At 74.7% G+C, this 857124-nt stretch carries 698 protein-coding genes, 7 tRNA genes, 3 rRNA genes, 7 pseudogenes and 3 riboswitches (1 of these 718 running past the window's edge); of the genes and pseudogenes, 318 read left to right on the top strand and 397 right to left on the bottom strand.

What is annotated here, in order from left to right; all coding sequences use genetic code 11:
- Positions 1-30: 30 nt before the first annotated feature.
- The 4 genes from ACVWNX_RS32335 to ACVWNX_RS32320 all read left to right on the top strand — a co-directional run bounded on the left by ACVWNX_RS32335 (position 31) and on the right by ACVWNX_RS32320 (position 3004).
- Entirely contained in the window at positions 31-288 is a 258-nt protein-coding gene (locus tag ACVWNX_RS32335; RefSeq protein ID WP_454411749.1) for a hypothetical protein, read from the top strand.
- Positions 285-1643, top strand: coding sequence for a hypothetical protein (locus ACVWNX_RS32330; RefSeq protein WP_454411747.1), 1359 nt, complete (start codon positions 285-287; stop codon positions 1641-1643). Before ACVWNX_RS32335 ends, ACVWNX_RS32330 begins: the two co-directional genes overlap by 4 nt.
- A gap of 63 nt (positions 1644-1706) precedes the next feature.
- A complete protein-coding gene (locus tag ACVWNX_RS32325) occupies positions 1707-2690 on the top strand; it encodes an IS481 family transposase (RefSeq protein ID WP_454411746.1) in 984 nt (327 codons plus the stop codon).
- Positions 2690-3004 (top strand): hypothetical protein, encoded by a 315-nt coding sequence (locus ACVWNX_RS32320; protein WP_454411745.1) that lies wholly within the window; start codon positions 2690-2692, stop codon positions 3002-3004. The genes ACVWNX_RS32325 and ACVWNX_RS32320 overlap by 1 nt, the downstream gene beginning before the upstream one ends.
- 229 nt (positions 3005-3233) lie before the next feature.
- On the opposite strand, the gene ACVWNX_RS32315 is transcribed toward ACVWNX_RS32320, so the two are convergent.
- Complete coding sequence (locus tag ACVWNX_RS32315) at positions 3234-4196, bottom strand: pPIWI_RE_Y domain-containing protein (protein ID WP_454411744.1); 963 nt, start codon at positions 4194-4196, stop codon at positions 3234-3236.
- Between the two features lie 449 nt (positions 4197-4645).
- Here ACVWNX_RS32315 and ACVWNX_RS32310 point away from each other — a divergent pair, with 449 nt between their 5' ends.
- Positions 4646-4789, top strand: coding sequence for a hypothetical protein (locus ACVWNX_RS32310; RefSeq protein ID WP_454411743.1), 144 nt, complete (start codon positions 4646-4648; stop codon positions 4787-4789).
- A 93-nt stretch (positions 4790-4882) separates the two neighbouring features.
- On the opposite strand, the gene ACVWNX_RS32305 is transcribed toward ACVWNX_RS32310, so the two are convergent.
- Genes ACVWNX_RS32305 through ACVWNX_RS32295 form a run of 3 tightly spaced genes read right to left on the bottom strand, consistent with a single transcriptional unit; the run spans position 4883 to position 7727 of the window.
- Positions 4883-5743, bottom strand: a complete 861-nt coding sequence (locus ACVWNX_RS32305; protein WP_454411742.1) for a nucleotidyltransferase domain-containing protein — start codon at positions 5741-5743, stop codon at positions 4883-4885.
- Positions 5744-5794: 51 nt separating this feature from the next.
- Positions 5795-6295 (bottom strand): FliH/SctL family protein, encoded by a 501-nt coding sequence (locus ACVWNX_RS32300; RefSeq protein WP_454411741.1) that lies wholly within the window; start codon positions 6293-6295, stop codon positions 5795-5797.
- 55 nt (positions 6296-6350) lie between these two features.
- Positions 6351-7727, bottom strand: coding sequence for a helix-turn-helix domain-containing protein (locus ACVWNX_RS32295; RefSeq protein WP_454411740.1), 1377 nt, complete (start codon positions 7725-7727; stop codon positions 6351-6353).
- 542 nt (positions 7728-8269) lie between these two features.
- Between ACVWNX_RS32295 and ACVWNX_RS32290 the strand changes: the two genes are divergently transcribed.
- Complete coding sequence (locus ACVWNX_RS32290; protein ID WP_454411739.1) at positions 8270-9310, top strand: helix-turn-helix domain-containing protein; 1041 nt, start codon at positions 8270-8272, stop codon at positions 9308-9310.
- A 157-nt stretch (positions 9311-9467) separates the two neighbouring features.
- Here ACVWNX_RS32290 and ACVWNX_RS32285 read toward each other — a convergent pair.
- Together ACVWNX_RS32285 and ACVWNX_RS32280 are read right to left on the bottom strand one after the other, a co-directional pair.
- A protein-coding gene (locus ACVWNX_RS32285; RefSeq protein WP_454415023.1) for an IS5 family transposase occupies positions 9468-10267 on the bottom strand; the annotation gives its coding sequence in 2 pieces (ribosomal slippage) (positions 9468-9919 and positions 9919-10267; 801 coding nt in all).
- A 49-nt stretch (positions 10268-10316) separates the two neighbouring features.
- Positions 10317-10835 (bottom strand): hypothetical protein, encoded by a 519-nt coding sequence (locus ACVWNX_RS32280; RefSeq protein ID WP_454411738.1) that lies wholly within the window; start codon positions 10833-10835, stop codon positions 10317-10319.
- Between the two features lie 924 nt (positions 10836-11759).
- On the opposite strand from ACVWNX_RS32280, the gene ACVWNX_RS32275 reads away from it, so the two are divergent.
- Positions 11760-12155: a hypothetical protein gene (locus ACVWNX_RS32275; RefSeq protein ID WP_454411737.1), complete on the top strand. Its 396-nt coding sequence runs from the start codon at positions 11760-11762 to the stop codon at positions 12153-12155.
- A gap of 133 nt (positions 12156-12288) precedes the next feature.
- Here the strand turns inward: ACVWNX_RS32275 and ACVWNX_RS32270 are convergent, their stop codons facing one another.
- The gene (locus ACVWNX_RS32270) at positions 12289-13236 is read right to left on the bottom strand and encodes a YaaC family protein (RefSeq protein WP_363142317.1); all 948 of its coding nucleotides are present in this window, start codon (positions 13234-13236) and stop codon (positions 12289-12291) included.
- 1173 nt (positions 13237-14409) lie between these two features.
- Here ACVWNX_RS32270 and ACVWNX_RS32265 point away from each other — a divergent pair.
- The 7 genes from ACVWNX_RS32265 (at position 14410) to ACVWNX_RS32235 (ending at position 23222) form a co-directional block, all read left to right on the top strand.
- A complete protein-coding gene (locus ACVWNX_RS32265) occupies positions 14410-14931 on the top strand; it encodes a helix-turn-helix domain-containing protein (RefSeq protein ID WP_454411736.1) in 522 nt (173 codons plus the stop codon).
- Positions 14932-15902: 971 nt separating this feature from the next.
- Entirely contained in the window at positions 15903-16097 is a 195-nt protein-coding gene (locus tag ACVWNX_RS32260) for a cupin domain-containing protein (RefSeq protein WP_454411735.1), read from the top strand.
- Positions 16098-16109: 12 nt separating this feature from the next.
- Positions 16110-16862, top strand: coding sequence for a helix-turn-helix domain-containing protein (locus tag ACVWNX_RS32255; RefSeq protein ID WP_454411734.1), 753 nt, complete (start codon positions 16110-16112; stop codon positions 16860-16862).
- Between the two features lie 253 nt (positions 16863-17115).
- Positions 17116-17676, top strand: a complete 561-nt coding sequence (locus tag ACVWNX_RS32250; protein ID WP_454411733.1) for an RICIN domain-containing protein — start codon at positions 17116-17118, stop codon at positions 17674-17676.
- Between the two features lie 951 nt (positions 17677-18627).
- The gene (locus ACVWNX_RS32245) at positions 18628-18912 is read left to right on the top strand and encodes a hypothetical protein (RefSeq protein WP_454411732.1); all 285 of its coding nucleotides are present in this window, start codon (positions 18628-18630) and stop codon (positions 18910-18912) included.
- Between the two features lie 1680 nt (positions 18913-20592).
- Positions 20593-21744: a non-hydrolyzing UDP-N-acetylglucosamine 2-epimerase gene (gene wecB / locus ACVWNX_RS32240; RefSeq protein ID WP_454411731.1), complete on the top strand. Its 1152-nt coding sequence runs from the start codon at positions 20593-20595 to the stop codon at positions 21742-21744.
- 140 nt (positions 21745-21884) lie between these two features.
- A complete protein-coding gene (locus ACVWNX_RS32235) occupies positions 21885-23222 on the top strand; it encodes a glycosyltransferase family 2 protein (protein ID WP_454411730.1) in 1338 nt (445 codons plus the stop codon).
- 121 nt (positions 23223-23343) lie between these two features.
- Here ACVWNX_RS32235 and ACVWNX_RS32230 read toward each other — a convergent pair whose 3' ends face one another.
- Entirely contained in the window at positions 23344-23778 is a 435-nt protein-coding gene (locus ACVWNX_RS32230) for a DUF6228 family protein (protein ID WP_454411729.1), read from the bottom strand.
- Between the two features lie 402 nt (positions 23779-24180).
- Positions 24181-24765: a CGNR zinc finger domain-containing protein gene (locus ACVWNX_RS32225; protein WP_454411728.1), complete on the bottom strand. Its 585-nt coding sequence runs from the start codon at positions 24763-24765 to the stop codon at positions 24181-24183.
- Between the two features lie 85 nt (positions 24766-24850).
- Here ACVWNX_RS32225 and ACVWNX_RS32220 point away from each other — a divergent pair, with 85 nt between their 5' ends.
- A complete protein-coding gene (locus ACVWNX_RS32220; RefSeq protein ID WP_454411727.1) occupies positions 24851-25747 on the top strand; it encodes an alpha/beta fold hydrolase in 897 nt (298 codons plus the stop codon).
- A gap of 121 nt (positions 25748-25868) precedes the next feature.
- On the opposite strand, the gene ACVWNX_RS32215 is transcribed toward ACVWNX_RS32220, so the two are convergent.
- Positions 25869-26411, bottom strand: coding sequence for an NUDIX domain-containing protein (locus ACVWNX_RS32215; protein ID WP_454411726.1), 543 nt, complete (start codon positions 26409-26411; stop codon positions 25869-25871).
- A 949-nt stretch (positions 26412-27360) separates the two neighbouring features.
- Between ACVWNX_RS32215 and ACVWNX_RS32210 the strand changes: the two genes are divergently transcribed.
- Entirely contained in the window at positions 27361-27675 is a 315-nt protein-coding gene (locus ACVWNX_RS32210) for a hypothetical protein (protein ID WP_454411725.1), read from the top strand.
- Positions 27676-28176: 501 nt separating this feature from the next.
- The gene (locus ACVWNX_RS32205; protein WP_454411724.1) at positions 28177-28785 is read left to right on the top strand and encodes a short chain dehydrogenase; all 609 of its coding nucleotides are present in this window, start codon (positions 28177-28179) and stop codon (positions 28783-28785) included.
- A gap of 116 nt (positions 28786-28901) precedes the next feature.
- Here ACVWNX_RS32205 and ACVWNX_RS32200 read toward each other — a convergent pair whose 3' ends face one another.
- The 4 genes from ACVWNX_RS32200 to ACVWNX_RS32185 all read right to left on the bottom strand — a co-directional run bounded on the left by ACVWNX_RS32200 (position 28902) and on the right by ACVWNX_RS32185 (position 32262).
- Positions 28902-29750 carry a helix-turn-helix transcriptional regulator gene (locus ACVWNX_RS32200; RefSeq protein WP_454411723.1) on the bottom strand — a complete coding sequence of 283 codons (849 nt, stop codon included), beginning with the start codon at positions 29748-29750 and terminating at the stop codon, positions 28902-28904.
- Positions 29751-29909: 159 nt separating this feature from the next.
- Complete coding sequence (locus tag ACVWNX_RS32195; protein WP_454415022.1) at positions 29910-30644, bottom strand: SDR family NAD(P)-dependent oxidoreductase; 735 nt, start codon at positions 30642-30644, stop codon at positions 29910-29912.
- 82 nt (positions 30645-30726) lie between these two features.
- Entirely contained in the window at positions 30727-31422 is a 696-nt protein-coding gene (locus tag ACVWNX_RS32190) for an HAD family phosphatase (protein WP_454411722.1), read from the bottom strand.
- 198 nt (positions 31423-31620) lie between these two features.
- A complete protein-coding gene (locus ACVWNX_RS32185) occupies positions 31621-32262 on the bottom strand; it encodes a ScbR family autoregulator-binding transcription factor (protein WP_454411721.1) in 642 nt (213 codons plus the stop codon).
- A 341-nt stretch (positions 32263-32603) separates the two neighbouring features.
- Between ACVWNX_RS32185 and ACVWNX_RS32180 the strand changes: the two genes are divergently transcribed.
- Both ACVWNX_RS32180 and ACVWNX_RS32175 read left to right on the top strand, forming a co-directional pair.
- Positions 32604-33182, top strand: a complete 579-nt coding sequence (locus tag ACVWNX_RS32180) for an AMIN-like domain-containing (lipo)protein (protein ID WP_454411720.1) — start codon at positions 32604-32606, stop codon at positions 33180-33182.
- A 596-nt stretch (positions 33183-33778) separates the two neighbouring features.
- Positions 33779-35005: an MAB_1171c family putative transporter gene (locus ACVWNX_RS32175; RefSeq protein ID WP_454411719.1), complete on the top strand. Its 1227-nt coding sequence runs from the start codon at positions 33779-33781 to the stop codon at positions 35003-35005.
- Positions 35006-35029: 24 nt separating this feature from the next.
- Here ACVWNX_RS32175 and ACVWNX_RS32170 read toward each other — a convergent pair whose 3' ends face one another.
- The 6 genes from ACVWNX_RS32170 to ACVWNX_RS32145 all read right to left on the bottom strand — a co-directional run bounded on the left by ACVWNX_RS32170 (position 35030) and on the right by ACVWNX_RS32145 (position 41606).
- Positions 35030-35401, bottom strand: a complete 372-nt coding sequence (locus ACVWNX_RS32170) for a VOC family protein (protein WP_454411718.1) — start codon at positions 35399-35401, stop codon at positions 35030-35032.
- 136 nt (positions 35402-35537) lie between these two features.
- Positions 35538-36941, bottom strand: a complete 1404-nt coding sequence (locus tag ACVWNX_RS32165) for an NAD(P)/FAD-dependent oxidoreductase (RefSeq protein ID WP_454411717.1) — start codon at positions 36939-36941, stop codon at positions 35538-35540.
- Complete coding sequence (locus ACVWNX_RS32160; RefSeq protein WP_454411716.1) at positions 36934-38118, bottom strand: MAB_1171c family putative transporter; 1185 nt, start codon at positions 38116-38118, stop codon at positions 36934-36936. The genes ACVWNX_RS32165 and ACVWNX_RS32160 overlap by 8 nt, the downstream gene beginning before the upstream one ends.
- On the bottom strand, positions 38118-38723 hold the full coding sequence (locus tag ACVWNX_RS32155) for a toxin (protein ID WP_454411715.1): 606 nt from the start codon (positions 38721-38723) through the stop codon (positions 38118-38120). Before ACVWNX_RS32155 ends, ACVWNX_RS32160 begins: the two co-directional genes overlap by 1 nt.
- Positions 38720-39391: a hypothetical protein gene (locus ACVWNX_RS32150; protein WP_454411714.1), complete on the bottom strand. Its 672-nt coding sequence runs from the start codon at positions 39389-39391 to the stop codon at positions 38720-38722. The genes ACVWNX_RS32155 and ACVWNX_RS32150 overlap by 4 nt, the downstream gene beginning before the upstream one ends.
- 532 nt (positions 39392-39923) lie before the next feature.
- Positions 39924-41606: a tetratricopeptide repeat protein gene (locus ACVWNX_RS32145; protein ID WP_454411713.1), complete on the bottom strand. Its 1683-nt coding sequence runs from the start codon at positions 41604-41606 to the stop codon at positions 39924-39926.
- 325 nt (positions 41607-41931) lie between these two features.
- On the opposite strand from ACVWNX_RS32145, the gene ACVWNX_RS32140 reads away from it, so the two are divergent.
- Positions 41932-43461, top strand: coding sequence for an MFS transporter (locus tag ACVWNX_RS32140; protein ID WP_454411712.1), 1530 nt, complete (start codon positions 41932-41934; stop codon positions 43459-43461).
- A 99-nt stretch (positions 43462-43560) separates the two neighbouring features.
- Here the strand turns inward: ACVWNX_RS32140 and ACVWNX_RS32135 are convergent, their stop codons facing one another.
- Complete coding sequence (locus ACVWNX_RS32135; protein WP_454411711.1) at positions 43561-44214, bottom strand: HAD-IA family hydrolase; 654 nt, start codon at positions 44212-44214, stop codon at positions 43561-43563.
- Between the two features lie 162 nt (positions 44215-44376).
- Positions 44377-45228, bottom strand: coding sequence for a LysR family substrate-binding domain-containing protein (locus ACVWNX_RS32130; protein ID WP_454411710.1), 852 nt, complete (start codon positions 45226-45228; stop codon positions 44377-44379).
- Between the two features lie 57 nt (positions 45229-45285).
- Here ACVWNX_RS32130 and ACVWNX_RS32125 point away from each other — a divergent pair, with 57 nt between their 5' ends.
- A complete protein-coding gene (locus ACVWNX_RS32125) occupies positions 45286-45687 on the top strand; it encodes a DUF5997 family protein (RefSeq protein ID WP_454411709.1) in 402 nt (133 codons plus the stop codon).
- On the opposite strand, the gene ACVWNX_RS32120 is transcribed toward ACVWNX_RS32125, so the two are convergent.
- The 5 genes from ACVWNX_RS32120 to ACVWNX_RS32100 all read right to left on the bottom strand — a co-directional run bounded on the left by ACVWNX_RS32120 (position 45638) and on the right by ACVWNX_RS32100 (position 49690).
- The gene (locus ACVWNX_RS32120) at positions 45638-46732 is read right to left on the bottom strand and encodes an LLM class flavin-dependent oxidoreductase (RefSeq protein ID WP_454411708.1); all 1095 of its coding nucleotides are present in this window, start codon (positions 46730-46732) and stop codon (positions 45638-45640) included. The two genes, ACVWNX_RS32125 and ACVWNX_RS32120, sit on opposite strands and share 50 nt — an antisense overlap.
- Positions 46729-47184: a lasso peptide biosynthesis B2 protein gene (locus tag ACVWNX_RS32115; RefSeq protein ID WP_454411707.1), complete on the bottom strand. Its 456-nt coding sequence runs from the start codon at positions 47182-47184 to the stop codon at positions 46729-46731. Before ACVWNX_RS32115 ends, ACVWNX_RS32120 begins: the two co-directional genes overlap by 4 nt.
- Positions 47181-47438, bottom strand: a complete 258-nt coding sequence (locus ACVWNX_RS32110; RefSeq protein WP_454411706.1) for a PqqD family peptide modification chaperone — start codon at positions 47436-47438, stop codon at positions 47181-47183. The genes ACVWNX_RS32115 and ACVWNX_RS32110 overlap by 4 nt, the downstream gene beginning before the upstream one ends.
- Entirely contained in the window at positions 47435-49285 is a 1851-nt protein-coding gene (locus ACVWNX_RS32105; RefSeq protein WP_454411705.1) for an asparagine synthase-related protein, read from the bottom strand. The genes ACVWNX_RS32110 and ACVWNX_RS32105 overlap by 4 nt, the downstream gene beginning before the upstream one ends.
- A 240-nt stretch (positions 49286-49525) precedes the next feature.
- A complete protein-coding gene (locus ACVWNX_RS32100) occupies positions 49526-49690 on the bottom strand; it encodes a lasso RiPP family leader peptide-containing protein (protein ID WP_454411704.1) in 165 nt (54 codons plus the stop codon).
- Positions 49691-50116: 426 nt separating this feature from the next.
- Between ACVWNX_RS32100 and ACVWNX_RS32095 the strand changes: the two genes are divergently transcribed.
- Positions 50117-50947 (top strand): helix-turn-helix domain-containing protein, encoded by an 831-nt coding sequence (locus ACVWNX_RS32095; RefSeq protein WP_454411703.1) that lies wholly within the window; start codon positions 50117-50119, stop codon positions 50945-50947.
- Between the two features lie 90 nt (positions 50948-51037).
- Here ACVWNX_RS32095 and ACVWNX_RS32090 read toward each other — a convergent pair whose 3' ends face one another.
- Complete coding sequence (locus tag ACVWNX_RS32090; RefSeq protein ID WP_454411702.1) at positions 51038-52393, bottom strand: family 43 glycosylhydrolase; 1356 nt, start codon at positions 52391-52393, stop codon at positions 51038-51040.
- 105 nt (positions 52394-52498) lie between these two features.
- On the bottom strand, positions 52499-53779 hold the full coding sequence (locus ACVWNX_RS32085; RefSeq protein ID WP_454411701.1) for an SGNH/GDSL hydrolase family protein: 1281 nt from the start codon (positions 53777-53779) through the stop codon (positions 52499-52501).
- 165 nt (positions 53780-53944) lie between these two features.
- Between ACVWNX_RS32085 and ACVWNX_RS32080 the strand changes: the two genes are divergently transcribed.
- Positions 53945-54751 carry an SMI1/KNR4 family protein gene (locus tag ACVWNX_RS32080; RefSeq protein WP_454411700.1) on the top strand — a complete coding sequence of 269 codons (807 nt, stop codon included), beginning with the start codon at positions 53945-53947 and terminating at the stop codon, positions 54749-54751.
- Between the two features lie 340 nt (positions 54752-55091).
- On the top strand, positions 55092-57020 hold the full coding sequence (locus ACVWNX_RS32075) for an HtaA domain-containing protein (protein ID WP_454411699.1): 1929 nt from the start codon (positions 55092-55094) through the stop codon (positions 57018-57020).
- Positions 57021-57089: 69 nt separating this feature from the next.
- Here the strand turns inward: ACVWNX_RS32075 and ACVWNX_RS32070 are convergent, their stop codons facing one another.
- Positions 57090-57455 carry a hypothetical protein gene (locus ACVWNX_RS32070; protein WP_454411698.1) on the bottom strand — a complete coding sequence of 122 codons (366 nt, stop codon included), beginning with the start codon at positions 57453-57455 and terminating at the stop codon, positions 57090-57092.
- Positions 57456-57829: 374 nt separating this feature from the next.
- On the opposite strand from ACVWNX_RS32070, the gene ACVWNX_RS32065 reads away from it, so the two are divergent.
- Positions 57830-58975 (top strand): serine hydrolase domain-containing protein, encoded by a 1146-nt coding sequence (locus ACVWNX_RS32065; RefSeq protein WP_454411697.1) that lies wholly within the window; start codon positions 57830-57832, stop codon positions 58973-58975.
- Here the strand turns inward: ACVWNX_RS32065 and ACVWNX_RS32060 are convergent.
- The 5 genes from ACVWNX_RS32060 to ACVWNX_RS32040 all read right to left on the bottom strand — a co-directional run bounded on the left by ACVWNX_RS32060 (position 58959) and on the right by ACVWNX_RS32040 (position 70193).
- Positions 58959-59702 carry an SDR family oxidoreductase gene (locus ACVWNX_RS32060; protein ID WP_454411696.1) on the bottom strand — a complete coding sequence of 248 codons (744 nt, stop codon included), beginning with the start codon at positions 59700-59702 and terminating at the stop codon, positions 58959-58961. The genes ACVWNX_RS32065 and ACVWNX_RS32060 overlap by 17 nt on opposite strands.
- A gap of 139 nt (positions 59703-59841) precedes the next feature.
- Positions 59842-60111 (bottom strand): hypothetical protein, encoded by a 270-nt coding sequence (locus ACVWNX_RS32055; RefSeq protein ID WP_454411695.1) that lies wholly within the window; start codon positions 60109-60111, stop codon positions 59842-59844.
- Between the two features lie 45 nt (positions 60112-60156).
- Positions 60157-61725, bottom strand: a complete 1569-nt coding sequence (locus ACVWNX_RS32050; protein ID WP_454411694.1) for an AMP-binding protein — start codon at positions 61723-61725, stop codon at positions 60157-60159.
- Positions 61722-63134 carry a cytochrome P450 gene (locus ACVWNX_RS32045; protein WP_454411693.1) on the bottom strand — a complete coding sequence of 471 codons (1413 nt, stop codon included), beginning with the start codon at positions 63132-63134 and terminating at the stop codon, positions 61722-61724. Before ACVWNX_RS32045 ends, ACVWNX_RS32050 begins: the two co-directional genes overlap by 4 nt.
- A 60-nt stretch (positions 63135-63194) precedes the next feature.
- Positions 63195-70193 carry an SDR family NAD(P)-dependent oxidoreductase gene (locus tag ACVWNX_RS32040; RefSeq protein ID WP_454411692.1) on the bottom strand — a complete coding sequence of 2333 codons (6999 nt, stop codon included), beginning with the start codon at positions 70191-70193 and terminating at the stop codon, positions 63195-63197.
- A 2025-nt stretch (positions 70194-72218) separates the two neighbouring features.
- Between ACVWNX_RS32040 and ACVWNX_RS32035 the strand changes: the two genes are divergently transcribed.
- Positions 72219-75194 carry a helix-turn-helix transcriptional regulator gene (locus ACVWNX_RS32035; RefSeq protein WP_454411691.1) on the top strand — a complete coding sequence of 992 codons (2976 nt, stop codon included), beginning with the start codon at positions 72219-72221 and terminating at the stop codon, positions 75192-75194.
- A gap of 82 nt (positions 75195-75276) precedes the next feature.
- Here ACVWNX_RS32035 and ACVWNX_RS32030 read toward each other — a convergent pair whose 3' ends face one another.
- From ACVWNX_RS32030 to ACVWNX_RS32020, 3 genes are read right to left on the bottom strand one after another with little or no spacing between them, the layout of a single operon-like run.
- Entirely contained in the window at positions 75277-76356 is a 1080-nt protein-coding gene (locus ACVWNX_RS32030; RefSeq protein ID WP_454411690.1) for a methyltransferase, read from the bottom strand.
- Positions 76353-77675 carry an FAD-dependent oxidoreductase gene (locus tag ACVWNX_RS32025; RefSeq protein ID WP_454411689.1) on the bottom strand — a complete coding sequence of 441 codons (1323 nt, stop codon included), beginning with the start codon at positions 77673-77675 and terminating at the stop codon, positions 76353-76355. The genes ACVWNX_RS32030 and ACVWNX_RS32025 overlap by 4 nt, the downstream gene beginning before the upstream one ends.
- Positions 77672-78403, bottom strand: a complete 732-nt coding sequence (locus ACVWNX_RS32020) for a class I SAM-dependent methyltransferase (RefSeq protein ID WP_454411688.1) — start codon at positions 78401-78403, stop codon at positions 77672-77674. The genes ACVWNX_RS32025 and ACVWNX_RS32020 overlap by 4 nt, the downstream gene beginning before the upstream one ends.
- A gap of 605 nt (positions 78404-79008) precedes the next feature.
- On the opposite strand from ACVWNX_RS32020, the gene ACVWNX_RS32015 reads away from it, so the two are divergent.
- Complete coding sequence (locus tag ACVWNX_RS32015) at positions 79009-80706, top strand: FAD-dependent monooxygenase (RefSeq protein WP_454411687.1); 1698 nt, start codon at positions 79009-79011, stop codon at positions 80704-80706.
- Here the strand turns inward: ACVWNX_RS32015 and ACVWNX_RS32010 are convergent.
- The 3 genes from ACVWNX_RS32010 to ACVWNX_RS32000 are packed head-to-tail and all read right to left on the bottom strand — an operon-like array spanning position 80687 to position 85390.
- Entirely contained in the window at positions 80687-81994 is a 1308-nt protein-coding gene (locus ACVWNX_RS32010; protein WP_454411686.1) for a cytochrome P450, read from the bottom strand. The two genes, ACVWNX_RS32015 and ACVWNX_RS32010, sit on opposite strands and share 20 nt — an antisense overlap.
- Positions 81991-83643, bottom strand: coding sequence for an FAD-dependent monooxygenase (locus tag ACVWNX_RS32005; protein ID WP_454411685.1), 1653 nt, complete (start codon positions 83641-83643; stop codon positions 81991-81993). Before ACVWNX_RS32005 ends, ACVWNX_RS32010 begins: the two co-directional genes overlap by 4 nt.
- A 37-nt stretch (positions 83644-83680) precedes the next feature.
- On the bottom strand, positions 83681-85390 hold the full coding sequence (locus ACVWNX_RS32000) for a flavin monoamine oxidase family protein (RefSeq protein WP_454411684.1): 1710 nt from the start codon (positions 85388-85390) through the stop codon (positions 83681-83683).
- Between the two features lie 360 nt (positions 85391-85750).
- On the opposite strand from ACVWNX_RS32000, the gene ACVWNX_RS31995 reads away from it, so the two are divergent.
- On the top strand, positions 85751-86593 hold the full coding sequence (locus ACVWNX_RS31995; RefSeq protein WP_454411683.1) for an alpha/beta hydrolase: 843 nt from the start codon (positions 85751-85753) through the stop codon (positions 86591-86593).
- 161 nt (positions 86594-86754) lie between these two features.
- Here ACVWNX_RS31995 and ACVWNX_RS31990 read toward each other — a convergent pair whose 3' ends face one another.
- From ACVWNX_RS31990 to ACVWNX_RS31980, 3 genes are read right to left on the bottom strand one after another with little or no spacing between them, the layout of a single operon-like run.
- On the bottom strand, positions 86755-87285 hold the full coding sequence (locus ACVWNX_RS31990) for a flavin reductase family protein (RefSeq protein ID WP_454411682.1): 531 nt from the start codon (positions 87283-87285) through the stop codon (positions 86755-86757).
- Positions 87282-88547 carry a cation:proton antiporter gene (locus tag ACVWNX_RS31985; RefSeq protein WP_454411681.1) on the bottom strand — a complete coding sequence of 422 codons (1266 nt, stop codon included), beginning with the start codon at positions 88545-88547 and terminating at the stop codon, positions 87282-87284. Before ACVWNX_RS31985 ends, ACVWNX_RS31990 begins: the two co-directional genes overlap by 4 nt.
- A gap of 24 nt (positions 88548-88571) precedes the next feature.
- Positions 88572-90128 (bottom strand): tryptophan halogenase family protein, encoded by a 1557-nt coding sequence (locus ACVWNX_RS31980; RefSeq protein ID WP_454411680.1) that lies wholly within the window; start codon positions 90126-90128, stop codon positions 88572-88574.
- A 610-nt stretch (positions 90129-90738) separates the two neighbouring features.
- Here ACVWNX_RS31980 and ACVWNX_RS31975 point away from each other — a divergent pair.
- Positions 90739-92040, top strand: coding sequence for an MFS transporter (locus ACVWNX_RS31975; RefSeq protein WP_454415021.1), 1302 nt, complete (start codon positions 90739-90741; stop codon positions 92038-92040).
- Positions 92041-92157: 117 nt separating this feature from the next.
- On the opposite strand, the gene ACVWNX_RS31970 is transcribed toward ACVWNX_RS31975, so the two are convergent.
- From ACVWNX_RS31970 to ACVWNX_RS31940, 7 genes are all read right to left on the bottom strand, one after another.
- The gene (locus tag ACVWNX_RS31970; protein WP_454415020.1) at positions 92158-93453 is read right to left on the bottom strand and encodes an MFS transporter; all 1296 of its coding nucleotides are present in this window, start codon (positions 93451-93453) and stop codon (positions 92158-92160) included.
- A gap of 26 nt (positions 93454-93479) precedes the next feature.
- Positions 93480-94604, bottom strand: a complete 1125-nt coding sequence (locus ACVWNX_RS31965; RefSeq protein ID WP_454411679.1) for a PLP-dependent cysteine synthase family protein — start codon at positions 94602-94604, stop codon at positions 93480-93482.
- 118 nt (positions 94605-94722) lie between these two features.
- Positions 94723-95157 carry a hypothetical protein gene (locus ACVWNX_RS31960; protein ID WP_454411678.1) on the bottom strand — a complete coding sequence of 145 codons (435 nt, stop codon included), beginning with the start codon at positions 95155-95157 and terminating at the stop codon, positions 94723-94725.
- Between the two features lie 393 nt (positions 95158-95550).
- A complete protein-coding gene (locus tag ACVWNX_RS31955; RefSeq protein ID WP_454411677.1) occupies positions 95551-95997 on the bottom strand; it encodes a hypothetical protein in 447 nt (148 codons plus the stop codon).
- A gap of 361 nt (positions 95998-96358) precedes the next feature.
- On the bottom strand, positions 96359-97321 hold the full coding sequence (locus ACVWNX_RS31950) for a carbon-nitrogen hydrolase family protein (protein ID WP_454411676.1): 963 nt from the start codon (positions 97319-97321) through the stop codon (positions 96359-96361).
- On the bottom strand, positions 97318-98181 hold the full coding sequence (locus ACVWNX_RS31945) for a nitrilase family protein (protein ID WP_454411675.1): 864 nt from the start codon (positions 98179-98181) through the stop codon (positions 97318-97320). The genes ACVWNX_RS31950 and ACVWNX_RS31945 overlap by 4 nt, the downstream gene beginning before the upstream one ends.
- Entirely contained in the window at positions 98178-99626 is a 1449-nt protein-coding gene (locus tag ACVWNX_RS31940) for a purine-cytosine permease family protein (protein ID WP_454411674.1), read from the bottom strand. Before ACVWNX_RS31940 ends, ACVWNX_RS31945 begins: the two co-directional genes overlap by 4 nt.
- 342 nt (positions 99627-99968) lie before the next feature.
- Between ACVWNX_RS31940 and ACVWNX_RS31935 the strand changes: the two genes are divergently transcribed.
- The 6 genes from ACVWNX_RS31935 (at position 99969) to ACVWNX_RS31910 (ending at position 106470) form a co-directional block, all read left to right on the top strand.
- Complete coding sequence (locus tag ACVWNX_RS31935) at positions 99969-100553, top strand: helix-turn-helix domain-containing protein (protein ID WP_454411673.1); 585 nt, start codon at positions 99969-99971, stop codon at positions 100551-100553.
- A 164-nt stretch (positions 100554-100717) separates the two neighbouring features.
- Positions 100718-101749, top strand: a complete 1032-nt coding sequence (locus tag ACVWNX_RS31930; RefSeq protein ID WP_454411672.1) for a 3-oxoacyl-ACP synthase III family protein — start codon at positions 100718-100720, stop codon at positions 101747-101749.
- Complete coding sequence (locus ACVWNX_RS31925) at positions 101746-102486, top strand: glycosyltransferase family A protein (RefSeq protein ID WP_454411671.1); 741 nt, start codon at positions 101746-101748, stop codon at positions 102484-102486. Before ACVWNX_RS31930 ends, ACVWNX_RS31925 begins: the two co-directional genes overlap by 4 nt.
- Positions 102486-104033 (top strand): class I adenylate-forming enzyme family protein, encoded by a 1548-nt coding sequence (locus tag ACVWNX_RS31920; protein ID WP_454411670.1) that lies wholly within the window; start codon positions 102486-102488, stop codon positions 104031-104033. The genes ACVWNX_RS31925 and ACVWNX_RS31920 overlap by 1 nt, the downstream gene beginning before the upstream one ends.
- 287 nt (positions 104034-104320) lie before the next feature.
- Positions 104321-105571, top strand: coding sequence for a cytochrome P450 (locus tag ACVWNX_RS31915; RefSeq protein ID WP_454411669.1), 1251 nt, complete (start codon positions 104321-104323; stop codon positions 105569-105571).
- Positions 105568-106470, top strand: a complete 903-nt coding sequence (locus ACVWNX_RS31910) for an NAD-dependent epimerase/dehydratase family protein (protein ID WP_454411668.1) — start codon at positions 105568-105570, stop codon at positions 106468-106470. The genes ACVWNX_RS31915 and ACVWNX_RS31910 overlap by 4 nt, the downstream gene beginning before the upstream one ends.
- Here the strand turns inward: ACVWNX_RS31910 and ACVWNX_RS31905 are convergent.
- Positions 106455-109193 (bottom strand): cation-translocating P-type ATPase, encoded by a 2739-nt coding sequence (locus ACVWNX_RS31905; protein WP_454411667.1) that lies wholly within the window; start codon positions 109191-109193, stop codon positions 106455-106457. The genes ACVWNX_RS31910 and ACVWNX_RS31905 overlap by 16 nt on opposite strands.
- A 2-nt stretch (positions 109194-109195) precedes the next feature.
- Entirely contained in the window at positions 109196-110149 is a 954-nt protein-coding gene (locus ACVWNX_RS31900) for a polyphosphate kinase 2 family protein (protein WP_454411666.1), read from the bottom strand.
- Between the two features lie 287 nt (positions 110150-110436).
- On the opposite strand from ACVWNX_RS31900, the gene ACVWNX_RS31895 reads away from it, so the two are divergent.
- From ACVWNX_RS31895 to ACVWNX_RS31885, 3 genes are all read left to right on the top strand, one after another.
- Positions 110437-110943, top strand: a complete 507-nt coding sequence (locus tag ACVWNX_RS31895; protein WP_454411665.1) for a hypothetical protein — start codon at positions 110437-110439, stop codon at positions 110941-110943.
- A 797-nt stretch (positions 110944-111740) separates the two neighbouring features.
- Positions 111741-113654, top strand: a complete 1914-nt coding sequence (locus ACVWNX_RS31890) for an ABC transporter ATP-binding protein (RefSeq protein ID WP_454411664.1) — start codon at positions 111741-111743, stop codon at positions 113652-113654.
- Entirely contained in the window at positions 113651-115507 is a 1857-nt protein-coding gene (locus ACVWNX_RS31885; protein ID WP_454411663.1) for an ABC transporter ATP-binding protein, read from the top strand. The genes ACVWNX_RS31890 and ACVWNX_RS31885 overlap by 4 nt, the downstream gene beginning before the upstream one ends.
- Before the next feature lie 223 nt (positions 115508-115730).
- Here the strand turns inward: ACVWNX_RS31885 and ACVWNX_RS31880 are convergent, their stop codons facing one another.
- Complete coding sequence (locus tag ACVWNX_RS31880; RefSeq protein WP_454411662.1) at positions 115731-116750, bottom strand: hypothetical protein; 1020 nt, start codon at positions 116748-116750, stop codon at positions 115731-115733.
- A gap of 208 nt (positions 116751-116958) precedes the next feature.
- Positions 116959-117609 (bottom strand): TetR/AcrR family transcriptional regulator, encoded by a 651-nt coding sequence (locus ACVWNX_RS31875; RefSeq protein ID WP_454411661.1) that lies wholly within the window; start codon positions 117607-117609, stop codon positions 116959-116961.
- 225 nt (positions 117610-117834) lie between these two features.
- On the opposite strand from ACVWNX_RS31875, the gene ACVWNX_RS31870 reads away from it, so the two are divergent.
- From ACVWNX_RS31870 to ACVWNX_RS31840, 7 genes are all read left to right on the top strand, one after another.
- Positions 117835-118578 carry a 2-oxoglutarate/malate transporter gene (locus tag ACVWNX_RS31870; RefSeq protein ID WP_454411660.1) on the top strand — a complete coding sequence of 248 codons (744 nt, stop codon included), beginning with the start codon at positions 117835-117837 and terminating at the stop codon, positions 118576-118578.
- Between the two features lie 225 nt (positions 118579-118803).
- A complete protein-coding gene (locus ACVWNX_RS31865; RefSeq protein ID WP_454411659.1) occupies positions 118804-119688 on the top strand; it encodes an aminoglycoside phosphotransferase family protein in 885 nt (294 codons plus the stop codon).
- Between the two features lie 111 nt (positions 119689-119799).
- Positions 119800-120390: an RNA polymerase sigma factor gene (locus ACVWNX_RS31860; protein ID WP_454411658.1), complete on the top strand. Its 591-nt coding sequence runs from the start codon at positions 119800-119802 to the stop codon at positions 120388-120390.
- The gene (locus ACVWNX_RS31855) at positions 120387-121334 is read left to right on the top strand and encodes a zf-HC2 domain-containing protein (RefSeq protein WP_454411657.1); all 948 of its coding nucleotides are present in this window, start codon (positions 120387-120389) and stop codon (positions 121332-121334) included. Before ACVWNX_RS31860 ends, ACVWNX_RS31855 begins: the two co-directional genes overlap by 4 nt.
- Entirely contained in the window at positions 121331-122209 is an 879-nt protein-coding gene (locus tag ACVWNX_RS31850; protein ID WP_454411656.1) for an ABC transporter ATP-binding protein, read from the top strand. Before ACVWNX_RS31855 ends, ACVWNX_RS31850 begins: the two co-directional genes overlap by 4 nt.
- Entirely contained in the window at positions 122206-123549 is a 1344-nt protein-coding gene (locus ACVWNX_RS31845; protein WP_454411655.1) for a hypothetical protein, read from the top strand. Before ACVWNX_RS31850 ends, ACVWNX_RS31845 begins: the two co-directional genes overlap by 4 nt.
- Entirely contained in the window at positions 123546-124190 is a 645-nt protein-coding gene (locus tag ACVWNX_RS31840; RefSeq protein WP_454411654.1) for a hypothetical protein, read from the top strand. The genes ACVWNX_RS31845 and ACVWNX_RS31840 overlap by 4 nt, the downstream gene beginning before the upstream one ends.
- A 104-nt stretch (positions 124191-124294) precedes the next feature.
- On the opposite strand, the gene ACVWNX_RS31835 is transcribed toward ACVWNX_RS31840, so the two are convergent.
- Together ACVWNX_RS31835 and ACVWNX_RS31830 are read right to left on the bottom strand one after the other, a co-directional pair.
- Positions 124295-124699 carry a PPOX class F420-dependent oxidoreductase gene (locus ACVWNX_RS31835; protein ID WP_454411653.1) on the bottom strand — a complete coding sequence of 135 codons (405 nt, stop codon included), beginning with the start codon at positions 124697-124699 and terminating at the stop codon, positions 124295-124297.
- A 239-nt stretch (positions 124700-124938) separates the two neighbouring features.
- Complete coding sequence (locus ACVWNX_RS31830; protein WP_454411652.1) at positions 124939-125370, bottom strand: MmpS family transport accessory protein; 432 nt, start codon at positions 125368-125370, stop codon at positions 124939-124941.
- A gap of 327 nt (positions 125371-125697) precedes the next feature.
- Here ACVWNX_RS31830 and ACVWNX_RS31825 point away from each other — a divergent pair, with 327 nt between their 5' ends.
- On the top strand, positions 125698-126732 hold the full coding sequence (locus ACVWNX_RS31825; protein ID WP_454411651.1) for a methyltransferase: 1035 nt from the start codon (positions 125698-125700) through the stop codon (positions 126730-126732).
- 199 nt (positions 126733-126931) lie between these two features.
- Here the strand turns inward: ACVWNX_RS31825 and ACVWNX_RS31820 are convergent, their stop codons facing one another.
- The 5 genes from ACVWNX_RS31820 to ACVWNX_RS31800 all read right to left on the bottom strand — a co-directional run bounded on the left by ACVWNX_RS31820 (position 126932) and on the right by ACVWNX_RS31800 (position 130207).
- Positions 126932-127411 carry a hypothetical protein gene (locus ACVWNX_RS31820; RefSeq protein ID WP_454411650.1) on the bottom strand — a complete coding sequence of 160 codons (480 nt, stop codon included), beginning with the start codon at positions 127409-127411 and terminating at the stop codon, positions 126932-126934.
- A 145-nt stretch (positions 127412-127556) separates the two neighbouring features.
- The gene (locus ACVWNX_RS31815; RefSeq protein ID WP_454411649.1) at positions 127557-128216 is read right to left on the bottom strand and encodes a DsbA family protein; all 660 of its coding nucleotides are present in this window, start codon (positions 128214-128216) and stop codon (positions 127557-127559) included.
- 98 nt (positions 128217-128314) lie between these two features.
- Positions 128315-128917: a copper resistance CopC family protein gene (locus tag ACVWNX_RS31810; protein WP_454411648.1), complete on the bottom strand. Its 603-nt coding sequence runs from the start codon at positions 128915-128917 to the stop codon at positions 128315-128317.
- 99 nt (positions 128918-129016) lie between these two features.
- A complete protein-coding gene (locus ACVWNX_RS31805) occupies positions 129017-129664 on the bottom strand; it encodes a DUF3105 domain-containing protein (RefSeq protein WP_454411647.1) in 648 nt (215 codons plus the stop codon).
- A 132-nt stretch (positions 129665-129796) separates the two neighbouring features.
- Positions 129797-130207: a hypothetical protein gene (locus ACVWNX_RS31800; RefSeq protein WP_454411646.1), complete on the bottom strand. Its 411-nt coding sequence runs from the start codon at positions 130205-130207 to the stop codon at positions 129797-129799.
- A gap of 701 nt (positions 130208-130908) precedes the next feature.
- Here ACVWNX_RS31800 and ACVWNX_RS31795 point away from each other — a divergent pair.
- The 3 genes from ACVWNX_RS31795 (at position 130909) to ACVWNX_RS31785 (ending at position 134540) form a co-directional block, all read left to right on the top strand.
- Positions 130909-131526, top strand: coding sequence for a DUF4956 domain-containing protein (locus ACVWNX_RS31795; protein WP_454411645.1), 618 nt, complete (start codon positions 130909-130911; stop codon positions 131524-131526).
- On the top strand, positions 131523-132536 hold the full coding sequence (locus ACVWNX_RS31790) for a polyphosphate polymerase domain-containing protein (protein WP_454411644.1): 1014 nt from the start codon (positions 131523-131525) through the stop codon (positions 132534-132536). Before ACVWNX_RS31795 ends, ACVWNX_RS31790 begins: the two co-directional genes overlap by 4 nt.
- A 354-nt stretch (positions 132537-132890) precedes the next feature.
- Positions 132891-134540, top strand: coding sequence for an alpha/beta fold hydrolase (locus ACVWNX_RS31785; RefSeq protein ID WP_454411643.1), 1650 nt, complete (start codon positions 132891-132893; stop codon positions 134538-134540).
- Here ACVWNX_RS31785 and ACVWNX_RS31780 read toward each other — a convergent pair.
- Positions 134506-135033 (bottom strand): hypothetical protein, encoded by a 528-nt coding sequence (locus ACVWNX_RS31780; protein WP_454411642.1) that lies wholly within the window; start codon positions 135031-135033, stop codon positions 134506-134508. The genes ACVWNX_RS31785 and ACVWNX_RS31780 overlap by 35 nt on opposite strands.
- Before the next feature lie 175 nt (positions 135034-135208).
- Between ACVWNX_RS31780 and ACVWNX_RS31775 the strand changes: the two genes are divergently transcribed.
- The gene (locus ACVWNX_RS31775) at positions 135209-135757 is read left to right on the top strand and encodes a TetR/AcrR family transcriptional regulator (protein ID WP_454415019.1); all 549 of its coding nucleotides are present in this window, start codon (positions 135209-135211) and stop codon (positions 135755-135757) included.
- Between the two features lie 38 nt (positions 135758-135795).
- On the top strand, positions 135796-136203 hold the full coding sequence (locus ACVWNX_RS31770) for a DUF6069 family protein (protein ID WP_454411641.1): 408 nt from the start codon (positions 135796-135798) through the stop codon (positions 136201-136203).
- Positions 136204-136342: 139 nt separating this feature from the next.
- On the opposite strand, the gene ACVWNX_RS31765 is transcribed toward ACVWNX_RS31770, so the two are convergent.
- Positions 136343-136909 (bottom strand): DUF4291 domain-containing protein, encoded by a 567-nt coding sequence (locus ACVWNX_RS31765; RefSeq protein ID WP_454411640.1) that lies wholly within the window; start codon positions 136907-136909, stop codon positions 136343-136345.
- Positions 136910-137513: 604 nt separating this feature from the next.
- Here ACVWNX_RS31765 and ACVWNX_RS31760 point away from each other — a divergent pair.
- Positions 137514-138113: a response regulator transcription factor gene (locus ACVWNX_RS31760; RefSeq protein WP_454411639.1), complete on the top strand. Its 600-nt coding sequence runs from the start codon at positions 137514-137516 to the stop codon at positions 138111-138113.
- 98 nt (positions 138114-138211) lie between these two features.
- Here the strand turns inward: ACVWNX_RS31760 and ACVWNX_RS31755 are convergent, their stop codons facing one another.
- The 8 genes from ACVWNX_RS31755 to ACVWNX_RS31720 all read right to left on the bottom strand — a co-directional run bounded on the left by ACVWNX_RS31755 (position 138212) and on the right by ACVWNX_RS31720 (position 150815).
- Entirely contained in the window at positions 138212-140050 is a 1839-nt protein-coding gene (locus ACVWNX_RS31755; protein WP_454415018.1) for an ATP-binding cassette domain-containing protein, read from the bottom strand.
- Between the two features lie 794 nt (positions 140051-140844).
- On the bottom strand, positions 140845-142563 hold the full coding sequence (locus tag ACVWNX_RS31750; RefSeq protein WP_454411638.1) for an ABC transporter ATP-binding protein: 1719 nt from the start codon (positions 142561-142563) through the stop codon (positions 140845-140847).
- Between the two features lie 238 nt (positions 142564-142801).
- On the bottom strand, positions 142802-142930 hold the full coding sequence (locus ACVWNX_RS31745; protein WP_454411637.1) for a SapB/AmfS family lanthipeptide: 129 nt from the start codon (positions 142928-142930) through the stop codon (positions 142802-142804).
- 29 nt (positions 142931-142959) lie between these two features.
- Positions 142960-145605 (bottom strand): class III lanthionine synthetase LanKC, encoded by a 2646-nt coding sequence (gene lanKC, locus ACVWNX_RS31740; RefSeq protein WP_454411636.1) that lies wholly within the window; start codon positions 145603-145605, stop codon positions 142960-142962.
- A gap of 165 nt (positions 145606-145770) precedes the next feature.
- Positions 145771-146316 carry a hypothetical protein gene (locus ACVWNX_RS31735; RefSeq protein ID WP_454411635.1) on the bottom strand — a complete coding sequence of 182 codons (546 nt, stop codon included), beginning with the start codon at positions 146314-146316 and terminating at the stop codon, positions 145771-145773.
- Positions 146317-146472: 156 nt separating this feature from the next.
- Complete coding sequence (locus ACVWNX_RS31730; RefSeq protein WP_454411634.1) at positions 146473-146718, bottom strand: hypothetical protein; 246 nt, start codon at positions 146716-146718, stop codon at positions 146473-146475.
- Between the two features lie 16 nt (positions 146719-146734).
- Positions 146735-149410 (bottom strand): condensation domain-containing protein, encoded by a 2676-nt coding sequence (locus tag ACVWNX_RS31725; protein WP_454411633.1) that lies wholly within the window; start codon positions 149408-149410, stop codon positions 146735-146737.
- An 868-nt stretch (positions 149411-150278) separates the two neighbouring features.
- Entirely contained in the window at positions 150279-150815 is a 537-nt protein-coding gene (locus ACVWNX_RS31720) for a DUF5994 family protein (RefSeq protein WP_454411632.1), read from the bottom strand.
- Positions 150816-151281: 466 nt separating this feature from the next.
- On the opposite strand from ACVWNX_RS31720, the gene ACVWNX_RS31715 reads away from it, so the two are divergent.
- On the top strand, positions 151282-151473 hold the full coding sequence (locus ACVWNX_RS31715; protein WP_454411631.1) for a hypothetical protein: 192 nt from the start codon (positions 151282-151284) through the stop codon (positions 151471-151473).
- Between the two features lie 249 nt (positions 151474-151722).
- On the top strand, positions 151723-151989 hold the full coding sequence (locus ACVWNX_RS31710) for a hypothetical protein (RefSeq protein ID WP_454411630.1): 267 nt from the start codon (positions 151723-151725) through the stop codon (positions 151987-151989).
- Between the two features lie 226 nt (positions 151990-152215).
- Here the strand turns inward: ACVWNX_RS31710 and ACVWNX_RS31705 are convergent, their stop codons facing one another.
- A complete protein-coding gene (locus tag ACVWNX_RS31705) occupies positions 152216-153070 on the bottom strand; it encodes a (2Fe-2S)-binding protein (protein ID WP_454411629.1) in 855 nt (284 codons plus the stop codon).
- Between the two features lie 192 nt (positions 153071-153262).
- On the opposite strand from ACVWNX_RS31705, the gene ACVWNX_RS31700 reads away from it, so the two are divergent.
- The 6 genes from ACVWNX_RS31700 (at position 153263) to ACVWNX_RS31675 (ending at position 162700) form a co-directional block, all read left to right on the top strand.
- Positions 153263-154579 (top strand): ATP-grasp domain-containing protein, encoded by a 1317-nt coding sequence (locus tag ACVWNX_RS31700; protein ID WP_454415017.1) that lies wholly within the window; start codon positions 153263-153265, stop codon positions 154577-154579.
- Complete coding sequence (locus ACVWNX_RS31695) at positions 154576-156303, top strand: IucA/IucC family protein (protein WP_454411628.1); 1728 nt, start codon at positions 154576-154578, stop codon at positions 156301-156303. The genes ACVWNX_RS31700 and ACVWNX_RS31695 overlap by 4 nt, the downstream gene beginning before the upstream one ends.
- A gap of 7 nt (positions 156304-156310) precedes the next feature.
- Positions 156311-158101 (top strand): IucA/IucC family protein, encoded by a 1791-nt coding sequence (locus tag ACVWNX_RS31690; RefSeq protein ID WP_454411627.1) that lies wholly within the window; start codon positions 156311-156313, stop codon positions 158099-158101.
- A complete protein-coding gene (locus ACVWNX_RS31685; protein ID WP_454411626.1) occupies positions 158098-159372 on the top strand; it encodes a type III PLP-dependent enzyme domain-containing protein in 1275 nt (424 codons plus the stop codon). The genes ACVWNX_RS31690 and ACVWNX_RS31685 overlap by 4 nt, the downstream gene beginning before the upstream one ends.
- Before the next feature lie 107 nt (positions 159373-159479).
- Positions 159480-160334 carry an HAD family hydrolase gene (locus ACVWNX_RS31680; protein ID WP_454411625.1) on the top strand — a complete coding sequence of 285 codons (855 nt, stop codon included), beginning with the start codon at positions 159480-159482 and terminating at the stop codon, positions 160332-160334.
- Complete coding sequence (locus tag ACVWNX_RS31675; RefSeq protein WP_454411624.1) at positions 160331-162700, top strand: glycoside hydrolase family 65 protein; 2370 nt, start codon at positions 160331-160333, stop codon at positions 162698-162700. Before ACVWNX_RS31680 ends, ACVWNX_RS31675 begins: the two co-directional genes overlap by 4 nt.
- A gap of 54 nt (positions 162701-162754) precedes the next feature.
- Here ACVWNX_RS31675 and ACVWNX_RS31670 read toward each other — a convergent pair whose 3' ends face one another.
- The gene (locus tag ACVWNX_RS31670) at positions 162755-163306 is read right to left on the bottom strand and encodes a hypothetical protein (protein WP_454411623.1); all 552 of its coding nucleotides are present in this window, start codon (positions 163304-163306) and stop codon (positions 162755-162757) included.
- Positions 163307-163774: 468 nt separating this feature from the next.
- Here ACVWNX_RS31670 and ACVWNX_RS31665 point away from each other — a divergent pair.
- From ACVWNX_RS31665 to ACVWNX_RS31655, 3 genes and pseudogenes are all read left to right on the top strand, one after another.
- Positions 163775-164896, top strand: a pseudogene (locus ACVWNX_RS31665) (Cmx/CmrA family chloramphenicol efflux MFS transporter); the annotation flags it as partial.
- Between the two features lie 661 nt (positions 164897-165557).
- On the top strand, positions 165558-166982 hold the full coding sequence (locus tag ACVWNX_RS31660; RefSeq protein ID WP_454411622.1) for a hemolysin family protein: 1425 nt from the start codon (positions 165558-165560) through the stop codon (positions 166980-166982).
- Entirely contained in the window at positions 166979-167995 is a 1017-nt protein-coding gene (locus ACVWNX_RS31655) for a hemolysin family protein (protein WP_454411621.1), read from the top strand. The genes ACVWNX_RS31660 and ACVWNX_RS31655 overlap by 4 nt, the downstream gene beginning before the upstream one ends.
- Before the next feature lie 121 nt (positions 167996-168116).
- Here the strand turns inward: ACVWNX_RS31655 and ACVWNX_RS31650 are convergent, their stop codons facing one another.
- The 3 genes from ACVWNX_RS31650 to ACVWNX_RS31640 form a co-directional block, all read right to left on the bottom strand.
- Positions 168117-169946 (bottom strand): glycoside hydrolase family 3 protein, encoded by a 1830-nt coding sequence (locus ACVWNX_RS31650; protein WP_454411620.1) that lies wholly within the window; start codon positions 169944-169946, stop codon positions 168117-168119.
- Positions 169947-170619: 673 nt separating this feature from the next.
- Positions 170620-171612 carry an MASE1 domain-containing protein gene (locus tag ACVWNX_RS31645; protein ID WP_454411619.1) on the bottom strand — a complete coding sequence of 331 codons (993 nt, stop codon included), beginning with the start codon at positions 171610-171612 and terminating at the stop codon, positions 170620-170622.
- Positions 171613-171914: 302 nt separating this feature from the next.
- Complete coding sequence (locus ACVWNX_RS31640; RefSeq protein ID WP_454411618.1) at positions 171915-172766, bottom strand: PP2C family protein-serine/threonine phosphatase; 852 nt, start codon at positions 172764-172766, stop codon at positions 171915-171917.
- Between the two features lie 230 nt (positions 172767-172996).
- Between ACVWNX_RS31640 and ACVWNX_RS31635 the strand changes: the two genes are divergently transcribed.
- Both ACVWNX_RS31635 and ACVWNX_RS31630 read left to right on the top strand, forming a co-directional pair.
- Positions 172997-173737: a hypothetical protein gene (locus tag ACVWNX_RS31635; RefSeq protein ID WP_454411617.1), complete on the top strand. Its 741-nt coding sequence runs from the start codon at positions 172997-172999 to the stop codon at positions 173735-173737.
- Between the two features lie 168 nt (positions 173738-173905).
- Positions 173906-174280, top strand: coding sequence for a nuclear transport factor 2 family protein (locus tag ACVWNX_RS31630; RefSeq protein ID WP_454411616.1), 375 nt, complete (start codon positions 173906-173908; stop codon positions 174278-174280).
- A 7-nt stretch (positions 174281-174287) separates the two neighbouring features.
- Here the strand turns inward: ACVWNX_RS31630 and ACVWNX_RS31625 are convergent, their stop codons facing one another.
- Complete coding sequence (locus tag ACVWNX_RS31625; RefSeq protein ID WP_454411615.1) at positions 174288-175649, bottom strand: NAD(P)/FAD-dependent oxidoreductase; 1362 nt, start codon at positions 175647-175649, stop codon at positions 174288-174290.
- A gap of 263 nt (positions 175650-175912) precedes the next feature.
- On the bottom strand, positions 175913-176263 hold the full coding sequence (locus tag ACVWNX_RS31620; protein WP_454411614.1) for a UBP-type zinc finger domain-containing protein: 351 nt from the start codon (positions 176261-176263) through the stop codon (positions 175913-175915).
- Positions 176264-176821: 558 nt separating this feature from the next.
- On the opposite strand from ACVWNX_RS31620, the gene ACVWNX_RS31615 reads away from it, so the two are divergent.
- Positions 176822-178180, top strand: coding sequence for a glycoside hydrolase family 18 protein (locus tag ACVWNX_RS31615; protein WP_454411613.1), 1359 nt, complete (start codon positions 176822-176824; stop codon positions 178178-178180).
- Positions 178181-178329: 149 nt separating this feature from the next.
- Here ACVWNX_RS31615 and ACVWNX_RS31610 read toward each other — a convergent pair whose 3' ends face one another.
- The 7 genes from ACVWNX_RS31610 to ACVWNX_RS31580 form a co-directional block, all read right to left on the bottom strand.
- Positions 178330-180156: an endonuclease/exonuclease/phosphatase family protein gene (locus ACVWNX_RS31610; RefSeq protein ID WP_454411612.1), complete on the bottom strand. Its 1827-nt coding sequence runs from the start codon at positions 180154-180156 to the stop codon at positions 178330-178332.
- Positions 180157-180324: 168 nt separating this feature from the next.
- Complete coding sequence (locus tag ACVWNX_RS31605) at positions 180325-180741, bottom strand: hypothetical protein (RefSeq protein WP_454411611.1); 417 nt, start codon at positions 180739-180741, stop codon at positions 180325-180327.
- Between the two features lie 161 nt (positions 180742-180902).
- Entirely contained in the window at positions 180903-181646 is a 744-nt protein-coding gene (locus ACVWNX_RS31600) for a Clp protease N-terminal domain-containing protein (RefSeq protein ID WP_454411610.1), read from the bottom strand.
- A gap of 65 nt (positions 181647-181711) precedes the next feature.
- Entirely contained in the window at positions 181712-182107 is a 396-nt protein-coding gene (crcB, locus tag ACVWNX_RS31595) for a fluoride efflux transporter CrcB (RefSeq protein ID WP_454411609.1), read from the bottom strand.
- A complete protein-coding gene (locus ACVWNX_RS31590; RefSeq protein WP_454411608.1) occupies positions 182104-182562 on the bottom strand; it encodes a fluoride efflux transporter FluC in 459 nt (152 codons plus the stop codon). The genes crcB and ACVWNX_RS31590 overlap by 4 nt, the downstream gene beginning before the upstream one ends.
- A gap of 198 nt (positions 182563-182760) precedes the next feature.
- Positions 182761-183297: a GNAT family N-acetyltransferase gene (locus ACVWNX_RS31585; protein ID WP_454411607.1), complete on the bottom strand. Its 537-nt coding sequence runs from the start codon at positions 183295-183297 to the stop codon at positions 182761-182763.
- Between the two features lie 45 nt (positions 183298-183342).
- Positions 183343-183954: a DUF2867 domain-containing protein gene (locus tag ACVWNX_RS31580; RefSeq protein WP_454411606.1), complete on the bottom strand. Its 612-nt coding sequence runs from the start codon at positions 183952-183954 to the stop codon at positions 183343-183345.
- A gap of 99 nt (positions 183955-184053) precedes the next feature.
- Between ACVWNX_RS31580 and ACVWNX_RS31575 the strand changes: the two genes are divergently transcribed.
- Both ACVWNX_RS31575 and ACVWNX_RS31570 read left to right on the top strand, forming a co-directional pair.
- Positions 184054-184614, top strand: a complete 561-nt coding sequence (locus ACVWNX_RS31575) for a TetR/AcrR family transcriptional regulator (RefSeq protein ID WP_454411605.1) — start codon at positions 184054-184056, stop codon at positions 184612-184614.
- Between the two features lie 43 nt (positions 184615-184657).
- A complete protein-coding gene (locus ACVWNX_RS31570) occupies positions 184658-185473 on the top strand; it encodes a hypothetical protein (RefSeq protein WP_454411604.1) in 816 nt (271 codons plus the stop codon).
- Positions 185474-185513: 40 nt separating this feature from the next.
- Here the strand turns inward: ACVWNX_RS31570 and ACVWNX_RS31565 are convergent, their stop codons facing one another.
- The 6 genes from ACVWNX_RS31565 to ACVWNX_RS31540 form a co-directional block, all read right to left on the bottom strand.
- Positions 185514-186341, bottom strand: coding sequence for an MIP/aquaporin family protein (locus ACVWNX_RS31565; protein ID WP_454411603.1), 828 nt, complete (start codon positions 186339-186341; stop codon positions 185514-185516).
- A gap of 281 nt (positions 186342-186622) precedes the next feature.
- Complete coding sequence (ku, locus tag ACVWNX_RS31560) at positions 186623-187492, bottom strand: non-homologous end joining protein Ku (protein WP_454411602.1); 870 nt, start codon at positions 187490-187492, stop codon at positions 186623-186625.
- Between the two features lie 238 nt (positions 187493-187730).
- Positions 187731-187964, bottom strand: coding sequence for a hypothetical protein (locus ACVWNX_RS31555; protein WP_454411601.1), 234 nt, complete (start codon positions 187962-187964; stop codon positions 187731-187733).
- Between the two features lie 215 nt (positions 187965-188179).
- Positions 188180-188875 (bottom strand): LAETG motif-containing sortase-dependent surface protein, encoded by a 696-nt coding sequence (locus ACVWNX_RS31550; protein WP_454411600.1) that lies wholly within the window; start codon positions 188873-188875, stop codon positions 188180-188182.
- Between the two features lie 233 nt (positions 188876-189108).
- A complete protein-coding gene (locus ACVWNX_RS31545; RefSeq protein ID WP_454411599.1) occupies positions 189109-189942 on the bottom strand; it encodes an SDR family oxidoreductase in 834 nt (277 codons plus the stop codon).
- A gap of 98 nt (positions 189943-190040) precedes the next feature.
- Entirely contained in the window at positions 190041-190556 is a 516-nt protein-coding gene (locus tag ACVWNX_RS31540) for a mycothiol transferase (RefSeq protein WP_454415016.1), read from the bottom strand.
- Positions 190557-190830: 274 nt separating this feature from the next.
- On the opposite strand from ACVWNX_RS31540, the gene ACVWNX_RS31535 reads away from it, so the two are divergent.
- The gene (locus tag ACVWNX_RS31535; protein ID WP_454411598.1) at positions 190831-191856 is read left to right on the top strand and encodes a hypothetical protein; all 1026 of its coding nucleotides are present in this window, start codon (positions 190831-190833) and stop codon (positions 191854-191856) included.
- Between the two features lie 179 nt (positions 191857-192035).
- On the opposite strand, the gene ACVWNX_RS31530 is transcribed toward ACVWNX_RS31535, so the two are convergent.
- Positions 192036-194222, bottom strand: coding sequence for a SpoIIE family protein phosphatase (locus ACVWNX_RS31530; protein WP_454411597.1), 2187 nt, complete (start codon positions 194220-194222; stop codon positions 192036-192038).
- Positions 194223-194374: 152 nt separating this feature from the next.
- Positions 194375-197047: a SpoIIE family protein phosphatase gene (locus ACVWNX_RS31525; protein WP_454411596.1), complete on the bottom strand. Its 2673-nt coding sequence runs from the start codon at positions 197045-197047 to the stop codon at positions 194375-194377.
- Between the two features lie 197 nt (positions 197048-197244).
- On the opposite strand from ACVWNX_RS31525, the gene ACVWNX_RS31520 reads away from it, so the two are divergent.
- On the top strand, positions 197245-197745 hold the full coding sequence (locus ACVWNX_RS31520; protein ID WP_454411595.1) for a GNAT family N-acetyltransferase: 501 nt from the start codon (positions 197245-197247) through the stop codon (positions 197743-197745).
- A 55-nt stretch (positions 197746-197800) separates the two neighbouring features.
- Here the strand turns inward: ACVWNX_RS31520 and ACVWNX_RS31515 are convergent, their stop codons facing one another.
- On the bottom strand, positions 197801-198787 hold the full coding sequence (locus ACVWNX_RS31515; RefSeq protein WP_454411594.1) for an SGNH/GDSL hydrolase family protein: 987 nt from the start codon (positions 198785-198787) through the stop codon (positions 197801-197803).
- A 759-nt stretch (positions 198788-199546) separates the two neighbouring features.
- On the opposite strand from ACVWNX_RS31515, the gene rho reads away from it, so the two are divergent.
- The 8 genes from rho to ACVWNX_RS31475 all read left to right on the top strand — a co-directional run bounded on the left by rho (position 199547) and on the right by ACVWNX_RS31475 (position 210059).
- Positions 199547-200716, top strand: a complete 1170-nt coding sequence (rho, locus tag ACVWNX_RS31510; protein ID WP_454411593.1) for a transcription termination factor Rho — start codon at positions 199547-199549, stop codon at positions 200714-200716.
- 195 nt (positions 200717-200911) lie between these two features.
- On the top strand, positions 200912-201967 hold the full coding sequence (locus tag ACVWNX_RS31505; protein ID WP_454411592.1) for a methyltransferase: 1056 nt from the start codon (positions 200912-200914) through the stop codon (positions 201965-201967).
- 586 nt (positions 201968-202553) lie between these two features.
- A complete protein-coding gene (ligD, locus tag ACVWNX_RS31500) occupies positions 202554-203591 on the top strand; it encodes a non-homologous end-joining DNA ligase (protein ID WP_454411591.1) in 1038 nt (345 codons plus the stop codon).
- A gap of 111 nt (positions 203592-203702) precedes the next feature.
- Positions 203703-204620, top strand: a complete 918-nt coding sequence (gene htpX / locus ACVWNX_RS31495) for a zinc metalloprotease HtpX (RefSeq protein WP_454415015.1) — start codon at positions 203703-203705, stop codon at positions 204618-204620.
- Between the two features lie 3 nt (positions 204621-204623).
- Positions 204624-205202 (top strand): PspA-associated protein PspAB, encoded by a 579-nt coding sequence (gene pspAB / locus ACVWNX_RS31490; RefSeq protein WP_454411590.1) that lies wholly within the window; start codon positions 204624-204626, stop codon positions 205200-205202.
- Positions 205203-205347: 145 nt separating this feature from the next.
- Complete coding sequence (locus ACVWNX_RS31485; protein ID WP_454415014.1) at positions 205348-206388, top strand: PHP domain-containing protein; 1041 nt, start codon at positions 205348-205350, stop codon at positions 206386-206388.
- Positions 206389-206512: 124 nt separating this feature from the next.
- Positions 206513-207565, top strand: coding sequence for a glutathione S-transferase family protein (locus tag ACVWNX_RS31480; RefSeq protein WP_454411589.1), 1053 nt, complete (start codon positions 206513-206515; stop codon positions 207563-207565).
- 337 nt (positions 207566-207902) lie between these two features.
- On the top strand, positions 207903-210059 hold the full coding sequence (locus tag ACVWNX_RS31475; RefSeq protein WP_454411588.1) for a hemopexin repeat-containing protein: 2157 nt from the start codon (positions 207903-207905) through the stop codon (positions 210057-210059).
- A 25-nt stretch (positions 210060-210084) separates the two neighbouring features.
- On the opposite strand, the gene ACVWNX_RS31470 is transcribed toward ACVWNX_RS31475, so the two are convergent.
- The gene (locus ACVWNX_RS31470) at positions 210085-210840 is read right to left on the bottom strand and encodes a hypothetical protein (protein WP_454411587.1); all 756 of its coding nucleotides are present in this window, start codon (positions 210838-210840) and stop codon (positions 210085-210087) included.
- Positions 210841-210884: 44 nt separating this feature from the next.
- The gene (locus tag ACVWNX_RS31465; RefSeq protein ID WP_454411586.1) at positions 210885-211715 is read right to left on the bottom strand and encodes a VOC family protein; all 831 of its coding nucleotides are present in this window, start codon (positions 211713-211715) and stop codon (positions 210885-210887) included.
- Between the two features lie 458 nt (positions 211716-212173).
- On the opposite strand from ACVWNX_RS31465, the pseudogene ACVWNX_RS31460 reads away from it, so the two are divergent.
- Positions 212174-212950: pseudogene (locus ACVWNX_RS31460) on the top strand (pentapeptide repeat-containing protein); the annotation flags it as partial.
- Between the two features lie 383 nt (positions 212951-213333).
- On the opposite strand, the gene ACVWNX_RS31455 reads toward ACVWNX_RS31460, so the two are convergent.
- Entirely contained in the window at positions 213334-213696 is a 363-nt protein-coding gene (locus tag ACVWNX_RS31455; RefSeq protein ID WP_454411585.1) for a DUF6479 family protein, read from the bottom strand.
- Between the two features lie 277 nt (positions 213697-213973).
- On the opposite strand from ACVWNX_RS31455, the gene ACVWNX_RS31450 reads away from it, so the two are divergent.
- Positions 213974-214663 carry a hypothetical protein gene (locus ACVWNX_RS31450; protein WP_454411584.1) on the top strand — a complete coding sequence of 230 codons (690 nt, stop codon included), beginning with the start codon at positions 213974-213976 and terminating at the stop codon, positions 214661-214663.
- A 501-nt stretch (positions 214664-215164) separates the two neighbouring features.
- Here ACVWNX_RS31450 and ACVWNX_RS31445 read toward each other — a convergent pair.
- A complete protein-coding gene (locus tag ACVWNX_RS31445) occupies positions 215165-215806 on the bottom strand; it encodes a hypothetical protein (protein ID WP_454411583.1) in 642 nt (213 codons plus the stop codon).
- Positions 215807-216233: 427 nt separating this feature from the next.
- Between ACVWNX_RS31445 and ACVWNX_RS31440 the strand changes: the two genes are divergently transcribed.
- The gene (locus ACVWNX_RS31440; RefSeq protein ID WP_454411582.1) at positions 216234-216674 is read left to right on the top strand and encodes an OsmC family protein; all 441 of its coding nucleotides are present in this window, start codon (positions 216234-216236) and stop codon (positions 216672-216674) included.
- Between the two features lie 159 nt (positions 216675-216833).
- Positions 216834-218660 (top strand): ABC transporter ATP-binding protein, encoded by a 1827-nt coding sequence (locus ACVWNX_RS31435; protein WP_454415013.1) that lies wholly within the window; start codon positions 216834-216836, stop codon positions 218658-218660.
- Between the two features lie 34 nt (positions 218661-218694).
- Here the strand turns inward: ACVWNX_RS31435 and ACVWNX_RS31430 are convergent, their stop codons facing one another.
- Positions 218695-221073, bottom strand: a complete 2379-nt coding sequence (locus tag ACVWNX_RS31430) for a phosphoketolase family protein (RefSeq protein ID WP_454411581.1) — start codon at positions 221071-221073, stop codon at positions 218695-218697.
- 373 nt (positions 221074-221446) lie between these two features.
- On the opposite strand from ACVWNX_RS31430, the gene ACVWNX_RS31425 reads away from it, so the two are divergent.
- The 3 genes from ACVWNX_RS31425 (at position 221447) to ACVWNX_RS31415 (ending at position 223529) form a co-directional block, all read left to right on the top strand.
- Positions 221447-221815: a hypothetical protein gene (locus ACVWNX_RS31425; RefSeq protein WP_454411580.1), complete on the top strand. Its 369-nt coding sequence runs from the start codon at positions 221447-221449 to the stop codon at positions 221813-221815.
- Positions 221816-222031: 216 nt separating this feature from the next.
- Positions 222032-223033, top strand: a complete 1002-nt coding sequence (locus ACVWNX_RS31420) for an MDR family NADP-dependent oxidoreductase (RefSeq protein WP_454411579.1) — start codon at positions 222032-222034, stop codon at positions 223031-223033.
- 16 nt (positions 223034-223049) lie between these two features.
- The gene (locus tag ACVWNX_RS31415; RefSeq protein WP_454411578.1) at positions 223050-223529 is read left to right on the top strand and encodes a MerR family transcriptional regulator; all 480 of its coding nucleotides are present in this window, start codon (positions 223050-223052) and stop codon (positions 223527-223529) included.
- A 145-nt stretch (positions 223530-223674) separates the two neighbouring features.
- Here ACVWNX_RS31415 and ACVWNX_RS31410 read toward each other — a convergent pair whose 3' ends face one another.
- Entirely contained in the window at positions 223675-224322 is a 648-nt protein-coding gene (locus ACVWNX_RS31410) for a TetR/AcrR family transcriptional regulator (protein WP_454411577.1), read from the bottom strand.
- Positions 224323-224440: 118 nt separating this feature from the next.
- Here ACVWNX_RS31410 and ACVWNX_RS31405 point away from each other — a divergent pair, with 118 nt between their 5' ends.
- The 3 genes from ACVWNX_RS31405 to ACVWNX_RS31395 all read left to right on the top strand — a co-directional run bounded on the left by ACVWNX_RS31405 (position 224441) and on the right by ACVWNX_RS31395 (position 228397).
- The gene (locus ACVWNX_RS31405) at positions 224441-225856 is read left to right on the top strand and encodes an amidase (protein ID WP_454415012.1); all 1416 of its coding nucleotides are present in this window, start codon (positions 224441-224443) and stop codon (positions 225854-225856) included.
- A 951-nt stretch (positions 225857-226807) separates the two neighbouring features.
- Positions 226808-227320 carry a lytic polysaccharide monooxygenase auxiliary activity family 9 protein gene (locus tag ACVWNX_RS31400; protein ID WP_454411576.1) on the top strand — a complete coding sequence of 171 codons (513 nt, stop codon included), beginning with the start codon at positions 226808-226810 and terminating at the stop codon, positions 227318-227320.
- Between the two features lie 333 nt (positions 227321-227653).
- Complete coding sequence (locus ACVWNX_RS31395) at positions 227654-228397, top strand: MBL fold metallo-hydrolase (RefSeq protein ID WP_454411575.1); 744 nt, start codon at positions 227654-227656, stop codon at positions 228395-228397.
- Positions 228398-228508: 111 nt separating this feature from the next.
- Here ACVWNX_RS31395 and ACVWNX_RS31390 read toward each other — a convergent pair whose 3' ends face one another.
- On the bottom strand, positions 228509-229489 hold the full coding sequence (locus tag ACVWNX_RS31390) for a hydroxyacid dehydrogenase (RefSeq protein ID WP_454415011.1): 981 nt from the start codon (positions 229487-229489) through the stop codon (positions 228509-228511).
- Between the two features lie 494 nt (positions 229490-229983).
- On the opposite strand from ACVWNX_RS31390, the gene ACVWNX_RS31385 reads away from it, so the two are divergent.
- The 5 genes from ACVWNX_RS31385 (at position 229984) to ACVWNX_RS31365 (ending at position 235084) form a co-directional block, all read left to right on the top strand.
- Positions 229984-230796 carry a class I SAM-dependent methyltransferase gene (locus ACVWNX_RS31385; protein WP_454415010.1) on the top strand — a complete coding sequence of 271 codons (813 nt, stop codon included), beginning with the start codon at positions 229984-229986 and terminating at the stop codon, positions 230794-230796.
- Between the two features lie 81 nt (positions 230797-230877).
- Positions 230878-232203, top strand: a complete 1326-nt coding sequence (locus tag ACVWNX_RS31380; RefSeq protein WP_454411574.1) for a serine hydrolase domain-containing protein — start codon at positions 230878-230880, stop codon at positions 232201-232203.
- Positions 232204-232373: 170 nt separating this feature from the next.
- Entirely contained in the window at positions 232374-233603 is a 1230-nt protein-coding gene (gene fabV, locus ACVWNX_RS31375) for an enoyl-[acyl-carrier-protein] reductase FabV (RefSeq protein WP_454411573.1), read from the top strand.
- A 269-nt stretch (positions 233604-233872) separates the two neighbouring features.
- Positions 233873-234316 (top strand): SPW repeat protein, encoded by a 444-nt coding sequence (locus ACVWNX_RS31370; protein WP_454411572.1) that lies wholly within the window; start codon positions 233873-233875, stop codon positions 234314-234316.
- A 312-nt stretch (positions 234317-234628) separates the two neighbouring features.
- Positions 234629-235084, top strand: a complete 456-nt coding sequence (locus tag ACVWNX_RS31365) for a peroxiredoxin (RefSeq protein WP_454411571.1) — start codon at positions 234629-234631, stop codon at positions 235082-235084.
- Between the two features lie 270 nt (positions 235085-235354).
- On the opposite strand, the gene ACVWNX_RS31360 is transcribed toward ACVWNX_RS31365, so the two are convergent.
- Positions 235355-236125, bottom strand: coding sequence for a response regulator (locus ACVWNX_RS31360; protein WP_454411570.1), 771 nt, complete (start codon positions 236123-236125; stop codon positions 235355-235357).
- Positions 236122-237087: a HAMP domain-containing sensor histidine kinase gene (locus ACVWNX_RS31355; RefSeq protein ID WP_454411569.1), complete on the bottom strand. Its 966-nt coding sequence runs from the start codon at positions 237085-237087 to the stop codon at positions 236122-236124. Before ACVWNX_RS31355 ends, ACVWNX_RS31360 begins: the two co-directional genes overlap by 4 nt.
- Positions 237088-237441: 354 nt before the next feature.
- Here ACVWNX_RS31355 and ACVWNX_RS31350 point away from each other — a divergent pair, with 354 nt between their 5' ends.
- Together ACVWNX_RS31350 and ACVWNX_RS31345 are read left to right on the top strand one after the other, a co-directional pair.
- Positions 237442-237912, top strand: a complete 471-nt coding sequence (locus ACVWNX_RS31350; RefSeq protein ID WP_454411568.1) for a cation:proton antiporter regulatory subunit — start codon at positions 237442-237444, stop codon at positions 237910-237912.
- 4 nt (positions 237913-237916) lie between these two features.
- Positions 237917-239203 carry a cation:proton antiporter gene (locus ACVWNX_RS31345; RefSeq protein ID WP_454411567.1) on the top strand — a complete coding sequence of 429 codons (1287 nt, stop codon included), beginning with the start codon at positions 237917-237919 and terminating at the stop codon, positions 239201-239203.
- Between the two features lie 550 nt (positions 239204-239753).
- Here the strand turns inward: ACVWNX_RS31345 and ACVWNX_RS31340 are convergent.
- Positions 239754-240107, bottom strand: coding sequence for a hypothetical protein (locus tag ACVWNX_RS31340; protein ID WP_454411566.1), 354 nt, complete (start codon positions 240105-240107; stop codon positions 239754-239756).
- 208 nt (positions 240108-240315) lie between these two features.
- Between ACVWNX_RS31340 and ACVWNX_RS31335 the strand changes: the two genes are divergently transcribed.
- Positions 240316-241542 carry a DUF4032 domain-containing protein gene (locus ACVWNX_RS31335; protein ID WP_454411565.1) on the top strand — a complete coding sequence of 409 codons (1227 nt, stop codon included), beginning with the start codon at positions 240316-240318 and terminating at the stop codon, positions 241540-241542.
- Between the two features lie 57 nt (positions 241543-241599).
- Here ACVWNX_RS31335 and ACVWNX_RS31330 read toward each other — a convergent pair whose 3' ends face one another.
- A complete protein-coding gene (locus tag ACVWNX_RS31330) occupies positions 241600-242124 on the bottom strand; it encodes a DinB family protein (RefSeq protein WP_454411564.1) in 525 nt (174 codons plus the stop codon).
- 195 nt (positions 242125-242319) lie between these two features.
- Positions 242320-242805 (bottom strand): DUF5709 domain-containing protein, encoded by a 486-nt coding sequence (locus ACVWNX_RS31325; protein ID WP_454411563.1) that lies wholly within the window; start codon positions 242803-242805, stop codon positions 242320-242322.
- Between the two features lie 118 nt (positions 242806-242923).
- Between ACVWNX_RS31325 and ACVWNX_RS31320 the strand changes: the two genes are divergently transcribed.
- A complete protein-coding gene (locus tag ACVWNX_RS31320; protein WP_454411562.1) occupies positions 242924-243901 on the top strand; it encodes a slipin family protein in 978 nt (325 codons plus the stop codon).
- A gap of 3 nt (positions 243902-243904) precedes the next feature.
- Here ACVWNX_RS31320 and ACVWNX_RS31315 read toward each other — a convergent pair whose 3' ends face one another.
- Positions 243905-245179, bottom strand: a complete 1275-nt coding sequence (locus ACVWNX_RS31315; protein ID WP_454411561.1) for a cytochrome P450 — start codon at positions 245177-245179, stop codon at positions 243905-243907.
- Positions 245180-245554: 375 nt separating this feature from the next.
- Between ACVWNX_RS31315 and ACVWNX_RS31310 the strand changes: the two genes are divergently transcribed.
- Positions 245555-246571, top strand: coding sequence for a Gfo/Idh/MocA family protein (locus tag ACVWNX_RS31310; RefSeq protein ID WP_454411560.1), 1017 nt, complete (start codon positions 245555-245557; stop codon positions 246569-246571).
- 892 nt (positions 246572-247463) lie between these two features.
- Positions 247464-248900: a PP2C family protein-serine/threonine phosphatase gene (locus ACVWNX_RS31305; protein ID WP_454411559.1), complete on the top strand. Its 1437-nt coding sequence runs from the start codon at positions 247464-247466 to the stop codon at positions 248898-248900.
- Between the two features lie 72 nt (positions 248901-248972).
- Here ACVWNX_RS31305 and ACVWNX_RS31300 read toward each other — a convergent pair whose 3' ends face one another.
- Complete coding sequence (locus ACVWNX_RS31300) at positions 248973-250466, bottom strand: DNA-binding protein NsdB (protein ID WP_454411558.1); 1494 nt, start codon at positions 250464-250466, stop codon at positions 248973-248975.
- 242 nt (positions 250467-250708) lie between these two features.
- On the opposite strand from ACVWNX_RS31300, the gene ACVWNX_RS31295 reads away from it, so the two are divergent.
- Positions 250709-251902, top strand: a complete 1194-nt coding sequence (locus tag ACVWNX_RS31295) for an aminoglycoside phosphotransferase family protein (RefSeq protein ID WP_454411557.1) — start codon at positions 250709-250711, stop codon at positions 251900-251902.
- Between the two features lie 399 nt (positions 251903-252301).
- Positions 252302-252526: a hypothetical protein gene (locus ACVWNX_RS31290; RefSeq protein WP_454411556.1), complete on the top strand. Its 225-nt coding sequence runs from the start codon at positions 252302-252304 to the stop codon at positions 252524-252526.
- A 50-nt stretch (positions 252527-252576) separates the two neighbouring features.
- Here ACVWNX_RS31290 and ACVWNX_RS31285 read toward each other — a convergent pair whose 3' ends face one another.
- Positions 252577-253077 carry a hypothetical protein gene (locus ACVWNX_RS31285; protein ID WP_454411555.1) on the bottom strand — a complete coding sequence of 167 codons (501 nt, stop codon included), beginning with the start codon at positions 253075-253077 and terminating at the stop codon, positions 252577-252579.
- 771 nt (positions 253078-253848) lie between these two features.
- On the opposite strand from ACVWNX_RS31285, the gene ACVWNX_RS31280 reads away from it, so the two are divergent.
- Positions 253849-254580 carry a leucine-rich repeat domain-containing protein gene (locus ACVWNX_RS31280; protein ID WP_454415009.1) on the top strand — a complete coding sequence of 244 codons (732 nt, stop codon included), beginning with the start codon at positions 253849-253851 and terminating at the stop codon, positions 254578-254580.
- A 150-nt stretch (positions 254581-254730) separates the two neighbouring features.
- Here ACVWNX_RS31280 and ACVWNX_RS31275 read toward each other — a convergent pair whose 3' ends face one another.
- The 3 genes from ACVWNX_RS31275 to ACVWNX_RS31265 all read right to left on the bottom strand — a co-directional run bounded on the left by ACVWNX_RS31275 (position 254731) and on the right by ACVWNX_RS31265 (position 257839).
- Positions 254731-256065 carry a glycosyltransferase 87 family protein gene (locus ACVWNX_RS31275; RefSeq protein ID WP_454411554.1) on the bottom strand — a complete coding sequence of 445 codons (1335 nt, stop codon included), beginning with the start codon at positions 256063-256065 and terminating at the stop codon, positions 254731-254733.
- 329 nt (positions 256066-256394) lie between these two features.
- Complete coding sequence (locus ACVWNX_RS31270; RefSeq protein ID WP_454411553.1) at positions 256395-257303, bottom strand: universal stress protein; 909 nt, start codon at positions 257301-257303, stop codon at positions 256395-256397.
- A gap of 293 nt (positions 257304-257596) precedes the next feature.
- Positions 257597-257839 carry a DUF397 domain-containing protein gene (locus ACVWNX_RS31265; RefSeq protein ID WP_454411552.1) on the bottom strand — a complete coding sequence of 81 codons (243 nt, stop codon included), beginning with the start codon at positions 257837-257839 and terminating at the stop codon, positions 257597-257599.
- Positions 257840-258024: 185 nt separating this feature from the next.
- On the opposite strand from ACVWNX_RS31265, the gene ACVWNX_RS31260 reads away from it, so the two are divergent.
- Positions 258025-259848 (top strand): serine hydrolase domain-containing protein, encoded by a 1824-nt coding sequence (locus ACVWNX_RS31260; protein ID WP_454411551.1) that lies wholly within the window; start codon positions 258025-258027, stop codon positions 259846-259848.
- A gap of 220 nt (positions 259849-260068) precedes the next feature.
- Here the strand turns inward: ACVWNX_RS31260 and ACVWNX_RS31255 are convergent, their stop codons facing one another.
- From ACVWNX_RS31255 to ACVWNX_RS31235, 5 genes are all read right to left on the bottom strand, one after another.
- A complete protein-coding gene (locus ACVWNX_RS31255; protein WP_454411550.1) occupies positions 260069-261643 on the bottom strand; it encodes a phytoene desaturase family protein in 1575 nt (524 codons plus the stop codon).
- Positions 261644-261712: 69 nt separating this feature from the next.
- On the bottom strand, positions 261713-263914 hold the full coding sequence (locus tag ACVWNX_RS31250) for a serine/threonine-protein kinase (protein WP_454411549.1): 2202 nt from the start codon (positions 263912-263914) through the stop codon (positions 261713-261715).
- A gap of 257 nt (positions 263915-264171) precedes the next feature.
- Positions 264172-264945, bottom strand: coding sequence for a glucose 1-dehydrogenase (locus ACVWNX_RS31245; protein WP_454411548.1), 774 nt, complete (start codon positions 264943-264945; stop codon positions 264172-264174).
- Positions 264946-265093: 148 nt separating this feature from the next.
- Complete coding sequence (locus ACVWNX_RS31240) at positions 265094-265945, bottom strand: helix-turn-helix transcriptional regulator (RefSeq protein ID WP_454411547.1); 852 nt, start codon at positions 265943-265945, stop codon at positions 265094-265096.
- Positions 265946-266283: 338 nt separating this feature from the next.
- Entirely contained in the window at positions 266284-267015 is a 732-nt protein-coding gene (locus ACVWNX_RS31235) for a hypothetical protein (protein ID WP_454411546.1), read from the bottom strand.
- Between the two features lie 511 nt (positions 267016-267526).
- Here ACVWNX_RS31235 and ACVWNX_RS31230 point away from each other — a divergent pair.
- From ACVWNX_RS31230 to ACVWNX_RS31220, 3 genes are all read left to right on the top strand, one after another.
- Positions 267527-268045: a PadR family transcriptional regulator gene (locus ACVWNX_RS31230; protein ID WP_454411545.1), complete on the top strand. Its 519-nt coding sequence runs from the start codon at positions 267527-267529 to the stop codon at positions 268043-268045.
- 84 nt (positions 268046-268129) lie between these two features.
- A complete protein-coding gene (locus ACVWNX_RS31225; protein WP_454411544.1) occupies positions 268130-268687 on the top strand; it encodes a TetR/AcrR family transcriptional regulator in 558 nt (185 codons plus the stop codon).
- A 137-nt stretch (positions 268688-268824) separates the two neighbouring features.
- On the top strand, positions 268825-270564 hold the full coding sequence (locus ACVWNX_RS31220; RefSeq protein ID WP_454411543.1) for an alpha/beta fold hydrolase: 1740 nt from the start codon (positions 268825-268827) through the stop codon (positions 270562-270564).
- A 204-nt stretch (positions 270565-270768) separates the two neighbouring features.
- Here the strand turns inward: ACVWNX_RS31220 and ACVWNX_RS31215 are convergent, their stop codons facing one another.
- Positions 270769-271356, bottom strand: a complete 588-nt coding sequence (locus ACVWNX_RS31215) for a rhodanese-like domain-containing protein (protein ID WP_454411542.1) — start codon at positions 271354-271356, stop codon at positions 270769-270771.
- Between the two features lie 101 nt (positions 271357-271457).
- On the opposite strand from ACVWNX_RS31215, the gene ACVWNX_RS31210 reads away from it, so the two are divergent.
- On the top strand, positions 271458-271739 hold the full coding sequence (locus ACVWNX_RS31210) for a metal-sensitive transcriptional regulator (RefSeq protein WP_454411541.1): 282 nt from the start codon (positions 271458-271460) through the stop codon (positions 271737-271739).
- A 156-nt stretch (positions 271740-271895) separates the two neighbouring features.
- Here the strand turns inward: ACVWNX_RS31210 and ACVWNX_RS31205 are convergent, their stop codons facing one another.
- From ACVWNX_RS31205 to ACVWNX_RS31195, 3 genes are all read right to left on the bottom strand, one after another.
- Entirely contained in the window at positions 271896-272642 is a 747-nt protein-coding gene (locus ACVWNX_RS31205; protein ID WP_454411540.1) for a sulfite exporter TauE/SafE family protein, read from the bottom strand.
- 323 nt (positions 272643-272965) lie between these two features.
- Entirely contained in the window at positions 272966-274444 is a 1479-nt protein-coding gene (locus ACVWNX_RS31200) for an MBL fold metallo-hydrolase (protein WP_454411539.1), read from the bottom strand.
- Between the two features lie 480 nt (positions 274445-274924).
- Positions 274925-275932: a ferric reductase-like transmembrane domain-containing protein gene (locus ACVWNX_RS31195; protein ID WP_454411538.1), complete on the bottom strand. Its 1008-nt coding sequence runs from the start codon at positions 275930-275932 to the stop codon at positions 274925-274927.
- A gap of 205 nt (positions 275933-276137) precedes the next feature.
- Here ACVWNX_RS31195 and ACVWNX_RS31190 point away from each other — a divergent pair, with 205 nt between their 5' ends.
- The 7 genes from ACVWNX_RS31190 to ACVWNX_RS31160 all read left to right on the top strand — a co-directional run bounded on the left by ACVWNX_RS31190 (position 276138) and on the right by ACVWNX_RS31160 (position 282207).
- Positions 276138-276818, top strand: coding sequence for a hypothetical protein (locus ACVWNX_RS31190; protein ID WP_454411537.1), 681 nt, complete (start codon positions 276138-276140; stop codon positions 276816-276818).
- A 150-nt stretch (positions 276819-276968) separates the two neighbouring features.
- Positions 276969-277607, top strand: coding sequence for a sigma-70 family RNA polymerase sigma factor (locus tag ACVWNX_RS31185; protein ID WP_454411536.1), 639 nt, complete (start codon positions 276969-276971; stop codon positions 277605-277607).
- Positions 277608-277719: 112 nt separating this feature from the next.
- Positions 277720-277879, top strand: a riboswitch (cobalamin riboswitch).
- Positions 277880-277939: 60 nt separating this feature from the next.
- The gene (locus ACVWNX_RS31180; protein ID WP_454411535.1) at positions 277940-278335 is read left to right on the top strand and encodes a (2Fe-2S) ferredoxin domain-containing protein; all 396 of its coding nucleotides are present in this window, start codon (positions 277940-277942) and stop codon (positions 278333-278335) included.
- Positions 278336-278400: 65 nt separating this feature from the next.
- Positions 278401-279387, top strand: coding sequence for an ABC transporter substrate-binding protein (locus ACVWNX_RS31175; protein WP_454411534.1), 987 nt, complete (start codon positions 278401-278403; stop codon positions 279385-279387).
- 107 nt (positions 279388-279494) lie between these two features.
- Positions 279495-280496 carry a FecCD family ABC transporter permease gene (locus ACVWNX_RS31170; protein WP_454415008.1) on the top strand — a complete coding sequence of 334 codons (1002 nt, stop codon included), beginning with the start codon at positions 279495-279497 and terminating at the stop codon, positions 280494-280496.
- Positions 280469-281326: an ABC transporter ATP-binding protein gene (locus ACVWNX_RS31165; RefSeq protein ID WP_454411533.1), complete on the top strand. Its 858-nt coding sequence runs from the start codon at positions 280469-280471 to the stop codon at positions 281324-281326. The genes ACVWNX_RS31170 and ACVWNX_RS31165 overlap by 28 nt, the downstream gene beginning before the upstream one ends.
- A 215-nt stretch (positions 281327-281541) precedes the next feature.
- The gene (locus ACVWNX_RS31160) at positions 281542-282207 is read left to right on the top strand and encodes a (2Fe-2S)-binding protein (protein ID WP_454415007.1); all 666 of its coding nucleotides are present in this window, start codon (positions 281542-281544) and stop codon (positions 282205-282207) included.
- A 158-nt stretch (positions 282208-282365) separates the two neighbouring features.
- Here the strand turns inward: ACVWNX_RS31160 and ACVWNX_RS31155 are convergent, their stop codons facing one another.
- Both ACVWNX_RS31155 and ACVWNX_RS31150 read right to left on the bottom strand, forming a co-directional pair.
- Complete coding sequence (locus tag ACVWNX_RS31155) at positions 282366-282671, bottom strand: DUF7677 family protein (RefSeq protein WP_454411532.1); 306 nt, start codon at positions 282669-282671, stop codon at positions 282366-282368.
- 46 nt (positions 282672-282717) lie between these two features.
- Positions 282718-284769, bottom strand: a complete 2052-nt coding sequence (locus ACVWNX_RS31150) for an ABC transporter ATP-binding protein (protein ID WP_454411531.1) — start codon at positions 284767-284769, stop codon at positions 282718-282720.
- A gap of 66 nt (positions 284770-284835) precedes the next feature.
- Between ACVWNX_RS31150 and ACVWNX_RS31145 the strand changes: the two genes are divergently transcribed.
- On the top strand, positions 284836-285405 hold the full coding sequence (locus ACVWNX_RS31145; RefSeq protein ID WP_454411530.1) for a TetR/AcrR family transcriptional regulator: 570 nt from the start codon (positions 284836-284838) through the stop codon (positions 285403-285405).
- A 184-nt stretch (positions 285406-285589) separates the two neighbouring features.
- Here the strand turns inward: ACVWNX_RS31145 and ACVWNX_RS31140 are convergent, their stop codons facing one another.
- From ACVWNX_RS31140 to ACVWNX_RS31130, 3 genes are all read right to left on the bottom strand, one after another.
- On the bottom strand, positions 285590-286255 hold the full coding sequence (locus ACVWNX_RS31140) for a hypothetical protein (protein WP_454411529.1): 666 nt from the start codon (positions 286253-286255) through the stop codon (positions 285590-285592).
- A 130-nt stretch (positions 286256-286385) separates the two neighbouring features.
- Positions 286386-286778, bottom strand: a complete 393-nt coding sequence (locus ACVWNX_RS31135; RefSeq protein ID WP_454411528.1) for a VOC family protein — start codon at positions 286776-286778, stop codon at positions 286386-286388.
- On the bottom strand, positions 286775-287083 hold the full coding sequence (locus ACVWNX_RS31130; RefSeq protein ID WP_454411527.1) for an ArsR/SmtB family transcription factor: 309 nt from the start codon (positions 287081-287083) through the stop codon (positions 286775-286777). The genes ACVWNX_RS31135 and ACVWNX_RS31130 overlap by 4 nt, the downstream gene beginning before the upstream one ends.
- Positions 287084-287224: 141 nt before the next feature.
- On the opposite strand from ACVWNX_RS31130, the gene ACVWNX_RS31125 reads away from it, so the two are divergent.
- The 5 genes from ACVWNX_RS31125 to ACVWNX_RS31105 all read left to right on the top strand — a co-directional run bounded on the left by ACVWNX_RS31125 (position 287225) and on the right by ACVWNX_RS31105 (position 291835).
- The gene (locus ACVWNX_RS31125; protein WP_454411526.1) at positions 287225-287992 is read left to right on the top strand and encodes an ArsR/SmtB family transcription factor; all 768 of its coding nucleotides are present in this window, start codon (positions 287225-287227) and stop codon (positions 287990-287992) included.
- The gene (locus ACVWNX_RS31120) at positions 287989-289407 is read left to right on the top strand and encodes an MFS transporter (protein WP_454411525.1); all 1419 of its coding nucleotides are present in this window, start codon (positions 287989-287991) and stop codon (positions 289405-289407) included. The genes ACVWNX_RS31125 and ACVWNX_RS31120 overlap by 4 nt, the downstream gene beginning before the upstream one ends.
- Before the next feature lie 329 nt (positions 289408-289736).
- On the top strand, positions 289737-290729 hold the full coding sequence (dhaK, locus tag ACVWNX_RS31115; RefSeq protein ID WP_454411524.1) for a dihydroxyacetone kinase subunit DhaK: 993 nt from the start codon (positions 289737-289739) through the stop codon (positions 290727-290729).
- 46 nt (positions 290730-290775) lie between these two features.
- Positions 290776-291402 carry a dihydroxyacetone kinase subunit DhaL gene (dhaL, locus tag ACVWNX_RS31110; RefSeq protein WP_454411523.1) on the top strand — a complete coding sequence of 209 codons (627 nt, stop codon included), beginning with the start codon at positions 290776-290778 and terminating at the stop codon, positions 291400-291402.
- Positions 291395-291835 (top strand): PTS sugar transporter subunit IIA domain-containing protein, encoded by a 441-nt coding sequence (locus tag ACVWNX_RS31105; protein WP_454411522.1) that lies wholly within the window; start codon positions 291395-291397, stop codon positions 291833-291835. The genes dhaL and ACVWNX_RS31105 overlap by 8 nt, the downstream gene beginning before the upstream one ends.
- A 19-nt stretch (positions 291836-291854) precedes the next feature.
- Here the strand turns inward: ACVWNX_RS31105 and ACVWNX_RS31100 are convergent, their stop codons facing one another.
- Entirely contained in the window at positions 291855-292607 is a 753-nt protein-coding gene (locus ACVWNX_RS31100; RefSeq protein WP_454411521.1) for a glycoside hydrolase family 75 protein, read from the bottom strand.
- Positions 292608-292884: 277 nt separating this feature from the next.
- On the opposite strand from ACVWNX_RS31100, the gene ACVWNX_RS31095 reads away from it, so the two are divergent.
- The gene (locus ACVWNX_RS31095) at positions 292885-294024 is read left to right on the top strand and encodes a fibronectin type III domain-containing protein (RefSeq protein ID WP_454411520.1); all 1140 of its coding nucleotides are present in this window, start codon (positions 292885-292887) and stop codon (positions 294022-294024) included.
- Between the two features lie 227 nt (positions 294025-294251).
- A complete protein-coding gene (locus tag ACVWNX_RS31090; protein WP_454411519.1) occupies positions 294252-294770 on the top strand; it encodes a hypothetical protein in 519 nt (172 codons plus the stop codon).
- 174 nt (positions 294771-294944) lie between these two features.
- Here ACVWNX_RS31090 and ACVWNX_RS31085 read toward each other — a convergent pair whose 3' ends face one another.
- The 8 genes from ACVWNX_RS31085 to lnt (ACVWNX_RS31050) form a co-directional block, all read right to left on the bottom strand.
- Entirely contained in the window at positions 294945-295772 is an 828-nt protein-coding gene (locus ACVWNX_RS31085; RefSeq protein WP_454411518.1) for a GNAT family N-acetyltransferase, read from the bottom strand.
- A 177-nt stretch (positions 295773-295949) separates the two neighbouring features.
- Positions 295950-296714, bottom strand: a complete 765-nt coding sequence (locus ACVWNX_RS31080; protein ID WP_454411517.1) for a DUF4118 domain-containing protein — start codon at positions 296712-296714, stop codon at positions 295950-295952.
- Positions 296715-297095: 381 nt separating this feature from the next.
- On the bottom strand, positions 297096-297995 hold the full coding sequence (locus ACVWNX_RS31075; protein ID WP_454411516.1) for a glycoside hydrolase family 19 protein: 900 nt from the start codon (positions 297993-297995) through the stop codon (positions 297096-297098).
- A gap of 335 nt (positions 297996-298330) precedes the next feature.
- Entirely contained in the window at positions 298331-299695 is a 1365-nt protein-coding gene (locus ACVWNX_RS31070; protein ID WP_454411515.1) for a ferric reductase, read from the bottom strand.
- A 115-nt stretch (positions 299696-299810) separates the two neighbouring features.
- Entirely contained in the window at positions 299811-301460 is a 1650-nt protein-coding gene (gene kdpA, locus ACVWNX_RS31065) for a potassium-transporting ATPase subunit KdpA (protein WP_454411514.1), read from the bottom strand.
- A 1-nt stretch (position 301461) separates the two neighbouring features.
- Positions 301462-302331, bottom strand: coding sequence for a potassium-transporting ATPase subunit C (locus tag ACVWNX_RS31060; RefSeq protein ID WP_454411513.1), 870 nt, complete (start codon positions 302329-302331; stop codon positions 301462-301464).
- 929 nt (positions 302332-303260) lie between these two features.
- The gene (locus ACVWNX_RS31055; RefSeq protein ID WP_454411512.1) at positions 303261-303734 is read right to left on the bottom strand and encodes an NUDIX hydrolase; all 474 of its coding nucleotides are present in this window, start codon (positions 303732-303734) and stop codon (positions 303261-303263) included.
- 51 nt (positions 303735-303785) lie between these two features.
- The gene (gene lnt / locus ACVWNX_RS31050; protein ID WP_454411511.1) at positions 303786-305402 is read right to left on the bottom strand and encodes an apolipoprotein N-acyltransferase; all 1617 of its coding nucleotides are present in this window, start codon (positions 305400-305402) and stop codon (positions 303786-303788) included.
- A 211-nt stretch (positions 305403-305613) separates the two neighbouring features.
- On the opposite strand from lnt (ACVWNX_RS31050), the gene ACVWNX_RS31045 reads away from it, so the two are divergent.
- Positions 305614-306690 carry an O-antigen ligase family protein gene (locus ACVWNX_RS31045; protein WP_454411510.1) on the top strand — a complete coding sequence of 359 codons (1077 nt, stop codon included), beginning with the start codon at positions 305614-305616 and terminating at the stop codon, positions 306688-306690.
- A 220-nt stretch (positions 306691-306910) separates the two neighbouring features.
- Here the strand turns inward: ACVWNX_RS31045 and ACVWNX_RS31040 are convergent, their stop codons facing one another.
- A complete protein-coding gene (locus tag ACVWNX_RS31040) occupies positions 306911-307474 on the bottom strand; it encodes a hypothetical protein (RefSeq protein WP_454411509.1) in 564 nt (187 codons plus the stop codon).
- A gap of 73 nt (positions 307475-307547) precedes the next feature.
- Positions 307548-308351, bottom strand: a complete 804-nt coding sequence (locus ACVWNX_RS31035; protein ID WP_454411508.1) for a glutamate racemase — start codon at positions 308349-308351, stop codon at positions 307548-307550.
- A gap of 68 nt (positions 308352-308419) precedes the next feature.
- Here ACVWNX_RS31035 and ACVWNX_RS31030 point away from each other — a divergent pair, with 68 nt between their 5' ends.
- The 4 genes from ACVWNX_RS31030 (at position 308420) to ACVWNX_RS31015 (ending at position 313862) form a co-directional block, all read left to right on the top strand.
- Entirely contained in the window at positions 308420-309592 is a 1173-nt protein-coding gene (locus ACVWNX_RS31030; RefSeq protein WP_454415006.1) for a glycosyltransferase, read from the top strand.
- Between the two features lie 326 nt (positions 309593-309918).
- Complete coding sequence (locus ACVWNX_RS31025; RefSeq protein WP_454411507.1) at positions 309919-310350, top strand: DUF6643 family protein; 432 nt, start codon at positions 309919-309921, stop codon at positions 310348-310350.
- A 74-nt stretch (positions 310351-310424) separates the two neighbouring features.
- Positions 310425-311249 (top strand): MOSC domain-containing protein, encoded by an 825-nt coding sequence (locus ACVWNX_RS31020; RefSeq protein ID WP_454411506.1) that lies wholly within the window; start codon positions 310425-310427, stop codon positions 311247-311249.
- A 174-nt stretch (positions 311250-311423) separates the two neighbouring features.
- Positions 311424-313862, top strand: coding sequence for a right-handed parallel beta-helix repeat-containing protein (locus ACVWNX_RS31015; protein ID WP_454411505.1), 2439 nt, complete (start codon positions 311424-311426; stop codon positions 313860-313862).
- Between the two features lie 67 nt (positions 313863-313929).
- Here ACVWNX_RS31015 and ACVWNX_RS31010 read toward each other — a convergent pair whose 3' ends face one another.
- The gene (locus tag ACVWNX_RS31010) at positions 313930-316626 is read right to left on the bottom strand and encodes a hypothetical protein (RefSeq protein ID WP_454411504.1); all 2697 of its coding nucleotides are present in this window, start codon (positions 316624-316626) and stop codon (positions 313930-313932) included.
- A gap of 562 nt (positions 316627-317188) precedes the next feature.
- Here ACVWNX_RS31010 and ACVWNX_RS31005 point away from each other — a divergent pair.
- Positions 317189-318028 (top strand): DeoR/GlpR family DNA-binding transcription regulator, encoded by an 840-nt coding sequence (locus tag ACVWNX_RS31005; RefSeq protein ID WP_454411503.1) that lies wholly within the window; start codon positions 317189-317191, stop codon positions 318026-318028.
- Between the two features lie 83 nt (positions 318029-318111).
- Positions 318112-318618, top strand: a complete 507-nt coding sequence (locus tag ACVWNX_RS31000) for an SRPBCC family protein (RefSeq protein ID WP_454411502.1) — start codon at positions 318112-318114, stop codon at positions 318616-318618.
- Here ACVWNX_RS31000 and cds1 read toward each other — a convergent pair.
- The gene (gene cds1, locus ACVWNX_RS30995) at positions 318615-319826 is read right to left on the bottom strand and encodes an L-cysteine desulfhydrase Cds1 (protein WP_454411501.1); all 1212 of its coding nucleotides are present in this window, start codon (positions 319824-319826) and stop codon (positions 318615-318617) included. The two genes, ACVWNX_RS31000 and cds1, sit on opposite strands and share 4 nt — an antisense overlap.
- 225 nt (positions 319827-320051) lie before the next feature.
- Between cds1 and ACVWNX_RS30990 the strand changes: the two genes are divergently transcribed.
- On the top strand, positions 320052-320450 hold the full coding sequence (locus tag ACVWNX_RS30990; RefSeq protein ID WP_454411500.1) for a hypothetical protein: 399 nt from the start codon (positions 320052-320054) through the stop codon (positions 320448-320450).
- 323 nt (positions 320451-320773) lie between these two features.
- The gene (locus tag ACVWNX_RS30985) at positions 320774-321385 is read left to right on the top strand and encodes an ATP-binding protein (RefSeq protein WP_454411499.1); all 612 of its coding nucleotides are present in this window, start codon (positions 320774-320776) and stop codon (positions 321383-321385) included.
- Positions 321386-321744: 359 nt separating this feature from the next.
- Here ACVWNX_RS30985 and ACVWNX_RS30980 read toward each other — a convergent pair whose 3' ends face one another.
- Positions 321745-321897 (bottom strand): hypothetical protein, encoded by a 153-nt coding sequence (locus ACVWNX_RS30980; RefSeq protein WP_454415050.1) that lies wholly within the window; start codon positions 321895-321897, stop codon positions 321745-321747.
- Between ACVWNX_RS30980 and ACVWNX_RS30975 the strand changes: the two genes are divergently transcribed.
- On the top strand, positions 321869-323026 hold the full coding sequence (locus tag ACVWNX_RS30975) for an NAD(P)/FAD-dependent oxidoreductase (RefSeq protein WP_454415005.1): 1158 nt from the start codon (positions 321869-321871) through the stop codon (positions 323024-323026). The two genes, ACVWNX_RS30980 and ACVWNX_RS30975, sit on opposite strands and share 29 nt — an antisense overlap.
- Positions 323027-323103: 77 nt before the next feature.
- On the top strand, positions 323104-325020 hold the full coding sequence (locus tag ACVWNX_RS30970) for an SMI1/KNR4 family protein (RefSeq protein ID WP_454411498.1): 1917 nt from the start codon (positions 323104-323106) through the stop codon (positions 325018-325020).
- Positions 325021-325066: 46 nt separating this feature from the next.
- On the opposite strand, the gene ACVWNX_RS30965 is transcribed toward ACVWNX_RS30970, so the two are convergent.
- From ACVWNX_RS30965 to ACVWNX_RS30950, 4 genes are all read right to left on the bottom strand, one after another.
- The gene (locus ACVWNX_RS30965; RefSeq protein WP_454411497.1) at positions 325067-326308 is read right to left on the bottom strand and encodes an ROK family protein; all 1242 of its coding nucleotides are present in this window, start codon (positions 326306-326308) and stop codon (positions 325067-325069) included.
- A gap of 182 nt (positions 326309-326490) precedes the next feature.
- A complete protein-coding gene (locus ACVWNX_RS30960) occupies positions 326491-327036 on the bottom strand; it encodes a response regulator (protein WP_454411496.1) in 546 nt (181 codons plus the stop codon).
- A gap of 119 nt (positions 327037-327155) precedes the next feature.
- On the bottom strand, positions 327156-328031 hold the full coding sequence (locus tag ACVWNX_RS30955) for a class II fructose-bisphosphate aldolase (RefSeq protein WP_454411495.1): 876 nt from the start codon (positions 328029-328031) through the stop codon (positions 327156-327158).
- A gap of 145 nt (positions 328032-328176) precedes the next feature.
- Positions 328177-329058: an SIS domain-containing protein gene (locus ACVWNX_RS30950; RefSeq protein ID WP_454411494.1), complete on the bottom strand. Its 882-nt coding sequence runs from the start codon at positions 329056-329058 to the stop codon at positions 328177-328179.
- 142 nt (positions 329059-329200) lie between these two features.
- On the opposite strand from ACVWNX_RS30950, the gene ACVWNX_RS30945 reads away from it, so the two are divergent.
- Together ACVWNX_RS30945 and ACVWNX_RS30940 are read left to right on the top strand one after the other, a co-directional pair.
- Positions 329201-329980, top strand: coding sequence for a DeoR/GlpR family DNA-binding transcription regulator (locus ACVWNX_RS30945; protein ID WP_454411493.1), 780 nt, complete (start codon positions 329201-329203; stop codon positions 329978-329980).
- Between the two features lie 368 nt (positions 329981-330348).
- Complete coding sequence (locus ACVWNX_RS30940) at positions 330349-331674, top strand: MFS transporter (protein WP_454411492.1); 1326 nt, start codon at positions 330349-330351, stop codon at positions 331672-331674.
- A 47-nt stretch (positions 331675-331721) separates the two neighbouring features.
- On the opposite strand, the gene ACVWNX_RS30935 is transcribed toward ACVWNX_RS30940, so the two are convergent.
- The 3 genes from ACVWNX_RS30935 to ACVWNX_RS30925 form a co-directional block, all read right to left on the bottom strand.
- Entirely contained in the window at positions 331722-332117 is a 396-nt protein-coding gene (locus tag ACVWNX_RS30935; RefSeq protein WP_454411491.1) for a MarR family winged helix-turn-helix transcriptional regulator, read from the bottom strand.
- Positions 332118-332459: 342 nt separating this feature from the next.
- A complete protein-coding gene (locus ACVWNX_RS30930; RefSeq protein WP_454411490.1) occupies positions 332460-333125 on the bottom strand; it encodes a response regulator in 666 nt (221 codons plus the stop codon).
- Complete coding sequence (locus ACVWNX_RS30925; RefSeq protein WP_454411489.1) at positions 333122-334426, bottom strand: sensor histidine kinase; 1305 nt, start codon at positions 334424-334426, stop codon at positions 333122-333124. The genes ACVWNX_RS30930 and ACVWNX_RS30925 overlap by 4 nt, the downstream gene beginning before the upstream one ends.
- A 223-nt stretch (positions 334427-334649) precedes the next feature.
- On the opposite strand from ACVWNX_RS30925, the gene ACVWNX_RS30920 reads away from it, so the two are divergent.
- Positions 334650-335096: a nitroreductase family deazaflavin-dependent oxidoreductase gene (locus ACVWNX_RS30920; protein WP_454411488.1), complete on the top strand. Its 447-nt coding sequence runs from the start codon at positions 334650-334652 to the stop codon at positions 335094-335096.
- Positions 335097-335245: 149 nt separating this feature from the next.
- Here the strand turns inward: ACVWNX_RS30920 and ACVWNX_RS30915 are convergent, their stop codons facing one another.
- Positions 335246-336448: a geranylgeranyl reductase family protein gene (locus ACVWNX_RS30915; RefSeq protein WP_454411487.1), complete on the bottom strand. Its 1203-nt coding sequence runs from the start codon at positions 336446-336448 to the stop codon at positions 335246-335248.
- A gap of 191 nt (positions 336449-336639) precedes the next feature.
- Between ACVWNX_RS30915 and ACVWNX_RS30910 the strand changes: the two genes are divergently transcribed.
- Complete coding sequence (locus ACVWNX_RS30910; RefSeq protein ID WP_454411486.1) at positions 336640-337995, top strand: dipeptidase; 1356 nt, start codon at positions 336640-336642, stop codon at positions 337993-337995.
- A 189-nt stretch (positions 337996-338184) separates the two neighbouring features.
- On the opposite strand, the gene ACVWNX_RS30905 is transcribed toward ACVWNX_RS30910, so the two are convergent.
- Both ACVWNX_RS30905 and ACVWNX_RS30900 read right to left on the bottom strand, forming a co-directional pair.
- On the bottom strand, positions 338185-339219 hold the full coding sequence (locus ACVWNX_RS30905; protein ID WP_454411485.1) for an NUDIX hydrolase: 1035 nt from the start codon (positions 339217-339219) through the stop codon (positions 338185-338187).
- A 167-nt stretch (positions 339220-339386) separates the two neighbouring features.
- Complete coding sequence (locus tag ACVWNX_RS30900; protein WP_454411484.1) at positions 339387-340340, bottom strand: ROK family protein; 954 nt, start codon at positions 340338-340340, stop codon at positions 339387-339389.
- A 223-nt stretch (positions 340341-340563) separates the two neighbouring features.
- On the opposite strand from ACVWNX_RS30900, the gene ACVWNX_RS30895 reads away from it, so the two are divergent.
- Positions 340564-341622: a LacI family DNA-binding transcriptional regulator gene (locus ACVWNX_RS30895; protein WP_454411483.1), complete on the top strand. Its 1059-nt coding sequence runs from the start codon at positions 340564-340566 to the stop codon at positions 341620-341622.
- 174 nt (positions 341623-341796) lie between these two features.
- Here ACVWNX_RS30895 and ACVWNX_RS30890 read toward each other — a convergent pair whose 3' ends face one another.
- Positions 341797-342699 carry a WD40 repeat domain-containing protein gene (locus ACVWNX_RS30890; RefSeq protein ID WP_454411482.1) on the bottom strand — a complete coding sequence of 301 codons (903 nt, stop codon included), beginning with the start codon at positions 342697-342699 and terminating at the stop codon, positions 341797-341799.
- 101 nt (positions 342700-342800) lie between these two features.
- Positions 342801-342956, bottom strand: a complete 156-nt coding sequence (locus ACVWNX_RS30885; protein ID WP_454411481.1) for a hypothetical protein — start codon at positions 342954-342956, stop codon at positions 342801-342803.
- 148 nt (positions 342957-343104) lie between these two features.
- Here ACVWNX_RS30885 and ACVWNX_RS30880 point away from each other — a divergent pair, with 148 nt between their 5' ends.
- Positions 343105-343398 carry a hypothetical protein gene (locus ACVWNX_RS30880; protein WP_454411480.1) on the top strand — a complete coding sequence of 98 codons (294 nt, stop codon included), beginning with the start codon at positions 343105-343107 and terminating at the stop codon, positions 343396-343398.
- A gap of 201 nt (positions 343399-343599) precedes the next feature.
- Here the strand turns inward: ACVWNX_RS30880 and ACVWNX_RS30875 are convergent, their stop codons facing one another.
- The 3 genes from ACVWNX_RS30875 to ACVWNX_RS30865 all read right to left on the bottom strand — a co-directional run bounded on the left by ACVWNX_RS30875 (position 343600) and on the right by ACVWNX_RS30865 (position 346230).
- A complete protein-coding gene (locus ACVWNX_RS30875) occupies positions 343600-344622 on the bottom strand; it encodes an electron transfer flavoprotein subunit alpha/FixB family protein (protein WP_454411479.1) in 1023 nt (340 codons plus the stop codon).
- Between the two features lie 121 nt (positions 344623-344743).
- Positions 344744-345529 (bottom strand): electron transfer flavoprotein subunit beta/FixA family protein, encoded by a 786-nt coding sequence (locus ACVWNX_RS30870; RefSeq protein ID WP_454411478.1) that lies wholly within the window; start codon positions 345527-345529, stop codon positions 344744-344746.
- Positions 345530-345882: 353 nt separating this feature from the next.
- Positions 345883-346230: a TlpA family protein disulfide reductase gene (locus tag ACVWNX_RS30865; RefSeq protein ID WP_454411477.1), complete on the bottom strand. Its 348-nt coding sequence runs from the start codon at positions 346228-346230 to the stop codon at positions 345883-345885.
- Between the two features lie 379 nt (positions 346231-346609).
- On the opposite strand from ACVWNX_RS30865, the gene ACVWNX_RS30860 reads away from it, so the two are divergent.
- Positions 346610-347338: a lysophospholipid acyltransferase family protein gene (locus ACVWNX_RS30860; RefSeq protein ID WP_454411476.1), complete on the top strand. Its 729-nt coding sequence runs from the start codon at positions 346610-346612 to the stop codon at positions 347336-347338.
- A gap of 103 nt (positions 347339-347441) precedes the next feature.
- On the opposite strand, the gene ACVWNX_RS30855 is transcribed toward ACVWNX_RS30860, so the two are convergent.
- The 5 genes from ACVWNX_RS30855 to ACVWNX_RS30835 all read right to left on the bottom strand — a co-directional run bounded on the left by ACVWNX_RS30855 (position 347442) and on the right by ACVWNX_RS30835 (position 352144).
- Positions 347442-348140 (bottom strand): B3/B4 domain-containing protein, encoded by a 699-nt coding sequence (locus ACVWNX_RS30855; RefSeq protein WP_454411475.1) that lies wholly within the window; start codon positions 348138-348140, stop codon positions 347442-347444.
- A 41-nt stretch (positions 348141-348181) separates the two neighbouring features.
- A complete protein-coding gene (locus ACVWNX_RS30850; protein WP_454411474.1) occupies positions 348182-348778 on the bottom strand; it encodes a transglutaminase-like domain-containing protein in 597 nt (198 codons plus the stop codon).
- Positions 348779-348879: 101 nt separating this feature from the next.
- On the bottom strand, positions 348880-349950 hold the full coding sequence (locus ACVWNX_RS30845; protein ID WP_454411473.1) for a threonine aldolase family protein: 1071 nt from the start codon (positions 349948-349950) through the stop codon (positions 348880-348882).
- Positions 349947-350696 carry an SDR family NAD(P)-dependent oxidoreductase gene (locus ACVWNX_RS30840; RefSeq protein ID WP_454415004.1) on the bottom strand — a complete coding sequence of 250 codons (750 nt, stop codon included), beginning with the start codon at positions 350694-350696 and terminating at the stop codon, positions 349947-349949. The genes ACVWNX_RS30845 and ACVWNX_RS30840 overlap by 4 nt, the downstream gene beginning before the upstream one ends.
- A gap of 29 nt (positions 350697-350725) precedes the next feature.
- The gene (locus tag ACVWNX_RS30835) at positions 350726-352144 is read right to left on the bottom strand and encodes a DUF6421 family protein (protein ID WP_454411472.1); all 1419 of its coding nucleotides are present in this window, start codon (positions 352142-352144) and stop codon (positions 350726-350728) included.
- Positions 352145-352600: 456 nt separating this feature from the next.
- Here ACVWNX_RS30835 and ACVWNX_RS30830 point away from each other — a divergent pair, with 456 nt between their 5' ends.
- The 3 genes from ACVWNX_RS30830 (at position 352601) to ACVWNX_RS30820 (ending at position 355184) form a co-directional block, all read left to right on the top strand.
- Positions 352601-353287 carry a glycerophosphodiester phosphodiesterase gene (locus ACVWNX_RS30830; protein WP_454411471.1) on the top strand — a complete coding sequence of 229 codons (687 nt, stop codon included), beginning with the start codon at positions 352601-352603 and terminating at the stop codon, positions 353285-353287.
- Between the two features lie 466 nt (positions 353288-353753).
- Positions 353754-354338: a WhiB family transcriptional regulator gene (locus tag ACVWNX_RS30825; protein WP_454411470.1), complete on the top strand. Its 585-nt coding sequence runs from the start codon at positions 353754-353756 to the stop codon at positions 354336-354338.
- A gap of 204 nt (positions 354339-354542) precedes the next feature.
- A complete protein-coding gene (locus ACVWNX_RS30820) occupies positions 354543-355184 on the top strand; it encodes a DUF5134 domain-containing protein (protein ID WP_454411469.1) in 642 nt (213 codons plus the stop codon).
- 164 nt (positions 355185-355348) lie between these two features.
- On the opposite strand, the pseudogene ACVWNX_RS30815 reads toward ACVWNX_RS30820, so the two are convergent.
- Positions 355349-355518, bottom strand: a pseudogene (locus tag ACVWNX_RS30815) (alpha/beta hydrolase); the annotation flags it as partial.
- A gap of 91 nt (positions 355519-355609) precedes the next feature.
- On the opposite strand from ACVWNX_RS30815, the gene ACVWNX_RS30810 reads away from it, so the two are divergent.
- From ACVWNX_RS30810 to ACVWNX_RS30795, 4 genes are all read left to right on the top strand, one after another.
- Positions 355610-355984, top strand: coding sequence for a VOC family protein (locus tag ACVWNX_RS30810; RefSeq protein ID WP_454411468.1), 375 nt, complete (start codon positions 355610-355612; stop codon positions 355982-355984).
- 105 nt (positions 355985-356089) lie between these two features.
- On the top strand, positions 356090-357028 hold the full coding sequence (locus ACVWNX_RS30805; RefSeq protein WP_454411467.1) for a M56 family metallopeptidase: 939 nt from the start codon (positions 356090-356092) through the stop codon (positions 357026-357028).
- Positions 357029-357259: 231 nt separating this feature from the next.
- A complete protein-coding gene (locus tag ACVWNX_RS30800) occupies positions 357260-357970 on the top strand; it encodes a phosphatase PAP2 family protein (RefSeq protein ID WP_454411466.1) in 711 nt (236 codons plus the stop codon).
- 218 nt (positions 357971-358188) lie between these two features.
- Entirely contained in the window at positions 358189-358875 is a 687-nt protein-coding gene (locus ACVWNX_RS30795) for a TetR/AcrR family transcriptional regulator (protein ID WP_454411465.1), read from the top strand.
- Positions 358876-358954: 79 nt separating this feature from the next.
- Here the strand turns inward: ACVWNX_RS30795 and ACVWNX_RS30790 are convergent, their stop codons facing one another.
- Positions 358955-360484 (bottom strand): LVIVD repeat-containing protein, encoded by a 1530-nt coding sequence (locus ACVWNX_RS30790; RefSeq protein ID WP_454411464.1) that lies wholly within the window; start codon positions 360482-360484, stop codon positions 358955-358957.
- A 401-nt stretch (positions 360485-360885) separates the two neighbouring features.
- Between ACVWNX_RS30790 and ACVWNX_RS30785 the strand changes: the two genes are divergently transcribed.
- Positions 360886-361509: a DUF305 domain-containing protein gene (locus ACVWNX_RS30785; protein WP_454415003.1), complete on the top strand. Its 624-nt coding sequence runs from the start codon at positions 360886-360888 to the stop codon at positions 361507-361509.
- A gap of 99 nt (positions 361510-361608) precedes the next feature.
- Here the strand turns inward: ACVWNX_RS30785 and ACVWNX_RS30780 are convergent, their stop codons facing one another.
- The gene (locus ACVWNX_RS30780) at positions 361609-361962 is read right to left on the bottom strand and encodes an ArsR/SmtB family transcription factor (RefSeq protein ID WP_454411463.1); all 354 of its coding nucleotides are present in this window, start codon (positions 361960-361962) and stop codon (positions 361609-361611) included.
- A gap of 179 nt (positions 361963-362141) precedes the next feature.
- Here ACVWNX_RS30780 and ACVWNX_RS30775 point away from each other — a divergent pair, with 179 nt between their 5' ends.
- Together ACVWNX_RS30775 and mmuM are read left to right on the top strand one after the other, a co-directional pair.
- Positions 362142-363221: an NADH:flavin oxidoreductase/NADH oxidase gene (locus ACVWNX_RS30775; RefSeq protein WP_454411462.1), complete on the top strand. Its 1080-nt coding sequence runs from the start codon at positions 362142-362144 to the stop codon at positions 363219-363221.
- Positions 363222-363253: 32 nt separating this feature from the next.
- A complete protein-coding gene (gene mmuM, locus ACVWNX_RS30770) occupies positions 363254-364207 on the top strand; it encodes a homocysteine S-methyltransferase (RefSeq protein WP_454411461.1) in 954 nt (317 codons plus the stop codon).
- Positions 364208-364230: 23 nt separating this feature from the next.
- Here the strand turns inward: mmuM and ACVWNX_RS30765 are convergent, their stop codons facing one another.
- A complete protein-coding gene (locus tag ACVWNX_RS30765; protein WP_454411460.1) occupies positions 364231-365508 on the bottom strand; it encodes an acyl-CoA thioesterase/bile acid-CoA:amino acid N-acyltransferase family protein in 1278 nt (425 codons plus the stop codon).
- A gap of 775 nt (positions 365509-366283) precedes the next feature.
- Between ACVWNX_RS30765 and ACVWNX_RS30760 the strand changes: the two genes are divergently transcribed.
- The 3 genes from ACVWNX_RS30760 (at position 366284) to ACVWNX_RS30750 (ending at position 369030) form a co-directional block, all read left to right on the top strand.
- A complete protein-coding gene (locus ACVWNX_RS30760) occupies positions 366284-366961 on the top strand; it encodes a uracil-DNA glycosylase (protein WP_454411459.1) in 678 nt (225 codons plus the stop codon).
- The gene (locus ACVWNX_RS30755) at positions 366958-367968 is read left to right on the top strand and encodes an N-acetylglucosamine kinase (RefSeq protein ID WP_454411458.1); all 1011 of its coding nucleotides are present in this window, start codon (positions 366958-366960) and stop codon (positions 367966-367968) included. Before ACVWNX_RS30760 ends, ACVWNX_RS30755 begins: the two co-directional genes overlap by 4 nt.
- A 144-nt stretch (positions 367969-368112) precedes the next feature.
- Positions 368113-369030 (top strand): sirohydrochlorin chelatase, encoded by a 918-nt coding sequence (locus ACVWNX_RS30750; RefSeq protein ID WP_454411457.1) that lies wholly within the window; start codon positions 368113-368115, stop codon positions 369028-369030.
- A 284-nt stretch (positions 369031-369314) separates the two neighbouring features.
- Here the strand turns inward: ACVWNX_RS30750 and ACVWNX_RS30745 are convergent, their stop codons facing one another.
- Positions 369315-370364 carry a lactonase family protein gene (locus ACVWNX_RS30745; protein WP_454411456.1) on the bottom strand — a complete coding sequence of 350 codons (1050 nt, stop codon included), beginning with the start codon at positions 370362-370364 and terminating at the stop codon, positions 369315-369317.
- Positions 370365-370412: 48 nt separating this feature from the next.
- The gene (locus tag ACVWNX_RS30740; RefSeq protein ID WP_454411455.1) at positions 370413-371669 is read right to left on the bottom strand and encodes a nitric oxide synthase oxygenase; all 1257 of its coding nucleotides are present in this window, start codon (positions 371667-371669) and stop codon (positions 370413-370415) included.
- 956 nt (positions 371670-372625) lie between these two features.
- On the opposite strand from ACVWNX_RS30740, the gene ACVWNX_RS30735 reads away from it, so the two are divergent.
- Together ACVWNX_RS30735 and ACVWNX_RS30730 are read left to right on the top strand one after the other, a co-directional pair.
- Complete coding sequence (locus ACVWNX_RS30735) at positions 372626-373705, top strand: chitinase (RefSeq protein ID WP_454415002.1); 1080 nt, start codon at positions 372626-372628, stop codon at positions 373703-373705.
- Between the two features lie 392 nt (positions 373706-374097).
- On the top strand, positions 374098-375006 hold the full coding sequence (locus tag ACVWNX_RS30730; protein ID WP_454411454.1) for a glycoside hydrolase family 19 protein: 909 nt from the start codon (positions 374098-374100) through the stop codon (positions 375004-375006).
- 176 nt (positions 375007-375182) lie between these two features.
- Here the strand turns inward: ACVWNX_RS30730 and ACVWNX_RS30725 are convergent, their stop codons facing one another.
- On the bottom strand, positions 375183-375878 hold the full coding sequence (locus tag ACVWNX_RS30725) for a L,D-transpeptidase family protein (RefSeq protein ID WP_454411453.1): 696 nt from the start codon (positions 375876-375878) through the stop codon (positions 375183-375185).
- A 401-nt stretch (positions 375879-376279) separates the two neighbouring features.
- Here ACVWNX_RS30725 and ACVWNX_RS30720 point away from each other — a divergent pair, with 401 nt between their 5' ends.
- From ACVWNX_RS30720 to ACVWNX_RS30710, 3 genes are all read left to right on the top strand, one after another.
- The gene (locus ACVWNX_RS30720) at positions 376280-376819 is read left to right on the top strand and encodes a hypothetical protein (RefSeq protein ID WP_454411452.1); all 540 of its coding nucleotides are present in this window, start codon (positions 376280-376282) and stop codon (positions 376817-376819) included.
- Between the two features lie 85 nt (positions 376820-376904).
- Positions 376905-379361 carry a hypothetical protein gene (locus tag ACVWNX_RS30715; RefSeq protein WP_454411451.1) on the top strand — a complete coding sequence of 819 codons (2457 nt, stop codon included), beginning with the start codon at positions 376905-376907 and terminating at the stop codon, positions 379359-379361.
- 274 nt (positions 379362-379635) lie between these two features.
- On the top strand, positions 379636-380601 hold the full coding sequence (locus tag ACVWNX_RS30710) for an aldo/keto reductase (RefSeq protein ID WP_454411450.1): 966 nt from the start codon (positions 379636-379638) through the stop codon (positions 380599-380601).
- A 156-nt stretch (positions 380602-380757) separates the two neighbouring features.
- Here the strand turns inward: ACVWNX_RS30710 and ACVWNX_RS30705 are convergent, their stop codons facing one another.
- From ACVWNX_RS30705 to ACVWNX_RS30690, 4 genes are all read right to left on the bottom strand, one after another.
- Positions 380758-381177, bottom strand: coding sequence for an SgcJ/EcaC family oxidoreductase (locus tag ACVWNX_RS30705; protein ID WP_454411449.1), 420 nt, complete (start codon positions 381175-381177; stop codon positions 380758-380760).
- A 93-nt stretch (positions 381178-381270) separates the two neighbouring features.
- Positions 381271-381570 carry a hypothetical protein gene (locus ACVWNX_RS30700; RefSeq protein ID WP_454411448.1) on the bottom strand — a complete coding sequence of 100 codons (300 nt, stop codon included), beginning with the start codon at positions 381568-381570 and terminating at the stop codon, positions 381271-381273.
- A gap of 248 nt (positions 381571-381818) precedes the next feature.
- Positions 381819-382619, bottom strand: coding sequence for a hypothetical protein (locus ACVWNX_RS30695; RefSeq protein WP_454411447.1), 801 nt, complete (start codon positions 382617-382619; stop codon positions 381819-381821).
- 217 nt (positions 382620-382836) lie between these two features.
- Complete coding sequence (locus ACVWNX_RS30690; protein ID WP_454415001.1) at positions 382837-384171, bottom strand: DUF6777 domain-containing protein; 1335 nt, start codon at positions 384169-384171, stop codon at positions 382837-382839.
- 402 nt (positions 384172-384573) lie between these two features.
- On the opposite strand from ACVWNX_RS30690, the gene ACVWNX_RS30685 reads away from it, so the two are divergent.
- From ACVWNX_RS30685 to ACVWNX_RS30605, 17 genes are all read left to right on the top strand, one after another.
- Complete coding sequence (locus ACVWNX_RS30685; RefSeq protein WP_454411446.1) at positions 384574-385848, top strand: streptophobe family protein; 1275 nt, start codon at positions 384574-384576, stop codon at positions 385846-385848.
- 759 nt (positions 385849-386607) lie between these two features.
- Positions 386608-387441 (top strand): hypothetical protein, encoded by an 834-nt coding sequence (locus tag ACVWNX_RS30680; RefSeq protein WP_454411445.1) that lies wholly within the window; start codon positions 386608-386610, stop codon positions 387439-387441.
- Between the two features lie 65 nt (positions 387442-387506).
- Positions 387507-388631: a hypothetical protein gene (locus ACVWNX_RS30675; protein ID WP_454411444.1), complete on the top strand. Its 1125-nt coding sequence runs from the start codon at positions 387507-387509 to the stop codon at positions 388629-388631.
- Between the two features lie 9 nt (positions 388632-388640).
- The gene (locus ACVWNX_RS30670) at positions 388641-389033 is read left to right on the top strand and encodes a hypothetical protein (protein ID WP_454411443.1); all 393 of its coding nucleotides are present in this window, start codon (positions 388641-388643) and stop codon (positions 389031-389033) included.
- Positions 389030-389284 carry a hypothetical protein gene (locus ACVWNX_RS30665; RefSeq protein WP_454411442.1) on the top strand — a complete coding sequence of 85 codons (255 nt, stop codon included), beginning with the start codon at positions 389030-389032 and terminating at the stop codon, positions 389282-389284. Before ACVWNX_RS30670 ends, ACVWNX_RS30665 begins: the two co-directional genes overlap by 4 nt.
- Positions 389285-389302: 18 nt before the next feature.
- Entirely contained in the window at positions 389303-389815 is a 513-nt protein-coding gene (locus ACVWNX_RS30660; protein WP_454411441.1) for a hypothetical protein, read from the top strand.
- 154 nt (positions 389816-389969) lie between these two features.
- Positions 389970-390428, top strand: coding sequence for a hypothetical protein (locus ACVWNX_RS30655; protein WP_454411440.1), 459 nt, complete (start codon positions 389970-389972; stop codon positions 390426-390428).
- Entirely contained in the window at positions 390425-392230 is a 1806-nt protein-coding gene (locus tag ACVWNX_RS30650; protein ID WP_454411439.1) for a hypothetical protein, read from the top strand. The genes ACVWNX_RS30655 and ACVWNX_RS30650 overlap by 4 nt, the downstream gene beginning before the upstream one ends.
- Complete coding sequence (locus tag ACVWNX_RS30645; RefSeq protein WP_454411438.1) at positions 392230-392574, top strand: hypothetical protein; 345 nt, start codon at positions 392230-392232, stop codon at positions 392572-392574. Before ACVWNX_RS30650 ends, ACVWNX_RS30645 begins: the two co-directional genes overlap by 1 nt.
- The gene (locus ACVWNX_RS30640; RefSeq protein WP_454411437.1) at positions 392571-392960 is read left to right on the top strand and encodes a hypothetical protein; all 390 of its coding nucleotides are present in this window, start codon (positions 392571-392573) and stop codon (positions 392958-392960) included. The genes ACVWNX_RS30645 and ACVWNX_RS30640 overlap by 4 nt, the downstream gene beginning before the upstream one ends.
- A 6-nt stretch (positions 392961-392966) precedes the next feature.
- Positions 392967-394280, top strand: a complete 1314-nt coding sequence (locus tag ACVWNX_RS30635; RefSeq protein WP_454411436.1) for a baseplate J/gp47 family protein — start codon at positions 392967-392969, stop codon at positions 394278-394280.
- The gene (locus ACVWNX_RS30630) at positions 394277-397399 is read left to right on the top strand and encodes a LamG-like jellyroll fold domain-containing protein (RefSeq protein WP_454411435.1); all 3123 of its coding nucleotides are present in this window, start codon (positions 394277-394279) and stop codon (positions 397397-397399) included. The genes ACVWNX_RS30635 and ACVWNX_RS30630 overlap by 4 nt, the downstream gene beginning before the upstream one ends.
- Positions 397396-398019 carry a hypothetical protein gene (locus ACVWNX_RS30625; RefSeq protein WP_454411434.1) on the top strand — a complete coding sequence of 208 codons (624 nt, stop codon included), beginning with the start codon at positions 397396-397398 and terminating at the stop codon, positions 398017-398019. Before ACVWNX_RS30630 ends, ACVWNX_RS30625 begins: the two co-directional genes overlap by 4 nt.
- 119 nt (positions 398020-398138) lie before the next feature.
- Positions 398139-399146, top strand: a complete 1008-nt coding sequence (locus ACVWNX_RS30620) for a hypothetical protein (RefSeq protein WP_454411433.1) — start codon at positions 398139-398141, stop codon at positions 399144-399146.
- A gap of 32 nt (positions 399147-399178) precedes the next feature.
- On the top strand, positions 399179-403399 hold the full coding sequence (locus ACVWNX_RS30615) for a hypothetical protein (RefSeq protein ID WP_454411432.1): 4221 nt from the start codon (positions 399179-399181) through the stop codon (positions 403397-403399).
- A complete protein-coding gene (locus ACVWNX_RS30610; RefSeq protein ID WP_454411431.1) occupies positions 403396-403830 on the top strand; it encodes a hypothetical protein in 435 nt (144 codons plus the stop codon). Before ACVWNX_RS30615 ends, ACVWNX_RS30610 begins: the two co-directional genes overlap by 4 nt.
- A 92-nt stretch (positions 403831-403922) precedes the next feature.
- Entirely contained in the window at positions 403923-404750 is an 828-nt protein-coding gene (locus ACVWNX_RS30605; RefSeq protein WP_454411430.1) for a hypothetical protein, read from the top strand.
- A 177-nt stretch (positions 404751-404927) separates the two neighbouring features.
- On the opposite strand, the gene ACVWNX_RS30600 is transcribed toward ACVWNX_RS30605, so the two are convergent.
- The 6 genes from ACVWNX_RS30600 to ACVWNX_RS30575 all read right to left on the bottom strand — a co-directional run bounded on the left by ACVWNX_RS30600 (position 404928) and on the right by ACVWNX_RS30575 (position 412510).
- Positions 404928-405980, bottom strand: coding sequence for a serine/threonine-protein kinase (locus tag ACVWNX_RS30600; RefSeq protein WP_454411429.1), 1053 nt, complete (start codon positions 405978-405980; stop codon positions 404928-404930).
- Positions 405977-406903 (bottom strand): hypothetical protein, encoded by a 927-nt coding sequence (locus ACVWNX_RS30595; protein ID WP_454411428.1) that lies wholly within the window; start codon positions 406901-406903, stop codon positions 405977-405979. Before ACVWNX_RS30595 ends, ACVWNX_RS30600 begins: the two co-directional genes overlap by 4 nt.
- Before the next feature lie 58 nt (positions 406904-406961).
- A complete protein-coding gene (locus ACVWNX_RS30590) occupies positions 406962-409664 on the bottom strand; it encodes an ABC transporter ATP-binding protein/permease (RefSeq protein ID WP_454411427.1) in 2703 nt (900 codons plus the stop codon).
- Positions 409665-409750: 86 nt separating this feature from the next.
- Positions 409751-410341 carry a DUF6506 family protein gene (locus tag ACVWNX_RS30585; RefSeq protein ID WP_454411426.1) on the bottom strand — a complete coding sequence of 197 codons (591 nt, stop codon included), beginning with the start codon at positions 410339-410341 and terminating at the stop codon, positions 409751-409753.
- 111 nt (positions 410342-410452) lie between these two features.
- A complete protein-coding gene (locus ACVWNX_RS30580) occupies positions 410453-411706 on the bottom strand; it encodes a glycosyltransferase (protein WP_454415000.1) in 1254 nt (417 codons plus the stop codon).
- A gap of 267 nt (positions 411707-411973) precedes the next feature.
- A complete protein-coding gene (locus ACVWNX_RS30575) occupies positions 411974-412510 on the bottom strand; it encodes a DUF2165 domain-containing protein (RefSeq protein ID WP_454414999.1) in 537 nt (178 codons plus the stop codon).
- Between the two features lie 272 nt (positions 412511-412782).
- Here ACVWNX_RS30575 and ACVWNX_RS30570 point away from each other — a divergent pair, with 272 nt between their 5' ends.
- Positions 412783-412974, top strand: a complete 192-nt coding sequence (locus ACVWNX_RS30570) for an antitoxin (protein ID WP_454411425.1) — start codon at positions 412783-412785, stop codon at positions 412972-412974.
- Between the two features lie 189 nt (positions 412975-413163).
- On the opposite strand, the gene ACVWNX_RS30565 is transcribed toward ACVWNX_RS30570, so the two are convergent.
- A complete protein-coding gene (locus ACVWNX_RS30565; protein WP_454411424.1) occupies positions 413164-413589 on the bottom strand; it encodes a hypothetical protein in 426 nt (141 codons plus the stop codon).
- 585 nt (positions 413590-414174) lie between these two features.
- Between ACVWNX_RS30565 and ACVWNX_RS30560 the strand changes: the two genes are divergently transcribed.
- Together ACVWNX_RS30560 and ACVWNX_RS30555 are read left to right on the top strand one after the other, a co-directional pair.
- Positions 414175-414390, top strand: coding sequence for a hypothetical protein (locus tag ACVWNX_RS30560; RefSeq protein ID WP_454411423.1), 216 nt, complete (start codon positions 414175-414177; stop codon positions 414388-414390).
- Between the two features lie 202 nt (positions 414391-414592).
- The gene (locus ACVWNX_RS30555) at positions 414593-415132 is read left to right on the top strand and encodes a DUF1269 domain-containing protein (protein ID WP_454411422.1); all 540 of its coding nucleotides are present in this window, start codon (positions 414593-414595) and stop codon (positions 415130-415132) included.
- 66 nt (positions 415133-415198) lie between these two features.
- Here ACVWNX_RS30555 and ACVWNX_RS30550 read toward each other — a convergent pair whose 3' ends face one another.
- A complete protein-coding gene (locus ACVWNX_RS30550) occupies positions 415199-415681 on the bottom strand; it encodes a VOC family protein (protein WP_454411421.1) in 483 nt (160 codons plus the stop codon).
- 121 nt (positions 415682-415802) lie between these two features.
- On the opposite strand from ACVWNX_RS30550, the gene ACVWNX_RS30545 reads away from it, so the two are divergent.
- Positions 415803-417044 (top strand): FUSC family protein, encoded by a 1242-nt coding sequence (locus tag ACVWNX_RS30545; RefSeq protein WP_454411420.1) that lies wholly within the window; start codon positions 415803-415805, stop codon positions 417042-417044.
- Positions 417045-417267: 223 nt separating this feature from the next.
- Positions 417268-418503 carry a threonine synthase gene (locus tag ACVWNX_RS30540; protein WP_454411419.1) on the top strand — a complete coding sequence of 412 codons (1236 nt, stop codon included), beginning with the start codon at positions 417268-417270 and terminating at the stop codon, positions 418501-418503.
- A gap of 50 nt (positions 418504-418553) precedes the next feature.
- Here the strand turns inward: ACVWNX_RS30540 and ACVWNX_RS30535 are convergent, their stop codons facing one another.
- Positions 418554-419234 (bottom strand): GNAT family N-acetyltransferase, encoded by a 681-nt coding sequence (locus ACVWNX_RS30535; RefSeq protein ID WP_454411418.1) that lies wholly within the window; start codon positions 419232-419234, stop codon positions 418554-418556.
- Between the two features lie 143 nt (positions 419235-419377).
- Here ACVWNX_RS30535 and ACVWNX_RS30530 point away from each other — a divergent pair, with 143 nt between their 5' ends.
- A complete protein-coding gene (locus ACVWNX_RS30530; RefSeq protein ID WP_454411417.1) occupies positions 419378-419581 on the top strand; it encodes a type II toxin-antitoxin system VapB family antitoxin in 204 nt (67 codons plus the stop codon).
- Positions 419582-419930: 349 nt separating this feature from the next.
- Positions 419931-420752 (top strand): RICIN domain-containing protein, encoded by an 822-nt coding sequence (locus tag ACVWNX_RS30525; protein WP_454411416.1) that lies wholly within the window; start codon positions 419931-419933, stop codon positions 420750-420752.
- A 31-nt stretch (positions 420753-420783) separates the two neighbouring features.
- Here the strand turns inward: ACVWNX_RS30525 and ACVWNX_RS30520 are convergent, their stop codons facing one another.
- Entirely contained in the window at positions 420784-421095 is a 312-nt protein-coding gene (locus ACVWNX_RS30520) for a hypothetical protein (protein ID WP_454411415.1), read from the bottom strand.
- An 88-nt stretch (positions 421096-421183) separates the two neighbouring features.
- Here ACVWNX_RS30520 and ACVWNX_RS30515 point away from each other — a divergent pair, with 88 nt between their 5' ends.
- On the top strand, positions 421184-422185 hold the full coding sequence (locus ACVWNX_RS30515; protein WP_454411414.1) for a phosphotransferase enzyme family protein: 1002 nt from the start codon (positions 421184-421186) through the stop codon (positions 422183-422185).
- A 10-nt stretch (positions 422186-422195) separates the two neighbouring features.
- Here ACVWNX_RS30515 and ACVWNX_RS30510 read toward each other — a convergent pair whose 3' ends face one another.
- A complete protein-coding gene (locus tag ACVWNX_RS30510; RefSeq protein ID WP_454411413.1) occupies positions 422196-422738 on the bottom strand; it encodes an ATP-binding protein in 543 nt (180 codons plus the stop codon).
- Between the two features lie 320 nt (positions 422739-423058).
- On the opposite strand from ACVWNX_RS30510, the pseudogene ACVWNX_RS30505 reads away from it, so the two are divergent.
- From ACVWNX_RS30505 to ACVWNX_RS30480, 6 genes and pseudogenes are all read left to right on the top strand, one after another.
- A pseudogene (locus ACVWNX_RS30505) lies at positions 423059-423250 on the top strand (DUF5133 domain-containing protein); the annotation flags it as partial.
- A 364-nt stretch (positions 423251-423614) separates the two neighbouring features.
- Positions 423615-424424, top strand: coding sequence for a putative protein N(5)-glutamine methyltransferase (locus ACVWNX_RS30500; RefSeq protein ID WP_454411412.1), 810 nt, complete (start codon positions 423615-423617; stop codon positions 424422-424424).
- A 1019-nt stretch (positions 424425-425443) separates the two neighbouring features.
- The gene (locus ACVWNX_RS30495) at positions 425444-426160 is read left to right on the top strand and encodes a DUF2470 domain-containing protein (protein WP_454411411.1); all 717 of its coding nucleotides are present in this window, start codon (positions 425444-425446) and stop codon (positions 426158-426160) included.
- A gap of 144 nt (positions 426161-426304) precedes the next feature.
- A complete protein-coding gene (locus ACVWNX_RS30490) occupies positions 426305-428209 on the top strand; it encodes an NAD-binding protein (RefSeq protein ID WP_454414998.1) in 1905 nt (634 codons plus the stop codon).
- Between the two features lie 173 nt (positions 428210-428382).
- Entirely contained in the window at positions 428383-428907 is a 525-nt protein-coding gene (locus ACVWNX_RS30485; RefSeq protein ID WP_454411410.1) for a hypothetical protein, read from the top strand.
- A gap of 291 nt (positions 428908-429198) precedes the next feature.
- Positions 429199-430617, top strand: a complete 1419-nt coding sequence (locus ACVWNX_RS30480; protein WP_454411409.1) for a flotillin family protein — start codon at positions 429199-429201, stop codon at positions 430615-430617.
- Positions 430618-430727: 110 nt separating this feature from the next.
- On the opposite strand, the gene ACVWNX_RS30475 is transcribed toward ACVWNX_RS30480, so the two are convergent.
- Both ACVWNX_RS30475 and ACVWNX_RS30470 read right to left on the bottom strand, forming a co-directional pair.
- A complete protein-coding gene (locus ACVWNX_RS30475) occupies positions 430728-431375 on the bottom strand; it encodes a hypothetical protein (RefSeq protein ID WP_454411408.1) in 648 nt (215 codons plus the stop codon).
- An 86-nt stretch (positions 431376-431461) separates the two neighbouring features.
- Positions 431462-432307 carry an NmrA family NAD(P)-binding protein gene (locus ACVWNX_RS30470; protein WP_454411407.1) on the bottom strand — a complete coding sequence of 282 codons (846 nt, stop codon included), beginning with the start codon at positions 432305-432307 and terminating at the stop codon, positions 431462-431464.
- A gap of 462 nt (positions 432308-432769) precedes the next feature.
- Here ACVWNX_RS30470 and ACVWNX_RS30465 point away from each other — a divergent pair, with 462 nt between their 5' ends.
- The 4 genes from ACVWNX_RS30465 to ACVWNX_RS30450 all read left to right on the top strand — a co-directional run bounded on the left by ACVWNX_RS30465 (position 432770) and on the right by ACVWNX_RS30450 (position 436781).
- Positions 432770-433969, top strand: coding sequence for a D-alanyl-D-alanine carboxypeptidase family protein (locus ACVWNX_RS30465; RefSeq protein WP_454411406.1), 1200 nt, complete (start codon positions 432770-432772; stop codon positions 433967-433969).
- A 216-nt stretch (positions 433970-434185) separates the two neighbouring features.
- Positions 434186-434710, top strand: a complete 525-nt coding sequence (locus tag ACVWNX_RS30460; RefSeq protein WP_454411405.1) for a DUF4232 domain-containing protein — start codon at positions 434186-434188, stop codon at positions 434708-434710.
- 123 nt (positions 434711-434833) lie between these two features.
- Positions 434834-435151 carry a GNAT family N-acetyltransferase gene (locus ACVWNX_RS30455; RefSeq protein WP_454411404.1) on the top strand — a complete coding sequence of 106 codons (318 nt, stop codon included), beginning with the start codon at positions 434834-434836 and terminating at the stop codon, positions 435149-435151.
- Between the two features lie 19 nt (positions 435152-435170).
- The gene (locus tag ACVWNX_RS30450) at positions 435171-436781 is read left to right on the top strand and encodes an MFS transporter (RefSeq protein ID WP_454411403.1); all 1611 of its coding nucleotides are present in this window, start codon (positions 435171-435173) and stop codon (positions 436779-436781) included.
- A 210-nt stretch (positions 436782-436991) separates the two neighbouring features.
- Here the strand turns inward: ACVWNX_RS30450 and ACVWNX_RS30445 are convergent, their stop codons facing one another.
- Together ACVWNX_RS30445 and ACVWNX_RS30440 are read right to left on the bottom strand one after the other, a co-directional pair.
- A complete protein-coding gene (locus tag ACVWNX_RS30445; RefSeq protein ID WP_454411402.1) occupies positions 436992-437762 on the bottom strand; it encodes a chaplin in 771 nt (256 codons plus the stop codon).
- A 279-nt stretch (positions 437763-438041) separates the two neighbouring features.
- The gene (locus ACVWNX_RS30440) at positions 438042-440069 is read right to left on the bottom strand and encodes an ATP-binding protein (protein ID WP_454411401.1); all 2028 of its coding nucleotides are present in this window, start codon (positions 440067-440069) and stop codon (positions 438042-438044) included.
- Positions 440070-440574: 505 nt separating this feature from the next.
- Between ACVWNX_RS30440 and ACVWNX_RS30435 the strand changes: the two genes are divergently transcribed.
- The 8 genes from ACVWNX_RS30435 to ACVWNX_RS30400 all read left to right on the top strand — a co-directional run bounded on the left by ACVWNX_RS30435 (position 440575) and on the right by ACVWNX_RS30400 (position 448963).
- Positions 440575-441411 (top strand): ABC transporter permease, encoded by an 837-nt coding sequence (locus ACVWNX_RS30435; protein ID WP_454414997.1) that lies wholly within the window; start codon positions 440575-440577, stop codon positions 441409-441411.
- A gap of 39 nt (positions 441412-441450) precedes the next feature.
- Positions 441451-443031 carry an ATP-dependent DNA ligase gene (locus ACVWNX_RS30430; protein WP_454411400.1) on the top strand — a complete coding sequence of 527 codons (1581 nt, stop codon included), beginning with the start codon at positions 441451-441453 and terminating at the stop codon, positions 443029-443031.
- A 72-nt stretch (positions 443032-443103) separates the two neighbouring features.
- Positions 443104-443571: an NUDIX domain-containing protein gene (locus ACVWNX_RS30425; RefSeq protein ID WP_454411399.1), complete on the top strand. Its 468-nt coding sequence runs from the start codon at positions 443104-443106 to the stop codon at positions 443569-443571.
- Between the two features lie 226 nt (positions 443572-443797).
- Positions 443798-445198, top strand: a complete 1401-nt coding sequence (locus tag ACVWNX_RS30420; RefSeq protein ID WP_454411398.1) for an NADP-dependent succinic semialdehyde dehydrogenase — start codon at positions 443798-443800, stop codon at positions 445196-445198.
- 125 nt (positions 445199-445323) lie between these two features.
- Positions 445324-445560, top strand: coding sequence for a DUF6213 family protein (locus tag ACVWNX_RS30415; RefSeq protein ID WP_454411397.1), 237 nt, complete (start codon positions 445324-445326; stop codon positions 445558-445560).
- A 268-nt stretch (positions 445561-445828) separates the two neighbouring features.
- On the top strand, positions 445829-446926 hold the full coding sequence (locus ACVWNX_RS30410; protein ID WP_454411396.1) for a type III polyketide synthase: 1098 nt from the start codon (positions 445829-445831) through the stop codon (positions 446924-446926).
- A gap of 212 nt (positions 446927-447138) precedes the next feature.
- Positions 447139-448353: a cytochrome P450 gene (locus ACVWNX_RS30405; RefSeq protein WP_454411395.1), complete on the top strand. Its 1215-nt coding sequence runs from the start codon at positions 447139-447141 to the stop codon at positions 448351-448353.
- Between the two features lie 19 nt (positions 448354-448372).
- A complete protein-coding gene (locus tag ACVWNX_RS30400; RefSeq protein ID WP_454411394.1) occupies positions 448373-448963 on the top strand; it encodes a cupin domain-containing protein in 591 nt (196 codons plus the stop codon).
- Positions 448964-448991: 28 nt separating this feature from the next.
- On the opposite strand, the gene ACVWNX_RS30395 is transcribed toward ACVWNX_RS30400, so the two are convergent.
- A complete protein-coding gene (locus ACVWNX_RS30395) occupies positions 448992-449315 on the bottom strand; it encodes a hypothetical protein (RefSeq protein WP_454411393.1) in 324 nt (107 codons plus the stop codon).
- Between the two features lie 336 nt (positions 449316-449651).
- On the opposite strand from ACVWNX_RS30395, the gene ACVWNX_RS30390 reads away from it, so the two are divergent.
- Positions 449652-450287, top strand: a complete 636-nt coding sequence (locus ACVWNX_RS30390; protein ID WP_454411392.1) for a TetR family transcriptional regulator — start codon at positions 449652-449654, stop codon at positions 450285-450287.
- A gap of 191 nt (positions 450288-450478) precedes the next feature.
- Here the strand turns inward: ACVWNX_RS30390 and def are convergent, their stop codons facing one another.
- A complete protein-coding gene (def, locus tag ACVWNX_RS30385) occupies positions 450479-451018 on the bottom strand; it encodes a peptide deformylase (RefSeq protein ID WP_454411391.1) in 540 nt (179 codons plus the stop codon).
- 137 nt (positions 451019-451155) lie between these two features.
- Between def and ACVWNX_RS30380 the strand changes: the two genes are divergently transcribed.
- The 7 genes from ACVWNX_RS30380 to ACVWNX_RS30350 all read left to right on the top strand — a co-directional run bounded on the left by ACVWNX_RS30380 (position 451156) and on the right by ACVWNX_RS30350 (position 457840).
- Positions 451156-452394, top strand: a complete 1239-nt coding sequence (locus ACVWNX_RS30380) for a Mur ligase family protein (RefSeq protein WP_454411390.1) — start codon at positions 451156-451158, stop codon at positions 452392-452394.
- Between the two features lie 71 nt (positions 452395-452465).
- Complete coding sequence (locus ACVWNX_RS30375; protein ID WP_454411389.1) at positions 452466-453194, top strand: type 1 glutamine amidotransferase; 729 nt, start codon at positions 452466-452468, stop codon at positions 453192-453194.
- 361 nt (positions 453195-453555) lie between these two features.
- Positions 453556-454581 (top strand): 6-phosphofructokinase, encoded by a 1026-nt coding sequence (locus ACVWNX_RS30370; protein WP_454411388.1) that lies wholly within the window; start codon positions 453556-453558, stop codon positions 454579-454581.
- A 137-nt stretch (positions 454582-454718) separates the two neighbouring features.
- Positions 454719-455672 carry a cytochrome c oxidase assembly protein gene (locus tag ACVWNX_RS30365; protein ID WP_454411387.1) on the top strand — a complete coding sequence of 318 codons (954 nt, stop codon included), beginning with the start codon at positions 454719-454721 and terminating at the stop codon, positions 455670-455672.
- A gap of 127 nt (positions 455673-455799) precedes the next feature.
- Entirely contained in the window at positions 455800-455967 is a 168-nt protein-coding gene (locus ACVWNX_RS30360; RefSeq protein WP_454411386.1) for a hypothetical protein, read from the top strand.
- Between the two features lie 63 nt (positions 455968-456030).
- Complete coding sequence (locus ACVWNX_RS30355) at positions 456031-456864, top strand: arylamine N-acetyltransferase family protein (protein WP_454411385.1); 834 nt, start codon at positions 456031-456033, stop codon at positions 456862-456864.
- A 232-nt stretch (positions 456865-457096) separates the two neighbouring features.
- Positions 457097-457840 carry a lysophospholipid acyltransferase family protein gene (locus ACVWNX_RS30350; RefSeq protein WP_454411384.1) on the top strand — a complete coding sequence of 248 codons (744 nt, stop codon included), beginning with the start codon at positions 457097-457099 and terminating at the stop codon, positions 457838-457840.
- 17 nt (positions 457841-457857) lie between these two features.
- On the opposite strand, the gene ACVWNX_RS30345 is transcribed toward ACVWNX_RS30350, so the two are convergent.
- On the bottom strand, positions 457858-459423 hold the full coding sequence (locus ACVWNX_RS30345; protein ID WP_454414996.1) for an alpha/beta hydrolase: 1566 nt from the start codon (positions 459421-459423) through the stop codon (positions 457858-457860).
- Between the two features lie 498 nt (positions 459424-459921).
- On the bottom strand, positions 459922-460200 hold the full coding sequence (locus ACVWNX_RS30340; protein ID WP_454411383.1) for a type II toxin-antitoxin system Phd/YefM family antitoxin: 279 nt from the start codon (positions 460198-460200) through the stop codon (positions 459922-459924).
- 59 nt (positions 460201-460259) lie between these two features.
- Here ACVWNX_RS30340 and ACVWNX_RS30335 point away from each other — a divergent pair, with 59 nt between their 5' ends.
- The 3 genes from ACVWNX_RS30335 (at position 460260) to ACVWNX_RS30325 (ending at position 462206) form a co-directional block, all read left to right on the top strand.
- Complete coding sequence (locus ACVWNX_RS30335; RefSeq protein WP_454411382.1) at positions 460260-460931, top strand: ClpP family protease; 672 nt, start codon at positions 460260-460262, stop codon at positions 460929-460931.
- Positions 460928-461230: a hypothetical protein gene (locus ACVWNX_RS30330; protein ID WP_454411381.1), complete on the top strand. Its 303-nt coding sequence runs from the start codon at positions 460928-460930 to the stop codon at positions 461228-461230. Before ACVWNX_RS30335 ends, ACVWNX_RS30330 begins: the two co-directional genes overlap by 4 nt.
- Before the next feature lie 502 nt (positions 461231-461732).
- Entirely contained in the window at positions 461733-462206 is a 474-nt protein-coding gene (locus ACVWNX_RS30325; RefSeq protein ID WP_454411380.1) for a C40 family peptidase, read from the top strand.
- 195 nt (positions 462207-462401) lie between these two features.
- Here the strand turns inward: ACVWNX_RS30325 and ACVWNX_RS30320 are convergent, their stop codons facing one another.
- Complete coding sequence (locus tag ACVWNX_RS30320; RefSeq protein WP_454411379.1) at positions 462402-462872, bottom strand: ATP-binding protein; 471 nt, start codon at positions 462870-462872, stop codon at positions 462402-462404.
- A gap of 341 nt (positions 462873-463213) precedes the next feature.
- Positions 463214-464365 carry an 8-amino-7-oxononanoate synthase gene (locus ACVWNX_RS30315; RefSeq protein ID WP_454411378.1) on the bottom strand — a complete coding sequence of 384 codons (1152 nt, stop codon included), beginning with the start codon at positions 464363-464365 and terminating at the stop codon, positions 463214-463216.
- A gap of 221 nt (positions 464366-464586) precedes the next feature.
- On the opposite strand from ACVWNX_RS30315, the gene bioB reads away from it, so the two are divergent.
- The 4 genes from bioB (at position 464587) to ACVWNX_RS30295 (ending at position 469077) form a co-directional block, all read left to right on the top strand.
- Complete coding sequence (bioB, locus tag ACVWNX_RS30310) at positions 464587-465942, top strand: biotin synthase BioB (protein ID WP_454411377.1); 1356 nt, start codon at positions 464587-464589, stop codon at positions 465940-465942.
- Positions 465935-467278 (top strand): adenosylmethionine--8-amino-7-oxononanoate transaminase, encoded by a 1344-nt coding sequence (locus tag ACVWNX_RS30305; RefSeq protein ID WP_454411376.1) that lies wholly within the window; start codon positions 465935-465937, stop codon positions 467276-467278. Before bioB ends, ACVWNX_RS30305 begins: the two co-directional genes overlap by 8 nt.
- 173 nt (positions 467279-467451) lie before the next feature.
- Complete coding sequence (gene bioD, locus ACVWNX_RS30300; protein ID WP_454411375.1) at positions 467452-468228, top strand: dethiobiotin synthase; 777 nt, start codon at positions 467452-467454, stop codon at positions 468226-468228.
- A 210-nt stretch (positions 468229-468438) separates the two neighbouring features.
- On the top strand, positions 468439-469077 hold the full coding sequence (locus tag ACVWNX_RS30295) for a class I SAM-dependent methyltransferase (protein WP_454411374.1): 639 nt from the start codon (positions 468439-468441) through the stop codon (positions 469075-469077).
- A 98-nt stretch (positions 469078-469175) separates the two neighbouring features.
- Here ACVWNX_RS30295 and ACVWNX_RS30290 read toward each other — a convergent pair whose 3' ends face one another.
- Entirely contained in the window at positions 469176-469547 is a 372-nt protein-coding gene (locus tag ACVWNX_RS30290; RefSeq protein WP_454411373.1) for a fic family toxin-antitoxin system, toxin component, read from the bottom strand.
- 3 nt (positions 469548-469550) lie between these two features.
- Positions 469551-469778: an antitoxin gene (locus ACVWNX_RS30285; RefSeq protein WP_454411372.1), complete on the bottom strand. Its 228-nt coding sequence runs from the start codon at positions 469776-469778 to the stop codon at positions 469551-469553.
- Between the two features lie 165 nt (positions 469779-469943).
- Here ACVWNX_RS30285 and ACVWNX_RS30280 point away from each other — a divergent pair, with 165 nt between their 5' ends.
- The 6 genes from ACVWNX_RS30280 to mug all read left to right on the top strand — a co-directional run bounded on the left by ACVWNX_RS30280 (position 469944) and on the right by mug (position 476087).
- Positions 469944-470369, top strand: coding sequence for a GNAT family N-acetyltransferase (locus ACVWNX_RS30280; protein WP_454411371.1), 426 nt, complete (start codon positions 469944-469946; stop codon positions 470367-470369).
- 262 nt (positions 470370-470631) lie between these two features.
- On the top strand, positions 470632-471972 hold the full coding sequence (locus ACVWNX_RS30275; RefSeq protein WP_454411370.1) for a hemolysin family protein: 1341 nt from the start codon (positions 470632-470634) through the stop codon (positions 471970-471972).
- Positions 471969-472982, top strand: a complete 1014-nt coding sequence (locus tag ACVWNX_RS30270; RefSeq protein WP_454411369.1) for a hemolysin family protein — start codon at positions 471969-471971, stop codon at positions 472980-472982. Before ACVWNX_RS30275 ends, ACVWNX_RS30270 begins: the two co-directional genes overlap by 4 nt.
- 259 nt (positions 472983-473241) lie before the next feature.
- Positions 473242-474039, top strand: coding sequence for an SGNH/GDSL hydrolase family protein (locus ACVWNX_RS30265; RefSeq protein WP_454411368.1), 798 nt, complete (start codon positions 473242-473244; stop codon positions 474037-474039).
- A 60-nt stretch (positions 474040-474099) separates the two neighbouring features.
- Entirely contained in the window at positions 474100-475542 is a 1443-nt protein-coding gene (gene purB / locus ACVWNX_RS30260; protein ID WP_454411367.1) for an adenylosuccinate lyase, read from the top strand.
- Positions 475539-476087 (top strand): G/U mismatch-specific DNA glycosylase, encoded by a 549-nt coding sequence (gene mug / locus ACVWNX_RS30255; protein ID WP_454414995.1) that lies wholly within the window; start codon positions 475539-475541, stop codon positions 476085-476087. The genes purB and mug overlap by 4 nt, the downstream gene beginning before the upstream one ends.
- A gap of 70 nt (positions 476088-476157) precedes the next feature.
- Here mug and ACVWNX_RS30250 read toward each other — a convergent pair whose 3' ends face one another.
- Both ACVWNX_RS30250 and ACVWNX_RS30245 read right to left on the bottom strand, forming a co-directional pair.
- Positions 476158-476892: an ABC transporter permease gene (locus ACVWNX_RS30250; protein WP_454411366.1), complete on the bottom strand. Its 735-nt coding sequence runs from the start codon at positions 476890-476892 to the stop codon at positions 476158-476160.
- Between the two features lies 1 nt (position 476893).
- Positions 476894-477829 (bottom strand): ABC transporter ATP-binding protein, encoded by a 936-nt coding sequence (locus ACVWNX_RS30245; RefSeq protein WP_454411365.1) that lies wholly within the window; start codon positions 477827-477829, stop codon positions 476894-476896.
- Positions 477830-477937: 108 nt separating this feature from the next.
- On the opposite strand from ACVWNX_RS30245, the gene ACVWNX_RS30240 reads away from it, so the two are divergent.
- The 3 genes from ACVWNX_RS30240 to ACVWNX_RS30230 all read left to right on the top strand — a co-directional run bounded on the left by ACVWNX_RS30240 (position 477938) and on the right by ACVWNX_RS30230 (position 481296).
- A complete protein-coding gene (locus tag ACVWNX_RS30240; RefSeq protein WP_454411364.1) occupies positions 477938-479308 on the top strand; it encodes a sensor histidine kinase in 1371 nt (456 codons plus the stop codon).
- Positions 479280-479942 carry a response regulator transcription factor gene (locus ACVWNX_RS30235; protein ID WP_454411363.1) on the top strand — a complete coding sequence of 221 codons (663 nt, stop codon included), beginning with the start codon at positions 479280-479282 and terminating at the stop codon, positions 479940-479942. Before ACVWNX_RS30240 ends, ACVWNX_RS30235 begins: the two co-directional genes overlap by 29 nt.
- A 196-nt stretch (positions 479943-480138) precedes the next feature.
- Positions 480139-481296, top strand: coding sequence for an ROK family transcriptional regulator (locus tag ACVWNX_RS30230; protein WP_454411362.1), 1158 nt, complete (start codon positions 480139-480141; stop codon positions 481294-481296).
- A gap of 110 nt (positions 481297-481406) precedes the next feature.
- Here ACVWNX_RS30230 and ACVWNX_RS30225 read toward each other — a convergent pair whose 3' ends face one another.
- From ACVWNX_RS30225 to ACVWNX_RS30215, 3 genes are all read right to left on the bottom strand, one after another.
- Entirely contained in the window at positions 481407-482168 is a 762-nt protein-coding gene (locus ACVWNX_RS30225) for a GntR family transcriptional regulator (protein ID WP_454411361.1), read from the bottom strand.
- 317 nt (positions 482169-482485) lie between these two features.
- The gene (locus ACVWNX_RS30220; protein ID WP_454411360.1) at positions 482486-483379 is read right to left on the bottom strand and encodes a sigma factor-like helix-turn-helix DNA-binding protein; all 894 of its coding nucleotides are present in this window, start codon (positions 483377-483379) and stop codon (positions 482486-482488) included.
- A 301-nt stretch (positions 483380-483680) separates the two neighbouring features.
- Positions 483681-484667: an EamA family transporter gene (locus tag ACVWNX_RS30215; RefSeq protein ID WP_454411359.1), complete on the bottom strand. Its 987-nt coding sequence runs from the start codon at positions 484665-484667 to the stop codon at positions 483681-483683.
- 47 nt (positions 484668-484714) lie between these two features.
- On the opposite strand from ACVWNX_RS30215, the gene pdxR reads away from it, so the two are divergent.
- The 4 genes from pdxR (at position 484715) to ACVWNX_RS30195 (ending at position 492632) form a co-directional block, all read left to right on the top strand.
- A complete protein-coding gene (gene pdxR / locus ACVWNX_RS30210; RefSeq protein WP_454411358.1) occupies positions 484715-486298 on the top strand; it encodes a MocR-like pyridoxine biosynthesis transcription factor PdxR in 1584 nt (527 codons plus the stop codon).
- Between the two features lie 126 nt (positions 486299-486424).
- Positions 486425-487867 carry an SWIM zinc finger family protein gene (locus ACVWNX_RS30205; protein ID WP_454411357.1) on the top strand — a complete coding sequence of 481 codons (1443 nt, stop codon included), beginning with the start codon at positions 486425-486427 and terminating at the stop codon, positions 487865-487867.
- Entirely contained in the window at positions 487864-490632 is a 2769-nt protein-coding gene (locus ACVWNX_RS30200; protein WP_454411356.1) for a DUF6493 family protein, read from the top strand. The genes ACVWNX_RS30205 and ACVWNX_RS30200 overlap by 4 nt, the downstream gene beginning before the upstream one ends.
- Positions 490633-491093: 461 nt before the next feature.
- Positions 491094-492632 (top strand): GNAT family N-acetyltransferase, encoded by a 1539-nt coding sequence (locus tag ACVWNX_RS30195; protein WP_454411355.1) that lies wholly within the window; start codon positions 491094-491096, stop codon positions 492630-492632.
- Between the two features lie 65 nt (positions 492633-492697).
- Here the strand turns inward: ACVWNX_RS30195 and ACVWNX_RS30190 are convergent, their stop codons facing one another.
- Entirely contained in the window at positions 492698-493222 is a 525-nt protein-coding gene (locus tag ACVWNX_RS30190; protein WP_454411354.1) for a hypothetical protein, read from the bottom strand.
- Positions 493223-493431: 209 nt separating this feature from the next.
- Here ACVWNX_RS30190 and ACVWNX_RS30185 point away from each other — a divergent pair, with 209 nt between their 5' ends.
- Positions 493432-495123: a DUF885 domain-containing protein gene (locus ACVWNX_RS30185; RefSeq protein WP_454411353.1), complete on the top strand. Its 1692-nt coding sequence runs from the start codon at positions 493432-493434 to the stop codon at positions 495121-495123.
- 221 nt (positions 495124-495344) lie between these two features.
- On the opposite strand, the gene ACVWNX_RS30180 is transcribed toward ACVWNX_RS30185, so the two are convergent.
- Positions 495345-496163: an alpha/beta fold hydrolase gene (locus tag ACVWNX_RS30180; protein ID WP_454411352.1), complete on the bottom strand. Its 819-nt coding sequence runs from the start codon at positions 496161-496163 to the stop codon at positions 495345-495347.
- 170 nt (positions 496164-496333) lie between these two features.
- Between ACVWNX_RS30180 and ACVWNX_RS30175 the strand changes: the two genes are divergently transcribed.
- Positions 496334-496981, top strand: coding sequence for a TetR/AcrR family transcriptional regulator (locus tag ACVWNX_RS30175; RefSeq protein WP_454411351.1), 648 nt, complete (start codon positions 496334-496336; stop codon positions 496979-496981).
- A 303-nt stretch (positions 496982-497284) separates the two neighbouring features.
- Here ACVWNX_RS30175 and ACVWNX_RS30170 read toward each other — a convergent pair whose 3' ends face one another.
- Positions 497285-497824 carry a rhodanese-like domain-containing protein gene (locus ACVWNX_RS30170; protein WP_454411350.1) on the bottom strand — a complete coding sequence of 180 codons (540 nt, stop codon included), beginning with the start codon at positions 497822-497824 and terminating at the stop codon, positions 497285-497287.
- A gap of 165 nt (positions 497825-497989) precedes the next feature.
- Here ACVWNX_RS30170 and ACVWNX_RS30165 point away from each other — a divergent pair, with 165 nt between their 5' ends.
- Positions 497990-498436 (top strand): Lrp/AsnC family transcriptional regulator, encoded by a 447-nt coding sequence (locus tag ACVWNX_RS30165; protein ID WP_454411349.1) that lies wholly within the window; start codon positions 497990-497992, stop codon positions 498434-498436.
- Positions 498437-498520: 84 nt separating this feature from the next.
- Here the strand turns inward: ACVWNX_RS30165 and ACVWNX_RS30160 are convergent, their stop codons facing one another.
- The 3 genes from ACVWNX_RS30160 to ACVWNX_RS30150 all read right to left on the bottom strand — a co-directional run bounded on the left by ACVWNX_RS30160 (position 498521) and on the right by ACVWNX_RS30150 (position 503549).
- Positions 498521-501661, bottom strand: a complete 3141-nt coding sequence (locus ACVWNX_RS30160) for an AAA family ATPase (protein ID WP_454411348.1) — start codon at positions 501659-501661, stop codon at positions 498521-498523.
- A complete protein-coding gene (locus ACVWNX_RS30155) occupies positions 501658-502821 on the bottom strand; it encodes an exonuclease SbcCD subunit D (RefSeq protein WP_454411347.1) in 1164 nt (387 codons plus the stop codon). The genes ACVWNX_RS30160 and ACVWNX_RS30155 overlap by 4 nt, the downstream gene beginning before the upstream one ends.
- 101 nt (positions 502822-502922) lie before the next feature.
- On the bottom strand, positions 502923-503549 hold the full coding sequence (locus ACVWNX_RS30150) for a YigZ family protein (protein ID WP_454411346.1): 627 nt from the start codon (positions 503547-503549) through the stop codon (positions 502923-502925).
- 218 nt (positions 503550-503767) lie between these two features.
- On the opposite strand from ACVWNX_RS30150, the gene ACVWNX_RS30145 reads away from it, so the two are divergent.
- Entirely contained in the window at positions 503768-504178 is a 411-nt protein-coding gene (locus ACVWNX_RS30145) for a CoA-binding protein (RefSeq protein ID WP_454411345.1), read from the top strand.
- A 30-nt stretch (positions 504179-504208) separates the two neighbouring features.
- On the opposite strand, the gene ACVWNX_RS30140 is transcribed toward ACVWNX_RS30145, so the two are convergent.
- The 3 genes from ACVWNX_RS30140 to ACVWNX_RS30130 all read right to left on the bottom strand — a co-directional run bounded on the left by ACVWNX_RS30140 (position 504209) and on the right by ACVWNX_RS30130 (position 506596).
- Entirely contained in the window at positions 504209-504766 is a 558-nt protein-coding gene (locus ACVWNX_RS30140; RefSeq protein WP_454411344.1) for a YbaK/EbsC family protein, read from the bottom strand.
- Positions 504767-504794: 28 nt separating this feature from the next.
- Positions 504795-505367: an XRE family transcriptional regulator gene (locus tag ACVWNX_RS30135; protein ID WP_454411343.1), complete on the bottom strand. Its 573-nt coding sequence runs from the start codon at positions 505365-505367 to the stop codon at positions 504795-504797.
- A 389-nt stretch (positions 505368-505756) separates the two neighbouring features.
- Positions 505757-506596, bottom strand: coding sequence for an acyltransferase (locus tag ACVWNX_RS30130; protein WP_454411342.1), 840 nt, complete (start codon positions 506594-506596; stop codon positions 505757-505759).
- A gap of 161 nt (positions 506597-506757) precedes the next feature.
- Between ACVWNX_RS30130 and ACVWNX_RS30125 the strand changes: the two genes are divergently transcribed.
- Positions 506758-507321: a gamma carbonic anhydrase family protein gene (locus tag ACVWNX_RS30125; RefSeq protein ID WP_454411341.1), complete on the top strand. Its 564-nt coding sequence runs from the start codon at positions 506758-506760 to the stop codon at positions 507319-507321.
- Between the two features lie 236 nt (positions 507322-507557).
- On the opposite strand, the gene ACVWNX_RS30120 is transcribed toward ACVWNX_RS30125, so the two are convergent.
- Complete coding sequence (locus ACVWNX_RS30120) at positions 507558-508010, bottom strand: DUF4442 domain-containing protein (protein ID WP_454411340.1); 453 nt, start codon at positions 508008-508010, stop codon at positions 507558-507560.
- Between the two features lie 118 nt (positions 508011-508128).
- Between ACVWNX_RS30120 and ACVWNX_RS30115 the strand changes: the two genes are divergently transcribed.
- Entirely contained in the window at positions 508129-509169 is a 1041-nt protein-coding gene (locus tag ACVWNX_RS30115; protein ID WP_454411339.1) for a hypothetical protein, read from the top strand.
- A 100-nt stretch (positions 509170-509269) separates the two neighbouring features.
- Complete coding sequence (locus ACVWNX_RS30110) at positions 509270-510568, top strand: MFS transporter (RefSeq protein WP_454411338.1); 1299 nt, start codon at positions 509270-509272, stop codon at positions 510566-510568.
- 37 nt (positions 510569-510605) lie between these two features.
- Here the strand turns inward: ACVWNX_RS30110 and ACVWNX_RS30105 are convergent, their stop codons facing one another.
- Together ACVWNX_RS30105 and tuf are read right to left on the bottom strand one after the other, a co-directional pair.
- A complete protein-coding gene (locus tag ACVWNX_RS30105) occupies positions 510606-511460 on the bottom strand; it encodes a spermidine synthase (RefSeq protein WP_454411337.1) in 855 nt (284 codons plus the stop codon).
- A 71-nt stretch (positions 511461-511531) separates the two neighbouring features.
- The gene (gene tuf / locus ACVWNX_RS30100; protein WP_454411336.1) at positions 511532-512710 is read right to left on the bottom strand and encodes an elongation factor Tu; all 1179 of its coding nucleotides are present in this window, start codon (positions 512708-512710) and stop codon (positions 511532-511534) included.
- Between the two features lie 405 nt (positions 512711-513115).
- Between tuf and ACVWNX_RS30095 the strand changes: the two genes are divergently transcribed.
- The 4 genes from ACVWNX_RS30095 to ACVWNX_RS30080 all read left to right on the top strand — a co-directional run bounded on the left by ACVWNX_RS30095 (position 513116) and on the right by ACVWNX_RS30080 (position 517155).
- On the top strand, positions 513116-513841 hold the full coding sequence (locus tag ACVWNX_RS30095) for a TVP38/TMEM64 family protein (protein WP_454411335.1): 726 nt from the start codon (positions 513116-513118) through the stop codon (positions 513839-513841).
- Between the two features lie 167 nt (positions 513842-514008).
- The gene (locus tag ACVWNX_RS30090) at positions 514009-515208 is read left to right on the top strand and encodes an FAD-dependent monooxygenase (RefSeq protein WP_454411334.1); all 1200 of its coding nucleotides are present in this window, start codon (positions 514009-514011) and stop codon (positions 515206-515208) included.
- A 460-nt stretch (positions 515209-515668) separates the two neighbouring features.
- Positions 515669-516544, top strand: a complete 876-nt coding sequence (locus ACVWNX_RS30085) for an undecaprenyl-diphosphate phosphatase (protein WP_454411333.1) — start codon at positions 515669-515671, stop codon at positions 516542-516544.
- Positions 516545-516978: 434 nt separating this feature from the next.
- A complete protein-coding gene (locus ACVWNX_RS30080; RefSeq protein WP_454411332.1) occupies positions 516979-517155 on the top strand; it encodes a hypothetical protein in 177 nt (58 codons plus the stop codon).
- Here ACVWNX_RS30080 and ACVWNX_RS30075 read toward each other — a convergent pair.
- Positions 517142-517813 carry a hypothetical protein gene (locus tag ACVWNX_RS30075; RefSeq protein WP_454411331.1) on the bottom strand — a complete coding sequence of 224 codons (672 nt, stop codon included), beginning with the start codon at positions 517811-517813 and terminating at the stop codon, positions 517142-517144. The two genes, ACVWNX_RS30080 and ACVWNX_RS30075, sit on opposite strands and share 14 nt — an antisense overlap.
- A 101-nt stretch (positions 517814-517914) precedes the next feature.
- On the opposite strand from ACVWNX_RS30075, the gene ACVWNX_RS30070 reads away from it, so the two are divergent.
- Both ACVWNX_RS30070 and lnt (ACVWNX_RS30065) read left to right on the top strand, forming a co-directional pair.
- On the top strand, positions 517915-518376 hold the full coding sequence (locus ACVWNX_RS30070; protein WP_454411330.1) for a nuclear transport factor 2 family protein: 462 nt from the start codon (positions 517915-517917) through the stop codon (positions 518374-518376).
- A 204-nt stretch (positions 518377-518580) separates the two neighbouring features.
- Positions 518581-520179: an apolipoprotein N-acyltransferase gene (gene lnt, locus ACVWNX_RS30065; protein WP_454411329.1), complete on the top strand. Its 1599-nt coding sequence runs from the start codon at positions 518581-518583 to the stop codon at positions 520177-520179.
- Here the strand turns inward: lnt (ACVWNX_RS30065) and ACVWNX_RS30060 are convergent.
- Positions 520103-521008, bottom strand: coding sequence for a Gfo/Idh/MocA family protein (locus tag ACVWNX_RS30060; protein WP_454411328.1), 906 nt, complete (start codon positions 521006-521008; stop codon positions 520103-520105). The genes lnt (ACVWNX_RS30065) and ACVWNX_RS30060 overlap by 77 nt on opposite strands.
- A gap of 12 nt (positions 521009-521020) precedes the next feature.
- The gene (locus ACVWNX_RS30055) at positions 521021-522223 is read right to left on the bottom strand and encodes an FAD-dependent monooxygenase (protein ID WP_454411327.1); all 1203 of its coding nucleotides are present in this window, start codon (positions 522221-522223) and stop codon (positions 521021-521023) included.
- A gap of 476 nt (positions 522224-522699) precedes the next feature.
- Here ACVWNX_RS30055 and ACVWNX_RS30050 point away from each other — a divergent pair.
- Positions 522700-522993, top strand: a pseudogene (locus tag ACVWNX_RS30050) (TetR family transcriptional regulator C-terminal domain-containing protein); the annotation flags it as partial.
- Between the two features lie 42 nt (positions 522994-523035).
- On the opposite strand, the gene ACVWNX_RS30045 reads toward ACVWNX_RS30050, so the two are convergent.
- The 7 genes from ACVWNX_RS30045 to ACVWNX_RS30015 all read right to left on the bottom strand — a co-directional run bounded on the left by ACVWNX_RS30045 (position 523036) and on the right by ACVWNX_RS30015 (position 530082).
- Positions 523036-523536 (bottom strand): hypothetical protein, encoded by a 501-nt coding sequence (locus ACVWNX_RS30045; protein WP_454411326.1) that lies wholly within the window; start codon positions 523534-523536, stop codon positions 523036-523038.
- A gap of 210 nt (positions 523537-523746) precedes the next feature.
- A complete protein-coding gene (ung, locus tag ACVWNX_RS30040; protein ID WP_454411325.1) occupies positions 523747-524430 on the bottom strand; it encodes a uracil-DNA glycosylase in 684 nt (227 codons plus the stop codon).
- 129 nt (positions 524431-524559) lie between these two features.
- Positions 524560-526182: an ABC transporter substrate-binding protein gene (locus ACVWNX_RS30035; RefSeq protein WP_454411324.1), complete on the bottom strand. Its 1623-nt coding sequence runs from the start codon at positions 526180-526182 to the stop codon at positions 524560-524562.
- A gap of 78 nt (positions 526183-526260) precedes the next feature.
- A complete protein-coding gene (gene fabG / locus ACVWNX_RS30030; RefSeq protein ID WP_454411323.1) occupies positions 526261-527022 on the bottom strand; it encodes a 3-oxoacyl-ACP reductase FabG in 762 nt (253 codons plus the stop codon).
- A 182-nt stretch (positions 527023-527204) separates the two neighbouring features.
- The gene (locus ACVWNX_RS30025) at positions 527205-527588 is read right to left on the bottom strand and encodes a DUF3037 domain-containing protein (RefSeq protein ID WP_454411322.1); all 384 of its coding nucleotides are present in this window, start codon (positions 527586-527588) and stop codon (positions 527205-527207) included.
- Complete coding sequence (locus ACVWNX_RS30020; RefSeq protein ID WP_454411321.1) at positions 527585-528421, bottom strand: HipA family kinase; 837 nt, start codon at positions 528419-528421, stop codon at positions 527585-527587. The genes ACVWNX_RS30025 and ACVWNX_RS30020 overlap by 4 nt, the downstream gene beginning before the upstream one ends.
- 311 nt (positions 528422-528732) lie before the next feature.
- Positions 528733-530082, bottom strand: coding sequence for an aminotransferase class I/II-fold pyridoxal phosphate-dependent enzyme (locus tag ACVWNX_RS30015; protein WP_454411320.1), 1350 nt, complete (start codon positions 530080-530082; stop codon positions 528733-528735).
- 163 nt (positions 530083-530245) lie between these two features.
- On the opposite strand from ACVWNX_RS30015, the gene ACVWNX_RS30010 reads away from it, so the two are divergent.
- A complete protein-coding gene (locus ACVWNX_RS30010; protein WP_454411319.1) occupies positions 530246-530908 on the top strand; it encodes a pyridoxamine 5'-phosphate oxidase family protein in 663 nt (220 codons plus the stop codon).
- 82 nt (positions 530909-530990) lie between these two features.
- Here ACVWNX_RS30010 and ACVWNX_RS30005 read toward each other — a convergent pair whose 3' ends face one another.
- Both ACVWNX_RS30005 and ACVWNX_RS30000 read right to left on the bottom strand, forming a co-directional pair.
- Positions 530991-532049 (bottom strand): EamA family transporter, encoded by a 1059-nt coding sequence (locus ACVWNX_RS30005; RefSeq protein ID WP_454414994.1) that lies wholly within the window; start codon positions 532047-532049, stop codon positions 530991-530993.
- 136 nt (positions 532050-532185) lie between these two features.
- Positions 532186-532698: a Clp protease N-terminal domain-containing protein gene (locus tag ACVWNX_RS30000; RefSeq protein ID WP_454411318.1), complete on the bottom strand. Its 513-nt coding sequence runs from the start codon at positions 532696-532698 to the stop codon at positions 532186-532188.
- 269 nt (positions 532699-532967) lie between these two features.
- Here ACVWNX_RS30000 and ACVWNX_RS29995 point away from each other — a divergent pair, with 269 nt between their 5' ends.
- The gene (locus ACVWNX_RS29995) at positions 532968-533156 is read left to right on the top strand and encodes a hypothetical protein (RefSeq protein WP_454411317.1); all 189 of its coding nucleotides are present in this window, start codon (positions 532968-532970) and stop codon (positions 533154-533156) included.
- Between the two features lie 150 nt (positions 533157-533306).
- Here ACVWNX_RS29995 and ACVWNX_RS29990 read toward each other — a convergent pair whose 3' ends face one another.
- A complete protein-coding gene (locus ACVWNX_RS29990) occupies positions 533307-533903 on the bottom strand; it encodes a PadR family transcriptional regulator (RefSeq protein ID WP_454414993.1) in 597 nt (198 codons plus the stop codon).
- Between the two features lie 237 nt (positions 533904-534140).
- Entirely contained in the window at positions 534141-535043 is a 903-nt protein-coding gene (locus tag ACVWNX_RS29985) for a phosphotransferase family protein (RefSeq protein WP_454411316.1), read from the bottom strand.
- 269 nt (positions 535044-535312) lie between these two features.
- Between ACVWNX_RS29985 and ACVWNX_RS29980 the strand changes: the two genes are divergently transcribed.
- Entirely contained in the window at positions 535313-535747 is a 435-nt protein-coding gene (locus ACVWNX_RS29980; RefSeq protein WP_454411315.1) for a VOC family protein, read from the top strand.
- 173 nt (positions 535748-535920) lie between these two features.
- Here the strand turns inward: ACVWNX_RS29980 and ACVWNX_RS29975 are convergent, their stop codons facing one another.
- Positions 535921-536511, bottom strand: a complete 591-nt coding sequence (locus tag ACVWNX_RS29975) for a dihydrofolate reductase family protein (protein WP_454411314.1) — start codon at positions 536509-536511, stop codon at positions 535921-535923.
- A gap of 676 nt (positions 536512-537187) precedes the next feature.
- Between ACVWNX_RS29975 and ACVWNX_RS29970 the strand changes: the two genes are divergently transcribed.
- Together ACVWNX_RS29970 and ACVWNX_RS29965 are read left to right on the top strand one after the other, a co-directional pair.
- Positions 537188-537775: a DinB family protein gene (locus ACVWNX_RS29970; protein WP_454411313.1), complete on the top strand. Its 588-nt coding sequence runs from the start codon at positions 537188-537190 to the stop codon at positions 537773-537775.
- Between the two features lie 318 nt (positions 537776-538093).
- Positions 538094-538939: a PhzF family phenazine biosynthesis protein gene (locus ACVWNX_RS29965; RefSeq protein WP_454411312.1), complete on the top strand. Its 846-nt coding sequence runs from the start codon at positions 538094-538096 to the stop codon at positions 538937-538939.
- Here ACVWNX_RS29965 and ACVWNX_RS29960 read toward each other — a convergent pair whose 3' ends face one another.
- Both ACVWNX_RS29960 and ACVWNX_RS29955 read right to left on the bottom strand, forming a co-directional pair.
- The gene (locus ACVWNX_RS29960) at positions 538940-539740 is read right to left on the bottom strand and encodes a CPBP family intramembrane glutamic endopeptidase (RefSeq protein WP_454411311.1); all 801 of its coding nucleotides are present in this window, start codon (positions 539738-539740) and stop codon (positions 538940-538942) included. It abuts the gene before it with no gap.
- A gap of 212 nt (positions 539741-539952) precedes the next feature.
- Positions 539953-541473 (bottom strand): glutamate-cysteine ligase family protein, encoded by a 1521-nt coding sequence (locus ACVWNX_RS29955; RefSeq protein ID WP_454411310.1) that lies wholly within the window; start codon positions 541471-541473, stop codon positions 539953-539955.
- A gap of 554 nt (positions 541474-542027) precedes the next feature.
- Between ACVWNX_RS29955 and ACVWNX_RS29950 the strand changes: the two genes are divergently transcribed.
- Together ACVWNX_RS29950 and ACVWNX_RS29945 are read left to right on the top strand one after the other, a co-directional pair.
- Entirely contained in the window at positions 542028-542606 is a 579-nt protein-coding gene (locus ACVWNX_RS29950) for a hypothetical protein (RefSeq protein WP_454411309.1), read from the top strand.
- Positions 542607-542973: 367 nt separating this feature from the next.
- Entirely contained in the window at positions 542974-543180 is a 207-nt protein-coding gene (locus tag ACVWNX_RS29945) for a DUF5999 family protein (protein ID WP_454411308.1), read from the top strand.
- Positions 543181-543350: 170 nt separating this feature from the next.
- On the opposite strand, the gene gcvP is transcribed toward ACVWNX_RS29945, so the two are convergent.
- Positions 543351-546236, bottom strand: a complete 2886-nt coding sequence (gene gcvP / locus ACVWNX_RS29940; RefSeq protein WP_454411307.1) for an aminomethyl-transferring glycine dehydrogenase — start codon at positions 546234-546236, stop codon at positions 543351-543353.
- A gap of 169 nt (positions 546237-546405) precedes the next feature.
- A riboswitch (glycine riboswitch) is annotated at positions 546406-546503 on the bottom strand.
- A gap of 113 nt (positions 546504-546616) precedes the next feature.
- Between gcvP and ACVWNX_RS29935 the strand changes: the two genes are divergently transcribed.
- A complete protein-coding gene (locus ACVWNX_RS29935; protein WP_454411306.1) occupies positions 546617-547012 on the top strand; it encodes a PRC-barrel domain-containing protein in 396 nt (131 codons plus the stop codon).
- Here the strand turns inward: ACVWNX_RS29935 and ACVWNX_RS29930 are convergent.
- The 13 genes from ACVWNX_RS29930 to ACVWNX_RS29870 form a co-directional block, all read right to left on the bottom strand.
- On the bottom strand, positions 546910-548427 hold the full coding sequence (locus tag ACVWNX_RS29930) for a DNA polymerase IV (RefSeq protein ID WP_454411305.1): 1518 nt from the start codon (positions 548425-548427) through the stop codon (positions 546910-546912). The genes ACVWNX_RS29935 and ACVWNX_RS29930 overlap by 103 nt on opposite strands.
- Positions 548428-548480: 53 nt before the next feature.
- Positions 548481-549116: a MerR family transcriptional regulator gene (locus tag ACVWNX_RS29925; protein ID WP_454411304.1), complete on the bottom strand. Its 636-nt coding sequence runs from the start codon at positions 549114-549116 to the stop codon at positions 548481-548483.
- A 223-nt stretch (positions 549117-549339) separates the two neighbouring features.
- Positions 549340-549813, bottom strand: a complete 474-nt coding sequence (locus tag ACVWNX_RS29920) for a bifunctional nuclease family protein (protein WP_454411303.1) — start codon at positions 549811-549813, stop codon at positions 549340-549342.
- A gap of 96 nt (positions 549814-549909) precedes the next feature.
- Entirely contained in the window at positions 549910-550665 is a 756-nt protein-coding gene (gene ftsR, locus ACVWNX_RS29915) for a transcriptional regulator FtsR (protein ID WP_454411302.1), read from the bottom strand.
- 14 nt (positions 550666-550679) lie between these two features.
- The gene (locus ACVWNX_RS29910; RefSeq protein ID WP_454414992.1) at positions 550680-551555 is read right to left on the bottom strand and encodes an FHA domain-containing protein; all 876 of its coding nucleotides are present in this window, start codon (positions 551553-551555) and stop codon (positions 550680-550682) included.
- Positions 551556-551702: 147 nt separating this feature from the next.
- A complete protein-coding gene (locus ACVWNX_RS29905) occupies positions 551703-552608 on the bottom strand; it encodes a DUF881 domain-containing protein (protein ID WP_454411301.1) in 906 nt (301 codons plus the stop codon).
- A gap of 5 nt (positions 552609-552613) precedes the next feature.
- The gene (locus ACVWNX_RS29900; RefSeq protein WP_073795017.1) at positions 552614-552946 is read right to left on the bottom strand and encodes a small basic family protein; all 333 of its coding nucleotides are present in this window, start codon (positions 552944-552946) and stop codon (positions 552614-552616) included.
- Positions 552943-553773 carry a DUF881 domain-containing protein gene (locus ACVWNX_RS29895; protein ID WP_454411300.1) on the bottom strand — a complete coding sequence of 277 codons (831 nt, stop codon included), beginning with the start codon at positions 553771-553773 and terminating at the stop codon, positions 552943-552945. Before ACVWNX_RS29895 ends, ACVWNX_RS29900 begins: the two co-directional genes overlap by 4 nt.
- Before the next feature lie 205 nt (positions 553774-553978).
- Positions 553979-556474, bottom strand: coding sequence for a sugar phosphate nucleotidyltransferase (locus ACVWNX_RS29890; protein WP_454411299.1), 2496 nt, complete (start codon positions 556472-556474; stop codon positions 553979-553981).
- Between the two features lie 111 nt (positions 556475-556585).
- Positions 556586-557194, bottom strand: coding sequence for a CDP-alcohol phosphatidyltransferase family protein (locus ACVWNX_RS29885; RefSeq protein WP_454411298.1), 609 nt, complete (start codon positions 557192-557194; stop codon positions 556586-556588).
- Between the two features lie 195 nt (positions 557195-557389).
- Positions 557390-557506, bottom strand: a 5S ribosomal RNA gene (gene rrf, locus ACVWNX_RS29880).
- Positions 557507-557600: 94 nt separating this feature from the next.
- Positions 557601-560725: ribosomal RNA gene (locus tag ACVWNX_RS29875) — 23S ribosomal RNA — on the bottom strand.
- Between the two features lie 327 nt (positions 560726-561052).
- Positions 561053-562580: ribosomal RNA gene (locus ACVWNX_RS29870) — 16S ribosomal RNA — on the bottom strand.
- Together the 16S, 23S and 5S rRNA genes form the textbook arrangement of a ribosomal RNA operon.
- A gap of 568 nt (positions 562581-563148) precedes the next feature.
- Here ACVWNX_RS29870 and ACVWNX_RS29865 point away from each other — a divergent pair.
- Positions 563149-563598, top strand: a complete 450-nt coding sequence (locus ACVWNX_RS29865) for a PTS sugar transporter subunit IIA (protein ID WP_454411297.1) — start codon at positions 563149-563151, stop codon at positions 563596-563598.
- A gap of 87 nt (positions 563599-563685) precedes the next feature.
- Complete coding sequence (gene ptsP, locus ACVWNX_RS29860; RefSeq protein ID WP_454411296.1) at positions 563686-565356, top strand: phosphoenolpyruvate--protein phosphotransferase; 1671 nt, start codon at positions 563686-563688, stop codon at positions 565354-565356.
- A gap of 83 nt (positions 565357-565439) precedes the next feature.
- On the opposite strand, the gene ACVWNX_RS29855 is transcribed toward ptsP, so the two are convergent.
- On the bottom strand, positions 565440-566342 hold the full coding sequence (locus tag ACVWNX_RS29855; RefSeq protein ID WP_454411295.1) for a hypothetical protein: 903 nt from the start codon (positions 566340-566342) through the stop codon (positions 565440-565442).
- Positions 566343-566452: 110 nt separating this feature from the next.
- Complete coding sequence (locus ACVWNX_RS29850) at positions 566453-568429, bottom strand: acetoacetate--CoA ligase (RefSeq protein WP_454411294.1); 1977 nt, start codon at positions 568427-568429, stop codon at positions 566453-566455.
- 257 nt (positions 568430-568686) lie between these two features.
- On the opposite strand from ACVWNX_RS29850, the gene ACVWNX_RS29845 reads away from it, so the two are divergent.
- Positions 568687-571026, top strand: a complete 2340-nt coding sequence (locus ACVWNX_RS29845) for a glycoside hydrolase family 31 protein (RefSeq protein WP_454411293.1) — start codon at positions 568687-568689, stop codon at positions 571024-571026.
- A 21-nt stretch (positions 571027-571047) separates the two neighbouring features.
- Here the strand turns inward: ACVWNX_RS29845 and ACVWNX_RS29840 are convergent, their stop codons facing one another.
- The 6 genes from ACVWNX_RS29840 to ACVWNX_RS29815 all read right to left on the bottom strand — a co-directional run bounded on the left by ACVWNX_RS29840 (position 571048) and on the right by ACVWNX_RS29815 (position 579778).
- On the bottom strand, positions 571048-571581 hold the full coding sequence (locus tag ACVWNX_RS29840; protein WP_454411292.1) for an NUDIX domain-containing protein: 534 nt from the start codon (positions 571579-571581) through the stop codon (positions 571048-571050).
- A 165-nt stretch (positions 571582-571746) separates the two neighbouring features.
- Positions 571747-572349 carry a GTP-binding protein gene (locus ACVWNX_RS29835; RefSeq protein WP_454411291.1) on the bottom strand — a complete coding sequence of 201 codons (603 nt, stop codon included), beginning with the start codon at positions 572347-572349 and terminating at the stop codon, positions 571747-571749.
- On the bottom strand, positions 572330-576136 hold the full coding sequence (locus tag ACVWNX_RS29830) for a hydantoinase B/oxoprolinase family protein (protein ID WP_454411290.1): 3807 nt from the start codon (positions 576134-576136) through the stop codon (positions 572330-572332). Before ACVWNX_RS29830 ends, ACVWNX_RS29835 begins: the two co-directional genes overlap by 20 nt.
- Before the next feature lie 46 nt (positions 576137-576182).
- A complete protein-coding gene (locus tag ACVWNX_RS29825; RefSeq protein ID WP_454411289.1) occupies positions 576183-576578 on the bottom strand; it encodes a DUF742 domain-containing protein in 396 nt (131 codons plus the stop codon).
- 9 nt (positions 576579-576587) lie between these two features.
- Complete coding sequence (locus ACVWNX_RS29820) at positions 576588-577022, bottom strand: roadblock/LC7 domain-containing protein (protein WP_454411288.1); 435 nt, start codon at positions 577020-577022, stop codon at positions 576588-576590.
- Positions 577019-579778, bottom strand: a complete 2760-nt coding sequence (locus ACVWNX_RS29815; RefSeq protein ID WP_454411287.1) for a sensor histidine kinase — start codon at positions 579776-579778, stop codon at positions 577019-577021. Before ACVWNX_RS29815 ends, ACVWNX_RS29820 begins: the two co-directional genes overlap by 4 nt.
- 500 nt (positions 579779-580278) lie before the next feature.
- Here ACVWNX_RS29815 and ACVWNX_RS29810 point away from each other — a divergent pair, with 500 nt between their 5' ends.
- Positions 580279-580857 carry a hypothetical protein gene (locus ACVWNX_RS29810; RefSeq protein WP_454411286.1) on the top strand — a complete coding sequence of 193 codons (579 nt, stop codon included), beginning with the start codon at positions 580279-580281 and terminating at the stop codon, positions 580855-580857.
- A gap of 538 nt (positions 580858-581395) precedes the next feature.
- Here ACVWNX_RS29810 and ACVWNX_RS29805 read toward each other — a convergent pair.
- From ACVWNX_RS29805 to ACVWNX_RS29790, 4 genes are all read right to left on the bottom strand, one after another.
- On the bottom strand, positions 581396-581545 hold the full coding sequence (locus ACVWNX_RS29805; protein ID WP_454411285.1) for a hypothetical protein: 150 nt from the start codon (positions 581543-581545) through the stop codon (positions 581396-581398).
- Between the two features lie 266 nt (positions 581546-581811).
- Positions 581812-586488, bottom strand: a complete 4677-nt coding sequence (locus ACVWNX_RS29800) for a hypothetical protein (RefSeq protein ID WP_454411284.1) — start codon at positions 586486-586488, stop codon at positions 581812-581814.
- Between the two features lie 85 nt (positions 586489-586573).
- Complete coding sequence (locus ACVWNX_RS29795; RefSeq protein ID WP_454414991.1) at positions 586574-587407, bottom strand: hypothetical protein; 834 nt, start codon at positions 587405-587407, stop codon at positions 586574-586576.
- A gap of 277 nt (positions 587408-587684) precedes the next feature.
- Positions 587685-589214, bottom strand: coding sequence for a hypothetical protein (locus ACVWNX_RS29790; protein ID WP_454411283.1), 1530 nt, complete (start codon positions 589212-589214; stop codon positions 587685-587687).
- A 303-nt stretch (positions 589215-589517) separates the two neighbouring features.
- Between ACVWNX_RS29790 and ACVWNX_RS29785 the strand changes: the two genes are divergently transcribed.
- From ACVWNX_RS29785 to ACVWNX_RS29775, 3 genes are read left to right on the top strand one after another with little or no spacing between them, the layout of a single operon-like run.
- The gene (locus ACVWNX_RS29785; RefSeq protein WP_454411282.1) at positions 589518-590276 is read left to right on the top strand and encodes a LamB/YcsF family protein; all 759 of its coding nucleotides are present in this window, start codon (positions 589518-589520) and stop codon (positions 590274-590276) included.
- The gene (locus tag ACVWNX_RS29780; RefSeq protein ID WP_454411281.1) at positions 590273-590950 is read left to right on the top strand and encodes a 5-oxoprolinase subunit B family protein; all 678 of its coding nucleotides are present in this window, start codon (positions 590273-590275) and stop codon (positions 590948-590950) included. Before ACVWNX_RS29785 ends, ACVWNX_RS29780 begins: the two co-directional genes overlap by 4 nt.
- Entirely contained in the window at positions 590947-591837 is an 891-nt protein-coding gene (locus ACVWNX_RS29775; protein ID WP_454411280.1) for a 5-oxoprolinase subunit C family protein, read from the top strand. Before ACVWNX_RS29780 ends, ACVWNX_RS29775 begins: the two co-directional genes overlap by 4 nt.
- A 417-nt stretch (positions 591838-592254) precedes the next feature.
- On the opposite strand, the gene ACVWNX_RS29770 is transcribed toward ACVWNX_RS29775, so the two are convergent.
- The gene (locus ACVWNX_RS29770; protein ID WP_454411279.1) at positions 592255-593673 is read right to left on the bottom strand and encodes a HEAT repeat domain-containing protein; all 1419 of its coding nucleotides are present in this window, start codon (positions 593671-593673) and stop codon (positions 592255-592257) included.
- A 281-nt stretch (positions 593674-593954) separates the two neighbouring features.
- On the bottom strand, positions 593955-594365 hold the full coding sequence (locus tag ACVWNX_RS29765; protein WP_454411278.1) for an ankyrin repeat domain-containing protein: 411 nt from the start codon (positions 594363-594365) through the stop codon (positions 593955-593957).
- A gap of 301 nt (positions 594366-594666) precedes the next feature.
- Here ACVWNX_RS29765 and ACVWNX_RS29760 point away from each other — a divergent pair, with 301 nt between their 5' ends.
- Both ACVWNX_RS29760 and ACVWNX_RS29755 read left to right on the top strand, forming a co-directional pair.
- The gene (locus ACVWNX_RS29760) at positions 594667-594861 is read left to right on the top strand and encodes a hypothetical protein (RefSeq protein WP_351248210.1); all 195 of its coding nucleotides are present in this window, start codon (positions 594667-594669) and stop codon (positions 594859-594861) included.
- Between the two features lie 46 nt (positions 594862-594907).
- Complete coding sequence (locus ACVWNX_RS29755; RefSeq protein WP_454411277.1) at positions 594908-596677, top strand: hypothetical protein; 1770 nt, start codon at positions 594908-594910, stop codon at positions 596675-596677.
- Between the two features lie 292 nt (positions 596678-596969).
- Here ACVWNX_RS29755 and ACVWNX_RS29750 read toward each other — a convergent pair whose 3' ends face one another.
- Positions 596970-598475, bottom strand: a complete 1506-nt coding sequence (locus ACVWNX_RS29750) for an SCO1417 family PLP biosynthesis transcription factor (protein WP_454411276.1) — start codon at positions 598473-598475, stop codon at positions 596970-596972.
- A gap of 79 nt (positions 598476-598554) precedes the next feature.
- Here ACVWNX_RS29750 and yczE point away from each other — a divergent pair, with 79 nt between their 5' ends.
- From yczE to ACVWNX_RS29730, 4 genes are all read left to right on the top strand, one after another.
- Positions 598555-599322, top strand: coding sequence for a membrane protein YczE (gene yczE, locus ACVWNX_RS29745; RefSeq protein WP_454411275.1), 768 nt, complete (start codon positions 598555-598557; stop codon positions 599320-599322).
- Positions 599319-600086 (top strand): glycerophosphodiester phosphodiesterase, encoded by a 768-nt coding sequence (locus tag ACVWNX_RS29740; protein ID WP_454411274.1) that lies wholly within the window; start codon positions 599319-599321, stop codon positions 600084-600086. The genes yczE and ACVWNX_RS29740 overlap by 4 nt, the downstream gene beginning before the upstream one ends.
- 55 nt (positions 600087-600141) lie before the next feature.
- Positions 600142-601491, top strand: coding sequence for an MFS transporter (locus ACVWNX_RS29735; RefSeq protein WP_454411273.1), 1350 nt, complete (start codon positions 600142-600144; stop codon positions 601489-601491).
- Positions 601492-601758: 267 nt separating this feature from the next.
- A complete protein-coding gene (locus tag ACVWNX_RS29730; protein ID WP_099500427.1) occupies positions 601759-602133 on the top strand; it encodes an RNA polymerase-binding protein RbpA in 375 nt (124 codons plus the stop codon).
- 266 nt (positions 602134-602399) lie between these two features.
- Here ACVWNX_RS29730 and fxsA read toward each other — a convergent pair whose 3' ends face one another.
- From fxsA to ACVWNX_RS29710, 4 genes are all read right to left on the bottom strand, one after another.
- Positions 602400-602981 (bottom strand): FxsA family membrane protein, encoded by a 582-nt coding sequence (gene fxsA, locus ACVWNX_RS29725; RefSeq protein ID WP_454411272.1) that lies wholly within the window; start codon positions 602979-602981, stop codon positions 602400-602402.
- 124 nt (positions 602982-603105) lie between these two features.
- A complete protein-coding gene (locus ACVWNX_RS29720) occupies positions 603106-603963 on the bottom strand; it encodes a polyprenol monophosphomannose synthase (protein WP_454411271.1) in 858 nt (285 codons plus the stop codon).
- Positions 603964-604531: 568 nt separating this feature from the next.
- Positions 604532-606184, bottom strand: coding sequence for an amidohydrolase (locus tag ACVWNX_RS29715; RefSeq protein ID WP_454411270.1), 1653 nt, complete (start codon positions 606182-606184; stop codon positions 604532-604534).
- 110 nt (positions 606185-606294) lie between these two features.
- Positions 606295-606735 (bottom strand): Lrp/AsnC family transcriptional regulator, encoded by a 441-nt coding sequence (locus tag ACVWNX_RS29710; protein WP_454411269.1) that lies wholly within the window; start codon positions 606733-606735, stop codon positions 606295-606297.
- A gap of 277 nt (positions 606736-607012) precedes the next feature.
- On the opposite strand from ACVWNX_RS29710, the gene ACVWNX_RS29705 reads away from it, so the two are divergent.
- Positions 607013-607450 carry a hypothetical protein gene (locus tag ACVWNX_RS29705; protein ID WP_454411268.1) on the top strand — a complete coding sequence of 146 codons (438 nt, stop codon included), beginning with the start codon at positions 607013-607015 and terminating at the stop codon, positions 607448-607450.
- 311 nt (positions 607451-607761) lie between these two features.
- Entirely contained in the window at positions 607762-608076 is a 315-nt protein-coding gene (locus ACVWNX_RS29700) for a hypothetical protein (protein WP_454411267.1), read from the top strand.
- A 24-nt stretch (positions 608077-608100) separates the two neighbouring features.
- Here ACVWNX_RS29700 and ACVWNX_RS29695 read toward each other — a convergent pair whose 3' ends face one another.
- Positions 608101-609285 carry an acyl-CoA dehydrogenase family protein gene (locus ACVWNX_RS29695; protein ID WP_454411266.1) on the bottom strand — a complete coding sequence of 395 codons (1185 nt, stop codon included), beginning with the start codon at positions 609283-609285 and terminating at the stop codon, positions 608101-608103.
- A gap of 424 nt (positions 609286-609709) precedes the next feature.
- On the opposite strand from ACVWNX_RS29695, the gene ACVWNX_RS29690 reads away from it, so the two are divergent.
- Positions 609710-610948 carry a glycoside hydrolase family 18 protein gene (locus ACVWNX_RS29690; protein ID WP_454411265.1) on the top strand — a complete coding sequence of 413 codons (1239 nt, stop codon included), beginning with the start codon at positions 609710-609712 and terminating at the stop codon, positions 610946-610948.
- Between the two features lie 217 nt (positions 610949-611165).
- Here ACVWNX_RS29690 and ACVWNX_RS29685 read toward each other — a convergent pair whose 3' ends face one another.
- Both ACVWNX_RS29685 and ACVWNX_RS29680 read right to left on the bottom strand, forming a co-directional pair.
- The gene (locus tag ACVWNX_RS29685; protein WP_454411264.1) at positions 611166-611846 is read right to left on the bottom strand and encodes a TetR/AcrR family transcriptional regulator; all 681 of its coding nucleotides are present in this window, start codon (positions 611844-611846) and stop codon (positions 611166-611168) included.
- 127 nt (positions 611847-611973) lie between these two features.
- A complete protein-coding gene (locus ACVWNX_RS29680; protein ID WP_454411263.1) occupies positions 611974-612123 on the bottom strand; it encodes an SCO1431 family membrane protein in 150 nt (49 codons plus the stop codon).
- A gap of 496 nt (positions 612124-612619) precedes the next feature.
- Between ACVWNX_RS29680 and ACVWNX_RS29675 the strand changes: the two genes are divergently transcribed.
- Entirely contained in the window at positions 612620-614191 is a 1572-nt protein-coding gene (locus tag ACVWNX_RS29675) for a M1 family metallopeptidase (protein WP_454411262.1), read from the top strand.
- A 35-nt stretch (positions 614192-614226) separates the two neighbouring features.
- Here the strand turns inward: ACVWNX_RS29675 and ACVWNX_RS29670 are convergent, their stop codons facing one another.
- Entirely contained in the window at positions 614227-615630 is a 1404-nt protein-coding gene (locus tag ACVWNX_RS29670) for a C39 family peptidase (RefSeq protein ID WP_454411261.1), read from the bottom strand.
- Between the two features lie 392 nt (positions 615631-616022).
- On the opposite strand from ACVWNX_RS29670, the gene ACVWNX_RS29665 reads away from it, so the two are divergent.
- Positions 616023-616652, top strand: a complete 630-nt coding sequence (locus ACVWNX_RS29665) for a uridine kinase family protein (RefSeq protein WP_454411260.1) — start codon at positions 616023-616025, stop codon at positions 616650-616652.
- A gap of 547 nt (positions 616653-617199) precedes the next feature.
- Positions 617200-619065: an AAA family ATPase gene (locus tag ACVWNX_RS29660; RefSeq protein WP_454411259.1), complete on the top strand. Its 1866-nt coding sequence runs from the start codon at positions 617200-617202 to the stop codon at positions 619063-619065.
- 203 nt (positions 619066-619268) lie between these two features.
- On the opposite strand, the gene ACVWNX_RS29655 is transcribed toward ACVWNX_RS29660, so the two are convergent.
- The 9 genes from ACVWNX_RS29655 to ACVWNX_RS29615 form a co-directional block, all read right to left on the bottom strand.
- Entirely contained in the window at positions 619269-619778 is a 510-nt protein-coding gene (locus ACVWNX_RS29655) for a PH domain-containing protein (protein ID WP_454411258.1), read from the bottom strand.
- A gap of 23 nt (positions 619779-619801) precedes the next feature.
- A complete protein-coding gene (gene hisG, locus ACVWNX_RS29650; protein WP_454411257.1) occupies positions 619802-620650 on the bottom strand; it encodes an ATP phosphoribosyltransferase in 849 nt (282 codons plus the stop codon).
- 175 nt (positions 620651-620825) lie between these two features.
- Positions 620826-621098, bottom strand: coding sequence for a phosphoribosyl-ATP diphosphatase (locus ACVWNX_RS29645; RefSeq protein WP_454411256.1), 273 nt, complete (start codon positions 621096-621098; stop codon positions 620826-620828).
- A gap of 51 nt (positions 621099-621149) precedes the next feature.
- Positions 621150-621635 carry a 6,7-dimethyl-8-ribityllumazine synthase gene (gene ribH / locus ACVWNX_RS29640; RefSeq protein WP_454411255.1) on the bottom strand — a complete coding sequence of 162 codons (486 nt, stop codon included), beginning with the start codon at positions 621633-621635 and terminating at the stop codon, positions 621150-621152.
- Between the two features lie 114 nt (positions 621636-621749).
- On the bottom strand, positions 621750-623099 hold the full coding sequence (locus ACVWNX_RS29635; RefSeq protein WP_454411254.1) for a bifunctional 3,4-dihydroxy-2-butanone-4-phosphate synthase/GTP cyclohydrolase II: 1350 nt from the start codon (positions 623097-623099) through the stop codon (positions 621750-621752).
- Positions 623096-623749: a nicotinamide mononucleotide transporter family protein gene (locus tag ACVWNX_RS29630; RefSeq protein WP_454411253.1), complete on the bottom strand. Its 654-nt coding sequence runs from the start codon at positions 623747-623749 to the stop codon at positions 623096-623098. Before ACVWNX_RS29630 ends, ACVWNX_RS29635 begins: the two co-directional genes overlap by 4 nt.
- Positions 623746-624348: a riboflavin synthase gene (locus ACVWNX_RS29625; RefSeq protein ID WP_454411252.1), complete on the bottom strand. Its 603-nt coding sequence runs from the start codon at positions 624346-624348 to the stop codon at positions 623746-623748. Before ACVWNX_RS29625 ends, ACVWNX_RS29630 begins: the two co-directional genes overlap by 4 nt.
- Before the next feature lie 2 nt (positions 624349-624350).
- A complete protein-coding gene (gene ribD, locus ACVWNX_RS29620) occupies positions 624351-625484 on the bottom strand; it encodes a bifunctional diaminohydroxyphosphoribosylaminopyrimidine deaminase/5-amino-6-(5-phosphoribosylamino)uracil reductase RibD (RefSeq protein WP_454411251.1) in 1134 nt (377 codons plus the stop codon).
- 152 nt (positions 625485-625636) lie between these two features.
- A riboswitch (FMN riboswitch) is annotated at positions 625637-625767 on the bottom strand.
- A 299-nt stretch (positions 625768-626066) separates the two neighbouring features.
- A complete protein-coding gene (locus ACVWNX_RS29615) occupies positions 626067-627365 on the bottom strand; it encodes an ROK family transcriptional regulator (RefSeq protein WP_454411250.1) in 1299 nt (432 codons plus the stop codon).
- Positions 627366-627748: 383 nt separating this feature from the next.
- Between ACVWNX_RS29615 and ACVWNX_RS29610 the strand changes: the two genes are divergently transcribed.
- Complete coding sequence (locus ACVWNX_RS29610; RefSeq protein ID WP_454411249.1) at positions 627749-628984, top strand: MFS transporter; 1236 nt, start codon at positions 627749-627751, stop codon at positions 628982-628984.
- Positions 628985-629926: 942 nt separating this feature from the next.
- On the opposite strand, the gene ACVWNX_RS29605 is transcribed toward ACVWNX_RS29610, so the two are convergent.
- Positions 629927-630700, bottom strand: a complete 774-nt coding sequence (locus ACVWNX_RS29605) for a glycosyltransferase family 2 protein (protein WP_454411248.1) — start codon at positions 630698-630700, stop codon at positions 629927-629929.
- Between the two features lie 226 nt (positions 630701-630926).
- Here ACVWNX_RS29605 and ACVWNX_RS29600 point away from each other — a divergent pair, with 226 nt between their 5' ends.
- Positions 630927-632345: a uracil-xanthine permease family protein gene (locus ACVWNX_RS29600; RefSeq protein WP_454411247.1), complete on the top strand. Its 1419-nt coding sequence runs from the start codon at positions 630927-630929 to the stop codon at positions 632343-632345.
- A 21-nt stretch (positions 632346-632366) separates the two neighbouring features.
- Here ACVWNX_RS29600 and ACVWNX_RS29595 read toward each other — a convergent pair whose 3' ends face one another.
- Both ACVWNX_RS29595 and ACVWNX_RS29590 read right to left on the bottom strand, forming a co-directional pair.
- The gene (locus ACVWNX_RS29595) at positions 632367-632591 is read right to left on the bottom strand and encodes a hypothetical protein (RefSeq protein WP_454411246.1); all 225 of its coding nucleotides are present in this window, start codon (positions 632589-632591) and stop codon (positions 632367-632369) included.
- A gap of 99 nt (positions 632592-632690) precedes the next feature.
- Positions 632691-633887, bottom strand: a complete 1197-nt coding sequence (locus tag ACVWNX_RS29590; RefSeq protein ID WP_454414990.1) for a glycoside hydrolase family 6 protein — start codon at positions 633885-633887, stop codon at positions 632691-632693.
- A 188-nt stretch (positions 633888-634075) separates the two neighbouring features.
- Here ACVWNX_RS29590 and ACVWNX_RS29585 point away from each other — a divergent pair, with 188 nt between their 5' ends.
- On the top strand, positions 634076-634768 hold the full coding sequence (locus ACVWNX_RS29585) for a DUF5995 family protein (RefSeq protein WP_454411245.1): 693 nt from the start codon (positions 634076-634078) through the stop codon (positions 634766-634768).
- Between the two features lie 22 nt (positions 634769-634790).
- Here ACVWNX_RS29585 and ACVWNX_RS29580 read toward each other — a convergent pair whose 3' ends face one another.
- The 3 genes from ACVWNX_RS29580 to ACVWNX_RS29570 all read right to left on the bottom strand — a co-directional run bounded on the left by ACVWNX_RS29580 (position 634791) and on the right by ACVWNX_RS29570 (position 638852).
- Positions 634791-636485, bottom strand: coding sequence for a flavin monoamine oxidase family protein (locus tag ACVWNX_RS29580; protein ID WP_454411244.1), 1695 nt, complete (start codon positions 636483-636485; stop codon positions 634791-634793).
- A 289-nt stretch (positions 636486-636774) separates the two neighbouring features.
- Positions 636775-637230: an Lrp/AsnC family transcriptional regulator gene (locus ACVWNX_RS29575; RefSeq protein ID WP_454411243.1), complete on the bottom strand. Its 456-nt coding sequence runs from the start codon at positions 637228-637230 to the stop codon at positions 636775-636777.
- Positions 637231-637409: 179 nt separating this feature from the next.
- On the bottom strand, positions 637410-638852 hold the full coding sequence (locus ACVWNX_RS29570) for a GuaB1 family IMP dehydrogenase-related protein (protein ID WP_454411242.1): 1443 nt from the start codon (positions 638850-638852) through the stop codon (positions 637410-637412).
- Positions 638853-639367: 515 nt separating this feature from the next.
- Here ACVWNX_RS29570 and ACVWNX_RS29565 point away from each other — a divergent pair.
- Together ACVWNX_RS29565 and ACVWNX_RS29560 are read left to right on the top strand one after the other, a co-directional pair.
- Positions 639368-640576 carry a lycopene cyclase family protein gene (locus tag ACVWNX_RS29565; RefSeq protein ID WP_454411241.1) on the top strand — a complete coding sequence of 403 codons (1209 nt, stop codon included), beginning with the start codon at positions 639368-639370 and terminating at the stop codon, positions 640574-640576.
- Between the two features lie 59 nt (positions 640577-640635).
- Positions 640636-642186, top strand: a complete 1551-nt coding sequence (locus ACVWNX_RS29560) for an FAD-dependent oxidoreductase (RefSeq protein ID WP_454414989.1) — start codon at positions 640636-640638, stop codon at positions 642184-642186.
- A gap of 291 nt (positions 642187-642477) precedes the next feature.
- On the opposite strand, the gene ACVWNX_RS29555 is transcribed toward ACVWNX_RS29560, so the two are convergent.
- The 5 genes from ACVWNX_RS29555 to ACVWNX_RS29535 all read right to left on the bottom strand — a co-directional run bounded on the left by ACVWNX_RS29555 (position 642478) and on the right by ACVWNX_RS29535 (position 648967).
- Positions 642478-643560: a DUF5914 domain-containing protein gene (locus ACVWNX_RS29555; RefSeq protein ID WP_454411240.1), complete on the bottom strand. Its 1083-nt coding sequence runs from the start codon at positions 643558-643560 to the stop codon at positions 642478-642480.
- Complete coding sequence (locus tag ACVWNX_RS29550; RefSeq protein ID WP_454411239.1) at positions 643557-644522, bottom strand: phytoene/squalene synthase family protein; 966 nt, start codon at positions 644520-644522, stop codon at positions 643557-643559. The genes ACVWNX_RS29555 and ACVWNX_RS29550 overlap by 4 nt, the downstream gene beginning before the upstream one ends.
- Entirely contained in the window at positions 644519-646027 is a 1509-nt protein-coding gene (crtI, locus tag ACVWNX_RS29545; RefSeq protein WP_454411238.1) for a phytoene desaturase family protein, read from the bottom strand. The genes ACVWNX_RS29550 and crtI overlap by 4 nt, the downstream gene beginning before the upstream one ends.
- Positions 646024-647442, bottom strand: coding sequence for a polyprenyl synthetase family protein (locus tag ACVWNX_RS29540; protein WP_454411237.1), 1419 nt, complete (start codon positions 647440-647442; stop codon positions 646024-646026). Before ACVWNX_RS29540 ends, crtI begins: the two co-directional genes overlap by 4 nt.
- Before the next feature lie 562 nt (positions 647443-648004).
- On the bottom strand, positions 648005-648967 hold the full coding sequence (locus tag ACVWNX_RS29535) for a MerR family transcriptional regulator (RefSeq protein WP_454411236.1): 963 nt from the start codon (positions 648965-648967) through the stop codon (positions 648005-648007).
- Positions 648968-649267: 300 nt separating this feature from the next.
- Here ACVWNX_RS29535 and ACVWNX_RS29530 point away from each other — a divergent pair, with 300 nt between their 5' ends.
- Positions 649268-649900 carry a sigma-70 family RNA polymerase sigma factor gene (locus ACVWNX_RS29530; RefSeq protein ID WP_454411235.1) on the top strand — a complete coding sequence of 211 codons (633 nt, stop codon included), beginning with the start codon at positions 649268-649270 and terminating at the stop codon, positions 649898-649900.
- A 107-nt stretch (positions 649901-650007) separates the two neighbouring features.
- On the opposite strand, the gene ACVWNX_RS29525 is transcribed toward ACVWNX_RS29530, so the two are convergent.
- The 4 genes from ACVWNX_RS29525 to rpe all read right to left on the bottom strand — a co-directional run bounded on the left by ACVWNX_RS29525 (position 650008) and on the right by rpe (position 655240).
- Complete coding sequence (locus ACVWNX_RS29525; RefSeq protein ID WP_454411234.1) at positions 650008-651381, bottom strand: cryptochrome/photolyase family protein; 1374 nt, start codon at positions 651379-651381, stop codon at positions 650008-650010.
- Positions 651382-651635: 254 nt separating this feature from the next.
- The gene (locus ACVWNX_RS29520; protein WP_454414988.1) at positions 651636-653132 is read right to left on the bottom strand and encodes an SDR family oxidoreductase; all 1497 of its coding nucleotides are present in this window, start codon (positions 653130-653132) and stop codon (positions 651636-651638) included.
- Positions 653133-653392: 260 nt separating this feature from the next.
- A complete protein-coding gene (locus tag ACVWNX_RS29515; RefSeq protein ID WP_454411233.1) occupies positions 653393-654439 on the bottom strand; it encodes a sugar-binding transcriptional regulator in 1047 nt (348 codons plus the stop codon).
- A gap of 114 nt (positions 654440-654553) precedes the next feature.
- A complete protein-coding gene (gene rpe, locus ACVWNX_RS29510; protein WP_454411232.1) occupies positions 654554-655240 on the bottom strand; it encodes a ribulose-phosphate 3-epimerase in 687 nt (228 codons plus the stop codon).
- A 194-nt stretch (positions 655241-655434) separates the two neighbouring features.
- Here rpe and ACVWNX_RS29505 point away from each other — a divergent pair.
- Positions 655435-656101 (top strand): annotated as a pseudogene (locus ACVWNX_RS29505) (HD domain-containing protein).
- 45 nt (positions 656102-656146) lie between these two features.
- On the opposite strand, the gene ACVWNX_RS29500 reads toward ACVWNX_RS29505, so the two are convergent.
- From ACVWNX_RS29500 to fmt, 3 genes are all read right to left on the bottom strand, one after another.
- Entirely contained in the window at positions 656147-657025 is an 879-nt protein-coding gene (locus ACVWNX_RS29500) for an alpha/beta fold hydrolase (protein WP_454411231.1), read from the bottom strand.
- A 186-nt stretch (positions 657026-657211) separates the two neighbouring features.
- The gene (locus ACVWNX_RS29495) at positions 657212-658672 is read right to left on the bottom strand and encodes an RsmB/NOP family class I SAM-dependent RNA methyltransferase (RefSeq protein WP_454411230.1); all 1461 of its coding nucleotides are present in this window, start codon (positions 658670-658672) and stop codon (positions 657212-657214) included.
- A gap of 239 nt (positions 658673-658911) precedes the next feature.
- Positions 658912-659844 (bottom strand): methionyl-tRNA formyltransferase, encoded by a 933-nt coding sequence (fmt, locus tag ACVWNX_RS29490; RefSeq protein ID WP_454411229.1) that lies wholly within the window; start codon positions 659842-659844, stop codon positions 658912-658914.
- A 256-nt stretch (positions 659845-660100) separates the two neighbouring features.
- Between fmt and ACVWNX_RS29485 the strand changes: the two genes are divergently transcribed.
- The gene (locus tag ACVWNX_RS29485; protein WP_454411228.1) at positions 660101-660634 is read left to right on the top strand and encodes a hypothetical protein; all 534 of its coding nucleotides are present in this window, start codon (positions 660101-660103) and stop codon (positions 660632-660634) included.
- Positions 660635-661509: 875 nt separating this feature from the next.
- On the opposite strand, the gene ACVWNX_RS29480 is transcribed toward ACVWNX_RS29485, so the two are convergent.
- The 14 genes from ACVWNX_RS29480 to pyrR form a co-directional block, all read right to left on the bottom strand.
- Complete coding sequence (locus ACVWNX_RS29480; protein WP_454411227.1) at positions 661510-663672, bottom strand: primosomal protein N'; 2163 nt, start codon at positions 663670-663672, stop codon at positions 661510-661512.
- Positions 663673-663805: 133 nt separating this feature from the next.
- The gene (gene metK, locus ACVWNX_RS29475; protein ID WP_454411226.1) at positions 663806-665014 is read right to left on the bottom strand and encodes a methionine adenosyltransferase; all 1209 of its coding nucleotides are present in this window, start codon (positions 665012-665014) and stop codon (positions 663806-663808) included.
- Positions 665015-665273: 259 nt separating this feature from the next.
- Positions 665274-666506 carry a bifunctional phosphopantothenoylcysteine decarboxylase/phosphopantothenate--cysteine ligase CoaBC gene (gene coaBC / locus ACVWNX_RS29470; RefSeq protein ID WP_454411225.1) on the bottom strand — a complete coding sequence of 411 codons (1233 nt, stop codon included), beginning with the start codon at positions 666504-666506 and terminating at the stop codon, positions 665274-665276.
- A 123-nt stretch (positions 666507-666629) separates the two neighbouring features.
- On the bottom strand, positions 666630-666902 hold the full coding sequence (rpoZ, locus tag ACVWNX_RS29465) for a DNA-directed RNA polymerase subunit omega (RefSeq protein ID WP_454411224.1): 273 nt from the start codon (positions 666900-666902) through the stop codon (positions 666630-666632).
- 90 nt (positions 666903-666992) lie between these two features.
- Positions 666993-667586 (bottom strand): guanylate kinase, encoded by a 594-nt coding sequence (gmk, locus tag ACVWNX_RS29460; protein WP_454411223.1) that lies wholly within the window; start codon positions 667584-667586, stop codon positions 666993-666995.
- A 37-nt stretch (positions 667587-667623) separates the two neighbouring features.
- Entirely contained in the window at positions 667624-667947 is a 324-nt protein-coding gene (locus ACVWNX_RS29455; RefSeq protein ID WP_003956414.1) for an integration host factor, read from the bottom strand.
- A 448-nt stretch (positions 667948-668395) separates the two neighbouring features.
- Complete coding sequence (pyrF, locus tag ACVWNX_RS29450; RefSeq protein WP_454411222.1) at positions 668396-669256, bottom strand: orotidine-5'-phosphate decarboxylase; 861 nt, start codon at positions 669254-669256, stop codon at positions 668396-668398.
- On the bottom strand, positions 669253-670359 hold the full coding sequence (locus ACVWNX_RS29445; protein WP_454411221.1) for a quinone-dependent dihydroorotate dehydrogenase: 1107 nt from the start codon (positions 670357-670359) through the stop codon (positions 669253-669255). Before ACVWNX_RS29445 ends, pyrF begins: the two co-directional genes overlap by 4 nt.
- Before the next feature lie 143 nt (positions 670360-670502).
- A complete protein-coding gene (gene carB, locus ACVWNX_RS29440) occupies positions 670503-673811 on the bottom strand; it encodes a carbamoyl-phosphate synthase large subunit (RefSeq protein WP_454411220.1) in 3309 nt (1102 codons plus the stop codon).
- A complete protein-coding gene (gene carA / locus ACVWNX_RS29435; protein ID WP_454411219.1) occupies positions 673804-674961 on the bottom strand; it encodes a glutamine-hydrolyzing carbamoyl-phosphate synthase small subunit in 1158 nt (385 codons plus the stop codon). The genes carB and carA overlap by 8 nt, the downstream gene beginning before the upstream one ends.
- The gene (locus tag ACVWNX_RS29430) at positions 674958-675581 is read right to left on the bottom strand and encodes a PH-like domain-containing protein (protein ID WP_454411218.1); all 624 of its coding nucleotides are present in this window, start codon (positions 675579-675581) and stop codon (positions 674958-674960) included. Before ACVWNX_RS29430 ends, carA begins: the two co-directional genes overlap by 4 nt.
- Entirely contained in the window at positions 675581-676867 is a 1287-nt protein-coding gene (locus ACVWNX_RS29425; protein WP_454411217.1) for a dihydroorotase, read from the bottom strand. The genes ACVWNX_RS29430 and ACVWNX_RS29425 overlap by 1 nt, the downstream gene beginning before the upstream one ends.
- A 5-nt stretch (positions 676868-676872) precedes the next feature.
- Complete coding sequence (locus tag ACVWNX_RS29420; protein WP_454411216.1) at positions 676873-677850, bottom strand: aspartate carbamoyltransferase catalytic subunit; 978 nt, start codon at positions 677848-677850, stop codon at positions 676873-676875.
- A gap of 224 nt (positions 677851-678074) precedes the next feature.
- The gene (pyrR, locus tag ACVWNX_RS29415; protein ID WP_454411215.1) at positions 678075-678677 is read right to left on the bottom strand and encodes a bifunctional pyr operon transcriptional regulator/uracil phosphoribosyltransferase PyrR; all 603 of its coding nucleotides are present in this window, start codon (positions 678675-678677) and stop codon (positions 678075-678077) included.
- A gap of 218 nt (positions 678678-678895) precedes the next feature.
- Between pyrR and bldD the strand changes: the two genes are divergently transcribed.
- Positions 678896-679396 carry a transcriptional regulator BldD gene (gene bldD / locus ACVWNX_RS29410; RefSeq protein WP_017945577.1) on the top strand — a complete coding sequence of 167 codons (501 nt, stop codon included), beginning with the start codon at positions 678896-678898 and terminating at the stop codon, positions 679394-679396.
- A gap of 425 nt (positions 679397-679821) precedes the next feature.
- Here the strand turns inward: bldD and nusB are convergent, their stop codons facing one another.
- The 13 genes from nusB to ACVWNX_RS29345 all read right to left on the bottom strand — a co-directional run bounded on the left by nusB (position 679822) and on the right by ACVWNX_RS29345 (position 692878).
- Entirely contained in the window at positions 679822-680250 is a 429-nt protein-coding gene (nusB, locus tag ACVWNX_RS29405) for a transcription antitermination factor NusB (RefSeq protein ID WP_454411214.1), read from the bottom strand.
- Positions 680251-680252: 2 nt separating this feature from the next.
- On the bottom strand, positions 680253-680819 hold the full coding sequence (gene efp / locus ACVWNX_RS29400) for an elongation factor P (protein ID WP_454411213.1): 567 nt from the start codon (positions 680817-680819) through the stop codon (positions 680253-680255).
- A gap of 72 nt (positions 680820-680891) precedes the next feature.
- The gene (locus tag ACVWNX_RS29395) at positions 680892-681998 is read right to left on the bottom strand and encodes an aminopeptidase P family protein (protein WP_454411212.1); all 1107 of its coding nucleotides are present in this window, start codon (positions 681996-681998) and stop codon (positions 680892-680894) included.
- A 99-nt stretch (positions 681999-682097) separates the two neighbouring features.
- Positions 682098-682919: an AAA family ATPase gene (locus ACVWNX_RS29390; RefSeq protein WP_454411211.1), complete on the bottom strand. Its 822-nt coding sequence runs from the start codon at positions 682917-682919 to the stop codon at positions 682098-682100.
- Positions 682920-683113: 194 nt separating this feature from the next.
- The gene (gene aroB, locus ACVWNX_RS29385) at positions 683114-684208 is read right to left on the bottom strand and encodes a 3-dehydroquinate synthase (RefSeq protein ID WP_454411210.1); all 1095 of its coding nucleotides are present in this window, start codon (positions 684206-684208) and stop codon (positions 683114-683116) included.
- Positions 684205-684708 carry a shikimate kinase gene (locus tag ACVWNX_RS29380; RefSeq protein WP_454414987.1) on the bottom strand — a complete coding sequence of 168 codons (504 nt, stop codon included), beginning with the start codon at positions 684706-684708 and terminating at the stop codon, positions 684205-684207. Before ACVWNX_RS29380 ends, aroB begins: the two co-directional genes overlap by 4 nt.
- A 74-nt stretch (positions 684709-684782) precedes the next feature.
- On the bottom strand, positions 684783-685967 hold the full coding sequence (aroC, locus tag ACVWNX_RS29375) for a chorismate synthase (protein ID WP_454411209.1): 1185 nt from the start codon (positions 685965-685967) through the stop codon (positions 684783-684785).
- A gap of 204 nt (positions 685968-686171) precedes the next feature.
- The gene (locus ACVWNX_RS29370; RefSeq protein WP_454411208.1) at positions 686172-687023 is read right to left on the bottom strand and encodes a shikimate dehydrogenase; all 852 of its coding nucleotides are present in this window, start codon (positions 687021-687023) and stop codon (positions 686172-686174) included.
- On the bottom strand, positions 686998-688797 hold the full coding sequence (gene mltG / locus ACVWNX_RS29365; RefSeq protein WP_454411207.1) for an endolytic transglycosylase MltG: 1800 nt from the start codon (positions 688795-688797) through the stop codon (positions 686998-687000). Before mltG ends, ACVWNX_RS29370 begins: the two co-directional genes overlap by 26 nt.
- 122 nt (positions 688798-688919) lie before the next feature.
- Positions 688920-689384, bottom strand: a complete 465-nt coding sequence (gene ruvX / locus ACVWNX_RS29360) for a Holliday junction resolvase RuvX (RefSeq protein ID WP_454411206.1) — start codon at positions 689382-689384, stop codon at positions 688920-688922.
- Positions 689384-692056 carry an alanine--tRNA ligase gene (gene alaS / locus ACVWNX_RS29355; RefSeq protein WP_454411205.1) on the bottom strand — a complete coding sequence of 891 codons (2673 nt, stop codon included), beginning with the start codon at positions 692054-692056 and terminating at the stop codon, positions 689384-689386. Before alaS ends, ruvX begins: the two co-directional genes overlap by 1 nt.
- Positions 692056-692427, bottom strand: coding sequence for a DUF6167 family protein (locus tag ACVWNX_RS29350; RefSeq protein ID WP_454411204.1), 372 nt, complete (start codon positions 692425-692427; stop codon positions 692056-692058). Before ACVWNX_RS29350 ends, alaS begins: the two co-directional genes overlap by 1 nt.
- A 7-nt stretch (positions 692428-692434) precedes the next feature.
- Positions 692435-692878 carry a DUF948 domain-containing protein gene (locus ACVWNX_RS29345; RefSeq protein WP_454411203.1) on the bottom strand — a complete coding sequence of 148 codons (444 nt, stop codon included), beginning with the start codon at positions 692876-692878 and terminating at the stop codon, positions 692435-692437.
- Positions 692879-693113: 235 nt separating this feature from the next.
- Between ACVWNX_RS29345 and ACVWNX_RS29340 the strand changes: the two genes are divergently transcribed.
- Positions 693114-695435: an ATP-binding protein gene (locus ACVWNX_RS29340; RefSeq protein WP_454411202.1), complete on the top strand. Its 2322-nt coding sequence runs from the start codon at positions 693114-693116 to the stop codon at positions 695433-695435.
- Positions 695436-695464: 29 nt separating this feature from the next.
- Here the strand turns inward: ACVWNX_RS29340 and rpsD are convergent, their stop codons facing one another.
- The 5 genes from rpsD to ACVWNX_RS29315 form a co-directional block, all read right to left on the bottom strand.
- Positions 695465-696079: a 30S ribosomal protein S4 gene (rpsD, locus tag ACVWNX_RS29335; protein WP_454411201.1), complete on the bottom strand. Its 615-nt coding sequence runs from the start codon at positions 696077-696079 to the stop codon at positions 695465-695467.
- 353 nt (positions 696080-696432) lie between these two features.
- Positions 696433-697821, bottom strand: coding sequence for a replication-associated recombination protein A (locus tag ACVWNX_RS29330; protein WP_454411200.1), 1389 nt, complete (start codon positions 697819-697821; stop codon positions 696433-696435).
- Positions 697822-697900: 79 nt separating this feature from the next.
- Positions 697901-698533, bottom strand: a complete 633-nt coding sequence (locus ACVWNX_RS29325) for a vitamin K epoxide reductase family protein (RefSeq protein WP_454414986.1) — start codon at positions 698531-698533, stop codon at positions 697901-697903.
- A gap of 208 nt (positions 698534-698741) precedes the next feature.
- Positions 698742-700004, bottom strand: a complete 1263-nt coding sequence (gene hisS, locus ACVWNX_RS29320; RefSeq protein WP_454411199.1) for a histidine--tRNA ligase — start codon at positions 700002-700004, stop codon at positions 698742-698744.
- Between the two features lie 15 nt (positions 700005-700019).
- Positions 700020-700727, bottom strand: coding sequence for an MBL fold metallo-hydrolase (locus ACVWNX_RS29315; RefSeq protein ID WP_454411198.1), 708 nt, complete (start codon positions 700725-700727; stop codon positions 700020-700022).
- A gap of 211 nt (positions 700728-700938) precedes the next feature.
- On the opposite strand from ACVWNX_RS29315, the gene ACVWNX_RS29310 reads away from it, so the two are divergent.
- Positions 700939-701778, top strand: coding sequence for a peptidylprolyl isomerase (locus tag ACVWNX_RS29310; RefSeq protein WP_454411197.1), 840 nt, complete (start codon positions 700939-700941; stop codon positions 701776-701778).
- A gap of 134 nt (positions 701779-701912) precedes the next feature.
- Positions 701913-703142 carry a DUF349 domain-containing protein gene (locus ACVWNX_RS29305; RefSeq protein WP_454411196.1) on the top strand — a complete coding sequence of 410 codons (1230 nt, stop codon included), beginning with the start codon at positions 701913-701915 and terminating at the stop codon, positions 703140-703142.
- An 84-nt stretch (positions 703143-703226) separates the two neighbouring features.
- Here ACVWNX_RS29305 and ACVWNX_RS29300 read toward each other — a convergent pair whose 3' ends face one another.
- From ACVWNX_RS29300 to pgsA, 16 genes are all read right to left on the bottom strand, one after another.
- The gene (locus ACVWNX_RS29300) at positions 703227-705773 is read right to left on the bottom strand and encodes a RelA/SpoT family protein (RefSeq protein ID WP_454411195.1); all 2547 of its coding nucleotides are present in this window, start codon (positions 705771-705773) and stop codon (positions 703227-703229) included.
- A gap of 439 nt (positions 705774-706212) precedes the next feature.
- The gene (locus tag ACVWNX_RS29295; protein ID WP_454411194.1) at positions 706213-706668 is read right to left on the bottom strand and encodes a hypothetical protein; all 456 of its coding nucleotides are present in this window, start codon (positions 706666-706668) and stop codon (positions 706213-706215) included.
- A 1018-nt stretch (positions 706669-707686) separates the two neighbouring features.
- Positions 707687-708226 (bottom strand): adenine phosphoribosyltransferase, encoded by a 540-nt coding sequence (locus ACVWNX_RS29290; protein ID WP_454411193.1) that lies wholly within the window; start codon positions 708224-708226, stop codon positions 707687-707689.
- Positions 708223-709311 carry a protein translocase subunit SecF gene (gene secF, locus ACVWNX_RS29285; protein ID WP_454411192.1) on the bottom strand — a complete coding sequence of 363 codons (1089 nt, stop codon included), beginning with the start codon at positions 709309-709311 and terminating at the stop codon, positions 708223-708225. The genes ACVWNX_RS29290 and secF overlap by 4 nt, the downstream gene beginning before the upstream one ends.
- 1 nt (position 709312) lies before the next feature.
- Positions 709313-711097, bottom strand: a complete 1785-nt coding sequence (gene secD / locus ACVWNX_RS29280; protein ID WP_454411191.1) for a protein translocase subunit SecD — start codon at positions 711095-711097, stop codon at positions 709313-709315.
- Between the two features lie 138 nt (positions 711098-711235).
- Positions 711236-711724, bottom strand: a complete 489-nt coding sequence (gene yajC, locus ACVWNX_RS29275; RefSeq protein WP_454411190.1) for a preprotein translocase subunit YajC — start codon at positions 711722-711724, stop codon at positions 711236-711238.
- A gap of 163 nt (positions 711725-711887) precedes the next feature.
- Entirely contained in the window at positions 711888-712970 is a 1083-nt protein-coding gene (gene ruvB, locus ACVWNX_RS29270; protein ID WP_454411189.1) for a Holliday junction branch migration DNA helicase RuvB, read from the bottom strand.
- A gap of 73 nt (positions 712971-713043) precedes the next feature.
- The gene (gene ruvA, locus ACVWNX_RS29265) at positions 713044-713649 is read right to left on the bottom strand and encodes a Holliday junction branch migration protein RuvA (RefSeq protein WP_454411188.1); all 606 of its coding nucleotides are present in this window, start codon (positions 713647-713649) and stop codon (positions 713044-713046) included.
- Complete coding sequence (ruvC, locus tag ACVWNX_RS29260; protein WP_454411187.1) at positions 713646-714182, bottom strand: crossover junction endodeoxyribonuclease RuvC; 537 nt, start codon at positions 714180-714182, stop codon at positions 713646-713648. The genes ruvA and ruvC overlap by 4 nt, the downstream gene beginning before the upstream one ends.
- 201 nt (positions 714183-714383) lie before the next feature.
- The gene (locus tag ACVWNX_RS29255) at positions 714384-715136 is read right to left on the bottom strand and encodes a YebC/PmpR family DNA-binding transcriptional regulator (protein ID WP_454411186.1); all 753 of its coding nucleotides are present in this window, start codon (positions 715134-715136) and stop codon (positions 714384-714386) included.
- A gap of 162 nt (positions 715137-715298) precedes the next feature.
- A complete protein-coding gene (pdxT, locus tag ACVWNX_RS29250; RefSeq protein ID WP_454411185.1) occupies positions 715299-715949 on the bottom strand; it encodes a pyridoxal 5'-phosphate synthase glutaminase subunit PdxT in 651 nt (216 codons plus the stop codon).
- 218 nt (positions 715950-716167) lie between these two features.
- Entirely contained in the window at positions 716168-717100 is a 933-nt protein-coding gene (pdxS, locus tag ACVWNX_RS29245; RefSeq protein ID WP_454411184.1) for a pyridoxal 5'-phosphate synthase lyase subunit PdxS, read from the bottom strand.
- Positions 717101-717347: 247 nt separating this feature from the next.
- The gene (locus ACVWNX_RS29240) at positions 717348-717890 is read right to left on the bottom strand and encodes a LemA family protein (RefSeq protein WP_454411183.1); all 543 of its coding nucleotides are present in this window, start codon (positions 717888-717890) and stop codon (positions 717348-717350) included.
- A gap of 46 nt (positions 717891-717936) precedes the next feature.
- A complete protein-coding gene (locus ACVWNX_RS29235; RefSeq protein WP_454411182.1) occupies positions 717937-719097 on the bottom strand; it encodes a glycosyltransferase family 4 protein in 1161 nt (386 codons plus the stop codon).
- Positions 719094-720041, bottom strand: a complete 948-nt coding sequence (locus ACVWNX_RS29230; RefSeq protein WP_454411181.1) for a phosphatidylinositol mannoside acyltransferase — start codon at positions 720039-720041, stop codon at positions 719094-719096. The genes ACVWNX_RS29235 and ACVWNX_RS29230 overlap by 4 nt, the downstream gene beginning before the upstream one ends.
- Positions 720038-720724, bottom strand: a complete 687-nt coding sequence (gene pgsA / locus ACVWNX_RS29225; protein WP_454411180.1) for a phosphatidylinositol phosphate synthase — start codon at positions 720722-720724, stop codon at positions 720038-720040. The genes ACVWNX_RS29230 and pgsA overlap by 4 nt, the downstream gene beginning before the upstream one ends.
- Before the next feature lie 248 nt (positions 720725-720972).
- On the opposite strand from pgsA, the gene ACVWNX_RS29220 reads away from it, so the two are divergent.
- From ACVWNX_RS29220 to ACVWNX_RS29210, 3 genes are all read left to right on the top strand, one after another.
- A complete protein-coding gene (locus ACVWNX_RS29220) occupies positions 720973-723171 on the top strand; it encodes an elongation factor G-like protein EF-G2 (protein ID WP_454411179.1) in 2199 nt (732 codons plus the stop codon).
- Positions 723172-723716: 545 nt separating this feature from the next.
- The gene (locus ACVWNX_RS29215; RefSeq protein ID WP_454411178.1) at positions 723717-725375 is read left to right on the top strand and encodes a hypothetical protein; all 1659 of its coding nucleotides are present in this window, start codon (positions 723717-723719) and stop codon (positions 725373-725375) included.
- Positions 725376-725766: 391 nt separating this feature from the next.
- Positions 725767-726648, top strand: a complete 882-nt coding sequence (locus ACVWNX_RS29210; protein ID WP_454411177.1) for an FG-GAP repeat domain-containing protein — start codon at positions 725767-725769, stop codon at positions 726646-726648.
- 89 nt (positions 726649-726737) lie between these two features.
- On the opposite strand, the gene ACVWNX_RS29205 is transcribed toward ACVWNX_RS29210, so the two are convergent.
- Positions 726738-728342 carry an aspartate aminotransferase family protein gene (locus ACVWNX_RS29205; RefSeq protein ID WP_454411176.1) on the bottom strand — a complete coding sequence of 535 codons (1605 nt, stop codon included), beginning with the start codon at positions 728340-728342 and terminating at the stop codon, positions 726738-726740.
- A 241-nt stretch (positions 728343-728583) separates the two neighbouring features.
- Between ACVWNX_RS29205 and ACVWNX_RS29200 the strand changes: the two genes are divergently transcribed.
- Both ACVWNX_RS29200 and ACVWNX_RS29195 read left to right on the top strand, forming a co-directional pair.
- A complete protein-coding gene (locus ACVWNX_RS29200; RefSeq protein WP_454411175.1) occupies positions 728584-729132 on the top strand; it encodes a flavin reductase family protein in 549 nt (182 codons plus the stop codon).
- A 120-nt stretch (positions 729133-729252) separates the two neighbouring features.
- Positions 729253-729657, top strand: a complete 405-nt coding sequence (locus tag ACVWNX_RS29195; RefSeq protein WP_454411174.1) for a YybH family protein — start codon at positions 729253-729255, stop codon at positions 729655-729657.
- 203 nt (positions 729658-729860) lie between these two features.
- On the opposite strand, the gene ACVWNX_RS29190 is transcribed toward ACVWNX_RS29195, so the two are convergent.
- Entirely contained in the window at positions 729861-730274 is a 414-nt protein-coding gene (locus ACVWNX_RS29190) for a YybH family protein (protein WP_454411173.1), read from the bottom strand.
- Positions 730275-730587: 313 nt separating this feature from the next.
- On the opposite strand from ACVWNX_RS29190, the gene ACVWNX_RS29185 reads away from it, so the two are divergent.
- The 4 genes and pseudogenes from ACVWNX_RS29185 to ACVWNX_RS29170 all read left to right on the top strand — a co-directional run bounded on the left by ACVWNX_RS29185 (position 730588) and on the right by ACVWNX_RS29170 (position 764867).
- Positions 730588-745041 (top strand): type I polyketide synthase, encoded by a 14454-nt coding sequence (locus ACVWNX_RS29185; protein ID WP_454414985.1) that lies wholly within the window; start codon positions 730588-730590, stop codon positions 745039-745041.
- Positions 745042-745128: 87 nt separating this feature from the next.
- Positions 745129-756672, top strand: a complete 11544-nt coding sequence (locus ACVWNX_RS29180) for a type I polyketide synthase (RefSeq protein WP_454414984.1) — start codon at positions 745129-745131, stop codon at positions 756670-756672.
- Between the two features lie 126 nt (positions 756673-756798).
- Positions 756799-763986, top strand: a pseudogene (locus ACVWNX_RS29175) (thioester reductase domain-containing protein); the annotation flags it as partial.
- Between the two features lie 122 nt (positions 763987-764108).
- Positions 764109-764867: a thioesterase II family protein gene (locus ACVWNX_RS29170; RefSeq protein WP_454411172.1), complete on the top strand. Its 759-nt coding sequence runs from the start codon at positions 764109-764111 to the stop codon at positions 764865-764867.
- Positions 764868-764975: 108 nt separating this feature from the next.
- Here the strand turns inward: ACVWNX_RS29170 and ACVWNX_RS29165 are convergent, their stop codons facing one another.
- The 4 genes from ACVWNX_RS29165 to ACVWNX_RS29150 form a co-directional block, all read right to left on the bottom strand.
- Positions 764976-765818: a 4'-phosphopantetheinyl transferase family protein gene (locus ACVWNX_RS29165; protein WP_454411171.1), complete on the bottom strand. Its 843-nt coding sequence runs from the start codon at positions 765816-765818 to the stop codon at positions 764976-764978.
- Between the two features lie 596 nt (positions 765819-766414).
- Positions 766415-767857 carry a flavin monoamine oxidase family protein gene (locus ACVWNX_RS29160; RefSeq protein ID WP_454411170.1) on the bottom strand — a complete coding sequence of 481 codons (1443 nt, stop codon included), beginning with the start codon at positions 767855-767857 and terminating at the stop codon, positions 766415-766417.
- 224 nt (positions 767858-768081) lie between these two features.
- Positions 768082-769689, bottom strand: a complete 1608-nt coding sequence (locus ACVWNX_RS29155) for an MFS transporter (RefSeq protein ID WP_454411169.1) — start codon at positions 769687-769689, stop codon at positions 768082-768084.
- A gap of 90 nt (positions 769690-769779) precedes the next feature.
- The gene (locus ACVWNX_RS29150; RefSeq protein ID WP_454411168.1) at positions 769780-770544 is read right to left on the bottom strand and encodes an SDR family oxidoreductase; all 765 of its coding nucleotides are present in this window, start codon (positions 770542-770544) and stop codon (positions 769780-769782) included.
- Between the two features lie 185 nt (positions 770545-770729).
- Between ACVWNX_RS29150 and ACVWNX_RS29145 the strand changes: the two genes are divergently transcribed.
- Positions 770730-773987, top strand: a complete 3258-nt coding sequence (locus ACVWNX_RS29145) for a BTAD domain-containing putative transcriptional regulator (RefSeq protein ID WP_454411167.1) — start codon at positions 770730-770732, stop codon at positions 773985-773987.
- Between the two features lie 251 nt (positions 773988-774238).
- Here ACVWNX_RS29145 and ACVWNX_RS29140 read toward each other — a convergent pair whose 3' ends face one another.
- Genes ACVWNX_RS29140 through ACVWNX_RS29130 form a run of 3 tightly spaced genes read right to left on the bottom strand, consistent with a single transcriptional unit; the run spans position 774239 to position 776896 of the window.
- On the bottom strand, positions 774239-775006 hold the full coding sequence (locus tag ACVWNX_RS29140; RefSeq protein WP_454411166.1) for an SDR family oxidoreductase: 768 nt from the start codon (positions 775004-775006) through the stop codon (positions 774239-774241).
- A 52-nt stretch (positions 775007-775058) separates the two neighbouring features.
- A complete protein-coding gene (locus ACVWNX_RS29135; protein WP_454411165.1) occupies positions 775059-775505 on the bottom strand; it encodes a nitroreductase family deazaflavin-dependent oxidoreductase in 447 nt (148 codons plus the stop codon).
- 20 nt (positions 775506-775525) lie between these two features.
- Complete coding sequence (locus ACVWNX_RS29130) at positions 775526-776896, bottom strand: FAD-dependent oxidoreductase (protein WP_454411164.1); 1371 nt, start codon at positions 776894-776896, stop codon at positions 775526-775528.
- Between the two features lie 266 nt (positions 776897-777162).
- Between ACVWNX_RS29130 and ACVWNX_RS29125 the strand changes: the two genes are divergently transcribed.
- Entirely contained in the window at positions 777163-778506 is a 1344-nt protein-coding gene (locus ACVWNX_RS29125) for a flavin monoamine oxidase family protein (protein ID WP_454411163.1), read from the top strand.
- A 381-nt stretch (positions 778507-778887) separates the two neighbouring features.
- The gene (locus tag ACVWNX_RS29120; RefSeq protein WP_454411162.1) at positions 778888-779376 is read left to right on the top strand and encodes a pyridoxamine 5'-phosphate oxidase family protein; all 489 of its coding nucleotides are present in this window, start codon (positions 778888-778890) and stop codon (positions 779374-779376) included.
- Positions 779377-779532: 156 nt separating this feature from the next.
- On the opposite strand, the gene ACVWNX_RS29115 is transcribed toward ACVWNX_RS29120, so the two are convergent.
- Positions 779533-780705, bottom strand: a complete 1173-nt coding sequence (locus ACVWNX_RS29115) for an acyl-CoA dehydrogenase family protein (protein WP_454411161.1) — start codon at positions 780703-780705, stop codon at positions 779533-779535.
- Positions 780706-781032: 327 nt separating this feature from the next.
- On the opposite strand from ACVWNX_RS29115, the gene ACVWNX_RS29110 reads away from it, so the two are divergent.
- Positions 781033-781794, top strand: coding sequence for an SDR family oxidoreductase (locus ACVWNX_RS29110; RefSeq protein ID WP_454411160.1), 762 nt, complete (start codon positions 781033-781035; stop codon positions 781792-781794).
- A 50-nt stretch (positions 781795-781844) separates the two neighbouring features.
- On the opposite strand, the gene ACVWNX_RS29105 is transcribed toward ACVWNX_RS29110, so the two are convergent.
- The 3 genes from ACVWNX_RS29105 to ACVWNX_RS29095 all read right to left on the bottom strand — a co-directional run bounded on the left by ACVWNX_RS29105 (position 781845) and on the right by ACVWNX_RS29095 (position 786463).
- A complete protein-coding gene (locus ACVWNX_RS29105) occupies positions 781845-784007 on the bottom strand; it encodes a BTAD domain-containing putative transcriptional regulator (RefSeq protein ID WP_454411159.1) in 2163 nt (720 codons plus the stop codon).
- 273 nt (positions 784008-784280) lie between these two features.
- Entirely contained in the window at positions 784281-785411 is a 1131-nt protein-coding gene (locus tag ACVWNX_RS29100; RefSeq protein WP_454411158.1) for an IS701 family transposase, read from the bottom strand.
- A gap of 395 nt (positions 785412-785806) precedes the next feature.
- A complete protein-coding gene (locus tag ACVWNX_RS29095; protein ID WP_454411157.1) occupies positions 785807-786463 on the bottom strand; it encodes a ScbR family autoregulator-binding transcription factor in 657 nt (218 codons plus the stop codon).
- Positions 786464-786661: 198 nt separating this feature from the next.
- Here ACVWNX_RS29095 and ACVWNX_RS29090 point away from each other — a divergent pair, with 198 nt between their 5' ends.
- Complete coding sequence (locus ACVWNX_RS29090) at positions 786662-787504, top strand: ScbA/BarX family gamma-butyrolactone biosynthesis protein (RefSeq protein ID WP_454411156.1); 843 nt, start codon at positions 786662-786664, stop codon at positions 787502-787504.
- A 54-nt stretch (positions 787505-787558) separates the two neighbouring features.
- On the opposite strand, the gene ACVWNX_RS29085 is transcribed toward ACVWNX_RS29090, so the two are convergent.
- Positions 787559-788323 carry a glucose 1-dehydrogenase gene (locus ACVWNX_RS29085; RefSeq protein ID WP_454411155.1) on the bottom strand — a complete coding sequence of 255 codons (765 nt, stop codon included), beginning with the start codon at positions 788321-788323 and terminating at the stop codon, positions 787559-787561.
- 48 nt (positions 788324-788371) lie between these two features.
- A complete protein-coding gene (locus tag ACVWNX_RS29080) occupies positions 788372-789070 on the bottom strand; it encodes a ScbR family autoregulator-binding transcription factor (RefSeq protein WP_454411154.1) in 699 nt (232 codons plus the stop codon).
- Positions 789071-789342: 272 nt separating this feature from the next.
- Here ACVWNX_RS29080 and ACVWNX_RS29075 point away from each other — a divergent pair, with 272 nt between their 5' ends.
- Positions 789343-790251: a quinone oxidoreductase family protein gene (locus ACVWNX_RS29075; RefSeq protein WP_454411153.1), complete on the top strand. Its 909-nt coding sequence runs from the start codon at positions 789343-789345 to the stop codon at positions 790249-790251.
- A gap of 60 nt (positions 790252-790311) precedes the next feature.
- On the opposite strand, the gene ACVWNX_RS29070 is transcribed toward ACVWNX_RS29075, so the two are convergent.
- On the bottom strand, positions 790312-790872 hold the full coding sequence (locus tag ACVWNX_RS29070) for an HIT family protein (protein WP_454411152.1): 561 nt from the start codon (positions 790870-790872) through the stop codon (positions 790312-790314).
- A gap of 49 nt (positions 790873-790921) precedes the next feature.
- Entirely contained in the window at positions 790922-792898 is a 1977-nt protein-coding gene (gene thrS / locus ACVWNX_RS29065) for a threonine--tRNA ligase (protein ID WP_454411151.1), read from the bottom strand.
- A gap of 432 nt (positions 792899-793330) precedes the next feature.
- Between thrS and ACVWNX_RS29060 the strand changes: the two genes are divergently transcribed.
- Positions 793331-794059, top strand: coding sequence for an exonuclease domain-containing protein (locus tag ACVWNX_RS29060; RefSeq protein WP_454411150.1), 729 nt, complete (start codon positions 793331-793333; stop codon positions 794057-794059).
- A gap of 61 nt (positions 794060-794120) precedes the next feature.
- Here ACVWNX_RS29060 and ACVWNX_RS29055 read toward each other — a convergent pair.
- The 4 genes from ACVWNX_RS29055 to ACVWNX_RS29040 form a co-directional block, all read right to left on the bottom strand.
- Positions 794121-794192, bottom strand: a tRNA-Val gene (locus tag ACVWNX_RS29055).
- Between the two features lie 139 nt (positions 794193-794331).
- Entirely contained in the window at positions 794332-794781 is a 450-nt protein-coding gene (locus ACVWNX_RS29050; protein ID WP_454411149.1) for an SRPBCC family protein, read from the bottom strand.
- 252 nt (positions 794782-795033) lie between these two features.
- Positions 795034-795105: transfer RNA gene (locus ACVWNX_RS29045), tRNA-Val, on the bottom strand.
- A gap of 108 nt (positions 795106-795213) precedes the next feature.
- A complete protein-coding gene (locus tag ACVWNX_RS29040) occupies positions 795214-795657 on the bottom strand; it encodes a TIGR02611 family protein (protein WP_454411148.1) in 444 nt (147 codons plus the stop codon).
- 190 nt (positions 795658-795847) lie between these two features.
- Between ACVWNX_RS29040 and ACVWNX_RS29035 the strand changes: the two genes are divergently transcribed.
- Both ACVWNX_RS29035 and ACVWNX_RS29030 read left to right on the top strand, forming a co-directional pair.
- Positions 795848-796261, top strand: a complete 414-nt coding sequence (locus ACVWNX_RS29035; RefSeq protein ID WP_003959770.1) for an SsgA family sporulation/cell division regulator — start codon at positions 795848-795850, stop codon at positions 796259-796261.
- 327 nt (positions 796262-796588) lie between these two features.
- Complete coding sequence (locus tag ACVWNX_RS29030) at positions 796589-797158, top strand: CGNR zinc finger domain-containing protein (protein WP_454411147.1); 570 nt, start codon at positions 796589-796591, stop codon at positions 797156-797158.
- A gap of 19 nt (positions 797159-797177) precedes the next feature.
- Here the strand turns inward: ACVWNX_RS29030 and ACVWNX_RS29025 are convergent, their stop codons facing one another.
- Both ACVWNX_RS29025 and ACVWNX_RS29020 read right to left on the bottom strand, forming a co-directional pair.
- Positions 797178-797369, bottom strand: a complete 192-nt coding sequence (locus ACVWNX_RS29025) for a hypothetical protein (RefSeq protein ID WP_454411146.1) — start codon at positions 797367-797369, stop codon at positions 797178-797180.
- Positions 797370-798012: 643 nt separating this feature from the next.
- A complete protein-coding gene (locus tag ACVWNX_RS29020; RefSeq protein WP_454411145.1) occupies positions 798013-798489 on the bottom strand; it encodes a hypothetical protein in 477 nt (158 codons plus the stop codon).
- Positions 798490-798662: 173 nt separating this feature from the next.
- Between ACVWNX_RS29020 and ACVWNX_RS29015 the strand changes: the two genes are divergently transcribed.
- The gene (locus ACVWNX_RS29015; RefSeq protein ID WP_454411144.1) at positions 798663-799178 is read left to right on the top strand and encodes a DsbA family protein; all 516 of its coding nucleotides are present in this window, start codon (positions 798663-798665) and stop codon (positions 799176-799178) included.
- Between the two features lie 47 nt (positions 799179-799225).
- Here the strand turns inward: ACVWNX_RS29015 and ACVWNX_RS29010 are convergent, their stop codons facing one another.
- The 3 genes from ACVWNX_RS29010 to ACVWNX_RS29000 form a co-directional block, all read right to left on the bottom strand.
- Positions 799226-800050, bottom strand: a complete 825-nt coding sequence (locus ACVWNX_RS29010) for a GNAT family N-acetyltransferase (protein WP_454411143.1) — start codon at positions 800048-800050, stop codon at positions 799226-799228.
- Between the two features lie 96 nt (positions 800051-800146).
- Positions 800147-800965, bottom strand: coding sequence for an aminotransferase class IV (locus ACVWNX_RS29005; RefSeq protein ID WP_454411142.1), 819 nt, complete (start codon positions 800963-800965; stop codon positions 800147-800149).
- On the bottom strand, positions 800962-802014 hold the full coding sequence (locus ACVWNX_RS29000; protein WP_454411141.1) for a chorismate-binding protein: 1053 nt from the start codon (positions 802012-802014) through the stop codon (positions 800962-800964). Before ACVWNX_RS29000 ends, ACVWNX_RS29005 begins: the two co-directional genes overlap by 4 nt.
- 144 nt (positions 802015-802158) lie before the next feature.
- Here ACVWNX_RS29000 and ACVWNX_RS28995 point away from each other — a divergent pair.
- The 5 genes from ACVWNX_RS28995 to ACVWNX_RS28975 all read left to right on the top strand — a co-directional run bounded on the left by ACVWNX_RS28995 (position 802159) and on the right by ACVWNX_RS28975 (position 802664).
- Positions 802159-802231: transfer RNA gene (locus ACVWNX_RS28995), tRNA-Gly, on the top strand.
- Between the two features lie 37 nt (positions 802232-802268).
- Positions 802269-802342, top strand: a tRNA-Cys gene (locus ACVWNX_RS28990).
- A 1-nt stretch (position 802343) separates the two neighbouring features.
- A tRNA-Val gene (locus tag ACVWNX_RS28985) sits at positions 802344-802415 on the top strand.
- Positions 802416-802439: 24 nt separating this feature from the next.
- Positions 802440-802511 (top strand) — tRNA-Val (locus ACVWNX_RS28980).
- Between the two features lie 78 nt (positions 802512-802589).
- Positions 802590-802664 (top strand) — tRNA-Val (locus ACVWNX_RS28975).
- Between the two features lie 228 nt (positions 802665-802892).
- Here the strand turns inward: ACVWNX_RS28975 and ACVWNX_RS28970 are convergent.
- The 3 genes from ACVWNX_RS28970 to ACVWNX_RS28960 form a co-directional block, all read right to left on the bottom strand.
- A complete protein-coding gene (locus tag ACVWNX_RS28970) occupies positions 802893-803180 on the bottom strand; it encodes a TFIIB-type zinc ribbon-containing protein (protein WP_454411140.1) in 288 nt (95 codons plus the stop codon).
- 112 nt (positions 803181-803292) lie between these two features.
- Positions 803293-804312, bottom strand: a complete 1020-nt coding sequence (locus ACVWNX_RS28965) for a phosphotransferase family protein (RefSeq protein ID WP_454411139.1) — start codon at positions 804310-804312, stop codon at positions 803293-803295.
- A 735-nt stretch (positions 804313-805047) separates the two neighbouring features.
- A complete protein-coding gene (locus tag ACVWNX_RS28960) occupies positions 805048-805254 on the bottom strand; it encodes a hypothetical protein (RefSeq protein WP_454411138.1) in 207 nt (68 codons plus the stop codon).
- A gap of 635 nt (positions 805255-805889) precedes the next feature.
- Here ACVWNX_RS28960 and ACVWNX_RS28955 point away from each other — a divergent pair.
- The gene (locus ACVWNX_RS28955) at positions 805890-807236 is read left to right on the top strand and encodes a serine/threonine-protein kinase (protein ID WP_454411137.1); all 1347 of its coding nucleotides are present in this window, start codon (positions 805890-805892) and stop codon (positions 807234-807236) included.
- 49 nt (positions 807237-807285) lie between these two features.
- Here the strand turns inward: ACVWNX_RS28955 and ACVWNX_RS28950 are convergent, their stop codons facing one another.
- The 9 genes from ACVWNX_RS28950 to ACVWNX_RS28910 form a co-directional block, all read right to left on the bottom strand.
- The gene (locus ACVWNX_RS28950) at positions 807286-808104 is read right to left on the bottom strand and encodes a TrmH family RNA methyltransferase (protein WP_454411136.1); all 819 of its coding nucleotides are present in this window, start codon (positions 808102-808104) and stop codon (positions 807286-807288) included.
- A gap of 112 nt (positions 808105-808216) precedes the next feature.
- On the bottom strand, positions 808217-809485 hold the full coding sequence (gene cobA / locus ACVWNX_RS28945; protein ID WP_454411135.1) for a uroporphyrinogen-III C-methyltransferase: 1269 nt from the start codon (positions 809483-809485) through the stop codon (positions 808217-808219).
- 255 nt (positions 809486-809740) lie between these two features.
- A complete protein-coding gene (gene cobT, locus ACVWNX_RS28940; protein ID WP_454411134.1) occupies positions 809741-814834 on the bottom strand; it encodes a nicotinate-nucleotide--dimethylbenzimidazole phosphoribosyltransferase in 5094 nt (1697 codons plus the stop codon).
- A gap of 382 nt (positions 814835-815216) precedes the next feature.
- Positions 815217-816422, bottom strand: a complete 1206-nt coding sequence (cbiE, locus tag ACVWNX_RS28935) for a precorrin-6y C5,15-methyltransferase (decarboxylating) subunit CbiE (RefSeq protein WP_454411133.1) — start codon at positions 816420-816422, stop codon at positions 815217-815219.
- A gap of 356 nt (positions 816423-816778) precedes the next feature.
- Complete coding sequence (locus ACVWNX_RS28930; protein WP_454411132.1) at positions 816779-817420, bottom strand: GNAT family N-acetyltransferase; 642 nt, start codon at positions 817418-817420, stop codon at positions 816779-816781.
- Between the two features lie 173 nt (positions 817421-817593).
- A complete protein-coding gene (locus tag ACVWNX_RS28925; protein ID WP_454411131.1) occupies positions 817594-818421 on the bottom strand; it encodes a MetQ/NlpA family ABC transporter substrate-binding protein in 828 nt (275 codons plus the stop codon).
- Between the two features lie 150 nt (positions 818422-818571).
- Entirely contained in the window at positions 818572-819402 is an 831-nt protein-coding gene (locus ACVWNX_RS28920) for a MetQ/NlpA family ABC transporter substrate-binding protein (RefSeq protein WP_454411130.1), read from the bottom strand.
- Between the two features lie 119 nt (positions 819403-819521).
- The gene (locus ACVWNX_RS28915) at positions 819522-820286 is read right to left on the bottom strand and encodes a methionine ABC transporter permease (RefSeq protein ID WP_454411129.1); all 765 of its coding nucleotides are present in this window, start codon (positions 820284-820286) and stop codon (positions 819522-819524) included.
- Complete coding sequence (locus ACVWNX_RS28910; RefSeq protein ID WP_454411128.1) at positions 820283-821323, bottom strand: methionine ABC transporter ATP-binding protein; 1041 nt, start codon at positions 821321-821323, stop codon at positions 820283-820285. The genes ACVWNX_RS28915 and ACVWNX_RS28910 overlap by 4 nt, the downstream gene beginning before the upstream one ends.
- A 593-nt stretch (positions 821324-821916) precedes the next feature.
- On the opposite strand from ACVWNX_RS28910, the gene ACVWNX_RS28905 reads away from it, so the two are divergent.
- Both ACVWNX_RS28905 and ACVWNX_RS28900 read left to right on the top strand, forming a co-directional pair.
- The gene (locus ACVWNX_RS28905) at positions 821917-822276 is read left to right on the top strand and encodes a hypothetical protein (RefSeq protein ID WP_454411127.1); all 360 of its coding nucleotides are present in this window, start codon (positions 821917-821919) and stop codon (positions 822274-822276) included.
- A gap of 1 nt (position 822277) precedes the next feature.
- On the top strand, positions 822278-822721 hold the full coding sequence (locus tag ACVWNX_RS28900) for a hypothetical protein (RefSeq protein WP_454411126.1): 444 nt from the start codon (positions 822278-822280) through the stop codon (positions 822719-822721).
- A gap of 57 nt (positions 822722-822778) precedes the next feature.
- Here ACVWNX_RS28900 and ACVWNX_RS28895 read toward each other — a convergent pair whose 3' ends face one another.
- The 3 genes from ACVWNX_RS28895 to ACVWNX_RS28885 form a co-directional block, all read right to left on the bottom strand.
- The gene (locus ACVWNX_RS28895) at positions 822779-823279 is read right to left on the bottom strand and encodes a GNAT family N-acetyltransferase (protein ID WP_454411125.1); all 501 of its coding nucleotides are present in this window, start codon (positions 823277-823279) and stop codon (positions 822779-822781) included.
- A gap of 37 nt (positions 823280-823316) precedes the next feature.
- A complete protein-coding gene (locus ACVWNX_RS28890) occupies positions 823317-823853 on the bottom strand; it encodes a sigma-70 family RNA polymerase sigma factor (RefSeq protein ID WP_454411124.1) in 537 nt (178 codons plus the stop codon).
- A 316-nt stretch (positions 823854-824169) separates the two neighbouring features.
- A complete protein-coding gene (locus ACVWNX_RS28885) occupies positions 824170-825339 on the bottom strand; it encodes a glycerophosphodiester phosphodiesterase (protein ID WP_454411123.1) in 1170 nt (389 codons plus the stop codon).
- Positions 825340-825658: 319 nt separating this feature from the next.
- Between ACVWNX_RS28885 and ACVWNX_RS28880 the strand changes: the two genes are divergently transcribed.
- Positions 825659-826330: a lysophospholipid acyltransferase family protein gene (locus tag ACVWNX_RS28880; RefSeq protein ID WP_454414982.1), complete on the top strand. Its 672-nt coding sequence runs from the start codon at positions 825659-825661 to the stop codon at positions 826328-826330.
- Between the two features lie 74 nt (positions 826331-826404).
- Here ACVWNX_RS28880 and ACVWNX_RS28875 read toward each other — a convergent pair whose 3' ends face one another.
- Together ACVWNX_RS28875 and ACVWNX_RS28870 are read right to left on the bottom strand one after the other, a co-directional pair.
- Complete coding sequence (locus ACVWNX_RS28875; RefSeq protein ID WP_454411122.1) at positions 826405-827754, bottom strand: HEXXH motif domain-containing protein; 1350 nt, start codon at positions 827752-827754, stop codon at positions 826405-826407.
- On the bottom strand, positions 827751-829079 hold the full coding sequence (locus tag ACVWNX_RS28870) for a radical SAM protein (protein ID WP_454411121.1): 1329 nt from the start codon (positions 829077-829079) through the stop codon (positions 827751-827753). Before ACVWNX_RS28870 ends, ACVWNX_RS28875 begins: the two co-directional genes overlap by 4 nt.
- 429 nt (positions 829080-829508) lie before the next feature.
- Here ACVWNX_RS28870 and ACVWNX_RS28865 point away from each other — a divergent pair, with 429 nt between their 5' ends.
- From ACVWNX_RS28865 to ACVWNX_RS28855, 3 genes are all read left to right on the top strand, one after another.
- Positions 829509-829691, top strand: a complete 183-nt coding sequence (locus tag ACVWNX_RS28865; protein WP_454411120.1) for a hypothetical protein — start codon at positions 829509-829511, stop codon at positions 829689-829691.
- Positions 829692-829792: 101 nt separating this feature from the next.
- Positions 829793-833515 carry an FxSxx-COOH system tetratricopeptide repeat protein gene (gene fxsT, locus ACVWNX_RS28860; protein ID WP_454411119.1) on the top strand — a complete coding sequence of 1241 codons (3723 nt, stop codon included), beginning with the start codon at positions 829793-829795 and terminating at the stop codon, positions 833513-833515.
- 42 nt (positions 833516-833557) lie between these two features.
- Complete coding sequence (locus ACVWNX_RS28855) at positions 833558-834577, top strand: hypothetical protein (protein WP_454411118.1); 1020 nt, start codon at positions 833558-833560, stop codon at positions 834575-834577.
- Here the strand turns inward: ACVWNX_RS28855 and ACVWNX_RS28850 are convergent.
- From ACVWNX_RS28850 to ACVWNX_RS28815, 8 genes are all read right to left on the bottom strand, one after another.
- Positions 834528-837116 (bottom strand): hypothetical protein, encoded by a 2589-nt coding sequence (locus ACVWNX_RS28850; RefSeq protein ID WP_454411117.1) that lies wholly within the window; start codon positions 837114-837116, stop codon positions 834528-834530. The two genes, ACVWNX_RS28855 and ACVWNX_RS28850, sit on opposite strands and share 50 nt — an antisense overlap.
- A gap of 43 nt (positions 837117-837159) precedes the next feature.
- The gene (locus ACVWNX_RS28845; RefSeq protein ID WP_454411116.1) at positions 837160-838296 is read right to left on the bottom strand and encodes an ATP-binding protein; all 1137 of its coding nucleotides are present in this window, start codon (positions 838294-838296) and stop codon (positions 837160-837162) included.
- Positions 838293-839201, bottom strand: coding sequence for a hypothetical protein (locus ACVWNX_RS28840; RefSeq protein ID WP_454411115.1), 909 nt, complete (start codon positions 839199-839201; stop codon positions 838293-838295). The genes ACVWNX_RS28845 and ACVWNX_RS28840 overlap by 4 nt, the downstream gene beginning before the upstream one ends.
- A 14-nt stretch (positions 839202-839215) precedes the next feature.
- The gene (locus ACVWNX_RS28835) at positions 839216-840583 is read right to left on the bottom strand and encodes a cation:proton antiporter (protein ID WP_454411114.1); all 1368 of its coding nucleotides are present in this window, start codon (positions 840581-840583) and stop codon (positions 839216-839218) included.
- 684 nt (positions 840584-841267) lie between these two features.
- A complete protein-coding gene (locus ACVWNX_RS28830; RefSeq protein ID WP_454411113.1) occupies positions 841268-842893 on the bottom strand; it encodes an MFS transporter in 1626 nt (541 codons plus the stop codon).
- On the bottom strand, positions 842890-843441 hold the full coding sequence (locus tag ACVWNX_RS28825) for a TetR/AcrR family transcriptional regulator (RefSeq protein ID WP_454411112.1): 552 nt from the start codon (positions 843439-843441) through the stop codon (positions 842890-842892). Before ACVWNX_RS28825 ends, ACVWNX_RS28830 begins: the two co-directional genes overlap by 4 nt.
- 121 nt (positions 843442-843562) lie before the next feature.
- Entirely contained in the window at positions 843563-845005 is a 1443-nt protein-coding gene (argH, locus tag ACVWNX_RS28820) for an argininosuccinate lyase (protein ID WP_454411111.1), read from the bottom strand.
- Positions 845006-845167: 162 nt separating this feature from the next.
- Positions 845168-846361 (bottom strand): argininosuccinate synthase, encoded by a 1194-nt coding sequence (locus ACVWNX_RS28815; RefSeq protein ID WP_454411110.1) that lies wholly within the window; start codon positions 846359-846361, stop codon positions 845168-845170.
- Between the two features lie 274 nt (positions 846362-846635).
- On the opposite strand from ACVWNX_RS28815, the gene ACVWNX_RS28810 reads away from it, so the two are divergent.
- Positions 846636-847376 carry a L,D-transpeptidase family protein gene (locus ACVWNX_RS28810; RefSeq protein ID WP_454411109.1) on the top strand — a complete coding sequence of 247 codons (741 nt, stop codon included), beginning with the start codon at positions 846636-846638 and terminating at the stop codon, positions 847374-847376.
- A 170-nt stretch (positions 847377-847546) separates the two neighbouring features.
- On the opposite strand, the gene ACVWNX_RS28805 is transcribed toward ACVWNX_RS28810, so the two are convergent.
- The 5 genes from ACVWNX_RS28805 to argC all read right to left on the bottom strand — a co-directional run bounded on the left by ACVWNX_RS28805 (position 847547) and on the right by argC (position 852728).
- A complete protein-coding gene (locus tag ACVWNX_RS28805) occupies positions 847547-848083 on the bottom strand; it encodes an arginine repressor (protein ID WP_454411108.1) in 537 nt (178 codons plus the stop codon).
- A 7-nt stretch (positions 848084-848090) separates the two neighbouring features.
- Positions 848091-849293, bottom strand: coding sequence for an acetylornithine transaminase (locus tag ACVWNX_RS28800; RefSeq protein ID WP_454411107.1), 1203 nt, complete (start codon positions 849291-849293; stop codon positions 848091-848093).
- Entirely contained in the window at positions 849290-850270 is a 981-nt protein-coding gene (argB, locus tag ACVWNX_RS28795) for an acetylglutamate kinase (protein WP_454411106.1), read from the bottom strand. The genes ACVWNX_RS28800 and argB overlap by 4 nt, the downstream gene beginning before the upstream one ends.
- 102 nt (positions 850271-850372) lie before the next feature.
- Complete coding sequence (argJ, locus tag ACVWNX_RS28790) at positions 850373-851524, bottom strand: bifunctional glutamate N-acetyltransferase/amino-acid acetyltransferase ArgJ (protein WP_454411105.1); 1152 nt, start codon at positions 851522-851524, stop codon at positions 850373-850375.
- Positions 851525-851699: 175 nt separating this feature from the next.
- Positions 851700-852728: an N-acetyl-gamma-glutamyl-phosphate reductase gene (gene argC / locus ACVWNX_RS28785; protein ID WP_454411104.1), complete on the bottom strand. Its 1029-nt coding sequence runs from the start codon at positions 852726-852728 to the stop codon at positions 851700-851702.
- Between the two features lie 200 nt (positions 852729-852928).
- Here argC and ACVWNX_RS28780 point away from each other — a divergent pair, with 200 nt between their 5' ends.
- The 4 genes from ACVWNX_RS28780 to ACVWNX_RS28765 form a co-directional block, all read left to right on the top strand.
- Positions 852929-853534, top strand: a complete 606-nt coding sequence (locus ACVWNX_RS28780; RefSeq protein ID WP_454411103.1) for a dihydrofolate reductase family protein — start codon at positions 852929-852931, stop codon at positions 853532-853534.
- Between the two features lie 310 nt (positions 853535-853844).
- Positions 853845-854801, top strand: coding sequence for a GlxA family transcriptional regulator (locus ACVWNX_RS28775; RefSeq protein ID WP_454411102.1), 957 nt, complete (start codon positions 853845-853847; stop codon positions 854799-854801).
- 208 nt (positions 854802-855009) lie between these two features.
- Positions 855010-856008: a type I glyceraldehyde-3-phosphate dehydrogenase gene (gene gap / locus ACVWNX_RS28770; RefSeq protein WP_454411101.1), complete on the top strand. Its 999-nt coding sequence runs from the start codon at positions 855010-855012 to the stop codon at positions 856006-856008.
- Between the two features lie 330 nt (positions 856009-856338).
- Positions 856339-857124, top strand: partial view of a hypothetical protein gene (locus ACVWNX_RS28765; RefSeq protein ID WP_454411100.1) — the 5' portion only. Its footprint extends 12 nt past the window's final position; only the first 786 of its 798 coding nucleotides appear in the window; the start codon lies at positions 856339-856341; its stop codon lies off the right edge, out of view.

Here is an 857124-nt window from a genome sequence, read left to right as displayed (position 1 = left end):
GACCAACTCCTCACCGACGCGCGCCGACTCGTGGCAACCTGGCCCCAGGTACACATCCTGGCGACCACCCGCCCGGGCGCGGGCAACGTGGATGCGGCAGAACGCCTCGACGTGCCGGCATGGCCGGTACAGCGGGGCTGGGACCTGCTGCACACCGTGCTGAACGAGGACTACGTGCCCGGCTTGGACACGCACGAGATGCAGCAGCTGCTGACCAGTCCCCTGCAAGTCCACGCCCTCGCCAGCCGTCTGCGAGCCGGCGGCGACACGCAGGTCTCCACGCTGTGAACTGCTGTCAGGACTGGCCCCGCGCCATCCTCCAGCGCGAACACCCCGAAGCCTCACCGGAGGTATGGGCAAGCCTGCCCCGACTCGCCGCCAGCATCCTGGACCAGCAAAGCCCTGTGTCAGCGAGCGCTTTCGCCCGCCAGCACGTGATCTGGGAACTGGAAGCGACCGGGCTCGTCGTCCACGACGACGGACTGCTGCGCTTTGCTCTCCCCCTGTTCGAGCAGCACTTCGCCGCGCAGGCCCTGCAAGACGAGGAGGCACAGCTCGAAACCGCTGCGGGAGCCGAACACTTCCCGCGCTGGCGATACGCGATCGCGTTCGCCGTGGAGACCGCGACCAGTGGCTGCGCGGAGGAGTTCCTGCGCCGCCTGGCCTGCACCAACCCAGCAGCCGCATCCTGGGTCCTTGACGAGACCACATCTGATCACGACACCGGCCCGCTGCCGCCGGCTTCCACGAACGGACCGGCGGGCGGATCGGCCGGAGCCTGCGACGAAGACCCCGAGCCGGCTCTCGCGATAGGGGGCCGGCTGCGTGAGGCGACGCTCTCGTGGCTTGAAGGGCTGGGCGAGCTGGGGAAGTTGTTGGCGCCGCATGATCAGGGCGCGCTCGCGCCGTGGGGTGTACTCATGGATCAGGAGGACAGGTGGATGACCGTCGCGCAGGCCCGTGAGGGAGTCCTGGACGCCGATCTCGTCGTCCGGCCAGACATCCACCCCTGGCAGTCCTTCCCCATGGCGCAATTCCATGACCGCCAAAGCTTCCCCGTCTCCGACGCACCCCTGACTCGCTGGGTATGGTCCCGCAACCGGCTGCGTGAGCCGTTGGCACGCCGGGTGAAGAACCGCACCCTCCCGGTCGACGCCGCCTCTCCCCTGGCGGCCGAACGGGCATGGTTCCTCGCTCAGCAGATCATGGGGAAGGGGCGGCCCGGCAGACTCGGCCGGGAGATCTCCTTGGAGGACCTCCGGCCGGAGGTGGATGCGCTGATGGCGCATGTCGAGACAACGCGATGGTCGCGGTGGCAGTGGGGCAGATACACCGTGGACTCCGCCGACGTCCGCTGGCTCCACGCCCAGTTGCAGCACCTGCCTGAGGACAAGCTCACCGATCCGCGCCCGCCCGCCGACCGCCCAGGGGAAGGCCGCTACCTCTGGCAGACCTACTCCCCCGAACTGACCCGATCCATCACCCAGGACATCGTACGCGACGCCCTCGCCGGCTACCGCGACCTGGTGCAGCACAACTTTCCCCGGTTCGGGGCCGCGCTCGGCCTGTACAGCATCTTCCCGGTCCGCGCCGACGGCCTAGTTGTATTGATCACGAGCGTTGTTAACGCTGGTTGGTCTTGATCATGGCGAAGACCTCCCTCCGGTGTGGTGGAGGTGTCTAGGCTTCACCACACGGAGGTCTTCGTGTCCCACCGTAATGCCCGGCTGACCGTTCACGGCAGACGGATCCTGGTCGAACGTGTCCTCGCCGGCCGCCCTGTCGCGCATGTGGCCGCGGAGATGGGCATATCGCGTCCCACCGCCCACAAATGGCTCCGCCGCTGGCGGTTCGAAGGAGAGGCGGGCCTGCACGACCGTTCCAGCCGACCCCGCACCACCCCGCACCGCACGTCCGCCACGGTCGAGGCACGTGTCTGCCAGTTGCGGACCAGCCGCAAACTCGGCCCGGCCCGGATCGGCCCGATCCTGGGCCTGCCCGCCTCCACGATCCACCGGATCCTGGCCCGCCACGGCCTGAACCGGCTGGCCTGGCTCGACCGGCCCACCGGCGAACCGATCCGCCGCTACGAACGCGACCGGCCCGGCGAACTGGTCCACGTCGACATCAAAAAACTCGGCAACATTCCCGACGGCGGCGGCTGGCGCATCGTGGGCCGCACGGCCGGAGACCGCAACCGCCAGGCCACCACCGGCCAGCGCAGAAGCAGCACGCCAGTGATCGGCTACAGCTACATCCACTCCGCCGTCGACGACCACTCCCGCCTGGCCTACAGCGAAGTCCTCACCGACGAACGCAGGCACACCGCGATCGGCTTCTGGCAGCGGGCGAACGCGTTCTTCGCCGCCCACGGCATCACCGTCGAACGCGTCCTGACCGACAACGGCTCCTGCTACAAAGCCAAGCTGTTCACCCAGACCCTCACCGCGGCCGGTATCGCCCACAAGAAGATCCGGCCCTACCGGCCGCAGACCAACGGCAAGGTCGAACGCTTCAACCGCACCCTCCTCGAGGAGTGGGCCTACCAGCGGCCCTACACCTCGAACACCGAGCGGACAGCAGCCCTGGCAGACTTCCTCCACACCTACAACCACCACCGCTGCCACACCGCACTCGACGGACACCCGCCCATCAGCCGCGTCAACAACACTCCGGGTCAATACACCTAGTGATCATGCCGGAGCCAGGTAACACCAAGGCCTACAGCGCCAACGTTGCCTACACCCTGCGCACCAATGCCGGATCTCGTATGCAGGATGCGCCAGCAGTGGAGTTCGACCTCGCCGAGGAGCCGAACATCCCCAGCTCCCTGTGGAGCAGTCTGCAAGAGGACCACGCCTCGGTGTTCCATCGCCCAGCAGTGCATCACGAGGAGTTGTCGACGGGGCTGGAACGTCAGGCCACCAACCTCGCCTACGGCTGGCTAGCCCGGGACCTGAAGGCGGTTGGCTGGCTGGAACACGCAGTGACCTTCCCGGAGTGACCGCACAGGCGGCCTGCCCAGCCGACGAAGACATCGAAGTCCGTCGCGAACCGGCCTGGCCGTGCGACCTCCTCGGCATACCCCTGGGCCGCCGACCACCACACCATCCGCGCGCACAAGTGACAGGCCCGCGGGGACAGATGGCCTCTCCCGATCGGACGCCTCTGACCAGCGCAAACTCGCCACCCGCTATAGCAGTCTGCACAAGAATGACATGGCCGTTCGTCACTCATGTCAGCACCAGATGAGCACCATCCGTCAGCGCCAACCGCCAGGTCACCGGGCCCATACCACTGACGCTCAAATGACGATTCTCAACTGACACTCCCCTACAGACTTGCAAGAGGTAGATCTCGGAGACTCCGGAGATGACGATGTGCCGCCACACTGCGGTCTCCACGCACATGCTGCGGTTCGGCCCCTCCCGGTAACAGGGCCGCGCCGCCGGCTGCCGCGGCACGCCGCCGTCCCGCCGCTGCAGCAGCGGACGCCCCTTCGCGGAATCGGCACGCACGAAGTACACCGCGTTGTGCAGCGGGAAGCGGCGGCGCACCTCGTCGCCGTCGATGTGCATCGGCCACTTGCACATCGGGCACGGCCACCACCACTTCCCCCGGAACACCTGGTCCGCCGGGATCGGCACGTAGCGCACGGACTTGCGCATGCCGACCGCCGAACTGAACAGCTCTGCCAGCTGCCGCTCCCCGCCTGCGGGCTGCTTGACCACGAAGTACCTGTGCGCGGTGTACTCGTGCTCGGTGGCACCCTCGTTGATCAGCTGGAACGCCTCACGTTCCACCATCTCGCCGTGCATCCACGCCCAGGTGGGCAGCCAGCGGCGCGCGGGGTCGACGCCACCGCTGAGCAGCTCGACGATGTCCTCACATCCCTCGGCGTACACGTCGTCGCTGAGATCACCGCCGTCGAGTACCGTCAGCGAGCCCGTCTGGCTGTCGGCAAACAGGCCGGGAGCGATCCGTGCGAGGGGATGATGCAGGGCCTCGATGAGCGCCGCCGGTGTGTTCGGGCCCCGGCCTGGGCCGCATACCGACATGACGACCCCGGTCATCCGGGCGATCTCCCGTCGGGCGGCCGGCTCCTCGTAGCGGCAGGTGTGCGAACACCCGGCACGAACAGCCGCGCTGATCAGCACGCGGCGGTAATACTGCAAATCGTCAGACGACAGCGTCATCCGGCTCTCCATCTCACATCATTAAGTGACCACGACAGAGCTATCTGCGATGATGGTGGCCCTGTTCAGGCCGCCGCCTCCGTGGCGCGAAACCCTCCTCTGGTGCTCTGATCTGCGTGAACGGCTACACGGTGACGCAATATTGGGGTACCGAAGTTCACCAGGATCGGTGGGCTGCGGTGTGGCGATTTGACGGCCACCATGCCACGCGGTCGCCTGAGCCCACGGCGCAGGTGCGACCTTTCGAAAGCCGCCGGAACCGGCACCACCGTGCGTCCCGGGTCCGGCGGCATCAATGGCCATGGCCCTTTACGGACTTCCCACGCAGACTGCGACATGCGGCCGGTCCTGTGAACAGGCCAACGCGTTGCTGCGCGACCGGCAATCGCCGACCCGCTGCGCTGGGTCGACCTCGAGTTCCCCTGTCGCTGTCCGTCCGGTTCGACGGCGTGGACACTGACGATATCGGGCACATGGCACCGGTCGGCTGCCACACCATCGGTATGTACCTGTCCTGCGGCATGGTCGCCGCAGCAATCGCCCCGCGTCTTGCCGCGCCGGACGAGCTGACGTCTCCGGCGTCCGCGGACTGAGGCTCAAACAGCCGTCCACCGCAGCGTTCAGGGTGCGCCCCCAGCGGGGCAACGGCCCTTCGAATAAGGACCGCTCCCGCTGCCAGAGGCCGGTCATCGGCGGGGGAGGGCGGAGCGGTCCTGGACAGCGATGTGGAGGGTGTGCAGAGGCTGGGTCCGTGTGGGGCGGACGACCTCGAACCAGTCGGTGCCCTCCTGCAGGTGGTGGGAGATGCTGCGGTAGTGGTTCCAGCCGAATCCGACGCCGGTCTGCCATGTGGTGTTGCTGTAACGGCTGCCGATGACCGGTTCGCCGTGCAGGTAGACGGAGTCGAGGGGGCGGGAGGTGGCTTCGAGGTGGGCGAGGGTGGCTGCCGCGGCACGGCGCAGTGGGCTGGTGTCGACCCAGCGGGTGAGGGCCTCTCGGGCTGCGGGGTGGGCGGGTTCGGTGTCGGGGAGTTGGAGCTGGCGGATGGTGACGGCCTTGCGGTCGGCTAGGTCGGTGAGATCGATGCGGACCGGGCGCGGAACCCAGCGGTCGATGCCGTCGAAGGCTTCGATCATGTGGTCGCGCGGGGCCCGGCCTGCGGCAGGGTCGGGAGTGATGGCGGCAAGCCGGGCGCGGGCGGTGTCGATGGGTTCGCCCCGTGTCCATAGCAGGGTCAGTTCGAATCCTTCCTCTTCGAGGGTCTTGCGTTCGCCGAAGTGGATCTGCAGACCGCGGCTGTTGCCTTTCAGTGCGCGTTTCATCGAGGCGGAGGGGTCGCGGCCGTAGGACAGGGCGTGGACAAACTCGGAGACGAGGCGGTCGTCCCTGCGGTGTTCCACGACCGTGTCGACGTCCGAGGGGTTCAGCGCGCCGCGTGCGTAGGAGCCGAAGACGAGGATCTCGTCGACGAGGTCCAGGGGCCAGCCTCCCTTCTCCAGGCGGTCGAGCATGTCGTTCAGGAGGGTGGTGGCGCGCTCGCGTTTCACGGAAGACCTCTGCTGGTCGGTTCGGGTGCCGGTTGGCGTGGGCGTGTGGTGTCAGCTGGTCTGCCGCGGGGTGGCAGGGGTCCGGGAGATGACCGTGCTGAGGGTCCCGGTGTAGGTGGTGCCCAGTTCGGTCACAGTCCCGGGGAAGGGGCCCGGGCCGTGCCGCAGGGTGCTGACGTTGTTCTCGGGCAGGAGCACATGGTCGCCGACCTCGAGCGTGCCGGGGCCGCTCCAGCGGTATCCGTAGCCGTCGACGGTGACGGCCTGGTGGCCGTCGACTTCGAAGCGGCGGTTCTTGGCGTCGAGTTCTTCCCGCAGGGTCCGTATCTGGTGCTCAAGGTGTTCGACCTGCGCGGTATCGGCCCGCTGTCTCCACTCCCTTTCCTGCGCCCGGCCGGCCTGAAGGCCCTGCTCATAGGCTTCCACGAGGGCTCTTTCGTGGTCGGTGGTGTGCAGTTTGCAGGCGAAGCCCGGACCGGAGAACTGCGCACGGCAGGGGCTGCCGGACTTGGTGGGGCGTCCGCAGGGCCGGTGATGTACCTCTTCGAACACGGGGGTTCCTCACATCACGGTGGTGTGACGGCAGGGGGTATGCCGTGGTGGCGTGCTACAGGGTGGTCGGCAGTGAGATCACCGGCTGGGAGATGGTCTGCGGGATGCAGGCGGGAGCGGGGCGGCCCGCCTGGGTGCAGGTCAGGGTGAGAAGTTGGAGGTAGCCGAGGGAGACCGGGCGCCCGGGGAGCTTTCCGGTTGCCTGTTCGAAGCGCTGGAGTGTGGCGGGCTTGATGCCGAGGTGGCTGGCGGTGTCGTGGAGATCGAGTCCTGCGGCTTCGCGGGCTTCCCGGAGAGGTTCGGCGTTGTCGTGCCAGATCTGCGGTGTCCGCTCTGCGGTGTCTCTGGTGACGGCGGTCCGGGCTGCGGCAAGGGCGTTCTGAATTCGGTCGGTATGGGGTCCAAGAAGGAACCGGGCCAGCCGGGCGGTGTCGGCCGCGCGGTCGACACCCTCGGTCCAGGACTGGGATGCCTTCTCGTACACGCGGCCTCGAGCCGTGGCGCAGTCCTCGCGCTCGCCGGGATCGGCGCCGAAGACGCGGTGCTGGTTGCTGGTGCAGGCCAGCGTGGCGTCCTTCGCAAGGTGCATGTCACGGTACTCGTCGTCGCTCTCGATCCCGTCGATGACCGCCCGGACATGCTGGCGTTCCTCCGAGGACAAGACACTCGCGAGGGCCTCTGCGGCCGCCTGGGCTTCATACCGGCCGGCGGGCTCGAAGCTGCCGCCCCAGCCATGGGACGCGTCTTCTCCCTCAGCCTTCTGGAAAGCCACCTCAATGGCTTCGAAGGTGTGCGGACTCCATGCCTGCATCATCAGAATGATCTCCTGCACGGCGCGCGCGGCAGTCGGCTCCGCTTCCTGGACGGTCCCGCCCCGGTCACGGCGCTGGGTTCCGCTCATCCAGTCGGTGAAGGTCTCCGGTCGGCGGGAGTCGGACCGTTGCGGGTCCGCGAACCAGCGTGCTGCCCTCACCACGCAGGCGTGCGCGTGCTGGACAGCGGCGTACCAGCCGAACAGTGCCTGCCGGTAGTCATCCACATGCCGGTCCTCGGCGAGGAGGTCACGCTCGGTGCGGCAGTGCTGCGGGCATCCCGCAGCGCTCACCCGGTACAGGGCTGCGCGGGTCTCGGGGAACGTCAGCAGAGCGGCGTCCAGGTGCTCGTGTTTGGGGCCCCGGTCGCGGCGCTTTTCCAGCCCGTGCTCAAGAAAGACCTGGAAGCGGGGTTCCTCTCGCCAGTGGGCCACAGCGCTGCGGACACGTACGTCGTCCTGCCACGCTCCGGTCGCGATGACCTCCCGCAGTGCCGAAGCCACGTCCCCGCGCAATGTCGTGCCCAAGGCGATCAGGACCGGTAGGCGCTGAGGGTCTTCTCCCAGCGCGGACATCACCAGGTTGACATCGTCGTGACGGTGAAGATGACGCTGGAACACGAACGCCCCCAATTGACGCAGCAGACCCGGCCTGGCTCCCCGCAAGGGATGCGGAGCGCAGTGCCTTCATCCTGCACCAGGGCTCGGACATCCGGGCCCGCAGCCTGCCGGGCCGCCAGGGCTTCGTGCGGAGGCCGAAGTAACAGCCCTGTCCGCAGCGCACGGGGGCTGAAGAGCACACGCAGGTTTCCCCACCAGGTTGCCGACCACCGAACGTCGGCAGTTCTTCTCGTCAGACAGCTGGCACGTGGCCTGCCTGGTTCAGATTGGCACGTGCCGAGATTCCCTTTCCCCCTGCGCACCGCGTCGTGTCCGCGGCGCCCTCGGGAGAGCGCCAGACAGCGACATCCACCTCTCCCGTCCTGCGCGCGCTGAGATTCAAGTCCAGCCCCTGCCCGGGATTCCGTGCCGGCTCGGTGTTCCGGTCGGCAGCCAGCCGTCCCTGTCCTGTACCACGACCAACTCCCACCCAACATCAAATGAGCACTCAATGAGTGCTAATCTCAATGGAGATTAGCTGTCGGACACGCGAAGGGGCGAGCATGGCCAAGGAATCGGCGAACAACGCGGTGAAGCGGCGCCGTGCCCAGCTGAACCTCACACAGCAGGAGACGGCCCGGCGCGCTGACGTATCTCTGGCGACCTGGCGGCGCTTCGAGAACAGCGCAGACAGTGCCAGCGCACTGGACGGGTTCCGGGCGGGCAACCTGCAAGGATTCGCCCGGGCGCTGAAGCTCAGCGTCACAGCGCTGAGGCAGCTGACTGATGCCGAGGCCACTCCGGAGGCCGAAGACCGCGTCGAGATCGACCAGTCGGTCAGTGATGTCGTGCAGTTGTTCAACAGGTCTTTCACCGGTGAGCCGCTCACCCCGGCAGACGCCATGGCCCTGGCCAACACCGTCGACTTCTCCGATTTCGCCCCCACCCGGGACGGCAAGCTGCACCTGGACACCTCGTTCAACTACGAATTCGCCGCCTACCTGAAAGGCGAGGCGACAATCCGGGATGTCGGCCTCCTGCGCGAGCTGCCTGAACTGGCTCTCACCCAGGTCAGCAACCACTGGCTGGTGCGCATGGGTGAGCGCATCATGCGGATCGGCAGCGAACTGGGGAAAGGGCGTGTCCCGCGCCCTCAGTGCCTGGCCGACGAGTACGCCCTGTGGATCGTCATCCAGAACACCGACCCGCCTCAGATCGGCGACGTCCTTGACATGTTCCCCGGACTTCGGAACGCAGATGACGTGTTCGGCTACGACCCCGATGCCGACGAGCCCGATGACGAGCACGCGATCCGGGAGGACTGGATGAACCGCATGGCGGGCGGCCTCCTCCCGCCGGACGCAAGTCACGGCCACCGGCGGTATGACCTGACGCTCATGGAGGCGTACGGACAAAGCGTCTACGACCCCGGCGATCCCCGTCACCCTCTTCGCTGGTTCGACCGGGACGACCTGCGTGAACGGTGCACATCCGAGCTGGCCTTCGTCAGACTGCCGAAAGAGGAACAGGAGGCCCGGACCGCCGAAGCACTCAACCGCATGTCGGAATTGCTACGACCGGGAACAGCCGACAACTCCCACTGACCACAGCGGTTCACCCAGGCCACACCCCCGGGTGTGGCCTCTCTTCTCCGTCCCACCGGGCAGTCCACACCAGGCTACGGCGGGCGGATGCACCACGGACGGCGGCGCCCACCGCGTGGGCATAGCCGCTGTTTCCCGCCTAGGCTTAGACGTTGTTTCAGTTGGTAAGTCTGCGGTGGCAGATGAGGGCTGCGGCTATGCCGACGAAGGCGAGGAAGTGCTCGGGCTTGCGTTCGTAGCGGCGGTGGAGTCGTCGGCAGCCGGCCAGCCACGACACCGTGCGTTCGACTACCCAGCGGTGGCGGCCCAGGCGCTGGGAGGACTCAATGCCCTTGCGGGCGATGCGGTGGCGGATGCCTCTGCCGCGGAGCCATCGGCGCAGGTGGGCGTAGTCGTAACCCTTGTCGCCGTGGAGCTTGGCCGGGCGGCGCCGTCGTGGTCCGCGGCGGGAGCGGATGGGCGGGATGCCGCGCACGAGGGGCATCAGGCCGAGGCTGTCGTGCATGTTCGCGGCCGAGATGCCCAGCGACAGGGGCAGTCCGTTCCGGTCGGTGATCAGGTGGATCTTCGATCCGAGCTTGCCACGGTCGGTCGGATTCGGTCCGGTCAGTGGCCCCCTTTTGCGGCCCGGACACTCACGGAGTCGATCGCGCACCGCGACCAGTCCAGCTCTCCGCGGGCGCCGAGTTCGTCCAGGATCACGCGGTGGAGCCGGGCCCAGACACGGTCCCGGCTCCACTGGGCGAAGCGGCGGTACACCGTCTGCCAGCACGGGCCGAACACCGGGGGCAACTGCCGCCACGTGCAGCCGGATGTGGCCACGAAGACGATCGCCGCCAAGGCCTCGCGGTCACCGGCCCGCCGCTTGCCCCCGCCCTGCGGGCGCCTGTTCTCCGTCGGCGGCACCACTCGCCGGAACAGCACCCACAACTCATCCGGCACCAAACGCTCAACCAGATCCGTCACACACAGTTCAACGAACGATCAAGCCAACAGAAACGATGTCTTAGTTCTCGTCTGGCCTCGCGTCAGTGTGCTGGCGACCACCCGGCCGGGCGCGGGAAGTGTGGAGGACGACGAGCGTCTGCCCGTGCCGCCCTGGTCCTCTCGGCGGGGTCTGGAGCTGCTGCGCACTGTGCTGGGCGAGGACCATGTCAGGGTCCCGGACCGGCATGAGACGCGGCAGCTGCTGACCAGTCCGCTGCAGGTTCACGCCCTGGCCGGCCGTCTGCGTGCCGGCGGCGACACGCAGGTCTCCACCCGGGAGTTGCTCTCTGAGCTCGCCGCTGGCATCCTCCAGCGCGAGCGCCCGCAGGCCTTGCCAGAGGTATGGAAGGCCCTGCCCCGTCTCGCCGCACTCATCCTGGACCAGCACGGTCCCGTACATGCCAGTTCGTTTGCCCCGCAGCATCTGGTCTGGGAGCTGGAGAAGACCGGCCTCGTCGTCCACGATGGCGGCCTCCTGCGCTTCGCACTGCCCTTGTTCGAGCAGCACTTCGCCGCCCAGGCCCTGCGGGAGGGCCACACACCCGTTGAATCCGCCGCCGCGCCCCAGTCCTTCCCCGACTGGCGTTACGCCATCGCCTTCGTCGTGGCAGCCGCGCCGGACGAGGACGCCGAGGCATTCATGCGCACCCTGACGCGCACCAACCCGGCAGCAGCCTCCTGGGTCCTGGACGAGACCGCAACAGCCCACGGGGAAAGACACCCCTCCCCGGCCGCACCGGCGGGCAAAGCGTCCGACGGCGACGACGATCCGCAGCAGGTGCCCGCAGTGGCACGCCGGCTGCGGGAAGCCACTTTGTGCTGGCTTGCGGGCCTTGAGGCCCTCGGCCCTCCTCTGGCCCGGCACGAGCAGGGCCGGCTCATCCCGTGGGCTGTCCAGCTCGGCCATGACTGGCTGACCGTCGCACAGGCACGGCCCGGCATCCTGGACGAAGACCTCGTCGCATGGGCCGACCTCGCGTCTTTGCCCAATCCCCTGACCCAGTTCCACCACCGGACGAGCTTTCCCGCTCCGCACGGACGCCTGGCGCAGCTGGGAGCGGGCCCGCTCCCAGCTGCGCCAGGCTCTGGCCGACCGGCTACGGCAGCGCACCCTGCCCGTGGCACCCACGTCACCTCTCGCCACGGAACGCGCATGGTTCCTCGCCCGGCAGATCATGGCCAAGGGGCACTACTCGCGGGTCGGCCGGCACATCCGTCTCAGCGATCTGCAGGCCGAGCTCGACATCCTGAAGGACCAGTCCGCAACCTACGTGCGGGCATCGTGGCAGTGGGGCGGCCGCAAGGTCGACTCCGACGACGTCCGCTGGCTCAGCACGCACCTGCACCACGTTCAGGGGGACACCCTCGCCAGCCCCAGGCCGCCCGCCGACCGGATGAGCCCCCTCCCCGCTTCTTCTGGCAGACCTACTCCCCCGCGCTCACCCAGTCCATCACCGCCGACGTGCTCCGCGACGCTCTCATCGGCTACCGCGATCTGGTCAAGCTCAACTTTCCGCGGTTCGGGGCCGCGCTCGGCCTATACAGCTTCTTCCCCGTACGGGCCGAAGGCGTGGTGGTGATGCACGCCAACGAGCCACAGCCCCAGCCCGCCACGGTCATATACGCCCTGCGCCCCGATACGACGTCTGCCCCGCAAGATCAGCCGGTCGTCGATCTGCGTCTGTCCGGCGAGCTTCCCCCTCCCGCCGGGTCCTTCTGGACGAACGTGGGCGAGGACCGCTCCGGCGTCATCCACGAGGAGACGTGCTTCCCTACCATGACCGCCAGGCCACGAACCTCGCGTACCGCTGGCTCGCCGAGGACCTGCACGCAGTCGGCTGACTGGAGCGCACGGTGAGCTATTCCGACTGACCGACATGACGAGTTGGGCGGATCAGGCGCCCCTCCTCGCAGGAGGCCATGCTCTCCCCGGTCCAGCGGAGCGCGGTCGGCATGCAGCCTCCAGTGCCCCGGGGGGACTTCAGCTGAAGCTAGAGAGTCACCTCGTCGATAGCCGCAAGGACGAGTTCGGGTACGGCTTTGAGGGCTGCATCGAGCAGGTACTCGACGGCCACGGCATCCCTGCTCGTGTTCACGTTGATGTAGGCAGTCCACCGGTCCGGCTGGTAGCGGGCAAGCATCGAGAGGGCGAAGAGCACGGCCCACCAGCTGAGTAGCGGGTGGAGTTGACGGCCATCAGACCCCAACTGGGCGTGCAGCGTCCGCGAGCGGTCGGTGAGGTGTCGTCCGTTCCATGGCGCAATGCGCCTGAACTGCTCCCATGCGGCGCCATCACGGTTCTCCACCGTCCAGGTGAGTCGGCAGCCGATCGTTGCTTCTCGCTCGTTCCAGCTTTCTGGCCCGGCATCTGGGATGGCTCCGGGGCGCAGGAAGGCGTAGTCCCCCAGCGCCGGATACTGCGCGAGCCAGGCACGCACTTCGGCCTCGCGCTGCTCGGGGTCGGAGATGTCCGCAAGACTCCTCGGCATACCCGAAACGATCGCCTGCAGGACTTCGCCCGTGGGCTGGCCGTGCGGCATGTCCCAGCTGAGGTGTACGAGTGGCCTCGTTGCCGACGCCAGAGGCCAACGCTCTACCTCTTCGATAGTCGACCACAGGTCAGCGAGTCGTGCTGGCTCTGGAAGGGAACGGGAGCCGAGGGCAGCGGCGACCTGCACGAAGGACTCTCTGCCCTTGGTGGACAGTTTGTCTTTCACCGTCACGAGGCCGAGGTCCGTGCGCGTCATCGAGTTGTCGGCGATGACGATGCCGTGGCCGGTGAGTGGGAAGTCGTCGTGTGCGACGCCGGGAGCACAGGCATTGACCGCCCGGCCGGCCTGACTCAAGCCGTAGAACAGCAGCAGTGGACGGGAGGCGGGGCCTGTACCCGCAGCAGCGGTGAACAGTTGCTCGGCCTGCTCAAGCGCAGCGTTGAACACCTCCTTACGAGCGCCCCTCATCGCTCGGCCGGGAGGGGCTGCCCGTAGCTCCCGCAGGGCACGCCAGACGGCCTCCGTCGGTGGATAGCTCTGGTCTCGGTATGTGGGGTATGGCCTCCGCACCATCCGAGCATTGTGCCAGCGCGCCGAGATCGTGAGACAGAAGCGCTGTGTCCCCGAAATGAGAAGTCGGGAATACCTACGCCGCCCCTGCGGAACGGGACATTCCAAATGCGAGCCCACCGCCGTGTCGCGGCGGGTGGGGGACGAGTTGCGGGGCCAGGAGGAGCGCGTCCTCGCTGTCCGGGTGGCGGGCGGTGCGTTCGGCGATGCGTGAGAGAACCGGTCCCTTGATCGGGTCCGGCCCTCGTGTCCGCGGGCACGCGTCACCGTGATGTGCGGACGGTGTCCCTGTCGCGTCGGTTGCGGCCAGTAGCGTGTCAGGGATCCCGGGGGGCGGTGCTGCGTCGGGGCCCGGACCAGGTGGTCCGGGCCCCGACGCCACGCCGACGAACGGGTTGTGACGCAGCATCAACGCGCGGCGGGCTGCGGGCAAGGCAGGCCGGAACGCTCGCGGACCGGGGCCGTCGGAGCGCGACGGACGAAATGCTGGTCGCGGCGGGTGGGGGACGTGAGGTGCCCGGAGACGGCTGCCGGAGGCGTACCTGGAACACCTGCGGACCGACAAACGGACATCACGCATGTATGTGGCTTTCCGGTCGAGCGGTGCGGGGGTGGGACGTGCCATTCTCTTCCGCACCGAAGGACGGCAGCCGTCAACTACCGCCCGCAACACCGGTTTTTGCGGCCAGTAGCATTTCATCACCCGGCCGCCGGATCGTTCGCGGACCGGCGGCCCGGGCACACCCGTCAGGGGAGGATCCACCATCGTGTCCACGCACCACCCCGGCGCGCCCGCGCCCCAGCCGTCGCGCGCCGTAGCCCGTCCACTCACCGCGCCGCGCAGATCTGCGGCATCATCGTCTTCCCGCTCCTGGGCTCCGGTCTCGCGCTCGCCGGCATGCCCGTGGCCGATGTCCTCACCCTGCTCGCCGGGTGCGGCGCGATCGGCGCGGCCACCACGGTGGAGGGCGCCGCCTGCTCACCGCACTGGCCACTACCGCCGTCCGCGCGGCCGCCGGCACCGAACCCGGCAAGTAAGAGGCTGCTTCGATGACTTCACCGTCCCCGCGCGGCTGCCGCCCCGGCCGGCGCCATACCCACCTCATCGACCTCCTGGCCGCCCTCAAAGACCGCAGTCGGCTCTCCTACGCCCAGCTGGCCGCCCGCACCGCCGGGCTCAAGGGCGCCGACGGCGTCTCCGCGAGCACCCTCAAGCGCGCCGTCGACCCCCGCGCCATGCCCCAGGAGCACGTGGTGACCGCCTTCGTCCGCGCCTGCGGCGCCGCGGTCGAGGTCGAGCGCGACGTGCTGAAGGTGTGGCGGGCCGCCCGCGCCGAGAACCGCGGCATCCCCGGCGAGCTGCGGGCCCCGTCTGTCTCCAGCGTCCGCACCGCGCCGACTTCCGAGCGGCCCTTGTCGCCGCCTACGAACGCGCCGGCGCCCCGCCCCTGCAGCGGCTCGACCACTGCCCACAACTCGTCATCGACATCCCACGGCCTCGGCCGAGCCACCCCACACCCCCGGATCAACGTTCCCCGAGTGATCCAACCACCTCGAAGATCATTTCGTTAGGAGTTCTAAGTCGTCTCACTGAGGGTGCAGGATTGTCTCAATCTCTGAAGCTTCGGAGGTCACAGGGCAGATTCGCCAGCCAGAGCCCGCTTGACCACATTCTCAATTTTTGAAGTGCTACAGGTCAGAGAGTTACAAAAGGACCTTCAGCCTGCAATTCAGTTGAGACGACATACCCGCCAGCCGCGGCACCAACCTCCCCGGACAACACACCTAGAGGCGTTCGTGGAGGAGCGCCGCGCCCGCCTGGAGGAGTTGCTGCGGGCGTACGGGCGGGGCAGCAGGCCAGCCTCGCACGAGCGGTGCGCACTGATTCAGACAGCCCGAGACTCTGGTCATCCTGGAGCGGATGGAGACCGCGTCGTTCCTCTTGCGTGGCCGGTGGGAGGAGGAGCTGGAGACGGTCTTCCTGAACGACCTGGAGTTCGCTTGGGGCCGCGTATCCGGCTCAGCCGGTAAGCAGCCGGGAACGAGCAGCGGGGCCGGAGCGTGTCCTGGGCGAAGTCGGGAACCCCACCCGCCATGACCAGCGCGAGGGCCTGCCTGCGGCGGGGGTTGTGGAGGGTCTGGTTTGCCCTGTCACGTTTCGTGCCTGCTTCGGGCGCTGGTCGGGTTCGAGAGCGCGGTGAACCCGGGCCCCGGCCGATGTCCGTAAGCGTGCCCTCCCCGTCCACCGCAAGAAGCCGCCGTACCGCCACACCTCGCGCCAACGATGCGCCTTTGGCCGGCACAGCCCCAGTCGTTCCCGACCCTCTCTCGGCCACACCCGCCGTCCCGTGGACCGTCATACGGACCAGCCCACCCGCCCCGAACGGCTTCCGGTTGGGGGTTCCGGGAAACAGCCACCAAGGGGGCGGGACCCTCGACGACGCCCGGCGTGCGACACCCCGGTGTTCCTCGGCCGGGGATCCGTGCCCGATAGGGCCCGTTCGTCTCGCCGCGCGTGCCGGTGATCGTCGGAGGGGGTTGCCGTGTGGGTGTGGACGTCGACCGACGAGGTGGCGGCGGAGGACCGGACGGACTGGTACCACGACCTGGTGTCCGGGACGGTCGCTCCGCACCGGTTGGTGATAGCCGACCGTGCCACGTTCCATGCGCGGGCCGGGGTGCTGCGGCCGGGACGCATCGAGCTGACTCGCCATGCGCACGCGGACCACCGGTCCTGACGCACACCCGAGTTGATACGGCGGAGCGATCCGGAGACTTATGTCCTGGCCCTGATCACACAGGGTTCGAAGTCCATCTCCCTCGCCCGCAGGGACACCCGGGTGGACTGCGGGGACGTGGTCTTCTTCGACACCTCCCACCCCTATGCGGCGGGGAGCCCGAGGCCCGCCGACACCACGATGTCCCTGGTGCATGTGCCCCGCGGGCTAATCGCCCTGCCCGCGAACCGGCTGGAGGCGGCACTCGGCGGGCGCATCGACACCCGGCGGGGCATCGGCGCGGTCTTCCGCCAGCTCCTGGTGTCGCTGGAGTCCCACGGCGGCGACTGCGCCCCGCACGAACTGCACCTCCTCGAACGGTCGGTGCTCGACCTGGCCTCGGGACTGCTGGCCCGGCAGTTCGACATCTGGGACCGCCTCCCCCCGGAGACCCGGGAGCAGGTCATGCTCAAGCGGATCGACGCCTTCATCGACTGCCATATCGCCGGTCCCCAGCTCACACCGGAGGCCGTCGCCGCCCGTCACCATGTCTCCCTGTGCACCTTGCACAACCTCTTCCAGAGCAGTGGTGAGACGGTGGCCGCCTCCATTCGCCGGCGGCGTCTGGAACGGTGCCAGGCCGACCTCCTCGACCCCTCGCAGTCCGGTTGTCCGGTGCATGTGATCGCCGGCCGCTGGGACTTCAGCAGCCCGGCGGTCTTCAGTCGGGCGTTCCGGAACGCGTTCGGCATGTCGCCACGGGAACTCCGCAGCTGTCGTTCCTGACCGTTCCGGGTCCGCACGCATCGCCAAGGAGATGTGCGCGCAAGGTCAATTCATCGACTTGTCTCAGCACTAGCATCTGATGGTGTAGCACGGGGGAAAGACGGGCGGCGCTGCCCTTCGACGTGCCGGCGGACCACCGGCGGTCGGGCGAAACGTCTGCCCGTCGGCACTCCCGACGGATCTCCCCGGGCGCTGAAGGCGTTCGCGCCCGGCACATCCCGACACGTCCAAGGTCTCGTCGAAGGAGCCACACATGCCCGATCTCGGCATCCACCGCCCTGCCTGTTCTGCCCCGCCCGCGCCGAAGACGGCCGGACGCAGGGCCAAGACCCTCGCCAAGGCCCTCGGTGTCACGGCCTCCGCCGCCGCCCTCGTGGCGATGGGCGCGGGAACCTCCAGCGCGGCCAACGGCTACTTCCTGGGCAACGCCTACAGCGGCCTGTGCGCCGGTGTGGGGAGCCAGACCGGCAACGGGGCTCCGGTGATCCAGTGGGGGTGCAACCCGTCGTCCAGCGACGAACGTTGGCACTTCGTGGCCACCACGGACAGCAACGGGAACCGTGCCTACTTCATGCAGAACCAGTACTCGGGCAAGTGCATGGGGGTCGGCTCCAGTCTGGCCAACGGGGCCGGTGTCATCCAGTACACCTGCAACGGGGCCGTCGACGAGAAGTGGTGGTACAGCAACGGGGTCTTCCGGAACGTGTACTCCGGCAAGTGTCTGGGCGTCGGCTCCAGCACCACCCCCGGGAAGCAGCTCATCCAGTGGACCTGCAACGGTGCCACGGACCAGCTCTGGGCCTACTCGCCCTGATGAGCTGACTCGCCCCCACGGGTAGGCAGGTGGTGCCGGCCCCCTGCCCCGGAAGTCCGGGGTCAGGGGGCCGGCACCGACTTCGCCGGATCGTTCGCCGCCATGTGCTCGCCCCTCGCCGCTGGAAATGCCGGCCCGCAGCATCCCAGAGCCAGGACGGCGGCAGGCCAGCATGGGTGTGACGGTCGCCGCCGCACGCGACGCCCCGTTCAGGCCGTGTCGCCTGACCAGTCCCAGCGGTTCCGCTCCCCGGGCCGCAGGCCGTACAGAGCACGGCCGCCGACGCCGTGGCGGACTTCGCCGCCGGAACCGGTGGGTGGGTGCGCGCGGCGGCACCGTGCCCGTCCGGCGGCGGATGTCTCCGGTCATGCGCATGCTGTGCGGCCGCCCCGTCACGCCCGCCTTCCCCGTCCGAGAACCGCGGTGAGCGTCTGCTCCGTTGACCGGCTGCACATCTGTGCATCGCCTGGTGGGCGGTGCCGTGCTCTGTATCGTGTCATCGGCTCTCCGTCCCGGGGCGGCGCCGGGGGCTTCCCGTTCTCTGGGGGACCGGTGTTCGGACCTGCGAGGGTCTGTCCTGCTTGCCTGGGGGCGTCTTCGTCTCCGGCCTCTTCTGGTTCATGAGCGGTGGTCCCGTCGGAGCCGAGCCGGCACCGGGACATGCCGCGTACCAGCCGGTGCCCGGCGGGCCGCCTGTCATCTGGCTCCGTATCGGCGGTCGGCGGTCATGGCGTCCTCAGCGGGCCTTGAGTGCACGTGCTCATGACGCGGCGAAGGCCCGGTGGGCGTATGGGAACCAGCGTGAAGAACTCACTGGCAGGCGCGGCTCGGCGCCGCTCGCCTTGTGGGGTCTGATGGGGCAGCGGAACGGGCCCGGGGCCGTGCGGTCCGGACTCAGCTACGTCATCGAGCCGGTCAGGGGTCTGGAGGGCTGGGCCTCGTGGCGCGCTGATGGTCACCGGTGTCTGTGCCCTGTGCCTGCTGCGCGCCGCCCTGAGCGGTGTCTGGGGCCCGCGTCGCTGGTTCGTTCTGCTGCCGCCGGCGGGGGCCGGGCTGGTTCTCGCGTGGGGTCACCGTGTGCTGACCGCCGGAACGGTCGACGCCGGCATCCGCGCCGGGCTCGCAGTGTTCTTCGGCGCCCCGGCCGTGGCCGGGCTGTCGTTCTGGGCGCTGGCGCAGGCGGTCCGCTTCCGCGGCGGGTGCGGCACCGGGCGGACGGAACCGGTCCGCCGTTGACGTTCCCGTCCGCCGTTGACTGGTTCCGGTCGGCAGGCACCGGTCCGGTCCGGGGCGTGCCGGTCGGTGGTGCGGACGGGCCCACGCGCTTGGCGTCGTGCGGTGGGCCCGGCTTCCTCACCGGCTCCGGTGCGGTCCGTTGGCCCTGTGGGCGGGACAGTCGCGTGTGGATGGGTTTCGTTCTGGTTCGGTGTGGGTTTCCCCGCCGCACGGGTCGAGGGGAGTCGAGGGGAGTCGAGGGGAACGGTGTCGGCATCGCCCTGGCCGGTGTGGTGGTCCGGGTGGGTGTGGGAGCGGTCGGCTGCCTTGGCGAGTGTGTTCATGGCGGGGTTGTGGGTGTCCCGGTGTGAACCGGTGAAGGGCGCCGCCTCCGGGGCGGGAGCGCTTGGGCGGAGGCGGCTGGATCATCGTGCTGTCGGGGGAGCCTTGACGGGCCGGGTGGGGTGTCAGCCGGTTGTGTCCCGGTCGTAGGTGTCGGGGGCTCGTCGGGGTTCAGCAGGATGTCGTGGCGTCCGGCCAGTATGCCGTGGGTATCCGGCGCACCGGTGCTGGCGGTTTCGCCAGCACCGGCGGTCCCGGCAGGGGCATGCTGGTGGCCCGGACATCCGAATTCCTGTTCCCCGGCAGTTTGTGTAGGGAGCTGCGGTTCCGCGTTCCGTCCATCGGATGGCCGGACACGGCTGCTCCTGACGTCAGCGCTTTGGCGGGTTTCCTGCGTCTGCCGGTGGGGTTTGCTCTGCGCCATCGTCGGCCTGTCTTTTCCCTTTTACGGTCCGCCGCATCGCACCAGGGCGGATACGCACCGTGAACGGCGGGTGGTCTGTGAGGCTTCGGCTTGATGAGGCGGGCTGGGCAGGGGTTCTTGTGTGCAGAGGAGGGCGGTCCCTGGGGCGGTCAGGACGTGCGGCCAAGGGGGTAGATCCCAAGGGCGGGAGAGCTGCGGCCCGTCGGCGGTGTCCGGTACCGGCCCCGGGTTTCATGGTCGGTGTTCGGCCTCGCGCGGTCAGTCGGCGCGGGCGGTGCCGCTACTCCGGTCACGAGGGCCCCGTCGGGGTTGGCCGGTGGATCCGGGGTGGGTCCGGCTCTGTGGGTGCGGCGCACCGGTCGCCCGTGTCCCGGGGCCCGCCACCTGACGTTCGGTGGGGCGGTGGTGGTCGGTCTCGTGGCGCTGGACACAGGGGGCCGGATCGGTTCCGGTGGCTCAGGGCTCCCACGGCACCATCGAGTCCGCGCAGGCTGCCGCCGGAAACGTGTGGGGCGGCCGGTGGGTCCGTCGGCTTGGCCTATTGGGGGTGGACCGTCTCGCGCGCGGGCCAGCATCGCCAGGTACTCGGTGATCTTCCGGGTGCGGGTCCCGGGCCGCTTGACGGCGTTGACCCGGTTGATGGGGGGGAAGCGGTGTTCCTGGTGAGGATCTCGGACGTCGCGATCGTCGCCGGACCGGCGGTGATCGCGGCGCGCAGGTCGGCCGGTACCTCCGATTCCGACGACGGTGCACGGGCGGCCGCCGTTGCTGTCGGCGCCCCCTTGATCCGGGCGGCGGTCCGGCGTCGCCCTATACGTCTCACCGCATAGCAATACAGGGCAGATCATTGCATTCATGAGATATATCTATCAAATGACTGCTTTTGTGACTTTGGGTGCATTTCTTGTGAATCTCATTTATTAGCGTTGTATGCCATGAGCGCACTCCCCCCTCGCAGCATCGCCATCGTCCTGGGCACCCGTCCCGAGCTGGTCAAGCTCGCCGAGCTGATCCGGTTGCTGGGTCCCGCCGCGCGTGTCCTGCACACCGGTCAGCACTACGACCCGGAGCTGTCCGGCGGCTTCCTCGACGAGCTGCGGGTGCCCGGGCCCCGGTTCCTGCCCGGGGTCGGCGGCCGGTCGCGGGCCGTCCAGGTCGGAGCGGCCCTCGCGGCGCTCGACGCGGACTTCGAGGCCGCGCCGCCACTCGCCGTCGTCGTGCAGGGCGACACCAACGCGGCCCTGTCCGGCGCCCTCGCCGCCAACGCCCGGAACATTCCCCTGCTGCACGTCGAGGCCGGGCTGCGCAGTCACGACCGCGCCATGCCCGAGGAACACAACCGCGTCATGATCGACCGGATCGCCGACGTCCTGTGCGCGCCGACCGCCGGGAACCGGGAGCTGCTCCTCGCCGAGGGGATCGCGGACGAGCGGATCACGGTCACCGGGAACACCGTCGTCGAAGCGGTCCGTGACCACCTCCCCCCGCCCCGTGAGCGCGCCGCCCTGCTGGGAGGGCACGGGCTGACCGCCGACGGATACGTCCTGGCGACCGTGCACCGGCCCGAGAACACCGACCGGATCCCCGCCCTCGCCGCCGTCCTGCGTGAGCTCGCCCTGCTCGGCGGGGAACTGCCCGTGGTCCTGCCGCTGCACCCCCGCACCCGTGCCCGGATCGCCGCGGCCGGCATGGAGTCCCTGCTCGAACCGGTGACCGTGCTGCCCCCGAGCGGGTACGGCACCTTCCTAGCCCTGGCCCGTCACGCCGCCGTCATCGTCTCCGACTCCGGGGGCGTCCAGGAGGAGACCACCGTCCTCGGCCGCCCGCTGGTGGTGGTCCGCCGCTCGACCGAGCGCCCCGAGGCGCTCGCCGACTTCGCCGAGCTGACCGCGCCCGGGCCGGGCATCACGGCCGCCGTCCGGCGCCGGCTCGCCGAAGGCGCCGACGGTCTGCGCCGGCTGGCGTCCCTGCCCAGCCCCTACGGAGACGGCAGCGCTTCCCTGCGGATAGCCGGTCTCGTCGAACGCGCCGCCCGCGCCGGCGCGGACCACCCGTCCGTACCGGCCCGGGCCGCGGCGCCCGCGTAACGGCCGGTCGCTGTCCGGACCGCCCCCGGCCGGGCCGCGACCGGCCGGACAGGAGCCAGCCGGCAGGAGCCGGCCGTACGACGACCGGCCGCCGCAGGCCCGCGCCCACCGCCACCGCCACCGTCCCGCCGGAGCACCCCGTGAACACTAGCCAACTCCTGTACGTCTTCCCTTTCCTCCTCATCGCCTGTTTCTTCGTCTACTGGGCCGGATCCCGTACCGCCTACGCGCGGCGCACCCCCACGCCGAAGGGCGACCCCGCCGCCCACGACTGGCACTTCTTCGTGCCGTGCCGCGACGAGGAAGCCGTCATCGCCACCACCGTCACCCGGCTGCGTTCCGACTTCCCCACGGCCCACGTCTGGGTCGTCGACGACGCCAGCGACGACCTCACCGCCCCGATCGTGCGCCACCTCGCCGGCCAGGACCCGAACGTCCACCTGGTCACCCGCCGCCGGCCCGACGCCCGTACCGGCAAAGGGGCCGCACTCAACGCCGCCTACACGGCGCTCAACACCGTGCTCCACCACACCGGCCGCCACCGGGTGGTCGTCTGCGTCGTCGACGCCGACGGCCAGGTCTCACCCGACGCGCTCGACCTGGTCAGCGGCCCCGACGGATTCGCCGACCCCGGCACCGGCGGCGTGCAGATCGGCGTCCGGATGCGGAACACCGACGACCCCCGTCCCCTCGCCCACCGGGGACGCCCCGCCAACGCCTACGCCCGGCTCCTGATCCGCATGCAGGACATGGAATTCGCCACCTCCAACACCGGCATGCAACTGCTGCGCCGCCGCACCGGTTCGGCCGGACTCGGCGGCAACGGCCAGTTCACCCGGCTCACCGTGCTCGACCGCATCGCCGCCGCCGAAGGCGGCGGCCCCTGGCAGCACGACGCGCTCCTGGAAGACTACGAACTCGGCCTCCAGGCACGCCTCACCGGACACCGGGTCACCCATGTCCACGACACCTGGGTGACCCAGGAAGCACTCCCCCACACCCGCCGCTTCCTCGCCCAGCGCACCCGCTGGGCCCAGGGCAACATCCAGTGCGTCCGCTACACGGGCCGCATCATCGCCTCCCGCCACTACCGGCCCTCAGGCGTACTCGAAGCCCTCTACACGTTCTTCCAGCCCCTCGCCCACCTCGTCACCCTGCTGCTGACCGCCCTCATGACCGCCGCCCTCGCCCTCGGCGACAGCACCGCACTCGCCACCTGGCCCCTCGCCCTCACCCTCGCCACCGCCTCCGTCATCCCCTTCCTCCTGTGGGGCCCGGTCTACCGGCGCGACTACGCCCCGGACCACTCCCGGCTCAAGGGCCTGCTGTGGGGACTGGCACTCTGGCTGTACGCCTACCACCTCTTCGCCGTCAGCACCCGCGCCGCCTTCCGGACCCTGCGGGGCCGTACCGGCTGGGCGAAGACCCGGCGCAACGCCGAGAAGACCGGCACCGGCCCCATCGCCACCGAAACCTGACGTCCCGTCCCTGCACCGGCTCCACCCGTTGCGACGTGCCCGGTGCCATCAACGAAGACGAACGCCGCACAGGCAAGCCGTCGGAGAGCCCGCACGGCAGCCCCTACGGCTGTGCGGGGTCCTACCCCTGGCGCAGGAATTCCCGGAGGTCCGCGGCCACAGCCGTCATTCCCTCACCGGCTTCGATCACCGTCGTCACCGTGCACCTCCAGTCATCGTCGAAGAACCCCGACCGGAGCGTCCAGCTCAGATACACATGCCCACCCGATCCGAAGACCGCCTTCACGACCAAGTGGTTGTTCTCCCAGACGCGCTCGCCCTTCCAACCCCGGAAGTCACGCGCCAGACCGTCGAAGAAATCACCCATGGCGTCCCAGACGGTGACGGTCACCCGCTCGAAGCAGGCGCGGAGACCGTCAGCGACAACCTCCACCGCGAAGACGGCCTCGTACTCGTCCGCACGCGTCCAGCCGGACAACCGCACGGACGCCGCCAGCGACCCCGCGCCCTTCACCACAACCTCAACCTGTCCCGGACCCACCTCGATCAGACTCACCCGGCGAACGGTAAGGCGTCCGGCGTGGCAAAGGGAATCCCATTCCTTGCTTCTGGCTGGGCCACCATCACTCATGGGTGTGCATCGCGGAGAGGGCACGCACCGGGGCCACCCGCCACAAGTGGAGGAACGCGTCGAACCAGTCCCCGAGCGATCCGCCGGAAAGGTGGCGGGCGGCATCGTCGGCGGAGGTGTGGTGAGGACCGACCGATCAGACGCGTCCTGGCCGATGCGTCAAGCCAGGTCCGTACCGGGGGCAGGACATCGGCACACAGGTCCAGAAGACAGACGTCCAACCCCATGACCCCCAAACCACATCAACGAACCCCACCGGAGAGGACGGGACATGACGCGGCGGCGCCCTGCCGTGGTGAAAGGCCAGGCAGTCAGGCAGTCAGACGGTCAGGCCGGGGGCACGGCGGAAGAACGGCGGCGGTAGTGACGGGCCACCCGGGTACGGTTCCCACAACGCGAAGGGGAGCACCAACGGCGGCGGGGATGCGACGGCAGGAACACCATGACGCAGCCGTCCGCCTCACACTCCTTCAGCCCACCCGCCCCAGGCCCGGCGAGCAGCATGGCAGCGTCCTCGGCCAGCAGGGCGGCCAGCCGCACCCCGAGCGGGCCCTGACGGCAGGGGGTCGCCGTCACCGTGGTGCCGTCCCAGCCGAGCTCCCACACCGACGCCGCCGCACGCTGCGCCACAGTAAGAGCGCGCAGAGCGGACAGGGGAGGCGCCGTCCGCTCCAACAGCGCCCGGACGACTGTCTCCACGTGTTCCCGGACGCGGTGGACGGGTGGCAGGTCTTCCGGGTCCGGGGTTCCCGTGGCGATGTCCGCGGGAAGGCGGTCCGCTTCCAGGGCCAGCCACCGGGCCAGCGACCGGGGTGTGGCGAGCAGGTCGGCACGTCCGCCAGGGGCGGCCGGCCGGGTGTTGATCAGGTCCAGAGCCAGGGTCTCACCGGTCAAGGGTTCGCCATCAGACATAGGGCTAATGCTACATCAGTCGATTGACACATTAGCCTTACGGGCGGTAGACCTAACGCATCATCAGCTCAAGGAGGCATGTGACATGGAGTCCGTGGACACCTTCCGTCCCGCTGTTCCCGCCCGGACCGCCCACCGGTCCGTCGACATCGACGGAGTCGAGGTCTTCTACCGGGAGTCCCTGCCCGAACACCCGGACGCCCCCGTCGTCCTGCTCCTGCACGGCTTCCCCTCCGCCTCCCACCAGTTCCGCCGCCTCATCGACACGCTCGGCGCCCGCTACCGCCTCATCGCGCCCGACTACCCCGGCTTCGGACACACCCGCGCCCCCGACGGGTTCACCTACACCTTCGAACGGCTGACGGACATCGTCGAAGGGTTCACCGAACACCTCGGACTGACCCGCTTCACGATGTACCTCTTCGACTTCGGAGCACCCATCGGCTTCCGGCTGGCCGGGCGTCACCCCGAACGGATCGCCGGTCTGATCGTGCAGAACGGCAACGCCTACACCGAAGGACTCTCCCCCGCCGCCCGCGCGTTCACCGCCCTCACCCCCCAGGACCCCGGCGCAGACCAGACCGTCCTCGACCTCTTCACCCTCGAATCCACCCGTGCCCAGTACGAGACCGGCACCACCGACCCCTCGCTGATACCCCCCGAAAGCTGGCTCCTCGACCAGCACTTCCTCGACCAGCCCGGCCGCAAGCAAGCACAGCTCGCCCTCGCCTACGACTACAAAACCAACATCGCGGCCTATCCCGCCTGGCAGGCCTGGCTCCGCGAACACCAGCCGCCCACCCTCATCACCTGGGGCACCAACGACCCCTTCTTCCCCGAACCCGGCGCCCACGCCTACCTCAAAGACCTCCCCCACGCCGAACTCCACCTCCTCCCCACCGGCCACTTCGCCCTCGAAGACCACCTCCCCGACATCGCCCAGCACATCACCCGCTTCCTCGACCACCACACCCCGTCCTGACACCGACCCACCCGGCCACCAGCCCGACCGTGTCGGGGCGACGCCGAGCGGGACGGGACAGGACGAGGCAGGACAACCCCCCAACCCCGATCACCCCGGGGCGAAGCCCAGGAGCCACCAGTCAGACCCAGGTGTAGTTCTCGTCGGTGACGGCTTCGAGGGCCGCGTCGGCGACGGCGGCGCGGGGGCCGGGGAGCGCGGCGAGGGCGGGGCCGATGGGCGGGAAGACCGGAAGTCCCGCGGTCTCGCGGTAGTCGATCCACTCGATCACGCCGACTTCGTGGCTTCCGTCCGGGAGTTCGTCGAGCTCCTGCTCGGCGAGCGTGGCGCGGACGCCGGGGGTGATGTGGAAGCGGTAGATCAGATGGAGCTTGCGCGGCGGCGGGGTGGGGCCGGGACGGGTGACGCGCTGGTCGACGACCCACAGCAGGTCCCCGCCTTCGGCCTGTGCCGTGTCCAGGCCGAGCTCCTCGGCGAGTTCGCGGGCGAGGGCGGCGTCGAGGTCTTCGCCGTGCTCGACGTTGCCGCCGGGCGGGGTGTAGTGGGTGGACTCGGCACGGTCACGGCGGATGAGGGCGACGTCGTCGCCGCAGAACACCAGGGCCCCGGTCCGGATCTTGATCCGGGAGAACGGGGCAGGCGGGGTGTCGGGGGTGCTTGTCATGGCGGCCAGTATCGCGGCCGCCCCTGGGCCCGGGCGGGCCTTGCCCCTCTTCCAGCCGACCAGCCCTGACCACGACCGCGACGTCCGCGTAACCGCCGGCGTTGAGATCACCGGCCGCTCGGGCGAGGAGACACCATCAGCGGAACGGCCATGGCCGGAAGCGTGAGTCCGGTGGCGGGCACGCAGACAACGGCGACGGACACGGTCCAGATGCGGTCCGTGTACACACGGGATCTCCAAAAAGTCCGGCAACAAGGTCACTTGTGGGATCACCGCCGAAGGACACCAGGGGTTTCAGGCGACGGAACACGTCGGCGCGGCACTGCTGTCACAGCCCGGGCGGCTCGCGGCGCACCGGCCGGCAGCACTCCCGGACCCGGCAGGAACAGTGGCGCGCCGACGCCCGGCCCCGTCCCGGTCAGCAGGCACGCACGGACCGGCACCCCGCCCCTCCTGCAACTGCGGCAAGTGTGCTCGCGTCGTAGCCCGCGCCAGCCGCCAGGGGCCCGGAGTCCGGTCCACCCCGCTGCTGTGCGTAACCGCCGCAGTCCACGGGCGAACCGTTCACCGGACCCTCCCCGGGGCCAGTGAACTCCCCCGATGACCTGCCATCACACCTCACCTCATTCCGTTGGCGCCGACGGTCCGCTCCGGGCGTTCCCTTGCCCCAGCAGCGCCGTCGGACCACTGCAAGGAATTGTTGGGGAAGCACAGAACAGGCTTCCCGAACAATGGCTGGCCAGCTGAAATCGAAGTGTCGGCCCCGGCGGACACCCGCTCCACGGACCTGGACGACCGACCGGCTCCGCTGGCACAAGGCCGACGACGACAAGATCCACGAACGCTCGGGCCGCCCACATCCCGCACGGCAGGGGAGCGAAGGCTTCCGTGGAACCGCTGGGCAAGGCCCCGTCGAAACCACCGAAACCACACGAGGGAGAACAGCATCATGTCGTTGCTCAAGGTTCTCACCACCGCAGCCGTTTCCGCGGCCATCGCAGGGGCCGGAGTACTGACCGCCCCCATCGCGCAGGCCGCCGAGAAGCCCTCCACCGCGATCACAGCGCCGACCCAGGAGTCCGCTCAGACGGCCTACATCTGGCAGCCCACCGGCGAGGTCTACACCACGCTCCGCCGCTGCAACGCCAGCGGAACCTACTGGTACAACAACCGCCCCGACGTGGTGGACTGGGACTGCCGCCTGCGTAGCGGCAAGTACTACCTCTACCTCCTCATCGACACCGAACTCGCCGCTCGCTCCTGATCCCACCGCTGGGCCGGACGGCGTCGTCGTCCGGCCCAGCGCCCTCGAAGGCTCTCCGCCCAGGCCCTCCCGCTCAGGCGACGCCCACGGCGCAGGGCTGTCGACGGCTCCCCCGCCGTGACATCGTCCAGAACGGCCGCGTGCCGTAGCTGGACAGTTCCCGCGATCAGCGCTCCGGGCCGCAGTCCAGCAGACGTCGTCGTTGAACTCGAAGTGCACACCGCTCGGCGGCGGATGGTCGAACCCACAGACAGTACACGGCCCCGTCACGGTCTCCGCGACCGACGCGGTGCCACCGGCGCGCACTCACGTGAGGAACTCGCGCCCGCCGTGGCCCGGCTCGTTCCACGGGACCGAACCGGGGCGCCCGGGCCGGGCCACGGCACCGGACACCGGGGCCGGGGACGCGGGTGGGTATCCCTGACAGGGGCTGGAGAGCACGCGGACCTCGCAGCAGAGTGGTGGTCAGGAACAGCGGAGCCCGGCAGAACGGATGAGGTTGTGAAGATCATGGTGATCGGCGCCACGGGAACCATCGGCGGCGCGGTGGCACGGGAACTGGGCCACCGGCACGAAGTCGTCGAGGTCTCGCGGTCCGGGCGGGTGCGGGTGGACATGGCGGACCCCGTATCGGTCGGGGCGCTGTTCGACCGGGTGGGCGAGGTCGACGCGGTGGTGTGCTGCGCGGCGAGCGGCCGGATGACTCCGCTGGACGCACCGGAGGACGCCCTGTACTGGGGCGGGTTCGACGCGAAGCTGGTCGGTCAGGTGAATCTGGTGCGGCGGGCGGTGCACCAGGTACGGGACGGCGGTTCCGTGACGCTGACCAGCGGCCGGTTCGCCGAGCCGGTGGCGGGCGGCTCCCTGGGGCACATGATCAATACGGGGCTGGAGGCGTTCGTGCGCTTCGCGGCCGTCGAGATGCCCCGGGAGGTGCGGCTGAACGCCGTCAGTCCGGGATGGGTCAGCGAGACGCTGGAGTCGCTGGGCCGGGACCCGGCGGCGGGGACCCCCGCGGCGGAGGTGGCGAAGCTGTACGCGCGGGCGGTGGAGGGCAACGCGCACGGACGGATCCTCACCGTCGGCGACGGAGGCGACGGCACTTCATGAGCCCGGCACGCGGACGCCCTGTCGTGGGCGGCTCGGAGCGGTGACCGCCCGGCGCGGCGGGAAACGGCACGCCCCCGAGCCGCGCCGTCCGCCCCGGCAGGCCGCGCGGCCCTCCGTCACCCGGCACGACGGGCCAGCCGGCGCAGGGCGGCCTCGGAGCCGGATCCGGGTTCGGCGGTGAAGACGACGACGCGCTGACCGTCCGAGCGGGACGGTTCGAGGATCTCGCCGTACAGGTCCATGACGCCGACGACGGGGTGGTGGAACTCCCGCGTGCTCTGCGGGACGCAGGGATGTACGGAGTGGGAGGCCCACAGCCGTGCGAACTCCGGGCTCTTGAGGGCGAGTTCGTCGATGAGCCCGGCCAGGGCCGGGTCGTCCGGGTACCGGGTGGCGGCGCGGCGCAGATGGGCGACCGTGTCGTCGGCCTTGGCGGGCCAGTCCGCGTACAGCTCCCGGGTGGGGTCGTCGAGGAAGACCAGCCGGGCGATGTTGGGGCGCCGTTCCGGCCGGTCGGGCGCGTTGAACGGGAGGTGCCCGGCCAGCAGGGCGTGCGCGGCGGGGTTCCACATCAGGACGTCGTAGTGGCGCCCGATGACCAGGGCGGGCGTGTCACCGAAGGCTCCGACCAGGAGCCGGACACCAGGGCGGAGCCGTTCGGCGCTCCCGTCGCGGGGCACGGAGGGGCGGGGGCGGGCCAGTTCGCGGAGGTGGAGGTGCTCGGCCTCGTCCAGCCGCAGGACACGGGCGACGGAGTCGAGGACCGCGTCGGAGACACGGGGGCTCTGCCCCTGTTCGAGGCGGGTGTAGTACCCCACGCTGACCCCGGCGAGCTGGGCCAGTTCCTCGCGGCGCAGTCCCGGTACGCGACGAAGGCCGCCGTAATCGGGCAGGCCCACGTCCTGGGGCCGTAACCGGGCGCGCCGGGCGCGCAGGAATCCACCGAGTTGCTTCCGCCTCTCCACACCCGTCGCAACACCCGGCCCGGCGGTCTTATGCCCAGGGGGCCGGGCGGGGCGGGGAGGGCTACGGGGCCGGGCGGGGGGCGGGACCGCAGGACTCACCGCCACCGCACCGACGCCGGTGGTGGTGTGACGCCCGCGAGCGTCACACCACCCGGGGCGTCACATCGCCGTCGCCCCGCCGTCCACGGGAACGGCACCTCCCGTGACGAAGGAGGACCGGGTGCTGAGCAGCCACAGCGCCGCCTGCGCCACCTCGGAGGGGTGCGCCATCCGCCGCTGGGCCGACCGCGAGGTGAACGCCTCCTCCAAGGCGGGCGACACCGAGAGCACCTCCTCCATCAGTTCGGTCCGCGTACTGCCCACCACCAGGGCGTTCACCCGGATTCCGTCCTGCCCGTAGTCGGCGGCGGCCGCCCTGGTCAGACCGATCACACCGTGCTTGGCCGCGACGTACGCCGCCGACGCCCCCGTAGCGGCCACGCCCGCGTGACTGGAGGTGTTCACGATCGATCCCCCCGCGCCCGTGGCCAGCATCGCGGGAATCTGCCGGCGCAGACAGTTCCATACGCCGACCAGGTTCACCTCCAGGACGCGGTGGAAGTCCGCTTCGTCGCTCTCGTGGAGGCGGGTGCCCGCCGTCGCCCAACCCGCGTTGTTGAACGCCCCGTCCAGCCTCCCGTAGGCCGCCACCGCGAGGTCGACCGCCCGTCCCACGTCCTCGGGGCGGGTGACGTCGCCCACCGCCGCGACCGCCTCCCCTCCCCCGGCCGTGATCCCGTCCACCAGGTCCCGTAGCCGCTTCTCCCGGCGGGCCATCAGCACCACCCGGGCGCCCTCCGCTGCGAACAGCCGTGCCGCGGCGGCGCCGATGCCGCTGGACGCGCCGGTGACCATCACGACCCGGCCGTCGAGGAGTCCCGTTCCCGGGAGCCGGGCGTCGCCCTCCGTTCCGAGCGGCCCGGGGCCGGTCGGGTCCTCAGTCCGTCCAGACGGCATGACGTCCGGCCTCCTCGTCGAGCGTGCGGATCAGGGCCTCGTCCACGGACCCCAGCGAACCCACCAGGTGTCTGACGCCCGCCTCCTCCATCAGACGGCGCTGGAAACTCTTCTCGAAGTCGCTCGGGAAGCCGATGAAGGGGACGTCCAGCCGTCGCGCCTCTTCCGCCACGGTCGTCACGTCGTCGATGAAGAGCGCCTGGTCGTGGGAGACGCCGAACTCCTCGGTGATCTCCCGGATGCCGGGGCGGAATCCGTCCGTGCACACGTACCCCGGCCCGTCGAAGGAGGCGGCGTGCTCGCCGAGGTACTCGTCGAAGTGTTCTTTGCCGAGACCTCCGTAGCAGACGGTCTGGAGCCCCAACCGCCTGAGGAGAGAGAGGAGTTCCACCGCACCGTCCTCCAGGCGCACCGGATGTTCCGCCAGGTACGCCTCGCGGTCCGCGAAGTAGGCGGCGAGCGCCTCGTCCCCGGTCATGGGCTCCGTCACCGCCTCCGCCATCCGGGCCCCGGCGACGGCGCGCGGCTGCGAGAAGACGCGGCGCTCCACCTCGGCCGTGTAGGCACCGCCACGGCTGACGACGAAGCGGTGGATGACGGGGCTGAAGGTGTCGTTCAGCAACACCCCGTCGATGTTCAGTGCGGCGAGCCGTAAGACCCGGAGCCGAGTGGACACGGAACCTCCCTGAAGAAACGGACGGCCGAGCGGAAGAGCGGTGGACTGCGGACAGGCGGGTGGAGTCGTGGGCGCGCCGCAGGTGCCGGGGCGGTGGGGACGGGACCCGTGAGGGGACGCACGTGCCCCCCCGGGGGGGCGACGGGGACGGGGCCCGGGAGGGGACGGAGGCGGGCCCGGGGCGCCGGGGGGGGCGTGTCAGCCGATCAGACGGGCCGCCCTGCGGGAATCGCACTCGACGCCGTCGACGGCGTCGGGCACGGCGATGCCCGGGAGCAGGAAGCGCCACATCTCCACGGTCCGTTCGGTCAGGTCGGAGCGGCCGCAGACCACGAAGGAGTACATCTGGAGTCCCGTGCACGCCGCGACCACGAAATCCGCGACCCTCTCCAGCTCCAGCCCCTCCCTTAGCTCTCCTCGCTCCCGCGATACTTCGAGGATCTCGGTCATGATGTGCGACCATGTGCGGTACGGAGCGCGTTCGTTCAGTCCGAAGCTGCCCTGTTCGTTGGTCAGCCGCACCCCGGCGCGCAGCAGGGGGTCCTCGCGGAGCCGTCGTGACCACACCAGGGTGATGTCCACCAGCCGTTGGAGCCCCTGGGACGCCAGACCCGGGACGATGACGTCCGGTTGGGCGTTCATGACCTCCCTCGCGAGCCCTTCCTTCGACCCGAAGTGGAAGTAGATCGCTCCCTGCGTCGTTCCCCCGCGTTCGCAGATCTTCGCGATGCTCGCCCCGGCGAAGCCGTACTCGTCGAAGACCTCGGCGGCGGCGCGGAGGATCCCTCCCCGCGTCTCCATCGCCCGGCGCTGCCGCACCCGTTCCGTCTGTCGCCTCACCGTCAGCCCCTCGTCCCCGCCCCTTAAACAAAAATGAACATTCTCTATTGTACGAGGATCCACCCCGCCCCCGCCGCCCCGAACGCCTCTTTCCCGGCGGATCGGCGGCACCGGCTCCGCGCGACCGCCATCCTTCCCGGTCCCACCTCGCAGGGGGTCAACTCCCTTGACGCGAGGGGCGGACGGCGGTGCCGACGGCTCACGCGTACCTAGGCCGTCGACCGAAGACTGAGTATCCGTGCGGATATCGTCTGAGTCCCCTCGACGCGAGGGTGGAGAGCGCGGAAGGGGCGTCGTGTCCCGGTCGCGCACTTCTCACCCGATTCTCCTGGAGGTAGGTCATGCGACGGTTAGGCAAGGTCGCCGCGGCACTCGTGCTGACGAGCGCGGCACTGGCGGGAACGGCCGGAGCGGCGGGCGCGGCGCCCGGCGGGGCGGACAAGTCCCGTGCGGCGGCGGTGTGTTCCACTCCGTGGGGCAGCGGCACCAAGTCGTCCCCCGAGTCATCGGCGGGTGAACCGCTCAAGAACATCAGAACCGGCAAGCACGCGTGCTACGACCGCATCGTGTTCGACGTGACCGGGGCCACGGGGAAGACGGGCTATCACATCGGATACGTCGACGCGTTCTACCAGGACGGCACCGGTGACCACATCCCGGTGAGCGGCGGCGCCATCCTGCAGATCTATGTGAACGCGCCGAGCTACAACCCGTCCACCGGCCAGGTGGTCTATCCCGGTGTGCCCGGGCAGAACCTGCCCGGGGTGAGCATCGCGGGGTACCAGACGTTCAGGGACACCAAGTACGGGGCGAGCTTCGAGGGGCAGACGCAGGTCGGTCTCGGTCTGCGGGCCAGGCTGCCGTTCCGGGTCCTGCAATCCGGTGACCAGGTGATCGTGGACGTCGCGCACAGCTGGTAGTCGCGGCGGATTCCGAGGGCCGTCCCGTGTCCGTTCCGGCGGACGCGGGGCGGCCCGTCCGTGCGCGCGGTCCGTCGCACCCCTGGGCACGAACACCTGGACATGGGATACTTGATCATGCCTGTGACACAGCCGTGGCAGGTCGGCCGCCCGCTGCCAGTCCGACCGCACCGAGCGTTCCCGCTCCCCCGGCCCGGCGGGGCGGACCGGGCTCGCGCACCGCGTGAACGGGGCGCGGTCCGGGTCCGAGGGCTCGCGGCGACACGTATCACCCGGGGCGGGCGGAGCGCTGTGGGGGGCCGTGGGCCGACCGTCGCGCTCCGGGTCGGGGTGGCCTTCTCCGTTCGGCCCGAAGGCCGTTGAGCCGTTCCGCGCGCTGTCGTCCGTAGGGTCCCGACCCCTTCCCTCCCGTTCCTTCCGGTCGCCCCGCGAGAGGCACGCGGCGACCGCCATGCCGTCCCTCGGCCACGGCGACGGTCCCAGCCGGTCGGATGTCCCGTCCGGCGCGCGGGTGGCCACGGGCCGGGGACGGGGGCCCGGCCGACGTCCCGTTCCGTTCCGTCCCTGACGGGCCGGTCCGGCCGTACCCCTCTCCCATGCCTCCCGACACGACCTCCTCAGAAAGAGGCAGCCAGGTGACCGCACTCAGCAATCTCGGCTACTACCTCTGCGGGGTCATGCTGTTGCTGGTCTGTGCCGTGAAGGTTCCCGCGCTGGTCCGCCGACGTCATGACGCCCGGCTGCGCGCGGCCTGTCTGCTGCTGCTCAGCGGCGGTTGTCTGGTCATCCTGGCCGCTCCGGAGTCGATCGTGCGGCTCAACCGGCTCACCGGGGTGCCCAACATCGCCGCGCCCGTCGTCTACGGGGTGACGATCGTGTTCTCCGGGGCGAGCCTGCTGCTGATCGTGAGCTGGCGGCTGGCGTCGGAGGAGTGGGCGCGGCGCGTCTCACGGCTGTGCGTCGGGGTCTGCGGGCTCGCCGCCGTGGCCGTCGTGGCCCTGTTCCTGGCGGGGCGTACCCCCGTGGAGCAGGTCAGCCTGTTCGACACCTACTACGCGAACACCCCGTTCATCCGGGAGATGATCGTCACCTATCTCGTCGTCCAGGGCGTGGCCACGCTGATCACGAGCGTGCTGTGCTGGCGGTGGTCGTCGAAGGTCAGCGGTTCGCTGCGGGCCGGGCTGCTGACCCTCGCCCCCGCGTATCTGATCATCGCGTGCTACGACGGTCTGCGGATGGTGGCGGTGGTCGCCCGCTGGGCGGGCAAAGATCTGGACTTCCTGGTGGACGAGGTGTCCCTGCTGCTCACCGCCCCCTCCGCGGTGCTCGGCGCGGTCGGGTTCACGCTGCCGCTCGCCGGTCCCCGGGTGGCGGAGACCGGGCGGGCGGTACGGGAGTTGAGGCGGCTGTCCCCGTTGTGGCGGGCGCTGCGCGAGGTGCCCACCCCGGGGGCCATCCGCGCGCGGCCGTCCCGGTGGCGCACCTCGCCCTCGGCCCTGCTCACCGCGCGGAGGACGGCCCTGTACGACGTGGTCCTCGCGCTCGCGCCGTTCTGCGATCCGGCCGTCCGCGAGGTGGCCCGGCGGGCGGCGGAGCGGGCGGGCGGCGGCCCGGAGGCGGCGGCAACGGCCGGGGACGCGGTCATGCTCCTGGTGGCGCGGGACCGGCAGCGCGCGGCGGCCGGGGAGCCGGAGGAGGGCGCGTGCGCGTCCGTGGGGCGGGCGTGGGACCTGGTGCCGCTCTCCCTGGCCCTGTCCTCGCCCGTCGTCCGGGAGGTCCACGGCCGTTTCCCGGCCCTTCCGCCCGTGGTTCCCTCACCGTGAGGACGTCCCCGGGGACGGGTCCCGTCAGCCGTGGCTGGTGTCGATGACGCAGAAGCGGTTGCCCTCGGGGTCGGCGAGGACCACGAAGTCGGGGTCCGGAGGGTAGGAGTCCCAGTCCACCCGTCGGGCGCCGAGGGCGAGCAGCCGGGTGATCTGGGCGCTCTGGTCGTCGGCGTCGGCCGCGTAGAGGTCGAGGTGGGCCCTGGGGTGTTCCTGGACGGGGGTGGTGCTCAGGCCCAGGGCGAGTGGGGGGCCGGTGTCGCCTCCGGCGGGGACCAGGACCGCCCAGCGGTCGGTGGGGGCCTCGCGGGGGACGTATCCGAGGGCGCGGGTCCAGAAGGCGGTCGCCCTCGGGAGGTCCGTCACGCCCAGCACGATCGATCCGATTCTCAGCATGCCTTCCTTCTATCCTCCGGACCGGTCCGTCGTCACGGCGGTTTCGCCGGGCCGGTCGTCACATCGGTGGCACCGGGTCCGCCGTCGCTCCCGGGTCCCGTGTGTCCGTCGTTCCCGGCGTTCCCGGCGGGTGGTCTCAGGAGAGGGCGGCGCGGCGTTCCGCCTCGGCCAGGGGCGGGCCAGGCAGAAGGGGTTTGCGGGGGCCTAGCAGCATGGGCAGGAGCATGTCCGGCGACAGCAGCCGGGTGGCGGGGCGTTCCAGGCTCATCACGTCCAGCAGGGCGCCGAGGGCGCGGGGGCTGCGGGCGCCGGTGGCGACGGCCCGGTCGACGAAACGGGCGAGGAATCGTTCCAGCACGGTGGGCGGGGTGTCGGTGGCGTCGGGGTAGAAGGCGTCCTGGCCGACGGCGAGGTCCCAGGCGGCGGCGACGGGACGGGCCACGGCGCGCTGGAGGCGGCGGGCGGCGCCGGGGGCGGTGAGGGGGGTGGTGCGCAGGACGTCGCGGACGGCGACGGCGCTCTGGGCGGCGACGGTCAGCCCGTGTCCGTAGACGGGGTTGAAGGCCGCGACGGCGTCGCCGAGCACGGCGCAGCCGTCGGGCCAGCGGTTCAGCCGTTCGAAGTGGCGGCGGCGGTTGGCGGTGGCCCGGGTGATCTCCACTCCGGTCAACGGGTTCGCCTTGCCGAGGAGTTCGCCGATGACGGGGGCGTCGAACCCCAGGGCGAAGGGGACGAAGGCATCGGGGTCGGCGGTGGGTTCGCCGCCCCGGGTCCCGGCGAGGGTGACGATCCAGCGGCCGTCCTCGATGGGCAGGATGACCCCGCCCTGACCGGGCGGCTTGGCGGGGTTGGCCTGGACGTTGACGATGGGGAAGGTGATGTCGGCGGTGCTGCCGGGGGCGCGGTAGAGCCGGGTGGCGTAGGTGAGGCCCGCGTTGACCCGGCGTTCGGGGGCGGCGGGGAGTCCGAGGTCCATGAGCCAGCGCGGGGCGTGGGAGCCCCGGCCGGAGGCGTCGACGACGAGGTCGGCGCCCAGCACGCGGTAGCCGTCGGCGTCGTGGACGCCGAGGCCGGTGACCCGTCGGGCGTCGCCGGTCAGGCCGACCGCCGTGGTGTTCTGACGGAGCGTCACTCCCGGCTGGCCGAGGACCCGTTCGCGCAGGACGGAGTCGAGGAGGTCGCGCGAGCAGACCAGGTTGCGGTGGTGGGTGGCCGTGAAGCGGCGGAACCACACCTCGTTCGGGGCGCGGGAGACCATGTCGCCCATGATGTGGGCGAGCCGTCCGCCCCGGGCGACGACGTCGTCGACGAGGCCCGGCAGCAGTTGCTCGCAGGCCCGGACCCCACCGCTCCACATGACGTGCGCGTGACGGGCCTGGGGGACGCCCCGGCGGGGTGCGGGGCCCGGGGGGAGGCCGTCCCGTTCGACGAGGGTGACGTCGGCGAACTCGGTGAGCGCGGCGGCGGCGAGGAGGCCGGTCGCGCTGGCTCCGACGACGAGGGCGGTGGGCCGCCGTCGGGCGGTGGGTGCGTCAGCCATGGAGGGTCACGTTTTCCGCGCGGGGCACCGCGCTGCGGAGGGTGTCGAGGGCCCGGGGGTGGCGCATGGCCCGGGAGATGGCGTGGAGGTGGTCGCCGAGGTCGGGGGCGGGCCCGTCGGGGGCGGGGTGGAGCGGGGCGCCGGCGCGGTAGCGGTCGAGCGCGGCGGTCAGCGCCAGCGCGCCGGCCAGACCCCGGGACTCCTCCTCGTCGCGGGTCAGCCGGGCCGTCCGGTAGGCGTGCCCGTGGAGGGTGTGGTCGAGGTGGGGGGCGAGCAGGCGCAGGGCGTCGTGGATGTGCTGTTCGCGCTGGAGCAGCCGCAGGTCCAGTGGCGCCCAGCGGCCGAGGCGGGCGGTGGCCGCCGAGGGGGCGGAGGCGCGGACGGCGCGCCACAGCGGGTACAGCCGCCGGTAGTCGCGCCGGTCCCGGATCCGGCGGCTCAGGAAGGGCCCGGCCTGGGGGACGATGAAGCCGAGGGCGCCCAGCATGGCCTGGAGCAGGGCGAACGGCGGGGCGATCCGGGTGCTGAGGACGTCCCAGTCGGTGCCGGTCCAGTGGGCGGCGATGGCGGTGAGCTTGGCGAGGTCGTACATCAGCCCGGAGGCGAAGCCGAGTTGCATGAGGACGACGCCGGACTTCAGCCAGCGGTTCACGACCTCGGGGTACCACTTCCACAGCAGGGCGGAGGCGATCACGCTGGAGGCCGTGTGGGCGGCGAGGTAGAGGAGGATGTGTTCGCGCATCCACGGGGTGCTCGCGTAGTAGGTGTCCAGGTCGTAGACGCGCGCCTCGGGGGCGTGGGCGAGGAGGAAGGTCACCCACAGGGCGGCCCCGATCCCGGCGTAGACCAGCCGGATCCGGAGCATCCGGCGGCGGCGGCGCTCGGAGGGGGGCTCCCGCCATCGGGTGATCATGGCGAGGGTGGTGGCGCAGGAGGCCGTCAGGAACGAGTAGGCGGCGGGCGAGGCGATGTTCGGGACGCCGGTGAGGACGTTGAGCCGGTGGATGCTGACGGGGTGGATGATGACGAGGACGGCGGTGGCCCAGGCCAGCAGCAGGATGGTGGCCCGGATGTCGGGGTCGCGCCAGGCGCGGAGGAGGGCGGGGAGTTTGAGGAGGACCGCGACGGCGAGCAGCGCGGTGGGCACCCCGTAGGCGAGGTGGGGGAAGAGATCCATCAGAGGAGGCGTCCGGGGCGGTTGATGAGGGAGAGGTTGAGCCGGCCCTCGACGGTGGTGGAGGTGACGGGTCCCTCCGCGTAGCGGCCCGTCATCCAGGTCCGGGCCTCGCGGGCGAACAGCAGGCCGAAGGTCTCCGCGTCGACCTCGTGGTCGTCGGTGGAGGCGGCGCGGGCCGCCGCGGCGAGGAGGGTGTCACGGGGGATCTCCCCCGCGGCGAGGATCTGTTCGACGGCGCGCTGGACGCTCCGGGGCGCCTCGTACCCGGCGCGCAGGGCGCGGGCGGCGGGCGCGGCGGGGCCGTGTCCGTGGTCGCCCTGTTCCTCGTGCCACAGTTCATGGCCGAGGATGACGAGCTGGGCCTCGGGGACGGTCCGTTCCTCGACGACGATCAGGGAGCGGTCCCCGCAGTCCAGGCGCATGCCGGAGACCGGGATGTCCGGGGGGAAGGCGCGGAAGACGAGGTCGACGGGGCGTTCCCGGCGCACGCTCATGGCGCGGCAGAACTCCCGCATCACGACCTCCGGTTCGGCGGGCCGCCGGATGGTCTTCGCGGCCTCCCGGCCCAGTTGGACGAGCAGGGACTTCATCGCCCTCGCGCTCAACGCCTCGCCTCCCGGCCCTCGGGTTCCTCGGGCAACACCGACCTCAGGACCCCCTCCAGGAGCCGTTCCAGCTGTTCGCGGGTCATGAAGCCGCACATCCGCAAGTCCGTGGACTTGACGCCGTAACGGTCCATCAGGGCCTGCACCGGGTCCGCCGAGGGGTCCTCCAGGGTACGCAGGACGGGGCGCAGCACCCGGTTGAGGGCCTCGTCCGCCTGTGCGGTGAAGAACGCCTCGCCGCCCTCGACGCCGAAGAACTCGACCAGTCCGTGCAGGAACTCGACGCTGGGGACCTTCTTGCCGTCGCACACCTGGCGTGCCCAGTACTCGGAGACGCCGAGGCGCCGGGAGATCTCCGCGACGAGTTCCGACAGCTTCCGGCCGGTGCGGTGGAGGTTGAGTTCGGTCAGCGTCCTGATCCGGGCGCGGACCCGGTCGTTGACGGTGTCCTCGGGCGGGGTGCCGCCCTTGAGGAGGGCGTGGACGGTGTCCTCGGGCAGTGCCGTCCTGGCGGCGAGGTCCGTGGCGTCCAGCAGGTCCGCTCTGCTCAGGCCCCGTTCACCGATGAGCGACTCCAGGCGGTCGAGCGTCTCGGGGAGCGACGGGACGGGTTCCACCGAGTTCTCCCAGCGGTCGGACGGACGGATGCGGGCGCGTTCAGACGACACCGTACCCTTCACCCCCCAGCCCCTCAACGATAGTTGATTATCCGAAATCCATCGTTGACACCTCGTGGCGCCGCGTAGCAGTATCCGGAGCCATGGAGGTGATCCGAACGGTCCGCCGCGAGGGTCTCCTCCGCGCGGCGCCCGACCCCCGCCCACCGCGTGAGGCGCGTTCCGGTACGGAACGCGCCGGGCTCCGGCGGCACCGACCACAGCGCACGCTGGCCGCCGGACGGAACGCGCTGGACGGGCACCGCGGGCACCACCCCGGTCGAGAGCGGTCCCCCACCGCGTCTCGGCCAGCGTGCCCGGGGCGCGTCCGGCTGTCGCGCGGGGCCGTCCCCCGCTCCCGCGCGACCCGGCCGCCCGCCGCGATCCGGGGTGCCGTCGGGGGGCGGCATCCCGGAACCGTCCCCCATGCGGTCCCTCGCGATCCGTCCCGGCCGTCGGCCCCGGGCGTCCCGTACCTGTGTCGTCCGGCGCGGCCGGTACGGCGTCTCCACACACCGTCACCGCCGCCGTGGGCGGCGGGGGTTCAGCCCCGGGCGCGCCGAGCCGGGCGTCCCGGTCCGCCGTCCGCCGGGAGCGCCGCCCAGCCGGCGCGGAGCCGTTCGGCGGTCCGGGTGTGGACGTGGTCCGCGCCCAGAGCCGCGCGGCGGCGCTCCACGACGAGGGTGATGTCCGCCAGGGCGCCCCGCCGGTCGCCGCCGTCGTGACGGACGACGGCCAACTGCTGGCGGGCCGCGAGGGCGTGCGGATGGGCGGGGCCCAGCCGGTGCTCGTAGTCGTCGGCGGTGTCGGCGAGCAGGGTGACGGCCTCGGCCCGCCGTCCGTCGGCGACCAGGGCGAAGGCCAGGTTGCGGCGGGCGGCCGCGCAGTCGCCGCTGTCCGGTCCGCGCAGCGCCGCGCGGCGGGCCACGACCTGGCGCAGCACGGCGACCGCGCCGCCCGGGTCGCCGACCGCGACGAGCGCCGAGGCCAGCCGCACCTGGAAGCCGAGCGCGTCCCGGGAGGAGGGGCCGTGGGCGGCCGTGGCGGCGAGCACGAGGACCCGGTACTCGGTGGCGGCGCCCGCGTGGTCACCGGCCGCGGTGCGCAGCGCGGCGAGACGGGCCCGCAGCGCCAGGACCTTGGGGTGGGCGGGGTGGGAGGTCTCCAGTTGGGCGCGGAGCGCGGTCTCCACCGTGGCGGCGGCGCTCCGGTGGTCCCCGGCGGCCTCCTGCCAGTGCGCGAGGCGGCGGCGGACGGCCGCGAGCCGGGGCGGCGCGGTGCCGGTCGCGGCCAGTGCCCCGGCCAGGTCGGCGAGTTCCCCGGCCGCGGCGGCCCGGTCGCCCGTCCGTCCCCGGGCCTCCGCCAGCGCGAGCCGCGCGGTGACCAGGGGCGGGGCGTGCGGCGGCAGTTCCCGGCCCCACCGGGCGACCAGACCGGCCAGGGAGCGCAGCGGCGGTGTGCCGCCCGCCTCGGCGGACCGGGTCAGCAGCCGCTCGGCCCCGGGGTCGCCGGGGGCGAGCGCGTCGAGGGCGGCGGCCGGGTCCCCGGGCGGGCGGGCCGCTCGCGGGGCCGGGGCGGTGGCCCCGGCGGGTCCGGCGGCGAGACGGGCCGCCCGGGCGCGGGTGGCGGCGGCCCGGGTGGGGTCGCCGCCGCGTTCGTGGGCGGCGGCCAGCTCCCGTAACTGCGTCAGCGCCTCGGGCAGGGCTCCGGTGCCGTGGAGGGCCTGGACGAGTCTGCGCCGGGTGGCGAGGGTGCGGGGGTGGTCGGGTCCGTCGGCGGTCAGGCCGTCGGCGAGCGCCCGTCGCAGTTCGGCCACCGCGCGGGTCACGTCGCCGGAGTGGACCAGGAGGTCGGCGATCCGGCCACGGGTGTCCAGCACGGCGCCGGGGGCCGTTTCCGGGGCTCCGGTCTGGTGGGCGAGGAGGTCCTCCAGCAGCTGCCGGGCCCGGTCGTGCTGCTGGTCCGCGACCAGCCAGTGGACCAGGCGCAGCCGGGTCCTGACCACGGGTCCGTCCAGGGGGTGCCCGGTCCGCAGGGCGTCGGTGAGCAGGGCGTCGAACGCGCGTGCCGCCCGGGCGGGCGCCCCCCGGCGTCCCAGTCGTTCCGCTTCCTCCGCCCGGGTGGCGGGGCCCGGGCCGCCGGGCGGGGGCGCGGGCCGTCCGTCCGTTCCGTCCGGCCCTCGCCCGCCGGGTCCACCGGCCCGTCCGTCCCGCGTGTCCGCCGTCACGTCCGCCCCCTGTCGCCTGGTCTGCCTGGCCCGGCCCTTCCTCGGGCGACCGGTTCCGGCCAATCGGGCCTGAGGGGTGTTACCCGGGGCCGGAGATCCCTAACGGACCGTTGCAGGGAGCACCGAGGGGCCGGTGGGCGGGGCCCGAGGGAGCGGGTGCCCGGAGGGCGCGCCTCCGGGACCGGGCGGCGGGGCCGGAGGGCGGGGCGTCCCGTCTTGCAGGGAAGCCGTCCGCGTCTTATATCAGGAGGAACAAGGACGTTCGGTGCGCGTGGACGTCCATTCGCCCGGCCCGGCGCCCGGGCCCGTGAAGGAGGCACCTCCCGTGGTCCGACCCGTGGACCCCGTGCGGCCCGCCGCGCCCCGGCATCCGGGGGCCGGGCGCTGGGCGATGCTGGCGGTGCTGTGTTCCAGCCTGCTGCTGGTGGCGATGGACGCGACCATCCTCAACGTCGCGCTGCCCTCCCTCATCGACGACATGCGGCCCTCGGCCCTCCAGCAGTTGTGGATCATCGATGTCTACGGGCTGGTGCTGGGCGGTCTGCTGATCACGACGGCCGCGATCGGCGACCGGTTCGGACGGCGGCGGCTGTTCCTGATGGGGTTCGTCCTGTTCGGCGTGGCCTCCGTGCTCGCGGCCACCGCGAACGACCCGACGCGGCTGATCGCGGGCCGGGTGCTCCTCGGGGTCGGCGGGGCGATGGTGATGCCCTCCACGCTCTCCCTGATCCGCACCATCTTCACCGACCCCCGTGAACGCGCGCTCGCGATCGGCTTCTGGGCCGCCGTGGCGGGCGCGGGCGCGGCGATCGGCCCGCTGGTGGGCGGACTGCTGGTGGAGGCGCACGGCTGGTCGGCGGCCTTCTGGGTGAACGTGCCCGTCGTCGTCCTGACCGTCGCCGCGGGGGTGTGGCTGCTGCCCGAGTACAAGGCGGCCGGGGCCCATCGGCTGGACTGGACCGGCGCCGTGCTCTCCGTGGTGGGCGTGGTGGCGCTGGCCTGGGGCGTCAAGAACCTCGCCAAGAACGGGGCGGGGGCCACCGGGCTGCTGGTGCTGGCCCTCGGGCTGCTCGCGCTCGCCGCCTTCGCCGCGCGCCAGCTCCGGATCCCCGATCCGCTGCTGGACGTCCGGCTGTTCCGGCGGCGTCCCTTCACCGCCGCCGCGCTGGCCACCCTGATGGCCATGCTGGCCGCCGGTGCCGCGCTGTTCCTGGTGTCGCTGTGGCTCCAGTACGTCCACGGCTACTCGCCCTTCGAGGCGGGGCTGCGCACCCTGCCGGTGGCCCTGGCCACGCTGGTCGCCTCGCTGGCCGCGCCCCGGCTGACGCACGCGCTGGGCGTCCGGCCGGTGATGGGCGCCGGGCTGCTCGGCATGCTCGCGGGTTTCCTGCTGCTCGCGTTCTCCCCCGATCCCACCTCGTACCCCTACATCGCCCTGTTCCTGGTGGCCCTGGGCCTCGGTGACGGGCTGGCCATCACCACGTCCGCCGCCGTCCTGGTGTCCGCGGTGCCCGCCGAACGGGCCGGGCAGGCGGGGGCGGTCTCCGAGACCTCCTACGAACTCGGGGTCGGCCTCGGGGTGGCGCTGCTGGGGTCGATCCACGCGGCCGTGTACGCCGCCCGGATGCCGGACGCCCTCCCGGCGGCGGCGCGCGACTCGATCGGGGGCGCGGCCGAGCGGGCCGAGGCGCTCGGCGGCCCGGCGGGCGACCGGCTGCTGGCCGTCGCCCGCACCGCCTTCGACGAGGCCCTGACCACCACCGCGTACGTCTCGGCGGGGATCGTCGCGGTGGTGACCGTGCTGGTGCTGTGGCTGGTGCCCGGGGACCTCCGGGTCACGGGCGGCGGCCACTGATCCGGGCGGCCGCCGCCCACAGGGGTCGGCCGCCGCTCCCCGCTCCCCGGTCAGCGGTCAGCGGTCAGCGGTCAGCGGTCAGCGGTCAGCGGTCAGCGGTCAGCGGTCCAGGATGGGGGCGAGGGCGCGTTCCAGGTCGGCCGGTTCCCGGTAGAGCACGCCCGTCGCGCCCAGGGCGACGGCGGCGTCGACGTTCTCGGCCCGGTCGTCCACGAAGAGGCAGCGGTCCAGGGGGACGCCCGCCCGTTCGGCGGCGACGCGGTAGATCCGCGGATCGGGTTTGACGACGCCGAGGAGGCTGCTGTTGACCACGGCCGTCGCGAGGTCCGTGAGTCCCAGCTCCGCCAGGTCGTCGTCGAGCCAGACGGTCGCGTTGGTGACGAGCACCAGGGGGCATCTGCCCCGCAGCCGTCGCAGCGGTGCCACGGCCCGGGGGTCCGCGTGGGAACCGGCCCGGGCGAACGCGTCGGCCAGCGCCTCGGCCCGGGGACGGGGAACGGTCGGCGGCAGGCCCCGGACGATCGACGCGGCCCACTCGTCCCGGCTGATCCGGCCGAGCAGCAGCGGTCCGTCGTTCTCCGGCGCGAAGCCGACGGCGAGGGTGGTGCCCTCGGGGAGCCCGGCCTCCCGTTCCAGCCGGGCGACGACGGAGTGGTCGTAGAAGCGGATCACCCCGTCCAGGTCGCACAGGACGGCGTCGAAGCCGGGGTCAGGGCCGGGGCGGTCGATGGCGGATGGCGTGGTGGTGGTCACGCGCTCAGCCTGCCATCCCACCGGGCCGCCGGGCCGGGGCCGGGAACGGACGGTCCCGGGAGCCGGTCCGGAGAGGCGGTCCTGGCCGAAGGCCCGGCGGGACGGCCCGGAGGGACCGGCTCGGGCGGGCCGCTCCGGGAGCGCTCCGGAGGCGTCCCGGGGTCAGGAGGAGCGGCGGGGGCCACCGCGCTTGCCGCCGCCCCGGCCGCCCTGCCCCCTGCCGCCCTGGCTCCCCTGGCCGCCTTGGCCGCGCTTGCCGCCCCCGGTGGTCCGGCCGCCGCGGCCGCCCGTGGCGCCGCCCTTGCCGGAGGCGGCGCGCCGCCCGCCGGACGGCTTCTGTCCGGTGCCTCCGCGCCGGGCGCCGCTCCCCCGGGCGGTCGTGGTGGGCTCCGGGGCGGTGGCGGCGCGGCCCCGCCAGCTGTTGACCGTGCGGCCGCGCACGATGCCGATGAACTCCTCCACCAGGTCCGTCGTCGCCTCCTTGGGCCACGACAGGGCCACCGGGGAGCCGGGGGCGTCCGTCACCGTGCGGTAGGTGAGGTCCCGTCGGTGGTGCAGCCGGGCCAGCGACTGGGGGACCACCAGCAGGCCCACGCCCGCCGCGACCAGTTCGACGGCGTCCGCCGTGGTGGCGGGGCGCTCCTTCGCCGCCCGCCCCGGCGGCTGCTCCCAGTCGAGGACGTCGTCCTCGGGGTGCAGCACCAGTTCGTCGGCGAGGTCCTCGCAGGTCACCTCGTCCACCGCGGTGACCAGGTGGTCCTTGGGGGCCAGCACCACGGTCGTCTCGGTGTACAGGGGGATGGCGCTCAGGTCGTCCCCGTCGACCGGGAGCCGGACCAGCCCGGCGTCCGCGCCGCCGCCGCGCAGCAGGGCGAGCGCCTCCGCGGCGGGGACGGGCACCAGTTCCAGGGGGACGTGGGGCAGGCGTTCGTTCCAGACGCGCACCCACTTCGCCGGGGTCGCTCCCGGCACATAGGCGAGCCGGAAGGGGGACGGGGGCGGGGTGTCGGTCACCCGGCAAGGATATCGGCCGTGGTCAGCGGTGCCGCACCCGCTGGTTACCCTGGAGGCATGACGTCGCACCAGACCTCCCAGGACATGAAGCCCGCGACCGCGGCGAAGAAGCTGGGGATCCTCCTCGAGGCCGCGCCCTCGTCCTTCCGTGAGGGTCCCGTCACCCGGGCCGAACTGAACGCCCTCCAGGCCGATCCGCCGCAGTGGCTGAAGGACCTGCGCCAGGACGGGCCCCACCCCCGTCCGGTGGTCGCGGCGAAGCTCGGGGTGTCCATCTCCGGTCTGGCGCGCGGCGGGGTCACCGAACCCCTCACCACCGGGGAGATCGACGCCCTGAAGCGGGACCTCCCCGAGTGGCTGCGCAAGGAGCGCGACACCCAGGCGGGCGTCCGCAAGGAGTCGGTGCGGATCAAGGAGCTGCGGCGGGAGCAGGCCGGGGACGGGGACGCCCCCCGCTGACCTCCGGCGCCGCGGCCCCGGGGCGTTCCCCGGCGAGCGCGCGGCGCACCACGGGCAGCACCTCGGTGGCGAGCCGTCGCAGCCGCCGCAGGGTCGCCGCGTCGTCGTCGGCGGCCTCCACCTGGCACAGGACCCGGCCGCAGCCGCTGGTCCGCAGATGCCCGAGCAGCCGGTCGGCGCAGACGGCAGGGTCCCCGACGGCCTGGTGCGCCAGGAGCCGGTCGGCGAGGAGCCGGAGCCCGGTCTCCCCGGAGGGGGCCGGTCCGGTGGCGCCGGTGACGGTCCGCTGCGCGGCGTGGGCGCGGGTCATCCGGCGGGCCCGGTCGAGCATCAGCGCGCGGGCCCGGCCCGGCGAGTCGGTGACGTGGACGAGCAGGGAGAAGGCGTGGTCGGGGACGGGGTGGCCGGCCGCCCGGGCCGTGCGGGTGTGCAGCGCGACCATCTCGGCCTTGCCCTCGGGCGTCTTGTCGAACAACAGCATCAACGGCAGTCCGCGCGCTGCGGCCGTGGCGATCGTGCCGGGTGACCCGGCGGCCACGTAGAGCGGTGGTCCGCCCGGGGTGAGGGGCGCCGGGGTGACCGGCCCGTCGGAGGCGCCCGCCGGAGGCCCGCCGCCCCAGGCGGAGCGGATCAGGTCGAGTGCCTCGCCGAGGCCGGGACGGCCCCGGTCCCGTCCGAACGCCTCGTAGGCGGTGGTCGGCGCGCCCCGGCCGACGCCCAGGGTGAAGCGTCCCCCGGAGAGCTGGTCGAGCAGCGCGGCCTGTTCCGCGACGTGGACGGGCGGGTGCAGGGGCAGCGGGGTGACGGCGGTGCCGACCCCGATCCGGGGGCAGCGGCCCAGGAGGAACGCCGCCAGGGCGAGGGCGGAGGGGGCGAGGGTCGCCCGGGAGAAGTGGTGTTCGGTGACCCAGAGGTCGTCGAACCCCAGGTCCTCGGCCTCCTCGGCCAGGGCGAGGGTGCGGGCGAAGACCTCGGCGTCGGACTGTCCGGTGCCCCGGCCGCCGCTGAGCAGCAGCCCGAAGCGGGGCGGGGGGATCGTGTTCACGGGTGTGCCGTTCGACGGGGTGCGGACGGGGACGGGCCGGTCGGCGGGACGGTCATGACGACGTGGTAGAGGCGGATGTCGTCCCGCTCCCCCACCGGGTGCCCCTCCGCCTCCACCCAGGCGTGGGCGCGGAACGGTTCGGTGCGCACCCCGGTGCGCCAGGTGGGCCACTGACCGCCGAGCCTGCACAGCAGGGCGGTGGCGAGGGAGCGCTGGAGACAGCCGAGTCCGGCGCAGCGGACGCTGACGTGGACGACCGCGTCCCGGGCGGCGCCGGTGTGGCGGGCGGTGGCGGGGCGGGCGGCGCGGCGCAGCAGCCGCAGGGTCCGGTCGAGGCGGTCGGGCGGGAGGCGGACGAGCGCGGCGGCGGCGAGGACGGCGAGCCGGGCGGCGGCGCGGCGGCCGGGGGGCGGGCGGTGTGCCGGGCGTTCCAGTCCGGTGGTCATGCTCATCGGGTCACCAGTCCGCGGGCGGTGAGGCGGGCGACGAAGGCGTCGACGTCGTCCGCGATCCGGGGGGCGGCCTCCGGGTGGCGGTGGGCGAGGGTCTCCACGGTGGTGGCGCGGTCGTGTTCCAGGAGCAGGGTGAGGGTGGTCGCCCCGGTGGGGTTGAGCTGGACGTAGCGGCCGGTGCGCCGGTCGAGGAGGACGGCGCCGCCGTCCTCGGTGTCGGTGCGGGAGACCCGGGCGGCCAGGGTGAGGGTCATCGGGTGCCTCCGAGGGGGGCGGGGGTGCGGGCGGGCAGGGCCGGGGCGGGCAGCGAGCGCAGCCAGACCTCGCAGGCCAGGGTCCGGTCGAGGGGGCCGAAGGCGAGGGAACGGGGGTGGAGCCCGAGGATCGCCTCGCGCAGGGCGTCGGCGTCGACGAGTCCGAGCCGGGCGAGGCGGAGGTCGTCGCAGAGCGCGGCGAGGGTGTGCCGGTGGCGTTTCAGTCCGGTGTACGCCTCCCGGCTGAACTCGGCCTTGGAGTCCCGTTCGAAGAGTCCGGCGGGGGCGGTGTCGCGCATCGCCTCGGCGAGCGGCCGTTTGGCGCGGGAGGTGTCGGCACGGTCGGCGACGCGGAGGGAGAGGACCGCTTCCAGGACCCGGTCGTCGAGGTAGGGGGCGTGCCAGCGGACGCCGTGCCGGGTGGTGAACTGGTCGAGGCGGCGGATGTCCTGGCCGCACTGGCGGACCAGTTCCAGGGTGGTGTGCTGGCCGCGCTGTTCGGCGAGGGGACGGGCCCCGGGGGCGCGGAGCGCGGCGCGGACGGTGTCGGCGGCGTCGGAGGTGGCCCAGGGCGGGAGGAGGACGGTGGCGCCCCAGCCGAAGTCGGGGCGGCCGGGGCGGGGCGGCCAGGAGGTGAGGGTGGTGGCGAGTCCGGCGAGCCAGCGGTGGTAGGGCTGGTCGCGGCCGAGGGCGGTGAGGGTGGCGAGCGTCCCCCAGCGCTGGAGGGCGGCGGTGGCGCGGAGGTGGGGCAGCGCGGCGAGCGGGTCGGTGCGGGCGTGGGAGTGGAGGTGGGCGGGGAGCGCGGTGAAGAGTTCGTCGCCGCCGTGACCGGTGAGGTGGCGGGTGGAGCCGTGCTCGGCCATCAGCCGTACCTGGGCGAGTTGTTGGGCCTGGGTGCGCAGGGAGGGGAAGGGCCCTTCGGGGTCCTGGGCGGAGGTGGTGACGTCCTCGTACCACGAGGGCACCGTGTGGTGGGGGGTGAGGACGTGTTCGGCGCCGGGCAGGGCGCGGGCGGCGACCCGGGCCCAGTGGCCGTCGTCCTCGTCGTTGGCGGGGTCCAGGGCCTGCCAGCGGTTGGTGACCAGCCGGGCGGGGCCCCGGTCCCCGACGAGCAGGCAGACGCTGGTCGAGTCGAGTCCGCCGGAGAGGTCGGCGCTGAGGGTGCCGCCCGCCCGGGTGCGGACGGCGACCGCCTGGGCGAGCCGGGCGCGCAGCACCGCGGCGCCCTCGTGGACCAGCGGGACGACCGGGTCGGGGGGTGACCACCAGCGGTGGGCGCGGTGGGTGCCGTCGGGCCGCAGATGGAGGTAGTGGTCTCCGGGGAGCCGGGTGACGCCCCGCCAGAGCGGGGTCTCGCCGAGCGGCCAGGGCATGAGGGGCGCGAGGAGGCGGCGGGCCAGCGGGCCGGGGTCGACTCCGGCGCCGGTGAGGGCGGCCAGCAGGTCGGGGCGGTCGGCGGCGACGGTGACGCCGTCGATCCGGGTGTGGTGGATCTGCCGCAGCGCGGAGACGGTGCCCTGGGCGCGGACGTGTCCGTCGAGGGTGGCCACCAGGTGGGCGGCGCCCGGCAGGGTCCGGGCGAGGCGGTCCAGGGCGGCGGGTCCGTCGGCGGCGGCGAGCGCGGTGCGCAGCGGGGCGGTGTCGGTGGTGGTGCAGCCGAGCAGCGCCAGTCGGCGGGGGCCGGTCCCGGTGGTGACGGGGTCGCCGGGGTCCCACCGTCCGACGATCCAGGGGCGGCCCGAGGCGTGCGGGAGGCACTCCCCTCCGGGGAGCGGGCCGTCGGGGGCGGTGAGACGGGCGGCGAGCGCCTCGCCCACGGGGTGGTCGGGGAGGACGGCGAACGGCATGGCGGGGCCTTTCTCCGGACGGCACGGGAGCGCACCGGATCTCACGGGGTTTCAGGGGGCTCGGGGGGTACCGGGGTTGAGCGGTCTTCTCCGGGGCGGCGCGGGGCCGGGGGGAGGTCACCCGGGCCCGTGGGCGGGGGCCGGTGGAGGGGGGACCCGGCGGGTCCGGGGCGGGGAGGCCCTCGGGCCCACCGGGGCGGGGAGGCCGGTCGGGCGGGCCCGACCGGCCGGACGCGGCCGTTACTCGCCGCAGCCCATGATCCAGCACTCGTAGCGGAAGTCGGCCCCCCAGTTGGGCAGGCCCATGGTGACGGTGGCGAAGTCGCCCGCGTCGGCGAGCAGCGGCGGCTCGTACCCGGTCGCGGGGGTGACGGTCGTGGTGGACGGGGTGGGCAGTGCGGACATGAGGGAGTTCCCTTCGTCAGTGGTGTGGTGGGCGGAACGGTCGTGCCCGGTGGCCGTGTTCACCCGTTCGGGTGGGACGCGGCGCGGGCGGCGGCCGTGGAGCGGTGCCGTGCGCGGTCGGGCCGTGGTCACGGCACCGTCCGGACCGGTGCGGAGCGCCGTCGGCCTCGTCCGTGACGGCCGGTGCGCCCCACCCGTACGGGGCGCCGGTCAGGACGCCGTACCCCGGTGTGCCCTGGGGGCCGGGTCGGTGGTCCGAGTGTGGGGAACGGCCCTCACCCCTCGCAAGCTTGTCCCGTTTGCTTCACTGATGTCGGGATCCCTAGGGTTCTGGCCTGCTGGGACGTCCTGTCCCGGGACAGGACCGGTCGGCCGGGACACCCCTGCGCGGCGCGGGCGACGGCACACGGACGACGGGGGCCATCGATGGCGGACGGCGAGCGGCGGGGCGAGCACCCGGCCCGGGAACTCGGCAGCGCGCTCCGGGCGTTGCAGCGGCGGTCGGGGCGGACGCTTCGGTCGTTGGAGGCGGAGGTGTCGACCAGCGACTCGTCCCTCTCCCGTTATCTGCGCGGCAGCACCGTGCCGCCGTGGGCGACCGTCCGTGAGCTGTGCCGGGCGCTGGGCGCCGATCCCGCGCCGTACCGGGAGTTGTGGGAGGCGGCCGACCGCGCCCAGCCCCGGCCGCCCGTCGAACCGCCGGTCGTGGTGGCGCCGGAGCGCGGGCGCCGGTGGCCCCGGAGGCCCGGGTGGACGCGGGGACGGTGGGGCTGGGCGGGAGCCGGGCTGGTCGTGGGGGCGGTGCTGGGGTCCGTGGTGACCGGGGTGGTGGTGCGGACGGCGGCCACCGGGGAGGCGGCGCGGGCGGCGGCGGGGCGCGCGCCGCAGTCGGCGGACGGGGGCAGGCTCTTCGTCAACCGGGCCACGGGGGCGTGTCTGGACGACAGCCTCGACCAGGGGCTGCGGTCGTTCACCTGCAACGCCCTGCCCTACCAGCGGTGGACGGTGCGGACCTCCCCCGACGGCACGTCACAGCTGCGGAGCCACGCGACGGGGGCCTGTCTCACCGTCAGCGGGACGGATCCCGGGGCGGCGGCCTGTGGCGCGTCCACCGCGCAGAAGTGGCGGATCAAGGTGGTGGACGACGGCGCGGCGTGGGAGGTGCGCAACCGGGCCACGGGGACGTGTCTGCACGACGGCCCCGACGGGCTGCGGGTGCGGCCCTGTGACCGGACGGCACGTCAGAAGTGGGCCTGACGGCGCCCCGCCGTCCCGTTCCGGCCTGGGTCGGAACGGGACGGCGGGCGGTCGGGGCGGGGGCGGGCGGTCGGGGCGGAGGCGGGGGGGTCAGGCGACCTCGACGCTGTCGAGTTCGGCGTACCGCTCGCCCTTGGAGAGCCGGACGGTGTTCCAGCCCTCCCGGAGGGTGATCGTCACCCGGGCCGGGGTCCAGCGGTCCCAGCCGGTGTACGGGTAGGGGACGTTTCCGGCGTCGGCGCCGTTGACGCGCAGCAGATGACTGGCGGGGGCGGGGGCCCCGGCGGCGTCCAGGGAGCCGTTGCCGTAGCGGACGGTCAGCTCGTGGGGGCCGCCGGACGCGGCGAAGACGTCGAACTCGACGTGGCTGTCGGCGTGGTCGAGGTGGCCGACGGCGTGTCCGTCGAGGGCTCCCTCGGCGCGGCGGACCGTCCCTGCGTGCACCCGGGCCCGTTCCGCCTGGTGGACGACCTTGCTGCCGCGCACCACCGGACGGCCGTGGGCGTAGCCGAGGTCGGCGGTGTACATGACCCGGCGGGAGCGGTCGGCGCTCCAGCCGTGGAAGACGACGCGGGGGCGTCCGCCGGGTCCGGTGACGACGTCCTGGCCGCCCGGGCCGCGGACCGCGCCGTCGAAGGTGCCGGTGGTCAGCAGGGGGGCGGCGGCCTTGGTGTAGGGGCCGGTGAGGGTGTCGGCGAGGGCGTATCCGGTGGCGTACGCGTCGGTGGCGTAGGCGTTGGCCGAGTAGAACAGGACGTAGCCGCCGTCGGGGCGGCGCACCAGGGTGGGCGCCTCGACGAGGTCGCCCTCCCAGTCGCGGTCCTGGCGGATCAGCCGGACCGGTTCGCCGAGGAGGCGGGTGCCGTCCGGGGAGGTCTCCTGGAGGTGGATCCAGGTGTCCCGGCCGCAGCAGTTGCCGTCGTTCTTCCACAGGACGTAGCGGCGGCCGTCTTCGGTGTGGCTGGCCGCGTCGATGGCGCCGCCCTCCCCGGCGGGGCAGATCAGCGGCGCGTCCCCGACCGGCCGGAAGGGCCCGTCGGGGGAGGCGGCGAGGGCGGCGCCGACGCACTGCCGTCCGCTGGCGCGGTCATGGGCGGTGTACAGCATCGTCAGCCCGGCGCCGTGGTCGAAGACCTCGGGCGCCCAGACCCGGCCCCGGGGCTCGGGGGCGGCCCAGTCGCCCAGGACGGGCAGGGGGTCGGCGTCCCGGACGGTCCAGCGCCGGAGGTCCCGGGAGGTGGCGTGGGTGACGTTGCGGTGGCCGCTGTTGGTGGCGTAGGCGTGGTACGTGGCGCCGACCTTGACGACGTCGGGGTCGGGGAAGTCCCGGTCGAGGACCGGTCCGCCGACGGCGGCCACCGCCGGTGCGGTGGCCGTCCAGGCGACCGCCGTCAGGGTCAGGGCGAAGGTGGTGAGCCGGTGTGCGGCCCGGTGGAGGATTCTCATGCGCGGTGCCCCTCGTCTCGCTCTTCCGCCGTCCCGGTGGTGTCGGTGACGGCCCGCCCGGCCCAACGATCCGGGGCCGGGCGGGTGACGGCGGGAGGCGGCGGGTCAGCGGGGCAGCCGGGCGGCGACGGCCTCCGCGATGGCGTCCATGCCCGCGTCGTTGGGGTGGATGCCGTCGCCCGCGTCGTAGTGGGGGGCGAGGGCGTCGCCGTGTCCGGGGCGGGGGTCGGCGAGGACCCGGTCGAGGTCCACCACCGTGTCGTAGGCGCCGCTGGTGCGGATCCAGTGGTTCACCTCGTCGCGCACCCGTTCCTTCTCGGGGGTGTGGTAGTAGGCGAAGCCCTGGAAGGGCGTCAGGGTGGCCCCCACCGTGGTGAGGCCGCGGCGCTCCGCCGCCCGGATCAGCGCCCGGTGACCCTCGATCAGCCGCTCGGCGGTGACGACGGGCGGGGAGCCGCAGTCGGGGTCGGTCAGACCGCCCGCGCCGATGTCGTTGACGCCGAGCAGGACGACCACCGCGCGGACGCCCGCCCGGTCGAGGACGTCGGGGCCGAAGCGGGCGAGCCCCCGTTCGCCGTAGCAGCGGGAGTCGGTGAGCAGCCGGTTGCCGCCGATCCCGGCGTTGACGACGCCGAGGCGCCGTCCGCCGGCGCGCAGCCGGTCCGCGAGCCGGTCGGGGTAGCGGCGGTCGGTGTCCGGGGTGGAGCCGTAGCCGTCGGTGATCGAGTCGCCGAACGCGACGACGGTGCCCCGCCCGTGGCGTTCGGCCACGTCGATTCCGGCCAGCAGGTAGAGGGAGCCGCTGGTGGCGCCCTCGAAGGCGGCGCCGGAGGTAGTGCGGGTGTGGTCGCCCTCGGCCCGGTAGGCGGTGCCGAGGCCGTCCAGGTGGTAGGTGAGGGGGCCGGTGGCGGTGGCGAAGTACAAGGTGACGGTGAGCTTCTCACCGGCCCGGACGGGGAGCGCGACCGGGTCCGAGGAGCGTTCGGCGCCGGGGGCGAGGACGGTGCCGCTCCGGCCGGAGAAGCGCAGCGCGCGGACGGTTCCGGGGTGGACGGCGGCGCCCCGGTCGGTCCGGGCGACGGTGGCTCCGGTCAGCCGGACGGGGCCGGTGCCGTACCGGTGGGAGAGGGTGACCCGCAGCCGGGGGCCGGTGGCGGTGACCTTGGCGGTCTGGCGGACGCTCTGGTCGGTGAACCCCTGGGCGGACCAGCCTCCCCAGGGCCATTCGGGGGGCGCGGGGTGGTGCGGGGCGGCGCCCCACGCTCCCGTCCAGCCGGGTTCGGGGCCCTGCCCGGTGGCGGCGGCCGGGGGCGCGGTGAGCGCCGGGATGAGCGCGACGGCCGCGCTCAGGGCCGTCACGGCGGCCCGCTGGAACCATGCACGCATCGCGTTCCTTCACTCACTGCGGAGGTCAACCTGGCTGAAAATAGCAGGCGTTGACGGAGGGAAGGGAGCGTCCGGCGGGGCGGAAGGGCGCCCGGGGCGGTCCGCCTCCGGAGCCGGACCGCCCCGGGCCCGGCCCGGGGCGCCGGGTTTGGGAGACTGCGGGACGTGAGACCCGATCTGACCCAGCTGCGCGAGCTGATCGACGCGACACCGGGGTTCGTCCGCTGGCCGGGCGTGCCCGGGGAGGCGGTGCGCGCCGCCGAGTCGGTGCTCGGTCCGCTGCCCCCGTCGTACCGGTGGTGGCTGACCTCGGGCCGGGGCGGACGGCTGCCGGGCCTGGAGATGGCGACCACGCCGCCCCCGCCGGACGGCCGGGAGGCCGCCTGGGAGGAGCCGGACGGGGAGGAGTACGCGTCCCTCACCGCCTCCTGGCGGCTGCGCGGCGACCGGCTGGAGTTCGCCGCCGAGCCGGACGGCGGCGACGCCTTCTCCTTCGCGCTCGGCGACCGGAGGGCCGCCGGGGAGGACGAGGCCCCGGTGGTGTGCCGGGAGGGGACGAGCGGTGAGGAGTACCCGTTCGCGGAGTCCTTCGCCGGGTTCCTCACCGTGCGGGCGGCACGGGCGCGGGGGCTCGGGGACGGTCCCCATCCCGTCCTGGCCCGGCTGTGGCGCTGGACCCCGGGCGTCCGGTTCGGGAACGGCGTCCATGTGTACGGACCGCACCGGTTCCGGGAGCGGAACGAGGCGTTCGAGGTGGCCCGGCGCGCGCCGCACTGGACGCTGATCGGTGACGACGGCCGGGGCGGGGGGCTGTTCGCGCGCCATCACGGCCGCGACCGGTCCCGGGTGGTGCGGCGGGACCTCGGCGCGGCGGGTCCGGACCTGGCGGAGACGGGCGAGCCGGTGACGGACGATCCGCTGGGCTGGCTGCGCGCGGGCGGGGTGCTGCCCGCCGGGTCCGCGCGGGGCTGATCCGGCGCCACCCGGAGCCACCCGGCGCTGTCTGACGCCCGGGGCGGTCCGGCGACCGAGCGGCGCGGCGGGGCCGGTGCGGTGGGGTGGCGTCAGCGCGGTGGGGCCGGTACGGCGGCACCGGCCCCAGCGCCGGTGCGGCGGCACGGATGACGGCGGTGCGGTGGAGCACGCCCCGATGGTGGCAATTTAGGTAAGCCTCACCTAATATCATCGTCGTCGGCACCGGGTCCCCCACTCCGCGAAGCCGTTTACCCCCTTTGCCATCGTCTGCGCGTGTTCCGTCCTGGACGCCGCCCGGCACTCGTGTGCCCTCCCACCCGAAGGAGACATGCCGCGCATGTCCACCACCCGTAGCACCCGGCTGGCCGCCCTGGCCGTCGTCACCGCCCTGTCGACGGGCGCGGGCCTCCTCGCCGCCGCCACCGCCCACGGCGCCGCACCCCGCCCCGTCGCCGGGGACACGGCCCGCGCCGAGGCCGGGGGCACCGCCCGCGCCGCCTCCCCCGTGCTGGTCACCGGCCAGGCGGGCTGGGCCTTCAAAACCTCCTGGTACCGCTATGTGACCGGCCTCGGAGGCAGCGTCACCCCCGCCGACGGCGCCACCGCCGCGGCCGCCACCGGTGTCGTCTCGTACCCGGTGCTGCACGGCGCGGTGGACCCGGCCGCCAAGAGCGCGGACGTCCGGTTCGGCGGATCGGTCACCTACGCGGTGCCCGCGCACGGCATCACCGGCATCACGCTCGCCAAGCCGCGCGTGGTGCTGAAGAACGGTACGGGCACCCTGTACGTGGACGTCCGCACCGAGCTGGCCGGTGGGCAGCCGACCAGCACCGCCGCCGTCCCGTTCGCCACCCTCAAGGCCACCGCGGGCGCGCTGACCGGGAACCGTCTCGACTGGAGCGGCGTCACCGCCGCCCTCACCGAGGAGGGCTCGCGGATCTTCGCCCACCAGGGCCGCCCGATGTACGAGCCCGGCACCGAACTGGACACCCTGGCCCTCGGCGGCACCGTCAGCACCCCGACGCTGACCGTCAGCCAGGTGTCCGGACTGGGCGCCGAGACCCAGGTGACCGTGAAGGGCAGCGGCTACCGGCCGGGCAAGGGCGTCTACCTCGCCCAGTCCACCGCACTGCCCGGCACCACCTACCCCAGCGCCTACGCCAACGCCGCCTGGGTCCGCCAGGTGGGCGCGGACGGCACCTTCGAAGTCACCCTGAAGCTCACCGAGACCTTCACCCCCACCGGTGGCACGGCCGTCGACTGCCGGACCACCGCCTGCTTCGTGACCAGCTTCAACTCCCACGACCGCGAGGACGCCACCTGGATGCCCTCGCGCGCCCAGGACGTCCAGCGGGCGCTGGCCTTCGGCGGGGTGCGGGTGACCACCCAGCCGGTCGCGCGCGACGCCCGCTCCGGCGCGACCGCGACCTTCCGGGCCGCCGCCGAGGGCGCCGACACCGTCCGCTGGGAGCGCAGCGCCGACCGGGGCGCCACCTGGAGCACGGTCTCCGGCGCCACCACGGACACCCTGGCCGTCAAGGCCAGCGCGGCGCTGAACGGCAGCCTCTACCGGGCCGTGTTCGGCAACCCCGCCGGGGAGGTGGCCACCAAGGCCGCCGCCCTGACCGTCACCGCCGTGCCGAGCCGGATAGCCTCCCTCAACGCCGCCCCCGAGCCGGTCGCCAAGGGCTCCGAGGTGACCGTCACCGGCACCCTCCAGGCGGTCGGCGCCACCGACGAGACCTGGCGTCCGGTCGCGAGGACCGCGGTCGTCGTGGAGTTCCGCGCCAAGGGCACCACCACCTGGAAGCGGGCCGCGGACGCCACCACCGCCACCACCGGCGCGTTCTCCGCTCCGGTCACCGCCACCAAGGACGGCGACTGGCGGGCCCGTTACACCGGAACGCCCGACCGGGCCGCCTCGGTCAGCTCCTCGGACCACGTGGACGTCCGGCTGCGCACCGCGATCAACGGTCTCAACGCGAGCCCCGAGCCGGTGCGCGCGGGCGCCCAGCTCACCGTCAAGGGCACCCTCACCAAGCTCGACGGCACCTGGCGCAAGGCGTCCGGCGAGACGGTGAACGTCTGGTTCAAGGCCGCCGGGGCCACGAGCTGGACCAAGCAGGGCACCGCCCGCACCAACACCCAGGGCGACTTCGCCAAGAAGTTCACCGCCCGGAAGGACGGCACCTGGCGGGCCACCCTCACCACCAACGCCGCGCTGCTGGGCAGCACCAGCGGCAGCGACCGGGTCGACGTGCGCTGACCCCGCGCGCACGGGCCGGGCGGCACCCGCCGTCCGGCCCGTGGCCGTTCCCGGATTCCCGGCGGGGCGTCAGACCGACTCGGGACGGCAGAGGTCGAAGCTGTAGGACGCGGTGCACTCCGTCACCGCCGGGATCACCCCGCTGCCGCGCACCAGCTGGAAGACGGCCACCACCACCAGGGCCGCCAGCAGCGCCTTGGCGGAGCCCGTCAGCCTCGACTCGAACCGCAGCCCGGAGTAGGTGCGCACGGTGAATCCGAGGGCGACGAGCCCGGCGGCGAGCGCGGTGAGGTTGAGGTAGCTGTACGAGGTCAGCTCCCCGTTCACGGTCTGGTGGGACTCCAGATTGAGCGGGAGGACGAACGGCAGCAGCGCGACCACGGCGATGGCTATGCCGATGCGCCGGGTGAGGTGTCTGTCCTGGATGTCGGTCATGCCGGATGATAACGCGGGGTCCGGCGGGTCCCCCGGGCCCGGCGGAAGACCGTCCGGGCGGGCGGAGGCCACCCGGAACACGTCCGCGCGGGCCGCGAACGGGCCGCACCCGTAGGGGACTTCCCGGTCCCCTTCCCGGAGGGCGGATCCGCCTCGGGGAGGATCTTCCCCACCCCGGGACGCCGACGGGCAACGCCGACGGCGCGGGGCGCGTCACGTCCCAGGGATGCGGACCCGCCGCACCCGTGGGAAAGGTGTGCCCGTTGACCCCCGTGCTTCCCGTACTCCCCGTCCCTCCGCCCTCGGCGCGTCCCGCGCGGTCCGCGCGGCCCCGGCGTTCGCCCCGGAGGGCGCTCGCACTCACCCTGGCCGCCGTGGCGGCCCTGTCCGGGTTCACCGCGCCCTCCGGCACCGGCGCCCCCGTGGTGGCACCGGACCCGGGCCGGGAACGGACCCTCGCCGTGCTGAGGGCGGACCTCGACCGCGCCGGGGACGAACGGCTCGGGGCGCTGGTCCAGATCAGGGACGGGCGCGACCGCTGGTCGGCCGCCGTCGCGACCGGGTCCGGACGGCCGCGCGGAACCGGCGAACGGTTCCGGATCGGCAGCGTCACCAAGACGTTCGTGGCGACGGTCCTGCTCCAGCTCCAGGCGGAGGGCTGGCTCGATCTGGACGACCCCGTGGAGCGGTGGCTGCCCGGCCTGCTCCCCGACGGGGACGGGCCCGAAGTGACGGTCCGTCAACTCCTCAACCACACCAGCGGACTGTCCGGGTACGACCGGGACCCGGCCGTCGCCGCGAAGCTCTTCACCCCCGCGTTCCTGGTCCACCGCTTCGACACCTTCACCCCCGCCGAGCTGGTGCGGGCGGGCACCTCCCAGCCGCCGCACTTCGCCCCGGGCACCGGACGGCGGTACTCCAACACCAACTACGTCCTGGCCGGAATGGTCGTCGAGGCGGTGACCGGACGCTCCTACGCCACCGAGATCCGGCGCCGGATCCTGGTCCCGCTGGGGCTGCGCGCCACCTCGCTGCCCGGCACCCGGACCGCCGTTCCCGGACCGCACGCCCGGGGCCACTCCCGCTTCTTCCGGAAGGACCCGGCCCTCCCCCTGCACGACGTGACGGAACTCAACCCCTCGTCGGCGGGCGCGGCCGGGGAGATGATCTCGTCGCTCGACGACCTCACCCGCTTCCACCGGGCACTGCTGCGGGGGCGTCTGCTGCCCCGGGCAGCGCTGACCGAGATGCTCACCCCCACCTCCCCGGCGCTCGGCCCGGTGGGCGGGCTTGGGCTGTCGCCGTCCACCTTGAGCTGCGAGGTGACGGTGTGGGGCCATGACGGCGGTATCCACGGCTGGTCCTCGCTGCTGGTCTCCACCGAGGACGGCTCGCGGACCGCCGCCTTCAACTACAACGCGGACTCGACGGGGAGTTTCCGGGCCCTGGCCGAGGCCGCGTTCTGCCCCGGCCCGAAGCCCGTGCCCGGTCCTCCGGGACGGGTCAGCACTGCTCCTTGAGCCACTCGTCGAACGTGGTGGGAGCGATCCGGACGTCGCCCCGGGGCAGGAGCACCTCACCGGCCATCTCCGGGCCGAACAGCGAGGACCAGGTCGGCACCAGCCGGACCGTACGGCCGCGCGCGTCGTTGGTGCGCCGGGCCATGTCGACCAGGTCCTGCGGATCCGGGCCCGCGACGTCGCGGTAGCGGCCCCGGGCCGGGCCCGGCGCCAGTTCGGCGAGCACCGCCGCCACATCGGCGGGGGCGACCGGCTGGACGAGCAGCGGAGCGATCGGGGCGGCTCCGTCCCGCTCGGTCCAGCCCGTCACCATCGCGGCGAAGTCGTGGAACTGGGTGGCCGGGACGATGGTCCACGGCACCGGTCCCTCCGCCACCAGGCGTTCCTGTTCCCGCTTGCCCGCGTAGTGCGCGTTGCCCCCGACGCGGTCGATCCCGACGATCGAGAGCAGGACGTGGTGGCGGACCCCGGCCCGTTCCCCGGCGGCGAGCAGGTTGCGCGTGGTGGTGCCGAAGTACTCCCGCGCCTCGTCCGGGTCGGTGGCGGCGCAGTTGGTGGTGTCGACGACGGCGTCGGCACCGGCCAGGGCGGCGTCCAGGCCCTCGCCGGTCGTCAGGTCCACGCCCAGCGAACGGCTGATCCGCACCACCTCGTGTCCCGCCCCGGTCAGGGCGGTGGCGGTGAGGCTTCCGATGTTCCCGGTCGCACCGGCTACGGCGATCCTCATCGTGTCGTCTCCTCTGTCTCTCTGCTGTCTGGAACCGCTGTCGTCCGTCCCGTGGCTGTCCGACGGCGGGCACGCGACGGGCGGGGGCGCCGGGCTTTCCCGGAAGCGGTGGACGACCGTCCGGTGCCCGGGCCGGAGTTCAGGGGGTGTCACCGCCCCAGTCGTAGCGGCGGGCGTCACCCGGGCGGGGGCCGTAGAGGGCGTGTCCGCCGGGCCCGTAGCGGCCTATCTCGGTGCTCAGCGGAACGCTGGAGCCGCGCCGCTCGCCGGACCAGCCGGTGACGTCGAGGAGCAGCCCGTCGAGGGGTCCCCCGACCAACTCCACGTAGGCGCGGCCGGGTCGGGGGCCGGGGTCGGGATCGTCGTGGTCGGCTCCGTAGACCCGTTTGGGCATCAGCTCCTCGTTCATGCCCGCAGCATCGCAGCCGCCACTGACATCCGGCGGGCGCGGGCGTCACCCGGCCGGGGCGCTCCGGCCGCCGCCGGGGGCGTAGGCGGCGCGCAGGGCCACCCGGTCGGGCTTGCCCTGGGCGGTGAGCGGCAGGGAGGTCAGCCGGTGGAGGGCGGTGGGCGCCCAGGAGGCCCCGGCGCGGTCGGTGACGAACGCGCGGATCCCGTCCGGGTCGAGCCGGTGGCCCGGGGCGGGCACGGCGGCGGCGTGCACGGTCTCGGAGCGGTCGGGTCCGGGGACGCCGAAGACCGCGCACTGGCTGATCGCCGGATGGCCGAGCAGCAGGTCCTCCAGCGCGGACGGGTGGACGTGCGCCAGGAGTTCGCCGCCCCCGACGATGATCAGGTCCTTGATCCGGTCGACGACGTGGAGGTGGCCCCGGCCGTCCAGCCGTCCCAGGTCGCCGGTGCGCAGCCAGCCGTCCCGGAACGCCTCGGCGGTCAGTTCGGGGCGGTTCCAGTACCCGGTCATGAGGGTGGGCGTCCGTACGTGGACCTCGCCCGTGGCGCCGGGGGGCACGGGCCGTCCGTCCGGGTCGAGGAGGGCGACCTCCACCCCGGGCAGCGGGCGTCCGGCCGAGTACGCGCCGTCCGGTCCGTCCGGGACGTGCTCCCCCGGCGGCAGCACGCTGACCGCGCCCGCCTCGGTCTGTCCGTAGTAGCCGTACAGGACCGGGCCGAAGACCTCGACGGCGCGGCGCAGCCGGGCGGCGGGGGCGGGGCAGCCCCCGTAGGCGAGCTGGGTGAGGCTGGAGAGGTCGGTGGCCGGGAGGCCGGGGTGGTCGAGGAGCCGCCACAGCAGCGGGGGCGTCAGCCAGAGCCGGGTGACGCGTTCCCGGGCGATCGAACGCAGCGCGTCTCCCGGGTCGAAGCCGGGCCGCAGGACGACGGTGCCGTCGTGCAGCAGGGTGAGGTCGGTGAGGGCGCCGGTGGCGTAGGCGTAGGGGGTGCAGACCAGTTGGCGGGGCGGTCCGGCGGGGTCCCGGGGGACGGTCCGGAAGGCGGCGAGCCGGTTGGCGTGGCTCATCCGGACGCCCTTGGGGGGGCCGGTGGTGCCGCTGGTGTAGGCGAGGCACCAGTCGGTCTCCGGGGGGACGCGGACGGCGTACGGACCGGACGGGAGGGCGGCGCTCGCGGCGAGGACGTCGTCGCCCAGCGGGTTCGGGCCGAGGCCGAGGAGGGCGGGGGCGTCGTCCCGGGCGGCGAGGGCGAGCGCCACCGGGTGCTGGGTGGTGTCGGTGAGCAGCAGCGCGCAGTGGGCGTCGGCGGCGACCCGGGCGAGCACGGCGGGCGGGGTGCCGCCGTAGAGGACGACGGCGCGGGCGCCGGTGAGGGCGACGGCGTACCGGGCGGCCACCGCCTCGGGGGTGTTGCCGACGAGGAGTCCGGCGGTGGTGCCGGGGCCGAGGCCGAGGGCGGTGAGGTGGCGGGCGAGCCGGTGGGCGGTGGCGCGGAGCTCCCCGGCGGTGACGGGGTGTCCGTCGGCGGCGATCAGGGCGGTCCGGCCTGGGTCGGCGGCGAGGGCGTCCAGGATCGGTTCGGCGTAGTTGACGGCCGGGTCGGGGGCGGTCACGGCCGGGCTCCGTCGGGGCGGGTGGCGGCGCGGTCGGTGACGCGCAGCCGCAGTCCCCGGGGGGTGAGGGTGGACAGGGCCGGGGGGCGGGGCGGCTGGCCGCCGGTGGGGACCAGGCGCCAGCGGGCGGCGAGGGTGGCGAGGACGAGGGTGGCCTGGAGGGTGCCGAAGCGGTCGCCGATGCACTTGCGGGCGCCGGAGCCGAAGGGGAGGTAGGCGGTCCGGTCGGGCCGGGTGTCGCGCCAGCGGTCGGGGTCGAAGCGGTCGGGGTCGGGGTGGAGGTCGGGGCGGCGGTGGACGAGGTAGGGGCTCACGCACAGGACGGTGCCGGCGGGCAGGTGCGCGGTGCCGAGGACGGCGTCCCGGGTGAGTTGACGGGTCATCAGCCACAGCGGCGGGTAGAGCCGCAGGGTCTCGGTGAGCACGGCGGCGGTGACGGGCAGGGCGGGGACGTCGTCGAGGGTGGGGGGCGCGCCGTCGAGCACGGTGTCGAGTTCGTGGTGGAGCCGTCGCTCGGCCTCCGGGTGGTGGGCGAGCAGGTGCCAGGCCCAGGCGAGGGTTCCGGCGGTGGTCTCCACTCCGGCGACGAGGAAGGTGAGGAGCTGGTCGACGGCCTCCTGGTCGGTCAGCGGCGGGGTGTCGTCGTCCGGGTCGGTCCCCGTGGGGGCCAGCAGCGCCCCCAGCAGGTCGTCGTGGTCGGCGGGGTGGGCGCGGCGGTCGGCGACGAGCGCGCCGAGCAGGGCGCGCAGCCGGGCCTGGGCGCGGTCGTAGCGGCGGCGTTCCGGGCTGGGGACGTGGCGCAGGGCGGCGGGGGTGAGGGCGCGGCGGAACACGCCCTCGACGACGGTGGTGATGTCGTCGGTGAGGTCCCGGGCGGCGTCGGGGCCGCAGGACGGCGGGACGGTGGTGAACATGGTGGTGACGGTGGTGCGGATGGTGAGGGACATCATCGCGGGGACGACGTCGAGGACCTGTCCGTCGCTCCACTCGTCGACGGCGGCGCGCGCGGCCTCGGTGAACCCGGCGGCGTACCCGGGGGTCCGGGCGGGCCGGAAGGAGGGCTGGCACTGCCGCCGCTGGCGTCGGTGGTCGGTGTGGGCGCAGGTGACGAGTCCGTTGCCGAGGAGTTCGCGGGCCCGTTCGCAGTGCGGTCCGCCCTTGTCGTAGAGGCGGTCGTCCAGGAGGACCTGGCGGGTGAGTTCGGGGTCGCAGACCACGATGACCGACCGGGGGCCGATCCGGACGCGGACCAGGTCGCCGAGGGCGGGCAGCCGGGTGAGGAAGCCGAGCGGGTCCCGGGCGAAGGGGACGGCGTGGCCGAGGACCGGGAGGGCCCGGGGGGCGGTGGGGACGGGGGCGGTCCGGCGCGGGAGGGGCGCGGTCCGCGGGGCGGCGGGGGGCGTGGGCACGGGAGGGGTCCTCCCCCCGGCGCCGGGGCGCCGGGGAATCGGGGGCGGGAGCGGGGGCCGTCAGCTGGTGTGCGGCGCGGGGGCCAGGGAGGCGAGCCAGGTGTCGACGGCGGCGGCGGTGTCGGGGGCGTGTTCCTCCAGCATGGAGAAGTGGGCGCCTTCGACGGCCCGTCGGGCGTAGGGCGCGGGCCAGTGCCGGGGCAGGTCGCTGTCGCGGGGGTGGACGAGGAGGGCCGGGGTGTCCAGGGGTTCGGGGGTCCAGTCGGCGAAGAGCCGGGAGTAGGTGCCGACGGCGGTCAGCATGGCGGGGGTGACCAGTGCGCGGGCGCGGCGGACCCGGTCGGTGAGCTGGGCGGCCAGCCGGTCGGGGACGGCGCTGAGCAGCGGCGGGTCGAGGAGGACGAGTCCGGCGGCGGGGGTGCCGCGCCGTTGGAGAGTGTGGGCGAGGGTGTGGGCGAGCAGTCCGCCGGAGGAGTGGCCGAGCAGCACGCAGGGTCCGGCGGGGGCCAGCCGGGTCAGGGCGTCGGCCCAGGCGCGGGCGAGGGTGGCGGGGTCGGCGGGCAGGCACTCGTCGCCCTGGAGGCCGGGCAGCCGGGTGGTCCACACGTCGCGGCGGCCGTCGAAGAGGGACGCCAGCCGGGCGTAGGGGGCGGAGGCCAGGGCGGTGGTGAACGGCGGCAGACAGACCAGGCGCAGGGGCGCGGGGCCCCGGCCGAGGCGTTCCCAGTCGCCGGTGGGCAGGTCGGCCGGGGTGGTGGTGGTGCGGCGGTGCCGGGCGTGTTCGTGGAGTCGGCGCCGCCCGGACTCGTAGTCGCCCTGGGCCCAGGTGTCCAGGACGGCGGTGACGAAGCCCTCGCCGCCGGTCGCGGCCTTGGGGGCGGCGGCGGGGGCGAGGAGGGTGTCGAGGTGGCGGGCGAGGGCGGCGGGGGTGGGGTGGTCGAAGACGGCGGTGGCGGAGAGCCGGGTGCCGGTGGCGCGGCCGAGGCGGGTGCGCAGTTCCACCGAGGCTAGGGAGTCGAAGCCGGTCTCGCGGAAGCGGCGTTCGGGGCTGACGGCGTCCGGCCCGGGGTGGCCGAGGACGGTGGCCGCGTGGGTGCGGACCAGGGTGACGAGGTGGGTGAGCCGTTCGCGGTCGGGCAGCGCCAGCAGCCGGGCGCGTTCGCCGTCGGGGGCGGGGGCCGCGGTGGTGCGGCGGGCGGGGCGCCGGATCACCTCGGCGAGGAGGTCGGCGGGGGGCTCGTCGGGGCCGGTGGGGGCCACGGCGGTGACGGCGAGGTGGGGTTCGTCGAGGTCGAGGGCGGCGTCGAAGCCGGCCAGCGCCTGCCGGGTGCTGAGCGGGGCGAGGCCCTGGCGGGAGAGGCGGGCCTGGTCGGTGGCGTGCAGACGGGCGGTGAGGCCGCTGGTCTCGCGCCACAGTCCCCAGGAGAGGGAGACCGCGGGGAGTCCGTTCTGGCGGCGGTGGTGGGCGAGGGCGTCCAGGAAGGCGTTGGCGGCGGCGTAGTTGGCCTGTCCGGGGGTGCCGACCAGTCCGGCCATGCTGGAGTAGAGGACGAAGGCGGCGAGGTCCGTGTCGCGGGTGAGGTCGTGCAGGTGCCACGCCGCCTCGGCCTTGGTGCGCAGGACGGTCGCCAGCCGCTGGGGGGTGAGGTCGGCGACGAGTCCGTCGTCGAGGGTTCCGGCGGCGTGCACCACGGCGGTGAGCGGGTGGTCCGGGGAGATCCCGGCGAGCACCCGGGCGAGGGCGGCGCGGTCGCCGACGTCGCAGGCGGCGAAGGTCACCTCGACGGGGCCGTCCGGCAGGGCGGCGAGTTCGCGGGCCAGGGCGCGGGCGCCGGGGGCCCGTTCGCCCTGCCTGCTGACGAGGAGCAGCCGCCGGGCGCCGTGGACGCGGGCGAGGTGGCGGGCGAGCAGGGTGCCGAGGGTGCCGGTGCCGCCGGTGACGAGGACGGTGCCGTCGGGGTCCAGCCGGGTGCCCCGGGTCAGCACCAGCTTGCCGGTGCTGCGGCCCTGGCTGAGGAAGCGCAGCACCCGGCGGACGTGGCGCAGCGGCCAGGTCCGCAGCGGCAGCGGGGTGAGGGTCCCGGCGCGGAAGAGCGCGGTGAGCCGGGCGAGGGCGTGGGCGGGGTCGGTGTGGTCGCGGACGTCGAAGGCGCGGTAGTGGACGTCGGGGTACTCGGCGTGGACCTTCCCGGGGTCGCGGACGTCGGTCTTGCCCATCTCCAGATAGCGTCCGCCGGGGCGCAGCAGCCGCAGGGAGGCGTCGACGAACTCCCCGGCGAGGCTGCCGAGGACGACGTCGAAGCCGGTTCCGGCGGTGGCCCTCAGCAGGGTGTCCTCGAAGTCCAGGGAGCGGGAGTCGGCGACCCGGTCGGCGGGGACGCCGCGCGCGACGACCAGGGGGTGCTTGCCGGTGCTCGCGGTGGCGTACACCTCGGCGCCGAGGTGCCGGGCGAGCTGGACGGCGGCCATGCCGACGCCACCGGCCGCGGCGTGGACGAGGACGCGTTCGCCGGGGCGGACCCCGCCCAGGTCGACCAGGGCGTGGTAGGCCGTCAGGAAGGCGGCGACCGAGGAGGCGGCCTGGGGCAGGGTCCAGCCGTCGGGGACGGGGACGGCCAGCCGGTGGTCGAGGTCGACGCGGGGGGCGTAGCCGCCCGCGCCCCACAGCAGGCAGACGACCCGGTCGCCGGGGCGGACGGTGGTGACGTCGGTCCCGGTCTCCGTCACCGTTCCGGCGACCTCGAAGCCGATGGCGTCTCCCTCGGCCATACCGAGGGAGACCACGGCGTCGCGGAAGTTGGCGCCGCAGGAGTGGACGCGGACCCGGACCCGGTCCGGGGCGAGGGGGGTGTCGGGGAGGGCCAGCGGGCGGATGTCCTCCAGGGTGCGGCTGTCGGCGGGGACCAGGCGCCACGGCGGGTCGTCGTCGGGCAGCACGAGTCCGCCGTCGTCGTGGGCGGGGACGAGCCGCTGGACCAGGGCCCGGCCCTCGCGCAGGGCGACCCGGGGGTGTCCGGAGCGCAGGACGGCGGCGAGGAGCGCGGGGTGCCGGTCGTCGGTGGCGTCGGTGGCGTCGGTGTCGACGAGGACCACCCGGCCGGGGTGTTCGTTCTGTACCGAGCGCAGCAGGCCCGCGCAGGCGGCGGCCACCGGGTCGTGGACGGTCTCGCCGAAGGCGGCGGGGTGGGCGCGGTGGGTGAGGACGAGCAGTCGGGTGGCGGCGAGTTCCTCGCGGTCCAGATGGGTCTGGACCTCGGTGAGCAGCCGGGCCAGCCGGGGGGCGAGGACGTCCGCCGGACCGTGGCCGGGGACGGTGGTGGGGTCGGTGGTGCGCAGGTCGAGGAGGGCGGTGGCGGGGGCGGGGGCTCCGGCGGCGACGGCGTCGGCCAGGGCGGCGACGTTCTCGTAGGCGCGGGCGGAGGGGTCCGTGGACGGGCCGACGGTCACCGGGCCGTCCTCGGGGGCGGCGGCCGGGGGGTCGGCGGGGAGGGTGACGGGGCGCCAGACGGGGGTGAAGAGGGTGGGGTCGGCGGCGGCGAGGGCGGCGCGCAGCCGGGGGGCGGTGGTGGGGCGCAGCCGCAGGTCGGTGAGGGTGAGGACGGGGCGTCCGGCCGGGTCGGTGGCGGTGAGGGAGAGCCGGTCGCCGTCGCCGGGGGTGAGGGTGGCGCGCAGTTCGGTGGCGCCGTCGGTGTGGAGTTCCACCCGGCCGATGGCGTGCGGGAGCAGGGTGCGTCCGGTGTCGCCGTCGAGGAGCGGGCCGTGCAGCAGGGCGTCCACCAGGGCGGGGTGGGCCGCGTAGCCGTCCGGGCCGGGGGTGCCGTCGGGGACGCGTCGGGCCTGGGTGTACCAGGTTCCGTCGCCGCGCCAGGCGGCGGTCAGTCCGCGGAAGGCGGGGCCGTAGGAGTAGCCCCGGCGGTCCAGGGCCCGGTAGCAGTCGTCGACGGCGACGGGCGCGGCGCCGGGCGGGGGCCAGGCCGCCGGGGCGGGGACCGGGGCGTCGGGGGGCGCCGCCCCGGCGGTGGCCTCCGCGTGGCGGGTCCAGGGGCCGGTGGCGGCGTGGCCCCGGGAGTGCAGGGTGAGCAGACGGCCGCCGTCGCCGTCGGGGGCGCAGTGCACCTGGAGGTCGACGGCGGTGTCGGGGACGACGAGGGGGGCGTGCAGGACGACGTCGTCCAGCCGGGCGGGGAGTCCGGCGCGGCGGGCGGTGTGCAGCAGGAGTTCCAGCATCCCGGTGGCGGGGAGGAGGACGGTGCCGTGCACGGCGTGGTCGGCGAGCCAGGGGTGGTCGGCGGTGGAGAGGCGGCCGGAGCACAGGAGGGTGCCGTCGGGGAGTTCGGCGGTGGCGCCGAGCAGGGGGTGTCCGCCGTCGCGCAGTCCGGTGGCGGCGAGTCCACGGGCCGGGCGGGCGGGGGCGGCCCAGTAGCGCCGCCGTTGGAAGGGGTAGGTGGGCAGGTCGGTGGTGGCGGCGCCGGGGTAGAGCGCCTTCCAGTCGAGGGCGGCGCCGCCGGTGTGGGCGGCGGCGAGGGCCTCGGCGAATCCGGCGGTGCCCGCCCGGTCGCGGCGCAGGGTGGCGCTGACGGCGGTGTCGGTGTGGGCCTCGGCGGCGATGTCCCGGAGCGGTCCGGTCAGGGTCGGGTGCGGGGAGACCTCGACGAACTGGGTGAAGCCCGCCGCGAGGGCCCGGCGCACGGCGTCGTCGAAGAGGACGGGGCGGCGCAGGTTGCGGTACCAGTAGGCGGGGCCGAGGGTGTCGTCGGTGACGCGTTCGCCGGTGGTGGAGGAGAACATCGGGACGGTCCCGGGGCCCGCCACGATCCCGTCCAGCTCGGTGGCGAGGAGGTCGCGCAGGGGTTCCATGTGACGGCTGTGGGAGGCGTAGTCGACGGGGAGCGCGCGGGCCCAGACGCCGTCGTGGGCGCAGACGGCCAGCAGCGCGGCGACGGCGTCCTCGTCTCCGGCGACCACGGTCGCGGCGGGTCCGTTGACCACCGCGACCTCGATCCGTCCGGCCCAGGGGGCGAGGAGTTCCCCGGCGCGGGCGGCGGGGAGGCCGAGGGCGGCCATGGCGCCCCGGCTGGTGACGGCGGTGCGCAGCAGGGCGCTGCGCCGGGCGACGACGCGGGCGGCGTCGTCGAGGGTGAGGGCGCCCGAGACGCAGGCGGCGGCGATCTCGCCCTGGCTGTGGCCGATGACGGCGGCGGGGCGCACGCCGTGGGCGCGCCACAGGGCGGCGAGGGAGACGTACATGGCGAACAGGGCGGGCTGGACGACGTCGGCGCGTTCCAGGGGCGGGGCGCCGGGGGCGCCCCGGACGACGGCGGTGACGTCGTGGTCGGTCCAGGGGCGCAGGGCCCGGGCACAGCGGTCGAACGCCTCGGCGAAGACCGGGGATTCGGTGAGGAGCCGGGCTCCCATGCCGGTCCACTGGGCGCCCTGGCCGGGGAAGACGAAGACGGGGCCGGGGCCGGTGCGGGCCCGGGCGCGGAGGGTTTCCCGGGCGGGGTCGTCGGAGGCCAGCGCGTCGAGGGCGGTGAGCAGCGCGTCGCGGTCGGCGCCGGTGACGGCGGCCCGTTCGTCGAGGGCGCCCCGGGTGGTGGCGAGGGAGTGGCCGATGGCGGCGAGGTCGGCGGCGGGTTCGGCGCGCAGCCGGTGGGCGAGGGCGGCGGCCTGGGGCGGCAGCGCCTCGGGGGTGGCGGCGTACAGGGGCCAGACCATGGGGGCCTCGCCACGGCGGGGCCGGACGACCCGGGGGACGCTTGGCGCCTCCTCGACGATGACGTGGGCGTTGGTGCCGCTGATCCCGTAGGAGAGGATTCCCGCGCGGCGGGGTTCGTCGCCCCGGGGCCAGGGGCGGGCGGTGCTCAGCAGGCGCAGGGTGCCCGCCGACCAGTCGACGGCGGGGGTGGGCCGCTCGGCGTGGAGGGTGGCGGGCATCTCCTCGTGGCGCAGGGCGAGCACCGTCTTGACGAGTCCGGCGAGTCCGGCGGCGGCCTGGGTGTGGCCGATGTTGGACTTGACCGAGCCGATCCACACGGGGTCGTCGGGGGTGCGGCCACGGGCGTAGGCGTGCTGGAGGGTGGCGGCTTCGATGGGGTCGCCGACCGGGGTGCCGGTGCCGTGCGCCTCGATCAGGTCGACCTGGTGGGGGTGGAGGCGGGCGTCGCGCAGGGCGTCGGCGATGACGGCGCGCTGCGCGGCCCCGTTGGGGACGGTCAGTCCCTCGCCGGTGCCGTCCTCGTTGAGGGCGCTGCCACGGATGACGGCGAGGACGCGGTGTCCGGCGGCGCGGGCCCGGGAGAGCGGGGTGAGCAGCAGGGCGGCGACCCCTTCGGCGGGGGCGAACCCGTCGGCGTCGGCGGCGAAGGACTTGCAGCGGCCGTCGGCGGTGACGGCGCCGAGGCGGGAGAAGTAGACGAGGACGTCGGGTTCGGCCATGACGCACACCCCGGCCGCCAGCGCGCTGTCGCACTCCCCGGCGCGCAGGGCGCGGACGGCGAGGTGCACGGCGGCGAGGGAGGAGGAGCAGGCGGTGTCGACGGAGAGGGCGGGGCCGTGCAGGCCGAGGGTGTAGGAGATGCGGCCCGCGGCGGCGCTGACGGACAGTCCGGTGGGCAGATACGGTTCCAGGTCGGCCTCGGGGTCGCCGAGGCGGCTCAGGTAGCGGCTCTCGCTGACGCCCACGTAGACGCCGGTGCGGGAGCCGCGCAGCGCGGTGGGGGCGGTGCGGGCGTCCTCGACGGCGCCCCAGGCGCACTCCAGGAGGAGGCGCTGCTGGGGGTCCATGGCGGTGGCCTCGCGGGGGCCCACGCCGAAGAACGCGGCGTCGAAGTCGCCCACCCCGGAGAGGAATCCGCCCTGGCGGACGCGGGTGACCCCGGCGACGGCGGGGTCGGGGTGGGTGAGCCGCCCCATGTCCCAGCCCCGGTCGCGGGGCAGTCCGGTGCGGAAGTGGCGGCCCGCCGAAAGGAATCGCCAGAATTCCCCCGGGGATGCGCAGTCGCCCGGGAACCGGCAGTTCATTCCGATGACGGCGATGGATTCCTGGGCGGACGGGCCCACGCCAATACCTCCTGAGGGGTTGCGCCGCGGACGGACGACGCACCGGTCGCCAGGGGTGGCGGACAGGGGCTGCTGGGGAGCCAGGGGGACGCGTCAGGTGCGCTTGTGCGCTGCGGCGTTGTGCAGTGTTGAGGCCATGGAGGGGCGCAGTCAAAACCGTTCACCCGGAAGGTTGGCCGGGTGCTCGTCCCGTACGGGTGAGGACGCCCGGCCGTACGGTCCTCGGACACCAGGGCGATTCAGCGGGGGCCTTCGGGGCCGGGTCGGCGGGGTCGGCCGCGGGGGTCCGGGCGGGCGGGCGCGGACGGCGGGCGGTCGTGGGCGGCTCCCGTCGAGGGAGGCGCGGGAGGGGCGGCCGGGGTCGGGCAACGGTCGGGGTCGGCCGGGGGCACGAGCCGGGGACGCGTTTCCCCCGGGCCGCCGGGTCCTTTCCGGGGCCGCTTCCCGGAAAGGACCCGGCCGACTTCCGTACGGACGGTTCCGGGACGGGGCGACGAGTTCGGCGCCCTCGTCACCTCCACTCCATCCCCGTCCGGTTCTTCGGGCGGTGAATTTACCGTGTCCGGCATCCCGCTATCCCGGGTGCCGGACGGCTTTCCCTCTCCTCACTTCCCGGTCCCGCTTTCCCTTCTCATCGGAAGGGCCGAATTCCCCCGAAGTGGATACCGGCACTTCTGTCCGCCGTCCGAATGCTCGATGACCCGGTGTACGGAAAGGGCGTTCCCCGGGGTGGACGGCCCTGGGGCACGGGGTGCGCCCGGACCGGGCCCGGGGGCACCCCGGCGGGCCGCCCTGGGGGCAGAGAGGGGCGGGGGCGTACCAGGGGGCGCGGGATCGGGACGCCCCGCGCGTCGATGCGTGAGGGGAGCGGGTCTTCGCGGTGGCCGCGCGGGCGCGCGCCCGTCGGGCCCGGGCGGGACGGTCCCGGGCGGCGAGGAGCGGTGGCCCGGGGACGGGCGGGGCGTGACGGGACCGACGGGGCGTGCGGGGGGAGCGTTTCCGGCGACCGGAGCGTCCGGACCGTCGGACGCCCCGCACACGCCGGGTTCCGCGAGGGAGGACGGTGGGGCTCGACGGGCCGGAAAGGGGGCGCCCGTGTCCCGGGGAGTGCGGAGCGGCGCCGTTCACGGCGGGGGTGGACCGGCGTGCGCTCACCCGCACGGGGTCCGGACGCCCCTTCCCCGGCCCGGCCGGACCGCTCTCCGGACCTGGTGGGGACCCGCCGCGCGGCCGGGGAGCGGGACCGGAGACCGGGCGTCCCGGCGGGCGGCACCGGGGGCACGCCATCCGCACCGGCCGGGTCGGCCGGACCTCCCGGACCGGCGGGGCGGGGGACGGGCCGGCCCGGAGGGCGCCTCTCCGGGCGGCACGGTCCCCCACAGACCCCTCTGTCGACACTTGGTTCACTCCCCTCCCTTGACTCACAGGTCAACGGAAACGCCTGAATCGCCATCAAATTCCCATACAGGGTGTTTCGTTCGACCGTCCCGGGAGTCGTTACCGGCCCCACGAAATACACGGGACGGAAATCCGTCATTCAGTTCGGGAGATCACACCCGCATTGCCGGGCCGAACGGCCACGGCCGGGAAGAGTCACCCTTCCCGACGGCGTTGACCCCTGCGTATGCTGAGGTTGCTTCATCCAGCACTCATGAATGGGCCGGTCTTCGCGCGCGCATTCACCGGCGGCGAAATCCGGTCGGACATTCAATCCACCGGCGCCTCATTTCCCGAAGTCGCGGACAACCGCACCGAGCGGCACGGAGAGCCAGCGGAAATGGCCCACACCATCCGTCGCACACACCCGTCCCCACTCCCCTCCCCCGGTTCCCCCGGGACCACCGGAGCCGACGTCTCCGGTGGCGCCCCTCGCACGGCGCGGGCCGGGGCGCTCCGGACGCCCCTCCCCCGGACCCGGGGGTCCCGGCGGCCCGCGCGGCCCGGCCGGTGTCCGGCCCGGCGCCCCCGCGCCCGGTGGCGGACCGGCGTCACACGGGATCCTCACCCCCCTGCGCAGGAGAGACCATGAACGCGAAGACCCTCGAAAAACCGGACGACCCGGGTCCCCAGTTCTCCCGGATAGTCGTCCGCCCGCTCCGTGGGCGCGACGGGCACCTGGAGCAGATACGCGCGGCGCTGCTCGCGACCGCCGAGGGCCGCCAGGGCGGCATCACCCTGCTGGAGTCGCCCGCGGGCAGCGGCAAGACCCGGCTGCTCCAGGAGTCCGGCACCCTGGCGGAGGCCCTCGGGTACACCGTGCTCGACTGCTCCACCACCGGCGCCTGGCGCGGGGACGAGACGACCCCCCCGGCGCTCGCGGCCGGGCGCCCCGCGACGGCGCGGGTGCCCCGGCCGGTGCGGCCCACCGGCCCCGTGCAGATCCAGGCCCAGATCGACGCGGGGCTGCGCCGGGGTCCGGTGCTGGTGGTGGTGGACGACGCGCAGTGGGCCGACCCGGTGCAACTGCGCACGCTGTGCGGGCTCGCCCTCAAACTGCTGACCGCGCCCGTGCGGTGGCTGTTCACCATGCGCGCCGAGGACGCCCGCTCCGCCAACGGCCTGCTGCTGCGCAACCTCACCACTCACCGCGCCCAGTGGCTGCCCCCGCTCGCGCCCCTCGACGACGAGGCGGTGGCCGAGCTGATGGGCGATCTGCTGGGCGCGAGGCCCAGCGACGACGTCCGCGCCCTGGGCGAGAGCCTCGGCGGCAGTCCCCAGGCGGTCGTGGAACTGGTGCGGGGGCTGCTGGAGGAACGGTGCCTGCGGATCGGCGGGGACGCGGTGTCGCTGACCGCCGAACCGCTCGCCTCCGGGTTCACCTCGGCGGTCGCCGCCGACCCGGGCGCCCATCTGCCCACCGCGTTCCAACGGCTGATGCGCGACCGACTGGACCGGCTGGCGCCCGGCACCCAGCGGCTGCTCCAGGTGGCGGCGGTGCTGGGCCCGTCGTTCCTGCCCCGGGACCTGGCGGAGATGGCCGACGAGCGGCCCGTCCAATTGCTGGGCCCGCTCCAGGAGTCACTGGCCGCCGGGCTGCTCGACAGCGGCGCCGAGGAGTTCGCCTTCCACCGCGAACCGATCTGGTACGCGGTCCTCGGCACCGTTCCGCCGCTGATGCGCTCCCTGCTGCACCGGCAGGCGGCGACCATGATCCTGGGTCGGCTGGGGGACGGCACCGCCGCCGCCGTGCACCTCGTGCACTGCGCGCACGCGGACGACGCCCAGGCCATCGACACCATCAGGACGGCGGCCGAACGGCTGCTGCCGGTCTCCCCGCAGGCGGCCGCCGCGCTGGCGCTGCGCGGGCTCGACATCACCCGGCCCCCGCAACCCGCCCATCTGGCGCTGGCCACCACCGCGACCGCCGCGCTGGTGCGCTCCGGGACGCTGCACCGGGCCGTCGAGGTCGCGGAGCGGGTGCTGGCCGCGCACCGGCGGCTCGGACCGGAGACGAACACGTCGGGCGGGCCCGGTGAACCCGACCCGGTGACCTGGCCGTTGCGCTCCTGGCTGGCGACCGCGCTGGTGCTGCGCGGGGAGGCGGCGGCCGTCCCCCGGCTGCTGCGGAACGCCGGGGCCGCCCCGGCGGGCGGCGCGGAACGCGGCCCGGACGGACCGTCACCGCTGCTGCTGCGGCTCACCGTGCTCTCCCACACCGACGAGCGGGCCGCGCTGGTGGCGGCGGACGAGGTCCTCGACGGCGCGGCCGTCCACCGGCCGGACGAGGTGACCGCCGCCCGCACCATCCGGGCGATGGCCCGGTGGGCGCAGGGCCGCCCGGACGAGGCGCTGGCCCTGCTGGAGCCGTCCGGGGCGGGTGACGGCCGCCACCCCGGTGTCTGGCACGACAACGCGCTGTGGAACAGGGCGTGGCTGCTCGTCAGGATGCGCAGGCTGGAGGAGGCGGCGGACGCCGTCGAGGCCGTCCAGCGGGGCGTCGACACCGAGTCGAACGGGGTGCTGGCGCCGGTCCTGGACGCGCTGCGGGCCTGGACCGGCTTCGCCCGTGGCGACCTCGCGGCGGCGGAACGGCACGCCACGGCGGGGCTGGCCGCCTCCGCCGAGGCCCGGATGCCGCTGTGCGAACCGCATCTGCGGGCGGTGCTGGTGGCGGTGGCGCTGCGGCGCGGCGATCTGGCCGAGGCCCTGGAACGCCAGGCCGAGTGGGACCACGCCGACCGGCACGGCCGGCCCGGCGGACCGGAGCGCGCGGCGGACCCGTCGGGGGCGGCGGGACCGCCCGCCCCCTGGTGGGCGATGCGGTGTCTGCTCACCGCCCAGGTGACGGCCGCGCGGAGGGGGGCCGAACCGGCGCTGGAGGTGCTGGGGGACGCCCGGCGGCAGGAGCCGCTGCGGCGGCAGCTGGTGCTGGAGGACCCGGCGGCCACCGCGTGGTGCGTACGGACCGCGCTGGCCGCCGGGGACCGGGAGTTCGCCGCCCTGATGGCACGGTGCGCCGGGGAGGTCGCCGAGGGGGCTCCCGGCCATCCGGGGCTCGCCGCGGCGGCCGCCCACGGCCGGGCGCTGCTCGACGGGGACGGAGAGGCCCTGGCCCGGGCCGCGGCCGGGTACGCCGACCCCTGGGGCGCCGCCTCGGCCACCGAGGACCTGGGGGTGCTGCTGGGCGCGGAGGAACGGGACCGCGCGATCGAGGCGTTCAACACGGCCATGGCCGGGTACGACGTGCTGGGCGCCAAACGGGACTCGGCGCGGGTGCGCAGACGGCTGCGCAGGCTCGGGGTGCGGCGGCGGCACTGGAACCTGGTGGCCCGGCCGCAGACCGGCTGGGACAGCCTGACCGGCGCGGAGGAGAAGGTGGCGCATCTGGTGGCCCGCGGTCTGACGAACCGTCAGGTCGCCGGTGAGCTGTTCATCTCGCCGCACACGGTGAGCTTCCATCTGCGGCAGATCTACCGGAAGCTGGCCATCCAGTCGCGGGTGGACCTCACCCGGATCGTCTGCGCGCCCGGCGCCCACCGGGCCCGGGGCGCCCCGTTCTGAGCGCGCGGAAGGCGGCGGACGCGGTGCGCGCGTCCGCCGCCGGACCCGGTGCCGGGCCGAGCCGCTCCGGCACCGGGGGTCCTCAGCGGGCCACCGCCTCGATGAGGCTCTGCGGGGAGCGGGTGGGGGTCACCCGGACGCGCCGCAGTCCCGCCGCTTCGAACAGGGCGTCGTACTCGGTCAGTTCGCGTTCCCGGCCCGGCAGCACCGCCAGCATGTCGAGGTCGAGCAGCGGGGCGAAGCCCGGTTCGCCCGGCGGGCCGAGCGGCATCTCCACGACCACCACCCGGCCGCCGGGTTCCAGTGCCCGGCGGCAGTTGCGCAGGATGTCCGCGCAGGCGGTGTCGTCCCAGTTGTGCAGGACCGCCTTGAGCAGGAAGAGGTCGCCCCGGGGCAGCGGATCGAAGAAGGAACCGCCGATCACGGTCACCCGGTCGGCGAGTCCGGCCTTCCCGGCCGCCGCGAGGGCGGTCGGCGCCACGCTGGGCAGGTCCAGGACGATCCCGCGCAGCGCGGGGTCGGCGCGGAGCAGGGCGTGGACGAGCGCCCCGCCCGCGCCGCCGACGTCCACCGCCACCCGGGCCTCCCCGGTGTCCAGCAGGGTGGCGACCTCGTCGGTGAGGGCGGCCGTCAGCTCGTCCATCGAGACGGCGAACCGCTCGCCCTCCTCGGGGTGGGCGAGGAAGTGCGCCCAGATGTCCCGGCCGAGCGCCTCCTCGGCGCGGGGCGCCCCGGTGCGCACGGCGTCCGGGAGGAGCCCCCAGGGCAGCCAGTGGCCGGGGGCGCCGTGCACCAGCGCGATGGTCCGCAGGGAGCGCGGGGTCCCGGTGCGCAGGGTGTCGAGCAGCGGGGTGCGGGAGAAGCGGCGGTCCCCGTCGGCGGTGACCAGTCCGAGGGCGGCGCAGGCCCGCAGCAGCCGGGCCGTCCCGTCCGGGTCGGCGCCGGTGCGGACGGCGAGTTCGGGGGCGGTCAGGGGTCCGGCGGCGAGGTGGTCGGCGATCGACAGCTCCGCGACCGTCCGCACCACCTGGGTCCGCCAGTAGCCGGTGATCATGGACATCATCCGGTCGGCGGCTCCGGCCCCGCCGGGCTCCCCGGTAGGGCCGGGCTCCCCGGTCGCCTCCCCGGGGTCGGGGGACGTGGACGTGGTCCCTGGTGTCATGGACGGCCCTTCTCCTGGTCGGTGGCGGGGACGGGCGGCGGCGGGGAGCCGCCCGGTCCGTCCCCCGGCGTGCGCGCCGCCGGTGGGGTGCGGACGTGCTCGGGCCGGAACCCGACCCCGATGACCCGGCTCATCAGCAGTTGCGCCGGACCGCGCCGGGCGAACAGCCGGGGCGCCGGGGGCTGCCGTCCCTCCTTGACGGTGGTGTCGATGCCGAAGCGCTGGGTGGCGCGTTGCAGCCCCTGGGACAGTACGGTGGCGACCAGTCTGCGGCGGCGGACCCCGGCCAGCAGCGTGTCGTCGAAGGGGGCGCCGGAGCGCTGGGCCCGCAGCAGGGCGGTGGTGAGCGCGTTGGCGGTGGCGACGGCGTCCTGCACGGCGAGGTTGACGCCGAACCCGGCGACCGGGGACATGGCGTGCGCGGCGTCCCCGATGAACAGCAGGCCCGGCCGGTGCCAGCGGGCCAGCCGGTCGATCCGGGCCTCCAGGACGCTCAGTTCGTCCAGGGAGCGCACTTCGTCCACCCGGTCGGCGAGGAAGGGCACCAGGGCGGCCAGATCGGCGCGGAAGGCGGCCAGGCCCTCGCGGCGGGCCCGGGCCACCCCGCCGAGGGTGGTCTCGTACGACATCTGCCAGTAGTCGCCCCGGTCGGTGGCGCCGAAGATCCGGCCGTCGCCGACCCGGACGCAGATGCCCTCGTCGGGATCGGTCGGCCGCCGGGAGATCCGGAAGAAGGCGACGTCCAGCGAGCGGCCGATGAGCCGGGGCCGGGCGCCGACGGCGGTCCGCAGCGCCGAGTGCCGTCCGTCGGCGGCGACCACCAGCGCGCAGCGCACCTCCCGCTCGCCGTCGGGACCCCGGGCGAGGACGCCCTCGACCCGGCCGTCGGCGGCGCGCAGCACGTCCCGCGCCTCGGTGCCCATGAGGAGCCGGTACGCGGGGTGGCGGGCCGCCTCGGCGGTGATGAGGTCGAGGAACTCCCACTGCGGGACGAAGGCCATGTAGGGGTAGGCGACGCGCAGCCGGGTGAAGTCGGCGATGTCGGTGCGACGGCCGTCCTGGACCACGCCGATGGTGGTGACCTTCTGGTGGGGCAGGGCGTGGAAGCGGTCGATGAGGCCGAGTTCGTCGAGGACCTGGAGGGTCGCGGGGTGGACGGTGTCGCCCCGGAAGTCGCGGTGGAAGTCGTGGTGCTTCTCCAGGACGACGACGTCCACGCCGGAGCGGGCGAGCAGCAGGCCGAGCACGGCGCCCGCCGGGCCGCCGCCGACCACGCAGACGGTGGCGCTGAGGGTTCCGGCGCGCCCGGACGGGGTCACGGGGCGTCCCAGACGGCGGCGCTCATGGTGGGGATGAGGTCGGGGGTGAGGACGACGCCGGGCAGCTGGGCGCGGTAGGCGTCCTCGAACCCGGAGCGGGTGAGGGGCATGTGGGCGGCGCTCATCTCCCGCCAGCGCGGGTGGAGCATCATCCGCAGCGAGTCGGCGGCGGCGTCGGCGTCCCCGGACACCTCGTACAGGGTGCGGGCGGTGTCGAAGGCGTAGGCGCTCTGTTCGCCGGGGGGCGCGGTGTCCTGGTCGTCGGAGCGGGTGACGTCGATGACGACGAGCCGGCCGCCGGGGGCGACCAGGTCGCGCAGCCGGGGCAGCACCTCGTCGGCCGGGCCGAGGTGGAAAACGGCGTTGACGGAGAGCACCAGGTCGAAGAGGCCGTCGGCGGCGGGGGTCAGCTCCAGGGCGCCGCGGTGCTGGTAGCGCACCGGGACGCGGCTGGGTTTGGCGGCGGCGATGTCGAGCATGCGGCGGGAGATGTCCACGCCGGTGACGTCGTCGTAGTGGTCGGCGAGCAGGACGCAGTTGTTGCCGCCGCCGCAGCCGACGTCGAGGGCGCGGCGGCCCCCGGGGAGCCGGTCGACGAGCCAGGAGCGGACCGGGCTGGTGGCCGCGTCGCGGACCCGGGTGAACCGTTCGTAGAGGTCCGCGAGGTCGTCGAAGTACGGTTCGGGGCTCTGATGGGTCGTCGGCGCGTCCTGGGCGGCAGGGGTCATCGGCGGTCCTCGTGCGGCTCCGGGGCGGATTCCCCCGCGCCGTCCACCGGCGCGTACGCACGGGTGCGCCGGTGGACGGCGGGGTGGGGGGGGCGGGAAGCACCGAACCTATCGGGCGGGCACCGGGGCCGGAAGCCGTACCGGGGGCGGCGCGCCGGATACCGCGTACTCGCGCGGGTTGGACGGCGCGGCGGCCGTCGCGGACCCCCGCCCCGGGGGCGGTCCGGGGCGCCGGGCGGCCGTGAGAACCGTCCGCCGTGTCGCGCGGCGCGCGATGCGGACGGGGGCGGGGGGCGGTCAGACTCGGGCCAGGTCCTCTCTTCCGGATCGTGCCGGGCTCATGGGGTCCGGTGCCGTGCCCCGCCGCGTTGCCGTCGGTCGTCGGCGTCCCACGGGCCCGAGGGCCGGGAGGCGCCCCCACCGTGTGGGCTGCCGCCTCCGCCTCGCGACGCACGGCGCCGGACCCCGGTTCCCCGGTCCGGCCCGGTCCGGAGGGAAGGACCAGCGGGCCCTGGGGGGCGTCCGACGATTCCCCGACGCCGCGGGGAGTCGTCAGACATCCCCTGGTGAGGGCCCGGACGCCGACTGCCACCCGGAGAGGTCATATGCACGACGCACACGACTGCGACGTCCTCGTCGTCGGGGCGGGGCCGAGCGGGCTCACCGCGGCCCTGGCCCTGGCCCAGCAGGGAGTGAGGGTACGGATCGTGGACCGGGGGTCGGGCCCGGTCGAGGAGGCGCGGGCGGCGATCGTGCACGCGCGCACCCTGGAGCTGCTGGACCGGCTCGGGGTGGCGGAGCGGGCGGTGGCCCGGGGACTGCCCATCACCCAGGTGGCGATCCACGAGCGGGGGCGGCACGCGGGCCGGATGCCGCTGGCGGGCGAGGGCACGGCGGCCTGGACGCGGTTCCCGTACGCGCTGGCGCTGGAGCAGTTCGAGACGCAGCGGCTGCTGGTGGACGCGCTGGCGGCGCACGGGGTGGCCGTGGAGTGGGACACCGGGGTGGAGGGCCTCGACGACTCCGGGCGGGAGGTGGTGGCGCGGCTGCGCGCGGCCGGGACGCCGGGCACGGTCACCGCCCGCTGGCTGATCGGCGCGGACGGGGCGAGCAGTACCGTGCGGCGGTCGCTGGGGCTGGAGTTCGGGGGCCGGACCTATCCGCAGAGCGGGATGCTCGCGGACGTCACCCTGGACGTGGACCTCGGGGTGCGGGGGATGCGGCTGAACCTGACCCGGGGCGGTTTCGTCGGCATCCTGCCGCTGGCCAGCGGGCGGTGCAGGCTGTTCGGGGTGGTGCCGCCGTGGATCCACGAGGGGGCGGAGCCCGCGGAGGCGTCGCACGAGGCGTACGCGCCGCTGGCGCCGGAGGTGCTGCACCGCTGGTTCGCGGACTTCTTCCGGGTGGACGCGGGGCTGCGGGAGATCGTGTGGGCGTCGATGTTCCGGTTCCACAGCCGGATCGCGCCCCGGTTCCGGTCCGGGAACTGCTTCCTGGTCGGGGACGCGGCCCACATCCACAACCCGGCGGGCGGGCAGGGGCTCAACCTGGGCGTCGGGGACGCGGTCAACCTGGCGTGGAAGCTGGCGCAGGTGACGCACGGTCACGCCCCGGCGTGGCTGCTGGACACCTACGACGCGGAGCGGCGGCCGGTCGCGCGGGCGGTGCTCAAGCGCACGGACCTCGGGTTCCGGGCGGAGACCGGGAACAACGCGGTGGCGGTGTGGGCGCGGACCCATGTGGTGACGCGGGTGATCGGGGCGGTGAGCAGGCTGTCCCCGGTACGGCGGCTGTTCTTCCACATCTTCTCGCAGCTGTGGATCACCTACCGGGGCAGCCGGGCGGTGGCGGGGGGCCGGGCGCCGCGCGGGCGGCTGCGCCCCGGTGACCGGGCCCCGCACGCGCCGCTGTCCCCGCCGTCGGTCTCCTCGCCGTCGGCCCTCCCCCCGCCGGACCCGGCGGGGCGGAGCGTGCTGGACCTGACCCATGGGAGCGGCTACCACCTGCTGTGCTTCGACGGCGGGGCGGCCGACGCCCCCTCGGTGGACGCGCCGGCGCTGGCGGACGCCCTGGACGACCGCTACCCGGGGATGGTGACCACCCACACGGTGCCGTCCGGGGAATCCGCCGCGCACCGGGCGTACCAGGTGCGGGGCGCGCGGCTGGTGCTGGTCCGGCCGGACGGGCACGTGGCCGCCGTGGTCGACCTGCCGGACCCGGACCCGGCCGGGCGGCTGTGCGCGCACCTCGACCGGGTGCTGGTGCGCGCGGCGGCGCCGGACCTCAGCGCAGGGCCAGCCTGAGCCGTGACGGACCGTGGAAGACGAGGTCGTAGGGGTAGGCGACCTCGTCCACGGTCAGCGCGCCGGGGGCGGACGGCTCCCCGGGCGGACGCAGCCCGCCGAGGTCGTCGAGGGCGGCGAGGAGGCGGCCCAGGCCGATCTCCAGCTCGGCGCGGGCGAGGGTGGCGCCCAGGCAGTAGTGGATGCCCGAGCCGAAGCTGAGGGCCCGGCCCCGGCGGTCGAGGAGCAGGGCGTCGGGGTCGGGGAAGCGGGCGGGGTCCCGGTTGGCGGCGCCGAGCAGGGCGACGAGCCTGCTGCCGCGCGGCACCCGGTGGCCGCCCAGGGTGACGTCCCGGTAGGCCCAGCGGGTGACCGCCTGGACGGGCGGGTCGAAGCGGACGAGTTCCTCCACGGCGGTCGCCGGGACCAGCGGTTCCCGGCTCAGCCGGGCCCAGGCGGCGGGGCGGGCAGCGAGGGTGAGGACGGCCTTGGCGAGGGAGTTGGTGGTGGTCTCGTGCCCGGCGGTCATCAGGTGCACACAGGTCGCCACGGTCTCGTCGTCGGTCAGCGGCTCTCCCCTGGCGCCCGCCGTGACCAGCAGGGACACCAGGTCGGGGCGGGGTTCGGCGCGGCGGCGGCCGGCCAGTTCGAGGAAGTAGGCGGTGAGCTCCCGGGCGGCGGCGTCGGCGGTGCGGTGGGCGTCCGGGTCGAGGGCGGCGCGGCTGCCGCTGGCCCCCTGGACGTCGACGGCGCGGGCCCGCAGCCAGGCCCAGTCGGCGCGCGGGACGCCGAGGAGTTCCGAGATCACCAGGATCGGGAAGGGCGCCGCGAAGGACTCCACGAGGTCGGCGGAGCCCTCCCGGCGGACCTCGCGCGCCAGGCCGTCGAGGAGGTCGGCGGCGAGGGCGTGGATCCGGTCGCGCAGTCCGGTGACCACCCGGGGCGAGAACTCCCGGTTGAGGACGCCCCGCAGCTCGGTGTGGCGGGGCGGGTCCAGGAAGACCAGCCAGTTCTCGACCATGGTCCGCAGCGCGGTGTGCCGGGCGGGCACCAGCGCGGGCGCCCCGGCGTCCCCGCGCGCGGCGCGCCGGGCGCTGCGGCCGTAGGCGGGGTCCCCGAGGACGGTGGTGACCTCGGCGTGGCCGAGGACGTGGTAGGTGGGGGGTCCGGCGGGGTCGGGGGGCGCGGGGTGGACGGGGGACGCCTCGCGGTAGCGCCGGTAGACGGGGTAGGGGTCGGCGAGCCGTTCGGCGCTCCAGCCGGTCAGCGTGAACGGGGGCGGCGCGGCGGGCGCGGGGGCGGGGGTCACGGGCGGGCTCCGGGGGTGTCGGCGCCGGTCACCCGGGCGGCCACGGCGGCGGGGTCGTCCGGGAGCCGGTCGCCGCGCCAGGCGACGTGGCCGTCCGGGCGGACCAGGACGAAGGGCCGTTCGTAGACGGCGGCCACCTCGGGGGCGGTCACGGGGTGGACGGTGAGCGGGACGCCCCGGTCGGCGAAGGCGCGGGCGAAGCCGTCGAGCCGTTCGTCGGGGGTGCGGGCCAGCAGGACGAAGCCGGTGCCGAACAGGTCCAGCGTGGAGGCGCCGGGGCGCAGCCAGACGTGCGGGGCGCGGGAGCCCGGGCGGGTGTTGGGGCGGCGGTCGAGCGCGGCCCCGGCGGGGACGGTGGGATCGGGCACCACCAGCGGGGAGTCGGCGTAGCTGAAGCCCAGGTGGATCTCCGGGGCGTCGAACTCCCGGCCCACCTCGCCCCGGGCCAGCCCCGCGCTGATCACCCGGCGGAAGCGTTCGCCTTCGGGGGTGTCGTCGTTGAGGGCTTCGGGGATCTCGCGGCCCATCGCCCGGACGAGGTTGCGGTTGGCCTCCTCCAGTCCTTCGAGGGCGACCGGCCGCCGTTCGGTGGTGTAGCTGTCGAGGAGGGCGGGTCCGGCCCAGCCGTCGAGGGTGGCGGCGAGCTTCCAGCCGAGGTCGGCGGCGCCGCAGATGCCGGTGTTCATCCCGAAGCCACCGGAGGGCGAGAGGGTGTGCGCGGAGTCCCCGACGAGGAACACCGGTCCGGCGCGGAAGGTGTCGGCGACCCGGTGCACCAGGTGCCAGGTGTTGTCGGAGAGCACCTCGAAGGGGGTCTCGTGGGCGAGGGCGCGGCCGACCAGGACGTCCGGGTCGACCAGGGAGTCGGGGTGTCCCTGGAGGCCGACGGTCAGCCGGTACAGGCCCGCGCCGTCGAGGGCGCGGAGCGGGAAGCGCAGGGCGGAGGACATCAGCAGGTAGTAGAAGTTGGCGTTGCGGGCGCCGAGTTCCTCGCGCAGCCGGGGGGCGCGGAAGAGGATGTTGCGGAAGATCTCGGTGCGGTGCCGGGCGGGGGCGGTGATGCCGAGGGTCTTGCGGATCGGCGAGGAGGTGCCGTCGCAGGCGATGAGGTAGCGGGCGCGCAGGGTGGTGGTGCGGCCGGTGGTGCGGTCGGTGAGGCGGGCGCGGACCCCGTCGGGGGTGGTCTCGAAGCGGTCCATCCGGGTGGACAGGTGGACCGGGCCGTGGGGCCGCGTCCCGAGTTCGGCGCGCAGCAGGGGGCCGAGCAGGTGCTGGGGGCAGATGGCGTCGGGCTCGGGGGTGTGCCGGAACGGGGGGCGGGTGTCCATGGTGTGGCGGGGCAGCCGGAACAGTTCGTGGCCGCCGATCCGGGTGACCCACACGGCGTCCAGGCTGTGGTCGCCGGGCCAGCCGGACCGGCGGATCCGGTCGGCGATCCCCCAGCGCCGGAAGAACTCCATGGACCGGGGGCCGATGCTGCTGACCTTGGGGTGGGTGACACCGCCGTCACCGGCTTCGACGAGGACGAAGTCCACGCCTCGGGAGCGCAGTTCCAGGGCGGTGGCGAGGCCGGTGGGGCCGCCGCCGACGATCAGCACATCGGTGTACCGCGTCCGGGGTCGGGGGGTGGCGTCCTGCGGAGCGGTCATCGGTCCTCCTGGTCGCGGGTGCGGTGGTCGTCCGGGGTCATCGCGCGCCGCCGGGGGTCGCGCGGTGGCCCGGGGCCGTCACCCGGCGGGGAGCGGTGTACGCGTGGATCTCGTGCGCGGCGGAGAGTCCGGAGGCGAGGGCGCCCTCGATCCAGGCGGGGGTGGCCGAGCAGTGCTCCCCGGCGAAGAACAGGGGGCCCTGGGGGCGGGCGGCCCGGGCGCGTTCCTCCTCGGCGGTGGTGGGGTCCTTGCTCCACCGCACCGAGGCGGCGCCCCGGCTCAGCGGGTCCTCGCCCCAGACCTGGCTCTCGGCGCCGAGGACCATGCCGGGCGCGGCGAGTTCGGGGTGGACGGCGCTCAGTTCGCCGATGACGGCGCCGACGCGCTTGTCCCGGGGGACCTCGCTGAGGGCGTCGGCGTCGGGGCCGATGGTGTAGCTGGCGAGGAGGGCGGCGCCGAGCCGGGGATCGCTCTCCACCGGCGGGTAGTAGGTCTGCCGGGCGAGGCCGCCGGTGAAGGAGCCGCCGCCGCTGATGCCGTCGTGTTCCCAGAACGCCTCGCGGCAGTGGACGGCGATCTTGGTGGCGGGCCAGTACTGCATGTCGTTGACGACCTCGGACTTGTCGGGGTCGACCCCGGTGAGCGGCATCCGGCGCAGCACCGAGAACGGCAGGGTGCACAGGACGTGGTCGCAGCGCAGCCGGTGGACGGAGAGCCCGTGCCGGACGTCGACGTGGACCCCGTCGGACCCGACGTGCAGGGCGAGCACCCGCTGGCCCCAGCGCACGGGGCCGCGCAGCCGCCGGGCGAGCCGCCCGGGTATCTGGTCCATGCCGCCGTCGAGCCGGAACAGGGCCGAGGAGGTCTCGGTGACGACGTCGTCGAAGAAGTAGCGGAACCGGCCCTCGGCGGCGAACTTCTGGTGGTGGGCGAAGAACCGGTTGAGGTCGACGCGGGCGACCGGGCCGTCCACGAGGTAGGGGCGGACGTCGATGGCGTCGAGGAGGTCGAGGAGTTCGGCGTGCACCCCGCTGAGCAGGGCGCGGCCGAAGGAGCCGGGGGCGACGGCGTCCACGCTGGCGGCGAGCCAGGCGGCGCACAGCACGGTCTCCGGACGGTAGCGGTGGCCGGGGGGCAGGCCCCGGCGGAACTCCTCCACCAGGGCGGGGGAGGCGTCGCGGACCCGGAGGTGGCCCGTCGGGGTCTCCAGGTAGCTGGCGTCGTCGGAGAAGAGGGGGCGGAAGCGCCGGACCCGGTCGCTCAGGCCGAGCCGGTCGATCCACCGCATGGTGAGGTGGTGGGCGGCGGGGATGCGCATGGCGCCCAGTTCGACGAGGGGGCCCCGGCCCCGGTCGGCGAAGCCGTGGGTGCGGACCCGACCGCCGGGGGTGAAGCGGGCCTCCAGCACCTGGACCCGGTGGCCGAGCCGTTCGAGTTCATGGGCGGCCACCAGCCCGGCGACCCCGGCGCCGAGCACGGTGATCCGTTTGGGCCGGACGGCGGGGCGGGCGGGGGACGCCGGGCGGAGGTGGGCGAGGGACGCCGGGCGGGACGGGAGGGGCGCCGCGTGGGAGGGGGTGGAAGCAGCCGCGGGCGACGGGACGGAGGCAGCCGCGTGGGGCTGTGCGGGGACGACCGGTCTGGCCCGGGCAGGCGCGCCGGACGGGCCCGTGGGGGACGACGGGGCGGCGGACGAGGTGAGGGACGGACGGGGGGTTCCCGTGGCCGCCGGGCCGTTCCTGCGCACCGGACTCCTTAAGGAAGGACGGGGACGGGGTTCATGGGGCTCCGCGGGGAGCCGTGGGCGGGGCGGGGCCGAAAGGGCGGGCGCCACCGCCGTCCGCCGCCCCGCGGGCGGGCACACGGCCGGGGAGGGCCCCGGTCCGGGCGCCGAGCCCACGCCGCCTATCGTGCGGGGACGCCGACCGGGCCCACATCCCCCCTCCCGGGCGGGTCCTGACGGTTTGTGTCACCCGTGGGGGCCCGGGTGCGCGCGGGGTGGCGTTCCACACCGTGCGAGCCAGCGGAATCCGTGGTGCGCCGGTCCCCCGCGTGACGGGTGGGGGCAGGCTGGCCCTCCGCACCGCCAAGCCGAACGGAGGGCGCGATGCCCGATCCGACGCCGCCCGCTTCCTCCGGGGCCGGGGCCCGCACCCGGGTCCGCACCCCGGACGGACTGTGGCTCGCGGCCACCCTGACCACGGCGGAGAGCGGCGGCGGAACGCCACGGGCCGCCCTGCTGCTGCACGCCGAGGGCGCGACCCGGGAGCAGGGCGGGCTGTACACGGCGGTGGCCGGGGCCCTGGCCCGGGGCGGGGTGACGGTGCTGCGGCCGGATCTGCCCGGGCACGGGGTGAGCGAGGGGCGGCAGGCCGAACTGAGCCTGTCCGGGCTGCTCAACGTGATCGGCGCGGGGCTGCGGCTGCTGCGGGAGCGGACCGGTGCCGTCCGGGTCGATCTGGTGGCGGCGGGCCTCACCGGCGGGGTGGCCGCCGGGTACGCGGCGCGGCGCGGCGACGAGATCGGCCGGCTGGTGCTGGTCGACCCGCTGATCGACTACAAGGAGCGCTTCGTCGACGGGTCGGGCCGGTGGCGGGACGGGATGCTGGACGAGGTGACGGGCCGTGAGCTGGTGGCGGAGGGCCGGGTGCGGTACTCCCCCGGGCTGGCGCTCGGCCGGGCGATGCTCAACGAGGTGTTCTGGCTCCAGCCGCGCGGGGTGCTCGGCGCGATCACCGCGCCGACGCTGATCGTGCACGGCGCGGGGGCGTCCCCGGTGCCGTCGCGCTCCTCGCGGACGGCCGCCGACGCCCTGACCGCCGAACACCGGCTGCTGACCCTGTCCGGACGGCCGTCGGAGCGGACCGCCGCGGCGGCCGGGGCGGCGGTGGAGTGGCTGCTCGCCGGGGACGACCGGGGCCCGGACGGCGAGCGCCCGGACGGCGGGTGAGCCGTCCGGGCGGGGCACGCGGGCCGCGGACCACCGGCGACTGCCGAGCGTCGCGGGCCGCCGAAGGCCACGGGCTACGGGCTACGGGCTACGGGCTACGGGCTACGGGCTACGGGACAGGTAACTCATCTTCCTAGTAACACGGGTGACGGTGTGTCAGGTCACCGCGCGCCGGGTGCCGAGGGCTCCGGCTCGGGGGGCCAGGCCGCGTACCGGCGCAGTCCGTACAGCAGGGGCCGGGGCGCCCGGTGCTGGCGCACCCCGTACACCTCGCCGAAGACCACGGTGTGGCTGCCGACCACCTGACGGCCGCTGACCGCGCAGTCCGCGACGGTGTGCGCGTCCTCCACCAGATGGGGTCCGCCCCGGCCCGCGCCGTGCTCCCACCGCACCCGTTCGAAGCGGTGCGGCGCCCCGGAGGCGAAGAGTTCGGCGGTGGCCCGGGCCCCGTCGTGCAGGAGGTTCACCGCGAACAGCCCCTCCCGGAGCAGCGTGTCGAGGGTGGGACTGCCCACCCGGACACACACCAGCAGGGTCGGTGGCGTCAGCGACACCGCGCACACCGAGGAGCAGGTCATGCCCCAGGGCCGTCCGGAGGCGGTGTCGGCCGCGGTGAGGACGGCGACCCCGCTGGGGAAGCCCGCCATCAGGGCGCGGAACCGGGTGGGGGTGATCTGGTCGGACAGGTTCACTGCGTACCGCCTCGGAGCGTGCGCGGCTCACGGCGAGCCGCGTGGTGGTCGATCAGGGAGAGCAGCGGTCCGGTCAGTCCGGTGGTGGTCAGCGCCATGACCAGCATCGCGAGGAAGAGTCCCGGGGTGAGGACGCCCGCCGTGTAGCCGACCTGGAGGACGACGATCTCGGTGAGCCCCCGGGTGTTGACGAGGACCCCCACCCGCAGGGAGGTCAGCCGGTCCTCCCCCGCCCAGCGGGCGCCGAGGAAGCCCCCGCCGACCTTGCCGACGATCGCCAGGGCGGTGCACAGCAGGGTCGCCGTCCAGGGCAGCGCGGCCCGGTCCTCGGTGAACAGGGTGATCCCGGTCCCCACGAAGAACACCGGCAGCAGCAGCCGTCCGGACCGGGCCACCGGCTCGACGATCCGCTCCCAGGGCGCGTCCGGCGTCTTCGGCAGCAGCATCCCGGCCAGGAACGCCCCGAGGACGACGGTCAGTCCCGCCCCCTTGGCCCCGGCCCCCGACGCCAGCGAGACCGCCCCGAGGCAGCAGGCCGCCGCCACCGGGAACCGCCGGGCCGCCGCCACCACCCCGGGGCGGGCGAGCAGCGGCCGGGCGGCCCGGACCACCAGGGCCCCGGCGGCGAGCGCGGCGAACGCCCCGGCCACCCCGCGCGGGCCGCCCGCCGCGAGCCCCAGCGCGAGGGCGAGCAGCAGCCACGCCACGGTGTCCAGCAGGATCGCGGCCAGCAGGGAGAGCGGGGCGGACCGGCCGAGACCGGGTCCGCGTTCGTCGATGATCGCGGCGAGCACCGGGACGGCGGTCACGCTCATCGCCACCACCAGCATCACCACCAGCGCGGGCCGGGGGGCGTCGCCCCGGAGCGCCTCGCCCCCCGGCCCCAGCACCCACGCGGCGAACAGCAGCCCGGTGACCACCGGCAGCAGGAACACCCCGGAGGTGACCCGGGCGAGCCCCCGGTTCCACATGCCCACCGACCCGTGCTCCAGGCCGTGGACGACGCCGACGAGGAACAGGACCAGGCCGGTCTCGCCGACCACGGCGAGGAGGTCGGCGAGCCGCTCGGGGTAGAGCACCGCGAACCGCCGCTCGCCCACCAGGGCCAGCAGCGCGGGCCCGACCAGCAGGCTGACCAGGATCTCCCCGATGACCAGGGGCAGCCGCAGCCAGCCCGCGACCCGCCGGCCGACGGCCGCGACCAGGACCAGCGCTCCCAGCAGGGCGATCAGGTGCGGCCCCGCCGTCGTCAACTCCGTCATGACGCACCGCTCCCGGCGCCGTGGCTAGCGGAACTGGGCGAAGTAGGCGTACTGGCTGGGCAGGGCGCGTTTCAGGTCCTCGGCCTGGGCGGCCAGCAGCCGGAACTCCCGTTCGGCGGCGGTGGGGTCGAGGAGTCCCAGTCCCGGGGAGGCGGTGAGCGGGATGCCGCCGAGTCCGAGCACCATGCAGACGTAGGAGTACGCCTCGAAGCCGTGGTAGTGCGGGTAGATGGACTCGGCGTGCGGCAGTTTGGCGCGCCACTGCTCGATCCGCTCGGCGAGGGAGTCCGGGATCTTCCGGGTCTTGGTGTCCTTCCAGTACGCGTTGTCCTGGCGGGCGGCCGCGTAGTAGTGCAGCACCAGGAACTCCCGCACCCCGTCCATGCAGCGGTTGACCAGCCCGTTGTAGGAGTCGCGCAGCGCCGGGTCCCAGCGGGCGTCCGGGAAGTGTTTGACGAGTTGTTCGACGGCGTGCTGGATGAAGAAGATGCCGGTGGACTCCAGCGGCTCCACGAACCCGCTGGACAGTCCGACGGCGACGCAGTTGTGGACCCAGGAGCGGCGGCTGCGCCCGATCCGCATCCGGATGTGGTTGGCCTCCAGGTCGTCGGCGGCCGGTCCGACGAACGCCCGCAGGGTGGCCTCGGCCTCGTCGGGCTCGCAGTAGTCGCGGGCGTAGACGTAGCCGGTGCCGATCCGGCCGTAGAGCGGGATCGTCCAGATCCAGCCCGCCGCCTGGGCGGTCGCCGTGGTGCAGGGGCGCAGTCCGCGCCGCTCCATGTCGACGGGGACCCGCAGCGCCACCGCGCTGTCGTTGGGCAGGGTCCGCTGGTACGACTCGAAGGGCTCCCCCACGGCCTCGTTGATGAGCAGCCCGCGGAAGCCGGTGCAGTCGACGAAGAGGTCGGCGGCCAGGTCGCCGCTGTTCCGGGTGGCCACGTGGGTGATCCAGCCCCGTTCGTCCTGGGCCACCCGGGTCACGTCGTCCACCACGTGCCGCACTCCCCGGGCGACGGCGTAGTCCCTGAGGTACCCGGCGAGCAGCGCGGCGTCGAAGTGGTAGGCGTAGGGGAACTGGGTGCCCTGTTCGGTGAGGGTGCTGCGGCCGGGCGCGCGGCCGGGGAGGCCCCCTTCGAAGAGGGTGCCGTCGAGGTGGCGCGGGGACCGTTCGTTGTCGCACAGGGCGCCGACGAGGAAGCACTCCTCGTCGAACCGGCGGGCCCCCGGCGCGGTGGCGTCGCCCCGGCGGGCCAGCCACCAGTCGGGCAGGGTGAACCCGTCGACCACCCGTTGCCGTTCGAACGGGTGGTAGAAGTGGTGCCCGGGGGCCCGCCAGTCCTCGAACCGGATGCCGAGCTTGTAGGTCGCGTTGCAGGCGGGCATCCACTCGCGCTCGTCCAGTCCGAGGTACGCGAAGAAGTGCCGCACGGTGCTGAAGGTCGCCTCGCCCACGCCGATGGTCGCGACCCGGTCGGACTCGACCACGGTGACGGATATCCGGTCGCCGAACGCGGCGCTCAGATAGGACGCCGTCATCCACCCCGACGTTCCCCCGCCGACGACAACGATGCTTTCCAGCATGGGCAAACCTCCGAGAAGGGGTAGGGGCCGTGACCTCCGCGAGCGCGGGGTCCGGCGGTGATCTCACGGTGATCCAGCGGTCCGGTGCCGGTGGTGCGGTGACGCGCGCGGCCCGGCGGTCCGGGCCCGGAGGGGCGGCTTCGGCGGTACCCGGCCGGGCCGGGGCCGGGCGGAGTGCCGTTTCTCCCGTGCTGCCGGAAGGCTAGGGGCAGGCGTCGCCGCGCGGGGGGCGCCCGTCGGGCGGGAGGGCCCGAACCGTGCGCACGCGCGGGCTGGGACGCCGCCGCGACCGGGCAGGCCGCCCCGCGCCCCGCACGGCCCGCCGCCGGGACGGGGGGTCGCGCAGCGTCCGGGCACACGGCACCGTCCGCGCCCCGCCGTGCGCTCCGTCCACGCCGCCGGGCGGACGGCGGGCGGCGGCCTCGGGCGGGCGGGCCGCGACGCGCCGGGCGCCGGCCGGGGCGGGGCGAGGACAGGAAGCACCGGGACGGGCGGGGCGGGCGGCACGGGGTCGGGGCGGGCGTAACCGGGGCCGGGTGCGGGGCGTTGGTGCGGTATGTCTACCCCACGCCCCCGGCCCTCCGTTCCCGGCCGTGGCGGTCCTCCGTCGATGCTGCGGCTGGCGACCGCGTCGATGGCGGGCACCGCCATCGAGTTCTACGACTTCTTCGTCTACGGGACCGCCGCCGCGCTGGTCCTGGGTCCGCTGTTCTTCCCCTCGTTCTCCCCGCTGGCCGGGACCCTCGCCGCGTTCGCCACGTTCGGCGTGGGCTTCGTCGCCCGGCCGCTCGGCTCGGTGCTGTTCGGGCACGTCGGCGACCGCTACGGCAGACGGCCGGTGCTGTTCGCCTCCCTGCTGCTCACCGGGACGGCCACGGTCGCCGTCGGGTGCGTGCCCACCTACGCGTCCATCGGGGCCGCCGCGCCCGTGCTGCTGGTGGCGCTGCGGTTCCTCCAGGGCATCGGACTGGGCGGCGAGTGGGGCGGGGCCGTGCTGCTGACCGCCGAACACGCGCCCGCCGGACGGCGCGGGCTGTGGGGCGGCTTCCCGCAGATGGGTCCGCCGCTCGGTTTCCTGCTGGCCAACGGAATGATGCTGGCCCTGTCGGCGACCCTGACCGAGGCGCAGTTCCGGGACTGGGGCTGGCGGGTGCCGTTCTGGGCGGCGGGGCTGCTGGCGGCGGGCGGTCTGCTGCTGCGCTCCTCGCTGGCGGAGACCCCGCAGTTCCGCGAGCTGAGCGAGAGCGGCGGGCGGGCCACCGCCCCGGTCTCCGAGGTGCTGCGCGGCCACTGGCGGCTGGTGCTGCTCACCGCGGGCGCGCTGTCGGCGGGGTACGCGCTCTTCTACTCGGTGTCCACCTGGGCGCTCGCCTACGGCACCGAGGAGGTCGGCGTGCCGTCCACGGTGATGCTGGCGTGCGTGATGGCGGCGGTGGCGGTGAAGGGGGCGCTGACCCCGTTCGCCGCCGCGCTCAGCGACCGGGTGGGACGCCGTCCGATGTGCCTGGCGGGCGCGGCGCTCGCGGTGGTGTGGATGTTCCCGCTGGTGGCGCTGCTGGACACGGGGGAACCCTGGCTGATGTTCCTGGGGTTCATGGTGGCCATGATCGCGTTCATCACCATGTTCGCGGTGATCGCCGCGTATCTGCCCGAGCTGTACGAGCCCCGGGTGCGCTGCACCGGCGCGGCGGTGGGCTACAACCTGGCCGGGGTGCTGGGCGGGGCGGTCACCCCGATCGTCGCCACCGCGCTGTCGGAGGGCGGACGGCCGCCCTGGGGGGTGGCGGGCTGGCTGACCGGGGTGGCGGTGCTGAGCCTGTGCTGCTTCGCGGCACTGCCGGAGACCCGTCCGGAACCCGAACCGGACGGAGCGGCGCGGAAGGCGTCCGGCGAACGGGCCGCGCGGGTGTAGTCCCCGGTCCGTCCCGGATCCCGCCCGGGTCACGGGCGGGGTCCGGGACGGACCGGACGGCCCGGGTGGGGCCGCACGGTGGGGCGGGGGCCGTGCGGCCCCCGCCCCACCGCCGGATCAGACGGCCACCGGGTGCGGCGCGGGCGCCAGCCGTCCCGCGCGGTGCAGCGCGTGGAGCGCCGCGCAGCTGCCGAGCCCGAGCAGGCACAGCGCCGCCCAGGGCAGCGCGGGCACCCCGGCCGAGCGGGACGCGTCGAGCGCCACGCCCGTCAGCAGGTTCCCGAGGGTGATCCCGATGCCGCAGACGGTGTTGTAGAGGCCGTAGTGCGTGGCCACCAGCCGGTCACCGGAGAGCCGGACGACGAGGTCCATCTCGAACGGATAGGCGATCATCGTGCCGACCGCCAGCAGCAGCGCCGCCAGCACCGGGGGCAGCGCGGCGGCCAGCCACCGCCCCGCCCCGGACCCGGGCACCGGCAGCGCCGTCGCCAGCAGCAGCGGCACGAACGCGAGGCCCATCACGGCGAGACCGGCGGAGACGGCCGTCCCCGGTGCCCAGCGCGCCGCGCACCAGGCCGTCACCCGGGTCTGGCCGAGGATGGTGCTCAGCCCGGACACCGCGAACAGCAGGGCGACGGCCACGGTGGCGCCCTGGCCCTCGCCGCCGAGCCTGCGGACCTCCAGCGGCAGCGCCAGATAGACCTGGAAGGTCAGCACGTACGACCCGGTCATGGCGAGGGCGAAGAGCAGGAACGACCGGTGGGCGAGGATGCCGCGCCACTGCCGCAGCACCCCCTCCCCCGTGCCCTTCCCGGCGGACGCCCGGTCCCCGGTGGCCCGCTCCGGGTCGGCGGCCCCGCCCGGGCGCGCGGGCAGGGCCCTGATCTGGACGATCGACAGCACCGCGAACAGTCCCGCCGCGACCAGGCACGTCAGCTGGAAGTCGACCCCGGTGAGCACCATCCCGACCAGCGGGCCGAGCAGGATGCCCGCCTGGTAGAAGACGTTGAACAGCGCGAACGCCTCCACCCTGCGGTCCCCCGCGTCGGCCGCGAGATAGGCCCGCACCGCCGGGTTGAAGAACGCGCCCGCGAGCCCGGTGGCCGCCGAGGCGGCGATCAGCGCGGGCACCGACCCCACCAGTCCGAGGGCCGCGAACCCGACCGTCCGCAGGACGCATCCGGCGACGATCATCGGCTTGGGGCCGAGCCGGTCGGCGAGGGTCCCGCCGATCAGGAACATCCCCTGCTGGCTGAAGTTCCGTACGCCGAGGACGAGTCCGACGACCCAGCCCGCGAGGCCGAGGGTGCCGGACAGATGCGCGGCGAGGTACGGCATCAGCATGTAGAAACCGAGGTTGATGGTGAACTGGTTGACGAGCAGCAGCCGCACCCCGCGCGGATAGCCGCGCATCCGGGCGAGGACGCCCAGGGACGCGGTCACCGTCCCCCCTCCCGGGTGACGGCGGCGGTCGCGGCGGCCCGCTCGGCGGGGGTCAGCGGATCGCGGACGTCGGCGCACCGGGTCCAGCGGACCACCTCCTTCTCGGTGAGGCCGCCCACCACCTCGGGCGCGGGCGGCGGCGGTCCGGTGAGCAGTCCGTGCCGCTCGCCGTACTCGTCGTCGTAGACGGTGGACAGATAGCGCTGCGGTCCGTCCGGGAAGATCGCGGCGATCCGGGTGTCCGCGCTCTCGGTGCGGGCCAGCCACCCCGCGACCAGGGCCACCGCGCCGACGCTCCAGCCGCCGGTGGCGTAGTGGGAGGCGGCGAGGGCGCGGCAGGTCCACACGGCCTCGGCGGGAGCGACCCAGTGCACCTCGCTGAAGGTCTCGTAGGCCACGTTGCGGGGGTGGATGCTGGAGCCGAGGCCGCGCATCAGCCGGGGCCGGGCGGGCTGGCCGAAGATGGTCGAGCCGATGGTGTCCACGCCGACGATCCGCAGGTCCGGGTAGAGCTGGCGCAGCACCCGGCCCACGCCCGCCGAGTGGCCGCCGGTGCCGACGCTGCACACCAGGACGTCGAGGTGGCCGAGTTGGGCGGCCAGTTCCAGGGCGAGCGGGGTGTACGCCGTGGTGTTGTCCGGGTTGTTGTACTGGTCGGGGCACCAGGATCCCGGTTCCCCGGCCAGGAGTTCGGCGACCCGGTCGCGCCGCGCCTGCTGCCAGCCGCCCACCGGATGGGGTTCGGTGACGATGTCGACGCGGGCTCCGTAGACGCCGAGCAGCCGGGTCATCGACGGTTCGAGTCCGGGGTCGGTGACCAGGGTGACGGGGTGGCCGTGGACCATCCCGGCGAGGGCGAGTCCGAGTCCGAGGGTGCCGCTGGTGGACTCGACGATCCGGCCGCCGGGGCGCAGTTCGCCGCGCGCGCGGGCGCGTTCGACCATGTAGAGCGCGGGCCGGTCCTTGATGCCGCCGGGGTTGAACCCTTCGAGCTTGGCCCAGAAGCCCCGTCCCTCGGGGGCCAGGGGCGCCGACACCCGCAGCAGCGGGGTGTTCCCCACCAGCGCCGGAAGGGCCGAGCCGCTGGACGCGGTGGTGGTGATGTCCTGCAGAGAGCGCATTTCTTCGCTTTCCTTCGATGGATGCACGGGCGTGCTCATCTCGCGCTCCGGCTCCGGGCGGTGGTCGTCCGCCGGGGCCGGGCGCGGCGGCCGGGGGTCCGGCCGCGGGGAGAGCGGTCTAGATCCGCCACCGCGAGGTGCGGACGAGTCTGGCCCGGCCGGTTCTCCGGCCCGGTGCGCGCGGGCCGTCGCCGCGACGTCCGCGCGAGGGCCGGGACCCGTCCCGCGCCACCACGGCGGCGGGCGGGCCGGGGTCACCGGGCGCGGGGGGTTCGGGGGCGGCGGCCGGGAGGCGCTGGGCCTGGTCGGTGGCGCACTCCTCGCCGCCGTGGTGTCCACCGGGCTGGTGGTGTTCGGAGCTGGCGGGGGCGGGCGCCTCGGCGGCGGCCCCCGTCCGGTGGTGGTCCCCGCCGTCGCCGACGGGACCGTGACCGAGGACGCACAGGGTGAGGGCGAGCAGCAGGGCGGCCCGGACCAGGGCGGTCAGAAGGCGGGCGGGGGCTCCGGGGGGACGGCGCCGGGGGGCGGACGGGGGTGTGCGGTGGTTCGGCAACGGCTCTCTCCGTGCGCCCGCGCGGGGTCGGCGGCGCGGCGGCCGGGGGTGCGGCGGCGCGGGCGTGGGGTGGTGGGGGTGCGATGGCCGTACGGGGCCCGCGCGGACCGTCCGGGCGGCGGGGCGTGGGGGACGCCGGGCCGTGGAGGCGCGCGAAGACCCGTGGTCACACCGCCGACTGCGGGGTGACCACAGGGCGGTGTCTAGGGGGTGTCTGATGATTCCCCGTGGAGTGAGGAGCGGTGTCCGGTGCGTGCGATCGCAAGGCGCCGGAGAGTCCTCGTAGCGGAGCTACTAGGGCTTTTCGGCAACGCGGCTGGGGGTCCCCCCGGGCGAAGCCTGGGGGAGTGCGTGCCGGGCGCCGCGACGCCACGGGGAATCGTCAGACACCCCCTAGACCTGACGGACGACGGAGGTGCCGTGACCGGCGGCGGCGGGCGCCGGGGCGCGGCCGGAGGCGGCCGGGCACGGGGCGGCCGGGGGGCTGACGTCCGTCACCGCGTCGGGCGCGGCGGTGCCGGGGCCCGGGGGGAGATGAGCGGAGGCGCAGTGTTCGCCGTGGTGCACGGGCGGGTGGCCGTGGCCGTGGCCCTCGGGGGCGGGGGCCGGGGCGGTGTCCGGGTCGGGCAGGGCCTCCGGGGCGGGGGCTTCCGTCACCGGGGCCGGTCCGTGCGGCGCGGCCGTGGTGTGCGCGGCGGCGTGCCCGGCGGGGCTGTCGGCGTACACGCCGTGGGTGAGCGCCACCGCGAGCAGCAGCAGGACGAGCACAGGCAGCCGTCGCGTCGTCCACGCGGGCTGGACCGCCCGCGCGTTGCGCAGCGGTGACCGGTTCGTCATCACGCCGTGATCGTATCCCCCGTCACGGGCGTCACCGGCCGCCACACCCGTCCCCGACGACAACCGGCCAGTCAATTGGCCGACGCGCGCGGGCCGTTCACGGGTCTCGCGCGGAGCGGGCCGTACGGGCGGGTCGTGGCGCCGCCGCGCCGCCACCGGTCCGGGAACGGGGCGGGCCCGGTGGGCGGGCGGCCGGGCCGCAAGGGGGTGAGGAGGGGCGACCGGGCCTGGGGCGGGCCCGTCGCGCGACAGGAGGGTCCGCCAGGTGTGACGAGGAGTCAGCCGGGCGCGGGGAGAGGCCGGTCGGGCGGGACGAAGGGGCGGTTCGGGTGTGACGCGGGGTCAGTCCGGGTGTGACGCGGGGTCAGTCGGTGAAGCCGACCCCGCTGTCGCGACGGGTGCGGTCGACGGTGAGGGCGAAGACGTCGGGACGTCCGTAGTGGCCCGCGACGTCCAGGTCCAGCGTCTCCTCGTAGCGGCGGGCCGGGTCGAGGACGGCGGTGACGATCCGCTCCTCGCCGTGGACGGGGGCCACGACCCAGGAGCCGTCCGGGGCCGCCACGCTCGATCCGCCGGTGAACAGCGGCCCCCGCGCGGGGGCGTCCGGGCCGACCCCGGCCCGGTAGGCGGCGAGCAGCTCGGCGGGCAGGTCGTCGGTGGCGAGGATCAGCCCGGCGGACACCACGAAGCAGCGGCCCTCCAGGGCGTAGGAGCGGGCTGCGATCACATGGCTCTCGGGCATGTCGGGCCAGGCCGCGACGTGGATCTCCTCGTGCTGGGCGTGCAGCGCGTGCCGGGCCAGCGGATGGAAGTGCTCCCAGCAGACGAGTCCGCCCACCCGTCCGGCGGGGGTGTCGACCACCCGCAGTCCGGCGCCGTCGCCCGCCGCCCAGACCACGCGTTCGGTGTGGGTGGGCGTCAGTTTGCGGTGCAGGTTGAGGGTGCCGCCGTCGGGGCCGATGGTGAGCAGCGAGTTGTAGAGGGAGCCGGAGGAGCGCGCCGCGCGTTCGTTGAGGCCGAGGACGACGGTGACCCCGTGGTCGCGGGCCGCGGCCCGGACCGGGGCGAGGTCGTCGTCGCCGCCCCGGGGGTCGAGGACGGGGCTCTGGTCGAGCAGCCGGGCGTGCCAGCGCCGGGCCTCGGCGTCGCGCCAGCCCGCCAGTCCGAACACCCACGCCGGATAGCCGGTGAGCCAGGTCTCGGGGAAGACGACCAGGTCGGCCCCGGCCGTGGCGGCCTCGGTGACGTACGCGGTGGCGCGGCGCAGCGACTCGGCCAGGTCCAGCAGGGCGGGCGGGCGCTGGACGACGGCGACGGTGGTGGTCACGCGTCCTCCCGTCCGGCGCGGGCGTACAGCGCGGGGCGGCGGTCCGCGTGGACGTCGTTGTGGGCGCTGATGGCCTTGTTCCGGGCCTCGGCGAGGTCGAGGGTGGCGGTGAGGACCGTCTCCTCGCCCAGCCTCGGCGGGGTGACGGGGTAGCCGTCGGCGTCGACGACGACGCTGCCGCCGAGCCAGTCCTGGCCCCGTTCGGTGCCGGTGCGGTCGGCGACGGCGACGAACAGGCGGTTGACCGAGGCGTTGGCCTGGATCCGGACGACCTCGCCGGGCCGTTCGCCCTCGGGACGGGGGTAGAGGGGCCAGTTGACGGGTCCGCAGAGCAGTTCGGCGCCGTCGAGGGCGGCGAGCCGCACCCACTCGGGGAACTCCAGGTCGTAGCAGACCATGAAGCCGATCCGGCCGTGCGGGGTGTCCACCACCGGCGGGGGCGTGTCGCCCGGGGTGAAGCCCCAGGTCTTCTCCCCGTCCCAGAGGTGGGCCTTGCGGTAGGCGGCGCGCGGTCCGGTCCGGTCGACGAGGACGGCGGCGTTGTAGGCCCGGCCGTCGGCGCCGCGTTCCGCGAACCCGCCGACGATCACCAGGTCGTGGCGGGCGGCGAGGGCCGCCCACTCGGTGACGGTGTCGCCGTCGAGGGGTTCGGCCACGGAGAGCAGTTCCGCGGCGTCCGCGAAGACGTAGCCGGTGTTGGCCAGCTCGGGCAGGACGACGATCCGCGCGCCCCGCCCGGCGGCCTCCTCGACGGCCTCGCGGATCCGCCGCCGGTTGCCGTCCACGTCGCCCACCTGGGGGGCGATCTGGCAGACGGCGACGGTGACCTCGGTGCCCTGGGCGCCCTGGGGCTGGCTCATCGGGGGGTTCCCTCCAGTTCGGCTTCGCTGGCCGCCCGGGCGGCGGCCTCCGCGTCATGGTCAAGACTCCGGGAGAACAGCAGGTACAGCACGCCGGAGACGGTCAGACCGACGACGAAGGAGAAGTCCGCGCCGCCGAGCGCCTCGGCGACGGGCCCGGTGTAGAAGCTGGTCGAGAAGAAGGGGATCATCGCGGCGAACCCGATGACGTAGGCGGTGACGCCCCGCCACGCCCAGCGGCCGTAGACGCCGTCCGGCTTGAGGATCTCCGCGATGGCGTACTTGCCCCGGCGCACGAAGTAGAAGTCCACCAGGTTGACGGCGGTCCACGGGACGAGGAAGTAGAGCATCATCAGCACGAAGTTGTTGAAGCTGCCGATGTAGTCGTCGGGGATGAGCAGGGCGACCACCAGGGACACCACCCCGACCACCACGAGACCGGTGACCCGCAGCCGGACGGTGGGACGCACCGAGCGGAAGCCGTCGAGGGCGCTGGCGCCGGTGAGCATGGCGCCGTAGGCGTTGACACCCATGATGGAGATCAGGGCGAGCACCGAGGCGAGCACGACGATCAGTCCGAAGCCGGGGAAGAGCAGGTCGCCGACCTCGCGCAGGGCGACGATCGGGTCGGGGTCCGGGAGGTGGCTGGCGAGCAGCGCGCCCAGCGACATCAGCCAGACGGCGGAGAACGCGGCGCCCGCGTAGACGGCGGTGATCAGCTTGCGCGCGGGCACGTCCGCCGGGAGGTAGCGGGTGTAGTCGGAGACGTAGACCGAGTAGCTGATGTTGTACCCGGCGGCGAGGGAGAACTGCACCAGGAAGGCGGTGAGGTCCCAGCCCGCGGTGGCCGCGGGCACGTCGGCGGCGGTGGGGTTCCCGCCGAAGTGGACGACCGCCACGACGGTGAGGACCGCGAACACCACCACGAGCAGATAGGTCAGCCAGCGCTGCACGAAGTGGAGCAGGTCGTGGCCGACGACCGCGATCACGATGGAGACGGCGATCAGCACCGGGTACCAGAGCAGTTCGCCGCCGGGCAGCAGCAGTCCGAGGCCCTGTTCGGCGAGGACCGTGTCGAAGACCAGGAAGCCGACGTAGACGAAGACGGTCGCGGCGAACGGCACGGCGGAGCCCCGGCTGCCGAACTGGGCGCGGGACTGGATCATCTGCGGCAGGCCCATCCGGGGGCCCTGGTTGGCGTGGAAGGCCATGAAGAACGTCCCGGCGCCGACGCCGAGCACGATGGCCAGCACGCTGTACCAGACGCTGAGCCCCATGGAGGCGCCGACGAACCCGGCGACCATCGTGGGCAGCACGAAGTTGCCGGTGAACCAGAACGGGCCCTGGTGCCAGACCTTGCCGTGCCGTTCGGCCCGGGGGACGTAGTCGATCGAGTGCTGTTCGATCGCGGATTCGCGGTGGGTCGCGGTTTCCGAGGAGGACATCGCCTTCCCCTTATCGCTCGTGGGGCCGGTCGTCCGGCGGGGGCGGGTGGTCGGGGGCCTTCGCGCGGGCGGCGCCGTCGGGCCGGGGCGGCCGCGCGGAGGGCGCGGTGCCGGGCGGGCGGGGTCCCGGACGCGGGTCCGGGAGGCCGTCCGGGGGCCCGTGGGGTTCGACGGGGCGCATCGGAACCTCGGATCTGTGCGGGGTGCTGCCTCAGAAGGGAAAGTTACCTATACACAACAAAGAATGCGTATGAGACAACTTGTATTCCGGGTAGTGTTTGCCCGGATCGACCGCCTTGTCAAGGGCCGTCCGGGCCCCGTACGAGTGACGCGAGGACTTCGATGAAAGCGCTGCACCCGACGCCCTCCCACGGACCGGTCCGGGTGGGGGCCCGACTGCGGGCCTGCCGCAAGGCCCAGGGGCTCACCATCGAGCAGGTCGCCGCCGCCACCGGTCTGACCAGGGGATTCCTCAGCCGGGTGGAGCGGGACGAGACCTCGCCGAGCGTCACCAGCCTGGTCACCCTCTGCCAGGTGCTGTCCCTTCCGGTCGGCACGCTCTTCGAGGACGCCGACACCGAGGTCGTCCGGCTGGACACCGCGCCGCACCTCAACATGGGCGGCCACGGGGTGGTGGACCGGATGGTCACCCCCCGGGCCCAGTCGAAGATCCAGATACTCCGGTCCCACCTCGAACCGGGTGCGCACGGGGGCGAGCGGCTGTACACGATCAATTGCGACGTCGAGGTGCTGCACGTGGTGAGCGGCGAGGTCGCCGTCCGGTTCACCGACCGCACCGAGACGCTGGCCGCCGGGGACACCCTGACGTTCTCCGGCCGGGAGCCGCACACCTGGCACAACAGCGGACCGGGTCCCGCCGAGGTCACCTGGACCTTCGTCCCGGCGCCCTGGAGCGGCTCCCGCTGAGTCCCCCGCCGGGCCGCCGCCGGTACGCGGCCGGTGCGACACCGCGTCCGGCGCGCCGCCGCCCGGTCTGCCGGATTCCCCCAGCCGGAGGGGGGTTCGTCCCCAGACCGGAGTGAGTACGACGGCTCACGCGCCCGGACCCGGCCGCTCCGTACCGTCCGGACATGACCAGAGAGAGAACCGGCCGTGTCGCCGGGGGTCCCCGGGTGGGCATCACCGGGGTCGGCGCCGCCCTGCCCGAACGGGTCGTGGAATCCGGGTGGTTGCGCCGCCGGGTGGCCGCGGCCAGTGGGCTGCCGCTGCCCGTGGGGATGTTCGAGCGGGCCACCGGCATCGCCACCCGCCGGGCCGCCGGACCGGACGAGTACGCCTCCACCCTGGCGGTGGCCGCCGCCCGCGCCGCGCTGGACCGGGCCGGTCGGCAGCCCGAGGACATCGACCTGCTGCTGTTCGCCTCGGCCTCCCGCGACCTCGCGGAACCGGCGACCGCGCACATCGTGCAGGACGCGCTCGGCTCCCGGGCCCACGCGTTCGACGTCTCCAACGCCTGCAACAGCTTCGTCAACGGCATCGACACCGCCCGCGCGATGATCCTGGGCGGCCGGGCCCGCCGGGCCCTGGTGGTCACCGGCGAGACCCCGAGCCGGGCGGTCCGGCACGACCCCGCCGACCCCGCCCAACTGCGCGACGCCTTCGCCGGGTACACCTTCGGGGACGCCGGGGCCGCCGTCGTCCTGGAGCCGGTCGCCTCCGGCGGGGTGCTGCACGTCGAGACCACCACCCGCTCCGCGCACTGGCGGGTCGGCGGCGTCCCCGGCGGCGGCTCCCGCCATCCCCGGGGCGACGAGCACACCTACTTCCGGGGCGACGGCGGCGCGCTGCGCGAGGTCTTCGAGGGGATCGGCGCCGAGGCGGTGGACCGCACCCTGGCACGGACCGGCCTCGGCTGGACGGACTTCCGCCACGTCCTGGTCCACCAGGTCACCCTGCCGTACCTGGAGCGCTTCGTGGCGCTCACCGGGGTCCCCGAGGACCGGCTGGTGGTCACCGTCGGCGAACTCGGCAACATCGCGAGCGCCACCCTCGGCGTCCAGCTCGACCGGGTGTACGACGGGCTCGACCCCGGGGACCGGGTGCTGTTCGTGGGCCTCGGCGGCGGGGTCAGCCTGATGACGATGGTCTGGGAGAAGGCGTGAGCGCGCTGTGGGTGGTGGTGCCCGCCTACCGGGAGGCCGCGCGGATCGGCGCCACCCTGGACGCCCTCGCCGCCCAGCGGGACCGGGACTTCACCCTCGTCGTGGTGGACAACGCCTCCGACGACGGCACCGCGCGGATCGTCCGCGCCTTCGCCCGCCGGGCCCCCTTCCCCGTCCACGTCCTCCACGAGCCCGACAAGGGCGTGGGCTGCGCCGCCGACACCGGCTTCCGGTTCGCGATCGGGCGCGGGGCCCGGCTGCTGGCCCGCACCGACGCCGACTGTCTGCCCCGCCCCGGCTGGACCGCCGCCGCCCGCGCGGCGGCCGACCGGGGCGCCCAACTGGTCTGCGGCCGGATCGAGGCCCGCCACGACGAGCACGGACCGTTCGGCCGGGCCGTGTTCCGGGCCCTGGTGCTGACCGCCGCGCTGTTCGGCCGGATCCGGCCCGCGCACCACCGCCGCCACGGCTATCTGACCCCGTACCGGATGCACGCGGGCAACAACATGGCCGTCACCGCCCGGCTGTACGAGGCCGTCGGCGGGATGCCCCGGCGCCCCTCCCCCACCGACCGGCTGTTCCTCAACCGGGTCCGGCGCCACACCACCGCCGTCGCGCACGCCCGGGACATGGTGGTGGAGAACTCCACCCGGCGGCTGCGCGCCTACGGACTGCTCGGCACCGCCCGCTGGTACCTCGACCGGGGTCCCGGCCGTCACGGGGAGGACCCGCGCTGATGCTCGACCGTCTCGACCGCGCGCTGCGCGCCGACCCCCACCGCCCCGCCGTGCTGGGCACCGCCCCCGGCGGGGCCGTCCGGATCCGGGCCACCCGGGGCGACCTCGCCGACCTGGCCGACCGCTACGCGGCGGGCCTCGCCGCCCGGGGGACGGGGCCCGGCGACACCGTCGGGGTCGCCGTCCGGCCCGGGCCCCGGGCGCTCGCGGTGCTGCTCGCCGTCCACCGGACCGGGGCGCGCGTCGCCGTCCTGGACCCGGGGGCCGGGCCCGAGGTGCTGCGGGCCCGGCTGGCGCTGGCCCCGCCCGCCCTGGTGCTGGCCGACGCCGCCGCGCAGAGCGCCGCGGGCTGGGCCCGGCCGCTGGCCCGCCGGGCCGGGATCGCGCTGCCGGAGCTGGCCGCGCTGGGGCCGGTGGCGACCGTGGGGCCCCGGTGGCCGGGGTGCGCCCCCGCCCTGGAGCCGGGGCGGTCGGCGGTGGTGCCGCGCGCCGTCGACGGGGACGGGGACGCGGTCGTCGTCTTCACCTCGGGCACCACCCGGCGGCCCCGGGCGGTGGTGCACACCCGGTCCTCGCTCGCCGCCGGGATGGCCTCGGTGGCGGAGCTGGTGCGTCCGGCGGCGGACGTCCCGGTCCTCGGGGGCACCCTCTTCGTCCTGGTGCCGTCGCTCGCGGCGGGCGCCCCCGTGGCGCTGCCCGCGCGTTCGCCCCGGGCGCTCGTCCGCCAGCTGCGCCGACTCGGGCCGCAGGCCGTCTATCTGACACCCCCTCAGCTACGGGAGGCGCTGACGGCCGGGGCCCGGTTCACAGGGGCCCGGGTGTGGAGCGGTTCGGCTCCCGTCACCGGGGAGCTGCTGACCCGGGTCAGGGCGGCCGGGGCCGCCGAGGCGTGGGGGGTGTACGCGCTCACCGAACTCTTCCCGGCCGCCGCCGTGGAACAGGCCGGGAAGGCCGCCTTCACCGGGAGCGGCGATCTGGTGGGCGCCCCGCTGCCCGGGGTGACGGCCACCGTCTCGGCCGACGGGGAGCTCCTGCTGTCCGGGCCCGCCGCGCGCCACCGCTACCTCGGCGAGGAGCCCGACCCGTCGGTGGCCACCGGGGACCGGGCCCGGATCGAGGGGGGCCGGATCGTCCTCGCGGGCCGCCGCAAGGAGATGGTGCTGCGCCGGGCGGAGAACGTCTACCCCGGACTGTACGAACCCTCCCTGCACGTCCCGGGCGTGGACCTGGCGCTGCTCGTCGGGGTACCGGCCGGGGACGGCGACGAACGGCTGGTGGCCGTGGTCCAGCCCCGCCCGGGGGCCGATCCGGCGCGGGTGCGCGCGGCGCTGGCCGGGCCGCTCGCCCGGATGGGAACCGCCCGCCCGGACGCGGTGCTGCTGGCCCGCGTCCCGCTGTCGGGCCGCTCCCGCAAGCCCGACCGGGCGGCCACCGCCCGGCTGGCCGCCGCCCGGCTGGCCGCCGCCCGGCTGGGGGCCGAGCGGCGCGGTACCGGGTGGTCCGGAGCCGGGCGGTCCGGAGCCGGGCGGCTCGGGGCGGGACGGTGACGTCCCATCCGGTCATGACGCCTCGTCCCCGGCCCCCACGCCCCGTCCGACCCTGACACGCGGTCCGGCCCCATGCGTCCGACCTGGCACGCGGTCCGGTCCGTACGTCCTGTCCGACCCTGGCGCCCGGGCCGATCCTGGCGCCTCGTCTAACCCCGACGCCCCAGCCGACCCTGACGCCTCGTCCGACCCTGACGTGCGGTCCGGTCCCGACGCCCCGTCCGGTCCCGACGCCCTGCGGGTCCCCCCGAACAGTCCTCGCGCAGTCCCTGAGACGGAGAACCCCGGTGACCGCTGATCCCGATGGGCCCATCAGCCCCTTCAGCCCTCTCGACCCCCTTGCCCCCACGAGCCTTGTCGACCCCGTCGACCCGACCTCTCGTACCGCCCTCGCGACCGGGGCGACCGGTACCGGCCGGGCCGCGCGGGCCGACCGTGCCCACCGGGCGGCGCGGCGCCGTGACCGGCGGGTCTACACCCGTTCCCACCCGGTGCTGTTCGCCCTGCTCGCCGTCACCCGTCGCCGTCCGGTGACCCGGCTGGGCGGCACCCTGCTGGTCCAGGGGGAGGACGCGTACCGCCGGGCGCTGACCCGGGTGCCGCTGGACCGGGCCGCCGCCGGGACCACCGGGGGCGCGGTCCGTGAACTCGCGGGCGGTGGCTCGCCGTTCGACCAGGAGGGGACGGAACACCGGGCGGGGCGGCGGGCGGTGGGCGAGGGGCTGGGCGCGGCCGGGGTGGAACGGCTGCGCCCGGTGTGGCGGGAGGTGTTGGCCGAGCGGCTGGCACCGCTCGGCGGCGGTGGGGCCGTTGACCTCGTGGAGACGGCCCGGGCGCTGGCCGGGGCGACGGTGTGCGCCCTGCTGGAGAGTCCCGCCGACCCCCGGGCGGTGGCCCGGGCCGCGGCGGAGGTGGCGGCCGCCGCGGTACGGGACGGGCTGCCCGGCCTCCGGAGCGGGCGCGCCGCGCGGGAGGCGGCCGGGGCCGCCGCCCGGCTGGAGGCGCTGCTCCATCCGGAGGGTCCACGGGCCGACGGCGCCCGGCGGGCGGTGCTGGCGGTGGCGGGGATCACCACCACGGTCGCCGCGCTGCCCCGGGCGGCGGCCTGGTGCGCGGACGCCGGACTGTGGGAGCGGGCCGCCGACGACCTCACGCGCCCCGCGCTCGTCGGCGAACTGCTGCGGGTCCTGGCGCCGTCCCCGGTGCTGCCGCGCGTGGCGGCGGCGGACGCGGTGCTCGACGGGCGTCCGGTGCGGGCCGGGGACCGGCTGCTGCTGGTGGCCCGGCACGCGGCCGGGGCGCACACCGACCCGCCCGACGCGCGGTGTCCGGCCCCGCCCGCCGTGGCGCGGCTGGTGTTCGGGGCGGGCCCGCACGCCTGCCCCGGGGCCCGGCTGGCCGTCGCCCAGCTCGACGACGTCCTCGCCGCGCTCGCCGTCCACCGGCCGGTGGTGGTGCGGGCCCGGGTGGACCGGCGGGCGGCGCTGCCCGGCTGGCGGTCGCTCACCGTCCGGGCCGGACGGGAGGGCGCGCGATGACGGTGGTCGCGGTCACCGGGGCGAGCGGCTTCTGCGGCTCCCACGCGGCGCGGGCGGCGGCGGCCCTCGGGATGGAGGTGCGCGGGGTGGGCCGGCGGCCGGGGCCCGTCGGACGGCACGTGCCGTGGGACGCCGCGCGCGAGGTGCCGGACCTCGCGGGCGCCGATCTGGTGGTGCACTGCGCGGCGGCGGTGGGCGACCCGGTGCCCGGCTCCCCCGCCGAACGGCTGATGCGCGCGGTGAACGTGGAAGGCGGGGCCCGGCTGCTGGAGGCGGCGGCGGGGGTGCCGGTGGTCTGGGTGAGCAGTGCCAGTGTGTACGCGCCCGGGGGTTCCGGGGCTCCGGTCACCGAGGACCGGCCGGTGGGCGGGCAGCTCAACGCGTACGGGCGGACGAAGGCGGCGGGCGAGGCACTGGCGCTGGCGGCGGGGGCGGTGGTGCTGCGGCCGCGCGCGGTGTACGGGCCCGGGGACCCGCATCTGGTGCCCCGGCTGCTGGCCCGGGTCCGGCGCGGGCTGCTGCTGTTGCCGGGGCCCGACGCCCCGCTGAGCCTGACGGCGGTGGAGAACCTGGCCGGGGCGTGCGTGACGGCCGCCGACTGGCCGCCGGGCGCCTACAACATCGCCGATCCGCTGCCCTACCGGCGGGACGCGGCGGTCGCGGCGGTGCTGCGGGCGCACGGGGTGCGGGCCCGGATCGGGCACGTTCCGGTGCCGGTGGCGCGAGCGGCGGCGGTGGCGGCCGGGGCGGTGGCCCGGTGGCGGCCGTCCGGCGGGGAGCCGCTGACCCGGTACGCCGTGGACCAGTTGGCGCGTCCGGTGGTGCTGGACGTCGGCAAGGCCGGGCGGCGGGGGTGGCGCGGCGAGCGGGTCCTGGCGGACCGTTACCCGGGGGTCTGAGCGGTGGGGCGCAGGGTGCGGGCGACCAGTTTGCCCAGTTCCCACAGGACCAGCAGGACGACGGGGGCGAGCAGCGCCCAGCCGAACTGGCGGAGGTCGAGCTGGACGGTGCCGAGGACCCGGCGGAAGCCGTCGGTCTGGGTGACCAGGACCGCCAGCGCGAACTCGGCGAGCGCCGCCCAGTTCATCTGCTTGCTGTCGAAGGTGGACGACCGCAGCACGGACGCCGTCTCGCTGCGGCATTCGAACGCGGCCACGATCAGACAGAGGGAGAAGGCGGTGAAGGCCATGGAGCTGCCGATCTCCACGCTGTCGAACCGGTGGACACCGAGCTGGACCAGGGCGAGCAGCAGGGCGGTGACGACGAGTCCGGCGAGGATGACGGTGACCAGCAGCGGCCGGGTCAGCACCGACTCGCCGCGCGGGCGCGGCGCGCGGCGCATCAGTCCGGGGCTCTCCCGGTCGAAGCCGAGGGCGAAGCCGAACGGGGCGTTGACGACGAAGTGGATCCACAGCACCTGGGCCGGGGTGAAGGGCTGTCCGGCCGCGATGTCGAGGACGGTCGCCCCCAGGAAGGTGAGCACGAACGCCACGAGCAGCAGCAGGACGAAGCGGATGTACTTGGTGAGGTTGTCGTAGAGCTTGCGGCCCTCCTCGACGGCGAACACCAGGGTGGCGAAGTCGTCGTCGGAGAGGATCATGCGGCTGGCGTTCTTCGCCACGTCGGTGCCACTGCCCATGGCGATGCCGATGTCGGCGGCCTTGATGGCGGGCGCGTCGTTGACGCCGTCCCCGGTCATGGCGACGACGTCGCCCTTCTTCTTGAGGGTCTCGGCGAGCAGCACCTTGTGTTCGGGGGCGACCCGGCCGACGACTCCGATGGAGTCGATCCGGGCGAGCCGCTGTTCCTCCGGGAGGGCGGCGAAGTCGGCGCCGAGGACGGCCTCGCCGGGGATGCCGAGCTGGCGGGCGATGGCGGCCCCGGTGGTGACGTCGTCGCCGGTCACCATGCGGACGCGGATGTGGGCGGCCCTGGCGTTGGCGACGGCGGCCCTGGACTCGGGGCGCGGGGGGTCGACCATGCCGACGAGGGCGGTCATCCGCAGACCGGTGACATGGGCGAGGAGGTCGCCGTCCGGGTCGAAGCCGGCGGGGTCGAGGTCGCGGGTGGCGGCGGCCATCACCCGGTGGCCCTCGCCGCCCATCCGCCGGACCTCCTCCTCGGCGCGCTGCCGCAGGGCGGCGTCCCAGGGGACGGTGCGTCCGGCGGCGAGGGCGGTGGCGGCCCGGGCGGTGACCGCGGGGGCGGCGCCCTTGACGAAGCAGCGGACCACGGGGCGGCCGGAGTCGTCGGTGGCGCGGGTGAAGACGGCCATGAGTTTGACGTCGGGGTCGAAGGGGAGGGTCGCCAGCCGGGGGTGGCGCTCCCGGGTGGCGTCGACGGCGAGCCCGGCCTTGTGGCCGAGGACCAGGAGCGCGCCCTCGGTGGGGTCCCCGACCACGGCGCCGTCCACCAGCCGGGCGTCGCTGGCGACGAGGAACGGCAGGACCGCCTCGTCGAGGGAGGGGGCGGAGCCCACCGCGTGGTGGATCCGGCCGTCGAGTCCGTAGCCGGTGCCGGAGACGGTGTACCGGTCGGTGGGGGTGACCACCTCGACGACGGTCATCTGGTTCATCGTCAGGGTGCCGGTCTTGTCCGAGTTGACGGCGGAGGTGAAGCCGAGGGTCTGCACGGACGGCAGTTCCTTGACGATGGCGTTGCGCCGGGCCAGGTTGAGGCTGCCGACGGAGAGGATCACCTGGGTCACCGTGGGCAGGGCCTCGGGGATGGCGGCGATGGCCAGGGAGACCGCGCTGACGAACAGGGTGTCCCAGGCCTGGCCCCGGGTGCGGCCCAGCGCGAACATCACGATCATGGTGAGTCCGGCGGCGCCCGCGATCCACAGGGTCAGGTTGTCAAGCTGCCGGGTGAGCGGCGACTGCTCCACGCGGGTGGTGGACAGCATCCCCGAGATCTTGCCCAGTTCGGTGTCCGCGCCGGTCCCGGTGACGACCAGCACCCCGCTGCCGTGGGTGACGGGGGTGTTCATGAACGCCATGTTGGACTGTTCGCCGGGCGACGGGCTGCCCGGCGGCAGGGTGCCCGCGTCCTTGGCAGCGGGCACGCTCTCCCCGGTGAGCGCGGACTCGTCGATCTGGAGCGCGCTCGCGGACAGCACCCGTCCGTCGGCGGGGACCTGGTCCCCGGCGGCGACCAGGACGATGTCGCCGACGACGAGTTCCTCGGCGGGGACCTCCGCCTCGGTCCCGTCCCGGCGGACCCGGGCGGTGGTCCGCATCATCGACTTGAGGGCGTTCATGGCGCTCTCGGCCTTGCCCTCCTGGCGCAGTCCCACCACCGCGTTGAGCAGGGTCAGCAGGACCAGCAGCACGGCGGTGCTCCACTGGGCGATGGCGAAGGAGACGGCCGCCGCGGCCACCAGGATGATCTGCATGTAGCTGCGGTACTGCCCCAGGAAGCGCCGCCAGGCCGGTGGCGGTTCCTCCTCGGGCAGGGCGTTCGGCCCGTGCGCGGCGAGGAGTCCGGCCGCCCGGTCGGCGTCCAGTCCGCGTTCCGGGTCGACCCCGAAGGCCGCCGTGACCTCCTCCGGCGGACGCGCGTACCAGTCCGACGGGGTGCCGGTGGCGGTCGGGGCGGGGGGCTCCGGGGCTGCTGCGGGCATGGTCACTCCTTCCCCCGGTGGCGGGCCGCGTAGGGGTCCGCCGGGACGCCTTCGGGCGCCTGCTCCAGCAGTTCGCGCCGGGCGGTGCCCAGGTCCGCGCGTTCGTGCTCGCCGAGGGTGGGGTACTGGGGGTCGATCTCCATCAGGGTGTGGACGAGCACCGCCGAGGCGCAGATCCGGGCGAACCACTTGCGGTCCGCGGGGACCACGTACCACGGCGCCCAGGAGGTGCTGGTGGCCGACAGCATCTCGGAGAACGCCCGCTGGTAGTCGTCCCAGTAGCGGCGTTCGCGGACGTCGGCGGCGGAGAACTTCCAGTTCTTCTCCGGCAGGTCGATGCGTTTGAGGAAGCGGGTGCGCTGTTCCTCGCGGGAGAGGTTGAGGAAGACCTTCACCACGGCGAACCCGTTGTCGGTGAGGTGGCGTTCCCAGTCGTTGATCTCCCGGTAGCGCCGCTTCCAGATCTTCTTGCCCCGGGCGCGGGGCGGCAGCTTCTGCCGGTCGAGGACGTCCGGGTGGACCCGGACGACCAGGACCTCCTCGTAGTGCGAGCGGTTGAAGACGGCGATGTCCCCACGGGCGGGCAGCCGTCGCGCGTACCGCCACAGGTAGTCGTGGTCGAGTTCCTCGGCGGAGGGCACCTTGAAGCTGCTGACGTGCACGCCCTGGGGGTTCATCCCGCTCATCACGTGCCGGATGGTGCCGTCCTTGCCCCCGGCGTCGAGGGCCTGGAGGCAGAAGAGGACCCCGTAGGTGTCCTGGGCGGCGAGTCTCGCCTGGTACTCGGTGAGCAACTCCACCCCGGTCCGCAGCAGTTCCTTGCCCTGCCGCTTCCTGAGGTGGGCCTTGTAGCGGGGGTCGAAGTCCCGGGCCAGGTCCACGGTGCTGCCCGGACGCACCCGCAGGGGTGCGATGAGTTCCTCGATCCGTTCGGCGCGTTCGCGTGCGTCCGCCATCGCCGACCTGCCCTTCCGCCCGCGCAGGGGGCACTCGCCACGATCCGCCGGGGCGCGGGGCCCGTCAAAAGCGGTGGGCCGTTCGGGTGATCGGGTGAGACGGGGCGGGAGGGACGGACGGGACTGCGGGATGGGGGCGTCCGGGCGGAGCGGTGGCAGTGGTGACGGGGCGGCGGGGCGGTGGTTCGGACACCCTCCGTCCGGCGGTGGGGTGCCCGAACCTCCGGTCCGGTGCCGGACGCGCCCGCCGGTCCCGCGCCGGGCGCGTCCGGCGTATCCTCCCGGCCATGACGGGAGAGGACGGCCGTCCGGAGGCCGGGCGGGACGCGCCGGAGCGGGCGTGGGGGCGGTGGCTGGCGCCGGTGCCGTGCGCGCTGGTGGTGCTGGGCGGGGGCTGGCTGCTCGGCACCGGGGTCTTCGGGCCGTCCGCGACGCTCGACTGCGGGGACACCGGGCAGCGGCCGTGCGCGGAGGAGGACTGGTGGACCGCGCTGCGGGCCGTCGGCGCCTTCCTGGTCACCGTGCTGCTGGGGGGCGTGCTGTGGCTGCTCGGGACGCTGTTCGCGGTCGGGTACGCGGCGGACTCCGCCCGCGCCGCCACGGTGGCGGGCTGGGCGGGGGCGTGCGCGGGGCTCTCGACCGGGCTGTTCGGCGCCGCGCTGGCCGGGGGCGCGCCCCGCTCCCCGGTGCTGCTGGCGGCGCTGGTCGCGGCCGCGCTCGCCGGGGGGCTCGCCGCGCTGGGGCGGTGGCGGGGCTCCACGAGGACGGGCACGGGTACCCGTACGGGATCGTGACGCGTCCCGCGAGAACGGAGGCGGGGGCAGGGCCCGGGAGCGAGGCCGGGGTCGGGGTCGGGCCCGGGGTCGGGGTCGGCGTCGGGGTCGGGGTCGAGGTTGGGCGAGTCCATCTGCCCCTGCCCGGCCGGGCGGGTCCGCGCGGAATTTCCGCGACACCCCTTCCGGGAGCGGTTTATTTTTCACCCAGCACATGAATTCACCACCCCATTCCAGCGGACCTTTCCAGCTGCCCTTTCGTTTCAGCGCGAAAACAAGTACGTTCCCTAGGACAGCGGGACCACAGCGGTCCGCGCCGGACGACCGGACGGCGCGGACCGGTGGGACCGATGCGGTCTGACGGTCACGCATGCCCCATGAACAGCACTTTCTTAGGGCCACGACCCTCTTCGGGGCCGCTCGCCCCGGCGAGGACCCGCACGCCCGGAATTCCCGCCGCCAGGAAAAGTGCCACCCGTCTTCATGAATTCACGAACGCACTCCCGCCGAAATCCCACCGCCGTCCGATTTCCCCCTCCCCCACCGGTCGAGCCGGGAATTCGACGCGCCCGACGCACACCACGAGGAGTCACCGGATGACCGCCGAGACCGGCCCCGCCACGGCGGACGCGGCCCTTCCCCCTCTCCCCCGCCCACCAACCGGCCCGAACGGCCCGACCGGCCCAACCAGCCCGAACGGCCCGAGCGGCCCGAGCGGCTCAGCCGACGCGGCCGACCCCGCCGACTCCCCCGGCCGTCCCGCCCGGGGCGGCCCCGCCGCGCCTCCGCCTCCGTCCCCGAGTCCCGGACGGCGGGCGGTGGCGCGCTGGCTGCTGGACATGGCGCGGCCGTTCCGATGGGCGATCGGAGCGCATCTGCTGGGGAGCGTGGTGTGGCAGTCCCTGACCGCCGCCGTCCCCCTGGCCGTGGGGCTCGCCTTCGACGCGGTGATCGGCGCGCCGGACGGCGCGTCCGGCACCGACGGGCTGTCCGCCGCGGTCTGGCTGCTGCTCGCGCTCGTCCTGGCCCGGGGCGTCGCGGGCGTCGCGGCGACCTATGTGCTGGAGACCTTCGCCAGCGGGCTCGAACACGCGGCGCGCGCCCGGCTCCTGGCGAGCCTGCTCCGCAAGGGGCGGGGGTACGTCGACCGGCACCGGGTCGGCGACCTCACGGCCCGGGCGACCGGTGACGCCGAGTCGCTGAACCTGATGGTGTCGCCCGGTCTCGACCTGACCCTCGACCTGGCCCTGAACCTCCTGCTGCCGATCGTCTTCATCGCCCTGGTGGACCCCCGGCTGCTGGTGTCCCCGGTGGCGTTCGTCGCGCTGTTCGCGCTCGCCGCACTCGCCCAGGGCCGCCGTCTCGGCCCCGCCTCCGACCGGGCCCGCGCGTCGTTCGGGGCGATGACCGCGCAGGCCACCGAGAGCCTCGCCGGGATCGAGGTGGTCGAGGCCACGGGCGGGGCCGGCCAGGAGCGCGCCCGGTTCGCCGAGCGCGCCGAGGAGCACCGCGCGGCCACCGTGCGCCGGGCCCGGGTCCAGGCCCTCTCCCTGCCTCCGTTGCTGCTGGCCCTCGCCACGGCGGGGGCGCTAGCGCACTGCGTGGTCCTGCTGCGCGCGGGGTCCCTGACGCCCGGTGAACTGGTCGCCGTGCTGGGGCTGATGGGGAACCTGCGGGCGCCCGCCCAGCTCGCCTCGTTCGGTCTGGGGCTCCTCCACCTGGGCGCGGCGGGCGCCCGTCGGATCATGGAGGTGCTCGACGCCCCGCCGGAGCCCGGTGAGCGCGGCGGCCCGCACCGCGCGCGGGTCCTCGGGGAGGTCGCGATGGAGGGGGTCGGCTTCGGGTACGTCCCGGGCCGCCCGGTGCTGCGGGACGTGTCCTTCCGGGTTCCGGCGGGCGCGGTGGTGGCCGTCGTCGGCGCGACCGGTAGCGGCAAGTCGACGCTGCTGCGGCTGCTGGACCGGACCCATGTACCGGACCGGGGCCGGGTCACGGTGGACGGGGTGAGCACCACGGACTGGGACACCTCGGCGCTGCGGTCCCAGGTCGCGACCGTCGAGCAGGACGTGGTGCTGTTCGCCCGGAGCATCGCGGACAACCTGCGGCTGGGGGCGGACCCGGGCATCGGCCGGGACCGGCTGGAGCGGGCCGCCCGCACCGCGCGGGCGCACGGTTTCATCACCGCGGCCCCACAGGGCTACGACACCGTCCTCGGGGAGCGCGGGGTCACCCTGTCCGGCGGTCAGCGGCAGCGGCTGGCCATCGCCCGGGCGGTGCTGACCGAGCCCCGGATCCTGGCCCTGGACGACGCGACCAGCGCCGTGGACGGGGCCACCGAGCACGAACTGCGGCGTGCGCTGCGGGCCGCGGCGAAGGGCCGCACCACCTTCGTGGTCACCCCCCGGCTGTCCCAGGCCCGCGCCGCCGACCACGTCCTCGTCCTGGACGGCGGCCGGATCGTCGGCCAGGGCGGGCACGCGCGGCTGCTGCGGGAGTGCCCGGCCTACCGGCGGATCTTCGCGCCCTACCTCCGGGAGGCGGAACCGGGCGCTCCGGACGGCCCCGGCGCCGCCGGGACGGGGATGCCGGACACCGCCGTGGCCGACCCCGTGGAAACGGCCGGAGCCGACCCCGCCGACCCCCTCGGCGCCGCCGAAGGCCGGGACGGGCGGCGCGGGCGGGACGGGCGCGGGCTCGGACGCCGGACCGGAACGGAGGACGGTTCCCGATGAGCCATCCCTTCGACGGCGTGGAGCACGAGGGCGGCCCGGAGGACGGGGACGGCGGCGAACGCCGCTACGGGGACCGCGCGCTGCTGCGCCGGGCCGCCCCGTACGTCCGGGGCCGGGGGCGGTCCGTGGCGCTGATCGCCCTCGCGGTGGTCGTCGCCGCGCTCACCGGCGGCGCGGCGCCCGTCCTGCTGGCGCGGACCGTGGACTCGGCGCTGGCCGACGGCGGTACCGGGGCGGTGGTGGCGCTGGTGACGGCGGTCCTGGTGACGGGCTCGGTGTCCTGGCTGGCGTCGTACCTCCAGGAACGGCGTACCGCGACGGTGGTCGGGGACGTGGTGCTGCGGCTGCGGACGGACGCCTTCGACGCGGCGCTGCGGCAGGACATGGCGTTCCACGACGCCCGTCCGACCGGGGCGGTGGTCAGCCGGGTCGTCCACGACACCCAGGCGTTCGCCACGCTCGGCACGCTGGTCCTGGGGCTACTCGGGCAGGCGTTGACGGTGTTCCCGCTGCTGGCCGCGCTGTTCCTGATCGAGGCCCGGCTGGCGCTGCTGACCGCTCTGGTGGCGGTGGTGATCGTGGCCGTGAGCCTGCTGTTCCGGCGGGCGGCCCGGACGGCGTCCCGCGCTCAGCAGCGGGCCCTGGCCGCCGTCACCGGATACCTCCAGGAAACCCTGCGGGGCATCGCCGTGGCGCGCGACCCCGGGTGGCGCCGGACGGCTCAGGAGGGGCTGCGGGAGGTGGACGGCCGCTGGCTGCGGGCGAGCGTCCGGCTGAACCGGCTGTACAGCGGGGTCTTCCCGCTGCTCCTCTCGCTCACCGGGCTGGGCACGGTGGCCGTGGTGCTGGTCGGCGGGCGTCTGGTGGCCTCGGGTTCGGTCTCGGCGGGCGAGTGGGTGCTGTTCCTGGAGGCGCTGGCGCTGTTCTGGGCGCCGCTCACGGGTGTCGCGGCGTTCTGGGGCCAGCTCCAGCAGGGGCTGGCGGCGGGCGAGCGGGTGTTCGCCCTGATCGACCGGGAGCCGGGGGTCCGCACGCGTGGCGGGGAACCGGTCCCCCGGCCCCGGGGCGAGATCGCGCTGCGGGACGTCCACTTCGGGTACGGCACGGGGCCCGCCGTGCTGCGGGGGCTCGGTCTGACCGTCCGGGCCGGGGAGACGGTGGCCCTGGTCGGTCCCACGGGCGCCGGGAAGTCGAGCGTGGTCCGGCTGATCACCCGGGCGTACGGAGCCGACCGGGGCACCCTCACCCTCGACGGGCGGGACGTGCGCGACCTCGATCCGGTGGCGTACCGACGGCACTTCGGCGTGGTGACGCAGACCCCGTTCCTGTTCTCGGGGACCGTCGCGGAGAACATCGGACGCGGACGGCCCGGTGCCGGACGGCACGAGATCGAGGCGGCGGCCCGGGCGGTGGCGGGCGGCGACTGGCTGACGGGGCTTCCCGACGGACTGGACACGGTCACCGGGGAGGGCGGACGCGATCTGTCCACGGGGCAGCGCCAGCTCATCGGGCTGGCACGGGTGTTCCTCCAGGACCCGCCCGTGCTGATCCTGGACGAGGCGACCGCCTCGGTCGATCCGCTGACCGAGGCACTCGTCCAGGAGGGGCTGGACGCCCTCGCCTCGGACCGCACCGCCCTGGTGGTCGCCCATCGGCTGCCGACCGTCCGCCGGGCCGACCGGATCGTCGTCCTCGACGCCGGACGGGTGGTCGAGGAGGGCGACCACGCCGGGCTGCTGGCCCGGGACGGGGTGTACCGCCGCCTGTACGAACGGTACTTCGACCACCAGCGACCGGACGCGGATCCGGCGGCCCGGCCGGAGGACGGGGCGGCGGACGGCGTGAGGGGGTAGACGCCGGGGCGGGCGGACGGAGCGCCGGAGGTACCCGCCCGCGCCGGTCCGGTGGCCGCGTCCTCCCCGCTTCGCCCCAGTGGGGACAACGGGACCGGTACCAGTACCGGCCCGGTCCCGGGTCCGGACAGCGGACCGGCCCGCCGCCGTGGGGTCACGGTGGCGGGCCGGTCGTGGAGGTCCTCGCCGCTGAGAGGGCGGCGTCACCCCGGAGGGCGGGAGGTCAGAGCTCCTCCTCCGAGAACCCGGGGTCGGGCATGAAGCCCTGCATCAGGCTGTCCAGGTCCACCTTGGTGGACTCGGCCGGGGCCACCGGGGTCTCGCCCTCGGTGAGGCGCATCGTCAGACCGAACTTCTCGCCCTTGAGCTTCTTGTCGAGCTGGGTGAGGTCGAAGTCGACCTGGGTGAGGTCGCCGTCCTTGAGGGTGAAGTCGGCGGAGCCCTTCTTGCCGGGCACCTCCTTCAGCTCCTTGGCCGTGGGCAGCTTCGCCCCGGCCGGAAGCTCCTTCGCCAGCGGGCGGAGCTTGTCGACCATCGAGGTGGCCAGGGTGCGCAGGGAGGCGGTGGCGGTGATGCGCTCGGTGCCGTCCTCGCCGTCCGCCGTCTTGAGCTCGACGTCGTTGGCGATGACGTCCCGCACGGCCTTGAAGACCTTCTTCTGGGTCTCGGGCTTGAGGGCGAGCTCGTCCGAGCCCTTGGAGCCGCTCCCGGCGTCCGACAGGCCCTGGAACAGCCCGGCCTCGTTGATCTCCTTGGCGGAGACCTTGAGCCACTTGCCCTCGAGGAGCTTCTTCAGGGGCTCGGCCTCGGGGGGAAGCTCACCGGACTGGGACAGCTCCTCCACCGAGGGCAGCGGGGTGTCCGTCAGCTCCCCGAACTGCTCGGCGTCGATCCGGGCGTAGAGGAAGTCACCGACGAGGCGGTACTCCATCAGGGCGCCGTCGGGGCCCGTGAGCTTCACGGAGTAGCCCGTGATGTCCTTCTCCTTGGACTCCGCGATCGGCTTCTTCGACTCCATGCTGATGGAGATCGTGCCATCGCTCACCAGGTCCAGGAGGCCCTGCGGCGCCTTGTCCTCGGGCGCCGAGTCGGCGTCCAGCTTCTTGAGCGCGGCGGCGTCGGTGTCGAGGTCGAACTCGAGGGTCAGCGAACGCTGCTCGCCCAGCCGGTCGAAGGCACGGTCGAGCTTCTGCGCCGCGGACAGGTTCTCCATCGTGCCGCAGGCGGCGGAACCGGCGAGCACGAGGGCGACGACGGAGGTGGCGGTGAGGGTTTTACGTATGGCGGTGATGACGATCTCCTAGCTGAGCGCGACCACGACGTGATCACTGACTAGACAGCGCCGGGAGCCCGAAGGTTGTACCCGACGACCGTGACCCACGCCACATTCGCCCCACTTCCCCCGGCCCCGTCCGTCTCGCCCGGGTCCGGACCCGCCGGACCCGGGCGCCTCACCCTCCGGACGCCAGCAGTTCCCTGGTGAGCGCCCCGGCCCACCACCGTTCGACGCGGTCGGGGCTCCAGCCGCGTTCACCGGTGAGGACGCGGTACACGTCGAGGGAGCAGAGCGCCGCGTAGACGTCGGCGGCGGCGCGGGCGTCGACGCCGGGGCGCAGCACCCCGGGCCGCCAGGAGGAGAAGACCCCGTCGCGGGTCCCGTCGGCACGGCGGCGCCCGTCGGCGTAGACCGTGGCCAGTCCGGGTTCCGCCCGGCCCGCCTCGCGGACCAGCGCGATGACGTCACCGGACCGTTCGAAGAGCCGCCGGTCGAAGGCGGCCATCGCCGCGAGCTGGTCCGCCGGGGTCGCGTCCGGGGCCTCCAGCCGGGCCAGGAGCAGCGCCGGTTCCGCCGCGAGGTCGGCCGCGTCGGCGAGGGCCCGGGCGAGTCCCGCCTTGTTCCCGTACACCGCGTAGACGGTGGGGACCGAGACGCCCGCTTCCCGCGCGACGTCGCGGACCGTGGTTCCCGCCCAGCCCCGGTCGAGGAAGAGCCGCCGGGCGGCACGGGCGATGTCGGCCCGGGTCTCCTCGGCCTGGGCGGCCCTGCGCAGCGACGCGTAAGGGCGTCTGGCCGGTGCCGTCGACGGTTCCGGCTCCGTCACGGGCGCGCGCTCCGGGCCTGTCCGGCCCTCGGCTTCCGGGCCGCCCCCGGTCCCCTTCACCGGTTCCGGTTCCGGTTCCGGCCAGGGTGGCGCCTCCCGTCGCGGTTCGCCGGTCGCGCCGGTCGCGTTCCGCCGGGTCACGGCACCCTCCCCGGAGTTCTCGGAGCCCATCCCGCCCGTCCCTTCACTTGAAGTATTTCACTTGAACATGCTTACAGTGAATACATGTTACGCAAATTCAAAGAGGTCCTCCCCCTGTCCTCCTCGGGTGCCGCCGGTCTCGCGGCGCTCGGGTTCGCCCTCTCCATCACCCTCGGCAACGCGGTGCTGGTGCCCGCCGGGCTCCCGCCGACCGGCTCGCCCCTCAGCGAGGTCACGGAGTTCTTCGCGGACCGGGGCACCGCCGTGGCACTGGGGTCGGCGACGGCTCCGGCCGCGTGGCTGTGCGCCGCGCTGTTCGGGGCCGGAGCGCTGGCCGCGCTGCGCCGTCACGGGCGGGGCCGGGGCGAGGTGGGGGCCGTGGTCGGCCTCGTGGGCCTGGTGCTCCAGAACGGGGCGTTCGCCGGGGTCGTCGCGCTCCGGCTGGCCCTCGCCTCGGCCGGGCTTCCGGACGGGACCGCCGCCCGGGGCCTCCGGGCGCTCCACGACGCCCTGTTCACCCTGAACGGCGCCTTCCTCGCGACGGCGCTCGTCGGGCTGTCGGCGGCGGGGCTGCGGGCGGGTCTCCTGGCGCGGTGGCACGGCGTGCTGGGACTGGTCGCCGCCGCGCTGATGTTCGCCTCCGCCACGCTCACGCCGCTGGTCATCGAGGACCGGGGGCCGCTCGGTCTGCTCGGGCTGGCCGGGTGGCTGCTGTGGGTGGTGTGGACGGGCGCGTACGGCGTCGTCCTGCTGCGGCTGCCCCGGGTGCCGTCGCGGTCCGCGCCCCCCGTTCGCCAGCGGAGCGGCGCGGCGCCCGGCACGGCCTGAGCCCCGCCCGGGGCCCGCCCGGGACCCGCCCGGGACCCGCCCGGGACCCGCCCGGGGCCCGCCCGGGGCCCGCCCGGGGCCCGCCCGGGGCCCGCCCGGGGCCCGGCGCGAGGTTCACCCCGGCGGGCGACCAGCGGCCAGGAAACGGTTCGACGGGGCGGAAGGAGCGTGCTGCCATGGGAACACCACCCGCCGTGCGCAGCGGGTCCGCGAACAGGAGCACCTTTGGGCACCGGAGCCGACCCCGCCCTCCGTCCGGTCATCACCACCGCGCTGGTCCGGCGGTTGGTGGACACCCGGTTCCCCCGGTGGGCGGCGCTCCCCCTCACCCGGTACGAACCGGGCGGGTCCGACCATGTGATCCACCGGCTGGGGGACGGGCTCTCCGTCCGTCTCCCCCGGCATCCCGACGCGGTCGGACAGGGGGCGAAGGAGTCGGTGTGGCTGCCGAGGCTGGCTCCCCGGCTGCCGCTCGCGGTGCCGGTGCCGGTGGCGGCCGGGGAGCCCGGGCACGGCTATCCCTGGCCGTGGTCGGTGACCCGCTGGCTGGACGGCGAGGTGGCCACGGTGGCGGCGCTCGGCGACTCGGTGGCGGCGGCCCGGGCACTGGCGGGGTTCCTCACCGCCCTGCACCGGATCCCGGCCGAGCGGTCCCGCCCCGAGTTGTCCGCCCGGGACCTGACGGACCGTGACCGCGCGACGCGGGCAGCCATCGCGCGGACCGCCGGGACGTTCGGCGCCCGGGCCATGACCGGGGTGTGGGAGGCCGCGCTGGCCGCGCCGGGCTGGGGCCGGGCACCGGTCTGGTTCCACGGCGATCTGCACACCGGCAATCTGCTGACCTCGGGGGGCCGTCTCAGCGCGGTGATCGACTTCGGTGGACTGGGGGTCGGGGACCCCGCCCGGGACCTGACCGCCGCCTTCACCCTGCTGTCCGCCCCGGCGCGCGCCGCGTTCCGGGCGGCGCTCGGCGTGGACGACGCCACCTGGGCGCGCGGGCGGGGCTGGGCCCTGGCCACCGGTCTGAACGCGTACACCGCCTACGCGGCCGGGGAGCCCCGGGTGGCGGCGCAGACCACCCGGCAGATCCGGGCGGCGCTGGCGGGCTGAGCCGTTCCGGGGCCGTGCCCGGACCCGTGAGCACAGGAGCCCCTCCGGTCCGCGCCCACACGAAACGCCCGGGCCGAGAACCGGACCGGGCGGCGGGGGCGATAGAGGGGTATGAGGCCGATGCGCCCCGAGGGGGAGGAAGCCGAGGACGACGCGGTGTTGCTGCGGGCGGTCGCCCGTGGGGACGCCGGAGCCCTCGGCACGTTGTACGACCGGCACGCGGGCTGGCTGCACGTCCGGTTGAGCCGCCGCTGCGCTGATCCGGACACCGTCCGGGAGGTGCTCCAGGACACGTTCGTCACCGTCTGGCGGTCGGCGGACGCGCACCACGGCGGGGAGGCGGGCGGCTGGCTGTGGGTGATCGCGGCCCGGCGGCTGGTGGACGCCCAGCGGGCACGGGCGCGCCGGGAGCGCCCCGCGCCCGGAGCGGCCCCGGCGGACAGCGTGCCGTCGGCGGAGGAGCGGGTGCTGGCGGGGCTGGAGTACGGGGACGTGGGCGCCGCGCTGGAGAGCATCCCGCCCGAGTTGCGCGCGGTGCTCCGGGCGACCGTGGTCGACGGGCTGAGCACCCGGGAGACGGCCCGGCTGCTCGGCATCCCCGAGGGCACCGTCAAGTCGCGGGCCGCCCGGGCCCGCCGTGAACTGCGGGCGGCGCTGGACCGCCTGGCGCCCCGGACCGGTCCCCTGGGAGGTGCGGCGTGAGCCACGACGAGCGGGAGCGATTCTCCGGCCGGACGGAAGGGCCGGACGGCTGGCATGTGAGCGAGGCGCTGGCCGTCCGGTACGCGGGCGGGGCCGCCGGGGAGTCCGGGGCGCGATCGGTGGAGCGGCATGTGGAGGGATGCGGGAGGTGCGCGGCGCGGGTCTCGGAGGCGGTGCGGCGGGGCACGGCCGGGCCCGGTCTCGCCCGGGTGCGCGCCGCCCTCCTCGCCGAAGCCCTGGGTACGGCCGTCGGACCGGCGCCCGCGCCGGGCGCGGTGGCGGGCGCCGGGCGCGGTGGCCCCGGGGCGCGGCGCCGCGCGGCGCGGCTGCTGTGGGCGGCCGGGCCCGCGGTGCGCGGCTCATGGCTCGCCGGGCTGGTGCTGGTGACGGCGGCGGCCCTGGTCCTCGCCGGGGTCGGGGGGATCGCCGCGACGGGGGCCCGGCCGCTGCTGCTGGCGCTGGCGCCGGTGCTGCCGGTCGCGGGGGTCGCCCTGTCGTACGGGCGGCACGGCGATCCGTCGTACGAGATCACCGCCGCGACCCCGGCGGGCGGGCTGCGGCTGTTGCTGACCCGGGCCGCCGCCGTCCTCGTGGTGTGCGTGCCGCTGCTGACCCTGGCGGGGGCGGTGCTGCCGACCACGGCCGGGGCGCCGTCCGCGGCGGCCTGGCTGCTGCCCGGGCTGACCCTGACGGCGGCGACGCTCGCGCTCGGCTCCTTCACGGGCTGCCGCCGGGCCGCCGCCGCCCTGACCGGACTCTGGCTGACCGTGGCGCTGGTGCCGCCGCTGCTGCGACGGCCCCTGGACGCCGCGGAGTTCGCCGGTCGTCTGTCCCCGCTCGCCCAGGAGCCCGCCGCCTGGGGCGGCTGGGCCGTGGCGGCCCTGCTGTGCGCGGCGCTGGTCGCCGTCCGCCGTTCGTCCTTCGACCGACTGGAGCACTCGTGAGTCCTTACCGCACCGCGCCCGGGGCGCCGTCCGGCGTCCGCTCAGTGGCGCTGAGCGCGCTGACCGTGCGGCACCGCCGCACCACCGCCCTCGACGGCGTGGACCTGGACCTCGGTCCCGGGGTGCACGGTCTGCTGGGCCCGAACGGCGCGGGCAAGACCTCCCTGATCCGGGTGCTGGCGACGGTCGCGGCACCGTCCTCGGGACGGGTCGAGCTGCTGGGCCGGGACACGGAGGACCCGGCGGGGCGGACGTGGGTGCGGCAGCGGCTCGGCTATCTGCCGCAGGAGTTCGGGTACTACCCGGGCTTCACGGTCCGTGAGTTCGTCGGCTATGTGGCCTGGTTGAAGGAGATGCCCCGGCGGACGGTCGCGGCGGCGGTGGAGGACGCCGTCGAACGGGTCGGGCTGACCGACCGGATCGACGCCCGGATGCGGACCCTGTCGGGGGGCATGCTCCGCCGGGTGGGCGTGGCGCAGGCCATCGTCAACGCGCCCTCGCTGCTGCTCCTCGACGAGCCGACGGCGGGCCTCGATCCCGAACAGCGCGTCGATTTCCGGGCGTTGCTGCGGGAGGTGGGACGCTCGGCGACGGTGGTGGTCTCCACGCACCTGGTGGAGGACGTGGCGGCGGCGTGCACGGAGGTGACGCTGCTGGAGTCGGGGCGGGTCGCCTTCCGGGGGCCCACCGGGTCGCTCGCGGCGCGGGCGGACGGCGCGGAGGGGGACGAGTCCGTCGGTGGTCCGCTGGAACGGGGGTACACGGCGGTGCTGCGCCGTCACCGGGCGCGTTCCGGGGCGCGGCCGGACTCCGGTCCGGGTTCCCGGGACGCCCGGGGCGGCCGGGTCGGTGCCTGGTTCGGGGGGAAGCGGTGAGCGCCGTGGACGCCGGGGCGCGGCGCGGCGCGGGCCGGGCGGCCCGGCGGGTCCATCCGGCGCGGGCCGAGGCGGTGCGCGGGATCGCTCCCCTGACCGGTGTGGTCGTGGCGCTCGCGCCGGGGGTACCGGCGGCGCTCTTCGCGGACGGCTGGCAGGGCAGCTGGTGGGAGACGCAGATGACGCTCCGGCAGGGTGCGGCGCTCTTCGCCGCGCCGCTGGCGGGCGCGGCCGCCTGCTGGCAGGGCGCCCGGGAGCACCGGCGGCGCACCCTGGAGCTGCGGGCGACGGCCGCCCGGAGTCCGCTCGCCCAGGCCGTGATGTCGGCGGCGCCGGGGGCGCTGTGGACGGTGGCCGGGTATCTGGCCGCCCTCGTCGGGTGTCTGCTGGCGACCCTGCCGTACGCGGGTGCGGGCGGGCCGCGGGCCGGTCTCGTCCTGGCCGATGCGGCGTTCCTGGCGGCCGTCTCGGTGATCGGTCACGTCTGCGGCACGGTGCTGCCGCACCGGTTGGTCCCGCCGCTGTACGGGGGGCTGCTGCTCCTCGTGCCGCTGCTGCCCGGGCCGCTGTCGCCGTACGACGTGCCCGACTCGCCGAGGTTGACGGACGCGGTCACCGTGGGGTGGTACCCGTGGGCGGTGCTGGGGTGGTGGGGCGGGCTGGCGCTGGCCGCGCTGCTGGGCCGCGCGGCGCGGCGGCGGTCCGTGGCGCTGGTGCCGTTGCTGGTCGCGGTGGTGGCGGCGGTGCCGCTCGTGCGGAGCGGCGAGCGGGTGTGGCGGATCGATCCGCTGGCGCAGCGGACGGTGTGCGCACCCGTCTCCGTCCCCCGGATCTGCGTCGACGCGCTCAACGAGGAGGTCCTGCCGCAGGTGGTGCGGGCGCTCTCCCCGCTCGGTCCGAAGCTGCGCGGGGTGACCGGAGTACCCCGGCTGCGGGAGTCGCCGGGCGGGGCCGGGCCCGAGGACGCGGTGCTGCCGGATCTCCACCCCAGCATCGCGCTGGTCCGGGGGCGGCTCGTCGACCCGGCGGGGTATCTGACCACGGTCACCGTCGAATTGACCACGCCTCCGCGCGCGTGCGTCGGACCGGGCACCGACCGGCTGGGCACGGCGGGGTGGACGGTGTCCCTGTGGTTGCTGCCGGAGGGGCTCCGGGCCCGGGAGCTCGACTATCAGCGGGACTCGTCGTCGGGGTACCCGCAGGAGCGGGCCCGACTGGACGCGCGGGAGGCTGAGGTGGCGCGGCTGGACGCGCTGTCCGGGGAAGAGCGCCGCGCATGGCTGTCGGGGTACTTCGCGGCGCGGGCCGGGTGCGCGCCCGGGGAGGTGCCGCCGCTGTGAGGGGCTTCGCGCACCGGGACGCCGCCCGGATGTCCGGTCCCCGGCTGTACGCGCGTTCGCGCGGGACGGCGGGCGGTCTGGTGGTGCTCGCGTGCGCCGCCCCGGCGGTGGCGTGGCTGTCCGGGCGGCCGGAACTGGAGCAGGAGCCGACGCTGCTGTTCGGGCCGCTGGTGGTGGCGGCGGTCGTGGTGACGGGCCTCCGTCCCGTGATGGACGAGCTGGACCGGACCGCCGCGCGATCGTGGTGGCCGCTCCGGCTGGCGCAGTTCGCCGCGCTATCCGCGCTGGGGGCGCTGGCGCTGGCGGCGGGCGCCCTCGGGGCGGGGGCGCCGGCGGTCCCCTCGGTCCGCAACGCCTTGGGCGCGGCGGGGTGCGCGGCCCTCGCGGCGGTGGCCCTGGGCGCCCGGGCGGGCTGGCTGGCGGTCCTGGTCTGGCTGGGCGGCATCCGGTTGTCGGAGGGGCTGGGGCGGGCCGACGGCGGCTGGGCCGACGCCCTCGGCTGGGCGGCGCTGCCCGGGGAACGGCCGCTCGGCTGGGCGGTGGCGGTCGCCCTGTTCGCGGCGGGCGCCGGTTGCCACGCCCGGTGGGGGACGGGGGGCCTCGGACGGGGCCGGGCGGGCGCAGCCGGGGGCGACCGGTGAGGATCCGTCGGACGGGGACCGGAGAACGACCGGCGGCGACCCGTCGGACGGAGAACGGGAACGACCGGCGGCGAGCGTCGGACGGAGATGCCGGACGGGGGGACTCAGACGGAGAACGAGGTCACCCGGAGCGGGGTCACCCGGACGACGAGGCGCCGGACGTCGTCGGACTCAGGGGGCGGGTCCTGACCGAGGTACCGCCGGGCCAGTTCCCTCGGGAGTTCCTTGTGCGGGTCTTCGACGAGTTCGGCGGTGCCCCGGATGTCCACGCTGCGGTACGGGTTCGCCAGGTCGAAGACGGTGAGGCTGATCCGGGGGTCGCGGGCGAGGTTGCGGGCCTTGCGCCGGGCGGCGGTGGTGGAGAACACCACGGTGTCCGGCGCGTGGGGGTCCCGGGCGATCCAGACCAGGGAGGTGTGCGGTCCTCCGTCGCGGTCGAGGGTCGCGACGGTGGCGAAGTTCGGGCCGTCCAGCAGTGCGCGGGTCTCCCGGTCGAGTACCACGGACACGGTCGTCCTCCCTGGTCGCGATGGCCGCGGCCGGGGGAGGGCCCGGTCCGCGAGGGCGGCCAGCGTCCCATCCGCGCCGGGCCGGGCGCACCGGTCGGGGCGGGGATTTCACACGCCGGACACGACGCCGCGGCCGGACACCGGGGAACCGGTGTCCGGCCGCGGGGGCCGCGAGCGGGGCGGGCCCGTCAGATCCCGGAAGGAACGGGCCCGGTCGCGCGGGGCGGGGTGCCGTCCGGTCAGCCGCCGAGGGGCGAGACCGCGTTGCAGCCGCCCGCCGCGGCGAGGCCCTTGCCGGACTCCTCGGCGAGCACCTTGCCCTTGTGGATGATCTTGCAGCTGACGGAGGCGTCGCCGCCCGCGTCCACGGCGACGGGCGTCACCACGGGGGCGATGAGGCCGCGCAGCTTGACCGTCTTCTTCCACGGGAGGGTCGGGTTCTCCTCGGTGGTCAACTTCGGCTTGGTGGCCAGCTCGCCGCCGGAGGTGTAGATGATGGAGTCGACGCTCTTGCCGGTGACCTCGTAGGTGACCTCGTACTCCTCGGTCACCGTCTTGCCGATCTCGTCGACGGCCTTGTCCGTGACCGCCTCCGAGCAGGCACCGAGCCCGAACACGAGACCGGCGACGGTCACGGTGGCCAGGGCCGTGGAACGGATGGAGCGACGCATGTGGGAACCCCCGGGGTCGTGATGATGAGGACCCGCACACAACCGTAAAGGGTCGGTAAAGTCAAACCGTTATCCGGGCATCATTCACCGATAAACGCCAGGCCAGAGCAGTGTGACGGGTGAACACCCCTGGAGCGGCGCCTTGGTGGCGCCCGGCGGAACCGGCGCCCACGGCTCACCCCGGCGGCGCGCGGGGGCCCCACGCGCACCCATCGCGGTCACGGAGCGCGCCTGCCCCGTCACTCCACGGGGTAGGCAGGAGTAGACAGGGGACCGTGTGCCGCGCACCCGGCGCACGCACCCCTCCCCCACCCCGAGGAGCCGACCTTGCCGCACGCACCCGCCGACCCGGCCCCCGCCCCGCCCATCGACCCCCTGATGGAGCTGGCCTCCGGCTTCATGGCCTCCAAGGTGCTGCTCGTCGCGGCCCGGATCGGCCTCTTCACCCAACTGGCCGAACAACCCTTGAGCGGCGAAGAGTTGAGGGAACGGCTGGGACTGCACCCACGGGCGTCCCGGGACTTCTTCGACACCCTGGTCGCGCTCGGCGTCCTGGAGCGCGGCCCGGAGGGCTACCGCAACAGCGACGCCGCCGACTACTACCTGGTCCGGGACAGACCCGCCTACGCGGGCGGCTTCCTGGAGATGAACGACAGCCGCACCTACGGACTGTGGGGGGACCTGGAGGCGGCGCTGCGCACCGGGGAGCCGCAGAACGGGAGCACCGAGGACGACGACGGCATGTACGCCGACCTCTACGCGGATCCCGAGCGGCTGAACGTCTTCCAGGGGGCGATGACCGGGCTGTCCATGGGGTCGGCGCAGGCGCTCGCGGAGGTGTTCGACTGGTCCCCCTACCGGACGGTGGTGGACGTGGGCTGCGCGGAGGGCGCGGTCCTCACCGAGCTGCTCCGCCGCCATCCGCATCTGAGCGGCACCGGCTTCGACCTCCCGGCGGTGGGCCCCTGCTTCGACCGCCGTCTCGACGCCTCCGGGCTGGGCGACCGGCTGGACTTCCGGCCCGGTGACTTCTTCGCCGATCCGCTGCCCCGGGCGGACGTGCTGGTGCTCGGCCACATCATCAGCGGGTTCTCCCGCTCCAAGGCCCGGACCCTGCTGGAGAAGGCGTACGAGGCGCTGCCGGAGGGCGGCAGCCTGATCGTCTACGAGTCCCTGCTCGACGACGAGCGGCGGGAGAACGTCTCCGGTCTGCTGATGAGCCTGACGATGCTGCTGGAGACCCCGGGGGGCTTCGAGTACACCGGCCCCGAGTGCCAGGAGTGGCTGGCCGCGACCGGGTTCCGGGAGAGCCGGGTCCGCCATCTGTCCGGACCGGAGTCGATGATCGTCGCCGTGAAGTAGGACGGCACCGGGTACCGGTGAGGGCCGGGTACCGGTGAGGGCCCCGGCCGCCGCCCCTGGCCCCGGCCCCTGGCCGTGGGGCCCGGCCCCGCTCCGGGGGACCGCCCGTCACCGGTGACGGTCCGGCCCCGGTGACGGGCGGCGCGGTCACCGGGGCCGGGTGTACGGGGTGCGGAGGCGGTCGTACGGGGCGACGGGGTCAGATGCCCGCGGAGGCCATCTCGATGATGGACCGGTAGTACGCGGCGGTCGACACCACGCACGCCCGGTAGGTGCGGTTGGTCTTCACCACCAGGAAGTAGTCCCGCAGGTTCTTCCAGTACTGCACCAGATAGCCGAGCCCGGGGACGAACCCGGGCGGACGGGGCACCAGCGCGAAGGCCGCCGAACACCGGAGGATGCGGTCCGTCGCCTCCGAGAGCACGTTCGCCACCTCGGCGTTCATGTTCCAGCCCGCCGCGAGCTCCGGGGTCCAGATCGCGCCCGCTATCTCCCGCAGCCGCTGCTGCTCCTCCGGCGTCGGATCGCTCTGCTGGACGGCCCCGACCCGGGTGACGGCGGTCGCGGCGGTGCGGGAGTCGGCGGCCTGCGCGGCCGAGCCCAGCGCGCCCACGGCGAGGGTCGCCCCGGCGGCGAGCAGCGCCACCGACGGAATCCATCCGGTCCTGCGTGTCCTCATCGTGTTCTCCTCCCGGCCGCGGAGCCGCCACGGTGGCGGTCCGGTCGTCGGCGACGAGGCTGACAGCTGGGCCGGGAGAGGACAACGGGGCCTCGTCGGCCGACGGTTGTCGGACACGGGCGGGCCCGTCGGCCGCCGTCGGCGGTCAGCCGGCCAGTCGCCGCTCGATGAGCCGGGCGAAATCCTCGTACGAGCGGGGGGTGCCGATCCGCTGCCCGTCGACGAAGAAGGTCGGGGTGCCGCGCACCCCGAGGGCCAGCCCGTCGCTCTGGTCGGCGCGGACCCGTGCGGCGGTCCGCTCGGAGGCGACGTCCGCGTCGTAGCGGGCGAGGTCGAGTCCGAGGTCGGCGGCGAAGCCTCGGAAGACCCGCGCCTTGGACTCCCGGGCCTCGCCCCACTCGGGCTGGGTGGCGAAGAGCTTGTGGTACATCTCGGCGAACCGGCCCTGCCGGGCCGCCGCCTCGGCCGCCCGGGCCGCCGCCTCGGAATTGTGGTGCCCCGGCATCGGGAAGGCCCGGGCGACGAAGGCGACCCGGTCGCCGTACTCCTTCCGGAGGCGTTCGACGACCGGGTACACCGCCCCGCACGCCTCGCACTCGAAGTCCAGGAACTCGACGACGGTGACCTCGGGGCTGGGCGGATCGCTCAGCCGGTGGCTGTCGTCACGGACCGGCAGGGCCCGGACGGCGGGTTCGGCGTCGGTCCCCCCGGCACCCCGGCCGTCGGGTGAGAAGAGCAGGAACGAGCCGAAGGCGGCGGCGAACGCGGCGACGATCACCGCGGCGACGATCAGGTGTTTCCTCATGGGATTCCTCGGTCGGGGCCCGCCGGACGTACGGGTGCGCGGCCCGGCGGGGTGGTTCGGAGCGACCGGCGCCCGGGCTCACCGGGGCCGGTACGGGATCAGGGGTGGCCGTCCGGGCGGCCGGAGCGCCGGAGCAGCACCACCCGGACGGTGGCCGCCGCGACGGCGACCAGGGCCGCGCCCCCGGCCGCGAGGGCGATGTGACGGGCGGGTTCCGGACCGCCGCTGCCCGCCTCGACCCGCACCGACGCCTCGACGGCGACCGCCACCGGTCCACCGGGGGTGGTGGCGCTGGGGCCGGGCCGGGGGGCCCGCACCGAGAAGACGTACGAGCCGGCGAGCGGGCGCCCGTCCTGGGACAGCACCCGGTAGCCGACCCGGTAGCGCCCGGCGGGCGCCTCGTCGGTGAGGGTCACCGTGACCTTCCGTCCGGTGACCCGCGGGGAACTGGTCGCCAGGGTGCCGCCGCGCCGGGTGGAGACGCTGAGCTGCGCGTACTCGGAGCTCATGGGATGGGCGAAGGTCAGCGTCACCCGTTCCGGGGGGACGTCGAGGACGGTGCCGGGGGCGGGGGCGCCGCGCGCCGGGCCGGGGTGGGCCGTGGCCGGGGCCGCCGCCCACACGGCGAGGGCCGCGAGGGTCGTGGGCACGGCGAGGCGGCGGGCCGCGGTCCGCGCGGTCCGCCCGTCGGTGTGCTGCATGACGGAGCGCTCTCTCGTGATCGCGGTGGGGGACCGCCGCCGGGCGGCCGGTGCTCCGGGGCGCGCGGCCCCGGACCGGCCCGCCCGGTCAGGCGGACGTCACGCGCTGACGCCGTTGGTGCAGGCGGCGCCCGGCTCGGGGGTCTGCGGTCCCTGCACGTACTTGCGGAGGAACTGGTCGATCCTCGGGTCGGAGGCCGAGGTGACCCCCAGCTGGCGGCCCCAGGCGGACAGCACGATCGGGGACTTCTGGTTCTCGTAGGGGCTCATCAGGGTGTACGGGGTCTTGCCGACCCGCTCGGCGAGCTCCTCGACGTCCTTGGCGGGGGCCTTGTCGGTGTGGGTGATCCACACCGCGCCGTGCTCCAGGGAGTGCACGGCGTAGGTCTCGCCTATCGGCTCCTTGTAGACGTCGCCGTCGCAGTTCATCCAGGTGGGGTGGTGGTCACCGCCGACGGGCGGGCTCATCGGGTAGGTGACGGGCTTGGTGACGTGGTTGCGGCCGAGCTTGTCCCAGGTCTTCTCGCCCTTCACCGGCTGGGCGGCGAGCCGCTCCTTGGCCGCCTCCCGGTCGTTCGCCTCGTCGACGTAGTACCAGCCGCCGAAGGCGACGGCCGCGACGATGACGGAGCTGGTGCCCCAGGTGAGGATGCGGTTGCGGCGCTCGCGCGCGGCCTCGGCGCGGCGCATCTCCTCGATCCTCGCCTGGCGGGTGTTGCGCTGTGTCTTGGCTCCGGCGGAACCCATGGCGTGTCCTTGTCCCCGCCGCGCTCCGCGGAGCGGGCGGTGGTGGGTCGGGGGGCGGGTGGACGCCCCGGTGCGGGGCGTGCGGAACGGGCCGGACGTCGCGGCGGGAGCGGCGGTCCGGCACCTCGGGGGTCAGGTCCGCTGGATCTGGAGCCAGTGCAGATCGGGGGCGCGCGCGCCGAGTTGGCCGCTGCCGGGGCCGACCGGACCGGGGGCGCGGTCGGCCACCACGGTGGAGGTGGCGCCGGGCGCGGCCAGCGGGGACGACGGGGCGGTGCCCGTGACGGCCCGGTCCACGGCGTGGCAGCGGGCGCCGCCGCCGGGGCCCGCGTCCACGCAGAGGGGGGTGACGACGGCCCGGTCACCGGTGGGGTGGGCGGCCGTGGCCACGGGACGGGGCGGCGCGCCGTCGGCCGTGGCCAACGGGTGGGCGCACAGCGGGAGCGCCACCAGCAGCAGCGCGAGCAGGACGCCGCACCACGGCATCGGGAACGGGGCGGCGCGCCGCGCCGCTCGTCCCGGGTGTCGTATGCCGCTGCTCATCGCGCTGATCGTATCCAAGCGGGCGCCCCACGCCGACCCTCGGTGCGCGACGACCGGACCGGAGGGTCCCCCGGCCTTTCCGGGCGGCCTCGCGAGGGCGGTCGGGAGCGGGTGGAGGACGGTCGGAGGGGGACGGGACCGAGGGCGGGGCGGGAGAACCGGCGGCGGCCCGGGGAGGGGTGGCCCGCAGGGGGCGGTCGGAGGAGACCGACGGGGCACGGTCGCTATCCCCGCCGCCGGGTCGGGGAGGGGCCGGGGTCACGAGGCGGGCGCGGTCGCTTCCCCGGCGCGGTCGCTTCCCCGGCGCGGGGTCACGGGGCCGGGGTCTCACGGGCCGGGGCGACGCGTCCGGCGGCGCTGGCCGGATCACCACGCCCCCGCCGTGACCGAAGTGGATGTCCCATGTATTTCACATTGCCGTTCCGAACCACACGGTCAGATATTCCGGGGCGCTCCTCCGGCTATCCGGCCGGACGCCTCCTGCGGCTTGTCGGCAATCGGCCGCATTCGCCGCAGAGATTCCGCCCGTCACGGTGAGAGCCCTCTCATATTCCGTGTCAATAGCAGACCGTCCGTTTGTCGCGACACACATCCCACCTCTTTTACATAGGCAGAACCACCCTTTTCGAATCGTTTACCTGATGTTCCTTTAGAGTTCCAGCATTCCCCGTCCCTCGCATTCCCTTTGCTGGAAGGTCGTCATGGAATCCCTACGCCACCTGGGCGTTCATCTCGCCGTGGACCTCGCCGCGGTCAGTCTGCTGACGTTCGCCGTGTACTACCCGAGGCATCGCCGACGCGATCTGCTGCCCGCCTACCTCGCCCTCAACGTGGCCCTGTTCACCGTGGTCGCGGCACTCGCCCAGGTCGGCGGATCGGGCGGTATGGCCCTGGGATTCGGGCTCTTCGGCGTCCTGTCCATCATCCGGCTGCGCTCCGACGCCATCCAGCACGAGGAAGTCGCCTACTACTTCACCACGCTCGTCCTCGGGCTCATCTGCGGTCTGCCGAACCTGCGGCTCACCCACGCGGCGGCGTTCGCCGCGCTGCTGCTCGCCGTGGTGTACCTGGCCGATCACCCACGGCTGTTCGCCCGCTCCCGGCGCAGCGTCGTGGTGCTGGACGCGGTGTACGCGGGTCCCTCGGAACTGCGGGCCGCGCTCGCCGCCCGGCTGGGCGAGCCCCTCAACTGGACCGTGATGGAGGTGGACTTCGTCCGGGACCTCACCGTGGTCGACGTCCGCTACCGCGAGCCCGCCGGGCCCCTGGGGAAGATCGCCGCCGCGCCCGCGCCGACGGCCGCCCTGGAGGCGGCGTGAGCACCCCGGCCCTGGCGCCCCTCCCCGCGCCGGTCACCCTCACCGCCGGTGACCCCTGTCCGGTCCGCGCCAAGGTCGTCCCGAGGACGGGGACGTTCCGCGCCGTCCACCGCAACACCGACACCCTCGGAGTGGACGGGCCCGCCGGGCCCCCGACGGGAGCGGTCGCGCTCCCGGCCGGGTCCACGGCCGTCGTCGTCCCGGCCGGAGCCGGGGAGGACCCGCTGTATCCGCCCGGCGCGGCCGCCGCACCCGTGCTCGCGGCGGCGGGCATCTCCCTTCCGGAGGTGCTGGCGAGCGCCGAACTCCTGGCCCGCTTCGACCACGCCTACCTCGTTCCGGTCGGGGTCTTCGCCGAGCTGGCCGCCCACCTCACCGACCCGGACCGGCCGCAGGGCCCGTTCCGCGCGCTGACCATCGACGGACGGCGCTGGTTCCGCTACCACTCGGTCTACTACGACACCCCCGGACTGCGCTGCTTCGACGACCACCGCAAGGGCCGCAGACTGCGGTTCAAGATCCGCGAGCGGGTGTACCAGGACTCCGGGGAGCGGCAGTTCGAGATCAAGCTGAAGAGCGGGCGCGGTGAGACGGTCAAACACAGGCGGCCGCTGAAGGACGGGGCCAGCCCGCTGGACCCGCCCTTCCAGGACTTCCTCGCGGAGTGCCTGCGCACCGCGTACGGGATCGACGCCCCCGGACGGCTCGACCCGTCCGTCACCACCGACTACCGGCGGGCGACGCTGGTGTCCCGGGGGGAACGCGTCACCTGCGACACCGGACTGCGCTGCGCGGACGTGCGCACCGGCGGCAGTGTGCGCTGCGATCCGGGGCTGGTACTGGTGGAGACGAAGAACGCGGGGCGGCTGACCGAGGCCGACCGGTTCCTGCACGCCCGGGGGATCCGGCCCGCCGTCTTCACCAAGTACTGCGGGGCGCTCGCCGTCCTGCGACCCGCCGTGCCCGCCAACCGCTGGCGCCGGGCCGCCCGTCTGGCGTTCACCGGCTGACGCCGCGCGCCCCGTCCGGCTCCGGCCGTCCGGCGTCCGCCGTCTCCCGTGACGCCCACCCCCGTACGCCCGGCCCAGCACCCTGCCGGACCCCGTCAACGGCGCCGGGGTCCTCGGGGCGGACCCGGCCCTCCGGTCCCCGGCTCCCGGGTCCCGGGTCCCCGGCCGCTGGCCGTTGGCCACCGGCAGTCGCGCACGTCGCCCCCACCGGCGCCCTCGCCGGGGTGCCCGAAACCCCCCTGGCGACCGAGGGGTTTGCCCCACCCCCGATACACCCGCTTCCACCAGTGATCACGCGGGTCCCGGATTCCTAGGGTGAAGCCACCCACCACAGGAATCCGGAAGGGCACCACCATGCGTTCCTCCCCGTACGACCGGCGCACCGGGCGCGACCCACGCGCCGTCCGCACCACCCGCGTCTCCCGCACCACCGCGCTCGGCGCCACCGTCGCCGCGCTCTGTCTGACGCTCCTCCCGGCGGCTCCGGCCGGGGCCGCCGGGGAGCCGTCCGCGTCCGGGGACGGGCCGCTCGCCGCCTTCCATGAGCAGCGGCTGGACTGGAAGAGCTGTTCCCGGGGCCCCGGCGACGAGGACGGCGAGGCGCTGGAGCGGGCGGGCGCCCGCTGCGCCGACGTCCGGGTCCCGCTGGACTACCGGAAGCCGGACGGCCGGACGATCACCGTCGCGATCTCCCGGATCGCGGCCACCGACCGGGACCGCCGGGTGGGTCCGCTGCTGCTCAACGGCGGTGGCCCCGGCGGGCCCTCGCTGGTGGACGCGGTCGACGTCCGGCGGGCGATGCGGGGGGTCGCCGCGCGCTACGACGTCATCGGGGTCGACCCCCGGTTCGTCGGCCGCAGCACCCCGCTCGACTGCGGCTGGCCGACCGGGCAGGTGTTCCGGGCGCCCGGCGCCGACCGCGCCGGGTTCGACCGGACGACCGCCTTCGCCCGGGACCTCGCCGAACGCTGCGCGGAGCGGGCGGGCGACCTCCTGCCGCACGTCAACACCCGCAACACCGCGCGGGACATGGACGTCATCCGCGCGGCCCTCGGTGAACGGCGCATCTCCTACCTGGGCTACTCGTACGGGAGTTACCTCGGCCAGGTGTACGTGTCGATGTTCCCGCGCCGGGCCGACCGGGTGGTGCTGGACGGAGTCGTGGACCCGGCGGCGTACGGTCCCCGGCTGCTCTCCTCAAGCCTGGCGGAGAACCGGGCGGCGCTGGAGGAGTGGGCCGTCTGGGCAGCCGGACGGCACGACGTCCACGGCCTCGGCGCGACCCCCCGGGCCGTCGTCGAGACGGTCGAGGGCCTCCAGCGGACGGCGGCCCGGAAGCCGTTGACGGTGGGCGGGTACACCGTGGACGAGCACCTGGTCCCGCTGCTGGTGTTCATGGGACTGGGCCAGGACAACGAGGGCGCCCGGGAGGCGTTCGCCCACACCGTGCGCGATCTGCGGCGGGCCGCCGCCGGGGAGGCGGTGCGCCCCTCCCCCGCGCTCGCCGCTCAGCTGCGCTTCCTGCTCACCGCGGACGACTCGCACTACGGCAGCGCGCAGACCGCGATCCTCTGCGGCGACCGGGCCGCCCCCCGCGATCCGGAACGGTACTGGCGGGACGTCCGGCGGGCCGCGAAGCGGGATCCGCTGCTGGGCCCGTTCAGCGTCAACATCAATCCGTGCGCCTTCTGGCGGACGCCGGACGAGGCGCCGACGCGGATCCGCGACGACTTCCCCGCGCTGCTGGTGAACTCGACCGGTGACCCGCGCACCACGCACGCGAACGCCCGGACCGTCCGCGCGCAGTGGCCGGGTTCCCGTCTGGTCACCCTCTCCGGTTCCACCCAGCACGCGGTGTACGCCTTCTTCGGCAGCGCCTGTGTGGACCGGCGGGTCAACGACTACCTGGCGACGGGCGAGCTGCCCGCGACGGACCGGGTGTGCCGCGCCGCGCCCGCGCGGGACGGGGTCACCGGGGCCGGTACACCCGGTCGAACAGGGTGAGCTGGGGAGCGGTCAGGAGGGCGCGGGCCGCGGCGAACAGCGCCTCCCCCTCCGGGCCGCTCCCGGGCCACCGGCACGCGCGGGCCGTCTCCAGATGCGTCACGCCCCTGCCGGGGTCGACGGGGAGGCCGTCGGATCCCCTGAGGTAGGCCAGGCCCAGCTCGAAGTGGGCGTCGCCCCGGGCGGACCTGTCGTCGTCGTGGCGGAAGAGGGGGGAGTTGGCCAGGACGCCCTCGACGAGTTCCCCGGCCTCGGCGTTCCCGGAGTCCGCCGCGACGAGCAGCAGCCGGTAGCCCAACGCCTCCAGCACCTCCCCGGGCACCGACGCCGTGGCACCCGTGCCCAGTACGTGCAGGGCGTCGAGCGCGCCGGACCTGGCCGACGCCACGTACTGGTGGAACGACGGGGAGGACCCGGGGCCGGGGCGCACGGCGTACCCGCCCTGGAAGCGGTCGCGGGACGGCGGTCCGCCGTCGGATCCGGAGGCTGACATGACGTCACCCTAGTTCGTGCCACTGACATTCGGGTTCGCCGAGCGGTGCGGAGTGAGTCCTCACTCATTGACGGAGTGAGGACTCACTCCGTACTGTGGGGCCATGACGGCACCTCAGCAGAACCAGACCGCCCGCCGCCGGGCGCCCGGCATGTCGCCGGAGCAGCGGCGCGCGATGATCATCCAGACCGCGATCCCGCTGATCGCCGAGTACGGCGCCGCGGTGACCACCGCGAAGATCGCCCGCGCGGCGGGCATCGGGGAGGGCACGATCTTCCGGGTCTTCGCCGACAAGGACGAGCTGCTGCACGCCTGCCTGGTGGAGGCCCTCTCCCCCGAACACGCGGTCCGCGAACTGGCGGCGATCGAGCTGTCCCAGCCGTTGCCCGACCGGCTCGCCGAGGCGGCCCGGGCCCTCCAGGCGCATCTGACGCGCATGGGGGTGATCGCCGGTTCGCTGCACGCCTCCGGGCACCGGGGCGGCAAGCATCCGGGCACGGTGCGCGGCGCGGGCCGCGAGGAGTCGACGACCCGCATCCGGACGGCCCTCGCGGAGTTGCTGGAGCCCGACCGGGCCGCCCTGCGCCGACCGCCGGAGCAGATCGCGGCGCTCTTCTTCGGGCTGCTCTTCACCCAGCCGCACCTGGCGGACGAAGGGGAGCTGACCACGGAGGAACTGGTGGAGGTCTTCCTGCACGGCGCGCTCACGGGCGACGCCGGATGAGCCCGCGCGGAAGGCGGGCACGGGCCACGGGCCTCGCGGTGCTGGCACCCGCCCTGGTGTGGGTGGTCGCGGACCCGGTGCTGGGGCACCGGCCGCGGATCACCGACGGCGGACGGACGCTCGACGTCGGGGTGGTGCCGGTGGCCTCGTTCGCACTGCTGGCGGCCCTCGCCGGGTGGGGGCTGCTGGCGGCCCTGGAACGGTTACGGGTACGGCGCGCCCGCGCCGTCTGGACCGGGGCGGCCGTCGCCGTACTGGCCGTGTCCTTCCTGCCGTTGACCGGTGGGGGCATGGACGGCGGCACCCGGACCGCACTGGCGCTGACCCATCTGGCGGTGGCGGCGGTGCTGGTCCCGGGCCTGCGCGCGACACTCCCCGCCACGGCACCGGCGCCCCGCGAGGCACCACGGTCGCGGCCGGAGGGGGAACCGGAACGGGAGCGGTAGGAGGTACCGCGTCGTCGGCCCCGCGACAGGACGTCCGGGGGGGGTGGCCTCCGGACGGTCCGCCGGGCGTTCCCCGGGGCGGATGCCAGACGTCCCCGCGATCCGGCCGCCCGTGGGCGGACTCACCGGTCCACCTCGGTCATCCGCCCCGGGGAACGACGCCTCCCCCTGTCCGGGGCATCGGGTAGACGCGCTCCACGGGGAACAGCCGCCGCGCCTCGGCCGCGCGGCCGGTCCGCGTCAGTGTCGCGGCCTTGCGGATCCGGGGGGTGAGGTCGGTGAGGCCGACGGTCCAGTCGTCGGTGAACGCGCGGATCAGCTGGCGGCCGATGCCGACCTGGATGCTGTAGTGGTTCAGCGCGGCTCCGCGCGGCGAGCGCTCCGGGTCCCACTGGACGTGTACGGCCGCCCGGGCGAGCACCGCCGGATCGGCGGTCGTCAGCACGGCCCGGGACAGGGCCTCCTCCCAGCCCTCCCGGGTGATCCGCACCGCGAGGACGCGTTCCTGGCCGGGCTTGCGGGCCCAGTTGCTGCGGTGCGCCAGCCACATCAACGACGGTTTGATCCACGTCATCCGGTGGAACGAGAACGGCTCGACGAAACGGCCCGCCCGCAGCGCCGCGTCGGCGATGGCGGGCGAGTACGCCTGGTAGACCACGATGGTGCGGGCGTCGTAGTCGGCACGGATCTGATACTGGGGCGTCATGCGCCGCACCCTGCCATCCGGCCCGCCGGGGCGGCGAGCCGTTTTCACCTCGCCGCCCCGGAGCCGGTTCACCTGCTTTAGCACACCCGTGCGGCGTCGCGCGGAGTTTTCCCTTTTTCCGTGATCGACCGGCTCCCGTCCAGCGGGATCAACCGCGTTGTCATATGACGGGCAAGGCATGCCAGGGAAATGGGCGTTCGCCGTCAGCGTAAAACGCTGCCCCGTTCCGGTGCGGTTTCCGACCCGGCGACCTTCGTCAATTCGCCATCGTCCGGGAACGGTTCCCCGGCCCCCGGGAGAAACTCCGCCGACGCGGGCGCCGCTTTCCGTCCCGCTCCCCCGGAGATCCGATAACGAGATCCCGCCAAAAACACCCCTATGACGCGCACGGTCGGGCAACCGGGGCAGTCGATCAGCATGGGGGCGCACGATCAGACGGGGCACGCCCTTCCGTTGCGCCCTCGTGTGCACCCGGTTCTCCACCGGCTCGGAGCGAACGGCGAATGCCGGGCGCACACCGCTGGTGTGCTGGACCGGTTGACCGGAAGAACGCGCGGCGGACCCGGCCGTGGCGCTCGGTGGAAAAGGCGTTGAGGAGCGGTTGATGACGAAGGTTCTGCTGGTGCACGGGGTGTCCCTGTGGCGTGCCTCCTTGGTTTCCCTGCTCGACCATGACGGTGGACTGCGCGTCCACGCCACGGACAAGTCGGGGGTGCCCAGGGCGCTCAGGGAATCGTCCCCGGACATCGTGGTCACGGATCTGGACTGTCCGGACTCCCGGGACGTCCTCAGACTCGTGGAACCGCCCCGCGCCCAGGAGGGCACGGCACTGGCCGTCCTCGCGCGCAGCCACCGCACCGGCGATCTGCGCCGGGCGTACGAAGCGGGCGCGACCGGCTACATCGACAAGTGCGGTCCGGTGGACCACCTCTGCGAGGTGGTGCGCAAGGTCGCGGCGGGCGGACGGCACATCGACGAGTCGCTGGCCTTCAGTCTCCTCCAAGCCACGGAGGTCCCGCTCTCCGCACGGGAGTTGAGGGTGCTGTCGCTGGCGGCGGACGGCGAGTCGGTGGCGTCCATCGCCCGGTCGCTGTGCCTGGCCAGCGGGACGGTGCGCAACTACCTCGCCGCCGCGATACGCAAGACGGGGGCGCGCAACCGGCTCGACGCGATACGGCTGTCCCGGGAGTTCGGCTGGCTCTGACGGGCGTCCCGGCAGGACGGGGCGGGGCCGCCCGGCTGGGACCGGACACCGGGCCCGGCCGCCCGGGACCGGCGCGCGGAACGCCCCGGTGGCCCTCCTCATCCGGCCGCGCCGGGCGGGACCGGCACCCCCGGCCGCCCGGGCGTTCCCGTTCCCCCGCGCGTCTCCTTCCCGGCGTCCGGGGGCGGGGCGGAGACGGGTACGGGGAGGGCGGCCGGACCCGGTACGGGTGTCCAGTCCCCCGCCAGGTCCCGGTAGAGGGCCGACCGCGCGGACACCTCCCCCGGGGTGCCGCAGACCGCCGTGCCCCCGTCCAGGACCAGTACCCGGTCCGCGCGGCGCGCCGAGTCCAGTCGGTGGGCGATGACGACCAGGGTGCCCGGGCGGCGGGCGAGGGCCTCCTCCGCGCGGGCCTCGGCCGCCGGGTCCAGCTGGCTGGTGGCCTCGTCCAGGATGAGCAGCGGGGCCGGGGACAGCACGGCCCGGACCAGGGCCAGCAGTTGCCGTTCGCCCTGGGAGAGCCGGGCGGGGTCGAGGGAGGCGTCGAGCCCGCCGAGGCGGCGCACCAGCGGCGCGGCGCCCAGTCCGGTGGCGGCGGACCACAGTTCCCGGTCGTCGGCGCCGGGGCGCAGATAGCGGAGGTTGTCCCGCACCGTGCCGGTGAACACGTACGCCCGTTGGGGCGACAGGGTGCGCAGGGCGCCGGGTTCGGGGGCGCCGGCGGCCGCCACGGGCCGTCCCAGCCAGCGCACCTCGCCGGACGAGGGGGCGAGGACCCCGGCGAGGAGGGCGGCGAGCGTCGACTTGCCGCTGCCGCTCGGGCCCACCACCGCCAGCCGCTCCCCCGGCCGCAGGGTCAGGTCCAGCCGGTCCACCACAGGACGGGCGCCGGGGCCGTACGCGAAGGTGACGGAGCGCAGTTCGGCGAGGGCGGCGGCACGCGGCAGCGGGCGGCCGTGCGCCGGGTGCCGGTCCGGCGGGAGCGGCAGCCGGGCCGGGTCGGTGAACCGGTCGAGCACCACCACCAGTCGGCCGCCCGCCGTGCCGAGGGCGGTGAGCAGGGCGTGCACGGCGGGGGCGAGCGACTGGGTGAGGTAGGCGAAGGCACCGAGGAGTCCGCCGGTGGTGAGGCCGTGGCGCAGCAGCCAGGGCCCGGTCAGCAGGAGCAGCAGCGGGGGCAGGGCCCCGCAGACGGCGAGCGCGAGGACCCGGGCGGCGGCCCAGCGGGCGAGGGCCGCCGACGCCCGGGCCTGGTCGCGGGTGAGGCGCTCCGCCTCGTCGAGGACGTGCGGGGCGCCGCCGGTCGCCGCGAGGTCGCGCACCGAGGAGGCGATCAGCGCGGTGTGGGCGGCGAACGCCTCGTCGGCGTCGAGGTAGGCGCGCTGCCGGGCGGCCATGGGCGCGAGGGTGGCGAGGAACAGTCCCGCCCCGGCGAGGACCGGTGGCACCACCACCAGCAGCAGCCGGGGGGAGAGCACGGCGAGTCCGGCGAGCGCGCCCACGGAGGTGAAGACGAACGACCGCAGGGAGAGCACCAGTCCGGCCCAGCCGTCGCGGGCGATCTCGCTCTGATGGGTCACCCGGGACACCGAGCGGGTGGCGGCCGTGGGGACGGAACCGTCGAGGGCGTCGGCGACGCCCCGGGTCACGGCCCGCCGCACGAGTCCGTCGCGCAGGGGTTCCACCAGGTCGGCGAGGCTCCCGAAGACGCCCCGGGCGGCGAGCACCGCGGGCAGCACGGCGAGGGCGGCGACGGCGAGCCAGAGGAGTCCGGTGGCGGGCGAACCGGCGAGGAAGCCCCCGTCCAGCGCGCGGGCGACGGCGTAGCCGCCGAGGAAGGTCTGCCCGGCCTCCAGCAGCGACCACGCGGAGAGCCGGGCGAGGGCGGGGACCCGGGCCCGCAGGAACGGACGGGCCTCACGGCCGACCCGGGCCAGGGCGCCCCGGCCGCCGGTGCCGCCCGGGCTGTGGGTGCCCGGGGCGCTGTCGGTCGGGCCGCCGGTGCCCGGGCTGTCGGTGCTTCGGCGGCTGGCGCTGGGACCGCTGGTGTTCCGGCCGTGGCGCGTCCGCTCAGAGGAGGTCCGCTCACCCGGGGCCCGACCGTCATCGCCCCCGCCACCGGAAGTCCGTCCGCCGGGAGCCCGTCCGCCGGAAGCCCGGTCTTCGGGGCTCGGTTCCTCGGGGGGGCGCTCGCCGGGGGGCCGGCCAACGCCGCGTCCGCCGCCGGGGGCCAGGCCACCGGAAGTCCGTCCCCCAGGGTTCCACTCATCGAGAGGCCGCTCGTCGGAGGGCCGGCCAACGCCACCTTCGTCGCCCGGGACGGAAGCACCGGAAGTCCGTTCCCCAGGGCTCCGCTCCTCGGGGGACTGATCAGCGCCACCCCCACCACCGGGGACCGGGCGGCCGGAGGTCCGGCCGTCGGCGCCCCGGTCCGCGGACGCCCGTCCTCCGGGCGGAGGATCTCCGGGGGCGCGTTCGCCGGAGGGCGCCCGTCCGCCCGGAGGCCGTGGGCCATGGGCCAGTCGGCCCGGGGGCCGTTCGCCGCAGCCCGGTTCGACGCGGGCCCGTCCGTCGGAGGCCCGTCCACCGGAGGCTGGTTCGGCGTCGGACCGGGTGCCCGAGACCGGTTCGGCGTCGGCCCGTCCGTCGGAGGCCCGTCCGCCGGAGACCGGTTCGGCGCCGGTCCGTCCGCCAGGTGCGGGGCCGGTCAGGCGCGGGGGGCGGGGCTCGGTCACCGGACCTCCTCGGGGGTGGTGCGCCCGGGGGCGCGGGGCGCGGGGTCGGTGCGGAAGACGGCCCGGTAGGCGGGATCGCGCCAGAGGTCGTCGTGGCGGCCGTGGGCGCGGACCCGGCCGCCGTCCAGCCAGACCACGCTGTCGGCGGCGGCGGCCGAGGACACCCGGTGGGCGACCACCAGCCGGGTGCGGTGCCCGGTGCCGCGCGTCAGCGCCCGCCGCACCAGGCGTTCGGTGGCGGTGTCCAGGCTGGAGGTGGCGTCGTCGAGGACGAGGAGGCGTCCCGGATGGGCGAACGCCCGGGCCAGTCCGAGGCGTTGGCGTTCGCCGCCGGACAGCGGGGCCCGGTCGAGGGGGGTGTCGTAGCCGTGCGGGAGGAGGCCGATGAAGCCGTCGGCGGCGGCCGCGCGGGCCGCGGCGCGGATCCGCCGGGCGTCGGGAGCGGGTCCGGCGCCGAAGGCGATGGCGTCGGCGACGGTGGTGCCGAGGAGGGCGGGGGCGGCGAAGGCGTAGGAGACCTCGGTGCGCAGTTCCCGGGGGTCGACGCCGTCCAGGGGGACGCCGTCGAGGGTGACGCTTCCGGAGTCGGGGTCGAGGAGCCGTCCGGCGACGGCGGCCAGCAGGGACTTGCCCGCGCCCGAGGGGCCGACGACCGCCACGGTGGTGCCGCCGGGGACGGTGAGGTCGGCGCCGTCCAGCAGGGTCCGTCCGTCGCGGACCACGCGGACGTCCCGCAGCCGGAGTTCGCCCGGTCCGCCGGGGGGCAGGGCGAGGCCGCGGTGCGGCGGGGCGGGCAGGGCGCTCAGCTCTGTGAGCCGGACGGCGGCGGCCCGGCCCCGGGAGACCGCGCTGAGCGCCCCGGTCAGCGCGCCGAGGCCGACGGCGAGGACCGCGTAGCGGGTGACGGCCAGCAGTTCGCCGGGGGTGAGCGCGCCCTGGGCGAGCCGGAGTCCGCCGACGGCGAGGACCAGCAGGGTGAGCAGCGGGAGCAGTCCGGCGGCCCCGGCGGCGGCCCGGCTCTGCACCCGCCAGACCCGGTGGCCGTGCGCGGCGAGGCGGCCGAGGGGCTCCAGGGCCCGGTCGCGTTCGCGGACGGCGGTCCCGGCGGCCCGTACGGTGTCGGCGCCGTCGACGGTCTCGGTGAGCCGGGCGGCGATCACGGCCTGTTCGCGCTGGTAGTCGGCGGAGGCGGCGGCGGTGTCCCGGACCAGGGCGCGCAGCAGCAGGCCGAACAGGGGCAGTCCGGCGAGCAGCGCCAGCCCGGTCCACGGGTCGACGAGGAAGAGGCAGAGGGTGCCGCCGAGGGGCAGCAGCGCGGTCCCGGCGGCGGTGGCGAGGGTGACGGGGACGGCGGCGGCCTCGGCGGCGTTCGAGGTGAGCCGGGTGGCGGTGTCCCCGGCGGGGAACCGGCGGGCGTGGTGTTCCCCGGCGCGCAGGAAGCGGTCGAGGGCGTGGCGGCGCAGCCGGGCGGTGTGCCGGGCGGTGGCGGTGCCGCCGACCGCGGCGGCGGCGGCGTCGCACAGGACCTCGACGGCGGTCAGGGCGGCGGCCAGCAGCAGGGCGGCCCCGGGGAGGCGGTGGTCGGCGAGGAGGGCGTCCAGGGCGTGGCCGAGGGCGGCGGGCAGCGCCAGCGCGGCGAGCGCGGCGCCCACCGAGCACAGCAGGACCACGGCGAGGGGCCCGCGGCGGGGGGACGGGGGGCGGCTGGGGGGCACCCGGGGTCCTTTCGGCGCGGGCGGCGTTCCCGGTCCGGCGGCCCGTGGGCGGGGCGCTCCGGTGGGAGTGGACGCCGTCCGGCGGCGGTCGGGGTGCCGTCCGCCGCCGGAGGGCGGTGACGCGGCCGGTCCCGCGCCCGGTGGGCGCGGGACCGGTCGGCTCAGTGCCGGGACGGACGGGCGGACGCGGCGGCCGGACCGGCGCGGCGGCTCGTCGAGCGGTGTCCCGGCCGATGGGTCACGGGGTGCAGAGGAGCAGGCTCAGCGAGCTGTACTCACAGACGAGCAGGCTCACCTGGCTGCCCGTCGCGGGGCCCTCGAAGCTGTCCTCGGGGGTGTCCAGGGACTGGAGGTCGAGCAGTGCCATGACGGATCCTTTCTGGGGACGGATGGATCTCATTGGGGTACGGCCCCTGGATGGGGCCGGTCTGTGGGCCGCGTGGGCGGCGGGAGGAAGGGCAGTGCGGCGGGCCGGTCGCCGAAGGCGGCGCCGAGCGCGAGCAGACAGCCCGCGGTGCCGGTGGCCAGGTCCATGGACCGGCGCAGCATCTGCTCTCCGGGGAAGGCGAGTGCGCCCGCGTAGGGGACGGAGTGCAGGGCGAGGAGGCGGGCGTGCCGCGCCAGGGCCAGGCGCCGTTCGGCGGGGTCGCCGTGCGGGGTGCGGGCCAGGTGCAGCACGAGTCCGGCGACGCCCCGGAAGAGTCCGGGCTGGATGTAGAAGGCGGACCGCAGCCCCGGGTCGGTCTGGTCGCGCGCGGCGCGCAGCGCGGGGTCGTCGCGGTGGGCGAGGTAGTCGTCGAGGACCATCGCGAGGCCCGCGCTGCCGCCGCCGAGGTAGGGGAGGGTGCGTTTGCCGTCGAGGACGAGGAGGGCGCCGTCGGTGCCGGTGCGGCAGCGGTCGAGGTCCAGTCGGAGCGCGTCGGCGGCGAGGTCCAGGTGGGCGGGGTCGCCGGTGGTCTCGTAGCGGCGGACGAACAGCAGGGCCGGGCCGGAGGAGCCGTGCAGGAGGCCGGTGCGCCGGGTCGGGGACGCCTGCCGGACGGCGCGGGCGACGAGGTCGGCGCAGCGGTCGGCGGCGGTGCTCAGGGCGGCCGCCTCGGCGCCGTCGGTGGCGCGGGCGAGGTCGTCGAGGACGAGGGCGAGGCCCGCGTGGCCGCTGTGCAGATCGGCGGGGAGGCCGTCGAGGGGCTGACGGGCGATCAGCCGGGCCAGGGCGAGGCCCTGTTCGCGGTGGCCGAGCCGGTGCAGGGTCCAGGCGATTCCGGCGAGTCCGTCGTAGAGGCCGACGGGGGTGCCGGGGGCGGGGTCCTTGCTGTGGTCGAGGAGCCATTCGGTGGCGCGGGGACAGGGTTCGGCGCCGGTCTCCCGCAGGGCGTGCAGCACTCCGGCGGCGCCGTAGCCGAGGCTCTGTCCGCCCGCCGGAGAGGCGAACTGGGCGATGTCGCCGGGGTAACAGCGGTCCTCGCGGTCAAGGGTGCGGGACGCCCGCAGGGCGTGGGCCATCGAGTCGCGGGAGCGCGGCCAGTCGGCCGGATCGGGGACGTCGGGGCGGTCCTCGCCGAGCGGCGCGAACGCGGCGGCGGGCACCGGGGTGCCGGGGGCCGGGGCGGCGCCGGGTTCGCCGGTGTGGCGGAGGATCTCGGCGAGGGCGGGGGCGAGTTCGTCCTCGGTGACCGGGAAGGTCCGGGTGATCTCCCGCACCAGGTCGCGGGCCTTGGCCCGGTCGATGGCGAAGAGCGCGGTGAGCGGGGTGAGCAGGGCGAGCCGCAGACAGGCCAGAGCGTAGGTGTCGATGTCCGTGCCGCGCCGGTCGGCGGGGGCGACGAACGAGGGGTTGGCGACGGTCTGGCGGCGGCGTTCCACGGCGGGCGAGGCGGCCTCGAAGTCGAGCAGCACGACGCGGGAGCCGTCGTCGGGGACCATGACGTTGCTCAGGTGGAGGTCGCTGATGACCAGTCCCCGGGCGTGGACGGCGTGCACCGCGTCGCTGACCTTCGCGTGGACGTCACGGGCCCATGCGGCGTGTTCGGCGAGTTCCTCGGGGGTGGCGGCGGCCTTCGCCAGGGGGAATCGCCGGGCGAGCACGGTGTTCAGGGTGGTGCCCGGCACGTACTCCAGGGCGAGGAAGCGGTGGCCCTCGACGTCGAACGAGTCGAGCAGCCGGGGGACGCAGTCCAGTCCGGCGAGTTGTTCGAGCGCGGCGCGTTCCCGGTCGAGGCGGCGCACGGCGTCGGCGCCGTCGGCGGCGAGCCCGGCGTGGGGGCGGCCCTCCTTGAGGACGACCCGCTCGCCGGTGCGGGGGTCGCGGGCCCGGTAGACGCCACCGCCGTTGGAGAAGTGCAGCGCGCCCTCGACGGTGTAGGGCAGCGCGCCGGTCGCGGCGCGGGCCGCGAGGTGCGGTCCGAGGAACGACGGCGGGGTCACCCAGGACGGGATCCGGAACGACGGTCCGCGCGGATCGGGCACGAGGACGCCGTCGGGGTCGCTGAGGGCGGGCACCGGCCGTCCCTCGGCGTCGAGGCAGTACCGGCGGGCGAACGCGCCGTAGCGCACGTAGACCGGGCCGTCGCCGATCCTGAGGTCGCTGAGGACGTACGGGCCGTGTTCCCCTGCGAGGAGTTCCGCGAGGTCGGTGACGATCTCGCGGAACCGTTCCTCCGAAGGCGGGTAGACGGTGATGAACTTGCCGCTGCCCGCGCGGTCGGCGTACTTGGCGTTGCGGAGGAAGAGGAGTCCGGGACCGGGGACGAACTTCAGCGGCAGCCGCCGCTCGGCGCAGTGGGCGACGACCCGGTCCAGGACGCGTTCGGCGTTGTCCAGCGCCGCCGAGACATGGATCTTCCAGCCCTGGGCGGGCACCCGTGCGTCGGGCGGGGTGAAGGAGAGCCAGTCCCCGTGCCGTTCGGCCCGCCAGCCCTCGGGTGCTCCCGCCCGGGCGGCGGCGAACAGTCCGGTGGGCGCCGCGGACTCCCCGGCGCCCCGGTGGGGGGCGTCGTAGAAGTCGGGGTCCGCTTGGCAGTACGCGGCGTACTCGGGGTTCACACACGCTCCTCGCGGCTCCGGTGGGCGGGACGTGGAGAACGGTTCCACAGCGTGTTCGGGGCGGCACAGTCGCCGTTGTCACCACTCGGCAGGCGGGCGTTCCCGTGCGGGGTGCACGTCCGGACCATGCGTTCGGCCCGTGCGTCCGTCTCCGCCGGTGGGCGGTCAGCGCGCGCGGCGCAGGTCCGTCACCGGGACGCCGGGGGCCAGCGCGTCCACGGCGGCGCGCAGCCGTACGGGGTCGATCCGCCACAGCCGGACCGGCCGTGAGACCAGGGTGACCTCGGGCGGGACGCCCGGCACCAGCGCGCTGACGACCGTGCGTCCGAGGGGTCCGGTGGCGGGGGCGGCCCCGGGGCCGAGGGCGAGTCCGATCCGGGCCGTCCGGGGGCCGGACGGCTGGTCGAACAGCACGACGGCCCGGACGTCGGCCCAGGGCACCCGGGTGGTGGTGGCGCGGTGGCGCAGGGGGTGGCCGCCCAGCAGCACTCCGGTGGCGTCGACGCGGAAGGCGGTCCGGCGGCTCGACGCCATGGCGGTGAGGAGCACCGCGGGGAGGGTGAAGCAGAGGAGCCCGCCGAGGCGGGTGGCGGGCGACAGGCCCGGCAGCAGCAGGCCGAGGCTGAAGAGCGCGCATCCGGCGGCCTGCGCGGCGGTGCGCCGGTCCCAGCCGAACCGCTCCTCGTACCCGGGCCCTGTTCCGTTCGTCATGCCTGTGCATCCTGCCCGCTCGGGTGAACGGCCGGGCGGGCGCGGGGTGGTGGGGCGCGGGGCGGGGCTGCCGCCCGGGCCCGGGACGGCGGGCGCCGGGCGGCGCTCCCCGGCGGCGGTCGGACGGGGAGCGCCGTCGGTCGGTCCGGGGCGGCGTCAGGCCGCGTGGGTGCCCCGACCGGTGGCAGTGCCGGAGGTGGCGCCGGGGGCGGGACGGGGCTCCCGGACGGGCGGGTGCTGACGGGCGGCGGACCACTCCAGGACCAGGCACTGGTACTCGCGCCGCTGTTCGGTGCTGAGTCTGCCGCCCGCCCGCGCCCACAGTGCGCGGATGTCCTCGTTCACTTCGTCGGCGGAGCGGGTGGCAAGCCGGGGCCGCGGCGGGTCGGGAGTCGTGGACATGGGGTGAATCATACGGTTATGGGCGTGAGGATCTCGTCAGGTTTATTCGAGGGTGCGGGACGGCCCGGGGGCGGGGTTCCGCGGAGCCGGGGCGGGCGCGCTGACGTGCGGGCTGCCCCGGTACGGCGGTGAGGCGTTCCCTCGGCGGTCCGGGGACGGGTTCGCCGCCGACGAGGAGGACGGCCGGGCGGTGGTGGCCCTCGTCGAGCAGTCCCTCGGCGAGCAGCGCGGCGCCGAGGGAGGGCGTCACGTCGAGGTAGTCGACGCGCTGTTGGCGCACGTAGGCGGTGAGGGCGGCCGGGTCGCGGTGGACGGCGTCGTCGACGAGGTGCAGTTCATGGCCGTGGACCATCCACAGCAGCGGGCCCCAGGAGGTGCCGGAGGCGAAGGGGGCGGTGTGGGCGGCGCGCAGGCGGGGGCGGCCGGTGCGGGCGACGGCGGGGGCGATGCGGTCGCTGCCGTGGTCCGCGTGGAGGGCGGCGAGGGAGGCGTGGCCGACGAGGACGCCACCGGGGCGGCCGTTGGGAACCGGGGCGTGGACGAGGCAGGCGGCGTCGCGGAGCGTGGGCCGGGTGGTGGGGACGGGGGCCAGGTGACGGGCGAGGGCGTCCCGGGCGGCGGGGTCGTCGAGGGCGAGGGAGGGCAGCCCGTGACCGGGGAGCGCGGCCAGGGTCGCGGTGGTGCCGATCACGCGGACCGGGCGGACGTCGTCGAGGGCGGCCCGGAGCCGTTCCGGGGAGTGGTCGAGGTCGAGGGGCTGGCAGACGCCGCCCGCGCCGAGCACCGCGAACAGCGCGACGACCAGAGTGGCGGTGCGGGGCAGGGCGAGCGCCACGGGGGTGCCGGTGGTGACGCCCAGCCGGGCGAGTTCGGCGCCGAGTCCGCCCGCCGCGCACTCCAGTTCGGCGAAGGTGAGGGTGGTGTCCGCGGTCCGGACGGCGACGGCGTCGGGGGTGAGGGCGGCCCGGGCGGTGAGTTCGTCGGGGACGGTGCGCACGGCGGGCCGCCCGCTGCGGCGCCCCGCCGGGTGCCGTTCCTGTCGGTCGTTCGACCCCCGGGGCTCGTCCCGTTCCCGCCGTTCCCGGTGGCCGTTCGCCCCCTGGGCAGCGTCTCGTTCCTGGTGGCCGTCCGGCCCCCGAACAGCGTCCCGTTCGTGGCGACCGTCCGGCCCCCGGGCAGCGTCCGTCGTCCGGCGGCCGTCGCTCCGGCTCCCGGCCGCGTCCCGCTCCCGGTGGAGGGGGAGCGCGCCCAGGGTGCCGACGGACCGCTGGGGGTCGGTCAGCAGCAGCTCGGTGTAGCCGTCCAGGAGGTGGAGCAGGGTGGTGTGATGGCGGGTGACGGCGTCCCGGTCGTGGCGGTCGGCGGGGGCGTCGACCGAGATCCGCAGCCGTCCGCCGGGGCCGGGGGCGGCGCCGAGGACCAGGTCGTCCACAGGTCCGGAGGCCAGCTCGCGGACGGTTCCGGTGAGCGGTCCGAAGGCGAGGTCGTCGGCGCGCGGCCGGATGCCGACCAGCGGGCCGGTGAGCGGTTCGGTGTCGGCGAGCCCGAGGTCGCGGCGGAGATCGACCCCGGGGTAGCGCTGGTGGCGGCGGACCTCGCGGATCTCCAGGGCGACCCGGCGCAGCAGTGCGGCGCCGGTGTCCTCCGGGTGGACGGTCAACCGCAGGGGGAGGACGTTGACCGCCGCGTGGGGGGTGCGGAGGGCGGCGGGGCCGCGCCGGTTGGTGAGCGGCAGTCCGAGGACGAGGTCCCGGGCGCCGGTGGCGCGGTGGAGGTGGAGGGCGGCGACGGCGGCGAAGAGTTCGGCCCAGGTGGCCCTGCCGGTCGCGGCGGCGCGGGTGATCCGGCCGAAGGCGCCGGGCGGCAGGTCGGTGTGGGCGTTCAGGACTCCGGCGTGGGCGCCGGTGGGGGGCCCGCCGAGGGTACGGGGAGCGGGCGCCCCGGCCATCCGTCCAGTCCAGAACTCCCGGTCGGCGGCGTACCGTTCACCGTCCAGGTAGCGGGACTCCTCCTCGGCCACGGCGCGCAGCGGGGCGAACCGGGTGCGGGACGGTTCCCGACCGGCGGCGAACGCGGTGTACAGCTCCGCGACCCGGCGGCCGACGAGCCGGAGGGCGTAGGCGTCGACGGCGAGGGCGTGGACCCGCTGGTACCACCAGTACCGGTCGTCGGCGAGCCGGATGAGGGCCTGGGTCATGAGTGGGGCGTCGGCCGGTCCGGGGGCGCGGGTGCCGTCGGGGCTGTCGGGGCTGTCGGCGGAGGCGAGGGCGTCAGCGGGGGCGCCGGGCCCAGGGGCGTCGGCGGAGGCCGGATCTCCGACGGGGGTGCCGGACACGGGCTCCGGGTCCGGGGCGGCGCCGGGGTGGTCGAGGTCGGCGCGGGTCCAGGCGTGGGCGGCGGCCAGGGGGTCGGGGTGGGCCCGCAGGTCGAGCGTCCGCAGCGGCGCTTCGCCGGGGGCGGCGGCGACCCGCTGGACGGGGACGCCCTCCCGTTCGCGCACCGTGATCCGCAGGGTGTCGGCCTCCGCGACGGCGCGGGTGAGCGCCGCGCGGAAGAGTCCCGCGTCCAGCGGACCGTGGATCTCCACCACGTCGGCGGTCTGGAACGCGGCGGCGCCGGGGGCGGGCCCGTTCGCGGCACGGACGCCCGCCTGGGAGGCGAGGAGCGCGAACTCGTCCGGTTCCTGATGCATGTGTGTGTCAACTCCCCCAGAGGAACGGCTACCACGGACGCGGGCCACCCGAGCGGCCATACGAACTTAGGTAAGCCTAAGTTAACCCGTCGCGCGCGACGAAGCGGGCCCACCCAACCGGACCCGAACAGGGAGGGAGGCGAGGGCGATCGGCCCCGCGACGTTCACGGCGGTGGCCCCGCGACACACCCTCCGCCGAAGCCGGGCGACCCACGGACGGGCGGCACCGGGCGGAGCGGACGGGCCCGCGCGGACGGCGGCCGACTTCGCACACCGACGAACCACCCGCCGCGCACGGCGGGCACCCGGCGCCGCACCGGCGACCGGGCGGGCGACCCGAACACGGGCCGTCCGGGCTACGGCGGGGCACTCCCCTCAGGGACCGAACAGGGGAACACCCCACCGCAGGTTCGAGGCGGGCCGGACGGAGGTCCGGCCCGGCGACCGGCGCCGCCCGTGCCGGGAGCGGTGCGCGCCCCCGGCGCGGGGGCCCGGCCGTGGACGGACTCCCGCACGGGACGTCAGGAGCCGTCCAGGACCCTCCGGTTCCCGACGGGCGGGGCCCGCCGAGACCCCGACGGCCAGCGATGGCACCCGCGGGGCGCTGGATCCACGATCGGCGGGACGGCGCCGGACAGGGCCGCCGCCCGCACCGCACGACGCGCCCGCCAGCGCGCGAACAGCGCACCCCGGGAGTCGATCTAAGGTTAGCCTTACCTTACATCTTCGGGGTGGAAGATTCACCCTCCGAACGAAACCGCCTCCACGGAAACTCCGCACCGGGCGGCGCCCTCGCAGCGATCCACACCACCCCTCGTTCACTTCGTCGACGGAGTGTGCGGCCATGGGCGTGAGGATCCCGGCGGATTCATCCGGAGTGCGGGCCAGGCCCTGGGTGCGGACCGGGTGGGCCCTCCGGTCGGTCCGCGCCCTCGGGAGCGGGGAGAACGGCGACGAGGATCTCGGCCGCCGGACTGGTGTTGCCCGCGCGGACCGCGCGGGCCATCGCGGACCGCGCGGCGTCGGCCGGGGTGTCCGGTGGCACCACCAGCAGGGCGAAGTGGTCGTTGTCGCCACGGGTGACGAGGACGGTGTCGTCACCGACCGGATCGGAGTCGAGGCGGACGACACGGTCGTCGATGACGAGCCGGGTGGGAAGGCCGTTCCAGGCGGACGCGTCGAGCCCCACCCTGGTGATGGGTCCGAGGTGCTCGGTCAGGACGCTGATCAGCGCGGGCAGTTCGGTCTCGACGTTCCGGGAGCGGGGCCACCAAGCGCCGTCGAGGATCCCTTGCCGGGACCGGGTGGTCTCCAGCCTCAGCAGGGTCGTCCCCGGGGCGATCGCCTGGTGGACCGCGTCCGGCAGCAGTCGGAGGACGGTCCGGGGGGTGTCGGAGTCAGCCATGGTGGGTCGCCCGTCCACGGGAGGCGGCCACGGCCCCTGTCGCGGTCCGGTGCGGGACCGGTACGCGGGCGTCCACATGCGCGGACCCGCCGTGCCCTCCACGTTACTCCCGATGTGTTCCCGGCGGGGAAGGTCCTCCCGGTCAGACCCACCGAAGATCAACGAACAAGCGTAGACTGAGAGCACCGGGAGCATTCCGCACACCGGCTTTCACGCGGGTGTCGTTTCCGGCGAACACGAGAAACCGGGCTGTCGACGGGCGGCCCGGGGGCAGGTCCGTCATGACCACCACCCCCGACCGGGCCGTGCCCCGCGACCTCGCCGCAGAGCTTCCGGCAGGTGCCTTCCGCACCCCGCCGCGCATCCCTTCCCCCGACCGGTTCGGCGAGGTCCGGATGCCGCCTTTCCACACGCCCACGGGTCGGCGCGGGCTCCTGTCACCCCGAAGCACCCGGAGGTGAGTTCCGTGGAGACCGCCATCGTCATCGTGGTGTTCATCGCCGTGATGGGCCTGGGCATGCTGTGGATCCACTTGCTCAACGCGCAGCACGCCGCGCGGATCGCGACCCGTCACTACAGCGACCCGCTGCCGAGGCCCTCCGGCCTGCCGGACCGCCGCCAGGGGCGGGGGTCCCGCTTCACGGACGCCAGCGGCTGAACGACGGGACCCCTGACGATCGGGCCGGAGCCGACGGGCGCCACCCGCGCCGCCCACCCGCCGCCACCCACCCACGCCAGTCACCCGCGTCAGCCACCGCGCCCTCCCCGTCTCCCCCGGCCTCACGGCGCTTCACCACCGTCCCCGCGGTCCCGGATCCCGCCGTCTCCCGCGCCTTCCGGTCTTCTTCCTCCCACTCCGTCCCCGTTCTCCCGGCCTTCCCGGCCGCTCCGAAAGGAACACGTCCCCATGAAGTACGTCGAGACCCGCACACCGCCGTCGCTCGGACACGCCGAGGTGCGGATCATCGCGCACACGCCCGAAGCCGCCCGAGCGGTGGCGGAGGCCCTCCGCCTCTGCTTCGCGGGCGCCGAACAACGCAGCTACCCCGGCCTCGACGGCGACACCCGGCTCCACCTCACCGTGGACACGGCGACGCCGGTCGGCCCCGTCGGCCCCTGGCTGGAGACCAGCCGGTCCCGGGCGGGCTCGGGCGTCCACCTCGACGAGGTCTGAGCGGGCCGGACGCCGGAGTCCGGGGTTCCGGGGGGCCGCGCTCCGACGACGCGGCGGCCCGGACGTCCTCCTCCAGCGGACCGGACTCCATCGGCCACTCCCATCGAACCGGTCCGCGCGCTCCTGGATGCCCGCGATCACGCGCCGGACACGGACGTCGTCGGCCGGGGCCCCGCCCAGGCGCTCACGCCCCGCCCCGGAGCCCCCGGGCGGGGCCGAAGGACCGTCAGCAGCCCTCCTCGATCCTGCGCACCCGCTCCGCGTCACCGGTGCGCGGGCAGGTGGAGCACGCCTCGGCGGGCCGGATCGTGTAGTAGAGGCAGCAGCCGACCCGGGTCCGGGTCGTGTGCTCGCGGCCGTCGCGGGTGGTGAGCGTGCGGAAGGCCGCGCCGCCCGGGTAGGGCGGCAGGGAGCCGGGGAGCAGCCGTTCCGCCTCCCGGACCCCCCGTGCCTCGTCGCCGTGGGTGCGGCCGACGTACCAGACCGCGGAGACCAGGTCGTCGGAGACCATCCCCCACAGCGCGCGCGGGCCCCGGCGCAGCCGGGGGCCGATCGCGGCGAGCAGCGGCCGGACGTGGTCGGCCAGCGCGGCGCGCACCTCGGCGCGCAGCGCGTCCCCGTGAGGCAGGACCCGTGCCCCGGGCAGCGCGGCGGCGGGGTCGTCGGGCAGACAGGAGAAGGCGGCGGGGACGATCTCGTACGTGTCACTCGTCCGGCTGATCCTCAGGTCCCGGGGGCGCACCCGGGGGACCCTCCGTTCGAGGTACCAGGGACCGGCGATGAGGACGGCGGCGGTCCACAGGTAGTCGTGCAGGGCCCGGGAGGCGACGACGTCGGGCCGGGGCTCGTGGTCGTAGCGGGCGCGGATCCGGTCCGCGTGGCCGGTCAGCCAGGCGTTCAGGAAGTCCTCGCGGCAGGCGAGTTCGGCGCCGTCGTACCAGCCCTGACCCGCCGCCGAGGGTCCGACGGGGGTCACGTCCAGCGCCGGACACGCCTCGGCGAGTCGCCGGTAGGCGCTGGTCAGCAGGGCGGAACAGCTCGCGGCGGGGGCGGTCGGTGCCGACGCCAGGGCCAGGGACACGGGTACTCCTCGAACACCGTCGGACGACGGGGTGGGGGCATGAGACGTCACCGCGGACGCGGCCGATCCACGGGAATGAGGGAAGCCTCACCTTACTCCGCTTCATCAGGCGTCACGCCAATCGACGGGGCGTCCGGTCGAATTGACACTCTTAGGCATGCCTAACCTAAGCTCTCGGCCGTGTTCCCGATCATGCGGATGTACCTGCTCGCGCTCAATCCCACCGACTCGGTGTCCGAAGGGTTCCTCCCCGCCGCACGCTCCCTGGGGCTCCGCCTCACCCTCCTCACCGACCAGCCCGCGGCGCACCGCGCGCGCCATCCGGACCTGGAGGTCGTGGAGTGCGACGTGCGGGACTTCCGGGAGGTGATCAGCACGGTCTCGCGCCACGGACGGCCCGAGGCCGTCTTCACCAACAGCGATCACCTCCAGACCCAGGCCGCCCTGGCCGCCGGGTACTTCGGGCTCCCGGCGAAGGACTGGCGGGCAGCCCTGCGCACCAAGGACAAGGGGCTGATGCGCCGTCACCTGGCGGCGAGCGGCACCGACGACGGACCCGGCGGACCCGGCGGAACCAGGGCGCACGACGGGCCCGGCGGAGCGAACGGGCCGCGCGGACCCGGCGGGCCCACCAGCGGAACCGGTACGCACGACGGGCCCGGCGGACCCGTCCGCGCGCTGGAGGTCCCCGCCCGGGCGGACCTCGACGAGGCGCTGCGCGCCGCCGGGGAGCTGCCCTACCCCTGTGTGGTGAAACCACGCGAAGGAGTGGCGAGCGAGGACGTCGTCCTGGTGGGCTCCCCCGCCGAGCTGCGCGCCCGCTGCGCGGAGGTCCGCGCGCGCCGCCCCGGCGCGGCCCTGGTGGTGGAGGAGTACCTGGCGGGACCGCTGTACACCCTGGAGACGCTCGGGGACGGACGGCTGCGGCACGTCCTCGGCGGGTTCCGCACGGACCTCTCCCCCGCCCCGTACTTCATCGAGGAACGCCTCACCTACGTCCCCGCGCATCCGCCCGCCGTCCTCGCCCAGGTGTCCGCCCAGCTGGACGCGCTGGGGGTCGGCTTCGGGGCCTGCCACACCGAGTTCGTGGTGGACGGGGCGGGACGGGCCCGGATCGTCGAGGTCAACTACCGGGCCATCGGGGACCAGTGCGACCTGCTGCTGGCGGAACTGCTCGACGTCCCGCTCTTCGCCCATGTGCTCCGCGTCCATCTGGGCGAACCCCTCCCCCCGGACCTCGGCGCCCGCTCCGACGGCGCCGCCCGGCTCGACTACCCCCGCGCGCACCACGGCGGCACCCTCACGGCGGCCCCCGACGCCACCGATCTGACCAGCGGTGACGTCCGGCTGGCCTACCGTCCGCTGCGGGCGCTGGGCGAGCGGCACCCCGTCCGCCACACCAACCGGGACCTCCTCGGGGTGGTCCGCGCCACCGGACGCGACCAAGCGTCGGTGGACCGCGCCGTCACCGGCTTCCTCACCGGCCACCACTGGGAGATCACCCCGTGACCCCCGAGGGCCGCCATCTCGTCCGGGTGCTGAGCGCGCTGCTGCGGGAGGACGTCGTCGGACTGCGCACCCGCGCCGTCCGGATCCGCCGTCCCGACGGCGACTGGCTGCGGCTGGACCATCCGGGCGGGGCGCTGTCGCTGCCGGTGGAGCCCGACGGCTTCCAGTGCGCCTGGGCGGCGCGGCTGCCGCTGCTGCGCCGGGAGGGTTCCGGCCCGGACCGGGAGCTCACCACCACCGACGCGGTGCTGTCCGCCCTCGCCGCGCTGGCCGACCCCCGGGACCGGCCCGGCTTCGCCGCGTTCGCCCGGGAGTGCCGGGAGTCCCTCGCCACCGAGGTGCTGCACCACGGCACCGCGCGGCGGACCGCCGACCGGCTCGTGGACCGCTACGGTCCCGACCCCGCCCACTGGCCCGGTCCGCTGCCCTTCGACACGCTCGCCGCCCGGCTGGACCACCCCGTCCACCCGGCCGGACGCGCCCGGCCGGGTCTGACGGAGGATCACCTGCGTTCCTACGCACCGGAGTTCCATCCCACGTTCCGGCTCCGCTGGCTCGCCCTGCCCCGCGCGGACGTGGTGGACGAGGGCCTGACCGGGACGGACGGCTGGCCGCTGCCCTCGGACCTCGGACTGCCGCGTTCCCTGGACGCGGACCACGTCACCCTGCCGGTCCACCCCCTCACCCCGGGCGCGCCGCTGGACGGCGCGCTGGCCGGGGCGGGGCTGCTCGGCCGGGCCGTCCTCGCGGAGCGTCCGTACGCCGAGGTGGTGCCGACCCTGTCGACCCGGACGGTGGCGCTCGTCTCGGACCCCGCCACCCATCTCAAGCTGCCGCTCGCCACCTCGACCCTGGGACGGCTCAACCGGCGGACCATCAAACCGGGCACCCTGCGCGACGGCGCCGTCTGCCAGCGGCTGCTCGCCGCCGTCACCGACCGCGAACCCCGGTTCCGAGCCACCGTGCTGCACGCCGACGAGACCCGCTACGCGCATGCCGGGCACGAGCTCCTGGCGGTGCTGCGACGGCGCTGGCCGGACGGGCTGGACGGCTCCCTGGTGGTCCCGATGGCCGCCCTCACCGCCCCCGCGCCCGGCGGCGGGCTCGTCGTCGACCGGCTCGCCGACCGCTTCCACGGCGGGGACCCCGTCGCCCTCCTCGACGCCGTCCTCACCCTGCTGTTCGACTGGCAGACCGTCCTGTTCGGGTACGGCATCGCGCTGGAGTCCCACCAGCAGAACGTCTCCCTGGCCCTGGACGACCGGCCGGGACGCCCCCCGCTGCGGCTGCTGTTCAAGGACGACGACGGGCCCCGCGTCCACGGCCCCCGGCTGCGGGCGGCCCTCGGCGACCGCGCCCGCGCCGACTTCGACGACCCCCGGATCACCGGGGACGACGACCGCCCCCTGCTCGACCTCTTCACCACCATCACCGTCCATCTGTGCGCGGGGGCGCCCGCGTTCGCCCTGGCCCGCCACGGCCGGGCCCCGCTGGACCGGCTGCTCGCCCTGGTGCGGGACCGGCTCGGGGAGGCCGTCGAACGGCTCGGCACCGGACCCGGCGAGCCCGGGGCGGCGCTGCGCGCCCACGTCCTGGACGCCCGGCGGCTGCCGGTGAAGGCGATGGTGACGGCGGGGACCCTGCTCACCAAGGAGCGCTCGGGCGCGCGGGACGTCAACAAGCACTACACCACCGGTCCGAACTACCTCCTGCGAGGGGCGTAATCCGCTGATGCCCAGCACTCTCTCCGTCCCGCCGCGCGCTCCGGCGAACGTGCCGGACCCGCCCGGCGCCGACCTGGCCGTGGCCCACACCCTCCTCAACTGTCTGCTGCGGGAGGTGTCCGGCCCCGAACGGCAGTCCGCCGTCATCGGGGGTCATCTGCTGCTGCGGCTGCCCCGCCGGGGCGTCCTGCTCCGGGTGGCCCTGCGGCGCACCTCCCTGCTCGGCGCCCACCGCTTCACCGGGCCGGTCACCGAACGGCTCGCCCCGCCCTCCGGTCCGGGCCAGGACGCCGGGGGCCCGGGCGGCTGGGCGGAGGTGGGCTGGCTGCGGCTGGCCGGGTACGTCCGCGCCGAACTCTCCCTGCGCACCGGCACCGACAACGACGAGTTCCTGGAGCAGGTGGCCGCCAGCCACCGCGCGGTCCGCGCGGCGGGCGACGCGCCGCGCCGGACGACGGCCGTCCTCGGGGACGACCCGACGGCCGTGTACCTCGCCTCGGAACAGTCCCTGCTGCTCGGCCACCGCTTCCACCCCACCCCGAAGGCGCACGGCGGCGACCCCGCCCGCTGGGCCGCCTACGCGCCCGAGGCCGGGGCGTCCTTCCCGCTGCGGATGCTCGCGGTGCGCGCCGGACTGACCGCCGAGGAGAGCGCCGAGCCGTCGGCCACCGCGCCGCTGGACCGGCTGCGGACCGTCCCCGACGGCTTCCGGCTGCTGCCCGCCCACCCCTGGCAGTACGAACTGCTGGGCGACCACCCGGTGTTGCGGGCCGCCCTCGACCGGGGCGACGTGGTGGACCTGGGCCCCGGCGGCCGGGACGTCCGGCCGACCTCCTCGGTGCGCACCCTGCACACCGACGACGGCTTCCTCAAGTTCAGTCTGAACGTGCGCATCACCAACTGCCTGCGCAAGAACGCCGCGTACGAGCTGACCGGCGCGGTCGTCCTCACCCGGCTGCTGGCCCCCGTCCTCGCGGACCTCGCCGCCCGCTTCCCCCGGGTCGCCGTGCTGCGGGAGCCCGCCTACCGTTCGCTGGCGCTGCCGGGGCCCGACGGACGCCCCGACCGGTCCCTGCTGGAGGGGTTCGGGGTGATCGTCCGGGAGGGGCTGGAGCGCCGGCTGCGGCCGGGGGCCACCCCGCTGCTGGCGGCGGCCGTCGCGGACGAGTACCCCTGCGGTCCCGCGCAGGTCTCCCGGCTGCTCGCGGACGCGGACCCCGGTACGGCGCTGCGCTGGTGGTCGGCGTACCTGCGGCTGCTGGTCCCCCCGGTCCTCGCCGCCTACTTCGACCACGGGGTGGTGCTGGAGCCGCACCTCCAGAACGTCGTGGTCTGCGTGGCCGCCGACGGCACCCCCGTCCAACTGCTCCTGCGGGACCTGGAGGGCACCAAACTGGTGCCCGGCCACCACGCCGACGCCCTCGCCGCGCTGCCGCCGGAGGTCGCGGGGCCCCTCACCTACGACGCGCGGCGCGGCTGGGACCGGGTGGCGTACTGCCTGTTCGTCAACCACGCCGCCGAGGTGCTGGCGGCGCTCGCGGACCTCCATCCCGGCCAGGAGCGGGCGCTCTGGGCCGAACTGCGCGCCAGTGTCGAGGAGTACGCCCGCGAGCACGGCCGCCCGCCGGAGCTGCGGGCCCTGCTCGCGGGGGTGCCGCTGCCCGCCAAGGCCAATCTGCTGGCCCGCTGGGAACGTTCCGCCGACCGGGACGCGGGGTACGTACGGCTGCCCTCCCCGCTCGCCGAGGACGTGCTGTCCGGGGCCGGGCGCACCGACACCGACTGGACCGAGCGGTGAGCGCCCCCACGCCCCCGGTGCGGGAGCGGGCCCTCGCCCTGTCCGCCGGGGAGCTGCCCGCCTACCTCTACGACCTGGACGCGCTGCGCGCCCACGCGGCGGCCGTCCGCGCGGCGCTGCCCCGGCGGGTCGAGCTGTACTACGCGGCCAAGGCCAACCCGGAGCCCGAGGTGCTCACCGCGCTCGCCCCCCGGCTGGACGGGTACGAGGTGGCCTCCGGCGGCGAGCTGGCGCACGTGGCGAAGGCCGTGCCGGACCGTCCGCTGGCCTTCGGCGGGCCCGGGAAGACCCCGGCCGAGCTGACGGCGGCGCTCGCCCGCGCGGCGGCGGGGGCGCCGCCGCCCCGGTTCCACATGGAGAGCGCGCACGAGCTGCGGATGCTCGCCGCGCTCGCCGCCCGGGTGGCGCCCGGCGTCCGGGTGCCGGTGCTGACCCGGTTCAACCTGGCGCCCGGCGCGGACCTCCTCGGCGGCGGGGCGCTCACCATGGGCGGCGGGCCCGGCCCGTTCGGCATCGACCCCCGGGAGGCGGACGCCGTGCTCGGCGCCCTCGCCGACGGGACGTTCCCCCAGCTGGAGTGGCGGGGCGTCCACGCCCATCTGGTGAGCGGGCTGGCGGCGCCCGCGCTGGTCCGGGTCGCCCGGGAGGTCGTCGGATGGTCCGCGCGGCTCGCCGCCCGGCACCGCGTGCCCCTGCGGGAGGTCTGCGTCGGGGGCGGCATGGCCGTCGACTACGCCCGCCCCGGGGACCGCTTCGACTGGGCCGGGTACGGCACCGGACTGGCCGCCCTGCTGGCGGACCACCCGGGGCTGACCCTCCGGGTGGAGCCGGGCCGGGCCCTCACCGCGTACTGCGGCTGGTACGCGACCGAGGTGCTGGACGTCAAGCACAGCCACGGGGAGCGCTTCGCGGTGGTGCGCGGCGGCACCCACCATCTGCGCACCCCCGCGGCCAAGGGGCACGACCAGCCGTGCGCGGTGCTGCCGGTGGACGACTGGCCGCACCCGTGGCCCCGGCCCGGCGCGGACGACCCGGACGACGCGGGGCCGCTGACCCTGGTGGGCCAGTTGTGCACCCCCAAGGACGTCCTCGCCCGCCGGGTGCACGCGCCGGGCCTGCGGGCCGGGGACCGGGTGGTGTTCGCGCTGGCCGGGGCGTACGCGTGGAACATCTCCCACCACGGGTTCCTGATGCACCCCCGGCCGGGCTTCCACTTCCTCGGCACGGCGCGGGAGCCGTCCGGCGGTTCCCGGGGGCCGTCCGGCGGCTGAGGGCGGGCCCCGTCGGGGCCCCGGCCGCCGACGGGTGGCGCGCCGGGAGCGGGCTTACGATGGCGACCGTGGCCCCGACGGGGCGGCCCCGACCCGGAGGGTTCTCGATGGGACACCCCGAAGGACGCGCAGCATCCGGGAGCCCTCGGGGCTCCCGGGAACCCGGGGGCGACGGAGACGGCGGGGACGGCCCGGCCGGACCCCCCTCCGGGACGGCGGGCGCGACCGGGCTGCCGGAGACCGTCACCGCCTGTCTGTTCGACCTGGACGGGGTGATCACCAAGACGGCCGTGGTGCACGCCGCCGCCTGGCGCGACACCTTCGACGCCTTCCTGCGGGAGCGGGACGGCCCCGGCTTCCGCCCGTTCACCCAGGACGACTACGACACGTACGTCGACGGCCGTCCCCGGGCCGACGGGGTGCGGGCCTTCCTCGCCTCCCGGGGGATCACCCTCCCGGAACGGGCCCCGGACGCCACCGCGGACCCGCCCGGGACGCTGACCGCGCAGGGCCTGGGCGACCGCAAGAACGAGCTGCTGCTGGCGAGGATCGCGGACGGCGGGGTGGAGGCGTACCCGGGTTCGCTGCGCTACCTCGGCACGGTCCGCGCCGCCGGGCTGCGCACCGCCGTGGTGTCGTCCAGCACCAACTGCCGGGACGTGCTGCGCGCGGTGGGCGCCGAGGAGCTGTTCGACGTCCGGATCGACGGGGTGGTGGCCGCCCGGCGGGGGCTGCCGGGCAAACCCCGCCCGGACACCTTCCTCGCGGCGGCGGCCGACCTGGGCGTGGCGCCGGGGCGGGCGGCGGTCTTCGAGGACGCGCTCGCCGGGATGGACGCGGGCCGCGCGGGCCGGTTCGGCTACGTGGTCGGCGTGGACCGGGTGGGCCAGGCGGACGCGCTGCGGGCGCACGGGGCGGACACCGTGGTGGAGGACCTCGCCGAGCTGGAGTCACGCGCATGATCACCCATTCCTCGTACACGGTGGAGCCCTGGGCGCTGCGCGAACGCTCCCTCAACCTGGACGTGCTGCCGCAGAGCGAGTCGGTGTTCGCCCTGTCCAACGGCCATGTGGGCTGGCGCGGCAACCTCGACGAGGGGGAGCCGCACGGGCTGCCCGGCTCGTACCTCAACGGGGTGTACGAACTGCACCCGCTGCCGTACGCGGAGGCCGGGTACGGCTATCCGGAGTCCGGGCAGACGGTCATCAACGTCACCAACGGCAAGGTCATCCGGCTGCTGGTGGACGACGAGCCCTTCGACCTCCGCTACGGGCGGCTGCTCTCCCACGAACGCGTCCTCGACCTGCGGACCGGGCTGCTGACCCGGGTCTGCGAATGGGTGTCCCCGGCGGGCTGCTCGGTACGGGTGCGCTCCACCCGGCTGGTGTCGTTCACCCAGCGGGCCATCGCCGCGGTCCGCTACGAGGTGGAGGCCGTGGACTCCGAGGTGCGGGTCGTCATCCAGTCCGAACTGGTCGCCAACGAGCAGTTGCCGGGGGCGAACGGCGACCCCCGCGCGGCGGTCGCCCTGGAGTCCCCGCTGGAGCCGGAGTCGCACTTCGCGGCGGGCTCCCGGCTGGGGCTGGTGCACCGCACCCGCACCAGCGAACTGCGGGTGGGCGCCGCCGCCGACCACGTGGTGACGGGCCCCCGCCCCACCGCCACCGACTGCGAGAGCCGGGCCGACGTCGCCCGGCTCACCGTCGCCTCCGCACTGGCCCCCGGGGACGTCCTGCGCCTGGACAAGGTGGTGTCGTACGGCTGGTCCTCCACCCGGTCGCTGCCCGCCGTCAGCGACCAGGTGGACGCGGCGCTGGCGGCGGCGACGAACGTCGGCTGGGACGGGCTGGCCGGCGAACAGCGCGCCTACCTGGACGACTTCTGGGCGCGCTCCGACGTGGCGGTGGACGGTGACGAGGAGATCCAGCAGGCCGTCCGGTTCGCGCTGTTCCACGTGCTGCAGGCGGGCGCCCGGGCGGAACGGCGGGCGATCCCGGCGAAGGGGCTGACCGGGTCCGGCTACGACGGCCACGCCTTCTGGGACACCGAGGTCTTCGTACTGCCGCTGCTCACCTACACCTCCCCGTACGCGGTGGCGGAGGCGCTGCGCTGGCGGCAGAACACCCTGCCCGCCGCGAAGGAGCGGGCGGCGCAGCTCGGTTTCCAGGGGGCCGCCTTCCCCTGGCGGACCATCGACGGCTCGGAGGGCTCCGCGTACTGGCCCGCCGGGACGGCGGCGTTCCACGTCAACGCGGACATCGCCGACGCGGTCTCCCGGTACGTGGCGGTCACCGGCGACGAGCGGTTCGCCGAGGAGACCGGGGTGGAGCTGCTGGTGGAGACGGCCCGGCTGTGGCGCTCGCTGGGCCACCACGACCACCACGGGGCGTTCCACATCGACGGGGTGACCGGCCCGGACGAGTACAGCGCCGTCCAGGACGACAACACGTACACCAATCTGATGGCCCGGGCGAATCTGCTGGCCGCCGTCGACGCGGTGCAGCGCTACCCCCGGCAGGCGGCGGCGCTGGGGGTGGACGACGAGGAGAGCGCGGCGTGGCGGGACGCGGCGGACGCCATGCACGTGCCGTACAACGACGAACTCGGGGTGCACGAGCAGTCGTCGGGGTTCACCCGCCACCAGATGTGGGACTTCGCGGGCACCCGCCCCGACCAGTACCCGCTGCTGCTGCACTTCCCCTACTTCGACATCTACCGCAAACAGGTGGTGAAGCAGGCGGACCTGGTGCTGGCGATGCACCAGTGCGGCGAGTTCTTCGACGAGGACCAGCTCGCCCGCAACTTCGCCTACTACGAGCCGCTGACGGTGCGGGACTCCTCGCTGTCGGCGTGCTGCCAGGCGGTGATCGCCGCCCGGGCCGGTCATCTGGGCCTCGCCTACGACTATCTGTCCGAGGCGGCGCTGATGGATCTGGAGGACCTGGAGAACAACACCCGCGACGGACTGCACATCGCCTCGCTGGCCGGGACCTGGATGGCGCTGGTGGCGGGGTTCGGGGGGCTGCGGCTGCTGGAGGGCGGCGTCCCCGGCTTCGCGCCCCGGCTGCCGGAGCGCTTCAGCCGTCTCGCGTTCACCCTGGAGGTGGCCCGGCGGCGGCTGCGGGTGGAGATCACCGGGGACGCGGCCACCTACACCCTGCTGTCCGGCGAGCCGCTGACCGTGCGCCACCACGGACGGCCGGTGACGGTGACGGCCGACGCGCCGCAGCGGCGGGGCATCCGGCCGGCACCCGAACGCCCCGCCCCCGAGCAGCCCCCGCACCGGCGCCCGGCGAGCCGCGCGCACCGGGACCGGGACCCCGGTTGAGGCTGCTTGCACAGACGGCTCCGAGTACGGGTACCCCTGGAGCCGCCGAGGTGGTCAGCCGGTGGTTGACGAGTCGCCCAGGGAACTCGCGAAGTCGGCGAGCGCGTGGAAGTCGCTTTCCCTCAGGCCGATCCGCGGGTTGACGTGATGCAGGAGCCCGGGCCCTTGATGGTGGGCGGCCACATACGTCCGGTCCAGCTCGCTCTGCTCGTCGTCCACCCAGGCGAAGGGGCGTCCGTCGGCGTGGTCCACCAGCGGCCCGGTCTTCCAGTGGACTCCGTCCAAGCGTTCTCGGAGCAGGATGTCGCCGAAGTCGACGAAGGGGAGTTCCGGAAGGCCGAGCACCGGTGCGATCCACCGGTTGGCATCGCCCATCCATGTGGTGGCCCAGCACAGCTCGAAACCGAGTCGGACCAGAGACCGCCCATGCTCCGGGTTGAGCCAGACACGCAGGGGGCGCGGCCGGGACGAGAATCCCCCGTGGTCCCCATGGGCCCCGTTCCGGGGCACTCTGATCGTGGTGTAGCCGTCGGGACGCCTCTCCGGCCGGGCCGCGTAAGGGTTGAGCGGCCCGTCGACGTCGAGGAACAACAGCGGTAGGTTCACGGTTCCCCCGGTCTCGCTCACTGTGGACTGCCCCGCCCAGCGTAGCTGCGGGATGGTCCCGGCATCGGGTCGGCCTGAAGGGCGATCGTTATGTGCCGAGTGCGATCACGGCATCGGAGCCGCCCTGGAAAGTCTCGTCCGCGGGCTGTGCCCGCGCCGCTTCGGCACGTTGCCGACCGTGCCGCGCGCGATGGACGGGGACGCGGCCACCGAGTCCGGCGGCGGGCCGGGACGGAAACCGGCCCGACCCCGACGGAAAAGCGGTGGACGGTACGCGCCCCGGTTCCTAGGCTGCCCGGTGTGAACAGCCCAGAGTCCGACAGAGGCTAGCCACCGGCCGTCCCGGTGGCTTCCCGTCGTGCCCGCCCCCGCGTCGCCTTCCCGCTGACGCGCCGGGGCCGCCTTCGGCAGCCCGTGGACCGCCGGACCGGTGTCCTGGAGGTTTCGAAACGGCTGTGGAGTTCCGCTGTGCCCTTCGCTCTCTATCTGCTCGGACTGGCGGTCTTCGCCATGGGCACGTCCGAGTTCATGCTGTCCGGTCTGCTCGCGGAGATCGCCCGTGACCTGGATGTCTCCGTCCCCGCCGCCGGGTCCCTGACCTCGGCGTTCGCGGTGGGCATGGTGATCGGCGCGCCCGTGACGGCGGTCGCCGCCATGCGCTGGTCCCGTCGCGCCGCGCTGCTGGTGTTCCTGCTGGTCTTCCTCGCCTCGCACGCGGTGGGCGCGCTGACCGGCGACTTCACGGTGCTGCTGGTGACCCGGGTGCTCGCGGCGCTCGCCAACGCGGGTTTCCTGGCGGTGGCGTTCACCGCCGCCGCCGCGATGGTCCCGCCGCACGCCAAGGGCCGGGCGGCGGCGGTCCTGCTGGGCGGGGTGACCCTCGCCTGTGTGGTGGGCGTGCCCGGCGGCGCGCTGCTCGGCCAGTACGGGGGCTGGCGGGCCGCGTACTGGGGGGTGGTCGTGGTGTCGGCCCCGGCGGTGGTGGCCGTCTGGCGCTCGGTCCCCGCCGGGCGCGGTGCGGGGCGGGCGCCGGGAGCCGCCGAGGTCCGCGCCGAACTGCGGCTCCTCGGCCGTCGCCGTCCGCTGCTCCTGCTCGCGCTGTGCGCGCTGGTGAACGGGGCCACCTTCTGCTCCTTCACCTATCTGGCCCCGCTGGTGACCCGGGTGTCCGGGGTGCCGGAGGCGTGGGTGCCCGGGGTGCTGGTGCTCTTCGGGCTCGGCTCCTTCGCCGGGGTCAGCGCGGCGGGGCGGCTCGCGGACACCCGGCCGCTGCCGCTGCTGGTCTGGGGGACGACCGGCCAGCTGGTGGGCTGGGTGCTGCTGGCGCTGGTCGCGGCGCACCCCGTGGCGGTGCTGGCGCTGGTGCCGGTGCAGGGCGCGCTGGCGTTCGCGACCGGCTCGACGCTGGTGACCCGCGTCCTGTACGAGGGGGCCGGGGCCCCGGTGCTGGCGGGGGCGAGCGCGACCGCCGCGTTCAACGTGGGCGCCTCGCTCGGGCCCTGGCTCGGGGGCGTGACGATCTCCGCCGGGCTGGGGTACCGCTCCCCCGCCGGGGTGAGCGCGGCGCTGGTGGCGGCGGCCGTGGTCATCGGGGCGACCGCCCTGGTGGTGGCCCGCCGGGGGCGCGGGGCGGGTCCCGGTGGGCCGGCCCCCTTCGGGCCGTCCGCCGCCGGTTCCCCCGACGCGGGGAGCGCGCCGGACGCCGGGGGCGCGCCGGAGGCCGGGAGCGCGCCGGACGCCGGGGGCGCGCCGGACGCCGGGGGCGCGCCGGAGGCCGCCGGGGAGCCGGGGACGGCACCGGCACGCTGAGTGACCGGGACGGCCCGGGGCGGTGGGGGCGGAGGTCCGTTCCCCCGCCCCCGCCGCCCCGGGCGTCCCGGTGGGGGTCCGCGCCCGTCCCGGAGGGGTGCCGCGCCCGTTCCGGAGGGGTGCCGACCGTTCCGGAGGGGTGTCGCCGTCCCGGAAGGGCTCGCGCGCCGTCCTGGAGAGGAGCCCGCACCCTTCCGGAGCCGGGCACAGCCCCCGCCCCGGAAGGGTCCCGTCTCGTTCCGGAGGGGGCCCTGCCGGTTTCCCGCGACGATCGGGAACAATGATCGGAACGTGTTCGTTGTAGCGAGCACGTTCACGACGACCACCTGCCAAGGAGTGGCCACTTGTCCGCCCAGACGACGGACCCCGATCCTCCGGGACACAGTCCCGGACCATCCCGCCCTCTCATTCATGATCGCGGCACCCGGCGGGATGGTGTTCGATGAACGCCGCGCTCGGCCTGCTGGCGGTGCTCCTGCTCACCGCCGGGACGGGCTATTTCGTCCTCCAGGAGTTCACGTACGTCTCCGTCGACCGGTTGGCCCTGGCCCGCGCGGCCGAAGCCGGTGACCGGCGCGCGGCGCGCGCCCTGAAGGTCACCGGCCAGCTGTCCTTCATGCTCTCCGGGGCCCAGCTCGGGATCACCGTGACGGGCCTGATCGTCGGTTTCCTCACCGGCCCGTCCGTCTCCGCGGTCATCCGGCCGCTGGTCTCGGGCGTGGGCGTGCCGGACGCCGCCGTCGACGGCATCTCGGTGGCCCTGGCCTTCGTGGTCGCCACCGTGGTGCAGATGGTGCTCGGCGAGCTGGCCCCGAAGAACCTGGCCATCGCCGTCCCCGAACGGCTCGCGAAGTCCCTGGCGCCCTCGACCCTCGCGTATCTGAAGGTCGTGGGCCCGGTGGTGCGGGTCTTCGACGGGGCCGCGGCCCGGCTGCTGCGCCGGATCGGCATCGAGCCGGTCGAGGAGCTGCACCACGGGGCGACCCTGGAGGAGCTGGGCCAGCTGATCGACGAGTCCCACGAGCGGGGCGCGCTGCCCCGGGACACCGCCGAGCTGCTGGACCACGCCCTGGAGTTCTCGGAGCGCACGATGGGCGAGGTGATGGTGCCCCGCGCGGACACCGTCTTCATCCGCCGGGACGCCTCGGCGGCCGACGCCGTGGAGCTGATCGCGCGCCACGGCCACTCGACGTACCCCGTGCTCGGGGACCATCCGGACGACGTCGCCGGGGTCCTCGGGGTGCGGGAGCTGTCCCGGCTGCCCGCAGAGCGGCTGGCCGCCACCACCGCCGGTGAGCTGGCGCGCCGTCCGCTGCTGCTTCCGGACACCCTGCCGCTGCCCGGCGCGGTGGCGCGGATGCGGGAGGTCGACGACGAGTTCGCGGTCGTCCTGGACGAGCACGGCGGGGTGGCGGGGATCGTCACCTACGAGGACATCGCGGAGGAGCTGGTCGGCGACATCGCCGACGAGTCCGACCGGGTGACCTCGCTCGCGGTGGCCGACGGCTCCGGCTGGTCGGTGGACGCGGGCCGCCGGATCGACGAGGTGGCGCCGGTGATCGGCGTGGAGCTGCCCGAGGAGGACGACTTCGACACGGTCGCCGGACTCGTGGTGGACCGGCTGGGCCGCTTCCCCGCGATCGGTGACCGGGTGGCGGTGGAGCTGCCCGACGGCGGCACCGCGGTCATCGAGGTGCGCACCCTCAACCGGCACGTACCGGAGCGGGTGCGGATCGAGCTGTCGCCCGCCCCGTCCGGTTCGGGTTCTGATTCCGGTTCCGGTTCCGGTTCCGGTTCCGGTGAGACGGTCCGGGGCGGTGCGGACGCCGAGGGCTCCCGCCGCGCGGACCAGGAGGTGACGGCGTGAGCTTCTCCCTCGCCCTGTTCCTGACCGTGCTGCTGCTGATCGCCAGCGGTTTCTTCGTGGCCGCCGAGTTCGCGCTGGTCGCGGCGAAGCGGCACCGGTTGGAGAAGGCCGCCGCCGAGGGGCGGCGCGGTGCCCGGGCCGCCCTGGACGGGATGCGCGAGCTGTCGCTGATGCTGGCGGGCGCGCAGCTCGGGATCACCGTGACGACCCTGGGCCTGGGGTCGATCTCCAAGCCCGCCGTGTCGCACGCGCTGGACCCGGTCCTGACCGGCTGGGGCCTGCCCACCGGACTGAGCTACGGCGTGTCGTTCGCGGTGGCGATCGTCATCGTGGTGTTCCTGCACATGGTGATCGGTGAGATGGCCCCGAAGTCCTGGGCCATCGCGCACCCGGAGCGGTCGGCGATGCTGCTGTCGCCGCTGTTCCGGGCGGTGGTCAACGTGGTGCGTCCGCTGATCCGGGTGCTCAACGCGGTCAGCAACGCGCTGGTCCGGCTCTGCGGGGTCAGCCCCCGGGACGAGCTGGTCGCGGTCCACGACCGGGAGCGGCTCACCGACCTGGTGGCGGAGTCCCGGCGGACCGGTCTGATCAGCGCGGCCGACTCCGAGCTGATCACCCGCTCGCTCACCGAGCCGCAGACGCCGGTGGCGGAGCTGATGGTGCCCGCGGCGGAGATCACCTGGGTCGACGGGTCCGCCGGACCCGCCACGATCCTCGGGGTGGCCTCGGCCGCCGACCGGACCCGGCTGATCGTCCGGGACTCCGGACGGGTCGTGGGCTCGGTGCACGCCCGGGACGCCCTGGTGGCCCGGGCCCGGGAGCGGACGACGACCGCCCGGGAGCTGGCCCGGGCGCTGCCGGAGCTGACGGCCGAGGACACCGTCGCCCACGCGGTGGAGCAGTTGCGCCGTCGACGGGCGTCGCTGGCGGTGGTCCGGGACGGCGCGGGCGGGATCGCCGGGCTGGTGAGCCTGGACGACCTGCTGGCCCGCTACCTCCAGCCCGCCGCGTAGGAACGGCCCGTCACACGCCTCGGCCCCGGCATCCCCGTGAGGGGGTGCCGGGGCCGAGGCGCGCTCCGGGCGGCCGGAGCGGGGACGGCGGGCCGCAGCGGTCCGCCGGGGCGCCCGGGGCTCAGTCGTCGTAGGACAGACCGTGGCCGGAGCGGTACAGCACCTTCGTCGGGTCGTCGGCGCGCTGGATCGGCACCGGCAGCTTGCCGCGCGGTTCGACCCGGCCCGCGATGATCCGGGCGGCGGCGCGCAGCTCGACCTCGGCCCAGCAGTACGAGACCAGCGACGCCTTCACCCCGCTGAGCTGGGCGATGTCGTACGGGTTGCGGACCGCCAGGTGGATGACCGGCACACCGGTCGCCACCAGTCGGGACACCAGGGTGCGCTGGGCGCTGGTGGCGCCGACGTTGTCGGTGGTGACCACCACGGCGTCCCGGCCCTGGGCGGCGGCCACGGCCTCGTCGATCCTCGCCGCGTCCGGGGCGCGTCCGGTGGCGAGGGCGGTCGTGGTGTAGCCCAGCTCGTCGAACGCCTTGGCCAGCTCCGGCACCGAGGTGCGGGTGGCGTCGGTCGGGAAGGCGGGGCTGGCGCCGACCACCAGCAGCTTCTTCTGCCGACGGCGCAGCGGAAGGGCCTCGTCCTCGTTGACCAGCAGCGTGGTGGTGCGCTCGGCGATCCGCGCGGCCTCGGCCTGGTGCTTGCGGGCGCCGACCACCCGGCTGACGACCTTCTGGGAGACGTACGGGTCGCCGTCGAACAGGCCGACCTTGTCCTTGACCCGCAGGATGCGCAGCACGGACTCGTCGAGCCGCTTCTCGGTGATCTCGCCGGAGCGGACGGCCGCCAGCACACCGTTGAAGGCGACGTCGATGTTCGGCGGGAAGAGCAGCTGGTCGCAGCCCGCCTTGAGGGCGAGGACGGGGACGCGGTCGTCGCCGTACTTGGTGCGCACGCCGCGCATGTTGAGCGCGTCGGTGACGATGACGCCCTTGAAGCCGAGTTCGCCGCGGAGCACGTCCTGGAGGATCTTGGACGACAGGGTGGCGGGCTCGTTGCTGGGGTCGAGCGCGGGCACCTGGAGGTGCGCGGTCATGATCGAGTCGACCCCGGCGTCGATGGCGGCCTTGAACGGCGGCGCGTCGATCCGGTCCCACTCCTCGCGGGTGTGGGTGATCACCGGGAGGCCGGTGTGGCTGTCCTCGGCGGTGTCGCCGTGGCCGGGGAAGTGCTTGGCGCACGCCACCACGCTGGCCCGCTGATAGCCCGTCACCTGGGCGGCCACCATCCGGCCGACGGCCTTGGCGTCCGCGCCGAACGACCGCACGTTGATGATGGGGTTGGCCGGGTTGACGTTGACGTCGGCGACCGGGGCGAAGTTCTGGTGGATGCCCAGGGCGGCGAGTTCGGTGCCCGATATCCAACCGGCGACGCGGGCGTCGGAGAGCGAACGGCCCGCGCCGAGCGCCATCGCGCCCGGGAGCTGGGTGGCGCCGCTGCCGATGCGGACGTTGGCGCCGTGCTCCTGGTCGATGGAGATCAGGGACGGGATGCCGCCGGGCAGGGCGAGCGACGCGCGCTGGACGCCGTTGGTCAACTCCGCGACCTGGCGGGGGTCCTGGATGTTGTTGGCCCAGCCGGAGAAGTAGATGACACCACCGATGTGGTACTTGGTGATCAGCTCGGCGACGGTGCGGACCCCCAGTTCCCGGAGGTTGCGGTCCTGGTCGAACTGATTGGGCTCGGTGGCCGACGTGCCGTAGAAGTACGGGACGAACAGCTGGCCGATCTTCGCCTCTACGCTCATCTTGGCGATGATCGCCTTGAGGTGGGCGTCACCCTTCTTCTTCGCGAGTGCGGGGGTGGCCGTAACGCCCACGACACCGGTGGCGCCAGCCGCGACCACGGTCGCGGAGGCGATGACGGTCCGTCTGGACAGACTCCGGTCCTGCATGCGGACATGCTCCTTCCAGCCTTGCTCGTCAAGGGAATTGAAGGAAACTTGAAGTACTCCGAACGCCGGAAACGTAGCCCGCCGATCATGGGCAGGGCAAGAGGTCTAGACAAAATAGGTCTAGACAAAATCAGGGCGCGGATCCGGTCGGCGCGCACCGTCCGAGCGTTCCGCGCGAAAGGTCCCGAGTGGCCGGAAGCCGCCGTTTCCACGGGGTTGCTGACCGTTCGGAACGGCTTGGAAACGATCCCGGAACGACCTCGGCGCGGGCCCGGAACGGGCTTTCCCGAGCCTTCGTCCGGGGCCCGCGCCGGAAGCGTCCGGCGGCTCCGCTCCACCGCTCCGGCGACCGGGGCGCCCGCCGTCCGGCGGACGGGGACGAGGAGAGCCCCGGCTGGACGGGGGGAGACCAGCCGGGGCTCGTTCGAGGGGGACGCGGAGGGCGGTCGCCTCTCGGCGGAAGGCTCCACGAGGCTTCAGCCGAACGATCGTCCTCGTGGGCGAAGGGTTGGGCCCGGGGACACAGTTCCCTCCACGTCCACATAGGGAGGAACGATGAATCATCCCCCTTTGTTCCCCCACTCGGGTGAGCCCCGTCACCCCGGCCGTCGCCACCGCCTTCCGCCGCCCTCCGCCCTCCGCCCTCCGCCGCACGCCACCCCCTCCCCCGTGCTCAGTCCCCGTCCGGTGGCCTCCGCCGCCCCGCGCTGCCGTCCGGCGCGAGCCGTTCGACCACCTCCGCCAGTTCGACGACGGCCTGCTCGATCCGCAGCCGGATGGTGCGCTGCTCGGAGACCAGGACGCCCAGCAGCAGGGCGGTCAGCGCGACCGAGCCGTTGAACGCCTGGAGGTTGATCATCACCTCGAACTGGCCGTGACCGGCGAACGGACCGGCCCCGTCCGCCGCGGCGACCGCCGCGACCACCGAGACGTACAGGGCGCAGAGGGTGGCGCCCGGGAGCCGGAAGCGGACCGCGGCCCAGATCAGCAGCGGATAGACCAGGAAGAGCAGACTGAGGTCGCTGGTGGCCACGGAGGGCGCCGTGATCCCCACGCAGAGCGCCAGCGCCAGCGCCTCCGGCCAGCGGCTCAGCGCGCGCGGCCGGTGGGCCCGCCACAGGAGCAGCAGCACCGGGGTGACCACCAGGACGCCGAGCGCGTCCCCGGCCCACCACGCCGACCACACCGGCCAGAAGTCCTCGGCGGGGATCTGCCGTCCGAGCAGCAGCTTGCCCACCCCTCCGGTGGCGCTGACCAGCATGCCGACCAGCGCGCCCAGGAACACCAGCGCGAAGCCGTCCCGCACCCGGTCCAGCTCGGTCCGGAAGCCCACCGCCCGCAGCAGGGCGTACGCGCACAGGGGGGCGAGCGTGTTCCCGGCGAGGATGCCGATGGCGCTGGGGGTGAGCACCGCGCTCACGTACTCCACGATGAGCAGGGCGCCCAGCGCGACCCCCGGCCAGACGCCCGGCCCGAGGAGCAGCAGCGCGGCGAGCGCGATCCCGGTGGGCGGCCAGATGGGACTGACCACGGACCCCTCGACCACCAGCGCCTTGAGGAGCCCCAGCCGTCCGCCCGCGTAGTAGCAGGCGGCGACCGCGAGGTTCTGGAGGACGAGCACCGCGGCCCGGCGTCCCCTGGACTGGTTGTTCGCCACGCCAGCCATCAGACACCGAGCGCCGCCGCTCGGCGCGTCGGGACGCTCGCGGCCACACCGTCCGGGGGCACCCGGCCGCCGCCCCGGGCGCCCGTCGGCGTGCGGGCCCGGAGCGCCCGTCCGTCCGCGCTCGGAGCGGAAGCCGGGACCGGGACCAGAACCAGGACCAGGAGCGGGGCCGGGGCCGGGGCCGGCCAGGGGCCAGGAGTGGGGCCGGGAGCGGTGGAGGGGCCGGAGAGCGGAGTGAGCCGGACGTCGTCCCGTCCCGGAGGGGACCGGGGCGACGTGGAGGGAACGGAGGAGTGTCCGGGTCAGCCGTCCGGCGCGCGCTTCCGCTCCCCCTCGGGCGGAGCGTCGTGGCTGAGGACCAGGACGGCCGCGTCGTCGTCGTGCCCGATCGAGTCGGCGATCCGCATCACCGAGCTGGCCAGCGACTCGGCCCCCAGCTCCGCCCCGACGCCGACCCCGGCGAGGGTCGCCACCTGGCCGAGGCCATCGTCCACGGCGAGCGAGGGCCCCTCCACCACCCCGTCGGTGACCAGGACGAAGGCGCCCCGCCCGGTCAGCCGGTACCGGGTCACCGGGTAGCGGGCGCCCGGTTCGATGCCCAGCGGCAGCCCGCCCTCGTCCTCGACCACGCCCGCGGCGCCGTCGGAGGTCGCGCGGACCAGCGGCACGTGTCCGGCGCGGGCGCTGTCCAGCTCCCAGGTGACCGGGTCGAAACGGACCATGGTGCAGGTCGCGAAGAGCGGGCCGCCCAGGGAGATCAGCAGGTCGTTGGTGCGGCCGAGCAGCTCACCGGGGTCGCTGGTGACCGATCCGAGGGCCCGCAGCCCCACCCTGACCTGGCCCATGAAGGCGGCGGCCTCGATGGTGTGCCCCTGGACGTCGCCGATCGAGTAGCCCACGCTGCCGTCGGGCAGGACGAAGCCGTCGTACCAGTCGCCGCCGACGTTCAGCCCCGCGAAGGCGGGGGCGTAGCGGGCCGCCACGCTCAGCCCGGGGACGGTGGGCAGCTCGGCGGGGAGCATGCCGCGCTGGAGGGCGAGGGCGAGTTCCACCTGGGTGCGGTGCGCGTCGGCGCGGACCCGGGCCTCGGCGGTCAGATGACCGAGCCGGGCGAGCAGGTCCTCAGGGGTGTTCGCGGAGCGGTTCGACGCCATGGTGCCACTCCACCGCACATCCGTTCCGGGCTGTGACCTCGCCATTCTACGGCGATCACGGTGCTTCGCCCATCGGTGGGAGCCGTCCGGCGGACGGGACCGGACCGCCGGGTCCGCGCCCTCGCCGCCGCCGGGGAGCACCCGGCGCACCGGGGGGGCGCCCGGGAGGTGTCCAGGGGGACGCACCGGGGGTGTGCCGGGAGTGTGATCTTCGCACTAGGCTCGCGATCATGGGAGACGATCACGATCCGCGTCCCGTGCTCGCCCGTGCGGCGGGCGGCGGCGCCAGTGGCGCCTGGGACTTCGTCCGCTGGTTCGGCGGGCGCTGGGCGCGTCCGCTGGGGCCCGAGGACGGCCGCCCCGGGGCCGAGCTGACCGAACACGCCAACCGTCTGGATGTCCGGCTGCCCGCCGCCGTACGGGAGGCGTACGCCCTGTTCGGCGGGCGCGACGACCTGGTGCGCGGCCAGGACCGGCTGCTGCGGCCCGCGCAGTGGGAGACCGACGGGGCGGGCGAGGTGCTGATCCTCCGGGTGGAGAACCAGTACGCCGTGGAGTGGGGCGTACCGCTGGAGCACCCGGGGCACGGCGGCTCCCCGGACGACCCCCCGGTGCTGTTCCGGGCGACCGACGAGGAGGAGTGGCGGCCCTTCCTGGGCAGCTTCTCGCTGGCCTGCGTCGAGATGGTGCTCTCCGAGGGCCTGTTCGCCGAGGGCGCGGCGACCGACAACCGCGCGTTGGACGAGGTCACCGTCACCGCCCTGACGGAACGGTTCACCCCGCTCCCCCTGCCCGGCTACCCGGTGTGGGCGGCACCCGACGGCCCGCCCGTGCGTTGGTTCGGCGGGGACGGGGTGCTGCTGCGCGCGGACGGCGCCGACTGGCTGTGGGCGCGGGGCCGGGACGAGGCGGCGCTGGAGGCGGCCCGGGCCCGGCTGCCGGGCGAGTGGCTGCTCGGCGGCGTGCGCTGAACCCTCGCCCCGGGGGCGGCCCACGGGGCCGCTCCGGGAAGTCCCGGAAGGGCACCGCCATTACCTCGCGGGTCATCGCGCTCCGGACGGGCGGCGGGCATCGTTGCGGTCGACGCACGACGACCCCGGTCCGGGCCCCCGGACCGGATCACGACGGAAGGCCCCGCGATGACCGCGAACCGCTACGAGACCGCCGCCGCCCGCTACTTCGCCGCCTGGAACGCGGGGTCGCCCGAGGAGATCGCGCGGGCCGTCGGGGCCGCCTGGACCGAGGACGGCACCTACACCGACCCGCTGGCCGCCGTGACCGGGCACGGGGAGATCACCTCCCTGATCGACACGGCGCGCCAGCGGTTCCCCGGGCTGGTCTTCCGCCCGCTGGGCGCGGTGGACGGGCACCACGACACCGCCCGGTTCGCCTGGGAGCTGGTGGACCCGGCGGACGGCACCGCCCCGGTCGCCGGGTTCGACGTGGTGGTGCTCGACGGGGACGACCGGATCCGGACCGTCCTCGGCTTCCTCGACCGGGTGCCGGGCGCCTGAGGGGAACTCAGGTCACGGCCCGCAGCGCCGCCGTGTGCGCGCGGACCTGCTCCGGGGTCAGATAGGCGTCGGTGTGCTCGAAGTCCCGCAGGGTGGCCGGGGTCCGCGCGAGGAACCCGGTCCGGACGAAGTCGTCGCCCGCGACCGCGTTGAGCACCCAGTTGGTCAGCACCCGGGTCCTGGCCACGTTGGTGCGCAGCGCCGACCAGTGGTAGCCACGGGCGACGAGCTGGGCGGGCAGTCCGCGCAGTTCGACGCCGAGCGGCTTGGAGACGGCGTCCTTGCCGCCGAGGTCGACCACGAGCCCGAGGTCCCGGTGGGCGTAGGGCCGGAGCGGCTGGCCGCGCAGGGCGGCGAGGACGTTCTCGGCGGCCCGGACGCCCTGGCGCATGGCGTGCTGGGCGGTGGGCGGGCAGACCGCGTCGCCGCCCTTGACGAGGTCGGGGACGGCGGCCGCGTCGCCCAGGGCGAAGATCCCGTCCGCCCCGGGCAGGCTCAGATCGGCGCGGACGGCGAGGCGTCCCCGGACGGTCTCGGCGTCCAGGGTCGCGACCAGCGGACTGGCGGCGACCCCGGCCGTCCAGATGAGGGTGCGGCAGGGCAGGACCCGGCCGTCGGTCAGGGTGACCCGGTCCTCGGTCGCCTCGGCGACCGAGACTCCCAGGGAGACCTCGACGCCGCGCCGCCGCAGGATCTCCAGGGCGTCGCGGCCCAGCTTGTCGCCCAGTTCGGGCATGAGCTTGGGGGCGATGTCCACCAGGTGCCAGCGGATCCGCCGGGCGTCCAGCCGGGGGTAGCGCCGCACCGCGCTGGTGGTGATCCGCTGGAGGCAGGCGGCGGTCTCGGTGCCCGCGTAACCGCCGCCGACCACGACGAACTGGAGGCGCGAGGTGCGCTCGTCCTCGTCGTGACTGGCGTCCGCGAGGTCGAGCTGCGCGATGACGTGGTCCCGGACGTAGGCGGCCTCGGCGAGCGTCTTCATGCCCCGGGCGTGCTCCGTCAGCCCGGGGATGTCGAAGGTGCGGGTGACGCTGCCCGGGGCGAGGACCAGGATGTCGTACGGCTCGTTCACCACCTCGTCGGTGATCTTGCGGATGACGCAGACCTTGGCCGCCGGGTCCACTCCGACGGCCCCGCCGGGGATGATCCGGGTGCGGTGCCGACGGCTGCGCCGCAGGGACACCGCGATGGACTGCGGGGTCAGCACCCCGGAGGCCACCTGGGGCAGCAGCGGCAGGTAGAGCTGGTAGGAGAACGGGGTGACGAGGGTGATCAGCGCCTCCCGGGGCGTGAGCCGCCGCTCCAGTCGGCGGACGCACTCCACCCCCGCGAAACCGGCGCCCACCACGAGAATCCTGGGTCGTGCCACGGTGACCGTCCTTCCTGGGACCGCTTCGTCCGGGACCACCCCGTCCGCTCGGGCGGGCGGGCGTCACCCCCCATCCTTGGGCGCGGACCGCGAACCCGCCCGCTGAGCCGCCCCGGGGGATGACGGCGGGGCGGTCGGCGGAGGCCGGGGCGGAAGCGGACCGGGGCGGGGCCGGAGCCCCGCGAGAGGATCACGACGGCGGGGTCACGGGGGCGCGGCGCGGCAGCGGGGCACGGTGGCGCGGCGGGGTCGCGTCGGACGGGTCAGCGCAGCCGGTCGGCCCAGTCGGGCGGGACGCGTCCGGCGGGTCCGGGCACGGGCTGGTCCCCGGGGTGGGCGAGGGGCGGCGCGAGACCGGGTCCGGACTCGTGCAGCCGCTCGGCCCGGTAGTCCCAGAACCACTCCTCACCGGGTTCGAAGCTCCGGACGACCGGGTGCCCGGTGGCCCGGGCGTGTGCGGTGGCGTGTCCGGCGGGCGAGCTGTCGCAGCAGCCGACGTGTCCGCACCGGGCGCACCGGCGCAGATGGAACCACCAGCCGCCGGTGTCCTCGCACTCGACGCAGCCGGTGCCGGAGGGCGGGACGGTGGGATCGATCGGCTCGGGCGCGCTCATGGGGCCTCCTCGCCGGGCCCGGGCCGGGCGCACGGGTCCCGGGGCGGGCGGTGGAGCGCCGCGCGGTCGGCGGCGCGGCCCCGGCCCGGTCCCGCTCGCGGAAGGGCGCGGCACCACGGTCCATCGTAGGAGGGGGCGCCCCGGCCCGCCGCTCCACGACCACCACCGTCGGCCCGGCCGTCCCGATCGGCCCGGACGGCGCGGTGGTCGCGGTGGTCGCGGTGGGCCCGGACGGCACGCCCGGCGGACGGGGCACACGGTCGGGCCCGGCCCGGACCGACGGTTCGCCGCCGGGGCTCCGGGACCGTCCGCCCGTCCGGTCGGCGGTTCGACCGCCGAGACCCGGACCCGTCACCGCCGAAGCCCGGCCCCGTCCCCTCGAACGCGCCGGGAATTTCTCTGACGAACCCTCACCACCATTGCGCCACTGGATGGTTGAATGTCCACCGGAAAACGGCGGGGACGTCCGGGATGCCGAGACCGGGGGATCGGACTTCCCGCGCGATTCCCCTGGTCCAGCCTCTTGACCGTCATGGTCCAGACCAATAGCTTCCCGGCATGCGTCGAAGAATCCTCGCCAGACTGGCGATCGCCACTTGCGCCGCGTCTCTTCCGGTCTCCCTGCTGGTCACGGCTCCCGCCTCGGCCGACTCCAGCGGCTCGCAGAACGACACGAAGCACCAATCCGAACTCCGGCGGATCGGGTACTTCACCCAGTGGGGCATCTACGGGCGCGACTTCCAGGTCCAGGACCTGGACACGAGCGGTGCGGCGGCACGGCTCACCCACATCAACTACGCGTTCGGCAACGTCTCTCCCCAGGGCAAGTGCTTCCTGGAGAGCGTGCCCGGCGAGGGCGACCCGTGGGCGGACTACGGCCGCGGCGTCGACGCCGCGAACTCCGTCGACGGCGTCGCGGACACCTGGGACCAGCCGCTGGCCGGCAACTTCAACCAGCTGGCGAAGCTGAAGAAGAAGCACCCCGGGCTGAAGGTGCTGATCTCGCTGGGCGGCTGGAGCTGGTCCACCCACTTCTCGAACGCCGTGAGCACCGCCGCCAAGCGCGAGGCGCTCGTCAAGTCGTGCATCGACCTGTACATCAAGGGCAACCTCCCCCAGGACGGCACCCGGGGCGGGCAGGGCGCCGCGGCGGGCGTCTTCGACGGCATCGACGTCGACTGGGAGTGGCCGGGCTCCTCCGGTGAGGACGACACGCCCTACACCCCCGAGGACAAGAAGAACTTCACCGCCCTCATCCGCGAGTTCCGCAGCGAGCTGGACGCATACGCCAAGTCCCAGCAGCGCGAGGGGAAGCCGCGCAAGCACTACGAGCTGTCGGCGTTCGTGCCGACCGCTCCCGCGAAGATCGACGCGGGCTTCGAGGTCAAGAAGATCATGCGGGACTTCGACTTCGTGAACCTCCAGGGCTACGACTTCCACGTCTCCGGCGAGAAGACCACGAACCAGCAGTCCGCGCTGTACGCGAAGAACGACTTCAGCGTGGACCAGACGGTCAACGACTGGCTGCGGCGCGGCGCGCCCGCCGAGAAGCTGGTCGTGGGCATGCCGTTCTACGGTCAGGGCTGGACCGGGGTGTCGGGCGGCGGCGACGGGCTGAACCAGCCGAACACGGGCCCGGCGCCCGCGACGCACCAGGCCGGTTACGAGGACTACAAGGCCCTCAAGAAGCTCAAGGAATCGGGCGCCTACAAGCTCTACCGGGACCGGAAGAACGGCCACGCCTGGCTGTTCGACGGCACGTCCCTGTGGACGTACGACGACCCGAAGGTCCTGCGCGCCAAGTCGGAGTACGTCGTGGACCGGGGCCTCGGCGGCGCCATGGTCTGGTCCCTCGACGGCGACACGGCCGACGGCGAGCTGATCCGCGCCATCGACCGGGGTCTGAACGACGACTGACCCGGGCGCGTCACGCCGGTGTCCGGTGGGACGGGGTCACACGCCCCGCCGGGCACCTCGGGTCACCCGGCCCCGTCCCCCGGGCCAGCGGGGACGGGGGCGGGGCCGGGCGGCACGGGACCGGCCGGCAGCGGGCCGGGGAACCAGGGCTAGAACAGGGTCTCGCCCACCGGGTAGCCGTGGCCGCTCTGGGACCTGGCGGCGAAGGCGGTGGTGCCGTTGAGCGCCCCCAGCCCCGCGTAGAACCACACCTTGCCGGTGGTGTCGCGGGCCAGCAGGTCGGCCTTGCCGTCCCCGTTGACGTCGCCGGGGGCGACGAGGCCGTCGTACTGGTTCCATCCCGAGTCGATCTGGACACGGGGCTTGAACGTGTTGCCGGGGCCCGTCTCGTAGAGGTACAGGAGTCCGGCGGGGGTACGGGCCAGGAAGTCGGGAGCACCGTCACCGGTCAGGTCACCGGCAGCCACGATCTTGTTGTAGTCGGACCACGACTCGGCACCGGGAGCGGGGATGTCGACGCTGCCCCCCAGACCTCCGTCGGGCTGCAGGGAAACACGGGTCAGCGTGCCGTCCGCGATCCGGACCACCAGGTCGCGGCCCCCGTCACCGTTCATGTCCGGACTCACGGTCATCATGTTCACGGCGTTGGTCCAGGTTTCGCTCGCCGTGAGGGTGCGGGGCCACCTGAAGAACGTCTCGGTGGAGTGACCGGGGAAGAAGCGGAGACTGCCCGTGTTGTCGATGGCGTAGAGGTCCTCGGCGCCGTCGCCGTCGGCGTCCCCCGCCCGCGCGAGGTGCCGCATGGCGGCCCAGTCGGCGTTCCAGGCCGCGCCGACCTTGCAGTAGAGGGCGTGGAGGGTCACCTGCGAATGGCCGCCGAAGTGGCGGTACAGACTGCCGTCGGCACTACGGCGGAGGAGGTCCGCCTTGCCGTCGGCGGGATTGTTGCAGTGGGTCCAGGTGGCCGCGCCGCGGTAGGGATAGTGGTCGGAGAAGGACTCGCGTGGCAGCGCGTCGGCGGCGACGTTCTTGAAGTGGGCCTTGCTCACGAAGATGTAGTCGTACTTGGACTCGGCGCTGGCCAGCGGCTTGAGCACGGTGTACTCGCCTGAGCGGCAATGCCCGACGGGCCGGGTCAGTGCCTGGCACTGCGGGGTGAAGTGCTGGGCGTCGGTCTCGTCCGTTTCGAGGAACCTGCCACCCGGTGTGCCGGGTGCGTCAGGGTGACTGTAGAAGGGGTTCAGCGACGCCGACAGCGGGGTGAGGGGGTACTGGACGGCGTTGTTCGTCCCCTTGTACTGCGCGTTGAAGTCGCCGCCGATGACGACCGGGGTGCCCCTGTCGATCCATCCGTTGACCTCATTGGCGAGCTTCCGTGCCTGTTCGGTCTGGATCTCGGGGGTGTACGAGTTGAGGTGGACGGAACAAGCCAGGGTGTTACGCCCCTGGAGAGGTGCCTGGACGCACGCGGACCGCCACTTCTGGTTCGGACTCTCCCCGCCCACGTTCAGTTCTATGGTGGGCGTCGGTGTGATCGGGCCCTTGGCGAGGACCGCGTTGCCGAAGTCGTGTTCCTTGTTGAAAGCGGGTTCGAGATCCGACTTGCACAGATCGCCGGTGGGGTCCATGGCAGGGGTGATCATGGTGGCGAAGCTGCCTCCGTACCCCTTGGCGGCGAGCGCGGTCCTCAACTCGTCGTACTGGGAGGAGCAGACCTCCTGCAGGAACACGAAGTCCGGGTCCCATGCGGCTATCTGCGCCTTCAGCTCGTCGACCCGGACCTTGACGTGGTCCCGGTACGGCCCGCAGGGGGTTTTCGCCTCCGGTTCCTCGTTGGCGCCGCAGATGTTGTAGCTGAGGAAACGCAGCACCGGGGCGGACTGAGGGGAAACCGTGTCCGCAGACGCCGGGGTGACGGTCCCACCGCCCAACATCACTGTCGCGAGCAGCGCGATGACAAGCGCACGTAGGCGCATGACAGAAACCTCCGATCACCGTGGGCCCTTCGGCCTCAAAGGAGCGATCGTCGCACGGTGGCCCCTTGCGTGGCAGGAGGCGAACCAGGGCCGCCGCACGCGTTGGCGGGTTCCCGCCCATCGGGACGCGGCCGGGCGCGAAGCCGGAACCGGGTCAGTGAGCGGTGCTCACATCCGGGTGCCGACCGCGATCCGGCTGTTCCCGGAGAGCTGGACCAGGGCTCTGAGCACCACGATCAGCCGGGCCTCGTCCAGGTCCTGGACCCGGGACAGGGAGATCTGGTGGGCGCCCGCCATGGAGAGCAGCAGGGCCAGGAACACCCTTTCCGAGGTGGTGAGTTCCAGGAGGTGGAGCCGTCCGGCGAGCGCCGCCCAGTCACAGCGCGGCCCGTCCGGCCCGCCCTCCCGGACGAGGGCCCGGCGCACGTCGTCACGGGCGAGTAAGGTCGCCTCCTCGACCAGCGCCGCGACCACCGCCCGGTCCCGGGCGGTCGCCGCGCCGTGCCGGAGCGCCGTCGGCAGGGCGGGCGGCGGACCGCCGCCCGGTTCGGTCGCGGCGCTGTCGGGGTCTCGACTGATGGGCATGGGGGGCCTCCGCGGTACGCGTCCACCCGGGGGGACCGGCGCGGCGGTTCCGGTCCGGGCGACCGGCGCCCGGGCCGGAACCGCCGTCGCGGTCCGACCGGTCTCAACTGCTCATACGCGTTCCGGAGGCGGTTGGTTCACCCGTCGAGGAGTCGTGTGGCTCACACCGTCCCGCCGTCGCGCTCCTTCGCGAGCGCTTCGAGGGCTGCGGCGACCCCGCTCTCCGTGGCGTCCTTGGCGACGCCCGCGGCCGACAGCGCGCCCTCGCCGTTCTCGAACTCCAGCAGCGCCAGCAGCAGGTGTTCGGTGCCGACGTAGTTGTGGCCGAGGCGCAGCGCCTCACGGAACGTCAGCTCCAGGACCTTGCGGGCCCCGGCGTCGTAGGGCACCAGGTCGGGCACCTCCTCGACGGCGGGCGGCAGGGCGTCGGTCGCGGTGTCCCGGAGTTCGGCGGAGGTGACGCCCTGGGCCTCGATGACCCGGACGGCGAGGCACTCCGGTTCGGCGAGCAGTCCGAGGACCAGGTGGGCGGGGCGGACCTGGTCGTTGCGCGCGGCCTTGGCACCCTCGTGGGCGGCCATGACCACCTTGCGGGCGAGCGGGGTGAAGCGGCTGAACCCCTGGCTGGGGTCGAGGGCGGGTTCGCCCGGGTCCTTGGGGACGAAGCGCTTCTGGGCGGCCTGCCGGGTGACCCCCATGCTCTTGCCGATGTCCGTCCAGGAGGCCCCGGCCCGGCGGGCCTGGTCCACGAAGTGGCCGATCAGATGGTCGGCCACCTCGTCGAGGTGGTCGGCGACGATGACCGCTCCGGAGAGCTGTTCGAGCGCGTCGGAGTGGGCCGTCTTGATGGCGTGGATGAGGTCGTCGAGGCGTACGGGCGCCGTGGCGCCGTGCGATGCGGTCATAAGGCAACCCTAGGTTGACAGCTCCTCAATCGTCAACCGCCGGTTGACAGTTGGGGTGCGGCGACTCACCCCCAGAGCCACCCCCCGAGGGCCGCGCCCGCGAAGGCCGCGGCCACCCCGGCCGCCACGCTCCCCACCGCGTTCAGCGCGGCCCGGCCGGTCGCCCCCTCCTCGGCGAGCCGCAGGGTCTCGTAGGAGAAGGTGGAGTAGGTGGTCAGCGCCCCGCACAGACCGGTCCCGAACAGCGTCAGAGCACCCGGACCGACCGCGCCCCCCAGGGCCGCGCCCGTCAGGACCCCCAGCACCAGACATCCGGTGACGTTGACCGCGAACGTCCCCCAGGGGAACAACGTGTCGTACCGGGAACGGATCGCCCGGTCCGTCAGATAGCGCAGCGGCGCTCCCACCGCCGCCCCGCCGAGCACCAGCAGCCACGAGGCCGCTCCCCCGGCCGGGTTCACGACCGCCCCCGCGCCAGCGCCCACCGGGTCAGCCCCGCCGCCGCCCAAACGGCGGCGAGCGCGAGCACCGGGGTGAGCAGCAGGTACCCGGCGGCGCGCGCGCCCTCCCCGTGCCGCACCAGCAGCCGCACGTCCACGGCGTAGGCGGAGAAGGTGGTGAACCCGCCCAGCACCCCGGTGCCCAGGAAGGGCCGGACCAGGGGACCCGGGGCGGAGGCCGCGGTCAACGCCGCCATCAGCGCCCCGAGGAGCGCGCAGCCGACCGCGTTGACGGTCAGCGTGGTCCAGGGGAAGGCCCCGCCCGGGGTCGGCCACAGCAGGGCGGCCCCGTACCGGGCGCCCGCGCCCAGTACCCCGCCCGCCGCCACCACGGCGAGCACCCGGGAGACCGGGACGGCGCGGTCGGCGGGGGCGACGTCCGGGTCGACGGGCTCGCGCACGGGCGGCTCGGTCACGCTCGGCTCCTCCTCTACGGGCCGGGGCACCACCGTCCCGGGCCGCCGGGCCCGGCACCGGCGGCGCCGGGTGCCCCCGGTGGACCGGGGATGCCGCTCGCCGCGCCCGCGCGGACGCGTCCCGGCGGGGCTCCAGCCTAGGCTCTCCGCCGGTACCGGGCCGACGGGAGCGAGCCCGGGGCGGGCGGGGGCGTCCGCTCAGCGGCCGGTGTCGTCCCGCCAGACGACCTCGCCGTCCGACGTCCGGTCCGTCGCGGCCAGTCCGAGCGCCCGGGCGATGCCCGCCGACGCCCCGTGCCCCGGGTGGATGTGCGCGGTGAGGACGTCCGCGCCCCGCCCGCGCAGCCAGTCGGCCATGGCCAGCGCCGCCTCCCGCCCGTACCCCTCGCCCTGGTGGTCGCTCCCGATCACCCAGGCCAGGGCGGCCTCGGTGCCGCCGCCGTCCGGGCGGGAGAGGGTGGCCTGGACGGTGCCGACGAGCCGTCCGTCCGCGAGGCGCCGGACCATCCAGTTCAGCCAGCCCTGGGTGCCGTCCGGGGACCGTCCGGCGGACTGCCGCCGGTACTTGGCCTCCAGTTCCTCCAGGGTGCACGGGCTGCCGCCGGTCCACTCGTGGAGCCGTACGTCGTCGAAGAGCGACACGGCCTCCGGGGCGTGCCCGGGCTGCAGCGGTTCCAGCAGGAGGCGGGCGGTGCGGACGGGGGCGGCGGTCGGCCAGGCGGTGGTGTCGGACACGGGCGGATCGTATCCGGTGGGTACCGGCAGCGGCCGGGCGGTGGATCAGACGGCTCCGGCGACGGGTCCGGCGGGGCGCCGCTCGCGCCAGGCGCGCTCCCACTTGCGGGTCAGCGCCGGATAGACGACCAGGTACCGGAAGGGCGCGATGAGGGCCATGTACAGCTCCCCCAGCCGCCCGTTGGGCTTGACGAGGACCGCCATCCGCAGTTCGTACTCCCCGTCGCGGTCCCGCGCGGGGGCCCAGCCCAGGTGCAGCAGACCGTGACAGGTCCCGTTGGCGAGTTCCCGGAGGGACTCGTCGGGCAGGTCGTAGACGGGGGTGAACGGACCGCCACCGGGTTCCGCTCCGGCCGCCGTGGCCCGCAGGTCGTCGGGGAGCCGGTCGGCCAGCGGACGGACCCGGCCCCCGAGGCCCGCGCCGGGCCGGTCCCAGCCGAGCAGCGCGCCCAGCTTCCAGCGCACCGCGAAGAGGAAGCGGACCGGGGGCGACTGCCGGGCGAAGTCGTCGGCGCGCATCGCGGCGAGCATCACGGGGAAGTCGCCGGGACCGGCGCCGGGGGTGCGGAAGGCCCACACGTCCTCGACCCGGAAGTCGTCGGCGAGGGCGTGGACGCGCCACGGCCGTTCGGTGTGAGCCGTCCGGGGAAGCTTCATGACCGCTGTCGCCTCTCTCTTATACGCTGGCGTACAAGACAAGCCTAGGCGCGATATACGGTGCCGTATATCGACGCCCCGAGTGAGGTGGGACACATCGTGGGCGCAGCTCGCACACCACGCGACCGCTGGGTGGAGGAGGGCCTGCGGGCCCTCGCGGAGGGCGGCCCGGACGCCGTCCGCGTCGAAGCGCTCGCCAAACGGCTCGGCGTCACCAAGGGCGGTTTCTACGGGTACTTCGCGGACCGGGACGCGCTGCTGACGGCGATGCTGGACGCCTGGGAGCGGGAGAGCACCGACGAGGTGGTCGACCAGGTCGAGCGCGAGGGCGGCGACCCCCGGACCAGGGCCCAGCGCGCGGGGCTGCTCACCTTCTCCGACAGGCTGCTCCCGGTGGACCTCGCGGTCCGCGACTGGGCGCGCCGCGATCCGTCCGTCGCGGACCGGCTGCGCCGCGTCGACAACCGGCGGATGGAGCTGCTGCGCGAGCTGATCGGCACCTTCTGCGCCGATCCCGACGAGGTGGAGGCCCGCAGCCTGCTCGCCTTCTGCCTGGTGGTCGGCCGTCACGCGCTGGCCGCCGACCACCGGGGCCGCACCCGGCTGGAGGTCCTCCAGCGGGCGGGCGATCTGATCCTCGACCGCGCCCCGGAGGTCTGACGCGCGGACCGCCGTGTCAGTGGCGGCGGCTACCGTGCGACGCGTGCGAACTGACGCAGCGGAGGGCGCCGCGCACGGCACGGCGCTGACGGAACGGGTCATCGGGACGGTGCGACGGGATCCGGGCGCCTCGGCGCTGGAGTACCGGTCGGTGCCGTGGGTCACCGACGGGGTGCCCGCGCCCCTGGCGGAGGAACGGCTGGCCGGGGCGCGCTTCCCGTCGGGCCGACCGCTGTCGCCGAGCCTGCGGGCCTGGCTGGCGTACGACACCAGCCTGTTCGCCCGGCACGACTGGTTCGACGAGGACGGCGGCTTCGCCCCGCGTACGCTCCCCGAGCTGGTGGGCGACGAGTACGGCGGGGCGTGGGAGCCGGAGTTCGCGCTCTTCGCGGAGCGGTTCCCCGAGTGCTTCCTGCTCCCGGGCGGCTCGGACTCCCGCCGATTCCTCGCCGTCGCCGAGCCGGACGGACGGGGCGAGTACCCGGTGCTGGGGGTGTCTGATAATTCCCCGTGGAGTGAGGAGCGGTGTCCGGTGCGTGCGATCGCAAGGCGCCGGAGAGTCCTCGTAGCGGAGCTACTAGGGCTTTTCGGCAACGCGGCGAGCGTGCGTGCCGGGCGCCGCGACGCCACGGGGAATCATCAGACACCCCCTTTGGCACTCGACTTCGACGACCTGCCCTGTGTGAGCCTGATGTACCCGGGCTTCGACGTCTACGCGGCGGACACCGCGGGCCTGCTCGGCTTCGCCTTCGAGACCTACTCGGGTCTGATCGGGCACCCGGTGTACGGGCGCCGGATGCGCGAGCACGCCCGGCACTGCTTCGACGGCGTGCCGGAGGCCCAGTTCCCCTTCGTCTGAGGGCCGGTGGCCTCCGTGGGGAACCGGCGGGTCCGGACGGTCAGCCTGGACCCTCCGCCGCGGGGACCTGGCCCGGTTCCTGGGGTTCGGCCTCCGCGTCGGGCAGGAAGCGTCCGACGAGGACCCGGTAGAGCCAGGCGCCCAGCACCCCGCCGATCAGCGGCCCCACGATCGGCACCCAGAAGTAGAGGTTGCCGTACTGGTCCCGCCAGGCGTCGCCGTATCCGGTGAGGAAACTGGCCAGCCGGGGGCCGAGGTCCCGGGCCGGGTTGATCGCGTACCCCGCGTCGGTGCCCCAGGCCATGCCGATGGCGACCACCAGCAGACCGATGACCAACGCGCCCAGGTTGGCGCCCGGCGGGGTGTTGAGCAGATCGGTGACCGCGAAGATCACGAAGAGCAGGATCGCCGTGCCGATGATCTGGTCCCGCAGCGCGCCCAGTTCGCTGATGGGCAGCGACCCGTTGCCCGGCAGCGTCGAGAAGACCACCTGGGTCTTGAGGGTGTGCCCGGGGTCGGCCTGGGCGAGGACCTCGCTGTAGTTCCAGCGGACGAGCAGCGCGGCGACGAACGCGCCCGCCGTCTGGGCCGCCGCGTACGGCAGGACCTTGCGCCATTCGAAGCCCTTGAAGGCGGCGAGCGCCAGGGTGACGGCGGGGTTGAGGTGGGCGCCGCTGAGGCGGGCCGCGACGTAGATCCCGAGGGTGACGCCGAGGCCCCAGGCCCACGCGATGCTGTCGTGGTCGCCGATGCCCGCCGCGACGACCTGGGCGACCACTCCGCAGCCGAACAGGATGAGGATGAGCGTCCCGGCGAACTCGGCCGACAGCTCCCCGGCCATGCTGTTCCGCCACCCGCGCTTCACCATGAGCACCGGCCTCCTGACCTGGGTTCGGCGGGCGTCCGACGCGCCACCGGTCCCGGGCCGTCCCGGGCCCCGGACGGCCGGGGAGGGCGCGTTCGCGGGGCGTCGGACGGCTCCGCGCGTATCCGCAACGGATAACCGACGATAGGCGCCGAACCGTCGTGACGGCCCCGTGAGCCGCCCGGAATACCGCCGTTCGGGCGTCTCGCGCCGACCGGTGCGGGACGCCCGAACGGGCAACGGCGGCGGCTCCGGTTCCGGCCCGGGAACGGCGGCGGCTCCGGTCAGGAACCGGCGGCCCGGCGCCGCTTCCCGCCGCTCCGGCCGGAGCGGCTCGGCAGGGGGTGCACGGTGGCGTCGCCCTCCGGTGCCCGGTCGGTGGCGGCGCCGGTGCGCTCCAGGGACTGCCGCAGGGCGGACATCAGGTCCAGCACCTCGCCCCCGGACTCCCCGGCGGGCTCGGCCGGGGCGGGCGTCCCCCCGTCGGCCTTGGCGGTGACGACCCGTTCCAGGGCCTCGCGGTACTCGTCCGTGAAGGAGTCGGGACCGGTGTCGGGCAGGGCGTCGACCAGGGCGACGGCCGCCTCGACCTCCCGTTCGTCGACGCTGACCCCGGTGGGCGCGAGCTCCTCGGCGGAGCGGATCTCGTCCGGCCAGCGCATGGCGTGCAGCACCAGGACGTCGTCCTTCACCCGCAGCAGTCCGAGGCGTTCCCGGCCGTGCCAGGCGAAGGTGGCGAGGGCGACCCGCGCGTTGCGTTCCAGGGCCCGGCGCAGCAGCACGTACGGCTTGGCCGCCACCTGGCCGCCGCTCTCCAGGTAGTACCCCTCCCCCACCCGCAGGGGGTCGATGCTCTCGGCGGGGACGAACCCGGCGATCTCGATGGCCTTGGCGGTGGGCAGCGGGATGGCGTCGAGTTCCTCGTCGGTGATCTCGACCATGGTGCCCTCGGGGGTCTCGAAGGCCCGTCCGATCTCGTCGGGGGAGAGGGTCTCGCCGTCGAGGGCGCAGACCTTGCGGACCCGGACCCGGGCCATGTCGGCCCGGTGGTACTGGTGGAAGGCGAGAGCGCGGGACTCGGTCGCGGCGACCACCTTCACGGGGATGGTGACCAGCCCGAAGGTGATGGCCCCCGACCACACGGGACGCGGCATGGCGTCGCCTCCTGCCCCCGTCGCCGTCCGAGCCCGTCCACCGCCCGCCCCGGGCCCCACCAGCCTAGGCCCGGCTGTCGCACCGCCGCCCGCTGAGCGACGCCGGGGGATGACGGGCCCGGTGCCCGCCGCGCACCGGACGCACCCGGAAACGGGCAGCGGGCAGCGGGCAGCGGGCAGCGGGCAGCGGCGGACGGTGTCACCGGCGGGGGGACCGGCCGGTGACGCCGTCCGTTCCTCAGCGGGCCTTCCGGGCCTTGAGCAGGTACTGGGCCATGGCCACCGGGGCGGTCGCCTTGCGGTCCATGTCCCGGGTCAGGTTCGCCGTCTCCTTGCGCAGGTCGACGAAGCGTCCCGTGTCGTTGGCTGAGGTGGTGACGCGGGGGCCGCCGTCGGCCGCGTGGGCGCCCGCCGCGCCGCAGGCCATCAGGGCGCCGGTGGTGACGGCCAGGGTGAGGTGACGGAACTTCACTGGTTGCTCTCCCGGTTCGGTCGGTCGGTGTGCCCGGTCAAACGACCGGCGCGCCGGTTCGTGGCGGGCCCCGCTCCGGCCCGGGACGGAACGCGCCGCCGCCCCGCCGACCGGACGGGTCGACGGGGCGGCGGGGTGCCGGGGGCGTCCCGGGAGGATCGGCCCGGACGGATCGGCCCGGGCGGAGATCAGTCCTGGGCGGTCCCCGGCGGAGATCAGTCCTTGGCGGAACGGCGCTTGCGGACGGCGAACAGGATGCCCGCACCGGCCAGCAGGACCAGCGCCGCCGCACCGGCGATCACCGGGGTGGCGCTGGAGCCGCCGGTCTCGGCCAGGTCCTCGTCCGGCGCCGAGGTGCCGGGCGCGGGCGCGGCGGTGGCCGTGGTCCGGGAGGGCTCGGGCTTCGTCGGGGTCGCGGAGGACGGCGGGGCCGTGGTCTCCGGGTCCGAGGGCCCGGCCGACAGGGTGGGCGTCGGCGCCTCGGAGGGGGTCGCGCTGCCGGACGGCACACCGGATTCCGAGGGTTCGGGACCGTCCGAGGGGCTCGGGGAGGAGGACGGGCAGACCGGCGCGGTCTTGGTCTCGTCCACGTCGAACTCCTTCCCGTCACCCGCCCTGACGATCAGCCGGACCTCGATCTCCGTTCCGTGCTCGGGGAGTTCCAGCCGCTCCGAGAAGGACTTGCCGAACTTCTTGGCGGGCAGCAGGTCCTCGCCGTCGGCGGTGACGGTCACCGTGTTGACGGCGCCCTCGCCGTCGGCGTAGTCCGTCAGCTCGACCGTGACGTCCGAACAGGTCACCGACCAGACCGGGTTGTGCGCGACGGCCGGGGCCACGACGAGGGCGAACCCCACGGCCGCGCCCGCCACCAGGACGCCCGAGCGCTGTCGCGCACGGGTTTTCCTCTTCATGAAGCCTCCACGACGGTTGACGCCCCCGCGATCGGGGGCCACGACCAGCGCACCCTACTCCCGGGCTCCCCCCGCCCCGCAGGCGCATCGACTCCCCTGAAGCCCAGTTGTTACAAGGGAGTTGGGGCCGACGGAGGCCGGGCGCGGCGGTCGGCCGCTTCCCCCCGTCCGGCTGGTGGCCCGGGAGAGCACCGCTCCGGTCCGGCCTCGCGCGCCACGGGGCGCCGGGGTCGTCAGCGAAAGGCGTGGGCGTGTTCCCCGGCCCACCGCGCGAAGGTCCGGGCCGGGGCTCCGGTGACCCGGGTGACGGTGTCGCGCACGGTCAGCAGTTCCTCGTTGACGTCCCTGCCCGTGAGGTCGAGGACCGCCGACGCGGCCTCGTCGCCCAGGAGCGCGGCCAGGTCACGTTGGGCCTCGGTCACGCCGACCCGGGTGAACGGCATCTCGCGCCCCACCGCCGCTCCGATCAGCTCCAGTTGACGGCGGGGGGTGACCGGCTCGGGACCGGTCAGCGGATAGGTCCGTCCCGTGTGGCCGGTTCCGGTCAGCGCCGCGCGGGCGACCGCCGCGATGTCCGCCGGGTGGACGGCGGGCAGCCCGACGTCCGGGTAGGGCACCCGGACCGCCCGCCGGGCGCGCAGTTCCTCCGCCCACCACAGGGCGTTGGAGGCGAACTGCGTCGGCCGCAGCACCGTCCACGCCATGCCGCTCGTCTTGACCAGCCGTTCCACGGCGAGGTTGGCGGCCGCCGGGCCCAGGTGCGGATGGCTCCGCGCGGTGAGCGACGACACCAGCACCACCCGCTCGACACCGGCGCGGCGGGCGGCGTCCACGACCCCGGCGTCGGCTCCCAGGCCCGGCACGAGGAAGAGGGAACGCGCCCCGTCGAGCGCGGGTCCGAGCGAGGCGGGCCGGGACAGGTCTCCCCCGACGGCCTCGGCCCCCGGTGGGAGGGATGCCTTCGCCGGGTCACGGGTGAGGCCCCTGAGCGGTCCGGCGCCCTCCGCACGGAGTTGTTCCAGCAGGGCGCCGCCGATGTTCCCGGTGGCCCCGGTCACGAGGATCACGATTCCCACTCCCGTCGTGGACGGACGTCTACGTGACGGGACGTTACGACCTCGATCGGACTTGAGGTCAACGGACCGGCTCTCCGTCCGGCGGACCTCTACGTCCCCGTCCGCTCCAGCACGCCCCGGACGAACGCGGCCTGCCCGACGTGCTGGAAGCCCTCCCCGACCACGCTCACCAGCCGGACGCCGAGGGTGACAGCGGGGGTCCAGCGTTCGTCCACGATCCGTTCCAGGTCGGTGCCGTCGAGGTCCCGGACGAACGCCACCGTCCTTTCCCATACCGCTCGGTGATAGTCCGTCAGCAGCGCGCCGGAGGACACCCGCATCCGGCCCACCTGGCGGTCCGAGTGCCCGTACCCGGTGGCCAGCCGGGCGTAGGGCAGGTCGAAGCGGGTGACCCAGTCCCCCTCGGTCCACTCCTGCGCCACGCCCGCTGCCGCCGAGACGTGGTCGTCCTGGACCCGGGTGAGGTGCCAGACCAGCCAGGCGATGGAGTTGGCCCCCGGATCGACCCGGGCGGTCAGCTCCTCGGGGCCGAGTCCGCCGACGACGGCGGCCACCTCCTCGCGCACCCGTCCGAAGGCGTCCACCAACAGATCGGCACCCGTCACACCCGCCACGTCCGCTCCCGTTCCCGCGCGGCTCCCGGCGAGCCCGCGCGCATGTGTTCCCGTCGTCACCCGTCGTCGTCCGGGCCCGTTGACCAGCAGGGTCGCCCGGGCCGTCCGGGAGGGGCGGCGCGCCCTCCGTCATCGTGACCGACGGGCGCCGCCCTGTCCTCCCGACGGCCGGTCCGGGCGGCCTCCGGCGGGCGCGCGGCGGTCGGGCCGCGCCGATCGCGACCGACCGGGTCCGATTGACGGACCTTCCGGTTATCGTGCGGGCATGATCTTCCGCAGAGCCCTGTTCACCGGCGCCGTGGCCCGGTTGGAGGCAGCCGCGCGGAGTGGGGACCCCCGGGCGCCACGGGAGGCGCTCGGGCTGCTCCACCGGCGTTTCGAGCGGGCCTCGCGGACCGAGCTGACCACCGCCTCGGTACGGCTCGCGGCCCTGCTGCCCGAGGTGGCGGCCCCGGACCGCGCCGAGGTGGCGCTGGCCGTCGGGGAGTGCGTGGCCCGGGGCGCCGACCCGGTGGGGTGCGCCCCCGCGCTGCTGACGGCGGTGCGGGAGGCCCTGACCGTCGCGGCGCGCTTCCCGGAGCGCTGGCGCGGGGCCGGGGGCGGCGAGCTGCCGCTGCCCGACGGGGGCAGCCCGCACACGGGGGTGGCCGCCCGGGTGGGCGGGGAGGTGGCGACGGCCTGGTGGAACCTGCCGCGCTGGGAGACCGCCGCGCTCGCGGTGCTCCACCACCGGACCGCGCGGGGCGCGGTGGCGGACCGGGCGGCGCTGCTGGTGGAGGTCGGGCGGATCGCGGCGGCGGCGGAGGGGCTGCTGACCTGTCTGGACTACGCCCTGCGGGTCCTGGACGACCAGCCGCTGGTGGTGCTGCACCGCCCGACCCGCACCGGGTACCGGCTGCGGATGACGGGGATAGCCGACAACTTCCAGCTGCACACCCTGCTCGCCGCCGAGCTGGCGGGGGGCGGGCACGTGCCCGGTGAGGTGCCCACCGCCGAGGCGGTCGCCGTGTGCCGGAACGTCCCGGGGCAGGTCCCCACGGCGGGGACGTTCCGGCTGACGGCGCCCGACGGCGGGGAGGTGTGGAACGAGGGGACGCCCTCGGACATCCCCGAGGTGGACGGGGCGCGGCTGCTGGTGCTGGACCCCCCTCCGTACGCGCGCGGCTGGCCCGCCGGGCGGTTCTTCCCCGAGATGCCGGGGGACCTGGTGCTGGAGCGGGTGCTCGACGCCGGGGAGACCGAGCGCTGGTTCGGCCGGGTGACGGCCCCCGACGGCGAGCCCTCGCGCTGAGCCGGGCGCCCGCTCCTCCGCTCGTGGAACCGGCGGCGGACCCGGGTGGGACCCGGTCGTAGGCCGGTCGTGAAGCCGGTGACGGACCCGGTGGTGACGTCGGGTCGGGTGGGGCGGATGGGGCGGGGGCTGATCGAGGAGGACGGGCGGGTCGGGCAGGACGGGCCGGATCGGGCGGGTCAGGGTCCGTGGGCGGGGTGGCCGCCCATCCCGTCGTAGCGCATCAGCAGCAGGGCGACGTCGTCGTTGCGGTTGGCGTCGTCGAGGAGGGCGTCCGCGACCAGTCCGAGGTGGGCGGGGTCGGACTCGGCGAGCGCGGCGCGCAGCCGGGCCACCCCGGCGTCCATGTCGCAGGTGGCGGACTCCACCAGTCCGTCGGTGGTGAGGGCGAGGAGGGTGCCGGGCCGCAGCCGCAGCGGGGTCCTCGGGTAGTCGGCCCCGGACAGCACGCCCAGCGGTGGACCGGCCTCCGCCCCGAGGGTCTCGGTGGCCCCGTCCGGCAGCCGCAGCACGGGCGGCAGATGACCGGCGCTGACGCACTGCGCCGCGCCGGTGTCCATGGCGACGTCCACGTAGCAGCAGGTCGCGAAGAGGTCGGTCTCCATGCCGAGGAGCAGCCGGTTGGCGTGGGAGACCACGACCTCCGGGGGATGGCCCTCGATGGCGTAGGCCCGCAGGGCGGTGCGCATCTGGCCCATGAGGGTCGCCGCCCCGGCGTTGTGGCCCTGGACGTCACCGATGACGAGGGCGACGTGGTCGTCGGGGAGCGGGATCACGTCGTACCAGTCGCCGCCGACCTCCAGTCCGGCGATGGTCGGCAGATAGCGGGCGACGGCCCGGCCGCCGGGGATGTCGGGGAGCCTGCGGGGCAGCAGCGACCGCTGGAGGGTGCCGACCAGTTCGTGTTCGGCGTCGGCGGCGCGGACCCGGGCGAGGGCCTGTCCGGCGAGTGCGGCGGCGGCGGTGAGGAAGGCGCGTTCGTCGGGGCCGAAGCGGTGGGGGGCGTCCCAGCCGACGAGGCAGAACCCGGCGGTGCGGCCCTGGGCGGGCAGCGGGAGCACGGCGAGGCCGCCGGGGCCGATCTCCGCGAGGTGGGGTTCGACGGGGGCGCGCGGCTCCACGAAGGCGGGACGGCCGTCGCGGAGGACCCCGGCGAGGGTGGGCAGGACCCGCACCGGGGCGTCCGGCCATTCGGAGTACCACTCGGCGCGCCAGTTGCCGGGCCAGACCTCGGGGTCGGCCGGGTCGAGGGCGGTGACGACGAGGCGTTCGCCCTCCAGTTCGGCGAGGACGACCCGGTCGGCGTCGAGGGGGCCGCGCAGTCCGGCGGCGACGGCCCGGCCGGTCTCGCGGACGGTCGCGGTGTTCGCGAGGACGGCGGCCAGGCGCTGCACCCGGGCGGCGTCGGAGGTGCCGGAGCACCGGGCCTCGGCGTCGGTGACGGTGCCGATCAACCGGGCGCGGCCGCCGTCGTCGTCCACGACCTGGCCGCGCAGCCGCAGCCAGCGCGGTTCCCCGGCGGGGCGTCGCACCCGGAAGTCGAGTTCGCGGTCCCCGATCGCCAGGTGGTCGGCCTCGACCACGGACATCAGGGTGGGCAGGTCCTCGGGGACGGTGAGCGCGAGCAGGGTCTCGACCCGGCCGTCGAACTCGGCGCCGGTCACCCCGAAGAGGGCGAGGAGCCGCTCGTCGGCGTCGAGGCGTCCGGTGTCCATGGCGAGTCCGAAGGTCCCGGCGTCGCGGACCGGCCCGGGCGGCGCGCAGGGGCGGGCCGGGGTGGGGACGGCGCGGCCGAGGGCGGCGGTGAGCAGGGTGAGGACGTCCCGGTCGGCGGGACCGAAGCCGCCGGGGCGGTCGGTGACGGCGAGCAGACAGCCGGGGCCGCCGGGTCCGTCGCCGAGCGGCAGGGCGGCCACGACGGTGCCCCCGGCCCCGGCCCGGCAGGCGTCGCGGAGTCCGTCGAGGGAGTCGGCGGTGAGCCATCGGGGGGCGCCCGCGCGGCGGGCGGCGGCCATCGGGGAGTCGCCCGCGACCGGGTAGTGGTCGCGCAGTCCGTACAGGACCCGGGGGACGCCCGCGCTCTCGACGAGGGTGAGGGTGGTGCCGGTGGGGTCGGGGGTGTAGACGGCGGCGAGGGTGGCGCCCGTGAAGACGAGGACCTGTTCGATGACGGACCGCAGTCGGCTGAGGGGTTCCTGACGGCCGGGCAGGGCCTCCAGGGCGCGTTCGGCGCACAGGGTGTCCGTGCCGCCCACGGGGGCCTGCGCACCCGGGACGACCGTGGTGCGTGACGCCCGTGGTGTCGTCGCGGCCCCCGTGACCGTCATGCCCTGTTCTGACACGCCCTCGCTCACCACAACGGTCATTAGAGCGCTTCCCGGGGCGCCGCGCAGCCCCTGTGACGGTTCTCCGTGTCCGGGTCGCCCGTGCGCGCCATCCGGTCAACACGATCGAGGGAAAGGGCGTACACCTGCGCGAACACGGCTGCCGGATGGGGCGGCGGGGGCCGGCCGGTCCGTCAGGAGAGGGTCTGCTCGGTCCAGATGACCTTGCCGCCCGCGGTGTAGCGGGTGCCCCAGCGATCGGCGACCTGGGAGACGAGGAACAGGCCCCGGCCCCCCTCGTCGGTGGTGGCGGCCCGGCGCAGATGGGGCGCGGTGCTGCTGCGGTCGGACACCTCGCAGATCAGCGAGCGGTCCCGGATGACCCGGACGTGGATGGGCCCGCTGGCGTAGCGGATGGAGTTGGTGACCAGTTCGCTGAGGATGAGTTCGGCGGTGAACGCCTCGTCCGTCAGCCCCCAGTCGGCGAGGGCGCGGTCCACGAAGGCCCGGACCTCGGCGACGGCCGCCGGGTCGGAGGGCACCTCGCACTCGGCCACCCGGTCCGGGCCGAGGATCCGGGTGCGTCCGACGAGGAGCGCGATGTCGTCGGAGGGGGTGTCGGGCACCAGGGCGTCGAGGGTGGCCTCGCAGAGCCCGTCGACGGTGCGGTGGGTGTTGGCCTCCAGGGTGGTGCGCAGCAGTTCCAGGCCCTCGTCGATGTCGCGGGCCCGGTCCTCGACGAGCCCGTCGGTGAACAGGACGAGCCGGGTGCCCTCGGGAAGCTGGAGTTCCAGGGTCTCGAAGGGCAGTCCGCCGAGGCCGAGCGGGGGTCCGCCGGGCACGTCGGCGAAGCGGGCGGTGCCGTCGGGCAGCAGCAGCGCGGGCTGGAGGTGCCCGGCGCGGGCCATGGAGCAGTGCCCGGTGACCGGGTCGTAGATGACGTAGACGCAGGTCGCCCCGGTGACCCGGGGACCGGAGCCGGCTCCGGGGGCGTCGGCGGCGTCGTGGTCGAGCCGGGCGACGAGTTCGTCCAGGTGCCACAGCAGTTCGTCGGGCGGCAGGTCGAGGGTGGAGAAGTTGTGGACGGCGGTGCGCAGCCGTCCCATGGTGGCGGCGGCGTGCAGCCCGTGGCCGACGACGTCCCCCACGACGAGGGCGACCCGGCCGCCGGGCAGCGGGATGATGTCGAACCAGTCGCCGCCGACCCCGCCGAGACCGGCCTGCGCGGGCAGGTAGCGCATGGCCGCGACGAGGGCGTTCTGCTCGGGCAGCCCGTGCGGGAGCAGACTGCGCTGGAGGGTGACGGCCATGGTGTGCTCGCGCGCGTAGCGGCGGGCGTTGTCCACGCTGACGGCGGCCCGGGCGACCAGTTCCTCCGCGAGGGACCGGTCCTCCTCGTCGAAGGGGTCGCGCTCCCCGGTGCGCCAGAAGATGGCGACGCCGAGGACGACCCCCCGGGCCCGCAGCGGGACGGCGATCATCGAGGTGAGCCCCGCGGCGACCACCTCACGGGCCCGTTCGGGGGCCTGTTCCTGCCAGCCCGCGTAGGCGCCGAGGTCGGGGTCGAGGACGGCGGTGCCCTCGGTGAGCACGGTGCCCAGCGGGGTGGTGCCGACGAACTGGATGGTGTGGCCGACCGGGAAGAGGGCGGCGTCGGTGGGCCCTCCGGCGAGCGCCACCCGGCGCATCTCCCGGCCGATGGCCGTCGCCTCGGGTTCCTCTCCCCGCAGGACGGTGGTGACCAGGTCGACGGAGACGAAGTCCGCGAAGTCGGCGGCGGCGAAGTCGGCGAGTTCCTCGCAGGTGCGGACCATGTCGAGGGTGGTGCCGACCCGCATGCCCGCGTCGTAGAGCAGCCGCAGCCTGCCCCGGGCGAGGTCGGCGCGGCCGGTGAGGGCCCGCAGATCGGTGGTGTCGCGGAGGGTCGCCACGGTTCCGGGGGGCCCGCCGTACTGGTCGGTGGGCCGCTGGTTCACCGCCAGCAGACGGTCGCCGACCATGTACACCTCGTCGCTGGCGGGGCGGCCGGACTCCAGCAGCTGGGTGGTGCGCGGGTCCAGCCCCAGCCCGGCGACGGGACGGCCCTCCACGTCGGACGGCAGGTCCAGCAGCCGCCGGGCCTCGTCGTTGGCGAGCAGCAGCCGTTTGTCGTCCGAGACGATGAGGACGCCTTCGCGCACCGCGTGCAGCACCGCGTCGTGGTGCTCGTACATCCGGGTGATCTCGGCGGGTTCCAGGCCCCTGGTCTGGTGGCGGAGACGCCGGGTGACCAGCGCGGTGCCGCCCGCGGCGAGCAGCAGGACCCCCGCGGTGACCCCGAACAGCAGCGGGAACTGGGACTCGATCGCGCTGCGGACCTGGGACACGGCCATTCCGGTGGACACGGCCCCGATGGTGCCGCCGCCCGCCCCGTAGACCGGCACGACGACCTGGACCAGTTCGCCGACCTCTCCGTGGGACTTCTCGGTGACGACCTCCCCGGCGAGCGCCTCTTCGAGCCCGCCGACGAAGCGGCCGCCGATGTAGGAGGGGTCGGGGTGGGTGTAGCGGACGCCCTCGGGGCTGACCACGACCAGGAAGCCGATGCCGGAGCGCCGGGTCGCCTCCAGCGCCTTCGGCTGGAGGACGGCGGCGGGGTCGGGGCCCTTCAGCGCGGCCTCCATGCCGGGGGAGCTGGCGAAGGTGGTCGCCACCGCGAGGGAACGGTTGCGCGCCTCCTGCTCGGCGTCCCGGTGGGTCTGGAACACCAATGCCACGAGCGCGGTCGCGACGAGCAGCACCACGATCGCCAACTGCACGAGGAAGACCTGCCCGGCGACAGTTCGTATGCGGGGAACCAGGCGCGGACGGCCGTGTCGGGCGGCCATGAACCATTACTACACCCACCCACAGGCCCTCGCATGGCGCGTCCGCCCGGGCGGGGCGCCCCCGGGGGGCGCGGGCGGCCCGGGACCCGCGTTCCGCCACCACGCGTCACGGGCGGGCCGCCGAGGTGCCCACGGGCCGCCGGAACGCCCCGCGCCGGGGCCCGGCGGCCCCGCTGAGCGGCGCGTATCGTACGGACATGCCGCAGATCCAGTTGCTCCGCGCCGATCACGCGACCGCGCTGCTCGCCTTCGAGCGGGACAACCGCGCGTACTTCGCCGCCTCCGTGCCCGACCGGGGCGACGCGTACTTCACGGACTTCGCCGCCCGGCACCGGGCGCTGCTCGCGGAACAGGAGGCCGGGCACCACTACTTCCACGTCATCGTGGACGGCGAGGGCGAGGTGCTGGGCCGGGTGAACCTGGTCGACGTCACCGAAGGGGAGGCCGAACTCGGCTACCGGATCGCCCGGAAGGCCACCGGGCGGGGGCTCGCGACGGACGCCGTGCGCCGGATGGTCGACACCGCGCGCGGCTACGGGCTGCACTCCCTGTGGGCCCGGGTCTCCGTCGACAACCCGGCCTCCCGGGCGGTGCTGGTCCGCACCGGCTTCACCCGGGTCGGCGAGCGGGAGCTGAAGACGGGTCCGACGGGTCTGCTGTTCCGGCGCTCGCTCCTGGCGCGGGAGCCCATCGGCTGACGGCGCGCGGTGCCGGGGCGCTCCGGCCTTCCGCGCGTCCGTCGCTCCGTCCGGGTCAGCGCGAGCGGGCCCCCGTGGCGGCGGGCACCGGGTCGACGGTCACCCGCTCGCTGATCAGACCGGCCCGGGCGGCGCGCGCCACCCCGGCCTGGAAGGCCCTCGCCATCTTCCGGTAGCCGCTGTCGTTGGGGTGCAGACCGTCCTTGAGGTCGCCGTCGTCGAGGGCGTCGAAGTCGACCAGGACGACCTTGGCGCCCCGGTCCCGGCGTTCGCCCACGATCCGGGGCAGCTCGCGGTTGAACGCCGCCACCCGGGGCGCGACCCCGGGCCTGCTGTTGGGCACCAGCGGGGCGACCAGCACGGTGAGGTCCGGCGCCGCCGTGGTGAGCTGGTCGATCAGTCCGGCCAGCCGCTCGGGCGCCCCGGCCACCTGGTGGTCCCGGTTGACGTCGTTGGACCCCAGGTGCAGGGTGACGACGTTCGGGGCCGCCGCCAGCAGCCAGGGGCCGATGCCCGCGGCGATCTGGTCGATCCGGTAGCCGGAGTGGCCCTCGTGGTCGGGGTCGGGGTGGGTGCCGTGCCGCAGGGACCCCACGAAGTCCACCTCGGTCGCGTGTTCGGCGAGACCGTCCCGCAGCGCGGCCCGGTAGCCGTCGCCGGTGGAGCTGCCGACGCCCTGGGTGATGGAGTCCCCGAGCGGCATCACCGTCAGCCGGGGGACGTTCCACCCCGTCCCGGTGGACGGGGCACGGGCCCCCGTCGCGGCACCGGCCGGGGCACCGGAGAGGACCCCGGTGGCCAGGAGCCCCGCGACGACCAGAGAGCCGATCAGCCGCCGGGGGGCGGGGCGCCGGACGGCGTGCGACGGCCCGGCGGCGCCCGTCGCCGGAGCGGGGCCGGGGGTCGGGCGGGGGCCGGGCGGGCGGCGGGTCCGGGATCCGTGGACCGCCGGGGTCACCGCGGGCGCCGAAGCGGTCGCGGTCGCCGGGTCCGGTGCCAGGACCGGGTTCGATGCCGTCGATGCCGTGTCGTGCGTGCTCAAGAAGTCACCTCTCGTCAAGGACGCCATAGGAGCGGCCGGGCCGCAACGGCGGGGCGAGCGGCGCCGGAACGCCGGTCGTCGCGTCCTCGCCGGACGCGGACGGCCGGGTCCCGGGGCACCGCCCGGAGCGCCGGGGCCGGACCTCACCGGCGCGGACGGCGCGGTCCCGCGCCGGGGCGCGGCGGACGCCGTGCCCGGCCGTTCCGGCGCGCCGGTGCGTTCCGGGGCTTCCGTCGTCCGGTGCCACCGCCGTCCGGTGCGCCGGTCGTTCCCGTACGCCGGTCGTTCCGTGCGCCCGGTTCCGGTCATCGTGGCCCCGTTCCCCTCCGTGCGGGGGTGAACCGTCGCGGAATCCGCCGTACCAGTGGCGCGCGAGGTGGCCCGGCCTACGCCGTGCGCGCCTTCGCGCCCCTCGCGCGCCTTCCCGCACCCGTACGCCCCTGACGGGTTCCTCACGCCGTGCTAACGTGAGTAACGGCACGTGTGTACACCGAATCCGGTGCCGGTGCCTTCTTCTCCCCACCCCCTCACCGGGGTTCTCCGCTCCACACGCATCGCCTCCTCCACCGATCCGTACCGTCGGCCCGTTTCCTCCGTGGCCGACCCGCGCTCCGGTGCGGCGGCGCTGTGTGGTTCCTCCCGGTCGCGGGCGTCTTCCGCCCGCCCGGACGCGTGGACGCCGTCCCGCGCCCGCGCCGGACCCCCTCCCCCATCCGACCCCCGCGCCTCCCGGTACCGTCCGTGAAAGGACCCCCCTCCATGACCCTCGCGCTCGAACACCCCGTCAGCACCGCTTCCCCCGACGGCCGGACGGAGGCGCCGGTGACCGGTGTCCTCGATCTGACCGCCCAGGGGCACGGCCAGCTGCGCGGCCCCGACCTCACCGCCACCCCCCGCGACCCACAGGTCCCCGTCGCGCTGACGCGCCGTCTGGGACTGCGCGCCGGGGACACCCTGACGGGGGCCGCCGCCAGCGACTCCCCGCGCGGACGGCGACGGACGCTCACCCGGGTGGACCTGGTCAACGGACGGCCCGCCGACGCCCTCGGGGAACGCCCGCGCTTCGGGGACCTGACCCCGCTCCACCCGCGCGAACGGCTGCGGATGGAGCACCCCGGCGGACCGCTGACCCTGCGCGTCACCGACCTCGTCACCCCCATCGGCAAGGGACAGCGCGGGCTCATCGTCGCCCCGCCCAAGAGCGGCAAGACCGTGCTGCTCCAGCAGTTCGCCGCCGCCGTCACCCGCAACCACCCCGACTGCGTCCTCATGGTGGTCCTCGTGGACGAACGCCCCGAGGAGGTCACCGATCTGCGCCGGGGCGTCCGGGGCGAGGTGTACGCGTCCACCTTCGACCGTCCGGCCCGGGAACACATCGCCCTCGCGGAACTCGCCGTGGAACGGGCCAAGCGCCTGGTCGAACAGGGCCGGGACGTCGTCCTGCTGCTCGACTCGCTGACCCGGCTGTGCCGGGCCCACAACAACGCGGCCGAGGCCGGGGGACGCACCCTCAGCGGCGGGGTCGACGTCACCGCGCTCACCGGACCCAAGCGGCTGTTCGGCGCCGCCCGGTGCGCCGAGGAGGGCGGCTCGCTCACCATCCTCGCCACGGTCCTCGCGGGCACCGGCTCACGCGCCGACGACTACTACTTCGAAGAGCTGAAGAGCACCGGCAACATGGAACTGCGGCTCAGCCGGGACCTCGCCGACAAACGGCTCTACCCGGCCGTCGACGTCACCACCTCCGGCACCCGGCGGGAGGAACTGCTGCTCCCCGCACCGGAACTGACGGCCGTTCACGGACTGCGGCGCGCCTTCCTCGGCCGGGACGGGCGCGGCGCGCTGGAGGCCCTGCTCGGCCGGATGCGCGGCACCGCCTCCAACGCCGTGTTCCTGCGTCAGCTGCGGGGCGCGCTGCCCGGCGGCTGACCGGTGACCGCGCGCCCCGGCCGGTGGAGGGGACCGGCCGGGGCGCGCACGGGGCTGGCCCCGGGGGCGCCCCGTCGGTCATGATCACCGGGAGTCGGGCCCGGCGGCGAACCGCGCGTCCCACCGGACGCCGTGCGGGACGCGCGGGCACCCACCGGTCCGGCGGACCACCACCGACCTCCCGGAGGCCGCACCATGACCGCCGCCGTACCCTCCTCCCCCGTCCCCGCGCCCCGGGTGCCCGCGCCGCCCCTCACCGACCGGCTCCTCCACGAGTCCTGGGGCTTCGTCGCCGACCGGGCGCTGCAGACCGCGGCGGAGCTCGGCATACCGGACCTGGTCGCCCGGGGCCCGGCCTCCGCTGCCGAGCTGGCCGACGCCACCGGCACCCGCCCCGACGCCCTGCTCCGGCTGCTGCGTCCGCTGGTGGCGACCGGCGCGTTCGGACTCGACGACCAGGGGCGCTACCTGGCCACCGAGACCAGCGTCCTGCTGGAGTCGGACCACCCCGAGACGCTGCGCCCCTGGTTCCGGCTGATGTACCGGGTGACGTTCCGGATGTTCGACGACCCGCTGGTCAGTCTGCGCACCGGACGGCCCGCCTTCGAGGAGCGGTTCGGGAACACCTACTTCGGGCACATGGCCGCCCACCCGGAGGACAACGAGGTCTTCCACGCCGCCATGGCCTCCTTCACCCGGCGGACCGCCCGCGCGGTCGCCGCCGCCTACGACTTCACCGGGGCCGGGTCCCTCACCGACGTCGGCGGCGGGCTCGGCACCCTGGTCGCCGAGATCCTCGCCCGCACCCCGGACGCCACCGGCACCGTCTTCGACCTGCCGCAGCTGGCGGAGCCCGCGCGGGCCGCCCTCGCCGGGGCCGGACTCGGCGACCGCGCGGACGTGGTGTCCGGGGACTTCTTCGCCGCCGTGCCCGGCGCCGACACCCTCCTGCTCTCCTGGATCCTGCACGACTGGGACGACGCGAGGTCGCTGGAGATCCTCCGCAACTGCCGGGCCGCGCAGCGGACCGGGCACGGGCGGCTGCTGCTGGTGGAGGCGGTGCTGCCCGAACGGCCCCACGACGACCTGGCCACCTCCCTGGACCTGGTGATGCTGTTCGGCCTCGGCGGCCGGGAACGCCGCGAGGCCGAGTACGACGCGCTGCTGGACGCCGCCGGGTACCGGCGGGTCCGGACCATCCCGCTGGACGGGGCGCCCGGAATGCACCTCGTCGAGGCCCGGACCCGGTAACCGCGCCGGGCCCCGCCGTGCCCTGCGGGCCGGACCGTCCGGGCCGTCCGGGCCGTCGAGGGGACCCACGAGCCCACGGCGGCCGGGGCGGGTGCGGCGGGTACGCCGGGTGCGGCGGGGCGGGCGCGGAGTGATGCTGGGGTGGTGGGCCCGGCCCGTCCCGGCTGGCGACACGGCCCGGCAGGCCGACGGAGCACGGCGGGCGGCACGGCCCGGCGGGTCGGCCACGGCCCGGCGGGCTGACGGACCAGGGCGGAAGCCACGGCCCGGCGGGTCGGCTACGGCCCGACGGGCTGACGGACCAGGGCGGAAGCCACGGCGCGCCGGTCGACGGACCACGGTGGGCGGCACGGCCCGGCGGGCCAGCCACCGCCCGACAGGCTGGCGGACCGGGGCGGAAGCCACGGCGCGCCGGTCGACGGACCACGGCGGGCGACGCGGCCGTGGGTGGTGCGGCGGGCCACGGCGGGCGTCACGGCCCGGCGGGTCGGCGGGCCTCTCTGGGTCCGCGCCCCCGCCCCGGGTCCCGCCGCACCGCCCCCACGCCCGTGTCCCCGTCCCGTCCCGTCCCGTCCGGGAGGAGCCCGTGTCCGACGGCACCGATCTGCTCGCCGCCCTGCCCCCCGCGCAGGTGCGGCTGCTGAGCGTGGCCCGGCCGGGACGGGAACTGGCCGCGCGGCCCATGCTGGCCACCCCCAGCGGGCGCCGCGCGTTCTCCGACCGCTGGATCCTCGAACGCAAGCTGGACGGCGTCCGCGCGCTCGCGGTGCGGGAGGGCGACGGGGTGGTCCTGCTGTCGCGGACCGGACGCCGGATCGAGGAGAGCTACCCGGAGGTCGCCGCCGCCCTCGCGGCCCAGGACCTCGCGGACGTCACCGTGGACGGGGAGATCGTGGCGTTCACCGGCGGACGCACCGACTTCGGACGGCTCCAGCGGCGGATGGGGCTGACCCGGGAGGCGGACATCGCGGCCAGCGGGGTGCGCGTCGTCTACTACGCCTTCGACCTGCTGCGGCTGGCCGGGGCCGACACCACCCGGCTGCCGCTGCGGGCCCGCAAGGCACTGCTGCGGCGGGCCCTGGTCTACCGGGCGCCGCTGCGGTTCACCCCGCACCGCGACGGCGGCGGCGCCGATCCGCTCGCCGCCGCGTGCGCCCGGGGCTGGGAGGGGCTGATCGCCAAGCGCGCCGACAGCCACTACCAGCCGCGCCGGTCGGCGGACTGGCTGAAGCTGAAGTGCGCGCGCGGCCAGGAGTTCGTCATCGGCGGGTTCACCGAGCCCACGGGCGGCCGGGCCGGGTTCGGGGCCCTGCTGCTCGGCACCTACGCGGACGGGGCGCTGCGTTACGCGGGGAAGGTCGGCACCGGCTTCCCCGAGCGGACCCTCGTCACGCTGCGCGCCCGGCTGGAGGCGCTGCGCGTGCCCGGTTCCCCGTTCGACGGGCCGGTGGCGGAACGGCGGGCCCGGTGGGTGGCGCCGGAGCTGGTGGCCCAGGTGGCGTTCGCCGAGTGGACCCGGGACGGGATGCTGCGGCACCCCCGTTTCACGGGGCTGCGCGACGACAAACGGCCCCGGGACGTGGTGCGGGAGCCGGACGGGCCCGCTCCGGGACGGGCGCCCTGAGCCCGCTCCCGGTCCGGTGCCGTGGGCGCTGTCCTCCGGGCCGCCGATGACGGACCATGGAGGTACCCGGCCCGCCGGGCCGGGTGCTCACCCGAGGACGGGGAGGTGGCCATGCACAGCCGCTTCGAGCCCGACCGGGGCCTGACCGCCCGGATGGGGCTGACGCTGTTCCTGCTCGGTCTGCTGTACGTCGTGTTCGTGGGCGTGCTGATCGCCCTGCTGAAGTCGTGGGTCCTGGTGGTGGTGATCGCGGGCGGGGCGCTGTGGGCGCAGTACTGGTTCTCGGACCGGGTCGCGCTGTACGCGCTGCGCGGCCGGATCGTGACTCCCGAGGAGGAGCCCCGGCTGCACGGGGTGGTGGACCGGTTGTGCGCCGCCGCCGACATGCCGAAGCCGCGGGTCGCGGTCTCGTCGCTGGACCTGCCGAACGCCTTCGCCACCGGGCGGAACGCCGACCACGCGGTGGTCTGCGTGACCCGGGGGCTGACCCGGCGGCTGGAGCCCGAGGAGCTGGAGGGCGTCCTCGCGCACGAGCTGTCGCACGTCGCGCACCGGGACGTCGCGGTGATGACGGTCGCCTCGTTCCTCGGGGTGCTCGCCGGGCTCGCGGTGCGGTTCGCGTTCTACTCGGGGGTGCTCGGCGGACGGCGCGACCAGAACACGGCGGTCGTGGTACTCGCCGTGGTCGGGGTGTCCGCCGCCGTGTACGCGCTGAGCTTCCTGCTGATCAGGGCGCTGTCGCGGTACCGGGAGCTGGCCGCCGACCGGGCCGCGGCCCTGCTCACCGGACGTCCGTCGGCGCTGGCCTCCGCGCTCACCAAACTCACCGGGGACATCGCCCGGATCCCCACCTCGGACCTGCGGACCGCGCGGGCGTTCAGCGCGTTCTACTTCGCGCCCGCGATCGGCGGTGGGGGCGCGGGCGACCGGCTGTCCGCGCTGTTCGCCACCCATCCCCCGCTGGAGCGGCGGCTCGACCAGCTCGCCCGGATCGGCGACCGGCTCGGGTCGGCCACCGGGCGGGACTGAGCCATGGGCTTCCTCGACGCGCTGTTCGGCCGCACCCGGCCGGTGCCGCCCGACCTCGACCACCTGTTCGCGGTGCCCGCCGCGGCGCTCACCCTGCGCGCGGCGGAGGGGCTGGCGCCCACCGGGGTGGGCTCGGTGTGCTTCTCCAGCGTGGAGGGGGCGGAGTTCGCGCGGATCACCGAGGAGACGCGGGAGCTGCTGACGGTCGGCGCGGCCGGCCCGGGACCGGCGGTGACGTCCGAGCGGGACCCGTTCGGCTACTCCTGGCTGGTCTCCCGGCGCTCCCCGGACGGGCTCCCGGACCTGGTGGGCGATCTGCACACGGTCAACTCCACGCTCCAGGACGGCGGTTTCGGCCCGCAGCTGCTCTGCTCCCTGATCGGCTTCCGAACACCCGGGGGGAGTCCGCTGGCCTTGGTCTACCTGTACAAGCGGGGCACGTTCTACCCGTTCGCGCCGCTGCCCGGGGAGCGCCGGGACAACGCGCTGGAGCTGCGGACCCGGGCGGCGCTCGCGGACGACCTGCGCGTCGAGCCGGAACTGTCCCGCTGGTTCGCGCTGTGGGGCGCCCCCGGGCTGTGAACCGGGCGGAACGGCCGCCGTGCGGGGCCGGGGCGGGTGGGCGAAGCTGGAAGGCGGGCCCGGGCGACCGCCCGGCGCGCCCGGACGGACCGGTGGGAGGAGCCAGCCGATGGGGTCAGCCGGACCGGCCGGACCAGACGGGCCCCTGACGCCGGTGGCGGCGCTGGAGCGGGTGGCGTTCCTGCTGGAGCGGTCGCTGGCGCCGCCCTACCGGGCCAAGGCGTTCCGCACGGCCGCCGCGACGGTGGCCGCGCTCCCGGCCGACGAGGTGGCCCGGCGGGCGGCGGCGGGCTCGCTGGCGAAGGTGCGGGGCATCGGCCCGAAGACCGCTCAGGTGGTGCGGGAGACGCTGGAGGGGAGGGTGCCGGAGTACCTGGCACGGGTGGAGGAGGAGGCGGGCGGTCCGCTCACCGGCGGCGGCGCGGAGCTGCGGCGGCTGCTGCGCGGCGACGCCCATCTGCACTCCGACTGGTCGGACGGCGGCAGCCCGATCGGGGAGATGGCCCGCACGGCGGCGGCCCTCGGACACGAATGGGCGGTGCTGACCGATCACTCGCCCCGGTTGAAGGTGGCCCGGGGGCTCTCCCCCGAGCGGCTGCGCGCCCAGCTCGCGGAGGTGGCCGCGCTGGCCGGGGAGCTGGCCCCGTTCCGGCTGCTGCGGGGCATCGAGTGCGACGTCCTCGACGACGGTTCGCTGGACCAGGAGCCGGAGTTGCTGGACGAGCTGGACCTCGTGGTGGTGTCGGTGCACTCCAAGCTGCGGATGGACGCCGGGGCGATGACCCGGCGGATGGTGGCGGCGGTGCGCGATCCCCGCTCGGACGTGCTCGGGCACTGCACCGGGCGGCTGCTGGGCGAACCGGGGCGGCCGGAGTCCTCGTTCGACGCGGACGCGGTGTTCGCGGCGTGCGCCGAGACGGGCACCGCGGTGGAGATCAACTGCCGTCCCGAGCGCCTCGACCCGCCGCGCCGTCTGCTGCGGCGCGCGGTCGCGGCCGGTACCCTCTTCGCGCTCGACACCGACGCGCACGCGCCGGGCCAGCTCGACTGGCAGCCCTACGGATGCGCCCGCGCCGAGGAGTGCGGGGTGCCGCCGGAGCGGATCGTCACCACCTGGTCCGCCGAGGAGTTGCTGACCTGGACCGCGACCCGGCGGATCCCCGACCGGGCCGGGACGCGGACCTGACCTCCCCGGCCCGGCCGGGTCCCGGGCCCGACAGCCCGGGGTCCCGGGCCCGACAGCCCGGGACCCGGCGCCCGGACGGTCCGATGACCACCGGCCGGGGCACCGACGAGAGAGGGGACCCCCGATGAGTCCGACCGACGGCGGCACGAACGCGGGCGGCGACGGCAACGCCTCCTACGGCAGGAAGCCGTTCCGGCGCTCCCGCAGCCACTTCGCGGACCGGATCACGGCGGACGGCCGCGACGGCTGGCCGGTGGAGGCGGGACGGTACCGCCTGGTGGTGAGCCGGGCCTGTCCCTGGGCGAACCGGGCGCTGATCTCCCGGCGGCTGCTGGGGCTGGAGGCGGCGCTGTCGCTGGCGGTCGCGGACCCGATCCAGGACGACCGCAGCTGGCGGTTCACCCTGGACCCCGACGACCGGGACCCGGTCCTCGGCATCCGGTACCTCAGCGAGGCGTACGACGCCCGGGAGACGGGCTATCCGGGCGGGGTGAGCGTGCCCGCGATCGTGGACGTGCCCAGCGGACGGCTCGTCACCAACGACTTCCAGCGGATCACCCTGGACTTCGCCACCGAGTGGACGGCGCTGCACCGCCCGGGCGCGCCGGACCTCTACCCCGAGCCGCTCCGGGACGAGATCGACGCGGTGATGGAGGACGTCTACCAGGACGTCAACAACGGGGTGTACCGGACCGGCTTCGCCGCGGACCAGGAGACCTACGAGAGCGCCTGCCGGACGCTGTTCGCCCGGCTGGACGCGCTGACCGAGCGGCTCTCCGACCAGCGGTACCTGGTCGGGGACGCCCTCACCGAGGCGGACGTCCGGCTGTTCGCCACCCTGGTCCGCTTCGACCCGGTCTACCACGGGCACTTCAAGTGCAATCTGTGGAAGATCGCGGAGAACCCGGTGCTGTGGGCGTACGCCCGGGACCTCTACCAGACCCCGGGGTTCGGGGACACCGTCGACTTCGACCACGTCAAACGGCACTACTACCGGGTCCACACCGGGGTGAACCCGACGGGGATCGTGCCGCTCGGTCCGGTGCTGGACGGCTGGCTGGCCCCGCACGGGCGGGAGCGGCTGGGCGGACGGCCCTTCGGCGGGGGGACCCCGCCGGGACCCGTCCCGCCGGGCGAGGAGGTACCGGCCACCGGCCGTCCGGCGCCGCCCCGGTGACGCACCGCCTCCCCTCGGGTCACCCTGGACCGCTCCGGGGGGAGGCCGTCGCCGGGACGCCGGTGCCGGGTGTGCCGTCACGGGAACGAGTGGGGTTCTCCCGGTCCGGCTGACGGCCCCCGGGACCGGTGGGGCCCCGGTGTCCGCACCGGTCCGAGGGCAGCCGGATCCCGTCTTCCGGCCGGGCCCGCCGGGGAGGTTGACTGAGGGCCGCGTCCGCCGGGGCGCGAGCGGGGAGGACGCCGCCACCGGGCACCCGGGCCCGGCGCGCCTCACGTTCCGCGTGCGCTCCGGCCGCTCCCCCGACGAGCCTCCGACACCGAGACGGGACACCGACATGCCTCCGCCCCTCGTCGCCACCCTGAACCTCGACGACACCGACCCCACCGCCTTCGCCACTTTCGTCAACGCCATCAGGGACCACGTCGCCGTCGCCGAACCGGGACAGGTCGACGCCTCGGCGAACTCCGACCGCTCCCGGCTGGTCACCATGTACCGGCTGCGGCGCACCGGCAGCAGCGACAGCCCCGACACCGTGTTCGTGGTCCGGCTGGTCGCCGGGAGCGACGCCTCCGTCGACTGGTACGTGCAGGACACCGATCTGTACGGGTGGGGGTTCACGCTCACCGGGCAGCGGGACTTCTACCACCTGTCCAACCCGACCGCCGGGATCCTGCGGATGGCCGCGGCCGAGGGGTTCGTCCTCCACGACACGGGGATCCACGAGAGCTACGGCTCCGACGGCCTGCCCCGGGGGCCGTTGGGCTGGGCGGCCCTGCGCACGGCGCTCGTCCAGCTCGGGGAGGGCCCCGGGGTGCGCGACCACCAGCGGTCGGCGATGGGCTTCCTGGTCGAGATGGTCTGCGAGGCCGTGCGGTTCCGCATGATCGCGCGGACCCTGCACGGGCTGTGGGGGACGACCGGCTCCGTCAGCCAGGACCAGCGGGACCGGATCACCGAGGCGGAGACCAACTGGTCCTCGCTCTCCGGCCTGTTCGACCGCTACCGGGAGGCGCCCGGGGAGCCGGTCCCCGACACGGTGCTCACCCGCCCCTACGGGACCCTCGCCGCCGTGGCGCTGGCGCTGACCATCCTGCACGGCCGCCCCGGCACCCAGCCGGGTTCCTCCTCCTCGGGGGCGAAGGCCGCCGGAACGGTCGCGGCCGGGGAGCGGCAGATCCCGCGCGGGCGCCTCTATCCGGTGCTGGACGCCGGGGGGAACCTGCCGGACGCGTCCACGGCGTGGTTCTTCCGGCCCGGCACCAGCCTCACCTACGACCTCGTCCACGACACCGTCGCCACCGGGGACCCCCGTTCCTTCGGGGACGCGTTCCCCGCCCTGCGGGACACCGAGTTCGCGTTGCGCCTGGACACGGTCGTCGCCGTCCCCGGCAGCTCCACCGACGTCTGGCTGTTCAGCGGACACCGGTACACCCGCTACGACACCGGCACCCACAAGACCGTCTACGGCCCCAAGGACATCGCCGTGGGATGGCCCGCCCTGACCACCACGTCCTTCACCGACCGCGTCGACGCCGCCGTCCACGACCCCGGCGACCCGAGCGGCGGCCTCTTCCTCTTCCGGGACGCCGAGGTCCTCTACTACCACCTGCGCGACGACACGGTCACCGGTCCGCACGCCATCGCCGAGCACTTCCCCGGGCTGGCGGGCACCTCCTTCGCCCACGGCGTCAGCGCCGCGCTGACCGTCCCCGGGAACAGCGGGCAGCTCTGGCTGTTCCGGGGCGACTACTACGTCCGCTACGACCTCCAGACCAGCAGCCTCGTGGTGGGCCCCCAGCACGTGCACGAGGGCTGGGAGCCCCTGAGGCGCAAGGCGTTCACCGACGGCGTCAGCTCCGTCCTGCCCTGCCCGGGGCCGGTCCCGAAGCCGTCGGAGGTCTGGATGTTCCACGACGACCTCTACCTCCGGTTCGACCTCGACGCCAACACCGTCACCCAGGAGGCGCGCCGGGTCGGACCGGGGTGGCCCGGCCTCGACACCCACGGCTTCGCCGACCGGGTCGACGCCGTCATCCCCAAACCGGACGCGCACCAGGCGTGGTTCTTCCGGGACGACCAGTACCTGCGCTACGACCTCGACGACAGCCGGGTCGTCGTTCCGCCCACCCCCATCGCGAGCGGCTGGACCGGGCTCAGCGGCACCGACTTCGCCCACGGCATCGACGCGGCCCTCCCCGACCCCGGGGACTCCGACGGCGTGTGGCTCTTCGCCGGCGACCAGTACGTCCGCTACCAGCTGGCGCAGGACCGGCTGGCCGTCGGGCCCACGCCCATCGCCCGGACCTGGACCGCCCTGCGCGGCACCCCCTTCAGCAGGCGGGTCGACGCCGCGTGCGTCCGGCCCGGCACCAAGGAGACCTGGCTGTTCAGCGGCGACTCCTACGTCCGCTACGACCCGGGGCAGGACGTGATTCTCGCCGGTCCCAAGCGCATCGTCGACGGCTGGGACCTCGGCTTCCCGGTGCGCTGACCGGACGGCCCGGCGGGGGCGCCGCTCAGCCGGACGGCGGCGGACCGGGGGTGGGGCGGCCGCCGATGAGGTAGGTGAGGCGGCGCAGCGGTCCGCTCCAGCGGCGGTCGTGGTGGTAGGCCCGGGTCCGGGAGCGGGCCCGGGCCCGTGGCCGGTCGCGGTAGACGCGCCGGGCCCACGGGGAGGCGGGGCGGGCCAGCCGGACCGCGCCCACCAAGGCGACGAACGGGACCAGCACCCCGATCAGCGCGGTCGGGGTCTTGCCCTTCAGCAGGGCGACGACCGACAGCGCCAGATTGCCGACCACGGCGAGGACCGCGGCGGCCCGGCCCCGGACGTCCTGGTCCGAGAGGCCGTCCACCCCGAACGGCGAGAACCCGAGGAGCATCAGGGAGGCCAGGGCGGTCGTGATGACGACGACCTCGACGCTCTTGGTGCCCTCCTCCGTCCAGTAGACGTCGCTCAGATGGAGCACCAGCGCGAACTCGTCGAGGACCAGTCCCGTCCCCGCCCCGAACAGCACGGCGGCGAACCCGGTGCCGAAGCCGTGGCGGCCCCCGGCGAGCAGGGTGAAGCCGCCGACGACCATGAGGACGATGCCGGGCACCACGTGGTGGATGTGCAGTCCGCCGGGGGTGACGTTCCGGAACGGCCCCTTCCCGGCCCGGATCATGCGGGTGACCAGCCGGGTCAGGGCGAACGCGGTGACGAAGGAGACGAGCGCGAGCAGCAGCGGCAGCTTGCCCGGTTCGACGATGTCGCGGTACCACCAGCCGCCCACCGGTCACCGCCTCCCGGCGGCGCGGCGCGGCGCGGGCGGGCGGGTCATCCGCGCGGGGTGTCGCCCGTGAGGGTGAACAGTCCGCCGTCGGGGTCGCGCAGCGTCACCTCGGGGCCGTACGGGGTGGTCTCCCGGGCGACCTCCGCGCCGCCGTGGGCCAGGGCGGCGCGGACGCACTCCTCGACGTCGGGGACCGGGAAGTACACCTGCCAGCGGGGCCGGACTCCGGGGCCGTCGGCCGCTCCGGCGGTGCCGGAGCTGAGCCGGGCCACCAGATGGCCGCCGCTGCGCAGCACCACCTCGTCCTCCTCGTAGCCGACGTCGCAGGCGCCGGGGCGGTCGCAGGCCCATTCCAGGACCTCGCCGTAGAAGATCGCCGCGTCGAAGGCGTTGCGGGTGCGCAGCCGGACCCAGGCGGGGGCGTCCTTGTGCCAGACGTCCCATCCGGCGTAGAGGCGGCCCGCCCAGATGCCGAAGACGGCGCCGTCCCGGTCGGCGGCGAGGGCGCCCCGGCCGCCCGCCAGCGAGAGGGGGCCCACCGCGACCGTGCCGCTGCGCTCCCGGACCCGGGCGGCGGTGGCGTCGGCGTCGGAGACCGCGAAGTACGGGGTCCAGGCCACGGCCATCCGCAGCCGGGGGGCGAGGGCGCCGATGCCCGCCACCGGGACCCCCGCGCTGAGGGCCACGCTGAACTCGTCCCCTAGCCGTCCCTTGCGGAAGGTCCAGCCGAGGACCCGGCCGTAGAACTCCTGGGCGGCGCCGAGGTCGCGGGCGAGCAGGCTCACCCAGCAGGGGGCGCCGAAGACGGTGTCCGTGGTCGGCGGCTGGTCGGTGGGGGGCTGGTCGGCGTCGGCCGCCGGCGTTTCCTTGTCCATCGCGGGCCCATCGCAGAGGCGTGGCGGGTGCGGCGCGGCCGTCCTGGTGCGGCGCGCGCTCCGGGCGCGGGCCGGACGTCGGCCCGCGCGGCCCACCGGATCCCGGAGGACCGGGCCGGCGGGATCTCGTGGGTGTCCCCCCAGCCTGCCAGCAAACGGGGGGCGACGCAGGCGGACGCTCCGGGGAGGCGGCGGAGTCCACCGCCGTTCGGCCCCCGGCCCCGGTGGTCCGGGGGCGGGCCGACCGGGTGACGGCCCGGTGGCCGGGGCGGGGAGAATGGGCGGGTACCGAGGGGCCCGCCGGGCACGGCGGGCCCTCCGCCGTCCGTGGGCGCGGCCCCCTGAGCCGTCGGGGAGAGCGTGTGAAGGCGTCCGAACGGGGTGCCGAACGGAGCGGGGGTCCCCCGGGTCCGGCGGGGGGCGGGGGTGACGCCGGGTCCCGGGCCGGGGCCCCCGAGGTGCGGGCGGACTGCTCCCGGTGCTTCGCGCTGTGCTGTGTGGCGCTGCCCTTCGCCAGGTCCGCGGAGTTCGCGGTGGACAAGGCGGCGGGCACGCCGTGCGGCAACCTGGCGGCGGACTTCCGCTGCGGGATCCACCGCGAGCTGCGGGGACGCGGGTTCACCGGCTGCACGGTCTTCGACTGCGCGGGGGCGGGGCAGCAGGTGTCCCAGGTGACGTTCGGGGGACGGGACTGGCGGGCGGACCGCTCGGTGGCGGGGCCGATGTTCGCGGTGTTCCCGGTGATGCGGCAGCTCCATGAACTGCTGCGCCATCTGCGGGAGGCCCTGGCGCTGCCCGCCGCCCGGGAGGTGGAGGCAGGGCTGCGGGCCCTGTGCGACCGGGTCACGGAGCTGACCTTCGCGGACGCGGACGTCCTCACCGGCTTCGACGTGGCCCCGGTGCGCCGGGAGGTCGGCGTACTGCTGGAGCGGGTGAGCGGGGCGGCCCGGGCCGGGGAGCGGGGCCGGGACCTGCGGGGCGCCGATCTGATGGGGGCCCGGCTGCGGGGCGCGCGGCTGCGCGGGGCGGGTCTGCGCGGGGCGCTGCTGATCGCGGCGGACCTGTCCGGCGCGGATCTGCGGGGCGCGGACGTGCTCGGCGCGGACTTCCGTGACACGGATCTGCGCGGGGCCGATCTGACGGGCTGTCTGTTCCTCGTCCAGGCGCAGGTGAACGCGGCGCGGGGGGACGCGGGCACCGTGCTGCCGGAGGGGTTCGTCCGGCCCGCGCACTGGGCGACCACGGCGACGGCTTCGGCATCCGGCTCGGCTTCTAGCGCGGCTTCCGGCTCGGCTTCCGCTCCGGCTTCCGGCTCGGCTTCCGGCGCCCGGCCGGGGCGTGGTGGTGGGCGCGGCGGGCCGGGGGCGTCCCGGGGGCGCCGGGGCGCCCGGCGCCGTGGGTCCGGGGGGTCCGGAGGGTCCCGGGGCTCTGGGGGCGGCTGATCCGGAACGGCGAAGTGTGCCGGTCCCGGGGATGGGGTGCCTGGTCCCAGGGGACAGAGTGCCGACGCCAGAGACGGGGTACCGGTCCGTCCCGGGACGGGTGCCAGCGTCGACGGGTGGGGTCCCGGGACGGGGTGCTGGCGTCGGCAGGTGGGTCCGGGCCGACGGCCGGTGGCTCAGTGGGCCCCGCCGCCGCCCCCGCCGAAGGACCCGCTGTGTCCGGGGGTCCAGCGTCTGCGGCGCTGGTCCTCGCTGCGCTTGTTGGGCAGGTGCCCGTGGAGCTGGTAGGGGTTCAGCCCACCGTGTTTGTCGTACGGGAGCTCGTCCGGCTCACGGCGCTCGCTGATCTCCCGGACGGCACCGCCCTCCGGCAGATGGGGCTGCTGTTCCCGGGTCGGGGGGTCGGGTTCCCTGCTGCGTACGCCGATGCCGACCCAGACGATCCAGATCAGCGCCCCGACGATGATCGCCCCGACGACGATCGGGATGGCCACGAGGGCTCCGTCGGGCGCTGCCAGAAACATGGTGTTTGCTGTCATATCACCCGAATACCCCCTCCGAGGGGACCGCAGTCCTCCCCCGCTGGGAATCCGTGCCGCGCCCGTCCCGCGACGGAAGGTGACCGGCCACGGAGAGTCGCCGCCCGGTACCCGTCGGCTGGCACCCGGTAACCCTGGACGCCCCCGGATGGCCCCCGCCGGGGGGCGACCGCGCCGGGGCGCTCCTAGCGTCCATGCCAGCGGGGCCGACCACGGGGACCCCGGACCGACGACTCCCGGCCCGTCCCGGCGGGCCGCGGGGAACGGGAGTGATGTGATGCGGGCGATCGTACGGACCTCGGGAGCCGTCGCCGCGGCGCTGGTCCTCGCACTGGGCGCCGCCCCCTCGGCCGGAGCGCGGGAGGCCGCACCCCCCGGGACGGACGCGGCCCCCCTGGACGGGCCGGACGGCTTCGCCGAACCGCCCGCGCTGACCGGCGACGAGCCCCCCGCCCTCACCGGGGACGAGGTGCCCTCGCTCACCGGCGACGGGGCGCCCGTGCGGGAGCAGCCGCCCGCCGCCTGGGAGGTGGAGGTCACCCCGACCCGGGTCGCGCCCGGCGGGACGGTCACGCTGCTCTCCCGGGGCTGCCGGGTGCCCAGGATCGCCGTGGACTCGGGCGTCTTCTCGCTGACCGAGATCGTGGAGGGCCGGTCGGCACCGGCCGTCGTCTCCGCCGAGGCCGTGCACGGGGCCGAGCACGAGGTGACGTTCACCTGCGACGGCCGGGACAAGGTCGTCCGGGTCGTCATCGAGAACCGCGACCAGGGCGCCCGGGAGTCCGCCCGGCCCCGGCCCGACGAGGGCGGGGACCCGGCGGACGACACCCGCAAGGGCGTACGGGCCGGGGTGGGCGGGGACTTCGGCCGGATCGGCCCGGTGCAGCTCGCGCTCGGCGGGACGCTGGTCGCGGGCGCGGTGGCCTTCGGGGTGTACACGGCGGTCCGCCGCCGCGGCTCGCGCTGACCCGGCTCCGGACGGCTCCCCCGACGGGGGACGGTTCCCCGGCTCCGCAGACGACTTCTCCGACGGAGGGCCGCTCCCACACGACCCACGGACGGCTCCCCTCGACTAGGACCGCTCCACCCACGCCCCACGGACGGCTCCCCTCAACGAGACTCCCCCCAGCCCGCGGACGGCTCATCAGCGACGGACGACCCCCACGGCACGAAACGGCTCCCCCACTCCCCACCCCACGGACCGGCCCCCCTCCCCGCGGACGGCTCCACCGGCGGCGGACCGCCTCCTCCGGCTCGGGACGGCTCCCCTGACGGCGACGGCTCCCCGACGACGGGCCGTCGCCTCCGGCCGGGGAGGGCTCCCCCGGTGGCGACGGGTTCCCCGGCGGCGGGCCGACCCGAAGGCCCTCACGTCAGCGCTGACGTGAGGGCCTTCGCGAGCGCGGGACGGCCCGCCCGTGCTGAGCCGGACGGGCCCGTCCGGCTCAGCGCGGACAGCCCGCCCGGCTCAGCGTCGGCGCGCGCGGATCCGCCGCCGCAGCGCGACGGCCGCGCCCAGGGCGCCCAGCGCGAGCAGTCCGGCGCCGACCAGGACCTCGGGCCGGGTGGGACCGTCGCCGAAGGCCCCGCCGAGGCCCCCGCGCACCCCGCCCGCCGTCGGGGAGCCGCCCGGGACCGGGGTCCGCGCCGTGCCGGACGGGACCCGGGTGGCCGTCGCGGGGCCGGACGCCACGGAGGCGGTCGGGGCGGGCGTCCGGGTGGCGGTCGGGGCGGGCGTCGCGGTCGGGCCGCCGACCAGCACGCCGGCGATCCAACGGCTGTCCGGCCCTCCGCAGTCGCCGTCGATCACCACCGCCACCGCCCCCGGCAGCTCACGGGCCAGCCGCCCGGCGGCCTGGAAGCGTCCGGCCCCGGCCGGGGAGAGCGTCAGGGGGGCGCCGACACCCCGACTGTCGAGCACCCGGGGAGCGGGCTCGGCCACCGCCGAACAGTCGACGATCAGGGTGAAGGACCCGCCGGGCGCCACCACCGACGGGGTCACCGCGGCGCTCGCGCCGACCGGTCCCCCGACGGCCGCCGCCCCGGGGGCGCCCCCGAGCACCGGTAGCAGTACGGCGGCCGCCACGGCCGCGGTGCGCGTACGGAACATGGCACTGTCCTCTCCCTCGCGGCGGCCTCTCGGCCGCTCGCCCGCGCGCCCTCGCGTCCCGCCGGGCGGGTCTCCTCCGGGCCCGCCCGCGCGGGACGGGACCGGGTCCACCTCACCCCCTATCTCCCGTTCCGTCATCGGATAAGCCGATCGACGGCATTGCCGCCGGTTCGGCCCAGCGGCCCGCCCGGCGGGTCCCGCGCCCGGCCCCGTCCGGGTGGCCGGGCGGGGCGGCACGCGGTTCGATGCCGGGGGCGGAGCCCGCCCGGGCCGGGATGGGCGCCCATCCGGGTCCGGACCCGGATGGGCGCGGAGCCCGTCCGGACCCGGATGGGCGCGGAGCCCGTCCGGACCCGGATGGGCGCGGAGCCCGTCCGGACCCGGATGGGCGCGGAGCCCGTCCGACGAGACGAAGGGGAGACCGACCATGGCCGACTACCGCGTCGAGACGGTGCGCGACGGGTACCGGGACTGGACCGCCCGCAACAGGCGGGGCGCCGAGGTCCGGATCGGCGCGGCCGACGACCCCGCCGTCCAGCCCTCGTTCACCCCCGTGGAGCTGCTGCTGGCCGCGCTCGGCGGGTGCGCGGGGCTCGTCGTGGACCGCACCGCGAGGACGGTCGAACACCCGGACCTACGCATCACGGTGGAGTCGAGGTCCCTCCCTGAGGATGACGGCCGGGTGGGGGTGGTCCGCGTAACGTACGAGATGGCTTTGCCCGAGGGTGACGACCGGGCCGCCGGACTCTTCGCGCGCGGCGTTCGCCTGACCCATGAGAAGTACTGCACCGTGAGCCGCACCGTGGAGCACGGGGCCCGGGTCGAGGCCGTCCTGCCGGACGGGACGGTCACCTTCGCGGCGGGCTGACCGCCGTACCACCCAGGGGACGAGCACGGCGGACGTACGACGAGCCGCCGACCTCCGGGGGGACCCGTGGACACACCGCACGACGACCGACGACCGGCGCGCCCGGGGGCCGACGCCCCGGAGCCACCGTCCGGGGAGACCGTCCCGCCGTGGCGGGTCCTGCTCGACCACGCCCGTCCGCACCGCTGGGCGCTGATCGGCGGGGCGGTGCTCGGTCTGATCACCGGCGCCACCGGGCTGGGCCTGCCGTTGGCCGCGAAGTCGCTGATCGAGAACCTGGGGCGGGACGAGTCCATCACCGGCCCGCTGGTCGTGATGACGGCGCTGGTCCTGCTGAACGCCGTGATCGGCGCGCTCGGCGGGTACCTGCTGCGCCGCACCGCCGAGTCGGTGGTGCTGGGCGCCCGCCGCTCGCTGACCTCGTATCTGCTGCGGCTGCGGATCTCCGCGATGGACCGCAGCGAACCGGGCGATCTGATGGCCCGGGTCACCTCCGACACGACCCTGCTGCGCGAGGTCACCACCGAGGCGCTGGTCGGGCTCTGCACCGGCGGTCTCACCCTGGTGGCGACGCTGGTGATGATGGGGTGGACGGACCTCACGCTGCTCGGGGTCACCTTCGCGGTGATCGTGCTGACGGGAACGGTCCTCGGGGTGATCGTGCCGCAGATCAACCGGGCGACCAAGCGCGCCCAGGAGTCGGTCGGGGTGATGGGGGCGGCGCTGGAGCGCGTCCTCGGCTCGCTGCGCACCATCAAGGCGTCCGGCGCGGAGGCCCGCGAGGAGGAGGTGGTGCACCGGGCCGCCGAGGACTCCTGGCGGGCGAGCGTCCGGGCCGCCAAGTGGGAGGCCATCGCCGGGAACAGCGCCGGACTCGCCATCCAGATAGCGTTCCTCACCGTCCTCGCGGTCGGCGGCGCCCGGGTCGCCACCGGGGCCATCGGGGTGGGCACCCTGGTGGCGTTCCTGCTCTACGTGTTCTATCTGATGAGCCCGATCCAGCAGGTGGTGGGGGCGGTGATGCAGTACCAGACGGGTTCGGCGGCGGTGCTGCGCATCCAGGAGGCGCAGCGGCTGCCCGCCGAACCGGCCGTGGGTCCCGCCCCGTTGCCGGGTCCCGGCGAGCCGCCGCTGTCGCTCTCCTTCGACCGGGTCCACTTCCGGTACGCGGACGACGCGCCGCCCATCCACCACGGGGTGACGTTCGAGGTCCCGGCGCGCGGGATGACCGCGTTCGTGGGGCCGTCCGGTGCGGGCAAGACCACGGTGTTCTCGCTCATCGAACGGTTCTACGACCCCACGGCGGGCCGGATCGAGGTGGACGGGCGGCCGGTGGGCGACTGGGAGCTGTCCCGGCTGCGGGCCGCCATCGGGTACGTGGAACAGGACGCCCCCGTGCTGTCCGGGACGCTCCGCGACAATCTGCTGCTGGGCAATCCGACCGCCGACGAGGACGAGCTCCAGCGGGTGATCCGGACCACCCGGCTCGCCCCGCTGGTGGAGCGGCTGCCCGACGGGCTCGGCACCCTGGTGGGGCACCGGGGCACCAAGCTGTCGGGCGGCGAGCGCCAGCGGGTGGCCATCGCCCGCGCCCTGCTGCGGCGGCCCCGGCTGCTGCTGCTGGACGAGGCGACGAGCCAGTTGGACGCGGTCAACGAGGCGGCGCTGCGGGACACCGTGGCGGAGGTGGCGCGGACCACCACGGTGCTGGTGGTCGCGCACCGGCTGTCCACGGTGACCCTGGCGGACCGGATCGTGGTGATGGACGCGGGCCGGGTCCGCGCGGTGGGCACCCATCAGGAGCTGGTGGGCCTGGACTCCCTGTACGCGGAGCTGGCCACCACTCAGTTCCTCACCGCCGGGACGGCCGACGGCACCGGGACGGCGGACGGCACCGCGCCGGTGACCGGGGCCGCGCCGGACGGCGGCCCGGGGTCCGGGAACGGGACGGGTACGGTCCCGGACCCGGTGACGGCGGCCCCCTGACGGGCGCGGCGGGGGCGGACCGGGGCGGCGGCGCTCACCCCGTCCAGGTCCACTCCGCGACCTCCGGCAGGTCCGTGCCGTGGGCCCGGATCCAGGCGTGGTGCCGGGTCCGGACCTCGGCCATGGCCCGCCGGAGCGCCACCGCTCGGGTGCCCGGTCCGGGCACCCGGTCCACCACGTCCATGACCAGCCGGTAGCGGTCCAGGTCGTTGCGGACGACCGTGTCGAAGGGCGTGGTGGTGGCGCCCCGCTCCGTGTAGCCCCGGACGTGCAGCCGGTGGTGGCCGGTGCGGCGGTGGGTGAGCCGGTGGATCAGCCACGGATGGCCTTGGTAGGCGAAGACGACCGGCTTGTCCGGGGTGAACAGCGCGTCGTACGCGGCGTCGGTCATGCCGTGCGGGTGTTCGCCGGACGGCAGCAGCCGGGCGATGTCCACCACGTTGACCACCCGGACCGACAGCTCCGGCAGATGGCGGCGGAGCAGGTCGGCGGCGGCCAGCACCTCCAGGGTCGGCACGTCCCCGGCGCACGCCAGCACCACGTCGGGTCCCGCCGTCCCGTCGGGCGTCTCCGTCCCCGCCCACTCCCACGCCCCGGCGCCCCGGGCGCAGTGCGCGCGGGCCTCGTCGAGGGTGAGCCAGTCGAAGGACGGCCGCTGCCCCGCGACCACGACGTTGACGAGGTCCCGGCTGCGCAGCACGTGGTCGGCGGTGACGAGCAGGGTGTTGGCGTCCGGCGGCAGATAGACGCGGACGACCTCCGGGCTCTTGTCGAGCACATGGTCCACGAAGCCGGGGTCCCGGTGCGAGAAGCCATCGTGGTCCTGGCTCCACACCTGCGGGGTGAGGAGGTAGTTGAGGGAGGCGACGGGGCGTCGCCACGGCAGACGGCGGGCCGCCCGCAACCGTGTGACGTGCTGGTCGACCATCGGGTCCACGGTGTGGGCGAACGCCTCGTGGCTGGAGAACACCCCGTGCCGTCCGGTCAGCAGATAGCCCTCCAGCCAGCCCTGGCAGAGGTGTTCGGAGAGGACCTCCATGACCCGGCCGTCCCGGGCGAGGTCCTCGTCCGTGTCCAGGAACTCGCCCTGCCACGCCTTGGCGGTGACCTCGTAGAGCGCGTCCAGGCGGTGGGAGACGGTCTCGTCGGGTCCGACGACCCGGAAGTCCCTGCGCCGGGCGGTGTCCCGCATCACTCCGGCGAGCAGTCCGCCGAGGACCCGGGTGGGTTCGTGCGGGGCGGTGCCGCGTTTGTCGACGGCGACGGCGTGTTCCTCCAGCGGCGGGATCGGCAGCTCGCGCAGCAGCAGGCCGCCGTTGGCGTGCGGGGAGGAACCGAGCCGCCGGGAGCCCCGGGGCACACAGGACAGCACCTCCTCGGTGGGACGGCCGGCCGGGTCGAAGAGTTCCTCCGGCCGGTAGGAGCGCAGCCACTCCTCCAGCAGCCGGAGGTGTGCCGGGTCCTCGCGGACCCGGGCCAGCGGCACCTGGTGGGCGCGCCGGGTGTTCTCGACGGGCACCCCGGCCGGGCCCGTCCAGCCCTGGGGGGTGCGCAGCACGATCACGGGCCAGCGGGGGCGTTCGGGGCAGCGGCCCTCCCGGGCCCGCCGCTGGTAGGTGTCGATCCGGTCGAGGGCCTCGTCCAGGACGGCGGCCAGCAGGTGGTGCACGGTCAGCGGGTCGTCCCCGCCGACGTGCAGCGGCTGGTACCCGTAGCCGCGCAGCAGTTCGTCCAGCTCGTCCTCGGGGAGGCGGGCCAGCACGGTCGGGTTGCCGGTCCGGTGGCCGTTGAGGTGGAGGACCGGCAGGACGGCCCCGTCGCGGACCGGGTCGAGGAACTTGTTGGCGTGCCAGGAGGCGGCGAGCGGGCCGGTCCCGGCCTCGCCGTCCCCGATGACGCAGGCGACCAGCAGCCCCGGGTTGTCGAAGGCGGCGCCGTAGGCGTGGGCGAGGGAGTACCCCGGCCCGCCGCCGTGGACCGGGCCGGGGGCGTCGGCGGCGAGGTGGCCCGGCGCCCCGCCGGGGAACGGGAACCGGCGGAACAGCCGCGCCATGCCGTCGGCGTCCCGGGTGACGTCGGGGTGTCTCTGCGAGTAGCTGCCCTCCAGCCAGGAGTTGGCGAGGACGGCCGGTCCGCCGTGGCCCGGCCCCCAGACGCACAGCGCTTCGAGGTCACGGGCCCGGATCACCCGGTTGAGGTGGGTGTGCACGAGGTTCAGCCCGGGTGAGGTGTCCCAGTGTCCGAGCGGTCGGGGCTTGATGTGCTCGGGGCGCAGCGGCTCGGCCAGCAGCGGATTGGCGCTCAGGTGGATCTGCCCGACGGCCAGGTAGTTCGCGGCCCGCCAGTGGGCGTCCAGCGCGGCCGCTTCGGCGTCGGTGAGTACGGTGGGGGCCGGGGTGCGGACGTCCGGCATGGGGCCTCATCTCCAGGTGCGTCGGCGTGCGTCGTACGGATGGTTCCTCGACCCTGGCTCCGGCGGGCCGGGCACGCAACGCGGACGGCCCGCCGTACGCGCGGGGGACATGGTGTCGCACGTGCCCCGTACGACACCGGGCGATTCCCCTCCGTAGGGATTCCTCAGCGTGATGCGGTAGCCACGGCTGGACACGTGGTCATGGCGCTCCGGCGCACGGTCCCGGTGCGCGCCGTCCCGCTCCGCTCGCCGCCGTGGCTCCGGGGGGAGAGCCTGGTAAGGGCGGGTCCCGCGACGACCGGCCGACCGGCCCGCGCCCCCGGACGTTCCGGCCCGGGGCGCCCGGCGGACCCAGGAGAGGGGATGACCCATCGTGAACGGCACGGCACATCCCGCGGCGGAGGTCGTGGTGGAGTTGAGCGACTGTTCCAAGGACGACGCGGGTACCGTCTTCGGGGTCCTGCGCTCGGTCTTCGAGTGCGACCGGGGGCCCGAGGACACGCCCCAGGACGCGGCGGGCGGACGGCCGTCCGTCTGGTCGGCGACCTTCGACACCACCCGGGTCCGCCGGGCACCCCCGGCGACCGCGCTGGACGGCACGGTCACGGCCGAGGCCCAGGGCGGCTATCTGGCCGTGGACCGGCTGCGGGCGGCGCTGGCGGCGGCGTTCACGGTGGCCCAGGAGGGCAGGGCCGCCGGGGACCAGGAGAAGGAGGTGGAGCTGCTGCTCCGCAGCGGCTGACGTCCTCTGGTCAGTCCCCCGGCACGCGACCCCGGCGTTACGCGCCCCTGTCACGCCTTCCCGGCGGCGGGACCGTCACGAGGTTCCCGGCGGCGGGAACCGGCCACGGGTTTCCGGCGGCGGAACCGTCACGGGCCGGAAGCCGGGGAGCCGCCACGGGGTGTCCGGCGGCCGGGGCTTGACCTTGACCCACGGGTCAGGACCTAGCCTCCGGCCATGCAGAGCACCCATCGCCTCGTACGCCTGGTCCGGCGCCCCGCCGGACTGCCCACTCCCGACGACTTCGCCCTGGTGCGGGAGCCCCTGCCCCGCCCCACGGCGGACCGGTTACTCGTCCGCACCACCCACTTCCTCGTCTTCCCCGGTCTGCGCACCCTCATCGGCGGGGAGGCCCGCGACGTCCCGCTGCCGCCGCTGCGCCCCGGCGACACCCTGTTCGGTCCCGCGATCGGCGAGGTCGTCGACGGTCCGCTGGAGAAGGGCCGACGGGTGCTGCACCTCCAGGGCTGGCGGGAGTACGCGACCCCGGCCGTCGCCGAGTGTCAACCGCTGGACGACGCCCTGCCCGATCCGGTGGCCCACCTCGCCCAGGGTTCGGCGGCGTACGGCGCGCTGACCCGGCTGGCCCGGGTCCGCGCGGGGGACACCGTGCTGGTGACCGGGGCCGCCGGGGCGGTGGGCACCCTCGCGGGCCAGATCGCCCGGCTGCTGGGCGCCGCCCGGGTGATCGGCAGCACCGGCTCGCCCAACAAGGCCCGGCGGCTGGAACGGGAACTCGGCTACGACGCCACCGTCCCGCGCGACGCGACCGCGTTCGGCGCGCGCCTCGCCGAGGCCGCGCCGGACGGGATCGACGTCGTCCTGGACACCGTGGGCGGCGCCCAGCTGGCGGCCGCCGTCCAGGTGGCGAACCGGGGCGCCCGGTTCGCCCTGGTGGGCGCGCTGGACGGGCAGTTGGACCCCGGCCGGGCGGGCGGCACCGCGCCGGTCTCGCTCGACGTGTTCCCGGTGGTGGTCAAGGGGATGACGATCGCGGGCTACAGCGGCGTCGAGCACCCGGACGTCGAGGCGGAGTGGAAGGCCCGCTTCGGCGACTGGCTGCGGACCGGCGCCATCCGCTTCCCGTACACCCCGCTCCGTGGAATGGACCGCGCCCCGGAGGCGTTGCCCCTGCTGATCGCGGGCCGCTCCTTCGGGGCGATGGTCGTGGAACCGTAGGACGGGGTGGGCGGACGTGCGGATCGGCGAGGCAGCGGCGGCTGCGGGCACCACGGCGCGCGCCCTGCGCCTGTACGAGGCCCGTGGTCTGCTGCCGCCCCCGCCCCGCACCCCGTCCGGCCACCGCAAGTACGGTCCCGCCGAGGTGGCCCGGGTCCGGGTCATCCGCGAACTGCTGGCGCTGGGCCTGACCTTGGAGGACCTGCGGCGCCGCGCCCACCGGCTGGACGTCCTGGTCCGGGACCCGTCGGCCTGCCGCGACGGCCGCCGGGACGGCTTCGGTGACGTGGTGGCCGGACGGCTGGCGACCCTGGACACGGAGATCGCGCGTCTGACGCGACTGCGGCGGAGCCTCGCGGCGGCGGGGCACCGGCCCGGCGGCACTCCGGACGCTCCGGATGCGGCGGAGGCTCCGGACGCGGCGGGCTCGGCGGACGCGGCAGGCTCGGCGGGCGGTCGGGACGTGTCCGGACCGGGCACCGGACCGGAACGCTGACCCTCCAGACTGGATCGTCCGGTTCACCAGTGGGGACCGACTGATCCGTCTGTGAGGACTTGCTGGTTCACCGGTAGGGACCGACCGGTTCACCAGTGGCCGCCGCCCTCCGGGGAGGACGTGAGGCCGTGCCCGCCCGCCGGGCTCACCCCCGGCGCTCCCCCAGACGCTCCCAGAGGGCGACGAGGTGTCCGTGGAGGACCTCTTCGGCCCGCGCGGCGGTGAGATGACCGATCAGCACCTGGCAGGTGAGGCCGTCGGCGAGGGCGATCAGCGTCCGGGCCTCGCGCCGCGCGACGGATTCCTCACCGGTCGGGCCGTCCGGGCCTCCGTCGGCGACCTCCGCAGCGCCGCTCCCGGCGGCCTCCGCGACGAGACGGGCGAAGAGGTCCTCCAGAGCCGTGCAGCCGGAGCGCAGGGCGGCGGCCAGCGACTCGTCCACCGCGGCCCGGGCGACGAAGGCGAGCCACACCCGGGCCTCCGTCCGGTCGCCGTCGGCCGTCAGCGCGACCTCGGCCGCCGCGTGCCCGAGGGCGGTGGCGGCGGACTGGGCGGGGCTCACCCCGAGCCGGGTCCGCACCCGTTCGGCGATCCGCGCACCGACGTGGCCGAGCGCGAACAGCAGCATCTCGTCCTTGGTACGGAAACAGCGCTGGACCGCGCCCATGGAGACCTCGGCGCGGACGGCCACGTCCCGCAGGGTCACGCCTTCCAGCCCGTGCCGGTCGATGAGGAGGCAGACGGCCTCGGCGATCCTCCGCCGTCTCGCCGCGTGGTCCACCTGTCTGGGCATGTCGTCCCGTCGCCTTCCTTCCGCCTTCGTCCGTCATCTTTTCCGATGCGCTCGCATCGATCCTAGGCTACGGTTCCGATGCAATCGCATCGGAACAGGAAAGAGGGAGGTGGCGACCGTGTCGGACGCCCCGTGGAGCTGGTCGGCCGCCGCGCAGGCGGCTGCGGTACGCGAGGGCCGGGTGTCGGCCGTCGAACTGATCGACGGTCATCTGGCCCGGGTCGCCGAGGTGAATCCGCGGCTCAACGCGATCACCCGGTCGTTCGCCGAACGGGCCCGCGCGGACGCTGAGGGCGTGGACCGGCGGCTGGCCTCGGGCGAGGACCCGGGCCCGCTGGCCGGGGTCCCGTTCACCGTGAAGGAGACCACTCCCGTCGAAGGCGTGCCGACCACGTTCGGCACGCCCCGCTTCCGGGACCTGGTGGCCCCCGCCGACGCCATCCCGGTGGCACGGCTGAGGGCCGCTGGGGCGATACCGATCGGGCACGCGAACATGCCCACCCTGGTCCTGGCCGGGGTGCACACCCGCAGCGAACTCTTCGGCGACACCCTCAACCCCTGGGACCCGGGCCGCACCCCCGGCGGCTCCAGCGGCGGCGACGCGGTGGCCGTCGCGACCGGCATGGCCGCGCTCGGGCTCGGCAACGACTCCGGCGGCTCCCTGCGGATCCCGGCGGCGTTCTGCGGGACGGCGGCCCTGAAGCCGACCACGGGACGGATCCCCGCCGACCAACGCGTCATCGGCCCCGACGACCCCGGACCCGCCTCGCAGGCGCTCGTCACCGAAGGCCCACTGGCCCGCACCGTCGAGGACCTCCGACTGGCGTACGAGGCGCTGGCCGGAACCGATCCTCGCGACCCCCGTGCCGTACCGGTGCCCCTGACCGGTCCGCCGCTCGACGGACCGGTGCGGGTCGCGGTGGTGACCGACCCCGGCGGCCACGGCGTCCACCCCACGGTCGCGGCGGCCGTCGCGGGGGCGGCCGACGCGCTGCGGGACGCCGGGTACGAGGTGCGGGAGGTCGCGGACGTCCCCCTGCTGGACGAGGCCCTGGACGCCTACCACCGCGTCACCATGACCGAGTTCGCCCCCGCCTGGCCCGCGGTGCGGGCCCTGCTCGGCGAGGACGGGGCCCGCTACATCGACATGACGATGCGGAGCACCCCGCCCGCGACCTCCGCCCAACTGGTGCGACTGATGGGGACCTGGCTCGGGATCCGACGGAGCTGGGCGGAGTTCCTGGACGCGTATCCGCTGCTGCTGGGCCCGGTGTTCACCGAACCGCCGGTGGAACCGGGGCTGGAGTCACGCGACCGGGCGGGCCGGGAACGCGTCGGCACCGGAATGCGTCTGTGCACGGTGACCAGCTTCGTGGGGGTGCCCTCGGTGGCGGTCCCGACCGGGGTGCGCGACGGACTGCCGACCGGGGTGCAGATCATCGGGCGCGCCTTCCGCGAGGACTTGTGCCTGGCCGCCGCCCGCGCGGTGGAGGCCCGCCACGGAACGCTCACTCCGGTGGACCCTTCCGGCTGACCGCCCCGCCGCACGGCTCCACGACCGGGCCTGCGGGAACGGACTCCATGGCCTCCACCGGTCCCACGGCTCCGGGGGCTCCCCCCGGTCCACCCGGCCACCCGGCCCGACCCCGCGCGCGGGGCGTGGACGACGTGCGGCGCGCCGTGCGGGCACGTGCCGCGCGCCGGTCGCCCCGTGAGGGTGGAGCCCGCGCGCGCCCCGTCCGGCCCCGGCGCGCCGGAGCGGGACGGACGCTCCGGCGCCCGTGGGTACGCCCCGACCGCTGGCGGGTTTCGCCGCTTCGGCGGGAGCGTTCGGGGCGGGGGGCGCTACGCGGGCGCCACCGGGGCCGGGTACGCGCGCCGGTCGCGCCGTCAGCGCGCCGGGACGACGGTGCCGACCGTCCGTCGACCGCGCCGACCGCCACCGGGACCGGCCCCGTCAGCCGTCAGCCGTCAGCCGTCAGCCGTCAGCCGTCAGCCGTCAGCCGTCAGCCGTCAGCCGTCAGCCGTCAGCGAGGATCCCGGGCCGGATCGACGGGAGTCCTGGAGGAACCGGGGAGGAATCCCGGAGGAGAAGTGGACACCACGCGGGGATGCCGTGAACGGTTGCCCACAGAACCAGTTCACCTTCCGGCAACACCAGCGGCGGTTCCTCCGCTTTCCTCCCCCTTCGCCGCACCGTCCCCTCCCGCCCAGAGAGCGCGCATCCGGATAATCCGAGCGTTTCGCAGGCGCCGGGGCGGGCCCACCACACCCCCCTTGACGCTCCTCGCGCCATCGGTATGGTCTGGGCCAAGGAACACCGCAGAACCGATCCTTCCGATCCTTCCGAACGCGGCCCCGCCCCCTGCCGGGCACCCGCCGCCACCGCTCCTGGCCCCACCCACGAGTGGTCGTCCCGCACCCCGCCCCGGTTCCCCACACACCGGGGCGGGGGTCGGGGACGGCCTGAAGCGAAGGAGAGACCATGCACACCAGGAAGAAGACCGCCGCGATCATCGGCGCGGCGCTCGCCCCCGCCATCGCCCTGAGCCTCCCGGCCCCCTCCGCCAGCGCGCACGGCTACGTCTCGTCCCCGCCCAGCCGACAGGCGCAGTGCGCCGCCAGGACCATCAGCTGCGGCGACATCAAGTACGAGCCCCAGAGCGTGGAGGGCCCCAAGGGGCTGCGCAGTTGCAGCGGCGGGAACGCCCGCTTCTCCGAGCTGGACAACGACGGCAAGAACTGGGCGGTCACCCCGGTGAACCGGACCACTCAGTTCCAGTGGCGGCTGACGGCCCGTCATGCCACCAGCACCTGGCAGTACTACGTCGGCGGTCGCAAGGTCGCGGAGTTCAACGACGGCGGCGCGCAGCCCGGGGCCACGGTGAGCCACACGGTCAACCTCGGCACCTCGGGCAGGCAGAAGGTCCTCGCGGTGTGGAACATCGCGGACACCCCCAACGCCTTCTACGCCTGCATCGACGTCAATGTGCGCTGACCCCGCCCGCACCGTCTGACACCGGCCGCCCTCCCCCGGGCGACCCCGCGCCGCCGTGGCTCCCCGAGCACGGCGGCGCGGCACGTGGCCCATGCCCGAACCGTGCCCGAACCGCGTGGAACCCTTGTCCGGCGCGCGCACGCGGCACGACAGCGGCGGGGAACCCCGGCAGGGCCGACCCGCCCGACACGCCGTGGACGCCGGACACGCCGGGCGCTCCGCCGGAACGGACCCGCGCCACCCGGCCCCGTCGCGTACCCTGCCGCAGGTCCCGGTCGCCCGGCCCGGACCGCGACCGGCCCCCAGGGGCCCGTACGGCGCGGGAGGAACGGCATGGCGGCGGCGACGATCGTGACAGCGGCACCCGGAGTGCACCTGGTGCGCGGCGGCGACACCAACTGGGTCGTCCTCGTCGAGGGCGACGCCGTCACCCTCGTCGACACCGGCTACCCGGCCGACCGGCCCCGGCTGCTCGCCTCGCTGGCGGAGCTGGGGCGCGCCCCGGAGGACGTGGTCGCGGTCCTCGTCACCCACGCCCACAACGACCACCTCGGCTCGGCCGAGTACCTGAACCGGACCTACGGCACCCCGGTCCTGCTGCATCCCCTCGAAGTGCCGCACGCCCGGAGGGAGTTCCTGCACCAGGTCGGCGTGGGCACCGTCCTCGCGAACGCCTGGCGGCCCGGGGTGCTCCCCTGGGCGGTGCGGGCGGTGCGCGCCGGGGGGACACGGCGGAACCCGGTGACGGAGCCCCGGGAGTTCGCCCCGACCGGCACGCTGGACCTGCCGGGGCGGCCGGTGCCCGTGCACACCCCCGGCCACACCGAGGGGCACTGCGTCTACCACCTCCCGGCGGCGGGCGTGGTGGTCTCGGGGGACGCCCTGGTCAGCGGGCACCCCACGTCGCGGGTCCGGGGGCCGCAGCTGTTGCCGCCGATGTTCGACCACGAGCGGGCCCGGGCCCTCGCCTCCCTGGAGGTGATCGCCGGGCTGGCCGGGGACGTCCTGCTGCCCGGACACGGACCGGTGCACCGGGGGCCGGTCGCCGAGGCGGCGGCCCGGGCGGGCGGCGGCTGATCCGCGCACGCGGCCGGAGCCGGGGCCTCGCGCACGGTCCGGGGCCCAGCCGCGCCGGTCCGGCCGCACTGGTCACGGGCCCGGGACCGGAGTCAGGGGTCAGGCCCGGAGTCAGGCCGTGTAGGGCAGCCGGGAGCGTCGCACCGGGTGGGCGAAGCCGTCGCCCGCCGCCCAGCGGCCCACCTCGGCGACCGCCAGATCGGCCAGCCGCCGCCACTCGTTGCCCTGGGAGCCCGCGAGGTGCGGGGTGATGAGCACGTTGTCGCACTCCCACAACGGATGGTCGGGCGGCAGCACTTCGGGGTCGGTGACGTCGAGCACCGCGCGCAGCCGGTCGGTCAGCAGGAGTTCGGTCAGGGCGGACTGGTCGACGACCGCGCCCCGGGCGGTGTTGACCAGCACGGCGTCCTGCCGCATCGAGGTGAGCAGCGCCCGGCTGACCAGCCCCTCGGTCTCGGGCAGCAGCGGGGTGTGGACGCTCACCACGTCGCTGGCGGTGAAGAGTTCCGCGAGCCCCACCGGACGGGCGCCGAGGGCCCGGGCCTCCGCGTCGGTGACGAAGGGGTCGTACAGGAGGAGTTCGAGGTCGTACGGGCCCAGGAGTTCGAGCACCCGTCGTCCGATGGTGGAGGCCGACAACACGCCCACCGAGCGGCGGTAGTTGCCGTCCGTCCGCGACACCCCGTACCCCTCGTCGCGGGCGCGCAGCCCCCGGTAGGCCCGGGCCCGTTCGACCACGCGTTTGCCGGAGAGCAGGATCATCGCCACGGTGTACTCGGCGACGGGCAGCGCGTTGGCGACGGACGCCGAGGACACCTCGATGCCCCGGTCCCAGCAGGCTTCGGTGATGTGGTGGCGCACCGAACCGGCCGTGTGGACGACCGCGCGCAAAGCGGGCGCCGCGTCCAGGGCGGCGCCGTCCAGGGGTGGGCACCCCCAGCCGGTGACGAGGAGTTCGACGTCGGCGAGGGCGGCCCGGGCGTGCTCGGTGCCGAAGTCGTCGAGGACCGGCAGTGCCTGGAGGTCGCAGACGGCGGCGAGGGCGGCCAGCACCTCCGGTTCGAGGAGGGCCGTCGCGGCCTGCTGGGACATGGCGACGGCGGCGCGGGGGCGGGCCGTCGCGGTGATGGCGCTCTCGCCGGTCGGGGTCAAGGGTGTCGCTCGCCTCTCGGATCGGGACGGGCCCGCCGCGTCACGGACGGCCGGTCCGTACCCGCCCACCTCGCGCGGGTACGGGCATCCTGAAGGCCCTTCCGGGAACGGTCAAGACGGCGTCCGGGGTGAACTGACGCGGTACGGACGGATGTTCACCCCGGAGGCGTCAGGGGGACGGCGCCGGGGCCGGGACCCCGGGGAAAAGCCCGGTCCGGGAAGGCGGGCCCGGAGAACGCGCCCCGGATCGCGCGGGTTCCGCCCCGGGGAACGGATCGGTGCGGTTCGATGGGGACATGACCGACGCGATCGAGGACCAGGGCAAGGACCGGGGCGAGGGCCAGGACTCCGACGGACCGGACGCCCCTCGCCGGGAGCGGGGAGAGGGGGGTCCGGACCTTCCGACGGCCGCCCTGCCCGAAGAGGCGCTCCGGATGATGGGCGTCAACCGGGCCAACTGGGACGCGCGCACCCCCGTCCACGTGGCGAGCCGTTTCTACGGACTGGACGGGGAACCGGACCCGGCCCGCTGGTTCGCGCCCTTCGAATGGGACGACCTGGGGCCGCTGGACGGGCGGGACCTGGTGCACCTCCAGTGCCACCTCGGGACCGAGACCCTCGCGTTCGCGGAGCGCGGGGCCCGGACGGTGGGACTCGACCTGTCGGGGGCGTCGGTGGCCGCCGCCCGGGACATCGCGGCCCGGGCCGAAGCGGACGTCGCCTATGTGGAAGGGAATGTGTACGACGCCGAACAGGCCCTGGAGGGAAGGCGGTTCGACGTGGTCTACACCGGCAAGGGCGCCCTGTGCTACCTGCCGGACCTGGACCGCTGGGCGCGCACGGTGGCCCGGCTGCTGCGGCCGGGCGGACGGTTCTACGTGGTCGAGTTCCATCCCCTGCTCAACGCGCTGGGCCCCAAGCCCGGCGAGGGGGAGGGTCCGGAACTGCTGCTGCGGCACGACTACCTGTCGGGGCGCGGCGCGATCCGGCGGGACGCCCGGTACACGTACACGGACGGCCCGGCCGTCGAGGGCGCGACGGACAGCTACGAGTGGGCGCACGGACTGGGCGAGGTGGTGAACGCGGTGGTCGGCGCGGGGCTGCGGATCGAGGTGCTGCGGGAACACGGGGAACTGCCCTGGCCCCGGTGGCCCGGCATGGTCCGCACGCCGTCCGGCTGGTGGCGGCTGCCGGACGGGGCGCCGCGCGTCCCGCACCTGTTCGCGCTGCGCGCGTCCGCACCCTGAGGCACCCGGCCCGTCATCCCGGGGTCCGGGCAGGGCGATCCCCCATGTCCGTCACCCCACCGGGACGGAACGGTGGACGGCATGACAGAACCCCGACGAACCACCCCTCCGTCCGCCGCCGTCCCCCGGGCCGCGCGTCCGTCCCGCCGCCTCCTGCTGGGCACCGCCCTCGCCGCCTGGGCGGTCGCCGCCACCGGCGCGGGGCGGGCCCGGGCCGCCGCCGGTGGCCCGCCGTCCGCGCCGGGCGGCGGACGCTCCCCCGTGCCGCCCCTCTCCCCGGCCGCGCTCCAGGCCGCGATCGGCGATCTGACCGACCCCCGGTCTACCAGCGCCCAGGTGGCCGCGGGCGGCCCGGACGGAGGCTGGTACGGCTCCTCGGGGCTCACCGGTCTGACGGCCGGACGTGCTCCCCGGCCGACCGACCAGATCCGCACCGGGAGCGTGAACAAGGCGTTCGCGACGGTGGTGGTGCTCCAACTCGTCCGGGAGGGCCGCCTCGGGCTCGGCACCCCGGTGCGTTCCGTCCTGCCGGACCTGTTGCCGGAGTCCTACGCTCCGATCACCGTCGCCCATCTGCTGACCCACACCAGCGGACTGCCTCCCGAGAGCGGGCCCGGGCTGCCGGACCGTTCCACCCCGGAGGGCGTCCTCGCGCACCGCTTCGACGTGGTGACGCCCCGTCAGCTGGTGGCGCGGTTCACCCGGGGGGAGCTGGCGTTCAGGCCCGGGGACTTCCAGCAGTACCGGGGGGCGAACTTCGTCCTCGCCGCGCAGGTGGTGGAACGGATCACGGGCCGCCCGTACGGGGTGGAGGCCACCCGGCGGATCGTACGGCCCCTGGGGCTGCGGGACACCTGGTTCCCCGGGGACGAGACGGGGCTGCGGGGCCCCCACGTGCGGGGCTACCTGGAGATGAGTGACGGACGGCTGGCCGACATCACCGAGTGCCATGTCTCCTCCTCCTACGGCGACGGAGGGATGGTGTCCTCGCTCGGCGACCTCGAACGCTTCCTCACCGCGCTGTTCGCGGGACGGCTGCTGCCCCGCGCGGAACTGCGGCGGATGATGACCACGCCCCCGGTCCTGATGACGGACGGAACCCCCGCGCGGTACGGGATGGGACTCCAGACCGCGACGGTCGGCGGGGTGACCTTCTGGGGCAAGACGGGTGAGACCTTCGGCTACAACGCCGGGATCTTCAGCACCCCGGACCGGGCGCGGCACGTCGCCTGGTCGTTCACCCCGGTGCGACGGGACGCGCGGCAGCAGCGGATGACGCTGCGCGTCCTCGCGGCGCTGACCGGGGGCCGCTGGCCCGACGACGCCGGGGGGCTGCGGGGCCACCCGCGCGGCGACCAGCGGTGCGGGACGGACACCGTGGGCGGGGGCGGCGCCGGAGGACCGTGACCGCGCGGCTCCCACCGCCACGGAAGTGGGGGAACGCTCCAAGACCGGGCCGCGAACCTTGTCCCCGGCGGGACCGCCGGGGACGCCCGCGCTGGCGCAGACTCGCAGCACACGGCGGCCCGGCCGGTCGCCGCGTTCCGTCGACGTCACCGTCTCCCAAGGACCGAATCGTGAGCGAGCGCGTTCTCCTCCCCCGCAACCGGGGCTTCCTCTTCCTCGACTCCCATCCGGCGGGCTGCGAGCGGCTCGTGGCCGACATGTGGTCACGGTGCCCCGCGCCCGCCGACCCGCCGGAGGAGGGCGCCGGACCCGTGGCACTGATCGTCGGGTCCTCCGCCGGGTACGGTCTGGCGGCCGTACTGGCCGGGCTGAAGCGCGCGGGCATCCGGGGCGTCATGGTCTCCTTCGAGAAGGCGCCCACCGCGCGGCGCACCGCCACGGCGGGCTGGTACCGCACGGTCGCCACCGCCGGGATCGCCCGGGACGCCGGGCGGGACCTGGTCTTCGTCAACGGCGACGCGTTCTCCGACGCCGTCAAGGACGAGGTCGCCGACCTCGTCGAACGGCGTTTCGGCGGCCGGCTGGACCATCTGGTCTACTCGGTGGCCGCGCCCCGGCGCACCGATCCCGACACCGGTGCCGTCCACGCCTCCGTCCTCAAGCCGATCGGCGGGGCGCACCGCACCAAGACCCTGGTCTTCGACGACCGGGGCGAGCCGGAGGTCCGCGAGGTCGAGACGGCTCCGGCCGAGGGCGACGACGTCGAGCGGACCGTGGCCGTGATGGGCGGCGCGGACTGGGAGCGCTGGATCGACCGGCTGGCCGCCCGGGGCCTGCTCGGGGAGGGCTTCACCACCGCCGCGCTGTCGTACATCGGCTCGCCGCTGACTGCGGCGATCTACCGCCGGGGGACCATCGGCGCGGCCAAGGCCCATCTGGAGGCCACCGCCCGCGCGTTGGACGCGCGGCTCCGCGCGACGGTCGGCGGACGGGCCGTGACCTCGGTGAACGGCGCCGCCGTCACCCAGTCCTCCACCGCCATCCCCGGGATCGCCCTGTACACCGGGCTGCTGCGGGGCGTCCTCGGAGCGGAACTGGTCCCGCCGGTGCGTCAGCTCGCCTCGCTGTGGGACCGTCTCACCGGAGTGGCGCCGCTCGATCCGGACGAGGAGGGCCGCGTCCGGCTGGACACCTGGGAACTCGCCGAGGACGTCCAGGCGGCCGTCGCCGAGCGCTGGGCGGCGGCCACCACCGACACCATCGCCGATCTCGCCGACCTCGACTGGTTCCGCGCCGAAGTGCGGCGGCTGTACGGGTTCTCGGTGCCGGGCGTGGACTACACCGCCCCGGTGGCCACCGACGCGCCCTGGCCCGTTCCCACTCCGGTCCCCGCTCCCTGATCCACCGGTCGGTCCGGGCCGCCGCTCCGCCGCCGGTCCGGTGCCTCCGCCGCCGGGCCGGGGGCGCGGCTCCGCCCGGCGGTCACCGGTCGCGGCCCTCGGCCGCGCCTCCGGTCGACGGCGGGCGGGCCTCCGTTTCCGCCGGGAAATCCCCCGCTCCCCTCCCTACACATCACCAAAAAATAAGAGCACTATGGACATATCGACACAGGCGGCACGCGCCGCCGCGCCAACGCGGCCGGACGTGTGGAACGAAGGAGTCGAGTCTCATGGCCGACGTCTCACATCACAGGGCGGACATCACCTCCCACCCTGACGCTTCCGAAATGCGGGCCCGGTACGAACGCGTACTCGGTGGCCGCGACGTGGTGCTCGTGGACGGACCGGTGTTCCTGCTCGGTCTGTACTGCGCCATCTCCCCGTGGACGGTCCACTTCGCGGCCGGTCAGCCCACCCTGGCGACCCACAACCTGATCATGGGCATCGCCATCGCGGTGCTGGCCCTCGGATTCACCGTGACGCCCGCCAGGATGTACGGCCTGAGCTGGGCGATGTGCGCGATGGGTGCCTGGCTGGTCATCGCCCCCTGGGTGGTCGGCAGCAGCCCCGACACCGGCGTCATCGTCAACAACGTCATCGTCGGCGCGCTCACCTTCCTCCTGGGTCTGGTGTGCGTGGCCGCGTCCCTGCGGGGCGGTCGCGGCAGAGGCTGACCGACCGCCGCCGCCCCCGGCCGACGGCCCGGCGACCCCGCCCGCGCCGCCCGCCGTCCACGTCGGAGGCGGCCTTCCGCACCCGCCCCTCCCCGGCAGGGCCGCCCGCCGGTCCGGCGCTGACGGACCGGCCGGTGGCCTCCACCCCCACGGCCCCGGTGCCCCGGCCCGGGGCCCACTCGCGCGAGCGGCCCGTGGCGGGCTAGCGTCCGGCGGGACACCGGCGTTCCGTCCGGTGCCCCGCGCCCCGTCCACGCCCGCCGTCCGAGCGGCGGCGTCCGGGCGGAGCCCGACGAAGGGACGTACCCCGGCATGAACGTCGGTGACACGGTCGACGACTTCACGCTCCCGGACGAGACGGGAACCCCCCGCACCCTCTTCGACCTGCTCCGGCGGGGACCGGTGGTGCTGTTCTTCTACCCGGCCGCGCTGTCCTCGGGCTGCACCTCCGAGGCGTGCCACTTCCGGGACCTCGCGGCGGAGTTCCGGGCGGCGGGCGCCCAGCCGGTGGGCGTCAGCGGGGACGCGGTGGCCCGTCAGAAGGAGTTCGCCGACCGGCACTCCCTCGGCTATCCGCTGCTCGCCGACCCGGACGGGACGGTGCGGGAGCGGTTCGGGGTGCGGCGGGGGTTCTCCCTGGCGCCCACCAAGCGCGTCACCTTCGTCATCGGGTCCGGCGGCACGGTCCTGGAGGTCGTCCGCAGCGAACTGCGGATGAACGCGCACGCGGACCGGGCGCTCGCGGCGGTGCGGGAGGCCGTCGTCTGAACGGCCGTCCACCGCACGGACCGGGGCCGGACCGGGTGGCTCCGCACCGGCCCCGGGGCCGGACCGCGCGGGCCGGTCACCGGGTCCGACGACGGGCTCTGGACCGATCGGGGCCGGACGGCGCCGGATACGGGCGGTGCCGGATACGGGCGGTGCCGGGAACGGGCGGTGCCGGATACGGGCGGTGCCGGGAACGGGCGGTGCCGGGAACGGACGGCGCGGGGAGGCGGACGGTCCGGGCAGAGGGCGCGGGAGACGGACGGACGGGGGTCAGGGGTCGATGAGCCCGGCCCTGATCGCGTACCGGGTCAGCTCCAGCCGGTCCTTGAGGCCGAGCTTCTGGAGCAGGTTGGCCCGGTGCCGCTCCACCGTCTTCACGCTGATGACCAGCAGATCGGCGATCTCCTTCGAGGTGTGGCCCTCGGCGACCAGCTTGAGGATCTCCTCCTCCCGCTCGGTGATCGTCCGCGCCGGGAGCCGTTCGCCGCGCCGCACCCGGTCCAGATAGCCGCGCACCAGCGCGGGCACCGCGCCCGGGTGGACGAAGGGCTCGTCCCGCATGGCGGCGCGGCACGCCTCCACCAGGTCCCGGTCGGCCACCGACTTCAGGACGTAACCGCTGGCACCGACCTTCAGCGCCTCGAAGAAGTACTGCTCGTTGTCGTACATCGTCAGGAAGAGGACGCGCAGCCGGGGCTGGCGGCGGAGGAGTTCCCGGGCGGCCTGGAGGCCCGTCATCCGGGGCATGCCGATGTCGAGGATGGCGAGGTCGACGGGGGTGGCGCGGGCGCGGGCCACCGCCTCGGCGCCGTCCCCGGCCTCCGCGACCACCGCGAGGTCGGGTTCCCCGTCGAGGATCAGCCGCACCCCCCGGCGGACCAGGGCGTGGTCGTCGGCGAGGAGGATCCGGGTGGGGACGCCCCGGGCCCCGGCGGCGGGCCGTCCGGGGCCGGGCGGCGCGGCCGGACGGGCGGAGCGCGACGGCGGTACGGGCCCGCGGCCCGGGGGCCGTGGGCCGGAGCCCGGTTCGGGCGTGGTCATGGATCGGTTCCCTCCACCGGTTCGAGGACGCGGAGCAGCACTTCGGTGCCCGGTGACGCGCCGGGCCGGGGCGCCACCGTCAGTTCGGCGCCGATCAGCAGGGCCCGCTCGCGCATCCCCCGGATGCCCGAGCCCTCACGGGCCCCTTCGAGGCCCCGGCCGTCGTCGGTGACCCGCAGTTCGGTACGGCCCGGGGCACGGCGCAGTTCCACGGTGACCTGTTCGGCGCGGGCGTGCCGGGCGGCGTTGGTGAGCGCCTCCTGGGCCACCCGGTACACCACGAGTTCGGTGTCGTGGTCGAGGGCGGGGGCGGTCTCGGCGCCCAGGACGCGGGTGCGGACGGCGACGTGGTGGTCCGGGAACTCGGCGGCGAGGGCGCGCAGCGCGCTGGTCAGCCCGAGTTCGTCGAGCACCCCGGGGCGCAGCCGCCGGGCGATCCGGCGGATCTCGTCCAGGCTGCCCCGGGTGGCCTCTTGGGCGAGTTCGACCTCCTCGCGCAGTCCGGCGGGGGCGCGGTCGGCGACCCGGCGGAGCTGGAGCAGGACGACGGTGAGGGTCTGGCCGATCTCGTCGTGCAGTTCCTGGGCGATGCGCTGGCGCTCGTCCTCCTGGGCGGACAGCACCCGGGCGGTGCTGCTGGCCCGGTCGTGCTCCAGCCGGTCCAGCATGGTGTGGTAGGTGCCGATCAGTTCGGCCATCTCGGCGGGGCCGGTCACCGGGGGCCGTCCGCCGGGGCGCAGCAGATCGGCGGTGGCCATGGCGCGGCTGAGGCGTTTGAGGGGGGCGAGGCCGATGCGCAGGATGACCGCGCTGACGGCGAGCAGCACCGCGAGGCCGCCCACCACGGCGAGCGCCTCGCCGGGCCGGACGGGCGTGGAGACGGTCACCGGTCCCAGCAGCAGGACGGCCACCACGACCAGCATGGCGGCGTTCAGCAGGAAGATCCGCCAGAACAGCGACAACGCTCCCCGTACCCTTTCTCGTGCGTGCGCGTGGCGGTGCGTCCCGCCACGGCCCCGGACCCGCGGCGCGGACCTCTCCCCGGCCAGTGTCGCCCGTCGGCCGGGGCCCGTCCATCCGTGCTGACACCCATGTCGGCGGCGGGGCGCTGATGACAGCATGGGGCGGCCCCGGGACCGGGGCGGCACCGGTGTCCGCGCCGGTGCGGGGGCGCCCCCGGACGGCCCGTCCGGTGGGCCGGGGGCGGGGGCGGTCGGTCGGCGTGATCGACTTGGGCCCGTTCGATCGGCGATCGGCGCCCATCGAGACAGAGTGATACGACGAACGAGGGGGGACAGGCAGTGCCTGCTCCACGGATGAGCACGACACCCCTGCCGGGGATCGGCGTCCAGTACGACCTGACGACACGGGAGCACCAGCACCTGTCGGTGGTGGCCCACCGGGACGGCACCCGCACGGTGAACACGTACCGGTCGGACGACCCGGACGCCTGCGCCCACTCCACCCATCTGACCAGCGGCGAGGCGGCGGCCCTGATCGACGCGCTGACCCCGGAGCACCACAGCCCCAGCCTGCTGCACACCACCGACCTGGGCCTGGTGGCCGAGCGCATCGAGGTGGCGGCGGTCTCGCTGTGGAACGGCAAGGTGCTGGGCGACACCCGCATCCGGACGGAGACCGGTGCGTCGGTCGTCGCGGTGCTGCGGCGCTCGGGGGCGATCCCGTCCCCCGCCCCGGACTTCCGGCTCGCGGGTGGCGACACCCTGATCGTCATCGGCACCCGTGAGGGCGTCGAGGCGGCCGCGACGATCCTCGGGCAGGAGTGAGCGCGTGCATTCCGCGGTCCTGTTGATCGAATTCGGTGCGATCATCCTCGCCCTCGGCCTGCTCGGACGTCTCGCGGGCCGGTTCCAGTTCTCGCCCATACCCCTGTACCTGCTGGCGGGGCTCGCGTTCGGCGAGGGCGGGCTGCTGCCGCTCGGGGCGAGCGAGGAGTTCGTGGCGACCGGGGCCGAGATCGGGGTGATCCTGCTCCTGCTGATGCTGGGGCTGGAGTACACGGCGAGCGACCTGGTGTCGAACCTGAAGACGCAGTACCCGGCGGGGGCGGTGGACTTCGCGCTGAACGCGCTGCCCGGCGCGGCCGCCGCGCTGCTGATGGGCTGGGGTCCGGTGGCCGCCGTGGTGCTGGGCGGGGTGACCTGGATCTCCTCGTCCGGGGTGATCGCCAAGGTGCTGGGGGACCTGGGACGGGTCGGCAACCGGGAGACCCCGGTGGTCCTCAGCGTGCTGGTCCTGGAGGACCTGGCGATGGCGGTCTACCTGCCGATCATCACGGCGCTGCTCGCCGGGGTGTCGCTCGCGGCGGGCAGCGTGACGCTGGCCATCGCGCTGGGCGTGGCCGGTCTGGTGCTGTTCGTGGCGGTGCGCTACGGGCGGGTGATCTCCCGGTTCGTCTCCAGCGACGACCCGGAGAAGCTGCTGCTGGTGGTGCTGGGGCTGACGATCCTGGTCGCCGGGATCGCGCAGGAGCTCCAGGTGTCGGCGGCGGTCGGCGCGTTCCTGGTGGGCATCGCGCTCTCCGGCGAGGTGGCCGAGGGCGCCCACACCCTGCTGAGTCCGCTGCGGGACCTGTTCGCCGCCGTCTTCTTCGTCTTCTTCGGACTGCACACGGATCCGGCGAGCATTCCGCCGGTGCTGCTGCCCGCGCTGGCGCTGGCCGTGGTCACCGCCGGGACGAAGATCGCCACCGGTTACTGGGCGGCGAAGCGGGCCGGGGTCGGGGTCAAGGGACGTTGGCGGGCGGGCGGCACCCTGGTGGCGCGCGGCGAGTTCTCCATCGTCATCGCGGGTCTCGCGGTGGCGGCGGGGGTGGAGCCGTCACTGGGTCCGCTGGCGACCGCGTACGTCTTCATCCTGGTGGTGATCGGTCCGGTGACCGCCCGCTACACGGAGCCCGTGGCGTCACGTGTCACCGCGCTGCTGCGCGAGCGGCGGGGGGACGGTCCGACGGCCGGTCCCGGGGAGGGCTCCCCGGTGCCCCCGCAGCCGATGGCGCTGTCGAAGACCGACGGGAGCGCCGCCGTGGAGGCGGAGAGGTCCCCGGTCGCGGAGTGAGCGCCGCCCCCGGTCGTCCGTCCCGCGGGGCGGACGACCGGGGAACCCGGCGTCCGGTCCGTCCCCGTACCGGACCGCCCGGACGCGAACGGACCCGAACGGGCCGGACCCGAACGGGCCGGACGCGGACGGGCCGGGGACCCGCTCACGGACGCCCGCCCCCGACCGGACGGGACGCACCCCGACCGGACGGGACGCCCCCAGGCCGGACGGGACGCCCCCGGGGCGGACGGATGTCCCCCGACTGACCGGACGTGCGGGCGGCGGACGGACCAACGACCCGGGCGGGCGGGTCCGGCGGCCGGGCATGGCCAGTCGGCAGGCATGACCGACGGGCGGGCGCGGCCGACGGGCGGGCGCGGCCGACGGGCGGGCGCGGCCGACGGGCGGGCGCGGGGCGGCCGGAACCGCTCGCGGGTCCCGACCGCCCCGCGAGCCCCTGGACCGTGACGGAACAGGACAGAACAGAACGGTGCCGGCCGTGGCCGCCGGAGCGCTCCCACCCGGAGAGCGGCCGCTCCCCGACGCGTCGGTGGGACCGCTCCCGCGGCTACCGGGGCGGCGGGGATATCCGTCGGTACGCGGTGCGGGCGCTGACCACCCGGGCCGCCACCATGCCGGTGAGCGCCGCGCCCAGCAGAAGCGACATCCGCTGGAGGTCGACGGAGGCGCTCCAGGTCAGCACCCCGGCGGGCGGAATGCCGAAGGCGTTGAAGAACAGCCAGCACAGCGCGGCGATACCGGGCGCGGCGCCGAGCCGGGCCCGGGCGCCGAGCGCCGCGGCGAGCACCGACAGGGCGACCAGGTGCACCGAGGGATCGCCCGGGCCCGCGACCTGGTTGAGGACGCCGACCAGGAGGCCCGAGCCGAGGAAGGCGCCCGCCCACACCCGTGACGTCGCCACGGGTTCGGGGACCGGTCTCGCTCCGGCACTCAGCAAACGCCACCGCACGTGTCCGCCCTCCTCGCCGTTCCCGCCACCCCCTGGCACACCTTTTCCACTGGTACGAGGGGATGTGTCCACTGTGTCGGAGCCTCGCCGCACGGGCCGTCGCTCCCCCTGACGGCCACCGGCGCCCACCCCGGATTTCCCGGCCAGTAGCTTACGGTCCATGGTTCTTCAGATCAGCGCCACCAATCCCGAGCATCCGGCCCTCCTCCTCGATCTGCCCTGGGACACCCCGCTCGAACACTGGGACGAGCGACATCTCGTGGCGCTGCCGCGCGGCATCTCCCGGCACGTGGTGCGCTACGCCCGCGCGGGGGACGAGGTGGTGGCCGTCAAGGAGCTGGCCGCCCGGCCCGCGCTGCGCGAGTACGAACTGCTCCGGGTACTCGACCGGTTGGGGATACCCGGGGTCGATCCGCTCGCGGTGGTCACCGGGCGGGTGGACGAGGCCGGTGAGCCGCTGGAGCCGGTGCTCATCACCCGCCATCTGAAGGGCTCGCTGCCCTACCGCTCGATGTTCGAGACGACGATGCGGCCGTCCACCATGGGACGGTTGATGGACGCGCTGGCGGTGCTGCTGGTGCGGCTGCACCTGGCGGGGTTCGCCTGGGGCGACTGCTCGCTGTCGAACACCCTGTTCCGGCGGGACGCGGGGGCGTTCGCGGCGTACCTGGTGGACGCCGAGACCGGGGAGATGCACGAGCGGCTCAGCGACGGCCAGCGGACCTACGACGTGGACCTGGCCCGGGTGAACATCGCCGGCGAGCTGATGGACCTGGAGGCCGCCGGGGCGCTGCACCCGTCGGTGGACCCGGTGGAGTTCGGCACCACGATCCTCGGACGGTACGAGGAGCTGTGGACGGAGCTGACCCGGCGGTCGGTGTACCCGGTCGGCAAGCGCCACTACATCGACCGGCGGATCAGGCGGCTGAACGACCTCGGGTTCGACGTCGCCGAGATGCAGATCAGCCAGGGCGACACGGGCGACACCGTCACCTTCGTGCCGAAGGTCGTCGACGCGGGCCACCACCAGCGCCAGCTGCTGCGGCTCACCGGTCTGGACACCGAGGAGAACCAGGCCCGGCGGCTGCTGTGCGACCTGGAGAGCTGGATGGCGACCCAGGACGACTACGCGCCCGGCGATCCGCTGGGCGCCCGCCCCGAGGTGCTGGCCCACCGCTGGGTGCGGGAGGTGTTCCGGCCCACGGTGCGGTCGGTCCCGGTGGGGATCCGGGGGCAGATCGACCCGGCGCAGATCTTCCACGAGCTGCTCGAACACCGCTGGCGGCTGTCCGAGGAGGCCGAGCACGAGGTGGGGCTCGACACGGCGGCCCTCGACTACGTGGCGAACTGGCGGCCCCCGGTGGTGGCGGACCCGACGGCGGACTGAGCGCCGGGCCCGCCGTCCGGGGCGCGTCCGGGGCGGGCGGAACGTCGCGGGGGCCGGTCAGGACGCCGCGCGCAGGAGCAACTGGGCCCGGCCGATCTCGGCGGCGTTCTTCATCAGCTCCGCGTTCACCCAGGCCAGCTGGTGGGCGACGGTGTACCCGGGGTCGTCCGCCGGGAAGGACGCGGGGGCGTCGAGGTCGGTGTCGGCGAGGCCGTCGAGGGTGGTGGTCCACCGCGCCCGCAGCTCCCGAAGCCATGCCACGGCCGCCGCGCCGTCACCGGGCCAGGTGACCTCGGCGCGTTCCGGGGGCGTCCGGCCCGCCAGATGGTCGAGGGTGGTCGACCACCACCAGCCGATGTGCCAGGTCAGCCAGGCGACGGTCGGGACGGGGACGGGGTCCGGTTCGGAGTCCGCCCAGTCGGGCACCCAGGTGCCGTCGGGGGCGGGGCGCACGGTCCAGACGTGGGCGACGGGGGGTTCGGCGAGGAAGTCCGCGGGCTGGAGCCGCTCCAGGTGGTACGCGAAGAGGGCCCAGGTCAGGTCGGACTGCCAGCGAAGCAGATCGATGCGGGTCGTGGTCACCCGCCGACCCCATCACGGCGGCCGGGCCGGAGGACACCGCTTTTCCGGCGCCCCGGAAGCGGGCGCGGGCGCGGGGACCGAAACGGAGGCGGGGGCGGGGGGCGGGGGGCGGTAGGGACGATCGGCCGGAGTCTCCGGACCGGGGACGGAAGGGACGCTCGCCCGGCTCCCCGGCCGGAAGGGCCCCGGCGCGGGTCACCAGCCGTCGCGGGCCGCGCGTTCGTCCTCCGGATCGACCAGGTGCACGGCCGCCTCCTCCGCCGAGGCCGCCGCCCCGTCGATCCCGACGTCCTGGGCGACGAGGTCGCCGACGGTGTTCTCGTGGGCGCCCTCGTCCGGGGAGACCAGCCGTCCCGCGCGCACCGAACCGACCTCCCCGTCACGGGGCTCGCCGTCGGTGTCGGTGGTGTCCCCGATGCCGTCGCCCTCGGCGGGGCCGACGTCCGGCAGCTCCCCGGCCAGCCGCTCGTCGAGGCTCTCGCCGCGCAGCTGGTCGGCGAAGGTCAGGTCGTCGCGGTCCACGACGCGCGGCCGGTCGGGCGGGGAGTAGCCCCGGTCGAGCGGGTCGTCCACGCCGTCGTCGACCAGGGTGTCCGCCGCGTCCAGCAGCCCCTCGTCGTCCTGCACCTCGGAGCCGTCGGGCTGATAGACGTCATCGCCCCGGCCGTTGTCACGCTCCATGCCTTCCATCGTCCACCCGGGCCACCGTCACGCAAACCCGTGGACCCGCTCCCCGGCCCCCGGTGGACGGCGGGCATACCCTGGTACGGGGGGACGACTCGGACGTCTGGGGGTCGTCATGATCGCGGAGCTGGTGGGAGCCGCCGTCGGGCTCATCGGGGTCGCGGGCGTCTACGCGGCCGCCGGGGCCCGGGTGGTCAAGCAGTACGAGCGGGGCGTGGTGCTGCGGCTGGGGCGGCTGTACGGCGGGGTGCGGGAGCCCGGTTTCACCATGGTGGTGCCGGTGGTGGACCGGCTGCACAAGGTGAACATGCAGATCGTGACGATGCCGGTGCCCGCGCAGGAGGGCATCACCCGGGACAACGTGACCGTGCGGGTGGACGCGGTGGTCTACTTCCGGGTGGTCGACGCGGTGGGCGCGATCATCCGGGTGGAGGACTACCGGTTCGCGGTGTCCCAGATGGCGCAGACCTCGCTGCGGTCGATCATCGGCAAGAGCGACCTCGACGATCTGCTGTCCAACCGCGAGCAGCTCAACCAGGGGCTGGAGCTGATGATCGACAGTCCGGCCGTCGGCTGGGGCGTGCAGGTCGACCGGGTCGAGATCAAGGACGTGTCCCTGCCCGAGACGATGAAGCGGTCGATGGCCCGGCAGGCGGAGGCGGACCGGGAGCGCCGGGCACGAGTGATCAACGCCGACGCCGAGCTGCAGGCGTCCCGCAAGCTCGCCGAGGCGGCGGGGGTGATGTCCGAACAACCGGCGGCCCTGCAGCTGCGGCTGCTCCAGACCGTCGTCGCGGTGGCCGCCGAGAAGAACTCGACGCTGGTGCTGCCGTTCCCGGTGGAGCTGCTGAGGTTCCTGGAACGGGCCCAGCGCGACGACGTCCCGCCCCCGCCGCCCGGACCGCCCGGCATCCCGGCCCCGGACGGACGGACCGCCCCGCCCCACGACCGGAACGGGGACGGGGACGGACACGAGGGCGAGGACCGGGACCGCGACGGGAACGGGAACGGGAACGACGGCAACGCGGACGGGGGCGGCGCCGGGAACGGGGCGGTGGGCCCGGGAGGGCCTCCGGCCGTCACACCGCCCTGAGGGCTACCACGCCACCAGCAGTTCACGGGGCCCCCGGATGAAGCCCTTGCTCTGGAAGGGCACCTCCTCGGGGGCGACCGCCAGCCGCAGGTCGGGGTAGCGCTCCAGCAGGGTGGAGAGCATCACCTCGGACTCCATCCGGGCGAGCATCGCGCCCATGCAGTGGTGGGGGCCGTGCCCGAAGGACAGATGGGCGGTGCCCCGCCGGTCGAAGTCGACGGTGTCGGGGTCCTCGAAGACCCCGGGGTCGCGGTTGGCGGCGAGGTAGGAGGCGTAGACGGCCTCCCCCGCCCGGATCAGCGCACCGCCGACCTCCACGTCCTCGGTGGCGATCCGGGGCAGCCCGACGCCGTTGCGGTGCGGGATGTGCCGGATCAGCTCGTCCACCGCCTGCGGCAGCAGCTCCGGTTCGGCGCGCAGCCGGGCCAGCAGCTCCGGCCGGGTCAGCAGGGTGTACACCATGTTGGCGCTGTTGTAGCGGACCGCGTGGGCACCGCTGACCAGGATCGCGGTGGCCAGCGAGACGGCCTCGGCCCGGGTGATGTCCCCGGCTTCCAGGGCCTCGGCGAGCGCCCCGGCGAGATCGTCCGAGGGCTGCTCGCGGCGGGCGTCGAGCAGTTCCCCGATGAAGGCGGTGACCTTCGCCTTGGCCTCGTTGCCCGCCTTGGGCGTGGTCATGGACAGGATCACGTCGCCGAAGGCGAGCAGGCCCTCCCGTTCCCCGCGCTCGACGCCGAGCAGATCGCAGACGACGGCGAGCGGCAGCGGGGTGTGCAGGTGCGCCATCAGATCGGCCGGGGAGCCCTGCTCCTCCATCCGGTCCAGGAGGGTGTCGCAGGTCCGCTGGGCGAGGGGGCGCAGCCGTTTGGTGGCCCGTCCGGTGAACGCCTTCTGCACGCTCTTGCGCAGTCGGCTGTGGTAGGGCGGATCGGCGTAGTTGAGTCCGGCGGTGGAGGCGACCCGGTGGCCGGACATGCCGGTGACGGTGGTCTCGGCGAGGGCGGCGCGGCTGAAGCGGGGGTCGGAGGTGACGAACTTGACGTCCTCGTAGTGGGTGACGAGCCACGCCTCGTGGCGGTCGCCCGCGAAGGGGAGGGTGATCCGGGCGACCCGTTCCCCGTGCAGCACGTCGGAGAGCAGGGGATCGAAGGAGAGCCCCGGCAGGTCGTCGACGGCCCAGTCCCGCACGGGGTGGCCGTCCGCGCCGGTCGGCGGACGGGAGGCGCCCGCCGCCCCGGCAGGGGGCGTGGTGTCGGTGGTGCCGGGCCGGTAGTTCATCGTGGTCGTCTCTTCCGGTACTGGTGGCGCCGCCCTCGGGCGGGCCCGCACGACGGGCCCGTCCCGGTGGCGCGGGGGCCGTCCGGGGCGGTCGGGCCCCTGGTCGTGTCGATGCCTTCCCGCCGGGGTGCCCGCCCGACGCGCCCCGGGGCCCCCGACGCCTGAACGGAGCAGACGCCCGCCGGGGCGCGGGCCCGTCCGGCGGCCGTGACACCATGCCCCGGGTGTGCGGGCGGGTTCCCGCACCAGGCCCTGTCGTCGCACCGGCGTCACCGCCCGGAGGGCGGACGGACGTGCGCGCCGGACGCCGTACGGCGGACGGACGGTGTGACCGGCGGGGTCCAGGGGGCCGTCGAATCGCTCGGGAGGACGCTGGTGGGGCGGAACGTTGGGGTGGCGGTGCTGGGCGCGGGGCGCATGGGGGCGGACCACGTGCGGCGGATCGACCGGGTCACCCCGGGCGCACGGGTGGTGGCCGTGGCGGATCCGGATCCCGGGCGGGCGCGGAGCGCGGCGGCGGGCGTCGAGGGGGCGCTCACGCACTCCGATCCGCTGGCGGCGCTGGACGCGCCCGGGGTGGACGCGGTGCTGGTGGCCTCGCCGGACGAGGCGCACGAGGAAGCGGTGCTCGCGGCGTTCGAGCGGGGGCTCCCGGTGCTGTGCGAGAAGCCGTTGGCGGACAGCCCTGCGGGAGCGCTGCGGGTGGTCGAGGCGGAGGAGCGGCTCGGGCGCAGACTGCTGCGGCTCGGCTTCATGCGCCGTAGCGACCGGGACTATCTGCGGCTGCGGGACGTACTGGCCTCGGGGCGGCTCGGGCGGCCCCTGATGCTGCACTGCGTGCACCGCAACGCGGCGTCGCCGCCCGGGTTCGGTTCGGACATGCTGGTGAGCAGTTCGGTCGCGCACGAGATCGACGCGGCGCGCTGGCTGCTGGGGCAGGAGATCGTGGCGGTGACGGCGCTGCGGCCCCGGCCGTCGTCGTTCGCCCCGCCGGGGCTCGCCGATCCGCAGTTCGTGCTCTTCGAGACGGAGGGCGGGGTGCTGGTGGACGTGGAGGTCTTCGTGAACAGCGGCTTCGGCTACCAGGTGCGCTGCGAGGCGGTGTGCGAGCGGGGGACGGCGCGGATCGGCGCGGAGACGGGTCCGGTGGTCGAGTCGGCGACGGGGGCGGTGCGGGAGGTGCCGCAGGACTTCCTGCCGCGTTTCGCGGACGCGTACGACCGGGAGGTGCGGTCCTGGGTGGCGGACGTCCGGGAGGGCCGGACGTCCGGGCCGAGCGCGTGGGACGGCTATGTGGCCGCGCTGGTGGCCGAGGCGGGCGTGCGGTCCGGGCGGACCGGCGCCCGGGTGCGGCTGGAGACGCCGCCCAGGCCCGCCCTGTACGCGCCGTAGCGGGACCGGGGTCGCGAGGGGCGCGCCCCCGGGCGCGCGGGACGCCTGGCGACCCGCCGGTGCCGACGGTGGCATCGGTGCCGGTGGCGCCACCGGGGGCGCCGGTTCCGGTGGTGGCGTGCGCCCCGGGCACACGGGACGCCAGGGACGACCGCCCCTGACGGCAGCCGCCGGGGCGGTCGTCCCTCGCGTCCGCCGTCTTCCCGCCGGTCGCCGGACGGCCCGGGGCACGGACGGTACGGAACCCCGCCGCCCAGGCCGTTGCGGGCGAACCCCGGACAGCCCGGGGTCCGCCCGGACGGTACGGCGGGACGGGGTCGGCGAAGGCCCTCACGGACGGGCGGCCCCGGCACGGGGGCGATCAGCCACCCCGCGCACGGGCATGGGGGGACCAGCCACCCCGGGGGTGAGGAGCCCGTGTTCGACCCCGCCCCACGCACGGGCATGGGGAACCACCTCACCTACGGGCGGCGGGCGGTCGCCCCGCCCACGGGCGGCCGGACGACCACCCCACACGGGCAATCGCACATTCATCGCGTTTGTGATCCCAGCCACGCACTCCACCCGAAAATCCGGCACTTGCCCCGAGGTGCCCCAAGAGCCGCATTCCCACCGGAGCGGATTCGCGCACCCGAGCGACGACCCCGTGCCACCAGGCACGCACACGGAGTGGGCACCCGGATCGATCGCGCGGCCGGCGCGGGAACCAGATCCTCCGCTTCGCCTCTGACATATGCCCGAAGCACCCCCGTCCCGGGTGTCCACAAAGCCCTTACGACCCCCACCCCGCTGTGCGACAGTCGTACCCGGTCCCCCCTAGCGATCCGAGTCGGCCGCGTCGTCCCCTCACACCCTCCCCGCGCTCCCTCATCTCCCTCACCGGAGTCACGCCATGCCACCCCCTGTCTCCGCGGATCGGCCCGGTCTCCCGGCGGACGCCCCGCCCCCCGGTGACCCGGTCGCCGCCCTGCTCGCCCAGACCCGTCGGCTGCGGGGCGAGGTCGACGCCGTGCGCCGCGCCGCCCCCGGGGACGAGGACGCCCACGGACGCTGGCGGAACGCCCTGTACGACCTGGCCCTGCACCAGCTCGGCGATCTGGACGAGCACCTCGCCCAACTCGACCGGCACCCCCTCGCCGACGGGGAGGAACCCGTCGGCCCGGCGCCCACCGGGACGCCGGCCCCGGCACCCGGCCCCCCGGCCCCGCCCGGCCGGGTCGGGAGCGCCGAGTGGAACCTCCTGACCGACGAGGCCGTCTGGTCCGACGGGCTGTACGCGGTCCTCGGCCTCCCCCCGGACAGCTCCCCGCTCACCCTCGACGAACTCCCCTCCCTGGTCCACCCCGAGGACCAGCCGCTGCTCACCGCGATGGTCACCGGCTGCCTGGTGGACGGCAGGCCCTTGGACGGCCGGTTCCGGATCGTCCGTCCCGACGGCACCGAGCGCACCGTCCACATGGCGGGGGAACCCGTCCCCGACGCCGACGGCGGCACCGCCGGGATGTGGGCCGTGCTGCGGGACGTCACCGCGCTGGGGCGCACCGAACGGGCGGTGCGGGAGAGCCATGAGTCGCTCCGGCACGCCCAGCGGGTCGAACGGGCCGCCCACGAGGTCGCCGTCGCCCTCCAGGAGTCCGTCCTCCCGCCCTGGGGCGGCTCCCTGCGCTACCCCCGCCGGGGCGCCGGGGCCCTGGACCTGGCCGCCCGCTATCTGCCGTCCGCCACCAGCGCCCTGACCGGCGGCGACTGGTACGACGCGCTGGAACTGCCCGGCTCAGAGGTGCTGCTCAGCGTGGGCGACCTCACCGGCCACGGGGTCACGGTGACCTCCGGGATGGCGCTGCTGCTCGGCGCGCTACGGGCCACGGCGGTCTCCGGAACGTCCCCCGGGCCCCTGCTCGAAGTGCTCAACCAGCTGCTCGACGCCTCGGTCCAGCCGTCCCTGGGCAGTACGGTGGTCTGCCGCTACCGGCCCGCCGACCGCACCCTGACCTGGGCGCAGGCGGGACACCCCGCCCCGCTGCTGTTCCGCGACGGGACGGGGCGCGCGCTGCCGCCCCCGGACGGCGTGCTGCTCGGCGCCACCACCGGAGCGGTCTACGGCGAGGCCGAGGCCCGGCTGTGCCCCGGCGACCTGCTGGTGCTGTACACCGACGGACTCGTCCCCCGGAGTTCCGGAGCGGCCGCCCGGCGACGGCTGTCCGCGCTGGCCCCGCGGTTCGCGACGGCCCGCTCCGCGCGGGAGTGCGTCCGGACGGTGGTCGAGGAGTTCGACGGCCCACGGCGCGAGGACGACGCCTGTGTCCTCGTCGCCCGGGTCACCGACTGACCCGCCGGGGTCCACGGCCGGTCCGGGCGGGGGGCGGGAAGCGGCGGGGAGCCGAAGGCTGCTGACGGAGCGTCAGACCACGGTGGCCCCGTCCCCCCGGCGCCGCTCCTTGGGCATCGCCCGCTGGATGTCGGCGCGCAGTTCCCCGATCCGGGCGGAGTCCGAGTACTGGCTGGTCAGCCGGTACATCTCGCGCAGCCGGTCCCAGGTGCGATGGGAGGAGTTGGCCCCGATCGAGGAGAGGGCGAGCCGGGCGTAGACATCGGCCTGCTCCGGGTCGTCGGCGATGAAGCACGCCGAGGCCATCGAGATGTGGTCGAAGATCTTCGACCGGTCGTGCCCCTCCTTGCGCAGGTCCAGCGCCCTCAGCGCGTGCCGTCGGGCGGTGTGCGCGGCGGCCGGTTCGTGCTCGGCGAGGGTGCGGTAGGCGAGGGCCTGCATCCCGTGCAGGTCCGCCTCGTCGAACATCTGCATCCAGCTCGGTGGCGGGACGTCGCCCCGGTCGGAGACGAACAGGTCCTCCGCGTGCCCGAGGGTGCGGCGCATGGCCTGACCCCGCCCCATGGACGCCTGCGCCCACGCCTCGATGGTGTAGAGCATCGCCCGGGTGCGGGGCAGGGTCTCGTCGCCGGAGCCGGACTGGGCGAGCTTCATCAGGTCCAGGGCGTCGTCGGGACGGCCCAGGTGGACCATCTGGCGGGCCGCCCGGGAGAGGGCCTCGCTCGCCCGGGGGCGGTCGCCGCCCTCGCGGGCCGCGTGCGCCGCGATGACGAAGTACTTCTGCGCGGTGGGTTCCAGGCCCACGTCGTGGGACATCCACCCGGCGAGGACGGCGAGGTTGGCCGCGACGCCCCACAACCGGCGCTGGATGGGCTCGGGGTGACGGTACGACAGCATGCCGCCCACCTCGTTGAGCTGGCCCACCACCGCCTTGCGCTGGAGCCCGCCGCCCCGGGAGGCGTCCCATTTGCGGAACACGTCGACCGAGGTCTCCAGCCCCTCGATCTCCTGGTAGCCGATCGGGGCGGCCTCGTAGCGGTCGGCTCCGGCGGGGTCGGCGTACGACGGGTCGAAGGAGTAGGGGCCGTCGGCCGCGAGGGCGGGATCGGCGTGCAGCCAGTCGTGCATGGCTCCGCTGAGGGCTGAGCCGGCGGCGAGCGCGGCGCCCGCGCCCACCAAGCCGCGTCGGTTGAGCATGAGGTCCATTCCCGTGAAGTCGGTGAGGACCGCGGCCGTGTGACCGGGTGCCCACGTCACGCCCCCGGGATGGTTCCCACCGCCGGTGGCGCGCCGTTTGCCAGGGCGCCCGTGCCGCACCAGACCGAGGTCCTCGATGGTCACGACACGGCCGAGCCGCTCGGTGAACAGCGCCGCCAGCACCCTCGGGACCGGATCCCTGGGGATCTCCCCCATGTCGATCCAGCGCCGCACCCGCGAGGTGTCGGTCGCCAGCTGCGGATGCCCCATGGCCGCCGCCTGCCGGTTCACCGTTCTCGCGAGCTCCCCCTTGGACCAGCCGGTCAGGCCGAACAGGTCCGCAAGGCGGGTGTTGGGTTGTCCGCTCACGTCAAGCCCCCAGGTTCTCGGCTGCCCCGACAGTATCCCCGGGGACCCCCGGGGCAGTTGCTGAGCGACTATTCGCCAGGGTTCGCCAGGGTCCGCCAGATGGTGTGCCACCGTCCACGGGGTGTCAGGTAGGAAGGCGCCTCCCCGGCCCGGTGACCGGAAGGGCACTCCCCAGGGTGCCCCGGTCCGGGGCCGGGGTGGCGCGGGCAAACCGTCGGCACACGAAGGGATCTGTTTCGCCCATGTACGCAGCGTCGTCCTCCGTGTCCGCCCCGCCCCGGCTCCCGCACTCCCCCGTTCCCCGCGCCGTCCCCCCGGCGGGCCGGACGCGCGAGGCACCCCCGCAGCCGGGCGGCGGACCCTATCTGGACCCGACGCGCTCCGCGCTCGGGGGCCGGACACGGCGCGTACCGGGACTCGGCGGCGGGCCGCTCGCCGGGCGGCTCGACCTGTCCGGCCCCCAGGGCACGCAACTGCGCGCGGCCATCGCGTCGGTGCACCGGGTCTGCCCCGAGTTCGCCCCGGTGCAGGTGTTGCGGCGCAGCGCCCGTTCGGTGCTGTTCGTCGGGACCACCAGCCGCAGCACGGCGATCGCCAAGTGCCTGCTGGACCGTTCGCCGGTGTGGGCGGAGCGGAGCAGGCACGAAATAGCGGCCTACCGCTCGTTCGTCCGGCACCGCCCGCCCGTGCGGGCGCCACGGCTGATCGCGGCGGACCCGGACGCCTGCACCCTGGTCATCGAGCGGATGCCGGGCCGGGCGGCGGCCCTTCAGCGGCATCCGGTGGAGGCCCCGTCCCGTACCGATCTGCGGGCCGTGCTGGGCGCGGTGGGGCGGCTGAACCGCTGGCGGCCCCCGGAGGGCGCGTTCGGGCGCCCCCTCGACTACGTCCAACGCATCAACCGGTACTACGAACTGGGACTGCTGACGGACCGTGATCTGGGGGACCTGCAGAAGCTGCTGCGCGGTATCGCCCGTACCGCGCAGTCCGGGCGGCCGGACGGCGGGAACGGGGTGCTCCAGTTCTGCCACGGGGACGCGCTGCTGTCGAACATGCTGCTGTCGCCCGCCGGTCCGGTGCTGGTGGACTGGGAGCACGCGGGGTGGTACCTCCCCGGGTACGACCTGGCGACGCTGTGGACGGTGCTCGGGGACGCCCCGATGGCCCGCCGTCAGATCATCACCCTGGCGCACGCCGAGGGCACCGCGGCGCGGGACGCGTTCCTGGTGAACCTGATGCTGGTGCTGACACGGGAGATCCGCAGGTACGAGACGGCGGTGCAGCGTTCGATGCAGGAGGGTCCGCCCGCGACGGCGGGGCCCGCCCACCCGGGGGCCCTGTCCCTGGGCGAGGAGCACCGGCTGCTGCTGCGGCGGCTGCACGACGACTGCCAGATGGCCCGCCGGGCGGTACGGGCGGCGGTCGGCACCCGCTGAGCGCCCCCCGACGGGCGCCGGGCGGTCCCCGGCGCCCGTCGGCCGAGGGCAGGACGAAGGTCCGTGGAGACCCCCCGACCGGGGGGACGCTCCACGGACCTTCGGTCGTTTCCGGGGCCGGTCCGGACGCCGGACGCCCCCGATGCCCACGACCGCCCTCCCCCGCCTCCCACGCGACCCACGCACAGTCACTCAGGGAAGCGGTATGCCGACTTTTTGTGACCGACGGGAATTCCTCGCCCTGACGGGCGCCACCGATGCCGCCGGGGCCTCGCCCTCACCGGGTGCGGAGCCGACAGCGGAGGCGGTACCGACGGTCCGACCACGCGCCCCCGGCGCGCTGTTCCGCCGCCGCTGACCGCGCTGGCCGGGGTGGGGCACGCGATGGTCGCGGCCTGTGTGACCACGCCGCTGGTGCGGCGCAGCGGCCCGTCGCGGGGGACGGCGCTCAGCGTCAACGCGGCCGGGACGAGCCTCGGCGTCCTCGTGGGCGCGGGGCCCGGCGGGGTGGGACTCGCCCTGGGCGGTTGCCCGGGCACGGCGGCGGCGCCCGGCGGACCGACCCTGGTGGCCCTGGGCTGCGCCCGGCGGTGCGGCCGGGGCGGCGCGGAGGAAGAGCGGTGACGTAACCCCGCGGGGCCCTGGCCTCGCGGGGTCGGGGAACGGTCGGGAACTCAGCCCTGCTGGAACAGTTCGGCGGGCAGCGGCTTCAGCAGGGCGTAGAGGTCGTCGGTGATGGGCCGGTCCCAGGCCGCGATGGTGACCAGGACGCCGTCGTTGCGGTCGAACTGGACGCAGGAGATCCGGCTCTCGGAGAGCTTGAGACGGCGCACGATCAGCAGGTTGTCCCCCTGCATGACGGGGACGTCCTCCTTGCCCGTGACGGTGACCTCCTCCTCGTTCTCCAGGGCGATCAGCAGTTGCGCCACCTCGAAGGGGATCTGGTCCGGGGCGACCTCGCGGGCGGGCGAGCCCTCCGGGAGGTTTCCGATGATCATGGCGGGGCCGCGCCCGCCGAACAGGTCGTACCGCAGGAACACGCCCTGGCAGCTGCCGTCGGGGGCCGGGAGCAGTCCGGCACCGAGGTTCCCGGGCCAGTCACCCGGCTCCATGGCCAGCACGTCGAAGTCGGGGCCCGCGGGTGTCGCGGCGCTGCGTCGGCGGAGGAAGGACATGCGGACATGGTACGTGTCGCGGGCCGGATTCCGCCGTGGGGTTGGGAAGGTCGGGGACCCCTTCCCGGTGCGTGGCGGGCCGCCGTTCACGGTGTACGGCGTCCCGTGCGCACCGCCGCCCGGGAGTCCCGTCTCCCGCCCGGCGGGGGCGGCCCCGGGGCGGGGGCGGGCTCCGGCGCGGGGCCCGGCCGTTCCCGCTCCCCCGCCCGCCGGGGGCCGTGGGAAGCGTCCCGGGGGCCGCGCCGGCGGCACCGCGCGGCAGGTCACCGGCCCGGGCGGGGAAGCGCGGCGCCGGAGGCGGCCGTCCCACCGGCCGGGGTGCGCGAGGGGTTCCGGGGACGGAGTGGCCCGCACCGCGCCGCGCCCCACGGGCGCCGGGCGGGGAGCGCCGTACGCCTTCGCCGTCACGGACGGGGACGCCGGGCCGGATGGTGCGGACGCCCCGCGCGCGGACCGTGGCGCACCGCACACGCCCCGACGGGACTTTGGCTTGATCCGCTCTGGTGCCGATGGCGTGGAAGCGGTTTCGCGCCGGATCGGCGGGCCACCGGCGGACCCGACCGGCCGTCGGCGGACGCGGGTCCCGTACCGGACGGTAGATTGCACCGGTCCAGGACACGGGGCGTGACGACCGCCCCGGAACGGCGAGGGGGACACGTGCGGGAACGGGAACCATCGGCCCCGGTGGACGGCGCGGACGGGGGCCATGGACCGGAGGGGGCGCGGAACGCGGCGCCGGACGGGTCCACGGCCGCCACGGACCCGGGTGCCCTGAGGAGCGCCGACCGGGAGGTCCTCGACTACTGGCGGGCCGGGCTGACCGGGGTCCCCGACGAGGTGTGGGAGCACCCCGGACCGGGCGCCCTGGTCCTCGCGGACAACACCCTGACCGAGGTGCCCGAGCGGATCGGTTCGCTGCGGACGCTGCACACCCTGGACCTGGGCCACAACCGGCTCGACCGCCTCCCCGACGCGCTCGGCGCGCTCACCGGCCTCGACCGGTGCCTCTACCTCCACGACAACCGGCTCACCGTCCTCCCCGACGCCCTGGGAGGACTGCGCCGCCTCACCTACCTCAACGTGGGCGACAACCTCCTGACCGCGCTGCCCGGGACGTTCGGCGGGCTGACGGCGCTGGTGGAACTGCGGGCCCAGGGCAACCGGCTGACCGCGCTGCCCGACGCGCTGGGCGGGCTCGGCGCGCTGCGCGAACTGTGGCTGCGGGGCAACCGGCTGGCCGCCCTGCCCGACTCCTTCGGCGGTCTGCGGGAACTGCGCGAACTGGAGCTGCGGGAGAACGCGTTCACCGTGGTGCCCCCGGCGCTGCGGGGGCTGCCCGCGCTGCGCCGCCTCGATCTGCGGGCCAACGCCCTGCGGACGGTGCCCGGCTGGCTGGTGGAGCTGCCCGCCCTGGAGAAGCTGGACCTGCGGTGGAACCCGGTGGAGGTCCCGGACCGGCTGCTGCGGACGTTCACCGACCGGGGCGGCGTGCTGCTGCGCTGACCGGGGCGCCGGGCGGGGCGGGGCGGGGCGGGCCCGGTGGGCGCCGGGCGCGGGACGACGGAGAGCCCGGCTCCGGGGGCGGAGCCGGGCCCGGTGGTCAGCCCGGGTGCGGCGGGAGCGGGCCGTCCGGCCGGGGGCGGCCCGTGAGGCTCAGGTCGGCCTCACGGCGGTCGGCTCTTCCCGGGCGTCCACCGCCGGTGGCCCTCCGGTTCCTTCCGGTGGGGGTGCCGGGTTCCGCCGGGCGGCCGACAGCCGGGCGGTGAAGCGGGGCCAGCAGAGGAGGACGACGGGGTAGATGGCGTAGCCGACGCGGGTGGCCGGGGACAGCAGGATGGCGACCATCAGGCCCATCGCCAGCCGGTCGGCGGCGGCGACCACGTCGCGGGGCGGGCGGATCAGCAGCGACGCCCCCACGGCCAGGGCGCCCAGCGCGATGAGCACGATGGTGACGGTCTTGCCGTGGGGCACCAGCCAGACGATGAGGCTGCCGAGCAGGGGGCTCTGGGCGGACGACGCCGTGGGGCCGAGGCCCAGCGGATAGAGCACGGCGTTCTGGTGGAACGCTCCGGCGTCCACCAACGCCACGGGCAGGACGGAGAGCACGGGGATGCCCACGGCGGCCGCCGCGCACCGGGAGGCGGCGCGCTTCCCGCCGCGCACCGCGAGCACGGCGACGATCACCGCGACGGCCGGCCAGGCGGTCCACTTCAGCGCGGCCGCCGCCCCCACGGCCAGGCCCGCGCGTCCGGCCCGCCCCTGGTGCGTGTAGGCCAGGGCCAGACAGATCAGCCCGATGACCGGCGGGTCCACGCCCCCGATGGTGAGGGGCAGCGCCACGACGGGGCAGGCGATCAGCCACAGCGCGCCGGTCACCCCGGTGGCGCGCGCGGCGGCGTCCGGGACGGTGCCGGTGTCCCGGCCCCGGGTCAGCACCCGTACGGTGCCCGCGACGGCCGCGAGGAAGCCCACCAGGAACCACAGCCGGGCGCTGGAGAGGGGGCTGTCGCCGAACAGCGCGTACGGGATCCCGAAGAGCGCCATGCCGGGGAGGTAGGGGTTGAAGTCCCGTACCGCGTCCGGTGCCGGGTGGTACGGCGTCCCGGAGGAGAACAGCTGCTCGGCGGCCCGCTCCACGACGCCGACCTCCATCTGCGCCTTCCCGATCACCATCAGGTAGAGCAGCGGGAGGACCGCCGTGCCGACGACCGTGACCACTGCGGGCGTCCGGGCCCACGGCAGGGGGGTGCGCACGGCGGCGAGGGCGCCGCCCGCGTATCCCAGCGCGGCGATCAGGCCCCACGCCTGCTGGGCGGTACCGGCGGGGGACGAGAGCCCCACCACGAGCGCGGACACCGCGCAGACCGCCAGCAGGGGCCGGTCCCACCGCCGTCGGCCGCGCGCGGGCCCGTCCGGGGAGCCGTCGCCCGGCGCCTCGGTGGCGCGGGCGGCGCGTCGTCTGCTGTCCGGGGACGGATGCGGGAACACGGGGATGCCTTTCGAACGGGTCCTGACGCGAGCCGGTGCCAAGACCCTCGCCGCGAGCGGTCCGCCCCGGAGCCCCGTCACCCTTCGGGCGACGGACCGCCGCGGTCACCCGGCCCGATGCCCGGCGCGGGTGCGGCGGGCGCTTCGAGCGCCGGTGGCGGCAGGCCCCGGGCGGGGCGTCGTCGAGGGCCCATTATGACGCAGTCGGCGTCCGGCGCCGTCCGGCCCGTGGTCTTCCCCCGGACGGCGGCGGGCCCCGTCGGCCCCTCTCCGTCGTGACGACGGGCGGGGTCGACGGGGCCCGGCCGGGTCCGTCGGAACGGGGTCGGTCAGTCCTCCTCGGTGCCCTCCTCGGGCGGGACCACCGCGACCGGGCTCGCCGCGTGGAGCAGGACCGCCTGGGTGACCGAGCCCAGCAGCCGGGCGGGCTTGAGCAGCCTGCGGCGGTGGCGGCCCACCACGATCAGTTCGGCGTCCTGGGAAGCGCCGACGATGTGCCCGGCCGGGTCGCCGGGCGAGGCGATCACCGAGACCCGGACGTCCGGGTGCTTCTCGCGGTACGGGGCGACGATCTCCCGGACCAGGGCCACCGTCTCGTCCTCGGCGGCCCGCTGGTCGGACTGCGAGGGGACGAAGCCCCCGGCGGTGGTCCACACGTACTCGGGCCAGGGGAAGGCGGAGACCACGTCGAGACGGGCGCCCATCCGGTCGGTGGCGGCGAAGGCGAACGCGAGGGTGTGGGCGTCGGGGACCTCGGCGGAGGAGCCGACCACGACCCGGGGGCCGGGCTCGACCTCGGTGGGCTCGTGGACCTCGCGGCCCTCCTGCGGCACGATCACCACCGGGCAGGCGGCGTCCCGGGCGGCGGCCATGCCGTTGGAGCCGAGCAGCAGGCTCGCGAACCCGCCCCGGCCCCGGGAACCGAGCACGATCAGCTGGGCCGACTCGCCGAGGCCCGGGATCACCGAGCCGGGCGCGCCCTCGTAGTCGACGTACTCGACGGGCGGCAGGCCCGAGCGCGCCGCCAGCCGGGCGCGCACCTGGGTGAGGACCGGGTCGACCGCGGGCTGCGGGGTGCCGGGGACCAGCACCTCCGGCTGCTGGGCGGGCGCGTACTGGCGGACGTGAACGATGCGCAGACCGGTGTCCCGTCGTTCGGCCTCCGCCAGGGCCCAGTCCAGGGCGCGCAGGCTGCTGTCCGATCCGTCCACCGCGGCGATGACGGGCAGGGTGCTCATGGGATCCTCGTCTCCGACGACTGCGTCGTCACCGGTCCCGCGACCCGAGCCGCGCGACCGTCGTGACCGACTGTTCTCCCGTCAGCCTGTCTCACCCCGGGACCTCATGACAGGGCCGAAGGTCACGTGTCCCCCGCCGAATCACCGGAACCCTCCGTCCGGCGGTGCCCGGGAAGCGGGCCACGGGCAGGGGGCAGGGGCGTCCGGCCGGTCCGGTGCCGTGACGGACCCCGTGGCCGGGCGCGGGCGGGCGGCCCCGGGGACGGGCCGCCGTCGGACGGGGGCGGGTCCCGTCAGGTGAGGTCGAACTCCCCCTCGCGGGCGTCGAGGACGAAGGCGCCCCACTCCGCGGGGGTGAAGATCAGCGAGGGGCTCTCGGGGCGGCGGCTGTTGCGCATCGCGATGAACCCCTCGACGAAGGCGATCTGCACGTCGCCCCGCCCCCGGCTGCTCGACCTCCAGTCGGCGTTGCTCAGATCCAGTTCCGGTTTCTCCCAGCCCGCGCGCGGATGCTGCTGGATGGTGCCGTCGGCCACGTCCGTGCTCCTCCCGGTTCGTCGGTGCGCGGCCAGCCTAGCGACGGGCCCCGGCGCCGAACAGGCCGCGCCGGAAGGGCGGTCGGGGCGGGCGCGCCGCGCGGCGGGGTTGACACGCCGGTGGCCCGGGAACAGTCTCGGCCCGTCGGCCGACGCCCCGGACACCCCCACCAGGAGGACCGCCCATGACGAGCGCCGCACCGGAGGACGACACGCCGACCGAAGCGACGGGAGGGTTCCACGGGATGACCAGACGGGGACTCGGCGCGCTGGCGCTCGGCGGGGCGCTGGCGCCGTTGACGGCGGGGGTCGCGGGCGCCGCGCCCCGGCGCGGGCGGACGGACCGCGCGCCGACGCTGCGCCGGGGCGACGCCCGGCGCGCCGGACTGCTGCCCGGTCATCTGGACCGGCTGGTCGCCGACGCGGAACGGTTCCTGGGGCCGTCCCCCGTCCACCCCTGGTACGCGGGCGCGGTGCTGCTCGCGGGGCGTGGCGACACCGTGGCGCTGCACCGGGCGATCGGATCGGCGGTGCGCTACTCGGGGTACGACGAGACCACCGACACCGGGGTGGAGCTGCCTCCCGGGGAGCAGGTCCCGATGACCGGGGACACCGTCTTCGACCTGGCGTCCGTGTCGAAGCTGTTCACCTCGGTCCTCGCGGTCCAGGCGCTGGAGCGGGGCGCGCTGGTGCTGGAGGAGCCCGTCGCCTCCCGGCTGCCCGCGTTCGGGGCGGCCGGGAAGGAGGGGATCACGGTGCGTCAGCTCCTCACCCACACCTCGGGGCTGCGCTCCTGGCTGCCGCTGTACGCCGAACCGGACCGGGAGGCCCGGCTGGCCCGGCTGTGGAACGAGGAGCCGCTGCGGCCCCCCGGCAGCGGCTACCTCTACTCGGACCTCAATCTGATCGCCCTCCAGCTGCTCCTGGAGCGGCTGACCGGCCGCACCCTGGACGTGCTGCTGGCGGAGGAGGTCACCGGACCGCTCGGGATGCGCGACACCCGCTACAACCCACCGGCCTCCTGGCGGGAGCGGATCGCCGCCACCGAGGACGCCCGGGCCCCCTGGTCGGGGCTGGAGCGGGGGCTGGTGCGGGGCGAGGTCCACGACGAGAACGCGTACGCGTTCGGCGGGGTGGCGGGGCACGCGGGGGTGTTCTCCAGCGCGTGGGACCTCGCGGTGCTGGGGCGCACGCTGCTGAACGGCGGCGCGTACGGGCGGACCCGGGTGCTGCGCCCGGAGTCCGTGGAGCTGATGTTCACCGATTTCAACACCGCGTTCCCGGGGGACGAGCACGGGCTGGGCTTCGACCTCTACCAGCACTGGTACATGGGGGCGATGGCCACGCCGCGCACCGCGGGGCACACCGGGTTCACCGGGACGTGTCTGGTGCTGGACCCGGTGAGCGACGCGTTCCTGGTGCTGCTGGGCAACTCGGTGCACCCGGTGCGGACCTGGCGGTCCGGGTCGGCGCCCCGGGTCGCCGCCGCGAACCACCTGGCCCGCGCGGTGCCGGTGCGTCCTCCCCGGGGGCGCGCCGCCTGGTTCGGGGGCATGGCGAGCGGCGCCGACGCCACGCTGACGCTGCCCCCGCTGACGCTCACCGGGCCCGGGGCGCGGCTGCGGTGCGCGCTGTGGTGGGACACCGAACCGCGCGCGGACGCGCTGCGGCTGGAGGCGTCCGACGACGACGGCGCGTCCTGGCGTCCGGTGCCGCTGCGCGTGCGGCGGCCCGGCGGCGACGGCGACGGCGACGAGGAGCGTCCGGACGGCGCGGTGAGCGGCTGGTCGGGCCGGGTCTGGTACGCGGCCGAGGCCGGTCTGGACGCCTGGCGGGGCGCCCCGGTGCGGCTGCGCTGGCGGTACTCCACCGACCGGGCGTACGTGGGGCGGGGCGGGTACGTGAGCGGGCTGCGGGTGGACGACGGGCGGCGGCGGGTCTTCGACGAGCGGCGGGAGCGGGACGCGGCGGCCCTCGTCGCGGACGGCTGGACGCGGTCCGCCGACTGAGGGACCGGGACGCCGTCTGGGAGCGCGGTCCGTCGGCTGAGGGACGCGGTCCGCCGGCCGGGGCGCCGCTGGCCGGGGGACGCGGTCCGCCGAGCGGAAGCGCGGGCCGTCGGCCGAGGACGCGCGGGCCGGTCAGTCGCCCGCTGGGACGGGGCGACCCGCTGACGGACCGGTCGGCCGCCCGCCGGGTGGGACGGGAGGGCCCCGTCCTGGCGGTTCGTCAGCCGCCCGCCGGGGCGGGGTCCGTCTCCAGGACGGCCATCGCCGCGTTGTGGCCGGGGACGCCGCTGACCCCGCCGCCGCGCACCGCGCCCGCCCCGCAGAGCAGCACGTTGGGGTGGGCGGTGGCGACGCCCCAGCGGCCGGTGCCCTCCTGGGCGTACGGGAAGGCGAGGTCCCCGTGGAAGATGTGGCCGCCGGGCAGCCGCAGTTCCCGTTCCAGGTCGAGGGGGGTGCGGACCTCCAGACAGGGGCGGCCGTCGGCGTCCTCGGCGAGACAGTCGGCGAGGGGTTCGGTGAGATGGGCGTCGAGCTGGGCGAGGGTGGCGGCGAGGAGCCGGTCGCGGACCCCGGGGCCGTCCTCGTGGAACAGCCGGGCCGGGGCGTGCAGACCGAACAGGGTGAGGGTCTGGTAGCCGCGCCGCACCAGGTCGGGGGCGAGGATCGAGGGGTCGGTCAGGGAGTGGCAGTACACCTCGGACGGCGGGGCGGTGGGCGGGGTGCCCTCGGCGGCCTGCCGGTAGGCGGTGCCGAGTTCCCGGTAGCCCTCCGCGATGTGGAAGGTGCCGGAGAACGCCTCGCGGGGGTCGACGGCCGGGTCGCGGAGTCCGGGCAGCCGTCGCAGCAGCATGTTGACCTTGAGCTGGGAGCCCTCCGCCCCGGGGTCCGGGGGCGGGTCCCCGAGCAGGGCGGCGGCCTCCCGGGGCGAGGCGCCCACCAGGACGTGCCGGGCGCCCACCCGGCCCTCGGTCCCCCCGGTGCGGAACTCCACCTCGGCGGCGCGTCCGTCGGTGGCGATCCGGGTGGCCTCGTGGCCGGTGGCGATCTCGGCACCGGCCCGGCGGGCGGCGTCCGCGAGGGCGTCGGTGAGGGCGCCCATCCCGCCGACGGGTACGTTCCAGTCCCCGGTGCCGCCGCCGATGACGTGGTAGAGGAAGCAGCGGTTCTGCCGCAGCGAGGGGTCGTGGGCGTCGGCGAAGGTGCCGATCAGGGCGTCCGTCAGCACCACCCCGCGCACCAGGTCGTCGCGGAAGCGCTGTTCGACGGCGACGCCGATCGGTTCCTCGAACAGGGTCCGCCAGGCGGTGTCGTCGGCGATCCGGGCCCGTAGCTCCGCACGGGTCGGCAGCGGTTCGGTGAGGGTGGGGAAGACCCGCCGGGCCACGTGCGCGGTCAGCGCGCCGAACTCCCGCCAGGCGGTGTGCTCCCGGTCGTCCCCGGTGAGCGCGGCGAAGGAGGCCCGGGTGCGTGCCTCACCGCCGCCGACGAGGAGTCCGGTGGGACGTCCGGCGCGGACGGCGGGGGTGTACGAGGACACGGCCCGGGTCCGCAGGGCGTACCGCAGTCCCAGATCGGCGGCGATCTTCGCGGGGAACAGGCTGACCAGGTACGCGTAGCGGGACAGCCGGGCGTCCACACCGGGGAAGGGGCGGGTGGAGACGGCGGCTCCCCCGGTGCGGTCGAGCCGCTCCAGCACCAGCACGCGCCGTCCCGCGCGGGCCAGGTAGGCGGCGGCGGTGAGACCGTTGTGACCGCCGCCGACGATCACGGCGTCGTAGCGCGAGCGTACGGGCATGATCCTTGGTAACACGGCGGTACGGGTGGGGCCAGTGGCCGTCCGGACTCCCCGGACGCCGGGGCGGCCTCAGCCGTCGTGGGCGCCGTGCCGCAGGGCGGCGACCCGCCGGTAGAGTTCCACGGCTTCGGCGCCCCGGCCCAGTTGCTCCAGGCAGTGCGCCTCGTCGTTGCGGCTGGCGAGGGTGTCGGGGTGGCCGGGGCCGAGGACCTCCTCACGGGCGGCGGCGACCGCGCGGTAGGCGTCGAGCGCCTCCTCCCAGCGGCCCAGCCAGCCCAGGGCGACGGCCACCTCACGTCGGCTGACCAGGGCGTCCGGATGGTGTCCGCCGAGGACGTGGGCACGGATCACGCTGACCTCGTGGGCCTGGACGAGCGCCTCCTCCCAGCGGCCGAGCCGTCCCAGGTTGACGCCGAGGCCGTGCCGGGCGCGCAGGGTCTCCGGATGGGTGGCGCCCTGGATCCGGGTGCGGTCCGCGATCAGGTCCCGGTACAGCTCCAGCGCCGGGGCGCTGCGGCCCAGCCGTCCGAGGCTGATGCCGACCTCGTAGCGGGCGGCGAGGGTGTCGGCGTGGTCGGGGCCCAGCGAGCGGGCGCGGGCGGCGGCCACCTCGCGGTAGGTGTCGAGGGCCTCGTGCCAGCGGCCCAGCTGGCCCAGCGCGTAGGCGACCTCGTAGCGGGTGACGAGGGTGTCGGGGTGGTCGGCGCCGAGGACCCGGGTCCGGGCGGTCGCGACCTCGCGGGCCATCCGGTGGGAGTCCTCCAGGCGCCCGAGCCTGCTGAGGTTGTGGGCGAGGTTGTGGCGGCAGCGCAGGGTGTCGGGGTGGTCGGGGCCCATGGCGCGTTCCCTGGCGGCGAGGACGGCCGTGTACAGCTGGTGGGCGTCGAAGTGGCGGCCGAGCTGCCCGAGGACGTAGGCCGTCTCCTGGCGGGCGGCGAGGGTGTCGGGGTGCTCGGCGCCGAGGACGCGTTCCCGCCCCTCGGTGACCTCGTCGTAGGCGCGCAGCGCGTCGGTGGCGCGGCCGGTGCGGCTCAGGGTGAACGCGACCTCGTAGCGGCTGGCGAGGGTGTCGGGGTGGTCGGGGCCGAGGGCGTGTTCGCGTTCGGCGGCGACGGCCCGGTGCACCTCGCCCGCCTCGGACCAGCGGCCGAGGCGCCCGAGGCTCAGTCCGGCGTTGTGCCGGGAGACCAGGACGGCAACGGTCTCCGGGGCGGGGGCGGGACGTCCGGGCGCGGCGGCCCGGCCGCCCGGGCCGCCCACCGGCCGGGCGATCCACTCGTCGGTCAGTCCGGGGGGCGGGGCGGGCACGGTGAGGCGCGGCACGGCCCCGGTGGCCTTGCGGCCGGTGGTCATGCCCGTGGTCCAGGACGGCAGCCTGGTGTCCGCCCGGACGGGGACGGACGGCGCGGCGGTCCGTCCGCCCTGGGCTCCGGCGGTGAGCGCGCGGACGAGTTCCCAGGCGTCGTCGGGACGGTCCTCGGGTTCCTTGGCCAGCAGGCCGAGGACGATCTCCTCGAAGTAGCCGGGGAGTTCGGGGCGGTGGTGGCGGAGCGGTTCGGGCGTGGTGTCCCGGTGGCCGACGAGGACGGCCCAGGCGTCGTCGTGGTCGAACGGCGGGGCGCCGGTGGCGATCTCGTACAGCACGCAGCCGAGGGAGTACAGGTCGCCCCGGCGGTCCACCTCGCCGCCGACGATCTGTTCCGGGGACATGTAGTGCGGGGTGCCCATGGCGATGCCCGCGTGGGTCAGCCGGGAGGTGCGTCCGGTGCCCTGCCCGAACCGGGCGATGCCGAAGTCGCAGATCTTCACGGTTCCGTCGGCGGTGCGCATGATGTTGGCGGGCTTCAGGTCCCGGTGCACGATGCCCTGTTGATGGGTGTAGGCGAGCGCGGACGCCACCTGTCCGGCGATGTCCACGACCTCCTCGACGGGCAGCGGGCGGTGGTCGTTGTCCAGGAGCAGCTGGCTGAGGTTGCGGCCCTCCAGGAGCTCCATGACCAGGAAGAGCGCGCCGTCGGCCTCGCCGAAGTCGTGGACGACGGTGACGCCCCGGTGCTGGAGCCCGGCCGCGACCCGGGCCTCCCGGCGGAACCGTTCCCTGAGGACCCCGGCGTGCGAGGGGTCGTGGTGGGGGCCGAGGGGTCTGAGGCACTTCACGGCGACGCCCCGGCCCAGGGACTCGTCCCTGGCCCGCCACACCTCGCCCATGCCGCCACGGCCGATCACTTCCAGCAGCCGGTACCGGTCCTGGATCATCCTGGTGTCGGTCATCTCCCGTCGTCGCCCCCGTCGTCACCTCAGCGCCTGCTGGCCCGTCCAGTATGGCCACCCGGGGCGGCGGGTGGGTACGGGGTGGGCCGGTCAGCGGGGGTGTGGCGGCGAACGGAGGGTGGACGGCGGCCGGGCGGGGCGGGGGCGCCCGGCGGGAACGGGCGGCCGGGTGCGGCCGGGGCGCCGGGCGGCCGGTCCGGGGCCCCTGGCGGGCGGGGCCCCGGTGCGGACTCCGGGCCGGGCCCGGTGGGTCCGGGTCAGAGCGCGGCGGGGACGGCGCCGACCAGTCCCCCGTCGACGACCAGGTCCTGGCCGGTGACGTAGGCGGAGTGGTCCGAGGCGAGGAAGGCGACCGCGTGGGCCACCTCCTCGGCGGTGCCGACCCGGCCGGTGGCGATCTGGGCGGTGACGGCGGCCTCGGTCGCCGGGTCGACCTCCCGGCGGTACATGGGGGTGTCGATGTAGCCGGGGCTGACGGTGTTGACCCGGATGCCCCGGGGGCCGAGTTCGGCGGCGAGGGTCCGGGCGAGGCTCTGCGCAGCGGCCTTGGTGGCGGAGTACAGCGAGCCGTTGGGCAGGCCCCGGTGGGCGGTCCAGGAGGCGTTGATCACCACGGCGGCGCCGTCGGACAGCAGGGGCAGGGTCTGCTGGACGGTGAAGAACACGCCCTTGAGGTTGATGCCGACGACCCGGTCGAACTCCTCCTCGGTCACCTCGGCGGTGGGCTGGAAGGAGGCGACGCCCGCGTTGGCGAAGAGCACGTCCAGCCTGCCGTACCGGTCGCGGATGCGGTCGGCGAGGGCACGGGCGTCGGCGAGGCTCGACACGTCGCCGCGCACCGCCAGCACCCGGTCGCCCCCGTCGAGCGCGGTGACGGCGGCGTCCAGCCGTCCCTGGTCGCGGCCGGTGATGACGACCCGGGCCCCTTCGGAGAGCAGGACGCGGGCGACGGCCAGGCCCATTCCGCTGGCGCCCCCGGTGACGAGAGCGGTCCGGCCGGTGAAACGCGGGGTGTTGGTGTGTGTGGTCATGTCCCCACCCTGCGGCCCGGCGGCGGGGGGCGGCAGTGCCGGTCCATCCTGGTACCCGCACCACCACCCTGGGCGGCGGGGCCCTGTCGTCCCCAGTGCGGTCGCGGGTCCTGGGGCCGGGCCGAGGAGCGCGCGGGCGGGCGGGACGTCAGCGCGCGGGTTCGGCAGTCCTCGGGCCGAGCAGTTCCTCCAGTCTGGCCGTCGTCCCGCTGCCGGGCCGGGGGTTCTGGAGCTCCAGCCGGTGGTCCGGGCGGTCGGCGAGGGACAGGACCGTGGTGTCGAAGACCATGTCGCCCACCTCCGGGTGCCGCACCGCCTTCACCGCCTGGGTGCTGTCGGTGACGTCGTGGCGGGCCCATATCCCGGCGAACTCGGGGCTGCGTTCGCTGAGTTCGTCGACGATCCGGCCGAATCCCGGGTCGCCCGGGTAGCGGGCGGCGTCGGCCCGGAACGCGGCGACCACCCCGGGGGCCACCCGGGCCCACTCGGTGTGCAGAGAGCGGTAGCGCTCGTGGGTGAAGAACACGGAGAGGCAGTTGCGGTCGGACTCGTCGTAGCCGAAGACGGTCCGGGCCGCCTCGTTGACCACGACCAGGTTCCAGTACCGGTCCCGCAGGACGGCCGGACGCGGCGACCACGCCTCGATCAGCCCGCGCAGTTCGGGGGTGACGGCGGAGGGGACCGGTTCCGCGCGCGGCGGGCTGAGCCCGGCGAGCAGGAACAGATGGGCGCGTTCGGCCCCGTCGAGGCGCAGGGTCCGGGCGACGGCGTCCAGGACCTCGGGGGAGGCGTTGATGTCCCGGCCCTGTTCGAGCCAGGTGTACCAGGACACGCCGACCCCGGCGAGCACCGCGACCTCCTCGCGCCGCAGTCCGGGCGTGCGCCGCCGCCCGGCGGACGGCAGCCCCACGTCGTGCGGGGCGAGCCGGGCCCGGCGGGTGCGGAGGAAGTCACGGAGCTGGGCGCGACGGCCGTGGGGGGAGCGCTGGTCACTGGCCATCCGTCCACCGTAGCAACGCGATCGGGGCACCGGCACGGCCCGCCTTCGCCGTCTCCCGCCAGCCGGGGGGAGGAGGGAGCGGGAGACGGCGTGGGGCGGGGCGGACGCGACGGGGGCGGGGCGCGGGTCGGCGACGGTGGGGCGGCACGGTGGGTCCGCGCGGGGCGGCGGAGGCGGGTGACGACGCCCGCATCGGGGGCCAGAGGGACGGCGCGGGGCTGCGGGTCCAGCAGGTCCAGCAGGTCCAGCAGGTCCAGCAGGTCCAGCAGGTCCAGCAGGTCCAGCAGGTCCAGCAGGTCCAGCAGGTCCAGCGGCCGGAGCGTACCCGTGCTCCGCGCTCAGGCGGACAGCCGGGGCGTCGCCGCCGGGACCGGGTGCACGGTCAGGGTGTCCGCCCCCCACCGCACCTGGCGGCGGCACTCCAGGCCGTGCCGGGCGAGGTGCGGGGCGAGCCGTTCCACCCGGGCGCGCAACGCCCGCAGGCTCATGGGGCGTTCGGTGTCCCCGAGGAGCCAGCGCATGTCGTGACAACACAGCGGGGAGCGGGCGCCGAGCAGGATCTCCAGCAGCAACGACTGGCTGCGGTAGGGCCGCAGCGGCTCGCGCCGTCCCCGGTCCGGGCCGGGACCGCGCCGCAGCCAGCGCAGATCGGCCTCGATCCGGGCGGCGATCGCGCTCTCGGCGCTGTCCCGGCGCAGGACGTTGACCGCTCCGGCGGCCAGCAGCGCCGCGCTGTCCACCCGGATCCCGGTGGCCACCGCGACCGGCGCGAGAAGCCTCAAGGACCTTACGCGCTGGACGAGTTCGGCCGGGTCCTCGGCCCGGGGGGCGTCCAGCAGGGCGAGGACGCCGGGGGCGCGGCGCAGATACTCGTAGCCGCGCTGGTCGCCCCAGCGGCGGACGATGAAGCGCGGCGGTCCCGCGCGGTGCAGCCGTCTGGCCCAGTCGACGCTGGCGTCGACGTCCAGCGAGACGATCACCACCCGGGGGCCGGTGGTGGGGCGCAGCGGCCGGGGCAGCGGTCTCGGGCGCGGCGGGGCGGTGACGCGGGGCGGGTCGATGGTCAGCAAGGCGTCCTCCGTTCGGGCTCCGCGTGCGGGACCGGGGCGTCCCGGGTCGTCGTGGACGGGTGCCCACCGGATCGCCTACCTACGCGTTAGCTACCCGCCCCCGGGCCCGTCATGCCCGTCACGGCGGCCCGCGACCGGGTGCGCGCCGTCCGGCGGCGGCCCACGGCGGGCGGGGAGGGCCACGAGTACCCAGGTGGACGGGGGACGTCACGGGGCTGGACGCGACGCCCTCCAGCCCCGATCTTTACCTAACATGGATCTACCTCATGGGCGCGGCGCCGGGCGACGCCGCTCCGACGGACACCGGTCGCCGGAGTCCGTCGGAGGCGGAGCGCCCCCGTCGCGGGTCACACCGTGGGCCCCGGCCACGGGCGTGCCGCGGGGAGGGCCGCGCCGGAGGTCCCGTACCCCGTGGAGCGACGCGGCAGCCGCCGGACCGGACGGGCACGCCCGGCGACGACGGCTCCCGGCGGCGCGTCCGCCCCCTGTGCCCGAGGAGGGACCAGCCCCCGTGCGTCTACACCTGCTGGCGCTGCTCGCCGGTGGTCCCGCCCACGGCTACGAGCTCAAACGGGCCCTGGAGGACCTCCTGGGCCCGGCGCACCCCCGGCCGAACACCGGACAGGTCTACGTCACCCTCGGCAGGCTGGAGCGGGCGGGGCTCGCCGAGGGACGGCACGTGAGCCAGACGGACCGGCCGGACAAACGGATCTACGAGATCACGGCGGCCGGGCGGGAGGCGGTCGACGCCTGGTACGGGACGCCGTCCGGGACGCCCCGGGGGCGCGACGACTTCTCCGTGAAGCTGGCGCTCGCCCATCTGACGGGGGCCGCCGACCAGATCGCCCTGATCAACCGGCAGCGCAGGCACTACCTCGCGCTGATGCGCGAGCTGTCCCGGACGGAGCGCGCCGGGCGGGGCGGGGACGGGCCCCTCGCCCGGCTGCTGGCGGAGGGGGTGGCGCTGCGGCTCCAGGCGGACCTGGAGTGGCTGGAGCGCTGCCAGGCGGAACTGGAGCGACTGGAGTGACGGCGGGTCCGGCCGGAACCGCCGTCGCCCGGTACGGCGGCGGGCGGGTTGAAAAAATATGTAGACCGGTCTAGCTTGGCCTTCATGGGACAGAAGGGCGCCAGGACGCGGGACCAGTTGCTGGACGCGACGCGACGGCTGGTCGAGGAAGGCGGCTACTCCGGGACCGGACTCAACCAGGTGGTCACGGTCAGCGGGGCGCCCCGGGGGTCGCTCTACTTCCACTTCCCCGGCGGCAAGGACCAGTTGGTCGGCGAGTCCGTCCGGCGGGCGGGCGAGGAGATCGGCGCCGCCCTGGAGGAACTGGCGGGCGCCACCGGCTCGGCGGCGGAGTTCACGGAGGCGGCACTGCGACACCTGGGCGACCGGCTGGAGGAGTCGGGATGGCGGCGGGGCTGCCCGGTCGCGACGGTGGCGCTGGAGACGGCCGCCGTCAACGGGCCGCTCCAGGAGGTCTGTTCCGAGGTCTACGCCTCCTGGCAGACGGTGCTCCGCGCCCGGCTGGAAGGACACCCCAACGCCGATGACCTCGCCGTCACCGTCCTCGCCCTGATCGAGGGGGCCCTGCTGCTGGCCAGGACCCACCGCAGCCGGGAGCCGCTGGACCGGGTCGCCCGCCAGGTCGGCACGCTGCTGCGCTGACCCGGCGCGCCCAGCCGTACGGTTCCCGCACTCCCGCCCACGCGGCGCCCACCCCCGGCCCACCGGCCCGGTGGGCCCTTTTCCGGGCCAGAAAATATGTAGACCGTTCCACTTAGACAGAAGGTTCCATGAACACGATGGACAGCACGGATGGCGCGGACGGCACGGACGGTGCGGGCGCGGAAGGCGTCTTGGACGCGATCGTCTTCGGTGGCACCGGATTCATCGGCCGTTCCCTCGTCGCGGAGTTGCTGCGCCGGGGCCAGCGGGTGGCGGCGACCGTGCGCGTGGACACCCTGACGCCATGGCTGCGCGCCCGGGGCGTCGGGACCGACCGCCTCACCGTCTTCACCGCCGACATCACCCGGCCGCTCGGCGGACTGCCGAGGGCCCGCGACGTCTACAACGCCGCCGCGCTCTTCGCCTTCGGACTGGACCCGGCGCGGGCCCGGGCGGTCAACGTCACCGGCGCGCTCCAGGTGGTCGAGTGGGCCGCCGCCCGGCCGGGGACACGGCGACTGGTGCACATCAGCGGGTACCGGGTCGGTGCCGAGGGCGACCGTCCCGGACCCGCCGGAACGGGGGCCTACGAGGCGTCGAAGACCGAGGCGGACCGCGCCGTGCGGGCCAGGGCCGCCGCACTCGGGGTCCCGCTCACCGTCGCCAACCCCAGCACCGTCATCGGACCGGGCCAGTACCTGGGCCTCGCCTCCCTCGTCGCCCGGCTGTGGGACGGGCACCTCCCCGCGTACCCCGGCGGCACCGACACCTTCGTGCCGGTCGTCACGGTGGACCACCTGGCGCGCTTCCTGGCGGAGATCCCGGGCTCACCCCCGGGCGACCAGCACTGGATCCTCGACGACGCCACCCCGCCCCTGCCCGCGCTGCTCGCCACGGTCGCCGACCACACGGGCGTCCGGGCGCCGCGTCGCGGGGTGCCCGTCGCCCTGCTGCGGCGTCTGCCGCGCCGGATGACCGGGGTGGACCCGGAGACGTTGTCGTTCCTCTCCGCCGACCGCTATCCGACGGACTCCGCCCGGGAACTCGCCGCCGCCGTCGGCCTGGAGGCGCCCCCGGTCGCCGACGCGCTGCGCTCCTGGGCCGACGACCTGGTCGCCGCCCGGTTCGGGGACGGGGAGCCGTGGCTCGCCCCGTACGGCTTCCGGGCGGTGGCGGGCAGCCGGACCTGGACGGCCGGTGACCGGCTGACCCCACGTCACGTCCTTCTGCACGGGCTGCCGTTGAACTCGGACGTCTGGGAGGGCGTCGTCGCCCGGCTGCCGGGTCCGGCCCTGGTGGCCGATCTGCCGGGGCTGGGGCGCTCGTCCCCCGCCGCCGGGGGCACGGACGCCTGGCTGGCCGGGCTGCTGGCGCCGGTGCGGACCCGTCCGGTGCTGGTGGCGCACTCGGCGGCGTGCGGAGCCGCCGTACGCTTCGCCGTCGCCCACCCCGAGCGGATCGGCGGACTCGTCCTGGTCTCCCCCGCGTTCCTCCAGGCTCCCGGCTCCCGGCTCCATCGCTCGCCGCTGGCCGTGGCGGCCCTGCGGCGGACGTCGGCGGCCCGGCTGGCCGGGCTGCTCGGCGCCCCGGAGGGCCCGGCGGTCGCCGGGGCGGTGGCGGATCTGCGGCGCCCCGGGGTGGCGCGACGCGTCGTGGCCGCGCTGCGCTCGGCGCACGGCGAGCGGGCGGCGGTCCGGGCCCTGCTGGAGCGGGTCGGCGTTCCGGTGCGGATCGTCACCGGCTCCGCCGACCCGCTGGCCGGGGACGGCGGACGCCCGGTGACGGAGATCGCCGGGGCCGGGCACCATCCGCAGCTCACCCACCCCGACGCCCTGGCGCGGGCGGTCGGCGAGCCGCTCGTCCCGGCCGACGGATGAACCGGGCCCACGGGCAAGCCGGATCACGGGTGAACCGGATCATGAACGAACCGGAAAGCGTCGGGCCCGGATGCCCGGGAACACCGGAGGCCCCGGGAGCACCCGGCCGCCGGAGTTCCCGGGGACCCGGTCCCCCGGAGACGCCAGGGGCGTCGGAGGACGTCGGGTCACCGGAGCCCGGAGGCCCCGCGACCGTCCTGCCCGCTACTCGGCGGGGCTGGTGGCCCGGGCGCGCAGCGCCGCCCGGGCGGTGCCGAGGTCGCAGGCCCGGGAGCGGTTGTGGGGCAGCAGGGACAGCGCCCGGGCCATGCCGCAGGTGTTGGTGAGCGCCGAGAACACCAGCCCGGCCGCCACTCCGGCGGACACCCAGAGCGCACCGCTCCACCACTGTCCCGCGATCAGCCCGGCCAGGACCACGGAACCGGCCGTGAACCGGACCTGGCGTTCCATCGCCCACACCGCCCGGCCCCCTTCGGGACGGTCCAGCGGGTGACCGAGGCGGGTCCACTCGGTGGTGCCGCCGGTGAGCGTGGCGGCGGTGACGCCCTCCTCGGCGAGGATGGCGCACGCCTGGGCGGAACGGTTTCCGGAGGCGCACACCAGCAGGAGGTCCGTACCGCCGGCCGCGTCCCGCAGTTCGGCCAGGGCGGTGCGCAGCCCGTCGAGGGGGATGTTCAGCGCGTTCGGGAGGTGGCCCGACGCGTACTCGCCGGGGGTGCGCACGTCGACGACGGTGAGCGCGCCGAGTCGCGGGGCGGCCTGGTCGACGGTGAGGGCGGAAGAGGTGGTCATGGTGGTCGTGTCCTTGCTCGCGAGGGAGGTGGTGGGATGCCGCCGTGCGTCGCGCAGCTTCGGTAGAATACCCATAGGGGTATATCTCGAAGGAGTGCGTCGTGGAACTGGCTCTGGCGGCCGAGGAACTGAAGACCGTGGTCAACCGGCTGCGCAGGGCGCAGGGGCAGATCACGGGAGTGATCAAGATGATCGAGGAGGGCCGGGACTGCGCCGAGGTGGTCACCCAGCTCGCCGCCGCGTCCCGGGCGCTCGACCGGGCCGGGTTCGCGATCATCGCGACAGGGCTGGAGCACTGTCTGACCGGCGAGGACATGTCCGATCCGGCGGACCGGGACCAGATGCGGGCCCGGCTGGAGAAGCTCTTCCTCTCCCTCGCCTGACCCTCCGGACGGGGCCGCCCCTCCCGGCAGGTCCAGTCCTCCGGACGGGGACCCGGGCAGGGGGCCGCCCGGGGTGCCGTCCCTGGCCCCTCCCGGAACGCCACCCCCGCCACCGGTCCCGTCCAGGACCGGTGGAGGCGCGGGGCCGGGCCCGGCTCACAGGACCGCGTCCACGAGCATCAGCAGCGACACCACCAGCAGTACGCCCGCGAACGCCCGTCGCAGGGCCGCCTCCGGCAGCTTCGCGCCGAGCCGTCCCCCGTCCCAGGCGCCCAGGACCGCCGCCGCCGCGAACGGCGCGACGACCGCCCAGTCGACCCCCGTCGAGGCCCCGCCCCGGACCGCCAGCGCGGCCACCGAGTTGACGGAGACGACCAGCAGACTGGTGGCGACGGCCGCCCGGATCTCGATCGCCACCACGCTCACCAGGGCCGGGACGGCGAGGAACCCTCCGCCGACGCCGAGCAGGCCGGTCAGCGCGCCGAGACCGGCGCCCGCCGAGGCCACCCGGACCGGCCGGAGCCCCACCGGTTCGCCGGGGCCGCCGCCCGGCCTCAGCAGCCGCACCGCCGCGAGTGCGGCGACCACCGCGAAGGCTCCCGTCAGCAGCGCTCCGGGCAGTCGCGCGGCGAGCCCGCCCGCCACCGCCGCCGGAAGGATCCCGGCCGCCGCGAAGAGGAGCCCGGCGCGCCAGCGCACGGCACCGGAGCGCGCGTGCCGGTACAGCGCCGTCAGCGAGGTGACGGCCACGATGAGCAGGCTGCCCGTGGCCGCCTCGGCGGGGGTGAAACCCAGCAGATAGACCAGGACGGGGACGGCGATGACGCCGCCGCCCGCGCCGAGCGCACCGAGCGTCAGCCCCACGAGGCCCCCGGCGGCGAGGGCGAGGACGAGTTCGCTCATGCCGGGCCGCCGGGGCGGACGACAGCGCGCGGCACGGCGCGGACGAGGGATCCGGCGCGCCCGGCGCGGACGGAAGATCCGGGAGGCAGGAAGGGTCCGGCACGCCCGAGGGAACCACGAGGCCCGAAGGGCCCGGGAGGCCCGGCGCGCCCGGGAGATCCGACGGCGCGGGCGAAACGGGTGGTACGGGTCGGCCGGGCCGCGCGGGCGGGGCCGCCGGGGCGGGAACAGGGGCCGGAAGGCGTCCGGCGGGGGGAGCACATGGTCACTCCGGGTGGGGACGGGCCGCCCCGCGCGGGGCGGGGCGGCGGGGGTCCGGACGGTCAGACGGTCCGGGCGGGGGCGGTCGCCGGGGGGTCCCCAGCAGTGCGGGCGCCGTCACGCGGCAGGGTCAGTCCGGCCGCCACCGCCGCGTCGAAGCCGTCGTCCACGGCGACCACCGCACGGCCCGCCGCGTCCAGCAGCGAGGCGGCGATCGCGGCGCGCATCCCGCCCGCGCAGTGCGTCCACACCACGCCCGGGGGCACCTCGGAGAGACGCCCGCGCAGCTCGTGGAGGGGGATGTGGACCGCTCCGGTCACCGCGCCCGCCGCGTGCTCGGACGTCCGGCGGACGTCCAGGACCACCGGACCCGCCGTCCCGTCCCCGTCACCGTCGCGGTTGTCTCCGGCACCGGTCCCGGACGCGGACGCGCCCCAGGATCCGGCGCGGGCCGCGGCCAGGTCGGCGAAGGTCGCGCGGGGGAAGGCCGCCAGGGTGTCCCCCTCGCGTATCCAGGTGCGGGGCGAACCGCTCGCGGCGGCCGCGGGCCGGTCGATGCCGACCCGGACCAGCTCCCGCTGGGCCTCGGCGATCTGTTCGGGGGTCTCCGCCAGCAGGGTCACCGGCTTGCCCCAGGGGATCAGCCAGGCCAGATGGGTGGCGAGCTTGCCGTCCCCCTCGAAGTTCAGCGATCCGGCGACGTGCCCTTGGGCGAAGGCGACCCGGCCGCGCAGGTCCACCACCCACTCCCCCGCCGCGAGCCGGGCGGCGATCTCGTCCGCGTCGGCGGGGCGGGGCGGGGTCAGGTCCACCGGCGCCGGGCCCCGGGCGTTCGCCGGGCCCATGTGCGCGTAGTACGCGGGGACGTCGTCCAGCCCGGCCAGCAGGGCGGCGACGAAGGTCTCCGCGTCCTGGGTCAGCGCGGCGTTGACGAGACGCTCGGTGCCGATCGTGGAGGCGCCGCCCTCGCCGGTTCCGGAGGCGCAGAAGCTGCCGAAACCGTGGGTGGGCAGCACCGGGACGTCGTCGGCGAGGGTGTCCGCGAGACGGTGTGCGGAGGCGTGCTGGGCGTGGGCGAGTTCCTCGGTGAGCCGGGGTTCGACCAGGTCGGGGCGGCCGACCCCGCCGATCAGCAGCGAGCCGCCGGTGAAGGCGGCGACGTCGCGGCCGTCCTCGGTCAGGACGTAGGAGGTGTGGTGCGGGGTGTGGCCGGGGGTGGCGATCGCCCGCAGGGTCAGCCCCCGGTCGACGCGGACGGTGTCGCCGTCCGCGACGGGCACCCGGTCGAAGGAGACCGACGCCGCGGCGGGGACGAGGTAGCGCGCCCCGCTGATCCGGGCCAGCTCCAGGCCGCCGGTCACGTAGTCGTTGTGCAGATGGGTCTCCACCACGTACGCGATCCGGACGTTCCGGCGCGCCGCCGCGGCGAGGACCCGGTCGACGTCACGGGGCGGATCGACGGCCACGGCGGCCTCCGGGCCGCCCGCCAGATAGCTGCGGTTGCCCAGTCCGGCGAACTCCAGGGTGTCCACGAAGAACACGGCCCACACTCCTCTCGACGTACCCCTCTCATGTACCCCCCGGGGTATTTCTTCCTTCACCATAACAAATACCCCTGGGGGTATTGAGGGAGTCACTCTCCGGCCCGGAGGTCAGGGCGCGAGGGAGCCTTCGGAGCGAAGGAAGCGCTGGCCGGAGAGGCGCGAACCGCCGAGATCAGGACCGGGGGCCGGGGGGCCGGGGGCGGCGACGTGGACGGGAGAACGGGCCCGGCGGCGGGCGGCGGGCGGCGGGCGGCGGGCGGCGGGCGGCGGGCGGCGGGCGGCGGGCCATCGAACCCGGGAGCGCTCCTCCCGGGCGGTCACCGGAGGCGGACGCCCCCGCGCCGGGAAGCCACCGGGCACGCGAACGCCCCGCCACCCCCGGACGGACCGGGTGGTGACGGGGCGGGCACGCCGGGGACCGGCGGACGGGGCGGGGGCCGACGGACGGAGCGGGGACAGGCGGACGGAGCGAAGCCCTCAGTCGTGGTCGTGTTCGGTGTGGGAGGAGGTGGTGTCGGCGGGCGGCTGGACGCGGCCCCCGTCCCGGCCGCTGAGCGGGACCGCGACCAGGGCGACGAGGACGGCGAGGGCCGCCAGCCGTCCGGTGAGCCGCAGGGCCCATCCGGTCCGGGACCCCTGGTGGGCGACGGGCCCGGCGAGCCGCTGGGAGCGGCGGGCGGGCCGGAGCAGCCGGGCCAGGAACAGTGCGGCGACGGGCAGTTGGAGCAGCCATACGGTGGTGCGGAACCAGCCGTCGTACCAGACGTTGGTGCCGTACAGCAGGGTGTGCCAGACGCTGAGGACGTACACCACCAGGACGAAGCGGTGCATGACCCGCCAGGTCCTGGCCCCTATCCGGTGACGGACGTAGAAGAGCAGACCGAGCGGGATCGCCAGGTAGAGGGCGGCCTGCCCGATGGGGATGGCGATCCTGCCGGTGCCCGAGTCGTAGCCGCCCGGGACGAAGGTCTCGACGAAGGCGGTGGCGGTGCGCGCGTACCAGGCGCCCGAGTCGAAGCGGATCAACTCCGCCGCGAACAGCAGGGCGTGGGCGGCGATCAGGGCGATGCTGTTGAGGCTGGTGGTGCGGTGCAGACGCTCCAGCCTGGGCCCCGACAGCGGCAGCCACGCGGGACGGGGGCCGGAGAGCAGCAGTCCGAGCAGCACCGTGAACCACGCCCACAGCAGCGCCGACCAGCCGAACGCCTGGCTGAGGAAGTACATCCAGAAGGCCCCGGCGTCGGACATGAACGGCATCACGCTGACGGTGGACGAGGTCCCGGCCTTGATCCGGACGTAGAGCAGGACGAAGACGGCGGCCGTGACGAGCAGCGCGACGCCGCCGTCGAGGGCGCTGGCGCGCAGATCGGAGCGAAGGGTGACGCGGGGCGGGGTCCGCGTTGGCGGGCCCTGCTGTTCCGGGATGGCGCGGGACGCCGACAGGGGCTCCGGATCGGAAGCGGCACGGCCTTTCGGGAGGTTCATGGTGGGGGCTCACCTTCCGTCGTGTGGCAGCGGGCCGCGTGGGGACGGACCCGACGAGTCGCCCCAGTAGTCGGATGCGGGAGGCGGAAGGTTCCCGGCGATCTTCTGTGACATGGGTCACAGTAACCGGCTGTCCGGAAACGGGCTCGAACGCGCCAACTGTCCGGTCAAAGCCCTTACCCCGGACCCGTATCGCGCTGGCACCATGACCACCATGGGAGCCGGAACCGCACTCCGCGTCGCCCACACGGCGGTCCTCGTCGCCGTGTGCGTCGTGGTGTCCGGGCTCGGACACGACCTGGCGTCGGGGACCTCCCCCACGCTCCGGAGCTATCTCCTCGCCCTGGTCCCGATGACGCTGCTCGCCTGGCGGCTGGCCCGGCGGGAACGTTCCGCCGCGACGGTCATCGGGGCGAGCGCGGCGGCGCAGTTGATGCTGCACACCCTGTTCGGACTGGCGCACGGTCCGGACCCCACGGCGGCGCACGGCGCCCACACCGGGCACCGGATGTCCGTCGTCACCTCCGGGGAACACGGGGGCACGGCCGCGACCGACGCCGGGGACGCCGTACTCCGCGCGCTGGGAAGCCTGTTCGACCCCGCGGCGCTGACCTCGGGGATGGCGGGCGCCCACGCGCTCGCCGGGGTGGTGTGCGGCTGGTGGCTCTGGCGGGGGGAACGTTCCCTCGCCCAACTCGGCCGGGCGCTGGCGCTGTTCCTCGGGGGATTGCTGCCGCGGTTCGTCGCGATGACGCTGGGCGGTGCGCACGCCCTGCCCATGACCACCCCGTGGCCCACCGACCACCGGGGCTCCGACCGGCTGCCCACCCCGCTCGCACTGTTGCGCGCGACTCCCCGGCGGGGCCCTCCCTCCTTCGCGTCCTGACCCCCCGTCGGCGTTCCGGCCCGACCCCCTCCCTTCCTCCCCCACCCCACGCGGGACCGACGGGAACGGGCGGTCCGGGCCAGGGACTTCCGACTGATCCGTTTTCCTCACCCTTACCGGGCTCCTCCCGGACGCGAAGGACGATTTGTCATGCCTTATGCACCAAGGACCATCCTGACCAGCGCTCCGCGCGGCGGCGCCACCGCGCACCGCCACGCCCACCGCGACGCGGAGATCACCACCTGGGCGCTGGCCGCCGGACTCGGCGACCGGCGGGCCGCCGAACTCTTCGTCCACGCCACCTACGACGACGTACGGCGGTTCGTCGCCCACCTCACCACCGACGTACCGGGCTCGGAGGACCTGGCGCAGGAGACCTTCCTGCGCGCGCTGACCAGCCTCAGCGGGTTCGCGGGCCGCTCCTGCGCCCGGACCTGGCTGCTCGCCATCGCCCGCCGGGTCGTCGTGGACCGGCTGCGCCGGGCCTCCGCCCGCCCCCGGATCGCCGACACCTCCGACTGGCTGACCGCCGCCGAACGCGCCCAGCCCCGGCATCTGCCCGGCTTCGAGGAGTCGGTGGCCTTCATGGACGCGCTCGACGCCCTGGAACCCGGACGGCGGCAGGCGTTCGCCCTGACCCGGCTCCTCGGCCTCTCCTACGCCGAGGCCGCGGAGGTGCTCGACTGCCCGGTGGGCACCATCCGCTCCCGGGTGGCCCGGGCCCGCCGGGACCTCGCCGCCCACTGGGTGGACGGACCCGGCGCCGCCCCGGCCCTGGTCGCCGCCTGAACCACCCCTCCGGCGCGGGCGGTCGGCCGCCGCCCGCGCCGGGGGCCGTTCGCCGCCCGCCGTGTGACCTGCGCGGCAACCGCGCCCCGGACGTACCGGTCCGGGCGCCCGGTCTGTCATGATGACGCGGAAAGGCGACGGCGGAACGAGGAAACCGGTGCGAATCCGGTGCGGTCCCGCCACTGTGATCGGCGAGCGGACCCCGAACGGCCCACTGCCCCTACGCGGGTGGGAAGGGCGGGGCGAGCGCAGACCCGAGAGCCAGGAGACTCACGCGGTCGCCTCCTCGACAGAACTGGGGCGGATCTCCCCAGAGGGGGGAGTGAGTCGGGATGCCCGAAGGGCCGTCGGCCGACGATCCGGTGCCGTGCCGGGTCGTGGTGTGCCGCGACTGCTGCTGCGGCAGCGCCAGGAAACTGCCCGGTGTCGACCACGCCGCGCAACTCGCGCGGCTGCGCGATGAAACACAGGTGACGGTCTCCGACTGTCTGGACGTCTGCGACCAGGCCAATGTGATCGTGGTGCGCCCGTCCGCCACGGGACGCGCGGCCGGAGCCCGCCCCGTCTGGCTCGGCCTCGTCAACGACCCCGCCGCCACCGAGGACGTCATCACCTGGGTCCGGGCCGGTGGCCCCGGCGTCGCCGAGCCGCCGGACGTCCTGGACCTGTACGTCTTCGACCCGCCCCGGCGGGCCCGTACCGCCGCCCCGTCCGTCGACGGCCGCTGATCCCACGAACCGACCGCGCGGGCGCACCCTCGTGTGCCGTCGCGCGGTGAGAGGACCACCACACCATGAGCAGACGCTCTGTCTCCCTGCTGACCGCCGCCGTCTTCCTGATGGCGGGCTGCGGCACCGGCGGGGGCGGGGACGACGGGAAGTCCGGCGCGTCCGGCGACGCCCCCGAGGGCTTCCCCGTCACCGTCGAGAACTGCGGGGTGAAGACCACCTACGAGCGTCCGCCCCGGCGCGCGGTCACCCTGAACCAGCACGTCACCGAGATCCTGCTGGCCCTCGGGCTGGAGAAGTCGATGGCGGGCACCGCCTACCTCGACGACGAGATCCTCCCCGAGTACGAGCGGGCCTACCAGGGCGTCAAGGTCATCTCCGACGAGTACCCGTCGGTGGAGGCACTGCTCTCCGCCGAACCCGACTTCGCCTACGCGGGCTTCGACAGCGGCTTCGACGAGAAGGAGGGGCGCGGCCGGGCCGCCCTCACCAAGGCGGGCGTCGACTCGTACGTGAACGTCGAGGAGTGCCCCTCCGGGCCGGTGACGATGAAGCTGATCGAGACGGAACTGCGGACCGTCGGGAAGATCTTCGGAGTGCCGGACCGGGCGGATCGGGAGATCCGTAAGGTCCGTGCCGCCCTCGGCTCCGTCGAGGAGAAGCTCGGCGAGGTCGAGCCCGTCGACGTGTTCGTCTACGACAGCGGAGACAAGACCGCGTTCACCGCGGGCGGCGCGGGCATCGGCAACGAGATGATCGAGAAGGCGGGCGGCAAGAACGTCTTCGACGACCTGGACAAGCAGTTCGGCGACGTCTCCTTCGAGCAGGTCGCCGAGCGCGCCCCGGACGCCATCGTCATCTACGACTACGGCGACCAGACCGTCGCCCAGAAGAAGCGGTTCCTGCTCGCGAACCCCGCGCTGAAGGACGTCCCGGCGATCAAGAACAAGCGGTTCGCGGTGCTGCCGCTCTCCTCCACCGTGCTCGGCGTCCGGGTCCCGTCCGGCGTCACCGACCTCGCCCGCCAGCTGCACCCGGCCCGCTTCCGGTGACGGGCGCGCCCCGCACGGCGGCCCTCGGCGCGCCGGACACCGCGAAGCCGTCCGACCCGGCCCCCGGGCGGGTCGGACGGACCGGGCGGGTCCGGGCGCCCTATCCGCTGGTCCTCGCGGGGCTGGCCGCGCTGGTGCTGGTGGCGGCGACGGCGGGCGTCGCCGTCGGCTCGGTCGGGGTCCCCGCCGGACAGGTGTGGAGCATCCTGCTGCACCGGATCCACCCCGGCCTCGCCGAGGTCGACTGGACCCCGGTGCGGGAGACCATCGTCATGGAGGTCCGGCTGCCGAGGGTGCTGCTGTGCGCGGTCGTCGGCGCGGGACTCGCCGTCGCCGGGACCGCGCTGCAGGCCCTGGTCCGCAACCCGTTGGCCGATCCGATGCTGCTCGGGGTCTCCTCGGGCGCGTCGGTCGGCGCGGTCGCCGTCCTGGTCCTCAACATCACCGTGTTCGGGCTGGCGACCCTGCCGATCGCCGCGTTCTGCGGGGCGCTCGCCGCGCTGGTCGCCGTGTACCTGCTGGCCAGGTCCGGCGGACGGATGACCACCATCCGGCTGGTCCTCGCGGGCGTCGCGATGGCGGAGGTGCTGTCGGCGCTCGCCAGCTTCCTCATCGTCACCTCGAACGACCCGCACAAGACGCAGTCCGCGCTGCGCTGGATGCTCGGCGGACTCGCGGGCACCACCTGGGACATGCTCTGGATCCCGGCCGTGGTGGTGCTCGCCGGGACGGCGGTGCTGCTGGGGGTGAGCCGTCCGCTGAACCTGCTGCTGGCCGGGGAGGAGGCGGCGACCGCGCTCGGACTGGACGTGCACCGCTTCCGGGCGGGGATGTTCACCGTCGTCGCCCTGATGATCGGCACCATCGTGGCGGTCAGCGGCCAGATCGGATTCGTCGGTCTGATCATGCCGCACATCGTGCGGCTGCTGGTGGGCGCCGACCACCGCCGGGCGCTGCCCGCGGCCGCGCTGCTCGGCGCCGCGTTCCTGATCGCCGCGGACCTCGCGGCACGGACCCTGATGAGCCCGGAGGAGGTCCCCGTCGGCATCCTCACCGCCCTGGTCGGCGGACCGTTCTTCCTGTGGCTGATGCGACGGAGGACGGCATGACGGCACCGGTGGGCCAGGACGGCACGGCCGCGCCAGGAGCGCTGGACATCGAGGACGTGACGGTCGTCGCGGGCGGCCGGGCGCTGGTGTCGGGGGTGTCCCTGCGGGTGGCGCCCGGGGAGGTGGTCGGACTCGCCGGGCCCAACGGCGCGGGCAAGTCGACGCTGCTGCGCACCGTCTACCGGACCCTGCGGCCCACCGCGGGACGGGTGCTGCTGGACGGCGAGGACGTGTGGCGGCTGCCCGGCAAACGGCTCGCCCGGCGGCTGGCGGCGGTGCTCCAGGAGAGCGCGGGCGACTTCGAGCTGACGGTCTACGACGTGGTGGCGATGGGCCGCACCCCGCACAAGCGGGCGTTCGCGGGCGACGACGCGCACGACCGGACCGTCATCACCGACGCCCTGACCCGCCTGGACGTGGCCCACCTCGCCGACGCCGCGTTCGAGCGGCTGTCCGGCGGGGAGAAGCAACGGGTGCTGATCGCCCGCGCGCTGGCGCAGCGGCCGGGCACCATGGTGCTGGACGAACCGACCAACCACCTCGATCTGCGGCACCAGTTGGACGTGCTGCGGCTGGTGCGGCGGCTCGGGGTCACCGCGGTCGTCGCCCTGCACGACCTCAATCTGGCCGCCGCGTTCTGCGACCGGATCTGCGTCCTGGAGGCGGGCCGGGTGGTCGCGCTGGGCCCTCCGGCGGAGGTCCTCACCCCGGAACTGCTGTCCTCCGTGTACCGGGTGGAGGCGGAGGTGGGCACCCATCCGCGCACCGGGGTCCCCCACGTCACCCTGCTGACCGGGGACGCGGAACCGGCGCCGGCGCCCCGCCCGTGACCACCGGCCGCCGCCCCCGCGCGGGGGACACGGTCACGGCAGGCGTGGCGGACACGGCGACGGCAGCGGCGACCGGGGCGACCGGGGCGACCGGGGCGACCGGGGCGACCGGGGCGACCGGGGCGAACACGGCTGGCGCGACGGCAGGTACGGGGGAAGGTACGGCGGGCGCCGCCCGGGGCGCGCGGGGCGGGTCCCCGGCCCCCGAGGCCGAGGTGGCCGCCGCGCTCGCCGACGTGGCGGACCTCGGCGGCTTCTTCGTCCTGCGGGTCGGCGGCCCCGACGACGGCTGGCACCCCCTCGACACGGCGTACCCGCACGGCCTGCCCGATCTGATCGCGGCGACGGCGGCCCGGCACCGCAGCCGTGAACCACGGGTCGCCGCCTCCATCACCCAGCTCGGCCACGCCGCCCGGCTGTGGTCCCCGGTCCTCGCCTGCGCCGTGCTGCACGGTGTGGTGCCCGACCTCACCGGGCTCCAGCGCGCCGACGAGGGCCCGGCACTCCGGCTGCCGCGCGCCACCGGGCGGTACGCGGACCGCCGGACCGCCCGGCTCGCCGACGAGCTGTACGACACGGTGGTCGTCCGGCGGCTGGACGCGCTGCGCGACGGACTGCCCGTCCGGGTGGCCCCCCGGCTCCTCGACGGGAACACCGCCTCCGCCCTGGTCGAGGCGGGCCGGGCGGTGCTCGCCGCCCGCCCGGAGGCCCGTGGGCGGCTGACGCCCCTGGTGGACCGGCTGCTGAGCACCGGCCGCCTGGCCGGGACCGGCAGGATCACCGGCCCCGCGCTGACCTTCCGGCGACGGAGCTGCTGTCTGTACTACCGGGCCCCGGAGGGGGCTCCGTGCGGCGACTGCTCGCTGGGCGCGAGGGGCTGACCCGTCGCCCCCTGCTGGCCCCGCTGCTCCCGCTGGCCCGGACGACCGGAACAGCGGGCGCCCGGGCGGACCGCACCCGGGCCCCTGGCACCGGGAAGCCTCCGTCGCGGCCCGCCGCCCGGAGCGGTCGACCGGGCGCCGTGTGACGGGCCCGCGCCTCAGAGGTGGAGTTCCGTCTCCCAGTCCTCGAACGGCGGCTCGACCCGGTAGTCCGGGTCGCAGCACGCCCGGATCCACTGCGCGACCCGGTACTCCGCCTCCCCTCCGTTGGTCACCTGGCCGTCCGCGTCGACCCGCAGCACATTGCCGTAGATCGCGAAGACCCGCTCCAGGGAGGAGCCGGAGTGGAAGACCGTCGGGCGGTAGTCGAACCCGTCGAGCAGGTCGACGTCGATAGTGCCGTTCGCCAGGTAGAAGGCGAAGAGCCGGAGCGAGGCGCGCACGTCGACAGGCAGATGTCCCATCAGCGCATCATGCCCGGCGCCCGGCCCGCGGTCCGGCACCGGCTCCTCACACACGGAGGACGCCGCCGTCCCCGCTCCGGCCGCCGGGCACCCCGCGCCCGGCGGATCCGGAGGCGTCGGCCGGGCCGGAGGTCACCGTCGGGCCGCAGGCGTCGGCCGGCCCGGGGGTCGCGGTCGTCGGCCCGGGGGCGTCGGCGGACATGTGCAGGGCGTCCACCAGCCCCCGGTAGAGCCCGTCGGTCCGCAGGAGTTCGCGGTGGGTGCCGGTCGCGCGGACGACGCCCTTCTCCATGACGACGATCCGGTCCGCGCCGACGACCGTCGAGAGCCGGTGCGCGATGGAGACGACGGCCGCGCGGTCGGCGTGGGCGCGGACGTGTTCGGTGACGGCGGCCTCCGTCAGCGCGTCGATCTGGGCGGTGGCCTCGTCCAGGAGCAGCACCTCCGGGGCGTGGAGCAGGGCCCGGGCGAGGGCGACGCGCTGCCGCTGCCCGCCGGAGAGCGAGGTGGGCGTCAGTTCGGTGCCCAGCCCGTCGGGCAGCGTGCGCACGTGGTCGCCCAGCCGGACCCCGTCCAGGGCACGGTAGAGGTCGTCGTCCGTGGCGTCCGGGTGGGCGAGCAGCATGTTGTCGCGGACCGAGCCGGGGAGCAGGGGGGTGTCCTGTTCCACGTAGGCGAAGCGACCACGGATGTCGGCGGCGGCCAGCCGGGTGTAGTCGGTGCCGTCCAGCCGGAGCGTGCCGTCCTCCGGGTGGACGAAGCGCAGCAGCAGGGAGAACAGGGTGGTCTTGCCCGCGCCGGAGGGGCCGACGATCGCGGTGTGCCCCCGGGCGGGGATGTCCAGGTCCAGGTTCCGTACGGCGGGTTCGGCGCCGGGGGCGTAGCGGGCGGTGACGTTCCGCAGCTCGATCAGGGGCCGTGCGGTGGGCGCGGTGCGGCGGACCGCGTCCCGTGGGGCGCCCGGGTCGGCGGTCCCGGGCCGGACGCCCCACCCCGGTTCGGCCGTCCCGGGCCGGTGGGCGGTGGTGCCCCGCGCCGGACGGTCCGGCGTCGGGGAGGCGTCCTCCAGCGGGATCTCCCCGACCTCGCGGATGCGCGCGGCGGCGGCGATGCCCGACTGCACCGAGGTGACGTGGCCGGACAGTTCGGTGACCGGGCCCATGAGGCCGAAGGTGTAGAGGAGGAAGGCGATCAGGCTGGACACCTCCAGGGCTCCGGTGGAGACCCGCCAGGCGCCGAGGCCGAGGATGCCGATGACGGCGAGCTGGATGCCGCCGTAGGCGACGGTCCAGGCGACGGCTTCCCTGCGCACGGCGGCGACGCCGTGTCCGGCGGCCGTCCGCGCGTGGTCCACGACGCGTTCGGCGACCCGCTCCTCGGCGCGGGCCGCCTTGACGGTCCGCAGGGCGCGCAGCGCGCCCTCCAGGGTTCCGCCCATCCGGCCGAGGGCCTCCTGGGCCTTCTCCTGCTCGGTGGCGATGGCGGGCATCAGCACCATGAAGACCACCCCGACCGCGAGGACGGCGCCGACCGTGACCGCCAGCAGGACCGGGTCGAGGACGCCCATCAGCACCAGGGTGCCGATCAGCAGGACCGTGCCGTTGACCAGGCCGACGACGCTGGAGGAGGCGGCCTCGCGCAGCAGCACGGTGTCGGAGGTGACCCGGGTGGCGAGTTCCCCGGTGGACCGGGCGGCGAGCGGGAGCGGGGCCGCGCGGAAGTAGTGGCGGACCACGGACGCGCGGGCGTCGCGCACGATCCGCTCGGCGATGGTGCCCAGCAGGACGGTCTGCCAGAGGCCCACGGCCGCGCCCACGACGAGCAGGACGAGCAGGACCGTGATCGGCCGGGCGAGGTGGACGTCACCGGTGAGGGAGTCGAGGACGAGTTTGGTGGCCATGGGGGTGGCGAGTTCCATCGCGGAACCGGCCAGGGCGAGCAGCAGTCCGAGGCCGAGGCCGCCCCGGTGGGGACGGGCGAAGCCCCACAGGGTCCGCAGCCGGGCGAAACGGGGTGGGCGCGGGGCCGCTCCGGAAGCGGCGACCGTGACGGGAGCGGCGTCGGGTGGGGCGGTCGGAACAATAAATCGGTCATTCATGACCCAGATAAGAGCATGAGGAGCCGATAAACGGCAACCGAATACCCGCACCCCTAGACTGACGGCGTGCTGAAGCAGATGCCGCCGGGGGAATCCCGCACCCGGTCACGGACCCGCCGGACGATCCTCGACGCCGCCGTGACGGTCCTCAGCGAGGACCGCTCCGCCCCCCTGAGCCGGGTGGCCGACACCGCGGGGGTGGCCCGGAGCACCCTCCAGCGCTACTTCGCGGACCGCGCCGCGCTCCTCGCCGCGCTCTCCGCGTACGCCTCCGAGCGGATCGACGAGGCGGCCGACCGGGCGCGCACCGGGGAGGGCACGGCCCTGGAGGGCCTGCGCCGTCTCGTCCACGAACTGTTCGACCTCGGGGACGTGGTGATGCTGCTCGGCCCGGAGTGGGAGGAGGAACAGGGCGACGAGCCCGACTCCCCCGCCGACCGGGTCCTGCGGGAACTGCTGGCCCGGGGCCGCGCGGAGGGCACGCTGGACGCCCGGCTCGGCGATGCCTGGATCGAACAGCTGCTGTGGGCGGTGCTCTACACCGCCTGGACGCACGTCCGCGACCGGGGCGCCCCCAAGCACGAGGCGCTGACCTCCTGCCTGCTCTCCCTCACCAAGGCGGTGGGCGCCGAATAGCGCGGGCCGACCCGTCCCCCCACTGGCTGGACGCGCGGACGCGCCGACGGCACCCGCGAGTACGGCACGGGCACCGGTCAGCCGGTGATCCGCGTTCCGTTCGCGGATCGACTCGCGTCGAGCCCAAGGGAGTCGGCCTCGCCCCGCGAACGGGTGGGGGCCGGTTCAGGTACGCGTTCGGCGGTCAGGCCGGGGCGATGAGAAGGCCGGGAAGGGCACCGGTTCCCACCGCCTCCTGGTCGATGACCACGCCGGTGTACGCGCCCACCGCGGCGAACACCCGCCCGGGCAGATGCTCGCCGTGTTCTTCGAAGTACGCGACGACTTCGTGCGCATCGGCCTCAGGGATCGACGGGAACACCGCGCCCGCGTCCTTGAGGGCGGCGTCCAGAGCCGAGTCCCGCCCGGTGTCCGTGCCGAAATCAGCCCGGTACGCGCGGGCGTCAGGCGCATGGATGATCAGAGCCGGGGGGCTGAAGCGGTTGGCGGTCAGACAGAGAACCTCCTCGCCCTCGCACGGAAGCATCGACTCGACCTTGCCCTGGTAGCCGGTCGCCCAGGTCGCCATGCCCCAGTCCTCCAGGACGTACGTCCACTCTCCACAGGTGCCGTACATGGCACGGTTGAGATCCGGGGAGGGCTGTCCAGGCCGCCCAGCCGGAAAGCGCAGGTCCACGCACGGGGTGCGGGCGGCCAACTCATCGAAGTCTGCGCCTAGGTTGATGAGGAACTCGTCCGTCCCGACGCCTCTGACCAGCGTCAGGGAGATGTCGCCGAACATGCCGGGCCGGCCCGGTGAAGGGGAGGGGGTGTAGTAGTTCGCACCGATCCACGCGATACCGTCGCTCACCCGGTCAGAGTATCGCCGCCACTTCCGTGCGCGTCGACCGCCCGACCACAGCACGGCCAGACAGATCGGCGGTCGCCCCCAGCCGCACGGTCGCCGGTGACGGGGCCCCGGCGGCAGGGACAACGCCCGCCTACCGGGGCTGTGTCGCGATCTGGATCAGGTTGCCGCAGGTGTCGTCGAAGACGGCCGTGGTGACGGGTCCCGCCTCCAGGGGCTCCTGGGTGAAGCGGACGCCGAGACCGCTCAGCCGCCCGTACTCCGCCCTCACGTCGTCGACGGCGAACTGGGCGAGCGGGATGCCGTCCTCGACGAGCGCGTCGCGGTAGGGCTTGACGGCCGGGTGACCGGCGGGCTCCAGGAGGAGTTCGGTGCCGCCGGGCGCGTCGGGCGAGACCACCGTCAGCCACCGGGCCCCGCCGCCCAGCGGGACGTCGTACTTCTTCACGAAGCCGAGGACCTCGGTGTAGAAGGCCAGGGCCTTGGCCTGGTCGTCGACGAAGACGCTGGTCAGATGGATTCTCATGGGGTGCTCTCCTCCGGTCCGGATGGGTCGGGCGCGGACCATCGCCCGGCGATCCGCCGCAACGGGGCCGTGTCCAGGTCGTGGAACTTACAGCGGCCCTCCCGCCTGGTCCCGACGAGCCCGGCGCTCTCCAGCACGGCGAGGTGCTGGGAGACCGCCTGCCGCGAGATGCCGGGCTGACGCCTCGCGCTCAGCCGTGAGCAGATCTCGAACAGCGTCTGCCCGGACTTCTCCGCGAGCACGTCGAGGATGGTCCGGCGGGTGGGGTCCGCCAGGGCTTTGAAGAGGTCGTCATCGGCCACCACCACAGGATAGGCAAGTGGCGACTTGCCTATCAAGTCGGGGACGGCGCGCCCGTCCGGCCACTCGGGCCGACCGCCCAAACCCCCAAATAAATTCTGCAAAAATACTTTGGCAAAGTGCTCCGGTCGTTCTACGCTCACCGGGTGACCAGCGAAGAGCACCACCGCGCCCTCGATCCCGAGACGGACGCCGACGCCCTCAAGGCCCTCACCCACCCCCTGCGGATCCGGCTGCTGGGGCTGCTGCGCCAGCACGGTCCGGCCACCGCCAGCGAACTGGCCGCCCGCACCGGGGAGTCCTCCGCGTCCACCAGCTACCACCTGAGGGTCCTGGCGAAGTACGCGTTCGTCACCGAGGCCGAGCACCGGGACGGACGGGAGCGCCGCTGGCGGTCCGCCCACTCCCTCACCACCTGGAGCAACACGGCGATGGCCGCCTCCCCCGGCGGGCTGGCCGCGGTCAGCGCCCTGCGGCGGCGCCAGGTGGAGCACCTCGCCGCCTCCCTCGCCCGGCACGAGGAGGACATGGCGGCCGGACGGCTCGACGAGGAGTGGCGGGAGCCCGCCGGGATCACCGATCTGCTCCCCCTGCTGACCCCCGAGTCGGTGAGCGAACTGTGGCGGACCTTCGAGGAGCGGCTCGCCGAACTGACCGCCCGGGACGCCGACGACCCGCGCGCCCGGCAGGTCGTCCTGCTGACGGCCGGACTGCCGCTGGCCCCCGACCCGCTTCCCACCGCGACCCCCGCCCCGGACGACGGCCTCCCGGAGCCCGGTCCCGGCCCGGTCCCTGAGCCCGTCCCCGACCCCGGGCACGGCCCCGCGTCCCACGCCGGACCCGGGCCCCTCCCCGAAACCTCCCGCCCGTCCGGCACGCGCTCCGGCACGGACGACGACGGGCCCACCCCGTGACCAGCGGCCCCCACCCGTCCATACCGCCGCCGCCGTCACCGTCACAGTCACCGTCACCGTCACCGTCGATCGGGGCCCTCGCCGCCCGTCGGCGCTACGTCACGGCCTGCGCGCTCTTCTGGCTGCCGATCGGGCTGACCATCGCCCCGCTGGTCCTGCTGTTCACCGAACGCGGGATGCCCCTCGCCGCCGTCGCCGGGTTCTTCGCCGCCCACTCCCTGACCGCCGCCGCCCTCGAACTGCCCACCGGCGGGCTGTCGGACGTCCTGGGACGGCGCGCGGTCCTCGCCGCCGCCGGAGTGCTCAACGCCGTCGCCTTCGCCCTCCAGGGCCTCGGCACCGCCCCCTGGGTGCTCACCGCGGGCATGGCGCTGATGGGCGCGGGCCGCGCCCTGTCGAGCGGCCCCGCCGAAGCCTGGTACGTGGACACCGTCCAGGCGGCCGACGGGCCGGACGCCGAGCTGCGCACCGGACTGGCGCGCGGCGGCACGGCGACCTCCGCCGCGCTCGCGGTCGGCACCCTGCTCGGCGGCGCCGTGCCCTGGCTGCTGGGCACCGGCGCGGGCGACCGGCTCGCCTCGGCGACCTCCGGGCTGGTGCTGCCGCTGTCCCTGCCGCCGCTGCTGGGTTCGGTGCTCGCCCTGGGCTTCGCGGGGTACGCGCTGACGGCGCTGCGGGAGGCCCCCCGACCGCCGGTACCGCTGCCCTCGGTGGTGCGGGGCGTGCCCGCGACCGTCGTCGCCGGGCTGCGGCTCGGCGGTCGTGACGCGCTGGTGCGCAGGGTGCTGCTGAGCGCGGCGGCGGCCGGGGGCGCCCTCTCCACCGTCGAACTGCTCACCCCCGGGCGGACGGCGGCGCTGACGGGGGCGGCGGAGTCGGCGGCGGCGCTGCTCGCCGGGCTGGCCTGCGCCGGGTTCCTCTGCTCGGCCCTCGGCAGTCAACTCGCCCCGGCGGCGGCCCGGCTGACGGGCGGCGGGGAGCGGGCGGTCCTCGCGGGGCTGACGGTGTGCGCGGCCGGGCTGCTGCTGCTCGGGGCGACCGCCGCCGCGTCCGGTCCGCCGTGGTGGGCGCTGGCGGCGGTCGGCTACGGACTGCTGTACCTGGGGCTGGGGGTGGCGGGCCCCAACGAGAACGAGGTGCTGCACCGCGCGGTGCCCTCGTCCGCGCGGGCCACCGCCCTGTCGGTGCAGTCCCTGGTGCTGCAACTGGCCGGTGCCGCCACGGGGCTGGTCGTCGCCGCGCTCCCGGCGGGACCGGTGCCGTGGTCGCTGGGCGCGGTGCCGCTGCTGGGCGCGGCCCTGTTGTGGCGACGCGGAGCGCACCGGCCGGGACGCGCGGACCCCGTCCACCGGGCGAACCGGGCCGATGGAACGCACCGGGCCGACGGGACGGACCAGGTCCACGAGACGGCCTGACGGACCGGAGGCCGCTGACGAACGGGACGGACCGGACGGACCGGGCGGAACGAGGCGGGCCGGACGGGCCGGGTGAACGAGAGGACCGGGTGAACGAGGGGACGGGACGGGACAGCCGGGGTCAGATGGACCGGACCGGCCAAGCGAACGGGACGGGGGACCGGAACAGGTCACCGGGACGGGGCACCGGGCGAACCGATCGGAACGGGTTACGACATTCGGCGGCGGGGCACTGCCCGTTCCCCCCGCCGTCTTCGATACTGGGACCGGTCGGCCCGACCGGGACGACCGCACGCACGGCCGCCGGAACGCTCCCCTGGAGGAACCTCTTGCGCATGCTCATCAACGTGGCCGAAACGGTGGTCTCCGACGCCCTGCGGGGTCTGGCGGCGGCCCATCCGGAGCTGACCGTCGACGTGGCGAACCGGGTGATCGTGCGCCGTGACGCGCCGGTCGCGGGCCAGGTCGGGCTGGTGTCCGGCGGAGGCTCCGGGCACGAGCCGCTGCACGGCGGCTTCGTGGGCCCGGGGATGCTCTCGGCGGCCTGCCCGGGCGAGGTCTTCACCTCGCCCGTCCCCGACCAGATGGTGCGGGCGGCGGCGGCCGTGGACGGCGGGGCGGGCGTGCTCTTCGTCGTCAAGAACTACACGGGTGACGTCCTCAACTTCGACATGGCCGCCGAACTCGCCCAGGACGAGGGCATCCAGGTGGCGAAGGTCCTGGTGAACGATGACGTGGCCGTCACCGACAGCCTGTACACCGCCGGGCGGCGGGGCACCGGCGCGACCCTGTTCGTGGAGAAGATCGCGGGGGCCGCCGCCGAGGAGGGGATGCCGCTGGACCGGGTGGCGGCCGTCGCCCGGCGGGTCAACGCGAACGCCCGCAGCTTCGGGGTGGCGCTCAGCTCGGTGACCACCCCGGCCAAGGGCAGCCCGACCTTCGACCTGCCGCCCGGTGAACTGGAGCTGGGCATCGGCATCCACGGGGAGCCGGGCCGGGAGCGGCGGCCGATGATGACCTCGCGGGAGATCGCCGACTTCGCGGTGCACACCGTCCTGGACGACCTGGACCCAAGGAACCCGGTGCTCGTCCTGGTCAACGGCATGGGCGCGACGCCGCTGCTGGAGCTGTACGGGTTCAACGCGGAGGTGCGGCGGGTGCTCGGGGAGCGCGGGGTCCCGGTGGTGCGCAACCTCGTGGGCGACTACGTGACGTCCCTGGACATGGCGGGCGCCTCGGTGACGCTCTGTCAGGTGGACGAGGAGCTGCTGCGGCTGTGGGACGCGCCGGTCAGCACCCCCGCGCTGCGCTGGGGACGGTGACCGACCGCCGTCCCGACCGCCACCGTCACGCCTTCAAGGAGTTCCCTTGCTCGACACCGAGTTCTTCCGCCGCTGGATGACCGCGACCGCCGCGTCCGTGGACCGCGAGGCGGACCGGCTCACCGAACTCGACTCCCCCATCGGGGACGCCGACCACGGCGGCAATCTGCGCCGTGGCTTCACCGCCGTGGTGAACGCCCTGGACGATCCCGCCGCCCCGCCGCCCACCACCCCGGGCGCCGTGCTGGTCCTCGCTGGCCGTCAGCTCATCTCCCGTGTGGGCGGCGCCTCGGGCCCCCTCTACGGAACGCTGCTGCGGCGCACCGGCAAGGCCCTGGGGGACGCCCCCGAGGTCTCCCGGGCCGCGTTCGCGGACGCGCTGCGCACCGGGGTGGACGCGGTGGCGGCGCTCGGCGGGGCCGCGCCCGGCGACAAGACCATGCTGGACGCCCTGCTGCCCGCGGTCGAGGCGCTGACCGGGGGCGGGACCTTCGCGGCGGCGCGGGCCGCCGCCGACCGGGGGGCCGCCGCCACCATCCCGATGCTGGCCCGCAAGGGCCGGGCGAGCTACCTCGGCGAGCGCAGCGTCGGCCACCAGGACCCGGGGGCGACCTCGTCGGCGCTGCTGGTCGCGGCGCTGGGCACGGCCCGGGGAGGGGACGGGGATGAGTGACGGGACCCGGCTGGCGGACGCCCGGCCCGGCGAGGCGGTGGTGGGGATCGTCCTGGTGTCGCACAGCGCGGCCGTCGCGGAGGCGGTGGCCGCGCTGGCTGCGGGGCTGGCGGCGGGCGGCGCGCCCGCCCCAGTGGCCGCGGCGGGCGGTACGGAGGGCGGCGGCCTCGGGACGAGCGCGGAGCTGATCGCCGCCGCGGCGGCGCGGGTGGACCGGGGCGCGGGCGTGGCGGTCCTGGTGGACCTCGGCAGCGCGGTGCTCACGGTCAAGGCCCTGCTGGCGGAGGGCGACGAACTCCCGGCGGGGACACGGCTGGTGGACGCGCCGTTCCTGGAGGGCGCGGTGGCGGCGGTGGTGACCGCGGCCACCGGCGCGGACCTGGCCTCGGTGGCCGCGGCGGCCACCGAGGCGTACGCCTACCGCAAGGAGTGACGGCGGCGGCCGGGCGCGGTCACCCGGTGGCGGCCCGCCGGGCCACCAGGGCCCGCGCCAGGCGCTCGCCCTCGGTGACGGCGGCCCGGTGGCTCTCGATGGGCCGCACCCGGGTCCCGGTGAAGACGATGTACGTGACCCCGGACGCAACGCCGCCGGTGCGGGGGTCGGCGGGGATGCCGAGGGCCTTCGCCGCCGCGTGGGACGCCTCGCCGATGATCCCGGCGGGCCCGGTGTCCCCGACGACCCCGTAGAGCACCCGGTCCCGGTACACGACGGCGACGGCGCTGCCGCCCCGGACGCCGTGGTCGGCGTAGCGCCAGCGGGCGCTGGGGGCGGGCACCACGACGAACGGCAGCCGTTCGGCGCTGAGGTAGCGGCCGTCGGACTGGGTGAAGGCGGTCATGGCGGAGAAGTGCGGGTCGGTGCGCGCGTTGCAGTGGGTGCCGGGGCGTCCGTCGCAGTCGACGTCCAGGTCGGCCTTCCAGTACACGACCCCGGGCTTCCCGCAGACGGGCACGGTGGCCCGGGCCGCCGAGGCGTCCGTGCGGTAGGAGCCCGCCGAGACCCGGTCGCAGCCCCGGACCGCCGCGAGCAGTCCGGCGGCGGGGACGGTGCCCTCGTCGGGGGCCCGGCCGTCGGCGGGGACGGCCGGGTCGGTGGTCCCCGGCGCCGGCCGGGGGGCGGGGGGCAGGGCGTCGGCGGACAGGGCGCCGGGCACGAGCAGGACGGTGCCGAGGGCGGTGGCCAGGACCGCCGTTCGGTTGCGCACGATGAACAGACCTTCCGTGGACGACTCATGACGAACTGCCACAGAGCCGTTCCCGTTCGGCGGTCCGCCTCTCCCACGAGGGGGCCGGACGGGGGGCCGCGCGGGCGTCGGCACGGCGTGTCGTGACCCGGACGGCCCCCCGGCCGTGACCGACGGCCCCTCGCCGCGCCCGGAAGAACAGCCGTGACCAGAAGAACAACCGTCAACCTCTTGATGTGGACTCGCCATCCGTGCCATATAGGTCTGTACCAATGCCACCCGACCGGAAGGCACCACGGTGCGCACCATCCCCCCACGGCGTGTTCCCCCCACCCCCGTCGACCCCACCGGCCCGCACGGCTCCGGCACCCCTGTCGGTCCCACCGACCCCGGCCGCCCCACAAGTTCCGCCAGCTCCGCCAGCTCCGTCCCGAGCGGCCCGACGACCCGTGCCCGGCGCTCCCCGCGCGCCGGGATCGTCCGCGCCCTGCCCCTGACCGCCGCCGCGTTCCTGCTGGCCTCCTGCGGGCTGCTCGGGGAGGAGGCTGCGGTCGCCCCGCCCGCCGCCCCCATCGGCGTGACCGCGCAGGCGGGCAGCTCCAGCAGCGTCCACGTGATGTGGAACCGGCCCGGCCCCGGCGCCAAGGTCGAGGGGTACGAGGTCTACCAGGGCGACAAGAAGGTCAAGGAGCTGTCCGGCGAGCAGTACATGGTCGACGTCACCGGCCTCGACCCCTCCTCCTCCTACTCGTTCACCGTCCGCGCCCGCGACGACCGGGGCACCCTCAGCCCCCGCAGCCGTCCCGTCACCGTGACCACCCCCAAGGCCACCCGCGCGGACAAGAAGGCGCCGACCGTGCCGGGCGAGCTGACCGGACGCGCCCAGGGCGCCCGGAGCGCCCTGCTGACCTGGCGGAAGTCCACCGACGACCAGGGCGTCGTCTCCTACGACGTCTACCAGTCGGGCACGAAGATCCACAGCGCGGGTCCCGAGGACACCCGGACCGTGGTGACCGGTCTGCGCCCGGACACCGCGTACGTCTTCACGGTCAAGGCCCGGGACGCGGCGGACAACTCCTCCGGAGCCAGCCGCGAGGTGCGGCTGACCACCGCCGAGGGCACCGCCGACGCGCGCGGGACCGCGCCCACCGACTTCCGGGCGACGACCCGGAAGAAGGACGGGGCGTACTACCTGGAGCTGTCCTGGGAGCCGCCGAAGACCGACGCGGTCGTCATGCAGTACCGCATCCAGCTCGACCGGAAGCAGACCACCTCCCTGGTCTGGGGCGGCGAGCCCCCGGCCGGGCGCGCCGAGCACAGCTTCTACCTGGACCAGAAGAAGGGCGTCACCTACCGGGTGCGCATCCAGGCGATGCTGCCGGACGGGACGTTCGGGGCGTACTCGGCGGAGCGGACGGTGGTGACCGGCCGGGACTGACGCGCCGACGGTCCGCACGGGTCCCGGCACCGGGGGGCGGGGCCCGTGCGGGTGACGCGGCGGCGGATCCGTTCCCCCGGACGCGGGAGCCCGTCACCTGCCCGGGCCGCGTCCGGGTGCGGAGGACCGGATCCGGCCGTTGGCTCGGCTCAGGGCGGCACGGACGACTTCCCACCCCCGGCGGCGCAACGGACGTTCCGCCAGCCGTGCGGCCGGAGGGCAGACTCATGCGCACCACTCGGATATCCGTCCGCACCACACCGGCGGTGGCCGCCGCCGCGCTCCTCCTGGGGTTCGCCGCGCCCGCCGTCGCCGGGGGCACCGGCGTCACGGGCGTCAGCGTGACGTCCAACGGGCCGACGGTGCGGGTGAGCACCTCGGCCTGCGCCCGGGGCGGTACGGCCTCCCTGCTCAGCGGCACCCAGGCGAACGTCGTCCAGGGACGGCAGATCACCCTCGCCCCGGGCGCCACCCAGTCCGGCGAGTGGACGGGGGTCGGTTCGGGCACGTACACCGTGGTGGTGGTGTGCGCGGACGGGACCACCGCCGGAAGCCAGTCGGTGACCGTCAACGCGGTGCCCACCGTCTCGGCGACGACCGCGCCCGCCGGGGTCCGGGGCGGACTGGGCGGCGGTTCCACCGACCACCGGGAGCTGACCCTGGCGGCCGGTGCCGCCCTGGTCGCCGCCGCGGTCGCCGGGACCGTGCTCCACCTGCGGCGCAGGGCGCGTCCGCACCGGCACTGACCCCCTCCGGCCCGACGGCCGCCGTCCCGTTCCCGGGGCGGCGGCCGTCCGGCGTTCCGTCCTCCGCCTCCGGGCGGCCGGCGGCGGCACCCGGGAGCCGGGGACCGCGCGGGACCGCCGGGGACCACCGACGGCCGCCGACGGCCGCAGGGCGGAGGCCGAGGGCCGCGCGGGTCAGCCGACGGCGGCGCGGGACGCCTCCCCGACCGCCGCCGGAGTGCGGATGGAGCCGAACTCGGCGGTCCGGCGCAGGGCGAAGCCCAGCTTCAGATAGATGCGGATGGCGTCGGTGTTCCCGGCCGAGGCGTGCATGAACGGCGACTCTCCCCGGTCGGCGATACCGGCCGCCACCGCCCGCACCAGCCGGGCGGCGAGGCCCTGCCCCCGGTGGGCGGGGTCGGTGCAGACCGCGCTGATCTCCGTCCAGCCGGGCGGGCGCAGCCGCTCCCCGGCCATCGCGATCAGCGCGCCGTCCCGGCGGATGCCGAGGTAGGTGCCGAGTTCGATGGTGCGGGGCAGGAAGGGGCCCGGCCGGGTGCGGGCCACCAGGTCCAGCATCTCGGGCACGTCGGCGGGCCCGAGCCGTACCGTCTCGGGGTCGTGCGCGGGCTCCACCCCGTCGTCCACGAGCTGGACGCCCTCGCCCAGCGAGACGGTGGACCAGCCCTCGGGCAGTTCCGCCCGCACCCCCGGCAGGGGGACCTCCCGGTCCGGTCCGTAGAGCGCCGCGAGGTCCGCCCAGTCCCGGGGGCCCGGGTCGGGGGGCAGACCGATCCAGGGCGAGACGTCCAGCGGGTAGCGGACGATCCGGCCGCGCCGTTCGGCCAGATGCGCGTGCGGCCCTTCGAGGGCGGCGAGGGCCGGGTTGTCGAGGATGTGCGGAACACCGGTCAGGGCGCTCTCCCGGCTCAGGGCGGGAGCGGACGGCGGGGTGGCACGGGGGTCCCCGGACACCCCGGCCCCCGACCCGCCGCCACTGGTGGACGCGTACGTCTTCGGCATGGACTTCCCTCTCGCTCGTGCGCGCGAGTGGGCCCCCACCCGCGCCAATCGGCTCCAAGGGCGGTCGCGGCGTCCGTATTCCCGGGCCGGAGGGGAGTTCACACACCCGCAACGCCCGGTGGGCCGGAGCCCGTCACCGGGGCCGTCACCGGGTGCGGGAGCCGGGCGGCCCGGAGGTCAGGAGCCGGTCGGAGCGGCCGCCGCCGTGGCCGCGAGCCACCCGGCGGCGGCCTGGTCCGCGAGCGTCACGGCGACGGTCCGGGCGCGCGGGGCCGTCACCGCCCCCTCCCCCGGGTCCAGCAGGAACCGTCCGACGAAGCGTCCCCCGGCCGTGGCCCTCAGCTCGGTCTCCCCCGTGGGCCACCCCCGCCGTTCCACGTCCCGGGGACGGCCGTCGACGGTGACGGTGCCGTCCGGTTCCAGGCGGGGCGGACGGCCGAGCAGGGTGCCGTACTCGAACCGGCAGCCGCGCAGCCCGAGGACGGCGACCAGTTCGCGCCGTGCCAGCTCCACGACGTCCTGCGGCGCCCGCCGCCGCTCCGTGAGCCGGGCGGTGTCGCGCAGGGCGGCGATCCGGGCCCCGTCGGCGACGGTGACGGCCTCGGAGCGCCGGGCGCGGGTCGCGGTCCGGGCGACGGCCAGCCCGATGACGAGGAGCAGCAGCGCCGTCACGAGGTCACCGGGGTCGGTGACGCGCGGGGACCCGTAGGGGCGGGTCAGCAGCAGGTCGAACCACCAGGCGGCACCGACGGCGGCGAGCACGGCGGCGGCGCGGCAGCCGAGCACGGCCACCGCGACGACGGCCACGGCGAGCGCGAGGGCGAGCACGGCGGAGGTCACCAGGCCACGCGCCGGGACCAGCGCGGCGGCGGTGGCCGGTGGCAGTACCAGTCCGGCCGTCAGGGCGAGACGGTCGTGGCGGGAGGGGATCCGGACGCGCATCGTGGGCCTCCCGCCGTCGTGCGGTCATCCGCTCGTCCGCTCCCGGGACGGGAGCACGGACCGGATCGGACGGGGTCGGACCGGACCTGACACGGGCCGGACGACCGGCGGGGCCGGTGCCCCGGTACCTCCAGCGTCCGCCCCGGCGGGCCGGTCGGCACGGAGCGGTCCCGATCCTGACGGCGCCCTGACGCGGTCCCGGGACCGGCCGGGACGGAACCGGAGACCGGGGCCGGAAGGACGCCGGAAGGCCCCGGAGCGCGACCGGAGGGAACGCGGAAGGAAGGAGGGGAACGGCGACGGAGCCGGAGAACAGCAGAAGCGCCCGGGGGACGGTTCACCCCGGGCGCCCGCTGGTCGGTGACCGCCGAGCCGGAAGGCTCAGCAGGAGAGGTTGCCCCCGGTGCCCACGCCGAGGAGCCCGGCGAAGCGCTGGTAGCTGTTGATCCGGCTCTGGACCTGCGCGGGGTTGCCGCCGTTGCACTCCAGGGCGCCGTTGATGCTGCGGATGGTCTGGCCGAACCCGGCGCCGGTCGTCATCGCCTGGTGACCCGTCATGACGCCCGGGCCCTTCTGGGTGTTCCAGTACCACAGGGCCGTCTTCCAGGCGACGGCCGCGCTGTTCTGGACCAGCGAGGGGTTGTTGAGCAGATCGATGCCGAGCGCGTCGCCCGCGGCCTTGTAGTTGAAGTTCCAGCTGAGCTGGATGGGACCGCGGCCGTAGTAGGCGGACCGCCCGGCGGGGCAGCCGTAGGGCTGGGTGGTGTCGCAGTAGTGCGAGTAGTTGGCGGTGTTCTGCTCCACGATGTGCACGAGGCCGCCGGTCTCGTGGTTGATGTTCGCGAGGAAGGCCGCGGCCTCCTGCTTCTTCACCGTGTCGCCGCCGGTCATGGCGAACGCCGGGTAGGCGCTGAGCGCCTCCTTCAGCCCGGCGTAGGTGTAGAAGGAGTTCCGGCCCGGGAACATCTGGTTGAACTGGGACTCGGTCACCACGAAGTCCCCGGCGGGGGTCTCGGGACCGGCGGGGTCGGTCTCGCAGGCGTACGGGTTCCAGAACCAGGTGGAGACGGTGGGGTCGTACCCCGGGTTGGCGTGTTCGACGATGTACGCCTTCCCGTCGCGGTACCGGACGATGTCGCCGACCGCGTACGACGTGCCCTGCTGCCATGCCGGGTAGCTCGAACAGGGGGCGGCCACGGCCTGCGCCGCCGGAAGGGCGACGGTGACGCCGGTGGCGATGGCCAGCGAGGCGAGCGCGGCGGTGAGGCGTCGCTTGGACATGCTGTTCTCCTCGTGCGGTACGGCTCGCCCGGGGTCGATCGGACGTCCTGCGCGGGGCCGGGTGGGGCGGCTCCCTGCGTGACGGGCGGGCCGTTGTGGGGGGTGGGGTGCCTACTCAAGCGCTTTGGTCTGTACCAGTCAAGGGTTCAGAGCATTCTGCCTACGGCCGGACGGCGACCGGGGCAGACCGGAACGCCACACTCCCGGACAACCCCCGCGAGGACGGCGGACGATGACCACCCACCGATGGGACGGCCCCTCAACTCCCTGACTCAACAGCCGAACTGATGAACCATCAACTCTTCTGCGGGCCAAGGGGGAAGCAGAACCCCGGGTCAGCGGGCGAACGACTCGTAGTGGAACCGGGAGCCCGGCACCCCGGCCTCCTCCGACGCGGTCAGCGCGGCCCGGGTCAGCCCCGGCGGACCGCACACGTACACGTCCCGCCGTCCGAGGTCCGGAACCAGCCGCAGCAGGCTGCGCGCGTCCAGCGGGACCCGGTAGCCGTCCGGGGCGCTCACCGAGTAGACCACCCGGGCGCCCCGTTCGGTGGCGATCCGGTCGAGTTCCCCGCGCAGCGCCAGATCGGCCGCGCCCCGGGCCCAGTACACGAGGACCGTGTCACCGGGCAGCGTCTCGAAGAGCACCCGCAGCGGGGTGATCCCGATCCCGCCCGCGAGCAGCAGCGACCGGCCGGTGCGCGCCCGGTCCCGGGTGAGCGCGCCGTAGGGCCCCTCGGCCCACACCCGGGTCCCCGGGGCGATCCCGGCGAGCGCGCGGCTGCGGGGACCGACGCCCTTGACGGTGATCCGCAGCGTACGGCCGTCGGGGACCGCCGACAGGGAGTACGGGGTCGCCGTCCAGCGGAGTCCCGGGGCGAGGAACCGCCAGCGCAGGAACTGCCCCGGTCTGGCGCCCAGCCGGTCCAGCCGACGTCCGGTCAGGTACACCGAGACGACCCCCGGCGCCTCGGGCCGCACCCCGGTCACCACCAGCCGGTGGCGCAGCGCGCACCGCACCGGCCCCAGCACCCGGAACCACACCAGCGCCCCGGCCGCCGTGCCGTACAGCGCGCACCAGACGGCGCGGGCGCCCGGCGCCCCGGACGAGAGCTGGTGCCAGAAGCCGAGGCAGACGGCGGCGTGGGCGAGGAGGCGGAGGACGTGCCGGGTCCCGTGCCCCGGCCGCCGCCGGGCGGTCCCGGCCGGGACCGCCGCCGCGAGGAGGAACAACACCGAGGCCGCCGCCGCCAGCGCCGTGTCCGGACGGCCCAGGAGGGCGGCGGCCGGGTCCACCGGGTGCCGTCCCTCCGTCAGCGACCGCCCGGCGAGGAGCAGTGCCAGCCGCGCCGCCGTCAGGGAGGCGGTGATCCGGCCGAGTCGCGCGTGCCAGTGGGCGAGCCGGTGGGTGCCGAGGCTCCGGTCGAGCCGGGGCACCCGTGCCGCCAACAGCAGCAGGAGGACGACGGAGTAACCGGCGAGCACTCCGGCGAGGAGGCCCCCGGCGACGAGGCGGCCCCCCGCGCCCCCCTCGGACCGCCCGGCCCCCGTGCCGGACCACCACAGACAGCACGCCCCGAGGGCGCCGATCCCGGCGATGGACCTGACGATCAGCACGGCGGGCCGGACGGCGGGTCCGGGCACCACCGGACGGCGGACGGCACGCGGAGCGGCGTGGACGGCACGCGTAGGTTCGGACACGTCGTCTCCTCCTGCCGGTCGCCCGTTCCGGGGAGGGGTACGTACGTCGTTCCGCGCCGGTTCACCCTGGGGCGGGACGTACGGGGAACGGCCGGATTCCCGTATCCCGGGGTCCTCAGCGCAGCCCTTCCGCCAACGGGCCCAGGGACAGGACGGGCAGATGGCTCAACAGGGCGAGGAGCAGCGCCATCATTGTGGCCAGGGTGCCGAAGGTGACACCTGTCGTGCGAAGGGTTCCGGCCGTCGTGGCCGTGGGACGCCCCCGGGCCAGCCCGCCCGCGAGGGCGAGGACGAGCGCCATCGGCAGATAGCGGCCCACGAGCATCACCACGCTCATCAGCGACTGGTGGAAGGGCGTGGTCCCGTCGAAGCCCGCCATGGCGCTGCCGTTGCCCGTCGCGCTGGAGGTGTAGGCGTAGACGAGTTCGGTCAGTCCGTGCGGACCGGTGTCGTCCATGGACGGTTCGCCGTGCCCGAGGGCCAGCGCCAGGGCCGCCGCGAGCAGGATCGTGGCGGGGGCGACCAGCGTGTAGAGGGCGATCCGGCGGATCTCCGGCGGACCGAGGGACTTGCCCAGGTAGCCGGGGGTGCGGCCGGTCATCAGACCGCCGAGGAACACCGCCGCCAGGACGGCGATCAGCAGCCCGTACAGCCCGCTGCCGGTGCCTCCGGGGGCGATCTCGCCGAGCATCATCGCGCTGAGCAGCACCCCGCCGCCGAACGCGGTGAAGCTGTCGTACGACGCCGCCCCCGCACCGTCCGCGCTGGCGGTCGCGGCGATGGCGAAGAGGGTGGAACCGGGCACCCCGATCCGGGTCTCGGTTCCTTCGTGGGCCCCGCCGACGGCCTGGGGGACGGTGCCCCCCGCCGCGTCCTGGGCGACCGTCGCGGCGGCGGCCAGCAGCGCGAACAGCGTTCCGACGACCGCGAACAGGGCCCAGCCCTGCCGGGTGGAGCCGACCAGCCGCCCGTACGCGCGCGGCAGCGCGGCCGGGACCAGCAGCATCAGGACGACCGACAGGGCGTGCGTCCACGCCGAGGGGTTCTCGAAGGGGTGGGCGCTGCTGGCGTTGAAGAAGCCGCCGCCGTCCCCCGACATCAGTTTGACGGACTCCCAGGAGCCGACCGGGCCGCTGGGGAGGGTCTGGGTCCCGCCCGCGACGGTGGTCACCGTCCGCGCGGCGTCGAGGTCCTGGGGGACGCCGAGGGCGATGAACAGCGCCCCGGCGACGACGGCCAGCGGCAGCAGCACCCGGAACAGGGTGCGGGTGAGGTCCACCCAGAAGTTGCCGAGCGCGTCGGTGTCCCGTCGCACCAGGCCCCGGATCAGGGCGAGGGCGACGCAGACGCCGACGGCGGACGAGGCGAACGCCTGGGTGCCGAGGCCCGCCATCACGGCGAGGTGCCCGGTGGTGCCCTCGGCCGCGTAGTTCTGCCAGCTGGTGTTGGTGGTGAAGCTGACGGCGGTGTGCAGGGCGAGCAGCCACGGCACGCCCCGGTGGCCGGTGGACCAGGGCAGCAGGTGCTGGAGAGTGAGGAGCGCGAAGAGCGCGGCGACGCCCGCCGCGGAGAACGCCAGCAGCGCGGTCAGATAGTGCCGCCAGTCCTGTTCGCGGTCGGGGTCGACGCCGCAGCAGCGGTACAGGATCCGTTCGGCGCGGAGGTGCCGGTCGCCGCCGAGGGCGCGGGCCAGGTAGTCGCCGAGCGGGACGTGCAGCGCCACGACCACGGCGAGCACGAGGGCGGCCTGGAGCCAGCCGTGCACGTCAGACCCCCCGTCCGGGACGGAGCCGGTCCAGGGCGGCGTTCAGCGTGACGACGTTGACCGCCGGTTCCCCGAGGACGCCGAGCGCGCGGCCGGTGGTGTGGTCGGCGACCAGTTCCCGTACGGTGCGCGCGGCCAGGCCCCGCCGGGCGGCGACCCGGGCGGTCTGGAGCCGGGCGTAGGCGGGGCTGATGTGCGGATCGAGGCCGCTGCCGCTGGCCGTCACGGCGTCGCCGGGGACGGCGGGCCGGGCGGGGGCGTCCCCGCGCACCGGGGTGACCACCGCGGACCGGTGGTCCTCGCCGGGCGGGGCGCAGCGGACGGCGACCCCGGCGTAGCGGGACCGGAACGGCCGCGCGGGGCAGGGCTGGTTGAGGCTCACCACCCGGGTGACGGGACCGGTGGCGCCGTGCGCGCGGTACACGCCGAGGACCGCGCCGACCCCGTCGTCGGTGCAGTACGGGCGGGAGCCGTCGACGCCCTCCCGCTCCCCTGTCTCCGCGCTGCGGGAGCAGACCAGGGTCAGCAGGCCCGGGGTGCCGGGGCGGCCGTCCCGGGGCGGGGTGTCCACGGTGGACTCGGGGCCGAGGTTCCCGGCGGCGGAGGCCAGGGCGTCGTAGCCGCGTCCGGCGTGCGAGGGCCGGGGCTGGAAGTAACCGGGCAGCGCCCGGCCGTCGGGTCCGCTGAAGGACTGGCCGATCAGCGCGTCGTCCGGTCCGGGGGCGCCCCCGACCGCGTCGGAGAGCCGGGCGGCGGCGGTCAGCGCCAGCGGGTAACCGAGGCCGAGCAGCAGGGTCAGGGCCAGGACGACGCGTACGGCGGCGAGGGGCGTCCTGGCCCGGGCCGGCGGCCGAAGGAGCGGTCGGTTCATGGTGGGGCGCCTCGGGATCTGGCGGACGGACGCGCGGGGCGCCCGCCGGGGCGAACGGGAGCGACGGGCCCGGGCGGGGACGCCCCGGCCGCGCCGCCGACGCTAAGGTCGCCCCGCCGGGCCTCCCTCGGCCCTGACGCGTCGCATACGGCCGACCGCCGTGCCCTGACACGACGCTGACGCACCACCGGCCCGACCGTCGCCCCGGGCCCCGGACCTCGGACCCCACGAACGTCCGCCACCGGTCGCCCCACCGCCGGACAAGGCCCCTCCCGGCTTGACTCGCGCCCCGAGGGAGCCTGCCGCCGGGGCCGTCTCCCTCCTCACGGCCCGTCGTGGCCGCTCGCGCAGTTCCCCGCGCCCCTGACGGGGCCCGCCCAACGGGTCCGTAAAGACCGCCAGGACGCGCACCGAAGGGGCGCGGGGAACGGCGCGACCAGCCCCGGACACCCCGCAGCAGACAACCCACCCGAGGCGGCAGCCCCGCCAAGGGCGCGAGGAACAGCGCGACCAACCCACCACCCCCGCGGAAAAACACCCCACCGAACCGCCCCAAAGGGGCGCGGGGAACGGCGCGGCCAACCCCGGACACCCCGCAGCAGACAACCCACCCGAGGCAGCAGCCCCGCCAGGGGCGCGGGGAACGGCGCGAGCAACCCCCGCCGGCCCGCAGCGAACAACGCACCCCGGACACCAGCCCCCTCAGGGACGCGAGGAACGGCGCGACCACCCCGGACGGCCCCGCTCCGGGGGCGAAGCGCCCTGGCGAAACGTCCGGCGCGCCCCAGTGGGGGGGAGAAGCGCGCAACACGGGGGGCGCCCAAAGCACCCCGACCCGTCACCTGCGCGGTGACGGGCCGGGAAAGGCACGGGAGGAGCACCCCGTCGGCATCCACCCGGACGGGTGAGCGACCGCGCGGGGCACCGGTTCACGCGGTGGGTTCGAACCAGGTGGGACCGTCGGCGAGCGCGTGCTTGATCCGGGTGAGGCTGAACTCGTTCAGGTCGGGCAGCCGGTCCAGCGAGAACCAGCCCACCTCCAGCGACTCGTCGTCGTTGACCCGCGCCTCGCCGCCGACGGCCCGGCACCGGAAGGTGACGTCCATGTACTGGCAGACGTCCCCGTTGGGGTAGGACACCGGTTCCAGCGCCTGGACGAGCACCACCCGCTCGGCCACGCACCGCACCGCCGTCTCCTCGTACACCTCGCGCACCGCGCAGGCGGCGGGCTGCTCCCCCGGGTCCGGGATGCCGCCGATCACCGACCACTCGCGGTTGTCGCTGCGGCGGCCCACGAGGACCCGGCCCTCGTCGTCGAACACGATGGCCGTCACACCCGGGAGCCAGAGCAGTTGCTGCCCGGCGGTGGCGCGGAGGGTGGAGATGAATTCAGGAGTAGCCATGGGACCGACGATAGGGCCTCGGGCGGGGGCGACGACCGGAGCCGGACGCCCTCACCCGGCGGTGGCCGCCCGGCGCGCGCGGACCCGCAGGGCGCCCGCCCAGCCGAGCCCACCGGCCGCGACCAGCACCAGCAGCGCCTCGGGCAGCACGCCCAGCCGGGTGGCCGGGGTCTGCCCGGTGCGCAGCGGCACTTCGGCCACCAGCGAGTCGGGGGTGAACATCCCGGTGCGGTCCACGACCCGGCCGTCCGGCAGGATCACCGCGCTGACCCCGCTGGTGACGGGGACCGCGACGGTGCGGCTGTGCTCGACGGCGCGCACCCGGGACATGGCGAGCTGCTGGTAGGTCATCTCGCTGCGGCCGAAGGTGGCGTTGTTGCTGGGCACCGACAGCAGGGTGGCCCCCTCGCGGACGGTGTCCCGCACCGCCCAGTCGAACGCGGCCTCGTAACAGGTGACCAGGCCCACCCGGGCGCCCGCCATGGCGAAGACGCCCGGCTCGGAGCCCCGGCTGAAGTCCTTGCGGACCATCCCGGCGTCGCTGCTGACGGCGGTGACGATCGACCGCAGCGGCAGGTACTCGCCGAACGGCTGGATCTGGCGCTTGTCGTAGGTGTCGACGGGGCCCTTCTCGGGGTCCCACAGGATCTGCTCGTTCAGCAGCCTGCCGTCCTCGGTGGTGACCACCCCGCCGACCGAGACCGGGGCCCCGATCGCGGCGACGGCCCGTTCGATGACGGCACGGGCGTCGGGGTTGCGGAACGGGTCGATGTCGGAGGAGTTCTCCGGCCACAGCACCAGGTCGGGCCGTTCGGCGCGGCCCCGGGCGACCTCCCGGGCGAGCCGCTCGGTCTCCTTGGCGTGGTTGTCGAGGACGGCCCTGCGCTGCGCGTTGAAGTCGAGGCCCAGCCGGGGCACGTTGCCCTGGATCACCGCGATGGTCACCGTGCCGTCCTCGGCGGCGGCGCTGACCAGCGGACGCGCCGCGAGGGCAGCGACCAGCGGCAGCAGCAGCGCCCCGGCGGCGACGGCGGCCGCGCCCCGCCGCACGGCGGTGCCGCGCCGGGCGCCCGCGCCCAGCCGGACCGCCTCGTGCAGACCGAAGCCGCACAGGACGACGGCGAAGCCGAGGACGGGGGTGCCGCCGAGCGCGGCCAGCGGCAGGAACACCCCGTCGGCCTGCCCGAACGCGACCTTGCCCCAGGGGAACCCCTCGAACGGGACCCGGGCCCGGGCGGCCTCCCCGGCGATCCACAGGGCGGCGGCCCACAGCGGCCAGCCGGGCAGCCGGGAGAGCGCGGCGGCGCCCGCGCCCACCAGCGCCACGAACGCGGCCTCGATCGCCACCAGCGCCAGCCACGGTCCGGGGCCCACCTCGACGCCCGTCCACACCAGCAGCGGCAGCAGGAAGCCCAGTCCGAAGAGGTAGCCGAGTCCGAGTCCGGCCTTCCAGGAGCGTCCGCGCACCGCCCACGCGAACCCGGCGAACGCGGCCGGGGCCAGCCACCACAGGACGCGCGGCGGGAAGCTGGCGTAGAGGAGCGCCCCGGAGAGCGCCGCGACGAGGAGCGGAGCGAGCCGCCGCGCCCAGCGGGCCGCCCGGGTGGTGTCGGCGGGCGGCGGGGCGAGCCGTCCCGGCTCGTCTGTCGGAGTGGCGATGACGGTCACTCCAGGAGTCTACGACCAGGCCGGAACCGGGCACCGGGGCGTACGCCTCCCGTCCACGGCGCCCCCGGTGCGGCGGACACCGCACCGGACGGCGATCTCGCGCAACCCGTCCCCGCGCGGGGGCACCAGCGGTTACCGTGAGCCACAGCCCCGTACGGACGGCCGCTTCCCACGGCCTCGGGGGCATGTCACGACGTCGGGGGGACGGCGGATGGGGACGTGGAGCGGTACGGGGGCCCCGGGGCACGCCCCCGCCGACGGCCGGTCCGGAGCGGGCGCGCCGGAGCCGTCGGCCTGCGCGGAGGGCCGCACCGCCGCCGATCCGGTCGGGGTGGTGCTGCTGGCGGTCTGCTCGGGCTGGGCGCTGGTGACGGCGGCGGTGAACGGCGGCCGCCCGGAGGGGGTGCTCCTGGCGGCGCTCGCGGTGGCGGCGTCCTACGCGTTCGGGCGGATCTACGGGGCCCTGGTCCCGGTCGGCGCGCTCGCCACCGCCGCCCTGACCGGTCTGGTCCTCGCCTTCCTGCTGCCGCACGTGCGGACCGCGCCGGAGGGCTCCTCCCCGCTGGGGCAGGGGGGCGCGACGGCCGCGCTGCTGGTGCTGGCGGCGGGCGCGGCGTGCTGTACGGCGTGGGTGGCCCGGCGCCGGGCGGCGCGCCGGGCGGCGTGGACGCTGGCCCTGCTGGTCACGGTCGCGGCGGGGGTCCTCGGTTCGACGGCGGGGCTGACGCTCTGCGCGGGGGTGGTGCTGTGTTCGGCCGCCGCCGGGCCGCGACGGCGGGCGCTCGCCCTGGGGGTGCTGGGCGCGGGGGCGGCGGCGACCGCCGGGGCGGCCTGGGCGATCGCGGAGGGGGCGCTCCCGGACGGGCTGCTGGCGCTGCTGGAGGCCCCGCTGACCTCCTACCGCCTGCTGCTGTGGCGGGACGCGCTGGAGCTGGCGCGGGAGCACCCGGTGCTCGGGGTGGGTCCGGACCGCTTCGGCGAGCTGAGTCCGACGGTGGCGGAGTCCCTCGTCCCGGACGGCCGTCCGCACTCGGCGCTGCTCCAGCAGGCGGCCGAGCAGGGGCTGGTGGGGGTGGGGCTGCTGGCGCTGGCGTTCGGCTGGGTGCTCTACACCCTGCTGCGCTCGCCCCGGCCGACGGCGGTGGCGGTGACGGCGGGGGCGGCGCTGACCGCCGTGGCGGCGCTGGCGACGGTGGGCGACGCGCTGAGCTTCACCGCGGTGACGGTGGGCGCGGGACTGCTCGCGGGACTGGCCACCGCCCGGCCGCTGACGCCGGTACCCGGCTGAACCCGGACGCGGCGGCCGGTCGGACGGCCGGCGCGGTCAGTCCGCCGAGCCCCCGCGAACCGGCCCAGCGCGGCGACGCTCCCGTCCGCCACGGCGGCGAACGGCGTGGGCGCCCGTGGGGAGGCCGGCGGGCCCGGTAGGACGGCGGTGGGTGCCGTGGGGCCCGTCGGGGAGGCCGCCAGACGGCGGTGGGTCATGGCGCCGGGCCGGAGGGCGGCGGTCAGACGGCGGTGGGCGCCGTGGGGCCCGTCGGGGGGCGCAGCCGGTCGCGGATGACCCGGACGGCGGCCTCGGCGTCGTCGACGGTGACGGTGAACTTGCGGCCGTCCCCGAGGCTGAGGACGACGCCCTCACCGCGCCGGACGATCACGGCGGTGCCGATCTCGGGCCGCCAGCGGTAGCCCCAGCCGCCCCACTGCCGGGGAGTGACGGCGGGCGCGAAGTCCGCGCCGACGACCTGGGCGAGCGGGATGCGGCGGCGGGGCAGCCCCATGTGACCGCAGCGCACCTCCAGGGCGTCCTGGTCGACCCGGACCGCCACATGGACGAAGGCCAGGGTGCCGAAGAGCACCAGCAGTCCGGCGGCGATGCAGCCGACGACCGACATCACCAGGGCGAGGACGCCGTTGTCCCACTCGGAGACGACGGCCAGCTCGATCCCCAGCGCGACGCAGGCGGCGCCCGCGAGCGCGAGCAGCCATTGGACGCGGTTGCTCGCCCGTCCGGTCCAGATCGCGACGGGGGCCTCGGTGGGGCCCCGGTCGCCGTGCGCGTGGTCCCTCATGCTGTCGAGCGTACCGACGAACACGCCGTGCGGCGCGGGCGTACGGAGCGTGACGGCGGAAGGTCCGCGAGGGCTACCGGGCCTGTCCCACGGCGGCCAGCAGCCGTCCCTCGGGGTAGGTCAGGGCCCGCTCGGCGAGGGCGGCGGGCCGTCCGCCGTGCAGGACTGTGACGGATCCGACAGGGGCGGCGGCGGGGTCCGGGGCGACCCCGATCCGGCGCAGCGCCTGGGCGGCGACGGCGCCCGCCGAGCCGTGCAGGATCAGGGCGGGCGGGTCCTGGGGGCCGGTGGCGGCGGGCCCGCGCAGGGCGGCCCGGACCCGTTCGGCGACCAGTTCGTAGTGGGTGCAGCCGAGGACGACGGCCCGTACGCCCACCGGGGTGAGGGCGGCGGCCGCGGCGACGGCGCGGTCGACGGCGTCCCCGTCGGCGTGCTCGATGGCGTCCGCGAGACCGGGGCAGGGCACCTCGGTGACGTCCGCGCCGGAGGCGAACTCGGTGATGAGTCCGCGCTGGTAGGCGCTGCCGGTGGTGGCGGGGGTGGCCCAGATGGCGAAGGGGCCGCCACCCGCGGCGGCGGGCTTGATCGCGGGCACGGTGCCGATGACGGGCAGCGCCGGTTCGAGCCGGGCACGCAGCGCGGGCAGGGCGTGCACGGAGGCGGTGTTGCAGGCGACGATCAGCGCGTCGGCGCCCCGCTCGGCGGCGGCCCCGGCGACGGCGAGGGCCCGTCGGGTGAGGTCCTCGGGGGTACGGGGGCCCCAGGGCATGCCGTCGGGGTCCGAGGAGAGCACGAGGTCGGCGTCGGGGCGCAGTCTCCGTACCGCCGCGGCGGCGGCGAGCAGTCCGATTCCGGAGTCCATGAGCGCGATCTTCACCCGGTCACCATAGACGATGAGCGGGTTCGGGCCCGGGGCCGTGCGGCAGACTGCGCGGGGTGAACGCGATGGTCTGGTGTGCCGCGGCGTCCGCCGCCGCCTGGGTGTGGCTCCTGCTCGGCCGGGACTCCTTCTGGCGGACCGACGTGCGGCTGCCGCCGGGCGGGCCGCCGGGGCGGTGGCCGTCGGTGACGGCGGTGGTCCCGGCCCGTGACGAGGCCGCCTCGCTGCCGCTGACCCTCCCCTCGCTGCTGACGCAGGACTATCCGGGCCGGTTCGAGGTCGTCGTGGTGGACGACGGCAGCACCGACGGCACCGGGGAGCTGGCCCGGGAGCTGGGCGAGCGGTACGGGGGCGCCCCGCTGACCGTGACCTCGCCGGGCGGGCCGCCGGGAGGCTGGACGGGCAAGCTGTGGGCGGTCCGGCACGGGATGGAGCTGGCCCGCCGGGACGGGGCGCCGCGCTACCTCCTGCTCACCGACGCCGACATCGCGCACCGGCCGGACAGTCTGCGCGCGCTGGTCGCGGGGGCGGAGGCGGGCGGGTACGACCTGGTGTCGCTGATGGCGCGGCTGCGGGTGGCGAGCGGCTGGGAGCGGCTGGTGGTCCCGGCGTTCGTGTACTTCTTCGCCCAGCTGTACCCGTTCCGCCGGGTGCGCCGGACGGGGACGCGGACCGCCGCCGCGGCGGGCGGCTGCGCGCTGTTGCGGACGGAGGCGGCGGACCGGGCGGGGGTGCCGGAGTCGATCCGGCACGCGGTGATCGACGACGTGTCGCTGGCCCGGGCGGTGAAGTCCTCGGGCGGCCGGATCTGGCTGGGGCTGGCGGACCGGGTGGAGAGCGTGCGGCCCTACCCCCGGCTGGCGGACCTCTGGCGGATGGTGGCGCGCAGCGCGTACTGCCAGCTGCGGTACTCCCCGGCGCTGCTGGCGGGCACGGTGGCGGGGCTGGCCCTGGTGTACCTGGTGCCGCCGGTGGCCCTGGTGACGGGGGTGCTGGCGGGGACGCCGTCGGGGACGGCGCTCGTCCTGCTCGGCGGGTGCGCGTGGGCGCTGATGACGGTGACGTACGCGCCGGTGCTGCGCCACTACCGGCTGCCGCTCGGGCTCGCTCCGGCGCTGCCGTTCAGCGCGCTGTTGTACGCGCTGATGACGGTGGACTCGGGGGTGCGGCACCACCGGGGGCGCGGGGCGGCCTGGAAGGGACGGACGTACGCGCGGCCCGCGCGCCAGGAGCGGTGAGGGGGAACGAGGAGGAGGCGGGGCGAGGACAGGAGGGGAAGAGGGAGAAGAGGGGAAGGCGAACGGGAACGGGAGGGGAACGGGTCGGAGAGCGGGGGGAGAAGCGGAGGCGCTCTCCGGGACGAACTGGATGATCGTCGGCCAACCACCAGCAACCGCCCCGCGATCGACGGCCTTTACATGATCCCTACGTCACCGCACGAGCGATTTTGTCGAGTTTTCCCGAGTTCGATGGGATTGACGGTCTCAGGGACTCCGTCCGGCACGGAAAACAACCCTCTTATCGGTCTCCCCAACCAGCACATCGTGGGCTTAACTTAGGTGCCATGACCTCCCCCCGCTCCACCTATGGCGGCGGTTACTACCCCGCGCCGTCCTTCCGGGACACTCCGATCTACGACTCCCTGGTCGCAGAGCGGGGCACACCTCAGATCGCCCCGATCCGGGTCCCCGCCGCGTACGACACCGGCAGTCATCTGCCCGCGCTGCCGTCCGCGCTCCCGGCGCTGCCCGCGGCGCCCTCGCCCCAGCCGTACCCGCCGCAGTACGGGTACGCGCCCGCCCCGCAGCCCGCGCCGCTCCAGCAGGCCGTGCCGTACCTCCCGCAGCAGGCGGTCGGCGGGCCGCGCGGCTATCCCGGCGCCCAGCCCCAGCCGCCGCGGCCCGCGCCGCCCACCGGCTACGAGGCGATGCGTCCGGCGGCCCCGCGACCGGCCCCCTACGACGATCCGCAGCAGCGCCAGTACCGGGGTTACTGAGGGGGCGCCGACCGGAGCGGGACGCGGGCCGACTCGCCGCCGTCGCTGTCAGTACCGCCTGGCAGGATGGGTTCATGGCGAATTCCGTGCTCGTGTCCCTCCATGTCTTCCCGGTGAAGGCCGTCCAGGGCGACGCGCCCGACGAGGCGACGGTCGAACCGTGGGGTCTGTCGGGTGACCGGCGCTGGATGCTCGTCGACGAGTCGGCCAAGGCCGTCACCCAACGGCAGCGGCCCCGGCTGGCGCTGGTCCACGCCGCGCCACGGCCGGGGGGCGGGCTGCTGCTCTCCGCGCCCGGCCGCGCCCCCCTGACCGTCGCCGTCCCCGACCCCGGGCCGCGCCTCCCGGTCCAGGTCTGGGGGGACACCGTGGCGGCCGCTCCCGCCGACCCCTCGGCGGACGCCTGGCTCAGCGACTTCCTCGACGTCCCGGTCCGGCTGGTGCACATGCCGGACCCGGCCGTCAGCCGTCCCGTCGACCCCGCGTTCGCGCACACGGGCGAGACGGTCTCCTTCGCCGACGGCTACCCCCTGCTGGTCACCAGCCTCGGCTCCCTCGACGCCCTCAACGACCTCATCGCGCACGGCGACCACGCCGACGAGGGCCCCCTGCCGATGAACCGCTTCCGACCCAACCTGGTCGTGAGCGGCACCGAGCCGTGGGCGGAGGACGACTGGTCGCGGATAGCCGTCGGCGAGGTCACCTTCCGGGTCGCCAAGAAGTGCGGGCGCTGCGCGGTCACCACCACCGACCAGCGCACGGCCGTGCGCGGCAAGGAACCCCTGCGCACCCTGGCCCGGCACCGCAGGATCGACGGACAGCTGGTCTTCGGCCAGAACCTCGTCCCCGAACGCACCGGCGTCCTGCGGGTGGGCGACCCCGTCACCGTCCTGGAGTGAACACCCCCCGGGCGGACCGCCGTCCACCCGGTGGCGTCCGACCGGCGCGGGCCCCTGACCGGCCCTTCGCTCTGGTCAACTCGGTTGCCCCGCACACGCTACGGTGGAGCGGCCGAGGTCTTCGGCAGCATCGCGACACCCGCGTATTCGACGAGGTGGGGACAGAACAGCGCCATGGCACAGGGCACGGTCCAGGTGACGCACACGGGCACATCGCGGTGGCGGCGCCGCACGGGTGAGTACGGCTCCCTCGCCGCGGCCCTGGAGGCCGCGGGGGACGGCGACGTGCTCACCGTCGCCCCCGGGACCTACCGGGAGAACCTGGTGATCGAACGGGCGGTGACGCTCCGGGGGCCCGAGGGAGCGGCCGGTTCGGTGCGCATCGCGCCCGTCGACGGGGTGCCGCTGACCCTCCGGGCACCCGCCACCGTCCATGGACTGGTGCTGGAGGGCCAGGACTCGGCCGCGCCCGCGCTGCTCGTCGAGGAGTCGGTGCCGGAGGTGACCGAGGTGCGGATCGTGACCCGGTCGGCGGTGGGCATCGAAGTACGGGGCGACGCCCGGCCGATGGTCCGCCGTTGCACCGTCGACAACCCGGCGGGCGTCGGGATAGCCGTCCTGGACGGCGGGGGCGGGGTCTTCGAGGAGTGCGAGGTCCTCGCCGCCGGACAGTCCGGGATCGCGGTGCGCGGCGGTGGCCGCCCCCGGCTGGAGCGGTGCCGGGTGCACCACTCCTCCGGCCCGGGGCTGTCGGTCACCGGCGAGGGCTCGACCCTGGAGGCCGTGAGCTGCGAGGTGTACGAGGTCAAGGGCTCCGGGGTGCAGATCACCGCGCGGGGCACCGCCCACCTCACCGACTGCGACGTCCACCGGACCACCGCCGACGGGATCACCCTCGACACCGACGCGGTGCTGACCCTCGCCGACTGCCGCATCCACGACGTCCCCGAGAACGCGGTGGACCTGCGGTCCCGGTCGGTGCTGACGCTGACCCGCTCCACCATCAACCGCTTCGGCCGCAACGGGCTGTCGGTGTGGGACCCGGGCACCCGCGTCGACGCCAACCAGTGCGAGATCCACGACAGCACCGGCGACTACCCGGCGGTGTGGGTCAGCGACGGGGCGGCGGTCGTCCTCGACGCCTGCCGGGTGCGGGACGTGCCGGACGCGCTGTTCGTGCTCGACCGGGGCTCGCGGGCGGACGTGGTGGACACCGACCTCACCCAGGTCCGCAACACGGCGGTGTCGGTCAGCGACGGGGCGACGGCCCAGCTCGACGACTGCCGCATCCGGGAGGCCGCCACCGGTGCCTGGTTCCGCGACCACGGCAGCGGCGGCACCCTCGCCAACTGCACGGTGGACGCGGTGCAGACCGGGGTCATCATCACCAAGGGCGCCGACCCGGTGGTCGAACGCTGCACCGTCACCTCGCCCGCCGAGGCCGGGTTCTACGTGTCCGCGGGCGGCCGGGGCACCCTCACCGGCTGCAAGGTCACCGACAGCGGCGGCTACGGCTTCCATGTGATAGACGGCTGCCGCACCACCCTGCGCCGCTGCCGCAGCGAGCGCTGCGCGCGCGGCGGCTTCGAGTTCGCCGAGGACGGTCCCGTGGTCGAGGACTGCGCCAGCGACGAGAGCGCGGGGCTGCGCGCCGTGACGGCGCCCACCGCGCCCCCGCCGCCCGCGCTCACCGCCCCGGTCCCGCAGCCGGTCGGAGTGCTGACCGGCGTGCCCGCGCCCCGCGCGGCCATATCCGGGGCGTCGACGGTTCCCGACCCCCCCGCCGGGCCCACGCGGCCCGCCGAGGAGGTGCTCGGGGAACTCGACGCCCTGGTGGGCCTGGACGGCGTCAAACGCGAGGTGCGGGCCCTCACCGACATGATCGAGGTCGGACGGCGGCGCCAGCGGGCCGGGCTGAAGGCCGCGTCCGCCCGGCGGCACCTGGTCTTCACCGGCTCCCCCGGCACCGGCAAGACCACCGTCGCCCGGCTCTACGGCGAGATCCTCGCCTCGCTGGGCGTGCTGGAGAAGGGCCACCTGGTGGAGGTGTCCCGGGTCGACCTGGTCGGCGAGCACATCGGTTCGACGGCCATCCGCACCCAGGAGGCGTTCGACCGGGCGCGCGGCGGGGTGCTGTTCATCGACGAGGCGTACGCGCTCTCCCCCGAGGACTCCGGCCGCGACTTCGGCCGCGAGGCGATCGACACCCTGGTCAAGCTGATGGAGGACCACCGGGACGAGGTGGTCGTCATCGTCGCTGGCTACACCGTCGAGATGGAGCGGTTCCTCACCGTCAACCCGGGTGTGGCGTCCCGGTTCTCACGGACCATCACCTTCCACGACTACCTGCCGGACGAGCTGCTGAGCATCGTGGAACAGCAGGCCGAGGAGCACGAGTACCGGCTGGGCGAGGGGACCGCGAAGTCCCTGCACCAGTACTTCACCGACCTCCCCAAGGGCCCCGCCTTCGGCAACGGCCGCACCGCCCGGCAGACGTTCGAGGCGATGGTGGAGCGGCACGCGGGGCGCGTCGCCCAGATCACCGAGCCCAGCACCGACGACCTCACCCTGCTGTACCCGGCGGACCTGCCGGACCTCCCCGGACCCTCGTGACCGGGGCCGGGGGCCGGACCAAAGGCGCCGGACGGCCGTGCCCCCGGTGCGGCCCCCGGCCCCGGGTTCAGCCGCCGGGCGCCCCGGCCCCGGCCCCCTCCGCTCCCGTCCCGGCCGCCCCGTCCGTTCGCTCCGCTCCCCCCGGATCGCCCGCCCCGTCCGGGCCGTCTGCCCCCGCGCTCCGGGGTTCGGGCACACCGGACGGCGAACGGCCCAGCAGACGCGCGCGTTCCTCCGCGAAGGCCGGGTCCGCCTGGTAGTCGGAGTGGCCGAGGATCGGCGCGGGCAGCGGATGGCAGGGGGTGCGGCCGTAGGCGAGGGGGTCCCTGAGCGGCGGACGGTCCACCCCGGCGTCGCCGTCGACCAGGACCGGGCCGCCGATCGGATCGGTCTCCCGGTAGAGGTTGCGCCAGCGGCCGGTCTCACGGTGCAGGGCGGCGAGGGCCTCCGGGCCGAAGCAGGACGGGAACCACCGTCCGTAGAGCCGCTCCAGCGGGGACCCGTAGGTGAGCAGCGAGACGCGCTCCCGGGTGGCGGGGGCGAGCTGCCAGACGGCCGCCGCGGCGAGGACGCTGCCCTGCGAGTGGCCGGAGAGGACCAGACGGCCCGGGTTGCGCCGGGTCCAGGTGTGCACCCGCCAGGTGAGGTCCGGCACGGCGCGCTCCGCGTAGCAGGGCGGGGCGAACGGGTGCGCCGCGCGCGGCCAGAACGTGCCCACGTCCCACAGGATGCCGACGGTGCGGCGGACCCGGGGATCGCGGTAGGCGCGCCGGGCGCTGAGGACCAGCAGCAGGAACCCGGCTCCGGCCAGCCACGATCCGGTGGCCTGCGCCAGGCCCACCAGGTCCGCGACCGGGCCGGGGGCGTCCGCGGCGGCCCGGACCGGGACCCCGCCGCTCGTCCAGGCGCCCAGCAGGGCGCCCCCGCCGAAGACCAGGGAGGCCACGGCGAACGTGCCCACGAGGACCGGTGCGCGGTCGGTGAGGCCCGCCCAGGCGCGGGCCCGGGCGATGGCCCTGGCGCGCGCGCCGTCCTCGGGGGTGGGCGGCCGGTCGTCCTCCGGCCCGGCGCCCGGGGTGGCGGCGGCCGGGCCGGGCGGACGTTCGTCCGGGTAGTCCGCGCGGACGTCGGCCTCCTCGACCCGGGTCCGGCGCACGGCGGTCACGGCGAGCCAGGCCAGCACCAGGGCGACCAGGAACAGCAGCGGCGGCAGCGCGGTCGCCTGCCAGCCGAGCAGCACCGGCGGACCGGCGAACGGCCCCCCGGCGTCCGGGGCGACGGCTCCGTCCAGCCAGTCGGCGGCGCGCTGGGCGCCGCCGCCGGTGAGGACCCCCGCGAGGGAGCAGGCGAGGACGGTGACGGCCGGTCCGCCGAGGCCGCGCAGCACGGTCCGGGAGCGGGGGGCGGACCGGTGGAGGGTGTGGGCGGTCACCGCGAGGGCGAGGACCAGCGCCCACTGGACCAGGGTGAGGGCGCCGAAGACCAGATCGCCGGGGAGGCGTCCGGTGGAGCGCCAGCCGGGCCGGGACCAGCTCGCGTACCCGGCCGCCAGGACGAGCAGTCCGAGTGCCAGCGGTGGCAGGAACCGCACCCGGGGGCCGTCGAGGCCGCGGTCCAGCAGCCGTTCACTGCGGCCCCGTCGGCAGACCACGGCGGTGGTGAGCGTCAGGGCGGCGGCGATCAGCGCGAGGAGGGCGGTGCCGAGGACGGCCAGCGGGAGCGGTCCGCCGTCGCGGTGGTCGAACCCGGCGGCCGGGACGGCGACGGCGGCGGCCACGGTGAGCAGGGCGGCGGCGGTGTGGGCGGCCCGCAGCCGGGCCACCAGCCGGCGCCCGTACCAGAAGCCGGGCCGGGCCAGCGGGGTCCGGGCGGTACGGCGGCGCGGGGCGCCCGGAGCCTCCCCGGCCGCCGGGGACTTGGGAGGTGCCGGGGACACCGGGGTCCCGTGGAGCGCCGGGGCCACAGGCGACGCAGGGGCCTCGGGGGACGCCAGTGCCTCGGGGGCCTCGGGGGACGCGGGGGCCCGGGAAGACGCCGGGTTCGCCGAAGAGGCCGGAGCGGCGGGAGCGGTCGGGGCGGCGGGCGGCACCGGTTCGGCGGGGAGGACGTCCGGCGGCTCCTGCGACTCGTAGGCCCGCCAGGTGCGGTGCGAGAGGTACCAGAGCAGCACGGCGAGGGCGGCGGGCACCAGGGCGGCGAGCGCCAGTCGACGGCCCGGCTGGGTCCACCAGCCGCCCGGGGAGGCCCCGGGGGAGGCGAACGCCAGCCAGGACCGCCGGTCGGCGCAGGCGCCGAGGCCCGCGCACTGCCAGGCGATCAGGTCGAGGACCACCTCGCAGACGGCGGCGGTGAGCAGCACGGTGAGGCTGAGCGCGGCCAGCCGCACGCACAGCGCGTAGCCACGGGCGGCGCGGCTCCGGCCGTCGCCGGGCGGACGCATCCAGTGGGCCAGGTTGACCACCATGAACGGCAGCAGGAGCAGCCACAGGGCGCGTCCGGCACCGCCGGAGGTCAGATTGGACCAGACGTACGCCTCCTGGATCCGGCGGCCGGACGGACCGGGCCGGATCTCCGCGTCCAGGTCGTCCGCGCGGCGGTGCACCGCGGCGGTGTCGTCGCCGGTCACCCGGACGGTGCGCGGGTCGTTCAGCAACTGGCGGGCGCTGGCGCCGCCGACTCCGTGCACCAGGAGCTCCAGCGCGGTGCCGGGCGGTCCGGACACGTGTCCGTCCGGACAGCGGGACGCTTGACGGGCATGCTTCATGACGCTTCCCCCGAGGCGTGTGTCGTTCCTTCGTGTGTGGAGTCCAAGAATCGCGCGGGCCGGGCCGCCGTACACCCGTCCCGCCGGAATCTCCCCGATTGGGGGGACCTGTGGCGGGACGGTGCGGGCCGGGTGGCGCGGGGGCGCACCACCCGCCGCGCCGGGCGGCACCGCGTGCGAGGATGGGGCCCCCGGGGCCCGCGTCCCCCCGGTCGGGGGCACTGCGCGCGGGTCGCGGGAGCGTGGTGCGCGCGGAACGGCCCGGCCGGTCCGACCGGTCCGCCCCGTTCTCCGTACCGTCCCGTGACCCGGTGACGGCGGGCGCCGGGCGGGAACCCCGACCGGCTCCGGCCGTCCGGCGCGGTACGGTGCGCACGCCGTCCCCGCGCGGTGGGCGGCACGTCCGAGCGCGGTGCGCCACGGGCACGGCAGACACGATGGGTACAGCACGGAGCGGCGGCGCGGGTACGCCAGTGAGCGCGCGTACGGCACGGTCGTGAGTCAGCGTGGACCGGCGAAGGACAGCGAGGAAGAGACGTATGCCGAGTGGGCGGAGTGTGTCGTGAGCGAGAACCAGAACCTCCTCGCGGAGCAGCGGCGCGCCCTGATCGTCGATGAGGTGCGGCGCCGGGGCGGGGTGCGCGTCAACGAACTCACCCGCAAGCTCGGGGTGTCGGACATGACGGTCCGACGGGACCTGGACACCCTCGCCCGGCAGGGGGTGCTGGAGAAGGTGCACGGCGGGGCGGTGCCGGTGGTGGAGGCGAGCACCCACGAGCCGGGTTTCGAGGTGAAGTCGGCCCTGGAGCTGACCGCCAAGGAGGACATCGCGCGGACGGCGGCGGCGCTGGTGGCGCCCGGCACGGCGATCGCGCTGTCGGGCGGCACCACCACCTACGCGCTGGCCCACCACCTGCTGGACGTACCGGAGTTGACGGTGGTCACCAACTCGGTGCGGGTCGCCGACGTCTTCCACACGGCGCAGCGCGGCGCGGGACAGCGGCAGGGGCTGGCGACGGTGGTGCTCACCGGTGGGGTGCGCACCCCCTCGGACTCCCTGGTCGGCCCGGTCGCGGACCAGGCCATCGCGGCGCTCCACTTCGACGTGCTGTTCCTCGGGGTGCACGGCATATCGGTGACCGCCGGGCTGTCCACGCCGAACCTCGCGGAGGCGGAGACCAACCGGCGGCTGGTGCGGTCGGCGCGCCGGGTGGTGGTGGTCGCGGACCACACCAAGTGGGGGACGGTGGGCTTGAGTTCGTTCGCCTCGCTGGACCAGGTGGACACCCTGGTCACGGACGCGGGGCTGCCCGTCGAGGCGCGCGCCGAGATCGCCGAGTCGCTGCCGCGGCTGATCGTCGCGGGTGGCCCGGAGGAGGCGTCAGGCGGTACAGACAGCTGACCGGGAGCGGACTAGGGTGACGGGGTCGGCGCGGCCGCCCGCCTCCGGGTGCCGGGCACGGCGCCGGACGGTGAGGGGGCAGCGTGGCACACCGACTGAGCCCGGTGGGGCTCGACTTCACGACGACCGCCCCGGTGCGGTTGGTCTTCGCCCGGGAGGTCCCGGTCGCCCCCGACGCGGTGTTCCGGGCCCTGTCCCGGGACGTGTCGGAGTGGCCGCTGTGGTTCCGGGCGGTCACCGAGGCACGGCACACCGACCGGGGCCGCTCGGTCCGGCTGTGGGGCGGCGGCCGGTTCGAGGAGACGGTCATCGCTCACGACGCGCCCGCACGGTACGCGTACCGGGTGGACGTCGCCAACGCCCCCGGGGTGCGGGGGCTGTTGGAGGAGTGGGTGCTGACGCCGACGCCGGACGGCACCCGGGTGCAGTGGACCGTGGCGGCGGACGGCACGGCGGTCTTCCGGTTCGTGCTGCGCCGGGCCCGGCCACGGCTCGGCCAGGCGTTCCGGGACGCGATGGAACGCCTGGCACGACGGCTCGGCGAACCCGACCCGGAACCGGGGACGGACGCCGGGGCCGACAGGGTCTAGGTCGGCCAGCTCCCGGTGCGGAGGAAGGCGTCGAGCTGCGCGCGGTACGGGGTGACGTCCAGGCCCTGGGCGGCGAGCCAGTCGTCCGAGTAGTACTTGTCGAGGTAGCGCTCGCCGGGGTCGCAGAGCAGGGTCACGACGCTGCCGGTGCGGCCCGCGGCGAGCATCTCGGAGACGATCCTGAGCGCGCTCCACAGTCCGGTGCCGGTGGAGCCGCCCGCCTTGCGGCCGATGGCCTCCTCCAGTGCCCGGACCGCGGCGACGGAGGCCGCGTCGGGGACCTTCATCATCCGGTCCACGGCGCCGGGGACGAAGCTGGGCTCCATCCGGGGCCGTCCGATGCCCTCGATCCGGGAACCCCGGTCGGTGGTGACGTCCGGGTTCCCGGTCGTCCAGCCGTCGTAGAAGCAGGAGTTCTCCGGGTCGGCTACGCAGATCCGGGTGTCGTACTGCATGTAGTGGACGTAGCGGGCGACGGTCGCGGAGGTGCCGCCGGTCCCCGCGGTGGCGACGATCCAGGCCGGTTCGGGATGACGCTCCCGCTCCATCTGACGGTAGACCGATTCGGCGATGTTGTTGTTCCCGCGCCAGTCGGTGGCCCGCTCGGCGTAGGTGAACTGGTCCATGTAATGCCCACCGGTCTCCACGGCGAGAGCGGCCGACTCCTCGTACATGGTCCGGGGGTCGTCCACGAAGTGACAGCGTCCACCGTGGAACTCGATCAGTCGGCACTTCTCCGCGCTGGTCGTACGGGGCATCACCGCGATGAAGGGGACGCCGATCAGTTTGGCGAAGTACGCCTCGGAGACGGCCGTCGAGCCGCTCGACGCCTCGATCACCGGGCGGCCGGGGCGGATCCAGCCGTTGCACAGCCCGTAGAGGAACAGCGAGCGGGCGAGGCGGTGCTTGAGGCTGCCGGTGGGGTGGGTCGACTCGTCCTTGAGGTACAGGTCGACGCCCCAGGACTCGGGGAGCGGAAAGCGCAGCAGATGGGTGTCGGCGGACCGGTTGGCGTCGGCCTGCACCTTGCGGACGGCGTCCTTCAGCCAGTCCCGGTAGGCGGCGTCGGAGCGGTCGGTGTCGAGGGTCGGCAACGGCGCGGCGGCAGGTGCGGGGGCCGGGGCGGAGCCGTCCGGCGGGACGCGCGTCCCGGACGGTCCGGGGTGCTCCGGTGGGCCGGGGCGGTCCGCTGCTCGGGGGGTGTCCATCGTGCCTCCTCGGACCACACCACGGGGCACCCGGTCGGAACCTGCGGGTGCCATGGGCCCTATGCCCCGATCATATGCCCCTCCCTCACCTCATCCCACCTGCATAAACACCGCTTGGACGGGATGAAGGCGAACCTTGGGACGCGCACTGGCGTCCGGCCCCGTCGCGGAGCACACTGCGACTGCGGGGCCGAAGGAGCGGCGAAGGTCATAGGGGGCCGGACCATGGCGGATGAAGCGGAGTTCACGGCACGGGGCGTGCGCATCGAACGGCGGTTGCGTTCCCTCACCCGTGCGGGCCAGGTCCGGATCGCGGACGGCAGGCTGGAACTGCTCACCAGCTACGGCAGCGAGATCGACAGCGCCCCGGTGGGCGCCGTCCGCGCGGGCACCTCGTGGTTCGCCTCCGGGGAACGGGCCCACGCGGACCTCAACGGCACCCGGTACGTGCTCACCATGGACGCGGCCGACGACCCGTCACCGGTCGCCCCGGAGCGGTCCGGGCGCGGGACGGGGGGCCCGGGCTCGGCGGCACGGCGGTTCGTGGAGGCGGTGCGGCGCGCGGGCGACCGGCCACGGCGGGACGGGCACGGGAGCCGCCGGGGGGACCTCGGGGAGGCATGACACGGGCACCGCGCCGGACGGACGGGACCGGGCCGGGCCGGGCCGCGTCCGGTTGGTCCGGCCCCGTCCGTGGCGGACAAGGGACGTCCGCCGGGTGACGGCTGACGGCTGACGGCTGACGGCCCTCGTCGGCCCAGCGCTCCGCGAGTTGCGACCCCCCGTCCCGTGGGTCACGCTGGTCCCACTCACATCACTCAGGGTTGACCGGCGATAACGCTGCGAACCAGTTCCGCCGGGCACACAGCGGACGGCGGTGAGGGAAGCCGCCCTGCTGGCATCGGTACTCGTCCTCCTTCCGGACCTCAATTCGGGGAGTCGCAGCCGTGATCAGCGAGCCAAGCAGGCACTGCGCGGTGGAGCTACAGGCCCTGCCGTCGCGGATCGGACAGATCCGCAGAATCGTTTCCGCACAATTGCGCTACTGGCGTCTGGACGACCTGGTCGAGCAGGCGTCGCTGGGGGTGACCGAGCTGCTGGCGAACGTCCACCGGCACGCCGTTCCCGACAAGACGTGCACCGTGGAGCTCACCCTGCTGCTCGACCGGCTGACCGTGTCGGTGCGGGACCGCGACCCCCGGCTGCCGGACGTGCGCCGCGCCGGGCCCCTCGATACCAACGGGCGGGGCCTCGCGTTGATCGCCGCGGTCAGCGAGAGCTGGGGCGCCCGCCCGCTCGGCGCCTCGGGCAAGACCGTGTGGTTCACCCTCGCGGTCCCCGCCCCGGACCCCGTCCCCGTCGTCCCCGTCGACCCGGCCCTCCTCGGCCTCCCGGCCGTCCCGGAGCGGATCGGGGACGGACCGGTGGCGGTGGACGCCCCCGGTGAACTGGTCACCGTCGCCGTCGCGTCCGTCGCCGGGCGCCCCTGCCCCACGGCGGTGGACGACGAACGGCGGACGGACGCCCACGCACCCGCCCGCTCGGCCCTGCCCGGCTGATCCCCCGCCCCGGGACCGACGGTTTCCCGGTGCTCCGGGACCACCCGGACGGGGGGTGGACACCGTACCGCTGACGGCCGTGACGACACCCGGCGTGCGGGGCGGGGGCGCCCGGCGCGGTGGTCCAACGGCGTGCCGGGCGTGGCTCGGTGGACGGCGGCCCCGCTCGCGGCGGACCATGAGGGAAGACCGCCGGTCGCTCCGGTTCACCCGATCGGGAAGGACCGTCCCTTGCCCACCGCCCCGTCCCCCCGCCCCCTCACGACCACGTCGGCCACCCCCCGCGCACCGGCCCCGTCGACCGATCACGACGGAACGACCGGGCACGACGGAACGACGGGTCGCGGCAGAGCGACCGGTCAGGGCGGGGCGACCGGGCCGGTGCCCGTCGCCGCACCGCCCGGCTCGGGACGGCCCGCGGCCCCCGTCTCGCCGCTGCCGCCCACCGCCTTGGCCCTCGCCGCCACCGCCTCCTCCGTGCCCCTGCCGTCGAGGGCCTCCGTGGTCGTCATCGGGGGCGGGGTGATCGGCACCAGCGTCGCCTTCCACCTGGCGGAGGCGGGGGTGCCGGACGTGGTGCTGCTGGAGCGGGGCGGGCTCGGATCCGGCTCGACCTGCAAGGCCGCCGGGAGCGTGCGCGCCCAGTTCTCGGACGAGCTGAACGTCCTCATCGGCGCCCGCAGTCTGGAGGCGTACGCCCGGTTCCGGCGGCGCCCGGGGCAGGACGTCGCCCTGCGCCGGTCCGGCTCGCTGTTCCTGCTCTCCACGGCGGACGACGTCGCCGCGTTCACCCGGGACGTCGCCCTCCAGAACGCGCTGGGGGTGGACAGCCGGGTGGTCGACCCCGCCGAGGCCCGGCGGCTGTGCCCGCTGATCGAGACCGAGGGCCTGCTCGCGGCCGTCCACTCCCCCGGCGACGGCCACTGCGCCCCCGAGTCCGTGGTGTCCGGCTACGCCGGGGCGGCCCGGCGGCTGGGTGCCCGGCTGTACCCGGGGGTGACGGTGCGGGAGCTGGAGCACCGGGGCGACGAGATCTCCGCCGTCGTCACCGACCGGGGGAAGGTGACGGCGGGCGCGGTGGTCTGCGCGGCGGGCGCCTGGTCGGGCGCGATCGGCGCGCTGGCCGGGGTGGACCTGCCGGTGACCCCGCTGCGTCGGCAGATGCTGTGCACCGGCCCCCTGCGACGGCTGCGGGAGCTGCCCCGGCCGCTGCCGTTCACCGTCGACACCGGCACCTCGTTCTCGTTCCACCAGGAGGGCCGGGGCCTGCTGGTGGGGATGTCCGACCCGGCGCAGGAACCGGGGTTCGACACCGGGTACTCGGCCGGCTGGCTCCCCCTGCTCGGCGCGGCGATGGCCCGCCGCGCCCCCGCGCTCCTCGACGCCGGGCTGGGCGGCGGCTGGGCGGGGCTGTACGAGATGAGCCCCGACGGCAACGCCCTGATCGGACGGTCCGCCTCGCCCGTCAACTTCCTGTACGCCACCGGGTTCTCCGGCCACGGCTTCCTCCAGGCCCCGGCCGTCGGCGAGCTGGTCCGGGACCTGTACCTGGGGCGGACCCCGTTCGTCGACATCGGCCCGCTGCACGCCGGACGGTTCGCCCCGGGGGCGGTACGGCGGCCGGAGTCGCGTCTGGTGTGAGCACGGGCCCGGACGTCCGGGCCGGGTCGGTCCGGACGCCGGAACGGATGTCAGTGCCCGGTGACACCATCGGAGTCATGAGTGGCGAACCTTTCGACTGGCACGGATTCTTAGGGCGCTGGCAGGAGGAGTGGGTCCCGCGCGCGGACGAGGAGGACGAGGACGGCGAAGAGGGCGAACCGGCACGCGGACGTCTGGGGGCGCCCGGGGCCGACGAGGCGGCGATCAGCGCGGCCGAGGAACGGCTGGGGCGACGGCTGCCGCCCTCGTACCGGGAGTTCCTGGCCGTGAGCGACGGCTGGTACGTGGACGAGATGGCCGGGATCGGCCGGCTCGGTGGTGTCACGGACATCGACTGGTTCCGGGACCCGTACGGCCAGGCCCCGCAGTACGAGGCGTACCTGGACGACGCCGCGGGCCGGGCAGAGGTCCTGCTGGCCGGGATGTGGCGGCGGGCGCTGCGGCTGGAGACCGACTCCGACATGTCGCACGCCCTGCTCGACCCCGGCGACGTCGACGAGGACGGCGAGTGGGCGCTCTACGTCTACCGGGGGTGGGGCGGCGAGTTTCCCCACCGCCACCCCTCGTTCCGTTCCTACATGGAGGCCGCCTATCGCGGCTTCCACTCCGACCGGGTGGAGCGACCCGACTTCGTGAACGCGACGACACGGGCCCAGGACGCCCGGGTCGAGCGGGCCAGGCTACTCGCCTTGGGCGGACGGTACGCGGAGGCCGTGCCCCTGCTGGAGGAAGCGTCCTCCTTCGGACGGCCGTCGAGCCGCGTCCTGCTGAACCAGTTCGCCTCCCTGTCGGCTCCGGAGAGCCACCAGGGTTACGGCATGCTCGTGGCCGACCCGCGCTATCTGTCCGAACTCCTGCCCGTGGAGGCCGTGCCGCAGGCCCACGGCAGGAGGGGAGAACCGGGCGAAGACGATTACTGGCTGGAGGTGATGACCGCCCGTGGGGTCCCCCGGAAGGAAGCCAGGGCCGTCCTGGCGGCGGTGCGGGACGGGAGCCATCGCTACGCGCCGCCCGGTGCGTGGGGCCGGGCCGTCGCCGAGGCGTGGGAGGCGGCCCGTTGGGGGGCGACCGACACCGCGTGGCGGATCCTGCGGGACGCGCTCCCCGGATGGGAGGCGCCCGGACCCGAGCTGATCGCCCCGGTCGGTCTGCTCGCCGACCCCGTGCTCGGTCCGCTGGTCACGGCGGAGCGCGGGCGGGAACTCCTCGCGACGCCGCGGGCCGGGGAGAGCGGCCCCGTCCCGGAGCCGGTGCCCGACCTCGACCCGCCCGGTCTCACCTGGCTGGCGCGGTCCAGCAGACGCGGCGGACCGTTCGGTGGCTACCGCTGTGTCTGGGTCGAGGGGACCGGCCCCGCCCGGCTCCCCGCTCTGATAGGTGAGGAGGGTGCCGGGCTGAGCGCGCCCACGGACCCCGGCGAGGCGTACCGGCGGGCGCCACTGCCCCATCAACGGGAGGGCGTGGAGCTCTGGGAGGACCGCGCCGTGATGGCCGTGGGCCGCACCGGAGGGTGGGCCTTCGCCTTCGACGGCCACTCCCACTCCCACCTGGGCGAACTCTTCCGGTCCCCCGCGACGGACGCCTCCGCGTCCGGGTGTGCCGTGGTCATGTGGTGCAAACCGGAGCGGTGGCACCCTGACGGCCGCTCCGCCGTGTTCCACCTCTCGGTGGCCGACCGGGGCGTGGAGTCGTACGCGTTCACCGTGCGGGGGACGGAGGTCCAGCGCTCCGGCGCGATACCCGAGGCCCTGGACCCCGCGCGGTTGTTCCGCCCCGGGGACACCGGAGCCGCCCACGAGGTCCGCTTGTTGGAGGCCCTGCACACCGTGTTCGGGTTCGGACTCCCCCGCTTCGCGCTGACCCGGGGCAGACTGCCCACCTTCACCAGCCGCTCGTGGACCCGGGCGCCACGCGAGGGCGAGTGGTACGGCTACGCCTATGGCCGCAGCGGCCCTGGCCGGCGCGGGATCTGAGCACGGGCGGGCCGCGTCCGCCCGCCGGAGCGGGCGGGCGGACCCGTCAGCCGGGAACCAGTGCCGTCAGCGGATCGTCCAGCACCGGCTGCCAGGCGAGTTCGGCCGCTCCGACCAGGCTGTTGTGGTCCAGGACGCAGGGCAGGATGGGCACGCCCCCGCTGCGGCCCCACAGGCTGCGGTCCGCCACGACCGCGCGCAGCCGCTCGGGGTCCGCCTCCAGCAGGGACTTGTGCAGTCCGCCGAGGATGATCCGGTCCGGGTTGAGGATGTTGACGAGTCCGGCGAGGCCGAGGCCCAGCCGGTCGATCAGGCGTTCGGTGGCGATCCGGACCACGGGATCGCCGTACTCGTCCCGGATCACGTCCTTGGCCCACTGGTGCAGGGAGCCGTCGGGTCCGGGGCCGCGCCCCACCGCGGCGAGGAACGCCAGGGGGTCGGTCTCGACGTCCAGGCAGCCCCGGCCGCCGCAATGGCAGGGCCGTCCGTCGGGGTCCACCCGGAGGTGGCCGACCTCCAGGGCCAGCCCCGCGCTGCCGGTGTGCAGTTTGCCGTCGAGGACCAGCGCTCCGCCGACCCCGGTGTGTCCGGTGGCCACGCACAGCAGGTCCCGGGCGCCCCGTCCGGCTCCGTGCCGGTGTTCGGCGAGCGCGGCGAGGTTGACGTCGTTGCCCGCATGGGCGGGGCCCTCGATCCCGGCGGCGCGCACCCGCCGGGCGAAGAGGTCCCGGACCGGTGAACCGGGGGGCCAGGCCAGATGGAGCGGGTTGAGCGCGGTGCCCTCGGGTTCGGCGACCGCCGAGGGGACGGCGAGTCCGGCGCCCACGCAGCGCCGTCCGGTGGCGGCGAGCAGTTCCGCCCCGGCCGCGACGACCTCGCCGAGGGCGTCCGACGGATCGGCCTGGACCGTTCCGCAGCCGGGGGCGGTGGCGACGATCCGGCCGCCGAGGCCGACGAGCGCGGCCCGGAACCCGTCGGAGTGGATCTGGGCGGCGAGCACCACGGGTCCGTCGTCGGCGAGGTGCAGCCGGTGGGAGGGGCGGCCCTGGGAACCGGCGGGCGCGCTGGGGTGGGAGTCCACCCGGATGAGTCCGAGGGATTCGAGTTCGGCGGCGACCGCTCCGGCCGTCGCCCGGGTGACGCCCAGTTCCGCGGTGAGCACGGCCCGGGTGGGGGCGCGTCCCGTGTGGACGAGTTCCAGTGCCGGACCGAGGGCACCGCGCCCGCGTTCCAGCCGGGTCCGCGTGGATCCGTCCCCCGGCGTCCTCGGTGCCGTCTTGCCGCTCATGGGGGCGAGTCTGTCATGATCGGCGCGCCGTTCGTTCCGCGCACGGGGTCTCGGCCACGGGGTGGCCCGTTCCGGTGGGTCGGGGTGGGACCCGACGGGACGGGCGGGTCCGTCGTCGCCGGGGCCGGGTGGGCCGGTGCGACGGCGGGTGGGCCGGTGCGGACGGCGGGGGCGTTCCCGGTTCAGCCGCCCTGGGAGGCCGAGTCCGGCTGGCGCGGCAGTTCCCGTTGCGCGGGCGGCATCGGGTCGGCGCCGAGCGGTCCGTGGGAGCGGCCCCGCAGGGACAGGGTCCGCAGCGGGGGCCTGGCCCTCAGTTCGCGGACCTCGTCCTCCAGGGCCCGCAGCCGTTGGTGGGTGCGGAAGAGGAAGCTCACCTTGGTGCGCAGGGCCCAGGGGTCGACGGGCTTGGGGACCAGGTCGGCGACGCCGAGCCGGAGCGCGGCCGAGGACAGCGCCGCGTCCGGCCCGAAGCCGGTGACCAGCACGATGGGTATGTACTGGGTCTGTTCGACCCGTCGCATGTAGCGGACGACCTCCAGACCGGCGACGTCGGGGACCCGGACGTCGAGCAGCAGCAGGCCGGTGTTGCCTCTCAGGACTTCCTTCAGCGCCGCGTCCCCGCTCGTGGCGCAGACGACCTCGTGGGTGAGCGGTGACAGCGCGCTTTCCAGCGCGTAGAGCGTGTCCTCATGGTCGGCGACGATGAGGATCTTGGCGTCCGACGGCATGCCGCATTCCCCTCGCTCGGGTCATTCAGCATATGCCTAGAGCGACTGCGGGGATACTGAGCGTGGGACATCGGTCACGATCCCGTCCGGAACGCCGCTGTACGGCGGGCGGGGCCGGGTCAGGCGACGGCCGGGGCGGTGGCCGAGCGCAGCACGGTGATGAGTTCGCGCACCGTGGCCGCCATCGCCTCCCGCCCGACGCTCAGGTACTTGCGCGAGTCGACGGCCTCGGGGTGGGCGGCGAGGAAGCCCCGGATGGCCAGGGTCATCGCCGCGTTCAGCGCGGTGCCGACGTTGACCTTGGCGATGCCCCCGGCGACCGCGCGGCGCAACTCCGCGTCGGGCACCCCGGACGAGCCGTGCAGGACGAGCGGGACGCCGTCGAGGGAGGCGGCGAGGGCGCCGAGGAGCGTGTGGTCGAGGACGGCGGTGCGACTGGTCATGGCGTGGGAGCTGCCGATGGCGACGGCGAGGGCGTCCACCCCGGAGGCGTCGACGAACCGGCGGGCCTCGGCGGGGTCGGTGCGGGCGCCGGGGGCGTGCGCGTCCAGCGGGGGCGCGCCGTTCTTGCCGCCGACCTGGCCGAGTTCGGCCTCGACCCACAGCCCGCGCCGGTGGCCCCACTCGGCGGCGGCCCGGGTGGCGGCGAGGTTCTCGGCGTAGGGCAGCCGGGCCGCGTCGTACATGACGGAGCTGAATCCGGCGTCATGGGCCTGTCTGAGGAGGTCGTCGCTCTGGACGTGGTCCAGGTGGAGCGCGACGGGGACGGCGGCGGCCTCTGCGGCGGCGACGGCGGAGCGGGCCAGCGGGAGCAGTCTCCCGTAGCGGAACCTGACGGCGTTCTCGCTGATCTGGAGGATGACGGGGGCGTCCGCGGCCTCGGCCCCGGCGACGACCGCTTCGACGTGCTCCAGGGTGATGACGTTGAAGGCCGCGACGGCTCCGCGGGCGGCGGACGCCTGGGCGACGAGGTCACCGGTTGCTGCGAGGGGCATGAGCCCTTCCTTCCTGTTCGTCCACTGTGGGCAGGGCCCCGGGTGGAGCCGGGGCGACGCGCCGCCGCACGGGCGGGGGCCGGTGCGGCGGCGCGGGCTCTTGGGCCCTCTCGTCACACGGCGGACGGCGGTGTGACGGCCGGGCTCACGGGGTGAGGATCACCGAGCGGGTGAGGTGGCGGGGGCTGTCGGGGTCGAGGCCCCGGGCGGCGGCGACGGCGACGGCGAGCCGCTGGGCGCGCACGAGTTCGGCGAGCGGGTCGAGGTCACCGGAGACCCACTGGGCGCCGGTGGCCCGCACCTGGTCGGCCAGCCCCTCGGGGGCCTCGCCGATCATCCAGGTGGCGGTGCCGGAGGTGGTGACGCTGATGGGGCCGTGGCGGTACTCCATCGCGGGGTAGGACTCGGTCCAGGCGAGGGCGGCCTCCCGCATCTTCAGTCCGGCCTCGTTGGCGAGGCCGACCGTCCAGCCGCGGCCCAGGAAGGTGAACTGGTCGCGGTCCACCAGCCCTTCGGGCAGCGGCCGGTCCAGCGCGGTGCGGGCGTCGTCGACGACGGCGTCGGTGTGCAGCCCGAGGTGGGCGCGGAGCAGGGTCAGCGCGGTGGTGGCGAAGCGGGTCTGCACCACGGACCGTTCGTCGGCGAAGTCGAGGACCACGACGTCGTCGGCGGCGGTCATCACCGGGGTCTCCGGGTCGGCGGTGAGGGCGGTGGTGCGGGGGCCGCCGCGCAGCGCGCCGAGGAGTTCCAGGACCTCGCTGGTGGTGCCGGAGCGGGTGAGCGCCACCACGCGGTCGTAGGGGCGGTGGCGCGGGAACTCGGACGCGGCGAAGGCGTCGGTCTCGCCCTGGCCCGCGCCTTCGCGCAGGGCGGCGGCGGCCTGGGCCATGAACAGCGAGGTCCCGCAGCCCACCAGGGCGACCCGCTCGCCGGGCGCGGGCAGTGCCGCGCTGTGTCCGGCGGCGAGCGCGGCGGCGCGGGTCCAGCACTCGGGCTGGCTGTTCAGTTCGTTCTCGACATGGCTCATACCAGGCTCCTTCTCCCCATCTTTGCTTGTTTCTGCAAGATAGCGCGCACTTTCGAGCATCTTCAAGCATTCCTTGCACCAGGATCTGCGCTAGGGTCACCGGGATGATCCGGTGAGCTGGCGACCCGAACGGAGCACGGCGATGTCCCGCGACGCCCGGTGGAAGGCACTGCTGGAGCTCCTGGTGGAGCGTGGACGTCTCGACGTGGAAGAGGCCGCCACCGCCCTGGAGGTTTCAACCGCGACGATCCGGCGTGATCTCGACCAACTGGCCGAACAACGCATGCTCGTCCGCACCCGGGGCGGGGCGGTGGTGCACGGGGTCTCCTACGAACTGCCGCTGCGCTACAAGTCCGCCCGCCACGCCTCCGAGAAGCAGCGGATCGCCGAGGCGGTGGCGGGACTGGTCGCCCCCGGCGAGGCGGTCGGCCTCACCGGCGGGACCACGACCACCGAGGTGGCGCGCGCCCTGGCGGTGCGCTCCGACCTCGCCACCGGCTCCCCCGCGCTGACGGTCGTCACCAACGCCCTGAACATCGCCAACGAGTTGGTGATCCGCCCCCAGTTCAAGATCGTGCTGACCGGCGGGGTGGCCCGCCCCCAGTCGTACGAGCTGATCGGCCCCCTCGCGGACGCGGTGCTGCGGCAGATCAGCCTGGACGTCGCGGTGCTCGGCGTGGTCGCCTTCGACCCGGTGCACGGGGCCGCCGCCCACGACGAGGGCGAGGCGGCCACCAACCGGCTGCTGTGCGAACGGGCCGAACGGGTCGTCGTGGCCGCCGACTCCAGCAAGCTGGGGGCACGGGCGTTCGCCCGGATCAGGCCCGCCGCCGGGGTGCACACCCTGGTCACCGACCGGGCCGCCGACCCGGCCGAGCTCGCCCGCTTCGAGGAGGCGGGCATCACGGTCCTGGCCGTCTGACCCGGCCCCCGGCCCCGGCGCCGTCCGTTCCGGGCCGGGCCGAGTCCCGGCCGCCGCGCCCCGACCGCCTCACGTCCCGGCCACTTCGCGCCCCTGCCGCGATCGGCCCCACCCCGTCACGCCCCGGTCGCGTTCCGGCCACGGCCCTCCGCCCGACCACGGACCCCACCGGCCGGAACGCCCCGCCGTCCGGCATCCCGACGAGCGGCGCGGGGCGCGACCACCCGGCACTCGCGCTCTCCCGAACGACCCCCCGCGCCGGGCGACCCTCAGCACGCCACACGACCCACCATCGGATCGCCCACGTTCCCGCACGTTCCCACGCGCGACCCTTGTCCAATTTCCGAGGAGACCCCTACCCTGACTTTGTGCCGAGACTAAACAAACTCGCAGCGCACCGTCGCGCCGCAGGTCAACCGCCCCTTCGCAGCCACCCCCACGGCGCCCTCACCCTCTTCTTCGCCCTCGACGGCTTCCTCTTCGGCGGCTGGGTCGTCCGCATCCCCGCCGTCAAGGAACAGACCGGGGCGTCCGCCACCGCGCTCGGACTCGCCCTGCTCTGCCTCTCCGCCGGGGCGGTGGTCACGATGACGCTCACCGGCGGGCTCTGCCGCCGCTTCGGCAGCCTCCGGGTCGTCCTCGTCTGCTCCACCCTGATGTCGCTGAGCGTGGCCCCGCTCGCACTGACCGGCTCGGCGACCGCCCTGGCCGTCGCCCTGGTCCCGTTCGGCGCCGCCTACGGCTCGTTGAGCGTCGCCCTGAACAGCGCGGCGGTGAACGTGATCCGCGTGGTCCGACGCCCCCTCATGCCCCGGCTGCACGGGGTGTACAGCCTGGGCGGAATGGTGGGCGCGGGGCTCGGCGCGCTGGTCGCCGGATCGCTGGCACCCGCCCCGCACCTGTTGCTGCTCGCCTCGATCGGACTGACGGTCACCGCGCTCGGGGCCCGTCCCCTGCTCCGCGACGGCGTCCCCGACACCACACCCCCGGCCCCGGCCCCGGTCCCGACCCCGGCCCAATCCCAATCCCAGACCCAGACCCAGACCCAGACCCAGAAGCCTGACCAGACCCACCAGCCCCAGTCCCAGCCCCAACCCCAGCCCGACGGCACCCCCGGGGCCCCGGGCGCGTCACGCCGCATGGACCGCGCCACCCGGCGGCTGGTGCTGGTCCTCGGGCTGATCGCCCTGTGCACGGCGTACGGGGAGGGCGCGCTGGCGGACTGGGGCGCCCTCCACCTGGAGCAGGATCTGGGCGCCCACCCCGGGATCGCGGCGGTCGGTTACTCGTGTTTCGCCCTGACCATGACGATTGGCCGGTTCCTGGGCACCACCCTGCTGGAGCGGCTGGGCCGCACCCGGACCCTGGTGGTAGGCGGGGCGACGGCCTCGGTGGGCATGCTCGCCGGGGCGCTGGCGCCGACCGTGTGGGGCGCGCTGCTCGGGTTCGCCGTCACCGGGCTCGGACTGGCGAACATCTTCCCGGTCGCCGTCGAGCGCGCGGGGGCGCTCGCCGGGCCGCACGGCATCGCCGCGGCGTCCGCGCTCGGCTACGGGGGTCTGCTGCTGGGGCCGCCCGCGATCGGCTTCATGGCCGACTGGTTCACCCTGCCGACGGCGCTGACCAGCGTCGCGGTCCTGGCGGGCCTCGCCGCGCTGACCGCGCGTGCCCTGCACTCCACGGACCGGGGGTGAGTCCGCGCGGGGGCGCTCCTGAAGCGCGCCGCCGGACCGGATCCGGCTCAGGCGCCCCGCAACGTCCTGCCGAGCACCGCGCGTTGCACGGGCAGCGCCCCCGCGTGGGTCTCCCGTCCCTTGGCCGTCAACCGCACCTGGACGCCGCGCCGGTCCCGCGCGCACATGCCGCGCTCCACCAGGCCGTCCTTCTCCAGCCGGACGATCAGCCGGGACAGCGCGCTCTGGCTCAGATGGACCCGTGCCGCGATCTCCTGGACGCGGTGCGCTCCGGCGCTGCCCTCCTCCTCGTACCCGGCGAGGACGTCCAGCACCTCGAAGTCGCTGACGCCCAGGCCGTGCCGGTGGAGTTCCCGGTCCAGTTCGCACATGGTGCGGGCGTGCAGGGTCAGGATCTCCCGCCAGCGGTCCACGAGGGGGTGTTCGGAGGACTTCACGGTCATGGCGGGCAACCGTAGCAGGGGGCGGGTGAAAGAGGTGTGTGCTTTCGACGCGTACACAACACCTGGCCGATTCGTGAGGGCTCGGGGCCTTCTCACGCCTTGTGCCGAGGAACCGCATCCGCCCCGCTGAGACGGGGGAAGCACGGCGGAACGGGCGCCCGGGACGGCTTCCCGCAGGTGAGAACATCCTCATGACGAAAACCGTTCTCCATGACGGTGGCCTCCGACGCCCGGCCGCGCCGGGCCGGGTCCGCCGCGCCCGCCCGGCTCCTTGTCCCGCCCGACCGGAAAGCCCCCCGGAAGAAGGGGGGGCCGGACGGCCCCGGAGAGGCCAGGGAGCGCCTAGCCGAGCCAGCCGGGCCGGACCAGCCCGGACTCATAGGCGAGTACGACGAGTTGGGCGCGGTCCCGGGCGCCCAGCTTGACCATCGTCCGGCTCACGTGCGTCTTCGCGGTGAGCGGGCTGACCACCAGGCGGCGGGCGATGTCCTCGTTCGAGAGTCCCATGCCCACCAGCGCCATCACCTCGCGCTCCCGGTCGGTGAGCGGTTCCAGCGAGGTCGTCGCCGCAGGGGTACGGGAACGGGCCGCGAACTCCGCGATCAGACGGCGCGTCACCCCCGGGGACAGCAGCGCGTCACCCGCCACCACCGCCCTCACGGCGCGCACCAGTTCCTCCGGTTCGGTGTCCTTCACCAGGAACCCGGAGGCCCCCGCGCGGATCGCCTCGAAGACGTACTCGTCCAGTTCGAAGGTGGTGAGCACGATGACCCGGGTCTCCCCGGCCGCCGGGGCGGCGAGCAGTCGGCGGGTGGCCGTCAGCCCGTCGAGCCGGGGCATCCGGACGTCCATCAGGACGACGTCCGGCCGCAGTTCGCCCGTCAGCCGTAGGGCCTCCTCGCCGTCGGCGGCCTCACCGACCACCTCGATGCCGGGCCTCGCGTCCAGCAGCGCCCGGAACCCGGCGCGCACCAGCGCCTGGTCGTCGGCGAGCAGTACACGGATCACGGGCCCTCCCGGGGCGGTTCGGCGGGCGGCGGCCCGTCGTCGGACGCGAACGGCAGGACCCCGCGCACCCGGAATCCGCCGTCCGGCCGGGGCCCCGCCTCGATGGTGCCACCCAGCGCGGCGGCCCGTTCCCGCATCCCGGCCAGCCCGTTGCCGCCGCCGCCCGCGTCCGCGCCGGTCGGCGGCCCGTCGTCGTCGATCCGTATCAGCAGCCGGTCGTCGGCGTACCCCAACAGGACCTCGGCCCGGCGCGAACCCGAGTGGCGGACCACGTTGGTGAGCGCCTCCTGGACGATCCGGAACGCCGCGAGGTCCCGTCCCGGCGGCAGCGGGCGGAGGGTGCCGCCGGTGGTGATCCGCACGGTGAGCCCGGCCGCGGCGGCCTGGTCGGCGAGTTCGGGGAGCCGGTCGAGCCCGGGGGCGGGCGCGCGGGGCGCGGCGCCGGGCGTCCGCAGGGTGTCGAGGACCTGGCGGACCTCGCCGAGGGCCTCCTTGCTCGCGGCCTTGATGGTGGTCAGCGCGGCGCGGGCCTGTTCGGGGTCGGTGTCCAGCAGGGCGAGGCCCATCCCCGCCTGGACGTTGATGACGGAGACGCTGTGGGCGAGGACGTCGTGCAGTTCGCGGGCGATCCGCAGCCGTTCCGCGTCGGCCCGGCGGCGGGCCGCCTCCCGTCGCGCGGTCCGTTCCCGGTGCCACTGCTCGTGGCGCACCCGCCCCAGCTCCGACAGCGCGAGGACGGCGACCAGCCAGGCGGCCAGGACCGCTTCCCGGCCCCAGGGCACGGCCCCGTCCCCGGCGGGCGGCAGCCAGGGGTACAGCGTGTGCGTCACCAGCAGATGGCCTGCCCACCAGAGTCCGAGGGCCGTCCACGCGGCGCGGCGGTGGCCCGTCACCACCGCCGCGAAGCCGGCCACCGCGAGGACCAGGAACACCGGGCCGTAGGGGTATCCGGCGGCGAGGTAGCCGAGCGCCCCGAGGGCGGTGCCGAGGACGACCGCCACCGGGTGGCGCCACCGCCACAGCAGCGCGGCGGCGCAGCAGACGAGCAGCACCCGTCCGGCGGGCCCGAGCGGTTCGCGGCCGGGTTGCGTCTGGGCGGCGAAGTGGGTGCCGACGAGGACCAGGGCGGTCACGGCCAGGGTGGACCGCCACGGCCACCGCGCCCGGTCGGGCCGGGATCCCGCCGGGCCGTCGTCCGGCGCGGTCCCCCGGCCGCCCGGTCCGATCCACCGCCGCCAGGGCGGGCCGGACCGTCCGGGGCCGTCCGGTTCACCGTCGTCGTCCGCGTACCACCGTTCCATGCGGCTCACGCTAGACATCCGCCCCGGTGGGGGCGTCCGCCGGGCGCGGTGTCCCCGGGTACTCCCCCGGGAGTACGTTCCCGCGCGGTGCCGGGCGGGTGCCGCGCGGCACGGGTTGGCCGGGCTTCGTCTCCGGGCAGACTGGCACGGGGCGGACCAGCCCCGATCCCGTCGGTCCAGCCGCCCGGGGGCCGCTCCGGCGCGGACACGGAGGAGGTCCACGATGACCACGCACTACCTCGCACCGCACCGTTTCACCCGGGCGGTGAACCGGGTGGTCGGCCGTCTCGCCCGGCACGGCGTCAGTCTCCACGGCTCGGCCGAGTTGTCGGTGCGGGGACGGGAGAGCGGCGAGTGGCGCCGCGTCCCGGTCAATCCGCTCGCCCATCCGGGAGGCCCGTACCTGGTGTCGACGCGCGGGAACTCCGCGTGGGTGCGCAATCTGCGGGCGGCTCAGGGGGGACGGCTGCGGGTGGGCCGCCGGGACTGGGAGTTCACCTCGGTGGAGCTGTCCGACGAGGAGAAACCGGAGGTCCTGCGGCGGTACCTGGAGCGCTGGGGCTGGGAGGTGAGCCGGATGTTCGGGGGACTCACCGCCCGGTCGACGGACGCGGAGCTGCTCGCGGCGGCGCCCCGGCATCCGGTGTTCCGGCTGACGCGCCTGCCCTGAACGGCGACGGGAGGGGGTGGGGGGACGGCGGGACCGGACCGGGCGGACCTCGTAGGCCGGTGGTCCGGACCCCCCACCGCCGTCCGGGGACGGAACGGCGGCGGACGACCCGCGGATCAAACGGATCCGCGGGTCAACGGGTCAACGGGTCAACGGTCCAGTGAGGAGAGCACCCGTCCCGCCACCGGGTGCGTGCGCACGATCTCCCCGAGCGTGGTGCTCCCCCGGGTGATCCGGGTGAACGCCTTCCACGCCGGACGGAAGCCGGTCACCGCGGCGTGCACCATCCCGGGCCTGCGGGCGAAGAGCGCCATCATCCGTTTGCCGACGCTCATCTCCACCCCCAGTCCGGCCTTCACGGCGAACGCGTAGTTGAGGGCCTGGCGCCGGGTGTCGACGGCGTCGTGCGACTCCGCGATGCGCACCGCCCACTCCCCCGCCAGCCGTCCCGAGCGCAGGGCGAAGGAGATGCCCTCCCGGGTCCACGGCTCCAGCAGTCCGGCCGCGTCGCCGCAGACCAGGACCCGGCCCCGGGAGAGCGGGGAGTCCTCGGTGCGGCACCGGGTGAGGTGGCCCGAGGAGACGCTGGGCTCGAACCCGGCGAGTCCGAGCCGGGCGACGAAGTCCTCCAGGTACCGCTTGGTCGCGGCGCCGTCGCCGCGCGCGGAGATGACTCCGACGGTCAGGGTGTCGCCCTTGGGGAACACCCAGCCGTAACTCCCGGGCAGCGGGCCCCAGTCGATGAGGACGCGGCCCTTCCAGTCCTCGGCGACGGTCGGCGGCACCGGGACCTCGACCTCCAGCCCCAGGTCGACCTGGTCGAGCTTGACCCCGACATGGGCTCCTATCCGGCTGGCGCTGCCGTCCGCCCCGACGACCGCCCGCGCCAGCAGGGTCTCGCCGCCCTGGAGGACGACCGCGACGGTGCGCCGGTCGGGCACCGCCGTGCCGTGCTGCTCGACCCGGGTGACCGTGGCGCCGGTCCGCAGCTCGGCCCCCGCCTTCTGCGCGTGCTCCACCAGCCGCTGGTCGAACTCGGGGCGGTCGACGAGGCCGAACAGGGTGTGCCTGGACCGGCGGGTGCGGCCGAAACGGCCGTCGAGGGTGAAGGTCACCGCGTTCACCCGATCCCTGAACGGCAGTTCGAATCCGGGCGGCAGCGCGTCACGGGAGGGGCCGATGATGCCGCCGCCACACGTCTTGTAGCGGGGCAGTTCGGCCTTCTCCAGCACCAGGACACTGCGCCCCGCCACCGCCGCCGCATAGGCGGCGGAGGCCCCCGCGGGTCCCGCCCCGACCACGACGACGTCCCAGACGTGACGGGCCTCGTCCGAAGTGTTCTCGCTGCTCACGTTGGTCTACCGCTCCGATCCCACAGCTTGCCGCGCTTCCACCAGGCATCCTACGGCGGACGTCGGCACCCTCCGTTGTGGGAGGATCATCGGCGCCCGCGCGTACGCCACAACGCGCACCGCGTGGACGTCCCCCTAGCACCACCCGCCTCACCCGGTTCCAGCCGTCGCACCCACCAGGAGCGTGCCCCATGACGTCGAATCCGCTCGCCGACACCGTCGCCTCCCTCATGCCGGGGGCCCGCGCCGAACTGGCCGAACTGGTGGCCTTCCGGTCGGTGGCGGACTTCGCGCAGTTCCCGAGGAGCGAGAGCGAGGCCGCCGCGGGCTGGATCGCGGACGCGCTGCGCGCCGAGGGCTTCCAGGACGTGGCGGTCCTCGACACCCCCGACGGCACCCAGTCGGTGTACGGCCATCTGCCCGGCCCCGAGGGCGCGCCGACGGTCCTGCTGTACGCCCACTACGACGTCCAGCCGCCGTTGGACGAGTCGGCGTGGCTGACTCCGCCGTTCGAGCTGACCGAGCGGGACGGCCGCTGGTACGGGCGGGGCGCCGCCGACTGCAAGGGCGGACTGGTGATGCACCTGGTGGCGCTGCGGGCGCTGAAGGCCCAGGGGGGCGTCCCGGTCGGGGTGAAGGTCATCGTCGAGGGCTCCGAGGAGCAGGGCACCGGCGGCCTGGAACGGTACGCCGAGAGCCACCCGGAACTGCTGCGCGCGGACAGCGTCGTCATCGGCGACGCGGGCAACTTCCGGGTGGGCGTGCCGACCGTGACGACGACCCTGCGCGGTATGACCATGGTCCGGATCGAGATGGAGACCCTGGAGGGCAATCTGCACTCCGGCCAGTTCGGCGGCGCGGCCCCCGACGCGCTCGCCGCGCTGATCCGCGTCCTGGACTCGCTGCGCGCGCCCGACGGTTCGACCACCGTGGACGGGCTGTCCGGTGACGGGTCCTGGGAGGGGATCGCGTACCCGGAGGACGCCTTCCGGGCGGACGCCCACGTCCTGGACGGGGTGGAGCTGATCGGTTCGGGCACGGTCGCGGACCGGATCTGGGCGCGGCCCGCGGTGACGGTGCTGGGCATCGACTGCCCGCCGGTGGTGGGGGCGACCCCGTCGGTGCAGTCCCGCGCCGGGGCGCTGGTGAGCCTGCGGGTGCCGCCGGGCGTGGACGCGGCCGAGGCCACCCGGCTGCTGGTGGCGCACATCGAGGCGCGCACCCCGTGGGGAGCGCGGGTGCGGGTGGAGCAGACCGGCGAGGGCCAGCCGTTCCGCGCGGACACCTCCAGCCCGGCGTACACGGCCATGGCCGGGGCGATGGGCGCGGCCTACCCCGGCGAGCGGATGCAGTACGCCGGTCAGGGCGGTTCGATCCCGCTGTGCAACACGCTCGCCTCGCTGTACCCGGAGGCCGAGATCCTGCTGATCGGGCTGAGCGAGCCGGAGGCCCGCATCCACGCGGCCAACGAGAGCGTGTCCCCCGAGGAGTTGGAGCGGCTGGCCCTCGCCGAGGCGCTGTTCCTGACCGGATACGCCAAGAGCTGACGCGGACCGGCGGTACCGGTACGGGTCCCCGTACCGGTACCGGGGAAGCCGCGCGGACCGCCGGACGGCGGGGTCGGGGCTTCCCCTTGACGGCCCTCACCATGACAGGCGTCCCATGACCGGCTTCCCACGGCAGGCGTCCGCGGCAGACCCGGACGGGCCGCGACGCGGACGCCCCACCGCAGCGGGCTAGACCGGAACGCCCGCCTCCAGATAGACCGCCGCTCCGCGCTCCCGGGCCCGCAGCGCCCAGCTCAGCCGGGCCAGCCGCTCGGGGGGCAGCAGTGACCGCGCCTCCTCCTCGGTGACGAAGCGACAGCCGCGCAGTTCGGAGCCGGGCAGGAGCAGCCGGCCCGCGTCGGGGTCGAGGCGACCGCCGTCGAAGAGCAGGCGCAGGCCCCCGTAGCGGGGCGGGGCGGGCGGTTCCCAGTCGACCACGAGCAGCCGGGGCACGGTGCCGAGGCGCAGCCCGGTCTCCTCCTCGACCTCGCGCAGGCCCGCGCGGGCGGGTGCCTCGCCGGGCTCCACCACTCCGCCGGGGAACTCCCAGCCCGCCTTGTACGTCGGATCGACCAGCAGGACGCGGTCGTGGTCGTCGAAGAGGAGCACCCCGGCGGCGACGGTCTCGGCGGTGGGCTGCGGGGTCTGGACGATGTCGAGGACGGGGGCGGCGTCCGTACGGACGGCCTCCGCGATCCGGACGGCGGTGTCCCGGGGGCTCAGGTGCCCGTTGTCCACGAGATGGGCGTCGGCGGCGAGCCAGGTGCCGAGGGCCGTCAGATAGGGCTCGACGTGGTCACGGCTCCACTGCCGGACCCGCGTCTCGCCGTCCGTCGCGCCGGGCGGCACCTCCCGGTGCTCGATCCGGTCCCGCAGGATCGTTTCAGCCGGGGCGAGCAGCACATGACGGACCGGAATCCGCCGGGAGGCGAGCCCTCCGAAGATCTCGTCGCGGTACTCCTGGCGCAGCAGGGTCATGGGGACGACGAGGACCCCGCCGACCTCGGCGAGCAGGGCCGCCGCCGCGTCCACCACCAGGCGCCGCCAGATGGGCAGTTCCTGGAAGTCGCCGACCTCGGCGAGGTGTTTGGGCGGCAGTAGTTGGGGCAGGGCGCCACCGATCACCTCGGGGTCGAAGAGCGTGCTGTTCGGGATCAGCTCGATCAGTTCCCGCGCGGTGGTCGTCTTGCCCGCACCGAACGCCCCGTTGACCCAGACGATCACGGTTCCCCCTCCTCTGTCGGCCCCTGAGGCTTGCCCGCAACACCCTGTCACGGAAACCAGGGCCCGCCGAAAGGGACCGTACCCACAGTCGGGCCGGGTACCTCAGCTTCCGCTCATGACCGGCGGACGCGGGGCCGCGGCAGCCCCGGACGGGCCCGGGACGGGGACTATCCGCCCGTGCGCCCGGTTCCCCCGGCGGCCAGCGCGGCGGCCGCCGCGCCGACCAGACCCGCGTCCGTCCCCAGCCGGGCGGGCACCACGGTCAGCCCCCGGACGAACGACAGGGTCGCGTACTCGCGCAGCGACCGGCGCAGCGGGGCGAACAGCGCCTCGCCCGCCCGGGAGACCCCGCCGCCGACCACCGCGACCTCGATCTCCACCAGGGCGGCGGTCGCCGCGATCCCGGCGGCGAGCGCCCGCGCGGCCCGTGCGAACGCGGCCCGGGCGACGGGGTCGTCCGCGCGGGCGTCGGCCGCGACCGCCGCCGCACAGGGGGCCGCCCCCGGCGGTGGCCGCCAGCCGCCCGCCAGGGCGTGCCGGACGATGGCCGGGCCGCTGGCCAGGCCCTCCACGCAGCCGCGCGCGCCACAGGGGCAGGGCTCCCCGTCGATGTCCACGCACAGGTGCCCGATGTGGCCCGCGTTGCCGGTGGGGCCGGGGTGCGGCCGTCCGCCGAGGACCAGGCCACCACCGACCCCGGTGGACACCACCAGGCACAGCGCGTCGTCGTGGCCGCGCGCGGCGCCCCACCGGTGCTCGGCGGCGGCGACGGCCACCCCGTCGCCGACCAGGGTGACGGGCAGCCCGCCGGTCAGCGCGCCGACCCGCTCGACCAGGGGACTGCCGCGCAGCCCGGGGATGTTGACGGGACGCACGGTGCCCGCCGGGACGTCCACCGGCCCGGCGCTGCCGATGCCGACCGCCCGTACCGACGGCCACAGCGGGGATCCCGTCAGCTCGTCGAGCGCCTCCGCGACCGCGCCCAGCACGGTCGGCCCGTCCCCGTCCTCCTGTGGGGTGGGGCGCCGGGCCCGTGCCCTGACGGTGCCCCGGTCGTCGACCAGAGCCGCCGCGATCTTGGTTCCGCCGATGTCCAGCGCGGCGACGAGTTCGGTGGGCACGGGTGGGTTCTCCTGGGGGGAAGGGCCGTCCGGTCCGGGCGGGAGGAAGCGTCCGGGCGGCGGGGTCAGTCTCGACCCGGACGACAACGTTGTCCAGGTTCTATGCTCGACAGCCACCCGCCCGCGCGGAGCCGCCCGTCGCCCGCGTGCCGACAGGACAGGACACCGCGCAGTGGCAGACGCCTCCCGGAGAGCCGAGAACCGCTACGGCAATCGTCCGACGATGAAGGACGTCGCCGCACGGGCCGGAGTCGGACTCAAGACGGTCTCCCGTGTCGTCAACGGTGAGACCGGGGTGACTCCCGACACCGAGCGCCGGGTCCAGGAGGCCGTCGACGCGCTGGGGTTCCGCCGCAACGACAGCGCACGGGTGCTGCGCAAGGGGCGCACCGCGACCATCGGTCTCGTGGTGGAGGATCTCGCGGACCCCTTCTACGGTCCGCTGAGCCGTGCCGTCGAGGAGGTCGCCCGCGCCCACGGCGCGCTGCTCGTCAACGGGTCCAGCGCCCAGGACCCGGAGCGGGAGCGGGAGTTGGCGCTCGCGCTGTGCGCGCGCCGGGTGGACGGTCTGCTGGTGGTCCCGACCGGGAACGACCACCGGTACCTGGAGCCGGAGATCAGGGCGGGCGTGGCCACGGTGTTCCTGGACCGGCCGGGTGGCCGGATAGCGGCGGACACCGTGCTGTCGGACGGGTACGGCGGCGCGCGGACCGGGGTGGCGCATCTGCTCGCGCACGGACACCGGCGGATCGGCTTCGTCGGTGACCAGCCCTTCGTCCACACGGCGGCGGAGCGGCTGCGCGGGTACCGCGCGGCGATGGCGGACGCCGGGGTCCCGGTCGAGGACGGCTGGATGTCCCTCGGTCCGACGGCGCCGGAACGGGTGCGGACGGCGGTGGAGGGCATGCTGTCCGGTCCGGAACCGGTCACGGCGCTGTTCGCGGGGAACAACCGGGTGACGGTGACGGTCGTCCGGGTGCTCGCGGAACGACGACGGCCCGTGGCGCTGGTCGGGTTCGACGACCTGGAACTCGCGGACCTCCTCCAACCGGGCCTCACCGTGGTGGCCCAGGACGTCGCACGGCTCGGCCGGACCGCGGCGGAGCGCCTGTTCGAACGGCTGGCGGGACCGGGCGGCGCGCTGGAACCCGAGCGGATCGAGTTGCCGACCCGGCTGCTGGCCCGGGGGTCGGGCGAGATACCCCCGGCACCGGACCGGACGCCCCGGCCGCCCCTCGGCACGGACTCCTGGGGCCGGGCCGGCGAGCCGGGGCAGTGGTGAGGGTCCGGCCGCCGAGGGGCCGTCCGGGAGCGCGGCACGGTCAGGGCCGGGTGGGGACGCGATCCGAAGGGGCCGTCAGCCGCGGTGCGGTGAGGACTGGTCAGGGGGTGCGATCCGGCCAGGAGCCGTCAGCCACCGTGAGGGCCGGTCAGGGGCCTTCGGGGTGAGGCACGGTCAGCGGAGCGCCAGTACGGCGAGCGCGCCGCCGTAGGCCACCACCAGCCGTCCGTCCGGGATCACGGCCACCGCGCCCGGGCGGGCGGGGAAGTCCGGTTCGCCGCCGAACCGGCGCCCGGTGACCAGGTCCCACACCCGGACCGTGCGGTCGTGGCCGCCCGTGACGGCGACCGCGCGGCCGTCCACCCGTCCCGTCGCCACCGCACCCACCCCGCCGGTGTGACCGGTCAGGGGCTCCCCGACCGGCGCGCGGGTGCCCAGGTCCCACACCCGGACCGTCGCGTCCAGTCCCCCGGTGACGGCGACCGCGCGACCGTCCACCTCAGCCGTCGCCACCGCCCTCACCCAGTGGGCGTGCCCCCGGAGCCGACCGTCGGCGGACCGATCGCCCCCGAGGTCGTGGACCCCTCCGGTGGAGTCGACTCCTCCGCTGACGGCCACGGGCCGCCCGTCCACCACCGCGGTCGCCACCGCCCACACCGTGTAGGCGTGTTCCCTCGGGAACGCGCCGATCTCCCGGGCGGTGCCCAGGTCCCACACCCGGACCCTGTCGTAGCCGCCGGTGACGGCGACGGTGCGTCCGTCCACCACCGCCGTGGCCAGGGAGTGCACGCCGTCGCCGTCGACGAGGGGGATACGGACGGGCCGACCGGTGACCAGGTCCCACACCCACACCACCCCGTCCTCACCACCGGAGACCACGACCGCGCGACCGCCCAACGACGCCCACGCCACCCCGGTCACCGGACCGTGATGACCCGTCGGGGGTTCACCGACGGGGTGGCCGGTGGCCGGGTCCCACACCCGTACCGACCCGTCCTCACCACCGGAGACGACGACGGTCCGACCGTCCTGGGACCCCACCGCCATGGCGGCCACCGGGCCGTCGCGCGCGGCCACGGCGCCTTCGGGACGCGGACCGTCCCGGCCGTCCGTGGCCCAGACGACCTCCCACCGCGCCCCCGGGCCACGGGGCCCGGCGGGCCGTACCGGCCCCCGCACTAGCGGAAGAGGTTCTTGAAGAAGGACTCCCTCGCCGCCCGCCGGTTGCAGGTGAAGTCGCAGTACATCGTGGGGTACCACCGCCAGCGCTGGACCACCCGGCGCCCGCAGTACACGCAGGGCTTGGTGATCACGTTCCCGTCGTCGTCCTTCATGCGCGCCACCGTACGGAGGACGCGCCACGGATCACCCACGGGTGGGTGACGGTACGGCAACAGCCGCTGGCGGTACCCGCGCACGGTCCCGTCTGGCAGGCTGGGCACGCGTCGAGAGGGTGCGTCCCCACGCGGAACAGGAGGCACGGTGGCGGGAGTCGAGCGTGAGCCGACGGAGGTGCGGATACCGCGCGCGGCACTGACCGCCCTGGCGGCGGCGCTGAGCGTGCGCACGGTGGCGATGCGGACCTGGCCCGACGGCATCGAGTGGATGTATCCGATGGGGACGTGGGACCACCCCCACCTGGAGGTGGCGCTCATGCCCGGCGGCGAGGAGGTGTGGCTGCGCATGTCCACCGACCGCTCCAGCGTCGCCGTCTGGACCCTCGAACAGTGGTGGGAGTTCACCAGGGAACTGCCCGGTGGGACACCGCCCGACTGAACTCTTCGGGGCCGGACCGGAGCCGGACGGCGAGAGCGGCTCACACTCCTACCGGTGTGACCTGACGCCCTGAGAGCGCCTGTCCGGCAACGAGCGGCGCGGCGGCATGACCGTAGGCGATGGCGCGAGGCCCCGTGACCGTAGAGGTGGTCACGGGGCCGTCAGCTCTCTCGGTCGAACCCCTGGGCGGGTCCGGTGTGGTCAGGCTTTGCGGTGGTTGACCTCGTCGGTGAGCTGGGGCACGACCGTGAACAGGTCGCCGACCACCCCGTAGTCGACCAGATCGAAGATCGGGGCCTCCGGGTCCTTGTTCACCGCCACGATCGTCTTCGACGTCTGCATCCCCGCACGATGCTGGATCGCCCCCGAGATCCCCACCGCCACATACAACTGCGGCGACACACTCTTCCCCGTCTGACCCACCTGCGCCGCATGCGGATACCACCCCGCGTCCACCGCCGCCCTCGACGCGCCCACCGCACCACCCAACGCGTCCGCCAACCCCTCCACCACGGAGAAGTTCTCCGCCCCGTTCACCCCACGACCACCCGCCACCACCACAGCCGCCTCCGTCAGCTCCGGACGGCCCGACACCACCCGCCCCTCACGCGACACCACCCGACCCGACAACCCCGCATCCGAGAACACCACCCCCAACTCCTCCACCACCACAGCCGCCTCCCCGCCCGCGACCTCCTCCACCGGCGCCGCGTTCGGCTTCACCACGATCACCGGCACCCCCCGCGACACCCTCGACCGCACCGAGAACCCCGCCGCGAACACCGACTGCACCACCACCGGACCCCCCACACCCCCCACCACATCCACCGCGTCCACAATCACACCCGAACCACACCGCAACGCCACCCGCGCCCCCACCTCACGATTCTCCCCCGACGACGACAACAACACCGCCACCACACCACCACCGTCAACGCCACCACCAGCAGCACCGTCACCGTCACCGTCACCGGCGACCACACCCACCGCCGCCACCAACGCATCCACCTTCGGCACCACCAACAACTCCCCGAACACCACATCCTCCGACACCAACACCCGCACCGCCCCATGCGCACCCAACACACCCACCGCACCCCGGGCACCCTCACCCACCACCACCGCCACCGGCTCACCCAACCGCCGCGCCACCGTCAACAACTCCAACGACGGCTTCCGCACCACACCACCCACATGCTCCACGAACACCACCACACCAGCCATGACACACCCCTTAAACAGACGAAACGAGACGGAACGAGAGAGGGAAAGCGAAGAGAAGCGAAGAGACGAGATCAGGAAGAGAGGGGCAAAGAAGCCCCCGCACAGCCGGGAAACCCGGGAACTACACGAACTTCCGCGACGCCAGGAACTCCGCGAGCGCCAGCCCGCCCCCGCCCTCGTCCGTGACGACGGTCCCCGCGACCCGTGCCGGACGCTCCGTGATCTCGTCGACCACCGTGTACGCGCCCTGAGCGCCCACCAGCGACGCGTCCAGCCCCAGATCCGCCAGACCCCAGGACTCCACCGGCTTCTTCTTCGCCGCCATGATCCCCTTGAACGACTGGTACCGCGCCTCACCCGACTGGTCCGTCACCGACACCACCGCCGGCAGCACCGCCTCCACCACCTCCGACGCCACATCCCCGTCCCGACGCCCCCGCACCACCCCACCCGACACCGACACCTCCGACAACAACGACACCTGAGGCACCCCCAACCGCTCCGCCAGCAACGCCGGCAACACCCCCATCACCCCATCCGTCGACGCCATCCCGCACACCACCACATCGAACCCCACCCGCCGCACCGCCTCCGCCACCACCAACGACGTCCCCATCACATCCGAACCCCCGATCCCCTCATCCTCCACATGCACCCCACGGTCCACCCCCATCGCCAACGCCTTCCGCACCGCCACCCGCGCATCCTCCGGACCCACCGTCACCACCACCACCTCCGCATCCCCCGACGCCTCCCCCAACCGCAACCCCTGCTCCACCGCATACTCATCCAACTCCGACAACAACCCGTCCACCCCCTCACGATCCACCCGACCATCCCCCAGAAACCGCCGCTCACCCGCCGCATCCGGCACGTACTTCACACACACAACGATCCTCAACGTCACGGCGACTCTCCTCACAGGTCGTCAGTTCCGGGTGGTCCCGCAGGCAGCATAGGTGCCCGAAGTGCCCTTTTCCGGGCGCGGCAGGGCCGCGTCCGATCCGATATTACTCACGAGTAGGCATCTCGGGGAGGGGGCCCGCGAGGTGGGAAGTGTGAGCTGGGCGACGACGTTCCGGCACCACGCGAACGACGGGGCGGACACCGGAAGAGGACGAGAAGGAAGACGGGAAGAAGGCAGGAAGGCAGGCCGGAACGAGGACAGGGACGAAGAACGGGGGAAGGCGAGGAACGCGAGAGAAGCGAGGAAGCGGAGCGGGGCGGAGCGAGGCTGAGCGAGGCAGAGCGGCGGGAAGGTCAGATCACGGCGGCGAGGGCCGCGATGACGTCGGCCGTGCGGGGCTGACCGCTCGCCCGGCGGACGACTGTGCCCCGCGCGTCGAGGACGAGGACCGTCGGCGTCCGCTCGACACCGAGCCCACGGACCAGCTCCAGACGCTCCTCCGCGTCGATCTCGACGTGCCGGACCCCGGGCACCATGCCCGCCACCCGGTCGAGCACCCGACGGGTGGCCCGGCAGGGTTGACAGAAGGCCGTGGAGAACTGGACGAGCGTCGCCCGCTCCCCCAAGGGGGCGCCCAGTTCCGCCGGACCGAGGGAGCCGAGGGCTCCGTCCCGGCGGTCGGCGGCGTCCGCGTTCCGCATGTCGCTCTCCTGTCGCGAAGGGGGCGGCGGAACGTCCCGCACGTCCCGTCCATGGCGGCGGCACCTCCCGGAGCGACACCTCCAGGACACGTACACCACCAGCGGAAACGTATCTTCAGCGCACCGGATTCCCACCCCGCCGTCCATGGGGCGCCGTGACCCGCCAGACGGCCGGGCGGGGCCCGCCATCACGGCCGGGTGACCCCGGGGAACGGTACATGTCGGCAACGTGACGAGAATCTCGCGCTGCGCGGGTGCCAGGACTGGCCCCCGCTTCGTTCTTGGGGCACGATCTGCCGGAGGCCGCAAAACCTACGGCTGCGTAACTTCCCGCCGGGACCTCTCCTCCCCCTGGCAGACAGAAGGGCCTTCCCCGTCCATGGCAGAGCTTGTCTACCGCCCCGTCATCGGCTTGGCCCTGACGATGTTCAAAGCGCTCGACCTCAAGATCGACTGCAAGGGCTCGGAGAACATCCCGCGCACCGGCGGGGCGGTGCTCGTCAGCAACCACATCAGCTACCTGGACTTCATCTTCAACGGGGTCGCCGCGCTGCCACAGAAGCGACTGGTCCGCTTCATGGCGAAGGACTCCGTGTTCCGGCACAAGGTGTCGGGTCCGCTGATGCGCGGGATGAAGCACATCCCGGTGGACCGCGCCAAGGGCGAGACGGCGTACCAGCACGCCCTGGAGTCGCTGCGGTCCGGTGAGATCATCGGGGTGTTCCCCGAGGCGACGATCTCCCAGTCGTTCACGCTGAAGAGCTTCAAGTCGGGTGCCGCCCGGCTCGCCCAGGAGGCGGGCGTACCGCTGGTCCCGATGGCGGTGTGGGGGACCCAGCGCCTGTGGACCAAGGGGCACCCGCGCAACTTCCGGCGCCAGCACATCCCGATCACCATGCGGGTGGGCGAGCCGCTGGAGGCCCCCGCCGGCCAGTACGCGGGGGCGATCACCCGCCGGGTGCGCGACCGGGTGCAGGAACTCCTCGAAGCGGCCCAGCGCGCCTACCCCGTCCACCCCAAGGGCACGGACGACACCTGGTGGATGCCCGCGCACCTGGGTGGCACCGCTCCCACCCCGGAGGCGGTGAAGGCCGCGGAGGCCAGCTGACCGGCTCCGGACCGGGACCACGGCCGGGACGGGAACGGGCCGGAAGCGGAACGGAACGAAGGGGCGGGCGGGCCGGATCACGGGCCGCCCGCCCCTTCGCCGTTCAGCCGGTGACCGACGGGCGGAGGGTGACCACCGCTCCGGGGCTGACCTTCTGGATCAGTTCGGCCAGTTCGGCGCCCGCCGCCTCGGCCCCGGCCGCGCCCGTGGGCTCCAGGACCTCCAGCAGGAACAGCGCCGCGCCGGACTCCTCGGTGAGCCGGGTGCGCACGCCCTGGCGCCAGTTCCAGCGGCGGCAGGTGACCCCCTCGTCGTCGCACCAGACGACCTCGCCCGGCTCGGGGCGCTCCACCACGGGCTCACCGGCGGCGGCGGTCGGGAACTCCTCGTCGCCCCGGGCCCTGACCAGCCGCATCCCGCCCCGGACGCGGTCGGCGTCCTCGCCGCCGACCGGGATGAGATGGGCGACGCTGATCGCGTTGTAGACGTCGACCAGCGCGTTGACGCGGGGCAGTCCCGCACCCGAGAGGGCGCGCTTGGCGAGCGCCTCGGCCGAGTTGCGGGTCCGGGAGGGCTTGGCGCCGAAGGCCGTGTACGCGGCGCGCCAGGCGGCCATGTGCGGGTCCTCGTGCGGGGCGCGGCCGCCGAGCCGCGCCGAGAGCCGTCGGGCCGCCTCGTCCAGCAGGGCCGAGGTCGCCTCGGTGCTGGCGGTGTTGACGAGCCCCCGGGCCTCGACGGCGACATGGGTGAAGCCGGGCACGAGGGCCCTGACCTCGTCGGACACGGTGAGCTGGATGGTCATCGTCTGCCTTGCCTGCCGTGGTCGGGTACGGGCGGCGCGGCTCACAGCGAAGCGGGCAGGGTCCGTTCCAGCGTCGGGCGGTCCGGTGCCTCCTTCAGTGCGCGCAGCACCACTGGGTGCGGTGCAGCATACAAGACCGGATAGTCCACCTCGCTGGACTCGGGGCGGACCGGGAAGGCGAGCCGCTCCCGCTCCACGGAGAACCGGGCGTCGATGCCCCCGGTGTTGCCCCGGGCGTCCAGGCGCGCCCAGTCGGACCGCCCCGGCAGTCTCAGGGCGACGAGTCCGTGGACGACCGTACCGCCGTCGTCGTCGGCGAGCCGCTGGTAGCAGAGGCCGGCCGGGACGCCCGCGGCCCGCAGCAGGGCGGCCAGGGCGTGCGACTTGGCGTAGCAGATCCCCGTCTCCAGGGTCAGCACGTCCGAGGCGCGCCAGGTGACGCGGGGGTCACCCGCGTCGATGGAGTGCGGTATCCGGTCGCGTACGTACTCGAAGGCAGCCCGTGCATAGTCATGCGGGGTGCGGGTGTCCAGTCCCAGCCCGGACGCCACCTCCCGGACCCGGGGGTGGTGGTGGTCAAGGGCTTCGTCGGCGGCGAGATAGGCGGACAGCTCCGGCACATCTTGAACGAGTCGCATACCTTCAGCATAGGTATGCGACTCGTCGAGATTCAATGCATTACGGAGGCGGTTCCGGCGGGCGGCGCCCGTCGGACGTCCCGCGAAGAACGGCGCGCCGACTAGTGCGCCATCTCCTCCTTGAGCGCCGCGAGGAACCCGTCGACGTCCTCCTCACGGGTGTCGAAGGAGCACATCCACCGGACGTCCCCGGCGGCCTCGTCCCAGAAGTAGAAGCGGTAGCGGCGCTGGAGGCGCTCGCTCACCTCGTGCGGGAGCCGGGCGAACACCGCGTTGGCCTGCACGGGGTGGAGGATCTCCACGCCGGGCACGGAGCGGACGCCCTCGGCCAGCCGCCGGGCCATCTCGTTGGCGTGGCGGGCGTTGCGCAGCCACAGGTCCTTGACCAACAGGGCTTCCAGTTGCACCGACACGAAGCGCATCTTCGACGCGAGCTGCATCGACAGCTTGCGCAGGTGCTTCATCCGGCGCACCGCGTCGGGGTTGAGCACCACCACGGCCTCGCCGAACAGCGCGCCGTTCTTGGTGCCGCCCAGGGAGAGCAGGTCGACGCCCACCGCGTTGGTGAACGTGCGCATCGGCACGTCCAGGGCGGCGGCGGCGTTGGCTATCCGGGCGCCGTCGAGGTGGACCACCATGCCCAGGCCGTGGGCGTGGTCGCAGATCGCCCGGATCTCGTCGGGCGTGTAGAGGGTGCCCAGCTCGGTGTTCTGGGTGATGGACACCGCCTGCGGCATCGCGCGGTGCTCGTCCTCGAAGCCCCACGCCTGCCGGTCGATCAGCTCCGGGGTGAGCTTGCCGTCCGGGGTGGGGACGGTGAGCAGCTTGATGCCGCCGACCCGCTCCGGGGCCCCGCCCTCGTCCACGTTGATGTGCGCGCTCTCGGCGCAGATCACGGCGCCCCAGCGGTCGGTGACCGCCTGGAGCGCCACGACGTTGGCGCCGGTGCCGTTGAAGACGGGGAACGCCTCGGCGGTGGCGCCGAAGTGCCCTCGGATGACGCTCTGGAGGTGCGCGGTGTAGTCGTCCTCGCCGTAGGCGACCTGGTGGCCGCCGTTGGCGAGGGCGAGCGCCGCGAGGATCTCCGGGTGGGCACCCGCGTAGTTGTCGCTGGCGAAGCCCCGGACCTCCGGGTCGTGGTGGCGCTTGGCGTCGGTCCGGGGAGGGTTCACGGCTGCTCGGTGAGCCACAGACGGGTTCCGTTCACTTCACTGGCGGGCCGCTCCCAGGTTCCGGCGATCTGTTCGGCCAGGTCCTTGACGTCGGTGAAGCCCGCGAACTTCGCGCTGGGGCGTTCGGCGCGCATCGCGTCGTGCACCAGCGCCTTGACGACCAGGATCGCAGCCGCCGCGGCCGGGCCCTCGTCGCCCCCCGCCTTGCGGAAGTCGTCGCCGAGGGCGAGGGTCCACGCCTCGGCCGCGGCCTTGGCGGCGGCGTAGGCGGCGTTCCCGGCGGTGGGCCTGCTGGCGCCCGCCGCGCTGACGAGCAGGAAGCGTCCCCGGTCGCTGCGGCGCAGCGGCCCCTCGAAGGCCAGCGAGGTGTGCTGGACGGTGCGGATGAGGAGCTTCTCCAGCAGGTCCCAGTCGGCCAGGTCGGTCTCGGGGAACGAGGGGCTGCCCCGCCAGCCGCCGACGAGGTGCACCAGACCGTCGACCCGGCCGTACTCCCGTTCGATCCGGTCGGCCCACGCGTGGGTGGCCCGCTGGTCGAGGAGGTCGACGGTCTCGCCGGTGACGGTGGAGCCGCCGTGCGCGTAACGGGCCGCGTCGACGGCCTCGGCCAGTCGCGCCACGTCCGCGTCGGCGCCGACCACCGTGGCGCCCGCCTCGGCGAGCCGCAGCAGGGTGGCCCGGCCCGCCGGTCCGGCGGCTCCGGCGACCGCGATCACCGCACCGTCCAGCGCGTCCTTGCCGTTCATCGTGCTCACCTCCGGGCCGTCCTGCGGACTCACGCGGCCACCTCGCCGGAAACCGTGGATCCGGTGGCCGGGGTGGCGGCGGTGATGCCCTTGGTCGAGGCGATCACGTTCTTCAGCTTCTTGGCGAGCGCCTCATAGAACATGCTCAGGGGAAACTCGTCCGGAAGCACGTCGTCCACGAGCTTGCGCGGCGGCAGGGTGAGGTCGAGGGCGTCGGGACCCTTGGCCCAGCGGGAGCCGGGGTGCGGGGCCAGGTAGGTGGAGACCAGCTCGTACCCGGCGAACCAGTGGACGAGCTTGGGGCGGTCGATGCCGTCCCGGTAGAGCTTCTCGATCTCGGCGCAGAGCTGGTTGGTGACCTTGGGCGCGCGCTCCCAGTCGATGTGCAGCTTGTTGTCCGTCCAGCGGACCACGTCGTGCTTGTGGAGGTAAGCGAAGAGGAGCTGACCGCCGAGGCCGTCGTAGTTGCGGACCCGCTCGCCCGTCACGGGGAAGCGGAACATCCGGTCGAACAGGACGGCGAACTGCACGTCACGGCCCTGGGTGACGCCGTCGGCCTCCAGCCGGACGGCCTCCTTGAAGGCGGTGAGGTCACAGCGCAGCTCCTCCAGGCCGTACATCCAGAACGGCTGGCGCTGCTTGATCATGAACGGGTCGAACGGCAGGTCGCCGTGGCTGTGGGTGCGGTCGTGGACCATGTCCCACAGGACGAACGCCTCCTCGCAGCGCGCCTGGTCGCCGATCATCTCGTCGATGTCGCCGGGCAGCTCCAGGCCCAGGATGTCGACGGAGGCGCTGGTCACCCGGCGGAAGCGGGCGGCCTCCCGGTCGCAGAAGATGCCGCCCCAGGTGAACCGCTCGGGGGCCTCGCGCACGGCTATGGTCTCGGGGAAGAGGACCGCCGAGTTGGTGTCGTACCCGGTGGTGAAGTCCTCGAAGGTGATCCCGCAGAACAGCGGGTTGTCGTAGCGGGTGCGCTCCAGCTCCGCGAGCCACTCGGGCCACACCATGCGCAGCACGACCGCTTCGAGGTTGCGGTCCGGGTTGCCGTTCTGGGTGTACATCGGGAAGACGACCAGGTGCTGGAGGCCGTCCTCGCGGCGGGCGGCGGGCTGGAAGGCCAGCAGCGAGTCCAGGAAGTCGGGCACCCGGAAGCCGTCGGCGGCCCAGCGGCGCAGATCGGCGACGAGCGCGGCGTGGTACGCGGCGTCGTGCTCCAGCAGCGGCGAGAGCGCCTCGACGGCGGCGGCGACGCGCTCCACAGCGGCGGTGGCGGCGGCCGGGGCGGGGGTGTGGTCGGCGTCGAAGTCGATCGAACCGTCCGCGGACTGCCAGGTCCTGATCTCCTCGACGGCGGCCTTGAGCAAGGGCCAGGACGGATGCTCCACCACCCGCTCCGACGGAGAAACCCGCCCCTCCGCGCCCACCTGCACAAGAACATCCGTCATTTCTCACCCTCCACGGGACAACTTCCTACAAGACCGCAAGACCACCGTATGCGGGCAAGGACACCCACTTCAAGAGGGGGCGCCGGAAAATATCCGGCGAGGACGGGGTAACGCCGGGATTCTTCCTGTCGCTCTCCGTGTTTCCGGGCCTGGGTGGACCCCACCCCCATGGACGCGGGATGTCCTGCACGGGCCCGCGCCGGTGGACGGGACCGGTGACCGGGGCGGACGGGGTGACCGGGGCGGACAGGGTCGGTGTACGCCCCGGCGAACGAGGCGGATGGGACCGGTGGGCGGACCGGCTCCGGGCCCGGGGCCGGACGGCTCCCGCCCCCCACGGGCCCCCGCGCGGGGCGGTTAGGCTGCGGAGCGCCCAGGACGGCAGGGGCGGAGGGGCCCGGCACACCCGGTTCCCGCGCGGAGCCGTCCGCCGTCGACGGAAGCGAGTACCCCCACGTGAACTTCCTCACCATCGGCCACCGCGGAGTCATGGGCGTGGAGCCCGAGAACACCCTGCGGTCCTTCGTCGCCGCCGAGGAGGCCGGACTCGACGTCATCGAACTCGACCTCCACCTCAGCAAGGACGGCGCGCTGGTCGTCATGCACGACGCCGAGGTCGACCGGACCACCGACGGCAGCGGTCCCATCGCGGAACGGACCCTGGCCGAGCTGCGCGCCCTCGACGCGGGCCGGGGGGAGCGCGTCCCCGTCTTCGAAGAGGTCCTCGACGCGGTGCGCGCCCCCCTCCAGGCCGAGATCAAGGACGTGGCGGCCGCCCGCTCCCTCGCCGCCGTGCTGCGCGACCGGGACCTGCTGTCGCGCGTGGAGGTGCTCTCCTTCCACGACGAGGCCGTCGCCGAGGTCTCCCGGCTGCTCCCGGGGGTGCGCACCGCGCTGGTGGCCAGCCGGTACGGACTCGACGTGGTGGACCGGGCGACCGCCGTAGGCGCGGGCACCCTGGTCCTGAACATCCGACGGCTCACCCTCGAACTGGTCGAGCGGGCCCGTGCGGCCGATCTGCGGATCATCGGTTGGGTCGTCAACACCCCGGAACAGCTGCGACTGGCCCGCGCCTTCGGGCTGGACGGGGTGACCACCGACTATCCGGAGATCAAGCGGGCCGCCGCCTCCCACGCGGGCTGATCCGACCGGGCCGACCGCGTCGTCGGGGACCCCGGAGACACTGAGGGCGTCGGGGACGGCGTGGACATCGGGCGGGGCGTCAGGAGCGTCGGGCGCCTTCTGACGCCCCGCCCCGCGCCGCCGCCCCGCGCCGCCGCCCGCCGCCGGGTGCCGCCGCCCGCCGCCGGGTGCCGCCGCCCGCCGCCGGGTGCCGCCGGGTGCCGCCGGGTGCCGCCGGGTGCCCGCCGGACCGTGTCACGGGGGGGGCGGGCGCGCACGGGGTGGAGTCCTCCGGGCACGTGACGAGTTCCTCGCCCGCCGTGCTGAACACGGGTGCCCCGCCATCCGTTGTGGGGAGCGAAGGACCGGTGCGCGCGGTCCCCGCTGGGACCGGTCCCGCGCCCCGGGCCGCCCGGCCTCGGGCGACGTCCCCCGGAAGCGGGCCCGTCGGAGGCCGGGCAGACCACCTGCCCGAAGGGACACCGCCATGACCGCCTCCCGGCCGCCCCGCGACCGCGTTCCCGTACTCGGCACCACCTTCCTGGACGCCGCCTGCATCGGCCATGAACCCGAACTGTTCTTCCCCCGGGGAGAGTCGGCGCGCGAGGAGCACGCCGTCGCACGGGCCAAGCGCATCTGCGGCGGCTGCGCCGTGCGCGTCGACTGCCTGCGGCACGCGGTGGAGCACTCCGAGTCCGACGGGGTGTGGGGAGGACTCACCCCCGCCGAGCGCCGCAGGTTCCGGCGCGCCCTGCGCACCCTGTACGGCGCCGACGACGCCCTCGTCCGACGGCTGCTGAGCGGCGAACGGCTGCTCGTACCGCCGGAGCACCTCGGGTCCGTGGTGTGGCAACTCGCCTGGCACGGCTGGCGGATCGAGCGGATCTGCCTCGCCACGGCGGTCCCCCGGCCCCGGGTCCGCCGCTCGCTCTCGGCGGCCCAGTCCGCCGCGGACTTCCTGCGCGCCGCCGGGGTGGACCCCCGCCCCCGCGCGGTGCGGAACCCGGACCCCGCGACGGCCGGGGCCACCGGTCCCGCCGAGCGGGTGACGGGCGGCCGCAGGGCGGCCTGAGACGGCCGGGGGTCCCCGGCCCGTGGCGGCGGCGCCGAGGACCCCCGCCCTGACCGGTCGCGCGGCTCCGGGACCGCGCGACCGGCCCCGCCCCTTCACACCCCCCGCACACCCCCCGCGCCTCCGTGCGCCCGTACGCGCCCGCTTGCCCCGGCGTTCCCCGGGGCAGCCCTCATCTGACACCGCCGAGCGGGGAGGTGCGCGGTGCGGCACACACCGGTCACGGCGACCTGGCTGCTCCTCACCCTGGGCGCGCTGAGCGGGGTCTACTGCCTGCTGCGGACGCGCGCCGGGTCCCGGGGGCAGCGCCGCGCGGCGGGCGGCGAGGCCCTGATGGGCTTCGGAACCGCGGCGATGGCGGTGCCCGCCGCGCTGGGCACGGTGCCCCGGGCCGCCTGGGCGGTCGGCGCGGCGGTGTTCGGCGCCACCGCGCTGCGGGCCCTGTGGGACGCGCGCAACGGGTCGGACGCGGCCCATCACCTGCACCACCTCGTGGGCGCGGGGGCGATGGCCTACATGGCGGTGGCGATGGCGGCACGGCCCGTCGGGCACGGACACGGCGGCGCCGGGATCCCCCTGCTGACCGGCGCGCTGTTCGGGTACTTCGCGGTGTACGTCCTGTGGGCGGGCGCCCGTCTGGTCCCCGTCACCGCCGTGACCCCCGCCGCGCCCGTCACCCCCGTCGCCGCCGTGGCCCCCGGGCCTGCGGGCCCCGTCCCGGACCCGGCGGACCGGGCGGACGGCGCGGGGACGGGGCGGAGCGGCTGGACCCACCGCCCGGAACTGACCCGGGCGTGCCGGATCGCGATGGGGCTGGCCATGTGCGTGATGCTGCCGACGCTCTGAGCCTCCGGCCGGAAGTCCGACGGACCTGTGGTCCGACGGGGCCGAGGTCCGGAGGGCCAGGGGGGCCGAGATCCGGTGGTCCGGAGGGCCGGGCCCCGGCCCCGGACGGGCGGCGTCGCGGTCGGCACCGCCTCACCGTCCGGCGGTGGCCTGACGGTCCGGCGTCACTTCAGGTGCCGGACGAAGAACCGGGCCGCGTCGTCCGCCGCGAACCGGCGGACGCCGGTGTGCCCGCCCATGGTGGCGTACAGGGTCTTCTCCTCGGATTCGAAGGCGTCGAACAGGTCCAGGGCGGCCCGTCGACCGTTCCCTCGCCGTCCCACCGCAGCAGGACGCGCGAACCGTCCGGCAGGGCCGCCGTACCGATGAGTTCACCGTCCGGGAACGGTCTGCCCGGCGACACGACCGTTCCCGACAGGAGTGCCATGTCCACCATCCAGCCAGTGATCCTGACCGCCGACCCGGACGTCCTGGCCGGCTTCTACACCAAGCTGTTCGGCGCCGAGGAGATCTTCCGGGTGCCGGAGGAAGGTCCGGCCTTCTACCTGGGCTTGCGCATCGGTGACACCGACCTCGGGCTGGTGGCCAGGACGGACCTGGGCACCGGGGCGGCGGCGCGGATGCTGCTCAGCGTCGGTGTCGAGGACGTCGACGAGACGCTCGGCCGCGTGGAGGCCCTGGGCGGCTCGGTCCACGGCGGCCCCGACGACATGCCGTGGGGACAGCGCGTCGCCCACGTCCGGGACCCCGACGGCAACCCGGTGAACCTGACCCAGCCGGTCCCGGCCCCGTCCGCTTGACGGAGGCGCGCCGCACCGCCGCGCGACCCGGCGAAACGTGTGCTGCGTCACTTTGCGGCGATCACCCGTACCACCGTGTCGCCGACCGCAAATAGGCTGGTGACCATGACGGTTCCCGTGGCACTGCTGCTGCTCGGCACCCTGCTCGCTGTTCTCGCCCCACGACTGCTCGCGCGCGCCGACTGGCCCGAACGCGAACCCGTCGTGGCGCTGTGGGCCTGGCAGTGCGTGGTCGCGGCGGTGCTGCTGTGCTGTGCGCTGTCGATGGCCCTGAGCGCGGCGGCGGCCTGGCAGGCGGTGCGCGGGCGGCTGTTCGCCCCGGCGCCGAGCGCGGTCGTCGACGCGTACGCGCTGGGCGCGGCCACCGGCCCCTGGGCCGCGACCACGGCGCTGCTGCTGGCCGGGGGCGGGGTGTGGACCGCCGCGATGCTGACCCGGGAGATCGTCCGCGCCCGGGCCTCCCGCCGCGCCAGCCGGGCCGCGCTGCGCGTCCGCGCCCCGCTGCTGCCGGGCGAGGAGACCGGCTCCGACCGGCTCGTCGTCCTGGAGGGCGAGCGGCCCGACGCCTGGTGGCTGCCCGGTCCGGCGCCCCGGCTCGTCATCACCACGGCCGCCCTGCGGCGGCTGGAGGGACGTCAGCTCGACGCCGTGCTCGCCCATGAGCAAGGTCATGCCCAGGCCCGGCACGACTGGCTGCTGCACTCCTCCTCGGCGCTCGCCAACGGCTTCCCCCAGGTCCCGGTCTTCGCCGCGTTCCGCGACGAGATGCACCGGCTGGTCGAGCTGGCGGCCGACGACGTCGCCTCGCGCCGCTTCGGTCGGCTGACGACCGCGCTGGCGCTGGTGGAACTGAACGAGGACCGGGGCGTGTTCGGTCCCGGCCGGACCCCGGACGGCCTCGTCCCGCAGCGGGTCAACCGGCTGCTCACCCCGCCCGGACGGCTCACCCCCGCCCGACGGCTGCGGCTGACCGCGGCCGCGGCCCTGGTGCCGGTGGTGCCGGTGCTGGTGGCCTTCGTCCCCGGGCTGCACGCCCTGCGCTGACCGCCGTCCGGCCGCACGCCCCGCGCTGAACCACCGTCCGGGGGGCGTCCACCGCCCGGACCGCCGTTCCGGCGCACCGGCCGCACCGCTCTCCCGCGCCCCGACCCCACCGTGACCGGCCGTCGCGAACCGGCCATCCGACCGGTGGGCGACCGGCCGATCACCTCCGGCCGTCCGGCGGATCCGGGGAGTTCCCTGGCCCCCTGCCGGGGTCTCCGGAAGGATCACCCCATGCAGACGGTGTCCCCCCTCTCCTCACCGAGCCCTCCGTCATCGGCCGGCTCGCGTGCCCCACGCGCCGCGCTGGTGCTGGCCGGTCTCTCCGCCCTGCTGCTCGCCCTGGTGGCGGCGCGCTGGGGTCCCCTGCTGGACGCCGACGCGTGGGTCTCCCGGACGACGCACCGCTGGGCCGTGGCCGACCCCGGCCTGACCCATGCCAACCGCGTCCTCAGCGACTGGTTCTGGGACCCGTGGACGATGCGTCTGCTGCTGGCGGTGGTGGTGGGGTGGCTGGTGTGGCACCGGGACCACCGGTTCGCCGGGTGGCTCGTCGGGGCCTGTGTCCTCGGGGTGGCACTCCAGCAGACGCTGAAGGCCGCCGTGGGACGGGACCGGCCCCGGTGGCCCGATCCCGTGGACTCGGCGCACTACGCCGCGTTCCCCTCCGGCCACGCCATGACCGCGACGGTGGTCTGCGGGCTGGTGCTCTGGACCCTGTACCGCCACGGGGCCGCCCGGCCGCTGCGCCGCGCGGCGCTGGCCGTCGCCGCGGTCTCGGTGCTGGGGGTGGGCCTGACCCGGATCTGGCTGGGCGTGCACTGGCCGTCCGACGTGGTGGAGGGCTGGCTGCTGGGCGCGCTGACCGTCGTGGTGGCCGTCGGCGCGTACGAGCGGCGCTACGGGAGCTCACAGCTCGGGGGGAGGGCCCACCGGCCGCGCTGACGGACGTCCTCCGCCCGGCGTCCCCGGCACGGGGTTCCCGGCTCGGGAGGGGAAAAGACCGCGGCCCGGGCGCTGGGCCCGGGCCGGATCGGTGCCGTCGTCCGCATGGGCGCTCCCCCGCTGCGCCCATGCGGACGGTAGCCCGGCAGGGGCCGACCAAGGCCCCGCCGACTCCGCTGAGTATATTGGCTGGGAGCCAGTCAACGCAGGAGTACAGGATGGCCCCCCGCAGCGCGGCAGTCAACGAGGAGTTGCGACGGCGTAGCCGTGAGCGGCTGCTGCGGGCGACCGTGGAGCTGGTGGCCGAGCGGGGCTACGAGGCCACGACGCTCTCCGACATCGCGGACCGGGCGGGCACCGCGCGGGGCCTGGTCTCCTACTACTTCCCCGGCAAGCGCCAGTTGCTCCAGTCCGCGGTGCACCGGCTGATGCGTCTGACCCTGGCCGAGGCGCTGGAGCGGGAGCCGCGCACGGACCGGGGCGACGAGCGGCTGGCCCGGGCCATCGACGCGGTGCTCGGTCTCGCCCGCGACCGGGCGGTCCTGATGCGTGCCCACATGGCGGGCATCCTCCAGGCCGAGGGGTTCGTCCGCTGCGAGGAACAGCAGCGGCTCGCCGAGCTGCTGCGCGAGACGGTCGTCCAGTACGGGTCCCCGGACCCGGACGCGGACTACCCGCTGCTGCGGGCGCTGCTGATGGGGTCGGTCTTCGCGGCCCTGCTGCCCGGTGCGCCGATGCCCTCGGAGGTGCTGCGGGCGGAGCTGTTCCGCCGCTACGGGCTGGCCTGGGAGATGGGGGAACCACCCGCCGGGGAGCCGCCGGGGGCGGTCGCGCGGGAGCGGGCGGAGGACTTCTCGGGGCTCTTCGGCGCGGGTCGCCCGCGACCGGACGCCGACGGGCGGTGAACCGGGACGGCCGGTGTCCGGCCCCGCCCCGGCGGGCGGGACCGGACACCGGCGCGGTGCCGGGGTCAGCCGGAGCGGATCAGTCGTCGTCCCACTCGTCGTCGTCCCGGTCGAAGTAGTCCGGCTGGGTCTGGACGTTCAGCTCGTGCTGCCGGACCCGCTCGGCGGGGTTGGTCCGGCGGTCGTCGAGCTTGAGGACGTCGAAGCCCTTGACCAGGTCGTTGGAGTAGATGTGGCCGTTGTAGTAGTACGCCGACCACGATCCGCCGCCGACCAGGGTGGTCGTGCTGATCGGACCGCGCTCGAAGTAGGCGATCTCCTTCGGCTTGGTGGAGTCGGTGAAGTCCCAGACGGAGACGCCGCCCTGGTACCACGCCTGGACCATCAGGTCCTTGCCGCGGACCGGGATGAGCGATCCGTTGTGGGCGACGCAGTTCTCGGTGTCGGCCTGGTGGCGGGGGATCTTGAAGTAGCTGCGGAACACCAGTTCGCGCTGGTCGCCGCGGCCCACGATGTCGTAGATGCCGTTGGCGCCGCGCTGGGAGCCGATCGCCGCGTTGCAGGTGGCGCCGCCGCCCCCGCCGAGCTCGTCGGTGAAGACGACCTTCTTGGTGTCCTGGTTGAAGGTCGCGGAGTGCCAGAAGGCGAAGTTGACGTTGTCCTGGACGACGTCGATGACCTTCGGGTTCTCCGGGTCCTTGATGGAGAAGAGGATGCCGTCGCCCATGCAGGCGCCCGCCGCGAGGTCCTTGGAGGGCAGCACGGTGATGTCGTGGCAGCCGGTCGTCTTGGAGACGCCCGGGTTGGTGGGTCCGCCCGGGTTGCCGCCGCCGTCGGGGCCGTCACCGGGGAAGAGCACCGGGAAGCCGATCAGCGCGGCCTTCTCGGGCGCCTTCTTGGGCACCTTGACGATCGAGATGCCGTCGTGCGGGGGCTGGCAGTCGGGGAACGCCGCGTTGGGGGCGTAGGAGGAGACGTAGACGTAGACGTTCTTGCGGTCCGGCACCAGCGTGTGGGTGTGCGACCCGCAGGCGGTCTCCACGGCGGAGACGTACTTGGGGTTGCTCTTGTCGCTGATGTCGAAGACCTTGATGCCCTCCCACGACTCCTTCACGGAGGCGGGCTGGGAGCGGCTGGAGCAGGAGTTGTCGCTGCGGGACGAGTCGGTCGACAGGAAGAGCAGGTTCCCGGAGACCGAGATGTCGTTCTGCGAACCCGGGCAGAGCACCTGGGAGACGGTCTTCGGCGCCTTCGGGTCGCTGATGTCGAAGATGCGGAAGCCGTCGTAGTTCCCGGCGAACGCGTACTTGCCCTGGAAGGCGAGGTCCGAGTTGGTGCCCGGGAGCGCGTCCTTGGGGATGTTCGCCAAGTGCTTGATGTTGTCCGAGTGGACGATCTCGTCCTGGCCGGGTATCTCGCCGTCGGCTATCGCGGCCCGGGTGTCCCGGACGTCACTCTGGGACACCCGTTCCGGGGTCAGCGGGACGTCACCGGGGTCGGGGATCGCCCCCGCAGGCGCGGCGGTGACGAGCGCGGCGAGCAGTCCGGCCGCCGCCGCGGCGACTCCCAGACGTCTGCGCCGTGTTCGGGGATCGTTTGACAGGGTCACTGTGTCCTCCCTCTTCGCCGTTCACGGTCGGAACGGTTCACGGACACCCGAAGTATCGTCTTCCTCATGCACATATCAATAGAGGGCAACATGATCGTCACAAAGGGTTCCGATCACTGGCCGTGAAAGGGTGCTAAGACGGACAACGGCACACCCGTCACTCCCGCTCCACCGTCCGGCGCCGACCTCCCGGGGTCGTCCGGACGCCCTTCCCCGCCCCCACGTCCCGTGCCCGGGCCCGCCGTTCCCTCGCTTCGCAGGAGGATGTCTTGTTCCGTCTCCCCCGCCCCACCCCCGCCGCCGCTCCCGGGGCCGACCGCCGTCCGGCGGCGGACCGCCGCGCCCGGCTCCGCCGGCCGTCCGCACCGGACCGGCCGGTTCGCGCCGGTGCCGTCGGCGCCGTGTCGCTCTGCGCGGCGCTGACGCTCGCACTGACCGGCTGCGAGTCGGCGGGTTCCGACGACGGGGGGAAGCGGCCCGCCTCGGGGCCGTCGGTGATCGCCCCGGGCGCGCCGGGCGAGGGGGCGGAGACCCTCTCGGCCGGGGAGGCCAGGAAGCGGGCGGTGGACGAGAAGCCGAACCCGGCCGACTTCACCTACGCCCGGATGATGATCCAGCACCATGGTCAGGCATTGGTGATGACCGAACTGGTGCCGAAGCGGGCCGGATCTGACCGGATCAAGCGCCTCGCCGCCCGGATAGCCGCCGCGCAGGGACCCGAGATCGGCGCCATGGAGGGCTGGCTGAAGACCAACGGGGGCGACAAGGAGCACTCGGGGAGCGGACACGACCACGGCGACATGCCGGGCATGGCCTCCGAGAGGCAGCTCGCGGCGTTGAAGGCGGCGAGGGGGAAGGCGTTCGACGAGCTGTTCCTGAAGCTGATGATCACGCACCACGAGGGGGCGGTGTCGATGGCCGTCGACGCGCTCTCGGAGGGCAATGACGTCCGGGTGGAGGAGATGGCCAACGACGTGCTCTCCCAGCAGACGGCCGAGATCGGCCGGATGAGCGCACTGCTCTGAGACATGCGCGGCGGTCGCTCCCGGAGGCCGGTGGCGACCGCCGACTCCCCTCCCCCTCAAGCGTTGTGACGTTCCGTCAGTCATTGAAGTGACGATGCGTCAGACCTCGGAACGGCGGGCCTCCTCCGCGTCCGCCGCGGCCAGGACCGACACGAGCAGCCCCGGGAAGAGCGCTTCGAGGTCCTCGCTCCGCAGCCCGCTGTACTTCGCGGTGCCCCGGTAGCACTGGTGGATGACGCCCGCCTCGCGCAGCACCCGGAAGTGGTGGGTGGCCGTGGACTTGCTGACCGGCATCGGGAAGTAGGAACACGGGAACTCGGCTCCGGAGCGGGCCAGTTCCCGCACGATCCGCAGACGCATCGGATCGGCGAGCGCGTGCAGCACGCCCTCCAGGTCGATCTCCTCGCGACTCGGGTGCGCGAGTCGGCGGCTGCTGACGGCTGCGGCGGTCACGGCGCCCCCCTCTCGTTTCGGCACGGCCCAGTCTACGGCGGGTAGTTCGAGGACCATCGAAGTTTGACAGTCACCGTACTACGAGGATTATCGTACTAGCCGTTCCGTCACCGGCTCCTCCCGGCCCACCGGGGGGAGCGGATCAGGGACACCCCTGCCCGGCTTCCGAAGGAGCCCCCGTGAGCGCGCTGTTCGAACCCCTCGCCCTGCGGTCGCTGACCGTCCCCAACCGGGTCTGGATGGCCCCCATGTGCCAGTACTCCGCCGCCCCCCAGGGGCCCGCCACCGGAGTGCCCGACGACTGGCACTTCGCCCACTACGCGGCACGCGCCACCGGCGGCACCGGACTGATCCTCACCGAGGCGACCTCGGTGAGCCCCGAGGGCCGCATCTCCCCCTACGACCTGGGGCTGTGGAACGACGCGCAGACCGAGGCGTTCCGCCGGATCACCCGGTTCCTCACCGAGCGGGGCACGGTCCCGGGGATCCAGCTCGCCCACGCCGGACGCAAGGCGTCGACGGACACCCCCTGGCGGGGCGGCTCCCCGATCGCCCCGGCGGCCGACGGCTGGCCCGTCGTGGGGCCGAGCGCGGTGCCCTTCGCCGACACCCACCCCGTGCCCCACGAACTCACGACCGCGGAGATCGCCTCCGTGGTCGAGCGGTTCGCGGACGCGGCCCGACGGGCACTGGCCGCGGGGTTCCGGGTCGCCGAGGTGCACGGCGCGCACGGCTATCTGATCGGCGAGTTCCTGTCCCCGCACTCCAACCACCGCACCGACGCCTACGGGGGGTCGTTCGAGGGCCGCACCCGCTTCGCGCTGGAGGTCACCGCCGCGGTCCGCGCGGTGTGGCCCGACGAACTGCCGCTGCTCTTCCGGATCTCCGCGACCGACTGGCTGGATGAGGGCGGCTGGACCGTCGACGACACGGTCCGGTTCGCCGGGCTGCTCCGGGAGCACGGGGTGGACCTGCTCGACGTCTCCTCGGGCGGCAACGCGTCCGGGGTCCGCGTCCCGACGGGCCCCGGGTACCAGGTGCCGTTCGCGTCCCGGGTACGGGCCGAGGCGGGGCTGGCGGTGGCGGCGGTCGGGCTGATCACCGAGGCCCGGCAGGCCGAGAAGATCGTCGCGAGCGGCGAGGCCGACGCGGTGCTGCTCGGCCGGGAACTGCTGCGCAACCCCTCGTGGGCCCAGCACGCGGCCCTGGAGCTGGGCGCCCGGGCCGTGGTGCCGGACCCGTATCTGCGCGCGTTCTGACGTCCCGGGCGGCCCGGCGTTAGCGTCGAAGGGTGAACGAGACCACCGACGGGCCGCCCGGGGCCCCTCCGCCGCCGCCCTCGCTGACCGCCGCCCTGGCCCGGGGGCCGCTGGTGCTGGACGGCGGGCTGTCGAACCAGCTGGAGGCGGGCGGCGAGCGGCTCGACGGGGACCTGTGGTCGGCGCGGCTGCTCATGGAGCGCCCGGAGGCGGTCGTCGCGGCCCATCGGGCGTACTTCGCGGCGGGCGCGGACGTGGCGGTCACCGCCAGTTACCAGGCGACGTTCCAGGGGTTCGCCCGGCACGGGACGGACCGGGCGGGGGCGGCGGAGCTGCTGCGGTCGAGCGTCGCCCTGGCCCGGGAGGCGGCGCGCGGGGTGCCCGGCGGAGGACCTCGCTGGGTGGCGGCCTCGGTGGGGCCCTACGGGGCGATGCTGGCGGACGGTTCGGAGTACCGGGGGCGCTACGGGCTGACGGTCGCGGAGCTGGAGCGGTTCCACCGGCCCCGGCTGGAGGTCCTCGCCTCGGCGGGGCCCGACGCGCTCGCCCTGGAGACGGTGCCCGACGTGGACGAGGCCCGGGCCCTGGTCCGCGCGGTCCGGGGGCTCGGGGTGCCCGTCTGGCTGTCGTACAACGTCAGCGGGGACCGCACCCGTGCCGGGCAGCCGCTCGCGGAGGCGTTCGCGGTGGCCGCCGGGGCGGACGAGGTGATCGCGGTGGGCGTGAACTGCTGCGACCCCGGGGACGCGGACCGGGCGGTGGCGCTGGCCGCGCGGATCACCGGCAAGCCGGTGGTGGTCTACCCCAACAGCGGGGAGCGCTGGGACGGGGCGCGAAGGGCGTGGACGGGTCCGGACCGGTTCGAGGCGGCGCGGGTGGACGGCTGGCTGGCGTCCGGGGCCCGGCTGGTGGGCGGCTGCTGCCGGGTGGGGCCGGGGGCCATCGCCGGGGTCGCGGCCAGGGTGGCCGCGACCCGCTCGCGCTGACGATCCGTCAACCGTCCGTTCCCTCAGCCTTTCTCACCGCTCGCGCCCTTCCCGTTCTTCCCGTTCTTCCCGTCCTTCCCGCCGCCGAGCAAGGCCAGTACCTCGGGCCAGCTCTCGGCCCGGGCCCGGTGGTCGGCGGCCCGGGTGCCGCCCATCGACAGCGACTCCTCCATCAGCGGGCTGCGGTACCGCAGCCCGGTGGCGCTGTAGGGGAAGGTGCCGACGCCGTGCCCGGCGCGGGGGTGGACCAGGGCCCGGTGCGGTTCCCCGGAGGCCCCGCGCCGCCCGCCGATGTCCCGGGCGGCGGACGCCGAGGGCCACAGCCCGTCGGCGCCGCCCGCGATCGCCAGGACGGTGCCGTGCACCCGGTGGAGGGGGATGGGCCGATGCCGGACCGGTTCGCCGCCCTTCGTCCAGGCCGGTGACTTCCCGTCGGGGAAGGAGGGGTGGGTGTCGGCGCTCGGGGCGTAGAGGACCACGTCGTCGACGAGCCGCGGATGGTGGTGGGCGAGCAGCTGCGCGGCCTCGCTGCCGCGCGAGTACCCGATGACGGAGACCCGGCCGGTCCCGGCGTCCGCCTCGCGGACCAGCAGCCGGGCGGCGGTGGCGAAGTACTCCAGCGCGATCCGCTTGAGGGTGTCGGGGCGCTCCGGGCAGCCGAAGTAGCACAAGGCGAGCACCGGGTGCCCCCGGGAGGCCAGCAGCGCGGCGGCGTGCTTGTCGCCGGGGCCGCCGCCGGAGCCGCCGAGGCTGAGCACCGGCGCCCGGCGCGGGGTGCCCTCCGGGGGCAGGTACAGCGAGCCGTTCACCCCGTCGGCGGTCACGGTCAGCGGCCGGTGGACGACGCCCTCGCGGGCCCAGACGCGGGTCAGGGTCCGGTCCGCGACGCTCTCGCCGTCCACCAGGACCGCCAGCCGGACGTCGTGCTCGGCCTGGTCCTCCGGCCACCGGGGGAGGAACCAGGACTCGTCCGCCGGTCCGTCCTCCGGGTTCATCGACCAGAGCAGGCCCATGCCGTCCGCGCCCCGGTAGGTCCCGGACTCCGGCGCGGCCCGGGTGAGGTCCACCGTGCCCGCGCGGTCCGCGGTGAAGGTCGCCTTCCCCCGCCACCAGGTGCCCGTGTGGTCCGTGGCCCGGGAGGTGACCGTGACCTCCTGGCCCGCGTCCAGGCCGGTCACCTCGATCCGTACCGGTTCGTCGGCGGGCGCCGTCGGCCTGTCGACCCCGATGCGCACCCCGCCGCCGTCCCCGTCGCCCGCGCCGCACCCGGTGGCGAGCAGCGTGGTGAGACCGGTGAGCAACGCGACCGTTCGTAACGCCCGTCGTGCCATGTCCGGACCCCCGTGTCCTCGTGATGGTTGCTTCCCGTCCGGTCAGCTTGGCGGAGGTGTCCGGAGGGACGCCAGGGGCCGGGTCCGGAAGCGTCCGGCGGCCCGGGGCTGCCGGAAGGGCGACCCGGGGCCCGGCCATCCGGCCGACGCGGTCCGGACGGTCCGTCTACGGGACCCGCCGCACGGGGGGTGCTCCGGAGGGAGGAGACGTCCGCCCCCGTGGGCCCGCGCGACGGGGGAACCGCCGGTGGAACGGGCTCCGGGGGGGGCGCACCCCGGCGATCGCAACGGCGAATCGTACACCCCTCCGAGGGGCGGGCGGGAACCGGTGCGCGCTGCACTCACCCGGCCCGGAGACCCGCCATGTGCACGCCGCAGTCGCCCCATAACACGGTGCGACAGAGCGCCACTTCAGCCACTTGGCTGAAAATCAACGTGACGAAAAACATCATGAAGTCTTCATTCCCTTTCGAAACCTGCACACGCTCCAGTCCGTTTCTCTAAGGGAGGGATAAAGAACCGACATCCCCTGTCATGGAAGGAGACCACCGTGGTCCCCGTATGCCCGTACTGCAAACGCGTGGAGTGCATCTGCCGGGCCCTCGGGGGCGTCGCGCCGGGGGAATCGCGTGGCCGTCCCGGAGAGAGGAACCGCTTCGCGCGGCGGTACCCTTCGAGCCGCGCGCGGGGACACCGCTCCGCGCGGTTCGCACCGCACACCTGAGCACCCGGGGGGCACGTCCGCGTGGCAGCACGACCCTTGCACGAGATCGTCGAGGCGGGGTGGGCCAAGGCCCTGGAACCCGTCGCCGACCAGGTCGCCCGCATGGGCGACTTCCTGCGCGCGGAGATCGCCGCGGGCCGCACCTATCTGCCCGCCGGACCGCACGTGCTGCGTGCCTTCCAGCAACCCTTCGACGAGGTACGGGTCCTGATCGTCGGTCAGGACCCGTACCCGACGCCCGGACACGCCGTGGGACTGTCGTTCTCGGTGGCCCCGGAGGTGCGCCCGCTGCCCGGCAGCCTGATCAACATCTACCGGGAGCTGACCAGCGACCTGGGCGTGCCCCCGCCCTCCAACGGGGACCTCACCCCCTGGACCGAGCAGGGGGTGCTGCTGCTCAACAAGTCCCTGACCACCGCCCCCCGCAAGCCCGGCGCCCACCGGGGCAAGGGCTGGGAGGCGGTGACCGAGCAGGCCATCCGGGCACTCGCCGCGCGCGGCCGCCCGCTGGTGTCCGTCCTGTGGGGCCGCGACGCCCGCAACGTCCGCCCCCTGCTGGGCGACCTGCCCTCGGTGGAGTCCGTCCACCCCTCACCGATGTCCGCCGACAACGGCTTCTTCGGCTCCCGGCCGTTCAGCCGCGCCAACGAGCTGCTCGTCCGCCAGGGCGCGCGGCCGGTCGACTGGCGGCTGCCGTGAGCGGCGGCGGACGGACCGGGTCCGTCGTCCTCGCCGTCGACTCCGGGGGCTCCGGACTGCGCGCGGTCCTGGCGGTCGGCGGACGCCCGCTCTCCGACCCCCTCACCTCGGGCGCCCCGGTGCGCACCGGGTCCCGGGGCATCGACGCCGGACACTTCCTGGAGCTGCTGCTCCCGGTGGCCCGGCGGCTGCTGGCGGACGCCGGGGTGGACCGCCTCGCGGCGGCGGCCGTGGGCGCCGCCGGGTTCTCCACCCTCGGCGACGATCTGCACGCCACGCTCCCCGGCGCCTTCGGCCGCGAGCTGGGCGTCCCCCGGCTCGCCCTGGCCTGCGACGCGGTCACCGCGTACGCGGGCGCCCTCGGCACCCGGCCCGGGGTGGTCGTCGCCGGGGGCACCGGCATGATCGCGACCGGGACCGACCTCACCCGCTGGCGCCGGGCCGACGGCTGGGGCCATCTGCTGGGCGACAGCGGCGGCGGCGCCTGGATCGGCCGGGCCGGGCTCGACGCCGCGATGCGCGCCCACGACGGCAGGCGCGGCGGTTCGGCGGCCCTGCTCGCCCGCGCCGAGAAGCTGTTCGGAGCGCCCCGGGAGCTGCCCGGCCGGATCTACCCGCGCACCGACCGGCCCGCCGTGCTGGCCTCCTTCGCCCCCTCGGTGGCCGCCTGCGCCGCCGGGGAGGACGGCGCCCCGGACCCGGTGGCCCGGGAGATCCTGGAGCGCGCCGCCGCGCACGTCGTCGAGACGGCCGTCGCGGTCGCGCCCCGCTCCGGGGAGTTCGAGGTGGCGTTCACCGGCGGGCTGTTCAAGATGGGCGACCCGCTGCTGGTGCCGCTCACGGCCGAGCTGGAGCGCTGGCTGCCGGGCGCCCGCCGGACCGCAGCCGACGGCGATCCGCTGCTCGGCTCGGTACGGATCGCCACCGGACTGGCGGCGGGCGACCCCGGACTGCCCACCGCGGAGCACATGCTGTCGGTACGGACCGGATTGTCGCCAGTGGACTGAACGCTCCGGTTCGTCCCCCCGTTCGGGGACACATCCTTCCAGTGAATCAGATGAACGAGATCAATCGGACAAAATCTGATAGATGCCGCTCAGCTGCCCCCTCCCCGAACCGGGAGGGGGGCAAAGCCAGTAGCATGCGGCGCCATGAGCACCCCCACTGGGCCAGCCAACGACCTGCCCGTACGCATGCCGCGCCCCCGCCAGTCCGGACGTCACCGCCGACCCGAACCCGCGGTGGCCCCCGACGGAGCGCCCGCGCTCGTGCTGGCCGTCCCGGGCACGCCCAGTGGATCCGTCCGGGCCCTCGCCGACGAGGTCGTGAGCATCGCCCGCTCCGAACTCCCCGGCCTCGACGCCCGCATCGGTTACCTCGACGGGAACGACGAGTTCCCCGCCCTCTCCTCGGTCCTCGCGCGCACCGCGCGGGAGCGGACGGCCCGCTACGAGCAGGCCCGCGCGGCCGGTTCCGACGCGGTGGAGCCCGACGGGCCCGTCGCCGTCGTGGTGCCGCTGCTCGCGGGCACCGACGGCAGCCTGCTGCGGGAGATCCGCCAGGCCGTCATCGAGAGCAAGGTGGCCGCCGAGCTGACGGACGTCCTCGGGCCGCACCCGCTGCTCGCCGAGGCGCTGCACGTACGGCTCTCCGAGGCGGGCCTGGCCCGCGCCGACCGGGCCCGGCTGTTCACCGTGGCCACCGCCGCCGACGGCATCGTCATCGCCTCGGTGGGCGGCGAGGAGGCCGTCCAGGCCGCCGGGATCACCGGAATGCTGCTGGCCGCGCGGCTCGCGGTGCCGGTGATGGCCGCCGCCCTCGACAAGGAGGGCTCCCTCGCCGGGGTCGCCGAGCAGCTGCGCGCCTCCGGTTCCGCGCAGTTGGCGCTCGCGCCGTACCTGATCGGCCCGGAGATCGACCCGAGCCTGCTGGAGGCCGCCGCGAAGGAGGCGGGGTGCGCCGTCTCGGAGCCGCTCGGCGCCTACCCGGCCATCGGCAAGCTGGTGCTCTCCAAGTACGCCGCCGCGCTCGGCATCCCGCTCACCGGAGCGGGCGCCCAGCAGCACTGACGGAACACCAGGAGGCCCTTTCCGCCCGTACGGGCGGAAAGGGCCTCCTGGGTTCTTCACGGGCCGGTACGAGGGCGGAACGGGCCGGGGCACGGGCCGCCAGGACCGGGACGACGCCCGGCACGGGTGCCGGGAGGGACGACCCGGGCGCGGGCGCGGGTACGAGGGGGGGTGCCCCGGACGCGGGCGCTAGTACGACGGGGAGGGGTGCCCCGGGCGCGGGCGTGGGTGCCCGGGAGCGGGCGACGTGGGGCGCGGGCGGCGGGCGAGAGGCGACGCGGGCGTCAGGAGAGGACGACGCAGGACGCGGCGGGGGCCGCCACGGAACCCGCCCGCCCGGGCAGACCCGTCGCCGGGTCGACGTCGAACCAGGTCACGTCCCCCGAGCGCTCGTTGGCCGCGTAGAGGCGGCGGCCCGACGCGTCGGCCTTCAGATCGCGGGGCCAGCGGCCGCCGCAGGGGACGGCGGCGAGCGGCCGGGGCGACGCCGGGTCCTCGTCGAGGGCCAGGACCGCGATGACGTCCGCGCCCCGGACCGCCACCCACAGGAACCGTCCGCCGGGGTCGACGGCCACCGCGGACGGATAGGCGTCGCCCTCGGGCGCCTCGGCCAGCAGGGCCGTCTCGCGGAGCGGCCGCAGGGCACCCCGGTCCGCGTCCCAGCGTCCGACGGTCACCGTCGGGACCAGCTCGTTCACCACGTACACGTGCACACCGTCGGGGTGGAAGACCAGGTGCCGGGGTCCGCTGCCGGGGCGCAGCGCGACCTCGTCGTGGAGCCGGGGCTCCCCGCTCCCGGTCAGCCCGACGACGCGGACCGAGTCCGTCCCGAGGTCCACGCTCACCGCCCAGCGCCCGCCGGGGGCGGGCACCACCTGGTGGGCGTGCGGGGCGCTCTGGCGCTGCGGGTGGGGGCCCGAGCCCTCGTGGACGAGGACGCCCGAGGGCCCGGCGGCGAGGCCGCCGTCCGGGCGCACGGGCACCGCGCTGACGCTGCCGGAGCCGTAGTTGGCGGTGAGCAGATGGCCCGCGTGGAGGGCGAGGTGGGTGGGCCCGTCGCCGCCCACCGGGACGGGCCCGCCCAGCGGCGCGGGGCGCTCACCGGTGACGTCGAACGCGGCGACCGTGCCCGGGGTCGCCTCGCTCACCGCGTAGAGCACCGCCGCGTCCGGGGAGAGCGCGAGGTACGAGGGGTCGGCGACCGCGTCGGTGGCGCCGAGGAGGGCGAGGGCGCCGGTGGCCGGATCCACGGACGCCGCGACGACGCCCGGCCCCCCGGCCGCCGTGAACGATCCGATGTACGCCCGCCCCGTTACCCCGTGCCCCGTGCTCACCGCTGTCCCCTCTCGCCGCCCGATTGCTGCGCCGACGGTAGCATCGGTCTAGACCAAGTCCGGGGCGTGGCCCCCGCGCGCCGCCGTCCGGGGGGCCGGACGGTGGACGAACGCCGGGGTGCGGGGGGTGTCGTCGTAGGTCCGGTGGAAGACCGGGGTGGCGCTGCCGGAGATCGGCGGCACGATCCACGACCAGTCGGCGCCCACCGCCCGGCCCTGGCGCTCCTCGCGGTCGAGGTGGGTGAGGAACCGCCGGGACTCGGTGTGGTGGTCGGTGACGGTGACGCCCGCCCGGTCGAAGGAGTGCAGGACCGCCACGTTCAGCTCGACCAGGGCCCGGTCCTTCCACAGGGTGCGGTCGCTGGAGGTGTCGAGTCCGAGGCGCCGCGCGATCTCGGGGAGCAGGTCGTACCGGTCGGTGTCGGCCAGGTTGCGGGCGCCGATCTCGGTGCCCATGTACCAGCCGTTGAACGGGGCGGCCGGATAGCGCACGCCGCCGATCTCCAGGTCCATCGCGGAGACGGCGGGCACGGCGTGCCAGCGCAGCCCCAGTTCCGCGAACCAGGGGAGAGCGGGGTGCCGGAGCGCCACCTCCCGGACGGCGTCGGCGGGCAGCGGAAGCCAGCGGGACGTCCCGTCGTCGCCCCGGACGGCCAGCGGCAGCACGTCGAAGGCGGTTCCGGGGCCGCCGGGCCAGCCGAGCCGCCGGACGAGGTCGGTGAGGGCCGTGTTGGCCGGATCGCCGAGCACGCTCCCGTCCGGGCGGCGGTACCCCGCGTACCGGATGAGCTGGTCGTTCCAGATCCGGGGGCCGGGGCGGCCGGGACGGTCGGGGGCGAAGACGGTGATCACCGGCCGGATGCGTCCGTCGTGGTGCGCCTCGCGCAGGTGCTCCACACAGGCGTCGGCGACCTCGGCGGCCGACCCGAGGTGACGGCGGTCGCGGATCCGCAGGGAGCGCCAGTACAGCCTGCCGATGCAGCGGTTGGCGTTGCGCCAGGCGACCCTGGCGCCGTGGACGAGTTCCGGCCCGGTGTGCCGGTACGTTCCGGTCCGCGCGATCTCGGCGTGCGCGGCGGCGATCCGGGACCCGGGGTCGCCGAGTCCTTCCTCCTGGTGATGGAGGGTGATGAACTCGGCCGCCGCGCGCCGCAGTTCGCCCGTCCGACCGTCGTCCGGGTCCACCGGCGCGGCCGGGGCCGGGACGCGGGGCGGCGCGGGGTGCAGGACGGGGCAGCTGCCCGCCGTGGTCGTGGTGGAGTCCGCCGTGATCGTGGTCGCGGTGCGGTACGGGAGGTTCTGCATGCACATCCTCGGCCGCTCCGCGCCGTCTGCTGCGGCCCTCGGGCGGCGTGCGTCGTCGTTGCGGCCCCGGGGTGTTCCCCGACGGCCTCGGTCCGCCGCTGACGGCGGACCGCGGGCGGTTTCGGTGCGCGCGGCCGCCTTCGGAGTGTGACGGACGCAAACCGGAGCGTATCCGCGCCGGGGCGGAGGCGCGCGCCGTCCCGGGAGGGCAAGGGGGCGTGCGAAGAAGTCAGGGGGGCGCGTGGCTGATTTTCGCGCGCCCTTGATGCCCACCCTCCGGCCGCCCCTCCCCGGCGGAGCCGCGCGGACCGGGGGACCCGGCGGACACCGGAGGACGCCGGCAGGGCGCCGCCGGGCGGGGAGGGGCCGGGCGGAGACGCGGAAGGAGCAGGGGAAGCGCCGGACGGAAGGGGGTGCGGGAGGGCGGCGAAGGCACCGGAGCGGCGGGAGGGAGCCGGGAGGCCGCCGAGCGGTCCGGACGGCGCGGGGCCGGACACCCACGGCGGGCGTGGTGAACCGGGTGCGCGAGGGGAATGTCGAAGAATCGACGGTCCCGACTTCCTTGCGTACCGAACCTCTTGACGGTTGGTCTGGACCAACCTACGGTATGGGCGCACCTCCCCCACACCCCCACACGGGCCCGTCCCCCACCGGGCTCCCCCCACTCCACCCCACCCCCCGTCACCCCCCACGACACCCCCATCCCCCCGTCTCGCACCCCCTCTTGCCCGCCCACCCCCACACACCGCCACTCCCCCCGCACGCACCACTCGACCCCACGCGCCACACCTGCTCCGCCCTCCTCCCTCATCGTTCCGCGTACGTCTCGGGTTCCCCCACCCGGGACGCGGCGCGCGCCCACCGCGCGCCGCGTCCCGCTGACCACCGCCGCGGCACGCCGACCCCCCACGTGGGCGCGTCCCGGTTCGAAGGGAGCACACAGCATGTTCCGCAGCATCGGCCGGAGGGTCCGGCTGTTCGGCATCGGGCTCGCCCTGGCGAGCGCCGCCCCCCTGCTCGTGGCCGCCGCGCCCGGTTCCCCCAAGGCGGCGCCCGCCGCCCCGGAGGCCGCCGCGACCAGCACCTGCGCGGTGAAGTCGAAGCCCACGGGGAAGGTGCTCCAGGGGTACTGGGAGAACTGGGACGGGGCCGTCAACGGCGTCCACCCCCCGCTGGGCTGGATCCCGATCAACGACAGCCGGATCGGCCAGCACGGCTACAACGTCCTCAACGCGGCCTTCCCCGTGATCCGTTCGGACGGAACGGTCCTGTGGGAGAACGGCATGGACAGCACCGTGAAGGTGCCCACGCCCGAGGAGATGTGCGCGGCGAAGGCGTCGGGCCAGACCATCCTGATGTCCATCGGCGGAGCCGCGGCCGGGATCGACCTCAGCTCCAGCGCGGTCGCCGACCGGTTCGTGGCCACGATCGTCCCGATCCTCAAGAAGTACAACTTCGACGGCATCGACATCGACATCGAGACCGGCCTGGTGGGCAGCGGCAACATCAACACCCTGTCCGCCTCCCAGGCCAACCTGATCCGGATCATCGACGGCGTCCTCGCCCAGATGCCGTCCAACTTCGGCCTCACCATGGCCCCCGAGACCGCGTACGTGACCGGCGGGAGCATCGTCTACGGCTCCATCTGGGGCTCCTACCTGCCCATCATCAAGAAGTACGCGGACAACGGCCGTCTGTGGTGGCTGAACATGCAGTACTACAACGGCAGCATGTACGGCTGCTCCTGGGACTCGTACAACGCCGGGACCGTCCAGGGCTTCGTCGCGCAGACCGACTGCCTGGACCGTGGGCTGGTCATCCAGGGCACCACGATCAGGGTGCCCTACGACAAGCAGGTGCCCGGACTCCCGGCCCAGCAGGGCGCGGGCGGCGGCTACATGTCACCGTCCCTGGTGGCCCAGGCGTGGAACCACTACGGCGGCCGCCTCAAGGGTCTGATGACCTGGTCGCTGAACTGGGACGGCTCCCGCAACTGGACCTTCGGCGACAACGTGAAGGCGCTGCAAGGACGCTGACACCCCCTCAGATCTCTCCGGGCCGACGTCGTGGGCGGCCCGGGGAAACGGGCGGGTCCCCGGACCGTGGAAGCGGCCACGGTCCGGGGGCCCGCCCACCCCTTTGCCCACCCTTCGCGCTCCCCCTCCGTCGGCCCCGCCCCCCACCGGGCGGGGCCGACGCTTCGTCGGGGGCTCCCGGGCACACCCGACCGACCGGGTCGGATCTGCTGATTTCCCATCAACAACCTTTCTTTTTTTAAGTTTTGAGGGGGGATCAGTAATGGTCTAGACCTTGACGGGAGATCGTTCGGGGCGCTTGGCTGTGCACACACCCGTTACGGCGTGCCCAGACCTCTAATCGGCCAACTGGGCTGATCTGGCGCGCCTGTTGACGTGCGAAAGGGAAGTTCGTGCTCAGAAAAAGCCTGAAGACGTTCATGGTCGGCCTCGCCGCCGCGGGCTCGCTCGCCGCGATCATGATCGCGCCCGCCGCCACGGCGAACGCCTCGACCCCCGCGGACGAGTGCGCCGCGGCGCCGTCCTGGTCCGCCGGGGCCAACTACCGGACCGGCGACATCGTCAAGTACACCGACGGAAGCGTGTACATCGCCGAGCGTGACAACCCCGGTTACAACCCGGTGGTGAGCAGCTACTACTGGGACCCGTACACCTGCGGCGGCAACGGGAACCCGAACCACAACAGCTTCGTGGTGAGCGAGGCGCAGTTCGACCAGATGTTCCCGCGCCGGAACCCGTTCTACACCTACAAGGGCCTGACGGACGCCATGAAGGCGTTCCCGAAGTTCTCCCACACCGGCACGGACACCCAGCGCAAGCAGGAGGCCGCGGCCTTCCTCGCGAACATCAGCCACGAGAGCGGTGGCCTGTTCTACATCAAGGAGATCGACGAGCGGAACTACCCGCACTACTGTGACCGGACCCAGTCCTACGGCTGCCCGGCCGGACAGGCGGCGTACTACGGCCGTGGTCCGATCCAGCTGAGCTGGAACTTCAACTACAAGGCGGCGGGCGACTACCTGGGCATCGACCTGCTCAACGACCCGTTCGAGGTGGAGCGGAACCCGGCCGTCGCGATGATGACCGCCCTGTGGTACTGGAACACCCAGGACGGCCCCGGCCCGGTCACCGGCCACGACGCGATGGTGAGCGGCGCGGGCTTCGCCCAGTCGATCCGCTCGATCAACGGTTTCCTCGAGTGCGACGGCGGCAACCCCGCCCAGGTCGAGAGCCGGGTGCGGCGCTACAAGCAGTTCACCCAGATCCTGGGCGTGCCCACCGGTGGCAACCTCTACTGCTGAGGCACCGGCCTCCGGGCCGGACCGGAGCGCGCCGCGGTCAACCCCGGCGCGTGAGGTGAGGTGAAGGACGAGGGGCCGGGGGTACGCATCACCCCCGGCCCCTCGCGCGTCACCATCGTACGCGGGGTGGCGTCCGGCCCCGGCACGGGGACCGGACGCCACCCCGCGTACGGCGGTCAGGTCCCGGGCTTGCGGCCGTAGACGAAGACGTCGTCGCCGCTGCGCAGCAGGGACCAGTACTTCTTGGCGTCGGCCTTGCGCATGTTGACGCAGCCGCGCGACCCCGGCGGGCTCCACATGCTGACGCTCGCGGAGTGGAACGCCTGGCCGCCGTCGAAGAACTGGGCGTACGGCATCGGCACGTCGTAGAGGGTCGAGTGGTGGTCGATGTTCCGCCAGCCGATCCGCTTCAGTCCGGTACGGGTCTCGTCGCCGTCCCGACCGGTACGGACCGGTACGGGACCGAACGTGAGCCGGCTGCCGTCCTGGATCCAGCTGATCTGGAGGGTGAGGTCCACACAGGCGACGCGCCCCCGGTTGACGGGACAGCGTCCGTCCCGGTTGGGCCGGTCGCCCACGGCCTTCTGCTTGGTCTTCAAGCTCATGACGCCCCAGGTCACCTCGCCCGCGTAGCCGGCGGTCGGGGTGATGCCGTGGTCGCGCTGGAACTTCTGGATCGCCTTGCAGTCGGCGGCCGACTGCCTGCCGTCCACCGGGCGCCCCAGGTACTTCTCCACCTGCTTCTGGTACGGCCCGGTCTGGGTGGTGCAGGCCGCCGCGCTCGCCGGAGCCGTTCCCAGCGCCAGGGTCAGCGGCGCCACCATCGCGGCGATCGCCAGCCCGACGCCCCACCGCTTGCGCGTGTCCCCCATGTGAACCCCATCCCCTTCTCCGCGCGCGGTGTTCCGCGCGTCGGGCCCTGTGCCGCCCGCCGCCACGGGGTGGTGTGAGCGGCCGTCCACGGCATCCCGTTCCGTTCGGTTCCGCCCTGCTAGACAGGCCGCCCGGGCCGCTGGTTGTACACGATCCTCACTTGTCACGCGGTACGGACTTCCGTCACCGGAACGGGACATTCGACCGGCCGCGGACCCACCTCCGACAGCTCACCCCGAAGCCTGCTGGGCAAGGCCCGACGCACACAAGTCCGTTGTGAGCCCATTACCGGCCGTTGACAATCACTTCACCATGAACTTAGGTATGCCTTACCTAACTCGAACGGGTGCGCCGCTCACAGCGCGCCCCCGTTCCACGTGCTCAGAAAGGTGCTCACAGGATGAGTGCTGTGCCGTCCCCCCGTACCGCCGTCCGCACCGGCCTCGCCGTGGCCTCCGCCGTCGCGCTGACCCTCGGCCTCGCCTCCTCCGCCTCGGCGGCCACCGGAAGCCGCACGATCGTCGACGGATCCACCACCTACAACCTGTCCATCAGCGGCCCGAACACCGCCCCGGCCACGGGTGCCAACGTCACCGTCACGGGCACCGGCTTCAACTCCTGGCAGGGCGTCTACGTCGGACTGTGCGCGGTGAACGGCGCGCAGGGCGCCAACAAGCCGACCCCGTGTCTCGGCGGCAAGGACGAGTCCGGCACCACCGGCGCCTCGTACTGGGTGTCCAACTTCGGCGGCGGCCTCCTCCCGAACAGCTCCACCTTCGGCACCGGGGGCAGCTTCTCGGCCACCATCCACGTCAAGGCCGATCTCGGCGGCGGCAACGTCTGCGGCGACACCGTCGACTGCGCGATCGTGACCCGCGCGGACCACACCGACTCCAACGACCGCAAGTACGACGTCCACATCCCGGTCACCTTCTCCTGACCCCTCCGGCGGGCGGGCCCCGGCACCCCGTGCCGGGACCCGCCCGCCCGGCGCGTTTCCGCAGCTCCCGTACGACGAGGAAGCCATGACAGACACCCCCGCACACGACCGTCCGCGCCCCAGGCGCCGGACCGTGGCCCTGGTCCCGCTGACCGCGCTCGGCCCGGCGGCGGCGCTCGCGGTCGCGATCGGCACCGGCGGCCCGGTGCTCGCCGCCGCCGACACCCCGGGCACCGGAACGGGGGCCGGTGGCCAGGAACTGACGGTGTCGCAGACCAGGGACCTGGACCCCACCGACCAGAAGATCCGGGTCACCGGACGGAACTACGACCAGACCAAGGGCGTCTACGTCGCCCTCTGCAAGGACAACGGCCCGGGCCGCACCCCGTCGCCCTGCGCGGGCGGCGCCGACATGACCGGGGGTGCCAAGACCTCGGCGTGGATCGTGCCGCCGGGCGACCGGTACGAGGGCGAACTCGCCAAGGCGTACGGCAGCGGCGGCACCTTCGACGTGGAGCTGAAGGTCACGTCCGCCTCGGCGGGCCTCGACTGCGCGGCGGTCGCCTGCTCGGTGGTGACCCGGGTGGACCACCGCGGCGCGGGCGACCGCTCCCAGGACGTGCGCGTCCCCGTCGCCTTCGCCTCCGGTCCCCCGCCGGGCGGCATCGGGGTGGACGTTCCCGAGGGCACGGTGACGTACCGCCTGGACGCGCAGTTCACCACGGCGGGCAAACCGCTGGACGTGCTGGTGCACCCGGACTCCGGGAAGCTGTACGTCGGCGCGGACAACCTCCCCGATACGGCCGACATCGACGAGCGGGGACTGTACGTCCTCGACCCGGCGGACGGTTCGGTGCTCTCGCACGTCAGCCAGGCGCCGGGCCCGACGGGCGCCCCGCGCGCCTCCGCCGTCGCCCGGTTCGTGGCACCGCTGGCCGGGGACGGGGTCCGGTTCCAGTACCCGCTGCGCGGCATCGGCAGCGCCGAACCGGGCGACACCACGGCCCAAGGGGTGTGGCTCACCGGGTCGACCGTCACCGACGTGGGTCCGGGTACCTCCTCGGCCTCGGCCGTGCTGGTCGCCCAGGGTTCCAAGCTCACCGAGATCGACTCCGCCACGGGCGCCGCGCTGCGCGAGCTGACCCTGGACGGCGGCAACCGGTTCGCCGTGGACACCACCCGCCGCACGGTGTGGTTCGCGGACCTCGGCGGCGGCAAGCTGTACCGGGTGGACGCCGATACGTTGACGGTCCGTCAGACCATCGAGGTCCCGGCCGTCGCGGGCGGCACCACCGGCTTCGTGGAGGTCGACCCGGAGAGCGGTGACGTGTGGCTGGGCTCGGGCGGCACCGTCCTGGTGTTCGGCCCCGACGGACGGCCCGCGAAGACGATCACCGGACCGGACCGGGCCGTCGCGGTGGCCTTCGACGCCGCCACCGACCGGGCGTTCCTGGTCCGTCAGGACGGCGGCGACCTCTCCGAACCGGGCAACGACAACAACGGCTCGCTCACCGCGTACGCCACGGAGGACTACGCACCGGTCACCGAACCGGTGTCGCTGCCCGGCAACCACGGCCAGCTCGGCGCGGCGGCCGTCGCCGTGGCCCCCGGTGGCGCGACCGTGTACGTGACGCACCCCGCCGAGGGCAAGGTCCTCGCCCTGGTGCGGCGGATGTCGCCGAAGGTCACCGAGTCGCCGGTGGACGTCCGGGCGAAGCCCGGCGAGACGGTGCGGCTGACGGCGAAGGCCGAGGGGGCCCCCGAGCCCACGGTGGGCTGGCAGGTCAGCACGGACGAGGGGACGACCTGGCGTCCGGTGCCGGACTCCGCGACCACGACCCTGACGTTCCCCGCGGAGACGTCCCAGGTGCCCCGGCGCTACCGGGCCGAGTTCACCAACGCCGCCGGGACCACCCGGACCCGTCCGGTGACGGTGACCGTCACCGAGGAGTCCCCGGCGACCGGCGGCACCACGTCGGGGACCACGTCCGGCACGACCTCGGGTACGACCTCAGGGACCACGTCCGGCACTACTTCGGGCACCACCTCAGGGACGACGTCCGGGACGACCTCGGGCACCACGTCCGGGACCGCCGACGGCGGGACGACGTCCGGGACCACTGGCGGCGGCGCGGACGGAGGGTCCACCGACGGAGGAACCGACAGCGGCGGGACCGGTGGCGGAACGACGGGCAGCGGGTCCACCGGCGGCGACGGCGGCGGTTCCAGCAGCGGCGGTACGACCTCGGGCGACGGCTCGGCGGCCGGAGGGTCCTCGACGGCCGGAGGCTCGGTGGGCGGCGGCTCCACCGGCGGGACGGGTGACACGGGCGGCTCGGTCGGCGGTTCCGGTGGCGCGGTCGGCGGTGGGGGTGACGGCGGGGCGCTCGCGTCGACCGGTGCGACGGTGGCGTCCACCACGGCCCTGGCCGCGACCCTGGCCGCCGTCGGCGCGGTGCTCGTCCGACGCCGTCGCGGCGGTCGGAACGGCCGCCCCGACGGCACGGCGACCGTCACCGGAGCGGGTCCGGCCGCGCGCTGACCGGGCGGTACGCGCCGACCGGCATGGCGGCGCGCGGGGGCGTGACGACAGGTGGGCGCGGCGGTGGGGCGGTGGGGCGCGGGCAGAGGTCGCGGAAGCGCCGGAAGCGCCCCGTCCCGTCCCGTCCGCCGTCGCTCCCCCGCCCGACTCGGGCGCGGTAGTCCGGTGCCGTGGTGCCCCGGCCGGAACCGGCATGTCGGTCGCCGGGGCGAGGTCCGCTCTGGCAGCGTGGCGGGACCGTACCCGTGCTCTCCCCTCACGAAAGGACGTCCCCATGCGACACGTCTCGCTCGGCGGGCTCGACGTCTCCCGGCTCGGCCTCGGCTGTATGGGCATGTCGGCCTTCTACACCGGTGCGGGCACCGACGAGGCCGAAGCGGTGCGGACCGTGCACCGGGCGATCGACCTGGGGGTGACCTTCCTCGACACGGCGGAGGTCTACGGCCCCTACACCAACGAGGAGTTGCTCGGCCGGGCACTGGCCGGACGGCGGGACGAGGTGGTGCTGGCCACCAAGTTCGGCATCCTCTCGCACCAGGGGCGGCGCGGTCTGGACAGTTCGCCCGCGAACGTGCGCTCGGCGGTGGAGGGTTCGCTGCGGCGGCTCGCCACGGACCGCATCGACCTCTACTACCAGCACCGGGTGGACCCCGGCACCCCCGTCGAGGAGACCGTGGGGGTGCTCGCGGAACTGGTCGCCGAGGGCAAGATCCGGCACATCGGGCTCTCCGAGGCCGGGCCGGAGACGATCCGCCGGGCGCACGCCACGCACCCGGTGGCCGCCCTCCAGACCGAGTACTCGCTGTGGACCCGGGACCCGGAGGCGGAGGTCCTGCCGCTCACCCGGGAGCTGGGCATCGGTTTCGTCCCCTACTCGCCGCTGGGCCGGGGGTTCCTGACCGGTGGCATCCGCAGCCGCGACCAGCTGGCCGACGACGACTACCGCAAGGGCAACCCCCGCTTCAGCGAGGAGAACCTGGGGCGGAACCTGCGGATCGCGGACGAGGTCGCGGAGGTCGCCCGGGACGTGGGCGCGACGCCCGCGCAGACCGCGCTGGCCTGGCTGCTCGCCCAGGGCGACACCATCGCCCCGATCCCCGGGACGAAGCGGGTGGCGCGGCTGGAGGAGAACGCGGGCGCGGACACCGTCCGGCTGGCCCCGGAGCACCTGGCCCGGCTCGGCGCGCTGTCGGCCCCGGTCGGCGACCGCTACGCGGACATGTCCCCGCTCAACGGCTGACGCTCCGTCACACGCGTCGGGCGCCCTGACGGACGAAGGCCCGGCGTCCCGCGATCATCCGCGGGGCGCCGGGCCCTCTCGCGCCGTCGAGGCCGGTCGGGCCGCTCCGGCAGCGGTGCCGGGCTTCACGGCCCCGGTCCCGCCCGCTCGCTCACCTCACGGGGCGAGCACCTCCGTGTTCTGGCAGGCGACCAGGAGCCACCGTCCCTCCTCCTTGGCCATCACGTAGAGCGGGGTTCCGGCGTTCCCGATCGGCTCGCCCTCCAGCGTCCGGTACTGCGCGTGCGCCTTGACCGCGGCGACGTCGGGGCGGATGAACAGCACGTCCACCACCTCGTACGTGACGGTCGAGTCCGTCATGGCGCCGGGCAGCACCTGATGGGTGAAGGCCGAGATCTCGTCACGGCCGGTGAGGCGTTTGCCGTGTCCTGTCGTCCAGATCGCGTCGGCCCGGAACAGGCCGACGAACTCCTCGGGCAGTTCGTTCCGTTGGGAGTGTTCAAGCGTGGCGATCACCTGCTTGATCGCCTCCGTCTCGGGTTCCCGCGTCGGCTGGTCGATGGTTGTCGTCTCCATGCCGATCATCATGAAACCTCGACCAAACTTGAAGTCAAGCCCATGACACCCGGCGGCGATCCCGCCCCGGACGCCCCGCCCTTCGACGGGTTCCTAGACCTCCACGGCGGGGAGCAGTCCGGTGACCGGGGCGACGAGGTCGGTCACCTGGTGGAGCTGGTGGAGCTGGGAGAGGCCCTGGCGGACGGTGCCGACCTGGCCGGTGACGGTGGGCATCTGGGCCCGGTGCTGCGGGCTCACCCCCCGGGTGGACAGGGAGTCCACCTCGCCGATCACGGAGGGGACCTCCACGCCCCGTTCCAGGGCGGGGGCGGCGGCAGCGGCCGTGGCGGTCAGTCCGGTGACGCCGGAGGCGAGGGCCACGGCGGCGAGAATGCGTCGAGTTGTGGTCATGTCCGGAGCAACGGACGAGTCCGGGCCGGGTCACGGCCGGGCCTCCCGCCTCACCCGTGGGGGCTCAACCCGGTGGCGGCCCTGGCGGGGAGGCGGCCCGGCGGGGTAAAGGGGCGCACGGGGAGGAGCCCCTCACCCGGTGGCCGGGGAGGGGCTCCGAAGGAACGGACGGACGAGCGAACGGACAAGCGAGCGCCGAGGGTTCAAGGTACGGACCCCGACGGGCCCGCAGGCGCGGACGCCCGGGCTCAGGGACAGCTGGCGATGGTGCTGCGGGCCCGCTCCGGGCTGGCGTGCTTCACCTTGCACTGGTCCTGGCCGATCCCGCCGTCCACCAGGCCCCAGCCGGGGCCGGCGAGCAGGACGGTGTCCTTGGTGCCGCGGATCGTGTCGCGTCCCGAACCGCCCTGGATGACGCCGCCCGCCTCCGGGCCGACGCCCTTCGCCTCGATAACGTCGTTCTCGCTGCCGCCGAGGACCCGCCCGCCGAAGTCGATGACGCCCGCCGAGATGGTGTCGGCGCCGTCGTTGCCGAACACCTGGCCGCCGCCCCGGGCGTGCTGGCCGGGGGAGCCCGAGACGGTGCCGACGGTGATGGTGTCGTCGCCCTGGTCCCCGTAGACCGTGGCCCCGTGGTCGGTGGTGCCCATGGCCGTGGGCACGATGATGGTGTCGTCACCCGTTCCGCCGCGCACCGACGCCTGGTCGTCCCGGGGCAACAGATGGCTGGTCTGGAGGCGGTCGTCACCGTCGCCGCCGAGGACCTGGGAGTCGATGATGAGGCCCTTGACCCGGATGTTGTCCTTGCCCGCGCCACCCCAGATGATGACGTTCTCGACGTCGTTCTCGCACTCGATGACGTCGTCGCCCGAGGTCCCGTAGACGGCCTGGCCCGGCGGTACCGAGGAGCCGTTGAGCACGCAGTGGTGCGACGGCAGCCCCTGGAGGGCGTGGGCCGGGGACACCGGCAGGGACGCGGCGGCGAGCAGCGCTGCGGCGAGGGCCAGACCGCGTGCGGTCGGCCGGGCCGGACGAGGACTGAGGGGCATACGGGTCTCCCTGGGGGTTTTCGACACACGGTCCCGCCTACCGTGCGCCCCCGCCACCGGACACGCCCGCGCATCCGTGCCCCGCGTCACCCGCCCGGCCCCGCCGCCGCCCCGTCACCTGCGGACCCGTCACCACCCGCCACGCCGGACGACGGCGGCAAGCGGGTGAACGGCTCCCCGGGGGGCACGGAGACCGCCCGGTGCGGCTGACGGCCCCTCACGCCGGATGGCGGACGGGGAGCCGTCCGGGGGCGGCGGCCCCTCGGGGGGAGCCAGGCGGGCCCACGGAGGACTCCGGGGCGGAGGAGAGGGACGGCGGGGACGCGGAGTCTCCGGGGCCGGGGCCGGAGGAGTCGGGGGGCGGGGGCGACGGAGGCGACGCCGTGTCCGGGGACTCCCCGCCCGGGGACGACGGCGGCGAGTCCCTCGGTGAGGACGGCGAGGACGGCGAGGAGGAGGACGGCGAGGACGGGGGTTCGGACGAGGGGCCGCCGGACTCGGTCCCGCCCGGGGAGGACGGCGAGGACGGGGACGAGGTCTCCGGGGAGGGCGTCGGGTGCTCCGGGGGCCGGGTGGGACGGTCCTTCCCCCCGGTGTCGCCGCGCTGCCGGGTGAACCAGTCGCCGCTGTCCGGGTCGTACACCACGAACTCCTCGACGGGCTCGGGGGCGGGCGCCACCACGACCACGTTGGCCGCCCGGTAGCCGGGCCAGGGCTCCCCGACCGGCTTCGGGGTGCCGCGCTGGGGCACCGGCTCCCCCAGCGGGTTGCCGCAGGCGCAGCGGACCCGGGGGACGCCCCGGTCGTCGACCAGGACGGCGGTCCCGGCCTCCAGGACCGCCTGGTAGGGCACCGCCTCGCCGTCCCGGTAGCCGTGGTTGGTGACCCGGGTGTCCAGCCGCAGCCGCACCGGGGTCAGCGCGCGCAGCCGGGCGGGCACGGCGGACGGTCCGATCCCCAGGGCGGAGGCGAACGCGGTGTTCTTGGCGCCGTCGGCGTCGAGGTAGCGGATCTGCGCGTCGACGTCGCAACTGCCCGTGTCGCGCGTGCCGCCGTACAGCCCGGGAGCGGCGCCCGAGACCTGCTGGGCGGTGTAGGCCGACTCCGTGCGGGTGGGCAGCGAGGGGGTCTGCGGCGGGGGTGAGCCCTTCTGGGCGGTGGACTCGGTGAACGGGTCGCGACCGGTGCTGTTCGCGGCCTGGAGGAAGACCTCGCCGCCGCCTCCCCCGCCGGTGCCGCCCCCGCCGTTCCCGTTCCCGCCCGAGCGGGTCAGCACCACGGCGAGGACCACCGCTCCGACCACGCCGAGGGTCAGCAGGGCCACCCGGGGGGCGCTGCGCCACCACGGGCCGCCCCCGGCGCCCGCCCGGCCGCCGTCCCCGCCGGGGCCCGGGGGCCCGCCGCTCCCACCGCCGCCCCCGCCGTCGGGAGGACCACCGCCGGGCGGGGAACCGGACGGCGCGGCGGACGGTGACGGCGCGGCGGACGGGGGGCCGGACGGCGGGGCTGACCGTTCCGGCGGGGGCGGTGCCGGACGGGACTGGTCCGACAGGGGGCCGGACGGGGGGCCGGACGGTCCGGAGGGCCCGTCGGCTCCGGAAGGGCCGGAAGGGCCGGAAGGGCCGGAAGGGCCGGAAGGGACGGACGACCCGGAGGACCCGGACGGCGCAGGGGTGCCGGAAGGGTCAAGGGGCCCGGAGGGACGGTCGGGGGGCGGGAGTTCGGCGCTCACGGTTCAGCTCCTCGTACGGCCCCCCGGGACACCGCGCGCGGACGGCGGGGCGGCGGGGCGGGGGCGGTGCGGTCTGGTCCGTCCACCGCCACCGGGCGCCGCCGTCGGCCGTCCGTCCGCGTGGCCCGCCCATTGTGTGCCGCGCCCCCGCGACCGCCGCAAGCCGACGCGGTCGGCCCCTCCCGGGGGGCGCGCGGAGCCCGTGCTGCTTAGCGTGGCGGCGTGAGCGAGTGGCGAACCCCCGACCGGGCGGCCGTCCGAGGCACCGCGCGGTCCGCGGCGCACGGCTGGCTCGCCGCGCTGACCACGGTGCTCACCGCGCTGGGCACCATGGCCGTCCTGGCGGCGGCGGGCCTGTGGGCGGCCGGGGCGCACGGACTGCCGGACGGGGCGTTCCCCCGGGTGGTCGTGGCGGTCGTCCTGCTGGCGGTCGGCGGGGACGTCGGACTGACCGGCGGGGCGGGGGAGCTGGCGGGGGCCCGGGGCGAACTGGAGGTGCTGCCGCTGTCGGTGGGACTCGCCGGGGCGCTGGTGCTGGGGGCGGGGTTCCTCGCCCCGCTGCGGCACCGGGCGGTGGTCGGCGGACGGGAACTGGCGGGGTGGGCGGGACGGATCGCGGTGCTGTGGCTGCCCTCGGTGGCCGGGCTGGCGCTCGGCGCCCGTCAGGAGTTCACGGTGTCCCTCGGGGAGACGGAACTGGCGGACATCGGCGAACTGCTCGGGTTGACGCCCGTGGTGGGGTTCGCGGCCGAGGTGGGGACGAGCCTCTGGTGGGCGCTGGTGTGGCTGGCCGGGGTGCTGGTCATCGCGCTGCTGGTGGCCAGGGGAGCGCCGGTCCCGACCCGGCTGACCCGCTTCCACTCGGCGGTACGGCCCTCCGCGCACGCCATGCTGGACGTGCTGCTCACCTATGTGGTGGTGGGGCTGGTGGTCGGGGTGGTGGTCGCGCTGACCCGGGGGCACGCCGCCGACACGGTGGCCGTCCTGTTGCTGGGGCTGCCCAATCTGGTGTGGCTGGCGTTCACCCTGGGGCTGGGGGCGGTGTGGGACGGGCGGGTGGAGGGTCCGTTCGGGTTGCCGGTGCCGCCGCTGCTGGACCGGGTGCTGCGGGGGTCGCGGGACAGCGAGCTGAGCGTGCGGACCCTGGCGGCCGAGGACGGCCGGGCCTGGTGGCTGGTGGTGTGCGCGGCGGTGGTGCTGTTCGCCGCCGCGTACCTGGCGGCGCGGCGGTCACCGGCGGGCACCCCGCTGTGGCGGCTGGCCGTACGGCTGGGCGCGGCGCTGGCGCTGACCGTGCTGGTGGTGTGTCTGACCGGGCGGGTGTCGGCGTCCTTCGGGCTGTCGTTGCTGGGCATCGGCGATCTCGGCGGCGGACTGTCGGGGCGGGTGCGGCTGGAGCCACGGGTGTGGGGCACGGTGGGGTTGGCTGTGGTGTGGGGCGTGGTGATGGGGTTCCTGGGCGGCTGGGCCGCCCGGTGGTCCCGGCACCGCCGCTGACGGAGGTCCGTGGCGGGATGTGCGTGGTGCGGTCCGGTACGGGGTGTCCGTGGTGGGTCCGGTACGGGGTGTCCGTGGCGGTCCGTGGCAGGGCGGCCGCTGCGGGGTCCTCCGGTACGGGGTGTCCGTGGCAGGGCAGCTGCGGTGGGGGCCGGCACGTGGTGTCCGTGGCGGGGTGCCTACTGAACGGAACGTGGTCCGCCTTGAGGTGACGCGCGAAAGGAACGTGGTCCGCCCCGGGGGTGACGCGTGAACGGGACGCGGCCGGGGACGCGGGTCCCGGCGGGGACCCGGTCCGGGGCCGAACGCCACGCGAGCGGCCCCGGTTCCAGGGCGAGACGTGTGAGTGGGACGAGGGCGGGCGGAGCGGTCGGGCAGGCCGACCGGGCGGGTGCGGCGCCGGGTACGCGCGCCGCCCCGGGCGTGAAGGGACCGGCGGCCGTCCGCCGGATCACCCCGTACCGGCACACACCACCCATGTCACCTCGGGCGCGCGGGAGTTGGCGCGCCCGCGCCGGACACCCGGGCGCCCCCGGACGCTCCCGGGGGCGGTGAGGGCGGGCGAGCGCGTGCGCCGGGGCGTGCGGTCGGACGCCGCGCTGTGGGCGGGGGCGGGGTCCCCCGTTCGTGGCGGTGGCCGTCCCGGCTTTCTCTGCGATAGTTCAGGACGTCGCGATCCGGCCGTCCGGCTTCCCGGGCGGCTCCCGTCCTTGATCGGCGCGCACCCGGCTCCGGGACCGTCCGGAGGGGAGGCAGAGCGTGGCGGACCTCATCGACCGATTCCTGCTGGACCGTTCCGAACCCGAGTCCCTGGCCGCGTTCCTGACCCGGGCGACGACGACAGCCGACGGGGCCGGGGCCCTGACGGCGGTGCTCCGCTCGGCGTACGACCTCACCGGGCTGCGCGTCGAGGCGGTGCGCGGGATCTCGGTGCGCGGGGTGACCCTGGCGCACCCGCTGTTCCCGCCCCGGCGCCACACCGGCACGGCGACCGGGACGACGCCCGCCTACACCCGTACCGACCTGGAGTGGACGAGCCGTTCGGAGACCGGCGCGGTGTGGGTGGACCTGCTGGCCGACACCGTCGTCGAGGTGACCGCCGACGCCGATCCGGGGGGCGTGGAGTCCGCGGTGACCCGGGAGATCGAGGGGTTCCGCACCCTGGAGGAGTTCCGGGACCGGTTCCGTCACCTCGACCTGGACGACTTCCTCGCCCGGCACGACGTCTCCTCGGTGGAGGAACTGCGCGCCGCCGCCCGCTATCTGCTGACCGAGGTCCGGTTCGCCCGGCCGCCGGTGTCCGACCCGGCGGACCCGGCGCGGATCCACGCGCTGCCGCTGACCCTCGCCGTCCTGGTCCGTGACGACCCCGGTCCCAGCGGGGCGCTGCGGGCCGCGAAGGCGGTGCGCGCGCTGGCCGGGGAGGCGGTGGCCGTCCCCTCGGCGCCCGCGCCCGCGCCGCGCACCGCCCCGTACGGACTGGCGGTGGTCCTCCCCCCTCCCGACCCGGCCGGGGGCGGCCCCGCGCCGGAGGCCGTGCGTCGGCTCCTGGCCCGCGAGGGCGTCCTCTGCCTCTTCGCCGACCCCGGCTGAGTCCGCACGCCCCCGGCCGGTCCGACGTGGACCGGCCGGGGTCCGCACCACCAGGAAGGTGGCCCATGACCGTCCGCTACATCCGTGTGAACCCCGTCGCCGACCTGTTCTCCCCCGCCGTCCGGGCCTTCGGCAACGTGGCCCTGGTCGGCACGGTGACCGTGCCCGCCGCCCCGCCCGGCGATCTGCTGGCGGTGGGCGTCCCGGTGGCCTTCTCCGAGCCCGGTGAGGCGCTGCGCCGGGCGCCCGGGGCGCTGGGCACGGCCGTGGCGACGGCCTTCGCCCAGTCACCGGGGCCGTCCCTGGTGTACGCGGTGCGGGTGGACGGCGCGTCCCCGGACTGGGCGGCGGCGCTGCTGGCCCTGAGCGGGGTGGACGTCCAGATCGTGGCGCTCGCGGACACCCCGCTGGACCCGGCGAGCGGCGCTCCGGCCGGGGCGGTCGGCGCGCTGGCCGCCCATGTGTCGTCGGTGTCCGGGACCGGCGCCGACGGCCGGGAGCGGATCGGGGTGGCGATGCTGGCCAAGGACGCCGCCGACCCCACGGTGGTGACGGGCGCGCTGGCCCTGGACCGGATGGTGTACGTCGCGCACAAGAGCGACGAGGACGTGGGGGCCGCGGTGGCGGGCACCATCGCCGGGTACGAACCGCACGTCTCCCTGCTGCTGAAACAGGTCAATGTGAGCAGCGGGACGTTCACCCAGGCCGAGATCGAGGCGCTCAACGGGCCCGAGACGTTCACCAGCGGCCCGGCCGGACGCGGGGTGAACTGGCTGGTGGACCCGGCGCTGCTGCCCGGTCAGGCGGTGTGCCTGGGCGAGGCGTACACCGGCCGTCCGGACGGCAAGAAGTTCATCGACGTGGTCCGCACCGTCGACCAGGTGTCGTTCCTGCTGAAGGCGCGGCTGATCCGGAGCGTCGGACGGCTGCGGATCAGCCGGTCGGGACTGCGGGCGCTGATCGCGCAGTTGGAGGCGGTCCTCGATCCGCTGGTGGGCCAGGAGGTCATCGAGGGGTACCAGGTGCTGGTGCCGATCCTGGCGCTGCTCGACCGGCCGCGCGGGACGCTGACCGAGACGGAGCGCGCGCGGGTCGACGCGGCCCAGGCCGAACGGCTGGTGGAGGTGGTCACCAGCGTCGACTACGCCGGTGCGGTCCACCGGCTGTCCATCACCCTCCGGTTCGAGTGAGGCGGCGTCATGAGTGACTGGAACACCCGGCTGGAGGTGCGGATCGGCAGTGACGTGGTCTCGCCGATCACCAGCTTCACGCCCACCTTCAACGTCCCGCACACCGTGATCCACAGTCTGGAGCGGGACAACGTCGGCTACGTCCGGCAGCCGTTCACCTTCACCTTCACCATGGCGGTCCCGGCGATCGCCGGGGCGGTCGCCGATCTGACGGAACTCGCGGTGCAGGGGACGGAGTTCTCGGTGGCGCTGGCCGAACGCACGGGCACCGACTGGTCGTTCAAGGCGATGAAGTTCGCGCGCTGCGTGGTCACCTCGGCGAACCCCAGCAACGTGGTGGTGGACGGGGTGCCGCAGGCGAGCTTCTCCTGCCTGGCGCTGACCGTGGGGGTGGAGGAGTGACGACGGGGGCCCGGGAGCCCGGGACCCGGGTCGAGCGGACCGGGATCGCACTGGTCCACGAGGGCGAGTACGTGGTCGCCGCACCCGGCGCGGAGGCGGAGTTCACCGACGGCGGTGGCGGGGGGCCGGTGGTCGAGTACCACTTCCCCGTCGAGATCGAGGTGGTGGGGACGGTGGACGAGGCGGTGGTCCGCCAGGTGACGGAGCGGGTCTTCGAGGAGCTTCGCCGTGAGCTGTCGAGCCGTCAGTAGGCGTGAGGAGAAGCCGGGATGGCCGTGAGCGGGCCCCAGGTTCCGGTGCTCGTCGGGACCGTGCCGCTGTGGTACGTGCAGAGCCTGACGCTCAGTGAGGGGTACCGGATCGAGCGGGTGCTGGGCAGCCGGTTCTCGCAGGCCACCCAGCCGCAGGCGCGGACCGTCGCCATCGAGGCCGTGCTGCTGGGGCCGGACAGGCTGGCCCAGAAGAAGGCGCTGGAGGTGCTGGCCCTCACCAGCCGGGCGCTGGCGTCCTCGGCGGCGCCGCTGCTCGCGGTCTCCGGCATCCCGGTGGTGTCGGGGCCGGTGACCGCCACGGACATGCAGATCACCGAGTTGCGGTTCACCGCGAGCGCGCAGCGGCGGGACGCGCTGGACGTGTCGATCACGCTGCGGCACGTGCCCCGGTCGAGCGTGTCCGCGCTGTTCGGGGAGCTGGCGGAGCTGGCGATCGCGGCGGGCACGGCGCTCTCGCCGTCGGCACCGGACGGCGGCGCGGTGCCCAGGGTGCCCGGGGCACCGCTGTGACCGCCGCGACCACCACGACTGCTGCGACGGTCGCGACGGTCGCGACGGCCATGGTGCCCGGAGCGGTCGCGGCGGGGGTGACGACCGGGTGGGAGACGGGCGGGGGACCGCCCCGCCGACGGCGGGGTCCGACCACGAGGGGAGCTGGGGCGAGGTGACGGACGTGGTGCCGGGGTGGGACGCGGTGGCGGCGGAGCCACCGGGGACCGTGCCGCCGGCGGGCGCGGACGCGGGGGCGGGGATGCCCCGGCTGCCGGTCCGGCCGGACGAGGGCTTCCCCCAGGCGTTCCGGCTGCTGGTGGGCGACGCGGTGTACCGCTTCGCCTGGCACGTGAACATCGCCGAGGAGCGGCTCGCGGCGCTCGTCGCGGGCCCGGACGGGCCGGACACCGTACTGGACCTGGCGGACGGTCCCGCGTTCCTGGTGCTCTCGGTGGCCCGGGACGACCCGGACGGTCCGGTGACGCTGCTGCGCCGCAGGCTGGTGCCCGGCGTCCGGTACCGGGCGGGCGGGTTGCTGCTGGTGTTCCGGACCCTGCGGGTCGCGGTGCGCAATCTGAACGGGGCCGGGGCGTACGGCTCCGAGGTGGTGGGCGGGGTGAGCGCGCGATGAGCTTCCTCCTTCGCTACCGGGCCGAGTTCACCGACCGGCCGGACGCCGCCCCGCCCGGGGCGCTGGCCGCGCTCACCGGGGCGCTCACCGGGGCCGGGCTGCCGCTGCGGCTCTCCAACGACGTGCTCGACGGCACGTACGTGCTGGACGCCGACATCACGGTGACCATGTCCGACGGGGCGGCGGCCGACGCGTACGAGGCGGTGTTCACCGATCTGCCCCGGCCGGTCGCGGAGCTGCTGCGGGAACAGGCCGCCGCCGGGACGCTGGTGGCCCGGCTCGGCCTCGGGTACGCCGACGAGCCCACGACCCTCGACGGCGGCCGTCCGGTGGTGGTCGGCCCGGTGACCGCCGTGGAGACCGTCCAGGAGACGGACGGCACCACCCGGACCCTGGTGCGCGGACAGGAGACCGCCGGGTACGCGCTGCGGACCGAGCCGGTGGCCCGGGCCCGGGAGGGCGACGTCCCCCGGCTGACGGTGGTCCGGGAACTCCTCGCGGGCACCGGGGTGGCGCTGGCCCCCGGCTCGGCGATCGCGGGCGTGGTGGCGAACCCGGCGGTCCGGGCGCCGTCCCGGCTCGCGGCGCTGCACCGGATCGCCGAGGAGGCGGACACCGCGCTGGTGGTGCGGGACGGGGCGGTGCACCTGGGGCCGGCGGTGGGCGCCCGGGAGGCGCCCGTGGTGTTCGACCCGGAGCGCAACATCGCCCGGCTGGGCGACGGCCGGGCCGAGGAGGACCCGGGGGCGGCGGGCACCGGGCCCGGTCCGGTGCGCACCGGAATCGATCTGGTGGTCCTCGGGCACCCCGGGCTGCGGGTCGGGCAGACGGCGCGGCTCACCGGGCTCGACGGGCTGCCCGGCGGTCCGCTGCGGCTGACCCGGGTGGAGCACCGGTTCGGCGTGTCCGGCGGGTACACCTGCGCGGTGCGGCTGTCGGCGGTGGCGCGGGGCCGCCGGGTGCGGGCGGTGACGGGGGTGGAGGCCGTGGTGGACGGCTTCCGGGACGTGGTGGACCGTCGGCACCTGGAGCGGCCCTCGGTGGCGGTGGGCGAGGCGCGCTCCGGCGCGGCCGGGCACCGGGCGTCGCTGTACTACGGGCAGCCGCCGGGGCCCGGTCAGCCCAGTTCCTCGGCCCCGGTGGACACCTCGGTGACGCTGTACGGGCAGTCGCTGGCGTCGCCGTTCGCGTTCCACCGCTGCGGTCTGGTGGTACCGGTGTACCCGGGGATGCGGGCACTGCTGGCGCACAACGGCGGCCGGGTGGACGACGCGGTGGTGGCGGGCTGGCTGTGGGCGGACCCGGCCGATCCGGCTGGTTCGACCGGTCCGGCTGGTCCGGCCGCGACGGGGACGACCGGTGCGCCGGGGTCCGCCGGTCCGCCCTCCGCCGCCGACGGGAACGGCGGCCCGTCCCCCCGTCCCGGCTCCGCCGCCGGGCGGACCCGGCACCTCCCCCCGCCCGCCGAACCGGGGGACCACTGGCTGGCGCTGCCCACGGCGATCGGCGCGGACGGGCTGCCCACCGGGGCCGGGGTGCACGACCTGACCGACGCGGCGGGCCACCGGGTGGTGCACGCGGCCGGGCTGCGGATCCTGGTCGGCGGGGACGCGCTCGACCCGGTCGGCACCCGGCCGGAGCCGCCGCCGCCCGACACGGTCACCATCGAGCACCACAGCGGCACCCGGATCGAGATCGGCGCGGACGGCGCCCTGACGATCACCACCGCGTCCTCGGCGCTCACCCTCACCAACGGCGCGGTGAGCGTACGGCTGGACGGCCCGACCGTGGAGGTGGCGTGATGCCGGAGGTGCTCACCACCGCGTCGGTCCTGCGGTGCGCGCACGGCGGCCGGATCACCGTACCGGCGGGGCCCCGGGCGCTGACCGTGGCGGGCGCGCCGGTGCTGGTCCGCACCGACCTCGACGCGGCCACCGTCACCGGGTGTCCGCAGACCAACGCGGCGGCGGGCCAGAGCCCTTGTCTGCGGATCACCGCGCTGCTGGCCGGGGCCGCCGCCACGCTGACCGTGGGCGGGGTGCCGGTACTGCTGGCGAGCGCCCGGGGGCTCACCGACGGGGTGCCGCCGCTGCCGGTGATGTGGCGGGTCGTGTCGGCGGGCCAGCGCGTCCTGGTGGCGTCGTGAACGCCCCCGACGGCCTCGGCTGGGGCCCCCGGCTGGACGACGGCGACCTGGTCATCGGCACGGACGGACGGCTGGAACTGGTGTCGGGAACGGCGCAGTTGGCGCAGTCCCTCACCCTGCGGCTGCTGACCCCCTACGGCTCGGACCGGTTCGGCACCTCCTACGGGCTGGACGTCGGGGAGGCGCTGGGCGGGCCGCACGGGCGGCGCGTGACGCGGGAGTTGCTGCGGTTGCGGCTGGTGCGGGCCCTCACGGGCGATCCACGGGTGCGGGAGGTGCGGGAGGTGCTGTTCGACGGGGAACCGGGACGGGCGGTGACCGTGGAGGTGGTGGTGGAGACGGTGCGCTCCACGGCCGTCAGCGTGTTCGTGGAAACGGGACGGTGAGGTGCGATGGCCACGGAACCGGAGTTCGGCGTCCGCGACGACGGGTTCGCGCCGAAGGGCTTCGACACGATCCTCGCGGAGAGTCTGGAGCGGGCCCGCGCGGTGCTCGGCGCGGACGTCGACCTGACGATCACCAGCCCGCTGCGGAAGGTCTTCGAGGTGACCGCCGCGGAGGACGCCGAGCTGTGGAAACGGCTGGAGGACGGCTACTTCGCGAACTTCGTGTCCACGGCCCCCGGGGACGCGCTGGACCTGCTGGGCGAGGACGTGGGGCTGGTCCGGCGGGAGTCGTTCGCGGCGGGGGAGGCGGAGTTCACCCTGTCGGGCGGGGTGCCGGGCCGCTCCTACCTGGTGCCGGAGGGGACGGTCGTGGTGACCGCCGCCCCGGTGCGGGCGTTCACCACCCTGGCGGGGCTGACGCTGACGGCGGCCCGGCCGATCGGGCGGGTACGGATCGAGGCGCTGGAACGGGGCCTCGCGGACCTGCCGCCGGGCGCGGTGACGGCGGTGGACCCGGGGTACGCGGCGGTGTACCTGGGAGACCTCGGCCCCGCCTCGCTGGCGGTGACCAATCCGGTGGCCCTCACCGGCGGCCGGGTGCCGGAGGGGCACGACGTCTACCGGGGGCGGCTGCTGGGGACGTCCCGTTCGCTGTGGACGCTGGAGGCGGTGCGGCAGTCGGTGCTCGGCGTCGACGGGGTGATCGACGTGCTGCTGTCCGATCCGCTGGGCGGGGTGGACGTGTCCCAGGGGTACTTCGGGATGTTCGACTTCGGCCGCCGGCTGTTCAGCGCCGAACGGCGGGTCGGGGAACCGTACTTCTTCGACGTGGTGGTGGCGCACGAGTACCGCTGGCCGTGGCGGACGACCGGGCCGGTGCCGGGGGTGCTGGAGCGGGTGACGGCCGCCGTCGACCTGGTCCGGCCGCCCGGGGTGCGGCCGAACGTGGTGGCCGCCGACCACATCGACGTGGGGGTGCGGGCGGGCGTGGTGCTGGAGAGCGGCTACGACGGGGAGGCGGTGCTGGCGGCGGTGCGCTCCCGGCTGGCCGCCGAGGCGGGCGGGGCGCGGCTGGGCGGTGACGTGCTGTACGCGCGGGTGGTGCGGGCGTTCGCGGAGGAGCCCGGGGTGGTCGACGTGCGCCGTCTCCATCTGCGGCGCCATCCCCCGGCGTTCGGCCGGATCTCGTTCGGGGAGGTCGCCCACCAGACGCAGACGGTGGAGGTCCCGGTCGGCGAGAACCTGGTGATGGGCCCGACCGAACTGGCGGTGTTCCGCACGGACTCCGCGCTGCACGACCTGCGGGTGGTGACGGGATGACCGGGAGGGAACCGGCCGACGGGACGGACGGGACCAGCGCGACGGGATCGAGCGGCGGAACGGACGGGCCCGGCACCGTGGACCTCGCGGGGGCGCGGATGGCGCGACGGCTGACCGTCCCGTTCGCCCGGGGCGCCGATCTGCTGGACCTGGTCCTGGTGCCCGGCGCGGACGGCGCGGCCCGGGTGGCGGCGTACGACTTCGGGGAGCACCGGGCCCGCTTCGGCCGGGAGCCCGAGCCCGCCTACGTCCTGCGGGCGCTGTGCGACCTGCCGGACCCGACCGAGGTGACGGTGGAGCTGGCGTCCGGCTCCGGGCCCGCCCCGGCGGCGGTCCGGCTGGCGTTGCCCGGGGGGACCCTGGCCGGGGAGTCGTTCGTGGTGCCGGTGCCCCCGGACGGCGCGCGGATAGCCGGGCTGCGGGCCGATCCGGCGCCCGGGGGACGGCCCGTCGAGCGGGCCTGGTCGGTGACCGCGCTGCTGGGCACCACGGCGAAGCTGCTGTGGGCGCTCGGCCGGGAGCGGGACGTGCTGTGGCGGCAGGCCGCGCGGACCGCCGGGCAGCGGCGGCTGGCCGGGGCGACCGGCGCGAGCCTGGACCTGATCGGCGCGGACCTCGCCGTGCCCCGCTTCCCCCCGCTGCCGTACGGCTTCGACGCGGACACGGTGGCCCTGTACCGGCTCGACGACCGGCCGGGCGCCGAGCCGCCGGTGGTGGACGCCACGGCGGTGTTCCCCGGGCGGACCGGTCACCACGGGACGCTGTCCGGCGGGGCGGTGCCCGGGGCGCCGGGGCGGCACGGGACGGCGCTGGCGCTGACGGACGCGGCGGCGGTGGTGACGGTGGCCGGGGCGCCGGAGTTCGACGTGCCCGCCGACCGGGGGTTCACCGTGGAGTGCTTCGTCCGGCCCTCCCCCGCCGACGGGAGCACCGGTGCCGACGGGGGGCGGGTGCTGGGCCGGGGCGCGGCGGCCGGGCCCGGCTGGGCGCTGGAGACCGGGGAGTTCGGCCGGGGGCTGCCCGGATCGGTGCGGGCGTGGATCGCGGACGCGGGCGGCGTACGGGCCGAGGTGTTCGGCGACCGGTCGCTGCCGCTGGACCGCTTCACCCATCTCGCGGCGGTGCTGGACCGGTCGGCGGGGACCTGGACGCTGTACCTGGACGGCCGTCCCGTCGCGGCGGCGCGGACCACCGGGCTCGGCGCCGTCGCCCCGACGGCCCCCGTGCTGATCGGGCCGGGCGGGAGCGGGTTCCGGGGCACGGTGGACGAGGTGCGGATCTCCTCGGTGGCCCGCTCCGGTTTCGCGCCCGCGCTCGGCGAGTCGGACGCCCACTACCGGCGGCGGCTGGCGCTGTTCCGCCGCTGGACGCTGCCGACGCCGGACCGGCTGGCGGCGCTGCTGAACGGGACGGTCGGCCCGCTCGGCGGTTACCCGGACCCGCTGGTCGTCGACGACTCGGACGTGCCGCTGGTGCGCGGGGTGGCCACGGTCCGGGTGGTGCCGGTGGCGCTGCGGTCCGGGGAGAGCGTGGACGCGGAGGGCCGCCGGGACACCACCGAGGCGGAGCTGTACGGCGCGGACCCCGACGAGGACTTCGACGCCGCGCTGCTGACCCGGTACGTCCGGCCCGGGGTGGCGCACGATCCGCCGCCGCCGCGCGAACCGGTGCCCGGAGAGCCCGCGCCGGACCCCCGGTTGACGCAGCCGCCGGTGGCCGTGGCGCTGGACGCCCTGGTCGCGCTGGCGGAGACGGAGGCCGGGCCGGGCGGGCTGGTGGTGGCGGGCGGTTTCGACCCCCGGGCGGCGGACGCCCGGGCCGCCGGGCGTGCGGTGCTGCTGCGGCACCCCCGGATCGCGCCGGGCAGACTGGCGGCGCTCGCCCACCGGGCGGGCTTCGACTGGACGCGGGCCCTGCCGCGCGGCGGCCCGGTGTACGCCTCGCGGGCCCCGGGCGGACTGCTGGCGTTCACGGTCACCCCGGAGCGGGTGGTGGTGGGCACCCCGGTGACGGTGGCGCGGGCCTCGGGCGGCGTCCCGCTGCCGACCGGCACCGAGACGGCCTTCCGGGTGGTGCCGCACGGCCCCGGCCGGGCCGCCGTCACGGACGGTACGGACGGTACGGCGCGGCTGCTGCCGCTGGCCCCGGGCCGGGTGACCGTCCTCGTGGACCTGACCCGGGCGGGGCGGACCGTGTCGGGCGGGGTGACGGTGCGGATCGGGGTGGCCGCCGTCCCGGACGGCGGCTGGCTCGCCGCCGACGGGAGCACGGACGCCGTCGGCCCCGAGGCGGTGGTGGGGGCGCCGGAGCCCGCCCTGGACCCGGTGTTCCTGGTCCGGCACGACGACCCCCGCGTCGACTACGGCGAGTCGGAGGGCAACCGGCGGATGCAGCGCGGGACGGCCGTGGCGCTGGACGCCCTGCTGGACCGGGTCGGCGGCACCCTCACCGTGGTCGCCGCGTACCGTCCCGCGACCGGTCCGCCCGATCTCGCCTCCCGGGGACGTGAACTGACGGTCCGTCATCAAACCTTGAGCGCCGGGGAGCTGGCCGCCGCCGCGTACGACGCCGGGTTCGGGCTGGTGCGGCGGACCGGTGCCGAGGTCCGGCTGTGGCACCCGTCGGCGCCCCTGCTGGCGGTGCGGGGCCCGGCGGAGCTGGCCGAGGGCGCGACCGCCGGATACACGGTGCTCCCCGGTCCGGCGGAGTCCGGCGAGCGGACGCGGCTGGGCTGGTCGTCGGGCGCGGTGCCGGGCGGCCAGGGCCGGGCCGGGGTGTCGTCCACCACCCGGCCCACCGTGCTCCTCACCGGACGGTCGGCCGGACGGGTCTGGCTCCAGGCGGTGTTCCGGGACGTCGACGCCCGCGGGCCCTACCAGGTGGAGGTGCGGCTACGGCCCGAACTCGTCGCCACTGGCACCGTGCTGGGGCGCGAGGAGTACGACCTGATCATGAACGCGCTGCACTCCCTGCACCCCGTCGGCGTGGAGTTCGTGACGGCCGGGCTGCGGGCCGCGGTGGTCGAACTGCGCGACGGCGGGGACGCCGACCCCGCCCACACCTATCCCAAGTTCCGGCTGCACCGATCGGCGGCCCGGCTGCGAAAGGGCTCCCCATGAGCGACGTCTCGTTCACCCCGACGTTCCGTCACACCGCCTGGATCGACAACCGGGACCGGGTGCAGGCGGGCGGCCCCAACGGGTTCAACGTGCGCTTCACCGCGCTGGAGTCGGACCTGGACACCCTGGCCGACGTGATCGCGGCGGTCCGGGCCGCGCTGGACGCCCTCGGGGCGCAGCCGCCGCCCTCGCAGCGGCTGCTCAGCCTCTCCCCCGCGCTGGTCGCGGTGAGCGGGACGGCCGCCTGGACGCACGACTCGGCGGGGTTCGCGGTGCGGCCCTCCAACCAGCCGTCGGTGGCGGGGCTGATGGCGGTGTCGTTCCCGCACGGGGCCCGGCTGGTGGCGCTGCGCGCGCTCGGCCAGAACACCGGTTCGGCGGCGCTGCTGAGGGTGTCGCTGATGCGGTCCCGGCTGAGCGGCACGCCGCAACCGGCGGAACGGCTGGTGCGGGTCTCCGGCGAGAGCAACCCGTTCGACGCGCGGGCCGGGATCGATCCGGCGCTGGCGACCGTGGACACCGCCGCGTACCGCTACTTCCTGCTGGCCACCGCCGACAACGCGGCGAGCGGCGACGTGGTGACGCTGTCCGCCTTCCAGATCGAGTACCTCGCCTCCTGACGTCCACGGGAGCGTCCCCCGTCCGCGTCCGACGGCCGTTCCCGCGCCACCACCGCCCCACCACGCACCCCACCCCACCCCACCCCACCTCTCCCCACCCACGATCCCTGGGAGGACCCATGCCCCTCTACATCTCCATCGACTACGGCGAGACCCCGTCCGTGGACAACGGCACCCGGCCCTACACCGGCGCCCGGGCGCTGTGGGACAACAACAGCATCACGCTCAGCGGCGGGGTGTCCGACACCCAGACCCGGGTCGACCTCCCGACCACCGTGAAGGTGCGGGTGAGCAACTCGGGCCGGGAGCCGGTCGAGGACGTCCGGGTCGACGCCTACGTGATGAACCCCTTCGTGGGGCTCGCCCACCCGGCGCAGGCCATGGTGCGGCTGCGCAGCGGACTCGTCACCGTCCCGCCCGGGTCGGGCGCCACCGGGAACGTCGTGGAGTGCCTCGTCCCCGGGGTGGAGGGCGAGCCGCCCCACCCGTGGAAGCCGACCGTGGAGGAACTGGGGGCGACCCAGGGGCACTCCTGTCTGGAGGTCAACGCCTACGCGGACGGCGACGGCGCGCCGCTCCCCGACGGCGGGGACTTCGACATCCCCGGCAACCCCCACCACGGGCAGCGCAACATCACCCTGCTGCCCGCCGAGACCGGGACGCGGGCCCCCCAGCTCGTCCTCCAGGTGATGCCGCCGCCCGAGTGGGCGGAGGAACCGGAGCTGACCGTCGAACAGGTGCGCGGAGCGCGGGCGTTGGGCGCGGGCGAGCGTGCGCTGCTCGCCTCGCACCCGGCCGTGACCGTGGTGACCGGCGAGGACGGCCGCACCCGGCTGCTGGTGGCCGACGGGAACGGGGACCTGGTCCCCGTCCATCTGTCCCGGCGCAAGCTGCGGGTGGACCTCGACCTGGGCGGCGACCCCTGCGGGGAGCGCACCGCGCTGCCGCACTTCACCGAGCCCACGATCGCCACGGTGACCCTCGCCTCGCTGACCCGGGAACGGGCGGGCGCCGCGCACGTCGTGGACATCGTCCAGCGCGCGGGCGGCACCGCGCGCGGCTGCGGGCCCCGGATCATCGGCGGTCAGCGGATCATCGGCCTGGTCACGGGGCCGGAACTCGGATGACCCCGGCCACCGGGCGGACGGGGAGCTGAGCCGTGCGGATCCGCGTCCGGGTGCCCGTACGGGTGCGGCTGGTGGGCACCCCGGACGAGGAACGGCTCGCGGAGCTGTCGGCGGCCGTGGCGCGGCTGGTGGCGGCCCGGCTGGCCGAGGCGGAACGGCTGCTGGCGGAACGGCGTCCCGCCCGCCCGGTGCCCGCGCCGCCGCCGCGCGAACGGTACGACCCGGAGCGCACCGGACCGGACGGGTATACCGTGCCCTCGTACGGGGGCCGGGGGGCGCCGGTCGCCGTGCCGGTGCGCGGCGGGGACGGGCCGCCGTGGCGGGTGCTGCGGGCGGTGGAGTTCCGCACCACGGTCGGGGACTTCCTCGACTGGGTCGAGGACGAGCTGTCCGAACCGCTGGCGGACCGGGTGCTGTACGCGGACCGGGACGCCGAGGTGCGCCGGGTGACGGTGTGGTGGGCGCAGACCGAACGCACCGTGGACCTCGGCGGGTTCGCCGGGGAACTGGCCGGACGGGCCAGGGAGCTGGGGCGGCTCGGGCCCGGGGAACTCCTCGCGCACGCGGTGACCCCGTTCGACGCGGGGCTCGCCCGGCTCGCGGACCTCGACCCCTCGGGGCGGGTGCGGGCGCTGCCCCGGCTCGGGGACCGCAACGCGCGCCGGGTGCGCGGTACCGGCACGGACGCGGAACTGCTGCACGGCGCCCGGGTGGTGTTCGCGGCGATGGCCCTGCCGGTGGTGACCACCGCCGGACTGCTGGACGTGGGCCCGCCCGTGACGGGTGGACTCCCGCTGCGGGAGGCGGGGTTCATGGTGGACCCCGACCGCTTCGCCCGGGTGGCCGGAGCGCCCTGGTCCGCCTACGCGGAGGCGTTCGGGGACGAGCCCGTGCGGGTGACGCTCCGGCCGGTGACGGTACGGCGGACGACCACGACGGACGCGGCGGGCCTGCTGCTCTCCCGGCTCCCCGACGGCCCCGGCGACGGCGACGGCGACGGCCCGGGCTCCGGCACTACGACGGGCGGGTCCACCGCGCCGGGCGACCCCACCGGGACCGCCGGGGTCGCCGGATCCACCGCGTCCACCGGAGGGCCGGCCCCCGGGAGACCGGACACGGCCCGGGCCGAGCACCTGCTGCCCCGGACGGGCCCGGCGCTCGCCGCGCTCCCCCCGGCGGTGCGCGCCCTGCTCGGCGACGGTGGTGGCAACGGCAGCGGCAGCGGTTCCGGCACCGAAGCGAGCACCGGATCCGGAGCCGCCCGGGGCACACGGACAGGACCGGGAACGGCACCGGGAGCGGGCGCGGGAACGGGCCCGGAGCCCGACCCCACGGCCGGACCGGAGGACCGGCCGACCGCGCTCCCCGCCGGGACCCGGCTGCTGTACCTGCGGGCCTGGCTCCGGGTGGACGCCGAACGGTCCGGGCTCGCGGTGCTGCGTCCGCTGGCCCGGCCGCTGACCGAACGACTGCGCGCGCTGCTGCCGGGTGAGCCGTCCGACCCCCGCTGGGTCGACCGGCTGCGCGCCCTCGTCCTGGACGAGCGCCTCGGCCCGGTGACCCCGCCCGTCCGGCCGCCGGGCGGCACCGTGTTCGAGTGGACGCTCACCGGACTCACCGCCCGGGAACGGGAACTGTTCTTCACCGCGCTCGCCGGGGTCGGGGACTTCGGGCTCCGCCACCGGGTCCTGCTGCTCGCCCTGGCCACCCGCCACGCCGCCGACCCCCGGGTCCAGGCGCTGCGCTCCGCGCTGCGGACGGCCCGCGCCGCCGCGACCCGCCACCGCTACCGGACGGACACCTCCCCGACCGGGATCCTGCTGGAGCGCGACCCGGCCCAGTGGGTGGGGGCCGGGGAGGTGCTCGGCGACAGGGACCCCACCTACGTCAGCCACCGTGAGGTGCGGCGGCTGCGCCCGGCGCGGGCCACCGCGCTACGGAACGCGGTGGAACGGGAACGGGTGGCGCTGGTCGAGAAGTTGGCCAGCAGCGATGACCAACGAGAGCTGAGCGAGGAGGAGTTCGCCCGGGAGGTGCTGGCCCTCGCGGTCCGGGCGATCCGGCTCACCGAGGAGGACTTCGAGAACGTCACCGTCGAGCGGAGTCTGCGCCTGGTCGGGGTGACCGAGGGGCAGCTCGACCAACTCCCCTCGTACACCGTGCGGTTCCGGTTCACCGAGCGGGTCCGGGGGTCCGGCTGGGAGGACGTGAGCGAGCCGCTGGAGGAGTCGGCCGGGGAGTTCGAGGCACGGCTCGTCTACTGGCGGCTGGGCCGGAGCGGTGACTACTACCGGGCCGCCGGACTGGGCCTCCTGGTGGTCGCCGCGCTGCTCGCCGCCTGGGAGGCCGGGCTGATCGGGTTGCTGGTCCAGCTGGCGGGCGGCACCGGCGCGGTGGTGACCTCGATCGCCGCCTCCGAGGTGCTCTACGTGCTGCGGGTGGTGTTCGGGGACGCCCGGCTCACCCTGGAGGGCGTCCTGGTCGCCGCCCTCGACGGCTATCTGATGGCGCTGGGGATGGGGCGGGGCGCGGCCCTGGGGCGCTGGGTCGCGGGCCGGATCGGCACGGCGAGCCTGCGCCGGGTCTGGGCGGGCTGGCTCGGACGGCGGCTGGCCGCGGGGGCGGCGGGCGGAGCGCTGACGGCGGGGCTGGAGACCTTCGCCCACGATGTGATCCAGGTGGTCACCGGACGGGGCGGATGGTCGTCGGTGGAGCGCTATCTGACCCGGATCTCGGCCGGGGCGGCCCTGGGCGTGGTCGCGGAGTTCACCCTGCAGCCCGCGCTCCGGGCGGTCCTGGCCCGGGTCCCCGCCGCGCTGGCCGGAGCCCGGGAGACGGCCGCGCTGCTGCGGTCCGGGGGGTGGAGCGGGACCCGGCTGGCGGCGGCCCTCACCGAGGGGCTGTCGCGGATGGGCACGGCGCTGCGCGAGGTGATGGACACCGAGGTGTCCTGGCGGCTGGTGACGACGCTGCACGCCCGGCTGGGCGAGGTGCTGCGGGAGACGGGCGCGGGCATCGTCACCCGGCACGTCCTGGAGCTGTCCCGGGTGACGATGACCCCGGCCGCCACCAAGGGGCTGGAACGGTTCCTGCGGACGGCGGAGGTGGGCGATCCGCGCACGGCGTGGGAGACCACCCGGCTGCTGGTGGCGCACCCGGACCAGACGGTGGCCCTGTTCGAGGTGGTGGCGGGGCTGGACGAGCCGGTGGCCCGGCGGTTCCTGACGGAGACGTTCGCGGGGCACGTCCGGCTCGCGGCGTTCCTGGGACGGCTCGCCGGGTATCCGCCCGCGGTGCAGCGCTCGGCGATCCGGGTGCTCGCCGTCCTCGGCATCCGGGAGGGCGCTCCGGTGCCGACCGCGACCGCCGAGGAGGTGCTGGAGCGGCAGTTCGCGCTGGGGGCACGGCTGCGGGCGGCGAACGCCGACGCGGAGGCGGAGCGGATCCGGCGCCGGATCGCCGCTCTGGAGGGCGAGGCGGAGCGGGCCCTGGCCGCGGGCAAACAGCGGCGGGCCCTGGTCAAGCGGCAGGAGGCGGAGGAACTCGGCCCACGGCTGCGGGAGCAGGAGGAACAGGCGGCGGCGATCCGGGCGGACGCGGCGGGACGCCCGGGCGACCAACTGCCCACCGACCCGGAGATCACGGCGCTGATCGACCGGCTCGAACGGGGCGCGGGCGCTCCCGGCACCGGCCCCCAGGCATGGGTCACCCTGCCCGCGCGGAAGCTGGAAGCCCACCCGGAGGCACTGCCCTGGGTGGTGCGGACGGTGTTCCGCAGCCGTAGCGGACACCGGGTGGTGTTCCGGGTGCAGGGCGGCACCTCGTCCGCCAAGCGCAGCCGGAACCTGGTGACGGTGAAGGAGGACGGGAACGTGGTGCTGCGGCCCGACGGGCACGACCTCTATCTGAACTTCGGGGTGTACGAACGGGCCGTGGAGTTCCTGGCGGTGAACCGGAAGGACGCCCAGCTCGTCGTCTTCGAGATCGAGGAGGAGTACTTCCGCAGGATCCGCGGCATCGCCACCCCGCAGGTCGGCCACCCCGCCAAGCTGCTGGTGGAGGACCCGGTGACCGGGGTGAAGTCCCCCTTCGCCCCGCCGGACGAACTGCCCGGGATCACCGACGTCCGGCGGGTGCCCCGGACCGTGGACACCCGGGACGCGGTCGACCAGTTGCAGATCCCGTCGGGCCAGGTCCCCGAGCTTCAGGAGTTCGTGGTGCCGGGCAGCGGCCGGGTGGTGGAGTTCCGGTGAACGGCCGCGCGGACCGTCCGGCCGTGGTGACCGTGGTGGTCCACGGCGAACTGACGGCCGGGACCCGGCGGGCGGTGGAGACGGCCGTACGGGCCGGGATCGAACGGGCCCTGGACACCGAGCCCGGCCCCGCGACGACGTCGCCCCCACCGGACCGCGCCGGCCCTCCGGCACCGCCCCCGCCACGGCCCGGGGAACCGGACGGCGGACCGCCCGCCTACCGGCTGCCGAGCTACGCGGCGGCGGGCCGCCCGGTGTCCCTCCCCCTGTGGCCGGACGGACCGGGAGGCCCGGACGGACCGACGGGGACGGGCGGACCGACGGGGACGGGCGGACCGACGGGGACGGGCGGACTGCTGGGCGCCGGGGAGGAACCGGTGACCGGGCCGGGCGGCGGAACGGCCCGGGAACCGGACGGGGTCGGGTGGTGAGCGGGGCGGTTTCCCCGCTCCGGTACGGAACCGCTCTCCCGACTGCTACAACGAGCGGGACCGTTCCGGAACCCATCGCACGAGGAGCACCCGTGACGTCCGTCCCCGATCCGCTCACCGCCCGCCGGACCTGGCGGAACGAACTGGCGCACGCCTTCGAGGTCCTGCTGGGCGGACCGCTCGACGCGTTCCCCGCGGAGGGCGGGTACGCGTGCTACCACTGGGACGACCTGGGACAGTACGACGCCCTCACGGGCCTCCTCGGCGGCCGGGTGGACCTGGCCGCCGTCGCGCGGGGCGGACCGGTGACCGGTGACCACGAGGCGGAAGGGGACCCGTCCGGCCGGGACCGGTGGAGCTACGACCTGGGCCGGTCGGTGTGGCTGTTCGAGGCGGACGCACTGGGCGCCGACGGCCCCTTCGGGCAGGCCACCGGACCGGCCCTGAGGGCGGTCTCGCTCCCCGCCCCGGACTCGGAACGGGCCGTCCACGGCGCGGACTTCGCACGGGTGCTCGCCGAACGGGACGGCGGTCCGGCCGGGATCGACGAGGCGGAGCTGACCGGCCGGACGACGCTGCTCGCCCGGATCGGCACCGACGGGACGCTGTTCGGGGCGATGCGCGCCGCCACCGGGACCCTGGGCGGGCCGGACGGCCTCACCGGGTTCCAGAAGGGCGTCGAGGTGGCGCCGGAGTGGGAGGAGGAACTGCGCCGGGTCCCGGACGCGCGGCTGCGCGACCACCTCCGGATGCTGTCCCTGGCCGAGGAGGACGCCCGGTGCGACGGCGCGTACTACCTCGGCCCCGGCCGGTGCTCCGGTGACTTCGACTGGATCGCCGCCCTGCCCGGTCACCAGGCGGTGGCCGGCTGGGAGTTCGGCGAGGGACAGGCGTCCTCGGCCGTCTTCAGGACCGGCTGAACCGTTGACCGGGGAACCGTCGGCCAGCCACTGGCCGGGGGAGCCGTCGACCGGCTGAACCGCCGGCGGGGGCCCAGGACCGGGTGGCCGGAGACCGGTGGGCCGGTCATCGGCCCGGGTGGGCACACGCACGGGTACGGGGCGGGCCCCTCGGCCCGGCTCCCGGCTCCCGGCTCCTCACCCCTCCCGCCGGGGCGACGCGGCCCCCCGGAACACCGGCCGGGCCCAGTCCGGCGGCTCCGGCAGCGGTCCGGGCGCCTCGGCGGAGACCGGGGCGGCGGGGCCGGGCACGGGAACGGGGACGGCGCCCCCCGCGGCGGTGCGCAGCGCGGCGACGAAGGCGAGGCAGGAGTCGTAGCGGTCCTCGGGGCGCTTGGCGAGGGCCTTCGCGAGGACGGCGTCCACCGCGGCGGGCACCCCGGGGCGGCGGGTGCTCAGCGCGGGCGGTTCGTCGTACTGGTGGGCCCAGAGCAGCGCCATGTCGTCGTCGCGCCGGAAGGGCGGTCCGCCGGTGAGCGTCTCGTACACCACGCAGCCGAGGCTGTACACGTCGCAGCGGCCGTCCACGGGCCGTCCCGAGATCTGCTCGGGCGCCACGTAGTCGAGGGTGCCGACGAACTGGCCGACGGTGGTGAAGCCGGTCAGGGAGAGGGACTTCTTGGTGAGTCCGAAGTCGGTGAGGTACACGTGCTCGGGGTGGTCGCTGTCGGTGCCCCGGGCGACGAGGATGTTGCCGGGCTTGACGTCCCGGTGCACCAGGCCGTGGTCATGGGCCGCGTCCAGCGCGGAGGCGACCTGCGCGGCGACCCGGACGGCGGTGTCCAGCGGGAGCCGTCCGCCGGCGTCGTCCCCGGCGCCGGACCGGTCCGCCCGCGAGTCGAGGAGGTGCCGCAGGTCGAGCCCCTCGACGTAGCGCATCGCGATGTAGAGCACGCCGTCGGCCTCGCCCGCCTCGAACACCGGCACGATGTGCGGGTGGTCGATCGCGGCGGCGACCCTCGACTCATGGGTGAAGCGGCGCCGGAAGGTGTCGTTGCGGGCCAGTTCGGGGGCGAGGAGCTTGAGCGCGACGGTGCGGTCGAGCCGGAGGTCACGGGCCCGGTAGACGACGGCCATGCCTCCCCGGCCGATCTCGCCCTCCACCCGGTACCCGGCCACCTGGCTGCCCACCAGCCCCGAAGGGCGCCCCGCGTGCCCGTTGGGCTCGCCGCCGGTCGCGTCCGGGCTCACGGCGGGTCACCGCCCGGGGGCCGGTGGGCGGGCCGGGCGACCGGCCGGGTGACGGGCCGGGTGCGTTCCCCGGCGTCGGTCGGCCGGGCCGGGCCGGGGCTCGTGTCCGGGTCGCCGCCCCGGTCCGGCTCCGGCTCGGACTCCGGCACCGGCCCCACCGCCGCTCCGGTTTCCGTCTCCGCCCGCGCCCGCGCTCCGGTTTCCGGCTCCGGCTCCGGCTCCGGCTCCGGCGCGAACTCCGGGTACTCCTCCGGGGTGACCACCCGGGTCGGCGGATGCGCGGGACCGGCCCCGGGGGGCGGCGCCACGGCGGTCGGGTCCCGTCCGCTCCCGGCCCGCCCGTCCTCCCTACCCGGCCGCTCCGGCCGCTCCGGCCACTGCGGACCGGTTCCGGACGGGCCGGACGGGCCGGTTCCGGACGGACCGGTGGTGTCCGCGCGCGCCGCCCGGTCCGTCGCGAAGCCGCTGATCCGCCGTCCGTCGCAGTGCACCCAGCGCTCGTGGTCGGCGTCGTAGAGCCACAGGGACTCCCCGTCGACGACGACGCCCACCCGCAGCCCCCGGGTGTTCCGCTGGAACCCCTCGGTGTCGAGGGTGCCGTCCGCGAGTTCCGCGACGGCGGCCCGGTAGCGGGTGACGGCCTCCTCCGCGCGGGCCAGCAGCGGACGCGGGTCGGCCGTACGGGCGGTGGGGCTCCCGGCCTCCGGCGGCGGTCCGGGCACGGCGACGAGGAGGCGGCCGTCGACCCAGGCGGTCCAGCCGTTGGCGCACACCACCCGGCCCCAGTCCCCGAGCCGGTCGGTGAGCCGCACCGGCAGCAGCGCGTCCAGCGGGGCGGAGGGCCGCGCCGGGTCCGGGACCTCCCAGGTGGGCAGACCGCCCGGCGGGACGACATGGGTGGGACGGAACTCGGCGGTGGTCACGGGCGGCTCCCTCGCGGTGCCTCGGGGGCGGGACGCGCGCAGCGCCCCGGCGACGGGATCAGGTGCGCGTCACCACGGGTTCCTGACGGCGCAGCAACCGGGAGACGGCGAACAGGAAGACGAGGGACAGCACCACCAGCATCGCCATGTCGAGCAGCCAGGTGCCGGGCTCGTGCCGGAACAGGGCGTCGGCGGTCGACTCCCCGGGCACGATCCGCGCCAGGCCGATGGTGGACGCCATCGCGGCGAACGCCCACCGGGCGGGCACCAGCCAGGAGAACTGCTGGACACCGGGGGTGGCGAGTTCGAGGAGGGCGCCGCAGAACACCACCTGCACGATCGCGATCAGCACCAGGAGCGGCATCGTCACCTCCTCCTTGGAGACCAGCGCGGAGACCAGCAGCCCCAGCGTCATCGCGGTGAACGCGAGCAGCGCGACCGCGAGGGTGATCTCCACCAGGGGTGGCAGGAACACCCCCGAGCCGCCCGGCGCGCCGAGGTCGACGCCGAGCAGGGCGACCAGGGTCAGCACCACGGCCTGGAGCACGGTGACGGTGCCGAGGACGATGACCTTCGAGGCCAGGTAGGCCGACCGGGACAGCCCGACGGCGCGTTCCCTGCGGTAGATGGCGCGTTCCTTGACGAGTTCGCGGACCGCGTTGGCGGCGCCGGTGAGGACCCCGCCGACGCACAGGATGAGCAGTGCGTCCATGGCGGACTTCGCGGTCAGCGCGCCGCCCGCGAGGGCGCGGGCCATCACGCCCATCACGAAGGGCAGCGCGATCATGATGATGAGGAAGGTGCGGTCGGCGCTGAGCGCGGCGGCGTAGCGCCGGACCAGGGTGGCGGTCTGGACGCGCCAGGTCTGGGGTTTGGGGGGCGGGGGCGCGGCGGCCCGGGCCGAGGGCGGGGCCACCGGGCGGGCGAGGGCCTCGGTGACGTACCGGTGGTGGTGGGCGGAGGCCCGGTACTCGCCCTCCCAGTCACGGTCGGGTTCGGTGTCGAACGCCTCGAACGCGGCGGGCCACTGGTCGTGGCCGAGGAAGGCGAGGGCCTCGTCCGGGGGCCCGAAGTAGGCGACGCGCCCGCCCGGCGCCAGGACCAGCAGCCGGTCGCACACGTCGAGGCTGAGCACGCTGTGGGTGACGACGATGACGGTGCGGCCGTCGTCGGCGAGGCCGCGCAGCATGTGCATCACCGAGCGGTCCATGCCGGGGTCGAGACCCGAGGTGGGTTCGTCCAGGAACAGCAGGGACGGCTTGGTGAGGAGTTCCAGGGCGACGCTGACGCGTTTGCGCTGGCCGCCGGAGAGGCTGTGGATGGGCTGGTCGGCCCGCTGGTCGAGGCCGAGTTCGCGGAGCACCTCGTCGACCCGGGCGCGGCGCTCGTCCTCGGCGGTGTCCTGGGGGAAGCGCAGCCGGGCGGCGTAGCCGAGGGCGCGCCGCACGGTGAGCTGGACGTGCAGGATGTCGTCCTGGGGGACGAGCCCGATCCGGCCGCGCAGTTCGGCGTAGTCGCGGTACAGGTCGCGGCCGTCGTAGAGCACGGTGCCCCGGTCGGCGGGGCGCAGTCCGGTCAGGGCGTTGAGCAGGGTGGACTTGCCCGCGCCGCTCGGTCCGACGACGGCCAGCAGGCACTTCTGGCCGACCGGGAAGGTCACTCCGTCGAGGAGGGTGCGGCGGCCGTGGTCCACGGTGACGGTGAGGTCCTGGGCGTCGAGGGAGACCTCACCGGTGTCGACGTACTCCTGGAGTTCGTCGCCGACCAGGCAGAACGCCGAGTGTCCGACGCCGACGATGTCCCCGGGGAGCACGGCGGCGCGGGTCACGGGACGGCCGTTGAGGTAGGTGCCGTTGTGGCTGCCGAGGTCCACGATCTCGTAGGTGGCGGCCGGTCCCGTGCGCAGTTCCGCGTGGTGGCGGGAGACGACGAGGTCGTCCACGACGAGGTCGTTGTCCCGGGCCCGGCCGATGCGGACGGTGCGCACCGGCAGCGGACGCACGGTGGTCGGCTGTTTGAAGGTGCCGGTGGCCGCGGGCCCGTACACCCCGGAGGGCCGGTCCGGCGCGGGGGGCGTCCCGGGCCGGGGGCCCGTGCCGGGGGCCTCGCCGGGGCCCGGTGCCACCGGTGCGGGTCCGGGGGACGCTGCGGGCCCCGGCCCCGGCCCCGGCCGTGCGCCGGTCGGGGCCGCACCCCCGGCCGGGCCCGTTCCGTTCCTCCGGCCCGTTCCGCGCGTCGGAGGGACGGTCCGGCCTGCCGGTCCCGCTCCATCCGCCGGTCCCGCTCCATCGGCCGGATCGGCGCCGTCCGGCCGGTCCGCGCCGCCCGTCCCGCCCGTGACCACGGGCGGCGGTGGCGGTGGAGGGCCGGAGTGCGGCGGGGGCGGTGTGGTGCCCGGGAACACCCGGGTGGCTCCGGGTGGCGGGGCGGGGGCTTCCGGTTCCGGGGCGGCCAGCAGCGCGCGGGGGCCGTCCGCCGCGCTGCCGAAGCGCAGGACGCTGCCGGGGCCGACGCCCCACTCGTGGACGCGACAGCCGTCCGCGAAGGTGCCGTTGGTGCTGTTCTCGTCCGCGACGGTCCAGTGGCCGGACTCCGGGCGCAGGACGGCGTGGTGCCAGGAGACCCGGGCGTCGTCGAGGACGATGTCGCTCTCCGGGTCCCGTCCCACGTGGTAGTCGTGGTCGGGGGTCAGCACCGTCGTACCCGTGTCCGTCTCCACGACGAGCGCGGGCGCAGTCGGCACTCCCGGCCGCTCCGCCATGTCTGGATTCTATCCGCGCGGGCCGTCCGCCGCCCCGGCTGGCGGCCCGGCGGGGGCTCCCGGCCCGGTGTCCCCGCCCGTGGGGCTCAGTCCCGGCCGTAGACGGCCAGCCCGACCGGCACCCCCGGGTCCACCGCCCCGAGGACGGCGTCCGCGACCTCCGGGCCGGGCGCCCCGTAGACCTCGACGAGGTGGAGCCGGTCGCCGAGGGCGGCGGCGGTCCGGGCGGCGGCGTCCGCGTCGGGGACCGCCACGATCGTGATGCGTCCGCCGTCCGCCTTCTTCCGTACGGTCCGGTCCCGCTCGGGGTCGGCGCCGTCCTGGACGACCAGGAACGCGTCGTCCAGCGCTTCCCCCGCCTCGAAGCGGTCCTTGTAGGCGGCGATCGGCGTCAGCGACTCGAAGCCGTAGTAGACCGCGCCCACCCGGGCCCGGCCGCCGACCGCCCGGACGGTCGCCGCGTGCCACCGGGCGCCGAAGCTCCCGCACAGTTCGACGAGGTCGACGCCGTCCTCGACGAGCCGTGCGGCGAGGGCGACGGCCTGCTCCGGAGCGGTGACCGCCCGGACCCTGACCCGTCCGCCCGGACCGGTGACGTCGAGGAGGTCCACGGCGGGATCGCCGCCCTCGGCCTCGTAGACGACGACCCGTTCGCGTGACCCGGTGCTGACGGACATGGCGGTCTCCCCTCCGTTGGAACGGCGCCGGAGCGCGCCGCCGGGACCATCCTGCGACCTCGACCGAGGTCGAGGTCAACTCCCTTTGGCCGCAGTCGGGGAGACGCCGCGTCAGCGGTCGGCCGCGAGCCGTTCCACCGTGCGCGCGACGGGCCGCACCCCGTCCTCGGCGGCGAGCCGCCCGGCGAGGGTCCGCGCGGCGGCCCGGTACGGCGCGTCCCCGGCGGTGGCACGGCGAAGGGCGGCGGCCAGCCGGTCCTCGGTGAGCCGCCGCAGGGGCACCGCCTCCGGGGCGACGCCCAGCGCGGTCTGCCGCGCGGCCCAGAACGCGGCGTCGAACTGGACGGGCACCGGCACCGAGGGCACCCCCGAGCGCAGCGCCGCCGCCGTGGTCCCGGCGCCCGCGTGGTGGACGATCGCCGCCATCCCGGGGAAGAGCGCGGAGTGCGGCAGTTCCCCGACCGTGAGGACGTCGTCCCCGGCCAGGTCGCCGTCCGTACCGAGCCCGCTCCAGCCCCGCTGGACCACCCCGCGCAGCCCCGCCGCGCGCAGCGCCCGCACCACGGTCCGGCTGAGCCGTTCCGGGTCGGGCACGGTGGCGCTGCCGAGGCCGACGTAGACGGGTGGCGGACCGGCCGCGAGGAACTCCCGCACCTCGTCGGGGAGTCGGTACCCGGGCGGGTCGTGGGGCCACCAGTAACCGTCGACGGTCAGCCCGGGCCGCCAGTCGCGTGGACGGGGGACCACGAGCGGGCTGAAACCGTGGTGGACGGCCAGCCCCCGGCGCTCCCGGGCCCGCCGGGCGGCGCGGGTGCCCACCCCGGGGGCGCCCAGCCGGTCGCGCACCGCGCGGGCGGTGGCCGCGAAGAGGTGGTCGACGCCCGCCGTCACCAGCTGACCCGCGAGCCGGTTGCCGAGCGGGCCGAAGGAACCGGCGGCGAGCACCGGCGGGGCGAACTCCCGGGTAGGGGCGAGGGGTTGGAGGTGCAGTTCGGCGGCGGGCAGCCCGAACCCGTCGGCGACGGCATGGCCCAGCGGGGCCAGCGCCGGGGCCAGCAGCAGGACGTCGTGCCCCTCGGCGGCACCCGTCAGTCCGTCGGCGAACTCCCCCACCCGGTCGTGGAAGAGGGCGTAGAGCCTGCGCAACTTGCCGAGTCCGCTGGTGGCGCGGTGCAGTCCCTGTCCGGCGGCGGAGGCGAGTTCGGCGCGGGGGTCGAACGGGAGGGCGTGGAAGCCGAGTCCGGCCGCGCTCGCGAGCGGCGCGAACCGTTCGTGGGTCACCAGGGTGACCTCGTGCCCGGCCCGGACCAGCCCGTGGCCGAGTCCGGTGAAGGGGGCGACGTCGCCCCGGGAACCCGCCGTCATCACCGCTACCCGCACGGGTTCAGTATGGCGGAGGAGGGGCCCGGGGACGGTTGCGGCGGGCCGGTCACCGCGCACGACCGGCCACGACGGGCGTGCGGACGCACCACCCGGGCGCCTGGCGCCGGTCGGGACGGGGCGCACGGCCCGGCACCGGTCAGCGCCCGGTGCGGGCCCGGTGCGGGCCCGGCGACACGGGACGGGTGACAGGGACCAGCCGGTTCGGGACGGGCGACCGCGCGGCCCGGCACCGGTCGGCGCACGGGACCGTCAGCGCACGGAACCGGCCCCGGTGGTCGTGGACGGCACCGCGCCGGGCAGCCAGGTGACGACGAGCGCGAGGCCCGCGAGCGTCAGGTTCCGGGTCGCGGCGGCCAGCCCGTTCCACTGGGAGGACTGCCACATCGCGAACCACTCCCCGCCGATCGCGATGAACCCGAGCCCGAACAGCAGGACGACCATCACCAGACCGAACGATCCGGTACGGCGGGCCCGGGCGAAGTCGGAGGGGTCCGTTCCGCGCCGGGCGAGCGCGCGCGTCCACTGCCAGCCGGACACCAGCAGGACCAGGGCGGCCAAGGTCTCCCAGACGATGATGGCGACGTACGCGAGGTCGGCGAGGGCGTGCGACTCGACGGCCCGCCACATCAGGTCCTCGTCCTTGAAGGTGGTGTCCATCGCGAGGACGTGCCGGACGAACTGCTGGTTGGTGCCGAAGTCGGTGATGTTGCCGAAGGCGACGAGCGCCATGTACACCGCGACGGTCACCGTGAACGCGGCGGCGGCGAACGGCAGCCCGCCCAGCACCCCGGCGCGCCCCGCCGTCCCCCCGTCGGTCGCCCCGGCCCGCTCCGCTCCGCCGTTCTTCGTCACGTCGTCCTCCCCGTTCACGTACCCGTCCCTGGTGCGGACGGTCTCCCTGTGACCATGGCCCGCGCCGGGCCCTCCCAATCACGGGTGGACCGGGAGGTTCCGCGTTCCGCACCCGTGACGCGCGGGGCGCGGAACGGCGCGCGGATGCGGGAGTCGTCCGGCCGGGTGAAGCTGAAGACGGAACGACCCCTCACAGGAGGTGGGCCATGTCCATGCTGGACAAGCTCAAGAACGCGCTCAAGGGACACGGTGACCAGGTGTCCAAGGGCGTGGACAAGGCGGGCGACTACGTCGACGGGAAGACGGGGAACAAGTACCAGAGCCAGGTCGACAAGGGCCAGGAAGTGCTCAAGGACCAGCTCGGCGGCAAGGACCGGGGACAACCGCCCCAGACCTGAGCCACCTCCGGCCTCCCCGCCCGGCGCGGACGGTCCGCCCGGTCGGCCGTCTCACCAGGCCCGCCCGGTCCGGACGGTCCATGCGGTCCGGAGGACCGGGCCGTCCGGACCGTCCCGGCAGCGCGGGCCGTTCCGGGCCGTCCGGGCCGGAAGCCACGGGCCCGGGCCGGGCCCACCGCCCGGACCCGGTCACCAGGCGGGTGCCGACCCCATGGACAGCACGGGCACGGTGGCGGTGCGCCGCATCCGCAGGGCGTCCACGGACTCGGCCATCAGCTCGTACTCGGTGGTGTCGTCCTGGGCGGCGAACCGCAGCAACCGCCCCTGGGACAGTTCCTCGGCGGCCCGGGCCTGCCGGTGCGGCTCGCCGCACCAGGCCCGCAGCACGGCCGGGACGTCGGGGGTGCCGTCCGGGACGGGGGTCAGGGCGCCCGGCGGACAGACGGTGGCGCCGGGCTGGGGGTCGAGGCGGTCGGCCATCCACAGGGCGCGGTCGCGCAGCCACCACAGGGCGAGCGGAAGGGTGGGGGCGCGGTAGGTGCCGAGCGGGACGCCGACCCACTGGCCGCCGCAGACTCCGTAGGCGGTGACGTGGCACAGGAACTCGTGGTGCATGTCATCACCTCCGTGGCGACGCGTCGCGGGGATCCGGTTCGTGACGGGTGGGGCGAGGGCGTTGATGCACCCTCCTTCTCTAGTTCACGTCATGACGCAATGTCACCAACCCGATTCGGCCAGTGCACACCACCCCGGACACCGGACAACACCTCTGAGCCGCCCCTACGTCCCGGCACCCATGCCCCGCGATGGCATGAACCTGACCTAAAAACACCCACATGGGGCCGGAACACCACCGCACCGCGCCCGCTCCGCGCCCCCAGCGCGCGCCGGAGCGCTCCCCGGACGGCGCGCACGGGCGTACCGTTGGCGCCACCGGGGGTGGCGCGCCGCCCACACGAGCCCGGCGCCCCACGGGCCGAACACCCCCGCCAGGCACACGAACGGCACACGCGCGACCGGCCGAAGGACCGAACCGCCAACCCGGGGCAGCCCGACGACAGCACGGCGGGACGACCAGCGACCCACAGCCCCGAGCCGCACCCCGGGACGGCGACACGCGGACCGCAGACCGCAGACCGCAGACCGCAGACCGCAGACCGCAGACCGCAGACCGCAGACCAGGAACGAGGGCCGGGACGGATGGCGACGGACGGCGACGAGGGGCGGCGCGACCCGGAACGGCGGCCCGACACCGAAGCCGTCCGGGCGCCGGACGGGGAGCCCACCGCCACCCCTCACCCCACCGGCGGGGAACCCGCCTGCCTGCTGCACCTGGTGTGCGCGGAGTGCGGACGGCTCGCCCCGGACCCCACGGACCGGCACTGCGCACGCTGCGGCGAGGCCCTGCCGTCCTGACGCGGACACCACACGGGACGACGCGACCCCACCCCGGCGCGAGCGGCACACGGAACGGCGCACCCCTCGCCCTGACGCGAACACCGGGCGCCCCTCCCCCACCCCGACGCGAACGCGAGGCGGGATCGATCCGGGCGGCGGGCCCGAGCGGACTCCGCGCGCATGCCTCACCCAAAGAACGGACATATGGTGCGTTATGGGTGTGGGCGCCGATCTCGTGCGCCCGACCGAGGAGGCCGAGGAGGCACACACCATGTCCGAGCTGATCATCATCGGGTACGAGGACCCCGCGGTCGCCCATCAGGCGTACGAACGCGTCCAGACCCTCCAGAAGGACTTCGTCGTCGACCTCGCCGGGCTCGCGGTCGTCACCGTGGACCAGGAGGGCAAGAACCACGTCGAGACCCCCAGCAAGATCGTGGGCGTCTCGGCGGCCTCCGGCGCGCTCTGGGGCATGGTCTTCGGTCTGCTCTTCCTCGTCCCCGGCTTCGGACTGCTGGCCGGGGCCGCGTTCGGCGGACTGTTCGGCAAGCTCGGCAAGTCGGGCATCGACGAGCAGTTCCGGGGCCAGGTGCGGTCCTTGCTGAAGCCCGGCGCGGCGGCCGTGGTGATCATGGCCACGAAGATCACCGAGGACAAGTTCGCCGAGGCGATCCAGCCGTTCGGCGGGACGCTGCTGAAGACCTCGCTGTCCGCCGAGGACGAGAAGGAACTCGCCGAGCACCTGGGCACCCAGCAGTGAACCGGGCGCCCGGGCGCGGGCCCGCGGCACCGGACGGCAGGACCCCGCCCCGGGCCGGGCCCGGCGCTACTCCCCCGCGTGGGCCCGGCGCAGCGCCCCGATGTCGAACTTCGTCATGGCGAGCATCGCCTCCGTCGCCCGGGCCGCCTTGACCGGGTCGGGGTCCCCGAGCAGCGCGGGCAGTTCGGAGGGCACCACCTGCCAGGACACCCCGAACCTGTCCTTGAGCCAGCCGCACCGGCCGGGCTCGCCGCCGCCCTCGGTCAGCCGCTCCCAGTAGTAGTCGACCTCCTTCTGGTCGGCGCAGTGGATCTGGAACGAGACGGCCTCGTTGAACGTGAACATCGGCCCCCCGTTCAGCCCCAGGAACCGCTGCCCGTTGAGGGTGAACTCCACGGTGATCGCCGTCCCCGCCGGGCCGGGTCCCGCCTCGGTGAAGCGGGTCACCGCACCCATCCGCGAGTCCTCGAAGACGGACAGGTAGTGCTCCGCGGCCTCCTCCGCCTTCCCGTCGAACCACAGGCAGGTGGTGAATGCTTCGCTGGTCATGGGTGACGCCTTCCGCTCGCACGGTCCCTGCGACGAACCGTTCTCGTCCGTATGACCGATGCTCCACCGAAAACTCATCGGCCGCGCGGGAAGCCGTCGGCACGGCGTGGACGGGGTCCCGGTGAGCGGACCCCCCGGCCCGGCGCCGCCGCTGGCCGGACCGCCCTCCCGGCTGCCCAGGGCGCTGCGCCGGTGGCGGGACCCGGTGGTCACCCAGATCCTGCGGTCCACGGCCGCGGCCACCCTCGCGTACGCGGTGGCGCTCCAGCTCAGCGATGTCACCGCCCCGCTCACCGCGCCGCTCACCGCCCTGCTGGTGGTGCAGGTGACCCTCTACGCCACGCTCACCACCGGCATCCGCCGGGTGAACGCCGTGGTGATCGGGGTGCTGATCGCCGTGGGGTTCAGCTCGTTGGTGGGGCTGAGCTGGTGGAGCCTCGGGCTGATCATCCTGGCCTCGTTGACGGTCGGCCAGTTCGTCCGGGTGGGCGAGTTCGTCCCCGAGGTGGCGATCAGCGCGATGCTCGTCCTCGGGGTGACCGAGGTCGGCGCCTCCGCCTGGGAGCGGGTGCTGGAGACCCTGATCGGCGCGGCGGTGGGGCTGACCTTCAACTTCGTGCTCGCGCCGCCGGTCTGGGTGGACACCGCCGGGGAGTCCATCGAGGACCTGGCCCGCCGGCTGCGGCACCTGCTGCTGCGCGACGCCGAGCAGTTGGTCACGCCGACCCCGCCGCGCCTCGCGGAACAGCGGCTGCGCGAGGCGCGGCGGCTGGACGACGACGTAGCCGAGGTGGACGCGGCGCTGCGCCAGGCCGAGGACAGCCTGCGGCTCAACCCCCGGGTGCGCGAGGGCCTGATGAACCGGGTGGTGCTGCGCACCGGGCTGGACACCCTGGAGATCTGCACGGTCGTGGTCCGGGTGCTGTCCCGGACGCTCACCGATCTGAGCCGGGTACGGGCCGGGGCGCCGCTGCTGCCCCCGCACCCGGGGGAGGCACTGCGGGAGACCCTGACGCACGTGGCCGACGCCCTGGTCAGCTTCGCCGTGCTGGTGACCACCCAGGACCCCGACACCGCCACCGCCGCCGAGGCCAGGCTCGCCGAACAGCTGGACGCGGCGGCCGGGGCCCGCGACCGGGCCGCCCGGCTGCTGCTCGACGACGTCCGGGACGATCCGCGCGGCTGGCAGCTCCAGGGCGCGCTGCTCACCGAGGTGGACCGGATGCTGGCCGAACTCGACCTGGAGCACCGCACCGAACGCCTGCTGGAGGGACTGGACCGCGGCGCCCGGGAACAGCACGAGCGCTTCCCCTGGCTGGCCCGGCTGCGCGCGCTGCTCCCCGGCCGCCGGACGGACACCTGACGGACGCCGGGCGACACCGGAGGGACGCCGGACGGACGTCCGGGCGACGGGGACCGACCGACCGGGGACGGGACCGAACCCCAGTGCGCCCCACCGCCCCCTGCCCTCATGATCGTGAACTGATTACCCTTCGATCACATGGATCACGGGAGCACCCGGATCACGGGAGCGCACCGCGCGGGGGCAACGCGCCACCGCGCCGGAAGAGCGGGAGGACACACGGATGCCCCGAGCGGCGGACGCCCAGCCCCGGCGGGGGGAGCCCGACGGCCCCCATCTGCTCGACGTGCGCTCCTGGCGGACGTATCCGCTCGACGCGCTGCGCTGGCGCGGCGACGACGGCGCCCCGCTGACCGTCGCGGGCCTGCCCGGGCTCGCGCCCGCGGACATCGAACGGGGCACCCGCTCCCTGTGGCGCTACCGCGCCGCGCTACCGCCGGGCATCGACCGGACGGTGAGCCTCGGCGAGGGGACGACGCCGCTGGTGGAGGCGGAATGGGCCGGACTCCCGGTCCGGTTCAAGCTGGAGTGGTTCAACCCCACCGGCAGCTTCAAGGACCGGGGCAGCAGCGTCCTGGTCTCGGCGCTCGCCTCGCGCGGGGTGACGGAGGTCGTCGAGGACAGCTCCGGCAACGGCGGCTCCTCGATCGCCGCCTACTGCGCGGCGGCCGGACTGGACGCCACCGTCCTGGTCCCGGAGGGCACCTCGGCGGCCAAGGTCCTCCAGACCCGGGCGTACGGGGCGCGGATCGTCTCCGTCCCCGGCGACCGGGACGCCACCGCCGCCGAGGCCCTGCGCCGGGCCGGACGCACCCCGTACGCCGGGCACAACTGGCATCCGTACTTCCTCCAGGGCACCAAGACCCTGGCCTACGAACTCTGGGAGGACCTCGGCTTCCGCGCGCCGGACGCGGTGGTGACGGTGGCGGGCGCGGGCAGTGTGGTGCTCGGCTGCGACCTGGGCTTCACGGAGCTGCTGAGCGCGGGCCTGATCACCCGGCGGCCCCGGCTGCTGGTCGCCCAGCCCGCCGCCTGCGCCCCCGTGGACGCCGCCTTCCACTCGGTTCCGGCGACCGGCTTCGGGCCCACGGTGGCGGAGGGCGCGGCCATCCGGGAACCGGTGCGGCTCGCGGAGGTGGTCGCGGCCGTGCGCCGCTCCGGCGGCGACCTCGCCACGGTCCCCGAGGACGCCATCGTCCGCGCGGTCCGCGAACTGGCGGCCCGGGGGCTGTACGCGGAGCCGACCAGCGCGGTGGCGGCGGCCGCGGTCGGCACCTTCCGGGCCCGGGGCGCGATCCAGGACGGCGAGACCACCGTGGTCGTCCTGACCGGCTCCGGACTCAAGGCGACGGGCGTCCTGTCCGGTCTGATCCCCGAGGCCCCCGGGACTCACGAGAACCCCAGGAGCCACGAGGGTCCCGGGGTTCCCGAAGCCCCCGAGGCCCCCGAGGCCCTGTGAGGCGACGCCCCGGCCGGACGAGCGCCACGACGGAACCGCGCCGCACCGGATCAGTCCGGTCCCGGCCCCTCCTCCGTTCCCTCCACCCCGAAGAACGGCAGGGCGGCGTCGAGTCCGGTGACGGTGACCGGGACCGTGCGGTGCTCCGACCAGGCCCGGCGGTCGAGCCGCAGCCGTCGCAGCATCCGCGCCCGGCCGCCCACCGAGGCGACCTCCGTTCCGTCGTCCCGGTATCCGAGGCGGCGGGAGACCCCGAGCGAACGGGGGTTGTCGGTCATCGCCGCCGACACCGCCCCGTGCGCGCCGAGCCCGGCGAACGCCAGGTGCAGCACGGCGGCCCGCATCTCGGTGCCGAGTCCCCGGCCCTGGTGTTCCCGCCCCAGCCAGGACCCGGTGGTCACCTCACGGGTGACCGCGAAGTCGTCGGCGGAGAGGTCCTGACGGCCGATCACCCGCCCCTCGTGCCGGACCGCGAGGGCCAGCGTCCAAGCCCCCGGGCTCCAGTCGGCGACGGTGCCCAGCACGTGCCGGAAGGTGGCCCGCGCCCGGTCCGCCGGGGCGGCGTCGGTCCACGGCACGGTGAAGGGCATGTCGTCCGGCGCGTGCACCCCGGCCGCCGCCACCCTCCCCAGCGCGGAGAGCGCGGCGAGGTCGGGGAGCCCGAGTTCCAGGCGCGGGGTGGTGAGCCGGAGGCCGTAGGGGGGCCAGGTGTCCAGGAGCGGGTCGGTCATGACCCGAGACTGCCCTCGCCCGGCCCCGCCGTCGAGCGGACCCCTCGCCACCGGGCCCGTTCCGCCGCCCGCCGGACCGGGTAAGACCACTCCCTCAAGCGGGTGTTACAGTCCGGATCCCGCCCGTCCGCCGAGGAGATCCCATGGCCAAGGTCACCGTCAGCATCGACGCCGAACTCGTCGTGGAGGTCATGGTCCTGGCGGGGGTGGGTTCCCCGCAGGACGCCGTGGAACTGGTGGTGCGGGACTACATCGCCCGTGGCCACCGCACCGAGGAGCGCACCGAACTGAGGGGCGACGGCCCGCGCACCACGCCCGTCGTCCCGATCGACCCGCCGCAGGGCTGACCGCGCGCGGACGGCACCGGCGTCCGGCCACCGGCTTCGGGCGGCCAGCTCCGTGTCAGCGGCACCGGGGTACCGGCGTGCGGGCTACGGCTCCGGGGTTCCGGCCTCGGGAGTCCGTCGCCGCATCCCGACGGAGCCTCAACACCGGGACTCCGGTGCGCGAACGGCCCGGCACCGCCCCGACGTCTTGTGACGTCTGTGGCCGCTGTGCCAGGGTGTGCACCGTTCCCGACCAGACCACGCCGGTCACCGAGCAGGCGCGCTCACGACCGGTCGCCGGGGCCGTCCGCCGTTCCGTCCGCCCCGGTCGTCTCCTCCGTGCCCCGGTGCGCCCCGGAAGGACGTCCCCGTGCCCACCCCCCTTCCCCCGAGGCCGGACCGGGACCCCGACCCGGCACCGGGCCCCGCGGGTCCCGTCCACCGCGCCACGGGCCCCCGGGGACGGCACCGGGGGCGCCCCGCGCCGCTGCCCCGGACCGCCGGGGCCGGGGGGCCGGGCCGGAACCTCCTGACCTGGGCCGCCCTCGGCGCGGGCGCGCTGGCGCTGGCGGTGCTGGCCGCCGCGCTGTGGCCGGGCGGCGGGGAGGGCGCGGCGGGCCACGCCCTGCCGGAGGCCACCGCCGTGGGCACCGGAGCCCCCGGCCACCCCGGGGAGACCGCCCCGGTCCCGGCGGCCGGGGCGCTGCGCGGCGGACTGCGCAACGTGGAGTCCGGACTCTGCCTCGACGTGGTCGGCGGACGGCCGGTGGCGGGGGCCCGGGCCACCGTGCGGCCGTGCGCGGGCGGTCGGACCCAGTGGTGGGCGTACGAGGGCGACGGACTGCTGCGCAGCGGCGCCGACCCGGCGCTGTGCCTCGACGCGCACACCGACCGGGGCGTGGTCGCCCTCGACACCTGTGGGGGCCGCGACCAGGACCAGGCCATGGACGTGCGCTACGACCTCACGGTGCAGGGGCAGTTGGTGCCGCGCTGGAAGGACGGTCTGGCGCTCGCCCCGACGGCCCCGGGCACCGGGGCCGACGTGGTGGTGCGGGTGCGCGACCGGTCCGCGCGGCAGCGCTGGATCGTGGACCCGCGCCCCGACACGCGCCGTTCCAAGGCCCGTGACACGGCCCGCGGCTCCCGCTCCGGCCCCCCGGGACGGCGCCCCGCCGCCGCGCCCCGGCGCTGAACCACCGCCCGGCCGGACGGCGCCGGACCCGTCAGCGGCGCGTCAGCGCGAAGACGCCCCAGCCCAGGTGCTCCCGCACGGACCGGACGTACCGCAGGGGGTCGGCGGCGAGTTCGGCACGGACCTCGTCCGCCAGTTCGTCGTCGGGGTGGGCGTCGAGCCAGCGGCGGAGGGTGAGCCACTGCGCCGCCCGGTACCGGTCCCAGCACTCCTGGTCGGCCAGCGCCATCTGTACCAGGTCGTACCCGAGGGCGCCGAACCTCCCGACGAGGTCCGGCAGCGTCCCGATGCCCTCCGGGTCGCCCGCGCCACAGGCTTCGGCGGTCTCCCGGTCCGGGGGCACCGGACGCCCGTGCTCACGCCCCCACCGGAAACCGGGCGCCGGGAATAACGGAGTGCCGGGGACGGCGGCCCGGTCGTAGCATCGCCGGATGCGCGATCGACCTGCCGGGGTGAGCGGCACCGGACTGCGGAAGGCGCTGGGGGCGTGGGGCGTGACGGCCCTCTCGCTCGACCACGCGCCGGTCGGGTTCGGCGACCACCACTGGATCGCCACCGGTTCCGGAGGGCGGCGCTGGTTCCTGACGGTGGCCGACCTGACGAACAAACCGCACTGCGGGGACGGCGTCCGGGCCGCGTACGAGGGGCTCGTCCGGGCGATGGACACGGCGCTCGCCCTGCGCGGGGCGGGGCTCGCCCTGGTGGTCGCGCCGCTGCCCGCCGGGGACGGCGCCACCGTCCACCGGCTGGACGAGCGGTACGCCCTGAGCGTGCTGCCCTGGGTGGACGCCCGCTCCGGGGAGTTCGGACAGCGGCTCACCGACGGCGAACGGACCTCGGTGGCGCGGACGCTGGCCGGGCTGCACCGGACCCCGGGGCCCGCCCCGGCCCGGGTCCTGCCCGTCGCCCTGCCGGGACACGACCGGCTGGCGGCGGCGCTGGACGGCACGGACGGGCCGTGGGCGCGGGGCCCCTACGCCGGTCCCGCGCGGCGGTTGCTACGGGAGCGGGGACGGACGCTGCGGGCACGGCTCGCGGAGTTCGACCGGCGGGCGCGGGCGCTGGAGGCCCGGGGGGACCGACGGGTGGTGACGCACGGCGAACCGCATCCGGGGAACCTGCTGTGGGAGCCGGACGGGGGTGTCCGGCTGGTCGACTGGGACACCTGCGGACTCGCCGTCCCGGAACGGGACCTGTGGCACGTGGCCGCGCGGGACGACGGCGGGTTCGACACCGGGGTGCTCTCCGCCTGGGCCGGGATCACCGGACGCGACCCCGATCCGGCGGCCCTGGAGCTGTACCGGACGCGCTGGGCCCTGGACGACGTGGCCGCGTTCCTGGAGGTGTTCCGGGCCCCGCACGGCCGTTCGCCCGACACCGGGACCGCGTGGCGGGGCCTGACCTGGACGGTGGACCGGCTCACCGACGGCTGATCCGGGGACCTCAGGCGGCCCGTCCGGCACGGTCGTCCCGTCCCGCGCGACCGGGGAAGGGCGACGCCCGGCGTGCCGGTCGCGCGGGGAGGAGCGCCGTCGCGGCGGCCGGGCCGCCCCGGCTCTCCCGCAGGGCGGGCGGCGGCCCCGGCCAGGTCAGCGGCAGTCCCTCCACCGCCTCCACGCGGCGGGTGAACCACACGACCTTGCCGCCGTCCGGGGTGCCGCAACTGCCCCAGCCGTCGCTGAGCGCGGCCACCTTGGCGAGGCCCCCGCGCGCCGGGCCGAGCAGTCGGGGCGGACGCCCGTCCCGGTCCGCCACGGACGCGATCAGATGCCGTCCGGTCCAGCAGAGTTCGACGACGGCGGTGGTGTCGTCGGTGTGCGCGACGACATTGGCGAACAGTTCGCCGACACCGCCGCAGACGGGTGCCACCTGGTGGTCCAGGGTCCAGTGCGCGAGATGGGCGGCGAGGATGCGGCGGACGTGCTCGCCGCGCTCCGCGTGCGCCTCCACCTCCACGCAGTAGTAGCAGGGCCGGGGGACGGTCATCGTCTCCGCTCCTCAAACACCGTTCGCCCGTCGGGCCGTCGCCCGTTCGGCGGAGCACCGGACACGAAGCGTGAGCGGTGCTGTCGTCTGGGTCGCCTCCAGCCTGCGGGGGATGCTCCATCCGTGCAACACGAGGGTGTTCCCGGGGGCCGTGGCGGGTGCGGCGGAACGCGAACGGGTGAGCCGGACGGCGTCCGGGGCGGCGTCCGGTGGCCGTCGCGGACGGATTCCCGACGAGAAGGCCGGACGCCGACGGGTGACGATGGGCCCGTCGCGCGAACACGGGCGGCACCCGGACCAGTCTGGAGGTGAGGGGCGCGATGCTGCTGCCGGACAAGCCGCAGGTCGACACCCTGCTCAAGCGCTACCGAACGTGGGAGCGGCTGATGCTCGCCAATCCGTCCAACGGAACCGTCCGGGGACGGTTCGAGGACACGGCCTACACCCTGTGCGTCCTGATGGGGCGGCGCAGCGCCCGCGAGGCGGCGCTCGCCGCCGAACGCTATCTGCGGCCGGGCGGCGCGCGGTGCACGGCGTCGGAACCGCTCGGGTAAGGTACGCGTGTCCGTGCCAACGCCCTACCGGGGAGGTGAGATCCGTGAACGCCGGTCCAGGCAGGGTGTTCTCGTCGGTCGGCCGCCCGGTGCCGCCCCGCGGCTGACGGTTCCGACACGGTAGAGCACCCTTTCGGTCCCCCCGAAAGGCATGTGTGCCATGTGTGTCACCCCCTCTGTCACCCCTTCCGTTCCCGCCGCGCTCCCGGCCGCCGCTCCCCCGGCCCCTCCGGCGTCCGCCGGGGCGCCCGACGTTCCCCCTGACGCCGTCCCCGTGGACCAACCGTTCGGGGAGGACGGGCCGTTCGGGGAGGACGGGCCGGTGCCGCCCGAAGTGGCCGCGCTGGCGGCCGGACTGCGGGCCGCGGGCTGCGTCTTCGCCGAGGACGAGGCCCGGTTGATCCTGGCGACCGCCCGCACCCCCGCCGAGGCGGCGGCGATGGCGGCGCGCCGCGCCGAGGGCCCGCCCCTCGAACACGTCCTCGGCTGGGCCGGGTTCCGGGGGTTGCGGATCGTGGTGGGGCCCGGGGTGTTCGTCCCCCGCCGCCGTACCGAGTTCCTCGCCGACCGGGCGGTCTCCCTGGCCGCGCGGCGGGCCGCCGGACGCCCCGTGGTGGTGGACCTGTGCTGCGGCTCGGGCGCGGTCGGCGCGGCGGTGCTCGCCGCGGTGCCGGACGCGGAACTGGTCGCGGCGGACATCGACCCGACGGCGGCCCGCTACGCCCGCCGCAATGTGGCGCCCCTCGGCGGACGGGTGCTGACGGGCGATCTGTTCGACGCGCTGCCCGGCGGGTTGCGCGGCCGGGTGGACGTGCTGATCGCCAATGTGCCGTACGTGCCGAGCGGAGAGGTGGCGCTGTTGCCGGGCGAGGCCCGCGACCACGAGCCGCTGGTGGCGCTGGACGGCGGCGGGGACGGTCTCGACGTGCTGCGGCGGGTGGCGGCCGGGGCACCCGCCTGGCTGGCGCCCGGCGGCGGGCTGCTGGTGGAGACGAGCGGGGCGCAGGCGCCGTCCGCGGTCGCGGCGTTCGGCCGGGCCGGGCTGACGACCCGGGTGGACGTCCGCGAGGAGCCGCCCGCCACGGTGGTCACCGGCGTCCGGGCCGCCCCGGGCGGGGAGATCCGGGGCTGAGACACGACCGGCCGGACGGAGGTGGCTCCTCCATCCGGCCGGTCCCCCACTGGGACCCCCCACACGGGCGATCGGGTTCCGCCCCCCACAGGCGGGATGACGATCGCTCCAGGTCCCGGTCTCAGGCGGTGCGGGCGGGCGCTCCACGAGCGTCCCACCGCGTCACCGCGTCCTCCGCGACCGGGGCGTGCCGTCGGGCCCCCACAGCCCGACCGGCACGACCCGGTACCGCCCTGTCGCCGCGGAAGCGGGCGGTCTCTGCGCCGGTTCCGCCGAACGCGCCCGCGGCGGGGGCGACGGCGGGGGAACCGGCACGGTGGTCTGGTCCCGGTACGGCCGTCCCGCGCTTCCCGGCGGCGGTGCCGCACGTGGTGTTCACCATTGCGTGCATCCCTTCGCTCGACGAGGCGTGACCGGCGGATCGACCGGGTACGTGTTTCGGTGTCCGTGAGTCTGCCGAGTCCCGCGCGGAAATTCACGTCGACCCCCCAGGTTTCGGTAACCTTGCGTATTGAAACAGTGGCGAGAAGTGACGGAACCTCGTGGTTCATTCGCACCGACAACCCGGGAATCAGGGGGAATCCCCCACACGTCCGGGACCACGTGGCCGAATACCGGCGCTCCGGCAATCGGCCGGAAATCCTCCGCCCGCAAAGCCCGTTCACAGACCGGTGACGCCATTCCCGGGCATGCGTCACGGAAATCAGCACACCGAAATCACCCGCAACCACGGGAAATCGGGAAGAACAGCCGTCCATGAAAGATAGGGAGAATTCCCTCTCCCCCGCGCCGACCGGTCCCGCGTGCACGTGCACGCCGACCAGAATCGCGCCCCACGCGCCAGCCACCGCCCTCCACGCACACCCGGCACCCCCGTTCGACGGCCCGCTCGGCACCACCCGGCGACCCGCCCGGCACTCCGTTCGGCGCACCCGGAGGAGCCCGTCGGCGCGTCAGGTGGCCCTCCGCGCCACTTTCCGTTAGGTTAGGCAAGGCTTACCTAATACTGGAGGTACGACATGGGTGTCCGCCCGCCTCGCACGCCCGCGCCCACCTCGGCGGAACGGGCCCGCTCCGTCCTGGCCGCCGCGTGGTCCTGCGCGGTGACGACGGACCACTGCCACGAGGAGCTGGTCGGCGCCCACTCCGTCGAGGCCGACGGGTCCGTGCGGCTCTGCGTGCCGGAGGACAGCGCCCTGATCGCCGCCGCGGTCTGCGCTCCGCGCGGGGAGCCGACCGCCCTGCTGGAGTTCTCCGACCCGGCGCCGGTCCCGGTCCGCGAGCGCATCCGGTCCCGGCTCTGGCTGTCGGGCCGGTTCACCCAGGACGGGGACCACCTGGTGTTCCAGCCCGCCTGCGCGGTGCTGCACGCGCCGTCCGGTCACATCGGCATCGACCTGGCGGACTTCGCCGGGGCCTCGCCCGACCCGCTGGCCACCGCCGAGTCCCGGCTGCTGACCCATCTCGCCGACGCCCACCCGGACGCGGTGGAGTGGCTGACCCGGCTGGTCGACCCCGGCAGTCTGGCCGAGGTGGTCCGGGTGCAGCCGCTCGCCCTCGACCGCTACGGACTGACCCTGCGGCTGGAGCGGCTGCGCGACCACGAGGACGTCCGGCTGGCGTTCCAGCGGCCCGCCGACGACCTGGCGCAGGTCACCGAGCGGATGCACGTCCTGCTGGCGTCCGCGCGCGCCGCCCGGCGCCCCACCCTGCGGTCGGCGGCCCCGAAGGAGTGAACCGCCCGGCGGGAGCCGCGCCTCCGGCCCGGGACAGCGGCTGACCGCCGAGGACCCCGCCGGTGAAACCGCCGGGCCCCGCGGACAGTCTTAGCCACCATGTCCGCCCAGCCCACGCACACGCCTCCCGCCACGACCGAGCACATGGTCGTCTGCGGCGACGACGCCCTGGCCCGACGGCTCGCCGCCGAACTACGGGTCGTGTACGGCGAACACGTCACCCTGGTGGTCCCGCCCGCCGGGCAGTCGCCGGGACCGCCCGTCGTCGGGCGGGCCCGTGCCTCCGCCCTGCTCGGCCGGGTCTCCGCCGTCGTCCAGCGCGCCACCGGGAACACCGGCGCCGAGCCGGAACCGGCCTTCCCCCCGCACCATCTGGAAGCCGCCGAGCTGACGGACGAGGTGCTCGCCGGGGCGGGCGTCGAACAGGCCGCGGCACTCGCGCTGGTCCACGACGACGACGAGACCAACATCCGGGCCGCCCTCGCCGCCCGCCGCCTCAACCCCCGGCTGCGGCTGGTGATCCGGCTCTACAACCGACGGCTCGGCCAGTACCTGGAGAACGTGCTCGACGAGGCCGCCACGCTCGCCTCGCTGGGCGTGGACCCGGCCGACTTCGACGCCTCGACCACGATCCTGTCCGACGCCGACACCGCCGCCCCCGCGCTCACCGCCGCCGCCGTCGCCGGGAGCAGCAAGGTCGTCCAGGCCCACGGGGTGCTGCTGCGGACGGCGGAACGCCCCGCCGGGCCCGACGACGGATCCGACGACGACCCGGCGCTGTGCACCCTCGCGCTGCTCACCGACAGCGCCACCGACACCCAGGGGCCGGGCACCGCGCTGCCCCAACTGCTGCCGGACGAGGCGTCCATCGCGGCGGCGGGCGACCGGGGCCGGATCGTCCTGGAGACCGTGTCGTACTCCGGACCGGCCCAGCCCGTGCGCCGTGGGGTGCCGCTCGGCGGGCTGCTCTCGCCCCGGCTGCGCTGGTCCTTCGTCGGCATCGTCCTCGCGGTGGTCGTCCTCGCGGTCACCGCGACGTGGGTCACCGGCGAGCACCCGTTGCGCGCGACCTATCTGACCCTCCTGGACCTGTTCTCCATCAACGAGCCCGCCATCGGCGAACCGACCAGCCGTCAGGTGCTGCAACTGCTCTCCGGGCTGGTGGGGTTGCTGCTGTTGCCGGTGCTGTTCGCGGCGGTCCTGGAGGCCCTCGGCACCTTCCGCAGCGGGGCGGTGACCCGGCGGCCGCCCCGGGGGCTCTCCGGGCACGTCGTCCTGCTCGGTCTCGGCAAGGTCGGCACCCGGGTGCTGGCCCGGCTGAGGGAACTCGACACCCCCGTGGTGTGCGTCGAGGCCGACCCCGAGGCGCGGGGGATGGCGCTGGCGCGTCGGCTGCGGGTGCCGGTGGTCCTCGGGGACGTGACCGAGGAGGGCGTCCTGGAGGCGGCGAAGATCCACCGCGCCCACTCCCTCCTCGCGCTGACCAGCGTCGACACCACCAACCTCGAAGCGGCGCTGTACGCCCGGTCGATCGACCCGGAGCTGCGGGTGGTGATGCGGCTGTACGACGACGACTTCGCGACCGCCGTCTACCGCACCCTGCGCACCGCGCACCCCCGCGCCCTGACCCGCAGCCGCAGCGTCTCCTACCTGGCGGCGCCCGCCTTCGCCGGGGCGATGATGGGCCGCCAGATCCTCGGGGCGGTGCCGGTGGAACGGAAGGTGCTGCTGATCGCCTCCGTGACGGTCGCGGGGCTCGCCCCACTGGAGGGGCGCACGGTCACCGAGGCGTTCCGGCCCGGGGCCTGGCGGGTGCTCGCCCTGGACACCTCGGCGAGCGACGGGGGTACCGGGCGGGAGGGCCGGACGGACGGGATCCCGCCACAGCGGTCCGGGGACCGGGCCGCCGGACTGGTCTGGGACCTGCATCCCGGCTATGTGCTCCGCCCCGGGGACCGGGTGGTGCTCGCCGCCACCGGGCGCGGTCTCGCGGAGCTGCTGGGCCGGGGGCCGCGGCCGTCCGTCACCCCGTCGGGTCCGGAGCGGTGACGGTGTCCGTCCGGGCGGGCGGGCGCCGTCGGATCAGGCATCAAGAGCGCGTAAAGATTGCCGGAACACGGCAATGAACCAGCGGGCACAAACGTGCGAACATGGACCCCCGGGGCGGTGCGGCGCATCCCTCGGGAACAGCACAGGACCGGTACGGGAGGGGGACCCGGGGCATGCAGTGGTTTCTCGGTCTGGGCATCGCGGGGCTCGTCCTGCTCGCCGTCGCCCTGGTCTTCGACGGATTCCTCGAAGGGCTCGTCGACGGGCTGGGCGCGCTGGACGGGGTCTTCGACGGACTGCTGTCCCTGCCGGTCATCGCCGGGTTCGTGTCGATGCTCGGCTTCACCGGCGCGATCGTCCTCGGCACCACCGGCCTCGGAGTGGTTCCGGCCACCGTCGTGGGCACGGCCGCCGGGGCCGGCGCGGGCTGGCTCACCGCACGGCTGAGCCGGGCCCTGATGCGGGACCACGTGCCGTCCGTCCCCCGGGGCGACGACCTGGTGGGCAGCTCGGGCCGGGTGGTCACGGCGATCCCCGCCGACGGCTACGGCGAGGTCATGCTCCGGCTGGCGGGACAGCCCGCCAAGTTCGCGGCCCGCAGCGCGGTCGCGATCGAACGGGGCGCCGAGGTCTGGGTGGAGGCCGCGCCCACGCCCACCTCGGTACGGGTCCGCCCGGTCCGCACCGGGGACGGCTGACCCCGACCGGCCGGTACCGGTCCGGACGGTCCGCCGTCCGCCCGGTCGCCGTCCCGGGTTCCGCCCGCCGTCGCCCGCCCGTCCGTCCGTCCGCCACCGGGACCCGGTTCCCTCCCCCACGTCACACCCGCACCACCCGCCGACGCGGTCACCGGCCCACCCGGGCCGGTCCCCGGCCGACCCGGCGGCCGTCCGTTCGCCTCCGTCAACCCGTCCGCCCGCGTCCGTCAATCAGTGCCCGTCCCACTCGCTCGAAACAACTGCCGTCCCCGGAGGGCAGGGGAGTCTTCCATGAGTCCAGTAGTCATCTCCGTCATCGGGATCGTCGTACTCCTCGTCCTGCTCGGCCTGGTGGTCATCACCCGGTACAAGGTCGCCGGGCCCAGCGAGGCGTTCATCGTCACCGGACGCCGCGGGAAGAAGTCCACCGACCCGGACACCGGCCGGGTCTTCACAGACAACAGCGGCCAGAAGGTCGTGGTCGGCGGCGGCGTCTTCGTGGTGCCGTTCGTCCAGCAGAAGTTCACGCTCTCCCTGTCCAGCAGGCACATCCCCATCTCGGTGCGCGGCGCGGTCACCCTGCGCGGGGTGAAGGCCAACCTCGAAGGGGTCGCGATCGTCAAGGTCGGCGGCACCGAGGACTCCATCCGGGCCGCGGCCCAGCGGTTCCTGCAGCAGCAGGACGGCATCGTCGGCTTCACCCAGGAGGTCCTGTCGGGCGCCCTGCGGTCGATCGTGGGCCGGATGTCGGTGGAGGACATCATCCGGGACCGGGCCGCGTTCGCCGGTCAGGTCGCCGAGGAGGCCGAGGCCAGCCTCTCCGGCCAGGGCCTGGTGCTGGACGCGTTCCAGATCCAGGACATCACCACCGAGGGCTCCTACCTGGAGGACCTGGGCCGCCCCGAGGCCGCCCGCGCCAGGCAGGAGGCCGACATCGCGGAGGCCGTGGCGCGCCGGGCCGCCGAACAGGCCCGGCTGAAGGCGGAGGAGGAGATCGCCATCGCGCAGCGGACCCTCTACCTGAAGCAGGCCGAGATCAAGGCGCAGACCGACGAGGCCGCCGCCCAGGCCGGTGCGGCCGGTCCGCTCGCCGAGGCGGCCCGCCGTCAGGAAGTGCTCGCGGAGCAGGAGAAGGTCGCCGCCCGGCAGGCCGCGCTGACCGACCGCGAACTCGACACCAAGATCCGCAAGCCCGCCGACGCCGCCCGCTACCAGGCCGAGCAGGAGGCGGAGGCCCGCAGGATCGCCCTGGTCAAGGAGGCCGAGGCGGCCGCCGAGCGGGCGCGGCTCACCGGTGAGGGCGAGAAGGCGCAGCGCGCGGCGCTCGCCGAGGCGGTGCGGATCGAGGGCCAGGCGGAGGCCGACGCGATCAACGCGAAGGGGTCCGCCGAGGCCGAGGCCATGCGCAAGAAGGCCGACGCGTTCGCCCAGTACGGGGACGCGGCCGTCCTCCAGATGCTGGTCCAGGTGCTGCCGGAGGTCGTCGGCAAGGCGGCCGAGCCGCTGGCCGCGGTGGACAAGCTGACCGTCATCTCCACCGACGGGGCCGGGCAGTTGCCCCGGGCCGTCGCGGACAACGTCACCCAGGGGCTGGAACTGCTCAGCGCCACGACCGGGGTGGACCTCGGAGCGCTGCTGAAGAACGCGGCGCGCGGGGTGGGCGGGAACGGCTCCGGTCCGGACGGGGAGAAGATCCCGGTCACCGACTGACCGGACCCCGGTGCCGTGCCGTCCGGACCCCCACGGGGGTGGGCCCGGACGGCACCCGGGAACGGAAGGGGTACGGGGGTCGCCCGCGAGGCGGCCCCCGTACCCCTTTCCTACAGCCGCCAGCCGCGCTGGGTCTCGACGGTCTTGGTGTTGTCCCAGCGGAAGTGGAGCTGTTCGGCGGAGGCGCCGTCCGGGAGGGCGAACACCGCCCAGGCGGTCACCTGTTCACCGAGGAGCAGCTCGCCCTCCGCGTCCAGGACGCTCCCGACGGTCAGCTTCCCCGTCTTGCTGAGGGCCTTGTGGGAGCGGCCCTCCGAGTCGAGCACGGTCAGCGACCGGGCCAGGATGCCGTCGTAGGTGTCCCAGCCGGTGTTGGCGATCGACACCCGCACGGCCTCCCAGTGCTCCCCCTCGGCGGGGCCCTTCCCCTTGTCCTTGGCGGGCAGCGCCCCGACGACCACGGACCGGGGGGTCACGGTGAGCTGGTACCGGGGTTCCCCGTCGCCCTTCGCCGATCCGGGGGCGCTGAACCGGCGGCCGTCCCCGAGGTAGGCGGCGCCGTACGCGGCCGCCTGTTCCCGGACGCCCGAGGAGACCCCGGAGTCGGCGCCCGAGAGGGGACCGGCGGCACCCGTGGTGCCGGGGGTGCGGGAGGCGGACGGGGAGGCGTTGTCCTCGACGCCGTCCAGCACGCACCCGGTGCAGGTGAGGGCGATCAGGACGACGGAAGCGCCCAACGCGCTGAGTGATCGGTGCACCACCGCATCATGACCCACGCCCCCGGCGCGGAAGCCGAAGCGGGGCTCCCCCGTCCGGGTGACTTTTCCGATGGATCACACCGGCTTCACCCGTTCCAGGTACCCCGGGCGGCGGCGTCCCGGGCGTAGTCCGCGAAGTCGCGGGCCGGACGGCCGAGCACCTCCTGGACGCCGTGGGCCAGGTGGGCGTTGCGACCGCTGGTCAGCAGATCGGTGAGCATCAGGTAGTCGAGGGGTTGTCCGGTCTCCTCCAGGGCGGCGCGGAAGACCTCCCGGGTGAGGGGGACGTAGCGGATCTCACGGCCGATGGCACGGGAGAGTTCCGCCGTGACGTCCGCGAGGCCGAGGAGGCGGGGGCCCGACACCTCGTGGACGCGGCCGACGTGCCGGTCGTCGGTGAGGGCGGCGACGGCGACGTCCGCGATGTCCCCGGCGTCCACGAAGGGTTCCACCGCGTCCCCGGCGGGCAGCGCGATCTCCCCGGCGCGCACCGCCTCCAGGAACATGCCCTCGTCGAAGTTCTGGGCGAACCAGCTCGCCCGGACCACCGTCAGATCGGCGCCGGAGCGCCGGACCGCCTCCTCCGTGCGGAACGCCCCCTCCTCGCCGCGCCCCGAGAGCAGCACCAGCCGTCGCACGCCGCGCGCCACCGCCGCCTCCGCGAAGGCGCCGACCGCCTCGGTGGCCCCGGGGAAGCCGAGGTCCGGGTAGTAGGCGAGGTAGACCGCGCCGACCCCGTCCAGGGCGGCGTCCCAGGTGGCGGGGGACTCCCAGACGAACGGGGTCCGCGCGGACCGCGATCCGACGCGCACCGGCAGCCCCCGTTCGGTCAGCCGTCGGGCGACCCGGCGACCGGTCTTGCCGGTGCCGCCGAGGACCAGGGTGGTCCGGGGGGCGGTGGGGTGGTCGTGGGTCGGTCGTGCGCCGCTCATGTGCGTCGTCCCGTCTCGTCGTGGGTGCCGGGCGGAAGGTCCGCCGCGGTGGCCCCCGGGGTGCTCCCGGCGGCGTGTTCCCACTTCACCGCCCCGGGGCCGGGACGGGCCATGGTCACGGGGCTCACCGCCATACGCGAGCGTCCACACGGGGACGGCGGGCCCGTACCCGGCGGCGGCCGCCGTTCCCACGCCGGGCCCTCCCCGTCCGTCACGGGCGGACGGGGAACGCGGGGAACGCGGAGGACAGGGAACGCGGGGGGCGGGGAACGCGAGGGACGGGGAGGGACACGGACGGACGGAGTGACGCTGGCCGACGGCCGTGGGCGTTCCGTCCGGACGGGACGCCCCAAACGCCGTGTCACCGCTTCGGCCCCCGCCCGTCCCCGTCCCGGAGGGGCCGTACGGCTATCCGGATCAAGCCGCCCTGCGGTCCCCGGGGTCCGTTCCTACGGTGACTGAATGGTCATCAGACAAGTTTCGCGCGCCGCGCTGACCCGGTCCGTGGCGCTCGCGGCGGGCGTCGCCCTGCTGTTGCCCGTGTCCCCGGCGGCGGCCGGGGCGGGGGAGCCGGAGCCGCCCCGGCCCCGGCCGGTGCCCGGCCGGACGCTGCTGGAGCGCCCGGGCACCCAGGCCCGTCCGGGCGGACCCGGCACCCCCGCGCCGCCGTCCGACCTCTCCGCGCTGTCGTGGCTGGTCGCGGACGCCCGGACCGGGGAGGTCCTCGCGGCCCGGAACGCGCACCGCAAGCTGCCCCCGGCCTCCACCCTGAAGGCGCTGTTCGCGGTGACGGTGCTGCCGCACGTCCAGGCGGGCACCGCGCACACCGTCACCGACGCGGAGCTGGCGGACATCGGGGCGGGCAGTTCGCTGGTGGGGGTGGAGGCGGGGTACCGCTACCGGGTGGAGGACCTGTGGCGGGGGGTGTTCCTCAGCTCGGGCAACGACGCGGTGCGGGTGCTCGCCTCGATGAACGGCGGAGTGGACCGGACGGTCCGCCAGATGCGGGAGAAGGCGAGGGAGCTGGGGGCGCTGGACACCGAGGTGGTCTCCCCGGACGGCTACGACGCGGCCGGCCAGGTGTCCTCCGCCTACGACCTCGCCGTCATCGGACGGGAGGGACTGACCCACCCCGACTTCGTGCGGTACGCCTCCACCCGGCTCGCGGACTTCCCCGGCGGCCGGGTCACCTTCCCGATCCAGAACACCAACCGGCTGCTGACCGGCGAGGACGGGGTGAGCGCGTACCGGGGGCTGATCGGGGTGAAGAACGGCTACACCACCCACGCGGGCTACACCCTGATCGCGGCCGCCGAGCGCGACGGCCGGACCGTGATCACCACGGTGATGAACCCGCAGGACGGCGGCCACGCGGTGTACGAGGAGGCGCGGCGGCTGCTGGACTGGGGGTTCGCCGCGATCGGCCGGGTGCGCCCGGTGGGGTCGCTGCTGCCTCCGCCGCCCCGGCCCGCGCCCGCCGCCGCCACCCGGCCCGCGGTGCCCACGCCCCGCCCGCTGGCGGTGTCGGTGGCCCAGCGCGAGGAGTCCGCCGATCCGGGCTGGCCGGCCGGTTCGGTGTTCGGCGGGGCGGCGCTGCTGGCGCTGGTGGTGGCGGCCTTCGTGCGGCGGCGCCGGGCCACCGCCACGGACGACGGATGGTGACCTTGGCCCCTCGGCGTCAACTGCCTTGACCGGCAAGCCCACTGGCCGGAAAAGAAGTCATGGCCGTCGTGCAACCGGCGGGGGGACCCGGTCGTCTCATCAGACACAAAGGGGGAACCACCGGTCCCGGCACGGGATCAGTGGATATATGAACATGTTGGCGTACAAACACATGACCCCCTCACTCGACCGCTCCATCGAACAGGGGAACAAGAAATGCGCGTCCGCTCCGTCTTCGCGGCCACGGCCGTCACCGCCTCGCTCGCCCTCACGCTGCCCGCCGCCGTCGCCGTCGCGGCCCCCGTGGACGCCCAGGCCACGCCGACCTGCCGCGCGTCCGCGGTGAAGGTCAAGGCCGCGAAGACCAGCCAGCGCAACGTCTTCCGCGTCACCGTCCAGAACACCGGCTCCCGGACCTGCGCGGTCGACCGCTTCGCGACGGTCACCTTCGGCGCCCTCGACGGTGCCGCCGAGCCGGTCCCGTCCGCCGGGAGCGGCTCGTACAAGCTCGCCGCCGGAGCCAAGGCCCACGCCAAGGTCCGTACCGTCAAGCGGCTGAGCAACCCGGACGCCCGCACCGTGAACAGCGTGCGGGTGGCCGCCGACGCCGGGCACCGCGGCACCGCCTTCTCGGCCGCCGCCGTCGGCGCGCCCGGTGGCGTCAAGGTGTACGAGCCGGTGACCACCTGGTGGCACAAGACCCAGGCCCAGGCCGACCGCGCGCTGCGCCAGGCCGGCTGAGTCCGTCCCCCGGCCGCCGGACGCCCACTCGCGCCCGGCGGCCGGACGGGTCACCCTGGTCGCAGCCGTCCGCCGCCGGGAACCGGCGGACCGGACGTCCGGACACGAGGGAAGGGCCCGCAGATGAGCCAGCCGCGCGAGACGGTCACCGTGGTGGACGTACCCGACCGACAGCGTTACGAGGCACGGCTCGGTGAGGTCCTCGCGGGCTTCGCCCAGTACATCCGCACCACCGAACTGATCGCCTTCGTCCACACGGAGGTCGACCCCGCGTTCGAGGGCCGGGGCGTCGGCGGGGCACTGGTGCGGACCTCGCTGGACGAGGCGCGGGCCGCCGGGACCTCGGTACTGGCCGTGTGTCCGTTCTCCTCCGGCTGGATCGCCCGGCACCCCGAGTACGCGGATCTCCTCTACCGCCAGCGGAGCCGGGTCAGCGACTGAGTCCGGCCGGGGCGGCGGGATGGACGGACGGACGGCGGACGACGGGCACCGTCCCGAGGGCACGAACGGCACGGCGGGAGCGACCGGGACGACCGGGGCCGCCGACCGGGAGCCCGGGGTGCGGCTGTCGTCGGCGCGCGGACGCTGGGTGCTGGCCTGTGTGGTCCTCGCCTCCGGGATGGCCATGCTGGACGGCACCGTCGTCACCGTGGCGCTGCCGAGCATGGGCCGCGACCTCGGCGCCCCGCTCTCCGGACTGCAGTGGGTGGTCAACGCCTACATGCTGACCCTCTCGGCGCTGCTGCTGCTCGGCGGGGCCCTCGGGGACCGGATCGGCCGACGGCGGACGCTGGTCGTCGGCGTCGTGTGGTTCGCGGTGGCGTCGGTGCTCTGCGGCATCGCCCCGGACGACACCACCCTGATCGCCGCCCGCGCCCTCCAGGGCGTGGGCGGCGCGCTGCTGACACCGGGTTCGCTGGCGCTGGTCCGCTCCTCGTTCCACCCCGACGACCAGTCCCGGGCGGTCGGCGCGTGGTCCGGACTGACCGGGGTGGCGGGCGCGCTCGGCCCCTTCCTCGGCGGCTGGCTGATCGACGGCCCCGGCTGGCGGTGGATCTTCCTGATCAACGTGCCGTTCGCCGTGGTCGTCCTGGTGATCGCCGGGTGGCGGGTTCCGGAGAGCCGTGATCCGGGCGCCGCCGGACAGCCCTTCGACCTGTGGGGCGCGGCGCTCGGCGCGCTCTGTCTGGCCGGGGTCAGCTACGCCCTGATCGGCGCGTCCTCGGGAGCATCGGCGGCGGTCGTCCTGTCCGCGACCGGCGGGGTGGCGGCGGGGATCGCGTTCGTCCTGGTGGAACGGCGGACGAGGGCGCCGATGCTGCCGCTGTCGGTGTTCCGCTCCCGGCTGTTCACGGCCGCCAACGCGATGACGCTGTGTCTGTACGCGGCGATCGGCGGCGTCCTGTTCCTGCTGCCCACCCAGTTGCAGACGGCGCTCGGCTGGGACGCGCTGGCGGCGGGGACGGCGACGCTCCCGATCACCGTGCTGATGCTGCTGCTGTCGGCGCGGGCCGGGGAGCTGACCCGCCGGGTGGGCCCGACGCCCCCGTTGGTGGCGGGGCCGCTGGTCGCCGCGGTCGGTGTGCTGCTGATGCTCCGGGTGCGCCCCGGCTCCTCGTACCTGGCGGACGTGCTGCCCGCCGTGACGGTGCTGGGCCTGGGGATGAGCCTGTTCGTGGCCCCGCTGACGGCCACGGTGCTGGCCTCGGTGGACGCCTCGCGCGCGGGCCTGGCCAGCGGGGTGAACAACACGGCGGCCCGGATCGCCCAACTGCTGGTGGTGGCCGCCCTCCCGCTCGCGGTGGGGCTGTCGGGGGACGCCTACACCTCGGCGGACGCCGTGGACACCGCGTTCCACCGGGCGGTGTGGGGGTGCGCCGGGCTCTTCGCGCTGGGCGCCCTCACGGCGGCCCTGCTGATCCGGCCCCGGGCGGTGCGCCCCCGGCTGGCCGAGGCCCCGCGGCCGCTGTGCCGGTCGCACATGGCCGCGAACTGCCCGCCGCTGGAGCCGGGCCCGCGCCCCCGCTCCCGCCCCCGTTCCGGGCACCGCCCGCCGGAGCCCGGTTCCTAGGGTTCCTCCCCGCCCGGATTCCGTGCTCCCGGCCCGTCGGTCCCGCCGCGGGAACCGGTTCCCGGACGCCGTGGTCCCCCGGAGGGAAACCGGCGGGCGGGTCCCCCACAGACCGCGGGCCCCACCGCGAGGGAAGCACGCGGTGGGGCCCGTGACCGGCGGTGGACGGATCAAGGAGGGGGGATCCGCCCGCCGCCCGCTGGGGGTGGCTCAGTCGCCGCGGTTGCGGCGGAAGCGGCGGCGCAGCAGCACGCCGCCGAGCAGGGCGAGCCCGGCCGGGGCGGCGAGGGCGAGCGGGTCGGCCCCCGTCTGCGCGAGGGAGGCGGGCCCCTCCGGCTTCGGGGCGGGCTTCTCCTCCAGCTCCGGCACCACCGTGGACGGCGGCTTCTCCTCCTGGTGGGGCGCCTGGTCCACCGGCTTCTCGACCGGCGGCTTCGCCGGCTTCTCCGGCTTGGGGACGACCGGCACCTCCGGCCGGGGCTTCTGGGGCGGCTTGGGCCCGGAGACGTTCTCGGAGTGGTTGCCGAAGACCGGGTTGCCGATCCCGACGACGTTGACCGAGTTGCCGCTGACGTTGACGGGGAGGTCGACCGGCAGCTGGACCCCGTTGCCGGAGACCACCCCCGGCGACCCCACGGCGGCGCCCTCCGCCGTGGCGCCCCCTCCGTTCGAGGTACCGGCCCCGGTGTCCGGGCCGGGGCCCGCCTGGTCTCCGTAACCCCCGGGGGACGCCGTGCCGGACCCCTGGTTGGCGCAGGTGTTGCCCGCCGCCGGGTTGAGGAGTCCGACCACGTTGACCGTGTTCCCGCACGCGTTGACGGGGACGTGTACCGGCAGCTGGATCGTGTTACCGGAGACCGCGCCGGGGGAGCCGACCGCCGCGCCGTCGGCGGTCGCGTCCGCGTAGGCCGGAGCCGCGCCGACGACGGCGCCTCCGGCGACGGCCGCGGCGATCAAGCCATTCCGGGCAACCCGCTTCATAGGTTCCCTGCCTTCCAGATCGTCTGCGGGCACTCACCCGCACTGGGGCAAACGCCGGAGGACGGCTCGGGTTATGGCCAAAACCTCTTTCACCCCGATGGAGGGGACTCGGTCGAACGGACCACGTTCGTTCTGGTGAGCGACCGTCCGCCGGGCGCGTGGCACGAGGCGTCCGGGTGCGGACACGCACGCAGACGGGGCCGGGGCGCGCGACCGTGGAGAACGGTCGTGCGCCCCGGCCCCGTACAGGACCGTCGAGGACGGTGAGGGGCTCCGGAGTCAGCCCACGGCGCCGCGCACCACCCGGGCCAGCGCCATGGAGGAGTCCTCCTCCACCCCGGTGCGGAACTCGCGTTCGTAGCTCTCGTCGCCGAGCGCCTCACGGGCCGCCCGCTCGCACTCCTCACGGATCGGGCCCAGCTCCGGGGTGCCGCGCTGGGCGTGGCCCACCGCGCGCCAGAACGCCAGCCCCGTCCCGGCGAGCCGGGCGGCCGGACCGTTCTCGCCCCCGGCGGCCAGGGAGGCGGCCAGCAGGTCGAGGCCGAGGGCGATGCCGAAGGTGTCGCCGAGCCTGCGCTTGCCGTCCAGCATGGCCCGGGCGTACTCGGCCGCCTCCCGGGGGCGGTCCTGGAAGAGCGCGATCAACGACAGCTGGTAGTAGGTGTAGTTGCGGGCCCAGTACTCGCCGCGCGCCACACAGCCCCGGCGCAGCCGCTCCGCCTCCTTGGCCGACCGGTCCAGTTCCCCGGCCCCGGTGAGCGCGAAGATCCGCACCAGATGGCAGCGGAGCACCGACGCGGAGGCGAACGGCTCGTCCGGCGCGGTGGCCAGCGCCCGGTCCGCCACCCGCTCGGCGGCGAGCGGACGGCCGGACAGCAGATGGGTGATGCCGAGCAGATAGGCGGCGGAGCGGCGGCCCTCCAGGTCGTCGTCGCGTTCGGCCTCCTCGGCGCAGCGCTCCCCCAGCGCCCTCGCCTTGGCGTGGTCGCCCTGGAGCAGGGCGCAGCAGCCGAGCGCCCACTGGGCCCGGGTCCGGGTCGGTCCGGGGACGGCGTACTGGGCGAGCGCGGACTCCAGATAGCCGCGCGCCTCGTGGAGGTGGCCGCAGCAGGCCCAGAAGAAGCCGACCCGGGAGGCCATCTCGGTGGCCGCGTGGGGGTCGTTGGCCAGCAGGTGGTCGAGGGCGGCGCAGACGTCCGGGTGGGCGGCGGCCAGCCTGCGGTACCAGCCCGCCTGGCCGGGGCCGAGCCAGCCGTCGTCGGCGCGGCGCACCAGATTGAGGAAGGCCCGGGCGTGGCGGCCCTCGGCGGCCTTCTCCTCGCCGAGTTCGGCGAGCCACATCCGCCCGTACTCGCGGACGGTGTCCAGCATCCGGAAGCCGTTGCCGCGCCGGGAGACCACCGATTTGGCGACCAGTCCGGCCAGGGCGGGGGCCACCGCGTCGGGATGCAGCGGGCCGCCCGCGCACACGGCCCGGGCGGCGGACTCGTCGAAGGTGCCGCGCAGCACCGACAGCCGGGCCCACAGCAGTCGTTCGAGCGGGGCGCACAGCTCGTGGCTCCAGCCGATCGCGGTGCGCAGCGACTGGTGGCGGGCCGGGTGGACCGGTTCCTCGGTGCCGAGCACGGAGAGCGCGGTGTGCAGCCGTTCGGCCACTTCCTCGACGGTGCCCTCGCGCAGCTGGGCCCCGGCGAGTTCCAGGGCGAGCGGGATGCCGTCGAGGCGCTGGCAGATCGCGGCGACCGCCCGGGCCTGGCCGGGGCCGTCGAGGCGGATGCCGGGGTCGGCGGCGCGGGCCCGGTCGGCGAAGAGGGTGAGCGCGTCCCCGTCGCTGGGCAGCGGGCCGACCTCGAAGCGCAGTTCACCGGGGATGCCGATGGGCTGACGGCTCGTCGCCAGGATCGTCACCCCCGGGCAGGCCGTGAGGAGGTCGCCCACCAGGTCGCGGCAGGCGTCGATCAGGTGTTCGCAGGAGTCGAGGACGAGCAGCATCCGTTTGTCGGCGAGCCAGGCGCACAGGGCGTCGGCGGGCATCCGCGGGGTGTGGTCGGCGAGCCCGGAGGCGTCGGAGACGGTGGCCGCGAGGAGGCGTTCGTCCTGGAGCGGCGAGAGGTCCGCCCAGGCCACGGTGTCGGGCGGCCCCAGGATTCCGGTGGTGACGGCGTGCAGGGCAAGCCGGGACTTGCCGACGCCGCCGGGGCCGGTCAGGGTCACGATCCGGTGCCCCGCGAACGCCTCGGCCAGCCGGGCCAGTTCGGACGTGCGTCCGACGAAGCTCGTGAACTCATCTGGAGTGCTTCCCACCACGGGGAACAGTGTGGACCAGCTCACAGGGCCGTGCACGGTCCGTCCGGGAAAGCAGCCGGAAACGGTCACGGCGTGCTTGGAGTTGACCGATAGCCGTCCTGGCCAGGAACGTGCGTACCGGTCGGGTCCCTGAGGAAAGTGACCGGTTACGCGCGGTCGTGCGCGGTCACCCGTCGGTTGACGGTCCGCCGGTCCCGCCGGTCCCCCACCGGTCCGTCACGTCCCGTTTCCGTCCCGTCCTTCCCCGGCCCGTCCACCATCGGCCGTACGTCTGTCGTACGTCCGTCGCACAGACGTCGTGCGTCCGTCGTGGGCCGTCCGCCGTCCGGTGGCGACGCGGTGGACCGCGTGGACGGTACGCGGGGGCGGTTTCCGGAAAGGTCAGGACCCGGGTCCTGCCGTCAACACGCCGGTCCGTCGCGCGGCGGACGGTCGCGCGCCGCCGTCCGCCGGGCGACGGCGGCGGCGGTGCGGTGGCGGGACCTAGGGTGGGCGGGTGGACGAACTGCCGACGGGGTCCTCTTCCGGTACCGGGTCCGGCGCGGTCGCCGCCGGGACCCTGTTGCCGGTGGGGCCGGGGCTGGCCGTCGCGCTGGTGACGCTCCTGCTGCTGGCCGCGACGGTGACGGCGGTGTACCGGCTGGCGCCGGACGGCTCCCGGCGGCGGGCGCGGGACGTGCTGGTCGCGGGCGGGCGGGCCACCGCGCAGCTCGCGGTGGTGGCGCTGGTGATCGGCTGGGTGGTCCGGTACGCGGCGGCGACGGCCGGGTTCCTGCTGCTGATGTGCGCGGTCGCGGCCCGTACCGCCGGACGCCGGGTCACCCCGGGCCCCGGCTGGTGGTGGGCGGCGGTACCGGTGGTGGCGCCGGTCGCGCCCCTGGTCGGGGTGCTCCTGGCGACCGGGCTGCTGCCCCCGCGCGGCATCGCCGTGATCCCGGTGACCGGCATCCTGGTCGGCGGCGCGCTGACCGCGACGGTGCTGGCCGGGCGGCGGGCGCTGGACGAGCTGACCGCCCGCGCCGGTGAGGTCGAGGCGTGTCTGGCGCTCGGGTTCCCGGTCCGCGAGGCCCGGCTGGAGATCGCCCGTCCGGCGGCCTCCGACGCCCTGCTGCCCGGGCTCGACCAGACCCGCACGGTGGGGCTGGTCACCCTGCCGGGGGCGTTCGTGGGGATGCTGCTGGGCGGGGCGTCCCCGGTGCTGGCGGGCGCGGTCCAGCTGTTCGTCCTGATCGCGCTGATGGCGGTGCAGGCGGTGGCGGTGGCGGTCACCGTGGAGCTGGTGGCCCGGGGACGGCTGCGGCGGCCCGCGGCGGACGGTCCCGGGCGGCCGGGGGCCCGCTGACGGGTCGCGCGGCGCCCGTCGCGGTCGCAGGATGGCGGCATGCTGTTCGCCCGGCTCGCCCAGGTGTCCCGGGAGGTCGCGGCCGCCCCGGCCCGGTCCCGGAAGGTCGCGGCGCTCGCGGAGCTGTTCCGGGAGGCGTCGCCCGACGAGGCCCCGGTGGTCATCACGTACCTCTCGGGGCGGCTGCCGCAGGGCCGGATCGGCGTGGGCTGGAGCGTGCTGCGGCGGACGGTGCCGCCCGCCGGGGCGCCCCGGCTCACCGTCCGGGAGGTGGACGACGCGTTCGACGGGCTGGCGGCGGTCTCCGGGCCGGGCTCCAAGGCGGCGCGGGAGGGACTGGTCGACGCACTGTTCGGGGCGGCCACCGAGGACGAGCAGCGGTTCCTGCGCGGACTGCTGACCGGTGAGGTCCGGCAGGGCGCCCTGGAGGCGCTCGCCGTGGAGGGACTGGCCCGGGCCACCGGCACGGATCCGGCGCGGGTGCGCAGGGCGGTGATGCTCGCGGGGTCGCTGCCGGATGTGGCGCGGGCGCTGCTGGCCGACGGGCCGTCGGCGCTGGACTCGTTCCGGCTCGCCGTGGGACGTCCGGTGCTGCCGATGCTCGCGGCGAGCGCGCCGACGGTGGCCGAGGCCGTGGACCGGATCGGCGGACCGTGCGCGGTGGAGGAGAAGCTGGACGGCTTCCGGATCCAGGCGCACCGGGACGGGGACGCGGTGCGGGTCTTCACCCGCGCCCTCGACGACATCACCGCCCGGCTCCCGGAAGTCGTGGCGCTGGTCCGGGGGTTGCCGGTCGGGCGGTGCGTGCTGGACGGGGAGGTGCTCGCCCTGGACGACCAGGGGCGGCCGCGCGCGTTCCAGGAGACGGCGGGCCGGGTGGGTTCACGGGTCGACGTGGGGTCGGCGGCCCGGGAGGTGCCGCTCTCCCCGGTCTTCTTCGACGCGCTCGCGGTGGACGGGCGGGACCTGCTGGACCTGCCGCTGGAGCGGCGGCACGCCGAGCTGGCGCGGCTGGTGCCCTCCGGGGCGCGGGTGCGCCGCACGGTGGTGGACCCCGGCGGGGACCGGGCGCGGGCCGACGCCGAGGCGTTCTGGCGGGCGGCCCTGGCGCGCGGCCACGAGGGGGTGGTGGTCAAGGCGCTGGCGGCGCCGTACGGAGTGGGACGGCGGGGCTCGGCCTGGCTGAAGGTGAAGCCGGTGCACACCCTGGACCTGGTGGTGCTGGCGGCGGAGTGGGGGCACGGCCGTCGTACCGGCAGGCTGTCCAACCTGCATCTGGGGGCGCGCCGCCCGGACGGGACCTTCGCGATGCTGGGCAAGACGTTCAAGGGGCTCACCGACCAGACGCTGGCCTGGCAGACGGGACGGCTGCTGGCGCTCGCCGAGCACGACGACGGGTTCGTGGTGACGGTGCGGCCCGAACTGGTGGTGGAGATCGCCTTCGACGGGGTCCAGCGGTCCAGCCGCTATCCGGCGGGGGTGACCCTGCGGTTCGCCCGGGTGGTGCGCTACCGGGAGGACAAGACGGCCGCGGAGGCCGATCCGGTGGAGGCGGTGCTCGCCCTCGGCCCCGGCGCGGGGGACGGGGACCGTCCCGGGGAGCCCGGTCCGGAGTCCTGATCCGGACGGCCGGGACGGACGCCCGCCCCGGGCCGACGGGCGGACCGGCCGCTCCGGGGCGAGGCTGGGGGCATGACGGTCAGACGCAGCGCGGGCCTGTTGCCCTACCGGCACCGCCCCCAGGGCCACGAGGTGCTGCTGGGGCACATGGGCGGGCCGTTGTGGGCGCGCCGGGACGCCGGGGCGTGGAGCGCCCCGAAGGGCGAGTACGCGCCGCCCGAGGAGGCGTGGGACGCCGCCCGCCGGGAGTTCCGGGAGGAGCTGGGGCTCGCCCCGCCCGCCGGTGAGGCGGTGCCGCTCGGCGAGGCCGTCCAGCCGGGCGGCAAGGTCGTCACCCTGTGGGCGGTGGAGGCCGAACTGGATCCGGCGGACGTGGTGCCCGGCACGTTCACCATGGAGTGGCCGCCCCGCTCCGGCCGGACCGGCACCTTCCCGGAGCTGGACCGGGTCGCCTGGTTCGCCCCCGAGGCCGCGCGCGAGGCGCTGGTGCGGGGCCAGCGGGTGTTCCTCGACCGGCTGGCCGCCGTGCTGGACCGCTGAGCGGACGTCCGCTCGCCGTGCCCCGTCCCCATCCGGTGTCGGAGCGGCGGGCCCCGGTCCGGCGGCCGGACGCGGCCGTCCGCGCGCCGGACGGCGGCCGCCCGGGACCGCCGCGCACCGGCGCGGACCGCTCTCCCCCGCGTGACACCGGTTCCCACCCCTCCCGTCGTGTTGCGGCCCGGTGTGTGCCAAGTGAAGGTCGAAGGACCGCGCTCCAGGAGGTTCCATGTCCCCGACGCTCATCGCAACGGTCAATCCGGCCACGGGCGAGCGGGTCGCCGTCTTCGAGGCGTTGGACGACGCCGGGATCGAACGGCGGATCGCGACGGCGGCGGAGGCGTTCGAACGGTTCCGGCTGCTGCCGCCGTACGAGCGGGCCCGGCTGCTGCACAGCGCCGCCGACCTGCTGGAACACGACGGTCCCGAGATCGCCCGGGTGATGACGGTGGAGATGGGCAAGCCGGTCGGACAGGCCCGCGCGGAGGCCGCCAAGTGCGCCGGGGCGATGCGCTGGTACGCCGAGCACGCCGACGCGCTGCTGGCCGACGAACGGCCGGACACCGACGACGTCACCGACTCGGGGGCCGTCGGGGTGCGGATCGTGTACCGGCCGCTCGGGGTGGTGCTCGCGGTGATGCCGTGGAACTTCCCGCTCTGGCAGGTGGTGCGGTTCGCCGCGCCCGCCCTGCTGGCCGGGAACGTGGGGCTGTTGAAGCACGCGTCGAACGTGCCCCGGACCGCGCTGTACCTGGAGGACCTGTTCCGGCGCGCCGGTTACCCGGAGGGCTGCTTCCAGACCCTGCTGATCGGCTCGGAAGCGGTCGAGGGAGTGCTGCGGGACCCGAGGGTGGCCGCGGCGACCCTGACCGGGAGCGAGCCCGCGGGGCGTTCGGTGGCGGCGATCGCCGGGGACGAGGTCAAGAAGACCGTGCTGGAGCTGGGCGGCAGCGACCCGTTCGTGGTGATGCCGTCGGCCGACGTGGAGCGGGCGGCGCGGGTCGCGGTCACCGCCCGGACGCAGAACAACGGCCAGTCCTGCGTCGCCGCCAAGCGGTTCCTCGTCCACGAGGACGTGTACGACGCGTTCGCCGGGCCGTTCACGGAGGGGATGCGGGCGCTGCGGGTGGGCGATCCGCTGGACGAGCGCACGGACGTCGGGCCGCTGGCGACCGAAGGCGGCCGGGCCGCTCTGGAGGAGCTGGTGGACGAGGCGGTGGAGAGCGGCGCGACCGTGCTGTGCGGCGGGGGGCGGCCGTCCGCGTTCCCCGACGGCTGGTACTACGAACCGACGGTCCTGACCGACGTCACCCCCGACATGCGGATCCACCACGAGGAGGCGTTCGGCCCGGTCGCGGTCCTGTACCGGGTCGCGGACGCCGCCGGGGCGGTGGCCCTCGCCAACGACACCCCGTTCGGGCTCTCCTCCAGCGTGTGGACGCGGGAGGCGGCCGAGGTCGAGCTGTTCGTCCGCGATCTGCGGGCGGGCGGGGTGTTCGTCAACGGGATGACGGCCTCCCACCCGGCCTTCCCGTTCGGCGGGGTCAAGCGCTCGGGGTACGGGCGGGAACTGGCCGGGCACGGCCTGCGCGAGTTCTGCGACGTCACCACGGTGTGGCAGGGCGCCTGAACGGCGCGGCGCGACGGGAGCCGGCGCGATCCGGGGGAATCCGGCCGTCCGGTGGGCGCGGGGGCGCCGGGCGCGGACGGCCGGGCGGTTACGATCCCCTCCCTCGTCGTCTCCGGGAGGTACCAGTGGGCCGGGAAGTCACGCCCCCCGTGATCATCGACAGCCACGGCAGTCTGCACGTGGCGGCGGCCGACGTCAGCGGGTTGCTGCGCGGGATCGGCGCGCACTGGCTGCACCTCGTCGAGCGGGGGCGGGCGGACCTGGACGAGGACACGGTGGCCGCGCTGGCCATCGAACTCGCCAAGCTCGCCGACCGCATCGACGTCGCCTGCATCGCCCACCAGACCACCACGTCGTCCTGATCCCGGCCGGGACCGGTCCGCGTCCGGCGCGCCCGGCGTCCTGGACGGGGACAGGGGCGGGGACGGAACGGCGGAGGGCCAGGGGCGCTCGCCGGGACGGGGAGGGTCAGGGGCGGCGGCCGGGACGGGAAGGGCGGACCTCCCGGGGTCGGCTCCCCGGGGGTCCGGGCACCCCCGGTCTGGAGTAGTCCGGCGCGATATCCCCGCCGCCAGGGCGCATCGTGGGTGGACCACCCTTCGTCCGAGGGGGACGAGAGAAGGCACGTTCATGGCGACTCTGTGCAGACCCGCTGTATCCGTCCCGGAGCACATCATCACGATGGAGGAAACGCTGGCGCTGGCGAGCAGTCGCCACGCCGACCACCCCCAGCTGCCCCTGGCCCTGCGGCTGATCCGGAACACGGGCGTCCGGACGCGGCACATCGTGCAGCCCATCGAGGAGACCCTGAAGCACCCGGGGTTCGAGGACCGCAACAAGCTGTACGAGGCGGAGGCCAAGGCCCGGGTGCCCGCGGTGGTGCGGCGCGCGCTGGCCGACGCCGAGCTGAGGGCCCGCGACGTCGACGTCATCATCTACGTGTCCTGCACGGGCTTCATGATGCCGTCGCTGACCGCCTGGCTGATCAACGAGATGGACTTCTCCAGCGAGACCCGCCAGATACCGATCGCCCAGCTGGGCTGCGCGGCCGGGGGCGCCGCCATCAACCGGGCGCACGACTTCTGCACCGCCTACCCGGAGGCGAACGCGCTGATCGTGGCGTGCGAGTTCTGCTCGCTGTGCTACCAGCCGACCGACCTGGGCATCGGTTCGCTGCTGTCCAACGGGCTCTTCGGGGACGGGGTCGCCGCGGCCGTGGTGCGGGGCAAGGGCGGCACCGGGGTCACCCTGGAGCGCAACGGCTCGTACCTGATCCCCAAGACCGCCGACTGGATCGCCTACGACGTACGGGCGACCGGGTTCCACTTCCTGCTGGACAAGCGGGTCCCGGCGACGATGGAACCCCTGGCCCCGGCGCTCAAACAACTCGCGAACGTCCACGGCTGGGACGCCACCGACCTGGACTTCTACATCGTCCACGCGGGCGGGCCGCGCATCCTCGACGACCTGAGCAAGTTCCTCCAGGTCCCCCCGGAGGCGTTCCGCTTCAGCCGGGCCACGCTCACCGAGTACGGCAACATCGCGAGCGCGGTGGTGCTCGACGCGCTGCGACGGCTCTTCGACGAGGGCGGGGCCACCCACCGGGCGCGGGGGCTGCTGGCGGGCTTCGGCCCGGGGATCACCGCCGAGATGACCCTGGGGCGCTGGGTGAACGCGGACGAACCGCTGACCTCCTCGGTGCAGGTGCCCCGGGAGGCCCTCGCCTGAGGCCCGGCACCCGGCGCGCCCCGGGCGCCCGGCATCCGTCCCGCCGCCCGGCGCGCCTCCGCGCGCCGGGCCGGTGCCACGGTCCCGTCCGCCGCTCCCGCATCCCCCTGGGTGCCCGCCCCGTTGACCGCCCGCCGACCACCGCACCGCCGACTCCCCCACCGACCTCCCCGCCGACCGGTTCCACCCGACCGAGGACGAAGGCCACCGGCATGACCGACGAGACGACGACCACCACCCTCCCGCCCGTACGGTTCTGGCCCGCGCTGGACCTGACCGCGGTGGACTTCGACCCGGTGCTCGCGGAGCTGATGCGCGAGGGACCGGTCAACCGCATCCGGCTCCCCAACGGCGAGGGCTGGGCCTGGCTGGTGACCCGCTACGAAGACGTGCGGGCCGTCACCAACGACCCCCGGTTCAGCCGGGCGGCGGTGATGGGACGCCAGGTCACCCGGCTCGCCCCGCACTTCATCCCGGTGCCGGGCGCGGTCGGGTTCGCCGACCCCCCGGACCACACCCGGCTGCGCCGCTCCGTCGCGGCGGCGTTCACCGCGCGGGGGGTGCAGCGCATCCGGGCCCACTCCCAGGAGACGCTGGACGGCCTGGTGGACGGACTGCTGCGGGACGGGCCGCCCGCGGACCTCACCGAGCGGGTGTTCGCGCCGTTCCCGATCGCGGTGATCTGCGAGCTGATGGGGGTCCCCGCCGAGGCCCGGGAGCGGATGCACACCTGGACCCAGCTCATCCTGTCCTCGTCGAACGGGGTGGAGGTGAGCGAGCGGGCGAAGGACTCCATGGTCGCGTACTTCACGGACCTGGTGCGCGCGGGCCGGAACAGCGCGGAGGAGCACGTCGTGGGACTGCTCGGCGCGGCGGTGGGCCGGGGCGAGCTGAGCGAGGAGGAGGCGGTGGGGCTCGCCGTGCTGGTGCAGATCGGCGGCGAGGCGGTCACCAACAACACCGGCCAGCTGTTCTACCTGCTGCTGACCCGTCCGGAGCTGTGGCGGCGGCTGCGCGAGGAGCCCGGCATCCGCTCGCGGGCCATCGACGAGCTGATCCGGTACATCCCGCACCGCAGCGCCGTGGGGCTGTCCCGGATCGCGCTGGAGGACGTGGAGGTGCGGGGGGCGCGGATCCGGGAGGGCGACGCGGTGTACGTGTCGTACCTCGCGGCCAACCGCGATCCGGACGTGTTCCCCGAGCCGGACCGCGTCGACTTCGACCGCAGCCCCAATCCGCACGTCTCCTTCGGCCACGGACCGCACTACTGCGTGGGCGGCATCCTCGCCAAGATGGAGGCCGAGCTGATGGTGTCCACCCTGGTGGACCGGGTGCCGGGGCTGCGGCTCGCGGTGCCGCCCGAGGAGGTGCCCTGGCGCAAGGGCGCACTGATCCGGGGGCCCGAGGCCCTGCCGGTGACCTGGTGACCCGGCGGAAGGCCACGGGATGACCGCGCTGGTCCCGCCGGAGGGGCTCCGGGTGCCGCCCGAGGGGCTGCTGGTGCCGCCGGGACACGGCAAGCACGTACGGACCCCGGCCCAGGACGTCACCTTCAAGGTCACCGGCGAGCACTCGCGGGTGGCGTCCAGCTTCGAGGTGGTGGTGCCGCCGGGCTTCGACGTGGGCGCCCATGTGCACTCCCGCAGCGAGGAGTTGTTCTACGTGCTGGAGGGCGAGCTGGACGTGCTGGCGTTCGAGCCGAGGATCCGCACCCCGGAGCGCTGGCAGCGCTGGGAGTCCCCGGGCGGGCGGCGGGTGGTGCGGGCGGGTCCGGGCACGGTGATCGTGGTGCCGCCGGGGTGTCCGCACGCCTTCGCCAATCCGACCGACTCCCCGGCGCGGATGTTCTTCCAGTCCTCGCCGCCGCCCGACCACGAGCGGTACTTCGAGGAGCTGCTGGAGATCCTGTCGGCGGGCGGCTCCCCCGACGGCGCCGCCATCGCCGAACTGCGCGCCCGCTACGACATCGAGCAGCTGACGCCCCTGCGGCACGGCACCCACCCGCTGCCCGGCAGCGAGCCGCCGTCCGGCCGGTGAGCGCGGCCCGCCGTTCCCGCGCGGTCCGTCAGGGGGTGAACAGCACCGACCGGAAGACGCTGTGCACGCTCCACTGTCCGGGGTCGAGTTCCTCGACGGTGACGTTGCGGCAGTTCTTGTCCTCGTACAGGACGGCCCGGCGGTCGGTGCCGTTGGTGACCGTGCCGTCGCCCTGGCGGCTCAAGGGGTAGCAGTCGCCGTCCCGTGGGTCCGTCAGGGTGCGGGCGACGTTCCCCGGCTGGGTGTGGTAGACGAACTGCCCGGTCGCGGCCTGGGCGTTCGACGGGACCACGGCTCCCCACGCCACGACCGCGCCGAGAACGGCGAGCGCCCTGCCCGTCCTGCCCCTCATCGTCTCCCCCGCTTCCCGCCGTCTTCCCGGTTCCTCGCGCTTCTCACGTTTCCCGTGCTTCTCACGTTTCCCGTGCCTCTCGCGCTTCCCCCGGGCGTTCGCCCGGTGTCCCGACGGCCTCCGTCCCAGTCTCGGCCAGACGGCCGGGGAAGTCACCGGGTGGTGCGCCACCGCCGCGCGGCGGCCGGAGCGCACCGGGGGCGCCGGGCGTGCGGGACGGCGCCCCGTAGCGGGCGCGCGCCGCCGACGGCCGGACCGCCGGGGCCCGGGGGCGGCGCGCCGGGGGTGTTAGTTTGCGCTGGCGTATCAGGATTCACACGGGGTGGGGAGAATGTCATGGAGACCACACAGCGGGGCGACCTCCAGCGGTCCGCCGACCGGCGGCGGTTGGAGTTGCTGGAGGCCGCGGACCGGGTGGTGCTCCGGGAGGGGCCGGGCGCCTCGATGAACTCCATCGCCGCCGAGGCCGGCATTACGAAACCGATCCTCTATCGCCATTTCGGCGACAAGAGCGGTCTGTACGCGGCCTTGGCCGAACGCCATATGGAGGCGTTGCTCACCTCGTTGCGCGCGGCCCTCGACGCCCCGGCCCGGCGCCGGGAACGCATCGAGGCGACCCTCGACGCGTACCTCACCGCGATCGAGACCCGGCCCCAGGTGTACCGGTTCCTGACGCACCCCGGGAAGGGCGGCGAAACCGGTTCCGGCGGGGGACGGCGGTCCGCTCCCCTGCTGCGCAGCCTCGGCGAGGAACTGGCCCGGGTGGTCGGGGAGCGGCTCGACCTCGGTCCGGACGGGGACCTGCCCGCCCGGGTGTGGGGGCACGGCGTCGTCGGCATGATGCACGGGGCCGGTGACTGGTGGCTGAACGAACGCCCGTGTTCCCGCGCGGAGCTGGTGCGCTCCCTCGCCGACCTGCTGTGGGGACGGCTCGCCGTCGCGGGCGACCGGGTGGGCGGCCCCGGTCTCTGACGCCGCGCCACCGGCTCCGGGACCGGCCAGGACCACGGACGCGCCCCATGTCCCGCACGGTCCGCCACCCCTGTCGGGTGCCGATCGCCCGGACCCCGGACGCGCGCCGCGTCCGGGCACGGGCGACCGCGCGGACTTCGGGCAACGGCGGCGGCGATGACCGCCACCGCGGCACGGACGTCCGCGCGGGTTCAGGTCCGCAGGTCGCCGCGGGCCACCGCGCGCCGGGCCCGCCAGGCGCGCGGTCCGGTGGCCCGGTCCAGGTACAGCCCGCCGTCGAGGTGGTCGCTCTCGTGCTGGAGGCAGCGCGCGAAGAAGCCGGTGCCCGTGACGCGCACCGGCTCGCCCCGCACGTCCACGCCCTCCACCACGGCCTCGTCGAAGCGTTCGGTGCCGGCTTCCAGTCCGGGCAGCGACAGACAGCCCTCCGCGCCGCGGACCGTGATCCCGTCCAGACGGGTCAGCGTGGGGTTGACCACATGGCCGAGGTGGCGTTCGTCCTCGTCGTCGGGGCAGTCGTAGACGAACACCCGCAGCGCCTCGCCGACCTGGTTGGCGGCGAGCCCCACGCCCCGCGCCGCGTACATCGTCGCGAACATGTCCTCGACCAGCCGTTCCAGCGGCGGGCCGAAATCGGTGACCTCCGCGCAGCGGGCGCGCAGGACCGGATCGCCGTGCGGGACAAGGGGTCGGACGTGCCCGGAGGCTCCCGGGATGGTGCGGTGCGGCATGCCGGTAAGGGTACGTTCACGGAACCCGCCCGGTTCGTGACGGTGCCGTGGTTCGGGCAGGTGACCGTATCTCGATAGGCTGAGGGGTATCGAGGCCGGTGCAGGCGCGGCGCCGTACGCAAGGAGGACGCAGAACGATGGCAGCAAATCCGGACCCGCTGTCGCCACGAGCCAAGCTGGCCGTGACGGCGGGCAAGGCGGCCGCGGCGGTCTCGCGCGCGGCGGGTCGCGGCAGCGGATCGGTGATCGGCGGCCGGGTGGCGCTCAAGCTCGACCCCGAGTTGCTGGGACGTCTCGCCAACCACCTGGACGTGGTGCTGGTCTCGGCCACCAACGGCAAGACGACGACGACCCGGCTGATCGCGGAGGCGTTGCGCGCCGCGGGACCCGTGGTGTCGAACGCGCTCGGCGCGAACATGCCGGCCGGGATCACCTCGGCGCTGGCGGGCGGCTCGGACGCCCGCTACGGCGTCATCGAGGTCGACGAGAAGTACCTCTCCGGCGTCGCCCGCGACGTGGAGCCCAAGGCGATCGCCCTGCTGAACCTCTCCCGGGACCAGCTCGACCGGGCCGCCGAGACCCGGATGCTCGCCGAGCACTGGCGGGAGGGCCTGGCCGGGACCAAGGCCGTGGTGATCGCGAACGCGGACGACCCGCTGGTGGTGTGGGCGGCGTCCTCGTCGCCGAACGTGATCTGGGTCGCGGCGGGCCAGATGTGGAAGGACGACGCCTGGTCGTGCCCGTCCTGCGGCGGTGTGATGCAGCGCCCCGGCGACGACTGGTACTGCGGCGAGTGCGGCTTCCGGCGCCCCGCCCCCAGCTGGGCGCTCCAGGGCGACTACGTGCTGGACCCGCACGGCTCGGCCTGGCCGATCCACCTCCAGCTGCCGGGCCGCGCCAACAAGGCCAACGCGGCGACCTCGGCGGCCGTCGCGGCGGTCTTCGGGGTGCCCCCGCAGGTGGCGCTGGAGCGGATGTACCAGGTGCAGGCGGTGGCCGGCCGCTACGACGTGGTGCAGTTCATGAACCGGGACCTGCGGCTGCTGCTGGCCAAGAACCCGGCGGGCTGGCTGGAGACGTTCTCGCTGATCGACCCGGCGCCCGCGCCGGTGATCCTCTCGGTGAACGCGCGCGGCGCCGACGGCACCGACACCTCGTGGCTGTGGGACGTGGACTACACCCGGCTGACCGGGCACCCGATCTTCGTCGTCGGCGACCGCAAGCTGGACCTCGCGGTGCGGCTGGAGGTGGCGGGCCAGAGCTTCCAGGTCTGCGACACGGTCGACCAGGCGGTCCAGTCGGCCCCGCCGGGACGGATCGAGGTCATCGCGAACTACACCGCGTTCCAGGACCTGCGCCGCCGCATCGGCAACTGACCCCGGCACCCGAGCCGCGCACCCGCACGCACGCCCCGCACGACGGGCCTCCGAGCCAAGGATTCTCAAGGATGAGCGAAAGCAGTCTGCGTCTGGTCTGGATCTACCCGGACCTGCTCAGCACCTACGGCGACCAGGGCAACGCCCTGGTCGTGGAACGCCGGGCCCGTCAGCGGCGGCTCGACGTCACCCGGATCGACGTCCGCAGCGACCAGCCGATCCCGACCTCGGGCGACATCTATCTGATCGGCGGGGGCGAGGACCGTCCGCAGCGGCTGGCCGCCGAGCGGCTGCGGCGGGACGCCGGACTGCCCCGGGCGGTGGAGAACGGGGCGATCGTCTTCGCGGTGTGCGCCGGGTACCAGATCCTCGGCCACGAGTTCATCAACGACCTGGGCCAGCGCGAGCCGGGCCTCGGTCTGCTCGACGTGAAGACGGTCCGGGGCGAGGGCGAGCGGTGCGTGGGCGACGTCCTCGGGGACATCGACCCCCGGCTGGGGCTGCCGCCGCTCACCGGGTTCGAGAACCACCAGGGCGTCACGTACCTGGGTCCGACCGCGCGGCCGTTCGCGCGGGTCCGGATCGGCCGGGGCAACGGCACCGGCGACGGGACGGAGGGCGCGTACAACGACACCGTGTTCGGCACGTACATGCACGGTCCGGTACTGGCCCGCAATCCGCTCGTCGCGGATCTGCTGCTGAAGCTGGCGCTCGACGTGAACGCGCTGCCGCCCACCGACGACCGATGGTACGAGGCGCTGCGCAACGAGCGGATCTCGGCGGCCCAGCAGCCCGCCTAGGTCGTTTCTTGCGGGGCTGGCTGGATCAGGGAGCGGGGCCTGGTGCGTGCGATCGCAAGGCGGAGGAAGGAGCCCACGCGGAGCGTCGGCGACTGACGACAACGCGGCGAGCGGGCGTGCCAGGCCCCGCGAGCCCAGCAAGATCCGTAAGAGACGGCCTGACCCCCTTCGGCGCCCGCCTGAACAGCGGGTCGCACAACTGAGCGGAGGCCCCGTCTGACGGGGCCTCCGCTCAGTTGTGCGGGGGTGTCCAGAAGACGGACGGGCCGTTCGGCGCAGCGCGGATACGCCGGTAGGGTGGCGGCGTCCCACCGGACGGCGTGGTCCGGTCGCACGTCCACGTTGCAAAGGTTTCCGAGCCATGCGTCTTGGTGTCCTCACTTCCGGCGGTGACTGCCCTGGTCTGAACGCCGTCATCCGGTCCGTCGTCCACCGTGCCGTCGTCGACCACGGCGACGAGGTGATCGGTTTCAACGACGGCTGGAGGGGGCTGCTGGAGTGTGACTACCGCAAGCTCGACCTCGACGCCGTCGGCGGCATCCTCGCCCTCGGCGGCACCATCCTCGGTTCGTCCCGGGTGCAGCCCGCGCACCTGGTGGACGGGGTGGAGCGGGCCAAGGGCCACGTACGGGAGCTGGGCCTGGACGCGATCATCCCGATCGGCGGCGAGGGCACGCTGAAGGCGGCCCGGCTGCTGTCGGACAACGGGCTGCCGATCGTCGGGGTGCCGAAGACGATCGACAACGACATCGCCGCGACGGACGTCACCTTCGGCTTCGACACCGCCGTCGGGGTGGCGACCGAGGCCCTGGACCGGCTGAAGACCACCGCCGAGTCCCACCAGCGGGTGCTGATCGTCGAGGTCATGGGCCGCCACACCGGCTGGATCGCCCTCCAGTCCGGGATGGCCGCGGGGGCCCACGCGATCGTGGTGCCGGAGCGTCCGTTCGACGTGGCGGAGCTGGCCGAACGGGTCGGGGAGCGGTTCTCGGCGGGCAAGAAGTTCGCCATCGTGGTGGCCGCCGAGGGCGCCAAGCCCCGGGCCGGTTCGATGGACTTCGACGAGGGCGGCAAGGACGTCTACGGGCACGAGCGCTTCGCGGGGATCGCCCGTCAGCTCTCGGTGGAGCTGGAGCGGCGCCTCGGCAAGGAGGCCCGGCCGGTGATCCTCGGCCACGTCCAGCGCGGCGGCACCCCCACCGCGTACGACAGGGTGCTCGCCACCCGCTTCGGCTGGCACGCGGTCGAGGCCGCGCACCGCGGCGACTTCGGCCGGATGACCGCGCTGCGCGGCACGGACATCGTCATGGTGCCCCTGGCCAGCGCCGTGGAGACGCTGAAGACGGTTCCGGACGAGCGGTACGCCGAGGCGGGCGTCGTCCTGTAGGAGCCCCGCCGAGCGCCCCGCGAGCGGGTCGTGACCCGTTCGGCGCGCCTCACCGCCCCCGCCCGCAGTCGCGGCCGGGGGCGGTTCTAGTCTGGTGCGGACGGGGACAGCGAATGCGGACGAAACAGGAGCCTTGGATGGATCACAGCGGGCACGGCATGACCATGGATCTGCCGCCGTTCACGCTGGGGCGGGGGCTCGCGTGGTCCCCCGAGCCGTTCTTCCTGGTCGGCTGTCTGGTGGTGCTGGCCCTGTACGGCTGGGGGGTGGCCCGGCTGGTCCGGCGCGGTGACAAGTGGCCGGTGGGCCGGACCGTGTCGTTCGCGCTCGGGGTGCTGTCGGTGGTGCTGGTGACGTGCACCGGGCTGAACGACTACGGCATGGTCATGTTTAGCGTGCACATGGTCCAGCACATGGTCGTCAGCATGCTGTCGCCGATCCTGCTGCTGCTGGGCGCGCCGATCACCCTGGCGCTGCGGGCGCTGCCGGTCGCCGGGCGGGACCGTCGCAAGGGCCCGCGCGAGCTGCTGCTGGGGCTGCTGCACAGCCGCTACATCAAGGTGATCACGCATCCCGCCTTCACGATCCCGCTGTTCATCGCGAGTCTGTACGGCCTGTACTTCACCCCGCTGTTCGAGTTCCTGATGGAGTCCAAGCCGGGGCACCTCGCGATGATGACGCACTTCCTGGCGACGGGACTGGTGTTCTTCTGGCCGATCATGGGCGTGGACCCGGGGCCGCACCGGCCGGGGTACGTGATGCGGATGCTGGAGCTGTTCGCGGGGATGCCGTTCCACGCGTTCTTCGGCATCGCGCTGATGATGGCGTCCACCCCGATGATCGGCCCCTACCAGAACCCACCCGCGTCGCTGGGGATCGATCCGCTCGCCGACCAGAACGCGGCGGGCGGCATCGCCTGGGCGTTCAGCGAGGTCCCCTCGGTACTGGTGCTGATCGCGCTGGTCTTCCAGTGGTACGCCTCCGACCAGCGCCAGGCCCGCCGGCTGGACCGCGCGGCCGACCGGGACGGGGACAAGGAGCTGGAGGCGTACAACGCCTATCTGGCGTCCCTGCACGCCCGGGGCCGCTGAGCCGACCACCCGCTCCCCGCACACCTGTGCGGTCCGACGCCTGGCGCCCGGCGCGCCTCCTGGGTGACCATGGGCGTGAGCCCACGGCCCGGGCGGACGTCCGGGCGGGCGTGAGGAGGGTGTCACGATGCCCGGAACGACCCCCCGGTCGACGCGGACCATGGGAGTGCTCACCGTCGGGACCCTGGTGGCGGTGTCGGCCTACTCGGTGGCGCTCGGCAGCAACGGCTGGCTCTGGTTCGGCTGGGTGGTGGTCGGTCTGATCACCCTCGGCATGATCGCCGCCCGGGACTGACCGCCCGGCCCCGGCACGGAGACAGCCACGGGGCAGGGGTCCGGCCTCGTCTAGGGTCGCCCCATGACCACCGACGCTCCGGCCGCCCTGGACCTCGACGCCTATCTCGCCCGGGTGGGCTGGGACGGGGACCCCGCTCCGACCACCGCCGTCCTGCGCTCCCTGCACCGCGCCCATCTGCTCGCCGTCCCCTTCGAGAACCTGGACCCGGTCCTCGGTTCGGCCCCCTCCCTCGACCTGGCCGACGTCCAGGCGAAGCTGGTCCGCTCCCGCCGGGGCGGCTACTGCTACGAGCACAACACCCTCTTCACCGCCGTGCTGCGCCGGCTGGGCTTCGGGGTCACCAGGCTGGGGGCCCGGGTCCAGGTGGGCGCCGGGCCGGGAACGGTCCGGCCGCGCACCCATATGACCCTCCTGGTGGAGGTCCCCGGGGAGGAGGGCCGGATGCTGGCGGACGTCGGGTTCGGCTCCCCCGGTTCGCTGCTGGAGGCGATACCCTTCGTCGCCGACGCCGTGACGGAGACCGAGGGCGGACGGCGGCACCGTCTGGTCCGCCCGGACGGGACCGGGCCGGAGCAGCCGTGGGCGCTCCAGTACCGGCTGGACGACGGCTGGGAGGAGCAGTACGTCTTCACCCGGGAACCGTTCCAGCCCGCCGACTACGAGGTGGCGAACTGGTACGTGGCCACCCACCCCCGCTCCCCCTTCAGCCGCGCCGTCTACGCGCACCGGGCCTTCGCCGACCGCTCCCTCCTGCTCACCGGTCACGAGCTGACCGTCCTGCCGACCACCGGTGACGGCCGGACCTCCCGCGTCCTCGACGGGGACGGCGAACGGCTGCGGGTGCTCTCCGGGGAGTTCGGCATCGACCTGCCCGGGGGCACCCGGCTGCCCTGACCCCGGACAGCCCCGTCCACCCGGACCGGCGGGCCGGGAACCTGGCATCCTGGCACGGGTCGGCGGCGCGTCCGCCGACCGCCGGTCGGTCCCGCCGTGCGCCGCCGTCGGTTCGACGGCGGCGCACGGCGGACCACGGTTCGACGGCGGGTCCGGGAGCGTCCGGTGAGCACGGAGCGGTCCGGTGGCACCCCGGGCCCGTGCGGCCGGTGGAGTCGGGAGAGAGGGCACCTTGTTCTACTACGCGCTGAAGCACGTGCTGCTGGGTCCGCTGCTGCGGCTGCTCTTCCGGCCCAGGATCGAGGGGCTCGGGCACGTCCCGGAGACGGGGGCGGCGATCGTCGCGGGCAACCACCTGTCGTTCGCGGACCACTTCCTGATGCCCGCGATCCTGTCGCGGCGCATCACGTTCCTCGCCAAGGCGGAGTACTTCACCGGTTCCGGGGTGCGGGGCAGGCTCACGGCCGCGTTCTTCCGCGCCGCCGGGCAGATCCCCGTCGACCGCTCGGGCCGGGAGGCCGGGTCGGCGGCGATCCGGGAGGGCCTCGGGGTGCTCGCCCGGGGGGAACTGCTCGGGATCTATCCGGAGGGGACCCGGTCCCACGACGGCCGTCTCTACAAGGGCAAGGTGGGGGTGGCGGCGATGGCCCTCACGGCGGGGGTCCCGGTCGTCCCCTGCGCGATGATCGGCACCTTCGAGGCGCAGCCCCCCGGCCAGCGGCTCCCCCGGCCGCGCCGGGTGACGATCCGGTTCGGGGCGCCGCTGGACTTCTCCCGGTACGCCGGGCTGGAGGGCGAGAAGGCCGTCCTGCGGGCCGTCACCGACGAGATCGTGTACGCCGTGATGGAGCTCTCCGGCCAGGAGTACGTGGACCGCTACGCGGCGGAGGTCAGGGCGGAGGAGGCGGAGGCCGCGAAGGCGGCGCGGAAGGACCGTCCGCAGCGCCGGGGACGGCGGACGACGCCGGGCGGCTGAGCCGGGCCCGCCGGGGGTCACGGCTTCGGCCTGGCGTGCGGCGCGCAGGTGACGTTGGCGTCGCCCACCTCGCCGGTCAGCAGATAGGCGTCGACGCGCTCGTTGACGCACGGGTTGTTGATCCCGGTGACGCCGTGCGAACCGGCGTCCCGCTCGGTGATCAGCCGGGAGCCCTTGAACCGCTTGTGCAGTTCGAGCGCGCCCTCGTACGGGGTGGCCGCGTCACGGGCGGCCTGCACGATGAGGACGGGCGGCAGACCCTTGCGGCTCTTCACCTCGACGGGGGTGTGCTGCTTGGACTTCCAGGTCGCGCAGGGCAGGTTCATCCAGGCGTTGGACCAGGTGAGGAACGGGTAGTTCTTGTGCAGACGGGTGTTGTCCCGGTCCCAGGTGCGCCAGTCACGCGGCCACTTGGCGTCGGCGCACTCGACGGCGGTGTAGACGGCGTTGCCGTTCTCCGAGGAGGCGTTGCCCGCGGTGTCCGACAGATCGGGGGCCGCGGCGTCCACGAGGGCCTGGGTGTTCCCGGCCTCGTACTGGCTCCACACCCGGGCGACGGGCACCCAGCGGGAGTCGTAGTAGGGCGCGGCCTGGAAGTAGCCGATCAGCTCGGCCGGGCCGACCAGCCCGCCGAGGGGGTTCTTCTTGGCGGTGGCGCGCAGGGTGTTCCAGCGCTGCTCCACCTGGGCGCGGGTGGCGCCGAGCTTGAAGGTGGCGTCGTTCTCGGCGACCCAGTCGAGCCAGTCGTTCCAGCGCATCTGGAAGGCCACGTCCTGGTCCAGGTTGGCCTGGTACCAGATCTTCTCGCGGGACGGGTTGACGACGCTGTCCGCGACGAGGCGGCGGACGTGGTCCGGGAACAGCGTGCCGTAGACGGCGCCCAGGTAGGTCCCGTAGGAGACGCCGAGGAAGTTGAGCTTCTCCTCCCCGAGCGCGGCGCGGACGACGTCGAGGTCGCGCGCGGTGTTGGGGGTGGTCATGTGCGGCAGCATCTCGCCGCTGCGCTCGGCGCAGCCGTCCGCGTAGGCGGCGGCCAGCTTGCGCTGGGCGCGCTTGTCGGCCTCGCTGTCGGGGACCGGGTCCGCCTTGGGGGCCTTGACGAACTCCTGCGGGTCGACGCAGGAGATCGGCGTCGAGTGGCCGACGCCGCGCGGGTCGAAGCCGACGAAGTCGTACGCCTTGGAGGTCTTGGCCCACAGCGGGTTCTTGCTGGTGACCCGGACCGGGAAGCGCATGCCGGAGCCGCCGGGACCGCCCGGGTTGTAGACGAGGGCGCCCTGGCGCTCCTCCGGGGTGCCGGTGTGGCCGATCCGGTCGACGGCGATCTTGATCTGCTTGCCGAACGGCTTGGCGTAGTCGAGCGGGACGCTCACCCAGCCGCACTGGATGGGCTTGGGCAGCCCCCAGTCGGCGGGACAGTCCTTCCAGTCGATCCCGGCCTTGGCGGCACGCGACGCGGCGATGGAGGCGCCGATCTGCTCGCGCTCCTGACCCCGTACCAGGTCCCGGTCGCGGCCGCGGTCGTCGTGCGCGCTGGCCGCGGGGGCGGCCAGCGCGCCCGCTATGAGCGTGGCCGCGATCATGGTGCCGGCGGAACCGAGCGCGGTCGCCCGCCTCACTCGTGTCCGTCTCAAGTGGGACCTCCCGTACGTGGATTCGAATGAATGCAGCGCGATCCTCCCGCCTGTGGGGTCCCTGACAACAGGCGGGTCCGGGGTTCTTTGCCAATCCGATAACCGGGATGGCCGATACCGCTCACCGGTACGCGAACGGGAGCCGGGAACGGTGTCCGGCACCGTCCGGACGAACGATGCCGGAACGGGACGGAGGGTGACGACCCCCGCCCGGCGGGACGCCCCGCTCCCGGCCCCGCCGCCCTCCCGATCGCGCACGATCCCCTGGTCGGACCCATAACCAACCGCACGGTCCGTTCTCCGGAACGATCAGAGCCGGTGCCCCGCTCCCCCGCCGACCGGAGGGAGCGCGCGGGTCCACGGAGGCGGACGTCCGGACAGCACGGCGCCCGCGCACGATTTCCGTGTGCGCGGGCGCGAGGTCTTGCCAAGGGGCGCGTAGACGCGCTACCGCGCGTCCGGCCCCCGGTGCTCCGCCGTGATGCCGAAGCGGCGCTGTTCACCGGGAGCGGACGGCAGCGACCCCAGGGAGGTGACGGAACCGAGCGGCAGCTCGGCGCCCCGCTCCCTCAGCTCATCCAGTTCGCGCAGGTCATCGGCGGAGACCAGGGCGACGAGGGGCTTGCCGTGCCGGGTGAGGACGACCGTCTCACCGCCGTAGACGACGCGATTGATCAGGTCGGCCAGTTCGGCACGTGCTTGCGTGACCGGGATCTCGTGAGCCATGCTCCCATTCTAACGACATGTACGTCCTGTACATTTTTGACAGAGAGGAGAGGGCTTCCGTGACCCCTCTCGACACGACCCTCCCCGGCGCCCGGCTCGACACCGGGGCCCGTCACCCCCTCCCCCGGTTCACCGAACGCACCCCGTGGGGGCGGCGCGCCCTCGACCCCTACGACAAACTCCTGGAAGGGCGGATCGTCGTCCTGGGCACCCCGCTCGACGACACCGTGGCGAGCGACGTCACCGCCCAGCTCCTTCACCTGGAGTACACGGCGCCGGGGCGGGACGTCTCGCTCTACATCAACTCGCCCGGCGGCTCGTTCACCGCCATGACCGCGATCCACGACACGATGCGCTTCCTCAGCTGCGACGTGGAAACGGTCTGTCTGGGACAGGCCGGGCCCGGCGCGGCGGTCCTGCTCGCCGCGGGCACGCCCGGCAAGCGACTGGCCCTGCCCGGCGCCCGGGTGACGCTCCGTCAACCCGAGCCGGCCGAACCCGTCGAGGGCCGGGCCGACGACCTCGCACGGCGGGCCGGCGAACTGCGGCGCACCCGTGAACTGATGGAGGAGCTGCTCGTCCGGTACACCGGGCGTCCCCGCGCGCGGGTCAGCGCCGACCTCGAACGCGACCGGTTCCTCGACGCGCCGGGCGCGCTGGCCCACGGGCTCGTCGACCACGTCGTGACGCACCGCGCGGCCCCGTACGGACCCGGGAGGCGGTCGCGGTGATCCCCGACCTGCCCCCGCTACCCGCGCTGACCAGGGCCGAGGGGGAGGTGATCGACCGGTATCTGGAGGCGGTCGACCAGCTCGGCCGGATCAACCCGGCGCGCGCCGAGGACACCTATCGCGGCCTGCGCGCCGCCCAGGCGCTCGTCAGCGCGGCCGTGGAGCTGCGGGACGCGCTGGCGCTGATGCACCGGCGCGGCGAGCGCGAGCTGCACACCGACACGCTGGCCCGCGCGTTGCGCACCCTGGACGGCGTGCGACGGGCGGCCCGGGTCGGGGTCCCACCGGCCCCGAACTGACCCGACGTCCGGCGACGGAAGGAAACGGCCCAAAAGAAGTACCCCCGAAAAGCGTAGCGAGGGGTAGACGGAAGAAGGGTCCCGACTTGCTCTATCCGTCCGCGAAATCCTAGGCAATCGACGTTTCGCCGCTGGTACCGACGTCGTCAGCCGCCCGCCGCCCCGGCCTCCGGAACGACTGTCCACCTGAACGGAGCAGGGGTGAGGAGACTCACAAACCAGCGGTAACGTTCGGTTTTTCCGATGTTCATGCGTGAAGATCCCTTCCGACGACAAGCCCCCGCCACAGCGGCGGGGCGGTCCGGGCGGACGCCGAGTCCTGCCGCCGCCCGGACGCCAGGTCGACAGGAGTGGATCGGCAGGAGTGGAGGACCCGAGCAAGACGGGCCGCCGGAGAGATCCGGGGCGGCCCTTGGGGTGAAGCCGCGTGAGCGGCCGGGCATCTTCGCCTGCCCGAACCCGACAGGTCATCCTTCACAGGCGGCTGACGAAGGGTTGCGCAATGACTGCGCTCAATCGTGTCCCGTCGCTGCTGACCAGGGCCGGAACGGCCTCGGCTATGACGCTCGTCGCGGTAGGGGGCGCCATAGTGGCCCCTGGCGGCGCCTCCGAGGCGTCCGCCGCGTCGCACGCGACGAAGGCACTCAATGTGGCCGCTTCCAAGAAGGGCGCCCCCTATCGGTGGGGCGCGACCGGGCCCTCCAGATTCGACTGCTCGGGGCTGACGCTGTACGCCTACAAGAAGGCGGGCAAGACCCTGCCCCGGACGGCCGGGGCCCAGTACAACAAGACCAAGCGCGTGAGCGCGGGCAACCGCGCCAAGGGCGACCTGGTGTTCTTCTCCTCGGGCCGGAACGTCTACCACGTCGGCATCTACGCGGGTGGCGGCAAGATGTGGCACTCGCCGAAAACCGGCGACGTGGTCCGTCTCTCGAAGATCTGGACCAAGAGCGTGAAGTACGGACGGGTGCGGTGAGCGATGCGACGAACTGAGCGGTGCGCACGGCGGTCCGTGCGCTGACCGTCCGTGGGGGTGGGGGACGAACCGGTGCGTCCCCCACCCCCGTGGTCGGCTCCGGCCATGGTCCGGAGGGCGACCGCCCAGGACCGGGCCTTCCGGGGGCCGGTGCCGTCCTGAGCGGGCTCAGCGGGCTCAGCGGGCTCAGCGGGCTCAGCGGGCCAGTGAACCGGGCCGTGGGTCCCCGCTGGCGGACGGACTGTGCCAACGCGCCACGGACAGTTCGACCCACACCGTCTTGCCGCCCTCGGGCGTGGGGCTCACCGACAGCCGCCCGCCGTACTCGGCGGCGAGCGAACGCATGATGAGCAGCCCCCGGCCGTTGTCCTGCTGGACGGCCGCCGGAAGCCGCCGGGGCGGACGCGGATGGCCGTCCGTGACCCCGAGCCTCAGCAGGCCCCCGGACGACAGCTCCAGGGCCACGGTGAACACCGGTGAGCGGCCCAGGGTGTGCTGCACCGCGTTGGTGGCCAGCTCCGACACGATCAGCCGGACCGCGTCGGTCACCTCCGTGGCGCCCGGCACCCCCCAGCGGGCGAGCGCGTCCACCGCGTGGGCGCGGGCGAGCGGAACCGAAGCGGGCTCGCTCGGCAGGGTCATGGATGCTTCCCGGTGGTCGTCCACGCGACTCGTCCCCTCCCACCCGAAACCGTGCCGGGCGCACGGCGGCTGACCCGCGCGGACGCCTCCGGAACGGTGCTGGGGGTCAGCCTGCCAGCCGCGCGCCGCCCGTGTGAGTGGTTCCGCGAAGAATCCGGCCGCCACTTGGCCGGAACGTGCCGTACGGTCACGTCCCCGCCGCACGGCGGGCGGCGGGCGGCGGGCGGCAGGCGGCAGGCGGCAGGCGGCAGGCGGCAGGCGGCAGGCGGCAGGCGGCAGGCGGCAGGCCGCAGAGGACCGTACGGTGCCTCGCGTCCGCCCGCCCCCCGGTCCAGCGGCCCGCCCCCGGTCCGGGCGGACAGCCGTCAGCGCCGCGCGCCCGCCGGGGCCAGCTCCGTGATCGTCCGTACCGCCTCCCGGAGCCGGTCCCCCGTCAGGTCCGCGCGGACCGTCAGCCGCAGCCGGGAGATCCCGTCCGGCACCGACGGCGGCCGGAAGCACCCCACCGCGAGGCCCGCCGTCCGGCAGTCGGCCGCCCAGCGGAGCGCGGCGTCGGGCGAGGGGGCCAGGACGGACACCACGGCCGCGTCGGGGCGGGCGGCCGTGAACCCGGCGTCCGTCAGCAGCCCGTGCAGCAGGGTCGCGGCGGCGCGGACCCCGGCCGGGCGGTCCGGTTCGGCGCGCAGCACCCCGAGGGCGCCCAGCGCGGCGCCCACCGCCGCCGGGGCCAGTCCGGTGTCGAAGATGAACGTCCGGGCGGTGTTGACCAGGTGGTCGATCACCCGGGCGGGGCCCAGTACCGCACCGCCCTGGCTGCCGAGCGCCTTGGAGAGGGTGACCGTGGCGACGACGTCACCGGCGCCCGCGAGCCCCGCCGCGTGGAGCGCGCCCCGGCCGCCCTCGCCGAGGACCCCGAGGCCGTGGGCGTCGTCCACCAGCAGCGCGGCCCCGGCGGACCGGCAGACGTCCGCCAGTTCCCCGAGCGGGGCGGAGTCCCCGTCGACCGAGAACACCGAGTCGGTGACGACCAGGGCCGGGCCGGTGCCGTGGGCCAGGGCCGCCCGGACCGCGTCCGGCGAGGCGTGCGCGACGACCTCGGTGGTCCCGCGCGCGAGGCGGCAGCCGTCGATGAGCGAGGCGTGGTTGGCCGCGTCGGAGACCACCCGGGAGCCCGGCGGGGCGAGCGCGGTGAGGGCCGCGAGGTTGGCGGCGTACCCGGAGGACAGGACGAGCGCGGCCTCGAAGCCGCAGAAGCCGGCGAGTTCCGTCTCCAGCCGGGTGTGCAGGGCGGTGGTGCCGGTCACCAGCCGGGAGCCGGTGGCGCCGCCGCCCCAGTCCCGGGCCGCCCGGGCGGCGGCCCCGGTGACCGCCGGGTGCCGGGTCAGTCCCAGGTAGTCGTTGCCCGCGAGGTCGAGCAGCGGGGAGTCGGCGGGCCTCGGCCGCAGGACGCGCACCAGCCCGGCCTTCCGCCGGCGGTCGGCCTCGGCGTCTATCCAGTCGAACGGCGCTACCCGCATGCGTGCCTCTCGGGGTGGGGACGGCCGCCCGCCCGGGGGCGCCGGACCGCTTCCGCACCCGTGGTGCCGGGGTGCGGCGACATCGGTGTTTTTGTAGGCAGTGCACAGACCCTAACCGTCGCTCCACCGGCTCAGGATGTGGTGATACCCACACGCGGGCACGGCAGAGTTGTTCGGTGTCTCCTTGGCCAGCCGGGGTGCCGTGCGCCAGGATCGGCGCCATGGACCTGCTGAACACGCTGGTGGACAAGGGAATCCGGCGCGAGTCGCCGACCCGGGACGAGGCGCTCGCGGTACTGGCGACCTCCGACGACGACGTGCTCGACGTGGTGGCCGCGGCCGGGAAGGTGCGCCGCCACTGGTTCGGGCGACGGGTGAAACTCAACTATCTGGTCAATCTGAAGTCCGGGCTGTGCCCCGAGGACTGCTCGTACTGTTCCCAGCGGCTCGGTTCGACCGCCGGGATCCTCAAGTACAGCTGGCTGAAGCCGGAGCAGGCGAGCGAGGCGGCCGCGGCCGGGGTCGCGGGCGGGGCCAAGCGGGTCTGTCTGGTGGCGAGCGGCCGGGGGCCGAGCGACCGGGACGTGGACCGGGTGTCGGACACCATCAGGGCGATCAAGGACCAGCACCGGGACGTCGAGGTGTGCGCCTGTCTGGGGCTGTTGTCGGACGGTCAGGCGGAGCGGCTGCGGGACGCGGGCGCCGACGCGTACAACCACAATCTGAACACCTCCGAGGGGACCTACGGGAAGATCACCTCCACCCACACCTACGCGGACCGGGTGGACACCGTGCGCCGGGCGCACGAGGCGGGGCTCTCGGCGTGCTCGGGGCTCATCGCGGGGATGGGCGAGAGCGACGAGGACCTGGTGGACGTGGTGTTCGCGCTGCGCGCCCTGGACCCGGACTCGGTGCCGGTGAACTTCCTGATCCCGTTCGAGGGCACCCCGCTGGCGAAGGAGTGGAACCTCACCCCGCAGCGCTGCCTGCGGATCCTGGCGATGACCCGGTTCGTCTGCCCGGACGTGGAGGTGCGGATCGCGGGCGGCCGGGAGGTGCATCTGCGCACCCTCCAGCCGCTGGCGCTGCACCTGGCCAACTCGCTCTTCCTGGGCGACTACCTGACCAGTGAGGGTCAGGCGGGCCGGGCGGACCTGGAGATGATCGCCGACGCCGGGTTCGAGGTGGAGGGCGAGGAGCAGGTGACGCTGCCGGAGCACCGGACGGCGGCCGGAGCGACCGGTGCGGACGGTGCGACCGGTGCGGCCGGGGCGACCGGTGCGGCCGGGACCGGGAAGCACGCCGCGCACGGCGGTTGCGGCCCGGCGGGAGGCGGCTGTGGTCCGGCGGACGGCGGCTGCGGTTCCGCGTCCGGCGGTGCGCGGGGGGCGGAGCCGGAGCGGGCAGCCGGGGGCTGCGGGCCGTGCGGGGGCGCGGCGCCCGCCGGGACCGGGGTGGACGCGGACGCCGTTCCGGGGGACGCGTCCGGGCCGGGCGGCGGAGCGGGCCGGGCCCGCACCGATCTGGTGGCGGTCCGCCGCCGGGGCCCCGGTACGGACGTGGCGCCCAATGCCTGAGCCCTCGGCGGCGGCTCCCGGATCCCCGTCCGGGACGCCGCCGGAGGCCGTGCGGGAGCTGGTCGAACTGGACCGGCGGCACGTCTGGCATCCGTACGGGCCGATGCCGGGCCGTCAGGAACCGCTGGTCGTGGAGTCGGCCCACGGGGTGCGGCTGCGGCTGGCGGACGGCTGCGGACGGCGGCTGGGCGGCCCCGACGAGCTGGTGGACGGGATGTCGTCGTGGTGGTCGGCGATCCACGGCTACAACCACCCGGTCCTCAACGAGGCGGTGCGCGACCAGCTCGGCCGGATGAGCCATGTGATGTTCGGCGGGCTGACCCACGAGCCCGCCGTACGGCTGTCGCGACGGCTCGTCGAGCTGACGCCCGACGGGCTGGAGCACGTGTTCCTCTCCGACTCCGGTTCGGTGTCGGTGGAGGTCGCGGTGAAGATGTGCCTCCAGTACTGGCGTTCCCTGCGACGGCCGGAGAAGCGGCGGCTGCTGACCTGGCGCGGCGGCTACCACGGGGACACCTGGCAGCCGATGGCGGTCTGCGACCCGGACGGCGGCATGCACGGCCTGTGGTCGGGGGTGCTGCCCCGGCAGGTGTTCGCCGACGCGCCCCCCGCCGGGTACGAGGAGGCGTACGCCGACCATCTGCGGGAGACGATCGCCCGGCACGCCGGGGAGCTGGCCGCGGTGATCGTGGAGCCGGTGGTGCAGGGCGCGGGCGGGATGCGGTTCCACTCCCCCGGGTACCTGCGGGTGCTGCGCGAGGCGTGCGACGAGCACGACGTGCTGCTGGTGCTGGACGAGATCGCCACCGGCTTCGGCCGCACGGGCGAGCTGTTCGCCGCCGACCCCGCGGGTGTCACCCCGGATGTGATGTGCCTGGGCAAGGCGCTGACCGGCGGTTACGTCTCGATGGCGGCGACGCTGTGCACGGCCCGGGTGGCGGACGGGATCTCCCGGGGCGAGGTGCCGGTGCTGGCGCACGGCCCGACGTTCATGGGCAATCCGCTGGCCTCGGCGGTGGCGCTGGCCTCCATCGACCTCCTCCTCGACCAGGACTGGCGGACCGGGGTCAAACGGATCGAGGCGGGGCTGCGCGACGGGCTCGCCCCGGCCCGGGAGCTGCCCGGGGTGCGGGAGGTGCGGGTGCTGGGCGCGATCGGGGTGGTGCAGCTGGACCACCCCGTGGACATGGCGGCGGCGACCCGGGCGGCGGTCCGCGAGGGCGTGTGGCTGCGGCCGTTCCGGGACCTCGTCTACACCATGCCGCCGTACGTGACCGGGGACGGGGACCTGGCCCGGATCGGCCGCGCGGTGTGCGCGGCGGCCGGGGCGGGCTGAGCCCCGGAGCCCGTCCGTCCGGTGACCGGTGACGGCGACTCGCCGCCGGCCGCCCGGCGGACGGGCCCGGCGCGCGGGCGGCGCGGGGCGGACGGAAGTGAAGGGAACGGTGTGCGGACGGACGCGGGAACGGACGGGACGCGGACGGACGCCGGAACGGGAACGGAGGGGCCGTGGCGATCCTGGTCGTGACGGGTACGGGTACGGAGATCGGGAAGACGGTCACCACGGCGGCGGTCGCGGCGGTGGCACTGGCCGCCGGGCGGTCGGTCGCGGTGCTGAAGCCCGCGCAGACCGGTGTGGGGCCGGGCGAGCGGGGCGACGCCGACGAGGTGGTCCGGCTGGCGGGCCCGGTGACGGCGCGGGAGCTGGCGCGCTATCCGGAGCCGCTGGCCCCCGCGACGGCCGCGCGGCGGGCGGGGCTCCCCCCGGTCGGCGCGCGGGAGACCGCCCGGGCGGCGCGGGAGCTGGCGGCCCGGCACGACCTGGTGCTGGTGGAGGGCGCGGGCGGGCTGCTGGTCCGGTTCGACGACACCGGCGGGACCCTGGCCGACGCGGCCCGGCTGCTGGGCGCCCCGGTGCTGATGGTGGTGGCGGCGGGGCTGGGCACGCTGAACGGCACCGCGCTGACGGCGGAGGCGCTGCGGGCCCGTGGCCTCGTCCCGCACGGGGTGGTGGTGGGCGGCTGGCCCCCGGACGCGGACCTCGCGGCGCGCTGCAATCTGGTCGATCTGCCCGAGGTGGCGGGGGCGCCCCTGCTGGGGGCGGTGCCGTGGGGGGCGGGCGCGCTGGAGCCGGGTGACTTCCGGTCCTCGGCGGCCGGGTGGCTGGCGCCGGAGCTGGGCGGCGGCTGGGACGCGGCGGCCTTCACCGCCGCGTGGGCCCCGGGGCCGTCGGTGCGGCACACGGCGACGGTCGCGGGCGGCGGGACGCCCCCGCGACCGGAGTAGCCCGGCCGGAAGCCGTCGAGGGGTGGGGAGCGCCGTCCCCGGGGACAATGGCGGTGTCCGTGTTCCGTGCCCGTGTGCTGGGCCCGTGCCCGTGTCGCGTGCCGTCCCGCCGGGGTCCTCCCGGTGCGGGACGGGCCGCGCGGCCGGTGCGAGGAGGCGTCCGTGACACCGTGGTCCCGTCCGCGTCCGGGGGGAGTGTCCGGGCCGAGCGTGCGGCACCCCGTCTTCGCCCGGGTGTACGCGCGGGTGAGCGTGCTGACCGAACCGGAGGTGGGCCCGTACCGCGCGGAGCTGCTCGCGGGAGTGCGCGGCCGGGTGATCGAGATCGGGGCGGGCAACGGTCTGAACTTCGCGCACTACCCCCCTACGGTCTCAGAGGTGGTGGCCGTCGAGCCGGAACCGGCGCTGCGGCGGCTGGCGCTGGCCGCCGCCCGGGAGGCCGCCGTACCGGTCGACGTGGTGCCGGGGGTCGCGGAGGCCCTGCCGGTGCGGGACGGGGCGTTCGACGCGGTGGTGCTGTGTCTGGTGCTGTGCAGCGTCCGGGAGCCCGGACCGGCCCTCGCCGAGGCGCACCGGGTGCTGCGTCCCGGTGGTGAGCTGCGGTTCTTCGAGCACGGGCGGGCACCGGGACGGAGGATGGCGGCGGCCCAGCGGGGGCTGGACCGGACGGTGTGGCCGTTCCTGTTCGGGGGGTGCCACGCGGGCCGCGATCCGCTGGCGGAGATCGGCCGGGCCGGGTTCGCGGTGGACGCCCACCGGCCGGTGGTGATCCCCGAGAAGGGGCCCCGGCTGCCCACGTCCTTCCTGGAGCTGGGCAGCGCCCGCCGGGTTCCGCGCGGGACCGGCTGAGTCCGGGCGGGCCGCCGCGCCGGGTGGATCAGGGCGGGCCGCCGGGCCGGACGGGTCCGGGCTGGACCGGCGCGCCCGGTTACGGGGCTCCGTGCGGTTCAGAGGCTCCAGCCGCGCAGTTCCCCGGCGATCTGGCGGACGGTGGTGTTCCCCGACTTCACCAGCCGGGCCAGTTCACGGACCCGTTCCGGCGAGGTGGTGACCTTGAGTCCGCTGGCGACCAGGTAGCCGTAGGCCACGGCCACGGCGAACATCGCGTTGGACCGCTCCAGGGCGGGGACGTGCAGCAGCAGTTGGAGCAGCGAGGCCGCCCTGCTGTGCGGGTCGTCGTAGACGGGCACGCCGAATATCTCGGCCTCGTGTCTGCTGACGGCGGCCACCAGGGCGCCCCAGTCGGTGACCTGGGGGTCGCCCGGGGTCTTGTGTTCGGCGACCATCAGGAGCCAGGCGAGGTCTATGCGCACGTCCAACCGTCAACGACGACCTTCGCGGTCCGCGCCGAACTCCTCGGCGAAGACCGTCTCGTACTGCTTCATGAAGTCGGCCGCCGACTCCACGAACGCGCGTCCCGCCTCGCCCGCGTCCCGCCGGACGAGTTCCTCGATGTAGCGGTTCACGCTCACCCCCCGGGCGAGCGCGCGCTCCCGCGCGGCGCGGGCGGTGTCCGCGTCCACCCGGACGTTCAGCTGCGTCTTGGCCATGGTCCGACGCTAGCGCCGGGGCGCTAGCACCCACAAGGGAGGTCGGACGGGCGTTCGACGGCGTCCCGCCCGCGCACAGGGACGGCCCGTGCGCCCCCTCGTACGCCCTGCCGGGGAACGCGAATCCGTTCGTCAACGCGTGGACCGTTCTGCTTGGCTCACCCCATGAGCGATCTGCACGTCCGGTACGCGACCTCCGAGGACATCGACGCCGTACTGCGGTTCTGGCGCGCGGCCGCCGAAGGGACCAGCATCAGCGACGACCACGACGGGGTGGCCCGGCTCCTCGCACGGGACCCCGAGGCCCTGCTCCTCGCCGAGCGGGACGGGCTCCTCACCGGAACCGTCATCGCGGGCTTCGACGGCTGGCGGTGTTCCGTCTACCGGCTGGCCGTGCACCCCGACCACCGTCGGCGGGGCGTCGCCACCGCCCTGCTGGAAGCCGCCGGACGGCGGTTCGCCGCGCTCGGCGGGCGGCGCGCCGACGCCATGGTGCTCCACCGCAACACCAGCGCCCAGCACGCCTGGCGCGCGGCGGGCTACACGCCCGAGGAGCAGTGGGGACGCTGGGTGAAGCCGCTCACCGGCTGACGTCCGGCCGGCCCCGCGCCGCCCGGGAGACCGCCGCCGGGAACCCCGTGCGACGGCCGGAGCACGCACCGGAGCGGCCGAGCGGGTACCGGAACGGGGCTTTGCGCACCCTTTACGATGAGTGGGACCACCCGTATCGGCGCGGTGGTCCCCCCGTTCCCTCGTACGAAAGGTGTGAGCGTCCGCCCATGGGCGAGCCTCCCAGTAGTAGACATCGCGCGTTTCCCCCGCTCCTGCCCGATCATGGGACGGAGGTGACCCGATGACCGAAGTGCTCCTGCTCGGGGTGGCGATCCTGCTCTCACTGGCCTGCGGCGTGTTCGTCGCGGCGGAGTTCTCGCTGACCACCGTGGAGCGCGGCGAGCTGGAGCGGGCCGTGGAGCGCGGCGAGCGCGGTGCCGCCAGCGCCCTGAAGGCCGCCCGGAACCTCACCTTCCAGCTCTCCGGCGCGCAGCTCGGCATCACCGTCACCAATCTGATCGTGGGCATGCTCTCCGAGCCGTCCATCGCCAAGCTGATCTCCGGGCCGCTGCGGGACCTCGGGGTCTCCGCCTCGGTGGCCTCGTCGCTGGCGCTGGTCCTCGGCACCGCCCTGTCGACGGTGTTCCTGATGGTGGTCGGCGAGCTGGTGCCCAAGAACTGGGCGATCTCCTCCCCGCTCGCCATCGCCAAGTGGGTGGCGACCCCGCAGCGCGTCTTCAGCGGCGCGTTCCGGCCGCTCATCACCCATCTGAACAACACCGCCAACCGCGCGGTGCGGCGGATGGGGATGGAGCCCACCGAGGAGCTGGCCTCCGCGCGCGGCCCCCAGGAACTGGTGGCACTGGCCCGGCACTCCGCGAAGGAGGGGCGGCTGGAGGCCGACACGGCGGAGCTGTTCGTCCGCACGCTGAACCTCGCGGACCTCACCGCGGAGAACGTGATGACGCCCCGGGTCCAGGTCATGGCCCTGGAGGCGCGGGCTACCTGCGAGGACGTCGCCAACGCGACCCGGGCCACCGGACTGTCCCGGTTCCCCGTCTACCGGGGCAACCTCGACACGGTGGTGGGGGTCGTCCACATCAAGGACGTGCTCGCGGTCCCCGCCGAGCGGCGCCCCCGCGAACCGGTCTCCGAACTGATGCGGGAGCCGCTGCTGGTGCCGGAGTCGCTGACCGTCGACCGGCTGCTGGACCGGCTGTCGGGGAAGCGGACCATGGCCGTGGTCATCGACGAGTACGGCGGCACCGCCGGGGTCGCCACCCTGGAGGACATCGTCGAGGAGGTCGTGGGCGAGGTGCGGGACGAGCACGACCCGCACGAGACGCCCGACCTGGCGCCCGCCGGGGAGGACGAGGAGGGCCGTCCGCTCTACTCCGCCGACGGCTCCGCCCGCACCGACCAGCTCGCCCGGGTCGGGCTGCGGGCCCCCGACGGCCCGTACGAGACGCTGGCCGGACTGGTCGCGACCGAGCTGGGCCGGATCCCGGCCGCCGGTGACCGGGTGGACGTCGCCGGCTGGCGGCTGGACGTGGTGGACGCCTCGGGCCGCCGGGCGGCACGGGTGCTGATGCACGCGCCGCCGGTGGTCGAGGGCGCGGACGACGAGGAGGAGGGGCGATGATCGCCGTCCAGTTGCTGATCGGACTGGCGACCCTGGTCGCCAACGCCTTCTTCGTGGGCGCCGAGTTCGCCCTGATCTCGGTGCGGCGCAGCCAGATCGAGCCGCACGCCGAGGAGGGCGACCGCCGGGCCCGCAGCGTGCTGTGGGGGCTGCGGCACGTCTCGGCGCTGATGGCCGCCGCGCAGCTCGGCATCACGCTGTGCACCCTGGTGCTCGGCATCGTCGCCGAACCCGCCATCGCCCATCTGCTGGAGCCCGTCTTCGACGCGGCGGGGGTGCCGCACGGGCTGGTCCACCCGATCTCGTTCGTCATCGCGCTGACCGTGGCCACCTATCTGCACATGCTGCTCGGCGAGATGATCCCGAAGAACGTGGCGCTCGCCGAGCCGGTGCGCAGCGCGCTGCTGCTGGGGCCGCCGCTGGTCGCGGTGGCCCGGGCGCTGCGTCCGGTGATCTTCACGATCAACGCCTTCGCCAACACGCTGCTGCGGTTGATGCGGGTGGAGGTCAAGGACGAGGTCACGGCCTCGTTCTCGGACGCCGAGCTGGCCCGGATGGTGAAGGATTCCGGTGACGCGGGGCTCATCGACGACCGGGCCCAGGAGCGGCTGCACGACGCCCTGGAGCTGGGGCGGCGGCCGGTGAACGACGTGGTGCTGCCGCTGGAGCAGGTGGTCTACGCCCATCTCGGCGTCACCCCCGAGCAGCTGGAGCAGTTGTCGGCGCGGTCCGGGTTCTCCCGGTTCCCGGTGGTGGACGACAACCGGCGGATCGTCGGCTACCTCCACGTCAAGGACGCCCTGGACGCCGCTCCGCGCGACCTCCCGTTCCGGGTCGAGGACATGCGGACGATCGCCCGGGTCCGGGCGACCACCCCGCTGGACGACGTGCTGACCGCGATGCGACGCGGCAGCACCCATCTGGCGGCCGTGCTCGGCGCGGACGGGAAGCTGGCCGGGCTCGTCACCATGGAGGACGTGCTGCGGGAGCTGTTCGGACAGCCCGCGTAGGCGCCGCCCGGCCGGTGGGCGCCGTGTCCGTGTCCGGCCGGCGGGAAGCCGCGTCCACCGGCCGGACACGGCTTCCTGCCGGTCCCCGGTGCCCGCCAGCGGGCGCGGGGCACCCCAGCGGCCCGCCCCGCGTGAGGGCGCCCTGGTGGAGCCACCGCCCGTGTGAGGACACCTGGGAGATACCGCGCCGTCGGGACACCCACCTCGATCGCGGCGTCCCCGGCGGCACGGCGCCCGCCGGGGTTACGATCGCACCGTCATGGACATCACCGCCGCTCCCACCAGCCTCGTCGCCGTCGGGGACAGCTTCACCGAAGGGATGTCGGACCGGCTGCCCGACGGTTCCTACCGGGGCTGGGCCGACCTCCTGGCGGCCCGGCTGGCCGCCCTCTCCCCCGGCTTCCGGTACGCGAACCTGGCGGTCCGGGGCAAGCTGATCGGGCAGATCGCCGAGGAACAGGTCCCGCTGGCCGCCGCGATGCGCGCCGACGTGGTGACGCTCGTCGGCGGGCTCAACGACACCCTGCGCCCCTCCTGTGACATGGGCCGGGTCCGGGACCGGCTGGAGGAGTCGGTGGCCCGGCTGGCCCCCGCCTGCGGACGGCTGGTGCTGATGCGCAGCCCGGGCCGCCGGGGACCGGTCCTGGAACGGTTCCGGCCCCGGATGGAGGAACTGTTCGCCCTGGTCGACGCGCTCGCGGCCCGGTACGGGGCGACGGTGGTCGACCTCTACGGGGCGCCCGTCCTCGGGGACCCCCGGCTGTGGGACGCGGACCGGCTGCATCTGAGTGCCGAGGGCCACCGCCGGGTGGCCGAGGCGGTGGGGCAGGCGCTCGGACTGCCCGCCTCCTTCGACTGGCGCGCCCCGCTGCCGCCCGCCGCCCCGGTGCCGTGGGCCGCGCGCCGGGCGGCCGACGCCCGGTTCGCGGGGCGGCACCTGGCACCGTGGATCGGCCGCCGCGTCATGGGCAGGTCTTCCGGGGACGGTCGCGTCCCCAAACGCCCCGACCTGCTGCCCTACGACGGCGGGACCACCACCGCCCGCCCGGGTTCGTAGCTTCCTCCGAACGGGACCGGGGCGAGGGCCTGAAGCTTTCGCCCAGTAGAATCCCTCCACGTGACTGCTGCGCCTTCGAAGCCCCGTATCCCCAACGTCCTCGCCGGACGCTACGCCTCCGCCGAACTGGCCGAGCTCTGGTCCCCCGAGCGGAAGGTCCGGCTGGAACGACAGCTCTGGCTGGCCGTGCTGCGGGCCCAGAAGGACCTCGGCATCGAGGTCCCGGACGAGGCCCTCGCGGACTACGAGCGCGTCCTCGACCAGGTGGACCTGGCGTCGATCGCGGAGCGCGAGCGGGTCACCCGGCACGACGTGAAGGCCCGGATCGAGGAGTTCAACGCGCTCGCCGGGCACGAGCACGTCCACAAGGGCATGACCTCCCGGGATCTCACGGAGAACGTCGAGCAGCTCCAGATCCGGCTCTCGCTGGAGCTGGTCCGGGACCGTTCGGTGGCCGTCCTCGCCCGGCTGGGCAAGCTCGCCGGGGAGTACGCCGAGCTGGTGATGGCGGGCCGCTCCCACAACGTGGCCGCGCAGGCGACGACCCTCGGCAAGCGCTTCGCGACCGCCGCCGACGAGCAGCTCGTCGCGTTCGGCCGGGTCGAGGAGCTGCTGGCGCGCTACCCGCTGCGCGGGGTGAAGGGCCCGGTCGGCACCGCGCAGGACATGCTGGACCTGCTCGGCGGCGACACCGCCAAGCTGGCGGAGCTGGAGCGGCGGGTCGCCGGGCACCTGGGCTTCTCCCGGGCGTTCACCTCGGTCGGCCAGGTCTATCCGCGCTCCCTGGACTACGAGGTCGTCACCGCGCTGGTGCAGCTCGCGGCGGCGCCCTCCTCGCTGGCGAAGACGATCCGGCTGATGGCCGGGCACGAGCTGGTCACCGAGGGCTTCAAGCCGGGCCAGGTCGGCTCCTCGGCGATGCCCCACAAGATGAACACCCGCTCCTGCGAACGGGTCAACGGGCTGATGGTGATCCTGCGCGGCTACGCCTCGATGACGGGCGAGCTGGCGGGCGACCAGTGGAACGAGGGCGACGTGTCGTGCTCGGTGGTGCGCCGGGTCGCGCTGCCGGACGCGTTCTTCGCGCTGGACGGACTGCTGGAGACCTTCCTGACGGTCCTCGACGAGTTCGGCGCCTTCCCCGCCGTGGTGGCGCGCGAGCTGGACCGCTACCTGCCGTTCCTCGCCACGACCAAGGTCCTCATGGGCGCGGTGCGCGCCGGGGTCGGCCGGGAGCTGGCCCACGAGGCGATCAAGGAGAACGCGGTGTCGTCGGCGCTGGCGATGCGGGAGGGCGGCGCCGAGCGCAACGAGCTGCTCGACAAGCTCGCCGCCGACGACCGCATCCCGCTGGACCGGGCCGCCCTCGACGCCCTGATGGCCGACAAGCTGTCCTTCACGGGTGCCGCGGGCGACCAGGTGGAGACCGTCGTGGCCCGGGTGGAGGAGATCGCCAAGCGCTTCCCCGCTGCCGCCGGTTACGCCCCCGGGGCGATCCTCTGACCCGCCCGACCCCCGCCGAGCTGGAGGCCGCCCGCGACCGTCTCGTCCCCGACGTCGGCGCGGTCGGCCTGCGGGTGCTGTTCTGCGGCATCAACCCCGGTCTGACCACGGCCCTGACGGGCCACCACTTCGCCCGTCCCGGCAACCGGTTCTGGCCGGTGCTGCACCTGTCCGGCTTCACCCCCCGCCAGCTGCTCCCGGCCGAGCAGGACGAGCTGCCGTCCCTCGGTCTCGGCATCACCAACGTGGTGGCGCGGGCCACCGCGCGGGCCGACGAGCTGAGCGCGGCGGAGTACCGCGAGGGCGGGCGGCTGCTGGCGGAGAAGGTGACCCGGCTGCGGCCCGGGTGGCTGGCGGTAGTCGGCGTCACCGCCTACCGCGCCGCGTTCGGCGACCGCAAGGCCGTGATCGGGCCGCAGGAGGCGGTGATCGGCGGCAGCCGGGTGTGGGTGCTGCCCAACCCCAGCGGACTGAACGCGGGATGGACGACGGCGGCGATGGCCGAGGAGTTCGGGCGGCTACGGGCCGCCTCGGCCGAGGGTTAGCCCCGGGCCGGTGCGTGCGTCGCGTCACGCGGCGCACGCACCGGCCGTCCCCCGGGTGCGTGCCGTCGCGTCACGCGTCGCGGCGGCGCACCGACCATCCCCCGGCGAGGAGCGCGGCGGCCGACCACAGGGCCGCCACCCCGAGCCCGGACCACGGCCCGAGGGGTCCGGTCGGGTCCTGGAGCAGGACCTGCCGCCCGGCCATGTCGGGGAGGTACGGAGCGACGCCCCCGGCGGCGTCCCCGGTCACGAACGACACGATCAGCATCAGCGGCACGAGGACGGCGAACGCCGCCGTGCCGCCGCGCACCAGCGCCGTCACCCCGACCGCCAGCAGGGCGGTCAGCGCGAGCCTGGCCCCGGCCCCGACGCAGGCCCGTACCGCGCCCGGCTCCCCCAGTCCGACGCCGTCCCCGCCGGGCAGCGCCTGCCCCAGGAGGAAGGCGGCGAACGCGGTCACCAGACCGACCACGAGCGCGGCGCCCCCGGTGACGGCGGCCTTCGCGGCGAAGAAGAGGGTCCGGCGCGGCACCGCCGCGAGCGAGACCCGCAGTCCGTGGTTGAGGTACTCCGAGGACATCGCGGTGGTTCCGAAGACGAGCGCCGCGACCTGGGCGAACTCCAGGGCGAAGAAGGCGCCCGCCAGCCGGTCCGCCCCGTCGGCCGTCCCGTCGGGGCCCTCCGGCGCGTAGAGGGGCACGGTGAGGACGAGGGTCACGGCGAACAGCGCGACGAGCGCGCCGAGGGCGGCACGGAGCGAGCGGATCTTGATCCACTCCGAACGCAGGACGGCGGTGGGGGACACCTCAGCTCCTTCGGGGGGTGTCGGCACGGGCGGTGTACTCGGCGCTCTCCGCGGTGAGGGCGAGGTACGCCTCCTCCAGGGTGGGCGCCTCGTCGGCGAGGGCGAGCAGCGGCAGGGCGGCGCGGGCGGCGAGTTCCCCGACCGCCGCGGCGGTGGTCCCCTCGACGGTCCACTCCCCCTCCCCGGCGGGGAGGGGCCGGTGGCCCGCCCCGGTGAGCAGACCGGTCAGCCGGGCGCCGTCGGACGCCCGGGTCCGGAGCCGGACCCGTGGGGTGCCGCGTTCCGCGAGGAACTCCGCCACCGGGGCGTCGGCGAGCAGCCTGCCCCGGCCGAGGACGACCAGCCGGTCGGCGACGTCCGCGGTCTCGGCCATCAGATGGCTGGAGACGAGGACGGCGCGCCCCTCTCCGGCGAGCCGCCGCAGGGTCTCGCGGATCCAGACGATGCCCTCCGGGTCGAGGCCGTTGGCGGGTTCGTCGAGGACGACGACGGAGGGGTCCCCGAGCAGGGCGGTGGCGATGCCGAGCCGCTGGCGCATGCCGAGGGAGAAGGTCCGCACCCGGCGGTCGGCGGCGGGGGCGAGGCCGGTCAGTTCCAGGACCCCGTCGACCCGGCGCGCGGAGAGCCGGTTGCTGACGGCGAGCGCCCTCAGGTGCTGACGGGCGGTGCGCGCGCCGTGGGCGGCGAGCGGGTCGAGGTGGGCGCCCACGTGGCGGAGGGGTTCGTCGAGCGCGGCGTAGGGCTTCCCGCCGATGGTGGCGGTCCCCCGGGTGGGCCGGTCCAGGCCCAGGACGAGGCGGAGGGTGGTGGACTTCCCGGAGCCGTTGGGGCCGAGGAACCCGGTGACCCGGCCCGGGGCCACCGAGAAGGTGACCCCGTCCACGGCCCGTCTCCTCCCGTACGCCTTGGTCAGGTCCCGTACGTCGATGCTGTTCATGGGGCCAGCCTGGGCGTCCGGGCCGGGGCGGCGCCTCCCCCGCGCGGGGAGGACGCCTCCCCCGCGCGGGGGAGCCGGGGCGGTGGGCGGGCTGGCACGATGACGGGCATGCCGTCCGCCCCGCCGTCACCGCCGGTGCCTCCGTCCGGCCCCTCCGGGCCCCCGGGAGCCGCGCTCCGGGCCGTGCGGGCGCTGGCCCGTCCGGCGGGCCGGGCGGTCACCTACACGCGCTGGCTGCATCTGCTGCTGGGCTGGTTGTTCGCGTTGGTGTCGGCGATGATCGCGCCGGGGCTGGGCGGGGACATGACGGTCACCGAGTGGCTGATGGTGGCGCTGTTCCCGATGGTTCCGGCGGCCCTGCTGGGGCTCGTTCCGGTGGTGCGGCGCGCGGAGGGGCTGCAGGCGCGGTTGATGCTGTTCCCCGGGTCGGGGGCGCGGGGCGCGGAGGCCGCCCGGGTCCCGGCCGTCAGCGCCGCGCCGTCGGCGTCCTGGGGGGAGCGGGGGCGCACCTCGCTGTGGCTGATGACCCGGTTGGCGGCGGGGGGTCTGATGGCGTTGGCGACCTCGCTGGCCGCAGCCCAGCTGCTGGTGCTGGTGGCGGTCGCGGCGGGGGCGTCGCCCGACGGGATCGGTCCGCGGTTCTGGGCGCCCGCGCGGTGGTGGGTGGCGGCGCTGTTCCTGCCGGTGCCGATGGCGGTGCTGCTCGGCTGCGTCGTGGTGCTGGGGTCGGCGGTGGCGGCGGCGGCCGTCCGGTTGCTGGGGCCCTCCCCCGCGCAGCGGCTGGCGGAGCTGGAGGAACGCGCGGAGCGGCTGGCCGAGCGGAGCAGGATCGCCCATGAGCTGCACGACTCCATCGGCCACGCGCTGTCCGTCGCGGTGGTGCAGGCCGGGGCGGCCCGGGCGGCGGGGGACCCGGAGTTCACCCGGCGGGCGCTGACCGCGATCGAGGAGACCGGACGGGCCGCGCTGGAGGACCTGGACCGGGTGCTGGCGGTCCTGCGGGAGCCCCGGCGGCCCGCGAGCGCCCGGCCGGGCCTCGACGAGGCGGAGCGGCTCCTGGGGGCGGCGCGGGCGTCCGGGGCGGTGGTCGACGCCCGGGTGAGCGGACCGGTGGAGCGGCTTCCGGGCCCGGTGTCCCGCGAGTGCTACCGGATGCTCCAGGAGTCGCTGACGAACGTGCTGCGCCACGCGGGGCCGGTACCGGTGCGGATCAGGATCCGGGTGTCCGGCGCCCGGGTGGACCTGGAGGTGCGCAATCCGCTGCCCCCGGACCCGGTCGGCGGTGCGGGACCGGACCGGGGCGGCGGTCTGCGCGGCATCCGGGAGCGGGCGGCGCTGCTGGGCGGGCTGGCGGACACCGGCCCGGTCGGCGGGGAGTGGCGGGTACGGGCCCGGCTGCCGCTCGGGGGGCCCTCGGAGGCGCCCGGTACGGGGGGCCTAAGCTGGGCGGATGCCCCTGACGGTCCTCCTCGTCGATGACGAGCCCCTGGTCCGCGCCGGTCTGCGCGCGGTGCTGGAGGCGCAGCCCGACATCACGGTGGTCGGTGAGGCGGCGGACGGCGCGGCGGTGATCCCGCTGGTCCGGACGGTCCGTCCGGACGTGGTGGCGATGGACGTGCGGATGCCGCTGATGGACGGGATCGAGGCGACCCGCGCGATCCTGCGCGTGGTGACCCCGCCACCGAAGATCATCATGGTGACGACCTTCGAGGACGACGCGTACGTGTACGGGGCGCTGCGCGCGGGCGCGGACGGCTTCCTGCTGAAGCGGGCGCGTCCGGAGGAGATCGTGCACGCCGTCCGGCTCGTCGCGGAGGGCGAGTCGCTGCCGTACCCCGCCGCGGTGCGGCGGCTGGCGGCGGAGCACGGCCGGGAGTACGGCACGGACCGGGCCCGTCAGGCGCTGCGGGCGGCGGCGCTGACCGGCCGGGAGGCCGAGGTGCTGCGGTTGATGGCGCGGGGGCTGTCGAACGCGGAGATCGCCGCCCGGCTGGTGGTCGGAACCGAGACGGTCAAGTCCCATGTGAGCGCCGTCCTGGCGAAACTGGGGGCGCGGGACCGCACCCAGGCGGTGATCGCTGCCTACGAGTCCGGATTCGTCTCCCCCGGATGACGGGGCGGTGGAATCCCGCGGGTCCGGTGAACGGCGGGGAACGGTGGTGTCGGTACGGGGTCCGGGCCCCCGTCACGGCGGGCGACGGGACGGACAATTCGTCTCCGCAGGTTGCGGGAGTGCATCGATGCTCGCCGTGGTCGCACGGTGACGAGTACGATCCGGGCCATACGAGCACGAGCTGAGAGGACACACGTTGGGGCAGCTGACCGGCGGGGATCCCTCTCTGCTGCGGCGGATCAACTCGGCCGTGGTGCTGCACGCGTTGCGTGCGGCGGGTTCCGCGACACTCACCGAGGTGACCCGGGGCACGGGTCTTTCCCGGCCGACGGTGGAGGGTGTGGTCGAGGGCCTCATCGAGGCGGGCCTGGCGGTCGAGACGGCCGCCGCCGAGGGGACCACCCGCAAACAGGGCCGACCGGCCAGACGGTTCCGGTTCCGCGCCGAGGCGGGCCATCTGCTGGGCCTGGAGCTGGGCCCGCACCGGGTGGCCGTGATCCTCGCCGACCTGAACGGCCGGGTGCTGGGCACCGGGTCCAAGGAGGTCACCGTGGAGGCCCCGGCGGACGAGCGGCTGGAACGGCTGCGGACGACCGTCGCGGACACCCTGCGGCGCACGGGGGTGGCACGCAGCTCCCTGTGGGCGGTCGGGGTGGGCACCCCCGGCATCATCGAGGCGGACGGCACGGTGCGGCTGGGCACGGCGCTGCCGGACTGGACGGGACTCCAGCTCGGCGAGCGGCTGCGACGGTCCTTCAAGTGCCCGGTGCTGGTGGAGAACGACGCGAACACGGCGGCCGTGGCCGAGCACTGGAAGGGGGCCGCGAAGGACTCCGACGACGTGGCCTTCGTGCTCGCGGGCCTCAGCCCGGGCGCGGGCTCGCTGATCGGCGGACGGCTGCACCGGGGCTTCGGGGGCGCGGCGGGCGAGATCGGCGCGCTGCACCTGCTGGGCCGGGAGTCGACCCCCGAGGCGCTGCTGTCGACCACGGGCAAGCCGCTGGAACCGTTGAACGAGCAGGCCGTGGCGGAGGTCTTCGCCCTGGCCCGGCAGGGCGACGAGCACGCGCGGGCCGCGATGGACCGTTTCATGCGGCGGCTGGTGCACCACGTCGCGGCGCTGGTGCTGGCGCTCGATCCGGAGATGGTGGTGGTGGGCGGCTGGGCGACCGGCCTGGACGACGTCCTGGAGCCCCTCCGGCGGGAGCTGGAACGATACTGCTTGCGGGCGCCCAAGGTGGCCCTGTCGATGCTCGGCGAGGCCGCGGTGGCGACGGGCGCGCTGCGGCTGGCGCTGGACCACGTCGAGGAGCAGTTGTTCGCGGTCGAGGGCACCGTGACGGCCCGGCGGTGAGGGCGGCGCCCGTGGCCCCGGCGTCCGCCGGGGAGCTGCCACGGAGACGCGGAACCGCCGGGACGCCCCTCCGTGGTGCGGAAGGGGCGTCCCGGCGGTGTCGTGGTGCGTCAGGAGGCCCGGCGTTCGGGGCCGTGGTGTATCTCGACGCCGCCCGAGTCCCCGAAGGTGAGGCGGCAGGTGTCGGCCCGGTAGGTGGCCACGGACACCGCGGCGGTGCGCCCCGCGGCGAAGAACCGCGTGGTGACCACCAGGACGGGCGAGCCGGGCAGCCGGTCCAGCGCCCGGGCGTCGTCGGCGCGGGCGGAGCCCAGCTCGACGGCGCGGTCCTGGCCTTCCAGCCCCAGCCGCTGGAGCTCCCGGAGCACGGCCCGCGCGCGGGCGGTGCCGGAGGGGCTCTCGATGCCGGAGAGGTCCGGGACGGACGCGCCGGGCACGTAGAGCAGTTCCGCGGCGACGGGCTGGCCGTTGGAGACCCGGGTGCGCCGGACCACGTGGACGGTCTCGCCCTCGGTGGTCTCCAGCATCCGGGCGACGGCGGCGGGCGGCGCGTCCGACTCGCCACCGGCGATCTGCCAGGCGTCGCCGAGCGCGCCCGGCCAGTCCTGCTCGTCCGAACCGACGGCGACTCCGACGCGGGGCGGGGCGACGGTCGTGCCGACGCCGCGCCGCCGCTGGAGGCGGCCTTCGAGTTCGAGTTGCTCCAACGCCTGCCGGAGCGTCGCGCGGGCCACCCCGAAGCGGGCGGCCAGCTCACGTTCGTTGGGCAGGATCTCGCCCACCGTGAACTCCGAGTCGAGTGCCTCGGTGAGCACGGTCTTCAGGTGCCAGTACTTGGGCTCCGGCACCGTCTCCAGTTGCGTGGTCCCCACCCTGTCCTCCGCAATCGCCGTGTCCCAGAAGCGTTTTAGCGCCCTTGTTTATTAAAGGTTCCTGCACTATGTCTGCGACGATAGAGCCGACTCACCCCTTGGTCAAGACCAATTCTGAAACGACACGAGGGCGCGTCCGGTCCCCGCGGGGCAACATTCATGAGGCGTTAGCGATGCTCACACGCCTGTAAGGCCGCTGTCACATAGCGTACAGGGGTCGTCACATGAGGAAATCTTTACTTTCCACGTGATGTCAGCCACGTTGTGCGCGCCGAAGGGGCCCACGCCCGGGCGGTGATGGGGTCCGGGGAGGTGATTCAGCCCAAGGGGAGGAGTTTGTCCGGATCGCGGACGACGTAGACGCGTGGGACGCGCCCTGCCACGGCCTCCAGTTGGAGGACGGTGTCCGGCGCCCCTCCGTTCCGGACCAGGACCGCCGTCGCGCCGTTGAGTTCCCGGAGCTCGAAGGTCATGGCCGCGTCGACGCTCTCGCGGACCGCGCCGTGGAGGAAGCGGGCCACGTCCTCGGCGCCCTCGATGACGCGCGACGGCGCCTCGCCGTCGCGCTTGCCCGTGCGCTCGCCGTCGCCGTCGCACAGCAGGCTCGCGTCCGGCGTGAGCAGCGACAGCAGCCGCGTGAGGTCGCCCGCGACGGCCGCGGCGAGGAACCGCTCGGTGAGCGCGCGGTGTTCGGCGGGGTCCGCGTGGTGACGGGGGGCGTGCTCCCGTACGTGGTCACGGGCCCGGGCGGCGAGCCGGCGGACGGCCGGTTCGGCGCGGTCCAGGGCGCGGGCGACCTCCGGGTCGGGGAAGCCGAACGCCTCCCGCAGCACGAACACGGCGCGCTCCAGGGGCGGAAGCGCCCCCAGGGCCACCAGGACGGGGAACGACACCGAGTCGGCGAGGGCGGCCCGGCCGGCGTCGGCGCCCTCGGAGGCCGTCCCGTAGTCGGTCGCCAGGGGCTCGGGGAGCCATGGGCCGTCGACCGGCTCCCGACGGGCCCGGAGCCGGTCGACCGCGAGCCGGGTGGTGGTCCGCAGCAAGTCGCCGCGCGGGTCGCGGACGGCCTCCCGGTCGGGCGCCGCCCACCACAGCCACGTGTCCTGCACGACGTCCCCGGCCTCGACCACCCGGCCGAGCAAGCGGTAGGCCACCCCCGTCAGAACGGGGCGGTGCTCTTCGAAGACGTCGATCGCGGTGCGGTCGTTCACCTCCCCATCCCACCCCGGGCCGCCCCTCGCTGTCCAGGGGATCAAGGGGACTCCGGAGGGTGGACGGGCGCCACGCGCGCGGGGGCGTCGTTCCCGCGCCGTCCCGGCCGTGACCGGCGGGGCCACGGGTGCCACGCGCGCGGGGTGTCGTCCCCTGCGGCCGATGGCGAGGGCGGGGCCGGGGACGGGGCGCCACGCAGGCCGTCGGCCGGTGCGGCGCGCGGTGGGTCGGTCGGTCGGTGGGGCGGTGGGCGCCACGGAGCCCACGCGCGGGCCGGGTGCGCGGCCCCGCTCCGGCTGATCAGTGGGAGCCGGGCCCGCCCGGGGTGCGCGGGCGGCCTCCTACGAGGGCGTCCGATTCCGTGCCGTCCCCGGTCCCCGGCCGTCCGGCGGCCTCCTCCGGGGTCCCGGCGCCCCGGCCGCCGAGCAGTCCCGCGCCGAGCGCCACCCCCGCCGCGACCAGCGCGCTGCCCGCCGCCTGGGGAGCGCCGTAGGAGCCGGAGCCGACCAGGGGCGCGGTGCACGCCGCCGCGACCGGGATCAGACCGGAGAACAGCGTGGCCCGCTCGGCCCCGATCCGCTGCACCCCGGCGTACCAGCAGACGAAGCCGACGACGGTGACCACCACGGCCGTCCACCCCAGGGCCAGCGCCTCCGTGAGGTCGGGCCGCCGCAGCCAGTCGCCGCCGTCCACGAGCAGCCCGATGACCGCCGCCTCCAGGGTCGCCAGCCCGCACACCACCGCCGACAGCGTCTTGGGGCCGAGCGGGCGCAGCACGGGCACCGCGAGCACCGCGAAGCCCACCTCGCCCAGCAGCGCGCACACGGAGAAGGCCAGCCCCGCCGCGTCGGTGCGTCCCCAGCCCTGCACGGTGAACGCCCCCACCGCGACCAGCAGGGCCCCGTAGAGGACCGCGCGGCGCGGTCGGCGCCCTTCGAGCAGGGGCACCAGCACGGCGACCACCACGGGCGCGCAGCCGACCAGGACCCCGGGCACCGCGGGTTCGGCGGTGCGTTCGGCCGCGAGGACCGCGAAGTTGAAGCCGACCATGCCCACGGCGGCGAGCAGCAGCAGCCTCAGCCACTGGCGGGGGGCCAGCGCGCGGACGGCGGCGAGGGCGCCGGGGCCCAGCAGGGGCAGCAGGAGCAGGAAGGCGAGTCCGTAGCGCAGGAACAGTCCGCCCGCGTAGGGGTAGTCGCCGAGCAGGCTGTTGGCCGTGAAGGAGCCGCCGACCAGGACGCAGGCGAGGGCGGCGTACAGGGAACCGCGCACGGAGTTCGCGTTCATGGAGGCGAGGTTAGGGAGCGGGGTGGACCGGTTTAAGGTCCACTTCCATGAGCGTATCGGGGACCACTTCCAGTGCGGGCGCCGCTTCCACCGCGGGGGCCGCTTCCGGCGCGACCGCTTCCGGCGCGGAGGACGGCGCGCGCGGTGGCGGGGGCGACGGCGCGCGCGCCGGGGGCGGGGCCGACCGGCCCGGCGGGGCGGCGGGCACCGCCGTGTGGGAGTCGCTGCGGCCCGCCGTGGCGGCGCCCGCGCGGGCCCGGGGCCGGGCCCTGCAGTCGGCGCTGCGCGAGGCGGTCCGCGGCGGACGGCTGGCCCCCGGCACCCGGCTGCCGTCCAGCCGGGACCTCGCCGCGGACCTGGGGGTCTCCCGGGGGCTGGTGACGGAGGCGTACGAGCAGTTGGCCGCGGAGGGGTACCTGCGCAGCGGCCGGGGCTCGGGCACCTGGGTCGGCGACACCGCGCGGGCGGCGCGCGCCCCGGTGCGGGACCGGGCGCCCCGGCCGTCCGGGCCGGGGGTGGACTTCCTGCCCGGGACGCCCGACCTGTCGCTGTTCCCGCGCGCGGCGTGGGCGGCCGCCTACCGGTCGGTGCTCGCGGACGCGCCGCACGCGGCGCTCGGCTATCCGGACCCCGCCGGGCTGCCCCGGCTGCGGACGGCCCTCGCCGGGATGCTGGCCCGGCGGCGGGGCGTGGTGGCCGATCCCCGGCGGCTGGTGGTGTGTTCGGGGGTCGCGCAGGCCCTGACCCTGCTGGGCGGGGTGCTGCGGGCGGACGGGGAGCGCGCGGTGGGCGTCGAGGACCCCGGGACGCCCGCGTACGGGGCGCTGTTCGGCGCGACGGGGCTGCGGGCGGTCCCGCTGCCGGTGGACGGCGAAGGGGTGGCCACCGGGCCGCTGGCGGCCTCGGGGGTGCGGTGCGTGGTGACGACGCCCGCGCACCAGTTCCCGCTGGGCATCGCGTACTCGGCGGGCCGCCGCGCCGGGCTGCTGGAGTGGGCGCGCGCGGTGGACGGGCTGGTCGTCGAGGACGACTACGACGGCGACTTCCGGTACGACCGTTCGCCGGTGGGCGCCCTCCAGGGGCTCGATCCGGAGCACGTGGTCTACACGGGGTCGGTGAGCAAGTCGCTGGCGCCCGGGCTGCGGCTGGGCTGGCTGCTGGCGCCCGCGCGGTGGACGGAGGCGATCGTGGAGCGCAAGCGGACCATGGACCTCGGCAATCCGTCCCCCGACCAGGAGACGCTGGCACGGTTCGTGGAGGGCGGCGGGTACGACCGTCAGCTGCGGCGGTGCGGACGGGCCTACCGGGAACGGCGGGACGCGCTGGTCACGGCGGTGCGGGAGGAGTTCCCGGGAGCGGAGGTGACCGGGATCTCGGCGGGGCTGCACGTGATCGCCGCGCTCCCCCGCCGGTACGGGCCCGAGGAGGCGTTCCTGGCGCGGGCGGAGGCGTCCTCCGTCGCGGTCCGGCCGCTGTCGGCGTACGGCGGGGGCGGGGCGGCGCCCGGCGGGTCGGGGACCGGGGACGGGCGGGTGCGGCTGGTGTTCGGGTACGCGCACCTCACCCCGGCCCGGATCGCGGACGGGGTGCGCCGACTCGCCGTGGCGGTGGGGGCGGCTGACGGACCATGAGCGGCGCCCGGTCCGTCAGCCGGGTCGTACCGCCCCCTGGCCTGCCCGGAACGTGCCGGGTGGTTGGTTTTCCGGTCTTATCCCAGGTCAACGGCTTTGTCAGTGGGGGGCTCTACGGTTTTTCCCATGACCCGATCACTACACGCCCTGGCCTACGCACGTCCTTCCTCGCTGGAGTCCGTGCCCGGCGGGCGGCTCCTCGGCCTGGAGACCTCCCAGGGCGCCACGCCGAGCGGCCGGGAGGCCCACCCCCGGTTCTTCAGCGGTTTCCTGACCGAGCCCCGGATCGCCTCGGCCGCGCTGCTGGCGGTGGCCGACGTCGCGGCGGCCCGGTACTACCAGCCCCAGGCGCTGGCGTCCCTGGACCCGGTCGTCACCGGCAACGGGGACCGGCTGCGGTTCGAGTCGTTCTCGGGCTGCGGCGGGGTGTACGCGCGCCTCGACGTCCTCTCCCCCGGGCTGGACGGCGGGGAGATCGGGCACGGCACGACCAACGTCGACGTCAACAACCCGTTGCGGGAGGCGCTGTCCCGGATCGGCACCGACGATCCGCTGCATCTGCGGGTCGGCCCCGAGGAGATGGCGGTCACCACGCTCGACGGCCCCGTCGTGGAGAAGAAGGTGCCGCTGCCGGACCGCTGGCTGCGCGGTTTCGCCGAGGCCCAGGTGATAGCCGCCGGTTTCGAGCTGCGCGCCGAGCTGCCCGCCGCCGAGGCGGTGCGCTTCCTGCGGTCGCTGCCGAAGGGCGGCCGGTCGCGGTCCGCGCTCTGGGTGGTGCCCGCCGGGCGGAGCCTGCGGCAGACCACCCGTCCGGTGCCGGGCGCGGTGTGTCTGCCCGGGCCGGAGCGGCTGGTCGCCCTCCAGCGGGTGCTGCGGTACGCCACGGCGCTGCGGGTCTACGGTCCGGCCGTGGCGGGGGCCGCCTCCGTCTCCGCCGCCTGGGAGGTCGTCCTGCCCGGGATGCGGCTCACGCTCACCCTGTCCCCGGAGACCTCGCGCGGGTTCTCCGGTGAGGGCGGGGTGCTGGAGGCGCTGGCGACGGACGAGGCCGCCGAGGACGCCGAGCTGGTCTCGGTGCTCCTCGCCTGGGAGCCCCGGATCGACGTCGCGGACCTGGCCGCCTCCTCCGGGCTGGCCCCGGAGCGGGTCCGGGCCGCACTGGTCCGGCTCGGCACCTCGGGCCGGGTCGGCTACGACACGGCGGAGGCCGCGTACTTCCACCGCGAACTCCCCTACGACGCCTCGCGGGTGGAGCGGCACAACCCGCGGCTACGGTCCGCGCTCGCCCTGCTGCGCGCCGGGGCCGTGGCCTTCGCGGACGGACTGGGGACGGTGACCGCCGCCGACGGGCATGTGCACCGGGTGCGCGAGGACGGCGGACGGCTGAGCTGCACCTGCCAGTGGTGGGCCGAGTACCGGGGCGGGCGCGGCCCCTGCAAGCACGCGCTGGCGGTGCGGATGGCCCGCCGGGAGACGGCGGCCGTGGCACCGGCCGCCGGTGGGGGGACGGCGGACGCCGTGGTGGCGTCCGCCGAGGAGACGACGAGGACCGGCGAGGGCACCCGATGAGCACCACGACGACGGACGGAACGGCCGCCACCACGGCGGAGGGCACCACCCCGGAGGACACCACGGCCGGGGAACTCCTGGCGGCGGTCCGCCTCGGCAGGCTCCAGGCGGTGACCACGCTGCTGCCGAGGATGCCGAAGTCCGAGCGCAGGGCGGCGCTGCCGGAACTGAAGGCGCTGCGCAAGGAGTTGCGCCAGTCCGCCTGGTCGGATCCCTCCCGGAAGTCCTACCCGGCCCTGCACGCGGCGGGCGCGGGCTGTCACTCGGGGGCCGCGGACACCGCCGCCTGGCTCGCGGGCGCCGACATGCGCTGGCAGGCGGCGCCGCCCAAGACACTGGTCACCCTGCTGTCCGACCGGGACCCGGAGTGGCAGCGGGAGGTGCTGCGGCGGCTGGCCGAGCGTCCGGCGACCGCGCGGATCCGCTACGAGCTGATGGCCGGACTGGCGGAACTCTGCGGCGGGCAGCCGCCCCTCACCGACAGCTATGTGCGCGGCTGGCTGGGCGACAACCGGCGGGCCCGCTCCCACGGCGTCCACTTCACCGAGCGGCTGGCGGAGGAACCGTATCTGGTCCCGCTGGTCATGACCGTGTTCGAGCTGCAGGACGTCGGCTGGACGCTGGAGTGGCAGTTCGGCCACGAGGGGCGGTACGGCTGGCTCCCGTCCCTGGTCGAGCTGACCGGCAAGGGCGTGCTGGACCGCGCCTCGATGCTGGACGCCTGTGTGGCACGGCTGCTGCGGGGCGGCCGGCTCCACGACCAGCGGGTCTTCCTGAAGCTGCTCGAAGCGCTGGCCCCCACCCGGGAGGAGCGGCGGGCCCGGGTCGCGGACTGGACGGCACTCGTGGCGGACGCCCTGGCCCCCGTCGCCGGACACGCCCAGACGGTGCTCGGCGCCCTCGCCCTGGACGGCGACCTGACGCCGCGCCAGATCGCGGAGATGTCGCGGGGCGCCCTGTTCCGGGCCGAGAAGAAGCTCGTCCGCGCCCAGTTGATCCTGCTCGGCAAGGTGCTCGCGGCCTCCCCCGACGCGGCCGTCGAGCTGCTGCCCGCCGTCACGGACGTCTTCGAACACGAGGACACCGGTTTCCAGGAGCGCGCGCTGAAGCTGGTGGAGAAGCACGTCGGCCGGGTGGACGGGGACACCCGGGCCGGGCTCCTGGGAGCGGCCGGACGGCTGAGCCCGTCGCTGCGGGCACGCGCCGCCACCGCCCTGGGCTTCGCCCCGGCCGATCTGGAGCCCGCCGAAGAGCCCTACCAGGAGTATCTGCCGCCGGTGCCCGAGCCCCGCCGGATGGACCCCCCGATCGGTTCGGTGGCGGAGCTGGCCGAGGAGGTCAGCGCCCTGGGCACGGGACGCGGCAGCCGTACCGGGGTCGCCGAGTTCGAGCGGACCCTCGAAGGACTGGTGCGGTACGCGCGGACCGACCGGGAGGCCCTGATCGAGGCGGTGCGCCCGGTCGTCACCCGGCGCTGGTGGTACCCCGGGAAGCATCCTCACCTGGACGCCGACTCCTACTTCCAGAACAGCACGTACGGGATCGAGGTCGTCCTCGCGACCCTGTTCGGCGTCGTCACCCCGGCCCGGCTGCGCACCTCGGGGCTGGAGGCCGCCATCACCCCGGAGCGCTCCCGGTGCTCCCACTCCGATGTGCGGCGGCCCCGCACGGCCCGGCTGTGGGAGGCCGCCCGCCAGGTGGCCAGCGAGCCGCCGCCGTTCCTGCTGGCCACCCCGACCTGGGTGTCCGGGCTGCTGGAGCCCGACGAGCTGGTGGCCCGGCTCGCCGGGTACCGGCGCCTCGGGATACGGCCCGGCGAGGCGGACTTCGCGCAGGCGCTGCTGCGGGTGCGCCGGGACGGCGGCGCGGCGGAGGGCGACCCGGCCGTCGGCGCGGGTCCGGAGGCCGCCGCCGCGCACGCCGCGGCGGCGGCCGCGCTCGGCACTCCGGAGGGCGACCGGCTCGCCCGCTGGCTGAGCGCCGGGGAGATCGTCCCGCCGCCGACCACCGTGGTCCCGGAGGGCGACGCGGGCCCGCTGCGTCCCGGACTGGAGGAGGTCCCGGCGCTGCTGGAGGAGTTCTCCGGGGCGTTCGGCGGGCTGGGCCTCGCGGTCAAGCACGCGCCGCAGCCGGGCGCGTGCCGCCACTGGGCGTTCGACTCCCAGGCCGATGAGCTGGCGACCCTGCCGGGGCTGCGGGAAGTGGTCGCGGCCCGTTTCGTGGACTGGATCTCCCAGACCTCCACGTTCGACGTCACGGGGAACGCGGAGTACCTGCCCGCCCTCGCCGAGGCGCCGGGCCCGGCGGGTCCCGCGGTGCACCTGTCCGTGGCGCACGGCCTCGGGGCCAAGCGGGGCGAGGAGCGGATCGCGGCGGTGGACGCCCTGCTGGTGCTCGCCGCGCGCGAGCAGCTCGACACCGCGCTGCTGGGCGGTCTGCTGGGCTCGCTGATGGCCCGGGGCCTGGTCAAGGCGACCCGGGCGGTGGACAGCGCCCGCACGGCGGCGGCGACCGGCGCCCAGGCGACGGTGTGGGCGGTGCTGCGCGAGGCACTGCCGTCCCTGCTGGAGGGGCCCGCGCGGGGCGGCCAGGCCGCCCGGGGGCTCGCGGACCTGCTCAGCGTGGCGGCGGAGTGCGTGGAGCGCTCCGGGGCCGGGGGCTCGGTGCCGCACCTCGCGGAGCTGGCGGCCCGGCCGGGCGCGGCCCGGCTGCTCGTCCAGGCCCGGCGGCTGCACTCCCTGACGGGGGTGGTCACCGCCGGATGACCCCGGGCGGGAGCGGGGGCGGAACGGGGTGGTGACCGACGGCCGGGCTCGGGGGAGCGAGTCGGGGCATCACCCGGTCGGCGCTGGGGGACACCGGCCCGGGCGGGTGGCCTTCGACCGCCCGGGCGGTGGCCGGACGGGTCCCCCTCAGCCGCCCGGGCCGGGGCAGGGCACGCACCGTCTGGGCGTCGGCCAAGGGCACGGCCCGGCGGAGTGGCTGGCGGGGGCGCCCTCCCGCCACTCCCCTGCCGGGTGCCGGGTACGGCGGACCGCTCGTCCGGTAGGGGCGTCCGGTGCGAGGCGCTTCCCGCACCGGAGGGCCCGTCCCGGACAGCCGTATGCCGTCCGCCCGTTGCTCCACCGAGCGGTCGCGGACGGTGTTAACCGGACGGTCACGGCGTTTTACCGGACGGTCACAGACGGTGCCCGGGCGCGCAACACGGCCCCGTCAGCGTGGTGCCATGAGCCACGACACCCCTGAACCCGCGCCCGTGACCCGTCCCGCCGGAGCCGGGAGGCACGGCCCCCACTGGCGGCGCGACGTGGTGGAACTGGCCGCGCTGTTCACGGCGGTGGCCGTCGCGGACACCCTGGCCCATCTGATCGGCCACGGTCCCCAGGGAGCCGAACTGCTGGCGATGTCGGCGGCGGCCCTGCTGGCCACGGTGGCGTTCCACACCTGGTGGGCCCACCGCTGCCGCCGCCGCGACCGGTCCACGGGCCCGGTGCCGTCCACCCGGTTCGACGCCCGGCGCTCATGGTCGCCCGTCACCGCCCCGGGCACCTCCGACGGCTCTGCCGTCTCACCCGCCTCGCCCGTTTCCCTCGCGGCTCCCCCCGCCCCCGTTTCCGCTGACCTTCCCGGCGGGCCCGGCGCGGGCGTCCTGTGGCGGCTGCGCACCACCGTGCGGGACGCGCCGGGCTCGCTGGCGGCGTTGTGCGCGGCGCTGGCCGGTCACGGGGTGGACATCCGCAGTCTGCAGACCCATCCGCTGGCCGAGGGCACGGTGGACGAGTTCCTGCTGAGCGCTCCGGCGGGGCTCGACGCGGCGGAGATCGTCCGGGCGGCCGACCGCGCGGGCGGTACCGGCACCCGGATCGAACGGGCCGACGCCCATGACCTGGTCGACGTCCCCACCCGGGTGCTGGGCCTCGCGACCCGCGCCGCCCTGGACCCGGCCGGACTCCCCCTCGCCCTGCGGGACCTGCTGGGCCGCTGCGTGGTCCGGTCCCGCCCCGCGTCCCCGGCGGCGGGCACCCCGGAGCCGGACGCCCGGCAGGACGTCCCGGGCACGGTGCTGCGGCTGCGCGCGCCGGACGGCGGGACGCTCACCGTGGAACGGCCCGGGCTGCCCTTCACCCCCGCCGAGTGCGCGCGGGCCCGCGCGCTGGTGGACCTCGGCACCCGGCTGGGTCCCCGGTCGCCGCGCGCGGAGGAGGAGCTCGGCGCCGTGAGAGTGGAACGGGCCGTCCCGGCCGACCTGGTGGCGGCGAAGGCCCTGCACCAGCGGTGCTCGGCCGACACCCTGCGGGCGCGGTACCACGGCGTCACCCAGGACACGGACCGTTCGCTGCGACGGCTGCTGGACCCGGACACGGGTCACACCCTGGCCGCGCGCACGGCGTCCGGCGTCCTCGTGGGGCTCGGCCATCTGCTGTGGGACGGGGACGAGACGGAGGTGGCGCTGCTGGTGGAGGACGCCTGGCAGGGCCGGGGCGTCGGCGGCGAACTCCTCGGCGGGCTGGTGGCCCTGGCGCGGGCGTCGGGCCGGGAGAGCGTCTACGCGGTGACCCGGACCTCCAACACCGCCATGGTCGCCACGATGCGCGGACTCGGACTCCCGCTCGACCACCGGGCCGAGGACGGCACCCTGGTCGTCACGGCCCGGCTGACCGGACCGCGGGAGGGCGCCCGTCCGCACGGGAACCGGGCCGCCACCGGATCCGTCCGGCGTCCGCCTTCCGCCGCCCCGGACGGACCGGCGGTCCGGCCCCGGTAGCGGCACCCTCGTCCACCGTCCCGGACGGCCCCGCGCCCGGAGGTCCGGGCCCGCCACCGGCCCGTTCAGCAGTAGACCCGCTCGTCGTCCTCCAGCGCGGCCTCGGTGCCCACCCAGAACACCCCGGGGTCGAAGCTGATCCGCAGCAGCACGGCACCGCCCGACAGCTCCTTCTCGAAGCAGACGTCGCCCGTCTCCCCGGGCACCGGCTCGTCCGCGAGGGCGACCGGGGTCCAGCCGTCCTCCTCCGCCAGTTCGCGGTAGTGGTCGCGGACCGCCTCGTGGTTCCCGGTGAACTCGTAGCTGCGGGTGGCGGAGAGGAGTTCGTCGTCGCTGTCGTCGAGGCAGCCCACCTCCAGGGTGTGCCAGCCCGCCGCGACCCTGGCGCCCTCGGGCGGGGAGCCGAGCAGGGAGACCGAGGAGATCTCGTCCGCCCGGGCCTGGGTGCCCAGACAGTCGTCCTCGTCGAGCAGCAGGCCCCCCAGCATCCAGTTGAGCCCGAACAGCAGTGCCAGTCCGATGAGCAGCGAGCCCACCACGGTCAGCGCCGCCAGTTGCCATGCCGTCAGCCCGGTCGGATTCTTCCCCAACACCGTCCCCGCCCCCAGGTACGTTCCGGGACGCCCGTACGGTTCCCCACGTGGCGTCCCGGGCGAAGTTACACTCCGGCGGACCGTCCCGGGGAATCCCCGGCGCACTTCCCGGCGCGCTCCCGGTTCGCGGGGCGCCCGGGGGCTCCGACCGGTCCCGGGACCCCCTCCCCGTGACGGCGCGCGGGTCGTCGTACGAGGATGTCCGCATGTCAGAGACGAAGAGCCCGCTCCCCCGCGAGGTCGCCGACGCCTATGTCGACGCCCTCGTCGCCCTCGATCCGGTCACCGGCACCTACCTCGGGGTGCGCGAGAGCCACCACGCCCTGCCGGACTACTCGCCCGCCGGGCTGGAGGCCCTGGCGGACCTCGCGCGCCGGACCCTGACCGCCCTGGACGCCGCCGAGGAGCTCCCCGGCGCCGCCGACGACCGGGAGCGGCGCTGCGGTCGGCTGCTGCGCGAGCGGCTCACCGCCGAGCTGGCCGTCCACGAGGCAGGGGAGCACCTGCGCGCGGTCGGCAACATGCACTATCCGCCGCACGCCGTGCGCGAGGTGTTCTCGCTCACCCCGACGGACACCGAGGAGGACTGGGCCGCGATCGACGAGCGGCTGCGCGCCGTGCCCGCCGCGCTGGCCGGGTACCGGGAGTCGCTCGCCCTGGGACTGGAACGCGGACTGCTCGCGGGGCCCCGGCCGACCGCCGTCTTCACCGGTCAGCTCGTCGAGTGGACGGAGCGGGACGCGGACGGGCTCTCCTGGTTCGAGCACTTCGTGGCGCCCGCGCCGGTGGCGCTGCGGGAGACACTGACCGAGGCCGCGGGGATCGCCCGGGAGGCGTTCGCGGCGCTGCGCGACTGGATGACGGACACCTACGGCCCGGCCGTCGAGGGCGCGCCCGACGCGGTGGGCGCCGAGCGCTACGCGCGCTGGTCCCGGTACTTCAACGGCACGGACCTCGACCTGGGCGAGGCGTACGCGTACGGCTGGGCCGAGTACCACCGGCTGCTGGACGAGATGCGCGGGGAGGCGGAGAAGGTCCTGCCGGGCGCCGCCACCCCCTGGGAGGCCCTCGCCCACCTCGACGCGCACGGACGGCACGTCGAAGGGGTGGAGGAGGTGCGGGTGTGGCTCCAGGAACTGATGGACCGGGCGATCCGGGAGCTGGACGGCACCCACTTCGACCTCGCCGAGCGGGTCCGGGTGGTGGAGTCGCGGATCGCCCCGCCCGGCGGCGCGGCGGCCCCCTACTACACCTCCCCGTCCGAGGACTTCTCCCGTCCGGGGCGCACCTGGCTGCCGACGATGGGGCTGGACCGCTTCCCCGTCTACGACCTGGTGTCGACCTGGTACCACGAGGGGGTTCCCGGTCACCACCTCCAGCTGGCGCAGTGGGCCCACGTCCGGGAGGACCTGTCGCGCTACCAGTCGAGCGTGGGCTGGGTGAGCGCCAACTGCGAGGGCTGGGCGCTGTACGCGGAACGGCTCATGGACGAGCTGGGCTACCTCGCGGACGCCGAGGAGCGCCTGGGGTACCTGGACGCCCAGATGATGCGGGCGGTGCGGGTCATCGTGGACATCGGCGTGCACCTGGAGCTGGAGATCCCGGCCGGTTCGCCGTTCCACCCCGGCGAACGGTGGACCCCCGCGCTGGCGGAGGAGTTCTTCGGGGCGCACAGCAGCCGTCCGGCGGACTTCGTGTCCAGTGAGATGACCCGTTACCTCTCCATCCCCGGGCAGGCCATCGGCTACAAGCTCGGGGAACGGGCGTGGTTGCTGGGGCGGGAGCGCGCCCAGGAGCGGCACGGGGACGCCTTCGACGCCAAGGCGTGGCACATGGCGGCGCTGTCCCAGGGCTCGCTGGGCCTGGACGACCTGGTCGACGAGCTGTCCCGGCTCTGAGTCCGGGCGGGTCGTCCCGACCTCGCGTCCGGGCGCGCGGCGCGGTGTCCGTCCCGGCGCGGCCGGTATCCCGTACGGGACGGGCGGTGTCCCGTACGGGACGGGCGCGGCCACCGGCGGCGGCGCCGCGCCCGGGCCCGGGCCCGGGAGGGAACGGAACCCGCGCCGCGCGGGGTTCCGCACCTCACGGGTTCCCCGGCGACCGTTCACCGGGCCCTTCCTCACCGGCCGAGGAATCCGGTGATCAGCTCCAGCCACCGGTCCGGCGCCTCCACGAACGGCAGGTGGCCGGTGGGGAGTTCAGCGGTCTCCGCACCGGGGATCGCGGCGGCCAGCCGGTACTGGAGGTCGGCGGGGACCAGCGCGTCGGCGGTGGTGACGACCACGAGGGTCGGGACGTCGAGGGCGGCGAGGTCCGCCCGGACGTCCACCCGTCGCACCAGGTCGACCTGGGCACCGGTGCCGGGCGGGACGGTCGCCGCCACCTCCCCGACCACCGCCCGGAGCCGGTCGGGGGCGAGGGAGTCCAGGGCGGCGGGACCGGAGGCCAGCAGGGTGAGGTACTCGGCGAGCGCGGTGGCGTCCCCCGAGTCGTACAGCCGCCGCCAGAGCGCGGCGGCCAGGTCGGTACGGCGGTCGAGGCGGGCGAACGCGGCGCTCAGCACGAGTCCGGTGACCCGCTCCGGGTGACGGGCGGCCAGCCGCACGGCGACCGCGCCGCCCAGGGAGTAGCCGGACACCCCGAACGTGCGCAGCCCCCGCGCGTCCGCCGCCGCCACCAACTGGTCCACCAGGTCGTCCAGCTCCAGCGGGGCGGTGGCGACCGGGGTGTCCCCCGACCCCGGATAGTCGACCCCGACGACCGCGTGCCGCGCGGCGAGCCCGTCCAGGATCGGCCCGTAGTTGGCCTGGATACCCCCGCCCCCTCCATGGGCGAGGAGCAGACCGGGCCCGGATCCCGCGACGGTCCGGGCGTAGGGGAGGGAGAGGGCGGGGGTGACCGGGGTAGCGGCGGGAGCGGAGGCGGCGAGAGCGGTCATGACGGGCTCCTCAACTGCGGGGCGGCGGACTGTCCATCGAGGGGAGTGCCGCCCCGGGCAGGCTCGCGCACCCAGGAAGGACTCACCTTTAGCGATCGCTAAAGCCCCGATGAGCGCAACCCTAGCAACACTTCTTTAGCGATCGCTACAAAGAGGGGTAGGGTGATGGGGTGAGCACGAGCGAAGAGGGAAGCACCGGCACCCGCGAGGACACCCCCGCGCGCCCGGGTCGCGCCCGGACCCGGCGCGCCTTCGACCGGGACAGAGCCCTGTCCGTCGCCCTGGAGGAGTTCTGGACGCACGGGTACGAGACGACGTCCGTCGCCTCGCTCACCCGGGCCATGGGGATCAACCCGCCCAGCCTGTACGCCGCCTTCGGCGACAAGGAGCGGCTGTTCGACGAGGCGGTCGACCTCTACCGGCGCACCTACGGGGCGGCTCCGCTGGAGGGCCCGGACGCCCGTACCGCGATCGCCGCGCGGCTGCGCCACTTGGCGGCGGACTACACCGACCCCCGCCATCCGCCGGGCTGCCTGATCATCACGGCGGCGGCCAACTGCGGCCCCGGCTCCCAGCAGGTGGGCGCCCGGCTGCGCGACATGCGGGAGGCGGCGAAGGCGTCCTTCGCCGGGCTGATCCGCGAGGACGCCGACGCGGGACGACTGCCCCCGGGCACGGACGCCGAGGCGCTCGCGGCCTTCTACGCGGCCGTCGTCCAGGGCATGAACCAGCAGGCCCGGGACGGAGCCGACCGGGCGACGCTGGAGGCGATCGCCGCGACCGCGATGCGGGCGTGGCCCGGCAGCGACGGGTCCTGAGCCCCGGCACCGGACGACACGCCCTCCCGCCGGCCGGACCGTCACCCCCGCGAACGGTCCCTCTCCGGACCGGCCCACCCGCTGACCAGGACGCCCCCGGGCCGTCGCGCCACGAACCGGCCCTCCGCAGGCCCTTCCGTCCACGGACCGGCCTCCACCCGCTGACCAGCACGCCCCTGCGACCGTCGCCCCACGGCACGGCGGACCCGCAGGCCGTCCGCCCATGGACCGACGGGCCCGTGAACGCACCGCACGCGCCGCCCCGGACCCGCGCCCCGGACCGGCGCACCAGGCTCCCGGGCCTCAGCAGCCGCAGGTCCCGGCTCCCAGGGGCGCGGTCAGCGGGTCCGGGTCCCGGCGCCGGGGGCCCTCCCAGGTCTCGTAGGCGAACCCCTCGCGGGCCCAGTACTCGAAGCCGCCGAGCATCTCCTTGACCCGGAAGCCCCGTTCGGCGAGGGCGAGGGCCGCCCGCGCCGCGCCGTTGCAGCCGGGGCCCCAGCAGTAGACGACGACGGGCACCGCCCGGTCGAGGAGCCGGTCCGCCTGCCCGGGGACGAGCGCGGTGGGCAGATGGACGGCGCCGGGCAGACGCCCCTGGTCCCAGGACTCGGTGGACCGGCAGTCCACGACGGTGAACCCGGGGTCGCCGCCCCCGGCCAGCGCGGCGGCCACGTCCGAGACGTCGGTGTGGAAGGCGAGGGAGGCCGCGAAGTGGGCGGCGGCCCGCTCGGGCGGGGCGGGCGGGACGCGCAGCACGGGGTGCGGGTGCGGGACGGTCGCGGGCGCGGCGGGCGCGGCCGTCGGATCGTGCGGGACGGTGGGGAGTGCGGCGGGCACGGTCATCGGATCGCTCCACGGGTCGGGGTGTCGGCTGTCCGGGGCGCCTCCCGGAACGCGGGGGCGGCTTCTCCGGCACCCACGAATCTACGGAGGCGACCGCCCCGGCAGAACGGCCGTTCCACGGGGCCCGACTTGTTCCGCCGGGGTTTCCCCTGCTATTCCTCGCCCATGACCGACTTTTCCCCGGACGCCACCGACTGGCGCATCCTGGAGGTCCTCCAGCGCGAGGGCCGGGCCAGTTACGCGGAGCTGGCGCGCGCGGTGTCCATGTCCCCGAGCGCGGTCACCGAGCGGGTGCGGCGGCTGGAGGAGGCGGGCGTGATCCGGGGGTACGCGGCGGTGGTGGACCCGGAGCGGCTGGGGCTGCCGATCCTGGCGTTCGTCCGGCTGCGCTACCCGACCGGGAACTACAAGCCCTTCCACGACCTGGTGGCCGTGACGCCGGAGATCCTGGAGGCGCACCACATCACCGGGGACGACTGTTTCATGATCAAGGTCGCGGCCCGGTCGATGGCGCACCTGGAGCAGGTGTCCGGCCGGATCGGCGCCCTGGGGTCGGTGACGACCAGTGTGGTGTACTCGTCGCCGCTGGCCCGCCGGGCGGTCGCCCGCTGAGACCGGCGCCGCCCGCCGGAACGGCAACCGACCCGCCGGAACGGCATCCGGCGCGTCGCACGGGCCCGGTCCGGCCCGGGGGACTCATCGGCTCCCGCCCCGCTGCCGCAGGGTCGAACCCGTCCGCCCCTTGACGACCTCCAACTGGGCGTGCACCCGGCGGCGCAGATCGGGGACGTGACTCACGATGCCCACCGAACGGTCCCGCTCCCGCAGGGAGTCCAGGACGTCCAGCACCTCGTCCAGGGTCTGGTCGTCGAGACTGCCGAACCCCTCGTCGATGAAGAGGGTGTCGAGCCGCACCCCACCGGCCTCGTCGGTGACGACGTCGGCGAGACCCAGCGCCAGGGCCAGCGAGGCGAAGAACGTCTCGCCGCCGGAGAGGGTCGAGGTGTCCCGGGCACGGCCGGTCCAGGCGTCCACCACATGGAGGCCGAGGCCCGAACGGCCGCGCCCGGTGCGGTCGTCGGAGTGCACCAGGGTGTACCGGCCCTGCGACATCCGGGCCAGCCGGGCCGTCGCGGCGGCGGCGACCTGCTCCAGCCGGGCCGCCAGCACATAGGACTCCAGCCGCATCCGGCGCTCGTTGGCGCTGGACGTCCCGGCCGTGAGCCCAGCGAGCCGGGAGACCCGGTCGTGGTCCTCCCGGCGGGGGCCCAGCGCCCGGGCGGCGGCGGTGATCCGCTCCGACAGCCGGTCCAGGTCGTCGCGGTCCCGGACGGCCGCCGCGTGCGCGGCCGTGGCGTCCCGCAGCCGTCGACCGGCACGGTCCGCGGCATCCTCGGCGGCCGGGAGGTCGGCGGGCGGCAGCGCCGCGGCCGCCGCCGTCCCCTCCTCGGTGAGGACGGCGCGGACCTCCGCTTCCCGGCGCCGCCGGTCGTCGATCCGGTCCTGGAGCGCGCGGTGCGCCCCGGGCGCCAGCCGGTGCCCGGCGGCCTCCTCCGGGGTGGTGAAACCGGCGCGGAAGGCGGCGTCCGCCGCGCGCGCGTCGGCTTCCTTCAGCTGCCGGGCGGCCTCGGCGGCGAGGTGCGCGGCCTCGGCGGCGAGGTGCAGGGCCTCGGCCCGGCGGGCGAGTTCGGCGGCCCGGTCGGCGACGCTCGCCGCGCCCCCGCGCGCTTCGGCCAGGTCCCGTTCGGCGGCGAGCGCCTCCCGCTCCAGGGCCTCGTGCCGGGCGGCCCGGGACGCGGCGCGCCGGGCGGCCTCCTGCTGGACGGCGAGACGGCGGTCGTGCTCGGCCTCGGCCCGGTCCAGGGCCTCCCGGGCGGTGTGCAGTCCGGAGGCGAGCCGCTGGGCTCCGTCGCGCTCCGCGCGCAGACCGGTGACGGCGGCGGCGAGCGCGTCGACGGCGTCGTCCCCGGCCTCCTCGACGGCGGCGGCGAGTTCGGCGGCGACCCGGGCGGCGCGTCGAACGGCTTCGGCGTGGTCGGCCTCGGCCCGCTGGTACGCGGTGTGGGCGGTGTCCTCCGCGCTCCGGTCGACGTGGTCCGGCGCCCGGCGGGCGGGGGCGGGGTGGTCGAGGCCGCCGCAGACCGTGCAGGGCTCGCCGTCGCGGAGGGCGGCGGCGAGTTCGGCGGCGATGCCGTTCAGCCGTCGTTCCCGCAGGTCCAGCCAGTGCTGCCGGGTGGTGTTGACGAGGGTGTGGGCCGTTTCCCGCGCCCGCTCGGCGGTGGTGGCCTCCCGGGTGCGCCGGTCACGGAGGTGGGCCGCGTCGAGGCGTCGTTCGGCGGGCTCCAGCCGTGCCGTCAGGGCCTCGGCACGGGTGACGGCCTGCTGCGCGGAGTCGATCGCCCGGCGGTGCGCCGCCCGGCGGGCCTCCCAGTCGGCGAGCCAGGTCGCGGCGTCCTCGGCGTCCTCCTGGTCGGCCCGTTCCTCGCGCCCGGACGCGGCGCGCTCCGCGACCAGTTCGGCCAGTCGCCGCTCGGTGCGGCGGGCGGACTCCAGACCGCCGCGCTCCTCGGTGGCGCGGCGGGCGGCCGCGCGCAGTTCCCCGACGCCGAGGCCGGACAGGGGCCGGGTGTCCGGGGCGGGGGTCGCGCTCCCCGGCCCGGGGGCCGCCCCCGGAGTCGACCCGGCCCCGGGGGCCCTGGTCTCGGGGGCCCTGGTCTCGGGGGCCCTGGTCTCCGGGGAATCCGTGGTGCGGGCGCCGAGGCCGTCGAGCGCGGCACGGGCGTCGGCGTCGGCCCGGACGGCGGCCCGGTGCCGGGCCTCGGCGGCGGCCCGCAGTTCCAGCGCGGGTGCCACCTGGTCGGCCTTGTGGGCCCGCTCCGCGCGGAGCAGGTCCGCCCGGTGGTCCCCGGCCCGTTCCGCCAGCTCCGCCGCCCGCTCCCGGGCCCGGGCGAACCGGGCCTGCGACCGGTGGCGTTCGGCCGTCTCGCTCAGGGCGTCCCGGGCCGCGCGTTCGGCGGCCTCGGCGGTGGCCAGGGCGGACCCGGCGTGGGCGAGCCGTTCCCGGGCGGTGGTGCGGGCCACGGCGGCCCAGCCGAGAACGGCCCCGGCCAGTCCGGGCTCACCGGGCGCGGCCTCCGGCAGCGGCACCTCGCCCGCGCCGCCCGTGGCGGTGACCATCTGGTTGGCCAGGGCGAGCAGCTCGGTGTCGGCGGCGCGCACCGCGCCCTCGCCCTCCCGGCGCCGGTCCGCGAGCCGCTGTTCCACGGCGGCGAAGCGGCCGGTGTCGAAGAGCCGGCCGAGGAGTCTGCCCCGGGTCTCCGCGTCGGCGCGCAGGAACCGCGCGAAGTCGCCCTGCGGCAACAGCACGACCTGGCAGAACTGCTCCCGGCTCATCCCGAGCAGCTGGCCGATCTCCTCGCCGATCTCCTGGTGGGAGCGGCTGAGGTCCCGCCAGGTCCGGGAGTCGGGGTCGTACGCGCGCAGGGCGCTGTACGCCTTCTCCGTGGTGGTGCCCGTGCCGCGCTTCTTGGGGCGGGCCCAGGCGGGCCTGCGGGTCACCTCCAGCCGTCGTCCGGCGACCGTCAGGTCGAGGGTGACCTCGGTGACCGTGCCGGGATCGGCGTGGTCGCTGCGCAGATGGGTTCCCTGGGCGCTCTGGCGGGCACCGGGGACCGTTCCGTACAGCGCGTAGCACACCGCGTCGAGGACGGAGGTCTTGCCCGCGCCCGTGGGGCCGTGCAGCAGGAAGAGCCCGGCGCGGGAGAGGTCGTCGAAATCGACGTGCTGGGTGCCGCCGAAGGGGCCGAACGCCCGCAGCCGCAGGGTGTGGAGCCTCACCGGGCCACCTCGCGCAGGACGTCGTCGGCGCGGACGGCGTCCAGGGCGGCGCGCAGCACGTCCCGTTCGCGGTCGTCGGGTCCGGCGCCGCGCACATGGGCGACGAAGTCCTCGGTGATCTCCTGGTCGGTGCGCCCCGACAGCCGTCGCGCGTAGGAGACGTCCGGGTCCCCGGCCGGACGGTCGGGCGCGAAGACCAGGCTGAGGACGTGCGGGAACCGGGCGGCCAGCCGGGACATGGGGTCCTCGGGGCGGACCGGGTCGGTGAGGGTGGCCTCGACCCAGGCGTCCTCGTGAACGGTGAGCCCGGGGTCGGCGAGCAGCTCGTCGAGGCTCCCCCGGAGCCGGGCGAGGGGCCGGGGCACCGGGCAGTCGATCCGTTCGGCGCGGACCTCCCCGGTGGCGTCGAGGTCCACCAGCCACATGCTCTTGCGGTGGTCGGCCTCGGAGAACGAGTAGGCGAGCGGGGAGCCGGAGTACCGCACCCGGTCGCCGAGGGTCTGGCAGCCGTGCAGATGGCCGAGGGCCGCGTAGTCGACGCCGTCGAAGACGCCGAGCGGGACGGAGGCCACTCCCCCGACGGTGATGTCGCGTTCGCTGTCGCTGGGCCGGCCCCCGGTGACGAAGGCGTGGGCGAGGACCACCGACCGGGTGGTGGCGGGGCGGCCCGCGAGGTCGGCGCGCACCCGGTCCATCGCCGCCGCCAGTACGGACTCGTGGCGGGGGCGCGGGATGCCGAAGGCGTCCCCGACCAGGGCGGGCTCCAGATAGGGCAGCCCGTAGAAGGCGACCTCGCCGTGGGCGTCGCGGAGCAGCACCGGGGTGCCGACCGCCGACGGGTCGGTGCGCAGATGGACGCCCGCGTGGTCGAGGAGCCCGGCGCCGACGCCGAGGCGGCGGGCGGAGTCGTGGTTGCCGGAGATCATCACCGTGGGCACGCCCTCGGCGGCGAGCCGGTGCAGGGCGTCGTCGTACAGCTCCACGGCGGCGAGCGGGGGGACCGCGCGGTCGTAGACGTCCCCGGACACCACGACGGCCTCGACCCCGTGCTCCCGGACGGTGGCGACGAGGTGGTCGAGGAACCGGGCCTGGGCGTCGAGCAGGTTCACCCGGTGGAACGCCCGGCCCAGGTGCCAGTCGGAAGTGTGCAGGAGCCTCATGATCCCCGAGGTTAGCCGGAGGGTACGACAGCGGGGGCGGGTCCGGCGGACGCGGGCCGTGGCCCGGGTCCGTGGACGGTCCCCCCGGTGACGCGGTCCGCTCAGACCTCCCCGTACGCCTCCCCGCCGAGTTCCAGGACGGCCGTGCCCGCGGTGGCGTCGGCGAGCCAGGCGCGGAACGTCGCGACGTCCGCGTCGGGCAGGCCGACCTCGATGGTGACGGCCTCCCCGTAGCGCACCCCGCGGACCTCGCGGCCGGTGGCGCGCAGTTCGTTCTGGACCTTGCCCGCGCGCTGGTGGTCGACGGTGACGGTGGCGAGCCGGAAGCGCCGCCGGGTGACGGTGCCGAGGACGTCAAGGGCCTCTCCGACGGCGCCGCCGTAGGCGCGGATCAGCCCTCCGGCGCCGAGCTTGACGCCGCCGTAGTAGCGGGTGACGACGGCGACGGCGTAGCGGACGTCGCGGCGCAGCAGCATCTGCAGCATGGGCACGCCCGCGGTGCCGCCGGGCTCGCCGTCGTCGGAGGCCCGCTGCACGGAGGCGTCGGCGCCGATGACGTACGCGGAGCAGTTGTGGGTGGCGTCGGCGTGCTCCCGGCGGATCCGGGCGATGAAGTCCTGGGCCTCCCGCTCGGTGGCGGCGGGCGCGAGGGCGCACAGGAAGCGCGACCGGTTGATCTCGGTCTCGTGCACGCCTTCCCGGGCGACCGTGCGGTACTCGTCCTGCATCGTCCCAGCCTATGCGCAGGCCGCCGGGGCGCCCGCGCGGGTCCGGCGGGCTTTCCGGCGGGCTTTCCGGCGGCTGACGGTCGGCGGTCCACGGCGACCAGGAGCCGGACGGACCCGGCGGCCGGAAAGTCACGGAGGGTGACGGGAATCTCCGGCGGCCCCGCTTCGTTCCCCGGGGGAGCGGTGATCGCACCGGGAGACGCACGAGGAGGCGGACCATGCCGTACGGGGACCAGGAGACGGTCAGGAGGATCCTCACCGAGTCCGGTGACACCTGGGCGGTGGTGGGGCTGTCCAACAACACCTCGCGGGCCGCGTACGGGGTGGCGCGGGTCCTCCAGGAGTTCGGCAAACGGGTCGTGCCGGTGCACCCGAAGGCGGAGACCGTCCACGGCGAGCCGGGGTACGCCTCGCTCGCGGACGTCCCGTTCGAGGTGGACGTGGTGGACGTGTTCGTCAACGCGGCGCTGGCGGGCCAGGTCGCCGACGAGGCGGTGGCCAAGGACGCGCGGGCCGTCTGGTTCCAGCTGGGGGTGGTCGACGAGGAGGCGTACGAGCGGACCCGGGAGGCGGGGCTCCTGATGGTGATGGACCGGTGCCCCGCGATCGAGATCCCCCGACTGGGCTAGACCGTCTCCAACGGAGGCGGGGCAGGCGGGTCAGACGCGGCCGAGCCCGTCCACGACGGTCGCCCCGGGCAGTTCGGCGAGCGCCTTGCCGGGCGCGATCAGCTTGCCCCTGCGGCGACCGCTGCCGAGCAGCACGTACGGCATCTCCACCACGGCCGCGTCCACCAACAGCGGCCAGTCGGCGGGCAGTCCGATCGGGGTGATCCCGCCGTACTCCATGCCGGTGAGTCCGATCGCGGTGTCCATCGGGGCGAACGACGCCTTGCGGGCGCCCAGTTGACGGCGGACGACCCCGTTGACGTCCACCCGGGCCGCGGACGGGACGACACAGGCGGCCAGGGTGGTCTCGCCACCGCGCTTGGCCGCGACGACGACGCAGTTGGCGGAGGAGGCGAGCAGCTCGGGCCCGTAGTGCTCGGTGAAGGTGACGGTGTCCGCCCACTGCGGATCGGTGTCCACGTAGACGAGTTGGTCGGCGGGGACGTTGCCGCGCCAGTGCCGGATGGCGTCGGCGACGGGGGCGGTGAGTTCGGTGAGGCGGTCCGGGGCGGGAGCGGCGTCGTCGAAGGAACCGATGGGTGCGCGCATACCGGCACGCTAGCAGTCCGGCAGGAGGTCAGCGGACGGGCGGAACGGCCACCGCCATGGTCATCTCGACGGGTTCGGCGCCGTCGTTGCGGTAGGTGTGGGGGACGTTGGCCTCGTAGGTCGCGGCGGTCCCGGCGGGCACCTGGTGGACGGTGCCGTCCACGACGAGCGTCAGTTCCCCGGCCGTGACCCGGAGCAGTTCCATGGTGCCGGCCGGGTGGGCGTCGGAGGCACTGCCCTCGCCGGGCATCAGCCGCCACGCCCACAGCTCCAGCGGCCCGGGGCGGTCGGTGCCGACGAGGAGCGAGGAGTGGCTCCCGGCCTCGGTGGACCACAGGCGGACGGCCCGGTCGGCGGGGACCAGCCGCACCTGGGGGCCCTGCTCCTGGTCGAGGAGGGTGGCGATGCTGACGCCGAGGGCGTCCGCGAGCTTCACCGTGGTGCCGACGCTCGGATTGGTACGGGCCTGCTCGATCTGGATGATCATCCCCCGGCTGACGCCCGAGCGGGCGGCGAGGGCGTCCAGGGTGAAGGCCCGTTCCCCGCGCCAGCGCTTGAGGTTGCGGGCGAGGGACTGGGTGAGCTGATCGAGGTCCGACACGTTCCGTCCAAGGTGTTGGCTGACGCACCAGCGGCGCGGTGCACCGCGCGCCCGGGTACACGGCGGTGCACCGCACTGTACTTCGGGGCTCCGGAACAGTACCGGCCGCCGGTCGCACCGGCCGGGTGACTCCGGTCGGCCGTCCTTGGGACCACGCCGTTCCGGAACCGGAGCCCGTCCGGGGCGCGGGCCGTCCGGGGCGCGGGCCGTCCGGGGCGCGGGCCGTCCGGGGCGCGGGCCGTCCGGGGCGCGGGCCGTCCGGGGCGCGGGCCGTCCGGGGCGCGGGCCGTCCGGGGCGCGGGCCGTCCGGGGCGCGGGCCGTCCGGGGCGCGGGCCGTCCGGGGCGCGGGCCGTCCGGAGTCCGGCCCGGCGCCGCCCCGGACCCCGTCTCAGTCCGTCTCGGTTCCCCGGGCCGCCGGGCCCGCCCCGGGTCCCGAGCCCTCCCGGGCGCCCGGGCCGCCGGGCCCGTCCCTTGGGGCGTCCCCGGGTTCCGCCCGGGCCGCCGCGAGGAGGTCCTCGGGGGTGGCGCCCTCCGGGACCGGGACGGGCGCGGGCGTCCGCAGCGGCGGTTGCCAGCCGTCCCCGGGGGTCCAGCGCCGGACCACCCGCGCGGGCGCCCCCGCCACCACGGTGTGGTCGGGCACCGGCCCCCGGACCACGGCCCCCGCCGCGACCACCACGTTCCGGCCGATCCGGGCCCCGGGCAGGATCACGGCGCCCGTCCCGATCCAGCAGCCGGTGCCGATCTCGACGGGTTCGGCGCGCGGCCACTGCTTGCCGATGGGCTGGTCGGGGTCGTCGTAGGAGTGGTTGGTAGAGGTGATGTACACGTAGGGGCCGAAGTAGCTGTCCGCGCCGATGGTGATCGCGGCGTGGGCGACGACATGGCTGCCCCGGCCGAGGACGACCCCGTCGCCCACCCGCACGATCGGACCGGGGCCGAGGTCGAGCCCGGGCAGCAGACCGGCGGTCAGGGTGACCTGTTCCCCGATGACGCAGTGCGCCCCCAGGTGGATCCACGGTTCGCCGAAGACGGTGCCCTGGGGGAAGGCCAGCCGGGTGCCTTCGCCGAGGGACCCGAACCTCAGCCGTCCGGGCCGCTCCGCCGTGACGGCGCCCGCCCGCCGGGCCCACTCCCAGCCCCGGTGCACCACACTCTGGGTGGCCCGGCGCGACCACCGTCCGGGCGCGCGGCCCAGGACCGCGAACGGGCTCCGCTTCTTCGACATCCGGACACCCTACTCATGGGTAGCGACGGCTGGAACGGGCCCGCGTGTGATCTTCGCCCCCACCTGGCGGACCCTCCGCGCGCCGGGCTCCGGGTGCCCTACGGTGCCGTGGACGCACATCCGACGCGGCGCGGACCGCGCCGACGGGAAGGAGACAGGTCATGACCGAGCGGGCACTGGTCGCGGGCGTGGGCGGGAAGGAACCCGAGGTCGATCCGGGCGCCTTCCTGGCACCCACCGCCGTCGTGGTCGGCGAGGTGACGGTGGGGGCCGGGGCGAGCGTCTGGTACGGCGCCGTGCTGCGCGGCGACTGCGGTCCGATCGTCATCGGCGAGGGCAGCAACGTCCAGGACAACTGCATGGTGCACGTCGACCCCGGCTTCCCGGTGACCGTCGGGGCGCGGGTGACCATCGGTCACAATGCGGTGGTGCACGGCTGCGTGATCGAGGACGACGCGCTGATCGGCATGGGGGCGACGGTGCTCAACGGGGCGGTGATCGGCGCCGGTTCGCTGGTGGCGGCCCAGGCCCTGGTCCCGCAGGGCATGGAGGTGCCGCCCGGTTCGCTGGTGGCGGGCGTGCCCGCGAAGGTGCGGCGCCCGCTGACGGAGGAGGAGCGGGCGGGCATCGTCCGCAACGGGGCCATGTACACGGAACTCGCCCGGGCGCACCGGGACGTCCACGAGGTCCGGGTCCGCCGGGACGCCCAGGAGCCGTGCGGATAGCGCGGAACCCGTGGGCGGCGCGGCGGACGGCACCGGCCGGACCGGACGACGGGAACGGGCCACCGGGGAGGCCCACCACGACCCCGGCGCGCGCCCCCGGCCGCACCCCCGCGACCGTCCCGCTCCGACCGCGCCGCCTCAGCCGCATCACCTCAGCCGTGCGGTCCCAGTCGCACCGCCTCAGCCGTGCGGCCCCAGCCATGCGGTCTCAGCCGTGCGGTCCCAGGCACACCGCCTCAGCCGTGCGGCCGGAGCGTCCAGACCACCGTCATCTCCCCGGTGACGTCCCCGTCCGCGCGCCGGAGGGCGACGCGGACGGGGAACTCCGGGCGCCCGCCCGCGTCGAGTTCGGCGATGACCTCGGCGGCGGGCCGTCCCAGGGTGGCGGTCGCGGTGACCTCCCCCATGGCCAGTTTCCGGTAGGCGATCTCGGCGCGGACCGCGAGGGGGACGGCCCGGGAGAGCTGGTCGCCGAAGGCGGCGAGGACGATCGCGCCGCTGGCCGACTCCCCGAGGGTGAACATCGCTCCGGCGTGCGGTCCGCCGAGGTGGTTGTGGTACTCGTCCTGGTCGGGCAGGACCACCACCGCCCGCTCCGGACCCGTCTCCGGGAACTCCAGGTTGAGGGTGCGGGCCATCGGGACGGTGGCGGCGAGCATCTCGCCCACGGACGTGCGGTCTGCGCTCATGCCCGGATGTTACTTACGGGTAGACGCGTTGACCAGGCTCTCCGTCCGCTCCGGCGGCCATCAACCCGTCGAACACCCGTGACTCGTCCGTTGCCGGGCGCCACTATGGTTACTGCCCATGTGGCCAGGACAGCAGCAGCCCGGGGGCGAACAGAACCCGCAGCAGAACCCCAACCCGTACGCGCAGCCGGGGTACCAGCAGCCCAACCCGTACGCCCAGCCCGGGTACCAACAGCCCAACCCGTACGCCCAGCAGCCGGGTCAGCAGCAGTCCTGGGGCGCGCCCACCGTCCCGGTGGGACCGGCCGTCCCGGGACCGGGCGGCGGTGGCGGCGGGAAGAACCGCACCCGGGCGGTCGCCATCGGGGCCGCGCTCGCGGTCGTCGTCGCGGCGGGCGTCACCGGAGTGCTCGTCCTGGGCGGCGACGGGGACGACGACAAGGAACCGGCCGCCAAGGGCGGTGACACCAGCCCCTCGGCCCCGGCGTCCACCGGCGCGGAGGCCACCCCGGAGGAGTCGGCCACCGACAACCCGCGCGGGGGCGACGACGGCCTCAAGCCGACGATCGCGGGCTGGAAGCCGGTCCACAACCCCAAGTGGGGCATCGCCTTCGACGTTCCGGCCGACTGGGAGGTCGACCAGCCCGGGATGTCGATCGGCTTCGAGGAGGACGGGGCCAAGGAGATGAAGCCGCTGATCGTGATGTCGGCGCCCGCCTACCTCAAGCCCGAGTGGTGCGAGTCCGACGACGACAAGGACGGCAACACCAGCAGCACCGCGCTGGCCACCGTGGGCACCAAGGGGGCCAACGGCGCCACCAGCGCCGAGGACGCGGCCGTCCGGCAGGCGCCCTGGTGGGTGTTCGGCGGGTACACCCAGCCCGACCGCAAGAGCATGCGGTTCGACAAGAAGGGCACCCCCTTCACCACCACGTCGGGCATCAAGGGCAGCATCGCCCGCGCCCACTCCACGAACACGCCCAAGAAGGGCGAGTGCGTCACCGACGGCAAGTCCATCGCCTTCGGGTTCAAGAACTCCAAGGGCGACTACGTGGCCTGGAACCTCTACGGCGCCAAGGGCGTGAAGGACGAGCTCCCGGACTCGCTGATCACCCAGATCCTCAAGACGGTCCGGCTGCACGGGGAGCCCACCGGCTGACCTTCCCGGTCCGGCCGACCGCCCCCGCGACCCGCCCGGCGCGCCCGCCGGGCGGGAAAACGGATTGGCGTTCCGGGCGTTTGTGGCCAATAGTCCCTGGGTGACCTCCACAAACGCCCCCCAGCGCTCACGGCTGCCCTCCTGGGCGGGCCGCAACTACGTCCTCCTCACCGCCGCCACGGTGATCACCAACCTCGGCGGGCACGGCGCGCTGATCGCCTCGGCGTTCGCCGTGATGGAACTGGGCGGCGACAGCGGGGACGTGGGCCTGGTGGCCGCCTCCCGCGCCGTGCCGCTGGTGCTGTTCCTCTTGATCGGCGGGGCGGTCGCGGACCGGCTGCCACGGCATCGGGTGATGGTCGCCGCCAACACCCTCAACTGCGTCTCCCAGGGCGTCTTCGCGGTCCTCGTCCTCACCGGCGAGGCCACCCTCTGGCAGATGATGGTCCTCTCGGCCCTCGGCGGCACCGGGCAGGCGTTCTTCAGCCCCGCCTCCGAGGGCATGCTGCTGTCCTCGGTGACCGGCGAACAGGCGAGCCGCGCCTTCGCCCTGTACCGGATGGCCATGCACGGCGCGGGCATCGGCGGGGCCGCGCTCGGCGGCGCCATGGTCGCCACGATGGGCCCCGGCTGGGTGCTCGCCGTCGACGCCGCCGCGTTCGCGCTGGCCGGTGCGCTGCGGGTGTTCCTCGACGTCCGGCACATACCGCCCCGGGAGCCGGGCGAGGGACTGCTGGCCGATCTGCGCGACGGCTGGCAGGAGGTCGTCGGACGGCCCTGGCTGTGGTCGATCGTGGCGCAGTTCTCCATCGTGGTCGGGGTGATCGGCGTCTCGGAGGCGGTCTACGGACCGCTGGTGGCACGTGACGAACTGGGCGGCGCGGCCCCCTGGGGGCTCGCCCTCGGCGCCTTCGGCGTCGGAACCGTCGTCGGCGGGTTCATCATGTTCCGCTGGAAGCCGCGCCGACTGCTGTACGTGGGCACCCTGTGCGTGTTCGTCCAGGCGCTCCCGGCCGCCGCGCTGGCGGTCCCGGCCCCGCTCGTCGTCCTGGTCGCGGTGATGTTCGTGAGCGGGGTCGCCATCGAGGTGTTCGGCGTCGCCTGGATCACCGCGCTGCACCAGGAGATCCCCGAGGAGAAGTTCTCCCGGGTCTCCGCGTACGACTGGTTCGGCTCGGTCGGTCTGGTGCCCGTGTTCACGGCGCTGGCCGGACCGGTGGAGCACGCGGTCGGCCGGTCGGCGGCGCTGTGGGGCTGCGCGGTGCTGGTGACGGTGGTGACGGCGGCGGTGCTGTTCGTCCCGGACGTCCGACGGCTGGCCCGACGGGACCCGGAACCGTCCCCGGGAGCCGTCCCGGTGCGGAAGGACGCACCGGTCCAGGAGAGCGCCAAGGGCTGACGCGGGACGGACGGAGGACCGTAAGCGGGGGGGGTGCTCAGCCCACCCGGAAGGCGCCGCCCGGCGGTTCGGGGGAGGCCACCGCGTCCGCGTCCAGGACCGGTACCGCGTCCCCGGCCCGGCGGCGCAGCTCCGCACCGTGCTCCACCCGCGCCGCGAAGGCGTCGGCGGCGGCCCGGCGCGCCAGCTCCGCCACCGGCAGCGGGACGTGCGAGGCGACCAGGACGAGGTTGCCGAACCGGCGCCCGCGCAGCACCGGGGGCTCGGCGATCAGCGCCAGCTCCGGGAAGACCGCGCCGAAGGTCGCCAGCTGGGAGCGGAGGAAGGCGAAGGGCGCGCCGTCGGCGAGGTTCGCCGCGTACCGCCCGCCCGGGCGCAGCACCCGTTCCGCGGCCCGCGCGTAGCCGAGGGTGGTGAGGTGCGCCGGGACCCGCGACCCGCCGAACACGTCGGCGATCAGCAGATCGGCCGAGCGCTCGGGGGCGTGCTCCAGCCACTGGCGGGCGTCGGCCCGCACCACCTCGGTGCCCGACCCGGCGGGCAGCGGGAGGTGTTCCGCGACGAGCGCGCTGAGGGCCCCGTCCGCCTCCACCACCCGCTGCCGGGAGCCCGGCCGGGTGGCGGCGGTGTACCGGGGCAGGGTGAGCGCGCCGCCGCCCAGGTGGACCACGTCCAGCGGACGGCCCGCCGGGGCGGCGGTGTCGACGACGTGGCCGAGCCTGCGGGCGTACTCGAACTCCAGGTGCCCGGGGTCGTCGAGGTCGACGTACGACTGCGGGGCCTCGTCGACGGTCAGCAGCCAGGCCCGGCGCCGGTCGATGTCCGGCAGCAGCCGCGCGGTGCCGTGGTCCACGGCTCGGATGACGGGCAGGGGCTCCTCGGGGTCGTCCACCCGTCCATTGTGACCGCCCGGTGGTGGTGCGGACGCCACGGAAGCGACGTCCGCACCAGCGGTCCCGGGAGTCAGCCGACCCGGGACACCGTGCCCGCGCCGACGGTCCGGCCGCCCTCGCGGATCGCGAAGCCGAGGCCCGCCTCCAGCGGGACCGCGCGGCCCAGCTCCACGGTGACGTCGACCGTGTCGCCGGGGCGCGCCACGGCCGTGTCGCCGAGGTCGACGTTCCCGACCACGTCCGCGGTGCGCAGATAGAACTGCGGTCGGTACCCGGTGGCGACCGGGGTGGTCCGGCCGCCCTCGGCCGCCGACAGCACGTACACCCGCGCGGTGAACCGCCGGGCGGGCACCACGCTGCCGGGCGCCGCGACCACGTCCCCCCGGCGGACCGCGTCCCGGGCGACGCCGCGCAGCAGCAGCGCCACGTTGTCACCGGCCTGCGCCTCGTCCATGGGCTTGCCGAAGGTCTCCACCCCGGTGACGACCGTGGTGGCGCCCTCCGTCCCGGAGCCGAGCAGCTCCACCCGGTCGCCGACGCGTACGGTGCCGCGCTCCACCGCGCCGGTCACCACGGTGCCCCGGCCGGTGATGGTGAGGACGTTCTCGACGGAGAGCAGGAACGGCGCGTCCAGGTACCGCTCGGGCAGCGGTACGAAGGTGTCGACCGCGTCGAGCAGCGCCACGATGGACTCGGTCCACTGCGGGTCGCCCTCCAGCGCCCGGAGGCCCGAGACCCGGACGACGGGCACGCTGTCCCCGCCGTAGCCGTGGGCGGTGAGCAGTTCGCGGACCTCCAGCTCCACCAGGTCGGTCAGCTCCTCGTCGCCCGCGTCCGCCTTGTTGATCGCGACGACGACGTGGTCGACGCCGACCTGACGGGCCAGCAGGACGTGCTCGGCGGTCTGCGGCATGATCCCGTCGAGGGCGGAGACGACGAGGATCGCCCCGTCGAGCTGCGCGGCCCCGGTGACCATGTTCTTGACGTAGTCGGCGTGACCGGGCATGTCCACGTGGGCGTAGTGGCGGGTGTCGGTCTCGTACTCGACGTGCGCGATGTTGATGGTGATGCCGCGGGCGGCCTCCTCCGGCGCCCGGTCGATGCGGTCGAAGGGCACGAAGGTGCCGGTGCCGCGCTCGGCGAGCACCTTGGTGATCGCGGCGGTGAGGGTGGTCTTGCCGTGGTCGACGTGTCCCATGGTGCCGATGTTGAGGTGCGGCTTGGTGCGGACGTAGGCCGTCTTGGACATGGTGGTTCCTCGCGTCGTGGAGGTGAGCGGGGACCGGAGCTGCGCTCCGGACCGGGACCCCTGGGACTCTCCGACCCTCCCCCTGCGGGGTCCGCCGGACGATCCGGGGAGGGTCAGCGTCGGACGCCGCCGACGGTCACGAACGCGCACGTGACGGCAGCCTTCGGGGCATCCGCGGTAGCGGATGCCGCAAGGAGGAAGGCGTGCCGGAACATGGGGAGATCATCCCCGGCGGGGTGCCGGGCCGTCGACCGAATTAACCGGCCGGGCCCGTCGCCCGGCCCGGGGCGCGGGCCGCGCTCCGGAACACGGGCCCGCCCCGGGGCGCGGGCCCAGGGCACGCGCCGGACCGGACGGCCGTGGACCCTACGGCGATCATATGTACGGGTCGGTTACTCTCCCCGGATGCTGGACACCACCGTCCCCCGTCCCGCGCCCGTCCCCGTGGCGCCCCCGGTGAGCGCCGCCGCGCGCTGGGCCGGGGTCCTGCTGTCGCCCCGGGCGCGGCTGTCCCTGCTGGTGGTGGTGCTGGTGGTCGCGGCGGCCGGGATGCTGGTCTTCGAACCGCAGCGGCTGCTGGCCGACGGCTGGCCGCCCGAACTGCGGGGCGCCGCCGCCGCGGTGGTCTTCGCGGTGGCCTACGGACTCTGCACGGTGGTCTTCGTGCCCCGGCCGCTGCTGAACCTCGCGGCGGGCGCGCTGCTGGGCGCGCGGTACGGACTGGCCGCCGCGGTCGCGGGGACGGTCATCGGGGCGGCGGTCTCGTTCGGGCTGGGCCGGGTGCTGGGGCAGGACGCGCTGCGGCCGCTGCTGCGGGGGCGCTGGCTGAAGGCGGCGGACGGCCAGCTCAGCAGGCACGGCTTCCGCTCGATGCTGGCGGTCCGGCTGTTCCCCGGGGTGCCGTTCGTGGCGGCGAACTACTGCGCGGCGGTGTCCCGGATGGGATGGACGCCCTTCCTGCTGGCCACCGCGCTGGGCTGTGTGCCGAACACGGCCGCCTACGTGATCGCGGGCGCCCGCGCCGAGAGCCCGACCTCCCCCGGTTTCCTGGTGGCCGCCGGGTTCATCGCGGTGACGGGCCTGGGCGGCGCCCTGCTCGCCTGGCGCAAGCGGCACCGTCTGGGCGGCTGACCGCCCGCCACGGCCCGTTTCCCTCCCGCTCCACGGAGCGTTCCCGAGCGCACGCCCAAGGACCGTTCCCGACCCGGGCGCCCCCGCGCGGGGAGGACGGTCACCCACCCCCACCCTGCTACCTTGTGTGCCCCATCGTGCACTTTGCGTCATCCTGGGGAGCGTGTGTGAAGGTCGCCTGTGTCGGCGGCGGGCCCGCCGGTCTGTACTTCTCGATCCTGATGAAGCGCCAGGACCCGTCCCATGACATCACCGTCTACGAACGCAACCCCGCCGGATCGACGTACGGCTGGGGCGTCACCTACTGGGGCGCGCTGCTGGACCGGCTGCGGACCGGGGACCCCGAGTCGGCGCGGGCCATCCGGGCCCGCTCGGTGAGCTGGCACCAGGGCGTCGCGCACGTGGGCGACCACGTCACCGCCCGCCCCGGCGACCAGGGCTTCGGCGTCGGACGGCGGGCGGTGCTCGCCGTCCTCGCGGAGCGCGCCGAGTCGCTGGGCGTCCGGGTGCTCTTCGAGCACGAGGTCACCGAGGCCCCGGACGCGGACCTGGTGGTCGCCGCCGACGGGGTGCGCAGTGCCCTGCGCGACGCGCACCCGGAGCACTTCGGGACCCGGGTCTCCCCCGGCCGCAACCGGTACGTGTGGCTCGGCACCTCCAAGGTGTTCACCTCGTTCACGTTCGCCTTCGCGCCCACCGAGCACGGCTGGATCTGGTGCTACGGCTATCCGTTCGACGGGACGCGCAGCACCTGCGTCATCGAGTGCTCCCCCGGGACCTGGCGGGGCCTGGGACTGGACCGGGCCGACGGGGCCGAGGGGCTGAACGTCCTGGAGAAGCTCTTCGCCGGACCGCTGGACGGGCATCCGCTGATCGGGCGGGAGGACTCGGACGACCCCGCGCCGTGGCTCACCTTCCCGACCGTCACCAACCGCTCCTGGTACCAGGAGAACCTCGTCCTGCTCGGCGACGCCGCCCACACCACCCACTACTCGATCGGCGCGGGCACCACCCTGGCCCTGGAGGACGCGATCTCGCTGGCCGCCGCGGTGCGCGAGGAGCCCACCACCGGCGCGGCGCTGGCCCGCTACCAGCGGGAGCGGCGGGCGGCACTCGTCCCGGTGCAGAGCGCGGCGCGCTACAGCGCCCGCTGGTACGAGAACCTCCCCCGTTACATGGCGCTGCCGCCCGAGCGGATGTTCGCGCTGCTCGGGCAGCGCCACTCCCCGCTGCTCCCGTACGTGCCGCCGGGGCTCTACTACCGGATCGACCGGGCGGTCGGACGGCTGGAGGCGCTGCGCCGTCTCAAGCGGTGGGCGGGCCCGAAGGTCGCCCGGGGACTGCACGGCCGTTCGCACGACCGCTGACGCCCGCCGCCGGTCTCCGGGCCGGGCGGCCCGTCCACCGACGGACCCGTCGCTGTCGGTCCGTCGGCCCGTTGCCCGTCGGCCCCGTGTCCACGGTCCGGTCCGGAGACGACCACCGCACGGCCGGACACCCGGCCCGTGGACACGAGTCATCGACGGCCCGGACGGTCACCGGACCGGCGCGCGCGGGGACCGTCCGGCGTGCGGGGCGTCCCGCGCACGGGCCGTTCGGCGGGCGCGCCCCGGCCCGACGCCGACCGGCCGCCGACCGGTCGACCCCCGTTCATCCACGGCTCCTACGCTCCGGACGACGCCACCGGCCGCCCGTCCGGGCGGCCCCGGAACACTCCCTTCCCCGACACCGGCGGCCTCCCGGCCGCCCGGCAGTCCCCGTCCCGTCCGCACCCGGTTCCGCGCGTCCGCGCGCCGGGGCCCGATCAGCACTGGATCCCGTCACTTCATGTCTTGGTTCGAAGCCTTGGTCCTCGGACTCGTCCAGGGACTGACCGAGTTCCTCCCCATCTCCTCCAGCGCGCATCTACGGCTGACCGCCGCGTTCGCGGGCTGGCAGGACCCCGGGGCGGCGTTCACCGCGATCACCCAGATCGGCACGGAGACCGCCGTGCTGATCTACTTCCGCGCGGACATCACCCGGATCGTCTCGGCGTGGTTCGCCTCCCTGACGGACCGGTCGAGGCGCGCCGACCACGACGCGCAGCTGGGGTGGCTGGTCATCATCGGCTCCCTGCCCATCGGGGTGCTCGGGGTGACCCTGAAGGACCAGATCGAAGGGCCCTTCCGCGATCTGCGGCTGATCGCGACCACGCTGATCGTGATGGGCGTGGTCCTGGGGATCGCGGACCGGCTGGCGGCGCGCGACGAGGCGGGCGGCGGGAAGCACCGGGCGGCGCGGCCCCGCAAGACCCTGCGCGACCTGGGGGTCAGGGACGGGTTGGTCTACGGCTGCTGCCAGGCGCTGGCGCTGATCCCCGGGGTCTCCCGGTCGGGCGCGACCATCAGCGGCGGGCTGCTGATGGGCTACACCCGGGAGGCGGCGGCCCGTTACTCGTTCCTGCTGGCGATCCCCGCCGTGCTGGCCTCCGGCGTCTACGAACTGAAGGACGCCGGGGCGGGGCACGTGTCCTGGGGGCCGCTGGTCTTCGCGACGCTCGTCGCCTTCGGGGTGGGCTACGCCGTCATCGCCTGGTTCATGCGGTTCATCACCACCAAGAGCTTCATGCCGTTCGTCTACTACCGGATCGCCCTGGGCCTCCTGTTGTTCGTCCTGGTGGGTGCCGGGGTGCTCAGCCCGCACGCGGCCGAGTTCGGCCACTGACGCGACCGCCCGGCCCCGGGGGCACGGCGCCCGCGCGGCCCTTGGCGCGCGGTCCCGCCCCGGAGGCGCTGTCCAGCCGGGACGGGACCCCTCAGCTCACGCAGCCAGCATGGGCTGTTGACGGTTCCACCGTAGGGGGCACCACTGACAACGCCCGGCGTCCGTCCGGAATCCACCGGGCGGCGCCCGATATCCGAAACAGGCACTCCTACCTCGCCCCGGCGCGTCCAAAACCCGCCAGCACCTCGAAAACCGGCCCGCCGCGAGAGAGTTGTCTCACAACGGCTCCCCCGCCGACCTCGCCGAATGACCCCCGGTAACCACACGTGACCTGCACGTTCTCTCCGCAAAGCCATCCGGAGCACCTTGCGTACAGTGATGAACTATAGGCAAGGCGTAGCGGATGGTCAGATCGACCGCCTAAGCTTCATGCCATGTCCCGCACCCAAGAGCACTCCGGTTGCGTGCGTTCCGCCGACTCGTTGAACGAGGAGATCCGCGACCTCTGGCTGCGGACGGGCGGCCGCCTGTCAGCGGAGGAGCGCCGTACCTATGAGGCCCTGGTGACCGAATGGGCCGCCGCCGTCCGGCGCGACGTCAGGACCTGGTGAGCGGACCGGTCACCGGCTCCCCGTACCAGCGCCACTCCGTCCGTCGCCCGAGGCCCGGAAGATCCGCCCGGCCCGTCGCCCACAGCAACGCCCGCCAGGGGTCCTCACCGGGCGGCACGTCCGGGAAGAGCCGGGCCAGCACCCGGCGGCACACCCCGGCGGGCGGCTCCCACACCACCCCGTCGAACCCGTCCGCGACGTCGTGGACGTGCACCAGCGTCTCCACGACGCCCATCGCCGCGAACCCCTCCGGGTCCGACACCCCGAAGCCGTGGTGCGCCCGGACGGCGGGGTCCCGCGTCGTCACCATCGCGGCGAGCAGCCCGGCACTGGCCTCCAGCACCTGGAACAGCCCCGCCACGCCCACCGTCCGGTCCACCCGGACCGTGACCGCCGGGCCCCCGGGGCGGGCGGGCTCGTAACGGAACGGCACCTCGGTGTCCAGGGGCGGAACGCGGGGGCCCAACTGCGCGGCGTACGCGAACAGGTCGTCGGCGAGGTGCTCGACGGTCTCCCAGCGGTCCCAGTCCAGCGAACCGGCGCGGGCCGACCAGTCGCCGTCGCGGGCCACCGCGAGCGCGTCCAAAGCCAGCGCCACGGTGTCCGTCACGTCCCGCGCGGTCACCGGGCCGGATTCCTCGTGTGCGGTGATGTCCATCCGGCGACCGTACCAACGGCCTCCGGCCGGACGGCGCGACCGGTCGGCCGGGCCGGTGCACGCCCCTTGGCGGGACGGGCCGCCGGGCCAACACTGAGGCCATGACCCAGCGCGTGGACCTCGCCACCGTCATGGACCGCCTCGCCCTCGACGCCCTCCTCAGCGCCTACGCCCACGCCCTCGACGAGGGCGACCGGGTCGACCCGGTCGCGTTCCGGGAGTTGTTCGTCCCCGGCGGGCGCCCCGGCCACCCCCTCCTCGGAGGACCCCCCGCCCCCGGTCCCGTCCCGGACGCCGCCGACCGGCTGGCGGACGCTCTCGGCCCGTTCCCGGTGCGACAGCACCTCCTCGTCAACCGGCTGGTGCGCTTCGACGTCCTGGAGCGCGACGACGGCGATCTGGCACGGGTGCGGGCCGACTGTCTGAGCGTGCTGCGCTCCTCCCCCGACGGGCCGGGCAGGGAGTCGGGCGCGCGGTACGACTTCACCGCGGTGCGGACGCCCGACGGCTGGCTGCTGCGGGACGTCGTCACCAGGGAGCTGTGGCGGCGGGAGCGGGCCTGAGCCTCAGGGGGGCGCGGAGGCCCGACGAGCCCCGCGCGGGACGGAAGGCGCGCGCCCCGCGCGGGGCTCCCCGGGCGGTGCGCGGGAGTGCGGCGTCCCTGCCCCCCGTACCACCCCCGTACCGTTCCCGGTTGCCGGGCGCGCGCCGGGCCGTCCGACGGGGTAGGGGTGACCGGGAAGGACCCGGCGACCCAGGGAGGCCCCATGGACGTGTTCCCCGGCGGACGCGGACGGCTCGGAGGGGTCCGGGGGCGGATCCCCGCCGGAGGGTGGCGCCGTTCGGGCCTCGTCGTCCTGGCGGGCGCCCTGCCCGCGCTGTCCTTCCCGGCGCCCGCCCTGTGGTGGCTCGCCTACGCGGCGCTCGCGCCCTGGATGCTGCTGGTCCGGGACGCGTCCGGCGGTCGGCGGGCCGCACTCGACGGGTGGTGCGGCGGGCTCGGGTTCATGCTGGCCGCGCACCACTGGCTGCTGCCCAGCCTGCACGTGTTCACGGTGGTGATCGCCGGACTGCTCGGGGCGCTCTGGGCGCCCTGGGGCTGGCTGGTGCGGCGGCTGACGGGCGGACGGCCGGGCCCCGCGCGGGCCGCCGCCGCGCTGTTGCTGGTGCCCTCGGGGTGGCTGGCGATCGAGGTCGTCCGCTCCTGGCAGGGGCTCGGCGGGCCCTGGGGGCTGCTGGGCGCCGGTCAGTGGCAGGTGACGCCCGCACTGCGGCTGGCCTCGCTGGGCGGGGTGTGGCTGGTCAGTCTGGCCGTCGTGGCGCTGAACACGGCCCTGGTGCTGCTGGTGGCCGCGCCCGCCGCGCGGATCCCGGCGGTGGCCGGGCTGGTCTCGGTGGTGGCGGCGGGCGGGGCGGCCTGGGCGTGGGCACCGCGTCCGGTGCCGGACGGGACGGCGCGGATCGCCGTGGTCCAGCCGGGCGTCGTCGACGGGGCGGACGCGCGGTTCGCCCGGGGGGAACGGCTCACCCGCGCGCTCGCCGGTCAGCGGACCGACCTGGTCGTGTGGGGCGAGAGCAGCGTGGGCCACGACCTGGGCGACCGCCCGGACCTGGCGGCCCGGATCGCCGCGCTCTCACGGGAGGTCGGCGCCCACGTCCTGGTCAACGTGGACGCGCGCGGCGGCGGCCCGGGCGCGCCGCCCGGCATCTACAAGAGTTCCGTGCTGGTCGGCCCGGACGGTCCCACCGGCGACCGGTACGCCAAGATGCGGCTGGTCCCGTTCGGGGAGTACGTCCCGGCCCGGTCGCTGCTGGGCTGGGCCACCTCGGTGGGGAAGGCCGCGGGCGAGGACCGGCGCCGGGGCACCCGGCAGGTGCTGATGGACACCGGCGGCCTCCGGGTGGGTCCGCTGGTGTGCTTCGAGACCGCCTTCCCCGACATGAGCCGGCGGCTCGCGGCGGACGGCGCCGGGGTGCTGGTCGCGCAGTCCGCGACCTCGACCTTCCAGGACAGCTGGGCCCCCGCGCAGCACGCCTCGCTGGCGGCGCTGCGGGCGGCGGAGACCGGTCGGCCCGTGGTCCACGCGACGCTCACCGGCGTCTCGGTGGTCCACGGCCCGGACGGACGGCGGGTCGGCCCCCCGCTGGGCACCGGGGGAGCCGCCGCCCACGTCTACGAGGTGCCGCTGGCGACCGGGACCACCCCCTACACCAGGTTCGGCGACTGGCCGGTGGGGGCGGCCGCGCTCGCCCTGGCGGGGTACGGCGCGGTGAGCGGGGCGCGCCGGATCAGACGGCGTCCTCCTCGATCGCCCGCACCACCCGCTCGCACAGCTCATGGGTCGCGAGCGCGTCCCGGGCACTGAGCGTCCGGCCCTCGCGCACGGCGTCGAGGAAGGCCAGGGCGACCTGTTCGATGCCGCGCTGACGGGGCACCGGCACCCAGTCGCCGCGCCGCCGCACACTGGGCTGCCCCTTGTGGTCCACGATCTCCGCGAGGTTGAGGACCTGCCGCTTGCTGTCCTGACCGGCGACCTCCAGCACCTCCTCGGTGGAACCGCTGAGGCGGTTCATCACCCCGAGGGCGGTGAAGCCGTCGCCCGCGAGCTGGAGGACGACGTGGTGCAGGAGTCCGTCCACGACCCGGGACCGCACGCCGACGTGGTCGATCCCACCGGGCACCAGGAAGCGCAGGGTGTCCACGACGTGGATGAAGTCGTCGAAGACGAAGGAGCGCGGCGCCTCCGGCAGTCCGACCCGGTTCTTCTGCATCACGATCAGTTCGCGCGGGTGGTCCAGGCACTGGACGTACCCGGGCGCGTAGCGCCGGTTGAAGCCGACGGTGAGCCCGACCCCGCGCTCCTCCGCCAGTTCCACCAGCCGTTCGCAGGTGGCGAGGTCGTAGGCGAGCGGCTTGTCCACGTAGGTCGGCACCCCCGCCTCCAGCAGCCGGGTGGTGATCTCGGGGTGGACTTCGGTGGGCGCGTGGACGAACGCCGCGTCGAGGCCCTGGTCCAGCAGCGCGTCGAGGTCGGTGTGGAGCCGCTCCCCGGGGAGGTGGTACGTCGCGCCGACCTCCTGGAGGGTGGCCGGGGTGCGGGTCTGCAGGTGCAGTTCCACGTCCGGCTGGACGGCGAGTACCGGCAGGTACGCCTTCCGCGCGATGTCCCCGAGTCCGATGCAGCCGACCTTCACGCGCGTCTCCCGCTAGCTGGTGCGAATGTGCCGCCCGGCAGCATACGGGTCCTGCGGCGGACGCCAGTCGGCTATTCCGGCGAATCCGCGCAGGGCGGCGTCCGGCACCAGGCGCGAGGTCAGCGCCAGCGCCCCGGCGCGCAGGGCGACCGCGGGCCGGGAACGCAGGGCGACGACCCGGGCGACCCGGGCGGAGGCCCGGACCACGGCGGTGGTCCGGGGCAGCCGGTCGGCGGTGTACGCGGCGAGCCCCGCCACCGGATCGACGGCGCCCGGGTCGGCGTGGAAGGCGAGGACCACCCCGTCCTCGACGGCCTGGTTGCCGCCCTGGGCCAGCATCGGCGCCATGGCGTGGGCCGCGTCGCCGACCAGGACGGTCCGGCCCCGGTGGAAGGCGGGCAGCGGGGTGGTCATCTGGTGGACGTCGTTGCGCAGGACGGGCAGTCCGGCCGCCGCGTCGAGGAGGTCGGGGACGGGGTGGTGCCAGTCCCCGAAGCGCCGTCGCAGTGCGGCGGCCTCGTCGTCGGAGGTCGCGCCTTCGGGGGCGAGGGCCGCCGCGTAGGCGTAGACCCGGCCGTCCTTGAGTGGCTGCGACCCCCACAGGGCGCCGCGCCCCCAGGTCTCGTGCGGGGCGAAGGGCCGGTCCGGGCCGGGGGCGACGAACCGCCAGGCGGTGAACCCCGAGTAGCGGGGGCCGGGGTGGTCGGGGAAGAGGGCCCGGCGGACGGCCGAGCGGATGCCGTCGGCGCCGACCACCAGATCGGCTTCGAGGTCTCCGGCCGGGGTGCGGACCACGGCGGGCGCGCCGCCGGGCCTTCCCGGGGCGACGAGTTCGCCGGGGGTTCCGGTGCGCAGCCGTCCGGGCGGCAGGGCGGCGGCGAGCCGGGCCACCAGCGTGGCGCGGTGCAGGAGGACGAGGGGGCCGCCGAAGCGTTCGGTGACGGCGGCTGCGTCCAGCCGGGAGAGCCAGCGGCCCCCGGGGGTGCGCAGCCCGCCCGTGCCCTGCCAGGCGGCGAGGGCGCGGATGTCGTCCCCGAGGCCGATGACGTCCAGGGCCCGCTGGGCGTTGGGGGCGAGTCCGATGCCCGCGCCCACCGGGTCGATGGCCGGGGCGCGTTCCAGGACGGTGACGTGCCATCCCCGTTGGCCGAGGGCGACGGCGGCGGTGAGGCCCCCGATTCCGCTCCCGATGACGACCGCGTGACGTGACGGCATGACCCCTCCGGATGACTACACCTGTAGTGCAGGACGCCTCGACCGTACTACAGCCGTAGTGAGCGGAGTAGATTGGGACCGTGCCCCCTTCCCTCCCTCCGCTTCCCCCGGCCGGTTCCCCCTCGCCGGACGGTGCCCTTCCCGGCGCTCCCCTCGTCTCCCGTCCGGCGGCGGGTCGTCCGACCGGCTCCGCGCCCGGCGTGGAGCGGGCCGTGCTCATCGCCGACACGGCGCTCGCCCTGCTGTGCGAACGCGGTATGCGCGGCCTCACCCACCGGGCGGTGGACGAGGCCGCCGGGCTGCCCCAGGGCTCCACGTCCAACCACGCGCGCACCCGGCTGGCCCTGCTGGAGGCGGCGAGCCGACGGCTCGCCGAACGCGAGGCCGGGGTGCTGGCGGTGACCGGGCTGCCGGGCCTGGCGGGGGACGTCGACACCCTGGCCGAGGGGCTGGCCGAAGCGATGCACCGCTATCTCACCGGCCACCGGGAGCTGCTGGTGTGCCGCTACGAACTCGCCCTGGAGGCCACCCGGCGGCCGGAGCTGCGCCGGGTGTTCGACGACGCGGGGCGGCGGTTCCGGGAGCCGCTGCGAGCGATCGTCACGGCGCTCGGCTCGCCGGACCCCGAACGGCACGCGCTGGCGCTGGTGGCCTGGTCCGACGGGTTGATGTTCTCGTACACGGCCGGGTCGTTCCACGACGCGCCGCTGACCCGGGAGGGGCTGCGCGCCGGGTACCGCGAGCTGCTGGCGGGGATGACGGGCCGCTGACGATCCCCACGGGGGCGACGGCTCCAGCGCGCGTCGCGGCGGTCAGTGGAGGTCGGGATCCGCGTCCAGACTGCGGCCGAGCCGGACGATGGCCGACCGGATCGTCTCGCCGTACGCGTCGGCGGTGAGGGCGTCCAGGGCGCCCCGGGAGAGCCGAAGATGGCTGCGGGCGGCCTCCCGGCGGCCCAGCTTCACGTAGTCGGCGGCGAGGTTGAGGTGCAGGGCCGGGTAGAAGGCGCGGGCCGCGGGGGCCCGTTCACGGGTTCCGGACCGCCCGTCGACCAGCTCCCGGGCGGCGGACAGGGCCCTCAGGTCCCAGGCGAGTTCGGCCTCCGGATCGTCCTGGGTGTCCGCCAGGTAGTGGGCGAGGGTGCAGCGGTGCAGCGCGTCGCCGTCCTCGGCCAGTTCCGCCCAGAGCGCCAGGAAGCGGTCCCGGGCCTCGGCGCGGTCGCCCCCGTGGTGGAGCATCACGGCCTGACCGATGCGGGTCAGCGTGGCGTCGTGCTCCCCGTCCGCCGCCCACCGCTCCTGCCGTTCCGTCACCGCTGCCTCCGCAGGTCCACCGGCGTACCGGTCGCGCCCGGACCGGTACGCCGGTCGTGTCGTCCCCGACCGACGCTAACGGGGACGGGGGCCGTCACCGGGCAGGCGCGGGCTGCGTACGCACCACTGGTCCACGTCCGGGCCGGGACGCGCGGCGGCGGACGACCGGTCCATCGCCGCGCGTCCCGGTCTCGCACCGGGCGGGGCCCCTCAGCCGAGGTCGGGGATCCGCCAGTCGACGGGGTCGTGCCCCTGGAGGGCGATGGCCTCGTCGATCTGGGTGAAGGGCTTGGAGCCGAAGAACCGCTTGGCGGACAGCGGCGAGGGGTGGGCGCCCTTCACCACGACGTGCCGCTCCTCGTCGATGAGCGGCAGCTTCTTCTGCGCGTAGTTGCCCCACAGGACGAACACCGCCGGGTCGGGACGGTCGGCGACCGCCCGGATGACGGCGTCGGTGAACCGCTCCCAGCCCTTGTTCTTGTGGGAGTTGGCCTCTCCGGAGCGGACCGTCAGCACCGCGTTGAGCAGCAGGACGCCCTGCTCCGCCCACGGCATCAGATAGCCGTTGTCCGGAACGGGGTGGCCCAGCTCCGCGTTCAGCTCCTTGTAGATGTTCCGCAGCGAGGGCGGGGTCTTCACCCCGGGCCGCACCGAGAAGCACAGGCCGTGCCCCTGGCCCTCGCCGTGGTAGGGGTCCTGGCCCAGGATCAGGACCTTGACCCGGTCGTAGGGCGTGGCCTCCAGCGCCGCGAACACCTCGTCGCGCGGGGGGTAGACGGGCCCCTTGGCCCGCTCCTCCTCCACGAAGTCGGTCAGCTCCTTGAAGTAGGGCTTCGTCAGCTCCTCGCCGAGGACGCCGCGCCAGGATTCGGGCAGCAGGGCGTTGTCGGTCACGTGCGCATCCTCCGGAAAACGTTCGTACGGCGGCCGTGGACCACGGCCGCCCCCACACATCAGAGAACCTACCGGCGCCCACTGACAACGGCCCCCGGTTCCCGGTACTACCTGTCGTTCCTACCGCCGCTACCAGTCGGCCTTGCGGCGCAGTTCCCACAGCATCATCACCGTGGACGCGTCGAGGGCGCTCTCGTTGCCGGAGATCTCCTCGCTCGCCGCCACGTACTGCCTGCCCTGCCAGAGCGGCAGCAGCCGGGCGTCGTCCACCAGGATCTGCTGGGCCCGTTCGAAGTCGTCCTCCGTCAGGGCGCGGTCGGTCTCCCGGCGGGTCCTGGGCAGCAGCACCGAGGTGATCTCCGGGACCGGGTACGGGATGCCGAGCACGTTGCGCTTCCCGACGAAGGGCGCCACGAAGTTGTCGGGGTCCGGGAAGTCCGGGAACCAGCCACGGCCGAAGACGGGGTACTCCCCCGCGCGGTACCCGGGCTCGTACGTCTTCCAGGGGCGGCTCTTGAGCTTGACCTCGAAGAGCCCGGTGTCCTCCAGCTGCCGCTTGATCTCGGTGAAGGAGTCGGCCGTCGCGGAGCCGTAGCGGTCGGAGGCGTACCACAGCTCCAGCGGTACCGGTTCGGTGATCCCGGCCTCGGCGAGCAGTTCCGCCGCCTTGTCCGCGTCGGGGTCGCCGTAGTCGTCGAAGAAGCCGGTCATATGGCCCGGCAGACCACGGGGGACCATGGAGTACAGCGGGTCGACGGTGCCCTGGTAGACCTTGTGCACCAGCGCGTCGCGGTCGATCACCTGGGCCACCGCGCGGCGCACCGCGAGCTTCCCGGCCCACGGGTCCTCGGGGTTGAAGACGAGGTAGCTGATCTCGCTGCCCGCCCCCTCGACCAGGTGGACGTCCTCCCGGGCCGCGTCGTCCTGGAGCTTGACGACGTCGGCGGCGGCCAGGCCCCGGTAGGTGACGTCGATCTTCTCGTCGCGCAGGGCGCGCACCATGGAGGTGGAGTCCTGGAAGTAGCGGATCGTCACGGCGTCGTTCTTCCGGTCCGCGTAGCCCTTGTAGTGGGGGTTGCGTTCCAGCCGCGCCTCGCGCCCCTCGTCGTAGGAGCTCAGTACGTAGGGGCCGGAGCCGGTGACCTCCTCCTCGGTGCGGAGCGCGTCGGCCGGGTACTCGCGGGGGTCCACGATCGACAGGGCGGGGGTCGCGAGGACGAACGGGAAGGTGGTGTCGGACTGTCCGAGGTGGAAGACGACGGTCCGGTCGTCGCGCGCCTCCACCCGGTCCAGGCTGCCGAGCATGCCCTTCGGGCCGCCCTCCACGCCGATCCGGATGATCCGGTCCACGCTGTGCTTGACCGCCCGGGCGTCGAGCGGATCCCCGTCGGAGAAGGCGATGCCCTCGCGCAGCACGCAGGTGTAGGTGCGCTTGGCCTTGTCGGTGAACCGGCACCGGGCCGCGTCGGGCGTGAGGGAGGTGGAGCCCGGCGGATAACTGAGGAGGGTCTGGTAGACGTTGCGGAACAGTTCCCAGGAACCGTCCCAGGAGGCCGCCGGATCGAGGGTGCTGGGGGCGCTGGTGGTGCCCACCGTGATCTTCTGTTCGGTGCCGGGCATTCCGCCCGAGACTAATCCGCATCCCGCCACCGCGGACAGCGACACCGCGATCGCTATGTACCGTACACACCGGGACCCGACGAACACCCGTACGCTCCTCGATCGGCCGAACCTGGGGGGCCGGGCGACCATACCGCAGGGTCCGGGCGCGCGAGGCGCCCTCGGGAGGTACGCCGGGTACCGATGCGATCACGCCATGCGCGGACGTCCTCAGTCGAGCGGACCGCCCGCCACGTACAGGACTTGGCCCGAGACGAACCCGGCCGCCTCGCCCGCGAAGAAGGCGACCGCGTGCGCGATGTCCTCGGGGCGTCCCACCCGTCCCACCGGGATGCCGGACGCGGCCGCGGCCTGGAACTCCTCGAAGTCCATACCGACCCGCCCGGCGGTGGCGCGGGTCATCTCGGTGGCGACGAAGCCCGGCGCGACGGCGTTGGCGGTGATCCCGAACTTGCCGAGTTCGACGGCGAGCGTCTTGGTGAAGCCCTGGAGACCCGCCTTGGCCGCGGCGTAGTTGGCCTGTCCCCGGTTGCCGAGCGCGGACGACGAGGACAGGTTGACGATCCGTCCGAACCCGGCGTCCACCATGTGCTTCTGACACGCCCTGGACATCAGGAACGCGCCGCGCAGGTGCACGCCCATGACGGTGTCCCAGTCGGTGGCGCTCATCTTGAAGAGGAGGTTGTCCCGCAGCACGCCCGCGTTGTTCACCAGGACCGTCGGCGCGCCGAGTTCCCCGGCGATCCGCGCGACGGCGTCCGTCACCCGTTCCTCGTCCGCGACGTCGCAGCTCACGGCGAGCGCCCGGCCGCCGTCGGCGGTGATCCGGCCGACGGTCTCCGCGCAGGCGGCCTCGTCCAGGTCGAGGACGGCCACGGCGCGGCCCTCCGCGGCCAGCCGGACGGCCGTCGCCGCGCCGATCCCCCGCGCCGCCCCGGTCACCACGGCCACCCGCGGCTCAGTGCTGGACATACGACTCCCTCGTCGTCGACGGCCCTCCGCCCGGCGGGCACGGACGCCTCGGGGGCCGTCCCCCTCGGCACCCGAGCGGGTGAGCGACCGCTCAGTACCTCTGGCGGATGTGACGCTAGGAGCGGCCGTGTCCGGTGTCAACGGCATCCGGCGCGGCGGCGGCGCCGTGCCGGAAAGGGGGCTCAGCGCACCAGCGCGTCCAGCAGCCGTTCCGTCTCGGCCGGTGGATCGGTCGTCAGTCCGGTGTGGACGGGGCCGGGCTGGACCACCGTCGACCTCGGCGCGACGAGCCAGCGGAAGCGGCGTCCCGCGTCGTCGCCCGCGGCCTGCCCGGCGGCCTCGCCCCCGGCGCACACCGCCTCCACGGCGCGCAGCGCGGCCCGCACCCCGGCGAGGTCGGCCGAGGGGTCGAGGGCGAGCAGCCGCGCCTCGTCGAGGTGGGTGCGGGCGGCCACGAAGGAGCGGGCCCGGCAGTAGACGACGACTCCCGCGTTGATCCGCTCGCCCCGCTCCACCCGGGGGACCACCCTCAGCAGGGCGTACTCGTAGACGTCCGGTCCGCTCATCGGCCCGCCTCCGCGCCGGTGTCCGCCAGCCAGCCCGCCGGACGCCCGGCGAGCCGGGGGTCGGGCGGTCCCAGGGTGACGCGCCGGTGGACGTCACGGGCCCGGGGCAGCAGGGTGGTGACGTACAGACGGCGGACGGCGTCGGGGCCGTCGAAGCCCTCCTCGCCGTCCAGCCAGGCGTCGGGGACCTCGGCCGCCACCTCCGCCAGCAGGTCCTCGGTGACCAGGGGCGCGAGTTCCGCCGCCGCGGCGGCCACTTCGGGGGCGAAGGGCGCCAGGGCGTGGTCGGTGGCGTCGTAGGGACGGGCCGCGGAGGCGGCGGCGGTGGGCCAGTTGTGGTGCCAGATCATGCTGGCGCCGTGGTCGATGAGCCACAGCGCGCCGTGCCAGACCAGCAGGTTGGGGTTGCGCCAGGACCGGTCGACGTTGTTGACGAGCGCGTCGAACCAGACGATCCGTCCGGCCTCGTGGGGGTCGACGGCGTAGGCGAGCGGGTCGAACCCGAGGGCGCCCGGGAGGTACGTCATCCCGAGGTTCGGGCCCCCGCTGCCGCGCAGCAGCGCCTGCACCTCGGGGTCGGGTTCGCCGAGGCCGAGCACCGGATCGAGGCCGATCACGGCGAGTTCGGGGACGCGCAGTCCCAGCCGCCGCGCCAGCAGTCCGCAGAACACCTCCGCGACCAGGGTCTTGCGCCCCTGCCCGGCACCGGTGAACTTCATCGCGTACGCGCGCGGGGCCGTCCATCCGGGGCCGCGCGCCTCGACCAGACCGGGCAGCGATCCGCCTTCCCGCAGGGGCGTGACGTAGCGGACCGCCGTGACTTCGGTGAGCATGGCCCCAGGTTACTGCCGGGTGCGGACGGCGCGGCCGGGCGCCCGGCCCGCCGGGGCGGTGGCGGGGGCGGACGGCCGCCGTCCCGTCAGGGCGTTCACCAGGGCGTTCGGCGGCCCTCCCCACCCAGGCGTTGGACGGCCTTCCCCCAGCCCGGGCGTCCAGCCCTCGTCCCCACCGGGCGTCCGGCCGCTCGCCCCCACCGGGCGTCCGGCCGCTCGCCCCCACCGGGGGCCCGGCCCCTCCTCCCCCACCGGACGTCCCTCCGCTCGTCCGCGCCGGGGGTCCGGGGGGGGGTGGTCCCGGCGGTGCGTCAGGTGTACCTGCGGGCGGGTCCGGGGGCCACCGCTGCGGCCACCGCGTCGGCCAGCGCCTCGATGTCACCGGGGGCGCGCCCGCCGGGCGCGGGGAGCGTCGAGACGGTGATCCGCACCCCCGGGGGCGTACGGGTGCGGAAGCGCGCCCCGGGTGCGACCGCCCAGCCCGCGCGCAGCAGCCGGGTGACCGCGCCCGTCTCGTCGGGGACCGGCACCCAGACGTTCATCCCGCTGCGGCCGTGGGCGGCGACGCCCCGCGCGGCGAGCGCGGCGAGCAGCGCCTCCCGGCGCGCCCGGTAGGAGGCGGCGACCGCCGCCGGGTCCACCGCGCCGGTCTCCCACAACCGGGCCACGGCCCGCTGCTGGAGCAGGCTCACCCAGCCCGGACCGAGGCTCTGACGGCCCCGCACCCGGTCCAGGGTGACCTGGTCCCCGGTGAGGACCGCGACCCGTAGATCGGGTCCGTACGCCTTGGCGGCGGAGCGGACCACGGCCCAGTGCGCGGTGCCCCCGGCCAGCGGGTACAGGGGCTGGTCGACGATCCCGTGCCCGTGGTCGTCCTCGATCAGCAGGACGTCGGGGCGGGTCGCGAGGACGGCGCGCAGGGCGCGGGCGCGCTCCGCGCCGATCGCCGCGCCGGTCGGGTTCTGCGCCCGGGCGGTGACCGCGAGCGCGCGGGCCCCGGCGGCGAGGGCGCCCGCCACCTCGTCGGGCACCGGCCCGTCCGCGTCCAGGCCGACGGGGGCGACCCGCAGTCCGAGCGCGGGGACGAGGTCGAGCAGGCTGCCCCAGCCGGGGTCCTCCACCGCGACGGTGTCGCCCGGTTTCAGATGGGCCGTCAGCAGCCGTTCGATGGCGTCCAGCGAGCCGGAGGTGACGGCGAGCGGTCCGGGGGGCACCCCGTCGGCGTCGAACGCGTCCCGGGCCCGGCGCGCGAGACCGGGGTCCACCGGTTCCACCCCGTACAGCACGGGTTCCCGGTCGCCGAGCGCGGCGGCGTAAGCGAAGGCGCCGGCCAGCGGGGGCAGCAGCGCGGGATCGGGGTTGCTGTCGGAGAGGTCGCGGACCCCGGGGGGCACCTCCACCCGGATCGCCTCGTGGGCGGTGACGGCGGGCTTGGGACGGACCCGGGAGCCCCGGCGCCCGTCGGTCTCGATCACCCCGCGCTCCCGGAGGGCGCGGTAGGCGGCGGCGACGGTGTTGGGGTTGACGCCCAGCCGTTCCGCCAGCGCCCGTTGGGGCGGCAGCGGGGCGCCCGGTTCCAGTTCGCCCGAGGCCACGGCCCGTTCGACGCTGCGGGCGATCTCCGTCGCCCCCCGCCCTTGGATGGGATATTCTCCTAGCACAAACACCATTATGCACTAGTGCAATGAGAATCACAGCACGGGCCCGGGCCCGGAGCCTCCGCACGGGACCGAGGACCGGGAGCCTCCGCGGCGGACCGGATCCGCGGTCCAGCCGGTCCGCCCGAGCCGCCGGGCCGCCCGTTCGAGACACCAGGAGCCGAGGATGACGGACCAGACCGCCTACACCCCGACGGAGCGCACCGTCCCCACCCGCTCCCGGGAGCGGGCCGCCTACGACCGGGCGACCGTGCACGCGATACTCGACGCCGCCTGGCTGTGCCACCTCGGCTTCGTCCGCGACGGCACCCCGGTCGTCCTGCCGACGCTGTACGGACGGGTCGGCGAGCGGCTCTACGTCCACGGGTCGACGGGGTCGCGTCCGCTGCGGATGGCGGGGCGGGAGGAGCCGGGGCTCCCGGTGTGCCTGACGGTCACCCACGTGGACGGGCTGGTGCTGGCGCGGTCCGCCTTCCACCACTCGGTCAACTACCGCTCGGTGGTCGTCCAGGGCGTGGCCCGCCAGGTGACCGACCCGGAGGAGAAGCGGACCGCGCTGGACGCCCTGGTCGACCACGTGGTCCCGGAGCGTTCGACGGACTCCCGCCCCGCCGACGCCAGGGAACTGGCCGCGACGGCCGTCCTCCGGCTGGACCTGGCCGAGGTGTCCGCGAAGGTCCGCACCGGCGGCCCGAACGACGACCCCGGGGACCTCGGGCTCCCCCACTGGGCGGGCGTGGTCCCGGTCCGGCAGACGTACGGCGTCCCCGTCCCGGCCGATGACCTGGCCCCGGGGACGGCGGTCCCGGAGTACCTGACCCGCCTGTAGCGGGACCGGCCGGGCCCGGACCCCGCCGGTGGACCACGGCGGAGGACCACGCCGGCGGACGCGTGCGGCGGGACGGGACCGGTCAGAGTCCCGTCCCGCGCCCCGTCTCCGTCGTCGCGGTGCCCGCCGCGTCCCCGGGCACCGCGCCCGGCTCCCCCGCCGCCGGGGCCCCGGCGCCCGGACCCCCGTCACGGACGGGTCCCCCGGCCGCCACCGGCCCGGACGAACCCCTGACCGGGGTGGCCGACTGGGCGATGAACGCCCCGGCCACGACCACCAGTCCACCGACCAGCTGCGGCGCCGACAGCCGCTCCCCGAGCAGCACCCAGGCCAGGACCGTCGCGACCACCGCCTCCAGACAGGCCACCACCCCCGCGACCTGCGGTGAGAGCCTGCGGACCGACAACACCCCGGTCATGTAGGCGAGGACGGTCGCGATCAGCACCACCCAGCCCAGCAGCAGCCAGGCGGCCACCGGCGCGCCGTTCATCTCCGCCGGGCCGGTGAGCACCGACCAGTCCATGGTCCAGGGACGCGAGACGACCGTCAGCACGAGCGCGCCGCTCAGCAGCCCGTACGCGATCACGCCCAACGGGTCGGGGGCGTCGTCGCCCGCGTCGCTGCCCTGGTCGGAGAGGACGAAGTAGCACGCCTGGCAGCAGGCGGCGCCGAAGGCGAGCAGCAGCCCGAACGCGTCGAAGCGGAGCCCCGCCCACACCTCCACGACACAGGCGAGCCCGCTGACGGCCAGCACCACGCCGACCACGGCGGCGCGGCTCACCGGCCGCCGCTGGACGAACCGGACGTAGCCCAGCAGCAGCGCGGGCCCCAGGTACTCCACCAGCAGCGCGACCCCGACCGGGATGCGGGAGATCGACGCGAAGTAGAGGGCCTGGACGCCCGCCACCGCCAGCAACCCGAACCCGGCGACCAGCGCGGGGCGGCGGCGCGGCAGGTCCCGGTGGCGCCACGCCAGCGGGAGCATGACGAGCGCGGCTCCGGCGACCCGCAGCCACACCACGTGCAACGGGTCGAGGCCCGCTTCGATCAGCGGCTTCGCCGCGACGCCGGAACCGCCGAAGGCGACGGCCGACAGCAACGCGATCCCCAGCCCGACCCCACGGTCCTGGCCACCACCCACCCGAGACGTACGCACCGGCCCATGATGTCAAAGGGCCCGGCCGGTGTCAGGGGTGCCGACCGCTTCCGCCCCTGACGCCACCCGCTGCGGCCCTGACGCGACCCGGTGACGCGCCCGACGGCGACGGGCCCCGCCGTCACCCGAGACCGACGGGGTCGATCCCGACGCGCGCGAGGACCTCCACCGCCCGGCACTCCCGGTCGGCGACCAGCTCGGCCAGCAGGTCCGGCCCACTCGCGCACTCAGCGCCGCGCCGCCGCGCCCTCAGCGCGGCGCGCTCCAGGGCGGCGGCGGCCGCGGGCGACCAGCGCACGGCACGGGCGCCCCCCGGCGTGACGGGACACGGGTCCGCGCGACCGGCCGAGGTGCGCCAGCGGAGGCCGTAGCCGATGCTGCGTTGCGCCAGGTACCCGAGGAGCCGGGTCTGACGGGTCCCGTCGCCGCACAGGGCGCGCGTCACGGGGTCCGCCTCCAGGAGGGAGTGCAGCAGATGGGCGGTGTCGACCCGGCGGTCCCCGTCGCGCGCGGCCCGCCGCCGGGCGCTCGCCACCACGGAGAGCAGCTCGACGCCGAGGCTGTCGTCGGACGGGAGGGGCACGGCCCCGTCGGGGGCGGGCGTCTGCGGAAGGGAGAGGCGCACGTCCACCACCCCATCAACTCCCGCGCGCGGAAGCATCACCACGGGGAAGCATCTTCGCATCCGACACGAGTTGGGCGCCGATGTCCTGGTTCTCCTCCTCAGGGAGGAGATCGGACGTTCTCCCTCCGGGAGCGCGCGCCGCCTTGCCAAGCTCCCCCGCGCCTCTTCACGCCCCTCGCCGCGCTCCCGGGAACATCTTTCCGCAGGCCCGGGCGGCCATTCGGAACACCCGCTTCCGATCGGCAACCGGGCCCGTCCCGGGAACGTCCTTCAGGGGCATGGAGTTCGAGTACTGGCTCGTGACCCTGCCGTCCGTGGACGGCCGACAGTACGTCTACCGGGTCTACGCACCCGACGACGCCCTGCCCGCAGACCTGTTCTGGGACGCCTGGCACTGCCACGACGAAGGCCCCCACCCCCGGGCGTTCGACGTGTTCGACGCGGCCGAGATCCGCCGCCCGCGCTGAACCCGTCACCCTCGCGTCACCATCGCCACCCGGGCCGCCGCCCCAGCCGCCACCACAGCCGCAGCCACCACCGGAGCCGCAGCCGCAGCCGCAGCCGCAGCCGGGGGACGATCCCGGCCGCGGCTCACCCGGCGCGACGCACCCGGGGAATCAGTCGCCCTCCGCGAGGATCAGATACAGCTTCCTGCGCGCTTCGTTGACGACGGCGAGGGCCTTCTCCCGCTGCTCCTCGTTGCCGGACTTCCAGACCTGACCGAACGCGTCCACCAGCCCGGAACCGGCCTTGCGGATCTCGTTCAGCGCCTCCAGGTCCACCCCGCGCCCCACACCCTCCCAGGGCGTCTCGGGACCCTCCTCGGCCGCCTGGCGACCGTCGGGGGTGAGCGAGAACAGCTTCTTCCCGCCCTCGGTGGCGCTGTCGATCAGCCCCTCGTCCTCCAGCAGTTGAAGCGTCGGGTACACGGAACCCGGACTGGGCTTCCACACCCCGCCACTGCGCTCCTCGATCTCCCGGATCATCTCGTAACCGTGCATCGGGCGGTCCTTGAGCAGGGCGAGGATCGAGGCACGCACATCACCCCGGCGGGCCCGCCCGCCCGGTCCGCCCCGACCGCGCCCGCCCCAGGGACCCCCGGGGCCGAATCCCGGCCCGAAGGGCCCGAAGGCACGCCGGTCGAAGCCGCCCCGGCCGGGACGACCGGAGCCGTGCGCGCCACCACGTCCGTACTCGTGTCCATAGGGGAACATCATCATCACTCCTTCTATCGTCGATCGGTTGCGACACTTCAACGATATATCGGAAGAAGGATTCGGGCAAGGACCCAGCCGCTCCGCGGTCGGCCCGCCGACGCGCGGTCGCCCCTTCCGCGAGATCATCGGGAGTCCGCCGGACCGGCTCCCTTGCCCGGCTCCCTTGCCTGGCCCGCTTCCCGCCCGCCTCACCGCCGCCGGAACACGGCCTCGGGACGCGCGGCCACGGACCCGTCACACCGGGCGCGTTCCCCGGGGCGGGGGCGGTCCCTCCGGAGCGTCCAGCCGCCCGGTGACCGTGTCGAGCGTCGGCCAGGGAGGGCCCGCGCGCAGCGAGCGCAGGAGTTCCTCCCCGTGACGCCTCCCGTTCGGAAGCCGGTCGCCGCGTTCCCAGCGCCAGGCCGCCACCATCGCGAGCACGAGCTGTCGGCACTCGTCCAGCAGCCCCCGGTCCACGTTCGGATAGTGCGCGCAGACCGCCTCGGAGACATGGGCGAGATCGAACTCGACGGGGCCACGGCAGCACGTTTCGAGGTCGACGAACAACGGGCCGTGCTCCGTGCCGAGCACATTGCCCGGATGCGGCTCGCCGTGGAGCAGCTGTTCCACGGCGCCGCGTCCCTCCACCGCCCGTCGCAGGCTCGCCAGTCGGCCACCGAGGAACGCGCGGTCCGCGTCGGAGAGGTCCGGCGAACGGTCCGGGTCGGCGACGACCCCTTCGGCCTCCGCGACGCGGTCCGTGAACCGCGGGCCCGGCACGTCGACCTGGCGCATGCCGGTGTGCAGCCGCTCCAGCGCCCCGGCGAGGTCGACCGGCGAGGGAGGGGGTGTCACGGTCGCGTAGTAGGTCCACAACGTCACCGTGAAGCCGTCCCGCGCGTGGACGCGCGGGTCCACCCTGGGGTCCAGGAGGCCCGTCGGGCATCCGGTCCGGGCGAGCCGCCGGGCGAGCTCGACTTCGCGCCGCGCGCCCCCGTGCCCCACCGGGGCGACCCGGGCGAGGACGTCGCACGGCGTCAGCCGCAGCGTCAGCCTGTTCGCGTCGTGGAGGACGACCGCGTCGTCGACGGGCAGGCCGAGCGCGGCGGCGACCGACGTCGCGGCCGCGATCGCGCGGGTGGTGCCGGTCGTCGCCACCCTCGGATCCTGACAGAGATCCCTGTGGGAGCCCGGCGGCTGAGGCCCCGGACCGGGGGCACGGACCGGGGAAACCCGGCGGAGGCCCAGGCGGCGACGGACGAGCACGGTGCCGGGGGCGGCGCAGCCAGACGCCACCACCCGGCACCACCCGACCAGCCGTCCCATCGGCACCGCCCCGGGTCGGCACCGCCCGATCAGCACGTCCGGGTCCCCGTGCCCGGCGCACCCGGGCCCCGCCCGTCGACGTCCACCGTTACGGTGGGCCGATGACGTCGATCAAGAAGTTCCAGGTCACCTTCGACTGCGCGGAGCCCGGGCGCGTCGCCCGTTTCTGGTGCGAGGTCCTGGGATACGTCGTTCCGCCCCCACCCGAGGGGTTCGCCAGCTGGGAGGAACACGACCGCTCGCTGCCGCCCGGGCACCCTGACCCGGGAGCCGTCTGCGTCGACCCCTCGGGGGTCGGCCCCCGGCTGTACTTCCAGCGCGTTCCCGAGGGCAAGGTCGTCAAGAACCGGGTCCACCTCGACGTACGGGTCGCCACCGGGCTGGTGGGCGAGGAGCGCCTCGCCGCGCTGGAGGCCGAGTGCGCGCGGCTGGTCCCGCTCGGGGCGGAGCGCGTACGGCTGCTGACGGCCGACGGGTACGACGAGTCGTGCATCGTGATGCGGGACGTCGAGGGCAACGAGTTCTGCCTCGACTGAGCCGCCACGACCCGTCGTCGTTCCGTTCAGCCTCCGTTCCGCTTCCGTTCCGTCTCCGTTCCGACGGGCCGGGTCGGACTCCGACGGACACGACCGGCCAGGCCAGCAGGTCAGAGCGGTCGTCACCGTCCGGAGCGCTCCCCGGAAGCCCCGTGGGCGGAACGGCCGGCGCGCTACGCGGAACCGGGTCCGCGCGACGCCCGGCGCACCACGCGGTAGCGGAGGTAGACGTTCTTCGAACCGAAGGTGCGGGTCTCGACGAGTTCGAGGTCCACCCGGTTCCCACTCCGGGGGAAGAACGGCGTGCCGCCTCCGACCAGCACCGGGTGGACCACGGCCCGGTACTCGTCGATCAGATCCGACGCGGCGGCCTCGGCGGCGAGAGTGGCCCCTCCGATCGCGATGTCGCCCTCCCCCGGTTCGGCCCGCAGCCGTTCGATCTCCTCCGCCAGGCTGCCGGAGGCCAGCCGGGCTTCGCCCCGCACCTCCGACAACGTCGTGGAGAACACCACCTTCGGGAGGGGGTTCCACAACGCGGTCCACTCCCGCTGCGGTTCGTCGAGCGACGGGTCCTGATCGGCGGTCTCCCAGTACAGCATCGTCTCGTACAGCCGTCGGCCCAGCAGATGGACCCCGACCTCCCGGATGTCGTCGATCCAGAAGCGGAAGGTCTCCTCGTCGGGCTCGGTCCAGTCGAAGCGTCCGTCCGGCCCCACGATGTAGCCGTCGAGCGAGACGCCCATCGAATAGGTCACCTTGCGCATCCGTGTCCTCCTCCGTAGCGGAATCCGACACTACGACCGCCGAACGCCACGGAACTCATCGCGACTCGCCCGGTCCTCCCGCTGACGGTCCGTTTCGACGTGCGACGAGCCGGGTGCTCCGCTGACGGGCGCGGGCCACGGCTCCGCCCCGGCCGCGCGGGCCGCCCGGCCGCCGCGTACCACGCCTGACCGCCCGGGTCACCGGACGCCCGCACCCCCGTGGCGGGCGCCCGGACGGGACCCGGGCGAACGGCGTCACCCCGCCCGTCGGCCGGGGCACCACCGGCGGTGGGCCCGGCACACGCTGCCCCGGGCCCACCGGGCGACGGCCCGGCGCGCGGACGCCCCGGTCCCGGACGCGCGCGCCGTGCCGTCGTCACGCGTCCAACCTGCCAGGGCACGAGGCGGAAGCGGATCCTCCCCAAGGCCGGACCCCTCTCCCCCACGCGGACGATGCGAACGGCCCGGAAAGATGAGGACGACCTCCCGGACCACCCCCTGACAGCGGTCCGGACCGCTACCAGGGCCACGGTCCTGAGCGGCTGCCGGACGCCGGAGGACGGAGGACGGAGGACGGAGGACGGAGGACGGAAACGGACCGCGACTACCGGCCCCCAAGCATCCCCACCCGGAGAAAACCGCTGGACAAGGCCCCACCCATCAGCAGACTGACCCCATGTCACCCAAAGAAGACCTCCACTTCTACCTCCAGTCCGCCCGCGACGCCCTGTTGTGGAAGCTCGAAGGGCTCTCCGAGTACGACGCCCGCCGCCCGCTCACCCCGACCGGCACCAACGTCCTGGGCCTCGTCAAGCACACGGCCTCGGTGGAACTGGGCTATCTCGGCGACACCTTCGGGCGGCCCTCCGGCGAGGCGCTGCCCTGGGCGGCTCCGGGCGCCGAGCCCAACGCGGACATGTGGGCGACCGCCGACGAGTCACGCGAGGACGTCGTGGGTCTCTACCACCGGGCGTGGGCACACGCGGACGCGACCCTGGAGGCGCTGCCGCTGGACACGGTCGGCCGGGTGCCCTGGTGGCCCGAGGGCAGGGACGACGTGACGTTGCACCACGCCGTGGTCCGGGTGATCGCCGACACCCACCGGCACGCCGGTCACGCCGACGTCCTGCGGGAGCTCCTGGACGGCAAGGTCGGCATGAACGAGGGCAACGACAGCCTGCCGTCGCACGACCGCGCCTGGTGGGAGGCGTATCGCGGCCGGGTGGAACGCGCGGCCCGGGAGGCTGCCGACCGGACGACGTGACGAGGGAGAACGTCCCACCGCCCCGGAGAGACGGACGAAGCCCGACAGACTGAACCGATCGGGGGAACCAGAACCCGAAACCGAAACCGGAGCCGGAACCGGAGCCGGAACCGGGAGCGGCCCGGCACAGACCCGAGAACCGGCCCGGAAAGCGGGGACGCGTCCCGGGCCACGGGCCAGGTCCGCCACCCGGCGCCGGGCGCCCGGCGACAAGCGACAAGCGACAAGCGAGCGACAAGCAACCGGCACCCGGCGACAGGTCCAGTGATCCCGCATTGGCCTTGGCCGGAGCGGCGCCACCCCGGTTACGGTCCGTCCATGCGCCTGCGAATCGTCGATGCCTTCACCGACCGCCCCTTCTCGGGGAACCCCGCCGGGGTCGTCCTCTTCGGGGCCGAGTCCCCCGACGAGGCCGCCGCCTTCCCCCCGGACGCCTGGCTCCAGGCCGTCGCCGGGGAGGTGAACCAGGCGGAGACGGCGTTCGCGCACCCCCTCCCGCCGGGCGGCGACGCCGACTGGGCGCTGCGCTGGTTCACCCCGACCACCGAGGTCGACCTGTGCGGTCACGCCACCCTGGCCACCGCGCACGTCCTCGCGGCGCGGGGGCTGGTCGCGGGCCCGGTCAGGTTCCGCTCCCGAAGCGGCGTCCTGACCGCGCTGCCGCACCCGGACGGGACCATCACCCTGGACTTCCCGACCGCCCCGCTCACCCCGGTCGCCGCCCCGCCCGGACTCGCCGAGGCACTGGGCGCCGAGCCGCTGTCCGTCCACGACACCGGACCGCACCTCGGTGACTTCCTGGTGGAGCTGCCGGACGAGGCGACCGTCCGGGGGCTCGTCCCCGATCTGCGGGCGCTGACCCGGCTCTCGGAGCGGGGCGTCATCGCCACCGCCCTCGCGGAACCCGGCGGGGAGCACGACTTCGTGTCGCGCTGCTTCTTCCCCCGGATCGGCATCGACGAGGACCCGGTGACCGGCAGCGCCCACACCGCGCTCGCCCCGTTCTGGGGCGCGCGCCTCGGCCGCGCCACCCTCACCGGGCTGCAGGCGTCGGCCCGTTCCGGTCTGGTGCGGACCGAGGTCAGGGGCGCCCGCACCCTGCTGACCGGGCACGCGGTGACCGTCGTCGACGGCGAGCTGCTGGCCGCCGCGCCGACGGACTGATCACTCCGGCGGGGTGGGCAGCCAGTCGACCCGGCCCGCGAGCAGGGCGTATCCGACGAACGCGCCGATGTCGAGCAGGGTGTGGGCCACCACCAGCGGCCCCACCCGCCCCCACCGCCGGTACAGCCAGACGAACACCACGCCCATCACCATGTTGCCGATGAAGCCGCCGATGCCCTGGTAGAGGTGGTACGAGCCGCGCAGCACCGAACTGACGGTCAGCGAGGCCCAGGGCGAGAAGCCCAGCTGGTCGAGCCTGCGCAGCAGATAGGCGAGGACGATGACCTCCTCGACCACGGAGTTCTGGACCGCCGACAGCACCAGCACCGGGAACTTCCACCAGACCTCGGGCAGCGCCTCCGGCACCACCGTCAGATTGGCGCCGAACCCCCGGGCCAGCAGGTAGAACACGATCCCGGTGCTGCCGATCACCGCCGCGACGGCCGCTCCCCGGCCCAGGTCGGACCAGGGCCGGGAGCGGTCGAAGCCGAGCGCCCTCAGTCCGACGCCCTCCCTGATCAGCAGATGGGCGACCAAGGCGACGGGCACCAGGGCGGAGGTGATGCCGAAGAGCTGCCAGGCGAGGTCGAGCCAGGGCCGTCCGGGCGCCGCCGAGGCGTTCATGGTGGCGGCCTGGTCCTTGAGGCCGCCCGGTTCGGTGACCGACCCGAGGAAGCTGATCAGCGCGGCCACCCCGCTCGCGCCGAGCGAGAGCGCGAGCACCAGGAGCGTCTCGTCCCGCAGCGTCCGCCGTGAGAGCCGCTCCACCGGCCCGGCCGCCGTCCCCGCTAGCGTCTGCACCCTGCCTCCAGTCGAGTGGTCCCCTGCTCCCGCCGGACCCGGGCCACCCGGCCCGGCCCGGCCACGGGCCCATCCTCTCCCGACGGCACCGCCCCCGGTGCCGGGGGGGCGCGCGGAAGGTGTCACCCGGCCGGAGCGGACACGGGCGGTGTCACCCGGCGGCGGACGGCACGAGCGGTGTCACCCGGCCGGGGAAGGCAGGGGCAGGCCGGTCACTCCAACGGGAAGGCGGGCTGCGGCAGTCCGACCGGCCAGGTGTGCACGGGTTCCCCGGAGTGCATCAGCTCGCAGTACCGGCGGGTGGTGGCCGCCAGCGCCGCCTCGCGCCCCAGACCGCCCTCCAGGGCGCGGTGATAGGTGGCCGTCTGCCAGGAGGCCCCGTTGACCCGGGTGCGGCAGCGCTCCTCGATGACCCCGAGGTAGCGGTCCCGGTCGGCCGGGGCCACGCCCCAGGCGTCCAGTCCGGCCGAGGCCAGCGGCAGCAGTTCCTCCCGCACCAGGGTGACCGCGGGAACGCTCCGGACGCCGCCGTGGCGTCCCGGGCGGGGCCAGCGGAGCTCGGCGTCGATGCCGTGGCGGCAGGCGTCGTCGAAGTTGGCCCGGGCCTCCTCGAAGGACAGCCGGGTCCACACGGGGACGGGGTCCTCGGCCAGGGCGCGCACGACCCCGTAGTAGAAGGCGGCGTTCGCGACGACGTCGGTGACGGTCGGCCCGGCGGGCAGCACCCGGTTCTCGACCCGGAGGTGCGGGACGCCGTCCGCGATGCCGTACACGGGACGGTTCCATCGGTACACGGTGCCGTTGTGCAGGACGAGTTCGGCGAGCGAGGGCACCCCGCCGCCGTCGAGGGTGCGCAGCGGGTCCTCGTCGTCGCAGATGGGCAGCAGCGGCGGGAAGAACCGCAGGTTCTCCTCGAAGAGGTCGTACGCGGAGTCGATCCAGCGCTCCCCGAACCAGGTGCGCGGACGCACCCCCTGGGCGGCCAGCTCCGGCGGACGGGTGTCGGTGGACTGCTGGAACAGCGGTGGACGGGACTCGCGCCACAGCTCGCGGCCGAACAGGAAGGGCGAGTTGGCGCCGAGCGCGATCTGGACCCCGGCGACGGCCTGCGCCGCGTTCCACACCCCGGCGAACCGGGCGGGGGTCACCTGGAGGTGCAGTTGCACCGAGGTGCAGGCGGCTTCCGGGGCGATCGACTCCGACGTGCAGACGAGCCGTTCGACCCCGTCGATGTCGAGGAGGAAGTCCTCGCCCCGGGCGGCGACGATCTGGTCGTTGAGCAGGGTGTAGCGGTCGGCTTCCGAGAGGTTCGCGGAGACCAGGTCCTTCTGGTCGAGGGTCGGCAGAATCCCGATCATCACGATTCCGGCGTCGACCTCGTTCGCTTTCCGGTGCGCGTACGAGAGACCGGTGCGGAGTTCCTCGGCGAGCTGGTCCAGTACCCGTCCGCCGAGCCGGTGGGGGGCGATATTCACTTCCAGGTTGAACATGGCGAGCTCGGTCTGGAAATCCCGGCTCGCGATCCGTTCCAGCACTTGCGCATTCATCATGCGCGGCAGTCCGTCCGGCCCGGCGAGATTGAGTTCGATCTCCAGTCCCATGAGGTTCTTGGGCCGGTCGAAGCGCTCCTCCTCCAGCAGTCGCCCGAGTCCCGCCAGGCACTGCCGGAGCTTCGCCCGGTACCGGTGCCGGTCGGACAGGTCGACCGCGCCCGCTACGACCTTCTCCCCCATCGAAGCGTTCCCTCCTCGAAGTGGGCAGCCCACCGTCCCGGCCGCTCTGTCCTGGGGTCCGTCCTGGGGGATGATGCCCAGACGGCACGATCGATAACGCCCCATTGCGGCCACCCGGACGGTTACCGTTGACACGTTAACCCGCGGAGCGGTTTCCGTGGGCAATGGGTGATACATCCGGGAAACACCGGCACGGATGGTGCACGGCACCGGGGAGGTGTCGGCGGGAACTCCGCCGAATGATGGCTCGAAAGGTCGGAGAAAACGAGCCGTCCGGCCCCGGAAAGCAACGCGAGGTCACGGAGTCACGAGCCCCACGAATGGGGATAAAAATACCTCGCGCGCCGACCTGAACGCATCTTGTTCCCCGCAATTCGATCAGCTAGCCGAATCAGCAAACGAACACGCGTCGTATAAACTTCGCTACCAAGGCAGAGAGTTGGCGCTCGCGGCCCCGGTCCCCCGCCGCCTCGCCCACCTCTGACCTCATGCGCTGACAGTGACGTCCGCACTTTCCCTGGTTCCGCCTGCCGGTGAATGAGAGGCGACCCACCATGCCGCTGGTCTTTCCACCCGCTCCCGCGCCCGCCCTGCGCAGCGTCGTCGCGGCACTCGGCTCCCCCACGGCCGTCCGTGAGGCCCGAACCCCCGCCCTGCGCACCGCGCAGGGTCCCGTCGTGGCGGAACTGCCGCTGCCCGTCCACGTGCTCGACCGGCTCGTGCCCGCCTCGTCCACCAGTCTGTCGGGCTGGCGCTACGTGATCCGCTCCGGCGACCAGTCCGTGGCCGCCGCGGACACCGTCCTCACCCCGGACGGCTGGGCCTTCTCGCACTTCTTCGAGGGCCCGTACATCGCCTCCACCGAACGCGCGGTGCGCCAGGCCGAGTCCCTGCCGACGCCGTACCAGGCCCGGCTGCTGTCCGTCCCCGGGCTCTACATGCTGACGCTGTGGCTGCACGGCGACACCACGGCCGACCCCGCGGGCGGCACCCTCGCCCCGGCCGACCTGCTCGTCCCGCTGGCCCCCGCGCCCCCCGGGGTCGCGGCCCACCACGCGCTCCGCGCGGACCAACTGCTGCCCGCGCTGGGCCACCGGCTCACCCCGGAGCCCCCGCTCACCGCGCCCGCCTGAGCCCTCCCCCTCCCTGCACTCCCCGTCCATCGGCGTACGGGGCTTCGGAGGGGGCGCACGCCCGCGCACGACCCCTCGGGCCCGGCACTCACCCAGAGTGCCGGGCCCGCTCTTCTCCGCTCACCGGCCCGGAAGGACTAGCCCTTTGTGGCCATGTCGAACCCCCCGTTCGGACAAGCAATTTGAGCGGAACCATCCTTGCGGGTGATAGGTCTTCCGCGCGGAAGAACCCGCTGCCGCGAAATCCCTGCGGAATCCCGTCCGGGGGGCAACACTGGGGAGCAGTCCGACGATACGGGGGGCGGCCATGAGCACCGAGTCCAGCCGCAGCACTGACGTCACACCGCAGCGAAAGAACGCATCCATCATGTGCCAGCACCAGCCATCGTGCCCGACGGCGGAGTCCGCCGACCGTGAGGCCGCGCTCGCCGTGGCCCACCGCCCCGAACAGGGGTGGAGTCTCCTCTGCAACGGCGTCCTGCTCTTCGAGGACACCGGCGAACTGCTGCCCAGTGGGGAGATCATCGCGCCGCACCGTCCCCTGGGGACGGACGGCGTGATGACGGCCGCCTAGGCCGCTGGTACGGCCCGCACGGCGACGCACACGCCAGCGCGCCGCCAACGCGCCACCGACGGCGAGCGCGACGGCACGCGACGGCGGCACGCACGGGGCGACCGCCCCGCCGGAACGCCGACGGGGCCGGTCCGGACGCTCCCGGACCGACCCCGTCATCCGAGGGCTGCTCAGTCCTCGTACGCGTCCAGCGGCGGGCAGGAGCAGACGAGGTTGCGGTCGCCGTACGCCTGGTCGATCCGGCGGACCGGCGGCCAGTACTTGTCGGCGGGCGACACCCCGGCCGGGAAGACCGCCTCGTCACGGTCGTAGGCGTGCTCCCACGCCCCACCCAGGGCGCGCGCGGTGTGCGGCGCGTTCCGCAGCGGATTGTCCTCCGCGGGCCACTCGCCCGACGCCACCTTGTCGATCTCCGCGCGGATCGCGATCATCGCGTCGCAGAAGCGGTCGAGCTCACCGAGGTCCTCGCTCTCGGTCGGCTCGATCATCAGGGTGCCCGCGACCGGGAACGACATCGTCGGGGCGTGGAAGCCGTAGTCGATGAGGCGCTTGGCCACGTCGTCCACGCTGACGCCGGTCTCCTTGGTGAGCGGACGCAGGTCGATGATGCACTCGTGGGCCACCAGACCGCCCGGACCGGTGTAGAGGACCGGGAAGTGCGGTTCGAGGCGCTTGGCGACGTAGTTCGCCGAGAGCACCGCGACCTGGGTGGCCCGCTTCAGCCCCTCGCCGCCCATGAGCCGCACGTACGCCCAGGAGATCGGCAGGATGCCCGCGGAGCCCCAGGGGGCCGCCGAGATCGGCCCGACCCCGGTCTCCGGCCCGGCCGAGGGCTGGAGCGGGTGGTTGGGCAGATACGGCGCCAGGTGCGCGCGCACCGCCACCGGGCCCACACCGGGACCGCCGCCGCCGTGCGGGATGCAGAAGGTCTTGTGCAGGTTGAGGTGCGAGACGTCGCCGCCGAACCGGCCGGGCTTGGCGAGCCCCACCAGGGCGTTGAGGTTGGCGCCGTCGACGTAGACCTGACCGCCCGCGTCGTGCACGGCCGCGCAGATGTCGGCGACGTGCTCCTCGAACACCCCGTGCGTCGAGGGATAGGTGATCATCAGCACGGCCAGCTCGTCACGGTGCCGCTCGATCTTGGCCCGCAGGTCCTCGACGTCGACCTCGCCGTCGTCGGCGGTCGCGACCACCACGACCTTCATCCCCGCCATCACCGCGCTGGCGGCGTTGGTGCCGTGCGCGGAGGAGGGGATCAGACAGACCGTGCGCCGCTCGTCGCCGTTGGCCCGGTGGTAGGCGCGGACCGCGAGCAGCCCGGCCAGCTCGCCCTGGGAACCCGCGTTGGGCTGCAGGGACACCTTGTCGTAGCCGGTGACCTCGGCGAGCCGCTCCTCCAGCTCGTGGATCAGCGTCAGATAGCCCTGCGCCTGCTCGGCCGGGGCGAAGGGGTGCAGCTGGCCGAACTCCGGCCAGGTGACCGGCTCCATCTCGGTGGTGGCGTTCAGCTTCATGGTGCACGAGCCGAGCGGGATCATGCCCCGGTCGAGGGCGTAGTCCCGGTCGGACAGCCGCCGCAGGTAACGCAGCATCGCCGTCTCCGAGCGGTACTGCCGGAAGACCGGGTGCGCCAGGTAGTCGTCGGAGCGCAGCAGCTCCCGGGGCAGGGCGTCGGCGAGGACGGCGTCCAAGGCCTCGACATCGGCCTCGGCGCCGAAGGCGGACCACACGGCGGCGAGCTGCGCGCGGGTGGTGGTCTCGTCGCAGGCGATGCCGACGTGGTCGGCGTCGACCAGCCGCAGGTTGACGCCGCCCTCCCGGGCCGCGGCGACGACGTCGGCGGCGCGGCCGGGCACCCGGGCGGTCACCGTGTCGAAGAACGCGCCGTGCACGACCTCGGTGCCCGCCGTGCGCAGACCCTCGGCGAGGATCGCCGCGTAGCGGTGGGTCCGGTGGGCGATGGTCCGCAGGCCCTCGGGGCCGTGGTAGACGGCGTACATGCCGGCCATGACGGCGAGCAGCACCTGCGCGGTGCAGATGTTGCTGGTGGCCTTCTCCCGGCGGATGTGCTGCTCACGGGTCTGGAGCGCCAGCCGGTACGCCCGGTTGCCGTCGACGTCGACGGAGACGCCGACCAGACGGCCGGGGAGGCTGCGGGCGAACTTCTCGTGGACGGCCATGTACCCGGCGTGCGGTCCGCCGAAGCCCATCGGCACGCCGAAGCGCTGGGTGGTGCCGATCGCGATGTCGGCGCCCAGCTCACCGGGCGGGGTGAGGAGGGTGAGGGCGAGCAGGTCGGCGGCGACGGTGACGACCGCGCCCAGCTCGTGGGCCCGCTCGATGACGGGCCGCAGGTCGCGCACCGCGCCGGAGGCTCCCGGGTACTGGAGCAGGACACCGGTGACGCCCCGCTCGGCGACCTCGGCGGGGATGCCCTCGCCGAGGTCGGCGACGACGACCTCGACCCCGGTCGGTTCGGCGCGGGTCCGGATCACGGCGACGGTCTGGGGCAGGGCGTCGGCGTCGACGAGGAAGACCCCGTTCTTGACCTTGCCCACCCGGCGGGCCAGCGCCATGGCCTCGGCCGCGGCGGTGCCCTCGTCCAGCAGGGAGGCGCCGGAGGTGGGCAGCCCGGTCAGCTCCGCGACCACGGTCTGGAAGTTCAGCAGGGCCTCCAGACGGCCCTGCGAGATCTCCGGCTGGTACGGGGTGTAGGCGGTGTACCAGGCCGGGTTCTCCATGACGTTGCGGAGGATCACCGGCGGGGTGAAGGTGCCGTGGTAGCCCAGTCCGATCATGGAGCCGAGCACCTGGTTGCGGTCGGCGAGGGAGCGCAGCTCCGCGAGGACCTCGGCCTCGGTGCGGGCCCCGGGCAGGTTCAGGGCCTCGGCGTTCTTGATGACGTCGGGGACCGCGGTCGCCGTCAGCTCGTCCAGCGAGCCGTATCCGACCTGGGCGAGCATCTTGGCGCGGGCCTCGGCGTCGGGGCCGACGTGGCGCCGTTCGAAGGGGATGCCCTGTTCGAGCCGGGAGAGCGGGGGACGGTTGACAGTCATTGCGGGGGCCTCCTGGTCGGTACGACCTGCGAGGGGCACCATGACGCGGGTGCCCGGACGGCCTCCCCCTCTGTCATCTCAACCTGAGAGCTTCACCGGACCGGAGCCCGGCTTTCACCGTCGGTGAGGGTGGAGGGTGCGCACCGTCCGCCCTGCTTTCCAGAGTGACCTCACCCGCGCGGTACTGGGGGCCTGAGAGATTCCGGGGAGGATTTGCTCCTTCGGCGCCCCCGGTCGTCAGCCGGGGAGCTCTCCCGCGCAGGGTCAACAGCCGTTTACCAGCCTACCAGCGGGTCTTCGCGCTGAGCTTCGAGTGGCCACCCTGAGAAATGTGCTCTTTCGTAGTGCTTACGGATGAGTTGCGACCAGCTGGAGGGCACGTGCAGACCGACATCGATCCGCGCAACCTGATCGGCCGCAAGGCGTTCGACCTCCACGGCACGAGGATCGGCACGGTGGACGAGGTCTACCTGGACGACGCCACCGGGGTACCGGAATGGGCGGCGATAAGGACGGGGCTGTTCAGCCGCGACGCGTTCGTCCCCCTGGAACCCAGCGAACTGGTGGAGGGCACCCTCCGGGTGCCCTTCGAGAGGGCCCTGATCAGGGACGCCCCGGACTTCAGGGTCGGCCGCCACCTCTCCCCCGAGCAGGAACTCCGGCTGTACCACCACTACGGGCTCGACGTGGCCTCCCCCGGCCCGGTCCCGTCCGTCAGGGAGGCCCTCGGCGGGGAGGGCCCGGGCGACGCCGCCGGTTCCTCCGGCGAGCGGTAGCCGTCCGTCCCCTCCCCGGGCGGGTCCGTCAGCAGGGACACCGGATCCGACGGGGTCAGCTCCGGATCGTCCACCGCGAAGGTGCGCACCCGCCCCGGCCCCGCGTCCGGGGTCTCGAACCGCACCGTCACCCGCCCCACCCCGCTGCCCTGGACCCAGCCCGCCCCGTACACGGCGTGCCGCACGTCGTGCCCGGCCGGCCACCGGGGGAACGCCCGGGACCGCGCGGGGACCGCCCCGGCACCCTCCGCTCCGTCCCCGGCCATCCCCGGGGCCCCGGTGTCCACGGCGCCGCCCTCACCGCCGTCCCCGGCGGCGGGCGGCTCCTCCCCGGCACGTTCCCCCGCCGCCTGCGCGAAGAGGTCCTCCTGGGTGTAGTCGGCGAGGCCGCTCACCCCCACTCCGAGGAGCCGCACGCCCCCGGTGGTGTCCACGGACTCCAGCAGCCGGGCGGCGGCCTCCCGCACCACCGCCGGGTCGTCGGTGGGACCGCGCAGCGTCTCGGAGCGGGTCAGCGTGGAGAAGTCGTAACGGCGCACCTTGAGGACCACCGTCCGTCCGGAGTGCCCCGAGGCCCGCAGCCGCCGTACGCACCGCTCGGCGAGCCCCTGGACCTCCAGCCGCACCCGGGTCCGGTCGTGGATGTCCACGTCGTAGGTGTCCTCCACGGACACCGACTTCGTCTCGCGCTCGGCCACCACCGGCCGCTCGTCACGGGCGAGGGCCATCGCGTACAGCCCCGCCCCGTGCGCCCGGCCCAGCAGCCGCACCAGCTCGTCCTCGCCCGCCTCGGCCAGCTCCCCGACCGTGGTGATGCCCGCGCGCCGCAGATGGTCCCCGGTGGCGGGGCCGACCCCCGGCAGCACCCGGACCGGCATCGGCGCCAGCAGCGCCCGTTCGGTACCGGCGGGCACCAGCAGCAGCCCGTCCGGTTTGGCCTCCTCCGAGGCGATCTTGGCGACCATCTTGGACGCGGCGAGCCCCACCGAGCCGGTGAGCCCGGTGGCCGCCCTGATGTCCGCGCGCAACCGCTCGCCGACCACGCGGGCGGACGCCTCGTCCCGGGCCGCCCCGACCGCCTCCAGATCGACGAACGCCTCGTCCAGGCTGAGCGGCTCCACCAGCGGCGACAGCTCCCTCAGCAGGCCCATCACCCGGTCGCTGATCTCCCGGTAGAAGGCGAAGCGGGGCACCAGGTAGGCGGCGTTCGGGGCGAGCCGCCGGGCCTGGGCGGTGGGCATCGCGGAACGCACCCCGAAACGCCGCGCCTCGTACGAGGCGGTGGCGACGACTCCGCGCGGCCCGAGGCCACCCACCACCACGGCCTTGCCCCGCAGACTGGGCTTGGCCGCCTGCTCCGCCGAAGCGTAGAAGGCGTCCATGTCCAGATGCAGGATGGTGGGCTGGTTCCTCACCCCTCCGATGCTGCCCTACGCCACTGACAACGGCGGTGGCGGCGGGACCGGGGTCAGCCGGCCCGGTTGCGACGGCGGGCCAGCTCGTCCGCCGGATTGTGGCCGATCAGGGTCTCCCCGGTGTCCACCCGCTCGCCGTGCAGCTGCGAGAGCGCGCTCTCCACGTCCCGCCACACCACGCCGACGGCGATCCCGAAGACGCCCTGGCCGCCCTGGAGCAGCTTGTGGACCTCGTCGGGGGAGCCGCACTCGTAGACGGTGGCCCCGTCGCTCATCAGCGTCATGCGCTCCAGGTCCCGGAACCCGCGCTCCCGCAGATGCTGGACGGCGGCGCGGATGTTCTGGAGGGAGACGCCCGTGTCGAGGAACCGCTTCACGATCTTCAGCACGACCACGTCGCGGAAGCTGTAGAGCCGCTGGGTGCCCGAGCCGTGGGCGGGCCGCACACTGGGCTCGACCAGCCCGGTACGGGCCCAGTAGTCGAGCTGGCGGTAGGTGATGCCCGCGGCGGCGCACGCCGTGGGGCCCCGGTAGCCGACCTGCTCGGGGGAACGTCCGTCGCCCTCGGGGGCGGGACGGGAACGGGTCGGCGGCTGCCCGGCCCGGCCCTCGTAGAGCGCGTACGGGCCGCCTTCCCCCGGAATCCGTCCGGGGGCACCCCCAGCCGTACCGTCGCCGCTGCTTCTCACGCCGACCTCCGTCCTTGACCTGCCTTCCCGACGGTAGGCAGTCACTCGGGGTGCGTCAACGATCGCCACACTCGCCACGCCGAGTGATAATCACCCTACGAGTGGTTTCCCGTGCCCGATGGTGGGGAAAGGCTAACCGAATGCGCCGAGAGGGCCGCCCCCGGTACCGGGACGACCCTCGAAATCCGGCCGGACGCCCGAGGCGCTCCGCCGCACGACACGGTCACTGGCTGTTGGTGTCGAAGTCCTCGGGGGAGATCTGGTCGAGGAACTCGCGGAACTTCTCCACCTCGTCCTCCTGCTCGTCGGGGATCGCGATCCCCGCGTCGTCCAGGACCCCGTCGCTCCCGTAGATCGGCGTTCCCGTCCGCAGCGCCAGCGCTATCGCGTCGGAGGGACGCGCGCTGACCTCGACTCCGCTCGCGAAGACCAGTTCCGCGTAGAAGACGCCTTCGCGGAGGTCCGTGATGCGCACCTCGCTCAGCTCCTGGCCCACGGCTTCCAGCACGTCCTTGAACAGGTCGTGGGTCAGCGGACGCGCGGGAGCCATGCCCTGCTGGGCGAAGGCGATCGCCGTCGCCTCCCCCGGACCGATCCAGATGGGGAGGTAACGGTCGCCTCCCACTTCTCGCAGAAGCACGATCGGTTGGTTGGAGGGCATTTCGACCCGGACACCTACGACGTCGAGCTCGTTCACACAGCAACCCTAGGCCGTGCCCGGCACCTTTGGGTAGTCGGGCACTCCGGCCGACCGGCCGACGGGCCGCTCTCGCGCCATCGAGACCGGTTCCCGTCAGGTCGGCCGCACGCCGAGGGCGGCCTGGAGGAGGGCCGAGTGGAGCCGGACGGTGAGCCCGGCCAGCTCCCGGGTACGGGCCTCGGCATGTGCCCTGGTCTGCGGGTTGCGGTGCAGCCGCAGCGGGGCCACGATCTGGTCGACGAGCCCGGCCTCCCGTTCCGCGGACGCCTTCATCGCCCGCAGATGGCGCGGCTCGATGCCGAACCGGCCGAGTTCGACGACGAGCCCCGCGACGGTGACCGCCGAGGCGTCGTAGCCGCCCTCGGGCAGCGGGGCGAGCAGTCCGTAGGACTCCCACTCCGCGAGGACCTCCGCGTCGACGCCGACGGCCGCCATCAGCTCGTCCCGGCCGATCCGGGCCGCCGTGGGGCCCTCGGCCCCCACCGGCCCCTCAGGACCCGGCAGACGGTCGTCCAGCGGGTCCCCGGGCCGCCCCACCGGGGGCAGCCGCACCGGCTCCCCCCGCTCCAGAGCGTCCAGCTGCTCACGGATCACCCGGAGCGGAAGGTAGTGGTCCCGCTGCATCCGCAGCACATGGCCCAGTCGCTCCACGTCCTGGGAGCTGAACTTGCGGTAACCGGAGGGGGTGCGTCGCGGCTCGATCAGCCCCTCCGCCTCCAGGAAGCGGATCTTGGAGATGGTGACCTCGGGAAACTCGTCCCGAAGCGTGTTCAGTACCGTCCCGATGCTCACGAGCCGGCCGTCGGCGGCGGCGCCGTTCCGGGCACCGCCGCTCGATGAGTGCACCATGGACCTTCCCAGGGTCAGACGCCCCGCTGGCTCGCGTAGAAGACCAGCCGGTACTTGCCGATCTGCACCTCGTCACCGTGGGAGAGCCGGACGTCGTCCACCGGCTCGCGGTTGACGTACGTACCGTTCAGGCTGCCCACGTCGGCGACCGTGAAGGCGCCGTCCTGACCGCGCCGGAACTCGACGTGGCGACGGGACACGGTCACGTCGTCCAGGAAGATGTCGCTCTGCGGATGACGTCCGGCGGTCGTCAGATCGCCGTCCAGGAGGAACCGGCTGCCGGAGTTCGGGCCGCGGCGCACCACCAGGAGCGCCGAACCGAACGGCAGCGCGTCCACCGCGGCCTGGGCCTCGGGGGACAGCGACGGCAGCTGGGTCTGCCCCGTCACCTCGGAGTCGTACGCCTCCAGCCCCGAGATCGAGATGGTCGACGTCGTCTCCGACGGACGCTCGGCGCCACCGCGCAGGGGCGCTCCGCAGTGGGAGCAGAAACGGCTCGCCTCGGCGTTCCGGTTGCCGCACCTGGTGCACACCAAAGGCATGGACGGACCCTCCTGCGGCTGCCCGCCGGGGGCAGTGGACGCGTACGGACCGGGGGCGAACCCTCCACCCGTACCTGAGGTTGACGGTTCCCCGAAACCTATGCGGCCGGACGAGGCGGGGTCAACAGAGGACGCGCCCTGTCCACCCGGAACGTCACCCCCCGGAGCTCCGACCTGATCACGGAAGAGCGGACGCTCACCGGACGGCTCACCGGCGTCGCCGGGGCGCGGGGCACGGTGCCTGGCCGTGGCGTTGCCACGGTCCTGACGTGCGCTCTTGCCGAACAACTTCGCAAACAACTTCACGGGCGATTCCCCTTGACCGAAACAGACCCGCCCGTGGGGCAGGACGAACCCTGATTACACACACCTGCCGACCCGGACATCTTCACAACGTCCGTACCCACCGGACAGTTTCCACCACGCACCGCTCTTCCGGTGCGTCGACCCCCCGCGATCGCGCGCCCTCGCCGAACGGCCGTCGCGCTCCCCTGTTCACCGGGAGGACGACCGAGCGTAGTCAGGCCGCTTCGCCGGTCGCAAGGCGTCAACAACGATCTTCTCCGAGCGCTTCACGGTCACGCTGGCCTGCTCCTTCTCCAGAGTCTGCACCACGCCACCCGGGATGTTGAGCGCGGGCTCCAGGTCCTGCGGCCGTCCGATCACCTTGAACCGGTACGGCGGACTGATCTCGGCCCCGTCCACGCTCACCCCTTCCCCTTCGCCGCCCGTGAGGTACGTACCGGCCACCACCCGCACGCCGTTGAGCTGGATCGCCTCGGCCCCGGCCGCGCGCAGCTCCTGGACGGCGTCCAGCAGCATGCGGGACTCGACCGTCCCGCGCGGATCGGTGACGACCATGGTGATCCCCGGGCCCTGGGCACCGACGGTGCCCGCCAGCACGCCCAGTTGCTTCTCCCTCTCGACGGTCTGCTTGCGCGCCTCCTCGGCCTGGTCCGAACTGTTCTCCAGTTCGGTCCGCTGGTCGTCGAGACGCCTCTTCTCATCTTCTAGACGTTGCGTGCGGTCATCCAGTTCATCGAGGATGCGTACGAGATCCTCCTGTCTGGCGCCACGCAGCACACTACTGTCACTGGTGGACGCGACCTGCACGGCGAGGCCGAAACCGAGCCCCGCGAGCAACAGTGCGACGATCAGCTGCGCGCGGCTGAGGCGCGGCGGCCACAGCCCCTTGACGAGGCGCTGGCGGCCCGTCAGGCCCGGCTGCGCGGGCCGTCGGCCGTACGGGGCGCCGCCCTCGTCGTCGACGGGCTCCGCCGGCACCTCGGCGGGCAGTTCCCTGCGCAGCCCGGGGGCCGGGTCCTCGGGCGGGGCCGGAGGCCGGGGCGGGACGCCCTCGTCTTGGGGGCCTCGCCGGTCCTCGGGGTCTCGGGAGTTCATCGGCCTCACGCCCGGAAGACGTGTCGGCGGATCGCGGCGGCGTTGGAGAAGATGCGGATGCCGAGCACCACGACCACTCCGGTCGACAGCTGGGCGCCCACGCCCAACTCGTCCCCGAGGAAGACGATCAGGGCCGCGACCACGACGTTCGACAGGAACGAGACCACGAACACCTTGTCGTCGAAGATGCCGTCGAGCATCGCCCGGAGCCCTCCGAAGACGGCGTCGAGCGCCGCGACCACGGCGATCGGAAGATACGGCTCGACCACCGCGGGGACTTCGGGCCGGACCAGCAGTCCGGCCACGACTCCCAGGACGAGGCCCAGTACGGCGATCACGATGTGCCCTTCTCTGTTCTCGGCTGTGCGGTGCGGACGATCACACTCGGCGCCGCGGGCAGCCGCAGTTCCTTGTGCGTGGAAATGCCGGTCCTGATCCCGAAGTTCTCCTGGAGGGCGTTCAGGTACAGGCCGTCGGGGCTGTTCTGGAACCGGGTGCTCAACCGCTGCCCGTCCCCGACGGCGAGCACGGTGTAGGGCGGGACCAGGGGCTTGTTGTCCACCAGGACGGCGTCGCCCGCGGCGCGGATCGCGGAGAGCGCGGTGAGCCGCTGCCCGTTGACCGAGACGGCCTCGGCACCCGAGTACCACAGGCCGTTGACGACCCGCTGGAGATCGCGGTCCTTGACCCGGCCGGTGTCGGAGAACCCCGAGGTGCCGCGTGGACCGTCACCGTCCGCGGCGGCCTCCTTGGCGTCGTCCACCACCAGCTTGACGCCGGGGCCGTGCACGGCGGAGGAGCCCGCGAGGACCCCGATGAGGTCGTCGGGCGGGTCCGTGTGCCGGAGCGCCTCGCTCCGGCGGTCGTGCACTTCGTCCCGCAGGGCGTCGACGTTCTTCTCCAGCTCGTCCGCGGCGGCCGTCTCGGCCTCGACCCGGTCGATCAGCTCCTCGCGCTCCTTGGCGATCTCCGGAGCCGCCACCCGCGCCTGCGCCGCCCCCACCGTGACCACCAGCGCCGCGAGGACCAGTCCGGCCGCGAGCCCGAGCCGGGCCCGCAGCGTCTTGGGCAGTCCGCCGGACTCCCCCTGGGCTCGCTTGCGCGCGGCGGCCTCCGCGTAGCCGTCGTCGAGGCTGTGGTCCATGACGTTCGTCAGCAGGGACATGGACGCGTCCGGACGACGTCGCGGAGGCGCGGCAGTACTCCGGGCAGGGGGCGGCTGCGGCATGCCGCACATCGTCGCACGTCGGCACCCATTCCTCCGAATGGCCCTGACGGGCTGCCGGGCGACGCCCGTCGGGGGCGCCGCCCGGCACTCGAAAGACGTACCCGCCGCCCCTGGGCCGCGGTCCGCCCGGGTGATCCCCGGGTCAGTCGCCGGCGCTCTCGACCACCGTCGACCACTCGTCCAACAGCGCCTGCGCGGACGCGTCGTCGGGGCCCTCGGCCCACAGATGGGTGACCGCCTCGGCCCGGTCGGGCAGGACGAGCGCCCAGCGGCCGTCCGCCTCCACGACCCGCACCCCGTCGGTGGTGTCCACGGACCGGTCCCCGGCCTGTTCCACCACCCGTCGCATGACCAGGCCCTTGACGGCCCACGGAGTCGCCACGTCGCGCTTCAGCACATGGGCCCGGGGGATCCGCGCGTCGATCTGACTCAGGGTGAGCTGGGTCCTGGCGACCAGCCCGATGAGCCGGACGAACGCCGCCGTCCCGTCGAAGACCCCGCTGAACTCCGGAACGATGAAACCGCCGCGCCCGTCACCACCGAAGATCGTGGACTCCTCACGGCCGACCCGCGTCAGGTCGTCGGGGGAGGTCGTGGTCCAGTCCACCTGGGTGCCGTGGTACGCCGCGACCTGTTCGGCGATCCGGGTCGTCGTCACCGGCAACGCGACCCGTCCGCTGCGGCGCTCCGCCGCCACCAGGTCCAGCATGACCAGCAGCGCCCGGTCGTCCTCGACGATCCGGCCCTTCTCGTCGACCAGCGACAGCCGTTCGCCCACCGGGTCGAACCGCACGCCGAACGCGGCCCGGGCGGAGGCCACGATCTCCCCCAGCCGCACCAGTCCGGCCCGCCGGGTCTCCGCCGTCTCGGTGGGCCGCGCCTCGTCCAGCCCGGGGTTGACGGTCAGCGAGTCGACGCCCAGCTTGCCCAGCAGGCTCGGCAGGACCAGTCCGGCACTGCCGTTGGAGGCGTCCACCACGACCTTGAGCCCGGAGTCGGCGATCCCCGTCGTGTCGACGTTCCGCAGCAGGGAGCCGGTGTAGGAGTCGAAGACGCTCGCCGGGAAGCGCAGGTCACCGATCTCCCCGGGGAAGGCGCGACGGTATTCCTGCCTCGCGTACACCCGGTCGAGCTTGCGCTGGCTCGCCTGGGACAGATCGGCGCCCCGGCCGTCGAAGAACATGATGTCCACCGAGTCGGGCACTCCGGGCGAGGTACGGATCATGATGCCCCCGGCGCTGCCCCGCGCGGTCTGCTGCCGGGCCACCGGCAGGGGGACGTTCTCCAGGTCGCGCACGTCGATGGCGCTCGCCTGCAGCGCGGAGATCACCGCGCGTTTCAGCGCCCGGGCGCCCCGGGAGTGGTCCCGCGCGGTGGTGACCGTCGCGCCCTTCTTCAGCGTCGTGGCGTACGCGCCCGCCAGCCGCACCGCCAGCTCCGGGGTGATCTCGACGTTGAGGATGCCGCTCACGCCCCGCGCCCCGAAGAGGTGCGCCTGCCCCCGGGACTCCCAGATGACCGAGGTGTTGACGAACGCGCCCGCCTCGATCGTCTTGAAGGGGTAGACCCGTACGTTGCCCTGGACGATGGATTCCTCGCCGACGAGACACTCGTCGCCGATGACGGCCCCGTCCTCGATCCGGGCGGCCCGCATGATGTCGGTGTTCTTGCCGACGACGCAGCCCCGCAGATTGCTGTGCTCACCGATGTAGACGTTGTCGTGGAGGACGGCCTTGTGCAGAAAGGCACCACTCTTCACGACGACGTTCGACCCGACCACCGTGTGCTCGCGGATCTCGGCGTCGGCCTCGACCTTCGCGTAGTCCCCGATGTACAGCGGTCCGCGCAGAACGGCGTCGGGGTGGACGTCGGCGCCTTCGGCCACCCACACCCCGGGCGAGATCTCGAACCCGTCGAGATCGACGTCCACCTTGCCCTCCAGGACGTCCGCCTGGGCCTTCACATAGCTCTCGTGGGTCCCGACGTCCTCCCAGTAGCCCTCGGCGACATAGCCGTAGACCGGCTTGCCCTCCTTCATCAGCTGCGGGAAGACGTCACCCGACCAGTCGACGGACGTGTCCGCCTGGACGTAGTCGAAGACCTCCGGCTCCATCACGTAGATGCCGGTGTTCACGGTGTCCGAGAACACCTGGCCCCAGGTCGGTTTCTCCAGGAACCGCTCGACCCGGCCCTCCTCGTCGACGATGGTGATGCCGAACTCCAGGGGATTGGGCACCCGGGTCAGACAGACCGTGACGAGGGCGCCCTTCTCCTTGTGGAAGGCGATCAGTTCGGTCAGGTCGAAGTCGGTGAGCGCGTCACCGGAGATGACCAGGAACGCGTCGTCCTTCAGCGCTTCTTCCGCGTTCTTCACACTGCCCGCGGTACCGAGCGGCTTCTCCTCGTTGGCGTAGGACAAGTCCATGCCGAGTTCTTCACCATCGCCGAAGTAGTTCTTGACGAGGGAGGCCAGGAACTGGACAGTGACGACTGTCTCGGTGAGCCCATGCCTTTTCAGCAGCCTCAGCACATGCTCCATGATCGGCCGGTTGGCGACCGGCAGGAGCGGCTTGGGCATGCTTGAGGTCATCGGGCGAAGGCGTGTGCCTTCGCCACCGGCCATCACGACGGCCTTCATGTCGGAAGCGTCCTCCTTGAGAGACGACGGTCTAGCCGACTGCGCGCCCTCAATTGTCCCGCACGGATCCGAAGCGGGCCATCAGGCATCGCCCAGGCGTCATCGGCGGGCTCAGCCGGCCGTGGCGTCCGCCCGTACGAGTCGGCGGACCTGCACCACGTAGAGGACTCCTGCCCACCAGTACAGCGTTGTACCCCATCCTGCGAACGCCCATCCGAAAATGGCGGCGAGTGACGCGATCCAGCCACTTCCGTCACTGAGCAGAAGGAGCGGGAACGCGTACATGAGGTTGAAGGTGGCGGCCTTGCCGAGGAAGTTCACCTGGGGCGGCGGATATCCGTGCCGCCGGAGGATGCCCACCATCACCAGCAGGACGAGTTCCCGCGCGAGGAGGACGGCGGTGAGCCAGAGCGGCAGGATCTCCCGCCAGGTCAGTCCGACGAGGGTGGAGAGAATGTAGAGCCGGTCGGCCGCGGGGTCGAGCAACCGACCGAGGCTGCTCACCTGGTTCCAGCGGCGGGCGAGCTTTCCGTCCAGGTAGTCGCTGATTCCGCTGAGCGCCAGGACCAGCAGGGCCCATCCGTCGCTCTCGGGGCCTCCGAACTCGGGCCGGAGGATCAGCCACAGGAAGAGCGGCACACCCGCGAGACGGGCCATGCTGAGGATGTTGGGGATGGTGAGGACCCGGTCCGTCTGGACGCGCGTCTCCTGGACCTCCACCCGAAAGCCTCCTGTGAACGAAACCGACGACAACGACCCGACCCTACCGTCAGCTGGGAAGTTCCCACGCAGAGGGGTCCGGAGACACGATCACCAACTCGAAATCGCCCCCGACCCCGCCCCGGAAACGCGAAAAAGCCGTGTGTCCCGGAGAGAAGAAATTCTCTCCGGGACACACGGCTTCATGCAATTTTAGTTCGGCGGCGTCCTACTCTCCCACAGGGTCCCCCCTGCAGTACCATCGGCGCTGAAAGGCTTAGCTTCCGGGTTCGGAATGTAACCGGGCGTTTCCCTAACGCTATAACCACCGAAACACTACGAAACACACACCAACACACACTCCCCTACCAGGGAAGAGTGCTGGTTGTTCGTGGTTTCAGAACCAACACAGTGGACGCGAGCAACTGAGGACAAGCCCTCGGCCTATTAGTACCAGTCAACTCCACCGGTCACCCGGCTTCCATATCTGGCCTATCAACCCAGTCGTCTACTGGGAGCCTTACCCCATCAAGTGGGTGGGAGCCCTCATCTCGAAGCAGGCTTCCCGCTTAGATGCTTTCAGCGGTTATCCCTCCCGAACGTAGCCAACCAGCCATGCCCTTGGCAGGACAACTGGCACACCAGAGGTTCGTCCGTCCCGGTCCTCTCGTACTAGGGACAGCCCTTCTCAAGACTCCTACGCGCGCAGCGGATAGGGACCGAACTGTCTCACGACGTTCTAAACCCAGCTCGCGTACCGCTTTAATGGGCGAACAGCCCAACCCTTGGGACCGACTCCAGCCCCAGGATGCGACGAGCCGACATCGAGGTGCCAAACCATCCCGTCGATATGGACTCTTGGGGAAGATCAGCCTGTTATCCCCGGGGTACCTTTTATCCGTTGAGCGACGGCGCTTCCACAAGCCACCGCCGGATCACTAGTCCCGACTTTCGTCCCTGCTCGACCCGTCGGTCTCACAGTCAAGCTCCCTTGTGCACTTACACTCAACACCTGATTACCAACCAGGCTGAGGGAACCTTTGGGCGCCTCCGTTACTCTTTAGGAGGCAACCGCCCCAGTTAAACTACCCATCAGACACTGTCCCTGATCCGGATCACGGACCCAGGTTAGACATCCAGCACGACCAGAGTGGTATTTCAACAACGACTCCACAACCACTGGCGTGGCCGCTTCAAAGTCTCCCACCTATCCTACACAAGCCGAACCGAACACCAATATCAAACTGTAGTAAAGGTCCCGGGGTCTTTCCGTCCTGCTGCGCGAAACGAGCATCTTTACTCGTAGTGCAATTTCACCGGGCCTATGGTTGAGACAGTCGAGAAGTCGTTACGCCATTCGTGCAGGTCGGAACTTACCCGACAAGGAATTTCGCTACCTTAGGATGGTTATAGTTACCACCGCCGTTTACTGGCGCTTAAGTTCTCAGCTTCGCCACACCGAAATGCAGCTAACCGGTCCCCTTAACGTTCCAGCACCGGGCAGGCGTCAGTCCGTATACATCGCCTTACGGCTTCGCACGGACCTGTGTTTTTAGTAAACAGTCGCTTCTCGCTGGTCTCTGCGGCCACCCCCAGCTCAAGGCGCGAAGCCCATCACCAGAAATGGCCCCCCTTCTCCCGAAGTTACGGGGGCATTTTGCCGAGTTCCTTAACCATAGTTCACCCGAACGCCTCGGTATTCTCTACCTGACCACCTGAGTCGGTTTAGGGTACGGGCCGCCATAAAACTCGCTAGAGGCTTTTCTCGACAGCATAGGATCATCCACTTCACCACAATCGGCTCGGCATCAGGTCTCAGCCTATGTGAGCGGCGGATTTACCTACCACTCGGCCTACACCCTTACCCCGGGACAACCACCGCCCGGGCTGGACTACCTTCCTGCGTCACCCCATCACTCACCTACTACCACCTCGGGTCACCGGCTCCACCACTCCCACCCACAGCAAAACTGGAGGCAGGCGGCTTCACGGGCTTAGCATCAGAGGATTCAATGTTTGACGCTCTACAGCGGGTACCGGAATATCAACCGGTTATCCATCGACTACGCCTGTCGGCCTCGCCTTAGGTCCCGACTTACCCTGGGCAGATCAGCTTGACCCAGGAACCCTTAGTCAATCGGCGCACACGTTTCCCACGTGTGTATCGCTACTCATGCCTGCATTCTCACTCGTGAACCGTCCACCACTGCCTTCCGGCGCGGCTTCACCCGGCACACGACGCTCCCCTACCCAACCCAGCGCCCGTTGGGGCTATATGCTGGATTGACACGACTTCGGCGGTACGCTTGAGCCCCGCTACATTGTCGGCGCGGAATCACTAGACCAGTGAGCTATTACGCACTCTTTCAAGGGTGGCTGCTTCTAAGCCAACCTCCTGGTTGTCTCTGCGACTCCACATCCTTTCCCACTTAGCGTACGCTTAGGGGCCTTAGTCGATGCTCTGGGCTGTTTCCCTCTCGACCATGGAGCTTATCCCCCACAGTCTCACTGCCGCGCTCTCACTTACCGGCATTCGGAGTTTGGCTAAGGTCAGTAACCCGGTAGGGCCCATCGCCTATCCAGTGCTCTACCTCCGGCAAGAAACACACGACGCTGCACCTAAATGCATTTCGGGGAGAACCAGCTATCACGGAGTTTGATTGGCCTTTCACCCCTAACCACAGGTCATCCCCCAGGTTTTCAACCCTGGTGGGTTCGGTCCTCCACGACCTCTTACAGCCGCTTCAACCTGCCCATGGCTAGATCACTCCGCTTCGGGTCTTGGGCATGCTACTCAAACGCCCTATTCGGACTCGCTTTCGCTACGGCTTCCCCACACGGGTTAACCTCGCAACACACCGCAAACTCGCAGGCTCATTCTTCAAAAGGCACGCAGTCACGAGACACCAGCAAGCTGATGTCCGACGCTCCCACGGCTTGTAGGCACACGGTTTCAGGTACTATTTCACTCCCCTCCCGGGGTACTTTTCACCATTCCCTCACGGTACTATCCGCTATCGGTCACCAGGGAATATTTAGGCTTAGCGGGTGGTCCCGCCAGATTCACACGGGATTTCTCGGGCCCCGTGCTACTTGGGTGTCTCTCAAGCAAGCCGTCAATGTTTCAGCTACGGGGGTCTTACCCTCTACGCCGGACCTTTCGCATGTCCTTCGCCTACATCAACGGTTTCTGACTCGCCTCACAGCCGGCAGACTGTGAAAGAGAGATCCCACAACCCCCTGCATGCAACCCCTGCCGGGTCTCACACATACAAGGTTTAGCCTCATCCGGTTTCGCTCGCCACTACTCCCGGAATCACGGTTGTTTTCTCTTCCTGCGGGTACTGAGATGTTTCACTTCCCCGCGTTCCCTCCACATGCCCTATGTGTTCAGGCAAGGGTGACAGCCCATGACGACTGCCGGGTTTCCCCATTCGGAAACCCCCGGATCAAAGCCTGGTTGACGACTCCCCGGGGACTATCGTGGCCTCCCACGTCCTTCATCGGTTCCTGGTGCCAAGGCATCCACCGTGCGCCCTTAAAAACTTGGCCACAGATGCTCGCGTCCACTGTGCAGTTCTCAAACAACGACCAACCACCCGTCACACACCATCAGACGATGGTGCTTCACCGGGGTCGGCAACCGAAGACCCAACCTTAACGGCCGTGCCCTCAGACACCCAACAGCATGCCCGGCCCGTACCCGTCCGAAGATCACGCGTTCCACACTCCGAAGAGCAGTACTAGCGGCCTCCGGCCCGAATAACAGGCCGAATAGTCAACGTTCCACCCATGAGCAACCAGCACCGGACATTCGCCGGTGTACTGGCCTCTGACCGGGATCATCCGAAGACGACCACGGTAAGAAGTGCTCCTTAGAAAGGAGGTGATCCAGCCGCACCTTCCGGTACGGCTACCTTGTTACGACTTCGTCCCAATCGCCAGTCCCACCTTCGACAGCTCCCTCCCACAAGGGGTTGGGCCACCGGCTTCGGGTGTTACCGACTTTCGTGACGTGACGGGCGGTGTGTACAAGGCCCGGGAACGTATTCACCGCAGCAATGCTGATCTGCGATTACTAGCGACTCCGACTTCATGGGGTCGAGTTGCAGACCCCAATCCGAACTGAGACCGGCTTTTTGAGATTCGCTCCACCTCACGGTATCGCAGCTCATTGTACCGGCCATTGTAGCACGTGTGCAGCCCAAGACATAAGGGGCATGATGACTTGACGTCGTCCCCACCTTCCTCCGAGTTGACCCCGGCGGTCTCCCGTGAGTCCCCAACCGGCCGAAACCGTTGCTGGCAACACGGGACAAGGGTTGCGCTCGTTGCGGGACTTAACCCAACATCTCACGACACGAGCTGACGACAGCCATGCACCACCTGTACACCGACCACAAGGGGGGCACCATCTCTGATGCTTTCCGGTGTATGTCAAGCCTTGGTAAGGTTCTTCGCGTTGCGTCGAATTAAGCCACATGCTCCGCCGCTTGTGCGGGCCCCCGTCAATTCCTTTGAGTTTTAGCCTTGCGGCCGTACTCCCCAGGCGGGGCACTTAATGCGTTAGCTGCGGCACGGACAACGTGGAATGTTGCCCACACCTAGTGCCCACCGTTTACGGCGTGGACTACCAGGGTATCTAATCCTGTTCGCTCCCCACGCTTTCGCTCCTCAGCGTCAGTATCGGCCCAGAGATCCGCCTTCGCCACCGGTGTTCCTCCTGATATCTGCGCATTTCACCGCTACACCAGGAATTCCGATCTCCCCTACCGAACTCTAGCCTGCCCGTATCGACTGCAGACCCGGGGTTAAGCCCCGGGCTTTCACAACCGACGCGACAAGCCGCCTACGAGCTCTTTACGCCCAATAATTCCGGACAACGCTCGCGCCCTACGTATTACCGCGGCTGCTGGCACGTAGTTAGCCGGCGCTTCTTCTGCAGGTACCGTCACTTTCGCTTCTTCCCTGCTGAAAGAGGTTTACAACCCGAAGGCCGTCATCCCTCACGCGGCGTCGCTGCATCAGGCTTTCGCCCATTGTGCAATATTCCCCACTGCTGCCTCCCGTAGGAGTCTGGGCCGTGTCTCAGTCCCAGTGTGGCCGGTCGCCCTCTCAGGCCGGCTACCCGTCGTCGCCTTGGTGAGCCGTTACCTCACCAACTAGCTGATAGGCCGCGGGTTCATCCTGCACCGCCGGAGCTTTCCACCCGCCCCCATGCAGGGGCAGGTCATATCCGGTATTAGACCCCGTTTCCAGGGCTTGTCCCAGAGTGCAGGGCAGATTACCCACGTGTTACTCACCCGTTCGCCACTAATCCCCGGCCGAAACCGGTTCATCGTTCGACTTGCATGTGTTAAGCACGCCGCCAGCGTTCGTCCTGAGCCAGGATCAAACTCTCCGTGAATGTGTACCCGTAATCGGGTGAACACCACGAGAGCGGAACAAACCGGGGAGGAATATCCCCGACTGTTCACAGCGTCCTCGCTGTGTATTTCTTCAAAGGAACCTCATCACCAGACCGAGTGGTCTAGGTGACGGGGTATCAACATATCTGGCGTTGACTTTTGGCACGCTGTTGAGTTCTCAAGGAACGGACGCTTCCTTTGTACTCACCCCAGCCTCTCGGCTGAAGCTTTCCTCCGGGCGCTTCCCTTCGGTGTTCCAGACTCTATCAGGTCTTTTCCCTCTTCCTGACCGGCTCCCGCAGGCATGCGGATTCCAGGTACTGGAAAGTTAATGGAGACCTTCAGAGATACTGCCCGACTCCGGAACTTGCGCTCCGTTCGGCGGGCAGGTCTACGACTGTACAGCGGTCTTGACAGGAGGGGCAAATCGAGGGGTGGGGGCGGCTCCGCCAACCGGCTGCGCTCGCACGGAAACCGGACTTTCCATGACTTACGCTGCTGAACAGTGCGCTGTCTCCGGACGGACGGGGGCGGCGTCCTCGGACTCCGAGCCTGGGAGGCTTGCCCATGACCAGCGTGACATCGCCCGTGTCCGGCCGTGCCATCGGACTGGACGCCGTGCCCGATCCCGTCTTCTCCGGGGCCATGGTGGGGCCGGGAACGGCGGTCGATCCCGAGCGGGTGCCCGCGGAGGCCGTGTCCCCGGTGAGCGGGGTGATCGTCTCGCTGCACCCGCACGCCTTCGTGGTGGTCGACGACGAGGGGCACGGAGTGCTCACCCACCTCGGCATCGACACCGTTCAGCTCAACGGCCAGGGCTTCGAGCTGTTGGTGAACAAGGGCGACAACGTGCAGCGCGGGCAGGCGGTCGTGCGGTGGGACCCCGCCCAGGTGGAGGCGGCGGGCAAGTCCCCGGTGTGTCCCGTGGTGGCGCTGGAGGCCACGGCGGACGCCCTGTCGTCCGTCGTGGAGAGCGGTGAGGTCAAGATCGGCGACACGCTCTTCGACTGGCGGTAGTCACGCCCCGGCAGGGAGCGCCCGTCGACGGCGCTCGGAGGAGACCATCGTGGCGGCCGCGTCCGCCGCGCTATCGGAGACGGTGAGATGGACACAACGCTGCGAGGCGTCGGTGTGAGCCACGGAGTGGCGATCGGCGAGGTACGGCACATGGGGACGGCGGTGCTCGAACCGCCCGCGAAGCAGATTCCCCCCGAGGAGGCGGAGCGCGAGCAGGCGCGGGCCCGTCAGGCGACCGAGGCCGTGGCGGCCGACCTGAACGCGCGGGGCCACCTCGCCGGGGGCGAGGCGCAGGCGGTGCTGGAGGCCCAGGCCCTGATGGCCCAGGACCCGGAGCTGATCGCGGACGTGGAGCGCCGGGTCGCGGTGGGGAGCACGGCGGAACGGGCGGTGTACGACGCGTTCGCCTCGTACCGGGCGCTGCTGGCCGGGGCCGGTGAGTACCTCGCGGGACGGGTCGCCGACCTCGACGACGTGCGCAACCGGATCGTCGCCCGGCTGTTGGGCGTGCCGATGCCCGGCGTGCCGGACAGCGACGAGCCGTACGTCCTGATCGCGCGGGACCTGGCGCCCGCCGACACCGCGCTGCTGGACCCCTCGCTGGTGCTGGGGTTCGTCACCGAGGAGGGCGGGCCGACCAGTCACAGCGCGATCCTGGCGCGGGCGCTGGGGGTGCCCGCCGTGGTGGCGCTGCCCGGTGCCGGGGAACTGGCCGAGGGCACGGTGGTCGCCGTGGACGGCAGTACGGGTGAGGTCTTCGTGGATCCGACCGCGGAGAAGCGGGCGGCGCTGGCGGCGGCCGCGGAGGAGCGGAAGGCCGCGTTGGCCGCCTCGCGGGGGCCGGGGGCCACCTCCGACGGGCACAAGGTGCCGTTGCTGGCCAATGTGGGCGGGCCGGGGGACGTCGCGGCGGCGGTGGAGGCCGGGGCCGAGGGCGTGGGGCTGTTCCGTACGGAGTTCCTGTTCCTGGACGACAGCGCGCGGGCGCCGTCGGAGGAGAAGCAGGTGGAGGCGTACCGGCGGGTTCTGGAGGCGTTCCCGGAGGGGCGGGTCGTCGTCCGGGTGCTGGACGCGGGGGCGGACAAGCCGCTGGACTTCCTGACTCCCGCCGACGAGCCGAACCCGGCGCTGGGGGTGCGGGGGCTGCGGGCGTTGCTGGACCATCCGGAGGTGCTGCGGACCCAGCTGACGGCGTTGGCGAAGGCGGCCGAGGGGCTTCCGGTGTACCTGGAGGTCATGGCGCCGATGGTGGCGGACCGCGCGGATGCCAAGGCGTTCGCGGACGCCTGCCGGGAGGCGGGGCTGCGGGCGAAGTTCGGGGCCATGGTGGAGATCCCCTCGGCGGCGCTGCGGGCGCGCTCGATCCTCCAGGAGGTGGAGTTCCTGTCGCTGGGGACCAATGACCTGGCGCAGTACGCCTTCGCGGCGGACCGGCAGGTGGGCGCGGTCTCGCGGTTGCAGGACCCCTGGCAGCCCGCGCTGCTCGACCTGGTGGCGCTGTCCGCGGAGGCGGCGAAGGCCGAGGGGAAGAGCTGCGGGGTGTGCGGGGAGGCGGCGGCCGATCCGCTGTTGGCGTGCGTGCTGGCGGGGCTGGGGGTGACCTCCTTGTCGATGGGCGCGGCGTCGATCGCCTACGTCCGGACGGCACTGGCGAAGTACACCCTGGCGCAGTGCGAGCGGGCGGCAGCCGCGGCGCGGGCGGCGGAGAGCGCCGAGGACGCGCGGAAGGCCGCGCGGGTGGTGCTCTCCGGGGAGTAGGGGAGGCGGATGGGGAGTGGTCGGGGTGGGGTAGCCCGCCGGGCGCGCGGGGGCGTCCGGCGGGCTGCCCCGCTCTGTGGTGGTCAGTGGTGGGGGTGGTCGTCCGTGCCCGGGGCGATGCCCTCGATGTCCGGGGGCGCGCAGTAGTCGACGCCGGGCTCGGGGGGTACCGGTTCGCCGGAGGCGGCGTCGGTGCAGTAGGCGTCGAAGACCTCGGCGGCGGTGAGGGGGAGGAGGCCGTCGCCGCTGAGTCGCCAGCCCTGGACGCGGTCGTCGTGGCCGGGGGTGATGGTGCGCAGGACGAGGCCGCCGGGGCTGTGGGTGGTGATGCCCGCGGCGAGGACGGTGGCGAGTTCGACGGCGGCGGTCTCGTCGGCGTCGGTGAGGCCGTCGGTGTCGCTGCGGGCCCGGAGGACCCCGAGGAGGGTCTCGTCGGGGGTGGTGACGCTGGCGACCAGGTGGTGGGCGCCGGGGCGGGCGGCGCGCAGGACGCGCAGCAGGAGGTCGGAGGCGCGGGCGAAGGCGGCGCGGCCGAGGTCCTCGCCGCAGACGGCGCACTCCCCCGCGCGGGCCAGGAGGTGGGTGGCGTACTCCCAGGTGGTCTGGCGGGCGGTCTCGTCGAGGAGGTCGGGGAGCAGCTCGCCGAGGGGGCGGCCGTCGTAGGGGACGGTGGGGCCGGTGGCGGCCAGCTCGGCGGTGAAGCGGGTGCGGGAGGCGCGGGTGTCGGGGTCGATTCCGGTGCGGGCGCAGTAGTCGGCGTACCGCTCGGGGTCGAAGAGGGCGAGGCTGGTGTGCTGTCCGTGGTCGGTGCGGTCGCGGAGGACGGCCTCGGTGTGGCGTAGGTAGGCGGGGTGGTCGTCGAAGGGGAAGCTGCGGTAGCGGCGCATGGCCGTGAAGTCGGCTTCGTCGGCGAGGAGGCCGAGGGTGCCCGCGATCTCGTGGTGGAACGGCTCGGTGCGGCTCGGGTGGTGGTGGATGGATGGCATGGCTCCCCCTGTCACACGGTCGATCAGTGCTCACTCACCGTAACCGGAGCCACTGACAACGGTGCCCCGGGCGGTCCGGGCCGGGCGCGGGGTGCCGCGCCCGGGCGGGGTCAGGCGCGGCGGTGGGACAGGTCGGCGTAGAAGTGGAGGAGGTCGATCCGGTCGACGGAGCCGGGGTTGACGGCGCGGTCGAGGGGGGTGCCCTGGAGCAGGCGCTTGACGGGGACCTCCAGGCGTTTGCCGGTGAGGGTGTGGGGGACGGCGGGGACCTCGATGATCTCGTCGGGTACGTGCCGGGGTGAGAGGTCCTCGCGCAGGGCGCGGGCGATCCGGGCGCGCAGCGCGTCGTCGAGGGCGGCGCCGGGGGCGAGGTGGACGAAGAGGGGCATCCAGTAGCCGCCGTCGGGCAGTTCCACGCCGATGACGAGGGATTCCCGGATCTCGGGCAGGCGTTCGACGACCTCGTAGATGTCGGCGGAGCCCATGCGGACGCCCTGGCGGTTGAGGGTGGAGTCGGAGCGGCCGTGGATGACGACGGAGCCCCGGGAGGTGAGGGTGATCCAGTCGCCGTGCCGCCAGACGCCGGGGTAGGTGTCGAAGTAGCTGTCGTGGTAGCGGTGGCCGTCGGGGTCGTTCCAGAAGCGGACCGGCATGGACGGCATGGGCTGGGTGACGACGAGCTCGCCGACCTCGTCCACGAGGGGTTCGCCCCGGGGGTCCCACGCCTGGAGGTCGGTGCCGAGGCCGGGGGCCTGGAGCTCGCCGGTGTGGACGGGGAGGGTGGGGACCGCGCCCGCGAAGCAGGAGCAGACGTCGGTGCCTCCGCTGACGGAGGCGGTCCACAGTCCGCCCTCGCGGCCGGCGAACTCGTCGCGCAGCCAGCGGAAGCCGTCGGGGGGCAGCGGCGAGCCGGTGGTGGCGACGCAGCGGACCCTGCTGAGGTCGTGGTCGGCGGCGGGGTGGACCCCGGCCTTGCGGCAGGCCATCACATAGGCGGCGGAGGTGCCGAGGAAGGTGGCGCCGGTGCGTTCGGCGATCCGCCACTGGGCGCCGGTGTCGGGGTGGCCGGGGCTGCCGTCGTAGAGGACGACCGTGGTGCCGGTGAGGAGGCCGGAGACGAGGAAGTTCCACATCATCCAGCCGGTGGAGGTGTACCAGAAGAACCGGTCGCCGGGGCCGAGGTCGCAGTGCAGGCCCAGTTGTTTGAGGTGTTCCAGGAGGATGCCGCCCTGGGACTGGACGATGGCCTTGGGCAGTCCGGTGGTGCCGGAGGAGTACAGCACCCACAGGGGGTGGTCGAAGGGCACCTGGGTGAAGCTCGGGGCGGTGTCGCCGGAGGTGAGGGCCGACCACTCCAGGGCGCCTTCGGGGGCGGGGGTACCGAGCAGGGGGACGTGGACGACGGCGCGCAGGGTGGGGAGGTGGTCGCGGAGTTCGGCGACGGCGGCGGTGCGGTCGTGTTCCCGGCCGCCGTAGCGGTAGCCGTCGACGGCGAACAGGACGACGGGTTCGACCTGCTGGAAGCGGTCGAGGACGCTGCGGGCCCCGAAGTCGGGGGCGCAGGAGGTCCACACCGCGCCGACGGCGGCGGTGGCGAGGAGGGCGACGACCGCCTGCGGGACGTTGGGGAGGTAGCCGCCGATCCGGTCGCCGGGGCGGACGCCGAGGTCGCGCAGCGCGGCGGTGAGGGAGCCCACCTGGCGGCGGAGCTCCGCCCAGGTGACCGTGGCGGGGGCGTGGGTCTCGTCGAGGTGGAGGAGGGCGGCTTCGCCGGGGCGTTCGCCGGCGGCGCGCAGGGCGTGCTCGGCGTAGTTGAGGGTGGCGCCGGGGAACCACTGGGCGCCGGGCATGGTCCGGTCGCCGAGGACGCGCTCGGGGGGCGTCGCGAAGCGCACGTCGAACCATTCGGTGACGGCCCGCCAGAAGGTGTCGAGTTCCTCGACCGACCAGCGGTGCAGGGCCGGGTAGCCGCCGTCGGCGGGGGCGCCGTGGTGGGTGGCGGCCCAGCGCTGGAAGCGGGTGATCCGCGCGTTCTCGACGGTCTGCCGGTCGGGCTGCCAGAGGGGCGGGGCGGGCGCTGCGGACATGGCGGGGGCTCCCCTGCTGTGTGCTGGGCCTGGGGGTCGCCCGCGCGCGGGTGTGGTGCGCGCGGGGACGGTCGGGTCCGGTCGTCGCGCCGCCGTCCGCCGGGCGGGGGCGGTACGGCGACCGGGCCCAGGGGGACGATGCCATGTGATCGACTCGGACACCAGGGCGGGACGCGCCGGTGGGGCGGACGGATCCGCGGGTGAACGGCGGCTGAACCCGGCGCGTCGTGGGCGGTTCCGGTGGCAGGGTGCCGGTCATGGATGGTCGTGGCCTGGTGTGGCGGGTCGGCGCGGTGGGACCGTCGCGGGGGCTGCGCGCCCTGCGCGCGGCGCTGCGCCGACGGCGGACGGACGCGGTGGGGCTGGCGCCGCGCGGGGTGGAGCGGGCCCGGGTGCCGGGGCCGGTGACGGACGTCGTCTCGGGTCCGGGCGGGGGGACGATCCGGTTCGCCCGGTCCGAGCTGCGGGTCCTCGTCACGGTGACGGGGGCGGTGTTCTGGGGGTGGGACGGGGCGGGGCCCGAGCCGTCGTACGCGTTGTCCGGGCCGGTGCCGGAGGCCGACGCCAGGGCGATGCTGGAGCCCGACAAGGACGGCGGCTGGCGGGTGGTGTCGGAGCGGGTCACGGTGACCGTGTCGCGGCACGGGGGTATCGGGGTGCTCACCCCGGGCGGGGTGGTGCTGCGCCGGTTCCTGCCGCCGCGCTGGTGGGAGCCGGTGGGGGGCGGGGCGGCGCGCTGGACGCAGCGGTCGGAGGTGGCGGCGGACGCGCGGTTCTTCGGGCTCGGCGGGTGGGCGGCGGGGCCGTCGCTGCCGGACGGGACGTACCGGTTGTGGAACGCGGGGCCGCGGGGGTCGTCCGGGCCCGGGGACGGTCCGCCGTCGGTGACGATGCCGCTGGAGCTGGTGGTCGCGGACGCGGGGACGCACCTGGTGTTCCACGACACCACGTGGGACGGCTCGGTGACGCTCCAGCGGGGCGAGGAGGGGGCGGGGTCGGGGCACGACCGGCCGGGGACGGTGGAGTCGCGGGCGGACGGGGGGCCGTCGCGGTGCTGGGTGGTGGTGGGGTCCCCGGCGCGGGTGCTGCGCACCTGGGTGTCGCTGACGGGCGCTCCGGCGGTGCCGCCCTCCTGGGCGCTGGGGCACCACCACGCCGGGTGGGGGTCCGGGGGGACGGACGGGGTGCGGCGGGTCGTCGCCGGGTACCGGGAGCGGGGGCTGCCGCTGGACGCCGTGCACCTGGACGTCGGCCATCTGGACGGGCACCGGGGCTTCACGGTGGACGGGCGGCGCTTCGCCGGGCTGCCGGAGCTGGCGGAGGAGCTGGCCGAGGAGGGGGTGCGGCTGGTGTCGGTCGTCGATCCGGCGGTGCGGGTGGCGCCGGGCAGCCCGGTGCTGGCGTCCGGGCGGGCGGCGGGCGCGTTCGTGCGGGACGGGGGCGGTCGGGAGGTGGTCGGGACGCTGTGGGCGGGCGGATCGGTGTATCCGGACTTCACGGACGCGGGGGCGCGGTCCTGGTGGGGCGGGCTGTACGGGGAGCGGCTGGGCCGGGGGTTCGCGGGGTTCTGGCACGACATGGACGCGCCGGTGTCGTTCGCGGCGTTCGGGGAGCGGACGCTGCCCCGGTCGGCGCGGCACTCCCTGGAGGGCCGGGGCGGTGACCACCGCGAGGCGCACAACGTGTACGCGCTGGGGATGGCGCGGGCGGCCCACGAGGGGTTGCTGCGGCTGCGGCCGGACGAGCGGCCGTTCCTGCTCTCCCGGTCGGGGTGGGCGGGGACGCAGCGGTACGGGGGCGTCTGGTCGGGGGACGCGGCGACGGGGTGGCCGGGGTTGCGGGCGTCGTTGGCGCTGGTGCTGGGGCTGGGGTTGTGCGGGGTGCCGTACTCGGGGGCGGACGTGGGGGGTCTCACCGGCGGTCCGTCGGCGGAGCTGTATCTGCGCTGGTTCCAGTTGGGCGCCCGGCTGCCGCTGTTCCGCGTCCAGGCGGCGCCTCGGGCGGGGCGGCGGGAGCCGTGGGCGTTCGGGGACGCGGTGCTGGAGCACGCCCGGGCGGCGCTGTGCGAACGGCGGCGGCTGCGGCCGTACTTCGTGACGCTGGCGCGGCTGGCGGCGCTGACGGGCGCGCCGTACGCGCGTCCGCTGTGGTGGGGGGCTCCGGAGGACAGGGCGCTGCGGGACTGCCAGGACGCGTTCCTGCTGGGGGATGCGCTGCTGGTGGCGCCGGTGCTGGAGCCGGGGGTCGGGGGGCGGGAGGTGCGGCTGCCCCCGGGCGACTGGTACGACGTGGCGACGGGCGCGGTGTTCAGCGGGCCGGGGGTGGCGCGGCTGGCGGCGCCGTTGTCGCGGATCCCGGTGCTGGCGCGGGCGGGCGCGGTGCTGCCGGTGCGGGGCGAGGGGGGCGGGGTGGAGCTGGAGGTCTGGCCTCCCGTGCGCGGACGGACGGGAGGCGGGCTGGTGGTCGCGGACGCCGGGGACGGGTGGGCGGCGGCCGGGGTGGAGCGGTTCACGACCCGCTGGTGGGGTGGCCGGGTGGTCGTGGAGCGGGTGGGCGGCGGACCGGTGGGGTATCCGGTGCGGACGCGGGAGGTGTGAGCCCGGGGGCGGGCTCCCGGTTCAGCTGTAGCGGCCCTCGAACCAGGCCCGGACGGCCAGGGTGTGCAGCGGGAAGGCGAGTTCGGCGGGGCGGCGCAGCAGGTGCCAGCCCTCGGACTCGTCGGTGGCGGCGGAGGGCGGGAGTTCGGCGACCGGGCGTTCGGGGAGGGCGCCGAACAGGAGCAAATAGCCGTCGAGGGAGCTGAGGGCGTCGGTGAGGCGGACGTCGCGGGCGGCGGCGTCGATGCCGGTCTCCTCCTTGAGTTCCCGGACGACGGCGTGGCGCCAGTCCTCGTGGTGGTCCACGAAGCCGCCGGGCAGGGCTATCCCGCCGAGCGCGGGTTCCACCGTGCGGGTGATGACGACCAGGGCGGTGCCCGACGCGTCGTAGACCGGCTGGAGGGCGATGGCGACGGGGAGGGGGTTGTCGTAGGAGGTGGTGCCGCAGGCGGCACAGGTGCGGGGCCAGCCGGAGAGGTCGGCGTAGGGGGCGCCGCAGCTCGAACAGTGGGAATCCCGTACGGGGTTGGCGGGGTGACGCGGTGATTCGGACACGCGCGGACTGTATCCGATCGGGGGGTCCCGGCGATCACGGGAGAGGGGGTGGCCGGAACCACCCCCGTCGGTCCCGGCCACCCCCGTCGATAGGTCCGGACGCGGTTCGGGCCTCCGTGGTTCTCCCGGCGGGCGGCGGATCGTCCGGCGCCCGCCGGGCGGCCGTCAGGTGGTGGCCGTCTGACGGACCGGGACGCTGACCCGCAGGGCGTGTTCCACGACTTCGATGAGGACGTCCTTGACCGTCTCCCGGTCCCGCGCGTCGCACAGGACGACGGGGACGCTCGGGTCCAGGTCGAGCGCCTGGCGGACCGTGTCGGCGGGGTAACGGGACGCTCCGTCGAAGCAGTTGACGCCGACGACGAAGGGGATGCGGCGGCGTTCGAAGTAGTCGACGGCGGCGAAGCAGTCCTCCAGCCGTCGGGTGTCGGCGAGGACGACGGCACCGAGCGCCCCGGTGGCCAGTTCGTCCCAGAGGAACCAGAAGCGGTCCTGGCCGGGGGTGCCGAACAGGTACAGCACCAGGTCCTGGCGGAGGGTGATGCGGCCGAAGTCCATGGCCACGGTGGTGGTGTTCTTCCCCTCGACGCCCCTGGTGTCGTCGACCGGGCGGCCCGCTTCGCTGAGGGCCTCCTCGGTGCGCAGCGGTTTGATCTCGCTCACCGCGCCGACCAGGGTCGTCTTGCCGACCCCGAAGCCGCCCGCCACCAGGATCTTGAGGGTGACGGGTTCTATCGGGGCCTTGCGCTCAGTGCGCCCCAGGGTCATGGCTTCCTTCTCCTGCCTCGGTGGAGTCGCGGGCGGGCGGACCGTATCCGCCGCCCCCCGGTGTCTCGACGACGAGGACGTCTCCGGGACTCACCCGCGTCGAGTCGCTTCCGTCCAGGTGCTGAACGGTACCGTCCCGGCGTTCGACGCGGGCGGCCCCCAAGGCACCCGGGGATCCGCCCGCGAGTCCGTAGGGCGGCACCCTGCGGTGCTGGGCGAGGACGGACACCGTCATCGGCTCGCGGAACCTGAGGCGGCGCACGGCGCCGTCACCGCCGTGCCACCGTCCGGCGCCGCCGCTGCCGGGGCGGACGGCGAACTCCTCCAGGAGGACGGGCAGCCGCCACTCCAGGACCTCGGGGTCGGTGAGCCGGGAGTTGGTCATGTGGGTCTGGACGACGGACGCCCCGTGGAAGCCGTCCCCGGCGCCGGAGCCGGAGGCGACCGTCTCGTAGTACTGGTGGCGTCCGTCGCCGAAGGTGACGTTGTTCATGGTGCCGGAGCCCTCCGCCTGGACGCGCAGGGCCGCGTAGAGGGCTCCGGTGACGGCCTGTGAGGTCTCGACGTTGCCCGCGACGACGGCGGCCGGGGAACGCGGGGCGAGCAGCGAGCCGGGCGGCACGACGATCCGCAGCGGGCGCAGACTGCCGTCGTTGAGGGGGATGTCGGTGGCGACCAGGGTGCGGAAGACGTAGAGCACGGCGGCGGTGACGACCGCTTGGGGGGCGTTGAAGTTGGTGGTGAGCTGGGGGGAGGTGCCGGTGAAGTCGAGGGTGGCGGAGCGCCGCGCGCGGTCGACGGCGACCCGGACCCGGATGACGGCGCCGGAGTCGGTCTCATAGGCGTACGCGCCGTCCCGGAGGGTGCCGACGACCTGGCGGACGGCTTCCTCCGCGTTGTCCTGGACCTGCCGCATGTACGCCTGGACGACGTCGAGTCCGTACTCGTCGATCATGTTCCGGACCTCGTCGACGCCCTTCTGGTTGGCGGCGGTCTGGGCGCGCAGGTCGGCGAGGTTGGTGTCGGGGTCCCGGGAGGGGTGGGGGCCTGCGGTGAGCAGACGGCGGGTCTCGGCCTCGCGGAAGCGGCCGTCCTCGGTGAGGAGCCAGTCGTCGAAGAGGACGCCCTCCTCGTCGAGGGTGCGGCTGTGGGCGGGCATGGAGCCGGGGGTGATGCCGCCGATCTCGGCGTGGTGGCCCCGGGAGGCCACGAAGAACAGGGGGGTGTCCCCCGGCGCGGGATCGGTGGGGCGGGCGAAGACGGGGGTGATGACGGTGACGTCCGGGAGGTGGGTGCCGCCGTGGTACGGGTCGTTGACGGCGTAGCTCCGGCCGGGCCGCAGGCCGGTGCCCCGGCGGCGGATGACCTCCTTGACGCTGGTGCCCATCGATCCCAGGTGGACCGGGATGTGCGGGGCGTTGGCGACGAGGCCGCCGTCGGGGTCGAAGAGGGCGCAGGAGAAGTCGAGGCGTTCCTTGATGTTGACGGACTGCGCGGTGGACTCCAGCCGGGTGCCCATCCGTTCGGCGACGGCCGTGAACAGGTTGTTGAAGACCTCCAGGAGCACCGGGTCGGCGGCGGTGTCCGCGCGAGGGGCGGCGGGCGCGGTGACGCGGTCCAGGACCAGGTGCCCGAGGGGGCCCGCGGTGGCGCGCCAGCCCTCGTCGACGACGGTGGTGGCGCCGTCCTCGGTGATCAGCGCGGGTCCGGTGACAGGGTGGCCGGGGGCGAGCCGGGCGCGGCGGTGCAGCGGGACCCGGCGCCAGGCGCCGCCGGTGTGCAGGTCCGCCTCGGCGGGGGGTTCCGGAGGGCCGGGCGGGGGCGCGAGGCCGGAGAGGTCGGGAGGGTCGGTGCGGCCGGTGGCGGCCACCGAGAGGGACTCGACGACGACGGGGCGGTCGAGGGTGAAGGAGTACAGGGCGCGGTGGCGGTCCGCGAAGGCGCGGGCCATGGTCCCGGGGTCGTCGAGCGGGACGGCGAGGGTCGTGTCGGTGCCGTCGTAGCGGAGGTGCGCCTGGTGGGCGAGGTCGATCCGGTCGTCGGGGACGCCCTCGGCGCGCAGTTCGGCGCGGGCGGCGTCCGCCAGGGCCTCGGCGGTGGCGCGGACGCGGGGCGCGGTGGCGGGGCCGAGGGGGGCTTCGACGGAGCGTTCCCGGAGCGCGGTGAGGTCGGCGAGGCCGATGCCGAGGGCGGAGAGCACTCCGGCGAGCGGGGGCACCAGGACGGTGCGGACGCCGAGGGCGTCGGCGACCGGGCAGGCGTGCTGGCCGCCCGCGCCGCCGAACGTCGTCAGGGCGTAGCGGGTGACGTCGTGGCCCTTCTGGACGGAGATCCGGGTAATGGCGCGGGCGATGTTGGCGACCGCGATCCGCAGATAGCCCTCGGCGACGCCTTCGGGGGTGCGGTCGTCGCCGGTGCGGCGGGTGATCTCGGCGGCGAGTGCGGTGAAGCGTTCGCGGACGAGGCCGGCGTCGGGGGGCTGGTCGTGGCCGGGGCCGAAGACCCGGGGGAAGTGGTCGGCCTGGACGCGGCCGAGCAGCAGGTTGGCGTCGGTGACGGTGAGGGGGCCGCCGGCGCGGTAGCAGGCGGGGCCGGGGTCGGCGCCCGCGGAGTCGGGGCCGACGCGGTAGCGGCCGCCGTCGAAGTGGAGGACGGAGCCGCCGCCCGCGGCGACGGTGTGCAGGTCGAGCGCGGGGGCGTTGAGCCGGACCCCGGCGACGGTGTGGGTGAGGGAGCGTTCGTAGGAGCCCGCGAAGTGGGAGACGTCGGTGGAGGTGCCGCCCATGTCGAAGCCGATGACGCGGTCGTGGCCCGCGAGCCGGGACAGCCGGGCCATGCCGACGACGCCGCCCGCCGGTCCGGACAGGACGGCGTCCTTGCCCCGGAACCGTTCGGCGTCGGTGAGGCCCCCGTTGGACTGGAGGAACAGCGGGCGGGGCGCGTCCGGGCCCAGTTCCTCGGTGAGGCGCCGGACGTGACGGCGCAGCACCGGGGAGAGGTAGGCGTCGGCGACGGTGGTGTCGCCCCGGGGCACCAGCCGCATCAGCGGGCTGACCTCGCTGGACAGGGAGATCCAGGGGAATCCGAGGCGGGCGGCGAGGGCGCCGACGCGCTGTTCGTGCTCCGGGTACAGATGGCTGTGCAGCAGGACGACGGCGACGGCGCGGACGCCGTCGTCGAGGGCGGCGCGCAGCGGCCCCTCCAGGGCGTCGAGGTCGGGCTCCCGCAGCACCTCGCCCTGGGCGGTGACGCGTTCGTCGACCTCGACGACGCGTTCGTGGAGCGGTTCGGGCAGCACGATCTCGCGGTCGAAGATGCGGGGCCGGTTCTGGTAGCCGATGCGCAGGGCGTCGCGGAAGCCCCGGGTGACGAGCAGCAGGACGCGTTCGCCGGTGCGTTCGAGGAGGGCGTTGGTGGCGACGGTGGTGCCCATGCGGACGGCGTCGATCACGTCGTCGGGACCATCGGGGCCACCGGGGCCACTGGGGTCGCCGGGACCGCCGAGGGTGCCGGGGTCGTCCGGGGCGGCGGCGTCCGGGAGGGCGGCGCGGTGTTCGGCGAGGATCAGCCGGATCCCCTCGACGGCGGCGTCGGCGCCGGGGGCGTCCGGGACGGGTCCGGGTCGTGGGCCGCCGCCGGAGCGGGCGGCTCCCTCGGTGGCGCGGTCCCGGGGGGCCCGCGGCCGGGCGGAGAGCAGTTTGCGGGTGACGAGGCGTCCGTCGGGCCGTCGGGCGACGACGTCGGTGAAGGTGCCGCCGCGGTCGACCCAGAACTGCCAGCCCGTCACGCCGTTCTCCCCGCTGCCGCGCCGCCCGCCGGATCCGCGGGCCGCCTCACAGGGCCCGCAGGCCGTTGATCACGTCGCGCAGGATACTCGCGTCGGGCAGTTCCGCCGGAGGGACGGGACGGGTCACATGGACGAGTTCGTCGTCGACCAGGTCCCCGATCAGCACCCGCACCACGCCGATCGGGAGGTCCAGCTCCGCCGCGAGTTCGGCGACGGACTGCGGCGTGTCGCGGCACCGTTCGAGGATGTCGACGTGTTCCGGGGAGAGTGTCTGGTCGGCCTCCGGGTCGGCTGCGTCGGGTTCGGTGACGACCACCGCGATCAGATCGAGGCGGTGCTGGGTGGCGCTGGTGGTGCGGCCCCGGGTCATCGCGTACGGACGTACCACGGGGCCGGCGTCGTCATCGAACCAGTGGGGGGTTCCCTGACCGTCTGCGCTCATGCAGTCCCACTACCCGCCCGAGGACAGTTCGGTGCGCGGAGCGGACCCCAGATGCGCGCCGACCCGCTTCACGAGCAGGGTCATCTCGTAGGCGACCTGGCCCACGTCGGAGTCCGCGTCGGACAGCACGGCGAGACAGCTGCCGTCCCCGGCGGCGGTGACGAACAGGAACGCCTCGTCGAGTTCGACGACGGTCTGGCGGACGCCGCCCGCGTCGAAGTGGCGGCCCACGCCCTTGGCGAGGCTGTGGAAGCCGGAGGCGACGGCGGCGAGGTGCTCGCTGTCCTCCCGGGTCAGGTCCCGCGACACGCCGGTGGGCAGGCCGTCGCCGGACAGGACGAGGGCCTTGCGGATGCTGGCGACGCGCTGGACCAGTTCGTCGAGCAGCCAGTTGAGGTCGCTGTTTCCCCCGGCCGCGCTGTGGTTGACCTGTGGTGCGGTCATGGACCGTCCCCCTCGGTTGTCGTTCCGTGTGCTGTGCCGCCCCGGGCGGTGTCGCCCTCGGCGTTCTCCTCGCGGCCACGGGCCCACCCTCGCTGGAGCGAGGCCATGCGGCTGCGTACTTCGTCGGCGTCCCGCTCGTCGCTGACCGGCCGGGCGCCCGCGCGTTCGCCGCGCAGGTCGGGGCCGCTCTTGAGCTGCGGGGCGAGGTTGGCCTGGCGGACCCGGCGCGGGAGGGCGCCGGTCGGGGGTTCCGCCGGGGAGGTGCCGCCCGGGAGGGGGCGGCGGTCGGGGGTGGTCCGCTCGCGGCGGGGCGCGGTCGTCGCCGGGGCGCCGTCGTCGCCGGGCGGGGTCTGGAGGCTGCGGACGGCGTCGCCGCCGGGCGCGGGGCTCGTGGTGGCCTCCGGGAGTCGGCGCCTGCGCGGCAGGTCCGGCGGTGAGCCGGGGACCGCGCGCGCGGGGGCGGGGCCGGAGTCGGTGACGGGACGGCCGTGGGAGCTGACGAGCTTGGGGGTCCGGCGGCGCGGCAGTCCGGAGTGGTCGTCCGGGGCCGGGGCCTCGGCGGTGGGACCGGCGGACGCGCCGAGGCGGTGCTGCTCTCTGGGGAGGGCGGTGACCGCCCGGCGGGGTCCGGTGAGCGGGACGCGGTCGGCGTCCTGGGAGACGAGGCGGCCGGGCAGGACCTCGATGTCGTCGGCGGAGCCGACCGGGGCGGCGACCTCGGTGGGGCCGTCGAGGACGGAGGCGGGGAGCCCGGGGAGGGTGCCGGTGCCCTGGGCGGGGGTGGTGGCGCGGGTGGCCGCTCCCGCCCCGGCTTCGGTGACCAGGCGCGCGGCGCGGGTCCCGGTGCCGTCGGTGTCGCCGTCGGCGGTCCCGGTGAACAGGGCGTCGGGCAGGAAGACGACGGCGGTGGTGCCCCCGTAGGGGGAGGGCTGGAGCGTGACGCGGACGTTCTGGCGCTGGGCGAGACGGCCGACGACGAACAGACCGAGGCGGTCGGTGTCGGAGAGTTCGAACTCGGGGGGTTCGGCCAGCCGGAGGTTGGCGTCGAGCAGCGCCTCGGCGGTCATTCCGAGTCCCCGGTCGTGGATCTCCAGGGTGAAGCCGTTGGCCACGTAGATGCCGTAGACCTGGACGGTGGTGTGGGGCGGGGAGAACACCGTGGCGTTCTCCAGGAGTTCCGCGACCAGGTGGGTGACGTCGGCGACCGCCGGGCCGGTGACGGCGATCCTGGGCAGCCGCCGGATCTCGATGCGCTCGTAGTCCTCGACCTCCGCGACGGACGCCCGGACGACGTCCATGAGCTGGACGGGCCTGCGCCACTGCCGGGAGGCGGCGGCGCCGGAGAGGATGACGAGGCCCTCGGCGTGACGGCGCATGCGGGTGGTGAGGTGGTCGAGGCGGAAGAGGTCCGCGAGTTCGTCGGTGTCCTCGGTGCGGCGCTCCATGGCGTCCAGCAGGGTGAGCTGCTTGTGCAGGAGGACCTGGCTGCGCCGGGCGAGGTTGACGAAGACCTCGGAGACGCCGTGCCGCAGTTCGGCCTGTTTGACGGTGGCCTCGACGGCGGCGCGCTGGAGGGTGTTGAGGGCGAGGCCGACCTGGCCGATCTCGTCCTTGCCGTACTCCAGGCGCGGGGCTTCCGTGTTGACGTCGACCTTCTCGCCCGCGGCGAGGCGCCGCATGACGCCGGGCAGCTGGACGCCGGACGCCTCGTGGGCCTCCATCTTCAGCAGCCGCAGGTCGCGGATGAGTCCACGGCCGACGCGGACCGACAGGAACACCGAGAACAGCAGTGCCATCAGGCCGAGGACGCCCGCGATGACGGCCCGGGAGATGACGCCGACGGCGATGGGGCGGACCCGGTCCTGGTAGCGGTCGCTGGCGGCGGCGTTGCGGTCGGCGAGTTCGTCGAGGACGGCCTCGGTGGCCTCGTTCCAGCCGGCCGCGGTGAGCATGGTGGGGACGCCCGGGGCCGCGGCGGCCACGGACTCCTCGGCGACGCGCAGCGGGGTGGTGTCCGGGCCGTACCAGAAGGCCTCGTAGCGCTCGCGCTCGGAGGCCGGGAGCAGGGTCAGGTTGACCTCGTACAGCAGCTGGCGCTGGGCGACGAGGTCGGAGATGTCACGGATCTCGTGCCGGGTGAGGCGGCGGGCGACGAGGGCGGAGCCGAGGAGGGCGTCCTCCCGGGAGAGCAGTTCGCGGGCCCGGGCGATGCCGACGAGGGCGCGGCCCTGCTTGTCCATCTCGGGGTCGTCGAGGCCGTGCACGGTCATGACGAGCGCGTAGGCGGGGTCGATGAGCCGGTTGAAGAGGTCGAGGGCGGTGGTCCGGCTGATCGTTCCCTCCTCCACCGCGTGCCGCAGGGAGCCGAGGCCGTCGAGGGCCCCGAGCAGGGCGGTGAGGCGGCCCCGGGACTCGGCGTCGAGGTCGTCCGCGACCCCGGAGCCCCGGGTGTTCTTCCGGACCCTCGTGACCAGTTCGTCCGTGCGCTCGGTGAGCCGTCGCAGATCGGACAGGGCGTCGGTGGAGCGTGGATCGGCCAGGAAGACCAGGGACTGGCGGCGCTCCTCCTGGAGGGCCTGGACCATGTCCTCGACCGGATACCCGATCTTGTCGACCACTTCGGCGACCGTCAGCAGCCGGGTGGCCTCACGACTGGTGATGACGGTGGAGAAACCCCACAGAGCGGTCAGCGAGACGAGCGGCACCAGCAGCAACGCCACGATCTTCCGGCGGATCGATTTCCCGCGAAAGCGCATGGCCTCCCCATACATCGAAACCCCGTCGAGGGGGTAAACAAGCGCGTCAAGAAACGGCGTGAGCCTACTACTGACGTGGGAGCTTCTCGAAGACGTGTCCGGATGCCGATGAGCCGGAGACGGAGCGAGACATCATCAGTTGTCCGGCTATGATGGGAGATTGACTCCCCTGTGGCTCCGCTCACTCTCTGCCGTACCCGACCCGTTCAGCGCGTTCAGTTGGCCGAAAGTGTGCGGTCTGGGGGAATCTTCCAGTGTGTTCGTTCGTCTTCCGTACGGGAGTTGGGTACGGGGTGGGGTCACCGGGGAGCCGAGTGGCCGCCGGTGCGGATGAGCACGGACCCAAGACGGGTGTGGGGGCGTCCCGGAGCATCACGGGACCGCCGTCCTCCCGGACCGCCTCCGGGCGGCATGAAGCGGAGCGAGACGGGCACCACCTGGTTGTCGATGGCAGCGGCACCCGGCGGTTCGGCCCGTGGATGGTGGGGAGTGACGAGGTCATGAGAACGGCAGAGCGGCGGACGGCGGTCGGGCGGGGCGTCCCGGCGAGTCGTCCGGCCGTGGCGGACGGCACCACTGGCGCCACCGGGAGCACCGGGAGCTCCGGGACTACCGGAGGGGCGGCCCGGATCCCGCGTCCCGACGACGGCCGGGAGACCGCGCCGGGCGGCAGTACGGATGCCGGGCGCCGTCCCCGGCAGTTGTGGGTGGAGGAGCCCGCGGACCGCTATCGCATGGCGGACCCGGTGCGGACGGCGGCGGTACGGGCGGTCCTGATCGTGTCGGTCACGCTGATCCAGGCGATGACCGCGTTCTTCTGCACCCTCGCGGAGTCGTGGCTCGCCTTCCCGATGGTGCTGAGCAGCGTCGTCAGCACCATCGTGGCCACCTGGGGGGTGCTCGACGTCTGGGTGACCCGTCAGGTGTGGAAGCAGCGCCACGGGGTGGTGTCCACGCCCAGCAGCACGGCACGGGCGCTGCGGCGCGAGCGGCGGCGGGTCCGGCGGCAGGAGCGGCGGGCCGAGCGGCGGGCCCGTCGGGAGCGGGGGCGGGCGGCCAAGCGGTTGTCGCCCTCCTGAGGGCGACTGTGGGCCCCGGGCCTGGTCCGGGACGGTGCCCTAGGCCCGGGCCGGACGTCCCGGGCTCCGGGGTGGAGGTCCCGGGCTCCGGGCCGGACGTCCCGGGCCCGGGTGGCTGTGCCGGTCCGGGTGTCCGGGGGCCGGGTACCTCGGGCCCGGGTACGTGGGTTCGCTTCCGCTGGTCCGCTTTCGGGTGCGGGGCCGTGGTGGGGCGCTCGCGCAGTTCCCCGCGCCCCCTTCGGGTGCGGCCCGGCGGGGGTGGGGCGTCCGGCTCGCGTACGGGTCTGGAGCCTGGTGGCCACGAGCCGGGTACGTGGGGGCCGCTTCCGCCGGTTCGCTTTTCGGGTGCGGGGCCGTAGTCGGTCGGTCGCGCAGTTCCCCGCGCCCCTTTCAGGTGCGTCCCGTCTGGCTAGCGTGCGGGCCCGGTACGGGTGGCCACGAGCCGGTACGTGGGGTCCGGGTACAGGGGGGCCGCTTCCGCTGGTCCGCTTTCGGGTGCGGGGCCGTGGTGGGCTGCTCGCGCAGTTCCCCGCGCCCCCTACGGGTGCGACCCGGTGGGGGCGTCGACGAGTACGGAGAACGTCCGACCGCCACAGCCGCCGCAGACGGAGGCGGCGATCCGCACCGGACGGCCGTCGTCGTCGCTCCGCAGGCACTCCGCGAGAGCGGGGGAAACGTCCTCGTCCACGTGGTCGTCAGCATGTGCGTGTCCACCGTTCCACCGGTCGCGGGCGGGCGGGACGGCGGGCATCGCCCCCGGCCGTCGAGAGCCCGTCCGGGCCCGCTGGAGCGCGTGGGACGACGGCCGGGAGCGGTCCGTACCGGACCTGGTGCGTCTCCGTCGGCCCGCGCGCGGCCCGGCGTCCCGGTCGGTGGGGGCCCGCGAGGGGCGCTCCCCCGCCGTCACGCGGGCGGGGGACGCCCTCCGGAGCGGCGGGCCGGACGGTCCCCGGGTCAGGCGGTCGGGGCCGGGCGCTTGTACATCCGGGTCGCGGTGATCTCGCCGTGCACGCCCTCGTCCGAGGCGGTGGCCTGGGGCAGTCCGGGGCGCAGGTGTTCCTCGACGCTGATGTACTTCAGCCCGGCCCGCAGGTCGGCGTCGTTGCGCAGCCGGATGACGAGCGGGAACTCCGCGAGGGCCGTGGTGTCGAAGAGGCCCGTGGTGTACAGGAGCTGGACCCCGAGCGCGTCGGACACCGCCCGCTGGAGCTCCAGCAGATAGGTGGCGTTGGCACGGCCGATGGGGTTGTCGAGGAACAAGGTGCCCGCGTGCCGGTTCCGGGCGTGACCCCGGTCGTTGGAGCGCAGCGCCGCCATCGTGCAGTAGAGGGCGATCGCGGCGGTCAGCAGCTGTCCGCCGGAGAACACGTCGCCCATCTGTCCGACGGGCACCCGCTCGGCGCGCAGCACCGCGTCCGGCTTGAGGATCTCCACCGAGACGCCGCGCGGCTGGAGGGCGGCCTGCACCCCGCGCAGCAGCAGCGACATGCCGTCGCGCCGCAGATCGGAGTTCTTGCGGACGGCGGCCCGGGTCGCCTCGTCGATGACCTCGCCGAGCCGTTCCACCAGGGTGGCCTGGTCGGGCTCCTCGAAGCGGATGCGCAGGAACTCCTGCCCGGACCACTCCCCCAGTCCCTCCGGGAGCTGGGAGAGGCGCTGCGCGGAGCGCAGGGTGGCCAGCGCCGACTCGACCAGTCCGCGCAGCCGGTCCACGATCGAGTCGCGGTTGCGTTCCAGCTGGGCCAGCTCGTCGGTGAGCACCCGCAGCCGGGGGGCGAACGCGTCGGCCCACTTCTGGGCGTGGTCGGGCAGCGCGGCGGCGGGGAGTTCCCGGATCTGCTGGCGGGCCGGGGTGCGGACCTGTTCGTAGCGGGTGGAGTTGGCGTGCCGCACCAGGACGTCGCTGGCCTCGCGCACCGCGCCGTCGGCGGCCGAGAGGTCGGCGGCGCAGCCGCGCAGCGAGCGGCGGGTCTCGGCGGCGGCGGTCCGGGCCTCGGCCAGGGTGCCCGGGTAGGGCTCGGGTTCCCCGGCCGCCTCGGTGGCCTCGGGGTCGTGGTGGTCGCGCAGCGGATCCCGCAGCTGGGCGGCCGTCTCGTCGAAGCCCCCGGCCGCGTCCTCGGCGGCGCGGTGCGCCCGCAGCAGTTCGGCGTGGGCCTCGCGGGCCCCGGTCAGCGCCTCCGTACGGGCGGCGAGCTCGGCGGTGGCGGCGCGCAGCAGGCCCTGGGCGTGGTCGACCCCGGTGGGGACCTGGTCCTCCGGGAGCGGGGTGTGGGCCTCGCCGTCCTGGGGGGCGAGGCGTTCGGCGTCGCCGCGCAGCCGTCCGAGCTGCTCGCTGGCGGTGGAGACCCGGTTGTCCAGGAGCTGGACCTGTTCCTCGGCGCGGGCCGCGGCGGCTTGGCGGGAGGGCCCGTCGGAGCCGTCGGGGGACTCCAGGAGCTGGGCGGCGCGGGTGCGGACCTTGTTGCTGAGCCGGTCGAGTTCGGCGAGGGCGGCGCTCTCGTCGCTCTCGGCGCGGGCCTGTTCGGCACGCAGGTCGGCGCCGACGCCGACCTTCTCGTACACCTGGGAGGCGGCCCGGTACGCCTCGCGGAGCGCGGGCAGCGAGATCTTCGGGGCGGCCTCGTCGGCGTCGGCCGCGGGGAGCTCGTCGGGGGCGCCCGCGATGTCGGCGCGTTCGGCGCGCAGGGCGCGGGCGGTGCGGCGGGCGTCGTCGGCGGCGCGCTGGGCGGCGCGGCGGTCCTCGTCGGCGGTCCGGGCGCGGTCCAGGCAGTACTGGGCGCGGGCCTCCGACTCGACGGCCTCGTCGGCGAGTTCCCGCAGCCGGGCCTGCCAGCCCGCGCGTTCCCGCAGCCGGAAGGCGAGGCCCGCGAGGGCGTCGGCGGCGCGGCGGGCGCGCTGGGCGGTGTCCTGGCGTTCGTCGCGGACGCGGGCGGCCTCGGCGGCGGTCTCCTCCGCCTCGGCGCGGGCGGTGCGCGCCTCGGTGAGTTCGGCCTCGGTCTCCTCGGCGAAGGCCCGGGCCCGGTGGGCGGCGGCGGCGAGTTCGGCGAGGCGTCCGGCGGGGCAGCCGGTGCGCCAGGAGGCGAGCCGGGAGGCGAGTTCGCGGTCCTTGGCGAGGCGGGCGGCGAGGGCCCGGATCTCCTCGTCGCGGGCGGTGGCCCGGGTGCGCAGGGCCTGCCGTTCCTCGTCCGCGGCGTGCTCGTCGTGCATGGCCGGGTTCGGCGGGACGAGGAAGACCGCGTCGTCGGCTCCGTCGCCGGTCCCGGCGGGCGGGGTGGGGGCGAGCAGGGCGGCGGCGGTGCCCACGGCGACCGTGGAGCGCGGCAGCAGGGCGGCGCCCGCGAGCGCGGCGCGGGCCCGGGCGTGGGTGTCCGGGTCGGTGATGATGACGCCGTCGACGAGTTCGGGGCGGGCGGCGAGGACCCGGGCGTGGTCGGCGGGGTCCACGGCCTGGGCGAGGTAGCGCCAGCCGGGGAGCGCCGGGATGCCCTGTTCGCCGAGGAACTCGACGGTGGCGAGGACGTCCGGGCCGGGCGGGAGGAGGCCGCCGTCGCCGAGGGCGCCGAGGATGCGGGAGTCGTCGGCGGCGGCGGTGCGCAGTTCGAAAAGCTGGCGTTCGGCGGCCGTGACCCCTTCGTCGAGCAGCCGTCGCAGATCGTCCGCGACGTGGTCGAGTTCGGTGGCCGTCAGGGGGGCGGCGCCGGGGTCCGGTTCGGGTCCGTCGGTGGCCGACGGGTCGGCCCGGCGGGGCTGGGGCACCCCGGGGGTGTCCACGGGGCGGGCGGGGGCGCCGGGCAGGCCGAGGAGTTCGGTGAGGCGTTCCTCGGCGGCGAGGGCCTCGGCGGCGAGGCGTTCGGCGTCGTGGGCGCGGGCGGCGGCGCTCGCCGCGTCGGCGGCGCGGGCCGCGGTGAGTTCGGCGCGGGACTCTGCGGTGGCCGTCTCGCGGGCGGTCCCGGCGGTGCGGAGGGCGGCTTCGCGGGCGGTGTCCCAGGCGGCGACGGCGGTCTTCTCCGACTCGCTGGCGGCGAGCGCGGCGCGGGCGGGGTCGGCGTCGGGCGCGGTGTCGTCGAGCCAGCCCGCCCGGACGGCCTCGGCGGTCTCCTGTTCGACCTCGGCGAGGCGCTGGCGGAGGTGTCCGGACTCGCTGCGGGCGCGCTGGGCCTCGGTGGCGGCGGCGGTGGCGTCGCGGTGGGCGGCCTCGCCCGCCTCCTGGAGGGCCGCGGAGCGCTCCTCGCCCTCGTTGGCGAGGCCCTCGGCGTTCTCGGCGGCGGTGTGCAGGACGCGGACCAGGTCGGCGGCGGCGCGGGCGCGGGCGGCGAGCGCGGGGGCGGCGTCCCGTTCGGCCTCCAGGATGGCGGCGGCCACCCGGGCGGAGCGGTCGGCGGCGGCGCGGTGCCGCAGTACGGCCTCGGCTGCCTGCCAGGCGGCGTACAGGGTGCGGGCGTCGGCCAGTTCGCGCTTCTGCGCGGCGGCGGCCTTCTCGGCCCCGGTCAGGGCCAGGGAGGCGTGCCGGAAGGCCAGTTCGGCGGCGATCAGGTCGCTGCGGCCCCGGGCCCGTTCGGCCTCGGTGACGGTGTCCGCGGCGGCGGTGACCCGGTCGGCGAGGTCGGCGGCGCGGAGGCGTTCGGCGGCGCCCCGGGCGGCCAGGGCGCGGACCAGGACGCGGGTGCGGCGTTCGGCGGCGGCGTGGACGTCGCGGGTGCGGGCGCGGGTGGCGGCGGCGTCCACGATCCGGCCGAGCAGGTCGACGGAGCCCGCCGTGAAGTCGCGTTCGGCGATGAGTTCGGCGCGGCGGCCGAGTTTGCCGCCGAAGCCGCTGACGAGGTCGGCGAGGCCGTCGGTGTCCCGGGTGTCGGTGACGGCCCGCAGCAGCAGATCGGTGAAGTCGGAGTCCTTCTTGACCGCGAAGAGTCCGGCGGCCTCGCCCTCGTCGGCGTTCATCTCGCGCTGGTAGCGGAAGAGTTCGGGGTCGAGTCCGAGTTCCCCGAGGTGGTCCGTCCAGCGCTCGTGGATCTCCTCCCAGTGGACGTCGAGGTGCGGGTAGGTCCGGCCCGCCTCGGTGAGCGCGTCCCGGAAGCCCTTCATGGTGCGGCGGCGGCCCCGGGCGCCGGAGGCCCCCTCGACGGGCGGGCGCACGGCGGTGGACTCGGCGACGGGGAGGTTGTCGAGGCCCAGGCCGGGGCCGGGGCGCAGGGAGTACCACGCCTCGGCGAACTTGCGGGGGTCGTTGGAGACCTGGCGGCCCCGCCACTCGCTGACCTTGCCGACCACCACGCACTCGCCGGTCCGGGTGTGCTGCCACTCCAGGGCGACGTGGCCGCAGTCGTCCGCGAGCAGGAACTTGCGCAGCACTCCGGAGCTGGCGCCGCCCAGGGTGTTGCGGTGGCCGGGGAGCATCACCGAGAAGATCAGCTTGAGGAGGACGGACTTGCCGCCGCCGTTCTCCAGGAACAGCACGCCCGCGGGGGCCGGGCGGCGCGGCGGGCCGACCGGCTCCTCCGCGAAGAACTCCGCCTGGGTGGGGGCGGGGTCGGGCACGGGGGCGCCGACCCCGCGCAGGTCCAGCACGGTGTCGGCGTAGCGCGCACCGGCGGGTCCGATGGAGTAGAGGCGGACCCGGGACAGCTCGTACATGGCGGCGGACTCTCGTCGAGGGTGGGGAGGTGGGGGGCGCGGGGCGGGCCTGCGGGCGGCCCGCCGCGCGGCGGACGGCGGGGAGCTACGAGTGGAACGGGAGTCCCGCGTCGGCGACGAGTTCCAGGTCGTCGGTGTCGTCGGCGGGGAGCAGGGTGGCCGTGCCGTCGGTGACGGGGACCACGCCGAGGTCGAGGAGTTCGGCCATGGCGGCGGTGCCCGCGAGGTCGCGGACCTGGAGCTGGTAGCGGGCGGTGGTGCGGTAGGTGCCGCCGGAGTCGTCGCCGGTGCGCTGGAGGAAGCCGGAGTCGGTGAGGAAGGCGACGGCCTTGGCGACGATGCCGGTGGTGGATCCGGCGAGCCGGCGGGCGTCCTTGGTGGCGCCGGTGGAGCTGCGCCGGGACCAGACCCGCCAGGCGGCCTCCAGACCGGGGGCGCCGGACGCGGGGTCGGTGTTCTCGCCGTCCTGGGCCGCGCGCTCCTCCAGCCGTCGGCACGCCTGGCGGACGAAGGCGTCGACGCCGTTGACGGTGACCCGGCCGACGTACCCGTCGTCGAGGAGGTCGTCGGGGCGGGGGAAGGCGAGCGCGGCGACGGCGAGGTGGGCGAGGCCGTGCAGGAAGCGGTCGGCGGAGTCGGCGGCGGTGCGCCGGGCGTAGTCGCCCATGCGGACCGCGAAGACGGAGTCCTCGGCGGCGGTGACGGCCATCCCGGCGCGGGGGGAGACCTCCAGGACGACGAGGCCGAGGCCGGTGGCGACGGCGTCGGCGAGCCGGGCGAAGGGCGGGTCCTCGCGGTAGCGGCGCAGCAGCCCGGCGTACTCCTGGTCACGGGCGGGCTGGAGCTTCGGCTGGAGTCCGAAGGCGACGAGCCGGGCGGCGTCGGCGGTGTCGGCGGGGGTGAGGGGGGTGGCCGCCACGGGCTGCCGGTGGTCCTCCGGTTCGCTCCACGCGGCGGGGTCCGCTGGGTGGTCGCTCACGGCTGGTGCTCCTCGGTCGGGTGGTGCGCGGTACCGGTCGGTCCGGCGGTACGGGGTGCTGGGTGGCGGGCGGGGGAAGGCCGCTGGCGGGTGGGGGAAAGCCGCTGGCGGGCGGGGGACGGCCGCCGGGCGGCGGGGGAAGGCCGCCGGACCCGGAGGGCGGAGGACGGCCGCCGGGCCGTGGGGGAAAGCCGCCGGGGCGCGGGGCGCGGCGGGGTCACACGGCCTCCGTCCGGGCGGCGGCCATGCCCACGGCGTCCAGGAGGGCCGTGCCGACGATGAGGTCGGCCCCGCCGAAGCCGGGGTCGTCCAGTTCGGTGCCGTCGTCGACGGCGAACAGCAGCCGCTCCTCACCCTGGCGGTAGGCGGTGCCCACGGCGGGGCTCGCCGCGTGGACGGCGAGCAGGGCGACGAGGTAGGGCAGGTCCTCGTCGCCGGTGCGACGGGCCTCGGCGAGCAGTCCGGACAGCCGCCGGGGCGCGTCGGGGGGCAGGTCGAGCAGCCGGGTGGCGCGGGCGAGCTGTTCGTCGCTGAAGCGGCTGTCGTCGGGGGTGGCGATCAGATCAGGCTCGGGCATCTCGGCGCCGAGGTGCTCGCGTTCCTGCGGCGGGGTGAGCAGGATGCCGACGAGGTCGGCCACCCGCACGGACACGGGGGTGCGGAAGCCCGCGCCCCGGGCGAAGAACGCGTCGGTGACCCGTTTCGCCCGTTCCACGGGGAGCGGGAGGGCGGGGGCGAGGAGCTGGCCGTACAGGTCGAGGCCCGCGCCGCCGGTGGGCGGGGCGAACGCCTGGCGGTCCTGTTCGGCGCGGAAGAGGGGGCCCGCTTCGAGCAGCCGGGCCTGGAGCTGGGTGTGACGGCGGATGCAGTCCTTGACGATGTCGACGAGTTCGGCGGCGCGCCGCTTCTGCTCCGGGTCCTCGGACTCGTCCCGGGCCTTGCGGATGTTGGTGAGGATCGCGTTCTCGTGCCGGTAGCGGTCGGCGACGTGGTCGAGGGCCTCGTCGATCATGTCGGGGACGCCGTGCAGCCAGTCGACGGCGCGGACGTCGCGGCGGGTCGCGTCCAGGGCCCGGCGCAGGGTCTCGGAGTACTGGACCGTGCGGTAGCGGGCCTGTTCGGCGGCGAGCTGGGCGTCGGCGAGGCGGCCCCGGCTGATCAGGACCTCCAGCTTGACCTCGGCGGCGATCTGGGCGCTGGTGACATCGGTGTCGAGGGCGCCGACGAGGACGTTGACGGCTTCGTCGGTGGTGCGCAGGTACACCCCGCCGCCGTAGCCGGAGACCTCTTCGATGAGCTTGAAGTCGTAGTCCCGGCGCACATAGGTGCCGTCGGGGGCGAAGGTGCCGTAGACGGCGCGGAAGCCCCGGTCCACGCTGCCCACGTTGATCAGGTTCTCCAGGACCCAGCGGGCGACGCGCTCGTGCTCGTGGGCGGGGCGGTCGACTGCCTGGGCGGCGACCCGGGGGACGAGCCGGGCGACGATCTGGTCGTGGTCGGCGCCCGTGTCGAAGTCCATGTTCAGGGTGACGAGGTCGATGGCCGACAGCGCCACCTCGGCCATGCCGTAGACGGAGTACTCGCCCGCGAGGTTCGCCTTGCGGACGTCGAGGTCGTGCAGCGGGGCTGTGCACGCGAGGGCGCGCAGCCGCCGTGCCAGGCCCTCGTCGGCGGCCGGGCCCGGGGCTGGCCGCGGGCCCGCGCTGAACTGGGGCGGAGCGGGATCCGTCGAGGCAGGCGAAGTCACGGGGCACAGCCTAGGTCCTCGATCTGACATCGGCCGAAACGACGCAGACGGACGGCCGGGGCACCGGGGAGGGACCGCCGGGACCCCGTCGGGCTACCGTGTCCGCCGGACGCACCCCGCCGTCCCGGCACGGCGACGGCGACGGCGACGGCGACGGCGACGGCGACGGCGACGGCGACGGCGACGGCGACGGCCCAGCGGTACCGGAACGCTCCCGAGCCCGGAAGCGCGGGACCCAGGGCCCCAAGGCAGCGGAACGGTGAGCCGACGGGACGGCGGAACACGAGAGGGGAACCGGGGGACATGGTCACCATCGACCTCAACGCGGATCTGGGCGAGGGCTTCGGCCGCTGGACGCTCACCGACGACGAACGGCTGCTGTCGGTCGTCACCAGCGCCAACGTGGCCTGCGGGTTCCACGCGGGGGACGCCCTGACCATGCGCCGGGTGTGCGACCTCGCCGTGGAGCGCGGCGTCCGGATCGGCGCCCAGGTCTCCTACCGGGACCTGGCGGGCTTCGGACGGCGCGCGATGGACGTCCCGGCCGCGGAACTGGCCGCCGAGGTCGCCTACCAGATAGGGGCGCTGGAGGTGTTCGCCCGGGCGGCGGGCGCGCGGGTGGCGTACGTCAAACCGCACGGCGCGCTCTACAACCGGATCGTCCACGACGGGGAGCAGGCCGCCGCCGTGGTGGAGGGGGTGCGGCTCGCGGGGGACGCCCTGCCCGTCCTCGGGCCGCCCGGGTCGCTGTTCCTGGCGGCCGCCGGGGAGGCCGGACTGCCGGTCGTCACCGAGGCGTTCGGGGACCGCGCCTACACCGAGCGGGGCACCCTGGTCCCGCGCGGCACGCCCGGTGCCGTGGTCACCGACCCGGACGCGGTGGTCAGCCGCTCGGTGGCGCTGGCCCGCACCGGCACCGTCCGCGCCGACGGGGGCCGTGAGATCTCCGTCCCGGCCCGGTCGCTGTGTCTGCACGGGGACACCCCGGGCGCGGTGGAGCTGGCCCGGCGGGTGCGTGAGGAGCTGGAGCGGTCCGGGGTGCGGGTGGAGGCGTTCGCGTGAGGGTGCTGGAGGTCGGCGAGCGGGCCCTGCTGGTGGAGGTGGACAGCGGGGAGGCGGCCCGGGCGCTCCACGCGGAGCTGGAGCGCCGCCGGGCGGCCGGGACGCTACGGGCCGTGGAGATCGTCCCGGCCGCCCGGACGGTGCTGCTGGACGGGGTGGACGACCCCCGGGCGCTCGCCGCGCGGCTGACCGGCTGGACGGTTCCGGCGCCCCGGGCGCACCGGTCGGACGTGGTCGAGATCCCGGTCCGCTACGACGGTCCGGACCTGGCGGAGGTCGCCGCGCTGTGGGGGGTGGCGCCCGGGGAGGTGGCGGCCCTGCACTCCGGCACCGGGTTCCAGGTGGCGTTCTGCGGCTTCGCGCCCGGCTTCGGCTATCTGACGGGGCTGCCCGAGCGCTACCGGGTGCCGCGCCGGTCCACCCCGCGCACCTCGGTGCCCGTCGGGGCGGTGGCGCTCGCCGGGCCCTACACCGGGGTGTACCCACGGTCCTCGCCCGGTGGCTGGCAGCTCATCGGGACGACGGACGTGACGCTGTGGGACCCCGGGCGGGTCCCGGCCGCGCTGCTCTCCCCCGGCACCCGGGTGCGGTTCACCGTCCGGGAGCCGGAGGAGCCCGCTCCTCCCCCGCCGGGCTCCGGGACGGCGCGGGCGAGGGCGGAGGGACGGCCGTGAACGACCGTGCCGTCGTGGTGGTGCGGGCGGGCGCCCTGACGACCGTCCAGGACCGGGGTCGCCCCGGGTACGCGCACCTCGGGGTGCCCCGCTCGGGGGCCCTCGACCCGCCGGCCGCCGCGCTCGCCAACCGGCTGGTCGGCAACGCGGTGGACGCCGCCGTCCTGGAGACCACCCTCGGCGGCTGCGCGGTGCGGGCCCGGCGCGGGACGCTGGCCGCGGTGACCGGGGCGCCGAGCCGGGTCACGGTGGACGGCCGGGCGGCCGGGCAGGGCACCGCCCTGTGGGTGCCCGCCGGGGCGGTCCTCGACGTCGGTCCCGCGCTCGCGGGGGTCCGGGGCTATCTGGCCCTGTCGGGGGGAGTCCTCGTGGACCCGGTGCTCGGGAGCCGTTCGACGGACCTGCTGTCGGGCCTGGGGCCCGCCCCGCTCGTCGACGGGGACGTGCTCCCGCTCGGCCCCGGGCGCCCGCCCCGCGCCCGTGTCGACGCGGCCCCGCTGCCCGGGCCGCCCGGCACGCTGGTGCTGGGGGTGCGGCTCGGTCCCCGGGCCGACTGGTTCACGGCCGGGGCGCTGCGCGTACTCACCACCCGGGAGTACCGGGTGTCCCCGGCGAGCAACCGGGTGGGGCTGCGGACCGAGGGGCCCGCCCTGGAGCGGGCGGTCGGGGGCGAACTGCCCAGTGAGGGCGTGGTCCTGGGCGCCGTCCAGGTGTCGCCGGACGGGCGGCCGGTGGTGTTCCTCGCGGACCATCCGACGACCGGGGGGTACCCGGTGGTCGCCGTCGTCCGGGAGGCCGACCTCCCGGCGGCGGCCCAGGCCGCGCCGGGCACACCGGTGCGGTTCGTGGTGGCGGCGCCCGGGGCGAGGCGTCCGGGAGGCCGCTGACGGGGTCCGGCCGGTTCCGGTCGGACCCAACCACCGGGGACCCGTCGGCCACGGGCCCGTCGACCGTCCGTCAAGGGTGCCGTCGCGAAGGGGCCCGTCCGTGGCACGCCGCCGGGCCGCACGCCGTCGCCCCTCACAGGCCCGGCCCGCTTCCGCCCCAGCCCGCCGTCCGGTCTGTTCTCGCCCGGCCTGCTCCCGTCCGGCGCGGGCCCGCCCCGACGGCGGCCGCCCCGACGGCGGCCGGTCGGACGGCGGCCGGTCGGACGGCGGCCGGTCGGACGGCGGCCGGTCGGGCCGTCCGGGAGCGTCCGTTCCCCGGACGGCCCGACGGATCGGGTGCGCCCGGCCGGGCAACGGCGGCGGCCCCCGTCCCGCCCCGGAAGGTCGCACGGGGAGGGGCGGGGGCCGCGAGGCGCGTCAGACGGCGGGCGCGTCGGGACCGATGCGGCCGTGGGCGGCCGTCTGGACCTCGTCCTCCTCGGCGGGATCGGCGGCGAGCCTGCGCAGCCGCTCCACGACCCGGGCGTCACCGGTCTCGGCGTGCCGGGCGGCCAGCTCGCGGGTGGTCTCCTCGCAGTCCCACAGGCATTCGACGGCGAATCCGGCGGGGAAGGTCCCGTCGGTCGCGGCCAGGGCGCGGGCCGCCCGTCCGCGCAGCTGGGAGGAGGCGGTCTCGCGGTAGACGTGGCGCAGCACGGGGGCCGCGCAGGCGATGCCGAGCCGTCCCGCGCCGTCCACCAGGGTCCACAGCGTCACCGCGTCGGGGCCCTCGCAGCGGACGGCCTCCCGGAGCGCGCCGAGGACCAGGGGGGCGTCATGGGCGCCGCCCCGGCAGGCCAGTACCCGTCCGGCGGCGGCGCCGAGCGCGTCCGGCCGCTGCACCCAGGCGCGGGCCCGGTCGACGGCGGCGGCGCTGCGCATGCGTTCGAAGGACTCGACGGCGGCCTCCGCGACGGTCACCGAGGGGGAGGCGACGGCCGCTTCGATCAGGTCGAGCGCGAAGGGGTCGTGGACGTCGGCGAGATAGCGCAGGGCGGCCGAGCGGGCGCCGTCCGCACCGCCGAGCGCGGCGTCCCTGATCTCGGGGCGGTCCTCGGGTCCCGCGACGGCCGTGAGGCAGCGGGCGGCGGGCGCGTGCAGCGGGGTGCCGCGCCCGTCGCCGCCGTCGGCCCAGTCGAGGACGGCGCGCACGCTCCAGCCGGGGCGCGGGCCGGTGGAGTCGAGCTGGCGCTGCCAGCGGTCGAAGGAGCCCCGCTCGCGGGCGGCCCGCACCCGCGCGGACACGGCCTCGCGGGGGTCGTCGGCCCACAGCCGCCACGGCCGGGGCTCGTAGGCGTCGCGGACGGCGGCGGCCAGGGCGGCCTCCCCCTCGGGGTCCCGGGCGAAGCGGCCGAGGACGGGGACGGCGAGGGCGCGCAGCCCGGCGTCGTCGTCGCGCAGGGCCAGCTCGTCGAGGGCCCAGGCCCAGTTGGCGCCCCGGACGACGTACCGGCGCAGCAGCTCCAGGGCGTCGCGGCGCCCGTAGGAGGCGAGGTGCCCGAGGACGGCGAGCGCGAGCCCGGTGCGGGAGTCGCCGGGGTCGAGGGCGTCCTCGGGGTCGAAGAGGTGCGCCTCCACCGCGTCGAGCCCGCCGTCGAGGTCGAGGTAGAGCCGCGCGTAGTACAGGGAGCGGTTCTCCACCTGCCAGTCGTGGCGGGGGTCGTGGCGGACGCAGTGGTCCAGGGCCGCGAGCGCGTCGGCTCGCGGAGCGGTGAGCGCGTGCAGCGTACCGTCGCCACGGCCTCTCTGGAGGAGACCTAGCAACGTGCCACTGGGCGCTATGCCCGAATCGAACATGGGAAACAGCCTCACATCAAGCGTCGAAGCGACCGGGGACTCGCACTACCACCAGGTCACGCGACAACACGTCGGGGCGCCCGCCGTCTCATGCTTGCTGTAGACCATCTTCCTCTGCCTCTCGTCGGTGGCCCGGGCCGGGCCGTTCACGGCCCGCGCGGTGCGGCAACACCTGCCCATCCGTCGCGTCCGTGAATCACGTGGTCATGATGACCCAGGCGTTCACAATGCCGCGACCGATTTCCCGGACCGGCGTTCCGCCTGGTCAGGGGCGGGGTCGGCTAAGGGGTGCCGAAGAGGTCCAGGAGGTGTGTCCGGCCGAACATCCGGGCCGTGTCCACGGCCGAGGGAGCGCCCGCGGCCGGGTCGGCGCCGCCTTCGAAGAGGACCCGGACGACCTCGTCCTCGCCCTTGAAGACGGCACCGGCGAGCGGGGTCTGGCCCCGGTCGTTCTGCCGGTCGGGGTCGGCGCCACGGGCCAGCAGGGCCCGGACCGCCCCGGCGTGCCCGTGGTAGGCGGCCAGCATCACGAGGCTGTGGCCCTGCTCGTTGGTGAGGTCGGCCGGGACTCCGGCGTCCACGTAGGCGGCGAGGGCCTCGGCGTCGCCTTCGCGGGCGAGGCCGAAGAGCTTGGTCGCCAGTTCCACGACGTCGGCGTCGGGAGTGGTCCCGGGGTCAACGGGTCCGGTCATCGGAAGGTGCCTTCCTCTCGACTGCGATCAGGGCCCCGGCCAGCGGAAACGAGCGGGCACGACCGCCGTACGGGTGAACCGACAGGGTACTGCCCGCAGGGGCGCCGGAGGGCCGGACCGGCAGGGCTCGCCGGACCGGGCCGCCGGGGAACGCGACACCCCGGCCGTGCGGGTGAACCGGTGTGCGCCGGTCGGGTGAAGCACGCCCCTCTTCACCCGAACGCACCTTTTGTCGTACGGATACCTGCGGTGAGCCTGGAACAGCTCATGGTGACTGTCCCCCACCAACCAGGAGAACCCCATGATCCTCTCCATCTCCGGTGTCGTCCTGCTCGGCATCATCGTGTTCCTGTTCTTCCGCAAGGACGGCCTCAAGGGCTCGCACGCCCTGGTGTGCTCGCTCTTCGGCTTCTACCTGGCGAGCACGGCGATCGCCCCCAGCATCAAGGCGGGCGGGGCGAGCCTCGCCAGCCTCCTCGGCGGAATCAAGTTCTGAGCGCTCCCCGCCCGCTCCCCTCCGTACGTCCCCCGAGGAGACCGACGTGGTCCGCCCCCTCCCCCGCCTCCCCCGCGACGGCGCGGCGTCCCTCGCCCGCGGCCGGGAACTGGCCCGGTCGGCGGCCGACAGCGCCACCGACGTCCTCCACCCGCTGATCACGCTGGCCCGGGGGCTCCGGCGGCTGGCCGGGGCCGGGCGGCGCAAATGGGAGGGGACGCCCCGGGACGGCCGCGGCGGTCTGCTGTTCCTCGCCGCCTCCGTGGTGCTGGTGGTGGCGCTGGTGCCGTACGGCCCGCCGCTGGCCGTCGTCACCCTGATGGCGGCCGCGGCCTGGTACGGCAGGGAGCGGACGCCCGCCGGGCCCGCCGAGCCCGACCCGGCGCACGTCCGGCGGCTCGGCTCGCTGTACGAGGCGCTGGTGCCGTACTTCTCGGTGCCCGAGGACCCGGCCCCGCTGTACGCGCACGGCGGCGACTGGGAGGAGGCGTTCGGCGGCTCCGCCTTCGACGGGGAGGGCCGGATCTCCCGGCTCCTGGTGCGCTACCCGGCGTACTTCACGGACGGCGAGGCCGCGTCCCGCGCCCGTATCGAAGGGGTCCTGCACGCCAAGTCGGGGCGGGGCCGGGAGTACCGCTTCGACTGGGACGAGGAGCGCAACGAGCTGACGGTGACCGCGCTGGCGCCGCTGCCCACCGACATCGCGGCGCAGCGGTTCGTGACGTCCCCCGGCGAGCTGGTGCTCGGCTTCACCGACCCCACCGGGGTGCGGCGGACCCTGCCGGTCACGGGCGGGTCCGGGGACGCCCGGGACGAGCCCCCGGTGGTCTGGCGGACGGGGCCTCGCTCCACCGAACCGCATCTGCTGGCCGTGGGGCGTCCCGGCGACGGCACCACGACCCTGCTGCGCTCGCTGGCCCTCCAGGTGCTGCCGCACGGGGACGTGCTGGTGGTGGAGGGCACCGGGACCGGCGAGTACGCCTGTCTTGCCGGGCGGCGGGGGGTGCTGGGCGTGGAGTGCGGGCCGGTCGGCGCGCTGGCGGGGCTGGAGTGGGCGTCCGGGGAGACCAAGCGGCGGCTGATCGCCGTGAACGAGGCCCGTGGGGCGGGACGGGTCCCGGACGCGGAGGTCAGGCGCCCGCTGTACGTGCTGGTCGACCGTCCCTCGGTGCTCGGGCACCTCACGGCGGACGGGGGACGCGATCCGCGCGCCCTGCTCCAGGTGCCGCTGCGGCACGGGCGGGCGGCGGGCGTCACCGTCGTCGTCGCCGAACAGTACGACGCGCTGGACACCCTCTCCGACACGGTCCTGCAGTACACCCGGGCCAGGGTGGCCCTGGGTCCGGTGGGCGAGGGGACCGCGCGGGTGCTGGGCGCGGCACCGCTCACCACCCCGGTCAAGGCGGTGCCGCCGGGCCGGGGCCACGCCCGGCTCGGGGACGGCCCGGTGCTGCGGCTCCAGGTCCCGGCCGCCCCCGACCCGTACGACGACGCCACCCCCGAGGCGCTCCGGCGGGCGGTGCTGGCGCTGCTGCCGACGGCGCTGGGCGAGGCCGACGAGGCGGCTGAGGCAGCCGGGGCGACCAGGGCGCGTGAGACGGCTAGGACGGACGAAGCGACCGGGGCGGACCGGACGGCGGCGGGCACCGAGGCCGGGGGCGACGCCGACACGGCGACGGAGACGGACACCGCGCCCGGGGAGAGCGCCGGAACGGGACGGGACACCGAGTCCCTGGACTTGTCGGAGCTCCACGGGGCACCCGCCGGGCAACAGGCGCGGCGGCCCCGGCCGGAGACGGTGGCGGCGGAGGGCTGACGTCCCGGGAAGCCCCGGAGGTCCGAAAGCCCCGGACGCCCCGGCCACTCCGAACGGCTCGGACACCCCGGACCGCCCCCCGTGCGCCCAGAGCGCCCAGAGCACCCAGAGCACCCAGAGCACCCAGAGCACCCAGAGCACCCAGAGCACCCAGAAGAGGTGCCCCGAGGCACCCCAGCCACCGGTTCCCGATCGCACCGCCGGGACGGACGGACCACAGGCCCGGGGCGGACCACCAGCCGGGGGGGCGGGCTGACGCCCCGGGCGGGAACGGCAGCCCGGGGCGCCCCGGTCAGGCCACGAACGTCCGGGTCGGCTCCGCCCCGTTCGCCCCGCCCGCGCCGCCCCGGACCAGCCGGGCCGCCGCCGCGAGCCGTACCGCCGCCTCGTCCGCGACGGCGCCGCCCACCGTGAACGGCAGCCGTACGTATCCCTCGAAGGCCCCGTCGACCCCGAACCGGGGGCCGGACGGGACCCGGATGCCGACGCGTTCGCCCACCTCCGCGAGCCGGGAGCCGGACAGCCCCCCGGTGCGCACCCAGAGGGTGAGGCCGCCGCGCGGCACCTCGAACTCCCAGTCCGGCAGCTCCCGGCGGACCGCCGCCACCAGCGCGTCCCGGTTCTCCCGGGCCTGGTCCCGGCGCAGTTCCACGGCCTCCTCCCAGCCGCCGCCGCGCAGCAGCCAGTTGACCGCGAGCTGTTCCAGGACCGGGGTGCCGAGGTCGGCGAAGGCGCGGGCCGCGACCAGGCTGCGGATGACGTCGGGGGCCGCCCGCACCCAGCCGATCCGCATGCCCGCCCAGAACGCCTTGCTCGCGGAACCGACGGTGATCACCGTGGAGCCCGCCGGGTCGAAGCCGCAGACCGGACGGGGCATGGTCAGCCCCTCGTCCAGGTGCACCTCGCTCATCGTCTCGTCGACGATCAGGACGGTGCCCGCCGACCGCGCGGCCTCCACCAGGGCGCGCCGCTGGTCCTCGTCGATCAGCGCGCCGGTCGGGTTGTGGAAGTCGGCGACGACGTAGGCGAGGCGGGGCGCCGCGTCCCGCAGGACCTGGCGCCAGCGGTCGAGGTCCCAGCCGCCGAGCCGCTCCGCCATGGCGACGGGCACCAGCCGGGCGCCCGCCTCGCGCATCAGCTGGAGGATGTTGGCGTAGCTGGGCGACTCCACGGCGATCCGCTCGCCGCGTCCGGCGAAGAGGTGGCAGATGGCGTCGGTGGCGCCCATCGCCCCGGTGGTCACCATGATCTGCTCGGGCATGGTGGGGATGCCGCGCGCGGTGTAGCGGGCGGCGATCATCTCGCGGAGCGCGGGCAGCCCGGCCGGGTAGTCGCCGTGGGTGTGGGCGTACGGCGGCAGTTCCTCCAGGGCGCCGTGGACGGCGCGGGTGAGCCAGGGCTCGGGGGCGGGCAGCGCGGCGCAGCCCAGGTCGATCATGGAGCCGAGGGCCTCCGGGGGGAGCGGTTCGAGACCGCGCGCGGGCAGCGGGTTCCCGGCCGGGACCGAGGTCCAGCTCCCGGCGCCCCGACGGGACTCCAGGAACCCCTCGGCGCGCAGTTCCTCGTAGGCGGCGGCGACCGTGGTGCGGCTCACGGAGAGCGCCAGGGCGAGTTCGCGTTCGGCGGGGAGCCGGGCGCCCACCGGCACCCGGCCCTCCAGGACGAGCAGCCGGACGCCGTCCGCGAGGGCCCGGTACGCGGGCGGTCTGCGGGTGCCCGGTCCCGCCGGACGGTCCTGCTGGGAGCCGAGCAGACGCGCGAGCTGCGCCGAGCCCACCGTAGAAGTCCACTGAGCCATGCTCTTCGGTCCACCTTTGTTGAATTGGCCATGGAATGAAGGCTTCCCCCCGCCACAGAGTGACACGAGCCAGGCCACCATGACCACAGAGGGGCACACCTTGTCGACTTCGCCATCCACCCGGGCCCCCGACCCGACCGCCGGGGACGACCCCGCGACCCCCGTCCCGCCCCCGGCACCGGCCTCCTCCCCCGCCGCGACCCCGTCCCGGCTGCCCCGCAGACTGCTCCAGCTCTACGGCGGGCTCACGCTGTACGGGGTGAGCTGCGCGCTGCTGGTGACGGCCGGACTCGGGCTGGAACCGTGGGGCGTGCTGCACCAGGGGCTCGCGGAGCTGACCGGTCTGACGATCGGGGCGGTCACCATCGCGGTGGGCGCGCTGGTGCTGCTGCTCTGGATCCCCCTGCGCCAGCGGCCCGGACTCGGCACCGTCTCCAACGTGGTGGTGATCGGCCTCGCCATGGACGCCACCCTGTTCCTGGTCCCCGAGGCGCGGTCGCTGGCCGTCCGGATCCCGCTGCTGGTGGTGGCGGTCGTCCTCAACGGGGCGGCCACCGGCCTCTACATCGCGGCGCGCTTCGGCCCCGGACCGCGCGACGGGCTGATGACCGGGCTGCACCGGCGCACCGGGCGCTCGATCCGGCTGGTGCGCACGGCACTGGAGGTGGCGGTGGTGGCCACCGGCTTCCTGCTCGGCGGCACCGTCGGGGCGGGCACCGTCCTCTACGCGCTGGCGATCGGCCCGCTGGCGCAGTTCTTCCTGCGGGTGTCCGCCGTGCCCGGCGCCCCCGCCGGGCGGGCGCCCGTGGCCCGGGGGAACGGGCGGGGGGCCATACTCTCCCGGTGACCCCAGCGCCCCGCCATCCCTATCTGGACCACCCCGCGCCGCTCGCGTTCGCCCATCGCGGCGGCGCGGCCGACGGCCTGGAGAACACGGTGACCGCCTTCCGGCGGGCCGTGGCCGCGGGGTACCGCTATCTGGAGACCGACGTCCACGTCACCGCCGACGGACGGCTGGTCGCCTTCCACGACGCGACCCTGGACCGGGTCACCGACGGCGCGGGCCCGATCGCGGAGCTGCCCTGGTCGGCGGTGCGGCGGGCCCGGGTGGGCGGTGCCGAGTCCGTCCCCCTCTTCGAGGAGCTGCTGGAGGAGTTCCCGGACGCCCGCTGGAACGTGGACGCCAAGTCCGGCCCGGCGCTCGACCCGCTGATCGGGCTGATCCGTCGCGCCGGGGCCTGGGACCGGGTCTGCGTGGGCTCGTTCTCGGAGGCCCGGGTCGCCCGGGCCCAGCGGCTCGCGGGCCCCCGGCTCGCCACCTCCCTCGGGGTGCAGGGCGTCCTCGGACTGCGGCTCGGCTCCTACGGGCTGCCGGCCGCCGTGCGCGGCTCCGCGGTGTGCGCCCAGGTTCCGGAACGGCGGGGCGGGGTACGGGTCGTGGACCGGCGCTTCGTCCGGGCGGCCCACGCCCGTGGGCTCCAGGTGCACGTGTGGACGGTCAACGATCCGGACCGGATGCGCGCGCTCCTGGACCTGGGCGTGGATGGCATCATGACCGATCACGTCGACGCGCTGCGGTCGGTCCTGACCGAACGGGGCGCGTGGAACTGAGCGGACCGCGCGCGGGGCAGCCCGCGCCGGGGCACCAGGGGGAAGCGAGGGGCCGGTGGGGGACGAGGCCGTGCGGACGGAACCCGACGACGACGTCGGGCGGCGCCGCGAACAGCGCGGGTGGTACGTCTACGACTGGGCGTGCTCGGTCTACTCGACGACGGTGCTCACCGTCTTCCTGGGGCCGTATCTGACGGAGGTCGCCGAGGCGGCGGCCGATGCCGGGGGCTACGTCCACCCGCTGGGCGTCCCGGTGCGGGCGGGTTCGTTCTTCGCGTACACGGTCTCGCTGTCGGTGATCGTCGCGATCCTCGTCATGCCGCTCGCGGGCGCCGCCGCCGACCGCACCGGACGGCGCAAGCCGCTGCTCGCGGTGGCGGCGTACACCGGGGCGGCGGCCACGGCGGGGATGTTCTTCCTGGACGGCGACCGGTATCTGCTCGGCGGGGCCCTGCTGGTGGTCGCCAACGCGTCGCTCGCGGTGTCGATGGTCCTCTACAACGCCTTCCTGCCGCTGATCGCCCGTCCCGAGGAGCGGGACGCGGTGTCCTCGCGGGGCTGGGCGTTCGGCTACGCCTCGGGCGCCCTGGTGCTGGTCGCCGATCTGGTGCTGTTCCTGCGGCACGAGGACTTCGGGGTCTCGGAGGGGACGGCCGTCCGGATCTGTCTGGCGTCGGCGGGGGTGTGGTGGGGCGCGTTCACGGTGGTCCCGCTGCGCAGACTGCGGGACCGCCGCACCGGCCCGGCCGGGGACCGTCCCGCCGCGCGGGGCTGGCGGCAGCTCGCGGCGACCGTCCGCGACATGCGCCGACGGCCGCTCACCCTGGCGTTCCTGCTGGCGTACCTGGTCTACAACGACGGGGTGCAGACCGTGATCTCCCAGGCGTCGCTGTACGGCTCGCGGGAACTGGGGCTGGAGCAGTCGACCCTGATCGTGGCGGTCCTGCTGGTGCAGGTGCTGGCGGTCGCGGGGGCGCTGGGCATGGGGCGGCTGGCGCGGGTCCACGGGGCGAAGCGCGTCATCCTGGCCTCCCTGGTGCTGTGGACCCTGATCCTCGGGGCGGGGTACTTCCTGCCCGCGGGGTCGCCGGGCTTCTTCTTCCTGCTGGCGGCCGGGATCGGTCTGGTGCTGGGCGGCACCCAGGCGCTGTCCCGCTCGTTGTTCTCCCATCTGGTGCCGCCCGGGAAGGAGGCCGAGTACTTCTCGGCGTACGAGATGAGCGACCGGGGCATGTCCTGGCTCGGCCCGCTGCTGTTCGGTCTGACCTACCAGCTGACCGGGAGCTACCGGGACGCGATCCTGTCCCTGGTGGTGTTCTTCGTGCTCGGTTTCGTCCTGCTGGCACGGGTCCCGGTGCGCCGGGCGGTACGCGACGCGGGCAATCCGGTGCCGGAACGGATTTAGCGCATGGGGGCAAAGGGCGGTAGTGTACGCCTTTGGCCTGCCAGGCGTACCGTTACTGCGCGCCAAACCAGCCGAAACGTTGGGTGACATCTCCTGTCAGATGTGACAAACCGGGCGCCGGTGGGTACTGCATTGGTCAACAAGGCCGCGGCTACGACGGCGACGCAGGAGCCCGGAACGGGAATCTTTACCGCCGACCGGACGTTGACCGGATGACGACGACAGCGACACCTGTCCTGTGGGCGACAAGCCCGGGAGGCACGATTCATGAGTGAGCGAGCTCTTCGCGGCACGCGCCTCGTGGTGACCAGCTACGAGACGGACCGCGGCATCGACCTGGCCCCGCGCCAGGCCGTGGAGTACGCATGCGAGAAGGGGCACCGCTTCGAGATGCCCTTCTCTGTGGAGGCGGAGATCCCGCCGGAGTGGGAGTGCAAGGTCTGCGGGGCCCAGGCACTCCTCGTGGACGGCGAAGGCCCGGAGGAGAAGAAGGCGAAGCCCGCGCGAACGCACTGGGACATGCTGATGGAGCGGCGCACCCGCGAGGAACTCGAAGAGGTCCTCGAAGAGCGGCTGGCCGTACTCCGCAGCGGCGCGATGAACATCGCCGTTCATCCGCGCGACAGCCGCAAGTCCGCCTGATCACCCCCCTCCGGGGGGGGAGGCGGACCACAGGCCGACAGCCGACGGGCGGGTGCCACATCAGGTGTGGCACCCGCCCGCGGCTTTTTCTTCTGCCCGCCCCGACCCGTGTACGGGCCGGGGCGTCGCTGTGTCCCGTGTACGGGACCGGGGCGTCGCCGTGTCCGTCCCCCGCCCGGTTCGGCCCCGTTGACCCGCTCTCGATCCTCTTCCGTCCCGTTCCGGCGCCCCAGGGGGTCACGACGGGACGGAGGCCGGACGACGGCTCAGGGGGTCAGCGGGGGGCGGTGTTCCCGGGTGCCGGGCCCGGGGGCGGGCTCCTCGTCCCGGACGACCTCGCCCTGGACGACCTTGCCGCCGGGGCCGCGTGTCCGCGCCTGCTGGAAGACGTCCCCCAGCGAACCCGGCGCCGCGGCCCTCATCCGCCGCTCCAGCGCCCGTTCCGCCCGCCGCCCGAGGAACCCCCGCACCGGAGGCAGCAACAGCAGCAGCCCCAGCGCGTCGGAGATCAGCCCCGGGACGATCAACAACAGCCCGGCGAGCATCACCAGTCCGCTGCCCTCACCGGCCCGGGGCGCGGTCGGCGGGGTCCCGTTCTGGGCCTGCTGGACGGCCTCGGTGAGGTTGCGGAAGGCCCGGCGCCCGGCGGCCTTGATCACCACACCGCCGAGGACGGCACCGGCCACCAGCAGCAAGAAGACGGTGAACCCGCCCGCCGCGCCGGCGACCAGGGTGAGCAGCCAGATCTCCACGACGAACCAGCCCGCGAGGGCCAGCGGCAGGACCCTGCGGAGCCTGCCGGGTCGGGGACGGGACGGGGAGGGCGGGGTCGGTGCACCGGTCGTCATGCGTCCAGTGTGCCTGGCCCGGCGTCCGTCCCGCGTAAACGGGGGCGGTCAGCAATCCTGCGCGGACTCCGCTCAGGGTGGACCGTCCGGAACCGCGGGGTGGGGACCGTCCGGAACCGGTGGGTCAGGAGCCCTCGGTCCGTGGCGCCCCGGCCCGGCTCGGCTCACCGGCGCCGGAAGCCCCGGAGGCCCCGGGACCCGTGGGACCGGACGGCTTGCGCTTGCCCAGTCGCTCCGTGACGCCCCAGGAGGTGACCCGCCACAGCGCCTCGACCAGGATGTCCCGGCTCATCTTGGAGTCGCCGTGGACCCGCTCCACGAAGGTGATCGGCACCTCGACGACGTGGAACCCGGCCCGTACCGCGCGGCGCGCCAGGTCGACCTGGAAGCAGTAGCCCTGGGAGGCCACGTCGGACAGGCCGAGCCCTTCGAGGGTCTCCCGGCGGAAGGCCCGGTAACCGCCGGTCACGTCGCGGATCGGAACGTCGAGGAGGATCCGCGAGTAGGTGCTGCCGCCGCGCGAGATGAACTCGCGGGACTTGGGCCAGTTCACCACCCGGCCGCCCGGGACCCAGCGGGAGCCGAGCACCAGGTCCGCGCCCTTGAGCGCGGTGAGCAGCCGGGGCAGCTCCTCGGGCTGGTGGGAGCCGTCGGCGTCCATCTCGATCAGGACGCCGTACCCCTCGTCGAGGCCCCAGCGGAACCCGGCCAGGTAGGCGGCGCCGAGCCCCTCCTTGCCCTTCCGGTGCAGCACGTGGACCTGCTCGTCCTCCGCCGCGAGCTCGTCGGCGAGCTTGCCGGTGCCGTCGGGGCTGTTGTCGTCGGCGACGAGGACGTGCGCGTCGGGCACCGCGGCCCTGACCCGGCCGACGATCGACTTGACGTTCTCGGCCTCGTTGTAGGTCGGGATGATGACCAAAGCCGTACCCAGCGGGCCGAACCGCCGCTCCCCGGCCGGGGAGATCGCGTCGCCGTCGTTCACAGAAGCCCCTTCGTGCATTCGTACGCAGGTCTCCACCATAGTGGGCGGCACCCGCGGCATCGTGCCCCGACGGGAACGGGGCGGCCGACTTCGCCCGGCTGCCACGCGGGTGGACGGGGCGGAGCGGGGGATCGGGCACGCGGATCGGGGCCCGGCGCCCTTCGGTCCGGCCCGGGACCCGCTGGCTGCGGATCGACCGGGTCCGTTGTCTACTGAGCGGCCGGGCCCCATCGGTCCCACGCGGCCCCGTGCTCACCGGGAGCAGGGGGGACACCGATACCGGCCGGAACGTTCCCCCGCCCCCGAGGCGCGGGAACTGGGCCTGGCTCCCAGCGGTGGGACGCCGACGGCGCCCCACCCCTGACCCAGCGGCGTTCGACGACTGCGCGGACGTTCGCCGGTCGGACGTCCAGTGGTGGACCCGGCCGAACCTACCCGGCGCCGACGGCGTTCTGTCAATACCCGGGCGACCTGCGCGGATCCCGGGAAACCGCAGATCAGCACGGGTGCCCGGAGGACGGTCGGCGCGGCGCGGCACCCCCGGTCGGGTGCGCGCCGCCGTCACGCGTCACTCACCCGGCCGTACGTACACCGTCCGTCCGGCCACCACGGTGCGCAGACAGCGGGGCGGCTCGGCCTCGGGCGTGAGGTCCGGCAGCCCCGGAGTGCCGGAGCGCGGGTCGGTGGACCAGCGGGCGACCCGGTCGTCCGGGGCCTGGACCAGCAGGGGTCCGGTACGCCAGACCGCGTAGTCGGCGGGCGCGCCGGGTACCAGGACACCCGCGTCGTCCCGGCCCGCGGCGCGCCAGCCGCCCCGGGTGTGGGCGGCGAAGGCGGCCCGCACGGAGACGCCGTGTCCGGGGGTGCGGTGGAAGGCCGCGGCGCGGACGGTGCCCCAGGGGTCGAGCGGGGTGACCGGGCTGTCCGAGCCGAAGGCCAGGGCGACCCCGGCGCGCAGCAGCGCGGCGAACGGGTTGAGGGCGGCGGCCCGCTCGGCGCCGAGGCGGTCGGTGTACATCCCGTCCGCGCCGCCCCAGCGGGCGTCGAACGCGGGCTGCACGGAGGCCGTCAGGCCCAGTTCGGCGAAGGCCGCGATCGTCCGCGGGGTGAGCATCTCCGCGTGCTCCACCCGGTGCCGGGCGGCCCTGATCCGGGCGAGTCCGACGCGTTCGGCGGCGGCGCGGACGCCTTCGACGACGGCGGTGACGGCGGCGTCGCCGATCGCGTGGAACCCGGCCTGCAGCCCGGCCTCGGTGCAGGCGACGACATGGGCGGCCACCTCGTCGGCGTCCAGATAGGCCGTTCCGTGGTGGGGGGCGTCGGCGTACGGCTCGTGTAGGTGGGCGGTGTGGGAGCCGAGGGAGCCGTCCACGAAGAGGTCGCCCGCCGCGCCGAGCGCTCCGAGGTCGCGGATCCGTTCGGCGTCCTTCGCGTCGGTGACCCGCTCGCCCCAGTAGGCGGTGACCCGGGGCCCGGGCTCCTCGCGGGCGAGTCGCAGCAACCCGGTCAGGTCGTCCTCGCTGGAGATCTCCGGGCCGCCGCACTCATGGACCGATCCGATGCCGAGGGAGGCCGCGTGGCGCAGCGCGGCGCGCTGGGCCCCGGCGCGCTGGGCGGGGGTGACCGCGCCGAACGCGGCGGCGCGCACCGCGTGGTGGGCGTCCCGGGTGAGGGGGCCGTCGGCGCGGTACCCGGCCTCGTCCCGGATGCCGGGGACGAGGTCGAGGAGGGCGGTGGTGACCACGGCGGAGTGCACGTCGGTGCGGGAGAGGTAGAGGGGACGGCCCCCGGTGGCGGCGTCGAGTTCGGCGCGGGACGGGGGGCGGTCGTCGGGCCAGCGGGCGGCGTCCCAGCCGTGGCCGAGGAGGACCCGGTCGTGGGGGCGGGCGAGGGCGTGTTCCCGGACGCGGTCCAGGGCGGCGTCCCGGGTGGCGGCGCCGGTGAGGTCCAGCCCGGTGAGGGCGAGTCCGGTCGAGGTGGTGTGGACGTGGGCGTCGGTGAAGGCCGGGGTGACGAGGGCGCCCTCCAGGTCGACGGTCTCGTCGGCGGTCCGGGCGAAGGCGTCGGCCGCCCCCTCGGAGCCCACCCAGGCGACCTGGCCCCGGGACACCACCATGGCGGTGGCGAAGGGGTCGGCGGGCGAGTGGATCTCTCCCCCGCGCAGGAGGACGGTGCCCGGCTCGGGCTCGGGGTCCGACGGGGTGGTTGCGCGCTGGCTCATGCCTCCAGTGTCCCGGCCGTCGCGCGCCGTCCGGCGGCGGGGCCGTCGCGGCGCGCGGCGGGCCTCCCCCGTGGACCGGGCGGAGCGGGGGCGGGAGGCGGCGGGTCCGCTCAGATCCTGGGGGGACGGGCCTCGTAGGGGGTCGACAAAACGACGGTGGTGCGGGTGGAGACCCCGGCGAGGCCGCGCAGCCGGCCGAGCAGGTGCTCCAGTTCGCGGGGGGTCGCGACCCGTACCTTGAGGATGTAGTTCTCGTCCCCGGCGACGCTGTGGCACGCCTCGATCTCCGGTACTCCGGCGAGTCGTTCGGCGATGTCGTCGGGCGCGCTCGGGTCGAACGGCTTGACCGAGATGAACGCCGTGAGCGGCAGGCCGACGGCCTCCGGATCGACGACCGCGGCGTAGCCCCGGATCACCCCGCGCTGCTCCAGCCGCCGCACCCGCTGGTGCACGGCCGATGTGGACAGGCCGGTGGCCTTGCCCAGGTCGGTGTAGCTCATCCGCCCGTCCTTGACGAGCAGCTCGACGATCTGACGATCCAGCTCCTCCATGGCGGAAACCTACAGCTCCGGTGATCGTCGGGGGTACCGGAAGGGCGTTCGACCCCGTTCCGAGACCAATCGGTGACGCGCGGGGGCGCCGCACGGCCGCCCCGTACCCCGAACGGCCCCCTCTCCGCCCACCATCCCGCCATTTGTGTGACGAACGCCACAGCTCGTTGGTGGCGTTCGGGCATGTGGGGCGATTATCGCCATGACGGGACGGGAAGTGCTTGCTGTGGCCGAGGCCACAGCGCCCGGCCCGCCCATCGAGGGGGAGAGTTCCCACATGCAGAGTCTGAAGCGCCCCGGCCGGCTGTCCCGGATCAAGCAGCGGCCCGCCGTCGAACCCGAGCCGGAGGGCGTCGAACCCGGCGTCGCCGACGAGGAGGAGTTCGACGCGTACGACACCCTGGACCTCCACCGGGTGATCTGCCCGGACTGCGCCCAGCCCATCGCCCTGCTGGCCGATGAGGACGCGCTCCCGGAGCACGCGATGTGCCCCACCCCCTGGAACCCGTTCGGGCTCCGGGTCTGCGCCGGTACGGGCCGCCCCGCCGCCGGTGCCCGCCCCGCGGACGAGGAGGCGGGACCGGAGCGGGAGACCACCGCCGTCCTGCTGACGCTCCCCCAGGGACTCGACTGGCGGACGCAGCCCTTCTCCCACGTCGGCGGTCCGGGCTCGCGCCCGATGCGGGTCCCGGGGATGCGGCGCGACGCGGCCTGACCCGCCCGCCCCCGCACCGACCCCCACCCCCGAAGCCCCCCGCACCGTCTTCCGGCGTCCCCCGTGGACGCCGGGGAGCCGTCACGCCCCGTCCGGGCCCACCGGGAGCACGCTCCGGCAGCGCTTCGCGCCTCCGCCGCGTTCACCCGTTCCCCAACCCCCCGCGGCCCGGTTCGGCGAATTGACGCTCCGTCATCCCGCCTTCCTCATAAGCGAGTCGATGATCCGCATCACTCTCGCGAGTGATGTCGAACCCATGCGCGGTTTCCGGGGTTGGTGACCGTCTTGTCCGGTATCGCGTTGGCCATGGCATGACGTCCACCCTCGCGGATCCGGAGAGGCTGCGCCGCGTCCTCGTCCCCGCGCCCGAAGAATCGGTTCCGCGACTACCGAGGCGCACCGGGCCGCGCACCGGGCCGCAGCCACGGCCCCGTCCCGCGACCACCGCGCCGACCGCCGGTCCCGATCCCCATCCGCCCCTCTACCGGGCCCTGCTGGCACGGTGGACCGACGAGGGCCGGGCGCTGCCCGGGACCCCCGACCCCGAGTGGGAACGGCTCGCCGCGCCCCTGGTGCGCCCCGGACAGTTCGGCGGGACCGCCGCCGGGCCCTTCCGCCACGGCTGAGGCCCCGGGGGCGGTTCCGCGCCGTCAGCGGGACTCCGGGCCCGCCACGTGCCGGGCGATCACCATCCGCTGGATCTGGTTGGTGCCCTCCACGATCTGGAGGGCCTTGGCCTCCCGCATGTAGCGCTCCACCGGGAAGTCCGCGGTGTAGCCGTAGCCGCCGAGCACCTGGACCGCGTCGGTGGTGACCTTCATCGCCGTGTCGGTGCACAGCAGTTTGGCCATCGCCGCCTCCTTGCCGAACGGGCGTCCCGCGTCCCGCAGCCGGGCCGCCGCCAGATACAGCGCGCGGCCCGCGGTGACCTGGGTGGCCATGTCGGCCAGGAGGAACCGCAGCCCCTGGAAGTCCGCGAGCGGACGGCCGAACTGGCGCCGCTCCACCGCGTACGCCACGGCCGCGTCCAGGGCGGCCTGGGCCACGCCGATCGCGCAGGCCGCGATGCCGAGGCGGCCCGAGTCGAGGGCCGACAGGGCGATGGCGAACCCCTGGCCCTCCGCGCCCAGCCGACGGGCGTCGGACACCCGCACCCCGTCGAAGTGGAGCGGGGCGGTGGGCGAACCCTTCATGCCCATCTTCCGTTCGGGCGGCGCGGCGCTCAGCCCGGAGGCGTCCCCGGGCACCAGATAGGCCGTGATGCCGCGCGGGCCCTCGCCCCCCGAGCGGGCCAGCACGGTGTAGAAGTCAGCGATCCCGCCGTGGGTGATCCACGCCTTGGTGCCGGTGAGCAGCCAGTCCGCGTCCGGGTCCGCGCCGTCCCGGACCGCCCGGGTCCGCAGGGAGGCCGCGTCCGATCCGGAGGCGGGCTCGGAGAGGCAGTAGGCGCCGAGCAGGCCCCCGCCCAGCATCGCGGGCAGGTGCTCGGCGCGCTGCTCCTCGGTGCCGAAGCCCGCGAGGGCGTGACAGGCGAGGGTGTGGACGCTGACCCCGAGGCCGACGGTGAGCCGGGCGGCGGCGAGTTCCTCCAGGACCTGGAGGTAGACCTCGTAGGGCTGGTCCCCGCCGCCGTACGCGGAGCCGTAGGGGAGGCCGAGCAGTCCGGATCCGGAGAGCAGCCCGAAGACCTCCCGGGGGAACCGCCCGGCCTCCTCCTCGTCGGCGGCCTTCGGGGCGATCTCGTGCCGGGCGAGTTCCCGGACGAGCGCGAAGAGTTCACGGGCTTCTTCGGTGGGGGCGATCCGGTCCACGGGCTGCGGGACGTGGGTGGTCATGCGCGGTCCTCCCTGGCAGTTCGGGGGCGGTCGCGTGGGTGGGGCGAGCGCTTCCCTGCGGATCCGGGCGCCGGTCCGCACGCGCGCGGTCCGGTCTCCGGAGGTACGGCACTGCCCAGCCGATGGTGCCGTCCCGGGTCACGGGGCCGGAGCGACCGACGGCTGTGGCGCGTCGAGTATGCCCGATCGGCGGCAGTTCGTCACCGGTGTCGATCTTCGAACCGGTGAACGGGAGTTGGTCCACACCATTGACCCGACTGGTCTAGTCCTCCTACTGTTCCCCCGGACACTCCGTGCCACCCCCCACCCACACCCCGTGTCCACCTCCACCGGTGCCCGTGGACCCCACCTTCCCGCGGAACCGGCCCAGCAGGCCCGCTCGGTACAGCGCCCCCACCGTTCCCCTCCCCCACGAGGTGATCCGATGCCGAAGCCGCACCGTCCTGCCCGTTTCCGGGCCCTCGTCTCCGTCCTGTGCAGTGCCGTGCTCGGCGCCGGTCTGCTCGCCGGGGCGGGCACCGCGAGCGCGGGCGAGGCCGCGCCGCAGCCGCTGTCGCCGCCGCCCCGGTCCAAGGTGGTCGGGTACTTCACCGAGTGGAGCGTCTACGGGCGCAACTACCACGTCAACAACATCCAGACCTCCGGCGCCGTCAACAGGCTGACGCACATCAACTACGGCTTCGGCACCGTCAAGGACGGCAAGTGCGGCATCGGCGACGAGTACGCCGCCCTGGACCGGATCTATCCGGCCCACCAATCCGTCGACGGCGTCGCCGACACCTGGGACCAGCCGCTGCGGGGGAACATCAACCAGCTCAAGGAGCTGAAGGCGAGGAACCCGCAGATCAAGGTGATCTGGTCGTTCGGCGGCTGGACCTGGTCCTCGGGCTTCGCGCAGGCCGCGCGGAACCCGGCCGCGTTCGCCGAGTCCTGCCACCGGCTGGTCAACGACCCGCGCTGGGCCGGGGTGTTCGACGGCATCGACATCGACTGGGAGTACCCGAACGCCTGCGGCGCGAGCTGCGACACCAGCGGCCGCGACGCCTACAAGGAGCTGCTGAAGGCCCTGCGCGTCCGGTTCGGCTCCCAGCTCGTGACCTCCGCGATCCCCGCCGACGCCTCCCCCGGCGGCAAGATCGACGCCGCCGACTACGTGGGGGCCTCCCAGTACGTCGACTGGTACAACCCGATGACCTACGACTACTTCGGCGCCTGGTCGCGGACCGGGCCCACCGCCCCGCACTCGCCGCTGACGAGCTACCCCGGCATCCCGAAGCCCGACTTCCACACGGAAGCCACGATCGCCAAGCTCAAGACGCTCGGCGTTCCGTCGCAGAAGCTGCTGCTCGGCGTCGGCTTCTACGGCCGGGGCTGGACCGGCGTCACCCAGTCGGCGCCCGGCGGCAGCGCCACCGGCCCCGCCCAGGGCACCTTCGAGCAGGGCATCGACGACTACAAGGTGCTGAAGAACCGCTGCCCGGTGACCGGGACGGTCGGCGGCACGGCCTACGCCAAGTGCGGGAACGAGTGGTGGAGTTACGACACCCCCGCGACGCTGACCGCCAAGATGGCCTACAAGAACCGGCAGAACCTGGCCGGGACGTTCATCTGGGACCTGAGCGGTGACACCAACGACGGCGAGCTGATCAAGTCGCTCAACTGACCGTCGTGCCATGACTCTCCGGGCGGCGCTCACGGGGACGCCGCCCGGGCGGACACTCTCCCCCGGGGCGATCGAGACCATCGCGGTGAGAGCGCGGAGGGGCGGGACCTGGTCGCGGGTCCCGCCCCTCCGTGCGCCGGTCCCCTACGCGCCGGGTCCCCCCGTGCCGTCCTCGGGCCGGGCGTCCGCCCTTCGGCACACGGTCGATGACGGTGCGTCAGCCCGGCTCGGCGGGCGGGGCCGGGCAGGAGGGCTCGAACTCCTCGATGGTGCGCAGGGTGCTCCCGAGCAGCCCGACCAGCAGCGCGCGGACGGTGTCCCGGGGCGGATCGCCGGGTCCGCCGATCCAGTCGAGCGTGATGCCCTCGACGCTCCACTGCCAGCCGAGCAGGGCCAGCCGGGCCGTCCGGGGGATCTCCCGGCGGCCGTAGGCGCCCTCGGCGATGGTGTCCACGATCGCCTCCCGCACCCCGTCCCGGATGGCGTGGACCTCGGAATCGAACCCGACCCCGCCCGTGACGATCGCGCGGTACGCCGCCTGGTGGTGCTCGGCGTAGCGCAGATAGCCGTCGATGGTCCGCTCCAGCCGGGCCCGGCCCGGCAGTTCGGGCTCGCTCACGGACCGGGCGACGAGTCCGGCCACCGCGTCCTCGATGATGGCGAGGTAGTAGCCGCGCTTGGACCCGAAGTAGTAGTAGATCAGCCCCTTGGCGACGTGCGCCTGCCGGGCGATGTCGTCCATCGACAGCGCGTCGTACGCGGTGTCGGCGAACAGCTTCCGCCCGATCGCGAGGAGTTCGGCCCGCCGGGTGAGGGAACGGTCGGTGCCACGGGCCCGGACGCGTCCTTCCCCGGGCGGCCGTGATCCGCCGGTTGCCTGCTGCTGACTGGTATCCAAAGGCGGCCTGTGCCTCCCGGCTGGCGACGGAACACCGGGCAGTATGGCAGAGCCGGGACCCCGGGCCGGCGGCTCCGGGCGGTCCGGGCGCCCTCGGGGGAGGGCTCCGGGACCGCGCGGCGGAGGGTCAGACGAGGCCGAGACGGGTCACCAGCACCGCGATCACCACGACGAGGGTCCAGCCGAGGACGTGTTCGAGGACGGCGGGACCGTCGGGGACGGGGCCACCGGTGCGGGTGGTTGCGGCCGGGCGGGGAGCGGCGGAGTTCGCGGTCATGGCGTCTCGCTGTCGTCGTGCGGTGGGGAACTCCCCCGAAGGGGTCGTTTCACTGTGCCATCCGGGGCGTCCCGTCCGGTAGAGACGTCGGTCACGCCCCGGTGACCGGGGGAACCTGGGGGCGCACGGGGAGTGAGCGGGCGAAGCGGCGCGTACGGGAAGGGCGCGCGAACCGTCGTTCACTCCGGCCCATCGGCATCGCCACGGTTGCGCGCGCAACGGTGGGCGGCCGGGCCCTGTCTACCGGGAGGGGCGGCGCGCGCCCCGCCCTCTCCGGCTCCTCCGTCGGGCCGGGCCACCCCGGCACGGCTCCCCGTCCCCCGTCTCAGCGTCCTGCACCGACCACCCGCACCACCCGCACCACCCGCACCACCCGCACCACCCGCACCACCCGCACCACCCGCACCACCCGCACCCGATGATCCGAGTCCGCACCCGACGTTCCGAGCCCGACGTTCCGAATCCGAGCCCCCGTCCGACGAACGGAAGGATTCCGGTGACACCGCGTCCACGGTCCGCACGGCTTCCCCAGCCTCCCCCGACGCCCGACGCCCGCACCGCGCCCCGGGGCACCCGCCGCGCCCGGCGCCGACGCGCCCGCACCGCCGCCGTCACCGTGCTCGCCACGGTGACCGTGCTGACCGGCCCGGCCTCGCCCTCCGCCGCCCCCGGTGCCGGTCCGGCCGCCCTCCACCGCACCGCCACGCCCGGCGCCCCGGGGGCGGGCGACCCGCTCTTCCCCCTGGACGGCAACGGCGGCTACCGGGTCAGCCGCTATCTGGTCGACCTCGACTGGCGGGCGCCGCGCACCGCCTTCCCCGCCACCGCGACGATCCTGGCCCGCGCCACCCAGGACCTCTCCCGCTTCCACCTGGACTTCGCGGGCAACGTGCTGCGGTCGGTCACCGTGAACGGGGAGGACGCCCGTGCCGAACGGGACGGCGACGAGCTGATCGTCACCCCGGCGCGGCCCCTGGCGGAGGACGGCGCCTTCACCGTGGTCGTCCGGTACACCGCCGACCCGACCCTGACCCGGCACCGCACCGACGCCATCGAGGACTACGGCTGGATCCCCACCCCGGACGGCACGGTGGTGTACCCCCAACCCAACGGGGCCCGCATGATCTTCCCCGCCGACGACCACCCCAGCCGCCGCGCCCCCGTCACCTTCCGGATCACCACCCCCGCCGGGGTCGAGGCCGCCGCGGGCGGGCGGCTCGCCGGACGCGACGAACTGCCCGACGGCCGGGTCCGCTGGACCTACGACTCGGAGGGACCGGTCGCCGCCCAGCTCGTCCAGGTCGCGATCGGCCAGTTCACCTTCGTGGAGGGCCGGGGGCCGCGCGGACTGCCCCTGCGGGACGTGGTCCCGGACGCGCTGGTGGAGTCCACCGCGCGCTACCGGGAGCTGACCCCCGGGCATCTGGCCTGGCTGGAGGAACGGCTCGGCCCCTATCCGTTCGACCGCTACGGCGTCCTCGTCGGGGACACCGACCTGGGGGTCGCCCTGGAGACCCAGACGCTCTCCCTGGTGCCCAAGGCGGACCTGCTCGGGGACCGGGTCTCCGCCGAACGGAACCTGGTCCACGAACTGGCCCACCAGTGGCTCGGCGACAGCAACGGCATCCGGGAGTGGTCCGACCTCTGGCTCAGCGAGGGACACGCCCGCTTCTACGAGCGGCTGTACTCGCAGGACCACGGGGGCACCGCCCTGGAGACGGCGATGAAGGCGGCGTACGAGCAGCACGACCAGTGGCGCCGCGACTTCGGCGCGCCCGCCGAGCCGACCGAGCCCCAGCTGTTCAAACGGATGCGGTACGACGGCTCCGCCCTGGTCCTGTACGCGCTGCGGCAGCGGGTGGGGGACGCGTCGTTCCGCCGGATCGAGCGGGAGTGGGCCCAGCGCCACCGGGGCCGGACCGCCGGCACCCGGGACTTCGTCGCGCTGGCCTCCGAGATCGCCGGTGAGGACCTGGACGCCTTCCTGCGGCCGTGGCTGTACGGGACGAAGACCCCGCCGATGCCGGGCCACCCGGACTGGGCGGTACGGCCGCCGACCGGCCCCTGACCAACCGCCCCGGCAGCGCCGTGGGCGTCGGCGGATCAGCCGACGCCCACGGCGGCCAGGGCCCGGCGCCGTTCCTCGTCGGGGCCGGTGGGGTAGTAGAGGTAGCAGACCCCGCCCGCCCCGGCGACGGCCTTCCCCGAGGCGTCGTACCGCCGGGTCCGCAACCAGGCGTTCTCCCACTCGCGCCGCCGGTAGACCCGGCGTACCTCGTCGTTCGAGGCGGACGAGGGGTCGTTGGCGACCACGTCCCCCTCCGCCGTGAAGCCCACCACGGTCATCAGATGGCCGGGGGTCCCGTACCCCGCGCCGGTCAGCTCCGAGGACCGGAAGGAGAGCGAGGCGATCACCGGGACGCCCACGGCGATCAGTGCCTCCAGGTCCCCCAGCGAGGTGAGCCGGGTGACCACGGCCTCCAGGTCCCGGTGGGTCGCCGCGTAGGCGGCGTTGAAGGGCCAGTTGCCGCAGCCCCGGTAGGCGTGGTCGTAGGTGGCCCGCGCGGCGTGGCAGACCTGGGGGTCGTCGTAGGCCGGGTCCACCCAGGCGAGGTCGGCGGCGGTGGGGCCGCGCCCCCAGTACTCGATCACCATCTGCGAGGAGGCGGGCGAGCACCAGGCCGCGCCCCCGTTGTCGTACTCCGGGTACCGCCCGGCGTGCACGTACTGGGCGTAGCGGGGCACCCGCAGCTCCCGGTGCGCGCCGGGGGCGGAGGGGGTGGAGGCGGGCACGGTGAAACGGTCCGGCAGGTCGGAGGTCGTCAGTCCGAGCCGCCAGACCAGCGGACCGCCCGTACCGCCCGTACCGCCCGGGGCCCGGTACAGGGTGACCCGCACCCGGCAGGCGGCCAGCCGGAGCCCGGAGTCCGGGTCGGTGAGGGCGAGGGTGTCGGTGCGCACCGCGCTGCGGCCGTCGTCCTGACCGTCGACGGAGGCGCGCCGGACGTCCCCGTCCCCGGCGGCCCAGTCGCCCATGACGTACCAGGGGGACCGGGAGCCGTCGCTGTAGGTGGCGCGCAGTTCGACGCGGAGCCAGGTGCCGGACGGGGTGTGGGCGTTCCAGGAGACGATCGCCTCGGTCGCCGGGGCGGGCAGCGGGTGTTCCGGTCCGGTCCACACCGCGTGTTCCCAGGTGGCGGAGGTGCCGCTGTGCGGGTCGGTGCGCTGGATGCGGCCCACGGGCGCCGCGACGGCCAGATGCGGACGGGCGGCGTCCACGACCCGGGTGCCCTGGGTGGTGCCGGACGCCCAGTCGGCGGCCGAGGTCCAGGCGTGGTGGGCCACCGGCCGCGCGGCCCGGTCCGCCGGGGACGGGGCCCCGGAGGACGGTGTCCGGACGGCGGGAGCGGCGGCGGCCGGGGCGGGGGCCCCGGCCACGGCGGCGCAGGCGGCGGCGCAGACGGTGGTGAGCACCGTCCGGCGTGAGGTTCCCTCGGCTGCGGTCATGGACGGACCCCCGGTCGGTGCGCGGTGACGGCGGGCGGTCCACGGGCCGGGACCGCCGTGCGCCACTATCGCCCCGGGCGCCGGACAGGGGCCAGCGCCACCCGGGCGGCCGGGGTGCGCGCACCCGGCTGGAGCAGCGCGGACGGTCGTAGGCTGGAGGGACGATGTCCGCTCCCCCGCCGCCTTCCCCACCCCCGTCCGCCGGACGCCCGACCGCGCCGCCGCCGTCCCGCGCGCCGTCGCCGCCGCCGTCGGCCGGGGGGTCCCCCGGGTCTTCGTCGTCGGCCGGGCCCTCACCGTCACCGTCGGCCGGGCGCACGCCGTCATCCGGACCGCCGCCACCGTCGCCGTCCTCCGGGCCGCCGCTGTCAGGCGGGGTGGAGTGGCTCGCGGTGGAGTTGGCGGCCGCGCCGCCGTCCTGCGGTCCGGTGCGGCTGGTCGCGGTGGACGGGCACGCCGGTTCGGGGAAGACGACCTTCACGGCGCTGCTGGCCGACGCCCTCGGCGGCGCCCCCGTGCTGCACCTGGACGACGTGGCCACGCACACCGGACTCTTCGGCTGGACGGACCGGTTGCTCGACGGGGTCGTGGCGCCCCTGGCCCGGGGGGAGGACGCGCGGTACGCCCCGTACGACTGGACCGCCCGCGCGTTCGGCCCGCTCCGGGTGCTGCCGTCCGCTCCGGTGGTCCTGCTGGAGGGGGTCGGCGCCGGACGGCGGGCGCTACGGCCCCGGCTGGCCCGGGTGGTGTGGATGGAGTACCCGGCGCGGGCCGCCTGGGAGCGGGGCCGTCGGCGGGACGGTCCGGCGCAGGAGGCGTTCTGGCGGGAGTGGACGGAGGCCGAGCGGGCCCACTTCGCCGGTGACCCGTCACGGCCCCACGCGGACTGGCTGGTCCGTCAGTACCCCGGGGGGTACGGGGTGTCGCCCGGACCCGCCGGGACGGCCGACGCCTCCGACGCCGAACACGCTTCCGGTGCGACGGAGACCACACGGGACGAGCCGTTCCCTCACGGAGCGTGAGGTTCCCCGGGGGTGCTCGGCGGTACGTCGAACGCGCTCCCTTTCGGCGCCCCAACTCCGCTTGACCACACGGCCGTACAGGTTGACCACACGGCCGTACAGGTCTTACGTTCTGAATGTGCGGCCTTCGGGTCGCCCGCTCGCGCGAAGCCCCCGGTCGTTCCCCCGTGACCGGGGGCTTCGTTCTGTCCCGAACATCCGCTCCACCCGGTTCGTCCCCGCGCGCGAGGGCGCCGATCGCTCACTTTCCGTCACCACGGCGTACGCCCCGCACACCCCTGCCGTCCCCTCCATACCAGTGGGCCCGCGCGCGTCCGGGCTTCGCGCACCGGGCATTCCGGGCACCCTTAGATCCAGCCCCGTCACGCGGGTACGATGCGTTCCGTGCGAGCAACGGACGGGCCGCTCGGCGCACCGGGTCAACTTCCGTCCACGGCACAGCGGTTCCACACGGGTCGACAGGGGCAAGTGAACTGTCAATGGCCGGTACCGACTGGCACCGGCGAGCACCGGCACATCATCGGGGGCACGGCTTGTGGGGGACGTGATGGACTTCGGCACCCAGGGCGCTCCGGCCCCGGCGGAACTCGCGTGGCTGCGCGGTGTGGACGCCTACACCATGGGCGCGTATCCGCAGGCGGAAGAGGAATTCAAGGCGGCCGTCCGACAGGATCCGGGCATGGCCGACGGCTGGCTGGGACTGCACGCGCTCCGGGTGGACACCACCGCCGCGCTGCTGCGGATGCACCAGCACCGCGAACGCTTCGGCGAACAGCGCGCCCGGCACCGACGGGCGCTCAACTCCTGGTACTGGCTCGGCTGGTGGGTGCAACCGGTCCTGGAACGGCCGCGTGACCTGCTGCTCGCCCACGCCTCCCACTGGCTCGACGGACGGCACGTCCCCGAGCTGGACCGGGCCCTCGCCGGGCTGCCGCCCGTGGACACCGATCCGCAGGTGCGGTTCCTGCACGCCTGCCGCTCCTATCTGGTCAAGGACTGGGAGCAGCTCGTCCGCCACACCGATCCGCTGCTCGACGACCCGCTGCTCGGGATCGAGGCGGGGCTGTTCGCCGGGATGGCCCGGGTCCGGCTGGAGATGTTCGGCCAGGCGGAGCCGCTGCTGTCGGCCGCGCTGATGCGCTGTCGCAGCGAACAGCCGCAGCGCAAGGAGCTGCGGTACTGGCTGGCCCGGGCGCGCGAGGGCACCGGACGGAGCGCGGCGGCCCTGCCGCTGTACCGGGCGGTGCACCGGGTGGACCCGGCGTTCATGGACACCTCGGCCCGGCTCGCCGCCATCGCCGAGGGCGAGGGCTTCGACGACGCGCTCGACCTGGGGAGCTACGCGGTGCCCGCGCCCGGCGCGGGCGACCCCGCCGGGGCGGATCCGCTGTCCGCCGCCGCCGAGGGCCGGGACCTCAAGGTGGGCGAGCCCCCGCCGGACCCGGCCGCCGTCGGGGCGCCGGGCGTCCGGGACGCCGTCCGGGAGAAGGCCGTCGCCCCCGCCCAGCACCGGACCGCCACCGCCGCCGACCCCGCGCTGCTCGCCGACGCCCTCGCCGAACTGGAGCGCATGGTCGGGCTCGATCCGGTGAAGCGGCAGGTCAGGGCCTTGTCGGCGCAGCTGAACATGGCCCGGCTCCGAGCCGGACAGGGCCTTCCGGTGCAGCCCCCGAAGCGGCACTTCGTCTTCTCCGGTCCGTCCGGGACCGGCAAGACCACGGTCGCCCGAATACTGGGCAGGGTCTTCTACGCCCTCGGGCTGCTCGGCGGGGACCATCTGGTGGAGGCGCAGCGCGCCGATCTGGTCGGGGAGTACCTCGGCCAGACCGCGGTGAAGGCCAACGAGCTGATCGACTCCGCGATCGGCGGGGTGCTCTTCCTCGACGAGGCGTACGCGCTGTCCAACTCCGGTTACGGCAAGGGCGACGCGTACGGCGACGAGGCGTTGCAGGTGCTGCTGAAGCGGGCCGAGGACAACCGCGACCACCTGGTGGTGATCCTCGCGGGGTACCCGGAGGGCATGGACCGGCTGCTGGCCACCAACCCCGGGCTGTCCTCGCGCTTCACCACCCGGGTGGACTTCCCCTCGTACCGTCCCCTGGAACTGACCGCGATCGGCGAGGTACTGGCCGCCGAGAACGGGGACGCGTGGGACGAGGAGGCGGTGGACGAGCTGCGCTCCATCAGCGGACACGTCGTGGACCAGGGGTGGATCGACGAGCTGGGCAACGGCCGGTTCCTGCGGACGCTGTACGAGAAGAGCTGCGCGTACCGGGACCTCAGGCTGTCGGGCTACACCAGCACCCCGGGCCGGGACGACCTGGCGACGCTACGGCTGCCGGACCTGATGCAGGCGTACGGGGAGGTGCTGTCGGGGCGGGGTCCCGGCAAACCCCGGGCGACCGGGGCCTGATCCGGTCCGTTCTCCGGATGGCCGGGCCCTGGTCCCGTCCGTTTCTCCGGGCGGCCGGGGCCGGGCCGTCCGCCCGCCCGTGCGTTTCCGGACGGCCCGGACCCGGCCCCGCCCGTCACCGGTCCGCTCGACGGTGGACCGGATCAGGCAACCAGCCGGTGGGGCGGGTCCGGTGTCGTCGGGCCCGCCGCCGTCACCACGGCTCAGGCGCGGTGGCCGGTGCCGTGTTCCTGGACCAGGGCGCGCAGGGCGCGCGCGTCGGCGATCGCCCGTTCGCGGGCCATCCCGGGCTGGATGCCCATGGCGGCGAGGCTGGTGCCGTCGCTGAGGTCGAGGAAGACCCAGGCGTCACCGGGGCGCAGATTGACCTGGATGACCTGGGCCCACTCCAGCCGCCGCGAGGAGGCGATGTTGACGACGGTCAGCCCCCGCTCGTCCGCGACGATCCTCGGCCTGCCGAGCAGGGCGAGCCCGGCGAGGCAGAGCACACCGGTGAAGACGAAGCTGGTGCGCTCCCCCGGGCTGAGGTGCGGCAGGACGATCGCGATCACCGTGAGCACGGCGAGGATCGCCACCCCCGACACCAGCAGGACGGCCCGGATGAGGGACGGCCGGAAGGTGACCGGCAGGGCGGGCGGCGCGGGGAGCGCCGCCGGGGCGGACGGGCCGCCGGGGGCCGGGGCGGGGGTGTCGGACGGGGTGCTGTCGGACATGAGGGGGGCTGCTCCGCTGCTTCTCAGAGACGGCAGGCGTGGATGGCCGTGGTGAGGATGGCCCGCGCGCCGAGTTCGTAGAGGTCGTCCATGATCCGCTGGGCGTCCTTGGCGGGGACCATCGCGCGGACGGCGACCCAGCCCTCGTTGTGCAGCGGGGAGACGGTGGGCGATTCCAGCCCGGGGGTGAGCGCGACGGCGCGCTCCAGGTGTTCGGCGCGGCAGTCGTAGTCCATCATCACGTACGTCCGGGCGACCAGGACGCCCTGGAGGCGGCGGAGGAACTGCTGCACCTTGGGGTCGTCGTCCTCGGCGCCGGTGCGGCGGATGACGACGGCCTCGGAGGTCATGATCGGCTCCCCCATCACCTCCAGGCCCGCGTTGCGCAGGGAGGTGCCCGTCTCCACCACGTCGGCGATGACCTGGGCGACCCCGAGTTCGATGGCCGTCTCGACGGCGCCGTCGAGGTGGACGACGGAGGCGTCGATGCCGTGGTCGGCGAGGTGCTTGGCGACGATGCCCTCGTAGGAGGTGGCGACCGTGAGCCCGCCGATGTCCGCGACGCCCTCGGCGATGCCCGGCCGGGTGGCGAAACGGAAGGTGGAGCGGGCGAAGCCGAGCGGCAGGATCTCCTCGGCGTTGGCTCCGGAGTCCACCAGCAGGTCACGTCCGGTGATGCCGATGTCGAGCTTGCCGGAGGAGACGTAGATCGCGATGTCACGGGGGCGCAGGTAGAAGAACTCGACCTCGTTGACCGGGTCGACGATCACCAGCTCTTTGGACTCCCGCCGCTGCTGGTAGCCGGCCTCATGGAGCATCGCCGACGCAGGTCCGGACAGTGAACCCTTGTTGGGGACGGCGATGCGCAGCATGAGGCCAGTTCCTTCGCGTGTGACGAGCGGGGTGGGGTACTACGGGGTGCTACCGGGCTACGGGTACGGCGGGGTGGTGCGTCGGGCGCGTGACCGTGGGGGCGGACCCGGTGACGGGCGCCCCCACGGACGCGCGGGGTGGTGGGGACGAGCGCGGGCCGGTGTGGCGCGCGCCCTACAGATGGGCGTACACGTCGTCCAGGGAGATCCCGCGCGCGACCATCATCACCTGGACGTGGTACAGCAGCTGGGAGATCTCCTCGGCGGCGGCTTCCTTGCCCTCGTACTCGGCGGCCATCCAGACCTCGGCGGCCTCCTCGACGACCTTCTTGCCGATGGCGTGGACGCCCTTGTCGACCAGTTCGGCGGTGCGTGAGGTGGCGGGGTCGCCGTGGGCGGCCTTCTGCTGCAGCTCCGTGAAGAGCTGCTCGAACGTCTTCTTGGACATGGTGGGGACCACTCTACGGGAACCCCGTGGGCGACCCCCAACGGACCGTGGTCAGCGCCAGGGTTCGGAGACCGTGCGCAGGGTGGCGGCGGTGGCGACGGCGGCGGTGACGGCCTCGTGGCCCTTGTCCTCGCGGGAGCCCTCGATCCCGGCGCGGTCCAGGGCCTGCTCCTCGGTGTCGCAGGTCAGGACGCCGAAGCCGATGGGGACGCCGGAGTCGACGGCGACCTGGGTGAGCCCCTGGGTGACGCCCTGGCAGACGTAGTCGAAGTGGGGGGTGCCGCCGCGGATCACCACGCCGAGCGCGACGATGGCGTCGTAGCCGCGGCCCGCGAGGACCTTCGCGACGACGGGCAGTTCGAAGCTGCCGGGGACCCTCAGCAGGGTGGGCTCGTCGATGCCCAGTTCCCGCAGGGCGCGCAGGGCGCCGTCGACCAGTCCGTCCATGACCTTGTCGTGCCACTGCGCCGCGATGACGGCGACGCGCAGGTCGCCGCAGTTCTTCACGCTCAGTTCGGGTGCGCCCTTGCCGCTCACGCGCTGCTCCTCTTCTCGTGGGTGGTACCGCGCCGGCCGGTGCGGGGCGGTGGTGGTGCGGTCGTGCGGGTGGTGCCGTGGTGCGGGGGGTGCCGGGGGGCCGGGGGGCCGGGGTCACTGGTTGGCGCAGGTCCGGGTGGCCGGGGCGTCCAGCCAGGGCAGGTCGTGGCCCATCCGGTCGCGCTTGGTGCGCAGATAGCGCAGGTTGTGCTCGCCCGCCTGGACGGGCATGGGCTCGCGGCCCCGGACGACCAGACCGTGGCGCACCAGGGCGTCGGTCTTCTCCGGGTTGTTGGTGAGCAGCCGCAGGCTGCGCACCCCGAGGTCGCGGAGGATGCGGGCACCGGCGCCGTAGTCGCGGGCGTCGGCGGGCAGGCCCAGTTCGAGGTTGGCGTCCAGGGTGTCGTGCCCGCGCTCCTGGAGTTCGTAGGCGCGCAGCTTGGACATCAGCCCGATGCCCCGTCCCTCGTGGCCCCGGAGGTAGACGACGATGCCGCGCCCGGCGGCGGCGACGCGTTCCATGGCGGCCTGGAACTGGGGGCCGCAGTCGCAGCGCAGCGACTGGAAGACGTCCCCGGTGAGGCACTCGGAGTGGACGCGCACCAGCACGTCCTCGCCGTCGCCGACCTCGCCGTGGACCAGGGCGAGGTGTTCGACCCCGTCGGTCGCGCGGTACCCGTAGGCGGTGAAGTCGCCGTAGGCGGTGGGCAGCCGCACCTCGGCCTCGCGGCGGACGGGGAGGTCCCCGGGGACGACGCGGACGAGGGAGCCCTCGATGGCGCGGCGGTAGGCGATCAGGTCCGCGATGGAGATGATCGTGAGGCCGTGCTTGCGGGCGAAGGGGATCAGTTCGGGCAGCCGCAGCATCCGGCCGTCCTCCCCCGCGATCTCCACGATGGCCCCGGCGGGGCGCAGTCCGGCGAGCCGGGCGAGGTCGACGGCGGCCTCGGTGTGGCCGTCGCGGGCGAGGACGCCGCCGGGCCGGGCGCGCAGCGGGAAGACGTGGCCGGGGCGGACGAATTCCCCGGGTCCGGACGTCCCGTCGGCGAGCAGCCGCAGGGTGGTGGCGCGGTCGGCGGCGGAGATCCCGGTGGTGACGCCGTGGGCGGGGCCCGCGTCGACGGAGACGGTGAACGCGGTCCGCAGGGACTCGGTGTTGCGTTCGACCATCTGCGGGAGCAGCAGCCGGTCGAGTTCGGCGCCCTCCATGGGGGCGCAGATCAGTCCACGGCACTCGCTCATCATGAACGCGACGATCTCGGGGGTGGCCTTCTCGGCGGCGATGACGAGGTCGCCCTCGTTCTCGCGGTCCTCGTCGTCCACGACGACGACGGGGCGGCCCGCGGCGATGTCCGCAATGGCCCGCTCCACCGGGTCGAGGGCGAACCGCTCGTCGTCGTCCGGGGACGGGGCGGGGGCGTGCCCCGCCGGGAGGGTGGCGCCGGTGGCCGGGTGGCCGGTCATGCGGGAACTCCTTTCAGCGTGGGCCGCGCCGCCGCTCGGGAGCGCAGCCACCAGTCGCGCATGCCCCACAGGGCCAGGGCGAAGTAGAGGACGTAGACGAGCCCCGAGAAGGCGAGCCCGCTGGAGAAGGCGAGGGGCACCCCGACCAGGTCGACGAGGAGCCAGGCGAACCAGAACTCCACGAGGCCCCGGGACTGGGCGACCATCGCGGCGAGGGTGCCGACGAAGACGTAGGCGTCCGGCCAGGGGTTCCAGGACAGGTCGGGCAGGGCGGTGAAGAGCAGACCGACGGCGAGGGTGCCGAGGGCGGTGCCCGCGAGGAGCAGTCCGCGCTCGCGCCAGGTGGCGAAGCGGACGGCGAGGGTGCCGTCCTGGGCCTGCCGGGTGCCCCGGGTCCACTGCCGCCAGCCCCATACGGCGACCGCGATGACGATCAGCTGTTTGCCGACGCCGCCGATCAGTTCGGCGTGGGCGTTGGCGACCACGAGGACCGCTCCGGCGAGGAACTGGGCGGGCCAGGTCCACACGGAGCGGCGCCAGCCGAGGGCGAGGGCCGCCAGCCCGATGGTGTTGCCGATCAGGTCGGACCAGATGACCCGCTGGTCGAAGGCGGTGAACGCGGTGGACTGGAGCCAGCCGACGCCGCTCATCGGACGTCTCCCCGGGAGCCGAGCAGCCGCTCGACGTACTTGGCGATCACGTCGACCTCCAGGTTGACCGGGTCGCCGGGCTGCTTGAGGCCGAGCGTGGTCAGGTCGAGGGTGGTGGGGATGAGGCTCACGGTGAAGAAGTCGTCACCGGCCTCGACGACGGTGAGGCTGACCCCGTCGACGGTGATGGAGCCCTTCTCGACGACGTAGCGGGCCAGCTCCCGGGGCAGCGAGATCCGGACGATCTCCCAGTGCTCGGAGGGCTGGCGCGCCAGGACGTTCCCGGTGCCGTCGACGTGGCCCTGGACGATGTGGCCGCCGAGCCGGTCGCCGACCGCGGTGGGCCGCTCCAGGTTGACCCGGGAGCCCACGCCGAGGGCGCCGAGGCTGGACCGCTTCAGGGTCTCGGCCATGACGTCGGCGGTGAACTCGTCGTCCGCGCGCTCCACGACGGTCAGACAGACGCCGTTGACCGCGATCGAGTCGCCGTGCCGGGCGTCCTGGGTGACGACGGCGCCGCGCAGCCGGAAGCGGGAGGCGTCGCCCAGCTCCTCGACCGCGGTGACCTCGCCCAGCTCTTCGACGATTCCGGTGAACACGTTCAGCACTCCTTGGCGTGGGTGGGGGCGGGGCCCGGCCGGGCCCCGGGAGCGACGGTGGCGGTGATCCGCAGGTCGGCTCCGATCCGGACGGCCTCGGTCATGTCGAGGCGCAACGCGTTCGTGAGGGTGGTGATTCCCGCGCCGGTCAGGACGGCGGGTCCGGCGCCCAGCAGGGCGGGCGCCAGGTAGCCGACGACCCGGTCGACCGCTCCGGCGGCGACGAACGCCCCGGCGAGGGTCGCCCCGCCCTCCAGCAGCACCGACCGCACGCCCCGGGCGTGCAGCGCGGTGAGCAGGGCGGGCACCGAGAGCCCGCCCGCCGCGCGCGGCAGCCGGAGCACCTCCGGGGCGCCGTCGGCACCGGCGTAGGGGGGCGCGGGCGCGTCCCCGGCGACGGCGATCAGGGTGGGGGCGGCCGGGTCCAGGACCCGGGCGCCGGGCCGTACGGCGGTGGCGGAGGTGTCCACGACGACCCGCAGCGGCTGCCGGGCGCCCTCGACGCCGCGGACCGCGAGGTGCGGGTCGTCGGCGCGGGCGGTGCCGGAGCCGACGACGACGGCGTCGGACCGGGCGCGCAGCCGGTGGACATCGGCACGGGACTCCGGGGAGCTGATCCAGCGGCTGGTGCCGTCGGCGGCGGCGGTCCGGCCGTCGAGGGTGGCCGCGTACTTCCAGGTGACGTGGGGGCGGCCGAGCCGGACGGAGGTGAGCCAGGCGGCGTTGACGGCCTCGGCCTCCTCGGCGAGGAGCCCGGCGGCCACCTGGACGCCCGCCGCGCGCAGGGTGTCCGCGCCGCCGGTGGCGTCGGGGGTGGGGTCCGCGACCGCGTACACGACCCGGGCGATCCCGGCGTCGAGGAGGGCCCGGGAGCAGGGGCCGGTGCGGCCGGTGTGGTCACAGGGTTCGAGGGTGACGAGGGCGGTGCCGCCCCGGGCCCGGTCGCCCGCCGCGCGCAGCGCGTGGACCTCGGCGTGGGGTCCGCCCGCGCGCTGGTGGTACCCCTCCCCGACGGGCTCGCCGTGGGCGTCCAGCACCACGCAGCCGACGACGGGGTTGGGGCTGGTGTGGCCGAGTCCGCGCGCGGCGAGCGCGACGGCGCGTCGCATGGCGGCTGCTTCGGCTGCGGTGGCCACCGGGTCCTCCTGCCTCTTCGGGCACGGACTCCGGGGCTGTCGGGAACGACAGAGGTACGGGCGTGGCACACCGGAGAGCGCGTGGCCGCGACCGTCCGCGTCCACGGACATGGACGGAACCGACGACGGCGCACACCGGAGGTGCTCGCCCGCCGCGCACTGCCTCCCATCCGGACTTTCACCGTCGGTCCAGGAATTCCACCTGGTCAACCGGCCACTGGAGGTGACCGGGTCGCGGACTGTTACCGCCGGTTCGGACTTTCACCGACCCCGGAGTGCGCTGCTGCTGGTACGGAACCAGTCTGCCACGCCCGCCGCCGGGCCATGCGGGCGCGTGGTTGTGGACTGGCTCACAAGACGGCGTACGGGGACGCCCGGTGTCCGGGGCGGTTCGCCAACTCGGTTCGCGGGCAAGCTTCTTGGACGGGACGAGCGCCGCCGGACGACGGCTCGCGGGCTCGCCCTTCTCCGCGTCATCCCACGGAGAAGCCCCGCCCTGGGCGCGCCACGCGCCCGGCGCGACGCCCGGCGGCGGACTTTCCGGCCCTTGCCCGCCGCCGGGTCCGCGCGCCACCGGGCCGGTCAGCCGGTTGCCGGGTGTTCGGTTCCCAAGCGGGTGCCGACGGAGCGGACGGTGACGGGGCGCGCGTTCCGGAGGGCGCCGGCGGACCGTACGGCCCGGTCGCCGTCGGCGGGCGGCGAGAACAGGTCGTCCTGGGCGGCGTCCCGGGCCGTGCACAGGGCGCCGCGCAGCACCGCGGTCCCTCCCAGTTCACCGACCCTGACCTCGGTGCGCAGCGGGGAGAGCCCGGCGAGGCGGGCGCCGGTGCGGGCGGCGAGGTCGGCGCCCCCGGCCAGGCCGACCTCCCCGCCGAGGACGACGCAGCCGGGGTCCAGCACCGAGGTGACCGCCGCAGCGCCCACCGCGAGCCGGTCGGCCAGTTCGTCGAGGAACGCGTCGGCCGCGCGGGCCCGTCCGGAACCCCCGGCGACCGCCGCGACCGCCTCCCGGACCAGGGCGGCGGCGGGCGGTTCGCCCTCCACCGGGGCGGCCGTCACTCCGTGCCGGGCGGCCAGGTCCACGATGGCGCGGGACGCGGCGAGGTCCTGGAAACCGCCGGCGCAGGAGGCGCGGGAGGGCAGCGTGCCGGTGCCGGGCGAGGGCAGGAAGCCGATCTCCCCGGCGCCGCCCGAGGCGCCCCGGCGCAGCGCCCCGTCGAGGACGACCGCCGCGCCCACCCCTCGGCTGAGCCACAGCAGGACGAAGGTGTCCCGGTCCCGGGCGACCCCCTCGCGGTGTTCCGCGAGGCCCGCGAGGTTCGTCTCGTTCTCGATGATGACCCGGGCCGACAGCCGTTCCTGAAGGGCCGTCATCAGGCGGTGGTGCCAGGTGGGGGCCCCGGAGCCGTCGCGGGGTTCGCCGGTGGCCGGGTCGACGAGGCCGGGGGCCCCGATGCCGACGCTGTGCAGGGCGGAGGCCCCGGCCCGGGCCGCGACGCTCTCCACCAGGGCGACGACGCGGGCCACGTCCGCCTCGGGGTCGCCGCCGACGGGGGCCGACGCCCGCGCCCGGACCTCGCCGAGGAGGTCCGCGACCACCACGGAGACGTCGTGCTTGCGGACGTCCAGGGCGGCCAGGTGGGCGTGGTCGGCGACGATCCCGTAGAGCCGGGCGTTGGGGCCCCGGCGGCGGGCCCCGTCCTCGCCGACGACCGTGACCAGACCGCTGTCCTGGAGGCGTTCGACGAGGTCGGCGATGGTGGGCCGGGAGAGTCCGGTGAGTTGTTTGAGCCGCCCGGCGGTCAGCGGGCCCTCGCTCTGGAGGAAGTCCAGCGCGAGCCGGTCGTTGATGGCGCGGGCCGTGCTCGGTGATGCGGGCATGCGGTCGATCCTTCCAGACGGGCCCCTCCCGGCCACGGGCGCGTGTCGGCCACCGGCCCGGCGGTGGCCGGACCCCCGGGAGGGCGTGCGTCCCACCGGCCGTCCGCCGTCGGGGTGTTCGGCGCGGCCGACACCGGCGCTCCGGGACGGGAAGGGGGACGGAGGGGGCCCGGGAGCGGGGCACGGGGGCCGGAAACGGGGAACAAGGGCGGAGAGGGCGCGGGCGCCCGGACGGAGGTCTATTTATCAGGCAAGGTTCCTGATAGTTTACGCCTCCATCGGGCCGAACGGGCCGCCGCGACCACGGTCCGGCGGCGCGCGGGACCGGAAACAGTCCATGACGGGCTCCGACGAGGGCCCGTCCGACAGGAGGCGACGACCTGATGGGAAGTACGGGGGCCGGACCGGCCCACGACAAGACGGCGGTGCGGCGCGCCCGGTACGCGGTGGCCGCCGCGTTCTGTGTGCACGGATCGGTCACCGGATCGTTCGCGACCCGGGTGCCGTGGATCCAGGAGCACGCCGGGGTGAGCGCGGGCCAGCTGGGACTGGCCCTGGCGTTCCCGGCGATCGGCGCGGCCGTCGCGATGCCGCTCGCGGGCCGGATCGGCCACCGGTTCGGCATGCGGGCCGCGCTGCGCGCCCTGCTGGCGCTGTGGACGCTGTCGCTGGTCCTGCCCGCGCTGGCGCCGAACCTGCTGACGCTGTGCCTGGCGCTCTTCGTGTACGGCGCCACCTCCGGGATGTCGGACGTGACGATGAACGCGCTGGGCATCGAGGTGGAGAACCGGCTGAACCGCTCGATCATGTCGGGGCTGCACGGGATGTGGAGCGTGGGCGCCCTGATCGGCTCGGCGGGCGGCACCCTCGCCGCGCACCTGGACGTGGACGCCCGGGTCCACCACACCGCCGCGGCGCTCGTCCTCACCCTGCTGGGGCTCGCCGTCTGCCGGAGCGTGCTGGACGTGCGGCCCGCCGTCGACGAGGAGCCGCCGCCCCGGTTCGCGCTGCCGCCCCGCTCGGCGCTGCTCATCGGCACCATCGGGTTCTGCGCGGTGTTCGCGGAGGGCGCGAGTCTCGACTGGTCGGCGGTCTACCTGCGGGACGTGCTCGGCTCCTCCCCCGGGCTCGCGGCGGCCTGCACCACCGGATTCACCCTGACCATGGCGGTGGCGCGGCTGGCCGGCGACCGGGTGGTGGACCGCTTCGGCGCGGTGCGGACCGTACGGGCGGGCGGGGCGCTCGCCACGCTCGGCGGACTGATGATCGTGATGGCGGGCCATCCGGCCGTGGCCATGGGCGGTTTCGCGCTGCTCGGACTGGGCGTCGCCGTGGTCGTGCCGCTGGCCTTCGCGGCGGCCGGACGCAGCGGGACGAACGCCAGCATGGCCATCGCGGGCGTCGCCACCATCACCTACACCTCGGGGCTGATCGCGCCCTCCGCCATCGGCGCGGTCGCGGACCTGACCAGTCTGGTGGTGTCGTTCGGGCTGGTCACCGCGCTGGCCTTCGGGCTGATCGCGCTGGCGGGGGTGCTGCGGACGGCGGAGCGCACCACCCGGCCGGGGGCCGTCGCCCCCGAGGCCGCCCCCGCCCCGGTCCGGGGCGACCCGTCCTGAGGACGCCGCTCACGGTCGCCGGGCGCGGTCGGCGCGCCCGGCGGCGTGCGGGGGCGGGCCCCGGCAATGGGCGAGCGCGGCCCCAGCGGCGGGCGGGGGCGGTCGGGGGCAGGCCCCGGCAACGGGCGAGCGCGGCCCCAGCGGCGGGCGGGGGCGGTCGGGGGCAGGCCCCGGCAACGGGCGAGCGCGGCCCCAGCGGCGGGCGGGGGCGGTCGGGGGCAGGCCCCGGCAACGGGCGAGCGCGGCCCCAGCGGCGGGCGGGGGCGGTCGGGGGCAGGCCCCGGCAACGGGCGAGCGCGGCCCCAGCGGCGGGCGGGGGCGGTCGGGGGCAGGCCCCGGCAACGGGCGGGCGCGGGCCCAGCGGCGGGTGCGGGTCCCGGCGGCGCGGACCGGGCCTCTCCGGGGGGATGGCCCTCAGCGGCGGGCGGTGCGCCCGACGGCTGGCGGGTGCGGCCCCGGCAACGGGCGGGTAAGGGCCCCGGCGGCGCGGGCGGTACGGGCAGGTCGCTCCCGGGGACGGCCCCCCGGCGGCGGTCGGCTCGGACCGGCCCCTCCGGGAGGTGCGGCCCCGGCGGCGATCGGTACGGGCAGGTCCATCCGGGGGTACGGCCCTCAGTGGCGGGTGGTGCGGGCTGGGGCCCTCCGGGAGGTGCGGCCCCGGCGGCAGGCGGGCGGACGGACCGGCACCTCCAGGGGTACGGCCCGCCCCGGGCGATACGGGCCTGGCTCTCTCCCGGGCGGTACGGGCCCTCCGGGCGGGTACCCGCCCGGAGGAGCGGCTCCCCCGGGCGTGGGGCGGCCGGAGGACGGGCGGCGGGCGCCCCACCTGGGGGATCCCGCCGGGCCCGCCGGGGCGGGCTGCCCCCGGGGGATCCCGCCGGGCCCGGCGGGGGCGGCGGGGCAGGCGGGGCCGCCCGTGTGGGCCGGGCCGTCCCTTGCGGACTAGATCCGCGAGTTGCGGAGCGACTGCCACACCGCGCCCGCCAGGCCGCGCGTCGCGCGGGGGACCGACAGTCCCTCGTGTTCGCGGTACAGCTCCCAGTTGTAGCGGACCAGCGACAGCTTGTTGGAGGACAGCGAGCCCGCCTGGTGGGCCCGGTACACCGCGAGGGGCTCGGACAGGCCCCGGGCGTCCGCGCCGTCGCGCATGATCGACAGCCAGAGGGCGTAGTCCTGGCGCTTGCGCATCTCCGGCATCAGCCGGGTGCCGAGGACGGTGCGGTCGTACATGGCGGTCAGGGCGCCGATGTAGTCCCGGACCAGCATCGCGCGGTAGTCCACGTGTCCCCGCGCCTGGACCACGCGCCCGTTGGGGACGAAGTCGGTGCTCTCGCCCGCGTAGTCGGCGTCCATCTTGAAGTACGAGGTGTACGTCAGGGGGGCGTTCCCCTCCGCGGCGAACGCGAGCTGCCGCTCGGTCTTCTCCGGGAGCCACATGTCGTCGCTGTCCAGGAAGGCGACGTAGTCCCCCCGGGCCCGCTCGATGGCGAGGTTGCGGGCCCGGCCCGCGCCGCCCTGCTCGGCGGCCGTCTCCGGGCGGACGCGTTCGTCCTGCCGGGCGAATTCCCGGAGCAGGTCCATGGAGTCGTCGGTGGACCGGTCGTCGGTGATCAGCAGTTCGAGGTCGTCGTGGGTCTGGGTGAGCACCGACCTCACCGCCGCGCCGAGGGTGGCTGCCGAGTTGTACACGGGCATCACGACGGACACCAGGGGCACCGGGGTTCTCCTTGCTAGGACGGAGCGGCGGTACGTCCGGGCGCTGGAGTCCAGCGGGAGCCGCCACGCGTGTTGCCGGTCAAGGTTACGCGCGGCCGCCACCGGGGAGCCAACCCCGTGCCCCCGGACCCGGGGCGAACCGGGCCGTGCCGCCGACACCGGGCGATCAGCGGAGCTTTACCATGTCCCCGATCATCCCGGCGTACGGACAGAAAGCGACCTCTCCATGGATCTCGGTGTGCGCTGGAAGCTGCACGGCGACGGGCGGACCCCCGCCCCGGGCGCCGTCGTCCGGCCGGACGAGCGGCTCTCCTGGCCGCGGACCTTCGGGCTGGGCGCGCAGCACGTGGTCGCCATGTTCGGCGCGTCCTTCGTGGCGCCCGTGCTGATGGGTCTTGACCCCAACCTCGCGATCATGATGTCGGGCGTCGCGACGGCCATCTTCCTGCTGGCGACCAAGGGCCGGGTGCCCAGCTATCTGGGCTGCTCGCTGTCGTTCGTGGGCGTGGCGGCGGTGATCCGGGCGCAGGGCGGCACCAGCGCGACGGTGACCGGCGCGGTGTTCGTGGTCGGGGTGGCGCTGTTCCTGGTGGGCGTCGCGGTGCAGCGGTTCGGGGCGCGGATCATCCACGCGACGATGCCGCCGATCGTCACCGGTGCCGTCGTGATGCTGATCGGCTTCAACCTGGCGCCGGTCACCGCCGCCACCTACTGGCCGCAGGACCAGTGGACGGCGCTGCTGGTGATGCTGTTCACCGGACTGGCCGTGGTGTGTCTGCGCGGCTTCTGGTCGCGGATCGCGATCTTCCTCGGACTGCTGTTCGGGTACGGGATCTCCTGGGTGTTCGACCGGGTCTTCGGGAAGATCCACTCCAATGACGGCTCGGGTCAGGTGGTCGACCACTGGCGGCTGGACCTGTCGGCGGTGGGGCAGGCCGACTGGATCGGGCTGCCGTCCTTCCACGGGCCCGCCTTCGAGTGGTCGGCGATCCTGGTCGCGCTTCCCGTCGTGATCGCCCTGGTGGCGGAGAACGCGGGGCACGTGAAGGCGGTCGGGGAGATGACCGGCGACCGGCTGGACGACAAGCTGGGCACCGCGATCTCGGCCGACGGCGCCGCGTCGATGCTCTCCACCGTCGTGGGCGGGCCGCCCAACACCACCTACTCCGAGAACATCGGCGTGATGGCCGCGACCCGCGTCTACTCCACGGCGGCGTACTGGGCCGCCGCCGCCTTCGCCCTGCTCTTCGGGCTCTGCCCCAAGTTCGGGGCGGTCGTCGCGGCCATCCCCGGCGGGGTGCTCGGCGGGATCACCGTCATCCTCTACGGGATGATCGGGCTGCTCGGCGCGCAGATCTGGATCAACGCCCGGGTGGACCTGCGCAATCCGCTGAACCTCGTCCCGGCCGCCGCGGGCATCATCATCGGCGTGGGCAACGTCTCGCTGGAGTTCACCGACACCTTCTCGCTGAGCGGCATCGCGCTGGGCACCCTGGTCGTCATCACCGGCTACCACGCGCTGCGGGCGCTGGCCCCCGCCCACCTCAAGGTCCAGGAACCGCTGCTGGACTCGGGGACCTCCCGCTACGACGCTCCGGCGGACGACGGCGAGCGGGAGCCCCGGAAGGGGCCGTCCGGGGAGTGACGGCGGGGCGGACCGGCGGCGTCACCGTCCCGTGTTGCGGGGGTGGCCGCGCGCGGTCCGCTCGTTGCCACGCCGGTAGTTCCCGGTCCAGCGGGCCATGACCAGCTGGGCGTCACCGGCCGCCGCCTCCCGGAGGAAGCGCGCGGCCCGCTCGCCGCGCAGCACGGTCACCGGCCGCCCGTGGTGCCGTATCCGCACCGAGCCGTCGCCGTGTTCCTCGTAGGCGAATCCGTGTGCCGCCGCCATCCGCGCTCCCCGTCCGTACCGTCGTCCCGGCCCATGGTGACGACCGGCCGGAGAGCGCGCGAGTCAATAACGGCGCGCTGACCGTCGCGGCGGCGGCCGTCAGCCTCCGGTGGCCAGTTCGTAGGCGTACCCGGGGGTGAAGGTGCCGGGGCGGCCCCGGCAGCCGTCCGACTCGCCGGGCAGCTTCACCCACAGATAGGCGTCGATCCGGGACGCCCCCGTGCTCAGGGTCGGCGGGCGGCCCAGCGCCCGGCCCGCCGGATCGCACCAGGCCCCGTCGGCCGGGGCGCCGTTGCCGTTGCGGCTGGTGTCGATCACGGCGCCGAGCCCGGGGGCCCCGCCGAGGGCGTCGAGGACGGCCCGGGCGAACGCGGTCTCGTCGGCGGTGCCGTGGAAGTTGGAGACGTTGGTGAAGATCCCGTCCGAGGAGGCCGCCGAGCCCGCGCCCGCCGCGCGCAGCCGCTCCGCGATGGTCGCGGGCTGGTGCCAGGCGGAGTGGCCGGCGTCGAAGTACACCCGGGCCCGGGGGTTGGCGTCCTTCAGCACCCGTCCGGCCCGGGCCAGGGAGCGGTAACGGCGCTCGCGGGCGTCGGCGGGGAGGCAGTCCACCAGGGCCAGCGCGTCGGGTTCCAGGACGACGACGACCTCGTCGTCGCCGAGTCCGGCGGCGAACCGGTCGATCCAGGCGTCGTAGGCGGCGGTGTCCGGGGCGCCCCCCTGGGAGGCCCCGCCGCAGTCCCGGTCGGGGACGGCGTAGGGCACGACGACCGGCACCCGGTCGCTGTCCGCGCCGCCGGAGGTCACGGCCCGGACCCGGGCGGTGATGGTGTCCGGGGTGTAGTCGGCGAACCAGACGGCGGCGGGCCGCTCGGCGATGCGGGAGCGGATGACCGGGGTCCTGGGGTCGTCCGGGTTGGCCCGCACCCAGTCCAGCACCTGGGACGCCGGGTGCCGGTAGAGCGCTCCGGACACCGGCTCCGGGCGGGGCGCGGCGGGGGCGCTGGTGGCGGGGCGCGAGGGCGCGGGGCGGGCCGGGGCGGACGTGGTGGGGGTCCGGCTCGGCTCCGGGGCCCGGGTGGTGGGCGCGCGGCTGGGCGACGGCGGGGCGGAGGAGACGGGCGGCCGGGACGGGGTGGGGGACGGTGACGGCGGCGGGGTGGAGGGCGCGGGCGGGAGCGGCGCGGCGGTGATCCGGGGCGGGCGGGCCTCGTCGGTGCCCCGGCCCCCGTCCTCCAGGGCCCGCAGCGACCCGGCGACGGTGCCGAGCAGGGCGACCGCCGAGGCCGCCGCCACCAGTGCGGCGCGGTGCCGTCCGTACCGCCGTCGCGGTACGCGGCGCGGTGCCGTCCGTCCGCCGGACCGTCTCGCGTGGCTGCCGGGCACGGCGCCTCCCCTCCCCCGGTGCCGGGCGGCCGTTCCCCCGTTCCGGGGAAGCCCCCGGCCTTGTCGGCACCCGGACAGCCTAGGGCTGGGAGGCTGCCGCCATGACAGGGTTGACGGAGTTGCCCGCCCCTCGGGACGGGGTGGACGCGGTGGTGCGGGCGTTGCGGGAACTGGACGGGCGGTGGCCCGCCGAAGACGGCGTGGCGGTCTTCAACCGCGTCTATCTGACGGTGACGGAGGCGGTGGAACGGGACGTCCGGCACGGCGGTTTCCCCGACCGGGAGGCCGCGGCCGCCCTGGACGTCGTCTTCGCCCGGCGGTACCTGGACGCGGTCCGGGCGGTGGAGGAGGGGGAACGGCCCCCCGCGTGCTGGCGGCCCCTGTTCCAGCTGCGGGGACACCCGGGCGTCCGTCCCGCGCAGTTCGCGCTGGCGGGGGTGAACGCGCACATCGGGCACGACCTGGCGCTGGCCGTGGTGGACACCTGTCACGTCCTGGGCTGCGAACCCGCCGATCTGGAGGACGAGTTCGACCGGGTGGGCGAGCTGCTCGTCCTGGTGGAGGAGCGGGTCCGCGAGGAGCTGATGCCCGGCCCCGATCTGCTGGAACTGGCCGATCCGCTGACCCATCTGGTGGGGTCGTGGAGTCTGGAACGGGCCCGGGACGCGGCCTGGTCGGCGGCCCGGGGGCTCTGGGCGCTGCGCGGCCTCCCCGGGCTGCGCGAGGAGACCGCCGCCCGGTTGGACGGGGCGGTCGGTCTGGTCTCGCGCTGTCTGCTGACACCGACCCGGTGAGCCACCGGGTCGGTGCGGGAGGTCAGTCCTCCGGCAGTTCCACCGGGGCGATCTCGTCGTACACGTCGCCGGGGCCCGGGTTGGTGGGGTCGGTCCCGCCGCCGAGCTGGCGCATCACGCCCCACACGGCGTTGAGCGCGGTCTGCACGGCGCCCTCGGCCCAGCCCGCCGTCCAGGAGATGTCGTCCCCGGCGAGGAAGATGCCCCGCTTGTCCTCGGGCAGCCGGTCCTGCACGAAGTGGGTGAACAGCCGCCGCTGGTAGCGGTAGTGACCCGGCAGGTTGGCCTTGAACGCGCCCATGAAGTAGGGCTCGTTCTCCCAGGACACCGTCACCGGGTTGCCGATGACGTGCCCCCGGATGTCCACGTTCGGATAGATCTCGCCGAGCGACTTGAGCATGACCTCCATCCGCTCGTGCGCGGAGAGCGGCAGCCACTTGAGGCTGTCGTCGCACCAGGTGTACGAGAGGCAGATCACGGCGGGCTTGTCCGGGCCGTCGTCCAGCAGGTAGGTGCCCCGGGTCATCCGGTCGGTGAGCGTCATCGACATGACGTCCCGGCCGGTCACCTCGTCCTTGTCCAGCCAGAACGGCCGGTCCACGGGGACGAACAGCTTGCTCGACTCCATGTAGTGGGTCCGCTCGATGGCGGTCCAGTGGTCGATGGGGAACAGCTCGTCATCGCACTCGATCTTGGACAGCAGCATCCAGGACTGCGCGGTGAACACGACCGCCGGGTAGGTGCGGATGTCCCCGGTGGCGTCGGTGACCGTGATCCGGTTGCCCGCCGTGCGGTGCAGCCGGGTCACCGCGGGGCGCGGGGCGCCGCCGTCGTGCAGCGAGGAGAGGGAGGTGCCGGGCGCCCAGTGGACGATCTTCCCGGGCGCGCGGTCCCACAGCCGCAGCGGGAGCTGCTGGCTGCCGCCGACGATGCCCCGGTGGTGGTCGTCGGCCTCGGTGTAGACGACCCGCAGGATCTCCAGGATGGAGTTGGGGAAGTCGGTGTCCCAGCCGCCGGTGCCGAAGCCGACCTGGCCGAAGATCTCCCGGTGCCGGAAGGACCTGAACGCCTCCGAGTCGCAGAGGAAGCCGTAGAAGGTCTGGTTGTCGAACTTCTCGACGAGCCGCGCCCAGATCTCCCGGATGCGCGGGACGTCGCGCTCCCGCATCGCCCGGTTCATGTCGGAGAAGTCGGCGCCCTCCTCCAGGCAGGCGTTCCACGCCCGCGCGACCTCCCGGTAGACCTCCGGCAGGTCGTCCAGGGTGCGGGCGTAGTGCGACTCGCCCTTGAGGTCCACCACGGTGGACGGGGTCGCCTCGGAGAGCGGGTTGGGGAACGGCCGGGTGGTCAGGCCCACCAGGTCGATGTAGTGCTGGAGCGCGGTGGACGAGGGCGGGAACCGCATGGCGCCCATCTCCGCCGTCAGCTCGGGGTCGCAGCCCTCGAAGCCCACGGTCCGCAGCCGTCCGCCGATCCGGTCCGCCTCGTACACGACGGGCTTGAGGCCCATCTTCATCAGCTCGTACGCGGCGACGATCCCGGAGAGCCCGCCGCCGACCACCGCGACCTCGGTGCCGTGCTCCGTCGCCGGGACCTGGCCGAGCCCGGCCGGGTGGGCCAGGAAGTCGTCGTACGCGTAGGGGAAGTCCGGCCCGAACATGGTGATCGGCGGCTGCGCGTCGGTGTGCTGGACGGCGTTGGGCACCATGGACGTCATGGGGTGGGGACTCCTTGCACGGGGGGGGACTGCGGCCGCCACGGGCGGCGGGGGAACGGGCGCGGGGGCCGTACTCGACGGTACGTTCCGGCGTTCCACCGGGACAAGACGCGTCCGTTGCGCTTCACCTGGTGATTCGTTGCGTCGTGCGCGCGGCGCGCGGTGATTCGTTGCGCGTTCCCGGCGGGTCGCCCCGTCCGTTCCTTTGGCGGGCCGTCCCCGGCCCCCGGGGCACCGGTCCGGCGGGCCTCCCGGTGGGGCGGCGCGTCCCGCCCCCGCGCGGGCCCGGTCAGCCCGGGGTGCCGGACGAGAAGCGGCGCAGCAGCGGGGAGAGCACCAGCACCGACTTGGTGCGTTCCACGAAGGGCTCGGCCGCGATGCGCTCCAGGACCCGTTCGAAGTGCCGCATGTCGGCGGCGAAGACCTGTACCACCGCGTCGGCGCCGCCGGTCACCGTGGAGGCGGCCACGACCTCCGGATACGGTTCGAGGCCCCGGTGGATCTCCTCCACCGAGGTGTTGCCCCGGCAGTACAGCTCGATGAAGCCCTCGGTCGCCCAGCCCATCGCGGCGGGGTCCACCCGGACGGTGAACCCGGTGATCACCCCGGTGGCGCGCAGCCGGTCCACCCGCCGTTTGACCGCCGGAGCCGACAGCCCCACCCGCTGGCCGATGTCGGCGTAGGAGCGGCGGGCGTCCTGCGCGAGGGCGTGGACGATGGCTTCGTCGAGGTCGTTCAGTCGCACGGGGGTCGTTCGCTTCTCTTCACTGGCCCCGGCGGCGGCGCGCGGGGACGGCGGTGGACCGTTACCCGCAGTAGACCACGGGCGCGGCCGGCGGCGGACGCGCTGGTGGACGCGTCGGCGGGGCCGCGCCGGGCGCGTCGGTCCGGCGGCACCCGGGGGTGCCGCCGGACCGGGCGCGATCAGGTCCAGCTGGCGTGCAGCGGCTTGCCCTCCGCGTACCCGGCGGCGCTCTGCACCCCGACGACGGCCCGCTCGGCGAACTCCTCCAGGGAACCGGCACCCGCGTAGGTGCAGGAGGAGCGGACGCCCGCGATGATCGAGTCGATCAGGTCCTCCACCCCGGGCCGCTCCGGGTCCAGGTACATCCGCGAGGTGGAGATGCCCTCCTCGAAGAGCGCCTTGCGGGCCCGGTCGTACGCCGACTCCTCGCTGGTGCGGTTGCGCACCGCGCGGGCGGACGCCATCCCGAAGGACTCCTTGTACAGCCGTCCGTCGGCGGACTGCTGGAGGTCGCCCGGGGACTCGTAGGTCCCGGCGAACCAAGAGCCGACCATCACGTTGGAGGCCCCGGCGGCCAGCGCCATCGCGACGTCCCGGGGGTGGCGCACCCCACCGTCGGCCCAGACGTGCTTGCCGTGCTTCCTCGCCTCGGCGGCGCACTCCAGCACGGCGGAGAACTGCGGACGGCCCACCCCGGTCATCATCCGGGTGGTGCACATCGCGCCCGGTCCGACGCCGACCTTGACGATGTCGGCGCCCGCCTCGATCAGATCGCGCACGCCTTCGGCGGCGACGACGTTGCCCGCCACGATCGGGATCTCCGGGCCCAGCGCGCGCACGGCCCGCACGGCGGAGAGCATCGACTCCTGGTGGCCGTGGGCGGTGTCCACGACCAGGGTGTCCACCCCCGCGTCCAGCAGCTGCTTGGCCTTGCCCGCCACATCGCCGTTGATGCCCACGGCGGCGGCGATCCGCAGCCGTCCCCGGGCGTCGGTCGCCGGGGTGTACAGCGTGGCGCGCAGCGCGCCCCGGCGGGTGAGGATGCCCACCAGGCGGCCCTCCGCGTCCACGGCGGGCGCGTAGCGGCGGTTGGCCGAGTCCAGGCGGTTGAACGCCTCGCGGGGGTCTATGTCCGCGTCGAGGATCAGCAGGTCACGGGACATGACCTCGCCGAGCTGGGTGAACCGGTCGACGCCGGTGAGGTCCTGGTCGGTGACCACGCCGACCGGGCGGTGGTGCTCGTCGACGACGACGCCCGCGTGGTGGGCGCGCTTGGGCAGCAGCGCCAGCGCGTCGGCGACGGTCTGGTGCGGGACCAGCACGATGGGGGTGTCCAGGACGAGGTGGCGGCCCTTGACCCAGCCGACGACCTCGGTGACGACCTCGATCGGGATGTCCTGGGGGATCACCACGAGTCCGCCGCGCCGGGCGACCGTCTCGGCCATCCGGCGGCCCGCGACGGCGGTCATGTTGGCGACCACGAGGGGGATGGTGGTGCCCGTGCCGTCGGGGGACGAGAGGTCCACGCCCTGACGGGAACCGACCGCCGACCGGCTCGGGACCATGAAGACGTCGTCGTAGGTCAGGTCGTACGGGGGCTTGAGGTCATTCAGGAAACGCACGTGCTGCTCATCCCAGTCGATCAGAGGTGGCCCCCGGGCAGGTAGCCGGGGGAAAAGCACGTACTTCAGTGTCCCATGGGGCGACCCCCCACCGACCTGGGACGATCACCCAGGGCCGGGCGGTGCGCCCTCGTCGTTTCCTCCAAGGTGTCGCTCCGGGGCGGTGCCGCGCCGTTCCGGGGGCGGTGCCGCGTCCCTCCCGTCCTGCCCCCGTGGTCCGGCGCCGAACCCTCCCCGGCCCGGTGGCGCCGGACCCCCTCCCCGGCCCGGCCTCCGCCCGTCCCCGGCACCGGCGCGCCATCGTGGGGGGGGCGGCGCATCCGGTGCCGGGCCCCGGCCGGAAGAACCGTTGGGCGCCCGGACGGCCACCCGCGCCGGGACGGCACGTACGGGACCGGATACGGCACGGGTACGGCACGGGCGCGTGGAACGGCACGGCTACGGGTCCGGGACGGACGCCCGGACGGCACGGTACGGACGGACCCGGCGGCGGGGACACGGGACGGAGAGGGCGGATGGCGGTGTCGGGCGGTGACGGGGTGGTGATCGTGGGCGCGGGGGCGGCGGGGCTGTCGCTGGCCCACTGGCTGTGCGAGGGCGGTCCGCGCGGACGGCCCCCGGTGACCCTGGTGGACGCCCCGGCGGGCCCGTCCCGCCCGCCCGAACGCACCTGGTGCTACTGGGAGGAACCCGGCGGACCGTACGACGCCCTGCTCACCGCCCACTGGGACCGGTTGCGGGTGCACGGCCCGGACGGCCGCGCCACCACCGGGCGGACGGCCCCGCTGCGGTACAAGATGCTGCGCTCCGGGGACCTCTCGGCGGCCGTGGGCGCCCGGATCGCGGCGACGGACGGGATGCGGGCGCTGACGGCCGTGGTGGACCGCGTCGACGACGTCCCCGGCGGCGCCGAGGTGCGGGGGACGCGCCCGGACGGGTCCCCGCTGCGGCTGCGCGCCCGCTGGGTCCTGGACTCCCGGCCGCTCCCCGCGCCGCCCCCGGCCCGCACCCGGCTCCTCCAGCACTTCCGGGGCTGGTTCGTGCGCGCGGACCGGCCGGTGTTCACCCCGGACACCGCCGATCTGATGGACTTCCGGGTGCCCCCTCCGGCCCGGGGCGTGGCGTTCGGATACGTCCTGCCGACCGGGGCGCGCACCGCGCTGGTGGAGTACACCGGGTTCTCCCGGACCGTCCTCGACGACGACGCCTACGACCGGGAACTGCGCCGCTATCTCACCGGGGTGCTCGGGGTGACCGGGTACCAGGTCACCGCCGTGGAGCGGGGGGTGATCCCGATGGCGGACGCGCGGCCCGCGACCCGGGCGGGGGCCGCCGTGTTCCGGATCGGGACGGCGGGCGGGGCGACCCGGCCCTCGACCGGCTACACCTTCGCGGGGATCCAGCGGCAGACCCGGGCGGTGGCCGCGCTGCTGCGCGCCGGACGGGTCCCCGTGCCGCCGTCCCCGCACGGCCGCCGCTCCCTCGCGATGGACGCGGTGCTGCTGCGGGCGCTGGACACCGGACGGGTGGACGGCGCCCGGCTCCTCACCGGACTGTTCCGCACGGTGCCGCTGCCGACCCTGCTGCGGTTCCTGGACGGCGGCACCCGGCCCGTCGAGGACCTCACGATCGGGCTGCGCACCCCCGTCCCGGCCATGCTCCGCACCGCCCTGGAACTCCCCCTGCTCCGCCGACGGCCCCCCACCGGAAGGTCACCGCGTTGACCCCGTACGACGTCCCCCGCCGCCCCGACGGCCACCCCTCGCCCGGCCGGAGCGGCCAGGTGAGCGCCCCGGACGGCCGGGACCGCCGGTCGGTGGCGCTGCCCGCTCCGCCCGGACGGCCGACGGCCCCGGACCCCGCGCCCTCGGTGGCGGTGGTCGGCGGGGGCATCGCGGGGCTCGCGGCGGCCACCGGGCTGGCCGAGCGCGGGGTCCGGGTCGTCCTCCACGAACGGGAGCCCATGCTCGGGGGGCGGCTCGCGGGCTGGCCGGTGCGGCTGGCCGACGGCTCGGCGGTGACCATGAGCCGGGGCTTCCACGCCTTCTTCCGCCAGTACTACAACCTGCGCGCGCTGCTGCGCCGCGCCGATCCCGGACTGGAGCGGCTGCGCGCCCTGCCCGACTACCCGCTGCTGCACCGCGACGGACTCACCGACGGCTTCGCCCGGGTCCCCCGCACCCCGCCGTGGAGCGCCCTCGGCTTCGTCGCGCGGAGCCCGTCGTTCGGCTGGCGGGACCTGCTGCGGATGGACCCGCGCGCGGCCCTGCCCCTGCTGGACGTGCGGGTGCCCGGGGTGTACGCGCGGCTGGACGGGATCAGCGCGGTGGAGTACCTGGAGCGGATCCGGTTCCCGGCGGCGGCCCGGCACCTGGCGTTCGAGGTGTTCTCGCGCAGCTTCTTCGCCGATCCCCGGGAGCTGTCCGCCGCCGAGCTGGCGCTGATGTTCCACGTCTACTTCCTCGGCTCGGCGGAGGGCCTGCTGTTCGACGTGCCCGACGAGCCCTTCCCCACCGCGCTGTGGGACCCGCTCGCGCGGTACCTGACCAAGCTGGGCGTGGAGGTGCGCACCGGGTGCGGCGTCGAGGAGGTGGTGCCCGGCGCCGACGGGGAGGGCGAGGGGCCGTCCGTCCTCGCGGACGGCCGGAGCACGCGCTACGACGGGGTGGTGCTGGCGCTCGACGGCGGGGGGCTGCGACGGCTGACGACGGCCTCGCCCCGGCTGGGCGACGGGCCGTGGCGGGCGCGGGTGCTCGCGTCCCGGGAGGCCCCGCCGTTCCTGGTCTCCCGGCTCTGGCTGGACCGGCCGCTCGTCCCGGACCGCCCCGGCTTCCTGGGCACCGGCGGCTTCGGCGCCCTGGACAACGTCAGCGTGCTGGACCGCTGGGAGGGCGAGGCGGCCCGGTGGGCGGCCCGCTCCGGGGGCGGGGTCGTCGAGCTGCACGGGTACGCCCTGGCCCCGGACGCCGACCGGGCGGCGGTGCGGGACGGGCTGCTGCGCCAGCTCCACCGGGTCTACCCGGAGACCGCGCGGGCCCGGATCGTCGACCAGCGCCACGAGTGGCGGGCGGACTGCCCGCTGTTCCCGGTCGGCGGCTACCGGGACCGGCCCGCGGTGGCCACCCCGCACCCGGCGCTGGTCCTGGCGGGCGACCACGTCCGCACCGGGCTGCCGGTCGCCCTCATGGAACGCGCCGCGACCAGCGGCTTCCTGGCGGCCAACGCCCTGCTGACCCGGTGGGGCGTCCGGGGGCATCCGCTGCGGACCGTCCCGGCCCGGGGGCGCACGGCGCTGCTGCGGGCGCTGGCCCGGGGCGGTTCCCCGGGGCGGTGACGGCCGCCGGTGCCGGGGGCGCCCACCGGGTGACGGGACGGCCGTCCGTACCGGTGGGCGGTCACCGGTGCCGGTGGGTGACCGGGACGCGTCCGTGGTCCACCGGGGGAAGGCCGACGGCCCGGACCGGTGCCGGTGGTTCAGGGCGGACGTCGACGCCGCCGGTGGGTGAACGGCACGCCCACCGGCCCCGGGTGACGGGGAGGCGTCGGTGGTCCCGCCGGGGGAAGGCGGACCGCGCAGGGGGACGGTGGGTCGCTCTGGGACCGGTGGGCGGCCAGGACCGGTGGGTCACCCGGGGAAGCGTCCGGCCGATCGCAGCGCCCACCGTCGTTCCGCGTAGGCGAGGTCGTCCCGCCACAGCCGGGCGGCGGTCCGCCGCACCAGCGGACGCAGCAGTGGGGCGAGTCCGCGCGCCACCGCGAACCCGCTCCGGCCGGACGCCGCGACCACCGCCTCCACCACCGCCGTGCGCGGCGGGCGTCCGGGGCCGTCGGCGGCGGTGACGGGCGTGGCGTGGGTCTCGACCACCGAGCCGGTGCCCTCCCCCGCCACGATCCGCATCACCACGGTCCGGGGCCCGGGAGCGGTGAACTCGGCCCGGACGGGCACCACCACCCGTCCGGCGACCCGGAAGGACACGTCCACCACGAACGCGTCCCCCGGGCCGCCCGGTCCATCCGGGCGTCCCGCGTCGTCCTCCCCGGACCCCTCGGCGGGCCTCCTGGCGGACGCTTCGGCGGACGGCGCGGAGACCACCGTCAGGTCCACGAAGGCGTAGGGGTGGAACCAGGCGCCGTGCCAGGGGTCGAGCCGGTTGGCGACGACGTCCTCCGGCTCGCAGCGCCCCACCGCCACGCACACCGCGTCCACCGCGCGCGCGGGGTCCGGCCGGACCGGGACCGGGGGCCGGGGGGTGGGCTCCCCGCCGCCCGCGTGGTCCAGCCGCACCCAGACGAGCACCCCGTCGTCGTACGCGGGGAAGGGCTCCCAGCCCGCGAACGGACGTCCGTCCAGGGCGAGTCCGTGCCAGTGGCAGACCAGCGTCCCGCAGCGCACCGGGCTGTCCCTCAGCGGCGCGCCCAGGTGGGGGCAGGCCCCGGGGCCCGCCACCAGGGTGCCCGCCGCGTCCCGCCACAGCACGACCTCCGTCCCGGCCACGGTCCGTCCCAGCGGGCGTCCGGCCGTCACCGAGCGGCTCGCCCCGGCCACGTACCAGTTGCCGGTGGGCAGGGCCGCCGCCCTGCGGAGGGCGGCGGCGATCACGGCGGGCCGCGCCTCCCGCCAGGTGGGGCGCTGCCGCTCCCAGCGGACGGGTGCCCGGCGCAGCCGCAGCGGGACGCGGGGGCCGCGGGCGGGCTGACGGGCGGTCACGGGGTCCTCCGGGCGGGGTGGGGGTCGGCGGGGGTCCGGCGGCGGGCCAGCAGCGCCCCGGCGAGGCCACGGGCGGCGACGGCGGCCCGGCGCCAGCGGCCGACGGCGGCCCGTCGGTGGAGCACCGCGTACCCGTCGGCGGCGACCGCGTCGAGGATGCCGCCGTAGAGCGTGAACGCGGTGCGCACACAGGGCCGGGAGACCGGGTCCAGCAGGTCGATCCCGGGCGCGGCGCGGGCGTAGACCCCACGGGTGAGCTGGGCGGCGGTGACGAGGGCGGCGGTGATCGCCGGGTCACGGCGGCCGGTGCCTCGGCTCCACTCCAGCAGCTGCCGGTCGACGCCGTGCGCGGCGAGGAGGTCGGCCGGGAGGTAGACCCGTCCCCGGTCGAGGTCCTCCCCCACGTCCCGCAGGAAGTTGGTGAGCTGGAAGGCGATGCCCAGGTCGGCCGCGTAGGGGGCGGCCTCGGCGGGCGGCACCACGGTGCCGAGGACGGGCAGCGTCTGGAGTCCGATGACGGCCGCCGAGCCGTGCATGTAGGCGCGCAGATCGGTGTAGGTGGGGTAGTCGGTGACGGTGAGGTCGGCGCGCATGGCGGCCATGAAGTCGGTGAACAGGGCGTGGTCGATGCGGTACCGGGCGGCGGTGTCCACCAGGGCCCGCACCACCGGCTCGGCGGCGGGTTCGCCGCGCAGTCCGGCGGCAAGCCGCCGGTCCAGCGCGGTGAGCGCGGCGGCCCGCCGTCCGGGGGCGGCGTCCGCGCCGAGGTCGTCCACCAGGTCGTCGGCGTGCCGGGCGAACCCGTAGAGGGCGTGCACGGCGGGTCTGCGGGCGGTGGGCAGCAGCCGGGTGGCGAGGAAGTAGGTGCGGCCGTGGCGGGCGTTGAGCCGTCGGCAGTGGGCGTAGTCGGCGCGCAGGGCGGGGTCGGTGATCCCGGCCGCGTCGAGTTCGCGGGCGGTCATCGCGGGGCCGCCTTCCGGACGGCTTCCCGGACCCCGGTGATCCGGGCGGCGGCGAGCTTCCCGGAGAGGAGGACCGTCGGCACCCCGACGCCGGGGGTGGTGCCGCACCCCGCGAGGACGGCGTTGGCGGTCCCCCGGACCAGGTTCCGGGGACGGAACGGCCCGGTCTGCGCGAAGGTGTGCGCCACCGAGAACGGGCCGCCCGCCGCGTGTCCGGCGGCCGTCCAGTCGGCCGGGGTGACCAGCGCCTCCTCCTCGATCGCGGCGGCGAGACCGGGCATCTGACGGCGTTCCAGCTCCCGCAGCAGGGCGTCCCGGTAGACGGGACCGAGGGCGCGCCACTCGTGCGCTCCCGGTCCGATGTCGGTGTTGGGGCAGGGCGCCAGCACCTGGTGGAGGTGACGGCCGGGCGGGGCGAGGCCGGGGTCGGTGGCGGTGGGGCGGGTGATGAGCAGGGAGGGGTCGCTCATCAGCCGTCCGGTCCGGGTCAGTTCGTGGAAGGTCCGCTCCCAGGCGGCGCCGAAGGACAGGGTGTGGTGGGCGAGGCCGGGCCAGGTCCGGTCGGTCCCGGTGTGCAGCAGCACGGCGGACGGGGAGTGCCGCAGGGGGCGCGGGCGGCGCGGGGCGCGGCCCAGCAGCCGGTAGGTCACGGGGAGGTCGGGGGTGAGGACGACCGCGTCGCAGGGGACGCGTCCGGTCGCGGTGAGCACGGCGGTGATCCGGTCGCCGCGCCGCTCCAGCCCGGTCACCGCGCTGTCGTAGCGCAGTTCGGCGCCCGCGTCGGCGGCGGCGTCGGCCAGCGCCCGGGGCAGCGCGTGGACCCCGCCGCGCGGGAAGTAGACCCCGGCGACGGTGTCCATGTAGGCGATGACGGCGTACGCGGCGAGGGCGCGGGCGGGCGGGACCCCGGCGTAGAGCGCCTGGAAGGAGAAGACGCGGCGCAGCCGGGGGTCGGAGAGGAAGCGGCCCACCCGGGCGTCGAGGCGGCCGAAGCCGCCGAGCGCGGCGAGCCGCGCGAGGTCCGGGTGGAGCAGCCCGAGCGGGGAGTCGAAGTGGGCGTCGATGAACCGGCGCTTCTGGACCCGGTACAGCTCGGTGAGCCAGGCCCGCAGCCGCCGGTACCCCGCGGCCTCCCGGTCCCCGGCGAACCGGCGCACCTCGTCCTCCATGGCCTCGGCCCCGGTGTGCACGTCCAGGGCGGAACCGTCCGCGAACACCGCCCGGTAGGCGGGGTGCAGCGGGACCAGGTCGAGCCGGTCGGACAGTTCCTCGCCGACCGCGGCGAAGGGTTCGGCCATCAGCCCGGGCATGGTGAGGACGGTCGGTCCGGTGTCCACCCGGTAGCCGCCACGGGTCAGCAGCCCGGCCCGGCCGCCGGGTCCGGGGTCCCGTTCGACGACGGTGACCCGCCGTCCGGCGCCCAGCAGGTGCAGTGCGGCGGCGAGCCCGGCGAGCCCGGCTCCGACCACCACCACGTGGTCGGTCCGTCCCCGGACGGTCCTCATCGCGGGTCTCCTTCGCCGGGGGCGTGCGGGGCGGCGGAGTCCTCCGGGGCGCCGGGGGCGTACGGGACTTCCGGGCCGTCCGGGCCGTCCGGGGTACCCGTCTCCGTCCCCGTGCCCATGCCCGTCTCCGTCCCCATCTCCATCTCCGTCTCCGTCTCCGGGCGGTCCACGCCGGGCGCCGCCCACGGGGACGGGTCCCGCCGGGGGCGGTACGGGCCGCCGCCGGGCGGGGGGCCGTGGGCGACGGTGGCCAGCAGCCGGACGAGATGGGCGACGGCGTGCGGGGGTCCGCCGGGCACCACCGTGCCGAGGTGCCCGAGGGCGAGCGCGGCGAAGTGGTCGATCCGGTCCTCCACGGCGGTCCGGGCGCCGGTCAGGACCAGGGCGGCCCGGACCCGGCAGAGGTCGTCCCGGGTGAGGTCCGGGTCGCCGAGCGCCGCGTCGAGCACGGCGACCGCGCCCCGGTCGCCCCGGGCGGCGGCCCGGGCCCGGCCGACGGCGATCAGATAGGTCGGCTTGCCCTCGCGGATGTCCTCGCCGGACGGTTTGCCGGTCTCGACCGGGTCCCCGAACACGCCGAGCAGGTCGTCACGGAGCTGGAAGGCGGTCCCCGCGCAGCGCCCCGCCGCGCGGAGCGCCCGGGTGACCTCGGGTCCGGCCCCGGCGAGCGCCGCGCCGAGGGCGAGCGGCCGTTCCACGGTGTAGAGGGCGCTCTTCAGCCGGGTGACCCGCAGGGCCTGGGCGCGGGAGCGGGCGCCGGTGATCTGGCCGTGCAGGTCGAGGTACTGTCCGGCGACCATCTCGGTGCGCAGCGCCCGCCACTGGGCGCGGACCCGTTCGCGGGCGCCGGACGGCAGTTCGGTGTCCGCGAGGACGTCGTCCGCCCAGGCCAGCGCGAGGTCGCCGACGAGGACGGCGGCGGCGGTCCCGAAGTCGGCGCCCTCGTGCCACGGCCCGGACCCGTACCGGTCGCGCAGGGCGGTGTGGACGGCGGGACGGCCCCGGCGCAGCGGGGAGCCGTCCATCAGGTCGTCGTGGACGAGGGCGCAGGTCTGGAGGAGTTCCAGCGCGGCGGCGACCCGCAGCGCGGGGCCGGTGGCGTCGTCGGGGCCGCCGCAGGCCCGCAGCGCCCACCACAGGAACTGGGAGCGCAGCCGTTTGCCGCCGTCCAGGGTGAACCGGACGACGCGGGTGGCGACGTCACGGGTGAAGACGCCGTCCAGCGGGGCGCACTGCCGCAGGCGTTCGTCCAGCAGGGTCCGCAGGACCGCGCCGACGGCCGCGGGCACGTCGGCGTCCACCCGCCGCGCGTGCGCCCGGGGGGACGGCGGACGGGCGGGCGGCTCGCGCGGGGGCGCCGGTCCGTCGGCGGGCGGGTGGGCGCCCGGGGGGTCCTGGGCGGCGGTGCGGCGCATCGCGGCCTCCTCGCGTCGGATGTTCCGGCTGGGTCTCGGAACGCTTCGGGACGGGGGGCGCGTTCGGATGCGGTGACACCGCGCCGATCCGGCCGGGGCGTGGTGTCCGGCCTATCAGGGGAGGTCAGCGCGGGGGACGGGACGCCACCGGACATTCCCCGGCTGCCACACCACCGGCCGACACCGGCAGCGGACACCACCGGCCCCGCGACCACCGGCCGGACACCGCCCGGCCACGATCGACGGCACCCGGCCCCACCGGCCGACGCCGTCACTCCACGGTCGGCACCACGCACCGGCCCACGGCCGCCGGTCGACACCACCGGGCCACGGTCGATACCGCCGGGCCGCACCATCCGCCGACACCACCGGACGAAGGTCGACACCACCCCATCGGCCACCGCCCTACCCGCCCCACCAGCACCACCAGCACCACCAGCACCACGATCGCCGATCGCCGGTCGCCGGTCGCCGATGCCGGGCCGCACCACCCGGCTGACCGTCCGCGCCGCCCGGGACCGTCGGGCCACCGGACAGCCGTCCGTCCGGATCGCGCGGACGGTCAGCCGGGCGCGGACGCGCCGTCGAGCAGGCGCAGCGCGCCGGTGAGGCTGGTGGTCCGCATGGCGCCGTCGGGCGGGGGACCCGCCCAGCCGGGGCCCGCCGCGAGGACCGTCGCCCCGCGCCGGGCGCCCCGGACGCCCCAGGCCCGCGCGGCGATGTCGCGGACCAGGGCGCGGTCGGCGGTGGCCCGGGTGTGGGACCACAGCACCACGGCGGACGGGCCCGCGCGGCGGACGGCCGCGACCAGCGCCTCGGCGGGCAGCGCCGCGCCGAACATCCGCACGGGCACCCCGCGTTCCAGGAGCCCCGCGGTGAGCGCCTCCAGCGGCAGGGTGTGCAGTTCCCCCGGGGTGCACGCGAGCAGGACGGGGGCGGTGCCCCGCCGGGTGCCGGGCGGCGGGGCGGCGGGGACCCGGCGCAGTGCGGTGGCGATGTGCCAGGACAGCAGGTGCTCCACTGCCACGTACCGCTCCCCCGACGACTCCCAGGCGCGGCCGACGGCGCGCAGCGCGGGCACCATGACCTCCTCCCAGGCGGTGACCAGGCCGTGGTCGGCGAGCGCGGCGGAGAGCCGGGCGTCGACGGCGGGGGCGTCGAGGCGGGCGGCGGCCCGGGCGAGGCCCCGGTGCCCCGGAGGGCCGGACGCGACGGGCGGCGCGCCCGGGTCCCCCGCCTCCGGTGACCGTTGCGGGCCGTCCGGGAGCACCGTGGCCAGGGCGGCCCGGGCCGCCTCGGCGGGCGGGACCCCGGAGGCGGTGAGACGGCACATGGCGTCGAGGACGGCGATGTCGTCCGGGGTCCAGCGGCGGTGGCGTCCGTCGCCCTCGTGGCGGGCCGGTCCGATGCCGTAGCGGCGGTCCCAGGAGCGCAGGGTCGTCGGCGCCACACCGAGTCTGCGGGCCACGGCACCGGTGCTGAGCGCGGCGGGCCGGGGGGCGGACGGGCTCGGACGTTCGGCCATGCGCCCACCCTAGCCAGGTCCGCCACCGCGTACCGACGGACGAAACGACGCACGAACGACGCGCGTTGCGGACGGCGAAGAGGGGGCGTCAGGGTCGTTACCGACGGTTTCGTCCACGACGTGACGGTCCGTCGGCCCGCGTCGGACCGGGCCCGCGCCCGCCTCGCGTCCACCCGTCCCCGTCCCGTTCCCCCTGACGATCCGACGCCACCCCGGTCCCGTTGCCCCGGTCCCGTTGCCCCGCTGCCCGTGTCCCCGCACCTCCCCCTCCGCCTCCCTCTCCGTCCCGAGGAGTCCACCGTGGTGACCACCGACGCACCGGTCGCGCCGGTCCCGTCCGACCGACGGGCACCGGCCGGGGAGGACGACGGAGGGCCCCACGGGGAAGGCGAACTGTCGGCGGCCCTGGTCCGGGGCGACCCTGACGCCCTGGCCGTCGTCTACCGGCGGTGGGGGCCCCTGGTGCAGGCCCTCGCGGCCCGCGCGCTGGGCGACGCCAGGGAGGCGGAGGACGTCACCCAGCAGGTGTTCCTCGCCGTCTGGCGGGGCCGGGCGGGGTACCGTCCGGCGCGCGGCCCCCTGGGGGCCTGGATCGTGGGCATCACCCGCCGCAAGACCGCCGACGCGCTGTCCGCGCGGACCCGCCGGGGCACCCTGGTCGCCGCGGCGGCGGCACTGGCGGAGGAGCGTCCCGTCCCCCGCGGGCATCCGGAGGAGGCCCTGGACCGGGTCCTGGTGGCCCGGGCCCTGGACGGGCTGACCCCGGTCCAGCGGGACCTGCTGTGCCTGGCGTTCTACGAGGACCTGACGCAGACCCAGATCGCCCGGCGCACCGGACTGCCGCTCGGCACGGTCAAGAGCCACGTCCGCCGGGGACTGCACGGGCTGCGCCGCCGTCTGGACCCGGAACCCGCCGGGGACGCCGTGCCCTGAGCCCGGGCGGCCGGGGCTGGTGCCGGTGCCGGTGCCGGACCGTACGGCCCGGGGCGGGGGCGGGCGGACCGTACGGCCCGGGGCGGGACCGCCGGGCCACGGACGGTTCACTCCCGTTCCCGGGCCCGGTGGAACCGGTCGGTCGCCTCGGAGAGTTCCACGATCGGCCCGGGGTAGTCGTACCGCGCCCGCTCCGGTCCGGAGAGCTTCCAGGGCTCGTGGACGCGCGCCCCCGCCAGCCCCGCCAGTTCGGGCACCCATCGCCGTACGTAGTCGCCGTCCGGGTCGTAGCGCCTGCCCTGGCGCACCGGGTTGAGGACCCGGTTGGGACGGGTGTCGGTGCCGGTCCCGGCCGCCCACTGCCAGTTGAGCTGGTTGTTCGCGACGTCCCCGTCGACCAGCAGGTCCAGGAAGTGCCGGGCGCCGATGCGCCAGTCCAGGTACAGGGTCTTGGTGAGGAAGCTCGCCGCGAGCAGCCGTCCCCGGTTGTGCGTCCACCCCTCGTACCGCAGTTGGCGCATCGCCGCGTCCACCACCGGGTAGCCGGTGCGGCCCTCGCGCCAGGCGTCGGCGTCCCGGTCGGCCGCCGCCCCGGTGCGCCACCGGTCGTGCCGGGGGCGGTAGTCGGCGGTCGAGGCGTCCGGGCGGGCGGCGAGGACCTGGTGGTGGAAGTCGCGCCAGCACAGCTGGCGGACGAAGGCGTCGGCGCCGGGTCCCCCGGCCGCCCGGGCCCGGTGGACGAGTCCGGCGGCGGAGAGGGTCCCGAAGTGCAGGTGCGGGGAGAGCCGTGAGGTGACGTCACCGGCCAGGTCGTCGTGTCCGTCCTCGTAGGTGTCCAGCCGTCGCCGCAGCCAGCGCCCGGCCCGGGCCCGGCCCTCGGTCTCGCCTCCCCGGGCGAGCCCCGGGGAGGTGCCCGCCACCCGGGACCGTTCGGGCAGGGGCTCCGAGCCGACGCCCCCGGGCACCGGGACCCGGCGCGGCGCGGCGAGCGGTGTGCGCGGGCTCTCGGCGCTCCAGCGGCGGAGGTAGGGCGTGAAGACGGCGTAGTGGTCCGAGCCCTGGGGGGTGACGGCGCCGGGCGCCAGCACGGTGGTCACCGCGTCGTGCGCGGTGAGCCGTCCTCCCGCCTCGCCTACGGCCGCCGCGAGCCGCCGTTCGCGGCGGGCCGCGTAGCCGCTGGCCCCCGCCGCGAGGTGCACCTCACGGGCGCCCGACTCGGCCATGACCGCGCGCACGACGTCCACCGGGTCGCCGGAGCGCACCACCAGCCGTCCGCCGCGCTCCCGCAGTCCGGCGTCGAGGTCCCGGAGGCAGTCCGCGAGGAAGGCCAGCCGGTTGGGGACGGCGAACCCGGCCTCCGCGACGTCCGGGTCCCGGACGAACAGCGGGACCACCTCGTCGGCGCCGTCGAGCGCGGCGCGCAGCGGCGGGTGGTCGCGCAGCCGCAGGTCGGAGGTGTACAGGACGACGGAGACGGTCATGGCGGCACTCCTCGGCCGGGGTGGGGCGGGCACGTCCCCTCTTCGGGGCCGGGGCGCCCGTCGGATGCGTTCGGGCGGAGCGTCCGCCGGGCGCGGTCAGGTCCGGGACGTCCGCCGGGCGCGGGTCCGGTCCGGGACGTCCGCCGGACACGACCCGGGACCGGAAGCACCCGTCGGAACGGGCCGGGCCGGGACGTCCCGACGCGCCCGCGCGCGGCCCGGACCGCCCGGGCGAACGCGCCACGGGTGACCGTCTACCCGGTGGCGGGCCCCTCGTCCCGGTCGCGCTCGGCCGTCCGGGCGATGTTGCGGACCATTCCGCCGAAGACCACGGCGTGGAACGGCGAGACGCTCCACCAGTAGAGGTGTCCCAGCAGTCCGCGCGGATGGAACAGGGCCCGCTGGCGGTAGCGGGCGCGGCCGTCCCCGGCGGGGTCGGCGGTCAGCTCCAGCCAGGCGAGTCCGGGCAGCCGCATCTCGGCGCGCAGCCGCAGCAGCCGTCCCGGCTCGATCTCCTCGACCCGCCAGAAGTCCAGTGAGTCCCCGGCACGCAGCCGGGTCGCGTCCCGGCGCCCCCGGCTGAGCCCCACCCCGCCGATCAGCCGGTCCAGCCAGCCCCGCACCGCCCAGGCCAGGGGGAAGGAGTACCAGCCGTTCTCGCCGCCGATGCCCTCGATGACCCGCCACAGGGCGTCGGGCGGGGCGTCGACCACCGCCTCCCGGCGGTCCGCGTAGAGGCTGCCGCCCGCCCAGTCGGGGTCGGTGGGCAGCGGGTCGCTGGGGGCGCCGGGGGGCGCGGCGGAGGACCACCGGGTGGCGACGTTGGCCTCCCGGACCCGGCGCAGGGCGAGGGCGAGCGCGGTGTCGAAGGGCAGCGGATGGCCGGGCGGGTCGGGCACGTAGCGGGTGATGTCGTGGTCGCGCTGGACGACCTCGTGGCGCAGCGACTCGGCGAGCGGCCGGGCGAGGGCCCGGGGCACCGGGGTGACCAGTCCGATCCAGTGGCTGGACAGGCCGGGCGAGAGCATCGGGACGGGGAGGATCAGCCGGTGCGGAAGACCGGCGACGGCCGCGTAGCGGGTCATCATCTCGCGGTAGGTCATGATGTCGGGCCCGCCGATGTCGAAGGCGCGGTTGACGTCGTCGGGCATCGCGGCGGCCCCCACCAGGTAGCGCAGCACGTCGCGGACGGCGATCGGCTGGACGCGGGTGGCGACCCAGCTGGGGGTGACCATGACGGGGAGTCGTTCGGTGAGGTAGCGCAGCATCTCGAAGGAGGCGGAGCCGGAGCCGATGACGACGGCGGCCCGGAGCACCGTGGTGGGGACGCCGGAGGCCAGCAGGACCCGGCCGACCTCGGCGCGGGAGCGCAGGTGCGGGGAGAGCTCCCGTTCGGGCACCCCGGCCGGGGTGAGGCCGCCGAGGTAGACGATCCGGCGGACGCCCGCGGCGCGGGCCCGTTCGCCGAAGACGCGGGCGGCCTCGCGGTCGACGCGCTCGAAGCGGGGGCCGCCGCCCATCGCGTGGACCAGGTAGTAGGCCACGTCCACGTCCCGGAGCGCGGCGGCCACGGAGTCGGCGTCGGTGACGTCCATCCGGGCGGTCTCCACGCGGTCGGCCCACGGGTGGTCGCGCAGCACGCGCGGATCACGGGCCGCGCAGCGCACCCGGTACCCGGCGGTGAGCAGTTCGGGCACCAGACGGCCGCCGATGTACCCGCTGGCCCCCGTGACCAGGCACCGTTCCACGATCGCGCCCTCCGCTCGCCCGGGACGCGGGGCCGACGGGCCCGGCGTCCGGCGCGCACCGCGCCCGGGCGCGCCCCCACCAGCCCATCACACCCCGCCCCGGCTCACCCGCCGACCACCGCGCGGGACGGCCGGACGGCCGGGAACGGCGTCCCACCGCTCACCCGTCCGCCCCGCCCGCGCCGGAACGGAGCGGACGGGGCGGACGGGGAAGACGGGTCGGACGGGGAAGGAGGAGGAGCGGGACGGTACCGGTCCCGGGACTACGCCCCGTCCGGGTCCTTCCGCTCCAGCGCGGGCGACGGGAGCTCCCCCGCCGACGCCATCAGGACGTCGGCCGCCGCCGTGTCGGTCACCAGGCTGGTGACGAGTCCGGAGCGCAGCACCGCGTCGATCGCCGCGGCCTTCCGGCGGCCTCCGGCGATGGCGATGACCTCCGGGATGCGCCGCAGCCGGTCGGCCTCGACCGTGATGCAGCGCTCCCCCAGGTCCCGGCCGACCCGCCGCCCGTCCGAGTCGAACAGGTGCGCGGACATCTCGGCGGCGACCCCCAGCGAGGCGTAGTGCGCGCGCTCCTCGTCGGTGAGCATGTCGTGCACGGTGGAGATGCCCGGCTCCCAGGAGCCGATGGAGACGCAGGCGACCGTCACCTTGTCGAAGTACTCGAACGCGCGGGCGATCCCGGTCTGGTGCCGCAGCGCCGTCGCGGTGGCCGCGTCCGGCAGCAGCATCGGCGCGTAGATGGGGTGCGCGTCGCCCCCGGAGACCTGGGCGGCCCGGCGGACCGCCTCGACGGACCCCCGCTCGGCGGTCCCCGCGTCGTAGACCCCGGTCAGCTGGACGACCGTGCACTGCGGCAGCCGGTCGAGCGCGGCGGCCATGTGGATGGTCGAGCGCCCCCACGCCAGACCGAGGACGTCCCCCTCGGTGACCAGCTCGCCGAGCAGGTCGGCGGCGACCTCACCGAGGTTCTCCGGGTCCGGGGACTCCTCCGCCTCGGCGGGCGCCTCGACGACGACGGCGTGCCGCAGACCGTAGCGGGCGCGCAGCGCGTCGGAGCGCTCCGCGTCCAGTTCGGCGGGCACCCGGATCTCGATCCGTACGAGATCCCGTTCGAGGGCGGTCTCCAGGACCCGCGCCACCTTGAAGCGGCTCACGCCGAACTCCTCGGCGATCTGGATCTTGGACTTGCCCTCCAGGTAGAAGCGGCGGGCCATGGCGGCGGCCTGCACCAGCTCAGCGGGTCCCATCCGCATGGCCGAGCGGCCCGCCGAGAAGCCAGTCAAGGCGATCTCCTCACTGCTGTTCACTTCTTTCACGACCTGGTCCGCTCGCGACGAGGGGGCCCAGGGGGTCGCCGTTCATCCTCGCAGATCCGCTCCGGCCGATCAGCTTGGATGAAACGCCGTTCATCTGCCAGTGGCTCAGTGCGCGCATCCCCGGCCGCCGCCGGCGACGGCCGACTCCGCCAGGGCGCGCAGTCCGCGTACGGCCTCCGCCGGGTCGTCGGCACCGTAGACGGCGGAGCCCGCCACGAACACGTCCGCCCCGGCCTCCGCGCAGCGCTCGATGGTGGCGGCCGAGACCCCGCCGTCGATCTGGAGCCACAGTTCGAGACCGTGCTTGGAGATCAGCTCACGGGTGCGGCGGATCTTGGGGAGGACGACGTCGAGGAACGCCTGCCCGCCGAACCCGGGCTCCACCGTCATGATCAGCAGCATGTCGAGCTCCGGCAGGAGGTCCTCGTAGGGCTCGACGGGGGTGGCCGGTTTCAGGGCCATCGAGGCGCGGGCGCCCTTGGCCCGGATCTCACGGGCGAGCCGGACCGGGGCCGCGGCCGCCTCCGCGTGGAAGGTGACGGAGCCCGCGCCCGCCTCGACGTACTGGGGTGCCCAGCGGTCGGGGTCCTCGATCATGAGGTGGCAGTCGAGCGGGATGTCCGTGGCGCGCGCCAGGGACTCCACGACGGGCACGCCCAGGGTGAGGTTCGGGACGAAGTGGTTGTCCATGACGTCGACGTGGAGCCAGTCGGCGCCGTCCACCGCACGGGCCTCTTCGGCGAGGCGGGCGAAGTCTGCGGAGAGAATACTGGGATTGATCTGCACGGCCATGGTCCAAGACTGCCATGCCGGACGGCGGTTGCCCGCCCCGGTCCCGTCCTGGTCCCGCCCCGGTCCGCTCCGGCCCGCCCGGACGCGGTCCCCGGGACGGGCCCTCCGGCGCCCGGCCCGGCACCCGGACCGGCACCCGGGCCGCCCGGACCCCCCGGACCGGCCGAAACGTCCCCTCCCAGGGAGCGCACGCCATGACGCACACGAGGGACCAGCACGACTCCCCCACCGAGGTCGCCGGGGTGTCCGTCCCGGACACGGAGGTCGCGGTGGCCGCGACCGAGTTCGTCCGGGACACCACGGACGGACTGATCTACCACCACTCCCGCCGGGTGTACTTCTTCGGCGCCCTCCAGGGCGCCCGCCGGGGGCTGGGCTTCGACCCCGAACTGCTCTACGTGGCGGCGATGTTCCACGACGTCGGGCTGGGCGGGCCGTACCGGTCCAGCGGGCGCCGCTTCGAGGTGGACGGCGCCGACGCGGCCCGTGGCTTCCTGCGCGGGTACGGACTGCCGGAGGACAGCGTGCGCCGCGTCTGGACGGCTATCGCCCTGCACACCACCCCGGGCATCCCGGCGCACATGGAACCGGAGGTGGCGCTGGTGACGGCGGGGGTCGAGTACGACGTCCTGGGCATCGGCTACCACGACCTCCCGGCGACGGCCCGCGACGCGGTGACCGCCGCGCATCCGCGCCCCGGCTTCAAGGGGGGAGATCCTCCGGGCGTTCGCCGAGGGCGTCGCCCCGCGCCCGGAGACCACCTTCGGCAACGTCAAGGCGGACGTGCTGCGCCACTTCGTCCCCGGTTTCGTCCCCGGGGACTTCGTGACGACGATCCGCGAGTCCCCCTGGCCGGAGTGAGCGACCGGGGCGGGCGACCGGGCGGGGCCCCACCGGCCGCCGGGTTCACCGCGCGGCCGCCACCGTGTGCTCCAGGATCGCGGCGGCGAGCGGGGCGTGCACGGCGGGCGGCAGCGCGTGTCCCATGCCGGGCACCTCGACGACCCGGGCGCCCCGGACCGCCTGCGCGAGGTGCTGGGCGTGCGGCGGCGGGAAGACGGGTTCGCCCGGGGCGGCGACGACGAGCGCCGGCACCTCGGTACGGGCCAGCTCCTCCGTGCGGACCATGCCGGAGTAGTCGGCCCGGGCGTGCGCGGTGGGGGGCGTGTGGTGCCCGGTGTGCTCGATGATCCTCCGCTCCAGATCACGGGCGAACGCCTCGTCGAAGGGCAGCAGCCCGCCGCCGAGCAGCCGCCAGTGCTCGATCCGGCGCTCCAGCTCCGCCCCCGGCCCCTCGTCCGCCACGGGCCGGGACCACACCTCCAGGATCCCGGGGTCGATGCCGGGCAGTTCCCCGGGGGGCGTCAGGGTGCCGTCGGGGTGGGCGTAGGGCCGCTCGCTGAGCGCGTTGACGCCGATCAGGGTGGCGCTGAGCACCCGGTCGGGGTGGTCGGCCACGAGCAGTTGGGTGAGCATCCCGCCCAGGGACATGCCCACGACGTGCGCCCGGTCGATCCCGAGCCCGTCGAGCACCCGGACGGCGTCCTCGGCCAGCTCGGTGAGCGGATACGGGTCGTCGTCGAACGACCAGGTGGAGCGGCCGGTGTCCCGGTGGTCGTAGCGGATCACCCGGTGGTGGGCGGCGAGCCGCTCCACCAGCCCGTCCGGCCAGCCGAGCCCGGCTGCCCCGGCTCCCATGACCAGCAGCAGGGCGGGCGCGTCGGCGGGTCCGTCCTGACGCGTCCACAGCCGGACCCCGGGCACCACGTCGACGAAGCGTTCCATCGTCTGTTTTCCCTTCCCCTGTTCAACGAGACGAGACGTACCGTATCGCATGAACGCGCGGCTGTCTCCCCGGAAAGCGTCCGGCCCGGAAGGACCAGGGAGGGGGGACGCGCCCGGATACGCCGCAGGGGCCCACCGGAACGGACGGTGGACCCCTGGTGAACCCGGCGGGAGACGCGGAGGGCGTCAGCCGGTGCGGCGGATCAGCGCCAGGTACATGGCGTCGGTGCCGTGCAGATGCGGCCAGAGCTGGACGTCCGGCCCCTCCCCCAGCACCGGGACGCCCGGCAGCAGCGGGCGGGCGTCGATCAGCTCGGCCGACGGGACCTCTCCGGACCCCCCGGAACCGCGCAGCACGTCGTCCACCACCGCCCGGGTCTCCGCGAGGTGCGGCGAGCAGGTCGCGTACCCCACCACCCCGCCCACCCGCACCGACTCCAGCGCCCGCTCCAGCAACGCGCGCTGGAGGGGCGCGAAGCCCGCGAGGTCCTCCGGACGACGGCGCCAGCGGGCCTCCGGACGGCGGCGCAGGGCACCGAGTCCGGTGCAGGGCACGTCCACCAGCACCCGGTCGAAGCTGCCGGGCCGCCACGGCGGACGGGTCCCGTCGGCGGTCACGACCTGGTACGGCCCCGGGTTCCCGGCCAGCGCGCGGGCCACCAGCCCGGCGCGGTGCGGCTGCTTCTCGGCGGCGAGGAGCACGGCGCCCCGCCCGGCGGCCAGCCCGGCCAGCAGGGCGGCCTTGCCGCCGGGTCCGGCGCAGCCGTCCAGCCACCGCCGGTCGGGCCCGTCGAGCGGGGCGTTCGCCAGGGCGAGCGCGACCAGCTGGCTGCCCTCGTCCTGCACCCCGGCCCGGCCCTCGCGGACGGCGTCCAGGGCGCCGGGCTCCCCGCCCTCCGTGAGCCGCACGGCGTACGGCGACCAGCGGCCCTCCACCGCGCCCTGGGCGGCCAGCCCCTCGCGCAGCTCCCCGGCGGACATCCGGCCGGGCCGGGCGACCAGCGTCACCTCGGGACGCTCGTTGTCGGCCTCCAGCAGTTCCTCGATCCCGGCCCGCCCGCCGCCCAGGGAGTCCCAGAGCGCCGAGACCACCCAGCGCGGGTGGGAGTGGACCACGGCCAGGTGGTCCTCGGGGTCCTCGTCGTAGGACGGGGCCACGCGCTCCAGCCAGCCGTCCAGGTCGTGCTGGGCCACCTTGCGGAGCACCGCGTTGACGAACTTCGCCCGGCCGTCGCCGAGCACCACCCGGGCCAGCTCCACCGACGCGGAGACCGCCGCGTGGGTGGGGATGCGGGTGCCGAGGAGCTGGTGGGCGCCGAGGCTGAGCACGTCCAGCACCGGCGGGTCGACCTCGCGCAGCGGCCGGTCCACACAGGCCGAGATCACCGCGTCGTAGGTGCCCTGACGGCGGAGGGTGCCGTAGACCAGCTCGGTGGCGAACGCCGCGTCCCGGTCGTCGAAGCCGCCCTGCTCCCTGGCCTTGCGCAGCAGGGGCGGCAGCACGAGGTTGGCGTACGCGTCGCGTTCGTCCACGGCCCGCAGGGCGTCGAAGGCGAGGACGCGCACGGGGTCCTTCTCCGGCCGCCGGTAGGGCTTGCCGGGACGCCGGGAGGGGGACTGCGTCGGCCTGCGCCGCTGATCGTTCACGAAAAGGTGCTCCGGAGAAAGGGGGACGAACAGGAAGGAGAGCGGAAGACGGGAGAAACCGGAAGGGCGGGAAGGGGGAAGAGGAGGGAGACGGGGGCGGGAGGGCCCTGGAAGGACCCGGAGGGAGCGGGACGGGCGCCCGGGGACCACGGGCACGGGGTCCGGCGCGGCACCGGCCGGCACCGGCCCCGTCCAGCGTACGTCCCGTGGCGGACGCCCACCCCCGGCGGCCGGGGCGGTCAGCCGTCGAGCCGCTCCCCCGCCGCGATCCGGACGCCCCGGGCCCAGTCGGCGGCCCGCATCGGCTTCTTGCCCTGGGCCTGGACCCACAGCAGTTCCACCGCGTGCGAGCCGCTGCCGACGTGCACGCTGTTCTTGCCGACGGCCAGCTCACCGGGGGCGAGGTCGGTGCGGTCGGCCGCCGGGGCGGCCTGGACGAGCTTCAGCCGCTCGCCCCGGAAGACGGTCCACGCGCCGGGCGCGGGGGTGCAGCCGCGCACCACCCGGTCCACCCGCAGGGCGGGGGCCGTCCAGTCGATCCGGGCGTCCTCCACGGTGATCTTCGGGGCGAGGGTGACGCCGTCGGCGGGCTGCGGCACCGCCTTGAGCGCCCCGTCCTCGATGCCGTCCATGGTGGCGGCGAGCAGTCCGGCGCCCGCGAAGGCGAGCCGGGTGAGCAGATCGCCGCTGGTGTCGGTGGGCCGCACCAGCTCGGTGACCGTGCCGAACACCGGCCCGGAGTCCAGGCCCCGCTCGATCAGGAAGGTCGAGGCGCCGGTGATCTCGTCGCCCGCCATCACCGCGTGCTGGACGGGCGCCGCGCCGCGCCAGGCGGGCAGCAGCGAGAAGTGGAGGTTGACCCAGCCGTGGACCGGGACGTCCAGGGCGACCTGGGGCAGCAGGGCGCCGTAGGCGACGACCGGGCAGCAGTCCGGGGCGATCTCCCGCAGCCGTGCCAGGAAGTCCTCGTCCCGGGGCCGGGCGGGCTTCAGCACCTCGATCCCGGCTTCCTCGGCGCGCTCGGCGACGGGGCTGGCGATCAGTCTGCGGCCCCGTCCGGCGGGGGCGTCGGGCCGGGTGACAACGGCGGCGACCTCGTGCCGGTCGGAGGCGATCAGGGCGTCAAGGGCGGGGACGGCGACCTCGGGGGTGCCTGCGAAGACGAGCTTCATCAGTGGCTGTCGGCCTCTCGGGCGGGGGCTTCGCGTACACGACGCGCGCTCGGTGAGCAGCGCACCAGTCTATGGGGGACGGGGCCGGGGCACGCCGGGGGCGTACGTCGTGGTGTGCGCCCCGCCCCGTATGTCGTGCGCCCCGGCACCGTGACCACTCCTGGTGTGGCGCGTTGGTCAAGACAGCGTTGACCGCCGGGCCGTCCACACGGCCCGGCGCACCCCCATTCCACCGCCGGTTCGAGAGGCTTGTCTGATGGCCGACCACGCAACCCACGACGCACAGGCACGGGCCAGTCTGCACCTGCTGGTGCGGGACATCGAGCGGGTCCGCCGACAGGTGGACGCCCTGCGTACGCTCACCGCCCAACTGGGCAACGTCTACCGTCCCCGCCGATCGGGCCCGTCCACGGGCTTCGTCGTCTACGGGCGCGCCCCCGCGCCCACCGTCCGTCTCGCCCAGGAGCTGCGGGACAGCGTGGAGACCCTGGTCACCGCCGCCGTGGACTTCGACCGGTCGCTGGGGTTCTCCTGGGACGCGGTGGGCTCCGCCCTCGGTGTCACCAAGCAGGCCGTGCACCGTCGTTACGGCGCGCGGCGGGCCGCCGCGCAGGCCGCCGCAGAGGCCGAGCGCGGCCAGGAGGCGGCGACCGCCCGCCCGGTCGGGGTGGCGGGCCCGCTGCCCGCCGTCCCGGCGGCCCGGACCATGCCGACCCAGCCGGTGGGCGGCGGCCCGGCCCTGCGCGACGACCCCCGGCCCCCCGCGTTCCCGGGCCCCCGCAACGGCTGATCCGCCCCCGCCCGGCCGTCCCGTCACCACGCGACCCCGCGTCGGAGGACGGGCGACCCGACCGCCCCGGGGCGCCGACCCCCACCCCCGGCCGCCTCCGGGGCAGAAGCACCACGACGAGACCTCCGGCATCCGGGCCGTCGCGCGGCACACCGCGCGACGGCCCGTCGCCGTGTCCGCGCTTCCGGCCCCACGGCCCGCGTCCCCCGTGCCCCTGTCCGCCGACGAGCCGGGCAGGGCACGGCATCGGAGCGGCGCGCCCCGGGCCGGGCCCCCACGACCGGCTTCCCGACCGGACGTCAGAAGATCTGCTGGCCCACCCGAGTCCGGAGGGAAAGCCGGAGAACGGCACGGGCGCCCGGGCGCCACACCACGGCACCGGCGGGCACACCGGAAGCCCGGAAGCCAGGGCGGCCACCCACACAGCACCCGCGAGCCACGGGGAGCCCGGGCCCGCCGGAACCGCAGGGACCGCCGGAAGACCGGCGGGGAAAGCCGGAAGAACGGCGCGGACGCCCGGACGGCACGGCACCGACGGCCCGCCGGAAGGCCGGAAGGCCGGAAGGCCGGAAGGCCGGAAGGCCGGAAGGCCGGAAGGCCGGAAGGCCGGAAGCAGGGTGGGCACCGCACCGGCGAACCCGCCGGAGGGCCAGGGTGGGCACCCCGCAGGGCACTACGCCCGCAGCCCGCCCGAAGAGAAGGGGCGACCCTGGAAAGCCGGGCCCAGCGGGGCCAGCCGAGGCCCAACGGGGCCCGGTCCCCGGCAGGGCTCGGCCCCCGGCCCCGGCGCCCCGCGCCGTCCGGGCGCCCCCGCCGTCCGGGCGCCCCGCGCCGCCGCCAGCGCCCAGCCGGGGCCAGCCGGGGCCCGGAGGGGCTCAGCCGATGTCCGGCGGGTCCACCCGGACCCGCACCCCGCCCCCGGCGCCCCGCGCCGTCCGGGCGGCCTGCGCCGTCTTCAGCGCCGCCGCCAGCGCCGCCCCCCGGCCGGGAGGCACCCTCAGCAGCGCGCGCTCCCAGGGCTCCCCGGCGGGCGCCACCGCCCCGGGCGGACCCGGGGGGCGCCCGCCGGGCGCGGCCATCGGCACCGGTCCGAGCAGCACCGCCTCGGCGGGCAGCTCCACCGCCGCCAGGAAGGCGGCGACCTCCTCCACCGGACCGGCCACCGACGCCATCCGGGACACCGGGGGGAACCCCAGCTCGGCCCGTTCCGCCAGCTCCCGCACCGCGTGGCCGACCGGATCCCACCGGACCAGCGCCTGCACCGGCCGCAGGGAGGGCTCCGCGACCACCACCACCGTGCCGCCCGCGCCCTGGTCCCGGACCAGCGCGCTCGCCCCGAGCCAGTGCCGCAGCGCCTCCTCGCCCGCCCGCAGATCGGGCCGGGAGAGCATCGCCCAGCCGTCCAGCAGCAGCGCCGCCGCGTAGCCGCCCTCGGCCACCGGCTCCGCCCCGGGGGTGCTGACCACCAGCGCCGGGGCGTCCGGGACGGTGTCCAGGACCTGTTCCCGGCCGGAGGTCCGCACCGGGACGGCCGGGAACGCCCGGCCCAGCTCCTCGGCGGTGCGCCGGGCGCCCACCACCCGGGCGCGCAGCCGGAACCCGCCGCACTCCGGACAGTGCCAGCCGTTCTCCTCCCGGCCGCACCAGGCGCAGCCGAGCGGGCCGTCCTCCCGGGCGGCCAGCGGACCCGCGCAGTGGCGGCAGCGCGCGGGCGTCCGGCAGCGTTCGCAGGAGAGCCTCGGGACGTAGCCCCGGCGCGGCACCTGGACCAGGACCGGGCCCCGGGCCAGCCCCTCCCGGGCCACCCGCCAGGCCAGCGAGGGCAGCCGGGCGGCGCGGGCCGCCCCGTCCCGGGCCAGCTCCGCGTCCCCGACGGTCCGCACCAGCGGCGCGGCGGCCCGCACCCGGTCCCGGTCGGCCGTCAGGGGACGGGCCCAGCCCGTCTCGACGAGCTGGGCGGCCTCCACCGTGCAGCCGAGGTCCCCGAGGAGGAATCCGCACCCTTCGTGGGCGGCGCGCAGCAGCAGCACCTCGCGGGCGTGCGGCTGGGGCGCGTGCTGTTCGGCGTGGCTGGAGTCGCCGTCGTCCCAGAGGACGACCAGCCCCAGGTCACGGACCGGGGCGAACATCGCGGCCCGGGTGCCGACAACGGCCCGGACCGATCCCCGGCTGACCGCCAGCCACTGTCCGTACCGCTTCTCCGGCCCGGCCTCGGCGGTGAGCACCGCGTGCCGTCCGGGGCCGAGCAGGGCCGTCAGGGCGGCGTCCACCCGGGCGACGACCCGGCCGTCGGGGACCACGACGAGGGCGCCCCGGCCGGAGGCGAGGGCGGCGGCGACGGCGCGGGCGATCTCCTCCGCCCAGCCGGGGCCCGGCAGGGCGGTCCAGACCGCGCGGGGGGAGCCGCCGCCCGCGAGGGCGGCGAGGAAGGCGGGGCCCTGCCGGTACCGCTCCCAGGAGCCGGGGTCCGGGGCGGGCGGCGGGGGCAGCGGATCGGGCGAGGGGCGGCGTTCGGCACGGGCGCTGCGCGGGGGGACGGCCAGTTGCAGGACGTCCGCGAGGCTGCCCGCGTAGCGGTCGGCCACGGCGCGGGCGAGGGCCAGCAGCTCCGGTCCGAGGACCGGTTCCGGGGAGACGACCTGGGCGAGGGCGGCGAGGGGGCCGGGGTAGTCGGACTCGGCGATCCGGTCGACGAGGAAGCCGTCGACCAGCCCGCCGCCCTCGCGGCGGCCGTCGCGGACCTGGCCCCGGCCCGCGCCGAAGCGGACCCGGACCCGGACGCCGGGCCGGGCGTCGGCGTCGAGGTCCTCGGGGACGGCGTAGTCGAAGTAGCGGTCGAGGTGGAGCACGCCCTTGTCGACCAGGACCCGGGCCACCGGGAGGTGGGGAGCGAGGGCGGCGCCCCGCCAGGTGCGGGGCTTGGCGCGGGGGACGGCGGCCTTGCGGAGGGTGTCGCGGATCAGGGCGAGCTGCTCGGGCGGGGCGGGCTCGTCCCGGTCCGCGCCGCCGTCGGTCGCCCCGTGGTGTCCGCTGCTCACACCCGCATTCCTACCAGACCCCACTGACAGCGGCGCCCGGCCCACGGGGCCGCCCGGACGGGGCGGCGGGACGACGACGGGGGCCGGTCACCGCGCTCGGCGGTGACCGGCCCCCGTGCGGGAGCCGTGGGGATCAGAGCCCGGCGGCGGCGCGCAGCGCGTCCACGCGGTCGGTGCGCTCCCAGGTGAAGTCCGGCAGCTCACGGCCGAAGTGGCCGTACGCGGCGGTCTGGGCGTAGATCGGGCGCAGCAGGTCGAGGTCGCGGATGATCGCGGCCGGGCGCAGGTCGAAGACCTGGGAGATCGCGCTCTCGATCCGGTCGGTGTCGACCGTGTTGCTGCCGAAGGTCTCGATGAACAGACCGACGGGCTCGGCCTTGCCGATCGCGTAGGCGACCTGGACCTCGCAGCGGGCGGCGAGCCCGGCCGCGACGACGTTCTTGGCGACCCAGCGCATGGCGTACGCAGCGGAGCGGTCCACCTTGGACGGGTCCTTGCCGGAGAAGGCGCCGCCGCCGTGGCGGGCGTAGCCGCCGTAGGTGTCGATGATGATCTTGCGACCGGTGAGTCCGGCGTCGCCCATGGGGCCGCCGATCTCGAAGCGTCCGGTCGGGTTGACCAGCAGGCGGTAGCCCTCGGTCTCCAGCTTGATGCCGTCGTCCAGGAGCGCCTTCAGCTCGGGCTCGACGACGAACTCGCGGATGTCGGGCGCGAGCAGCGAGTCCAGGTCGATGTCGGAGGCGTGCTGCGAGGAGACGACGACCGTGTCGAGCCGGACGGCCTTGTCGCCGTCGTACTCGATGGTGACCTGCGTCTTGCCGTCGGGGCGCAGGTAGGGGATGGTCCCGTTCTTGCGGACCTCGGAGAGCCGCCGCGACAGACGGTGCGCCAGGTGGATGGGCAACGGCATCAGCTCGGGCGTCTCGTCGCACGCGTATCCGAACATCAGGCCCTGGTCGCCGGCGCCCTGCCGGTCCAGCTCGTCCTCGTCGCCCTCGACCCGGCTCTCGTACGCCGTGTCGACGCCTTGGGCGATGTCGGGCGACTGGGCCCCGATGGAGACCGAGACGCCGCAGGAGGCGCCGTCGAAGCCCTTCTTCGAGGAGTCGTAACCGATGCCGAGGATCGTCTCGCGGACGAGCTGCGCGATCGGCGCGTACGCCTTCGTCGTGACCTCTCCGGCCACATGGACCAGGCCGGTGGTGATCAGCGTTTCCACGGCGACCCGGGACGTCGGGTCCTCCCGCAGAAGCGCGTCGAGAATGGTGTCGCTGATCTGATCGGCGATCTTGTCGGGGTGACCCTCGGTCACGGACTCCGAGGTGAAGAGACGGCGGGACACATCGCTCCCTGTGGTTGCAGCGGCTGCTGGCTGTTCATGGCGGACCCTCCGGAGGCTGCAAGCCCGGGTGGTCCGTCACCAGTTTATCGGTCGTGCTCACCGGACGGGTCACGTGTCTCGCCACGTGGGAGCCCTGTGACCTGCGGCACCGGCATTCTGGTGCACGGCCGGGGCTCTCCACCAGAGCGCCCCGCCCGATTAGGGGGGCTTGTCGGGGAGGGACGGCCGGACGGGCGAAGGATCTGGCGGGAAACCGATCTCATTCGGCGGACGCGGCGGGAAAACGGCCCGCGACCAGGTCCCACACGGTGTCGGCGAGGACTTCCTTCGGCCCGAACGGGACGGGGGTCTCGCTGCCGTCCGCGCCGAGGACGACGGCCTCGTTCTCGTCCGCCCCGAAGGTCTTGCGCTCTCCGACCTCGTTGACGACGAGCAGGTCACAGCCCTTGCGGCGGAGCTTCTCCCGGCCGTTGGCCAGGACGTCGTCGGTCTCGGCGGCGAAGCCGACCACCAGCTGTCCCGGACGGGCCCGGTCCCGGGACAGCTCCGCGAGGATGTCCGGATTCCGTACCAGGGCGAGGGGCGCGGGCTCCTCGCCGTCCCGTTTCTTGATCTTGCCGGGGGTGCGGACGGCGGGCCGGAAGTCGGCCACGGCCGCGGCCATGACCACCACGTCGGCGTCGGCGGCGGCCTTCAGCACGGCGTCCCGGAGTTCCGCCGCGGTGCCCACCGGCACCAGGTCCACGCCCGCGGGGACGGGGAGCGTCCCGGCGGTGTTGGCGCCCACCAGGGTGACCCGGGCGCCCCGGGCGGCGGCGGTGCGGGCCAGCGCGTAGCCCTGCTTGCCGGAGGAGCGGTTGCCGAGGAAGCGGACCGGGTCGAGGGGTTCCCGGGTGCCGCCCGCGCTGATCACCACGTGCCGTCCGGTGAGGTCGGGCTCCCGTACGCCCCGGGCGAGGACCCGGCGGCAGACCTCGAAGAGCTCGGCGGGGTCCGGCAGCCGGCCCTTGCCGGTGTCGACGCCGGTCAGACGGCCGACGGCGGGTTCGATGACGACCGCCCCCCGGCGGCGCAGGGTGGCCACGTTCTCCTGGGTGGCGGGGTGCTCCCACATCTCGGTGTGCATGGCGGGCGCGAAGACGACGGGGCAGCGCGCGGTGAGCAGGGTGTTGGTGAGCAGGTCGTCGGCGAGGCCGTGGGCGGCCTTGGCGAGCAGGTCGGCGGTGGCGGGCGCGACCACCACGAGGTCGGCCCGCTGGCCGATGCGGACGTGGGGCACCTCGTGGACGTCGGACCACACCTCGGTGGCGACGGGCTGGCCGGAGAGCGCGGACCAGGTGGCGGCGCCCACGAACTGGAGGGCCGAGGCGGTGGGGACCACCCGCACCTCGTGTCCGGACTCGGTGAGCCGTCGCAGCAGCTCGCACGCCTTGTAGGCCGCGATGCCCCCGCTGACCCCGAGCACCACCCTCGGCCTGGCCGCCTTGTTCATGTGTCTCCCCGACTCGGCTGGGCGCGGCCTCGGCCGCCGCGCGCGCTGTGTGCCTGTACCTACCCATGAGACACCACGGGCCCGGCAGCGTCGCTGCCGGGCCCGTGACGGGTGGAACGGTGACTACTGGTTGGGGCCGTCGACGGCCTCGGAGGTCAGCAGACCCGCGTTGATCTCGCGCAGGGCGATCGAGAGCGGCTTCTCGTGGACGTGGGTGTCGACGAGGGGACCGACGTACTCCAGCAGGCCCTCGCCGAGCTGGGAGTAGTACGCGTTGATCTGACGGGCCCGCTTGGCCGCGTAGATCACCAGGCTGTACTTGGAGTCGGTGGCCTCAAGCAACTCGTCGATCGGCGGGTTGATGATGCCCTCGGGCGCGGTGATGGAAGAGGACACGCTCTACCTTCCGATTGTCGGCCCCGGCGCCGTCCGCGCGGAGGCGGTGGGCGGGACCTGAGGGAAAAGACGGGATGGGACCAGCGAGGATCACACCACGTTCATCAAGGCTAGCAGCTCACGCGCCACGTCCTTGACGGAGGTGTTGACCAGGGTGGTGTCGAACTCGGACTCGGCGGCCAGCTCGACCTTGGCGGCCTCCAGCCGCCGGGCGATGACCTCGGGGGGCTCGGTGCCCCGCCCGGTCAGCCGCCGGACCAGCTCGTCCCAGGACGGCGGGGCCAGGAAGACCAGCCGGGCGTCCCGCATGGACTCCCGCACCAGCCGGGCGCCCTGGAGGTCGATCTCCAGGAGGACCGGCTCCCCGGCCTCCAGGCGCTCCTGGACGGCCGCGCGGGGGGTGCCGTAGCGGTTGCCCGCGAACTCGGCCCACTCCAGCAGCTCGCCGTTGGCGATCAGCTTGTCGAATTCCTCGTCGGTGACGAAGAAGTACTGCACACCGTGCTGCTCGCCGGGCCGGGGGCGACGCGTGGTGGCCGAGACCGAGAGCCAGACCTCGGGGTGTTCTTCGCGCATATGGGCGACGACCGTGCTCTTGCCGACCCCGGAGGGGCCGGAGAGCACGGTCAGCCGCGGACGTACGTCCGGGGGCACGGGGGTCGTCCCCCGGGATGTTGCAGCCATGGAGCGATTATCCAGCCTCCCGGGGGTGCCCGGGAAATCAGGCGGGGCCGCCGCCGAACTCGCGCTCCAGGGACGCGATCTGGTTGGAGCCGAGACCTCGGACCCGCCGGCTCTCGGAGATGCCGAGCCGCTCCATGATCTGCTTGGCGCGGACCTTGCCCACGCCCGGCAGGGACTCAAGGAGGGCGGAGACCTTCATCTTGCCGATGACGTCGTTCTCCTGGCCCTGCTTGATGACCTCGTGGAGGGAGGCGCCGGAGTGCTTGAGTCGATTCTTGACCTCGGCCCGCTCCCGGCGAGCCGCGGCGGCCTTTTCGAGCGCGGCTGCGCGCTGTTCAGGGGTAAGGGGCGGAAGAGCCACGCCTACGTCACCTCGGATGTCGAACTGGTCGGATGTCTGTCAGGTACAGCAGTCCGGTGAGGAACCTAGTCGCCCCACACCTGGGGAGCAACGAGCAACGCGCTTGCCCGTCCGCTCTCGACGGAGACTAGCGGCCATGGCCCCCGGAGTCAGCGAGAACAGCGGAAAACTCCTGGTCAGCCTTGATCGAGCCCGACATTTACGGGCAAAAGAACCCCGTTTCTGAGAACTCTTTCAGAAGACACGCCGGGCGGGGCGCGTCGCGGACGGCGCGTCCACATCCGAATTCCGGAGGCTGCCCACCCCTCGTGACGCCGAAACCGGTGCTTTTCCCACCGCCCGGCGCGCGGCCCGTGGAGCGCGCCCCCGTGCGGTCCGCCTCCCCCCGCGTCACCCGGACGGGCGACGCGGGGCCGGACCGCCGGCGGACGCGGCGTGACCGGGCCGGTCAGGCCGTGCGGACCGCCGCCCGGACCTCGTCCGCGAACCGCTCCGCCGAGTCCCGCAGGGCGACCGGGTCCGGACCGTGCCGCAGCACCCCCCGGCTGACGTTGGGCACCACCTGGCGCACCGCGGCGCCGAAGACCCGGGGCAGGTCCGCCGGGGTCGCGCCCTGGGCCCCGATGCCGGGCGCCAGCAGCGGGCCGCCGATCTCCAGGTCGTAGGAGGAGAGGTCGCCGAGGGTCGCCCCGACCACGGCCCCGAAGGAACCGAGCCCGGCGCCGTCCGCCACCTCGGGGGCGTTCTCCCCGGCGAGCCGGGCGAGCATGGTGGCGCCGACGTCGCGTCCGTCGCCCCGGACGGCGTGCTGGACCTCGGCGCCCTCCGGGTTGGAGGTCAGCGCGAGGACGAACAGTCCGGTGCCGCTCTCCCGCGCCAGCCCGACGGCGGGCGCCAGGGAGCCGTAGCCGAGGTAGGGCGAGACGGTGAGGGCGTCGGAGAAGAGCGGGGCGCCGGGCCGGAGGTAGGTCTCGGCGTACGCGGCCATGGTCGAGCCGATGTCACCGCGCTTGGCGTCCATCAGGACCAGCGCACCGGCCTGCCGGGCCTCGGCCACGCAGGTCTCCAGCACGGCGACGCCCCGCGAGCCGAACCGCTCGAAGAAGGCGCTCTGCGGCTTCAGCACCGCGACCCGGTCGGCCAGGGCCTCCACCACGGTCCGGCTGAAGCGCTCCAGTCCGGCGAGGTCGTCGCCGAGGCCCCAGGAGGTCAGCAGGGAGGCGTGCGGGTCGATCCCGACGCACAGCGGGCCGCGCTCGTCCATGGCGCGGCGCAGCCGGGCGCCGAAGGGTGCGGGGGCGGCGGTCACGGGGTGCTCCTGGAGTCGGCGCCGACGGCCTCGGCGAGGGTGGCGTACGGGGAGGCGGCCAGCCGGGCGGCGAGCCCGTGGTGGACGCCCCGGGCCCAGGCCGGGCCCCGGTAGATGAAGGCGCTGTACCCCTGGACCAGGGTGGCACCGGCCAGGATCCGCTGCCAGACGTCCTCGGCGTCCTCGACGCCGCCGACGCCCACCAGGACGATGCGGTCGCCGACCCGGGCGTACAGCCTGCGCAGCACCTCCAGGGAGCGCTCCTTGAGGGGGGCGCCGGAGAGTCCGCCCGCCTCCGCGAGCAGCGCGGGGTCGCTCTTCAGGCCGAGGCCCTCGCGGGCGATGGTGGTGTTGGTGGCGATGATCCCGTCGAGGCCCAGCTCCACGGCGAGGTCCGCGACGGCGTCGACGTCGGCGTCGGCGAGGTCCGGCGCGATCTTGACCAGCAGGGGCACCCGGCGGCCGGTGACCGAGCGGTCGGCGGCCTCGCGCACGGCGGTGAGCAGGGGGCGCAGCTGGTCCACGGCCTGGAGGTCGCGGAGCCCGGGGGTGTTCGGGGAGGAGACGTTGACGACGAGGTAGTCGGCGTGGCGGGCGAGCCGCTCGGTGGACTTCACGTAGTCGGCGACGGCCTCCGCCTCGGGGACGGCCTTGGTCTTGCCGATGTTGACGCCCACGGTGGTCCGGAAGACCTCGCGGCGGGCGGCGAGCCGGGCGGCGACGGCGGCGGAGCCGTCGTTGTTGAAGCCCATGCGGTTGATCAGCGCCCGGTCGGCGGTCAGCCGGAAGAGCCGGGTGCGGGGGTTGCCGGGCTGGGGCTCGCCGGTGACGGTGCCGATCTCGACGTGGTCGAAGCCGAGCATGGCCAGGCCGTCGACGGCGACCGCGTTCTTGTCGAACCCGGCGGCCAGCCCGAAGGGGCTGTGCAGCCGCAGGCCGAGCGCCTCGGTGCGCAGTTCGCGGTGGCGGGGGGCGAGCACGGCGGCGACGAGGGTGCGCAGCACGGGCACCCGGGCGGCGAGCCGGATCCAGCCGACGGCGAGGTGGTGGGCCTGTTCGGGGTCCATGCGCCGGAACAGGAGCTGGAAGAGCGTCTTGTACATGGGTGGGGTGTCCTCGGTCCGGGAGGCGGAAGGCAAGAGACGGGAGGCGCGGGCGGGTCGGCCGGGCGCGGGTCGGGGGCACCGTTTCCGGTGCCCCCGTGGGTGGTGCGGGCCGGGGCGGGGCGGCGCCCCGGCCCGGTGGGTCAGTCCCGTCCGGCGGTGAGCTGGCGCGCGTGCTCCTGGAGGGAGCGCACCCCGACGTCGCCGTGGTGCAGCGCGTCGATGCCCTGGACGGCGGCGGCGAGCGCCTGGACCGTGGTCAGGCAGGGCACCGCCCGGGCGACGGCGGCCGTGCGGATGTCGTAGCCGTCGAGGCGGCCGCCGGTGCCGTAGGGGGTGTTGACGATCAGGTCGACCTCACCGTCGTGGATCAGCTGGACGATGGTCCGCTCGCCGTTCGGGCCCTCGCCCTCGGACTGCTTGCGCACCACGGTGGCGTTGATGCCGTTGCGCTTGAGGACCTCGGCGGTGCCGGAGGTGGCGAGCAGTTCGAAGCCGTGGGCGACCAGCTCCCGCGCCGGGAAGATCATCGAGCGCTTGTCGCGGTTGGCGACGGAGATGAAGGCGCGGCCCTTGGTGGGCAGCGGCCCGTACGCCCCGGCCTGCGACTTGGCGTAGGCCGTGCCGAAGACGGAGTCGATGCCCATGACCTCGCCGGTGGAGCGCATCTCCGGGCCGAGGACGGTGTCCACGCCGCGACCGTGGATGTCGCGGAACCGCGACCACGGCATGACGGCCTCCTTGACGGAGATCGGCGCGTCCAGCGGCAGGGTGCCGCCGTCACCCCGGGCCGGGAGCAGCCCTTCGGCCCGCAGTTCGGCGACGGTGGCGCCGAGCGAGATCCGGGCGGCCGCCTTGGCGAGCGGGACGGCGGTGGCCTTGGAGGTGAAGGGCACGGTCCGGGAGGCGCGCGGGTTGGCCTCCAGGACGTAGAGGATGTCCCCGGCCATCGCGAACTGGATGTTGATGAGGCCGCGGACGCCGACGCCCTTGGCGATGGCCTCGGTGGAGGCGCGCAGCCGCTTGACGTCGTAGCCGCCGAGGGTGATCGGGGGCAGCGCGCACGCCGAGTCGCCGGAGTGGATCCCGGCCTCCTCGATGTGCTCCATCACTCCGCCGAGGTACAGCTCCTCGCCGTCGTAGAGCGCGTCCACGTCGATCTCGATGGCGTCGTCGAGGAAGCGGTCCACGAGGACCGGGCGGGAGGGGCTGATCTCGGTGGACTCGGCGATGTACGAGGAGAGCCGGGTCTCCTCGTAGACGATCTCCATGCCCCGGCCGCCGAGCACGTAGGACGGCCGCACCAGGACCGGGTAGCCGATCTCGTCCGCGATGGCCTTGGCCTCCGCGAAGGTGGTGGCGGTGCCGTGCTTGGGGGCGGGCAGGCCCGCCTCGGCGAGCACCCGGCCGAAGGCGCCGCGGTCCTCGGCGGCGTGGATGGCCTCCGGGGGCGTGCCGACGATCGGGACCCCGTTGTCCTTGAGCGCCTGGGCGAGGCCCAGCGGGGTCTGGCCGCCGAGCTGGACGACGACGCCCGCGATCGGTCCGGCCAGGGACTCCGCGTGGACGATCTCCAGGACGTCCTCCAGGGTGAGCGGCTCGAAGTAGAGCCGGTCGGAGGTGTCGTAGTCGGTGGAGACGGTCTCCGGGTTGCAGTTGACCATCACGGTCTCGTACCCGGCGTCGCTGAGCGCGAAGGAGGCGTGCACGCAGGAGTAGTCGAACTCGATGCCCTGGCCGATGCGGTTGGGGCCCGAGCCGAGGATGATCACCGCGGGCTTGTCGCGCGGGGCGACCTCGCTCTCCTCGTCGTAGGACGAGTAGAAGTACGGGGTGCGGGCCGCGAACTCGGCGGCGCAGGTGTCCACGGTCTTGTAGACCGGGCGCACCCCGAGGGCGTGCCGGACCTCGCGGACGACGTCCTCGCGCAGTCCGCGGATCTCGGCGATCTGGACGTCGGAGAAGCCGTGCCGCTTGGCCTCGGCGAGCAGCTCCGGGTCCAGGCGGTCGGCGGCGGCCAGCTCGTCGGCGATCTCCTTGATCAGGAAGAGCTGGTCGACGAACCAGGGGTCGATCCGGGTGGCCTCGAAGACCTCCTCGGGGGTGGCCCCGGCGCGGATGGCCTGCATGACGGCGTTGATGCGGCCGTCGGTGGGCCGGACGGCCTCGCGCAGCAGCTCGGCCTTGTCGCCCGGGTCGCCCACGAAGGTGAACTGGCTGCCCTTGCGCTCCAGCGAGCGCAGCGCCTTCTGGAGGGCCTCGGTGAAGTTGCGGCCGATCGCCATGGCCTCGCCCACCGACTTCATGGTGGTGGTGAGGGTGGAGTCGGCGGAGGGGAACTTCTCGAAGGCGAACCGGGGCGCCTTGACGACCACGTAGTCGAGCGTGGGCTCGAAGGACGCGGGGGTCTGCTCGGTGATGTCGTTGGGGATCTCGTCGAGCGTGTAGCCGACGGCGAGCTTGGCGGCGATCTTGGCGATCGGGAAGCCGGTCGCCTTGGAGGCCAGCGCGGAGGAGCGGGAGACCCGGGGGTTCATCTCGATGACGATGACCCGGCCGTCCTCGGGGTTGACCGCGAACTGGATGTTGCAGCCGCCGGTGTCCACGCCGACCTCGCGGATCACCGCGATGCCGATGTCCCGCAGGACCTGGTACTCGCGGTCGGTGAGGGTCATCGAGGGGGCGACGGTGATCGAGTCGCCGGTGTGGACGCCCATGGGGTCGAAGTTCTCGATGGAGCACACGACGACGACGTTGTCGTGCTTGTCGCGCATCAGCTCCAGCTCGTACTCCTTCCAGCCGAGGATGGACTCCTCCAGGAGCACCTCGGTGGTCGGCGAGAGGGTGAGGCCCTGTCCGGCGATGCGGCGCAGCTCCTCCTCGTCGTGGGCGAAGCCGGAACCCGCGCCGCCCATGGTGAAGGAGGGCCGGACGACGACCGGGTAGCCGCCCAGGGTGTCGACGCCCGCGAGGACGTCGTCCATGGAGTGGCAGATGACCGAGCGGGCGGACTCGCCGTGCCCGATCTTGGCGCGGACGGCCTCCACGACCTCCTTGAAGAGTTCGCGGTCCTCGCCCTTGTTGATGGCCTCGACGTTGGCGCCGATGAGCTCCACGCCGTACTTGTCGAGGGTGCCGGCCTCGTGCAGCGAGATGGCGGTGTTGAGGGCCGTCTGGCCGCCCAGGGTGGGCAGCAGCGCATCGGGGCGCTCCTTGGCGATGATCTTCTCGACGAACTCCGGGGTGATCGGCTCGACGTAGGTGGCGTCGGCGATCTCCGGGTCGGTCATGATCGTCGCCGGGTTGGAGTTCACCAGGACGACCCGCAGGCCCTCGGCCTTGAGGACCCGGCACGCCTGGGTGCCGGAGTAGTCGAACTCGGCGGCCTGACCGATGACGATCGGGCCGGAGCCGATGACCAGGACGGACTGGATATCGGTGCGCTTAGGCACGCTGGCCCTCCATCAGGGTGACGAAGCGGTCGAAGAGGTACGCGGCGTCGTGCGGACCCGCGGCGGCTTCGGGGTGGTACTGGACACTGAACGCGGGCTTGTCGAGGAGCCGCAGCCCCTCGACGACCTGGTCGTTCAGACAGACGTGCGAGACCTCGGCGCGGCCGTAGGGGGTGTCGCTGACCCGGTCGAGGGGCGCGTCGACGGCGAAGCCGTGGTTGTGCGCGGTGACCTCGACCTTGCCGGTGGTGCGGTCCTGCACGGGCTGGTTGATCCCGCGGTGGCCGTACTTCAGCTTGTAGGTGCCGAAGCCGAGGGCCCGGCCCAGGATCTGGTTGCCGAAGCAGATGCCGAACAGCGGGGTGCCCCGGTCCAGGACGGCGCGCATCACGGAGACCGGGTGGTCGGCGGTGGCGGGGTCGCCGGGGCCGTTGGAGAAGAACACCCCGTCGGGGGCGACCGCGTAGACGTCCTCGACGGTGGCGGTGGCGGGCAGCACGTGCACCTCGATGCCGCGCTCGGCCATCCGGTGCGGGGTCATGCCCTTGATGCCGAGGTCGATCGCGGCGACGGTGAAGCGCTTCTCGCCGATCGCGGGGACGACGTACGCCTCGGGGGTGGCGACCTCGGCGGAGAGGTCGGCGCCCGACATCTCGGGGGCCTGCCGCACCTCGGCGAGCATGGTGCCCTCGTCGGGCAGGGCGTTGCCGGAGAAGATCCCGACCCGCATGGCGCCGCGCTCGCGCAGATGGCGGGTGAGGGCGCGGGTGTCGACGCCGGAGATCCCGACGACGCCCTGGGCGGCCAGTTCCTCGTCCAGGGAGCGACGGGAGCGCCAGTTGGAGGGGGTCCGGGCGGGGTCGCGGACGACATAGCCGGAGACCCAGATCCGGCGGGACTCGGGGTCCTCGTCGTTGACGCCGGTGTTGCCGATGTGCGGGGCCGTCATCACGACGACCTGGCGGTGGTAGGAGGGGTCGGTGAGGGTCTCCTGGTAGCCGGTCATGCCGGTGGAGAACACCGCCTCGCCGAAGGTCTGGCCGACGGCTCCGTACGCACGGCCCCGGAAGACGCGACCGTCCTCCAGGACGAGTACGGCGGGAACCCTGGTTCCCCTGGTGGGGGTCGGCTGCGCTGTCTGCGCGCTCATCGGTCCGCGCCTTCCGTGGTGGTGGTGTGCAGGGGGGTGCCCTCGGTGGGGCGGTCGGGGTCCTCGGGGGCGCCCAGCGCCTCGACCCAGGCGGTGTGCTCGGCGGCCCGGTCGGAGCGGAAGCCGGAGTCGATCAGCCGTTCGCCGTGCGCCCAGGTGACGACCAGCAGGCCGCCCTCGGCAAGGACCTTCCCGGCGATGCCCTTGTCGAGCCGGGCGCCGCGCAGCCGGTCGGCGGGGACGAAGAAGTCGTCCGCGCCGGGACGGACCACGGTCAGGCCCGCGTCGGTGAGGGTCAGCTCGGCCCGGGAGCGGGCGCCGAGGCCGTGCGCGACGATCCGGTCGAGCCACTGTCCGGCGGTGGTGGAGCCGTGGTAGCGGCCGTGCAGGGTGAGCCGGGGGGTGCCGGGGTCGGCGGGCGCGGCGTGCAGCGGCGGGAGGTCGTTCTGGAGGGTGCCGCGCCACTTCCAGCCCTCGCGCATCAACCAGTACACGAGGGCGACGAAGAGGACGAGTCCGACGAGCCAGCCGATCCGGGCGGCCCAGTCGGTGACTTCCGCCGACTTCCGCTCGGTGGCGAGCACGGAGAGGACTTCGGCACTGCGCAGGGGGTGAGGCATCACACGAGCTTCCCGTCGACGACCGTGGCACGGCCCCGCAGCCAGGTGTGGGTGACGCGCCCCGGCAGCTCGAGCCCCCGGTAGGGGGTGTTGCGGCTGCGGGAGGCGAAGCCCGCGGGGTCCACGGTTCCACGGTAAGCGGGATCGACGAGGGTGAGGTTCGCGGGCTCACCTGCCGAGACGGGGCGTCCATGGCCCGCGAGACGGCCGATCTGGGCGGGCCGCACCGACATCCGGTCGGCGACCTGGGCCCAGTCGAGCAGCCCGGAGTCGACCATGGTGTGCTGGACGACCGACAGCGCGGTCTCCAGGCCCACCATGCCCATGGCGGCGGCGGCCCACTCGCAGTCCTTGTCCTCGTGCGGGTGGGGCGCGTGGTCGGTGGCCACGCAGTCGATGGTGCCGTCCGCGAGGGCCTCGCGCAGCGCCATCACGTCGGCCTCGGTGCGCAGCGGCGGGTTGACCTTGTAGACCGGGTCGTAGCTGCGGACCAGCTCGTCGGTGAGGAGGAGGTGGTGCGGGGTGACCTCGGCGGTGACGTCCCAGCCCTTGGACTTCGCCCAGCGGACGATCTCCACCGACCCGGCGGTCGACAGATGGCAGATGTGGACCCGGGAGCCGACGTGCGCGGCGAGCAGCACGTCCCGGGCGATGATCGACTCCTCGGCGACGGCGGGCCAGCCGCCGAGGCCCAGCTCGGCGGAGACGACGCCCTCGTTCATCTGGGCGCCCTCGGTGAGCCGGGGCTCCTGCGCGTGCTGGGCGACGACCCCGCCGAACGCCTTCACGTACTCCAGGGCGCGCCGCATGATCACGGCGTCGTCCACGCACTTGCCGTCGTCGGAGAAGACCATGACCCCGGCGGCGGAGTCGTGCATGGCGCCCAGCTCGGCGAGCTGCTTCCCGGCGAGGCCCACGGTGACGGCGCCGACCGGCTGGACGTCGCAGTAGCCGTGTTCGCGGCCGAGCCGGTAGACCTGCTCGACCACTCCGGCGGTGTCCGCGACGGGGAAGGTGTTGGCCATGGCGTGGACGGCGGTGAAGCCGCCGGTGGCGGCGGCCCGGGTGCCGGTGAGGACGGTCTCGGAGTCCTCGCGGCCGGGCTCGCGCAGATGGGTGTGGAGGTCGACCAGACCGGGCAGCAGGACGCGTCCGGCGGCCTCCACCACGGTGGCGTCACCGGCGGTGAGGCCGGTGCCGACGGCGGCGACGGTCTCGCCGTCGATCAGGACGTCCTGCGGCTCCCCGCCGAGCACCCGGGCACCGCGGATCAGGATCTTGCTCATGTCGGTTACTTCTCCTCGGTACGGGTGTGGGTGACGGCGGGTTCGTTGCCGCCGAGCAGCAGGTAGAGCACGGCCATCCGGATGGAGACCCCGTTGGCGACCTGTTCGACGGCGGTGCAGCGGCCGGAGTCGGCGACCTCGGCGGTGATCTCCATCCCGCGCACCATCGGGCCGGGGTGCATCACCACGGCGTGTTCGGGCATGCGCGCCATCCGGTCGCCGTCGAGGCCGTACCAGCGGGCGTACTCGCGCTCGGTCGGGAAGTAGGCGGCGTTCATCCGCTCGCGCTGGACGCGCAGCATCATGACCGCGTCGGAGGTGGGCAGCACCCGGTCGAGGTCGTAGGAGACCTCGCAGGGCCAGGCGGTGACCCCGACCGGGACCAGGGTCGGCGGGGCGACCACGGTGACCTCGGCTCCGAGGGTGTGCAGCAGGTCCACGTTGGAGCGGGCGACCCGGCTGTGCAGCACGTCCCCGACGATGGTGACGCGCTTGCCCTTGAGGTCCTCGCCGAGTCCGGCGTCCCGGCCGACGAGGCGGCGGCGCATGGTGAAGGCGTCCAGGAGGGCCTGGGTGGGGTGCTGGTGGGTGCCGTCGCCCGCGTTGATGACGTGGGCGTCGATCCAGCCGGAGGTGGCGAGCCGGTAGGGCGCGCCGGAGGCGCCGTGCCGGATGACGACGGCGTCGACGCCCATGGCCTCCAGGGTCTGCGCGGTGTCCTTCAGGGACTCGCCCTTGGAGACCGAGGAGCCCTTGGCGGTGAAGTTGATGACGTCGGCGGAGAGCCGCTTCTCGGCGGCCTCGAAGGAGATCCGGGTGCGGGTCGAGTCCTCGAAGAACAGGTTGACGACGGTACGGCCGCGCAGGGTCGGCAGTTTCTTGATCGGCCGGTCGGCGACCCGGGCCATCTCCTCGGCGGTGTCGAGGATCAGGACGGCGTCGTCACGGGTGAGATCGGCGGCCGAGATGAGGTGGCGCTGCATCTGGTGCTCCGTGGGCGGTTCAGCGGGTTCGGGGAGGCGGGGCGGGGTTCCGGGGCCCGCCGGGGCGTACCGGGGCCCGGTGGGGCCGTGGCGGGCCGTGCGGGGGCGGTTCCGGGGCGGGCGGAGGTGGTCCGGGGGCGTGCCGGGGCGCGGGGCGGCGCCGGGCGGGTCCACCGGGGGCCGGCGGTCCGGGGCTCACTCCCGTGGCGGTACGGGGAGCGGGTTCATCCGGCGGGGGCGCCGGGCTTCACCCCGAGCAGGACGGTGTCCCGTCCGTCCTCCTCCGCGAGCCGCACCCGGACGGTCTCCCGCAGCGAGGTCGGCAGGTTCTTGCCGACGTAGTCCGCGCGGATCGGCAGCTCGCGGTGGCCCCGGTCCACCAGGACCGCGAGCTGCACCGCGCGCGGGCGGCCGATGTCGTTCAGGGCGTCGAGGGCGGCGCGGATGGTGCGGCCGGAGAAGAGCACGTCGTCGACGAGGACGACCAGCCGTCCGTCGATCCCCTCGCCGGGGATCTCGGTGCGGGCCAGCGCCCTCGGCGGGTGCATCCGCAGGTCGTCGCGGTACATGGTGATGTCGAGGGAGCCGACCGGGACCTCACGCCCGGTGATCTCCGCGAGCTTGGCGGCGAGCCGCCGGGCGAGGAAGACCCCCCGGGTGGGGATGCCGAGGAGCACCACGTCGTCGGCGCCCTTGGCGCGTTCGACGATCTCGTGGGCGATGCGGGTGAGCATCCGGGCGATGTCGGGGGCCTCCAGGACGGGCCGGGCGGCGCCGCCGGGTTCCCCGGTGCCGGGAGTGCTGGGGGTACTGCTGGGGGTGTCCATACGAAACGGACCTCCTTCTCCGCCTCACGGGACGGACCTTAAAGGACGTCGGATTTGCGCCATCCACGGTAGCAGGCCGTTCATTCCCCCAGTTCACCCCCTCACCGTGCGCCCCAGGGCAAGGCAGGGAAGAGTCAGTGCTGACCATTCGGCTTGACGCACGCAAGTCACGCTGCGTAACCTCACAGTGAGTCACCAGCCTTCGTCCGGGGAGCTTTATGTCCAGCGAATACGCCAAGCAGCTCGGGGCCAAGCTCCGGGCCATCCGCACCCAGCAGGGCCTGTCACTCCACGGCGTCGAGGAGAAGTCCCAGGGCCGCTGGAAGGCAGTGGTGGTCGGTTCCTATGAGCGCGGCGACCGCGCCGTGACCGTCCAGCGCCTCGCCGAGTTGGCGGATTTCTACGGGGTTCCGGTGCAGGAACTGCTGCCCGGCACCACGCCCGGCGGGGCCGCCGAGCCGCCGCCGAAGCTCGTCCTGGACCTGGAGCGCCTCGCCCACGTCCCGGCCGAGAAGGCGGGCCCGCTCCAGCGGTACGCCGCCACGATCCAGTCCCAGCGCGGGGACTACAACGGCAAGGTGCTGTCGATCCGCCAGGACGACCTGCGCACCCTCGCCGTGATCTACGACCAGTCCCCCTCGGTGCTCACCGAGCAGCTGATCAGCTGGGGCGTGCTGGACGCGGACGCCCGTCGCGCGGTGGCCCACGAGGAGGGCTGACCTCCCCACCAGCAGAAACGTGCCGCCCGGGGCGGCGCGGTCCCTTCCGGGGCCGTGCCGCCCCGGGCGGTCGTCGTCCTGGGGTCCGCCGGAGCCCAAGGGCCGGGTCCTCCCCGGGCCCTTCCAGCCCGTCCGGCCCCGTCCCAGCCCTTCCGGCCCGTACGACCCGTCCGGCCCGTACGACCCGTCCGGCCCGGGAGCCCCAGCCGGACGCCCTCGCCCCACCCGTTCGGAGGTACACGCGACGGACGGCCCTGACGGCGCCCCGGGGCGCCGTCACCCGGGGTTTCCGTCCGGGAGGCGCGAGAGGGCCGTCAGAGGCCCGGGAAGGGCCTTCCCGGGCCTCTGACGGCCCTCTGGTCCCACCCCCGGGGAACGGGAAACCCCCGCCGCGTGCGCGACGGGGGTCCGGACGGTCCTGTCGGTCAGGCCCTCCGCAGACCGGGCTTCAGCTCCTTGAGCCGTCCCAGCAGTCCGTTGACGAAGGACGGCGAATCGTCGGTGGAGAACTCCTTGGCCAGTTCGACGGCCTCGTCGAGCACCACTGCGTCGGGCGTCCCGTCGACCCAGATCAGCTCGTAGGCGCCGAGCCGCAGGATGTTCCGGTCCACGACGGGCATCCGGTCCAGCGTCCACCCCACGGAGTACTGGGCGAGCAGCTCGTCGATGCGCTCCGCGTGCCGCGCGTAGCCCTCGACCAGCTCCATCGTGTACTCGCTGACCGGCGGCTGCCGGGTGTCGGAGCGCGCGTGGCGCACCCAGTCGGCGAGGACGGTCACGACGTCGACGCCGCGCTGGTCACCCTCGAACAGGATCTGGAAGGCGCGCTTGCGGGCCGTGTTCCGGGCAGCCACGGTTAGCTGTTCACCCGGCCGAGGTAGTCGCCGGAACGGGTGTCGACCTTGATCTTCTCACCGGTGGTGATGAAGAGCGGGACCTGGATCTCGTAGCCGGTCTCCAGCTTGGCGGGCTTGGTGCCGCCGGTGGAGCGGTCACCCTGGACGCCCGGCTCGGTCTCCGCGATGACCAGCTCGACGGCGGTCGGCAGCTCGACGAAGAGCACGTTGCCCTCGTTCTGCGCCACGGTGGCCTCGAAGCCCTCCAGGAGGAAGTTCGCGGCGTCGCCGACGGTCTTGCGGTCGATGTGGAGCTGGTCGTAGGTCTCCATGTCCATGAAGACGAAGTAGTCGCCGTCCATGTAGGAGAACTGCATGTCGCGCTTGTCGACGGTGGCCGTCTCGACCTTGACACCGGCGTTGAAGGTCTTGTCGACGACCTTCCCGGACAGCACGTTCTTGAGCTTGGTGCGCACGAAGGCCGGGCCCTTGCCGGGCTTGACGTGCTGGAACTCGACGACGGACCAGAGCTGGCCCCCGTCGAGCTTGAGCACCATGCCGTTCTTGAGGTCGTTCGTGGAAGCCACGGTTGCGGAATCTCCTGGACTGACGTGGACGACCTGCGGGGCCCGCCTCCGGCGGCTCAGCGTGGGCTGAGGCTAGAGCGCCAGGAGCTCCTTGGTCGTGATGGTGAGTAGCTCGGGTCCGCCGTCCGCCGCGGAGCGGACGACGAGCGTGTCATCGATCCGGACCCCGCCCCGGCCAGGGAGGTGAACCCCCGGTTCGACGGTGACCGGCACACAAGCGTCCAGTTTACCCATGGCGGAGGGGGCGAGCTGCGGGTCCTCGTCCTTTTCGAGTCCCACCCCGTGTCCGATGCGCGCGGGGAGCCCCTCCCGGTGGCCCGCGGCCGCCAGTACGCGGCGGGCCGCGGCGTCCACGTCCCGGTAGGCGGCGCCGGGGGTCAGGGCCTCGCGACCGGCCCGCTGAGCGGCGAAGACGGCGTCGTACAGCTCGATCTGCCAGTCGGCGGGCGAGGTCCCGATGACGAAGGTCCGGCCGATCTCGCAACGGTAGCCCCGGTAGGCCGCGCCCAGGCAGACCGAGAGGAAGTCCCCCTCCTCCACCCGGCGGTCGGTGGGCCGGTGGCCCACCAGTCCGGCGTTCGGCCCGGTGCCGACCGAGGTGCCGAAGGCGGGCCCGTCGGCCCCGTGGTCGACGAGCCGGCGTTCGAGCTCCAGGGCGAGGTGCCGTTCGGTGCGGCCCACCAGGATGGACTCCAGGAGTTCGCTGAGGGCCTGGTCCGCGATCTCCGCCGCGATCCGCAGACAGGCGATCTCGTCCTCGTCCTTGATCAGCCGGAGCTGTTCGACGACCCCGTCGAGGTCGGTCAGCCGCAGCCCGGGGACGGCGGCGCCGACCGCCCGGTGCCGGGCCACCGTCAGATGGTGCTCCTCCACGGCCAGGGAGCCGGCGCCCCGGGCGGCGGCCCGGGCGGCCGCGACGACCGCGGTGTCCTCGCCGGGGTCCTGGAGCACCCGGGTCAGCAGCGTCTCGTCGGGCCCGGGATCGCCGGGGCGGGCCTCCGGGGGCTCCGCGTGGACCAGCAGGTCGCCGCCCTCCTGGAGCAGCAGGGTGGCCCCGGGCGGCGCGGAGCCCGCCAGATAGCGGACGTTCGCGGGGCGGGAGACCAGGACGGCCGCGGTGCCGGTGGCCTCGGTGCGCTCTCTCAGGCGGTCCCGGCGGGTCGCGTAGGTCTCTGCCATGTCCCGAGCCTACGAGCGGCGGGGCGGAAGGGCCCGGTCAGCTCGTCCGGACGGGCCGACCGGGTGAGGGGAGCCGTTCCCCGGGGCGCTTCCCCGTCCTCACCACCGGGGCGGGGTGGTGACCGCGCGGGCCAGGGCCTCGTCGAGGGCGCGGGCGGTGCCGGGGACGTCCAGCCGGGAGTTGTCGATGATGGGCAGGCCGGAGCCGTACCACCCGGCCATCCGGCCGTGGATGCGGGCGACCTCCTCGTCGGTGAGGCGGCGGTTGCCCCGGCGGCGGGCGTTGCGGGCGAGGACCACCTCCAGACCGGGCAGCAGCACCACGGGCAGCAGTCCGGGGCCCACATGGCGCTTCCAGCCGCCGAGGCCCACCGCCGGACGGTCGGGGAAGACCGCGTCGTCGAGGACGCAGGAGATGCCGTTGGCCAGGAAGTTGCGGGCCGCGAAGCCGCAGGTGCGGCGGGCCAGGCGGTACTGGGCCTCGGAGTGGTCGTTCCAGCCGGACTGCGGGTCCGCGAAGCCGCAGCGGACCCATTCCCGGACGTCGTCGAGGCTGATGTGCGCGGTGGGGGTGCGGCGGTGCTCCGCCCAGTACCGGGCGACGCTGGTCTTGCCCGCGCCCGCGGGGCCGATGAGCAGCACGGCGAGGGTGGTGGCGGAGACGTCCGCCACGGGGGCCGGTGGTGGGCTCGGCACCGCGACGGGGCCGCCCGGAGGCAGCCGGAGGTGGCCGGTGGCGTCCGGCACGGGGGGTATCGGGGGGACCGGGCCGCCCTGGTGGCCCGGGGAGGCGGACCGGGCCGCCGGGGGCGGGAGCGGGAAGTCCGCGGACGGCGGCGCGGGCGGGACCGGTGGCGCGGGGGGCGGCCAGCCGGGGCCCGACCCCTCATGGGGTGGCGGTGCTCCCCCTGCGTGCTGCATCCGGTACCACTCCGTCTCGTCGGGCCCGTCCCCGGTGGGGCACCGGACCGGTGGGCCGCGTCTCGTCCTGAGAACTGACCGCGGCCGGACGGAAGTTCCCGTACGGCGCGGTGGGATTCCCCCGACCGGCGGGGGCGCTCCCCCGCACCGTACCGGCCCCCGGCCGCCCGTACGGACGGCCGGGGCGCGGTCGGCTACTGGCCGACCTCCCCGTAGGCGGCGAGCAGCACCGCGGGGTCGGGGCCCTCCAGGACGGTCGGGCGGGCGAGGCCGTCGAGGACGATGAAGCGGAGCAGGTCGCCCCGGGACTTCTTGTCGACCTTCATGGTCTCCAGCAGCTTGGGCCACTGGTCGTAGCGGTAGCTCAGCGGCAGGCCGACGGACTCCAGGACGGTGCGGTGCCGGTCGGCGGTGGCGTCGTCCAGACGGCCCGCGAGCCGTCCCAGCTCGGCGGCGAAGTGCATCCCGACGGAGACCGCCGCGCCGTGCCGCCACTTGTAGCGCTCGTTCTTCTCGATGGCGTGCGCCAGGGTGTGGCCGTAGTTGAGGATCTCGCGGCGGCCCGACTCGCGCAGATCGCCCGAGACCACCTCGGCCTTGACCCGGACGGCCCGCTCGACGAGTTCGGCGGTGTGCGGACCGGCGGGGGTGCGGGCGGCCTGGGGGTCGGCCTCGATCAGGTCGAGGATCACCGGGTCGGCGATGAACCCGGCCTTGATGATCTCGGCGAGCCCGGAGACGTAGTCGTTCACCGGCAGCGACTCCAGCGCGGCCAGGTCGCAGAGCACCCCGGCGGGCGGGTGGAAGGCACCGACGAGGTTCTTGCCCTCGGCGGTGTTGATGCCGGTCTTGCCGCCGACGGCCGCGTCGACCATTCCGAGGACGGTGGTGGGCACCGCGATCCAGCGCACCCCGCGCAGCCAGCTCGCGGCCACGAACCCGGCGAGGTCGGTGGTCGCCCCGCCGCCCACGCCGACGATGACGTCGGTGCGGGTGAACCCGGACTGGCCGAGCGCCTTCCAGCAGTAGGCGGCGACCTCGGCGGTCTTGGCCTCCTCGGCGTTCGGCACCTGGATGGCGACCGCCTCGAAGCCCTGGGCGGCGAGGTCCTCGCGGAGCGCCTCGCCGGTCCCGGCCAGCGCCTCGGGGTGGATCACGGCGACGCGCTTGGCCCGCTCGCCGACGAGGGGGCCCAGCTCGCCGAGAAGCTGGTGGCCGATGAGCACCTCGTAGGGCGCGGTGCCGTCCGTTCCGGCGACCTTGATCCGGATGGGTTCCTGCGCGGTCATGGGGTCTTCTCCTGCGGAGGGTCGGTGGGCAGCCCGAGCGCGTCGAGGACCGCCCGCGCGACCTCCTCGGGGCCGCGCCCGTCGGTGGTGACGACGGCGCGGGCCACCTCGGTGTACAGCGGGAGGCGGGCCTCCATCAGCTCGCGCCACTGGCGGCGCGGGTTGACGGCGAGCAGCGGGCGGGCGACGTTGAGTCCGGTGCGCCGGACGGCCTCGTCCACGTCCATCGTCAGGAAGACGACGGGGTGGCGGGCGAGCAGGGCACGGGTGCCGGGGTCGAGGACGGCTCCGCCGCCCAGGGCGAGGACCCCGTCGTGGGTGGCGAGGGCCTCGCGCACGGCGGCCTTCTCGACGGCGCGGAAGTAGGGCTCGCCCTCGTCCACGAAGATGTCGGAGACCGGACGGCCCTCGGCGGCGACGATGTCGTCGTCGGTGTCCCGGTAGGCGCGGCCGAGCAGCCCGGCGAGCAGCGCGCCCACCGTGGACTTGCCGACGCCCATCGGGCCGACGAGGACGACGAGCGGACCGGTGCCCGGTCCCGCCGGGGCGGGATCGGGGGTCACGGGCGCCGCCGTCACCGGATGCGCAGGTTGTCGAGGTAGGAGCGGACGTTGCGGCGGGTCTCGGGGACGCTGTCGCCGCCGAACTTCTCCGCCACCGCGTCGGCCAGGACCAGCGCGACCATGGCCTCCGCGACGATGCCGGCGGCCGGGACCGCGCAGACGTCGGAGCGCTGGTGGTGGGCCTTGGTGGCCTCGCCGGTCACCACGTCGACGGTGGCGAGGGCGCGCGGGACGGTGGCGATGGGCTTCATCGCGGCGCGCACCCGCAGCAGTTCACCGGTGGTGAGGCCGCCCTCGGTGCCGCCGGAGCGGCCGGAGGAGCGCCGCAGGCCCTCGGAGGTGGAGACGATCTCGTCGTGGGCCTGGGAGCCGGGCACCCGGGCCAGTTCGAAGCCGTCGCCGACCTCCACGCCCTTGATCGCCTGGATGCCCATCAGGGCGGCGGCCAGCCGGGCGTCGAGACGGCGGTCCCAGTGGACGTGCGAGCCGAGGCCGACCGGCACGCCGTAGGCGAGGACCTCGACCACGCCGCCGAGGGTGTCGCCGTCCTTGTGGGCCTGGTCGATCTCGGCGACCATCGCCTTCGAGGCGTCGGCGTCGAGGCAGCGCACCGGGTCGGCGTCGAGCCGCTCGACGTCGCCGGGGACCGGGACGACCCCGTAGGGGGCCTTGGCCGAGGCCAGTTCCACGACGTGGCTGACGATCTCGACGTCCGCGGTCTCCTTGAGGTAGGAGCGGGCGACCGCGCCGAGCGCGACCCGGGCCGCGGTCTCCCGGGCGGAGGCGCGCTCCAGGACCGGGCGGGCCTCGTCGAAGCCGTACTTCTGCATCCCGGCGAGGTCGGCGTGGCCGGGGCGGGGGCGGGTGAGCGGGGCGTTGCGGGCCAGCTGGGCCAGCTCGTCCGGGTCGACCGGGTCGGCGGCCATGACCTGCTCCCACTTGGGCCACTCGCTGTTGCCGACCATGATGGCGACCGGGGAGCCCAGGGTGAGGCCGTGACGGACGCCGCCGATGAAGGTGATCTCGTCGCGCTCGAACTTCATCCGGGCGCCGCGCCCGTAGCCGAGACGGCGGCGGGCCAGGTGGTCGGCCACCATCTCGGTGGTGATCGGGACGCCCGCGGGAAGACCTTCCAGCGTCGCCACCAGGGCGGGTCCGTGGGACTCCCCGGCGGTCAGCCAGCGCAACCTGCTCAACGGTGCTCCTCCTGTGACGGATAAGTGCGCGCACGCGACGTGGACGGCGGGACCGGGTGCGCGGCTCGGCCCGTCACCCCCGATCCTCGCACGTCCGCGATGCCTACCCGTTCGAAGGTCCAGCAAGCGGACGCCCCGGCCCGACAGCTGACCGTCCCCCCGGTTCGTGCCGGGAGGACGGTCGTTCCGGGGCCGGGGCGGGGCTCAGCCGGCGGCGAGGGCCCGTTCGCCCGCCCGGCGCATGGCGGTGAGCGGGGCGGGCGTCCGTCCGGTCATCCGCTCGACCTGGAGGACGGCCTGGTGCACCAGGAGGTCGAGGCCGCTGACGACGGCGCCCCCGTAGGCGGACCAGCGCGCGGCCAGGGTGGTGGGCCAGGGCTCGTAGAGGACGTCGAAGAGGGTCGCGGGGCGTTCGGGCAGCACGGCGGCGAGGGCGTCGGTGGCTCCGGCGGGGGTGGTGGCGATGACCAGCGGGGCGTGCAGGGCCTCGGCCGCGTCGGCCCAGTCGGCGGTGCGGACCTCGACGCCGAGGCGCTCGCCCCAGCCCCGCATCTCGGCGGCGCGGGCGGCGCCCCGGACGTAGGCGGTGATCTCGCCGGTGCAGATCCGGGCGAGGGCGGCGAGCGCGGAGGAGGCGGTGGCCCCGGCGCCGAGGACGGCGGCGGACTCCACGCTCTCGATGCCCCGCTCCCGCAGCGCGGCGACCATTCCGGGGATGTCGGTGTTGTCCCCGAGGCGGCGGCCGTCCTCGGTGAACACCACGGTGTTGACGGCCTCGACGGAGGCGGCGGTGTCGCTGATCCCGTCCAGCAGGGGTATCACCGCGCGCTTGAGCGGCATGGTGAGGGAGAGTCCGGCCCATCCGGGGCCGAGCCCGGCCAGGAAGCCGGGCAGCGCGGCCTCGTCCACCTCGTGCCGGTCGTAGCTCCAGTCGTCCAGCCCCAGTTCGGCGTAGGCCGCGCGGTGCAGGACCGGGGAGAGCGAGTGGGCGATGGGCGAGCCGAGGACGGCCGCCCGGCGCCGGGCGGGGTCAGCCGCCGTTCTTGCGTCGCTCATTGAATTCCGCCACCAGTTCCTCGTGCTCGGCCAGTGTCTTGGTGAACTTGGTCGTCTTGCTGTCGAGGGAGATGAAGAACATCCAGTCGCCGTCGTCCGGCTGGACCGCGGCGCGCAGGGCGTCCTCGCCGGGGTTGCCGATCGGCCCGGGCGGCAGGCCCTCGTTGAAGTACGTGTTGTACGGGTGGTCGTAGTTGCGGATCTCGGCGATGGAGATGTCGAGCTTGCTCTGGTTCTTCAGGTAGTTGTAGGTGGAGTCGAACTCGATCTTCCGGTTGGTCACCGTGTTGTCCGGTTCCAGCCGGTTGTAGACGACGGCGGCCATCTTCTTGAAGTCGTCGTGCGTCATGCCCTCGGCCTGGACGAGGCTGGCGACGGTGACGACCTGGAGCGGGTCCTTCAGCCCCAGCTCGCGGGCCTTGGCGGCCAGGTCGTAGCCCGCGTACTCGTTCTTGGCCCGGGCGACCATCTTCTTGAGCACCTCGGCGGGCTTCATGCCCTCGGCGACGGGATAGCTCGACGGGTAGAGGAAGCCCTCCAGCGGGTCCTTGCGGTCCGCCGCTCCGTCGACCGCCCACTCCGGCAGTCCGAGGGACTTCCACTGGGAGCGGGCCGCCTTCTGGGTGGTGCCCTCGGTCAGCTCCAGCCGCTTGTCGATCTGCTCGTAGACCCAGACGTTGCGGCGGCCCTCGGCGATGATGAGGTTGTTGCGGCTCTTGGGGCTGAGCATCAGCTCCACGGCGCTGGCCCCGGACATCTGTTTGCGGAGGGTGTAGACCCCGTCCTGGATGCTGTTGCCCTTGGGGTTGCGCTGCTGGGCGGTGACGAAGGCGTCGACGCTCTTGACCACCCCGGCGTCCTTCAGGAGCTGGCCGATGTCGGAGCCGAGCGAGCCCTTGGGGATGTCGACGGAGACCGTCTCGGCGACGCCGTCGCCCGCGAAGTCCGCGGGGGCCCCGTAACGGTCCTGGTAGAACTGGTAGCCGAAGTAGCCGACCGCGCCGACACCGCCCGCGAAGACCACGGTCACCAGCAGGCAGGCGCAGCCGTTGCGGCGCTTGCGCTTGCCTTCGCCCCGGTCGCGGCCCCGGCGGTCCCCGCCCCGGCCGCCGGACCGACCGGACGGTTCGTCGTCGTGGTCGTCGTAGTCGTCGGGGGCGTCCGGACCGCGCGGCGCGTCCCGGTCCGGGTCGGCGAGGAGGCCCTCACCGGGGCCGTCCGGGTCCGGGTCCCAGTCCTGGGGCTCCTCCTCCTGGGGGGACCGCCGCCGGGCGGGGGGCTCGGGCGGCGGGTACGCGTCGGGGGTCCCGTAGTAGTCGGGCTGCTCGGCGCCGTACGCCTCGGGCTGTCCCCCGTAGGGTCCGGCCGGGTCGGTTCCGTAGGGGATCTGGCCCGGCTGGGCGGCTTCCCAGCCGCCCTGGTACTGACCTCCGTAGCCGTCCGGCTGGGGGGTCTCCTGACCGGTCCACTGGTCGTAGCCCTGGCCGGGCTGCTGAACGGGGTGACCGGTGGCGGCGGACTGCTGCTGGACGCACTCCTGCGGCGCGTACTCCTGCTGCTGGTGGTGTCCGGGCACGGGGTAGCCCTGCCCGTCCTGCGGGTAGGGCTGTCCCTGCTGCGGATAGTGCTGCTGGGGGTCCTGCGGGTACTGCTGCTGGCCGGTCTGCGGGGAAGGGCCGGGGTGGCCCTGCTGTCCTCCCCATCCGACGTCCCCGTACGACGGGTCCTCCGGATACCACGGTTCGGAGCCTTGGCCCCGGCCATATTCAGTCATGTGTCCCCATCGAGCCGCGAGGGGGCCACGGGCGTTCGCGGCGCCCCGTCGCACCCACCTCAGTTGCTGTGCGGGGGCTGTTCGAACACCACCGCATCGCGCGGAACGTTACCGTATCGCGATCAGATGACCACTTCGACGCCCTCGCCGGGGGCCGACCCCGACGCCCGTTCGGACTCCAGAGCGTTCTGGAGGATCACCACAGCGGCAACCTGGTCGATGACAGACCGGCCCTTTCGGGACGTGACGCCCGAGGCGCGCAGTCCCTGGCTGGCCGTGACTGTGGTCATCCTCTCGTCCACCAGCCGGACCGGAACGGGCGCGATGGCCCCGGCGAGGCGTCCCGCGAAGGCGCGCACCTTCACCGCGGCCGGGCCCTCGCCCCCCTTGAGGGAGCGCGGGAGCCCGACCACGACCTCGATCGGCTCGTACTCGTCGACGAGCTGGCGCAACCGCCGGTGGGCGGCCGGGACGTCACGTCCCGGCACGGTCTCCACCGGGGTGGCGAGGATGCCGTCGGGGTCGCAGGAGGCGACACCGATCCGGGCGTCCCCCACGTCGATCGCCAGTCTGCGGCCCCGGCGCATCAGACGGCCGTCTCGGCGACGAGCCGTTCGACGGCGGCCACGGCGTCCTCGACGGCGTCGGCGTTCTGGCCGCCGCCCTGGGCGACGTCCGGCTTGCCGCCGCCGCCTCCGCCCAGCGTCTTGGCGGCGGTGCGGACCAGGTCACCGGCCTTCAGACCGCGCTCACGGGCGGTCTCGTTGGTGGCGACGACGGTGAGCGGCTTGCCGCCGACCACGGTGAACAGGGCCACCACGGCGGCCCGGCCGCCCTGGATCCGGCCCCGGACGTCGAGGACCAGCTTGCGCAGGTCGTCGGCGGTGGTGCCGTCCGGCACCCGCCCGGTGACCAGGGCGACGCCCCGGACGTCCTGGGCCGACGCGGCGAGCCCGGCGGCGGCCTGGAGGACCTTCTCCGCGCGGAACCGCTCGATCTCCTTCTCGGCGTCGCGCAGCTTGGTGAGCATGCCGGAGATCTTCTCGGGGAGTTCCTCGGCGCGGCCCTTGACCAGCTCCTGGAGCTGGGCGACGACCGTGTGCTCACGGGCCAGGAAGTTGTAGGCGTCCACCCCGACCAGGGCTTCGACCCGGCGCACCCCGGAGCCGATGGACGACTCGCCCAGCAGCTTCACCAGGCCCAGCTGGGAGGTGTTGTGGACGTGGGTGCCGCCGCACAGCTCCTTGGAGAAGTCGCCGATGGTGACGACCCGGACCCGCTCGCCGTACTTCTCGCCGAACTCGGCGATGGCGCCCTGCTTCTTGGCCTCGTCGATGCTCATGACCTCGGCCTCGACCTCCAGGTCGCGCGAGAGCACCTCGTTGATCCGCTGCTCCACGTCGGTGAGGACGGCGCCGGGCACGGCGGCCGGGGAGCCGAAGTCGAAGCGGAAGCGGCCGGGCTGGTTCTCCGAACCGGCCTGGGCGGCCGTCGGGCCGAGGGCGTCGCGCAGCGCCTGGTGGGTGAGGTGGGTGGCCGAGTGGGCGCGGGCGATGGCCTTGCGGCGGCGCACGTCGATGGTGGCGTGGGCCGTGGCGCCGAGGGTGACCTCGCCGACCTGGACGACGCCCTTGTGCACGTAGACGCCGGGGACCGGCTTCTGGCAGTCGCGGACCTCGACGACGGCGCCCGAGTCCAGCCGGATGCGGCCGGTGTCACCGATCTGGCCGCCGCCCTCGGCGTAGAACGGGGTGCGGTCGAGGACGATCTCGACCTCGTCGCCCTCGGTGGCGGCGGGCGAGGCGACGCCGTCCACCAGGATGCCGACGATCCGGGACTCGCCCTCGGTGGCGGTGTAGCCGATGAAGTCGGTCTCCCCCGACCCGTCGGCGATCTCCCGGTAGGCGCCGAGGTCGGCGTGACCGGTCTTCTTGGCGCGGGCGTCGGCCTTGGCGCGCTCCCGCTGCTCCTTCATCAGCCGGCGGAAGCCGTCCTGGTCGACGGCGAGCCCCTGCTCGGCGGCCATCTCCAGGGTGAGGTCGATCGGGAAGCCCCAGGTGTCGTGGAGCAGGAACGCCTTGTCGCCGGAGAGGACGGTGCCCCCGGTGGCCTTGGTCTCCGTGACGGCGGAGTCGAGGATGTTGGTGCCGGCCTTCAGGGTCTTGAGGAAGGCGGCCTCCTCCGCGAGGGCCACGGTCTCGATGCGGCCGCGCTCGGTCTCCAGCTCGGGGTACTGCTCGCCCATGGTGCGGATGACGGTGTCGACCAGCGGGCCGACGACCGGACCGGTGGCGCCCAGCAGCCGCATGTTGCGGATGGCGCGGCGCATGATGCGGCGCAGCACGTAGCCGCGCCCCTCGTTGCCGGGGGTGACGCCGTCCCCGATGAGCATCACGGAGGTGCGCATGTGGTCGGAGACCACGCGCAGCGCGACGTCGCTCTCGTGGGCGCGGCCGTAGGCGACCCCGCTCAGCTCGGTGGCCTTGTCGATCACGACCCGGGAGGTGTCGATCTCGTACATGTTGTGCACGCCCTGGAGGATCATGGCGAGCCGTTCGAGACCGAGACCGGTGTCGATGTTCTTGCTCGGCAGTTCGCCGAGGATCTCGAAGTCCTCCTTGCCGGTGCCCTCGCCGCGCTCGTACTGCATGAACACGAGGTTCCAGATCTCGACGTACCGCTCGTCGTTGACGGCCGGGCCGCCCTCGACGCCGAACTCGGGGCCGCGGTCGTAGTTGATCTCGGAACAGGGGCCGCAGGGGCCGGGCACGCCCATGGACCAGAAGTTGGGGCCCTTGCCCAGGCGCTGGATGCGCTCGGCGGGGACGCCGATGACGTCGCGCCAGATGCGCTCGGCCTCGTCGTCCTCCTCGTAGACGGTGATCCACAGGCGCTCGGGGTCGAGGGCGTAGCCGCCGTCCTCCAGGGAGTTGGTCAGCAGCTCCCAGGCGAACTTGACGGCGCCTTCCTTGAAGTAGTCGCCGAAGGAGAAGTTGCCGCACATCTGGAAGAACGTGCCGTGCCGGGTGGTCTTGCCGACCTCTTCGATGTCCGGGGTGCGCACGCACTTCTGGACGCTGGTGGCCCGGGGGTAGGGGGGCTTCACCTCGCCGAGGAAGTACGGCTTGAAGGGGACCATGCCCGCCGGGACGAGGAGCAGCGTGGGGTCGTCCGCGATCAGCGACGCCGACGGCACGACGGTGTGCCCACGCTGCTCGAAGAAGCGCAGCCAGCGACGGCGGATTTCAGCCGACTCCATCAGTGGTCCTCATTCCGGTTGTCTTTGTGCGAATACATGTCCGAACGCATGGGGTGACCGAGGTATTTCGGCTCGTCCGGAGTTCCTGGGGGGCGGGGGGCGTCGAGGGCCGCCCGGCGGGGCGGGGGCAGTGCCCCGCCGCCCGGGCCGCGCAGCCCGAGCGCGTCGCCGAGTTCGGCCTCGCGCTGGAGCATGCCCGCCCGGACGTCGAGGGCGAACTCCCGGACCCGGTGGCCCGCGTCGACGGCCTTGTCTGCGGCCTGGGCGGCGAGGCTCTCGGGGGTGAGCCGCTTGAGCTTGCGGTGGACCTTGGTGGTGGCCCAGACCCCCGCGGCGGCACCCGCGGTGAACCAGAACGTACGGCGGAACATCCCTGTCTCAGCCCTTCTGCCGCCTGCCACGGCGGGCGGTGGGTACGGTCCGGCCGACGATCACGGAGCGGCGGGTCCGCCCGGTGGCCGGGGGTTCCTCGGCGGCGTCGGCGCGGCCGAGCGCGCGGCGGACGCCGTAGCCGAACGCGGCGACCTTCACCAGGGGGCCGCCGAAGGTGGAGGCCACGGTGGTGGAGAGCGCGGAGGCGTTGGAGGTGACCTCCTGCACGTCGGAGGCGATGGCGTCGACCCGGTCGAGCTGCGTCTGCGCGGAGCGGACCGCCTCGGTGGCACCGGCGAGCAGCGGAACGGCCTGGTCGGTCACGTCCGCGACGAGCTTGGTGGTCGCCCTGAGCGTCTGGGCCAGCCTCGCCAGCGCGACGGCGAGGAAGGAGACCAGGATCGCCCAGAAGACGGCCACCAGGATGCCGGCCACCTCTCCACCGGACACTGCGCACCGCTCCCTGAGATAGCGCCCGGGGTGACCGGACTCGCTGGGTCGAACCGCCGCCGACCGGGGCCGACGGACGTCGTACGAGCCTATCGCGCCGGGCACCTCGGTCCGTACCGGTAATTCGCCGCCGGGGCGCGTGGCGGAACGCCGGGGCGGTTCCCGTACTACGGGTCGCCCTCCCGGCGCGAACTGATTGTACGTAACGCTTATGCGTGAGTACGCTCCGTTGCTCATGCGACCCCCATCGCGGCCCGGTCCGCGAACGAACGATTCTGCGGGCGGTGCCGGAACGCTCCGGGACCTGCCGCTGGAACTGACCTCCTTCATGGGCCGCGCCCCCGAACTGGCCCTGCTGCGCGAGGCGACGGAGCGCTCCCGGCTGGTGACCGTGGTCGGCCCCGGCGGCATCGGCAAGTCCCGGCTGGCGGCCCGCGCGGCCGTGGTCTGCGCCCCGCCGGACGGGGCGCGTCTGGTGGACCTCGCCGCCGTGACCGCCGGGCAGCTGGTCGACTACGCGGTCGCCGAGGCGCTGGGACTCACCGACCACGTCCTGAGACCGGCCCGGGACGTGCTGGTGGAGCACTTCGCGGGACGGCGCGCGCTGCTCGTCCTGGACGGCTTCGAACACCTGGTGGACCCGTGCGCCGCGCTGGTGCGCGAACTGCTGCGGGCCACCCCGGGACTGCGGGTGCTCGCCTCGGGGCGGCGGCCCCTCGGGGTGCGCGGCGAGCGGGTGGTGCCGCTGGGCCCGCTGGACGAGCGGGACGCGGTGGCCCTGTTCACGGACCGCGCCGAGACGGCGGTCCCGGGGTTCGCGCTGGACGAGGCCGGCGCGGCGGACGTCCGGGAGATCTGCCGCCGGCTGGACGGCATCCCGCTGGCGGTGGAACTGGCGGCCGGACGGCTCACCGCGCTCTCCCCCGGCCAGTTGCTGCAGCGCCTCGACGACCGGTTCCGGCTGCTGACCGGCGGCGGCCGGGACGCGCTGCCCCGGCACCGGACCCTGCGCACCGCCATCGGCTGGAGCCATGAGCTGTGCACCGCCGGGGAACGGCTGCTGTGGGCCCGGCTCTCGGTGTTCTCCGGCCCCTTCGACCTGGAGGCCGCCGAGTACGTCTGCGGCGGTGACGGGCTCCCCGTGGACGAGGTCCTCGACGTGCTGAGCGGACTGCTCGCCCAGTCGGTGGTCACCCGGGAGGACGGTCCCCGGGGCGTGCGGTACCGGATGCTGGAGACGGTGCGGGCCTACGGCGCGGACTGGCTGGCGGGCACCGGGGAGACCGCGCGGCTGCGGCGCCGTCACCGGGACTGGTACACGGGGCTGGCCACCTGGTGCGAGCTGGAGTGGTTCTCGCCCCGGCAGACGGAGGTGGCCGCGCGGATCGAGGCCGAGCTGCCGAACCTGCGGATCGCGCTGGAGTACTCGCTGACCGAGCCCGGGGAGACCCGGCTGGGCCAGCACCTGGCGGGCACCCTGGGCTTCTACTGGGCGGGCTGCGGACGGACGGCGGAGGGACGGCACTGGCTCCAGCGGAGCGTGGAGCTGGACCCGGGCCCCGAGGCGGCGGGGGACGAGTTCCCGAACGCCCGGCTCAAGGCGCTGTGGGTCTTCGGCCACCTGGCGCTCCTCCAGGGCGACACCGTCCCGGCGCTGGTCGCCCTGGCCGAGTGCCGGGAGGAGGCCGAGCGGATGGACGACGCCCTGGCGGTGGCCTGCGCCGAGCACCGCACGGGCTGTCTCGCGCTGGTCGGTGACGACCCGGTGCGCGCCGAGCGGCTGCTGCGCTCGGCGCTGGCCCGCTACCAGGAGATCGGGGAGCTGAACAGCGCCGTTCTGACGGCCCGGGTGGAGCTGGCCCTGGCACTGCTCTTCCAGCGGGGCGCGACGGGCGGGCGCGGGGACCCGGCGGTGGCCGAGGCGGCGCGGCTGTGCGAGGAGGTGCGGGAGATCTGCGAGGACCACGGGGAGCGCTGGGCGCTGGCGTACGCGCTGTACGGGCTGGCGTACGTGGCGTGGGCCGAGGGGGATCCGGCCCGGGCCCGGCGGCTGCTGGAGGAGTGCCTGGTCATCGGGGACTCCTTCCGGGACCTGCTGGTGGTGGCGCTCGCCGTCGAACTGCTCGCCCCGGTGGCCCTGGACGAGGGGGACCCGGCGGAGGCGGCGGTGCTCCAGGGCGCGGCGGGCGGGCTGTGGCCCCTGGTGGGGGCGGAGCTGTTCGGCTCGGTCTGCTACCGGCTGCCCCGGGTGCTGTGCGAGCGGCGGGCCCGGGCCCTGCTGGGCGACGCGCGGTACGAGGAGCGCGTCCGGCGGGGGGTGCCGCTGGGACTGGAGGGAACGGTGCGACGGGCGCTCGGCCGGGGCGCGGAGGCGGTGCCGACGGGGGGCCCGGAGCTGCCGGGCGGCCCCGGCGGTCCGGCGGACGACCCGGACGGTTCCGGTGACGCGGCCGGTCCCGGTGGTACGGGAGGGACGGAGGACCCGACGGCGGCGGGCCCGGGAACACCACGGCCCGCCGCCTCGCCCGCTCCGGGGAGCGGGGAGACGACGGGCTGAGGCGGAGACGCGGGGGTACTACGTCCGGATCAGCGGGCGTAGTACTCGACGACGAGCTGCTCGTCGCAGATCACGGGGATCTCCTTGCGCTGCGGGTCCCGGTCCAGACGGAAGGCCAGGGCCTTCAGGTTGACCTGGAGGTAGCGCGGGGTCTCGCCGTCCGCGGCGTAGCCACCCTCGCGGGAGACCTGGAACAGCGTCTTCTCGCGGGAGCGCTCGCGGACCATGACGACGTCGTCGGGGCGCACGCGGAAGGAGGGCTTGTCGACCTTCTTGCCGTTGACCTCGATGTGGCCGTGGACGACCATCTGGCGGGCCTGGTAGATCGTGCGGGCGATCCCGGAGCGCAGGACCAGCGCGTCGAGGCGCCGCTCCAGCTCGATGATCAGGGCCTCGCCGGTCTTGCCCTGGACCTTGCTGGCGCGCTCGTAGGCGCGGACCAGCTGACGCTCGGAGACGTCGTACTGCGCGCGCAGACGCTGCTTCTCCAGCAGACGGACCTTGTAGTCCGAGGTCTGCTTGCGGCCGCGGCCGTGCTCACCCGGCGGGTAGGGGCGGGCCTCGAAGTACTTGACGGCCTTGGGGGTCAGCGCGATGCCGAGGGCACGCGACTTCTTGACCTTGGGACGGGACTGGTTCGCCACGAACCAAACCTCTTCTCGACTGTTGCGAATACGGCTTCACCAGGGTTAGGGAGGTCGCATCCGCAGCCTGGGGAAACCCGGGAGGCCCCGTACGGGTCCTTCGGGCAGCCGCTCCCCTGGTCTGGGCACAAACGTGCAGCACGCGAGTGGCCCACCGGCCTCCACGAGGGGGATGGTGGGCTGCCCGCGACACCGTTCGACGGTGCGCGACGCTCCTGGAACCCCGTCCTCACGGACCGGGTTCCGGCTGACTGTCCCGCTCTGGTGAACCGACCGGGGCCGGACACGGGACGCAGCGCTCGGAACAGCTTACCGGGTGTCCGGGGGTGCCGCCGACCGGGCCCGGGTCCGGATCACCCGGCCGGGGAGGGCGGGGACGGCGGCGCGGGCGGCGGCTCGCCCTTCAGCCGGGCGCGGACCCGCTCCACGACGTCGGCGTAGCGGGCCTCGGCCCCGTACCGGGTGGGCTGGTAGTACCGCTTGCCGTCGACGGCCTCCGGGGCGTACCGCTGGGTGGCGATCCCCCCGGGGACGTCATGGGGGTAGACGTACCCCTGGGCGTGGCCCAGCTTGGCCGCGCCCTGGTAGTGGCCGTCCCGCAGATGGGGCGGGACCTGGCCCGCGAGTCCGGCCCGGACGTCGGCCCGGGCGGCGGTGATGGCGAGGGTGGCCGCGTTGGACTTGGGGGCCAGGGCCAGCGCGATGGTGGCGTGGCTGAGGGTGAGCGCGGCCTCGGGGAAGCCGATGAGGGCGACGGCCTGGGCGGCGGCCACGGCGGTCGGCAGGGCGGTGGGGTCGGCGAGCCCGATGTCCTCGCTGGCCGAGATCATCAGCCGCCGGGCGATGAACCGGGGGTCCTCACCGGCCTCGATCATGCGCGCCAGGTAGTGCAGCGCGGCGTCCACGTCGGAGCCCCGGATGGACTTGATGAGGGCGCTGGCCACGTCGTAGTGCTGGTCACCGGCGCGGTCGTAGGTGACGGCGGCCCGGTCGACGGACTCCTCCAGGGTGGTCAGCGTGAGCGCCGCCTCCCCCTTGGCGAGCGCGGCCCCGGCCCCCGCCTCCAGCGCGGTCAGTGCCCGCCGGGCGTCCCCGCCCGCGATCCGCAGCAGATGCCCCTCGGCGTCCTCGTCGAGGGTGACGACCCCGTCGAGGCCCCGCTCGTCGGTGAGCGCCCGGGCGAGCAGCCCGCGCACGTCCTCGTCGGTGAGGGGTTCCAGGGTGAGCAGCAGGGAGCGGGAGAGCAGCGGCGAGATCACCGAGAAGTACGGGTTCTCGGTGGTGGCGGCGACCAGGGTGACCCAGCGGTTCTCCACGGCGGGCAGCAGCGAGTCCTGCTGGGCCTTGCTGAAGCGGTGGATCTCGTCCAGGAAGAGGACGGTCTCCTTGCCGTAGCCGCCGGTGGCGCGGCGGGCGCCGTCGATGACCGCGCGGACCTCCTTGACGCCTGCGGTGATCGCCGACAGCTCCACGAAGCGCTTGTTGGTGGCCTTGGAGACCACGTGCGCCAGGGTCGTCTTGCCGGTGCCGGGCGGGCCCCAGAGGAACACCGAGGAGGGTCCGGCGGGACCCCCGGCGCCCTCGCCGACCAGTCGTCTGAGGGGGGAGCCGGGCTTGAGCAGATGCCGCTGGCCGACGACCTCGTCGAGGGTGCGCGGACGCATGCGCACGGCCAGGGGGCTGCTCGCCGGGTCCTTCTCCTGGCGTTCCTCGGCGGCCGCGGTGAAGAGATCGGGTTCCACGCCTTGAAGCCTATGCCAAGGGTCCGACAACGCGGACGGGCCCGCCGGGGAGCTTCCCCGACGGCCCCGGCGGCGGGCCTCAGCTGGTCCAGAAGTCCCACCAGCGGGTCAGGATCAGCATCCCGATGATCCCGATGTGGACCACGGGCAGCACCCAGGTGAACTCGTCGAAGAAGCCCTTCAGCCAGCCCGGGGCCGGAAGGAGGCCGTTGCGGACGTTGGCCGAGGTGACGTACCAGAACATGACGATGGTCGCGACCCAGGCGAGGCTGCACCACAGGCACAGGGAGTTGATCTCGTACAGGGACTGGTAGGTGAGCCAGGCGCAGAAGACGACGCCGAAGAGCATCCCGGCGTTCATGGTGAGCCAGTACCAGCGCGGGAAGCGGGCTCCGGAGAGCAGGCCCATGCCGACGCAGACGATCATGCCGTAGGCGACCAGGCCCAGCATCGGGTTGGGGAACCCGAAGACGGCGGCCTGTTCGCTCTTCATGATGTTGCCGCAGGAGACGACCGGGTTGAGGCTGCACCCGGGGACGAAGTCCGGGTCCTCCAGCAGCTTGAACTTGTCGAGGGTGATGACCCAGGCGGCGAGCAGTCCGGCGGCGCCCGTGATCACCAGCAGCAGGGCGAGCCCCCGGCCGGAGCCGGTTCTGGCGGTCTCCTCCGGCGGGGAGGACACCACGGGTCGCGTCGCCTTCGTCTTGGTCATCTCGGTCATCTCGCCGTTTCCGTCAGTCGAGTCAGGTCCAAGGGCACGGTCATTGTGCCGCACGGGACCCCTGACGCACCGTTCACGGGGGATAAGCGTTCGCTGTGTGCCCGCCGTCTCCGCCCAGGTGACGGGTGGTGCGGAAGAAGACCCGAGGGGGCCGCGCGGCACCCGGCCGCGCGACCCCCTCGTACGGATGTGCCCGCCGTCAGCCCAGCCGGGAGCGGAGCTTGTCGACGACCGCCTCCAGGGCGACGGGCTCCTGCTCGCCCGACTCCATGTCCTTCAGCTGGACGACGCCGTCCTCCAGGTCCCGCTCCCCGGCGACCAGCGCGTAACGGGCGCCGGAGCGGTGGGCGGACTTCATCGCGGACTTGATCCCCCGGCCGCCGTAGGCGAAGTCGGTGGCCACCCCGCCCCGGCGCAGTTCGGCCACCACGCCGAACAGGACCTTGCGGGCCCGCTCGCCGAGCGGGACCGCGTAGACGCTGGTGGCGGGCGGGAGGTCGAGGACGATCCCCTCGGCCTCCAGGGCGAGGACGGTCCGGTCGACGCCGAGCGCCCAGCCGACGGAGGGCAGCGCGGGTCCGCCGATCATCTCGGAGAGCCCGTCGTAGCGGCCGCCGCCGCCCACCGCGGACTGCGAGCCGAGGCCGTCGTGGACGAACTCGAAGGTGGTCCGGGTGTAGTAGTCGAGCCCGCGCACCAGCCGGGGGTCGTCCTCGAAGGCGACGCCCTGGGCGGTCAGCAGCTCGCGGACCTCCGCGTGGTAGGCGCGGCACGCCTCGCAGAGGTGGTCCTCCAGCAGCGGGGCGCCGACCAGCAGTTCCTGGACCTCGGGGCGCTTGTCGTCGAGGACCCGCAGCGGGTTGATCTCGACCCGGCGGCGGGTCTCCTCGTCCAGGTCCAGGCCGCGCAGGAAGCCCTGGAGGGCCTCGCGGTAGACGGGACGGCACTCGCGGTCGCCGAGCGAGTTCAGCAGGATGCGGAACTCGCTCAGGCCCAGCGAGCGGTACGCCTGGTCGGCGAGGATGATCAGCTCGGCGTCCAGGGCCGGGTCCTCGGTGCCGATGGCCTCCGCGCCGACCTGCGAGAAGTGGCGGTAGCGGCCCTTCTGGGGGCGCTCGTAGCGGTAGTAGGAGCCCGAGTACCAGAGCTTGACCGGGAGGTTGCCGGCCTTGTGGAGGTTGGCCTCCAGGGCGGCGCGCAGCACGGAGGCGGTGCCCTCGGGGCGCAGCGCGAGTTCGTCGCCGCCCTTGGTGGTGAGGGTGTACATCTCCTTGGTCACGATGTCGGTGGACTCGCCGACGCCGCGCGCGAAGAGCTCCACGTTCTCGAAGCCGGGGGTCTCGACGTAGCCGTAGCCGGAGGCCCGCAGCGGGGCGGAGATGGCCTCGCGGACGGCGAGGAAGGCCGCGCTGGACGGCGGGATCAGGTCGTACGTGCCCTTGGGGGCGGTGAAGGTGCTCACGGGTTCTTCGTCTCGTCACATTCCTCGTCGGGGAGCCGCGGGGGCTCCCTGGCCGTCGGCCACCTGCCGCAGATAGGGGTTGGTGGCGCGTTCCCGGCCGATGGTGGTCTGGGGGCCGTGGCCGGACAGCACCACGGTCGAGTCGTCGAGCGGCAGGCACACCCGGGCCAGGGACCGCAGGATCTCGGAGTGGCTGCCGCCGGGCAGGTCGGTGCGTCCGATGGAGCCGGCGAAGAGCAGGTCGCCCGAGAAGAGGACGGACGGCACGTCCGCCCGCTCGGGCATCCCGAAGGTCACCGACCCCTTGGTATGGCCGGGGGCGTGCGCCACGGTCAGTTCCAGACCGGCCAGCTCCAGCGCCGAGCCGTCGGTCAGTTCCCTGAGGTCGTCGGGCTCCCCCACGGTCAGCTCCCCCATCAGGGGCGCGCCGATGCTCCGGCCGAGCGCCTTCTCGGGGTCGCTCAGCATGTACCGGTCCTCGGGGTGGATCCAGGCGGGCACGTCGTGCGCGCCGCACACCGGGAGCACCGAGGCGACGTGGTCGACGTGGCCGTGGGTGAGGACGACGGCGACGGGCTTGAGCCGGTGCTTGGCGATGGCGTCCTCGACTCCCTGGGCGGCCTGGTGGCCCGGGTCGATGATCACGCACTCCTCACCGGCGGCGGGGGCGACCAGATAACAATTGGTGCCCCAGGCCCCGGCGGGGAACCCCGCAATGAGCACGATCGTCCTTCGTGTGTCTCGGATGTTCTCGTACCGTCCGGCACGAATGGGATGCCGTGACGCCCGCCGTCCGGAGGGCCCGGCCCCTCCAGAGCCTACCGGCGCTGCCGTTCCCACAGCGAACCCGGATACGGTACGGGACACACACGCAGAGGCCGGGGCCGCGATCGCGCGGTTCGGGCCCGGTCACCACACGAACGGAGACATCCCGTTGGTCAGCCAGGAGCAGCGGCGGCGGCAGCTCGCCCGGGAGAAGTTCTTGCGGCAGCAGCAGCGGCGCGAGGACGCGCGGCGCAAGGGGCGCACGCGCAACGCGGTGATCGCGGCGGCGCTGGCCGTGGTGGTGGCGGGCGGCGCGGTGTCGTACGCGGCCGGGGCCTTCGACCCCGAGGAGAAGGGCAAGGACAGCGCGGCGGTGCCCTCGGCGTCCCCGAGCAAGGCGCCGGACCCGTGCGAGAAGCCCGCCGGGGGCAAGCCGAAGACGGCGACGTACAAGAAGGAACCGAAGCTCGCGATCGACACGTCCGCGGACTACACGATGAAGCTGGACACCACCTGTGGTCAGCTGGACGTCGAGCTGGACGCCAAGGCCGCGCCCCGGACGGTGAACTCGTTCGACTTCCTGCTGAACAAGGGCTACCTCGACAACACCAAGTGCCACCGGCTCACCACCGCGGGCATCTACGTGCTCCAGTGCGGTGACCCGCGGGGCACCGGACAGGGCGGCCCCGGCTACACGCTCCCGGACGAGAACCTGAAGGACAAGCGGCTGAAGGGCGACGTGTACCCGGCGGGCACGGTCGCGATGGCCAACCAGTACAACCCGCAGACGAAGAAGGGCCGCGACACCGGCGGCAGCCAGTTCTTCCTCGTCTACCAGGACAGCCAGCTCCCGGCCGACTACACGCCGTTCGGGACGGTGTCCGAGGAGGGCATGAAGGTCCTCTCGAAGATCGCGGCCGCCGGTGCGGGCGCTCCGGACCAGACGACGGGCAACACCGCCCCCAACGCGACGGTGGTCATCAACAAGGCCACGGTCGGCAAATCCTGATCCCAACTGCGTAATTTCGGTCGCGCGGGATGCGGACAGCCGCACCGCCGGTCGCCTAGATTGACCGTGACGAAACTGTGGACGATGCCCGGGGACCCCTCCGGTCCGCGCGGGCATCATGTGGAGGAGGCGCTGTGAGCAGCGACCCGTGGGGCCGCGTCGACGAGACGGGGACCGTGTACGTGCGGACGGCCGAGGGCGAGCAGGTCGTCGGTTCCTGGCAGGCGGGCTCTCCCGAGGAGGCGCTGGCCTACTTCGAACGCAAGTACGAGGGCCTGGTCGTGGAGATCGGCCTCCTGGAACGCCGGGTGAGGACCACCGACCTGTCGGCGAAGGACGCGCAGACGGCCATCGGCCACCTCCGCGAGCAGGTGGACGCGCACCACGCGGTGGGCGACCTCGACGCGCTGCGCAAGCGGCTCGACGCGCTCGTGGCGACGGTCGAGTCGCGCCGTGAGGAGCGCAAGGCGGAGCGGGCCAAGCAGTCCGACGAGGCCCGCCACGCCAAGGAGGCGCTGGTCACCGAGGCGGAAGAGCTGGCCAACAGCGACCAGTGGCGCTCGGCCGGAGAGCGGCTGCGGGCGCTGGTGGACACCTGGAAGGGGCTGCCGCGACTCGACCGCAAGTCGGACGACGAGCTGTGGCACCGCTTCTCGCACGCCCGCTCCGCCTTCTCGAAGCGCCGCAAGGCGCACTTCGCGTCGCTGGACGCGCAGCGCGAGGACGCCCGCAAGGCCAAGGAGAAGCTGGTCTCCGAGGCGGAGGCGCTGTCGGGTTCCACGGACTGGGGTCCGACGGCTGCCCGCTACCGCGAGCTGATGGCCGACTGGAAGGCCGCCGGCCGGGCGCAGCGGGAGCACGAGGACGACCTGTGGAACCGGTTCCGGGGCGCCCAGGACGTGTTCTTCGCGGCGCGCAGCTCGGTGTTCGCCGAGCGGGACGCCGAGCAGGCGGAGAACCTCAAGCTGAAGGAGGAGCTGGCCGGTGAGGCCGAGAAGATCCTCCCGGTGACGGATCTGAAGGCGGCGCGGGCCGCGTTCCGTTCGGTCAACGAGCGCTGGGAGGCCATCGGCCATGTGCCGAGGGACGCCCGGGCCCGGGTCGAGGGCCGGATGCACGCCGTGGAGCGGGCCATCCAGGAGTCCGAGGAGACCGAGTGGCGGCGGACCAACCCGGAGGCGCGGGCCCGCGCCGAGGGGCTGACCGGTCAGCTGCAGGCCGCCGTGGACAAGCTGCGGACACAGATCGACACGGCGCGGACGCAGGGCAACACCGCCAAGGCGGACAAGCTGGAGCGTGAGCTGGCGGGGCGGCAGGCGCTGCTCGACCAGGCCCTCAAGGGGCTCCAGGAGTTCGGCGGCTGACCTCCCGGTCCGAGGTGACCAGATAGGGGGCGGCCCCGCACCGGTCGGTGCGGGGCCGCCCCCTTCGGCATGTCGGCGGGCCGGTCAGGGCCTGCGGGCGGAGGTGACGCGGTAGACGTCGTAGACGCCCTCGACGCCGCGGACCGCCTTGAGGACGTGGCCCAGGTGCTTGGGGTCGCCCATCTCGAAGGTGAACCGCGAGGTGGCCACCCGGTCCCGGGAGGTCTGGACGGCCGCCGAGAGGATGTTGACGTGCTGGTCCGAGAGGACCCGGGTGACGTCGGAGAGCAGCCGGGAGCGGTCCAGCGCCTCGACCTGGATGGCGACCAGGAACACTGAGGACTGGGTGGGCGCCCATTCGACGTCCAGGATGCGCTCGGGCTGCTTGGACAGGGAGTCGACGTTGACGCAGTCCGCGCGGTGCACCGAGACCCCGCTGCCCCGGGTGACGAAGCCGATGATCGGATCGCCAGGCACCGGGGTGCAGCAGCGGGCCAGCTTCACCCAGACGTCGTCGACGCCCTTGACGACGACACCCGGGTCGGTGGAGCGGCGCTTGCGGGCGCGGCCGCGCGCGGGCGGCACGCCCTCCGCGATGTCCTCGCTGGCGGCCTCCTCGCCACCGAGCGCCTGGACCAGCTTCTGGACGACGTTCTGGGCGGCGACGTGGCCCTCGCCGATCGCCGCGTACAGCGAGGAGATGTCCGGGTAGCGCATCTCGTGGGCGAGGGTGACCAGGGAGTCGCCGGTGAGGATGCGCTGGATGGGCAGGTTCTGCTTGCGCATCGCGCGGGCGATGGCGTCCTTGCCCTGTTCGATGGCCTCGTCGCGGCGTTCCTTGGAGAACCAGGCCCGGATCTTGTTGCGGGCCCGGGGGGACTTGACGAAGCCGAGCCAGTCCCGGGAGGGGCTGGCGGTGGTCGCCTTGGAGGTGAAGACCTCGACCAGGTCGCCGTTGTCGAGGGTGGACTCCAACGGCACCAGGCGCCCGTTGACCCGGGCTCCTATCGTGCGGTGGCCGACCTCGGTGTGCACGGCGTACGCGAAGTCGACGGGGGTGGCGCCCGCGGGGAGCGCTATGACGTCGCCCTTGGGCGTGAAGACGAAGACCTCGTTGCGGGAGAGGTCGAAGCGCAGCGACTCCAGGAACTCGCCCGGGTCCTCGGTCTCCTTCTGCCAGTCGAGGAGCTGGCGCAGCCAGGCCATGTCGTTGACGGCAGCGCCGTCCTTGCCCGCCTTGCCCGACGGGCCGCGGGGCGCGTCGGTGCGGACCTTGGAGGCGCCCGCCACGGCCTCCTGCTTGTACTTCCAGTGCGCGGCGATGCCGTACTCGGCGCGGCGGTGCATGTCGAAGGTGCGGATCTGGAGTTCGACGGGCTTGCCGTTGGGGCCGATCACCGTGGTGTGCAGCGACTGGTACATGTTGAACTTGGGCATCGCGATGTAGTCCTTGAAGCGCCCCGGAACCGGGTTCCAGCGCGCGTGGACCGTGCCCAGCGCCGCGTAGCAGTCGCGGACGGTGTCCACCAGGACGCGGATGCCCACCAGGTCGTAGATCTCCGCGAAGTCCCGGCCGCGGACGATCATCTTCTGGTAGACGCTGTAGTAGTGCTTGGGACGGCCGGTGACGGTCGCCTTGATGCGGGCGGCCCGCAGATCGGTCTGGACCTCGTCGGTCACTATGGCGAGGTACTCGTCCCGCTTGGGGGCGCGCTCCGCGACGAGCCGGACGATCTCGTCGTACATCTTGGGGTAGAGGATCGCGAAGGCGAGGTCCTCCAGCTCCCACTTGATGGTGTTCATGCCCAGCCGGTGGGCGAGCGGGGCGTAGATCTCCAGCGTCTCGCGGGCCTTCTTCTCCTGCTTCTCCCGCTTGAGGTAGCGCATGGTGCGCATGTTGTGGAGCCGGTCCGCGAGCTTGATGACCAGGACGCGCGGGTCCTTGGCCATCGCGACGACCATCTTGCGCACGGTCTCGGCCTGCGCCGCCTCGCCGAACTTGACCTTGTCCAGCTTGGTGACGCCGTCCACCAGCAGGGCGACGGTGTCCCCGAAGTCGCGGCGCAGGGTGTCCAGGCCGTACTCGGTGTCCTCGACGGTGTCGTGCAGCAGCCCGGCCATCAGGGTCGCCGGGTCCATGCCCAGCTCGGCGAGGATGGTGGTGACGGCGAGCGGGTGCGTGATGTACGGATCGCCGCTCTTGCGCTTCTGACCGCGGTGCCAGCGCTCGGCGACCTGGTACGCCTTCTCGATCTGGCGGAGGGTGGCCGTCTCGGTCTTGGGGTCGTTGCCCCGCACTATCCGCAGCAGCGGTTCCAGGACCGGGTTGTACGGGTTGGAGCGCTGGACGCCCAGCCGGGCGAGACGGGCGCGGACCCGGTTGGAGGAGGCGGAACGCGCGGGGGTCTGCCCCTGGGAGGTCCGGGCGGGGACCGGCGCGGGGGCGGCGGGAGCGGGCCGTGGCGAGGGTTTGGGGCGCGAGGCGTCCTCCGCCCGGCCGCCGCGCTTGTCGGCGGGCTTGGCCTGTCGCGTGTCCTGCGCGGGCCTGGCGGTCGCGGTGGTGCGGGCCGCCGCCGCCCGTTCTGCCTGCGGATCGGGCGTGGCGGCGACTGGCTGGGGCTCGTCTGGCAAGTGCGCTCCTCGTGCGCTTCCGGGTCCCCCGGTCAGGTCCCGGAAGCCCATGGTATCGACCCCGGGCCGTGCCCTCCTGTCGTGCCGGGCGGGGTGCCCGGCGGGGGCGGTCACCGGGGGCGCCCCCATGGGGTCCCGCCGTCCTCCGCCGGGACGGGCGCTCCGGGGGCACGGGCTCCCGGGGCGGGCGGCGGTGGCCTGGCACCGGGCGGGGCGGTCCGGCGGGGGCGCGCCGACGGCGCCCCGGCATATGCCTGGCGATGTTGCCTGGGGGTGCCGCCGTGACCCATGGGACATCCTGTGCGCCGGTCAACGCAAGAGACGGGCCCGGAATTCCTTCCGGGCCCGTCGGGGTACCGCACACCGGACGCCGCCTCTCCCGAGGCACCCGGTCACTTCCGGTCGGTCGCGCCCGCTCCCGGGGGAGCGGGCGGCACGACTAGCGCCACTTGAAGAGCGAGGCGCCCTTCACCTTGATGGCCTTGTTGGCGGCCACGTTGCCCCACGGCACGTTGCGGATCGAGCCGCTGCGGCCGCAGCCCGCGTTGAACCACTTCTCACGACCGTTGACGAAGCCCTTGACCTGGATGCAGGGCGCGCCACGCTCGGCGGTCCACTGGTAGGCGGCCTTGTAGCGGGGGTTGCCGAAGATCGAACAGGTGCCGTCCGTGATCGTCTTCCAGCGCAGCGGGATGCCGACCGCGTTCTTCCAGCGGCCGGAGCAGGCCGCGCCGATCTCGGCGGCGGACGCGGGCGCGGTGCTGGTGAGGACGATCTCGACCGGCTTGTCCTGCTTCACCGGCGCGGCGGCACCCGCGGGGGTGGCCGCCACGGACACACCGGCCACCGAGACGAGCGTCAGGGCCCCAACGGCGAGCTTCCGAGAAATCTGCATGTTCTTTCCCTCCGTTTTCCGTCCCTTGCGGGGCGGCTGACGGAGATATTGGCGGGAAAAGCGGGGCCCCACCAAGCGAGTTGAGGAACATTTGAGCCAGACGGGAACGAGAGGCGGCGCTTCAGCCGTTATCCCTGCAAGCCCTCGCCTCTGACCTGCGGTTTTCCTTTCCATCCGCCAAGGGATCACCCCCATCAGAGGGATATCCCATTCCCCCGCGATAACGTCTCGCCCTACAGAAGGCGGGCTTCGGAAACCCCTGGGTTCCACCAAAATACGGGTCGCCCCCAAACCTCCGCCGGGCGGGGGAAACTCCTCTCGGCGAGGCACCGGACAGAGCACGGGAGGCGGGCCCGGACCGTTCCCCGGACCCACCCCGTCACTTCCCTCCGACCGGCTCCGCCCGCCGCCTCACACGGCGGGCGGGGAGACTAGCGCCACTGGCGCCGCAGCCCGCGTCGAACCACCGCACGTTGCCGTTGACGAAGCCCTTGAGCGGCCGCACGCCGACTCCTCAAGGGCTTGAGGAAAATCCGAACAGGAATCAATCAACTTGGGATTTCAACCATAAAAAACACCCCCTGACCTGCACTTTTCCATTCACCCACCAGGCGAATTCCCCCAACCGGAGGGACTTTCATCCGTCAAATGCCGACTACACCCACACATGACGGATTGCTTAATGGAAGTGGCGTGTTTCAAATCCACTGAGCGGATGGTGGAGAACAAGCCATGCCTCGTGGAAGGAGGGGGTCGGGCACCCGAAGCGTCCCTGCGCAGGGGGGTGCGCCGCTCGGGGACCGGGTGGACTCCGGCCAGGAACCGGTCCGGCGGGGGTGCGGACGCGAGCGGACCGTACGGGAGTGGAGGTCCCCGCCACCGGGTGGGAGAGCGCTCCGGGAACGCTCGCGAGCGGACGGACGGGCCCGTGCGGCGGACGGGAGCGGCTCCCGGTGGGGGACGGCGAAGGGGCCGCCCCAGCGGATGCTGGAGCGGCCCCTTCGGGGTGTCGCGGGTGTCAGACGGTGATCAGCGCGTGGAGGGGAGCCCCGTCCAGGGCGCCCTCCAGACGGGTCCGGCCGTCCAGGAAGCCCAGTTCCATCAGGACGGCCACCCCGGCGACCTCGGCGCCCGCGCGGCGGATCAGCGACAGGGACGCCTCGGCGGTGCCTCCGGTGGCGAGGACGTCGTCCACGACCATCACCCGGTCACCCGGGGCCAGGTCCTCGGCGTGCACCTCGATCTCGGCGGAGCCGTACTCCAGGTCGTACGCCTGGCGCAGGGTCGCCCCGGGGAGCTTGCCCGCCTTGCGGACCGGGATGAAGCCCACGCCCGCGCGGACGGCGACCGGAGCGCCCAGGATGAAGCCCCGGGCCTCCAGACCGACGACCTTCGTGGCCCCGGACCGCACCGTGACCTCGGCCAGGGTGTCGGTCAGCGCCGTGAACGCCTCCGGGTCCGCCAGCAGCGGGGTGATGTCCTTGAACACCACGCCCGGCTCCGGGTAGTCCACCACGTCGCGGATGCGGCTCAGGAGCAGCTCGCTCACCCCGGTCATCCGCGCTTCCCCGAGGGACGGCCGTGGCCCCGCTGGACGCGGGGACCCACGACGGCGGGCTGGGCGCCGTCCGTGAGGTCGTCGTTCCCGGGACGCCCGCCCGTCTCGTCGTCGGCGCCCTCCTGGGCCCGCTTGGCGAGCACCCGCTTCTTGAGCGCCTTCATCTGGGGCTCGCGCTCCTTGAAGTCCGCGACCAGCGGGGTGGCGATGAAGATGGACGAGTAGGCACCGGCCGCGAGACCGACGAACAGCGAGAGCGAGATGTCGTTGAGCATGCCCGCGCCGAGCACACCGCCACCGATGAACAGCAGACCCGCGACCGGCAGCAGGGCGACGACGGTGGTGTTGATGGACCGCACCAGGGTGCTGTTGATGGAGCGGTTGGCGACCTCGCTGTAGGTGAAGCGGGTCTGCTTGGTCAGGTCCTTCGTCTGTTCCTTGAGCGAGTCGAAGACGACCACCGTGTCGTACAACGAGTAACCGAGGATGGTCAGCAGGCCGATGACCGTACCCGGGGTGACCTCGAAGCCGACCAGCGCGTAGACACCGACCGTGATGGTGATGTCGTGGATCAGCGCGATCAGCGCGGCGAGCGCCATCCGCCATTCGAAGGCGATCGCCAGATAGATCACCACGAGGATCATGAACACGCCGAGGCCGGTCCACGCCTTGTTGGCGATCTGCTCGCCCCAGCTGGGTCCGACCAGCTCCGCGTTGATCTCGTCCGCCTTGACGCCCAGTTCCTTGGCGAGCGTGGGACGGATCTGGTCGGCCTTGGTGGTGTCGACGTTGCTGATCTGGATCCGCATGCCGCCGGTGCCCAGCTCCTGCACGATCGCGTCGTGCCCGGCCGCCTCCTCCGCGACCTTCTCCGCCTGGGCGGCGGAGACGCTCGCCTTGGGCGTGGTGAAGACGGCACCGCCCTGGAACTCGATGCCCATGTTCAGGCCGCGCACCGCGAGGCCGACGATCGCCGTGATGGTGATCAGGATGGAGACGCCGTACCAGAAGCGGCGCTTGCCGACGAAGTCGTATCCGATCTCGCCGCGGTACAGCTTGGCGCCCAGTTCGCCGAGTCGCGACATGTCACGCCTCCTTCGGGTCGGTCAGAGGGGCGGACGGGCGGCGGGTGCGGCGCAGCGGGGGCTTGATCCCCAGGCGCTTCGGGTCGAAGCCGGACCACGGGTGCCCCTCCGCGAAGAACTTGGTGCGGGCGAGCAGGGTCAGCAGCGGCTTGGTGAAGAAGAACACCACGACCACGTCGAGCAGGGTGGTGAGGCCGAGCGTGAACGCGAAGCCCTGGACCTTGCCGACCGTCACCACGAACAGCACCGCGGCGGCGAGGAACGACACGAAGTCGGAGACCAGGATGGTGCGCCGGGCACGGGGCCAGCCGCGCTCCACGGCGGGCCGCAGCGAACGGCCCTCGCGGACCTCGTCGCGGACCCGTTCGAAGAACACGATGAACGAGTCGGCGGTGATGCCGATGGCGACGATCGCGCCGCAGACGGCCGGAAGGTTCAGCGCGAAGCCGATGGCCGGGCCGAGCAGCGACATGATCACGTAGGTCAGCACCGCGGAGGCCAGCAACGAGGCGATGGCGACCAGGGACAGACCCCGGTAGTAGACCACCAGGTAGATCACCACGAGCGCGAGGCCGATGGCACCCGCGATCAGACCGGCCTCCAGCTGCTCACCGCCGAGCGCGGCGGTGACGGTGGTGACGCTCTGCTCCTCGAAGGTCAGCGGCAGCGAACCGTAGGAGAGCATGTTGCCGAGGTTGCTGGCCTCTTCCTGGGTGAAGCCGCCGGTGATCCGGGCCTGACCACCGGTGATCGCGGTGTTGACGGACGGGGCCGAGACGATCTCGCCGTCCATGACGATCGCGAACTGGTTCTGCGGAGCGGCCTTGGTGGAGATCTCCGACGTGATCTTGCCGAACTCGTCGGCGCCCTTCTTGTCGAAGTCCATCGTGACGATCCAGCCGTCGAGGCCCTCGGGGTCGAGAATGGCCTTGGCGTCCGTGATCTGCTTGCCCTCGACGGAGACGGGGCCCAGCGCGTACTTGAAGCCGGCCCGCGGGTCACAGGCAACGACCGGGTCGGTCGGCTTGACCGCGCGCGTCTTGTCGCTGGCCTTGAGGCGGGACTCGACCGTGGAGCAGTCGAGCGCTTCGAGCTCCTTGCCGAGGGCCGTGGCGGCTTCCTGGGCGGCGGCGTCGGCGGACGACGTGGCGGAGGGCTCGGCGGAGTCGCTGGCCGAGGCGCTGGGGGTCGCGTCGGCGCGGAGGGCGCCGGTGACCGCGCGGCCCTGGGTGGTGGCGTCGTCCGAGGGGGTGGCGGAGGCGCTGGAGGAGGCGGAGGGCTCGGCGCTCTCCTTGGCGTCCTCGCCCTCGTCCTTCTTCTTGTCCGCGTCGCCGGAGGCGCTGGGGGACGGGCTCGTCGACGCCTCGCCCTCCGGGGTGGCGGGCAGACCGGTCAGGACCGGGCGGAACGACAGCTTGGCGGTCGTACCGACCTGCTCGCGTGCCGTTTGCTCGTTGGTGCCCCGGGGGATGTTGACGATGATGTTGTCATTGCCCTGGGTCTGCACCTCGGCCTCGGACACGCCGAGGCCGTTCACGCGCCGCTCGATGATGCCGACGGCGGTTTCCATGTTGGTCTTGTTGACCGCGTTCTTCTGACCGGGCTCGTTCTTCGCCTTGAGCGTGATGCTCGTACCGCCGGCGAGGTCGATTCCCAGCCGCGGGGTGCTGTGCCCCGAAAGGAACATCCCCCCGGTGAGCGCCACCATGGCGATCAGGAACAGGACCAGCGTGCGCATGGGCTTTCCCTGCGCGGTCGGCTTACGGCCCTTCTTGGGTGCTGCCACCTTGTCGTTTCTCCCTCTCCAGCCGTCCCGCGCGGGTCGGGCGCCGACGGCCGGTCACTGGTGTGGAGACGCGGCGTGAAGCCAGCACGACCCGGGAGCCCGCGCGCGTGAGCGGTGCGGCGGGGCTCCCGGGCGTGACTACTTCGCGTCGGACTCGCCGTCGGTCTTCTTCGGCTCCGCGTCGGCCTTCTGCTCGGCCCCGTCCGCCGCGTCCCCGGCGGTGGCGTCCTTCTTGCCAAGGTCGATGCGGGCGTCGGCGTCGGCGGCTTCGGTGAGGGAGGAAGCGTCGTCGGGGACGACGGTGCCGTCGATCTCGTCGGCCCCTTCGTCCTCGTCGGTGAAGTCGGCGCCGTGGACGAGACGGTTGTACTCGTCGTCCTCGAGGACGGCACCGATCGCGTTCTTGGCGAAGATCAGGTGGACGCCGGGGGCCGCTTCGACGAGGACCGTGTCCTCGCTGACCTCCTTGACGGTGGCGTACATGCCGCCGATCGTGCGGACGCCGGATCCGGGCTGCATCTGGTCCCGCATCTGGACGGCCTGCTGCTGCTTCTTCTTCGCAGACCGCGTCATCAGGAACATGGCCCCGATGAGCACGATGAACGGGAGGAGGGTCACGAGACTCACGGGTCGGAACTTCCTTCAAGGGACCGCTTGCGGCGCGGCCTGGTCATTGGGGGTGTGTGACGCCCCGATAAGGGGGGCATCGGCGGAGTCTAAGCGAGTCCGCGCTGCTGGAACAACGCTCAGCATCGCACCGGGGTTCCCCCGACCGCGAGGATCCGCGCCGTCACGCCCCGAAGAGGTCCTGTTGTCCCGTTCCGCCCGGGAAGGCTCCCGGGGCCCCCTGGGGGGCGGTGAGACCGAGGTGGGCCCAGGCCGCCGGAGTGGCCACCCGGCCACGGGGAGTACGCGCGAGCAGGCCCTCGCGGACCAGGAACGGCTCGGCGACCTCCTCGACCGTCTCCCGCTCCTCCCCCACCGCGACGGCCAGGGTGGACAGCCCGACCGGGCCGCCGCCGAAGAGCTTCAGCAGTGCCTCCAGCACCGCCCGGTCCAGCCGGTCCAGGCCCCGGTCGTCCACCTCGTAGACCTTCAGGGCCGCGGCGGCGACCTCACGGGTGATCGCGCCGTCCGCCTTGACCTGGGCGTAGTCGCGGACCCGGCGCAGCAGCCGGTTGGCGATGCGCGGGGTGCCCCGGGAGCGTCCGGCGATCTCGGCGGCGCCCCGGGGGTCGATCCGGACGTCGAGGAGTCCGGCCGAGCGGTGCACCACCCGTTCCAGTTCGGCGGGGACGTAGAACTCCATGTGCGCGGTGAAGCCGAAGCGGTCGCGCAGCGGCGGGGGGAGCAGTCCGGCGCGGGTGGTGGCGCCGACCAGGGTGAAGGGCGGCAGCTCCAGCGGGATGGCGGTGGCGCCGGGGCCCTTGCCGACGATCACGTCGACGCGGAAGTCCTCCATGGCCATGTAGAGCATCTCCTCGGCGGGCCGCGACATGCGGTGGATCTCGTCGAGGAAGAGGACCTCGCCCTCCTGGAGCGAGGAGAGGATCGAGGCCAGGTCGCCCGCGTGCTGGATGGCGGGGCCGCTGGTGATCCGGATGGGGGCGCCCATCTCCGCCGCGATGATCATGGAGAGGGTGGTCTTGCCCAGTCCGGGCGCGCCGGAGAGCAGTACGTGGTCGGCGGTGGCGCCCCGGGCGCGGGCGGCCCTCAGCACCAGGTCCAGTTGTTCGCGGACCTTCTCCTGACCGATGAACTCGTCCAGGTCCTTGGGGCGCAGGGCGGCCTCCACCGCCTGGTCCTCACGGTCGGCGGACGCGCCCACCAGCCGGTCGGCGGAGGTCTCGTCGGTCGTGTCGTCCCAGTTCATCAGGTGTGCCTCGGGGGTCGTGGCGCGGTGGCCGGACGGGGCGCGTACGGGCGCGGGGCGGAGCGGGGCCGGGTCAGCGCGCCCGGTTCAGGGTCTGGAGCGCGGCCTTGAGGAGCTGGCCCACCTGGGGGGCGCCCCCGGCGGCCTCGGCCTGCGGGGTGACGGCGGCCACCGCTTCCTCGGCCTCCCGGGGGGCGTACCCGAGGCCGATGAGGGCGGCGTGCAGCTGGTCCTGCCAGCCGGGGGCGGTCCGCACGGCGGCGGGGGCGGTGCCGACCGGGGCGCCGAGGCGGTCCTTCAGCTCGATGAGGAGCTTCTGGGCGCCCTTCTTCCCGATGCCGGGGACGGCGGTGAGCGCCTTCTCGTCGGCGGTGGCGACGGCGCGGCGCAGGGCGTCGGGGCTGTGCACGGCGAGCATGGCCTGGGCGAGCCGGGGGCCGACGCCGCTGGCGGTCTGGAGCAGCTCGAACGTCTGGCGTTCGTCGTCGTCGGCGAAGCCGTAGAGGGTCAGGGAGTCCTCGCGGACGACCAGGGAGGTCGCGATCCGGGCGGGCTCGCCGACCCGGAGCGCGGAGAGGGTGCCCGGCGAGCACTGGACGGCGATGCCGATGCCGCCGACCTCGACGACGGCCCCGTCGGGGGCGAGCGAGGCGACCGGGCCGCTGACGAAGGCGATCATCGGGTGACCTTCCGGGTGAGGGCGCGGGCCTCTTCGTGGGCCCGCTGGAGGCGGTTCACCGCGGGGGCGCGCCAGATGTGGCAGATGGCGAGGGCGAGGGCGTCGGCGGCGTCGGCGGGCTTCGGTGGTGCGGCGAGCCGCAGGATGCGGGTGACCATGGCGCCGACCTGGGCCTTCTCGGCCCGGCCGCTGCCAGTGACGGCGGCCTTGACCTCGCTGGGGGTGTGCAGGGCGACGGGCAGGCCGCGACGGGCGGCGCAGAGCATCGCCACGGCGCTGGCCTGCGCGGTGCCCATGACAGTGCGGACGTTGTGCTGGCTGAAGACCCGTTCGACCGCGACGTACTCCGGGCGGTGTTCGTCGAGCCACTCCTCCAGGCCGCGCTCGATGGCGACCAGCCGGTGGGCGACCTCCGCGTCGGCGGGGGTCCGGATCACTCCGACGCCGACCATGGCGAGCGGCCGTCCGGCGACTCCCTCCACGACCCCGACCCCGCAGCGGGTCAGCCCCGGGTCCACCCCCAGTACGCGCACGCCTTGCCCCTCTTCCCGTCGATCATCTGTCCGGCAGGCTACCGGGCCCCACTGACAACGGCGGACGGCGCGCGGTCGCGCGCCGTCGGCGGCCGTCGCCCGGTGGGGCGGGAAACGCGTCGGCGGGCCGACGGGGTGCTCCCCGTCGGCCCGCCGTCGCGGGGCGGCGCGCCGCCCGTACGCGGTCGGACGCGGTCCGGATCAGGCGTCGACCTTCTCCATGACCTCGTCCGGGACGTCGAAGTTGGCGAAGACGTTCTGCACGTCGTCGCTGTCCTCCAGGGCGTCGATCAGCTTGAAGATCTTCCGGGCGCCCTCCTCGTCCAGCTCCACCTGCATGGTGGGGACGAAGTTGGCCTCGGCGGAGTCGTAGTCGATCCCGGCCTCCTGGAGGGAGGTGCGGACGGCGACCAGGTCGGACGCCTCGCTCAGCACCTCGAAGGACTCGCCGAGGTCGTTGACCTCTTCGGCGCCCGCGTCCAGGACCGCGCCGAGGACGTCGTCCTCGCTCAGCTCGCCCTTGGGGACGATCACCACGCCCTTGCGGTGGAAGAGGTACGACACCGAGCCCGGGTCGGCCATGGAGCCGCCGTTGCGGGTCATCGCCACGCGCACGTCGGAGGCGGCGCGGTTGCGGTTGTCGGTGAGGCACTCGATGAGGACGGCGACGCCGTTGGGGCCGTAGCCCTCGTACATGATCGTCTCGTAGTCGGCGCCACCCGCTTCGAGACCGCCACCGCGCTTGATCGCGGAGTCGATGTTCTTGTTGGGCACCGACTGCTTCTTGGCCTTCTGCACGGCGTCGAAGAGCGTCGGGTTGCCGTCGAGGTCGACGCCGCCGAGGCGGGCCGCGACCTCGACGTTCTTGATCAGCTTCGCGAAGAGCTTGCCGCGCTTGGCGTCGATCACGGCCTTCTTGTGCTTCGTCGTGGCCCATTTAGAGTGGCCGGACATCTGCCTGTCTCCTTCGCGTAACCCATCTCTTTACGAACGCCAGCGATCCTACAAGGATCGCGCGGCTCTCCGTCCGCGTCCCCGCCCCGGCCCGGCGGACGGCGGTGTCGTCCCGGGGCACGCCCGGCGCGCGCGCCGTCCGGACGGGGCGCGCTCCGGCGGTCAGCCCAGGGCGGCGACGGCGGCGCGGACCGTCTCCACGAAGAGGGCGTGCACCCGGTGGTCGCCGGTCAGCTCCGGGTGGAACGAGGTGGCGAGCGCGTTGCCCTGGCGGACGGCGACGATCCGGCCCGCGTGGGTCGCCAGCACCTCCACGCCGGGGCCGGTCGACTCCACCCAGGGCGCGCGGATGAAGACGCCCTCCACGGGTGCCCCGTCGATCCCGGCGACCTCCACGGCGGCCTCGAAGGACTCGTTCTGCCGTCCGAAGGCGTTGCGGCGGACCACCATGTCGATCCCGCCGACGGTGCGCTGGCCGGAGCGGGGGTCGAGGATCTCGTCCGCGAGGAGGATCAGGCCCGCGCAGGTCCCGTAGACGGGCAGGCCCGCGCGGACCCGCTCGCGCAGCGGTTCCAGCAGCCCGAAGAGGACCGCCAGCTTGGAGATGGTGGTGGACTCCCCGCCGGGGACGACCAGCCCGTCCACGGCGGCGAGTTCCTCCGGACGGCGCACCGGCCGGGCGGTGGCGCCCGCCGCGACGAGGGCGGCGAGGTGTTCCCGGACGTCGCCCTGGAGGGCGAGCACCCCGATCACGGGGGCGTGGTCGCCGGGGGCGGTGGTGTGCCGCGGAGGCATCGGGGTGGTGGTCGTCATGGCGGGGGCCTGTGCCTCGCTGTCCGTTGCGGAAGGGTCGGTTGGGGTGCCGATGGGCGCGGATACGGGGTACGGCGCCCGCGCGGGCGCCGTACCGGCCGTACCGGGGGGTGCGACGGGCCCGTCACCCGGGGGCGGGAGCCGTCACCCGGGACGGGGACCCTCACGGGACCGGAGCCGTCGCGCGGGGGCGGGCCGTCACGGGGTGACGGAGGCCGTCACCAGCCGCGGTTGGCGTACCGCTCGGTCTCGGGGAGGGTGTCGCAGTTGATGCCGACCATGGCCTCGCCCAGGTTGCGGGAGGCGTCCGCGATGACCTTGGGGTCGTCGAAGAAGGTGGTGGCGCGGACGATCGCGGCGGCGCGCTTGGCCGGGTCGCCGGACTTGAAGATGCCGGAGCCCACGAAGACGCCCTCGGCGCCGAGCTGGCGCATCAGGGCGGCGTCGGCCGGGGTGGCCACGCCACCGGCGGAGAACAGCACCACCGGGAGCTTGCCCAGCTCGGCGACCTCCTTGACCAGCTCGTAGGGGGCGCGCAGCTCCTTGGCGGCGGCGTACAGCTCGTTGTTGTCGTAGCCGCGCAGCCGGGCGATCTCGTTCTTGATCTGGCGCAGGTGCCGGACGGCCTCGACCACGTTGCCGGTGCCCGCCTCGCCCTTGGAGCGGATCATCGCGGCGCCCTCGGCGATCCGGCGCAGCGCCTCGCCCAGGTTGGTGGCGCCACAGACGAACGGGGTGGTGAAGGCGAACTTGTCGGAGTGGTTGACCTCGTCGGCGGGGGTCAGCACCTCGGACTCGTCGATGTAGTCGACGCCGAGGGCCTGGAGGACCTGAGCCTCGACGAAGTGGCCGATCCGGGACTTGGCCATCACCGGGATCGAGACGGCGTCGATGATGCCCTCGATCATGTCCGGGTCGGACATCCGCGCCACGCCGCCGTCCTTGCGGATGTCGGCGGGGACCCGCTCCAGGGCCATGACGGCGACGGCGCCCGCGTCCTCGGCGATCTTCGCCTGCTCCGGGGTGACGACGTCCATGATCACGCCGCCCTTGAGCTGCTCCGCCATGCCGCGCTTGACGCGCGCGGTGCCGGTGGCGACCGACGACTCGGCGGGGACGGTCTGGTCGGTGCTGGGAAGCGTGCTGGACACGGGGGGACCTCGCTCGGGGAAGGAGCTCACGGGGAGCCGGGAAGGGGATCTGCCGTCCCGAGGAAACCCTTCCGGCGCGGCGGGCGACAAGGGCCAATGGGGAGCCGGTGGATCGTTTTGGCCTGTTCAGGGGCGCGACGTCGGCGTTCCCCGGCCCCGCGCGGCGTCCGGAGCGGGGCGGCCGGGACACCACGGGGTCCGGCCCCGGACCAGGAGCGCGGCCCCGGACCAGCGGGTGCGGCCGGGGCTACGGGGTGCGCTCGGCCAGCGCGGCCGGGGGCTCGTCGTCCATCTCGAAGGCCATCGGGAAGGGCGCGTGGCCCGCGAGGCGGAACCAGCGGACCTTGCGGTGGCGGCGCAGGGCGCGCGCGGCGCGGACGGCGTCGTTGTGGAACCGGCGGGCCATCGGCACCCGGCGCACCGCCTGGGCCAGTTCGCCGGTGGCCTCCTCGCCGCCCGGCACCTCCCGGACCGCCTCGATCTGCTGGGCCTCGCCGAAGACCGCGCGCAGCGCCTGGCTCAGCTCGCTCTCGGCGACCTCGCGGTGCTCCTCCTCGGCCTGCCGGGCCTCGTGCGCGGCCTCGTAGAGGACGATCGAGGCCGCCGGGTCGAGCACCCCCGAGGTCGCCAGCTCCTGGGCGACGGAGGCCCGGCGCAGCAGTTGGGCGTCGAGGGCGGCGCGGGCCGCGTCGATGCGGGTGTGCAGACGGTCCAGCCGTCCCGCGGTCCAGCTGAGGTAGAGGCCGACGGCCACGAGGGCCACGGCGATCCAGATCCATGTCGAGGTCACGGTGGGTAAGGCTAGCCGCCCGGGGGCGGCCCGCCGTGGCGCGCGGTCAGTTGCCGATGCCGAGGCGGGCGCGCAGCCCGGTGGCCCGTTCGTCGGCGGCGACGGCGGCGGCCCCGGCGGTGACCGTCTCGTAGACGGACAGGATGTCGGCGCCCACGGTGGACCAGTCGAACCGGCGGACGTGCTTGCTGCCGTGGTCGCTGAGTGCGGCGCGCCGGTCCGGGTCGCCCAGCAGCCGGACGGCGGCGTCGGCGAGGGCGTCGGCGTCCTCGTTGGCGAACAGCTCCCCCGCCGCGCCCCGGTCCAGGACCTGGGCGAACGCGTCGAGGTCGGAGGCGAGCACCGGCGCTCCGGCGGACATGGCCTCCACCAGGATGATCCCGAAGCTCTCGCCGCCGGTGTTGGGGGCGACGTACAGGTCGACGCTGCGCAGCAGCCGGGCCTTGTCCTCGTCGCTGACCATGCCGAGGAACTCGACGCGGGAGCGGAGTTCCACGGGCAGCGACGCGACGGCCTCCTCCTCGTCCCCGCGTCCGGCGACCAGCAGCCGGGTGCCGGGGCGCTCGGCGAAGATCCGGGGCAGGGCCCGCATCAGCACCGGCAGTCCCTTGCGGGGCTCGTCGATGCGTCCGATGAAGCCGATCGTGCCGCCCTGCCATTCGGGGCGGGGTTCGGCGCGTTCGAAGAAGTCCACGTCGACGCCGTTGGGGATGACGACCGCGTCGCCGCCCAGGTGCTCGACCAGGGTCCGCCGGGCGTACTCGCTGACCGCGATCCGGGCGCTGATCTTCTCCAGCGCGGCCTGGAGGATCGAGTACGCGGCGATCATGGCCCGGGAGCGCGGGTTGGAGGTGTGGAAGGTCGCCACGATCGGCCCCTGCGCCGCCCAGCAGGCGAGCAGCCCCAGCGAGGGGGAGGCGGGCTCGTGGATGTGGATGACGTCGAAGGTGCCGTCGTGCAGCCAGCGGCGGACCCGGGCGGCGGACAGGAAGCCGAAGTTGAGCCGGGCCACCGAGCCGTTGTACGGGACGGGGACCGCGCGGCCGGCGGAGACCACGTACGGCGGGAGCGGGGTCTCGTCGTCGGCGGGGGCGAGGACGGAGACCTCGTGGCCGAGCCGGATCAGATGCTCGGCGAGGTCCCTGATGTGGAACTGGACGCCGCCGGGGACGTCCCAGGAGTACGGGCAGACGATGCCGATCCTCATGCCGTTCCCCGCTCGTCGGTCGCGGACGGTCCGGTCGTCCCGGGGGCCCGCGCGGGATCGAGGTCGGCGAGCCACAGCCGCTGGAGCATGTGCCAGTCCTCCGGGTGTTCGGCGATCCCCGTGGCGAAGGCGTCCGCCAGGGCCTGGGTCATCACGGACGTCTTCTCGGCGCGGGTGCCCTCCCCGGGCACGTCCACGGGCGGGTGGACGCGTCCGCGCATCAGCTTCGGGCCGTCGTACCAGAGGGTGACCGGCAGCAGCAGGGCGCCGGTCTGCTGGGCGAGCAGCGCGGGTCCGGCGGGCATCCGGGCGGGCTGTCCGAAGAACCGGACCTCCGTCCCGGAGGCGGACAGGTCGCGGTCGGCGACCAGACAGACCAGGCCGCCCGCGCGCAGCCGCCGGGCGAGGGTCCCGAAGGCGGCTCCGCCGCTGTGCGGCAGCACCTCCATGCCGAGGCCCTGGCGGTAGGCGACGAAGCGGTCGTAGAGGCTCTCCGGCTTCAGCCGTTCGGCGACGGTGGTGAACGGGATGCCCAGCGCGGTGGTGACCCAGGCCCCGGCGAGGTCCCAGTTGGCGAGGTGCGGCAGGGCGAGGACGACGCCCCGCCCGGAGTCGAGTCCGTCGGTGACGCGGTCGATGTCGGCTATGACGCAGCCGGAACGCACCCGCTCCGGGCTCCAGGCGGGCAGCCGGAAGGACTCCATCCAGTAGCGCAGATAGGAGCGCATCCCGGCGCGGGAGAGCCGGGCCAGCCGCTCGGGGCCCGCGTCCGGGACCACCCGGGCGAGGTTGGCCTCCAGCCGCAGCACTCCGGCGCCGCGCCGCTTCCAGGCCAGGTCGGCGACGGCGCGGCCGAGCCGGTCGGCCGCCGGTTCCGGCAGCTTGCGCACGGTGGCCCAGCCGGTGCCGTAGAGGGCGTCGACGAGCCGGTCGCCGGTGCTCATCCGGCCGCCTCGCCGCCGCGGGCGCTCTGGCCGCTGGGCGGGCGGGGGTTCTCGGCGTCGGCCTCGGCGGCCTCGCGGCGGACGGTGATCACCCGCTGGACGAGGGTGACGAGGCTGCCCACGGCGACGATCCAGAGCGCGATCGGCAGCAGGACGTCCACCCCGGGGACCCCGAAGGCGTGCAGTCCGGCGACGCCCGCGGCCACCAGCGAGACGACCAGCCGTTCGGCGCGCTCCACGAGGCCGTTGACGGCGACCGGCAGTCCGATCGACTCGCCGCGCGCCTTGGTGTACGACACCACCTGACCGCTGGCCAGACAGAAGATCGACACCGCGCAGAGCACGTTGTCGTCGCCCTGTCCGGCGTACCAGAGGGCGAACCCGCCGAAGATCGCGCCGTCCGCGACCCGGTCGAGCGTGGAGTCGAGGAACGCCCCCCAGCGGCTGGAACGGCCGAGCTGGCGGGCCATGTTGCCGTCGACCAGGTCCGAGAAGACGAACAGGGTGATGACGACGGTGCCCCAGAAGAACTCGCCCCGGGGGAAGAAGACCAGCGCGCCCACCACCACTCCGGCGGTCCCCAGCAGGGTCACCGTGTCGGGGCTCACCCCTCGGCGGATCAGAAACGCGGCGAACGGTGTGAGGACACGCGTGAAGAATGCACGCGCGTACTTGTTCAGCATGGCCTTCCCGGAGGTTCGGTGGTCCGGACGGCCTCACTGGCCCCCGGCTGGCCCATCGTAGTCACGCCCGGCCGTGGACTCCCCTCTGGCATCGCGCGCCACGGGCGGCGCGTCCGGCGGGTGGCCGCCCCGGGCCGGGCGTGGAAAGCTCGGAAGGGACCGTGGGCGCGTCACGCCGCCCCGCTCGCACCGGGCCCCGCGTGGCCGCGCCGGACGGGTCGTCGACCGTGTGCGCCGGGAGGCAGGTCATGGGTGACAGGACGGGCGGACGCCCCGGGGCCGCCGAGGGGGCGGTGACCGCCGACTCCCCCGCGTCGGTGCGGAACGTGGCGTTCGTCGGACACAGCGGAGCGGGCAAGACGACCCTGGTGGAGGCGCTGGCGCTGACCACGGGGGCGGTGCCCCGGGCGGGCCGGGTCGAGGACGGCGACACCGTCTCCGACCACGACGGGATCGAACGGCGCCAGCACCGCTCGGTGCGGCTGTCGCTGGTGCCGGTGGCCTGGCGCGGCCACAAGGTGAACCTGCTGGACACCCCCGGTCACGCGGATTTCGCGGGTGAGCTGCGGGCCGGGCTGCGGGCCGCCGACGCGGCCCTCTTCGTGGTGTCGGCGGCCCAGAACCCCGAGGTGACGGCCGGGGCGACCCGGTCGCTGTGGGAGGAGTGCGAGGCCGCCGGGGTGCCCCGGGCCCTCGTGGTCACCCATCTGGAATCGGCGCGCGGCGGCTTCGAGGAGACGGCGCGGCTGTGCGCGGAGGTCTTCGGCGGTGACGACCCGGACGCGGTGGTGCCCCTCCAGTCGCCGGTGCGGGGCGCGCCCGGCCCGGACGGGCACGCCCCGGTGACCGGGCTGCTGGACCTGCTGTCGGGACGGCTGGCCGACTACGCCCCGGGGACCCGGGTGGAGTCGGCGCCGGACCCCGCCGCGGCCGCCGCCGCCCGTGGGGCCAGGGAGGCGCTGATCGAGGCGGTCATCTCCGGGAGCGAGGACGAGGACCTCATGGAGCGGTACCTCGACGGCGCGGACCTCGGGGCGGACGCGCTGCTGGGCGATCTGGAGCGGGCCGTGGCGAGCGGGGCCCTCCACCCGGTGCTGGCGGCGGCGCCCGCCGCGTCGGGCGCCCGGCAGGGGCTCGGCACGGTGGAACTGCTGGACCTGGTGACCGCCGGGCTGCCGGCCCCGCCGGAGCGTCCGGCGCCCGCCGTGGCCACCCCGTCCGGACGGGCCCGCGCGGACCTCGGCTGCGATCCGGACGGCCCGCTGGTGGCGGAGGTGGTGAGCACCGGGTCCGACCGGTACGCGGGCCGGGTCTCGCTGGTGCGGGTGTTCTCCGGGACGCTGCGGCCGGACCAGGTGGTGCACCTGTCGGGGCGCGGGCTCGCCGGGCGGGAGCGGGACGCCCATGACGCCGATGTCCGCACCGGCGGGCTGACCTCGCCGTTCGGGGAGCGGCGGCTCGCCCTCCCGTACTGCGTGGCCGGGGACCTGGCGTGCGTGTCCCGGCTGGACGACGCGGAGACCGGTGACACGCTGTCCGCGCCCGGCGACCCGCTGGTGGTGGCCCCCTGGGAGCCGCCGGAGGCGTTGCTGCCGGTGGCGGTGCGGGCGCACGGCGGGGCGGACGGGGAGCGGCTCTCCTCGGGCCTGGCCCGGCTGGCCGCCGAGGATCCGGCGGTGCGGACGGAACACGACGGGGCCACCGGTCAGCTGGTGCTGTGGTGCGTCGGGGAGGCGCACGCCGAGGTGGTGCTGGAGCGGCTGCGCGACCGGTACGGGGCGCGGGTGGACGTGGTGCCCCACGAGGTGGCGCTGCGGGAGACCTTCGCGGGCCGCGCGGAGGGGCTCGGGCGGCACGTCAAGCAGTCGGGCGGGCACGGTCAGTTCGCGGTCTGCGCGATCGAGGTGGAGCCGCTGCCCGGGGGTTCGGGGATCGAGTTCGTGGACGGGACCGTCGGGGGCTCGGTGCCCCGGCAGTTCGTCGCCTCGGTGGAGAAGGGGGTCCGCGCCCAGGCGGCGAAGGGCGTGGTGGACGGCCGTCCGCTGACGGACGTGCGGATCACCCTGCGGGACGGGAAGGCGCACGCGGTGGACTCCTCGGACGCCGCGTTCCAGACGGCCGGGGCGCTCGCCCTGCGGGAGGCGGCCGGGCACGCCCCGGTCCGGCTGCTGGAGCCGGTCGCCGAGGTGCGGGTGCTGGTCGGGGACGACTACGTGGGCCCGGTGCTGGGCGATCTGACGGGGCGTCGGGGACGGGTGACGGGCACCGAGCGGGAGCCCGGGGGCCGCACCCTGGTGCGGGCCGAGGTGCCGGAGCGGGAGATCGAGCGGTACGCGGTGGAGCTGCGGGTGCTGGCGCACGGAACCGCGCGGTTCAGCCGGGCATACGCGCGGCACGAGCCGGTGCCCCGGAACGCTGTCGAGCGGGTGGGCGGCGGGCGGCGCTAGGGGCGGGGGCGGGGCCGCGCGGCGGATCGGTGCCGGAGAGTGTGGCACCTGGAGTCCGGGGCCGGGTCGCACTCCGGGGCCGGGGGTCCGGCGGTCTGAGGCCAGGGGTCCGGGTCCGGGGCCGGGGCCGGGGGTCCGGGGCCGGGGGTCCGGGGCCGGGCGCGCCCCGGGGTCAGGACCGCCGTCGGCGTCGGGGCGGCGGGCCGGAGCCCGGTAGCGGGGCCGGGGCCGGTCGGCGGGAGCCGGGGCCGTCGTCACCAGGGCCGGCCCGTCGCCGCCGGGGTCCGGGGGCCCGGCGCGGTGTCTCCTCCAGGGGCGTCGCCGGTCGTCGCCACCGCCCCGGCGGGCCCGCTTTCCCCGTCCACTGACGGATGTCGGCGGCTGCCGATACGCTGAGTCCTGGTCATGTCGCGGTGCGCGCACCCGGTGGGCGCCACGACGGACCGGACGACTCGTTCCGGTCGTCGGCCTGGTCAACAGGTGTGCGGGGTAGGCAAGTCGGGAAGGGCCGCAGGAGCGAAACGCGGCAAGGAGGGGGTTCCGCTGTGGCGGACGGTTTCGATTTCACTCCGGGGGCTCAGGTTCCGCTCTCGGGCGCGTCGGGTCAGACCGCGGCCACCACGGCGCTCGCCTCGGCGGCCTACCGGGACGGCCCGCTGGAGGACATCAAGCAGGCGGACAACGACTGGTACCAGTCGGGCGTCGGCGGCGGACGCCCCTGGGCGACCCTGTTCACCCCGAACCTCGGCGAGGCGTTCTCCCGGGCGATCCAGGTCCGGATGCTCGGCGGGGGCCGGGCGCCGCTGATCCAGTCCTTCGGGATCGATCCGCAGACCGTCGTGGAACACGCCCTGGCGGCCAGCCGGATCCGCAAGCACCGGGACAGCTGGCTCACCGCGCTGATGGTGCTGTGCGGGCTGGTGTTCCTGCCGGGGCTGGTGGGCTGGCTGCTGGTGTTCCAGTTGCGCAAGTGGGCCAACAGCGCCAGTGACAAACGGGCTTCGACCCTGAGCACCGCCCTGCTGATCGTGGTGGGGCTGTTCGCGGTGCTCCTGCTGCTGCGGCTGCCGTTCACCGGCTTCTGGCCCTGGTACGCGCGGGCGGCCATCGTCGCCCCGGTCATCGGCTGGGTGTGGGCCAAGCGCATCTGCGAGCGGACCGCGCACGATCTGCGGTCCCGTTGGGACGGGTTGCTGTCGGGCGGCGGGGTGGCGGCGAAGGTCCCCGAGTCGGTGCCCACCCATCCGGGGCAGGGCGCCGCCGAGGCGCTGCGCCAGGGGCTGGCCCGGCTCGGCGCCGAGCAGCAGTCCAACTCGGTCTTCTACGCGGGCCCCAAGGGCATCCTGGGCATGGGCACCCGCTGGGGCAGCTGGCAGCTCGCCGAGGAGCTGGTGTCCCGGGAGCCCGGCAAGGACATCAACCCGTTCCGCAGCTGGGACGTCATCCGCGCCATCCACGACCAGCTGCGGATGCTCACCCGCGGCCCGCTGCACACCGGCGGCTTCCCCACCCCCTCGATACGCCACTGGATCGTGACGCCGGTCGGGGAGGGCGCCAAGGGCGTCTCCCGGCCGAGCGGTTCGGACGTGGACGCGTACCAGGTGAAGCCGCACGAGATACAGCGCATCTGCAACGAGCAGCAGTTCGGCAGCGGGGACCGGCACTACCTGGGCGTCCAGTTCGTCCTGTGGGACGGCCAGTTGGTGATCACCATGATGATCACCGTCACGGTGCTCCACGAGACGCTGCGCATCGAGGTGACGGGACACGCGCTGGGTCCGGTGCACGGGCTGTTCACCACCGGCTCCTCGCCGAAGACCAAGTCCGTCTCCAAGGCGGTCCGGTTCTGGGAGACCAGGACGGTGACGCTGCCCCTGATCGACTCCGACGAGGTGGTGCGGCTCGCCGCGCGGGCGCCGCTCACCTGGTACCCGCCGCTGCTGGACTGGCTCGGCGGCAAGCTGTCGCTGCCGGAGCCGTTCGGACTGCGGCACGCGTGGGCCTCGCAGCCCTGGCGGCACCGGTTCATGGCGGACGACGCGCTGCGGGCGGCCACCCCGGTGCTGCGGGTGGTGCACTCGGCGGCGCTGAAGGTGCTCGCCGAGAACGGCGTCGACACCGACAAGTTCGGGGCGCGTTCGTCGTTCCTGTCCGGCGCGGTGCAGGACCCCTCGCCGCGCAAGGCCGACCTGTACGACGCGTAGCCGTCCCGACGGCCCGGTCCGGTGTACCGGGGCCGGGCCGTCCGGGCGGTCCCGGCCCCCCGGTACGAAGGCCCCCGGCACGTCACCGCGCGCCGGGGGCCTTCGCGTCGTCCGCCGCGCGCCGCCCGCGCTCCCCCGCGTCCCCTCCGGCGCCTTCCGGGCCCCTGTTCCCGTGGCCCCGGCGTCCTGCGTCCCTGCGTCCCTGCGTCCCGCTTGAGCCTTCACCGGCCGGGGTGCCGACGGACCCGTGCGCCCGGTGACGCCCGGTCGACCGGGGGCTGCTCCCGGGCTGCCCGGGAGGTTACTTGGTGGTTACTGCGAGTTGTTATCCAGGAGGGGCGCGTGGTGCCGGGCCCGGTGCCGCGCTTCCATCCGACACTGGAGTGACGACGTGGCCCACCCCCCCACCCCCCGCCGCCGCGCCCGCGCCCGCGGGCTCGCCGCCGTGACGCTCGCGGCGGCCGCCCTGACCGCCTCCCTGACGGCGCCCCAGGCGTCGGCGGCCACCGGGGAGACGACACCCGCGCCGATACCGCCGCACGCGCCCCGGTTCCCGCTGACGACGGTCGACGGGGCGGGCGACGTGTTCGTGTTCTGGCCCGACGGCCGGGGCGACCTCGGTCCCCGCGAGTACGTGCTCGGCGGGTGGCGGACCCATCGGGTGGCCACCCACATCGACCACGACCGCGACGGCCTCACCGAGGGTGCCTACGGGGTGCGGGCCGACGGAACGCTCTTCTACGTGACGGAGGCCGGTGAACGGCCGCTCGACGGCGGGTGGGACCAGTACGACCAGCTGCTGTCGCCCGGTGACCTCGGCGGCTCGCCGGAGGCCGAACTGATCGCCCGGGACCGGTCGGGCGCGCTGTGGGTGTTCTCCGCGCGGCGGGACGCCACCCTGCGGCCCGGTGTCCGGGTCGGCCCCGGCTGGAACCGCTACGACCAGATCGCCGGACTGGGCGATCTGACCGGGGACCGGGTGCCGGACGTCGTCGCACGGGACCGGGCCGGGGTGCTGTGGCTGCACAAGGGCACCGGCGAGCTGGAGAAGCCGTTCGCCCGGCGGGTGCCCGTCGGGCTGGGCTGGAACCGCTACAACCATCTGACGTCGATCGGCGACCTCGACCAGGACGGCACCAGCGACCTGCTGGCACGGGACCGGGCCGGGACGCTCTGGCTGCACAAGGGCACCGGCCACGCCCTGTGGCCGTTCAAGAAGCGGGAGCGGCTCGCCGGGGGCACCGGCTGGAACACCTACCGGCTGCTGTTCTGACCGTCGGCCCCGCCCGGCCGGAGGTCCGGCCCGGCGGGGCGACGGGCCCCCGGCGCCGCGCGCCCGCGCGGCGCCGGGGGCCCGGCCGGTCACACCGGCAGGTCCAGTGGCCGCCGGTACCCGCCCCGGACGATGTCGCAGACGTCCCGCAGGGCCGTGTCCAGGGCGGCGATCTCGCCGTCCGTCAGCAGGACCGACGGTTCGAAGCGGAGGGTGTTGACGGCGCTCGCCGTCGGGAAGGTGCGGACGCGGTGGCCGCGCAGGAGGTGTCCGGCGACCAGGTAGCCGAACAGCCCCGCGCGGGCGGCCTCCCGGACGGGCCCGGCGGGCGCGTCCGACTGGTCGTGGAACTCCAGACCGAGCATCAGGCCCCGGCCCCGCACGTCCTTGACGACCTCGGGGTGGTCCTTGTGGACGGCGCTCAGCACGTCCTTGAGCCGTCCGCCGCGTTCGGCCGCCCGCCGGTAGACCCGGCCGCCGTCGGCTTCGAGGATCTCCACCACCCGCAGCGCGATCAGGGTGGAGAAGGCGTCCTTCGCGAAGGTGGAGCTGTGGATCAGCTCGAACCGCTCCTGGTAGCGGGAGGCCCGGACCAGCAGGACGGACGTCTTGGCGATGCCGCCGCCCAGGCCCTTGCCCAGGGTGTAGTAGTCGCCGCGCAGACCGAGCGCGGTGCTGGCGAGGAACGAGCCGGTGCGGCCCAGACCGCTCTGGATCTCGTCGACGACGACCGGGCAGTCGATCGCGGCGCACTCGCGCTGGACCTCCTCGGCGAACTCCCGGGGCAGTTCCCGGATGCCGCCCTCGCCCTGGAGGGGTTCGAGGACGAACGCGCCGATCCGGGGCGCGTCGACCTCGAACGGCACCACCCGGCCGTCCTCGACGGTCAGACCGGTGAGGGGCGTCCGTTCCTCCTCGACGATCTCCCGCAGGACGCCGGGGCGGTCCACGGGGACGAACCGGGCGCGGGCGGCGAGCGCCCGGAACGGGGCCCGGTAGCCCTCGTTGTGGGTGAGCTGGACGCTGCCCACCAGCTTGCCGTGGAAGGAGCCCTCCGGGGCGAGGAAGACGGGAGGCAGCGCGGCCCGTTCCGCGTTGCGGCGGGTCAGGAACCCGATGAGTTCCTCCAGGGCCGCTCCGTCCCCGTCCGGGCGCGGGGCGGGCGCTCCGACCCGTTCCCAGATGTCCCCGGGGAGGGCCGCCCGGCCCTCGGCGACGGCGGCGCGGACCTCCGGGAGACCGGCGGCCACCCGCTCCAGCCGGGTGTCGAGCCGCCGCACCCGGTCGAGTTCGGCGTGCTTGAGGGCCGCCTCGACCGCCTCCGCGCCGGAGTTGGCGAAGATCGCCAGAAACGGCTCGTCCTCCCCCAGCTCCCGCTGGAGGACGCGGTTCAGGGCGAGCGCGAGCCGGTTGGCCTCCGGGTGCACCGAGAACTGCGCGTGCACCGGTACCCGGTCGTCGAGCAGACGTTTGGCGTAGGCGGTGATCCCGGGTGGGTTGTGGCCCAGCAGCAGTGAGCCGTAGCCGCCCGCGAAGTCGGTCACGGGGATCTCCCCGCCGTCCTCGCCGCGCAGGTAGAGCGTGTTCGCCTCGGCCCTGACGTATTCGGCGTCCAGGCCCGCGGAGGCGAGTACCGCCCGCAGATGGGGTTCGGCCAGCTGGGGTTCTTCGCGGTGCTCGGCTGGGGAATTCATGGCGCCCATGCTCGCCGCCTTCCGGAAGCGGTCGCACATGGCGCGGTCATCGTCCGGGAAATCCCGGGGCGGAACCGGCGGTTACTCGCGGATGAATCCCCGGAAAGTGGCTCTCGATAGCTTTTCGACACGATAGCGGATCCGCCGGAGGGCCGCCGGGCGCCGGGACCGTTCCCCCGTCGTCGATTCCGGAGATCGAATACAGAGATCGAATCCGAAGGTCGATTCCAAAGAGGGTGACATGATCCCCGTATCCGCCGCAGCCGACCCCACGAGCCCCTGTCCGCCCCGTCACGACCAGGGTTCGCCCGCTCCGCTGCGCGAGGTGATGTCCCGGTTCGCCACCGGTGTCGTGGTGCTCACGGTGGGCGGCGAGCCACCGCACGCCATGACCGCCAACGCCTTCAGCTCCGTCTCGCTGAGCCCGCCCAGCGTGCTGTGCTCGGTGGCCCACAGCGCGGTCATGCACCAGGCGCTGACGACGGTCCGCCGGTTCGGCGTCTCGGTCCTCAGCGCCGGTCAGGAGCCGCTGGCCCGTCACTTCGCCGACAAGAAGCGGGAGCTGGGGGCCGCCCAGTTCGCCCGGGGCGACTGGTTCGCCGGGGAGCGCACCGGGGCCCCGCTGCTGACCGGCGCGCTGGCCTGGCTGGAGTGCGAACTGGACGCGGCGCACGTCTCCTTCGACCACACCATCTTCGTCGGGACGGTGCTCGCCAGCCGACGCGGGGACGACGGCCGGGGGCTGCTGTTCTTCGACGGGCGGTTCGGCACGGCGGGCGGGGACGTCTGACCGGACGATTACCGGGCGGCTCCCCGTCCGGTGCTGCACTGGAGGAGCCCGCGGCCGACGCCGTCCGCGGGCGCCCCGAGCGACACCCAGTGGACGACACACAGAAGAGGAGCAGGCCGCATGACCGCTGCCACCGATCTGTACAACCTGGAACTGACGGACGACCCGGACGTCCAGAACGAGGTGTTCCTGAAGGTGTTCAACTCCGGCGACGGCCACGCCTTCGACCGGCTCTACCGCGCCGACGCCGTCTCCAACCTGTCCGGTCGGCCGCGGACCGGGCCGGACCGGACCCGGGCCATCGTCGAGCTGCTGGCGAAGGGGCCCACCCTGAAGTCGACGGTCAAGCACTCCTACACGGCCGGTGACGTCACCCTGATCGTGGTGGACTTCGAGCTGGGCGTGCCGGACGAGAACGGTGAGCTGGTGCCCGTCAAGGGCTCCTGCACGGATGTGATCCGCCGGGGCGAGGACGGCCGGTGGCTGATGGCCGTGGACCGGCCGGTGGCCGACCCCGCGGCCTGACCGGAGCGCCGGACCCCGCGCGGGCCCGGCCTCCCCGGACGTGCGCCCCCGCCCCGGCGGGGGCGCACGCGTACGGCGGACGGGCCGCCGCCGGCCGCGCCACGGCGCCTGCGGCGCGGGGCGCACGCGTACGGCGGGTGGTCGCGGACCCGGGAGCACCGGAGTCGCGCGGCCACCCGCCGTACGGCGCGCGGGGATGAGCCTCAGGCGGCAGCGGGGGGTTCCTCGCCGAACGGGTCGTCGATGGCGTAGAGCCAGCCGCCGTCCGCCGGGCGCCGCAGCACGTCCAGGCCGACTCCGACCAGCCGCTCCCGGCCGCCCGCCTCGTCGTCGACCCGCATGGTCCAGTCGACCACGACGAGCGCGGTGTCACCCGTCACGTACGCCTCGCGGACCTCGGCCGAGATGTCGGGACGGCTCTTCTCGAAGAACTCCCGGACGGAATCGCGACGCGCCTGTCCGGTGAGCGGCTTTCCCTGTTCCCAGACCGCCACGGCCTCCTCGGTGTAGAGGGCGTTCACCGCGTCGGCGTCGTTCGCGTTGAACGCGGCGACATAGCGTTCGAGGTGTTCCTCGATGTCGGCCGGGAGTTCGTGTCCGTTCGTCGTCTTGCCCATGGAAGTATCCTCCGGTTCCGCTGCGTGGAATCGTCGTTTACGTCGAGGAAACTATCCGGCTCCGGACACCGTGTACCCATCACGGGGTAATGCGGAACGGAACGGTGGCCGAGCCCGGTTGATTACCGCCGCATGATCGTGCGTTGGGAGATCGCGAGACGGGCCCGCTGTACCGTCGAATTCCATTTCCGAACGACGCCTCCGCATGTGACGACGCAGCAGGGAAGGGCAGTCCGACGTGAAGACGACCGAGCAGGACACCAGGGCATCCGGTGGCTCCGGAGCGCGGAACGAACCGATCGCCGTCATCGGCATGGCGTGCCGGTTCCCGGGGGCGTCCGGGCCCGCGGCCTTCTGGAAGCTGCTGGCCGAGGGGGCGAGCGCGGTCGGGGAGGTGCCCGGGGACCGGCGGGACGGGAACGGCGCCTGGCCCGTCGAGCGGGGCGGCTTCCTGACGGCGGTCGGGGACTTCGACGCGGCGTTCTTCGGCGTCTCGCCGCGCGAGGCGGCGGCCATGGACCCCCAGCAGCGACTGGTCCTGGAGCTGGCCTGGGAGGCCCTGGAGGACGCGGGCGTCGTCCCGGCCGCCCTGCGCGGCACCCGCACCTCGGTCTTCGTCGGCACCCTGCGCGACGACTACGCCAACCTGGTGTACCTGCACGGCACGGAGGCCATCACCCCGCACACGATGACCGGGGTGAACCGCGGCGTCATCGCCAACCGGGTCTCCTACCACCTGGGGCTGCGGGGCCCCAGCCTGACCGTCGACGCCGCCCAGTCGTCCTCGCTGGTGGCCGTCCACCTGGCGTGCGAGAGCCTGCGCCGGGGCGAGTCGGAGACCGCGATCGCCGCGGGCGTCAACCTCAACCTCCTCGCGGAGAACGTGGTGACGGAGTCCCGGTTCGGCGCGCTGTCGCCGGACGGCGTCACCTACGCCTTCGACGCCCGCGCCAACGGCTTCGTCCCCGGAGAGGGCGGCGGGGTCGTCGTGCTGAAGCCGCTGGCCTCGGCGGTGGCCGACGGGGACCGGGTCTACGGGGTGCTGCGCGGCAGCGCGGTCAACAACGACGGCGCGTCCGAGGGGCTGACCGTGCCGAACGGCGACGCCCAGCGGGCGGTGCTGCGGGAGGCGTACGCGCGGGCGGGCGTCGCCCCGGAGCGGGTGCGGTACGTCGAGCTGCACGGGACCGGCACCCCGGTCGGCGACCCGGTGGAGGCGGGGGCGCTGGGAGCCGCGCTGGGCGCCGGACGGTCCCCGGAGGCCGCTCTGCGGGTCGGGTCGGTGAAGACGAACATCGGGCATCTGGAGGGCGCGGCGGGGATCGCCGGTCTGATCAAGACGCTGCTCAGCCTCCACCACCGGCGGCTGCCCGCGAGCCTCAACTTCGTGACGCCCCATCCGCGCATCCCGCTGGCCGAGCTGGGGCTGACGGTGCAGCGGGAACTGACCGGGTGGCCGGAGGGGACCGGTCCGCTGGTCGCCGGGGTCAGCTCCTTCGGCATGGGGGGCACCAACTGCCATGTGGTGGTGACGGAGGCCCCCGGCGCCGGGGAGGCGGCGGGGACGGGTGGGGCCACTGGTGAACCGGAGGGGGTGCGGGAACCGGTGCCCGCCGGTGGGGCGGACGGTGCGCGGGAGCCGGGGCGGGCCGCCACCGGGGAGCCGGGGCCGGTGCCCTGGGTGGTGTCGGCGCGTTCCCCCGGGGGGCTCGCCGCCCAGGCGGAGCGGCTGGTGGAGTTCCTCGACGCCCGTCCCGCGCAGGGCCCGGTGGCGACCGCCCGCGCCCTGGCCACCCGGCGCACCCTCTTCGACCACCGGGCCGTGGTGGTCGCCGGGGACCGCGACGGGCTGCTCGCCGGGGCACGGGCGCTGGCGGCGGACGCGCCCGCGCCGGGGCTGGTCACCGGGACCGTCCGGGAGGGCCGGCTCGGTGTCCTGTTCACCGGCCAGGGCTCCCAGCGCACCGGCATGGGGCGCGGACTGTACGCGGCGCACCCGGTGTTCGCCGCGGCCTTCGACGAGGTGGCGGCGGCGCTCGACCCGCATCTGGACCGGCCGCTGGCCGGGGTGATCGCGGAGGGCGGGCCGCTGCTGGACCGCACCGAGTGGACGCAGCCCGCGCTGTTCGCGGTGGAGGTGGCGCTGTTCCGGCTGATGTGGTCCTGGGGGGTGCGCCCGGACTACCTCGCCGGTCACTCGGTCGGAGAGCTGTCGGCCGCGCACGTCGCCGGGGTGCTGTCGCTGCCGGACGCGGCGCGGCTGGTGGCGGCCCGGGCGCGGCTGATGAGCGGACTGCCCGGGGGCGGTGCCATGGTCGCGGTGGAGGCGGGCGAGGCGGAGGTGCTGCCGTTCCTCGGCGGCCCGGCCGGACGGGTGGAGCTGGCCGCGGTGAACGGTCCCTCGGCCGTGGTGCTCTCCGGTGACGAGGACGCGGTCCTCGACGTCGCGGAACGGCTGCGCGCGGTGGGGCGCCGCACCAAGCGGCTGACCGTCAGCCACGCCTTCCACTCCCCGCGCGTGGAGCCGATGCTGGCGGCGTTCCGGGAGGTCGCGGAGGGCCTCGACTACCGGGTGCCGTCGATCCCGGTGGTGTCCACGGTCACCGGGGAGACGGCCTCCGGGGAGACCGCCTCCGGACGGCGGCTGGCCTCGGCGGACCACTGGGTGGAGCAGGTCCGCCGTCCGGTGCGTTTCCTGGACGCGGTGCGCGCCCTGGAGGGCGCGGGCGTCGTCACCTTCCTGGAGCTGGGGCCGGACGGGGTGCTGTCCGCGCTGGCCTCGGCCGGGGTCACCGACCCGGACGCGGTGGTGGCCGTACCGGCGCTGAGGGCGGACCGTCCCGAGGCGCTGACCGCGCTGACCGCCGCCGCCACGGCGTTCGTCCGGGGCGCGGACCTCGACTGGGCGACCGTACTGGGTCCGGACACCGGGGCGGGTGACGGCCCTGGTGCCGGAGCGCCGGGGGTCGCGTCCCGCGCCGAACTGCCCACCTACGCCTTCCAGCGGCGGCGCCACTGGTTCGACGCGTCCGCGCCCCGCACGTCCGTGCCGTCGGCCCTTCCGCCGTCCCCCGGCCCCGGCTCCCCGTCCGTCCCGTCGGCGGCGGGGGCGTCGGGGGCCGGACCACGGGGGGAGCTGGGCCGCCGTCTCGCGGCCCTCTCCGGAGCCGAGCGCGACGCCGCCGTCAAGGACCTGGTGGACGGGCACATCAGGGCGGTGCTGGAGTACCCGCCCGGTGAACGCGTCCCGGAGGGCGTGCCGTTCCGGGAGCTGGGGTTCAGCTCCCTGATGTCCACGGAGCTGCGGGGCTCCCTCGCCCGGGCCACCGGGCTCCGGCTGCCCGCGGGGCTGCTCTTCGACCATCCCACGCCCCGGGCGCTGGCCCTGTTCGTCGGCGCCGGACTGCTCGGCACGGTCACCACCGCCGGGGAGGAGGCGGTCCCGGCGGCCGACGGCGAGCCCATCGCGGTCATCGGCATGGCCTGCCGCTACCCGGGCGGGGTCGCCTCCCCGGAGGACCTGTGGCGGCTGGTCGCCGAGGGCGTCGACGCGGTGGGGCCCTTCCCCGTCGACCGGGGCTGGGACGAGGACCTGTACGACCCGGACCCGGACCGGGCGGGCCGGAGCGCGGTGCGGCACGGCGGCTTCCTGGACGATCCCGCCGGGTTCGACGCGGCGTTCTTCGGCATCTCGCCGCGCGAGGCCCTCGCCATGGACCCCCAGCAGCGGCTGCTGCTGGAGACCGCCTGGGAGGCCGTCGAGCGCGCCGGGATCGATCCGCACGCTCTGCGCGGCAGCCGCACCGGGGTCTTCGTGGGCGCCAGCCCCCTGGAGTACGGACCCCGGATGGACGACGCCCCCGAGTCGGTGCGGGGGAACGTCCTGACCGGCTCGGCGCCCAGTGTGATGTCCGGGCGCGTCGCCTACCAGCTGGGGCTGCTCGGGCCCGCCGTGACCGCCGACACCGCCTGCTCGTCGTCCCTGGTGGCGCTGCACCTGGCGGTCCGTTCCCTGCGGTCGGGCGAGACCACCATGGCTCTGGCGGGCGGCGCGGCGGTGATGGCGTCGCCGGGCATGTTCGTGGAGTTCTCCCGTCAGCGCGGGCTGGCCCCGGACGGCCGTTGCAAACCGTTCTCCGCCGACGCGGACGGCACCGGGTGGGCCGAGGGCGTGGGACTGCTGCTGGTGGAGCGGCTGTCGGACGCCCAGCGCAACGGACACCGGGTCCTCGCCGTGATCCGTGGCTCGGCGATCAACCAGGACGGCGCCAGCAACGGGCTGACCGCCCCCAACGGTCCCTCCCAGGAACGCGTCATCCGCCAGGCCCTCGCCGACGCCGGGCTGGCCACCACCGACATCGACGCCGTCGAGGCCCACGGCACCGGGACCGCGCTGGGCGACCCCATCGAGGCGGAGGCCCTGCTCGCCACCTACGGACAGGACCGGCCCGAGGGCCGACCCCTCTACCTCGGCTCCCTCAAGTCCAACATCGGTCACGCACAGGCCGCCGCGGGCGTCGGCGGCGTCATCAAGATGATCGAGGCGATACGGCACGAGACCCTCCCCCGGACCCTCCACGCCGCCGAGCCCTCGCCCCACATCCACTGGACCGACGGCCTCCGCCTCCTCACCGAGGCCCGCCCCTGGACCGACGGGGAGGGGCGCCCCCGCCGGGCGGCGGTCTCCTCGTTCGGCATCAGCGGCACCAACGCGCACGTCATCATCGAACAACCACCCGTCACCCCCGTCACCCCACCGGCTCCCACGCCTACGAGGGGGACGGGGGCCCCGCTCCCGTGGACGCTGTCGGCGCGGGACGAGACGGCGCTGCGGGCCCAGGCGGAGCGGCTGCGGGAACGGCTCGCGGGCGGGGAGGACCCGGCCGACGTCGGTCACTCGCTCGCGACGACCCGCGCCGCCTTCGAGCGGCGGGCCGTGGTCCTCGGCACCGACCGCGCCGGACTGACCGACGGACTGACCGCGCTGGCCTCCGGAACACCGTCGCCCGCCGTGGTGCGGGGCACCGCGAACGGGCCCGCCCGGACCGCCTTCCTGTTCACCGGGCAGGGCAGTCAGCGGGTCCGGATGGGCGCCGGTCTCCGCGCCGCGCACCCCGTCTTCGCGGCCGCCTTCGACGAGGCGCTGGCCGCCTTCGACGGTCTGCTGCCCACCCCGCTGCGCGAGGTGGTGTCCGCCGGGGAGGGCACCCCGGCCGCCGCTCTGCTCGACGAGACCACGTACACCCAGCCCGCCCTGTTCGCCGTCGAGACGGCACTGTTCCGGCTGTTGGAGCACCACGGGATGACCCCCGACGTGGTCGCCGGGCACTCGGTGGGGGAGCTGTCGGCCGCGCACGCCGCCGGGGTGCTCTCGCTCGGTGACGCGGCCCGGCTGGTCGCCGCCCGGGGACGGCTGATGTGGTCCGCCCGTGCGGGCGGGGCCATGGTGGCCGTCGAGGCCACCGAGGAGGAGGTGCTGGAGTCGCTGTCGGGGCTGGCGGGGGCGGTGTCCGTCGCTGCGGTCAACTCCCCGCGCTCCGTGGTGGTGTCGGGCGACGAGGACGTCGTCACCCGGGTCGCCGACGGCTGGCGGGAACGGGGACGGCGGGTCCACCGGCTCACCGTCAGCCACGCCTTCCACTCGCCGCACATGGACGAGGTACTGGACGGGTTCCGGGCGGTCGCGGCGGACGTCACGTTCGACGCGCCACGGGTCCCCGTGGTCTCCGCGGTCACCGGCGGCACCGCGCCGGCCGGGCTGCTGGCGTCCCCCGACCACTGGGCCGGGCAGATCCGCGCCACCGTGCGGTTCGCGGACGCGGTCCGGGAGCTGGCCCGGCAGGGCGTCACCGTCCTGGTGGAGGTGGGGCCGGACGCGGTGCTCGGCGCCTTGGCCCGGCAGACCCTGGAGAACGCCCCGGTCACGGCCGTGTCCCTGCTGCGCGCCGGACGGGACGAGGCCGCCTCCTTCGCGGCGGGCGTCGCGGAGGCGTACGCGCACGGGGCGCCGTTGGACACCGCGTCGTTCTTCCCCGGTGCGGGGCACGTCGACCTGCCGACGTACCCGTTCCAGCGGGAGCGCTTCTGGCTGACCGCGCGGCCGCGCCACGACGCCGCGTCCCCGGGACCGGAGGCCGCCGGGCATCCGCTGCTGACCACGGCGGTGGAGCTGGCGGACCGGGACGGCACCGTCCTCACCGGCCGGATCTCCCGGGCGACCCATCCGTGGCTGGCCGACCACACGGTCGGCGGCACCGTCCTGGCGCCCGCGACCGCGTTCCTGGAACTCGTCGCCGCGGCGGGCCGCCACGGGGACGCTCCCCGGGTCGCGGAGCTGACCCTGGAGGCCCCGCTGCCGCTGCCCGAGCGCGGCGCGGTCCGGCTCCAGGTGGTGCTCGGCGCTCCGGACGGCACCGGACACCGGGCGTTCACCGTCCACTCCCGGCCGGACGGCGCGGGCGGCGCGGACGGCACGGGGGCACCGTGGACCCGGCACGCGAGCGGCGCCCTGGCGCCGGGGGCCGACGCGCCGCCGGACCTCGCGGAACCGTTCGCGTCCTGGCCTCCCCCGGGGGCGGTGGCCGAACCCCTGGAGGACGTGTACGAACGCCTCGACGCCCTCGGGTACTCCTACGGTCCCGCCTTCCGGGGGCTGCGGGCGCTGTGGCGGCGCGGCGACGAGGTGTTCGCCGAGGTCGGCCTGGCGCCGGAGGCCCACGAGGACGCGACGCGCTACGGCGTCCATCCGGCGCTCCTCGACGCGGTGCTGCACCCGCTGGTCCTGGACCCGGGCGGGGCCGGGCCCGGCACGATCCGGCTGCCGTTCAGCTGGAGCGGGGTGGAGGTGTACGCCCACGGGGCCACCGGGCTTCGGGTGGCGCTCACCCCCGTGGACGGGGACACCGCGTCCCTCGCCCTGGCCGACGGCACCGGCGCCCCGGTCGCCACGGTCGAGGGCATCGCCCTGCGGGCGGTCGACCGGGAGCGGATCGGCGCGGCCGGGCGGACCGCCGAGGCGTTCTCGGGGGCGTCCGCGGGGGCGCTGTTCACCGTGGCGTGGCCGGAGGTTCCGGTGCCGCCGGAGGCGTCCGGCGCCGATCCGTCGTGGGTCGCCCTGGAGGCCGGGGGGACCGGGTCCTTCGACGTCCTCGGGGACACCGGGGCTGCTGAGGGCACCGGGGCGACCGGAGTCGTGGGGGCGGCGGACGGGGGCGGATCAGGGCCGGACGGGGAGGGGTCCGCGCCCGACGGGCCTTCGCCCGACGGGCCTTCGTCCGACGGGGTGGTGGATCCGTTCGCGGCGGTCACCGGGGCGGGCACCGTCCTGGTGGAGGTGGGGACGGCGGCGGACGGCGACGGGCCGTACGGGCCCGCCCACCGGACGCTGCGGCTGCTGCGGCGCTGGCTCGCCGACGAACGGTTCACAGACGCCCGGCTCGTCCTGCTCACCCGGCGGGCCGTGGCGGTGGACCCCGGCGAGGACGTGGACCTCGCGGCCGCCCCGGTGTGGGGCCTGGTCCGCGCGGCGCAGTCCGAGCACCCCGACCGCGTCACCCTGATCGACCTCGACGCCACCGGCTCCGGGGACGGAACGCTGGCCTCCGCCCTCGCCACCGGGGAGCCGCAGCTGGCCGTCCGCGACGGGCGGCTCCGGGTGCCCCGGCTCACCCGCTCCGCCCCGGCCGGCCGGGGCGCGGGCACCGGTGACGGCGACGACCCGGACGGGACCGTCCTCGACCCCGACGGCACCGTCCTCGTCACCGGGGGAACCGGCGGTCTCGGGGCGCTGGTCGCCCGTCATCTGGTGACCCGGCACGGGGTCCGGCACCTGCTGCTCAGCAGTCGGCGGGGGCCCGGGGCACCGGGCGCCGAGGCGCTGGTGGCCGAGCTGACCGGGCTCGGCGCCGACGTCACCGTCGTGGCCGCCGACGCCGCCGACCGCGCGGCGCTGACCGGGCTCCTCGCGGGCGTCCCGGCCGCGCACCCCCTGACCGCCGTGGTGCACACCGCGGGCGTCCTCGACGACGTCACCGTCACCTCGCTCACCGACGAACGGCTCGACGCCGTGCTGCGGCCCAAGGCGGTGGCGGCCGGACTGCTCCACGAGCTGACCGCCGGGCTCGACCTCGACGCGTTCGTCCTGTTCTCGTCGGTGTCGGGGCTCACCGGCACCGCCGGACAGGCCGGTTACGCCGCCGCCAACACCTACCTCGACGCCCTCGCCCACCACCGCCGTGCCGACGGGCTCCCCGCCCACTCCCTCGCCTGGGGACTGTGGGACGGCTCGCACGGGATGGGCGCCCGGCTCGGCGCGGCCGACCTGGCCCGCTGGGCACGGGCGGGGACGGTCCCGCTGACGCCCGAACGCGGTCTCGCCCTGTTCGACGCCGCGCTGGCCTCCGACGCCCCGCTGATCGCCCCGCTCCATCTGGACCCGGCCGCGCTCGGCTCGGGCGAGGGGCCCGTGCCCCCGCTGTACCGGGGTCTGGTCCGCTCCCGGCCGCGCCGGGCGGCGGCCCCGGGGCCGGGCGGTACGGGGTCCGACTGGGTGCGGCGGACCGCCGCCCTGCCCGCCGACAAGCGCGGGGCGGCCGTCCTCGACCTGGTCCGATCGACCGTGGCGGGCGTCCTCGGCCACCCGGGCGCCTCGGCCGTCGACCCGGAACGCACCTTCAACGACCTGGGCTTCGACTCGATGGCCGGGGTGGACCTGCGCAACCGGCTGGCCACGGCGACCGGTCTGCGGCTTCCCGCCACGGCGGTCTTCGACCGTCCGACACCCGCCGCGCTCAGCGCGTACCTGCTCTCCCGCGCCGACCGGGAGCGGACGTCCCCGGCGGTCACCGGGCGGCGGCCCACGGCCGCTCCGAACGAGCCGATCGCGATCGTGGGGATGGCCTGCCGCTACCCCGGCGGCGTCACCTCCCCCGACGACCTCTGGCGCCTCGTCGCCGACGGCACCGACGCCATCACCGAGTTCCCCACCAACCGCGGCTGGAACCTCGAACACCTCTACCACCCCGACCCCGACCACACCGGCACCACCTACACCCGCCACGGAGGATTCCTCCACGACGCCGACCAGTTCGACCCCGAATTCTTCGGACTCTCCCCCCGCGAGGCGACGGCGATGGACCCGCAGCAGCGGCTGCTCCTGGAGACCGCCTGGGAGACCTTCGAGAACGCGGGCATCGACCCGGCGACCCTCCGGGGCAGCGCCACCGGGGTGTTCGCGGGCGCCATGTACGACGACTACGCGTCGCGGCTCGCGACGTCCCCGGAGGAGTTCGAGGGGTTCCTGCTCGCGGGCAACCTGTCCAGCGTCCTGTCCGGGCGGCTGTCGTACACGTACGGCCTGGAGGGTCCGGCCGTCACGGTGGACACGGCGTGCTCGTCCTCGCTGGTCGCCATGCACATGGCCGCGAACGCCCTGCGCTCCGGCGAATGCGACCTCGCCCTGGCCGGCGGCGTCACCGTGATGAACAGCCCCCACACCTTCGTGGAGTTCTCCCGTCAGCGGGGACTGGCCGAGGACGGCCGCTGCCGTTCGTTCTCCGCCGACGCGGGCGGCACCGGGTGGAGCGAGGGCGTCGGCCTGCTGCTGGTGGAACGGCTCTCCGACGCCCGACGCAACGGACACCAGGTCCTCGCCGTCCTCCGCGGCTCGGCCGTCAACCAGGACGGCGCCAGCAACGGACTCACCGCCCCCAACGGCCCCTCCCAGGAACGCGTCATCCGCCAGGCCCTCACCAACGCCGGACTCACGACAGCGGACGTCGACGCCGTCGAAGCCCACGGCACGGGGACGGCGCTGGGCGACCCGATCGAGGCCCAGGCCCTGCTCGCCACGTACGGACAGGACCGGCCCGAGGGCCGACCCCTCTATCTCGGCTCCCTGAAGTCGAACATCGGCCATGCCCAGGCCGCCGCAGGCGTCGGCGGCGTCATCAAGATGATCGAGGCGATGCGGCACGGGGTACTGCCCAAGACCCTCCACGCCACCCGGCCCTCACCCCACATCCACTGGACCGACGACCTCCACCTCCTCACCGAAGCCCGCCCCTGGACCAGTCGGAAGGGACACCCCCGACGCGCCGCCGTCTCCTCGTTCGGCATCAGCGGCACCAACGCACACGTCATCATCGAACAACCGCCCACCACACCGGCCTCCTCGACGGGGACGCGGACGGGGGCGCCGGTCCCTTTGATCGTCTCGGGGAGGAGCGAGGAGGCGCTGCGGGCCCAGGCGGAGAACCTGCGGCGGCTCGTTCTCCAGGGGGACGACGTCACCCGTGTGGACTCGGAGACCGAGACCGAGACGGGGGCGGGGACAGGGACCGGGACCGGGGGTGCGGGTCACGCCGCCGATGGTTCCGGTGCCGACGCGGGCACGGGTGCGGGTGCTCGTACGGGTCCAGGCGCGGGCGCGGGTACCGACGCGGGTGCGGGGAGCCTGGCCGACCTCGGCCATTCGCTCGCGACCCGCCGTGCCGTCCTGGACCACGCGGCCGTCGTCGTCGGCGACCGCGAGTCCCTGGCCGACGGGCTGGCGGCCCTGGCCCGGGGAGAGAGCGGGCCGGGCGTCACCCGGGTCCGGGCCGCACGCGGCGGGAAGACGGCGTTCCTGTTCACCGGGCAGGGCAGCCAGCGGTTGGGCATGGGGCGCGAACTGTACGAGGGCGACCCCGTCTACGCGGCCGCCTTCGACGAGGTCTGCCGCCATCTGGACACCGAACTGCCCCGGCCGCTCAAGGCGGTGCTCTTCGCCCCGGAGTACTCGGCCGACGCCGCCCTGATCGACCAGACGGCCTTCACCCAGGCCGCGTTGTTCGCCGTGGAGACGGCCCTGTTCCGGCTCTTCGCGCACTACGGAATCGTCCCCGACCTGCTGCTCGGCCACTCCGTCGGTGAGGTCACGGCGGCCCACGCGGCCGGGGTCCTCACCCTGAAGGACGCCTGTGTCCTGGTCGCGGAGCGGGGCCGGCTGATGCAGGCGGCCCGGGAGGGCGGCGCGATGGCCGCCGTAGCGGCCGGTGAGGACGAGGTGCGCGAGGCGCTCGCGCCGTACGGCGACCGGATCGCCGTCGCCGGGGTCAACGGGCCACGGGCGGTGGTCGTCTCCGGTGACGCCGACGCGGTGGCCGAGGCGACGGAACGGTGGCGGGCCGCCGGAACGCGCACCAAGGCGCTGTCGGTCTCCCACGCGTTCCACTCCCCCCACATGGACGAGGTGCTGGACGAGTTCCGCGAGATCGTCTCGGAGCTGACCCTCGGTCCGCCGCGGATCCCGGTGGTCTCCAACGTGACGGGCGTCCTCGCCACCGACGCGCAACTGACCTCCCCCGACTACTGGGCCGACCACATCCGTGAGGCCGTGCGCTTCGCCGACGGGGTGCGGCACCTGGAGTCCGAGGGGGTCACCGAGTTCCTGGAGCTCGGGCCCGACGGGGTCCTGACCGCGCTCGCCCACGCCTCGCTGTCCGGGGAGGCCGGGGTGCTCACCCCGGCGCTGCGGCGCGGCAGGCCGGAGGCGGAGACCGTGGCGGAGGCCGTGGCCCTGCTGCGGATCAGGGGGGCGTCACCCGACTGGGACGCGGTGTTCCCCGGCGCCCGCCCGACCGCCCTGCCGACCTACGCCTTCAGGCACCAGCGGTACTGGCTCGACGCGCCCGAGGCCCCGGCCGACGCGGACGGGCTGGGGCTCGCGCCGAGCGGGCATCCGCTGCTGGGGGCGGCGGTGCGGTTGGCGGACCGGGACGCGTACCTGTTCACCAGCAGGCTGTCGACGCGGACGCACCCCTGGCTCGCCGACCACGTCGTCGCGGACACCGTCCTCGTCCCCGGCACCGCCCTCCTCGAACTGGCCATGTGGGCCGGTGACCAGGTCGGGACGGGGTCCGTCGAGGAACTGACCCTGTCCGCGCCCCTGGTGCTGCCCACCGGTTCCGCCGCGCAGACGCAGCTCATCGTGGGGACGGCGGACGAGGCGGGACGGCGGAGCGTGGAGGTCTACTCGCGGCCCGTGGCCGACGGCACGGACGGCACGGACGGCACGGACGGCACGGACGGCACGGACGGCACCGGGTTCGACGAGGGTCGGTCGTGGGTGTTGAACGCGTCCGGCACCCTCACCCCCCACCACACCCCCACACCCGAACCCACCACCGGCACCTGGCCCCCACCCGACACCACCGAAGTCCCCCTCCACCACATCTACGAACACCTCACCCAACACGGCTACACCTACGGACCCACCTTCCAAAACCTCCAACACCTCTGGCACAACCACGACCACACCCACCTCTACGCCGACATCACCCTCCCCCCCGACCAACACCCCCACACCCCCCACTACCTCCTCCACCCCGCACTCCTCGACTCCGCACTCCACCCCCTCCTCCCCGGCATCACCAACCCCCACCAACCCCCCACCCTCCCCTTCACCTTCACCGGAGTCACCCACCACAACACACCCACCACCACCCTCCGCATCCACCTCCACCACACCACCCCCACCACAACCACCCTCACCGCCACCACACCCACCGGACAACCCACCACCACCATCAACACCCTCCACCTCCGCCCCCTCAACACCCACAACCTCCACCAACCCACCCACCACCACCCCCTCCACCACACCACCTGGACACCCGTCACCACCCCGGACACCCCGCCTCCGGACCACGACACCGATCACACCGGAGACCTCCACGTACTCGACCTGACCACCCCCGGCGACCACTCCTCACCCGCGGGCATCCACGAAGCCCTCGCCGACGCCCTCCAACACATCCAGACCTGGCTGGCGGACCCCGCCTCCGGCCCCCTGGTCGTGGTCACCCGGGGAGCCATCGCCACCCACCCCCACGAAGACATCACCGACCTCACCCACTCCACCATCTGGGGACTCACCCGCACCGCCCAAACCGAACACCCCCACCACATCACCCTCCTCGACCTCGACCCCACCACCCACCCCACACCCACCCACATCCACCAACTCGCCACCACCGCACACCACACCCCCCACCCCCAACTAGCCCAACGCAACAACCAACTCCTCACCCCCACCCTCACCCCCACACCCCTCACCAGCACCGAAACCGGCGGCACACCCGGAACCTCGGGGAAGCCCGAGGCCGATACGGAAGCCACGACCGGAACCGGAGCGGAAGCCGGAACCGGAGCCGGGGCGGAAGACCCGGCCGGGGCAGGAACCCGAGCCGAAGCCGAAGCCGGGGACAAGGCCAGGGACGGGGCCAGGGGCAGGTCCGGGGCTGGGACCGGGGCCAGCGACGGGGCCGGAAGCAAGTCCGGGGCTGGGACCGGAGCCGGGGCCGGGGCCGGGGGCAGGGACGGGGCCGAAGCCGGGGACAGGACCGAAACTGACGATGCGTCAGGGCTGGCGCCCGGCAACGGACCCGGGAACCGCCTCCCCGGCATCGACTGGACCGAAGGCACCATCCTCATCACCGGCGCCACCGGAACCCTCGGCACCGCACTCGCACGCCACCTCACCCACCACCACCACGCCAAACACCTCCTCCTCCTCTCCCGCACCGGACCCAACACACCCACAGCCACCCAACTCCACCAAGAACTCACCCAAGCAGGCACCCACGTCACCATCACCGCCTGCGACACCACCAACTACCACGACCTCGAAAAAACCATCCACGACATCCCCACCCAACACCCCCTCACCGCCATCATCCACACCGCGGGCACCCTCAACGACACCACACTCACCACACTCACCCCCCACCACCTCAACACCGTCCTCCCACCCAAAACCGACACCGCCTGGAACCTCCACCACCTCACCAAAAACCACAACCTCAAAGCCTTCATCCTCTACTCATCCATCGCCGGACACATCGGCAACGCCGGACAAGCCAACTACGCCGCCGCCAACACCTACCTCGACGCCCTCGCCCACCACCGCCACGCCAACGGACTCCCCGCCCACTCCCTCGCCTGGGGACTCTGGAACCAAACCAGCACCCTCACCAACAACCTCCACACCAACGACCTGCGCCGACTCGCCCGCCTGGGACTCCTCCCCCTGGAGACGGACCAGGCCCTCGAACTCTTCGACCTCGCCCTCACCACCCCCCACCCCGTCCTCGCCATCGCCCCCATCGACACCACCGTCCTGCGACGGGAGTACGACAGCCTCCCGCCGCTGCTGCGCGGACTCGTCCCCGCGCCGAAGCGGCGCGCGAACAGGGCGGCCGATCCCGGGACGGACAGCGGGCCGTCCTTGGCCGAACGGCTGGGACCGCTGTCCGGGGCGGAACGCGCGCGAACCCTCGTCGACCTCGTCCGCAGCCATGTCGCCGCCGTCCTGGGCCACGCCGACCCGGCCGCCGTCAGTCCCGAGCGGCCCTTCCAGGAGATCGGCTTCGACTCCCTCACCGCCGTCGAACTCCGCAACCAGCTCAACAACACCACCGGCCTCCGCCTCCCCACCACCCTCGTCTTCGACCATCCGAACCCGACCGCCCTCGCCGGTCATCTGCTCACCCGGCTGGCCATCATGGACGCGTCACCGGCCGACCCCCTGCTGGCGGAGCTGGACCGGTTGAAGGCCGCGGTCCGGGACGCCGCCGCAGACGCGGACGCGTACGACCTCGTCAACACGAGGCTCCGGGAGTTGCTCGACATCGCGGAGGCCGCGGGCGGCACGTCCGGGACCAGCGACGGCGACCTCGACTCGGCCACCGACGAGGAGCTGTTCGCCCTGGTCAACGAGTTCGACTGAGCGCACGGACGGGGCCGCCGCCCGGACGGGCGGCGGCCCCGTTCCCCATGGCACGTCCCGCACCATCCACGATCCATCCGCACTGCCATCGCCTGCCATCACGAGCCACATCACGTCGGGGAGCTGAGACCAGTGGCGAACGAACAAGAACTCCGGGACTACCTGAAGAAGGCCATCGCGGACGCGCGGGACGCGCGCAAACGGCTGCGCGAAGTGGAGGACAAGGCCCAGGAGCCGATCGCGATCGTCGGTGTCGCCTGCCGCTACCCCGGCGGCGTCACCTCCCCCGAGGACCTCTGGCGCCTCGTCGCCGACGGCACCGACGCCATCAGCGAGTTCCCCACCAACCGCGGCTGGGACCTCGAACGCCTCTACGACGCCGACCCGGAGACGCCCGGGACGTCGTACACCCGGGAGGGCGGCTTCCTCCACGACGCCGACCGGTTCGACCCCGAATTCTTCGACATGTCACCGCGCGAGGCCCTGGCCATCGACCCCCAGCAGCGGCTCCTCCTGGAGACCGCCTGGGAGACCTTCGAGCGGGCGGGCATCGCCCCGGCGGCCCTCAGGGGTTCCCGGACCGGGGTGTTCACCGGGCTGATGTACAACGACTACGGTTCCCGACCCGACCTGCCCGCCGAGGGCAACGAGGGGTATCTGTTCTCGGGCAGCGCGGGAAGCATCGCCTCGGGCCGGATCGCCTACACCTTCGGGCTCGAGGGGCCGACGGTGACGGTGGACACGGCGTGCTCGTCCTCGCTGGTCGCGATGCACATGGCCGCGAACGCCCTGCGCTCCGGCGAATGCGACCTCGCCCTGGCCGGCGGCGCCGCCGTCATGTCCACGCCGACGGCCTTCGTCGAGTTCTCCCGGTTGCGGGGGCTGGCCCCGGACGGCCGCTGCAAGTCCTTCTCGGACGGCGCGGACGGCACCGGGTGGAGCGAGGGCGTCGGCCTGCTGCTGGTGGAACGGCTCTCCGACGCCCAGCGCAACGGACACCAGGTCCTCGCCGTGATCCGTGGCTCGGCCGTCAACCAGGACGGCGCCAGCAACGGGCTGACCGCCCCCAACGGCCCCTCCCAGGAACGCGTCATCAAGGACGCGCTGCTCGCCGCCGGGCTGACCACGGCGGATGTCGACGCCGTCGAGGCCCACGGCACCGGCACCACCCTCGGCGACCCCATCGAAGCCCAGGCCCTCCTCGCCACCTACGGACAGGACCGACCCGAGGGCCGACCCCTCTACCTCGGCTCCCTGAAGTCGAACATCGGTCACGCACAGGCCGCCGCGGGCGTCGGCGGCGTCATCAAGATGATCGAAGCGATGCGCCACGGCGTCCTCCCCCGGACCCTCCATGTGACGGAGCGCTCCCGTCATGTGGACTGGGAGGCGGGCGCGGTGGAGCTGCTGACCGAGGCCCGCGCCTGGCCGGAGACGGGGGAACGCCCGCGCCGCGCGGGGGTGTCGTCGTTCGGCTTCGGCGGGACCAACGCGCACGTGGTGATCGAGGAGGCGCCCGGCGCCAGGGTCCCGGCCGCACGGGCGACGGGCGACGGACCCGCTCCGGCCACCGAGGCCCCATCCGCCAGGGAGGACACCGCCACGGATTCCGCCTCCGGTCACACGGCCGGTCGCCCGACCCGCGCGGGCGACGTCAGCGGCACGACGGACGAGGCCAGCGGCACGGACGACGCGGACGGGCCGGGAAGCGCGGGAACCGCCAGCACCAGCACCAGCACCAGCACCAGCACCAGCACCAGCACCAGCACCAGCGGCGAACGGCCGGGAAGCGCGGAAGCGACGGACGGCGCCGGAGAACCGGTCGGCACCGGCGGAACGGACGGCACCGGAGAGCCCACGCTCACGGACGAGGTCAGGGCACGACTGACGGTGCTGGAGCGGGAGGCGGTGCCGGCGGTGGTGTGGACGCTCTCCGCGAAGACCCCGACCGCGCTCCACCACCAAGCCACCCAACTCCTCGACCACCTCCACCACCACCCCCACCTCACCCCCCACGACATCGCCCACACCCTCACCACCCAACGCACCCACTTCCACCACCGCACCACCCTCACCGCGACCACCCGCGAAACCCTCCTCGAAGCGCTCCACCACTACACCACCCACACCCCCCACCCCCACTACACCACCCACACCCCCACACCCCAACCCACCCTCGCCTACCTCCTCACCGGCCAAGGCTCCCAACACCCCCACATGGGACACCAACTCCACACCACCCACCCCGCCTACACCCACGCCTACAACACCACCGCCAACGCCCTCAACAAACACCTCCCCCAACCCCTCCAACACATCACCCACACCCCACAAATCCACCAGACCCAATACGCCCAACCCGCCCTCTTCGCCACCCAAGTCGCCCTCCACCACCTCCTCCAAACCCACAACATCACCCCCCACCACTACACCGGACACTCCCTCGGCGAACTCACCGCAGCCCACCTCACCGGCATCCTCACCCTCGAAGACGCCGCCCTCCTCATCACCACCCGCGCACGCCTCATGCAGAACACACCCCAAACCGGCACCATGATCGCCATCCAAGCCACCCCCCAGGAAATCACCCCCCACCTCACCCCCCACACCCACATCGCCGCCATCAACAGCCCCACCACCCTCATCATCTCCGGCGACACCCAACCCACCCACACCATCGCCCAACACTTCCAACAACAAGGACGCAAAACCACCACCCTCAACACCAGCCACGCATTCCACTCCCACCACATGAACCACATCCTCGACCAATTCCACCAAACCGCCACCACCATCACCTACCACCAACCCCACACACCCCTCACCACCAACACCAACGGCACACCCACCCCCACCCACCAACTCACCACCCCAGAACACTGGACCAACCAAATCCGCAACACCGTCCACCACACCCACAACCTCACCACCCTCCACCAACAACACCACACCACCCACTACCTCGAAATCGGACCCAACACCACCCTCACCCCCCACACCCACACCACACTCAACCACCACAACGAAAACTCAGACTCGCCCCGACCCTTCGTCGCGCTCTCCGTCCTCAACCCGAAGCACAGCGAGCCCCAGGCGTTCGCCAACGCCCTCGCCACCCTCCACAACACCGGCATCGACGTCGACTGGGACGCCCACCTCCAGAACGTCTCCGCCCAGACGGGAACCGCCTCCTCCCCCGTCGCCCTCCCCACCTACGCCTTCCAGCGCGAGCGCTACTGGCTCGACACCACGGACACCCGCACCGACGCGGGCGCACTCGGGCTGTCGCCCGTCGCCCATCCGCTGCTGGGGGCGGCGGTGCGGTTGGCGGACCGGGACGCGTACCTGTTCACCAGCAGGCTGTCGACGCGGACGCACCCCTGGCTCGCCGACCACGTCGTCGCGGACACCGTCCTCGTCCCCGGCACCGCCCTCCTCGAACTGGCCATGCGCGCGGGCGAACAGATCGGCGTCGAGTCCCTGGAGGAACTGACCCTCGCCGCGCCCCTGGTCCTGCCGGACGCGGACTCCATGCAGGTCCAGGTGATCGTCGCCGAAGCCGACGACGCGGGGCGGCGGAACGTCGAGATCCATTCCCGGCTCGCGACCGTCGACGGTGACGAGGGTCGGTCGTGGGTGTTGAACGCCTCCGGCACCCTCACCCCCCACCACACCCCCACACCCGAACCCACCACCGGCACCTGGCCCCCACCCGACACCACCGAAGTCCCCCTCCACCACATCTACGAACACCTCACCCAACACGGCTACACCTACGGACCCACCTTCCAAAACCTCCAACACCTCTGGCACAACCACGACCACACCCACCTCTACGCCGACATCACCCTCCCCCCCGACCAACACCCCCACACCCCCCACTACCTCCTCCACCCCGCACTCCTCGACTCCGCACTCCACCCCCTCCTCCCCGGCATCACCAACCCCCACCAACCCCCCACCCTCCCCTTCACCTTCACCGGAGTCACCCACCACAACACACCCACCACCACCCTCCGCATCCACCTCCACCACACCACCCCCACCACAACCACCCTCACCGCCACCACACCCACCGGACAACCCACCACCACCATCAACACCCTCCACCTCCGCCCCCTCAACACCCACAACCTCCACCAACCCACCCACCACCACCCCCTCCACCACACCACCTGGACACCCATACCCGAGAACACCACCAACACCGACACCACAGCCACCACCCCCGAAACCACCGTCAAGGTCATCGACCTCACCACCCCCGGCGACGGAAGCCCCGAATCCGTCCACCCCGCACTACGCCACGCCCTTGATGAAATTCAGCAAGCGCTCGCCGAACCCGACACCAACCCCCTGGTCGTGGTCACCCGCGGAGCCATCGCCACCCACCCCCACGAAGACATCACCGACCTCACCCACTCCACCATCTGGGGACTCACCCGCACCGCCCAAACCGAACACCCCCACCACATCACCCTCCTCGACCTCGACCCCACCACCCACCCCACACCCACCCACATCCACCAACTCGCCACCACCGCACACCACACCCCCCACCCCCAACTAGCCCAACGCAACAACCAACTCCTCACCCCCACCCTCACCCCCACACCCCTCACCACCCAACAGCCCCAAGCCAAGGCCAAGGCCAAGAACGACCCCGAGCCCGACACCAGCACCAGCACCAGCACCAGCACCAGCACCAGCACCCAACTCCCCGGCATCGACTGGACCGAAGGCACCATCCTCATCACCGGCGCCACCGGAACCCTCGGCACCGCACTCGCACGCCACCTCACCCACCACCACCACGCCAAACACCTCCTCCTCCTCTCCCGCACCGGACCCAACACACCCACAGCCACCCAACTCCACCAAGAACTCACCCAAGCAGGCACCCACGTCACCATCACCGCCTGCGACACCACCAACTACCACGACCTCGAAAAAACCATCCACGACATCCCCACCCAACACCCCCTCACCGCCATCATCCACACCGCAGGCACCCTCAACGACACCACACTCACCACCCTCACCCCCCACCACCTCAACACCGTCCTCCCACCCAAAACCGACACCGCCTGGAACCTCCACCACCTCACCAAAAACCACAACCTCAAAGCCTTCATCCTCTACTCATCCATCGCCGGACACATCGGCAACGCCGGACAAGCCAACTACGCCGCCGCCAACACCTACCTCGACGCCCTCGCCCACCACCGCCACGCCAACGGACTCCCCGCCCACTCCCTCGCCTGGGGACTCTGGAACCAAACCAGCACCCTCACCAACAACCTCCACACCAACGACCTGGAACGCATGAGGCAGTTGGGGCTTCTCCCCCTGGAAACGGACCAGGCACTCGAACTCTTCGACCTCGCCCTCACCACCCCCCACCCCGTCCTCGCCATCGCCCCCATCGACACCACCGTCGTCCGGCGGTCGGCGAATCCGCACGTCCTGTTCTCGGGTCTGGTGCCGACCGGCCGACGCCGCCGGGACCGGGTCGCACGGCCGGACGACTCCTCGTTCGCCGACCGGCTGTCGGCCCTGCCGGAGGCCGAGCGGACGCGGACCCTCGCCGATCTGGTCCGCGCGCACGTCGCCAGTGTCCTCGGGCACACGGATCCGGCCACGGTCGATCCGGAACGGCCCTTCCAGGAGCTGGGGTTCGACTCGCTCACCGCCGTCGAACTCCGCAACCAGCTCAACGACGCCACCGGCCTCCGCCTCCCCAGCACCCTCGTCTTCGACCACCCCAGTCCCGCCGCGCTGACCGGACATCTGATGACCCGGCTGTCCGGCACGGAGCCGGCCCCCGCTCCCGTGGCCGCGACGGTGGAGCACACCGCGTCCGAGCCGATCGCGATCGTGGGGATGGCCTGCCGCTACCCCGGCGGCGTCACCTCCCCCGACGACCTCTGGCACCTCGTCGCCAACGGCACCGACGCCATCACCGAGTTCCCCACCAACCGCGGCTGGAACCTCGAACACCTCTACCACCCCGACCCCGACCACACCGGCACCACCTACACCCGCCACGGAGGATTCCTCCACGACGCCGACCAGTTCGACCCCGAATTCTTCGGACTCTCCCCCCGCGAAGCCCTGGCCACCGATCCTCAGCAGCGGCTGCTCCTGGAGACCGCCTGGGAGACCTTCGAGAACGCGGGGCTGGTGCCCTCCTCCCTCAAGGGCTCCCGGACCGGGGTGTTCACCGGGGTGATGTACCACGACTACGGAACGGGCGTCGAAGGGGTGCCCGAGGACCTGGAGGGGTACCTCGCGGGCGGCAACGCCGGGAGCATCGCGTCCGGCCGCATCTCGTACACCCTGGGCCTGGAGGGTCCGGCCGTCACGGTGGACACGGCGTGCTCGTCCTCGCTGGTCGCGATGCACATGGCCGCGAACGCCCTGCGCTCCGGCGAATGCGACCTCGCCCTGGCCGGCGGCGTCACCGTGATGGCGTCACCGATGTCGTTCGTCGAGTTCTCCCGCCAGCGGGGCCTCTCGCCCGACGGCCGCTGCAAGCCGTTCGCGGACGGCGCGGACGGCACCGGGTGGAGCGAGGGCGTCGGCCTGCTGCTGGTGGAACGACTGTCGGACGCGCAACGTAACGGACACCAGGTCCTCGCCGTGATCCGTGGCTCGGCCGTCAACCAGGACGGCGCCAGCAACGGACTCACCGCCCCCAACGGCCCCTCCCAGGAACGCGTCATCCGCCAGGCCCTCACCAACGCCGGACTCACCACGGCGGACGTCGACGCCGTCGAGGCCCACGGCACCGGCACCACCCTCGGCGACCCCATCGAAGCCCAGGCCCTCCTCGCCACCTACGGACAGGACCGACCCCACGACCGACCCCTCTACCTCGGCTCCCTCAAATCCAACATCGGGCACACCCAAGCCGCCGCGGGCGTCGGCAGCGTCATCAAGATGGTGCAGGCGATGCGGCACGGGGTACTGCCCAAGACCCTCCATGTGGACCGGCCGTCGCAGCACGTCGACTGGGACACGGGCGCCGTGGAACTCCTCACCGAGGCCCGCCCCTGGTCCGACGGGGAGGGTCGCCCCCGACGGGCGGCGGTCTCCTCGTTCGGCATCAGCGGCACCAACGCACACGTGATCATCGAGGCTCCCGAGGCGGAGCCGAGCGTGCCCCGGTTGGTGGTGTCGGAGCGGGAGGCGGTGCCGGCGGTGGTGTGGACGCTCTCCGCGAAGACCCCGACCGCGCTCCACCACCAAGCCACCCAACTCCTCGACCACCTCCACCACCACCCCCACCTCACCCCCCACGACATCGCCCACACCCTCACCACCCAACGCACCCACTTCCACCACCGCACCACCCTCACCGCGACCACCCGCGAAACCCTCCTCGAAGCGCTCCACCACTACACCACCCACACCCCCCACCCCCACTACACCACCCACACCCCCACACCCCAACCCACCCTCGCCTACCTCCTCACCGGCCAAGGCTCCCAACACCCCCACATGGGACACCAACTCCACACCACCCACCCCGCCTACACCCACGCCTACAACACCACCGCCAACGCCCTCAACAAACACCTCCCCCAACCCCTCCAACACATCACCCACACCCCACAAATCCACCAGACCCAATACGCCCAACCCGCCCTCTTCGCCACCCAAGTCGCCCTCCACCACCTCCTCCAAACCCACAACATCACCCCCCACCACTACACCGGACACTCCCTCGGCGAACTCACCGCAGCCCACCTCACCGGCATCCTCACCCTCGAAGACGCCGCCCTCCTCATCACCACCCGCGCACGCCTCATGCAGAACACCCCCCGAACCGGCACCATGATCGCCATCCAAGCCACCCCCCAGGAAATCACCCCCCACCTCACCCCCCACACCCACATCGCCGCCATCAACAGCCCCACCACCCTCATCATCTCCGGCGACACCCAACCCACCCACACCATCGCCCAACACTTCCAACAACAAGGACGCAAAACCACCACCCTCAACACCAGCCACGCATTCCACTCCCACCACATGAACCACATCCTCGACCAATTCCACCAAACCGCCACCACCATCACCTACCACCAACCCCACACACCCCTCACCACCAACACCAACGGCACACCCACACCCACCCACCAACTCACCACCCCAGAACACTGGACCAACCAAATCCGCAACACCGTCCACCACACCCACAACCTCACCACCCTCCACCAACAACACCACACCACCCACTACCTCGAAATCGGACCCAACACCACCCTCACCCCCCACACCCACACCACACTCAACCACCACAACGAACTCCAAGCCGAAAGCGGAAACGGCCGCGGAGACGGAAACGGAAAAGCGAACGGGACCGGCGGGAACCGGAATTCCGGCGGTGCGCCCACCACCTACACCGCCCTCTCCGTCCTCAACCCGAAGTACAGCGAGAACGAGGCCTACGCCACCGCCCTCGCCACCCTCCACAACACCGGCATCGAGGTCGACTGGGACGCCTACCACCGCAGTGGCGCGGCCCCGGACGCCCCTGCCCCCCGCCCCGTCACCCTCCCCACCTACTCCTTCCAGCGCCAGCGCTACTGGCTCCGGGACCACACCCGAGGCGGCTCCGCCGCCTCGGCGCCCGGCGGCCTGGGACACCCGCTGCTGACCTCCAAGGTCGAACGCGCCGACCAGGCCGGCACGCTCTTCACCGGACGCGCCTCACTGAGCGCCCAGCCGTGGCTGGCCGGACACACGGTGGGCGAGGACGCCGTCCTGCCCGCCTCCGCGCTGGTCGAACTCGCGCTGCGGGCCGGGGACGAGCTGGGCGCGACGACGGTCGAGTCCCTCACCGTCCGCACGCCCGCCGTCCTGCCTCGCGGCGGGGCCGTGGAACTCCAGCTCACCGTCACGCCGGAGCCGGAGCCGGAGGACGACGGCCGGGACGACGGCCGGGACGACGGCCACGGGGTCCGGTACGCCTTCGTGCTGCACGCGCGGTCCGCGAAGGAGGACGACGGTCCCTGGGCGGCGTACGCCGACGGCGTGCTCTCCACGTCCGGCGCGACCACGGACGGGACCACGACCGCCGCCGACGCGGGCGCGGGCACCGACCCGGACACGGGCACGGCCTCCGCCGGGGAGCCCGAGCCGGTGGAGCTGCCGACGGAGGAGCACGCCGAGGCGGGGCGCTACGGGGTCCACCCCGAGTTGCTCGACCTCGCCGTCCACGTGCCCGGAGCGCTGTCGGCCGCCGGGAACGCCGCGCCGGGCACCGTGCGCGTTCCCACCGAGTGGCACGCCGTCAGGCTGCACGCCACGGGAGCGACGGCGGTGGCGGTGCGGACCACCGACCTCGGCACGGGGGCCGTCGGGATCGAGCTGACCGACGCCGACGACCGGCCGGTGCTCTCCGTCGGGCGGCTGGTGTTCCACGACGTACCGGAGGCGGCGTTCGTCCACTCCGGGACCGCCGCGCCGCCCCTGTTCCACCTGGAGTGGGGCGCGGCTCCGTCCGACGGGTCCGGCGGCCCCCTGCGGTGGGGCGTGCTCGGCGGGACGGACGGCGTGGCGGGGGCGACCGCGTTCACGGACGTGGCGGCGGTCGCCAAGGCGGTGGAGTCCGGTACGGCGGCCGTGGACGCGGTACGGGTGTGGGCGCTGCCCGACCCCGCGACGGACCCGGACGCCATGACGGCCCGGGACTCCGCGACGAACCTTGACACGGTGACGACCCTGGGCGTCGTGGCGGACCCGGACGCCATGACGGCCGAGGACGTCGTGACGGACCCGGGCGCCATGACGGGTGCGGGCGCCGTGACGGACCCGGGCGCCGTGACGGGTGCGGGCGCCGTGACGGGTCCGGACGTCGTCGCGGATCTGCGTGGGCGGACGGCACGGCTGCTGCGCGTGGTGCGGGAGTGGCTGGCCGACGACCGGCTCGCGGACGTGCCCCTGGCCGTGCTCACCCGGGGTGCCGTGGACACCGGCGGCGAGGGCGTTCCCGACCCGGTGGGCGCCGCCGTGTGGGGGCTGCTGAGGGCCGCTCAGGCGGAGGCGCCCGGGCGTTTCGTCCTGGTGGACCTGGACGGTTCCGGCGTCGCGGCCCCGGGCGGACGGGAACGGCCGCTGCCTCCGGGCGGGGAACTGCCGCCGTCGGACGAGCGGCTGTTGTCGTCCGTCGTGGCGTCCGGCGAGCCCCAGGCGGCCCTGCGCGGGTCCGGGGTCCGGCTGCCGCGGCTACGGCGGGGGGCGGCCGGTTCGGCGACGGCGGCGGAGTCCGCCGTCGCCTGGGACCCGGACGGCACCGTACTCGTCACCGGGGGGACGGGTGCGCTGGGTTCCCTGGTCGCCCGGCGGCTGGTGGCGGACCACGGTGTGCGGCGGCTGCTGCTGCTCGGCCGTCGTGGGGCCGGGGCCCCCGGTGCGGCGGAGCTCCGGGCGGAGCTGGCCGGGGCGGGTGCCGAGGTCTCGGTGGTGGCCTGTGACGTGGCGGACCGCGAGGCGCTGGCCCGGGTCCTGGCCGAGGTACCGCCGGACCGGCCGCTGACCGGTGTGGTGCACACGGCGGGCGTGCTCGACAACGCGCTGATCGGGGATCTGACACCGGAGCGCCTCGCCGCGGTGCTGCGGCCGAAGGCGGACGCCGCCTGGCACCTGCACGAACTCACCCGGGACCTCGACCTCACGGCCTTCGTCCTCTTCTCGTCCAGCGTGGCCGTCGTCGGCGGACCGGGGCAGGCCGACTACGCGGCCGCCAACGCGTTCCTCGACGGGCTGGCGGGGCACCGCGCCGGTGGCGGGCTGGTGGCGACGTCGATCGCCTGGGGCCTGTGGGACGTGTCGGGGGGCATCAACGCGGACCTGGGCGAGGCCAACCGCAAGCGGTACGAGCGGGAGGGCTTCCGTCCGGTCGGCGCCGGGGAGGGGGCGGAGCTGCTGCGGGCGGCGCTCGTCGAGGGCGAGTCCCAGGTGGTCGCGCTGCCCGTGGACCTGTCCGCGATGCGCGCCCACGGGCAGGTGCCCCCGGTGTTCCAGGCGCTGGTCAGGGGCCCCCGGCGGACCGCGCGGGCCGTGGCGGAGCGGAGCGCCGGGACGCTGGGCGAGCGGCTCGCCGCGCTGCCCGGGGAGGAGCGGCGCGGCACGCTGCTCGATCTGGTGCGGGCCGAGATCGCGACGGTGCTGGGCCACGCCGACGGGGACACCATCGCGGCGGAGCGGCCCTTCCAGGAGCTGGGCTTCGACTCGATGACCGCCGTGGACCTGCGCAACCGGATGGTCGCCCTGACCGGGTTGCGGCTGCCCGCGACCCTGGCCTTCGACCATCCGAACCCGGCCGCGCTCGGCGACTGGCTGCTGGGCCGTCTGGCACCGGACCCGGCGGACGGCGCACCGGTGCCCGTGCTGGCCGAACTGGACCGTCTGGAGGCGGCGCTGGCGACGGCGGGCGACGGCGACCCGGCGGTGCGGGAGACGGTCGTCGAGCGGCTGCGGTCGCTGCTGACCCGGTGGGACGGCACGTCGTCGACGCCGGACGGGGGTGCTGCGCCGGATGTGGCCGAGTCCCTGGAGTCGGCTTCGGCGGCGGAGATCCTCGACTTCATCGACACCCAGCTCGGCCGGTCCTCGGACTGACCCGCGAGGCCCGACCCCCAGGGCGTCGGCACCGGCCGCGCCCGCGCCGAACGAGGAGAGACGGAACCGGTCATGGCGAATCAGCCGAACGAAGAGAAGCTGGTCGAGTACCTGAAGTGGGTGACCGCCGATCTGCACAAGGCGCGTCAGCGGATCACGGACATGGAGGCGGAGCGGCGCGAGCCCATCGCGGTCGTCGGGATGGCCTGCCGTTTCCCGGGCGGGGTGCGTTCTCCGGAGGACCTGTGGCGTCTCGTCCGGGACGGGGTCGACGGGACCTCCGAGTGGCCGACGGACCGCGGCTGGGACGTGGAGGGGCTCTACGACCCGGAGCCGGGGACGGCCGGGCGGTCGTACACCCGTCGCGGGGGGTTCCTGGACGAGGCGACGGAGTTCGACGCCGCGTTCTTCGGGATCTCCCCGCGCGAGGCCCTGGGGATGGATCCGCAGCAGCGGGTGCTGCTGGAGACGGCCTGGGAGGTCTTCGAGAGCGCGGGGCTGGACCCGGCGGCGCTGCGGGGCACCCGGACGGGGGTGTTCGCCGGGGTGGTGGAGCAGAGCTATCTGGATCGTGAGGGGCCCGAGGAACTGGAGGGCTATCTGATGACCAGCAAGCTCAGCAGTGTCGCCTCGGGCCGGATCGCGTACACCTTCGGCTTCGAGGGACCGGCGGTGTCGGTGGACACGGCCTGCTCCTCGTCGCTGGTGGCCCTGCACATGGCGATCCAGTCGCTGCGTTCGGGCGAGTCGTCCCTGGCCCTCGCGGGCGGGGTGACGGTCTCGGGGTCACCGAGCGGGTTCGTCGACTTCTCCCGGCAGCGGGGCCTCTCGCCCGACGGCCGCTGCAAGTCGTTCGCGGACGGCGCGGACGGCACCGGGTGGAGCGAGGGCGTCGGCCTGCTGCTGGTGGAGCGGCTGTCGGACGCCCGCCGCAACGGGCACCGGGTGCTGGCGGTGCTGCGGGGCAGCGCGGTGAACCAGGACGGCGCCAGCAACGGACTGACCGCCCCCAACGGCCCCTCCCAGGAACGCGTCATCCGCCAGGCCCTCACCAACGCCGGACTCACCACGGCGGACGTGGACGCCGTCGAAGCCCACGGCACCGGCACCACCCTCGGCGACCCCATCGAAGCCCAGGCCCTCCTCGCCACCTACGGACAGGACCGGCCCGACGACCGCCCCCTCTACCTCGGCTCCCTCAAGTCCAACATCGGGCACTCCGTGGCGGCGGCGGGTGTCGGCGGCGTCATCAAGATGATCGAGGCGATACGGCACGGGGTGCTGCCCAAGACCCTGCACGTGGACCGGCCGTCGCGTCATGTGGACTGGGACGCGGGCGCGGTGGAACTGCTGACCGAGGCCCGGGCCTGGCCGGAGACGGAGGGACGCCCGCGCCGCGCGGGCGTCTCCGCCTTCGGGGTGAGCGGGACGAACGCGCACCTCGTGGTCGAGGAGGCACCCGCCCCGAAGCCGGAACCGGCTTCGGACGCGGAGGGGGTGAGGGAATCCGGAGAGCCGGAGGGCTCAAAGGAGCGGAAGGACCCGGAGGGACCGGAGGGACCGGAGGGACCGGAGGGACCGGAGGGACCGGAGGGACCGGAGGGACCGGAGACGTCGGCCCCCGGAACGGGGGAGGACCCCGGAGCGCCCGGGAGCCGGTCGGCGACGGACCGGAACGGGACGGACGCGCGCCGTCCGGCGGCGGACCTGAACGGGACGAGCGGAAACGTTCAGGCAGCGGAGGCGGTGACCGTCGCGCCGGAAAGCCCGGAAGCCGCCGGAACGGAAGGCATCGGTCCGGAAAGCGCGGAAGCCGTCGGGACGGAGGGAACGGGGGCCGTCGGGACGGAGACCGGGGACGGGCGGGGGACGGTCCCGCCCGCAGGGCCCCCCACCGCCCCGGCGGTCACCTGGCTGCTGTCCGGCAGGACCCCGGACGCGGTGGCCGCCCAGGCGCGACGGCTGCTCACCCACGTCGAGGAGCGGCCCTCGCTCTCCCCGCTGGACGTCGGGTACACCCTGGCCACCGAGCGGGCCGCCTTCGAGCACCGGGCCGCCGTCTCGGGCACCGACCGGGAGACCCTCCTCGAAGCGCTCCACCACTACACCACCCACACCCCCCACCCCCACTACACCACCCACACCCCCACACCCCAACCCACCCTCGCCTACCTCCTCACCGGCCAAGGCTCCCAACACCCCCACATGGGACACCAACTCCACACCACCCACCCCGCCTACACCCACGCCTACAACACCACCGCCAACGCCCTCAACAAACACCTCCCCCAACCCCTCCAACACATCACCCACACCCCACAAATCCACCAGACCCAATACGCCCAACCCGCCCTCTTCGCCACCCAAGTCGCCCTCCACCACCTCCTCCAAACCCACAACATCACCCCCCACCACTACACCGGACACTCCCTCGGCGAACTCACCGCAGCCCACCTCACCGGCATCCTCACCCTCGAAGACGCCGCCCTCCTCATCACCACCCGCGCACGCCTCATGCAGAACACCCCCCAAACCGGCACCATGATCGCCATCCAAGCCACCCCCCAGGAAATCACCCCCCACCTCACCCCCCACACCCACATCGCCGCCATCAACAGCCCCACCACCCTCATCATCTCCGGCGACACCCAACCCACCCACACCATCGCCCAACACTTCCAACAACAAGGACGCAAAACCACCACCCTCAACACCAGCCACGCATTCCACTCCCACCACATGAACCACATCCTCGACCAATTCCACCAAACCGCCACCACCATCACCTACCACCAACCCCACACCCCCCTCACCACCAACACCAACGGCACACCCACACCCACCCACCAACTCACCACCCCAGAACACTGGACCAACCAAATCCGCAACACCGTCCACCACACCCACAACCTCACCACCCTCCACCAACAACACCACACCACCCACTACCTCGAAATCGGACCCAACACCACCCTCACCCCCCACACCCACACCACACTCAACGACCCCGACATCACCGCGTTCTCCGTCCTCGACCCCAAGTACAGCGAGAACGACTCCTACGCCACCGCCCTCGCCACCCTCCACAACACCGGCTTCGACGTCGACTGGGACGCCTACTTCCGCAGCGCCTCCGCCCGCACCGGGAGGGCCCCCTCCCCCGTCGCCCTCCCCACCTACGCCTTCCAACGCGAGCGCTACTGGCTGCGGGACGCGGCACCGGTCGTGGACGCCGCCGGGCTGGGGCTGCGTCCGGGGGCGCATCCGCTGCTCGGCGCCAAGGTGGAACGGGCCGACGGGGACGGTGCGTTGTTCACCGGCCGGGTCTCGGCACGGCTCCATCCCTGGCTGACCGCGCACTCCGCGCACGGCTCCACCGTCCTGCCGCCCGCCGCGATCGTCGACCTCGTCGTCCGGGCCGGGGACGAACTCGGCGCCACGGCGCTCGGGACCCTCTCCCTCGCCGGACCCCCCGTCCTCCCGGCGGACGGGGCGCTCCAGCTCCAGCTCACCGTCGACCCACCCGACGAGGAGGGGACGCGGGCCTTCGCCCTGCACGGCCGCCCCGACGGCGACGACGTCCCGTGGACGGCCCTCGCCGGCGGACGGCTGGACTCCGGCCCCGCCCGGCCGGTGGCGGCCGGGGAGACGGCGCCGCCCCCGGAGGCCGAACGGATCGCCCCCGACGCGACGGACGCCGCGCTCGGCGTGACGGAGCTGTGGCGGCACGGGACGGAGGTCTTCGCGGAGGTCGTCCTCCCCGAGGAACGGCGGTCCGAGGCGGCCGGGTTCGGTCTGCACCCCGCGCTCCTCGAAGCGGCGCTGCGCGCCGCCACGACTCCCGCCCCGGCCCCTCGTCCGGAGGGCGGGAGGGTGAACGGCACGGGGAACGACGTCGGCCCTTCCCCCGACGACGACCGGCCCGGCCGGCCGGCCGGTCTCGCCGTCCGGTGGGAGGACGTCCGGCTGCACGCCACCGGGGCGACCGCGCTGCGGGTGCGGGCCGTGCCGGAGACCGGGCCCCGGGGACGGGCGGACACCGTGTCCCTGCTGCTGTCGGACCTCGCGGGCGGCCCGGTCGCCACCGTCGCCGCCGTGACCACCCGGCCGGTGGCGCCCGAGGAGGTCGGCCGCGCGCTGGCCCGGGGCGAGGACGCCCTGTTCCGGGTGGACTGGCGGCCGGTCGGGCTGCCGGTGCCGTCGGCACCGGCGGCGGTGGCCGTCCTGGGCGGCGAGTACCCCGGTGTGGACGCGGCGGCGAGGGCCCTGGCGGCCGGGACCCCGTTCGACGCGCTGCTGGTGCCGCCGGGGGCCGCCCCGGACGACATGGTGACGGCGGTCCACACCCGTACCCGCCGGGCCCTGTACCTGGTCCAGGAGTGGCTCGCGGACGAGCGGTGCGGTGACACCCCGCTGGTCGTGGTCACCCGGGGCGCGGTCGCGGCCCGGTCCGGCGAGGCGGTGGACCCGTCGGCCGCCGCGGTCTGGGGGCTGTTGCGCTCGGTGCAGTCGGAGGCCCCCGGGCGGATCGTCCTCGTGGACACCGACGGCGGAGCCGACGGGAACGCGCGCGGGACCGACGGCACGGACGACGACGACGGTGACGTCCCGCCCCCGGCCCTGCTGGCCGCCGTACTGGCCGCCGGGGAACCGCAGACGGCGGTGCGCGGCGGGACGGTCCTGCTGCCCGCGCTGGCCCGCGCCCCGGGCCCGGGGAACGGCCCCGCCCTCCGGCCCACGACCGAGCCCGTCCCGACCGCCACGGCTACCGCCACCGCCACGACCACCAGCACCAGCACCAGCACCAGCACCAGCACCAGCACCAGCACCAGCACCAGCACCAGCACAGGAACGACAACGGCACCGGCACCGGCACCGGACTCCGACAACACCACCGGCGGCACGGCGGGCACGGGCCGCTGGGACCCCCGGGGAACGGTCCTGATCACGGGCGGCACCGGCAGCCTCGGCGCCCTGTTCGCCCGGCACCTCGCCGCCGTCCACGGCGTCCGCCATCTGCTGCTGCTCAGCAGGCGCGGCGGCGACGCCCCCGCCGTGGCCGCGCTCCGGGCCGAACTCGCCGGGTACGGGGCCACCGTCACCGTGGTGGCCTGTGACGCGGCGGACCGCGAGGCGCTGGCCCGGGTCCTGGCCGAGGTACCGCCGGACCGGCCGCTGACCGGTGTGGTGCACGCGGCGGGCGTCAGCGACGACGGGCTGGCCGCCGGTCTGACCCCCGAGCGCCTCGCCGCGGTGCTGCGGCCGAAGGCGGACGCCGCCTGGCACCTGCACGAACTCACCCGGGACCTCGACCTCACGGCCTTCGTCCTCTTCTCCTCGATCGCCGGGGTGATCGGCGGCGCGGGACAGTCCTCCTACGCCGCCGCCAACGCGTTCCTCGACGGGCTGGCCGCGCTCCGGGCCGCCGACGGACGACCGGCGACCTCGGTGGCCTGGGGCCTGTGGGCGCCGGTGGCGGGCCCGGCGGGCGGGGCGGTCTCCGGCATCACCGGCGATCTGGACGCGGCGGACCTGGCCCGGATCGCCCGGGCCGGTTTCCGGCCGATCGCGTCCGAGCGGGGCCCGGGCCTCCTGGACCTCGTCCTCGCCGGGTCCGACCCGGTCCCGGTGGTCACCCCGCTGGACCTGGCGGCCCTGCGGCAGCGTCCCGAGCGGGCGCCGTGGCTGCTGACCGGGCTGCTGCGACGGCCGCTGCGACGGGCCGCCGTCAACTCCGCCGCCGGCGGCGGGAACCTGGCGGCACGGCTGGCCGGGCTGCCGGAGCCGGAGCAGCTCGCCGCGGTGCTGACCACGGTGACCACGGAGATGTCCTCGGTGCTCGGCCACGGCGACGCCTCGGCGATCGACCCGGAACGGTCCTTCACCCAGCTGGGCTTCGACTCGCTGACCTCGGTGGAGCTGCGCAACCGGCTGGGCGAGGCGGTCGGGCTGCGGCTCCCGGCGACCCTGGTCTTCGACCACCCCTCGCCCCGGGCGATGGCCGGGCACCTGCGGACCGCCCTGCTGGCGGGGGCGGACGCCGGAGCGTCCGCCGGGAGCGCGGCGGACCCCGGCGACGGGGTGGACTACGCGGCGGAGGTCACGCTGGACGACGCGATCCGCCCCGCCGACGAGGTCGTCCGGGCCGTCGACGACCCCGCCGAGATCCTGCTGACCGGTGCCACGGGCTTCCTCGGCGCGTTCCTGCTGCGGGATCTGATGCGGGAGACCCGGGGCGTCCTGCACTGCCTGGTGCGGGCCGCCGACGAGCGCGACGGGCTGCGGCGGCTGCGGGAGAACCTGCAGTGGTACCGGGTCTGGGACGAGGTGGACGAGTCCCGGATCAGGGTCGTCGTCGGCGATCTGGCCGAGCCCCGGCTGGGGCTGGCCGAGGAGGCGTTCGACGCGCTGGCCCGGACCGTGGACGTCGTCTACCACGCGGGGGCGACCGTGCACTGGCTGCGCCCGTACGCGTCGCTGCGGGACGCCAACGTCGGGGGCACCCGGGAGGTGCTGCGGCTGGCGGCGCGGCACCGGACCGTGCCGGTGCACTACCTGTCGACCACCGGGGTCTTCGCCGGGGGCGCCGGGGGCGCCGGGGGCGGCGCGCCGCTCGGGGTGGACGATCCGACGGGGCCCGTGGCGGAGCTGCCCAGCGGCTATCTGCGCAGCAAGTGGGTGGCCGAGCGGGTCATCGGGCTGGCCCGGGACCGGGGGCTGCCGGTGTCGGTGCACCGGGTGGACGTGATCTCGGGGGACCGGGTCAACGGCGCCTGCCAGACCAGGGACTTCGTGTGGCTGAGCCTGCGCGGGCTGATCGAGGCGGGCGCGGTGCCCGAGGGGCTCGTCGGCCGGGTCCATCTGACGCCCGTCGACTACGTCAGCGCGGCGGTCGTGGCGCTGTCGCGGCGCGCGGAGACCGCGTCGGGCACGTTCCACCTGTTCAACCAGAGTCATCTGAGCTTCGCGGAGTTCGTCGGCGAACTGCGGGCGTCCGGCTACGGACTGGCCGAACTGGACCGGGCCGCCTGGCGGGCCCGGGTGACGGCGGACGCCGGGAACGCGATGCTCCCGCTGCTGGAGGCGTTCGAGATGATGGCCGACGACAACGAGCGCTTCTATCCGCCGGTCGACACCAGCGTGGCCGAGCGCGCGCTGGAGGGCAGCGGGATCGTCTGCCCGGAGATGACCGTCGCGCTCTTCGACCGGTACGTGCGCTTCTTCGTCGAGGCCGGTTTCCTGCCTCCGGCCGACGGGTCCCCCGGGGCCCGGGGGACCCTCGTGACCGCGGGCGTCCCGTCGGAGGCCGTCTGACCCCGGGCCCGTCCCGGACCCCACGGCCCCGGCGCTCCGCCGGGGCCGTTCCCCCTCACAGGTGTGACCGGCCGTCCCGGCGTTCGCCGCCGGACGGCCGGTCCCGCCGGAACGGAGTGTCCATGCCGAGCCCCTGGCTCAGAAGGTTCGCCGAGCGCCCCGGTGAGGGGCCGCTGCTGGTCTGCTTCCCGCACGCGGGCGGGGCGGCCAGTGCCTACGTCCCGCTGGCCCGCGCCCTGGCGCCCCGGGTCGAGGTGCTGGCCGTCCAGTACCCGGGGCGGCAGGACCGCCGCCGGGAGGCGCCCGTCACCTCGCTCGTCCCGTTGGCCGCGCGCGTCGCGGAGGCCGTACGTGGTGAACTCGGCGCCCAGGAGCGCCCGTACGCCTTCTTCGGGCACAGCATGGGGGCGGCGCTGGCCTATGAGGCGGCCCGTGAGCTGCGCCGGTCCGGGGGGCGCAGTCCGGTGCGGCTGTTCCTGTCCGGCCGGGGCGCGCCGGGTCCGCTGCCCGGCCGGGACGACGTGGTCGCGGACGACGCGGAGCTGATCGCCCGGGTGCGGCGGCTCGGCGGGACGGCGGGCGGGGTGCTCGACGATCCCGAGCTGCTGGAGATGGTGCTGCCGGCGCTGCGGGCCGACTACCGGGTCCTCGGCGGGTACCGGTGGGTTCCGGAGCGTCCCCTGGACGTGCCGTTCACGGTGCTGGTCGGGGACGCCGACCCGGTGGTCACGGTGGAGGAGGCCCGGGGGTGGCTGGCGGAGTCGGCCGTGCCGGGCGAGTTCCGGGTGCTGCCGGGCGGTCACTTCTATCTGGACGGGCGGACGGAGGAGGTCGCCGGGGTGGTCGGGGCGGCGCTCGACGGCGTCGTCACCGTGCCCTGAACGACGGTTCCGGGAACGCGCCCCCTGGGCGGGCGGCGAAGGGGCCGGGGCGGGAACCGGTCGGTTCCCGCCCCGGCCCCTCCGGGTGACGGTTCGCCGTCCCCGTGGTCAGCCGACCGGCCGGAGGACGTCCCCGGCCGCGGGGAGCACGGTGCGGAACCGGACGCGCGCGGCGGCGAGGCGGTCGGCGGAGTGGGCGGCGTACAGGGACGGGAAGGGCAGGGCGCGCAGGGTGCCGTGCCGTTCGGTTCCGGCGGGCACCGCCACGGCGGCGGCGTGGCCGGGATGTCCGGGGACGTTGCGGACGGTCCAGCCGGACGGGCGGCGCGGGGTGTCGGGGCCGTGCCCCTCGCCGAGGTAGTCGGCGCCGGGGTCGCGGCCGAGTCCGGTGCCGAGGGCCTTGAGGTACGCCTCCTTGCGGGTCCAGAGCCGGGCGAGGGCGGGCGGCAGCGCGTGCGGTGGCAGGCCCCGCAGTTCGGCCCGTTCCCCGGGGTGCAGCGCGGGCAGCGTGGCTTCGGCGGTGGGAGCCGCGGGGACGCGTTCCACGTCGACGCCGACCGGGGCGTCCGACACCGCGACGACGGTCAGTCCGTGGCTGTGCGACAGGGAGAAGTGCAGCGGTACGGGCGACCGGTCGAGGACGGGGCGGCCGTGCGGGCCGCCGCACAGCGGGCAGGGCGCCCGGGTCAGCGTCACCCCGCCCGGCGGGAGACCGGTGTACGCGGCGAGCAGCCGGCGGAGCGCGAGGTGGGCCGCCGTGTAGCGGAGGCGGTCGAGGGGGCGGGCGAAGGAGGCGGCCCGTTCCCGTTCGCGGTCGTCGAGTCCGGCTGTCGGCGGGGGGTCCGCCGGTCCGCCGCGGTCAGGCACGAGGAGCGTCCACAGATGGAGTCCGCCGTCCTCGACGGCGAGGGCGGGCGCTTCGACGGCGAGCGCGGTCGACGGGCCGCTCATGCGGGACGGCGCGGGGCGCGGACGCCCCGGGGGTGGTGGCCGGGCGGGACGGGTGGGGCCATGGTCGTCGTCTCCTCGCTGCCCGGGGCCACGGGGCTCCGGGGGGTGTCGACTCCTGGGCCCCCAGTGTCGGGGGGTGCGGGGAAGCGGGGGATAACCGTCGGCTCACGGCCGGATCACACGGATGCCGCCCCTGGGTTCCGGGCGGGGCCGTCCGCCCTGGCCCCGAACGCCGAACGGCCGGGCCCCGAGCACCGGAGGCGGCCCGAGGGGCGGCGGGCAGGAGCCGGGGGGAGGGAGCGCGAACGAAGCGGGGAGGGGGAGGGGAAGAGACAGGGGGAACGGGTGAACAGGAAGGAAGGAAGCAGGGGAACGCGAGGAGAAGAACGGGGGGAGCGCGAGGGGAGGGATGCCGCCGGGGCCGGTCCCCCGCGCGGGAGCCGCTGGCCGGGGTCGTGGCCGGGAGCCGCGAGCGGGGGGAACTCCGGGCGGGGACCGGAGACGGGGGGGCGACGGCCGACGACCGGCGCGACCGGCACGGGGCCGGTGACCGGTGGGCCGTCACGGGTGGGGAACGGCGGCCGGCGGCGGGGCGGTCAGGGGGTCGCGACCACCACGGCGGCCTGCTCCGCGGCGCGGAACCCGGTCTCGATGGCGCCCTCGACGAACGCGCCGTTCCAGCCGGTGGCGATGTCCGCGCCCGCGAACACCATCCGGCCGTGGGGCAGTTCGATGTCCGGGAGCTGGCGCAGCAGTTGTCCGGGACGCCGCAGTCCCCAGCCGCCGAGCGAGTAGGGGTCGCTCCCCCACTGCTGGGCCCGGTGGGCCACGACCGTGGCGCCGGGGATGAAGTCGCGGACCGCGTTCTGGACGGCGGCCTGGCTCGTCACGTTCAGGGAGGGGCCGGGGAAGCCGACCATGAGGCGGCCGCCGCCGGGGAGCGTCTTCTGTGGGATGAGCATCAGCAGCGGGGAGGTCTCGGTGCCCTGTCCGTAGACCGCGTCGACGCTTCCGGCGAGGTGGATCCATATCTTGGTGCCCAGGCCCACGCCGACGCCCTCGGTGGTCGCGTCGGTGTGCACGGCGGGCAGCGCGGGAGTGAACTGGATGGTCTTCCAGAGGTTCACGGGGACGGCGACGACGACCGACTTGGCGGTGTAGAGGGTGTTGTTGACGGTCCTGACCTGGACCCCGGTGCTGGTGCTGGTGATCGACGAGACCGGCGAGTTGAGGTGCAGGGTGGCTCCGGAACCGGTGAGCATCGCGTTGAGCAGCGCGGTCATCCCGACGGTCGGCTTGAACCCCATCTGGTTGTGCCAGGCGGTGGTGGTGTAGCCGCCGAGCGCCCACCACTGGGCGAGGGCGGTCATGGCGCCGCGGGTGTTGTCGCCGCCCGCGTAGGCCGAGGTGTATCCGGCGAGCCATTTGCGGTCCAGGGCGTTCAGCCCCAGCTGGTCGATCCGGTCGGCGAAGGAGAGCGGGTCGAGTTTGGCCAGGAGGTTCCGGCGGAAGAGCGGTTCCTTGGGGCGCGGGAAGTAGGTCTGCGCGTTGTCGAAGAACTGGGTGAGCAGGGCGTTCATCTGGGTGTGGGCCTGCGCCGGGGGCAGTGAGACGAAGCCGGTGGCGGCGGGCATCACCGAGCTGGTGTTGGCCAGTTCGGGAACGGTCTGGAAGCCGTAGCGCAGTAATTCCTGGTTGATGAGCGGCTGGTCGGGGCTGACCCAGGCGCCGCCGAGTTCCACGGACTGACCGGCGAAGGTGTCGGTCCATATCCGGCCGCCTATGCGGTCGCGGGCCTCCAGGACGGTCACGGTCAGTCCCCGGGCCCGGAGTTCGCGGGCCGCGGTGCCGCCCGCGTATCCGGCGCCGACGACGATCACGTCGGAGACGTTGCTGGCACCCGCGGGGGCGGCCTGGCTGACTCCGGTGCCGACGCCCGCCGCGCTGGCGAGCGCGGTCGCGCCGCCCGCTTTGAGGACGAGGCGGCGGCTGGGGTGCGGGGCCTGTGGACGTCGGGGGGTGGAGGGTCGGAATCTCATCGGACGTGCCTTTCCGTCGTAGCTGAAAATCGACGCGGAAAACGTTTTCGTCGAACTGTTTTCCGCCAACGGAAAGCTAACCGACTCCTCTGACGTCCCGTCGGCCACGAGGTAATCGGAGGGTCTGCCTCCGACCTCGGCCGCAGCTCACAGCGGTCCCGGGCCGGTCCCCCCGGGTTCGGGGGGACCGGCCCGGGACCGGGTCGGACGGTGTGCGGGGTGGCTCAGGCGGGCTGTTCCTCCCGAGCGGGACCGGCCGCCTCCGGCACCGTCCCGGCCTCCTCCTCGGGGGCGGGCGCCGCACCGGTGGGCGCCACGTGGCGCAGCATGGTGAGCGCCAGCACGGTGAGCGCGGCGAGCAGGACCGCGCCGATCAGGGCGACGGTGTTGAAGCCGTTGGTGAACGCCTCCCGGGCGGGGACGACGACCCGGTCGGCGACGGCCGCCGGCAGTCCGTCGGTGGCGTCCAGCGCGCGGGCGAGGGTGTCGCGGCTGGCGGTGGCCACCCCCTCGGGGAGCCCGGCCGGGAGGTCGTCCGCGACACCGTTGCGGTAGACCGCGGTGCCGATGCTGCCGAGGGCGGCGATGCCGACCGCCAGACCGAAGTCGCTGCTGGTCTGCTGGAGCGCGGAGGCGGCACCCGCCTTCTCCGGGGGCGCCGAGCCCACGATGAGGGACACGCTCAGGCCCATCACCGGTCCGATGCCGGTGTAGACGAAGCCGAAGCCGACGACCACGGTGGTCACCCCGCCGTCCCCGGTACCGGCCTGGGTGAGGATGGCGTAGCCGATCGCGGAGAGGCCCAGTCCGATGGCGGTGACGTTGCCGGGGCGGATGCGCCGGGCCGCGATGGGCGCCAGCATCGAGGAGGTGATCAGCAGCGCGGCGGCGGGCAGCAGCCACAGTCCGGCGCGCAGCGGGGAGAGGTCGGCCACCATCTGGAGGTACTGGGTGACGAAGAGGTAGATGCCGCCGATCGCGAGGGCGGCGAACAGCATCACGCCGAGGGCGATGCTGAAGGCCCGGCTGCGGAAGAGGGTGAGGTCCAGCATCGGGTCGTCGAGGTGGGTCTGGCGGCGGGCGAAGACCACGCCGAAGGCGACGCCGACCACCAGGGCGATGGCGGAGCCGGGTTCGACGCCGTACTTGGCCATCTCCTTGACCCCGTAGATCGCGGGCAGGATGGCGGCGAGCGACAGCAGGACGCTGAGGACGTCGATCCGTCCGGCGTTCTCGTCCTTGTACTCGGGCAGCAGGAACGGTCCGGCGATCAGCAGCAGCACCATGACGGGGACGGCCAGCAGGAACACCGAGCCCCACCAGAACACCTCCAGCATGGCGCCGCCGACGACCGGGCCGAGGGCGATGCCGACCGAGAAGCTGGCGGCCCAGATGCCGATGGCGGTCCCGCGCTGCTTGGCGTCCTGGAACATGCTGCTGATCAGGGCGAGGGTGGAGGGCATCAGGGTGGCACCGGCGACGCCGAGCAGCGCGCGGGCGGCGATCAGCGTCCCGGCGCTGTCGGCGTAGGCGGCGAGCACCGAGGCGGTCCCGAAGGCCAGCGCACCGCCGAGCAGCAGCTTCCGTCGGCCGATCCGGTCGCCGAGGGTACCGGCGGTGACCAGGAATCCGGCGATCATGAAGGCGTAGATGTCGATGATCCACAGCATCTCGGTGCTGCTGGGGTCGAGCGCGGCGCCCAGGTGCGGGACCGCGAGGTGGAGCAGGGTGACGTCCAGGGACAGCAGGATGCTGGGGAGGGCCAGCATCGCGAGCCCCGCCCACTCCCGACGACCGGCTCTCGGGCTTCCCTCGGGACTGCTCGGTGTCATGGTTTCGGGCCTTTCCGTTCGGTTCTGTTCACGGGGACCGCCCCCGCGCTGCCCGGGGGGCGGCAGCAGCACGGGGGCGGCGTCGGGGTGTCAGTGGGCGGCGCCGGTGAGGCCCTGGGCGAACCCGCCGTCGACGGGGAACTCGACGTTGGTGCTGAAGGTGGCGTCGGCGGCCAGGAACAGCGCGGCCGCGGCGACCTCCTCGACGGTTCCGTTGCGCTTGAGCGGGGTCGCCTCGCTGCCCGACTTCTCGAACTCGCGGCGCTCCTCGTCGGTCATCCCGGCGACGCCCATGGTCGGGGTCTTGATGTAGCCGGGGGCGACGGAGTTGACGCGGATCTTGCGGGGCAGCAGCTCGGCGGCGAGCACGTGCGCGATGGCGCGGACGGCCTCCTTCGACCCGGAGTAGGCGCTCAGGCCCGGGAAGATGAGGTCGTTGGCGACCGTGGTGAAGATGATGGCGCCACCGTCGTTGAGCAGCGGCGACAGGCTCTGCACCGTGAAGAAGGCGCCCTTGGTGTTGATGGCGAAGTGCCGGTCCCAGGACTCCTCGGTCACCTCGCCGAGGGTCTGGACCTCGGCGATGCCGTGGTTGAGGAAGAGGTAGTCGACCCGGCCGAGCTTCTCCTGCGCGATGTCGGCCAGACCGCGGACGTCGGCCATGCTGGCGGCGTCGGAGCGGACGACGTGCGCGGCGTCCGACTTCAGCTCGGTGCGGGCCTCCTCGATCTTCTTCTCGTTGCGACCCGTGAACACGACCTCGGCGCCGGCGTCCAGGAGCGCCTTGACTATCGCCAGGCCCATTCCGTGCGTACCGCCCGTGACGACGGCCTTCTTACCCGCGAACTTGCTCATCTTCGACTCCTGGTCAAGTGGGAGGTGCGTTGGTGCCCGCCGGTTCCCGCCCGGCGCCGCCGGTTCTCACCGGCGCCCCCACAGAGTGCGACGGGGGTCTTGCGGCGCTCTGTCGGTGCGCTTGCGGTGGCGCTTTCAGTCCGCTGACACACCGGTCAGTGACCGGCGCGCCGTACCGTGATCCCATGCGTTTCGGGGTACTGGGTCCGTTGACCGTGCGATCGGCGGAGGGCGAACTGGCGGCGGTGCCGGAGGCAAAGGTCCGCACGTTGCTCGCCGCACTGCTGACGGTTCCGGGGGAGGCGGTCTCCGCCGACCGCCTCGTCGACCAGCTGTGGGGGGACGCCCCGCCCGGCAACCCCGTGGGGGCGCTGCAGACGCTGGTGTCGCGGCTGCGCCGGGTGCTGGCGGGTGCGGGCGGGGGCGGCACGCTGGTGCGGCGGGCCGCCGGCTACGCGCTGGAGGTCGACGGGACGGACGTGGACGCGGGCCGTTTCGTGGCGCTGACCGCGCGGGCCCGGACGGCCGGGGGCCCCCGGGAGCGGGCCGCGGCGCTGTCGGAGGCGCTGGAGCTGTGGCGGGGTCCCGCCTTCGCCGACTTCGCCGACGAGCCCTTCGCGCGCCCGGCCATCACCCGGCTGGAGGAAGCCCGGCTACTGGCCGTCGAGGAGCGGGCGGAGGCCCGGCTCGACCTGGGCGAGCACGGTCCGCTGGCCGGGGAGCTGACCGGTCTGGTGGAGCGGCACCCGCTGCGGGAGCGGCTGCGCGCGGCGCACATGCGGGCGCTGTACGGGGCGGGCCGGCCGAGCGAGGCGCTGGACAGCTTCCAGGAACTGCGGCGGCTGCTGGACGAGGAGCTGGGGCTGGAGCCGGGGCCCGGGCTGGTGGCCCTGCAACGGGAGGTGCTGCGGCAGGACCCGGTGCTGCGGGCGGCGCCCGCCCCGGCGGCGGCGCCCCGGTCGCGCGGCAACCTCCCGGTGCCGGTCACCCCGCTGGTCGGCCGCGCGGACGCGGTGGACGACGTGCGGTCCCTGGTGGAGTCGGGGCGGCTGGTGACCCTGACCGGGCCCGGCGGGGTGGGCAAGACCCGGCTGGCGACCGAGGTGGCCGCCGGGCTGCGGGAGTCGTTCGCGGACGGGGTCTGGCTGGTGGAGCTGGCGCCGCAGGCGTTCCCCGCCGCGTCGGGCGCGGAGTGCACGGAGGACGAACTGGCGGAGGTGGTGGCCGCGACCCTCGGGGTGCGGGACGACACCGGACCCGGTCCGCTGCCCGGCGGGCGTCCCCGCACCACCCTCGAACGGCTCGCCGACGCGCTGCGCGGACAGCGGCTGCTGCTGGTCCTGGACAACTGCGAGCACGTCGTGGAGGCGGCGGCGGCCCTGGTGGGGGCGCTGCTGCGGAGCGCCCCGGAGGTCCGGGTCCTCGCCACCAGCCAGGAGCCGCTGGACGTGGCCGGGGAGCGGTTGTGGCCGGTGCCGCCGCTGGACCTGCCCGGGGCGTCGGCCGGTCCGGAGGCGCTGCGCCGCTCCAGCGCGGTCCGGCTCTTCCTGGACCGGGCGGCGGCCATGTCGCCCGGCTTCGCCGTCACCGACGACAACGCCCGCTCGGTGGCGGCGATATGCCGTCGGCTGGACGGGATACCGCTCGCCCTGGAGCTGGCGTCGACCCGGGTGCGGGTGCTCGGGGTGACCGAGCTGGCCGAGCGGCTGGACGACCGGTTCCGGCTGCTGACCGGCGGTCACCGGGGCGCGCCCGCGCGGCAGCAGACGCTGCGGGCGATGATCGACTGGAGCTGGGAGCTGCTGACCGTCGCGGAACAGGCGGTGCTGCGTCGGCTCGCCGTCCACTCCGACGGCTGCACCCTGCACGCGGCGGAGGAGGTCTGCGCGGGCGACGGGGTGAAGTTCTCCGAGGTCATGGATCTGCTGACGCGGTTGGTGGACCGTTCGCTGGTGCTGGTGTCCCATGAGCCGGAGGGCCCCCGGTACCGGCTGCTGGAGTCGGTGTCGGCGTACTGTCTGGAGCGGCTGCGGGACGGGGAGCACGACCGGGTGCGGCGCGCCCACGCCCGGTACTACACGGAGCTGGCGGAGCGCGCCGACGCGCGGTTGCGGGGCCCCGACCAGCAGCGGTGGCTACGGCGGCTGGACGCGGAGAACGCCAACCTCCGGGCGGCCCTGGACAGCGCGGCCGCGGACCGCGACGGCACCCTCACCCGGCGGCTGACGCGGGCCATGGTCTGGTACTGGTTCCTGCGCGGGCGGCTGACCGAGGCCAGGCGCTGGCTGGACGTGGCGGCGCGGCGCCCGGGCGGTGAGGGGGGCCCGGCCGACGACCGGAGCGCGCACGACGCGGCGATCCGCGCGTGGCGGACCGGCATCGGGCTGCTGACCGGCGCGCCGGAGGACCGGGACCGGCACGGCGCGGACCTCCGCACCGCGTACGAGGCGATCGGGGACCCGCGCGAACGGACCCGGGCGGGCTGGTTCCTGGGGTACGCGGCGACCCGGTTCGCGGACCGGGCGGTGGGCGAGGAGCTGCTGGACCGGGTGCTGGCCGAGTCGAGGGCGCTGGGGGACCGCTGGGCGGTGGCAGCCGGGCTGAGCACCCGGGGCATGCAGGCGTACGTCTGCGGTGACCTGGCGGCCTCGCGCCGTCAGGCCCGGGAGAGCCTCGCGCTGTTCCGGGAGGTGGGCGACCGGTGGGGGCGTTCGCAGGCGATGGCGGTCCTCGGGCGGCTCGCGGAGATAGAGGGGGACTACAGGGAGGCGGACCGGTTGCACCGGGAGGGGCTGGTGATCGCGGAGGACCTGGGGTTGTGGACCGACGCGTCGACGCGCTGGTCGGAGCGGGGCCGCATCGCCCTGCTGACCGGGGACCACGAGCGGGCCGACGAGTTCCATGAGCGCGGTCGGCGGATCGCGGTGGAGCAGGGTGACCTGCCCGCCGAGGAGTTCGCCGAGATCGGGCTGGCTCTGGGGGCCCGGCGACGGGGTCGGCTCGACGTGGCGGACGGGTACCTGCGCCGCTGGCTGGCGTGGAACCGGCAGTTCGACGCGGAGTACGGAACGGCGTTGATACTGGCGGAGCTGGGGTTCGTCGCGGAGCTGCGGGGGGACGCGGAGGGCGCCCTGGAGCTGCACACGGAGGGGCTGGCGGCGGCGCGGGACACCGGCGATCCCCGGGCGGTGGCACTGGCGGTGGAGGGGCTGGCCGGGGCGCTGGCGCTGGCCGGGGACCACGAGCGGGCGGCGGAGCTGCTGGGGGTGGCGTCGGCGGAGCGGTCCTCGGTGGGCGCGCCGCTGCCGGACGCCGAACGGGGTGACGTGGACCGGGTGACGAAGGCGCTGCGCGGTTCGCTGGGCGAGGAGGGCTTCGGGACGGCGTTCGCGGCGGGCGCGGGGCGGGGGGCGGCCGGACTGGAGCGGCTGCTCCCCGGCTGACGTCCGACGGGCCGCGCTCCCCCGGTGCCCCCGGCGACGGCGACCGCACGGACCGGGCCCCCGGCGGCGGACGTCCCGTGGCGACGCCCGACGACGGGACCCGACGGACGGTCCCGCGGGTGGCGGACGCTCCGGTGACCGGGGCGGGCGGTGCCACGCCCGCCCCGGTCCGTCGTGTCCTCCCGGTCAGGGGCCGTGGCGACCGGGGCCGGTCGCCTTCCCGGCCCCGGACCGGCGGGACCGACGGGACGTCAGGCGGTGGCCGGGATGATGCCCTGTCCCAGACCGCCGTCCACGACGACCTCCGTGCCCGTGGTGAAGGTGGCCTCGAAGGCGAGGAACAGCGCGGCGGCGGCGATCTCCTCGATGGTGCCGTGCCGCTTCATCGGGCTGATCTCGTTCATCTCCTTCTCGTGGACGTCCTTCTCCAGGTCGCTCATCGCGGGGTACCCCATGGACGGCGTCTTGATCGGCCCGGGGCTCAGGGCGTTGACCCGGACGCCCCGGGGCATCAGCTCGGCGGCGAACCCCTTGGCGAAGGTGCGCAGCGCGGCCTTCGCCCCGCCGTACACGGTGATGCCCGGGTAGCCCATGTCGTCGGCGATCGAGGTGGTGAAGACCACCGCCCCGCCCTCGTTGAGCAGCGGCGCGATCCGCTGCACCGTGAAGAAGGCGCCCTTGGTGTTGGTGTCGAAGACGCGGTCGTAGCCCTCTTCGGTCACCTGGTCGAAGGGCACCAGCTCGGCGATGCCGACGTTGACGAACAGGAAGTCCACCCGGCCCAGCGTCCGGGCGACGGTGTCGCCCAGCGCCCGGACCTGGTCGAGGTCCGCGGCGTCGGAGCGGACCACATGGGCCGCCCGGCCCGCGAGGGCGGCGCGCGCCGCCTCGATGTTGGCCTCGTTGCGGCCGGTCACCACGACCTCCGCGCCCTCGTCGAGCAGGGCCTTCGCCACACCCAGGCCGATGCCGTGGGTGCCGCCCTGGATGACGGCCTTCTTGCCTGCGTACTTGGTCATGTCCCTGCTCCATCCGGTTCGGGGGGTACGGGCGGCACGGGGCGGCGGGGCGTCAGACCCGCTCCAGGACGACGATCGGGATCTCCCGCCGGGTCCTGGCCTCGTAGGTGTGGTAGACGGGGGCCAGATCGGTCATCAGCTTCCAGAGCCGCTGCCGCTCCGCCCCCTGCGCGGTGTACGCGCGGACGTTGAACTTCTCGGCGCGGACCTGGATCCGCACCTCCGGGTCGGCGACCACGTTGAGGTACCACAGGGGATGGGTGTGGGTGATGGCCGATCCCGAGGCGACCAGGACGTAGCGGCCGTCGTCCTCTCCGAAGAACAGACCCGTGCGGTAGAGCTTTCCGGAGCGGCGGCCCCGGTAGGTGAGCACCAGATTGGTCGATCCGCCCTCCATGTATCCGCTGCGGCCGTCGGTCGCGATATAGCGGCGGACGTGTTCCGTCACGGAGAGGTCGGGGCTGTCGGCAGGCTCATCCAGGGCGTCCCAAGCAGACATGCGTTTGTGCTCCTTGCTGATTACGAGAAACTGATTCCGGCCCGTTCCGCCGCACCGGAAGAACCCAGGACGCGGAGTATCAGACCGGGTTCCACCAGTGATTCCGGAGGGTCCACCAGACCGAGTACCCGCATAAACGCTCCGGCCACTTCGGAATCGTGGACCGAGGCTTCGCGGACCAAAGACATATAGGCGAGGAAGAGCCGGGTGCGCGCGGTGCGCTCCCCCTCGACCCCGGGAAAGGCGAGGTCTCCGCCGACCGCGAGTTCCCACGGGGCGTCCACGACGTCGTGCGCCAGGTCCCTCAGGTACTCCAGCGGCCGGGGCGGGTGCCCGCCGGTGACGTGACGGCGGAGGGTGAGGGCCGCGTTGGCGGCCACGGTCATGCCCTGGGCGTAGGCCGGGTTGAAGCTGCACACGCCGTCGCCGGTGACGAGCAGACCGTCCGGGAAGCGGTCGAGGCGCTCGTAGCGCCGCCGCTGGTTGGTGGGGAAGCGGTAGGCGACCGGGTCCCCGATGGGCTCCAGCCCCTGGACGGCCCGGTGGACGTCGGGCACCTGGAGCGACTCCAGGAAGCGGTCGAAGCCCTCGGGGTCGGCCGGGGGGTGGTCGCCGAGGACGCCGTAGGCGGTGACGATCACCTGGCCGTCCTCCTGGCGGGCGGCGATGGCACCGCGCGGGGTGGCGGGCGAGGAGATCACCCCGATGGATATCTCGCCGCTCTCATAGGGGTCGTCGCGGAGTTTGTACAGGCGGGAGGCGTAGCCGAGGCCGATCTTGCGGCGCTCCTCCTCGACCCGGGGGTATCCGAGCGCCTCCAGCCACAGGGGGACGCGCGAGCCGCGTCCGGTGGCGTCCACGACCAGGTCGGCCGTCAGGGTCTCCTCGCCGTCCGCGCCCTGCCGGGCGAGCCGGGCGCCGGTGATCCGGCTCCGGTCGTCCGAGGCGGCGAGGCCGACGACGTCGCGCCCCTCCAGGAAGGAGACCCCGGGCAGCGCCAGGACCCGGGAGCGCACCCGGTCCTCCAGGAAGGGGCGGGTGACGGTCAGGGTGTCGAGCCCGGTGCGCGCCCGCGCCATGCGCCGGCCGTTGACGAACCAGCGGACGTCACCGGCCATGTCGCCGACGATCCCGCCCGCGTCCACGGCCTCCCGGGTGAAGCCCGGGAACAGTTCCTCGATGACCTGCAGTCCACGGGCCTGCAGTCCGTGCACCTGCCGCCCCTGGGGGACTCCGCGCCGGGGGACGCGCACCCCGGTGAGTTCGTCGCGGTCGACCACGACCACGTCCGGATAGGCGTCCGTCAGCGCCCGTGCCGCGAACAGCCCCGCCATGCTGCCACCGAGCACGACGGCCCGGCCCTTCTTCTCCCCCGGCTCTGCTGCCTGCATTGCTGCGACTCCCTTGGGTCCTTGGGCAAGAATCACCATGAGCTGTCTTCCCGACCAAGGTAGGCGTGGTGCGACCATTTCCGGCTCACTGCGCCCACAAAGCATTGCAGACCTCGACCATCGGCCAGTAATCAGCTGTTCACGCGGGGAATAGGAGGAAATAGATTACCGGGGCATGACCGTTCGGCAAGGGGAGCTCAAGTAGTTTGACCCTCCGGAATCACCTGGTTTTCCGTCCGACCGTCGTTCTGCCACGGAGAGGGTCCATGACCGCAGTTCGTGCTCATGAGGCGATAGTCATCGGCGCCGGTTTCGCCGGGGTCACCGCGGCGCGCGGGTTGAGGGAGCGGGGGCTGCGCCCGGTGGTGGTCGAGGCCCGCCACCGGATCGGCGGGCGCACCTGGACCGACTCCTTCGACGGGGTCACCATCGAGTACGGCGGCGGCTGGATCTCGCCCGCCTCGGAGCTGGCGGTGCGGGAGTTGGAGCGGTACGGCGTCTCCCTGGTGGCGGGGGTGCTGCCCGCGGCGGAGCGGGCCGTCTTCCCGGTGGAGGACGGCACCCTGCGGACGTTCGACGGGCCGACGGCCCTCGGCCGGCTCGGCGAGCTGCTGACCACGGTCTTCGCGGGGAGCGAGGAGTTGCTGCCCCGGCCCCACGACCCGCTCCGGGCGGGCGGGCGCGTCCGCGCCGTCGCGGGCCGTTCGCTGCGCGACCACATCGACGCGCTGGACCTGGCGCCCCGTGACGACCTGTGGATCAGCACCCTGGTGGGCGGCTTCTCCGGCGGCAGCAGCGAGGACGGCGCCTACGAGGCGCTCGCCCAGTGGTGGCGGCTCGCGGGCGGCGACCTGCCGGGCTGGATCACCATCGAGGGCCAGGCGCCCTCCTCGGGCATGAGCGCGCTGGCGCAGGAGATCCTCAACGACGCCGACGCGGACGTCCATCTGAACTCCCCCGTCACCCGGATCGTGGACGACGGCTCGCTCGTCACCGTGACCACCGCGGACGGCCGCCGGTTCGCCGCGCCGGTCGCGGTGCTCGCCGTCCCGGTGAACGTGTGGCGGACCATCGACTTCGAGCCGGGCCTGCCCGCCGCCCACGTCCGGGCCGGGACGACCGGCATCGGCGTCCCGCACAGCAGCAGGCTGTGGCTGCGGGTGCGCGGGGACCTCGGACCGGTGCACGCGCGGGACTTCGAGGGCGGGCCGCTCACCCCGCTGTTCACCCACGCCCTCCTCGGCGCGGGCGAGCAGTTGCTCACCGGCTACAGCCAGGACCCCGCGCTGGACGTGTCCCGGCCCGAGCAGGTACGGGCCGCGCTGCGCAGGCTGCTGCCGGAGGCCGAGTTGGTCTCCTACCGCGCCCACGACTGGGGCCGCGACCCGTTCTCGCTGGGGGGCTGGACCCTGCGGCGGCCGGGCCAGCTGCTGGACCTGCCCCTGGTCCAGCGGCCGCACGGCCGGATCGCCTTCGCGAACGACGGTCTGGCCAGCGGCTGGAACGGCTTCGTGGACGGCGCGATCGAGAGCGGCGTCCGCGCGGCCGGACAGGCGGCCGCGCTGGTCGCGGGGCGGTCGTTCCCCGCGGACGCCGCGGTCGTCGGCTGACGTGCGCCGTCGGCCGACGACCGGAAGGGACGGACCTGGTCCGGCCGCGGACCCCGGCGGGAGTGACGGCCCGCCGCGTGGACGGACCGGTCCGGGAAGGCCGGACGCGCCGGACCCGCCGGGAGCCCGGCGCGTCCGACGCCCCGGACGCGGCCCCGGCGGCCCGGACCCGCACGAGGGCGGGCCGGTCACCGGCGGGGCCGGGCGTCCACCCCGTTCGACCCCGCCCCGCCGCCCGTTCCGGGCGGCGGGGCGACCCGATGACCACCGATGAAAGCGGTCCGGCCGGGGAGCACGCCCCGGCCGGACCGGCCGAACCATGAGCGGCACGGCGCCCGGGACCGTCCCGGGCGGCCGCTCACCGAGAAAGGACACCGATCCGTGGCGACGACACGCGTGGAGGAATTCGCGGACCTGGCGGACGAGTTCCACCAGTACATCCGGGACATCGTCTACTGTTCGCTGATCACCGTGGACAAGCTGGGACGGCCGCGCGCGCGTGTCCTGCTGCCCATCTGGGAGGTGGTCGACGGCCGTCCGGTGGGCTGGATCGCCGCCTACAAGACACCGGTGAAGACGGCCCACATCACCAACAACCCCCATGTCACCTGCTCGTACTGGAACCCCCGGCAGAACGCCGTCTACGTGGACAGCGTCTCCGAGTGGATCGAGGACCCGACGGTCAAGCGCGAGGTGTGGGAGCTGTACCGCCAGGGCAGCCCCCGGGGCGTCGGGTACGACCCCGTGCACTACTGGAAGAAGGGGCCGACGGACCCCGAGTACGGCCTGCTGCGGATGGACCCGTTCCGGGTGCAGGTCCTGCGGGGCCGTGACATGCGCAGCAGGATGTGGCAGCCCCCCGCCGGGTGAACCCCGGCGCGTGGTGAGCGTCCGCCGGATCCTCCGGTGGCGGGGGGAGACAGCCGTGCACCGGTCGTCTCCCCCCGCCCCGGACCGGGGGCCGCACCCCCCGGGGCCCGGGTCCGCGCGCGACGGCGGCCGCGCGCGGACCCGCGGGGTCCTGGGTCAGAGGAACGGGGTGTCCGGGTCGAGGCCGAGCAGGACCCGGCCGTGGACCTCCAGGTTGGTGCTGGCCAGGAGCATGCCGTGCAGGGCGAACCCCTGGGCGTCCCGGTGGAAGCGCTGGATCGGCACCGTGCGCTGGATCACCGTGGCGCCGGAGGCGCCGTACAGGATCTCCACCGCCTCCTTGGCGAGCTGGACGATGTACGCGGTCCGGCCGCGGACCTCGGCCTTCTCCTCGAAGGAGGGCTGCACCCCGGCGTCGGCGCGCTCCTGGAGCAGGGCGGTCACTTCGCGCAGCAGGGCGTCGGCGGCGGCGGCCTTGTTGGCGGCGGTCGCGACCTGGATCTGGGTGAGCGGGTGCTCGCTCTGCTCGCTCCAGGAGGTGTAGGTGATGCCCCGGCCCGGGACGCGCTCCAGGAACAGCTCCAGGGCCCCCTGGGCGATGCCGAGGAAGACCGCCGCGCACTCCACCATGACGTAGGTGAACAGGCCGTAGCCGCGCCCGGGGGTCACCTCGGCGTCACGGCCCGGGGTGGTGTTCAGGACGGCGTCCTCGTAGCTGACGACCCGGTGGGCCGGGACGAAGACGTCCTCGGCGGTGGTGGTCGAGCTGCCGGTACCGGCGGCGGCCGAGGTGTGCCAGTCGTCGGCGATGGTGAACTCGGACGTCGGCAGGATGGCGACGGCCTCCTCCCGGCTGCCGTCCTCCTTCTCGACGTAGGCCGCCGCGATGTTCCATTCGGCGCCCCGGCAGCCCGAGTTGAACCTCCAGCTGCCGTTCAGCAGGAACCCGCCGTCGGTGGGGGTGAGGGTGCCGGTGGGGGAGAATCCGCCGGAGACGCGCACCGACCCGCCCGCGAAGACCTCCTCCTGGGCCCGGTCCGGGAAGAGCCCGGCCAGTCCCGCGGAGGAGACCCAGACCATCGACAACCAGCCAGTGGAAGCGCATCCGCGACCGGCTTCCCGGATGATCCTCGCCTGGTCGGCGAGGGAGAGGTCCAGACCGCCGAAGCGCTTGGGCACGGCCGCGCGGAACACCCCCGCCTGTTCCAGGAGTTCGATGTTCTCCTCGGGAATCCAGCGCCGCCGTTCGGCGTCCTCCCCGTTGGCCCGGAACGTGGGCACGGCTTCCCGTACCGCCTTCAGTACGGATTCGACCTGACTGTCCGTCATCGTCTCCCCTTCACGTCACGCTGTTCGGTACACGTTCGACCGTGCCGACGTCGGCATGCGTTCCGAACCTAATAGGTCGCGGCAAGGCGGACGCTAATGGGAAGTAATCACCGGGCAATCGACGGCGTCCGGGAATTGCGGACGGCGATTACCTCCGGGTGAGTTCGGGGCGCTCTTCCGTGACCGCCCCTGTGCGAGCCTTACGGCATTCGAAACCACGGCGTCCGGTCGATTCCGCACGACCACACCGACGGTGTCCGGCAGCGCCGACGCCGGACGTCCCCGAATCCCGGACGCCCCCGCCGAACGGAGAGGACGGAGTAGACGATGAGCGACTACACGGGCCGGAAGGCCGTCATCACGGGAGGCACCCACGGCATGGGGCTGGCCATCGCCCGGGCCCTGCTGGAGGGCGGCGCCGAGGTGCTGGTGACCGGACGGAACCCGGACAACGTGGACAGCGCCCGGGCCGCGCTCGGCGACGGGGCCCATGTGGTGCGTTCCGACGCCGGGAGCCTGGCGGAGATCGAGCTGCTCGCCAAGACGGTGGAGGAGACGTTCGGCCGTTTCGACCATCTGTTCGTCAACGCGGGCACGGCGGTCATCGAACCGTTCGCCCAGGTCACCGAGGCCACCTTCGACCAGCAGTTCCAGGTGAACACCAAGGGCGCCTTCTTCGCGGCGCAGCGGCTGGCTCCGCTGGTCGAGGACGGCGGGTCGATCGTCTTCACCAGCTCCGTGGCCGATCAGGGCGGCACCCCGGGGATGAGCGTGTACTCGGGTTCCAAGGCCGCGCTGTTCTCGTTCACGCAGGTCATCGCCTCCGAACTGCTGCCAAGGAACATCCGGGTGAACGCGGTGAGCCCCGGTTTCATCGACACGCCCAGCATGGGCGTGCCCGGGCTGAGCGAAGAGGAGCGGGCGGGCTTCAGCGCGCTCGGCGACCAGCTGACCCCGATGCGCCGGCACGGGGGCGTCGCGGAGGTGGCGCGCGCGGCCCTGTACCTCGCGGTGGACGCCACGTTCACCACCGGGACCAAGCTGCCCGTGGACGGCGGCCTCGGCCAAGGCGTCCAGTACCCCCAGTAGGTCCGCCGCGCGTGGCGCCGCCGGGACCGGGGTCCCGGCGGCGCCACCGGTCAGACGACGGGGGCGGCCTCCAGGGTGAGCGCCAGCCACGGCGCCGCGAGCCGTCCGGCCCCGGGGTCCGGGGCGGGCGGGGTGCCCAGGGTGATCGTGGTGACGGACCACCGGGAGCCGAGCCAGCGGGAGCAGTGCGCCGACGCCTCCGGCCTGGCACCGGTCACCGCCAGCAGCGGCACCGGACGGCCGGTGGCGTGGACCTCCTCCAGGAACCCCCCGAGCGCGTCGTCGGCCCGGTGCGCCGCGTCGTCGATCAGCACCAGGGGCCGGTGCTGGGCCGCGGCCTCCACGAACCGGACGCAGGCCAGCCGCCGTTCGTCCGGCTCCGAGAGGTCGGGGACCGGCTCGGTGGCGCCTTCCAGCACCGGCCCCAGCCGGGCCATCAGCCAGCGGGCCTGCGCCGGTCCCCGCGCCAGGGCGCCGACCGCGTCGCCGAGCTTCTGCCAGACGTCCGTGGGCGGGTCCTGCTCGGTGATCCCGCAGTAGCCCGCCAGGACCCGCCGGTACAGGGCGTACGGATCGGCACCGTCAGTGCCGTCGGGGGTGAGCACCAAGGGGTCCGAGGGGTCCCCGGCGAGGCGGTCCCGCAGCTGCCCGAGGACCCGGGTCCGGGCCGTGTCGGAGGCCCCGAGCACCACCGCCTGGTGAGGGCGGCGCCAGCGGGCGGTGTGGTCGAGCAGGCCGGTGAGCAGTTCGAGTTCCCGGGCGTGGCCCTCGGCCGGGGCGATCCCACCGGCCCGTTCCCCCGGCGCCGCCCGGACCTGCCAGCTCTCCTGGCCGTCGGCGACCCGCTGATAGGCGAGCAGCCCCTCGGTGGCGCTCCGGGTCCGTCCGCAGACCCGGATCTCCCCCAGCGGCACCAGCGGCAGCAGGGCCTGGCACTCGTGCAGGAGGGCACCGTTGACCGACGCCGGGCCCCCGCGCCCCGGCCCGGTCTGCACCAGCGCCTCGCCGGTCGTCACCGCGACGCGGACCCCGACGCCGGACCACTCAGGACTCCGGCGGACGGCCCGGACCGACGGCCCGGCGATCCGGTCGCGGACGGCCACCGCCGCCCGGACGGCCCGGGCGGAGTGCTCGTCGCCGTACGCCCCGGCCGGGAAGAGCCCCAGGCTGACACCGCCCATGGCACCGGCGAAGACCCCGCCGAACCGTTCGATCTCCCGGCGGACGAGGGAGTCGGCGGCGTCGAGTCCGCCGTTCACGCCGAAGCCGCCGTCGGCCTCCAGCTCCGGATCGGGTTCGGTGCGCACGAGGAGGGTCGCGGCCCTGCGCCGCTCCCAGCCGCCGGGCTCCTGGTGCCCGGTGGGGGCAGGGCCGGGGGCCGGGGGCTCCGGACGCTCGGCGAACGGGGCGGTCCCGGGCCGGGTGAGCACCGCCGAGCGGGACTCGGGGAGTTGGAGGGAGGGGTCGTGGGTGAGGATGGCCTGCTGAAGGGTGCGCAGCTCACGGCTGGGCTCCAGACCCAGGTCCTCCACGAGGGCGGTGCGCAGTCTGCTGTAGACGCCGAGGGCGTCGGCCTGCCTGCCGCACCGGTACAGCGCGCGCATGAGCTGCCCGCAGGACCGTTCCCGCAGGGGCTCGTTGTCGACCATGACCTCCAGTTCGCCGAGCACCGGGTAGTGCTGGCCGGAGGCGAGCTGGGCCTCGAAGAAGTCCTCCTGCACCCCGAGCCGGGTGTCCTGGAGGGTGCTCAGCTCGGGCCACAGCACTCCGGCCTCGACCAGGTCGGACAGGGCGGGGCCGCGCCAGAGGGCGAGCGCGTCGCGCAGCAGCAGGGAGGCGTCCTCGGGGGCTCCCGCGGCCAGTCGGGAGCGGCCCTCGTCGACCCACCGGGTGAACTGGTGGTGGTCGATGAGGTCCCGGTCGACCTGGAGGGTGTAGCCGGGGGGCCGGGTCCGCAGGGCGGCGGGGCCCTGGCGTTCGCCCTCGTCGGTGAGGGCCCTGCGCAACCCCCAGATGGCGTTCTGGAGGATCTTGCGCGCGGTCGCGGGGGCGCCCTCCACGCTCCACAGCGCTCTGAGCAACTGACTCGTGGAAACGACCTGGTTGGGCTGGAGGAGAAGGAATCCGAGCGCGGCTCGCTGCTTGATGCCGCCCAGGGCGATGGGCCTGCCGTCGACGGACACCTCCAACGGGCCGAGCATCTTGAAGCGCATGACTCTCCCTGGGCTGGGCTGGAAGCGGGCTGTTCACGACGGTCCGGCGAGCGTCACCACGGGGCGGGAGCCGCCGCGGCGGCGCGGGCGGACGGGGTGGCCCCGCGACGCGAACGCCACCTCGTCACGCTCCTGTTCCGTCGCGCCGGAGCGCGCCGGACGCCGGATACCGAACGGAATGCAAGCAACAGCCTAGGGAGCGGACCGGATCACAGCCCGGCACGGAAGCGAGAGTGTCAAATTACCGGACGGTAGTTAAGAAAGTGGTCCAGGTCACACCGCATGCCGGGGCCTTCCGGAGACCCACGGCCGCTCCACCCCGGCGGCCTGGAGGACGGCGATCAGATGGGCGACCGAGGAGAGCGTGATGTGATGGTGCCAGCCGAGGAAGGAGCGCCCCGCGAAGTCCCGCACCCCCACCCGCTCCGCGACCCCGGCGAACCCCTCGATCCGTCCGGGCAGCCGGATCAGCCGCAGCAGGGCCGGCCAGGGGACGGCCGCGTTGGTCAGCCACAGCTCGCACGCGTCGCGCGGACCGGACGTCCAGGCGCCCAGGAGCACCAGCCCGGAGGCCCGTTGAGCACCGGGCTCCGGCGGCGGACCGCCGACCACGGGAATGGCCACCGTGGTCGTCACCTCCCCCTCCGGAGAGGTGACCGGCCTCCTCAACTGGACGGAAGCCTGGGCCAGTTGGGAAGCGGAACGCTCGGCGCCGCTATAGCGGGGCAGCCGGGTCCGGTCGATCCGCAGCGAGGTCTGCGGGTCCACCCGGATCAGAAAGGTGAGGCCCGCGGCGGCCAGCCGGCGCGCGAGCGGGATCGCGGCCACCCCCGGCACGTCCACCACCACCGGGCCGTTCATCGGGCCCGTCAGCCCCGAACAGCTGAGCGCGGCCTCCCGGACACCGCTGTCGAGCGTCAGCGGAACCACGTCGTCCGGCACCTGGGCCCGACGCCTCAGCTGGGCGTCCGCCCACCGGGGCGGCAGCAGCAGATGCCAGTCGACGGGGACCGCCGCGTCGTCGGAGACCATCCACGCGCCCAGCACCTGCTGGGCGTTGACCTTCTGGCCGAGGTGGGGGACGTACTGGTGGTCCACCCCGATCGAGTGCGGGCCGACCTTGAGGATCGCGGTGGGCCTGATGACCCACGCCCGCGGCTCCAGGGTTCCCAGCACGTAGCGGGCGAGCGCCCGCCGCACGGGCACCCAGTCCCAGGGCGAGGAGCTGATGAAGTGGTGCACGCTCTGCCGGGAGGCGCCGCCGTCGATCTCGGCCGCGACGTTCCGGAGGGTCTTGCGCCCCGGCGAGGCGAGCAGGCCCCGGACGTACTGCTCGGCCTTGACCCGCTGTTCGGCGCGTCTCAGCGGCGCGAACAGATGGGCGCCGACATCGGCGAGCAGCATGCCGGGAGCGGGTAAGTCCCCCGGTTTGTGAGTGGGTTTCTCCACTTGTCTCCCCGAATCCCCCGGACGGCGACGGCGACGCGGGCGCCCGCACTGCGCCGACACCCTCGGTACGCCGACCAAAACATCATCCGGCCTCCCGCGCAACTTCCTCCCCACCACTACGGCACGAGGCCGGGCACCGGAGCGTCGGACACCGGCCCCGACCCCCGACCCTGGACAGGACGCCCCGGGATTCCGGAGGGTTGAGCCGCTCCTACCCGGCCCCCGAGACCAAGAAAACCGGACGCTATGTCAGTTATTCGGGGCCGAAGGACCGTCGACCGGGCCCACCGGGGCGGTCAGGTCGGCCGGGACGGCCGTCCGGGACGGGGCGGTCGGCGGGACCGGGGCGGTCATCCGGCCCCGGGGGCGTCCGGGGCGGCCCGGCTCGCCTCCAGGAGCTGCTTCGCCCGGTGGGGGGAGGTGTCCAGCTTCGCCAGCACCCCGGGGGTCGCCACATTGGGCAGCAGCAGCTGGTACAGGGCGGAGATCTCGTCGATCAGCTCCAGGTTCCCGGGCAGTTCCTCGGTCACCAACTGCACGCCCGTCCAGGAGCCGACGGCCAGCCTGGCGATGGACTCGGGGTCGGCGTGCGGCAGCAGCTCGCCCCGCTCCTTGGCCTCGCCCAGCAGCTGACCGCCGAGTTCCACCCAGTCCGGCCACCGGGTGCCGAAGAGGCCGCGCGCCCGGCAGTCCACGGAGAGCCGGATGGCCGCGCGCATCAGCGGCTCCCTCGGGAGCCGGTAGCCCAGGACGAGCCCCAGGTCGACCCACTCCTGGAGCTTGAACTGCTGGGGGGTGACCCCCTCCTTCGTCAAGGACTCCGCGAGCACCCCGCGCGCCAGGTCCTCCTTGGAGGGGAAGTGGAAGTAGAGGGCTCCTCTGGTCAGCCCCGTGCGTTCGACGAGCGCGGTGATCGTCGCGGCGTCGTAGCCGACCTCGTTGAACAGCTCCGCCATCGCCTCAAGAATGATCATGCGAGTGCGCCTACCGCGCGCTTGCCGTGCCACCAGACCCCCAAGGGCGCGTCTATGACCGTCTTTTGAATTCTCACAGGGCTCCGCTTGAAATCGAACGGAGAGTCGGTATCTTACTCTCCACAGCACGACAGACAACTTCCAGCCGCACCAGGGGGGGACCCTTTGGCTAAGGCGATCGGTGTTGTTCGCGAAGCCACTCGCAACGGTCAATCAGCTGTCAGCATCCCCATGTTGGGTGAATACACCCACCTGAAGCACAGTGAGTCCATTCTCATCAAGAACTGGGCGCGGAGCGGCGAGAGCTTATTCTCGTTCACCGTGGAATGGCCCGCCGTTCCCGGCCGAGGCCGTTACGACCCGCGGATACTGGCCCAGACGATCCGGCAGACCGGGCTTTTCGTGGCCCATGCCGAGTACGGAGTGCCGACCTCTCATCAGACACTGCTCCACACCCTGGAGTTCAACGTCCAGCCACGCTCTCTCGACGGCTGGGCCAGGACGCTCGGGGTGGAAGTGACCGTGACCCGTGCGCAGGGTCCGGCGGGCCGCGGTCTGGCCATGTCGTTCCGCGTCCACGGGAAGGACGGCACCATCGCCCGGGCGGAGACGGAGTTTGGCTGGATCTCACCCGCCGCCTACCGTCGGGTCCGGGGCGAGCGCGCCACCGTCGACTGGGGGGCGTGGCCCGTACCGGCGCCAGTGGATCCCGGGCTGGTCGGACGGACGCACGTCCATGACGTGGGCCTCGCCCCCGGCGGGCGCCCGGACCACTGGGAACTGCGCAACGACCCGGGGAACACCCTCATGTTCGACCACCCGGTCGACCACGTCCCCGGACTCGCCCTCCTCGACGCCGCGGACCAGGCCGCCCAGGCGGTCCTCACCCCCCACCCCTTCGAACCCCATCACCTCAGGATCGCGTTCGCCCGCTACGTCGAGTTCGACCGGCCCTGCCGGATCGGAGCCACCACCCTCACCCCACCCGGCTCCGACCGCGTCACGGTGGCGGTCAGCGGCACCCAGGACGGCGAGACCGCTTTCCAGGCGACGCTGAGCGGACTGCTGCTCTAGTCCCCGCGGGGCGGGGGTCGGCGTCCAGCACGACGACGGCCCCCGCCCGCGCGGTCACTGGTTGACGAAACCGCCGTCGACCGGGACCACCGTGCCGGTCAGGAAGGGGCAGCGGTCGCTCAACAGCCAGGCGGCGGCCGCCGCGATCTCCTCCGGCTCGGCGGTCCGCCCCTGCGGGGTCAGGGAGTTGACCGTCTCCTCCAGACCGGGGTTGCGGGCGAACCAGTCGGCGGTGATCTCGCTGCGGGTGGTGCCGGGGGCGACGGCGTTCACCCGGATCCCCCGCTTCGCGTATTCGTCCGCCGCCGCCCTGGTGAGCCCGACCACCGCGTGCTTGGAGGCGATGTAGGGGGCCGCCGCGGGGATCGCGACCAGTCCCGCGACACTGCTGTTGTTGACGATGGCGCCCCCGCCGCCCGCCAGCATCGCCGCGATCTCGTGGCGCATGCAGTTCCAGACGCTCCGCGCGTTGGTGTCCATCAGCGTGTCGTAGACCTCGTCGGGCATCAGATGCATCGGGGTGCGGTCACCGCCGGTCCCGGCGTTGTTGAAGGCCGCGTCCAGGCGGCCGTGCGCGGCGACCGCGGACTCCACGGCCGCCGCCGCGCGTTCGCCCTCGGTCACGTCGGCCACCACGTAGGACGCCGTCGCACCGGTGGACCGCAGCTCGTCCACCAGCGCGGCCAGCCGGTCCTCGCGTCGCGCCACCAGGACCAGCGCGGCGCCCTCGCGGGCGAACACCCGCGCGGCGGCTGCGCCGATCCCACTGCTCGCCCCGGTGACCAGGACGACCTTGCCGGAGAGGAGGTGTTCAGTCATGTGCCGAGTCTTCCGCAGTGCCGCCCATCGGTCCCCCATCGGTACGGGTCAGGCCACCCCGCACGGCTCCTTGCAACCGTCCCCCGTCAATTCCCAGCCACCGTCGCGGAGTTCGTCCACCGTCCAGACCGGCGCCAGAGCGCCGTCCGGGTTCAGCTGGCCTATCGCCGTCTCGTGCGCCAGCCGGGGGAGCGTCAGTTTCCAGAAGCGGCTTATCCCCTCGCGCGAGCACCAGCGGGCGTCGGTGCGGGTCCGCAGCTCGAACCCCGCCATCACGGCCGTGATGGCGAAGACCGCGTCCTCCACCACCGCGTCCGGGGCCAGCCGCCCCTGGTCCCGGGCCACCACGAGCATCAACTGCACCCAGTCCTGCCACTGTTCCCACAGATCGCCCTCGCCCCGCCAGGTCGCGTCGGTCCCCAGCCGGAACCCGGCCCGCAGCACCGGATCGTCCAGGAGGTCCTGGGCGAGGGCGTGGGAGGTGTCGACCATCAGCTGGAGGGGCGCCGGGTGCCGCAGCGGGACCCGGCCGGTGATGTTCAGCAACGCCTGGGCCGCCGCCGTCTCCACGGCGTGCCCGAGGGCCCGCTTGTTGCCGAAGTGGAAGTGCACGGCACCGTTGCTCACTCCCGCCCGGGAACTGATGGCGATGATGGAGGAGTCCGCGAACCCGGCGCGGTTGAAGACCTCCGCCGCCGAGCGGATCAGCTCCTGACGGGTGCGAAGGGCGCGGTGCTGCTTGGTCATGTGGCGCTCCGAAGGGGATGACGAGCGACGAGTGATGAGCACGGGACTGCCCCAAGCATGCACGGACAGCCGGACACGGGCTCCGGTCAGGCCCGACCTGTCCGGATCGTGTCCCCCAACGGTCCTTGATGCCGGGGCCGTTGGCGCTCCCGACGTCACGGCCGTGCCCGCGCGGGGGCCTCCCGGTCAGTGACGTGCACCGGGCACTGTACGCACCCATGTCGGCCGGGACGAGTCGGGACCGTCGGCACCTTGGCGCGATACCGTGCCCCATGCTCGCCATACGATTCGACCGTTTCGGCGGCCCCGAGGTCCTGACCCCCGTCGAGCTGCCGACGCCCCGGCCCGGTCCCGGGCAGGTCCTCCTCACCGTCGAGGCGGCGGGGGTGAACTTCGCGGACACCCATCAGACCGACGGCTCCTACCTCGACGCGGACCGGCTCCCCTACGTTCCGGGCAGCGAGGTGGTGGGGCGCGCCCCGGACGGCAGACGGGTCCTCGCCCGGGTCTCGGGCGGATACGCGGAACAGGCCGTGGCCGAGGAGTCCGGCCTGGTGGAGGTCCCCGACGGACTGGACGCCGGACGCGCCCTCGCCCTGATGACGCAGGGGCTGACCGCCTGGCACCTGCTGCGCACCGCGGCCCGGCTCGACCCCGGGGAGGCCGTCGTCGTCCACTCCGCGGCGGGCGGGGTGGGCAGTCTGGCCGTCCAGCTGGCCCGGGAGTTCGGGGCGGGGACGGTGCTCGCACAGGCGTCGTCGCCCGCCAAGCGGCGACTGGCCCTGGAGCTGGGGGCGGACGGCGTCGCGTCGTACCCCCTGGCGGAGCGGGCCGACGTGGTCCTCGACGCGGTCGGCGGGGACCTCTTCGACCGGGGGCTCGCGTCCCTCGCGCCGTTCGGGCGGCTCGTCACCTACGGCAACGCCTCCCGGACCGCGTTCACCCCGCTCGACCCGGGCCGGCTGGGCCGGCTCGGCGTCACCGTGGTCGGGTTCTGGCTGCGTCCGGTGCTGGCCCGGCCCGGCGCGGTGTCCGGTCCGCTCGCGGAGCTGGTGGACCTCACCCTCCGGGGGCGGCTGCGGCCGGTGGCCGAGACCGCCTATCCGCTGGCCGAAGCCCGCCGCGCCCACGAGGACCTGCTGGCCCGGCGCACCGTCGGCAAGGTGGTGCTGCGTCCCTAGGGCGGCTCCCCCGGCACCGGGCGGTCCCCCCGCGCGGTGCCGGGGGGGGACCGTCCGGGGTCACACCGGCCAGGCCGCCGCGAGCATCGACCGGGTGTCCGCGAGGAGCTGCGGCAGCACCTTGGTGTGCCCGACGACCGGCATGAAGTTGGTGTCGCCGCCCCAGCGGGGCACCACGTGCTGGTGCAGGTGCGCGGCGATCCCGGCGCCCGCGACCGTCCCCTGGTTCATGCCGATGTTGAAGCCGTGCGCCCCGGAGGCGGCCCGCAGCGCGGTCATCAGCCGCTGGGTGAAGTCCGCCAGCTCCAGCGTCTCCGCCCGGTCCAGCTCCGTGTAGTCGGCGACGTGCCGGTAGGGCACCGCCATGGCGTGCCCACCGGTGTAGGGGTACAGGTTCAGCACCGCGTAGACCAGCTCGCCCCGGGCGATCACCAGTCCGTCCTCATCGGATTTGGACGGGATGGAGCAGAACGGACAGCCGTCGTCCACTCCGGGGCCGGTGGGCTTGTTCTCTCCCTGGATGTAGGCCATCCGGTGGGGCGTCCACAGCCGCTGGAACGCGTCGGGGACGCCCACTCCGATCTGCTGCTCCGGCTCACTCGTCGTCATGCTGTGCAGCATAAGACCCCCGGGAGGGGGAACCTCCCGGGGGCCGTGGGCCGGGGCCCGGTCAGTTCTGGACGCGGTCCCGCACGACCTGCTCGATCTTGGCGAGGGCGTCCGCCACCGGGATGCCGTTCTCCTGCGAGCCGTCGCGGTAGCGGAAGGACACCGCGCCGTTCGCCATGTCCTCGTCGCCCGCGATGACCATGAACGGCACCTTCTGCTTCTGGGCGTTGCGGATCTTCTTCTGCATCCGGTCCGAGGAGGAGTCCACCTCCACCCGCAGCCCGCGCTGACGGGCCTGCCGGGCGAAGTCCTCCAGGTACGGCGTGTGCGCGTCCCCGATCGGGATGCCGGTCGCCTGGACGGGCGCGAGCCAGGCCGGGAAGGCACCCGCGTAGTGCTCCAGCAGCACCGCGAAGAACCGCTCGATCGACCCGAACAGCGCGCGGTGGATCATGACCGGGCGCTGCTTGGAGCCGTCGGGGCCGGTGTACTCCAGGTCGAAGCGCTCCGGCAGGTTGAAGTCCAGCTGGACGGTCGACATCTGCCAGGTGCGGCCGATGGCGTCCTTGACCTGGACGGAGATCTTCGGACCGTAGAAGGCGGCGCCGCCCGGGTCCGGGACCAGCGGCAGGCCCTGCTTCTCCGCGACCGCGCGCAGCGTCTCGGTGGCCTCCTCCCAGATCTCGTCGGATCCGACGAACTTCTCCGGGTCCTTGGTGGACAGCTCCAGGTAGAAGTCGGTGAGGCCGTAGTCGCGCAGCAGGTTCAGCACGAAGGTCAGCGTCGAGTCCAGCTCGTCCGCCATCTGCTCCTTGGTGCAGTAGATGTGCGCGTCGTCCTGGGTGAAGCCGCGGGCCCGGGTCAGCCCGTGGACGACGCCGGACTTCTCGTACCGGTACACGGTGCCGAACTCGAACAGGCGCAGCGGCAGCTCACGGTAGGACCGTCCGCGCGCGTCGAAGATCAGGTTGTGCATCGGGCAGTTCATGGGCTTCAGGTAGTAGTCCACGCCCTCGTCGAGCTGCATGGGCGGGTACATGCCGTCGGCGTACCAGTCGAGGTGCCCGGAGGTCTCGAAGAGCTTCCCCTTGGTGGCGTGGGGGGTGTAGACGAACTCGTACCCCTCCTCCTCGTGGCGGCGCCGGGAGTAGTCCTCCATGACCCGGCGGATGACGCCGCCCTTGGGGTGGAAGACCGCGAGGCCGGAGCCGATCTGGTCGGGGACGGAGAAGAGGTCCAGCTCGTTGCCGAGCCTGCGGTGGTCGCGCTTCTCGGCCTCGGCGAGGAAGTCGAGGTGCGCCTTCAGCTCCTCCTTGGAGGGCCAGGCGGTGCCGTAGATGCGCTGGAGCATCGGGTTCTTCTCGCTGCCGCGCCAGTAGGCGGCGGCGTTGCGCATCAGCTTGAACGCCGGGATGTTCCGGGTGGTCGGCAGGTGGGGGCCCCGGCAGAGGTCCTTCCAGCACAGCTCGCCGGTCTTGGCGTCCAGGTTGTCGTAGATCGTCAGCTCACCGGCGCCGACCTCGACGTCCGCGCCGTCGTCGTGGGAGGCCGAGCCCTTGAGGCCGATCAGCTCCAGCTTGTACGGCTCGTCGGCCAGTTCCTCGCGGGCCTCGTCGTCGCCGACGACGCGGCGGGAGAAGCGCTGGCCGCGCTTCTGGATCTCCTGCATCTTCTTCTCGACGGCCTTGAGGTCCTCGGGCGTGAAGGGCCGCTCGACGTCGAAGTCGTAGTAGAAGCCGTCGCGGACCGGCGGGCCGATCCCCAGCTTGGCCTCGGGGAACAGCTCCTGCACGGCCTGGGCCATGACGTGCGCGGTGGAGTGGCGCAGGATGTTCAGGCCGTCCTCGGAGGCGATGTCGACGGGCTCGACGCGCTCCCCGTCGCGCACCGGGTACGTGAGGTCCCGCAGCTCGCCGTCGACCCGGGCGGCGACGACCGAGCGCTCCCCCGGGAAGAGGTCAGCGGCCGTGGTGCCCGTCGTCACCACTCGCTCTTCCCGCTCGGAATCGCGTTGGATGATCACACGGACGTCTGACACCGGTCTCTCCTGCCTGAAGGGGGGCGCTCCCGGAATCGGGGGAAGCGCTCCCCGGATCGTACCGAGCCGGGGCCGTCCCCCGCGAAACGGTTACCCCGCGCGACGCCCCGGACACCGCGCCGGCGGGCCGCTCCGGCCCCGTGGCGGACCGGGGCGCGTCCCGGCGGGCGGGACGGCACGACGGACCCGTCGCGCACCACCGGTCACCACCGTGCGGCGCCGCGCTCCGGAGCCGCCCGGCGACCCGCCGGGACCCCGTCCGGGCCGGGGTCGCCCCCACCCCGTACGGACGGCCAGAGCGGGTCGTCGAAGTGCCGTAGCCGGGTCGGGTGTTGCGGCCCCCGCACGTATGCGCGGCGCCGGTCCGGGTATCACCCGAGCGGGGGCGGACACACGTCAACTGCCGAGGCTCGACAGAGGGGTTGGGTGATCATGACACTCTGGTACGAGGGCCCGCTGGCCGCCTTCGGCACCCTGACCACCGGGCTGGACGTCGAGTCCGACCGGGTCGTCTCGGCCGCGGTCGTCTGCCAGGACGGGCCGGGCGGACGGCCCCGGGCGACCCGCTGGCTGGTCAATCCGGGGGTGCCGGTGCCGGGGGAGGCCCTCGCCGCGCACGGGCTGACCGACGAACGGGTGGCCCACGAGGGGCGCTGGCCGTCGCCGGTGATGGAGGAGATCGCCCGGACCCTCGGGGAGCACGGCGCCACGGGCCGTCCGGTGGTGGTGATGCACGCGCCGTTCGACCTGACCCTGCTGGACCGCGAGTTGCGACGGCACCGGGCGACCCCGCTCACCCGCTATCTGGAGACCACCCCGTTACGGGTCCTCGACCCCTGGGTGCTGGACCGGCACTTCGACCGCTACCGCAAGGGCGGCCGGACCCTCGCGGACCTGTGCGCGGAGTACTCCGTGGAGCGCGCCGAGCGGCCGGACACCACGACGGACGCGTTGGCGGCCCTGGAGGTCGTGCGCGCGGTGGGGCGCCGCTTCGCCGCCCGGCTCGACCGCCTCTCCCCCGCCGAGCTGCACACGCTCCAGGCGGTCTGGCACGCGGCGCAGGCCCGTGGTCTGCCCTCGTGGTTCGCCCGCACCGGCACCGACGAGCCGATGGACCCGGCCTGGCCGCTGCGCCCCGAGCTGCCGACGGCGGCGGTCTGAGCCGGACGGGCCGCGAACGCGAAGAACCGGTCCGCCGTACGGCGGACCGGTTCTCTCCGGGTGGGCGATACTGGGTTCGAACCAGTGACCTCTTCGGTGTGAACGAAGCGCTCTCCCACTGAGCTAATCGCCCGGGAACGGACTGAACCATACAGGCCCCCGAGGGGTTCGTTCAAACCGCCGGGACCTGATCCGGACCGCCGGGACCCCCGCCCGCTCCGGACGCCCCTCCTCGCGCCCCCGCCGGGGGCGCGCACCGGACCGGGCGCGGCTCATCCCCCGGCCAGCAGCGCGGCGATCCCCCGCCGTCCGCCGCGCATCATCCACGCGTGGTTGAGCCGGAAGAGGGGGCGCCCCGGCACCGCGAGCACCCGCGTCAGAGCGGCCCGCGCCTCGACCTCCTGGTCGAACAGGACGACCGTGCCGCCGTCCCGGGGCATCAGGGTCCAGCGGATCCAGCCGTCGAGGTCCCCGGTCAGCACGGCCTCCAGGACTCCGGCGGCGGGGTCCCGGCGGACCCGGGTGACGGTCACGGCCAGGGTGAACGGCAGGAACGAGCGGAACCGCGCGGTGCCCCCGCCGCCCTCCGGGTCCGGTTCCACCGCGCGGACCTGCGGCCACCAGCGGGGGTACTCCCCGGCCCGTTCCAGGACGGCGAGCACGGCGGCGGGCGGGGCGGACAGTTCCCAGCGGCTGTGGAAGCGGTAGTGACACCAGTCCATGGGGCGAGTGTGCCCCCGGGTCCCGGAAGTCACCCGGAGTCGTCCGGGAGTCACCCCGGGGTCGCTCTCGGGGCCCCGGACGAGGGCGGTCTGAGCCGTGGTCAGAATCGCGGCGGAGAAGCGGAGTTCCGGGTTCGTGGAATTCCCCGGAAAACGATGGTGACAATTCGGCTACGTCACGGGCGGTGAGGGAAACACGCCAAATGGCCGTGGCCCGGAGGCTTTGGGGCCTCCGGGCCACGGTTCCCGGGGTGGGCGATACTGGGTTCGAACCAGTGACCTCTTCGGTGTGAACGAAGCGCTCTCCCACTGAGCTAATCGCCCGGGTGCACGGAGAACATTACCGCATGTCAGCCGGTGCCCCGACCACCCCCGGCGCACCGCCGGACCGGACGGGGACGGCCCGGCGCGGGTCCGCGCCGGGCGGCCGGTTCACCAGTTGACGTCCCAGGGCATGGTCAGCCCGTACTTCCAGAGGTAGACGCCCAGCAGGGCGCCCATGATGGCCAGGCCGAGCCCGGTCAGGATCATGTTCCGACGGCGCACCTTGGGGTCGAGCGCGCGCTGCGCCGCCTCGGTGACCTTGCGTTTCGTCCAGCGGAGCACCAGCTGCGCCCAGACGAACTCGGTCGCCCAGATGGCCATGCCCGCGAAGATCACCAGCCAGCCCGGTCCGGGCAGCACCAGCATCGCGACACCCGCGCCGACCACGGCGAGTCCCACGATGAACACACCGACCTGCCAGCTCAGGTGCAGCACCTTGCGCCGCTGGACGTACTCCGGGGCCCGGGAGCCCAGGGGTCGTTCCGCCTGCTCGTCATCCGCGTCGTCGACCGCCAAGGCCGCCTTCCCCGTTCCGTCACTCCCCGTATTCATGTGGACAAACGTACCTGAAGGAATCCGGTCACCGGAATGGTCCCGTGGTACCAACAATGACTCCGCCGTACGGGGTACCTAAAGACACGCAAAACCCTCAGAGGGGTTTACAACGGCACCGTAGGTGGCATGTCGATTTCGCCGACGTGCGAATCCCCGAGCGCACACTGAGCGAAAGGCCATGGCGCTTATGAACACCACGGTCAGCTGCGAGCTGCACCTGCGCCTCGTTGTGTCGAGCGAGTCCTCACTGCCTGTTCCCGCGGGACTGCGGTATGACACGGCCGATCCCTACGCCGTGCACGCCACCTTCCACACCGGAGCCGAGGAGACCGTCGAGTGGGTCTTCGCCCGAGATCTCCTCGCCGAGGGCCTGCACCGGCCCACCGGCACCGGCGACGTCCGTGTCTGGCCGTCCCGGAGCCACGGTCAGGGCGTGGTCTGCATCGCCCTGAGCTCCCCCGAGGGCGAAGCCCTGCTGGAGGCCCCGGCGCGGGCCCTGGAATCGTTCCTGAAGCGGACGGACGCCGCCGTGCCACCGGGCACGGAGCACCGGCACTTCGACCTCGACACCGAGCTGTCCCACATCCTGGCCGAGAGCTAGGCCGGGACCGCCCCGGACGGAGGACCACCACCGGCCCGGCAGGGAGAACCAGGGAGACTACGGAACCGACGCACGAGCCCGACACCGTCCGACTCGGGGAGACGGTGCGGGCCGCTACCACCGCCCGGAGCGAGCGCGCCGGGCACGGACGACGGCGCCACCGCCGCGGGACACCGCGCGGTGGCGCCGTCGTGTGTCCGGAAACCGCCCCCGGGCGGGTCGCCGGGGAGCGGCGGCCGCCTCCGGAGCCGCCCCTGGCCGCGAGCGGGGCCGAGTAGCATCGGCGGGCAGGCGGGGCAGGGGCCCGCCCCGGCCAGGGAGCGTTACGTGCTGATCGCCCATGACACCCGGTGCGCCCTCGCCACCGTGGTCGATCTGGTGAACTCCGCGCCGCGGGGCGACGGGGCCGGTGCCGGGGCCGAAGGGCTGCCCGACCTGGCGGCGCTGCGGACGTTCGTCGACGCGCACGGGATCAGCGAGGTCGGGGAGCTGGCCGAAGAGGACCTCAAGGCCGTGCACCGTACGCGCGAGCGGCTGGCCGAGGTGTTCGCCGGGCACGGCCCGGCGGTCCTGGCGGAGCTGATCAACGCGCTCGTGGCGGAGGCGGGGACCACTCCCCGGCTGACCGACCACGACGGCTACGACTGGCACATGCACTACTTCGCGCCCGGCGCCTCGATCGCGGACCACTTCGCGGCGGACTGCGGGATGGCCCTGGCCTTCTTCGTGGTCGCCGGGGAGCAGGAACGGCTGCGGCGCTGCGCCGCGCCCGACTGCGGCCGGGCCTTCGCGGACCTCTCGCGGAACCGGTCCCGCCGCTACTGCGACGGCCGCACCTGCGGCAACCGGCTGCACGTCGCCGCGTACCGGGCCCGCCGCCGGGAGGCGGGGGGCTGACGGGCCCGGTGCCCGGCGCTCAGCGGCCGAGCAGGAACAGGTCGTGGACCGCGCCCATCATCAACAGGGTGCCGATCACGGTCAGGAAGATCATCAACGGGGGCTGGGAGAGGGCGAAGAGACACCCCCTGGCCTCCTCCCCGGGCTCCGCGGCCGTTCCGGTCCGCCGGGGTTCCCCCGGGGCCGCCGAAGGGCTCGCGGGGGCGCTCACGGAGGGTCGGCGGGGCGCCGGGAGCACCACAGGACGGGACGGGGCGCCCGGAGCGCGCCGGGCGTCACCCGGGGCCGCCGGGGGCGCCGTGCGGTCCCGGGGCACGGGGGTCCGGCAGGCGGTGGCGGTCTGCTCCCCCGGGACGGTCACCCGTGGTGACCGCGCGCCGTCCTTCCGGGAGGCCGGACAGAGCCGGGCCCGGCGACCGCCGACCGGCGCCGGGGCGGATGCCGGGCCGACGGCCGGCGCGGCGGGAGCGGACCGGCCCGCCGACGGCGCGTGGGGCGCGTCGGGGACGAGTGGTCGCGGTACCGGCGGACCGGGGTGCCGGTTGCGCGCCCGGCGGGTGCTGGGGCGCACGGTATGGGGGGAGGGGGACGTGTGGTTCCGGGTGGCGCCGTCGTCCTCGGGGGCCGGTGCGGCCCGGTCCGCCGGGCGTCCGGCGGAGGGATCGACGAAGGCACCACCGTGGTGCGTGGTGTCGAGCATCTCCCGCAGATGATGACGCATCGCCGGACCCGCGCGCGATCAACACGCCCGTATTGGACGGGAGTTCACCGGATTCCGTGTCACATGCTGAGACGGCCCGCTCGGTCGGGTGTCCGCCCTTGCCCCCGTACGGTGCTTTCCGGAGGACCCGGCCTCAGATGCCGTGCTTCTTCAGGATGGCCTCGATGTCGCTGAAGTCGTCCGCGCCGCCCGCCGGGGAGGCCGGCCGCTGACGGGACGACGGCTTGGGCGACGCTCCGAGGGAGGGACGGCCGCTCGCGGGCGACGAGGCACCGGGCGCCACGGCTCCCCGCTCCCCGGCGGCGGTCTCCTTGGCGCGCGCCTTCGCGGCCCGGCGTCCCTCACGGCCGGTCCCCCGGCGGCGTTCCACGGCCCGGGTGGTCATGAACAGCGCCCACGCCAGTCCCAGCACCCCGAAGCCGATCCACTTGGACGGGCTGAACACCAGGTCGGAGAGCCACTGCACCGCCCCGGTCATCACCAGGCCCAGCGGGACGAGCGCGTAGGCGGCGATCCTGGTCGCGGCGAGGAAGCGCTTGCGGTAGGCGGTGACCGCCGCGATGCCCAGGCCCGCCACGGCCACGGCGGAACACACGGTCTCGGCAATCATTCCGGCCTCCTGGCTGATCGGTCGGACGGTTCGTCCCCATCCATCCTGCACCGGGCCGGGTGCCCGGGGCCACGGCCCGGGCGCACCTCAGGGAGAACTCGGGGTCGATCTCCTTCCCAGGTCCCGCCCGGCCGCCGCCCGCCGCACCGCCCGCGAGCTGCGAGACTGGCCCCATGAGCGACTCCGCCGCCCCGCAGGCCCCCTCCCGTCCCGTGCTCGACGTCTGGTGCGAACTCCAGTGTCCCGACTGCCTGACCGCGCTGGAGGACGTCCGCGCGCTGCGGGCCCGGTACGGCGACGGGCTGGAGGTGCGACTGCGTCACTTCCCGCTGGCCAAGCACCGGCACGCGTTCGCCGCGGCGCAGGCCGCCGAGGAGGCCGTGGTCCAGGGCCGGGGCTGGGAGTACGTGGCAGCCGTCCTCGCGCGGACCGGCGAGCTGGACCGGAGGGGCGAGAAGCTGCTGGTGGAGGTCGCCCGCGAACTGGGGCTGGACGCCGAGGAGCTCGACACCGCCCTCGTCGACGGACGGCACATCCTGATCGTGGACGCCGACGAGGCCGAGGGCCGGGCGATCGGGGTGACGGGCACCCCCACGTACGTCGTCGGCGGGCAGCGGCTCGACGGCGGGCAGACCCAGGAGGGCCTGCGGGAGCGGATCGAGGAGATCCTCGACCGCCTGACCGCCTGACCGCCTGACCGTTCCGTCCGGGCCGGGCGGAGCCCCGGAGCGCGGGCCTACAGCGGCTTGTACAGGTGGTGGACGGTCGGCTCGTACCCCAGTGAGGTGTAGAGGGACAGGGCGGGGGCGTTCCCGGCGAAGACGTTGAGCCCCAGCTCCCGGGCCCCGGCGGCCAGCGACGCCGCCTCGGCGTGCAGCATCAGGGACCGTCCGTGGCCGTGGCCCCGGTGTTCCTCCGCCACCACGATGTCGTACACGTACGGCTGCCGGTCGGGGCCGACGAGGGCTGTCCAGATCGTGCCGACCGGCGTCCCCTCGTGCTCCAGGAAGCTCAGGACCGTACCGGGGCTGTCGAGCCCTTGGGGCAGCAACCGGGCCCAGTCCCGGGTGGCCTTCGCCCGCGCCTCGGCTTCCGGGACGCCCCGCTTGACCCAGTCCTGGACGTACTCCTCCTCCCCCGAAGCGCGCCAGGGGCCGTACTCGGCCGGGGTCATCGGCCGGGCGGCCGACCCGGGCGGCAGTACCGGGGCGGCGCCCAGCCGTTTGACCATGTTCCGGTTGCGTTCGACGTAGCCGAGGGCGGCGGCGAGGCCGAGCGCCCCGGTCGCGTCGGCCGGGACGGACGCCACGATCTGTCCGCACCCCCAGCTCCGGGCGACCTCCTCTGCCGCCAGCACGGCGACCGTGGCCCGGCCCCGCCGCCGGTCCGGCTCCTCGACCCGCAGCGCGTGCACCCGGGCCACCCGGGCGCCGAGCCGGTCGTCGGTGCCCAGCTCGATCCCGCCCACCGGGCGGCTGTTGACGTGGATGCCGAAGCGCCGGCGACGGCCGCCGTCGGCTTCTGTCTGGAGCGGCCCGGCCGGCCGCAGGGTGGTGGTCATCGGAAGATGTCTACCCGGCGGGCCGGAGGCAGTCATCCCCTTTTCCCCCGGGGCCCGTTCCCCGGCCCCGCGACCGCGCGGCGCGCCGTGAGGGGGTCAGGGGTCGAGGTCGTCGGCGGACCGCTCGGCGAAGACCCGGGCCGCCTTCGCGGTCACCGGCCCGGGCGCGGGCAGTTCCCGGCCGTCGACCCGGTGGACCGCCTGGACGTCCCGCAAGGTCGAGGTGAGGAAGATCTCCTCGGCCCGCTCCAGGACGTCCAGCGGCAGATCGGTCTCCCGGGCGCCGGTCCACTCGACGGTGAGCGCCCGGGTGATCCCGGCGAGGCAGCCGGAGGCCACCGGCGGGGTGTGGAGTTCCCCGTCGAGGACGACGAAGACGTTGGAGCCGGTGCCCTCGCAGAGCCGCCCCGCCGTGTTGCCGAACAGCGCCTCGGTGGCCCCCCGCTCCCGGGCCCGGGCCAGCGCCACCACGTTCTCCGCGTACGAGGTGGTCTTCAGCCCGGCGAGGGCGCCGTGCTCGTTGCGGGTCCAGGGCACGGTGACGACCGCGGTGGTGACGGCGGGCGGCGGGACCGGGCCGAGGGCGACCACCAGGGTCGGCGGGTTGCCGCCCCGGTCGGAGCCGAGCGGGGAGTCCCCTCCGGTGTAGGTGACGCGCAGCCTGCCGCGCTCCACCGGGTTGGCGTCCAGCACCGCCCGGCAGGCCCGGCGCACCTCGTCCGGATCGGGCTCGGGCAGACCGAGGCCGCGGGCCGAGCGGGCGAGCCGGTCGAGGTGGCGGGTCAGGGCGAAGGCCCGTCCGCCGGAGGTCTTCATGGTCTCGAAGACCCCGTCGCCGACGGTCAGTCCGTGGTCGAAGACGGAGACGCGCGCGGACGCGCCGTCCCGCAGCGCGCCGTCCAGCCAGATCTTCACAGGGAGCCCTCCCCGGGGTCGGTGGTCGTGGGTGCGGCGCCCGAGGCCACGGCGAGCAGCCGGGACGCCTTCAGTTCGGTCTCGTGCCACTCGCGCTCGGGGTCGGAACCCCAGGTGATGCCCGCGCCGGTGCCGAAGCGCAGTTCTCCGGCGGCGCGGTCGATCCAGAAGGTGCGGATGCCCACGGCCAGCCCGGCGGTGCCCCGGTCGGCGTCGACCCAGCCGACGCCGCCGCAGTAGGGGCCGCGCGGCGCGGTCTCCAGCGCCTCGATGATCCGCAGCGCGCTGGACTTGGGCGCCCCGGTGACCGAGCCCGGCGGGAAGGCGGCGGACAGCAGGTCGGCCCAGCCCGCGCCGGGGCGCAGCTCGCCCGCCACGGTGGAGACCAGATGGACCAGGCCGGGGTGCTTCTCGACGACGCAGAGGTCGGGGACGGTGACCGAGCCGGTGACGCAGACCCGCCCGAGGTCGTTGCGGACCAGGTCCACGATCATCACGTTCTCGGCGTGGTCCTTCTCCAGCAGATCGGCCTCGGTGCGGCCGGTGCCCTTGATCGGGCCGGACTCGACGCTCCGGCCCGCGCGGCGCAGGAACAGCTCGGGCGAGGCGGTGGCGATCTCCACCCCGTGGTCCGGGAGCCGGATCGTGCCCGCGTAGGGGGCGGGGTTGCCACGGGCGAGCAACGCGGTCAGGGCGTCCACGTCGGCGTCCGGGGCCACCGGCGCGGAGAGCACCCGGCACAGGTTCGCCTGGTACACCTCGCCCGCCGCTATGTGCTCCCGTATCCGGCGGACACCCTCCGTGTACGCGGCGCGGTCGAGGGAGGACCGCCAGTCACCGGGAGCGGGGCCGCGCCAGGCGCCCGGCACCGGCGCGGGCACCGGGTCGGGGCGGACGTCGTCGAAGCGCGCGCACACCAGCCGTCCCTCGAAATCGGCGCAGACGGCCCAGAAACCACTGCTGTCCAGGGCCGAGGCATCGCCGGTCACATCGCGCAGACCGGTGGCGAGCAGGCCCCCGAAGCGGGCCAGGGGAGGGAGGGTACGCACGTCTGTGAGTCTAGGACGGGGGCCTCCGGGACGCCCCGGGCCGGTCCCGGGGCAGCACGCTGCGTAAACGCGTTTTTGTGGTTCCCCGGGAATCCGCTAGAGTTCAACACGTCGCCGGGACGCGAGAGCGGACCGAAACGACAGGCGGACGTAGCTCAGTTGGTAGAGCGCAACCTTGCCAAGGTTGAGGTCGCGAGTTCGAACCTCGTCGTCCGCTCAGGAGCGGGGAGTTCCCAGGAACCTTCCGCACCCCTGGTGGAGTGGCCGAGAGGCGAGGCAACGGCCTGCAAAGCCGTCTACACGGGTTCAAATCCCGTCTCCACCTCCAAGGACGATTAGCTCAGCGGGAGAGCGCTTCCCTGACACGGAAGAGGTCACTGGTTCAATCCCAGTATCGTCCACTGGAACCCGGCATCGGGTGCCCCGCGCGATTAGCTCAGCGGGAGAGCGCTTCCCTGACACGGAAGAGGTCACTGGTTCAATCCCAGTATCGCGCACGCAGTACACCGCACCACCCCGGTCGGCACCGGCGGTCCCTCCAGGGGACCGGCTCTGGTAGCCTCCCGGAACACCCCGCGCGATTAGCTCAGCGGGAGAGCGCTTCCCTGACACGGAAGAGGTCACTGGTTCAATCCCAGTATCGCGCACCACCCGTCAGCCCCCGGTCGTCCTCGATGCCGGGGGCTGGTTCGTTCCCGGCCTCAGCACCCGGACGGAACACGTACGCGACGCAGCGGGACGGCGACGGGAAGCGGACCGGGGCCACCGGGCCACCCGGTCCGCCGTCTCCGCACCGGGGTCCGCGCCGTCAGAGGGCGGACCCGCCCGTCGTGAGGGGGCGGGTCCGGCCGCACGGGCGGACCGGGCTCACACCGGGCTCAGGAGGAGAACAGCATCCGGCCGAAGCCCTTGTTCCGGTGATGGCCGCCGTGGTGACCGCCGTGGTGACCCTGGTGCGGGGCGCCCCAGGCCGGGGCGGGCGGGGCCGCCGGGTAACCCTGCGGGGCGGGCGGCGGCGCGGGCTGCGCCCACTGGGCCTCCAGCCGGGTCAGCGCCTCCAGCTCGCCGTAGTCGAGGAATATCCCGCGGCAGCCGCTGCACTGCTCGATCTGGATGCCGTTGCGGTTGTACGTACTCATGGCTGCGTGGCACTTCGGACACTGCATGGGCGGGTTCAACTCCTCGTGGTTCGCTACCGCTTCACCGGAACACTGCCCGGCTTTGGTTCACTCGCACCCTACTTCCCCTCCGTCCCCGTCAACTCCTCCGGAAGGAGGGTCATTCGACCGGGGCGAGCGCGCCCATCCGGTCACAGGCGGTGAGCACCGCCCATTCGTCGTCGTCGGGGCCGCGCCCCTCCCGGAGCGCGCGGGCGATCGCCAGGGCTGCCGTCTGGACGGTCAGCGCCCGGGCCGCCACGTCCAGCGCGGGCCACGGGTCTCCCGCGGCGGGCACGGCGGGCCCGCCCGCCGCCCGGTAGGCGCCGAGGAAGCGGTCCCACTCCCCGGCGCCGAGCAGTCCGCAGGCGTACCAGGCGGCGGGCCGCGCCAGGTCCCAGACCGCGGGGCCGGTGCCGAGGTCGTCCACGTCGATCAGCCGCCAGGGGCCGTCCGGCGCGGGGGCCCGGACCAGCTGGCCCAGATGGAGGTCGCCGTGGCAGAGGGTGTCCGCCTCCGGGAGGGGCGCGGCGCCGCGCGCCCAGGGCGGCAGGGTCCGCCAGGCGCGCTCCACCACCGCGACGGCACCCGCCGCCGGACCGGCGCCCCCGGCCCGGGCGCCGTCCGGCCTCCCCGGGACGGTCCTCTCGCGGATGGCTCCCCCATGGACGGCGGCCCGCATCCGTTCGACCGCGAGCGCCGCCTTCGCCGGGCCCCGGGCGGGCGGCGGGGGGCCGGGCAGCCCCGGCAGCCGGTGGACGTCCACCCGGTGCAGCCGGGCCAGCAGCCGGGCCGCGTCCTCCCAGGGGGCGCTGCCGGGCGCCTCGGGGTCGACGGGCAGGCCGTACGGCCAGAGGCTGACCGGGCGGCCGTCGGGCAGCGGGGCGGGGGCCGGGGTCAGCGGGGGCAGCAGGACGTCCGCCAGGAGGGGGTGACCGGCCAGCGCCAGCCGGACGGCGAGGGCCCCGGGGTCCGTCCCGTCCGCGTGGGCTTTGGCGACGGCCCCGGCGTGCCGGACGACGACGCCGTCGTCCCGTTCGGCGAGGACCGTTCCCGCGTCGGCGCAGTCACACCGCCTCCCGGTCCGGTGCACCGCCTCCCGGGCCCGGTCCCGTAGCCCCCGCACCACCGCGTCGCTCACCGCTCGCCCCCGCTCCGGCGCCGTCCGGCGCGGCGGAGTGCCGGGCCGCCACACGCCACGCGCCGCCCAGCCTACGAGCCCACCACAGTGGACGGTCCCCCCGGACCGGAGCGGGCGGCCGCTCCGGCGGACGGGGGCTGGCAGGCGCTCCGGGGCGGGGCGGAGCTGGGCCGGGCGGGGGCCGGAGCGGGCGCTCCAGCGGGCCGGGGTGGGGGCACTCCGGCGGGCCGGGGCGGAGCAGACTGAGTCAAGCAGGACGGGCAAACCAGGCTGGAGCGGAGCGAGGCGGGCAGCACACGGACAGGGCCGAGCGCGTCAGGGCACCCCACCAGAGCGCCCCGCCAGGGGCGCGGAGAACTGCGCGAACACCCACGGCAGGCCCGCAGCCGACGACCCCGCGGAAGGCCCCCGAAAGGGGCGCGGGGAACTGCGCGAGCAACCGACCACGACCGGAAGGGAAGGACGCGACCTCCGGGAGGGGCCCGGCGTGCCGGTACGGCGAGGCTTGACCCGGCGTGCAGCGGGCAGCCAGGCAACGGCGGCCGACGGCGCACGGACGGGGCCGGGCGCGCCAGGGCAGCGGGCAGCGGGCAGCGGGCAGCGGGCAAAGCGAAGTGCCCGCGCAACCTCCCCAGGTTGCGCGGGCATCGTGCCGTCCGTCGCACCCCCGTCCCCACGGGGTTTCATGGTCGGGGTGTCCCCGCCCGGACCGCTCATCCGGGCCTGGGGCGCCGCTCAGCGCCCCAGCACCTCGACCACGGACGACGCTTGGGTGACCACCGCTTCCCAGCCGCCGAAGACGACCACGAGCAGGGCCGCCAGGGGGAGGACCATGGCCGTCGCCACCAAGGGGTGACGCCGTCCGGACCGGCCGCCGTCGAACGCCGCGTACGCCTTGCGTCCCCGTGCGCGGATCATCGTCCGCGTGGCCGTGTCCGCCATGGTCCTTCTCCTGGTCGTCTGATGTGCGGGGCCGGGCCTCGTTAGCCCCGCCACGCTCCTTCGCGTCGGGAGCGGTGGGCGCTTGACCTCGGGGGACGAGTACCGCGCCCACCGCTTGACCACAAATCTATGGCCGGGGGCCCCGGGCGTCGTCATGCCCTCGTACCGATTGCCGGGCCTCCCGAAGGATGACCGCGCGCCCCTCGCGTACTCCCCTGGGTGGAGACGGGACCGGCCGTCTCGGGGTCTTCCCCGAGGGGACGGCTCCCGGGGCGGCGCGCGGACGGGGCCGGGCGCCGCGGCGGGTGACTTCGCTCACTCGGGCCGGGCCCTCCCGGGCGCCCGGATCCGTTCGGCGACCCGTTCCGTCCCCGGGCCCGACCGGGGAGCGCGGGGTCCCCGGCGGTCCGGGACGGGGTGCGCGGGGGTCCGCCACCGCTCCGTCAACCCCCTTGGCGGTCGCCGGGGTTGGCGCGCCGCACGGCGGGGCGACGGGGAACGCGGCCGGTCGCTGACCCTCTTTCACGGGGCCCGCGCGGTACGGGCAAACGGTCGAATCGAGAGGGCGCGGCCTCTGCGCGCTCCGGGCCCGGTGTACGTAAGCTGTGGCTCGTCAACCGGACCGGGCAGCGGGGATGAACATGGCGATGATGCGCCTGAGGCGTGAGGACCCGCGTGTGGTCGGCTCGTTCAGGCTGCACCGGCGGCTCGGAGCGGGCGGCATGGGCGTCGTCTACCTGGGTTCCGACCGCCGTGGCCAGCGGGTCGCGCTGAAGGTCATCCGGCCGGACCTCGCCGAGGACCAGGAGTTCCGCCAGCGGTTCGCCCGCGAGGTGTCGGCGGCCCGTCGGATCCGGGGCGGCTGCACCGCCCGGCTGGTCGCCGCCGACCTGGAGGCCGACCGGCCCTGGTTCGCCACCCAGTACGTCCCCGGGCCCTCGCTGCACGACCGGGTCGCGGACGAGGGTCCGCTGCCCGCCGCCGACGTCGCGGCGATCGGGGCGGCGCTGTCGGAGGGGCTGGTCGCGGTCCACGAGGCAGGGGTCGTCCACCGGGACCTCAAGCCGTCGAACATCCTGCTCTCCCCCAAGGGGCCGCGGATCATCGACTTCGGCATCGCCTGGGCGACCGGCGCGAGCACCCTGACCCATGTCGGCACGGCGGTCGGCTCCCCCGGTTTCCTCGCCCCCGAACAGGTGCGGGGCGCGGCCGTCACCCCGGCCACGGACGTGTTCGCGCTGGGTGCCACGCTGGCCTACTCCGCGACCGCCGACTCGCCCTTCGGACACGGCAGTTCCGAGGTGATGCTGTACCGGGTGGTGCACGAGGAACCGCACTTGCACGGGGTGCCCGACGCGCTGGCCCCGCTGGTGCGGGCCTGTCTGGCGAAGGATCCCGAGGAGCGGCCGAGCACCCTGCAACTGTCCCTTCGGCTCAAGGAGATCGCCGCCCGCGAGGCGCAGGGGCTGACCGCCGCGCGGCCCCCCGGGCCCCGGGAGGAGCCGGACCAGCCCTCGGGACGGCTCGCGGCGGAGTACGCGGCGCAGCGCACCCAGCGCCGTCCGCAAGGCACTCCCCCGCCCCGGCCGTCCAAGGCGTCCCGGGCCCCCCAGCCGACCCAGCGCGCCTCCCGGCCGACGCGGACCGCGCCGCCCTCCGGGGCGGGACGGCCGGGCGGCCGGGGCCCCGCGCCGTCGGGCGCCGGTTCGCGCGGCGGACGTCCGGGCGCCCGGCCCGCGCCGCGCGACGGACGGCGGCGGCCGACGGGGACCGGACGGCGTCCGGCCAACCCCCGGCTGCTGCGGCAGCGGCTGATCGTGTTCGTGGTGGTGACCCTGCTGGTGGCGCTGGGCATCGCGGCGGCCCAGGGCTGCCAGGGCCCGGCCCGGGGCCTCGGGAGCGCCCCCTCCGTCCCGTCCGTCCTCTCGACGGAGCACGGGTCCCGGGCTTCCGCCGAGGAGACGGCCCCGGAGCTTCCGTGACGGAGAGGTCCGGGGCGCGGGCACCGGTCCTCGCCCGGCGGCCGGTGGCTCAGGGCGCCGGGCGTCCCGTGGCGACCGCGTAGAAGGCGACGGCCGCCGCCGCGCCCACGTTCAGCGAGTCCACCCCGTGCGCCATCGGGATGCGGACCCGTTCGTCGGCGGCGCGCAGGGCCCGGGCGGAGAGTCCGTCGCCCTCGGCGCCCAGCATCAGGGCGACCCGCTCCCGGCGGTGCGGGGCGGCCTCGTCCAGGGTGACGGCCGAGGGGTCGGGGGTCAGCGCCAGCAGGTCGAAGCCCGCCTCGCGCACCGTCTCCAGTCCGCGCGGCCAGGACTCCAGCCGGGCGTAGGGCACCGAGAAGACCGCGCCCATGGACACCTTGACCGAGCGGCGGTACAGCGGGTCGGCGCAGTCCGGGGAGAGCAGCACGGCGTCCATGCCGAGCGCGGCGGCGGAGCGGAAGATGGCGCCGATGTTGGTGTGGTCGTTGACGGACTCCATGACCGCGACCCGGCGGGCGTCCGCCAGCAGCTCCCCGGGGGTCGGCAGGGGCGCGCGGCCCATCGAGGCCAGGGCGCCCCGGTGGACGTGGTAGCCGGTGACCCGCTCCGCCAGTTCGGGGGTGACCACGTAGACGGGCGCGGTGAGTTCCTCGATCACCTCGCGCATCGGTTCCACCCATTTGGCCGACAGCAGCATCGAACGGGTCATGTACCCGGCGTCCCGGGCGCGGCGGATGACCTTCTCGCCCTCGGCGATGAAGAGCCCCTCCTCGGGCTCCCGGCGGCGGCGCAGTTCGACGTCGGTCAGTCCGGTGTAGTCGCGCAGTCGCGGGTCGTCGGGGTCCTCGACGGTGATCAGTTCGGCCACGGGGTTCCGCCTGTCGGGTTCGGTGCCAATGGTTCGCGGGGGCGCGTGGACGGGCGCTCCGGTCGGAGGGGGGCGGGTCCGGCGGCGCGGTGCGCCGGACCCGTGTCCCGGCTCAGTCCCGCCGGGCGGGTCCGGTCGGGGCGGCGGGGGCCTGCGGGCCGACCCGGACCACCTCGCCGATGACGATCACGGCGGGCGGACGCACACCCTCGCGTTCCACGACGGCGGCGACGGTCCCGAGGGTGGCGTCCACCCGGCGCTGGGCGGTGGTGGTGCCCTCCTGGACCAGGGCCACCGGGGTGTCGGCGGCCCGGCCGTGGGCGATCAGGGCCGCCGCGATCCGGTCGATCTTGTCCACGCCCATCAGGACCACCAGGGTGCCCCGCAGCCGGGCGAGCGCCGCCCAGTCCACCAGCGACCGCTCGTCGTCGGGGGCCACGTGGCCGCTGACCACGGTGAACTCATGGGCGACCCCCCGGTGGGTGACGGGGATGCCGACCGCGCCGGGCACCGAGATCGAGCTGGAGATGCCGGGGACCACCGTGTAGGGGATCCCGGCCTCGGCCAGTGCCTCGGCCTCCTCCATGCCCCGGCCGAAGACGAACGGGTCGCCGCCCTTGAGCCGGACCACCGCGCGGCCCGCCCGGGCGTGCTCGATCAGGGCCGCGTTGATCGCCTCCTGGGCCATGAACCGGCCGTAGGGGATCTTCGCCGCGTCGATCACCTCGACGTGCGGGGGGAGTTCGGCGAGCAGATCGCGGGGGCCGAGCCGGTCCGCGATGACGACGTCCGCCTCGGCGAGCAGCCGACGGCCCCGCACGGTGATCAGCTCGGGGTCGCCCGGGCCGCCGCCGACCAGGGCGACGGAGGCGGCGCGGTCCCGGTGGTGGGGGGCGACGAGGGTGCCGTCCCGCAGCCCCTCGACCACGGCGTCCCGGATCGCGGCGGTGTGCCGGGGGTCGCGGCCCCGGGCGTCGGTGGTGAGGACGGCGACGGTCACCCCGGCGCTGTGGCCGGTGGCGGGCGTCCAGGCGGTGGCGGCGTCGGCGTCGTCGGAGCGGACGCACCAGATCCGGCGGGCCTCCGCCTCGGCCGAGGCCCGGGCGTTGGCCTCGCGGTCCTGGGTGGCGACCAGCACGTACCAGGCGTCGGCGAGGTCGCCGTCCTGGTAGCGGCGGCGGTGCCAGGTCAGTTCGCCGCCGTCGGCCATGGCCTCGACGGACGGGGTCGCGGAGGGCGACACCAGGTGGACGTCGGCTCCGGCGGCGACCAGGGCCGGGAGGCGGCGCTGGGCGACCTGGCCGCCGCCGAGCACCACGACGCGGCGGCCGGTGAGACGGAGCCCGACGGGGTAGGCCGGATCGCTGGCGGGCGTGGACATGGCGGCTCCTCGGGTGGGCCGCTGCGACGGTGGAGCGGCGGACTGTTCCGGACGGTGGGGGATCGCCCGGGCCCGGGCGTGCGGTGGTGCGCGGGCGGGGTTTCCCGCCCGTCAACGATACGGTTCCGCTGGTCACGGGCGCGGCCGGGGCCGTCCCGGAGCGTCGGCGCCCGAGCGGCGGGCCGGAGCGTCACCCGGCCGGGCGCCCGTGGACGCCCGGCCGGGTGGTGCTCCGCTCCCCCTTCAGGGGACGCGCTACTTCTCGGTGACCCCGGCGGAGTCGAAGGTCGCCACCTCGTGCATGGCCCGGGCCGCGCTCTGCACCAGTGGCAGCGCCAGCAGCGCGCCCGTGCCCTCGCCGAGCCGGAGGTCGAGATCGACCAGGGGGCGCAGTCCCAGGGTGTTGAGGGCGGCGACGTGGCCCGGCTCGGCGCTGCGGTGGCCCGCGATGCAGGCCGCCAGCGCCTCGGGGGCGATGGCCCGGGCGACCAGCGCCGCCGCGCCCGTGCTGACGCCGTCCAGGATGACCGGGGTCCGCAGCGAGGCGGCCCCCAGCACCAGGCCGACCAGCGCGGCGTGCTCCAGGCCGCCGACCGCCGCCAGCACCCCGATGGGGTCGGCCGGGTCGGGCCGGTGCAGTTCGAGGGCGCGGCGCACCACGTCCGTCTTGCGGGCCAGCGTCTCGTCGTTGATGCCGGTGCCCCGGCCGGTGACCTCCGCCGGGTCGGCCCCGGTGTAGACGGAGATCAGGGCGGCCGACGCGGTGGTGTTGGCGATGCCCATCTCCCCGGTCAGCAGCGCCTTGTTGCCCGCCGCCACCAGGTCGCGGGCGGTCTCGATGCCGACCTCGATGGCCGAGGTGACCTCCTCGCGGGTGAGCGCGGGTCCGGTGGTCATGTCGGCGGTCCCGGCGCGGACCTTGCGCGGCAGCAGCCCGGGGGTGGCGGGCAGCTCGGCCGCGACCCCGACGTCGACGACGCAGACCTCGGCGCCGACCTGCTGGGCGAACGCGTTGCAGACCGCGCCGCCGCCCAGGAAGTTGGCGACCATCTGGGCGGTGACCTCCTGCGGCCACGGGGTGACGCCCTGGGCGTGCACGCCGTGGTCACCGGCGAAGATCGCCACGGCGGCGGGCTCCGGGACGGGCGGGGGGCAGGTCCGGGAGAGGCCGCTGAGCTGCGCGGCGATGATCTCCAGCATGCCGAGCGCCCCGGCGGGCTTGGTCATCCGCTTCTGCCGGTCCCACGCCTCGCCGAGCGCCTTGGCGTCCAGCGGGCGGATTCCGGCGACGGTCTCCGAGAGCAGGTCGTGCGGCTCGGCCCCGGGCAGCACGCGCCGTCCGTAGGTCTCCTCGTGGACGACCCAGGACAGCGGGCGGCGCTTGGACCATCCGGCCCGCACCAGCTCGGGGTCCTCGGGGAACTCGTCCACGTATCCGACGCACAGGTAGGCGACGACCTCCAGGTGCTCGGGGAGGTCGAGGGCGCGCACCAGTTCGCGCTCGTCGAAGAAGCTGACCCAGCCGACCCCGAGGCCCTCGGCGCGGGCCGCGAGCCAGAGGTTCTCCACGGCGAGCGCCGAGGAGTAGGGGGCCATCTGCGGCTGGGTGTGACGGCCCAGGGTGTGACGGCCGCCCCGGGTCGGGTCGGCGGTGACCACGATGTTCACCGGGGTGTCGAGGATCGCCTCGACCTTCATCTCCTTGAACTGCTTGGCCCGGCCCTTCGGCAGCGACTTCGCGTAGGCGTCCCGCTGGCGGGTCGCCATCTCGTGCATGGTGCGCCGGGTCTCCTCGGAGCGGATGACCACGAAGTCCCAGGGCTGGGAGTGCCCGACGGACGGGGCGGTGTGCGCGGCCTCCAGGACGCGCAGCAGCACCTCGTGCGGGATGGGGTCGGGGCGGAAGCCGTTGCGGATGTCCCGGCGCTCCCGCATGACGCGCAGCACGGCCTCGCGCTCCGCCTCGTCGTAGCCGGGGGCGGCGGCCGGACGGGCCGGTTCCTCCGCCACGGCGGCCGGGGCGGCGGTGCCGTCCACGGCGTCGGCGCCGGACGGTGCGGTGGCCTCGGTCGCGGGCGCGTCCCCGGCGGCTGCGGGGGCCTCCGGGGTCCCCGGGGTGTCGGAGTCCGGACGCGGGACGGTGACCGTGACGGTGGCCGCCTCCGTCGCCTCGGACGTTCCGACGGGATCGTCGTCGGCGTGGGTGGGCAGGCCGTCCGGGGTCTGGGCGGGGGCTTCCGCCTCGGGGTCGGCCTCCGAGTGCGCCTGCGGGTCCGTCACCGGGCCGGCCTGCTGGTCGGTGCCCTGGGCGGTCTCCGGATTCGCCTCCTGGGCCGTCGCCGGAGCCGCAGCCGTCTCGGTGACCGGGACAGCGGCGGGGACGACCGGGGCGCCCTCGGGGTGGACGGCCTCCGGCACGGCCCCGGCCTGGGCCTGGGCCTCGGAGGCCGCCGGGGCGGCGGCTTCCGGCTCCGTCGTGGCGGCGGCCTGGGGCGTGTCCTGGGCTTCGGGCGCGGCGGGGGCCTCGGGGGCGTCCGGGACCACCGGGGTGTCCGTCGTGGCCGGGGCCTCGGCGGCGGCCTCGGCGGCGGGGGCCTGGGCTCCCGGCCCGGTGGTGGCCTCGGGCGCCACGGCCTCCGGCGTCACCGCTTCGGGAGCGGTGGCCTGAGGCGTCCCGGCCCCGGGGGTTTCCGGGGTCCCGGCCTGGGGCTCCCCGGTACCGGGGGTCACGGTGCCGGGCTCCGGGGCGGCGGCCGGGCCCGTGGCCCCGGTGGACTCCGGCGCGGCCGGGGCCTGCTGGACGTCCTGGGCGGTGGGGGTCCCGTCCTCGGTCCCGGGGGCAGCGGGGGCTTCCTCCGGACCCGTCCCGTTCCCGTCCACCGGATCGGCGGCGGGAACGGCGGCACCCTCGGCGGGGGACGGCTCACCGGCACCGGATGCGTCCGGACCGGGGGCGGCCTGGGTCTGCGCCGGGACGGTGGCCTGGTCCTGCGCCGGGGCGGGGTCAGCGGTCGGCGCGGCCTCGCCCGGGGCGGCCTGGGCCGGGGTGGCCTGGGCCGGGGCGGCCTGGGCCGGGGCGGGAACGGTCCCGGCGTCGGGGGCCGTCTCCGCGACGGGGACGGCGGCGGCCTCGGCGGGCAGGGCTCCGTCCACGACCGGGGCCTCCGTCACGACGGGGGCGGCGGCCTCCGGGGCGGACGGCTCGGCGGGCTCGGCGGGCTCGGCGGGCTCGGCGGCGGACGGTCCGGCCGTCGGCACGGGCGCGTCCCCGGGGGTTTCCCCGGTGACCGCCGGGGCCTCGGTTCCGGTCGTCTCGGCGGGGGTGACCGCCTCCACCGGGCCGGTGCCGGACGGCTCGGCCTCGGCGGGCGCGGACAGGTCCGGGGTCCCGGCCACGGCCACGGCCGCGTCGACGACGGGTCCGGCAACGGGTTCGGCGGCGACAGCCGTCGGTCCGGCGACCCCGGACGGCTCCTCGGGGGCGGCCGGAGCGGCCGACGCCTCGGGGGCCTGGGCAGCGGGAACGGCGGGCGCCTCCCCCACGGATGCCGCCTCGGCGGACGCCTCCGCCGTCTCGGGCACCCCGGCCGCCTCAGGTGCCTCAGGTGCCTCAGGTGCCTCAGGTGCCTCAGGTGCCTCAGCAGGCTCCGGGGACGCGGCGGGGGCCTCGGGGGCGGTGGCCCCGGCGGGCTCCGGCGCGGAGACGACCGCCGGAGCGGACGGCCCGGCCGGGCCGTCGCCCGGGACCTCCTCCGCCCCGTCGGCCACTTCCGGCGCGTCGGACGGGACCGGCGCCCCGGACGGTACGGGACCGGACTCCACCGGCGCGGCCGCCGGGTCCTGGACGGACGTCGCGGTGGACGCCCCGGCCGGTACGGGCCGCTGCGGCGCGGCGACGGGCGCGGTCGGGTCGGGCGGCAGGACCAGCGCGTGCGGCGGAGTGGGCGCCAGGTGCGGCGTGGTGGGGACGGAGCCCTCGACGGGGACGAACTCGCCCACCGGGGCCGCGTCCTGGAGCGGCAGGGCGCCGGTCGCCCGGGCCACGGCGGCCAGCGCGGCGTCCGGGGCGGGCACGGGCGGGACGGTGACCCCGGCGGGCGGGGTGGCCGTCCGTCCCTGGGGGGCGGTCTGCTGCTGGGGAAGGTCCACCCGCACGCCGCGGCCGTCCGTGAGAACGGCGCCCGGGGCGTCCGTGGACACGGGCAGCGGCTGGACGGGGGCGGGGTGTTCCGCTCCGGGGGCGGGCATCGAGCCGGTGTCGGCGGGGGACGCCGGGACCTGGGCGCCGTCCATCGTGGGGACGGCGGTGGTGGCCTGCGGAGCGGGCGGGAACGGCTGGGCGGCGGGGTCGGCGGCCGTCGGCGCGCCCTGCGCGGGCGGCGCGCCCCAGGGGGCTCCGGCCTGCGGCGGGATCTCCGCGAGCTGGGGTCCGGGCAGCGGCTCCGCGACCGGCGGGGCCGTCTCGGGGACGGTCGGCCGCGCGGGCTGCGGGTTCGGACGGCGGACCCGGACGGCGGAGCGGCGACCGCTGCCGGCGGGCCCCCGGTCGGCGAGCGAGCGCACCGGGCCGGAGGCGGTGTCCGGGGTGGGCGGCGCGGCGTGCAGGGGACGGCGGGCGGGGCCGCCGGACTGGCCGGGGACCGGGTGCGCGCCGGGCGCGCGGGCGTCGGACGGCTCGGGGGCGACGGAGCCGTCCCGGCCGCCCGTCTCGTGCGGGCCGGGCTCGGAGGCCGTGGCCCCGGGCGCGGCGACCGGGAACTCTCCCGGAACGGGGGGGCCGGTCGGCGCGGGCACCTCGGTGGCGGGGGTGGGGGCGGGGGGTTCGGCGGTCACGGGTGCGTCGGCCTCGTACGGGTTGGGGGGCTCGTCGTCGTCCGGTGTCTCCAGCGAGGTGGGCACCGAGAGGACGGGGGCGGGCCCAGCGGACACGGTCGGGCTCGGCGGGGTGGGGGGAGCTGGGTTGGGCGGGGTGGGGGAAACGGGGTCGGGCCGGGCGGGAGAAACCGCGTGGGGCTGGGCGACAGGAACGGCCTGGGCCGGTGCGGCGGGAACGGGGTGGCCCTGTGGTGCGGGGGTCCCGGCGGGCCGGGGGGCGGCGGGGGCGGCGCCAGTGGTGTGGACCACGGGCGGGTAGGCGTCGATGGCCCGGGCGGCCGCGGTGACGGAGACGCCCCGGCCGTCGCTCCAGGCGCCCTGGGCGCCGGGCATCAGCAGCTGGTCGTCCTCGTGGGGCCCGTCGGGGTCCGGGGAGCCGTCCGGTGCCGTCCGGCGCCGGACGGACGCGGCCGCGGTGCCCCCGCCGGGGTGGTCCGGCTGTGCCTCGTCCGAAGTCCGGCCGGTGTCGGTCATGCGTACCCCTCGCCCATCGGTAGTGCTTCCTCGACCGTTCCGGCCCCCGCCGGTACGGCCCGCCCGGGCCGGACTCGCCGGTCCGCCCGTCCGGAGAACGAGCGGACGCGCCGCGCGGCACGTGCCGGTGCCGACGGCGCCCGCGGGCGTCGGGCCCGTCGGTGACATCGGCTGAAGGCATTGTCCCGGTTGGCCCCCGCCTCGGCACGTGGTTCCGGAACGGCCTTCTGTGGACTACGCCACGTCGCGCGTCCTGAGTCGCCGTCGTACCGCAGTCCACCCAAAACGGGCGACCTTTCTGGACATTGGGCTATGAATGAGCCATCGGTCCGGTGCGGTACGAACGATCGGCCAGCCTACCCCGCGCGGGCCGTCACAACGCTCAGGGGGCGCGGTCGGGGAGGTGTCCGGAGAGCAGGAAGCCGACCGTCCGCTCCCGTTCCGTCCAGGCCCGGGTGTCGAGTTCCACCGACTGGAGCAGGGCGCACTCGACCTCGTAACCGTGCTCGGCCAGATCGCGTCCGACCCGTTCGGCCGTATCCCGGGTGGCCGCGTGGGTGACGATCCGGCCGGGACGGCGGTCGGCGACGGCGGAGACCACGGCCGCTCCCCCGCCGCCGACCCGGACGACGTCCGGTTCGGGCAGGCTTTCGAGGACGTGCGGGGCCCGGCCGTGGACGGTCTGGAGCTGGACGCCGAAGCGGCGGGCGGTGGCGGCGGCGCGGGCGCAGTTGTCCGGGTACTGGTCGACGGCGATCACGGCGGCGCCGAACCGGGCGGCCTCGACGGCGAAGGCCCCGCTGGCGCAGCCGATGTCCCACACGAGGTCGCCCACGCGCGGTCCGAGCCGGGCGAGTTGGGCGGCGCGCAGCCGGTCGTTCTCGCTCTCCCGCAGCCCGTGTCCGTAGACGTCGGCGGGCAGGGCCCAGCCGCGCGGGCCGGTCCCGGGGGCGCGTCCGGCGATCCAGCCGGGCTCGGGCGCGGCGGCGCCGCCGATGGAGAGGACGACGTTGGGGTCGCGCCAGGTGTGGTCGGCGGCCTTGTCGGAGGTGACGACGGTGACGCGTTCGCGGTCGGTGCCGAGTTCCTCGCAGATGACGAAGGTGCGGTGGACTCCGTCGAGGAGGAGCCCGAGTTCGGCGGGGCCCGCGCCGGGGGAGGTGAGGACGGCGACCTTGGTGTGGGCGCGGCAGACGTTGACGGCGCGGCGCAGGGTGCGGCGGTGGGCGACCACGACCTCCGCGTCGTCCCAGGGCATCCCGGCCCGGGCGAAGGCGCGGGCGACGGCGGAGGTGGCGGGGACGACCTCGACCTCCAGCCCCAACTCGGGGTCGCGCAGGGCGCGGACGACCCCGAAGAAGCCGGGGTCGCCGTCGGCGAGGACGACGGCGGTGCCCCGGTGGGAGGCGATCCGCCGGGCGGCCAGGGCGACGCTGCCCAGCCGGACGCGTTCGGCGCGCAGGGGCACCTCGGGGAAGGCGAGGTGGTGGGCCGCCCCGGCGACCAGGGTCGCCGCCGCGAGCGCCGAGCGCGCCGCGGCGGGCAGCGGTGAGCCGTCCCAGCCGATCACCGTGACCCGGTCGGCCATCGTCGTCAGTCTCCAGGGGGGTCGAGAGGGGGCGAGAGGGGCCCGGGGCGGAGGGCGGCGGAACACGCGGGGCGGGCGCGCCGACGGCCGGGGGCCGGAGCGCGCGGGAGGGCGCGCGGAACACCCGGGCGCGGGGGCGCGCCACGCGCACGGGCATCGTGAGCGTACCGGGTGGGGGCGGCGCGCGCGCCCCGGTGACCGAGGTCCGGCCGACGGCCGTGGAGCCCGGTGTCCGGGTCGTCCGGCGGCGTGGCGGCCCGGGTGGCGGCCCGGTGGCCCCGCGGTCCGGTGGGCGGCTCCGGCTCGGTCGGGGCGGTCCGGGGCGGTCGGCGCGGGAGCGGACGGTCAGGGAGGGGTCAGTTCCAGTCGTCGGTGAAGGCCGTGTACGCGTCGGCGCCCGCGAACTGCTCTCCGGCGCCCTCCAGGTCCTCGGGGAGCAGGCTCCACACGATGAGGTCGGTGCGCTGGTCGGTCCAGCCGCCGTCCTCGGTCCGGGCCCGCGCTATCCAGGCGCCGCGCAGGACGCCCTCGCTGATGCAGCCGATCTTCTGGGCGACCTGCTGGGCGGCGGTGTTGGCGGCGGCCGTGCGCAACTCCAGGCGCTCGAACTTCTGGTCGCGGAAGAGCCATCCGGCGGTGGCCAGCGCGGCCTCGCAGGCGTAGCCCTCGCCACGGGCCCAGGGGGCGATCGCACAGGCGAGTTCGGCCGAGCGGACCCGCCAGTCGGCGGCGCGCAGCCGGACGGTGCCGACCAGGCGCTGGGTGAGGAACTCGGTGACCGCGAAGACGATGCCGTGACCGGAGACGCGGGCGGCCGGGGCGCCCTCGGCGACCCAGGCCCGGGCGTCGTCCTCGGTGTACGGATGGGGAGCGGTGGCCCAGGCGACGACGAGCTCGTCGTTCATCATCTCGGTGAGGGCCGGGACGTCCGCCTCCTCGAAGGGGCGGAGGACCAACCGTTCCGTGCTGAGGGAGATGTCGGGAAAGGTGGTCGTCATGCGTCGCTCCGTCACCTTCAGGAACCTGCAGGTCTGTTGCTGAGTGGACCAGCATGCAGCATCGGGACGCGGGAACGCACCACGGGGCGCCACGGGAGGGTGGGACCCGTGGTGCCGGGAGGTGCGCCCGGGGCGGTGCGGAGCGGTGGCCGCGGCGCCCCGGGCGCGGGGGCTCAGCCCCGCCCGGCGGGCAGGACGGACCCCTGGTAGGTCTTCTCGATGAAGGCGGCGACCTCGGGGGAGGTGAGCAGCTTCGCGAGCTTCTTGACCCGGGGGTCGTCCTCGTCGCCCTTCTTGACGGCGAGGACGTTGGTGTACGGGTTGTCCTCGGCGCTCTCCAGGAGGATCGCGTCCTTCTTGGGGCTGAGGTCCGCGTCGAGGGCGTAGTTGTTGTTGATGACCGCGGCGCCGACGTCGTCGAGGGAGCGCGGCAGCTGCGCCGGGTCGAGCGACCGGAAGACGAGCTTCCTGGGGTTGTCGGTGATGTCGGCAGGGCTGGCGTCGGGGCCCGCGTCCGCCTTCAGTCCGATGATCCCCCGGTCGGCGAGGAGCCGGAGGGCGCGGCCCTCGTTGGTGGTGTCGTTGGGAACCGCTACGACGGCGCCCTTCTTGAGGTCCGCGACGTCCTTGACCTCCTTGGAGTACACGCCCATGGGGGGCAGGTACACCTCGGTGACGGCGACGAGGTCGGTGTCCTTGGACTCGTTGAAGTCCTTGAGGTACGGCTGGTGCTGGTACAGGTTGGCGTCGAGCGAGCCCTCCTGGAGGGCGGTGTTCGGCAGGACGTAGTCCTGGAACTCCTTGATCTCCAGTTCGAGGCCCGCGTCGGCGGCCAGCTCGGCCTTGACGTGGGCGAGCACCTCGCCGGCGGGGACGGGGGTGACGCCGACGACCAGGGGGCCGTCGCCGTCGTCGCCGGACGGGCCGGAACCGCAGGCCGTCAGGGCGACGGCGAGCGCGGTCCCGGCCGCCAGGGCGGTGAGGGTGCGGGTGGTGCGCATGGGGGTGGTTCTCCGGGGACGTACGAGGGGGACGGGGACCGTCCCCCGGTCAGAGCCGTCCGCCCGGTCGGGGAACCGGGGCGGAGGGCCGGGGCGCGGGGTGGGCGGCGCGGGGGCCGTCCGGCCCGCGGCGCGGGGCCGTCAGCGGGCTCAGAAGGCCGGGATGACGGCGCCGTCGTAGGTGTCCTCGATGAACTTCTTCACCTCGGGCGAGGTCAGCAGCTTGGCGAGCTTCTTGACCCGGGGGTCGTCCTCGTCGCCCTTCTTGACCGCGAGGAAGTTGCCGTACGGGTTGCCGTCGGCCTTCTCCGCGACGAGGGCGTCCTTGGCGGGGCTGAGGTCGGCCTCCAGCGCGTAGTTGCCGTTGATCACCGCGGCGTCCACGTCCGCGAGGGCGCGGGGCAGGTGCGGGGCCTCCAGCTCCTCGAAGGTGATGTCCTTCGGGTTCGCGGTGATGTCCTTGGGGGTCGCCGCGAATCCGGCGCCCTCCTTCAGCTCGATGACGCCGTGGGCGGCGAGCAGCTGGAGGGCGCGGGCCTCGTTGGTGGTGTCGTTGGGGACCGCTATGACGGCGCCCTTCTTGAGGTCCGCGAGGTCCTTGACGTTCTTGGAGTAGAGGCCGAGCGGCTCCAGGTGGACCGTGGCGTCCGGGACGGGCACGATGTCGGTGCCCTTCTTCTTGTTGAAGTCGTCCAGGTACGGCTTGTGCTGGAAGTAGTTGGCGTCGAGCTCGCCCTCCTGGACGGCGGTGTTGGGGGTCACGTACTCCGTGAACTCCTTGACCTCCAGCTCCAGGTCCTCCTTGGCGGCCAGCTTGTCCTTGATGTAGGCGAGGATCTCGCCCTGCGGGGTGGCGGTCGCGGCGACCCGCAGCGGTCCGTCGGTGCCGGCGGAGTCCTTGTCCGAGCCGCAGGCGGTGAGCCCGAGGGTGAGCGCTCCGGTGGCGAGGACAGCGGTGGTGATCTTGGCGGTGTTACGCACGAAAAGTGCCTTTCTCCATGGGTGGTACCGGTCCCGGCGGTGTGCGCGGGACGCGTGGGGTCCACCGGCGGGGCGGCCGGGGGCCGCCGCGTCGGCGAGGTTCGGGGAAGGTCTCCCGGTCAGGGGACCTTGAGGGGGTCGAGTTCGGCCTTGGCGGGCGCCGCTCCGCCGACGGGCGGCGGGGCCGCCCGCAGGAAGCGCAGCCGGGGCCCGGCTCCGGCCCGGCCCGTCCTGCGGTGCAGGGAGCGGGCGGCGAAGTCGCCGGCGAACTGGATGACGGAGATCACGACGGCGAGGACCGCCACGGTGATCCACATCAGTTCGGTCTCGAAGCGCTGGTAGCCGTAGCGGATGGCGATGTCGCCCAGTCCTCCGGCGCCGACGGTCCCGGCCATCGCGCTGTAGCCGATGAGGGCGACCACGGTGGTGGTGGCGCTGGAGATCAGCGAGGGCAGCGACTCGGGGACGAGCACCTTGCGGACCACGGTCCAGGTGTTGCCGCCCATCGCCTGCACGGCCTCCACCAGTCCGCCGTCCACCTCCCGGACGGCGGTCTCCACCAGCCGGGCGAAGAACGGGATCGCGCCGATCGCCAGCGGGACGATGGCGGCCTCCCGGCCGATGGTCGTTCCGGTGATCGTCCGGGTGAAGCCCATCAGGGCGACCATCAGGATGATGAACGGCATCGAGCGGGCGACGTTGACGACCTGCCCGATGACCTTGTTCACCAGGGTGTTCTGGAGGAGGCCGCCCCGGTCGGTGAGGACCAGGAGGATCCCGAGGGGCAGCCCGCCCGCGACGGCGGCCAGGGTGGACCAGCCGACCATGTAGAGGGTGTCCCAACACGCCTGCTCCAGCAGCGGAGCCATCTCCGACCAGTTCACCGGGAACCTTCCTTCACCAGGGCGGACGACGGGGTCCGGTCGACGACGTCCACCTGGAGGCCCTGCTCGCGCAGGAAGCCCACGGGCACCACGTTGTCCTCGTAGCGGCCGGGCAGCTCGATGCGCATCCGGCCGACCTGCTTGCCCGCGACGGTGTCCATCGCGGCGCCCAGGATCGAGATGTCGATGTTGTACGTGCGGGACAGCTGGGAGATGACGGGCCGGGTGGCCGCCTCGCCGTGGAAGGTGACGTCCACGACCGTCCGGTCCGGGCCGGTGGCGTCCCCGCTGACCGGGAAGAGCGCGGCGGCGAGTTCGGATCCGGGGGTGCCCAGCAGCTCGCCGACCGTCCCGGACTCCACGACCCGGCCGTCCTCCATCAGGGCGGCGGAGTCGCAGACCGACTTGACCACGTCCATCTCGTGGGTGATGAGCAGGACGGTGAGGCCGAGCTGGCGGTTGAGGTCGCGCAGCAGCTGGAGGATGGCGCGGGTGGTCTCCGGGTCGAGCGCGCTGGTCGCCTCGTCGGAGAGCAGGACCTTGGGGTCCCCGGCGAGCGCGCGGGCGATGCCCACCCGCTGCTTCTGTCCGCCGGAGAGCTGGGCGGGGTAGGCGCGGGCCTTGTCCCCGAGGCCGACCAGGTCGAGCAGCTCCAGCGCCTTGCGGGAGCGCTCCCGGCCGGAGACGCCGAGGATCTCCAGCGGCAGTTCGACGTTGTCCTGGACGGTGCGCGTGGACAGCAGGTTGAAGTGCTGGAAGACCATGCCGATCCGGCTGCGCGCCTCGCGCAGGGCACGGCCCGCGCGGGGTCCGCGTCCGGCGAGGGCGGTGAGGTCCCGGCCGTCCACGGTCACGGTTCCGGCGGTGGGGCGCTCCAGGAGGTTGACGCAGCGGATGAGGGAGGACTTCCCGGCGCCGCTCTGGCCGATGACGCCGTACACCTCTCCTTCGCGTACGTGGAGGTCGACGCCGTCGAGGGCGGTGACCTCGCGTCCGCGCGAACGGTAGACCTTGGTGAGGCCCTGGGTGGTGATCACTGGGATTCCGTCACTGTCGAGTGCGGGCGCCGTGGTGGGGCGCCGGGCACGGGGCATTCTTCTTCGGAACGCGGCACGGTTCCCGGAGTGGTGGTGACGCGGGGGAGAACGTGCGCTCGGGCGGCGGGTCCGTTCGACGGTCAGGTCGGGGGACGCGGCTCGGCGGTCTCGCTTCGGGGCGCGAGGCCAGGCGGTGCGGGGGCCCTCAGAAGGCGCGCATTCGACACATACAAGCAGCACCGGGCGTCATCATCGCCTCGGTCGCAAGGGTGCGGCTGCTCGTCGTGGTCATGTCGGCAAGTAAAGCAGACGTCCCGGCGCTGTCCACCCCCACTGTCCGTATAGCGGACAGTTTTGGACAATCCCCGGACACCGCCGCGTACCCCCGCCAACACCCGCACACCCGCCCGTCACCAGCCGCTACGGGGCCCAGGGGGCACTCCGGCACCCCCGGGGAGCCCCCGCCCCTCCCCCGCGACTGTGGCCAAGGCCACGGACCGGGGAACCGGCCGCCGCCCGGCCCGGTTCCGACACGGCCGGGCCGGGCGGGGGCGGCGCCCGGGCGGGGTCGGGCGCGTAATAGGGTCGGCCGCATGCTTGCTGCACTGACGATCGCGACCGCGGTGGCGGCGCTCGCGCTCGCCGCCTGGTGCGGTTTCGCCGCGTACCGCGACCAGCCGACGAAGGACTGGCACTTCATCGGGATGGCCGTGGTCTCGCTGCTCGCGGTCGTGCAGCTGGTGGTCGGGATCGTCCAGCTCGCGCGCGGGGAGAAGCCGGAGAAGGGCACCGCGATCTTCGTGGGCTATCTGATCGGGTCCGCGACCTGCGTCCCCGCCGCGGCCTTCCTCTCCCTCGCGGAGCGCACCCGGTGGGGCTCGGTGACCGTGGCGGCGGGCGGCGTGGTGCTCGCGGTGCTCCAGGTGCGGCTCTACGACATCTGGGGAGGCTGAGGTGACGGTGACCGGACAGGACGCCCCGGGCGGGCGCCGGAAGCTGATCAGCGGACCGGGCACCCTGCTGCTGTGGCTGTACGGGGTGATGGTGGTCGGCGCGGTCTCGCGCTCGGCGGTGCAGATCAGCACGGACTTCGGCCGGGCCCCGCTGGCGTACGCGCTCTCCGCGGTCGCCGGGCTCGTCTACGGCTTCATCACGTACTCGCTGGTGCGCGGCGGCGAGCGGGCGCGCCGGGCCGCGCTGGTGTGCTGCGCGGCGGAACTCGCCGGGGTGCTCGTCGTGGGCACCTGGACGCTGCTCGACCCCTCCGCCTTCCCCGACACCACGGTGTGGTCCGAGTACGGGATGGGCTATCTGTTCATCCCGGTGCTGCTGCCGCTGACCGCGATGTACTGGCTGCGCGGTCACCGCGCCGCGCCGGACGCGGAACCCGCCTCCTGAGCGACCCTCCCGGGCGGGTCCGGTGCGGGGGTTCCGCGCACCGGACCCGCCCGGGCGTCAGGCCGTGGTGGTGAGCACGCCGCCCGTGTGCTTGGTGAGGGTGACCACCGTGACCCGCTCGTCGATCCGCCGGGTGCCGACGGGCGCGTACCCGTGCTTGCGGTACAGCCGCAGATTGCGGTCGGAGCGGTTGCCGGTGAAGAGTTCGAAGCGGGTGGCCGTGCCCGCCGCGCCCAGCCGCTCCTCGATCGCCGCGAGCAGCCGTCCGCCGAGGCCGTGGCTGCGCATCCGGGGATGGACGATGAGCTTGCCGATCCGGGCGACGCCCTCCGCGTCGAGCGCGCCGCGCACCGACGCCACGACCTCGTCGCCGAGCCGGGCGACCAGGACCAGTCCGGTGGCCAGTTCCGTCTGGACGGAGGCCAGCGTCTGGGTGAGCGGTTCGATGGAGTAGTCGCCGTAGAGCTCCGCCTCGCTCTGATAGCACAGGTACTGCAACTTGAGGATCTGTTCGGCGTCCCGCTCGGCCGCCACGGAGATGGTCACGCTCATGCCCATGTGCGCATGCCTCCTGCTCACCCGCTCCACCGGTTGTCTAACGCTCCTTTCCCCACGGGTCAGGAACCGCAACCTCCGCCGCGAGCATTCTGCGCAGACATCCCAGGCATCGGGAACGTTCCGGCCCCAGACTTCCCTGTGAGATACCCAACGCTCCTGCGATTTCGCGGTAGGTCGGATGCTCCGGCGACAGAAAGGCCGTCACCAGCCCCCGGCAGCGCGCCGGGAGCCTGCGGACGGCGGCGCGCAGGGCGCGGTCCCGGTCCGCGAGCAGGGCCAGTTCCTCCGGGTCCGGTTGGCGGGCGGCGGGCAGCCGGGTCCCGCAGGGCAGTTCGCGGCGGGCCGCGCGGTGGCTGCGGAGCGCCTCGGACCGGGCGGCGGCGCGCAGCCAGCGGACCGGGTCGGGGGGCGGTCCGCTGGACGCCAGCCGTTCCAGCAGCCGCAGCCAGACCTCCTGGCCGAGGTCGTCGGACTCGGCTCCGGAGCGGGTCTCCTCGACGGCGACCGCGTGGGCGAGCAGCGGGGTGAGGGCGTCCAGCGGGGGCGGCAGCGACGGAGGTAAGGGATGGCTCATGTGGCCGGAACGCCACCGCCCGGCGCGGGGTTGCCGGGCCGGGCGGTGGTTCAGCCGTGCGGGGGACGGCACGGGGCGGGGGTTGACGCGGACGGCGGTTGACGCGGGGGCCGCCGCGCGGTGGGCCGCGCGGAGCCTGGGGGTACCGGATCCGGTCAGCGCCGGGGGCGGTCCCCGCCGGGCCACCGGATCGGTCCGTGCCGGGTCACCCGGGCTCGGCGGGTCAGTCCGTGTCGGGGGACCGGCCCGCCGGGTCAGTCCGTGCCGGGGCACCAACCCACCAGGTCAGTCCGTGTCGGGGGACCCGGCCAGCGGGTCAGTCCGCGTCCAGGTCGGCGCGGGCGAGGAGGACGGTGTCGGGGTGGTCGGTGAAGACGCCGTCGATCCCGGTCGCCAGATAGCGGCGGTACGCGCCGAAGGCGTCCCCGTAGCGGTCGGACGCGGTGCCCCGGCGGTACTCGGCGGGCAGGAACGGGTTCTCGTTGCGCAGGGTGTAGGGGTGGACGAGCAGTCCGGCGCGGTGGGCGTCGGCGACCAGGTCCGTCGGTTCGGTGAGGCGGCCGTCCGGGCCCCGGGGGATGACCAGGTCGAGGGCGGGGCCGATGCCCCGGGCGAAGTCCGCGATCCACTCCAGGCCCCCGGGCCGGATCAGATCGGCGGTGGTGCGCGGGTCACCGCCGACGACGAAGTCCCAGGGCCGGGAGGAGGGCGCGGACAGCAGGACGACGCCGGGGGTGTCCACGAGGCGGGCGAGGCGCTGGACGCTGCCCGGTTCGAAGGACTGGACGAAGGCGGGCGAGGAGCGGCGGTGGCGGTCGTACCGGCGCAGCAGCCGGGCGAGGGGTTCCTCCAGCGGGAGGCCGAGCCCCCGGAAGTAGGTGGGGTGCTTGGTCTCGATGTGCAGCCAGACCGGTCGGCCCCGGTCCCGGCCCGCCCGGTCGGCCCACTGGAGCACCTCCTCCAGGGTGGGCACCCGCCAGCGGCCGTCGTAGAGGGTGTTGTGGGGGCGGTTGGCCGGGATGCGTTCGACGGCCCGCAGGGTCCGCAGTTCGGCGAGGGTGAAGTCCTCGGTGAACCAGCCGGCGACCCGGACCCCGTCGACGGTCTTCGTGGTGCGGCGGTCCGCGAACCGGGGGTGGTCGGCGACGTCCGTGGTGCCGCCGATCTCGTTCTCGTGACGGCAGACCAGATGGCCGTCCCTCGTCGGGACGACGTCCTGCTCGATGACGTCGGCGCCGAGGTCGAGGGCGAGCCGGTAGGCGCCGAGGGTGTGTTCGGGCCGGTGGCCGCTGGCGCCCCGGTGCGCGATGACGGCGGGCACCGGCAGCCCCCGCCCGCCGCCCGGACGGCCCGCCGGGGCGGCGGCCGCGGCCCCCGCGCCCAGGGCCACGACCGTCCCGGCGGCGGTGGCGGCGCCGAACAGCGCGCGGCGTCCCGGACCGCGCCGCTGGTCCCGGGTGGTGTCCCGTCCTCCGGACGTGCCCATGTGTGCTCCCTCCCGGGGCGCCGACGCGGCGCGCTCCGCTGTGCGTGGCCGTCGCGGGGTGGGCGACGGGACGGCGATCGTAGGGACGCGACGGTGACGGGAGGGACACACCCGGGCGAACGGGAACCGGACGCCAGCGGTCGGGCACGCGGCGCACTCCCCCCTCAGGGGCACCCTGCGTTACATCGACATGACATCCCGTGACGATTCGGTGAACCCGATGTGCGCGGGGTGGTCACCCACGAGTATCGTCCTCACCTGCGCGGACCGCTGGCGGACCGTGCTGGCGCAGCCTCGAACCCCGAACCCGGAGGGCCCGTTGTCCCGTTTCGCACTCATCAAGGCAGTGCTCGGACCGATCATGCGCCTGATCTTCCGGCTCCGGGTCGAGGGCGCGCGGAACATCCCGGGCACGGGTCCGGTCATCCTGGCGGGCAATCACCTGACCTTCATCGACTCGATGATCCTGCCGCTCGTCTGCGACCGGCAGGTGGTCTTCATCGGCAAGGACGAGTACGTCACCGGCAAGGGGCTCAAGGGCCGGCTGATGGCGTGGTTCTTCACCGGCGTCGGCATGGTGCCGGTGGACCGGGACGGCGGCCGGGGCGGAGTGGCCGCGCTGATGACGGGCCGTCGCATCCTGGAGGACGGCCGGGTCTTCGGGATCTACCCAGAGGGCACCCGCTCCCCCGACGGCCGGCTCTACCGGGGGCGCACCGGGATCGCCCGGCTCACCCTGATGACCGGGGCGCCGGTGGTGCCCTTCGCGATGATCGGCACCGACAAGCTCCAGCCCGGCGGCCGGGGCATCCCGCACCCGGGCCGGGTCACCGTCCGGTTCGGTGAGCCGATGGAGTTCTCCCGCTACGAGGGCATGGACCGGGACCGGTACGTACTGCGGGCGGTCACCGACTCGGTGATGGCGGAGGTCATGCGACTGTCCGGCCAGGAGTACGTCGACGTCTACGCGACCAAGGCGAAGGCGGCCTAGGACCCGGTACCGGCCTCTCCCCCTCCGCTTTCCGGCGGGTCCGTCCCGCCGCTCCTCCGCCCGTCCGTGCGCCGTCACGGGCGGGCGGCGGTGTGACGGCGGGTCCAGCGTCCCCGGTGGGCACGGGCCAGGTCGGCGGCGCGGGCCGCGGCGGGGGCCGGGACCTCATGGGCGTCGAGCGCCCGCAGCGCCGCCGCCACTCCCCGGACGAACCGGGTGCCGACGGGGGTGAGCCGTCCGCTGCCGAGCAGGGTGCCGCCCGCCTCCCGGGTGACGTCCCGCCAGCGGGCGAACTCGGTCCACGCCCGGTCCCGTCCGGCGGGCTCCCGCACCACCGCGAGTTGCCGCAGCCAGAACCGGGCGACGCCCAGGTGCGCGTACACCCCGTGCAGCAGACCGATCAGCGGGCGGGGATCGTCCCGCCAGGGGGCGTAGTACAGGTCCCCGGGGTGGTCGTCGACGAGGTCGAAGAGGTGGGTGAGGGCGGCGAGCTTGTTGTGCTGGACCTCGTGGACCAGGTCCAGGGCGAATCCGAGGGAGGTGCGCGGGACGGACATCCCGGTGCAGCCGAACGTCTCGTTGGAACTGCCGCTCAGATCGCGGAAGTCGGGGGACAGCACCGGGACGACGGCCCGCAGCACGGCCTCCGCCTCGGCCAGTTGTCCGGCGTGGGCGACCCTCAGCAGCCGGCGGGCGCCGGTGAACGCGCGCTGCCAGTGGGCGAGTTCGGCGGGGGCCAGCCGTCCGGTGCCGGTGGAGGCGGGGAAGCTGTCGGCGTCGAGGTCGTCCAGGACCAGGGGCGGGCCGCCGTCCGGGGCGGCCAGGACGCGCAGCGGCAGCCAGCCGGTCCCGTCCGGCGGGGGGTCCGTCACCGGGGCGGACGGCAGGGGCTCGGTGACGGTCACCCGGTGGCCCCCGGCGGTGACGGTCGCGGCGCCGGACCCGAGCACCCGCACCAGCGCCGGTTCGCCGTGCGGGACGCCGCCGAACCGCGCGGCGCCGAGCGCGGGCAGCACCACCAGCCCGTGCCGCACCGGCAGGGTCGTGGTGGTGGTGAGTCCGGCGCGCAGCGTCGCGGTCACGGCGGTGGCCAGCAGCCGGTCGGTGCCACGGGCCGTCGCCTCCGGACCGCTCAGGGCGTTGAGGACGCGGAGCTGGGCCGGGCCGACGGACGGATAGGTGAGCGTCTCGCGCACCGCCCGGGGGGAGGCCCGGTGGGCGGCGGCGAGCAGGGTCCACGCCTCCCGGGCGGTGGCCGCGCCCGGCCCGCCGTGCCGCTCGGCGTGCGCGACGACCTCGCGGACCAGCGCCAGTCGGCGGCTGTACTGGGCGCGGCGCAGCAGCCGGGCCGCCTCCGGGCCGCCGTCACCCGCCGCGATCCGGTCGAGGAGCGCGCCGCTCATCCGGTGCCGGGGGGCCGTCACGGGGCGCCCGCCACCGGGCGGGCGAGCAGCCGTCCGAGGTCCTCGGCGAGCCGTCGGGCGACATGGCCGATGAGGGCGGTGAGGTCGGGGCAGTAGACGCTGGGGTTGGCGAACCCCGAGCCGTCGGCGCGGTAGCGGTGGGTGACGTGTCCGCCGCCGCACACCCGGTGCAGCGGGCAGGCCCGGCAGCGCGCCGACAGCCCTGCCAGGCCGGGTCCCGGAACGCCCGTGTCCACCGGGGCCGTTGGAGCCGCTGGGGCCTCGGGGGCCGCCGTGCCCGGTGGGGACGCCATGACCTGTGGGGCCACCGGAACCGCCGTGGCCGCCGGGGCGGGGCGCAGGGCGCGGTCGAAGGGGTCGCGCAGCACGTGCAGTCCGGTGCCGATCGCGCCGGGGTAGGTGGTGCGCAGGGTCGCGTCCCGGCCGATCGAGCCGTCGGTCTCCACCACCGTGTAGCCGACGGGGTCCAGCCCGAGCCCCTCCGTCTCGGCCCGGCCGCCGAGCAGCAGGGCGACCAGGTCGTCGAGGACGCGGACCCGGGTCTCGCGGACCGGGGCGTCGAACCAGACGTCGAACACGGCGGCCAGCCAGTCGGCGTAGGGGGTGTCCGGGGAACCGGGGCGGCGGCCGGGCGGCGGGGCGGACCAGTTGCCGTGCGGCAGCAGGAAGTCCACCACCGGGGGCGCGTACTCCAGCAGATGGCGGTAGGTGGCGACCGGGTCGTTGCGCGGGTCGATCACACAGAGCAGTCCGCCGAAGAGTTCCCGGTGGGGGCCCTCGACGAGACGGCGCAGCGCGGCGGTGACCTCGGCGTGGCTGCCACGGCCGCCGGTCCGCCTGCGGTGCCGGTCGTGGGCGGTCGCGTCCCCGTCCAGGCTGACCCCGATCCGGACGCCGAGACCGGCGAGGAGGTCGAGCCAGCGGTCGTCCAGGCCGAGTCCGTTGGTCTGCGCGGTGACGTCCAGCCGGACCCCGGGGCCGAGGGCCTCCCGTACCGCGCGCACCGCGTGGCCGACGGCGGCGGGCCCGGCCAGCAGCGGTTCGCCGCCGTGCAGGACGAGCCGGACGGCGGACAGCCCGTGGGCGGCGGCGTGTTCGGCGATCCGCTCGGCGGTGCGCTCCAGGACCGGGCGGCTCATGGTGCGGGGCTGGGCGCGCCAACTCTGGTCGGCGCTCTCGTACATGTAGCAGTAGTCGCAGGCGAGGTCGCACCGGCCGTGGATCTTGAGGATGAAGGAGTGGAAGGCGACGGCTCGGGGGTCCGGGACGGGGGTCCGGGACGGGGGTCCGCTCGTCCCCCGCTCACCGGTTCGGGCCGGATTCACGTCACGCACTGTTCGTGGACCCCTCAGACGGTCGTGCCGGGCCGTGCTCCGACAGGGAGGCCCGTTCAGTATTTTCAGTGCCGCTCGCGATCGTCAAGCGGGTGAATCAGCCGACCTGGAGCACCCCCGCGCCACCACGGGCGCCCCGGGCGCCGGGCGCCCGCGCGGGGCGTTTGCTCCGGCGACGCGGGCGGTCGGCGCGGGGCCCGGCCCCGGGCGCGGTCCCGGAGTCCGGCCGGGTACGGCGGGGCGCCCGGGAGCGACGGGTGACGGAGGGTCGCCGCGGCCCGCGCGCGGATGACCCGATCGGGGGTCCACGCGGGTTGACCGGGGACCGTGAGCCTGGTTCACGACCGCCGGGCTGGCTACGATGGTGAGCCGTGCGCCCGTCCGCGAGGACCGGAGACGAGAAGGGTGGACGATCCCCCCATGGCCGACCCGGCCGAAGTGCCAGACGAGATCGAGTCGTTGCTGACGGACCTCTCCGCGCTCCCCTTCGAGACGGTGGCGGAGCTGCCCGATTCCGCGCTCGGCTGCGCGCTGCGCCGCCTCCACGAGGCGGCGCGCACCCCGGACCGGATGTTCGCCTCGCAGTACCAGGATTCCCTCTAGCGTCCCGGGGCGGCCGGGGGCCCGGCCGTCCTCCGGGACCGCGTCCCCAGCGGACCACCCGGGCGCGGCGGGCCCGGAAGTCCAGAAGTGGAGCGACCACCATGGCAGTCGAGGCCGGGAGCGACGTCCTCCCCCGTGTCACGCTCTTCTGTTCCACGGCGGAGAACATCGGCCAGACCACCACCGTCCTCAACACCGCGCTGCTGCTCGCGGAGGCCGGGCGCCGGGTCCTCGTCGTCGACGCCGCCGGGGGCGCCGGGATCGGGGCGGCCCGCTACCTCGGCGCGCTGCCCGGAGTCCGGCGGGAGGCGCCCCCGGCGGACGCCCGGTTGCCGGGCACCCCGCTGCCGGAGCCCACCGGCTGGAGCGTCCCGCTCCAGGGGCGACCCGTCCGGGTGGACCTGCTGACCGCCCCGCACCCGCCGGACCTGGCCGGGCTCCCGGTGCGCGGGCGCGGTACGGCCGCGGGCCGCGCCCGGCTCGCCGGGTACGACGACGTGCTGATCGACGCGCCGGTGCCGCGCTCCGCCGACGACCACGCGGTCCTCGCGCCGCTGCCGCACGTCCTCGCGGTCTGCTTCGCCCTCAACTCCTGGCTGATCGAGGGGGCTGCGGGCCTCGCCCGCGCGCTGCGGCGGCGGGCCGCCGGACGGCTCGGGGTGCTCGCGGTGGGACTGCGCGCCGACAGCAGGACCAACGACCAGCTGCGCATCGCCCGGGCCCTGATCCGTGACTCCTTCGAGGGATTCGGGGACGGGCCGGGCGCGCACTACGTCGAGTTCCCCTACGACCCGCTGTACACCCAGTCCGACACCCTCGCGGTGGCCGCGGAGTGCGCCCAGGCACCCGTGACGGGGCAGGGCGAGGGGCTGCGGCCCGTCTTCGTCCAGCTGACCGCCGAACTCGCCCGGTCCCGGCCGGTGGAGCTGCGCCGGGTGACCCTGCTGCACACCCCCCGCCACCTGGCCTGGGCCGAGTGGATCGAGGCCCAGCTGGAGGCCCGGGGCGTCCAGGTGTCCCGGGCGTCCTTCGCCGCCTACAAGGGCGAGGTCCCCGCGCCGGGCGGCATGGTGCTGGCGCTGTCCCCGATCGGTGTCACCCCCGAGGAGGCCGACCGGCTCGCCACCCTCTCCCACCCCGACGTGCGGATGCTCCTCGTCGACGAGGAGCCGCTGCCCCGGGGGCTCTCCCACCACGAGCAGATCGTGCTGCGCAGGCTCACCGAACCGGAGGCGCTGCTGCGGCTGCGGCGCGGGCTGCGGCTGCCGCCCGGCGGTGAACTGCCGGTGGCGCTGCGCCGGTTCCCGAGGCTGCCGCGCCATCACAACCTGCGGCCGCGCAACCTGGACTTCGTGGGCCGCGACGAGGTCTTCGAGTCGTTGCGGGAGACGCTGTCCGCCGCCGGGCGCTCCCAGGGGCACGGGGTGCTCACCGGGGCGCCCGGCGTCGGCAAGAGCCAGCTGGCGCTGGAGTACTGCCACCGGTTCCCCGGCGACTACGACGTGGTGTGGTGGGTGCGGGCGGACAGCGCGGGCGCCGTCCGCCGCAGCCTCACCCACCTCGCCGAACGCCTCGGGCTGCCCACCGTCGGGAACGTGCCGGGCCGGGTGCTCGACCATCTGCGGGCGCCGGAGAGCGGATCGTGGCTGCTGGTCTACGACGACGTCCGCGACCCCGGGCTGCTCCTGGACACCCGGCTGATGCCCGGCTCGGAGGACGGCGGCCACGTCCTGCTCACCACCCGGAACCCGGCCGGGCCGACCGCCCGGCACCAGGTGGACCTGGCCCCCTTCACGGCGGCCGAGAGCCGCGCCCTGCTGACCACCCGGGTGCGGGGCCTGACCGTGAAGCACGCCGAGCGGATCAGCCGCACCGTCGCCCACGTCCCGCTGCGGATCCGGCTCGCGGCGGCGTGGGTGGAGGTCCGGGCGGGCCAGCTCACCGCGCTCAACCGGCCCCGCGCCGAGGCGGTCGGACAGGCCGTCGGGGAGTTCGGCGACGCGTTCGTGTCCCAGCAGCAGAGCCTGCTGGCCCGCTACAAGGAGGTCTCCCTCTCCCGGGTGATGCTGGAGGTGGCCCTGCGCGCGATGCGGGAGTCCCCCGGCGCCGAGGCGTGGAGCCACGAGCGCGGCGACAGCTCCGTCACCCGCTGGCTGCTGGAGTGCTGCGCCCTGCTCACCGGCCCGGGGGCGAGCCTCGGACTGCTGCGCTCGCCGCAGATGCAGCACGCGCTGGCGCGCCGCACCGCCGATCCGGACGGCGATCCCCGGGACGCCGCGATCAGCGACGCGCTGATGGTGGATGTGGCGCTGTGGGCGATGGCCCGCTACGGGCTGGTGGAGGTGGACTTCGCCCGGCCGCACCGCCCGGTCCGCCAGCACCAGGTGCTGCGCGACGCGGTGCTGGCCCGGATGACCGCCGCCGAGCGGCGTCAGCGGGAACACGAACTGCGGTCGGTGGTCGCGGGGTTCACCCAGCCGGAGTCCGGCGGGCGGGCCGGTGCCGAGTTCAGCGACCAGCAGGCCCGTCAGCTGACCTCGCTGCGGATCTGGGAGGACCCCCGCCCGGAGGTGCGCAGACGGCTCATCGACCATCTGATGAACCTGGCCAGGACCCGTGACGAGCTGCGGCTGCGGGAGGTCCTGGAACTGGGTGGCCGGGCCCACAAGCACTGGCGGGAGGACGAGACCACCGCCGAGTACCTGCGGCTGCACCAGGTGATGGCGGCGGCGCTGCGGATACTGGGCGAGTACCCGGAGGCGTCCCGGCACGCGCGGACCGCCCTGCGCGGCTACCGCGCCGCGTTCGGCGTCAACCATCCGCGCACCCTGCTGTCCGCCGACGCCTACGGGGCGCTGCTGCGCGCCGACGGGCACTTCGCGGACGCCCTCGCCCAGGGCAGCCACGTCCACCAGCGGGTGCGGGAGCTGCTCGGCCCGGACCATCCGACCACCGCGCAGGCGGAGCACAACCTCGCCCTGTGCGAGGCGCTCGTCGGCAACGTCTCCGCCGCCCTCGACCGGCTCCAGGGCCAGTTGAACCGGCGGCGGGCGATCGGCGGCCCCGACGACCCGGCCGCGTGGGGCGTGGTCGTCCCGCTGGCCGCCGCGCAGCGGGCGCTGGGGCAGGACCGGGAGGCGTACGACCTGCTCAAGCAGTACGTGAGCTGGCAGGGCGGGGCCACCGGGACCCGGGTGCCGTTCGCGGAGCTGGCGCGGGTGGAGACCGGGCTCGCGGTGTGCGAGCGGCGGCTGGGCAACGCCACCGGGGCGTGGGAGCGCGACGACCGGGTGCTGCGGGAGTGCCTGCGGCAGCTCGGGGAGACCAGTCCGGTCACCCTGCGGGCCCGGTTCAGCTTCGCCAACGACCTGTACGCCGTGGGCCGGCACGGGGAGGCGCTGGAGGAGTCGGAGCGGTGTCTGCGGGCGCTGGACACCGGGATGGGGACGGACCATCCGTACACGCATCTGGCGCGCATCCGGCACGCGGTGCACGAGCGGGGCGCGGGGCGGGTGGCGGCGGCGCTGGAGCTGGGCGGGCACGCCTACCGGCGGCTGGAGGCGCGGCTCGGCACGGCCCATCCGTGGGCGGTGGCCGCCGCCTCGGGCCTCGCCGGGACCCTGGTCGCGGACGGCGCCTACGACGAGGCGGAGTGGCTGGAGGAACAGGCGCTCGACGGGTACGAGGAGATGCGGATGACCCAGCACCCGGCGCGGGCGCTGGTCGCCGCCAATCTGGTGGACACCCGGGCCCGGCTCGACACGGGGCGGGCCGCGCCCGGGGTGCGGCGCGCGGACATCGACCTGGAGCTGCCCGGTGTGTGACGGGCGGTCCGGGACGCGGTACGGACGAGGGAGTGAGCAGACGTGAGTGGGGAACACCTCCCGGACCCGGACGGGTCCGCCGCGCTCGATCCGCTGTACGCGGAGCACTGGAGCCGGGCGCCGTTCGCGGAGATCAGCGACCGCTGCGAGCGGGCCGTGGCACGGACCGGGGCGCTGCGTTCGCTGAGCCACTTCAGCAACGGCGTGGTGGACTTCGTGGTCCGGCCCGCCGACGCCCCGCCGCTGCCGGGCGGCCGGGAACTGGACCTGCCGATCGACGTGGAGAGCCGTCCCGGGCAGCAGCTGGTGATGGGCGTGGAGACGTTCGACAAGGCGCTGGGTCCGCTGCTCACCGGGGCGCTGATGCGGACGGTGGTGGCGACCCCGTCGGGCGGGCTGTACTGCGGCCGGGTCAAGGAGCAGCAGCACGTCGTCGGGATCACCCTGCGCGGGGACGGCGTCGAGGAGATGGACCGGACCCTCAACGACCTGGTGACGGACATCCGGGTGCACGTGCTGAACCGGTCGGCGGAGAACCCGGGCGGCATCGTCGACCAGCCGTACCACGTCCCCGACGGCTCCCAGGAGCCGCACTTCACCGCCGGGACGCGGGTGGACGAGCGGCTGGTGGCGCGGCTGCGGGGGATCTGGGGGCGGCACCTCAACCCGGTGGACCTCCAGTACCTGGCGTACTACGAGAACTGGCAGCTGTCCTGTGTGGGCGACACCTTCGAGGACCCCCGGATCGGGAAGCGGTTCCTGAACATCCAGCCGTCGGCTCGGCGCCGCAAGTACCGCGACCTCGCGGACCGGCTGCGCGACGACATCGCCCGGCTGCGGGACATGCTCCAGCTGGTGAGCCGGGAGGCGATGAACCGGCTGGTCCTGGACGTGGAGGAGGGCGCGGTGTACTTCCACTGGCTGCCCGGCGGCCGGGGCGGCGACTTCGTGTGCGGGGTGACGCTCGACCAGCACGAGGTGGGCAACGCCGAACGGCGGCTGGGCGAACTCCTCAGCGAGCTGCCGAGGAAGGCTCCCCGCCCCCGTTCCGGCCGTTGGTGACGAGCGTCAGCACCGTCGACTGCACCCGTTCGGCGAGGGTGCCCAGTATCTCCGCGACCTGGGTGCTGCGCAGTTCGCGGGTGCCCCGGTCCAGGGCGCCGGGGCCGGGCGGCAGGGTGTCGGGGCGGATCTCGGGGAGCACCTCCACGGTGATCTCGAAGCTGCGGCACAGCACGAAGAGGCTGTTGCGCTCGTCGTCGGTGGGTTCCCCGTCGGCGACGGTGGCGAGCCAGTCCCCGACGCCGTCGCGGAAGGTCCGGATCAGCATCCGCACCAGGGTGGTGACCCCGATCGCCTGGAACTGGGGGGCGGAGAAGGTGACCCGCTGGGGGCGGCCGTCCGGCGGGGCCATGCCCGCCGCGTCGATGCCGAGCGAGCGGCGCAGGTCCACCGGCTCCCCCATCAGCCGGTCGAGGGCCTCGGCGGCCTCGGTGAACAGCCGTCGCACGGGCTGCGGCAGCTCCCGTCCCCCGGTGTGGGCGTTCTCGTCGGAGCGGACCGTCCGGGGCGGGGCGAGCGCCAGCCGTTCCAGCCGGGCGTCGAGGCGTTCCACCCGTTCCAGGGTGCCGGTCTGCTGTTCGGTGACCCGGCCGAGGCGGGCCCGGACCTGGTCGAGGGTGCTCTCCCGCTGGGCGGCCTCCAGCCGCTGGGCGAGGAGGGTGACGGCGCGGTCGAGGCGCTCGGGGAAGCCGCTGTCGGTGACGACGACGGGTGAGGTGCGGGTGGTCTCCGCGACCCGGTCGCGCATCCGGCGGGAGACGTAGCCGTTGGCGACGACCAGGATCTCGCACTCGCCCCGGGGGAAGGCGCGGTGGGCGGCGCGGGTGACCCGGCCGATCCGTTCGAGGTCGTGGGGTTCCAGCACGGACGCGGAGGGCAGCACCCCGAGGACGGCCCCGGCCCCGACCCGCACCCAGTAGGCGATCTCCTGGGTGCCGGGGGGCGGGGGGTCGCCCAGCTCCGGGGGGCGGGCCTCGCGGCGCCACTGGCCCTGGGCGAGGGCGCGTTCGACGGTGCGCAGCACATCGGTGCGGGCGCGCTGTTCGTAGAGGTGGCGCACGGCGTCGTGGACGCGCGGGACGTCGACCACCGGGGCGGCGGGTCCGGCGGCGACCGGGGCGGCGGGTCCGGCGGGCGGTTCGGCGGCCGGTCCGGCGGGCCGTGGGGCGGGGGTGGCGGGCGGCGGGGTGGCGACGGCCGCGACCGCCACGGCGAGCGCGTCCCGGGTGAGCTGCCAGGACTGGCGGCAGATCTTGAGGATCTCCCGGGGGACGCCGTTGGAGAGTTCCGCGATCTCCGCGACGGCCTCGGTGGTGAACGGGGCGACGACGACCTCCCCGGTGTCGTCGTCGGTGGGGGCGACGACGGTGTGGAAGTCGGTGGCCCCGTCCCCGTCGGGAGGTCCGGCCCCGGCGGACGGGGGCGATGCCGCCCGCCCGGGCCGGGGGTCCGTGGGGTCGGTGCCGGAGGTCCGGTCCTGGACGCCGCCGACCCGGAGGTAGCCGCTGACCAGCCGGGCGGTCTCGGTCTCGCCGAGCCCGGTGGGCCAGATCTGCAGGACCCGCTCGTGCAGGCCCTGCGGCATCCGGCTCCAGGGCTCGGGCTGGATGCACATCAGCACCAGCCCGTCCTGGTTGACGTAGGTGTTGACGAGCTTCTCGAAGCCGTTCATGAACTCGCTGCGCTCGCGCTGGGGCCAGCTCAGCACGGTCTCCAGCGCGTCGATCACCAGGACGTAGCGCTGGCCCACCCGGCCGTACAGGAAGCTGAAGACGCACAGCGCGTCGAAGACGGCCTCGGTGCTGTCGATGGGGCCGCCGATGCCCCGGTCCCGCAGGGCCTGGCTGGGTTCCTCGGCGGTGAGCCAGTCCCACACCTCCCGTTTGAAGTCCCCTTCGAGGAGGAGGGCGAGTCCGACGGCGAACTTGCGGTGGTCGACCGCGACCCTCAGGTGCTCGCGCAGATGGCGGTGCATCAGCTCCTTGTCGATGCCGAACGCCTGGATGACCTTGCGCGGGTCGTAGGTGCCGTCGCTGAGGCCCGCGACCACGGCCTTGTGCTGGGGGCCGATGTGGAGTTCGGCCGCGTCGGGGCCGTTCAGCAGCTCCACCACGACGTTGGCGTAGTAGGCGGAGACCACGCGTTCGAAGGCGATCCGGGCCTCGGTGTCGTCGCGCAGGCTCACCATGCGGTTGCGGTAGACCACGCCGAGGTCGAGGGTGGGCTGGTTGATGACCCACAGCGGGACGGAGGCGTCGGCGCGGATCGCGGCTGTCACCTCGCGGGCCATGTGGCTCTTGCCCACGCCGAAGTCCCCGACCAGGGCCACCGCGCGCCCGAGGTCGCCGCCGGGGCCGGGGCGTTCGAGGTACTCCGCCACCTGGCGCCGCAGCCGGGTCAGCTCGTCGGTGACGATGGTCGGGTACCGCTTGGGCCGCCGGGTGCCCATGCGGACCGCGTCGGCGAAGCCGCCCAGTTGCACGACCGGACTGAAGGGGAAGGGGTTGTCCTTCCGCAGGAAGTCGTCGGTCTGGCTCATCTCGGTGGTCCCTCCCGGGGGGACGTGCGTGCGGTTCGTCGGCTCAGAACTTCAAGGCCGGCAGGTCGACCGAGGACCGGCGTTCGGTGAAGCGGCGCAGCAGGCTCATCCTGACCGCCGCCTGGTGATTCCGGATCGCCTCGTCCGACATGTCGTGCAGGAATCCCTGCAATTGTCTGACATTTCTGTACAGATGCCGCTCTGGGCGGTTCTGAATGACTTCATCCGCAAAGGTGATGCTGTCCCCCGGAAGTCCATTCACCACTGTACGGCGCGCGATGAACGCGTCCCAGTCCTCGACGTTCACCAACCCCATTTCCAGGAGCGTGAGATGGGGTTCGTGCACGCCCTCGAACTCCTTCTCCAGTTCCTCCCGCAGAGCGGTGTGGGAGGTTTCCAGGAAGAAGACGATGGAGGGCTGGGACCAGCTGTGGAAACTGCTGATGAACTGGGTCGTCAGCCCGTTGTCGAGCCATCTCATGTCCGGCACGATGACCAGCAGAATGCGACGGACGAACTGGAGTCGGCGACTGATGTCCTCATAGACATAGGAAAGGTCGTCGGCTTGTGTGCGGCGCTGGTCGAAACCCTGCCAGAATTCCTCGTCCTCGCTGAGTTTCTCCAGTACCCGGTCGGCGATCTTCCGGTTCAGTTCGTCCACTCCGCTGCGGCGGCCGTTGCGGCGGCTGAACCCGTTGTCGGCGTTCCGGAATCCGCCCACCGGGACGATCTCCACTCCCGGATAACCGTCGCGGGGCAGCCACAGGGCGGTTCCGTCGCCCTCCTCCGTCCCGTGGGCCGCGCCGGGGACGGTGACGTCGGCGGCCGTCGGGGCGAGCCGTCGGGCCAGGTCGTCCACGCAGCGGTTGATCAGCGAGGTCTTGCCGGTGCCCTCCGCCCCGCTGACGACCACCACATGGCCGTGGTTGCGGGAGTCGGAGAGCACCACCGGGTCCGGTCCGCGCTCCACGAACCGTTTGAACAGCACCTCCGTGTGGTCGACCGGGACCCAGAGGTCGGCGTGGCCCCGGATCCACCAGGGGGTGAGCGGGGCGTCCGCCTCCCAGCGCACCAGGCCGGGGTGGCCGGGGCGCTCGTAGGTCACCGGCACCCCGAACGGGTTGAACGACTCCCCGGCCCCCGACGGGGGCCGCTGTTCCGGTACGGGCGGCGGGTTCACCGGCCGTCGCCTCCTTCCCCGGTCCGTTCCGTCGGTGCTCCGCCCTGGTCCGGCCGCGACCGGACCAGGGCGCGCAGGGCGCGGCGGGCGTGCCAGACGGCGAAGGAGGCGTTGAGCGCCTCGGTCGCGGCCACCGCGTCCGCGAGCAGGCTCCGCTGCCGGGTCGCCTCGGCGCGCAGCCGGTCCGCGTCGAGCTGTACGAAACCCCGGGCGCCGGAGCGCACGGAGGTCGCGGGCGCCTCGGGCAGCGGGAGCCTCCCGGCGAGGTCGAGGGCGCTGCGGCGACGGCTTCCGGTGTCGCGCAGCGCCCGCAGCGCGGTGGCGAGTTCGGCGCGGCAGCGGCCCAGTTCCTCGTAGGGGGTGTCGGCGCCGGTCTGCCAGCCCGCCAGGTACGACTCGGCGGCGTAGGAGTAGGCGTGCGCGGCGGCGGCCAGGGTCTCGGCGCGCTGGCGGCGGTAGGTGGCGCCGCGTTCCACGGCGCTGCCGAGCAGGGTGAAGACCGCGGCGACGGCGGCCAGCAGCAGTCCGGTGCCGATCCCTCCGGCGCCGTCGCCGCCCCCGCCCTTGTCGGGGGCGGCGTCCCCGTTGGCGGCCAGCACCGTGCGGCAGACCCGCCGGAAGTCGGCGGGCCGCCGGTCGGCCCACTGGACGAGCGTCAGTCCGGCGTCCGCGCCGGATCCGGCGCGCAGTCGGCCGGGGGCCCCGGGGACGGCGGTGGCGAGGCCGAGCCGGGCGGCGGCCGTGACGACCTCGCCCCGGCGCTCGTCGGCCAGGCAGTAGACCCGGTGCAGATCGTCCTCGGCGCCGTCGGCGCGGGCGGTCTGCGGGGCCGTCAGCAGCAGGGCGGTGCCGGTGAGCAGCAGGGTGGCGGTGCGCAGCGGGACGGGGTGGAGTGCGGTGGTCATGGTGTCCCGTCCCTTCAGGGTCGTGCGCTGTCGGTGGCGGGCCGGACGGGGGCGGGAGGCGGGACCGCGTCCGTTCCGGTGGCCGCGTGGGGGACGGTTCCCGGGGCTCCGGGGGCGTCCCCGGGTCCGGTGGCGCCCGGGTGGTGCGGGGGCGGCTCGTCGTCGTCCGAGGGGCCGGGGCGCTCGTGCGCGGGCGGCGGGTCGCCCGGGTCGGCGGCGACCCGGGCCCGGTGGGCGTTCCACAGCCCGTTGGCGGCGTAGTGGAGGGTGTTGACGGTGAGGACGGCGGGGCCGACGATCGCGACGGTCCCGGGGAAGTCGGGTTCCAGGGCGAGGGCCAGGATGACGGCGGTGATGCCGTTCTGCTGGCCGAGCCCCAGGTGGACGCGGTCGCCGGGGGCGAGGTCGGGGAAGACCAGCGGGGCGACCAGCAGTCCGATGAGGGCCTGCGCCCCGAACGCCGCGAGCCCGAGGACCAGCCCCCGCCAGGGCGAGACCCCGTCCGCGAGGAGCAGTCCGAGGAGCAGCGCGGCGAGCACGAAGGCGACCGTGACGGAGCGGTTGACCAGCGGGGCGTACCGTCCGGTGCGCACCACCAGGCCCAGCGCGGCGACCGCCAGCATCAGCATGAACGGCGCGGCGACGGCCACGGCGGCGACGACGAGCAGCAGGCAGAGGGCGTCGCCGAGCCGGGGGGACGGGACCCGCGCGGGGGGCGTCCGGTCGTCCGTCGCGGTCGTCCGCCGCGCGCGGGCGGCGGCGCGCCGCGACAGCGTACGGACCAGGTACCCGAGGCCCGCCACGGCGGTGAACAGCAGCAGGTTGCCGCCCAGGCTCAGGGCGTAGGCGGCGAGTCCGTCGCCGGTGGGGCCGGTGCCCGGGGTGCCGGAGCGGCCCGAGAGGCGGAAGGCGAGGACGGAGAAGTAGAGGGTGAGCAGCACCGTCATCGGGTCGTCGAAGGACGCCCAGACGGAGAGCAGGTTCCGGGCGCGCGGCGACATCCGGTCGCCCCGGCTCATCGCGGCGACCGACAGCGGGTCGATCTGGGCGACGGCGATCCCGAGGACGAGGTACTGGGGTTCGCGGAAGGCCGCGACCATGACGCCCGCGATGAGCGCCGCCTTGAGCAGGACGCCCACCGTCACCGTCAGCGCGAGGGCCCGCAGGTCGCGGCGGACCTCCCGCAGGTCGATCTCGTGGGTGCTGCCGTAGAGGCCGACGGCGAGGAGGACCCCGGCCAGGGCCGGGTACCAGGACGCCCCGGTGAGCGCGTCGGGATCGAGCAGGTGCCCGGTGACCACTCCGACGGCGACCGCCAGGGAGGCGGCCACCAGGGTCCGGGGCGGCGCGGACCGTCCGGTCCGCCGTAAGAGGCGCTTCATCACGTCCTCACGGGTCCTTCCCCCGTCCTTGCCCGCACGGTGGCCACCGCGCGGGTTCAGCGGACGGCCGCGGGCCGCGCGGTACCGGTCGGGGACGGGGGCGGGCCGGGTGGTCCGGGCCGCGCCGCCGCCCGGCCGGGCGGGGGCCGGTGGTGTCCGAGCGAGCGCTTCATCATGCCGTACGGAGCGGGCGCGGCGCCCGGCTTACGGGACCTTGCCCGGTCACGCGTCATGATGGTCCCTCCCCCGGGCGTCCCGGTTCCAACATGCCCGCTGGGTCCCGGATTCTCAAGGGGCACCCGGGCCGCTCGCGGTCCGCCGGGGCCGCGCCGTCGCGCGCCCCGCGTGCTCACCGGCCGGGCGGGGATCACCGCGCCGGGCGCGCCGCCGCTCCGGGATTCCCCTGAACGGGGGTGCGCCCGGCGGGTCGTCGGGGAGCCGTGGACGCCGCCCCGGTCGGAGGGGCCCGCGACGGGGCCGATCCGGGAGGCCCGGGGCGGCCCTGGGCCGGGACGCAGGAGCGGGGCGCCTCGGCCGGGGTCCCCACGAGCTGGAGCCCGAGCCGAGATCCCTACGGGCCGGGGGGCCCTGGCCGGGATCCCTACGGGCCGGGGGCCCTGGCCGGGATCCCGCGACCCGGGGGCTCCGAGCCGGGCTCGGTCGGCGAACGGGCCCGACGGAGCGTCAGGGGTGGGCGGGCTCCTTCGCCGGTTCGCCGGGGGCGGTCTCCTCCAGCCGCTGGCCGCGGAGCAGGTACCAGGCGGCCACGGCGGTGGCGAGCAGCACCGCCGCGCCGACGCCCGCCGCGAGCCGCATGCCGTCCACGAAGGCGGTGCGGGCGGCCGTCAGCAGGGCGTCGGCGCGGTCCGGCGGCAGCGCGCCCACCGCCCGCACCGCGCCGCCCAGGGACTCGCGGGCCGCCGAGGCGACCCCGTCCGGGGTTCCGGCGGGGACGGTGAAGCCCCGGTAGACGCCGGTGAGGACCGAGCCGAGCAGGGCGATGCCGAGCGCGGCGCCGAGTTCGTAGGCGGTCTCGGAGACCGCGGAGGCGGAACCGGCGTGTTCCTTGGGGACGGTGGAGAGGATGACGTCGGCGGTGACGGTGAACGAGAGGCCCGCGCCGAGGCCGACCAGCAGCAGCACCGCGCCGAGCACCGGGTAGCCGGTGGAGCGGTCGAGCACGGTGAGCACGGCCAGCGCGAGCCCGATGGCCGCGAGCCCCCCGGCCACCACGGCGCGCACCGAGTACCGGCGGGCCGCCGTCCCGGCGACCAGACCGGCGGCCACCGCGCCGAGCGCGGCGGGGAGTTCGGCGAGTCCGGCCTCCAGCGGTCCGCGCCCCTGGACCAGTTGGAAGAACTGCGACAGGAAGAAGACGATCCCGGCCAGGCCGAGGATGGTCAGCAGGTCGGCGAGGACGGCGCCGGAGAAGCCCCGGTGCCGGAACAGCCGCATGTCCAGCAGCGGGGAGGCGAGGGTCAGCTGACGCCGGACGAACAGGTACAGGGCCAGTCCGCCCGCGACGGCGGCGCCCGCCGCCGCCACGGTCACCCCGTACGCGGCGGTCTCCTTGATCGCGTAGACCACTCCCACCATGCCGACCAGCGAGAGGGCGACACTGGTCGTGTCCCAGGGACCCGGCCGGGGGTTGCGGGACTCGGGCAGCAGCTTCACTCCGACGAGGACGAGCACCGCCATCACGGGCAGGTTGATCAGGAAGACCGAGCCCCACCAGAAGTGTTCGAGGAGGAAGCCTCCGACGACGGGCCCCACGGCGGCGCCCGCCGAGGCGGCGGCGCCCCAGATGCCGATGGCGACGCTGCGTTCGCGCGGGTCGTGGAAGAGGTTGCGGATCAGCGCCAGGGTGGACGGCATCAGGGTGGCCCCGGCGACGCCGAGCAGCGCCCGGGCGAGGATCAGCATCTCGGGCGAGGTGGCGTACGCGTTGAGGACGGACACGCCGCCGAACGCGACGGCGCCGACGAGCAGCAGCTTCTTGCGTCCGACGCGGTCGCCGAGGCTGCCCATCGAGACCAGCAGACCGGCGATGACGAACGAGTAGACGTCACCGATCCAGAGCAGTTGGGTGCCGGAGGGGGCGAGGTCCTCGCTGATGTAGGGGGAGGCGAGGCCGAGCACCGTCGCGTCCACCGCGACCAGCAGCACGGCGAGGACCAGGACCGCGAGGGCGATCCACCGCCCGGGGCCCTGCCCACGGCCCTCGTTCCCGGCGTTCCCCGTGGTTCCGGCCTTCACCGTCTTCCCGGCGTTTCCGCTCTTCCCGCTCTTCCCGCTCTTCCCGCTGGTCATGGCGTCACGCTCCGGCGGACTCCGCCGAGCATCAGCTCGATGATGATCGTGCGGTAGTCGTTGCGGGCCACGCGTCCGCTGGCCACCGCCCAGGCGGCCGAGCTGATCAGTCCGAAGAACGCCTCGGTGCACCAGGCGGCGCTGAGGTCGATGCGGAACTCGCCGCTCTCCTGGCCCCGGCGGAACAGTCCGTCGATCCGGCGTTCCAGCCGGTTCCAGCCCTCGTGGACGCCCTCCCCCTCGAAGAGCTGGTTCTCGGTGATCAGGAAGGCGATCAGTCCGGCCGAGGGCTCGGAGGCGGCGACGAGCCGCCGCAGGGCCTCCTCGGCGGTGTCTTCGTCCACCCGGGCCTCCTGGAGGGCGGCCTCGCACTCGCGCAGACCGAGGTCCTCCAGGGCCCTGATCAGCGCGTCCCGGCCCGCGAAGTGGCGGTGCAGGGTGGCGCGGCCGATCCCGGCCGCCTTGGCCACCTCGTCCATGGTGGCGGTGGCTTTGCGGGTGAGCAGCGCGGCGGCGCTGCGGAGGACGTCGTCTCGGTCAACTGCCATGAGACGATCGTACCCCTTGTGAGACATTCCTGTCTCACAAGGGGTGGACGGCACGCCCGTGGCCCGGGGTCCGCCCCGGAGGCGGGCCCCGGGCCACGGGTCACGGGGGTCGCGCGGGGCGTTACTCCCCGGCGGGCGTCGCGTCGGGGGCGGCCCAGGCGCGCTGGACCGCGAGGTCGAACTTCACCTCGACCAGCTGGAGGGCGACGGCGGACGGCGCGGTGCCGCCCCGGCCGTTGCGGGCCGCGAGGGCTCCGGGCACGTCCAGCACCTCGCGCACCCCCGGCGTCAGATGCGGGGAGATCTTCGCGAACTGCTCGTCGGTGAGCTGGTCCAGCTCGATCCCGTGGGTCTCGCACTCCCGGACGCACTCGCCCGCGACCTCGTGGGCGACCCGGAACGGCACCCCCCGCTTGACCAGCCACTCCGCGATGTCGGTCGCCAGGGAGAACCCGGCGGGCGCCAGCTCGGCCATCCGCTCCCGGTTCACGGTGAGCGTCGCCATCATGCCGGTGAAGGCGGGGAGCAGCACCTCCAGCTGGTCGCAGGAGTCGAAGACCGGCTCCTTGTCCTCCTGGAGGTCGCGGTTGTAGGCGAGCGGCAGCGCCTTCAGGGTGGCGAGCAGTCCGGTCAGATTGCCGATCAGCCGTCCGCTCTTGCCCCGGGCCAGCTCCGCGATGTCGGGGTTCTTCTTCTGGGGCATGATCGACGATCCGGTGGAGAACGCGTCGTGGAGGGTGACGAAGGAGAACTCCTTCGTGTTCCAGATGATGACCTCCTCCGCGATCCGGGAGAGGTCGACGCCGATCATGGCGGTGATGAACGCGAACTCCGCGACGAAGTCCCGGGAGGCCGTGCCGTCGATGGAGTTGGCGACGGAGCCCCCCTCGAAGCCGAGGTCCCGGGCGACGGCCACCGGGTCGAGACCCAGCGAGGACCCGGCCAGCGCCCCGGAGCCGTAGGGGGAGACGGCGGTGCGCTCGTCCCACTGGCGCAGCCGCTCGGCGTCCCGGGAGAGCGCCTGGACGTGGGCGAGGACGTGGTGGGCGAAGAGCACCGGCTGGGCGTGCTGGAGGTGGGTGCGGCCCGGCATCGCCACGTCCGGGTGCGCCTCGGCCAGCCCGACCAGGGCGTCCTGGAGCTCCAGCAGCAGCCCGCCGATGATCCGGGCGTGGTCGCGCAGGTACATCCGGAACAGGGTGGCGATCTGGTCGTTGCGGGACCGGCCCGCGCGCAGCTTGCCGCCGAGGTCGGGGCCGAGCCGCTCCAGCAGTCCGCGTTCCAGCGCGGTGTGCACGTCCTCGTCGGCGACCGTCCCGGTGAAGGAGCCGTCCTGGACGTCGGCCGCCAGCCGGTCGAGCCCCTCCAGCATCCGGGTCAGCTCGTCCTCGGTGAGCAGGTCCGCCGCGCGCAGCACCCGGGCGTGGGCGCGCGATCCGGCGATGTCGTACGGGGCCAGTCGCCAGTCGAAGTGGACCGAGGCGGAGAGCTTCGCCAGGGCCTCGGAGGGGCCGTCGGCGAACCTCGCGCCCCAGAGCCGGACGTCACCGCTGTTGCTGCTCACTGCACTTGCTCCTTGGCTCTGCTGCGATGGGTGGGGCGGCCCCGCCCGCGCGCCCGCGCGCGACGGTGGTGCGCGACCGCCTCCCGGCCGCGGGGGCGGGGAGGCGGTCGGTACGGTACCGGGTTCCCCCGGCGGGGCGGGCCCGTCACCGGGCCCGCGCGGTCACGCCAGGTCGCGCTTGGCGGCGATCTTCGAGGACAGCGCGAAGATGTCGATGAAGCCCTGCGCCTTGGACTGGTCGAAGGTGTCGCCCGTGTCGTAGGTCGCGAGGTTGAAGTCGTACAGCGACTCCGACGAGCGGCGGCCCGTGACGACGGCCCGGCCGCCGTGCAGGGTGATCCGGATGTCGCCGGAGACGTGCTGGTTGGCCTCGTTGATGAAGCCGTCCAGGGCGCGCTTGAGCGGGGAGAACCACAGGCCGTCGTAGACCAGCTCGCCCCAGCGCTGCTCGACCTGGCGCTTGTAGCGGGCCAGCTCGCGCTCGACGGTGACGTTCTCCAGCTCCTGGTGGGCGGTGATCAGCGCGATGGCGCCGGGGGCCTCGTAGACCTCGCGGGACTTGATGCCGACGAGGCGGTCCTCGACGATGTCGATCCGGCCGATGCCCTGGGCGCCCGCGCGCTCGTTGAGCTGCTGGATGGCCTGGAGGACGGTGACGGGCCGGCCGTCGATGGCGACCGGCACGCCCTCCTTGAAGGTGATGAGGACCTCGTCCGCCTCGCGGGGGACCGCCGGGTTCTGCGTGTACTCGTAGATGTCCTCGATCGGGGCGTTCCAGATGTCCTCCAGGAAGCCCGTCTCGACCGCGCGCCCGAAGACGTTCTGGTCGATGGAGTAGGGGGACTTCTTGGAGGTCGCGATCGGGAGGTTCTTCTCCTCGCAGAAGGCGATGGCCTTGTCCCGGGTCATCGCGTAGTCGCGGACCGGGGCGATGCACTTGAGGTCGGGCGCGAGGGCCACGATGCCGGCCTCGAAGCGGACCTGGTCGTTGCCCTTGCCGGTGCAGCCGTGGGCGACGGTGTCCGCGCCGTGCTTCTTGGCGGCGGCGACCAGGTGCTTGACGATCGCGGGGCGGGAGAGCGCGGAGACCAGCGGGTAGCGGTCCATGTAGAGGGCGTTCGCCTTGATCGCCGGGAGGCAGTACTCGTCGGCGAACTCGTCCCGGGCGTCCGCGACCTCGGCCTCGACGGCGCCGCAGGCGAGCGCGCGCTTGCGGATGACGTCCAGGTCCTCGCCGCCCTGGCCGACGTCCACGGCGACCGCGATGACCTCGGCCCCGGTCTCCTCGGCGATCCAGCCGATGGCCACGGAGGTGTCCAGGCCACCCGAGTAGGCGAGTACGACGCGCTCGGTCACGGGTTTCTCCTCACAATGCGTTCGCTGACATGCATGAGTATGCAGTCATACGCATGGTTCGTCAATTCCGGGTGTTCCCGCTCCCCCGCCGGGTCCTCGCGGACCGGGCGGACGGGCTGGTGGACTCGTGGGCCGGTGGGTCGGTGGGCCGGTGGGCCGGTGGTCGGGCCGGCCGGCCGGCGAATCGGCGCGCGGGCGGGCCGGTGGGTGGGCGTCCGCCCCGGACGGACCACGCGGGCTGCCGTCGCCGGGGCCGCGCACTACGGTCCGGTTCATGCGCACCGGTACCGTCGCCGCCCTGCTGTCCGCCGCCCTGCTCGCCACCGCCGCCGGGCCCGGCCCCGGACCAGGCCCCGCCGCGCACGCCACCGGCACCGTCCCGGACGGGCGACCGCTGCCCGCGCGGATGGCGGACACCGGCGGGGGCGACCAGCTGATCACCGCCACGGCCGACGGGACCGGCGCCACCCGGGGCGTCCTCGTCTGGTGGGACCGGCGGGACGGGCGCTGGACGGCCACCGGGAGCGCCCCGGCCCGGTTCGGCGCGGGCGGGCTCGTCGAGGGCACGGTCCGCCGTCAGGACACCGGCACCACACCGACCGGTCTGTACCGGCTGCCCTTCGCCTTCGGGCTGGCCGACCCGCCCGCCGGGACCCGGCTCCCCCACCGTCCGGTGCGGGAGTCGTCCTGGTGGTGCCAGGACAACGCCTCCCCGGCGTACAACCGGTGGACGGACCCGCGCCCCGCGCACTGCCGCGCCAGCGAGGCCGAACACCTCGTCGACCACCCCGCGCAGTACGCCCACGCGCTGGTCACCGGCTTCAACTACGACCGTCCGGTGCGCGGCCGGGGCGCCGGGATCTTCCTGCACGCCGACGGGGCGGGCGCCACGGCGGGCTGCGTGTCCGTGCCCGCCGCGGCCATGGTGGCGCTGCTGCGCTGGGCCGACCCGGCCCGGCGCCCGCACATCGCGATCGGCACCCGCTCCGGGCCGACCGCGGTGACCCGGTACTGAGCCGCCGGACGGCCACGGGCCCGGGCCCCGGACGGCCACGGGCCCGGCCCCGCGGGGCGGCCCGGGTCCCCGCGCCCGACGGCCACGGGTCCGGGGGACGCGGAACGGGCCCCCGCCGGTCGGCGGGGGCCCGTGGCCGTCGATCCGTCAGCGCGTGTTCCGCGCCGCCGTCAGCGCGCGTTCTGCGCCAGCCGCAGCAGGTGCTCGGCGAGCGCCTGGCCGCCCCGTGGCTCCCGGCTGATGAGCAGCACCGTGTCGTCCCCGGCGATGGTGCCGAGGATGTCGTGCAGCTCGGCCTGGTCGATCGCGGAGGCCAGGAACTGGGCCGCGCCGGGCGGGGTGCGCAGGACGACGAGGTTGGCGGACGCCTCGGCGGAGATCAGCAGCTCCCCGGAGAGGCGGCGCATCCGCTCCTCCTTCGCCGAACCGCCGAGCGGGGCCCGTGGCGTGCGGAACCCGCCCTCGCTGGGCACCGCGTAGATCAGGTCCCCGTCGGTGTCGCGGATCTTCACGGCGTTCAGCTCGTCGAGGTCGCGGCTGAGCGTCGCCTGGGTGACGCTCAGTCCGTCGTCCGCGAGGAGCTTGGCCAGCTGGCTCTGGGAGCGCACCGGCTGCCGGTTGAGGATGTCCACGATCCTGCGGTGCCGCGCCGTGCGGGTCTGCGGTACCGCGGGCCCCGTCTGCTCGTTGCCCTGCGCCTGCGTCATCGTCGCTTCATTCTCCGGCTCGTCCGTCCCCGTGGGCTGTGTCGAGGACACCGGGCAGTGCCTGGAGGAACGCTTCCGCCTCGTCGTCGCGGAGGTTCAGCGGAGGCATGAGCCGGACGACGTCGGGGGCGGGCGCGTTGACCAGGAGACCCGCGTCCTGCGCCGCGCGCTGCACCTGGGCCGCGCGGGGCTGCGTGAGCACGATACCGAGCAGCAGCCCCGCACCCCGGACCCGGCGGACCAAGGGGTGTCCCAGAGACTCGATCGCCTCGCTCAGGGCCGCGCCGCGGCGCTTCACGTTGGCGAGCAGGTCCTCGGCCCCGATCGTGTCGAGCACGGCGAGTCCGGCGGCGCAGGCGACCGGGTTGCCGCCGAAGGTGGTGCCGTGCTGGCCGGGCCGCAGCAGGTCGGCGGCGGGACCGAAGGCGACGACCGCGCCGAGCGGCAGTCCGCCGCCGAGGCCCTTGGCGAGGGTGACGACGTCGGGACGCACCTCCTCGTGGGCCTGGTACGCGAACCAGTGGCCGGTGCGGCCCACCCCGGTCTGGACCTCGTCCAGGACCAGCAGGGTGCCGGTGGCCTCGGTGATCGCGCGGGCCTCGGTGAGGTAGCCGGGCGGCGGGACGACGACCCCGTTCTCCCCCTGGACCGGCTCGATGATCACCAGGGCGGTGTCCTCGGTGACGGCGGCCCGCAGGGCGTCCGCGTCGCCGTACGGGACGTGGGTGACGTCCCCGGGCAGCGGCAGGAACGGCTCCCGCTTGGCGGGCTGGCCGGTCAGCGCGAGGGCGCCCATGGTGCGGCCGTGGAAGCCGCCCTCGGTGGCGACCACCCCGGTGCGGCCGGTGAGCCGTCCGATCTTGAAGGCGGCCTCGTTGGCCTCCGCGCCGGAGTTGCAGAAGAACACCCGGCCGTCCCGTCCGGCGAGCTGGAGCAGCCGTTCGGCGAGGGCGACGGGCGGTTCGGCGACGAACAGGTTGGAGACGTGGCCGAGGGAGGCGATCTGACGGCTGACGGCCCCGACGACGGCCGGGTGGGCGTGGCCGAGCGCGTTGACCGCGATCCCGCCGACGAAGTCGAGGTACGCGTTGCCGTCGGCGTCCCACACCCGGGCGCCCTCGCCGCGCGCCAGCGCCAGCGCGGGGGTGCCGTAGTTGTCCATGAGCGAGTCCCGCCAGCGCCGGGTCAGCTCCTCGTTCGCGGTGGTCACCGGGTTCCCCCTGCTTCCTGTTCGGGTTCGTGGGACGTGTCGGACCCGGCGGTCGGGCCGGACGGGGCGAGGGTGCGGGCCGGGCGGGCGGTGCCGTCGGGCACCACCATGGTGCCGATGCCCTCGTCGGTGAAGATCTCCAGCAGGATCGAGTGGGGCACCCGGCCGTCGATCACCCGCGCGGTGCGCACGCCGTTGCGGACGGCGTACAGGCACCCCTCCATCTTGGGCACCATCCCGCTGGCCAGGTCGGGCAGCAGTTTCTCCAGCTCGCGGGCGGTGAGCCGGCTGATGACCTCGTCGCTGTCGGGCCAGTCCTCGTAGAGGCCCTCCACGTCGGTGAGGACCATCAGGGTCTCGGCGCCGAGGGCCGCGGCGAGCGCGGCGGCGGCGGTGTCGGCGTTGACGTTGTAGACGTGGTCGTCGTCGGCCGAGCGGGCGATGGAGGAGACGACCGGGATGCGGCCGTCGGCGAGCAGCGCCGTGATCGCCCCGGTGTCGATGTCGGTGATCTCCCCCACCCGGCCGATGTCGACCAGTTCCCCGTCCAGCTCCGGCCGGTGCTTGCGGGCGGTGAGGGTGTGGGCGTCCTCGCCGGTGATCCCGACGGCGAGCGGGCCGTGCCGGTTGAGGAGGCCGACCAGCTCGCGCTGGACCTGTCCGGCGAGGACCATCCGGACCACGTCCATGGCCTCGGGCGTGGTGACGCGCAGCCCCGCGCGGAACTCGCTGACGAGTCCCTGGCGGTCGAGCTGGGCGCTGATCTGGGGGCCGCCGCCGTGCACGACGACGGGCTTGAGGCCCGCGTGGCGCAGGAAGACGACGTCCTGGGCGAAGGCGGCCTTCAGCTCGTCGTTCACCATGGCGTTGCCGCCGAACTTGATGACGACGACCTTGCCGTGGTGCCGGGTCAGCCAGGGCAGCGCCTCGATGAGGGTCTGCGCCTTCGGCAGGGCGGTGTGTTTACGGGTGCTCATGGCTCCTCTGGGGTCCTGGTCCTGAGTGTGTCCCGGCCCCCCCGCCCGGGGCGGACGGGCAAGTCCCGGGCGGGGCGGACGGGCCGGGTCGTGCCGCCGGGGTCAGGAGGAGTACGCGCTGTTCTCGTGCACGTAGTCGGCCGTGAGGTCGTTGGTCCAGATGGTGGCGGACTCGGCGCCCGCGGCGAGGTCGGCGGTGATCACGACCTCCCGGTAGCGCATCTCGACCAGGTCGCGGTCCTCGCCGACGCTGCCGTTCCGGCAGACCCAGACGCCGTTGATGGCCACGTTGAGCCGGTCGGGCTCGAAGACCGCGGAGGTGGTGCCGATCGCCGAGAGCACCCGGCCCCAGTTGGGGTCCTCGCCGTGCAGGGCGCACTTGAGCAGGTTGTTGCGGGCGATGGAGCGGCCGACCTCGACGGCGTCCGCCTCGCTCGCCGCGCCCACCACGTCGATCCGGATGTTCTTGCTGGCGCCCTCGGCGTCGCCGATCAGCTGGCGGCCGAGGTCGTCGCACACCTCCCGGACCGCGCGCGCGAAGGCTTCGGCGTCGGGGACGGTCCCGGAGGCTCCGGAGGCGAGCAGCAGCACGGTGTCGTTGGTGGACATGCAGCCGTCGGAGTCGACCCGGTCGAAGGTGACCCGGGTCGCGTCGCGCAGCGCCCGGTCGAGCCCGGCCGCGTCCACGTCGGCGTCGGTGGTGAGGACCACGAGCATGGTGGCGAGGCCCGGGGCGAGCATGCCCGCGCCCTTGGCCATCCCGCCGACGGTCCAGCCGTCCCCGGCGCGGACGGCGGTCTTGTGGACGGTGTCGGTGGTCTTGATGGCGATGGCGGCCTTCTCGCCGCCGTACTCGCTGAGCTGGGCGGCGGCCGTGGTGACGCCGGGCAGCAGCTTGTCCATCGGGAGGGTGGTCCCGATGAGGCCGGTGGAGGCGACGGCGACCTCGCCCGCGTCCACCTTGAGGACCGAGGCGACCTCCTCGGCGGTGGCGTGGGTGTCCTGGAAGCCCTTGGGCCCGGTACAGGCGTTGGCGCCGCCGGAGTTGAGGACGACGGCGGCGACCCGTCCGCCCTTGAGGACCTGTTCCGACCAGAGGACGGGGGCGGCCTTGACCCGGTTGGAGGTGAAGACGCCCGCGGCGGCGAGACGGGGGCCGTGGTTGACGACGAGGGCGAGGTCGGGAAGGCCGTTGCCCTTGATCCCGGCGGCGATGCCCGCCGCCGTGAATCCCTGTGCTGCGGTGACGCTCACTGCATCTCCTTGTCGGTGCCGTCCGGTCGGACGACCGGACGGCCGGGTATCCCGCCGTCCGCGCGGCGGCGCGGGGCGGTCACGGTGCTGGGTGGGGTCGCGGGACGGTCCGGTCCGGCGCCCGGAACGCCGTCGACGGGCGCGGAACGCCCGTCGACGGAGGTGCCGGGTCCGCTCAGGGAGCGACGCCGACCGTCGGCAGACCGGTGGTCTCGGGCAGTCCGAGGGCGATGTTCATGCTCTGGACGGCGCCGCCCGCGGTGCCCTTGGTGAGGTTGTCGATGGCGCTCACCGCGATGACGCGGCGCGCGGTCTCGTCGTACGCCACCTGGAGGAGGACGGTGTTGGAGCCGTACACGGAGGCGGTGGCGGGCCACTGGCCCTCGGGCAGCAGCCGGACGAACGGCTCGTCGGCGAACGCCTTCTCGTAGGCGGCGCGCACGGCCTCGCCGGTGACCCCGTCCCGGGCGCGGGCGGAGCAGGTGGCGAGGATTCCCCGGGACATGGGCACGAGGGTCGGGGTGAACGAGACGGTCACCGGCCCGTCCGCGACCGAGCCGAGGTTCTGGACCATCTCGGGGGTGTGCCGGTGGACGCCGCCGACCCCGTACGGGGAGGCGGAGCCCATGACCTCGCTGCCCAGCAGGTGCGGCTTGGGGGCCTTGCCCGCGCCGGAGGTGCCGGAGGCCGCGACGACCACCGCCTCCGGCTCGACGAGGCCCGCCGCGTACGCGGGGAACAGGGCGAGGGTGACGGCGGTCGGGTAGCAACCGGGCACCGCGACGCGCTTGGACCCCTCCAGCGCGGCGCGGGCACCCGGCAGTTCGGGGAGGCCGTAGGGCCAGGTACCGGCGTGCGGGGAGCCGTAGAAGCGCTCCCAGTCGGCGGCGTCGCGGAGCCGGAAGTCGGCGCCCATGTCGATGACGAGCACCTCGGGGCCGAGCCGCTCGGCGACCGCGGCGGACTCGCCGTGCGGCAGCGCGAGGAACACCACGTCGTGCCCGGCGAGGGTCTCGGTGGTGGTCGCCTCCAGCACCCGGTCGGCGAGGGGGGCGAGGTGGGGCTGGAGCGCCCCGAGCCGCTGTCCGGCGTTGGAGTTGCCGGTGAGCGCTCCGATCTCCACACCGGGGTGCCCGACGAGCAGCCGCAGCACCTCGCCTCCGGCGTACCCACTGGCTCCGGCCACCGCCACCCGCGTCGTCATGCCGATCCTCTCTCCTGGGGTACATGACTATACGCATGGCTGCACATTTATGCAATGGGGTGGTCGTGGGTCCGGTCCGGCCGCGGCGTCAGGGGCTTTCTCATCGCGTCATGGACTTTCTCGTCGCTCCACGGCGCGGCCGATGAGTTCACGGCTCCCGGCCGGTCCAAGCTCATGACGGCCCAGGAAAGGACACCGCCATGTCGGAGCTTCTCGTCGACTTCATCACCTCCCTCGACGGCTACGCGTCGGGAGAGGGCTGGCCCGGCTTCTGGGGCCTCGAGGGCCCGGAGTACCTCGCGTGGCTCGGCGAGCAGCCCGAGGCGACCTATCTGATGGGAGCGAACACCTACCGCCTGATGTCGGGCTTCGCCGCGGGCGAGGTCCCGAACGGCCAGGACGAGTTCAGGCCCGAAGAGGAGGCGTCCGTCGACGAGCTCACGCGAGCGTCCAAGGTGGTGTTCTCCTCCTCGCTCCAGGCGCCGCTGACGTGGGCCAACTCCACGCTCGTCCGCGACGACGCCGTCGGGGCGGTCCGCGCCATGAAGTCGAGCGGCCCGGGGCTCCTCAGCACCATCGGCAGCCTCAGCCTGTGCCGCTCCCTGCTGCGCGCCGGGCTCGTCGACCGCTTCCGGGTCGTGATGTTCCCGGTGATCACCGGGGCCACGGGCGAAGAACGCGTCTACGACGGCTATCCGGACGTCGCCCTCGAAATGACCGGGCACCGCACCTTCGACGGCCGCCTCCAGCTGGTCGAGTACAAGCCCCGGGTGCTCGACCACCCGCCGCTCGGCGTCCCCGCGTGACGTCGCCCCGCCCGGCCTCGCCCCGTCCACCGCTCCGGACGGCCGTCAGGGCGGCGTCGGCGGGTGCGGAAGCCCTCGGGCGGCGCGTCTGATCCGTCGTGCCGGGGGCTCGGTCCCAGCCAGCCGGACGGCCCGTGCACCGGCTTCATCCGGGTACCCGACCTGACATGGGACTGGATCGACCACCCTTTTGACCATCCGAGCCGACGATCACGTCCCGCTGAGGACGTCAGCCGTACGGCTTCCGTGGGTCGACTGACCCGCGTCCGGGCACGGGCTGGTGGCGGGGCGCGCCGCGTACCCTCGTCCCGTGTCAGCCTCCCGTCCTCACCGTGTCGCCGTCCTCGTGCTCGAAGGGGCCAAGCCGCTCGACGTCGGGATCCCCGCGCAGGTCTTCACGACCCGCGCGAGCATGCCGTACGAGGTGCGGGTGTGCGGGGCGGTCCCCGGGCTGGTGACCGGCGGCGACGGGCTGTCGTACTGCGTCGCCCACGGTCTCGAAGCGCTGGTCTGGGCCGACATCGTCTTCGTTCCCGGCTACCGGTTCCCCGGGCGCGACGACCCGCCGCGGGCCGTCGTCGAGGCGCTGATCGCCGCCCATGAGCGGGGCGCGCGGCTCGCCGCCATCTCGACGGGCGCCTTCGCGCTCGCCGCCACGGGTCTGCTCGACGGCAAGCGCGCCACCACGCACTGGCACTACGCGCGGGCGCTCGCGGCGAAGCACCCGCTCGTCCGGGTCGACGAGAACGTCCTGTTCGTCGACGAGGGCAGCGTGCTGACCTCGGCGGGCGCGGCGTCCGGCATCGACCTGTGTCTGCACGTCCTCCGGGGCGACCTCGGCGTGGCCGCGTCCAACCACGCGGCGCGGCGGCTGGTCGCGGCCCCCTACCGCAGCGGCGGCCAGGCCCAGTACGTGCCGCGCGGTCTGCCCGAACCGCTCGGCGAGCGGTTCGCCGCCACCCGCGAGTGGGCGCTGCACCGGCTGGGCGAGCCCCTCGCCCTCCGAACGCTCGCCCGGCACGCCGCCGTCTCGCCGCGCACCTTCTCCCGGCGCTTCGTCGAGGACACCGGGTACACCCCGATGGAGTGGGTCACGCGCGCCCGTGTCGATCTTGCCCGTGAGCTGCTGGAACGGTCGGAGCGGCACATCGAGCAGATCGCCGCCGACGTCGGTCTGGGCACCGGCGCCAATCTGCGGGCGCACTTCCAGCGCGTCCTCGGCACGACGCCGAGCGAGTACCGGCGGACCTTCACCCGGGGCGAGTAGCCCACCGGCCCGGCCCGGTCACCTGCCCGTTGGTCCCTGGCTCCGCTTCCGGTGCCCGTGGCCCGTCGCCCCTGGCTCCGGCGGTGGTCGCGGTGGCGGTGGCGGTGGCGGTGGCGGTGGCACGATCCTTGCGAACCCTGGCGATCGCGCCGCTGTCGGGGGCGGGCGCGAGGCGCGACATTGAGGGGGAACCGAAGGGACACCACTCATGACGCGCATCGCCATCAACGGATTCGGCCGCATCGGACGCAACGTGCTGCGTGCGCTGCTGGAACGCGACAGCGACCTGGAGGTCGTCGCGGTCAACGACCTCACGGAGCCCGCCGTCCTCGCGCGGCTGCTCGCCTACGACACGACGGCCGGACGGCTCGGCCGCCCGGTGACCGTGGACGGGGACGCCCTCGTCGTCGACGGCCGCCGCATCAGGGTGCTCGCCGAGCGGGAACCGGCGCTACTGCCGTGGGCCGACCTCGGTGTGGACATCGTGCTGGAGGCGACCGGTCGCTTCACCTCGGCCAAGGCCGCCCGCGCCCACCTCGACGCGGGTGCGAAGAAGGTGCTGGTCGGCGCTCCGTCGGACGGCGCCGACGTCACCCTGGCGTTCGGGGTCAACACGGACGCCTACGACCCGGACACCCACACGGTCGTCTCCAACGCCTCCTGCACCACCAACGCCCTCGCACCGCTGGCCAAGGTCCTCGACGACCTCGCGGGCATCGAGCACGGCTTCATGACGACGGTGCACGCCTACACCCAGGAGCAGAACCTGCAGGACGGGCCGCACCGGGACGCCCGCCGCGCCCGGGCCGCCGCCGTCAACATCGTGCCGACCACGACGGGTGCCGCCAAGGCGATCGGCCTCGTCCTGCCGGGCCTGGACGGCAAGTTGTCGGGCGACTCGATCCGGGTGCCGGTCCCGGTGGGCTCCCTCGTCGAACTCAACACGACCGTCGCCCGCGAGGTGACGCGCGACGAGGTGCTCGCGGCGTACCGCGCGGCGGCGGACGGACCGCTCGCCGGGGTCCTGGAGTACTCGGAGGACCCGCTCGTGTCGTCCGACATCACGGGCAACCCGGCCTCGTCGGTCTTCGACTCGGCCCTCACCCGCGTCGACGGCCGTCACGTCAAGGTGGTCGCCTGGTACGACAACGAGTGGGGCTTCTCCCACCGGGTGATCGACACGCTCGAACTGCTCGCCGCCCGCTGACCGGCTCCGGACGACGGCGGGCCCGGCACCAGCCGTCCCGGGCATCCGGGGGAGCCGGGCCCGGGGCGCGCAGTCCCCGACCGCCGGGAAGCCGGGCGGTGGGAAGCCGGGCCGGGTCCTCGGCAGCCGGGGGGGGCGGCCGGAGCGGTCGGCGACCGGCCCTCGGTGACCGGCTCGTCGGCCACCGGTCCCTCGGGGACCCGCCCGTCCGTGACCGGGGCGGCGGCACCGGACCCGTCCCCCGGTGGTCAGAGCGGTCGGGCCCGGCCCGTCGGTGACCGGGGCGGCGGGCCCGGGTCCGGTGTCGGACCCGTCTGCGACACTGCGCGCGTGACCCTCGCCGACCTCACCCTCGACCAGTGGCGGTCCTTCGACCCGCCCACCGCGCGACGCCTCGCCCGGGAGGCCGCCGACCGGGTGGGGGGCCGGGTGACCGCCGTCGAGACCGTGGCGCACCTGGGCGCCCCGCTGCACCGCGTCCGGATCGAGCGCGACGGACAGGAGTTCGCCCTGGTGCCCGGCGGCCGGGTGGCCCTCGGGTTCGACCCCGACGCCTGGCGGCCGACACCGGAGCAGAGCGCCGACTACGCCCGGAGCCTGGACCAGGGTTTCGGGCCCGGCCCCGATCTGCGGACCCATCTGGCACGGACGCTCAGCCCCCGCCGGAGCGTCGTCCTGGCCACCGTGCTGATGGCCGTGGCGGACGAGGAGCTCACCGGGACGCGCGCCGAGACCGCGACCGCCCTCGCGGCCCGAGGACTGCGGATGCCCGGCTCCGACGAGTGGGAACACGCCTGTGGGGCCGGGGCCGACACCCTGTTCCGCTGGGGGGACGAGTGCCCTCTCGACCTCCTCCCCCTGGAAGGGGGCGCGGGCCCGCACGGCGCACCCGGCGCCTTCGGACTGCGCATCGCCCACGACACCTACCGCGCGGAGCTGACCGCCGACGACGGCGCGGTCCACGGCGGGGACGGCGGCGAGGCGGTGTGCGGCGGCTACGGCGCGCTGCTGGCCTGGCTCCCGCTGGCCACCGCCAACCGCAACCCCGCCATGGCCGGATTCGTGTACGGCCCGGACGGCGAGGAGTGCGCCGAGGACCTCTCCACCCGGCCCGTC

The sequence above is a fragment of the Streptomyces sp. JNUCC 64 genome, assembly GCF_054484115.1.
This window is presented reverse-complemented; position numbering and strand designations above follow the sequence as displayed.

Coding starts and splice junctions, on each gene's coding strand:
- ACVWNX_RS32315 (WP_454411744.1), bottom strand. CDS start 4,196: ATGACGCTGTCGTCTGACGATTTGCAGTATTACCGCCGCGTGCTGATC.
- ACVWNX_RS32290 (WP_454411739.1), top strand. CDS start 8,270: ATGGCCAAGGAATCGGCGAACAACGCGGTGAAGCGGCGCCGTGCCCAG.
- ACVWNX_RS32265 (WP_454411736.1), top strand. CDS start 14,410: ATGACTTCACCGTCCCCGCGCGGCTGCCGCCCCGGCCGGCGCCATACC.
- ACVWNX_RS32250 (WP_454411733.1), top strand. CDS start 17,116: ATGCCCGATCTCGGCATCCACCGCCCTGCCTGTTCTGCCCCGCCCGCG.
- ACVWNX_RS32245 (WP_454411732.1), top strand. CDS start 18,628: ATGGTCACCGGTGTCTGTGCCCTGTGCCTGCTGCGCGCCGCCCTGAGC.
- wecB (WP_454411731.1), top strand. CDS start 20,593: ATGAGCGCACTCCCCCCTCGCAGCATCGCCATCGTCCTGGGCACCCGT.
- ACVWNX_RS32225 (WP_454411728.1), bottom strand. CDS start 24,765: ATGTCTGATGGCGAACCCTTGACCGGTGAGACCCTGGCTCTGGACCTG.
- ACVWNX_RS32220 (WP_454411727.1), top strand. CDS start 24,851: ATGGAGTCCGTGGACACCTTCCGTCCCGCTGTTCCCGCCCGGACCGCC.
- ACVWNX_RS32215 (WP_454411726.1), bottom strand. CDS start 26,411: ATGACAAGCACCCCCGACACCCCGCCTGCCCCGTTCTCCCGGATCAAG.
- ACVWNX_RS32210 (WP_454411725.1), top strand. CDS start 27,361: ATGTCGTTGCTCAAGGTTCTCACCACCGCAGCCGTTTCCGCGGCCATC.
- ACVWNX_RS32195 (WP_454415022.1), bottom strand. CDS start 30,644: ATGGTCACCGGCGCGTCCAGCGGCATCGGCGCCGCCGCGGCACGGCTG.
- ACVWNX_RS32180 (WP_454411720.1), top strand. CDS start 32,604: ATGCGACGGTTAGGCAAGGTCGCCGCGGCACTCGTGCTGACGAGCGCG.
- ACVWNX_RS32175 (WP_454411719.1), top strand. CDS start 33,779: ATGCCTCCCGACACGACCTCCTCAGAAAGAGGCAGCCAGGTGACCGCA.
- ACVWNX_RS32170 (WP_454411718.1), bottom strand. CDS start 35,401: ATGCTGAGAATCGGATCGATCGTGCTGGGCGTGACGGACCTCCCGAGG.
- ACVWNX_RS32165 (WP_454411717.1), bottom strand. CDS start 36,941: ATGGCTGACGCACCCACCGCCCGACGGCGGCCCACCGCCCTCGTCGTC.
- ACVWNX_RS32160 (WP_454411716.1), bottom strand. CDS start 38,118: ATGGATCTCTTCCCCCACCTCGCCTACGGGGTGCCCACCGCGCTGCTC.
- ACVWNX_RS32125 (WP_454411709.1), top strand. CDS start 45,286: ATGACGTCGCACCAGACCTCCCAGGACATGAAGCCCGCGACCGCGGCG.
- ACVWNX_RS32115 (WP_454411707.1), bottom strand. CDS start 47,184: ATGAGCATGACCACCGGACTGGAACGCCCGGCACACCGCCCGCCCCCC.
- ACVWNX_RS32110 (WP_454411706.1), bottom strand. CDS start 47,438: ATGACCCTCACCCTGGCCGCCCGGGTCTCCCGCACCGACACCGAGGAC.
- ACVWNX_RS32105 (WP_454411705.1), bottom strand. CDS start 49,285: ATGCCGTTCGCCGTCCTCCCCGACCACCCCGTGGGCGAGGCGCTCGCC.
- ACVWNX_RS32100 (WP_454411704.1), bottom strand. CDS start 49,690: ATGTCCGCACTGCCCACCCCGTCCACCACGACCGTCACCCCCGCGACC.
- ACVWNX_RS32095 (WP_454411703.1), top strand. CDS start 50,117: ATGGCGGACGGCGAGCGGCGGGGCGAGCACCCGGCCCGGGAACTCGGC.
- ACVWNX_RS32090 (WP_454411702.1), bottom strand. CDS start 52,393: ATGAGAATCCTCCACCGGGCCGCACACCGGCTCACCACCTTCGCCCTG.
- ACVWNX_RS32085 (WP_454411701.1), bottom strand. CDS start 53,779: ATGCGTGCATGGTTCCAGCGGGCCGCCGTGACGGCCCTGAGCGCGGCC.
- ACVWNX_RS32075 (WP_454411699.1), top strand. CDS start 55,092: ATGTCCACCACCCGTAGCACCCGGCTGGCCGCCCTGGCCGTCGTCACC.
- ACVWNX_RS32070 (WP_454411698.1), bottom strand. CDS start 57,455: ATGACCGACATCCAGGACAGACACCTCACCCGGCGCATCGGCATAGCC.
- ACVWNX_RS32060 (WP_454411696.1), bottom strand. CDS start 59,702: ATGAGGATCGCCGTAGCCGGTGCGACCGGGAACATCGGAAGCCTCACC.
- ACVWNX_RS32055 (WP_454411695.1), bottom strand. CDS start 60,111: ATGAACGAGGAGCTGATGCCCAAACGGGTCTACGGAGCCGACCACGAC.
- ACVWNX_RS32035 (WP_454411691.1), top strand. CDS start 72,219: ATGAACGCGAAGACCCTCGAAAAACCGGACGACCCGGGTCCCCAGTTC.
- ACVWNX_RS32030 (WP_454411690.1), bottom strand. CDS start 76,356: ATGACACCAGGGACCACGTCCACGTCCCCCGACCCCGGGGAGGCGACC.
- ACVWNX_RS32020 (WP_454411688.1), bottom strand. CDS start 78,403: ATGACCCCTGCCGCCCAGGACGCGCCGACGACCCATCAGAGCCCCGAA.
- ACVWNX_RS32015 (WP_454411687.1), top strand. CDS start 79,009: ATGCACGACGCACACGACTGCGACGTCCTCGTCGTCGGGGCGGGGCCG.
- ACVWNX_RS32005 (WP_454411685.1), bottom strand. CDS start 83,643: ATGACCGCTCCGCAGGACGCCACCCCCCGACCCCGGACGCGGTACACC.
- ACVWNX_RS31995 (WP_454411683.1), top strand. CDS start 85,751: ATGCCCGATCCGACGCCGCCCGCTTCCTCCGGGGCCGGGGCCCGCACC.
- ACVWNX_RS31985 (WP_454411681.1), bottom strand. CDS start 88,547: ATGACGGAGTTGACGACGGCGGGGCCGCACCTGATCGCCCTGCTGGGA.
- ACVWNX_RS31980 (WP_454411680.1), bottom strand. CDS start 90,128: ATGCTGGAAAGCATCGTTGTCGTCGGCGGGGGAACGTCGGGGTGGATG.
- ACVWNX_RS31975 (WP_454415021.1), top strand. CDS start 90,739: ATGCTGCGGCTGGCGACCGCGTCGATGGCGGGCACCGCCATCGAGTTC.
- ACVWNX_RS31970 (WP_454415020.1), bottom strand. CDS start 93,453: ATGCGCGGCTATCCGCGCGGGGTGCGGCTGCTGCTCGTCAACCAGTTC.
- ACVWNX_RS31965 (WP_454411679.1), bottom strand. CDS start 94,604: ATGCGCTCTCTGCAGGACATCACCACCACCGCGTCCAGCGGCTCGGCC.
- ACVWNX_RS31945 (WP_454411675.1), bottom strand. CDS start 98,181: ATGAGCCAGCCCCAGGGCGCCCAGGGCACCGAGGTCACCGTCGCCGTC.
- ACVWNX_RS31940 (WP_454411674.1), bottom strand. CDS start 99,626: ATGTCCTCCTCGGAAACCGCGACCCACCGCGAATCCGCGATCGAACAG.
- ACVWNX_RS31935 (WP_454411673.1), top strand. CDS start 99,969: ATGAAAGCGCTGCACCCGACGCCCTCCCACGGACCGGTCCGGGTGGGG.
- ACVWNX_RS31930 (WP_454411672.1), top strand. CDS start 100,718: ATGACCAGAGAGAGAACCGGCCGTGTCGCCGGGGGTCCCCGGGTGGGC.
- ACVWNX_RS31920 (WP_454411670.1), top strand. CDS start 102,486: ATGCTCGACCGTCTCGACCGCGCGCTGCGCGCCGACCCCCACCGCCCC.
- ACVWNX_RS31910 (WP_454411668.1), top strand. CDS start 105,568: ATGACGGTGGTCGCGGTCACCGGGGCGAGCGGCTTCTGCGGCTCCCAC.
- ACVWNX_RS31905 (WP_454411667.1), bottom strand. CDS start 109,193: ATGCCCGCAGCAGCCCCGGAGCCCCCCGCCCCGACCGCCACCGGCACC.
- ACVWNX_RS31900 (WP_454411666.1), bottom strand. CDS start 110,149: ATGGCGGACGCACGCGAACGCGCCGAACGGATCGAGGAACTCATCGCA.
- ACVWNX_RS31895 (WP_454411665.1), top strand. CDS start 110,437: ATGACGGGAGAGGACGGCCGTCCGGAGGCCGGGCGGGACGCGCCGGAG.
- ACVWNX_RS31885 (WP_454411663.1), top strand. CDS start 113,651: ATGAGCCATCCCTTCGACGGCGTGGAGCACGAGGGCGGCCCGGAGGAC.
- ACVWNX_RS31870 (WP_454411660.1), top strand. CDS start 117,835: ATGTTACGCAAATTCAAAGAGGTCCTCCCCCTGTCCTCCTCGGGTGCC.
- ACVWNX_RS31860 (WP_454411658.1), top strand. CDS start 119,800: ATGAGGCCGATGCGCCCCGAGGGGGAGGAAGCCGAGGACGACGCGGTG.
- ACVWNX_RS31830 (WP_454411652.1), bottom strand. CDS start 125,370: ATGCGTCGCTCCATCCGTTCCACGGCCCTGGCCACCGTGACCGTCGCC.
- ACVWNX_RS31820 (WP_454411650.1), bottom strand. CDS start 127,411: ATGAGGACACGCAGGACCGGATGGATTCCGTCGGTGGCGCTGCTCGCC.
- ACVWNX_RS31815 (WP_454411649.1), bottom strand. CDS start 128,216: ATGAGGAAACACCTGATCGTCGCCGCGGTGATCGTCGCCGCGTTCGCC.
- ACVWNX_RS31810 (WP_454411648.1), bottom strand. CDS start 128,917: ATGCAGCACACCGACGGGCGGACCGCGCGGACCGCGGCCCGCCGCCTC.
- ACVWNX_RS31805 (WP_454411647.1), bottom strand. CDS start 129,664: ATGGGTTCCGCCGGAGCCAAGACACAGCGCAACACCCGCCAGGCGAGG.
- ACVWNX_RS31800 (WP_454411646.1), bottom strand. CDS start 130,207: ATGAGCAGCGGCATACGACACCCGGGACGAGCGGCGCGGCGCGCCGCC.
- ACVWNX_RS31795 (WP_454411645.1), top strand. CDS start 130,909: ATGGAATCCCTACGCCACCTGGGCGTTCATCTCGCCGTGGACCTCGCC.
- ACVWNX_RS31785 (WP_454411643.1), top strand. CDS start 132,891: ATGCGTTCCTCCCCGTACGACCGGCGCACCGGGCGCGACCCACGCGCC.
- ACVWNX_RS31780 (WP_454411642.1), bottom strand. CDS start 135,033: ATGTCAGCCTCCGGATCCGACGGCGGACCGCCGTCCCGCGACCGCTTC.
- ACVWNX_RS31775 (WP_454415019.1), top strand. CDS start 135,209: ATGATCATCCAGACCGCGATCCCGCTGATCGCCGAGTACGGCGCCGCG.
- ACVWNX_RS31765 (WP_454411640.1), bottom strand. CDS start 136,909: ATGACGCCCCAGTATCAGATCCGTGCCGACTACGACGCCCGCACCATC.
- ACVWNX_RS31760 (WP_454411639.1), top strand. CDS start 137,514: ATGACGAAGGTTCTGCTGGTGCACGGGGTGTCCCTGTGGCGTGCCTCC.
- ACVWNX_RS31745 (WP_454411637.1), bottom strand. CDS start 142,930: ATGGCACTGCTCGACCTCCAGTCCCTGGACACCCCCGAGGACAGCTTC.
- ACVWNX_RS31735 (WP_454411635.1), bottom strand. CDS start 146,316: ATGACGAACGGAACAGGGCCCGGGTACGAGGAGCGGTTCGGCTGGGAC.
- ACVWNX_RS31730 (WP_454411634.1), bottom strand. CDS start 146,718: ATGTCCACGACTCCCGACCCGCCGCGGCCCCGGCTTGCCACCCGCTCC.
- ACVWNX_RS31725 (WP_454411633.1), bottom strand. CDS start 149,410: ATGCATCAGGAACCGGACGAGTTCGCGCTCCTCGCCTCCCAGGCGGGC.
- ACVWNX_RS31720 (WP_454411632.1), bottom strand. CDS start 150,815: ATGGCTGACTCCGACACCCCCCGGACCGTCCTCCGACTGCTGCCGGAC.
- ACVWNX_RS31710 (WP_454411630.1), top strand. CDS start 151,723: ATGAAGTACGTCGAGACCCGCACACCGCCGTCGCTCGGACACGCCGAG.
- ACVWNX_RS31700 (WP_454415017.1), top strand. CDS start 153,263: ATGCGGATGTACCTGCTCGCGCTCAATCCCACCGACTCGGTGTCCGAA.
- ACVWNX_RS31690 (WP_454411627.1), top strand. CDS start 156,311: ATGCCCAGCACTCTCTCCGTCCCGCCGCGCGCTCCGGCGAACGTGCCG.
- ACVWNX_RS31680 (WP_454411625.1), top strand. CDS start 159,480: ATGGGACACCCCGAAGGACGCGCAGCATCCGGGAGCCCTCGGGGCTCC.
- ACVWNX_RS31675 (WP_454411624.1), top strand. CDS start 160,331: ATGATCACCCATTCCTCGTACACGGTGGAGCCCTGGGCGCTGCGCGAA.
- ACVWNX_RS31660 (WP_454411622.1), top strand. CDS start 165,558: ATGAACGCCGCGCTCGGCCTGCTGGCGGTGCTCCTGCTCACCGCCGGG.
- ACVWNX_RS31650 (WP_454411620.1), bottom strand. CDS start 169,946: ATGCAGGACCGGAGTCTGTCCAGACGGACCGTCATCGCCTCCGCGACC.
- ACVWNX_RS31645 (WP_454411619.1), bottom strand. CDS start 171,612: ATGGCTGGCGTGGCGAACAACCAGTCCAGGGGACGCCGGGCCGCGGTG.
- ACVWNX_RS31640 (WP_454411618.1), bottom strand. CDS start 172,766: ATGGCGTCGAACCGCTCCGCGAACACCCCTGAGGACCTGCTCGCCCGG.
- ACVWNX_RS31635 (WP_454411617.1), top strand. CDS start 172,997: ATGGGAGACGATCACGATCCGCGTCCCGTGCTCGCCCGTGCGGCGGGC.
- ACVWNX_RS31630 (WP_454411616.1), top strand. CDS start 173,906: ATGACCGCGAACCGCTACGAGACCGCCGCCGCCCGCTACTTCGCCGCC.
- ACVWNX_RS31620 (WP_454411614.1), bottom strand. CDS start 176,263: ATGAGCGCGCCCGAGCCGATCGATCCCACCGTCCCGCCCTCCGGCACC.
- ACVWNX_RS31615 (WP_454411613.1), top strand. CDS start 176,822: ATGCGTCGAAGAATCCTCGCCAGACTGGCGATCGCCACTTGCGCCGCG.
- ACVWNX_RS31610 (WP_454411612.1), bottom strand. CDS start 180,156: ATGCGCCTACGTGCGCTTGTCATCGCGCTGCTCGCGACAGTGATGTTG.
- ACVWNX_RS31605 (WP_454411611.1), bottom strand. CDS start 180,741: ATGCCCATCAGTCGAGACCCCGACAGCGCCGCGACCGAACCGGGCGGC.
- ACVWNX_RS31600 (WP_454411610.1), bottom strand. CDS start 181,646: ATGACCGCATCGCACGGCGCCACGGCGCCCGTACGCCTCGACGACCTC.
- ACVWNX_RS31580 (WP_454411606.1), bottom strand. CDS start 183,954: ATGAAGCTTCCCCGGACGGCTCACACCGAACGGCCGTGGCGCGTCCAC.
- ACVWNX_RS31565 (WP_454411603.1), bottom strand. CDS start 186,341: ATGGTGAAGCGCGGGTGGCGGAACAGCATGGCCGGGGAGCTGTCGGCC.
- ku (WP_454411602.1), bottom strand. CDS start 187,492: ATGCCGCGTCCCGTGTGGTCGGGGGCCATCACCTTCGGGCTGGTCACC.
- ACVWNX_RS31550 (WP_454411600.1), bottom strand. CDS start 188,875: ATGAAGAGGAAAACCCGTGCGCGACAGCGCTCGGGCGTCCTGGTGGCG.
- ACVWNX_RS31535 (WP_454411598.1), top strand. CDS start 190,831: ATGATCTTCCGCAGAGCCCTGTTCACCGGCGCCGTGGCCCGGTTGGAG.
- ACVWNX_RS31530 (WP_454411597.1), bottom strand. CDS start 194,222: ATGACCGTTGTGGTGAGCGAGGGCGTGTCAGAACAGGGCATGACGGTC.
- ACVWNX_RS31525 (WP_454411596.1), bottom strand. CDS start 197,047: ATGGCCGCCCGACACGGCCGTCCGCGCCTGGTTCCCCGCATACGAACT.
- ACVWNX_RS31520 (WP_454411595.1), top strand. CDS start 197,245: ATGCCGCAGATCCAGTTGCTCCGCGCCGATCACGCGACCGCGCTGCTC.
- rho (WP_454411593.1), top strand. CDS start 199,547: ATGACCCTCGCGCTCGAACACCCCGTCAGCACCGCTTCCCCCGACGGC.
- ACVWNX_RS31505 (WP_454411592.1), top strand. CDS start 200,912: ATGACCGCCGCCGTACCCTCCTCCCCCGTCCCCGCGCCCCGGGTGCCC.
- htpX (WP_454415015.1), top strand. CDS start 203,703: ATGCACAGCCGCTTCGAGCCCGACCGGGGCCTGACCGCCCGGATGGGG.
- pspAB (WP_454411590.1), top strand. CDS start 204,624: ATGGGCTTCCTCGACGCGCTGTTCGGCCGCACCCGGCCGGTGCCGCCC.
- ACVWNX_RS31480 (WP_454411589.1), top strand. CDS start 206,513: ATGAGTCCGACCGACGGCGGCACGAACGCGGGCGGCGACGGCAACGCC.
- ACVWNX_RS31475 (WP_454411588.1), top strand. CDS start 207,903: ATGCCTCCGCCCCTCGTCGCCACCCTGAACCTCGACGACACCGACCCC.
- ACVWNX_RS31465 (WP_454411586.1), bottom strand. CDS start 211,715: ATGGACAAGGAAACGCCGGCGGCCGACGCCGACCAGCCCCCCACCGAC.
- ACVWNX_RS31455 (WP_454411585.1), bottom strand. CDS start 213,696: ATGACAGCAAACACCATGTTTCTGGCAGCGCCCGACGGAGCCCTCGTG.
- ACVWNX_RS31450 (WP_454411584.1), top strand. CDS start 213,974: ATGCGGGCGATCGTACGGACCTCGGGAGCCGTCGCCGCGGCGCTGGTC.
- ACVWNX_RS31445 (WP_454411583.1), bottom strand. CDS start 215,806: ATGTTCCGTACGCGCACCGCGGCCGTGGCGGCCGCCGTACTGCTACCG.
- ACVWNX_RS31440 (WP_454411582.1), top strand. CDS start 216,234: ATGGCCGACTACCGCGTCGAGACGGTGCGCGACGGGTACCGGGACTGG.
- ACVWNX_RS31430 (WP_454411581.1), bottom strand. CDS start 221,073: ATGCCGGACGTCCGCACCCCGGCCCCCACCGTACTCACCGACGCCGAA.
- ACVWNX_RS31420 (WP_454411579.1), top strand. CDS start 222,032: ATGCAGAGCACCCATCGCCTCGTACGCCTGGTCCGGCGCCCCGCCGGA.
- ACVWNX_RS31410 (WP_454411577.1), bottom strand. CDS start 224,322: ATGCCCAGACAGGTGGACCACGCGGCGAGACGGCGGAGGATCGCCGAG.
- ACVWNX_RS31400 (WP_454411576.1), top strand. CDS start 226,808: ATGCACACCAGGAAGAAGACCGCCGCGATCATCGGCGCGGCGCTCGCC.
- ACVWNX_RS31395 (WP_454411575.1), top strand. CDS start 227,654: ATGGCGGCGGCGACGATCGTGACAGCGGCACCCGGAGTGCACCTGGTG.
- ACVWNX_RS31390 (WP_454415011.1), bottom strand. CDS start 229,489: ATGTCCCAGCAGGCCGCGACGGCCCTCCTCGAACCGGAGGTGCTGGCC.
- ACVWNX_RS31385 (WP_454415010.1), top strand. CDS start 229,984: ATGATGGGCGTCAACCGGGCCAACTGGGACGCGCGCACCCCCGTCCAC.
- ACVWNX_RS31380 (WP_454411574.1), top strand. CDS start 230,878: ATGACAGAACCCCGACGAACCACCCCTCCGTCCGCCGCCGTCCCCCGG.
- ACVWNX_RS31370 (WP_454411572.1), top strand. CDS start 233,873: ATGGCCGACGTCTCACATCACAGGGCGGACATCACCTCCCACCCTGAC.
- ACVWNX_RS31365 (WP_454411571.1), top strand. CDS start 234,629: ATGAACGTCGGTGACACGGTCGACGACTTCACGCTCCCGGACGAGACG.
- ACVWNX_RS31360 (WP_454411570.1), bottom strand. CDS start 236,125: ATGACCACGCCCGAACCGGGCTCCGGCCCACGGCCCCCGGGCCGCGGG.
- ACVWNX_RS31350 (WP_454411568.1), top strand. CDS start 237,442: ATGAGCACGACACCCCTGCCGGGGATCGGCGTCCAGTACGACCTGACG.
- ACVWNX_RS31335 (WP_454411565.1), top strand. CDS start 240,316: ATGGTTCTTCAGATCAGCGCCACCAATCCCGAGCATCCGGCCCTCCTC.
- ACVWNX_RS31325 (WP_454411563.1), bottom strand. CDS start 242,805: ATGGAGCGTGACAACGGCCGGGGCGATGACGTCTATCAGCCCGACGGC.
- ACVWNX_RS31320 (WP_454411562.1), top strand. CDS start 242,924: ATGATCGCGGAGCTGGTGGGAGCCGCCGTCGGGCTCATCGGGGTCGCG.
- ACVWNX_RS31315 (WP_454411561.1), bottom strand. CDS start 245,179: ATGAACTACCGGCCCGGCACCACCGACACCACGCCCCCTGCCGGGGCG.
- ACVWNX_RS31305 (WP_454411559.1), top strand. CDS start 247,464: ATGCCACCCCCTGTCTCCGCGGATCGGCCCGGTCTCCCGGCGGACGCC.
- ACVWNX_RS31295 (WP_454411557.1), top strand. CDS start 250,709: ATGTACGCAGCGTCGTCCTCCGTGTCCGCCCCGCCCCGGCTCCCGCAC.
- ACVWNX_RS31285 (WP_454411555.1), bottom strand. CDS start 253,077: ATGTCCTTCCTCCGCCGACGCAGCGCCGCGACACCCGCGGGCCCCGAC.
- ACVWNX_RS31270 (WP_454411553.1), bottom strand. CDS start 257,303: ATGAGCACCCTGCCCGTCATCGCCGCGGTGGACGGATCGGACAGCAGC.
- ACVWNX_RS31260 (WP_454411551.1), top strand. CDS start 258,025: ATGACGAGCGCCGCACCGGAGGACGACACGCCGACCGAAGCGACGGGA.
- ACVWNX_RS31255 (WP_454411550.1), bottom strand. CDS start 261,643: ATGCCCGTACGCTCGCGCTACGACGCCGTGATCGTCGGCGGCGGTCAC.
- ACVWNX_RS31250 (WP_454411549.1), bottom strand. CDS start 263,914: ATGACCGACACCAGGATGATCCAGGACCGGTACCGGCTGCTGGAAGTG.
- ACVWNX_RS31245 (WP_454411548.1), bottom strand. CDS start 264,945: ATGACCACACACACCAACACCCCGCGTTTCACCGGCCGGACCGCTCTC.
- ACVWNX_RS31240 (WP_454411547.1), bottom strand. CDS start 265,945: ATGGCCAGTGACCAGCGCTCCCCCCACGGCCGTCGCGCCCAGCTCCGT.
- ACVWNX_RS31225 (WP_454411544.1), top strand. CDS start 268,130: ATGGGACAGAAGGGCGCCAGGACGCGGGACCAGTTGCTGGACGCGACG.
- ACVWNX_RS31220 (WP_454411543.1), top strand. CDS start 268,825: ATGGACAGCACGGATGGCGCGGACGGCACGGACGGTGCGGGCGCGGAA.
- ACVWNX_RS31215 (WP_454411542.1), bottom strand. CDS start 271,356: ATGACCACCTCTTCCGCCCTCACCGTCGACCAGGCCGCCCCGCGACTC.
- ACVWNX_RS31205 (WP_454411540.1), bottom strand. CDS start 272,642: ATGAGCGAACTCGTCCTCGCCCTCGCCGCCGGGGGCCTCGTGGGGCTG.
- ACVWNX_RS31195 (WP_454411538.1), bottom strand. CDS start 275,932: ATGAACCTCCCGAAAGGCCGTGCCGCTTCCGATCCGGAGCCCCTGTCG.
- ACVWNX_RS31190 (WP_454411537.1), top strand. CDS start 276,138: ATGACCACCATGGGAGCCGGAACCGCACTCCGCGTCGCCCACACGGCG.
- ACVWNX_RS31185 (WP_454411536.1), top strand. CDS start 276,969: ATGCCTTATGCACCAAGGACCATCCTGACCAGCGCTCCGCGCGGCGGC.
- ACVWNX_RS31180 (WP_454411535.1), top strand. CDS start 277,940: ATGCCCGAAGGGCCGTCGGCCGACGATCCGGTGCCGTGCCGGGTCGTG.
- ACVWNX_RS31175 (WP_454411534.1), top strand. CDS start 278,401: ATGAGCAGACGCTCTGTCTCCCTGCTGACCGCCGCCGTCTTCCTGATG.
- ACVWNX_RS31155 (WP_454411532.1), bottom strand. CDS start 282,671: ATGGGACATCTGCCTGTCGACGTGCGCGCCTCGCTCCGGCTCTTCGCC.
- ACVWNX_RS31150 (WP_454411531.1), bottom strand. CDS start 284,769: ATGAATGACCGATTTATTGTTCCGACCGCCCCACCCGACGCCGCTCCC.
- ACVWNX_RS31135 (WP_454411528.1), bottom strand. CDS start 286,778: ATGAGAATCCATCTGACCAGCGTCTTCGTCGACGACCAGGCCAAGGCC.
- ACVWNX_RS31105 (WP_454411522.1), top strand. CDS start 291,395: ATGAGTGACGGGACCCGGCTGGCGGACGCCCGGCCCGGCGAGGCGGTG.
- ACVWNX_RS31090 (WP_454411519.1), top strand. CDS start 294,252: ATGCGCACCACTCGGATATCCGTCCGCACCACACCGGCGGTGGCCGCC.
- ACVWNX_RS31085 (WP_454411518.1), bottom strand. CDS start 295,772: ATGCCGAAGACGTACGCGTCCACCAGTGGCGGCGGGTCGGGGGCCGGG.
- ACVWNX_RS31080 (WP_454411517.1), bottom strand. CDS start 296,714: ATGCGCGTCCGGATCCCCTCCCGCCACGACCGTCTCGCCCTGACGGCC.
- ACVWNX_RS31075 (WP_454411516.1), bottom strand. CDS start 297,995: ATGTCCAAGCGACGCCTCACCGCCGCGCTCGCCTCGCTGGCCATCGCC.
- ACVWNX_RS31060 (WP_454411513.1), bottom strand. CDS start 302,331: ATGAACCGACCGCTCCTTCGGCCGCCGGCCCGGGCCAGGACGCCCCTC.
- ACVWNX_RS31055 (WP_454411512.1), bottom strand. CDS start 303,734: ATGGCTACTCCTGAATTCATCTCCACCCTCCGCGCCACCGCCGGGCAG.
- ACVWNX_RS31045 (WP_454411510.1), top strand. CDS start 305,614: ATGGGGACGTGGAGCGGTACGGGGGCCCCGGGGCACGCCCCCGCCGAC.
- ACVWNX_RS31040 (WP_454411509.1), bottom strand. CDS start 307,474: ATGAGGGACCACGCGCACGGCGACCGGGGCCCCACCGAGGCCCCCGTC.
- ACVWNX_RS31030 (WP_454415006.1), top strand. CDS start 308,420: ATGGTCTGGTGTGCCGCGGCGTCCGCCGCCGCCTGGGTGTGGCTCCTG.
- ACVWNX_RS31025 (WP_454411507.1), top strand. CDS start 309,919: ATGACCTCCCCCCGCTCCACCTATGGCGGCGGTTACTACCCCGCGCCG.
- ACVWNX_RS31020 (WP_454411506.1), top strand. CDS start 310,425: ATGGCGAATTCCGTGCTCGTGTCCCTCCATGTCTTCCCGGTGAAGGCC.
- ACVWNX_RS31015 (WP_454411505.1), top strand. CDS start 311,424: ATGGCACAGGGCACGGTCCAGGTGACGCACACGGGCACATCGCGGTGG.
- ACVWNX_RS31010 (WP_454411504.1), bottom strand. CDS start 316,626: ATGAAGCATGCCCGTCAAGCGTCCCGCTGTCCGGACGGACACGTGTCC.
- cds1 (WP_454411501.1), bottom strand. CDS start 319,826: ATGGACACCCCCCGAGCAGCGGACCGCCCCGGCCCACCGGAGCACCCC.
- ACVWNX_RS30990 (WP_454411500.1), top strand. CDS start 320,052: ATGGCGGATGAAGCGGAGTTCACGGCACGGGGCGTGCGCATCGAACGG.
- ACVWNX_RS30980 (WP_454415050.1), bottom strand. CDS start 321,897: ATGACGACCACGGAGGCCCTCGACGGCAGGGGCACGGAGGAGGCGGTG.
- ACVWNX_RS30970 (WP_454411498.1), top strand. CDS start 323,104: ATGAGTGGCGAACCTTTCGACTGGCACGGATTCTTAGGGCGCTGGCAG.
- ACVWNX_RS30965 (WP_454411497.1), bottom strand. CDS start 326,308: ATGAGCGGCAAGACGGCACCGAGGACGCCGGGGGACGGATCCACGCGG.
- ACVWNX_RS30960 (WP_454411496.1), bottom strand. CDS start 327,036: ATGCCGTCGGACGCCAAGATCCTCATCGTCGCCGACCATGAGGACACG.
- ACVWNX_RS30955 (WP_454411495.1), bottom strand. CDS start 328,031: ATGCCCCTCGCAGCAACCGGTGACCTCGTCGCCCAGGCGTCCGCCGCC.
- ACVWNX_RS30950 (WP_454411494.1), bottom strand. CDS start 329,058: ATGAGCCATGTCGAGAACGAACTGAACAGCCAGCCCGAGTGCTGGACC.
- ACVWNX_RS30945 (WP_454411493.1), top strand. CDS start 329,201: ATGTCCCGCGACGCCCGGTGGAAGGCACTGCTGGAGCTCCTGGTGGAG.
- ACVWNX_RS30935 (WP_454411491.1), bottom strand. CDS start 332,117: ATGACCGTGAAGTCCTCCGAACACCCCCTCGTGGACCGCTGGCGGGAG.
- ACVWNX_RS30925 (WP_454411489.1), bottom strand. CDS start 334,426: ATGGAACGGTGGTACGCGGACGACGACGGTGAACCGGACGGCCCCGGA.
- ACVWNX_RS30920 (WP_454411488.1), top strand. CDS start 334,650: ATGACCACGCACTACCTCGCACCGCACCGTTTCACCCGGGCGGTGAAC.
- ACVWNX_RS30910 (WP_454411486.1), top strand. CDS start 336,640: ATGACGTCGAATCCGCTCGCCGACACCGTCGCCTCCCTCATGCCGGGG.
- ACVWNX_RS30895 (WP_454411483.1), top strand. CDS start 340,564: ATGAAGGACGTCGCCGCACGGGCCGGAGTCGGACTCAAGACGGTCTCC.
- ACVWNX_RS30885 (WP_454411481.1), bottom strand. CDS start 342,956: ATGAAGGACGACGACGGGAACGTGATCACCAAGCCCTGCGTGTACTGC.
- ACVWNX_RS30875 (WP_454411479.1), bottom strand. CDS start 344,622: ATGGCTGGTGTGGTGGTGTTCGTGGAGCATGTGGGTGGTGTGGTGCGG.
- ACVWNX_RS30865 (WP_454411477.1), bottom strand. CDS start 346,230: ATGCGGAACGCGGACGCCGCCGACCGCCGGGACGGAGCCCTCGGCTCC.
- ACVWNX_RS30860 (WP_454411476.1), top strand. CDS start 346,610: ATGGCAGAGCTTGTCTACCGCCCCGTCATCGGCTTGGCCCTGACGATG.
- ACVWNX_RS30855 (WP_454411475.1), bottom strand. CDS start 348,140: ATGACCATCCAGCTCACCGTGTCCGACGAGGTCAGGGCCCTCGTGCCC.
- ACVWNX_RS30850 (WP_454411474.1), bottom strand. CDS start 348,778: ATGCGACTCGTTCAAGATGTGCCGGAGCTGTCCGCCTATCTCGCCGCC.
- ACVWNX_RS30840 (WP_454415004.1), bottom strand. CDS start 350,696: ATGAACGGCAAGGACGCGCTGGACGGTGCGGTGATCGCGGTCGCCGGA.
- ACVWNX_RS30835 (WP_454411472.1), bottom strand. CDS start 352,144: ATGACGGATGTTCTTGTGCAGGTGGGCGCGGAGGGGCGGGTTTCTCCG.
- ACVWNX_RS30825 (WP_454411470.1), top strand. CDS start 353,754: ATGACCGCCTCCCGGCCGCCCCGCGACCGCGTTCCCGTACTCGGCACC.
- ACVWNX_RS30810 (WP_454411468.1), top strand. CDS start 355,610: ATGTCCACCATCCAGCCAGTGATCCTGACCGCCGACCCGGACGTCCTG.
- ACVWNX_RS30805 (WP_454411467.1), top strand. CDS start 356,090: ATGACGGTTCCCGTGGCACTGCTGCTGCTCGGCACCCTGCTCGCTGTT.
- ACVWNX_RS30800 (WP_454411466.1), top strand. CDS start 357,260: ATGCAGACGGTGTCCCCCCTCTCCTCACCGAGCCCTCCGTCATCGGCC.
- ACVWNX_RS30795 (WP_454411465.1), top strand. CDS start 358,189: ATGGCCCCCCGCAGCGCGGCAGTCAACGAGGAGTTGCGACGGCGTAGC.
- ACVWNX_RS30750 (WP_454411457.1), top strand. CDS start 368,113: ATGAGCACCCCCACTGGGCCAGCCAACGACCTGCCCGTACGCATGCCG.
- ACVWNX_RS30740 (WP_454411455.1), bottom strand. CDS start 371,669: ATGCAGAACCTCCCGTACCGCACCGCGACCACGATCACGGCGGACTCC.
- ACVWNX_RS30725 (WP_454411453.1), bottom strand. CDS start 375,878: ATGGGGGACACGCGCAAGCGGTGGGGCGTCGGGCTGGCGATCGCCGCG.
- ACVWNX_RS30720 (WP_454411452.1), top strand. CDS start 376,280: ATGAGTGCTGTGCCGTCCCCCCGTACCGCCGTCCGCACCGGCCTCGCC.
- ACVWNX_RS30715 (WP_454411451.1), top strand. CDS start 376,905: ATGACAGACACCCCCGCACACGACCGTCCGCGCCCCAGGCGCCGGACC.
- ACVWNX_RS30710 (WP_454411450.1), top strand. CDS start 379,636: ATGCGACACGTCTCGCTCGGCGGGCTCGACGTCTCCCGGCTCGGCCTC.
- ACVWNX_RS30705 (WP_454411449.1), bottom strand. CDS start 381,177: ATGGAGACGACAACCATCGACCAGCCGACGCGGGAACCCGAGACGGAG.
- ACVWNX_RS30700 (WP_454411448.1), bottom strand. CDS start 381,570: ATGACCACAACTCGACGCATTCTCGCCGCCGTGGCCCTCGCCTCCGGC.
- ACVWNX_RS30695 (WP_454411447.1), bottom strand. CDS start 382,619: ATGCCCCTCAGTCCTCGTCCGGCCCGGCCGACCGCACGCGGTCTGGCC.
- ACVWNX_RS30675 (WP_454411444.1), top strand. CDS start 387,507: ATGACCGTCCGCTACATCCGTGTGAACCCCGTCGCCGACCTGTTCTCC.
- ACVWNX_RS30670 (WP_454411443.1), top strand. CDS start 388,641: ATGAGTGACTGGAACACCCGGCTGGAGGTGCGGATCGGCAGTGACGTG.
- ACVWNX_RS30660 (WP_454411441.1), top strand. CDS start 389,303: ATGGCCGTGAGCGGGCCCCAGGTTCCGGTGCTCGTCGGGACCGTGCCG.
- ACVWNX_RS30650 (WP_454411439.1), top strand. CDS start 390,425: ATGAGCTTCCTCCTTCGCTACCGGGCCGAGTTCACCGACCGGCCGGAC.
- ACVWNX_RS30645 (WP_454411438.1), top strand. CDS start 392,230: ATGCCGGAGGTGCTCACCACCGCGTCGGTCCTGCGGTGCGCGCACGGC.
- ACVWNX_RS30635 (WP_454411436.1), top strand. CDS start 392,967: ATGGCCACGGAACCGGAGTTCGGCGTCCGCGACGACGGGTTCGCGCCG.
- ACVWNX_RS30630 (WP_454411435.1), top strand. CDS start 394,277: ATGACCGGGAGGGAACCGGCCGACGGGACGGACGGGACCAGCGCGACG.
- ACVWNX_RS30625 (WP_454411434.1), top strand. CDS start 397,396: ATGAGCGACGTCTCGTTCACCCCGACGTTCCGTCACACCGCCTGGATC.
- ACVWNX_RS30620 (WP_454411433.1), top strand. CDS start 398,139: ATGCCCCTCTACATCTCCATCGACTACGGCGAGACCCCGTCCGTGGAC.
- ACVWNX_RS30590 (WP_454411427.1), bottom strand. CDS start 409,664: ATGGCGGAGCGGCCGGGAGTGCCGACTGCGCCCGCGCTCGTCGTGGAG.
- ACVWNX_RS30585 (WP_454411426.1), bottom strand. CDS start 410,341: ATGTCCGTCAGCACCGGGTCACGCGAACGGGTCGTCGTCTACGAGGCC.
- ACVWNX_RS30580 (WP_454415000.1), bottom strand. CDS start 411,706: ATGACGGCGGGTTCCCGGGGCGACGTCGCCCCCTTCACCGGACTCGGC.
- ACVWNX_RS30570 (WP_454411425.1), top strand. CDS start 412,783: ATGTCCATGCTGGACAAGCTCAAGAACGCGCTCAAGGGACACGGTGAC.
- ACVWNX_RS30565 (WP_454411424.1), bottom strand. CDS start 413,589: ATGCACCACGAGTTCCTGTGCCACGTCACCGCCTACGGAGTCTGCGGC.
- ACVWNX_RS30560 (WP_454411423.1), top strand. CDS start 414,175: ATGGCGACGGACGGCGACGAGGGGCGGCGCGACCCGGAACGGCGGCCC.
- ACVWNX_RS30550 (WP_454411421.1), bottom strand. CDS start 415,681: ATGACCAGCGAAGCATTCACCACCTGCCTGTGGTTCGACGGGAAGGCG.
- ACVWNX_RS30540 (WP_454411419.1), top strand. CDS start 417,268: ATGCCCCGAGCGGCGGACGCCCAGCCCCGGCGGGGGGAGCCCGACGGC.
- ACVWNX_RS30535 (WP_454411418.1), bottom strand. CDS start 419,234: ATGACCGACCCGCTCCTGGACACCTGGCCCCCCTACGGCCTCCGGCTC.
- ACVWNX_RS30530 (WP_454411417.1), top strand. CDS start 419,378: ATGGCCAAGGTCACCGTCAGCATCGACGCCGAACTCGTCGTGGAGGTC.
- ACVWNX_RS30515 (WP_454411414.1), top strand. CDS start 421,184: ATGCGCGATCGACCTGCCGGGGTGAGCGGCACCGGACTGCGGAAGGCG.
- ACVWNX_RS30510 (WP_454411413.1), bottom strand. CDS start 422,738: ATGACCGTCCCCCGGCCCTGCTACTACTGCGTGGAGGTGGAGGCGCAC.
- ACVWNX_RS30495 (WP_454411411.1), top strand. CDS start 425,444: ATGGGTGTCCGCCCGCCTCGCACGCCCGCGCCCACCTCGGCGGAACGG.
- ACVWNX_RS30490 (WP_454414998.1), top strand. CDS start 426,305: ATGGTCGTCTGCGGCGACGACGCCCTGGCCCGACGGCTCGCCGCCGAA.
- ACVWNX_RS30485 (WP_454411410.1), top strand. CDS start 428,383: ATGCAGTGGTTTCTCGGTCTGGGCATCGCGGGGCTCGTCCTGCTCGCC.
- ACVWNX_RS30480 (WP_454411409.1), top strand. CDS start 429,199: ATGAGTCCAGTAGTCATCTCCGTCATCGGGATCGTCGTACTCCTCGTC.
- ACVWNX_RS30470 (WP_454411407.1), bottom strand. CDS start 432,307: ATGAGCGGCGCACGACCGACCCACGACCACCCCACCGCCCCCCGGACC.
- ACVWNX_RS30465 (WP_454411406.1), top strand. CDS start 432,770: ATGGTCATCAGACAAGTTTCGCGCGCCGCGCTGACCCGGTCCGTGGCG.
- ACVWNX_RS30460 (WP_454411405.1), top strand. CDS start 434,186: ATGCGCGTCCGCTCCGTCTTCGCGGCCACGGCCGTCACCGCCTCGCTC.
- ACVWNX_RS30455 (WP_454411404.1), top strand. CDS start 434,834: ATGAGCCAGCCGCGCGAGACGGTCACCGTGGTGGACGTACCCGACCGA.
- ACVWNX_RS30450 (WP_454411403.1), top strand. CDS start 435,171: ATGGACGGACGGACGGCGGACGACGGGCACCGTCCCGAGGGCACGAAC.
- ACVWNX_RS30445 (WP_454411402.1), bottom strand. CDS start 437,762: ATGAAGCGGGTTGCCCGGAATGGCTTGATCGCCGCGGCCGTCGCCGGA.
- ACVWNX_RS30430 (WP_454411400.1), top strand. CDS start 441,451: ATGCTGTTCGCCCGGCTCGCCCAGGTGTCCCGGGAGGTCGCGGCCGCC.
- ACVWNX_RS30425 (WP_454411399.1), top strand. CDS start 443,104: ATGACGGTCAGACGCAGCGCGGGCCTGTTGCCCTACCGGCACCGCCCC.
- ACVWNX_RS30420 (WP_454411398.1), top strand. CDS start 443,798: ATGTCCCCGACGCTCATCGCAACGGTCAATCCGGCCACGGGCGAGCGG.
- ACVWNX_RS30410 (WP_454411396.1), top strand. CDS start 445,829: ATGGCGACTCTGTGCAGACCCGCTGTATCCGTCCCGGAGCACATCATC.
- ACVWNX_RS30405 (WP_454411395.1), top strand. CDS start 447,139: ATGACCGACGAGACGACGACCACCACCCTCCCGCCCGTACGGTTCTGG.
- ACVWNX_RS30400 (WP_454411394.1), top strand. CDS start 448,373: ATGACCGCGCTGGTCCCGCCGGAGGGGCTCCGGGTGCCGCCCGAGGGG.
- ACVWNX_RS30395 (WP_454411393.1), bottom strand. CDS start 449,315: ATGAGGGGCAGGACGGGCAGGGCGCTCGCCGTTCTCGGCGCGGTCGTG.
- ACVWNX_RS30390 (WP_454411392.1), top strand. CDS start 449,652: ATGGAGACCACACAGCGGGGCGACCTCCAGCGGTCCGCCGACCGGCGG.
- def (WP_454411391.1), bottom strand. CDS start 451,018: ATGCCGCACCGCACCATCCCGGGAGCCTCCGGGCACGTCCGACCCCTT.
- ACVWNX_RS30380 (WP_454411390.1), top strand. CDS start 451,156: ATGGCAGCAAATCCGGACCCGCTGTCGCCACGAGCCAAGCTGGCCGTG.
- ACVWNX_RS30375 (WP_454411389.1), top strand. CDS start 452,466: ATGAGCGAAAGCAGTCTGCGTCTGGTCTGGATCTACCCGGACCTGCTC.
- ACVWNX_RS30370 (WP_454411388.1), top strand. CDS start 453,556: ATGCGTCTTGGTGTCCTCACTTCCGGCGGTGACTGCCCTGGTCTGAAC.
- ACVWNX_RS30365 (WP_454411387.1), top strand. CDS start 454,719: ATGGATCACAGCGGGCACGGCATGACCATGGATCTGCCGCCGTTCACG.
- ACVWNX_RS30360 (WP_454411386.1), top strand. CDS start 455,800: ATGCCCGGAACGACCCCCCGGTCGACGCGGACCATGGGAGTGCTCACC.
- ACVWNX_RS30355 (WP_454411385.1), top strand. CDS start 456,031: ATGACCACCGACGCTCCGGCCGCCCTGGACCTCGACGCCTATCTCGCC.
- ACVWNX_RS30345 (WP_454414996.1), bottom strand. CDS start 459,423: ATGATCGCGGCCACGCTCATAGCGGGCGCGCTGGCCGCCCCCGCGGCC.
- ACVWNX_RS30340 (WP_454411383.1), bottom strand. CDS start 460,200: ATGGCTCACGAGATCCCGGTCACGCAAGCACGTGCCGAACTGGCCGAC.
- ACVWNX_RS30325 (WP_454411380.1), top strand. CDS start 461,733: ATGACTGCGCTCAATCGTGTCCCGTCGCTGCTGACCAGGGCCGGAACG.
- ACVWNX_RS30315 (WP_454411378.1), bottom strand. CDS start 464,365: ATGCGGGTAGCGCCGTTCGACTGGATAGACGCCGAGGCCGACCGCCGG.
- bioB (WP_454411377.1), top strand. CDS start 464,587: ATGGACCTGCTGAACACGCTGGTGGACAAGGGAATCCGGCGCGAGTCG.
- ACVWNX_RS30305 (WP_454411376.1), top strand. CDS start 465,935: ATGCCTGAGCCCTCGGCGGCGGCTCCCGGATCCCCGTCCGGGACGCCG.
- ACVWNX_RS30285 (WP_454411372.1), bottom strand. CDS start 469,778: ATGGCCAAGACGCAGCTGAACGTCCGGGTGGACGCGGACACCGCCCGC.
- ACVWNX_RS30280 (WP_454411371.1), top strand. CDS start 469,944: ATGAGCGATCTGCACGTCCGGTACGCGACCTCCGAGGACATCGACGCC.
- ACVWNX_RS30275 (WP_454411370.1), top strand. CDS start 470,632: ATGACCGAAGTGCTCCTGCTCGGGGTGGCGATCCTGCTCTCACTGGCC.
- ACVWNX_RS30270 (WP_454411369.1), top strand. CDS start 471,969: ATGATCGCCGTCCAGTTGCTGATCGGACTGGCGACCCTGGTCGCCAAC.
- ACVWNX_RS30265 (WP_454411368.1), top strand. CDS start 473,242: ATGGACATCACCGCCGCTCCCACCAGCCTCGTCGCCGTCGGGGACAGC.
- ACVWNX_RS30245 (WP_454411365.1), bottom strand. CDS start 477,829: ATGAACAGCATCGACGTACGGGACCTGACCAAGGCGTACGGGAGGAGA.
- ACVWNX_RS30240 (WP_454411364.1), top strand. CDS start 477,938: ATGCCGTCCGCCCCGCCGTCACCGCCGGTGCCTCCGTCCGGCCCCTCC.
- ACVWNX_RS30235 (WP_454411363.1), top strand. CDS start 479,280: ATGCCCCTGACGGTCCTCCTCGTCGATGACGAGCCCCTGGTCCGCGCC.
- ACVWNX_RS30215 (WP_454411359.1), bottom strand. CDS start 484,667: ATGAACGCGAACTCCGTGCGCGGTTCCCTGTACGCCGCCCTCGCCTGC.
- pdxR (WP_454411358.1), top strand. CDS start 484,715: ATGAGCGTATCGGGGACCACTTCCAGTGCGGGCGCCGCTTCCACCGCG.
- ACVWNX_RS30205 (WP_454411357.1), top strand. CDS start 486,425: ATGACCCGATCACTACACGCCCTGGCCTACGCACGTCCTTCCTCGCTG.
- ACVWNX_RS30200 (WP_454411356.1), top strand. CDS start 487,864: ATGAGCACCACGACGACGGACGGAACGGCCGCCACCACGGCGGAGGGC.
- ACVWNX_RS30195 (WP_454411355.1), top strand. CDS start 491,094: ATGAGCCACGACACCCCTGAACCCGCGCCCGTGACCCGTCCCGCCGGA.
- ACVWNX_RS30185 (WP_454411353.1), top strand. CDS start 493,432: ATGTCAGAGACGAAGAGCCCGCTCCCCCGCGAGGTCGCCGACGCCTAT.
- ACVWNX_RS30180 (WP_454411352.1), bottom strand. CDS start 496,163: ATGACCGCTCTCGCCGCCTCCGCTCCCGCCGCTACCCCGGTCACCCCC.
- ACVWNX_RS30170 (WP_454411350.1), bottom strand. CDS start 497,824: ATGACCGTGCCCGCCGCACTCCCCACCGTCCCGCACGATCCGACGGCC.
- ACVWNX_RS30165 (WP_454411349.1), top strand. CDS start 497,990: ATGACCGACTTTTCCCCGGACGCCACCGACTGGCGCATCCTGGAGGTC.
- ACVWNX_RS30155 (WP_454411347.1), bottom strand. CDS start 502,821: ATGAGGCTCCTGCACACTTCCGACTGGCACCTGGGCCGGGCGTTCCAC.
- ACVWNX_RS30150 (WP_454411346.1), bottom strand. CDS start 503,549: ATGCAGGACGAGTACCGCACGGTCGCCCGGGAAGGCGTGCACGAGACC.
- ACVWNX_RS30145 (WP_454411345.1), top strand. CDS start 503,768: ATGCCGTACGGGGACCAGGAGACGGTCAGGAGGATCCTCACCGAGTCC.
- ACVWNX_RS30140 (WP_454411344.1), bottom strand. CDS start 504,766: ATGCGCGCACCCATCGGTTCCTTCGACGACGCCGCTCCCGCCCCGGAC.
- ACVWNX_RS30130 (WP_454411342.1), bottom strand. CDS start 506,596: ATGTCGAAGAAGCGGAGCCCGTTCGCGGTCCTGGGCCGCGCGCCCGGA.
- ACVWNX_RS30125 (WP_454411341.1), top strand. CDS start 506,758: ATGACCGAGCGGGCACTGGTCGCGGGCGTGGGCGGGAAGGAACCCGAG.
- ACVWNX_RS30120 (WP_454411340.1), bottom strand. CDS start 508,010: ATGAGCGCAGACCGCACGTCCGTGGGCGAGATGCTCGCCGCCACCGTC.
- ACVWNX_RS30115 (WP_454411339.1), top strand. CDS start 508,129: ATGTGGCCAGGACAGCAGCAGCCCGGGGGCGAACAGAACCCGCAGCAG.
- tuf (WP_454411336.1), bottom strand. CDS start 512,710: ATGTCCAAGACGGCCTACGTCCGCACCAAGCCGCACCTCAACATCGGC.
- ACVWNX_RS30095 (WP_454411335.1), top strand. CDS start 513,116: ATGCTGGACACCACCGTCCCCCGTCCCGCGCCCGTCCCCGTGGCGCCC.
- ACVWNX_RS30085 (WP_454411333.1), top strand. CDS start 515,669: ATGTCTTGGTTCGAAGCCTTGGTCCTCGGACTCGTCCAGGGACTGACC.
- ACVWNX_RS30080 (WP_454411332.1), top strand. CDS start 516,979: ATGTCCCGCACCCAAGAGCACTCCGGTTGCGTGCGTTCCGCCGACTCG.
- ACVWNX_RS30075 (WP_454411331.1), bottom strand. CDS start 517,813: ATGGACATCACCGCACACGAGGAATCCGGCCCGGTGACCGCGCGGGAC.
- ACVWNX_RS30070 (WP_454411330.1), top strand. CDS start 517,915: ATGACCCAGCGCGTGGACCTCGCCACCGTCATGGACCGCCTCGCCCTC.
- lnt (WP_454411329.1), top strand. CDS start 518,581: ATGGACGTGTTCCCCGGCGGACGCGGACGGCTCGGAGGGGTCCGGGGG.
- ACVWNX_RS30055 (WP_454411327.1), bottom strand. CDS start 522,223: ATGCCGTCACGTCACGCGGTCGTCATCGGGAGCGGAATCGGGGGCCTC.
- ACVWNX_RS30035 (WP_454411324.1), bottom strand. CDS start 526,182: ATGGTCGCCCGGCCCCCCAGGTTCGGCCGATCGAGGAGCGTACGGGTG.
- fabG (WP_454411323.1), bottom strand. CDS start 527,022: ATGTCCAGCACTGAGCCGCGGGTGGCCGTGGTGACCGGGGCGGCGCGG.
- ACVWNX_RS30025 (WP_454411322.1), bottom strand. CDS start 527,588: ATGAGCGGACCGGACGTCTACGAGTACGCCCTGCTGAGGGTGGTCCCC.
- ACVWNX_RS30020 (WP_454411321.1), bottom strand. CDS start 528,421: ATGCTCACCGAAGTCACGGCGGTCCGCTACGTCACGCCCCTGCGGGAA.
- ACVWNX_RS30010 (WP_454411319.1), top strand. CDS start 530,246: ATGACGGACCAGACCGCCTACACCCCGACGGAGCGCACCGTCCCCACC.
- ACVWNX_RS29995 (WP_454411317.1), top strand. CDS start 532,968: ATGGAGTTCGAGTACTGGCTCGTGACCCTGCCGTCCGTGGACGGCCGA.
- ACVWNX_RS29990 (WP_454414993.1), bottom strand. CDS start 533,903: ATGTTCCCCTATGGACACGAGTACGGACGTGGTGGCGCGCACGGCTCC.
- ACVWNX_RS29980 (WP_454411315.1), top strand. CDS start 535,313: ATGACGTCGATCAAGAAGTTCCAGGTCACCTTCGACTGCGCGGAGCCC.
- ACVWNX_RS29975 (WP_454411314.1), bottom strand. CDS start 536,511: ATGCGCAAGGTGACCTATTCGATGGGCGTCTCGCTCGACGGCTACATC.
- ACVWNX_RS29970 (WP_454411313.1), top strand. CDS start 537,188: ATGTCACCCAAAGAAGACCTCCACTTCTACCTCCAGTCCGCCCGCGAC.
- ACVWNX_RS29965 (WP_454411312.1), top strand. CDS start 538,094: ATGCGCCTGCGAATCGTCGATGCCTTCACCGACCGCCCCTTCTCGGGG.
- ACVWNX_RS29955 (WP_454411310.1), bottom strand. CDS start 541,473: ATGGGGGAGAAGGTCGTAGCGGGCGCGGTCGACCTGTCCGACCGGCAC.
- ACVWNX_RS29950 (WP_454411309.1), top strand. CDS start 542,028: ATGCCGCTGGTCTTTCCACCCGCTCCCGCGCCCGCCCTGCGCAGCGTC.
- ACVWNX_RS29945 (WP_454411308.1), top strand. CDS start 542,974: ATGTGCCAGCACCAGCCATCGTGCCCGACGGCGGAGTCCGCCGACCGT.
- gcvP (WP_454411307.1), bottom strand. CDS start 546,236: ATGACTGTCAACCGTCCCCCGCTCTCCCGGCTCGAACAGGGCATCCCC.
- ftsR (WP_454411302.1), bottom strand. CDS start 550,665: ATGGTGCACTCATCGAGCGGCGGTGCCCGGAACGGCGCCGCCGCCGAC.
- ACVWNX_RS29905 (WP_454411301.1), bottom strand. CDS start 552,608: ATGAACTCCCGAGACCCCGAGGACCGGCGAGGCCCCCAAGACGAGGGC.
- ACVWNX_RS29895 (WP_454411300.1), bottom strand. CDS start 553,773: ATGTCCCTGCTGACGAACGTCATGGACCACAGCCTCGACGACGGCTAC.
- ACVWNX_RS29890 (WP_454411299.1), bottom strand. CDS start 556,474: ATGAAGGCCGTCGTGATGGCCGGTGGCGAAGGCACACGCCTTCGCCCG.
- ACVWNX_RS29865 (WP_454411297.1), top strand. CDS start 563,149: ATGACCAGCGTGACATCGCCCGTGTCCGGCCGTGCCATCGGACTGGAC.
- ptsP (WP_454411296.1), top strand. CDS start 563,686: ATGGACACAACGCTGCGAGGCGTCGGTGTGAGCCACGGAGTGGCGATC.
- ACVWNX_RS29855 (WP_454411295.1), bottom strand. CDS start 566,342: ATGCCATCCATCCACCACCACCCGAGCCGCACCGAGCCGTTCCACCAC.
- ACVWNX_RS29850 (WP_454411294.1), bottom strand. CDS start 568,429: ATGTCCGCAGCGCCCGCCCCGCCCCTCTGGCAGCCCGACCGGCAGACC.
- ACVWNX_RS29845 (WP_454411293.1), top strand. CDS start 568,687: ATGGATGGTCGTGGCCTGGTGTGGCGGGTCGGCGCGGTGGGACCGTCG.
- ACVWNX_RS29835 (WP_454411291.1), bottom strand. CDS start 572,349: ATGACCCTGGGGCGCACTGAGCGCAAGGCCCCGATAGAACCCGTCACC.
- ACVWNX_RS29825 (WP_454411289.1), bottom strand. CDS start 576,578: ATGAGCGCAGACGGTCAGGGAACCCCCCACTGGTTCGATGACGACGCC.
- ACVWNX_RS29820 (WP_454411288.1), bottom strand. CDS start 577,022: ATGACCGCACCACAGGTCAACCACAGCGCGGCCGGGGGAAACAGCGAC.
- ACVWNX_RS29815 (WP_454411287.1), bottom strand. CDS start 579,778: ATGCGCTTTCGCGGGAAATCGATCCGCCGGAAGATCGTGGCGTTGCTG.
- ACVWNX_RS29810 (WP_454411286.1), top strand. CDS start 580,279: ATGAGAACGGCAGAGCGGCGGACGGCGGTCGGGCGGGGCGTCCCGGCG.
- ACVWNX_RS29800 (WP_454411284.1), bottom strand. CDS start 586,488: ATGTACGAGCTGTCCCGGGTCCGCCTCTACTCCATCGGACCCGCCGGT.
- ACVWNX_RS29785 (WP_454411282.1), top strand. CDS start 589,518: ATGGTCACCATCGACCTCAACGCGGATCTGGGCGAGGGCTTCGGCCGC.
- ACVWNX_RS29770 (WP_454411279.1), bottom strand. CDS start 593,673: ATGTTCGATTCGGGCATAGCGCCCAGTGGCACGTTGCTAGGTCTCCTC.
- ACVWNX_RS29765 (WP_454411278.1), bottom strand. CDS start 594,365: ATGACCGGACCCGTTGACCCCGGGACCACTCCCGACGCCGACGTCGTG.
- ACVWNX_RS29760 (WP_351248210.1), top strand. CDS start 594,667: ATGATCCTCTCCATCTCCGGTGTCGTCCTGCTCGGCATCATCGTGTTC.
- ACVWNX_RS29750 (WP_454411276.1), bottom strand. CDS start 598,475: ATGGCTCAGTGGACTTCTACGGTGGGCTCGGCGCAGCTCGCGCGTCTG.
- yczE (WP_454411275.1), top strand. CDS start 598,555: ATGACCACAGAGGGGCACACCTTGTCGACTTCGCCATCCACCCGGGCC.
- ACVWNX_RS29730 (WP_099500427.1), top strand. CDS start 601,759: ATGAGTGAGCGAGCTCTTCGCGGCACGCGCCTCGTGGTGACCAGCTAC.
- fxsA (WP_454411272.1), bottom strand. CDS start 602,981: ATGACGACCGGTGCACCGACCCCGCCCTCCCCGTCCCGTCCCCGACCC.
- ACVWNX_RS29715 (WP_454411270.1), bottom strand. CDS start 606,184: ATGAGCCAGCGCGCAACCACCCCGTCGGACCCCGAGCCCGAGCCGGGC.
- ACVWNX_RS29710 (WP_454411269.1), bottom strand. CDS start 606,735: ATGGAGGAGCTGGATCGTCAGATCGTCGAGCTGCTCGTCAAGGACGGG.
- ACVWNX_RS29705 (WP_454411268.1), top strand. CDS start 607,013: ATGCAGAGTCTGAAGCGCCCCGGCCGGCTGTCCCGGATCAAGCAGCGG.
- ACVWNX_RS29700 (WP_454411267.1), top strand. CDS start 607,762: ATGACGTCCACCCTCGCGGATCCGGAGAGGCTGCGCCGCGTCCTCGTC.
- ACVWNX_RS29695 (WP_454411266.1), bottom strand. CDS start 609,285: ATGACCACCCACGTCCCGCAGCCCGTGGACCGGATCGCCCCCACCGAA.
- ACVWNX_RS29690 (WP_454411265.1), top strand. CDS start 609,710: ATGCCGAAGCCGCACCGTCCTGCCCGTTTCCGGGCCCTCGTCTCCGTC.
- ACVWNX_RS29680 (WP_454411263.1), bottom strand. CDS start 612,123: ATGACCGCGAACTCCGCCGCTCCCCGCCCGGCCGCAACCACCCGCACC.
- ACVWNX_RS29670 (WP_454411261.1), bottom strand. CDS start 615,630: ATGACCGCAGCCGAGGGAACCTCACGCCGGACGGTGCTCACCACCGTC.
- ACVWNX_RS29660 (WP_454411259.1), top strand. CDS start 617,200: ATGGACTTCGGCACCCAGGGCGCTCCGGCCCCGGCGGAACTCGCGTGG.
- ACVWNX_RS29655 (WP_454411258.1), bottom strand. CDS start 619,778: ATGTCCGACAGCACCCCGTCCGACACCCCCGCCCCGGCCCCCGGCGGC.
- hisG (WP_454411257.1), bottom strand. CDS start 620,650: ATGCTGCGCATCGCCGTCCCCAACAAGGGTTCACTGTCCGGACCTGCG.
- ACVWNX_RS29645 (WP_454411256.1), bottom strand. CDS start 621,098: ATGTCCAAGAAGACGTTCGAGCAGCTCTTCACGGAGCTGCAGCAGAAG.
- ACVWNX_RS29635 (WP_454411254.1), bottom strand. CDS start 623,099: ATGACCGGCCACCCGGCCACCGGCGCCACCCTCCCGGCGGGGCACGCC.
- ACVWNX_RS29630 (WP_454411253.1), bottom strand. CDS start 623,749: ATGAGCGGCGTCGGCTGGCTCCAGTCCACCGCGTTCACCGCCTTCGAC.
- ACVWNX_RS29615 (WP_454411250.1), bottom strand. CDS start 627,365: ATGCCCGCATCACCGAGCACGGCCCGCGCCATCAACGACCGGCTCGCG.
- ACVWNX_RS29610 (WP_454411249.1), top strand. CDS start 627,749: ATGGGAAGTACGGGGGCCGGACCGGCCCACGACAAGACGGCGGTGCGG.
- ACVWNX_RS29600 (WP_454411247.1), top strand. CDS start 630,927: ATGGATCTCGGTGTGCGCTGGAAGCTGCACGGCGACGGGCGGACCCCC.
- ACVWNX_RS29595 (WP_454411246.1), bottom strand. CDS start 632,591: ATGGCGGCGGCACACGGATTCGCCTACGAGGAACACGGCGACGGCTCG.
- ACVWNX_RS29585 (WP_454411245.1), top strand. CDS start 634,076: ATGACAGGGTTGACGGAGTTGCCCGCCCCTCGGGACGGGGTGGACGCG.
- ACVWNX_RS29580 (WP_454411244.1), bottom strand. CDS start 636,485: ATGACGTCCATGGTGCCCAACGCCGTCCAGCACACCGACGCGCAGCCG.
- ACVWNX_RS29565 (WP_454411241.1), top strand. CDS start 639,368: ATGGCGGTGTCGGGCGGTGACGGGGTGGTGATCGTGGGCGCGGGGGCG.
- ACVWNX_RS29550 (WP_454411239.1), bottom strand. CDS start 644,522: ATGACCGCCCGCGAACTCGACGCGGCCGGGATCACCGACCCCGCCCTG.
- crtI (WP_454411238.1), bottom strand. CDS start 646,027: ATGAGGACCGTCCGGGGACGGACCGACCACGTGGTGGTGGTCGGAGCC.
- ACVWNX_RS29540 (WP_454411237.1), bottom strand. CDS start 647,442: ATGCGCCGCACCGCCGCCCAGGACCCCCCGGGCGCCCACCCGCCCGCC.
- ACVWNX_RS29535 (WP_454411236.1), bottom strand. CDS start 648,967: ATGGCCGAACGTCCGAGCCCGTCCGCCCCCCGGCCCGCCGCGCTCAGC.
- ACVWNX_RS29525 (WP_454411234.1), bottom strand. CDS start 651,381: ATGACCGTCTCCGTCGTCCTGTACACCTCCGACCTGCGGCTGCGCGAC.
- rpe (WP_454411232.1), bottom strand. CDS start 655,240: ATGGCCGTGCAGATCAATCCCAGTATTCTCTCCGCAGACTTCGCCCGC.
- ACVWNX_RS29500 (WP_454411231.1), bottom strand. CDS start 657,025: ATGGAACGCTTCGTCGACGTGGTGCCCGGGGTCCGGCTGTGGACGCGT.
- fmt (WP_454411229.1), bottom strand. CDS start 659,844: ATGAAGCTCGTCTTCGCAGGCACCCCCGAGGTCGCCGTCCCCGCCCTT.
- ACVWNX_RS29485 (WP_454411228.1), top strand. CDS start 660,101: ATGGCCGACCACGCAACCCACGACGCACAGGCACGGGCCAGTCTGCAC.
- coaBC (WP_454411225.1), bottom strand. CDS start 666,506: ATGAACAAGGCGGCCAGGCCGAGGGTGGTGCTCGGGGTCAGCGGGGGC.
- gmk (WP_454411223.1), bottom strand. CDS start 667,586: ATGGCTGCAACATCCCGGGGGACGACCCCCGTGCCCCCGGACGTACGT.
- ACVWNX_RS29445 (WP_454411221.1), bottom strand. CDS start 670,359: ATGTACAAGACGCTCTTCCAGCTCCTGTTCCGGCGCATGGACCCCGAA.
- carA (WP_454411219.1), bottom strand. CDS start 674,961: ATGAGCGCGCAGACAGCGCAGCCGACCCCCACCAGGGGAACCAGGGTT.
- ACVWNX_RS29430 (WP_454411218.1), bottom strand. CDS start 675,581: ATGCCTCACCCCCTGCGCAGTGCCGAAGTCCTCTCCGTGCTCGCCACC.
- ACVWNX_RS29425 (WP_454411217.1), bottom strand. CDS start 676,867: ATGAGCAAGATCCTGATCCGCGGTGCCCGGGTGCTCGGCGGGGAGCCG.
- ACVWNX_RS29420 (WP_454411216.1), bottom strand. CDS start 677,850: ATGCAGCGCCACCTCATCTCGGCCGCCGATCTCACCCGTGACGACGCC.
- pyrR (WP_454411215.1), bottom strand. CDS start 678,677: ATGGACACCCCCAGCAGTACCCCCAGCACTCCCGGCACCGGGGAACCC.
- bldD (WP_017945577.1), top strand. CDS start 678,896: ATGTCCAGCGAATACGCCAAGCAGCTCGGGGCCAAGCTCCGGGCCATC.
- ACVWNX_RS29395 (WP_454411212.1), bottom strand. CDS start 681,998: ATGGCAGAGACCTACGCGACCCGCCGGGACCGCCTGAGAGAGCGCACC.
- ACVWNX_RS29390 (WP_454411211.1), bottom strand. CDS start 682,919: ATGCAGCACGCAGGGGGAGCACCGCCACCCCATGAGGGGTCGGGCCCC.
- aroB (WP_454411210.1), bottom strand. CDS start 684,208: ATGACCGCGCAGGAACCCATCCGGATCAAGGTCGCCGGAACGGACGGC.
- ACVWNX_RS29380 (WP_454414987.1), bottom strand. CDS start 684,708: ATGGGCGTCGGCAAGTCCACGGTGGGCGCGCTGCTCGCCGGGCTGCTC.
- ACVWNX_RS29370 (WP_454411208.1), bottom strand. CDS start 687,023: ATGAGCGACGCAAGAACGGCGGCTGACCCCGCCCGGCGCCGGGCGGCC.
- mltG (WP_454411207.1), bottom strand. CDS start 688,797: ATGACTGAATATGGCCGGGGCCAAGGCTCCGAACCGTGGTATCCGGAG.
- ruvX (WP_454411206.1), bottom strand. CDS start 689,384: ATGCGCCGGGGCCGCAGACTGGCGATCGACGTGGGGGACGCCCGGATC.
- alaS (WP_454411205.1), bottom strand. CDS start 692,056: ATGGAGTCGGCTGAAATCCGCCGTCGCTGGCTGCGCTTCTTCGAGCAG.
- ACVWNX_RS29350 (WP_454411204.1), bottom strand. CDS start 692,427: ATGTTCCGCCGTACGTTCTGGTTCACCGCGGGTGCCGCCGCGGGGGTC.
- ACVWNX_RS29340 (WP_454411202.1), top strand. CDS start 693,114: ATGCGACCCCCATCGCGGCCCGGTCCGCGAACGAACGATTCTGCGGGC.
- ACVWNX_RS29325 (WP_454414986.1), bottom strand. CDS start 698,533: ATGACCAAGACGAAGGCGACGCGACCCGTGGTGTCCTCCCCGCCGGAG.
- ACVWNX_RS29295 (WP_454411194.1), bottom strand. CDS start 706,668: ATGCAGATTTCTCGGAAGCTCGCCGTTGGGGCCCTGACGCTCGTCTCG.
- ACVWNX_RS29290 (WP_454411193.1), bottom strand. CDS start 708,226: ATGACCGGGGTGAGCGAGCTGCTCCTGAGCCGCATCCGCGACGTGGTG.
- secF (WP_454411192.1), bottom strand. CDS start 709,311: ATGTCGCGACTCGGCGAACTGGGCGCCAAGCTGTACCGCGGCGAGATC.
- ruvB (WP_454411189.1), bottom strand. CDS start 712,970: ATGAACTGGGACGACACGACCGACGAGACCTCCGCCGACCGGCTGGTG.
- ruvA (WP_454411188.1), bottom strand. CDS start 713,649: ATGATCGCCTTCGTCAGCGGCCCGGTCGCCTCGCTCGCCCCCGACGGG.
- ACVWNX_RS29255 (WP_454411186.1), bottom strand. CDS start 715,136: ATGTCCGGCCACTCTAAATGGGCCACGACGAAGCACAAGAAGGCCGTG.
- pdxT (WP_454411185.1), bottom strand. CDS start 715,949: ATGACGACCACCACCCCGATGCCTCCGCGGCACACCACCGCCCCCGGC.
- ACVWNX_RS29235 (WP_454411182.1), bottom strand. CDS start 719,097: ATGAGGATCGGCATCGTCTGCCCGTACTCCTGGGACGTCCCCGGCGGC.
- ACVWNX_RS29230 (WP_454411181.1), bottom strand. CDS start 720,041: ATGAGCACCGGCGACCGGCTCGTCGACGCCCTCTACGGCACCGGCTGG.
- pgsA (WP_454411180.1), bottom strand. CDS start 720,724: ATGCTGAACAAGTACGCGCGTGCATTCTTCACGCGTGTCCTCACACCG.
- ACVWNX_RS29220 (WP_454411179.1), top strand. CDS start 720,973: ATGGGTGACAGGACGGGCGGACGCCCCGGGGCCGCCGAGGGGGCGGTG.
- ACVWNX_RS29205 (WP_454411176.1), bottom strand. CDS start 728,342: ATGAATTCCCCAGCCGAGCACCGCGAAGAACCCCAGCTGGCCGAACCC.
- ACVWNX_RS29200 (WP_454411175.1), top strand. CDS start 728,584: ATGATCCCCGTATCCGCCGCAGCCGACCCCACGAGCCCCTGTCCGCCC.
- ACVWNX_RS29195 (WP_454411174.1), top strand. CDS start 729,253: ATGACCGCTGCCACCGATCTGTACAACCTGGAACTGACGGACGACCCG.
- ACVWNX_RS29190 (WP_454411173.1), bottom strand. CDS start 730,274: ATGGGCAAGACGACGAACGGACACGAACTCCCGGCCGACATCGAGGAA.
- ACVWNX_RS29185 (WP_454414985.1), top strand. CDS start 730,588: ATGGCGTGCCGGTTCCCGGGGGCGTCCGGGCCCGCGGCCTTCTGGAAG.
- ACVWNX_RS29170 (WP_454411172.1), top strand. CDS start 764,109: ATGCCGAGCCCCTGGCTCAGAAGGTTCGCCGAGCGCCCCGGTGAGGGG.
- ACVWNX_RS29165 (WP_454411171.1), bottom strand. CDS start 765,818: ATGAGCGGCCCGTCGACCGCGCTCGCCGTCGAAGCGCCCGCCCTCGCC.
- ACVWNX_RS29160 (WP_454411170.1), bottom strand. CDS start 767,857: ATGAGATTCCGACCCTCCACCCCCCGACGTCCACAGGCCCCGCACCCC.
- ACVWNX_RS29155 (WP_454411169.1), bottom strand. CDS start 769,689: ATGACACCGAGCAGTCCCGAGGGAAGCCCGAGAGCCGGTCGTCGGGAG.
- ACVWNX_RS29150 (WP_454411168.1), bottom strand. CDS start 770,544: ATGAGCAAGTTCGCGGGTAAGAAGGCCGTCGTCACGGGCGGTACGCAC.
- ACVWNX_RS29145 (WP_454411167.1), top strand. CDS start 770,730: ATGCGTTTCGGGGTACTGGGTCCGTTGACCGTGCGATCGGCGGAGGGC.
- ACVWNX_RS29140 (WP_454411166.1), bottom strand. CDS start 775,006: ATGACCAAGTACGCAGGCAAGAAGGCCGTCATCCAGGGCGGCACCCAC.
- ACVWNX_RS29135 (WP_454411165.1), bottom strand. CDS start 775,505: ATGTCTGCTTGGGACGCCCTGGATGAGCCTGCCGACAGCCCCGACCTC.
- ACVWNX_RS29130 (WP_454411164.1), bottom strand. CDS start 776,896: ATGCAGGCAGCAGAGCCGGGGGAGAAGAAGGGCCGGGCCGTCGTGCTC.
- ACVWNX_RS29125 (WP_454411163.1), top strand. CDS start 777,163: ATGACCGCAGTTCGTGCTCATGAGGCGATAGTCATCGGCGCCGGTTTC.
- ACVWNX_RS29115 (WP_454411161.1), bottom strand. CDS start 780,705: ATGACGGACAGTCAGGTCGAATCCGTACTGAAGGCGGTACGGGAAGCC.
- ACVWNX_RS29110 (WP_454411160.1), top strand. CDS start 781,033: ATGAGCGACTACACGGGCCGGAAGGCCGTCATCACGGGAGGCACCCAC.
- ACVWNX_RS29105 (WP_454411159.1), bottom strand. CDS start 784,007: ATGCGCTTCAAGATGCTCGGCCCGTTGGAGGTGTCCGTCGACGGCAGG.
- ACVWNX_RS29100 (WP_454411158.1), bottom strand. CDS start 785,411: ATGCTGCTCGCCGATGTCGGCGCCCATCTGTTCGCGCCGCTGAGACGC.
- ACVWNX_RS29090 (WP_454411156.1), top strand. CDS start 786,662: ATGTTGGGTGAATACACCCACCTGAAGCACAGTGAGTCCATTCTCATC.
- ACVWNX_RS29085 (WP_454411155.1), bottom strand. CDS start 788,323: ATGACTGAACACCTCCTCTCCGGCAAGGTCGTCCTGGTCACCGGGGCG.
- ACVWNX_RS29080 (WP_454411154.1), bottom strand. CDS start 789,070: ATGACCAAGCAGCACCGCGCCCTTCGCACCCGTCAGGAGCTGATCCGC.
- ACVWNX_RS29075 (WP_454411153.1), top strand. CDS start 789,343: ATGCTCGCCATACGATTCGACCGTTTCGGCGGCCCCGAGGTCCTGACC.
- ACVWNX_RS29070 (WP_454411152.1), bottom strand. CDS start 790,872: ATGCTGCACAGCATGACGACGAGTGAGCCGGAGCAGCAGATCGGAGTG.
- ACVWNX_RS29060 (WP_454411150.1), top strand. CDS start 793,331: ATGACACTCTGGTACGAGGGCCCGCTGGCCGCCTTCGGCACCCTGACC.
- ACVWNX_RS29050 (WP_454411149.1), bottom strand. CDS start 794,781: ATGGACTGGTGTCACTACCGCTTCCACAGCCGCTGGGAACTGTCCGCC.
- ACVWNX_RS29040 (WP_454411148.1), bottom strand. CDS start 795,657: ATGAATACGGGGAGTGACGGAACGGGGAAGGCGGCCTTGGCGGTCGAC.
- ACVWNX_RS29035 (WP_003959770.1), top strand. CDS start 795,848: ATGAACACCACGGTCAGCTGCGAGCTGCACCTGCGCCTCGTTGTGTCG.
- ACVWNX_RS29020 (WP_454411145.1), bottom strand. CDS start 798,489: ATGATTGCCGAGACCGTGTGTTCCGCCGTGGCCGTGGCGGGCCTGGGC.
- ACVWNX_RS29015 (WP_454411144.1), top strand. CDS start 798,663: ATGAGCGACTCCGCCGCCCCGCAGGCCCCCTCCCGTCCCGTGCTCGAC.
- ACVWNX_RS29010 (WP_454411143.1), bottom strand. CDS start 800,050: ATGACCACCACCCTGCGGCCGGCCGGGCCGCTCCAGACAGAAGCCGAC.
- ACVWNX_RS28970 (WP_454411140.1), bottom strand. CDS start 803,180: ATGCAGTGTCCGAAGTGCCACGCAGCCATGAGTACGTACAACCGCAAC.
- ACVWNX_RS28960 (WP_454411138.1), bottom strand. CDS start 805,254: ATGGCGGACACGGCCACGCGGACGATGATCCGCGCACGGGGACGCAAG.
- ACVWNX_RS28955 (WP_454411137.1), top strand. CDS start 805,890: ATGAACATGGCGATGATGCGCCTGAGGCGTGAGGACCCGCGTGTGGTC.
- cobA (WP_454411135.1), bottom strand. CDS start 809,485: ATGTCCACGCCCGCCAGCGATCCGGCCTACCCCGTCGGGCTCCGTCTC.
- cobT (WP_454411134.1), bottom strand. CDS start 814,834: ATGACCGACACCGGCCGGACTTCGGACGAGGCACAGCCGGACCACCCC.
- cbiE (WP_454411133.1), bottom strand. CDS start 816,422: ATGGCCGACCGGGTCACGGTGATCGGCTGGGACGGCTCACCGCTGCCC.
- ACVWNX_RS28930 (WP_454411132.1), bottom strand. CDS start 817,420: ATGACGACCACCTTTCCCGACATCTCCCTCAGCACGGAACGGTTGGTC.
- ACVWNX_RS28925 (WP_454411131.1), bottom strand. CDS start 818,421: ATGCGCACCACCCGCACCCTCACCGCCCTGGCGGCCGGGACCGCGCTC.
- ACVWNX_RS28905 (WP_454411127.1), top strand. CDS start 821,917: ATGCTTGCTGCACTGACGATCGCGACCGCGGTGGCGGCGCTCGCGCTC.
- ACVWNX_RS28895 (WP_454411125.1), bottom strand. CDS start 823,279: ATGGGCATGAGCGTGACCATCTCCGTGGCGGCCGAGCGGGACGCCGAA.
- ACVWNX_RS28890 (WP_454411124.1), bottom strand. CDS start 823,853: ATGAGCCATCCCTTACCTCCGTCGCTGCCGCCCCCGCTGGACGCCCTC.
- ACVWNX_RS28885 (WP_454411123.1), bottom strand. CDS start 825,339: ATGGGCACGTCCGGAGGACGGGACACCACCCGGGACCAGCGGCGCGGT.
- ACVWNX_RS28865 (WP_454411120.1), top strand. CDS start 829,509: ATGGCCGACCCGGCCGAAGTGCCAGACGAGATCGAGTCGTTGCTGACG.
- fxsT (WP_454411119.1), top strand. CDS start 829,793: ATGGCAGTCGAGGCCGGGAGCGACGTCCTCCCCCGTGTCACGCTCTTC.
- ACVWNX_RS28850 (WP_454411117.1), bottom strand. CDS start 837,116: ATGAGCCAGACCGACGACTTCCTGCGGAAGGACAACCCCTTCCCCTTC.
- ACVWNX_RS28840 (WP_454411115.1), bottom strand. CDS start 839,201: ATGACCACCGCACTCCACCCCGTCCCGCTGCGCACCGCCACCCTGCTG.
- ACVWNX_RS28835 (WP_454411114.1), bottom strand. CDS start 840,583: ATGAAGCGCCTCTTACGGCGGACCGGACGGTCCGCGCCGCCCCGGACC.
- ACVWNX_RS28830 (WP_454411113.1), bottom strand. CDS start 842,893: ATGACCAGCGGGAAGAGCGGGAAGAGCGGGAAGAGCGGAAACGCCGGG.
- ACVWNX_RS28825 (WP_454411112.1), bottom strand. CDS start 843,441: ATGGCAGTTGACCGAGACGACGTCCTCCGCAGCGCCGCCGCGCTGCTC.
- ACVWNX_RS28810 (WP_454411109.1), top strand. CDS start 846,636: ATGCGCACCGGTACCGTCGCCGCCCTGCTGTCCGCCGCCCTGCTCGCC.
- ACVWNX_RS28805 (WP_454411108.1), bottom strand. CDS start 848,083: ATGACGCAGGCGCAGGGCAACGAGCAGACGGGGCCCGCGGTACCGCAG.
- argB (WP_454411106.1), bottom strand. CDS start 850,270: ATGAGCACCCGTAAACACACCGCCCTGCCGAAGGCGCAGACCCTCATC.
- argC (WP_454411104.1), bottom strand. CDS start 852,728: ATGACGACGCGGGTGGCGGTGGCCGGAGCCAGTGGGTACGCCGGAGGC.
- ACVWNX_RS28780 (WP_454411103.1), top strand. CDS start 852,929: ATGTCGGAGCTTCTCGTCGACTTCATCACCTCCCTCGACGGCTACGCG.
- gap (WP_454411101.1), top strand. CDS start 855,010: ATGACGCGCATCGCCATCAACGGATTCGGCCGCATCGGACGCAACGTG.